Here is a 922746-nt window from a genome sequence, read left to right on the forward strand (position 1 = left end):
TAGCTGCAAACTATGTAGAGACGGAATGGGTGGTTATATTCGTTATGGCCCTAGCGTTTTTCGGTAAAGGATTTGGGGCACTCGGCTGGGCGGTAGTGGCCGATACCTCACCAAAGGAAATGTCCGGTGTCAGTGGCGGGCTTTTCAATACATTCGGTAACATTGCAGGCATTACAACACCGATCATCATCGGATACATCATTGCCACGACAGGATCATTTAATGGGGCGCTAGTCTTCGTATGTGCCAATGCTCTTGTCGCAATCTGCAGCTATTTATTCCTTGTTGGTGAAATTAAACGTGTAGAGTTAAAATCATAGTTAACTAAATATTCTGTCAGGGGGAAGAAATATGAACAATCAAATGCTTAAGGATCATGTAAAAATCGGCACACCGGTCATTTCAGAAATGAGCGTTATTCCAGTTGCAGGCCATGACGGCATGCTGCTGAACTTGAGCGGTGCCCATGCTCCTTATTTCACCCGGAACATTGTCATTCTGAAAGACAATGCGGGTAATACTGGTGTAGGTGAAGTTCCTGGAGGCGAAAAAATTCGCCAAACACTCGAAGATGCCAAACAAATGGTTGTCGGCCAGTCCATTGGGACATACAACAACATTCTGAATACCATCCGTAAGCAGTTCGCGGACCGGGATGCGGGAGGGCGCGGGCTTCAGACGTTCGATCTCCGTATAGCCATCCATGCCGTAACAGCATTGGAAGCGGCACTTCTAGATTTAGTCGGCCAATATTTAGGTGTGCCGGTTGCAGCCCTTCTCGGCGAAGGACAGCAGCGTGATAGGGTGGAAATGCTGGGCTACTTATTTTATGTAGGTGACCGCAATAAAACGGACCTTGGTTATTTAAGCGAGCCTGAAGCGGAAGATGACTGGATTCGCCTCCGTCATGAGGAAGCGCTCACACCTGAAGCGATTGTCCGCTTGGCAGAAGCCGCCCACTCTCGCTATGGATTCAATGATTTTAAACTGAAAGGCGGGGTTTTGCGCGGGGAAGAAGAAATCGAAGCGGTGACGGCACTTGCGGAGCGCTTCCCTGAAGCCAGGATCACCCTTGACCCAAATGGCGGCTGGCTGCTTAAGGATGCGATTGAACTTTGCCGGGATCAACATCATGTTTTAGCCTATGCGGAAGACCCATGCGGAGCGGAAAATGGTTTTTCCGCCCGGGAAATCATGACGGAATTCAGGCGCGCAACGGGCCTTCCTACCGCTACTAATATGATTGCAACGGACTGGAGGCAAATGGGGCACTCCATTCAGCTTCAATCCGTGGACATCCCTCTTGCCGATCCGCATTTTTGGACGATGCAAGGCTCCGTCCGTGTCGCTCAAATGTGCAATGACTGGGGATTGACATGGGGATCACACTCGAATAATCACTTTGACATTTCGCTTGCCATGTTTACACACGTTGCTGCAGCCGCACCAGGAAAAGTCACTGCAATCGATACCCACTGGATTTGGCAGGATGGGCAGCGTTTGACGAAAGAACCTTTTAAAATTGTCGGCGGAATGGTCGATGTACCTTCTAAGCCCGGACTTGGAATTGAAGTGGATATGGAACAAATCGAGAAGGCACATCAGCTTTATAAACAAAAAGGACTTGGTGCCCGTGATGATTCAATGGCGATGCAATACCTGATTTCAGGATGGGAGTTCAATCCAAAATCACCTTGCCTTGTCAGATGATTTTTTCCAACAATGCGTGCGTCTCTCTCTTTAGAGCGGCGCATTTTACTTTTTTTGGGGTATAGATCTTCTCTTCCTCACATGCAAATAAGTGTATTATATTATATAATTAGTCTTACAGTATAAATACATATAGGGTTTAACAGAAAAGGGGTTACACAATGGAAGAATCGTCAAAGAAATTAGGCGTACAATCGGTACATCGCAACACTCTTTCACAACAAGTCGTGGATCAAATCGTGCATCTGCTCGTCACCGGACAAATGAAAGCGGGCGACAAACTGCCTCCTGAAATGGAACTTATGAAAGAACTTGAAGTAAGCCGGCCTGTTTTACGGGAGGCACTCAGTGCACTTGATACACTAGGAGTCATTACACGGAAAACACGTGAAGGAACCTTTTTTAACGATAAAATCGGTACACATCCATTCTCTGTCATGCTGGCGCTGGCTACGAATAATTTACCAGCGATCATCGAAGCGCGAATGGCATTGGAGTTGGGACTGGTAACAATGGCTGCCGAGAAAATCACAGACGAACAGCTGGAGAAACTGCAAGTTACTATTGACACGATTGCCAATAGTGAAGACAACGATTATGGAGAGGCCGATAAAGAATTCCACAAGATCATTGCTTTAAGTGCAAACAATCCCATTATTGAAGGCATGATCGATTCCTTATTGATTACCCATAATAAAATAAATAGCCTGATACAATTCAGGGAACGGGAACTGACTGTAAAGTATCATAAAGCCATCTATGCGGCACTTGCAGCGCATGATCCACATGAAGCATTCAGTCAAATGTACAAGCACCTTGATTATGTCCGTCAGAAAGTCCTTCAATATTCTCACGCAAATTAATATATCGTTTGTGTGGAAGGTGGAAGTAATCGCAGCAAACTAATGGATCACTCAATGATCCAATTTCATAGGGAAAGTGGATTTTTCAGGGAACCTATTTTGCTTCCAAGATTTCAGAGTTCAACTTATCTTTTAAATCCAATTGATAGCATAATTTTTTTAAAAAAACTGGATAGTAGTTGAACTATCCAGCCCCCGCTTATCCACTTTCGATTGAAATGAAAATGTTCCCCGATGAAGTCGATACCTTCCTCTTGCAAATTGTTGGCTGACCACAATCCCCATCCAAAGCTCCACTCAAAAAAAAAAGTGCATCCCTGCTAGCAGGAATGCATGTATCAGTCCCAAGTTCTGACCATCCTCTTTTTAATTTACTGCTTAATATGCACTCCAACCAGCATCTGCGGTGATGACAGTACCATTTACAAAGCTTGAATCGTCAGAAGCAAGGAACAATGCCACTTTAGCAATTTCTTCAGGTTTGCCATTGCGTGGATTGATCGCCATCCCCAGTTGTTGGCGAGAGGCGCCAAACTTATTGATATTCGTCATGCTGGAACCAATATTGGTTTCAACTCCACCTGGTGCTATTGCATTACAGCGAATGCCTTTTTCTGCATACATGAAGCCCGTGTTTTTTGTGAATCCAACCACCGCATGTTTAGAGGCAGTGTATGCTGCGCCAGCTCGGGCACCATATAAACCGCCAGCAGAAGCAATATTGATGATCACTCCTTTTTGTTTTTCTAAAAAGATTGGTAAAACCTTTCTAGTCGAACGCATGACGCTTGTCGTGTTAATTGCAAAAATCCGATCCCATCCAGAATCCTCAATATCCCCGGCAGGTTCCATGCCATCCATGATACCCGCGTTATTCACCAAAATATCCACTGTACCATACTTACTAACCGTAGTATCGATCAAATGTTGAATATCACCCTCCACCGCTACGTTCGTTTTAATGGCAAAGGCCATTCCGCCATTCTCTTTTATTTCCTCTACCGTTGCGTTCGCACCATCAAGATTTAAATCCGATACGACGACTTTAGCCCCTTCTCTAGCATAATCTATAGCAATTTGTTTCCCCATACCTGATGCTGCGCCTGTCACTACTGCAACTTTGTCTTGTAATTTCATTTGAACTCCCCCATTCACTCTAGTGAAGTGATACTTATTGTACAGATGTTCATTAACTAACTTCCTTTATAGTATAATTAGTTTCAATAGGCTTATACAATCAGCAAATGATGACCTCGATGTTGAACAATGAACAGAAAGTGTTCATTATGTTCAATAAAAGTACAATAACGAACAAAGGGTGAAGAAAATGTCCAATAATAACACTGGGATTGATAGGAGGATCAGGAAATCCAAACTGGCTTTGAGAGATTCTCTCATATCATTAATGCAACACAAGGATTTCAGGGAAATATCGATTACTGACATTGTAGAACGCGCCGACCTTAATCGGGGTACATTTTACAAACACTATCAGTACAAAGAGGAACTGCTTGAAGAAGTCATGGAGGATGTCATAGCCGATTTGATCATATCTTACAGGGAACCTTATAAAAATGTCGATACGTTCACCATAAATGAACTAACGGCTTCAGTAATCAAAATATTTGAACATGTAGCTAACTATGCAAACATTTATACCCTTATCCTAAAGTCGAATGCATGGCCTAAATTACTGGAAAGGATTTGTAATGAATTGAAGAAACTTCCATTGGAGGACCTGGAAGATTACCGGCCGAACCCTAAGATCAATAAAGAACTTGCCTCCAGTTACCAAGCATATGCGATATTAGGCATGATCATCGAATGGGTCAACACTGGATTCAAGTATAGCGCTGACTATATGGCTGAACAATTGCTGGAAATCATCGGCAACAAACCAGTAAACGCCGTTTATAAAATAAACCATACATTTAAAGATGCCAGGCAGTAATAAGAGGGCTGCATCGGCAACCCTCCCTCAAATGCTATTTGGATGCACTTTAATCATTGACAGATTAAAGCTTCTATATTTAATAAGTATTTTGGAAGTTCATGAAATAAGAAAACTCTTCACGGCAGCTAAGAAGGCTGGTAAATTATCTTCATGCACAAAATGCCCGGCATCCTCTATCGTCACCAATTCGCAATTAGGAATAAGCTCGGAAACTTCCTGCAATTTGTTTTGGGGAATATGACTCGACCCACCGCCTACAACAAGAGTTGGCATGATAATGTCCGTAAGACGCGCCCACCATTCGGGATTGGGTTCATTCAGTTGCCTTAGAATCGAAGGCACAACCTGCCAATCAAACGGCAGAGGGCCAGAAGGTTTGGAAGGAACTTCGATTGGTCTATCCGAAAAAGGAGGAGGAGTGTCTTCGACAATCAACCTTTCAATCCTCGATGGAAATGCTTGTGAGAAAAGATAGGAAACTGTTCCCCCCATGGAATGCCCTATTAGCGAAAACCTTCCCAAATTCATAGCATTCGCAAAATGAAGCAAATCATTGCACATCAATTCAAAACTGTATGTATTAGTTCTCGCACTCCCACCGTGGCCTCGTTGATCTAATGCTAATACGCGATAATTTTCTCCTAATGCAGCAGCCACTTGATCCCATGACTCTGCACTTTTACCCAGTGCGTGAAGAACAACAAGCTGCGGTGCAGAAACATCCCCGCTCTCCCGGTATTGAAACGTGTGTCCATTCAATACAATTTGATTAACCCGTATTTCCATCTCCATTCATCTCCTAGGATCGGAATTGATCATTTTGAACCCGATCAATTTAAGAAAAACCTCCTAAAATACTATGTTCTCTATAATTAAATTATACTCTTTATGCCTTCACACCTTTTATTCCGGCCTACATCCGATTATTTAAACCTTCACCACTTTTATTCATCCTTTGGTCTGGCGGAGTTGGCGGCAGCGAAATAATCCATGACAAATAAACGAAATTGCTTGGCTACCGGGGTGAAGTAGCGTTTTTCTGACCAGCCAAGCCCTATGGTTCTTTGACAGGCAGGTTCGGTTATCCGGATTTTATGGGATAATGACCCGGTTTGATGGAGCCATGTCAATTCGGATACGAAGGCAATGCCCAACCCTTTCCTGACAAGGTCCGAGATGACAGCAGGTTCATCGCCTTCGAATGCGATGTGCTGGACAAATCCTGCTTCGAGGCAAAATTGGTCGGTTAGGCTGCGGAATCCGAAGCCTGTGTTCATACTGATGAATGGTTCATCTTTCACTTCATGAAGTTGGATGCTTTCCCTGCCAGCCAGCCGGTGATTGGGAGGCACGATCAGATATATTTCTTCGGTTATCAGCGGTTCCCACTTTAGGTCGGGGCCTTCTATCGGCACGGATGATATGCAATAATCGATTTCCCCTTCAATTAGAAGCTGTTTCATGGATGATATGGATTTTAGGAATTGTTGAAAACGTACATCCGGATATTTAGATAAAAATGTGCCCAATAAATCAGGCAGGACCCTAGGGATGGTAACGGCCAAGGTGATGTTCTTTTGGTCTTGATCTGTTAATTCCACAATTTCGCGCCTTCCCTCATTCAGTTCCGCAAAAGCCCGTTCGACCCTGTTCAAGAATATTCGTCCGGCTGCATTGAGCTTGATTTTCCGGTGTTCCCTATCGAATAGCGGGACTCCCAAATCCTCTTCAAGCCGGGATATGGTTTTACTGAGCGACGGCTGAGCAATCTGAAGTTGTTCCGCAGCCTTCGTCATATGTTCCAGTCGTGCTACTGTTTGAAAGTACTGCAGCTGTAATATTTCCATTTCTCCACTCTTTTCACATAGATTTAAATCTATTATTACATAATCATTTATGTATTATACAGTATCTAAAAAAGCCATTATGATGAAATAATCTCATTTTGTTAGAAAGGGCAGGATCAATCATGAAAGGTTTACAACTTGTACTTCAAGATATAAAAGCAATGTGGAAACATAAACACGGGAGAATCGCCTTGATTTTCCTTTTGATCGTTCCATTGATTTACTCTGGTTTCTTCTTGGCAGGATATTGGAACCCATATGGACAGATGGATCAGCTCCCTGTAGCAGTGGTCAATCTCGATAATGGTTCGGAAATGGACCATAAGCCAATCGAAGCTGGAAATGATTTCGTTAAACAATTGAAGAAGCAGAAAGAATTGGACTTTCACTTTGTATCAGCAAAGGAGGCTAATAAGGGTCTTAAAGAAGGGACCTATTATATGGTTGTCACGATTCCGGATGATTTTTCGGAAAATGTCACGACTTTAATGGATGAAAAACCGGAAACGGCTAAACTTTTGTATACTGTCAATCCAGGTAAAAACTTCGTTGCCTCACAGATCAGCACAACTGCTGTTGAAAAGATGACTACAAAGATCAACGCAAGCATTACGAAAGTATATTCTGAAGGCATCCTTTCAAAATTCCACGATATTTCTAAAGGCTTGAAGGATGCCGGGGATGGAGCGGAAGAGCTTCATCAAGGAACGGCGGATGCGAAAAGCGGCAGTGAGAACTTGTCCGATGGAATTCAGGACTTGAATACTGGCGCCCAGCAGCTGAAAACAGGGAGCACAAAGCTCTTGGCTGGACAAGAAACCTTAGCCGATGGTGCGGAAGGATTAACATCAGGTTCCCGGAACCTGTATTCCGGCATGAAGCAGCTATCTGAAGGACATCAATCATTGGAAAATGCTTTGAATGAAGTAAATCAGGGGGTTAAGAACTGGTCAGCCGGAAATGCAAAACTGATGCAAGGGCAAAAAGAGGCGGCTGATACAGCGAATACTCTTAAGAAACAATTGGATGCCTATATGAAAAGTCATCCTGATGCAATAAAGGATCAAGACTTCAAGCAAATCGTTGCCCTGTCAGTTGGTTTATCCAAATCAGCCACCGCTTTAAATGCCGGACAAAAACAACTTGGCGAAGGTGCTGCTAAAGTGGCGGATGGACAAGACACCATTCAAACCGGGATGAAAACCTTTGGTGATAAGATGGCACAAGCTACCTCTGGTGCTAAGCAATTAAACGAGGGATCTGAACAATTAGCGAATGGATTATTTAAATGGAAAAATGGTTTCTCCACTTTAAATAACGGAATCGATTCGTTAGCCGGCGGAAGCAGCCAGCTAGCCAGTGGATCTACGGAACTTCAAGACGGACTGGCTTCACTGGAAACGGGATCAAGCAAGTTATCCACCAAGCTTAATGAAGCAGCCGATAAAACGGCCAGTCTTCAGTACGGCGATTCGACCACTTCGATGTTCTCTGAACCCGTGCAATTGGTTCAATCCAATCTATCGGAAGTTCCTAACTATGGGACCGGGATTGCCCCTTATTTTCTGTCACTGGCCTTTTATGTAGGTGGTATCATGGCTTCCAATATTTTACCGCTTGGCCGCAGGCAGAATCTAAAGGTTACCGGAACCGTTCATTTCATGAATAAATTAGGGCTGGTATATGTAATCGGCATGATTCAGGCACTTCTAGTGGATGCGGTCGTCCTTTTTGGATTCCATTTACATGTGGCAAGTGTCCCAGTATTCATTCTGTCAAGCATCATCGTTTCATTCACCTTCATGACGTTCATCCTTATGTTGGTGACCGTATTCGGAGTGGTTGGCAAATTCGCAGCAGTGACCCTTCTCGTGTTCCAATTGGCTACTTGCGGCGGAACATTCCCTGGCGAACTCGGCATGCCATTATTAATGAAAATCGGTTCATTTCTACCTATGGCCCACTCACTAAAAGAGCTGCAAGAGGTCATCTCATTAGGAGGCTGGGAAAACTTGCGGACGCAGATATGGATCTTACTTGCCTATCTAATTACTGCAGCGATCATTGGCTGGATAGCCAGTCATATCCAGCATGCAAAGGTAACTTCAAAAGAAGTGACTTCTTGATTTAAAGCGCAGTCTCATTCTAATGGCGCTTTCCTTTTGTAAGTCCAGCTGAAGGATGAACAGCAATATGAAGTGAAATCACTGAATATGGGTAAAAACGCGAATAAAAAGGTTGATCGTTCCTCCAAATTAATCTGGTTTGAGTCGAATTACATTGGCTGTCGGTCGAATTATTCCGTTCCAGCCCGAAAAAGCTTAAGTGAGATAAAGTAAAAGCCCCTATGCGCCTGATTATTCAGGTGGCATAGGGGCTTTTTGGTTGTGTCCTTTAAGCGGTTTGATTCTTTTTCACGGCTGTTTTTTCTTCAGCCGGCCACGCACGCTTGATGAATAATGACAGAATCAGTGCCACAGCAACAATGAAGGTCGATACAAAGAAGGAGAAGTTAATTCCATCCAGCATCGCCTGCATTCCGACTTGGGCCTGCATTTTTTCCATCACCTCAGCAGTGGGCTGGCTTGTTAATTTGCTCATCGCTTTGGTCATTAAGCTCTCACCGGAAGAAGCTGCATGGTTAGACATGACCGTAACAAGCAATGCAGTACCGATAGCACCGGAGACTTGGTTAAGTGTGTTATTCATCGCTGTACCATGCGGGTTCATACGGGCTGGCAGCGAGTTCAATCCGTTTGTCATGATTGGCATCATTGCCATGGAAAGCCCGAATGCACGAATGGAAAACAGAATCACAATGTGTGTATAAGATGTATCCATTGTAAATTTACTGAAGAAATACGTTGTGACAACGGTGATAAATAAACCGGTTGAAGCAAGCACGCGAGCACCGAACTTATCGAAGAGCTTACCTGTGACCGGTGACATAAGGGCCATTAATAGTGCTCCAGGCAGCATCAGCAAGCCGGAATCAAATGGTGAAATGCCACGGACTGTTTGTGTATACAATGGCATTAGGATCATCCCCGAAAACAGAGCCATATTCAGCGAGATTGAAATCGTTGCAGATAAAGCGAACATTGGATGTTTGAAGATCCTGAATTCAAGCATCGGTGTTTCCATTTTAAGTTGGCGTGTAATGAAAAGGATCAGGGAAATGGCACCGACAATCAATGTTCCATAAACCCAAGGGCTATCCCAACCCTTGCTGCCTGCGGAACTGAATCCATAAAGCAGGCCGCCAAAGCCCAGGCTTGATAGGATGACCGATAATTTATCGATTTTAATATCGACTTTTTCCTTTTTGTCTTTAAGCTTGAAGAAGCCGAAAATTAGCACTAATAAAGCAAGCGGAGTAATGAAATGGAATAGCATTCTCCAATCATAATGTTCGATGATCCAGCCTGAAAGCGTCGGCCCGATTGCAGGGGCAAACATCATGACTAAACCGAATAATCCCATTGCCGAGCCCCGTTTTTCAACAGGGAAAGCAGTTAAAAGTACGTTCATTAATAACGGCATCATAATTGCAGAACCTGCAGCCTGAACCATACGTGCTCCCAATAATAGTGGGAATGCTTCCGCTACACCTGCAACGATCGTCCCGATTGAGAATAGGAGCATTGCTGTCAGGAAAAGATTACGCACTGAATATTTCCTTATTAAGAAGGCTGTTGCCGGAATCATGATTCCGTTCACGAGCATGTAGCCCGTTGTCAGCCATTGGACTGTGGAAGTTTCTATTCCCAGGTCTGTTTTAATTGATGGCAGTGCAATATTTAAAAGGGTTGAATTCAGTATCGCTATAAACGCACCGATCATCAGTATGGCTAAAATGCCATACGGCCCTTTTTTTTCAGTTGTTTGTGCAGTACTCACTTTTTATCTAATCCTCCATCCAAACTATTGGTTCATTTAATTGTACGACTAGTATATCTAAATCTCATAAAATCAATAATATACCCCCAGTTCATTTTTTGCAATAAAAATTTACTTGTTTAAATAAGGGTTTGTACTGTGTTGGAAAATAGAGTACGATTACATTTATACAAGCAGTATAATGAAAATTAGGTGATATGATGAATAATCGAAGGCAGAATGTCATCGATGCGGCTCATAAGCTGTTTATTGATAAGGGCTACCAAGCCACGTCCATTCAGGACATTTTAGACGGCAGCGGTATTTCAAAAGGTACTTTTTATAATTATTTCCCTTCGAAGGGTGAATTATTTATTGCCATTTTCCGTTCCGTCTATACAAGGATTCGCCACGACAGGGAAAAACTGTTGATTGGTCAAGATTCAGCTGATATTGAAATTTTCATCCAACAGCTCGAATTGCAGATGATGGTGAACAAACAAAGTAAATTGCTTATCCTGATCGAAGAAGTCCGTGTTTCCAACGACGAGGAATTAAAGCAATTCATCAATCAAACTCTATTGTTGAGCATACGATGGATGTATGACCGTTTTCTCGATATATTCGGGGAAAGCAAAAAACCCTATCTATTAGATAGCGTCATTATCTTTCATTCGATGATGACCCATATGAATCATTTTAGTTATCGTGCTAATGCGGTCGGTACACCGGACATACAAATTATCCGCTATTGCATGAACCGAATTGTCCATTTAGTCAATGAAGTGGCTGATAGCGGAGAACAGATCCTTGATCCCGAACAAATGGATACGTGGTTTCCCCACTTTAAAAACCATCTTGATCCTTGCCATAATGATTTGCTAAATTCCACCACGGATTTGAAAAAAGTAATAAACAATGCTTTTACTTGCGGTGAAGATCGATCAAGGGCAATTGAACTGGTCGATTTTATCCAAGATGAGCTGATGCAGTCCGACAAACCGCGAAAATTTTTGATTGAAAGTTTGCTGCTCACTTTAAAGACTCAATATGCAGCGCAGATACAAGGCTACATCGAGACTTTTGAAGAAAGCATCAACTCATGCATGAGCCAATGATGGAATGGTTTATAGAGGAAACACGCACCTACTAAAACGGTAGGTGTTTTTTTATGAGCATTTTTAATTGATAATGCTGTCCCTTTTATCTACGATCACTATATATTTGTGGTAAATATTGGATTTAATATTCATTTTTTCATTCGGGATTTTCATTTTTGCTACTTTCACCAGTTGTTTTTTTATATCACCCTGGAATTCGTTTCGCTTTTTGATAAGGGTCGGTTTGCTGCCAGTATTTTCGCATTTCTTTACGGTTTTCTTTTTTTCGTGAATGGTTTAATCCTTTTATGGTTATCCGCTTAAAAAGAATCTGCCAACTTGCAGTAGGTTATTTTTAAGATTGATTTTTGAATTGCAGGAAGAAGAAAGTCATTTTATAAAAAGAGTTGGTTTTATAAGAGAGGCCTAAGGAAAGACTATCCTTATTATACTAAAGGGAGGTCTAGTTATTTGAGTGTGAATGAAAATGCTTTGTCCATTCTGGCTCTAGGCGGAGTGAATGAAATCGGTAAAAACATGTATGTGGTTCAATATTCAAACGATATGGTCATTATCGACTGTGGTGCAAAGTTTCCTGATGAAAGTTTATTAGGAGTCGACTTGATCATTCCTGATATTTCCTTTCTACAAGAAAATAAGGAGAAGATCCGGGCTTTAATCGTGACTCATGGGCATGAAGATCATATAGGCGGCATCCCCTATTTCTTGAAAAAATTGAATGTACCCATTTATGCCACACGTTTAACACTTGGGTTGATTGAATTGAAATTAAAAGAACATAACCTTTTGGGTGATACTGAATTAATCCAGATCGACTCGGATTCAACGTTGGAATTTGGGGAGATGAGTCTGGATTTTTTCAAAACGAATCACAGTATTCCTGATTGTCTTGGAGTCACCATGCATACACCGGAGGGTACGGTCGTCCATACAGGGGACTTTAAATTTGACTTAACTCCCATGAATGACCAATATCCCGATATTCATAAAATGGCCGAAATCGGGAGTGCAGGTGTCTTGGCTTTATTATCTGAGAGCACTAACGCTGAACGTCCAGGCTCAAGTCCCTCGGAGCATCTGGTTGGAAGTCATATTGAAGAGGCGTTTATGCAGGCTAAACAGAAAGTCATTCTTTCAACTTTCGCTTCAAACGTCAATCGTGTTCAACAAGTGGTGAACGCTGCCCAGAAGACAAACCGAAAACTCGCCTTACTGGGACGAAGCATGGTGAATGTCGTATCCGTTGCCATCGAGCGCGGCTACCTTGAGGTTCCTGATGGGATGATAATTCAAGCACATGAAGTCGATAATTATGCTCCTGAAAGGGTCGCGGTTTTATGTACGGGAAGTCAAGGAGAGCCGTTTGCTGCCCTGTCCCGCCTTTCCAGTTCGAATTATCGCGATATGAGCATATTACCTGGTGATACAGTGATCCTTGCCTCCACTCCAATACCCGGAAATGAACGGGATGTTTCCCGTATCATCGACAACCTGTTCCAATTGGGGGCCAAAGTCATATACGGTTCTGGGACTGTAACAGGCATGCATGTTTCTGGACATGCCTATCAGGAAGAGTTAAAGCTCATGCTTACCCTGATGAAACCTAAGTATTTCATACCCATTCACGGTGAGTATAGGATGTTGCACCAACATCGGCTACTTGCTGAGGCTGTAGGGGTGGAAAAGGGCAATACTTTCATTATCAATAATGGCGATGTCGTGGATATTGAAAACTCGGTCGCCCGTCAAACGAGAAAGGTTGCTGCCGGCAATACCTTTGTTGACGGTATGGGCGTTGGTGATGTTGGAGAAGTCGTACTGCGCGACCGTAAGCAGCTTTCCGAAGATGGGATGCTCGTAATTGTCATAACACTAAGCAAGACGGAAAGAAAAATAGTATCAGGACCCGATACCATTTCCCGTGGATTTGTATATGTTCAAAATTCCGAAGAGCTCCTTCGGCATGTAAATCGTCTTGTCACGAAAACGGTCAACGACTTGCAAAGTGAAAAAATATACCGATGGAATATCATAAAACAAACCATCAAGAAGGAACTAGGGCAATATCTCTATAACCAAACCAAGAAAAAACCAATGATCCTTCCGTTAATCATTGAGATTTAGCCAGCACACAAAAAGGAACTCGACTTCATGTAGTCAAGTTCTTTTTTTTCAATCTAGTTCTGATTTACTCGCTCTTGCGGCCATCGCCTTGTTTTTATTCCAAACCTTGAACTTCATGAAAATGGCAGCAAGCCCGATGATCACGATGAATAAAAGGCTTATGAAAAACCCGGGACGGATCTCTTTTTCAAGCAGTGTGCCACTGACCGCAGCAAAAATTAGCAGAAGTCCAAAAACGGCGGTAATCTTACTCCAAATTTTATTTTCCAAGATTTTGAATGAAGAAAGAATGATGAATGCCCAGTTATATAAAAGCAATATCCCAGCTGAGGTTGTAATGTATTCATAAATCTTGCCTGGCAGGAGCAAGGCTGTGATGATTGACCCTAAAAGCCCTAAGGCTCCAAGACCCAATGAGGACAGTGGAAGATCCTTGAATTTTTTGATCTTTTGCATGAATAATGAGGGCGCATTCCCATCGTTGGAAAGCGTTACTAACAGATTGGTTACACCAAACAGTGAAGCGGTCATCGTCGAGAAACCGGCAATGATGATCGCACCATTAAATACATGAGGGAAAAATGTCAGGTGATAATTGTCCAATGCAGAAACAAATGGGCTTTCTTTTTCATTGAATGCTCCTAATGAAACCATGGTTACGGCTAATCCCAATGAAACCACATATATGATCGTAAGAACCATGAGCATGATCGTCCCTGCCTTTGGCGCATCCTCTTTCTTTTTCAGCTGCATCGCCATCAATCCAATGACTTCAATGCCGCCAAACGCATAAAAGGCATAGATAAGGGATGTCCAAAACCCTTTTAGCCCTTTTGGAAACAATTCATTGTACGTATTCGGAAATGACGGCGGTTTCCCCCCATCAAGACCAAACCAGCCGAAAACGGCACATATTGCTATAATGATAAACATTACGATTGCCGCTGTCTTAATTACCGCCAGGATGTTTTCAACTCTGTCGAACCCTTTTGTTCCAAGCAATACCACAAAAATTGAAATAATGGCAAATCCAGCCGCAAATAGCCACAGCGGGACTTTCGGAAACCAAAATTGAGATAACAGCGAAAGCGCAGTAAGCTGACTTCCCATGATCAATATATTGGAGGACCAATAATTCCAGCCACAGCTAAAGCCAGCCCATCGTCCAAATGCTTTATTGGCATAATAACAAAAAGAACCCTCTTGAGGATCGGCAGCCGTCATCTTAGCAAGCAGATTATAAACGATGTATGTACCTAGTGCAGCCAAAACAAATGAAAATACAATAGATGGCCCTGTCGTTTTAATCCCTATGGTGGATCCAAGAAAATATCCTGTCCCGATTGTACAGCCTACACCGACTAATGATAGCTGCCACCATTTCATATCGCCTTGTTGTTCACCTGATGATTTGGAATCTTGAACAGTCTTCCCTTTGGCTGAACTGCAATTGGCTTTTGTTGTCATAACATTACCCCCTTTCCATCATTCATAGTGTTGATAATGCCACAATGAATTATGCAAGGAAGAAGTTATCATATGGTTAAATAATTCCCCATTAACATTGAAGTGATATGTAATGCATCGAAGCATTATGATGCGATGGCACGAATGCCTTGATAGGCAAAATAAACCCCAAAACCAGTCAGTGATAATCCAGAGATGATCGAAATGGCCATTAAACTTTTTTCATTTAAGAACCTGCGTAATCGATTTGTTAATGCCGCTACAAAAAAATCCCAGCAAGTAAGACCGAGGAAGATCATCCCGCTATAGATGAAAAGTTGGGATGTCCCATAACTTGAAGCCGTTTTAGCTAAAACAGATCCATATATCCCTAACCAAAATAAAATGGATAATGGACTGGTCACTGACATGATGAACCCAGTTAAAAAGCAGGAAAATAAAGAATCTCTATTCCTGTATTGATTTAATGATATCGTATTTACCCGTAAAACACTTTCCATCCCAGAATAAATAAGCACGCACAAATCCGACAAAAAGCCATAGAAAGATTTGGACGATCGGGATTTCTAAAAACCGTACCATACCCACATACACTAAAATCATGAACAAGGCATCCGCGATCATCGCCCCTGTTCCAACAATCCAGGCATGCCAAAACCCGTTCTTGATTCCTTTATCGATACGAGCAGAATTCACCGGGCCGATCGGTGCTGCAAGGGTAAGTCCTAAGAAAAAGTAACTCAGCAGTAAATGTACATTCAAAAAGCATCACTCCTTCGAGCTTGTTCATGACTTGTACATTCTATGTGACAACCCCTACCTATATCATCATACTGATATAATATTGATGGCATTTCGCAAATTACGCAAAAAAATCCTTTTTCGGCTTTTAGCTAGCTGCTTCTTTCTTGTCTGTACTAATGAATTTCAAAACAATCAATACAATGCATATACCAATGATTCCTGAAATGATATAGCTCATATTGAGATGATTTTTCATGACAAGGGACATGACCGGCGGGCCTGCCGCAACTCCGATGAACCTTGATGACATGTAAAAGGAGGTTATCGTCCCCCGCTGTTCCTTTTTTATATTTTGGGTGATGATTGCGTCGAGTGTCGGCAATAACGCACCAATTGCTATCCCCACCAAGCTTGTCATTATCAATAGAAGGACGACCCTGTTTTTAGTAAAACCGACAAATACAAGGCTGATTGAAAGGACAGCTAAACTGATCATGATGATCTTTTTCATGATTGGTAATTCTCCCTTGATTTTTTTCCCTGCAATATAAGAAGATACACAAAGGAAAAACAGCGGGATCGCTATCACTAAACCTTTTTTGACTCCATGCAAATCATGGATTTTTTCAAGATTGTCTGACAAAAAGAAAAGAACACCGAACAAAACCAACATGACAAATACACCAATCAGGAAAATTGTATATAACCATTTTCCTTCCTGCTTGAATATTTTTTTCGTATCACGCCAGAATTCTTTTAATTTCTTCGGCTCTTCCTTCTCTTTTGGTACCTTTATAAAGAAAAAGACCAAGACAATAGATATTAAACTGAAGAATGAAATCGAGAAGAATGGTAAAAACCAGATAAATGCAGCAAAAAGGGAACCCAATATTGGACTCAGAACTTTCCCAAATGTGTTCGAGGTTTCGATGATACCCAAACAAGCACTTGTTTTTTCATCATCATCCTTGTAAAGGTCCCCCACTAAAGGCAAAATGATGGGCGAGGCTCCAGATGCCCCAATCCCTTGCAATACTCTCCCAATGATGATCCATGTATAAGGATTATCCATTTTCCATGATGCAAAACCTGCAACCAAGCCGCCAATAAGGGCAAGGACAAGACTTGGCATAATCACCATTTTCCGTCCGAAACGATCTGATAAATAACCAGCTATAGGAATTAAAAAAATGGATGCAACGGAATAGCTTGTTATCACCATGCTCGATTGAAAAGAAGATATTCCCACCTTTTCTTCAAAAATGGGCAAAACCGGGATAAGCATTGAATTTCCAAGGGTCATTACCAATGGAATCGATGCCATACTGATCAGACACCACACGCTTACATTATTATTTTGCTTCTCATGACCTTCCATACTTACACTCCTCATCCATTATAAAAGCAACTTATTGCATAAAAGGTATCTTTATTTTCTTCTTTAATTATTATGTTATTGGACAGGAAGATTTATTCATTAGCGTGCCACCCCAAATTATCCCTTGTGTTCCTCTAGCCTAATAGCAAATAGCCCATTCTTTTAAAGAATGGGCTATTTGCTATTAAAACAGCTTATCACTCGGCTATGCTCTTTTTAAGTTAGGGACACCGTTTTTTATAAAAGGATGATATTCCTCTCTTTGCACTCCTTTAATATTCGGTCATTCCAAACCGAAACCTGAACTTCGCCAATATGTGCTTTCTTTAACAAAAACATGCATAACCTGGATTGCCCTATTCCTCCACCTATTGAATGCGGAAGTTTCCCTTCCAATACGGATTTATGATATTCGAGCGTCATACGATCTTCGTTTTTGGATAACCTTAATTGTTTTAACAGCGAATCTTCATCTACTCGAATTCCCATTGAAGAAACTTCAAAAGCACATTCCAAAAGTGGATTCCACAAAACGATATCTCCATTTAGCTCCCTATCATCATAATCTGGTGAACGTCCATCATGTTTTTCTCCTGATTGCAACTTTTTTCCAATCTTCATAATAAAAACCGCACCATATTTCTTTGCTACCACATTTTCTCTTTCCGCGGGAGTCAGATTCGGGTATAAATCCTCCAATTCCTGTGTCGTAATAAAGTGAATTTCATTAGGCAACACAGGCCTTAGCATAGGATGGAATTTAAACATATGAAGTTCGGTCGCCTTAATAGCCTTATATATTTTTTTCACTTCGGATTTTAATGTATTTAAGTTACGCTGTTCTTTTGCTATGACTTTCTCCCAGTCCCATTGATCTACAAATAACGAGCGTAAATTATCTAATTTTTCATCACGTCTTATCGCATTCATATTTGTGTAAATTCCTTCATCAAAAGTAAGGCCATACCTAGATAGAGTAATTCTTTTCCACTTTGCCAAGGATTGGACCACTTCTATTTGTTTATTCTTAATATCCAAAGCATCAAACGTAAGGATCCGTTCCACACCATTTAAATTGTCATTTATCCCATTCGCCTCATTTAAAATGATCGGAGCTGATACTTTAATAAGGTTTAACGCATTTGAAAGTCCTTCTTCAAAATGACCCTTAATTTCATTTATCGCTATATCCGTATGCATGATATCAAGGATTGATTTGTATTTATTTGGCATCGATAATTTGGGCATAATTATCCTCCAATTTGTTTTTGATCCGGGGTTTACTAACGCATATATTGCAAATTGGCATCTTTCCATATGACTAAATATTATGAAGGAACTTTCTGGGTTGTTACAAAACACCACCAGCCTGATTGAATCATTTTCCATAATTAACTATATTCACTCAAAAAAGGACTGACTCAGATAAAAAGGTGGTACAAGTCCAATTGTTTGAATACATTCAAATAAGCAGGATGTATCAAACGATGAGGTGATGATTTGGGTGCTTTTTTCAGCTATGTATTATTAGGCTTATCACTGGCAGCTCCTATCGGTCCCATTAACGCTGCTCAGTTGGACAAGGGAATCAAGAAAGGTTTTTGGCATGCCTGGATTTTCGGCTGGGGTGCCATTTTAGCGGATGTTGTCTTCATAGCCCTCGTTTTTTTCGGTGTCGTCCACTTTTTAGATAACTCCTTCATGAAAACATTTTTGTGGCTTTTTGGCTTTTTCGTCCTGACCTATACCGGAATCGAAAGTCTGCTTAGTGCGGGTAAGATTGAAGTGAATGTACGGAAAGCGAAAGATTCCCTTTTTTCTTCATTCCTATCAGGATTCATCATGTCCCTTTCGAATCCTTTAACCATTTTGTTTTGGCTGGGGATTTATGGATCAATTCTCGCAAACTCCGCTTCAAAATATAATATGAATCATTTACTTTTATACAGTTCAGGGATTCTTATCGGCCTCTTAGCCTGGGATTTCACAATGGCTATAATCGCCAGCACCTTCAGACGTTTTTTATCCAAATCCATTCTAATGGGCATTTCGATCATATCAGGGATATCCCTGATAGGGATAGGCATTTACTTCGCCATACAAGCGGCAAAGGTTTTATTTACATAAGATCTAATTGTAATAGAAAAAAGGCCAAACAGAGGCCATGGCTATTCTTAATCCTGTATCGAAATTAGCATTTACTCGTGAGTTTTAGGGATTTACTCGTGAATTTGGTGCATTTACTCGTGAGTTTCAATGATTTACTCGTGAATTTGGTGCATTTACTCGTGATTTATAGGAGGTGGCATACTAGAAAAAAGGACAGCTAAATGCTGTCCTTTTTAACCAAACTCAACCTAATGGGCCTTTATTATTCGCGAATTCCGCATTAATTTACTCCTCTAAAATTTATTAGATGCTTCGTCCTTTTATTTGTTGGACCACTTTCTTGATGAACCCTTCTATTGCGACACTTTTAAATTCTTGTTCCCCGTATTTCCGGACATTCACTTCATTTTCTTTTTCCTCTTTATCTCCAAGGACAAGCATATATGGGATTTTCCCTATCTGTGCTTCCCTAACTTTATATCCCAACTTTTCATTCCGTTCATCGATTTTCACCCTTATGCCGTGACCCTTCAGTTCTTTTTGGACCTTTAAACAATAATTCAAATGAACATGAGAGACAGGGATGATCTGTACTTGCACCGGGGCAAGCCATACTGGAAAAGCACCAGCAAAATGTTCAATCAGGATTCCAAAAAAACGGTCGATCGATCCAAAGATCGCACGATGAATGACGACCGGACGGACCTTTTCATTATTTTCATCGATGTAAGTCAAATCAAATTTATCGGGCATTTGAAAATCAAGTTGAATCGTTGCACATTGATGGCTTCGTTTTAGTGCATCTTTAATATGAAAATCAATTTTCGGGCCATAAAATGCCCCGTCTCCCTCATTTAATTGATAATGTATCCCGATGTTTTCCAGAACTTTTTTCAAGGCTGATTCAGAATCCTCCCAAAGGGAATCATCGCCCAATGAATCCTCTGGACGAGTCGACAGTTCCACTGAATACTCGAATCCAAAAGTACGATACACCTCGTCAATAAGATGAAATACTTGTTTAATCTCACTTTCGATTTGATCCTGCCGAACAAAAATATGGGCATCATCCTGACAAAATGTCCGGACCCGGAGCATCCCGTTTAATGCACCGCTATACTCGTGCCGGTGGACTTGACCGAACTCGGCCATCCGAATGGGTAAATCCCTATAAGAATAAAGATTGTTTTTGAATATGAGCATATGACCCGGACAGTTCATTGGCTTCATCGCGAATTTTGTATGATCCACATCTGTGAAATACATATTTTCATGGTAATGATCCCAGTGACCCGATTGTTCCCATAACCGCTGGTTCATCATGAAGGGAGTCCGAACTTCGTCGTAATCAGCGTCAGTCTGAAGCTCCCGAGAGAACTTCTCCAATTCATTTCTAATAATTTGTCCCTTCGGTAAATAAAACGGCATTCCAGGGGCTTCCTCCGAAAACATGAATAACTCCAATTGCTTCCCTAATTTACGATGATCGCGTTTGGCTGCTTCTTCTATGAATTTCAAATGATCCTGTAAATCCTTTTTCTTTCTGAAAGCCACGCCATACACCCGTTGAAGAACTTCATTTTGACTGTCTCCCCGCCAATAGGCACCTGATACACGAGTTAATTTGAACGATTTTACATATGACGTGGATGGAAGATGCGGCCCTCTGCAAAGATCGATGAATTCCCCCTGTTGATAGAGCGCTAGTTTTTCACCCTTAGGAATGTTCTTTGCTATATCCAACTTGAATGACTCTCCTCTACCCTCAAATAACTTAACAGCTTCTTCATAAGACACTTCGATTCTTTTAATTTCCAGGTTTTCATTTATGATATGTTCCATCTCTTTTTCAATAGCTTGCAGATCTTCTGAGCTCAAAGGATGTTCTAACTTAAAATCATAGTAAAAACCATCTTCAACGACTGGCCCCATCCCTAATTCCACATTTTCGTATAATCTCTTGATGGCTTGTGCCAAAACATGCGCCGATGTATGACGTAAAACTTGTAATCCCTCATCCGAATCCAGAGTCAGGATCGACAATTCGGCATCTTTATCCAACTTGAAACTTAGATCAACCAGCTTTTCGTCCAGTTTTCCTACTACTGCCTTTTTCCTTAAACTTGAGCTGATGGACCCTGCCACACTTTCCACTGTCATGCCTTGCGGATATTCCTTTTGCTGCCCATCCGGGAATTGGACTTTAATCATTTTTTCACCCATCACATAAACACCCCTTTTTTGGTAATAAAAAAACGCACCCATCCCTATGCAAGGGACGAGCGCGTTTTACCCGTGGTTCCACCCAATTTCCCATAAGCAAGAAACACTCATGGCTCTGGAGCTTGTAACGCAGCTTAGACGATATCAGTTACTCTTGTTCACCGATATAGCTCAAAGGCGGTAAATCAGTTTCCTAAGCCAGGAAGTTCGCAGCTGCCCTTCCCTCTCTGTTGACCGTAAAAATGATTCATGTCCTTATCATGGCAATAATTATAAAAATAAAAAACGCACCCATCCCTAAGTAAGGGACGAGTGCGTTTACCCGTGGTTCCACCCAATTTCCCATAAGCAAAAAACGCTCATGGCTCTGGAGCTTGTAACGCAGCTTAGACGATATCAGTTACTCTTGTTCACCGATATGGCTCAAAGGCGGTAAATCAGTTTCCTAAGCCAGGAAGTTCGCAGCTGCCCTTCCCTCTCTGTAGACCGTAAAAATGATTCATGTCCTTATCATGGCAATAATTATAAAAATAAAAAACGCACCCATCCCTAAGTAAGGGACGAGTGCGTATACCCGTGATTCCACCCAATTTCCCATAAGCAAAAAACGCTCATGGCTCTGGAGCTTGTAACGCAGCTTAGACGATATCAGTTAATTTACGTTCACCGATATGGCTCAAAGGCGGTAAATCAGTTTCCTAAGCCAGGAAGTTTGCAGCTGCCCTTCCCTCTCTGTAGACCGTAAAAATGATTCATGTCCTTATCAATGCTTCTTAGCATGTTAATGGTTTTTATATTGTTATATATATTACAATAAATTTCCACAAGTGACAACATCGAATGATTTGATTTCAGAATTTTTTTCATGTTAATAAATAGGCAGAAGGTTAAATCAAATACTATCTCCAATAGACACTAAATTGGTATAATCAGTAAAAAAGGAGTCTCTATGAAAAGATTAAGCAATTGGTCCATCGTACTTGCAGTGATTGGTATCCTATCATTTTGCTGTTCTTTTGTTTTTTCTAAAGCCTTTGAGCCTCTTATGGCCATAGGATTCGGTGCTTTACTTATTGGTATGTTATTTAGTTTCGGGGCGATGCTTAAAAGTGAAAAAGGAAAGTCGAAATACTTGGCTGTGGCTGCATTCTTTCTTTTAAGTTTCATTCTCGTTTGGAATGAACCATTTCAAATCGTAAGGCTATTAACCTGGATGAAAAATTAAATGAAAAAACCCGTTCGCCATGACGGGTTCATTCTTCATCGGCTATCGTTCGACTTGAATTCTTTATTCCAAGCCATATCGTAAGTCCAGTGGTCCAGAGTATTAGCGCGCATCCAAAGCCGAGCAATGATAACGGCGCAAGGATTTGATGCTCCCCAACCATGACGGTGTCTGGCACAATCAGCCATGTGATAAGCGCCAATAAACAGAGAAGCACACCTGTTGCATAATAAACCTTGATTTGGAAAAGTGACGCCAATGGTAAAAAATGAATCGCTACAATAATGGCGATGACCCCCGGTATAAGATCGGTGTGATTGATCAAGTTACAGATGGTAATGGCAATCCCAATCAGCAAACCTTCGGCAATGAAGACCATATTAAACAAAAATCCGATACGCTTAAGACGTCTTGCCCCATCATCTGAAACTTGATTGGACATTTTTTGTGATGCATGTATTAATGAAATGCCAACGATAACCATGATGATTCCCACGAATATGGCTGCGAGTTCCACGTAGGGAAACCCCCACCCTTGCAATCCCATTACACCGGTACCCGCCCACAGTGTTCCGAAGACCGCCATGAAAATGACTCCAATTCCAGAACCGCGAAACGCCTCTTTCATCATCAGTTTCCTTTCATCCACAGTATAATCGTACATAGAATAATATTGCACCACTTCCCCAATTATTCAGCTATAAAAAAATCATTTGAGATGAGATAATTGCCGTTTCGGAGATATAATTCGATTTTCGCAGATATAATTGGATTTTCGCAGATATAATTGGATTTTCGCAGATATATTCCGTTTTTCGAAGATATAATTGGGTTTCGATACAAATCTTCATGAAAAAAACCTGAGTCCTCCAAGGGGTCTCAGGTTTTTTCATTCATATCAAGCCACATCTGATTTGTCAAATTGACAATCTTTCAATGAAATTAATTTGGTCTTATGATAAATCTTGTATCCTAGCCAAATCGCCAGGAATAGCGGCAGTCCGATATAGGAGACAGCGACGCCATACCAGTCGATGCTGCCGCTTAGGAATGCTTCATAGTTCTGCCCTGCAATGACACCCATGCAAAGGACCAATGAAAGAATCGGACCGAATGGAAACCATTTTGCTTTATATTTCAATTCGTTTATGTCACCGCCCTGTGCGACGTAGGCGCGTCTAAAGCGATAATGGCTTATGGCTATTCCAATCCAGGCGATAAAGCCGGTTAGCCCCGATGCGTTCAATAACCATGTAAATACGTGATCCCCAAAAATGGAGGTCAAGAAGGCTAGCCCGCCAATTAATGCCGTGAGAATCAAAGCATTCATCGGGATTCCCCTGCGGTTGACTTTAGCAAGGAATTTGGGAGCTTGGTTATCTTTCGCCATCGACCATAACATCCGCGTTGAAGCATAAAGCCCCGAGTTCCCTGCGGATAGTAAGGAAGTCAATACGACAGCATTCATGACGGATGCCGCGAATGCAAATCCTGCGCGTTCAAAAACAAGCGTGAAAGGGCTTACAGAAATATTTTCCACATCCCCGTTCAGCAAACTTGGACTTGTATAAGGAATTAACAGGCCTAGTATCAGGATGGCCCCGATGTAAAACAATAGGATGCGCCAAAATACTTGGCGGATCGCATTCGGGACATTTTTTTCGGGATTCTCACTTTCACCGGCAGCAATACCAACTAGTTCCGTGCCTTGAAAGGAAAAGCCGGCTATTAGAAAGATTGAGATGATCGATAAAAACCCTCCCTTGAATGGTGCCTCACCCATGGTGAAGTTTTCGAACCCTATCACCTTTCCGCCAAAAACCCCTAAGATGGTCAATAATCCAATAATGATAAAGAAAATGATCGCGACGACTTTTATTAAAGCAAACCAATATTCAGATTCACCATAGCTTTTAATGGATAGGGCGTTGAGGGTGAAGACGATTCCTAGAAATAATGCACTCCATAAGAGGCTGGGTACATCAGGGAGCCAGAATTTCATGATGATGGCTGCTGCGGCTATTTCCACGGCAAGGGTGACTGCCCAGTTAAACCAATAATTCCAGCCAAGTGCAAAGCCGAATGCGGGATCTACAAAGCGTGTGGCGTAGGTGGAAAATGATCCCGATACAGGCATATATGTCGCCATTTCCCCTAAGCTTGTCATAAGGAAATAAACCATGATCCCAATGCATGCATATGCAGCGAGGGCACCACCGGGCCCTGCGCTTTGGATGGTTGCCCCGCTTGCCAGGAATAATCCGGTTCCGATTGAACCGCCTATGGCAATCATGGTCATATGCCTTGCTTTCAGTTTCCTTTTAACTGTCGGTTCTTGATTTTCAATGAGATTCATGTCCATATGGTTCCTACCTCATTTTCTATTAAAGTTAAAAGATTTATATAGTCTCCAACAATCGCTTTTTTGGAAGTCTATATGCGAACTAAGGGATATCATGATATATCAGGCTTTACTGGGTAGGCTAGTATCCGGTTTAATTGCCATTGCCTGGTACCGTCAGCCTATTCTCAGCCGGAATAACCTCATCCTGCTCAATGTCCATTCCACACCATTGAATTAAGGTAAGGGCGATGATCTCCGCTGCCGAGAACACATTGTCGAGTAGGATGTATTCATTTGGATAGTGGGCAACCTCGGTTACTCCAGGCCCGAACACGATTGCAGGCGTTTCACCGACATGTGTCAGCAATCCCCCATCCGTTCCCCACGGAGAGGCCTCGATTACCGGGTCCTGTCCTGCAACCCGACGAAATTGATGGACAAGCGCATTCATCAGTTCATGTTCCACATCAATTGCCCCTGGAACCCAACGTGCCCCGAACCATTCCAATACGGGCGGATTTTCCTTGAACCATTTGTCCACTTCTTTCAGCTGCAATAACCAGTCGGCCATTTCTTCCTTCGCCTGCTCCATCGTTTCCTCCGGCGCAACGCCCATCCTCCCTTCGATTTTCACAAGGTCGGGAACGGATGACGGCCAATTACCCCCTTCAATGACACCTAGATTGATTGGAATCGGAATGGGCGTGTTTTGATAAAGCGGATCACTGATACGTGCATTTCGCTTTTCTTCCAAGGCACGAATATGATTGATGACGGTCATGCTTTTTTCAATGGCACTAACGCCTTCATACCTTGTTCCGCCATGGGCTGACCGCCCTTTTACATGGACCCGGAACCACATCGAACCCTGCTGTTTCGGAAAAATCCTCATATTCGTCGGTTCAGGAATAAGGGCAGCATCTGCTTTATATCCCCTCAGGACGGCCGCTAATGTTCCGGCCCCGCCGCTTTCTTCTTCAATCACACTTTGAAAAATGACATCTCCTTTTAATTGGATGCCATTTTCCTTCAATGCCTGCATCGCAAGGATCAGCGATACATTTCCACCTTTCATATCGGTTACACCGCGACCAAACATTCTTCCATTCTTAATGGCTCCACTATATGGGTCGTCGTCCCACTGCTCCCGGTCCCCATCCGGAACCACATCGATGTGTCCGTTCAAAATGATGGAACGGCCGCCTCCAGTCCCTTTCATGATACCTACCACATTGGGGCTGTTGGAAAAATCACTGCGTGGAGAATAGAAATAAGAATGCTTTTTCAGCTCGCCGCCGTCAGGTTCCCAACTATCGATCTGCAAACCCATTTCCTGAAGCTTCTGGGCGACAATGGCTTGTGCCCCTGCTTCATTTCCTTGCGTACTCGGGGCTTGTACCATTTTTTGCAATAGGTCTGTTCCTTCTTCCCGATGATCCTTGATCCATTGGTTTATCCGTTTTTTTATATCCGGCACTTTTATCCTCCTTATTTACACATATTCTGATAGATTACTGAAAGTCCCATTCCACCTGCCATACACAACGTTACCATTCCGTACTTAACTTGTGAACGCAACATTTCATGCATCAGTGTGACAGTTAATTTTGCACCTGTTGCTCCTACAGGGTGACCAAGTGCAATTGCCCCTCCATTGACATTGACGATATCCGGATTCAAATCTAACTCCTTGATCACTGCAAGTGCTTGGGCAGCAAAGGCTTCATTAAGTTCAATCAGTCCGATATCCTCTAACGATAGACCTGCTTTTTCCAATGCCTTTCGAGTCGCTGGTACAGGTCCAATCCCCATAACTCCAGGTTCAACACCTGCACTGGCGAAAGCCTTGATTTTCAAGAGTGGTTTTAATCCCTCTTTTTCTGCTTGCTGCTTGGACATTAATAGTACAGCTGCCGCTCCATCATTCATGGGACAGGCATTTCCTGCTGTAATGGTTCCTTCATTTTTGAATACTGCTGAAAGACTGGCTAGCTGACTCAGATGAATGTCCTCGCGTACCCCTTCGTCATGGTTAAAGATTTGAAGACCTTTTCGATCCTTGATTTTAAGCGGAATAATTTCTCGCTCAAAGCGACCCTCTTCCATAGCTTTCCAAGCCTTCTTGTGGCTTTGATAAGCAAATTGATCCTGTTCTTCACGACGGATGCCGTATATTTCAGCCAGGCGCTCGGCTGTTATTCCCATATGCTCATTTCCCAAGGAACATATTAATCCATCTGCCAGCAGAGCATCCTCCATCGTTACGTTTCCAAATTTACCGCCCCATCTATTTTTCACGATATAAGGCACATTGCTCATGCTCTCCACTCCGCCGGCAATGATCACGTCCTCTTGACCAGCAGCGATAGTTAAAGCAGCGTTGGTAATGGCCTTTAAACCTGATCCACATGCTTTGATTACAACGTGCCCTGGGACACTGTACGGGAAATTTGCCATCTGCGACGAAATTCGGGCCGAGTTAAGGCCGCCTCCATGGACATAGCCATGCCCGAAAATCACTTCATTGACCTTATCTTTACTTAACCCGGAATTCTCCATTAGACCTTCCAATACTTGACGGCCCAATTCGGTAGCATTAACATTCCGGAGTGATTTACCAAAGGATCCAACTGCAGTTCGCGCCCCAGCAACGATGACAACCTCATTCATGCTCTTTTCCTCCTCTTACCTATTCAATGCTGTTTACAGTAGCCTCGATTTTCAGCGTCGCCTCTGTATTCCTTATCACATCATCCACCGTATATGGCGCCATGACTTCCTTCAGTACCAAACCCTCTTCCGTAACTTCCATGACAGCCATATCCGTAATGATCAAATCCACACTCTGCCTTGCCGTCAATGGAAGCGTACATGTCTTCAATATCTTCGATTCACCCTGCTTGTTCACGTGATTCATCAAGACGATCACCTTTTTGGCCTTCTGGGCAAGCTCCATCGCCCCGCCCATCCCCGGTACTCGCTTACCTGGGACGATCCAATTAGCCAAGTCCCCCTTTTCACTGACTTCCAAGGCTCCAAGGATGGTGATGTCGATGTATCCTTTCCTGATCATTCCAAATGCTGTTGCACTGTCAAAATATGAAGCTCCCATTACAGTAGTGATCGGGAACCCTCCTGCGTTACAGAGAGCAGGATCTTCTTTCCCCTGATCCGGACTTGGACCTGTACCGAGAACCCCATTTTCCGCATGGAACAGCACATGGATATCTTGAGGTATATGGTCGGCCACCAAGGTAGGGATGCCGATGCCTAAATTGACGATCAAGCCGTCATGGATTTCCTTGGCGGCGCGTTTCGCGATGCGATTTCGTACATCTACTGCCATGCCCATTTCCAATTCACCCCTTTTGTCGGAATCACCATATCTACATAAATGCCTGGTGTGGCAATGCACTCAGGATCCAATTCACCTACAGGAACGATTTCTTCCACTTCCGCAATCGTGAAGGCACCTGCCATCGCTACCAGCGGATTGAAGTTACACGCAGTCTTGTCGTACACCAAATTCCCAAGCGAATCTGCCTTTTTAGCATGGACGATGCTGACTTCAGAGGTCAAAGCGGTTTCCACCAAAAATTCTTTTCCTTCTATAACAATCTTGTCCTTGCCTTCTTCGGCTATCGTGCCAATCCCGACATCGACAAAAATCCCGCCTAGGCCTACACCGCCAGCACGGATCCGTTCAGCTAATGTCCCTTGCGGTGAAAATTCCACTTGCAGCTTTCCTTCAGTCATGAGCCTGCCTGCATTAGGATTGGATCCGATATGTGAGGCGATGACTTTCTTTGCCCTTTCAGCAGTCACAAGCCGGCCAATGCCGATATCAGGGAATCCAGTATCATTGCCAATCAAAGTCAGTTCCTTGACTCCCTTGGCAAGGATACCCTGTACAAGCGTGGGGGGAGTCCCCACTCCGCCAAACCCACCATACATGAGTGTGCAGCCATCGGAAATATGCTCCAGTGCTTCTTCGATTGTCACTATTTTGTTATTCTTCGTAATGGCCTGCTTCATACCGTTCCTCCTAAATAGCCTGCATGTCCTCAATCAAACCCTCCGAGTGCAATTCATGCTGCAACTCTTCAAGGGAAGCTTCCAATATCTTGACGAGGCGATCGATTTCTTCATTCGTAATGACTAATGGCGGAGATAGGATAACCGCATCACCGGCAATTCCTTCAATCGCACCTGCAGCAGGATAGATCAACAACCCCTTCGCAAAAGCCTTATTGACAAGCCTTGTAGTAAGGCCGACTTGCATGTCGAATGGCGTTTTTGAAATCCGATTGGAGACAAACTCAAGTCCAAGGAGAAGCCCTTTCCCTCGTACATCCCCAATGATATCGAATTTCTTAGCCAGCCCTTGGAGCTTCTTAAACAGGTATTGACCTTTCTCCTCAGCCGCCTGAACCAGGTCATTTCCCTCAAGGTAGGTAAGCACTTCCAATGAAACGGCGGCAGATAAAGGGTTTGCACTATATGTATGGCCGGCCATGATTGAATTCGAGCCTTTTAAAATGGGCTCCATGACACGGTCGCTAATCATTGTGGCGGCCATTGGAGTATAGCCCGCGCTCATTCCTTTACCCAAGGCGATGATATCCGGGGTTACTCCCCAGTGTTCCATCGCGAACATTTTTCCTGTCCGGCCGATTCCCGTCATTACCTCATCGGCGATAAAGAGAATGTCATAGCTTTCGCAGATTTCCTTAATCCTTTGATAGTAGCCATCCGGCGGTGTTACAGCCCCGGCGGATGCCCCGATGATGGGTTCGGCGATGAAGGCTGCGATATTCTCGGAGCCGACCCTTTGGATGGCTGTCTCCAGTTCATCTGCACACTGAAGCTTGCAGCTGGAAGGTTCACTATTATACGGACAGCGATAACAGTAGGGAGCAGATATGCTAGGGAAATCCTCCAATAGCGGAACAAAACGTTTTCTCCTTGGTACATGACCTGACATCGATAAAGCGCCCATCGTAATCCCGTGATAACTCGTCCATCTGGAGACAATGCGATTTTTTCGCTCATATCCTTTTTCTTGCCAATGTTGAATCGCTATCTTCATCGCCGTTTCGGTCGCTTCCGATCCACTATTCACGAAAAATGACCAATTCAAATCCCCTGGAGCCAACTCACTTAGCTTCTTGGCTAATGCCTCAGCGGCTTCACTCGTAAAATGGGATCTATATGCAAAAGAAACTTTGCGGGCCTGCTCCTTCATTGCCTCGACAACCTCTAATACACCATGGCCGATACTCGCTGTAACCGCACCTGATGATCCGTCTATATACTGATTTCCATCTATATCATAAAGATAAATTCCATTCCCATGAGAGATAGTGGGATAGTCATGATCTAGAGTAGGCTTAATCAAATGATTGCGTGTCATGTCATCTCTCCTCTTTAACGTTGTACCCACTGTACATTTTTTCTATTAATCAATTAAGTTCCTAATTTGAAAAAATTATAAGAAACCAAGTTTACCAGCTAAAAGGTTCATCCTGAATCAGGATGGATTCTGTAGGGCAGCCTTCCATTGCATCCTGCATGTCATCATGCAGGATCTCCGGAACTTCGGCAATCCCCTGATTATCGTCCAAGATCACGAAAGCGATCCCTTGATCGTCATAGTCATAAATTTCAGGACCTGTTGAACCGCATGCCCCGCACGCAATGCAGGTTTCTTTATCAACCCATGTGTACTTAGCCATAGAAACAATCCTCCTATTTGACGGATAAATCTTTACCCCAAATATTCATGTCCTCATACTTATCCCAAATATTGCAATTCTTCGTTAATCTGCCGCCATATTCATATCCCAGCTGGTGAAAGACGGCATTCATGCCCATTGACAATGATCGCGCCAATGAATATGAACAATATATATTTTTCCTGATCAATTCTTGTTCCAATGCAGAGATGAGCACCTTCATGAAACCATGCTTTCGATGATGGGGGATTGTTGCACAGTCTGTTAATTCAGCATTATGATACATCTCATTCACTTCCGCGGATGCAGCGCTCACGATGATTCCTTCATATTCGATAACACTGAAGATCGTACCTTCCTCCATCACTTTCTTGATATATCGCTCATCATTCATCGGTGTAGGATAGGTTTCAAAGATGGCACCATATAAATTCGCCAGCTCTTGTGCATCTTCCTCCGTAGCAAACCGTAGGATGTAATTCTCAGGCATTTGCTGGGATTCAATCAGTCTAGGAATCTGACTGACATCTTGGATGACTTTATCTTCCTTGATCCAAAAATCGCTTGTTCGCCTTTCATCCGTTAAATAGAAGGCCATGCAATAGGCATCATTCCCTTTGAAATACCTGCTCAATACTCCTTCCAGCATGAATCCTTGACCCAATGCCACAGATAAATCTTCATTCCTGGCTTTAAGTATCACTTTAGTAAAGCCCTGCTCCTTTGCGATGACAAGCGCCCGAGCAATTGCTTTTTTGATATCTCCCCGATAATCATCCATGCGCAAGCGCTGATTGGAATGATCATGATAGAGCTCCATCGTATAACATTCCCCAGTCTCCACCTGGGTGAAAAAAGGCAGTTTTTGAACAGGCATTATGTATCCCCCTTATTTAAAGAATTCGGGAGAAGAGATGCATATCATCCGCTTCTCCCGGCATTCTATTTCCAATTGAATAATTTTTTGACGGGTGCCTGAAGAAGCTGATCATACGTAAACTCATCAGGGTATTCACTCACATCATATATGGATAAGGCTTCATCAACCTTTTGATTCATCGAATCAGACACATAGATTCCACATTCCGGACAGTTCAAGGCTGGAACTTGAAGGACCCTTATTGAGCGTTTCCCATCAGGCATGATCCAGTAACAATCCTTCTTTTCGCTTTCTTCTACGTTAGGGGCACTACACCAGAGGCAATCCATCTTTATTCCCCCTTGCCTTCAGAATTCACCGAGCCGCTTCCGACCAAGGCGTTCTTTTTTTCTTGGGCTTTCCTTAATTTTTCCTTCATTTCGTCCCGTTTATCACGGCGATCCTTCAATGATGCATGTTCACCAGTGCTTTCATACGCTTTTCTCTTATCAAGACGGCGAAGGCCCTCTGGCACCAAGTTGAATTTCTCGTCCGTCATGAGAGCGGAAATCCCGACAGCTTCTTTCCTGTCCTCAGTACCATACACTTCATCAAAGTAAGCATCCGCACTGCCGGCAACATAATTCTTCGGCTCCGGATAACTTGTGATCACTCCTTCAAAGTTCCGTAAAACGACTTTATCCGGACTTTGAGAAAGCAGGTAATTCGGAGTCAAGGCAATCTTTCCGCCTCCGCCAGGTGCATCCACCACAAAGGTTGGCACCGCATATCCTGATGTATGGCCGCGCAGCGCTTCAATGATTTCCAGTCCTTTTGAAACCGGCGCCCTGAAATGCCCGATCCCTTCAGATAGATCACATTGATAAATGTAATAAGGCCTTACCCTTGCTTTAACACAGTCATGCATAAGCTTTTTCATGATATGTACACTATCGTTGATACCAGCCAGGATAACAGCCTGATTACCAAGCGGCACCCCTGCCATCGACAGCATGTCACATGCTTTTTTCGCTTCATCCGTCAGTTCAAGTGAATGATTGAAATGTGTATTTAACCAAATCGGATGGTATTTCTTCAGAATATTGCATAAATTTTCTGTAATCCTCTGCGGGAAAACGACCGGTGCACGTGTGCCGATCCGAATGATTTCCACATGCGGGATGGCACGTAAGTTACTCAATACGTATTCAAGGATCTTATCATTGATCAACAGGCCGTCTCCTCCAGAGATCAACACGTCCCTTACTTCCGGGGTATTCCGGATATATTCAATCGCCCCATCCAGCTGCTTCTTGGGAACACCCATGCCTACCTGACCTGAAAAACGGCGTCGTGTACAATACCGGCAGTACATGGAGCATTGGTTCGTTACAAGGAATAGAACGCGATCCGGATAACGATGTGTCAATCCTGGAACAGGGGAATCCTCATCCTCATGCAGCGGATCCTCCAAATCATATCTAGTCTTGTTCATTTCTGCCGAAAGCGGTACCGACTGTAAACGAATCGGACAGCGAGGATCATCAGGATTCATCAAAGATGCATAATAAGGCGTAATGTTCAATGGAATCGTTTGAGTCGAAATCCGGACTCCTTCCTCTTCATCCGGTGTCAAATTGACGACCTTTTTCAAATCATCCAGTGTTTTAATCGTATTGGTCAATTGCCAGATCCAATCATTCCACTGCTCTTCCGTTACGTCCTTCCACAATTCGATATCATTATAATGCCTGCGTCCACCAAGGTATTCTTTATTTTTTACATCAATTCCCATCAAATTCATTTAAAATTACCTCCCCTTATTATAAGAACTTATAAATATATACTCGCAAGAATGATGCCAACATTCAAATCAAGGAAAACGTAAGCAAAAGGGGGTAAACCTACCTTAAAACCGCAAGATATTTTTCATTACGCATAATTTTTTGCAGCCAGATTATTTGCACTAAGCAGAAAATTCAAAAAAAGAGGGCCTCGACACACGAGAGCCCTCTTCAAGGTACATCATCATTAAGGAAGTGACAGCGTTTTCAAAAAACCTCAATTTATTTCGATTCCTTTGATCCTGCCGAATAAACTTTTTCAATGCCATACTTATTTAACTTATATTGCAGTCCCTGTCTTTTAATATTGAGGGCTTCAGCCGTTTTGCTGATATTCCCGTTATATTTCTCAAACATATTGATGATCATTTCCCTTTCCATTTCTTCAAGAACGACAGGTAAATCAATCTTATTTTTCAATGGGGAAGGATGGTTCTGCGCATTTGATGCAGCGTAATTTCCAGAAGGAAAAAGATAGGCAGGAAGATGATGTTCATCAATCATATCTTCCCCTGCGTCCATGACATTAAAGGTTAACTCTATGGCATGTCCCAGTTCACGAATGTTCCCGGGCCATGGATATTGAAGAAGCCGCTGCATCGCCTTATGACTGATCCCGCGCACTTCCGTAAAAAATGATTTGTTGAATTTTTGAATAAAGTGATTGACGATTTCCGGAATATCCGTTTTACGCTCCAGAAGTGAAGGCATTTGGATCGTCACAACATTCAGGCGAAAAAATAAATCCGAGCGAATGATTCCCCGCTCCAACGCCTCTTCTGGAGAAATGTTCATTGCAGCAATGATCTTCACATTAACCTTTTGCTCCTTCGAACCCCCAACACGGCGCACCTCGCCTTCCTGAAGCACCCGCAGCAATTTTGCCTGCAGACCGAGGTCGAGACTATTCAACTCATCAAGGAAAAGGGTACCGCCATTTGCCTGTTCAAAAATGCCCATGCGATCCATCGCTCCGGTGAAAGCCCCTTTCGTCGTGCCGAACAGAAGACCCTCCATCAATTCCTTTGGAACAGCCGCACAATTTTGCGCAATGAACGGTTGATTTCGCTGAGCACTTACATTATGTATACTTTGCGCGACCAGCTCCTTCCCTGTCCCTGTAGGTCCATAAATCATGACTGGGGAATGTGTACGGGCCGCTTTTTTCGCCAATGATATGGCTTGCTGAAAAGCAGGGCTAGTACCGATCAAATCACTAAAATGATAGGTCGCCGTCCCTTCAGAAAACTTATTTTTCTTATGGGTCTCTGCCAGCTGGGAACGTAAATCGACAATTTGGTCGTACATATTCATGACCTTCGTAATATCCTTTGCGATTTCCACTGCCCCAGTAATTTCACCATCCTCATATAAAGGATACGTACTATTGATGGACGTTATTTTTTTCTCTTTTAAATTGACATATGTCTGAATGGACTCATTCGTTTCCATGCCTTTTTCCAATGCTACATGCAGCGTACTGGATTCATCAGTCAATGATGGATAAAGCTGAAAAATATTCTCCCCCAGCACCTGTTCACGATCAAGCCCGTCAATATGTGCCATCATTTCATTATAGAATACCGTATCCCCATCCTTATTCACGATATGGACACCCACATTAATCACATTCAATATCCATTCAAATTGAGTGGAAAACTGATTTACTGAAGATTTCATTTCTTCATCTCCGTTCTCTGTCATTTGATAGAATCACCTGTAAATTATAGCATTTAATGGGAAGCATTCATCCCTTTATTCTTATAAGATTAAAACTTCAACATAAAGGCAATAGAATAATAAGGTCAAAAAAAGGAATCTCGCATTAAGCCAAGAAGGTTATATAAGAAAATATAAAATATAGGGGTGATTCGGATTTCAGAACGAAGCAAAGAAACGAAAATAGAAATTAAACCGTGGGAAGATAAAGACCTGGAATTACTTTTTCAACTAAATGCCCCAGAAATGATGGAATATCTTGGCGGACCTGAAGGTAATGAACAAATCCTGAAACGCCATCAACGGTATCTGCAGATTGGGGAGAAGGGATGCATGTTTAGCATCATCTCGTTTCCAGAGGCTGAAGCAGTCGGTTCCGTTGGCTACTGGCAAACAGTGCGGAACGATGAAAATGTGTACGAAATCGGTTGGAGTGTCCTCCCTTCATTTCAGGGAAAAGGGATTGCTTCCCATGCTGTGAAGGCACTGATAGAGAAAATAAAAGCCGAACGAAAATACAAATACATTCACGCATTCCCCTCAATCCATAATGATGCGTCAAATGCAATTTGCCGCAAGCTTGACTTCAAGCTTACCTCCGAATGTGAATTCGAATACCCTCCAGGGAGCTTTATGCGTTGCAATGACTGGTGCTTGGAACTTGAATGAATTTATCAGACAAAGAGCGGATTAATTCATGTGTAGGTCGAATTATTTTGTTGAAGGTCGAATTATCCCGTGTGCAGGTCGAATTATGCCGGGTTTAGGTGAATTATTTCCCGGGAAAGTCGATTTATTCCCGGGGTTGGTCGAATTAACTCGGGGGAGGACGGATTACATCCACTCCGCCAACGTAAATTCAACTGGAACCCTGAACTTTTCTTTAGTGCTTTTATCAGTCTTAAAGGATAAAGAACCTAAATATGAAGTTATATCTTAATGGTTAGGTTGATTCTCTAATTTTAAGTTTGGTAGGTAATTTAATAACGTCACGCTTTAATTCCAAATCATTATTTAAATACTTTATTAATTCTATTGCAGAGCGTTGTCCTAGTTCCATAATTGGTATATCGATTGTGGTTATGGTGGGGGTTGTGACTTGGCAAATTGATTGATTATCATAACCAACTATAGCTAGGTATTCTGGTATTTTATAATCCAACGCAGTTGCCCTTTTAATAATTCCTGCTGCAACCTGATCATTTCCAGTAAATAAGGCAGTGGGTTTTTCTTTTAATTTAAATATTTCATCACAAATACGGAATCCATCTTCGATATTAAACCCATGTCCAAATATCCAGTCTTCATTGTGTAGTAAATTATTATCTGCTAAAGCTTTTAAAAACCCTTCTTTTCTTTGACTCTGAGCCTGACTATAAGAAGTATCATAACAAAAACCTATCTTTTTATGGCCTTTTTTTATTAAATGATCAACAGCTTTGTATGTCGCTTCTAACTCATCATAACCAATAATGGGTATAGGGGCGGAATAATGGTATTCATTACACAATAAAATTGGGCCGTATGTCAAATAAGGCTTTATTAAATTCCATTCATTTTCTAACGCTCCTAAAATAACCCCATCTACTTCTCTATTCTTTAATCTTTCCATAATATCCAATTCATTTTTCGAATCATAAAAGGTTTGAAAAATAAGAACTTTATAATCATTTTCCAATGCTGCTAGAGATACTCCTTTAATCAATTGGGCAAAGAATGGATGATCGAATCTTGGGACTAATATTGCAATAGTTTTGGTTTTATTTGTCCTAAAATTTCGGGCAAGCGAACTTGGTACATAATCAAGCTCTTTAATGACCTTTAAGATTTGTTCCCTTTTTTCCTTTGATACGTATGGATGATTATTTAAGACTCTAGATACCGTTGTTTTAGAGACGTTACATAGCTTAGCTATCTCGCTTATTTTAGTCATTTAATCCCACCCTTGTAATAAGTTGTTGACATGTTATCGATTTCAGAAGTTATTATAATACCGTTCCTTATATATCACATATTAACAAAATTTCCGGAGGTGTACTTTTAAAAAAGCATTTATTAATGTATTGCTAGTAAAGCATTTAAAAGGTGAATTACAACTTAATTATAAGCCACAAGTAGTTAATGAACTGAGCGGATATTTTTAGCTAATGGAGGGATTGTTATGTTATTGAATAAAAAGGGCGGGTTTCAGTTATTGCCAAATGTTGAAGACCCCAAATACATTGTATTCTGTGATTTTGATGAAACCTATTATCCTCACTCCATGAGTCACGAGAGACAGAAAGATTTATATGAACTTGAAAATTACTTAGAAGCAAAAAGTTATGATGAAGAGCTTGTCTTTGGCTGGGTAACTGGGAGTAGTATCGAATCGATATTACATAAAATGGAACACGGTGGATTCAGGTTTTTCCCGCATTTTATAGCCAGTGACCTAGGTACCGAAATCACCTATTTTTCAGAAAAAAACTTTTTGGAAAAGGATCCAGATTGGAATTCACAGATTAATATCGAAAAATTTAATAAAAGGAAAGTTGAAGAAATTTATAATGTTCTACTTAACGGCAATATACCATTAACTCCTCAGACTCAAATGGGAAGTTCACGCTATAAAAGAAATTATTATTATCAAATACAACATGAATCCGTCGACAAGAAGAACCTATCCACCATCCAAAGGGTTGCCCAAGAGTACGGAATAGGGGTAAACATTAATCGTTGTAATCCCCTTGCCGGCGATCCTGAAGATAGTTATGATGTAGACTTTATTCCATTAGGTACTGGAAAAAATGAAATTGTACGTTTTATGCTAGACAAATTCGCGCTGAGTCGGGAGCATGCCTTTGCATTCGGGGATAGTGGAAATGATCTACTCATGTTAAAAAGTGTTAAACATGGTTATCTGGTAGGGAATGCAACTCAAGAAGCCAAGCAAGTTCATACTAAAATAACGACAGGTACGTACTCTAAAGGAATATTAAGAACTTTGCAATCAATAATTAATCATTGAGGGGAAGTATAAGCAATGGGAGGAATTGGGGTAGTTCTGCTAACGGGATGAATCCGCTATCTACCAAACAATCCATTCCATGTTTCTTTACCTGCTTGCTTATCTGCAGTCATATTTTTTGCCTTTTGGTATTTATATAATGCCATCTCGGTATTTTCCCCGAATATTGCATCAAGGGGACCGGGGTCAAACCCTTCCATATAAAGTGCTGCCTGCAGGATCCATGTGATATTGCAGCTAGCTCCTTTTTTTATAGTGACGACCGCAGTCTTGGTTTTAGGTCCCCATTTCCCATCGGCAACTAGCTTTTTATTGAATTGCTTATTCAGTTCCGCTTGTAAACCTTTTATAAGGGCCGAGCGGGTTTTGGGACCATAAACGCCATCTACGGCAATAGACGTTTTATATCTGCTATTTATCGTTTTTTGTATGGAAATTATATGGCCATCACCTTTGCTGGTCTTTGGAGAAGTAATATGAGGTTTTTTTCCTGCTTGTAACTGTTTATAGGATAACCCGCCCGTCATCTCCAAGTGGGGATAATCCTTGAATGAAGTCCAATCCCCGCCCCAGATAAATCCTAACTCTTTACCTATGGCAGCCACACGCTGCCATTTTGAGTTCACTGTCCATATCGCTTTCTTGCCATCATCACTCACAATGAAGAAATCAATAGCCAGTCCAAAATTATGATAGGATTGGCCTGGCTTAGCGTTCGTCACAATGGGCTTAGCTAGATTACTATAGTTTTTTCCTTTGTAGCTGTAAACTCGTCCTTGACCATAAAGGTTGGCTTGTTCTTCTAGAGAGCGATAACCTGCACTTATCTGGACAGTGATTCCTTCTTTATAAGCACGTTCCACCATTTCCAATGCTGATGCCTTCACAATAGGATTCATCCCTTTGCCCATCCTTTTCACTGATCGCTCCAATAATGTCCGTAATCCTACTTTCACTATAATCCCTCCTTTTAAATTCCCATCAGACTTTATATAAGCCTATTTAACGGAAAAGTAGCAGAGTTGGAAAATTTCGATCTCACTTATTAGAGAATAGAAGGAATATGTTATTTATCTGCTCCCTTTCCGCCGACTGACTGCCAAGCCTCCTCGACGCAAGCGTCTGTGGGGTCTCGGCTAGCCAGTTTTTCGGCAGGAGTGTCGCATATTTCTTCCATCCTTAAATGTTACAGTAAAAAACATGAAGAATAATCTAGTCTTCAACATGTTTCAAGATGAGCCGACTGCGGTTTTTTCTTAAGGCTATTTTCGTAATTGTTGTTTTGAATAACAAGAACATTCGTTCCATAATGGTATATAATAGAATTTAAGGAAGTGTTTTGTTTGAGACCTAATCTATCAAAAGATATTAGCATTGAAAGTTTCAAAGATTTCTTATTGGTTGAAAGAGGAATTGCAAACGTTTTGCGGGGGAAACGGGATCAGTTCTACTGGTTCAAAGATAGAAATTTCCTATAGGATTGAAACATTTCTTCGGTCAGGAGAGATAAAAAATCCTATTAGAAAAACAAAAATCAATAGGATGGTTGAGCCTCAAGTACATTTAAGCCTTGATACATTCAAGAAAAAGATTGCACCTCAATTTTAATACAATCAATTTACTAATGACTTCTTTGCTGATCCGAAAAATCAAGGTAAAAGTCGTGCAGAAGCAATTGAAGCCTGGAATAAGATCAAGAAACTTCCTGGAAGCAACAAATATTAACCTAATATTGAAATATAAGGACACCCTAACATTTATACTGTAAAGTGATTTGAATTTTGGTACGAGACTCCTGCGGGAAAAGCGTGGCCAAGGGAGACCCCACAGGCGCGAAGCGTCGAGGAGGCTCCCAGACCGCCCGCGGAAAGCGAGTGCCTGGAGTGGAAATCCATACACATCCCCTCCTTCAGAAATCCGCTCCCTCTCCGCCGACTGTCTGCAAAGTATTGATAACTGTGATGAAAAGGCCTTTCGTTCTTCATTATAGAAAGGGAATTCCCCCTAAAATACCACCAAAAAATAGACTGCTTCCGTTCGCCCGTTTGCGAATGAAAGCAGCCTAATAATGAATTATTTTATTAATCTCTTTAACTTATGCTTTAATTTCAATAGAGGGGCTTATTGTAAAGTCAGCCTCTGTTTTACTTTTCACTTCATCAAGTGTGATGCCATTTTGCAATTCAATCAATTCCATGCCAGCTTCTGTAAATTGAAAAACAGCCAGTTCGGTAATCAGGCAATGTACGACCTTTTCTCCTGTCAATGGCAATGTACAGTTCTTTTTCACTTTGGATTCCCCATGCTTGTTCACATGGTCCATAATGACAACAATTCGTTTTGCGCCTTGGACGAGGTCCATCGCTCCGCCCATTCCTTTTACCATCTTCCCTGGAATCATCCAGTTTGCCAAGTCCCCATTCTCGGAAACTTCCATCCCGCCTAAAATGGCTAGATCGATGTGGCCGCCGCGGATCATCGCGAACGATTCAGCGCTATCAAAAAATGATGCCCCTGATTTTGCCGTCACTGTTTCTTTTCCAGCATTAATCAAGTCCGGATCAACTTCATCCCTTTGCGGATAAGGCCCGATTCCCAGTAAGCCATTTTCCGATTGAAGCATGACATTAAAGTCATTTGGAATCATGTTGGCAATCAAGGTCGGCATTCCAATCCCTAAATTCACACACATACCATCTTGGATTTCTTTAACGGCCCGTTCTAAAATCAGTTGTCTAGTCATTCGAATACTCCTCCTTTTTATGCGTTAGCGGTTGTAAGTCTTTCAATTCGTTTTTCATAGTCATTTCCTACAAGCACTTTCTGTACATAAACCCCTGAAGTATGAATTTCATCCGGATCGAGCTCCCCAGTGCCCACGAGCTCCTCCACTTCGACAAGCGTGACTTTCCCTGCTGTGGCAACGACAGGGTTAAAATTCCTTGCCGTTTTCCGATATACAAGATTACCGAAATGATCTGCTTTCCAGGCTTTTACAAAGGCAAAATCTCCGACTATTCCTTTTTCCATAATGTATGTGCGGCCATCAAACTCTTTATGTTCTTTACCTTTTGCGACTTCCGTTCCTACTCCTGTAGCTGTATAAAAGGCAGGAATTCCCGCTCCGCCCGCTCTTAAGCGCTCGGCCAGCGTTCCTTGGGGAACTAGCTCGACCTCCAGTTCGCCACTTAAGAATTGCTGTTCAAATAACTTATTTTCCCCTACATAAGAAGCGATCATTTTTTTGATTTGTTTATTTTCAAGCAAAAGACCCAGACCCCAATCGTCGACTCCACAATTGTTGCTGACAATCGTCAAATCCTTTACACCTTTGTTACGCAAAGCAATGATTAGTTTTTCTGGTATTCCGCTTAATCCGAACCCGCCAACGATAATGGTTGCTCCATCCTCGATTTGTTGAATAGCGCTATCAAAAGATGTTAATAATTTACTCATTTTCCATCATCTCCATTCTTAATACTATTCTATTAAATAAACAGTGAAGTTGCAAAAGCTATGATGAACACGGTCACTGTTTTCAAAACCGTAATCGCAAAGATATCCTTGTAAGATTGACGATGTGTCAGTCCAGTAATGGCAAGCAAGGTAATGACGGCACCATTATGCGGCAGCGTATCCATCCCGCCAGATGCCATCGATGCAATTCGATGAAGCATTTCCGGGGTGATTCCGACACTTTGGGCCACCTGCAAATAGTGACTTCCCATTACTTCTAACGCAATCGAAAGTCCACCGGATGCAGATCCGGTAATCCCTGCCAGCACATTGACGGCGATTGCTTCGGATACGAGCGGATTACCGCTTGCATCGAACACCCAGTTTTGAATGACCGAGAATCCAGGAAGTGTTTTCACCACATTCCCAAAACCAACTTCAGATGCAGTATTGAATATGGCAAGCAATGATCCCATTGCCGCAGCTGTTAATCCACTTGCCAATTTGACCTTGATACGTCCAACATTCAGAAGCATCGCTGCAATAATACCGATTGTCAATGCAACAATCAAAGACCAGGATGAAGTGACTGTGCTTACATCGGCAATGTTGAAAGTTTCCTTCAGCATCGATGCATCATACCAGTGCTTAACCGAAATGGCACTGCGGCTGAAAGCAAAATTAAACGCGACGACAAGGATGAGCGGTACGATGGACAGCCAAAAGTTAGGCAGGTTTTGCTGTTCTGCACTTTCTGGTTCATTAATATGTCCTTCCCCGTAGCCTTCACCATTTGCCACCGCTTGCCTGCGGCGACGTTCTAACCAGAGCATTCCTCCAGTGAATACCATGATCGCGCCAATAATCCCCATTAATGGAGCTGCATAGGTATCTGTTCCGAAATAATTCGTTGGAATGATATTTTGAATCTGAGGTGTTCCAGGAAGAGCATCCATCGTATAAGTGAAAGCGCCTAATGCTATCGTTCCTGGCAATAACCTTTTTGGAATGTCTGCTTCTTTAAAAATTGCAGCTGCAAATGGATAAACGGCGAATGCCACTACAAACAGCGAAACCCCGCCATATGTAAGCGCCGAACAGGCCAGCACTACTGCAAGAATGGCCTGCTTTGAGCCTAGTGATTTTACGATGGTCTTGGCAATGGATGCTGCTGCACCGCTCATTTCCATGACTTTTCCAAATACCGCCCCTAGTAAAAATATCGGAAAAAACGCTTTTATATAGTTAGCAGCAAACGTCATATATGTCTCTGTATAACTCGGCAGCAAATGACCACCAGATAAAATGACCGCCAATAACGTAACAAGCGGCGCTATGATAATGACCGGATAGCCCCGGTAGGCTAAAAAGATTAAAAGTCCCAGCGCCACAACGATGGCTAAAATTTGAATCACCAATACTATTCCCCCTTTTCTTTTCTCCCCTTGCCCCAAAATTATTTCGGAAGCCTATTAGTAGAAACATTAATCTCCTAAATTCCACATTTTTAATTTTTCCGCTTTTACCATCCAAACCTGCCTTCCCCAAGTCAAGCTGAATGATCTTACTAATTGCTTCCCAATTATTGAGAACGCTTTCAACAATCTGTTGAATTACGAAATCCCTTTTCATTTTACGTGGTAACACCATATAAAATGACAGATAGGCCATTCACTAAAGTAATCAAGCAATTCTTGTGCCAACTTAAATTAAATGGAAAAACCTCAACTTTTAAAGCCTTTTCAAACATTTTATTTCCCTTTTAAAAGCTAAAATCCCTTAAAACTGTCAAGGTTTCAATACACATAAGTATAAACTTCAAAAAAGTGTAAGCCTTTTCTTACAACATTTAAATTTCCTCCCATTTTATGTACGGATTTCTTGACACACTCAAATATTGCTAGTGTAAAATAGTCACAAATGTGTGTCTATCTTAAGAGGTGGTTAAAAAGTATTAAAAAGTGCCCTTTGGCTAAAGGGCACTTCAGACTGTAGATAAACTCGATAATACTTGAGTTTGTCTAACGGTTATTTTAGGGTTTGTATAAATTGAACGTTACGTGGAACGTAAGGCACTCGCTTTCCCGCAGGAGCTCGCACACCCGTTCCAATCTACTTTATTAAAAATTTAGATAGTATCCTTTGGCAAAAGGATACTTTTCAACAGTCATAAACCATATTTATTCATTTTTTCATACAGTGTTGTTCGGCTCACACCGAGTCTCTTTGCCGTTTCTGATTTATTACCAGAAGTCATTTCCAAACATGAAACGATTGCAGCCCGTTCGGTTTCATCCATCACTTCAGCTAAAGTGCGGATTGAAACTGACTCTTTATGACCCGTTATTTCTTTAGGGAGTTGCTTGGAACGTATCATTTCCCCTTCTTCAACAATATTCATTGCACGTTCAATGATATTCTCCAGCTCACGAATATTACCCGGCCATTTATAAAGGCGAAGCAGCCGTAATGCTTGATCACTCAGCCCCGTTACGCGTTTTTTCATGAGGTTCTGGTACTTTTCAACAAAATGATTTACAAGTATTTCAATGTCCTCTGGTCGCTCCCTCAAGGAAGGAACCTGGATTTGCAAGACCTTCAGCCGGTAATACATATCAAGTCGGAATTCCCCTTTCGAGACCATTTCCTCCAGATTACGGTTTGTTGCAGCGATTACCCGTACATCAATCGGAATGCTTCCCGTCGAGCCGACCCTCTCAATCTCTTTTTCTTGTAAAACACGGAGCAGCTTCACCTGCATATGCAGTGGCAGCTCACCGATTTCATCGAGAAAAATCGTACCGCCTTCAGCCGCTTCGAACTTACCTGCTTTTCCGCCTTTTTTGGCACCAGTGAAAGAACCCTCTTCATAGCCAAAAAGCTCTGACTCCAGCAGCTCTGCCGGGATGGCGGCACAGTTCACTTTGACAAACACACCCATGGCCCGTCTGCTGTCATTATGGATGGAATGGGCAAACAGCTCCTTCCCTGTTCCGCTTTCGCCCAAAATCAACACATTTGAGTCGCTTTTAGCGGCAATTTTTGCTTGACCTTTTACTTCCATGAAAGCAGGACTACTTCCCATCAGATGATCAAATGTATATGAGGCCTTATTTCTCTCGCGAAAATCGCCTTTGTACTTTTTCAGCTCTACTTCAAGTGAATTTATCCGTTTGGAAAGAGCGGTAAATTGCCCGACATTCTTAAAAAGAATCTTACCGACCGCCCCTATCAATTTCCCTTGTTTCCTTATCGGGGAGCGGGTCGCAATTATATAATTATCTTTAATTTTCTGTAATTCAGCGACCTCTTGCTTACCGGTTTTGGCGACCACATGCATACGGGTGTTTTCAATGACCTCCGTTACATGTTTCCCTATTGAGCTTTCCTGTTCGACGCCAAGAAAATCCGCATAAGCGTGGCTCAGCATTTGGACATACCCTTCCGTATCGACCATCACCAAGCCGTCATAGGCAAATTCGATAATATCCTTAAACAGCAGTTCTTCATGATTATCGACATTAAGAAAATCACTTTTATTATTTGTAAACAATAGGAGATAAATCTGATATTCCTCATCACCCATTTGAACGATTGCTTTTCTGATAATCCCATTATTACCGTTCAAACGAATCGGAGTATTTACGGCTGGTACAAGGTTTTTTTCTAAAATCAAATGTATTTGCAGATCAAATTGATTCTCCGCAAAAGCCTCGGATAATACGCGATTGCAGAGAACGATTTCTGTTTCGTTTTTCATTACCAAAACACCAAAAGGCAATTCTTCCAATATCGCTTTCACTAATTCGAATTGAACAGTTTTATTATCGCTGACCATTCCTATTCTCCTTAACCCGTCTGAAGTTTCCTCCATTATATCATAGGAAAATGGGGCCAAGTCATTACCGTTCCACAATCAGCGCAGTTCCCTGTCCGCCACCGATACATAAGGTAGCAAGGCCTGTTTTTGCATCCCTAAGTTTCATTTCATACAATAAAGTCACTAAAATCCGGGCACCGGAAGCACCTACAGGATGACCCAGAGCAATCGCCCCGCCATTTACATTCACTTTCTCCGGCTTCAACTCAAGGTCCTTAAGCACAGCGAGTGACTGTGCCGCAAAGGCTTCGTTCACTTCCATCAAATCAATATCATCTATTGTCAATCCCGCTTTTGCCAAAGCTTTTCTTGTCGCAGGCACTGGACCGTAACCCATGATTTTCGGATCAAGCGCGGCGTTTGCATATGACTTAATTGTTGCTAACGTCTCCAGTCCCAGCTCGTCCGCTTTTTCTTTAGACATTAGGACTAACATCGCACCCCCATCATTGATTCCGGATGCATTTCCTGCCGTAACCGTTCCATTTTCCTTAAAAGCAGGACGCAGCTTCGTTAGCTGGTCTATCGTCAGCCCATGACGCGGGTGTTCATCTTGGTCCACCAAGATCGTCTTTCCTCTGCGTTTATATTCAACAGGCACGATTTCATCTGCAAATCGTCCTTCAAGCTGGGCCTTTTCAGCCTTTCTTTGGCTATCTAAAGCAAATTCGTCCTGCTTTTCACGGCTGATTTCCCACTGCTCGGCGATATTCTCCGCAGTCACGCCCATATGATATTGATTAAAAACATCCGTTAAGGCGTCATATGTCATGGAATCGACTGCTTCACCATTACCCATTTTCTGTCCAAAACGATAATTTGGAAGTAAATATGGAGCATTGCTCATGCTTTCAATACCCCCGGCGAGAATCACATCTGCATCACCAAGGGCAATGAATTGTGCCCCCATTATTACCGTACGGAGGCCAGATCCGCAAAGTTTATTAACGGCCATGGCCGGCGTTGTTTCCGGAATCCCTGCATGAATCGCAACCTGACGTGCCACATTTTGCCCTAAACCAGCAGATAGAATATTCCCAATCAATACCTCATCGATCATGTCAGCCGAGATATTTGCCCGCTTAATCGCTTCCCTAGCTGCCACAACTCCCAATTCAACCGCTGAAACATTGGCAAGACTGCCTCCAAACGCACCAACTGGTGTTCTTGCTGCCCCTACAATCACTACTTCTCTCATAATACTTCCTCCTTCTCCATTTTTAATTTTCCCAGTTTAATAAAATGACGGTCCCTCTCATTGATTTTCTGGGAAACGGTAGATTCTTCATACGTAAAAATCCCTTCTCCCGACTTCGTCCCAAGCTTTCCCTTAGCAACCAAATCACGAATCAAATCAGGCGCTCCCTTGCTCTGATCCAATACTGGTGAAACATTATCGAAAACGCGCTGCCATGTATCCAGTCCGCCAAAATCAGCAATCTCGATCGGCCCGGTAAATGCCCATCGAAAACCTGGTCCAGCCGTTATCGCTGTATCGATATCCTCAGCATCGGCAACGCCCTCTTTTAATAGATAAAAGGCTTCCCGCATCAAGGCAGTCTGGAGACGATTGGCAATGAACCCTGCTATTTCTTTTTTCAGGAGAATCGGAGACTTGCCGATTTTACGCATTAAATCCATTGTTGCCTTGACTATTTCCGGCTTTGTTTCGTCATGCTGAACAATTTCAACCAATGGAACCAAATGGCCAGGATTAAAGAAATGCGTGATGACCATTCTGTCCGCAAACGAGGCGTTCCCCATCAATTGAGAAATCGGAAAGGTCGATGTATTTGAAGCAACAATGGCATCCGGTTTGATCATTTCCTCCATTTGCTCATATAGATTTAACTTCAGCTCGATGACTTCCGGAATGGCCTCAATGATAAAATCAGCATCCCTTACCGCCCCTTTCAAATCTACACTGTATGTTATATTCGCTAAAGCGGCTTGCTTTTCCTCATCAGTCAAAACCCCTTCCTCAATGAGCAATGATAGATTCTCAGAAATTCGATTTTGGGCATGATATAGCAATTCTTCCTTTATATCGTTAATGGTCACGAAATACCCGCTTACTGCAAATGACTGTGCGATCCCGCTTCCCATTACACCTGAACCGATAATGGCAACTTTTTTAATCATCCAGCTTCCCCTTTCCGTTTCAATCACCTGTATTTACTCACCTTTTTATATATGCAATATTTATGCCAACGATAAGGGGAAATAAAAATCTTTTTTTATCCAGAAAATCATGATAGACTCTTACTCATTAACCTAAACCATATTTTTATAACCTTCCCTTTATATTTCCGATTGAGCTTACCTTGTGAATATTCCCTGCTTACTATATAAAATGACAGACCTGGACCATTACATTTTTTATTGGAGGAATGTAAAATGGTTAAAGATAAAGTGGCGATAATTACCGGATCTGCTAGAGGAATCGGCTTTGAGATTGGAAAGATATTTGCTGAAAATGGCGCAAAGGTCGTTTTGTCCGACCTTGATCAAAACACAGTTGAAAAAGCCGCTTTAGACCTAAGGAACAAAGGCTTGGAAGTTATCGGCTTAAAAGCAGACGTAACAAGTGAAGAGGATATTATCCAGCTAATCAAACAAGCTAAAGACAAATACGGACGAATAGACATTTTCATCAATAACGCCGGCCTTCAGCATGTTGCACCAATTGAAGAGTTTCCAACTGAAAAATTCGAACTGATGATCAAAATCATGCTGACCGCCCCATTCATTTCAATTAAGAACGTTTTGCCCATCATGAAAGAACAAGGCTTCGGCAGAATCATCAACATCTCTTCCATTAACGGTCTGATTGGATTTGCCAACAAGGCAGCATACAATAGTGCAAAACACGGTGTAATCGGATTAACGAAAGTCGCCGCCTTGGAAAGCGCCTCTTTTGGCATTACCGTCAATGCCCTTTGCCCGGGATACGTAGACACACCACTCGTCCGCGGTCAACTGGAGGATCTGGCGAAAACAAGACAAGTACCATTAGAAAGCGTTTTGGAAGAGGTCATCTATCCACTTGTCCCGCAAAACCGCTTACTTGATGTAAGTGAAATTGCCGACTACGCCATTTTCCTCGCAAGCGACAAAGCACGGGGCATCACAGGCCAGGCAGTCGTGTTAGATGGCGGATATACAGCACAATAAGTCGAAAATGCATCTGCAAACGAAATAAAGCCCGAATAAAACGACACCAAAAAGGTGCTCTTTATTCGGGCTTTTTTGTCTTCATGGAATTGTGGAAAAATTTGGTGGTGTAAAGAATTCGCTCATGTTACAGTAATATAGGGATATTTCCCATTTTACAAATACAAAAGGAGGCCTTGTCATGATTATTAAGTGGGTTAGACTGAATAATTAAGGGGCAGGCCAATCATATGCTCCGGGAAGCATTTATTGATCTTCGCCATGGTAACGGCTATTAGATAATATTTAATACGGAGGTAAAAAACATGAGTGAACAGATACTGAAAATAAATAACGTGGATATATGTACAGAAAGTTTTGGAAACCCAAAGAACCCTGCTGTGCTTTTGATCATGGGGGCAATGTCTTCATTAGACTGGTGGGATGAGGACTTCTGTCACCGCCTCGCTGATTCGGGGAGGTTTGTCATTCGGTACGATCATCGGGATCTGGGGCGATCGGTCATTTATGAACCGGGTACCTCCAACTATACAATAACGGACATGGCTGACGATGCCGCGGGTGTCCTGGATGCTTATTCCATAGAGCGGGCTTCTATCGTCGGAATGTCGCTAGGCGGTATGATCGGCCAGATTCTTGCCTTGAGATATCCGGAACGCGTAAACACGCTTACGTTAATTGCATCAAGTGTGTTCGGGACTGTAATGGAAAAACTGCCTCCAATGGACCAGAGCATATTGGATCACCATGCAAAGAGTGCTTTCATGGATTGGTCAAATCGGGAGGCGGCCATCGCTTTTCTTGCAGATGGATGGAAAACTTTAGCCGGTTCCAAACCTTATGAGCAGGAAAGAATGTATAAACTGGCAAAAAGAGAGGCGGAACGCGCCAAACAACTACCAAGCAGATTTAATCATGCCATGCTTGCTGGCGGAGACGAATATTTTGATAGAATGGGTGAGATATCCGTACCTGCCCTCATCATTCATGGCACAGAAGATCCAGCCTTGCCATACGAGCACGGGCTTGCTCTTGTAAAAGCCATACCTCATGCTGAATTAGTGACCCTTGATGGATCAGGACATGAGATTCATAGTGAAGATTGGGATGAAATTATCGATTCAGTTATAAAGCTTACTTCTCGATAAATTAGTAAGTTGCAAAATTAGCCATTATGTAAGGTGGCTGCCTTTTTATACTTACAAAATTGGAAAATGAATAATCCTAGTATGATTAAAGAAAAATGTAGGTTTACCACGTTATCGATATCCCTAATAAAAGCCCAGTTTCCAGAAATTGGGCTCCCTTTTATTAAGGCTGTTTTCACATACTTTGTTGCTATTTACCAGGTAGTGAGTTGTGATTGATTTCCCCTCCAGATGCTCGCTTTCCTTGGTGCGGGCGGTTTGCCTCCTCGGCGTAAACGCCTGTGGGGTCTCACCTGTCCCGCTGCTCCCGCAGGAGTCTCGCACTTCCGCTCCAATCAACCTTAAATAGTTTCGTTTTAAACGTATTGAACTAACCATTTTAAGTTAAGTAAACACAGCATAGAACAAAAACTTGATAGAGTAATTGAGCTACTTGAAAATGATTAAAGAGAATAATGTCTTTTATGATTTCCAATTCATTTGTTCCCACACTTTGTTTATGCGACACAAAAGACATGTTCCCCATAAAGACAGTTCCAATCTTAAGCTACCCCCGTTAGCTTAAGAAGAAAAAACACCTTAGTTGGCATTTTTCGGCACAGTAAATTTGCTGGTTTATGAACTTTCAATGGAGATTTTCTTCATTAATCGTTTTAATTTATCTTCTGTAGCTGTTCCATCTACTGGTGTATAGATACTGCACCTTAAGTCCATGTCCCCCTGGACTTTAAGAGAAGTTAAATTAAACAACATCTTTCCGGCTTTAGCATGTCTAAATTCAATCATCATTTCTGGAGCTTTACTCACTTGACTTTCTTGCCATAAAGACTGAAATTCCGGGTGAGAATTACTCATTTCCTTAATAAATAGGTTATACCATTCATCACCTAAGTAGTGACCATAATAGGCACGGAAAATGGAAAGAAACCCCTTAACAAAATGCTCCCAATTCACAGCTAATGCTTTTAATTCTTTTCTTGTAAATACTAGATGGATCAAATTTCGTTGATCATCCGGGAGTTGTTCAAAATCTAAAAAAACATGTGCAGCAGCATTGTTCCAGCCTACAATATGACAATGTCGATCTGTAATGATAGTAGGACAGTACATCAACTCAGCTAAAATTCTTTCCAAAGAAGGACTAAGTTTTGGCTGATCCTTCTTTCGATCAATAATGGGTGATTTCACTTCTAAAGCTAAATCATATAGATACTCTCGTTCATCATTATTTAATTGAAGAGCTGTAGATATGCAATCCAATACGCTTGTAGAGACCTTTATATCCCGACCTTGCTCCAGCCACGTATACCAAGTAGTACTAACTCCAGCCAAATGTGCAACTTCTTCTCTTCGTAAGCCAGGTGTTCTTCTCCGTGTACCAGCAGGTATACCGATAGATTCAGGCTTTATTTGGGATCGCTTCGTTTTTAAAAATGAAGACAAAGCTTCAAGTCTGTTTTTATCATCCATTTCTAAAACCTCCATCATAACATTTAACTTAGTAGTTATTATACCAGGATAAACACTCACTTGTAATAGGATAATCCCGAAGTATAATACAAATATACTATTCATTTGGAGTGATGAAAAATGGAAAGAGTCGTTATTACCGGAATGGGAGTAGTCTCTCCTATTGGAAACAACGTAGATAAATTTTGGAGAAATCTGACTGAGGGGAAATCGGGCATTTCCTCTATTGATACATTTGACGTAAGCAATCATAAAGCAAAAATTGCAGGAATTATTCGTGATTTTAATGCAGATGATATTTTAGGAAAAAATGAAGCCCGACGTCTAGATCGCTTTTCTCAATTTGCTTTGGCTGCTGCTGAACAAGCCTGGACTGATTCTAATTTAGATATTGATGATATCAATCTTGAAAGACTTGGCGTATATGTTGGTTCGGGGATAGGAGGAATTGAAACATTGATTGATAATGTGGATACTCTTCGAGAAAAAGGTCCAAGACGAGTTAGTCCAACCCTGGTACCTGCCATGATTTCAAATGCTGCCGCAGCCCAAATTAGTATTAAGTGGAACGCAATGGGACCTACTATGTCACCTGTTTCTGCTTGTGCGATCGGAAATACAGCTATTGGTGAGGCATTCAGACTTATTCGCTTTGGAGAAGCAGATGCCGTTTTTGCAGGAGGAGCAGAGGCAGCTATAACAGATTTATCTTTAGCTAGTTTTGGTAATGCTACAGCATTATCAACGAGAAACGATAATCCAACTAAAGCTAGCCGTCCTTTTGATGTAAATCGAGATGGGTTTGTCATGTCAGAAGGAGCAGGAATTTTAATCTTGGAATCTTTGTCTCACGCTTTACAAAGAGATGCAAAAATTTATGCAGAAGTCATTGGGTATGGTGCGAGTTCTGATGCCTATCATATGGTAGCTACACACCCAGAAGGTAAAGGAGCCTATCTTGCAATGAAAATGGCTTTGAAAAATGCAAAAGTTTCTCCTGAAGAGATTGATGTTATTAGCGCTCATGCAACAAGTACAGAAGTGGGAGATCGATCTGAAACACTGGCCATTAAAAAACTATTTGAATCAAAAGCTTATCAAATCCCAATAACAGCTAATAAATCTATGCTTGGTCACATGTTAGGAGCAGCAGGAGGCGTGGAAGCAATTGCCTTGGCAAAAAGTTTAAAGGAAGGAATTATTCCTCCAACCATCAACTTAGAAAAGCCTGATTCATTATGTGATTTAGATTATGTACCAGGTGTTGCTCGTAAAGTGGAAATAAGTATTGGTCTATCCAATTCATTCGGTTTTGGAGGTCATAATGCAGCTATCGTTTTAAAAAAATACGAGTGAATTAAATTTCGCTCGTATTTTTTTCATTAAAATTAAAGATCCTCAAGAGAACCTTTAGTTAGTAATGGGGCTTATAAACTTTGTGCCCCTATTCCTATTTTCTTTAATAAATAAATTAATTGCTCTTTCTCTTCGTTAGTAATGAATGAAACATTTTCTGAGATTGTTGCAACGTGTTTTGGGAAAATCTTGTCAAAAAGTGCTTTTCCTTCTTCCGTTATGACGACATTAGAAGCCCTTCTATCATTAGGGTTTGGTTGTCTTTCTACAAACCCTTTCTTTTCTAACTTATCTACGACATAGGTGATACTTCCACTTGGAATAGAGAACGTCTCACTGATCTTTTGGACAGGATGCGGACCTTTACTGTAAAGCAATTCAAGAATCATAAAATTTTCCCTACTAATATTATGACTTTCAATATCTTTCAGTACGTTTTCAGCAACAGCTTGGGAAGCTTTCAGCCAAACACGTAACAACCTCAAATCCAACTGACTTTGTTCATCTCCTTGATACATTCATCGAACCTCCTATTACAATAATTTTTAAAATTCAATTTAGGTTATCTTGGTTTTCTGTATAAAGGATAATCAACTTCAACTGGAATTTCTATTAGCAGCATCCGAAGTTCTTCACCTTTAGGCTGAATGGTAAAGCTTTCAACTTTCTCTGATTGAATAATGATGAAATCCTTATTATCAAATGAAACCTCCAATTCATCAATAACACCGCCATTACCTCTAATAGCTAAACCAGCTAGTGTCCGATTAGGTGAAAGAGCATAATTATAGATTGTACCATTTCCAAGTTCAACATCGTACATTTTGGCATCTGTCACGAGATTGATTGGTGAATGTTCACCTAATATCGTCTTAATCATTACACCGTTTTCCGAAGTGATTGGGAAATCTTCATGCACGTATTTTGAGTAAGCGGGTGTTCGCTTTATGGCTTTGCTTAAGTGCGGCTCGAACCAAATTTGAAACCCTTCTGACGGCTCAAGAAGAGATTCGGCATGTTGCACACCTGAGCCGGTTTGCATCACCTGAACACCACCAGCACCTACTTCGCTAATCGTACCAAGCGTATCCTGGTGACGACCTCTCCCCTTAATGTTGTAGCTTAATATCTCAAAACCTTGATGAGGATGAAAACCAATACCACCTTCGCCCTCAGATTTTGCCCATGCCCAGTAAAATAATGGTCCTAGCCTATTTATTAGTGATCCTTCTCCAGAAAAGCCAATGGGTTTTTGTTCTATTATTTTACCGCCATCAAACTGCCCAAACGCCTGATCCTGTGGTTTAATAATTTTAATATCCATTCTAATTCCTCCTTTATGTTAATAATTAAAGCAATGAGCCAAAATTTATAAGTAATACAATTAATCCAAGAATTAATAAAACAATCGGCATCATCATTTTGCTTACAGAATCTTTAATTTTGATGTGTGTGAAAATTGCCCCAAGCATTGTCCCAACAATAAATAAACCACCCCACGCAGCTAACTTATCATTCCAAATACCTGAGATAACTAGTACTGCTCCAATAACTTCAACAAGACCTGTAAATATCCTAAAACCTCCTGGATACCCATAACGCCCAAATTCATCCACCATTTGCTTTGAACCGAACTTCATAAATCCAAACATTAGGAATCCTAATCCTAAAATGCTTTGAAGAATAATTGATAAAACAGTCATTTATTTTCTCTCCCTTTAACCTAATATTATTTATCCTAAACTTAGTGCTTTTTTATCCTAACATTAGGATAAGTCTTGTGTCAACAAAAAAAAAACAACCCGATTTATGGTTATTGGGTTGTTTTTTATCTACTATTCAAATTGTTTCTTCTTCAACTATCCTGCCCCTTTAGCTCATAAGAAAAAGAGCTGCCAAAGCAACTCCTTTATTTAAGTGGGTTGATGTGGGATACACCAATCGAATCCTCGCTTGAATTAAAGTGTGACAATAATCGGACCATCTTTAGTAAGGATAATAGTATGTTCCAATTGAGCTACATAGCTTTTTTCTGTAGCATATGTCCAACCGTCTTCTTTTTGGAGCACTTCTTCTTCAAAGGTTGAGATAAATGGTTCGAATGCGATAACCATCCCTTCCTTTAATATTTCATTATCCCATGGATCATAATAATTGCAAATATGGTCAGGTGCTTCGTGTATTCTACGTCCAACACCATGTCCTGTAAGGTTTTTGATAACAGTGAATCCATGCTGTCTCGCTGTTTCGAATACTGCTTTTCCGATTCTGCTTTTTTTAGAACCGGGTTTTGCTTTCTTAAGACCTGCTTCAAATGCCTTTTTAGCAACATCGCATATTTTCGTTAATACTTCTTCTCCTTCTCCTACCACAAATGAGATTCCTGTATCTGCAAAATAACCGTTCTTTGAGGCAGATACATCTATATTTACTAGATCCCCTTCATGAATAACCCGATGACCCGGAATACCATGTGCCACTTCTTCATTAAGACTAATGCAGGTATAGCCAGGAAAATCATATACACCTTTTGGAGCTGACACTGCACCTGCTTTTTCTAAAAGTCCTCCGGCTATATCATCAAGTTCTTTGGTCGTTATGCCAGGAATTGTCCTTTGTACCAATTCATCTCTAATGGAGGCAATAATTTTGCCAATTTCCTTCAAACCATTAAAATCTTCTTCTGTTTTTGCAATCATTTTTATCCTACCTCATTATCTTTTATCATTAATAAGCTATATAAGTATTAATTGTACCTTTATTTTCTCGAAAAATAAAAGCAATGTAAAATATTTGGTACAATCCCCCTCGCCTGAATTATTCTTCGATCAAGGAATAGACTACAAAAGGATCTAGTACATATGACTATACATTAATTGGATTTACCTTCCACTTTTCTTATAGAACTAATCTGCCCCCGTTAGTGCCATAAGAAAAAGGCATAAATCCTTCCTGCTGAATCAATGCCTTCACTTTTTGAAATTAACTTTACTATTATTTTTTTTAGTTAACATATAGCTTTGTTTTATCATTTCGTAAATGGCTTCCTTTGGAACAGTACCGTCAAGTATTATCGAATTCCAATGGTCCTTATTAAGATGAAATGCCGGAACTACCGAATGGTAAATCTGACGCCAATAATCTAAAAAACCGGGATCACATTTCACATTAATCCAAATATGGCCATCTTTTTCAAATATCCACGCAAACACTTTCTTGTTATCTATATGTCGCATTAACGTCCAATTCTTATCACGAAATGGATAATCTTCATATGTATTACCCATTCCCAAACAGTAACCGATAGCTCCCTCTCTATTTTTCATTTTAACCTCTTCTCTAACATAATAACTTGCTAGTTTTTAATAAAGCTGCATCCTTAATTATAACCCCTGGACGCTTTATTGCACTAACTGCCCCGTTAGTTCCTTAAGGAAAAAGCGCCTTAAAGGCAGCTTCGATCTTAAGCTATCGCATCTGTCAGTTAATTAAGCGATAAATATTACTAATAGCCCATATTATAATTAAGACCCAAATCAATAATATTATTGAGCCGACTATCCAATTCTTCGGCTTACCGTTTTTCATCATTTCCTCTGCCTTAACTTCACAGTCGGTTAATACACTCTTTGGAATCATCTTTAATGCAATCATTATCCCTATTGGAACGAGAATTACATCGTCTAAGTAGCCAAGAATGGGTATAAAATCTGGGATTAGATCAATCGGACTGAATGCATAAGCAACAACACAAGCTGTAAATACCTTTGTATACCAAGGCATCCGTTCATCTTTACAAGCAAAGTAAAGGATAAAAATCTGTCGTTTTAAATTTCTCGCCCAAGTCTTTATTTTGTTAAACATTTTATCTCCTATAATAGTAATGATTTTATTTTCATTATAACAAAATGAAATTTACTAAAGATTGTTTTGTACTAATCTTCCCCGATATAGACAGCTCTGACCTTAGCTCTAGCACCCGCTGCTTAATAACGAGATGTTTTTTTAGCAGGGTTATACTATTCTTGGTTTATTTTCCCTGGTGTTTATCAAGCATTTGTTTTAAATATTCTTCCGATTTTCCTTTTTGAATACTGAGACTCTCCCATTTATTATCTTTTACTTGTTTACCAATAAAAACAATTTGCCCCACATGATAAGCATAATGTGCCATCTGCCTTTCAATAGCCTCTAAAACTAAATGCCTTTCTCCACGAATGTATATATTTTTTAATAAATCTTGTTCGCTTAAACCAGTTAATGTATCAATTAGGGTTTTCCAGCCTTTTTCCCAAACAATAGTTAGTTCGGATTTTGAAGATATATCATCTATAAATTCTTCATCACGATTTCTATATTCCTTTTCTCCGTCTGACGTTAAAAAATCAGTCCACCTTGAAACCATATTTCTACTCAAATGCTTTACTATTACTGCAACACTATTTGACTCGATATTATACGTCCAATGTATTTCCCCTTCGGATAATTGATTTATCGTTTTATCTCCTAGGCTTTTTACACTTTTAAACCTTTCGATTACAATCTTTAAATATTCGTTTCCAATATCCATAATCATTCCCTCCCTAAATACATAATTTAATTTTACTAAATTTTAAATGACGAAATATTCTCTCTACTTATTGTAAATGAAATTAAAGTGAAATATCGTAATCTCACCAAAAAAGGCATTTTACGTATCCCTAGTATAGTTTATTGGTTATATCTCCTAACCTATTATAAAAAATGAAGACTTCAAATTATTATTAATTAAAAAAATGTTATTGTTAATTTGTATATTTTCCGGAGATTATTATTAAGATATCAGGAGGTTTACAAACGGGAATGGTTAGTGGAGTAAATGAAAACAGAGAGTATTATGCAGACTAATAATGTATAAAATATAACAAAAGAAAAAACCAGTTTTTCAGACTGATTTTTTCATCTAAATATAACACTTTGTTACATTCAGTTTTTAACACTTACATGTTCAATTATACGCTTCATCGCCTGAATTTGCCCCATATGAGTCGCTTCATGCATTAATGTTAAACCTGCGAGTTCTCCAACAGTCTTACAACCTAGGAATGGTGTATCCAAATCTTGATCTAGCTGTTCAGAAGAAATTTGCTTTAAACGAGTTAATTGACCTTTCAACTGTACAATAAGTTGATCCATTGCAGGTATATTCCCTGTCCAATCAGCTGGTTTTGTACCATTCCCAAACAATTCTATATAATTCATGGGAAGGTGAGTTGTTACATGCGGGAAACCAAACATAGTTTGTTCAGTAATTGTCAAAACGTGACCTGTATGCCAATGAATTGTGTTATTAAAACCATCTGGCTGCACATCAGTTTGTTCCTTAGAAACGGACTCTACATTCTTGATGAAATATTCTCTTGTCATCTCAAATTGCTTAAATACAAGTTGATTCATCTTTTTCTCCCCTCTCATTAACAAAATCATCCATATTATACCAGTAAAAAACGAAAAAGAATATAGTTGAAACTTCCTAAAATTAGCTTTATGTCAACCGGTTTTTGTTCCACAGTAGGGCGATATCCTAAAAGGTTCATTTTTCCTAATGAACTCGGGATGATCGGAGCTGTCTTTATGACTATGGGGGAGGATAGTTGAAGAAGGATAAGCATTCAAGGTTGACAAATTATTAAAAAGTAATATAAATAAGGAGTAATTTTACTTTGAAAAATGAGGAAAAATCTTTGAGCTTATTACAAAAGATCAATGAATGATGAACATATTAAAAGCAGCAAAATCGTTAAATTCACCTAATTGGTGGATATGACATTACGATAATTTCAATGAAAGAACTCCAATCCTAGATAATGATTTAATTTATTTTGACCCTACAAATATTGATGAATTAATGGAGAAGTAAATTGAGGAAATGCTTAAAATCCTCATGCCGGTCTGTAAAGAATGAACCAAGAATTCACATTATAAGTAATATGCCTCCCTATTCTTCTGCCGTTGATGCTCTTTGCAAGTTCCCAGAAACAAGAACAGCTTTAGGAGTAAAATTAGATGAAAGGGATAATTTGAAATTAATAGCCCCTTGCGGCATTAGTGATGTTATTAATCTAGAAGTGAAGCCGACTCTTTTTTTAAGGAACTACAGAACGAGTAGAAATTTTACAGGTATAAAAATATAGGGGTCCCCCCTTAACATTGTTTATTTTGATATCCATTCATATTGAATATCAGGTAAATTCTCTTCATTTTCGTGTCCTCCACCAATGATTTTAAACCCATTCTTTTCATAAAATCGTTGTGCGTTTTCATTTACTTTAAATGTATATAATGTTAATCTCCCACTTGATTTTGCTTTCACTTTATCTAGTAATGCTTGACCTATACCAATTCCTTGATAATCTATATGAATATAAAGTTGGCTTATTTCCGTTTCATTTGAAACAATCATTCCAACTACTCTATCGTCAATTAATGCTAAATTTATTTGAAACTGTTCAGGTAATATATTATTTAAAAAATAAACGTGATTTTCAAAGCTATGAATTTCTTTCTTACCAATTGCCTGTTCCTTACTATCTCGCCACATTTTCACTGTTTGTTCAGCGTACTTGGGATTATACTGAGCAATTATGATTTGGTGTCGATTCAATACAATACCTCCTCAAAAAAACCACAATACTAATGACACCTATTAACACCTTTTTCAAAAAAACACTCCTTTACTAACCCACCCTTTTAATTCTATATTTTGCTATACATTAAAATAATAATTCCACAAATCGCAGCTACCCCAACAAAAGATAATACGTAAAAATAAGGTGGTATAACTTCACCGACAATCTCTGCTTCCTTTTGAAGGGTATCTACTTTATCCCATGCACTCACAATATCTGGTTTATAGTTCTTTGTTTTTATAATACTCACTAACATCAAACTGACTATATATAAAACATGAAGTGCAATTGAACCAATAGACGCTTGAAGAACCAACTTCATATTCTTACTCCTTTTTTCATCAAATATACCATAATAATCCATTTAAGTCTTTAAACCCAAACCCCCGTTATTAAGGGTATTGCACAGTTTGTGTCTAATGAGAAACAAAAGACGGCTTCGATCTCAAGCTAACGCACTCGTTTGTTACATAAATCGAGTAGGAGGAGGCGCCTAGCCTCCGACCTCTCACACCACCGTACGTACCGTTCGGTATACGGCGGTTCAGTTTAAGTCTGACGTAGTTTTGTATATCGTTCATATAGATTTACTAACCCATGATGGAGCCAATAAACATTATTAAGGGTTTTGTCTAGAATAGGACTATGCGCTATGCGCCAATAACCCTTTCTGCTATTTCCCCATTCATATGCTTTTCCAAATGGGACGCCTAATCCTTTGAGTTTCCTCACCCTCGTTCTTGGTAATTTCCATTGCTTCCATAGGCACATTCTGAGTCTTCTTCGAATCCATGAATCTAAATTCTTCAATACGTTCGGAGTATCAATGAGGGCGAAATACCCCATCCAACCTCTAAGGTATTGCTTTAACTTATTTATTCGGAGTTCCATGGGTATCGGTAATTTTCTCGAGGTCATTTCCCTGATTCGTTTCTTTACCCTCTTCACCGTTTGTTTAGCCAGTAGAACCTTCGGGTTCTTCTTTGACTTCGTGAAACTAAAACCGAGAAACGTTCTGTTCCAAGGGCGATCATACTTCGACTTCTCGTAGTTGACCTTTAGCTTCAGTTTATTTTCAATGAAGCTTGAGATATTTCCCATTGCACGTTTGGCGGCTTTTCGTGTCTTCACAAAGATAGTACTGTCATCCGCATACCTTACGAATCGAAGATTGCGTTTCTCTAGTTCTTTATCTAAATCGTCTAACATGATATTAGATAATAAAGGACTTAACGGACCTCCTTGCGGAGTTCCCTCCTCACTTTTATGAAAAAGTCCGCCTATCATAATGCCTGCTTGAAGGAATTTACGAATCAGTTTAAGAACTCGTTTATCTTCAATTTTCCGCTCTAACATTCCCATGAGCTTGTCATGATTCACTTTATCGAAGAACTTCTCCAAATCCATATCCACTACCCATGTATAACCTTCGGTTATATAGGACTTTGCCTTTCGAACCGCCTGGTGCCCTTGTTTGTTAGGGCGAAATCCATAGCTATTCTCCGAAAAGGTTGAGTCATATATCTTGGTCAATATTTGGGCAATGGCTTGTTGAATGAAACGGTCTAGAACGGTTGGAATACCCAAAAGCCGAACTCCGCCGTTTGGTTTCGGGATTTCGATACGACGGACGGGATTCGGTTGATAGGTACCCTGTAAAAGGGCAGTTTTCATGTTGTACCATTCGGTTACGAGGTGCGGTCTCAGGTTTTGGACCCGCATTCCATCTACACCATGGCTTCCCTTATTTCTTTCTACACGCTTCAATGCCTGTATTAAGTTTTCCCTCTCTAGTATCTGTTCCATTAACATCGTTGATATCCTTTCTACGTGGATAAATGGTCTATTTGTGCCTTTATCTGCTCCACCCTTTTGAAGTTCCCCGTGTATTCACCACTTCTTCCTTCAAATAAGTTCCGTTAGGAATTGTTTGCTTCTTCACAGATAACGAACGCCTAGTATTCATCCTCCTTAATCTGTTCGGTCCTTCCTTGTCTTCTCGAGTAGACAAGTACTATGACCTCTGCTGACTTCTGATGATTCAGCTGTCCATCACTGGAAAGGTTACCAAGTGTACTTGGCTGTCATCAGACCTCCCCGGGTAAGAGTGCAATCTTTCCCTCCATCTATCTGCTTCATTTACTCTGTACCACCTTCGGCAGTAAGGACTTTGTTTTGTTTCGCAAACTCATCCAATGATACCTAGCCTTATATGAAGTTCGTGTTCCTCAGACCGGAGGTTTGCCGCTTGCTTCCTTCAGATTCCACGTCACCGTGGACACCCTTGCATTAAGCTAACCACTACTACTGCCTTCATGATTCGGGACTTCCACCCTATAGATTGCACCCATGCCGGGCGCACGAAAAGGAGCTGCTGATCAGCTCCTGGTTTTGAAGTAAAGCACCTGATAGTTATTTATTCAAAATATCATTTCATAGTGAAGCAACTTTAGTTAAAGCTGTATCTATGTCAGCTTCATTCACTCCAAAGTGAGCAAGTGCATCGTTAAGATGTTTTACAATAGCATTAAAATGGGCTGGTTGTAGATTCATTCCCTGGTGAGCTTTTGCCATTGATTGTCCAGAATATTGTTTTGGACCACCTAATGCAAAACTAATAAATTTTGTCTGATGACTGCGTTGTTTTTCCATATCCGTTTTTTCAAAAAAATGATTAACTGTATCATCCTTAAGCACCAACTCGTTGTAAAAATAGTCCACAACTTTTGCTATCGCTTCTTCTCCACCAATTTTTTCATAAAGTGTTTGATCCATATATACACTTTGCTTTTGTGGGTCTGTCTTTGGTTTAAGAGTTATAGAATCTAATCCTTTGAAGGTTCACTTGCTTCTTCGCCATTAAGAAAAGCACATTATTTGTCTATTCCTTTTACATTATCATAGATCTAGGTAGTATACCTAAATATAAAAAGCCTCATCAAGTTTTTGAAGAGGCTATTCATTGCGTATAATTTATTAAAGTTTTTGCACTAGAACCTATATATCTTTAGGAGCATTTCTTTAGTTTTGAACGGCTCTAGTATAATAATATTCTTCAAGAGTAAGTCCTTGGCTCATAATAGTTTGAGCTATTGGTTTACCTACATATCGAAGATGCCATGGTTCATATTTATACCCAGTGACTGATTCTTTTCCTTTAGGGTAACGGATAATAAATCCATAATCATCTGCATGTGCCTGTAACCATTTTGCTTCTTTAGTACCTCCAAAGCAATCCTGTGCCGCGCATTTACCATTGCCGCCTGTCACGTCAATAGCAAGGCCTGTTTCATGCTCACTTGTTCCAGGTAATGCACTGTATGTGATTGCTTTGGCATAACCATCCCTTTTTACATAATAATCAAATAGAGCAACTTGTGTAGCATGTGATCTGTATGCAGATACACCGAGAAGACTTACTCCCTGCTTCTTGGATTCCGCAAATAATTTGCTAATGGCAGCTGCTGCTTCACTTCGCATTTTTCTCTTTTCCGTCTTTTCTTTAAAAGTAAACGGTATTGATGTATATACTAAGTCTTTTGGTACATAGTTTTCTGGTAGCTTATTTTTTTTATTGACTAGCACTGGAATACTTTCTGGCTTTGCAACAACCTGAATGTCGTCAGATGAAGGATTGGATACCTTTACATATTGGCCACTAACATAACCTGTTTGACCATTTAAGCTTACCTTTAGCCATCCATTCTCACTTTTTCCAGTAACCATTAACTTTGTGCCCTGTTTAACTGTTGCTATAATTTTATTAGCAGTAGAAGGACCTGTACGGACATTCAGGTTAGCCGTTGCTGTATAGGTTACAGTTGCTGTACTAGATGAAGGATTGGATACCTTTACATATTGGCCACTAACATAACCTGTTTGACCATTTAAGCTTACCTTTAGCCATCCATTCTCATTTTTTCCAGTAACCGTTAACTTTGTGCCCTGTTTAACTGTTGCTATAATTTTATTGGCAGTAGAAGGACCTGTACGGACATTCAGGTTAGCAGTTGCTGTATAGGTTACAGTTGCTGCATTGGCTACACTTGGTTTTGAAGGGCTAAAACCGATTAAACCTGCACATAAAATAATGAAAGCAAAACCGGTAGCTAGCAATCTTTTGTTTAACGTTACTTTATTTAGTTTTGTCATTTAGAACACCTCAGCTTTAACGAATGTAGTTTTCTATTCATGGAATTAATCTTAAAATACCAGATAAATATATTCTATTACGGTAATAAGATTGGTGGATATAAAATTATCGCAAAGATTATCAATACCCACTGTATAAACAGAATAGGTTTATTTCTGTCATCCCAAAATTCGTTTCCCAAAAAAGAACGCATTATTTTATCTCCTCAATCTAAATCAAAGTCTACTCGTATTATAAACTGTAATGAACTATCCTGCCCTTCTTATTATAAGGTCAGACAAAAAATATTTCTGGTTGACCATTTTTCATATCAATATATGATAACGGTAGCAGGGGTAGAACGTACCTGCCCGTGGGGCTTAAGATCCCGTCAACTAAACAGTTCGCCCCTACTTGCTTAAACATGATTTGGCTGGTTGGGACCAAGATCTCGTATAATTTCAAGCAGTTCTTGATCAGGTTTCCCCTGAGTATCATGGGGTTTTTGGGGACTTATATTCAGTTGTCTCTATACTAACCTTATTAGAATATCCTACATCTAAAGATGTTTTGATAGTCGATGAAGAAGCTTTAGGTAATAAAATCGATGAATTATGTACAATTCGTTCAAGAAAGTGGGCAAATACAAAGACAAAGAAACTTATAGCTGCAGCAGCTAAATCAGACAACACTGTATCAAAGTTGGATGAAGAGATAGGTGCGCAAAAGAAATTGAAGAATATAAGATAATCCGATCAATCCCTGGTATCGGTGAAAAAATGGCAGAAACGATAATTTCTGAAATTGGTGAGATTGATCGGTTTAATCAGCCTAAAAAACTCGTAGCATTTGCAGGAATTGATCCTAGTATCTTTGAATCTGGTAGATTCAAGGGATCCGTAAACAAAATAATCAAAATAGGTTCGAGTAGATTACGGCATGCCCTATATATGGCTGTTCGATGTGCCATTCGTGATTGTAGAAAACACTGATGAAGTCATCCCTCGTAATAAGAGATTACGTGAGTTCTATGATAAGAAGGGGAAAAAAGTAGCTGTTATAGCATGTGCTAATAAGCTTCTACATTGGCTTTATGCACCATTACAAAACAACTGAACTTTCCAAAATATGGCCTAGTTTGAAAGTGTAACCAAATATAATAAAACTCTCCAACCACTGTTCATAGGGAGGTTATTTGGTATCATATTTTAGTATAGCATGTAATATTTTTAGTTTTTATTAGCTAGTTTTGTTGCATAAGAAAAGGAGCTGCTGATCAGCTCCTGGTATTGAAGTAATGTACCTGATAGTTATTTATTCAAAATATCATTTCTTAGTGAAGCAACTTTAGTTAAAGCTGTATCTATGTCAGCTTCATTCACTCCAAAGTGAGCAAGTGCATCGTTAAGATGTTTTACAATAGCATTAAAATGGGCTGGTTGCAGATTCATTCCCTGGTGAGCTTTTGCCATTGATTGTCCAGAATATTGTTTTGGACCGCCTAATGCAAAACTAATAAATTTTGTCTGATGACTGCGTTGTTTTTCCATATCCGTTTTTTCAAAAAAATGATTAACTGTATCATCCTTAAGCACCAACTCGTTGTAAAAATAGTCCACAACTTTTGCTATCGCTTCTTCTCCACCAATTTTTTCATAAAGTGTTTGTTCCATATATACACTCCTACTTTGTAATTAATATAAGTATTTTCTGCAGAAAATTCATTTTTATTCCATATACTTTTGTAAGTAATATTAGGATGTCGATAAAAATCCAATTGCTAGTGAAAACAAACCGTTAAAACCCCAAACAATTCCTTGCGTTTTCGCCTTACCAAAATGGGTAGTGTATTATAGAAGCATGAGTATGATAAACGTCTCTCTGTAGGAGGAATGTTCATGAATCCGGTCATTTTATTTGATGGTGAATGCAACTTTTGTGATTCGAGTGTCCAGTTCATTATAAAGCGGGATCCGCAGGGGCTTTTTTATTACGCTTCGCTTCAAAGTGAGGCGGGTCAAGAGCTGCTGAAGAAATACGATGCTCCCGCAGATATAGATAGCATGGTTCTGATCGAAAAGGACAAGGCCTACTATAAATCGTCTGCAGCCTTGAGGATTTGCCGCCGCTTACAAGGGGCATGGAAATTGCTTTACGGTTTCATCATCGTTCCAAGCTTCATCCGGAACATCGTTTATGACTTCATTGCCAAGAACCGTTACAAATGGTTCGGAAAGAAAGAAGAGAGCTGCATGCTGCCATCGCCAAGTATTCGAAAGCGCTTTTTATAAAAGGTTCTTTTCGTAAAGATTGTTGTTTTTAAAACGAAACTTTTAAGGTTGAGTGGAGCGGAAGTGCGAGACTCCTGCGGGAGCAGCGGGACAGGTGAGACCCCACAGGCGTTTACGCCGAGGAGGCTCACCGCCCGCACCAAGGAAAGCGAGCATCTGGAGGGGAAATCAACCACAACTCACTACCTGGTAAATAGCAACAAAGTATGTGAAAACAGCCTTATAAAAAGAACCAAAGCATGTTGTTATTTCATTAATAAGCAAAAAGAACTTCACTATAATTGAGGTTGTAGCCTTGAAATAAAGTTTGATCAAATTAATACAAGAAACCTTGATCAATGAATAAAAAAAATAGAAAGGGCATGTTTTGATTGATCAAAACATGCCCTTATACTATTTAATTGGATTATTCTTTTATAAAAAGGATTGATCATTCTTGGTTATTAAGAATGCTGGCAAATCTTACTGAACACCATTAGTTAATCGACCAATGTTCTCGACTTCAACAACGACCTCATCCCCCGATTTAATCGGGCAGCTGCCAGATGGTGAACCCGTAGCCAAAATGTCACCTGGCTCCAGCGTCATCACCTGCGAAAGCCAGCTGATTAAAAACGGAATGCTTAGAGACATTTGATTGGTATTCCCGTCTTGGACAACGCGGCCGTTTAATGTGGTCACAATTCTCAAATTTGTAGGATCTACCCCGGTAACGATGCACGGCCCCAAAGGTCCGAATGTATCAAATCCTTTGCCCCGCGTAAACTGTGGATCTTTTTTTGTAAGATCTCTTGCTGTGACGTCATTAAATATCGTGCAACCGAACACATAATCAAGCGCATCTTCTTCTTTGATGTTTTTTCCGCGCTTTCCAATGATCAGGGCTACTTCCCCTTCAAGTTCCACTTGGTTGGATAGATCGTTTGGAGGAAGGATGATTTTCTCCTTGTCTGCAATAAGCGAAGATAATGGCTTTAGGAATAGAAATGGTTCTACAAGGTTTGCCTCTCCCCCTGTTTCCTTTGCATGACCTGCATATGTCCAGCCGAAATTAACCACTTTCGAAGGTTTTACAGGTTCCAGAATTTTTACGTCACTATATTTCAGCTCTACCCCGTCATACTTTATTTCCTTGTTGACAAGTTCAGCAAAACTGCTAGACAGTTGTAATATCATCTCATCCTCAACAATACCGTAGTGTATGTTTCCTTGTTGATTCTGATAGCGAACTATTTTTTGCGTTTTTTGTAGCACATGCATTATGAATAAACTCCTTTGATGTAAGGTATACTGACCTCAGATAATATAAAATTCGGGCCTCCATAATCGTAAATGAAGACTTCCAACTCCATTATAACCGAAAAGCACAATAAAACTGAAGTTTAGCGCCCAAATACAATTAAAGCCAAGGAAGAAATATGAAATAAAAAACAAGAACTGTATGGGTTAGACAGTCTTTTTTTATCTTTTCCCATTTATGTCGCAGTATGTGTCAGATGTGATATATAGCCCAGTTTTTCTTATTAAACCATCCTGCCCCGATCGTTGCATAAAGAAAAGGAGCTGCTGATCAGCTCCTGAATTAACGCGCCTGTTAGCTCATGAAGAGTATATATTTTTTATCGCGAGATTAGATATTTTTCTTTGAATATTGGACTTAATTCACTCCATACTGATATTTACGGTGAAGAACACTTTTCTATGACATTTGAAGTTAATGGGTTAAACGCTTTAAAAGCTGTTCATAAAGATTTTATCGAAAAAGAAATAAAAGTTGGAGGAATTGAAAACAGAGGTCACACGGGGAGAAACTTTGTTTTTTATGATTTAGATGGTAATAAATTTGATATAGAACTTGCTTCGGATTGGTATGTAGGTAAATGGGGTGCAGAGTTAAGTTATAAAGATGAAGACAAAGCAATTCTCAAAGCTCCAATTTTTAAGGACAGAGATCATAAGTATTAAGGGTAGGTACCACTTATATACCAGTTACTGATGTGCTGTGATGGGCATCTCCATGGGACAATGGTTGAATAACATAAAGAAACCGAGGGAATGATTCATTCCCTCGGTCATTTATGAGTTCTACTTGATTTTTCATTCTATATTAACGGCGGCTTTTTTCCCCGCCATTAAGTCCTGCTTCTTCCCGGCTCATTTTTCCATTACTGGAACCGTCAGAGCTGCCGTCGCCATCTCGTTGATTGGCACGTGCCTCCCCGCCTTTTTCACCGATTTCCTGATAGAACTCCTTGCCATGACTGTCGGATGTCGCTTCTCCGCCTTTTTGGCCAATCTCTTGATAGAATTCCTTATCATGATTTTCGGATGTCGCTACTCCGCCTTTTTGGCCAATCTCTTGATAAAATTCCTTATCATGATTTTCGGATGTTGCTTCTCCGCCTTTTTGGCCAATCTCTTGATAAAATTCCTTATCATGATTTTCGGATGTTGCTTCTCCGCCTTTTTGGCCAATCTCTTGATAGAATTCCTTATCATGATTTTTAGCTGTTGTTTCTCCGCCTTTACGTCCTGCTTCTTCACGATTCATTTTACCATTGTTGTTAGTCATTAAAAATTCCTCCTTATTATTTGGATTTTCCATGAACTAGCTACATGTGTCATATACCCGCTGGAACGGTTATAAAACTAGAATCTGCTAAATACTTCAGGTCGCTCCTTCTATTTAACGGCGACTCTTTTCCCCGCCATTAAGTCCTGCTTCTCCCAGCTCATTTTTCAATCATTGGACCCGTCAGATTTGCCGCCATCACGTTGATTGGCACGTGCCTCTCCGCCTTTTTGGCCAATTTCCTGATAGAATTCCTTATCATGATTTTCGGAAGTGGCCTCTCCACCTTTTTGGCCAATCTCCTGGAAAAATTCCTTATCATGATTTTTGGCTGTCGCTTCCCCACCTTTGCGGCCAGCTTCTTCCCTGCTCATTTTTTCATTGTTGTTAGTCATTAAAACTCCTCCTTATTATTTGGATTTTTCATGAACTAGCTACAGTTTTATGTATACCCGATAGTTTGGAAATAAAACTAGAATCTATTAAAACTTTTCCATTTCAATTAGGAAAAGCATCATGAATGTTATCACTCATGATGCTCCCCGCTTTTCCTTAACCAGACTTCGGAATCCCTTCTCGCAAGCGATCTGGCAGCTCTACAAGGGTTTCATTCAAAGTATCCAATTTTGTTTCAATCCTATGAAGCAAATAAAGGGTAACAATGATCGGGAACCCAATATCACTGACAAATGGCAGGATTTGATCCACTTGTAATTCACCTCTCTTCCGGGGTGTCCTAAAAAGATGCCCTTCCCGTTCGTTAGATCAGTTCCACTTCCTCGACATTCCGCTCGACAATTCGCGCTGCTTTCAAATCGACGAAATCTCCGGAAGATGCAACGAACACATTCCCCGCAATCAGTTGTTCCATTGCCAGTTTAATCGTATTAACATTGACCGGCTTCGGATTATCAACGGAAATCGTCGCTGTCTTCCCTTCCTCCGTAACGAAAATCATTTCCAGTACTTTAGCCATTTCAAATCACCTCCCCCCTCTTCCGACATCGTTCCAAAAGTCGATTAACCAATCAATGAACTTGTATCCACTCGAGTCACTTCCCCCATTGGATAATTCTGCACGCTTGCGATTGCAACAGCTGTCGAAAATAGCTGATCCGCCGTTGCCTCAACCTTGATGTTCGAAAATGACCTCCGCTTGAAAACAAGAGCCCCATTTTCATTTAACCCCGTCTCAAAATCAATCCGCAACGTACTTGATACTGGAATCTGGTTTGCCATGCCACTCACCCCCTTTCACACTCTATATAAACTTTTTCGGGATGAAAGTAGCATGGTCTTGAAATTTCTTCAGGAAAACGAATCAAAAGCCGCCCATCATTTGAGCAGCTTTTTATCGGTATATTAGTTTTGACTTTCAATGATAATTTGACTGTTACATCGCCAAAAATTAAAGCGGCATATTTACCTGGCCGTATGGTTCAAAGATTCATTTTGTTTTTTCCACGCCGTTAGATGTAACGCAAATCGTAACCTGCATTCAAAAAATATTCACCTCAGATCATTGGGGAACAAAAACACAATAAGGAAAGAACTTTACAATTTATACCGGATATTAAGTAAAGAACAAAGCCCTATCGTTAAAACACAAACTAGTGAGGTAAGTCCTACAATCGACACTGAAACTGGAGTTTATTAGCCTTCTAAATAAATCATAGCTTTTTCCATCCATAGTTTAAATACGGGGGACATTTAAGCCGTTTTTTATATTTGAAATTCATTTCATTTTATCTTCCCTTTAAATTACTTTTTTATAACTGACAAGTTTCATTATTTTTTTGGCGAAGTTAAATTGCATTTGGCTTTAAATGGCACGTCATGTTCTCCTTTTCCGGGAAATAATAATCACGAAAGGAAGTGGATGTTGGATGTCATTAGAATGGTTTGACAGAGTAAGCGGGGAATTGCAGGATCATCTTAAATCAATTTGTGAAAAATATGACCGCAATGGCAGCATGATCGTGGAACGCGGGTCTAAGCATCCACGCATCGAATTTTATACAGAGCTGGACGACAATGAGAGGGATTACTTTTCCACGCTGTTTTTTGATCCGCATAATGAGGAATTTTATATGGAATCCTTCGAGCCGGATTTAGGGCAGATTAGCAAGGTGATCCTTTCAGATATTGAAGATATCGTCGATGCTGTCCATGAAAGCTTCCATAATTACTTGGAAGAGGATGACACCGATTATGAGTATGAACTGGATGATGAATATGATGAATCGTATGATTCAGACGGCGGCGGAGATTCCGATATATACGAAATCGATGTAGATTGGGAAACTCCTGAAGTGACAGCCTATATCCAGGATAATGAAGTGGAGGTCACCTATCAATTCGGGATTGTGCAGGAAACGGGTGATGGAGTGCTGAAACGGATCAATCGGATTCGGACAGCGGATGATGACCTGATAAAGGATGAAACAAATTTCATTTTCAGCAAGGAAGAAGCTAGTACGATCATCGCCATGATAGCAAGCCATATGGATTCACTTAGCGAAATGGATTAAAAAAAACCAACAAAGCCTTGTCCATGGTCACCATGGACAAGGTTTCATTATATAATAATCAGTTCATATACTTCCGACAATTGAGAGACCCGTTCCGTATCACTGACTTCCTTTGCATGCTTAATTTCTTGAGGAAGAATATGGTTAAGGAGTCTGGCTTCTTTACCACTTAGCTTATTGACGAGCTCTTCTTCTGAATGAAAGTGTCCGCTTTTGATTTTATTATAAATTTCCTGCGCTTCAGGATATTGGTCTGTATAGTTAGACAATATCTCACGTAAGTAACCGATTGTACGATCCATCATACCATCCCTCTCGAATGTTAGATTTTTGCTTACAGCTCCACCTATACCTTCCCCCATTTTTTGTTGATACATTCCTAAAAAAAAGATATCCAAGTCAATGGATACCCCTAATCAGTCTTCCTCCCAAAACAAATCATCCAATGTACGCGATAATGCTTTACAAATACCGACGCACAAACTCAATGAGGGATTATACTTCCCGGATTCAATCAATCCTATCGTTTGCCTGGAAACGCCGACAATCCTGGCCAGTTCATCTTGTGACAAGTCCTTTTCTACTCTCGCCAGCTTCAGTTTTATATTTTTCAAAGGAAGGCACCTACAATTTCTTATTATCTTCACTATTTTTCATTCCGATTTTCTTCGCTAGCAAGTATATACCACCAAAAAACAGAAGTAAAATCGGCAAATAGATCATTACTGAAACAAACGATACCAATACAAAATACCATAGACCCTGGGAACTGCTATCCGCATAGGATACAGCACTATTCACCCCCAAAATTGTAGCGATGATGAGGGCTAAAGCAACTGTACCAAAAATTGTCTTCCTGCTCATCGGCGTTTTGCTAGTCCGGTCATGCATTTCCACTTCATCCCAGAGTACACCTAAGAAAATGGAACGAGCTAAGTAATACAGCCCTCCTGCAACGATGATCACGAATTCCAGATATAACTCCCCGCTGCTTGCACCATATTTATATAGTTTGAAAAGTGCACTCACCAGGCAAATGGCCAAGATGACGTGATACATTTCTTTATAAATTTTATTTCTTACATGCTCAACCCGCTCATCCTTGATCTTTTTCGTTCGTTTAAATAAATCCATCAACAATCGACCTCCATTTAATTCCATTACTTACTCTTATTATATGATTTATTTTACTTTTTGCAATATATATATTACATTTTATAATTTATAAATGGTAAAAGGTATAAAAAAAGGATCCACACGTCAAGTATGGATTCCTATTTATGGTTTTACTCGTAAGTTTTGGGGATTTACTCGTGAATTTTAAGCATTTACTCGTGAGTTTTGGGGTTTTACTCGTGAATTTTAAGCATTTACTCGTGAGTTTTGGAGTTTTACTCGTGAATTACTTCGGCAATTATTCTTCATTAAGATGATAGCAAAGTTGAATAACGCCAGAGGAAAATCTTTTTGTATCAACCAGTTTTAGATTCAATCTCTCCTTCATGTCAATAAACAAAGGTTTTCCTTCCCCTAAAACAACAGGGTGAACAGATAACCTAAATTCATCAACCAGCCCAAATCTTATAAAAGATGTAATAAGACTTGCCCCGCCATAAAGCCAGATGTCTTTACCAGGCTTTTTCTTTAATTTATTTACTTCTTCAACAATATTATCATTAATGATTGTTACTTTATTATCAGTGCTTTTTTTTGTTTTGGAAAACATGAATTTTTCTTTGCCATGTACTAATTTCCACATTTCTTTTTCAGTATCGGATACCTCATTTTCTGGAGTATATTGTCCCCATAAATCATAGCTCTTTCTCCCATAAAAAATTGTATCAATATCATTTAAGAAATCAATGAATCCCATTTCAGGGTCCATAATGCACCAGTCAACTTCTCCTTTCGGCCCTTCAATAAATCCATCTAAAGTAACGGCTAAATCTAAAACTATTCTTCTCGGTCTTTCGTTAATGGTCATACTTTTAGCTCCTTTGTCTTATGGAATGTCCCTTGTATTTCGACCGCTCAGCGATACACTTGCCCCTGACCGATGCCGGACAAATACCTAATGCTTTTAAGCATTCATTCAAAAGTTTCTTCCGTTTCGCTTACATAGTTTTATATTACAGCTTCCATCATAGTATTAAAAGATTGAATCAAAAAATTAAGGAGGCTCGCTATGAAAGCAATGGTATGCACAAAATACGGTTCACCCGATGTACTGGAACTCAAAGAGGTAGCAAAGCCTTCTCCCAAGGATAACGAAATACTGGTAAAGGTCCATGCGGCAACAGTGGCTTCAGGGGACATAAGAGTCCGGAGTTTCAAGAGCCCTTTCTTGTTATGGCTGCCGATGCGAATCTTCCTGGGTCTTAGAAAACCGCGAAAATCAATACTGGGAGTGGAGCTGGCCGGGGAGATAGAGGAAACGGGGATGAATGTAAAAAAATTCAAAAAAGGCGACCAGGTTTTTGCCATGACTGGAATGAATTTTGGTGCCCATGCCGAATACACATGCTTACCTGAAGACGGGGCAATGGCAATTAAGCCTGTCAATGTGACCTATGAGGAAGCCGCCGCCATTTCTTTTGGAGGAACGACAGCCCTGCATTTTTTCAGAAAAGGCAATATCCAGGAAGGACAAAAAGTCCTCATCTACGGTGCATCCGGTTCGGTAGGGACTTCGGCGGTACAGCTTGCCAAATACTTTGGGACAGAAGTTACCGGAGTATGCAGTGCCGCCAATTTTGAATTGGTGAAATCGTTGGGAGCCGATAAGGTAATTGATTATACGGAAGAGGATTTTTCGAAAAGGAATGAGCGATATGACATCATCTTTGATGCAGTCGGGAAAAGTTCGAAGGCCACTAGCAAGAAAGCTCTGACCCCGAACGGACGATACGTGTCTGTTGAAGGACAAGGGATAGCAAAGATACGTACGGAAGATTTATTACTCCTCAAGGAGCTTATCGAAACGGAAAAAATAAAATCGGTCATTGATAAACGATACCCGCTGGAGCAAATTCCCGAGGCTCATAGATATGTAGAAAAAGGACATAAAAAGGGAAATGTAGTCATAACCCTGGTCGATCATGATTAATCCTGACAAAGCCTTGCACACTGCCGCATTTCGCGAACTTCTTTAAGCCATTTCATCTTCAGAATTTTTTCTCCTTTTTGACATGATAATACCCCTTAAACAATTGGATCTATAGGGGTATAACGGCATAATTAGTCATTATAAGGAATGTCCTTCCAACCAGCTCCCAATCTATATGTTCGTATATGAATGGTAGCTTGTAATTTCTGGAGGATTTAATAGATGCAATCGCACGATTAGTTTTAATGTTAGGGATTCCGGCCTTTATGATGTGGCGGGAGTATAAAAAGATGTCAGAAGAAGAACGAAACGACGTGAAGACTGATTTTACGAGTAAGCGTTTTATCTCCACGATTGGTTTAGTGACACTCGGTTGGGTATTCTTTTTGCTTGGACCAATATTTGAAATGACATGGATGGAAACGATTGGCGTTGCACTTCTTTCTATCGGAATAATGGTAGGCATTGTTTTGACATGGTTAGATGCATCACCAAAGTGGAAAAAAACGATCACTTTATTAATCGCTATTTCTATCTTGTTATGGACGAATAAATAGGTGTAGCTCTCTGCACCTATTAGTCCTTGTATACTTTACGCTTCTTTTTTACGATGGAATTCAATTTCCGAAACCACCGCTTCGAAACAAAAACCCGATAATTTCAACGCCAATGTAATACGCAATGCTAACTAAAATAGTAAAACCAAAAGACAGACTCCTCCATTTACCTTTTTCACGCTAAAAGCAGTGCTGAAATTGTTCCAACTATCATAATCGATCGAAAAACAGCTGTATTATCAATTCCCAATCACCACTAAAGCAATTGATATTATAAAAGAATATAAAGGGAAATACGCCTTCATAAAAAACCTCCTCATCTGTAGTTATTTTATTAACTAAGGCTCTTTTCGTAAGGATTGTTGTTTTTAAAACGAAACTATTTAAGGTTGATTGGAACGGAAGTGCGAGACTCCTGCGGGAGCAGCGGGACAGGTGAGACCCCACAGGCGTTTACGCCGAGGAGGCTCACCGCCCGCACCAAGGAAAGCGAGCATCTGGAGGGGAAATCAACCACAACTCACTACCTGGTAAATAGCAACAAAGTATGTGAAAACAGCCTTAACTAAAAATCCCAAAATTCAGTATCTTTATTAATTCAACACAAAATCCCATTTTTTTAGTTAAATTCATCTGGGGATCACTATCGATTTGCAAAACTTTCAAACCGGATTTAAATGATTGTCTAAGAAATGATTTAAGACTTCACAATAAACCTTTAAATATGAAAAAAATCAACATTTACAAAGAGATCACTCCCCTAAATACGAACATTAAATTATATTTATATTTTAATGTTCACTTTTTCATTGATTATCTATTATTTATTTGTTATATTAGCAAAGTAATAATCATACATATCATTACTCGTATATGCTCGGAAATATGGTCTGAGCGTTTCTACCTGGTTCCCAGTGAAAGAACTAGACTACGAGTTAAAGTATTCGGCTGCCCGCTTGAGCAGCTAATGATTTAGCATTATAATCATTTTGCTTAATCATCTATACTTTGACTATCGTGGGTCTAGAAGGCAGTAATCATTCTGCCGTTCTGGACCTTTTTCTTTGACCGCAACTGCGAGTGTTTCAAACAATCGGATACTTTGTTTTTAAGGAGAGAAAAAACATGTTAAAAAAGTACACTCTATTAGGAATCATTACATTACTTTTCGTGTCGGTGATTGCAGCATGCAGTTCTGCTTCCAAAAATGAAACGGTCGAAAAAAAGACTCAAAGGCCTATCATAATTCAAGGTCCAATGCCGATCGAAGCTGAACATTTCGCGAAAAGGTTAAAAAATGTTAAAGAAGAAAAATCAGGGGATTTTGTATTTTACATTGGAACTTTAGACAATTATCCTGTAATCGTTGCAAAAACAGGTAAAGGGATGGAAAACACAGCAGCCGCTACAGCATTGGCCATTGAAAGATATAACCCTATTGCCATCATCAATCAAGGGACATCAGGCGGACATGATCCAAGCTTAAACGTTTTTGATATTGTTTTAGGAAAAAGAACGGTAAACCTAGGTTCATTAAAAACAGCAGATAAAACTGAAAACCAAGGAATTGATCCAACCATTTGGAAACCGATGGACCTAATGGCTTCTGAAGGAAGTGCAGGAGAAGATCCTAACGCTGAAAAACCACACTTCTACGAGGGAGATAAGGATTTACTCGCAGCTGCTCATGCAGTTAAAGATACCTACACAAAAGGTAAGGTTGTCGATGGTACGATCGGTTCTGCAGACGTTTGGAATAATGAAGTGGATCGGATTAAGTGGTTCCATACGAAATATGGTACATCTGTTGAAGAAATGGAAGGGGCTGCGGCTGCCCAAATCGCCAAAGCTTACGATGTTCCCTTCTTAGGTATACGAGTGTTATCCAATAATAAAGTGAATGGCGGTAAATATAACCCGAATACAGCAGCGGCCAATCAAGAATATGTTTATGAAGTAGTCAAAAAATATATCTCTACGAGCAAATAAGGCCGGGCTCGGAGCATATAAAAGAATGAGAATCTTTTGGTCAGCTATCCCTATAGTGAAATAAAAAAGAGCACATATTATATACGATAATATGTGCTCTTCTTTTATTCGCGGAAGACTGTGCCCGATTCTTCCTCCTTGCAAAATAATAAGCTGAGGCTATTCAATGTGTAAAGTCTGGCTGTGAAAATGAATAAATCATCGTAGTTATTTTCTACGTATTCCTCAATGATCCCCATCCCTTTCCTGAATCTATCAACTAATAAATGCGTGTAGTTTTCATCCCATGTAAACCGATTGATTCGTTTAAGTTCATCTGCCAATACTTGAAACTTAAACTCCTCAACAAGAAGTTTTAATTGATACAATTTATCTCTATTTAAACAAAGGCAATTGTTTTTATTTTCATGATTTTCACGGACGAATTCAATAAACCCCATTATATTTTTAGCTAACATATTCGCTATTTGCATCTCGAAGTTCATTTCTAACATCTCCTCAATATCTAAAATCTATATGAAGAGTGTATGATTTGAAATGGTATTTTAACACCAACAATTCTTCTTTAAAGCTAGATTTCCTTATTTTGCGGAATTCTTTCTATGCTAGATTTTTGAACTACCCCATAAAAAAATGCCCCCTTTCCTTCCAAGGGGACAATCTCAGCTTTTCGTCATTACATTGAATCCAGAACCAAAGAGATAAGCAGACCTGCCGCGGTGAATATGCCCGTGATCGGTCCTCCGTCTTCATATGCTTCAGGCATCATCGTTGACGCAATCATGGCGATGATTCCGCCGCCTGCAAAGGCTGCCATCGCTGCCAGGATATATTCCGGGGCATGATCGAGGAATAGATAGCCGGACATCGAGGATAGTGCCGAAATGAGCAGTACGGATAACCACAGCAGCATGATTTTCTTCTTGGAATAGTCACTTTTGAGCAGACCTGTTGTACTTGAGAGCCCCTCCGGAATATTACTGATGAAGATGGCAATGACCAATAGCCAGCTTACCGAGCCACCGCTTATTAAGCTTGCGCCGATCATGATCGACTCCGGTATGGCATCCATCACCGTCCCAATGAAAATGGCCAGGCCCGCTTCTTTCGAAGAGCTATTATTGGACCGTTTCCTTTTAACCGCACCTTTTTTGGAAACAAGGAAATCCAAGCCAGTAAACACGGCGGCCCCTGCTATGAATCCTATTGCCGTCGCCCGGATTCCTCCATCACGCACCGAATCTGCAAGCAGCTCATATGCTGCCGCACCAAGCAATACGCCCGTTCCGAATGCCATAATATAGCCAATGATGTTTTTCTTTATCGGAATGAAGATGGCTGCAAGTGCGCCAAGCAAGACAGCAGAACCCGAAACTCCTCCCCAAAAAAACGCATTCCACATCTTATCCCCCCATTTCCTTTTTATAGGTAAGTACCCGGGTTGAAGATAGGGTAAACGGGGTCAGGGTAAAGATACGGTTAGCGCGCTTTTTGCAAATGGCCTCAAAAAAAAAGCAGTTATATTCCCTGCCATAGTAAATGAGTATGAAAAGAATAGTAGAGCCTTTTCCGTTATCCTGCCTCCAATATTCATCAATAGAGGCTCTGCATCACTACCTCATATTACAGATATTTGAGGTTTTCCTTCTTCTTTATCACTAACCTTTTCAATTTTATCAACAAACATTTGGAAAACCTTTCTCTTTTCTTCCAGCTCTTTTATGGATTCTTTCAATTCGTTCAATTTTTGTTCAAAAGGTTTATGATACTGCTCACGGATGTTTCGAATAATTTCATCATTTATAGTGGATTGTACAACTTGTTTAGTAATATTGAATTTATAGGAATATACCTGAAGGTCACGCTTAACTTCTTCGTACTCTTTTTCTATCCCACTTAGCACACCACTGATTTCTTCATTCCATTCAACTAACGCTTTTTTCACATGATCCTCCAACTTTGCTCCCCCTCTTTAACTAACAAAAAATCCATCTCCAGAAAAACTTATTTTATCAAAAGTTCATTTCGGTTTCTTTTCGGCTTGGTTACTTAACAAATAAGTTTTATTAAAAACAGATAACAGCCTGCAGCGAGTGAGAAACACTTTTTAAAAATCACATAGAATATAGCCTGACATGTCACTTTAGTCGATAATTTGCGCTTATTTTAAGTGCTATTTTGCACATTCAACCCAGGCTACCTGTATTTTTTAATGACGATAAAGAGGTTTATGTTAACTAACTTGTTTTTTATTAAAATTGCATATCTATAGGCTAATACCTGACTATAAATTACAAATAATGAAGGTTTATATTACTGAAGCATCGTCACTTTTGTATTAGGGGTACAGACACATGCCCATCAAGCTAAGAAAACAGGTCACCCCCGAAACGATAAAGGTTACAATAAGTGCTCACCGAGAAAATGAGTGGAGCAAAAGATGATCGCCCAGAACTGGTATGCTAGCTGTTCTTGCAGAGTTTGAGCGTCATATTATTCGTGGAAACCCTCTTTGTAAAGATAATGCGTAAATACAAACAAAACCAGCAAAACACCTTTTCTGTGTCGTACTGGTTTTGTTGAAGTCCATCTTGAATTGTAGCTAGTTCAACGTGATTACAAATTCCGAGTTCGGCGCTCCAGCAAATACAACCGTTCCGTTCTTCGGCAGTTTTACTTTGTTATTGCCGCTCACAATGGTAAAATCGACGCATACTCCCTTCTCATCATACACCGCGAACGAACCCTTCGATGGCAACGTCACGGTCATCGTTTTCTCGGCTGCCGATTGCGGGATCGTAAACCATTTCGCATGCCCATTTGCTTGCAGCGTAACTTTAGATGATTGCCCTACATCAAGTGGTTTTACGTTAGTTCCACTTACGTATAACAACCCGGCCATCTCCATAAATTCATTGCCGCCTTCTGTATAGAAATGGGTTTCCGTCGTATCACGACCATTCATCACGGGGATCTGGAGCTGATGCGCCGCGGTGTCCGGACCTGTAATTTTTCTGCCATCCCAATAGCCTTCCAGGCCTTCCTTGCGAGTAATCTGTGTGGTAATAAGTTTCGGTTGTACGAGATATTCAACAGAACTAAATTTCTCGTTCACAAGATAGAACTTGACGCCTTCCCGCTTTGCCCATGCAGCAGCGGTTTTCTTTGATAGCACGTTTTTTTCTAGTTTCTCAGCTAAATAGTGAGTCATCACACTTTGCCCTAAGCTTGGCTGCGATTTATATGTGCTCTCCCTCAAATAAGTTCTTCCATTCTTTTCGGTCACGAAGTTGAGCTTGGAAGTACCCTTCTCATTAATAAAGCTTCCATCCGCAGTATATACATATTTTTCTTCTCGATTAGATGGTAAGAACAGTTCTCCATTCTTCGTAATTTCAATTTTGAAATGAGTTTCGCTATTGCCATAAAAGCCCGCTTTCTTTGTCACATCTTGAGGCATCTTGACCTTGACCGGCTTGCCAAAGGATTTGTTCGGCTTGATGTCCTTAATAGTACCGTTCTCTTTAAGCACAGCGAGCAGCAATTCAGTCGCCATCAGTTGATTTGTAGAACTCCGTCCACCGGATGACAACACAACTGCTGCCATTTTCTGTTCCGGAAGCACGACCAGTATAGCATGTTGCAGTGCCGTGTCGCCGCCCTTAGCCAAAGCTTTTATCCCATATTCACTGAATGGGTATAGTTTCACACTATCCCAGCCGAGACCATAGTTAAAAATATTATCTCCATCCCCCGGCCACATCCCTTTTTTATATTCCTCTTGCTCCATTGCCTTGACTACTTTATCAGAGAGGATCCCTTTTCCCTGTCCCATAAATAGTTGTGAGAATCTTACCATATCTTCTGCCGTGGAAGAGATCCCTCCCGTACCAATCACATTCACTGCTTCAATTGGAAGCTGCCCTTGGTACGCCGGAAAATAAAGTCCAGCCCGCTTCTCGTCTCTCCATTTGTCCTGCGGCGTTTTTGTATGATTCATCTTTAAAGGTTCTGTAAGCCGTTGATGTAGAAATTCTGTAAAGCTCATACCGCTGACTCTTTCCACTAAAATTTCGGCCAGTGTAAAGCCATCGTTGCAGTATACCGAGAACGAGCCTGGGTCCGCTTTCAGGCTCTGGTTCGACAATTGCTGCAACAAGGTATCATGGGCATAGGTATCATTATCGTTAAATAAAAATGCATTACTTAACGTGGAACCTTGCAAGCCAGAGGAGTGATTCAACAACATACGCGGTGTAATGCGTTTGTACCGCTCATCTTTCATCTTAAAATCAGGAACATAGTTGACGACAGGAGCATCCAAATCGACTTTTCCTTCGTCGACTAATTTCATTACGGCCGCTGTTGCATACATTTTACTGACTGAACCAATCCCGTATAGAGTATCTTTGGTTAACGGCTGTTCCCCTTCCATATCGTTCTTGCCAGCCTGCCCTGACAAAATAAGTTTGCCATTATCAATTAGCGCATACTGCACGCTAGTCGCCCCATGGGACTTCGTGAGTAGCGCAGCCTTCTCTGCTGCAATCTTCTTCAGTTCTTGGCTAGCTACTTCTTCAATAGTTACAACTGTAGTCTTACTGTCAGAAAATGCTTTCGCCCCTGTTGGTAGGATCATAGTTAGCGCTAATATAGCGGCTAACACACCAGTTAGCTTATTTTTCATGAGGAAATTGCCTCCTTTGATAAGTGATCGATTTCATCATTTATTTGTTTAGCTATTAGAATATGATAAAATTTATCCGTTCTTCCTTTTGACCTACTTGCTAAATTCAGCAAGTAAAATATTTTTAAAAGGATTAGGACTGTCAGCGCTACCCAAACTGTTCCAATTGACAGCCAACGTATGCTTGCCTCCAAGTGTACCCCCAACAAGAGTAGTAAACCCTAGAATGCCACCTGTGTGTCCCCATATCGAGACACCGTTCGGAAGCTTAGTTTCATAGATTCCAAGACCATATCCATCGATTCCTTCTTTTCCTGTAGGGACTGTAGTAAGCATTTGTTTTAGTTGTTGTTCTTTCAGTAATTTGCCACCGAGCAAGTAAGAGAAGAATTTGTTTAAGTCGTCAGCAGTAGAAATCATATCTCCAGCAGAGCTACCTGCACTTGGGTTATAATAAGTAACGTCTTTTAGCTCACTTGTTCCGTCTAGTTGGACATATCCACGGGCATGGTTGGTGCCTGGAATAACGCTTGAATTGCCAGGTAGGAATGTATTCGACAATTCAAGTGGTTCAATAATCCGATTTTCAATCTCTTCCGCATAGCTGTTTCTAGTTACTTTTTCAATAAGAATACCCAGTAATACGTATCCTGTGTTTGAATAAGACCACCCCTCTCCTGGGTCAAAGTCTGGAGGCAGAGAAACCCCCATCTTCACTAACTCTTCAGCCGTATACGATTTTTTTGTATCCGTAAAATCAGCGTCTTTTGACCTTGAGTATTCAGCGATACCACTTGTATGGTTCAATATCTGCCGGATGGTAATCTTGTTACCATCATATCCATTTCCTTGAATGGCACCAGGCAGCCATTTTTCGATGGAGTCGTCTAGATTCAGGCGGTTCTCTCCAGCTAATTGAAGTACAACTGTTGCGGTGAACGTCTTCGTCACACTGCCAATGCGAAAGCGAAAATCTGTTTTCATTGGTTTTTTGGTTCTCAGATCCGCAATCCCAGCGGCATAACCCCACGTTTTTCCACGCTCAGAAGTTTTAGCAAGTATCCCCGGGTATCCAAATTGCAATGTATCCCGCATTGCTTCCTTGACGGAACTACAATCTCGTTGGTTGCTTGTTTGTAATGAACTAGATACATTTTGAGTGGGCTCTGCTTTTACAATTGAGGTTGGCGTTGTATATAACAGGGAACTTCCAGCTATTAAAAGGGCCAGACTTGCAAATGTAATTTGCCTACGTATTTTCATAAGGCATTCCTCTCCTCTATTAATATTGTATAGGTGGTTGCTTACTGTTCCTTACCTCCTGACAAGGCTTAGGGAAAAGGCCCTCACTCATATAGATTAAAGCCCCAGTACAAAGGTATCTATCAATATCAACAATTTGAGCCATTTAAATCTACACCCCTTCTATAACAAAATTATTTAAAGGTATGAAAGCATATTATGTATCCTTAGTTATTGCTAGATTAACGCAACATGAGACATACCACCCAACCCATATTTTACCTTATTTATCCATAATATGCATTAAGAAAGAATGTAAATTCGAATCATTTCCGTACCCAAACTATTGATCGTCTTTTTCACCAATTATAATTAGATATTTAGAATTTCATTATAAAAAACTGTAAAAAAAATAACCAATCCCTTAACATATAGGAAGCGGTTGAAAAATGTGTCTAAACGTACAATTTTCTTTTTTTGATATGGTGACCCTATCGCCAGCAAGCTAAGGTTTTGAAGTACCCCCAGAACGAAATTTTGGACTTTCTTGTAACTTATAAGCTCAATTTATCGTTTTGGGAGTGACCTATTTTCTTGGCTTGATGGGCATGTGGGTGCACCCTGTATAGAAAAAGTTCACATTATATTTAAAAGAGGAATTAAAAAGTTTTATTCGTGTCTTAACGTTGTAAATCCACATTTTCCTGACAACACTACAAAAAATAAAAGAGCTATTCAAATTTAACTAGTTGAATAGATCCTTTATTTTTCATTCATTATCATCCTAAATACTGTCTAATCTAAAAATCCTTTTTAGAAAAACAAGAGTCCTAGTGAAATAACAATACCACTTACAAAAAGAGTCAATACACAGTAACCCATAATATCTTTTGCCTTTAGACCAGCAATAGCAAGAGCAGGGAGTGCCCAGAATGGTTGGATTAGATTAGTCCATGCATCTCCCCAGGCAACCGCCATAGCCGTTTTTGGAATGGATACATCAAGTGCTGTCGCTGCATCCAGCATGACAGGCGCTTGAACCGCCCATTGACCTCCACCAGAAGGTATGAAAATATTGACCAATCCTGCACTTAAAAACGCAAATAACGGGAATGTAAATTCATTAGATATTGAAACGAAACCATTAGATATAACAGTAGCTAAACCTGATGCTGTCATCATACCCATAATCCCCGCATAAAAAGGGAATTGGATGATGATCCCACTAGCTCCTTTTACTGCATTAACCACAGCCTCTAAAAAGTGTTTTGGAGTACCATGAAAGAGAATTCCTAAAAATAAGAATAAGAAATTAACAATATCAAGATTTAGTTTAAAACCGTTAAGTACAAAATAATAGAAAAGAAAAACAATCCCTAATATCCCAATTGATAGAGAGATAATCCGGCTATTCTCAAGCCTCTCAGCAGGAGTCAAATCCTCTTTTTCAATAGTAGCTGCCTGGACATCATCCTCTAGGAGAGCAAGATCTACAGTCACTGTTTGTTCCTTTGAAGGCATCATGAATCGATTAACTAATGGAACGATTATGATTAAAGCTATAACAATAAAAAGATTAAAACTAGAAAATATCGTTTCACTTGTTGGGATAATACCAATTAAATCTTCGGAAAAGTGGCCTGGAGTAGCAATAGTCAATGGAGTTGATCCAGATATTCCACCATGCCAGATGAGAAATCCAGAATAAGCACTCGCAATTAAAAGGCGATAATCAACATTTTCTACTTTTTTCGCTAATTCTTTAGCGAACAAAGCCCCAATAACAAGTCCGAATCCCCAGTTTATCCAGCTTGCTACGAGAGAAACGACACTTACAATAATAATTGCCTGACCTGGAGATTTAGCCATAGATGCAAGAGCACCTAATCCCCTTTTAAAAATTCTGCTACTAGCTAATACATGTCCAGTTACTAAAACAAGAACCATCTGCATAGCAAAAAGAAGCAATCCCCAAAATCCATTTCCCCAATGCTGAGCCATCTGATAAGGCCCGCTATCGGTGAAAATAAGTCCCAATCCAAACACAACAAAAGTTAAAATAATAACAAATATAAATGGATCGGGTAAATACCTCTGCATAACACGATTAAAAAAGGCTACCATTACTTTCAACTTTTTATCCTCCTTTTTAAAATCAGCCCCCTTTGTAATTTCTACAATTATTAACATATTCCTCTATCTATCCGTGAAGCTCGATTTGCTTCAGGTATAGGTTGTGTTCATTGTGGAAGTAAATCTGTTAAACAGTTGAGAAGTTAAGATGTTAACAGGGTTAGTCCATAGAAAGCAAAAACGCTCAGAGCCTTTTCACTCTAAGCGTCATAATTAAAAGGGACCTTTATTCCATTAAAGCTCCCGATTATTGAATAAAAAAATCAAATAAACAAGGATAAGATAATTAAAAGCTTTGAGTTCAATTTCCAGAAGTGCTAAGAGATAAATAGTCTGTCTGTGAAATAACATCTACTTCTTGTCCATCTTTTTCGTAAACGGTTAAACTACCTTCTCGCTCTTTTTTCTCCCAACCCCATAGTTTAATGATTGCTTGGTACCTTAAAGGCAGACCATTTTCTTCTGAAGCGGGGCCCCAGTTATAAGCTACCAGTTTACTCTTATTAGCTGTTATTTCAGCAGTTTTGGGTACTGGAAACCCCTCGAATTTTTCTGATTCCTCATAAGAAAAAAAAATTATTAAGGGAATGCAAATTAATAAAGCAGTTAATGCAATTAACCCACCTACTATTTTTTTATTAATCTTTGTTCATCCTTCCACGTTGTTTTTTATTGAATTCAAAATCACAACAAAATCTTCTAAATTTCTTTCACCGTTAAACTGCCCTTTTGTTGAATAAGCTTCTGTACATACAATACCATAAAAAGTAAATCCCCCCCTCCTCTTTTTATAAGCAACAATCCTTACGAAAAGAGCCAAAGGAAAAGAAAAGCCTTGCAGCTGGCGGATAACCACTCCAGAACTTCTGCAAGGCTTTTTTCTTTTAGGCAGTGCCGAAAATGGGCATGGCTTGCTACTTTGTTTTGAATCGGGTCCTGTTGACTCAAAAGCTTCCGACTAATTATTTTTTAAAACGTTGAAATATAATCTTATTCAAGGGAGTATATTTCTTAAAAGTCCTAATCATATAATGCTAAGGGGGAAACAAATGAATGACATCTACCCCAATCACAGGGAAGTTTATCTTGAAGCCATTGATAAAGCCTTAGAAAAAGGTCTAGCTGCTAAAGAAGTCGTCTGTTCTATTACGACAGGTTTTCGAGATATTCCATCCATCCGGACTGCACCGGGGCTTAATCCTTACCACGCTTCAGTAGCTGATATTGGCTACGGATTTGATTCAGTACGTGGAACAATCATGAGGATACAACAAGGAGAATCCATTTCTCTTGCAAAGGATATGCTTGTGTTTGAACTTGATACACTGCGTATTAGCGAAAAACAATTAAACCCTAATTTTGAACTAGCAATAACAGGTGCGAAGCCGGATACTTTTTATTTGATTGAACAAAGTAGATATTTAAACCGCCAAATCGCAGAATCAATCAAAGAAGCGATACGTCTCGGCAAAGCCTTTCTTGGACCTGAATGGAAGATCATTCGTACACGAATCCAGAATATTCAGGCAATCCCGCGTCTATAGGAAGGAGAGAAGAGCATATTGCCTACTTCACAACCCTTGGAAATAAGTATGGTAGATCACCAACATTTGATGGAATGGTGGAAAACAACGGAGTCAGCTAAAATAGTGGTTCAACATTTAATTTCGTTGATAAGTGAACTTCGGTTGCACCCGGAATCCAGTCACGCAGATGGAATGGTTCTTTTTTATCGGGCCGCTTCCGAAATTTCATACGGTTACGCCGGGACACGCGGATGCATCCGAAGGGCTTTTACAAGTGAATATTCTTATGCACTCAGGAAAAATATGGTGATGTGTCATAGCTTCGCACAAAAATACTCAGTTGATACGAAAGTTCTCCTTGAGCGTGTAGCAAAGCAAATCACAGGACCAAACGCCCTCCAATTGGTAGACCGCATGAGGGAAAAATTAATTGAGAATGACGTGATGTTAAGTGATATGGCTAAAAGAGCTCAAGCTTTCTTTGGAAAAGAACCCTTCCAGTCCATTCAAATGGAAGTGAAGCAATCCAATACATTGGCAAGAGAATAGTCTTAGGCTACCCAACCCTAACTAAAAAGAAAACGTCAAGTAGCCCTAAATTTACTACATGAGTGGTGTATTTTGGGCCTACTTTTTGTTTGTTTCATTTTTCACTCTGCATATAGAAGGTAAATCAGATGACCGCGGCAAAACTTTATCTATCTTTCCTTTATACATTAGATCTATGTTTGGTAGAGATTCAAACAAATAGTGGAAATAATGATAGGGACTTACAATGTAAATAGCATTAGACCTATAATAATTAAAAATGAAAAAGGAACCTTTTGAGACATTTATCTATCACCTTGGTATAAAGAATGAGGTGAGAAAGAATAGAACTATTATCAATACTATTAAAAAATCGATTGAACCATAATCATGTAGATAATCGTTCCACCCGCAATAGAGAGAAGCATCTGTTTCTTCCAAAAGTGAAGCAGAGCTACCGTAACTACTCCAATAAATTCAGGGATACCGTGACTACCGGATAATAGGCTTACATCTTTGAAGCAATATATTACTAACAGTCCTAATGTCGCCAAAGGTAACACTTTGCCAAGATACTGAACATATGCTGGTGTGGGTTTACCCGATGGGAAAATAGCGAATGGAAGAAACCTTGTTAGCATTGTCCCTAAGACCACCATAGCAATCGTGATGATCTGTTGCGTTAAACTCATCATCATATTGTGACCTCCCCCTTTTCTATCGGTTTTCTAAGAATGGTCAGCATCCCCAAAATAGCGGCCATAGCAGGGATGATGAAAGTGTTTCCCCCAAAAATAATAAGGCTTACTGTCGAAAGTCCAAGCCCCACGAGCGCAATTTGGTGTTTTTTCTCTTTCATCCATTGTTCAATGAAGATTACGACAAAGAGAGCAGTCATAACAAATTCAAGCCCTTCTGTGTTAAAATGCACAAGAGATCCAAAAACTCCGCCTATTGTTGCTCCTAAAACCCAATAGAAATGATTGAGAAGAGTTACAAAAGTCATAAACCAGACCTTGTCTACATCTTTTGGAACATTAACGGTACCATTAATGGAAAAAGATTCATCGCACATTCCATAAATCAGATAATATTTTCTCTTCCCTGTTCCCCTATACTTATCAAGCATGGAAATACCATAAAATAAATGGCGTGCATTCACCATTAAAGTTACAAAAAGGGCATTAATCGGATTGAACGCTATGAGCAATAAATTAGCTGCAACAAATTCCATGGATCCCGCAAATATTGTAAGACTCATTATAATTGGGTAAATTGCACTGAAACCCAAAGAATTCATATAAATTCCATAAGCAATTCCCAAAAAAACAAATCCTGCAAAAATCGGAATTGTAAAAGGAAAGGCCGAACGAAATGCCATCCATATTTGATTTTTTTTGTTCATATGATTCACATCCTAAGAAGTTAGTATTTTTTCAAATTTAACACATTAAATCCATACACTAAACAAGAACATTGTATGGAATACAATGTTCTTCACTGGTGGTTCTAATAGATTTTTTTACTTTCTTATGGCAATAGACTCTTTTTTAGAGACGTTCTTTCAAAATTCACAAAATCCATACAATAATGCTATTATTGTATGAAAATGTTGAGAGAGGTGACTTATGCCAGTAAATTCATTTGATAATTATCCAATGTCCTGGAAACCTGATAAGAAAGCATTGAAACGTCCTTTTTACTATTCAATTGCATCTTTACTTGAACAAGATATTATAGAAGGCTTTTTAGCACCTGGAACAAAGTTACCCCCACAACGAGAATTGGCAGACTTTCTTGACCTAAACTTTACAACTATTACGCGCGCCTACAAATTATGCGAGTTTAAGGGTTTGATTTATGCGGTTACTGGAAGGGGGACCTTCGTTGCTCCTAATGCAGCTCGTTCCATTACCATTTCTACAGATAAAAGCACAAACAATATTGATCTTGGTTTTGTAGCCTCTTTTGAGCAAACCAATAATATTGTTGCAGAGAATATAAAGACGGTTTCAGATAAAAGTTATTTGGACCAACTACTGAATTACAATGATCCGACAGGTATCCCTCATCAAAAAAAAGCAGGGCTAAATTGGATGGAATCATTCGGCATTAACGCAGACACAGAGCATGTAGCCATTGTTTCTGGAGCCCAAAACGCATTGGCTATTACATTGACTGCGTTGTTTAAGCCTGGTAATCGTATTGCAATCGATTTACATACATATTCAAATTTTATCGAGTTAGCAAAATTGCTTCACATACAATTAGTACCCATTCCCGGAGATCAATTTGGAATGCTGCCAGACGAACTTGAAAAGCAATGTTCTCAAACAAAGATTCACGGTATTTTTCTAATGCCTTCTTGCTGCAATCCTACCACTGTTATGATTTCAGATTTCAGAAAGCATGAATTGGCGGCAATCATACGTAAATACCGTTTAATTTTGATTGAGGATGATATTCATGCCTTCCTAACAGCAGGCATTATCTCTGATTATCATCAACCCATGTTTAATTTACTTCCAGATCAGACCGTTTATATTTCTGGAACCTCTAAATGCATTTGCTCAGGATTAAGAGTCGCCTTCATGGTCTATGGGGATGCTTTTCGCGAGAGTATTTTACAAGCTATTTTTAAGATCAATGTAAAGACGTCCTCTCTAGATGCAGAGATAATCACGGAGCTTATTTTATCAGGAAAGGCTCATGAAATTGTTTCCCAAAAGAAACAGCTTGCACAGGCTGCAAATGATATTTATTCGGAATATTTCCCTATCGGAAATCCTATGGGACATCCCTTTAGCTTTTATCGTTGGCTTTCTATCCAAGAACATATAGATCCGTTACAGTTGGAAACGGATTTAAGAAAAAAGGGCATTCGAATTTTTCATTCCGATCGTTTTCTTAGCGGATCGACAATACCCAATAAGTATTTGCGTGTTTCACTTTCGTCAACAAACTCATTAGATGAGTTGAAAATTGGATTAGAAACACTTAAAAATTATTTGGATAGTTTATAAAGGCTAAAAGCAACAAAAAAGAGCTCACCATATGAGGTGAACCCAAAAAGCTAGACACCTTATTTAATTAGGCAGCCTTGAGGGCATGAACCCGGTAAACTACCGGGCTCATGCCTCTTTATTTCACATTGATTCGTTAATGCTTGCAGTAATGGATATATTCTTCTTGTTTGAAATGCACCATGCTTTCACGTTACACTCCTTCCTCACTACGACATCGGGGCAATCAAAGAAGATCACGTCATCATCCGGAACCTATTCACCCAACAAAAACAAGAACTAACCAATTGGGACTCCATCGTCCTCTCCCTTGGCCGCGTACCCAACACAGAGCTATTCGAAGAAATGAAAGGCCATGCTCCCATCGTGAAGCAAATAGGGGATTGCCTTGGTCCGCGGACGATAGAGGAAGCTACTCATGAGGGGATGATGAGTGTTATTAGTTTATAGGGGAAAGAGACATTCCTTTGGGGATGTCTCTTTTTTTTGATTATATAGGTTAGGCACGACTGGATCATTGGTTTTAAAATGTATTCTTTTCAATCCATTTTGTATATAATACTATACATAAGAGGTGAAATATTTGAAAAGAGAAAAAGTAAAAAACAACGTGCGATATTTTCGAAGATTACATGATTTTACCCAAGAAGAACTTTCGGATCGAATAGGTGTACACAGACAAACCATCGTTGCTTTGGAAAAACAAAAATACGAACCCTCAATAGGAATTGTTTTAATGCTCTCTGCTGTATTAAATGAACCAATCGATAAATTATTCTTTTTAGAAGAAAAAAAAGATTAAATTCAGGAGGGATCTTTATGCGTTTAAAAAAGTGGATGATTTTAGTTGGTTATATGTGCTTATTCTTAGGCTTTGGATAATCATGTTATTCAATTTTTGTAGATGAAACAGGAAGTAATTTCTGGATTATGTGGGGGATAGCTTCTCTTGTTATGGGTTATCAAGTAATTAATTTCTTAGTCAAGAAAAAAAACGATAAGTGGAACGATAGTTACGTTGTTGCAGATCAACGTGTTTTTCGTAAAATTTTAGTTTCTCTCTCTATATCATATGTTTTTATTCTGATTTTTTTATTGATTGGAACAATTGGATTCTATAATGATTTCATTTCAGGCTATAATATTTTGGTCGGAGCTATTATTTCAAGTTTGTTGGTTTTTATGATTTCTCAAATTGTGCAACGCTTTGTACACTAATCCAAATAAAACTTCATATAGGTTGTAAAAAAGTTAGTGACAACGTATTGGCATTTGACTTTGGAGGTGACTGGCCCGGCATGGAAGCAGCCATTAATCTTGCCGAAAAATGCCATTAATAGCAATCCACCCTAGTTCAAAAACATAAAAAACCACCATACAAAGGTATAGTGGTTCAAAGCAAACTAAGAACTTCTTTAAATACTTTAGAAGGCTGATGTAATAGTAACTCAGTACCTATTACTCGTTCCTGACTATCATTCCTGATGAATAAGGTTTGTTTCTCTTTATCCAAATAGATTTCAATTCCTTTAAAAGAAAAAGTCACTACTCCTAAGGCTTCGTCCAAAACCTTGTTGTCCAGGTTAATCTCAATCTGACCTGAAATCCTTCTCAACATCCTCCAAAGAGTGGTTTCTTGCTTGTTTTTCATGTACAGCTCAGGCAGCTCTTTCGCATCGTTTAGTAAAGAAAGAGTTGTCATCATATACGTTGCTATGCCATATTTCACAGGACGGATAACCTGCTTTGTATTCTTCCAAACCTCCATAAAGAAACGGACAGAATCTTTTTCAGTAGCAATTCGCTTGATTTCTCCATACTCTCTAACACCGTTCTCCCCAAGTTCTGAAGTCGTATAAAGTGCGACATATTTTGCTTCTTGCCAGCCTTTTTTTAGGCTATTAACAGGGATCTGATAGTAGCCCTGCTGAATAAAGTCTCGATAAATTGCTTCGTTCGAAACCGTTCCGACAAGTACTTTTTCTTCTAATGTTGATTCCCATTCCTCTTTCGTTCCCCTAGGTAATATCCCTTCACGCTGTATTTCCTCAGGACTTTTTTCAATGAGGCACTCTAGGAATCGCTCGACCATATCGGTAGCGTTTGGCAAAAATGGCAAACCGCCAATATTGACTTTATCAATACTCTCATAAAAACGATGATCTTTATAACTTTGCTCATCTCCCCAAGGAAACAACACATACGCTCCAAATGCTGTCCGCTCATATGGACCATTACTCATCGAAACGAGTGAATCCCTATAGCGGTGCATCGTATTAATATCATCCTCCACCGGTCCCGGCGTTTTATAATGGGATTGATAATAGCTTTCAGGTTGTGCATAATCAATTCGGTATTTGGCATCAAATACATAATTATAGCGGTGATTCTTGCCTTTTTTCTCAATCGTCAACATTGAATCTGGCTTTTGAGGAATGGTCGGTAAATCTTTCTCATATTTTTGATAGATTAGTTCAATCTTTTCCTTAGTTACTGGGTGCTCAAAGACTCGTTTTGCTGTTTGGTTCGCCTCTAAATTCACGAACAGCCCATCTCGGTTCACGCTGACAATATCCTGACTCAACAAGGTATACTTACTGCTCAAAATTTGTCCTAGCTTTAAAAAAGTCCAGTATTCATATAAAGTAGCGACATCCTTAACAGACATTTGATATAGCTTTCCTTGCAGCATAAGGCCTTTTGAGACCGTTAAATAAATTTGAAAGGCATCTCGATAACCTGGTGCCATTTGCAGAACCAAGCTCATCACCGATCGATCAAGTCTGCCAATCGATCGCCAAAAGACATTGATCTTCCTTGACTCAAGCTGCTGTTTCATTTGATTCAGCCGTAACAGAAGTTCCGCATCAGGCTCTTCCTTCCAGCGCTTATTCTTATTCATTAAACGCCCAACAAATCATCAAACTTATGAATCAGCCTATCCATCATCCATTTCACATAACGATTTTCCATCGTATCGTAACGCAGCTCTTTTTTAGGCTTAACCCCTTCACGCGGCATCATTGTTTTCCCTTGAATTCTAATTCCATTCTCCACTTCCATAAAAGACTGACTCCGTTTTTGCAAATCCTTCCGTGTATAAGAATCAGTCTTGCTGAGCTGATCGCCGCGTGCTTTTACATATGTTTTTTCTAATACATGATGCGGCTGCCTCTCTATTCGGTTAACAGCCTGAATAAACTGTTTAAAATGCTTCGTCATCAAACGATAGAATTCAGCCCTGCTTGGCTTGCCTTCAAGTTTGATGTTTGCCCCTAAATACGTTTTCCGGATAAAGTGAAAAGCCAAGTTATAAATCTCATCATTCACTTCCTCAAGCAGCTGTCGATAATCTTTTTGATAATCCAATTTAACCGGAAAAATTTCAATCGTTACTTCCACTAACGTTTGTGCACCTGAACGAACTTCAAAAGTCGTATACCCTACCTCATTTTGAAATTGAAGATTCCCTGTTAAAAGTGACATTCCACTCAATTCCATACGAGATATTGCCTGGCGTAATATAGGATGTTCATGGTAAAAGTCCAGCTCTTGATTTTGTTTTGAAATGATAAGCACTTGATATGTCCCATTTTCAAAGAAAATTGGCCGCACCTGCTGGGATTCAGTTAACTTTCCTAATTCAATATCATAGACTTCAACACTTTGAACGTCTTCTCCTGAAACAGAAAATTCCATTAGATCATGATAATCCATCTTACGATATTGTTTTAACCCCTCGTACCGGTGATGATACGGCTTTCCATTAATCACTAATGAATATGCCGCTGCCTCTATTTTGACCAAGTCGACATCATCAGGAGATCCAGAAGGATGTGAAGCCATCATCTCGTAACCTCCTAAGCATCTCTACTACTTTACCGGCACTTATCGGATATCTCGCTGTACGTATACTGATTTCATTACTTTCCTCATCATCAATATATTCTTTTGTAGTAAACAAACGATATAAACCCTCTAATAACCTTTCTACCCGGGTATCACTGCCTGAAATACGCGGCAGGATCTTTTGTAAAATACAATGATCAAATGCATTCTCAAAATTCATCAATTCACTGTCTTCGTTATAAGCAAGATAGAAACATATCTCATCTCGAACCCGATAACCGATATGGGCATTGGTAAGCTGCAATGATTGATTGACATCTTCCAAGTCTGCGGTAACCTTTTCAACAAGCTCCTGATTCCCCAAATAAAGATCCTTTAAGTGCAAATATTTCGACCGGAACATATGATTCTGAACCAATTTTGCTTCCACTTCCACCTGCTCTTCCAGAAATGCAAGATTCGATAATTCCACCCGGTTGAACTCAATCGTATTTGCCCGGTCGAGCACCTTTTTACTAAAAGGATGTGTCGTTTCGTCCATATTGACAGTTCCAATAACATAAAGGTTCACAGGCAGCCTAATATCCCGCTTCGCCATTTCAGCAGAAAGAAGTGCAGAGGTAACCATCTTCCCATCCTCCCACTTACGGCTCTCCATCACGCTCAACACATCGCTAAAATAATGCTCCACCCGCGCTAGGTTCATCTCATCCAACAAGACAAAATAAGGATCATCCGGATTCTGTTCCGCTTTTTCAATCACAGTCGTAAACGGACCTGGCTTAAAGTCTCCCTTAATATCCACATACCCAAGCAAATCCGAACCATCATTCCAATCCGGACGAATCGGAATCAACGTAAATTGTCCATTCACCTCAGTAGCTCCCACACTCTCTGCAAACCACTGAACAATCTTCGTCTTCCCTGTACCAGAAATACCGGAAAGGATTACAAATGGCTTTGTTTTCAGGGATAAGAACAAATTGGTGACTTCTTCTTTAGTGTAGTAAAAACCTTTGGCTGTAATGTAAGAATGGATGTGGTTAATTAGGTCTTTGGAGGAGATATTCATATAAGCTCTATCCTCTTCTTTCGTTAATATGATGGGATCATTTAATGAATAGCTAATAAGTTTATTTCTAATCTCTTCAGGAAATTTCCCAGAAAACCGCTCAAATAACCTATTTAAAAGTTCTTCAGAAACTGAATAAAAATAGCCTTGCTTAAGATCTCCATTACGGTCGAAAGGTCCATTTTCTTCTTTTATACGCCATTCCAATGGAATATCTTCTTTAGTAAATGGCGATTCTAAATCAAAATACTTCATCTCTAAAATTATTCCGTCTCTCTTCCATCCATGGCTGACCATTTCAGAGGGCTGATCTCCTGCCTCTGCATTTTTTTGAACAATACCAATTGATCTTACTTCTTGGAGAGAGTAACAGAATACTAGGTCCCCTTCCTCCGCTTTCAATAAATCAGTATGATAGGATATTGCTCGATTTTGTTTTGACTTTTGCGGTGCCCATAAATACCCTCCCATTTTTTGCTCATTGTATGCTTTTCCTTGATTTACCCACCAAAATTTTGTTTCCTGTTTTTTATTTATTATTTTAACTTGATATACATATGGCCTATCAGTTTTATAAAAATCAATAAACTCAGCTGCTTCTGATGGTGTGATTACTGGCTTTTTGGACTTTTCTATTTTATGTTCAGAAATATATTTAAAGGAAGATTTAAATTGATGTTTCATCAGTTCCTTTAGTTCTTTATTTGAGTCATATCGGAGCTGTAGCGCATCCTTGGATTCATCCCGTTTATTATTCACAAGATTTGCTAGATATGATTTATCATCTATGATTAATTCAACATTTTTTTTATTCCCATTTTTTAAGTACTCACCATTTGCATCTGCAAAATCCTCATGAAATTCAGACGGAATATGGGAGCCATACTCAAAAATCGACCAATCTACTTGTTTTCTGCCAATTAAATTTTTAAGGTTATCAACCTTTTCCCAACTTCTTACATTTTTCACAAAAGATTCCACCTTGAATATTTTATTTTTAAAATTCGGGTTAAATAATTGATAAATTAATATATCTGCTTTCGGTCTTTTGACAAGTATCTTGATCTTAATACAGTACCCCTGGATACTATTCTATAATACAAGTCGTTTTGTATTTTAATTTTTGTTTGATTTTTTTTATAAATTGGGAACTATAAAATAAAAATTGAATTTGAAAGGGAGATTAGTTCATGACAGATAATCATACAGTTTCCCAAAGAAGAAAAAATATGCAGGCTATTAAGTCCATATCTAAATTAGAAGAGATCGTAGCTAAGGAACTTTGGAGAAATGGTATTAGGTATAGAAGAAATGTTAAAACATTATTTGGAAAACCAGATATAGCTATAAAAAAATATAAAATAGTGATTTTTATTGATTCTTGTTTCTGGCATTGTTGCCCCATTCATGGAAACATGCCTAAAAGCAACTTGGATTATTGGGAGAATAAATTATCTAGAAATAAAAAGAGAGATGAAGAAGTAACTTCCTATTATATGGAACAAGGCTGGCATATTCTAAGAATATGGGAGCATGAAGTTAAAAAAGAATTAGATTTAACCATCCAAAAAATAATTAGAGAAATATGTAATGCAAAAGAACAAAAAAATAAAAATTATCATCTTACCAAATAACAGGAAAAAAGTATGGACTCTAAATAATTCAAATAAATCCCATCCGCAAATCAGAGTTGTGGATGGGATTTAAGTATTTTGTTTATTGTACATATTACGATAAAACTTCCCATCCTTCTTTAACTGCCCGTTGATATAATGCATAGAGCACTTTTGACTGTTTTTCGGATGGTAAAGGAATTTTGCCATCTGTATATTTTTTTAGGATGTCCCTTTGTGTAATTGTAAGCGATCTAAAGTTATTATTGCTCATATAATACCCAAAAAGTTGGACCCAAGTTTCAAAATCAGTTTGAACAACAAACATTTGAATTTCAATACCGTTTTCTAATTCTTTTTGTTTCTTTCCTGATTTTTGTTCATATTTTGCTTCTTCAGTAGTGACAACCAATTTTTTCAACAGTATCAAATCGATTTCGATACCGCGGATATCATTCCAGCATTGCTCTTTTTTACACCATTGGGCGATATTAGCAGAACCGTGTGGAGGATTTGTAATCCTCTCGTAAATTTTCTTTGTTATAACCTTCATTATTTCTTTCAATTCAACTGGTAATCGTTGTTCATCCCATATTCTACCAAAATCTAAAAATAGATTCCTTTTTTTAATAGAATGAGAGAGCAATGCGATTGAATAAGCCACGGTTTGTGCTCTGAAAGCATTTTGATACCAAGATGCCTTGGAAACAATTTTTTCTGTGGCCCGGAATAGAATAACCCTTGCTACTGCATCCTTAAAATAATTCTCTGTGATCGCCAGCTCATTTTTCTCTAATGTATTTGTAACCGAATTAGCATATTCCTCAAAGCTGTATTGGGCACCCTTCGAAACAATATGCGGTTTCCGGTCCCAAGAATTTTCGCTTTTCGCCAGGAACGTCTTTTCGATCAGCTGTTCCTTTGGATTTTCAATTTGGAACTGTTTTTTCTTAGCAGGCGTTAAATAAGCCTGCTCATTTAAATATTCCCCGCGCACTCTTTCATAGAACCAGTGAGTGCGTTTCTGAGAACCTCCGTGAGCAGCCACCCAAATGCGCTTAGAGTAATCTTTCATTTCTTTGTGGAACGGACTATTAGAAAAGAAGTCAGATTTGTTCACTTTGTTTTGAGTATTAGCATACTGTGACACGCTCGATACAAACTCACCTTTTTTCTCAATATTATTAACAACTGATAATTTCATTTGGACAGATACATTTGAAATATCCAGTTTTGAGTTCTTTTTAGCAGCATAGATAGCAGAAGTTGTTTGACCGCCATTTACTATTTGAAAATCGGTTATTTTGGTGATATATCCATTTTTCGTTTCAACATGTGTTGCGGTTGCAGTAATTCCGTTATTATAGGCGAAAAACATATCAGGTTTAAACTCAATAGTATTTCTTATTCCTTTATTTACCCCGCCTCTAAATTGTAAAAAAGTACGAACATTTTGCTCAAGAAGTTTTTGTCCGTATTCATCGTATATATTAAATAATTGTTCGCCGTCCATAATCCCTAAATATGATTGATATTCATTCGATTGGTTATGGACTTCTAGATATGGTATATTCAAGTCAATTTCATAAGAACCAGAGGCATTTTCAGACATAAAGATACTATATAAATAGTTTATATCTATAATTTTATGTTCATAAACAATACCTTCAATCGACTCATTTGGTATACGTGAAATGGTACCTGTCAACTTACCATCAGTTAAAATAATCAAACGAAATTTATCAATTAACTTGTTATGCACATTCCTATGTACATTAAATGCCAAAGAATAAGCTTCAGACGTCTCCTCTAAGTCATTATGTAATCCTGCCATACTTAAGGAAGCAAATTTTTTCAATCGGTTAAACTTTGTAGTTACATGGTGTCTAGTTAATGTTTCAATTGTATCATCCTGAAAGAATTGAAAATTAATCAGTGTAAATATTTTTCGATCCTCATCATAATCATATCCATAAACTTCGCATCCCGTTTTAATAAATTCCGCCATTTCGTAATTATTTGTTAAGTCCCCCACTTGCATGAGATCTTCACATACTAATTCGAAAAATGATTGAGCTTTCATTAATCCGCGGCTTTCTGAATCAGAAAGGATAGATTGTAAGAAGTCTTGATGGAACTCTTGTAAAGTTATCATTAATTACACCCCCCTTCCTTTATAAAATCGAGTTAATACTCACCTTAAATTGTGAACAGCCTGATAAATCAATACTGTATTTCATGTTTGTAATCAATGGAGAAACGTGATGTAAAGCTATATTAGGAAATCCATCTCTTACTTCATAACCGTTAACCTTCTCCAATAGAAACTTTGATAAGGATTCCTGCGCTAACTCTGGAAAATAACCATATCGTTCAACCTTCTCAATAAACTCGGTTGAAATGCTTTCATTTTCAATTTGTCCCGTAATCGACTGGACTAAATCAGCAATACTCTCACCGCTGCCTGATTCATTTAAAGCACAGGCGAACAGATATAAAGGTTTTTTTTCTGAATTCAGTTGTTCCTTGGATGAAATCCAGACAGAATTACCTGATGTCATTCTAAAGGACTTCACTTCAATCGCTAAATTCTCAAATAGAAAGTCTTGTTTATCCCCAAGCGCACCAACCCAGCCATGGACCCCAGTAAAATATCCATAAACAGGAATAATGTAATCTCGTAAAACCTTTAATTCACTAAATAAACCCATCTGTTCTTCTTTTGACATTATTCTAAAAATCGATTTTCGTAATAAGTTCTGCCAGCGTTCTAGCCTTTTCATGACATTAATAATAATATCTTCATCATGTTCCTTAAATACATTTATTAAATCATTGCATAGGATAAAAAAAATCTCCCAATCTTTCTGTTCTTTTAATAGTAAAATAAGTTTATTTGGTGCGGAAGTATGATCAAGTTGAATTTGAATACCACTCAGTTTAATTTCTCGAATTGGCGCCATAAAGTCTTCATCACATTGGATCATTAATCCATATTGATTTAGGGCATCTACAATCCAAAAAGCATTGTATTTGATAGATTCTTTAACTCTAATCCTACTCAGCCGGTCTAAATTTAACCAGGGATTATTCTTCGTCGAGGACAATGTCTTCACCATATTCACCATTTTCATCTTTATATGCTTCTTCCAGCTGCTTTTTATATACACTATTAATTTTTACTTTTAACGATTTAGTAAATGTATCTTTTAAAATCGGGAAACTGATACTGAAGCCAACAGCATTGATTTTATCCTTATCATTCTCAACTTCTAAAGCGTGTAAAAATATTAATGGTTTAACCAATTTCTTACGCATTTTATGTGAATTTAATTTTTTAAATTTATCCTGCATAATAATTCTTTCTGGATTTGCCCTTGAAAGCTGTCTATTGGTTACTTCGTAATAACCTGCCTTATTTTTCACAGTACGGAATTGTCGCTTCACTTTTATTGAATCAGCCTGGAATGCCGCCTCACTTTTACCATTGAATAAGACCACATCCCAATCTAAATTACAATTTTCAATATATTCTTTAATAAATTCAATTGGCATTCTTGATTTTAAACCTAGAGGGTCATTTTTGTACAATTGAAAATTGCAAACGAATTTTTGAATAATACTCTTGTCAACATTTTTCCATACGTGACTACCAGTATCTAAGTGTTCATAACCGCCATTTTGTAAGGCTATTATGCTTTCTTTTAATAGAATTTCATTTGCATCGAGATCTTCTTTTATATTGCTAATCCATCTAGTTTCTTTAAACTGTCCATCTAGATTCATCTCTAAATACATATCTTCTGTATATTTTGATTTATTACGGGCGGTAACTTGGAGCAAACTATCTGGATGCAATTGGACGGCCAACCCGAAGTCTTTCGGTGTTAGATTTTCCTCACGCATATCATTTAATCGATTGACTAATTCATTCGTAGCATCAATGATAAAACCAAACTTCTTATTCATATCATCGGTTAAGTACACTCTGCAAATATCTTCATAGCCAATTCGATATCCAAACCAACGGCCCATTTGCATTAATGTATCATAGTAAATAGTTGTTCGTAAGAAGTAACTAACACTTAGCCCCTCTAATGTAAAACCACGGGAGAGGCTTAAACCGCCAACAACTATAACATTCGATTGAATATCTTTTCGATACGCTAAGGGTATTTTTGCTTTTTGATGCACGTCCACAATCTGTATTGAATCTACTATTAGGGACACTTCTTTTAATATTGTTTCGAAATCAAATTCGATATCTTTTAACCTTCCATTGAAGGTATCTTTCATTGCCTTTAAATCTTGAGAATACTTACAAGGATCAGCTAAGTTTCCAAACGCTTTTATCTTAGCTTTTAAATCCTCAAAGTAACTGGCTACAAGTTTCTTGACCCGAATATGGACGTTGGTGAATCTTGAAATATGAATTAACATACTATTATGTTTCTTTTGATTACGTAAATTGCGAATACCAATATTAATTACAAATAAACGAACGGCATCATATAAGCTCTCAGGTAGTCGTTTTAAATCACTGTCATAGTCGACTTTATGCTTTATGAAAAAAGGGATTTTATTTATCGGATATGAGACATTTTCATCAAACTCAAAATCCACTTCAGTATTAGGAATTTCTACTACATACTTTTCATTATCTTTATTAAAAATCTTTTCCGCACCAAAGTAATTAGATGGTGCATCTAAAGCATATATAAAATCACTCGGAAACAAATCTTTTCCTATGTAATCATTATTAGCATCATGATCAATGAAGATGTTAGCATATGGTGTAGCGGTATAGGCAATATAAGCACTTTTTTTAAATTTTTGTAATAATAATCGGATTTTCTCATTAATAACGGTTGGATTTTCTTCTTTTTTTGTATTAATAGACGCATAATCAGATTCATCATCAATAACCAGCATGGCTTTATCCACTTGATTTTTATAATGAATATCTAACCATTCCAAAAGATGGGATAAGGTTTGTGTATGTTTTTTGATAACGACTAAAATAGGCAGCTGCATATTCTCAAAGTTTGTTGTTCCTCTTGCTCTTGCGGTCTCAATTTTGAAGTCATTTTCCGCATTTGTAAGACTATCAGGCATTTTCTCTCTTTTAAAACCAGATAATTGTCCTACACCTTTGTAATTCGTTCCTACAAATACTTCGTCTAATCTCGTTTGTGTCTGGTTTCGTAAGTTATTTTGTCCGCCTGCGATGACGACAATAAAACGATATCCGGCATCCGCAGCCTTACAAATTAACGCAGCATAGTTGGAGGTCTTCCCTGATTGTACATGCCCTACAACCATCCCGTATCTTGAAAAATCATCTAAATCAGGGTCAGCTAGATTATTCATAATCGCATCTGTATCTTCATTAATGGTTTCAAGTACTTTCCCCGGTAAGTCACCTTTCATGTAATTCATATAATTGTTTAGATAATAGTTATCTGATAATAATTGTTTTTTACCCGTCCACCAAGTCAAGTCTCTCGTCTTTTGTTCTTCTCCTGTTACAAGAATCCCAGTAGTGATCCGGACGTTGAAAGATTGTTCTAACTCAATTCGGATATATTCCCATTCTTCTTCAGTTAACTTGCGTATATTATTTATATCTTTAATCCCTAAAATGATCTTTAGTACCTGAGGTGACGTATCAGTGATCACTGTTTTCCATTCCTCAATCTTGTCCTGGATGGTATCTTCTTGCAAACTACTTTGTTCTTCAAGTGTTCCTGCAATCTTTTCTTTTACATGCTTATACATAACATAATGATCATTCTCAGTGTTGGTTTGCATTTTCAAAAAAAACCTCCTTATTTTTATAAACTTCCGTCTTAAGTAATTCTTTAATGAAGGCTTCGCTAATACCCTTTGAACGCCAATTATCCACAAGAGTTTTAATCTCATTTTCATTAATTAGTGTTTCTTGGTTTACTTTTAGTGGATTCGAGTTCAACTGAGCTACAATCGCATCTAGAGGCAGATAGCTTTCTAAACCCATTAAAATAACATTTAATAAATGGTGTTGGTCTTCTCTTAGTGTATCTTCTAGATTTTTGATGATCGGGTGCTCTCGATTTATGGCAAAATGAATTTTATTATCTTCCGCAACCAGCTCCCAAAATCTAGTGGTTGTCTTGTCTTCAATCTTCTTGCCTCTGCCAGTAAAAGGTCTTGACCCCTTGACTGTTACTTGCTGAATGATACGCTTTAGGTCGTTCTTTATTTCACTTACCGGATTGGCCGATGATTTTTTTATATCAATGCCCCACGCTAAATCTTGATTATTAGGTATATCTATTTTAATACGTACAAGCTTATGTGCATCGTTTATTCTATGCATACCCCACCATGTACCATGTATCAGCAGACGATGGGCACGATATAAATAAAATCCCTGAGATTTAGTGTAACCATCTTTTGTAGCGTATTTGTCAAATTCTTCTTGAGATAATTTCGAATGGTGTGGTAATATATAGGGTTGCACGATTATTTCTGAATTTAAGTATTTAATTTTTTCTGCTACCATTTGCTGCGTTGCTATATGTCTCGGGTTAAATGGATTATATGGTTCTAATTTTTGACCATTAACATGAATTGTCAATGCCTTCTTACCTGGTACGACCCCTTCTAAAAAGCAATGAAATACTAAAGATAAATGACTTCTTAAAATTTCTAATTTATCAGGTATGTCTGAATCTGGAAATGAATCGATCCTGCGCCATACAACTAATGTCCCACTTTCTTGTTTCATAAACTCCTCAAATAAAGGAATATTTTCGTACTCATTTATGTCTGGAGTTATTAGTAACCACTCATTTTTTTTTGAAATGTAGTGCAAGTCCCATTGTTTTAGAGAAACTTCCCCTTTCTTTTTTGATAAAACCGTTAGGTCTGTACATTGTGAAAAAGATGCAGTTTTTAATCCCAATCCAAACTTACCTAAATCAGCTCCTTCTCTAGGAGAATCAGGATCATTTGCCGCTAAACGCATAGCTTCAATAAGTTCACCATTAGACATACCTTTACCATCATCCAATAATGTAAAAACTGTATTAGGATTTGGAATACAAGCAATTTGTATATTGTTTGCTTTTGCTGTTATGCTATTATCAAGCACATCTGCGACAGCCACTTCAAATGTATATCCAATATCCCTCAAAGACTTTATAAAATTTGTTACTATTGGTTGAACTACTTCCGTTTTCAATACCTCACCAACCTCTTATATTATCGATTACTAATTTAACAGCTCCATAGTTTTAAAATTTTTAATTTATAGTAAAATTTGTCCATATTATTAATCTAACATTGACTATAATTTACTGCTACTAAAACTCCAATAATTTTTATTAACACCATTTTTATAATTATAAATTTTCTAGAATGTTATCTTAGTTGCTTATATGAAAAGTGTACACAAAGAAGAAAGGGCTGTGACAGATAACCAAACTCACCTTATTAAATCCAAATCAAAATTATTAGAAATCGTTTCTTATGAACTTGGAAAAAGATATTGGATGTAAAATATAGTACTTTGGGTTTTTAATCAATTCATGTATCTAGCATTATTGCCCCATTCATGTCAATTATCCTAAAAATTACTTGGATTATTGGGAGAATAAATTATCTAGAAATAAAAAGAGAGATGAAGAAGTAACTTCCTATTATATAGAAAAGGGCTGGCATATTCTAAGAATATGGGAGCATGAAGTTAAAAAGGAATTAGATTTAACCATACAAAAGATAGTTAGAGAAATATGTAATGCAAAAGAACAAAATTAGAATTGATAAAAATAGTTAACTTATGTCTTATAAAACAAAACCCTCCTGCCATAGGCGGAGGGGGGTAACCTAAATTAATCCTTTTAATTCTTTAGCATCAGTTTCTTTATATTGGACCCAGCAGGCTTCTTGTTTTGCCCATTGCGTTACGTTTCTCTCTCCTGCAGATTCTCTCAAGAAGAAAAGAGTTTTTGAAGCAATAATACGTACTACTTCTTCCCATTTATCTGAAAGGGATTGCTCTTCCCAAACTTTGATTAAGTTTATTTCTTTCCCATATAAATGATGCAGCATGGCAACCGTGTAGTAAACTACATTTGCTTTATATCCTTTTAACTTCATTTCCTCAACTATTTCTTTCACTCTATTATTGATGATGGTACGTGCAATGATTTTTTGATATACAGGTAAAGAAAGATTTTCCGGAGTGCTTACGTCGGACTTCCAAAAGTTCTTATTGAATTCCATAAATTTTTTAAAGGCTTCCTCTCCCCCTTTACTGGACACATGGGGAAATCCTTCCCAAGACATAAAATACTTAGCAATTTCGACTTTTGTAATTACCTTATCTTTCGGATATAATTTCTTAAAATCGTTCTGTTCTTTTCCTCGTTTCCTTCTATTAATATCCACCATATATTGACCCCTAGCCCGTTCAAAATACCATTTACTTTCTGGTTTTCTTCCTTTTAAAGCAGGCATCCACGTGCTTCGGGAGAATTTTTCCAGATCGGACATAAAGCGGGTATTAGCCAGCAAATCAGATTTATTAATTTTATTTTGAGTATTGGCATATTCTGATATTCTAGACACCATCTCGTCTTCTAAAGAATGTTTGTCTTTAGTAATACCTTCGTCCACTTTCAAAATTGTTAATTTAGCCTGTACATAAACATCGCTTAAATCAACTTCTTCTTTATAAGCCTGATGTATAGAAGCGGTCGTTTGGCCGCCATTTACTATCTGCCATCCTGTCAAACCTTTAATCCTGTATAGATTAATCCCGTCTTTAATTCTTTCAATATCTCCAGAACGAGCTATTGTTGAAATACCATTATTATAAGCTACAAACATTTTTTTTTGAGAAGAATCTTTTAAAGTATTACGAATCCCTTTATTTGTTCCTCCTCTTACTTGGAGGAAAGACCTTACATTACGTTCAACGAGCTTCGGCCCCCATACATCATATGCTCTAGCCAGCAATTCCGCAGGGATATAGCCAATGTAACAATCAAAATTACTTGTTGCGTCATTATTCGGTTCAGGAACAAACATCATATCAAATGTATTATTAAAATCTTCCTCGAAATCAATATGATCATTCTGAATACCTTGCTCCGATGTAATGAGCTGATGGACACGATCAATATCCCAAACCTCTGTATTTACATTCTGAATACCAGGTATTGTAATATCTACTGGTTTATTAGCCAGGTAGTACCTATTAGTAATAATAAAGATATTGACCTCTTCCAAATCCTTATGGTTTTCTGCAACTATTTTCACAAGTTCATAATCTTGGAGAGAATGGTCTCTCGAAGATTGAATACTTTTTATATTTGTGATAAACCTCTTTGCCTTTGTTCCTATCTCTGTAATTTCTGCCTTATTAATGGTGAGGATCTCTTCAGCATTTTGATCAAAATCATAGTCAACAACATATAAATCAAGTGTAAGACTCTCTTTATCATACGAATAGGCATTAATGGCAATTTTTTTCGAAGAGTTAATATACGGCGGAATGAGCACTTCCGGCTCTTCTGGCCTCTCCATGAAATTAAGCATTTTCTCAAGAAATGTCCCTTGAATGCTAGCGGTCGCCTTATCTGGACTCTCTATATCTTCTAGAAAATCTTTAAAAAATTCAATTCTTTGTTTGTCCTCTTTCATATTACCCTTCCAATCTGAACTGCTGATATATTACTTCTTTCTCCCTCTCAAACTCCGTGCAATGAGTCAAATCTATACTATAACTCACATTAGATATACCCTTGGGCAAATCTTCTTTTAAAATCCGTGGAAAGTTTTGGCTTGCTTCATAAATTTCAATTTTTTCAACAAAATAATAAGTATCAGCATATTCTTCTTCCTTATACCCTATACTCAAAAGAAGGTCACAAAATTCTCGGGCAATCCGCTCTGATCTATAGGCAATTTTTCCCCTTACCTCTTTTGTAAGATCTTGCAGTGAAATTCCGTGCGTCTTACTTTTCTCTAAATAACAAACATATAAGTATATGGATGAAATGGCCGCACTTAATTTCAGCTGATTTTCATTTGAAATTTTTATAGTCTTCGAAAGCTTGTCTGTAACCGTTTTAATTTCCAGTCCATAAGAAGCCTTTCTAAAATCAATCCTTCCTTTTGTAGGACCATCCCATTGTTCAATTATCAATGGGGGTGAATGCGGGAATTCGTCCAGCCATTCATTAATAAACCATAGTTCCCCAAACAATCCTCTCTGTTCCTCATCTGATAAAAGACGATAGCCTCCTCTAAGAAAGAAATTCTTCCACTTATCCAATACTTGATACACGGAACTGTATATCGTTTGATCATGTTTAGAAGCTTTAACTGTCAAGGTTTCAATCATATCTTGCATCACATTAATAAATATATCAGATCCAGATTCATCCTCTTGTGAAAAAATTAAAAAATAATGATCCTTTAGCATAAAAAGTTTTGCATATTTTTGGATTCGAATAGTCATGCCTCTCCATCTGGGCAGACTATTAACAAGTTTTTCATCAATGGATTTGATACCCAAATCTAAAAATATTTGTCTAGTTAGTTTTCCGGAATCTATACCTGCAAATACTACAGGAGAATCAGTAGTTAAAACACGCAGTTTATAATATTCGGCCTCACTTTGATCAGTCAATTCTTGTATCATTTGATTAAACTCGTCGGATAGGTTAATCACTATATTCTCCTTTTATACGATAGTATTATTTATTTCGTAATTTCCTTTTATTTCTAAATCCGACCCCGGAAATGAAATTCCTATTCCTATAGGTACAAGTACTTCAGAAAAAGGTACATTAATGCTTCTAAAAACATCGACATTCGGATTTAGGGGATAAATCAGTAAGAGCCCTTTTTCTTTCCCTCTTTTTTCCCGCTTAAGCTGTCTGTCTTTAATTCCTTTTATTTCAGATGGCGGGATATCAAGATATTCCTGACTGGGAGTCACAATCGCTCTAATATCAAGAGTCTTTTCCGAAGAAGGCAATGCTTTAACCTTATTTCCGCGGACTACAGCCCTGTTGATAGTGTATCTTCCTATTTTCACAGGTAAATGCCCTTTTTCTGTCCGGTCAGCTACGTCTCCTTCTAAAATAACCACGCTCCATTCTAAAAGTTCTCTGTCTTTATTTACCCTATCAATATAATCAACAATTTTTTTCGAATCAACTTTGTCAGCTCTTGCACTTGTTTTATATGAAATCAAGTATTCTTTGATAATTTCGACATCAACAGCTTTCGAAATAAGATAACTGTTTTTCCTCTTAGTTTTATTGTTCCAGACAAAATCAACTTTTTCTGTCAGCTTTATGGTAGCATTCATATTATTTCTATAAAATTCTTCATCCCTGTCGAACAATCTGGTCTGTTGTAAGGTAGCGCTGTAATCTATATTGGTTAATTCAGCATTCCTCATTTTTAATGGATTTGTTAATGTCATGGTAGGATGGCTCAGCATTTTAACTGCATATTGAGCAGGGGTTTGCTTGAGTTCGGCCAGGCGGTCGAATTCCTGCCTCAGTTCAATCATGGCTATCGCAAGGTGCTCAAAATTGGATGATATTTCACCAGTCGTATAGATCCGGCATAAATCCATGTAGCCTTTACGGAATCCAAACCACCTGCCCATCTGCATTAAAGTATCGTACATCAAAGTGTTCCTGAAATAATAAGTAACCGTTAACCCTTCCAAAGTCAATCCCCGGGAAAGCTTGTCTCCTCCTACAGCTATAACATACAATCCTTTTTCTTTATATTGGTTGTAATCAAGCGCATCCTTGCTGTTTCCGTTAATTTCAAAAACCTGAACCTTTTTAGATACAAGCCTCAATTCTTCATAAATCACGTCCCAGCTGAACACTGGTGTTTCCTCTGGCCAAGCAATGCTGGTTGGGAGTATATCCTCTTCATACAGTGTACGAAATTCATCAATAATATTGCTCTTAGGATTATATTGAAGCTGTTTCGCTATAATGTTATAAGTACTGATAATTCCATCTTTCACACTTGTCTGTACGTCTTTAAACCTAGAAGTATGAATCAGCATGGAATTATGCTGCTCCCGCTGGCCTCTCAAATTTCGGATCGTAATCGAAAGCATGAATGACAAAATGGCTTCTCTCATCTGAGGTGGCACTTCTTCAAATTTATCTGCATCACTTTTCTTCTTAATAGGGGTGAAAACTTCAATATCTTCCTGTTCCAACGTCCGGATTAAACTTGGACGGGGATCTTCGGGATTTTCCTCTACATTAAAAAACTCCTCAGGGCCGCAATATCCCTTTGGCTTGGGAAGCCCGACTAAAAAATCTTTTGGATAAAGATCGTATCCTTCACTCTGCGTTTCCCCGTCCTTATTTATAAGGAGATTTGCAAATGGAGTAGCTGTATAGCCAGCATAAGCTTTTCTCTCAAATATCTCTAATATCTGTCTAATTAAACTGTTAATGGTTTTAGGGTCTTCACTTTTATCTGGATTAGAAGTATCAACAGAAGCTTGATCAGCCTCATCATCTACAATTAAAACTGGAATATCTAAGTTATATAGTTTTATATGATGTATTAATTGATCCCGTAAAGATTCCAGCACGGTTTTATTCTTTTTAACAGCCATAAGGGTTGGCGAATTTAAATTACTCATTCCGCTAAAATCTGTACTGATATCCTTTTCCACTGTTGTCCATGATGAAATGATGTGATTTTGATCATTTGGATATATTTGAGAAACCCCAATCGGATTGCCTTTACCATCAACCCTGCCAATTACTTCATGATTTAACCTCAATTGTGTTTGGGCTCTAAGGTCATTGTGTATGCCTGCTAGCACAATAATTAACTTGTAACCTACATCAAAGGCTTTATTTATCAGTCCTGTAAAATTAGCGGTTTTTCCGGATTGAACATACCCTAGGACCAGGCCTCTTTTATCAAACGGTGCAGAAGATGATGGGTCACCTATGGACTTTAAGACTTCATTCGTTGTATCATCAATTGCTTCGATTGATTCCGCAGGCCAATTCTTAATATCGCTCAAATAATTTCTATATCTCGTCCAGTAAAATGAACCGGCAACACACTGCGGGTTAAACCAGTTTTCATTTTTATCGGTCCTCATCACATAATTCTTTGAAACATTCATGCCGATTTTATATTCTTTATAAATTTCAAGAGACCATTTCTCAAAAGTCTCTTGATCAATAAAACCATATTTTCCTGCTACAGCCTGCTTTGCAATTTCAAGCGACTTTTCTGCAGCATCTTCCTGACTAGAGAATATATTTTTAAATATAAAATAATTTGCATTAAATGTTTGTGTAAATAGAGTCTTGCTATTAGTCTGATTCAATTATGCATGCCTCCATTAATATTTTTCTCATAGTAGTTCGGTTTACACCGTCAAAAGCGGGCTGGGTAAGAAGAGCATTTAATAAATCATCGGTATTGGATGCTGCTTTTATTTCTAATAATGTTTTTGCAAACTGAACAATCAGGGACTTATCTGCATCAGACACCTCTTGAACTGACTCTTCTTCCACTTTTGGAGAATCGATGATGTTGCTTGGAGACCCCAGTTGAACAAATTTTAGATATAAATTTAAAAGTTTTATATTTTTATCATCCAAGTTCTTCAGGAGTTCTGATAAGATAGGATGATTTCTGTTCAGTAAGAATTGAGGTCCTTTGTCCAGACCAGATTGTTCCCATGTATTTAAACTGCCTTTAAAAGCTTGTCTCTGCTGGCTGCCTTGATTTCTAAAGTAATATATATCCCTCGAAGTTTTTCTTGCAATACCTGAGATAGCTGTAAGTCTTTTCATGGCTTCATCAGGCAGATTAATGCCTGATTTCTTAATATCGACCTGCCAATCGGAATCTGCCTCATTCGGGAGATCAATACGAACTCTCGCAAGCTGTGATGCTGCATCTTTAGGAAACATCCCCATCCAGTCACCAAAATATAACAGCCTGTTTTCACGATAAATATACAAACCTTGATGATCACGCCAACCCCTATATCCTCCAGCCTCTTTATATTCTGGTTCGCTTAAATGAGAAGCATGCGGGAGAATAAAATATTGGACCTTAATCCGATGTTCATTTATTTTTAATAGCTGCATTTCTCCTTCTATGGTAAATGGGTTTGTAGTCAAAAAGGGATTCCAAGGGTAAATCTCCATATTATTGATGAACATCTGAACATGATTTTTTTCTAAGATTGAATGAAAAACAAATTCAAGATGTTTATTGATTTTTGATATTTTATTGTAATAACTGTTTTCCTGAATAATCTTGAATTTCCCATATCCCATAAACCGATCCAGTTTATCAATACAAACAATTGTGCCGCTCTCTCCTTCTATTTCACCTAGTTGTTCTTTTACCTCTTTTGGTATTTGTGTAAACAGCTGCCATTCATTACATCCAGAAACATGATCTAAATCCCAGCACCTTTCGTAATACTTCCCATCTTTTTTTGTATAAACACTTAAGCGCTTCCCTAGAGAGAAAGAAGCCGTTTTCAAACCCATTCCGAACCGGCCAAGCTCATTATTAGCTCTCTTCTTTCGAGGATCTTTTGAACCTATATTCATTGCTATCTGCAGCATTTCATCGTCCATTCCAGAACCGTTATCTTTAATTTTTATAATTCCAGTTTCGTATTCAAAATTCAGATGTATTTTTGTTGCACCTGCATCAAGGCTGTTATCTATCAAATCTGATATAGCCGTTCGGGCATTGTAACCGATAGACCTTAGAGCTTGGATAACCGGTGTTGCAGATGGCTGCGTAAGTATGACATTCATTTCTATAAAACTCCGCTTCTATTATATTCTTACAATAATTATACCAAAAATACTTTCCAAAAAATCAATATCCATATATTAAAAGACAGCTCCATATTTCAGGAGCTGCCTTACTTTACTTTATACTTAGAGATTCTAATAATTCTAGTTCTTCTTCAAGAGACACTACAGGTTTATCCCCTAAAACCTCCAGTATTTTCTCAGCTACTGCTCTGGCCATTAGGGGCGGAACGGCATTGCCAACTTGTTGGTATTGTTGATCTTTTGTACCTATAAATTCAAAATCATCCCGGAAGGACTGTAATCTAGCTGCCTCTCTTATACTGATAGCCACTGCATTTTTAGGATGATTCCACATGGATTTCCTTACATTTACTACCGTAGGAGAAGGTTCTTCATAATTTAATCTTAAATATACAGTATTTTGTGTTCTTGATGCATCTGCATAAGACTCTTTTAATTCATCGCTCAAGCTATGGAAGTTTTTCCCGTTTCCATCTTTGATTTTTTGAAATCTTTTCAAACTCAAATCTTTACTGCTTGTATTAATATGGTTCAATAAATTGTTGCCGGCATTTTTTCTGTAATATTTTTGAAGAAGTGTTTTCCCCAATGACACATCATAAACAATCGGCTGTGAAGACACCTCTTTAGCTGGCGGGATTGTTTCTAAATCCAAAATAGCATCTCTAGTGGAAAACTTTGTCCTATAGCCTTCTGGCAATTTAACTTCTTTAGTTTTCATACTAGAATTTTTCACTCCAAGTATCATAAACCTATTTCTTTTCTGAGGCACACCATAATTAGATGCGGTTAATACACCTGCATCTATTTGGTATCCTAATGATTTAAAAATATATTTTAAATAAACCACAATATTATAGGTTTTAACCAAAGCTTCTATTTTAAAGGCATCATCCTCTTTGCCCATATCTCCCGAATAACTAATGGTAAAATCTATTCTCTCATCATTAAGCTCTTTAAAAATTAACAGCCACTTATTGAGCAATAAAAAAGAGTCCAGGTTATTCATATCTTTTTCACTTAAGGGAATCCCATCTAGCAATTTGTGCAGTATATCTTCAACTCTGCTGAATAATCCCTCGGCCCCAATTAAAAGCATTCCCCTAAAGTGTTCTTCATTATTTTTATAGTTTTGTATATGAGTTTTTAAACTTGAAAATTCCTTTTTTTCTTTATCATTTTTAATTAATTCTGCATTTCCATTTTTATGAAAACTTCTGATAATCCCCTTCAGCCTTAACTGAAATCCCTGAGATAGGAAAGGCATGACCTTGATGTTTTCATTCTGCAAGAAATTATACAAGATTTTTTTCATCTCAGCATTATCAGTTTCAATTAAAGTAATGCTTTCTTCGGTCCAAAAAGGGGCAATATCATCCCCAGCTTTATCAAGCAGGTCTTTCATATGTTCTTCTGAACCTAAATAGTATTTAGATAAGTAAACACCGTCTGATTTGGTTATAAAAAACTTATGTTTTGCTGAATCCATGGTTTTTACATTTTCCATAAGAAAAGCCACAGGATTCACCTGCAATATTGCCCGGACATATTCTTTAACTAATTGATTATTACCTGATATCAAATAATTCTTTTGTCTGTTTGCATTTGAGAAACCTTGACATGGCGGACCGCCTATAACTATTATTTGATTCTCATCATGAATTCCTTTTTCTTCTTTAAAGTCTTCGAAATTTATATTAGTGATATCACTCTCGCCAGTATTCTTCGTCCTTATAATTATTTTTTCGTCATGACCATGATTCTTAATATAAGTTTTAACCGCTGCTGCATTTATTTCCACAGCTCCCAATATATCAAATTTCCCAGTCTGAAGAAATCCGTTACTTAGTCCTCCTGCACCAGCAAATAAATCAATAATCTTATATTTGACATCTGAATTGCTCATTAATTGTCCAACTCCTAATTTTAACCAATACACGAACAATAGTTCTCTAATTTTAATTATAACCTTTTTCTTTATATAAAAGCTAATGGTAAAATATAAGGTCGTTTTTATTAAAATAACTGTATATTATCATAATAACTTTTTCAAATGATTCGTAAAGGTTATGAAAAATCATTCCTAATAAGCAGAAAAAATTCAGGGTGAATCTCAACGATACATAGTATAAAACCCAATTTCTGATCCGTATAGTAATTTTTTAGTTTCAGAAGAGGCATCCTTTATAATATACGATGTGAAGTAGAAGAAAAAAACTTCTTATAAATGAAGACTTGAAAATTAATATAAAAGAGGCCTTTAAGCATGATTCCATTAAAATCATGCTCTTTATTTTTAGAGGATTAGGTAGATACAATATAATCCCGCCTGAAACGAGATTTTTTCCCAATGATAGCTTCTGCACCGTCTCTAGAATGGGTAAATGTTTGACTCATAGGGCCCTCGTCGTAAATTTAAAAATCTAATGAATACCCTATGATGAAATTATGTGATTAACCATATTTTTTAAATTATTATGTCTATTAAAGAATTATCTCGACTGCTAAAAAACAAATCCAAACAGTAAAAAATAGATATAAAACTATTAATTATATATTTCATTCTATTATTTTTAAAAGACGTAATAAAGTCTTAAGCTACGTTTCACTTTAAATAAATAATCCCTACAATAGACTATCTATTATCTGTTTTAATTCTTCATATGTACTTAGGTGAGCTATTTTTTTTAGTGAATTTAAAGATATTGTTTTTTGATTAGGAAAATATATATCTAAGTCTTTAGTTAATGTAACGTAAAAATCCCATTGTTTCATATTTAATGGTTCAATTATTTCATGATTTTTTTCTTTTAGTAAACAAAATACATATATATCAGCATTCCGTTTTACGGTCGGATTATATTTATTTGTTGTATAATCATATTCTTTTTTTGCCCCAATACTAAAACTAATGTTTGAATATTTTTCCTTATGCCATGCTTGGATATACGCAGAAGATTTGACCTCAATTTTCATGCCTTTATAAACTAAATCATATGCATCCCATTCAACTCGTAATTGATTTAAACAGCCAAGAGCAGTTCCGATTAAAAACTCGGCAAAAATTCCCCTTAGGTTGTTTGTTAAAATTTTTGAAAATCCCCATTGCCAGAAATCTAAAATAGTATGGTCTGTTCCTAATATTGGAGTTTCTGATTTAAGAGGTTTATCATTATTCATTTATAACCACATCCTTTTATGCACATTTCAGGCAAACTACCAACGTTCCCCAATACATTTTATCTTCCCAATTAAGTTTCATATAAAACTTATCCCATTGGATAACGAGATCCCTTTTATATTTTGCTTCTTGTTATCAATTTTAAAAATCTTCTTCCCATGCTTCTTTTGCATCCAATAACCTTTGTGATAAAAACTCATAAAAGTTATTTGCTGTATTGTAGTCATCAAGTCCCCCTTGTCTATTCCACGCTATTACTGGGCATTCATTATTCTCCATTTTGCTTGTATATAAACAATAAACATATTCTCCAGCATCTTCAATAACTACTAAATCCTTATCCAATCCTAACTCTCTATATCTCTTCGTGTTAACAATAATTGGAGCTCTATTTGACTTAGCCACTCCTAAAATATCAACACCAAATGACCCACCAGAACCATAGGTAGTTAGAAACCACTTATAACTTTCTGGTAATTCCACCCTTAACTCACTTTGGACAACACTGATTTGTCTTTCATCTACTCCACCTGTAAAGTCATCTGCTTCCTTATGTTCATTAATAAAATTTGTTAATTCCTCTTTATTCATTCAGTACTCCCCCTGCCAACATAGTTGGTTGTTAAGATTGTAAGGCAATAGATTAGGATTTGAGACTAATTCTTTTGCCTTCGTAGATTGTTGTGGCTACCAGAAGTTTGTAGCCCTAACGGTGTCTTTTCCATACGCCCTATACAAGTATTAAAACAAAATTCCATAATGTTACTAACGTAATGGGCTATGAATACAAATATAAACGTTTTTATAATATTTCATGCTAAAAAGAAGCAAAAAGCACCCGTTGCCTAAAAGGGAACCAAGTGCTTTCATCTTGTTTTTTAAAATATATCACAATAAATTTAAGTTAAACTTGTTCGTTAGTTTTTGGTTTATTCCCTCTAACTAACAACATTATATTCATCTAAAGTGCTTAAGCAGTAAACAAACTCATCAACATTCTCTATAACAATATATTTTTTTGGTAAACCTAACTTTCTATAACGCTTTGTACTTTCAACTACAGAGGCGTAGTCTGCTCCTTCAACACCAAGTACATCAACTCCACAAATCCCTCCGGAACCAAACTTTTTAACAAATTCTTTATATTCTGGTGGGAAATTTACTTCCAGTATTTTTTCTGTCCTCGCTATGTCATCATCAGAAACTTCTCCAATAAAGTCTCCTTTTTCCATATATTGATTTATCAATTCTAATAGTTCATTATTCATGATTAATCACCTCACTCTAGATTATTAGAACGCCATTTCCAGTACTTCTTTCTGAAGTTGTTGAATTGTTTATCTAGGACTTCATCATTTCTAAAGCTATCACCATTTTTTCAATTACCTACGGTGGGCGACCTTTTGCCGCAAGTTCTCTATTCGAAAGCCTCTTGGCTTTTGGATGGTTTGAAGTATAACGCCAATTGATATTATTTTTCTGATAAACACGTCTTAAAAACTCAATAAATCATAAAAATCCTTGAATGGCAGATATCCAATCAAGGATAAGTTTTTATTACTCCATCATATCAAAAAAGTATTCATTGTCTTCATCAATTTTTTTTATAAAATCATCTAATGAATCAGCAATATTAGTCTCAAAGAAGTGTACAGAGGTCCTTTGAGTATCATTTAAATCAAGTGTTAAATATACACCCTCGTTTACTTCATAAAAAACAAGTTTGTCTGCTTCTTCATATATCCCCTCTAAGTCAGGGTCATACTCAAAGATACCTTCCCTTAGAATAATATCTGCAATAGTATCAGGATCCATTAATCTATTTATTGAATTCTCATTATTGCCTTTTAAAAAACCATAACCAACTTCTAAGTAAAACCTCCTTAGTTCAGGGGGAAATTTAAATCCGAGTCTTTCCTCCGCTTTAATAAGGTCTTTTTCTTTTAATGGAAAAAACTTATGATTACTATTTTTAATATAATCAAATTTAGCCACCATCAATTACCTCCTTGGAAACAATTTTTATTGATGGAGATCCTTTACCATAATGCCTGCCTGATGTTCATCAGGAAATTTGGCAGGATGTATATTAATTGTTCCATTTGCGCTTTATGAATTTTCAATCCTGTTGTTGTCTCTACATTTAATATAATCTAAGTTTATCTGTTTTTTATAGTAGCAGTATGACACCCTTTATATATCATGACAATTAAATAATTAGTTTCTTTTCTATTCTTTTTCATCCATCTTCTGCTTTAAATATTCAGCAATTTCTGTTTGCCCAAATTCTCTAGCATATTCATATGCATCCATATTCTTAATACTCTCTCCCGTATATCTAATTGAAATATCTATTCCTTTTTCAACTAGAAACTCTACTACTTCTTTATGCCCACCATAAATCGCTCCAAATAATGGATTTCTTTTTGCTAAGGTCACATCTAATTCTGCGCCTCTCTCTATTAAATACTTAACTATCTCCAAATGCCCCGCTCCTGCTGCCACTCTTAAAGGAGAAGCATCAAATATATCACCTTTTGTATTGACATCAATTCCTTTATGAATCAGATATTTTACTATTTCAAAATATCCTTTCTTTGCTGCAACATGTAACCACGTACCAAATGGTGTCATTAAATGTAAAGATTCTGGATTATCGCCTATTAAACGCTTTACTTCATTAATATCACCAAGCTTAATAGCATTTCTTATAGTTTTATTTAGACTTTTTTCACCCATAACATTACCTCCTGTATTTCAACTATCTTGTACTAGCTATGTCTCCTAAATCGTCAAAAGCTTCAACAGACATTAATCAATTCACAACCTTCCCCAAAGCATCAATACTATGTTGGGTGCCCAAATAAATCTAAATAAACCAAAAATGGATAGTCCCTTTGATTTTCGAAAGGCTCTATCCACTTCTTCTTATATAAAAACATTTCTTACTTTATTACCAATCTTCTTTTGCCCATTCAAGGCGTTCAATGAAATAGTCTAAAAAATTATCGGCAAGCGTTCGACCATAGCCTTCATGATTATCCCACATTATTACTGGACATTCTCCATTTTTCATTTTATTAGTATCGAGGCAGTAGGCAAATTCATCAATATCCTCTATAACCACCAGTCCATCTATTAAATCATAATACTTTTGATGATCTTTGGTAGCATCTACTACTGCTGGACCCGTAAAACCATATCCAATAATCTCCACACCAAAAAGTCCACCATAACCATAATTTCTTAAAAACCACTTGTAACTTTCCGGTAATGAGACTTGTAATTTTTGTTCAGTTTCTTTTACTTTGTCTTCACTTACTCCACCTGTAAAATCATCACCTTCGCCATACTGCTTAATAAATTCCTTTAAAGCTGAATATATCACCAAAATCACCTACTAATCCTTAGTTTCGTATCGCACGGACAAGTATGAAAAAAACTCTAAGGGAACAATCAAATTAAAAGCATAAATTCAATTCTCATTTTTCTTGAATCTTTCTGGAATTTTATTTTTCCAAATTAGCATGAGTTCTTTAAATTGTTCTGTCTCCATTTCATTTTCATAAGGCTCTTCATATGTAAAAAGATGTTCAAGGACTGTCACATCTTTTTTTATCAGCACACTTGTTGCGTTGAGATGAATCTCAAAATCCTGATATAAACCATTTAAAACATTTTCAACCTTTGTAATATACTCATCTGCTTTTTGCTCAGTAGAAATGTCTTCAATAAAATCAGCGAATAATTTTATTTCATCCGATAATTTTATTCTCAATGTCCCAACATGGTCTCTAAAAAAATCGTATGAATATTTCATACTCAACCTCCATAAAAATCCCTTTGAATTTCAAAAGAGCTATCAGCCGTTCCAACAAAATCCTTATAGCATTATCAATTCATATAAATCCAGCTTTCACCAATCCTCTTCGTCTTCATCCCAATTTTCTTTCGCCTCTACAAGACTTTTGATCAAATAGTCTAGGAAATTATCAGCTGCGATAAAACCATATCCTTCTTGGTTATCCCAAAGAATCACTCGGCATTCTCCATTTTGCATTTTGTTAGTATCGAGACAGTAAGCAAATTCATCAACATTTTCTATAACCACTATCCCGTCAATTAATTTATAATGCTTTTGATAATTTTTAGTGGCATCTACTACTGATGCACCTACTAAGTCATAACCAATTATACCAATACCAAAACTTCCTCCTGAACCATAGTTTTTTTAAAACCACTTGTAACTTTCCAGTAATGAGACCTGTAATTTTTGTTCAGTTTCTTTTACTTTGTCTTCACTTACTCCACCTGTAAAATCATCATCTTCACCATACTGCTTAATAAATTCCTTTAAAGCTGAATATTTCACCAAAATCACCTACTAATCTTGATTTAAAAACTCCTTTTAATTAAGGGTAGCCCCACGAAAAAAGAAACCTTGAATGGTAAATAGCCATTCAAGGTTCTACTAATACGTGTTCTAAATACATTTATTATTCTTCCTTATATGCTAAGGAAATCTCTACTACTTCCTCTGATGATAAATCCTCATCATTCCAAAAAATTAAGTCACTAGGGGCAGGATGAGGAACATTGTCTTCTAAAATTTCTATGTATTCACTTACTTCTTCATCAGACAGGATAGGATTACATATTTTATTTACTAGTTCAACTAATTCCTCTTTAGATAACTTTTTACTCATTTTTTCTGCCTCCCCTTAATACTGCTCTTTCCAAAATTATAAGCAGGGTCTAAAGTATTTAGAATACCACATGCTCATGAGATAACCAGGTACATGGAGGATTCAAGGGTGATATATTCGGCTAGAAGAGAATTGAACTAGTCGGACAATTGCAATCTTAGCTTTATGTAATGTTTTTGAGCTTTTTCGTTTAGATATGGGATTACATAAAGGTATATTATTTTTCTTCCAAAACAAAAGTTAATAGAACCAACTTTTATTGATTGTATCAACTCTTCTTTAAATTTTGGTTACCCCAGTGCTTTATCTAGATCTATAAAACTTAATTCTCTGGTTCTTTGTATCTTTCTGGAATTTTGTTCCTCCATATTAGCATAAGTTCTTTAAATTGTTCAGTTTCCATTTCATTCTCATTTGGCTTATCGAAGATATAAAAGTGGTGAAGAACCGTTGTATCTTTTTTTATCAAGACACTGGTAGCATTCCCTTCTATTTCAAATTCTTCGTATTCACCTTCCATTACTTTGCGAACAATATCAATATACTCATCCACTTCTGTTTCAAATACAATATCTTCAATGAAGTCTGAGAAAAGGTTAATTTCTTGTGGTAGGATTATCCTTAGATATCCTAATGGGTTTCTTGTAAATTCATACGAATATTTCATTAGTTAATTATCTCCCGATATTTAATTTTTATATAAAGGAAATGCAGTAGCTATTGTCCCATCACGGTTTAAGTACATTCCAATATCAATTCCTGATGAAGTTCTGCCAACATATCTATTTCCATCTTTTATTTTGTTTTCAAAAGCCTCGTTAATAGCGTTATTCACCTTCACCCTGTCCCAATCTTTTGGAAAGAAAGTTGACTTTGCAATCTTCATCACTCCATTTATTTCCACCTTAGCTCTATATACTCCGTTGATATCTGGAGTTTCTTCAGTACCTGGAACTATCTTACCACCCATCATACTCTCGTGATGATAACCAACAGCCTTCCCACGTCGATTAATCTCTCCATGATAAACATGCCTCATAGTATCTATAGTAAATTTTTTCCCACCATCTCCACTAACTTCCGACTCCACTTTCGCCATAGAAATTAACTGTTCCTTCAACCCCACACCATTAACCACATTATAAGGTACGCCTCCTGCCAACGACAGTTGGTTTTTAGGATTGTATGGCAATAGGTTAGGGATAGAGATTAGTTCTTTTGCTTTCGTAACGCCTTTTACTGCAGCCGCTTTTGTAGTCGCTACCCCAGTCTTCGTTACGGCTCCTGCGCCTTTTGTTCCGACCACTGATGTGACGACTGTTCCAAGGGCATAGGATACCCAGTGAGCCCGCGAGTAGGCATCGCCATTTACCATGTCCCGTTCATATGAGTCGGAGATGGACTTGGATATATATTTATAGGTTTTTATCGGGTGCATGATTGAGTTTGCCACACCTTCAACCGTTTCCCCGGGATCTGTGACAAAGCCCCAAACTCCTGTCACGAAGTCTTTCCCTACATCATAAAGGCCTACGCCGATTCCTTTTGCGATGTCTGCGGTTTGCTTAGCCGCTTCTAGCTGCATGACATATTGCTGCTGGGTGGGCGCTAAGTTTTCGTACCCGATCTGCTTGGCGATTTTGAGGAACTCATCTGGATCTGTTACATGATCGAGTTGTGCCTTCAAGTCTTTGATCCGGCGATTCTCCGCTTCCTCTTTCTTAACCTTGAGATATTGCGCGGTTTCCTTTTTCCTTACTTCCAGGTTTTTATAGGCTTCACTACTTTTATAAGCTGCTGCATTAAAATAGAGCGGGGATACTACTCCTCCCCTTGTACTGGATACTTTCAATTGCTCCATGAGTGCCGTGACTGCTGCCTGGTCCTCTTCAGATTTAGCGTATTCAGTCGTCCACTTATGATCGATCTCGTTTACTTTGTCTATCGTTTCGGTCCGTTTTGTTTCAGCCTTCTCGATATTTTCAAAGAACGCATCATCGGAAAAGGGCTCTAACTGAATGATATCATCAATTCCAGCCAATATTTTTTTCAAATCATTTTTCTGGGCTGTGACCATTTCCTTGGAATTTCGAGTGGCATTTGTCAGCTCTTCCTCTAAAAAAGGGACGGTAACCACGGTTTCACTAAGGTTCGCTTCGATTGTATCTCCTTGAATTCCACTTAAAAAGGCTACATGCCGATTGATTAGAAGCAGCCAAGAATCCACGACATCGATCTGTGCTTTGTAAAACCCTTTAATGGCCTCTGCACCTTGCCCCTGCAGCTCATCATCCAAATGAACGATACTCTCAAATCCTTTTTTTAATTCCGTGAGCTGTTCTTTTAGGTCCTTATATTGTCCGACACGCGCTTGCATGGCGGAAACTAGTGTTTGAGATTCGTAAATCATCGACATAATGGAAAGTCCTTTCAACTACTTTTCTTATAAAAACTTAGAGATTACAAGATTTCTTATTTATGTAATATTTTTATTGACTGTAAAATTATGGACTAAATATATTTTAGAAGAGTTTCTATATTTATTCAAGAAATGAAGCGGATATCACTAAAAAATTAACCACAAATAACCAGGATTGACCGGCCTCTGGACTCTCTATTCGAAGCAACTCCCTTTTTTTACGACAAATAAAAAAGAATCCACCTTGAAAAAAGATGGATCATATTCTAGCTGTGTTACTGTGTCGATTGCGGAAGCTTAACTTAATAATCATTACCTACCTGTTTCTGCTTCGGCTACCTTTTTGTCACGTTCTAAAAATTCAACGACCACTTTGTCGGTGGCAAATACTAAAAGTAATTTCAAAAACCACCACTTTATCGGGCGACTGGTGACTGTATATGTAAAGGAAGTCTTATTATTATTGATTTTATTTAGTTCATAAAAAGCTGTAATTTCAAACATTTTAGCAAGTGTAAAGCCCACTTTTAGCTTTTTCTCAATAGCTTCATTCAAATATTCTACTGTTTCTATATCATACTCTTCTGTTCGTTTTCCTTCTCTATACTTTTGGCGATATACGCTTCCAACCACTTTTTCCGTTATTTTAACGCGCTTGTGTTCAACTACTTGAGGCATGATTTTTTGCATATTTTCTAAAGAACCATCAAGAAACTTCCAAACCTGTTCAATTGGAGCGTTAATTTCTGTGTCTCTTGTCCATTTTTTCAATGAAAATCACCTCTACCTATATTATGTAAAACAAAATTTACAATTGATAAATCGGTAAATGCCTAGAGGCGCTTTAAACAACTTTTTTTGAATTTAAATGTCTTTCTGTAAATAAATTACTTTATTAAAATGCTCCTTTTTAGTGTTATTCTTGTATAATAGACCAAACTGTTAATTTTCGGGAGAATCCAATGAATTTTATTAATCAAAACATATTAGATAATCTCTTTTATATTTTAGTAAGTATTTTGATTTATTATACTTTATTAGATCATGTCAAAAAGTTAAGTCAGTACCCCAAGACCCTTATCACTGCATGCATGAGCATTCCTATTATATTATGTATGAAGTTTCCTATTTATATAGATGAATACTGTGTCCATGATCTCCGGCAAATTCCTTTTATAATTGGGACACTTTATGGTGGTTGGCCTGTAGGGGCTGCCCTGTTAGTCATAATATTAACTCTTAGGTTTGCTTTTTATGGTTTCAATTCCCTTACGTTAATTGTTTATTTGGTTATATTTATAATAACGGCTCTATTTTCTTCAAAATTCAATACTTTTAATAGAAAAAATAAGCTAAATAGCTCCATTCTATTAATTTTGTTTCTAGGAATTCTAACCAGCCTTATTTCACTCGTTATGTCTGACTTTTTTCAAATAACGGAGGCGTATGTATTTTACTTTATTATCCTCCCTCCTTTCATTATCGGTTTGGCTGTGTATATCATGGAAGTTTTAAAAGATGCGATTTTAATCCGAACACAAATGATAAGGCTTGAAAAAATGGAGGTAGTCAGTCAGCTTGCTGCAAGCATTTCACATGAAGTTAGAAACCCTTTAACAGTTGTGAAAGGATTTGTTCAACTGCTAAAGGCTCCTGATCTAACTCAAGATGTAAAAGAAGAATATATACAGCATGTTGTTAGAGAGCTTAATAGTGCAGAATCCATTATTTGTGAATACTTAGCATTTGCAAAGCCTGCAATTGAAAAAGTGGATAATATTTCAATTAACCGTGAAATAGGATATGTAATTGAAATGATAAAACCATTGGCTAGCATGAATTTAATTACTATTTCTGAACAGTTGACTCCAGGCATTACGCGGGGGAATATTCAACATTTCAAGCAATGCTTCCTAAACCTAATTAAAAATGGTATAGAGGCAATGCCAAACGGCGGGGAACTTAGTGTTGTTTCCTTTGTAAATAATTTCGACATCATTATCGAAATAAGTGACAATGGAGTAGGAATGAACAAGGAACAAATAAGTCGTTTTGGCGAACCTTATTACAGTTCCAAAGAAAAAGGAACAGGGTTAGGATCAATGGTAGCTGTTAAGACCATCCAAACGATGAATGGAACACTTCATATAAATAGCCTTTTGAATAAGGGCACAACGATTTCAGTAACACTTCCCGTTTATCAAGAAGATTATTCTGGAAAATAATAAACAAAGTCCGCCGTAAATGGCGGACTTTTAGTTTGTAGACAAACTCGATAATATTATTGAACTTAATTACAGATATGGGTAAAGAGATAGTTGTTGCTGTAGCAACCAGTCTTATCCTGTCTGCGTTCGCCAAGAAACGGAAAAAGAACCACTCATCCCTCCAAGATGGCAATGGTTCTTCTTCTGATTAAGAGCTATTAGATGTGACAACAACTCTTGCAGTTGTCACCCTCATGTTAGCTTATTGGGGTGTTTTTAGTTAATGATAATATTCATTAAGCTAAATTTTGCTTACGGAATCCATATCTATATAAACCTAAAAGGAAAGGATACATTATGGCAAGTGTGAAAGCTGCAACAAAAATTATTCCTCCTACTCCAAGTTCTGGATCACTAAGTACATCCAACATTATATATACTGGCATTTCAATTACAGTAATTATAAATATGAATTTCCAGAATGACTTTGATAATAACTGCTTCTTATATACATAACCGTATAATCCAATTGTGGAGATAATGCTAATAACCGTATCCGTAGTTTCTAACACTGGACCATTAACCGTTTCTACAAACATTGAAGCTATTGATATAGCTATCACTGCCCAAAAATAAACTTTCCAGAACATTTTTGCACTTCCCTCTTCTTCCATCTTCTGTGGTAATTAAAATATTTTTTATTTAAATTTAACCGGTCATAATAGTCTTTCAAGAATTTCTCTGCATCCATATAGATTGTTCTCTTAGACTTCTCACCTTAAACTCAATTGGCCTTTGGCTAGTCCAAGCAACCCTAAAAGCGCTATTATCATTCCGAAATTATCCATTAATAGTATAACAAACCATTCTAGTAAAATGTTCTTATACCAAAAATATTTTTATGTAACTAATCTATGAATCTTCATTCAATTTTCCTACGTTAAAAAAACCTTGGCGTTTTTTCCCCTTCCAAAAACAAAGATAATATGACCTAATTGGCTACTGGAAGGCTAGAGGACTCGACCATTTCTAGGAGAACCCCTTTTGTATACAAACAGAAGTCCGCCATTTCGGCGGACTTTTTTTCAATTGAGTGCTGTCAAATTCACTTTTTCTGTTCAAGGCATTGATAAACCGCCATCATATCTCGTTTGTTCAATTCACGAATTCGGGCGAAAATGGGGATATCGGCAACGGCCTCGGTACGTTCACTTTCAGCCACGGCATCGCTTACTTTCCCTGTCAGCCATGTTTGCACGTCGATGCTATCTACGATTGCTTTACGCCCTTCATCATTGATGCCACTGGCATGACAGCTCACACAGGGTATCGTTAATTTATACACACCGTCATGGATGTTATCTTCTGTAATGACTTTCTTCCCATTACAGAATGGACATTTATGAATTGCTTTAATTTTATTGATTTGGGTAACGATTTTTTTGTAGCCAAATGCTTCATAGACATAGGTTAGTTTTTTGTATTTGCCATTGGTGAAGTATTTATCAATAATGGTTTCTCTTGTTTCGTTAATATTGGCAAAGTCACAGATGGTGATCTGGTTTTTGCTGCTGATTGCTTCAATATTGCCTTTAATGCTGTCCCAGAATGGTTGGGTATTTTGAAGTACCACTTCATAGCCGACAAAGCTTGCTAGTTCGAGCTCTAGCATTTTCAATGCCGCTTTTGTTTCACGTGGAAGGAATGAGACATCATCAGTGAGTGCGATATCGCCGCCCACAATTGCTTTTAGTTTTTCCAGTTCTGGCAGCTTCCCTGCAATTTTGATGACTTGATCAATTGGCTGTTGGATGATCTCGCGAATGTCCGTATCACCAAACATCAGCTTTTTATGATGTTTGAGAACCGTTCCTTGACAGACTGGACAGTCGATCATTTCTTTTGTTTCTTTCATCTGCTCTTTAATGATTGATTTCGATACGAAGATATAACGGCCAATGATGAAATTGAATCCTTCCCATGTTCTTGATGCCTTGCCTGCTTTATCATAAAAGGACTTTTCCCAATACCCATATAAGAAGGTATGCTTTTCGGCATCTGTCATCTCATTATAGCTTTTACTAATGTCGTGACCGAGTTCATTCTTGATCTCATCAAACAGGAATTGCAGTTTTGGATACTGATAATATTTTAATACTTCCATCACGTCCGGATGTAATAAGCCATCCCAGAATGGCACGTTTTTGTCTTGTATGACGACATCGAAATCGAATTTTTCAATGACCCGGCGTCCCGAACAGCTTGGACAATGATTTTCTGCATAATAGAAATCGAAGCTTCTTGTATCCTTATTGGTCGGATGTGCAGCCACTATATGATTAATCATTCCGCCCAATTCATAAAGAAACGTATATTGACTATACAAATGCCGTTCAAGATCGATGGCGATGACAGGTGCAATCGTGTCGGACTCGTACTCCCCATAAATCACGCGAGCGATTGGTGATAAGCTTTTTAAAATGCCGCCCTTATAGACGTTCTCTGCGTTTTTAAAATAGTCCAGATGATTTTCTTGTAAGTAATTGATGCCATTTTTTGACCGAAGTGTGGAAGTGATTTGCAATGGCTCCACTCGATTTCCACTGTCTTTGTGACGATAATGATCATCATGACTGACAACATCAAGATGTTGGACAGGTTCAAGCTGTCTTTTACCAAAATCCACGATATAATCCGAGCTATCCAGCATATAGCCATTATGTTCAATCATGATGATGGAGACCGATTCATCCTCCAGAATGACCCTGACACTATCGATGAATTGGTTTAAAATATTTTGCGATAACCCTTTTGAAGGCTCGTCAAAAATGAACAGCGTGTGCGGGTTTCTTGTCTTCGCAAAAAGCTCGGAAACTAAGTGGACACATTGAAATTCACCCGTCGATAGTGTTTGTGTTTTTCTTTCTAACGTCAAATAACCAAGCCCAAGTTTGATCAATAAACTCAAGCGTTTATGTGCGATGTCTTCAGATGGCAATTCCTCGATGATATCTTCGATTGAACGCTGAAAAATATCATCAATTTCATCACTGTATTTGGTGAGCTTCTTTTTAATATCAAGAAACGTCGCAACGGTTGACCGGCTGGTGATCGATTTGTTTCGGTCCTGCCCGACCATTACAAGCTTATCCTTTGGATATCGCTTCTGAAAATCCTTGGAGATACATTCATTGACAAGTGTAGATTTACCGCAGCCTGACTCACCCGTAAAGGTAACGAGCCTATTCTTGGGAATCCGGATTTCCTTCATTTGAATATTACGGCAGTAAAGATCCTGAAATTGATAGTATTCCGTTGGCGCTGCTTCATTTCGTTCCCAGTTGATTGGTTTAGGCCGCGGTGATTCCTCAACGATTTTCCCGCCATATTTCCCGCTGCCAGGTCCAAAGAACAATTGTTCATCTGTGCTATCTAACACCGTGTCTGAGTGATCAATGAGCCAAATTTGATTTTTATAACCTAATTGCTTAATCTGTTCCAAAATTTTCAAAAGGGTTTGATGATCAAGACCGACGGATATTTCATCGATGATGATCACGGTATTTTCACTTGTTGCCATGAATTCGGCCAAATAAAGCCGTGTTAATTCTCCCCCTGATACTGTCCCCATAATACGATTTAAGCCTAAATATCCAATATTCATATTGATTATATTTTGGAGAATATGCTGTTTAGCTTCACTAATATGTAATGTCTCTGCAAGTGAAAGGATCGTTTCGATGCTTAAGTTGTTTATATCGGAAATAGTATGCGGGCGATCTAATAAATCAATCGTATATTGCTCGACTTCTTGATTGTAGCGCTTCCCCTCACACTTTGGACATTCGACATTTTTCGTCGTACCGCGTCCTTTACAAGTGGGGCACCAGCCTAAGGCATTATTAAAGGAAAAAACTTCTGGAGAAAGATTGAATTTTTCAGCAAGACAAACACGAATCTCTTTAAACACACCAGTATGTGTGCCAATGGTTGAACGGGGATTGGCTGAAATGGATGATTTGCCGAGAAAAAGGACCAACGGCATTTCTTCCATCTTGATGGCGCTGAAGTTGGTTTCCATAATATTAGGAAATAAATACTGATATTCAGACTTGGGCAATAAGGAAACGAGACGCTTCTTGGATTCTTCCCCAATGGTTTGGCAAAAAGTCGTCTTCCCGGAACCGGATAATCCAGCAATTCCTAATGATTGATCGTCTAACAGTACTGCATCTAAATGGTTTATATTGTTCGCTATTAATTGATTTATTTTCATATGTAACTCCTCTCCATTTTATTAAGCTCAGTCTTTCATATTAGCATAGCGACAAATGTATTTGGTATTTTTTTAACGATAGCTCCATTCTGCTATTCTTTCACATTTCTCTGCTCCAAAAACGTATGATTCATCGACAAAAATCGTGGGCTTAGTTTTGGATATTTTTAAAATTCTCTGCAGATTGAGCCTTTTTATAGAATATAAAAGCCCCTCTCGATTAAAAGAAGGGCATTCATTACGAAGTATGACCATATTTTTGCCCAATGCACTTATTTTGTATTGGACTTTTTTGCCTTGTTTTCAAGCTCGCTTTTTGGCTCAGTGGAGAATTCCACATCTTTTCCATGTCCCTGCGGGTTAACACTTGGTGCGATTCGACCTCGTCCTGTCTTTTTGCTCATTTGCTTCACCTCCAAGTATATTATGTCCGAACTGCTCTAAATTAAAAACGAGTCCTTCTTTGTAATCCGTAATTCCACTGCTCCTTATCTGTTTATGCAATAAAAGATATAGAGTAAAATTGGTCCTTTATCATATGTTATAATATGGTAATTACATACTTATCTTAAATACTGCATAGATAAGTTCAATTTTATGGAGGTGCTTGTATGGTTTCGTATCTATTTACTATTATTGTAGTTGGCATTATCGGATTGATTGGCTACAGGATGATTTTCAAAAAGAAAACGCCTTCTAGCATGTATACACCTTACGATGACATGATTATGGGGAAAAAAGATGATGTTAAAAGAAACTACCATGAACAAGATACAAAACACTATATCGAATATGAAGAAAAAAGCGATAAAGACAAAACCATTTGAACGAATTTGTCTTTATCCAGCAATTAATTGTTTTGTAAATTTTCAATCTATTTAGCTTGTGTTTATGGGTTTCGGTCACGTTTTCGTTGTTTAATTTAGGGTTTATTATTTTACCATCTGCCTCGCTTCCATAAACAACACCTGGATAAACTTTTTCAGGTTATTACGGCTCTGGTTGCTTACTTTTTTGCTTTTGTCTTCTAGCTCCAGCATTTTCTTGCGGACTTCCGAGAAATCAAAAAATGTGGAGGAATAGGCTTCGAATTTTGGATTCAGATAATCCGTCAATCCTAATGATGCGATATGGATGAGCGCCTGGTGAAGAGCGCGGCGGACACGCTGCTCAGAGGCTTTCATTTCTTTCTGGATTTCGGCCTCTCCAGCTTGATCTCCCAGCTTTTCAACAGCGATTCCTGCAAAAATTTCCTTTAAATATGGGAACGTGTAGGCAGAACCGAGTCTTTGCTTTTCAGTTTGAAGGAATCGTAAAATGTTTAGTAAATCTTCGCTTCCCACTTCCCCAATCATACCTAAATCGGAAATTAAGGAACGTCCGGCTTCCATTATATTTTTTGTATGTGAGGGGGGCACGAACGTTGACTTCGGGGCTGTAAATAAGTTCAACGATTGTTGAATGCCCTGGATTGATTGATCCACCAGTACCCGCTTGTTTACTTTTTTTAATATACATGAAATTTCAACTTGGTTCAGCGGTTTTGTAATGTAGTATTCCGCCCCTAATTTATACGCCTCTCCAATCAGGTCCTTCGCCTCCACTTGCGAAATCATCACAAACTTTCCTTGAAATCCATCAGCAAGAGCCCTGATCGTTTCAATTCCGTCCCTGATTGGCATGAGCAAATCAATTAGGACAACGTCTGCTTTTTTTAAAAACAACAAGCCATTATTCACTAACGATCCGTCTTCTGCTTCACCCACCACTTTTCCTAAGTCTTCGTCTTCAATCATCTCTGTCAGCATTCCTCGAATGGCAGGATCATCATCTATAATGAAATAATTCATCTCGTTAACCCTTTCTCCATAATCGCATTAATCGGAAGTTCCACGCTGAATACGGTTTCTTTATAGTTATCCATAAGCCTGATATGTCCTCCAAATTTTTCAACAGTTTGTTTCACATATGATAAACCGATACCCGTCGAAGGGTTTCCCGCCGCATCAAACTTCTTTGTATATCCTGCCGTAAAAATGACTTCCTTCTGCCTCGGTGCAATGCCGGGTCCATTGTCACTGATGCAAAACTCCACGGATTGATCTTTCCTTTTCACATGCAGCGATACGTATCCCTCTTCTTTAATGGCTTCCACTGCATTGGCCAACAAATTATTTATTAATGATAATACCATAAATACATGGTAGGGAGGATGATCCCCATCTATATGCAAGGAAAATGAAATATCTTTGTGAAGGGACTCAGCATATCGTCTATTGGACACGACCATTATGTTACAAAGCTGTTCGATATTCATATATTCCTGCAGGTTTTCGGTAGACATGAGTTCGGATAACCCCGCATAAATCCGCTGGTTATCTTTTTTGATTTCATGTACAAGACCGGCAATCTGCAGCGCCGTTTGCGCATCCCGGCCGTTCGTCTCGTCTGATTTTAACCGACGATAAAAATCATAACATGTGCGGGTGATTTCTTCCGCAGCCTGCATCGTTTTCTTCAGTTGAACCGTTTCTTCATACAAACTTGAAATGAAAAGCAGCATTTGTTCCTTTTGCATGCGCTGCTCTTTTTCTGCGAATTTTGCTTCTCTCAGCTTTAATATATTAAAAAAACCGAGAACGAAAAAGCTTCGAATGAAGGCGATTAACACGAGTTGGTCAATATCTAGCGAGGGTGTGTCCTGATTGGCCAAGAAGGAACGGATTGCCAATTCCGATACACCTGCAGAAAGCTCGATCAATACCCCTAAAATCCCGATCACAAACGGCTGGTCGTGCCGGTCGTTCATTTTCGTCCTATGAAAGGCAAACGCGTAGATGAAGTAATAGAAAAAGGCGGGCAAATGAAGATACATCGCTTCCTCTACAGATATGTCCCGTATTCCAACTGCCAGTGAAAAACGAAAAACAAACACACTCATCCCCGTTAAAATGCCTGCAATATTCGGGTTGATTCCCCTCCCCCACAGCAAAAACAAGAAAAAAACGGGGGTTCCCAAACTGACTCTGAATGTATCGTCGAATGGATAAAACTTGAATTCACCCGCAAGAGGCACTGCAATCATAATCAATAGTAATATCCTTATTCTCTCTTTCAATATGGTCCCTCCCCAGTCACTTTATAAAAAGATAACACATGAACTGGTAAAAAAGAGAGATGGGTTTTGACTGAAATTTTTATTTTTTCCGGCACTTGTAAGTATCAGTAGGTTCCAGTAGTTTTCAGTAGGTTGATCATAAACTTAGAATAATCTAAATATTGAAAGCGTTAACAAACCATTAAATAGGGGGAATTTAAATGAAAAAGTTTGGCTTAGCTACACAAATTTTTGTTGCACTTGTACTGGGTATCGGTGTCGGTGCTTTATTCCATGGCAATGAAACAGCCATGGCCATCATGCAGCCGATTGGCGATATTTTTATTCATTTAATTAAAATGATTGTCATCCCGATCGTCATGGCTGCATTAGTAGTCTCAATAGCGGGAGTGGGCGATATTAAAAAACTAGGGAAATTAGGTGGGAAGACTCTTCTTTATTTTGAGATTGTCACTACAATTGCCATCGTTATTGGAATACTGGCGGCAAACTTGTTCCACCCGGGGTCTGGTTTAGATACAAGCAAGCTTGAAAAAAGTGATATTTCAAAATATGAAGAAACAACAAATACGGCTGGAAGCGGTGGCTTTGGGGAAACAATTTCTCATATTGTTCCTCAAAATGTATTTGAATCAATGGCTCAAGCGGATTTATTACCGATCATCTTCTTTTCTGTGTTATTCGGCTTAGGCGTGGCTGCGGTAGGAGAAAAAGGAAAGCCTATTCTTGGATTCTTTGAAGGTGTGTTGGAAGTCATGTTTTGGGTGACGAATCTAGTCATGAAATTTGCCCCCTTTGGTGTATTTGCGCTGATTGGTGTAACCGTTGCTAAATTTGGTATTGCAACATTGGTCCCTTTAGGGAACTTAGTAGTTGCTGTTTATGTGACGATGATATTCTTCGTGTTCGTCGTTCTTGGAATTATTGCGAAAATGTCCGGGACTAGCATTTTTGTTATCCTGAAAGTGTTAAAGGATGAACTGATATTGGCATTTACTACAGCAAGCTCAGAGTCGGTATTGCCAAGGCTTATGGACAAAATGGAGAGGTTTGGCTGCCCGAAATCCATTACATCATTTGTTATTCCAACAGGCTATACATTTAATTTGGACGGCTCATCGATTTATCAAGCACTTGCTTCGCTTTTCGTGGCACAAATGTATGGGATTGATCTATCCATTACACAACAGATTACGTTGTTACTAGTATTGATGTTAACGTCAAAAGGAATAGCTGGCGTTCCGGGTGCGTCATTTGTTGTTATTTTAACGACACTCGGTTCTATGGGACTGCCGGTGGAAGGTGTTGCGTTCATTGCCGGTATCGATCGAATTTTGGATATGGGAAGATCAGCGGTTAATGTCGTGGGGAACTCATTGGCGGCGATTGTCATATCGAAGGCGGAAGGTGAATTTGACCAGGAAAAAGCAAACCATTACGTTGATTCAATTAAACAATCAGACGTAGCATAAACTACATTTTAAAAGAAAAATCAGTACGTGAACTATGCCTGCAGTATGATGTGTTAGCAGAGGAAGAGCTTGATCTTATTTTAATTCCTTACTAGATGACAAACCCGGTATTTCTGGGGCTGAGCTGTTTGATAGATCGTAATTTCCGATTTTGATGGCAGATATGGTTGATCAATAACAGGAGTCTGGGAAATTGATATAAAAACCTCCTTTATATAGAGGGCTTCTAAATTTTAAACAATAGTGATTGGAACATAAGGTGCGAGACTCCGGGAAAAGCGCGTCCAAGGGAGACCCCACAGGCGCAAAAAGCGCCAAGAAGGCTCCCGGACCGCCCGCGGAAAGCGAGTGCCTGGTTTGGAAAGAACGTTCTAACTTTACAAACCCTCAAAAAAACTAAAATCAATTATCGAGTTTGTCTACAGCCTGAAGAGCCCGTCCTTTATACCAGGAACTTATCAAGATCACGAAAAAAACCTGCATAGAACCAAAGTCTACACAGGTTTCAAAAAAGCTGTTTTCCATATTGTATAACCATAAACCAATAATCCTATAATGTAATTACCTTAAACACCCTACTAAGTTGGAGAATCTACTTTAAAGCGCGAGTGTAATTAAATGTGTCTTTGTTTTGAGGAACATCAGGATCTTTTTTCCCGGCAGGCTGTACTGCTCTTCCTGTATTTCCGCTATAGCCTTCTTCCATGGGTCCTGGATAATGATAATGTCCATCATTAACTGTTTGAGTTGTTGATTCACCCGTCACCTGGTTTCCTCTCGTTTCCGCCTGTTCTTTCTCGTTATTCAATTCATCTCCTCCTTTTCTAAAGATTCTTTTATAGTATTTGATAAAAGAATAATAAAATTAAAGGAGAAAAAAGGAAGCACTATTAGTTATACGTCTAATCTAATTAATCAGGAAAGGACTGAGTAATTAGATTAGGGTTTTTATTTGCTGTTTCATACACCCTGAAAATCAGGCAGAAAGGAGTAAGTGTTATTCAGTTATTCAACCTGAAGTTTCTTTATTCCCTCCTCATCAGTATTACTCCACTCCCAAAAACCTGATAACTCCCCCTTTGTTAATCAAAGGCCAGAAAGTCCATTGCATCGTTTTGCAAGAAAGGACTGGGTTCGCCAACAGTATATATCTGTAAGTCATGCATAGCCCTGGTGCATGCGGTGTAGAATAATCTTCGTAAGCTCTCATCGCCATATGTTTGCACAGATGCATCATAAATGATGACAGCATCGAACTCGATGCCTTTGGCCAAATAAGCCGGAATGACAACAACACCCTGTTCATATTCATTTGTGCCTTTCTGTACGAGTTTAATTTCACCAATGATACTAAGGGCATCGTATGCAGCGGCACTTTCGGCAGCGGATTTACAGATTATTGCGATGGTATTATATTCACGGCTTTGTAAGTCTTTGACTTTAGACACGATATTGTGGTGCAATTCATCACGGTTTGACACTTGAGTCAGTACAGGCTTCTCGCCTTCACGGTCGAATGCCTTAATTCGATGGCCCTCAGGAACTAGTTCACGTGTAAATTCTATAATCTGCTTAGTGGATCTGTAGCTTTGATCCAACGTTATACTCTCGGTTTCACTTACTCCGTATAAACTGGTAAGAGTCTGGAAATCCACCCGTTCGCTGGCATGTGCGAATATCGCCTGGTTAAAGTCACCGAGCACGGTCATCCTGGCAGAAGGAAACAGCCGTTTCAAAAACTCGAATTGAAATGGAGAATAATCTTGTGCTTCGTCTACAAGCACGTATTTTATAGCGGTATTCGTCTGGAATCCTTGAATTAACTCCTTCAGCAGCAAAAATGGAGTCGCGTCTTCGTAATGCAGTTTACCTTCGTCCAGCATTTTTTGCGTTGATATACATATTTCCCTTTCGACAGGTGTTTCACCCTCATTCCACAATTCGATCCGTATTTGTTCGTCAAAAAGTTGCTTGTATATTCCCTTAATATTGATAAAATGAAGGGCTTCTACCCGTTTGCGTAACGTCTTCAATTTCTTGCGAACAATCATTCGCGTGAGCATTTTATGCTCTTTCTCATAATCGTCAAAGGAATCTTCATTGAGGCCGCGTTTTTTCTCTAGGTAGGTGTATACCTTTTGATAGTCTTCTTTGCTTAGGTACTCGATTTCCTCCTGGACCCAAGGTTTTTTCAACTCAGACTTTTCCGTTTCATCAAGTAACTCACATAACCAGTCTTTCAACTTTTCAACCCTATTGTGAAAACGCAGTGTGGTGTCTGTGTTATAAAATCTTTCTGAGATTTGTTTGGCGGAGACGAGCGTTTCCCCCCGAAACTTTAACCCTCTAAAGATCATTCCAGAAAGTTCTAGTGATTGTCTGTATGCTTTGATTATCTCAAAGAAGCGAATCGATGCCTTAAATTGGATACTCGCTGTCCGAGTGCTATAGGAAGGATCATCCGCTGCAGTCAACAAAAATTCTAATTGCTCATAAGGATCCTCAACTTGAAACGAGTCAGTCAGACGATGATCCAAGTATTCCTGGAATGTTACCTGCTGCATATTCTCTTCGCCAAGTTCGGGCAACACATTTGATACGTAGTTATTAAACATTGAGTTAGGGGAGAATAGAATGATTTGGTCGGCTTTTAGCCATTCCCGATTCTTGTAGAGTAAGTAAGCGATCCGTTGGAGGGCAGCTGATGTCTTGCCGCTGCCAGCGGCACCTTGAACAATGAGCAGACGTCCGCGATCGTTCCGGATGATCCTATTTTGCTCCCGTTGAATGGTGGAAACTATACTGTGCATATGCTTATCTGTTCCCTTGCCAAGCACCTGCTGCAGGATCTCATCTCCAATGGTGAGACTCGTATCGAACATTGATTCGATAACGCCTCCCTTGATGATATATTGCCACTTTTTCTCCAACATCCCAGAAATCACGCCTCCGGGAGTAGAGTATTGTACGGGGCCGGGAGGATAGTCATAATAAACACTCGAAATCGGAGCCCTCCAATCGTAGACAATGAAGTTTTCTCCTGTTGTATCAGTAAGAGTGGAGGTCCCGATATAAATATGTTCCGTAAGTTCGGACCCTTCTTCAGTGATATCGATCCGGCCGAAATAAGGTACTTCCTGCATGCGGCGCAGTGTAGACAGCCTCTTGTAGGAATATCTATGTGCACCTTCGCTTTGTGACAAGTCTTGAGCCTGCTGCCTTAAGCCAATGATGGTCTCGAGGTAATCATCGAAAGTATCGATATTAACCTTGAGGTCATCCCAAAAGTGTTTACGGATATGAACAACTTCTTTTCTGCGCCGGGAAGTTTCTCCTTCAATTTTGCTGATTTGTTTCGTAATTGTTTTTATCACCCCGTCCAAACGTTCTTGCTCCTGCCGAATTTCATCGTTCATATCAGACACTCCTTCAAAAAATAAAAATAGGGGTTGACTAGAGGTGAGCTTTACCTTATACTTATAGTAAGGGATAAACTGTTATATTATATTAATAAATGTGTTTCTATACTAATTTATCATAACTACTGAATTATATCAATGTATATTTCATAACAGTTTCCATAATGAATCGGCGTTTTAAAGTCATTAACCAGTTGAGCAAGTAGCTTGACTGGTTATTTTTTATGTCTATCTACATTTTAGTCATGTTTTTCATAATAGCTGCAACACTCATACCAACGGTTGATTCGTTGTAACGATGAATAATCTGGAACTAAAAAAATGGATAGCCCCATATAAGGCTATCCAGCTTAATTTATAAATGCTGTCTAAAAGGTCACTTTACCTTTACCCCAGATTTGATCAAGGTAGGCGGAGTTTCTCCCTGTAATCCTGCTACAAGGTTGGTTGCTGCCAGCATCGCCATTTTCAGGCGGGTTTCATATGTTGCGGAACCGATATGAGGCAAAGTGACGACATTCTTCATGGAAAGCAATGGATTGTCCTCCTTTACGGGCTCTTGTACAAAAACATCCAGTCCTGCCGCGTGAATTTCACCGGTTTTTAGCGCAGTGATCAAGGCTTCTTCATCAACGGTTTTCCCTCTTGAACAATTGATGAAGATGGCAGTCTCTTTCATGAGCTTGAATTCTTTTTCCCCCATCATCTTTTCAGTTTGGGGAGTCAGCGGTGTCATCAAGCAGACAAAATCAGATTGCTTTAACAGATCTTCCAGAGAACAGTATGTAGCTCCATACTTTTGTTCTGCTTCTTCGTTTCTAGATCTGTTGTGATAGAGGATGTTCATATCGAATCCAAAACGGGCCCTTTTTGAAACGGCAGAGCCTATTCCGCCCATCCCGATAATCCCTAATACTTTATGATGGACGTCCAACCCAAACGATTTTTCCCCGATGTTCGATGTCCATTGCCCTGACTTTACCATTTGATCCATCTCTGGCATTCTTCTCGCTGTGGACAGCATCAAGCCCATAATTGTATCTGCGACTGTTTCATTCAATACCTCGGGCGTGTTCGTAGCCATGATTCCGCGATTGGACAGCTCCGTTATATCCAAATTGTCATAACCAACTGACGAATTACAGACGATTTTTAATTGCGGTGCTTGATCCAGTAAAGTTTTATCCACTTTTAATCCTGAACCTAATATACCTTGTGCGTTCTTCAGCGCTTGAAGAAATTCAGGATATTTTTGTGAGTCAAGACCTTCAAAATAAACGGCATCACAAGTCTTTTGAATATAATCCAATACTTCTTGATCCACTTTCTTATAGATGATTACTTTCGGTTTCATCATTAGTACCCTCACTTCCAATAAAGTAGGACCCCATCGGGATCAAATGCAGACACATGTATTTTGAAATACCTCTACCTATAATCTACCATTATTTAAAAAAAGTTGTAGCTAATTGAATGGCGGACCAAACCGCTAAAATGGAAGCTAAAGATAGAATGATATTTTCGAACCAATTGTTTTTATATTTTCCCATCAAGCTTTTTTTATTTGATAGCACCAGCATCCCAATAGCGATAATAGGAAAACCGATGATGTTTATTGCATTTACGCCAATTGTCAATGCGATGAAACCAGGCATGCCGGGGATGGACCAAATGATTGGCGTAACCAATACAAAAATCATAACCCATTTATACATTGGATCTTTTTCATATTTACCATTGTACTTTTCGCGACGATCCTTATTTATTACGTAAAAGGCATCTACTATCAATCTAGGAAAACCAGTTGACTTGCCTACTACACTCGCGAACAATACGCCAAATACACCAAGATAGAAAATGTACCAGCCAAATTGTCCTAACGACATTTGTAATGCCATTGCCAAGTCATCAATCGTTTCCACATGAATTCCCTTCGGTTTTAAAATTTCTGCCCCAACCACCCAAATGGCCAAATTAATCACGATGCAAACTCCGATGGCAAACAGCAAATCATTTCTTTGAACCTTTACATGACTCGATTTCGTCCAGCCCTTTTCCTTCATGAAATATGGATGAACAAAGTTCGAAATCGATCCTGCCACTGCACCGATAATTGAAATCGCTACCAATAAAGCTCCATGAACGCCAGTATCACTTGGAATACTAAAACCAACAGTTCCCTTAATGATTTGCCCCACATCCGGTGTTGCTTGAATGGCTAGGAACAAGAAGGCAATGGTCAATAATGCCAAAAGCACTTTCATTACACTTTCAATTCTATTATAAACATTTCTGCCAATAAGCATAAAAACTAATCCTACAACTACCATTGAAGCTAAGAATGGCTGGTTAACATGGAATAGGGTCGATAAAACCTCTCCCGCTCCCTTAATCATATATGCATTAAAAAGATGACCCATTATTAATGCATAACCAAACATGAAGTAACCGAAGAATGGGTGAATACGTCCATATCCTTCAAGTATGGTTAACCCCTCTGTGTTACAGAGCTGGAATCTGGCGATAACATTAACGATAAGAAAACGAAGGATTAATGATAGAGCTAAAATCCACATTAAGCTATATCCATAATCTGCCCCGGCAACCGATGAAGTCACCAGATCTCCAGCTCCAAGCCACGTTAACACGGCAAGAATCCCCGGACCATAAGATGTTTTAAAATTCGTGATGAAGTTGGGTTTCTTACTTACGGCCTCCGGAACAATCACAGTAGATTCAGCAAGGTTTGATTGATTTTTCAAGTTATTCACTCCATTCCAACGAGTAATGTATTCGCTTTCATTTGTTTCTAAGCATTAATACTTTGATAACCCTAGACATACAGATAATGAAATTATGACAAGACTTATGTCATTTTCGAATTGACATAAAGTGTACACTGCAGTATGTTGTCATGCTTCATGTTGAAGTGAATCAGCTCGTTAAAAAAGCTCCCCTTCCATTTAATTGAATGTTTTGACTATTTACATTGAAATTGTAAGACAAATTAAAATGTAAGTCAATCATAATATTTACAAGTTTTTTTAACGCATTAAAAAACTTTAGACACTTCGTACCAGATGACAAATCAAGAGAATTGGCGTTGTTGCGGGTTAGAAAAAAACAGGATCATTACCATACGGATAAGGACGTGCGAATAGATTAAAGCCATAAGCGGATAATATAAGCGAAGGAGTGAAATATATGCCACAAGAAAATAACAATGATCCATTTAATAATGCCAGGAACCTTGATATAGACCCAACTAATAATCCCACTAATAGTAATGATGACAACGATACAATTGACAGACCTGTAATGATTGATGATGGTTTGAACCCAGGATTTCAAAGAGAAGAACGTCCTAGCCCTGATCGTGATATCCCAACAATAGAGGGAGCTGCAAACATTAGAGACCGTTTTCCTTCGGACCATGAGAGACTTATGAGCAGAATCAATCTTGGTGATGCACTTATAAAGCGAGAAAATACACATTTTGGACGGTTTGAAAGATAAAAAATAGGACAGCCAATTTTACTTGACTGCCTCTTATTTCTTTGAGCCTAAATGTTTTATCATTAAAGATGTAAAAATAAAACACGAGAAAAAAGCTAAAGACCTGTATAGGCTTTAGCTTCAAACTGTAGACAAACTCGATGAAAATCGAGTCTGTCTACAGTTTGGGAGACCTTTCTTTTAAAAGGATTCTTTGAATAAGCTTTATTTTTCACAAGCGATCAAGTCTTTGTCACGATCGCTTTTTTTATTGGCATCATATAGCGCCTTTGAAACGTAAGGTTTGTATTTCGTTTTGCCTCCTTTATTTTTAACGGAAGATGTACGAGCTACTCCTCCTTTGTAGTCTTTATTCAATTCCGTACAGTTTTTATACGTCTTCACCTTTGTTTTGGCACCGGCAACATCATTCGCGCCAAACGAGAGACCCAAAATTAGTCCAAAAGATAGTAAAATAGCAAATAATTTTTTCAAAATATATACACCCTTTCCTAAATATTAACTTTTCACTAATCATAAAGTATCATTCCACTTTTTACAATAACAATGTTTCCATATTTTTATATTTTTATGTATGTACTAGTTCACTTCAGATGCTATTCCTCAGCTTTAAAGTTCATTGCTATATCATCCGCCAGACCAAACGAAAAGGCCACCGGTTCCCCGGTGGCTTCTCCCTTAAGCTGGTTTCTTATAATGCCCTATATCTACTTCAAGCGGGATATTCGCTGCCCGTTGCTTCTTGGCTGCTACGAAGAAGGTGGCGACTAGTGCGGCGCTAATGATGGCTCCTATGATATAGGAGATGTCCATCGATAGTCTGAATCCGATTTGTGCGTTTAGGATGTAGACAAGTACTGTGTAAAGCATGAATATTCCTGGCAGTAAGGATACCCAGTAGTTTTTCTTGGCGATATATAGGTACATGGCTCCAACGAATAGGGCTATGACAGCTGTTGATTGGTTGGCCCATGAGAAGTAGCGCCATAGGATGTTGAAGTCGATTTGTGTTAGGGCAATTGAGATGATGAACAGCGGGACGGCGATGATTAGGCGGCTGCTCATTTTCAGTTGCGGGAATTTAACGTAATCGGCAATGATCATTCGCGCACTTCGGAAAGCGGTGTCTCCTGAAGTGATTGGCAGGACGATAACACCAAGTACTGCAATGGTTCCGACAATGGCTCCAAGTGTTACTGTTGCTGCTTCACTTACGATCAGTCCAGTTCCGCCTGTTGCAAGAAGTTCGTTCAGACCAACTGGTCCATCAAATAAGCTCATGGCAGCCGCGGCCCAGATCATGGCGATGATTCCTTCAGCAATCATCATTCCATAGAAAATTTTCCGGCCTTGTTGTTCATTTTGGGTCGTACGTGAGATGATTGGCGATTGCGTCGCATGGAAGCCCGATAGTGCTCCACATGAGATCGTTAGAAATAATAGTGGGAAGATGGGAATATTGTCAGGATGTAAGTTGGATAATGTTAGTTCTGGAATTGGTGCTTGTTGAAAAATTAAGGCTCCGCCCACTCCAACTGAACTTATTAAAAGTAAGGCACCGAAAATTGGATAAAATCTACCGATGATTTTATCGATCGGCAATAGTGTCGCTAAAATATAATATAGGAAAATCGCAACCGTGATCAGCGTTAAGCTGACCGTTCCGTTCATTAAGTTATGAAGCAATGCTGCTGGTGACGTGACGAACACTGTACCCACCAGAATCAATAATAGAATAGCGAATGCATTTACGACGTGCTTCATCACTTTTCCTAAGAACTTTCCTGCAAGTTCTGGTAAATGTGCTCCACGATTCCTGATGGAAATCATCCCTGTAAGATAATCGTGAACCGCTCCAGCAAAGATACAGCCAATTACGATCCAGATAAAGGCGACAGGACCGTATAAGGCACCCATGATTGGACCGAAGATTGGTCCAACGCCTGCGATGTTCAATAATTGAATCAATGAATTTTTACTTGTGCTCATTGGCAAGTAATCGACACCATCCTGATTCGCATAAGCCGGTGTTGGCCTTTCCGATTTGACTCCAAACATTTTTTCGATGAATTTACCATATGTGAAATATCCGAGTATTAATAGAATGACTCCGGCTATAAATGTATACATCTATATAACCTCCTTTGTAATCGCTTACAAGTAGTATAAAGGAGGAATAGACAGAAAAGAGCGAATTCTTTGTATCATGTCGATTTAGTAAGTTAAGATGTTCATTTTGCTAATTAAGATGTAAAAAGTTCGCAAATTAGTCACATTTACTTATAGTTCTAATGTAGCTCGGAAAGCTTTCGCATAGTTTCGGCTTACGGGAAGCATCTCATCGCGTCCATTCAGCTCCAGCTGATAAGCACCGTTAAACCATGGAGTAAGACGCTTTACATAGTCTAAATGCACCAAGTGGCTTTTATGAATCCGAAAAAATGGAAATTCTCTCAACCTTTCTTCAAGTTCTTTGACCGTCGTTTTCACTTCATATTCTTGTTCTGTCGTAACGATTTTCGAAACTTTATCTTCGCGTGAAATGTAAATGATGTCATTCGGATGGATGTATAGAATTTCTCCCTCCACCTCGACTGCCAGCCTCCCTGCAGATTTGACCGGCTTGCTATCCTCTGGCTTAAGACACAATTTCTCAAGACGCCTTATCGTTTCTGCTAGTTGATCTTCATCATAAGGCTTTAATAAATAGTCTACTGCATCCAACCGAAAAGCCTCTACTCCAAACTGAGGATATGCGGTTGCAAAGACTAGTTTTGGGACATTTTTCAATTCGCGTAAAGCCTTCGCTGCATCCATGCCATTCATGATCGGCATTTCAACATCGATGAAGATCGCGTCCGGCTGCATTTGCATCGTCTTTAGGATTGCTTGTTCTCCCGATTCCCCCTCACCAATTACGTCAATGGACGGATGTTGCTTCAATAGATGAATCAATTCCTCCCGGCTATAGCGTTCATCATCGATGACCAGTGTTCGAATGGCTGCATTCATATTCTCACCTGCTTTCTTCCATTATTCCCTTTGGAATCATAAAGGATATTTCCGTTCCCTTTTCATGCTCACTTTCTATATGTAAAGCGGAGTCCTGACCCAACATCATCGTAAGACGTTTATTAACATTATAAAGCGCAATGCCTGTACCGCTTTTCGATACAATCATTTCATGACCTAGCTTCGGTAATTGTTCAGGATCGATTCCGGTACCATTATCTTTGATGACAATCCGAACATGTGAAGCAGATTCATTTTTTGCTTTAACAGTAATCAAGCAATCTTCCGTTTTATTTTTAAATCCATGGTGTATGGCATTTTCGATTAATGGCTGCAGCGTAAGTGGGGGAATTTTGGCCGATAACACTTCTTCATCAACGCTATACGTAATCTGCAATTTATCGACGAACCGCATTTTTTCAATATTCGCATAAGACTGGACATGCTGAATCTCTTCTGATAATGTAGTCCATTCCCTCGTTGTTCCTGCAAGGTTCTGTCTGAAATACTGAGATAAACTCAGCAGCATTTTCCTGGCTTTGTTCTGATCAATTCTCGTTAATGATATGACAGTATTCAAGGCATTGAAAAGGAAATGCGGATTGATTTGAGCTTGAAGGGCCCTAATTTCGGCCTCCCGTGCCAGTTCATGTGCTACATCAAGCTGTGACACTTCCAATTGATAACTAAGCAGCATGCTAAGTCCTGACATTAGCTCTATATCTACATTATTAATTTCTTTTTCATTACGGAAATATAATTTTAATGTACCAACTGTCTTGTTCCCTTGTTTAAGTGGCCCTATAATTACAGCTTGAAGCGGACAATTCGATACTTGGCAATGAATATCCCGCTTGCCTACAACAATTAAGTCCCCACCTTCAATCACTTGGCGTGTAATCTCTGTCTGCAGCGGACGCCCCGGAGAGTGATGGTCGCCCCCTAACCCGATATGGGCGAGGATTTTCGTTTCATTGGTAATGGCAATCGCACTTGCCTTCACTTCTTCGAATAAAATCCTGCATACAGCTGTCGCAGACTGTTCATTCATTCCTTGGCGCATATAACCGAGTGTTTTCCTCGCAATTCTCAACGATTTCTGTGCCTGCAGGGCGGCTGCCTTTTCCTCTTCGTTTACGACACTTTTTATGATTAATAAAAATAAAGCACTGCCTAAGCCGTTTGCAATGATCATCGGAATGCCAATATGCTCTACAATGGAGAGTGCCTTATCGAATGGCTTGGACATTAAAACGATAATGATCATCTGAATCGTCTCTGCCGCTGCCCCAATCATGAAAGCAGTCAAAAGCTTGACATGCTTATTTATTTTGAAGAAAAGTCCAGCAAGCAGCCCCGCCACGATTGTTGCAAACCCGCATGCTAACGCCGTGAATCCACCTAACATAAATCGGTGGATACCCGCTACCAAACCGGCCCCCAATCCAATGGGCCAGCCGCCGAATAAACCGGCAAGAACGACACCGATGACACGAGAATTGGCAATGGCTTCATCTTCCCCGACCGTATTGACCCATCGACCCGTTTCAAGTGAATCAAAGTTTATTGTAAGACCTGTATAGGTGCCTATAATGCCAAATACACCAAAAAACAGGATTGCCTTAACACGCTGTTTTCTATTTAAATTATCTTCATTTAACATTTGCCGAAAAAACCGAAAACGTGTCACGATAAAAGCGATCGTCACGATAATACCGAGTCGCTCTGTCATGATGATCAATAATTCAAAGATGATGTCACCCCCAATAACTCTATATAACTCTATTGTCTGGTAGCTTGTACTCTGCGCAATGCACTTCTTTATTATACTCTGGATGGATTTGTTCTCCACATCTCTTTTCACATGTACCTTGGAATTCAGGGTGATTTTTATAACAATATATAAAAAGTTCAGGTTAGAATGAAGCTAAGATCGCCAAAAGGGTGATAACATGTTGATGCCCTTGAAGAATTACTTTAATCTACCAACTTAGAAGACATTGAAACCTTAAAGCATCCGTTTAAAACAAAAAGGAAATGATCCAATATTTGCATTATACAGACGGAATAATTCCTTCTGTTTGATCGTAGTAGACACATTTAAAAGCATGATTTCAGAAGAAACCATGCTCTTAAATCACAATTATTATCCCTTCCCTTTCACCCTGTAATGAACCTCCCCAGGTTCTTTGCAAAAGGTGATTCCGCTTCCCGGCTCGTAATAAAAGGTTTTTTTGCCCAAAGAGCGTCCATGGAAGGTCGTATGCAGATAGGATGCTTGGTCCCTTTTGAAGGCAAGCTGATTTTTGCTTAAGGATACAGGAAGGCAATGGCCATAGTCTGTGTGGACCAATGTTTCTTTTTCGTTCATTTCCTCGAGGTCACTAATGTGAATGTAGGAAAACCAGACCCCTCCTCTTTTCCGGAATGAGCGGGAGGAGAACCAGACCATTCCCAGCTGGGCATTTATGCAGACGGGCAGCCTGTATTTACCGCCAAGCACGGATTTGGCTGCTGCAAGACCGCCATCCAGATCCAAGCCAAAGTGGTTTAGCGTGTTATTCAGGATTTCCTGACGCGGTTGTGCAACATGGAAGGTGTTCTCTCCCTCCACTACCGTCGTCATCTCGACACCATTTGAATCGTAACGCTCCATCATTCCCACCGTTTCCATATTCAATAAATAGTTTTTTCGTATCATCATTCCATTCACTCCCCATTTCACTATTCATTTTTTAGGAGTATACTGGTTAAAGAGGCAGGCATACTCCTGCTCGCAAGCCCTTAGGTGATTGTCTGACCGGACGTACTCACCTAGGGGTTTTTTACTGTTTTCAAAATCACATTTCCCTCACCTCCTCAACAGCTATACAGCCAACGCACCAGCTCTTCGATATTGTTTTTATCTTTGCTTAGGTGAAATAATGGCGGCCGTCCTTTGTACGTTCCTTTAAACTCCTTCCAAATGGGATTGGCAGGGCTCCAGTCCACCTCTTTCAATTTTGACATTCTCGTGGAAATCAGCTGTTGTCTTTGTTCGATATGCTGGTTTTCCATATTGTCATTGGCATAAAGCGCAACGGCAACGAAAAGAGGGTAGCTGGCAAGCATGCATTTTGTGTAGTCTCCCATCTGTTCGGCCGGGTATATGTCGAATAGTTCATTAAGATATAAATGAATGAGTGTGATGTATTCACTGTTAGAAAGCGGACTTGATGAAACTTTCTCTTCGATGTTTACGTGTACCTTCCCAGTCATGAAGATGCCGATGACCTGCCTCAATTGCGATAGCGATAGCAGGTTTTTATTGCCTGGTCGATTGATGGAACGCTTTTCAAGTTCGACACCGGCTGTTTTTAACGATTTATGAGTTTGAAGCACCTGATTGGTAATGACGTTGAGGTTGTTTCGCGAGTCGAATGAAATCCGTTTGGAAAGGGCCACTTTCTTGCCTTTTAGATTGAGATCCAGATAGAGCTGGGATTCTTCCGCTTGTGTAAGCCCTTCAAATACTTGGATGGCAATCGAGCTTTCCTTCATGAGTGAATCCAGTTCGTAAGCTTGTTTCACTTTTTCTTCATCCTTCTTTAACGCTTTAAGGATACTGTCCTCCAATTGTGCGAAAGCCGCAATTCGTTGGGTTCCATCGATGATCGATAATTCGAACGCTTCTCCATTAAGGATGGTTCCTTCCCTGCTGTTAGCAACGAGTGGTGGCAGATAGATATTTTTCGTTAAAGCATTGTCCAACAGATAATTCTTGATCGACCGGACCCGCAGCTGGTTGATTTCCCTAGTGGCGATTTGTCCATTGCGATACATGTGGACCAGTTCCATGATTGAGTAGGAAACCATTTTCCTTCTTTTCCGGTCCAATTCACCTAGAATCATGCAGCCATCCTCCTTCCTGTTCTATTTTTCGTTTGAACACAAGAGCCGTTTTCTGGATGGCGTTTGTAGTCGAATGGTTTTTGACTCTTTTTTTTAAGGGATCGTAGATGTGTGAAAACAAGGGATCCTCATGCTTCCATGTGCAGGCTTCTTTCAATGGAAGCATGTGATCGATTGCTTCTTCATAGGGGATTTCATGATGTTTGTGAAGTTGGTGGATCGTTTGGGCAAGGGCTATTTGAATGCCGGAATAGCCGGATGTGAATGTTTTCCGGTCTGCCATCTTCTTCGGAAAGATTTCCAGCCATGATTCGAAAATTGCGGTTGCGATGCTGATGATTTCGTCTTTGGTTACATCACCATAATTGGCTTTGCCCGTTTTCACGGAGACGTTTCCTTCAAATAAAGCGATAAGGCAGCGCCTCATGATCGTCAGCGAAGTCAACGCCGTACAGTTCACGGTTATCCTCGAAAGGGTGGCTTCTATCTCCATCTCACTTTCTAATATCCTGGCAATGTCCCGTGTCAGTTCTGCATATTCATCCCGCTGATCGTACTTCATCACCAAGCCTATATGCGGCTCTTTTCGCTTCGTATTAATATCATTGAATAGCTGTCTTTCTTCATGCGTTTCCAGATTTAAATAGATTTGAATGGTGACGGGGTAGGTCTTTAACTTATCAATTTGACTTTGGAGCTTTTCAGCTTGCTTAAAGTTACCGATTTCTTCTTCCGCTTCCTTCCGCGCCCTTAAGTGACTGATGGCTGAAATTAGGGCGTAGGTCCTGTGCTGACCATCAAGTATGTATATTTTGCTTCCTGGTGGCAGTTCTCCGCCATCGGTCACTTCTTTGATCGCTCCCCTGCTCGAGAAGATGAACGGGGAAAAGTAAAAGTCCCCTTCCGATACAGAATCAATGATGAACTCCCTGATTTCAGTCCTTCTATTGAGATCAAGCTTTCTTTGAACCGCCTCATCGACCTCGAATATTGCCTCCAATGTGGAGAATTGGATTTGCGAGATCAATATGCTCTTCCCGAATTGGGTACAGCTGTTTCCGGGTATCGTCACTTTCATTTCTTGATATGTCATTCACTTCACCTCTCTGTGACCATTATCCTATTTTATGCATTTTTTGTAAAACCGCTCTGTTTGTACCTCTATCAAAATTCGTTCCCTATTGTGACTCAATTACCTGTTTGACTGGCTAACTCTTTACAAGCCCTCATTAAAGAGCTATACTTTCCAATTTCCTTTTCAAATCTGCTACTCTAGATTGATATTTCCTTGTTATTTTGTGTCCATTTAGAGAACAAACAGCCAAAATCCATGTAAAAAGTGAAATGAAATGACATTTTTGTGAAGTTTTAAGAACACGTAAAAAAAGTCTATCTGAATGATAGACTTTTCAGACTGTAGACAAACTCGAGGAAAACGAGTTTGTCTATTTTTTATGAGTTGTACAATTTGGCCGTTGATTTCCACTCCAGGCACTCGCTTTCCGCGGGCGGTCGGGGAGCCTCCTCGGCTTTCGCCTGCGGGGTCTCCCCTAGACGCGCTTTTCCCGCAGGAGTCTCGTACCTTCCGTTCCAATCAACTTTGTCTTATCTTTTAGATAAACACTTTTGCCCTGAGTCGCTTTTGTTTTAAAATAGAAGTATTAAAACTTGAGGTGATGAGGATGCTTTCGAAACATGACTCTATTCAGCGAGATCAACTTGAAATGATTACGTTAGATCAACTGGTGCCACCGAACCATTTGGTTCGTAAACTAGAGGCTGCCATTAACTTCACTTTCATTTATGACTTGGTGAAAGATATGTATTCAGAGGTAGGACGCCCAAGTATTGATCCAGTTATTTTAGTTAAACTGACATTCATTCAATATACCTTCGGTATTCGTTCCATGCGTAAAACGATTGAAGAAGTTGAAACTAATATGGCTTACCGTTGGTTCTTAGGCTATGGTTTCCATGATAAAGTACCTCATTTCTCTACGTTTGGGAAAAATTATGAGCGACGCTTTAAAGATACAGACCTGTTTGAACAGATTTTCTATCGCATTTTAATGACAGCTGCTAATAAAAAGTTAATAAGTGCTGAACACGTTTTCGTGGATTCCACACATGTGAAAGCCAGTGCGAATAAACGGAAATTTGAAAAGAAAATCGTTCGTAAAGAAACACGAGCGTATCAAGGGCGTCTTCAAGAAGAAATCAATCGAGATCGTGAAAACCATGGAAAGAAGCCTTTTCCATCAGATAAATTTGATAAAGAAGAGACCAAAGAGATTAAAGAAAGTACAACGGATTCTGAGAGTGGCTACTATGTGAAAGATGAACGAACAAAACAGTTTGCCTATTCATTCCACGCGGCCGCAGACCGCAACGGTTTTGTATTGGGAACGATTGTAACACCTGGAAATATACATGACAGTCAGATCTTAGAGCCACTAGTTGAACAAGTGATTGAGAAAATTGGAAAACCGGAAGCCGTTGCCGCAGATGCAGCTTATAAAACACCAGCGATTACAAGCTACCTATTTAACAAAGAAATCATACCGGCTTTACCTTATACACGTCCTCGCACCAAAGAAGGATTTTTCCGCAAACAGGACTATGTATACGATGAACATTTTGATTGTTACCTTTGTCCTTCGGGAGAGCTATTAAAGTACTCAACAACCAATAAAGAGGGCTATCGCGAGTATAAATCACCCAAACACACTTGTGCGACATGCTCATTTTTATCTCAGTGTACAGAAAGCAAAGACCATCAAAAAGTGGTGACACGGCATATTTGGCAAACACATGTGGAAGAAGCAGATCATCTGCGTCATCATCAAGATGTAAAAACTATATATGCGAAACGTAAAGAAACGATTGAGCGTGTATTCGCAGATGCAAAAGAAAAGCATGGTATGCGTTGGACAACTTTAAGGGGACTTAAAAAATTGTCGATGCAGGCGATGCTTACTTTCGCTGCCATTAATTTAAAGAAAATGGCCAATTGGACATGGGGAGGTCCAAAAATGGCCTAACATAGTGGGCTCGTAGAGCCCCAATCTCCTAACTTCAGGCAAAAATTCAAAGGGAATCTCAAAAAGGGGTTCGGAATTTTTTAATTCCGAACCCCTTTTGTCTACAAACTGAAAAGTCTATCTGAATGATAGACTTTTTTCTTTAAATTTAATTTAAGTTAATCTATTCTGCCATCTTTATTTCAATGGCTAAGTTACGTAAGTAATCCAATAAGGGCCGTATTTCCTCCGGGGCTGTTGTGTCAGTAAATGAGAAGGACTGTTTCTGCTTTTCATCGGCTATATCCAGCTTGTATGAAAACGAGTCCGCTCCTTGGGCTTTGGCTCCAGCCATTTTACTTAGGTGGGCATTAGGAAGGTCAGCTGTCTTCAGTAAATTCAGTAATTCCTCATTTTTTCCCTCTGGCAATTCATCTGTGTCTATCTTAAAGTTCAAGTCGAGGTTGGCAAATCCCCCTATGCAGCTAAATTGGATATGCATGTTAAATGAAGCCTCCTATTCATGGATTATGACTACTCAGGCAGTCCAACCGCTTTAAAAGCATTTTCAATTGTCCCTACAGCCGTTTTCGGAACTTCTCCACTATCAACAAGTTTTTGCGCTGACTTGATGACAATCTGTACGAATTGATTGAAATTTGCCGTTGCAAATAAATTCTGCATCGCATTGAACCAGATCAAAGCCGCTTTGTCCGTTCCGATCTCCATCGATACTAGATAAAAGGCCTTGTTTGGTATCCCGCTATTTATATGGACACCATGATTATCCCGATCTCCTTTATAGAAGTTCCTCATGTGATCAGGCTGCAAATCTTTCCCCATTAACTTATTGTCAAATGCAGTACCTGGTGCTTTCATCGAACGGAGCGCCTGTCCTTTCAGTGATGGTCCCATTATATCAGCACCGATTAGCCAATCTGCATCTCCCGCTGTTTGCTTTAAATGAAATTGTTTTATGGCAATTCCAAACGCATCCGAAAGATGTTCATTCAAGGCCCCAGACTGACCATCATACTCCAATCCACTTGTGAACTGCGTAACCCCATGTGTAAGTTCGTGTCCAATAACATCGAGTGAATTGGCAAAATTGCTAAAGATGACCCCATCGCCGTCACCAAATACCATTTCATCCCCGTCCCAATAGGCATTCGTGAATTTATTCCCATAATGAACGTTCAGAATGAGATCAAGGCCTTTGTTATCAATTGAATTACGATGCAAGACATCCTTGAAATAGTCACGCACAACTCCGCTATAATCATATGCAGCGTTAACTATTGGGTCTGCATTTGATCGATCCCCTTCTTTCCTGGCCTCATTCTCCCGGAGTTTCGTTCCTCCCTTGCAATCATAAACATGGCGGGCAGATTCTCCACGAGGGCCAGCTCCTGCATCAGTTAAAGCGACAACACCGTCAATATCATATTCCTTCAAGATTCTGCGCCTGCGCATATGACGGCTTTTCGCTAAACTGACCCGTGCTTCTTCCACATCATTTTGTGCCAAATTCTCAAGAATATAGTTAGGTACGATGAAACACTGACACTTTTTGGAACAATCTCTTTTGTGCATATTCAACACTCCTTCATGTTTTTTTTCGATCCATTACATTTTCGTTATACAATAATGCCAACGCGTCTGTCCTCAACATCCTTCATGGTACTTATCCGTTCAACAAGTGTTTGATGCTTTTCCTATATTCAACACATTTCTATAGATTACTTTCGCCGGACTACCCCCATTTTCCTCCATTCCTTCCCACTCTTCTATTTGCAAACTCTTTCTCAGCAGATTCACTCCTTAGTTACAGTTGTTCTTATTTTTCGGTTTGATAACTCATTTTCATTTTCTCTTAAAAAAAGGCTCTGCTATAGGAGGTTGTTGGATTTTCTTGTTGAATGAACAATGGAGTTTAGTAAAATGGGAAATATATCAAATAATGATAATTCGCGGTGAATAACTTATGCAAATCTAAATTTCCTTTTTTTACAAACTTCATATTTTACTCACAAATATTATTTATCATCAATATAGGTGAATTTAAAATACTATTCAAAAAAATAGGAGGTCCTGTATATGGAAGCGGGTATAACAAAAACTACTATACAAAATCAAACAAACACCTCTTTGTATAGAACAGTATGGAGATGGCATTTTTATGCTGGAATTATTTTCGCACCCTTACTTATTATTCTAGCAGCCACTGGCTCAATCTATTTATTTAAGCCACAAATTGAACAAGTACTTTATCAAGACTACAACGAGGTTACTCCGCAAGAAGATAAAATACCGGCATCCCGGCAGATTGAGCAAGTGAAGAAACTTTACCCTAATGCAGTGGTGACAAAATATCATCCAGGAGAAAATGCCTCTCGTTCAAGTGAAGTAAGCATTACTTCTAATAAGGAGTCCCTTACAATTTTTATAGACCCCTATACAGGTAAATCTATTGGAGAGTTGAATGATGAAGACAGAATTATGGATAAAATTGAAGAAATTCATGGTGAACTAATGGCTGGCACCTTAGGTGATAGAATTGTAGAGTTAGCTGCGTGCTGGGCAGTTGTGTTAATTGTCTCCGGTCTTTATTTATGGTATCCAAAAAAGAAGCAAGGTCTTTCTGGTGTACTTTTCCCAAGATCAAATAAAGGAAAAAATATTTTCAGAAGAGATTTACATGCAGTACCTGCCTTTTGGATAACTGCAGGTATGCTATTTTTAATTATGACAGGATTGCCTTGGTCAGGTTTTTGGGGAAGTAATTTTCAATCGTTAGCTACCAATTCTGGATCTGGGTATCCTCCATCTATATGGTCAGGAAGTGCTCCAACATCCTCAATTAAAACAAAAGATATTGCAGATGTTCCTTGGGCAGCAGAAAATTTAGATGTACCTATCTCAGGTATTCAAGGTTTTATCCCACTGTCCATTGATGATGTAGTTACAATTGCGAATCGTGAGGGTATGCATCCAAGTTATAGCATAAATATTCCAAATGAAACAGATGGCGTTTATACATTATCAGCTTTTCCACCGAAAGCACAAGATGAAGCAACTATGCATATCGACCAATATTCCGGTGCAGTTCTAGCTGATTATCGTTATGATCATTACGGCTTAATAGGAAAAATAGTTGCATGGGGAATTACATTGCACAAAGGGACCCAATTTGGTTTGATTAATCAAATAATCAGCCTTCTTATTTGTTTAGGAATAATTCTTGTTGCCGTTAGTGGTTTTTATTTATGGTGGAAGCGAAAGCCGAAAAAAGGATTAGGTGCACCAAAAGCTCCTCATATAAAGAACATGAAATCCTTTCTAATTCTGTTAATAGGTCTAGGAATTTTGTTTCCTTTGGTTGGTTTGTCGCTTATTGTTGTGTGGCTAATTGACTGGTTAATTATTAAAAGAAGATCTGTAGTTAAGAAGGTTATGAATGCATAATTCGAAATGTAAAGGGTGGCTTTTTCCGTGAAAAAAAATATATGTATTTTTTTAATCTTTATTTTCATCCTATTGCTAAGTGCATGTTCACTTGAAAAGGATGCCGCTAATCAATACAAAGAAGAGACGCCTCTTGAATCAGAAATAATCATACCAGAATCCTTTACTGCTAATAAACAGGAGACGATAAAGGTTGTTCTTACTCAAGGTGGTAAAAGGGTTAGAAGCGCAGATTTTGTTCACTTTGAGATATGGAAACAAGATGGATCTCTCAAATATAGTATGGAACAAGCTGAGGCAGAGGGAAACGGTACTTATAGTTTAAGTAAAAACTTTGATAGTGATGGTCTATACTATATAAAAGTACATGCTAGTAACGATGGTTCAATCATTATGCCTCAAAAACAGTTTATCGTAGGAAAACTTTCTAAAAGTGATTTAAAAATCATGCAAAAAGGTATGCATAAACAAGAGGAAAGTCATGAACACCATCATTAAATCTTTTCGAAAATCCGGTTTTCATTTGAAGACCGGATTTTCTATGGATATTTGCTACCCCGTTTTTGTTGGTAATGATAATAATAGTGTAAGAATTTTAGTTTTTATTTTTGTTATTTTAATAAATAACCAATATTTTATGGATTGGAGAGAATGGTATACCTATTGCGATTAATGGATTTTGGAATGAAGGCAATACCGAGCAATTGCTTCCTGTTGGAGTCTTTTTAACATCGAATATACTCCATCAAAAGCATCGTCAGAATTTTGGGGGATACTGCTTTTCTTGGTTATTACCTTTCGCTTTGTTTCAACCTGCCTGAGAAAAAGGAAAAAATTTCACTTCTCCCTAAACCTAGCTGGATTAGCAAGAAGTAAAATACACCTTTCCAAAGCCTATTTAAAAAATCAAGGGAACATACTGGTTCAACCAATATCCCCATTATAGAGTTACTTTTTATACACTCGTTAAATCCCCATTACTGGAGTTTGTTTTTTTCTTTTTACCTTTATTTCTCATTATAAATTTCCCCATATAATAAATGATAATTATAAATACAGACATTATGCCAAAATACGTTATGATAACGCCTAAAGCGTTCGAACTCTCGAATTGGCCTTTTTCCCCTTTTAGGCTGCCTTCTGACATTGGTTTTTCAAATTGGCCTTCTCCCGCTTCGAAGCCGCCTTCCGGAGGATTTGGTCTTTCTCCCCTTTTGAAGTCCCCTTGAAAGTTCGGTTTTTCTCCCCTTTCGAAGCCACCTTCTGGCATTTGTGAAGAAGAAAGATTAAACACATCCGCAACTCCTTGCAGCTGCATGATGAAATTTGTTGAGTACATTTGATAGCCCCCAAACACTAATAAAGCAATTGTTGCTGCTCTTGCTAAAATCCCTATGAATGGTTTGGGGGTTCTGAACTTCATCATATTTTTAAAAACATTTATTACCCATTTCCAATGTAATCCAATATGAGCTGCAACTAAAATAAGCACTAAAAACGAAATGGATATATGAGAAATTTTAAACCATTGTTCATTACCAACGTTGATATTTGGGAATACAACTCTTGAAATAAAAATACCACTGATCATAATAAAGGTCATTGTAATTAATAACATTACGTTTAAAAAATAACCAAATTTTGTTTTAAGAGGTAAATTAAGGTCAAACAATTTAACCGTGACTTTTTTTACCCATCGCCAATTGAGCATCACATGGATGAAAAATAATACGGCAATTACTAACCCGGCAATTTCATGAAACGTTAATCCTCCTAATACTTGTTTATTGAAAAATAATACGAACGTAACGGCCATTAAAATATCTAATCCAAGCTTCACGAACATCAGCTTTTTCATATCTTATCCTCCCTAAGTAGTTTGTCCTTGAATTTTTTTAACTAACTCCCTATTCATATTGGTGAAACTTATTATGAATAGTTTTTCTTAATTTTTTATTAAGGGAGTTTAAGGAGAATTAACTGGAGGAATTGCATCTTGAAGACACTGAACTTACCAACGATTCCTTTATAACGCTAAACCCATGCAAATTAAAAAGCCTCAACTCCTTAAAGGAATTGAGGCTTGCATTGCTATTTATCATTTGGGCAAGAAAGCATCAGGGCGTTCCTTCATGCTTTCTTCCTGTTCCAATTAAATAATACGGGTTGTAACGATGCCTTCGATTTGTTTGATTTTTTCTTCCAAGCTAGGAATGATATCGCCGTTTACTTCACCGTCAATGTCGATGATCGTATACGCATATCCCCCACGGCTTCTGTTAACCATATCAGCGATGTTCAAATTAAAGCCTGATACAGCCAGTGTGATTTGCCCAACCATGTTCGGAACGTTTTCATGGAATGTTGCCACACGACGATTTCCTGTAAAAGGAAGGGAAGTATTTGGGAAATTCACTGAGTTCTTGATGTTCCCTGTTTCTAAAAATCCTTTCACCTGACGTGCTGCCATGATGGCACAGTTTTCCTCTGATTCTTGCGTAGAGGCACCAAGATGTGGAATTGGAACGACATTTTTCATTTTCAGCACGTTTTCATTCGGGAAGTCTGTAATGAACTTGCCAACTTTCCCGCTTTCAAGTGCAGCTTCCATATCATTTTCATTCACTAGCTCACCGCGTGAGAAGTTCAAAATATGAACGCCTGGTTTCATGATGCCAAATGTTTCTTGGTTAAACATTCCTCTTGTGTCATCCGTTAATGGAACGTGTACAGTAATGTAATCAGATTCTGCAAACAATTCTTCAATCGTCATGGCGCGCTGTACATTGCGAGATAAATTCCAAGCTGTATCGACAGAGATGAACGGGTCAAATCCAATTACATCCATGTCTAAATCCAGGGCATCATTCGCCACAAGCGCACCGATCGCTCCTAAGCCTATTACACCAAGAGTTTTTCCCTTGATTTCTTTTCCAACGAATTGTTTCTTTCCTGCTTCTACAAGCTTCGGAATTTGTTCTCCTTCGCCTTCTAATGTCTTTGTCCATGCCACACCGGCAAAAAGGTTACGAGATGAAGCCATTAATGATGTCAGTACCATTTCTTTTACAGCGTTAGCGTTAGCACCAGGTGTATTAAAAACAACGATTCCTTGCTCGGTACATTTGTCGACCGGAATATTATTGACTCCCGCCCCTGCCCTTGCGATTGCTTTTAATTGATCTCCGAATTCCATTGTATGCATGTTAAAGCTGCGAACAACGATCGCATCAGGGTTTTCACTGTCGTTGTCGACCGTAAAATCGCCTTTATTGAATACATTTAGCCCGCTTTCAGCAATATTATTTAATGTTTTGATCGTTTTCACTTTTTCTAAAAGAATTGTGCTCATCTTGTTTGTCCCCTTTTGGTTATGATAGTTTTTTTTCAAATTTCGAAATATTGACAATATTTTTTGCCCATGAAAATCTGCATTCTTTAAAACTTCACTATCCTCTGTTAATAAACAGAAAGAGGCAAGGGATAAAATCCCTTACCTCTGCCCAGGCGAACGGCTACGACACTATGTGTTCCCTCACGGTTATCCGTGTTTCGCCAGTTGCACATAGTCTTTTGATTGATTTTATTCTATCAAATTATTCAGCAAATTTCAATATCAATTTAAAGGTTTTATTTGGAAGAAGTCAACACTCAGCATGACCGCTTGCGAATGGCCAACTTAAGCAGGTTTAATAGCCTTTGCCAAATCATGCTCACGCCAGTATTCCCTTTCATCTCAAACCATCCAATTGGAAAAGCAAGTTTTTTCATCATTTAGAATGGTTCATTCTTTTGACCAATAGTAAAATAACGAAAAATAGGGTGAAAATGATCATGATCGAGATGGATGTTGTAAAAAAATTGACCCATGCGCTTGTCTCTGTGTCTTGTGGCATGACCACAATTTTTTCTATATCATGTTCTTCTGCAGCGTCATTCATTCTATTCATCGAAATTTCACTATTTGGGACAGTGGCGATAAAATATTGATCCTTTTCATAACCTTTCAGCCGCCCGCTTATTTCAAAAACTCTTTTTTGGGGCGCCAACTCCAAATATGTTACTTTGCCATCCTCTAAAGTTGTGAAAAATTCATCTTCAGTTAATTCCTCAGTCGGTTCATTGTCATTATTAAAAATAAACACAATCCCCAAGGTAACCAAGAAGATTAGTAAATAAAATATTTTATTACGGAAAATCCGCTTCATCCTACACCTTCCCCCACGAAACAAACTAGGTCAATAGTATCATATAATAGTAATCATTAACAATTATTCCATGTTCATTTAAAAAGAAGGCCCTGTTGATTTCTTGGCAAAATGGATAATATTAGTAAAAAATAGGAGGTATAGCAAACTAGAAAATAAGGGGTGAAAATTTTGATTACTCATTTCGCAGATTTAGAATTACTGACAGTATCTATTGAAGGTGTAAAGCAATGCTACGCTAACCGCCTGCAGCTCCCCATTCTATCAGAATCTAAAGAGTTCATTCAGTTTCAGCTGACGCCTTTTACTACGTTGAGTTTTAAAGAAGCGTTTGAGCCCATTTCTCCAGCACACTTTGCATTTCAAGTCCCATATTCTCAATTTGATGAAGCGGCATCATTTATCCAACAATCCGGATTATTGGTCCTAAGACAAGAACAAGGTCAGTATATCGACGAAACGAACGGAAGAAAAAATCTATATTTTCGTGATGGAGATGGCCACCTTCTCGAAATCATTGCCCATGATTATGTAAATGAAGATGAACTGAAGGCATCCGGAATGTTAAGAACACTTTATTTAAGAGAGATTGGCTTCCCTGTGGATTCGGTACCAAGCTTACGCGATTGGCTGAAAAGTAACCTTGGTATGAAAACGGAACAAGATCAAGATATATTTAATTTCGTAATTAGCGGGACAGCACATGCAATAGTGGTTTCAAAACAAAGGCCTTGGATCCCTATTGCCATGAAGGCCTTACCGCCAAAAATGGCGGTGACGTTCGGTACACCCGATAAAAGGTTTATTGATGAACTGACAAAACAAATGGATCACACTTTTTTAGATGACTCTAAGAAACTATTTATACTTAGTGATAGTTATCCTTTTTATATGGAACATACTCCTGAATTCAGTGCGTCAATGGTGAAAGATTTGAATTTACCTATTTGAACCGCGTTTTTCATTTAACCTGTAAAGGGGGAAATCAATTTGTTAATAAGAAAGGCAAACGTTGCTGATGCTGAAGGTATAGCAATAGTCCATGTCGATTGCTGGCGTACCACATATAAAAATATAATGCCAAGTGATTTTTTAGATAAACTGTCTTATGGGAAAAGGAAAGACGTATGGATAGAGAATATATCTAAAGATGGAAACCATGTTTATGTAGCAGAAAATAACGAGGGAAAAATAGTCGGATTTATAAGCGGCGGAAAAAGGGAAACGAATAAAGTTGAAGATTCGGGTGATCTAACTGCGATATATATCCTCGAAGATTTTCAAAGAATGGGGATAGGAAAGAAACTCATCAAAGAATTATTTTTTATATTTAAAAAACTGGGCTTCCATACAATTTTTGTTGAGGTGCTTGAGGATAATAACTCTCGATTTTTCTATGAGGCTTTTGGTGCTGAATTGCTTAAAACCGAAAAAATCAAAATGGCTGGTGCTGAATTAAATCTATTGGTTTATGAGTGGAAAGATATTAGCCCTGTATTGTTATGATTAAACTTCATTTAAGATGAATGCTGCTGGATGCGAAGGGTCCTTTTATTTCTAGCAGTTTTCTATGACATCCTTCTCGAACTAAACCGATAGAATAATAGTGCAAAGTTTTGTGTCCATAAACTAGCAATCCCTTCCCACATATTATGTGGGAAGGGTTTTCATATTGTTCATCCTTCATATCAGTGCCGATTTTTGTTGGGAACTTCAGTTCTTCTCACCTTCCCCTGCTTTGTCTTACTTGTTAAATGTGATGTTATACACTCCAACTAACGGGTTCCTACTTCTAGCAGGCATTCATGTTGACTTCAAAAAAAGACACAGCCCTTAAGTGAGGAGTGTGCCTTGCGTTTGATTTAATTTTGATTAAATCCGCTTTCGTCCATGTAAAAAACTTCCCAAGAATGCCCATCGATATCCAGAAAACTCCAACCGTACATGAACCCATGATCGATGGCTTCATTAAAAGGCTTTCCGCCAGCATCGAGTGCCCTATTCACGACCTCATCCACATCTTCCTTACTTTTAACCGATAGGGCCACGATGGCTTCCGTACTTGCTGCTGGATTCGGGATTTCCTTCTTGGTAAACGTTTTAAAGTAATCTTCAACCAATAACATGACATATATAGACTCACTGATAACCATGCATGTTGCATTTTCATTGGTCATTTGCTCGTTAAACTTAAAGCCCACCTTTGTGAAAAATTCTATTGAGGCATCCAAATCTTTAACAGGCAAGTTTACAAAGATCTTCTCTGCTTGAACTCCCATCAAATTCACCCTCACTTGATTTATTTTATGTTCATTCACCTACTATTCGCTCCATTTTCCGATTATCCTGCCCGCAACAAAAAAAGAATGGATGTATGCATAACAAAACCAATTCAAGAACCATCGCCGCCCGTAACCCATGGGCTAATGACTCCGCCGGCTAAACTTGTAGAATCAATGAATGAACCGGGGTTTAATGCCTTATCATTCTCAAAAGAATCCGATTCTACATTAGGCACCTATTACCTTACTTCAAATGAACACTCATAATCGTTGTTTCGTTACTATTTGCTTGGCTGATATTTGTTTTTTCCAGTTTTTCAACTAGCTCGCCATTCATGATAATAATCGGAGTTATGATACTGGGAACTTTGGATTTTAGAAATTCGATATCAAATGTAACAAGCCTGTCTCCTGCTTTTACACTTTTCCCTTCTGCGACATGGACTTCAAATCCCTCACCTTTAAGGTTAACTGTATCTAAACCTATATGAATTAACAATTCTATGCCATGCTTTGTGCGGAGGCCTAAAGCATGTTTAGTAGGAAAAACCTGGATCACTTCTGCATCAATAGGAGATACAACCACCCCCTCCTCAGGAAGAATCGCTATTCCATCCCCCATTAACTTCCCGGAAAACACTGGATCGGGAACATTTTCAATATTTATAACTTGTCCATTTATAGGAGCAAGCAGATGTTCCACATGTTCTTTTTTACCGAATAATTTTTTGAACATACTATCCCTCACTTTCTCTTTCCAGTAATTTTATCTTTAATCCTTGTTACCACACTAAAAAGTTTCATTTACCTTCGACAAAAACGGTTAATATTCACTACTATACCCTAATAATTACCGAAATTATTTTTTCTTTTTCAATTCGCCTGCTGCTTTCTTCTTTTTATTCTCTTCCACTCTAAATGTAACGATTTCGGTTATTAATTCATAAGGAATTGGCTTGTTCAGTGGAAACTGAACGGCCCCTTTTGAACGTTTATAATCAGATAAAGCATATTCAAAAGCAGAGATTGCGCTTGAAGTTGGATAAAGTCCTATATGTTTTTTATAGGCAGCGAAATGTACCAGATTTCCGTATAAAGCAAAAGTAGGCATTTGATAGCTTATCTTTTCTTCTGCATCCGGTGCTGTATTCTTTATGACTGTTCTTATCGTTTTTAGTATCTCCTGAACTTCTTCGGGAAATTGTATAATGTACTCATCAATTGAATTAAATCTATTGGTTCCCTCCATGATTTCTCCTTTCATAAATCCATGATTAGTTATCATTATCCCCCTTCACTCTTTAAAAAAGAACTCCCTGCTAAAGGCCGGGCACCCGTGAGTTGATTGCAGGCTTAATGAATGATCAAAACCATGGATTCAGATTCAACATAACTGGCTATCCGCTCAAGTTCGTTAGTTCTATCCTATCTTTAAGAACTCTTCCATTCTTTTCATTACATCTTCCAGCATCGTAATCGACCTTGAAGCATGCAAAGGTTCAATATCCAAAGAATGATTAGCATTAGGGACTTGATCCATGCTTATATTCGTTTTATTTTCTATCATTTGAATTTTACCTGGAATATAATGATGATCTTTTTCTCCTATTACTATATGTGCTGAATGATTGCTGCTCAATAGCCCTTCAACAATAGAATCGAACTTCAATAGCGGCGTAAGCAAAATCATTTTGGAATTCATGAACCGCTCACTTTTCATAATTCCGTTGATGATCGGAATGGTGCCAAGTGATTTGCCCAGAAACACAGTTTCTTGATATTCATTATTTTGAAGTATTTCAGTAAGGACGGGATTCATATCATTAACGATCACTTTTGTGATATCCACCAAAGGATGCTTGAATATATCCTGGTCGTAAGAGTAATGAATATGCACGACATCAAACTGATTTTGAAGCATGAGCATTGTCGAATAATAAAATAATGGCTTCTCATACGTGTAACCCGCACCTGAAAACATAAAACAAACGGCCCGACTTCCATTTTCAATATGTGTGTATGAAACTTCTTTCTCATTATTATTTATTTTTCTTTGATTAACCTTCATGATAGACTCCCCCCATTGAATCGTTTGCTATATATATTCATTAGCTACCCGCTGCAATCCTCCTTGATTGATATTATCTAGTTTTGTACATTTACTGAATCCCCAAATAAGGTTTTGTTTCTAACCGGAAATATGTATACTTTAACTATCAACCTATTTTATGGAAATAATGAAGACCTTTATTTCATATGATCGATCAATCCATGCCTTAAAGGAGAGTGTGTAATGAAAATTAAAACGTTATGTTTCATTCTTGTCCTGCTAGTCACTGGTTCTATGAGCACGATTGATGCAAGTGCAAACGATCAAATGGTGAAAGAACTGCATATCGGGGAATCCTTCGCTGGTGTGGAAGGCACGACGGTCATCCAAAACTTAAAAAATGATAAAGTATATATCTATAACAAACAGAGAAGTAACATACGCTACACTCCAGAATCGACATTTAAAGTCGCGAATGCATTAATTGGCTTACAGACAAAAGCGGTGAGCGATGAATATGAGGTGAAGCGATGGGATGGTGTAATCAGGGAATTTGAAGATTGGAACAGGGATCATACTCTGGCTTCAGGCATGAGGCATTCAGTGATCTGGTATTATCAAGAAATGGCCCGCGACATAGGGGAAGAAAAAATGCAGCAATATATAAACCTGATCGACTACGGCAATCGCGATATATCCGGTGGAATCGATCATTTCTGGCTGGACAGCAGCATAAAAATATCTGCCCAGGAACAAGTACAATTCATCGAAAACCTTGTAGAGGAAACACTGCCTATCGATAAGCAGCATATGAGAACCGTAAAGAGAATCATGATTAACGAAGAAGCAGACTCATATGTCCTCCATGGAAAAACAGGTACACGCCTTTCCGATATGGGATTGGGCTGGTATGTGGGTTACATTGAAACGGACAAAGGGAAATGGGCGTTCGCAACGAACACGGACGGCAGCGGCAGCAAAGCCAAGACGATTACACTGGATGTCCTGAAAGACCTGGATATCATAAAAGAATAATAGTTCACGCATGCCTCAAACTTGGGCATGCGTTTTGCTTTGTCTTAAAGAGGATATCATCAGTTTTCACATATCTTTTAAAAAGGTAGTTCTCAACGTGCATTGAAAGATAGCTAGCCTGGGCAATTGTCTGTTCACCAAGACTCTGAAGCCTTTTTTTGGTTTGTCCAATCAAAAAAAAAGAAAATTCTCATCTAATATAGTATTGATAATTTGGAAAGGGGGATTAATATTGAAATTAAACGAAATCAAGAAAACTTATGATGTAATCATTCCTTGTGGCAGCGCGTGCTCTCCCACTTTGAACCTAAGAAGACTTGGTTTAAGAAGATTTTCTTTGCCTCTTGACTGGGTCTATACTGAGTCATTTGCAGAAATGGCTAATCTATATAGAAATCAGTTCAAAGAATATATGGAATTGAGGAATCTTACTTTAGTGGAAGGATCAGCTACTTATTTTGATGATGACATAGTTATAAATGCTGTAAATACCTATTTGATCAGAGATAACCATTATAAAGTTACTTCAGTTCACGATTTCCCCATCCTCCCTGATAAAAAGTGGTTTGAAACATATCCTGATTTCAAAGAAAATTTAAATAAAAAAATAGCAAGATTCAATGAAACAATTAACAATAGTGATTCAATCCTATTTGTTAGATGGTCAACAATTTATGACCATGCCTATTTGTTTCAACAAGCTATGCAAGACATGTTAAAAGAAAAAAATTTTAATGTATTATTATTAATCCCCGCGGATGATGCAACAAGTATTTCTGAATTGGAATGGAACCTAGAAAATGTTTGTGTTTTAAAAGTTCCTAACCAGATTGAAGATGAGGCCATTTGGAATCATGCTTATAGTGGCATACAATTAAATTAACTTCTGTCTTGATTAATCGCGTGCAAACCATGCTTATATGTTAATGATTTCAATTTTGACGATTTTAGTTATTGTTTTAGGTTTTTCATCAAGCCAAAAATAATCAACGCTTTTTCGCTTCTTTCTTTTTTTCGTTCAAGTAAGTTAACTTGTTTGACAGTCTTAAGACTAATTTAGGCTATCATATATCACATTCATTCCCCTTAAAGCAGTAATAATTATTTTTTGTTATATTCTTAGATATACTAACTGCTCGTGAAAATTCTTCAAAGGGGAATTGTTTATTAAAGGTTTAAGAGAAAGGCATCTGCCAAAAGCAGATGCCTCATCTTGTTGACAGGAGTCATGTTAATCCCATCTCTTGTTTTCTTTTCTGTTTTAATACAGCAGGCTTTGGAGCCTGCTGGGAGAGTGCCGTACATTCATCAAAAGAAAATTGTTTACACCCTTTACAACGGTTAACATCTAGTTTTGATAAAGCTTTATTAATGGCATCACCCGTACTGGAAAAGAACTGTTCCTCACCTACTAGTTTATTAAAACCTGTTTTTTCGAGCATTTCTTTAGGCTCCTGTTGAATCCCGGAAATCAACACTTGTAGTTGGTGAAACTTGAATTGCTTCACAATGTCGGTGAGAAGTGCTTCTCCCGATGTATCAATAAATGACACGTTGCTCATTCTTAATAGGAGGACTTTTGGTTTAGAACGCATTATTTGTTCGATTTCTTCTTGCAGCCTTTCGATTGAACCAAAGAATAAAGGTCCTTCTATTGTATAAATGTGAATCTGTGGACAATTTGAACCGTGTTGAACCATTTCCGGTTTAACTAGTTTATCAGTTGGATCTGGTAAAACCCTTGATAATTTCAATGTACCGCTCATTAGTTTAACAAAAGATAGAATAGCTAATAGTAAACCGATCCCAACACCTGTTGTCAGGTCAATCAAAACTGTTAACAAGAAGGTCACGATTAATACGACCGAGTCCATGGTTTTTGCTTTTAAGATATGCGAAAATTCTTTGCGTTCACTCATGTTCCATGCGACAAACATAAGAATGGGGGCCATACTGGCCAATGGAATGGCCGAAGCATAAGGAGCTAAACTAACTAGCACCAGTAATACCACCAGCCCATGTACCAAACCAGATATAGGGGAAACTGCACCGTTTTTAATATTCGTTGCGGTACGCGCGATGGCACCTGTAGCCGGAATGCCTCCAAATAAAGGCGTAATCATATTGGTCAATCCTTGCCCAATTAGCTCTTTATTACTGTTATGTTTACTGCCGGTCATGCCGTCAGCCACTACAGCAGATAATAGTGATTCAACTCCTCCAAGCATGGCAATGACTAAAGCAGCCGGCAGGAGTTCAATCACTAGGCTGCCGGTGATCTGGGGAAACTGAAAATGGGGCAATTCATTAGGAATGGCACCATAGGTCGATCCAATGGTCGCTACCTGATCAGGAAAGAAAAAGGCAGCGACTAGAGTTGATACCATCAATCCCAGCAATGCTCCAGGGATTTTTGGTATATACTTTGGAGTTAATATGACGAGTGCTAAACTAATGATAGCCACCAGTACACTGTAGATGTTCACTGTATTAAAATTCAATATGATTTCTTTCATATTTAAAAGAAATGATTCTTCCTTTTTTAAGTTACTGAGTCCAAAGAAATTGGCAATCTGGCCAGAGAAGATAATCACAGCAATTCCAGCAGTAAAGCCGATGGTAACTGGACGGGGAATAAACTTGATGAATCTGCCCAATTTGAACACACCTAAAAGAAAAATCATGATGCCTGCCAAGAAACCGGCGATTAACAGTTTTTCATATCCGTATTGCATGACCACTCCCAACAAGATCGGGACAAAGGCTCCAGTCGGTCCTGCAATTTGATATTTGGACCCTCCCAAAAGGGAGACCATAATTCCAGCAATAATTGATGTGTAAAGTCCGTATTCTGGTCTTACTCCTGAAGCAATGGCAAAAGCCATCGCTAAAGGAATTGCTACAATCCCAACTACCACCCCGGCAACCAGGTCTTTTTGAAAATGGCCTAGGTTGTATCCTTCAAGCCTGCTAGAACGAATCATTCTATCACTCCTTCTTTTATTAAATGTGTATTTAGTCGTTGCTTGCAACCTTGCTATATCCATCTATGATTCGCTCTAATTTACCCGTTTCGGGATGGATGACCATACCGTGAACGGCAATGGAATCTGGTAATAATGGGTGATTTTTGATCAAACGGACACTATTTGTTACACTCTCCTCAACACATTGAAATCCTGACAGCCATTTTGATAGATCAATACCAGAGTTTGTAAGGACATCAATTTGCTCCTGACTGACTTTCTTCTGCAATGCTGCATCAAGAAGTGAAGATGATTGAAGCCCCACCATACCGCATCCGTGATGTCCGATCACACACACTTCCTCCACTTTCAGCTCATAAATAGCGACAAGGATACTGCGCATAATGCTGCCAAAAGGGTGAGAAACAATAGCTCCAGCGTTTTTAATGATTTTCGCATCACCATTTTTTAAACCCATCGCTTTTGGAAGCAGCTCCAACAGACGGGTATCCATGCACGTAATGATGACGATCTTTTTATTTGGATACTTTGTGGTTTGAAACTCTTCATATTTGTTTTGATCGACAAACTTCTTGTTATAATCCAGAATTCTAGAAATGATAGACATTACTTATTCTCCCTTCTCGTGTTGAAATATGTTGGAAATGTTCTATGTACAATAATCCAGATGCCTTTCATCCAACTTATTTGCCTCCTTTTTATCATTTGGTGCCTTCACCAATGATTTAAGGCGAATCCATGGATAAAACCTTTTTTTAAGCTAATTCCATGTTAGAGTTATTAAATTAGAGTTAAATGATAGAAGGATTAGAAATCAGTGAGAATTATTACAATATCTTCTCTTTTATTTTGCATTTTCCTTACTCATTAAGATCAATAAACAAAAAAAGGGTGATGCATATTAGATATCTAATATGCATCACCCTTTTTTTGAGGAAAGAAAAATTATAATTTGATGGGAAACATCTCAGTTTTTCTCAGTTTTGAGGAAACTGTTTTATTCAGAGTCATCATCATCATTATCCTCATCATCTTCCCATGTGATTGTTTTTACTTCTTTTGTGTAGCCGTCCACTTGGACTACTGCGTCTCGATCGTCTTCTAATTCAACTTCGACCAAATAATAAGATGTCTGATCTGAAGGTTGATAAAATTCTGTATCGTCAGCAGTTCCTTTTACATGTTTTTCCGCAATCGCAATTGCTTCGTTTTCTGTAATGATACTATCTGCTACCATTGTCGAGTCAATAACAGCTCCTGTATGTGGGTCGAGTATTAATGTGATTTTTTCGTTATTCTTATTTACCACCGCTTTATAATAGGAGTTGTCTTCCTCCTGTACAAAATCAATTTGTTCCAGGTCACCTTGTGAGGAAATACGTGCCTTTATTTCATATTGGGTTAGTTGTTTTTGGGGTGTTTTTTCCGTCGTTTCTTCAGCTGTATGAACTATTGTTTCTTTTTTTATAGAACGAACTTCACCGCTTTTCGCATCCATCCTAATTAGATATACCCCTGTTTCAAGCTGCATTTCAATCTGATATTCTTCACCTTCACTTTTCGTTGTCTTTATAATGGTTCCAGGATATTTATCCTTTGCTGTCTGGTACACTTCTTCTTTCGTCAAGTTTTCCGCGGATAATGATGGAGCCCACCATTGAAATCCAACGAATACTAGCAGACCAAAAACGAGAGCTGATCCAGCTGTTATCAGCACTTTTCCATTCTTCATCGTGTCCCCCATCCAACGCATTCTGCTTTATTTAAATAAAAGAGTAACGTTCGTTCCCCTGCCTTCGAGACTATCCATTTCAATCCGTACATCAATTGCATCAGCAATTTCCCTTGCCATGGAAAGCCCCAATCCTGATCCGCCTTGCTTTCGGGTTCTAGCTTTATCTACACGATAAAAGCGATCGAACACTTTTGGCAATTCAGCCTTTGCAATTCCATCCCCTCTGTCTTCGATGCGGATATATGCTTCACTACTTGTTTGTCCTATGTAGACTGAGATATGCTCGTCACTATACTTTCTTGCATTGTCCAAAAAAATAAACAAAAGTTGTTTTAACTTTTGAATGTCCGTTAATGCTTCAATTTCATCACCACTATAAATCTCCACTGTTCGATTGTACGCATTTTTATATACTTTCGCTAACTCGGCAATGATATCGGTCAGATTGACGTATTCCTTCTCTATATTCCATTTTTCCTGATGCTTTGCAAGCAGGAGCATTTGCTCAGTCAGCTCTCTCATTCTAATCGCTTCCGAATGAATGGCCTCTATTGATTCATCGAACAATTCAGGCCGCTCCAACCCTTTTCTTTTCAAAAGGCTTGCATAGCTTTCGATGATAGTTAACGGTGTTTTTAATTCATGTGAAGCATTTGATACGAATTGCTCCTGTTTTTCGAAGTTAGTTTGCAGCAAATCGATCATGTGATTAAAGGTTTTTCCCATTTCCACAAGTTCATCTTTTGATTTTTCCTCTAGGCTAAGTCGCTTAAATTGGCCGCTTGTTTGAATCTCCTTCATCGTATCAATCATCGATCGAATCGGACGAGCGATGAAGTTACTAAGAATACTGCTTGATATCATAACAGGTATCATGGCAATGACAGTTACGGCAATTAATACAATGCGAAGAACAGAGAGCATTTCTTCTGTTGCTTGAATGCTTTTGGTGATTTGAAGATTAACTACACTTCCATCCCCCCAAACGATCGGGTTTGAAACGAACACATACTTTTTCTGATGATATGTGATGATCTCGCTCTTCTCACCTGGGTAAAAGCTGCTTTTTCGATTGCTTAACTGCTTTTCAGAATTGGATGTCACAGCTGTTCCTTTTCGTTGCCCTTCTTTTACAATTCCAACCATGCCATCTATAGGCAGATAAGCCCGAAGTAAATCATTTGGTGAAATATGATTAACATTTTTACTAACATCAAATGCAATTTTCTCTGTCTCCGCTTTCGCACGATTAAGTTCGTGCACCATCATCAGGTTACTGAAAACAAAATAAATGGAAACATTCATCAAAAGGAGCAGGAAAATGAATAGTACCGCTGTATATAAATTTATTTTCTTCCGCAGTCTCATTTTGCTTCCTTCATGACATAGCCAACGCCTCTTACGGTATGAATGAGCGGCGTATCAAAGCCATATTCGAGCTTTTTGCGAACATATCGGATATACACATCCACTACGTTTGTTTCTCCATAGAAATCATACCCCCAAACTGCTTCCAGAATTTGATCCCGGTTTAGCACTTGACGCTTATTCTTCAGTAAATATAAAAGTAAATCATACTCCTTTGGGGTTAGGTCAATTTCATTTTCTCCTCTAATGACTTCGCGCGTTTTGACATTTACCTTTAAATCAGCAGTATTTAGCCATTCACCATCTTCATTTTCCCTTGAAGGTGCGCCAGTTCGCATTCTTAAAACCGCACGAATTCGAGCAAGCAATTCTTCAATTTGGAAGGGTTTTGTGATGTAGTCATTCGCGCCGAGATCAAGACCGGAAACCTTATCTTCAACCGAGCCCTTTGCCGTTAACAGGATGACAGGAGTGACGGTGTTTTTCGTACGAATTTTACGAAGCAGCTCGATTCCGCTTATGCCTGGAAGCATGACATCCAATAAGATCAATTCCCACTTTTTTGATTGAAATGCTTCAAGGGCTTCATATCCGTCCATTGCCCTTCCGGTTTGATAGCCTTCGATTTCGAGCTCTAATTCAAGCAATCTCAAAATTTTCTCTTCGTCTTCTACAATTAATATTGATTCTTTATTCATTTGGAATGCCTCCTTTTGTGGGGATTTTTTTGTGGTATTCTGTCAGGAAAATTCATTCAAAACATTGTTTGTTTTCCTGATCACGAGATTGATAGGGAAGCGAAGTTCAAGAAGAAAAAGGCTGCCTCAGCAACCTTACTTGTTTAAGAAAGTAATGATACTGTTATCTGACCACCTTTAAAGTTTAAAATAAGGCTATCCAATGGTTCCTCTAATACTTCGCTTCGAATGAAATATGCAGTTCCCAAAGTCGAATTTCTAGCAAAAGGAACATCTTCATTAGGCGGAAAAATCCACATCAAAACAAGATAAAGGTAGTTTCGGAAAAATTAATTTCCTTGGCTATTTGTTGGATTTCATTATCTGAAATACTTCCAACTTTTTTAAAAACCGCGAGTTGATTTCCTGTATATTTTCCATTTGAAAACACATCAACAAAAGAATAATTAATCCTCTCCATAAGACTTCCCCTCGTTTACTTTTTAGTCATTTAATGAATGTACCAATTATTGCACTTAAATTTTTAAAAATAAAGACGCTATTTGCCCAGTTAGCCCCATAAAAAAAAAGAGCTGCCAGAGCAACTCTCATGTTGAAAGTCCTATTTACATTGGACCTTATTTCACTTATAAATCAACGTCCGTCTTTATAATTAGGTTCGATAAACTCACACCAACTAAAGTCACTACTACTCCTAATAAAGCTAGCATGGTTGGAATTTCCCCTAACAAAAGCCATGAAATAACAACTACAGCAGGTGTCAAATACAGCGAACTTGTTGCTTCTGATGCCCCAACTTTTGAAGTAATATAAGCAAGAGCAAAATACGGAATAACCCTTGGAAAAAGACCTAAATAAATCACAGCATATGTCGATGAAACCCCACCAAAGAACATCCTCTTCACAACCATTTTATATATATATTTCACCATAATATTTAAGCGCATAAGAAAAAGAGCTGCCAGAGCAACTCCCTTGTTAATTCTAAATCCCCAATGATGAACAAAGACCACATTAAAATCTTAAAAACCATAGAATTCTATATTAAGAAACCTTGGGTGGCGACATAGAAAACAAATAACGAGACAGCAAGACACATATACCCCCCAAATCCTTTTCGATCCTTTTGAAGTTCGATAAATCCTATCACCAGCATCATTAACCCCAGGAACAACATGGTATACGGTAATAACTCGGAATTCCCAGTAATTAACTGAGTTGCTGATAAAGCAATAACAATGATCCCTAAGATGATTCTAACTATTTTCAAGAAATATTCCCCCTTATCCTAATCCACTAATTATACCATTTTGTATAAACTGGGCTTTAGACTTTTTCGTTAGTTACATTTTATCTGTTCACCCAATTGATCTTAGGTGCAATTGCGGTCAATATTATTCCGTCAACCTATGTCATTACTTCATTTACATTTTCGATGTTCGCGTTCGAGTTTTAATTTTTCGATTCAATCAACATTCAATTGTCAGATCAAAAAGGGATACTAGTCATGAATTATACGTTTGCCCATTTTTGTAAGTGAATGTGTAGTTTCCTTCTTTTTCCAATAAAACCGGCAAGTACTGTGCAACCATTTCAGCAATTCCAAGGTTATGTGGATGGAGTATCCAATCAATCGATTTCCATTCCAGAATACCTTCCCGCGTTTTTTTCGGTGTTTCATATTTTAAATGTTCATCCGCTTCATACAAATATACATATATTCCATCCAGTTCACCTTCCGGGGTCTCCCATATTACCGTTCCTTTAGAAAAAAAGGCCTTTAACTCTATTCCAGTTTCCTCCAATACCTCACGCAGTGCACCTATATCAGGGGTTTCACCTTTCTCGATTTTGCCCCCCACTCCGTTCCAAACACCCATAATTGGAGCTTTCTCCCGATTAAGCATAAGTATTTCATTATTTTTCTTTACAAAACAAACTGTATACTTAAACATTTTATAAAGTGACCCCTTTACCATTAGTTTCATAAAACATTGGCTTGTCATCTGCCTCCAACACACTCTCAAATTTTAACAATGAATAAAGAATCCGTAAACGTCCTGCGTCGAAGAATGAATGAACTCCCCCATTAGATATAAGTTTCATAGCTTCTATTTTTGCGCAAAATAGTTATTTAACTCGTGTATTTTGCTATTTAATCCTATATTTCGCTGTTTACTGGTGAGGTTGCGCTATTTATTCATGAAATTTGCTGTTTACTCGTGAATTAATGCTCTTTACTACTGTATTTCGTTGTTTACTCGTGAATTTCCGCTCTTTACTCTTGAGTTTTGTTGTTTTACTCGTGAATTTCCGCTCTTTACTCGTGAGTTTTGTTGTTTTACTCGTGAGTTTCCGCTCTTTACTCGTAAGGTATGCTGTTTTACTCGTGAATTCGTACTTTACTCATGAAATTTGCTGTTTACTCGTGAATTTCCGCTCTTTACTCGTGAGTTTGGCTGTTTTTCTCGTGAGTTTTCGCTCTTTACTCTTGAGTTTTGTTGTTTTACTCGTGAGTTTCCGCTCTTTACTCGTGAGTTTTGCTGTTTTACTCGTGAATTCGTGCTTTACTCATGAAATTTGCTGTTTACTCGTGAATTCGTACTTTACTCATGAAATTTGCTGTTTACTCGTGAATTAATGCTGTTTACTCTTGAGTTTGGCTGTTTTACTCGTGAATTCGTGCTTTACTCATGAAATTTGCTGTTTACTCGTGAATTAATGCTCTTTACTCCTTTATTTCGTTGTTTACTCGTAAGTTTCCGCTCTTTACTCGTGAGTTTGGCTGTTTTACTCGTGAGTTTCTGCTCTTTACTCGTGAATTAATGCTCTTTACTCGTGAGTTTTGCTGTTATACTCGTGAATTCGTGCTTTACTCTTGAAATTTGCTGTTTACTCTTGAGTTTTGTTGTTTTACTCGTGAGTTTTGTTGTTTTACTCGTGAGTTTTCGCTCTTTACTCGTGAGTTTTGTTGTTTTACTCGTGAATTCGTGCTTTATTCATGAAATTTGCACTTTACTCGTGAATTCTTATTTTATATCATTACTTGTGCAAAAAAAGCAGCGATCCTCTTGGAATCGCTGCTCCCTGTTATTTATGCTCCTGCCCAAACATCCTTGGCATATCTGCCATTCTCCTCTAAGGATTGCAGCCATTCTGTGGCTTCTTCTTTAGTTGTTTGATAGAAATGCATATAGCTGTCGATTAATGTTCGTTCAACATCGGGTGCCATTTTGCTTCCGTCTCCGCAGATGTATAGGTGTCCTCCTTCTTTTAATAAAGGAAGAATGTCTTGAGCGTTTTCCGCTAACCGGTTTTGGACATATGTTTTTTCTTGACCGGGACATCTTGAGAATGCGGTGTGCAGTGTTACAAGTCCCTCATGTTCGGCTTGCACGAGTTCTTCTTGATAGAGGAAATCGTGTTCAGGATTACGGCATCCGAAGTAAAGGTGGGCCGACCCTAGGGTTTCACCTTTTTTCTTAAGAGCGCGACGAGCCTGAATGAATCCTCTGAATGGTGCAATTCCTGTTCCGGGGCCAATCATGATGATTGGTTTCTCCGTTTGCTCCGGAAGCTGGAAATTGGATTGCGGCGTATTGATAAAGCAGGCTACCTTGTCGCCCTCGGAGCGTTCTGCCAAATAATTCGATGCAATTCCTTTGTATTCCCCGTTGCCGCTTAAAGCCTTCCCACGGACGACGCTGACCGTGATGCTTGCTTCTCCTTCCTTGTGGAGTGGTGAGCTTGAAATAGAGTAGTATCTTGCTTTTAAAGGTGGCAGTAAAGCCAGGAAACGTTCAAATGGGATTTCACATGCAAGGTACGTTTCTGTCAGATCAAGCATGGTCATGCGCTTGTTCAGGATTTCTCGTTTATAGGTACTGTCCTCAAGAAGATTTTCAAGTTCTTTTACATGGGGAGGACATACCGTGTGAGTGGCAAGCGCCCGAATCTGAGACCGGGTGGCTGGTTCTTGGAACTCCACATGATTGGATAGTAACTCCTCGAGTTTTATAGGTTTTCCTGTAGGAAGATGGGCAGCTTTTCCCGAATCCCCAGTCAGATTGACATAATCCTGGCCATTCAGGCTGAATCGACTGAGCACTCGCTCGACAAGTTCAGATGGATTTTGAGGAAGAACCCCGAGATGGTCACCTTCCTTATAATAAATGCCCTCTGGCACAGTTAGCTCTATATGCCGTGTACTTCTTCCGCTTTCTACATGTTGTAATTCGAGATTTCTTTTTACAATCGATGTAAATGCATGATGGGTGCGGGCGAGTGGCGTGCCGCTCACATTACTTACGAAGTTCATCGTAATCGAGCTGACTAACCGTTCATTCATATTCACTTCGATGTTCAGGGTTTCGGCAAGATTTGGCCAAAGTGCTTCTGTCCATTTCTCGTAATCCCCTTCAAAATCATCGCTTGCATCTCCATAGCCTGTTTCTGATAGCCTCACTGCTCCTTTTTGTTCCAGCCGTTCATCAATGAAAATCGGAATGCGTTGGTACGTATTGGCCCAATTGCGGTCTCCGCAGCCAAAGACCGCATAGTGAACACCATCCAAAGTGGCATCATGACTTTCCTTCAGCCATGAAACAAAGTCATCCGCATTATCCGTGGGATTTCCATTATAAGATGCCGAAACTATGAGAACGGCCCCTTCTTGAGGAAGTCGATTGGTGTAATCATTCAAAGGGGCAACCCTGGCATTGAAGCCTTGTAGCTTCCCTGTTTCAGCAAGATCACGAGCAATCCCTTCAGCTGTTCCCATGTTTGATCCAAACAGGACGAGTAATGGTGTGCCATGCGCAGATTCGATGGAAGATGCCGTGGCTCCTTTGTCCGCAGACTTTGGTTCTGGAGAAGCAACGGTAAACGACATCGCCGGCTTTCTAGGTGAAACGCGCATGGTCAATCCGTCCGGTTTGAGAGTCAAGGTTTCTTTAACATCCAATTGATAATCTTCATGATCAATCAAGTCAAAGTGCTGTAAAACCATTCCGAGCACCAATGTCGCTTCATGAAGGGCAAACTGCTGTCCGATACAGGCTCGCTGCCCGTTTCCAAACGGTTTATAAGCATGATAAGGGATGGAATCCAAATTCTCGAACCGCTCAGGAATGAATGATTCAACGTCATCACCCCAAACGGATGGATCACGGTGAAGCTCAGGAATAAGCAGCGTGAACACATCCCCTTTCTTCACGGTGTATTTTTCGTCCAAAATGGTATCTTCTTTCGCATAAACGGAAAACGCCGGAGCTGTCGGCCACAGACGAAGCACTTCATTCAGCACCATACGGACATATTTTAGCTTTTTCACTTGTTTGTAATCAGGAACATCGTCACCCAGCACTTCATCTACTTCCTGCTGTGCTTTTTTTAACTTGTCTCTGTTATTCATGAGGAAATAGATGGCGAACGATAGGAGGCCGCTCGTCGTTTCATGTCCAGCTATTAAAAAGGTAATGATTTGAAAACGGATATTTTCATCATCCAGTGATACGCCCGTTTCAGGATCGACCCCTTTCAACATATGTGAAAGAAGGTCATCTTCTCCCTGATCACCATTTTGTTTTCGTTCAGCAATCATTTCATCCACTAGAGAGAACATATATTGAATGTCTTCCCTGAATTGTTTTTTAGACTTGACCATCAGTTTATCTTGAATGCCAAGTCGCTGCGTTTGGCTCATCGCTTCATCCAACGCACGCACCATACTGGTGACAAAAGGATGGGTGGTCTCCCGATAAAAACTGTTAAAGCGGTAATTGAACCCGCAGAGACCGATCGTATCCAAGGTCAAACGTGTCATATCTTCAGGAACATCAATCACATCAGCCGGATTCACGCGAGTCCATTTCTGAATGAGTTGGGTTGCAAGATCCACCATTTTAGCATGATACCCCTTCATTGCCTGCTGGCTAAAGCTGGGCAGCAGGATGTTATGGGCCTTTTTCCAATTCGGCTCGGCCGTTTCACTTGTGAAGAGACCATCGCCACCAAATGCTCGCACTTTTTGCAGTGAAGGACCGACTTTCTTATCAAACCTTGTTTCATCACAAATTTCTTTAGCGAGGGAAGCACTGGATACGAATGTAGAGATGCGACCAGGAAATTGGAATTGAAAAACCGGTCCAAGTTCTCGTGCCAGCTTCATATATGACTGAAGCGGTTTATCCTTATCTATTATAGGCAGGCTGCCTAGGGGGCCGTATGACTTTGGCTGTGGAAACTGAGTTGTATTTTCCATTTTATTAGCACCTCTTTTATTAGATTAAAATGCGAAATGAACGTTCATTCCGCTTAATTGTTGAAAATGTCTCAAACGTGCAACCGGACAGAATCCCAAAAACTTTCTTCCACATCTGCCAAAAGCTTTGATTCAGGTTCTAGCTCCCCAATGAGGACAAGCTGCGCAAGCTCAAGAAAATTCTCCGTAATTTCTTTTTTCTCTTTTCCTGAATCAAAGAAAGTTTTAAATATATTCAATAGCCCTTGAAAGCTAGCATTTAGGGCTCCACTATGAATCTTTATTAAATAAAGAGCTAGATCCTTCCCTGTCGTAAAATGAACCATTGATTTGAAAATATGGTGGACCTGGTTGGGAATCAAATCATCATGATTCACCCTTTTTTTATAAGATGCGGAATGAATGTTCATTTCTGTTAATGTAAGTGTATACTCATTAAAATTCCATCTCAATCGCGCATAGTACCCATATTTTGTGAATTCTTTATAAACGAATAGAGACAAAAGACCTATACACCTTATTTCAACGAGTTAAACCGTCACTAAACAACATCTTTTGACTCATGCAAAAAAGAGCTGATCGTCACAGCTCTTGTACTGGTTAGCTAAAGTAAGGCTCATGCCCTTTATTAAATTAAACTTCATGTTTACCCATTAAATGAAAAGAGCTTACGCCTGATAATAGCGTTCAGATAGTTTCTTTTTATGTGCATTAAACACTTCTTCCAATGGGATATCGTACTTATTCGCAATCACAATCAAGTTACCTAGTACATCTCCCAATTCTTCTGTTAACTCCTGTTTATTCTCATTAAACGTACCGCTTACTTCATCAGGTCTATCCCTGCCAATCTCAAGGGAGCGAATGGCGCGTGCAACCTCGCCAGTTTCTTCTGCCAAAAAGCCAATGCGAATGAAGATGTCCAATTCTGACCATCCTCGTGCTTCATAATAATCTTTTACCCATTGTTGAAATTCAGTGACGTTCATATTCATCCACCTTTCATTCAGATGATTCAAGTTTAACAAATCCCCCTGAATTTTGTATGATAAGAAAGGAAGATTACTAAATGGGAGATGTGATATTTTGAAAAGTCTAGCTGTATTTTGTGGATCAAGCATTGGTGCATCTGCTATCTATGTAGAAGAGGCTAAAAACCTGGGTGCGGAACTGGCAAAACGTAATATTACCCTTGTTTATGGGGGCTCAAGTGTAGGAATCATGGGTGCAGTTGCAGATTCCGTTTTGGAAGCAGGCGGAAATGTAATTGGAGTCATGCCAGATTTTCTAGAAAAAAAAGAAATAGCACATAAGAGCCTGACCGAACTGATTGTCGTGGAATCCATGCATGAAAGAAAAGCAAAAATGGCTGAGCTTGCAGATGGGTTTATGGCTTTGCCAGGCGGACCAGGAACATTAGAAGAATTCTTTGAGATCTTCACTTGGGCTCAGCTTGGACTTCATCAAAAACCTTGCGGGCTCTTAAATATTAATCATTATTATGATCCTTTGGTCGCTTTATTCAATCATATGTCCGACGAAAAGTTCCTTCATGAAAAATTCCGTTCCATGGCGCTGGTAGATGTTGAACCAAATGGACTCCTTGATCAATTCAATACATATGAACCGCCAACCGTAAAAACCTTCATTACTGAAAAACAGACCTGATCGTTCAAAAGCAACAGGCCAAGGTCAATAGTGACCTTGGCTTTTCTCCTATTGAGAGATCAATCGCCAAAAGCAAATATGAGCTCTGTCTCGCATACAGTTTCTCCATCAACAGTAGCCCTTCCTTTTCCTTTGCCGATAGGACCTTTTAAGCGAGTAATCTCCACTTCTAAACGTAATTGGTCCCCTGGTCTTACTTGCCTTTTAAAGCGACAATTATCGATCCCAGCCAATAGCCCCATACGCCCTTGATTTTCTTCTTTTGTAAGCATAATAACAGCACTTACTTGTGCTAAAGCCTCAACGATCAATACACCTGGCATCACTGGGTGATTTGGAAAATGCCCATTAAAAAACTCTTCATTTGCTGTTACATTTTTAATGGCCACCGCTCTCTTTCCTTCTTCCAATTCCAAAACCCTATCAACTAAAAGAAATGGATAGCGATGCATGATAATATCTTTGATTTTTTGTATATCAATCAATAGTAAGTCCCCCATTGCGATGAATTGTTTTCACTTTATTTTACCATCAGTATCATCATATGGATATTTTTGTATCTACAACACTGCACTTCGTTCAACAAAAAAAGGCTGCCTGAGCAACCCTGTTTGTTGATTTCTCTTACAAATCCTTTGATTTTTTTTCCTTCGATTTAGTTACCGGGGATAGAACCAATTGTTCATACCTCTCATAACCACCTAAAAGTTTATGAATCAAGCTTATTTTCGGAACAACAAGGTAAACCATCAAGCCTGAAATGGTACTTATAGTAGCTCCTGCCAGCACATCCGCCGGAAAGTGGACACCTACCCAAATACGGGAAATGCCAACAAGGAAAGCCAGCATGATCCATAACAACCACCATCCTCTTTTGAAAAGCCAAAAGGATACACAAAACGAGAAAAACAAAATGGTATGATCGCTTGGAAATGAATTATCCACTGCTTTTTCAATTAACTTATTAACATTTGCCAACTCAGCGAATGGTTGATTATTCGAATGTAATCCCCCTGCAATTTTCCCCATCACTTCAGCAATTACAAACGTAATCATCCCACAAACAACCATCATTCTACTCTGTTCATTTCGAGTGAACCAAATTACGATGACTCCTAAAGCCAAAAAAAATACCATGTACTCGGCAATGAAAATGGCAGAAGGATTTAAATAAGTGTAGTGTTTCCCTAAGTCATTTATCATTCTAAATACATGAATATTCAGTTCAAAAAAACTCATATCATACCCGCCTTTCCTCTTTTTCTTTCATATTAAAAGAGAAAGGGGGTAATTCTCCATCGATTTCCCTAACAGTTTAAGCTGTCATCTTACAATATTGTCACGTGGTCGTTGTGGAATGCTAAAAGCACGCTATCAGATTAAGAAAATCAAAAAATGTAAAAGTTATCCCATGAGACATATTAAGTCTGTATTAACCTCTCAAATCTAACTTCTTTTCTTCATTCAAAAAAGAGCTGCTGGCAAGCAGCCCTTTTATCAAAGATTTTTGGAGGTTTGGATTTTACTAATCCTTTGTACCAGGAAAAGGAGATTCCACCTCTTTTTTTACATAAAATCTATCTTTGGGGAATAATTACGTGTGTTAATATATGTTGTAGCGACAGCTTCTGATGGAGAAGATGGTTATCTTGCCTTGCGCGATAGGATTCCCAATGAGAGATGTGATATATTGAAAACTCTAGCACACTTGTATACGGGGGTAAAAAATGCTGCACATAGAGAACAATTCAGATACTGTAATCATGGTCATTCACGAAATTTATGGATTGAACGAACATATGCGGGGCTTTTGTGAGGCATTATCAAAACAGGACTTTGATGTCATCTGTCCGAATTTGTTAGGTCTCGAAACGCCTTTTGATTATTCCCAAGAGGAAGCTGCATATCGTCATTTTATGGAGAACGTAGGTTTTAAAGAAGCTTTACATAAAATAAGGGATATAATATCGGATGTTAAAGATGAATACAAAAAAATATTCATCATTGGATTTAGTGCAGGGGCAACTGTAGCTTGGCTGTGCAGTGAGGAAGAATGCGTCGATGGAATAGTTGGATACTACGGTTCCCGTATTAGGAATTATGTAGAATTAACGCCACAATGCCCTGCACTGCTATTCTTTCCGCAAGACGAGCCATCGTTTGATGTGGACGAGTTATTTTCAGCTTTAGAAATAAAGAGTATCGAAGTGCATAAATTCAACGGAAAACATGGATTCAGTGACCCTTACAGTTCAAAATATCATGTAGAATCAGCGCATAAAGCATTTAGCAAAATGATGAAATTTATTCTGGAACAGTAAATGAATGTACTGAACGTTCAACCTAACATCGTTTTGTATTGATCCAATGTATCGAACCAGCATCACTATGGGGATGACAGTCCATTTGAACCTTTTTGTACTCTATTTCCAATTCTTTTAAGGATAACTTCATAAGCTTTTCCACAGTCATATTTACATGATGGACCATAAGCTTATGGATTAATTCCTTCCGTCTTTCTTCCACACCTTTCCTCATTTCACCCTCTCCTTTTAATTATTTGATGGGATTAGAGGAATAACCGCCTCACCCGCATTTTCTGAAGTTAACTGAAATGATTTATATCTTCAGACAGGGGGAACTGTCATCGGAATAGGATTCCTTCTCTTCAATTTTACGTATTTTAATATATTCCTTCTCTAAATCGGTTAAGGTTAATTCAAATAGATGTATGTCATTCTTTTTATAGACACCCTCGTTAATCAACTTGTTGATTAGGAAGTCTCTTTTCTTCTCAATTGCATTACGTAATAATATCCCCATAATAAATCCTCCTTTATTATATGAACTACTACGGATTGGAACAGCCTTGGATTCGTTCAATCGGCATCATCCGGCTGGCTCATTCACAAAAAAACCGGTGACATCTCTTTACATTAAAGAAAAGTCTCCGGTTTTCCGGTCAATTAACCTATAATTCCTATTGAATTACTAAGTATTGTTGTTACCTATACTACAAACTCTGTGCTCCGTAGTCAACACAAAGTTTTGATTTTCTTGAATTTTATATTTTTTGATTCTGCTTTTGGGTAAGCACTTTTTTATTTTTCTGTTTGTTTCGCTTCATCAAAAGCAGTTTTCACCTTATCCAACAGATCTTTATCCGAAATCAATCGATAACCTGTAAGCGCAAGTGCTTTTGCACCAGTCAGGATGGCTTTGTCCCCAGCTTGAGACTTAGCACAGTCGCGGAATTCATTCGTATGGGCAATCAACTCATCCGGTCCAATTTTTATATAAGGATGGGCTGTCGGCACTACATGGCTTACATTACCCGCATCCGTCGAGCCAAAACCATTCTCTTTTCGTGGAGCCACCGTTTCCCCCAATTGAGCCAGTTCTTCTTTTAACAATTCATCCAGGACTGGATTAATGACAAAATCAAGTACTTCATTTTGGAAACGTTCGACTTTAACCGTGCTTCCTGTGGCAAGTGCTGCCCCTTCAGCAACAGTACGTATTTTACGGGATACCTCTTGGCATAGTTTCCAAGTTGTTGCTCTAATGTAAAATCTGGCAGATGCATATTCAGGAATGATGTTAGGCGCTTCCCCGCCATTGGTGATGATTCCGTGGATTTTGACCTCGGTTGGAAGCTGCTGACGCAAAGCATTAATGCCATTGAACAGCTGAATCACCCCGTCAAGCGCATTCACGCCTTGTTCAGGAGCAGCAGCTGCATGTGCTGATTTTCCGTAAAAATGAAAATCAAGGGGATCGACAGCCAAAAATGGACTGGTTATACCCGTTTTTCCTGCAGGATGGATGATGATGGCTGCATCCACACCATCAAATAGACCGTGCTTCACAAAGCTGCCTTTTGCGCTTCCATTCGGTCCTCCCTCTTCAGCCGGTGTACCGAAAACAATCACCTCTCCGCCTGTTTCCTCCAGCACTTGGGCAAGGGAAATGCCTGCTGCAACACTCGTTGTGCCGATGATATTATGGCCGCAAGCATGACCTAAACCCGGCAATGCATCATACTCGGCTAAAAAGGCAATTGTGGGTCCTTCCTTTGAAGAGGTTTTTTTGGCGATGAATCCTGTTTCATGTCCAGCTATATTGCGGGTCACTTCAAATCCTTCATGTTGGAGTATTCCGGTTAACATGTCGGAAGCGAAGAACTCTTGATTCCCAATTTCGGGTTTGGAATGAATGGCTTGACTCGTTCCGATATATAATTCGGAATGTAGGTCGATGTGATCTTCAATGATTTTCTGATGCTGCTTCCGTACTAATTCTCTCGCCATATTCTTATCTCCCTTTTCATTTATTGGTTTAAAGAGCCGGATAGGCATCCTTCAATCCATCCGGCATTCCTTCACTTTGTCCTCATCATCATTTTTCAATGGCTGGTTTTGTCCAAGCATCCTGGTAATTCAATAGTTCATCTACAGAAACATATGCAGGAATGGTGTTTCCTTTAAACGTTTTTTTAATGAATGCCTCCACTTCTTTCGAGTGATAAAGCTCCACTAATTTTTTCAGCTCAGGACGATCGGCATTTCCCTTTTTAACTGCAATGATATTAATATATGGTTTCGCCGTTTTACTTTCATGGAATAAAGAATCTTTTAATGTAAGTCCTGCTTCGACGGCAAAGTTATTATTAATGGCTGAAGCATCGGCATCATCCAAAAGACGCGGTGTATTGCCGGCAGCAACAGGTTGGATTTTCAATTTTTTCGGATTATCCTTAATGATTTCCAATGATCCCGATCCATTGAATTCCTCTTTCAATGTAATCAATCCAGCTTCTTGAAGAAGGAGTAGTGCACGGCCAAAGTTTGTTGCTTCATTCGGAACGGCTATAGTCGCGCCATCTGGAAGACTTTTAAGACTTTTATGTTTTTTCGAATAAAGGCCCATTGGTGCAATTACAGTCGACCCGATGGCCTCTAATTCCAAATTTTGGTCTTTGATGAATTCATCGAAGTAGGCAACCGTTTGGAATGAATTCGCATCAATTTCACCTTCACTTAACGCAAGGTTCGGTTGGATATAATCATTAAAAGTGACCAGTTCGATATTCAGCCCCTTCTTTTTCGCTAAGCCGACAATGTATTCCCACGTTCTCGTATCCCCGTTGCTGACACCCACTTTCACTGTTTTCACATCATCCGAACTGCCTGATGCACCCTCTTCGTTCCCACATGCTGCTGACACGATGGCCAATGCCAATACTATGATCGTTAATAAGATTTTCTTCATTTCCCCAACCTCCTGTTATTTTTATCTTCTTCTGATTTTTTTTGAAACGAAATTCCCGGTGGATTGCAATAATTGAACGATGATCACGAGCGCCGCCACTGTGACGACCATCGTCATCGTATCGAACCTTTGATAACCGTAAGCCAAGGCTAAATCTCCTACCCCGCCTGCACCGACGGCACCTGCCATGGCTGTAGAACCAACCAGCCCGATTGTCGCTGTTGTAAATGTAAGGATCAACGAACTAAGTCCCTCGGGAATCAAAAAGCGATAAATGATTTGCCATGTCGTCGCCCCCATTGCCTGAGCTGCCTCGATGATCCCTTTGTCCACTTCCAACAGGGAGTTCTCCACAAGCCGGGCAATATAAGGAGCCGCGTAAAAGATAAGCGGAACAATGGCTGCATTCGTTCCGATCGCACTGCCTACAATCATTCTAGTAAACGGAATCAGTGCTACAAGCAAGATGATGAAAGGAACCGACCGCAATATATTGATGATCGGATTCAATACATTAAAGATCCATTTATTCTCCAGGATATGACCCTTTCTAGTAATGACAAGCAGGATACCTAGCGGGAGCCCAATCAATCCGGAAAATACCAATGAGATGGCTACCATATAAAGTGTGTCACCGAAAGCGGTCGACAGCTGCTCTGCCGTTATTTCCATTCCCCAAAGCGTATTACCCATTTACCTGCACCTCCTGGACGAGAATCCCCTCATCTTTAATATATTGATAAGCCTTGCCCACCTCTTTTTTGTCACCTGTCACTTCGATGATCAAATTCCCAAAAGGCGTTTCTTGAATTTCAGAAATATTGGCTGATAATACACTTAAATGAACATCATATTTCTTCGAGATGGTTGAAAGTAAAGGAGTACCCGAAGTAGTCCCAATAAAATTAATTTTCCAAATAATCGGGATATGGGACCCTATACTTTTCAGGAAACTTTGTGGAATCTCGTCATGTATGACCGTTCTCACGAAGTTTTTTGCAATATCCGTTTGCGGCTTCGCAAAAACTTCGAATACTGAGCCTTGTTCAACGACGCATCCGCCCTCCATGACCGCTACCTTATTGCAAATTTCCCTGATGACAGACATTTCATGAGTGATTAGCAGAATGGTAATATTGTATTCTTTATTAATTTTCTTTAAGAGCTGCAGTACCGCACTCGTTGTTTGTGGATCCAATGCAGATGTAGCTTCATCACACAATAGGATCGATGGATTGGTAGCCAATGCCCTCGCAATTCCGATCCGCTGCTTTTGTCCGCCGGATAATTGTTCCGGATAACTCTTTGCCTTGCTTGATAAGCCAACGAACTCTAACAGTTCGCCTACCCGCTTTTTGATTTCTTTACCAGGAGTTCCGGACAAAACCAGCGGCATGGCGATATTATCAAAAACGGTCTTTGAGTTAAGCAAATTGAAATGCTGAAAGATCATCCCGATTTTTTTCTTTTCTGCCCGTAATTCCTTTGGGTTCAATTTGGTTAAATCCTTGCCGCCAACAATCACCTGACCATCTGAAGGGTGTTCCAGCAGATTGACCAGCCTGATCAACGTACTTTTCCCTGCTCCGCTATAACCGACTACACCGAATATATCACCCTTTTCCACTGTCAAATTAATGCCCTTCAAAGCCTCGACAGTCTGTTTCTTTGTTTGATAAACCTTTTTAACATTTTGAAACTCTATCATCCAATCTCCCCCCATGCTGTTTATTTGTACAAATTCATTATCAGAGAAGAGCTTTGCAAAGTTTCATAATGATCGGGTTAAATTTTCGAAACTCACGAGTAAATGCACGAAATTTACGAGTAAATGCGCGAAACTCACGAGTAAGTGTGCGAAATTCACGAGTAAATGCACGAAATTCACGAGTAAATGCGTGAACTCACGAGTAAGTGCGCGAAATTCACGAGTAAGTGTGCGAAATTCACGAGTAAGTGTGCGAAACTTACGAGTAAATGCACCAATTCTCCAAATAACCATATACATTCTGAATAAACAAAAGAGGCCTCCTCCGTCATCAGACAGAAGAGGCCTCTTTTAGACATAAAAAAGAGTAAACTCTTAAATTAATTATCTAAGAAAAGCTCCTTCTTATCTTTCAAACTTTCGTCCGTTGGAATTAGCACAGTATTTTTACAAAAGTAAAAACCCGCTGCCGAGGTATCATAGGGCCAAGTCCCTCCACATCTCTTGATAAGAATTAATGTTATATTTAATTATGTCCTTCACTATATATTCTAATTTCCCTAAAGTCAACCATATTTTCCATCACTCTAAACATTTTCACAATATAGTGAATTGACGTTTTTTTAATTATATTAATATAATTTCATTTCTACTTTATAATGATTTGCTCATTCTCCACAACATAGAAGTCGCTCAGTTATATCAGCTACAGATTATCTGTAGCCTTTTACACTGTCTACTTAGAGGGGATAATATCTCTGGAGGGCCTCAACTTTAATTATTAACTAATTATGAAAAAAAATGTTAATTAAATATTGATTATTCATATAATTTAAAATATTATTAACGATGAAGTAAAATACATAAAATGAGGTGGGATTCTTGGGATTTTCAAAAATATTATTATCAACAAGTCTATGCTTCACGTTATTTTCAGGTTTTTCATTATCAGAGGCAAAAGCAGAAACAAGTGAAGACCCTATTGCAATAGAACCATATGCTTGTACAGAAGTAGGAACTTACACAACATCTTATAAATCTAAAACAACTTCAACAAAAACTGAATTTACACATTATGCAACAAATAATAGTAGTGTTACTGATAGTGTTACTAGATCTGTTCAAATTTCTCATGCTGCTACAGTAAGTATAGGAGGAGAAGCATCATTTAAAGTACTACAAACAGGGGCAAAAATAACAGCTAATGTTGGGTATGGATATAATAGTACAAAAACTCTTTCTACAACTTGGTCTATTCCGAAGGGAAAATGGAAATTAACTGCAGGAAGTAAATGGGTAAAAGCCACTGGAACTCGTTATAAAGTTGTTGCACCTTGTAATTTAACAAACGGAACTACTACAACTGCTAATTATACTTATGCAACATGGAGCGATAAAGTTAAACAATAATGATATTTCGAGATTTGAAGATTTTTTTTACTAATAAACAGAGGTGTTAAAATATGCTTCTAAAATATATTTGTCCTTTTATCATTTGTATGTCCCTTCTAATGGGGTGTAATTCTTCAGAAAAGACAAGTGAAAGAAGTGCCAATAATCCAATTGAATCTGAACAGAATAATTCATCTATTCAGAAAAAAAAATCATTAGAAAACAAGTTGCGCCCCCCTAAATTTAGCATAACAAATTTCGAAATGAATTATATTCCTAAGAATAAGGAATTAACTTTTCTTATGAATTACGAAATCGATGTAGACATATACGAAATCTTACAAGAAAACACTCAAAAAATTTACTTTTCACTTGAGTACCCTGAAGCAGTGTACGATATTTTTCATAATAAAAATAGTGAATTATTGTTAGCAGAGCAACCTAAAGGCTATAAAACTAAATATCAAACTCAATTCAAAATAAGCATCGATTTAACAACAAAAGAATTAGAGAAAATAAAAAATAACTTATCTGGCTTTAACCTTATAATAGCTGACAAAGATAAGGATGCAATTGCTCATTTTATTGATTTAAATGGTTTTAATACCTTTGATCCTGATACTTCAAATTCTACTCATATAGATGATACAACTAAAAACTAATACTCTAACATAGACCCTAATGAATTACATAAGCTAATAATTTGAAGTATTACATGCAGAGATCACCAGAATTCAGTTGTTAATCCCCATCTGTTAATTACTACGTTGACATCCCCTTGCTCCAGTTATTCTGGAGCCTTTTTTTTACCTATTTATGATAAATAGGCTGTCATGGGTAGGCTTAAAGAGGCCCTTTCGTTTTCGTTCCTTGATGAAAAAACATTTGCCATCTGCCATTCGCATATTTCCAGATTGAACTTCTTAAGGTATGCTCCCCTCTACCTTCATCAAAAATCCGGTACGTCGTTAATACGGTATCTTCTGACAATTGGTGCATGTCAAAATTGCTTAAGATCATGGTCACCTCACCTATTCCTTCTTCTCCGATACAATCACTTTTAGACCATATTCGACCCGAACTGCCGAACTCAAAGAAATCATCTTTCAATAATGATGAAAGTTCCTCTGGCGATGTACGGATTTCAGATTTTAATAATTTCTCCTCCAGCTGCTGCACGTGCGCTTTTAACGAAGACCATTCGTTTTCCATTCATTCTATCCCCTTTTACACTTATATGTGCACGAACTATGAACTACTTCCCAAGCTAATTGTAAAATCATATATAATACATACTAACAATATATCCCAGATGGTGGTGAAATTAATGATCGATGCTATCAAAGATTTTTTATCCAGTTCATTGTTAATTATCAGCTGGCTTATATTTGCGGTCAGCAGTATTTTTTTCATTTTTTCTTTTTTAACCATCTTTGCCATACCTATATTTCTCCTGTTATTTTTAACAGGCTTAATTTGCTTCTCTATTTCCAAGAAACTTGACTCACCACGGATCTCTAAGTGTTAAGAACTATTTATTCCACAGAGTCTATAAAAAAGGAGCTGCACATGGCAGCTCCCAGAGTGTAGACAAACCCCTTTTCCCAAAGAATTGTTGGAGAAAAAGGAGTTTTTTTATCTTTATAAAAAACAGCTGTCGACTTTGTCGACAGCCTGGGAGCTGCAAATGGCGAGCTCCTTCTTTCGTGCATACGTTTGTTCATTCATCATGGTTATCGTGATAGTGTGCCCTGCAGACGATTCGTTTCGGCAATTACTTTTTCTTCATCGATCGTTAAGCATTCGCCATTTTTCACAATCATCTTGCCGTCAATGTATACATCAGATACATCATTTCCGCGGGCTGCATAAAGCAAATGCGAATACGCTTCACTCAGCGGCTGCAGATGCTCTTTGTTATAAGGGTAAATGGTGATGAAATCTGCTTTTTTACCTGCTTCAAGTGATCCCGTATGACCCATGCCGATTGCTTCGGCACCCATTCTCGTGGCCATGGCCAGTGCCGTTTGAGCAGGGAATTTAGTGGCATCCTTATAGATGCCTTTTTGCAATAATGCCGCCGTCCTCATTTCCTCGAACATATCGAAGTTGTTGTTGGAAGCAACACCATCTGTTGCAACCCCAACTTTAATGCCTGCATCAAGAAGGCTGACGATATCAGCAATTCCCGATCCCAGCTTCAAATTACTGATTGGATTATGAGCAACCCGAACATCATGCTGTTTTAGTATCGCCCGCTCTTCATCATTGAGTACGACACCATGGGCCATCACTGTAGGCTGATCAAAAAGACCTAAACGGCGAAGGTGCTCGACAGGACGGAATCCAAAACGCTTTTCGATGTCAAGGATTTCAAAGTCCGTTTCCGAAACGTGAATGTGCACCATCAAATCATTCTCTTTTGCAATCCGTGCACTTTCCATAATCGCTTCAGGTGTACAAGCATAAGGGCTGTGTGGCGCTACCATGGTAGTCAGGCGGCCATCGGCAAACGTCTTATAGTTTTTTGAAAACTGCTCAGCTCCCATGAGGTTCGCTTTTTGTTCTTTTTCCGTACCTAAGCTGAAAATCGTGTAGGAAAAGGCTCCGCGCATTCCTGTTTCGCCTATCGTTTCCATGACAGCACCTGCATCTATTCCATTAGGATTAAACATATCCGAAAATGTCGTTGTTCCTGATTTTAGCATTTCCATAATGCCAAGCTGAGAACTTATAGAGGCGATTTCCGTTGTAAACTGGCTTTCAATCGGCCATATTTTCGTTTCAAGCCATGGCTTCAGCAGCATATCGTCCCCGATTCCGCGTAAAAGGGTCATCACAATATGCGAATGGGCATTCACTAGACCTGGCATAATCCATTTCCCGCCAAGGTCGACCACTTGATCGGCATCTGCCAATTGTTCTTCAGAATGCTGGCCGATGTAGGATATGGTTTGATCTTGTACAATCATCATGCCCTTTTCAAAGATTTGATTTTCCTTGTCCATAGTAAAAAAGGTACCATTTATATATATCGTTTTCATGTAATTATTTCCTCCAAAGTCATTTCGTATCATTGAACAACATGTCATGTTACTATTCCGCATTCTAAACTAGCCTCTTACAGATAATCAAGTAATTCCATATTATCAGGGAGCATTTCCATTTACCTTAGGAACCTATTGGAAGAGTGAACGGAATAATCTTGTTTCATTTAATCAGCAAACCACATCGATGATGCCCATTGCAAATTTAACGGATTGATGAAGAACTCAAAATCAGTTGCTTAAAAAAATCTTCCCCCTATTGCTCATAGGAGTTTCCATGACACGAATGGCTTCTTGTACATCCCCAAGGCCGTAGTAAGAATCCGGCATCATGAAACTCAATCTTTTATCGTTAATGAATCCCATCAAAAGGTTAAACGTTTCTTGCCAAGTCTGAATGGACGCCTGTTGATTCCAATGCCGTAGATGAAACATTTTAACATTTACTTTTGTCCTTTGTGAAATTTCCGCCCAATTTACAGACTTTCCTGATAAAAGACCAATCGTTAATAAGATGCCATTAGGCCGAACACAAAAGGCTAACTCGGAACCATCTGTACCTCCCACCGAATCTATGGCCGCGTTCGCTCCGCGTCCATTCGTCCACTCCATCACGGTATCATGCAATGATGATTCAGATGTATCGATTACATATGCAGCACCAAGTTTAAGCAGCTCTTCCGTATAGGTATTGTTTCTGGTTACAGCAATCAGCTTAAATCCAAGAATCTTGGATAACTGGGTGAAGATGCGGCCAATGGAAGATCCGCAAGCATTCACGAGTAATATATCATCCGGTTTCAATGCCAATACTTCTGTGATTGTTAACCAAGCGGTTATCGGATTTATATATAATTGCGCTGCTATATGGTCCTCAATGGAATCAGGAATGACGATTGCCAAATCCGCAGATGTTTTAACATAATCCTGCCAGGTACCTTCACCGCGCAAAGGCAGAACACGCTTACCAATCAGCTCTTGCGAAACCGAAGGACCCACCGCTTCCACTATGCCGACGCCTTCATAACCAGGAATGGAAGGCAAGGGAATTCGGTGGGAATATGCGCCCCGAATGGGCAGCAAGTCAGATGGATTGATAGGACGTGCAGTCATCCGTACAAGGACTTCCCCGTCCACAGGCATTTGAATGAATTTATTTTCCACTTTTATAACTTTTTGTGGATGCCCAAACTCATAAAATTTAGCACATTTAGCTTCCAAAATAGTAAGTCTCCTTTAATATAGTTCTAACTATTTTATCATTTATACAGAACCAGCCTATCCTGTATTTTTCCAAGAGTTGTTACTCACCTTTTAAACAGCAAATCTTAAAAACGTAAAGAGCTTTTCACTTTTCTTCTGTTTTTTCATCTTCAATTGATCTGCCCCTTTCGTTCCATAAAAAAAAGGCTGCCGCAGCACCCCATGGTTTTAGTAAAATTTTAAAATAAGAATTTAATAAAACATACTTAAAACCTTTTTATAACCCCCTCAATTTAATCCAGTAGAATTTACCGCTAACGCCTTGTTTATACGAACAAATATCAATTTATCGAACTGGATAGCTGCTTAAAGTTGAAAAAGAATGCGCCAATTTTTTCGCGAAATTTAATGGGGGTTCGACTGATTGAATATGCATATACAAAATCGAAGGTTTCATATATAACCAATGATTATGCAAGGCACTTACAATAATCCCCTGTTGGACAACTGATTGCATAAATCCTGGAATTTCTTCTTGTAAAATTGCTATTTCACCCAAATTTAATGCAATACCGTTTTGATCCAATGATTCAAATAAAACCCCTACTGGTACAACTGAGTTACTCGGACGCCCTTGGACAAACACTTCAATATTACGATGCAAGGATACAGAACAAACACCTTTATTTATGTCGCTTTTCCCATTTAGAATTTTGGCAAATTGTTCACAAAGAGAGTTATAGTCATTCATAATTAAGCCTCCTTTTAATTGGGATATTATGATGTTTAATCCTAATTAATGATGAATCATAAAATAAAGGAAGGAAAAAATACCCTCCAGATCATTTAACTGGAGGGCATTCGCATTAATATAATCTTATCGGAATGAATTACTTGGAGCAGCAAATATTCATGTTGTGTTAGCTATTTGATTCTTTTTGTATTAGAAGCTTGTTCTCTACTGTTGTTGTCTCCAAAACATCATTATCTTTATGAGTATTAGTAATGTTAATGTTTTTTGTCATCACACTGACAACCATTAAAACTACGATATTAACAAATAGAGCGATAATTCCTACATTCAAGTCTTTAATTGCTTGAGGAAGATAAGGAAATAGATGACCAATTTTTATGTTCCCTAGTTCCATAATTGAGACTAGCACGCCTCCTGTTATAATCCCGGCAAATGCTCCATGTTTGGTTATAAAATTCTTTCTCATCAAGCTTGCGAAAAAGGCAGGAGCTAGTTGTGTGATAAAATTATAGGCGATTAAAGCAAGACTAAAGAGGGAATTTCCACCTTTAAAGGTCAAGTAAATCCCTACGAGAGAAATAAGGGGAACCAAGTATTTTACCAATTTTGCAATCTGATTTTCAGTTGCCGATGGAGTGAATACCTTATATACATTTTTTGCAAGCAATGTTGATATCGACATCAACAGCATGGAACTTGGTACTAAAGCGGCTAACACGCCAGTGCCACCTATTAAGCCCACAAACCATGGATCAAAATCCTGTTTAGAAAGCTGCAGCAAGATAAGATCGGCTTCGCTGCCTTTTAATCCAGGCGTCTGCAAGATAGCTGCAAATCCGACAAAAAAGGCAAACAACAAAATCAATTGGTACATTGGCATTAGGATTGCATTTTTTCGTAAAGCTTTTTCGCTAGAGGCAGCATAAATAGGAGAAAACCCGTGCGGCCACATATAAAATCCAATGGAGCTTAGTATAACGGTCGATATATACCACGAAACGCCCATTCCTTGATCCGGAAGTATGGTATAGTTCGGCTTTGCATTTTCAATGGCCTCAAACATGGGTTGAAGACCGTCATAATAATGAAGAGGGAAATAAACCCCTAAAAATACGACAATGCCAAGAATCAGAATATCCTTCAAAATAGCTGTCCTGGCAGAACCGTGAATACCGGAAACCATTACGAAAATGGTTACACCAATTGCTCCAACCCAAATGGCAGCTGTAGAAGAAATGGCCCCATAGGATGTTGCAGAAACGATATATCCTAACCCCTTCAATTGCAGAACTAAGTAGCAAGTACAAGCTATAACACCAATTACAGCAACAAGCACACCAAGATAAGGACTTTGATATTTTTTCACAAAAAAATCTGATTGGGAAACTAATTGGTGTTTCTTTGCATACCTCCAGATAGCAGGAAATGTCCAGTAGGAGATGACTGTTGCCAGACAGCCGTATGAAACGATACTAAAGATGGAACCTCCTTCCCCATAAGCCGATCCACTTGCACCTAAAAAGGTGAAGGTCGTATACATTTCACCTGCGGACAAGAGGAAAATCAAAAGGGCTCCCATTCCGCGTCCCCCGACTGACCATTGTTCTAAGTTCATTTCCTTCCCTTTTTTAGCCTGGATACCAATCAAAACGGAAATGATGAAAAAAAACATGATGAATAACACGGCAATATTCATCTTGAATCTCCCTTCTGATTAGCTGGATCCAGTAGATAGATAATCCCCATAATACATGTGGTTAGCACAGACCAGAGTACAATCCAAAAGTGAAAAAATGGCATTCCCAGAACATAGGGAGTCACTTTATTTGTAAACAAAGCACCTACAATAATGCCAAGAAACGGGATTATTCCGAGCCAATATATTTTTTTCATACTCTTAGCCCCCTAGTAAGTTAGATTTAACATTTTAAAAGTCGCGTGAACAAATAACTTCACCCCATTTTGTAAAGCCTGTTCATCGATCGTGAATTTCGGATGATGATGAGGATATATAATCCCTTTCTCTTCATTACGGGCCCCTATTACAATATAAGATCCCGGAACTACTTTTTGAAAAGCAGAGAAGTCCTCACTTCCCATAATTGGCTTTAAAATCTCTCGGCTTTCTTCACCAAATACTTCACAGACGGTTTCGTCCATCAATCGGGTAACTTCTTCATCATTAATGGTCGGAGCATAACCGAACTGATAATCGAATTCGTATGTAGCTCCATGCGCTTCAGTAATTCCTTTTATAATTCGTTCGATAAAATTCGGTATTTTTTCCCTTAACTCCGGATTAAAACTTCGAACGGAACCGCTAATGCTTACCTTACTTGGAATAACATTAATCGCACTTCCCGCATTGAACTGAGTCACTGAAATCACCAGAGCTTCCTGGGCATCTCGATATCTCGAAACAATGTGCTGGAGATTTGATACAACCTGAGTTCCAATTGCAATGGGATCGACGGTAAGTTCAGGCTGTGAGGCGTGCCCCCCTTTACCGACCACCGTAATGTTAAAAGTATCAGCTCCAGCCATCACCGGACCGTAACCCAAACCAATTTTTCCTAAAGGAAGAGTCGACAAGAGATGGGTGCCAATGATCATATCCACTCCATCAAGCACACCGGCTTTCACCATCTCTTGGGCTCCACCGGGCGGCAGTTCCTCGGCGTGTTGAAATAAAAAGCGCACCTCCCCTTTAATATGATCCTTTAACTGTGTAAGAATCTTCGCGGCACCAAGCAGCATCGCCGTATGCCCGTCATGTCCGCATGCATGCATCGCGCCTGAATTCTGTGACACAAATTCAAAATCATTCTCTTCTTCAATTGGAAGCGCATCCATATCTGCCCGCAGTGCAATAACCTTCCCAGGCTGCGGGCCAATCAAACGAGCCATTATACTCGTTTTTGTCGGACGTGAAATTTCCAGATCACCAAAAGTTTGTAGCGTTTCATAAACAAATTGTGCTGTTTTTACTTCTTCAAATGACAGCTCGGGATACATATGTAAATATCTTCGCCAACCAATCACTTCATCTTTTACAGCCTCGATTAAATCATGGATCATTATCGTTTGAGACACCCAATACATCCCCTTTTCCATTCAATTTACATGGTAATCTTTATTTTCGGTTAGTTTAAGGAATAATTTCCTTAAATAGAGTATAATATCCCGTGTTCTTTATTTCAATGTTTTTTGAAAATTCTAAACCATTTTATTTGATTACTAGATTTAATGGTGGAAGTTCTCCTTTTAGTGCTTTTACATCAAAATAAAAAAGCACCCAATTTTTGGGTGCTTCAGACTGTAGACAATTTGGGAACGTTGATTGGAACGTAGGGCACTCGCTTTCCGAGGGCGGTCCGGGAGCCTCCTCGGCTTGTGCCTGCGGGGTCTTCCCCTAGACGCGCTTTTCCCGCAGGAGTCTCGCACCTTCCGCTCCAATCAACTTGGTTATAAAATTTAGATAGAACCTCTTTTTTGCCTACAGTTTTTTACCAAAGCACATCTATGTGACATGTCCATTTTTATCAAAGTGTACCGAAAAATAAAGACCATCAAAAAGTAGCGACACGTCATATTTGGCAAGATTATATGGAAGAAGCAGATCATCTGCGTCATTATCAAGATGTAAAATCTATCTATGCTAAACGTAAAGAAACGATTGAGCGTGTTTTCGCAGATACAAAAGAAAAGCATGGCATGGTTGGATTACTTTAAGGGGAACTTAAAAAATTGTCGCTGCTCACTTTCGCTGCCATGAATGTAAAGAAGATGGCCAATTGGACATAGAAAGGTTAAAAAATGGCCTAACATAGTGGGCTCGTAGAGACCCAATCCTTAATATGGAGCAAAATTCAAAGGGAATTTCAAAAAGGGGTTCGAAATGTTTTAACTCCGAACCCCTTTTGTCTTCAAATTGAAGCACCCAATTTTGGGTGCTTATAATAATCGATAAATTTTACTCGGCCTTCCACGAGTGGCGTGAGCCTCTTCACCAACGCATTGTGCCAAATCAACTTCGCACATATCCGCAATAATACGCCGTACATTACGTTCTGTCATCTCCAGATGTTTCGCTAATTCCTTTGTTGTAAAATTACCCCAGCCCATTCTTTGTACAAGGGCTGATATCTTCTTATATGTTTTTACACTGATATTCCCCTTTTTTAACTTTTCGATAAGGAGTTCATTGTGGGACCGGGTAGCATATTGTAATTCTTTCTTTTTGCCTGGTGATTCAATAATCTTTCCATCATCTTGAATAATTACAATTTCACGCTTCTTCATCTCTTTTGAATGTTGAATAGCCCGAAAAGCATTGATTTCCGCCGAATAGGCAGTTTCGCCGAAGCCAATTCCAACGGCAACGGTTGTATCTGCTTCAAAAGCCAATTTTTGAATGGTATCTTCAAGCGTAATAATTTCCCGTTCAATTGCGCCGCGAGAACTAAAAATCATGTATCTTCCATTCCCTTTCTCTGAAAAGGAACCATTTATTTTTTCACCAAGTTGAATTAACATTTCTTTTAGCCGAAGCTCCAAGTACTGTAAATGATAAGGAGTTTTCATTTCCTCTGCCACTCTGTTAAAATATTCAACTTCAATGATTTCAACACCAATTTGTGTATCTTTAAAGTAGGAAGTCTTTACTTTTTCAGAAAGAATCCGAAGCGTTTGCCGGATTTCCATCTTACTCATCGACATCCGGTAAGCTGGAATTCCATACTCCCTTAAAGCTTCACACACGGACGGAAAACAAGATAAAGCGCCTTCTGTCCTTCCCTTATTCCATAAATCCAAGTGAAAATGAAACAATTCATTAGTATCGACATCTGACTGAAACACTTTCGTATAGATCTTTGGGGTTTTAATATTCAACTGTGACAAAGCTTCTTCACTAATATTGTTTGAAGACATAGTATCGATACTAAGCCTCTCAATAATTTTCCCTTGTTCGTAAATCAACTCTAAAAAAGATTTATAAAAACCTGATTCCGTAGCAGGAACATGGACCATTATTTTATCTGTGCCTAGTGTTTTTTTCGCAATTTCATAGGGAAGTGGACCGGAAAAAAGCCATGCATGTACGTGAGAATGATGTTCTTTTACAATATTCTCTACCTCTTCAGTCTTTACATAGGGCAAAGAGATGAATTCCAATTCATGTTTATATTCTTCTGCCAAGTCTAAAATCTGTTCTACAGAAGTTTTTAGTCCGACTAGTCCGATTTTATACATCCTGTATTCTACTTCCTTTATCATCAGTAATATAATCAATGTTCTTTGTAAATATCCTAGTTTAACGTAAGTCATGCTATCGTAAATTTAAATTTTCTGCTCAGTTCTTTTTACCTTTTGTCCTATTTTATCATGCGACATGAAGGAAAAATACGTTGTATACGTTATTCATATTAGGTTTTCATGTCAGCTTTGTTATACTTCTTAGATAATCATCCATTATCTTTGTGTTTTCCAAGAGTTCTTTTTGCTTTTTGACATGACATAACCAATTTTCCAGTTAAGCTAAAAAACCACCTCTTTAGGTGGTTTCAGACTGTAGACAAACTCGAGGAAAACGAGTTTGTCTATTTTTTATGAGTTGTACAATTTGGCCGTTGATTTCCACTCCAGGCACTCGCTTTCCGCGGGCGGTCGGGGAGCCTCCTCGGCTTTCGCCTGCGGGGTCTCCCCTAGACGCGCTTTTCCCGCAGGAGTCTCGTACCTTCCGTTCCAATCAACTTTGTCTTATCTTTTAGATAAACACTTTTGCCCTGAGTCGCTTTTGTTTTAAAATAGAAGTATTAAAACTTGAGGTGATGAGGATGCTTTCGAAACATGACTCTATTCAGCGAGATCAACTTGAAATGATTACGTTAGATCAACTGGTGCCACCGAACCATTTGGTTCGTAAACTAGAGGCTGCCATTAACTTCACTTTCATTTATGACTTGGTGAAAGATATGTATTCAGAGGTAGGACGCCCAAGTATTGATCCAGTTATTTTAGTTAAACTGACATTCATTCAATATACCTTCGGTATTCGTTCCATGCGTAAAACGATTGAAGAAGTTGAAACTAATATGGCTTACCGTTGGTTCTTAGGCTATGGTTTCCATGATAAAGTACCTCATTTCTCTACGTTTGGGAAAAATTATGAGCGACGCTTTAAAGATACAGACCTGTTTGAACAGATTTTCTATCGCATTTTAATGACAGCTGCTAATAAAAAGTTAATAAGTGCTGAACACGTTTTCGTGGATTCCACACATGTGAAAGCCAGTGCGAATAAACGGAAATTTGAAAAGAAAATCGTTCGTAAAGAAACACGAGCGTATCAAGGGCGTCTTCAAGAAGAAATCAATCGAGATCGTGAAAACCATGGAAAGAAGCCTTTTCCATCAGATAAATTTGATAAAGAAGAGACCAAAGAGATTAAAGAAAGTACAACGGATTCTGAGAGTGGCTACTATGTGAAAGATGAACGAACAAAACAGTTTGCCTATTCATTCCACGCGGCCGCAGACCGCAACGGTTTTGTATTGGGAACGATTGTAACACCTGGAAATATACATGACAGTCAGATCTTAGAGCCACTAGTTGAACAAGTGATTGAGAAAATTGGAAAACCGGAAGCCGTTGCCGCAGATGCAGCTTATAAAACACCAGCGATTACAAGCTACCTATTTAACAAAGAAATCATACCGGCTTTACCTTATACACGTCCTCGCACCAAAGAAGGATTTTTCCGCAAACAGGACTATGTATACGATGAACATTTTGATTGTTACCTTTGTCCTTCGGGAGAGCTATTAAAGTACTCAACAACCAATAAAGAGGGCTATCGCGAGTATAAATCACCCAAACACACTTGTGCGACATGCTCATTTTTATCTCAGTGTACAGAAAGCAAAGACCATCAAAAAGTGGTGACACGGCATATTTGGCAAACACATGTGGAAGAAGCAGATCATCTGCGTCATCATCAAGATGTAAAAACTATATATGCGAAACGTAAAGAAACGATTGAGCGTGTATTCGCAGATGCAAAAGAAAAGCATGGTATGCGTTGGACAACTTTAAGGGGACTTAAAAAATTGTCGATGCAGGCGATGCTTACTTTCGCTGCCATTAATTTAAAGAAAATGGCCAATTGGACATGGGGAGGTCCAAAAATGGCCTAACATAGTGGGCTCGTAGAGCCCCAATCTCCTAACTTCAGGCAAAAATTCAAAGGGAATCTCAAAAAGGGGTTCGGAATTTTTTAATTCCGAACCCCTTTTGTCTACAAACTGAAACCACCTCTTTAGGTGGTTTTTTCATATTTTCAATAGGTTCTTCTAAACTAGAATTAGCCTGAACTTGCACCTCTGATTTCTAAAGAAAGTTATAAATTTTCCTTTTTTTATTGGTCATTGAAACATACCCTTCAAAAAGCGATAAAGTCCATCTTCTCTATATGAATGCTCCGTCACTTCATCGGCTTGTTCTTTGACCAGGTCTGTGGCGTTTTTCATGGCAACGGAATGTCCAGCGAGTTTAAATAGCGGGAGGTCATTTTCGCCATCGCCCACTGCCAGGATATTTTCCGGTCCTAGCTGGAAATGCTTCAGTAATAGTTGAACGCCTGTTGCTTTTGAGACGCCTTCCACGGTCACTTCTACATTGTGATGAGTGGAGGAAGCTGTTGTGAAGGCATTGTACTGCTTGATTTCTCCCAAATCCGCTTTCCATTTTCGGATGGTATCCATTTCATTGCTGAAAAAGTAGATTTTGGCTACGCTGCTTATATCCAGCTGTTCTGACCATCTTATTTTGTCTTCCACTGCATCCTGCCTTGATAGCCATTCATTTTCATCGACTGTCTCAGGCTTTGGCACCAAACCTTGTTTAACCATATAGCCTTTATCTTTAAGTAATGCCATCCGTGTTCCTTCATTCGGATGTACTTCGTAAAAAATCTCGCCCACTCCTGCTTTGGCGACCAATTCTTCCACAAGTTCCGGCGGCAGGGCATTTTCGACGATCTGTTTCTTTCCGATGAAGACGGACATTCCATTGGCAGTCACCATTCCATCGACTTCCATGCCGGACGGCAATACGTCCCTCGCTTCTTCCAGCGTTCTTCCTGTTGCAATGAAAATCAGCTTTCCACTTTCCCTAAGTTCCCCTATGTACTGTTCCAGCGTTTCACTCACAGTATTTCTTTCGTTCAATGTCGTGCCATCCAAATCGAGCACAATTGCTTTATTGGTCATGCAAATCACCTCAAAAATCCGAATGATAATGTAAATGCCAACAGCCCATTATCTATAAAGATCTTAGGCTGTTGTTTTCATTCATTTATTTTTGTTACTTTACCTTATCAGTATAACAGTTTAGGATAATCCTAAAAGTTTCATGACGCTTAGAATTAGGAGACCTACCACACCGAAGTCAGAATCACCAAATGTGGTACCTTCAAACCCTACATCCCCCAAGAAAACAAGGAGTATCGCCGGCAGGAAACTAATGATGAGTCCGTTGGCAAAGGACCCGAGCATCGCTCCGCGTCTGCCGCCTGTGGCATTTCCAAATACACCTGCTGCAGCTCCGGTGAAGAAATGCGGTACAAGCCCCGGAACGATGACTTTCAATCCAAGTACCGGAAGGAGGAACATGGATAATAGTCCAGCCAAGAAACTGAATAGGAACCCGATGATCACTGCATTTGGAGCGAATGGAAAGATGGTCGGACAATCTAGCGCAGGCTTCGTGTCAGGAGCGACTTTATCGGCAATCCCTTTGAAGGCAGGGACGATTTCAGCAATTAACATCCGTACCCCTGCAAGGATGATGTAGACTCCTGCAGCGAATGTTATCGCCTGGATGAAAGAGAATACGATGAAGTTCGAACCGCCGGATAATTCCCTTTCAATATAGTTCTGTCCGGCAAACAATGCGACGATCACGAAGAACATCGTCATCGTAAGCGATACAGCGACTGATGTATCCCTCAGGAATCCTAAAGACTTGGGAACCTTGATTTGCTCTGTCGTTTTTTCCTTATTTCCAAACCATTTTCCAACAGTCGCGGATACAAAATATCCGATTGTCCCGAAATGGCCGATGGCAAAATCATCGCTTCCGGTAATCTTCCGTACATATGGCTGAAGGAGGGCAGGGAACATCACCATGCATACCCCTAATAGAATGGAACCGACCAAGATGAGCGGAAAACCGTCAAGTCCGCCGACCGATAGGGTGACTGCAAGTAAACAAGCCATGAATAAGGTATGGTGTCCCGTTAAGAATATATATTTAAATGGCGTGAAACGAGCCAGTAAAACATTGACAACCATACCAAAAACCATGATAAGTGCAGTCGAAGTCCCAAAATCACTTTGGGCAGCTGCGACAATGGCTTCGTTATTCGGTATGACCCCTTGTACATTGAATGCATGATCGAACATTTTACTGAATATATCAAGGGCGCCAATGAGCACTGCCGCTCCCGCTCCAATAATAATGAAGCCCATGACGGTTTTTAGCGTTCCAGATACAACATCCGCACTGGATTTCCGCTGTAACAGCAGTCCAATGAGGGCAAACAGCCCCACAAGTATGGAAGGTGTACCCAAGATGTCATTCATGATAAGTTCCAGCATTGCCTCTCTCCCCCTCTTCTATTTGTTTCTTGTTATAGATGTGAAGCTAATTTCGATGTGATTTCGGGAATGCTCATCATGTTTTCCAGCGTGACGATCGTCCGGGTTCCATCATCCAGCTGACCGACAATATCCGCCGCTCCCAGGAAAATATCCGCCTGAACCGTTTTTGCAGATGCAAGATCCGTATGATCCACCTCGGCCGTCTTACCCATTTCCGTCAACGCTTTCTTCACATTCATCTCCATGATGAAGCTGCTTCCCAATCCGTTTCCGCATACTACCATGATTTTCTTCATATCAATCTCTCCTTTTTTATCCTACATGCATTTCCAATTTAGATTTGATTTCAGGGATGCTCATCATGTTCTCCAGTGTGACGATCGTCCGGGTTCCATCATCCAGCTGACCGACAATATCCGCCGCTCCCAGGAAAATATCCGCCTGAACCGTTTTTGCAGATGCAAGATCCGTATGATCCACCTCGGCCGTCTTACCCATTTCCGTCAACGCTTTCTTCACATTCATCTCCATGATGAAGCTGCTTCCCAATCCGTTTCCGCATACTACCATGATTTTCATTCCGCTTCCTCCTTCGAATATTTATGAACATACTCCATAAGGACAGATTTATCTGAAGTGCGTAGGATTTCTTCTATATTGGACGGTTCATTCAATAATTGAGTGAGCTGGATCAATGCCCGCAGATGCGAATCGTTATCTACGGCCGCCAAAATGATAATCAGGCGAACTGGTTTATCTGGCGCAAAGTCCACGGCTTCATCCAATTTCAGCAAACTCATGGATAAAGACCTGACCCCCTGCTCTGGACGTGCATGGGGAATCGCGACTCCAGGCGTTATCACTACATATGGTCCATTCGTTTCTATCGCTTCGATCATGGCATCCACATATCGTTCTTCGACTGTTCCTAAGTCCACGAGAGGTTTGGCCGCGACTTGAATGCCTTCTTTCCAATCGGAAACATGCTGCTGTAATTGAATCGTTTGCAAATTGAGCAGTTCTTCTAACACAGGCTTCTCTGCCTCCTTTAAAGAAAATTGGGTTATTTTTTGATGGGTATATACATTCGACTTCAAAGCCTTTTCAAGCTGATCCTGTTCATGGATGGTTGCATACTTGGAAATGACTTTTACTAATGCTGAAACATCTACACTTTCCGTCGTATATCCATACAATTCCTGCATGACTTGCTGGCGCAATTTATGTTTGTCCTGCATTTCCAAAATGGGCGGTACAACGAATAATGCCGCTTTTGTTCTCATATGCACCGTTGAAAAAACTAGATCGTACGAAAGTGGGGATTCAGCCGCATTTCTAACGGAAAGAACATCCAGGAACAAAATATCCGGAAATAATTCCCTCAATGTATAAATGAGGATATTGCTGATGCCAATACCATTCGGGCATACTACAATCGCCCGTTTTCGATCATCCAATGTCGTCCCTTGCCTGCGCAGCCATCCGCCAAAATAGATCGTGAAGTATGCGACTTCCTCTTCGGATACCGGACAGCCAATCTCTTTCTCCAACACCCACAGAGATTTTTTTGTCAAATGATGCAATTCAGGATAGACCTTCTGCACCCGTCCCGTCATCGGGTTAAGTTGCGGGAGACCATACCGCAGGCGATGATATGCCGGTTTAAAATGAACGTATAATTGTTGGCATAGCTGTTCTTTGTCTTTCAGGTGAACAAATGCCAGCCTCTCGAACTCTTCCACGATTTCCTGCAAAAGATGTTGAATGACTTCATCATCCTTAAGCGGGGAAATATCCTTCGTCCGGTTCATGCTCAATAAATGTAAGGTTGCGTATAAGTTTTCCGTTTCGCTCCATACTGATTGAAAGGCATTCGATCTCGTCATTTCCTCAACCATTTTATATTCTTCTGTCGCAACAAACGGAGCCCAGCTCTGGTCGGCCTGTAACTCTTCCCCTTTTTCTATGAGCTGATCTGTACATAAAAATAAATAGCTCAGTTCATGAAGCCGTTCATCCGTAAAGGTGATGCCTAAATTACGTTCGATCCTTTCAAGCTGTAACCGGATCGAGCTGATTTGCTTTTCATGATTTCCCCATATGCACTCCATGATTAATTCACTATTGGGACTATTCAGTACACGATGCACGAGACGTTCAATGATATATCTCTTTACTCGGCTTTCCCCAATCACCACGTAGCCATCTTGTTTGGAATACTGGATTTTGAGCGATATGTCCTTGTTTTTCTCTTTAAGTCTTTTCAAATCCTTCAACACCGTATTTCTTGAAAGCCCGGTGACCGTCTGGAAAAGATAGACGGACAATTCTTCTTGGCTTAACAAGATCATGAGGTAAAAGACTTTTTCCCTATCTGTCTCTGAAAATATATAATTGCGTTTTGTCAGTTTTACATTCAATTCTTCATCCCTGATTGTTTCAGAAAAGGAGTAGCCCATTTCACGATTATATTGAATCGGTTGATATCCATGAAAATGGAGCCAGTCATTCGCTTTGCTCAGACCATATTGTATTTGTCTTCTCGTCAGACCTGTTTGGGCTTCAAGTTCTTTCATTTTTGAAATGGGCGAATGCTGTAATAGTTTTAGTAAATTGGCGCTTCTTTCATCTAAAAACATTCTCAATCCCTCTCCCTGCTTCTACGATATCTCACTTCTTATTAAAAATGTAGCGTTTCTAAGTCCGAATGTTGTCATAGGTACTGCACAATAATATACTCTTTAAACATTTGTGCACAATACTGCATCCTTGCTTAATGCAATATTCGTTCAGTAATCCATTTTCAATGCAGTCTATATGTAGAAAAAGATACTATGTAGGCTTTTTCATACATATTAGAATGCATGATAAAGAACTAATGTTTTTTAGTGTGGAGGCCAGTGAGGTCATGAGACCGAGCAATAAAAGGAGTTCGGGGTGAAGCTAGGGTGAAAACAATGCAGATGTTCATAAAAAATAAGAGGGGACAAATGTCCCCTCCCAGTGTTAAATCTGCTTGCTGATCGCGCTGTGCTCCCCTATAGCTTCCGATTATATTTTGATAACCAGGAATGCACCAAAACCTTCGACATCGTTGCGTCAATCACGCTGTAATTCACATGCTGCGCTAAACCAATTCATAAGCTGCACACCGCTATGGGCCATACGCGCTATAGCAGTATCAGCTACCTGTTTGCTGACTGTTCCAGAAGCATCAGTGACAGCGAATACTTCATAACCTGCGTTCAAAGCGGAAAGTGCTGGGAAAGCAACGCAGACATCAGTAACCACGCCCGCAATGATAAGTTATTTTTTTCCAGTTTCTTCGATTGCTTTAACAAAATCTTCATTATCCCATGCGTTAATTTGTCCTGGCCGAGCTATTTTTGGCGCGTTAGGAAAGAGTTCTTCCACTTCTTGCATGAACGAAGAAAGTTCGTATGTAGGGAAATTCCCCCAACCCCTTCGTTGGTTTTTAATCAGTTTATAGTTTGGTAAAAAGAACTTCCCATAATTGATCATGAATTCTAAATTCCACACTCCAAGATAATGTAAATGGTTTTGGTTATATTGAACCCCTTCCATTTTCTGAATGTTTACAACATACTATAACCTATAAGGGAATTGGGAGGAGTGCAGAAATGGATGAAAAGAAAGTTACATGGTTAGAGCTCTTTTATGATTTGTTATTTGTGGCGGCCGTTGCGGGCGCAACTCATGTTTTACTGCATGTTGAAGATGGATATATCCATCTAGAGTATTTATTAAAGTTCGTGTTGATTTTTATTCCTATCTGGTGGGCTTGGGTAGGGCAAACCATATTTATTAACAGGTTTGGAAAGGATTTATTTCATCAACGGCTATTTTTGATATTGCAAATGTTTTTTGTCCTAATTATGACCTCAAGCTTATCAGTTGATTTTGATCCTTATTATCTTTCTTTTTTAACTGGTTATATTGGCTTAAGAGCCGTGACGGCTATCCAATATCTTGTTGTACAGCGGATAGAAGAAGGATTTCGAAAAAAAGCAGCACTCTTTTTGGGAAGGTATTTTTGGATTGGAATCGTCATTTCATTATTTTCCGTCCTTTTTGATTCCTGGCTTCGATATGCTGTGCTATATTTGGGCATCCTGATCGATATCATTATCCCGATCCTTGGAAGGAAGTGTTTAGAAAAGGTTCCTACAAATACGGCCCACTTGTTAGAGCGATTCGGTCTATTTACCATCATTCTCTTTGGGGAAGCTCTTGTGAGCACTCTTGCGGTAATCCAACCTAAACAAGGAAATTGGGATTCGATAGCCTTTTCTATCATTTCATTTGTCCTGATAATATCTATGTGGTGGCAATATTTCGATAACATGGAGAAGAAAGTCGACAAGTCTGTACAATCTTCCGGCCAGCTCATCATTTACGGTCATCTGTTTATTTTAATGTCTATAAGCATGATTGCAGCGGCAATCAGATTATTGTTTTTACAGGAAGTCCATTATTCATTTATCCTATATTTTGTTTTTGGTTCCGTATTGCTCTATTTCATATCAACCACTTTTGTTTTCCACCAATATCGACATAAGCACCAGCGCTTGCAAATATATCATTTAGGGATATTTTTAGGGATTTTAGCAGTCTTTTTTATTTTTAATTTGATTGTCCCGGCACCAAATATTGTGATAATAGCCGAATTAACACTGTTTTTTATCATCTTTGCCAAACTAACGATTACATAAGGATGGAAGTTTTTGCATTTGACACCATATTGGTTTATTCATAAGCTGAATGTGACGAAGAAAGAATGAGGTGACATTCATGAAAGAAAACACAACGAATCCCTCCACATCTAACAATGAGGAACGACTGGGTTTAATGTTATGGTTCAGAATAACACGAATATATAACCAAAGTATTCGGGAGTCCAATCAACATTTAAAGAAATGGAATCTATCGGCAGCCCAATTCGATATCTTGGTTCAAGTGGGTTCCCATGAACGATTGTCTCAGCAAGAACTTGCAAACAAGCTTTTTGTGACGAAAGGCAATATCACTCAGCTATTAAGGAAAATGGAAGAATTGGGATTGATTAAACGGGAACAGGAATGGAAAACAAAATACCTTTCATTGACTGAGGAAGGAAAAGAGTTTTTTCATGAAGTTGTTCCAAAACAAGAGCATTTTCAGACATCACAGTTTGCCAACTTGAGTGAGACGGAAAAACAACAGCTTTTAGATCTACTTAGTAAAGTTCAAAAATAAAAACAGATCACCTGCAAGAATGGTGATCTGTTTTTTTCTTTGTTACTTCGGTTTTTTCATGAACAATGAAAGCACCACATTCACGCTCGCGAAAACCAAACCAACTTTAAATACAAGTGATGAACCTGAGGCAGCAGCTGCCGGTAAATCATTTGCCACATTAGTCAAGTAGCCATTTTGCTTCGCAGAGAATAGCGAAACCATGACCGCTATGCCAATCGCTCCTGATACTTGCTGTGATGTTTGCGTGATCGCAATGCCATCCGGATAGAATTGTTTTGGCAATGCATTCAATGTATTCGTTTGTACTGAAGCGAGCACCATGCCAATGCCAAGCATCATCACGATATGCGTAACAACCATGATCCATAGTGCTGTGTCTGTTCCATACATTGCATATAGCCCGTAGCCAATGACAACCAGAATCGTTCCTGGTGTAATTACGGCACGAGGTCCATATTTATCGAACACCCGACCGATGATCGGGGCAAATACGCAGTTTAATAGACTTCCTGGCAGCATGATCAGCCCAGTGGCGAACGCAGACACCAATAACGCCATTTGCATATACATTGGCAACACAACCAGCATCGATAACATGTTAAGAAATGTAATCACGTTCATCGCAAGACCCAGTACAAATAGTGGGTATTTGAAAGCTTTTAAATTCAACATCGGGTTTTCCATCTTCGTTTGACGGATTGCAAACAGGATTAGGGCGATCACTCCAACGATGATCGTTCCAATTACCGTCATACTCGTCCAACCATGATCCCCGCCTACACTTACACCGTATACAACTCCACCAAAGCCAATCGTCGATAACACAACTGACACGATATCGATTGATACTTGCCGAGTTTCATTGACATTCGGAATATAGATATAGCCGAAGATAAGGGAGAATAACAAGAACGGAATCGTAAACCAAAATATCCAAGGCCATGATAACGTATCTATAATCATTCCTGCCAATGTAGGACCGAATGCTGGACCCGCCAAGATGACTAAGCCCATCACACCCATTGCCCCGCCGCGTTTATTCGGTGGGAAAATCGTGAAAATGACATTTTGCGTCAATGGCAAAATGATCGCCAGTCCAGCTGCCTGAATGACACGGGCCGTCAATAACACGCTAAAAGCCGGTGCTGCTGCAGCGATGACCGTTCCGATGATTGAAAAAAATAAAGACGCCATGAACATTTGGCGTGTTGTGAATTTTTGCATTAAAATTCCTGTTACCGGCACTAAAATACCAAGCGTTAAAAAGTACCCAGTTGCAAGCCATTGTATTGTCGTCGCATCCACGCCAAAAATGTGGCTCAATTCACCTAAGGCGATGTTCAAGGCGGTTTCACTAAATAGCCCGACAAAGCCTGCTACCAAGAGAGCAGCCATTACCGGTCCTGTTTTAATATTTTTATTATCCACTTGTTAAAACTCCTTCAATATATTGGGTAACAATTGCGAAATTACTTTTAGCGGCTTTGCTGATGTTTCGGCCAAACAAAGCATCATTGCCCCTTCGATGGAGGCTGTCATCATCAATGCGATATTGGAAGCTAACTCTTTTGAATATCCATCTTCCAGTAGCTTTTTAAAATAAATCCCTTGAATTTTCGTATAAAGTTCGGCGCAAGCCTTTCGAACAGGCTCACTTAATGTGGCCATTTCACTTACCATGCTGCTAAATGTGTAACCCGTAATCGTCCCTTCTCTTTCTAAATTGACGATTAGCTTTTCAATCATTGAATTTGTCGCTTCTAATGTTGTCGGATATCGTTCAAAAATCTCCACGATATCCATTGTAATTACTTCATTCAAGGAATGAAGGCAAGCGATTAATAATTCCTCTTTTCCATTAGGAAAATGGTGATAAAGCGAACCTTTCGTAACATGACATACTTTTATGATTTCGCTCAGTCCAACACCTTTATATCCTTTTTGTTGGAAAAGAATCGTTGCATGGTCGATTATCAACGATTTAGTATCCATTTCCGTAGCACACCTCCACCATACCAACCGGTCTATTTGTTACTATAACAAAAAAAATTCTTTGGATGTAAGTACTTTTTTGCTCTCTAAATAACGAATTCACAATTTAGACAAACTTTTTGAAATTGCATTTTAATTAATTTATCGAAAAAAATTGGGGATTTTTTACAGTTGACAATTTGTATACAAAGGAGGGGTTTTCGAAATGAAAAATTCAGGGATTTTAAGAAAGATGGACATCACCATGGTGAGCATTACAGTGGAAATGGCCATGGCCCGAAAACCTTTCGCCGAGGGCGGCAATTGCTTTCTTTAGAAATGATGGATCTTTGACGTTCAACCATTAAGGAACAGTTAGATAACCAGAATTTCAATCCATTAATCAAATCTTAGTCGGTGAATTAAAAGCCATTGATGTGTTAATCAACGAATTCATTCAATTATTTGAAATACAAGAAAGTGAAGCAAAGGCAACCTTCAATACAGGGGATTCTGCAGGGAAGGAAAATTGACCTCCCTTGAATTAAAAACGCCGACAAAGGAATTTATGGAAATTACCTACTAAACTGGCGGGACGGGGGGTACTTTAGTCGTTATGGATAACGTACTTGCGGGAGGCAGTGTGGCAGACAAAGATGCTCAACCTAATCATTATCCTGCATTTATGAAGGCGTTCAATGGAAACGTGGCCAATCAACCTCAATTGGAATCCCTGCTTATTCCAATCGGTGATGGGCTAAAACAGCTAAATTCACGTGTATATCGCTCAAACTCTCGTGTAAAGCGCAAATTCACGAGTAAAACTGCTAAATTCACGAGTAAAACGGCAAAACTCACGAGTAAATTGCTAAAATTCACGAGTAAACTGCTCAAACTCACGAGTAAAGCGCAAATTCACGCATATATCGCTCAATCTCTCGAGTTTATCGCTCAATCTCTCGAGTTTATCGCCCAAACTCTCGTGTAAAGCGCTAATTCACGAGTAAAACTGCTAAATTCACGAGTAAAACGGCAAAACTCACGAGTAAACTGCGCAAACTCACGAGTAAATTGCTAAAATTCACGAGTAAATTGCAAATTCAAGCATATATCGCTCAATCTCTCGGGTATATCGCCCAAACTTTCGTGTAAAGCGCTAAATCACGAGTAAAGCGCTAATTCACGAGTAAATTGCGCAAACTCACGAGTAAAACAGCCAAACTCACGAGTATACTGCTCAAACTCACGAGTAAGCTGCTCAAACTCACGAGTAAGCTGCTCAAACTCTCGAGTAAATTGCTAAAATGTCCGAATTTATCGATAAAGCTCTCGATTATATCGATCAACCTCGAGTTTATAGCTCTAACTCTCGAGTAAAGTGCTCAAACCCTCAATTATATCGCTCAAACTTTCGATATCATCAATCAAACTCACGAGTTTATCGCCCAAATATCCTTTTCATGAAGAAAAAATAACGGAATTTCTATAATCTTGAATGAAAATGATTTTTATTATCAATAATAAAATGGAAGAGGGTAACCAAGTTTGATGGTTACCCCCGATGATTTAAATTTCTGGATCAAATGTTTTGCAATCCGTTTCTTTGCTATTTGATGCTTGATTCCCTTTATGGCTGACAACATAAATAGCATCTGCACTGCATTTGTTTCCAGAATCCCAGTATTTACAATTATTCACTTCACATAGAACATCCTTTGCCATCGTATCACACCTCCTCATTTGCTATCATTAACAAAGTTGGGGTTCTTGATACTTTCCTTTTTCAGGTTCGGGTGCCTTGTTTTTAATGAAAACGGAATCTAAGGACCGGCAGAAAAAGGACGCCAGTTTGTCAAAGCATGTTCGGGATAGGCACAAGTTTCAGCGTTCTTCTATGTAATGATTCATATTGGCTCAGGAATGGTTCGGGCTTGATATCGGATTGACCATACATTCATGATTGGCTTCGATTGTTTGTAAGAAGCTTTGCATGGAGTTTGTCATGTAAGCATCTTTACGGTGAATGAAGACAGTCGAAATATTGCCGTACTCTTCTGGTATTGCATGAACATGCACATTTTCATTGGCTGCAAGGTGATTTACCGCTGATTGTGGTACGAGGGTAATGCCAAGGCCGAGTGTTACGCTGGTTAAGATGGTTTCCAATACATTGAACTCCATAATCCTTTTAGGCATCACTTCTTCCTCTTTCAACCATTGCTCCAGTTTAGATCGATATCCACACCCCTGACTGAATACTAAAATTGGTTCTGTTAAAAATTCTTCAAGGTTTAATGTTTCATTCCTTGTAACTAAAACAAGTTTTTCTGTACACACATCGTATTGCTGAATGAGTGGATGTTTAATCGGTCCTGTAACAAAAGCGCCATCCAGCCTATGTTCAATAACATCTTTAATTAAATCCTCCGTTAACCCAGCCTTTATGGATAAATCGACATTTGGATACTGTTTATGATAAGAGGCGAGAATCTTAGGAAGGCCGCTGACCGTTTCAACAGTACCGATGTTCAATATCCCCGTAGGTGTTTCACTATCCAGGAATACTTGTTTGAGTTCTTCCATATCAAGCAAAATTTTGTTTACATACACCAGCATCTTTCGTGCCTCTGCAGTTAAAGACATACCACGTTTATGCCTATTGAATAAAGGCGTCCGTAACTCATGCTCCAAATGCTTAATCCTCGCCGTTACATTGGATTGGACATAATTCAACTCAACAGCAGCCTTACTTATGCTTCCATATTTAGCGACGCACTGGAATATTTGCAAATCCCGAATTTCCATAAAAGTGACCCCCTTTCCTAAATATCATTAATAATGATGGTTACATTCACTTTAAGTCATTTTACATGATAATGACTTTATCATAAGGTGTGTATAGGAATTTAATCAATCATTATTTTTTTTGAGGGGAAGCTTTAAATGAAAAAGAATCAAGTTTTAATCGGTGCACTTTTATGTTTGACAGCCAGCATTTCTTGGGGAGCCATGTTTCCGGTTGCAGAAAGGGCACTCATGTATATAGATCCTTTTTATTTCTCTTTTCTGCGATATTTAGCTGTTAGCATAATTTTAGGGATATTGCTTTTAATTAAAGAGGGAACGAAGTCTTTTCGCTTGGAAGGGAAAGGAAAGTACTTATTGTTTTTTGGAACGATGGCGTTTACAGTATACAACTTTCTCATTTTCGCAGGTCAAGACTTACTGGGCCATAACGGGGTAATCGTTGCTTCCATCATGGAATCATTAATGCCTATGATTTCAATTATGATAATGTGGGTTTTCAAAAATGCCAGACCTAGGAAATATACCATCGCAAGTATGTCCCTTGCCTTAATAGGGGCTATTCTTGTGATTACCAATGGCAATTTATCATTCCTATTTTTATTGAAGGATAGCATCATTCCTATACTTTTCATTCTTTTTGGGGTTATAGGATGGGTTATATATACGATGGGCGGCGACCAATTTAATGGGTGGTCAACACTCCGCTATTCGACTTTAACGTGTATTTTGGGAACAACAGTATCTGCAATCATAACATTCCTTGCAACTTTAATTGGCCTGCCTGTCCCCACAGCAGAGGTTATTGAATCCATTTATGGCGAGATGATTTTCATGATTATTTTCCCGGGTGCCATTGCACTTTTAAGCTGGAATTTAGGTATTAAACTTTTAACGCCCATTAATGGCATTCTATTTATCAATTTAGTTCCAATAACCACGTTAGCCATTGTTTTTATCCAAGGGGGATCACTTACATCATTCGAATTACTGGGAACTTTTTTAGTGATATATGCTTTAATTCAAAACAATTATTATCAAAGAAAAAACTTGCCTTCCCATGTTGAAGAATTGAATCCAATGAAAGAAAAAAGAGTCAGTTAATTTATGGTACAAAACATCAATGGGAGGACAATAATGGATTACTTAACAATTATAATAATTTTTGGATTGGCTATACTATGGGAATTGGCAACGATTAATAAGAATGTAAAAAAAATGAATGAGCAAAATGCAGAATTAATTAATCTATATAATGATAGAAGTAAAAGAAATCAGTAAAATGGACATTTGGCACAACAGTGCCTGTAAGCAAAACTATGTGCAAAAAAGCCTCTTTATTTGAGGCTTTTTTTGCACTTTGCTTCGATATTTTACTGCCACATGACCGTACTATTCACCAAGTTTCTTCCGGATATCCGCCGCTACATTCTTTAAAGCCTTTTTTGATCCCCTTTCAAGGTCCCTGTTCAATTTCCTTTCTTTATAACTGACAAATAAAGAACTCAGATCATAGCCTTCCGGATATAAATCGACGGCTTTTATTTCAAGCTCGAGCCTATTGGCATGAACCTCCATGAAGGTATCTTCGAAAAGTACGACGACATTATTATATGAGTCCTTTTTCTTATAAACGATCGCATAATCATCCAGTTCGCTTACCTTCACCTTGTCGCCGACTTCAAATTCATACAATGCTTCCTTTGGAACCGCCGATACCTTCGCTTTTTTAATTTTACCTTCCTGGACACGCTCCAAATCGTAGTCTTTATTTTCGATATAGTGCTTTGCCTTTTGAAGAACCTTTTCACGGACATTCATTTTTTTTGCAATCCAGAGGGCATTGCTTTCCCCGGATTGACCAATCAACAGCTTGTATTTTGGCTCAAGTGTTTCACTGTTGAATTGCATGGCCGCATTCATGAAATCACTGTGTATTTCCGAATAGCGCTTGATTTCACCATAATGGGTCGTCGCAACGGTTATGCAGCCCCTCTGATAAAATTCCTCAAGGATGGCAATCGCTAAAGCGGCGCCTTCATTCGGTTCCGTTCCGCTCCCGATTTCATCGAACAGCAGCAATGAGTTATTGGTTAATGCCCCCATGATTTCCGAGATGTTTTTCATATGCGATGAAAACGTGCTCAGTGCATTTTCAATGCTTTGGTTATCACCGATGTCGACAAATACTTGATCGAAGACGGCAAGTTCCGTCCCTTCTTTCCCGGCAACATGCAGTCCTGACATGACAGCCAACGTTAGGATGCCGATCGTTTTCAGGACGACAGTCTTTCCACCGGCATTAGGGCCTGTAATGATCAAGCTGCGATAATCATTACCGATTTCAAAATCCAAAGGTACACTGTTTTGTGGCAAAAGGGGATGTTTACAGCCTTCTAACTTAATATAACCATGATCATTGATTTTCGGTTCGATCGCATCCATGCTTTTACTGAACTTTGCTTTTGCGAAGATCATGTCATATTGACTGATTAACTCGATGTTTATCTTGATCGGTTTCAATTGCTCGAAAACCGTTCCGGATAATGTGGCCAAAAGTTGATACTCTTCCATCGACTCCTCCGCTTTTAAACTTGCCAATTCTACATTCAATTTCGTCACAGAGGCAGGTTCAATGAACACGGTAGCCCCTTTTGCAGATACTTCCACGATCGTTCCGTCCACCTGATTTTTATAGGAGGCTTTGATCGGGATGGTGTAGCGATCATCCTTTTTACTTATGAAGGATTCCTGAATGAACTCCTTATTGGCTCCGCTCTTCAAGAACTTATTCAGCCGTTCCTCTATTTTACTTTCTGTCTTGATGATTTGGTTCCTGATCCGTTTCAGATCCCTGCTTGCTTCGGAAACAACAGCATTTCCTTTGATGGTGAATTGGATTTCTTCTTCAATGCTCCTGAATTCAGTCATCGAGCGGGCGTAGGAATGAAGTGTTGGTGCAAAGAACTCTTTATCGGTCATGAATTTCTTGATATTCCTGCAGCCTCTTAAGAAGTCTGCTATCGCCACTAACTCTGATGGCTCCAATATCATTCCCTTTTCCAATTTGTCGATATGGTAACCAACATGTGAAATGCCTTTTAAGGGAATATGACTTTCCGCATTCAGTAAATTCCTTGCCTCAGTGGTCTCATTTAAACGATTTTTAACGACATTCAAATGCCTGCTCGGCTTAAGCTGATCCAATAACGCTTTTCCCAATCCGCTTACGCAATGGTTTTTCACCATTTCCTTGAGTTGGATATATTGTAATTTTTCATAAGTCATTTTATTCATCTAATGATCCCCCTTGAATGAGTGAGTGATTAAAATTCCCAGAATCCAAAAAATGCCCGCAAAAGTCCCCCTACCTTTACAAATGAACAAGCCATTTGAGTAGAAAGCTCCTGCGGGCATCGGCCTTATCTATAGATAAGGACCTACAATCGATAACAAATTGGGCAGCTCGAATAGAACCGCGTACACAAAAAAGCATGATAGGACAAATCCCACCATGCTTTTCGTCGTAACACCTACATGTTACACGATTTATGGAAAAGGAGGCAGTCTTAAGGTAGGTATCCAACAATGCAGAATTGCACTGTGGAAAAAGGCATACTTAATCCACTGACCAATCAGTGATTAAATACCTTATTCAACTAAATTAGTTGATACCTACTCCCGACATAAAACACCACACCTTTTCTTAGATTGGAATTAACATACCATATCAGTAAAAAATAGTCAATTATTTTTAACTTAATTAATCGTCAGAAGAAGAACCATTGCCATCTTGGGAGGATGAGTGGTTCTTTTTCCGTTTCTAGGAGAACACAGACAGGATCAGACTGGTTGCTATAGCAACAAATATCTCTTTACCCCTATCTGTAATTAAGTTCAATAAGAAATGTCTAAAATTAGATAGAAAAGCAAAACTGTGACCTGCCACTCTATCCTCAGTTGCCCCTCTATTCTATTATATATTTTCAATAATGGTAATTATATGCAAATAAAACACTAATAAAAAAAGGCCGTATTCTCCCCTTCTACCCTAGTTACAAGTGCAGCTGACATTTGACGAAAAGGCTTCCTGCAATAGACCATTTTAATTAGCTCAAATTTCTATTGAATAGCATTCGTAAGAATACGGGATTAGGCTTCATCACTCATTATGAGAGGGACCATTTTCCTTTCATTCACGTTGATCAGTCCATGACTGAAGAAGTGATCGAATACTTGAACATTCGCATCCCCCCCTCCTAAGCTAGTCAACAAGGACCATCTGGTTTCTTGGAATTTCTAGGATGATTTCCTGACCCGTCCGGTAGGATTCCGTCATTTCCTTGTTCACAGTGAAATCCCCTATCACGGTTTCAACGACATATTGATAGCTTTTTCCCAGATACGTACTCACCTTGACTCGGCCAGATAAACTATTTCCCTGAACAGCTCCAGCATTATCTTTTTCCCTGATCATCAGATCGTCCGGCCTGATAGCACCTATTTTTCCAGATGAATTGGTCATCTGTGCATCCTTGTGCAGCACAAATGAGTAGCCTTGCTTGTTCAGTTCGATTTTATCTATATGATCCGTACGCTTATCGAATTCAATGAAGTTCTTGAAGCCGATGAAGTCTGCTACAAATTTGGTTTCAGGATATTTGTAAATGGTCGCAGGATCACTAAGCTGCTCGATGATCCCTTTATTCATGATCGCTACCTGGTCGGATATCGAAAAGCATTCTTCCTGGTCATGGGAAACATATACCGTTGTAATCCCCAGCTCTTGTTGGATGCGGCGAATCTCGACTCTCATATTCACCCTTAAGTTCGCATCCAGATTACTCAATGGCTCGTCAAATAATAGGATGTCCGGTTCAATCACCAGTGCCCTGGCAATCGCAACCCGCTGCTTTTGCCCTCCTGAAAGCTCTTTGGGATATCTCTTTTCAAATCCTTTTAAATTGACGATTTCGAGCACATTCATTACTTTATTTTCAATTTCACTTTTGGAATTCTTTCTCAGACGGAGTCCGAATGCAATATTTTCGAATATCGACAAATGCGGAAATAATGCATAGTTTTGGAACACAAAGCCAAAATTCCGCTTGTTAACAGGCACTTTCGTATAGTCCTTTTCCTTAAATAAAAACTTCCCTTCGTTCGCTTTTAACAGCCCGGCAATTAAACGCAGGGTCGTCGTTTTCCCACAGCCGCTCGGGCCAAGAAGGGATACTAATTTCCCTTTTTCAATCTCAAGATTGAAATCCTTTAATATATTCTGTTTGTTATAAGCTACAGATATATCTTGTAAAGTGAACAAAGCCATCCATCATTACCTCCTTTATCGTTTTGTGAAATAAGACAAGCCCATGAGCCGTTCTGGTAGGATCAAAGTAGTTTTCTACATACATCAGCATCTGAATCAGAAACTCCCTTACCCCAGCCCCTGTCATATAAACGAAAATGCCAACATTATTGAAGGATTCTAAGAAGGCGGTCATTACTGCCCAGAATTCCTGATTTTATATTCGGTAAGACGACTTTAAAGAAAGTGCGCTCCAAAGCTCTCAGCTGCTTCTTCAATGAAAAAGTCAAAATTTGATCCGCTTGAATCACACGGATGATGAACGGCGGCATGATAATAGTATGTCCTACAAACAGAGCCCATAAATCGGAAGCTGATAAACCCCCACAATATAACGTAAAAACGCAAAGCCCAGCACAATTCCCGGTATTAATATGGGAGAAACGAAAAATGCTGAATCACGCTTTTTCCTTTGAAATCGAACCGGCTTAATGCATAGGCAGCCGGCACTCCCAGTAACAGTGCAACAGATTCCGAAGCGATTTCCTGTTTTGAAAACTTTTTCAGAGAAATAAGTGCAAGATTGAAAACAGTTGATATAACCTTACACCGCATTGAAAACGCTCTCATAGGGATTTAATATAGCTAGTATAGAGCGATTAAAAATAGAGAGTATCAATGGCTCGTTAAATGAGGGAGGAATTATTATGAAGAAAGCTTTTGAGAAAGCGCAGCAGTTCGGTAAATCTTTTATGCTCCCGATTGCCGTTTTGCCAGCGGCCGGTTTATTGCTGGGAATTGGCGGCGCTCTTTCTAATCCAAATACAGTTGAGGCCTATCCTTTTTTAGACTTTGCTTGGCTGCAGGCCATTTTCACAATCATGAGTTCTGCAGGCAGCATCGTATTCGGCAACTTGCCGGTCATTTTTGCCGTAGGTGTCGCAGTAGGATTGGCACGTTCGGATAAAGGGACCGCTGCACTGGCAGCCATGATCGGCTATTTCGTCATGAACAGTTCAATAAATGCACTTCTTCAAATAAATGGGGAACTTGCCAAAGACAATTTGGCAGGTTCCGGACAGGGAATGGCGGTCGGGATCCAAACACTGGAGACCGGTGTGTTTGGCGGTATCGTAGTAGGTATCGTTGCCGCACTTTTGCACAATAAATATAATAAAATTCAGCTTCCGCAAGTGTTAGGATTTTTCGGTGGTTCCCGTTTCATTCCCATCATCGTTTCCTTCGCGTCCATCTTGGTTGGAGCCGTGCTGTTTATCGTATGGCCTTATTTCCAACTTTTCATAAACCAATTAGGTGCGCTGGTAACGAGCACAGGTACGATCGGGACTTTCTTTTACGGATTCATATTACGGATGCTCGGGCCGTTAGGGCTGCACCATATTTTCTACCTTCCCTTCTGGCAAACAGCTTTAGGCGGAACGATGGAGATTAAAGGGCAGATTGTCAGCGGGACCCAGAATATCTTCTTTGCGCAATTGGCCGACCCAACTACCGTCAAGTACTATGAGGGTGTTTCCCGTTTCATGTCCGGACGGTTCATCACGATGATGTTTGGTCTGCCTGGCGCGGCATTGGCCATTTATCACTGCGCTAAACCTAAAAATAAGAAAGTCGTGGCCGGCTTGCTTCTTTCAGCTGCCTTAACATCTTTCTTAACAGGCATCACCGAACCGCTTGAATTCAGTTTCTTATTTGTCGCCCCGATCCTTTATGTTTTTCATGCCTTCTTTGACGGACTTGCCTTCATGATGGCAGATATATTCAATATAACGATCGGTCAAACCTTTTCTGGAGGATTTATTGATTTTACTTTATTCGGGATACTCCAGGGCATCAGTAAAACAAACTGGGTTTATGTACTTCTCGTCGGCATTCCGTGGTTTTTCCTATACTACTTCACTTTTAAATTATTGATCAAGAAGAAGAATTTAAAAGTGATTGGCCGTGAAGATGATGAACAGGCCGCTGTTACCCAAGTAACGGCATCAGAGAGAACCCAGACCATCGTTGATGGATTGGGCGGACAGGAAAATATCGATATAGTCGATTGCTGTGCGACTCGTCTCCGTGTCACGGTAAAGGATGAATCATTGGTGAAAGAAGACGTCATTAAACAGACCGGTTCAAAAGGCGTCGTAAAAAAAGGGAATGGCATTCAAATAGTTTACGGTCCCCAAGTAACGATAATCAAAAATGAAGTGGAAGAATACTTGGGTCATTGAGAACATAGATAACGATAAGGACGTGTTAAACATGCAACAGGTGCTGGATAAAATTCACAAAAGCTTAATTGTATCATGTCAAGCATTGGAGAATGAGCCGCTGCACAGCTCTTTTATTATGGGACGCATGGCCATTGCCGCCAAAGAAGGCGGTGCGACGTGCATTCGCGCAAACTCTGTAGCTGACATAATGGAAATCAAGAAAAATGTGGACCTTCCAGTCATAGGGATCATTAAACAGGTGTATGGACAAAACGATGTCTATATTACTCCTACCATGGCCGAAATTGATGCATTGATGGAAACTAAAGCGGAAATCATTGCGACGGATGCTACAGCCCGGGTAAGACCGGACGGTAAAACGTTAAAGCAGTTTTATGGTGAAATAAGAGGAAAATATCCGGATGTTTTACTAATGGCGGATGTATCCACCATTGAGGAAGCCATATTCGCTGACGATTTAGGATTTGATATTGTAGCGCCCACTTTATACGGCTATACGGACGAAACGATCGGCGAGAAAATATATCAGGATGACTATGCTCTGCTCAAAGAGATCGTAAAAGCAGTGAAAAAAGCAAAAGTGATTGCTGAAGGAAACGTCATAACACCAGAAATCGCCCGCTCTGTTTTGGATATGAATGTCCATGCAGTAGTAGTGGGCGGGGCCATTACCAGACCGCAGCAAATCACTAAAAGGTTCGTGGATGCTATCCAAAAATAGAACATTGCACATAGTAATGAAAAGACCCAGACTGGCAACGGTTTGGGTCTTTTTTTTTGATCATACTTCCTCAGGTTATTGACGTCCCCATTGGATACATTAAACTATGAATACATATAAGAAATTTGAAATGGGTGATCAAATGGAATATCTAGCAGAAAACCTCATATATGGCATTGAGTGCAGCATGGACAAATTCACCAAAACAGAAGAAGAATTGGCCAATTATATTCTGCAGCGCCCTGAAGAAGTAAGTCAGTTTACCATTAGTCAAATAGCTAAAAAGCTTCATATTTCACCTGCAACCATTACGCGTTTTTTCCAGAAATTAGCCTTTTCTGGGTTCAATGAGTTCAGGCATGAGTTAAAAAGGTTCGTGGATGCTATCCAAAAATAGAACATTGCACATAGTAATGAAAAGACCCAGACTGGCAACGGTTTGGGTCTTTTTTTTTGATCATACTTCCTCAGGTTATTGACGTCCCCATTGGATACATTAAACTATGAATACATATAAGAAATTTGAAATGGGTGATCAAATGGAATATCTAGCAGAAAACCTCATATATGGCATTGAGTGCAGCATGGACAAATTCACCAAAACAGAAGAAGAATTGGCCAATTATATTCTGCAGCGCCCTGAAGAAGTAAGTCAGTTTACCATTAGTCAAATAGCTAAAAAGCTTCATATTTCACCTGCAACCATTACGCGTTTTTGCCAGAAATTAGCCTTTTCTGGGTTCAATGAGTTCAGGCATGAGTTAAAAAGGTTCGTAGATCTCCGAAATGCACCGAAAAATATGAAGAACATCAAGCAGGTGGATTATTTCGCTAAACTGTATCGAGATCACTTAGGTATCATTGATAATACCTTTCACATAACCACATATGACAATATCCAAAAAGCCGTATCTTTCCTTACACAGGCAAATAGGATCCATGTATATGGAATAGGGAGTTCAGGTATAGCGGCCCAGGAGTTCAAGTCAAAGTTTTTCCGAATCGGCTTAACTGTTGAAGCTATTTCAGATCCCCATCAGTCAATGATGGATGCAGCTTTAAGTAACGAGAATAGTGTTGTCATCGGCATTTCCATTTCCGGAACAACGAAAGAAGTGATTTCTGCAGTTAAAATCGCAAAGAAGCAAGGTTCACGCATCTTGGTCTTTACTGGGGATAAGAATTCCGAGCTCTCACAGCTTGGCGATATATCGCTATTGGTCACAAGCAAGAACAGCATGCATATGGGACAAAACATCTCTCCATTGCTTCCGCTGCTATTACTTTTTGATTTAATATACACAGAGTTGGTTGCTAAAGATTATAAAAACAGGATAAGCATCAGGGAAAAGACTTTAAAGGTATTAACCAAGAAGGACTGACTGTTAAAAAAGTGCATTACTTACCAATGCACGAATCATATAAAAAACTGCATCGCCAATGCTTGGATATTACTAACAATTGGGATGCAGTCCACTTTATATATTCCTTTTAAACTAAATTCCTTATGACTGGCATGGAACGTTCTTGGAGCCTCTCGGAAAGAAGACTATACGCAACTACTTTATTCTTGTACTGTTTGACTACATCCACATGGTCGTTGTAAATGTACACAAATAATCGAACATCGTTTTTTCCTCTTTTAGTATCAATCGTTATTGGAATCCCACTGTTGTCTGGATGTAAAAACAATTGCTCGTTCCCTGGGAATATATGATTCTTTTTCAAAAACTTAGCTTCGTTAAAATAATTAATGACTTGAACTTTGTCTTCACCTTCCAAACGATTTCCATCATAGGTTACGATTGCATTCGCGCCACTAATTTCCGAATGTATTTTAAATTTACTCAGAATCCAATTCACTGCATCGGTTGGTAGGCAGGTAACTAATAATTTAAGCAAACCTAAGATAATAGTCAAAACCAATACAGGCACTGTCATATTTCATCATCTCCGCTACGTTATAATTTAAGGCTGTTTTCGCATACTTTGCTGCTATTTACCAAGTAATGTGGTGTGGTTGATTTCCCCTTCAGATGCTCGCTTTCCGCGGGGCGGGCGGTGAGCCTCCTCGGCGTAAACGCCTGTGGGGTCTCACCTGTCCCGCTGCTCCCGCAGGAGTCTCGCACTTCCACTCCAATCAACCTTAAATAGTCTCGGTTTAAAAACAACAATCTTAACGAAAAGAGCCTAATTTAAAGTTTAATTGAAAGAGGCGGTCAGTTTTTCTTTGAAGTGACCGTTCTATTACCGTGTTTCTTGTTCACCCAGCTTGCAAAGGTGATTTTTTCACGTATTAATCAGATTCTTTCGTTCACATTTCCGCCACATATGTGAACAAATTCACAATTCCCCACAAATGGAGTATGTCTTGTATATCATTCGTACAAAACATGATCTTTTTACAATTAAGCCTTTATTTCTATCCATTTTGATATGCTATCATAATAATCATTCACGTGGTATCTTAGGCTAATTTTATTACGAAGTAGATGATGCCTACAGTTAATACTAGGGCAAGACCAATATATATATAACTAAGGTTCAACAAATTCCCTCTCGTTGCTGCAGAATAATCACTATCACTCTTCCCCGTTAACGAAAGGGTACCAACCAGAGCAACTAAACTAATGGCTACTACTAATATTACACTTATCGTCATGATTCAACGCCTCCCAATATTATTATCTATTTCCTTGAACCATTTCAAATTATTCCGATTCTTATCGTATATCGTAGTGTAACTGCATAAAAAACCGTTCCTAATTTAAACATATCAAAAATAAATGGTCAGGTAGATCGCTCTTCTTGTTTACTGAGTAAATATATTAGAAAAAGCCTACTTCTCTATAATAAAAGAACAACCAATTTTAGGACCATCCAATCAAGGGAAATTTCCACCATCCACTTGCTGAATTCTTCCGTTCATATACATAGAAAGGTGCAAAGACTATTGTTTTAGAGATGAGGATGCTTTCTAAACATGATTCTATTCCAAGACTTTAGGCAAAAGGGTTCGATCTAAAAGGTAAAACAAAGTGGATTGGAACGAAAGGCGCGAGACTCCTGCGGGAAAGCGTGGCCAGGGGAGACCCCGCAGGCGCGAAGCGTCGAGGAGGCTCCCGGACCGCCCGCGGAAAGCGAGTGCCTGGAGCGGAAATCAACATCTAAGTTGTACAAGCCATAAAAAGACTGTAGACAAACTCATTGAAATCGAGTTTGTCTACAGTCCGAGAAGATCCTTATAAACTTTTTACAGCCTCTGCAAACCTTTTGATGCCTTCGTGAATGGACTCCTCATTTTCCCTTGCAAAAGTAAAGCGTACATATTCCTTATTAGTACCTAATGTTGAACCAGGAACGTATATGACTCCTCTTTTGATAGATTCCTCTAATAACTTTATTTCGTTCAATGGCACCTTCAGCTTACACCACAAATGAATACCACCATTTGGCGAATAATACTCAACTTTGTTATTCAGAAATTGTTGAAGACTTGATACAATTGCATCCCTTCTTTTTTCTAGCTCCCCTCTTAAGTAGGTAATATGGGTAGGGAAATGCTCTGATTCAAGAAAATCGTTTGCTATCCATTGAGTGAATGAGCCATGACCGAAGTCAACCTGTTGCTTAGCATCAGACAGTCGCTCTATAACTGGTTTCGGTCCTATTATCCAGCCAATTCTTAAGCCAGAAGCAACAATTTTTGACAAAGAGCTTATATATAACACATTTCCGTTGTTGTCCATCGATTTAAGAGTAGAGATTTTTTCCCCAGAAAAGGAAGTTAAACTATAAGGATCGTCTTCTACAATCGGTATTCCATATTCGGATGAAAGCTCTAGAATCCTTTTACGACGGTTGATATGAAGTACAGTTCCTGTTGGGTTTTGAAAAACAGGGTTCAAAAATATCATCCTGATTCGATGTTTTTTATGTAGTGCTAGTAACTCCTCTGGGTTGATGCCATCCTTATCGACCGGTAAAAGAAAAGTTCTTAGTCCTGCTGATTGAAAAATGGGAAGGTTGTAACTGTATGATGGATCTTCCAATACAACGGCATCGCCCGGCTTTAACAAGCATTGGACAACGAGATGTATGGCTTGTTGTGCACCAGAGGTAATTAGTATGGAAGATGGATGGGTATCAATTTTTCTATATTGTTTAACATGATTAGTAATTGTGCCCCTTAAAACTGCATTGCCCTGGGGGTGATCATAACCTAAACTACCAATAAAGGACCTATTCGAAGTGATTTCACGTAAGGATTGGACCGGAAATAAGTCTTCTGATAACTCCCCGCTAGCTAAGTTTATAAGTTTATTCCCTTCCGTTTCTTTACGTATTCTTTGGGTTACCGGCAAATTGGGTAAAAATGAACCAGCTTCGATATATCTATTCCAACTAGGCATACGTTTTCTGTTGATTCCCCATATATCCTTGCTGATCATCGTTCCGCTTCCTTTTTTTCGTTCAACTAACCCATTTGCTTCCAATTCATCATAAGCTGCTACAACTGTACTTCTGTTAACCCCCAGTTCATGTGCCAGGAAGCGCTCAGAAGGTAACGGCTTATCTAGTAAAAATGTTCCATCAGCAATACCACTCTCAATATAACCAGCTATTTGTTTATATAAAGGCTCCTTGGATTTTCTATCCGTTCTCCATTCCATAAGCTACATCCTTTAAATTGGTTTTGTTAAAAGCGTTCCAAATTATTAACTTTATTATCTATTTATTCATTCCCTTAAATGGTAAAACCTTTTATATCAGTATAATCCTCGGCCGGGATTATTGCACACTTAGGATGGAAGCTATAACGTTTTTAAAGTTCCAGTTTTTTGTTAATAATTAGTTTTTCCTCAATAAATAGAAACGGCCTCCATTCTTTAAAAGGAATGAAGGCTATCGTTACATTTTTAACTATGCAAACTTCCCTTCAGCCAGGGACGATTCCGATAATGGCCGATCGGGATTTGGATCAGGCTCGTTTTTCCTTGAGGACCACCACCGAAATTGTAAAGATCATCACACATTTTCACATCAAAGCCGAGCAGCGGGTGCCCGTTCATTCCGAGGGCTGACGAAGCTAGCAGTAATTTCTGAACGAGCATCCCCGCCTCCATTTGCTGGATGCGGTATCCTCTATATCCAAGTTGCGTTTTGGAATGGTCCCGCTCGCCAACTACATGTATGCAGATTGGCACTTGCTGAAAATTCATGATATCGAGGGACATTCCGTATTGCAATCGGAGCCGCTGATCTCCCGATTGTATCTGTTGCAATGTATGTGTCGTGCTGTCGTAATGGTATGCACCATCTTGTATGTCTTCCACATTATACAAACAAGCATATAATGAAACGCGATGTTCATCGTTCCCGTTTTTTCCATCCAAGTCATTTCGATAGGAGAACGAGGCGGTTGCCTCCTGCAGGAGAGAAGCCAGCTGCCATTGACTGACTTTCCCGAGTGCGAAGTCCATTTCAGGTGAAAACCGCTTCCGGCAAACTGATGCCAAGTCATAGGACAGCCGCTTCACGATAGGAAGGGCTACAATATGTCCTTCGGATTTAGTCCCATTCTTCGGACTGATCCGCCGGAATGATTGGGTGGATTCGATCAGGGATGCTGCATTCAGTTTAGTCAGCATCGGAAATTCCCTGATTCTTTGCGACCGAACATAGTGTTCAGGCTGAATGCCCGTCAATTCCGGCAATAATTCTGTCGAAGTGACAGGTCCGTTACCATTACTTTCATCAGCACACCAAAATTTGGTGTCTGCCGATAAGGGGATCACCGCATATGTGCTCTCTTCCTCATCCGAAAGCCCAAGAAGGTGATTGATAGCCCGATCAAGGAATTGGAAGCACACCCCAGCGGCGATTCCAAACCGTTTCGCCACTTCGAGCAACTGTCCAAGAAGCACGCCCGCATCCAGCCCTTGCAGACGGTATGAAAAATTATTATATTTGTAGAAGTTTTTCCAAAACATCGTCGATACAAAAACCGTTCCAAAACTTGCAGACATATCAAATTTTTCACCAAGAGCCTTTGTTAAATATGAATCAAAATCCCCTTCCCGCAACAATACCAACCGGTGGTGTGCCACATCATAATGGTATATGCCAGCAGGTAATCCCTCCATCTTCAAGTACACGTACAATTCGCTTGGATACAAAGCTCCCCCTGATGGCGGAAAACGCCGGAATGACTGCATGAGGTCCTCAGATTCCGAGGAGCTCGATACCTGACTAACTTGGGTCAGGCCATATGCATACCAGAGGAAATGACCGATTCCTTTAAGGTCCTGTTTTGAAGGCCCGCTGCAACCCTCCAGCGTCAGCGGCACCTCCAGTGATAGCGGAAAAACAGGCAAGTCACGGTAAAGCTTATACGTCAGCGGTGCATCATCCCAATCCACTTCCCAATCCGGCGGACTTGCCTTTTCGATATCAAAATGCAAATTGTGCAAAAATGCTTCTAGACTCATCCTCCAACCTCCTAAATCACCGCTTATGGAAAAGGATGCGGATGCGGATTGAGCTGTTCGAATTCAAGCCGCCGTTCAGCATATCCAAGTTCCATCGGAACCCTCAGTATTCTCTCAAGCCCCGTTATGCGGGTAAGATGATGGCCGAATGTCATCGGCAGCATCCCCGGTATCAGCACTTTCACGCAATGTAATCCATTTCGTGCAATTTCCGGTGTCGTCTGATCCACCACAATCACCTCGAGTTGCAATCGGCGAAACTCCTGAAGAATGTCCTGCAGATCATCGGTCAAGTCCGCATGCTTTGGCATTTGCTTGAATTCTTCATCAAACGTCCGCATTGGACGGTCATCATCCAGCAGAAACTGCAGTCGCTCTTCCGCTTCCGGCAAACCGTACAGCATGCCATGATCATCCATTTTCCGTACCAGTGAAGAATCATGCAGCATTTTCTCAACCTCATCCAGATTCTCTTCCAAATTAACGTCAAGTGTCAGCATCATGCCAGCCAACTCGAAGACCGCGCTTTTCACGGCCCGGATCGGGTCCAGATGGGCCCCTGCCGCACATATGATATTCAATCCTTTTTGTTTCCTGTTTTTAGCCAACGCCCATACGCTCGGGATACCATGTTCCATGGTCGAATTAAACAAATGGATATCATACCCTGCTGCCGCCCTCGCCCTGTCAATCATCAATTCCAGTTCTTTATCATTTGCAGAATAAGGGTCAAGACGTGTTAGAGGCAGCTGCGCATACCAGGTCAGAAGAAACGAATCACGTTCGACCACTTCCATGATGCCGTAGAAAATGGCCTCCTCCAAACTCCCCCCTAAAGCACAGCCATTGGAAGTTTCATAGACAAACCCATGACCGCAGCCCAAGCTGTAATAGGAAAGCAATTCCGGGACCAAGATCGGCCGCTCTTGCAAAAATGAGTGGCCCCATACCCAATCTATCGAGCGGTCAGGATTAAACGGTTGAAACGGGAAATCCCGCTGTGCATAATTTTCCTTAGAGTGTACCCCTATCCTGATCGGATCGAGCGCAAATTCCTTAAGGTTGTTGTAACTGTCATGTATGACTGTCCGTTTGCCGCGGGGCTCCATACCGCAATACCTTTCCAATCCCTCCAATATGGCCGTCATCTCACTGGCCGCATATGAGAGAGTACGGCCTGCCGCCCCCTCATCTCCTATGAATAAAGGCAAATTAACACTTACATCGGCAAATGGCGGCACAAGGTCGATCATTTTATTATTCAAGAAACCTGTGCGATGGTCCAAGTAATCCTTGGCCAGAACTTCATTCAGTTCTTCCATTGAACGGGTACGGTAACTGTCGGGACTGATTTTCGGGCTTGGCTGTAACGTAATCCTGGCACGCTCCTTCGAGTCATCAGGTAATGTTGAGCAAACCAGACACAATGGGTCTGGTAAAAATGAGTGCCACGAGCCATTCAGCGTTTTCAAGTTGATGATTGATACACGCCCTTCCGAACAGGCGCGTTCTCCTTTCATCGCCTTCCTTACCTCTGCCCCAATCAGGTGTGCCATCTGCAAAAGGCCTGTGCGTGATGCAGCCGCATCACGATCCATCCCCCCATTTTCCTCCAGCTGTTTGCGGATTTCCCACATTTCTTTTCGATCACGCCCAGCCATGAGATGCCTTTGGTCCGCACATTGTGAGCAGCCAGGAACATCCGGGTGCACCAACGGACCTATCACTCCCTCTCCAAATGAAATGAACCCCCGCAGCCATGGAATGCCCGCTTGCCTTATCACCTCTTCCGCCTTTAAATGGACAGCTGGATTCCAGGCATCTTGCAGCAGAAGGACCATAGCCGTCGTTTGCGGTATTCCTGCCTCGAAATCGGTTTGGCGATTCACCTGATATTGGCCGGACAGGTCCCCATGAACATGGTCGGCCAGCACTCCTTCCCCGACAACCAATACGTCAGTTTTCACCCTGATTCCTCCTCTCGCAAAAGCACCCCAAACACTCCTGCCATTTCTTCCTTCAAGAAAGTTTCCAGTTCTAATTCGAAAACGAAGATTCGCTTCTTATTCTTCTTCAAGACTTGAATGGCGGACTTTAATATCTCGGAATCCCCCGTCACCCCGCACGAAGGAATCACAAGATTCAAGGGCTTTTCTTCCTTAAGAACAGGCGATGCCACTAAATCTGGAGCTGTGAGGCAAATGGTCTGGTTTTGGACTTTCATGACGGCCTTTTGCAACGCGTTCCGTAATGCGATCGTTACATTCAAACCGACAGCTCCGGACCAGCCGTCGCTCGTTCCTGCCCAAACTACCGGGAAACCAGACACTTCCTCACCCAACGCGATGATCGGATCTCCTTGCAGCCGGGTCAACGCTTGTAAATAATACCGGCAGCGTTCATCATCCACCTCTGCCAACTGCACTGCCACAAGATTCTCCTGGTTGAGCTCCTTATTTCCAAACTCTGTATCCAAACTGCTTTGCAACCCACGGCAAGCACATTCAGCAAATGTTTCCCCTGCTCCGACACCGATGGATTCCTTTATTTCGCCTGCTCCTTTAAGCGGAGATAGAGTCGGTACGAGCTGGCTGAGTGTTCGGGATACATATGCTTCAACCCCCGCCAGGCCGGTTTCCCTCCTCGCTTCCTCATGCGTCAGATCTGAACGGATAATATCAGGCAGAAGTTCGGCCGGGCCGGACGACAACGGATCAACAACCTGAACGCGGCATTGAGCCAACGGCAGCTGTTTTAAATCTCCCTCCTCCCAACTATGAAAGATCCCGGATTCCGCCGATGTCAACCGGCTGAAATACATAAACACTTTCCCAGGCTCACCCCTGCCCGATTTCTGTTCGAGCATCTGATCAAAATCTTCAATCCATTTAGCGGCCCCTTTTCCCGTCACCTCCGGATGTGGAATGAATGGATGCCATTTTCCCTCCAATGTTTCCATATCCAACAGATAGAATTGATTGGCTTGTTCTGCTGTAGTAACACCTGTAGCCTCTTTAAACCACTCGAATACCATTATATTGGCTAACATCGCTCCGGCTGTGGAGGAAAAAGAAGCAGACGCCTGATTCTTTTCCAGCACAGTTTGATGTAAACGATGCCACGCTGACTCCCAACACCCCTTGGAATCAGGATGGACAAGCGGACCAGCCATGCCTACTTGATTGATGATCAATGCAGGAAACAGGATCTTTTTCTCTTGCCTGCAAACCGAATGAAGTCCTCTTAACTCCTCTATATCACCCTCTTGTGACACATATAAAATCGTGTCAAAAGGCTGCACGATTTCCTGCCATTCAATCTCTTCTCCCTTTTCAAGCACGACCTCCCCTATGGAAACCTCGTCGTCCGTCTTACGCGCATGCGCCACGATTTCATTCAATCTTTTTCTATTGGTCGGTACCGTGTCCGTAATGAAGATTTGGAATGCGGGCAATCCGGATTCCAACAGCGAGGACACCAATGAAAGGAACAATGGGCCAGAGCCTATGGCCAACGCCTTTTTCTTTCGATAAGTTTCAAAACGGTAAGCCCCGGAATCGCCGCAGCTTTCCAGGAACTCGATTTGTGAAGCATACCTTTCAAGTACTTGATTCCTCAATTGATGGGGACTGTCCTGACTTACATCCCGTACAAACCCATTGCCGTACAAAACCTCGGCAATTTCCATCACCCTGTTCCGGTATGGGCCAGGCAATCCATCCGTCAACTCGCTCAATGTATGGTTTCCGTTGAACATCGGTAATAGCTTTTCAATCCACTGGACGATCGAGCCGCCCTCCATACGGAACGAACTTATGTTATTCCTGAAATACACACCTCTATTCGGTTCCGGAAGAAAAAACGTATCTCTCTTCACTTTCAAACGCATAGAAGGGGTCAAATTCACCATTCCGCTCCTCCTAACCCGATGCATTTTAAGTACTGCTATTAGCACAGCACTTCACTTTAATCCTATGTACAACAATTTGTCCCTTATGTCTAATGCTATAAAGAAAAGTCCCTGCACATGCAGGGACTTCCTTTAGAAAACCTGGATACTTAACCGCCGCAACGTCCGCAACGACCGCCGCAACCGCCGCAGCGACCACAACCTCCGCAACGGAACCCACAACCTCCACAACCCCCGCAACGACCGAACCCACAGCCCCCAATAAAGCAACCAAGGCAACCAAAACAACCAAAACCGAAACCTAAACCAAACTGACGAGAATCTTCCATTGGTTGCTGATATTGATCCCAAAGAACTGGCTGGCTTACCTGAAAATCGTCTACATTCAACATTTGAAGTTGATTTTGAAACTCATACATTTATATAACCTCCATATATTCATTGAGTGAATACTTATTACAGAAAAGGAAATAGGCTCAAGATAATCTGGGAACCCACACCACATCAAGTACTCCCTTCAACAAAATATGTAAGGGGAGTGGGTATTGCTACTGAAGAAAAAGCCTATTTTCACCAAATACCCATTCACGACGAATGCCTGATTACCATTAAAATACAAATAAAAAAAACAGAAAACCAGAAGGTTACATCCTTCCGGCTTTCATGCACACCTCTTTAAATTAAGGTTCTTACAAGTCACTTGCCTTTTCCTCTTCCTTATTTCAATGGAGGATCATTTATGTATAGCCATATCGATCGGTCGTCAGGATATGCTTAAATGGAAAGTCACCTTAATTCTGCAGTTGTTCATAACGCTTCCAGTTTACTGATTTCTCCAGCACGATAGATATCAATACACCCATTATGAGCCCATTGGTCAAAAAGGGCTGTAAAAGCGTGGGAACGCCCGAAAATGCATTAGGCAAGATATTCATCAAACTCACTCCGACCAATACTGGTACGGCAAGCCTGAATATCGTGTCTGAAGTAAAATGCTGACCCTTGACGCTGTTGAAAGCCGTGCCAAACAGTTGAAGGTAAGCGACGAACAATACAGCATTCCCGACTGTTATGGGCATGGTGGCCAGGAAAGAGATAAAAGGAGGAATGAGTCCGATTATGGTCAACAGCATGCCTCCAAATAAGAACGGCCTCCGCTCATAGATTTGAGTACTTTGCAAAAATCCAATGGATGAAGTAAAAGGTGTATACGGAACAAGGCCAAGCACAGGAGCGAAAATGGTAAAACCGCCAGTCATTAATAAAGAATTTCGATACTGCTTGTGGTCAGCTTCATCCCCCATTAACTCGGATGCAGCTTGAATGGAAGCGAACGTATTACACAAATTCAGTAATCCTGCAAAAAAAGAAATCGCTATTATCCCGAATTCCAGGTTTGGAACACCTAATGGGAAAAATGAAAAAGAGGCACTCGCCGACCCCATTTCTCCCCCAGCCTCAGGAAATAGCAGCGAGTAAAAAATCCACCCCACTATTATCCCGATCAAAATGGAGAAATTGCTAATGGTCCTTGGTCCTTTTATCTTTAATATACTTACTAAAAAGACAATCCCCAATGACAGAATACTGACCGGGATGTTAATTTCCCCATCCTCCGTGATCCCGAGCATCCCCTTAAAAAAGACAAAAATGAGCTGGAACGTCAGAAGGAATAAGTAAACGGTCATGACCATGGGAGTGAAAATCTTCTGGACATAAGAAATCAGGTTGAAGGCAGAAATAATGATGGTCACTACACCAGCTGCAATGAGGCCAGTCGCTATTCCCCCTCCTATTTCAGCATAACCGAGCCCTATGGATGGTGCAGATAACCCTAAATTCAACATCACTCCCCACAGTAGTCCGGAGTGCCCTTCCATAATAGGATACTTATGTCCCTTCCACCCCTGAATCACGCAAGCGATCCCGGTGAAAATGAGCGAGCTTCTCATGGTCATTTCCGTAACATTTGGAGGAAGATCAAAAGCTGCGCCAATCGATATTGGCACTACTACCGTATTTGCAAAAATAAAAAACAACCATTGAAAAGAAGAAAATAGAGTCACAGAAGATCTCCAACTTTTCATAGATTCCATCTCCTTTGAACATGATACTTTTCAAACTCATGGTGAATTTCACTTGTCCTTCCCTTGAAAATGGCGAAAGGACAGCACCATGCTAATAGACGCGGTCCCGGATGGTCCGCTGCTGCATTGCTGGTCACATGATTTATGTCATATGACCTTTGCAGATGCATGAGAAATGATAACGTTCCCAATAATAGTAACAAAGACTGCGGCTCCCTGCTAATTTGTTTGCTTGGATAAAGGATGCAAGGCAGGCAAACAGAGCGTTTTAAAATATAATATTGATAAAGACTGGGAGGGCTAATTCATATAGCCAAAAAAAATCACGTCCACAGCATATAACATATGTAAATAAAAGTACACGGAAGCCGCCAAAAACGAAAAAGGAAATCCGGAAGTATCCAGAGATCCTTAGGTTAGCCTTACAACTCTATTGACTGCTTTTGTTTATACAGTGAACCGGAAACTAAATTCCCCTTGTAAATGACCGCTTTACGTTCAGAACGCCTCGCAACCGCTTCTGCAGAACAGCTCGCGTCAATCAATACTAAGCTTGCAGCATCCCCAGCTTTCGGCCATATTCGGTTACCATTTTCATCTAATGGAGTTTTTCCGCCCGTTATATACCCAAGTGTTCGAGATAGGGAGACTTCATCAATCCATTTGAAGCGTTCCGCCAGCCTGCCGGCTCTCTCTAAGATGTCGCCATTCCCTAGAGGTGACCATACATCAAAGATATTATCATTACCTACTGATACTTCAACCCCTCTTTCATGTAATAAATCGACAGGGGGCATCTGTCTGTTAATGGGGACGCTGGTGACGATGGAAATCCCCGCATCCCTAAGAATGTCAGCCAGCTCATAGGCTTCTTCCTTGGATACGTCCCCTATACCGAACGCATGGCTTAATGCTACCCTGCCTTCCCAGCCTGCTTGCTTGGTCAGAGCTGCCAAACGTTTCATGGTGAACGTGCCCAGGTGGCCGGGATCATGTAAATGCAAGTCCACATCAGCGTCCGCTTCCACTGCTAGATCCATCAATTGCACAAGCGAAGCTTCAATATTGTTATCGACTGATGCTGGATCGACTGCCCCGACGATTCCTGCCCCGTTTCGCAATGCCTCCCTGACAAGCTTGGCAGAACCCGACCGCAACAATCCGTGCTGGGCAAATGCGACGATTTCTGAACTGAGTCTACTAGAATAGCCGGCAAGCGCCTGTTGTACTTGCTCTAAGTTTTGCAATCTCACTTCCGGGTAGATATCAACATGAGTCCGTACATGTGTGGAGCCAGAAGCTAAAAGTATTTCCAGTAAAGACTCTGCACGTTTACATGTGCTAGTTGCAATGGAAGGCAAAACCTTTTTCTCATTTTCAAAGCGTTCAATGACACTCGAGGAAGGAGTGCATGCTCTCCAAGCATCCCCCATCAGTGTTTTATCAAGATGGACATGCTTTTCAATGAAGGAGGGTAATGCCAGCAATCCTTTTGCATCTTCCACTGGTGAATCATTAGGTATGGCTTCCCCATCATTGATAATCTTCGTGATTTTTCCATCCTTCACCAACAGATGAAATAGCCCAGTTATCGTTCCTGTAACTCTTTCATTCTCTTTCCGGTAACCACATTCCAAACGAACATTCTTTAACAAATAGATTGTATTCATGCCCTTCATCCCTTCTTGAAATAGACATTCAATTCGCCTTCAAGGCAGATTCGCAGTCGAGTCCACCGTAAACAAGATTTCCATTGATCATGACTGCAGCGCGCGTCGATCTCCTGGCAACTGCCTCGGCAGCACTTGATGCATCCACAAATACCATACTTGCGTCATTTCCCACATTCGGCCATAAACGATTTCCTTCAGGGTCCAGTGTCTTGACCCCGCCCGTAATGAATTGGAGCGATTGAGACAATCCATACTCGTCCTTCCAGTTGTACCTCTCAGCCAATCTTCCTGCCTTTTCCAGCATATCTCCTGTACCGAATGGAGACCAGGAGTCATAAAAACCATCACATCCGAGAGCAACATGGACACCCTTTTCATGAAGTAAATCAATGGGGGGAATTACCCGGTTTATCGGAACAGTAGACATGATGGCTATTCCTAGGTTTGATAAAATACTGGCCAGTTCATGTGATTCTTCAATAGGGACATCCCCAAGTGCAAAGGCATGACTGACAGCCGCTCTATTTTTCCATCCAGCTTCCTCGATTAAAGAAGCCAGTTTTTTGATCGTATAAAATCCAAGATGACCTGGATCATGTATATGGATATCAATATCCGCATCAAACTCAACGGCTAGATCCACCATTTCATATAGGGAAGCTTCAATATTATTATCCACTCCACCAGGATCCAAGCCTCCCACCAAAGCCGCCCCTTCTTTCATCGCTTGTCTCATTAACCCTTTTGAATTCGTCCTTAGCAGTCCATGCTGGGGGAAAGCCACGATCTCATATGTCATTTTTCCTTTGAAACTACTTAGCGCCTTTTGAATTTCTTCCAAGTTTTTCATACCGATGTATGGGTCAATGTTAACATGCGTCCTTATATGCGTCGCACCGCCTCTTAACAATAGTTCAAGCATCCGTTCAGCCCGGAGTCGCCCAGTTTCAGCAAGTTCAGCAAGCTCTTCCGCTTCTAGTTTTAAGCGTTCCATTAAATTCGGAACCGGAGTGCATGATTTCCAGGGCAGTCCTAAATAGGTCTTGTCCAGATGGTTATGCATCTCTTTAAAAGGAGGAAGTGCAAGCAGCTTTTTCGCGTCTTGAACGGGCATATCCGTTTTCAAAGGCATACTTGAGGCCAATTGCAATTCCTCTATGATCCCATCTTTTATATACATGTTGTATGGAGCTGTCTTTGTTCGAACAATTCTTTCATTCTCAAAAACAAATCCACTATCAAGTGTAACGTTTGTAAGCCAGTATGCTTTATTCATCAAATTTCACTCTCTTTAATAGAAGATTAAACACCTGTCGTCTCGAAAGATGAAATAGATCCGCTAACTACATTGCCCCTGAAGATGACAGCGGCACGCTTTGATCTTCGGGCCACCGCTTCCGCTGAACAGCTTGCTTCAAGCAAAACGATATTCGCCACATCCCCGACATTAGGCCATGCCTTGATCCCGTCTTGGTTTAATGGGGTAGTCCCTCCCGTTATGAATTGCAGGCTTTTAGCTAATGAGCGTTCGTCAATCATGCGAAACCTCTCTGCAAGGCGGCCGACCTTTTCCAGATTGTCCCCAATGCCAAAGGGTGTCCAATGGTCAGTGATGCTGTCATTACCCAGTTCGACTTTCACCCCTTTTTCATGGAGCAGGGGGATGGGGATCGTCCTGAAGATAGGCACTGTGGATGTAATGGATATTCCTGTTTCCGAAAACCTTTCGGCTATACTCGTTGCTTCTGGAACTGAAACATCTGCCAAACCGCTGGCGTGGCTAACCGTTACCCTTCCTTGCCAGCCTGCGTCTTCCGTCATGGAAGCGAGACGTTGCATCGTAAAGAGTCCAAGCTGATCCGGATCATGTAAATGGACATCGATATCGGAATTCGATTCAACCGCGATATCCATGATCGTTTCAAGGGACCGCTCTATATTTTCATCAATTGTGGCGGGATCCACGCCTCCTACAAGATTCGCCCCATACTTCATGGCCTCCCGTAGTAATCCTGCGGAATTTGAGCGTAATAGTCCATGCTGTGGGAATGCGACGATTTCATACGTCAATTTATCCTTATACCCTTCTAACGCTTGAATGGTGGCCTCTAAATTTTTCAGACCTATCACGGGGTCAATGTTACAATGGGTGCGTATATGGGTAGATCCGAAGTCCAATAATAAATCCAGCATTTTTTCTGCTCTTACTTTAGCGGTAGGCAATAACTCGGGAAGTAAGACCTGCTCTTCCTCTATCCGGGTTTTCACGCCATTAATGGCAGGCATGCAAGCCTTCCAAGGTCCGCCATAGTACGTTTTATCAATGTGAATATGCATTTCTTTAAATGAAGGGACCATCAGGAGACCGTGAACATCATGCTGTGGGTCCTGATCTGTTATCGATTCCTTCGCTAATAAAATGGATGATATTATTCCATTTTCAATCTTAATGTGGTAATTTCCCGTTTCAGTACCGGTAATCGTTTCATTTTCATCATAAGTAAAACCATTTTCCAAGCGTACATTCGTCAACCAATACGATTGTGACATTAAACTCACCCTTCCATTCCAGATTGAACATGCGTCCCTTTCATTATAATTCTTAAGATCATCTAATAATTTCAGAATTTTTACTCTTTTTTATGTTATTTTTACTTATTGTGCCAAAGAAAAAAGGCTCACCCTAATGGATGAACCCTTTCTTCTTATCTCCCCATCACTTTATCGTTACTTCATTTATTTCCAGATAGCCTGAAGGACTGATTGAAAACCCTTTTACACCTTTCGAGACTGCGGCAACATTTTCAATGACCCTTACAGGAATATATGGGGTATCACTCATCTCAATCTCTTGTGCTTCTGAGTATAGGTCTTTGCGTTTTTCTTCGTCTTTTTCTTTACGGGCAGCATCTATTAAATTATCAACCTTTGGATTGCTGTAAAAGAAGGTATTTCCAGCCGCTCCCTGTGATTCCGTATGAAATAGATTATATTGATTATAATCGGCATCCCCGGTCGCGTTTCTCCAACTGATGATGAACATTTCCGATTCCCCTTTATTTACTTGTTCAACGAACGAACCGTACTCCATGACCTGAACCTTCAAATGGATCCCGATACCTTTTAACTGTGATTGAAGTACTTCTGCCAAATTAACTCTTTCTTTACTATCCATTGTTAGAATAGTCGCATCAAGACCTTTAGAATAACCAGCTTCAGCCATCAATTTCTTTGCTTCTTTAAGATTGTAATCATAGGTTTTCAGATCAGCGTCGTACCCGAATACCTTAGATCCCATTAAGGAATTTGCCTTTACACCAACATTATTAAAGACACCCTTAATAATGGAATCCATTTCAATGGCATGGGCTATGGCTTTACGAACACGGACATCATTAAACGGTTCTTTATTTACATTAAATCCTATATATTCGGTACCATACCCTTCATTGCGGTAAACATCCATAGCCGCTGAGGATTCTACCTGGTCCATGACAGCTACAGGAAGAGGTTCTGCAATATGTGCTTCTCCCGTTTCTATCATCGATATCCTCGTGGAATCTTCAGGGACGACCTTGAAGATAACTTTGTCCACCTTTGGCTTGTCTCCCCAATAATTTTTGTTTTTCATCAATGTAATTTCTTGGCCTGGTGACCATGAATCAAAAACGAAAGGACCTGTTCCATTCGGCTCTTGGATAATTTTTTTTCCGTACTTTTCAATCGTTTTTGGACTGATGATTCCGCCTTCGTGATTCGCCAAGATGGAAAGCAGCGGGGAAAAAGGTTCCTTCAGAATGAATTGCACGGTATATTCATCAACCGGTTTCACTTCTTTTACCATATCGAATACTACCGCTCTAGGAGAAGCGACCAACGGATCCAATAGTCGATCAAACGTCTTTTTTACTGCAGCTGCATTAAATGGTGTGCCATCATGAAACGTTACATCATGCCTAAGCTTGAACTCCCAGGTCGTGTCATTTATTTGCTTCCATTTTTCGGCCAGCATAGGCTGTATCTCACTATTCTCATCACGCTGGACAAGACCTTCATAGATTTTATGGTGAGTGACGCTAGCGGCGTTAATCGTGGACATGAACTGCTGATCCAAATTCTCGGCGTCGGATAAGCGGGCAATGACCAGTGTACCCCCTTCGTTTGATGCTTTGTTCGGATCACTTGCTGTTGTGCTTACGTCATTGTTAGAAGAACAGCCAGTAATGATGATAACCATGAACATGATTAGGAAAAGCTTTCCTGCCCCACGCTTCAATCCCATGGACTTCGACCTCCAGATTTCATTTTTTGAACACTTATCTAATTATAGGAAATATTCTGACTATTTATTTTGAAAATCTTTACTATGTTTTTCATTTTCTTTACTTGTTTTCGTAAATTGTTTTCTCGCTTTTGCATCGCTTATCGATTCCACGATCTTAAATGATGGCTTAAACAATTCTTTCTCGGGAAGCTTCTGATAATCTCTTTCCAGATATCCTCTTCTCATCTTATCAAAATACTTTTGCCCCTTATATTTGATTTCTTTTAAATCAAGATTGGGGATTTTTTGATCCTTCATGACTACTTTTCCATTTATGATGGATAATTTAACGTCCCTCCCAGACCCACTTACGAACATGGTCCGAATGGGATCATCGATTACGCCCATATGATATCTGTCCAAATCAATCGCAATGATATCAGCTTTTGCCCCTGCTGCAATGCGGCCAAGATCGTTCCTGCCAAGAAAAGCAGCCGCATCAAGTGTGGCTGACCGAAAGAAATCGGCATAGACAGAGCCGTCCGTTTCTCCTTCCACCATCCGTGAGAGCATGCTCCCTATCCTTACGTTCTGGAACATATCCGGAGGGAAGGTGTCCGTTCCAAGGGCTATATTGATCCCAGCCCTTTTATATTTAGCGAATGATTCTAACGCTTCCCCATGCCTCCCGATAATCAGGGGGCAATGAATCACCGTTGTATTCGTTTCTCTTAGCAGCGCCAAGTCATCACCCTGTCCATATTTCGCTCCACTGTATCCTGAAACAAAGTGGGCATGCGGGATCCCTGTTCTTGGACCGAGAAAACCAAGGTCGTACAAATATCTGATTGGTGTAACATGATGGGCCTCCCAGATGGTGTTGAATTCAAAACTTCCTTGTGCGGCATGGAGCTTAATCGGGACATCCAATTTTTCGCTGTAATATTTGATCTGTTTTAATTGCTCTGCCGTTTGGGACTCTATACGTTCTGGAGCGAGCATCCCTCTGACCATGCCTCCATGGGCTCCATCGAATTTTTCTACAAACTCCACCGCTTTTTGCAATCCCGCTTCACCGGCTTTTTCATCCCAATGCAGTTTTATATTTCCGTTAGGCTGGACGACTCTCATTCCTGATTGGAAACTCGGGCCCAGGTAAATCCTTAACCCCAATTCAGCTGCATGTTTTGCCGCAGCTGCCAATTCTTCATAGGTTTCGGCCCAGCTTTTATAAAAAACGGAAGTGATAGGCATGGCCGTCGTCACACCATGAAGAATGAGTTGTGAATAAGCATATAAAGATTTAAAGGATTCTTCTTCCTCGGTCATTAATTCGGGATGTCCGCTTTGTATATGATTCTCTGACCAGAGAAGGTTTTTCTGTCTGTCCGCACCGGCTTCAAAATGTAAAATATCATGGTCAATGTCCCCTAATGCATTTAAATCTATGAACCCAGGACTGATAATGGCGTTACCGGCATCCATTACCTCGTCCACTTCTTCATTGTAATTTTTCCCTACATACAGTATCGTGTCTTTTTCATAAACGATCTCTGCGTTTTCCAAAATGACATGATCGCACCCATCATACCCAATTACATATCTTCCTTTAAGCTTGGTTTTCATCTTATTCCCCTTTCCGCATGGCCGGCAGCGTCTTCGCGTTCGTCATATCGCTTTTCATCTACATATGCCCTGGCGTGTCCCCAGAAATATTTCGTCGGCTGCATGTACTTTTCGAGCCCGGCACGCTTTATCGTTGAAAAGGCCTCCTCATTCGCTTCATCAAGCACTGTACTTTCATGAACGGTCCGTACAATCCTCCCCTCCATGATCAATTTCCCATCAACGATGACATGCTCCACATCATTCGCCACTGCTTGAAACACAAGCCGATGAACATGCATGAATTCAGGGGTCAGATGTGGCTGATGCAGATTGACCGTAATGACATCGGCTTTTTTCCCAATCTCCAGGGAGCCTATTTCATCATCCCAGCCAATGCATTTAGCAGCATCTATCGTGATCATTTCCAACAGCTTGCCTGGGGGTAAATAATAGTAATCCCTTAGGGCTGCCTGGTGAACAAACTGTGTTTTCCTCATTGCCTGGAACATATCGAAACTTGTGGAAGGGGAAGTCCCATCCGTGGAGATTGCCACAGTTGCCCCCATCTCCAATAATTCGGTTATGGGGGTACGTGCATGAACCTGGCCAAATCCAGGTGATGCACTGACGTTTGTACCTGTTTCCGCCAATATTCTTGCCTCATCAAAGGAAATGCCGCGACAGTGCTGTAAATGAACATCTGGACCCAACAAGGCATTTTCCTTATCCTGTATCGCTAAATGAATCATCCCGCCAAAGGCATCAGAGTGTATCCGTGTGTTATATTTCCTGGCAATCTCCCTTATTTTCTTCGCTTGATAAAGATCATGATCATTCAGCCCATAAAGCCTGTCAGGAGATGTGGGATTGGAAGGATCAACGGATGTAACGATGACAAATGGTGTAATGAAGGCTCTCGTGCGGTCTTCATTTGCATGGTTCAGTGCCTCGATTACAGCTTCTGCCCCCTTCAATACTCCTTCATAGGAAACTTCCTTTACCATTCTCTTTCCGTCAATCCACCTACTGAACGAATGTGGCCATGGAGGGTTACAGGGCCCGGTGCAAACCACTTCCCTGATTCCCACTTCGGCGTATGCTTTTGTGTGATTGATGGCGAAAATCGGTTCATCGGATCGTGGCATGGACCCTAAAACGCTCACACCTGTTGTTACACCCGCCTTTAATCTCTCAAGAGAGGAGAGCTTTCCTTCGTAGTACCAAAAGTCATCTGTTACAAAATGTTTATACGTATTTGTCATGATGGGCATCCAAAAATCAATATTCTCCATCGCTATCGTTTTGAACATGGAATGCCCCCCATGACCATGAACGTCTATTAATCCGGGCAATATACACTGATGGCTGCAATCAATGACCTTTACAGCCTCATACTTCAATTGCAGTTTCTCGGTTGCATCAACGGCTAAAATCCTTCCTTGATTTATGGCGATGGCGCCATCCGGCAGAATTCTCCTGTTTTGATCCATGGTTATCACGGTCCCATGGATTAGCAGTAAATCAATCATATTTCCCCTCCTAATTGAGAAGGCAGCATAACATCCTTATGCTGCCTTCCTTTTTTGCTGAATTCCCTACTTCACGGTTACATCATCAAGCATTAAATAATTTGCCGGATTCAGCCAAAGCCCTTTAACCGTCCCTCCATATACGGCCAAGTGCTCATAGTTGCGAATAGGAACATATGGTACTTCTTCCCTTTCAATTTCTTGTGCCTTCGAATATAGTTCCTTACGTTTATCGGCATCCGATTCTTGACGTGCATTTTCAATCAATTTATCCACTTCCTTGTTGCTATAGAATGAACTATTTCCCGCAGCACCTTGGGATTTGCTATCAAAAAGATTGAATTGATTATAATCTCCATCGCCGGTAGCATTGCCCCAGCCGCCTATCGATACTTGGTGCTCGCCCTTAGCGGTCGCGTCAATGTAGGCCCCATACTCAAGGACCTGAATCTTGACCTTAATTCCAATTCCTTTTAACTGGGATTGAATCACCTCCGCCATGTTGATCCTTTCCTTACGATCACTCGTTGTCAGTGTAAACTCCAAGCCATCCTTGACCCCTGCTTCAGTCAAGAGCTTCTTCGATTCATTAATATCATAGTCATAGCCTTTTATATCCGGATCATAGCCAAACACCTTTGGGCTCATTGTTGAATTTGCCCTCGTACCGACGTCGTTATAAACCCCTTTGATAATCGAATCGACCTCGATGGCATGTGCGACCGCTTTACGGACACGTACATCATCGAAAGGTTTTTTCTTAACATTGAAGCTTAGGTATTCAACTGCAAGTCCCTCCGTGCGATATAAATCCATCGTGTCCGATGCTTCGATCCTCTCAATCTCGGTCACTGGCACTTGATCGGTCACATGTGCTTCACCCGTTTCAATCATCGCAATCCTCGTAGCATCTTCAGGTACAACCTTGAATACTACCCCATCAATCTTAGGTTCATCCCCCCAGTAGTCCTCGTTTTTCGAAAGTACGATCTCTTCACCGGGCTTCCACGATTTAAAAATGAAGGGTCCTGTCCCAACGGGGTTTTGGCCTAGTTTATCACTATGCTCCTTAATGGCTTTAGGGCTGATGATGCTTCCTTCATTACTAACTAAAATAGATAACAGTGGAGCATAAGGATATTTCAGCTTGAATTGTACGGTAGTATCGTCAACCACTTTAATTTCTTTGATCATTTCCAATTTACCGGCCTGCGGAGAAGCTGTTGCCGGATCCAGTATCCTGTCGAAATTGGTTTTCACCGCTTCGGCATTGAATGGAGCTCCATCATGGAACTTGACTCCCTCTTGCAATTTAAATTCCCAAGTGACATCATCCAGTTGTTTCCACTCTTTTGCCAGCAGCGGCTTAGGATCCATGTTTTTATCAGGAACGACCAATGTTTGATAAACCTTTTCATAAACGACGTTTGCTGATGGAATGTCTGTTATGAAGTGAGGGTCCAGGCTGGTCGCGTCAGATAATCGGGCGACGATTAGTGTACCTCCTTCTTTCGCTTTTCCTTCCGATTCCTTGCTGCCGGTTTGATCTGTTGCACACCCAGATAAAATGGATGAGATGCCTAATAACGATGCGAATAGTACTCCAATCATACCTTTTCTCATTCTATTTCCTCCCTTTTCAACCTGCCTTTGTTTCTCCAAGTAACTTTCAGCTATGAGTACATCGGGCTTACTTCAAATTATAAGAAAAAAAAGAATTTTATATTTTCAGAATCTTTACTCATTTTTTAATTATCTTTACTGCTTTTCCGCATCATATTTACTTCAATACATATTTTGAATAAATTTAATGAAAGAAAAGGAGGAAATCCAATGAAGCCAGAGGTCGTCTTGAATAATACCGAATTGAAGGTAAACGAAAGAAAATCTCCAAAACTAAGAAACTGGAAAGCTTTTTATAAAAAATTCAAGAGAAATAAATTGGCATTGATAGGCGGGTACATCGTACTTTTTTATATTTTATTGGCCATGTTTGCACCTTTGATTTCACCACAGGATCCCTATGAAATTGATTTAGTCCACAAACTCCAGCCTCCGTCAGCCGAACATTGGATGGGTACGGATGATAAGGGAAGGGATATTTTAAGCAGATTATTATATGGAACAAGGCTTTCATTAACGGTTGGGTTTGTCTCTGTATTTTTCGGGGCGTTCATCGGCATACTGCTTGGGTTAACAGCAGGTTATTACGGAAAATGGATCGATACCATCATTATGAGGATTGTCGATGTTCTGCTGGCTTTCCCGGGAATATTGCTGGCTCTTGCCATCATTAGTGCCCTTGGCCCAAGTTTAATTAATGTAATGGTAGCGGTCGGTGTCTTTTCCATACCGATGTTTGCCCGGATTGTACGCGGTTCCACATTGTCAGTCAGGAAGCTGGAATATATCGATGCCATTCGTGCATTGGGAGCCACTGACTTCACGATCATACGCAAGCACATTTTTCCGAATATTCTATCACCCGTCATCGTTCAAGCTACATTACGTCTGGCAACGGCCATTCTGTCGGCAGCCGGATTATCATTCCTTGGATTGGGAGCCCAGCCTCCCTCACCGGAATGGGGAGCCATGCTGAGCAGCGGTCGGGATTATTTGTTCAGCGCCCCTCACATCGCCTTGTTTCCCGGAATAGCCATATCAACACTGGTGCTGGGTTTCAACGTCTTCGGGGATGGACTTAGAGATGCTCTGGATCCAAGAATGAAAAAATAAGGAGGAGAGAAAATGTTCGTTTTTATAATCCGACGGGTCTTTCAAACCATACCGGTTTTACTAGGAGTGAGTCTTGTTGTTTTCCTCATCATGCAAATGGTCCCTGGAGATCCGGCAACACTGCTTGCAGGTGAAGGGGCTACTAAAGAAACGATTGAATCGCTGCGACATGATCTTGGTCTTGATCGTCCAATCCTCTATCAGTATGCAGACTATATCATTCATGCTGTACAAGGTGACTTTGGAGAATCTCTCCGCAGCAGCCGCCCTGTTTTGGACGAAATCATGGTCCGCTTGCCAATCACCCTTGAACTGGCACTTGCAAGCATTTTCATAACCGTTGTCCTTGGAATGCTGGCAGGAATCATCTCGGCAACCAAACAATACTCGGTATCTGACATTTCCATCATGATCGTTGCTTTATTAGGAATCTCATTACCTAGTTTCTGGTTAGGTCTGATGCTTATCTACTTCTTTTCCGTAAACCTTCATTGGTTTCCGGTTTCAGGTTGGGGAACCATTAGGCACATGATTCTCCCAGCCATAACCCTTGGGGCCGGCGGAGCGGCCATTGTAGCAAGGATGACCAGGTCGAGCATGCTCGAAGTCGTTCGCCAGGACTACATCCGGACTGCAAGAGCAAAGGGATTAAAAGAATATGTCATCATTTATAAACATGGCCTGAAAAATGCGCTTATCCCCGTCATTACGGTCGTGGGCCTCCAGTTCGGTGCACTACTCGGCGGTACCGTATTGACAGAGTCCGTATTTGCCATCAATGGTCTTGGGAGATTGATAGTTGATGCAATCAGAACGAGGGATTTACCAATGGTTCAAGGCGGGGTCCTTATTGCTTCCGTTATCTTCGTATTCATGAATTTGGCAGTGGATGTCCTCTATCGATACTTTAACAAAAGAATAGACTTGAATTAAGGAGGCAGGATGATGAAACAGGTTGATGATAAAATACTTGAGGTAAAAAATCTGCAGACCCACTTTTTCACTGACGAAGGAACGAGTAAAGCAGTCAACGGAATCAGTTTCTCCCTCAATAAAGGGGAAACCCTCGGAATCGTCGGGGAGTCTGGAAGTGGTAAAAGTATAACATCCTTATCATTATTAAGGCTTATTCCATCGCCCCCTGGAAAGATTGCCGGGGGCAGCATCCTTTTTAAAGGGGAGGATCTGCTTACGAAGACTGAAAAACAGATGCGATCTATACGCGGTAATGAAATTTCGATGATATTCCAAGAGCCGATGACATCATTGAATCCCGTATATTCAGCGGGTGAGCAAATTGCAGAAGCCATCCGGCTCCATCAAAATCTGGGAAAAAAAGAAGCATGGAACAAAGCCGTCGAAATGCTTCGGCTCGTCGGGATCCCCTCACCTGAAAAAAGGGCAAAACAGGAGCCGCATGAGCTAAGCGGCGGAATGAGGCAAAGGGTCATGATTGCCATGGCACTTGCCTGCCATCCTGAGGTTTTAATAGCGGATGAACCTACAACGGCACTGGATGTGACGATCCAAGCCCAAATCCTCGAACTGATCAAGACGCTGCAAAAGGATTTCGGGACGGCTGTCATTTTGATTACTCATGATTTGGGGGTCGTATATGAAACCTGCGACCGGGTTGCCGTCATGTACGCAGGAAAAATAGTTGAATACACTTTGGCCAAGGAAATATTCACAAACCCAAAGCATCCATACACCATCGGTTTATTAAAATCCCTTCCACGATTGGATATGGACCAGGAAGAACTGACTACAATTCCCGGGACTGTTCCAAGTCCTTACAACATGCCCAAGGGCTGCAGCTTTGCTCCCCGCTGTGCAAATAAGAAGAGCATTTGTGAACAAGCCGTACCGGATCTCCAGGCAACCGGTCCAAGCACCCAGGTCAGCTGCTGGATGTTCACCCCCCAATGGGAGAAGGACTATAACACTCAAGAAGAGGTGGGGGTTTTATGATGGGGGTACCAGTTGCAGAGAAAAAGGTTTTGCTTAAAGTAGATCAATTGAAACAATATTTTCCGATCAAGGGTGGATTTTTCGGAAGAACCGTCAATCATGTAAAAGCCGTTGATGATATTAGCTTCCATATCTATCAGGGTGAAACCTTAAGCATAGTGGGCGAATCAGGCTGCGGAAAATCGACCACCGGAAGGGCCATCCTTCGATTGGATGAACCTACAAGCGGGAGCATTCACTTTCAGGACAAGGATTTACTCAGTTTAGGAAAAAAAGAAATGAGGAGCACCAGGAAGGACTTGCAAGTTATTTTTCAAGATCCATTTGCCTCTCTTAATCCTAGGCAGACTATAGGGCAAATCCTCGGAGAAGCTTTGGCCATCCAAAATGTAGTGCCTAAAGAAAAACGAAAGAGCAGGATTGAAGAATTATTGGGCCATGTGGGGCTGAGACCGGAGTCCATGGAAAGATACCCGCACGAATTCAGCGGCGGCCAGAGACAGCGGGTCGGCATTGCACGGGCTCTTGCAGTAGACCCAAAATTGATCATTTGTGACGAAGCTGTATCTGCACTTGATGTCTCCATTCAAGCACAAGTACTGAATCTATTAAAATCCTTACAGCGACAGTTCGACCTTACCTTTCTTTTCATCTCACATGATTTGGGAGTGGTCAGGCATATCTCGGATCGCGTAATGGTCATGTATCTCGGAAAGATAGTCGAAATAGCAGATAAAAAGTCCATTTTCGAACAGCCGCAGCATCCATATACGAGAGCATTGCTATCTGCCATCCCAGTACCGAATCCGGTGCATGAAAGAGAACGAATCCTATTAACGGGTGATGTCCCCTCACCCATCGATCCTCCTAGCGGCTGCCGCTTCCATACACGGTGCCCTTTTGCGATGGACATCTGTAAAACACAGTTACCCGAGCTAAAGCTCTCAGCACAAAATCATCAAGTGGCCTGTCACATTGTGTCATAAGTTGTAGATTTCCGGAGGGGTCTTTAGTATGATACTAATAAACAGAATAATTCAAGTAATTTAAAAATATAACCAGCAGAGGTTCTCCATGCTTAGTTACGAGGGATTCACGTTAATTATCATGCTCTTCATTTTAGCTCCCATCATGGGAGCTATCGCTCTTTTATTTTTATTCATATTCGAGAAAAGGATCGACCTTCTTGAAAATAGAAACAAAGAGATACGCCTGGAGCAAGCACTGCAAGAAGCACAATATAATAAATTGAACCAGCAAATCCAGCCCCACTTTTTATTTAATACACTAAATGTCATTTTGGGATTGGCCCGCCTGAACAGGACGGCTGAATTGATACGGGCCTTAGAGGCATTTTCGCAATTCTTGAAATTCAAATATAAAGCTTCAGAACCATTAATCCCCCTTTCCCAGGAAATTCAGTATACCCAGCATTATCTCGACATCCAGACCCTACGTTTTGGTGACCGCCTTAAGATTGATATGGAGTGCCCAAACCCATTATCAATCGCACTGGTACCCCCTTTCATTCTCCAGACCTTAGTGGAAAATTCGTTTAAACACGGATTGGAAAAAAAAGTGGGGGAAGCCCTTCTGCATATCCGGTTCTATCGGGATTCGCAGATGGTGTATCTGGAAGTGGCGGATAATGGTTTAATGGGAAATGCATCTTCCGTTACTGACGAAGGCGGCCATGGCCTGGATAATATCCAAAAACGTTTATATCTGTATTTCAGTGACCGTGCACAATTGAATATATCTTCTAATGAATCGGGAACAAAGGTAGAGGTATCATGGCCACTTGTTTATGATAAGAAAATGGAGGAGGCGGCCCCGGAATGAATGTATTATTAGTTGATGACGAACCATTGGTCCTTGAACAAATGGAATATATGATTCAGTCCATTTATCCTTTTTGGAAGTTTCATAAAGCTGCTGATGCCTGTCAGGCACTGACCTTCAACCAAAATTATAAAATTAATCTCGCTTTCCTGGATATTAATCTCCCCGGGCGATCGGGTCTTGAATTTGGTGAAGACCTAAGGGCACTGAACAAAGAAGTGGAAATCATAATGGTGACCGCGCATCAAAGTTTCGATTATGCCCAGCAATCCATAAGGATAGGCGTGGTTGATTATTTAACGAAGCCTGTAATAGAAAGCGATTTGCAGAAAGTGCTATCCAGATATGATAAAAGGGAGTCTTCCCATAACTATTCAACCCTGATTCACCATTCTCTTTCATTCATACATGAAAATTATGCTGAAAAACTCTCCCTTTCGGATATCGCTCGTGAAGTGCATACCAACCCGACTTATTTAAGCAGGAAATTCCATGAAGAAGTCGGTACTTCCTTTTCGGAATATATAATGCAATATAGAATAAAAGCTGCTAAAAGGGCCTTAACCAATAACACCAGCTGGAGCATATCAGATGTCGCTGAGAACTCAGGTTTCAATAGCCAGCATTATTTCAGCACTTTATTCCGGAAGATAGAGGGAATCACTCCTAAAGAGTTCCGCGAGAAAGGAAAATGAACTTTGCGACAACGTACATTTCAAGAATACGTACAAGGCCCCATTCAAATTGGGATGGGCTTAGGGATCATCTCCCTCCTGGCACGCTGGGTCACAGGAACCACGATATTATCCTCCCCTGAATCGATGGTGAAGTATGGAGTTTTCGGAGGGATCGGCTATGCTCTTATGGGAGCGATCGCCCTGTTCATGTTCAGCTTCATCGGTAAGAGGGTCCGGCAGGATTTTCCAGTGGGATTGACCATCGGGGACTATTTAAAAACCAGGCTTCATCCTTTGGGATATTGGATATTGATCGTGATCCTGGTCATGACCAGCTTATATACTTTATTCATCCAGGGAATGGCAGCGTCCACCCTATGCCAGTTTCTTTTCGATACGCCGCTATATGTCGGGTTGTTCTTTTTTTTCGGCTTTTGTGTTCTTTTTGCCGGCTTCGGCGGGTTAAAGCTCATTCATGGATTCGCAGCTTTTCAAGTCGTCTTCATGTTTGCCGCCGTTATCTTAATTCCTTTATACTTTTTCGTCAAAGAAGGGATTCAGCCTGTTTATGATGGGATTCGTTTATACCATCCATACATGCTCGTAATCAATAAGTATGATCTATGGAGTTTTCTTTTTGCAGGACTTCTTGTCGGGTTCGGCCAGTTTTTCTTTGACCTGACATCATGGCAGCGATTATTTATGATAGAGTTGAAAAAAGTCCCCTTAACATTCTCTTTATCTGGCCTTATATGGATTATATTCCCGCTCTCATTTTCATCCCTGTTCATCATGGTTATCTTTACGGGCGGTTTCACTGACATACACTCGATTTTGGCTGGATTGGCAAACAAGATAACAACACCATTCTTTTTCATCCTTTTTGTGCTCTGTGCCTTCAGTGCAATCACCTCAACATTCGGTGCCTGCCTGCATTCATTGATAAGCCTGATCGTAGCCAATATTCTTGTACCCTTTCAAACGAAAAAAAGCGACCAGCAAAAAATAAGGATGGCCTGCCTTCTTTCAACCTGTATTGGAGGATTGGTTTTCGTAGCTACGCTCTTCTATTCCCCAAACCTTTTAGAGCTTTTATTTTATTCAGGTAATGTATATTCAGCATTGCTGGCTCCAATCCTTGTTATCGTATTCAGCAAAGGGAAAGTCGCTGATTTCATACCGATAAGCGCGGTCCTGGCCATCGTTGCCTCATACATCATCAAGCCTTATGTAAGTGAATTCCAAAGCATATGGTTAAGTGGATTAGCTTCATTGTCGATCATAGTGATTTGTATGATCCTTACCTTCATCAAGAACAAATGGAGGTTAGTGAAAACAAAACGGGAATGATTACGAAGCTGCACAGCTAAGTGGTTACATAACAAACTATGTAATCTGTTACATGTAAAGCGATAAAAAAAGAAAAGTTGCCGACATATGTCGGCAACCCAAAGTTTAAAAAACAGATGAAGCATTTCGCATAGGAACTACCTTTTCGAGAAACTAACCTTATTCAAACCAGAAATTTCATCTATATTTCAAAGCAAAGTTAATTGAACGGAAGGTGCGAGACTTCTGGTTAGAAAAGCGCGTCAAAGGGAGACCCCGCAGGCACAAGAAGCGCCGAGGGCGGACCGCCCGCGGAAAGCGAGTGCCTGGAGTGGAAATCAAGAAAGCAAAATCAATTATCATCTAGTTTTTATGGAGTTTTAATCTTAATCAATCAAGACTCTTGCCCTTTAAATCAAGGTTCATCGCAAAATATCCAAATCAAGTGCCTCTATCAATCACGTAATAACTTAGCTTGCCACCTTTCTGAAATACCGATATACCTTTTCTAGCTTTTGGGTTTGTTTCCCCTTTGGGCTTTCCATATTACCGAATTCGAAAAACTTCACTTTTTTGATTCCGACAAAATTGAATAACGCTCTTTTCATCAATATTTTATGCGCATCATTCAACCAGAGAAGCGGATACTTTGCAGGTCCCTTCATCGTTGATACACATACGACCGACTTTCCTTTAAGAAGGCCTTCTGGGAACAATCCCTTTTTATCCCTGTAGGCGAAATTCGAAGAAAATAATTGATCAATGTATCCCATCAGCATTGCGGGAGGCCTCCCCCACCAGATTGGATAAACAAAGACAATCTTATCGGCCCAAGTAATTTGATTTCTATATTTTTCAAGCTGAGGATCACGATGCATATCACGCCTTCGTTTATGCTCATTGAACTCCAAGAGCGGATTAAAGCCCTCTTCATATAAATCCAAAACCTGCAGCCCCTTTATGTGGGTGTTCTCCTTACTTCCCTTGATGACTTTTTGTAAAAAGGCATAGCTTAAACTTTCATGATTTGGATATGTGTAAATGACTAGCATGTTCATGACGTCCCCCCTATTTACTTATCATTTGATAACAATAATACAACAACACCTTTTTTGTTGTCAAATGATAATTGTATTTTGACAACACTTTTGATATCTTCTCAGTAAGAGGTGAAAGTTATGGACAAAAAAGTTCTTTTTGAAAAAATGGTCACATTTACAACTTCCGTACATCAAGTGACACACGAATTGACCCAAAACGCCAAACCCGATTCCATCACGCCGGTACAATATCACATTCTTGAATATATAACAGTCAGTCAGCCTGTCACTCCAAGTGAAATCAGTGACTGTCAGCACATCTCCATGCCTAACACGAGCCGTGAACTGAAAAAATTAAGCGAAAAGAATTTAATTGAAAAAATAAGTGATCCGGAAGATAGACGGAAACAATACATCCGCCTCTCCAAAGAGGGGGAAACGATGATGAACGAGGCTTTTGCAATCGTGGAATCCCGTTTCCAAAGCCGGCTGCAACATGCTTCGAAGGAAGATTTAGCGGATATTGAGCGCGCAATGGATATTCTTCAAACTAAACTTTTTTACTAAATAAACAAAAAGGCTCCCGAGACTGAAGTTGATTCTTTGTCAACTTCAGTCTCGGGAGCTCCTTCATAATCTCCATTATAATCAGGTACCGCAAAAGGTTCGGTAAGGTGTTGTTGACGCAGGCAGTGTGGAGTATTCGGCTTGTTCATCAGAGTGTGCATAAGGGTTTGAGAGAACATCCAAAAGCCGTTCCATCACGCTGTAGTCCCCTTGTTCCACTGCCGCTTCCAATGCTTCTTCAACCCGGTGATTCCGTGGGATCACTGCAGGATTGCTTTTCTCCATCAACTGATTCGAAGATTCCTTCGATTCCTTCTGCCTGCCTAGTCTAGCCAACCAGAGCTCTTGCCACTGGGCGAATTCAGGTGTCCCGAAAAGGACCGTATCCGCCATCTTATCTAAGGTCAAAGCACGGAAGGTATTGGTATAGTCGGCACCATGCTTTTTCATCATACTGAGGATGCCATTAATAAGGGCTTCATCCTGTGTCTCTTCGTTGAATAACCCCAGTTTTGCTCTCATTCCCGCTAACCAATTAGTGTGATACAGATCATTAAAAACAGAAATCTTATCTTGGGCCAGTGTAACGGCCTGATCCTCGTCATCATGTAACAGCGGCAATAGGGATTCAGCGAATCGCGCAAGATTCCAACCCCCAATTATCGGCTGGTTACCATAGGCATAGCGGCCTTGAGTATCAATTGAACTGAATACTGTTGCAGGGTCATAGGCATCCATGAAGGCGCAAGGGCCATAATCGATGGTTTCTCCGCTAATCGTCATGTTGTCGGTGTTCATCACCCCATGAATGAAGCCAACCAGCTGCCATTGGGCAATGAGCTCAGCCTGACGCTTGACCACTTCCTGCAGCAGCGAGAGATAACGGCTTTCATCGGCTTCAATGTCTGGAAAATGACGCTTTATTGCATAGTCGGCAAGGGTCCGGAGTTCCTCGACCGTGCCCCATTTTGCAGCGAATTGAAAGGTTCCGACACGAAGATGGCTCGAAGCCACACGGGTCATGATGGCACCAGGCAGCCCGGTTTCACGGATTACCGTTTCACCGGTCGTCACCACTGCCAGACTTCGGGTGGTAGGAATGCCGAGCCCGTGCATCGCTTCGCTGATGATGTATTCGCGCAGCATCGGTCCAAGTGCAGCCCGGCCATCGCCCCCGCGGGAATATGGCGTTCTTCCCGGACCCTTCAGCTGGATATCGACCCTCTCGCCTTGAGGCAAGACCTGCTCGCCAAGCAATATCGCCCGGCCATCCCCTAACATATTAAAATGCCCGAATTGATGCCCCGCGTAAGCTTGGGCAAGAGGCGAAGCACCCTCTGGAAGCTCGTTTCCGGCAAACACCGCCACGCCATCATCACTTTGAAGCTTTTGAACGTCCAAACCAAGGAATTCAGCGACGCGTTCATTGAGAATGATCAACTCCGGTGAACGTACAGGAGTCGGGTTCGTGCTCGTGTGAAATTTTTCCGGAAGACGGGCATAACTATTGTCTAAATTCCATCCAGTTTCATTTGTCATGGTTTCTCCTTTTCTTGTTTTGACTTTATTGTATAAATGTTCTTTCTCTCGAGATTCAGTTAATCCACGCGATAAAACTCAGTGGCAGTCCATATTAATGTCTACTTCTGCCAATTTATTATACCGTTTCCAATTAAAAATGGCTCTTTTTAAGTATGGGTGAATGATAATGATCATTAAATCTTTGGATAGCGTACCTCTTGCTAGTAATTTAGAGCTTGAAAAAAGCCTGCCGTTGATCCGGCAGGCACTGAATTTTTATATTAACTTCACTGGAAGAGTCATGTATTCAGTCATGCCTCCTCCACCTTTTTCTGTCTTCTTCCTTCCCGTTTTGTCTCCCACATCCCTCCCCAATCCAGGATATGCTTAATTCAGTAAAGTCAGGCTAATAAAAGCAATGCCAAATATACAGTACAGACTGAGGGTAAAGGGCTGGGGAAAAATAATATATACTATCATACTAATGATCATTAGCAGGATGCTGAAGGCATTTATCCTATCTCTCCACATACTCACCTTTGGTCAACTCCTTTTCCACAAGCGTAAGGTACATTTTCATCGCATACTTCTTCCGGTGCTGCCTGGCCGGCTTTGAGGAAACGCCTTAAAAGCACCCCTCTGACAGTCAAGGCAAGCAAAAATAGAGTTACTTTCTTCATTCGTCATTACTTTAAGTTATAATGGCTGTGTGCCTAATTTGTATTTTTTTCATTTTTCGTTAGTAAGTAAGCGTATGATAATTTATAATTATAAAATTGAACCCACTAAACAGCCATGTAGCCAAAATGATAAATCTATAAAAATAATCTAAATATTCAGACTCTTAAGGGGATATGAAATGAATGATCTATAAAACTTTCAAGGTTGTATCGAGAACCTTGCACAAAGGCCAAACCGAGGATTTCGCCTATGTTTTTGAAGGGAAAAGCCTGCTGATTGGCCGTGCAAGCCAGCACTCCAAAGCTGATTTCATGCTTTACAATGACTTCGTTTCCAGGGAACATTGCCGGATTTATATGGAGGAAGGACAGCTTCTCATTGAGGATTTGGCAAGCAAACACGGTACCTCGGTGAACCAGATGCCGCTAGTTCCGGGCCATCCCTGCCTCATCGAACCGGGGGATTCCATTACTTTGATTAATGGATTGATTGAATTCATGATTTCCATCGACAACGATTTAACACGGGATTTCACTCCGGTGAACCCGGAGATACAGCAAATCGTGGCTATCAATAAGCACCTTCAGACCGTGATCATCAATGATGAAGCGCCCATTAAAATGCCTACTAAGGAATTCGATTGCTTTAAGTTGCTTTATGAGAATTTGGACAACCTAATCTCAAAAGAAGAGATTGTCCAGCATGTATGGCCCGAGAGAATCGGTGATCCCGAGCAAATTGTGACGGCAGAAGAAATCGCTTCACTGCTGTACCGGGTGCGGAAACGGATAAATGGGCACTTCGTAATAAAAGCCGTCATTCAAAAGGGATATTATATGAAATCCATCCTTTCATTCAAACTATCGGACCTGTAATGTTAATCAATCGAACTCTAAATGCAGGCATGAAAAAAAGCATTGCTGATACCCAATGCTTTTTTTCATGCTTTTATTTCTTAGGTAAGTCCAGATTAGTGAATTGATCGACTGGAACTACATCTTCTTCCATATCCATCACCTTCAGCACAACCCGGTCTCCTACATTCGTCAATACAACATCAGATAGTTCATTGACTCCAGGGTCTACTGAGAATCTCTTGGCATTGCCTTCTACGATTAAATAGAATACGTATCCATTGGAAAGATTGGCATCGTTGATCCTTGTAACTTTCCCCTTTATTTCTTTCATCTCAAATCCTTTTTGAGGCGTTACACCGCTGACTTTCCCTAAAGATGCAATCAGCTTTTTATAATTCCGGAAAGCTTCGTCTTTCGTTTTCCCAAAGACAACTTGGGGGTTATCGCTATTGGCATACACGATCGCCACACCTTGAAACTTGCTGCCCTTTGTAACCGGGATGACATAAGTGGGCGCACCGTATATCGTATAGAAAATTCCATTAGTGGCTTTCCAGCCTGGATATTTAGACAAAAACTCACTCGCATTGGCGTTGGATTTTGCTTCCTTTCCAGTTAGAACGGACGTGACGCCTTTGTAGTACGTCATTTCACCGGTTTTGGCGTTGAAAACACCGTAACCAACCAGGGTTTTTGAGTTTCCTTTTGATTTAGCCCTGGTAAAGTCCACTACATAAATCAATTCGCCTTTTTCGTTGAATGTAACTTGCATATTTTCCTCATTTGGAATCAAGACATCTTTCTTCGGCCCAAATAAGGACTGGTTTTTCCACCCGTGAACGTATTTCCCCCAGTAGGTCCAATATTCCAGGGCCGTTTCCAATGTGAATGTTCGATCTACCCATTCAGGTTCTTTTCCTAAAGGATAGTATTTCATGTCCCCCGTTTCAGGATTCACTACGACTACCCCGTCCACTGCGGGCCCGCTTCGGTATTTCAAATAATGTCCCACTGAAGCTACAAAGAAGGGCTTTCCGTCTTCGTTCGGTTCCAAATATGAATCATGGATGATTTTATTCGGGTATGCTTTGCGGATGGTCCTTTCCAAATCATGATCGAGGTACTGTGAGGGAGCATACAGCATCTTCCCTTTTACCGTACTTGCCCCTTTATCCGTCGATACGGCAGAAATCAAATTATAACCTGGCGTGTATCCCGCTTTCCCAGCTTTCAAAAATCCGTCCATTTCAATTGGTGAAGTATAAGTCAATTCATCATTAATATTGGTTAGGCGGTATTCGCCTTCAGTGAAATATGATGCATTTTCTATTTTATTAATCGCTGCATCACCTTTTGCATCTGCCATTTTCACTGTAACAAGCGGCATGGTTTTTATATCTTGAACTTCTTCCAGCTCATTTTTCTTATCGACCTTTGTCCAGCCATGCAGATCTGCGGCAAAAGTGATGGGGTAAAACAGCATGATGACCCATGCTAATATCAAAACGAATCCTATCAAACTGTTGAAATATACATTCCAAGGTGTTTTTGGTTGCTTCTCAGCTTCGTTTCCCCTCCGATTTCGTCGGTTTATTGAAGATTCCCTGGCACTGTACACATACATTCTGGAATCAATGATGAGAATGAGCCCAAGAATGATGGCAAAACTCGAAAAGAATGCAGTGGCAGTTAGATCCAATAGCATAATATCGATAACGAAAAACAATATGGCAGCAGAAACTAAAAGTCTCAGCACCTGTTCAATGAAAAAGGATATATCTTTTTTGGTGATTGCGTTTGTCCATCTCTGCGGAATCAAGGAAAGTCCCAATATGGCAAATGGTATTTTCATAAAAATCCCTTTTAAGATGAAAACGAGTAGTGAAAGTATCATGGTTTTAAATATCTCTCCTTGTCATGTATGTTCCCATTTAACCATTTTATCACTTTTGTGCAACTAATTTACTGTCTTCAAAATATATCGAAATAATATTTCATCCATATCATAAAACTTCCAAAACTATTTACTCCAACGATGCTACTTTTATCGATTCAATGTTTATATAGATTCTAGAAAAGGATGGATGCCTTATGATATATGAAGAAACTTACCAATACCTATTAAGAAATGTATCTTCCACTGAATTCGATACGTGTTTGTACGCCTTGCTCCACAGTGATTGGGACGGGGTCATCCAGAGCCCGCTTCATATGATGGCCCGAGGAGTCGGAACGACAGAAAAGTACTTAAGGCAGATCATCAATAAATTCACCGCACCACAAGGATCTCTAAAGAAAGTGTTTGTGCCTGTTCCTCAAGGTGAAGATATCTTTTATAAGTTTAACCTTGGTCCCGCAAGTAATCTTGGTTATAACAGGAAGACTGACCGTTATTGCAAGAAATACCGTTTCTTTTATAGCGATGCTTTCAAATCCTTAACGATTCATGGAAAACGGCTGCTGCTTATGGGTGCTTTCCGAATGTCTGTTTTGAAGTCTGAGTCAGTACTATTTGATTATAGTGAAATCGTCCCTGATTCCAGCTCGCTATTCACAAGGCAGCGCTTATTGGATGCAATCGATGCAATCCATGACGCTTTAGGCCATTTAGTGACGATTTCTTTTGCAAGCAGGGCTTTTTCAAAGAAAGAAGTTCTCGTGTTCACCTTTACCGAAGGTGTCTTGGAGCAGTATAAAGAAAATAGGGCGGAACGGACATTGTTGCGGAGAACGATTTTTAACTCTGGCTACCTTGGGCATATCAATGACTCTGTATGCAGGGAATTGGAAAGGGTCGGCAAATATATTTTCCGTTCATTTCTACAAGAAGCGACAAACATCTCCAATGATATCCAAAAGGAACTGCAGAAGTTAGCCCGTTTCGTCTATTCTCATTCTCTTAAGAAGTTTGGCCAGGCGCTTCCTGCCAATAAGCAGTTACTTCTTGCCCCAAAACAGGCCTCTGCTTATTTAAGCAAGATCATTTACAACGAAACATTGGAACAGATGGTCAAGTATGCCCACCAGGCAGAATCCATCAAAAGCCTGCTTGAACGCGCTCATTTTCATAGAAATATTTCCGAGAAGGCTCTCTGTCGGGAAGTGAATGATTTGGAAATGGCTGAACATATCGAGCCCATTCTCCAAAAGCACCATCAAGCAGAATTCATCCGCCATGTGCTGAACGACTGGTGCGAAACATGGCTCATTTCCCGTGTAAAGACTGTGACCGAAGAATTTCGGGCAGAAGGAAAAAAGAAAAGTACTGATGATGATAAGCAGGTCGCTGCCGAGTATATGGCGCGCATTAGAAACGATACATATGGCCAGTTGGACAGGCTGTTGACCTTGACCCTTAAATTCGGCAATCATGCAGTGGCCCCGGCTATCCGGAACTTTTCTCTTTCAAAGAAAAAGGAAACCCTCCAATCCTATTTCGCGATCCAAAAGAAGCGTCTGGATGTTCTCTCCATTTCCTCTTAAAATCACATATGTCATATGTTTTCCAAGAGAACGGATCCGTTCTCTTTTTTTTGCCTTCTTTGGGGACGAAGGCCGACTGTGAATTGCAGAATGACGATTGTGGTTTTGGGATGGCCCTCTGTGGATTTCTCCTCTGAATTCGTGTGTTGCATAATGGTCTTGTGGATAAGGGAACTTGGTCAGCAGATTGTTTTGACAACAGGCCTTAGCCCCTCTAATGGCATGGGCTTAAACATATAAGTTATCAAAGGGTCTAAGAATGGGCCTATATAAAGGAACTGAAAAAGTTTCTGATCATCAGTATGAATAAGGTGTTGAGTGCAGCAGGCTCTTTTAAAATAAGGCTCTTTTCGTAAAGATTGTTGTTTTTAAAACGAAACTTTTAAGGTTGATTGGAGCGGAAGTGCGAGACTCCCGCGGAAAGCGAGCATCTGGAGGGGAAATCAACCACAACTCACTACCTGGTAAATAGCAACATAGTATTTGAAAACAGCCTAAAATAAAAAGGCCCCACCATTTAGAATGGAAAGCCCTTATACCTTTTTATGGTATTAATAATATTTTCCCCGTACTTTTCCTGCTTTCAAGAAGTCTATGTGCATCAGCCCCATTTTCCAGCGAAAAAAGAGTCGGTTCTTCAACGAAGATTTTTCCTGCCATGATCCATTCAAACAACTCTGCTGTTCTTCTTTTCCTTTCTTCATGGGAAGTCAAGACATTCCAGAGGTCTCCACCTATTAATGCTTTGGATGTATCCATTAACATCCTTGGATCGATTTTCTCCGGATCGCCGCCTGCCATACCAAAGAAAACGACAGTCCCTCCAGTCCTTGTCGCCTCGAAACTATTCAGCAAGGTTTGGCCTACTGATTCATAAACGACATCAACGCCCTTACCTCCGGTTACTTCCTTAATGGAATTCATCCAGTCCGATCCGTAAAGGAAAACATGATCGGCACCCGTTTGTTTGGCAACAGCCGCTTTATCCTTTGTTGATGTCAAGCCAATGACCTGACTGCCCTTCATCCTGATCATCTGTGTCAGTAATTGGCCGACTCCGCCTGCAGCGGCGTGGACCAGAATGGTTTCTCCGTCTTTAACTGGATAGCTGTCATGAGTTAGATATTGGGCAGTCAATCCTTGTAGTAAAACGGAAGCGGCCGTTTCAAAGGAAATGCTCTCAGGCAACGGCAGCAGTTTATCTGCTGGAACTGAAACCAGCTCCGCATTGGCATGGGGAACATCAGCAAACCCAACACGATCACCTGCTTTCACATGATGAACATCTTCCCCGACATATTCGATGACCCCCGCCCCTTCATAACCCAAAATAAATGGGGGATCACCCACCAAATGATAATTCCCTTTCCTTCTATATACATCAGCAAAATTCAAGCCGATCGCTTTCATTCGAACGATCACGGCTGATCTTGAATGTTCAGGTTCTGCAATTTCTCTTACAGACAGAACTTCTGGCCCGCCGAAATCATCAAAGACAAGTGCTTTCATCATCCTAACTCCCTTCAATGGTTCTTCTTTCTTAAAGATATAGGATGAACCGTTTGATGGCAAGAAACACAAATGACCGCTCTCCCTTAAAGGCTAGAGCAGTCAATAAGTTTACTCAATCTGTATTGGAGCCAGGGCCGTTCTTTCGTTTATTCGCAGAATATTCCTTACCATGTGCTTCATGTTCTGCAATGATGTCTGCTTTCGGAATATGGTTATTCTTTTTCGGTGAAGCGATACGGTTGCGATGTTTTTTTCCCATGATCTATCTCCCCTTCATCCAATGCTATTTAACTTGAGCTGTTTAATACGTGCTAATGTTAGCTTGTCCGATTATTCCCGAAAATACCGGCAAAATAGGCACTTCATAATAAAGGAAAAACCATCAAAGAAACAGAATCATTAAAATGGATATATGGGGAGGGAATCATATGTTTCCTGTATTGTACACGAAAAGATTACGGGAAATTCGTGAAAGTGATGCGGAAACTATCTTCCAATGTTTATCAAAAGATGAAGTCACCCGCTTTTACGGTCAGGATTCATTGAAAAATATCGGACAGGCGAAGGATATTGTAGCTTCTTTTGCGAAAAACTATCTTGAAAAACGGGTGATTCGATAGTACATTCGGTTTTCATGCCCACGGTCCCTAATACAGACGGGCGGAAATAGGATATGAGGTCAGTCCAGCACATTGGCGCAAAGGATATGCGTAAGAGGCTGTTAAAGAAATAATCGCTTAGGTTTCAACGGCCTTGCATCGGCGCGGTTGTTTTTCTGGAAAACCTGTCATCAAGTGATCTTTTGGGTAAGCTTTGGCTTTATCCAGGACGGAATATTAAGAAGTTATATGTATCAAAAAGGCTCCCTCATGATACATATGTCCATTCCTTGCTGAAGTGAACCCCTAGGTAAAGAGAGAGTACCCCAGAAACGGATATACTTGGGTTCCTCACTATACCAACTGTTTCCTGCCGTTGGTGGTTAAAGCCAAATTGTTTTTTCTGCACTGAATCATTTAACAACGGCATTCATTTTTTCATATGGATAAACCAATCCCGGGTCCATATTGAATTGGTCAAAAAAATGATCTTCAAAAAATTGTTTAATTTGCATTAATTCCGATGGAGTTGGAAAAGAGGATACCATAATTACTGGAATTTTCTGAAATCCGATAATGTCTTCTTCCGTCGAAATGATTAAATCAATCTCTTCATACTTGTAAATCAATTCTTTGCTGGAGGGATCGAATGTTGAAATCCTCACCTGATTTCCGTAGTGATACTTTAACACTTCCCTTATATAATCTTTTTCGGTATATGTACGACAAACTAAAGCAACTATTATTGTGTGTTGATTCTTATTTCGCAGAATGGCTGCCTGAAGGAGTGAGAATATTTCCAAAACATCCAGTTTCTTAAATTTAAGCGGCACTGTCAAGAAAGATTTGGTAGCCAGCTTCTCTATGGTCTGAAAAATTGGATTATATTCATAATAGGGAAGATATTGTAACATGGAATTCCTTACAGTCTCCATTTCAAATTCTGTTTCAAGTGATATTCTCTTTAATGTTTGGTATAAATGGAACAAGAAGATATCATCTTGTGATAGATTAAAACAAACATATTCAGAAAGGGAATCCAAAAATTGAGTCAACGGAAAACCTTGTTTACTTTTCATTCTGTTTCGAAGGTATCGAAGATGTTGTGATCTATTAACTGGTTTTTCCTCACTCATGAGATAAATCGATAAGTAAAATATTTCCTGAAGTTGGATATCTCGTGAGGGGCATCTTTCCATATAATGTCCTAGTTCTTTAGAGAAATCAAAATACTTACTGCCTTCGTAATTCATTAAGACTGATTTTGGATAGGAAACGAAATACCCCATAGTAACACGAAGATTAGATATATATAAAATCATTGTAAGTCGGTGTAAAGCACCAGTCCGAAATGACATCGAATATTTCGAAAACAAATGAAGTAACGTTGTTTGAAATTCCTTTTCATCGAGAGAATCTTTATCTGTATAGGTTTCCAATGTCGCAAAATCCAAATTTTGCATGATAAAGCGCCGGATTTTCTTTTCTTCCCCTACTAATTTGAATGGGCTAGCAGTTAAGTTTACACCTGCTTCCCGTACTACCTCCTGTAATTTTTCAAGGTGACGATATGCGGTGGAACGACTAATATGCACCTCTTGAGAAATCTGTGAAATATCAACACCATCATTCAAAAGAATTAACTTTAATATGTGAAAATAGGAATTCTTTTCTCTTATTTGCACCAATAAATTTTCTAAAGTACCATTTTCAGGTTTAATAAGACATATTCCAAGACTTTCACTTTTCTCAAAACCCCAACCCTCGGGGATTAAAGTCTCCAGGAATTTTAAATCACGCCGGATTGTACTTTTTGAATACCCTGTTTTATCGGATAATTCAGCTAAGTTACTCCATTTATTATCCTTAAATAAATGAAAAATCACGTCTGAATAACGTTTATAAAATCGATTCATACTATCACCTCTTTACCTGTCCACTTAATAAGACATTAGCCCTAAATGCACTTACCCTTTACCCATTAAATACTTTAGTAAACTCCCTAAATGGTCCCATTTTCATCTAAACCTTTTCTTTTTTGGAACACTAGTTCAAATATGAATTGGTATATACCGATTTTGAACTCTCCCCGATAAGGTCATTATTATGATTTTCTGCTGTTAAATTTGTAGTGCAAAGAAAAAGAATCCTCTATTCCAAACCCGAATCTAAATAATTGGATTAAATGTTTAAAGATCATAATGAAAGAGACTTTTAAAACCTTTCTCCGGAACTAAGTGCTATGAACGTTTTAGAGAAGCGCCAGCAATGATATATATGTAAGAAAAAGGAAACCAATATTGACCTATTTTGAAGGGTCTACGGCTTCCACAACGATCATAAGGGCTATACAGTTTTCCTGTACTCACTTCGTTAGAAAAGGAATATACAAAAAAAGGCCTCATTCACGTTTACAGGAGGCCAGTATGCATCGAATGACTTACCAACTTGTTAAAACGAAAATGAGGTGTCTATTAAGAGCCAGTGTACAAGAAAAAGCGAAACCGAGCATTTTACATTTTTTGTTTTAAATAATTCAGGTACACTTGCCCGATTTTAACTAGACACCAATCATAAGCACGGATGGGTTAACGGATAGGCTGTGTTTTAGCTAGCTACGTATTGGACATCCCTTGAGCCTTGTAAAGTCGTCCATTCAAACGATAGCCAATGTTCTTTCAGCTTCGGCATGTTCAATTTAAATTGACTTATCGTCACTTTAAAAAAGGAGAAGAACATGTTTGATTGGGTTTTATTCGATCATCTAAAAAATGATTAACCATAGGCTTTTTTTCATGGCGCATCCACTAAATTCCATTTAATCCTGCCCTTATAATCACCTATATAGACAAAAGGTTCCATTTTTAATAATATCCCCTGATTTTCTCGCCAATGTATGGATATCTCATCCATACTTTTGGTTGTATGTTCAAAAACATTCATGGCAACTCCTAGTAACATTTTTTCTTCTTTTCCAAATTCATCAACAAAAGTTAAGGCATCTAATAAATAATGTCCGGCTCCATCAGAAAAATCTTCACTTAAAGTAGCCGTCAGCCGCCACGAACTGCCGGTACCACGAGTATCCTTCACGCGAATATCCCAATCGGCATTTCGTTTTGCAAATGTCGGTTGATTTGGAATTTCCATGTCTACAAAACTAACATCCGTAGCGACATTGGTGAAACTAACTTGTCCAATGACTTTCAAGGTGAGTTTTTCCACGTTTGATCGCCTGCCAGTATCATCCACACTGTAAACATATACAGTATGTGTCCCTACTGATAATTCATCTGCTGGAATGGTATGCTCGTAGCTGACTTCTTCCCCTTTATCAGCAACATTTGCTGCACCAGATGCAAATTTAATTGGCTCACCTTTATCCAGCACATAGTATAGGTCCACTTTGTCACTATCTGCATCACTCCATGTCCCTTTTATTGTGTAGCCACTTCCTAAATCAATAGGTAATTCCTTATCAGCATCAACAAGTGTAAGAGATGGCGGTTCTACAACAATGATTTGTAGAGTTGCTACATTGGACTTTGCTCCATTTTCATCCGTTACATACACTTCAAAAGTGTTTTCCCCCATATTTAATTGGTCTTTTGAAAGGAGAAAACTCCAGTCGGCACTAACGGAAGACACATCTTTCTCTTTTTCTTCAGATTGGATTTCCTCTGAATTCAATTCATAGTAAAAAGTGCCTTTAGAATTATCACTATCTTTCCAAGTTCCTGTCACTTCATAATCTTCACCTTCGGATACGTAAACAGGGCCAGCATCATTTATTGCTACTTCTGGTGCTTGATTAGGCTGGATGACATAATCAATTGAATTGGTATCAATCACCATGTTATCTCCATTAAACCTAGCTGTTTCAGTAACTGAGGCAGCCTCCGTTGTTGCATTGACTTTCACTTGAAAAGAGACCGTCGCTGCATTTTGAGTGGAATTCATATTTGGAATACTAAGTGCCAGCGATTGTCCTGACCACGAATTATCATCTAATGCTGCAGTCTCACCAGGGGTTGTCAATGTCATGGAGCCTGGGATAAACGTAACATGATCATTCAAGACCGTGTTCAAGATGATATTTTTCCAATTTTGTAAACCACCGTTATATTTCGCATAAAGCGTATAGGTTAATACATCACCTTTAAAAACTGAAGAGCCCTCCCCAACAACAGAATCATCCTGTCTCGTTATCGTTTGCTCAACTTCTGCATTTACTAAATCCGGTATTTCATCAAAAGCGACACGATTGGTTTGCTTGTAAGTAGGACCTGTTGAACCAGTGAATCCCCAATAAACTTTTGTAGAGCCAAAAACATCTTGTACATTTACAGCAACAGTAACTGGATTTACTCCTTCTAATTGATACGTGAGTGCTTGGCTTGCAGCATCCCATTTCACTTCGAATTTACGCCATGTACCATTTGATAACAGACCGGGATACTGAACGCCAGTATTACCATCTACGTTATTATGTTTCATGGTTCTCCTATTACTTTGTACCGGCCAAACACCAATGGAATAATCTATATAAGTATCGGCTTTCCCTGGATACCCCCATGCAACATGGTCATCGTTAACATTAGTATCAAAATAGCTAGTATCACCATCATTTTTATAGGTATCAAACTCAACAGCAAAACTTTTTTGAATGCCAGATGTTTTCGATCCATTATAGCCTTCGTCAGCCCAAACCCCCAAGCTTGCCCCAGATTTTGCAATAGCATTTACACCTCTTGAATCATTATGCATCACAAATGCCATACCATCTGCCGCATTATTCCCATTATTTCCAAAATACAAATACATTGTGGCTGTAAAATCTTTGGTTAAATCCATTTTAATATCGTCGATTGACCAAATTGCCCCCTTTTGATTTGCCGTTCCAGGGGTTACTGAAACCAGTTGATCGTTAATAATGGAGCTATTTGATCCTGTTGATGGAGTGGTAAACAGGCCATCCAATATAATACTGGATGGAGGATTATCTTCTACTGGACCGGCTGCCTCCACTTTAATGGATTCCACTGGCCCCAGCCATTGAAGACTTGAAAAAAACAAGCCCATAATAATGAGAAATGAGAAAGTGATTCTAGTGAATATTTTACTCTTCTTCATGCTTTTCCCCGCTTTTTTTCCTTCTTAGTAGAATAATGACCAGTATGATTAATACCGCAATTAGCACGCCGATTCCTGCAAAAATAAGTGTATAGTCTTTTTCCAATTCAACTGCTTCTTTATTTAATTTCTTTGAATCATCACCTTTAATCTCAAACATTTTGTCAAATTTCCAGGTTTGATCTCCGTCTTTTGCCGTTATATATATATGATATTTGCCAGGCTCTAACGCTTGATTATCCCAGCTAATAGGAAAATCGAAATTAGAATTCGGTGCCATGGATACGCCATTCTTCTCTGAAGAGTGAAGCATCTTCCTGTTTCCTTCTTTCGTGATTCGGGCATTCACTTCCAAGTTATTGACAATCATAGCTTCCGTGTTTTGCAGATTCGCAGTCACCACTGTGCGATAGTTCATCAATCCTGCTTGAACTTTATTTAACTTTAGATTGGGTTTTACCCTTTTATCCGTTTCGGTCAATTTGACGCCAATCACATACGAAAATTCATTGTTGATTTGAACATTATCATCTTCTTGTTTTTTGGCGCCTTGATTTATTTCGTACACATAGAATCCACCCAAAATCACTCCATCAAATGGTTCATCTGGCATTTGAATCGTAAAAGGCACTTTTTTCGTTTGATTTCCTTTTAACGTTACTTTTTGTTTTGGGGAAATGAGATCAGAAAATGCATACTTTAATGAACGATCTTTTTTTTGATTATTTTTACTGTAATCAATCACTCCATTTTGATTGGTTACGGCTGTATTCGGTTCAATCATTAAGTCGATTTTTTCACTCGAGTTATTCTTCACTGTTAAAGATATCGTTTGTTCGGCCCCCGGTTTCATATACAAGTCAAAGTAAGTCAACTTCTTATTGATTTGGTTTTTTGGAATATTGGCTTTGATTGAATATTCCATGGTCCCAGCAAAGGCTGTTTCATTCTGGGAAATGATTCCTAACCCAATCAATAAGGACACAATCAAAATAAATAGCCCTTTTTTCATCTATATCCCCCTCTAGTTTCAACATGATGTGATATATATTAATGGAACTTGGCTTACATAATTTCTTATAAAGCCAAGCCCTATTTGAGTATTTAGCTAGGTGCGTTGGTTAATTCCCATGTTACAGTACCACTGTAACTTTCGGCTTCAGCTGAGCCAGCCAAAACTTTTAGTTGCACATTACCATTATCGCCGTCAGAACCTGAAAATACGTCCAGCCATGTTCCGCGGCCAGTTTCTAAAGGTGCCTCCATGAATTTTTTTGAATCACTATTATCAAATGTAACGTCATAAGCCGTTGGCGGTTCAGAAACATTTGATGATTGTGATTTTACTTGTCCATTTTTGAATGTTAACTCAGCCCCCTGTAAAGACTCCCCAGTGCTATTTTTTAATTCAGAAGCCTTTGCTGTCAAAACCCATCCTTCGCCCGTTCCGCGTTTATCTGAAACTTGTACATATGGGTCTTTATTATTTGCGTTATATGTAGTGTTCCCACTCATAATTTTTTGGGTTCCAAATTGGATGTTGGAGACATAGTCCAAAGTTAAAGATCCACTATTTCCCGTTCCGCCATTGTCTGGATCTATAGGATCAATCGGACTCGGTGGATCCGGTTCATCTGGATTGACCGGATCTACCGGCTTGGTAATACCCTCATCCGGAATAAAATCAATATAATTTTGGGAAATAGCGCTATTCACGACAGCTGCTTCCGCTGAATTTGTCGAAAAGATCAATCCAGCCAGAATCATACTTCCTGCCACTGACAGGGTAATTACTTTCATCTTCCTCACCTCATGGTTTTTTATATTATTGTGGTGCATCCAATAGACTCCAAGTCAATGTTGAGACATACTCTCCAGCTAAGTTTCCTGCAGGAACATTTATTTTCAAGTTGCTAGGATCAAATTGATCTACCCACGTCCCCATTCCTTTTGAATCTTGAGCAGACATAAGGATTTGTGGTGCAGTTACTTCAGAATCAGTACCTAATTGTACTTCCCTTAATTCTGGTGCAGGTGAAACATTTCCTGGAGTTGTAACTGCAGTCCCGATTGGAAGTGTAACAGTGGCACCTTTTAGAATCATCGTTTCATCAGTTAGATCCTTGAATGGTGAAGTTGAGACCTGTAATGTCCAGCCAGCACCAGTACCACGAATATCCGTTATTTGAACGTTTGGTTTTTTTGTAGTTGTTGAATATTCCACAGCTCCACCGGATAATTGGTGGGTATTAAATTCTAAAGGCGAGACATTATCAATTGTTAGCGCCCCTGTATTTCCTGTTTCCCCATCCGGTTCACTAGGAACGATCGGGTCAGTTGGACCTGTTGTTTCATCTGCTGGCATTATTGTGATATGGCCATGTGAAGTGGCTCCTTTACCGTTTTCACTTCCTAATACTTCAGTTGGATCAACCGCGCTTGCAAATGCAGGCGTCACGAATACCAGCAAGGCTGTCGCTGCCAGTCCTTTAAATAGAACCTTTTTTACATTCATTTTTTCAATTCCTCCTTAATTTTTATGAAGATTTAAATGCCTACTAAATGAAGTTGCAACAATACCTTTCTTGAATCCCTCTAGAAACCCCTTAAAACGATGAACATACCTCTTATATTTTCACCATCCCCATTTCTCCTTTTGTAGGTTGATAGGCTGCAGCATCAATAGCTGGGACTACCAATACCTTTCATACATACAAAATGCCAATCACTAGAATATTTACGCCTTAATAAAAATGATTTTCCTAAGTTATCAAGTTATCGAGATAGGGTACGGAACAAGAACGGTTCTTGGCTCAACTTCATGAAAATCATTATATAAGTTAAAAATTAAAACATTGTTTCAATAATGAATTTTGCGTTTCCATTTAAGAAACTCCATTTAAGAAACTCATGATTTTGCTTTTCTTAGTGACTTACAAGTTGTTTTTTTATGCATCAAGTGTGAAAAAGGTCGCAAAAATTATATGCGGATAGGCGGCCGGAATAAGAAAAAAGGGTAACCTGCTTCAGGCTAACCTTCATTCGGAAACATAATGAATAAATGTATCGTTGTACGTCAATGCCTATCCACTTATCCGAGGCAAAAAAAGCAGTGAATGGATTTCCTTAACACCCCAAATTACCCACCAAAAAAAGCCGCCACAACATGGCGACTTCCATTTCACGATTTAGGTGACTACAAGATAGTCCATCAAGGCCTGCTGCAGTGTACCCTTTGTTTCTGCTTTACCATCTAACTGAACCCCTGAACGGATCATCTTGATAACAACTTCAGGGCGTAATCCAGTCACCACGGCTTTACAACCCATCATTGCCGTTCCATCGAGAATATTCATTAAATCATTAATCATTTCAACTTCCATCTCGATGATACCGGATAAATCCAAGATCAATGTCTGTATCCTTAGTTTACCAATCTCCATCAATACTTTTTCCTCGATTATCCGTATACGTGAATCATCGATTGTCCCAATTAACGGAAGGACGCAGGTAGTGGATGTTATTGGAATGATCGGGACGGATAGATTTTCAACCAAGTTTTGCTGGGCCAGAATCAATTTGTCTTTATAATCGGAGTAACTGACGAAAAAGGATTTAAGAAATACATCAACCTTTTCATTCACTTTTTTCTCTAAATCAAAAAAGATCTTGGAATCCTCACTGAACAAATCTTTTGCATCTTCGAACTTATAAAGAAAGATCCAAAGCGTCCTGCGGATGGCCTGAATCCATTCCAACTTGAATGAAAGCGTCAAAGAGTGGGTTGCCCACGTAACTCCCTCTTGTTCGGCAAATGTAATCATATCCGTTTCATTCTGCTCCACTATATAACGGATGAGCTTATGTGCATTATTCAAAAGGTCGACATTTCCAATCAGCAGAATTTCTTCAATTTTATCCCTGACATTGACCGCTTCTGATAAAAGATATTCTTCAAATTCACTTTTATTCTGCAAAAGGAAATCCATTATTTTTTCTTCCTCATAGACAAAACTCACTCTTCTCCACTCCCTTTTTTGTAACTTTCAACTGTGATTTTTGTTACTATTAGTTTCTATGTTGATGGAGTTTTTTCCTGCAAATTGCCTCATATATTAAAGAGTTGGCGGCATCATATAATTTAAATCCTGCTTACATCTCCTCGCCTGAAAAAACATTCTTCGATGCGGAGGAAAAAATCAGATGGGTGGACGATTTCCCGTATTTGATGGCCTCATCGACGAATTCTTCCAGTGTTTCCATGGAAAATGTACTTATTTTAATAAGATAACTGTATTGACCGGCTAACCGGTGGCATTCCAGAACTTCAGGATGACTCAAGCTAAAATGATAAAAGTCTTTACATCTATCCGTTTCGAATAAAATGAATGCTGTTATTCTCCTATCAAGTTTTTCTAGGGATATTTCCGTTTTATATCCTTTTATCACTCCGCTTTCCTCTAATTTAATAACACGTTCTTTAGTTGCTGGGGCTGTTAAGGAAACTTCATGTGCCAGTTCTTTCATGGACATGCGCCCATTATTCTCCAGCAAGGAAAGTATCTTTTTATCCGTTCGATCCAATTCAATCACCCTCACTTTTTATTATTAATAAAATTCACCTAAACACATTATAAAATAAATAGAAATGAAATGATTACATAATTTATCGTATGTATTAAGGAAATCTCTTTTTATATAATAAATACAAATATAAATAAGGGGGATGCACGATGAAAAAAGTATTGATGCTGCTATCCAATGGATTCGAAGCGGTTGAAGCAAGTGTGTTTACAGATGTATTGGGCTGGAATAAATTAGAGGGTGATGGTACGACTGACCTGGTTACGGTGGGGCTTCATGAACAATTGAAATGCACATGGAATTTCATGGTGCAGCCGGAATTGACCCTCGATCAAGTGAACCTTGATGACTTCGATGCTTTGGCCATTCCAGGAGGTTTTGAAGAAGCCGGTTTCTATGATGACGCATATGATCAGAGGTTTCTTGATGTGATCAAGTATTTTCATAATAAGAACAAAATCATAGCAACCATTTGTGTCGGTTCTCTCCCACTAGGAAAAAGCGGGATATTGAATGGAAAAAAAGCCACTACATACAATCATCCAACCAGTAAAAGACAGGGTCAGCTAAAAGAATTTGGTGCGATAGTCGTGAACGAACCGATTGTCACCACGGACAATATCATTACATCCTACAATCCATCCACAGCATTCGATGTTGCCTTCACGCTCTTGGAAATGCTCACTTCCAAAGAAAATTGTAAACATGTGAAGGAATTGATGGGTTTCCATTAAATATGCCTTCGAAACGACACCTACATGATTTGGATATTATTTGGATGTTGATTTCCGCTCAAGAAACTCGCTTTCCGCGGGCGGTCGGGGAGCCTCCTCGGCTTGCGCCTGCGGGGTCTCGTACCTTCCTCTCCAATCAACTTTGTTACAAAATACAGATGGAAATCATACTTGGAGTCGAAGGTGTTTCTTTAGGTCAGTTGGTTCAGGAACATTATTTAAATGCGTTTTCCGAACTCTTTCTCCTACAGTCTTTTTAAAATAGAAGGATGAAAACTTGAAACATGGAAGATATCAAAGCAATTATGAAGGACAACGGACCGTGAAAGTAGCGGCAAAAAGAGGTATGGAATGGTCTAATTCCAAACCATGATTTTAAAAGAAACCTTTGGTTATGTTTTTTACTATTTTATACGGATGAAACCCTTAAAAGATTGAAGAAATTTGCGACACTCCTGCCGAATAACTGGCTAGCCGAGACCCCGCAGCCGCTTGCGGTGAGGAGGCTTGGCAGACAGTCGGCGGAAAGGGAGCGGATTTCTGAAATCAACTGGATCTTTTTTTCAAAAAGAAAAAAACTGCAGGCAAACTCGTATTTTTCGAGTTCATCTACAGTCAGGGGTTCCGAATGGATTCGGAACCTTTTTCAGGTTACTTCCAATAAGCCAATGAACGGGTTTTCATGGATTCACGGAACTGTTTTGTTGATTCTGGCAAGACTTTATTCGTTGCATAATCGATGATGACACCATGCTGGCGTATGACATCCAAACTATCCAGCTCCCCATTGGCGAATTTATCTTCAACGATTTGAACGTTTTCCTCAAGCCATTGTTTACGGTTTTTTCTGATATAAGACCTTGCTTGTTCCGTTGCTTCATCATCTATCTCGAATAAATCGAGATCTTTATCGATTTCCTTGATAACCACGCCATAATCCTTTTTAGCTCTCTTAATTGAAACATACTCATCGATAACATCTTCCAAAACATCTTCGGGACTTCTTTCAAGCGGATCTCCCAGACCCCCGCCCCCAGCGGATGGCCGAACAAAGGAATCCCCTTGCTTCACTTTTACATTTGAGAAAATCGCACCTAAATATCGTTCGTCTTCCTTGCCTGGATTCAGCCATGCTCCATGCGGGGAAGAAGGCAGCCCTCCAAAAATCCCCCAGGTTATTGAACGGGAACGATCACAGCAATATGACATGACCGTGTTTTTGACGTTCGTGAGTGTACCACCCTTTTCTACACCGCACCCGCCGCGGTATTTACCCGGCCCGGCAGAGTCCATAATGATTTCATGCTTCATCGTCACGACAGGTGACAATCTTTCTTGTCCTTCACAAGGCTGTACGCTGAGTCCCAAACCGAATGTCGGAGAAGTGGCGTTCACACCATCCCGATCTGAGCGGCCTCCATGACCCCCGGCCATCCAGTCATACCACATGAAGTATTTATCTTGCTCCTGGCGTTGATCCCAACCGCCGATAAGTAAATATTCCAGGTTAAAAGAGCAAGCGATCGCCCTTTCCGGCATGATGTTGGACCAGAGTTCGAAACAAGCACTCATGATCTTTTCATAGGCACCTGAACAAAAACCCGTTACGGCTATCGGTGCTGGAGCATTGACGACGGAGTTTTCCGGCAGTTCAATCTTCACCACTCTGTAAAAACCTGAGTTCAGAGGAATTTCGGGGAAGAATGTCTTGGTTCCTGAGTATGCTGCTGATAAAGAAGCCCCAAAACCGGCATTCAAAAAGCAGCCGATATAAGAATGCGAACCAGAAAGATCATAAAGGATCTCGTCATCCGTGATGGTCATCTTAACCCGGATCGGGATTAGACCGTCTCCGACTTCCGGATCCATATCAATATAATCAACGGTCTCCCAGGTGCCATTCGGTAAAGCCGCAACCTTGGCTCTTGCCAAACGCTCCACATAATTCTGCACTTCCGCAAAGGCAGATAAAGTCGTATCGATTCCATACTTCCCGATAATGGCAAACAACTGACGCTCGCCTACCTTGGCCGCTTCCACTTGAGCACGTAGATCGCCTACGCGTTCTTCAGGCACGCGCATATTCGTAACGAGAACATTGACCACATCTTTTAAAAACGTTCCTTTACTATATATCCTAAGAGGAGGAATCCTTACCCCCTCGCCGAAATGTTCCTTGGCATTGATATCAAAGGATCCAGGTGTCGATCCCCCCATGTCGGCCCAATGACCATTCGTTTGCATGAACGCAATGAGCTTGTTTTCATGAAAGACAGGCAGCAGGACCCGTGTGTCATTGAAATGAGTACCGCCCCGATACGGGTCATTGACTAAGAATATGTCACCAGGATGGATGTCCCCTTCGAAGTCTTCCAGTACAGCCTTTGCCGTTAGATGCAGTGTACCTACATGGACGGAAATATCCTGTGTTCCTTGCATGACTGTATTTCCTTCTGCATCACATAGCGCACAGCTGAAATCCCGATTATAAATGACGAAGGAATAGCATGTCCGAAGGATTTGTTCAGCCATTTGATCTACAAGGTTAACGAAGCCATTTTTTATCACTTCAAATGTCACCGGATCTAAACCTGTTCCAACTCCAGATTGGTCAATTAACTGTTTATTAGACAATGGAATCCACCTCTTTTTATTTATTTTGGGAAAGAATCAAGTTCCTGTATTTATCAACTTTTGCCGTGAAATTGGGTGGAATGACAGTCGTTGTATCAAGCTGATCCACTATGGCAGGTCCCGTAATTTCAGAGAATGCCGGAATGAGTTCCCGGTTATACACGTTCGTATTCACATAACCTTCCTCTTCGAAATAAACATCACGCGTTTCCTTCAAGGCATCGGCCAGTGTGCCCCCAGGTTCATAGGTCGGAAATTCAGGTTTTGGCACAGTTCCGATAGCCGTAACGAGCAGCCCGTAAATTTCCACGGTCTGTTCTTTATCAGAGAAAGAAAACTCCCGTTCGTGCTCTTGATGGAAACGGTTAAGGGTCTCTTCCAATGAAGAAATTGGACAATCGACTTCTATCGCCAATGAACGCCACTGTCCCATATACCTCATGTCAATATATCGCATCAATGTGGAAGCTTCTTTAGCTACACCCTCTTCTTGCAATAATTCCTCGGCCTCTTTTTCCATCCCGATGAATTCTTTCTCTAAATCCCCTAACGAGACATCCTTGACATTCTTGACATAGGTTTTGGATATATCATGACGAACATCGACCAGCAGGCATCCCATTGCCGCGGCAACACCCGGATGCGGCGGGATGATGACAGTCGGGATTTCCATTTCCTTGGCCAAGTACGCGCCATGCAAAGGCCCAGCCCCTCCGAAAGCCACAAGGGCAAAGTCGCGGGGATCGTATCCCCGTCTAACTGAAATCAGCCTTAGCGAATCACACATGTTGGCATTGGCCACCCTTGTGATGGCATTCGCGGCTTCTTCAATCGTATATTTGAATTTCTTGGCGATCTTATCCACGACTTCAATCGCTTTTTGTTTATCCAGTTCCATCTGTCCATCCAATAGTTTTGTGCCAAGCCGTCCCAATACAATATTGGCATCGGAATTGGTCGGTTCCACTCCACCCCTGCTATAGCAGGCGGGTCCAGGAACCGCCCCTGCACTTTGAGGGCCATTGCGTAAAGAACCGCCTTCATCCACCCAAGCTAAGCTTCCGCCTCCTGCTCCTATCGTCAAAATTTCGATACTTGGGAACCCTATCGGATATCCATACTCAATATACCAATCTTTCGTAATCCGCAAATCACCTTCATGCATCAAGGAAATATCGGTGCTGGTCCCTCCCATATCCAGCCCAATAGCATTATTAAAACCGCAAAGCTGGGCGATATGTTTACTGGCAATCGCACCTGCAGCGATGCCTGAGCTTGCAAGCCTTGCCGCATAACGGGGAACGGTTTGGGATGTCATGACCCCTCCGCCGGAATGAAGCACTAATATGTCATCTTCATATCCCCGTTTATTCATTTCACCTTCAAGGGTTTTAATGTAGTTGCTGACAGTCGGTCCTAAAACCGCATTGACGATCGTCGTACTCATGCGCTCATGCTCAAAAATTTCAGGAAGGACCTCACTTGAAATGCATATATAGACATCCGGGAGTTCCTCCTGGATGATACGTTTCACTTTCGCCTCATTGCTTCCGTTAACATACGAGTTCATGAAGCAAACCGCGATGGATTCGGTACCGCGTCTTTTTAATTTCCTTGCCAGTGACCGTACTTCCTCTTCATTGATTTCCGTCAGGACATTCCCTGCAAAATCGATGCGTTCTTCCACTTCAAAACGGTCTCTTCTTTGAATATACGGTTTGGCTACATCATCATATGTATCCCATAACTCAAGCTTGGTTCCGCGGCGGATTTCCGATACATCCCGAAATCCAATGGATGTGATCAATGCTGTCTTTGGCAATTTCCTTTCAATCAAGGCATTGGTGCCTACCGTTGTACCATGGGAAAACACTTTAATATTTTCACAATCTATTTCCGCTTTAGCAATTCCATCCAAAATACCGATCTCTGGATTCAGAGGAGTCGACGACGTTTTCGTAATTGAAATTTCCTTCGTGCTTTCATCAAAAACGAAAACATCCGTAAATGTTCCGCCTACATCAATTGCGAGCCTAGTTTGCTTCGTACCTATCATATAATTCCCACCCCTGCTACAAGATTTAAACTGCTTATACCTTTGTGAACATTACTTTCCGTTAATCCTTGAAGGTCAGCCAGCCGTCGGAATTCTTAGCCAAAAACGAAATAAGATGAATGATGAAATAAAAAAAACCAGTCATATCAATAAAAAATAATTGATATAACTGGTTTTGATCTAGGTTTAGCTCCGCTGAATGGCGAAGTCTATTAGATTCGACAGTTATTTATAGATTCATCTTTCAAATCACGGAGTCATTCAAGGCGATGCCTGGCAGAGTAGGAAATTTTCTTCAACTACCCTTATACACTATGGCTATGTATTTTATCTTACGTGAATTCACAATAAAGTCAAGTGAATTTTTAGAATATTAAAATAACTATTTCCGAGGATCTATAGAGGATTTTTTACAAAAAGGAGGAAAATTAAGTAAGCATAACAATTTCGCTATGCTTACAGCATTGTTATTTATCAGGTGTTTCCAATGTGCCCTCCTCACTGTTTTTGAGGTAAACTTCAGAAATTCCATTCATGCCTTCCAATAGTTGTTCTTTAGTATAGTCCATACTGCCAACCAGTTTATTTTGCCTCTTATCATTATTCTCTTCTACAAATTTTGATTCTGAATCCGCCACATTTTTCACCTCATCATTTAGGATGGCGAATAAAGATTGAAATATGTATGATGATAATGATAGACACCTTGCTCTAGGATAAAATAACCGTTTTAGTAAAAGCTTTCAGATCAAACATAGACCATTCATTAAAATTGGTCTATCATATATGCAGGAAAAGCGCATTTTTTGAATATTTTTAAAAAATCAGCTGTTTTCATGAAGCTAAAGGGATATACTATAGGATAGCTTTCATTACATTTTTAAATGTATTTTTTGTGTCACACTTTGTGTAATTTTTTACAAGTTTTTCTATTTACATCAACAAAATGCTTATTGCAAAGGAGAATTGGATATGTCAGAAACGATTACCCAATCACAAACTGAACAAATTAATGCACGCCAAAAACAATTAGATTTACTGGACCAATTATTAAAGCCCGAGGTTCAGGAATCCTTGAACACTTTAGTTGAGCAGTTACCAAAACTGACTGAATTAGTGAATATTTTAACAAAGTCTTATGATTTCGCTCAATCGGTTGCGACTGATGATGTTTTGAAAAATGATACGGTCAGCGCCATTTCGGAGATCGCTACACCTGTAGTGGGCTCAGTGAAAGGTCTTGCAGCTAACGCCATCGAAGCCAAGGATCGTGCAGAAGCGAATAATGATGTGATCGGTCTTTTTGGACTGTTAAGAATGATGAAAGACCCGCAAGCACAAAAACTTTTCCGTTTTGCCCAAGCTTTTCTTGAAGTCTCTTCAGAACGCAAAAACCAAAAATAATTTGATAAACATTCAATCAGTAAGGACGGGGGATTAACTATGTCAAAACAAATCGTCATCTTAGGTGCGGGTTATGCGGGATTACTATCAGCCTTATCCGTACGTGAATATTACAATAAGGATGAAGTGCAGGTTACAGTGGTGAATCAATTTCCAACGCACCAAATCATCACCGAATTGCACCGTCTTGCAGGCGGATCCATTTCTGAACAAGCCGTTTCGATTCCTTTGGAAAAACTTTTCAAAGGAAAAGATATCGACCTTACCATTTCAAAAGTGGAGTCTTTCTCAGTCGATAAAAAAGAAGTGAAACTTGCGAATGGTTCCACTTTATCTTATGATGCCCTAGTTGTTGCTTTGGGAAGCCAAACAGGATTCTTCGGCATTCCGGGACTTGAGGAAAACAGCATGGTCTTGAAATCCGTAAATGATGCTAACAAAATTTACAAACATATCGAAGATCGCATCCGTGAATATGCACAAACGAATAACGAAGCGGACGCTACAATCGTAATCGGCGGCGGCGGATTGACTGGCGTCGAGTTAATCGGTGAAATCGTGGATCATTTCCCTAAAATCGCCAAAAAGTTCGGAGTGGACTTCAAGGACTTGAAAATCAAGCTTGTGGAAGCTGGTCCAAAAATCCTTCCTGTCCTGCCTGACCACTTAATTGAACGTGCCATGTCCAGCTTGGAAGCACGCGGCGTTGAATTCTTGACAGGTCTGCCTGTAACGGGTGTTAAAGGAAATCAAATCGAATTGAAAGATGGACAAACGATCGAAGCCAATACGCTTGTTTGGACAGGCGGAGTCGCAGCACTTCCTATCGTAGGCGAATCAGGCCTTGAAGTGGATCGCGGCAAAGCAACCGTTAATGAGTATTTGCAATCCAAATCCCATAATGACGTATTCGTTGTCGGAGACAGTGCCGTTGCTTTCCCTCCAGAAGGCGGCCGTCCATACGCTCCTACTGCACAAAATGCTTGGCAAATGGGTGAGCTTGTTGGATACAACCTATATGCAGCCTTTGAAGGCAAGAAACTTGAAGAATTTTCACCTGTCAACTCAGGTACACTTGCAAGCCTTGGCCGTAAAGATGCAGTGGCAACCGTTGGGGCCAATAACACTTCCCTTAAAGGTCTGCCGGCTACATTGATGAAAGAAGCAAGTAATATTCGCTATCTATCACACATCAAAGCCCTATTCAGCCTCGCTTATTAATTTATAATAGCCGTGACGTGACATCCAGTTCATTGTATGTCCGCGGTACATGCCCTTTCTTCCCGGTCATCGGGATTAAAGGGCATTTTTTTCATGAATTTATTATAATGCCTGATCATGATGCAATGATTGACGAAAGATGTTAACAATGGACAGTGCTCGATTTTGTTGCTTATCCATTCTATAATTCCCCTGGGATTAGGCAACTCTCCTAAATCCTCTCCGTTAATTTTTATTAGCCCGTTTGTCGTTAACTAACGCTCAAGTAGGTACCATTGCGCATATCATAAAATTAACCTTATTAAAGGAGGGGTCTGTATGAAAGGGAAAAAAGGAAAAGCAGCTTCATCTGGCAGTTCATCTACCGGTAGCACTTCTACTGGTGGCACTTCTACTGGCAACAAGTCCACTGGCCATAAATCTACTGGGAAATAATCTACTGGCAACACAGCTACTGGTATCATAACTACTGGTATCACATCTACAACAACAACAGCTACTTCATTAAGGTCAAGTTCAAGTTCAAGCTCGTCCACTGGACGTGGCAAAAAAAGAAGAAGATAGATAGTTAAATATAAAATGCTTCAGCTTGATTAATCCCTGATTGATCAAGTGGAAGTATTTTATGATATTACGGCTTCATTAAGGTCAAGACTGTCCATAAAACATCTTATACAAGGAAGGAAGGTGAGTGTATGTCTTATCATATTCCATCTTATTTCTTAATGATAGAAGAAAAAAATCTAGAAGATTTACGTGCGGATATTTGGAGCGATGACCCTATTCCCGCCAATTTGAAAGTAGAAAACGACAATTATGTTATCGATATTGCCTATCGGGGCTCTTATACCCGCAAATTCCGGAAAAGATCCTATTGGATTGATTTCATCGAGCCAGAACGATTCTTTGGCGCCCACAAAATCCATCTCAATGCCGAATACAGAGATCCTTCCCTCATTCGCAATAAACTCTCACTCGATTTCTTTCAAGACCTTGGTGTCCTTTCCCCTCATAGCCAACACATCAACCTATTCCGAAATGGCACGTTTAAAGGTGTGTATTTACAATTGGATTCCGTCGATGGGTTTTTTTTAGAAAAAAGAGGACTTCCTGCCGGCCCGATTTATTATGCTGTCAACAATAATGCCAACTTTTCATTGAAAAGGGATGGGAAAGCGAAAGACTCCCTTACGTCAGGCTATAAACAAGCGTTTGGCAAACCCGCTGATGATGAATATCTAATCGAATTCATCAAAAAAATCAACACCACCCCACTTGCAAAGTTTCCTGAAGTAGTCTCGCAGCATCTTGATATCCATAAATACTTACGCTGGCTGGTTGGAGCCGTTTGCACCATGAATAACGACGGTTTCACTCATAACTATGCACTATATCGCAATAGTAAAACGAAGTTATTTGAAATCATCCCTTGGGATTACGATGCCACTTGGGGACGCAAAGTCAGTGGAGGGATCATGGAGCACACATATGTCCCTATCGGAGGGAAAAAGGCAAACCACCTTATTCATCTGCTCTTGCAGGTTCCGGAATACAGTAAGTTCTACAAAGACCTCTTGGTTGAAACATTAGAAACCACATTTACTGTGAAGCATATGGAAAATAAAGTATTACCACTGCACCAGGGCATTCGCCCCCACATCCTTCTTGATCCATATAAAAAGAATAAGATTGATCTATTCGACAAGGAACCGGAATTCATCTTCGAATTCATTCGCAAACGCAGTGATTACTTAAATAAGCACCTTGGTAGCCTAGATGAAAAAAATGCCACGACACAACTGATAGCCAAACAGAACCGAAAAAGGGGAGTTGCTTCCGTGTCACCAATCTGCATTAAAAATACGGGGAAGTATGGCAGGGGAGTATATGCTACAAGGGATATTCAAAAAGATGAACTCATTGAGGTATCACCTGTCATTATTTCACCCAAACATGAATGGAAATATTTAAAGAAAACCGCACTCTTTCATCACTGTTTCTATTGGGGAGATGATGATGAAACTGTCATTGCCTTAGGAAATGGTTCACTATTCAATCATTCATACACTCCAAATGCGACATTCGATAATAATTTAGAAGATTTAACGATAGACTTTTATGCACATAAAGATATAAAGGCTGGCGAGGAAATCACGATCAATTACAATGGTGAACCTGATGATAAATCCCCGTTATGGTTTGATGTAATCGAGTAGGCGCTTTTTGCTACCATTTTATTTTGAAAGAATCCATTTTGAAGGAAAATTGATCAAAATGGATTCTTTTTTATTCAGTTTTCTTCGCTAATGCAAGAACGCTTTAACTTTACATTTTATTCGGCGCTGAAATTCCCAATAAACTTAGCGCATCCTTTAATACAATGGCTACGGAAAAAGCGAATGAGAGCTTCATTTGTTTCCATTCATCTTCAACTAAGATTTTCGAATGTGCATAATACTTATTGAATGCGCGTGATAACTGCAAGCTGAATTTCGCGACTTGTGATGGGTCTGCTTGTTCAAATGATTTTTGGACAATGACCGGGTACTGCTCAAGCAGTTGGATGACTGACCAAGCATATTCTCCTAAAGCGTCAAAAGTGATGGCCTGCTCTTTAAATTCACCTTTTTCCAGCAATGATGAAATACGCGCAAATGTGTACTGTACATATGGACCCGTTTCTCCCTCAAAGTTCATCATTTGCTCTAATGAAAAATCAATATCGTTCATGCGGTTATTTTTTAAATCATTAAAGATTACCGCTCCGACACCGACCTGTCTTGCAACCAGTTCTTTCTGTTCAAGCGCCTGATTTTTTTCTTCAATATTGCGCTTCGCCGTTTCGATTGCCTCTGCCAAAACATCCGCAAGTAGCACGACTTTCCCTTTACGTGTCGACATTTTCTTACCGTCTTTTAACATCATGCCAAATGCTACGTGCTGTAAGTCATTTGACCAATCGTACCCCATTTTTCCAATGACGTTAAAGAGTTGTTTAAAGTGCAGGGATTGTTCATTTCCTACAACATAAAATGTTTTCTTCGCCTCGTACTGTTGCTTACGATACATGGCCGCGGCTAAATCACGCGTGGCATAAAGTGTCGCACCATCCGTTTTCGTAATCAAACAAGGCGGCATATCTTCCAATTGCACGACATAGGCACCTTCGGATAGGGTAAGCAGGCCTTTTTCTTTTAGTTCCTCGACAACAACATCCATTTTGTCATTGTAAAACGCTTCACCAGCATAGGAATCAAAACGGATGCCCAATAAATCATAAATCGTATCGAATTCTTTTAGAGACGCATCCCTGAACCATTTCCATAGTGCCAGTGCCTCCTCGTCCCCATCTTCAAGCGACTTGAAGCTAGCGCGTGCTTGTTCATTCAACGATTCATCCGTTTCAGCCATTTCATGGAACTTCACATAGATTTTCAATAATTCCTGAATCGGGGAAGCTTCGATTGCCTCCTTGTCTCCCCACAGCTTATACGCGACAATCAACTTCCCGAATTGCGTGCCCCAATCCCCTAGATGATTAATACGCACGGCATTGTAGCCATTTTTTTCAGCAATGTTAGCCAATGCATTTCCTATGACTGTTGAGCGTAAGTGCCCCATGGAAAAAGGCTTGGCAATATTCGGGGATGAATAATCAATCACGACATTTCCCTGTACAGGCTGCTTACCGCCATACTTATCCTTTTCACTTAATATGGTTTGCAACACATTTTCCGTCACAATCTGTTGATTGACGAAGATGTTCAGATAACCACCCACTACGTTCACTTCTTGGATCAACTTACTGTTTAATTGTTCAGCTATTTCAGATGCAATCACTTGAGGTGACTTTTTTAACTTTTTTGCAAGAGTAAAGCATGGAAAGGCGGCATCACCTAACTCCATCAATTTAGGCTTTTCCATTAATTTTTCTATTTCACTTGCTGGCATTTCATTGTTCAAAGCAGTTGAAATTAAGGCTGCAATTGGTTTATTCATCGTCATTTTCCCCTCCTAAACAAAAAAGCCCCCGTCTCTAAATAAGAGACGAGAGCATAGTTTCCCGTGGTACCACTCTAGTTGCCACAAATTGTGACCACTTTCCATTGTTAACGAGGTGACTCCCCGATGTTCTCTACTGGACGTTTCAAGAAATTTCTCCAAAGTGCGCTTCATTCATCCGTCCTGCATTAGGCTCACACCATCCCTAACTCGCTTTCCATTTCAAAATGAACTACTCTCTTTATCACAGAATTTTCAATATTATGATTTAATCCATCGTACACAATTTTAAAAAACGTGTCAACACAGGATTTCTGATCTAACCCTGTCATAAAGTCTCTATCCCAAATCCATCTAGCCAGCCGGTAACTTCATTTTATCCTTGATAGTCGAAAAATATTTCCTTACGGTCCCAATTGTGTTGCTTTGCTGATTTGAGGGGTCAAGTGTGGTTTGACCATCGGCTAACAGGCCTAACACACCCATTTCCTGGTCATTATTGTTGGAAGACTCATCCATAAGTTCAGGGGAGTATATTCGCTTGCCATCCATTACGCTGCGAATCGAGCAGGCTAACTCTTCACTCGGGTTATCCTTCAATAAATAACCACTTACATTTGCTTTTAAAGCAAGTTGAAAATAACCAGTCCTTCGAAATGTCGTTAAAATAATCACTTTGCATTCAAATGACTTTAAAGCTTCAGCTGCCTCAAGCCCGCTCTTTACAGGCATCTCCATATCCATGATACAAACATCCGGCTTTAATTGGTGCACAAGAGTAATAGCTTCTTCTCCATTACTGGCTTGCCCGGCAATTTCTATATCTTCTTCAAGATTGAGTAGAGAACTAATTGCCTCTAACAGCATTTGCTGATTCTCTGCAATGACAATTCGGATCATTTTAAGTTCTCTCCTTTACTGAGTCGTTATATGAAGAAAAGACTCCCCAAAATCCAAGGATTATTAAGGGAGTCTGGAATGATTCATGAACGTTACAATTCAGATTTCACTTGAACGGAAACACTTTTTTTCGTTAAATGTTTTATGTCCTTAAAGCCAACAAAATTCTTGTTTTTCTCATCCCATAAACGGAAACAGAGCGACTGTAAGCTTGTAGCAAGAGTAATCGTTGGTACGTTCTTTAAAGGCTCTGTATTATTATGTGCATTTTCCAGTTTATAGTTAGGTACCCTAGGACTTAAATGGTGAACATGATGGTAACCGATATTACCAGTAAGGAACTGCATCAGTTTTGGTAGCTTATAAAAAGAACTTCCTTCCACTGCTGCCAATACATATTCCCACTCCTCATTTTCTTCAAAATAAGAGTCCTCAAATGTGTGCTGGACGTAAAACAGCCAAATGCCCACTGAACCTGATATTAAGAAAATGGAACCTTGTACTAAAAGAAATGACTGCCAGCCTACTGCAAGGCAAAGCAATGCCACTAAACCAACGATTAATACATTCGTCAAATAGGTGTTCATTTTTTCCTTCTTTCTAGCACCTTTTCGGTTAAATCTATTTTTAAGAAGGAAAACATAAATCGGACCTATCCCAAACATTACCAATGGATTGCGATAAAAACGATAGGCAAAACGAATTCTAAGCGGCGCAGCCAAATATTCATCCACCGTAAGGGTCCAAATATCCCCTGTACCCCGCTTATCTAAATTGCCACTTGTTGCGTGATGCACAGAATGCTCATGCCCCCATTGATCAAAAGGGAATACAGTCAAAACACCCATGACTGTCCCGACTATTCTATTCGCACGGCGGCTTTTAAAAAATGAATGATGCGTACAATCATGAAAAATTATGAAAATTCTTGTCAAGAAGCCAGCAGCCAACACAGCTGGAATTAAGGTTAACCAATAAGAAACCGAAAGACTTATATATGCTAGGTACCATAAAATAATGAATGGCCCTAACGTATTGATGATCTGCCATATACTTTCTTTTGTCGTTGATTGTTCAAAAGGAGCAATTTGTTTTCTCAAGTTTTTAGTATTTTGTATGGTCATTAATCAATTGCACTTCCCTTTATTTTTTCGTTATTTCTTATTATAAAGAAATCAGCCTGATTTTATTAGTACCAGGTGTCATGACTAGAAGATGACAAATGTCATGTACAAGATATTTTCATCGGAAAACCCTACCAAAAAAAATGGAAAATAGCCAAAACTGGCTAACCGAATAGGACGGTATAGTTCCAACAAATCAATCTCCATTTGGAAGAATTTTTTTCTTATCATAGAAAGCTTAAAAACGACAAACCTATAATAAACTGTCGTAAATCTCGAGGGATATTAGAGAGATGTTAATTATCAAACCTACTTATGATAGGCTTAGACTATGAGGATTTACCAGTTGAAAAACTGTAAAGGGGGATTAGTTTGGATAAGGAAATGGAGAAAATAATTGTAAAATCATTTTTCACCAAAAGGCTCTAAGATAGAATTCTGTTCGAATTGTCTTCAGCCAAGAAACGCAAGGATTTTGAAGCTGAACAAGAAGTCCTTCCATCTCCAAGATTTTTACTAAAAAGAAAACAATGAATAATTGCATACTCAAATAGGACTACCAATTTTATAGTCCTATTTCTAGATGAAATATCAACATTAAACTTAACCATTAGTCGTAGCAGATTGCGCAGTGGAGATTAATTCCAGTTACTCTCCCTTTAAAAATAAATAAAGATCATAATTTGTCGAAATGGAGGAATATTTCGTCCCACATGCAATTAATTCGACCTTCACGCAATTAATTCGTCCTACATGCAAATATTTCGACCTTCACGCAAATATTTCGTCCTACATGCAAATATTTCGTCCCACATGCAATTAATTCGACCTTCACGCAATTAATTCGTCCCACACGCAAATATTTCGACCTTCACGCAATTAATTCGTCCCACACGTAAATAATTCGTCCCACACGCAAATATTTCGACCTTCACGCAAATATTTCGTCCTACATGCAAATATTTCGACCCTACATCGAAATAATTCGCCACAACAGCAGAATCGTAATCCTGTTTAGATGATTCCCTATTTTCTTCTATAATAAGGCGTTTCCACAATGTACCTCTATTTTATAGCTATTCTCCATAGTAAACTAGTAAAGTTAAATTTTACAAAGGGGAATAAAATAATCGTGAAAAAATTCTTTGGATGTTTTATTATGTTAAGCCTTCTTTGTATGTGTCTCTTTCCAACCAGTGGTAGTTCATCAAGTAAAACCCAATACATAGGTTCTGTTAAAGTGGACAATACAAAAGTTTTTAGTTCTCCTAATTTAGGTACTACTCTATTAAAGACCTTAAAAAAGGGCGAGGAGCTTCCCGTCATTTCCTCTGCCGTTGGGGATTCCGCGGGCCCTATTATTCATAAAGTAAAGACTGGAAACACATTATGGAAAGTAGCAAATCAATATGGAGTTTCAGTAGGTGAGCTACAAAAAGAAAACAAATTAACTTCTTCCGAAATTACTGTTGGCCAAAACCTGAAGATTCCCCAGAAATATAAGATCCATAAGGTTGTATCAGGAGATACTTTGTGGAAGATTTCTTCTAAATATAAGGTAACCACCAGTGATTTGACGAAATTAAATAACTTACATGCGGTTACAATTAAAGTTGGCCAAAAATTGAAGATTCCGGATTATTACTACCAGGTTCAATTGCTTGATGGTAAAAAGGGATGGATAAAGAAATCCCAGCTTCAAAAAAAGGCGCAAAAACCTATCGTCATGGGCTGGATGCATAATGAATCGAAAGAAAACTACACCCAACAAATTAAACAACCTAATTTAAATGTAGTTTCTCCTCGTTCCTATACGCTGACGGATTCCGGTAATTTCGTTTCCGTTTCTGCGGATGCCAAATTCGTCCAAAACGCCCATAAACAAGGAAAACAAGTTTGGCAACTTATCGGTAATCAATTTGACCCTGTTTTAACCGGTTCTGTACTAGGCAATACAAAAAAACGCCAGAAATTGGTTTCAGCTTTACGTGATTCACTTGTTAAAACTAAAAGTGATGGAATAAATGTAGATTTTGAAAACATCGATCCAAAAAGCAAGAAGGACTTTGTACTTTTCATAGGCGAACTGAAAAAGGCACTAAAACCGCATGGAATTAAAGTATCTGTGGATGTCACCCGAGAAAATGAAGACCCTTTTTGGTCAAAAAGTCTGGATAGGAAAGCTCTTGGCAAAATAGCAGACTACATAATCATAATGGGTTATGACGAGCATTGGGGAGGGAGCCCAGTAGCCGGGTCCGTTTCCTCGTTACCTTGGATCAAAGAAGGAACGAAGCTTTTAATGAAAGAAGTACCTGCCCATAAGATCATATTGGCTGTACCATTTTATACGAGAGAATGGGTAACCGATTTATCAACCAAAAAAGTGAAAAGTTATGACCGTACGATGGCTGAGGTCAACAATATCATTTCATCTCATAAACTTAAAAAGGCATGGGATAAAAATACTCAACAAAATTACGTGGAGTATACTTCCAATGGGGAAAAGCATCAAATATGGATAGAGGATACAAAATCGATGAAGCTCCGTATTGACCTGGTAAAACAAAATCATCTAGGCGGTGTATCTGCTTGGTACATTGGATCAGAAACCCCTGACATTTGGGACGTATATCAAATTTAATCAATAGTTTAAAAGAAAACCCTAAAGGAAAAAGGCCTCACATTGTGTGTGGCCTTTTCAGCTTGACATCATTTTCAGGGGATTTAGAAGCCTTAAGTGAATAGATCACCCCAATAAATATTAATGATATACCCAAGATTTGAAATCCATCCGGTTGAAACCCTGAAAGCAGGATATCTAAAAGGATGGCAACTGCCGGATCTACAAAAATCATGAAAGATACTACATTTGTAGGCAAATGACGAATACTATTAAAAAACAGAAGATATACAACGCCTGTATGGATGATGCCAGTAAGTACCGTATAAAACCATTCGGAAGATTTTAGTGTTGTGTAAACTGAAAAATCGACAAAAGGAATCAGTAATATAAATCCAATGAACATTTGCAGAAAAGTGGTCGCATATACACTGGTCTTTGTAATGCTCTTTCCTAAAAGCATGGTAGCCGCATAGAAAAATGCAGCAATTATCCCATAAATGATGCCTTCCCATTCAGGAGATGATGATCGAAATCCATCTGTTCCCATAATGAATAATGTGCCAATGAAACATAGTGAAATTGCCAGGATAGAGAATATGGTCATTTTCTCCCTAAAGATGAAGCTCCCAATAATGAGTACAATGATTGGGGCTAAATGATAGAGCGAAATGGCAATTGTCACGGAAATCTGTTCAAATGATTTAAAGAGGAATATCCAGTTTAATAAGTTGGCCACTGCACAGAAGATGATTAGCATCACTTCTCTAAAATTCCATATTTCCTTCTTGAAATGCCCTGTAATCATCCAGACTGTACATAAGAATATGGCAGCACAAATGCAGCGAACAAATACCAATTCCAATGCTGGGAGTCCTGTTAGTTCTGAAAAGAAACCGACAGAACCAAAGATTGTCATCGCTAGTGAAAGTTGAAGAAGTGCTATTTTATTCATTTCATTTCTCCTTATGAAATCACACATTATTTTATATTCATATAGCTAATACTGAAAAGTAATCCAACCGGTAATGGGCTGAAAGAACTTCATGCATAAATGAAGAAAAATCAAGAATCCCCTTTGTAAAAGGGGATTCTTTTTGTGCAGCTTATCACCCCAGGAATAGATCCAGCAGATTACTGCCTGCAGATGATTGCTTATTATAAAACTCCGAATAACCGCAATTCTTGCAATACACAACCGTAAATTGATTATTCTGGACATCGAACATTTTTGACAATCCTGTTCCAGTCATTGCTACGTCCTTCTTGGCAGCATCATTGCTTCCGCATTTCATACATCCCTTTTCATTCATGATCCTTCATCTCCTAATTTATTAGATTCATTTTAAGTAACTAATTTATTAACAATTATTCCTAGTAAAATCAATATATCTTGTTCCTTGAAAGGTTAAAGTGCCGACATCCCCTTCTGCAAGAATACCAAACATCTTTCCTGAAATATGGAATTCCGATCGATCACCACTCTCAAATTCAAATGTAATATAATAAGTCGTAGAGGAGCTTTGCGAGTGGAGATTGTTATTGTGATTGTATGAATGACCATTCCTTATAGTATTTGTTCGTTTGACTTTCACCATTGCGGGAACAGATAAACGAGGAGATTTATCGTTCTTCTCCCATTGACTAAGACCCGAGAATAGGTTAACTATGATCATTATAAGAATGATAACAAAAATAATTCCTATAAATACCGGAGCACCTGTGAAAATCCAATCCCCGCTTCCACCAACATCATACATTTGATTTTTCCTCCTCGCCTCGATGACATAATATACGGATAAAATGGAAATAAGTTTCAGTTCACATTCAAAAAAATGGTGAATTAATTTGGATTTTCTTCCCCTTTACTCCCCACTTATCAATCTATATTTCCATAGAATGGGACCTTTTCATTTTATTTCCAGATTTTAAAGTAGAAAAAAAGTATTTGAAAATAATAGATTAGATAACGATAAGATTCTAATCATTCCTTCCCGGTAAAAAAAAGCATTAAATAACATCTGAATCATCTAATCGTATTTCTGCAACCCTTCCACCTTGAACACACCAAAATTCTAAAGTAATATTCCGTTTATGGTCAATGTAGCCGATAATATCCGCTCCCTGTTCATAACTTTTATAGTAATGATCCCCATACTTCGAAAGAACGTCCGCTTTCTTACTTCCTAATTTAATCCCTTTGCCTGTTTGAAGGGAACTTTCAAATAGATCGTCATCCGCACTTGAAATGATTAACCGCATAATTTTCCCTTTATCCTCGTCTGAATTGATAGTGGCCGTTTTTAACCCGCCTTTCCAATAATAATAATCATATGCATTGTTATTGTCTTGATCGATGGGTTCTCCATAATCTCTAATAAATTCTGGACTCGATATGTTATCCCAGACTTTATATCCCCCGATAGATTCATCAGACAAGTCCGTTGATTTTGTCAATTTCTCAGAGAATGCCGAGTACACATAGAAACCTAATGTTGTTCCAATAATAATAAGTACAATTACTAAATTACGTTTATACTGCATTTTTCCCATCTCTAAAATCTACTCCATCCATATCGGAAATGAAAATATTGGCTATACCGATTTCCTTATTAAACTTTAACCTGACCTGAATAGGACGATTTGTTCATTTTTAATGATCGTCCCTGCCGTAAAAATAAATGGAGCTACTAACTAGCAAACAGGAAGGACCTGATCCCCATTATGTATCCTCCGCCTATCCCGATCGCTACACCAAAAACTGTCCATTGTGATATGTAAATACCTATTAGAAATAAAATGAATCCTATAAGTCCAATTAACAGAACCTTTTTTTTATTCATTTTGCACCCCTTGGCCAATTAAAATATCCTTATACTATCTTATACGGATAAAATTGGATAAAAGTTTCATTCTATTACTAAATTGATGATTTGAAAGAAAGTCGAGTAAATAAAGCAGATTCGAATACCTGCGTTTTTTTGCCCATGATAAAAAGGCTGCCGCAGCAACCTTTATCTTGAAGGGAATTTTATCCCATTATTACAAATAGAAAAATTTAATTTATTGTATTTTTCTCTCGGCGGCTTCAATAAGAAAAACCGAAATCAGCCACTGATTTCGGTCGTTCCCTCTATTTAATTAGTGATATCTTTTTTCTGGAAGAAGAAGAAAGTTAGCGCTAAAAAGATAAGATAATAGATGCCAAGTACACTCATTGAAAATCCAAGTGTAGCTCCATCGAACATTTCCATGGTTCCGGAAATATAGCCCCTTAAATCAAGGTGGGGGAATAAGACGAATTTTAACCACTCGTATTTACCGATGAATGATTGAATGACCATATTTAATGTCGAAGAGGCAAATAGGATGAAAATGGATATACCTACTGCAAGTGCTTGGTTTTTAAATAATGTGCTTAACATGAAAGCGATGGTCGTGATGACCAAGAATCCTGGTATCCAGTAAACGATCATGTCTACGAAATATTCGCCGACTACCACCGGACTGAATTCACCGAAAGATGCAGGATCCATTATTTTGTCTGAATACGAACCATTGCCAAAGAATATGATTCCGATTAGATAACTGAATATAAGCAGGCTCGCAAGTAATAACGCTGCAAATAACAGGGAAGTAATATATTTGGAAAGTAGAATCTTCCAACGTTTATAAGGCCTGATCAACAGTTGTTTAATGGTACCATCCGAAAACTCCGAGGAAACTAGCGAGCTGCAAACGATAACGACGAATAAAGTGACAAACGATGTTAATGATGTAGTCCATTCCGCCATATATGTCCAATTCGTGTTTAAGTCAGGGTTTATATTATCAGCTAAAAGTTGCTTATTTAGATCAATGTCAGCCATGATAGCGTCTTTTTCATCGTCACTGATATCAGTAGCTTTCAATGACTTTTGCTGTTCTTGGATATCTGCCTTTAACTCTTGCTTCCAATCTTTACCCTGTTCGCCGGCACTTAATTTATAATCGATGACTGCCGCCCCTAATGCTGCCAATAAAAGAAAAGCGATGAATATATATGTTGATACTTTTGAAAAGATTTTCATCCATTCATTTTTTACTAAGGACATCATACAGACTCCCTCATTTCCTGCTCAGTGATTTCAAAGAATTTATCTTCCAGTGATTTTCTAGTAATGCCAATTTCATAGACATCCAGTTGATTTCCATTAAAACTCCTGTTTATATCAGCCGTTTGTTCACGAGTAGCCGATACGGAGATTGTCTTCGCATCATATTTTAGAATCGTAATATCCACAAACTGTTCTTGAAGGATTTTTTTAGCTAGCTCCCCATCACTGACAGTGAATGAAACTTCATTTACCGTTTCGGTTTTTTCATCTATAATATGTTCTTTCGTATGTATCAGCTTTCCTTTTTCGATAACGGCAAAACTATCACACATCAATTGCATTTCCGATAGTAAATGTGATGAAATCAATATCCCGACGCCTTCACTTGCCAGTACTTTCAAATAATCACGAAACTCACGAATCCCTTGTGGATCCAAGCCATTCGTCGGTTCATCAAAAATCAATAACGACGGTTTATGTAAAATGGCCTGTGCCACGCCAAGGCGCTGACGCATTCCTAATGAATAGGTTTTAACCTTCTTATCGATGGCATGATCCAGTTTGACAAGCTTTATGACCTCTTCTATTCGCTCATTGGATATGTCATTGGATGACATTCGGGCATAATGCAGGATATTCTTCCTGCCCGTCATGTACTTATAAAACTCCGGGTTTTCAACAATGGCCCCCAATTGATTCATCGCACCTTCGAAATCTTTATCGAGGTCACTGCCATTGATCATGACAGTACCGCCCGTACGGTTGATAAGACCAGTGATCATACGGATGATAGTGGTCTTACCAGCTCCATTCGGACCAAGCAAACCAAATATTTCATTACTTTTTATTTCAAAGCTCACATTGTCAACAATTGTCGCTTTTCCAATTTTTTTAGTTAAGGATTGAACCTTAAGAACCGTTTCAGACATATAATACCTTCCTTTTTTTATATTTTCCAAAATCACACAAATCCAATATTACCATATTATGCATATTGTTACTATACTGATATTCTTCCATTTGGATAAAAGCATCCCTTGAATCAGCTGCAATCAATAGATTTGAATTTCACCGTTCTTACCGATGGACTACAAGGTTATGGCAGCCTCTCCGACATACCCATTTTCAAAATACCCATTGTTGGTTTCCGTATGCCGCTTCCCTTCCCTATCCTTATTGCGCAATAACATCGAACTCACATTAAAGTCTTCAGCCGGCGTCAGCTGCCCGCCCCCATAATTCCCAATATCAATATCACTGCAATGACTTTTTTCATCGAAATAGCTATGTATCGTTTCTTTTTATTACGTTTCCGAATGAATAAAGTTACAGGTTTTTTTATATTAAAGGAAAATTCATGTTAATTATAAATAAAGCAACGTATAGGTAAAGCCGATGGAAATGGCCAGACCCAATGCAAAAAGAAAGATTCTTCTAATAAAAGAAGGGAAAAGTCTATAAACCATCATTAAAATAAAATCGATGAAATTCGTTGGTATTCCAGAGCCGAAATCTTTGACTACTTTCTTGTCACCAAAAACGGCGAACCACATTACAAAAAGACCACATAAAATGAAAATGAAGGAAAAAATCTTAAACCACATTCGATGTCACCCGTTCCTCATAACGATATTGTTTTAGTCTTATCTTAACTGGGCTTTAGGATTCAAGTTTTCAAAATGAATTCTTCAACCCATACCTCTTGCATGGGAATCCCCTTTGTCCTCACCGAATCTTTCAAATCCGCATTCTTCCGGCACCAGGATAGATCATAAATTATCCTTGACTGCCCGGCATAAAGAGGACGAACATTTACTTTCGTCAAAAAATTGAGCCCTGTAGCAATTCCTTTACCCCAATATTGCTTCCCAAACCAGTAACTCACTCCTCGTTTACCATTTTACAGAATATGGTCATTTTTTTGAATAACCCGATTTGATGTGATATCCTTCCATCGAGTCAAAAACCACTTTGTCTAAACTTTCTAACCCTTCTATTAACAAAAAACAGGCAGTTATTTTTCGTACTCATATATCTAGTAACCGCGGAAAGCTATCCATGAAAAACTCCATCATTGCTTTTCCTCTAAATTCCAACAACATTCTTCCAGGATACCTTACTAGTATCTGACTGCGCTCCCTCAAGATAACACTAATTGCCATAAAAGAAAGGACTAGCAACAAATTACATGAACAAAACTCCCAAATTAAACTTCACTTAGAATATAACGTTTTTTCATTAAAGCTGTCTTCATTTGGAAGCGGAAACCCTCAACTCCTCGTGATTTCTTGAGTACATATCGTTTTTATTGGAAGAAACCTTTAAAATTTTTCTTATAAAACAGAACGCCATATCTTTGCTTAAAGTCCGTGAATGAAAAGACCTGACTTGAAGGAGCGGATTATTGAAAAAATCTATCCCTGAACGATGTTGCCTGGATTTAGTACACTCAATTCTTTTCCTGATTCTTTTTAATAGAATCCAGAATCCGCTAATTACTAAGGATATGGTAACCCGTTCTCCGCCTCATTTCTTTTCTTTCTCTAACATGTTTTAACAATTCCTTAGTGCCTTCGCGGTGTTTTTCCTTATCTGCGCCTAAAAGAGCGATCGTTTAACGAATGGTTTAATTGCAGGAAACAACGAGGAGGATAAACATGAAGAAAATTATAATAACGATCCTAACGGCTTCTGTATTCATTCTAGGAGTTTGCATGCCAACTAAAGGCGAAGCCGCAGCTTTGGATCGCACACTCTCATCAGGAATGAGTAATGGTGATGTAAAGGAACTACAAGAATTATTACTGACAAAAGGGTTTTTTCCCTATTTTGAAGCAACAGGTTACTACGGACCGATTACAAAAGAATCCGTAAAGAAGTTTCAGGAAAAATCAGGGCTGAAAGCCGATGGAATAGCAGGAACAAAAACGAATCAGAAAATCCAGGTACTGAAAAGCGGGGATATCGGAAGACCTGTAGCTGAACTGCAGAGGCTATTGAAAGCCTCGGATGTTTACACATCAACGATCGATGGAATTTATGGTACAGGTACAAAACAAGCAGTCATGAACTTTCAAAAGCAAAAGGGATTATCCGCTGACGGTATAGCCGGTGCACGGACTTTCAGTAAATTAGAAGAAAGAGCCAGTTTAGCAAGCTCGGCCGTTAAAGAACTGACGGTAACAAGTACTGCATATACAGCGAGCTGCGAAGGATGTTCAGGCACCACAAGAATGGGCGTCGATTTACAAAAATATGATGATGCCAAACTGATAGCAGTCGATCCGAACGTGATTCCACTAGGCTCCATCGTTGAAGTCGAAGGCTATGGACAAGCAATCGCTGCAGACACGGGCGGCGCGATCAAAGGAAACAGAATCGATGTATTCATCTCAAAAGAATCGGATGCTTTAACGTGGGGAAGAAAGCAAGTGAAGGTTAAAATAATTAAATGATGCATGACGGAAACTTCGTTTTAATATAAAAATAGATACATAACAAAACCGAAAGAGCATGTATGGATCAATTCATGCTCTTTCAGTCTGTTCAAACCAACTTGTACATGATAATATCATCGACGTATTCACTTTCGTTCATCTTAAATTCCTTAATTTTACGGCCTTCTTCAACAAACCCCATACTTTTATAAAGTGATATTGCCCGATGATTTGTTGAAAAAACTCCTAAACTCACCTTTTCAATGAACGGATTGGCTTCTGCCCATTCCAATAATGCTTTAACTAGTTTTTTTCCAATACCCATCCCTCTGAATTTTTCTCTAATCATGATCCCAAATGAGCCCTTGTGAGACATTCTCCTCCTATTTTCCGATTGAAATCCTATCCATCCAATCACTTCACCATTTATTTCGGCCACGATGATGGTTTCTCGTTCATTTTCCAATAACCTTCGTATCCAATCCCTTTGTTGTTCTGGTGTTTTATTAAACTCGTCTGACAACGCAATAAAGTACTCACCTTCGGAAATAACGGAATACTGTACATCCAAAATTGCTTCAGCATCTTTTAATTCACCAGTCCGAATCATATATATAAGACTATTATTTTTCGTTTCTGACATGCCAATCCCCCTTATAAAGACTGCCCCCACTTGGATTCATTGACTGTGAAAACCTTAGTAAATAACCATCTGGATCTTGAACTAAAATCTCTTTTTTTACAAACACCTCATTATCGCTTTCATAATGGTTTTCCATCATTTCTCTAAATAATTTTATTCCATGCCTTTTTAAAGCAGCCGCCAATTTTTCAACATCTTCAATATCAATTTGAAAATTAATCCCTCTTCCCAATGGAAATTTTAATACTCCTGTATCCCAACTTCCATTTATTTCTTCCAGCATAATTTGCGATTCTCCCAAAGAAAGAAAGGCAAATTTATCATCAAAACGTTCATATTCTAAATGAAATCCCAAAATTTCAAGGTAAAATTTTTTCGATTCCCTTATATTCGATACTGATAGTTCAGGTACTAGTGCATTGAACTTCATATTCAGTTAAAGCCTCCTTGTCAGTGACCCGCTTAAATGTTCAGATACATCAATCTTTCAATAAATCAGGTTCGAATTGAAGTGAACAATAGGACGGCTTTCCATGATTCTTTGTTCGATTTTCTGAACGGTTTTATATAATTGATCATCCGCATTCTTCAAATCGTACTTTTTATGAAAAAAATTATATAACGTTAGATCCCTTAATTTTAAAAATAGCGGGATCGTATCGTAATCTACAAGTGCGAGTATATTTTCCGTCTCATAACCTTTTAGAAAATCCCCCATGAATTTGGCAGCATATCCATCGAGTTCTTTTACACCTTCACGTTCTAAACTCCACATAAGATAATACAGAGGTATGGCCAAGTCGCTCGCTAACCAGTGATAGGAACAGTCATCAAAGTCAAAAACATGAATCTTGCCTTCATGGAAATGGAAATTGCCGTTATGTATATCAGAATGAATCAATCCAAAATTATCTTGATGTATTGGAAGTGCATTTAATTTATTCATGATTAATTCTTGCTGGTGCATCACTTGCTCTGGAACATCAGATTGATAGTGCTCCGCATTCAATAATTCTTCTTCATGCCATTCGAGCCTTTTATATTCTGTTTCAGGCTTGTAACTTTTTGTTTTTTTATGCAGGTGGCCTATTGTTCTTCCCCATTCAAAAAATAAATGTCCGTCGAAATTTTTATCGGTGACTTTCACCCTTACGCCAGGGGCTTTTTCAAATAAACAACAATAAAAATCTGTGCCATCCAGACCCTTTACAATTTCAACTAAGTTATTTTCAGTCGAAGGGATAACTTTCGGTATTTCACTTCCATTATTCTGTAAGTACTCTATCCACTTTAACTCAGCAAGCACTTGGCCTTTTGAACGATGTGATTGGTGTGTCATTCTTAAGATGTATGGTGTTCCATCCCTGTGAACCTCAAATACGTAGTTCTCTGCATCGCCAAGTTTTACTGAACTCTCTGTACTCACTAGAAAAAAATGCCCGGCCAATTCCACCAATGCATTAGAAAAAATCCGCTCTACCGATGCTTCCATTATCTTCACTCCCATTAATGATGATTTTACTTAGTTAATAAAAAAAAGAATTATAATATGCTTTATACGATATCAATACGCCTTTTCCCTTTATTTGTATATCAGTTATATTCTAAATTCCTATGGCAACAAGGCGAAAGATATGTTTATAGTGTTGAAGCGATTACAGATTATCGGCTTTTATTACTCTATCTTCGTTATACAAATGGAACATGTCATGATCCCGTAAAAACCTCGCTTTTATTCATCATTGGAATTTCAGTTTTTTTTGCATCACGGTGCAATAATGTCCCATCCGTAAGGTCCAATAGTGATAAAATCAAACAAACAGAGCTATGAAACCTCATATATAAAATATGAAATTGGCTACTAACAGGCATTGTGAAAAAGTCATTAGAATAAAGGGGAAAGATATGAATGGCAGAATTAATCGATTGGAAAAATAGTGCTCGCGGGCATAAATTTATAGCTTCTTTTAGCGGTGGAAAGGATAGTGTCTTAGCCCTATATAAAGCAGTGAAGGTTGGAGAAGCTGTTGGGCTGATCGTCATGATGGAGGAAGAAGGGAAACGTTCCAGATCCCATGGAATGCCTCCGGAACTCATTCGTGCCCAAGCTAAATCAATAGGTTTGCCAGTTTATACTGCAGCTGCAAGTTGGACAGATTATGAAAAAGTATTTATGCGCCTTTTAGAAAAAGCTAAAAATCAAGGGGCAGAAGTGTTAGTAACTGGAGACTTGGATATGCCTGCTCATGGCTGTTGGCACGAAAAGGTTACGAAGAATGCTGGATTAAAGCTTGGGATGCCTTTATGGGAGATGAACCATCGTGAAGCTGTCGAAGAGTTCATAAATCTAGGATTTGTAACGAACATTGTAACTGTTAATTTATCACTTGGAATGCGAGAGGACGATTTAGGGCGAACGTTAACCCATGAATACGTGAAGGAGCTTGAAGCTCGTGGTATTGACCCTTGCGGAGAAGGCGGAGAGTTCCATACTACGGTAATAGACGGGCCCATTTTTAAACATCCTATTCCAGTTCGTAAATGTGAGATCATTAAGGACGGAGAATATGCTTTTTTACCTTTGGAGCTAGATCAGAAAATAACATAAAAAAGACAGTTTTCATCCAGGATTTCGTGGCCTCGCCTCTGAATTTTCAGATGTAAAACTACTGCGGTTGTGAGGATACCCCTCACAATCTTTTTCTGTTAATTTATTTAGCGGAAAGGCTAATATGAATTTTCTCCATATCGAGCTAGGATTCTTGGCATGACTTAAAAATTCTTTTCACTTCCTGCTTCAAAAAAAACGCCCTATGGGGCGTTAAAATCAAGATTCCTTTTCTTCTTCATTTGCTATTTTATTGAATTTCAAGATGGATTCTTGGATTACTGGATTATTGAATTCTTCTTGGATGGCTGATTGTACAAATGAATCTTCAACATTCGTTTCGTCCCAAGCATTAACCATGTAATCTGGATCATTGTTCGAATGCTCTCTGTTATATTCTGAACTTTGCCGACGATTTGATTTACCGTCTTGTTTCTCATTATTCGACAACTATTTTCACCTCTATTAGAGTTCAATAATATTTAAAAGCCCAAATCTGCTAAAAACCTTCCACCATTCTAAAGATCCTGGTCCTTCATTGAAATGGGTGATCCAGTAGAAGTATGTTGATTTACCCAGTCCAGCGACACTTTTGAAACGGCGGGCCACTCAGGTATTTGGGTTTTATGTTGTTCCACCCAGCTCATGCAATATTGCGGGTCTATATTGCTTTCTTCGGATTTTGCCAAGAATGACTGAATTGTAGTTTCCGTACAGTTTTCCCATGATCCACATGTATCCTGCCAAATATTTTCCATTTTATTTTGAATATTTTCGTTAGACATACGGGTTCCTCCTTTAGATAAATGGTTCTTTTATATATCTTAATTAAGTATGTCCAAGGCTAAATAAATCATTACAAAAATTTTTCCGGCATAGTGTTCAGTACGACTGCACTATGCTCCAAAAAGGCTTCAATGCCTTTTGATTTGAGACGTTTTTTTAACTTATACTTCGATTAGGGTCTCCTTATACGCTAACGTACCTGTTTGACTTATCTAATGAATGTATATGCTGCTTACATCTGCTGAGGGAGCATATATAACAGGGATGCCCTTCACATCAATGGCGGAATCACGATGTCTTCATGAACCCAAAACGACCGAAAAGCACCATCCTTTTCGGCCGATTTCATTCATTCGATAAAGAAGGGGGCTGGCTGCCTGTTAAGCAGTAAGATTGGGTCCCCACTTGTAGATTCTAAATAAATTCACTTTTATTATTTTAATTTCCTATTCCAGGGTATCGAATTACAGCGGAAACCCTTATTTGTTAATCGAATTTTCTTCTTTCAAGTTAATTTTACCAATATGCATGCCTATTCCTAATGCAATGGCAGCACCTAAACAACTGAAAAGACAGCCAGCAGCCAAGTAAAAGGATGGATCTGATTCACCAATCATCACTGAAGCCACACCTCCAATTGCTGGAAATAGGGCAACCATGTATCCACTTTTTGCCCCACCTATTTTCTCTACAAGCTTGAGGTAGAATAGCCAAGCTCCAAAGGAGGCGAATATAGTTAAATAGAACAAAGCAGACAAATATGAAATGGATGTCGGTATACTGACTGCTTGTCCTTTTATGAACACAATTGCCCCTAAAAGAATTCCTCCTGCTGCAAATCCAATTACATTAGCATAGATTGGGTTTACTTTCTTTTTAGCATTTCTAGCTGAGCATGCATCGCCCATTGCAGTAAGGATGGTACCAAGAACGGCTATCATGATTCCTTTTATATCATTAAATCCATGAATGTCATTCAAACTTGGGTAAATAACAATACACACAGCCAGTACACCAATTACCCCTCCAATTAAGATACGAGAATGTAATTGTTCTTTCAAAAAAAGACGAAGGGCTATAGGTGTTAAAATGACTTTCAATGAAAAGATCAATGTAACCATTGCCGCTGAACTTAAGATAGTCGCGTAATAAAGACATAAATAGCTTAAGGCAAAATTACATATTCCAAACACAATAATAAATGGAACATCCTTTTTCATGGGTTTTCCTTTAGGTCTGAGAATGCATAAAAGAATGAAAAATAGTATTGCCGTCATACTTAAACGATATGTTAAAGATAACTCTAAACTCACAGGTGTACCTTGAATCTTTACGGCAATAAAATTAAGCCCCCATACTAATAAACAAAATATGTACATAAAGTTAGTCATAATAAAATGACCAATTGGCGATATTGCCCACTTTCTTTTAGTATATTTAACTCGTCGTAAATGATTTTCCCATCCATAATTTAACCGCCTTATATTAAAAATCACATCCGGTTTTAATGTAATAATAAAGTAAATATTACCAATTCAAAAGGGATTGTCAATATATAAAAATACATTCCGAAAAAGCCCTCCAGTTCGGAGAGCTTTTCATTGGCTAACGAATATTAGCCTCTGACTGCAGACAAACTCGGTAATAATTGAGTTTGTCTGCAGTTGCTTTAAAAACATTTTGATAAAACTCAATGGATCTCTCTAAATTAGAAACTGAAAATAAAAAGTGATTCAAACCTTTTATAGACAAATTACCACCTCATATTAAGATTGCTTTTTTTTCGCCATTAGACGCTTATAAAGAGGATAGCCAAACATGTAATACCCTGAAAATGACAGCAATATTAAGGATAAACCTGTCATTGTGAGGATACTGTATCTATACCAATCGCCAAAGAATGATCCATCATGCAAAGTGATGAGGAAAGTCGAGTAATCCGGATTTGTGGATAACACTTTTCCCGTACTCACATCTAATTGAACACCTTGACCGTTATTAAAGCGAACCTGGTAAACATTTGCACTTGGTCTATATTCAATTCTAAATATATCTTCAACCGAGTCCGCACCCGGAAGATCCTGAGACGTAGCAATGGACACGACCTTCTCCATAGGTATCGCTTGATCTGGACCCGCCTCTTTCCCCATCCTTAACTCATCAGCCACTCCGAGTGGTAACATATAAACAAGCACGAGCCCTGTGACTGCGATGAACATAAAAAAAACGGATAAAACCAATCCAGTCCATTTATGTATTTTTCGGCTTAATTGATACAACTTTACAGCTTTCGACAATGTTGAATCACATCCCTTGACTATTTTTTCAAAACAGTAATACCATACAATTATAAATTTTTCTTCATAACCACCCGATCTTCATTTACAACATAATCATTTTTCAGATAAAATGCTTCTGCGAGCCCGTCATTATCAGTTAATAAATATAGACTTTTAATCTCTCTTTTCTGCAGTTCATCTTCTAAAGATTGAAGCATTTTTGAGCCATGCCCTTTACCTTGCATTTCATTATTCACACAAAGTTCTGCCAAATAAAAAGTTAAACCTTGATAAGAAACCTTACTATTTCCAACAACAAAACCAACAGCATTGTGATCAATCTGAAATAAAAATCCAAGAAATTTAGGCGTATGCAATAAGTCGGAAAGTCTCTCTTTAGCCGTTTCATATGTCCAACTTTCATTCCATGGTTCACGATTAAAAACGTTCATATAGAGTTCGATACATTGCTCCAAATTCTCCGATGTCAGTGGCAGCATTTCTGTCATATTCATGCTTCCTTTCTATTTTCATTAAAATTTTGTATATTAATCCAAATTATATCTTATGTTTGTAGAACTAACCTGTTTCTATAGAACCATAAAAGAAGAGCTGCCTTAAAGGCAGCTCCGATTTCTCAACTTTCACTAACGTTTTTTCCTGAACAATTTCTAAGCAATTGATTCTAAGAGTTATCCCACCTTCTTGCTTCTTTAGTTTCTACAACCACCCGACAGCAATACAATTCAAAAAAAGTCTTCAAGATTACTATTCAAACCCCATCATTAGTTTAAAACTCATGACTTTCAACAATGGGGCGAGAATATCAGGTTCTTGCTACTTGTATCATTGCTTTTCCCAATTCTTAAAGATGTAATGATGCTGCTTAACGGATCATCAAAATGTTGGTGGTACGTGCTGAATGCTTGACTGTTCGGTTTGAACTTTATTCCATCCCTCCTGACGGAACTCTTTTTCCCACTTCGAAACCACAATACAAGCGAGAACATGTCCAGGCGTATTACAAGCGGTACGTGCCATATCCAGCACACGGTCAATGCCTGCTATAATTGCGACGCCTTCTGCTGGAAGCCCTACCGCTGAGGCGGTGGCTAAAAGGACAACCAGCGAACCGGATGGAACAGCAGCAATTCCTTTTGAGGTTGCAACAAGAACCCCCATTACAATCAATTGTTGGCCAAAATCCATCGGGATGCCATATGCTTGTGCTAAGAAAATAGAGCAAACAGAAAGGTACAATGTCGAACCATCACAATTCAGTGATAGCCCAGAAGGAATAACGAACGAAACAACACGTTTCGAACAACCGTATGCTTCCATTCGATCCATTAACTGAGGCAGAATGGTTTCCGTACTTGTCGTGGAAAATGCGATGAGGAACAAATCCCATACCATTCGAAACACTTTAAAGTAAGAAATCTTCAAGAACCAAGCAATTATTGGAAACAGTCCGAAAATAACAATAGCAAGCCCTAGATACACAACCCCTATCAACTTTGCCATAGGGATTAAAAGAGCGATACCATACTGTCCAACAGAGGCTGCCATGAGCGAGAGTACACCAATCGGTGCTGTTACCATGACCATTTGTGTCAGTTTAAACATGATATTTGCAACTGATTCCATAAACTTCATTGCCGGCTCTGACTTTTTGCCAATTGCTCCAGCAGCTACACCAAATAGAATAGCGAAGAATATAACAGCTAATAAATCACTTTTTGCCATCGCATCAACAATGTTGCTTGGAATGATGTTAACAAGCATCGTTTTAAAATCGACAACTTTGGTAACGCTTTCATTTAATTGTGTGATATCTTTCTGGGCAAGATGGGACAAATTAAGCCCAGCACCAGGCTTTAAGATGTTAACAAGTAAAAGACCAATGCCTAGAATCAGGGTGGTAATAAATTCGAACCAAATAATTGTTTTAAGTCCTAATGAACCCATTTTTTTCATGTTTCCGTCGCCTGATGAACCAATGACAATAGTAGTGAAAACAATAGGCACAACAATCATTTTAATGAGATGAATAAAAGCGTCCCCAATCGGTCTTAAGGATTGGCCAAGTTCAGGAAAAAAATGTCCGATAAGTGCCCCAATAAACAATGCAATTAACACTTGAAAAGCAAAAAACTTTTTCATAGGTTGCCCTCCCTGAACGAAAGATTAATAGCAATCACACAATATTTCAATAAATAGAATAAACTTTCTCTTTTGACTATTGAATGAGAAAGAAGAAATAGCTTTTAATTGTTCCGGCTTATTCCATACAAAACCTCCCTTATAAAAATATTTGTAAATATAGAAAATACTGTATCATTTTTTCAAAAAATAGTAAATTATTGAATTACTATAAAGTTATAAGAATAAATTATTAATCCCGTTACGAATAAAAATTGCACTTCCAACATATGTGCAGCTTTGAAAAAAGATCAATCAAAACATGCCATTATACCAACACTTTATAGCGGTGTTACTGCTTTTTTATTTATATTGAAAATAGTATTCTTTAATAATTATAGTATGGTTAAACTACGTATTCCGTCGTTCGTAGAATATATTTACATGCTTCTGTAGCTTTAAAATAACGAACAAAAAGAAAGAGCATGTTTTGAAAAAAGATCAATCAAAACATGCTCTTATTTAATGTGATCGATTCACTTCTTTTATTGAACCTTATTCCACTAAAGCCCATGATAGTTTAAGTGATTTCATTCACAATATTTCAGTAAAAAATTGAAATTCCTTTAGTTCACAATAAATACTACAATCCCTATTATAATACACAGAATTCCACTCAAAAATTGTCCTAATCCTGAAGCTTCTCCCATTAACAGTAAATTGAATATGTTTTTGTTTTTTCGATTTTTTCCAAATAAGCCATCATCTGTTCTCATACGATAAATACCCCAAACTACTAAAACTATCCCAAAAATAAATAATATAAAAAGCATCTACATTCCTCCGTTGTTTGTTTAATATGTGCATCTTTGTGAAATGTACTATTTGTCATCCTCATCGAAAATAAAAGTTTCTTCGATTGATAAATCAAAAACTGAAGCTATTTTATACGCAAGTAGTACAGATGGATTATACTTTTGTTTTTCTAATGAGATGATCGTCCTAGAAGATACACTTACTTTATCAGCTAATTCTTGTTGCGTTATTCCATATTCTATTCGCAATTCTTTTACTCTATTTTTCATAAAGCCTCCTAATTAAAGGACAAGATTGTAATACTTTCTAGACCCAATTTCACTAATTATTAAAGATACTAAGAAAACAAATAATGCAGTATTTGTTGGGATTGCCACAAAATTAGTTAAAAACATAAGAATTAAAATTTCGCATATCACAATATGCAAAGAAAAGCGGGCAACTTTTCCATCAATTAAAGCATCTCTTTCGTCATATTCCTTTGATAATTCCTTTTCTAGTGATTTATTCTTTCGGGATGTAATGTAAGAAATTGTTGAGTACAACAAAAGTATTCCACCTAGGAATACAAAGATATAGCCAAAATTAAAGCTTACTGATGTATCGAGAATCATTCTAATGATTCCAAATATAATTATCAAGGTTGAAACTAAAAAACGCTGTATGAATAGATTTTTCAAACTACCTCTCCTAATCAACTTATTCTCCTCGGGTAAAGTTAACTTCATGTGAAGTTTATTTCACGTGAAGTTAACTTCATAATATACTTTTATAGAACAAACGTCAATCGATAAATAATGCAAAGTATCGCACCATTTTTTATAAACGCCGGCATAAAGAATAAACTTCCTTATAGGCAGCTCCGATCTTCAGCTAACGCATCTGTTTGTTTAAGTACATTTCTTCACCAATCTATTCAGTGACATTAACCTAAATATCCATAAAAAAATCACCTCACCTTTAAGGACTAGAAGTTAGGTGAGATGAATTCAATCAAACTTTACATAATCCCCTTCTTTGATTTGATTCTTTTCAAACCATCCAAGATTCACTTCAATTGCATAATGATAAGAAAGTCCCGGATCATAGGTAGGGCATTTATCCTCTTTACAAGGTTCCATATCAAGTATTTTCAATATTTCACCATCTGAATCAAGAAAAGCAATAGATAAAGGAATTAATGTGTTTTTCATCCAAAATCCACTATATATTTTTTCTGAAAACACAAATAACATCCCCTCATTTTCAGGTAATTTTCCAACAAACATTAAGCCCTTTTCTCTTTTTCTTTGAGTATCTGCAACTTGAACGATTAATCTAGTTTCCCTGTTTCCACTGAGTATTTTTAACATTTTTATTCTATTTTTCATGTTCACTCACCTTCGAGTATTATTATTAGCAGGAAAGAAACTTGATATCTTTTTAAAAGAAGTTCATGAGATTGATATTTCCTTTATTCGAAAAAACGTCTTTTTCCCCTAATAATAAAAAGGAAGAAAGTTGGAGATAAAACTAGAGCTAGAAGAAAAAATAACTAGGCAAGATTCTGGATCAAAAAATCCAGTTAAAGAGTGCGTAAACTCCGATTAATGCAAAAATAATTGTTAATATTATTATTGAGAAGCAACCAAAAATAACTACCTTATCTTTGAATGGATCTTCAGGTTCTTCCAGCAAATTTTCTTTAACTTTATTTTGTATAGGGGAAATTACCTGATCTAATTGCAATCTTTTTAAAATTTCACTATCACCTTTAAATTTTATAGCTCTTCCTATTCTGATAGGATCGTTCCCCATAGATTTTTCGAATTGAATACACGCTTTTACCATTTCTGGTGACTTATTCTTTTCTAAATACCAGTATCGACCAGCCATTGAAGGGTATTTTAATGCAAAATATATGTCCCCCAACTTTCTACGGAGGTCTAATTCATTAGGAAAGGTTGAAATTAACCCGTGTAGTCTATCCCGTGCTTTCCCTAAATCATTTTTTTCAATGTCCTCTTCTATCTTCTTTATAGTTTTAACAGGTATCTTATCTATTAAAAACACCTCATTCACCTTTGTACTTTACGGTCTTTATTTCTCGACAGTTCAAAATATTTCCTTTTTTCAACTAAACTGCCCATTTAGTTTCATAAGAAAACAACCTGGCTTATTGAAGTTAGCAACCTTTAGCACAACAAAAACTCCCCATTAAGTCCACTCTTTTCCATGTTCACAAATGAATTTAATATCGTTTTGGTAATGTTCAAGATGCCCTTCATCTATCATCTTTTGAAAAGCAATGTCACCTTCACTGGCTTTTCTTGTAATTGTTTTACATACCCCCTCTAATCGTAGCAATCCTATTTCCAAATACTCTTCTTCTATTCAATACGATCTAACTCTTTGTTTTATTCGGTACCCCTTTTTAATTAACCAATCGTCTTCAGAACATTTTTTAATTGTACGATATTGTTCTGTTCGCCGTCGTTCATCTTAAAAACGAAAACGGTATTAATGACATTGTTAAAGCTTAAATTGTAGTAGTGAATGTTTGTATAGTTATATAAGTCAATAAGCTTAGTATTCAATACTGCAATGGTATTGCTGATTTGCAAAAAATCTTGGATACTGCTGATTGATTTTATTTCCTTTAATTTATATGGTATTTGATTATTCATAAGCCATTCGGTCACAGCTCTTGTATACATACAACCTATACTCAATACGAGCAATGTAATAGGTGTTTTCCAATCAAAATTGATGATATGGTCCTTACTTGAAATGATCTCGAATGTTTCAGTTGCAACGATTTCATAAGTTAAGTCGGGATATTTCTTAATAGGTTCACTAATGAGTGCACAATCTAATTCGGAATTGTGCACTTTTTGGTTTATGGCATTACTGGAATCTACAGCGAAATCCACATCCATTTGAATGTCGTTCATATTCAAAGTGTTCGCGATGTGGGCACCATAGATTTTCAAGGTTGTATGTGATGCGCCAAAATCCACTTTAGCGTTAGTTTGAAAGGCACCGATGCTTTGTAAAAATTCTTCGTACTCTTTTGCAATAAGTTGAAGATAGTTTTTATACTGTAATCCTACACTAGTGATTTTCAATCCTTGGGGCGTGCGATTAAAAACAAGTTTGCCAATTTCCGACTCTATTTTTTTCACTTTAGCCGTAAGGGCGGATTGAGTATAGTTCGTGATTTCTGCAGACTTACTTAAATTTTGACGGTTTAATATTTCAATTTTCAATGCTATTTCTTTGATGTTCATATAGTTGGCACACCCTATAAAAAAATTTTATGAACCCTATCATTTCCCTCCATTTTACGCTTCTGGGCAGGCAGAGTAAACTCTAGTTAGCTTAATAAGTAAGGGAGACTAGATAATGTTAGAAGCTAATAATGAGAATATATCCCACCGAATTCTTATTGAACGATACATCAAACATAGGGGGAGCATTAATGCATACATATTATAAATGGTTAATCGTATTGGTGGCCACGTTATCCCAAACTGCAGCAACCTTTGTGACATATGGCATGGGACCCATCGCTGCATTTTATCAAATTGAATGGAATTTAACACCGCTTCAAACAGGCTTCATTGTTTCAGCGGTCAATATTGGGCCGATGTTTTCAATGCTGGCGTTCGGTTACTTGATGGATAAAAAAGGGGAAAAACACATTATCGGGTGGGGGACCATTTTATTGGGGCTCTCAGCTTTAACGCTGGTTTTTGTTAATGATTATATTGTATTGCTGCTTTTATTATTGTTGGTCGGTATATGGTACGGAAGTGCTCAAACCGGTGGAAGCACGGCCATCGTAAAATGGTTTCCAAACGAACATAGAGGGCTGGCTCTAGGGATAAGACAGACGGGAATACCGCTTGGAGGATCTTTAGCCTCTGCAGTTTTATCCTATACATATTATCATTTCAATTTGTCATCAGTTCATGTAGTACAAGGGATCGTAGCAATAATGGGAGGGCTGCTCTTCCTATTATTATATAACGAACCAGAAAGAACGAGTGAAACAGGATCAGCCTCGGTCGGGTTCAAGGAGAAAATGAGTGTCATCAAAAATAATAAAGAGTTATATCCGATGTATATAGTAGGTGTTGTGATGATGTCATTACAGATGATTATCATTGCGCATTTTATGAGTTATTTGCACAACGAAGGGGGCTATCCATTAACAGAGGCAGGAAAATATTTAAGCGTCGTTTTAATAGGTGGTATGGTTGGACGGGTAGTCATCGCCTGGGCCAGTGATCAATTCTTTGAAGGTCAAAGGGAAAGATTATTGCTTATTGTGATGGCTGTTACCGTAATTCTTACAGTGATCCTGCCGCTCATCATGACTGTTGAAATGGAAATCTTGATGCTATTATTTTGTTTTCTTTTGGGCTTTGTAGCCATTGGTTGGTATTCCATTTTTATTGCTTGTATCACAGAGCAATCGGATTCCCGTTTTATAGGTTTAACGGTGAGTTCAGCATTGACATTAAATCAATTATTCATTGTCATAGCACCCTCTTTATTCGGATTAGTCGTTAATCTATTGAACAGTTATCAACAAGCCCTATATTTGACCGGAATATCTGTAGCTTTGGGCGCGATTAATTTATATAGAGCAAAAATAAAAAAAAGAATGGATCATGGGATCACCACGAAGTTTGATCAAATTAATACAAATAACCTTGATAAATGAATTAATTGAAAGGGCATGTTTTGAAAAAAGATTAATCAACACATGCCCTTATTCTCTTTAATTGGATTATTCTTTTTAAAAAAATCGATCATTTTTTTTGTGTTCCTTAATCAGCTAACGCACTCGTTAGCTTAAGTACAATAATTCAAAATCTTACTTTTTTAGATAAAAACTATTACTAAAAGTTTTATATTGTATAAATATTTTAAATATGAAAAAAAGCTTACTCAAAGAGTAAGCTTCAGGCTGTCGACAAAGTCGACAGCTGTTTTTTATAAAAAGTTTAGCAACAATATATTGTGTCCTTCTTTCAAACTTACAACTAAATATGCTAATTAAAAGATAAAAAAACCCCTTTTTCTCCAACAATTCTTTTGGAAAAGGGGTTTGTCTACACTCTGAAGCTTACTCAAAGAGTAAGCTTAACCTCTATAAACACTATCACATGTTGCAGGTTTTGGTTCATAAAAACAATGTTCTTTAAATTGACCAGTTTGAGGTTGATCATACCATGTTGGAGGGCATGGAGCATGTGGATTAAAATACCAAAGAGCATATCTAGCCGGATGCTGTCTCCAGTACTTCAAATTCTGTTCTGCTAATCTTCTTTCAATACCTCTCGCTCTTTGATAAAATACATTCCCTTTTTGAACAGCTTCAAAAGAATAATTTCCTCCTTGTACATGATAAATGACTTGTGGAATTGTTCTTAAACCTTTAAAGTCTAAACAATTAGCTACAAGACGATTTACAATTACATTTCCAACATATAACATTCCTTGTTGTCCTTCTCCTTCGGCTTCTGCTCTCATCATCCTTGCCATTAAGTCAACGTCTGAACTTCGGTAGCTTGCTCTTGCCATTTTTTCCACCCCAAAAATATTATATGAAAAATAGCCTACAGCCATGTCTTTTATTTATGTAATATAAAGTGCTTAGTTATAATAACTTACAGCTTTTAAGTAAAATGAAAACTATTGCATTCTTTTTTCCCTTTATTCAACTAAACTGCCCCGTTAGTTGTATAAATCGAGTAGGAGGAGGCGCCTAGCCTCCGACCTCTCACACCACCGTACGTACCGTTCGGTATACGGCGGTTCAGTTTAAGTCTGACGTAGTTTTGTATATCGTTCATATAGATTTACTAACCCATGATGGAGCCAATAAACATTATTAAGGGTTTTGTCTAGAATAGGACTATGCGCTATGCGCCAATAACCCTTTCTGCTATTTCCCCATTCATATGCTTTTCCAAATGGGACGCCTAATCCTTTGAGTTTCCTCACCCTCGTTCTTGGTAATTTCCATTGCTTCCATAGGCACATTCTGAGTCTTCTTCGAATCCATGAATCTAAATTCTTCAATACGTTCGGAGTATCAATGAGGGCGAAATACCCCATCCAACCTCTAAGGTATTGCTTTAACTTATTTATTCGGAGTTCCATGGGTATCGGTAATTTTCTCGAGGTCATTTCCCTGATTCGTTTCTTTACCCTCTTCACCGTTTGTTTAGCCAGTAGAACCTTCGGGTTCTTCTTTGACTTCGTGAAACTAAAACCGAGAAACGTTCTGTTCCAAGGGCGATCATACTTCGACTTCTCGTAGTTGACCTTTAGCTTCAGTTTATTTTCAATGAAGCTTGAGATATTTCCCATTGCACGTTTGGCGGCTTTTCGTGTCTTCACAAAGATAGTACTGTCATCCGCATACCTTACGAATCGAAGATTGCGTTTCTCTAGTTCTTTATCTAAATCGTCTAACATGATATTAGATAATAAAGGACTTAACGGACCTCCTTGCGGAGTTCCCTCCTCACTTTTATGAAAAAGTCCGCCTATCATAATGCCTGCTTGAAGGAATTTACGAATCAGTTTAAGAACTCGTTTATCTTCAATTTTCCGCTCTAACATTCCCATGAGCTTGTCATGATTCACTTTATCGAAGAACTTCTCCAAATCCATATCCACTACCCATGTATAACCTTCGGTTATATAGGACTTTGCCTTTCGAACCGCCTGGTGCCCTTGTTTGTTAGGGCGAAATCCATAGCTATTCTCCGAAAAGGTCGAGTCATATATCTTGGTCAATATTTGGGCAATGGCTTGTTGAATGAAACGGTCTAGAACGGTTGGAATACCCAAAAGCCGAACTCCGCCGTTTGGTTTCGGGATTTCGATACGACGGACGGGCTTCGGTTGATAGGTACCCTGTAAAAGGGCAGTTTTCATGTTGTACCATTCGGTTACGAGGTGCGGTCTCAGGTTTTGAACGCGCATTCCATCTACACCATGGCTTCCCTTATTTCTTTCTACACGCTTCAATGCCTGTATTAAGTTTTCCCTCTCTAGTATCTGTTCCATTAACATCGTTGATATCCTTTCTACGTGGATAAATGGTCTATTTGTGCCTTTATCTGCTCCACCCTTTTGAAGTTCCCCGTGTATTCACCACTTCTTCCTTCAAATAAGTTCCGTTAGGAATTGTTTGCTTCTTCACAGATAACGAACGCCTAGTATTCATCCTTCTTAATCTGTTCGGTCCTTCCTTGTCTTCTCGAGTAGACAAGTACTATGACCTCTGCTGACTTCTGATGATTCAGCTGTCCATCACTGGAAAGGTTACCAAGTGTACTTGGCTGTCATCAGACCTCCCCGGGTAAGAGTGCAATCTTTCCCTCCATCTATCTGCTTCATTTACTCTGTACCACCTTCGGCAGTAAGGACTTTGTTTTGTTTCGCAAACTCATCCAATGATACCTAGCCTTATATGAAGTTCGTGTTCCTCAGACCGGAGGTTTGCCGCTTGCTTCCTTCAGATTCCACGTCACCGTGGACACCCTTGCATTAAGCTAACCACTACTACTGCCTTCATGATTCGGGACTTCCACCCTATAGATTGCACCCATGCCGGGCGCACGAAAAAGCTGCCTTAAAGACAGCTCTGATCTTCAGCTAGTCGAGTAGAAGGGAACCTCTCTACCTTACGGTAGATTGTGTTCCTGCCCCCCTCACAGAACCGTGCTTGCGCTATTCACGCACACGGCTCCTCCTAGTTACCATTCACAAAATGTAGCTAATCTCTCAGATTCAGATTTTGCTAATTCTGCTATCCTTAGTAGTTTTGTTTCCATTTATCCCTACCTCTGAGTGTAGTAAATGTTTCCCTAGTAAGGGTGATAACTGGTAGCTAGCCTTTCCTCCATCGGCATTACCCAACTTCATTGGTACTACGCTGCTATCCGACTCCCTACACAGCATTTGGTTTCCTTGCTTTTTATCGCTTGTACACCATACTCTTCTAATAAGAAAAGACCGATAGGGTCTCCCGAGTTGCCGTATCATATCGATGTGTAACGTGCCAAGGTCTCTGACTCCAGAGAGGTTTTATCCATCTTGCCCTTAACGAAGGATAAAATGTAGCTTTCTGCTGTGCGTAAAGCATCAGCCCTCTCGATTTACTAACTTTATGGAGCTCAATCCCTTCAACCATTTGGCTTTCGGCCCGCCACCTAACTGTCTACGCTTAAAGACTAAAGTTACCTTTAGCCCTCCAAGACTCGCTACGAGCGAATGGCTAGTTCTTACTCGACGGGAATCCCACCCGCTATATGATACGACCTAGGCTCGGCCGCACACGCACCCGTTAGTTTAAGTATATTTATTCACAAACTCCCCATATAACACTATTTATTAATAACAATCGATAATTTATAGTTTGCATGCTCGTTTAACCCTTCTAAAAGTTTATTCATTAGTTCATTCGATGGAAATTTACATTCAAGAAGATAACAGCCATCTCCACTGATTTTATAGTTACGTACAAGGTATTGTTCCTGAGTTTTGATGAATGATAAATATGGCTGATGGTTAGTGCTTTGTGTAATGATAGTTAGAAAAGCATGTATATAAAATCCCAATTTGACTTGATTAACTTTAATGCCATATCCCTCAATAACTCCACTATCCTCTAATTTCGCAACTCTGGCTGAAGTAGCTGGACCAGTCAAATGGACTTTCTCACCTAATTTTTTCATCGTGATACGACTGTTCTTGGATAGTTCATCAAGGATATCCATATCCGTCTTATCTAACATTTTAATAATCCTTTCATTTTTCACTATGTTGATAAATAATCAGTAAAAGCAACTTTCACAAAAATGGGAAGTTGCTTTTTTTTTTAGGGTATCTTGGTTATGATAATAGAATAATAACAGGAGGGCTGTGGACATGCTGAAAAAAAAGATGAAAATCGAGGTTATTCAAAAAGTATTAGACAATTGGAGGGGGTTCTTTTTACCTTACCAAATGGCCCTACATGAATTAGAAAGTGATTTCAAGGTTATTGACTTAGAATGGAAAACACAACATGGCTATTCTCCTATTGAACATATGAAAACACGTATGAAAAAATTAAGTTCTTTGGTGGAGAAAATACAAAAAAAAGAAATTCCTTTAACACAAGAAGCGGTGAGGAATGAAATAAGAGATATTTTGGGAGTTAGAATTGTCACAAGTTTTATTGATGACGTATATATGTTGAAGGAGCATATCGAGCAACGTGAAGACATTCGAATGATACGCGTAAAGGATTATATTCAGGACCCGAAAATGAGCGGATATAAAAGTTTGCACCTGATTGTAGAAACCCAAGTCATCTTATCCAACGAAATAATATGGGTTCCTGCAGAAATACAAATTCGTACTTCCGCTATGGATTTTTGGGCATCCACCGAGCATAAACTAAACTATAAATATCAAGGCGAGACTATACCAGAGGATGCTCAAAAGCAGCTAATTGAGCTTGCCAAAGCTTCTTCCTTAATGGATAAAGAAATGTCAAGATTAAGAACAAAATTACTGGCCAATTAAGCAAACAATCGTGACACCTTTCTCATTTCAACCTTAAGTCAATCTGACAAATAAAAACACTTAGTCTTAGAATCTAAGGGTTTCATCCTTGTTCCGTCCAAAACGATCCAGTGAATGAATGTAAAGAACATCCCCTTTCCGGATCATTCGTTTTAACAATTGATATTGTTCTCGTTCAAAATTTTTCCCACTTTGTTTATCCATACTTTAACGGACGTTAAAAGTAGTTGATTTTATAAAAAAATGCCCCGTTCGCAAAAATGTACTTTTACGAACGACAGGAACAACGCTATACCTCCCATTTCGGAAATTTTATACTCTAAGAGAATTCCAACCTAAAAAGTCGCTCTCCTCTACGTGAACTGACCCCATAAAGTTAGACAGGTTATTTCGTTAGGCAGCCCGTTGGGTATGAACTCGGTATTGTACCGGGCTCATACCTTTTAATTTACCTTTATCATATGTCACAGTTTTTGTTTAAAAAGAGGGAGCAAGACAAAAAATGTATGATTATATAAAGAATCATACTTTTAAAAGGCCACCAATTGGCGGCCTTCTTTGGCGCTAACACACCCGTTAGTTTAAGTGTTAGACATCACAAATTATTAAAAAATATTTAATTCTAGAAATTCATCAGTTTCCATAAAACCAAACTTCTTATACACTGGTCTACCCATTTTTGAAGCCCCAAGCCATATTTTTGAAATACCTGAAATCTTAACTTCATCAACTAATTTAGTTAACAGCTTTGTTGCGATTCCTTGCCCACGATAATTTTCATTAGTATACATATTTGTGATATAAGCCTTTTTTCCAGTCTTATTGGTGTAACAAGGTGGAAATTCATAAAAAATTACTGCACCACAAGCTATAATTTCTTCATTATCCTCCACTAGCCATTGAATTAAAGTACCATCACTTAGTTTATTTTTAAAGAAAACATATAGTTCTCTATCAATATCTATATTAGGTTCTATCCCCTCATCAACTAATTGCTTTTTTCTTAACTCGACCAATTTATCAATATCATCGATATTTGCTTTACGATATTTCAACTTCTCACAACTCCTTTATAAAATTACAACTGACCAGCCCCATAGCATAATTAATTCTCATCATTTTACCATTGATTCTTATTAAACTAAACAAAAAAAGGTAAAAGTTCCCTCACTTTATTTATTTTACCATAAAAGACCATTTCCCTTATGTTACTAACCTGCCCCGTTAGTGACATAAGGATTTTTAAACAACATTATTATTTTTTAATGACTTTATTATAAATTAAACAACTTTATTATCTCTGTACAGTAGCGTCAGGAAAATGCGGATTTACAACGTTAAGGAAGTTTCAATATTAAAAAACCTAATTTCTCAGCATTACAATGAGAAATTAGGTTTTTTCATTAATAGAAAAAGACTTATAAGTATTTATCACTAATCACTTTCATATGGTGTAACTCGTGCCCGACAATGCCATATGCAAAGGTACCTATCGAAACTGGGCTGTTCATTACAGTTCCATTACGATCCCACGCTGCATCATCAATGGTTGAAATAAGACTTAACGTGTTGGAGCGTACCGTGTCTAAACCAGCTAGTAGCTGCTCCCAGGATAATTTGTTGAAGTTTGCCGCAGAAACGTATTGATCCTGATCCATTGCTGGGAGTGGTGCACTTTCATTTCGAGCAATGGCAAGCATTCGATACGACATCACACGTTCCGCGTCGGCCATATGCCCAATCACTTCTTTTAAAGTCCATTTCCCTGGTGCGTACGCCTTCCTTGCTGTCTCCTCTGATATGCTGCTCAAGAGGGTAATGGTCTTAGTTCGTTGCTTACTAAGTATTTCTTCAATATCTCCATCTGGCACAAGACTAACATACCTATCATACTCTGGATTTTCAATAGATAATGGTCGTGGACGCACAAGAATCCTCCTCATCGGAATAGTTAATTATGGTTCTAGGCTAATATTCGACTGTCAAGAAGATATTTCCTTTATTTGATATTTAATTTCATTACCGCAAAATATTTGCAAATTAAACAACTTTATTATCTCTGTACAACTGATTTATGCAGTTAACATAATACAGATAATAATGGATTAGTTCACTTTTTATTCCACTAACCTGCCCCGATAGTTGCATAATCGAGTAGGGGGAAAATAAGTTAGATAATAGCAATTGCAGAAAATGACAGAGCTATAAAACATAACATAAAAGATTTTTTTCGCTTACTATTCAAACCAACGTTCCCTCTCAAATCCTTTCTTAATAACCAAAACTATAAAATAGCCAGAAATATAATTCTTCCATTAAACTCCCTAAAAAGGGCATTACCACCGTTCAGTAACGCATTTAGTTTAAGTACAATTCTTCACAAACTACCAGCTAGTTTAATTCAATAAGAAGATATAACGTACTGTTGACGAAATTGTTGTATGGTTATGTTTTTAATTATCGTGATTAGATAGGTATTCTGCTACATCTTTTGGAACTTTAAAATTTAAATTTAGTTTCTTGGTTCTAAGCTCAATATAAGGACTATCTTTATATGTAATAATTGTAGCGATTTGTTTAAGTTCCTTTTTAACTGTAATAGGCTCTCCAAGTTTGACTGTACCCTCTTGGTACATCTTATAAATATACCCTTTAGCTGAATTTGAAGGAATATCTACAATACTCCATTTATCAACTTCTAGTGCATTAACAAATTCACTTACATCTTCTTGATTGTCTATAACGTTTAAAACCGATTCTGGATTTTCTTCTGACGATATTTCTATCTTTTGGGCTCTATCAAGCCCAGGATCTTCTTTCAAATCTTCTTTTTCTATACTACATCCGAATAAAAATATAGATACGCTAAAAGCAAATATAAATTTCATACAAACTTTTTTAATAATTGTTGTCCCCCCTCCAAGAATCAGAACCATACTCATTTACCAGACCAAGAAAATTTTAACATTTATTGATTATTATTACTATACCTCTACAGTCTAATAAATAACTTCACTTAAGCTATCCTGCTCCTTTAGTTCCATAAAAAAAGAGCTGCCTTAAAGACAGCTCCGATCTTCAGCTAACGCATGCGTTAGTTGCATAAGTAAGAGGTTTGAAAAAATAGCCTGTGTATATCTGAACGATGAATAACTTACCTATTTTCTTGTGTTTGTTTGCACCATTACAAAAAATTCAGAAAAACGTAACTAAGTTTATATATTCATCAAAAAATACGTTAGAAACATTGATATATTAACAATTTTATAGATTGCAGTTTATTTAAACTATCGCAATTGACTAGAATCGATTTACAACCATTTAGAAACGTAACCAAACCGTAACCATTTTTATAAAGAACTCGTCCAACGTAAAATTGAAAGTATGAATTAAAGCAGCCGTTTCTATATTGGAATGCGTTGCTTTATTTTTTATTGGAGCATATCAGAAATGTTTTAGCTGTGGTAAGAAAACTACTAGCAATAAAAGTTATTAAGCTAAACGCTGGTAGCTTGCTACATACCAACTATGCTTATTAATCAGCTTTGTGTGTTCAGAAAACCATTCTAAGCGATTTTCAAACTTTCTAATGATGATTGATTAGCTAATTTCGTCTAAGGCTAACTCATCATCTATCTATTTTTTTATATAAAGAAATGGATTTGAGTCAATATTTTGGACACAAAAAAGTTAAATCTTAAGCTGCATTTCTAATTTGGTCTTCAATGGCTTGTGGAGTTTTATATCCTAAGCTGCTGTGAATTCTTTTTCGGTTATACCAACCTTCAATAAATTGGAATATCGCTAATTTAGCTGTTTGGTAATCTAGATACTGGACGTGGTTGACTTCTTCCTTTTTTAATATCGCATGAAAGGATTCAATACAGGCATTATCGTACGGGCAACCTTTCTGACTAAAGGATTGCTTAATATGATGATTCTGAGTATGTTGAGTGAACTCACTGCTTGTATATTGTGAGCCAAGATCCGTATGAAGAACTAAGCCCTCCGAGGGCTTTTGTGAAGAGTGAGCGTTATCGAAAGCTTTTATGACCAGTTCTGTCGTCATAGAACGTGAAAAGGAATACCCTACTATTTTCTTTGAATGAAGATCCAATACAGAAGCTAAATAACACCATCCGTCTTTTAACGTGTGGATATACGTAATATCAGCTACCCATTTCTCATTAATGGTCTGGGTGGTAAAGTCTCGTTTAAGCAAATTATCTAACTGAATAACTTTTTCTTTAGATGGATAAGGACGGTATTTTTTCTTCGTGATAGAACGAATACTCGCCTTGCTCATTAAGCGTTGAACACGCTTTAGACTGAGGGAAAATCCTTTGGTTAATAGGATTTGATGTATCTTAGGAGCACCATACCGTCCCTTGCTTTCTAGGTAAATGAGATTAATTTTATTCGTTAGTTCTTTGTTTTCCTGTTCGCGATTGGATACTACAAGTTGAAGAGACTGATAATGGCTGCTTCTTGGGATTTCTAATACTTCACACATTCTCTGTACAGGGTATAGATTCCTATTTTCCTCGATAAATTCGGTAAGATCTGTCTCGGTTATTTTTTCGCGAATATGGCCATAGCCTTTTTTAAGATTTCAACTTCCTGCTTTAACCGAAGGTTTTCCTTCTGTATGGCGGCTAATTCCTTTGGAGTCATAGACTCTTCCCCTAAACCGATAGGGGTAAATTCTTTAACCCATTTATAAATAGTTACGTCTGATACACCATATTCGCCACTTAATTCTCTTACTGAATTACCCGAGTGATAAAGATCTACAATAGTCTTCTTGAATTCATTATTATATTTTTTACCTGTATTCTTACGTTCCAAAACGGACACATCCTCTCAAAAATCATTGTAAGGACTTAACTAAAATGTGTCCATGAAACTATACTAACTCCAGAAATCCATAATTGCGTAAACCTCGTAAACCTTTTAACCTATAAACGTGATATAGTAGGTTTTTTTATAGGTTTACTCATTGGTTTCCCTTTAAGTTATTAGAAGTAAATTCAGCGCATTGGGATTCCCTGATTTCCTTGAGTGTGGGGTGTTGAGAAAGTATCTTGCTGAAAAGATCGAGACTTATCTTTTTATTCAGCTACCTAAGCCAAGTGAGTATCCAAATGTTTTAAAAATTTCTGCTGGAGATTACTGGTGTATCCAAAATAACGGCTGGTCTATTGATTCTGCTACTGAAATTTTTAGTGAGGAATGGATATCTGATGACGGGTTTTTTGTCATCGAATCTGAAATTTATGGGAATAATAAACTCTATCATCAATTGAAAAAAGAACTTCGAATAAGAAAAACATAGGGAGATTTTAGTCTTCCTATGTTTTCATTCATATTATTTATCTGTTTGTTTTTGCTTCTTTTTCAAATACTCCGCACGTATTTTTTCAAGGTGCTGCTTTTTATCAAATTTGGCAGGCGCCTGTTTTTCATGAAACTTTGTCACAGCTACCTTACCTTTGGTATCCAATTGATATTTTCCCACTTTGTTCACCTACTTTTCTTGTCTTTAAAGAGAATCTATTCATTAAATATAATATACCTTATTTTACTGAAGTAAACCTTATTACTTTATTAGTGTACTGCTACCTTTGCATATATCAGTAAAAACATTAAAAACTTAGTAAAATAATTCATCCAATTGTTCGGTAAATAAGGTTTAAAATATTAAAACAATCTAAGTCTACTCCAGCTTTTAAATGGTTCTTAATGCTAATAACCAATACGTTCTCGATGATTTCAAATTTAGGTTTCTGAGTGCAAATATTGTTTTTTTGCACAGTCTTTTTACTACTTGTTTAAAAAAATCTACATCCCCAATATTTTTCTCCAAAAAATCACCCTAACACACCCGTTAGTTTAAGTATATTTGTTCACAAACTCCCCATATTGCACTATTTATTAATAACAATTGATAATTTATAATTTGCATGCTCGTTTAAGTCTTCCAAAAATTGATTTAAAAGTTCATTTGATGGAAATTTGCATTCGAGTAGATAACAGCCATCTCCACTGATTTTATAGTTATTTATGATGTATTGTTCTCGTGTTTTTATGAACGACAGATAAGGTTGGTGATAAGTGCTTTGTGTAATGATAGTAATAAAAGCATGGATAAAACAACCTAATTTTAGTTGATTAATTTTAATGGCATATCCCTCAATCACTCCATTATCCTCCAATTTAGCAACTCTAGATGCAGCTGCTTGACCAGTCAAATGGACTTTCTCCCCCAATTCTTTCATCGTGATTCGACTGTTTTTGGATAGTTCATGTAAGATACCCATATCCGTATTATCTAACATTTATTCAAATCCTTTCAATTATCAAGTCAAAGGGCCAAAAGACTTGATTTTATCTATGTATTTGCTAATTGTCCATAGTATAAACTATACGTAGATTAAAGAATAGGAGCGATAAAAATGAAAATCAAACAAATTCGAAATGCCACACTTGTTGTCGAATATGCAGGCAAAAAGTTTTTAATAGATCCGATGTTAGCTGAGAAAGGTACGTACCCACCGTTCCCAAATTCATTAAGACAAGATCAATTTAATCCTTTATTTAGTTTACCAACATCGATTGAAAATATTATTCATGATATAGATGCTGTCATTGTCACTCACCTACATCTTGACCACTTTGATGATGTTGCCAAAGAGGTATTGCCAAAAGATATCAAAATGTTTGTTCAAAATGAGGAAGATGCTACAGAAGTTAGAAACGCCGGTTTCCAAAATGTAGAGGTTTTACAAGAAGATACAGTCTTTGAGGGTATCCAATTAATCAAAACAAAAGGCGAGCACGGAAGAGGAGAAATATTAAAACTTGCTGGTTTAGTATGTGGCGTTGTCTTCAAACACTCAAATGAAAAAACGTTATATGTAGCTGGAGATACAGTATGGTATGACGCAGTCCAAGAAGTGATTGATACAAATAAACCAGAAATCATTGCTGTAAATGGTGGAAATAATCAATTCTTTGAAGGCGGTTCTCTCATCATGGGGAAAGAGGATATCTATGAAGTGTACAAGTCTGCCCCTAACGCTCAGATTATTGTGAGCCACATGGAAGCCGTCAATCACTGGACACTATCAAAAAAAGAATTAAAAAGCTTTCTTGATGAAAAGGGAATCTCTTCTACTGTTTTAATCCCAGATGATGGCGAATCATACTCATTATCGGTTGAAAAATGAACAAAAATATCATGAAGGGAGGAGATGAAAATGCAAACAAAATCTAAAGTGTGGACGAAAGATTTTATCATTCTTTCTTTAGTTAATTTTTTCTTAACATTAATATTCTTTTTATTAAATGCAACAATCACCCTTTATGCTTTAAATGAATTCAATGCATCTACAAGCCAAGCTGGTCTTGTAGCCGGTATTTTCATTATCGGGGCATTAATCGGTCGTTTGTTTACCGGGCCGTTCATGAATACAATTGGGCTAAAACGAATATTAATGATCGGGTTAATCTTTTTTACATTAACTACATTGTTATACTTTATAGATTACGGGATTTCCTTTCTCATAATGAGCCGGTTCGTAAACGGTATTACAGTGGGTATAGCGACTACCGTAATTGGTACGATTGTCGCCCTCACAATACCGGAATCACGGAGAGGGGAAGGAATTGGCTACTTTGCTGTAAGTACAGCACTGGCTACTGGACTCGGTCCATTCATTGGCCTTTACATGAGTCAGCATAAAAGCTTCGACATGATTTTTAGTTTCAGCCTTGTTTTAGGGATTATTAGCTTAGTAACCGGATTCTTCGTTAATATCCCTTTATTGAAAACAACGAAAATGAAACACGAAAATGTAGGATTTAAGCTTTTCGGCTTCATTGAGCCAAAAGCACTTCCCATTGGTATCATTATCCTTACGATGGCCTTCTGTTTCTCCGGTGTTCTTTCTTATTTAAATTTATATGCTATCAAGTTAGATTTAGTGGATACGGCAAGCTTTTTCTTTATTGTATATACAGCCTCTGTCTTGGTATCGCGGCCATTCACCGGCCGGTTGATGGACAGAAAAGGAGCAAACTTTATTATGTATCCGGCCTTTATCCTTTTTGGAGTCGGAATGCTGCTCCTCAGTTCAGCAAGCAACAGTGTAACCTTCTTATTAGCAGGTGCATTGATTGGTTTTGGCTTTGGTAACATTTTGTCAGTGGGTCAGACAATAGCAATTTATTTGGCTGCACCTCACCGCATGGGCCTCGCCACAGCCACTTTCTTTATATCTTTTGACATAGGTAATGGATTTGGACCTTCTCTTCTTGGATTGGTCATTCCAACAACCGGTTATAATGCCCTGTATGCGATTTTGGGTATCGTCGTCTTTGCAACATCTACCCTCTACTACTTCCTATACGGCAAAAAAGAACGTGCATATCGGTTACGTATGGCTGAATCAAGTTGATAAATGTTTGGCAAAGGACATCCTACAGCAATCTGGATGTCCTTTTAACTTAACTTAACTTAACTTTATATTTTAAGGAGGATTATATGCTTTCAAATTATCGAAAAATATTTAATGAATTAAACGACGTTTTGAAATCGCACAGCAGTTTGCGATTTCAAAACGTGCTGTGAGCCAAGTATTATCAAAACTTGAAGTACAACATTTTATTAAACGAAAGAGCAATCCAAATAATCACCGTGAATTTTTCATCGTGTTAGCTGAAGAGGGATTGACAGCTTATCAAGCATTAATCGAGGAATCCGACGAGGAATTTGTCGAGAAACATTATACAGATATCGACCTAGAAAGTCTTCTATTTCAAAGTCCTTAAAATAGGATAGCGATCTGTATTGATGTCATTTAAGGAAATAATTCATCATGAATCGAAAAGAAAAAGTGTCTAATCGCCTTTATAATTTCAACAGCAAAACTAAAGAAACCTACTTTTAATTAATTCCCTTTGGAAGTCCACTACCTATTAAAAGATAATGGAAGAAAAGTGACTGCGTCATTCAGCCCTGCAGATGGTTCAGTTTCCCTTACTGTTGGTAGTTGTGTTTTTGCATTAAAAAATCTCTAAAAGTTTAGATTAGAGATTTTTTCGTTCTTTTAAAGAACTGACGTTTATATCAGTTGTCTTAGAAATAAGGTAAAAATCATGCTCCAAGCTCATGTTTTCCTCCTTAAAATAAGTTCCTCGTTAGATCTAATAGATTCTTATGGAACTAAACTGCCCTGATAGTTGCATAAAGAAAAAAAAAGAGCTGCCAAAGCAACTCTCTTATTGAAGTAAAGCACCCGTTAGGTCATTAAAGGCTGTCGAGGGTTTCTCAACTGCCTGAGCCAATCACTGAATTAATGATCGGCTTTTTTCTTACCAGAATCTCCAAATAACCAAAGTAAAAGTGAAAGAAATGCTACGAAATAGAATGCGTATGCTAAATTCCCTAACCAATTTATCGTTTGTCCCCTGAAGTATTGCAGACCAGAACTTGCAAGATACTTGAGTATGATACCCACTATACAAATAATGAAGAATCTTTTCTTTGTTATTGCCATAAATTCAAACCACTCCTATTCTTTGGCAGGCAATCCAACTAACCTGCCTCTTTAGTTCCATAAGAAAAAGAGCTGCTGATCAGCTCCTGTTATTGAAGTAAAAGTACCGGTTAGTTTTAAATCAAATTATTTTCACTGTTTATCTTCATTATTACTTCTCTCATTATTTTGAAGATAAATCTTTTTAAGAGTTGAATTTATATTATTCAAAGCAATTAGAATAACCCCCAACATAACAAAGGTTACTATTTCCCCAGTAAACCAAGATACTATTCCTAAAATTACAGCATAAAGAACGTATAACCAATTACTCATTTATTCAATATCCTCCCTAATCCACATAATTAACTAATTTTACCACATAATTTTCATTTTCATTATGGAGCTAACCTGCCCCTATAGTTCATTAAGCCAAAAAGGCCACCGAATTTTTGGTTTAAAATAGGAATAATGTAAGATAAATCTATTTTCCTTGTATGATAAAGTAGAATAGTAGGAAAATGAATCGAAGGATGTGTCATTATTTGATGTTAAATGCTAAAAAAATGTCGTTTGTTGTTTTTATTTGTTTCATGTTTTTTATACCAAATTCAATCTTTGCTCAAGAAATTTTACACAATGGAAGTCAAGGACAAGCAGTTTATGACTTACAAGAAAATTTAAAGAAAATGGGTTACTTTAATAGGCAACCAACAGGGTATTATGGTGCAATTACTGATCATGCAGTTAAACAACTTCAACTAGATTCTGGAATATTACCAGATGGGGTTTTTGGATTCCAAACACAACAAAAATTAAATAGTATTGAAATGATGGCCAGGGTTGTTTATGGAGAAGCTCGAGGAGAAACTTATGAAGGAAAAGTAGCAGTCGCTGCAGTAATTTTGAACCGAATGTCAACGCCAGGTTTTCCTAAAAATACTTACGATGTTATTTTCCAGACAAATGCTTTTACAGCTGTACATGATGGCCAATATTATTTGACCCCAACTAGCTATTCATATCGAGCTGTTATTGATGCATTACAAGGTTGGGATCCTACTCATGGTTCTGTTTATTATTATAATCCGTTCTCGGCAACAGATGAATGGATTTTCACAAGGGAAACAGTCATAAGAATAGGCAACCACTTATTTGCAAAGTAAAACTATACATATTGAGGAATGATATTTTTATAGTTTCGTATTATAAATATCCCATTAACTATATCGTGGGGTATAGTTGAAAGGTCGGGCAGTATTTGCCCGACCTTTTTGGCGGCACCCCCATAAGAAAAAACTGCCTTAATGACAGCTCCGATCTTCAGCTAACGCACCCTTTAGTTGAACAAGAAATTCAATCCTTTTTCTTTATGTAGAAGAAAAAAATCATAATTAATAACCAAAAACCCTATACCTCAAAAACACCCGATGAAGACCACAGTTCACTTACCCCGGAGTATTAAAAGTAATATACGTAAGAATAAATGAAACTACACCCAACAATATTTTTAATTTCACTTTTTACACCTACCCCAAAAGTCTGCTTCTGATATATTACATTTTATATCATCGATGCCTTTATTTACTAAAATAAATGAAATGATTTTATGGAACTATACTGCCCCGATAGTTCCATAAAAAAAGAGCTGCTGAAGCAACTCTGTTATTGAAGTAAAGCATTAGTTCATTAAGGATGGTCTTTATACCATTAGATTATCAAATAAAATTCCTGAACAAATTAACGTAATCCCAATAATAATATGGACTTTTTTTACATTTACTTTTGAATTCTCTAAAATAGTGAATATGATCCCAATTACGCCAATAAATACAACACTTCTTATAAAATAAGATGTATTTACAAGAAAAAGGTTAGGAAACTTCTGATAAAGACTAGATGTAACACCCATAACAAACAAAAAAAGAGGAATTCTTAATTTCCAATATATTTCTACACCTCATTTAATCAAGGAAATTATTACTTTATTTTATCATTGACCAATTCATAAATAAGTTATTGAAATCCATATCTCCAATAAGAACTTTTTACCTTCTAACGAATATCGAATATTCCATTGGATTTTCGAATCCTAATCTTTCAGCCAGCTTTATCGACGCAAAGTTGTTAACAACACAGTCCCAATTGGGTTTCAAATTTCTTTCAATACAATGTCCAATGAATATTTCTGCAACATTTTGAGCTAAGCCCATTCCTCTATACTTATTTTGAGTTGCAATATCAATTTCAGCAAATTGTGATGAACTGAATATAGATGTACACTCACTTACAACGGTATCATTATGTAACAAACAATAACCAAAACCATTCTCAAGAAAATTTGATACTGAACCCCAATATTCATTATAATAAGATTCATTAAATTCCAGACTTTCAGTAATTATTTTTTCATCTATTCTCTTTACTATAAAATCATTGGGTGATTTCCCCTTTTTTATTGTTGAATATGTATCCTTATTAAAATGAAAAGAATATCTCTGCATTTGTCTTAACTCATTTCCAAACAACTTATTTATAACTTGATCCCATTCTTTTGATGGAGAAAACAAAGTGAATCGCATTTTTTCTTTTTTTCTACTTCTAAAAATTTTTAAAAATATGCTGTCAAGGCCATTGTTCCTTTCGTCTCCACCAACAACAAAAATCCCTGAATCAGTTCCAACAATAACTGTTCTCTTTAATTCATCCATATATACCTGTCCAGGAATATAATTATTTAATACAGAGTAAGCAAATGTCGGATAAGTTTTATTATCCTTATTTTCCAGTAAATTCATGGCCTTTTCAAATTCATTATTCATACACTGTTCCCCTTTTGTTTTACTATTCCTCAAACTTTTTGTACTTTCCTTCTCACTAACTTGCCCCCGATAGTTCTTGATGAAGAATTCCGAGGCAACCTCCCTTTTTGAGGAAATCTTATTTTTCACAAGAAAAAATCAAGAATAGTGGAATTCTCATTCGACGTTTATATTCACTTTCACTGCTAAATTCCTCAACTCTTGGAGCGCCTTCTCTAATATCTTCAATCTTGAATCCAGCTAGCTTTAAAAGTTGATAATATTCTTCAAAAGTTCGATGATATTTAACAACCCTTTTATCAATCCACGGTTCTATTCGTTCGCCACTATTAAAATAATCATCCACGATCCAATCTGCTTTTAAAGAAGAAGCTACTGCACTTTTTATTGATGAAGTTAATACAGGATGCTGAACATCCCCTACTTTAAAGGAACTTCGCTCAAATCCTCAGGAATAACGAGTGTTTCTTTGTAAATAATAAGGTTGTTAAACAATAAATTAAGGAGGAGTTGTATGCAACAGGATCAACAACCTCAAGCCAAATTGGGTTCTATTATGAAACCACAATTTTCCGGAACAGATGCACGAAAAGTAAAACAAGAAATTCAAAAAGATGTAAGCGAAGGACAAGGTGCAATGACTTCCCGAGAGGCAGGAGCAATGCGTGATTAAAAAACCACTCTTAGTGGTTTTTTATTTTTCCGCTTCAATTAAACACTTTACATCTCTCATTTCAATTTGATGGAGTTGCTGCAAACTAAATGATTAAGGACGGTTGGTATGAAAGACCAACTCAAGCCATCGACCGTGAATATCTAGCTAAAGAAGTAAAAAAATAAATATAGCAGAAACATCTAGCTCAATACGTGTACATAATGTAAAAAGTTCAATATTAATCCTGTTAAAGCAAATAATAGTCCAATGTAAAACGTCCAAGGATTATCCTCTTTTTCAGAATCAAAGGTCCGGTAAGTAATAAAACCCAATAACAAAGATGCGATAGGAATAATTATATACTGTGGTCCAAAAATAAAGGATACTAGACCTAATAATAGAGTTAGCATCCCATAAGGATTTTGTCCTTTTATAGTATTTAAATGCTCAATTTCCTCCGGGGTCAGGCCTTCGTGTTCGTACTTAGTTATTATTCGTTTAAGCATCCCTTGCACCATCCCTTGAAAAATGATGTATATAACAAAATCAAGCTTACCATAATTGTGAATTATTGGTTATCCTGATTTGTAAAAAAATTGTAGTAACATCACCGTACCCTCTTACAACTTCCCTTATATGAAGGAGCTCTTTTTCAGACAATGTAATTCAACGAACGCACCCGTTACTTTAAGTGTATTAATCCCAAACTTAGCTGCTTTTGTTTAATAAGAGAGATTTGCTCAATACTAATTTTCATTTATTACAGGAATGCTGCCCCTTTAGTTCCATAAAGAAAACGCTGCCTTAAATACAGTTCTGATCTTTAGCTAACGCGTCTATAAGTTGAAGAAATAATAGTCAATAGCTATCCAATAAAAGAGTAATGCACCAATAAACCAAATTAAGTAGTCCTTACGCTTTTTGTCTCTAACTCGTTCATAACAACAGTTTAGAACCTCATTTTACCATAAAAATCCAACAATTGGGTTTAAATATCATTTTACTATTCTCATTGTTTAGTATTTATTTTACAGTTCGAATACAATATGCTTGTTGAACTATCCTGCCCCTAGTTCCATAAGAAAAGGAGCTGCTGGTTTTTTCGTTAAGCCTTTATCGCTTCCACTGTTGAAGACCGCTATAATGGCCATACGTTTCGCCGCCTTTTTTATCCATTTGCTTTATCATCTCTTTAGCAACAGCGCATTTGTTCAGTATCTGGGACCGTAATTTGTCCTTTTTCTTTGGTCAAATGGTCCATATAGGCATTGTTGTTAACGACACAATCGTAACGACTATCCATAAGACAAAGGAGAGGCTTCCCCAACTTTTTCATTTGATTTCACCTTTCTTTATAGAGGAATGAATATTCATTCCATTTATAGAGAAGCTACCCGAATCAAATGACTCTAATAGCATTCCATGCGCTTTCTTCAAGTTCTTTTAATAATTCCGGTGTCTCTGCTAGTTTCCCTGTCTCGATCATCTTAATTAACATTACAATTGGTCCATAAACCATCGCAATTAATGCAGATGACGGTAAGGAGCGAATATATCCTTTTTCCTTTCCATCCTCTATTACTCTTATAATGAAGTACAGAAAGTCATTAAACGTTTCTTTACTATTCTCATCCAGATAATAACCATCGTCATGAGAATTTATAAATATAAAAGCATTCACATTTTTTCTTGCAAAATCAAATATTCTAATTAAAATGTGGGTAAACTGCTCACGTATTGTTGAATTAGAAGGAAAGTCGGTTCTTATGGCTTCAGAAAACTGAAGAACACATTTGATAAATAAAGAATTAACAAGGGATTCTTTATTGGCAAAATAACGATAAATGGTCCCAGCGCCCACTTTTGCTTGGTCAGCTATCATTGGTACTGTGGTTCCATCATAACCACGTTCCGCAAAAAGTTTCATAGCTGCTTCAAAAATATCATCTTGTTTGTTTTTGGACATTTCTCTCACCTCATATTAGGAATGAACATTCATTCTGTTTTTAATTATAGTTTAAAGTTATTAAAAGTCAAGTAGTTTGAAGCTATGAACAGAGGTACTGTCAAAAAAATGCGGATTTACAACCAGTACTAAAAAAACAATCCCTCAGTGATATCAAAATAAGATTTTTTAACCGTACTGAGTGTCATACAAATAAAAAAATTCTATTTCATAGTAATCTCTTTTTGGTGCACGTACTCAATAAATCCATTAACAACTTCCTTATATTTTTGTTCGACTTTTTGTTGATCAATTGTTTGGATTTGGCGTTCTTTCATAATCCACTTACCATCAATCATTACATGTTTGATAGAATCTTCTTTCAAGTAAAGTAATAAATTATGCAGCAATGTAGAATAATGCTCTGTTTCGAGTAATGGTAAAAGAAAATCTTCTTTTTTAATAAATACGAGGTCTGCTTTATAACCTTCTTGAATTTGTCCAACTTCTCGTTCCAGCCCATAAGCCTTTGCACCGTGAGGAATCGCCATTTTAAAAATATTCTCTGCGCTAAACTCTTCTACCGATTGATTGACCTTTAATAAATAATAAGACATCCTCATCGTTTCCCACATATTTGTTTCCGCGTAATCCGTTCCTAAACAAACATTAATTCCTTTTTGTAACATAGATCCTATGTTTGCAATTCCTGCACCTGTAGCTAAATTGGAAACTGGGCAGTGAACAATTGAGCTTCCGTACTTAGCAATGATTTCAAAATCTGAATTAGATAAATATACGCCATGGAAAAGGACTGTTTTGTTATCTAACAAAGATTTTTGATCATAAAGTTCCACACTTGATTTATTAAATTGATTTTTCACTAAATCATTTCGCCACCTATTTTCCATACAATGTGTCATTTTTATATAATCATCATTTTTCTTTTGCATAAGGAATTGTAAAGAGTCCTCTGTAATATCTTCTTCCTCTAATAAATGTGTTCCGAATAGTACATGATGATCTGACTCCAAGTAATCATCAATGGCATCATAGACATCAATGATTCCTCTTATGCCGATATCATTCATAGCTTTACTTAATAATTTAGGGTAATCGCCTGGGTCGGAGTCACTGACAAACGTCACGCCACATCTAATCATATCTAGATAACTCTTCTTTGCGGCCCATACAAAATCTTCTTTTGAGACAATATTATCTATATAATCAAAAAATAATTGTTGGATTTTCCCTTGCTTAGAATCGTTACACCAATCTTGTATGCCCATATCTTTTACCAGACCTCTTGTAAGTGGCGAATAGCTATGAAAATGTGCATTTATTAATCCTGGTAAAATTAGATAGTTCGTACAATCAATTGTCTCCTCAGAATCTATTGTTGATTCGAAATGAATTGTTCCATCAGTAATATAAAGGTCGCCTTTTTCAAATTTCATTTCATTACTTAAAAAGGTTGCATTTTTTAATAACATTATAAAACCCCGTTCTATCTTTATGTATTTATTAAAATAAAGTTTGATCAAAAATCTCCTTAACCCTTAAAAAAACAGCAAATAAAAAATCGTTATTGAAAAAGAATTGATCATTTCTTTTTGAACTAAAGCACCCCTTAGTTCAACAACAAAATTTATTATTATCCTATTACTTCTCCCAAAGCTCAATACGTCTTCCCTCTGGATCTTCAATCCAAATAAACTTTCCAAATTCATTAATCGTCTTTTCCATAGCAAGGGGAACGCCCATTTTTTCTAGATGTTTGATACTGTCATCCAAATTTTCAACTTGAAAGTTTAACATCACTTGTTGTTCTGTTGGAAAATAGGGGTCATTTTCAGAAAAGAAGGAAAAGATAGTTTCACTGCCTGATTGTGGTGTAATAATGGTACCATTCCAATTTTCAATTTCAATTTTCAGGACTTTACTATACCATTTTTTTATATCCTCTAGATTTTTAGTCCTCCAAAAGATTCCCCCAAAACCTTTTATTATCATAAGAATCTCCTTCCTATCCCATTAGTTATTTATTTAAATTCTAGTTTTGAAAGCGAATTCCTTCTTTCACTAACCTTCCTCGTTAGCCATTCATGAAGCGCAAAAATCGGCGCTTCACCACAGAGAATGAAAATTGGTCCCTATATCGATACTGTTTTAATGGCTGGTGAAGAAGGTCGTTAATTATGGTGCCTTTGAGGCCATCCGTTAGTCACTCCACCGACTGTGACACTTCTTTGGAAATTAAAAATTCGGAGCTAAATCTTTTGCTTGTGCAATAGCATTTTCTTTAATTTCTTGTGCTTTATCAGGCATTGCCGCATGACCTTCAACGAATAAACCTTCAAAAGAAGGAACTCCGAAGAATTGCATAATGATATTTAGATATCGGTGACCCATTTCCATTTCAGCTAATGGCCCTTCGGAAAAAATACTTCCGCGAGCTTGAATATGTAGGGCCTTCTTATCAGTTAAAAGGCCAACTGGACCTTGTTCAGTGTATTTAAATGATTTACCAGCAACAGAAACGGAATCAATATATGCTTTCAATACTGGTGGGAATGAAAAATTCCATAAAGGTGTTACAAATATATATTTGTCGGCAGCTATAAATTGCTCACATAACTCTGAGAGTCGGCCAACTTTTGCTTTCTCTTCCGACGAAAGTTCTTCAAACCCCTTTCCTGATTGAAGTTTCCCCCAACCGCTGAAAATATCCACATCAATTTCAGGAATATTTTCTTTATAAAGGTCAATGTTTACAATTTCGTGGCTAGGATTTACTTCTTTATAAGTTTCAATAAATGCTTTTCCCACAGCCATACTGTAAGATTGAGTGTCATCATGAGGATGAGCTGTAATGTACAATACCTTAGTCATTTTGTATCTTCCTTCCCTTCTACATCTTTGAACATTCTAGTTTGTGGTAATAAATTAACATTTATACAATTACCTCGTGATTAATCTAAGGCTCAAAGTGTATAGAAAATAATAATCAATAAATGTTAAAAATTTTCCAGTCTGTTTAGTGAGTGTATAGATGGGAATCTTAGGGGGGCAACAATTATGAAAAAAGTTTGGATGACGGGAATCCCACCCGCTATATAATACGACCTATGCTCGGCCGCACACACACCTGTTAGCTTAAGTAAAAACCTTCACAATCTTGCTAACCTGCCACGTGAGATTAACAATGAAAACAAACTACAATCATAGAAGCTTAAATTAGCAATATTGCTACTCCTGTCTTCCAATTATTAATTCCTTCTTAGCCTTTTCCTTATTTTTAAGCGACCATATAATAATTCCGACCCAATAAAAATATATAACTTGAAGTATCCATAAAGTCACCTCTTATAACAATTTTCCGTAATCAATGTTTAACAATCATTCTTTCTCCATTCTGCCCCGTTAGTGGCATAAGAAAAAGGCTGCCTCAGCAACCTTTCTTATTGAAGTAAAGCATCCGTTAATTGATTAAAAATTAATTCCGACTCAATCAGTTAAAATAAACTCTTTACTAAACGAACTATCATTCTTGGGATAAGAGTTAAGATGTTAAAAATCAATTCAGATAAGATTGAATCACAGATTTCATTCATTAAGCCTTTGAAAAAACCTTTGCCTTTCTTTTTTTCTTTTATCATCATTTGTATCCCCTTTATCTTTCATAATTACTCCAATTATGTTCCAATTCCCTAAACCATTCCTTAATAATTCTGCGCCGTTTATTCAATAAGGAAAGCGATCCCTTATTAAAGAATTGCACCCTACAGATAATTAATGAAGAGGGCTATTGGTCTTTTTTAAAAATCCTTTAATTGTTGTATAAATCGAATATAACAATAACAAACCTCCAAATAGCCATATCCCATATTCTTCACTAGGAAGATATTTATCTAATAAATCATTTAAAAATAGATTTCCCATTATGATTAGGCCTAATGTGAAAAATGTTAAAGACGTTTTTAAAAAATAATTTGTATTAAATTTCTTGTCCTTAAAACAATTAATTAAGCCTATACCCACAGACAATATAATTAAATCAGTGACATTCATACGTCTTAACCTTCTTTTTTATTTTCAGCATAAGCGAAAAAAATTCTATTTCAGATATATAAATATTCCCACCTTGTTGAAATATCCTGTCCCTTTAGTGCATAAGAATAATAGCACGGATGCAGGAAGGGGAATTTGAGCAATAAATTTCAAAATATTCCCTTATTTAATTATAATAATTAATAAAGTTTTTTTGTAAATAAGGGGGAAAGATTTTTGGTTAATTATATTTGTGAAACATGTGGAATCCAATATGAATGTTCTAAAGAAGTACCCAATCAATGTTTGATTTGCAGGGAAGAAAGACAATATATTAGTCCCAAAGGGCAAACATGGACAACATTAGAACAGATGAAAAAAGATGGAATATTTAAAAATTCTATTAATCTTGACGAAGAGGGGTTATATAGCATAAATACTAGTCCGAGTTTTGGAATCGGACAAACTGCTTATTTAATACAAGATAAGAATTTTAATTTATTATGGGACTGTATTACATATATTGATCAAGATACGATTACCCAAATTGAAGATTTAGGTGGAATCGATGCAATAGCGTTATCTCACCCTCATTATTTCTCTAGTCAAGTGGAATGGGCCGAAGCTTTTGACACTCCGATTTATATTCATGAAGATGAAAGAGACTGGGTAACGAGGCCAAGCGAAAAAATCATTTTCTGGTCTGGAGAATCGATTGAATTACAGGAAGGTGTCATCCTTCAACGAATTGGCGGACATTTTAAAGGCGGCACCGTTTTAGAATGGAAAAATGGAAACAGCCAGAACGGAATATTACTGACTGGAGATATCATTCGGATCGTTGCTGATCGTCAATGGGTAAGTTTTATGTATAGTTATCCAAACTTCATCCCAATGCCAAGTGTAACAGTCGAAAGAATCGCAAATCGGGTTATTGATTTTAAATTTGGCCGTTTATATGACGCATTTCACCAAGTAATTAAAGAAGAAGCCCATAACCAAGTTCAAAAATCTGCAACTAGGTATGTTAAAGCACTAAATGGAACATTGTTTACAACATAAATACAAGTACGATAATTAATAATAAATCAAGGATAGTTTTCAATTTCGTCTACCGAAATGATTTAACTTTTTTACAACAGAAATGCTAATATCCGAAATCATAAAACGTTTTACTCAAACTTTATTCCAAACCAACAAAAGCCACCAAATTGGTGGCTTTCTTATGCTACTAACGCTCTGTTAGTTCATTAAGAAAAGCGATTCTGGAATATTGAAAAAAAGAGGCCATCCTTTTTGGACAGCCCCCTTTCCGCTAATTATAAAATTTCTAGTAGAGCTCGATATCATTATATTTGTCACTTCAGAATGTTACCACCTATACTTCAGAGAAGGTATCTCCAAAATGAATTGGTTTTCATTCTTTGAAAAAAACTATGAGAATACTGCAATTTTACGTGCGATAGATTCTGTTAAACGAGATGCTACTTTTGGAACAGCCCATTTAATAATTGGTGTTAACACCGCACCAGATAATCCGCCTGCATGGATTTCCACTGTACAGGTCATTATTGTTTTACCATTAACATCTTCTGCAGTAAAGTGACCGCTTCCTGTAAAATTATCTGATAAACCTTTTAGTTCAAACTTAATATTTGAAGGTTCATTCCATTCGGTAATATCTACCTGCGCTTGTATTGTTTTTTTAATACCTTTCACACTACCTTCAAATGTCCAAATAGATTGCTTGTCATTTATGATTTCATGTTCTTTATAGGCTGGTACTGTCGTTGCCCATTTTTCGAGATCACTGACATAATCCCAAACTGCTTGTACATCTACTGGAACTACTACAGTATGCGTTCCCGTTGCCATTATGATCCCCACCTTCACTATGTATGAATTGTAACTTTACATTTCTACAATATAATTATTACATAAAAAGCATAAACTTACATCACTAATTACATAGCTTTCCTTCTTCCAATCCTCCAATTATTTGTAGAATCAAGTTTTTCCGATCCTCCACAATCCGGCCCTTTAATGGAATAACAGGACTGACGTTTTTAAACGACTTTAATGTCACTTAACAGTATTCCTTATGGAACTATCCTACCACAAGAAAAAGGCTGCCTCAGTTGGGTTAAGTACCCATTATAAACATACATTAGATTTTTCCGTAAAAATTACCAGCTATTTATTAGAAGCTATAGAACATTATAAAAGGGTATGATTTATCTACTTTAAGGAGGTTTTCTAACATGACCAAGAACAATCAACAGCAAAAACAAATAGACACTCAAATACCTGGTGCAAACTTTACTGATACTGAATTAGGACAAGAACTAGCAAATATTCATCAAGAAGTTTCTCAATTAATTCAAACCGTGTCTCAATTTCGAGATTCTCCACAAGGTGCCCAAGCAAATCAAGCTTCAAACTCATCAAAAAAACAGATGGAATCATTTAGTTCTCAAGCTCAACAACAAATGCAGAAAACAGATCAACAAAGTCAACAAGAAGAAGCTCCAAAAGAAAAACACAATATAAGAGATTATGATAGAGCATGGGAAGATGACCGTCTTTAATAGAGGGCATCTTCCTTTAATTCATTGACTCAAGTCCTTCATTTCTTCTTTCACTAACTTATCCCGTTTTTGCTTAAGAAAAGGAGCTTCTGATCAGCTCTTTGTAATAAGTAGTCGAGTAGAAAGGAGCCTTCCTACCTTACGGTAAATTGTACTCCTCCCCCTCACAGAACCGTGCTTGCGCTATTAACGCACACGGCTCCTCCTAGTCATCGTTTACAGAAGGTAGCTAATCTCTTTTCTTAGTTCATAGATATTCACTTTGATTCTTGGTGAAGGCAGTGGATATTTACGGAGAAAGAGATTAAATTTATCCCATGTAAAGGACTTTCTTTGGCTTCTTCTGTTTAGCCATTTAAATAGTAAGTATTCGAGTCTCTCTTTGAAGTTGTTAACCATTTGTATGTTATCGGTCATACAATAATAGTTGTAATAACCTATGAGTGAGCGTTTAAATCTATCCATGATCGTATGAATATCTTTATTTCTATTAATCTTCAGCCATTCTTTAGATTCTTTTAGTTTACCTTGGACTTTCTTATTACTAGATTTCCGTTTCACTCGAAATTTCCCTTGTTTGCTTTTCCCGCAATAGTGAGTAAACCCTAGGAAATCAAAGGTATCCGGTTTATTACTCCCATCTCGCTTTGCATTATTTTCTGCAAACCTCCCAAAGGGTATAATTTTCGTTTTATCCTCGGCTATCTCTAAGTTAAACTTCTTCAATCTAAGCTTTAATGAATGGAAGAATTGCTGAGCTTCACTTTTATGTTGAAAACAACAAACAAAGTCATCTGCATATCTTACTATGTAGGCCTGCCCTTTACATTGTTTCCTAACCACTTTCTCAAACCATAAGTCGAGAACGTAATGGAGATATACATTCGCTAATATCGGAGATATTACTCCACCTTGCGGTGTACCGTTATCTGTTTTGTACTTCTTACCTTCCTCCATGTATCCACCTTTAAGAAACCTGCTGATTATTCTCTGTAGGTTAGGGTCGGTGACTCGGAGGTTCAAGAACTCCATCATCCACTTGTGGTCAACGTTGTCAAAGAAACCCTTGATATCTACATCCACTACATAACTTACTGATTTCTTTTCAATATAATGGTTCAGTATTTTCAGCGCATCATGGCAATTTCTATTAGGACGGAACCCAAATGAACAATCTAGGAAGTCATTTTCATAGATAGTATTTAGTATTTTTGTAATGCCTTTTTGTACAATTTTATCCTCATGTTCCGGTATCCCCAAAGGCCTTTTCTTGGTAGAATTGAGTTTTGGGATATACATCCTTCTTACTGGAACAGGGCGATAACTTTTGCTTTTAAGCCTACTTACTAAATCCTTTATATTTTCTTCCAAGTTTTCGCTGTATTGTTCTTTAGTCGTTCCGTTAACACCAGTCGCCTTTTTATTAGGTAGTTCATGATGACACTGTGTTAGCGATTGCTCATTTAATAAATGCGCAAGAGATGTAAATTTCATTTCAGGCTCGGATTTTGCTAATTCTGCTATCCTTAGTAGTTTTGTTTCCATTTATAATACCTACCTCTGTGTGTAGTAAATGTTTCCCTAGTAAGGGTGATAACTGGTAGCTAGCCTTCCCTCCATCGGCATTACCCAACTTCATTGGTACTACGCTGCTATCCGACTCCCTACACGGCATTTGGTTTCCTTACTTGTTATCGCTTGTACACCATACTCTTCAATAAAATAGAAAAGACCGGAAGGGTCTCCCGAGTTGCCGCATCATATCAATGTATAACGTGCCAAGGTCTCTGACTCCAGAGAGGCTTTATCCTTCTTGCCTTTAACGAAGAATAAAATGTAGCTTTCTGCTGCGCTTAAGGCATCAGCCCTCTCGATTTACTAACATTATGGAGCTCAATCCCTTCAACCATTTGGCTTTCGGCCCGTCACCTAACTGTCTACGCTTAAAGACTAACGTTACCATTAGCCCTCCAAGACTCGCTACGAGCGAATGGCTAATTCTTACTCGACGGGAATCCCACCCGCTATATGATACGACCTAGGCTCGGCCGCACAAGCACCCTTTAGTTGAACAAAGAACAATCACCTTATTCAGCCATAGGTCTCGTGCCATTCATTTTTAAAGTCTATTTATCAATAAAGTCTATGTTATTGTCTAGACACCATTTGATCGCAATTTGTTTATATCGTTCGTCACGATAAGAATACCATTGGTCCTCCATTTCAAAGTCAATGATTTTGTCCTTAAATCTTCTAAAAGCACCCTTCCCCTTAATTGAACTTAATAATTTATCTTGTTTTCTTTCATCACTAACAGTAAAACAAAAATCTTCTATGATCTCATATTCATTTACTTCATATTTTGTTGGGAGTTCCTTGTAATTCTCAAAGTTTTCAAATACATCATTAGCAACTTTTCTATCTTCTTGTTCCCACTCAGGTAAATGCCCGAATTCTTCTTCATCTTCATCTTCAGCTGCTCTCAAGTCATCCAAAGTTACTGAAATGATTTCACCAGTTTTTACATTTAAAAATGTCCGAGACTCATCAAACTGCATTTCCAATTCTTCAATAATGGCCTGAATCTTTACTGGATTTTTCAATTATTGATCACCCTTCAATTTTTTACTAATGCACCTGTTAGCATTCCTGTAGCTCGTTAAATATCAGGTTTTTAAAAAATAGAGCCCCTCAGTAAGATACGAGTATAGAGACCAATCTAACTCAAAGCCTTAAGGTGGAAGCCCTACTATGAATTTTAAAATGCAAAACAAACAAAATCAAATAATTGAGAGAATTACGGATCAACATCCAGTTGTTGGCGGACATACTAGAAAAACTACACGTTATTGTGAAGGAGGAATAGCTAAAATATGGCCCAATTGTTGAATAAAGATCAAACAGCACTCTTCAACTATCCTGCCCGATAGTTGCATAAGAAAATGGAGCTGTTTCCAGCCCCATATAGAAGTAAAGCACCCATTATTTCATTAAGGATCTATACTGTGAAATAATTGTTGTCTTGAACCACCTAATTCCTTCTAACTTTGACTTATTGTACAATAAAGCTAAAAAGGTTTGAGGTATCTAATGATAAAAGGAAATTCTTATATTCTTGTTTTCTCCGTGCTTGTCTTTTTAATAATACTACTTGTTTCAACTACACCCATAATAATTAAAACTTTACTTGTTATTATAACGATTGGGTTTCTATTTCCTATTACTAGAAAGATTCTGTTTAAAGATAAATTCAGAAAAATTAAAGTGGCTTTCTATTCATCATTGTCCTTTACCATTGGATTTTTTCTAATCTCTATGATTGAGGAACAATCATTTAATTTAAATGGAGAGTTATTTGGTTTTACTATTATTCTGCTTTTTTATAGTTTAATTGGAAATTTCGTTTATGGCTTACCTGTATCTCTAATTGCTGAATTTATCTCTATGAAGTTTTTCAATATTCGATTCTGGTTATCTGGATTAATTCATATTGGATTTGGGTTGGGTACATACTTTATTGAACCAGGTTTCTCTATACCTGCGATTATTTGCTCGATAATCTTTTTTGCTCTTGATGAAATCACTAAAAAAAATTCGCCTTCTTCTTCATCTAACCTGCCCCGATAGTTCATCAAGAAAATCAACAACATTATTTAACAGAGCTTTTAAAAAAAACACAAAAAGCCCCGTTTTTTGGGGGGCTTTTTGTGTTTGCTGATAGGACTCCAAAATGCTATAGAAGCACTCCTTTCTGTCATTCTCCCTTTAATTCAGCTAAATAGTGCCTTACGGCACTTTCAACTAGTTCATAAACCGTCCTATCGTGAATGATTGCTTGTATTTTTAGTTCCTTCATAAGTTCAACATCCATATCGAATGAAGAACGTTTTCTTATAACGTTGGTTCGCTCCATCGTTGGTGCTGATTGTTCGTTCGCTTGTTTAACCTGTTCTTTACCACGTTTTATGCCAACGTTAGAACGTTGGTTGGTATTGTTAATAGGTTCTTTATTTACATTAGTTGAAACGTTCGCCTTTGCTTTTCCTGCTGTTGCAAAGTCATAAATAAGCTGCTCTTGTACCGTTTCCTCGTCACCTTCACCAACGAAATACCAGCCTTTTTCGCCTGAATTTCTATACTCATAACCAGCTTTATTCAATGCTTTTCTTAGTAATTTTTCTGAAAGATGAACATCAGCCCTTTTGGCAATATTCGCTGGTTTATCAGTTTTAATTAACTCCAAGATTTCACCGATTTTCATTTAGTAAGCTCACGGGAAAACCAATACTTCGTTTTGATATTTCGATAAGTACCAATGTCTTTGATCAGCTCGGCAATAAGATCATAACCGCAATATGTGTGCCTCAGCGTGCTAAATTCATCCAATGTGACATAATCATCACTCTTTAATTCAACGTGACACTCTCCACAACAAATCCCCATATCCAACACCTCCACAAAGTATATTGATATATTCGTCGAAACTTGGTGACCATCCTTCTTTCGTACAAAAAACAGGTCTATTGACGGTCCTTTAATGTTTGTTAGTTTTTCAAAGTTATCTGGACCTAATTATAAAGAACCATAATAAATACAGGAGAGTACAGTTATTAACACAATGTTACAATAACACACATTCAAAATGTAAATTTTGAGTACACTCATAGTAGATTATTAAAAATGCTATTTTAAGTGAATTTTGTGTGTAAAATTTAAATTGTATAATAAATAAATTAGATAAGTAGATTGAAAGGATGTCACTTTAGGCGATAATTTGCACTTATTTTGCAACTTTAAAACCCAGCTACCTTCATAAGAGAAGATTAGCTGGGTTTCTTCATTATTCCTGCTTTTCTAAATACCGATAAATCGTTGTTCGAGAACACCCCATTTTTCTGCGACGTCTTTAATCGGTGTACCATTTTCAATAAGTGATTTCATCATTTCAATATCTTTCAGTCCAAATTTTTCAGGACGTCCTCCAAGTCGACCACGTGCTCTAGCTGCAGCTCGTCCGGCAGCCGAACGTTCCTCAATTAAATTACGTTCAAAAAAATAGTTAGGTTATTGAACGTAGAATAATGAACAGAGTTTTGTTACGATAAAGGCAATAAAACACGTACTTTTCAAATCGAACAGTGGTGTGTTCTGAAAAGGCGAGTTTTGGAACAAATAATAACTTATTTATAAAATCGTGCTTAATTGATAAAAATCAAATAAACGCCAATCCCTTATAGATATGGGATTGGCGTTTTAGCGTACTTCTTAAAGTTACAAATATGTTAAGTTCATTTTATAAACAACATTTTAAGAAATGTTTTTCAATTCCTCTGTTAATCGTAGGAATTCTTCTTTGTTTTTATCCTGTAATGACTGGTCAATCTCTTTTCTGATTTGCTCTTTTCGGAAATTAAGAAGGGCTTTGTTTATCACCATTTCAGCCAATTCAGAATCCTTGACGTTTATTTCAGGTTGTGGTGGTGTATTAGCCAAATTCTTTTCCATAGGAAACCAACTCCTTGACCTTTTTTCTATTATACCAAAGGTTTCCAGACTATTCAAATAATTAGCCAAGTAGTTCCAATGAAATAATCCGTTTGCTCAATGAAAATGAAAAAGTGAAAAACATAAGTGAAAAAACAGGTGTAACAAGAATGACTATCTATAATAGGGGTAGCGTCAGGGTAGCGTCAGGAAAATGCGGATTTACAACGCTAATGAAATGTCACCTATTAAAAAAGCCGATTTCCATCTCAAGGAATCGACTTTTTTAGTTATTCTTATTCAACTAAGCACCCGATAGTTCAACAACATACTCTTTCGTAAAAGAAAAATGAATCGGGCGGCTTTTTGGGGTTCGATTTCCCAAAAGGGTGCCCTAAAGCTTCTGTCCCACTAGCTTTATTCTGCCCTAACTACGCTTTCGAAATTACTTTTGTGGGATCCGTCACAAAAAGGTTTATTATCGGAAAGTCCACATCTGCATAGGGAAAAGGCTTCTTTTGTTTCAATTTTATTCCCTTCACCATCGACTAGCTCTACATTCCCTGATACACGTAATGAACCATTATCATTAACTTTAATAGTAGCTATAATAAATCACCTCTTTTTTAAAACATTTTTGCCATGGGGGAATAACTTTAAACGATAAATAAGTTTTACTTCCTCAATATTATTTGATTGACATCCTGAAATTGCCAAAAGAAGAAATGTTATACCAATAAAAACACACCACATTTTATCGCCCTCCCCCTTATTTTTAGAGGATATTACTTTAAAAAGTTCCAAAAACCTTATTCTACCTTTAGCTGCATTGGTTCATCAGCATCCGATGAGGAACAGAATGATGGTAAGATAAGTGTAGAGAATAGGGAAGAAAATTTAGTTAATTATTTAAAAGATATTCCTGAGAAAGCGGATATTAATAGTACTATAGATAATTATCTTGAAGAGCCCCCTGTTGAATTGAAAGCGACTAATACTGGAGAAGCTGATAATACTTCCTTAGATAATGTTGAAGATGTTCCAGAGTATATTGATGAACAAATTGATGAAGGGAATTTTAGAGCTTACGATGTTAACGATGATACTCAATTAATCTTCACAGATAGCGATACTTTCTTTGTTTCAGAAACTGATGAAGGTACTGAAGAGCCGGCTTGTGATTCAGAACTTACTTCTGCTAATACTTTAATGATGGCTGCAGCATCTACTTCTTCTTAGAAAAAGCATGTTTCTAATTCTTATACAGCTAAAAACTGGACAGGCTTAACTTTATGGAAAGCATATATTTCTGGGTGGTTTACTTACAACGGTACTAAAGTAACTGCTAAAGAAGATATTGGTTATTTTAAGAGAGGAAACGTAAGTGTTTGGAACATAGACAACCAAAAAAGTGGAGGAAAGAGTATATCAACAAAAACTGCAGAGCTTTATGTTCAAGGAAATGCATCATGGGGATACGGTATTGGTGGACAAGGTATTACAATGCAAGACAAATTTGTAAAAGTATATTTAAGAAGCGATAGCAAAGGGAAAGTATCTAAGCATAGAACTATAAAATAAATTGGAGGTGATTTAATTGAAAAAAACAATTCTATGGTTTTTAATACCAGTTGTTCTCGTTTTATTATTTTCATCCACTCAGTTTATGACACCAGTTACAATTAAGGAAATTAGTTTAATGATTATTGGATCAGTTGCTTTAGGAAGCTTCATAGGAGCAGTTTTTTATGGATTAAACAAATTTTTTCAAAAGTTAACAACAAACTAAATAAAAGCTCTTTGAAGTAATAGTAATAAGAAAACTTCAAAGGGCTTTTTTAGTTTATATAAAATAGAAACGCCATAATCTTCACCCCATTACATTACCCCTACTCAGGCCTACCGGCAGCTAAATAAAGCTGCAGAGTTCGCTGACGTGGAACATGTCGGCAACCATACCTTGCGAAAAACGTTTGGCTATTGGTTTTACATTTTCATAATCTTTCAATTTCCTAAAGATCTTTAACGTTTTTTGTTTTGTTATTTAGAATCACTATAATGTGAAAGCTGAAAACACTGAGACTGTCTTATTTTGGTTAGTACCAACTGGTACAGAAACCTGGAATCAAAGAAAACTTATTGGCCATGACATTAAAGGAGATGATAAGGATAATCAATTTACTTTAACTTGAAATATTGAACGTCCATCCCTTCTTGACCACTTACATATTCAAGCATTAGGTGAAGGAATAGCAAATGATACAATTAACTTAATAATGGAGTAGTTTAGTCTTTCCTTATTAAACTAAACTGCCCCGTTAGTGCCATAAGAAAAAGGATTGCCGCAGCAACCCCTTGTTAAACTCAAGCATCCCTTACTTGAAGCATAATTAGTTGTGATCAAGTATTTCGTCTATACCAATCCTCTACTGACATCTCTCCAAGGAAACGGATTCTACATTTTTAAAGAAAAAATTTCTAGCAACTTTAAATTGTTTAAATACCTTTAGGAGACACTTATGTGCTTACACAGATATTTGATATTTAGGAGAAAAAGAACGTAATTTTATCACTGATTGTTTTAGATTTCTAACTAATTCATCTATTTCTTCCTCAGTGGTTACTGTTCCTATACTTACACGAATTGAACTTCTAATCTCCTCATCTGTTTTTCCAATTGCTTTTAATACATGCGAAAGTTTAGACGATGTGGAACTACATGCAGAAGCAATAGACACACACACACCAAGTTCATTTAACATACTGGCTAATGATTCTCCGCGAATTCCAGAAAATTGAATATTAATTGTGGAAGGAACAGTATCATTTATTTCTCCGTTAATTGAACAATCGTCTATTTCTGAATAAAGTTTATTTAAAAATAAGTTACGTAATCTCACTATCTTTGTGTAATTATAGTGTAGATTCTCTTGGGCTAACTTTGCAGCAATACCGAAACCAACAATACCTGCTACATTTTCCGTTCCAGAACGCATGCCAAATTCTTGAGAACCTCCAAGAATAAGAGGGGGAATATTCACACTTTCTCGTAAATATAAACACCCTACTCCCTTAGGTCCATAAATTTTATGAGCTGATATAGATAAACTATCAATTGGAAGTTCATTTAAATTAAATGGTATTTTCCCAACTGCCTGTACAGCATCGCAATGAAAATGAATTTTATGCTTTTTGCACAGATTTCCTATTTCTTTTATAGGCTGTATAGACCCAATTTCATTATTTACCATCATTACTGTAACAAGAATTGTTTTGTCAGTTATAGTTCTTTCAATGTGATTAACATCCACAATACCAGCTGAATTCACAGGTATTGTGGTAATTTGAAATCCATGATGCTTTTTTAAATAATCACAAGTTTTTAAGATGGCTGGATGTTCAATTGAACTTGTAATAATATGCTTCTTATCTGAACTTTTAGTCGCTATGCCTTTTAATATAGTAGAATTTGCTTCAGATCCACCACTTGTAAAAAATATATTGCCGTTCTCAGCATGAATAAGATTAGCTATATCTTTTCGAGCTATTTCGATAGCTTGTTTAGCATGATAACCTAAAGAGTAAGTACTTGATGGATTACCAAAATTATCTTGAAGATAAGGTAACATGCTTTCTAGAACACTTGGGTCAAGTGGAGTGGTTGCATTATAGTCAAAATAAATATGCTGCTTATGCATCCTCAAAATGCAACTTCCCTTTCTACTAAAAACTCTTTATGTTCAAACCTTTTCTTTGTCGGGTTTGCACATTGAGTTAAAATATTTAAAGCAATATCAATGCAATGCAATTGCGAAGGTTCCAACTCACCTAGCCACTCAACAACATCATCTCGTGTAATCAACAAAATTTCAGCTTTGGACATATTGATTATTTTCTCTGAAACAATACTTGCTGTAGCAATAGACGTAGAGCAACCATAAGCTCTATAAGCCACATTGGTAATAACGTCTTGATTCAAATTTAAATACATGTGTACTGTATCACCACAAATAGGGTTACTGATTTCGATAACGTAATCGGCATCTGCAAGTTCACCAATGTTTCTAGGATTCATAAAATGATCACAGACAATATCATTGAACATTTTATACTCCTCCTTTGATAGGCATACCTTTTTCTTTTTCTTCAATAAATTTTTCAAGATTAATTGCACAACAACCTACCTCTACACCTGGCAGTCTTGATATATATACTAATGTCTGTCCATTACGACCACATTCGCATAATGTATTTTTTCTTAAATAGCCAACATCTTCTGTTAGAATGAATCCTGGATAAGAAATAGAGGTTGGATCATAAATAGCAATAACGCCTCTTTCTCCATATTTAACTTCTTCTAGGACATTGTGTGGATTACGCATAGAAACGTGTACCCATGGCGGAATATGTTTTTCTTGTTTATGACATTCTACTGCAAGCATATTAGCTTCAACTAATCCATACATATCTCTCACATTATATGATTGAACACCTAAGTATTCATGACAAAGCTCATTGAATTCTGCTCGTGGAATTTCTTCCCCGGTAAACCTTTTCCATCCCCCTAGCGTAATAATAAAGCTATTTTTCTCTAAATTAAGTTTAATATCATGATCAATACAATATTTGATTAATCTATAAATTAAGAATGGAGGCCCTACTATATGTCTAGTATGTTTTCCATCCCAACTTTGTAAGACTTCTACAGCTTTTTCAGGATTGAATGTTATTCTTTTCACTAAATTCACGCTACCATCTAATAAACCAGAAAAAACATTCAGGGCTTTTACCATTCCCATTTCAGGCATTTCTTCAGTAGGTGGAAAAAGAAATAATCCCATACCTCTAGAGAACTTAAAAAACTCTCTATATGTGGTTACAACGCTATCAAATGCACTATCCATCGTTAAACGATCACGACGGGATACACTAGGAATCCCACTTGTACCTGTACTTCTCATTTCAAACTCGACTTCGCTTAATTTAGACGTCATAAGAAGATGGGAATCACATTGTTTAAATGTTTGAACTGGAATTAAAGGGATTTTTGTTAGATCATTAAAACCCTTTACATCTTCAGGACTCACATCTTTCTTCTTACATAAATCACGATAAAACTCGTTATTTTCATAGTGATATTTAAAGTTATCTGCAATAATGCTGCCTTTATATTCATTTACTGTTTCAAAAGGCATTTTATAGAGGTTATGAGCACTTCCAACTAATGTATTTAATGGCGATAGTCCCAGTTCCTTTAATTGAGTAGCTAAGTTCATTTAATAGCCTCCTTAGTGTTCTGATCTTGTATTTGATTGATTAATAGCACAACATCCTCAACCGTTTTACACCAGCTATAGTCTTCAGTTGGAATACTAATATCTAATTTTTGTTCTAAATCTAAAACGAGTTCTAAACGATCAGGTGAATCCAGTGCTAAGTCTCCAGACAAATTACTATTTAAATTAATATCTGTTTCTTTTAAAGGAGAAAAAACTAAAATTGATTCTCTTATCATTATAAAAATCTTATCGTTTTCCATTGTTTGAACCTCCATTAAAACTGATTGCATCGATTAATTTATATGAGTTGATAAAAATTTAGCGTCTTCTCCAACTCCTAACAATAATGCAGAACCCCTTCGGTATTGCCACGACAAGCCTAGAAAATAAATCCCTTTTTCTCTTGTTATGCCTCGATCGTGAATCACGTTATTATTTTCATCAATTAAATTTGGGATTTTAATCCATTCGTAGTCATTGTAGTAACCAGTTGCCCAGATGATATTTTCTGGTTGAACCTTCTCACCGTTTTCACAAATCAAACTCTTACCATCTGCTTTTAAAACTTTGGAGACTCTTTTAATAGCTCCATTGTTTAGCAGTGGCTTTATTTCTTTTCCTATAATCGGATCATTTTTTTTCATAAATTGTCCTAATTTTGAATGGATAGTTGCCTTTGATATTCCAAGTACTTGAAACCACCAAAAAATACTCCTATTCAATAATGTATAAGGTAAGAATTTCATTCTCTTACCTACAGATAAATAAACATCTCTACTTTCAGCTACTTCCGTTGCAATCTGTACCCCTGAATTACCAGCACCCACTATCAAGGTCGTTCCTTCTTTTAATTGAGAAGGATTTTTATAATGAGCCGCATGAATCTGAAAAATATCTTTTGCTACTTCTTTTTCAATATCTGGTACAAAGGGTTTTTGAAATGGACCTGTAGCAATAACTATGTTTTCCGCTACATAATCTCCTTTAGTAGTAACGAGATGGAACAACTTATTCTCTTTAAATAGATTAATAACAGCCGTGTCTAGTTGAACTGGAAGGTTATAATGACTACTGTAACCTTCTAAATAGTCGGCTAACTCATCTTTGGTGGAATAACCATTTTGTGCTCCTTCTACGTTCATTCCCGGCAAGGCATTATGTGATCTAGGTGTAAACAAGGTTAAGGAATCATAACGCTGACGCCAAGAGTCTCCCACTCTACTTTTTGAATCTATTATTAGAAATGAAAGAGATTTTTGTTTTAAATAATAACCTATAGCTAATCCAGCCTGCCCAGCACCAATTACTATAGTGTTGTATTGATTTACCATTCAATATCCCTCCTTTAACAAAAGTAATTACATAATGCTCAGTAGGATGAATTTAATAAAATCAGAGGGAAAAAAATAAATTTAACTATGCCAAACATCTAAATCATTATTTAAATACCCGTTCTTACATGTACGCCTTTGGATTTTCCCACTAGATGTTTTCGGTATGCTGCCGGCCTTTAAAAGGTAAATAGCGTATGGTTGAACTTCATGTTCCTCCATAACTTGTTGACGAATGTTCCTTATAACATTGTCTAAATAACCAGTATAATCTTTTTCCATATGTGGTCTAGGTCTATATTTCCGTTCGATTTCAGTGACTATAATCAACTTTTCTTCACCATTTATATCAACAGAAAAAGCAGCACTAGACCCTGAAATAATAGCTTGATCTGCTTTCTCAACAGTTAATTCAATATCTTGAGGGTAATGATTTCTCCCTCTCATAACAATTACATCTTTCAGTCTACCTGTTACAAAAAGTTGGCCTTCATGAAAGAATCCTAAATCTCCAGTTCTTAAAAAACTATCTTCCTTTGTGCCTTTCAATATATTGTTAAAGGCATAATTGGTTTCTTGTTCCCGTCCAAAATATCCTTTTGCTATACTGTCTCCCTTAACCCAAATTTCACCTATTTCATTTGGTGCACATTTGATTAATGATTCAGCGTTAACAATCTCTACTTTTTGATAAAGCCAAGGCATGCCACAACCAACTAAATTAACTGAATCTTGGGAATTTAAAGGTTGCTCTAAAGCTTTATTTTCTAGAAGGCTTTCTTTGCAAAAACCTTTGAGTACAGGTTTTGTTAACTTTTCATTACCTGTTATAAATAAAGTGGCCTCAGCCATACCATAGCATGGATAAAATTGATTTAGTTTAAAACCACAATCTTTGAATGCATTGGCGAAATTTTGAATGGTTTCATAACGAACAGGTTCAGCACCATTAAAAGCAACTTCCCAGCTACTTAAATCAAGCTGTTTCTTTTGTTCCTCTGTAATCTTCCTTAAACATAAGTCATAAGCAAAATTGGGTCCGCCACTAATAGTTGCTTTATACTTTGAAATAGCACTTAGCCATCGAAAAGGTTTTTGTAAAAAATCCATTGGAGACATAAACACACATTTAGCTCCTAGAAATAGTGGTTGTAGAATGTTACCTATTAACCCCATATCATGATACATTGGTAGCCATCCAAGCATTACTGTATCCTCGTTATGCTGACAAGCTGCTTGAATCATTGCTTCATTATGCAAAATATTCCCGTGAGTGACCATTACTCCTTTAGGAGAAGATGTAGATCCTGAAGTATATTGTAAAAAAGCTAAAGATTCCTTATCTACCTTTGGTTGTGACCACTGGTACTGATGAAGATTTGGTATGGCGTCAATAGGAATCCACTTTAGGTTCATGTTTGAAAGTTCATCTGAGAAGTGAAAACTAATTTTCGAATGTAGTTGTGTCGTCGTCAAAATAATATTAGTATTTGCATCATCCATAATTGATTTTAAACGTAACATATTTCGACTCAATCCAGGAGGATACACAGGTACAGGTACTACATTAGCATATATACATCCTAGAAAAGCTTTAATATATTCTATTCCAGGTGGATACATCAAAAGAGCTCGTTGCCCTTCTAATCCTGATTTTTGTAAGTAAGCAGCGATTTGCTTAGCACAAGTGTGAAGTTCTTGATAAGTAATATTAATTTCATCTTGGTTGTCATTATATATGTATGTGTAGACTACTTTCTCTGGATGAATCATTGCTTTATGTGATAACAAATCAATCATTGAGGAATAATTTATTGCTAAATTAATAGGATTGTCTATCAACTTTTCCACGCCGCCTACACCTCTTTTTAATGTTCTAAAAAATTCTACTCTCTTTCGAATGCGTTGATGGCATTTACACTATGACTAATTGCCACCCCAGCTTTAAGTGCAGCAGCTACAGTCACTGCTTCTAAAACTTCATCCATAGTTCCACCTAATTTTTTATACTTTTCTACATGAGCTTCAATACAATATGGGCATCCTGTTGTATGAGCCACCGCAATAGCAATTAGTTCTTTTGTTTTAGTTGGAATCGTTCCTGTATTAAAAACCGCATGTTCAAATTGCATAAATTTTGCTGCAACCTTTGGTGATTTTTCTTTTAATTCATCTAATCTATTCAAATATGATTTTTTATATAAAGTATCGTCTGACATCTTTCTTTTCTCCTCTCTTTCTTTAAATATAAGTAATCATCTAAATGAGTAAAATAAACTATTTTTAAATAATAATTAATTATTCAAATATCAGGTGGCTTTTCCGCTCCTTTTTTAATAATAGTAATATTTAACCATCTTAAAACAGAAGAAAAATATACTATTATTACCTCTTTTTGTAAAAACCAATAGTACAAATGGAATTTTACAAACAATATTTCCGGTTGTCAATCCATTTATTTTAAATTTAAGAAAAATTTTACAATTTTATACAAGACTTTTTTGAGGAAGATAATACCTATTTCCCCACTAGAATAAGTGTAATATTATTCGTAAAATTATATTAATTAAATTAATGTAAAATGTAGTTTATTAATTATCTCTAGAGTTATTTATAAGAAAATAGAGACTTATAAGGCGGGAAATTTTTTTATTTTTTAAAAATAATTGAGTTAAGGGAAGAAAGAAAAGGATAGTTATTGAGTGGGGGGATTATATCTTCTTTTACAATTGTTGTTTAAGTTATTTTGGATATAATCCCATTTTTTATTTTTATAAAAATCTACTGTTATTTATCGAGAATGCTTGGTGAGGAAAACTTAAAACTCTTTTAAATAAAGTTTTATGTTAGTCTTCGATTTCAAAGCCTGAAGACTGTAATGGACCAATTGTTATTAAGTTAACTAATTGAGAGGCCATATGTTTAGGAGAGTAGAGTAATTCATTGTTAACCCACCATTCTACTGTACCGATGAATGCTGAAGAAATAAAATGAATTAATAGTTCTGGAGGCGTTGAAAATTCTTGTTCTTGTGAATTCATTGTTAAAAATTCTTTTCTAAAGTTCTGTTGTATAATTACTTGCATTTTTCGGTTGAATCCATGAACCCCTTTTTCACTCAACATAATCTGATAAAACTTAGCATGTTGAAAAATATTCGTAAATATAATTTCAATCATTGATTGAAATTGAGATATTTTCACCCTTTTCTTTTGAATATACATACAAGGTTTAATAATATTCGTTAGCTCCTCAAAAACTTCGTCAGTTAATTTATCCACTAAATCTTGCTTATCTTCATAGTGAAGGTAAAAAGTAGCTCTATTGATCAATGCATTATCTGCTATATCTCTAATGGTAATAGATTCATATCCTTTCTCTTGAATTAAGTCAATAAACGATTCTTTAATCATTTTTCGTGTTCGAATAACACGTAAATCTGTTTTTTTTAACATTTTCTCATCACCTGTCTATAATTTCGATTTTAATTAACACTTCTGGCTAATCCGTTGCATATGTAACAAATTACAAAGTATTGATTATTGAGTATGTGATAATAAGGAATATAATTACATTGTATATAACAATACGTTTCTTATGCAACGACCTGTTAATAAAACTACGATGTTCAGGAGGAAGTTTTGCATGTGTGTATTTAAAAGTTTTTTTTCACAAAAAAGATTTTGGGGGAGTTTACTAGGAATTATTATTGTGGTTATGATTTTTAGTATTGCTTTCATAGGATCGATTGTAAATCCCGCTCCAAAGGACTTGCCTGTTGCATTAGTAATAAATGATAAGGGTGCTGAACTTCCAAATAAGACAAAACTGAATGCTGGTGAACAATACAAACAAGGGTTACTAAATAACAAAGATATCCCAATTAAATGGTCGGTGATCGATAAAAGAGAAGAAGTCGTCAGTGAAATGAATGAAAAGAAATACTATGCAGCCATTGTGATTCCAGAAAATATGTCTCAGCAAATTATGTCACTTCAATCTCCTTCACCACATAAACCGGAAGTAGAGGTAATTATTAATCAAGGAATGAATTACACTGCTGCTAATACAACAAAACAAATTATTGATCAGTTGCTTTCTAAAATAAATGTTCAAATTCAGGATACTATTTTTACTCAACTAGAAGCCCAAAAAGCCACTCTTACACCTTCACAAGCGAAACTGTTGAGCAGTCCATTAGAAGTAAAAAGTGAAACAATTAACAAAGTTGGAGATCATACAGCCAATGGAAATGTGCCTGTATTATTCACACAGATAGTATGGATTGCAGTCATCATTAGCTCTGTTATCCATTTTGTTATTATGAAAAAGATTACAAATGGTCGTATAAGTATCCGTTCGGTCTTTGCTCAATTAGTTGCAGGACTTCTATTTGCAACCGCAATTGCTTCTACGGTCCTTTTATTTACCGATAATGTATTAAACGTTAAGATACCTGACTTGCAGAAAACGTTCCTTTTTTTACTGTTTACTGCATTTATGTTCTATTTACTTCAAAACGCTATCTTAAATTGGTTAGGATTAGTGGGGGTTCCGTTGTTTATTTTACTTTTTCTCTTTTCAATTCCTGTATTAAATTTACCTCCAGAGTTTTTGCCTACAGTAACCCAAAATTGGTTTTACTCTTGGGTTCCCTTTAAATATAGTGTAGAAGGTCTACGTAACACCTTTTTCTTTGGAGGAAATGACATTGGAAGCTATTTATCTATTTTAGGAATCATAGGTCTGGCTTCACTTATAATCATGTCACTTTCTATACTTAAAACAACAAATAAAGAAAGAACAAATGTAGCCGTAAAAAACTAATTTTTATTTATTGGTAAGAAAAGGTCTTGAGAGGACCATGAAATACAACTTGGTCTTCTTCTCAAGGTCCTTTTTTTAGTTATTATCTACTTTTAATTATAACAATCTCTTACTATCTTTAATTACCAGCCATAAGGCTATTATTTTTTTCATGTAAATTAAACAACTGTATTATGATGAAACATTTACATAAATCCTTATTAAGTGTTCTTCCACAAAATGGCCCAATTGTTGAATAAAGATCAAACAGCACTCTTCAACTATCCTGCCCCGATAGTTGCATAAAATCGAGTAGGAGGAGGCGCCTAGCCTCCGACCTCTCACACCACCGTACGTACCGTTCGGTATACGGCGGTTCAGTTTAAGTCTGACGTAGTTTTGTATATCGTTCATATAGATTTACTAACCCATGATGGAGCCAATAAACATTATTAAGGGTTTTGTCTAGAATAGGACTATGCGCTATGCGCCAATAACCCTTTCTGCTATTTCCCCATTCATATGCTTTTCCAAATGGGACGCCTAATCCTTTGAGTTTCCTCACCCTCGTTCTTGGTAATTTCCATTGCTTCCATAGGCACATTCTGAGTCTTCTTCGAATCCATGAATCTAAATTCTTCAATACGTTCGGAGTATCAATGAGGGCGAAATACCCCATCCAACCTCTAAGGTATTGCTTTAACTTATTTATTCGGAGTTCCATGGGTATCGGTAATTTTCTCGAGGTCATTTCCCTGATTCGTTTCTTTACCCTCTTCACCGTTTGTTTAGCCAGTAGAACCTTCGGGTTCTTCTTTGACTTCGTGAAACTAAAACCGAGAAACGTTCTGTTCCAAGGGCGATCATACTTCGACTTCTCGTAGTTGACCTTTAGCTTCAGTTTATTTTCAATGAAGCTTGAGATATTTCCCATTGCACGTTTGGCGGCTTTTCGTGTCTTCACAAAGATAGTACTGTCATCCGCATACCTTACGAATCGAAGATTGCGTTTCTCTAGTTCTTTATCTAAATCGTCTAACATGATATTAGATAATAAAGGACTTAACGGACCTCCTTGCGGAGTTCCCTCCTCACTTTTATGAAAAAGTCCGCCTATCATAATGCCTGCTTGAAGGAATTTACGAATCAGTTTAAGAACTCGTTTATCTTCAATTTTCCGCTCTAACATTCCCATGAGCTTGTCATGATTCACTTTATCGAAGAACTTCTCCAAATCCATATCCACTACCCATGTATAACCTTCGGTTATATAGGACTTTGCCTTTCGAACCGCCTGGTGCCCTTGTTTGTTAGGGCGAAATCCATAGCTATTCTCCGAAAAGGTTGAGTCATATATCTTGGTCAATATTTGGGCAATGGCTTGTTGAATGAAACGGTCTAGAACGGTTGGAATACCCAAAAGCCGAACTCCGCCGTTTGGTTTCGGGATTTCGATACGACGGACGGGCTTCGGTTGATAGGTACCCTGTAAAAGGGCAGTTTTCATGTTGTACCATTCGGTTACGAGGTGCGGTCTCAGGTTTTGGACCCGCATTCCATCTACACCATGGCTTCCCTTATTTCTTTCTACACGCTTCAATGCCTGTATTAAGTTTTCCCTCTCTAGTATCTGTTCCATTAACATCGTTGATATCCTTTCTACGTGGATAAATGGTCTATTTGTGCCTTTATCTGCTCCACCCTTTTGAAGTTCCCCGTGTATTCACCACTTCTTCCTTCAAATAAGTTCCGTTAGGAATTGTTTGCTTCTTCACAGATAACGAACGCCTAGTATTCATCCTCCTTAATCTGTTCGGTCCTTCCTTGTCTTCTCGAGTAGACAAGTACTATGACCTCTGCTGACTTCTGATGATTCAGCTGTCCATCACTGGAAAGGTTACCAAGTGTACTTGGCTGTCATCAGACCTCCCCGGGTAAGAGTGCAATCTTTCCCTCCATCTATCTGCTTCATTTACTCTGTACCACCTTCGGCAGTAAGGACTTTGTTTTGTTTCGCAAACTCATCCAATGATACCTAGCCTTATATGAAGTTCGTGTTCCTCAGACCGGAGGTTTGCCGCTTGCTTCCTTCAGATTCCACGTCACCGTGGACACCCTTGCATTAAGCTAACCACTACTACTGCCTTCATGATTCGGGACTTCCACCCTATAGATTGCACCCATGCCGGGCGCACGAAAGAGGTGCCTCCTTAAGGACAGCTCCGATCTTCAGCTATAGCACCCGTTAGCTAATTAAAATTTATGTCTTTATGAAGTAGCATCTTCCATCTACGAAGGGCTTCTGATTATAGGGGTTAGCATAAACCTTTAGTGGTAGAACCATCTTTCTCCGTTTCCTTCGGCTATAGGCTCTTTTGTCTCAGCATCTATAATTAAATATTTGTGAGACATTTTTTCTTTTGTCTTTTTAATAGAACAAAAAAGATATATTTGACGTTTAGGATCTATATTTGGGTGTTTGTTATTATAAATATTAACTAGTGAATATTTTCCCACATTTTTATTTACTGTGGATTTTAAGTCTTTATAAAGAAGTTTTTCTCTAATGTTTCGGGTTGCTGTTTTGTATTCACTATAGTCTCCTATTTTTCCACTTTTATAAAATTCATTTGCACTGATCAGATTTCTCTTGCTATTATCGATATACTTTTCGGAAGTTTGTGCATTTACATTAACAGTTATTAACATAAGCATAGTTAAGATTAAAATAGACAATTTAGTTTTCATTGGGCCTCTCTCCTTTTACAATATTAAAGGTATTATTCCCAATTTTTGATTTTCTTATAGAACTAAACAGCCATAGTCCATAAGAAAAAGGTTGCCGCAGTAACCCTTTGTTAAACTATCGACCTTTTAGTTGAAGAATGGTTAATTAAAACTTAATGTTCAATAATTCTTTCATTTCAAGAAGAACATCAGAATGTTTTTCTTTTGATAAATACATCATTTTCTGTCCTGCTCCATTTGCTTCTTGCTTCTTTCCGTTCGGTTCTTGAAACATAATCCTTCCATCACTAAAAAAATTTATAGTGTATACTTTGTTATCCATGGTTTCTTTATCGGATAATATAAAAAAGTAATTCCCTTTTTTATTTAATTCTTTACTCTTCTCCAATAACTCCTTATTAGGAGGTTGCACAAGTTCCATTTTGTTCACTTTTTCTATAAAAGCTTGTATTTCATTAATATCTGTAATGACCTTTGAAGTTGACTCGGAAGATACCCCTTCCTCATCAACACCTTGCACTAATAAAGTTGTATATTCAGCTTCATTAGGTATTTGTAAACTTTCACTTTTCGTTTTTGTTGTTTCTAAACTACAAGCATTTAAGAATATTATCATTAAAATGCAACTAGAAAACATCTTGAAAAATCTCAAATTTCATCCCTCCCTTTCTTCCTTCTACAGCATATGGAAATTGAAAAAATATCCATGCTTTTTTGTGAACAAACCTGCCTCGATAGTTCCATAAAAAAAGCTGCCTTAAGACAGCTCCGATCTTCAGCTATAGCACCCGTTAGTTTAAGTAGAAACCTTCACAATCTCTTCTATACTTCAACATAATCCAATCCCTAAAATGTGTTGTTCCAGAATCTGCTGCAATACAAAAAGACGCCTTCTTATTAAAGAAAAGCGCCCGATTGTTAAAGTTTAAAAGTCAGCTGATACACTTGAGAATATCGAACAAAATGAATTGGACGGTTTAACCTATATAAAAGATAAAGACGATACCTTTATTTCAATATCGTCCTACCTTTATCCAATTAATTTATTATCTTGTCGTCTTTATCAAATATTGTAATGTGGTAAGGATCGTTTTTAACTCTTGATTTCATCTGTTCGGATTGTAGAAAATCATCAATAATTTTTTCAAGTTGTTGGGCAAAAGCTTTCGCATTTTCGTCTGAACGGGATAAAGTGATAAACATTTGAATTTCTGGTTCTGGATGAACGGAATACCCAACCATTCTAACTTTGTAATCCTTTTTCCCTAATAAATCTTCACTCACAGTGTCAAGGATACCCGACCATCTTCCCTCTTGCTCTCTTTTCTTCATGTTTACTTTTTTTAATTTTACGGTGTATTGATCATTTGTTTTAAGCTGAATTATATTCTGAACATATTGTTCTATCTCATCTGTTCTTTTTTCGGTATCAGGTATTTCAACTTCTACTATTTTTTGAGCAATTATTCCTGTTCCTAACAACTTATATTTTTCACTGGCTTTGTCAAGTGAGAGTAGAATTTCCCTATTTATTTTGCTGCGTTTTTCTTGCTTCTTAAACTGTTTCTTTTCTTCCTCGCTATGAGGAACATCAACACGTTCCGTATATCTACTTACTTTAACTGTATAGGCATCATAACCCTTAGATTTTAGTATATCTTTTGTAATATCATCTACATCACTTTTAACATCATCAAAATACTTTTCTGAACCCTGAATTGCAATTTCGATTTCCTTTTTCGGAAATGAGACTCCTACTCCAGTCTTTTTGTAACCTTTTGCTCTTAGTTCCTCCGATATGAGTAGAACTATATTATTCTTATTTTCAAAAATTTGTCCTAAGTAAGGAATTTTGGATGCGACTTTTGCCATTGCTGGTGAAACAAATGCAGAACTTATAAATAAACCAAATAATATAATCAGCGCGATACTAGAATATGCTAACTTCCGAATCAGACTTACTTTTTTGATACGAGTTAATAGGATAGGGTGCTTATTTCTCTCTTGGGATTCCAAATTTTCAATATCAGTTAAGATTCGGTTTTTCAGTTCTTGTTTTTGTTTTGTTTTCCACATTAGATCGGAATTTAATTTCTTTAAGGAACTATCAAAATCAGTATCTTCATATTGCTTTTTCATCCAAATACCCCTCCTTTATTAATTGTTTTTTCAATGCAGGAATAGCTCTAAAAAGAGTCGATTTAACTTTACTCTCAGACCAGCTCAATATCTTTGCCGTATCCTCAATAGAAAAGCCTTTGATCTTTCTTAAAACGATCACCTTTCGATATGTATCTTTGATTTCCCCTAACGCTTTATATAGTTCAAATGATTCCTCTTTTATTTGAATCATTTCTTCAGGCAATGAGTTATTGTCCTTTTGCAAAAGAAATACTTCTTTAAAGAACCTGCTGGGTTTGCGTTTTCTTAAAAAATCAACCGTTAAATTGTGAGCGATACTGAATAGCCATGTTTTTTCACTGGAATGCTGATTAAATGAATTATGATATAAATACGCTTTTACAAAGGTATCATGGGTCAAATCCTCTGATTGTTGATAATCCTTAACCATCAATAAAATAAAACTTAAAATGGATTTACTATGTTGGTCATACCAATCTGCAATTTCTTCTTTTCTGTACTTCGACAAGTTACCAACCCTCCTTTTCTTGAATGTTCAATACTTAGACGTATTAACTAAATAAAAGTTGTGTTTTTACATAAAAAAACCTCTAAAAGTTTAGATTAGAGATTTTTTCGTTTTTGAATGTACGATAATTGAAAGACCCGTACATTCAAAAGGCTGCCTCAGCAACCTTCCATATTGAAGTAAAGCACCCGTTAGAATAATGTATATAATTAGATTTTTATTACTTTATCTTCATCCCATATACGTTCCAAGATCACTTCATTATTAATACAGATTATTTGAAAAACGTCAGGATTACTAAGGTTTTTCCAACACTCAAAATCAAAGTCACTATTATAATTCTTTAAAAGTAAGGATATTATATTTCCGTGACTGACGATTACTGTGTTTTCAGTCCCACTTTTAAAGACTTCTTCTACAACATTTACAATTCGATTCATTGCTTCTTGACTTGACTCTCCTCCTTCAAATTTTAATTCCATATCATTAAATGTTGCTTTTAGTTTTTCATACCAATCAAGTAAGTCCGTTGTGCTTAGTGTGCGTTCTGAGAGGCGTTCATCAATCTCTATTTTAATATTTGTTTTCTCACTTAATGCTTCTACTGATTGAATAGCACGCAAAAAAGGACTTGATATTAATCGGTCAATTTTTGCATTATTGAAGAAATCAACTAAATATTTCGCTTGTTTTAAACCTTTTTCTGTTAATGGTGATTCCGAAGGTTGCCCCTGTGCTTCGCAATGTCTGACAATGAAAATCTTCTTTAACATAAGCCCCTCCCACCTCTAGTCGCTTGGTTTACTTGCTTCTTCTGATATATAAACTTCCCAGGTAACTATGGTAGTGCTATCCCTAACATTGTTTTCTTGAATTTCTTGCAGCAATAATTTAATACCTTCGTCGTTTTGACAATTAGCAAACACCTTAAATATTTCACTTGGATTAATAAAAGGGGTATTTGAACATTCTATTAAACCATCAGTAGTCAAAAAAATATGATTTAACCCTTTTCTTAGCTCTCTTGTCCCACTGGTATAACAAGGCACTTTGTTATCAAATGTGTTGACCTGTCCTACCCATTCATAGAATTGTCTTTGATTGAGTTGATATTGTCCAAGTGCAACTAAATCTTGATGAAATAAATAAAGAATACAGTCTCCTACCGAAAACCACCAAAGATACTTATGTTTTCGTACTACGATTAAACAGGAGGCTTCACCTTTTACTTTACGACAAATTGAAAGAAATTTATCACTTTGAAAAAGGTTTAATACCTTCTCTTCAAGGTTTTTAAACATATAATGATTTGTAGTAGGAAAGGTTAATAGGTTTTCCATATCAGTTTTATTCTGTTTAAAAAGTTCGATCACTATCTCAGCACTCTCGGCAGTATAGTGTGCATCTAATATAATTACGAATTCCCAGTCCTCATTTTTATTTGACCAGACTAAGCAACCATCTTCGTTCTTATTTTGACCTGCTTTTGAGTTTCCTCCATATCGTCCAACTATAATTGGGTTAAGCTTTTGAATATCTGGATTATCAATAAAATCTTCCTGACTTCCAACCCAACTAAATTCTTCACCCTTATAAGTCCTTGAAGTTTGTGTATCCTTCAGTGTGTTATTACAAAAACACCCTTCCACAATTACTATCCCCTTTTCCGATATAGATAAAATTATAAAACAAACATAACCAAATTTGTTATTTATCTAACTATTGATAATAAATATTCCAAATGAAAGGCTGCCTCACCCAACCTTCCTTATTGAAGTAAAGCACCCTTTAGTAAAATAAGTTCAGCCAGATATTTCTGGTTGAACCCATTAATTCACCGTCGGTCCACCATTGGCGAATAATTCAGCTTATCTCCACCCGAAAACGGAACCGATTACAAATAAGCAGTTTAATCTATAATCCTTCTGAGTTAATAATTCCATAATATACTAGATCTTCAAATCGATTTTCTTTCCTCACATGGTCAATTAATATCCCTTCTTTTTTCAAGCCTAATTTTTGCATCACTCTTCCTGAAGCTGGATTTGAATGAAAGTAACGGGCAAATACTTTATGGTATTGCTTTTCTTCAAATGCAAAATGCAATATAGCTTGCGCTGCCTCTGTAGCATATCCATTTCCCCAAAATTTTTCACCAATCCAATAGGCTATTTCACCATTATTAAACTTTTGGTTGTTAGATAACGCTATAGCCCCATATAATTCTTCACTTTCCTTATCTGTTATAGCAAATTCATATGATTTATTAGTATTAAAATTATCAAGATGATGCTCAATCCATGATAAAGCATCCTCGATAGAGTATGGATAAGGTAGGTACAATGTATTTTTATAAATATTATAATTATTACAAAGTTTAGTAACAGCTACTGCATCAGATTTTTGAAACAGTCTTAGTACTAGCCTTTTAGAGGTAATTGTTTTATTTAGATTATCATATATCATAAGAAACCCTCCCTAATTTTGGATATTTATTCTTGTATATATTTACTATAATTATCCAAAAGTTCTTATTCAACTAAACTGCCCCGTTAGTGCCATAAGAAAAAGCGATCCTTCTTAATGAAGAATCGCTCCTGATAGTTCTATAAGTTTTTAATGATATTTTCAATTTGGGTATGAACCTTATTATTACATACTCCCCCGTGGTAGCAAATTACAGATTCAATATCGTACCTTAAAAATTTATCTAAAGAAGAAATCGCAGTGTCCATATCGAGTGTTGTTTGCTCAACGGGTCCTCTTAGATTCCCATCTATATAAATCATTGCATCAGCAGCAACAAGAACTCTACTTTTTTTCAAATACAGGCTTATATGTCCAGGGGTATGTCCAGGAGTAAATAGAACTTTTATCCCTCCGAAATAGGGTAGTTCTTGACCGTCCGATAAAGTAGTATCAATTTTAGCTTTAGGAGGATTTTTACAAAGCTCAAGCATTATTCTTGATTGGTCCTCTGGAAGAGAGTCTAAAATCTTAGCCATACTTTTAGGGTTCGTTTTAATAAGAGAAATTTCCCCTTCTATGTATGGCTTATCAAGTTCATGAGCGAATATTTCAATACTTCTTTTAGTTGCCTTTAAGATTTCTGGCACACTTCCAATATGGTCAATATCTTGATGTGTTAATATAACTGCTTTTAATTTATCTAATGATAAACCTATTCTATCCATTGCTGAGATTATTTGCTCATATTGTCCTGGCATTCCTGTATCTATCAAAATAGCTTCTTTATCATCCCAGAGAAGCGTCGGGTGTATGACTGCTTTCCCTCCAAACGCTTCAGCTTCTAACTCAAGCATTTCAACTCCATTAGCTATTCTCATTAAGTTCCCCTCCAAAATTATTGATTAATTGCATATTTAAATAACTGTTTAGTTTAATTTACCAATTAACCAAGGAGGTTTCAATAACAAATAATTAATCGTAACATATAAAATATTTTTTGTCAATGTTTTTTTTCTTACACTATGGAACTAACCTGCCCCGTTAGTTCCATAGTTCCATAAATTCAAAAATCCGTTACTGAAGTAGAACAGAATTAGTTGTGGGCAGCATTTCTTCTATACCAATCCTCTAATGACATCTCTCCAAAGGATTCTTCAAAGTCCAATCTTAAAGGAGCAATTAATTCAAGAGAATTTCCGTCTGGGTCATTAAAATAAATAGCTGCATGAGCTTGTGGATTGTTATCAAGAACTAAAGGTTGTTGTTCTTCAGTTAAGTCAAAAGCTGTACGAATTTCGATTCCTTTACTATTTAACCAATCTTTTGCTGATGTCATGTCCTCTATATCTATTTGTAAAGCTACATGTCGTATTGAAGGATGGTACGGAATTTCTACTTGGTTTGTTTCCCATAGACCAAGCCAACTTTTACCTTTCTCAATCCAGAAGAAAGCTACTTTATCATTTTGATATGCAATTTCTAAATCTAATTTTTTATAAAATTTTATTGATTTTTCAAGATTACTTACAGGTAAATGTGCCTCGTAAAGACCTTTTATCATTTCTCGTCCCACCTCGTTATAATATCAATAAATTCCTAATATTTACTTTATCATACTAAATTTGGATTCTGCAGAAACTAGCTCGAATCCATCTACATTTATAATCGTAGTTTTTGGGATTAAATCAAAATTGAACTAATCTGCCCCTTTAGTGCCATAAGAAAAAGCTGCCTTATAGAAAGCTCTGATCTTCAGCTAACGCACCTGTTAAGTTTAAAAATCCGTTTTATTTATCAATGTCTATGTCATCATCGAGAAAAGATTTTTTATCTTTAATTCCATACTTCTTTTCAAGTAATTCACCAATAATTGAGCTGTTAATACCTCTTCTGACTGCTGTTTCAATAACTATATAAAGAACAAATAACGAAACAATATAAAGAACAATAGATAAACCAATAGACTGCATTTAAAAAACCTCCCTAACTACCTGCCCCGTTCATAAAGAAAAAACTGCCTTAAAGACTGCTCTGATCTTCAGCTAACACACCTTTAGTTGAATAAAAACTATTTTGTTAAAAGCCAAATTACAAATAAAACAATAGTGATTATAGCCCAAAAAATAGCCTGTCTATTTTTCGAACCTCTTTTTTCTGTACTCAAATAACCATCTCCTTGATATATTTTACCATAAAAATCCAATGTCTTTATGCAACTATCCTGCCCCGTTAGTTTAAGTACATTCTTTCACAATCTCAATAGCGTAGAGCCTTTTTAGACACAATCCAATCACCTACAAAATAGAGTTCATAATGTCCATATGACTTGTACCAGAATGCTTATCGTTGTAAATACGCATTTTCCTGATGCTCCCCCTAGTGATTAACGGCCCTTAACGGAAACCGCGGGACCAATTTAAGATGATTTTCTGACGTAAAAATCCCCCCAGTTTAATATGGGGGGATTCAGGCTGTCGAGAAACCCTAACAGCCTGAGGACCTATTAGGTCCTTTTTTTATTTAACTTCCTCATAAACAGTTCCATCTGCATCCTTAACAACAACGTTTTTACCAAGTTTGTCTAAAAAGATAATAATAGTTGGATTCTTTTCTGTTGATTGATTTTCAAAGGTTTTTACATTAATCAATGTTCTATCACCTTGTTTTTCTACCCCTGCAACCTTTATATTATTGCCTTGCTTTTCTTTACCTAAAGAAAGAACTATCTATCCCCCTGTTATTGAAGTAAAGCACCCGTTAGTAAAATAAGTTCAGCCAAATATTTCTGGTTGAAACCATTAATTTACCGTCGGTCCACCATTTGGCGAATAATTTTGCATATCTCCCACCGCCATCATACTTCTTATTCCCTTTTTCTTTTATCTAAGCTATGAAGGTTAGAATTATTTGTCTGGATTTTGTAAAAAATCAATCATTTCTTCATAATCGTATGTTTTTAATACCAAACCATTTTCATCGAACACAATGAATGCAGGTTCTTTCTTTAATTCAAGTTTAGGATATTGCTCATTCAATGACTCATAAGATGATGTATTTGTAATAGGTCCCACATTGGTTATGTTGTTGTCCTCTAGTAAATCCACTGTAATTTCTTTTCCAACAGCTTGTAGCGAATACCTGTGACCTTCACTAGGTAAAAGATTTGGATGAATTCGAGCGAAATCATCTTTTTCATTCGTGCACGCTACTAGCATTGATAAGATTAGAAATATTAAACTTCCATATATAATCTTTTTCATATTCAACTCACTAATATTAATGTTTCATCAAAAATTTTGCCTCCTTACTGAAATAAACAAATATCGACCGTTGTTTCAGTTGAGAACAGGCAGTTATCAACAATCATTTTACTTACCATGGCATCATCATTTCTATGTCTGATGCGGTTGTTCAACTAAACTGCCCCGTTAGGCCATAAGAAAAGAGCTGCCTTAAAGACATCTCCGATCTTCAGCTAACGCACCCGTTAGTTCGATTCACTTATTTCTAGTATATTCTGGAGTATCACAGAGTGGACATTCCTCATATTGCTTTTCCTTTGCTAGAATAAAGTAAATCCGAAGAATAAAAGTAATTATTAAAATGACACAAATTACCCAAAACATCAAAGGATATTGATAATGTACTGTTACTGTTGTAACTCCTGAATTCATATCTGTTGTTGTTATTGTATTCTTAACAGGGTCATAAAGCATGTCTACAATTAAGTATGTTAGTAAAGATGAAAGAGTAAGAAAAATTCCTATCGCACGTTTCATCATTTTCACCTCCTAAAACCGTTAAACTGTATACAGTTTAACGTAAAAACAAAATCCTTCTTCAACTCCCTCAGTTTAATACGATTTTTCACCAATACTCGCTGAATCGCAGGATTTCATCACCCTTGAATTTAAGTTCACGGTAAAATCATATACATAATGAGCAGCTTCCGGAACATGTAAACGTGGGCTAATCGTTTCCAGACGGTGAATTGGGCGAATTAAAAAAATTATTAAAAATGGAAAAATGAAGTCTAACACCCAAGGACATCTTATAGTAAAATTAGCTATGAAATTAGGGTACTACAAAATATATTTAGTACTAGAAACAATGGGGGATAATATAATTGAATATGATAAGAGGCGAGTGGAAAAATATTTTCAGCCATCGCAAAACTGGGTTAACATTGATAGTCATTCTTTTTGTACCGTTGCTCTATAGCAGCATTTTTCTATCCGCTTTTAGAAATCCTTATTCTAAAACTGGAGATCTTCCAATTGCAGTAGTAAATGAAGATCTGGGATCAAAATTTTCTGGGCAGAATTTACAGTTAGGAAAAGATTTGGTTCATGATTTGAAACAGAATCACTCGTTTAAATGGAAATTTACCAATAGTAAAGAAGCGTTTAAAGGATTAAAAAATGAAGATTTTTACATGGTAGTCGAAATTCCAAATGATTTCTCTAAAAATGGAGCTACCTTGTTAGATAAACATCCTAGTAAAATGGGCCTGAGATATTACACAAATCCGGGGAAAAACTATACTGCATCAAAGATAGCAACCTCTGGAATTAGTAAAATCAATGAGAAAATATCAAATTCTATCACAAAACAATATGCAGTCACATTATTTAATAGTTTAAATGAAGTAGGCGAGAATTTACAAAAAGCAGCTGAAGGAGCGAATAAAATAGACCAGGCTGCCAACGAAATTACAAATTCCTCCAAAACACTACAAGACCATTTGCAGAGTTTAGCTGCTGGTACCGTCTTATTTAAAGATGGTACACAAAGTTTACGCAATGGAACTCAACAATTTCAAACGGAAATTGGTCAATTGTCTAACGGGGTTCAAACACTTAATAGTGGTATGGATAATTTAGAAAATGGCTTGGGTGTCCTTAACAAAACTGGTGAAAATCTCGCCAAAGGTTCTAAACAATTAGAACAAGGAGCTAATGATCTTAAAAGAAACCTACAGCAGGCACACCAAGGTACAATTGAAATTCAAGACAAAGTTGACCCACTATTAATCGCGTTGGGGGATATAAATGAAAGACAGCCTGAAATGATTAGTCAACTGAACTCCTTACAACAAATCCTTCAAGGGCAGAACCAACTAGTTAAAGAACAAAAAAGGATTATCCTTAAAAGCAAAAGTCTTTCTGAGGAAGAAAAACAACAGTTGCTTTTGAATTTGGATACTTTCATGTCTCTTTCCACTGCAGATGATTTAAAACAAGAAATTACGGAATTCGAGTCTACGATGTTAACCGTTTCACAAAATTCACAGCAAGTGCAGAGTCAACTTGATCTGTTTGCAAAAGGACAACTATCGATGTATGAAGGCGCTAATAAATTGGCTGAAGGGCAACATACCCTTAGTTCAAATCTAGGGACATTTAACAAAATGTTAGCCGAAGTACATAGTGGTGCTAACAAATTAACAGATGGAACTCGCGCTGTTTCCGACAGTATATTAAAAATGGACAATGCAAGCAATCAATTTACAAAAGGGATTGAAAAACTTAACTCTAGTGCCAATCAGTTTAGTGAAGACTCTCAAAAACTTGCAGATGGTTCCGCATCAATATATAAGGGATCTTCCCATCTATCTGACGGAACAGGTCAATTACATTCTTCGTTACAATCTGGTGCTACAAAAGCGAATGAATTGAAAATGAATGATAAAAATTACGACATGTTGTCTAATCCAATAAATTTGGAACCACACAAAATCAGTGAGGTAAATGAATATGGAGCTGGCTTAATTCCTTATATTTTGTCTATTGGTTTGATGGCTAGTGCATTAATTTTCTCTTCTAGTTATCAACTTAAAGAAACACCGTTAGAACCAACATCCGGGGCTTCTTGGTTCCTCAGTAAGCACAGTGTTGTTATTGTGGTTAGTTTGATTCAATCCATTCTAGCAGTTACTATACTTATCCAGGGGATGGGTCTAGAAGTTAAAAATGCATGGGGCTTATATCTATTTACAATTTTGACGAGTCTTACTTTCCTATCTTTGGCGCAAATGCTCTGCACCATTTTTGGAAAAATAGGACAGATTATTGGATTCATTCTACTCTTATTGCAAATTGGCGGTAGCTCAGGTACATTCCCTATAGCGTTAGCACCTCCATTTTATCAACACATACATGCATTCCTTCCAATGACGTATGCTATAAAAGGATTTCGGGATCTTATCTCGATTGGAAATGATCTACATGATGTATGGAGCTATGCGCTAATGTTAGCCGTGTTTGGATTTGTCTTGAATGCTGGTACTTACTTATTTTTTGTTCTTCAATTAAGACATAAAAAAAGCATCTCTGCCGCTTAAGCAAATCTTTGGTTCTGGTGCAAAAACTTCAAGACAATTGCAATTACTCTCTAAATCTTGGACATACTGATACTATTACTTTTTTCATATTTTACTAATGACTCAGTTGCTTTAGAATAATGTTTGATCAAATTGATACTAATAATCTTGATACACGAACAAAAAGAAAGAGCGTGTTTTGAAAAAAAAGAATGTTCAAAACACGCTCTTAATATATTCAATTGAATCGTTCTTTTATATAAAAGTTTGATTGATCATTTCTGTGACCCTTATTCAATTAAAGGGCCCTATTGTTGAACAAAGATCAAACAGCACTGTTGAACTAACCTGCCTTTAGCTAAATTAGAATATGGTGGACTTATTTTAGTATGGCCTTTCACGAATATGTTTTCATACAAAAAGGCCGCCGCAGCAACCGCCCTTATTGAAGTAGTCGAGTAGAAAGGAGCCTTCCTACCTTACGGTAAATTGTACTCCTCCCCCTCACAGAACCGTGCTTGCGCTATTAACGCACACGGCTCCTCCTAGTCATCGTTTACAGAAGGTAGCTAATCTCTTTTCTTAGTTCATAGATATTCACTTTGATTCTTGGTGAAGGCAGTGGATATTTACGGAGAAAGAGATTAAATTTATCCCATGTAAAGGACTTTCTTTGGCTTCTTCTGTTTAGCCATTTAAATAGTAAGTATTCGAGTCTCTCTTTGAAGCTGTTAACCATTTGTATGTTATCGGTCATACAATAATAGTTGTAATAACCTATGAGTGAGCGTTTAAATCTATCCATGATCGTATGAATATCTTTATTTCTATTAATCTTCAGCCATTCTTTAGATTCTTTTAGTTTACCTTGGACTTTCTTATTACTAGATTTCCGTTTCACTCGAAATTTCCCTTGTTTGCTTTTCCCGCAATAGTGAGTAAACCCTAGGAAATCAAAGGTATCCGGTTTATTACTCCCATCTCGCTTTGCATTATTTTCTGCAAACCTCCCAAAGGGTATAATTTTCGTTTTATCCTCGGCTATCTCTAAGTTAAACTTCTTCAATCTAAGCTTTAATGAATGGAAGAATTGCTGAGCTTCACTTTTATGTTGAAAACAACAAACAAAGTCATCTGCATATCTTACTATGTAGGCCTGCCCTTTACATTGTTTCCTAACCACTTTCTCAAACCATAAGTCGAGAACGTAATGGAGATATACATTCGCTAATATCGGAGATATTACTCCACCTTGCGGTGTACCGTTATCTGTTTTGTACTTCTTACCTTCCTCCATGTATCCACCTTTAAGAAACCTGCTGATTATTCTCTGTAGGTTAGGGTCGGTGACTCGGAGGTTCAAGAACTCCATCATCCACTTGTGGTCAACGTTGTCAAAGAAACCCTTGATATCTACATCCACTACATAACTTACTGATTTCTTTTCAATATAATGGTTTAGTATTTTCAGCGCATCATGGCAATTTCTATTAGGACGGAAACCAAATGAACAATCTAGGAAGTCATTTTCATAGATAGTATTTAGTATTTTTGTAATGCCTTTTTGTACAATTTTATCCTCATGTTCCGGTATCCCCAAAGGCCTTTTCTTGGTAGAATTGAGTTTTGGGATATACATCCTTCTTACTGGAACAGGGCGATAACTTTTTCTTTTAAGCTTACTTACTAAATCCTTTATATTTTCTTCCAAGTTTTCGCTGTATTGTTCTTTAGTCGTTCCGTTAACACCAGTCGCCTTTTTATTAGGTAGTTCATGATGACACTGTGTTAGCGATTGCTCATTTAATAAATGCGCAAGAGATGTAAATTTCATTTTAGGCTCGGATTTTGCTAATTCTGCTATCCTTAGTAGTTTTGTTTCCATTTATAATACCTACCTCTGTGTGTAGTAAATGTTTCCCTAGTAAGGGTGATAACTGGTAGCTAGCCTTCCCTCCATCGGCATTACCCAACTTCATTGGTACTACGCTGCTATCCGACTCCCTACACGGCATTTGGTTTCCTTACTTGTTATCGCTTGTACACCATACTCTTCAATGAAATAGAAAAGACCGGAAGGGTCTCCCGAGTTGCCGCATCATATCAATGTATAACGTGCCAAGGTCTCTGACTCCAGAGAGGCTTTATCCTTCTTGCCTTTAACGAAGAATAAAATGTAGCTTTCTGCTGCGCTTAAGGCATCAGCCCTTTCGATTTACTAACATTATGGAGCTCAATCCCTTCAACCATTTGGCTTTCGGCCCGTCACCTAACTGTCTACGCTTAAAGACTAACGTTACCATTAGCCCTCCAAGACTCGCTACGAGCGAATGGCTAATTCTTACTCGACGGGAATCCCACCCGCTATATGATACGACCTAGGCTCGGCCGCACAAGCACCTGTTAGTTTAACAAGCTTAAAATAATTCCTTTACTAATTGTTCTGTTGTAAGTATAGTAGCGAACTCGTCATATAGGGTAGCTAAAGAAATATTATGTATAGTCTCGGCATCATAATAGTTATCATTTTGGTCTTTTATGCCAAATGCTGCTGTCGCATCTGAAATAAGGTATGTATTAAAACCTAAATTCCCACTCATTCTTGTGGTCGTTGATACACAGTGGGGCGTAGTCAAACCTGTTATTACTACTGTTGTGATATCATTTCTTTTGATAAATACATCATTTTCTGTCCTGCTCCATTTGCTTCTTGCTTCTTTCCGTTCGGTTCTTGAAACTTAATCCTTCCATCAAAGTAAGGTACCAGTTAGTTTAAGTGAATTACTTCACAATAATGAGCTATTTACAAATGAAGAAATAGTTCATTTATTGCAGAAATGCTGCTTTCGTTGATACTTAAGAATAGACTGTCTAAACATCAGCCTGACTATTACACCCTAAGATAGTCTTCTTGTATCTATTTATGGTCCATAAAAAATCATAAAGAGCATTAGAAATATGTTTAATACTAACAATATCTTACCAAAGAGATTTTTTATGGCTAAAACAGAAAATACAATTGAAATTAAGAATGAAAAAATTGTGAATTTTGATGGGAAATACACAATGTCTAAAATGCCTATCATTGGAAAATACAAAAATAAAATGCTAACAAATATAAATATCATTGAAAAAAGTAATGCTATCGTGATGTAAATATAAGTTCTGACTTTTTTCAGTTGTTGTTTCTCATAACTATTATCAACCATTTTATTCTCCTAACATTAAATTAACCTTTACCTAATACTATTCTCTATTTGAACAATAAAGACCTTCTTCAACTATCCTCCCTCAATAAACTAAATAAAATCTCACGATTGCTCCAGCTGATATAGATCTTGATGGTTTCTCTCAAAAGAATGCAAGACTTCACTTCTCTTTCTTTCCTCAACCACCAACAAAGAATGATACGGAGTCTTACTCGGAATATTTGAATGCCCTTCATGAATTTGATCGTAGAAACAAGTATATCTAAGGACTTCATGTAACAATAATAATACAATAAGAAACAATACGGATTTATTGTAAAACGATAAATCTTGTGATAAAATCATGTTGTCATTAAATAAGTGAGGTATTTTAAATGAATGTTAAACGAGGTTCAACCACTTTCTTAAAGGTAATTATTTTCCTGGTTGGAATTGCAGTTCTTGCACTGTGCATATTTTTGGTGCCTAAGATCGGGAATTTTGCTGGGGAATTGTATCCAGATATTGCTTATATGAAATCTCTCGTTTTAATCGATATGTACGTGGCAGCGATCCCTTTTTATTTCGCTCTTTATCAAGCCTTTAAACTTTTAAGCTATATTGATAAGAACCAAGCGTTCTCGGAATTATCGGTAAAGGCTTTAAAGAATATAAAACACTGTGCCATCACGATCAGCACCTTGTACCTATTAGGTATGCCACTCTACTATCTCATGGCGAAAAGAGTTGACCCTCCAAGTTTCATACCAATCGGATTGGTCATTATTTTCGCCTCAATGGTGATCGCCGTTTTTGCTGCTGTTCTCCAAAGACTTTTACAAGAAGCTATTAATATAAAATCAGACAATGATTTAACGATCTGAGGTGAATATCATGGCGATTATCATCAATATTGATGTGATGTTGGCAAAAAGGAAAATGAGCGTAACAGTACTTTCGGAGAGGGTTGGAATTACTATGGCGAATCTTTCCATTCTGAAAAATGGAAAAGCAAAAGCGGTTCGTTTTTCAACATTAGAAGCGATATGTAAGACTTTGGATTGTCAGCCAGGTGATATTTTGGAGTACAAGGGCGACGAAGACACTCAATAAAAACAGACAACAACTTTCTTCAACCAACGGGATTAGATAGTGAAATTAAGATGAAGGGATAGCTATTAAGCTATCCCTTCTCTGCGTTTATTATTGATATTTAATTAGAGAATTCCATTGAGATTTGCATTGATATTAGTGACAAAAAATGTGATGTGATTTGCATTGTTTGCACCTCAAAAGGGAACCCCTTCGCCGGCTCTTTAACTCTTGCACCCTTTAATTGAAGTATATTATTTCACAAACTTTCTTGAAGTAAAAAACGTTCGTCACCCAAAGAGTCATACTCTTTCTCTACAATTTTAATCTATTTGTTGTTAGAGTAGGCCTGAGCAATCACTTTTGCAGCCTTTGCGATGAGTTTATCATTAAAGCTTGCATTTTCTTCATTGCGACTTGACATGATCGCTATAATAATCGGTTCTCGATTTGGCGGCCACACAATCGCTATATCATTTCGAGTCCCATAGCCACCGGCTCCGCTCTTATCTCCAACCTCCCAACTTTCTGGTACACCAGCTCGAATGAGGGAATCACCTGTAGTATTCCCTTTTAGCCAATTTGTGAAAATTTCTTGCTTATCGGCAGGAAGGTACTCACTGATTCCAAACACCTCAAGGGTAGTTGCAAGTGCTTTAGGGGTACTTGTATCCCGTGATTCCCCAGGAATAGCTTCGTTCAAATCTGGTTCAATACGGTCAGCCATTGTGATAGTATCGCCACTTTCCCGTAACGCCTTTTCAAATCCATCTGGTCCGCCTAATTCTTCGAACAGAAGATTTCCTGCTGTATTATCACTATACTGCATCGCTGCTTCAGCTATCTTTCCAAGACTCATTCCTTTGTTCACAAAGTCTTCTGTAATCGGAGAATAGGTAATAATATCTTCATTGGTGAATGTCCTTATTTCCTCAAGCACTGATATCGGATTTTGCTTTAACAATACAGCTGCGGCTAGGGCTTTGAATGTAGATGCATACGCAAATCGTTCGTTCTCACGAAATTCCACGGTTTCTTTCGTTCCTGTATCAATGGCATAGACCCCAAGCCTTGCATCATATTCCTTCTCAAGTTGTTTAAATTTCTCCATTACGGTTTCTTTTGCCGTAATATTTTCTGACGTTTGGTTAGTTCCCCCGGTATGTTCTGTTTCTGCTTGTTGTACAACCTGTTTTTTCTCATCTGAGCAGCCTGCAACCATAAGCACCAATCCTATTGGTGCCAGTATTTGATAAAACCATCTTTTGTTCATGATATAAACCTCCTAATTATTTGATTAGACTCTTATGTACGAATTGAAAAAACAACCTCAGGCAAGGAGTTTTAACGGATTACGTTTGTAGTCTGATTACATCTGTAGTATAGTATTACATACGTAATCAAGAAAAGTCAATTCTTAATTTTTTAACCATCAAGCTACTATAAATATGCTATGTACCTGTTTTTTAAAATTTAAAAATCAAGAGAGTAGGTATTGAAGGACATGTTTTTAACTCATTTTATATTAGGTTTATTGGTGTCTTCATTTTCCGTTACTGTTATCCTACTTATACGAAAATGGTTTGGAAGACAATTAACTGCAAAATGGCACTATCATTTGTGGATGTTTCTTTTTATGGCTTTAGCACTCCCATTCATACCTACTGATTTATATAATTTTAATTCTGTCTTTAGCAGTGCGGATATAAATCAGATTCATGCACCCAGCTCTAATATGAAAAAAAATGGAACTGATATGATGCAGGGCCTACACCTCATACAAGACTTTTCTGTATCGGTCAATCGGCCGAATCTGTCCTTACTTAATATGGGAGTGATGGGTTTATGGATATCAGGGATGCTTTTATTTACCTTTACTATGGTTCGTGGATGGCTCACAATTAGAAGGATAAAGAATTATTCTTCTCCGTTTTCCAATCAAGAAGTTCTCGTGCTTTTCGAAGAATGCAAGAAAAGACTACGGATAAAAAAATCAATGGAGATCGTTATTTCGAAAAGAGTCCAATCTCCAATGATATTCGGACTTTTTCAAACATATATCGTCATACCTGCTCAGCATGAAAACTGGCTTAGCTTGAAAAATTACGAGTATATCTTTCTTCATGAACTGAATCACTATAAAAACAAGGATTTGCTGACAAATTACTTGATATTGTTCTATCAAATCATTTATTGGTTTAATCCCCTTGTTTGGTTTGCTTTTAGAGAAATGAGATTGGATCGGGAAATCGCATGTGATACATCTGTTTTACAGTTACTGGATGATAACTCTTTTAGTGAATATGGAAATACTATCATTAATTTTTTGGATCTTTCAAAACGGTCAAGTAATCTACAGTTAGTGACACAACTAAACGGTTCGAAGCTTCAAATCAAAAAACGAATTGAACAAATTTCTGCCTATAAGCATTCCGCAAAAAAATCAATAAGGAAAAGCGTCTTTATTTATGTGTTGGCCACTATCATTTTGACAATCCAATTACCTATCGTTTTCGCATTTGCGACGGAAAACGACCGATACTATTTTAAAAATGACGGAGCAGTTTATGAGGATTTACATCAATTCTTTAAAGGGTATGAAGGAAGCTTTGTTTTATATGATCAAAACGCACAGCAATATCGCATTTATAATGAAGAAAAAAGCACTTTGCGGATATCACCTGATTCCACATACAAAATCTATAGTGCCTTATTTGCTCTAGAATCAAATGTGATATCACCCGAAGAATCCAAACTTTCATGGGATGGGACTGAGCAGCCCTATGAAGCTTGGAATATGGATCAGGATGTCTCATCTGCTTTACAAAAATCTGTAAACTGGTATTTCCAGGAATTAGATCGCAGGACAGGATTTGAAACAATTCAATCCAATCTGCAAGCGATAAACTATGGGAATTCCGATGTATCTGGGGAATTGGGTGAATTCTGGAACGAATCCTCATTAAAAATTTCTCCAGTCGAGCAAGTCCAGCTGCTGCAAGCCTTTTATAACAATCAATTTGGATATAAGGAAAGGCATATCCAAGCCGTTAAGGAAGCACTGCTCATAGAAAAGAATGAGGAAGCTCGCCTATCAGGAAAAACAGGTACAGGAACAGTGAATGGAAAAAACATCAATGGTTGGTTTATCGGTTACGTAGAGACGAAGAACAATACTTATTTCTTTGCTACCAATATACAAAATGAAGATGATTCATCTGGAAGCAAGGCGGGAGAAATTACTTTATCAATTTTAAAAGATTTAGGAATCTATAAAGAAAATGGAGGGGAGAAAAATGGAGAAAAACATTCCTAGCATATCAGAATCAGAATGGGAAATCATGAACGTGCTTTGGGATAAAGCCCCTCAAACAGCAAATGACATCATAGTTTCCTTACAGGAGAGTACCGATTGGAAGCCGAAAACCATACGTACCCTTCTCGATCGATTGGTTCAAAAAGATGTAGTAGGTGTCAATAAAGATCAAAGAGTTTACACCTTTTACCCGCTCTATACACAGGAAGAGTGCCAGCGTGCCGAGACCGAATCATTTATCAAACGTATCTATGGAGGGGCCATGAAATCCATGCTGGTCCAATTCATTCACGAAGATGCCCTATCTGATGATGATATCAATGAACTGCGCTTTATTTTAAATAAGAAACCTAAAAAGTAATAATATTTAAAAAAGCGATTTGGGATTTTTCCAAATCGCTTTTTTCGGTCGAAATCGAAATAACGGCGGACATATTTCCCATGTAATGATCTGTGTGGTTTGATACGAAAAAAATCAGAACTTTCGTCTTAATAATAGTTATGCATGAATTTAATTCAATAGATGTTTTTTATCACGCTTCTTGATAGTGAAGGCTTCTGCAGGGCCTGGAACAAGCAATCGCAAAGGCTACAGGAATAAAACATTTAACGCAATCATCCGCAAATTCAAATTAATTGAACAATTTTTTGATTGACACTACCATATGGTCATGATAAGATCACTCTCATACTATATTTACTGAATTTAAAAAATTTCGTTTAATTGAATAAATGTTTGACTCTTATCAAGAGAGGTGGAGGGACTGTGCCCTGTGAAGCCCGGCAACCGTCAGTTAATTAACTGATATGGTGCCAATTCCTGCAAAGCAATGTGCTTTGGAAGATGAGAGAAAGGATTGTTTAACCAACCTTTCTACTCATGTGTAGAAAGGTTTTTTTGAGGAGAAAAAGCTTCCTTTCCCCTGTATACTTCGGACAAACTAACATACTAAGAGCTGCTGCCAGCATTAGTTTCAGGTATTACAGTTACAGCAATCCTTCTAGTTGGTTGCTGGGGTAGGTGCAGATGGTTTAGGTAATTTGTTATATAGCTCAATAATAATGATGTAACATTGGTAACAACTGTTAATTTCAGGTATAGGTGATATATTTACAACAAAAATAGATAAACGATAAGGGAGAAATGAATTATGAAAAAGTGGATATCAACTTTAGCAGTTTCCTCAGCATTAGTATTAAGTTTAGCAGCTTGCGGTACGACTAACAGCGGATCAGATTCTTCAGAAAAAGAAAAGAAAATCCTTGTGGGTGCATCAAACATTCCACATGCTGAAATTTTAGAAGAGGCAAAGCCATTATTAAAGGAAAAGGGAATTGATTTAGAAATTAAAACATTCCAAGATTATATTATTCCGAACACAGCGTTAGCTGATAAAGAGATTGATGCAAATTATTTCCAACACGTTCCATATCTTAAATCAGTGTTAAAAGAGAATCCAGACTATGACTTTGTAAATGCGGGTGCTATTCATATTGAGCCAATCGGCATTTACTCTAAAAAGTATGATAGCTTAAAAGATCTTCCAAAAAACGGTACAGTCATTATGCGTAATGCTGTAGCTGAACAAGGACGTATCCTATCCATTTTTGAAAAAGAAGGCGTAATTAAGCTAAAAAAAGGCCTCAATAAAACAGAAGCTACGATTAATGATATTGTAGAAAATCCTAAAAACTTAACTTTTAATGCAGATATAGAAGGTGGCCTATTACCTCAAATTTATAATAACAACGAAGGTGATGCGGTTGTTATTAATGCGAACTATGCGTTAGATGCAGGGCTAGATCCGCTTAAAGACCCAATCGCTGTTGAATCGGGTGAAGATAATCCATATGCAAACATTATCACTGTACGTAAGGGCGATGAAAATAAAGAGACAGTAAAAGCGTTAGTAGAAGTACTTCGCTCTAAAGAAATACAAGACTTCATTACTAAAAAATATAAAGGTGCAGTCATACCTGTATCTAAATAACACACCCTTTCATGAACTATACCCCGAATAATGGACACTTCGAAAAAGGTCCATTACTCGGGGTTCTTCTATGTCTATATACTAGAAAAGCAAAAAAGCAGTTTACAAAAAGCAGCTTAATAGACGCTACAAAAAAACTTAAAGCGTAAATTTCTTAAACATAAATACTTAACTAAACTCAAAGTCTTAAGGTGGAAGCCCTACTATGAATTTTAAAATGCAAAACAAGCAAAATCAACTAATTGAGAGAATTACGGATCAACATCTAGTTATTCTGTGTGGATATTGCCGTTGTCACGGCCAATCCTCTCCATGTCAAAAGAAACTAAGAAAATCGTGATAATATGCAATCCAAAAATGATATAAAGATTACATAAAATATTGTATAAGATATACCAATCATTCAATATTTGTAAGTAGTCATATCCAGTCGACACCGACGTATGTAATCACCGAAAAGCCTTTCCCATGAAAGAAATTAAAAGAATCCTTTGATAAGAAAGATAATAGATGGGAAGAATAACATTAACTGTTGTTCCTTTATTCATTTCACTTTCAATAACTATCTTTCCTTGATGTGCTTTCACAATTTCATAGCAGATCATTAACCCTAAGCCAACCCCTTTTTCTTTGATACTATAAAAGGGTTCTCCAAGATATGGGATACGTTCTCTTGGAATCCCACATCCTTGATCGATAAAACAAATACTTACTTGATGACTATCAAGTGTATCGATTTGAACCAAAATTTCTCCTCCCGTTGACATCGCTTCAATTGCATTTTCTAAGATATTGATAAACACTTGTTTTATTTGGTTTCCTTCACAAGGTATGTAGGGAATTTCTGATTTAAGCTCTGTTCTGATCTGTATATTTTTCATCATTGCTTGAGGTTGCAGTAGCGTTATAACTTGTTCTGCTAACATGCTCAAATTATTGAGTTGAACCTTTACTGCTTGTGGTTTAGCTACTATCATAAGTCTATTTGTGATTACTTCTATTTGTTCAATTTCTGATGATATTACATCTATGTACCACTGATTTTCTTTATTTTTCATTGATTGTATTAGTTGTATAAATCCTTTAATAGTTGTTAGTGGATTTCGAATTTCATGAGCTATTGCTGTAGCTAATTTTCCTACCACATCAAGCTTCTCTGATTTTCGCAGTAATTCTTCAGTTTTTAAACGTTCAGTGATATCTCGAGAAATAACCATAGCAACCTCTTTTTCACCTAATCTAAAGATATCGATGATTAACTCAGTATCTATTTTCTCCTCAATTTTAAAAACATATTCATCTCGGAAAGTGAAGTTATGTTTTCCCTTTTCGGAATCTTTTATAATGTTTATAGTTTTAATTTTTTCAGGAAGAATATCCATAACAGACATTGAAAGAATTTTCTCCTTACTATAACCCAATCTTTTACATGCAACTGGATTTACGTCAAGAAATAGAATTGGCAATCGATCCTCATTCAATTCTAATAGGTAAACTGCATCAGTTGCATGTTCAAATAGAGCTCGGTATTTCATCTCACTTTCTCGTAATTGTAGAATAGACATATAACTTTCTTGTAATTGTTTTATAGATATATAATTTCACTCCTTCACTCCTAATTTTCTAAATATTCTAAATATTATATATTGGAAAGGGTCTTGATGCAAGAATCCTTATTTATATTTTATTCATATTTTCCATGAAGCATAAAAAGTGGTTCTATATAAATCCTGTTAACCATATGGACAGGTATGAGTTCCCATCTTTTTCCGTATAGACTCAACTATTTGGAATTGCTGCATAAGATCCGATCCTCTTAAAAAAAGTATATAAAAATACTTTTTTCGATATTTTTCAGAAAATTTCGACTTTTATATTTACAACATAAAATTTTTCTTGTATGCTAATCTTACTAAATTAAAAGAAGGTGATGCCAATGAAATAAAGAGACATATAATGCACATTGAGTATCAAGAAAGCTCTGTTTTTTCTAAAGAATTCTTAGCCTTTGTCCCTTTTTTAAAATACGGATCTTCTCTTAGAAAAATACTAAAACTGGTATTAAAAAATAAAAAAATGAAAGGATTAGATTACAAAGTAATGGTAAATCAAGAAGAAATAGTTTAAGCGACCTTGTGTATCCTAATAGGAATGACAAGGTCGCTTACATATTTTTATTTTACCTTATTATCAAAAATCAATGTATCTTAAAATCTATAAAAGCCCCCTTTAGCATTCTAATTTAGTGAAAACCGCTATGCATTTTCACTTATTGCATATCTCTTATTATTAAAAAAAAATCCTAAAACACACTTGAGTTTGCTTATGATTGGAGGGATTTTATGCTTAAGAAACGAGATCTTCATGAAAGCCACGTATTGTACGAACTAATGGCACACCCAGATGTCTTCCCATTTGTACGCCAAAAAGTTCGTTCATATGAGGAATTCTTATTTATGACAAAACAAACGATTGAGGCCGAAGAGCGTGGCGAATTAATTTCTCGAACTATTCTTGATGAGTGGGGAATTCCAATCGGTATGATTACTTTATTCGATATAGAAGATAATTGCGGATTCTTAGGTACTTGGATTGGAAAACCGTATCACGGAAAAGGATATAATAGACCTGCTAAAGATGCTTTTTTTAAAGAACTCTTTAATGAGCTAGGTATTGAGACGGTTTTTATGCGGATTCGAGAAGAAAATATCCGTTCCATAAAAGCTGCCGAAAAACTTCCTTATGTTATAAAAGCAAATGAAACAAGAAAATCGATGTATGCGCAATTAAACGAAAATGGTGCTGTATATGATTTATATGAAATCCCAAAAGACCAATACACTTTATTTCTCTTACAAAAGGATCTATCATATGCAGACTTTTTATATTTACTTGAAGCGTAGACGTTATCGGTTAACCTCTGAATACAATATTATTCAATTTGTGGACTAATGTACGAATCTGATGAATAAGGCTATACACATTTGAGCATTAATTCATAAATGTGTACTTTTGTTCTAGGAACATTAAGTTGTGCTATGTAGGCGGGGAATATTTGACGCTTATGCTTTAACAACCTCGTTGATTCTTCCTTTGATCTCATCTAAAATTCACTGGAATATATTATCACCCAGATTTTTCAAAGAAACACGTTTTACCCAGTTCCAATCCTCTAAAATCGTGCTCTAGCGACATGTTTGTGCTTGGCAATGTTCTACTCCGACAATTAAGGTTTCAGAAGTAATTTGAGAGATTTTATGATTTTGGTTATAATTCATTGTAAGGCCTCCAAATAGATGTTTTTATCCTTGCCAGCTTAGGACACATTCATCATATCAAGAGGTCTTTTTTCATTCAAACCTCATTTTCAGTTATTACAGGAATGCTGTCCCTTAAGAAAAGGAGTTGCTGATCAGCTCCTGGTAATGAAGTAGTCGAGTAGAAAGGAGCCTTCCTACCTTACGGTAAATTGTACTCCTCCCCCTCACAGAACCGTGCTTGCGCTATTAACGCACACGGCTCCTCCTAGTCATCGTTTACAGAAGGTAGCTAATCTCTTTTCTTAGTTCATAGATATTCACTTTGATTCTTGGTGAAGGCAGTGGATATTTACGGAGAAAGAGATTAAATTTATCCCATGTAAAGGACTTTCTTTGGCTTCTTCTGTTTAGCCATTTAAATAGTAAGTATTCGAGTCTCTCTTTGAAGTTGTTAACCATTTGTATGTTATCGGTCATACAATAATAGTTGTAATAACCTATGAGTGAGCGTTTAAATCTATCCATGATCGTATGAATATCTTTATTTCTATTAATCTTCAGCCATTCTTTAGATTCTTTTAGTTTACCTTGGACTTTCTTATTACTAGATTTCCGTTTCACTCGAAATTTCCCTTGTTTGCTTTTCCCGCAATAGTGAGTAAACCCTAGGAAATCAAAGGTATCCGGTTTATTACTCCCATCTCGCTTTGCATTATTTTCTGCAAACCTCCCAAAGGGTATAATTTTCGTTTTATCCTCGGCTATCTCTAAGTTAAACTTCTTCAATCTAAGCTTTAATGAATGGAAGAATTGCTGAGCTTCACTTTTATGTTGAAAACAACAAACAAAGTCATCTGCATATCTTACTATGTAGGCCTGCCCTTTACATTGTTTCCTAACCACTTTCTCAAACCATAAGTCGAGAACGTAATGGAGATATACATTCGCTAATATCGGAGATATTACTCCACCTTGCGGTGTACCGTTATCTGTTTTGTACTTCTTACCTTCCTCCATGTATCCACCTTTAAGAAACCTGCTGATTATTCTCTGTAGGTTAGGGTCGGTGACTCGGAGGTTCAAGAACTCCATCATCCACTTGTGGTCAACGTTGTCAAAGAAACCCTTGATATCTACATCCACTACATAACTTACTGATTTCTTTTCAATATAATGGTTCAGTATTTTCAGCGCATCATGGCAATTTCTATTAGGACGGAACCCAAATGAACAATCTAGGAAGTCATTTTCATAGATAGTATTTAGTATTTTTGTAATGCCTTTTTGTACAATTTTATCCTCATGTTCCGGTATCCCCAAAGGCCTTTTCTTGGTAGAATTGAGTTTTGGGATATACATCCTTCTTACTGGAACAGGGCGATAACTTTTGCTTTTAAGCCTACTTACTAAATCCTTTATATTTTCTTCCAAGTTTTCGCTGTATTGTTCTTTAGTCGTTCCGTTAACACCAGTCGCCTTTTTATTAGGTAGTTCATGATGACACTGTGTTAGCGATTGCTCATTTAATAAATGCGCAAGAGATGTAAATTTCATTTCAGGCTCGGATTTTGCTAATTCTGCTATCCTTAGTAGTTTTGTTTCCATTTATAATACCTACCTCTGTGTGTAGTAAATGTTTCCCTAGTAAGGGTGATAACTGGTAGCTAGCCTTCCCTCCATCGGCATTACCCAACTTCATTGGTACTACGCTGCTATCCGACTCCCTACACGGCATTTGGTTTCCTTACTTGTTATCGCTTGTACACCATACTCTTCAATAAAATAGAAAAGACCGGAAGGGTCTCCCGAGTTGCCGCATCATATCAATGTATAACGTGCCAAGGTCTCTGACTCCAGAGAGGCTTTATCCTTCTTGCCTTTAACGAAGAATAAAATGTAGCTTTCTGCTGCGCTTAAGGCATCAGCCCTCTCGATTTACTAACATTATGGAGCTCAATCCCTTCAACCATTTGGCTTTCGGCCCGTCACCTAACTGTCTACGCTTAAAGACTAACGTTACCATTAGCCCTCCAAGACTCGCTACGAGCGAATGGCTAATTCTTACTCGACGGGAATCCCACCCGCTATATGATACGACCTAGGCTCGGCCGCACAAGCACCCGTTACATGAATTAGAAATTTAATCAGCTTTTCTTGGTTTCTTAAAAAATAAATAACCTAAAGCACCTAAAATTAATGCTATACCTCCGAAAACAATAACTTGATATATAATATCCCCTAACATAACCTGTTCCTCCTATTCTAATAAAAATACAAGATTTTTTCTAAAAAGGTTTTTCAACTGATAGTTTGATTCTAAAAGTCTTATTAAACTAAACTGACCAGTTAGTTCCGTAAGAAAAAGGTTGCCGTAGCAGCCTTCATTATTGAAAAAGCACCAGGTAGTTATCCTTCCTTAGTTTCTCAAATATATGACACTGTCGCTTCTTTCTACTTGAAAATTTACATCATCTTTATTATTAAGCATATAACCAGCAGCTTTATAATTCTCAGATTCAAAAGATATACCATATCCATTATTCTCAGGATAACCATATAAATAGCAGACCACTTTTCCATCGTTCAAAAATACAACTTGATTCATTCCTTCATTTACAGTTTCACTAATAGCATCCCATTTATAACCTACCATTTCATATATATCATCTTTCGGGGTATATGGTCCAAAGGAATATACGACATCCCAGTCAAATGGTGTTACATCTAATAAATTTATTGTTTCAACGGAATGTTCAATTGATAACACTTCTTCTTTTAATAACTCTTCGTTTACATCCCATAAATCCTTCTTTAATAGATTTATGAAGATAGCTATACATATTATACCGAAAGCAATAATCACTACTGTCTTTTTAGATTTCATATCTATCCTCCACCTTGAACAGCAATCTTCCTACTGAAATCAGCCACTTCATTATAAAAATAACTACCAAAATAGGTGTGGATTCTTAATGAACTAACTGCCCCGTTAATTCCGTAAGAGAAAGTGCTCCCAAAGCACCCCCCTTATGGAAGTAAAGCACCCGTTGTAAGCACCTTCTATTATTGGACTTTCTTCGTACAGTGCATTATAAACCTACTTGTTCGTACTTTCTTTATATCTTTTGAATGCAAAAACTGTGGCCGAAAGCAAGAAAGTAAATCCTAGAAGCGACCCGTAAATTGTAGAGTATTCCCAAAGTAAATATAAAACGTTTCCTAAAGTAAAGCTGAATATTGAAAGCATTAAGAATACAAATGTCAAGTTATTCTTAAAAAACAAAGTTTCTCACCTCTTATCCATTTTTTATAACGAATTAAACGAGAGAAAGCCTAAATTTGCATAAAGAAAGAGCTACCTTAAAGACAGCTCTGATCTCAGCTAACGCACCCGTTAGAACGTTAAAGCATTATTTGTCATTTTTTAATATTCGAACCTCTTCTTCTAGTTTATCTATTTTTTGTTGAAGTTCTTTCTTCGGTTGCACTAGCTTTCTTAGTAAAAACAAAACTAATATGACTAAAAGAGAAGATAGAATTAATCCTGGAATGCCTATATTACTCAACAAATACACACCGCCCAATTATCATTAACCAAATTTTATCTTTTTTTATAAAAATAGTCAATAATCACAATTCTACTACGCTGCGCTTAATGATCGAACTGCACCTTTAGCTACAATAAGAAAAAGAGCTGCCAAAGCAACTCCTTATGGAAGTAATGTTCCTGTTAGTTTAGCAAGATATATAATCTGCAACTAACAATCTTTCATCCTACCTTGTCCTTGAAAAATTGGCCTTTCTATTAGTAATGATATGGGTTTTACCTTGAACAAAAGGTAATGTGTAAATAATGCTATTATCACTCCATTTAAAATTCCCGCAACTACATCTAAAGGATAGTGAACCCCTACCCATATTCTTGAGAAAGCTACTACTATCGCTAGAATAAACCATGTATATTTAAAATGATGGGATGATAGCCAAAGAGTAACAGCAATTGCTATTGCAGAAGTAGCATGGTCACTTGGAAAAGAGGAATTAGCAGAATGCTCAACGAGTTGAATAATTTCATGCGATATAAACGGTCGCTCTCTATAAATGAATAACTCAATAGTTCTGTTTATTGAATATGCCAAAGTAAATGAAAACATAGCCTGAAAAGCTATCACACGGAAATTACTTTTATTTAGTAGCCATAACATCAAAATTAATAAAACAAAAGCATATTGAACATATTCCGCAAAGAAAATCATTATGTTATCTAATAATGGATATTGTTGGACCTTACTATTGATGAATTTAAACCATTCATAATCTGCTTCCATAAAACTCATTTCATAATCTCCTTTAATGTACCTGCTTAGTTAGCTGTTCTCCTATTCTCTCTAATTTAATTTTAACAATTATTTCCTATTGTTTCAATTTCTTATAGAGCTAACCTGCCCCTTTGGTGCAATAAAAAAAAGGCTGCCGCAGCAACCTTTCTTAACGAAGTAAAGCATCCGTTAGTTGATTAAATTAACCAAAACAGCTACGAAAATCATTACTGTAATCAAAGTCGACCAGCCTACTTTTTTTGTTACCGATTTCTGGAGGAATTTGATTTTAGATAAAGTAAAATTAATGCACAAAACTACAACTATAATATACAAAAATTTAAGCCAATAGGAGATGCCCATTTTATCAAGATACGGCTCAAGAAAGAGTAATGCAATGAATATTGTAAAACCGTATGCAACATTTTCCCACTTCAATTTTTTTACCCACCTTATGATTTAAAACTTCATTTCCATCTCTATTAATTGGATCACTTAATCAGCTATATAGGATTTTTTTATCCTACTCTCTTCAAGTCATTGTTCAACTCCCCTTAAGCAACATAAGAGCTGCCAAAATGAACTGCCCCCAATTGTTAGACAACATCTAATAATTGGGGTGCAGTTCAAAGCAACTCCCTTATTTAAGTGGGTTGATGTGGGATACACCAATCGAATCCCTTGCTTGAATTAAAGTGTGACAATAATCGGACCATCTTTAGTAAGGATAATAGTATGTTCCAATTGAGCTACATAGCTTTTTTCTGTAGCATAGGTCCAACCGTCTTCTTTTTGGAGCACTTCTTCTTCAAAGGTTGAGATAAATGGTTCGAATGCGATAACCATCCCTTCCTTTAATATTTCATTGTCCCATGGATCATAATAATTGCAAATATGGTCAGGTGCTTCGTGTATTCTACGTCCAACACCATGTCCTGTAAGGTTTTTGATAACAGTGAATCCATGTTGTCTCGCTGTTTCGAATACTGCTTTTCCGATTCTGCTTTTTTTGGAACCGGGTTTTGCTTTCTTAAGACCTGCTTCAAATGCCTTTTTAGCAACATCGCATATTTTCGTTAATACTTCTTCTCCTTCTCCTACCACAAATGAGATTCCTGTATCTGCAAAATAACCGTTCTTTGAAGCAGATACATCTATATTTACTAGATCCCCTTCATGAATAACCCGATGACCCGGAATACCATGTGCCACTTCTTCATTAAGACTAATGCAGGTATAGCCAGGAAAATCATATACACCTTTTGGAGCTGATACTGCACCTGCTTTTTCTAAAAGTTCTCCGGCTATATCATCAAGTTCTTTGGTCGTTATGCCAGGAATTGTCCTTTGTACCAATTCATCTCTAATGGAGGCAATAATTTTGCCAATTTCCTTCAAACCATTAAAATCTTCTTCTGTTTTTGCAATCATTTTTATCCTACCTCGTTATCTTTTATCATTAATAAGCTATATAAGTATTAATTGTACCTTTATTTTCTCGAAAAATAAAAGCAATGTAAAATATTTGGTACAATCCCCCTCGCCTGAATTATTCTTCGATCAAGGAATAGACTACAAAAGGATCTAGTACATATGACTATACTATTAATTGGATTTACCTTCCACTTTTCTTATAGAACCGTTAGCCAGTATTGTGGAGGCAATTAACGTATTCTTGCTGGTAATGTTAAATATCGCAGAAGAGTGAGATTAATTTGGAGCAACAATTGTTTGATTAAAGTTATTCGTTAGCTCAAAGAAAGATCTGTGTAAACATCTCTCGATCCTCAACTAACGTCACCTTTTTGAAGAAAAAATGAATTACTCTTCTCTTGCCTATTTATAATGAATAATATTTCAAGAATACCAATAAAAAGCATAATCAGTCATAACTGAAGAATCACCCAACTGATGTAACATAGCTGAAATATTCCCTCTATGATAGGTTCCATGATTCACAACATGTAAGACCATTTCAGATATACTTGTTTCTCTTAATCCTGCCCATGGATTATCCAACATTATTCTCTGTTCCATATCTTCCTGTCTGTTCAAAAAGGATTTAAACCGAGATGTTAAAGTGTGAAATTCCGTTTCTAAGTCTTCAATTGGCAGTTTCTCAATCTTTTCTTGAATTTGAAATGAAGATTGCATTGCTTCATTCATACTCTGACCCTCGAGGGTATTAAGCCATCCATATTCCACCAAATAGAGATGAGATAAAACCTTTGAAATAGAAGAAAAGACACTTTTCATTTCCTTTTGATATTTCTCAGGAGAAAGTGTCTTAAGATGATCAATAATCCGTTGATTTGCCCATACATGATAGTTATATAGATTTTCTACATGATTTGCCATACAATCGCCTCCTTATCATCACGTTTTTTTATATTCTTTATCAGAATGAATTATTCCTTTAAATATTATTACTTGTTAAAACAAACTATGTATTAGTGATTGACTTTTTTTCTTATCAAAATCTCTAAATAACCAACTAAAAAGGGAATGAAATGCTACGAAACAGAATGCGTATGCTAAATTCCCTAACCAATTTATCGTTTGCCCCCTGAAGTATTGCAGACCAGAGCTTGCAATATACATGAGTATGAAACCCACTATATAACTAATGAAGAATCTTTTCTTTGTCATTGCCATAAATACAAACCGCTCCTATTCTTTGGCAGGCAAACCAACTTTCCTGCCCCGACAGTTGCATAAAGAAAAGGTTACCTTAAAGATCGCTCAATATTCAACGAATGCACCCGTTAGTTTATGAAGGAATATTTGTCTAAACCTGCCCTTAGTGAAAATCACTTTTATTCCTCCTATAAAAATAAACGAAGTGCCAATTTCTTTTTAATAGAAATCGGCACTTCGTTTATTCGCTATACGTTATCGTGTCGCTTTAGGCGGTTGGCACACGTCACATTTACGTTGTTTATTATTTTTAAATTTCGTAAATGTTTTTTCAAAGTTGCTACCACATGTACATTTAAATAGTAACTTTTGAGAAAAACCGTGATATTCCGTCGATAGCAACTTACTTTCCGAATTTTTCTCAACAAATTCTTTAATTTTACCAATCGTCCATTGTTTATTCATTCTCTTACACCTCCATATTTTATCGCTTTGCGGAGGCTTTTCTTGGCATCCGTTCAATTATAAGTAAAAGTAGTAATTATCCTAAGTTAACCATTATAACATGCAGGCACTCAATTAAACAGATGGAAGGTATCTTAATAAACTAAACTTCCCCTTTGGTTCCATAAAGTAAAAGCTGCCTTAAAGAGATCTTAAGCTAACATACCTTAGTTGTAGAAGGTTTTGATGGACTTTACATGCCCCTACATAGGGGCTTTTTCAGGAGTACAGGTCAGGTATTTTCGGGATACAGCATTAAAATATCCTACATCAATAATTGCTTTTTCTCCTTTATCAGGGCATTGAATATGCGTCAGCTGAAGTGATTCATTGATGATGACCAAGTCTATTGCGTCCAATTCTTTTTTGCAGCACGAACACCTTACAGGCAGTAAGTTTTCTTTCTCCATTAAAGAAGCCCCCTTTTGATAAATAGGTATTCTTTATTTCTAGTTGCTAATCCTACCTGTTCACATAACCGTCAAAAATTCCTTTTTCCATTACATGTTCAGTTGTTGTCTATATAGATTGTTCAACCAGCCTTCCCTGATAGCTCCTTAAAGTAAAAGCTGCCTTAAAGACAGCTCTGATCTTCAGTAAACGCACCTTGAATCAGAATATTACTTCTCGTTAGCAACCTCCATACAATTCGAGAAACTAATTTGAATTATCATTCCAATTTTCACCACAAATTCTTTTTAATTGTATATCAGCTGGGAATTTTCTGTACTTATTTCATTTTAACTTCCATACTTTATGTATGTAGTATATTCTTATCAATTACTTTAACATCAGAACTCTGCTAATGAATAAGCAAGTTAATAATTGTACTTGAAAATGGAGTGATACGATGAATAAGACGTATGATGTCATCATTACCGGTGCTAGATGTGCCGGCTCTGCCTTGGCAATTTACCTTGCTAAGGCAGGTTTCCATGTGTTGTTGGTGGACCGATCTACTTTTCCAAGGGACACATTATCAACCCATACATTTTTCAATAATACTGTCGCTCTTCTTCGAGAAATAGGGGCCCTGGACAAGTTATTGGAAACAAAAGCACCACCGGTACGGGATATTAAATTTCAATTTGAGGATACCGTGATAGAGGGTCTCATCCCTGAGGTTTCTGGAGAGGACAGTTGTTATTGCATTAGAAGAACTTATCTCGATCATATCCTACTGGAACAAGCCAAATCTCAAATGAATGTAACCGTTTTAGAAGGGTTCCGTGTGACGGATGTCATCCGTGATGACGAAACAGTAATAGGCGTGAAAGGTTTAGACGGCAACAACGAGAAACAAGAATTTTCAGCTCGCCTTGTAGTCGGGGCTGACGGCCGATCCTCTATTATTCGCAAGCTGGTAAACAGTGAACTCAAAATAAGCATTCCGGCAACAGTCGGCATTTATTTCGGGTATTTCTCTGGATTTCGCCACGATAATGTCCCTAAATTTGAAGTATACAAAAGAAAAGAAAACACAGCCATTCTCTTTCCGACGAATGATGACTTATATGTTATTACCGGCATTTTCCCATTAGAAAATAAGGAATTGATAGAACGGTTGAAATTAAATCCGGAAAGCTGTCTACGGAATCTCTTAACAGATAACTTTCCGAGTACAACAATTGGGGCGCGCTTGAAAAATGCCGAACTAGTAGAACCGGTCAAAGGCATCCTCGGATATGACAATTACTGGTATAAAGGAATGGGAAAAGGATGGGCGTTGGTTGGAGATGCAGTTTGTTTTAAAGATCCTGGCATGGCGCAGGGTATCCATGATGCTATATGTGGAGCACGTATATTATCCACTATTCTATCAAAATATAAGGGACAATCCGATCAATCAAATCAAATGTCTGAAGAATATCAAAAGGCAATAGAAGATGAGTTTATGGTTCGGTTTCACATGGGATGCCAAATTTCGAAGAATGAACAAATATCTGAACAACAGGATGCTGTCAACAAACTAATCAGTTCCCATCCAGAGGCAATAGAGAAGTTTTTAGGGATTTACAATTACGCAAACGAGCCCGCTGTTTTAGAAAAAGAACTCGCACGAATTATGCAGTCGATCCAGCAATGATTTTTAGAAATTACGGGATTCAAGAGGATCGTTTGATCAATCTTTACTTTAAAGCTACAGTTGATTCTTTTTTCAGCAGATGCTTTAGGACAATTAAAGAAATAAAAAAAGGGCATTTCCTAACGTCAGGAAATGCTTTTTTTTGCTGAGATTTTGCTTTGTTTACAAAATACCGAAGTTTTGGGCGGTACCCATCTATACGTCTTTTTCGAGGACAAAAAACGACAAAACAAATAAAAAGTAATAAAAATAATATACGTCTAAAAAAGCACTTAAATTAAGTGTAAATTATCAATAGGCAAATCCGCATGAGCAACGGTTTTTCCCAAATAACAGATGATAAGATGCGGGGAATTCCTGATTGACTCGTTGAACTTCATATGCAAACTCCTTATCATCCTTTGGTACGGGCGAAAGTGCATCCGCTTTTTCTTGAGAATCAATATTAGCACCAGGTGGTACGAACCTGCCAGGTGGAATTCGAACGCCATTTGTTACTACTGCATTATAAGCAATAAATGAGCCTCTCCCTACAATTGCGGTATAAACAATCGAATTAAAACCAACAAATACTTCGTCTGCTATATAACAAGGACCATGTATAAGGGCACCATGAGCAATGGTCACTTCATTTCCAATGAAGATAGAATACCTCTTTTTTCCAGATGTGATCCTTTTATTTAATAAACCATGTAAAATCACCCCGTCCTGGATATTTGTATTGGAACCTATATAAAAAGGGGTTCCTTCATCCGCACGTATGCTTACATTAGGAGCTACAAAAACATTGTTTCTAATTGTAACATCCCCTATGACACTGGAAAACTGACTTACAAAAGCTGTTTAATCAATTTCAGGAAAACGTTGAACAGGATTAAATGAAGTAACAGGGTTGGGGCTTATGAATGGTTCAAAACAGTGAGAATGGTTATTAGAGGCGTTTGATCCTTCTTTTTCTCCCAAGTTATCACCTCCTTCACAATTTAATGGCGTTTAATTAGTTTATGCAGGAAGATTGGGTGAGGAATGGGCTAATAATATCAGCTTACTATCCCTTTAATTGCATAAAGAAAAAGCTTCCTTAAAAACAGCTCTGATTTTCAGCTAACGCACACGTTTGTAAAAGACAAAAAGGCATTAGCCATTATTCAATAAAGAATTCTTTAGCAAAAACATCAATGCTTTAGTCTTTCTTTTTCCAAGACATTAAATCAAAAAAAGCCAATCCAAATGATACACCCAAAGGAATACCTAAATCCCAAACCTCCATTTCCGAACGTTTAAAAAAATAAGAAAGAAGGTAGTTCAAAGCACTTAAAGAAATAAACCAAGTAATAAACGTAAAAAGCCTTTTTCTTATTTGAATCCAATTTAACTTTCTTGTATTGGCAATAACTAAAAAGATGGAGAACACACCATATAGAAGAAGATAAATTAAATATCCTATGATAAATTTAAAAGAAAACGAAGTATCAATATCCTTATATAATATAAATATCGTAAGTATGGTTCCTGCCAAAAGTACAATAGACGAAATTATGTTTAATGAAATATATTTCTTCATCTTTTACCCCCTTACCTTCAAAGTCTTGATTTCTTTTGATTATCTCAAAATATCAGAACTTATGTATTGGTAACTCATTCCTTGTTGAACTATCCAGCCCCAATAGTTGCATAAAAAAAGCCTGCCTTAAAGACAGCTCCAGACTGTAGACAAATTCGATTTTCATCTAGTGGAACTGCCCCGATAATTCCATAACCAAAGAGCTACCTTAAAGACAGCTCTGCTCTCCAGCTAACGCACCTGTTAGTTCTATAAGCTCTTAAAGTCCACCATCTAAACCGTCAATTTTCACCCCTCTACTCCAATCACGATCGATTTTTAATTCATTATTTGAAGTGGATATGGTGAGTTCTCCTTCTTTCTCATAAATTTTAGATGAGTTCTCGTCATAAACTTTGAATGTCGTTGTATATAAGTAATCTATTGTGCCATCGTCATTTTTGCTTTGTTCTTCAAGTTTCACATCTTGTACTTCAATACTTTTATTAATTTGTTTAGATACCAATTCTGGTATTTGAAATTTACGGTTAGCGATTTCAGCATTATATTGATCTTCGGTTAAATATACTTTAATCTTTTCTGCGATTTCAGCATAATTTGGGGGATTGGATGGATCTTTAATCGTATATAGTTCTGTACTATAGCTATTAAATAATTTTTCTGCCTCTTCTACTTTGACCAAATTTTCCTCTTTAACGGGTTTTCCTTCTTTTTCTTCACTGTTTTCTTTGACCACATCTTTGTTACAAGCAACTACACCAATAAACAATACAGACAAAAACAATAAACTAAGAATTTTCTTTATGATAGCCACCTCATTCCCTTCAAATGAACCTACACTCTACATATTCTATACAAATTATGAATTACCCTTGTTGAACTAATCTGCCCCGTTAGTTCAATAAAGCTAGTTTATCATTTGTGATTTTTCAATATTTGAACCTCTTCTTCTAGTTTATCGATTTTTTGTTGAAGTTTTTTCATAGGTTCTAAAATCCTTCGACCTAATATAACGAAGAAGCCGGTAATAGCAATAACTACCCCAGCAGAAGCTATAAACAATATCAAGGCAATGTCAAACATAAAAACAACTCCTAATTTATTCTTAGTATTTTCATATACGAAAATTGAATAACAAAAGTTTTGTTTTTCTTCACTATAAGAAAAAGAGCTACTGATCGGCTCCTGATAATGAAGTAAAGCACTGTTTGTTGAATTAGACCTTTTGTAGAGTTAACACAAGCTGTGACATAAAAAACAGTTAAAAGGTTTTAAAAATTGTATTTAAAACAATGAATAGAAAAATGATAATAGCAACTACGATTGCTTCAAGTGTGAATTTTTTATTCTGTTTTTTTTGCTGTAATTTCTCCCTATACTCCATTTGAATCTTTTTCTTTTTATCATCTAATTTCATATAGCAGTTAGACTCCTTAATGAAAATATTTAGGTTAATTCTACCATGTAGCCATATTCGTTCTTCAACTAACCTGCCCCTTTAGTTCATTAAGGGGTTTTACACTTCATTTTCCGAATGTATGATAAACAACCTTTTGATGACGCTTACGCACCTCTATTTTATTATTAGAAGATTAGTGACAGAGCTTAAATCTCTCCAATTTACAACAACCAATCCAATTACAATAATATTTTTAACAATATTCACGAACAATCTGTTATGTCTAATATTTATATCTTTATCTTCATTTATAAAAATGGGTAAATTAATATTTTCATCAGACCTTTCGATGAATGTAAACGCCCCCCAAACTACAACTGCTATTAGAGGTAACGCTATAAAACTCTTTACATCACCATTTCCTGAAATACTCCATTTATAAAACACTTGTATGAAACCTAGAGTAAGACTTAATAGGGATAAAATATTCATAATAATTTCTAATGGCATTTTCTTAGAATGTGACATTTTTTCTTTACCTCCTCTTTTTTCTTTATCTATTTCTCTTTATTCATTTTTTCTAAATTATAACATTTTTTTCGTGTTTCACCCTAGGTGCTCAGTGATAATATACGACCACAGTTCGAGTGCTATACTAGTCATAATTGTACTAGATAGGTATTTTTTTACTTGAATTTGAATGTATGATAATTGTAAGAATCGCACATTTAAAAGGACACAGATTGACGACCTATTTTTATTATTTAATTCCATACTCATAGTCGGAATTAAATTCCTATGGGGCAATGACCAATTCTTTGTCCAATTTATGTGGGGGCTTTCTTTCAAATCCTTATTAAATAATGGTGAAGTTTACCATAGGAAGATGGGAGGTTTTATAATGCGCTTAAATCCCTATACGGTTATGTTTATCGTTTTAGCAGTTGGTTCAAATTTAATTTTAAATGGTTTGTTCAAGCAAGGGTTTTTAGGTATCATAATTGCCATTATATTATTGGTTTTTGCAGCACTTAGTACTGGGAAAAAGGAAAGTAAAGAACAAAGATAAGAAGTCCAAAATTTTTTTGGCTTTATTTATTTCATTTTAGTATTTTAAAAAGGGATTTTCATTTAATTTTCCGAATGTGCGATAATGGTAAAAATCGTATGTTCAAAAGGCCGACATTTGGCGGCCTTCTTAAGGCGCTAGTCGAGTAGAAGGGAACCTCTCTACCTTACGGTAGATTGTGTTCCTGCCCCCCTCACAGAACCGTGCTTGCGCTATTCACGCACACGGCTCCTCCTAGTTACCATTCACAAAATGTAGCTAATCTCTCAGATTCAGATTTTGCTAATTCTGCTATCCTTAGTAGTTTTGTTTCCATTTATCCCTACCTCTGAGTGTAGTAAATGTTTCCCTAGTAAGGGTGATAACTGGTAGCTAGCCTTTCCTCCATCGGCATTACCCAACTTCATTGGTACTACGCTGCTATCCGACTCCCTACACAGCATTTGGTTTCCTTGCTTTTTATCGCTTGTACACCATACTCTTCTAATAAGAAAAGACCGATAGGGTCTCCCGAGTTGCCGTATCATATCGATGTGTAACGTGCCAAGGTCTCTGACTCCAGAGAGGTTTTATCCATCTTGCCCTTAACGAAGGATAAAATGTAGCTTTCTGCTGTGCGTAAAGCATCAGCCCTCTCGATTTACTAACTTTATGGAGCTCAATCCCTTCAACCATTTGGCTTTCGGCCCGCCACCTAACTGTCTACGCTTAAAGACTAAAGTTACCTTTAGCCCTCCAAGACTCGCTACGAGCGAATGGCTAGTTCTTACTCGACGGGAATCCCACCCGCTATATGATACGACCTAGGCTCGGCCGCACACGCACCCGTCAGTTCATTAAAGAAATCAGGTAATTATTAGACAATAAATTTGGTAAACCACGCAATATATCCTGCCCCTGGAATAAAAAATACTTGAGCTAGTATCGTTCCTAATAAACGAGAAGTAACCATCATAAGAGATACACCTTTGAGATTAAGGTAACTTCCCTTCTGATTTATTACGTCATCCGCAAGAATAGATATTTTAGGGTCAATAAAAATTATAAGTAAAATTGTAGCTATTCCATTTATTAGACCCGATGCCATAATAGCTGTTGTTGCTCTTTCTGGAGCTATTAAAGCAGCATATAACGCAGATAACACCCCAATTGTATAGATTGCAGTTATTACCATATTAATTAAGAACAATCTTATAGGAATATCTTCCAATCTAATATCCTTTAAGTAAGAAAACTTTGGTAAATGAATGTGTTTTACCCCACGTTTAATGTATTCGAAAGTTAATCCCTTTTTTATTAAAGCTGGTATAGAACCTCTTTCTTCAGATAAATGAACAATAGCCCTTGAAAAAATTGCAATAAAAGTAGGAAGTAAAAGAATACCTATAATTGTTCCTAATGTTGATGAACCAATAATGATTCTATATTGGTTTTCAACAAACTCTAGGGTATTTACTTTTGGAGCATTATCAACCAGGCTCCCTGTAAATGGTTGCTGCATCATATTCGCTAATCGAGAAATCATAACCATCAAGTTAAATAAGGATAGAGCTGAAGCTAACAATCTTACCCTTGCACCAGATAATCTGACTGCATATGCAAGTGTTTCGATAGAATGGATAATAAATATAAATAGAGATATAAGAATTAATTTTTCTGTTAAGAGTTCCATAACAAATTACCTACTTTAATATTTTTCTTCCCATATTACCACATATATTTCCAATTCGTGTTATGGAACTATCCTGCCCCTATAGTTCCATAACAAAAAAGTTGCTTCAGCAACCTCCCTTATTGAAGTAGTCGAGTAGAAAGGAGCCTTCCTACCTTACGGTAAATTGTACTCCTCCCCCTCACAGAACCGTGCTTGCGCTATTAACGCACACGGCTCCTCCTAGTCATCGTTTACAGAAGGTAGCTAATCTCTTTTCTTAGTTCATAGATATTCACTTTGATTCTTGGTGAAGGCAGTGGATATTTACGGAGAAAGAGATTAAATTTATCCCATGTAAAGGACTTTCTTTGGCTTCTTCTGTTTAGCCATTTAAATAGTAAGTATTCGAGTCTCTCTTTGAAGTTGTTAACCATTTGTATGTTATCGGTCATACAATAATAGTTGTAATAACCTATGAGTGAGCGTTTAAATCTATCCATGATCGTATGAATATCTTTATTTCTATTAATCTTCAGCCATTCTTTAGATTCTTTTAGTTTACCTTGGACTTTCTTATTACTAGATTTCCGTTTCACTCGAAATTTCCCTTGTTTGCTTTTCCCGCAATAGTGAGTAAACCCTAGGAAATCAAAGGTATCCGGTTTATTACTCCCATCTCGCTTTGCATTATTTTCTGCAAACCTCCCAAAGGGTATAATTTTCGTTTTATCCTCGGCTATCTCTAAGTTAAACTTCTTCAATCTAAGCTTTAATGAATGGAAGAATTGCTGAGCTTCACTTTTATGTTGAAAACAACAAACAAAGTCATCTGCATATCTTACTATGTAGGCCTGCCCTTTACATTGTTTCCTAACCACTTTCTCAAACCATAAGTCGAGAACGTAATGGAGATATACATTCGCTAATATCGGAGATATTACTCCACCTTGCGGTGTACCGTTATCTGTTTTGTACTTCTTACCTTCCTCCATGTATCCACCTTTAAGAAACCTGCTGATTATTCTCTGTAGGTTAGGGTCGGTGACTCGGAGGTTCAAGAACTCCATCATCCACTTGTGGTCAACGTTGTCAAAGAAACCCTTGATATCTACATCCACTACATAACTTACTGATTTCTTTTCAATATAATGGTTCAGTATTTTCAGCGCATCATGGCAATTTCTATTAGGACGGAAACCAAATGAACAATCTAGGAAGTCATTTTCATAGATAGTATTTAGTATTTTTGTAATGCCTTTTTGTACAATTTTATCCTCATGTTCCGGTATCCCCAAAGGCCTTTTCTTGGTAGAATTGAGTTTTGGGATATACATCCTTCTTTCTGGAACAGGGCGATAACTTTTGCTTTTAAGCCTACTTACTAAATCCTTTATATTTTCTTCCAAGTTTTCGCTGTATTGTTCTTTAGTCGTTCCGTTAACACCAGTCGCCTTTTTATTAGGTAGTTCATGATGACACTGTGTTAGCGATTGCTCATTTAATAAATGCGCAAGAGATGTAAATTTCATTTCAGGCTCGGATTTTGCTAATTCTGCTATCCTTAGTAGTTTTGTTTCCATTTATAATACCTACCTCTGTGTGTAGTAAATGTTTCCCTAGTAAGGGTGATAACTGGTAGCTAGCCTTCCCTCCATCGGCATTACCCAACTTCATTGGTACTACGCTGCTATCCGACTCCCTACACGGCATTTGGTTTCCTTACTTGTTATCGCTTGTACACCATACTCTTCAATAAAATAGAAAAGACCGGAAGGGTCTCCCGAGTTGCCGCATCATATCAATGTATAACGTGCCAAGGTCTCTGACTCCAGAGAGGCTTTATCCTTCTTGCCTTTAACGAAGAATAAAATGTAGCTTTCTGCTGCGCTTAAGGCATCAGCCCTCTCGATTTACTAACATTATGGAGCTCAATCCCTTCAACCATTTGGCTTTCGGCCCGTCACCTAACTGTCTACGCTTAAAGACTAACGTTACCATTAGCCCTCCAAGACTCGCTACGAGCGAATGGCTAATTCTTACTCGACGGGAATCCCACCCGCTATATGATACGACCTAGGCTCGGCCGCACAAGCACCCGTTAGTTTAAGTAGAAACCTTCCCAATCTCATTAGTGGAAACCAAAAATCCCTTATCCAAAGAAAAATCCCCAGTTTCAGGAGAAAAATTAGGTTAAATAGCTTTTCTGATTAACCAGTTTTGATAAAGAAAATAAAAATAACTAATAAAATACAAACCAATTAAAAAGAAAAAAGACACCTTATTCATATAACCTAGCAATGCTAAAAATAATAAACCAATACCAAATAAAATGGACATAAAATCAAAGGCTTTAGACTTTGCAAATTGATTGATTTTTATATTACGCTCATCATTTTCTTCGATCTTTTGTGCTTTAGTTTTAAATCTTTCACTTGAAATAGATGTTACTCCAGAAAAGGTGAGAAAGACCCCAGTAAAAATAATAGCTATGGAAACTAGATCCGGACGGATAAATATGGAACGAATCTCATTTGCCACAGGAAAAGTTACGAATATTCCAAATGATATTAAGACAATTCCACTGAAGGTTAATATCCAAAGTGCCTTATTTTTCATTATTTATTTCCTCCTCGTAGATAAAAATTTCTTCAATGCTTAAATTAAAATAACGTGCAATCTTAAAAGCTAGAATTATTGAAGGGTTATATCGCCCATTTTCTAAAGACCCAATCGTTTGTCTAGATACCTCTAAGGCTGCGGCAAGTTCCTCCTGTTTAACTCCATGCTGTTTTCGGATTATTTCTAGCTTATTTTTCAACTACCCACCTCTAATACGGAAAGTAAACTTTCCATAAAATTAACATAAAAAGATAAATATGCAAAGTTCACTTTCCATAAAAAAACAAATTACATAATCACTCTTAAAGTAGCCCATCAAAAATGAAACCCCTTGGCGGCCAAGAGGTTTTCTCATCTTCGAAATTATCGTTTATACTGTAGCTTTGAATCAAATTTTGATCATTTAGGAATAGGCATTTTTTCAAGCAGGGATGACCTTCTAAATCAGATATCCTTCGATTCTATGTTTATTGTGATTTATTAATTGATTTCTTTTCGTATCGTTTTGAAAAGTATAGAGTAAGGGTAACACCTAATAAAACGATTCCTAAACAGATATAAAGTGGAAAATCCCAACGTATGTAAGCAGCTGTTGATGCTCCTAATACCGTGATCCATTCAAAAACTAAAAATGGTTTTATGTATTTATTCAATTAACTAACCTCCCCTTTATTTATCCATATATTGTTAATTCATTTTAACATACCTAGAGTTAATAAAATCTAACAAAAAATAGGCCATTATTCTTTTAAAGGGTCTGTTGTTTAAATATAAATGCCGTTTCCGAATTGTTAAGCTCTCTAGCAATCCTCTGCATCTCTCCCGAAGATAGCCCATCTGCATTGGTAATTACACCAGCAGGATTACCTGATAATTTTTCTTTCGTAAGAATCAATTTGATATAATCGGTACTTTCTTGCCATGTCATTTCCCACCTTTAATATAGTGAATTTCCGGTCCTTTATACTATCTATAATTCTTACTATATTAAAAATTACCCCGTTAGCTCCACAAGAAAAAGAGTGATCGTCACAGCTCTTTAAAGAACTATTGCACCCGTTAGTTTAAGTGTACTTATTCACAAACTTAGTTGGCTTTGCATAAATAAACCGATTCGTTCATTACAGGAATGCTGCCCCTTTAGTTGAAGAAGAAAAAAGGATTGCCGCAGCAATCCATTCTAGCGAAAAGTTCCAATTAGCAGCTAAGTCAACTTCTCATGCATTCGCCTTCCAACTGTTTTGCAGTTTCCTTATATAAATAATTTGACCGATATGATATGCATTATGGGTAGTTGCATTTCCAAGAATTTGCCACCACTTAACTTTTTCAGGAAAACCTATAACATCACTTTCTATTTTTTCATTAGTTAATAACCCTTCCCACTTTAAAAGGACTTCTAATAAGATTTTTTTCAAATCGTTAAAGCACATATATTCAGGACTTAAAAAGCTCCGATTATTATCTCCGATTGAAGATACAGCGTCTACGTTGGATTTTTCGTACCTGGTTTGCCAAGTTTGATTCCAATAAATCAGATGTTGTACAATTTCAGCTATACTGTTACTATCTTTGCTTGGCTTCCATAAAGCCTGTTCTTCCGTCAAATTTTCAACTGATTCTGAAAATGGTTTGTACCAACTAGGGTCATTAGCATTCGCTAAGAACTGGTCAGAAATAATATCTTTTACGTTGGTCATTCTATTCACTCCTCAATTCTAATTAGAATATGGATCCCTAAATTAAGTACAACAGCCATCCTCCCTGATGTTAAAATGATTTTCCTACTCATTTAGTTTCGAGATAACCACCACAAAAACCTTTTACTTGTTCAACTATCCTGCCCCGATAGTTCAATAAGACTTATTGTAGAGGTGACATATACTGTGACATAAAAAAAAGACGGTTTTACCGTCTAATAGATTGCACTAGTTTTCTTAGTAAAAATAAAACTAATATAGCGAAAAGAGAAGTTAGAATTAATCCTGGAATATTGGACGAATCTTTTTATGGATTCGTCAACAATTTTTCTTCATTTGATCCAAGCTTGATCGTGTATTCAGTCGGTATCCATAAGCCTGTATTCTCATTTCTTCCTTGGAGAACATATTTCGGGTTGTTTTTGCCCATCCGTTCTGCAGCTGTTTTCGCAAGCTTGCCGATATCACCTGTTTTGAGGCGGTTGATAATTAAACCGAGTTTCAAACTCTTTATTGTCAGCATTTCATAATCTGTGCTGCTGTCTCCCGCTACGAATATCGGACCGTATCCGCCCCGCGTTTTGGAGATGGCGTGTTCGATCACTTCCACCTTACCTTCTCGAGCAGTGATCGGCCAATTGTCTACATATTCTGCTTGAGTAATTCCTTCCTTCTTTTTTAATCTCATCCCAAAGACATTTTCCTTTGGAACGTTGTAGCCGTATTTTGGATTTGACGAAAATACCTCCACCACCTCTTCCATCGAAGCCGAAATAACAAAAACGTCAATCCCATTCTCCATAAAAGTATGCATTAAGTTTGCGATTTCCGAGGCCAGACGCAGTCCCGTTTTATAGGTAACTTGAACAGTACCGGCTTTTCCTAACATTGACCCAGGACTTATAAGCGTCACCGATGCCATTTCCGCCCCTAAATTATAATCATTTGAAGCCTCTGCAAGCTGCTGTACTTCTTCGGTCGACATGTTGGCAAATAAATAAAGCACCCATGGATATCCGATTTCAACACCGTATGTTTCCCCAATGGCCTCATACAGAAAGTACATTTTCGCTTTAAAATCTTTAAACTGATCAGTTGAATGAAGCGTTTCTAACCTCTCTTTTCCATTCATCCCATTATAGTTGGAATAAAGGAATTCGTAATCGCGCTTCAGATCCTCGGCGATTTCCTTCAGAGTTACCGCATTTCCTTGAAGGTTTTTAAACTCTTGTGAAAAGGGTCCATCCGGCACATTCTTTTTGATCACTTCATAAAACTCTTCCGGTTGCATGTTATATGCCAAGTGATCAATTTGATAAAGAAAGAGGGCCTCCTCCGTATCATTCATGATGCTCGTATGATCCCAATCAAAAACAACATAAGGTTTTCGATTTGGATCGTATCCTGTACTTCCAGCACAATGCTTATCAATTAGGTTTTGAACAGACTTATAGGTGTCAGGAGCCCATTTCCCTTTATCCAGCACTTGAATACAATGGCCCTCCCTATTTTGCGGAGTCGAAACTGCTTTTCCGCTTGCAGCCGTTCCTAAGGAAGCATACAAAAACAAGCAAATAACGATCATGCCAAATAAAGCTTTTAATTTGGTTCTCTTATTCATATTATCCCCCCTGAAAAATGCAAAAGACGCCTGCCCAATAGCTCGTTATTAGCTATTGAAACAGGCGCCATTGCCGATTGATTCTTTTATGTATAAATATTATCACGAATTTTCAAAATAATCAATTTTTATTCGTGGTTCTTTTCTTAACAATTGTAACTTTAAAAAAAGGATTTCTGTGATACTTATTCAATTAAGCGCCTGTTTTGCTCAAAAATCACAAAAGAGCTACATTAACACGGTACTAGAATTCAAAACATCAGACAAAAAAACAATCAACTTGTTTATTTTTCATTAGTTACCTCAAAAATGTTTTTTTAACCTATTATCAATTAAATGGTAATACAAAAAAAGAATTACAAAACAACTCTTATTCTAACCATATATTTTATTGGGTTCATTAATGAACTAACCTGCCCCGGTAGTGCCATAAGAAAAAGCTACCTTAAAGACAGCTCCGATCTTCAGCTAAGGCACCCGATAGTTGAATAAAAAAGATTTTATCAATGTATAAGTCTTATCTATCAGACCTCTTTTTAAGAATAAAATAATAGATACCAAATAATAAAATAATAACCCAGTATAATGGGTCAATTATATCACTTTGAATGTGAATGCCATTGGCACGTAGTATTGATTTAATAACAACAATGAAAATTCCAGCAATAATAAAAAAATTATGATATTTTTTTGGTCATAAACTTACTCCCAGATGTTTTATTTTTAATATTTTACTACATAGTTGTAAGGGTACTCAAATTCCTTACTGAATTAACCTGCCCCAATAGTTCCATAAGAAAAGGAGCTGCTGATCAGCTCCTGGTAGAACTTTTTCACGATAGTTGTTACATAATTGCTCAAGTACAGTATCTTTATAATCACCCATAGATTACCTTCAATTTTGTGGAGCTAAATTTAACATCTTACATGTTTGCGTTTAAAACCAAGCCTTCCTTTATCAACTGCTTTTTGAATACTTTCGTAAGCATTTAGAATACTGCTTTTTTTCTTGTCCCGTTTGACTTCTACTATTCCTATTGCCTTTGCGGTCTCGACTGCCTTTTCATGGAGTGGCACATATGAAATCGCCACGGTGTATAGAAAATTATTCATAGCGGATTTCGTTTGTTCTGGCGAATCGTGAATCGTATTTTTCACAATGTCAAGCATATTGGAAATCTTGCTTTCTGAAAATTCAACGTCTAGTCGATTCCCTAAAAGCCAGCAGTAGCAACTCCAGCCCGCTGACATTCTCAGCTCTTCACCGCTTGCGATCCATTTATCTGCAACTTCTTGTGCAATATCTGACTCTGATAAAGTTACAGCCACTACAAAATCGGACAGCATATAAAAATACGCAGCATCCATCCAACGATCATAATCCGACTCAGTCATGGCTTTTGGGTCTGCAATAATGCCTGCAAAGTACATTGCATCATAGTTCCCCGTGGAATAAAGCTCTTCAGCTAAGCTTTGACTTATTTTTATTTTCTTTGCAATTGGTTTCATAGCTCCTGTAGCCACGCCAAAAAGCGGCTCATGCGCACCATTGGATATGTATATTTTTTTAGTTCGTTCCTTGCCAAGGGCTTCAAGCTCCTGCATAACCATTTCTAAATTCATCGTTTAGCACTTCCTTCTTTTTGGAGTTTTTCACCTAATATTTTACCCATCAAATATATGACCATTATCCTATAACAAACTACCATTTGTCAGCAGAACTACCGTCTAAGCATATCAGTGTTACGCAGGAATCCACTAAATGCATGTTGGCACTTTGTTCTTGAACAGATGGTAAGAAACAACGCCTTCTGTTACAGCCAAAGCTCATCCTTTTTATAAAAAGCGTTTTACCAGGTCTATTGTTGTGGTTTTTTCTAGATTTTTTGTTTTTTAATTTTCATGGGAGTTCATTAAGAATAAGGCGATACTTCAATAAAGAAATAGGGTATATCCTGTTATGTATTACTATTAGTTCATTTATTTAATTTCATTTTAGACTTTAAATTTAAGATAAACTCGTACCCGAAAGCTACTAACAATCCAGTCCAAAAAATTACAACGGAAGTAAAAGGCTCAATTCCATATATTAGAAAGTAAATATAGTTTATAAATAATAGCAACATATAGGTGTAAAAACCAAGTATTGCCCCTTTTCTCCAATTAATTGACTCTTTTTTAGACATACTTCTGAAGAATTTCATTTTAACCCTCCACAATATAAATTTACCCTTGCAGTTCCATTAATGCTCTTTAGTCACCCTACTGCGAATCTTTTTGTCATTTTCGAGTATTTGAAGTAAAGTTTGTCCATTTGCAGGAAGAAAGGCACATAAATATACGTTCAATTGAATTGGCCGATATTTGGCTGTCTGTATTATGACAATTCCCCCATGCTCTGACCCACTAAAATAACCTGTTTAGATTCACAGCCAAAATGCTGCATAGACGGTCAGTAAAGTCTTCCAACGTAACTTTGGAAGATGCAGTTTTATCCTTTTCATGTCCGGGTAACTCCAAGGTTAATACCTGATGTCAAGCGCCACAAAGGGACAACCCTCTCCCAGCTACACTCTCCATGTCATGCTCAATGAACTAACAAATATGTACTCATATAGTCACTCCTTTTTATCTTACGCCTCATTAAAATTTCAATTAAAGTCCACCGTCTAAACCATCAATCTTTATCCCTCTACTCCAATCACGAGTGACTTTTAATTCATGATCTATGGTGGTTATCGTGACCTCTCCTTCTTTCTCATAAACTTTAGATGAATTCTCGTCATAAACTTTAAATTCCGTTGTGTATGTGTAATCTATTGTGCCGTCTTCATTTTTCCTTTGTTCTTCAAGCTTCACATCTTGCACTACAATGCTTTTATTAATTTCTTTGGCTACCAATGAAGGGATTGAATAATTACGGTTAAGAATTTGGGCATTATATTCATCTTCTGATAAATATTCTTTAACATTGTTGCAATTTTAGCAAAGGTTGGCGGATTGGCTGGATCTTTGATGGTATATCGTGCAGTATAATAGCCTTTAAATAACTTTTCAGCCTCTTCCACTTTGACCACATTTTCCTCTTTAACAGATTTCCGCTCTGATGCCTCACCGTTTTCTTTGACTACTTCCTTGTTACATGCACTTGCCCCTATAATCAGCACAAATAAAACAATGGCCAAGAAATTTTTTATATTAGCCACCCCATTTTTATACATTTCAACTATTACCAAAATGAATTTTATTAATGGTATGAGAAGCTTTTAGTTGTTCAAAATAAGATGAGGGCAGATTACTTATCATACAAAATCAACAAAAAACAAAAAATATATTGAAATATCAATTTTATTTAGTTATAATACGATACGTTCTTAAATATTAGTTTGTATATAATTTTTAGAAAATTTAATAATTTTCCAAAATAGTAAATTTTGGTTTTTTCGTGGAGGGTTTATTTTGTCTAATAAAGTACCATTTTCATTTATAGTAGTGATTGGGTTAATGTTATTTGCCCTATTCTTCGGGGCAGGAAATCTAATTTTCCCGCCAATGCTTGGTCAGTCAGCTGGAACGAATATCTGGTCAGCTAATGCAGGCTTTCTAGTAACCGGAGTAGGATTACCGTTACTTGGTGTAATGGCACTGGGTTTTTCGGGAAAAGATGATCTACAATCATTAGCAAGCCGCGTCCATCCCGTGTTTGGTATTGTATTCACAACCGTTCTTTATTTAGCCATTGGTCCATTATTTGCAATGCCAAGAACAGGAAACGTTTCTTTTGAGATCGGTGTCAAACCATTTTTGCCGGAAGGTTTCGGGCCGCTGCCTTTACTTATTTTCACCATCATCTTTTTTACGATTTCGTGCCTTCTTTCGCTCAATCCTGCGAAATTTGTCGAAATTGTGGGGAAAATTTTAACACCCATCAAGTTAACGTTCATTGGAATCCTGGTGGTAGTCGCTTTTGTTCATCCAATTGGTGATTTTCAAGCACCTGCCAAAAGCTATACGATTCAACCATTTTTCAACGGGTTCAAAGAAGGCTATTTAACAATGGACACTCTTGCATCTTTTGTTTTTGGAATCATCATCATTAATGCCATAAAAGAAAAAGGTGCTAAAACAAAAAAACAAATAATGATCGTTTGTGGAAAAGCGACCGCAATTGCTGCCGTTATCCTTGCTACCTTTTATTCAGCTCTCTCTTATATGGGTGCTTCAAGTGTCGAGAAATTTGGACACTTGGATAATGGAGGAAATGTCTTAGCAAAAGTCTCGGATTACTATTTTGGAGCATATGGTGGGCTATTATTGGGATTGATGATCACAGTAGCTTGTATAACGACGAGCGTTGGACTCATTACATCGTGCTCGACGTACTTCCATAAATTATTTCCAAAGCTGCCTTACAAAACAATTGCAATAAGCTTATCCATATTTAGTGCAATAATTGCCAATATTGGACTAACTGAGTTAATTGCAATTTCCGTACCTGTAATGACAGCCATTTATCCATTGGCCATTGTATTGATTTTCTTAACATTTTTCCATTCCATGTTTAAAGGAAGGCCTGAAGTTTATCAAGGCAGCTTATTTTTAACATTCATCATCAGTTTAATGGATGGATTAAATGGAGCAGGGATTCACATTTCATCCATCAATGATTTCTTCACTGAAATCCTTCCAATGTACGATACAGGGCTAGGGTGGGTCATCCCTGCAATAGTCGGAGGAATCATTGGGTATGCCTTCAGCATCTTACGTCCGGGTCATAATCATCAAATTGATTAATGATATAAAATCGGTCCAGGAATAATTCCTGGACTTTTTTTTCTGTAGGCCGAATTATTTTCTTGTAGTCGAATTGTCCTCTCGACATTAATTTGCATATTGATTGGAAAAAAAACTGCGATAAAGGCAGCTCCGGCTATAGCTGGATAGCAGGATTTAAAATCCCATTTCTTGTATCTTCTTATTCGTTCGTAATTTCCTCAGCAATTGAAAAATTTGCCCCCTATGATGTGATTCATGTTCAATCAAATGGTAAACGACCCACTCAGGCGTGACGTCATATTGGTCAAGCACCCTCGGTTTACGCCAATCCTTTAGATTCATTGAACGGAAGTTTGACAGAAAAACTTGACGTACTTTATTAAGGCGGTAGAAATGTTCTTCTAATGTTTGTCCTTCAATATGTGTTAGGGAGCCATCATCAGCACGGCATTCCAATGGAAGCAAAGCACGGATTTCCGAATCCCATTCCGTAACAAGTACCTCCTCGTATAACCAATCTGCCTCGACCAATGCTATGTGATATAACAGCGAGCCAATCGTTTGCCTTTCATCCATTTTCGAATCGAGTGAATTTTGACTGATTCCAGTTAATTCCGTTATAAGCGTACGGCGAACATCTTCTAAACACCATAGCCACCGCCCAATTTCTTCTTCATATTCCGGTAATGCAGATACAATTAACGCTCTTCTCTCCAACAGGATCATCCTCCTCTTCTAAAAATACATTCTATTTAAAATGTTTGCTTCCTTCTTTACATTGAAATTCCCTGTTAATAATGAAAAAAGAGCAACCTTCAGATTGCTCTTTCGTTTGTATCTGATTTTTTCGTTTTATGTTATCTGTGACAAGTAAATCGATATTAACTCCCCAAAAAAAGATTGGATCTCATCTCCTCTGATATACGCCTGCTTTGTAGATAATCCTGTTCCCGTTCTTGTTCAACCATTATGCGTTGCTCCAGTTTTTGAGCATATAGTGCATAGCCGATACCATGAGCCTGAAACATTGCTTTTTCCATTGCCGACGTGTACGTTAATTCGAGAAAATTAATGAAGAATCAATCCTTTCCAAAGTAAATTTCGTACTCATCTTATCATTGAAAATGATAACTTACAAAGTTACTACAGCTCCATATTCACTGATAGTTCAGATTTCCTGACAGCTGTTCTTATCACCGTGTACGTAAACGCCATATCCCTCCACCTTCCTTCATTTTCCTTTTTTAATTACAAAATTCTCCAATTTTTTTAAAAAAATTAAAAACCCCATTAACAAATTGGTTAATGGGGCTGAATGTTTATTTATATGAACCGAATATTTCCTTTGCCAATTTACGTCCAGTCGGAGTGGCAGCAAGGCCGCCTTCTGCCGTTTCACGTAGTGCAACTGGCATGGTCAATCCTATTTTATACATGGCATCGATAACCTCGTCACATGGAATGCGGCTCGTAATGCCTGCAAGTGCCATATCAGCTGCCGTTATCGCGTTGGATGCCCCCATTGCGTTGCGTTTCACACAAGGAACTTCAACCAAACCTGCCACTGGATCACAAACCAATCCAAGCATATTTTTCAGTGTGATTGCCATCGCTTCCGCGGCTTGACTTGGTGTACCGCCGGCCAGTTCTACAATCGCAGCTGCCGCCATTCCACTTGCCGAGCCCACTTCTGCTTGGCAGCCACCAGCTGCTCCAGAAATGGAAGCGTTGTTTGCTACCACGAATCCGAAGGCAGCGGAGGTGAAAAGAAATTCAATCATCTCTGCCCGGGTCGGGTTTAGTTTTTCTTTCACGGCAAACAACGTACCGGGAACCACGCCCGCAGAACCGGCAGTAGGAGTGGCACAAATCATCCCCATTGCTGCATTCACTTCGTTCGTCGCAACCGCTTTACTGACGGCATCCAATAATAAATTGCCTCCGAGTGCCTTGCCCGTCTTGATATAATTTTGCAAAAGAACGGCATCCCCGCCCGTTAGGCCTGTAACGGATTGCACCCCTTTCAGACCTCTTTCCACCGCTTGTTCCATCACCGTCAAATTCCTGTCCATCTTTTCAATGATCTGTTCTCTCGACAAGCCGGAGAATTCCATTTCTTGTAAAATCATGATTTCCGCGATTTTTACATTTTTACTTTCAGCAAGTTCAACCAACTCTGCTACATTTCGGAACATGTTTTTACCTCCTTATCTTTACCAACACTTTTAAAAATTCTCATTCAACCATCCTTATGACTTGCGAAACGTTTTCCAATCCCTCAATTTCTTTCATGATATCGCCCTTGATCTTCTGATCGACTTCAATCACCATAAGGGCCATTTGACCTTTTTCTTTTCGTGAAACTTCCATATGTCCAATGTTAATTTCATGATTCGCCAATACTGTCGAAACCGAAGATATAATTCCAAACACATCGTTGTGTACAACTAAAATGGCTGGGTTTTCACCTGACAATTTAAGCTTGAACGTATTCAACTCCGTTATTTCTATTGTTCCCCCGCCAATGGAGATCCCAACAAGCTCTATTTCTTTATCCTCGTCGAACAGTCTGATTTTGACTGTATTAGGATGATCCATCACCGTATCCTCAATTGTAAAGGTAACTTCCATACCCGCTTCTTCCGCTATCGTCAACGAAGTGGGAATTCGTTCATCATCCGTATCGAAATCCAAAATCCCGCCTACGACAGCTACATCCGTACCATGTCCCCGGTAGGTTTTTGCAAAAGAACCATACAAAGAAATGATGGCTTTCTTCGGTTGTTTTCCAAATAATGTCCGTGCTACTCTGCCGATTCTGGCAGCTCCTGCTGTATGTGAACTAGAAGGTCCAATCATGACGGGACCGATTATATCGAATGCAGATCTGTATTTCATTGTTCAATGCCCCTTTTCTGGCAATAGATTTTTTTAACGGCCATTCATTATGCCGCTTTTTGCTCTTCATTCACCCTTATTTGTGAAACGGTCCTGATCTTATAATTCTTGAACACGATCGAGCCAAGGAAACCAACCGCTGCTCCCACAACTGCACATATTCCAGCTGTGATCGTCACCTTTATAGGGTCATTGAAACCGTACATAACTGCCAACCCTGCAATTGGTGTTGCCGTCCCTGTCGCATTATTCACTAAGCCAAACATGGCCACGACCACACCTGCAGCCGCTCCGCCAATGAAATTGGTTGCATACACAGGAATCGGGTTTGCAGATATGACATCCGCTTGTGTCAAAGGTTCTATCGCAACCGCAATTGTAGTACTTCTATCTCCAAATTTCAAGCGATCGAACAAAACAAAGTTCATGAAAGATGATCCGAATACGGCAAGGGCCCCGATTGCCATAGGAAGTCCCGTCAATCCAAGCATTGCTGTCAAGGCCATCGAGCTTAATGGTGCAGTGGCGACGACGGTGATGACTCCCCCAAGAATGATCCCCATTAAGATTGGATTACTGTTTGCCGTTTCCGTAATGATTCCTCCGATATTCAAAAGCGTTGCATTGACCAAAGGCGTTAAATTCTCACCAATAAACCGAACGAGCGGTGCTGCAATGATGATTGTAACGATTAAATCCAATCCAGCAGGGACTTTTTTCTCGATCACTTTCACAAGGAAAGCAACGAGATATCCTGCGAAAAATCCAGGCAGCAAACCTAAACCAGCACATGAAACACCAAGTAATAGAGCATATACAGGGGAAACCCCTAGTGCTAATGCAACAAGTGAAGCCGCTGCAACGCCTCCCATGCTACCTGCCGCATCCCCTACTTCTCCAAGGAATTTGATATTAAATAAATCCCCTCCGACATACCGCTGAAATGCTTCCACGAGAAAAGCGGCAACCGCTGCATTGGCAAGAGCACCCATTGCTTTCATCCCTTTTGGGGCTTTAAAACTGAATAAAGAAAATAAACCAAGTACCAATAATAATAAGGCCGTTCCTTTTAAAATTTCCATTAACGTCTCTCCTCTTAGTGAATAGTTAGTATACTTTGACTTAATATTTATAGGCGAACTACTAATTCATTTGCGATTTTCCGATTAAAGGACAACATCATCGGTCCTTTGTTTTCGTTCCATAGTTGGCTGTGTCTCTACGAAAAAATAAGGAGTAGAATTAAATGAATTCTTACTATATTAAGATATCTTTATTCCACCCAGAATGTAAACCCTTTCATTTTATATCTCATATTAACATATATCGGTATGCATACCTATCAAAATTTTTAAAATTTTATAGCAGAAGTAATGTTTGATTTTTCAGTATTTTGAAATAATTAAATTACCTTTTAATAATGAGTTTAACTGCTTGACCCTTTATGAAGAATATTGAAATTGAAAACGTACTGATTCATTTGGTTTTTCTTCTCTCTGTTTTTCAATGTATTTGGGAAGCTCATCTTGATTTAATCCTAGCAATACATCAACTCCCAACTTTTTTCTAGTGAGATCACTCGCTGTTTCTGCAACATTTTGCGAGGAAAATCCTGCAAATAAGAAAAGGGATTTTCCCTTTCCTGCTTGTTCACTTAAAAATGCGCGTTTGATAAAATTCATTTTTATACCTCACTTGATATAAGGACCAATCCGGATCTATATGGAGATAAAGAGGAGTGCATTTGGAGAGTTGCGATGTTTTTACCGAACGTTATAAAAGTTTTATTAAAAAATAACTTCATTTGGAAATAAAAAAGACTATAGGCAAACACGACTTTCATCGAGGTTGTCTACAGTCTGTAGTATAGCTTGCATTCAATATAAGAACCGATCTAACTCGCTTTTTTCACATCCATGGATTCAGCGGCCCCCAAAATTTCGGACGCCCATTCAGGATGATCGATGAATGGATTGCGGTTATTCTGCCAGTCATAAATTACATCATTTCGGTGGCTCTCGAAATCGTCGACTGGATCGAGATCATTCCATTTCAATAGTGTCGATAGCTTTCCATGAAGCGGCTTTGGATACGTATTGACTGTATCGGACAATTCCAGATCCAACTCACCGTTTCCTTCATAACGGACGGCCATGTAAAATAGCATCCGGGCTATATCGCCTTTAACATGATCCGGCGGCTCCCATGAATCTGAATCAAACTTACATTCACAGCCACTATATGTTTGACCGCCCTCGTCAAAATCAAGGTGGCCCCGTTTACCATTCACTGTCACATCAGCTGGGCGGAGGTGATGAAGGTCGGTCCCAGGGCCTTTGCTTGTTCCAAAATTACCGTGGGACTTGGCCCAAACATGTTCACGGTTCCATTGTCCGGCATTGCCTCCATTGGCGTTCTTCGAAATGGACTTTCCAGAGTAAAGCAAGATGACATTCTGTTTGTTATCCGGATCTTCATCCGTTTCTTTAAGGGCATTCCACACTTGATCATAAGATAACATCGTATGACCCTTGATTATCGTGTGAAGAACCGATTTCAATTCCGTTCCGGTTTTTCCTGCCGCCGTTTCATAATAAGCTTCAAGCGGCTTATCATTCGATACGGTCAGCGTGAAACGGGCAACCACTTCCGATTGCTGGTCCTCGGCCTTGACTGCGACAAGGTATGTTCCAGCTTCATTTGCAGGAAGGGTTAATGTCGGGCCGGTGACTGTACCGATCGTGGATGAAAAGGTCAGTTTATCTTCATCCGGATCTGAGAAGTGCTCACTCAAATCGATAGTGACCTTGGAACCGGTTTTCACTTCAAGATTTTCCAGTTTTTTCGTTACGACGGGCGCATGATTTTCTTTAGGGTCGAAAGGAGAAGCAATTGCTTCCCCTTTTGAATCGAAAAACTTGATATTCTTAGTGTCGACACCTTCCGTTACAGACCATTTCTGAACATTTTCAGCGCCCCTGATTTCTTTTACATTGGCGTTATCAATGATGACTCCCTTCACCGCCATGCCTCCAAAATCAATGATTGCGCCTTCCTTATCCGGTTTGACAGCCACAGTTGCATTCTTCAGCCCAAGGCCTTTGAGTACAGCATAGGAACCTTTTAACCAGATACCTTCTTCGATGTTGGATGTTTCGTCAAGATCGATCAAAACACTAGGTGAAGCAATTGTAAGCCTTTTTGTTTTAACGTTTGTTAAATGATACGTTTTTTCCGGAGCAGCGGGTTCAACTCCCCCTGATTCAGTTAAAGCGGTTTGAATCAATACAGGGTCGTGATCGCTTGCCCTTCCATGCACTTCCATGAAGGATGAGTTAATATGGACAATATCGACTTTCGTGGCTGCCGCCATATTATTCGATACCAGGATATGGTCCAGTACTTGTGAATTGCCTTGATATGTGTATGAATAACGTTTTTCAAAAGGGACTTTCTCGATCATATTAGTTAAATCTTTACCCTTTAATGTTTTAAGCGGAGCTGAAAATTCATAATCATTAAAATCTCCAAGTAAGACGATATTCGCCTTGGCATCCTGTGACTTGATATCACTGACGAACCGATTGACGATGGAGGCAATTTGAAGCCTTTGCGTCTCACTTGAAAGGAAAGGAGGTTGGTTTCTCCCGAATAGTGGCTGATCGCCGCCCTTCGAATTAAAATGATTGGCCACCACCACTACATTTTCCCCTTTAAATTCGAATTGAGCGGCCAAAGGCTTCCGACTCGAAGTGAAGGCAGGATCTGCAGGCTCGATTCGTCCAGGATTCAATGTAAGTTTTCCATCTTTGAAGGCAACGGATTGAGTCGCCGTTCCTTTCGTTCCCTCCGTTAATTTGACACGGTCGACATTGTATAAAAAGCCTACACGGATATTCCCGCCAGGTGCCCCGCCATCACGTTTATCTTCTGGAGCGATATCGATGAATTGATATTGCGGGCCGCCCAACTCTTTTATTTTGTCGGTCAATTTCTTGGCACTTTGAGCAGAATCCGTTGTCCCGCTATCTGTTGCACCATCATTATCTTGCATTTCCGTTACGCCGATGATATCGGGTTGTTTAAGGTTAGTAATGATAGATGTTGCAATCGTCTCAACTTTCGAGTTAGCGGTTTGAGTGGAGAAATTCTCGATATTATAGGAAGCGATCGATAGTTTATCGAAATCCTTCTCAAGGGAAGTCACTTCCCGAACCGTTCCGCCATCCTTTAGCGCCGGCAGCTTATTTTTATCCGTCAATACCCTATAGTTGCTATATCCATAACTGATGACACCCGTAACCGAGCCTTCAAAAGAATCACCAGTTTTCGCCACAAATGATTCATCATCAATATCGAGGGTTATTCTTTCAGGATTGAAATCCGTTTCCGTTATTTTGACACCTCTAACTGCAGTGCTCGTTTCCATATTCCCTGGGATCACGACCAATTCACCATATTCTTGAGGAGCGACCACTTTCGGGTTATATACTTCTACGAGCATCCCTTCCAAACTCTCATAGAAATCAATGCCGTCTTCAGTCGGATTGAAGTCTGTCAATCTATCATCATCGATGTTCTCAGACGGCGGAATGACATCTTTTCCAATGACGATCGGTTCTGGTATCGCTGCAGTGCCAAGCTTTTCAATAGTCGTATTGGTCAATTCAGTTGTTGGCAGATCCGTCGTTTTCATTTCAGCGTATCCTTCGATATACCATTCGGCGACTTTACCTGCCACTTTGACATGATCGCCCGCTTTTAGGCCATGCGCTTTGTTGTACACAAGTATTCCCTCGGAAGTCGTTAAGTCCTTATCCGGGTTGGGATCTTGCATGTAAAAGTTATTCGCATCTTTTACATAAGTGACGACACCTTCCACACCTGAAACGAGTTGAGTTTCATAAGATGAAAAATGATTCATCCCCTGAATGTCACGAATCTTCACTTCAGTGGTTTTGTTAACGGTATAGGCAAATGTGAAAACTTCCGATGTCTTGTCGTTGATAGCGATTGCCTTGATGACCGTATCTTTCGTTAAAATGATAGGTTCTGTGTACACAGCACTTGAAGACGTCGGAGTGGATCCATCCAGCGTATAATGGATCTTCGCTTCTTCCCAACCCGAATCAAGTGATACTTTTGTATTTTCACTTACCGTACCAGGGAAAATATCCGTGTAAACTGCTGGCTTGTTCACCAGTTCATAATCTTCAAGACCACGTGGCTTCAGTTGATACGTGTCATTGAATTGCGATGATATTCCGGTTACGGAAATGACATCCCCTTCTTTAAAGCTCTTCAGGAAATCTTCATAATTCGACCCGTTCCGGTTATCATGGCGAACGATAACAGAGTTCCCTTTTGTATCTGCCGCCTTGAATTCGAATGTTCCATATGTTCCCGATGCGGCCAATTCTGTAATGGTCGCTTTTTCAATGGTGACCAGCTCACCTTGTGTTTCCCCATTGACGCCAGCCGCGTCAATTTTTTGGATTTCAGGAAGTTCATTCCCAGAAGAAACGACTTTAAGGGAAGTTGGTTGAATTTGTAATTCCTTATTATAAGCGGATACTTGTCCGATTAAACGAACCTTATCCCCTTGCTTTACATCCTCAGGCCATGAAGAACCATATACATATAGCCCAGCCGTTTCATCTTGAATATAAAAGCCTTTTCCTCCCCAATATCCAAGCCCTGTGGTGACCACCCCATCAACCTGCACAACATCTTCCGTATTCGTGCGGGCCTCGGCGATGGATTCCAGAACCTTCACATCAGGCTGTTCAGGAGGTGTTCCTCCATCAGTGATGATTGTGTAATCCGTTGCTGATTTCAGACCTGGTACTGAAAAATATTTTTCCAGCTTCCCCGTAATCGTCACCTGTGCTTTGAGTAAATCCGGATGTTCGACTAGATTCAAAGCCGTTCGGATATTTCCGGCTGGAAGCTGAACAGGCATGATTTTCTTTACATCCTTTTCATCCGGACTATCTTCAATACCTATATTCGTACCTTCAGTAAAAGGCGATGTATGTTGATAGCTTGTACCGCTTTTAGCAGTACCGACGATGTATCCCTTCACCGTTGCCGTTCCGCTGTTATTATTAATCGCTTCCGTTACCGTTATTGTCCCTTCCGCTTTTGCAGCGGCTGCATATGGCAAAACCGTTGATAGCACGATCAATATGGCAAAGAAAAGCTTGCATATCCCATTCTTCTTCAAGATCTCAACCCCTCCAACTTTTTACGTAGGTGCAGCAATCATTTGAACACCGCTTAAAAAATGGTTTCACCTTTCACCGTGACACCGTTCATGCTCACGGTTTTACCGTTAAGCCCCGATAAATCCAAAATGCCTTCGACTGTAACATTTGAAAAGGTAAAGCTATCTGATGGAGTTCCTGTTAATGTAAGATTCCCTTTAACCACTGCATTTTCCAATGAAGCGATATCCGTGATATCCACAACTACATTACCTTCATGATTTTTTGGCGCATCAGCCGTTCCGCCAAAGTCTTTAGCCAATACCAAAGTCGGGTCTGTAGAGTTTCCGGCCACATCTTTGATGCGTCCTTCAATGCTTGGATCGACAGTTTTCAGCCCGCTTACATAATCCCGTAGATTCTCCCAATCAGCGAGGCCGATATCCGTCACTCTTCCTTCTTCATAAGCCTTCTTGAAAACGGAGAATCCATCCCCGCCCTTAGCTGTAAATGCATTGGTCGCCACGACATATTCCTTCGTTGCATCCAATTCGGAATATGTTCCATCTTGTCCCAGGACTTCAACCTTTGTCACCCGATTGCCTGGTTCCTTCGAACTGTCGTAGCTGAATTTCATCCCTGATACATGCAGGAAGCCGCCATTTTCCTTAGGAGCGAGGCTTACACTATGCTCTAATGCTTCATTGATTTCTGCACCCGTAAGCTTCATCGTTGCCAGCGTATTCCCAAACGGTAAAACGGTCAGGATTTCCCCTAAAGTGATCTCACCTTGATCAATGCCAGCGCGGATGCCCCCGCCATTTTGGAAAGCAATGACCGCATCCTTATTAAATTCTTTTGCTTTTTTAAGCATTCCGTCCGTAATTAAATTTCCCAGTTCCGTTTCATTTTTACGAACACTCGGTTTCGTTGCATCTCCTGCATCACGCGGGGTTTCCAATGCCTTCACAGCTGATGCACCAGTCTTCGTTTCCTTCAGCTCCTTAATCTTCGAGGAGTATGTTTCAAGAACTTTTGCCGCTTCGGCATCATCCTGTTTTTCAGAAAGCTTAATCAGCTGTCCGGCTTGTCCGACAATCTTGCCTTCCTTATCGAAATTCACATCGATCGTTCCTAAATAGTCGCTATATTGATACCCCTGAACGATGACAGTCGGCTCTTTCGTTTTCCCTTTATCATCCTTGTCAATAACAACGGGAGCGTCTAACTGCGTATGGCTATGTCCGCCCACAATCACATCGATGCCCTTGACCTTGGCAGCTAATGTTAAATCATTGTCATAAGCTGGATTGTCATCGTAACCAATATGGGATACGGCAACTATCTTATTAACCCCCATGCCTTTGAACGCCTTGACCGCTTTTTCGGCTTCTTTAAGATAGTTTTCAAATTCTATACTTCCAGGGCTTGAGATATCTTTCGTTTCTTCAGTTGTAAGCCCGAAGAAACCTACCTTTTGACCATCCACTTGTTTTACGATTCCATTGTATATCTTCCCTTGCTCCGGCTTACTTGAAATCAAGTCCGAGAATAGTCCCTTAAATTTATCATCTTTGGAGAAGTCCACATTCGAACTGACAAATGGGAACTGTGCCCCTTTAATGAAGTCTGCCAAAGCTTGATGCCCCTCAGCGCTTGATCCCAAATCAAACTCATGATTCCCGAATGTCATGACGTCGTATTTCATTAAATTCATGAAGCGAAGATCCGCTTGCCCTTTGAATTCATTAAAATAGAGTGTTCCCGAGAATACGTCACCAGCATCAACCAAAATAGCTTGCGGCTTACTCTTACGCACTTCTTTAACAGCTGTCACCCTTTTGGCCACATTGTCCAAGTGGGCATGCGTGTCATTCGTATGCATCAAGGAAAGCGTGATTGCCTTCGCTGGATTTTTCAAAGCTTCTTCAGCAGCGGCAACTTTCTGATCCGCCAATGCTATTTTAGCTTGAAAATCCTTACGGTCAGACTCCTTGATTCCATTTAAATTGATGGCAGCTTTCGCTTTTTTAGCTGCGTTTATCTGTTCTTTCGTTTTAAGTTCCCCATTGGCAAGAGCTACATAGGCATTGACCCGTTTTGCCACTTCTTTTTTCTTTTCTGCATATACCGCATCATCATACTTGCCTTTCACTTCTTTCACATAAGCATGTATGGCTTTTCCGAGTTTGGATGTTTTGCTGACCTTTTTCAACTGCGAAGAAACGGTATTCATCCGCTTGTCTGCGGTTTTTAAATCACCTTTCGTCACCCAGTAAGCAACTTTTTCATAGTAGTACGGCACTTTCAGGTCACCGTTCAAAGCTGTTTTGGTCGATTTAGTGAATTTATCGTATAAAAGCTTTTCGATTTTCGCACCGTAAACCGTATCTTTAATGGCTTTGTCTGTCTTTTTCACAGCTTTATCCAATGCATTGTATTGATCCCTGATATCATTTGATTTCTTGGCAATGATTGAATTCGTAAGGGCGTTAATCGATTTATCATTGGCAGCCTTTGCTTTTTCTGCCGCTTTATACCCTTTTACATATCCCTCTGAACGAGTGATGTACTTATCATAAGCTTCGATTTCTTTGTATTTGGCATCTTTTTCTTTTTTGCTTAACATTGATTTTTTAATGGTAGAGTTGATGTCTTTTTTTGCTTGTTTTGCTGACTTGATTTGTCTCTCAACAGTGGACACGGAAGCGAGTTTAGAAGAGTAGAAATAGGTGTCGAATGGTTTTTTGATAGTGGCCTTTGCCGTTTTGATTTTACTATTCAGGCTAGTGGCAGCATCTGATGGTGCAGGTGCTACTGCTACGATCGTTGTCGCAGCCATTATGGTAGCTGTTGCAATTTTTACGATTTTCTTTTTCCCCATTATAGTTAATCCCCCCATATGTTCTATACTGATATAACATATTGCTAACATACCCATAGAGTTGACATACTTTTCAAAAAATTGAATCTAGATAAATTTAATTACTTATACACAAATCCCCCTACTTTTTTCCTCTAAAGATCCGTGTATATCCTATATTACAACAAAAAAATCCAATTTTAAAACAAATTTACAATCTAAAGTGGAATTTTAACAGAATATTATCATTATAATCGCCCCAAAATACCCATTACCTTAAAGATGATATACCAATAAAATTATTAAGTAGTAAAATAGTACCACTACTTATTAAAACCGACTTTGGTCTTTATACCTAAATTTGCAATTGACCAAAAAAGGAGAGTATCACTTTGTTAGCTCTGGTTATTTGCAGTAGTATTATTTGATCGTTAAACCGACTTTACTAAAGGAAAAGTAGATATCATAATCAAAACCAAAAGCTGACTTATATTATCCAAGCAGCTTTCAGTTTTTTTATGCCCTCTTGTATGTTGTCTACGGAAACACCTGCGAATCCAATTAAGACTGTGGTTGTCGGCGGTTGTCTTTTATAAAAAAGAGAGGCCGGATAAATTTTCACGCCATGCTCTTTTGCTTTCTCAATGAGCTCTTTTTCACTAAATGGTGAGTAAACGTCAAGCAAGATATGCAGCCCCGAGTTTCCTCCCCGAATCTTCACTTGTCCTCCTAATTCGCTTTGTAGGGTCTCTAATAAAATGGCTCTTTTTTTTTGGTACAGCTTTCTCATTCGGTTGATGTGTTTTTGCCATTCGCCCTTTTTTATAAATTCAGTAAGCGTCAGTTGATTGTGAGAGGACACCGTTTGCTTATATAAGGAAGTGATTTCACTGCCTTTTTCTAAAAGAGGTAACGGAAGAATCATATAGCTGATACGCATTGAAGGTAAAAGAGATTTAGAGAAAGTGCCCATATAAATGACACGGTCATGCTGGTCAAGACCTTGCAAGGAGGGGATCGGCTGTCCGCTGTATCTGAATTCGCCGTCATAATCGTCCTCGATGACAAATGATTGATTTTCTGCCGCCCATTTAAGCAGCTGCATTCTTCTGTTAATCGTCATAATTGTTCCGAGTGGAAATTGATGAGATGGCGTTACATACACAAGGCTCGGCTTCTCTTTTCGGATTTCCTGGATACAGATTCCTTCATCATCGACAGGTATGGGAAGAATCTTCATATGATTGACTTCAAAAATCTTTCTCGTTCTCGGAAAACCCGGATCTTCATACCCTATGGAAATATTCGGGCCGAAGACTTGGCACAAGATCTGCATCAGAACAGGGTTCCCAGCCCCTAAGATGACCTGTTCAGGTTGACAATTGACGCCGCGCGATTGATACAAGTATTCTGCAATGAGTGTTCTCAGCTCAAGTTCTCCTAAAACATTCCCTGGCCGATAAAGCTGTTGACCATATTGATCTAAACTACTGACCATGCTTTTTCGCCAAGCGGAAAAAGGGAAGTGGGCAGAATCCACATTGCCATAATGAAAATCAATCGATTGTTCATTCTCTTCTGTTTTTGGCTTAATGGATGAGGTGCCTGGCATTTTAACAAGGACAAAATCAGAATCATTATAATCAGCAAACCAGCCGCTTCTCGGCTTGCTCACAATATAGCCTTCAGCAGCAAGCTGTTCGTAAGCCCGTTCTACAGTCGTTTGGCTAATTGAAAGCTGAGTGGCTAGCAACCTTTTTGAAGGGAGTTTCCTTCCTTTTTGAATACGGCCCTCATGCATATTTTTTTTAAAGAGCTGATAGAGCTGTTGATAAAGGGGAATGTCTAGATTTCGATTTAAAAAAAACGTGATATCCATTTATAAGATTCCCCCTAACTGGCATGGTTTTATTTAAGGAAACTGGCTGTTTATTAAAGGTCAATGTAAGTTTATAGTCATTGTAATCCATTATAAAGGGTTAATAAGAGGATCTAGATAAAAAATTGATTTAGTCATTTAAAGTAGTTTAATCAAGAAGAAACATGATTTGGAGTGATTGTAATGAACAAAGCAGCAAATGGTTGGATGAATGGTTTTCTTGGCGTACTGATCTTTAGCGGCTCGCTACCTGCGACACGATTGGCTGTAGCGGATTTCGATCCGTTATTCCTCACCGTCTGCCGCGCTGCGATAGCTGGCGTATTGGCTGGCGCTCTCCTTTTCATCTTCCGGCAGCAACGTCCTGTCAGAAGCGATATCGTTCCTTTATTGGTGGTAGCATTTGGCGTGGTTGTTGGTTTCCCGCTGCTGACAGCCTTGGCCCTGCAATATGTCACGTCTGCGCATGCCATTATCTTCATTGGGCTTCTCCCGCTCTCGACGGCGATATTTGGGGTACTTCGGGGGGGTGAACGGCCTCGACCCTCCTTCTGGATCTTTTCAGCTGCAGGCAGCTTCCTGGTCGCAGGCTTTGCCCTAATCCAAAATGGGGAATCATCGCCGATTGGTGACGCATTCATGCTGGCTTCCATCATCGTATGTGGTCTCGGTTATGCAGAAGGAGCTCGGCTCTCACGCAAGCTTGGGAATTGGCAGGTGATCTCTTGGGCTCTCGTTCTATCGCTTCCCCTTATGCTGCCACTCTCGTTCTATTATACGCCGGACTCGTGGGCGGACATCGGTGATCCTGCTCTCTTCAGCCTTGCTTATGTGTCTTTATTCAGCATGCTCATCGGCTTCGTGTTCTGGTACCGCGGTCTCGCCCAGGGCGGTATTGCAGCGGTTGGACAGCTACAGCTTCTTCAACCTTTTTTTGGGCTGCTCCTTGCTGCTATGATTCTAAATGAGAAAGTCAGTCCGGCACTCGTAGCTGTGAATATTGCCGTTGTACTATGCGTGGCAGCCGCCCGGCGATTCGCAAGGTAACACATGGCCCATTTTAAAAACGAGCGGAACAGAATCCTGCTCCGGCTCGTTTATCATTTTGCAGTGTCCGTATTTTTCATAGACTCGAAGAATATTGACCCTCTGAGCTTGACCTCACGTTTAAAATGATTTTCATCCGTGACCAAGCGTTAAATAGTCAGGTTCCCTTCGAATATTTTCACAGCATGGCCAGAAAGTTTAACTGTGTCCTCCGCTACTTCAACCTTGACTAGCCCTCCTCTTTCCGATGCCTGATAGGCAATACAGATATTTTTATCCAGCTTGCTTTCCCAATATGGCCCCAGACAACAATGGGCAGAGCCCGTAACATAGTCTTCGTCAAGGCCTTGGGCAGGGGAAAAGAAACGAGAGACGAAATCATATTCATTGAGATTCGATCGACTCGTTACAATGACACCCCGAGTCGGTAATTGGGCAATCAAATCGATATCTGGTTTTAAGTTCCTTACGATTTCCTCTGATTGAACTTCGACTAGATAATCCCATTTGTTCTGACCAACATACGTAGGCACAACGCCCAAAGCCTTTATCAGTAAATCCGGGGCAGCGGTCTCCTGCTCCATTAATGACGGAAATTCCAATTGAACCATCCCATCCACGAATTTGGCAGTGAGAAGCCCGCTTTTTGTCTGATAGACAATTGCTTCATTCCTTGGTACGTATCCTTTCTCCCACAAAAAGAAAGAGCTTGCCAACGTCCCATGTCCACAAATCGGGATTTCAATCGAAGGTGTGAACCAACGCAGTTGCCATTCATCATTATGAAGGTGAATAAACGCCGTAACAGGTAAATTAACCTCTTTAGCTATTCGTTGCATCCACTCACTGTCCTTTACCCCGCTAAGAAGACAGACAGCAGCAGGGTTCCCTTTAAAAGGTTGATCTGTAAACGTATTAATAATCGTTAATTCCATGAAAAAATGCCTCCTTAAATAGCATTGCCCGTCATGATTTCCACAATAAGCAAACTGTTAGTTATAATTATATTAAATCACATTTGGAATAGTTTACCTATTGGAGTCAGCAACCTTAGCCGAAGTTACTCTATGTATTAACACTTTTCTCTCTTTTTTTGTTTGAAACCTTACAGTTATAGATTAAGATGAAATTATACAATTTTTTCAAGAAACGAAACATGCTATTACTTTAAGGCATTCATAATAATGGGATGTAAACTAAAAAAAGAAGTTATGATACATAAGAAATAGATAATAAGGAAAAGCTGCATATCGCTTTGTTAGATGAAAATGCAGAAACTGAAAAAATCTAGTTTTGTTAGTAAAGGGAGAAATTCAAAATGGAAATTTACGCAGTTAACATTGAGGGTATTAATGAATTTAATTTTGAATACACAACATACAATCACATTTTATCAAAACAAACCCTAAGGAAAGCAAAAAATTTTAAACACTATAAAGATAGTGTTAGAACTGTAGTCGGTGAATTATTAATTCACTATATCTATCTCCAAAACCAGAAAGAGTCTTCCATCCCCCTTGTGATAAGACGAAATGAATATGGCAAACCATATTGTAATGAAGCAGCTTTCCATTTTAACGTCTCACACTCTGGCAGTTGGGTTGTTTGCATTGTCGATACTAAACGAGTGGGTATAGATATTGAACTAATGACAGATATAGACTATGAAGCTTTAATTTCATTTTTTCACCCTTTTGAAAGCCGAGAAATGAAGGAAACAACTAGTAAAAAGGATTATTTTTACAAACTCTGGACGATAAAAGAAAGTGTCATAAAAAATATCGGAAAAGGCTTAAGTATTCCATTAAACAGCTTTTACGCCCGTCAAAACCAACAAGTAACGTCGATCCATTTCGAAGAAAGCACATTGAATGACACCAAATTTCATGTGAAAATGTTTGATTTTCAAGAAAATTATAAGCTAGCAGCTTGTGCCCTTCATGATAAATTTCCTGAATCTATTAGTTTCTTAGATGCATCTAAAATTTTTTCTTTTCTCATGCACGACAGTAGACCTCCAAAATAATTAAATATCTTACAATGTAAGCCGACTAAATAACGAGCCTGCATTGTTTGTTCATCCAACATTAACAATAAAAAAACACATGACTGTAGTATTTAAACTCCTCAGTCATGTGTTCATGCATAAAACCTTATTATGATGATTACGTGTCTTTCTTACATACATTATTTTTCAGGAAGAAAAGAGTAAACATTTGTATCATATACTTCACCATTTTGATACATATAGTTTTTTAGGATTCCTTCTTGTTGAAATCCCATTTTCTTAAGTAAATTGTTTGACGGTACATTTTCAATAAAAACTACAGCACCAATTCTCGTTAATCCTAGAGTTTCCGAGCCGTATAAAAGAATTTTCGAGACTGCTTCAGTCATATATCCCTTTTTCCAATGGTCAGGATGGATTTCGTAGCCTATTTCCGCCCGTTTATGTTTAGGAGACCAAGCATTAAATCCAATTGTTCCTATTAACCCTTTTTCTCCTTTTCTTTCGATCCCCCACCTAATTCCTCTTTTTTCCTTTAAACTTTCAGAAAAAAAATCTATAAATCCGCTAGCTTGTTCGACGCTCTCTAATTTATCTTGACCATAAAAACGTATGACGTTAGCGTTAGAAAAACAAGAAAAAATGGCATCTGCATCCTCATGAGTTATTTCTCTCAAAATGAGTCTGTCTGTTTCTAAATTAGGAAACATTTAATATTCCTCCTATGAATTCATATATCTGCGAAAAGTGTCACCGTTTTTTTATGTACAAAAATAGGGGGCTACCTTCATCATTCATTGCCCTCTTACCCTAGTTTTTTTACCAAAAAAATTAAATTAAAGACTGTTTAATTGGATATAAATGGCACTTCCACAATATCAAGTTTGCAGAACTTTTACAAGAATTCTTTGCGGATAAAAAAATTAAATGGCAGAGTGTCAGATAAGAATAGCAGTTTCTCTGATGATAAAAAGAGGAATACCGGAATTTTGTAAATATCACCAAGCTGAATGATACGCGCCACATCTTCCATGACCCTCTTAATGATTTTAAATGTCGCTTCCGCAACAGCGTTATCCATAAGGGCAACCTTTCATACTTAGTGACGACCAATCTTAAATATGGTTAACGTTTCGTCCGTAGTAATAGATGCGAATGACAGCGACCAATTAAAAATATTATCAAACGAAGGGTAAGTTTCGGATGTATCGTGTTCTTTCAACTCTCCAATTAATATGGCGGAGGCAGAAATCTTTGAAAATGAAAATAACATCAAACTCCCTGAAGATTACAAGGCGTTCTTAACACTCCATAATGGGGCAAAAATGTATGAATTACTCGATGACGACGGTGAAAAAAGGGGGGCGGTCTTCATGTTTTTAGTTTAGATGAAATAAAGAGGTTCAAGAAATTGACTACCTGAGTGAACATGGGATTCCGATTGCCCACCTATAGAATGATTGCTATCAAATAATAGATACAAAGAGAAACTTATGGAGTTTACAGATCTTTCGTCTCTAAACCTTAATTGTGTAATTTTCTTGGATCGCTACATTATTGCACACGGCGAGGTGTTTTGGAGTTGGCCCATTTATACTGCTGAATAAATAATAAGAGCGATTGCTAATTAAATGCAGTCGCTCTTTTTTCAAAGCATTTTAATTTGTCAACGTTAATAGTTTTGCGGAAGTATAATTATATTTCTCAATCGAAAAATCAAAAACGACTCCAGCTTTTAAAAACACCGTATTTTCTACAATTAAAGTCGGATCTCCTGGCTGCAAGTCCAAAAGCTTTGCATCATCATCATTTAGTTTCTCACACGAAATGATTTTATCTGCAAAACCAATATTCAGCTTCAAATCCTCGACTATATATTCATAAATGGAACCATTTGCGATTTCTTTATTTATGATGGGGATGATGTCTTTATTGAAAAAGGACTCTTCAATTACAATGGGTTCACCATTTAAGCATCTAACCCGTTTGAGGTTATAGATTTTGGTTTTCAGATTACATTTCATTTTTTCGGCCAATTTTTCATCAGCTTCTATTAAATCTAACTTCAACACTTCACTTGTCATTTCATCCTTTTCAAACTGTTTCGTTAAGCCATTCATATTCTTCATCGAAATACAGCCAGGTCTGGAAAATTCCCTTAGGAATATCCCGCTTCCTTGAACTTGATAAATATAACCCTGTTCAGCCAATATATTGATTGCTTTTCTTATGGTATTCCTGCTGACATCGAACTTCTTCATCAACTCTTCTTCAGTAGGTAACTTAGTATTTAATGTATATGTTCCTTCTAATATTTCTTTCTCCATTTGTTCTACGACCATTCTATACTTTACACCCATATTTCCCTATACCTTCCTCTATACATAATGATTTCGAACAATAATTTAGACTAAATGTTAGGTTTTCTTTACAATAGTTTATTTTATTACGATTGTAAAGAAACCTCAGTTTCTTTTGGAACAGGCATGTTCAATCCTTAAGCCGTTCCTAAATTTCAAACCAAAAAAAGAGACATCAAATCGTTTAACGATAGGATGTCTCCAAATCTATTGAGTATCATAGTTTAATCTTGGCGAGGAACCGCATTCCCTTTCAGGCCCCAAGTTAATTTGTTCAGCATTTTACCCTTGAAGTGAGATTTACTGCCTCTGCACCCTTTTACTTTTTCCAGAACGGAACACTACCACACTCGTGAACAAAGGATACAGTATGTACCCCAGATAAACACCCATCATATTCAGTATCAGGTCATCGATATCCAAACTTCCGCGCCGAAAAACGAGCTGACAGATTTCAATACCTGAGATCGTTATGAATGGATAAAGAAATTTCCTTAAAGCAGATGGCTCTTTCCCATCCCTGGACAACAAATACAGCCCGAATGGAATGAACAGACCCACATTGGCGCTAAGGTTATAAAATGACACAAGCCCGTTCATTTCGTTCGATAAATAAGAAAGTATCGTAGAAAAAGGAATCAAATTATACGAATATACCTGCCCTTCTGGTCGAAAGAACAGCAAAACCAGTAATGATAAACTGTAGCAAATCAAGGCTGCCTGCCACAAAAGGCGCGGAATCATCACCGTTTCACCTCGAAAATAAAGAACCGCAAACGAAACGATAAGAAGTATACAAAACCAAACAACCATGATCACCAAAGGATTCAAATATAATAGAAGCTGAAGGAAAAGAGGTAAACCGCACAAAAACAGGGCTTGCGACAGCAAAAGGGAAAGCATGGCGGATTTTCGAGACATGTAACTCCCCCTTCTATTTCTCTCCAAATCAATGCATATCATTATATCCTAGGACATCTTTAACAGGCCGTCAACAAACTACATACACCTGTCATTTTGAAAACTGCCGGTATGTTCGTCAAGGGGAAGTTCTTTCGAATAAATCAACCTAAACGAAGGATAATTCGTCCTTCATCGGGCAGAACAAAAAAAGCCGGTTCCTCACTTTCCAGGAATCAGGCTTTTTTGTTTATTGATGTTCATTTTATAGTGCACGGTATTTTTTTAAACTTATAATATTGATGGTTATAAAAACGACGGAAAATGCCAGGAGAATGAGTAAATCCAGTAAAACCTCATTGAAAGTGAAACCTTTGTACATAATCCCGTTCATGGCGTCCGATGCGTAATAGAGCGGCATGACCTTGCCGATTTTTTGCAGCCAGTCTGCCATGCCATCCAATGGGAAAATCCCTGTGAAGAAGACTTGCGGCACGATGACCAACGGAATGAATTGTACCATTTGGAATTCAGATGTTGCGAAACTCGATAGTAATGTACCAAGCGATAATGCAACAAGCGCGACAAGTATATTCGTTAATAAAACGAGCCAAATGGAGCCAACAAGGACGATATCCAACACATTTACGGCATATAGTACGACAATTAAGGTTTGAACGAGCGCAAATATGCCATATCCGATTACATACCCCGCTACGATTTCGTATCGTTTAATCGGTGTAGCAAGCAACCGTTCCAACGTACCACTTGTTCGCTCCTTCAAAAGTGCAATCCCTGCTATTAAAAATACAAAGAAGAACACGAAAAAGCTGACGAGCATCGGACTGAACGTATCAAAACCCTTTGTTTTGGCATCCCCGTATACATATTGCTTCTCAATTGAGGGTGTATTTTTTCCATCCCCTTGCAGTCCTTGCATCATTTGCATTTGAACGGCCTTTGCACGGCTCGGTTCGTCGTTCAATAGTGTCAGTTTTATCTTGCCATTTTCAACCTGCAGCCAGCCATCTGTATCATTTTCAATCATTTTCCCCTGTGAAAATTCCTCAGCAGCCGTTACTTGAAAATCCGCTTGTTTCAATGCTTTAACCATAGCTTCATTACTGCCTGTAACAACGATTTTCAAATCACTCGCTTCTGTATCGAAAATAAAATACATGAGCGTTAAAATGAGCAATGGAGCGAGGAAAAATAAAGCGAGCGTCCTTCGATCCCGGCGCATCTGCTGTGTAATCCGCGTAACAAGAGAGGCAATTCTCATTTTAGGCCACCTCCAATCCTTAAAAAAACATCATCAAGCGTTTCCGCTGCATATTGTGTTTTTAAAGCCGCCGGGGTTCCTGATGCGATGATTTCACCCTCACGCAGCATCGCCAGTTTATCGCATCGTTCCGCCTCATCCATCACATGCGTCGTGATGATGATCGTCTTATGATCTTCATTTCTTAAACGCTCAAGTTCCCGCCAAATGGATCGTTTCAGCAAAGGGTCCATTCCCACTGTCGGTTCATCCAAAATGAGAATCTCCGGATTTTGGATGAGTGCAACCGCCAGTGACAGACGGCGTTTCATCCCCCCGGAATAATACGCAGCCCGAACGTTCAAGTCACTCGTCAACTGTACGATTTCAGCTGCATATTGAATGCGTTCCCTTCGTTCCTTTTTCGAAAAACGGTATAGCTTCGCAAAAAACTCGAGGTTTTCAGCACCCGTCAGATCTGTATATAAAGCATCGGATTGTGCCATATAGCCGACATCCATTAACAGTGCTTCATTTGGCACTTCATGATCCAGAACCGTGACATTACCAGCATCGGGCTTAATCAATCCAACAATCATTTTAATCAAGGTCGTCTTTCCGCATCCGGATGGACCTAACAAGCCAAAAATTCCACTTTTTTCAATATTCAGGCTCAATGGCTGAATGACCTTCTTATGATGAAAACCCTTAGCAATTCCTTCAATGGAAATCGCATTTTTCATTGTACACACTTCCTCCCTCTTTAATTAACACGGTGTTGAGTGTATCATCATTCTAAGGTAGCTTTTAGTCTAATACAATCAACACATTTCGAAAAATGTTTAGTGAGGAGACATTCAATGGCGGAATTTCATGAGGATATGGTACAAAAGACGAAAAAGCAGATACAACATCATTTTATTGCACTCGTTGAAGCAGAGGGGTTCTCACATGTCTCAGTGAAGAAAATTGCAGAGCGCGCCAACATTAATCGGGGCACATTCTATTTGCATTACACAGATAAATATGAATTGATGGATCACTTACAGCAGGTATTGTTAAATGAACTTCAAACTCGAATTACTGCCATTTTGCCGAAAGAGGCTTTTTTGGCTCTCCATCAACAACAACTTTACCCGCCTTTCGTAGCAATTTTTCAATTCATCAGTGAACATGCGCACGCATTAAGGGCCATTCTTGGAGATAAGGGAGATCCTTCTTTTGCAAAAAAAATAAAGCTTGTGTTCGGTGAAGTACTACTGGAGCGTTTGATCAGCCAGCATCCAGCAGCTAAAGATGAAGCATTCCGCATGTATATGCACGCCTTCATGACATCTGCGATTTTAGGCGTTATACAGGAGTGGCTGGAGAATTGCAAAGAGCAAACGGCGGAAGAAATGGCGAAAATTCATTTTCAAATCCTGAACTTCATCAGCCAATTACGGACATTCATTCAATGAACTTTTATAAAGGCATGTTCCATTTACATGCCTTTAGGATAATAAAATGGGATAATCCCCCTTTAAACTTACATCTTTTCCTCCGCTTTGACCTCTGCCTTTCCAACCTGATAATACCTGCTCTTCGAGGCCTTCATACTAAGGATGGACAATAAAATGGATATAGCAAACATGATCATTGAACCTGAAATCACCACGAACCGAATCGAAATGAAATGAGCTGAAACACCGACAATTGCGGTAGTGATGATGATCAATAAAGCTTCTAACAAGCCAAAAACACTTCCGACCCTGCCCATGATTTCCACAGGAATATTATTTTGATAAAAGGTTTGAAAGCCTGTATTGGCAAACGCCAGAGAAAAGGCAATGATGAAGAAACCGATGGCGGCCAATGAAAAGGAATTCGAAAAGGCATAGACCATATAACCTATCGAGACAAATAAAGATCCAAGACCAATCATGTACGAGATTTGCACTTTACTGATGAATACGGCATTGACTATGGCACCCGCAATGATGCCTGCCCCGGCGATGCTTACAAGGAATCCGTAATCGCTGTCCGACAAAAGGAGTATGGCCTTGGCAAACGCTGCTTCTTGGGAATCGATGGCCGTTTCCATCACCACCATGCAGCTGAATAAGAAATAAATGAGCATGATATAGGAAGATTTCCGGCTGAAATCCAGGACGATGCCCCAATCCTTTTTCATGATGGTCCAAGACAGGTAATGACTGGATTTTCCAAGGGGATGATCCTTTTCAAGATTAGGCATGAATAGAGTGATGATACCGGATAATAATAAGGCAGCCGCGTTAATATAAATGGCTAAAACCGGTGTACCGATTAAGAAAAGGATACCCGCTATCGCTGGTCCAATCAAAAAAGCTCCAGAATCGATCAAGCTTCGTAACGAGTTAAATCGTTTCCGCTGTTCAATGGGGATTAATTTTGTTATATAAGTCCTTGATGTCGTTACAAACATGGCCTCTGCCATATTGATCACGAAGACAAGGGAATAAATGACCCAAATAGAAGAAGCCAATGGCAGCAAAGCCATGAATACCGCTCGAAATAGATCAAGTGCGATCATTAAATTCCGCTTATTGATCCGGTCGATCACGCTGCCGGCCCAAACATTCGTAAATATGGCAGCCATCGGTTTAACGATATACAGTCCAGCAACCGCCAAGGCTGATCCCGTCATATCCAGCACGATTAAATTAAGTGCAATAAAATAAACCCAGGCACCGAAGTTGGAAATCCCGATCCCGCACAATAGAATGGAAGGATATTTCCAAGATACTAATGGATTTCTCAATGTCAACGCTTCCCCTCCTTAGAAAGAAAATATAAAAACAATAAAAAAAACCGTCCACAAGAAATGCGTCTTGAGGACGGGATCAATAGAACGGTGCCAATTAATATGTCACCATTATTAATCTTATGCCGTATTGCATTAACAGCATGCAATAACTATGCACTATAATGGGAATTCCCTTTAAGCTTCAATACATCCTCGTTACTCCTTTCCAGTTTACCAAGGCACTGGAAAGTTGCGTTTCAATTACTTTTTCCTCATCGGAATCACATTTTACCTAAACTTTAACATTAATGGCCTAATTTTGTAAATCTTATGATTTTCAAAACAAAAAAACTCATTCAAAATTAAATGAGTTTGAAAGCAAAACAAGATAGGAATTTTTCGCTCAGCGTTCCCGAAAAAGACACAGGAAAGACATAATTGAATACCGTTAAATGAATGTTTGGATTCAGTTAATTTACTTTAGGGAAAACAATTTTAAAAACGGATTCTTTTTCTTATCCGTTATCCTTAACTCATTCATTATGATTTGGTCCTCATGATCGGCTATCCATTTCCTTAGTGCATCTTTATCCTGGCATTGTGTTAAATATGTCTGGCCACCCTTGCCTGTAGCGTTAATAACATATCTATTGAACGTCTTCTCCATAATTGCCCGCCTTTTTTATAAAATGTCTGAAACCTTTAAATACGAATGCAATGACTTTTTCTTTATGCTTTTCAAAAGAAAAATAATTTATATATATTAATAACATTGATTGGCAATGACCTGTTCAGCTAGAAAGTGTTGAATCAAGTACACCGAAACTGTTATCATAATCGGATTAATCGAACCTATCATAATGTGCTAACTAATATTTGTCAATACGTTTTATCAATGTAAATAAAACGTAAATTTTCAGTTTTATTAAAGAAATATTTTTTTACAATTTAGGGGTTTACAACTGCTAAATGTTGGGAGTAGAATACGTTTATCAATTTAATACATTTCGGCCAAAACTCAAAGGAATTGAGTACGGAGGACCCAATCATTTGGGGTTAATTCTGCCATGCAGAAGGGATGAGATCAGCTCTTTCGCCATCCTACCCGTCAGCTAACTTCGTCGGCTAAAGCGAAGGAGGTCATAAGACCGCCTATTTCGGGAGCTTTTTTTTGCACGCTTTTTGTGACAAAATAGCTGTTCGATGTTTACGCAGGTCTTTTTATTATGCTTAAAAAGGATTTGATAACAGGATTGATGGTTAAGATATTCATACAGTTTTACACATGTCATTTTTAGGTAGGGATGATCAATTGATAAAAGCAAAAAATTTATTCGATCCGCCAAAAATCCTTGTACTAGGCTTTGCCACCCTGATACTTATTGGGGCCTATTTGCTGACCCTGCCGATTTCTACTGAAAATGGGAATGGCCTTGCTTTTCTGGATGCTTTATTCACCTCAACCTCCGCTACATGTGTAACAGGACTTGTCGTAGTGGATACGGGAACGACCTTCACCACCTTTGGTGAATTGGTCATCTTAACACTGATTCAGATAGGCGGCTTAGGATTCATGTCATTTGCGACGTTTTTCTTTTTCCTTTTAGGCAAAAGGATTTCTTTAAAAGGGAGGTTACTCTTGCAGGAATCCTTAAATAATCTTTCCATGGCAGGTATAGTCAAGTTAGTAAAACGGCTTTTAATTTTCACGGCCATCATTGAAGGCATGGGTGCCCTTATCTTATCGATTCGCTTTTCTTTTGACATGCCAATCGGCAAAGCGATCTATTACGGGGTTTTTCATTCCATATCGAATTTCAATAATGCCGGTTTTGATTTAATGGGAGAATTCAAGAGTTTGACCCCTTATGTATCGGATCCATTCGTAACCCTTACGGTCGCCTTCCTGATCACGTTTGGCGGAATAGGTTTTATCGTGATGAATGAACTATACGAATATCGTGATACCCATCGTTTATCCGTACATACGAAGGTTGTTCTGATGACTAGCCTGACACTTACAATCGCCGGCGCAATTTTAATCTTTTTATTCGAGTTCGGTAATGCCAAGACATTGCAGCCTTTATCTTTCATGGGTAAAACGTTATCGTCTCTATTTCAATCGGTTTCACCAAGGACGGCCGGCTCCAATACGCTGAATATCCCTGATTTGACTCAACCCACATTACTGCTCATCATTTTCTTGATGTTCGTTGGGGCTTCACCCGGATCGACTGGCGGCGGGATTAAAACAACCACATTTGCGACGCTTATCGGAACGGTCTGGTCACAGATTAAAGGAAAGGGTGATGTGGTATTATTCCGTCATCGCATTATAAGTGAAACGATCTTTAAAGCATTATCCGTTACATTCATTGGCGTATTCATGGTTTCAATCATCTCCATTCTGCTGACCATCACTGAAAGCGGAAGTGACTTCTTGATGATTTTATTTGAAGCCACTTCAGCATTTGCCACCGTGGGACTTTCAATGGGTTTGACCCCCGAATTATCACCGGTTGGCCGGATGCTCATCATTTTCACAATGTTTGCAGGCCGTGTGGGTCCTTTGACTTTGGCCTTTGCTATCGCTATGAGGCGCAAACCAGATCCGTTCCGACGTCCAAAAGGGAAAATCATGATTGGTTAATCATAAATGAAGGAGTGTAAAAGATGGGAAAAAGACAATATGCCGTGATTGGTTTAGGCAGATTCGGAACCAGTGTGGCCCATAGATTATATTCGGCTGGCCAAGAGGTATTGGGTATTGATATCAGCGGGGAAAGAGTCGAGAATGCGGAACTGAGCGTTACCCATGCAGTCATTGCGGATACGACTGAAGAAGAGACATTGAAATCCATTGGAATCCGCAACTTCGATTGTGTCATCGTAGCCATCGGAATTGATATGCAATCAAGCATTTTAACTACCTTGCTTTTAAAAGAGCTTGGGGTCAAAAAGGTGATTGCCAAGGCCCTTAATAAAAATCATGGTCAGGTGCTCACTAAAGTTGGAGCCGATTGGGTCATCTATCCTGAGAGGGATATGGGGGAACGGGTCGCGAACCAGCTTCTGTCCCCTAACATGCTGAACTATATTGAACTCTCTAAAGAATACAATATCGAGGAAATCATAGTCCCCATGAGCATGAAGGGAAAAAGCCTCAGGGAGCTGGATTTACGCGCAAAATATAATATCAGCGTCATTGCCATCGTGAGTAATGGGGAAATTATCATAGCACCATCACCCGATCAGGATATCCATGAAAAAGATATGCTTTTAGTGGTTGGCAATAAAGAAGATCTTGCCGTCTTTGCAAATATTGAATAATGGTTCCCCTTCTCGTATCCGGTTCTGGCTGTATGAAGATGAACTAAAATCAGCCGATTAAGAAGGATTCATCATAGGACTTCGTGTCATATATATCGATTCCTATAAATTCCCTGCAGTCAGGATCTGAAAAGAGAAACACTATTTTCTTGGCATCAGGATGAGTAACTGACCGTTTTACAAGTACATCATTCAATCTTAAGGAATAATAGCTTTCACCATCAGCTGTAATTCCTATTGTGAATGCAGGCATTTCATCAGCCAGACCTTTAATTTTCAAGGCTGTTCCACCTTCCAATTCAATTCCTATGATTGGAATGCCTTTGCCGAAATCCAGAATGATATCCTCGTTAAGCGGGAGCTCGTCCGTTTTTGTAATGGTGTGCTTCAATGGTTCGGCTAAATAGATATAGCCCATACCCGCACCATCATCAAATGTCATATGCCTTTTCATAGTTCCACCTCCCTTTTCTGTAGCGGCTTCATTTTTATGTTTACCCATTCAAGAAGGCTGCTTTATGGCGGTCTTCTTGAATGGATTTTATACTTTTTTCACTAAAACGAACATTCCCCTGCCATGAATACGTATGTATTATTTAATGGTATTGATGGCTTGGGCAAGAGTGGATTTTATCATCACTTTATCAAAAGGCAGTTGAAGCTTAACAGCAGTCTTGGCTATTTCCGGCCGAAGTCCTGAAAGGGTTGTCCGGATTCCGATCAAAGTTAAGGATTCAATCAATTGTGACAGTTGGTGGGCGGATACACTATCTATTGCATGGACGCCCGATAGGTCAATGAAAAGCCTGGTGACATTTTTTTCAGCGCATTTTTGTAATGTGTTTTCAAGCAAGGACATGCCTCTCGCCGTGTCAATATCACCGATCAGGGGAAGCAACGCCGTGTTATCTTTAAGGGAAATGATGGGCGAGCTCAATTCATCGATCGTTGCCTGCTGGGCTTTCATAATTTTATTGGCATATCTATGATTCGCTTCCGTAAACCGCTCCATCACTTCACTGAGCACCTTGACCACTATCCGGTACCAGGAGTTTATTTCCTCCTGTGTATGTTGATCTCCATGCAATGCCACGAATTGATCAATATAATCCAAGTATTGCTCTTGCGTTCGAAAGAACTCCCTCAATATAAAATAGATGGGTGTGTTTAAATGCTGCTCATCCTGACCGATATCTTCAATCCACTCACCAAGATGCTCAAAGTATTCCCTTTCCTCTGTATCAAAGACCTGAAAGAAACGTAAATGGAATTCATTATTTTGTTGCTTAAGCTTTTTAATTACTTCGGGATCAGGTGAGCTATAAACCCCCGCCTTATCATTTTTATTCAATGTTGCGTACCAATCCTCAGTCAATTGTGCTGCAACACCTAATAAAAATGAATATAGTTCTTTATTTCTGTGCATAAATTCCCCACCTATTTATTTTTTTAACATCCCAATTGGTCCCAGCAATCGATAAATCATCGCTACTGGAAGACTGTAATCAGCATTGTAAGGGTATTGAAAGTTAACGATTCAATCAACAAAGTAAGCATCAAAGATCCCCCCAATGGTCCCCTCTTTCCATTTACCTTCCCAGCTATTTTTGAAACCATACAACTGCCGATTTTTTAAAAAAGGATTCTTAAAAACATTCATCTATTATTCTGGTCATTTTATTGTTATAGTTTACCATTTTTATTTTTTGTTAACAATTTCACCTTCATCCAAACCATTTTCTTTTCACGTGAAAAAAGGACCTGATCCCAGATCCTCCGTTTAGTGGCATTGAGCCGCACTATCCATAACCTTTAAACCATCCCATCACCGTTTCACCCATCTAATGACCATTACTTTTTCATAAATAAAGCCGTCCATAAACCTTGCACCCCAAAGGTTTCATCAGATTCTTCCTTTTTCCTCATTTTACGTATTTCCACCACTTCAAATTCCTTGAAAATCATTCTAAGTTTCTCTTCAGTAAAACCTAATCCGCCTTTAAGGCTTTTTTGCCTATATACCTCCCAATCCGAGATGTCGGCACCACCTAATATGCCGCCTTCTATAAAACAAGTAATCGAATACAATCCCTTAGGCCTTAACGCCTTTTTCACCATCTCCAAATAATTGATCCTTCGATGTGGTGCGATATGATGAAAACAGCCTGAATCATATACGAAGTCATATCGCCCTTCCTCAATTTCCAACTCAAATATATTCCTTTGAATGAAGTTCACTTGGACTTTCTTTTCTGCCGCTCGTTCTTTTCCCCATTCCAAGGCTTCCTTTGAAAGATCAACCGCATCAACAGAACAGCCCTTTTGAGCAAGGTAAATAGCATTTCTTCCAGGACCGCACCCAAGCTCAAGAACCTTTCCAGACCCAAGCAGCTCACTATCAAAGTATTGAACCAAATTCTCATCAGGGAGATTTCCGAAAAAGGGAACCCCCTTTTCCCGGTCTTCATAAAAACCATTCCAGAATGTAGTTGGCTCACGCAATAACGAATCAAGCATGTTCAATAGATCATCATAGGTTGTAATCGTCTCCGACAAAACCATCACCTCTTCCCATTATATCCCACAATATAATTATACCGATTTCACCCCGGCGGCCATGTACCAGCTGCATCGTTACATATGACGTATAGCTAGCAAAGTCGCACTCAAACTGCCTTCTGATTGATAATCCAACATTACTTAATAACCGTTGATCAGCTCAATATCCATTAGAAAGGCAAGAAATGATAGACAACGGTGCTCCCATACTTACGCTCCTTGATAGAAACAACCCATTATCAACATTACGGACAGGTTCCTATTTTTTAGCTACCAAACAATAAAACTCATCTCTATTATGTATCCTGATGTCCTTGAATCCGCATTGTACCAAGCTACTTTCTATCTCCTGGATTGAATACAGTTTAAAGTCCTTCGTTTGCTCCATCATTTCCATATTGGTTTTATCCATAATTGATAAAAATAACATTCCATGCGGTTTTAACACTCGGTATGCTTCACATATGCCTTGATCAATATCATCCCAAAAATAAATGGTATGGACGGTGAATACTTTATCAAAAAAGTCATTTCTAAAAGGTAGGCTTTCAATATTGGCTACCTGTATATCCACCACCCCATCGTGCAGATACTTCTTATTCCTCCTCATTGCTTCTTTGACCATCTTTTCGGAAATATCGACACCATAATTTCTGCCAAGAATATTCACTTGAGCTAATCTAGTTAATGTGGAGCCATTTCCCATTCCGACTTCCAGGATTTTTTCGTTTCCATTGCTATTCAATAAGCCAATTGTCCAATCATTTATAGTATGGTTCCCTCTCTCCATATACCTGCCCACCCATTTGGAGAGAGGTCCTTTCGGATTTTTCAATTGACTCCCAATCCACTTCTGAAACATGCCCCACCAGCTTCCTCAATATTATTGTTCTTTACCATCACTTTGGCAGTCATAACTATAACAATCAAAATGGCAAGACAAACAAATAAATCCCCCTTGGATGAAAAAAATATCCCAGCCGATTAAGAGAATCCACAACTACCTCTCTATCACCAGCAGTTCCCGATATCTCCAAGAAAATAATAATAGGGTTAAAATCATACTGATGGCAGTAAGCATTGAAAAGATATAATCATGGCCAATCATTTGCATACTGATAAAGGATGAAATAACGACGATTAGAAAAACCAAGGAAGACTTAATTGGGCTTTTCCGTTCTATACATCTATTTAAAATAATATAAGGTTATAAACCATGATGAAGAAAATAAACTTCGTTGAGCCCTTCCATTTTTCAGAATGATTTTCACACCTTTTGGGTCTTTACTCTTCCCTCCGTTTACTGATAATTATCTTTCTATACATTCCATTCAGCATGATCGATCGATTTTCTTCCATTTTCATATTTTTTTCATGTCTACTGAACAAGTCTTCAAACCTCAAGCCAATATCTGTACCTAAAAATCTAATAATGGGTCTCAGAAGCTTTTTGGGTAATGAAAGCCGTTCATCTTTAGAGATAAACTTATCGAATATGATTATTTTCCCCTCGCCTTTTAAAACCCTGATCATTTCCAGAAGACATTCATTTGCATCAGGTACGACGGAAAGGACCAAACTTCCAACTATATAGTCAAACGATTCATTATCGAATTCCATATGCTGTGCATCCATCTCCAGGAAAGTGATCGATCTATCCCCATATTTAACCATCGCCTTTTTTAGCATATCAGCCGAAAGGTCTATCGCCGTTATCTCAAGGTCAAGGTGCTTGATCAACTCTAAATCGGCACCCGTTCCTACGCCCACAAACAGAACCTTTGCATTGTCATGAAATGATATCTCTTCAAATATACTTTTCCTGGCTTTTAAAAAGAGGGCACTGAAGGTTTTGTCATATATTGGAGACCAAACCTTATAAATTACTTTATTCCACGAATTATTCAACATCCATACCTCCCCGGCCTCTTACATACTTCTTCTATAAAGCATACGAAATCCCTTCCAAGCGGATATGTAAAGTTCATTCAGAATGCGATGTTTCCTTCCACGATAACGGTCAGGTATGCCATATCTCTAAAAACTGTTCCCACTATTGGTTTTCTTCCTTAAATCATCATAAGATTGCTCCTGCCGTGTCCGACATTAGGTTTCCCTGTATTTCTTTCCATAAAGAACACCCCTCCAAATCTAAAGGCCATACCTTTTTAAACAAAGACCTTACACCTGCGCCCATTTTAACAATTACCTTGACTGTCATAGTAATACATTATAAGATATACCACAGGAGGTGAGGATTTGGTTCAACGACAGCTATCCTCTGACCTGCTTCGCGGACATGTAGATACGATGATTCTAAAACTCCTGCAAAGTGGCGATAAATACGGTTATGAAATCAGCAAACTGATATATATGAGTTCGAATGAGCAATATGAATTAAAGGAAGCGACCATGTATTCCAGTTTAAAACGTCTAGAAAAGGACGGATGCATCATCTCTTATTGGGGAGATGCTTCACAAGGCGGAAGAAGGAAATATTACAAAATCACCCCCATCGGGGAAGACACATATACGCAAAATAAAAATGATTGGGAACTTGCCAAGCGAATACTTGAACGCCTCTTGTAAGAAAGGAAGATGAAATGTGATTGAAAAACTGCAGGCACATGTTCATGGCATTTTTGCACCGTACAAAAATGCAAAAACAGCAAATGAATTGGAAGAAGAACTGCTGCAAAACTTACTGGAAAAATACAATGACCATAAAAAGAATGGCTCTAGTGAGCAGGAAGCGTATAAGCTGACTGTGGATTCAATAGGAGAAGTATCAGAGCTCATGGAATCACTTAATCTTCACTATAGTGAGCTTGAGCAGGCAATAAACATGGACTATTCCAGACATCGCTTATTGGATTCCGACTTTCGCTCGGTTTCCGTGCATGACGGGAAATTCAATTCCTGTGATTTAAGCCGCTCTGATTTCAGCCATTCCGACCTGACGAACAGCACCTTTAAAAGCAGTAACTTAAATAAATGCATCTTTGAAAACGTCAATTTAACAAGCACCTTATTTAAAAGCGCGAATTTAAAAGGCGTAACTTTCAAGAACAGCATTTATAATAAGACCCATTTTAAAGGCTGTAATTTATCTGGTCTTACATTTGATGGGGAAACATTTAACCAAACCATTTTCGAGGGTTCTTCATTGAAAAAGGCATCATTTCGTGATGCCACACTCATCAATGTTCAATTCCGGATGTCCGATTTAAAGAAAATCGACTTTACTGGAGCTTCGATGGATAAACTTACTTTCAACTTTTTAAATGGAGCGAAGGTAGATCTCAGCAGTGTGACCATCATCTAAGGAGGGATTTCCAATGACGTTACCGATTGCGATTGTCGTATCCACCTCAATCATTTGCGTGACCGTGTTTTTAACTGCGGTCGTTTTAAAAGGAATGAGCATGGGGGAATGATTGATTAAAGAACCCTGTGCTAAGACAATACACGTCTTAGCACAGGGTTTTTACGTTTTCAATTTAAATCCATGAATTTAAGTATAGAAGTAACAATTATCCTATATTAAGAGAAATGACCATTTTCCTTGCTGGTAAAAACCATTGATTTTATTTTCTGACTATTATACAATAACTCAAATTAACCTAATTTTATTTAACATTCCATGAAGAGAAAGAGTACGTTATAGTTTCTGTTCCAAAGAGAGCTGGTGCTTTGCTGAAAGCCAGTGTCCAGATAATAACCGAAGATCATCTCTGAGAAGTAAAGCCGAACCTTTAGTAAGCTTTACCGGTTTCCTCCGTTATAAGGGACAACATACAATTATGTTTGTAAAGGGCAGCAATGTGCTTTCTAAGCATTCCATTAAACAAGAGTGGTACCGCGAGTTCCGAATCTCGTCTCTTAATGAGACGGGATTTTTTGTTTTAATCCAGTTAAATCAATGAAAATAAAGGCAAAGCAGGTGAAGGTCTAATGCAGACACTATTATTCGTAACAGATTTATACTATGAAGCAAAAGGAAGAAATTATTATGAGGAGGATTTGTTCCTTACTTCGGAACTTAGGGAAGATTTTCAATTGGTCATTTGTCACCCTGAAGACACTGAAACATTTGAAAAGGACTTTGACCTAATTGTATTTCGAAATGCTGGTCCAGTAGCAAATTTTAAAGATAAGTATCAAGCATTCCGCAATAGAGCGGCTACTGGTTTGAAAACTTACAATTCATTTATTGGAAAGGCTGATATGAACGGGAAAGAATACTTAATTGAACTGACGAATGCCCAATTTCCTGTCATTCCAACTATCGATACCCTTGATTCTTTAAATAAACTTCCTAATGTAGCATTGTACATAGTGAAGCCGAAAGATGGTGCAGATTCCATCGGTTTGGAATTTGTCACGAAAGATGAATTGGGAGATAAAATCGATTCAGAATCAAAGAACCTATTGGTACAACCTTTTATCAACTTTGAGTATGAGGTTTCATTTTATTTTATCGATAAGGAATTTCAGTATGCTCTTTATGCACCAGACAAAGAGAAAAGATGGGAATTAAAGGAATACACACCTACAGAAAAAGATTTAGCCTTTGCTCAGCAATTTATTGAATGGAATAATCTTGATTGGGGGATTCAACGAGTTGATGCATGCCGGAATGAGCAAGGTGAACTTTTATTGGTTGAACTGGAAGATTTAAATCCCTATCTTTCCTTGCTGGAACTAACTGATGAAGCCCGTCAGAACTTTGTAAAAGCGATGAAAAAGTCAATACAGAAAGCTCTTCAAGCTTAGAATAACAAAGAAAGACTTTTAATTAAGTCGTTTCAGACTGTCGCAAAAATTCGTGAACGGACGAATAAAGTTTGAGTTAGGTCCAACTGGGTTGCACGGTCGAATAAAGTGCGGGGACGGACGAATAACTGGCTAGCCGAGATCCCACAGACGCGTGCTTTGATGAGGCTTGGCATACAGTCGGCGGCCGAAATCAAATGGAACGATTTTTAACTAAAAAAACTGTAGGCAAACCCGCTTTTCTTCGAGTTTGTCTACAGCCTGAAACGACTTTTAATTGTTAAACTATCTGAGATTTATGCCATTTCCATGCACTTTCAATAATCTCTTCCAAATCTATTGATGCTTTCCATCCAAGTTCTTCATATATCTTATTAGCTGAAGCAACCAGACGGGCTGGATCTCCAGGGCGACGGTCTGCATACTCTATGGTCGGCTTCACTCCTGTGACCTTTTCACAAGTGTCGATTACATCTTTAACCGAAAATCCTTTTCCATTCCCAAGATTGTAGATGGCCGTATCCTTCTTCCCGGACAATAGGGCTTGAAGCGCGATTATATGAGCTTTGGCTAAGTCCGTTACATGAATATAATCACGAATGCAAGTGCCATCTTTCGTGTCATAGTCTGTGCCAAATACGGAAATCTTCTCTCGTTGACCTAATAAATGCTGTAAAATAATAGGAATCAGATGTGTTTCAGGATCATGACTTTCACCGATTTCTGCCGACACATGTGCTCCAGCCGCATTAAAGTAACGTAAAACGACATAGTGGAGTCCATATGCATTTGCAAAGTCACTTAAGATTTGCTCCACCATCAATTTCGAGCGGCCATATGGATTAATCGGATTAGTTGGCTGATCTTCATCAATCATATCCACATTTGGTATACCGTAAGTAGCTGCCGTTGATGAAAAAATGAAATTCTTAACATCATGCTTGAGCATGGTATTCACTAATGTAAGAGTTGCACCAACATTATTATTATAGTATTTATAAGGGTCTTGGACAGACTCACCTACCAAGCTATTAGCAGCAAAGTGCATTACAGCTTTAATGGGATATTTAAGGAATATTTCATTCAAGACCGCTTCGTCTCCTAAATTCCCTTCTACCAAGATGGCCTTCGAATCGACCAGCGAAGGAAAACCGGTTGAGAGATTATCCAGAATGACAACCTCTTCTGTATTCACTAACTCTTTTACAAGATGACTTCCAATATAGCCTGCACCGCCAACGACCAAAATCATATAATATTTACCCTTTCTTTTTAAACTGACTTCTTTACGTTATAAGTTCTCCCAACAAACCTCACGCGTCTTAAGAATTGGGTGTCCCTGGATCGCACACTTTAGCCCTTTTAGCCATAATAATCCCCTCCAGGTAGTCGTGTACAATCCAAAATTGTTCGTGATCTTAGTACACTCTCTACCTAAAGGGGATAGTATCACATAGGAGTTTTCTCTATTTAAAATGGTCTATCTGATTCCTGCTTTATGCATCTTGAGGATATTTTCCATTTCTTTTATAATGTCGTCTCTTAAATCAGGACGTTGCAGGGCAAATTCAATTGTCGTTTTCACAAAGCCATCAACAACTCCTACATCATAACGTTTTCCTTCAAAATCGTAAGCGAAGACTTTTTGGATTTCATTCAGTTTTTGGATCGCATCCGTTAACTGGATTTCACCGCCAGCCCCTGTTTCCTGATTAGCTAAGAAATCAAATATTTCCGGTGTTAGTATGTATCTTCCCATGATGGCTAAATTGGATGGTGCCGTTCCTTGTTCTGGCTTTTCAACGAATCGGTTCACTTCGTATCTTCTGCCTTCTTGAGTAAGCGGGTCAATGATGCCGTATCTATGTGTTTCATTCTCATTTACTGGCTGCACTCCAATGATGGACGAACCTGTCGCATCATATTCGTTGATTAATTGACGTAGTGATGGCACATCGCTTTGAACGATGTCATCGCCTAAAAGGACTGCAAATGGCTCATCACCAATAAAGTTACGTGCACACCAAACAGCATGTCCAAGGCCTCTCGGTTCTTTTTGCCTAATGTAGTGGATATTAGCTAAATTCGATGGGTATTGTACCTTCTCCAATAAATCGAATTTCCCTTTTTCCCTCAAGTTATTTTCTAGTTCGTATGCATTATCAAAATGATCTTCTATCGCACGTTTATTCTTTCCCGTGACAATGATAATATCTTCGATTCCCGCTTTCACGGCTTCTTCTATAATATATTGAATAGTTGGTTTGTCCACTATTGGCAGCATTTCTTTTGGCATTGCCTTCGTAGCAGGCAAAAATCTAGTTCCCAATCCAGCTGCAGGAATTATAGCCTTTTTTACTTTTTTCATACTCTTGTTACTCCTCCATATCAACTTTAAAAATTAAATCCATATAATTACATTTTTTTCTTAATCACCATATTAATAGTAACATAGTCTGGTTTTTAGTTAAAATGTTTGTATATTCAATACTTTTTATATCCTATTTATTATATACCAATTTCTTCATATTTTAAAACTTATTGGGTAAATCTTTCATCTACAACTGTATAGACACTTAAATTGACACTATTCGCCGTCTCCAGCTTGGAACGGAACGTCTGATAAAGTAAATATGGCCCTTCCCCGAACGAATATCAGGAAAAGGCCTTATTTTCTTGATTATACGGCTGTCAGGTCCAAAGACTGACTTATTTAGTACTATTGATCATCCCATTAATTTTTTCCATGAAAGCATTCATGACTAGGTTCAACTTCAGCTCGGCTGCTTCCATCGTTTCACCTTGGATTCCGAAATAGAATTTGATTTTAGGTTCTGTCCCAGATGGCCGTAAGCATACCCATGTGCCATCCTCAAGGAAGTACTTAATTACATTTGATTTAGGTAAATCAATGACTTCTTCCTTATCGTTGCCCACCGTCAGCTTCATGCCGCTTTGATAATCCTCCTGCACAGTTACAGCTTTTCCGGCTATTTGCTTTGGAGGATCCTCACGGAATTGATTCAGTATCCCTTGAATCTGCCCAGCGCCTTCGATTCCCTTTAAGGTCAATGACTGGAGTCCCTCCAGGTAATACCCGTACTTTTCAAATATATTTAGCAAACCTTCATATAGGTCCATGCCCTGTTTTTTATAGTAGGCACACACTTCCACCGCAAGAACGGCAGCTTGGATCGCATCTTTATCACGGGCAAAATCCTTGATTAGATAGCCATAACTTTCTTCATACCCGAATAAGAATGTGTGCTTACCGCTTTTCTCATATTCGTTGATCTTTTCAGCGATGAATTTAAAACCCGTTAATACATCAACGGTCCCTAAGCCATATTCATTTGCGATTCTGCGGCCTATTTCAGAAGTCACTATCGTTTTTAAGACAACTCCATTGGGAGGTAAAGTGCGTTTCGATTTCTTTTCTTTTAAAAGATAATCCAATATTAGTGCACCAGTTTGATTACCTGTAAGCACCACATATTCGCCATTCTTATTTTTAACGGCGATACCGAGCCGATCTGCATCCGGATCTGTTGCGATCAACAGGTCCGCAGATACCTCATTTCCTAATTCAATGGCCATTTCAAATGCTGCATGTTCTTCAGGGTTCGGTGATTTGACTGTCGAAAAATTGGGATCAGGCAATTCCTGCTCTTTAACAACATGTACCTTATCGTATCCCAGATCTTTTAAAGCACGCCTAACCGACTTATTTGCTGTGCCATGAAGTGGTGTGAATACTACTGTCACATCAACTTCTTCGCTTAGATTTCTGTTTTCGGGCACAGTAAGCAACTTTTCATTATAAGCGGCATCGATTTCCTCTCCGACAACCTCAATGAGGCCCTGTGCTTTCAATGTCACTTCATCTTTTACCGAAATGGCAAGTTCATTTTCAATCGCATTCACGAATTCAATCACTTTATCAGCAGTAGCCGGAGGAAGCTGGGCACCATCTGGTCCGTACACTTTATAGCCATTATACTCAGGGGGATTATGACTTGCCGTGATAACGATCCCAGCATAGGCATTCAGTTCTCGAACGGCAAAGGATAACTCCGGCGTTGGCCTTAACTCATCGAATAGATAAGCCTTAATCCCTTCTGTAGCCAAGGTCTTGGCTGCTTCCAAGGCAAATTCAGGTGATTTAAAACGTGAATCGTAGGCAATCGCGACACCTCTGCGTTTTGCTTCATCACCCATCGATTGCAGATAATGGGCTAATCCTAATGTTGCTTTGCGGACTGTATAAAGATTCATTCGATTGGTACCTGCCCCAATTTCCCCGCGCATACCGCCTGTGCCAAATTCCAAGTTCTTATAAAACGCATCTTCAATATTTTTTTCATCATCTTGCATCTTGTTAAGTAATGACTTCATTTCCTCATCAAGGGCTTCGAAATTCACCCATGAGTGGTAAGAACATTTATAATCCATTTTCACATTGTCCTTCTTTCTTTCTGGTTCCCTGTTGGGAAATCTAGATGTTCTACTAAGACTAACAGTTATCACTGAAATAAAAAAAAGCCATTCATAGGACTTTCTTCGCTATATTATCAGCAATAAATGGATATCAGTCAATATTTTCAACATAAAAAGGTTTGTTATGGATGGATAATCAATTGAATTTGAATGGAGGCAATAATCAGGGGATGGCGATGGATTCGGTAATCTTGGACATCAGCCCCTGCCTAAAGACAGGGGCTGATGTCCACTATAATGGATTACCTTACAAACAAATTATTCAGCTTCGGCAACAACCGTAAAGCGTTGATTGTTGTGTTGCGGGTTTTCTATTTCATCAAGTACTGCAAGGGCAAAATCTGCATAGCTTACATAACTTTCACCTTTTGAGTTTACAAGAAGGTTGTCTTTACCCAGTTTATACTCACCTGTTCTATTTCCTTGAGGATCAAAGAAGGCAGAAGGACTGATGAATGTCCATTGGATGCCAGTGGCATTATTTAAATCCTCAAGGTTCTTGGATTGATTAGATGCTGTTGCAAAGTATTCTTTCGGGAATTCAGGTGTTTCCAATACACGTATCGTTTTCGCCTCGTCAACGTAAAGGCTTCCAGCTCCGCCAACAACAATCAATTTAGTTTGAGGAGCCCCTTTCATGGCATCAATTAAGATTTTTCCTGCATCGACATGCAGATGTTCTTTCCCTGGTGCAGCACCAAAGGCATTCACTACCACATCAAATGCTTTAATATCTTCAGCTTTCAGATTGAATAGGTCTTTTTCCTGTACGGATGCTCCTTGAATTTGGACTTTGGCTTGATCCCTGACAATAGCCGTAACTTCATGTCCCCTAGTCAATGCTTCTTTTAAAATCATACTTCCAGCTTTTCCGCTCGCACCAATAATACCTATTTTCATTTTCAAATTCCTCCTATATCGTTTTTGAACCCTTAATTGAATCCTTAATTGTAACCCAGTTGCTTACATGTAATAATATAGGTTACAAGCCACTGATTTGTCAAATATATTTTATCCTGCCTTTAGTCATATGAGACATTACGATTGGAAGTTTTGATTTCCGATGATATATTCCGGTTTCCGATGATATATTCCGGTTTCCGATGATATATTCCTATTTTCGTCGATAAAAAAAGCACCATTCCCTGTAGAGTTGACAAAGAATGGTGCTTTTTTCAAATATGGCGGTTCTTCCTCATTAGCAGTCCCATACAGATAGTAATGAGAGTAAAAGCAATAAAAGCCAAAAACGGAATCGTGATGAAGCCTAACCAATTAATATACTCACCGGAGCAAGGAACACCACTTTGGCACATTTCGAAATGCTGTAGTGCTGGAATTTTTTGCAGACTATAGTGATACCCTGAAACCAACATGCCCAAAATCGATAATGGGAGTATGTATCGATGGATTTTCAGGTCCTGCTCATAAAAGGCACGGCCCAATAAAATAACGAACGGGTACATCAAGATCCTTTGATACCAACAAAAGGTACAAGGTACATAATGGAGAACCTCACTAAAATAGAGACTTCCAGCAGTGGCAATGATTGATAGGATCCACGAAAATAATAATGGCTTGTTCATCAACTATTTCTCCTTCGCTGCATCATCAACCATTTTCACTAAATCATCGATTGTATTTCCTTCAAACTTCTTGCCATTAACAAATAAGGAAGGTGTTCCAGAAACGCCTAATTCGTCGGCAATCTTCATATCCTTGTTCCATTGGTCCTCAGAATTATCGGCTTTAAAAGAGGAAACGACCTTTTTGACATCTTTGTCATTTGCAATTTCTTTCAATGTATCTTCTAGGAATTTGTCCGTAAACACATCTTCCTTTTCATATTTCGGGTCATCTGGCTGCTTATCGTACAACAGCTCATGAAATTTCCAAAAGGTATCATTTCCTAATTCTTGATAAACACTTTCCGCAAATTTAGCGGATCTAATTGAATCGACGTTAATGAACGAATAATTCATGAAATAAAATTGTGCTTTTCCAGTATCAATCAATTCACTTTGTATAGAAGGAAAGAACTTCTCCTCGAATGTCTTACACACTGGACATTTATAATCACCAAATTCCACAATTTGAACAGGAGCCGATTTTTCTCCCAAATAGGGCTGTGATTTATAATCCATTTCATAAGCAGCGGTATCTGTATCTTTGTCTTTCCCATTCGCTAAAAATATAAAGCCAATAATGATTACAGCGATTAACCCTATGATCCAAAACATGAATGCAGAAGATTGTTTTGGATTACCCTTTTTTTTATTAGCCATCATATACCTCCATCTGTTGTAGTTGTTTAGAAATTCCTTATACAGCCATAATGGACCTATAAGCATCATTAAGGCCGATTTCAGTTCCCCCTTCCTATATGCCTCTCACCTGTAACTGATTCATTTACACGTAATAATATAAGTTTCACTATGATGTTTGTCAATTACACATACCTTTTATTTTTGCTTCTACTTAACGGCGTTACTTGACAGGTAAAGGTTAATGGATAAATATTATTCTTGCACCCTCAATTATAACTTGTAACTACTTGAATTACATGTTAAATAATTTATACTATATAAGAATAGAGATTTTAAAGGAGAGAAAAAAGAGATGTCCATCAGTACCCGCTTTTCCGTAGGAATCCATATATTATCTCTTTTAGAAATAAATAAAGAAGGCGTTAACACTTCTGATTTTATTGCAAAAAGTGTAAACACCAACCCAGCATTAATCAGAAAAATCACCGGCATGCTGAAGAGTGCAGGTTTAGTCAACGTTCGTCCAGGTATTGCCGGAGCGACATTGGCCAAGGAATTATCGGATATTACTTTACTTGATGTTTACCAGGCTGTTAACGTTGTATCCGATAAAGAGTTATTTGGAATCCATGAAAATCCTAATCCAGCATGCACCGTTGGAAGAAATATACAAAATACGATAGAACCCATCTTTTCAGTTGCTGAACTTGCCTTGGAAAAGGCATTGGGAGTGGTAACGATTGAGGATGTCGTTAAGGATATTTTAGAAAAGGATAAAATGAAATAATCAATGCTTCATTTCATTTTATCCTTTTCGTCGATATGAAGCTTTTTTCGAGCGGGAAGTTGGTTTTAAAAACAAAAAACACATGATTCGGTCTCTGTGTTTTTTGCTTCTTTCTTATTTGTACTTAGGAACTTCAATCGTCAATTTATAGGAATCTAATAGACTATACAAATTATAAATCTGTTTCACTTGTTTTGTTGCCCAGCCAATGTCAGTAGCATACTGGTGTGTAGCATATCCATATTTCTCTGCAGCTATAGGATTCCATCTCATTTTGTATAGCGTGTCCTGTCCAGCAGAGATATATCCTTTGGCGATAAATTCGGCTCCGCCTATGATGGCAGCTTCCGGAGTGAACCAGCCTGCATTATATGCGTATTGAGCGCCGCTGCTTAACGCTGTTCCGTCAAAAGCCCCCACTCCATACATATTATAGACCGTTTTCCCGTTCACCTTAACTCCAGTCGCCAACGGTGAAGTGCCATTCCCGGTTTCCAGCAAAGCATGTGAAATCAGGTAGATTTCATTCACCCCGTACTTTTCCCCTGCTGAAGTGAAGGTTGCAGCTTGGCCTTGTAAAATCCCTTTACCTGAAAGAATTCTATCATTCACTTCAGAAACGTTCATGTTGGTGACTTGGGAGAGCTTAACGAACTGGAACGATTTGATTGGATCATTCACAAAATTATCCGGATTGAGATTATATTCTATATCTTCCAGGCTGGCATTTACCCATGTCTTGTTATAATCCACCTCATACCAATAGTATCCGTCAGTGCCCATGACTTTTGATTTGATATTCAATGATTGATAATTGCTGACAGCACCGACTACCCAATAATTAGATCCAGCTCCGCCCCTGACACGCCATCCAGTTCCTTTTACCGTACCTTTTGTTGGATTGATTAACGTTAACCCATCCTCTCGTATGTAGGTTTTATACGTTTTATCCGTTTGACCATTCACGGCCATTTGGATTTCAACCATCTTGTCCATCGTAAGATTGTACTCCTTATCGATCCTGATTATCGATCCATTAGAACCCCCTGGAACTTCCGGCGCTTTGGCTGTTAAATATTGCGTACTTACATATCCCGTTTTTCCATTAGCTGTGACTCTTGACCAGCCATTAGACTCAGAATATACATTTACGGCCGTATTGTTTACAAGCTTGGCAATAATCGAAGCGGAAGCTGATGCAGAAGAGCGCATATTCAGACTGGAGCCATCATTCACATTTACATATTTAACTAACGTGGTTTCTTCTTCGTCTGGATTCGGATCCGGGCTTTCCGGTACAGAACCAGGCTTCGTTTCTGATAGATATTGCGTACTGACGTAACCTTCTCCGCCATACGCTATAATTTTTGACCAGCCATTTGATTCCGAGATGACTTCTACCTCTGCACCCTTGGCCAATTTCACAATGATGGAAGCACATTCTGACGGTTTATTCCGCATATTCAGAGAACCAGAGCTTACATTCACATATTTCGTCGTCGTTTTTTCAGGTATGGTTGGATTGGGAGCCGTTCCTGGCTTCGTTGTTGAAAGATAGTCAGTACTGACATACCCATCTATTCCATTGGCCTTGATTTTCGCCCATCCTTTGGATTCCGAATAAACCGTCACTTTCGTTCCTTTTGAAAGCTTCGCGACTATGCTGGCACTTTCCGTTCCGCTTTTTCGCATATTGAGGGAACCAGAGCTTACATTCACATATTTCGTCGTCGTTTTTTCAGGTATGATTGGATTGGGAGCCGTTCCTGGCTTCGTTGTTGAAAGATAGTCAGTACTGACATACCCATCTATTCCATTGGCCTTGATCTTCGCCCAGCCTTTGGATTCCGAGTACACCGTCACTTTCGTTCCTTTTGAAAGCTTCGCGACTATGCTGGCACTTTCCGTTCCGCTTTTTCGCATATTGAGGGAACCAGAGCTTACATTCACATATTTCGTCGTCGTTTTTTCAGGTATGATTGGATTGGGAGCCGTTCCTGGCTTCGTTGTTGAAAGATAGTCAGTACTGACATACCCATCTATTCCATTGGCCTTGATCTTCGCCCAGCCTTTGGATTCCGAATACACCGTCACTTTCGTTCCTTTTGAAAGCTTCGCGACTATGCTGGCACTTTCCGTTCCGCTTTTTCGCATATTAAGTGAACCTGTACTGACATTCACATATTTTGTTGTCGTTTTTTGAGGTGTGGCTATTGTGGATCCCGATCCTGGCTTTGCAGCAGACAGATACTTGGTACTGACATATCCGTCTTTTCCATTGGCTTTAATTTTCGCCCAGCCTTTGGATTCCGAATACACCGTTACCTGTGTCCCTTTTGCCAGCTTGGAGACTATGCTGGCACTTTCCGTTCCGCTTTTTCGCATATTAAGTGGACCTGTACTGACATTCACATATTTCGTTGTCGTTTTAACGGTTTCCGCAGCTTTGGTTACCGTTCCAGGTTTTGTCGTCGATAGATACTTGGTACTGACATATCCGTCTTTTCCATTGGCTTTAATTTTCGCCCAGCCTTTGGATTCCGAATACACCGTTACCTGTGTCCCTTTTGCCAGCTTGGCGACTACGCTTGCACTTTCAGTACCTGTTTTTCTCATATTGAGCGAGCCGGAATTTACATGGACGAACATGACACCTGTTTCAATATTGGCCTGTTCTGCATGTAGTGGAGCTGCAGATATTTTTTCTTCGAAAGCAACTGTAGACAACACTGCAAAACAGAAAGTTGGTAAAATTAATTTCTTCATCTCATTCTCCCTACTAAAGAATTATATTTTTAACATTTATTTAAATATCGGTTAAAATAAGTATTATGTTATAGGTATTTATCCTCATTCATTAAAAACATACCATATTCCTTTAAATCTATAGAGGGATCGATGAATTTGTAACAAAATAGTAAACTAATAGACTTTTAATTAATTTAATAGACATATTTGCAACGAAAATTCATTTCCTAAGTTTCTTGAAGCGGATGCACAAGTTTGTCGTCGAAATAAAGTATATTGAAATATTTATTCAGTTAATTAATTTATGGGGACGAACATCTTCCTGAATATACCGAATATACATAAGAGGTAAGCATACAATCCTAATATTTGACGGATTGAGGCAATAATCTATATACTCACTATATATACTTATATGAATCCTTCTGTTAAGGGGAGTAGCTATACAATAAAGTCGTCAATACAGGATTTTATCCTCGGCTTTATTGGCAACTGATCTTAGTTGTTTGCAAGACCTTGCCGATTATTTGGTGAGGTCTTTTAATTTTTAAAAGACGGTATAACCAACAATCGGTTATACCGTCTTTTTTTGATTCGAAAAAAATTCACAATAGAGGTGAAAAGTATGCAGAACTATTATGAATTAGCTCAAAGCGTTAAGATTTCCGATGATAAAAAGCATATATTGCTTGATGCCGACCAATCTTTATCACTTATCGGAAAAGGCCGAAGCGCTTATGTATTCCGAATCCATTCCACCAATAAAGCCCTAAAAGTGTTTTTCCCGGACCATACTCACACAGCAAAAGTTGAAGCTGAAATATACAAAACCGTTCAAGCCATCGATTACTATCCAACACTATATGATGCGGGGGTAAATTACCTGGTTATAGATCACATCGAAGGCAACACTCTTTTTGAATGTTTAACATTAGGAATCCCGATAACGGAAAAAAACATCGAGGAGATTGACCATGCCTTACAATTAGCAAGGAAAGAGGGATTGAATCCTTCGGATATCCATTTACGAAACATCTTCATCACTTCCGAAATGAAGGTGAAGATCATTGACGTTGCAAGGTTTAAACAAGTGAAATCATGTAATCAGTGGCATGACCTGAAAAGTGCTTTTCACCTTTTATATTCGAAGTCATTTTTTCCGAAGAAAATCCCTGGCTTCATACTTAATTCCATTGCAGCGATTTATAAAAAGAGATTCTTGCCCATCTGATCATCACCATAAAAACAAATGGAGGCATATATGAAAAAAAGAATGACCATTGTTTTTCTGTCCTTCCTTATATTAAGCGGCTGTTCACTTTTGGGAGAAGTCAATTCATCATTGGAGTATGCGGATAATGCGACGGGATATATTAATACCGTTAAGGATTTTGCCAATGAGGTGCCCGCATTGGCACAAGATGCCGTCACGAATGCCGAAGCAAGGAGAAATCTTGAAAAAGAATTGCAATTGATGAAAACGGAGATCGAAGACTTCAATGCAACTGAACCACCCCAAATCGCTGAAGGCATCCATGAGAAAATCGTCAGCTCAAATCAACAGCTTTCAGATGGAATTGAATTATACTTGAATAATATTGAAAGTGGCCAAATTGACCCTAAGGCATTGGAAGATTCAGAGGTAATGAAATCAATCGATAATTTAACAGAGCTGGCAAAACAAATTGAAGAATTGGTTAATTAAGCAGTCTGCTTCCTTAATCCTTATTCCTGATTTCAGGAATAAGGAGAATGGCTCGAAACAAATCATTGACATGCAACCAAAAGGTTTTATATAATCAATAAAGCGAAACCAATTGGTTTCATAATTTTCAATGACAAAGGAGAATCATATGGAAAATCAACATACACTACAGGATATCAAGAAGACAGTTATTCTTGAAGCACCTATCCAAAAAGTTTGGGATACAGTTTCGACTGCAGAGGGTATAGCTTCATGGTTCATGCCAAATGATTTTCAACCGAAAGTGGGACATGAGTTCCATGTGCAATCACCTTTTGGTCCATCTCCTTGTAAGGTAACGGAGTTAGATGCTCCTAATCGTCTTTCATTCAGTTGGGATACGGACGGTTGGTTCATTTCCTTCATTTTAAAAGAACTGGATGGCAAAACGGAGTTCACCCTTATTCATGGTGGTTGGAAAGAGCCTGAAACGATTCTTCCGAAACCGAATGAAAAGAGCTCAGTGATTCGCGATAGAATGGATCATGGCTGGGAACAGCTCGTTCATGCAAAACTTAAAAAGGTTGTTGAGGGCTAAGTGTCTGCAGCAGAAAAGCATGATGTATTTCAGGCTATCGCCGACCCAACCCGCCGTAAGGTCCTGCAATTGCTTGCTGAAGGGGATTTACCCATTTCAGAAATCACTTCTCACTTTTCCATGAGCCGGACAGCGATTGCCAAGCATCTTCATATCCTTTCTGAAGCTGAATTGGTCAGTGGCCGGAAGGTAGGCAGAGAGAAACGCTTTCGACTTCAGCCAGAACCTTTAGCGGAATTGAAACAGTGGCTTTCCTTTTACGATCAATTCTGGGATAACAAATTATCCATCCTTAAACATGTGATTGAAAATTCAGGGGAAAATGGATTGAAAGTCATCGATAAAGAAAAGGACACGGATGAACCCTCATAATGAAGAAAACCCCCGGCGCATTGCACCGGGGGTTTTTTCATTAGTTTATGCATCCATCTCCACATTGTGTTCTTTGCGCTTTCGGATGACCATCGTTAGCAATAGTAGTAGATTGAAGACAATGATGCATCCAGTAAGGAACACGATACTCGTTGTCAATGCATCCACTCCAAGGCTAGTACTCATCGCCTGACGGAAGCCCATGACAGAGTATGTCATTGGTATGAACGGGTGAACATGACTGAAGAAGTTATTGGTCAGTTCCACAGGGAACATTCCTCCGCTTGCACCTAGCTGTAGTACAAGGAATATCATCGCTATTAAACGACCTGGATTTCCAAATCCTACGGTCAGGAAGGTAACGATGAACATGAAGGTAAGTGAAGTCAAAATGGAAACCCCTATGAATTGCCCCATGTTCTCGACCTGTAAGTCCATTCCCCAAATCATGATCGCATCCAACACTAATGCTGAAAGCGTTGCTTGGATAAATAGGACCGTGAATTTACTGAACCACCAAGCCACTCCAGATGTAGGTCTTGTAGATGCCTTGCCTGTCGGGAATCCCATGTTGAAGGCAATAGCTCCTACAAATAACCCAAGAGACAATACATAAGGAGCCAGGGCATGACCATAATTAGGCACGTTACTGCTTTTTTGTTCTTTAACCTGTGCCGGTTCAGCAATCATGCTGTAATTATCATCTGTTGTTTCATTTTCATTTATTTCTTCTGCACCATCACTCAGTTTTTCCGAAAGTTCGCCTGTTCCATCTTTTAGAGAGGAGATTCCATCGCCCAATTTATTTGAACCTTCAGCAAGTGCTGATGAACCTTTATTGATTTTACCTGCTCCATCAGCAAGTTGGATGACTCCATTGCTTAAAGTTGGTAAATTGCTTGCCAATTGTTCAGTGCCTTTAACAAGTGCTGACGAACCATCTTTCAAGGAACCTGAGTTTGCATTCAGTTCATTCGCCCCATTAGCAAGTTTATTTGCCCCTTCGCCAACTTGGCTAACACCAAACGCATACTTCTCAAGACCATTGCCAAAGGAGGATGACCCTGCCTGAAGTTGTGAAACTCCATCAACCAGTTGACCAGATCCCTCAGTTAGTTTTGATAAACCATTATTTAACGAAGAACCGCCTTGTGCTAACTGATTGATCCCATTCACTAGTTCTGGTGTCCGTTCATTTAAACTATCGGTTGCCGCCGTTAATTGATTGCTGCCTTTAACGGCTTCATTCATGCCGGTATTTAATTGGGTTGCACCAGGAATCAATTGTTCTTCCAATGAGTTCCTTATTGCCGTATACCCATTTAAAGCTGAAATGGCGTTTGGATTAACTTTATTAACCGCATTATTTAAATTGGCCACCTGTTCTGGAAGTTGGCCTAATCCATTCAATACTGGCATTACTTTATTCGTTAATTGCGCTGATAAGTCGGATACACTTGCAGCAAGATTCGATGCAATTTGTTTTTGTGCTCCCGCTTGTATTTGAAGTTCATTTTGAATGGCTCCAATTAATTCGGATTGTTGTTCACTGGTCATACTTTTGTATGCTTCAGTGTTTTGAACGGTATTGATTGTGCTTTGTCCATTATTCGCAATCGTTGATTGAAGTTCCGTTAAAGCTTCTTGGCTTTTATTGAGATCTTCAGTAATGCCAGATACGGTACCGGACGTGCTGCTTCCTGCTGGGACCGCTTTTTGCAATTGATTCACACCGCTTTGAATGCTTGACAGTCCTTGCTTAAGCTGACTCAGCTGTTCTTCTGCGGGCAATTGGCCATCCATCTTTTTCAGGCCGGCATTTAACGCCCCGCTTCCTTCAGCCAGTTTAATGATTCCCTCATTTAAACTCTGCTGACCTGCTGCCATTTTTGGGATTCCTGTAGATTGGTCCGTCAGCTGCCTTGCATTTTGCGATAATTGATTCAACCCATCATTCAAATTCGCACTGCCTGTTTGCGCTTGTGCTAATCCAGTATTTAAAGTTTGGGCTCCTGGAACCACTTTGGCCAGCCCAGTGGAAAGTTGGGAAGAACCTTGTATAAGTGCTTTACTATTATTAGTTAATTCCCCTGTACCTGATGCGAGTTCGTTCGCACCCTTTTGCAACTGACCGACACCAGAAGTGTATTTTGATATTCCCTTATTTAATTCCGAAGCGCCACTTTCAAGTTTATTAGCTCCTTCCAAAAACTCGCCAACACCAATTTGAAGTTTATTCGCCCCCTCTTTAAAAGTTAATGTACTGGAAGCTAATTTATTCAGATTCTCTGTCACTTCTTTGTTTCCATCATGCAGTTTTTCAGCACCTTCATCCAGTTTTGATGCCCCATCTGCTGCATCACCGAATCCATCTCCGATTTCATCCAGCTGTGAGAAGATCGCTTCCGCATATTCTTTTGTGACACTTTCAGCAATTTCCGTTTTCAAGTTATTCGCTGCCTGTTTTCCGACCGTTTCCGAAACGAAACTGCGTCCAGGATTCACATCATATGTTAAATTCATTTTCTTAGGCTTATCATCCAGGACGGTTGAAGCGTTTTTTGAAAAGTCCTCTGGAATGGTAACAACCATATAATATGTACCATCTTCGAATCCTTTTTTCGCCGCTTTTTCCGTTACGAAATGCCATTCTAAATCATCATTGTCCTTTAATTGCTCGATTAGCTCATTACCGACAGTTAAGGTTTTACCCTCATACTCCGCCTTCACATCATTATTCACGACTGCAACAGGCAATTTACCCGTATTCCCGTATGGATTCCAAGCAGAACTAAGGAATAACCCCCCATAAATAATCGGAACGAACAGTAAAACGATTGCGACACCGATCAGTTTTGGATTTGTAAGTAAAAGCTTCCATTCTTGTTTAAGCATGTTCACTCTTTTTCACCCTTCTTTTCACGCATTAATTCACTCAATGACTCCGAACTCCAATTAAGAGTCGGTATGTCCGTGTTGCCAAAGCTTTCTTTAAGCAAATCTGCCACTGTTTGGCTGGAAAAGAACTCCATTAAAAGTTCATCCGCCTGAGAAAACATTCGCCGAAGAACGTCCATGCCCTTTTCTGCATACTCTCCATCTTTAAACGCTTTTTCTATAAGTCCTGTATCTGGAAACATCGAAATAGGGCCTTCCATCGCTTCAATAATTTCAAGGTTTTTAATCTTATCTGCACTTTTGGCAAGAGAAAGGCCGCCATTATTACCAGGAACGGAAGTGATTATCCCCTTACAGACCAATTTCCTTATGATTTTTTTCAAATAAGAAGGAGAAACCTCTAACCGCCTGCTGATCTCATTAGACGAAAGCGGTACATTTTTATCCTGGGTTGAGAGTATAACAATGATGCATATCGCTTGCTCGACCCCTTTAGTTAATTGCAATTCAGTTCACCTCTTCAAATATTTAAGTAGATGTTTCATATCCATAATGGATATTCGGTATCTATAATTAAACCCTGTTTCATCTAATAAATCAAGTTATTTTTAGAAAAAAATTCCTAAAAAAAAGGTGAACCCCTTATTACAGCATAATAAGGGGTTCACCTTTACAACAACTTTTATAGATCATTTAGAAATTCATTGACTGCCTCTGGGGTTTTAGCATTCGCACTGTGCAAATGTGCAATCTTTTCTCCATTTTTAAAAACCAATAAAGATGGAATTCCCATCACGGTCTGCTCTTCTGAAATCTCTGGATACTCGTCACGATCGATTGTAAACCACTGTTTGTCTTGATGTTCTTGGGTGATCTCATCAATGAACATGTCTAAACGTTTGCAGTCTGGACACCATGTAGTCGTAAAAATCCCGACTGTCAGTCCCTCTTGTTTAATTTGTTCACGGTATTCTTGTTCAGTATTTATATTTTTCATGATTGTCCCCTCCGAACTTTTCTTATCATCATCATACTTTCATCCATGAATAAATGTACTCAAGGATTAATATATAATTAATTCCTTCACAGTACAAACGGTTTATCCTCGATCTGGTTTGGGGTGAGACACATCCGAACCCCCTTTTGTAAACAAATTTTAAGAAAAGCCAGTTTGCCCATAGTTTTTTCTTTAGGCTCTTTTCGTAAAGATTGTTGTTTTTAAAACGAAACTATTTAAGGTTGATTGGAGCGGAAGTGCGAGACTCCTGCGGGAGCAGCGGGACAGGTGAGACCCCACAGGCGTTTACGCCGAGGAGGCTCACCGCCCGCACCAAGGAAAGCGAGCATCTGGAGGGGAAATCAACCACAACTCACTACCTGGTAAATAGCAACATAGTATGTGAAAACAGCCTTTCTTTAAATACGATCCAGTTGTTTAAGCCGGAGCACTTTTTTCGACCTTCACCGTACTTTTCCGAACCCCCTTTGGTCAACAAACTGAAAAAAGCCACTATCCAGCGGCCTTTTCACTTCATTCATATTGGGAGAGTAAGTTGCCAGGAAACACCGAACTTATCGGATACCCATCCGAACTTCTTACTGAAGGAATAATCGCCTAATGGCATCAGCACTTCTCCGCCATCAGTTAAACTCGCAAAAATCCTGTCAATTTCCTCTTCCGTATCACATGTAAGTAATATTGAAAACGAAGGTGTAAACGTAAATTGATGCTTAATATTGCTATCGATGCACATAAACTCCTGATCCTTCAAGGTAAAGGCAGCTTGCATGATACTTCCCTCTGCACCTGCTTCATTCGCTCCATACCGAATCATGCTGGTTATTTTCGATCCTTCAATTAAAGATGTGTAATAATTCATGGCTTCTTCTGCATTATTTCCTTGGAACATCAAGAAAGGTGTGACCTTTTTCATTCATCATCAAACTCCTTTTTCAACCTTAATTATTCTCGATATCGGGTTTATGGCGCCCACCAGTTACCTGAAACAACAATCATTGTTTGTAATTTTATCGTATTGGCAAAATAGTCATCATCTTCTTGTTCCTGTATCGTCCTTTTCCATAATCGGTTGATCCATTGCTGATTGGAGGAATCAACCATGGCACTGACCATGAATGGAGCAACAAAGGTTGTACTATTTCCTTCTTCTAAGACTTTTCCGTTTAGAGTATAGCCGGATTGGATATTTTCAGGGTTCCCATCCGTTTCCTCCTTAATCCAATTATTCATCTTCTTTAATTGCGGCAGCGCTCTTTCATCACCAGTAAGTAAGTAATCGAGCGTATAGCGCCAAGGGGTCCTGCTGCTGTTCCAGCTATAATTGCCGTCATTCTCCCCTTCTAAAAAGTCAGCTTGTGCCGGCTGGTATCCTCCCTTGGATTGTACAATGAAGTCCGGCATGAGGCCTGTATTGCCGCTTTTTTCTTTATAAATGGAATGAATGATCTCATAAGCCTTATCCGTTACACTTTTCCATTCATGATTCCCAGTTGCCGCCTCAAAGGACTTCAAATGATTGAGAAGAAAGTCCGATGAACGAGTCGATTGTCCGTATACATCATCTTCATCTTCCGCCCAGTCCCCTAGTTTAATCAGGGACTGCGACCGATTTATCTCATTCGACATGATTGCATCCATGATGTCCTTTGCTCTGGCAAGATAGTTGATTTCCCCTTCACTTCCCCATTGGCGATCGGCCAATAATAACGAATAAGCGATATCCATATCGCCATCTGTTGCTGAATCGGCATCACCTGGCGTATTTATGATTTTGCCCGATTTATCCTTTACTTGCTGCCACGCCATTAATGAAGAATCATTATCACTTTTATGCGCTTTATAAAAACGATAAAGCCCATCGAAGTACTGCCTGTCCTTGCTGCCTGCCATGATTGCCGTTATCATCATCCCATAACCGTGCGCTTCAGAAACGGTCACTGCGTTCTTTGGTTCTGCATATCCTTTATCATTGTAAAAAATATAATATTCATCCTTTTTATCAGCAGGCTGCCTAAGATATTCATCTTTCCAGACTTTGTAAAAATCCGCTACATCATCATCCAGCTCTTCTTGTGATAGATTGTCAGGTTTTATCGTTCCTGATTGATAGACTGTATGCTGTGGAAAGGGCCTTTTACTTTCCAGTTCTTTCTTTGTGGTTTGAGATTCTAATGCAATCCAGGCGATGATTCCAAAAACGATCACGCCCATAGCTATTAATAAACTTGCTCTTTTTTTCATGGTTGGCTCCTTGAATTATGATGATATGAATTTGAGCGTGAAACATTAACATTTTTATGTACTTCTTTTCCTGCTGCGACTGATTCAATAGCGAGGTTCCATTAAAAGATCCTGCCCACTTTTGCTTCCGTGCCCTTCCATATTCTCTTTATATTTTCCCTATGTAAAATGATGACGAATAAGCAAATGAATGAAGAGAGTGCAGTGATGAGCCTGCCTTCAAATAATAGGCTGTAAATCAATATGGAAATGCTCCCCAAAATCGAACTGAGAGATACATATTTTGAAGTCAGCAAACTAATGAAAAAAACGATGCAAGCACTGAATGTACCTAATGGAGCTAAAAATAAAAGCACTCCCGCTGATGTTGCCACGGCCTTGCCCCCTTTAAATCCCGCAAAAACAGGAAAGGCATGCCCAATTATGGCAAGTAAGCCGCATAGTATTGGGGAAACGTTTGAATGCAGCATCATAGGGAGAAAGCAGGCGATGGAACCTTTCATTAAATCAGCAATGGCTACTACCGTCCCCGCTCTTTTGCCCAATACCCTAAAACTATTGGTTGCGCCAAGATTCCCACTCCCATATCCACGAATATCGGTACTATAGAACAATTTGCCGATAACCAGAGCAAATGGGATGGAACCTATTAAGTAACTTGATAGGAGAATGATCATGTTCAGCATAAATTACCTTCTTCTTGGAATCATTGATTATATCTCAAGGATCCTACGATTCTTTTATAACGCCTTTTGAAGCTTCACTCTTTTACAATCCCGATAACAAAACCATCATATCCTTTCATACCAACAGTTTGCAAGACGGTCGAATCGATTCGCGGTTCTTCGGATAGCCTATCTATGAATGTCCGTACACCCATCACACTCGGGTCTTTGCTATCCTGATCGATCACTTTTCCATCGCGGATGACATTATCGACCACGATGACGGTCCCAGGCCGTGAAAGTTTCAATGCCCAGTTAAGATACTCGGGATTATTAGGTTTATCAGCATCAATAAAAATTAGGTCGAAGCCCGATAATCCTTTTTCTTGAAGGGTTGGCAAGGTTTTGAGCGCCGCCCCGACCATTATATGGATTTTATCGGCCAATCCCGCATTTTTGATATTGGCTTCAGCCACTTTTGCATGCTTAGCCTCGTATTCAAGCGTTATCAACCGCCCATCTTCCGGCAATGCACGCGCGAGCCAAACACTGCTATAACCCCCAAGCGTCCCTATTTCCAATATGTTTTTCGCTCCACTGATTTTTGCTAGTAAATGAAGGAATTTCCCTTGGTTTGGAGATACATCAATGGCAGGCAGCCCTGCTTCTGCATTCGCTTTCAATATCGAATTCATGATCGGATCTTCCGTATGAAGTTTATTACTAAAATATAAATCTACATCATTCCAAATTCCAGACATCTCAATCTTCCCCCTTGGTCAGTTTCATCTTTTTCAATTCCATCAATCCTTCGCCATCCAATGATATATCTATTTGCTGATCAATGACTAACGAAAGCGGAAAGATTTCCGACTCTCTATCCGAAAAGAACCAGCGCCGTTTCCTTGGACCTAAAAGTAAAAATGCTCCTGCTTCATGCTCCCCCATGAAATTCAATCCATCTTCTCTTATCGGTTCACCACTCCTTACAGGTATGCCGAAACTGATCAACTGATTCCCTAAAGCCCTGACTTCATTCGTCGTAATGTTCATTTCACTAATACACAGGACGTTTTGAGCTGAGAAAGACTCAGCCCCAGATTTGGGTGACACGGAATACCTGGATATGAACTCAACAATGTTGCCTGAAGGGTCTGAAAAATAAAAGGCATGTGCATCTGAATAGCTGAAATAAACTTCGTCCTCATCATCTTCGCTTGTCAATTCCACCTTTGAATTCGCCCATGCTTTTGCCAAAGTGAATAAATCGGTCGGTATGTTCATGGCAAAATGATAAAAAGGCTTTTTTTGGAGATGGTATTTTTTTATTTCAAGTACACTGTCCCCAGCCCTAATTTCAAAACCATCATCTGTATGCGATAGTAACTCGAATCCTAGCTCATTAACATAAAATTTCCGCATATCATTCAATGCATGACTGTACAAAGTGACCTTATTGATAATCAAAGTCTAATCCCCCTTAAAATCCCCAACCCACCTAACAAATATTGTAAACAAATACAGTATTTATGCAAATATTCTGTACTCTTCATTTACATGGCTATGTTACATAATATTGTTGATTTTTCAATTAAAAACAAAAGGACTCACACTATCAATAATAATAAATATCAACTGATCACTTTATATTCTTTTGGTAAATTCCCTTCATGTATCCATGTTTGATTAAAGACTTCAGGCATTGCCAAAGAAGCTCCATGCCTAATTTCAGGTTAATCACACCTATACTTTTTGAGTTGGTTTCGATAATATCTTTTGCAGATTTTTTCATAACAGCTTTTTCTCTTTCACCCACAGTAACCAATATCGTTCCATTTGCTTCTCTAAAATCTTTGGGTTTTTCAACCGACATGTTTTCTTCTAATACTCTAACAGGAATGTCAGGTTTCATTTGACAACTTTCTTCATAATATTTTCTAAAGCAGTCTTCACTTACATTTAATGTTTTTGCCTGCAGTTTGGAAAACCACCTATTTTTATTAATAGAAATGATAATCTAATAGAAGGTTCAATCCATTTTTTAGCGTATGAAATCGGTCTGACCAAAGCACTATTTACTATTGCAAAATCAATTAAATCTGGTTTCATACTTAACGGATTACTTTCTTTCCGCTTGCTTTTTCTTCGATTAATTTAATTCCTTCTTCTGCACTACCTTTTATAGAAAAATTCATTTCATAATTGCTTAGTCCATGTTCAGGTAAGTCTGGAACTATGCAATGATAATGAGTGAAGTATTCCCATATCCAACTACTCACTCCGCCACATGTAAAAATAGAACCCTTATCACCATATTCTTGATAATGTAAAGCCAAAGGTTTTACCTCTCTTTTTGTAAATGTTATTTTATTGGTAAGTGTTATCTTCATAAAACTTTCAAGGTTAGTACTGCTAAACTTGATACGTTCTTAATATGTAATAAGTTCCATTAATTGGACGTAAACAATTCCATTCAAAAAAGGCCACCAAATTGGTGGTCCCCCGCTTAGAGAGCAGTACATTTTCCTTACGCTCTTCCTGGCAATGCATGCTTTGTAGAATAATATGCGATAAGGCGATTACATTCCTTAAAATCATACTCACTTTTCATCTTAAAGAGTTTCACTCTTTAATTTTCAGTCCAAGCATGGCTGCAAAGCCTATTGCTTGGTCCGGGGAAACTTCGCATCCATTTAAATCCTCCAGGGATACGGTAAGCCTTTGAAATGTAGAACTGCTAATATCAATTCCTTTTAGCGGTGTCCGGGAAAAGTTCACTTCATTTAATTTACATGTATCGAACATCACTTTCTTGAATTTACAATCATAATAATCAGCACTTTCCAATGAGCAATGATCGAACTTCACTTGTTTTAATGCGGCATAACCAAAAGCACTTAAATTACAATTGCAATTCTCAAAGGAGACATTCCCTAAACTGGCATCAGAAAGATTAATGCCTAATAGTTTGGACTCTTTGAATTCCACCCGATGAATCGAGCCACCCATGAAATCGGCATTCGTCAAATCGCAATGGTCAAAAACGACATCCGTCAGCTCAATATTCCTGAATGATACATCGCTGAATATCACATGTTTAAAAACTACCTGTGATAATACGATTTGGTCCATCTTTTCTCTATCGATCGTACAATTGCTTATGATACAGGTATCCAGATATGGCTCATCTTTATAATATATTTCCTGAAAGTTCGCTTGAGTTAAGTCATGGGGGATCTTCGGCTGTTCAATTTTGATTTTGCCTGACATATTATCACCTTTTCACTTTATTCTTAAAATCATTAAAGACCATTGAGGGCATTGGCTAAAAGTAAAGCAGCATGTAAACAGGATCATTCAAGTAATCACGTTGCTTTGCTACAAACAGATTTGAATGAAGTTTGCCATGTTGCATTCCCTGTCCGAATTTCAAAAGCCTGTTTAAACAGCATAACAGCTTTTCTAAAATGTGAGGGCATTAATATTTTTTAGAAGAATGGCTATTAATTTTGGTCATTTTGTGTCTCCTTACCAGCTTTCCATATTGCCCAAATAAAAAAGCCGCCCCGTATGGCAGCTCCGCAAAAAAGCATGAAGTGAATTTAAAAATCGGTATTGATTTCTTTAGGCATCCGGAAATAATATAGCACGGCACCCATTATGGCCATCATACCGCTTATCAGAAAGAAAGCTTGAAAGATATTCCCTCCCACAGTTGGGGAATTGGATACAAAACCACTCGAAATCAGAAAAGGGACGCCAAATCCAGCCAAAAATAGTGCTATTTTTTTACTGCTTCTTTTGAATAGGGCATAACCCGTAATTATGATTAAGTACGAAGACGTTAGGACCATCAACACTGGAAATACCGGTTTGAATTTTGCTGCATACACGAAATAGTCCAAATTCGAAATATCTTGATCATTCAACATCTGTGAAAAGTGAGTTGAATATCTCCATTCCCAAGGGTTATCCAGAATTTCGCTGCCTTCATACCAGGTACAAAATGAAAAAAGTAAAAGGAAAAATGCAGCGATTATTATTTGGACAAAGTATTTCACTGACAATATCACCACCTATAGACAATAGACCTACATTATACCAATGACTTGGAAATTTATATACAACTAACCATCTTCCTATAATAATTAGACCCGGAAAAGCTAAAATTTAATCAGAAAAGGGAATAAGATATTAAGGGCTAGCAAAAGCTAAACATGGATGTCGTTAGCCTTTATTTATCAGATAGTGCGGTTACTTAGCCATTTCCCTTCATCTTACCAATTAACGAAAATACTTAAGGTGCCACCAATTCAACTTTCATCCTATCCGGGTCTTCGAAAAATACAGCATAATGTTCCTTCCCACCGGCGAAGGGGTGCTTGTCGGCATAGAGGATGGTAACTCCCCTGTCCCTTAATTTTCTGGTGATCTCATCAACCTGTTGACGGGAGGTGGCGTGAAAGGCTAAATGATTAAGGCCCACTCGTCCCCTATGATAGGGAATGTCAAGAAACCTAGTTTCCGCTTGTACAAAAACAATGTACATGCCATCCAATCTCCAACTCTTCCCGCTTTCCCACTCCTGGTATGGCTCATAATTGATTTCCTCCAAAAACCAGCCCCAAAAATCAACGGTCCTATGTAAATTTGAAACATTCAGCTCAATATGATGTAGAAATCCCTTTGACAACTTTCATCCCCCTTTAATTTGGGCCTTTACTCGTGAATTTCGTACTTTTACTCGTGAGTTTCGCGCTTTTACTCGTGAGTTTTGCGCTTTTACTCGTGAGTTTTGCGCTTTTACTCGTGAATTTTGCGCTTTTACTCGTGAATTGGGCTTAAATCGTACATGCTTCACATCTTCTCCTATATTCTCCCTCACCTTATCAAAAACCCCCAAAATTAACAATCTGAATCCAATTGGACATAATGAATGATTTCTGTTATTATAGTTACTCAGGGTAACAATTACTCAAGGTAACTATATATTATAAGGAGTGTTTCTGATAAAGACTTACCAAAAATTCTTTCAGCAATTATTGCTGATGTACCGGCCTTTTGAAAATAATCTAAATATACAGCTGAACAAGCATGATTTACACAGGGCGCAATGGTCCATTTTACATTACTTATCCAATTATGGTTCGGCAACGCTTGTAGAGCTTGCCAATTATCAAAGTGTGGAAAAGCCCACAATTACCAGGACCATTACCCGTTTGGAAGAGCTGGGATATGTCGAGCATGTGCCAAGTAAAGATAGACGGGAAAAAAGAATGCGGCTTACTGAGCTTGGCTCAAATCTCTACAGTGAAGTCCGCGTGACAATCGATCAATACGAACAGGACATCTTGAAGGGGATCACTGAAGAGGAACAACTCGCGGCCATACGCATTATGGGCGAAATAAGAAATAACATTATAAAGTAAGGAGATAATAAAATGGAACAATCCAGACCTAGACTGTGGACGAAGGACTTTGTCATCGTTTCTTCCATCAATTTTTTCATAACATTAATCTTTTATTTACTGATGGTGACACTTGCCATCTATGCCGTAAATGAATTGAATGCTTCTACAAGCCAAGCCGGACTCATATCGGGTATTTTCATAATCGGGACATTAATCGGACGTCTGTTCATCGGCCGTTTCATTGATTCAATCGGCCGCAAGAAAACATTATTCATCGGATTGATCTTTTTCACTTTGACAACACTTCTATATTTTGTGGATCTCGGAATTGGCTTCCTGCTCGTTAACCGCCTGATCCATGGTATGGCGATGGGTATGGCGAGTACTGCGACAGGAACGATCGTCGCCCAGATCATCCCGGCAACACGAAAAGGAGAAGGCATCGGCTACTACAGCATGAGCGCAACACTTGCGACGGCAATCGGCCCTTTCATCGGTCTGTATATGGCTCAACATACAAGCTTCCAAGTGATATTCAGTTTTTGCCTGGCTTTAGGGCTGATCAGCCTGATTACAGCATTCTTCCTTAATGTCCCGGCATTGAAAGTGACGGCAAAAGTGACTGAAAGTAAAGGATTCAAGCTTTCCAATTTCATTGAACCTAAGGCACTGCCCATCTCAATCATTACTCTGTTATTGGCATTCTGCTATTCCAGCGTCCTTTCTTTCATCAGTTTCTATGCCATCGAAATCAATCTGGTCAATACAGCAAGCTTCTTCTTTGTCGTTTACGCAGTCGCTGTATTATTATCACGCCCTTTCTCAGGACCGTTAATGGACCGGAAAGGATCGAACTTCATTATGTATCCAGCCTTTTTGATTTTCGGAGTCGGTTTGCTCCTTCTAAGCATAACAACCAATAGTTTCACTTTACTGGCAGCTGGTTTCCTCATCGGCCTTGGATTCGGTAATATGCAATCAAGCTCGCAGGCGATTGCCGTTAAACTGACACCGCCTCACCGAATGGGGATGGCAACGTCCACCTTCTTTATCATGCTTGACGCAGGACTTGGATTCGGCCCTTATATTCTCGGATTCATCATTCCAGTAACAGGTTACAGCACATTGTATGTCATCCTTGGCGGTGTGGTCATCGCAACTTCCATTCTTTACCACTTCCTGCACGGCAGGAAAGAACGTTCAGCCAGAGCGAACTTGGCTTCCGTTTAACGAAAAAGGGATATCCCATTGGAGGATATCCCTTTTTTCACGATTTTTGTGCCATTTAAAGAATCAAGCCGATTAGAATTCGTCCGTTGTTGGAGGTAATTCGTCCTTCACTAAAAAAAGAAGCTGTCTCAAAAGTTTTTGAGACAGCTTCTAGTGATAGTCATCCCTTATTTGACTTCCAAGCTTTCGATATTAAAACCATAATTTTTGCCGTTCTTTTTATTTGTGACTGTTTCACCTTTATATAAAGTCTTTCCAGTCTTATAATCGGTAATTAGAAGTTGGGCAGGCTTGGATGTTAAAACGCCCTCTTGATCCCTTCCGCTGCCTAACAGGAAGTATACACGCCCATTCTTAAAGGCAGCGAAGTCTTGTTCTTTTTTATTAACAGTTAGATCTAGCTCCATGTCATTCGTTATCTTTTGACTGCTTAGATCAAACGTCTTAATGTGATATTTATCGGACTTGGTATCAACTATGTAAAGTTTTTTCCCATCCGCATATCCACCTCTTGCCATGTCCGGGCTAAGCGATTCTTTTTTGGGCAATTTAACCGTTTCTAATTTTTCCGTATCATAATTATAAGATAAAAGCTTGCTTTCCTTTAGTTTTTCCTTAAAGCCATCCTCATGATTTACCCCTTTAATTAACGAAATTAATACCATGTTGTTTGGCTGGGAAGGTGCAATATCAGTTGGCATCTCAAGGTCAACTTGATTGGGATCAGTAAAAGTTTCAGATAAAAGGGTTTTATCGCTCAAAACTTTCTTATTAGCTAAATCGATCGTATACAGATGAACCTCTATTGTTTGCTTTTCATCGTTTGAATTAACATCATTCATCGTTAAAACCTGCAGTTTTGAATGGACCAACTGCACATCCCTGACAACAACATTCATGATTCTCTCTTGATCGGGAAGTTCAATTTTGAAAGAAGTTTCATCTTCGCCTTTCTTCTCCAGTAAACCGATATCAAACTCCGCTTCCATTTTTCCGTTCTTTGTAAAATCTTCATTCACCGAGGCGTAAGCCAGGAAATCATCGTCTTCATATAAAGAATTAATGGAATCCCTACCACGCATAAATGAACGATGTTCTTTTATCAATCTTTCAATTTGAAAATCTTGTATTCCAGATAAGTTTTCAAAGTAAGACCGTTCGCTGGCATATATGGATTGATTGGATACAATCGTTAATGGTTCATATATGGGATCAACTTCGAGTGAACCATGTATTATTACCGGATCAAGCTCTTTATCACTGCCTTCTAGCGTCTTGAAATTATACTTTGGAAGGCCGGAAGCGGAGGAAGCTACTTTGACATAATAGGTCCCGATGCTTAAGATGACAACCATTCCAATAATGATGCTGCATATATAACGTTTCACCTTGTCACTCTCCTTTAATAGTTGTTATACCGTAACGCGATTTTTCAATAACCAGGAACCAAGCCAAATCGAGAGTCCTGTCACAATGATTCCTAAGGCGAGCTGCAGACCAAGTATTTCATTAGGGTAAAAATAGAAATTACCACTCTCCATTACGAAAACAGGAGTTAAAAACACTGCAGCAGAGATCCCGACATACACCAAGCCCAAAATGATTCCTTTTATGCGGAAACTTCTTTCAAACATGATCGCCGTGAATAATATCGACATGATCATAAGACCTATGCCATAGGAAAGCAGGAATTGCGTGAAGTTGCCTGGAATAACCAAATTCAAGACACTATTCAATTTAGCGATGGCAAAAGTTGACATTTCCATTTTCAAAAGCGATTCAGGTGCGTATGAATTAAATAGGGCATTTTCCATGGGTAAAATGATAATCTGGAAAGCAATCAATCCTAACACCATCAAGAAGATGGCCGTGGCTTTGGAAAGGTAGATTGATAATCTGGATGTCGGTAACATCAATAGACGATAAATGAACGTATTCTTTCCAAACCAATCACGATACCAAATAAGAAAAATGTAAAAAATCAGGGCAACGGCACTCAGCGCGATCGGTCCTAGAAACCAGAGGGTATTGGCGATATGGGTAAAATCAATGCCTCCTCCATATTGGGTAATATAAGTGGCTTCCGATAGTTTTTCTCTTGAGATGATCTCCCTGGCATCATTAAGAAGACTTTTCGTTACGATGATCACGCCAGCAAATTGCGAAACCAAGGTTATCAACAATAAGGATATATATATTTTACTAAAACGATTGATTTCAAAATTCACTAGCTTTAAATATCGCATCATGCTTGATACACCTCTCTCATTACATCGACTACCGATTTCCCTTCATCCTCACGCATTTCTTCTGTATTGAACTCTTTGAGGACTTTACCGTTATCCAATAAAATGACCTTATCGATTAAATGTTCAATATCGCCGATTTCATGGGTCGTGATGATGACTCCTCTATCTTCAATAAGGTGGCTCGCAAAGACATCGGCAATTTGCTCGCGGCTAAACATATCAATTCCCGAAAATGGTTCGTCCATCAGTACATAATCCACGTCAAGGGACAGCCCCAGCATCAGGTTTAGCTTAGCTGTGTTCCCTTTAGACAACTCGGAAATGGGGGTCTCTTCTTTCAGTTTAAAAAATCCCAATAATTGATTAGCTCTTTCTGAGTTCCATGACGTATAGAAATCTTTCATGAAAACCATAGCCTGTTTAACGGTCATTTGCGGAAGCATGGTCGGTGCGTCCGGAATGAACGTGATTTTTTCATAACTGTTATGTGTCATTTTTTGATCATCGATCAGGATTTCACCTTTATATGGCGTCAATCCCATAATCGCTTTGAGTGTAGTCGTTTTACCGACACCATTTATCCCGATCAGACAAGTAACTTCGCCTTTATTGGCTGTAAATGAAACACCATCTAAGATTGTCTTCCGTCCATATTTCTTAGAGATTTGTTTTACTTCTATCATTTTTCATCCCCCTCCCTTATTTCTTCCGAATATTTTTCTTTAACCACTTGAAGCAGCTCATCAACCGGCACATTAATCGGACGAATAGCATCAACAAAAGAATCAACAGCTGCAAGAATTAGCTCCTGTCTAACAGCCTGTAAAATCGTTTCATTAGTCGTGATTTGACTTGGAAAATTTCTTTCTGTATGAATCAAGCCCTGTTCCTCCATTTCTTTATACGCTTTTTGTGCTGTATTAGGATTAATATTCAGTGAAGCCGCCAGTTCTCTTCGGGAAGGAATCTCCTGTCCGGCTACGAAATTGCCAATGGCTATTTGTTCTTTAAAATGTCTCACGACTTGCAGATATACCGGTTCCCGGGTATTAACGTTCATAAAACCACCCCCTATTATTTAGGAAAAAATCTAATTTACATGTAGTCACCTGTGTATGTACTAAGTGGTTCATACACCTTATAGATGTACTATACCTGTAATACACCTAAGCTGTCAACAACCAATTCCAAAAAAATGAAAACCCCGAATGCGCAGTGCAGCCGGAGCTTCTTTTATTGCTTTAAATTAAAGTTTTTATAATCCTTTTATGGCTCCCGAAAAGGAGTGGATAAAGCTCATTGAAATAGATGATGAAGCAGCCGATCTTTATCTTCAAAAAACTGTTTCATCAACAAATAGTGATTGGACTCCTCTAAAGTCACTTCATTCATACCCTCATCTGATATTTGAAGGATTTTAGCATCTGGATAGGCCATGATGATCGGGGAATGGGTGGAAATGATGAATTGGGAACCTTGTTTAACGAGCTCGTTTATCCTGGCTAACATCGATATTTGCCTTAATGGCGACAAAGCAGCTTCAGGCTCATCGAGGATATACAATCCATCCCCTTGAAATCGTTCTACAAAAGCAGAAAAAAACGATTCCCCATGAGATTGCTGGTGAAGTGATTTCCCACCAAAGGAATCGATGATCTTCCGTCCCGACGATGCCTCCCTGTCCAATTCCTCTATATTTGTCGCTACATTATAAAAGGTTTCCGCCCTAAAGAAAAAATGATCCTTCGGTTTGTACACGCCTTTTTTCAAACGGAGGTATTCGTCCAAATTGGAATGTGAATCATAATTGGAAAAATTGAAATTCAACGTTCCGCCTTCCGGATTGAAGCCATACGCAATCGCAATACCTTCAAGCAAGGTGGACTTCCCCATTCCATTTTCCCCGATAACATAGGTAACACTAGGATGAAAAGCCACTTCTTGAAGGTGCTTGATAACCGGCAGGTCAAGAGGGAAATGGTCATACGAAGATATTCGGTCCCTATTCAGGTAGATGCCCCTTATGTACTGTGAATCATAATCCAGTTTCATTAGTAATCACCTTCTGTAAAATAGATTTTTAGCATTGAAGTTAGCCACCATTTAAATGACCGCCCACTTTGGATGCAATTCAATTAAGCTTCCTGTAATACGTTGGGTTGAATCTTTCACTCCCGATTCCTTTATCAAGGCAGGCAATGCCTTATCCACGTACCGTTGATATGAATATTCATTGTCCCATAATGAGGCGACCAGATATCTCCCGTTTTGCTTTTTACCGAATGTACCTGACAAAATGCCCGGTGAGTACATCATCCCTTTGTTCCATACTTCTTTTTGCATCTGCTCAAAGTGGGCTTGTTTATTTTTTTCAACATAACAGTCAGTCACTCGAAGTAGTATCCCCTTGCCAAAAAAAGCGGTAATATCTGTAGTTCCTATATTGAATATTTTCTCGAATATATCGACAGAAATTTTTGTATAAGTACTTCTTTGGTCACTCTTCAAGAATAAATCATCATGTTGATGCCGCATGAAACGTTGATAGGAATGGAGGTCTTTCCATACGGAGAGAATCCCTGCTTCAAGTGGCTCATTTTTATTCCACCCTCCGATTTGACCCATGAAACCAGCACAATGGAGCAACTCTCCCCATCCCTCTTGTGCTGTAGAAAATGCATGCTTGTTTTCCACATTCACTTGGCATTTAATCCACTTCATCAACATGATGATCCCCACGCTTCGCCCATTGTTTCGCTCTTTCATCCACCTTTTTTATAAAATCATTTTTCCCGTTTACATACCCTTTGATATCATCTGGAAATTCCGCTGCCAAATGCTGTTTCAGCTGACTATACTTTTGTGCTTCATAAGGGTGTGCCAGCATATAATCCCGAAAAGCGAGGTGTCTGGAAATTTCCGCATGCCCTTTTTGAAACATGTGAATATGGTGCGTCCTCTCATCCCCGCCTTTAAGAAAAAACCTTCGTCCAGCGATGCCATTCTCACCCCTAGCATCATAACCTATCCGTTCCATCTCTTTATTAAAATCAGCGACACATTCCACATCTTTAACTGCTGCCAAAATATCTATTACTGGCTTGGCATGGATCACAGGTATGGCCGTGCTGCCAATATGGTATAAATTCATCATTTCATGCCCGAAAATATCCTGTAATCTTTTGCATTCATTTTGAAATAGCTTGGACCATACTTTCTTATGTGAAACGACTTCGACCTTCCTCATGAAAGCCTCCTTTTTTCATACACGTTCCCTTTAGTTAATATTTCTTCCATTTGATGCTGCTTGTAAATTAGGCTTTCATCTGTGAATGGAGCCTGTTCGAAGGCATATGCCAGTTTTATCAATAACCCTTCACTAAAAGCGGTGCTGGCGATTGTCACACGAAAAGGGCCGCCGCTTTTCATGAAACCAGCAGGTACCGCATTGGACGGATACCCCGCTTTGGCGCAAATGGTGGAACTTATGTAGGAAGGAAAAAGAATCGCATCAAGGTCATCCTTCTTCAAGGCAAAATCAATGCCCTGTTCCTGGAAAAATATAAATCTTCCAATTTAGCATTCAAGTATTCTGGGTTTCTTAACGTATTAGGGAGACCTTCTCTATTCTCCCATTTATTTTGCCCATATTTTAATGCTCGTTCCCTTATGCCTTACATTCGTAGCCGAGCATAGATTTCGTTGGTATTCTAGCTAATAGTGATTCCAATTTCCAATGCTTTCTGGACGGCTTCTTCTTTGTTACGGACTCCTAGCTTTAAATAGGCCGAGGAGGCGTAGTTTCTGACCGTGCCGTCCGACAAATACAGCTTGGAAGCTATCGTCTTGTATCGGAGCCCTTTGGCAACAAGCTGCAATATTTCTATTTCCCTGGTCGTCAGGTCATAGTCGTTTGCGGCATTCGGTTGTGGTGATTTGATGCCCTCATCGAATTTCTCGAATATTTTATGGGACATCCCCTGATCGATTAGGGTGCCTCCCCGGTGAATAAGCCGAATCGTATTGGCCAGCTCGAGCGTTTCGGTCGATTTCAGCAGGAAGCCGTCCGCACCGTTGCGCAGCAAGTCCAACGCTTGCCTCGAGTCCTGGAACGTCGTAAGAGCCAATACGCGGATATTCGGCCATTGCTGCTTGATCATTTTGGTTGCCTCGGCTCCGCCCATGCCTGGCATATCCAAATCCATAAGCACTACATGGGGCTGAAGGCGCCCGCACAGGTCGACGGCTTGTTCGCCATCTTCGGCCAAGCCGTCGACGTTCAAATCTTGGTACCTGTCGAGCAACGTCCGCAGACTTTCCCGAATAAACGGCTGGTCGTCGACGATCAACAGGCGAATAAGCCCGTCTGCCATTTCCGCATGTCGCGGCAAAGTACAGGCGACAAGCGTCCCGTCCCCGGAATTCGTATAGACGGACACTTGACCTTGCAAATTCATCGCCCGCTCCTTCATCGCGTTCATGCCGAAGCCCTCCTGCCACTCTTCCGTCCCTTTTCCGTTGTCGTGCACATCCAGCCTCGTATATTGCTGCTCGAATTGCAGAGAAACGGTGATTTCCGTCGCCTGCCCGTGACGAACAGCATTCGTAAGCGACTCCTGCAAGCAGCGAATGAACGCCATCTTCGCTTGCCGGGACAGTTGGTACTCCTCTCCGAACACCCGAAATCTTACAGCGACCTGGGCATGCTCCTGAAATTCATCTCCAAGCTTTTGCAGAGACCGGACCAAGGAAAGCGATTGCTGCGGAGACTCCATTTGATGCAAGTACCCCCTCACTTCCTCGATGCTTTTGCGGCCCATCTCAAGTAATGAATCAAGCCTCTGTATACCCGTTTCGTTAGCAAGCTCGGGGCGTAACGTTTCCATACCCATGATGATGGAAGTATAAGCATGGCCGACTGTATCGTGGAGTTCCCTCGATAACCTGCTTCGTTCTTCTGCCAGCGTAATGCGCTCGATTTGGGACATATATTGTTCAAGCACCGCATTTTGTTTACGGATCGTTTCATTTTGCCGATGATTGACGATCAATAAGTGAAAAGCAAATCCCAACACATAAGCAAATCCGTAGTAGGCGACCAAGCCCCAATAGCTGTTGCTAGGCGAAACTGCGTGGAAAATTCCGGGCATCACCAAGACCGTTGCCGGAGCCGTCCAATGATAGGAAAGATGATTGCTGTTTGCCGCGATAAGAAACGCCGATACAATAAATGTAGAATAAGCATCCGGAAACAATGATGTTAAATATATGCATAGTCCGCCATATAGCAGTATTTCCATGAACAAATAATATTTGTAGTTGAGCAGCAAGCAGACCCAAGGAATGGAAAAGGCGGCAACCTCCCAAAAAATAACGATCCAAAGCGGCAGCGTTAGACCTTCCTGAAAACTTATCGTCGTCAGGATGAATGAAACGATAGTAATAAGGCGGAGCCCCAACATAATCCAATCAAACCAAAACCACTGTTTAACCATATCCAACAAATCGTTCACCCCTAAGTAGCCTTCTGTTATGTATCCTATATTATAGACCTAGCCTGCGATCAATAACATATTTTTCTAGTCAACACTGGGGCCCTACACAAAGTCCGGAAACAAGACCATTATTGGTTTAGCTTCCGAATCATCATTCGTGTATAACCTCCCAATTTCTTCGCCAAAACATCTGCAAGCTTGAAGCTTATTGCAGTAAGCACCACTCCCACAGCCATTATAAGGAGTGATTTTGCAAAAGTATCTACCTCCATAAAAATGACATTCATATTGATGTATCGGTACAATAGTGGTGCAACCAGGAATGCAAGAGGTGCTAAATAGAGAACGGCTGCGCTGACGAGACTGAAAAGTCCGATCACGAACTTCTGCATTAACCAAAAGACGGCAGACCAGTTGCAGCGATCAGTAAGCTCCAATTTGGCTTGAGCCCAGACCGTTGCATCCGTTGTTACTATTCTGTCGTAAGGGGCCGTCGTAATATCGGTATAGATTTTCGTCTGAGTGCGCTCGAATTGGATGAACGTTGTAGTAGTTCGCAATACGCGTAAAACTAGTGGAATGCCGACTACCGTAAATGAAAGACTTAAACTGAACGACAGTGCTACCATGTAAAAACAAAAGTAAAACAAGCCTGTAACGAAAGTTAACAATAAAAAATAACCATTCTGGATGAAACCTGATTTCATAAGGTTCATCACTCCTCTCTGTGTAATATCCGCATCGTATAGCTTCTTCTGTCAACCGTACAAGTGTAAAAATGTCATATGACATATTCGAAGAGTTCCTATGCGGTTGACAGAAGTTTATTATGATGCCGATAATCGGAGTTGGAGCATTGGCTGTTCTCTGCTTATTGGCATGTATTTGGAGAAAAATATTTAGAGCCGCAAGCCCGCGAACGCCACAACGGCTCAATTGGTTTCAGGCGTCCAAGCTGTACTCCCAAACCGACAGCAGTCTAAAAACCTGACGATTGTTCCTGTTCCGAAAAACGAGATAAGCTTACGAAATAATCCAATATAGCTAACATTTTTTTAAAAATGACGTTAGCTTGCGATGCAGCATATTGGAATCACTCTGAGATTTGGAAAGGAGAATCCGGTTTGATTAGCGCTATTATTATCTTTATTGCTGACTAATTGTGTCCCGAACAACCAAGCTCGCAAAGCATGGAGTTGGCTTGAAACGACATACGGCTTTACTTTATGCGCTGTAACCAGTGTGCGCGGTCGTATTTCTCAATGAGGAGCGGTGAGTTAAGTGGAGTATCTTTCAGAAGGATTTTAAAGTTTGAAATAAAGTTAAATTAAACATTGATTCAATCATAAAAGAATCCCACGCATTCTGAAAAAAATGATTAATCAGAATGGGTGGGATTAATTATATTCGTATTTATTGGTCTCACATTAAACTCATGACATTCCAATGTTTTAGTGATCTTGGTTACCTTTGCGGGCAAATCCATAATTTTCATGAGACTTTACTTTTCTTTTTTTTCATGAATCCACGAATGATCATTCCGGCAATAATGAGAACCGCCACCACTGCGATTGGCTGGATATATGGCTTGGCCATCTCGTTAATCTGTCCCCAATTGCTTCCTAACTTCATCCCGAGGAATACAAAAAGTATAGACCACGGAAGTACAGCTAGTAGCGTATAATTCGTGAATTTCATTAAGGACATTTTAGAAATCCCTGCTGGAATCGAAATAGCATGTCTGACAACCGGAATGAACCTAGCCGTAAAAATGACGCTTGGCCCATATTTAGTAAACCAAGATTCCGCTAGTTCGATATGTTTTTTGTGAATGAATATATACTTTCCATATCGTTCTAAAAATGGTCTTCCACCATAATATCCGATTAAATAAACAAATATTTGGGCGATAGTTCCTCCAATCGTTCCAGCAATAACCGCCCCAACAAAACTGATGCTGCCTTGGGAAACTAAAAAGCCACCATAGGATAATACAATCTCACTTGGAATAATTTCAATCATAAGACCAAGGGTAATTCCTAGGTACCCATAATCCATGAGTGTAAGTAAAATAGTTTGGATAAAGTCGTTCATAATTCAACTTCTCACTTTCATTTTCGCTTTTCTCAAAACGGATCACAAATGATGTTATTACTTCCCTTGTTAATGGGCCACTGGCCATACGAATAATAGAATGACCCTTAGCTATAAATAACTTTTGACTGATTTGTGAGATAGGATGGCTTATTGGCTTGTTTAAGGTTAAGAATCGATTTCATAATGCCCACCATTTCCTCAGGGTTTTCCCATTCCATTTCCTTTTGATAGGTTTCGATGGAGTTATCCCATTGATCCATTTTTTTATGGTCCTTTAATATATTAAGCATTTGTTTTTCAAATGATAATTTGCGATTGATTTCAAATACAAGATTATTGTCTTTTAAATACTGTAGATTAATTTCCTCCTGTCCCGGAAGCATCGAATGGACAAAAATCGGAAGCCTTTTTCGAAGTGCTTCACTAATGGTGACACCACCTGGTTTCGAAACGATTACATCCACTTCTTCATAAAGTTCGTTCATTTCCGATCTTGATGAAATATACGGTAATGGTTTAATATGAGCTAAATCCCATGTTTTGATCTCATCAAATAGCTTTTTGTTGTTGCCACAAAGTACAAAATAATCAAAGTTGGTTGATTTCTTTAACTCACCAGCTAAATTCAATATCCCGCCCAGGCCACTATTTCCTCCCGAGATTAAAACTTTGGGCCGATTGGTGTTTTTTAAACCACTGGCATTCTTAGTGATTTCCTCATGAACAGGAATACCAGTCACCATTATACTATGTTTCGGTATTTGATTCTCGCTTATTAGCTTTTCTTTCAATTCTTGACTTGGAATAAAGTGAAAATCAATCCCCTTGCTTCCCCAGACATTATTAATAAAGAAATCCGTATACACGTTGATGATTGGGACACTGCATTTCCCTTTTAATTTTAACTGGCTTAAGAGTTGGGATGGAAATCCGTGTGTACACACAATTAAGTCTGGATTTTCCTCATCTATCAATTGTTCCATTTTCTTCAAGAATATATGTTGACACCATTTAAATGGACGTTCCTTTTTCGAGTTAGCGTAAAAAAGGTTTTTGTAGGCGAGATTATAGGTTTCAGGTGCATAACGAATCCATTTCAAATATCCCGTCGTTATCATTTTTTCTAAAGAATTATTCGTATAACTTAGCAGATCCACTTTTTTCAAAATGACTCCGTTTGTATGTTTTTTTAACAAATCCATTAAGGCCTCTGCAACTTGATGATGTCCCGACTGCATGCGGAAGAGAGGTAAAAACAAAACCTTCTTCATATATGTCATCCCCTATAGAAATCATTCTTTTAATCGATGGATACGTACTGAGAAAAAAGTATATTTGTATGTTCAAGATCTTTTTTCCCCTTACAATATATCACTGTTTTTGTTAAAACCTTTCTTTTTAATCAATTTTTAATGATATGTTCATGGTATCATAAGCCCTAGTCCCTAAACTTAATAGCCCGATTAGGAACCAATTATAGTACATTGGTTAATCCAATCGGGACGGTAATTTATTCTTTTTTTTCCTCTTCATATAATTGATAAAAGTATATATCAGTAAAAAGACTAAGAATACGACACCTAAAAGTGGAACATATTCCGGATTTATATGAAAGGCATTACCTATATAATACCCTGCGACTATAAGAGGGACAGTCCAGAGAAACGTGCCTAGCATGGAAAAGAGAATAAATTTGAACAGGGGAATGTTATTGATTCCTGCGAAATACGGACTGATTTGTCTTATTCCAGGTAAATAAAATCCAAACACAATCGTTTTTTTAGTATTATTCATATACTTTTTCTGTACTTTCTCCCAGCGATCATTGGTAATGCCCACGTATTTCCCATATTTTTTTATAAATGGATACCCCACATATTTCCCACATACATACGCGATAAGCATCCCTATAAAGGCTCCGAGAAATGAACTGAGCACGGCTAAACCAAATGAGAGCTTATTTTGCCCAATCAGGACTCCGATTAGAAATAGAAGAGATTCTTCTGGAGCGGGAATCCCCACAATGCCCATGAATAAAAAAAGAAATATGATAAGATATCCATATAGGTCAATAAAATGCAGGATACTATCTATGTTCATAAAGTCCCCTCGAATCAGTTATAAGTCTTTTAATGTAATAAATTGTGTTCCCTTTTTTATGGTTTCCTTTAGGTAAATTTCCAATACTTCAATCATATATCGTGGTGCTTCTTTATCCGCCCCTAAGGTTTCCCCACAGTCATGGAGCAGGAGAATCGAATTTTCTGTTGAGGTTGTCCGCAATTGATTAAGCAGGTCATTCCTGCATGTTTCCACTTTCCAATCTCCGAAAATGTCTGACCACATGATCACTTTATATTTCTTGCTGGCTATTTTCGTAAAAATATTAAAATGGCCCCATGGAGGCCTATAAAAAGTGACTTTTTCATGCGTACATTCCATTATCGCCTTTTCCGTCATCCTCAACTGTTTCGATAACTGAAAGGGCGAGAGGATCCAGCTTGAAATATGATCAAAATGATGGATTCCAATTGTATGTCCTTCTTCATGCATTCGTTTAATGATATCAGGGTTATTTTTCACTTTACTGCCCACAACAAAAAACGAACCCTTTATCTCGTACTTTTTTAAAAGATCAAGTAATTGTGTAGTATATTCAGGGTTAGGGCCATCATCAAAAGTAAGGGCTATCCCATTATTCCTCTTGTTTTTTTTGGTGATTCCCAGTCTGCATACACGAATAATTACAGTAGGGAAAATCGAATAAATTAGAAATAACAATACTATGATACTCAGACTAATTATCCCTATATGTGTCACTCACAGAACACCTCATTCTTGTATTTAGCAGCAAATTACCTTTTCGGTAAGGATAATACCACCTCTGTTCCTATTCCGTCGATACTGGCCACTTTAATTTCCCCATTATGTTGATTCATTATATTTTTGGCTATCGACAAACCTAGCCCTGTTCCGCCTGTCTCCCGGCTTCTAGCCTTATCCACCCGGTAAAATCGTTCGAAGATATTTTCCATTTCATGCTCAGGAATGCCAATCCCATAATCTTTTACCCGAATGACCGTAGAATATGACTGATCCTCTACATACACATCAATTTTGTCTGTACTATATTTGATTGCGTTATCTAAAAGGATAATAATCACCTGTTTTATCTTCAATTCATCTGCTGTAATCATAATGGTATCTTCTTGATAATGAAAATTTATTTCTCGCCCATAGACCTCTTTGAATTGTTTAAACACGTTCTCGCATAAAGTTATTATATTCACTGATTTAATATCTAAAGAATTTTCCATTTCCGTATCGGCTAATTCCAGCAGCCTTTCCGTCATTTTCTGAATTCGGGTTGCCTCTGAATGAATTACATTTATAACATCCAATGCCTTTTCTTCACTTTTTATCCGGCGGCGGCGCAAGAGATCGGCATAACTTTTTATTATCGTTAGCGGAGTTTTTATTTCATGTGAAGCATCTGAAATGAATTGCCTCTGTTTATCCAAATTCACATCCAACCTGTTCATCATCCGATTGAAAGTAACAGCCATTTTTTGCAGTTCATCTTTTGTATCCTGTTGGATGATGATTTTTTTCGGAATACCGCTTTGTTCAATATCCTCCATCGTATTAATCATATTGGAAATTGGTCTCATAATTACACTCGATAACCACCTGCCGCCTAGCAGCGATAGCCCCGCCCCTAATAGGGTACAAAATGTGAGTATGGAAAGTAATACATCCTTCCCTAATTCCAGACCTAGTAATCTATCTCCAATTTCTAAAGTTCCAACAACTATACCTTTGGATTGGATAGGAACCCTAACGATTAATATTTGTTCTTCTTTATGCTCTTGTTTAATTGTGCTTCTTTGCGCTTCTTGGTTAGTAGAAAATTCCCCTTTAAATTTCGTAAGCAAATAATGGTCGCTGGACACTTCGCCTCTGATTTTAGAATCAGGTTGAATGATCCTTATAAATGAATGATTCGTCAAATATGTGGTTAATTTTTTGTTTAATTCATGGGGCGTATCATCCATATGTATTTCAGCAATGACATTTTGCGCTTTATGAATTAATATATCCTCTTCCATATTTACAGTAATCTTCATAAACGAAAAAAATACAACAGCATTGACCGCAACCAACACACAGAGTATCCAAGCCGTAGTAATCAGGTTAATTTTTGTTGTAATTTTCATTACTTATTTCTCCCTTATAGTATAACCAATTCCTCTTACCGTCTGAATGATTGTCGGGTCAGAAAAACCTTCTTCCGTTTTCTTTCTTAAATGGCGGATATACACATCGATTACATTTGTCTCCCCTTCATACTCATAACCCCATACATTCATCAGGATATTTTCCCGCGTCACGATTTTGTTTTTATTGGATAGTAAATAAATGAGTAGATCAAATTCCTTTGGGGTTAACGCTATGGAAGAATCCCCCCTCTTAACCTCTCTAGTATCGAGATTAATGAATAAATCTTTTATTGATAAGATCGTTTCCTCTTCTCTCAAAGCATTTGCAGCTATTGAATTATGACGTATAGCTGAACGTATTCTTGCCAATAACTCATCGATTTCAAAGGGCTTCGTTATATAGTCATTTGCCCCTTGATCTAGTCCTGCTACCTTATCCATTGTAATATTGCGAGCTGTTAAGAGGATGATTGGCAGTAATGAGTTCTCATTTCGGATCCTTCTTAAAACTTCAATGCCATTCAGCTCAGGTAACATAACATCTAAAAGTACTAAATCTAAATTTTCTTGTAATGCAGCTTCCAACCCCGACTTGCCGGTATGGGCAAGAAGCACCTCATACCCCTCATATTCGAGTTCTATCTTTAATATCGTCGCTATCTGGATTTCATCTTCTACAACCAGAATACGCTGTTTCATTTAAAACCCTCCTACTTGAGCAGTATATGGCAAGGCGTTCACACCCACATGTATTGTTAATCGAATTTAGCCTGGAAAAATATTACTTGCATCTTAAACACGAAAAAATTGTCCTCCGCTAAATAATTCAATCCCCTTTATATTTGCTCCAAATTCCTGTATTTTAATCGTTTCCAATTATTCTTGAAACGCTCTTCCTTCAATTTAGCATTATTTTGCTTTTTATTTCGCTTTTTAATTAATTTTTAATTCTTTTTTCAAGTTGCGTTAAGATTGAATTGATATATAGTCTCCAGGGAACAGCAGAACTTGCCAATGAGGTTTAAACAAGAAAAGATCAGGAGGATTTATAATGAATGATGCAAATGGTCCATCCATCTGGTGTCAGATGTTGAACAAGGTTCCTGAAGTCATCGTTGGAGACGGCCGCAAACTTCCTGATCGAAAATCTGAACTTTGGCTTGACCAACACTACCTTAATAATGAGTGTCCTTTTGATCATAACTCTTTTCTTCCAATTCAAAGCGAGTAAGTATGTGCCAAGGGTTTACTTGATTAGCGTGCAGGCACGCTAATTACCGACAATCTGTGGACAATCTCGGGGTCAGTCTGGTGACGGCAACTATCATCTTCACAATCGCGATGCTTGCGACGTTTGCGGCTTGGTATGCGAGTGAGACGACGCTGTCCATTCACACTATCTACACATCTAAACGAGAAGCGTTCTACTGGCTGGCCATCTTGTTCACTTTGGCCTTGGGTACAGCAGCTGGTGACCTCATAGCAGAAGGTCTCGATATCGGCTAATCTGTGTTTTTCACCAAAGCACATTTGTGTGACATGTCCGTTTTTGTCAAAGTGTACCGAAAGTAAAGACCATCAAAAAGTAGTGACACGCCATATTTGGCAAGATTATATGGAAGAAGCGGACGTACCTCAACAAAACCAGGTTCAAGTGCTACACAACAGAACAAAGAGCCTTCTTTCAGCGCACCAAAGTATCATATGACGGGCGGTTGGACAAATGATGAATTTTAATAATGATCAATGGCAGCAGCGACATTAAAGGTGCTGACAAGTATATACTGCAAAAAATCCCGAAAAAGGGAAAAGAGAAAGTCATAAAGCATTTACAGTTAACCGAATCCACCGGAAATAAGGTAACTGCTATTATCTATAGTGAAGATTCGAATAAGACTTCATTTCTAACGTTAGAAATGAACAAAGAAAAAACTGAAATAACTATAACAATGCAGAATGAAAAACCCATAACTTACAAAAAAACAGATCTTATTCCAAGCGAATTTAATCCTGAATATGTATGGGGCACTCTTAAAACCAAGATAAATACACCCCCGAAAACATAGTGAGGATGTCAAAAAAAATATAATAAAAGTTAAACTCTAAGGCACCTATATTAGGGCTTTTTCTAACCTCTGAAATCAGTTAAAAATGGCTATTTCCACATACTATGTTGCTATTTACCAGGTAGTGAGTTGTGGTTGATTTCCCCTCCAGATGCTCGCTTTCCTTGGTGCGGGCGGTGAGCCTCCTCGGCGTAAACGCCTGTGGGGTCTCACCTGTCCCGCTGCTCCCGCAGGAGTCTCGCACTTCCGCTCCAATCAACCTTAAATAGTTTCGTTTTAAAAACAACAATCTTTACGAAAAGAGCCTAAAAAATAAACAAAGGGGATAGATCACCTATCACCCTATTACACCATTGTTGTATCATTATTTAAACGCTAATCGAATAACGAATCAGCGGCATTAGTCCAAATCTTCAAATCCATATTTTTCAAAAACCTTGTCAGAATCTACACTTTGAAGATAGTCGTAAAATAGCTGTGCTTCCTTTCGGTGTGAACTATTATTGATTATTCCTACCGGATAAATGATCGGATCGTGTAAATCTTCCTTAGCCGTTGCAACGATATCAACTTTTGATGAGTTCATGGCATCCGTTTTATAAACGAGTCCCGCGTCCACGTTTCCTGTTTCCACATATGTAAGCACTTGCCGGACATCCTTGGCATATATCAATCTATCTTCAACCTCTTTCCAGAGATTCATGTTTTCCAATGTTTGTTTAGCATACTGCCCTGCCGGTACAGACTCTGGCGTACCGATCGAAATTTTAGTAGCCTTTTTTAGGTCTTCCAAGGATTCCATTGCCTTATCGGAATCCTTTGGCACCACCAGCACCAGTTTATTGCCGACTAAATCGATCCCGTTTTTCTCTTCAATAAGATCTTCATCTACTAATTGATCAAATTTATCTTCAGCAGCTGAGAAAAACAGGTCCACAGGTGCGCCTTGGGAAATTTGCTGCTGAAGAGCTCCCGAGGCTCCAAAGTTATAATTAACTTTCACATTTACATTCTCTTTTTCAAATGAATCTTTTATATCATTTAAAGCATCTTGCAAACTTACAGCTGCGGAAACCGTCAATTCCACTTGCTCCGCCTTCATTTCTGTGTTTTCCGCTTCATCATTTGAACACCCTGTCCCCACTGTCACAAGCAGCATAATCGAAAAAATCATAAAGTATATTTTTTTCAAAATCGCTCTTCCTTTCTAACCAGTTATAACTAGTTATATCTAATTATAACTAGTTAATCTAATATTTCCTATTTATCTATGAATTTACTTTTCAAAGGGCACTAAGATACAATAAGGACGGAGGGATGCACATGTCGCAGGAGCTATCCTATACAATCGAAGAAGTGGCACAGCTTTTAAAAGTATCTAAATTGACGATATATGATCTTGTTAAAAAAGGGGAACTGCCTGTATTCCGAGTGGGCAGGCAAATGAGAATGGATGCAAAGGACTTAGAGAAATATATCACTGACAGTAAGTCCCTAACATCCCCGGTTCCTATCGCCGAGCCCCATCGGAACGAAGGGAAGGGCACACCAACCCTTGTCATCAGCGGCCAGGACATGGTTTTGGATATACTGGGGCAGTACATCGAGAAGGATTCCGGCCATAAAACATTACGATCGAACACAGGAAGTTTAAGCGGGCTTATATCCATGTACAATGGCGATTCCGACATCGTGAGTATGCACATGTTTGATGGAGATACGGGTGAGTATAATCTTCCATATATAAAAAAGATCTTGGTTGGCTATCCTTATATTTTATTTAATCTCGTTTCAAGGAATGCAGGTTTATATGTTAAAAAAGGGAATCCTTTCAATCTCACCACCTGGAATGATTTGAACAAGGATCACTTGACCATCATCAATAGGGAAAGAGGATCTGGTGCAAGAATCCTTCTTGATGAGCAGCTAAGGATCCATAAGATTCCGCCTAAAAGCCTTAAGGGGTATGAAAATGAGGAAACCAACCATTTAAGTGTCGCATCAGCTGTTTCATCAGGTATTGCGGATGTCGGCGTTGGAATTGAAAAAGCGGCAAAAATAGTCGGAGTCGACTTCATTCCATTGATAACGGAACGTTATGACCTTGTTCTATTAAAAACTCCGAAAAACGAGCAGATCATAAAAATGGTCAAAAGAATTTTATCCTCGAATCCATTTCAAGCGGAAATCGATGCTTTAGGTGATTATGATATTTCCAGGACAGGCTCGATCATTCACGAGACATTTTAAAAAGGAAGGCTACTGTAACAGCAGCCTTCCTTTTTACTTTTCTTTTTTTCATATTACCTAAAGAGCACATTCTTCGATTTCAAACCCCAGGTCTTCGATGATTCCCCAATCCGCCGTTGGTTCTTGACCAGCTGTCGTTAAATAATCTCCAACGAAGATGGAATTGGCTGCATAAAGTGCCATTGGCTGCATGGAACGGAGATTGACCTCACGACCTCCGGCCAGACGGATTTCTTTGCTCGGGTTGACGAATCTCATCATCGAAATCAGTTTCAGGCATTTAGTGGGGGTCAACTCGGAAGTTCCCTCAAGAGGCGTTCCGTCAATTGCATTGAGAAAATTACAAGGAATGGAATCCGCATCAAGGCTGCGTAAGGATAGAGCGATTTCCACTGCTTCCGCCTCAGATTCCCCCATACCGAAAATGGCACCTGAACATGGGGACATTCCAGCATCTTTCACAGTTTCGACTGTATCTACCCGGTCCTCATATGTATGTGTTGATGTAATATTGCTGTAGTTTTCCTGTGATGTATTCAAGTTGTGGTTGTAGCGATGAACGCCTGCTTCTGCTAGTTTGCCGGCATGTTCCTCATTAAGGAAACCTAAACAGCAGCAGATTTTAAGATCCGTCGTCTCACGGATTTCTTTTACCGCTTCAATGACATGATCAATTTCCCTGTTGGTCGGACGACGGCCAGAAGCAACGATGCAATATGTACCCGCTTTACGACGGATTGATTCTTGCGCTCCCTCGACAATCTTTTCTTTAGTCAGCCATGCATATTTATCAATCGGGGCTTCCGACACGATCGACTGCGAGCAATAGCCACAATCTTCGGGACATAATCCTGACTTCGTATTGATGATCATATTCAATTTGACCTTTTTTCCATAATGATGCTTGCGTATGAGATATGCTGCATTCAAAATTTCCAAAACTTCGCCATCTGGGGCTTGTACGATTGCTAATGCCTCTTCAGCCGTAACTTTATATCCTTTAATCACGCTCTCCGCTAACATCTTCCAATCCCTTACTAGTGTTTCCAAATCCAATCCCTCTTTTCTTTTAATGTTGTCTATTTCTTTCCATGAATCTGCCGCGATTAATTACAAAGAACTCGCGAAGTTCCAATCGATACGAATGCTGGTGCCTAGATCCCATGCTTATGTACTTCCTTGGAAAGGAGCTTGGCCCGGGCAAGAATCGATGCTTCCCTCCCGACACCTGCAGATAAAGTGAAAGCTAACGCTCCGACTTTAAAGAGATAGTCTACAAAGACCTGCTTCCTGCGATTTATCCTACCTTCTGCTGCTACCGCTTTTTTAGGGTATCCCCATTTCGATATCAATCTTTCCCTTCAAACCAAAATGTTCGGAAGTTCCCCACCAGTCACATTTGCATCACAGACCATAATGCTTTGCATTTGGAATGGCAGAAAAATGACTGGTAACAGAGCATTAAGTGAAATAAATGGGCATTAACCAACCTCCAGACCACTTAATATGTTAACTAAAATAGTTTATAGTTAACATATGGATGAATAATACCATACAAACAAAATATTATTCAATGGCTATTTTTCAATATTTTCCTAGTTTGTCCTTGAAAAACTGAGAAGGCATGCATTTTATATGTTAACCTAAATATTAATTAGTTGACATATAAAATAGAAATCAGGCAAACTAATAGTGGGCAATTTGCCTGCCATTTCTAAAAAAGGTGGTGAAAACCTTGAAAGCAAGAACGATTTCTTATGTGGCCCTTTTTACTGCGTTAACCGCAATTGGCGCCTTTATTAAAATACCTATCCCTTATATACCATTCACACTGCAAATTCTGGCAGTCTATTTGGCAGGCGCATTGCTGGGGCCCCAGCTTGGGATGCTCAGTCAGTTATGCTACGTCTTGATCGGACTTATCGGGTTGCCAGTGTTTGCTGAAGGCGGGGGAATCGGCTATATATTCAAACCCACTTTCGGCTATTTGCTCGGATATATTCTGGGAGCCTATGTAAACGGGTGGCTGATCAACCGGTTTTCCCTCTCCACGATTCGTTCCATATTCCTTGCTAACGCTGCCTCTTTGCTGACCGTTTACTTCTTCGGCTGCATATGGCTGTATGGTGCAATGAAGTGGATTGTGGAAACGCCGCTTTCAATCAACCAAACGATTCTTTACGGCTTCTTATTACCGGTACCCGGTGATTTACTGCTGTGCATTCTATGTGCTGTCATCATTCAACAAGTACGTCCGCGAATTGCAAGATACATAAACGTAAAGGAGCTGAATCATCCATGGGCCAAGCCTACTTCATAACCGGAACTGGCACGGATATTGGAAAGACCATCGTCACGAGTGCACTTTATCTTTCTCTTCAAACGTTTGGAAAAACCGTCACGATCTTCAAGCCATTTCAAACAGGAATCAATGAGGAAACGAATACATACCCGGATATTTCTTGGTTTGAGCAAGAACTAGGTGTAAAGGAATCAGGGTTTTACACACTGGAACCCGAAACCTCCCCACATTTGGCGATTAAATTAACCGGGAGTCAAATCGATGAGAAGAAAGTCGTGGAAAGGGTTCATGAACTTGAGGAAATGTATGACGTCGTATTAGTTGAAGGAGCAGGCGGATTGGCTGTGCCGCTCATTGAACGGGCGGAAGGTTTCTATATGACGACGGATTTCATAAGGGATTGCGGCATGCCTGTCGTATTCGTATCCACAAGCGGTTTAGGAGCGATTCATAATGTCGTGACGACCCATTCTTATGCCCAAATCCATGATATAAACGTGAAAACCATTTTGTATAATCATTACCGGCCAGAGGATCGGATTCATCAAGACAATATCGAAACCATTGAAAAGCTGACAGGGCTGAAGGGGCTCGCCTGCATTCCAACACTGGCCGATGTTAGAAAAGATTTGAGGATCTGCATCCTTGATTTACTTGGTGACCAAAATTATACCCAACAATTGAAAGAGGTGTTCAAAGCATGAACAGTCAGGATTTAGAACAATGGGATAAGGAATATGTATGGCACCCGTTCACGCAAATGAAAACGTATCGGGAAAGTAAACCGCTGATCATCGAGCGCGGCGAAGGCAGCTATCTGATTGATGTGGATGGCAAACGCTATTTGGACGGCTATGCTTCATTATGGGTGAATGTGCACGGACATAACGAGCCGGAATTAAACGGAGCCCTTATTGAACAAGTGAATAAAGTCGCGCACTCCACTCTGCTGGGATCTGCAAATGTACCATCGATCTTACTGGCAAAGAAACTGGCAGAGATCACTCCTGGTCATTTATCGAAAGTCTTCTACTCTGACACGGGATCTGCCGCTGTGGAAATCGCCCTTAAAGTCGCTTATCAATATTGGCAGAATATCGATCCCGTCAAGCATCAGAATAAAAACAAATTCATCTCCCTTGACGAAGCATACCATGGTGATACTGTCGGTGCCGTGAGTGTGGGCGGAATGGATCTATTCCATAGAATCTTTAAGCCCCTCTTATTTCAACGGATTTCCGCCCCTACACCATATGCCTATCACATGACTGAATATGGAGATCAAGAAGCAGTGAAAAACCATTGCTTGAAGGAACTGGAGAAGTTGCTGCAGGAACAATCAGAGGAAATTGCCGGATTGATCATCGAACCGCTTGTGCAGGGGGCGGCAGGTATCATAACCCATCCCCGGGGCTTTTTGAAAGAAGTTGAACAATTATGCAAGAAGTACGATATCCTCCTAATTTGTGACGAGGTGGCCGTAGGGTTCGGTCGCACCGGTACGATGTTTGCCTGCGAGCAGGAAGATGTCGTCCCTGATATCATGTGTATGGGCAAAGGGATCACTGGGGGATATATGCCACTCGCAGCCACCATCATGAACGAGCAGATCTTTCAATCCTTTTTGGGAGAACGGGAAGAACATAAAACCTTCTATCACGGCCACACCTATACAGGAAATCAGCTAGCCTGTGCACTGGCCCTGAAGAATATCGAGCTAATGGAAAGCCGGAATCTCATTAAAGACATCCAGAAAAAATCAAAATACCTATCCGAAAGACTGCAAGCGCTATACGAACTTCCGATCGTCGGCGATATTCGCCAGCGCGGCTTCATGATTGGAGTGGAAATCGTTAAAGACCGTGAAACAAAAGAAACGTTCACCCTCCAAGAGAACGTCGTTTCCGGGATCATCCATACAGCACGGGAAAATGGCCTGATCATCCGGGAACTTGGTCCAGTCATCACGATGATGCCGATCCTTTCCATGTCAGAAAAGGAACTCGATTTCATGGTCGAAACGGTCTACCGTGCCATCCAGGAAGTCTCCATTCATAAAGGATTGATTCCAGCAGCAAACTGATATAAAAAGATGGTGAATTAAAAAGGGCACCTAAATGGGATGCCCTTTTTTCGCTTGAATTTTGGATGAACTCACCTATTCAAACAAAGGGATTTCCGGCGGTATCCCGGCTTCAGGCAAGAAATAAATGAAAATGGTGAAACAAATGATAAGCACGGAAAAGATGATGGCAATAACCGAAATGCCCAAGAGAAATTTTTTACCTGCTAAATATAAGCTGATCATCAGACTTGCAAACCCAATGATCAAATAAATGCAGGCTCCAACATATGAATTCAACTTTGGGAGAATCCCCGTGATGAAAAGCAGAACGAAAGTCATTTGCAGGGATATGCATATTCCAAATAAACGTTTCATTCTTACCTCCTGTCTATTTGAAAAGTTGAGTGAGATATTTAAATATAAAACTCACCCCTATCAGCCTCTTCATGAACCATTGATAGCTAAGTGGTTCCTACATGGAAAATTTACATAGAATATAGTTCTAAAATTTTTTGTATGGGTAACTTATTCGCATGACTCAGATCAACAAAAAAAGGTAGTTGCCACTTTTGAGTCGTTATTGCCTGTTTACTAGTTGGATTATCCCAAATAGGATAAATCCTTATTGCCATTTTCCCTTTTACATTTTGCGTTTTAAGGACATTTTGTTTTGCGAGAATTTCTTTTGGAAAAATAAATTGCCCAAAATGGTCATTACTCATTGAGGTATTGATGACCAATAAATCAGGAGAATTTTCATATGCAAAGGGTTGATTTTTATCATTTTCGTCTTTTTCCCAAAACGCAACAAACTGTCCCACTTTATTGGGTGTTATTTTGGCGACTCTAAATCGAACCGATTTTGCATTTAAGTGAAATGTTCCAGCTCCATATTCTGAATTTTGAAATTCTTCTTGAATTGATTTTATAGACAGATGATTAGGTTCATAAACTATTTTGTTTACATGAGTTAAAGCTCTATAAAATTTATTCATTTCGCTACTCCTCTTTAATTTGGAATGAAGCTTCATTGGTTTTTTAAGCATAAACTATGAGGCTGCTAAAACATCATATCAATTTTTTGGTAAAAATGGTATGTAATCAATCTGGCACGGTCGATACTATTACAATGTGAAAAAGCAAGATGCACAAAATCATTGCAATAAAAAAGATGACCCCGTTTAATTCGAGGTCATCTTCATTATATAGTCCATTCCTTTTTTCCTTACTGCTGGCTAAGTGTTAGCGAATGCCTTTCATGTAACCTTGAATCTTTGGTGATAAGGCCATCAGGGCCAGTCCAAGGATTATTGAAGCAACTCCGATCACTCCAAAATAAGCCATTTCGGTTTGAGGAGTGTAGAATCTGACGATTTGTGCGTTTAATGCTTGTGCTGCTGCACTTGCCAGGAACCACAGGCTCATCGTTTGTGCCGAGAATGCAGCTGGAGCCAATTTTGTAGTCGCTGAAAGTCCAACAGGGGATAAACAAAGTTCTCCAAGCACTACAAGGAAATAGCTAAGTACAAGCCATAGCGGATTGACTAAAGAGTCTGATCCACCGAAATAAACAGGAAGCAGGATCACCAGGAATGATAAACCGGCGAACAGTAGACCTATTGAGAATTTTTGCGGTATGGTCGGCTGGCGCTTTCCTAGTTTGATCCATAACCATGCGAATACTGGTGCAAGGGTAATGATGAACAATGGGTTCAATGATTGGAACCATGCCGGGTTTATTTGCATTCCAGCAAAATCCAACTGTGTCCGTTTGTCTGCATAATTTGCTAATATAGTTGCACCTTGCTCTTGAATTGCCCAGAACATGACAGCTGCTATGAACAAAGGAATATAGGCTATCAATCGTGAACGTTCAACAGAAGTTGTTTTAGGGCTGCGATACATGAAAATGAAATAAAGGGTCGGAATAAGGATCCCTAGGATACCTACAAGATTAATAAAGGTTTTAATCGTTAAGATGCCTTTAGTGGCAGTGATGCCGATGATGGCAGCTAAAATCAATGCAGCTATTCCCAATTTAGTGAATACGGTTTTCTTTTCATTTTGTGATAATGGGTTAGCAGGAAGAGTTCCAGCTAGGCCCAGGTTCTTTTTCTTTGTTGCAACAAAGACGATGAGCCCAATTAACATACCAATTGCCGCCAGCCCAAAACCAAGGTGGAAGCTGTAGTTCATTCCGACTGTACCGACAAGGAACGGTGAAAGGAATGCACCCATGTTGATACCCATATAGAATATACTGAAACCGGAATCCCGGCGATCGTCATTTTCCGCGTATATTTCCCCTACAATGCTGGAAACATTCGGTTTTAATAGACCAGTACCCAGAACAATGAGTACCATGGAAACAAAGAACATGGAGAGACTGCCTGGTACAGCAAGGACAATATGCCCGAGCATGATCAAAATCCCACCGTAAAATACGGCTTTTGAAGTCCCGAAAATCCTATCGGCAAGCCATCCGCCAATTATACCGGACATATATACTAAAGATCCGTAGATGGATACTAGGGCAAGGGCTGTGTGTTCATCAAGGCCTAGTCCCCCTTTAGAAACTTCGTAATACATATAGTAAACAAGAATGGCCTTCATGCCATAATAGGAGAAACGCTCCCAGAACTCAGTAAAGAAAAGGGTGAATAGTCCTTTTGGGTTTCCAAAAAAACCTTTTTGGGGTACACTATCCACAATTTTCTGTTTATTTATCGTTGCCATACCTAGCCCTCCTTTTATTATTGTATAATAACTTTTATTTTCTCTGTTGTAAACAAATATTTAGTATATTTAAATAATTAATTTCGAAATAAATAATAATAGCTATTAAAGCAAAGCAAATCATACTAAAATCCTCCTAAAAAAAACGCCCAATCAATTTAGTCTAAAAGGAAGCTTCCATAAATGATATATTGCCCTAACTTTACCCATGTATTACGTTTGATAACAGTTTGGTTACGAGAGGGAAATTGCGAACCTTGAAAAAAACCAGCCAAAACCGTTATATACACCGTATAATAGAAATAACAAAAAAATGAGGAGGCACAAATATGATAGGGTTAGTAACCGTTGTAATGATATTTTCCATTCCCATTATTGGAATCCTGACAAGCCATTTCGAAAAACAGGCAAAAAACAAACACAAGATGCTACAAGTTGAACTGGAGCTTGAAAAACTTAAACATGAAAACTTCCTTATGGAGACGGAAAAAATGAGGCTGGAACTGGATCAGATGAAATTTGATGAAAAAAAAGACGAGCCAAGGTTACTGTAGTCAAGTAACATTGGTTCGTCTTTTTAATGGTTTTTGTGAGTTCCCGTTTTATAAGCCCCTCGCCCTTCATAAGTATAATTAACGGACATTACAAATAAGTTCATTTAATGGATATATTGATCACCCACAAGTAATTCTGAAATAACCTTTGTCGGGATGATGAACTCGACAGCCCCCATATACCCTGGGGCGGCCTCATAGCTGTTAAAGGCGATGACTAGCTTGCCATCTTTGTTTATATAAAAGTTGTGGTTTTCATCAATGCCTCTAAATGCAGTAAGATCATCATCTTCGACCCAATATATCTTTTCCGGATCTTCAGCCATCTGCCGCTTCATCTGTTCCTTGATGTTCTTACTGATCACCTGAAGATAACGATCATCTTTAAATAGGCTATTTAACGTTAAAAGCACTTCGTTTTTCTTGTCGACTGTATCGAATTGACTTTCTGTAGAACTGGAAGCAGAAATCGTGTCCGTATAGCGCTGTACGGATAATATCGTTTCATTATCTGTCAATATCTCATATCCGCTTTCCACCGAGATATTGCCCTTTTCCCCTTCCTTCAGTTTTGACATGGAGTCGGTGAATTCCTTGTAGAGCTGCTTGCTTTCCGATAAGTATTTATCATTCAGGCTATTTTCAAGCTGTTTATTCTCCAGTCCGGAAATTGCAGGTGTTTTGATCACGGCCGAGGAATTATTCACATCCTCTTTCCACTCGACGAAGGTAATCACTTTAATGACCTTATCGACTATCGGAATTTCACTCATGGCCTTTGCCACTGCCGGACTGATGTTTACGGAAGCTGTCACTATCAGAAGCGCTGCAGCCGCAGACACCAGGATATTCCTTCCAACCCTTGGCTTCTTCCTGGGCTTTTCATTCAAAGCTGCTTGAACGACATCTTTCAGTTCTTTAGGGATCGGTGTTTTAAGATACTCTTTCCGCAGATCTTTTAATTTTCTTTCCATCTTTTCGTTTCCTCCCGTTCAGTCATGTTAATCCGCAATAGTTGCAGCGCTTTATATAATCTCGTTTTAATCGTGCTTACATTCTCTTCCAGAACCTCCGCTATCTCTTCCAACTTCAGGTCCTCAAAGAAACGAAGAACGACTACTGTTTTATACTTGACCGAAAGTCCTTCCAGGGCCTTTTGTAAATCCAGGTCGGGGTAGTGATCTGCCTCTCCGCTGCGTAAGTATTCTATTGTTTCGTCATCGGCGACTGTCAGCTTCTTTTTCTTTCGCAAAACATCAAGTGACGTTCGGACTATGATCTTATATAACCAGCTATCTATAGAAGCAGCGTCTTTTATTTTGTTGCTGGAGGCAAGTGCTTTTCTAATCGATTCCTGCACGATATCAAGCGCATCCTCTTGATTTTTGACATAGTAAAAAGCAAGTCTGTACAAATTGTCTTGCCGTTCGGTTATCCGGGCCGTTATTAATTGATTCATATCTAGATTTTTCATTGCATGATAGAGCTCCTTACATTTAAATTACGTATCCTAGGTACAAAGGATAGACGTTCGTGCACCCATAAAAGTTTGAAAATGAACAAGAAAATATTTATAAATAAAAAAATGAAAATTTTTACAAACTTTTAAGGCTTTTGGCGCGTCTATATAGTAGAATGATTATCGAGGTGGAGTGCAACATGAGGAAACTAAATTATAAAAAAGTCTTTATTTTTCTATTTTGTCTAACAGCTGCAGTGGGAACGATAGGGTTAGCCATCAAAAGCCTTGCTTTTGATAAGAAGAGAACCGTTTCCGCCTATACAAACGATAAAAATTACCCGGAAGCTGATATTCAAACGTATTTGAAAGATAATACGAAAGGCGGTTATTCAGCCAGCAGACCCGTTTTGCATATAGAAAATATCGACAAGCAACTAGAAGCTTACATAAAAAAAGAAATTAAAGATTATGAAAAAAGATGGAAAGCATCCGACGGAAAAGCATCCGAGCTTAACCTCACATACACGATCCTTCATTTCAGCAAGCAGACCATTACCATTTCCTTCGATAAATATGAACAAGTGGAAGGAAAGAAGCAGTCCGAATCCCGGATCTTCACTTATGATATTCCATCTCAGCAAAAGCTCTCTATAGAAGACATCTTTGCCACGGATTCTGATTATTTATCCGTTTTATCCGATATTGTTTTTGAAGAGTTAACCGAGAAGGAAGAAGAAGGCATATCACAGAGTCTTATTAAAAAGGAAAACAAACTGAAGGCGGCCAACTTCGATTCTTTTTCAGTCTTGAAAAATACGCTTGTATTCTACGTTAAGACTGATGATTCAACTAAGACTCATACAATAGCCATCAAGAAGGAACTTTTTAACGATAGCTTGCTAGATTCATATAAAAGTAAAGAATTGAATGAGGATCGTGTAAAGGAATGGCAGCCGAAACATATCGTCGCTAAACTGCCCGTGCAAAATGAATGGATTGACCCATCAAAAAAGGTCATTGCCTTGACGTTCGATGACGGGCCACATCCAATTCATACCATGTCCATTCTTGAAGACCTAAACAAGTATGATGCACACGCGACCTTCTTTGTGCTTGGAAGCCGCGTACAGCACTATCCGGAAGTTCTGCAAAAAATGCTTGAACAAGGAAATGAGATCGGCAACCATTCATGGGATCATCCGCAGCTGACTCGCTTAAGCAAGAACAAAATCAAGAGTCAAATCGAACAGACCCAAGACGCTGTAGAAAAAGCTACAGGTTCTGAGCCAAGTCTCGTCCGTCCCCCATATGGAGCGATTAACGATAATGTGCGTGAATACATGGAGGATATGGAAGTCACACTCTGGGATGTCGATCCCGAAGATTGGAAAGACCGCAATGAAAAGAAAATCGTGAACAATGTGATGAGTAAAGCCAAAGACGGCGGAGTCATATTAATGCATGATATCTATCAAACTAGCGCCGAAGCTGCAGGAAAAATCATCAAGCAACTGCATGACAAAGGATATCAGCTGGTCACTATTTCGGAAATGGAAAGGGTAAAGAAAGACCGTGAACTTTCCGGAATCGTCATAGGTGAATAATCAAAAGGAAAGAGCCTGTTTCATCAAAACAGGCTCTTTTGCATCAGATAAAATAAGCAGGCCTTTGATCATATAGCAAAGGTCTGCCCGTTTTTTCATTCACCAAGATCTACATTATGATAAACTTGTTGCACATCTTCCAAATCTTCCAATGCATCAATCATCTTTTCGAATTGTACCTGTGCATCTTCTGGAAGGGTTAGGTCATTTTGTGCAAGCATCGTCAGCTCTGCCACTGTAAAATCGGTGATTCCCGCATCCTTGAATGCTTGTTGCACAGCATGGAATTGTTCAGGTTCAGCATAAACGATGACCGCTTCTTCTTCTTCAATGATGTCACGTACATCAACATCCGCTTCCATTAACAGTTCAAGCACATCCTCAGCCGTTTTACCTTCAATCCCGATGACAGCAGTTGCATCGAACATATAAGCAACAGAACCACTGACACCCATATTCCCGCCATTTTTCCCGAATGCGGCACGTACATCAGATGCCGTCCGGTTCACATTGTTTGTCAATGCATCCACGATGACCATTGATCCATTTGGACCGAATCCTTCATAACGAAGTTCGTCATAGCTTTCTTCCGAACCGCCTTTAGCCTTTTCAATCGCACGGTCAATGATCGCTCTGGGAACATTGTACGTTTTCGCACGCTCAAGTACGACCCTTAACGCCTGGTTGGATTCCGGATCTGGTTCACCTTGTTTCGCCACTACATATATTTCCCGTCCGAACTTAGCATAAATCCGACTTGTATTTGCATCTTTTGACGCTTTTTTTTCTTTAATGTTATTCCACTTACGACCCATTATATTCCACTCTCTTTCATCATTGAATATACCGATTAGATTATTAAGATACTGCCCTACGAGAAAACCCTTTACGGGAATTCCTTTGAAGAAAGGCTATACGTTTACTAGATTATATTATACATCAATTGTATAAGTTTGAAAAAGTCCTGTACATCCCTCACTCGCATTAACTCGGCGGGTTGGCGCTATATATTATAAAATGCTATGGTGAACATCAAGAGTGGTATAGTATGAATGGATCGGAAAGGAGAGATGATTCATGACGGAAAACCAAATCATCATCGGGATACCCGGAAAGTGGAAGGACCGGGCAGAATTGATTCAAACGGTCGCTTCCCAAAGCGAAGGGTACCTGTTAGCAGGGAATATTTTTCATAACAAGGATAAGAACATAACTTTTCAGGCAGAAATCCAGGATTATGAACCCACTTTAAAAGAGACCTTTTCTTACGCCAGTAAAGATGCCCTTTCAGAGAGATTATTAGCGGAAATCAGTGAACATACCTTTACCGTTTATATAATAGCCGATACCGGAAATGTTACGGACTTGATCGATGCTGGGGCAGCAATCCTTAGGGCAGGCGGAATGGCAGTGAAAATAGAAACAGCTGGCATTGCCCATTCAAAGGAAGATTGGCAAAAGCTTCATCAAAGCCCCGATATTCTCTCGGTATATGCCCATTTTGCCACGATCATCGGGGAGGAAGATTATTATTGTTCATTCGGAATGAAAGCCTTTGGGCTTCCAGATGCCGTGACACTTAACACAATGAGTCCGAAAGAGGCGGCTTCTTTACTTAACACATTTAATTTTTACCATCTAGGTGAACGGCCTCTCTTTACAACTGGCGAAACCTTTAGCATACAACAAGATGCCCCTGACTTTATATTGACGGGCCTTCAGGACTTTAGATATGAAGAAGACCATCCCTTCTACAACCCGTTTGGATTGTGGAATTTAGGGACAAGTAAATAGAGGAACGATTCGCTCCTCCCAGACTTTAGACAAATTCGAACTGCCCCGTAAATGTTAGACACCAAACTAACATTTACGGGGTGTTTTTTATTTTAAAAACGTTCCGATTGATTTCAGAAATCCGCTCCCTTTCCGCCGACTGTCTGCCAAGCCTACTCGGCGCAAGCGCCTGTGGGGTCTCAGCTAGCCAGTTATTCGGCAGGTGTGTCGCATATTTCTTCAATCCAATAACGGATTCATAAAACAATAAAAAAACATATAAAGCGAGTGCCTGGAGAGGAAATCAACGACCTAGTCTTAAATGACCGTCAGGAAAGAGGCCATCCGAACTTCCTTTTTTAGACACTAGGGGTTCAACCGAGTTTTTCACTCTTTTCTTCTTCATGTTCTTTCTTCACGAGTGACATGCCGCTCGCTTGGTATTTAAGGATCTTTTGAATGACCGTGCCAAGATGTGCACCCGCTTCAACTGGCGGGATCCCGCCTTTATGGATGTTGGAAATGACCATCCTCTCTGCTTCAATCATGCCCAAACAAGGTTTATAGCAAATATAAGCGCTTAATGATTCAGCACTGACAAGACCGGGCCGTTCGCCGATCAACAGGACAATGACCTCAGGCCTAAGGATTTCTCCAATATCATCCATCACGGCAACCCGGCCCTTTTCAATATAGAACGGTGTCCCTGCATCCAATTTTGCCGCTGCCAAAGATTGTCTGAAAGATAAATAGACGTCCTCCACATTCTCTTCGATCGCCTTGGCACTTAAGCCATCGGAAATGATGATTTGGACCGTTGGGCCCTTTATGCATTTGGCTTCGATCATTCGCTTTGCTTCGTCCGACAGCTTCCTGCCATAATCCGGACGCCGTAAATAGACTTCCTTATCATCGGCCTTCGTTCTCACCTTGAATAAATCCAAGCGTTTCAATAGAGTTTCACTGACTTCACCATATACAGCATCAACGGCCGCCGCATGGTCAAAACGGAATTTCAGCCAGGAATCCGTTTTAGGACGTGTCCCCGATCTGCCTATCCCTATCCGGGCAGGGGTTTTCGCTATCAAGGTGTCCAATTCTTCTTTATTATTCGGATCTTTCATTCCCATATCATCCACTCCTAATGGTTAAATATAGTTGGATCACCGGCACGCTTCGTTAACTTGCCGTTTTCCAGAATCCCCATCTTCTCCAGCCAAGCTTCATATAATGGGGCTGGCCGCTTATCCATCGTTTGTCTCAATGTCGCTATATCATGATAACTCAAAGACTGATAGTTTAACATGCAGTCATCCCCCATCGGAGTTGCGATGATGAAATTCACACCAGCCGCCGTTAAAAGTACACCCAGGTCCTCGATATCATTCTGATCCGCCTTCATATGATTCGTATAGCAAATATCCACTCCCATCGGCAGACCATGCATTTTTCCCATGAAATGATCTTCCAACCCGGCGCGGATGACCTGCTTGCTGTTATATAGATATTCAGGTCCGATGAATCCGACGACCGTATTGACAATGTACGGATCAAAATAGCGGGCAAATCCATAGTTTCTGGCTTCAAGCGTCACCTGATCGATTCCGAAATGCGCTTCCGCCGATAACTCCGAGCCTTGCCCCGTTTCAAAATAAAGATGCTGCGGACCTGTGCCGGTCCCATGAGCCTTTGCCACCTCGTTGGCTTCTTCGAGCAATTGAACGTCAATTCCAAAAGAACGATTGGCCGCTTCCGTTCCGGCTATGCTTTGAAAGATCATATCAGCAGGTGCACCCTGCTGTACTGCCTTCATTTGAGTGGTCACATGCGCAAGTACACAATTTTGGGTCGGGATATTCCACTTCTGGATTACGTCCTGTGTCGCATGAAGCAGCCGCTTTACGCTTTCGACTGAATCATCAACAGGGTTGATTCCAATGAGGGCATCCCCGATTCCATAGGAGAGACCTTCTTTCAAAGATGCGAGCATGCCATCCACATTGTCAGTCGGGTGGTTAGGCTGAAGGCGCGAGGCAAGCGTTCCCTTGTATCCAATCGTACTATTATTCTTTGTGAGCACTTCGATTTTACTGGCAGCATGGATAAGGTCAAGGTTCGACATGATCTTGGCTGCCGCAGCAATCATTTCACTATTCAACCCCCTGCTTATTCGCTTTAAATCGTCACCTGTCGTTTCGTCACTCAAAATATATTCACGAAGCTCGGCAACGCTCCAATTCTTCACAGATTGATAGATGGTTCCATTGATGAGACCATCTATGATCCGTGACACTTCATCCTCTTCCGGGGAGAGTAAGGGATAATTCCTAATGTCCGCCAAAGTCAATTCGCTAAGCACAGCTTTCGCTGCAATCCGTTCTTGGACAGAATCCGCCGCAATTCCCGCAAGCCTATCTCCTGATTTCTCTTCATTCGCTTTGGCCAAGACTTCTTTCAACGATTTGAATTGATGGATTTCCCCAAAGTATTGAGTAGATAATTTCATCGTATAATCCTCCGTTTCTTAGTTGTGGAAGGTCAGTGTTTTTACGACAACCGGAACGACCCCTGTCCGCAGCAGCCTTCCTATATCTAAATAATCCCCATGTTCCACTTGTGTCTGATCAATGCAGATGACCGGCAAATCTGGTCGGTTCGCTAGAAATGTTTGACCAAGCACCTTCCCATAATCACTGTCCATCACAATTATCAGAGGTTGCTGCTGATTCGGTTTTTGCATCAAAGCCTCGGTAAATTCGGCTGCGAGCTGCTGTATGTCCCGAAAAGATAGATAAGGTAAATTCGTTAAATAAAAGGCAAAATTCAGTCCTTCCTTTAGTGGATCGTATATCGTTATCGCATCCTGAACCGATTGTGCCATTGTCCCGGTTCCATCATCCAGCACGCCTTGAAAATCGATGCGGTAGACTGGGATATTACGGACTGGCAGATGAGAATCATTCACCTCGATGGTAGCACCGCTGATTTCAGTTGTATGCGTGCCTGCTCCTAGAACAGTCGCCCGAACCGTTTCAACGGGCTGTTCCCACTCCCATGCAGCCAATACTTCATTTTCCTTTATAGAGGTTGCAAGCATCATGCCGATATCCTGAAAGCTTTTGTCTGCCCGTTCTTCATGATAGATGCAATCACTGACACCTCCCGAGAACATCAACACATCTATTCGTCCTGTCCAAGATGGCTCCTTCCCCACTAATAGAAGTTCATCTTCTTTTGTGAATGACCCAGCCAAAAACCTCGAAAGCACCTTAGACATTTCATTTGCGATGATTACCCCATCAACATTCAAAGGTGAATGCCCTTTTGATTTCAGCCATTTTCCTATTGAAGGAGCAACCTTCACCTTCGCTCCCTCCCATTCCACCAAACGGCCTCCTATATGCAGTGTGCAAGTTCCGCAAAGGATACCAGAACGGTATACGGCAATATTCGCCGTTCCCCCGCCAATATCTATATTCGCTATAGTCTTTCCTGTCTCGATCGAATGTTGATAGGCACCAGATCCCTTTGCGGCAATGATTCCCTCCAAATCCGGACCGGCTGCCGCTACAAGGAATTCCCCTGCCGCTTTGGATAACCGGTATACCATTTCTTCTGCATTTTGTTTGGTTGCCGTTTCACCTGTGATGATGACGGCCCCTGTTTGTATGTTTTCAATCGTGATCCCGGCTTGATGGTATTCACTTTCCACCATACTTTGAACAGCAGGTATATCAATTACCGTATCGGATAAAAGCGGGGTCTTGAAAATGGGACTTCGATACAGAATTTTCTTATCGGTAATTTCTATTTTTGGCACCTGTCCGCCACCCGCCACATTCCTAAGCGAAAGCTCGCTGATAACAAGTTTCGTCGTACTAGTGCCAATATCGATTCCTGCACTGATGATTCGTTCCGCCTGTTCATTCATTAAATTCACACCTCAGTTTTACACCACTTGGATTTCATCGCTATCTTCTTCCTGGTTATTCGTTTTATATTCATTTATGCCGATGACTCCCGCTGCACGATCTTTTTCCTCCAATTCCAAAGCTTTCGGAACGGACAGCCAGTAAGCAAGACCGATTCCAATAGCGCCGGCAGATAGCTTGCCTACTATGACGGGTAAAATTAAGGATGGCTGAAAGTTGGCAGTGAAAGATAAATGATCGCCTAATAGGAAAGCCGCACACACAGCGAAGGAAATGTTTATGACCTTATCCTTCGGAGGCATATCTTTAACAAGTTTGAACATCGCCAATATATTGGCTACCGTGGCTAAAATCCCTGCACTCCCCGCTTTGCTCAATCCGATTTTCCCGCCCATCACTTCAAGCGGCCTGCCTGCATATTTTTGAATCAAGTAAATCATTGGAAAAGCACCTGCCAGCATAATCCCGATATACCCTGCCGTTTCCAGGGCACGGAACTGGTCCGCCTTATCGGCCATGATGGGATGGAACCCCCAAGCACCAAATACATTGGAAAACAGTCCGGTGAAAATCTCCACGATTGAAAATACGAGTACAAGTTTAATCGCGGCATCCAATATTTTCCCAAACCACATGAACCCTTTGATCATCAAATCCGGCAGGAAATAAAGACCTAACGCAAGCAGCACCACAAAAATAAGAAGTGGAGAAAGATTCAAGGCAATTTTCAAATAGCTCAACGCGAATTCGTGTGTAGAATTCGCATTCGTGGAAATCACTTCGCGAATTTTCGAATTCGTTGCCACCACTAGCACGCTTGAGATAAAGGCTCCAATGGGAATCGTCAGGATCCCTGACATGACACCAAGTGCCATGTATTTATGATCACGCTTCTCTAGCATGGCAAGCCCCATTGGAATCGAGAATACAATCGTTGCTCCAGACATGAATCCGACAATCATCGCCATGATCCAGCCTTCATATGATTCCTGCAGCTCGGCCGCCAATTGATAACCGCCCATATCCGTTGCCAAAATCGTTGTTGCAGCGAGTGCGGGATCTGCACCGATCGCTGCGAAGATCGGGCCGCATACTGTATCGATGAACCATGATAAATAAGGGATCGAGGCCATGATTCCAGCTGCCGGGATAAATATATGGCCAACCGTATGCAAACCTTCCATGAACTGTTTGCCCAAGCCTTGCTCACTGTCTTTAATCGATGCCAATGCACCGACAACGGCACACACCATAATGATATAAATAACGAATTTACCTACCATCTCCATACATATTCCCCCTGAATTACGATTTGATTTGGCCTATCGACTTTAAAAAAGGGTATAAAAAAAGACGCCTCTTATAGCCCAAACTTTGGTTATTTCAGCAGAATTGCCTACCTACAACCAATTTGGTCCATCAAAGCGCCATTGCTTCATCTATTTACTTGTTTTTGATCCTTTGTAACGATTAGTCGTGCCACTGTCTCCATGGAAAGCTGCTTATCCATGCTAAGCTTTCTCAATTTTTTGTAAGCGGTTTCTTCCGATACATTCTTCCTTTTCATGATAATTCCTTTTGCCTTTTCAATGACTTTACGATTTGCGAGCGTTTCATCCAATTGGGCATTTCGTTCCTGATACTTTTTTGCATTGGCTGCTTGCAGTAAAGCTATCTCCACTGCGGGAATCAAATCCGCCTCCGTTATTGGCTTTACAAGATATCCTACGATATTTGCCCGTTTCGCCTCGTCGATATATTCACGCTGGCTGAATGCAGTTAAAAGCAGGACCGGTATCTGAAAGGTATTGGAAATCACCTCGCTAGCCTTAAGCCCATTCATTTTAGGCATTTTTATGTCCATCAAAACGAGATCCGGCTGCAGGGAATGTGCCAATTCAATCGCCTTCTCGCCGTCACGTGCATGTCCAACCACATCGAAGCCTGCATCCTTGAGCATAATCGTTATATCAAGGAGAACGATCGATTCATCTTCCACGACCAAAATCCTCTTGACCACGTCTCCCACCTACCTCTTGTATGGAAATCTTACAGAAGCCAGGGTACCACCTTTAATCTGGCGAATAGAAAACTCCCCTTCCAAATCATTTTCCACTGTCATACGGATGATATCCAGTCCCAAAGAAGGTTTCACTGCCGGCGAATATCCGATGCCATCATCCTTAACTTGAATCTCCAATTCAGAACCATCCTTGTGAAAGCATACGGTAATCTTCCCATCCGTCCCTTCCATGAAAGCATGCTTCACACAATTATGAATGAGCTCATTCACCACCAGCGCGACGGAAATGCCGATGTCGGAATCAATGGAATGAAGCTCCCCCGAATATTCAATGCTTATGACATTACGGGCATGATCCTCCGTACAAACAATCATATCTCCTATTTTCTTAATGAGCTCCAATAAATCCACGTGGTCGACATGGCTGCTTGCCAAAATGATTTCATAAACCGACGATATGCTTAACACCCGGTTCAAACTGACCAATAAATGGGGCTTGCTTTCTTCAGGGGCCCCTATCCTCATTTGCAGCCGAAGTAAACTGGCAACAGTCTGCAAATTATTCTTCACCCTATGATGAATTTCACGAATGGCTACTGACTTGCTAATCAGCTCTCTCTCTTTATCCCGCAGTTCAGTCAGATCCCGGATGATGATGAACGTTTCATTGGCATTCTTGTTGCCTAAATGGAACTTCCTTATTTGGAAAATCTTTTTACCAATGTTCAGTTCCATCATTAAAATCTCTTCTTTTGAAGCAAGAACATCGGCAAAGCCTGGAAAATAATTTAAAATGGAGTCCCCTAACACACAGTCGGTCAAACATATTTCCGTTACTAAATTAATGGCGGCGGGATTCGTATAGACAAGTCGGTTCTGGCTATTAATCAGGAAAATGGACTCTTCGATAAATTCGGGAACTAAGGAATTTTGTTGATCTTGCCTTCCAAACTGATTAAACGTTTCAGGTTCTTCTTGAATCACCTTCTCCATGATCAAAACGGCTATGACCCGATTGCATTCCCCTTTGACCGGAACGACACTTTGCTCCACCATCGCTCCCTCTTGAGTCAATGCGCGATTCACGAACATGTCCTTTCCGGTCCGCAATACATAAAATACTGCCGGCTCAAAAGCCTCATAGGCAAATTTCCCGACAACCGGATGATCATAAACCGATTTTACGGAATGTGCGCTTGCCTCTGCCACGACTATGGCATGCTTCCCTTCAAGCACCGGACAATCAATAAAGACATTCGCTTTATTCAAATTGGCTATCAACGATAAATTCGCAGACAAGTTTTCAAGAGTTTGAATATCCTTGTCCAGTAAGTGAGTATGCATCTCACATAATTCTCGGACAGCAGTTGTCCGTTCCATAGGCAAAACCCCAATAAACGTTTATTCATGGATATTATTATTGATTATTATAGTTATCGCCCTTATTTTTGTCAATATTCGAAATATTCAAATGTTATGTATCCTAACATTAGATAACGATATTTAAATAGTATTCAATTTCATGGCCACCATTGCATTAGCAGGGGCGCCTGGCAAAAATGAATCCGCTTTTACCTGCCCTTGTTTTTTATCCGGTTCCTCTTATCTGGCGCTTTTTTATCATCGCTCAAACAATTCAATGGAATGGTCAAATTCAAATGAAAGAAATACTAGAGCAACTTTCATCATTACGTTGCTTTAATTGAATAAATTAAACGCCAGTTACCCTACTCGTCTGACCCGTAACCCATTGGGTTTGTTTACTCACTAAAAATGAAACCACATTGGCAATGTCATTCGTTTCACCTAAACGTCCGGAGGCATTCATTTTTTTCATCCCTTCAATTTACGGCCCTACATAAACAACTCTGTGTTAACCGGTCCTGGAGCAATTGCATTGATCGAAGCCTTGTTGATAAGCGAAGAATGTCCCCTTCCATACTCATGATTTTCAACTCTTTTGGTTATAGTAAAGAAGAAAATAACGGAGGAGGTCCATTCCATGAAAAGTTCAAAGGAATTTGTTGAGAGCATTCAAGAGCAGCAAAAAAAGGAAGAAGGCAATTTTCGCCGCCAAGGTAACGGCAACCCCGCGCAGAAATTACCGAATAAAAAACATTAATGAAGCCCATCACCAAAAAATCCCCGCCTTATATTAAGGCAGGGATTTTTTTCATTCCGGTGTACTTTTTTTCTTCTTCATCACTTCGATTTCTTTTGAAAATGTGTCTTCTATCTCCTTTTTATTTCCATATAAAAAGAGGTTATCCCCTAATTTAATTTTATACTCATATAACTCTTTCCTGATTTTCACTTCTCCGCTTTCAATAAATAAAATATTGATGTCCGCACCATGTGGTATGACATCAAACACTTTGACATCAATGAATTCGGAGTCCTCATAAATATCAATCTCCATGACCACGTCTTCATCTTCTAAAAATAGGACCTCTTCTATCGGATGTTCCCATAATTCATAATGATTGTACATCTCACTGCGCATCTTATTCGATATTCTATTATTCAGGAACGGAGTTTTCACAAAAATGGCTAAAACCACCAATATTCCAATAATGATGCTTAACTCCATCAAACGAAGGTCATCTGTAAGCAATGTACTAATCGATGAAATGATGACAGCAAGTGAGAAGGCACCAAATAAAATTAAAAACATGCTTATTTTCCTTCGAACGGGATGATCAATAATGGATTTTGACTCGTCAGTTGTAAAACCGGTACCTGTAAGCATGGAGATAACCTGAAATCTTGCTACAGTGCTTTTTAATCCAGTCAATTTCAGCAAGGTAACCGATATTTCAATAACAAGAACAATAATTATAAAATAAAGTAGCATAAACACTAAATTCATCAAAATGATCACTTCCTCATCTATGGTTTACCCCAATCCCGTCAAAGAAATCATTCACTTACTGCGAAGAACCGGCATGACAAACAAAAAAAACACAGTAAGATCCAAATCTGAATCCTACTGCGTTTATTAATTTATCAATCAGGAACTATCATAACTTCCAATTTCATTATTATTATGTTTCATATCAAATGGTCTTCAGCAGTAGTTTTTTTAACAGCGGTGTAAATTGTTCGGGTAATTCAGCTACACTCGGAATCATTAACCGTTCTTTGCCATAGATGTTTTTCATCGTCATTTCTTCACTTTCATCTACGCTGCCATCCGCTAAAAACAGGCCTATTACTTCTATTCCTTTTTTCCTTGCTTCTGATACGGCCAGATGTGTATCGACTATTCCATTTTGATCATAATCGGCAGCTGCCGGCTCACCATCGGAAAATACGAGCAAGAAACGGTTTTTTTCACGTCTCTTTTCCAATTCCATTGTGGCCACCCTTATACTGTATCCGTCCCGGTTGTCTTCCTCCGGTTCAAGCTGCATGATTTTCGCTCCTGAATTCAGATAAAAAGAATCGGAATGGGACTGGATTACATGGAAATAATTCGGCTGATATCCTTCTCTCACTTCATTTGCATCTTCCCAAAAACCTACGATTGAGTGGGGGATCCTTAATTTTTTCAGCACTTCATGAAACAGGACGACCCCCCGTTTCGTTTCATCCATCTTGTTATGCATTGAAGCCGAGCAATCGATAAGCAATGTGAATACGGCATCCATTTCATTTGAATCCTGGTTCTTTTTATAAAAGACCCTTGGATTTTCTTCAAGTACAAGCGGCAGTAATTTTTTCGATAAACGACCAAAAACCAAATCTTTTCTTGGTGCATTCTTTTTATTTTCCAATGTCTTTTCAATTGTACTGGAGAGTTTTCTCTTAAATGGTTCGATATCGGCAACAAACTCGCGATAGCGCTTCTCCTCAGTAAGTGTTGGTATTTTGGCTTCTTTGATTACCTGAACGACGTCTTTATTTTCTTCACCAAATGGATGTTCACCGCTTTTGCCCATATTGGTTTGTTTCTTCTCCAGCGTTTCTTGCTGATTGTATTCCTTTTGTTGACTTTCCCCTGATGAACCCTGGATCGAAGCCAGTGCTTGGTCGGCATCTTCCGCTTCACGCGCACCTCCGCCCATCAAACTTGTTTTCGTTCCTTGCTCCAATTCAAATTGAAGAAAGGTCGAATTATTCTCGCCGTTCTTATTCTCTCGATGCCAAGTCGAGAACTTTTCATCAATGAACTCACTTTTTTCTTCGTCTACATCTTCTGTATCATCGTTCAACAGATCATCATTTCTAGTCAGTTCATCAAATAAGGTATTTGCTGTATACTTCTCCACATTTGCAATTGGGAAGATGAAATATTCATTCATTGTATCCTTGTACTCATCGTTCACACGAAATACGATTTGCTCACAAATCCTCGTGATATCACTGGTGTTAGTGGCTTCAAAGACGGAATGGATGAACGGTTTGATTTTCTCCAGTTCTTCCAGCTGCCGTACATTGGCCCTGGGGAAAATCGGGTCCGGCCTGTCGGATTGAAGCAGTAAATATATGAGGCAGTATAATTCATCCAGTGCAAAACTTCTTGTGACATTCGTTGCTAATTGGCTTTCGAAATATTGTTTAAGGTAAGCCCTCCTTACCGAAAACCATTTTTTCGTGCCTGGCCTTTCTTTCTTCACCAATTCTTCCAACCGCAAGTCTTCCAATATAGCGAATAATTGGGCTGCAAACTTCGGAAGCGAACTTTCCCCGATGATGTCCTGGTACTCCTTCATGCTCCGGATTGTTGTATGATGCAGCGTGCCTATCGTTCTAAGAAGCACGTCCGTTTTCAGCCCTGCTTCCTTCACTTCCTTATTGCCATTTTCCCAAAAGTGGCTGGCAGTGACCTTATTCTCGATCAGATCAATGAAGGAGCCATAATTGTATTCGAATTCCAGCTCAGGAATGCCGGATAAAACAGTCGAGAGATCCTGAAGCTGTAAAAAAAGTGCCGTATCTATTATTGAATCATTGAACCGGATATACTTCATGAGGCATTCTCCTAGTTAGAATAATGTATCAGCCAAGTTCTTCACGAACTCACGCTCCCGTTCCTCGTCCAACTTATCCACAATGGAACGTAGGATCGCCCGTTTCGGCGGGATCAATACACTCAGATCGCAAGCATCGAGCAAAGCCCTGATCGACGCCGCATCTTCAGCCACCTTCCCTTGATTCACGGCATTTATCAAATCACTCGACAGTTTAACGAACAAATCAATACTTCTTGGGTCCTTCAGCTTTGTATTGGTTTCTATCAATTGCTTTAACTGCTCCCCTTCGATATAAGGAACTTCAATGATGACAAACCTATTTTTTAGCGCTTCGTTCAGCGGCACTGTCCCGACATACCCTTCGTTGATTGCAGCAATCACATTAAAGCCCTCTTTTGCCGTTATCACTTCATTCGTGAACGGATTCGTTATCGTCCTTCTGTAATCAAGCACACCATTGATAAGCGGCAGAGTCTCCGGTTTTGCCATGTTGATTTCATCTATATATAAGAAGTGACCGTGATTCATCGAATTGGTCACTGGTCCAGGTACGAATTCTATCACTTGTTTTTCCTCTTTGTAAGCCAGCGTCTTGAAGCCCAATAAGCTTTCTGCATCCAAGTCGACTGAGCAGTTGACACTGAACATTGGCTGGTTGAATAGATTCGATAATGTCTCGGCAAACTTTGTCTTTCCAGCCCCTGTCGGACCCTTCAAAAGGATATTCTTCCCCATGCTCAAGGCCGTAATGGCATCTATCATCAACTCCATCTCGGGAGGCAGATATCCGCCGCTCCTTATCAATTCCTCAAATTGAGCAGGATTCTTTTTGCTTGCTTGTAATATATTTGCGATTTCTATTGGTAATCGATTAATCATTTTGTTCCTACACCCCTTTCTGAACATTTTAAGGCTCTTTCCCATTAAAAACAAACACTAAGGAAAAGAGCTGTCATCAAGACAGCTCCAGTCTGTAGAAAAAACGTTCAGCTGAATGGAAAGGGTGTGCGCGACTTCTGCGGGAAAAGCGCGTCAAAGGGAGACCACAGGTGCAAAGGCACGGAGGGCGGACCTCCCGCGGAAAGCGAGTGCCCTACGTTCCAATCAACAGACCCTCAAAAAAACGGTAGGCAAACTCAATTATTATCGAGTTTGCCTACCGTCTGAATAGCTGTCATCAAGACAGCACCTTTCATGATTTCAAGTTCATTCTCATATAGTTAATGAAGACCTTAATAGGCTTCCTCAGGGTCCCTTTTCATCAGGCTTATCATATAGCCCAATAAACCGCCGATTATAGCAGGAATCACCCACCCTACCCCTACACTATATAGTGGAAGGTATTGTTTGAAAAGGTCCGAAACAGTTTCCATTTTAATCCCTGATGCCATTAATCCATCCATTATGCTGATGATGGCCGTTAATAACAAGCTTACTAAGTAAACCTCCGATTTCCCTTTGAAAAAGGAATGGAAGAACGTTAGCACAATCAAAACGATCGCCACGGGGTAAAGCACCGTTAACACAGGCACCGTAATGGAAATGAGCTTGGTCAAACCTACATTGGCAACAGCCGCACTAAAAACGGAGAAGATGACGACAAATGATTTATACGAAATAAAAGGCAGTATTTTATTGAAGTACGTAGAACAAGCCGTTATCAACCCAATGCTTGTAGTTAGGCATGCTGCGATAACAATCAATCCCAACAACACTGCACCGGCCGGTCCGAAAAAATGATGTGAGGCTTGAGCCAAAACGTCTCCGCCATTATCCAGGTGACCCAGTTTTTCCACACTTGTCGCCCCGACATAAGTCAAGGCCGTATAAACGATCACCAATAAGGAAGCGGCTATTAAGCCGGCTTTTATGCAGAAGCCTAGCACTTCTTTTCTTGAAGTGATTCCCTTTTCTTTGATTACATTAATGATAATGATTCCAAAAGCAAATCCAGCCAATGTATCCATTGTCAAATATCCTTCTTTAAATCCCTTAAAGAAAGAATTATCTGAATAATTTGCCAATGGTGACTGGATTTCACCCATTGGGTTAATAATTGCGACCACAATGAGGATCCCGATGAAAATCAATAATAACGGTGTTAATATTTTTCCGACAACATCCAGCATTTTTGATGGATTGATCGATAATAAACAGGCAATTCCAAAGTATATGATCGTGAATACCAGCAATGGTAAAAAACCGACGTCATTGGAAAGGAAAGGTTTAATCCCTATTTCGTAAGATACACTCCCCGTTCTCGGAAGAGCGAAAAGCGGTCCCAATGATAAATAAAGAACGACCGTGAAAATGATGCCGAACATCGGGTGTGCCCTGCTTGCAAGCGATTGGACATCATTTTTGCCTGAAAAACCAAATGCCAATATTGTAATGAATGGCAATCCAACCCCAGTAATGATGAATCCTAAACTAGCCGACCATAAATTGGTCCCAGCGGATTGACCGAGCATGGCAGGGAAAATTAAGTTTCCTGCACCAAAAAATAAAGCGAAAAGCATTAATCCTGTAACAATAACAAAAGAAAGTGGTGCTTTCTGTGACATAATGAGGCCTCCATTGTTTTAATTCTCTTAAACGAAGAAAAGAGTTGTCCATCAATTTCCGATAAAGGTTAAATGAACTTCTGTCTATTCTACTTATCTGTTAACATGTACTTACATGAAACTATGAATTATACATAACTCTCCTAACTATAAAATCCGATGGAACGTTTGTCAAAACTATTTCATTAATTATTCGGAAAAATCTTTCTTTTCTTACTTCTTTTTATGAAAATGAGTGAGGCAATTAGATTCAGCAGAAAATTTGAGTAAAAAGTACTGCAATTTATTTTGCGAATAAAATGTTTTAATATTCAGATATTTATTAATTCTATATAAATATCTATATAAATACAAGAAAAAAGGAGAAGGAAATATGATTACTGAAAAAGAAAAGATGGTGAACGGGGAACCTTATATGGCTGCTGATCCGGAATTAATAAGGGATAGGGAAAATGCGAGAAAGTTAACCCGGTTATACAATCAGACAACCGAAAACGAAGGGGATGAACGAACCTCACTGCTGAAACAGCTTTTCGGTTCCATTGGAACAAATATATATATTGAACCCACTTTTCGCTGTGACTATGGATATAACATTACTGTCGGTGAAAACTTTTATGCCAATTTCGATTGTGTCATTTTGGATGTTTGTGAGGTGAAATTTGGCAGGGACTGCATGTTGGCTCCCGGGGTGCATATCTATACTGCCACACATCCGCTGGATCCCTTCGAACGCTGTTCTGGAGTGGAATATGGAAAGCCGGTTACGATAGGGGATCATGTATGGATTGGCGGAAGGGCAATCATCAATCCTGGCGTTACAATTGGGGGTCATTCCGTCGTCGCTTCAGGGGCCGTCGTAACAAAAGATGTTCCTGGTGGCGTTGTTGTCGCTGGAAACCCAGCGAAGGTCATCAAGCAAATTGAAGGAATTGAATAGCAGAGCTCACTCGACCCTGAGTGGCCCTGCCTCCAATTGTCCATTAAATATTCCTCAATGCTTCCGCAATCACAGTATCCCCAGAGATTAAATCGAAAGAACGCTTGTAGGTATTTTCCTCGGTCAATGACGCAAAAATCGTTCGAGCCACATCTTCCCGTGAAATCGAACCCCTTTCCAATTCTTCAGCGGCAGTCACTTTGCCCGTTCCCGGTTCGTTCACCAGTCCGCCAGGCCGAATGATGGTAAATATTAAATCGCTATGTAACAATGCCCTATCCGAATAGTGCTTGGCCACATAATACGGTTTGATGGCTTCATTCCAGTTTTCGCGATTATTGGCCTGAAAAGCACTCACCATGATGAATCGGTCGATTCCCAAATTTTCTGCCGCTTCAATCGTTTTAACAGCACCATCCAGATCAATCAAAAGCGTTTGATCAGCTCCGGTGCTTCCTCCGGATCCCGCTGTAAATACGATGGCATCACAGCCTTTTGCCGCATTCGCAATCTCATCCACTGAGCCCGTTAAGCTGACGACTGCAGATTCGATTCCATTTTTCTCAAAATGTTGCCTTTGTTCTTCTTTACGAATCATTGCCCTTACACTATGATCCGGGCTATCTTTTAATAGATCTACCAGGTGTTTACCGATCTGCCCATTTGCCCCAACTACGAATACTTTCATAAAGTCAGCTCCCATAATGGTTAGTTTGGTTACAGTTCAAATTATTTCATGTACACAGCTCATTTTCAAACAATCAGCCCGTCATACATTGGAAAAAGTTTGGCAACCACCCATATATATTTTATAATAATGACAATACGTGTTCTTTAGGGACATAAAGGGGAGGTGTAATGATGGCAATAAGAATATTAATGCCACCTTCTGCAGCGTCTCATGCAAAGCCTAGTATTGGAGGCGATACTTTGCATGGGGTTAAATTAAGCTAAACTTAATCGCCCGACTTATCATTTCTAATATTTGGCTTTGCACCTTATTTCATTCTTAAAAAAGAATAAGGGGCTGGCAGAAATGAAATATGTAAAAGCGACGGCCGTTTTGCCTGAAAAGCTGATCGTTGAAATTCAAAAGTATGTGCAAGGTGAAACCATATATATCCCTAAACCTGAAAAGGCCCATCACAAATGGGGAACCCGTTCGGGATCAAGGGAACTGATCGATGACCGAAATGCCACTATAAAATATGCATTCAAAGACGGTCATAGCATCCATCAATTAGCCGAGGAATATTTTCTATCCGCGGAAACCATCAAGAAAATCGTTTATTCCAAATAGGATTGCATGTGAGCACTGATAATGATATCAGTGCTATTTGTATGCCGAGTATGTTTCTTAGTCGTTTTCCCCCTTTTAAAGCAGATATGTTTTCTGTAAAGTAAAGAGAAACGGTATCATGTGACAAGTATCGCGCAACAGAAACAGGAGTGAAGAAAATGGAACCTTTTATCAGAAGCGAGCAGTATAACTTCATTAAATCACAAACACAGATTCTCATAAATGGACACGCGACCGCCAACGATAAGGATGTGATCCACACCCTGAAAACAGTCGCAAAAGAACGAGTATTAAGCTTATTCAATGACTTGAGCGAAGAGCAAAAACAACTGCTGGATCCAGTGGATACCATTAAAGATCCCGCACAAGCCGAAGTCTTTCTCTTACAGGTAAAGCCATTTGTGATCCCATTTAAAGAAGTAACCGAAAAAACGATAAAAAAATTATTTCCTAAGGCAAAGAAATTAAAAGCGCCTTTGTTGGAAAACATGGATTTGAGAGAGATTTCATATTTGGGATGGGATGATGGCGGATCCGGAAAGAAATTCATCATTGCACACCATCATAATAAACTCACAGGATTGCACGGAACCATTAAACCAACCAACAAAAAAGGAATCTGTGCCATTTGCAGTCGCTTTGAAGAAATAGGGATGTTCATGTCCGAAACAAAAGGAACCGTCCAAGGGACATTCATAAAAAAAGGGAATTATATTTGCCTGGATAGTATGAAATGCAACCAGAACATAACCACTTTAGATAAAATGAATGATTTCATCGAGCGCTTGAAATAGTACGAAAAAGCAATCCTTTAATGGTGAAGGATTGCTTTTTCGAGTTTGGGCGTTTACTCGTGAGTTTCGGCGTTTTACTCGTGAATTTCGGCGTTTTACTCGTGAATTTCGGCGTTTTACTCGTGAGTTTCGGCCATTTACTCGTGAATTTCGGCGTTTTACTCGTGAGTTTCGGCCATTTACTCGTGAGTTTCGGCGTTTTACTCGTGAGTTTCGGCCATTTACTCGTGAGTTTCGGCCATTTACTCGTGAGTTTCGGCCATTTACTCGTGAGTTTCGGCCATTTACTCGTGAGTTTCGGCGTTTTACTCGTGAATTCCACTTTTCCCACAATAAAAAAAAGAAGCACCATATGGGAGGCTGCTGAAAAACTCACGTTTTTCTAACTAGTACGGTAAATCAAACTAAAAAAAAGACAATTCTCATTCGACACTTGAATGGAAATCGTCTTTTTTTGCTTCTGTGTGTCACTTTTTTAGGCCATTAATTTCAATATTCTTTTCAAGTTAACGGTGAAAATAGCCATTGCTCCTTGTAATTCCATGCCAAGTAGACCCGAGGATTTTGCAACATCATACCCGTGTCTGTGTTTCAATTCACTGTTTTTCGCTTCTATTTTATAACGTTCTTTTGATTTTTCTTTAAAATACTCACTTTCCTGGAATGTAGCCTGTTCTGTATGTTCATTGGATTTAATACTGACAGAATAGGTCTTGCTTTTCGCTCCTTCTTTATAACAGCCCTCTTTTAAGGGACAAATCTTACACTTTTCTATATCGAAGTAATAGGTATCTGTTTGATTCGTCGCTACATCTTTTTTGCCCTGGCGAGCTTTCCTGATAGCCAAATGCCCAGCCTTACAAACGTACATTCCTGCATCCTTATTAAATTGAAATTCCTCTTCCTTCTTCCGGAATCCCTGTGTAACAGAAGGATTCAATTTTGCGACTAGTTTAATGTTATTTTCTTCACTGTATTCAATATTTCCCTTCTCTGAGTAAGCTGTATCGCCAATCACGGTCTCAATCACCATACCGGCAGCCGTGCTCTTTTCAATTAATGCCTTTAATTCTTTACCGTCCGTTTTTTCACCTGTAGTGATAGTCGCAGCTGTAATGATTCGTTCCTCACTCATCGCAATATGTGTTTTGTATCCAAAGAAAGAAGAGTCAGCACTCTTGTGGCCAATCTTGGCATCTTGGTCTTTGGAGATCCTTAACTGTTCGATATCATCGGATACCGTTTCCTTTAATAGATTTAACTGCTCTTTTACCTTTGGATATTGGGTGATACGCTCTTCTGTTTCCACTACCTCGATGAGCTTCTGGCAATAAGTAATTTCATCCTGCAATACATCAGTAGTGGTTTTGGATGGGAATTTATTTTTCATCTCTTCATCTATCGAATAGATTACTTTTCTTAATCCTTTAGATTGGTCCATCAATATTTCTTTTGGAGTCTTATGATTGTATCTGGCTTTCGTGTGGGTGGCATCCACAATAATCGTTTTGTTTTTAATGATTTCCTTTTCAATCGCAATCTCAACGGTTTTATGAATGAGCATATCCAAAAGGTTTATGTCTTTTAAACGGAGCTTTCGAAATTTCGTTAAGGAGCTAGGGTCAATAACTGGATCTTCTGGAGCAATGCCGAGGAAATATTTAAAGGACATGTCATACCTGGAACGCTCAACTATATCCACATCTGATAGGTCATGAATGGTCTTGAGCAGCAAATATTTAAACATACGTATTGGATCGACAGCATTCCTACCGTTATGAAGACAGTAGTTGTCCCTCAATTCTTCCAACACAAAAGAAAAGTCAATAAGTTCATTGATCTTGCGTAACATGTTATCCTTTGGAACCACTACATCATAAATGGCCATATATGGACTAAAAACCATAGACGTTTGTTTTTGAATCATCGTAATCACCCACATAAATTTATTACCTTTGATTATAAAACAAAAAAAGGTAGATTTCCTCAGAATAAACTGAGAAAATCTACCTCTATTGGCCCGAAGGGACTTTTTCAGTGCCCTCCCATATGGCACTTCTTTTTTCTATTAAGGCAATACCGTTGCGCCCATCAGGTAGCGGTCCACTTCACGTGCTACTTCACGGCCTTCATTGATCGCCCAAACGATGAGGCTTTGCCCTCTTCTTGCATCTCCGGCGGCGAAAACGCCTTCGACATTCGTTCTGTATTCGCCATAGACGGCATCAATTTTTTGATTGACTGTTTCAACGCCAAATTGAGTTAAAAGCGGCTGTTCAGTCCCTTCAAATCCGATTGCAATGAAAACGAATTGTGCAGGCCATACTTTTTCAGTTCCCGGAACTTCCCTGAAAATGTATATTCCATTATCGCCTTTGATTTTTTCCATGGAGATTGTGTGCAGTTCTTTAACATTGCCATTTTCATCGGCTACGATTTTCTTTGTTTGGATTGAATATTGACGCGGATCTTCACCAAATTTCGCTTCCGCTTCTTCATATGCATATTCAAGGGAAAATACATTCGGGTAGGCAGGCCACATATTATCTGATGTACGGGCCGTCGGAAGGATTGGATGCTTCCCGAATTGTACGACGCTCTTACATTCCTGGCGAAGGGCCGTCGCGACACAGTCAGCTCCTGTATCCCCGCCGCCGATGACGATGACGTCCTTCCCCTTAGTGTCTAAAAACTTGCCGTCTTCAAAATTGGAGTCCAATAGGCTTTTAGTCGATGTAGTCAAGTAATCCATTGCAAGGTGAATGCCTGATGCCCCGCGACCTTCAATTTCCAGGTCACGCTGCTTTTGGGCACCTGTGCATAGGATGACTGCATCGTATTGATTTTGCAGTTCTTCGGCTGAAATATCTTTTCCCACTTCTGTATTGGTAATGAAATCGATGCCTTCCTGGGTCAATAATTTGATTCGGCGTGCAACGACATCCTTTTCAAGTTTCATGTTCGGGATGCCGTATGTCAACAGCCCTCCTGCACGGTCTGAGCGCTCATAAACCGTGACCGAATGACCTGCTTGATTCAACTGGTCGGCACTCGCCAATCCTGCCGGGCCTGAACCGATGATGGCAATTTTCTTGCCAGTCCTGCTTTCAGGGATGCGAGGTGTAATCCAGCCATTTTCAAATCCTTTGTCGATGATGGTCCGTTCAATGTTCTTGATGGTAACGGCAGGATCGCTTATCGCTACCGTACAAGACCCTTCACAAGGGGCAGGGCAGACGCGCCCGGTGAATTCAGGAAAATTATTCGTTTTCGATAAACGGTCCAATGCTTCTTTCCATCTGCCGCGGTACACCAAATCATTCCACTCCGGGATCAGATTATGAATCGGACAGCCTGTTGTGACCCGGTTCAATTCCATGCCCATATGGCAGAAAGGGGTGGCGCAGTCCATACACCGCGCTCCCTGTGTACTTAACTTTTCATCAGAGAAAGGAGCTGTATATTCTCTCCAGTCGCTTAAACGAGTGAGAGGATTCCGGTCTTTTGGTTTTTCTCGCGGGTAATCCATAAATCCTGTTGCTTTTCCCATCTTTCTCTCCCCTTCCTTACTGCATCACAGCTTGTTTAGTGGTTTTTTTATCTTGAACGGCATTTGCTTGAAATGCACTCATGATCGCTTCTTCATCAGTTAGCCCTGCACGCTTCTGCTCATTGATGCTTTTGATCATCCGTTTGTAATCTTTCGGAATGACTTTTACGAATTTCTTAGCGAAATCCGCCCAGTTCTCCAGTACATACGATGCTTTTGCACTTTCTGTATAATGAACGTGGCTGTAAAGCATTTCTTTTACCTCGTTTGCATCATCCATATCATCAAGCGTCTCGAATTCTATCATTTCACCATTGCATAATGCCTTGAATTCTTCTGCATCATCAGCAAGTACATAAGCGATGCCGCCTGACATGCCTGCCGCAAAGTTTTTGCCGACGTCGCCCAGAATGACCACGCGTCCGCCTGTCATATACTCACAGCCATGGTCCCCAATTCCTTCAACGACGACGTTGACTCCACTGTTCCGTACCGCAAATCGTTCTCCCGCACGGCCATTAATGTAGGCCTCGCCGCTTGTTCCGCCGTATAAGGCGATATTTCCGGCAATTACATTGTCCCCGGCCTCAATCTGATTGCCTGCAGGTGCCGTGACAATGATCTTTCCGCCAGATAAGCCTTTCCCAACGTAGTCATTGACATCACCTGTCAAATACATCGACATCCCTTTTGGAATGAACGCACCGAAGCTCTGGCCTGCCGATCCCGTAAAACGAAGTGTGATGGTATCTTCTGGCAAGCCGAATTCCCCATAACGTTTGGATACTTCACTGCCGACAATCGTTCCGACCACACGGTTCACGTTTGTAATCGGGAAGCTGACATCCACCTGGGTTTGATCTTTTAAAGCAGGCTGCACCACAGGTAAAATCTCACGGATATCCAAGGATTCTTCGATTTTATGGTTTTGAGGAAGTTGATACGTACGTATTCCCTCCGGTTGAAAAAGAAGTGTCGTCAAGTCCAGATGCTTCGCTTTCCAATGGTTTTGTGCCCGCTCGCTCACTTGTAAAACATCAGTGCGGCCGACCATTTCCTCTAGTGTTCTAAAACCAAGCTCAGCCATCGTTTCCCGGACTTCCTCAGCGATGAAGCGCATGAAATTCACGACATGCTCCGGATCTCCAGTGAATTTGCTGCGAAGCTCAGGGTTTTGAGTAGCTACCCCCACTGGACATGTATCCAAATGGCAAGCACGCATCATGACACAGCCAAGGACCACAAGCGGTGCCGTAGCAAAACCGAACTCCTCCGCACCAAGGATGGCTGCCATGACCACATCGCGCCCCGTCATTAACTTTCCGTCCGTTTCAAGGACGACACGGCTGCGCAGGCCATTCAGCATCAATGTTTGGTGTGCTTCGGCAAGGCCCAGCTCCCAAGGAAGACCGGTATGTTTGATACTTGTTTTTGGTGAAGCGCCAGTTCCGCCATCATACCCGCTGATAACGATAACATCCGCGGCTCCTTTGGCCACACCGGCTGCAATCGTGCCTACGCCTGCTTTTGATACAAGCTTGACGCTGATCCTGGCATCACGATTCGCATTTTTCAAATCATGGATCAGCTGTGCCAGATCTTCAATCGAATAGATATCATGATGCGGAGGCGGTGAAATCAGGCCGACACCTGGTGTGGAACCACGGACCTCTGCGACCCAAGGATATACTTTGTTACCCGGCAGCTGGCCGCCTTCACCTGGCTTTGCACCTTGCGCCATTTTAATTTGAAGTTCATCGGCATTTACAAGGTAATGGCTTTTCACTCCAAAACGACCGGACGCAATTTGTTTAATCCCGCTGCGGCGATTATCACCGTTTTCATCAACTTGGTAACGGCTAGGGTGTTCCCCGCCTTCACCGCTATTGCTTTTTCCGCCTAAACGGTTCATTGCAATCGCAAGTGTTTCATGTGCTTCCTGACTCAATGAACCGAATGACATAGCGCCCGTTTTGAATCGGCTGACGATGGATTCCACGGATTCCACTTCATCTATTGAAATGCTTTGGCGCTTTTGATCGAACGAAAATAAATTCCGTAAAAAACCAAGTCTCTCTTCATTCGCCAAGTTTGAATATTGCTTAAATAAATTATAATCGCCTTTCCGGCAGGCCCATTGCAGTGTATGGATCGTTTTAGGATTGAAAGCATGATGTTCCCCTGTTTTTCTCCATTGAAAATCACTGCCGCTTTCAAGAGTTTGATCATACGAATCAGCTGCAGCCTTCCTATGGCGAATCAACGCTTCTTCCGCTATCGTTTCCAAATCGATCCCACTAAGCTGCGATGCCGTACCGCTGAAATAACGTTCGATTACATCAGCACCGATTCCGACCGCTTCGAAAATTTGTGCGCCGCGATAACTTTGAATCGTGGAAATGCCCATTTTCGACATCACCTTTACGATGCCTTCTGTCAACGATCGTACATACTTCCTTACCGTTTCTTCGTAGCTGATGGCTAAACTGCCTTCCAATACAGCCTGCTTATATGTTTCATAAGCAAGGTACGGGTAAATCGCATCCACTCCATACCCGATCAGGGATGCGTAATGATGGACTTCCCTTACTTCCCCCGATTCAACGATAATGCTCACTTTCGTACGGTTCCCATGACGGATCAGCTCTTGATGAAGGGAGCTTGCAGCCAGCAGGGAAGGAATCGCAGCCTTTTCTTTGCCCATATCCTTGTCAGATAATATCAAGAGGCTGACACCATCAGCGATCGCTTGTTCCGCTTCACGGCAGATGCGATCGAGTCCATTCTCTAAATCTTCTGAAAATAAGGTGTGAATGACTTTGCTTCTGAATTCCGGAAAGGCATTTTCTTTCAACTGCTGCATTTGACCTGGCGTCAATACAGGTGAATCCAATTGAATGCGGCGGCTGTTCGTTTCATCCGGTTTCAGCAAATCTCCTTCCGCACCTAGAAATGTCATCGTTGACGTGACGATCTGTTCACGAAGCGAATCGATTGGCGGGTTGGTAACTTGGGCAAAGGATTGCTTGAAATAGTTGAAGAGCGATTGCGGGCGATCGGATAAGACCGCTAACGGAATGTCATTCCCCATGCTGCCCAGTGGATCTTTGCCTTCGTTAATGACCGGCAGTAGATATTTTTGGACATCTTCATACGTGTATCCAAACGCTTTTTGCCTGAATAACAAATCACTCAATGGCTCCCCTTCAAGCACAGGTTCTTCGTCACGTAATTGAACAAGCTGTTCGTCCAGCCATTGCTGGTATGGATTTTCCTGAGCCATTTCCGACTTGATCTCTTCATCGGAAACAATACGGCCTTCCTCTAAATCTATTAAAAGCATTCTGCCTGGGCTTAAACGATCTTTATATAATACATTCTCCGGCTCCACATCGATCACGCCGACTTCGGAGGAGAAAATGATGTAATCATCTTTTGTCACATAATACCTTGCCGGCCTTAAACCATTTCGATCAAGGATGGCCCCGATTTGCTTGCCATTCGTAAAGGATATGGCCGTCGGACCATCCCATGGCTCCATGAGCATGCTATGATATTCATAAAATGCCTTCTTTTCCTTCGTCATATGTGGGTTTTCGGTCCACGGTTCTGGAATGAGCATCATGGCCGCGTGTGCCGGCTTACGCCCTGCAAGCACGAAGAATTCAAGTGCATTATCAAGAATCGAGGAATCACTGCCGTCTATATCCAAAATAGGCAGGACCTTTTGCAGGTCATCCCCGAATGCTTCTGAAACAAACTGCTGCTCACGTGCTTTCATCCAATTCACATTACCTCTAAGCGTATTGATTTCGCCATTATGGATCAGGTAACGGTTTGGATGTGCCCGTTCCCAACTAGGAAAAGTATTCGTGCTGAAGCGTGAATGCACTAAAGCGAAAGCAGAAATGAAATCCTCCTGTTGAAGGTCAAGATAAAAAGCATCCACCTGCTCTGGTGTCAACAATCCTTTGTATACGATCGTAGCACTTGAAAGGCTGGCAAAATAAAAACGATTGCCGCGTTCACGAGCCCAGTTTTCAGCTTGTTTTCTGATAATGAACAATTTACGCTCAAAAGCTAAATCATCTGTCAGCCCAACGCTTGCCCCGATGAATACTTGGCGGATCGTCGGACATGTCTCCTTGCCGACCTCCCCGATTTTCGTTGCATCAACAGGAACCGTTCTCCAGCCTAATAGCGTTTGGCCCTCTTGTTCGATAAATGCATTCAAACGAGCTTCTATTTCATTCCGTTCATCATCGTTGTTAGAGAAAAAGAGCATGCCTACTCCATAGCGTCCTTTTGCCGGCAAGTTCATCTCTGGGCATGCCAGCCTGAAATATCTATCAGGAATCTGCACCATTAATCCTGCACCATCTCCTGTAAGGGGATCGCTGCCTTGTCCGCCGCGATGATCTAATTGGCACAGCATTTTCAGTCCTTGTTTGACGATGTCATGTGTAGCAAGCCCTTTTAAATGAGCATATAACCCGATCCCACATGCATCATGTTCAAATTCAGGATGGTAGAGCCCTTGTGCTTTTGGTATTTGATTGTATGTCATATTAATCGCCCCCATCGTATTCTTACACCGGTATGTCACTTACATTTTATTCTAGGTTTTCAAATCGATATAAACAATATATAATTCTAATAGAATCTATCTCAATTTGAGATGAATGATAGGAGGATGAATAAATGGAACTACGACAATTACGTTATTTCGTTGAAGTTGCCGAGAGAGAACACGTCTCTGAAGCCGCAGTGCACCTGCATATTGCACAATCAGCAGTCAGCCGGCAAATCTCCAAATTGGAAGATGAGCTTGGCGTTCTTTTATTTGAAAAAACCGGCCGAAATATTCAGTTAACTCCAATTGGTAAAATATTTCTATTTCATGCAAAAACAGCTATACAAGCGATAGAATATGCCAAATATCAAATTGAGGAATTTTTGGACCCTGAACACGGAACCATTAAAATCGGGTTCCCGACCAGCCTCTCCACCCATTTGCTGCCTACCGTCATTTCCGCTTTTAAAGATGAGCAGCCGAATATCGGGTTCCACTTAAGACAGGGATCTTATTCCTCTTTAAAGGAAGCCGTCAAAAATCGCGAAATCGGATTAGCCTTTCTTGGACCAATCCCGATAAACGATCCAGATATCGAAGGTCATATCCTGTTCACGGAAAACATTTCCGCTTTGCTGCCCATAACCCACCCATTGGCGGAAAGGAAGAGTCTGCGCCTAAGTGATTTACGAAATGATCCATTCGTTTTGTTTCCCAAAGGATACATCCTTCACAGTATCGCTATCGAAGCATGCAAAGCAGCCGGTTTCGCACCGAACATCACCTCGGAAGGTGAAGACATGGATTCCATAAAAGGGCTCGTATCAGCCGGAATTGGGGTCAGTCTGCTCCCTGACAGCACCTTTTATGAAGTCACTCCAAGACTGACTGTCAAAATCCCGATCGACACCCCTGAAGTCAAACGGACTGTTGGCATCATCACACCAAAAAACAGGGAATTGGCACCATCGGAAGAACTTTTCTACCAATTTGCCAAAAAGTTTTTCTCTGTTCTCGAGCAATACCAATAAATCATGGTTTTAGAATGTTCCATTCATCTTTCATGCATTCAGCCCCATCAGCATTAATACGGTAAAGCCGCCCCTCTTTCCGGAAAAAGCGTATGGAAGCCAGGGGCGCAATCCTTTTAAACTATGAATGTGAGCGAAGGGCCTTTTCCATAAATGATTTCATTAGACAACTTACCCATAGCCAACTGTTCGAATAACGTATCAAGATTATTTGTACAGGAGGAATTGATATGAAGCCCACCCATTCACATCTTGCTTGGCATGAAACACTGGAACTTCATGAATTGGTCGCAGCCCAGTCCATTACCCTTATTAAATTGAAAAAAGCCTATCCGACAATACAGGACCCCATTCTAAAAACGATTTACAGGCAAACCATTATGGAATTGCTGCAATTTTACCCATTGACACCTAAGACGGACCTGGATGGCGATGTATTAAGGGATGAAGCATCTGCCGCTACTGCCGGAGAATTGCTGGGGCTTGCCAAAACATCCATCAAAAATTATGCAGGTGCCATTTCTGAAACAGCCACCCCTTCCCTTCGAAAGGTATTTATTAAACATTTAAACGGAGCCATCGATATCCATTTCAAGATTTTCAACTACCTTTATGAAAGAAATCTCTATCCTGCTTACAACTTAAACCAATTGCTTCAAAATGACGTGGATGTTGCCAATAATGCTCTTTCACAGCCATTCTAAATGCAAAAGAGGTAAGCGCACCGATCGCTTGCCTTTTACCCCGTTCCGACTCTTAAATGTTATAATATTTAATAATTGGGTTTAATTGGATTAATTTTATCAAGGGGGTGAAATACATGAAAAAGATCATATTATCCATCATCATATTCCTGCTCTCATTTTCTTTAGCCGCCTGTAAGGCTGATGATCCAAAACCCGAGAATACCCTTTCAGTTCCTGAGTTATCAGCAAGGGAAAAAGCCATCCTTGAGAATACAAGTGAACATTTCTTTCTTGTCGATTTCAATGTTGATGATACATATAAGAAGATGGCCGTCTGGGTCGAAAAATATGAATTTGGTAAACTTGTCGCACCTGAAATGGGACGCATGACAACTGCCGTCAAAGATAATGGGACAATCATCTTTACGACTTCCAAAACGGTTGATGGCCAAAATCTATCGATGTTCAACATCAGCATTCAAAACGACGATGGTACGGATACAGCCACTTATCCTGAAACCATTGCTGAAAAGGGTTCCAGCGTTTGGGGCAGTCCTAGTAAATTCAATATAAACAACACAAAAAAGCTTGCGTTGGCGAGTATTTGTTATTCAAGCCGAGATGAAGGAATACATACACTTTCCAATGGTTTTTTCAATGACATGGATCGTCATATGGAAGAGTTAAAGGAATACGATGTCGTCTACCTTCTGAGAAGTGAATTTACTAAATGAGCTTACAAGTGCAGGAGACAAGTTGAATCGAACTTGCCCTGCACAGTTTGTTTTTCATTCAAATTAAACGCAAAACTAAATTAAACGAATTAAAGAGAACACGATGAAATTTCCAATTGAGTTCTATAATGATTACTGTTGACTATTACTCTAGGTATTACTTTTGGTTTTACACTTCAAATCAGTGGAAAGCTATTATTTTTTAAATATGAAATATGAAAAGGATTGATTAACAAAATGCATTTTTACTAATACATGATAAAAATAAAAATCTAAAGAGTGTAGAAGATAAGTTTATAGATGCTATCTTTTATCAAATTTCGAATTATCTGACTTATATCATCAAGACGTACTAAGCTACAGTGAAGATCTTTTAGGGATGAAACATCAGTGCTCTTATCATGTACATACTTTAAAAGTAGAAGAAGAGTTTGTTTTTGATTTTCCTTTTGACATATTGACTATTCGAAATTATGTACAAGAAATCTTAATAAAATTAAATATCAAAGAACAACTTCCTACCTTTCAAGAAGCTGACTTTGATTACTTATCTCAAGATTAAAAAACAAATGAACAAAAACTATGTAAAAATCATTTTATGTTTATCTCTCTATTAATCATAGCTATATTTTCTTCAATAGGACTGACGAACATCAAAAATGGACACTTTAAACCTGATGAAAGAAACAATCAAACAGAGTGGGGATCATCTATAGCTAATGAAACACATATATCAGGATATAAAGAATGGATTAAACAATGAAGATGGGTACAGTTATGAAGGGGAAATTGGGTTTATAGGTGAAATTAAATAACTCTAAGTGACAATCTATATTCACTTGTCCCTTTTCTTAATGAAAGGCTCGTTTCGTAAAGATTGTTGTTTTTAAAACGAAACTATTTAAGGTTGATTGGAGCGGAAGTGCGAGACTCCTGCGGGAGCAGCGGGACAGGTGAGACCCCACAGGCGTTTACGCCGAGGAGGCTCACCGCCCGCACCAAGGAAAGCGAGCTTCTGGAGGGGAAATCAACCACAACTCACTACCTGGTAAATAGCAACATAGTATGTGAAAACAGCCTAATGAAAAAATCAACATTAAGCTTTAAAGGGCCATATACAAAAAAGGCCGTTTAACATGTAAGTTAAACGGCCTTTACCTCTAATTATTATTTAGATTTTTTAACCGTTACTTTTGCTGCTTTTCCTGTATTGCCAGCTTTATCTTTTGCTGAGACGTATAATGCAGAACCTGCTTTTTTCTTGCTGATTTTAACAGAGAATTTTCCATTTTTATCGGCTTTTGCCGTTCCGATGTTTTTATCATTGTACTTCACGGTTACGGTTGAACCGATTTCCGCTTTACCTGTTACTTTTGTTGCTTTGTCGTTTACTTCATTCACTTTCGGTGCACCTGGAGCGGTTTTATCTTTAACCGTTACTTTTGCTGCTTTTCCTGTATTGCCCGCTTTGTCTTTTGCAGAGGCATATAATACGGACCCTGCTTTTTTCTTGCTGATTTTAATGGAGAAGTTCCCCTTTTTATCAGCTGTTGCCGTTCCGATGTTTTTATTGTTGTGCTTCACGGTTACGATTGAACCGATTTCCGCTTTACCTGTTACTGAGGTAGCTTTATCGCTTACTTCATTCACTTTTGGCGCACCTGGAGCTGTTTTATCGAGAACAGTCACGGTTGCCGCCTTGCTTTCACGTTTTGCTAAGTCTGTAGCTGTGACTGAAAGTTTAGTGCCAGCCTTTTGCTTGCTGATTTTCACTTTGAAATTCCCTTTGCTGTCCGTGTTACCTGAACCAATCACTTTTTTTGCGCTATTTTTAATCGTGATTTTCATGTCCGCTTGTGATTGACCCATTACATACGTATCTTTGTCACTTAGAGCTTTAACAGTTGGCTTGTTAGGGGTTGCACCCTTATTCACGAATACTTTGATTGAAGATACGGCTAGTTTGGAAGAATCAGAGATATTCACAGTAAGCTGCTGCTCAGCTTTTTGGACCGGAATAGTAACGGTGAACGCTCCGTTAGCTGCAGCCGTTGCTTTACCGAGCGTTTTCTTCCCGTTTTTCACTTCGATTACCGAACCTTTTTTAGCTGAACCAGTCAGTTTTGTTTGCGTATCCATTACAAGGTTGACTTTTGCTTGTAAATCCACTGCACTAAGTGCACTATATGCATTCAGTCTACCAAATCCTGATACTAAATCTTTTCCGACAGGCAGTTCTTCTTCTGGTATTATGATTTCTCCATCTTCTGGTTCATAGTCCTCATAAGGGTCTACATTATCTTCTTCTTCAAAAGCAACATATTCCGATGTCTCATGAAGGATTTCCCTTACCTCATTCACTTTCAACCCAGGGTTTCCGGATAATAACAAGGCTGTAGCTGCCGCAACATGGGGAGTTGCCATTGATGTACCGTCCATGTAGGTAACATTTCCATTAGGTACAAGGCTCGGGATGCCTGTCCCTGGAGCGACCATGTCCAATTTCGATCCATAATTGGAATAATCGGATACTAAATCAAGGGCATTGGTTGCACCGACGGATATGGCGTATTTAGATGATGCAGGATAAGATAGACCCTCCATCCCATCATTACCGCTTGCTACGACAACCATTACATTCTTGGCAGCGGCATGTTTCAAGGCATATTCAATCGTTCTGCTATATTCTCCGCCCAAGCTAAGGTTTATGACCTTTGCTCCATGATCCACGGCATATTTAATGCCTAATGCAACTTTCTCCATGTCTCCAGATCCTGAAGAATCCAAGACCTTTACAGGCATGATTTTAGCTACTGGATTGATTCCTTGCATCGAGTACCCATTATCCGCTTTGGCAGCGATAATTCCGGATACATGTGTACCATGACCATTGTCATCAACGGCATTTTCTTTCTTATCGATGAAATTCTTACCTAAGTCCATGCGAACCGTATCTTTCAAATCCGCCAGTGAATCATCGACACCCGTGTCGACAACCGCTACTAATGTATCCTTTAAATTACGTTTCTTAATAAGGTTCTGCAGTTTTTCGTTATCGATGTCCGCTCCCTTTATGCCATCTTCACCACCGGCGTTATTTAAAGACCATTGATACGGTGACTGAATATCGGCTGAAAGTGCTTTGTACGTTTTTACCGCTTCGATATATTCCACTTCTGGAAGTTTCTCGATATTCGATAGAGCTGCTGTGCTCATTTTAGCTTGATTGTTTAACTCTACAACGTACATATCATCATACAGTACCTCTTGTTGCTTAGGTGCCGCCGATAATGTTCCATATCCTTTTCCTTTTACCTTGGATTGGACTGAACTTAATGACTTCCCAGGTTTAAGTTTGACAATATATTTGTTCTTTATATTCTTCGAAGCTGGAAGTTCAATTCCTGCTTTGCTTGCGATATCGACGATTCTCTCACCTGCAAGCTTATCAAGGTTGATTTTCTTTGCTATGCTGTTCATTTCTTTTTTCAATCCAGCTGGAGCGACGTCTGCTGTCTTATTGAATAATGCTTTAATCGCTTCTTGCTGCTTGTTGCTAATGACTGCCGTACTGCTTGCTCCATTCTCATTAAGATCCTCAATAAGCGGCTTAATGACGACTAAGTGATTATAGACAGCTTCCCTGGCCGTTTTATTACCAGCCAGATGAATGGCCAGGAATGGGGAAGCCTTATAGTATAAAGAGGAAAGGGAGCGCCCCTCAGATGACTTCGTGAGAACTTCATCTCTAAACACGCGGAGTGTTTTCAACATGGATTCTCCCGTTTTCTTATCTTTTACACTTAGTTCAACTGAACACGATTCCATCTCTTCATCCCCAGAAGATGGCGGCAATGTCACTGAATGCGCATTGATGGAGTATTCAGCTTCATTTTTAGCATCCGGGATGGGATTTCCCTCATCATCCGTATCGCCGAAATATTCAACTTTAACGTAATATGTGCCTCCCCAAGCATATGGGAAATCGACTACAGCTTTTTCATCAGGATAAGAAGAGACAAGATAATTGCTCTCATCTTTTTCTGCTTTTTCTTTATCTTGATATACGGAAATATTCAAGACTTTGTCCGAATTGACTTCGAACTCAGCATGGGAGAATTTTTGTATATCTTCTTTTGTAGGGGTGATTTGATACCATTGAACATCCGGTTTTTCAAACTTCCCGTCCAAATTGTCTCCATTTTTAATCGTTTTAACATTTTCAATAGGTGTTGCAGTTGCAGCTTGAGAATTTAGTGGAACCATCAAGCTGATAATCAGTGCAAAAATAAGTACAAACGCCGTAAATCGACTCACATTCTTAAATTTCACAGTTTCCCCTCCAATAATTGGTTAAAAAATAACAGTACTATACCAAACTATCACACTGTAAAATTTTATCAACCAATTTTTTACCTTTTTTATGGCAAATACTTGATATATTGGGCCTTCAAGCCGAAAAATGATTCTCATGTACCAATTTAAGCAAGATATTTAAGTTCCAATGCATCTCCTTCCGCTTATTAATTCCAAATTTGATAGACTCATCGCAAATAGATTTATATCGGGGGAATTCCTAACCATGACCTAATTCCTATGTTCAGCCGATGCCCACGCAAAAAAAAAGCTGTCCCAGCATTAAAACATGCGGAACAGCCCTCAATCGATTTAGTTAGTTTGCGACGATATTGACTAATTTGCCTGGTACGGCAATAACTTTGCGGATGGTTTTCCCATCGATTTGTTCTTTGATGGAGTTATCCCCCATTGCAATTTCTTCCAGTTTTTCTTTTGTAGTGTCAGTCGGCACCATTAATTTCGCTTTGACTTTTCCATTGATTTGGATGACGATTTCGACTTCGTTATCCACTAACTTCGCTTCGTCGAACGCAGGCCATGTTCCGTATGTGATGCTCTCGGAGTGACCTAGTTTTGACCAAAGCTCCTCGGCGATATGCGGTGCAACTGGTGCAAGCAATTTGACGAAGCCTTCGATATATACCTTAGGAAGCGAATCCGCTTTATAGGCATCATTAATGAATACCATCAATTGTGAAATCGCCGTATTGAATTTCAATTCTTCATAGTTCTCGGTCACTTTTTTAACCGTTTGATGATAGACTTTTTCAAGCTTGCCCGTGTCATCCGTTTCGGTCACCTTATCTGTGATCGTATTGTCTTCGTTGACCAATAAACGCCAGATACGGTCAAGGAATCTGCGGGATCCGTCCAATCCGTTTGTAGACCAGGCAATCGAAGCATCCAATGGTCCCATGAACATTTCGTACATTCGAAGTGTATCGGCACCATGGCTTTCAACGATATCATCCGGGTTCACGACATTCCCTTTGGATTTACTCATTTTTTCATTATTCTCGCCAAGGATCATTCCTTGGTTAAATAGGTTTTGGAAAGGTTCCTTCGTTGGCACGACACCGATATCGTACAGGAATTTATGCCAGAAACGAGCGTAAAGCAAGTGAAGCACCGCATGCTCAGCGCCGCCAATATAAATGTCGACCGGCATCCATTCTTTTAATTTTTCAGGATCTGCAAGTGCCTCCTTGTTGTCCGGATCGATATAACGAAGGAAGTACCAGCTGCTGCCTGCCCATTGTGGCATGGTGTTTGTCTCACGGCGCCCTTTTCGTCCGTTTTCATCCGTTACGTTCACCCATTCCGTAATGTTTGCAAGAGGTGATTCGCCTGTACCTGAAGGCTTGATGTCTGTCGCTTTCGGTAAAATCAATGGAAGTTCTTCTTCCTTCACTGCAGACATCGTGCCGTCTTCCCAATGTATGATTGGAATCGGTTCACCCCAGTAACGCTGACGGCTGAATAACCAGTCGCGAAGACGGTATGTTATTTTCTTCGTACCGATTTCTTTTTCTTCCAGCCATTTGATCATGGTTGAAATGCCTTCTTCTTTATTCAAGCCATCAAGGAATTCCGAATTCACATGAAGTCCATCGCCTGTATACGCTGCACTTGTCACATCTCCGCCAGCTACGACTTCCTTGATCGGCAATTCGAACTTGACTGCAAATTCATAATCACGCTCATCATGTGCAGGAACGGCCATGATCGCACCTGTTCCGTAGCTGATCAACACGTAATCAGCAATCCAGATCGGCATTTTTTCGCCGTTTACCGGATTAATGGCATAAGCCCCCGTAAACACGCCTGACTTATCCTTTGCCAAGTCTGTTCTTTCCAGGTCGCTTTTATGTTTCACTTCATCTAAATATGCGTCAACTGCTTTCCTTTGATCAGCCGTCGTAATTTTATCGACAAATGGATGTTCAGGTGCCAATACGGCATATGTTGCACCGAATAACGTATCTGGACGAGTCGTGAACACCGTGAATGTATCATCAAAGCCATCGATATTGAATGTAACCTCCGCGCCCTCGGAACGGCCAATCCAGTTACGTTGCATATCCTTGATGTTTTCCGGCCAATCGACATCATTCAAATCGTCGATTAAGCGGTCCGCATAAGCCGTGATTCGAAGCATCCACTGTTTCATAGGGCGGCGCTCAACCGGATGGCCCCCACGCTCACTTTTTCCATCGATGACTTCTTCGTTCGCCAATACCGTGCCAAGGGCTGGACACCAGTTAACGGCCACTTCATCAATATATGCAAGGCCCTTTTCATATAATTTCAAGAAGATCCATTGCGTCCATTTGTAATAGTCAGGGTCTGTCGTGTTAATTTCACGATCCCAGTCATAAGAAAAACCAAGGGCTTTGATTTGGCGGCGGAACGTGTTGATGTTGTGCTCCGTGAATTCAGCTGGATCATTTCCCGTATCGATCGCATATTGCTCTGCCGGAAGTCCAAAAGCGTCCCAGCCGATCGGATGCAAAACATTATACCCCTGCGCCCGTTTCATCCGTGCCAGGATGTCGCTTGCCGTATAACCTTCCGGGTGACCCACATGAAGACCGGCCCCTGAAGGATATGGGAACATATCCAGCGCGTAGAATTTGCGTTTGCCGCTTTCTTCACCCGTTTTGAATGTCTTGTTGCCTTCCCAATACTGCTGCCATTTCGTTTCTATGCTTCTATGGTCAAAACTCATATTATTTCCTCCTAATTTCCGTATAAAAAAACAATAAAAAACCCCTCATCCCAAAATAGGGACGAGAGGATTATGTATATCTTCCCGCGGTACCACCCACATTGGCGATAGCTAAAATCCGCCCAGCTTAAAACATCATCCGTAACATGGATTAAAACGCCAGGCATTACTTTTTACCTTCACACCTGGAACTCCAAGGCGAGTTCACGACCATCCCAGGTTGACTTGCACCACCCGTCAACTCTCTTTACTGAAATAAAATCGCTACTGTTCCTCATCATAGTCTTTATGAGAATATTTGATTATATTACATTCTAGTCAATTTTACCGATAATTGCAATAGCCGTACATAAACATTATCGACAGGTTTTTCATTATATATGCGAATTCAAGGAAAAACGTGCAAAAAAAAGGGAGCTATGCATCCATAGCTCCCTTGCTCCTTTAATGTCGCAGTAATATCATTTCATTTTTCAATTCATTCAATTGCTGCCGCATCCGCGAAAGCATATCCCGTTGTTGGGCATTCGAACTGGCATACAATCGTTCCATATCAGTCAAAGCCTCTTCGATATACCTTTGCGAATTTTGAAATTGTTCATCATCATAATGCTCCTGCCGAGAGGCCTCGTTAAATTCAAACTCTGCAAAATGGAGAGCCCCTTCACATTGCTCTAAAAAATGATCGACGGATTGTCTGGTTGCCATTTCAAACCCTCTCCTTCGCGTCTCATTTGGATGACTCAGTATCATCTTGTTTAGTTTGAGCAAATAACGAGCGGATTATCATTTTTTTTGAGGAATCATCCTTTATCCCAAAACTTCTCCCCTTGATGGGAAATAAACCGCTCGATCCATTCGGCAAAGCCCATATGGAGTTTCTCGCCTTCTTCAAAATCATCGATATGGCCTTTTACCATTAAATAATCCTTATCACCTTTTGCGACGGCCTCCCCATCGATCACGATATTATCTTGATAAATGCAGGCCACTTTAAAGCATCCTTCGTAAGAACTTTCATATGTGTAATTAACAATATCATCCAGGCTATACAAATCATTTCCCTGACCAGATTCTACGCTATCGAACAGACGGCATCCATTCGTTATTTTCAAAAACTCTTTATAATCATCGGGCAGAAGCAATCCGGTTTTCTTTTCAAAGGAATGAATTTGTTCATCCGAAGCAGGTGAATTGAAGGTGCAAGTGGCTTTGTATATGAACCCATCCTCATTTACTTCAATGACCTGATTATTTTCGGCTAATTTCTTTTTCATTTGATTAATCGCTTCTTCAACTTGACCGGTCATGTCCATCAGCTCCCGATTGGATATAGTCATTCACTAGAGATACTAGAAAAAGCAGCTAATTGTTTAGCCTTCAAGTATACAGTATACGCTTATTTTTCAAAAAAAGACCTAGCTGCCCGAATGTTGTATAATATATGTTGCGCTTTATTTTTTACTTAGGAGGTTGCTGATTTGAATCAAGCAAACCCGTTTATATATGCAACGGATAACAAACGATATCATACATGGAATTACCACTTGAGAAATCATTTTGGACATAAGGTTTTTAAAGTTGCCCTTGATGGCGGTTTTGACTGTCCGAACCGTGATGGGACAGTCGCACATGGAGGCTGTACCTTCTGCAGTGCCTCAGGCTCGGGTGACTTTGCGGGCAGCAGGGTTGAACCGCTCGACGTCCAGTTCAAGCAAATCAGCGAACGTATGCATCATAAATGGAAAGACGGTAAGTATATGGCCTATTTCCAAGCGTTCACGAATACGCATGCACCTGTGGCAGAGCTTCGCGAGAAATATGAAAGTGTATTGACCCAGGAAGGTGTCGTCGGACTCTCCATTGCAACGCGTCCGGATTGCCTTCCGGATGATGTAGTCGAGTATTTAGCGGAATTGAACGAACGCACTTATCTATGGGTTGAACTTGGTCTTCAAACGGTTCATGAAAAGACCGCGACGATGATCAACCGTGCCCATGACTTCGATTGCTACAAAGAAGGGGTCGATAAACTGCGCAAACACGGCATCAGCGTATGCTCCCATATCATCAATGGCCTTCCTCAGGAAGATTACGACATGATGATGGAAACAGCCCGGGAAGTCGCCAAACTTGATGTGCAGGGCATAAAGATCCATTTACTTCATCTATTAAAAGGGACCCCTATGGTCAAACAATATGAAAAAGGCCTGCTTGAATTCCTTGACCGTGACGATTATGTCAGCCTGGTATGTGATCAACTGGAAATAATCCCTCCGGAAATGATCGTTCACCGCATAACGGGAGACGGCCCAATCGATTTGATGATCGGGCCAATGTGGAGCGTCAATAAATGGGATGTGTTGAATGCCATTGATGCCGAATTGCAACGCCGCAACAGCTGGCAGGGGAAAAATCATCATACGGAGGTACAATCAGATGAAGCTTGACCGAATTTTGCCATTCGCCAGGATCCTGCTTGAAAAAGCGGTCAAGCCCGGGGATATTACCATTGATGGCACGATGGGCAACGGTTTTGATACTGTCTTCCTGGCAGGACTAACCGGAGAAAACGGACATGTCTATAGTTTTGACATTCAGAAAGAAGCGCTCCAAATCACAGCGGCCAAACTGATGTCCGAGAATTTACAGGAACACTGCACCCTCATTCATGATGGGCATGAACAACTCAGCAAATACATCAGAAAAGAACATTCCGGAAAGATCACAGGTGCCATATTCAACCTAGGCTACCTTCCTGGCGGTGACAAATCAATCATCACCCAAGCAGATACGACGATATCAGCTATTGAACAGCTGTTCGAGATGCTTGCACCTGAAGGCATCATCATCCTCGTCATTTACCATGGACATCCAGGAGGATCGGCTGAACGGGATGCATTGATGGATTATGTACAGGACTTCCCTCAACAAAAAGCGCATATCCTGAAATACGGCTTCATCAACCAAGCCAACAATCCGCCATTCATTGTAGCGATTGAAAAGAGATGATCGCTCCTGACACCGTTCTTTCCCCGAACGGTGTTTTTTCATTTGAAGGAAATGGCTACTTCACAAATGATCGGCAGCAAATTCCAATCATAACTTTTTGAATTTTTCGTCTATAATAATTATAATTAAAGAAAATAGATAAGAGGGTGTAGAAAAAATGGAACAGTTGCCTATTTCATTACTGACCGATATATTGACAGAAAGAATCAAAAGGGATTCGAGTGAAGAGTACGGGAATTTTGTCAGATCGCTTAATTCATTGACAGAAAAACAAAAAAACATGGAAGACCTCAAACAATTTGAAAATCATTTTGATAAGTTCCTGCCACAGCTCGATTTAGTGATTTCCACACAAAACCATGAAGAAATCATGAATATGAAAGCGACGCTTTTAGATTTATTCGCTAATGACTTGAGTTTTAAATCCATCTATCTCCTATCCACCGCCTTATCCAATAAAAATGAACTAACACATTTGAGCCAATTTATGTATCCGGTTACTTTTTGGGCACCGGTCATCAAATCGTACGAATTGCTTACAAAAGCAGGTTGATCCATTTCAAATAAAAAAAGCTGCTGAATGTCTCACTTCAGCAGCTTTTTCAATTATTCCGCATGATTTACCGATCAAACGACATACCCTAATATCTTTAAACGATTTTCAACAAAACTCAGCGCATATTGGAATACATCATCACGCTCCGGTTCGTTGAAGATTTCATGATAAAGCTTCGGCCATTCTTTATATTGCTTTTCACTGGCCAGGTTATAATTAAACCACTCACGAACCGCCTTCTTATTCACGATTCGGTCATCTCCGCCCTGCATGACCAAAAGCGGCACATCCTGAAATTCGGGAATCTCTTCAAAAGCATCCTTCATCGCCTGTGCAAGCTCGCGATACCAGCGAATCGAAACCTTCGTGATATATAATGTATCGTTTCTATCGGATTCACGAATTTCCGCACTTCTCGTCGCCATTTCAGGTGTCAATCCGGAATCTACCCTTAACTGAGGCATCATGATGTTCAAACCATGCGAGATGGTTGTCAGGAACTTCCGCGGCTTCGTCACGAGGCCTAAACATGGAGAAGAAAGAATCACCCCTGCAATGTCCCATTCCTCTTCCTGAAGAAGGCGTATCGAAATCAAACCGCCCATGCTATGTCCAAGTAAAAAGACCGGCAACGAATATTCGTAAGCCTCTTCTATCCAGCTTTTCACTTCGTCTAAATATTCATCAAAGGAATCGATATGTCCCCGGTAGGCGCGAGTTGTCATACCCTGCCCAGGAAGGTCGCCCATGACGACATGGTATCCAGCTGAAAGCCACATTTGTGTTAGCCACTTATAACGGCCGTGATGTTCCATCGCCCCATGAATGATGACAATGACGCCTTTTGCGTCTCCTTCTGTCTCCCATTTCCACATTCGAAATCCCCCTTTCACTTTTCACTTGTTGTATACGATCCATGATAGTTAAAATAATATATATAAATTATAACCATATTCGTGATTTTCGCCAAAAAAGAAACCTAACAAGTTGTACATTTATATTATAAATAGCCAAGTGTATTTGCATACGGTATATTAAAATAATACATAAAAACATTCACTTCGGAAAGGAAATGATTGAAAATGATTATTTATCCGTTTAAAGGTAAAGAACCTGATATCGCTGAAAGCGCTTATATTGCTGAAAATGCTGTTGTGACAGGTGATGTGAAAATTGGTGAAGAATCGTCAATTTGGTTCAATTCCGTCATACGCGGCGATGTATCCCCAACCATCATTGGGAACAAAGTCAGTATACAGGATAACAGCGTTCTGCACCAAAGCCCAAATAATCCATTGATCATCGAGGATGAAGTAACCATTGGCCATCAGGTCATTTTACATAGCTGTAAAATCCGAAAAGGAGCTTTGATCGGCATGGGCTCGATTGTGCTTGATGCAGCGGAAATCGGCGAAGGGGCTTTTATAGGTGCAGGCAGTCTCGTTCCCCAAGGCAAAGTCATTCCACCGAACATGTTGGCATTCGGACGCCCAGCTAAGGTCATTCGTGAAATCAACGAAGAAGACCGTCAGGATATGGAACGTATCGTACGCGAATATGCTGAAAAAGGGCAATACTACAAAACGGCAGAACGTATAAAATAAACTGAATATAGCGGGAACTTATAGGTACGCACCAAACTTACGAACTCACGAGTAAATGAACCAATCTCACGAGTATTCGCACTAAACTCACGAGTAAATGAACCAAACTCACGAGTATTCGCACTAAACTCACGAGTAAACGAGCCAAACTCACGAGTATTCGCACTAAACTCACGAGTATTCGCCCAATCTCACGAGTAAACGAGCCAAATTCACGAGTATTCGCACTAATCTCACGAGTAAACGAGCCAACCTCACGAGTATTCGCACTAAACTCACGAGTAAACGAGCCAAATTCACGAGTATTCGCACTAATCTCACGGGTATATGAACGTGAGTGGATTTCTATGGGATTTCTTGAATTACTCCCTCTGACGGCAAAATATATCAATAAAAAAAGGTGTCCGCTATAAGCGGGACACCTTTTCATTTATTGATTATGCTTGTGCTTTTAATGTTTCTGCTTTATCTGTGCGTTCCCATGGAAGATCGACATCTGTACGGCCAAAGTGTCCGTATGCAGCTGTTTGTTTGTAAATAGGGCGACGAAGATCAAGCATTTTGATGATACCGGCTGGACGAAGGTCGAAGTTAGCGCGAACTAGGTCAACAAGGACTTCTTCGCTAACAGTACCAGTTCCGAACGTATCAATCGAGATCGATACAGGCTCTGCCACACCAATTGCGTATGCCAATTGAACTTCCGCTTTGTCAGCAAGGCCAGCTGCCACGATGTTTTTCGCAACGTAACGAGCAGCATATGCCGCAGAACGGTCAACTTTAGTAGCATCCTTACCAGAGAATGCACCGCCGCCGTGACGAGCGTATCCGCCATACGTATCAACGATGATTTTACGTCCAGTAAGACCAGCATCCCCTTGAGGTCCACCAATTACGAAACGGCCAGTCGGGTTGATGAAGTACTTAGTTTCAGCATCGATCAATTCAGCTGGAACAACTGCTTTGATCACATGTTCTTTTAAATCTGCTTGAATTTGTTCAAGCGTAATTTCTGCATCATGCTGTGTAGAGATAACGATCGTATCAACACGTACAGGACGGTTATTCTCATCATACTCCACAGTTACCTGTGTTTTACCATCAGGGCGTAAGTAAGCAAGCGTTTCATCTTTACGAACTTGAGCCAGGCGGAATGAAAGTTTATGTGCCAATGAGATCGGAAGCGGCATAAGCTCTTCAGTTTCATTACAGGCAAATCCGAACATAAGACCTTGGTCCCCTGCACCGATTGCATCGATTTCTTCCTCTGACATGTGTCCTTCACGAGCTTCCAATGCTTTATCGACACCAGCTGCGATATCTGCAGACTGCTCATCAATTGAACTCAATACAGCACAAGTTTCAGCATCGAAACCGTATTTCGCACGTGTGTAGCCAATTCCTGCAATCGTATCACGAACGATACGCGGAATATCCACGTAAGCGGATGTTGTAATTTCTCCAGCAACAAGTACAAGACCTGTTGTTACACTTGTTTCGCACGCAACACGTGCATTTGCATCCTTAGCAAGGATAGCATCTAAAATGGAATCTGAAATCTGATCACAAATCTTGTCCGGATGGCCCTCTGTAACAGATTCAGAAGTAAATAGACGTTTCTTTGACATCATATTTCCTCCTTGGAAGTTAGTATGTTGTAGGCATAAGCCTGATTTTTTACGGAACTCGTTTCCCTCATTAGTTTCAACTATAGACACAGAATTACTTATTAAAAACACAAAAACCTTCCCTGGCAAATGAGGAAAGGTTTAAAATTCTGTCTTCTATCCTTTCACTCTTATCGTTCAAGGGTTTTTTACCTTGCTCAGGTTAGCACCATCACCACTATTCCTTGAAGAACCATCGCTTTATTTTCGGCGATCGATCTTGGAGTCAAGTTCAATATGGCAGGTTGCTGGGTTTCAAAGGGCCTGTCCCTCCACCAACTCGGGATAAGAGAATCCGTACAATTTAAGATATTATCGTATCTGGTTGGAATTTGTCAATGCTTTTCTAAAAAAGAACACTTCCCCCAGAATGGCGTTCACGTGAAAATACGTGTTGGTTCAACGTCTTTAAAGGGTTTCCAAACCGGGGCGAATAGAAATAATGAAAATTGCCATTAATAATAGAACATTGAGAACAAGAATTGGAAAGGCATCATGATTTACCATTCTAAATTAAGATGCTTCCATGAAAGTATATGCGATCATCCTGACTCGGTTCCTTCCCATTTAAATTGATTAATGCGGCCAGTTGAAAATTATCACAAAAAAAAATAAATAGTATAGACTATTTAAATGAATGTGTTATACTAATTGTAATATAAAAACTTAAACAAAGGAAGGTACCTCATATATGAATTCTGTAGATGTTTCTAATGAGTTACACCAATTATTAACAGGAAACAATGTTCAAACTCAACTTTCAGTTCCTCAATTGGTTGAAAAGGTATTGAGCAGAAACGAAGGCGTTTTAACATCAACTGGCGCAGTAAAAGCTGAAACCGGCAAATATACTGGTCGTTCACCTAAAGATAAATATATCGTGGAAGAAGCATCTGTTAAAGATAAAGTCGATTGGGGTTCAGTGAACCGGCCAATTTCCGAAGATGTGTTCAATAAACTATATAATAAAGTAGTTGACTACCTAAAAGCAAAAGAAGAGATTTTTGTTTTCAAAGGTTTCGCTGGTGCAGACGAATCATCACGCCTTCCTATCCAAGTTGTTAATGAATATGCTTGGCATAATCTTTTCGCCCATACTTTGTTCATCCGTCCAAACGAAGAGGAACTAAGAGGTCACGAATCAGAATTCACAATACTTTCGGCACCTAATTTCAAAGCAGATCCAGAAGTGGACGGAACTTCTTCTGAAACTTTCATCATCGTTTCATTTGAACGCCGCACCATCCTTATCGGCGGAACGGAATATGCAGGTGAAATGAAAAAATCGATCTTCTCGATCATGAACTACTTACTTCCAGAGGCTGGAATCCTTCCAATGCATTGCTCTGCTAACGTAGGACGTGAAGGGGACGTCGCTTTATTCTTCGGACTGTCCGGTACAGGTAAAACAACGTTATCCGCAGACACTAATCGTAAACTGATTGGCGATGACGAGCACGGCTGGTCTTCTAACGGTGTTTTCAACATCGAAGGCGGCTGCTATGCGAAAACGATCAACCTTTCACGCGAAAAAGAACCACAAATTTTCGATGCGATCCGTTTCGGTGCCGTATTGGAAAACGTAGTTGTTGATCCTGAAACACGTGAAGCGAACTATGATGATAGTTCATTAACAGAAAACACTCGTGCTGCATACCAAATGCAAGCGATCGATAACATCGTGAGCCCAAGTATCGCAGGACACCCAAATACAATCATTTTCTTAACAGCTGATGCTTCAGGCGTACTGCCTCCAATCAGCAAGCTTTCCAAAGAACAGGCAATGTTCCATTTCCTAAGTGGGTACACAAGTAAATTGGCTGGTACTGAAAGAGGAGTAACTTCACCGGAAGCTACCTTTTCTACATGTTTCGGTTCACCATTCTTACCGCTTCCGGCTACACGCTATGCTGAAATGCTTGGAGATAAAATTGACGAGCACAACGCAAAGGTATACCTTGTCAACACTGGATGGACTGGCGGTGCATACGGAACTGGCAGCCGTATGAAACTTGCTTACACTCGTGCGATGGTACAAGCGGCACTTGAAGGCGAATTAGCAAATATCGAGACAACCAAAGACGATATCTTTGGTTTGGATATTCCACTTCATGTTCCTGGTGTTCCTGACGAAGTGCTTCAGCCAATCAAGACTTGGGAAGATCCTGCTGCATATACACAAGCAGCTACAGCTCTTGCTGCCCAGTTCCGTGCAAACTTTAAAAAATTCGGAAGCGTTCCAAGTGAAATCGAAGAACTTGGCGGCCCGACAGCATAATAAATTGTACCCAAAAGGACCAAGCCCTTGCTTGGTCCTTTCTTTATAAACTGACTAATCTGAGCAAAAAATCAACCATTACGATCTCACTGCTGTAAAAGCCACATTAGCCTGAAGCGCCAGGCAAACCAAATCTGCTCTTCACATGTCCGCATAGGAAGTCATATTTACAGAACATATAGTATTATCCAATCTATACTTTTGAATTAAAAACAGCCAAGAAACTGCCTCCTATGTTCCAGCTAGTGGCTATCATTCCATTTGTTCAGAAAGCCCGGGGAAAGGTCTCCTGAACCAATCCTATACATCCTGCTGGCCATATAATAAACGAGAAGTTCGTCATCCTTTTTCCATACTATAAAACCACTCCTCTTGCCCGCCCCACCTCCTCCTAACTAATATAGACTTCGCTGCAAATAAAAAATTACAGGTTCATCCTATTATTATTTCAAATGATTTTTTAATATGTTGCAAAACTTAAAGGGTGCTGACTGAGTCAACACCCTTTATTCTCTATCCTATCCATTTCCGGCCTTGCAGCAGAATCAGTTGTTTATTAGATAATCATTTTGTTCCTTACTTCTTTCAAATGTTCTGTTTTATATTCGAATACATTGCCTAAGTTGACAATTTGGGTGTTATGTTTATTTGCATCAATGCAATTTCGAGTATCCAAAATTATTTTATGAGCCATCTTATTCGAAACTTTGTCATAATCCATTTCTTTAAATTCATTATGATCGGTTAAGACAAGAATCAGGTCGGCATCCTTTACAGCGTCCTCGACAGAAACGACTGGCATTTTTCCAGATTGGACATGTGGGTCATGTAGGGATACTTCCACCTGATCCATGCTCATCAAGATATTTACAACATCAATGGCCGGGCTTTCACGGATATCATCTACATTTCCTTTGTAGGCAAGTCCAAAAACCGCTACCTTTGGTTTACGGATACCTTCAAGTAACATCCTGACACAATTGACGATATAATACGGCATAGAAACGTTCGTGTCACGGGCTAATTTGATGATTCTAGCTGTCTCAGGAGCTTTAGCGACAATGAAATAAGGATCGACCGCGAGACAATGTCCACCTACCCCTGGTCCTGGTTGATGAATATTTACACGTGGATGCTTATTTGCCATTGATATGACATCCAATACATTGATATCCAATTGGAAGCAAACTTTAGCCAACTCATTCGCAAGAGCAATATTCACATCACGGAAGGTATTTTCCATCAACTTGGACATTTCAGCCGTTTTCGCATCCGTACGAATGATTTCCCCTTTAACGAAAGTTTCATAGACAAGGCTTCCTTTGTAGGAGCAGGCTTCTGTAATGCCGCCGACGATTCGGTTATTATGCACCAATTCTTCTAGTATTCTCCCAGGCAAGACACGTTCCGGACAATGTACGAGAAAGATATCTTTCCCGATCGTTAGCCCTGACATCTCAATCAATGGCTTGATATGATCATCCATGCTCCTTGGTGCAATCGTCGATTCAATAATGATGACATTTCCCTTCTGAACAAAAGGAAGAATACTTGAAGTTGCTTGCATAACATAGGTAAGATCACACGATTGGTGTTGATCCTCATTGTTTGGAGTTGGGACCGCAATGATGAAAACATCCGCAGGCTCAGGGTTTAAGGCAGCACGAAATCTTTTGGCATCTAGCACTTCATTTAACACTTCTTCTAGTCCAGGTTCTTCAATATGGAGCTTTCCATTATTCAATTTATTAATAACATCAGGATGGATATCCACGCCAACAACATCTACTCCATGTTTTGCGAACATTAAAGATGTTGGAAGTCCTATATAACCTAGTCCCATTGTACATAATTTCATAATAACCACTCCTCATCATATTTTCTTCTAGTATTCTAGTTTTGTTAAGCTGATTGATAGATTTGGATGAAGATTTCTTTCTCTTGCTTCCAATTGTATTTTAGGCGGGCTTTCAGACAGTTGCTGCTCATTTCCGCTCTTTTTTCTGGATGCTTTAATAAATAATTGACTCCGTCTGCAATAGAACGGGGATCATGGGAGTCGACGCACATACCAACTTTCTCAGTGTCTACTACCTTTTGAATTTCTGGAAAGCTGCAGGCGATGACAGGAACTCCGCTCATCATATATTCAAACAACTTATTGGAAGAAGCAGAATAATGATTAAAGCAGACATTATTCAATACCTGAAAACCTAAATATGCGTTTTTCGTATAATGAAGCAAATCATCAACAGGTACCTTCGGGATAAATTTCACCCGATGTTCGAGGCCCATTGCCTCTACCTTTTTTATTAATTCAGGCTTGATCTTTCCATCTCCAATGAAAACAAGCGTTCCAGCTTCCATCATCGGCACTGCCTCAACCACTTTCTCTAACCCCCTGCCCGTTTGAATGCCGCCTTGATATAACAATATCCGCTCGTCCTCTGGCAGCTTGAGCAACTCGTGTAAATCCACGACTGTACTTTCCTCAGGCAATGTAGGGATTGGGTAGTTATGGACCACTTTCGGATACAGACCGTATAAGTCTTCATTATATTTAGCACGAGTATGATTTTCGGCAATCATTTCGTCGACAAATTTTAATAGAAACTTTTCCATTATCCCGTAAATCCGGCTATTATAACCGGTTCTGCTCGTTTGAACTTCATGAGAATCATATATGAGCTTTTTACGTCTTAGAAATTTACTGCTGATCGCTCCCTGCATTAACGTATTCAAATCATTCGAATGATAAAAGTCATATTTCTTTTTACGTCCGTAATGAACCATTTGAAAAAAAATATAGCTTCTTGTCAAAAGATTCGGTAGTTTTGTTTTCGTAACAATTGTGGCGATTATTGCAAGAAGCGCCATAACACTCACCAATACGACAGTACTGATCCAGCCCGTAATCAGGTTCATGTTCAACAAGGTATTCCAAACCAATAAAGTGAGAACGGTCAATTCAAACATCTTACTTTTCACTTTTTTCACGATTCTAAGTACTCTATTAAGTCTATCCCAGCGATTATTCACTCGAATGACATTAAATCCATTTTTATGTTTCTCTTTTTTTTGTAATTCTTCATTTTTCCAGTTATGAATGGCAATTAAGTCGACTTCATAACCTTCTTCAGTAAGGGCAGTGCACTCCCTTAGAACCCGTGCATCGTTGGTAAAATGATTCCACACAAACATACATACCTTCTTCGCCATTTTTACCTCCACTTTTCCAGATATGCCGTCAGCTAGATGCTTCCATCACGTTAATGAGCCCTTGAATATTTTTTGACCATAGAAAATTTTGTTTTGCATATCGATGGCCATTTTCACCCAGCTCTTCGCGAAGAGCCTTCTCAGAGGCCATTGTTAAAATATGTTGACTGATTTCATCAACCTTTCTACTATCTGCCACAATCCCGCATTGCGCCTCTGAAATCATTTGCCTGGCGCGCCCGCCGACATCACCGACAATCGGTTTCCCTACACACATATAGTCGATTATTTTCCCAGGCAGCACCTTGTTAAAGACATCCTTCTCAACTAAGCTTACATACGCAATATGGGATGAGGATACTTCATTAAGAGTCACCCTCCTGTTCATCGCTTTGATGACCCTTATATTGGTCAACCCTTTAGAGGATATCTCGTCTTGGACTTCGGACATTCGATAGCCATATCCAATAATCGTGAACTCAATTTGTTTATGTTCCTTCAGTGTTTCAGCAACTGCTATTAACTTTTTAATATCTTGGGCAAGTCCGATATTACCCGTATAAACGACCTTGATCCTATTTTCCGAAATTGGCGGAAGCCTTTTTTTCAAGTTCAGCTCGTCTGCAGTAAGCGAATTGGGAATGAATTGGATATCATCATCTTTGACTCCTTTTGAAAGGATATAATCCCTAAATCCAGGACTATTGATGATAATTTGGTTAGAGTGTCGATATATTTTTCTTTCAAGGAAAAAAGCCATTTTCAAGATCCACCTATTCGTGAATACGCCTACTCCCTGCAATGATTCGGGCCATAAGTCTCTTACATCGGTTATTAGCTTTGCCTTCATCTTTTTCTTGGCAATCAATGCCGCAAATATCGGGAAAATAGGTGGGGTCGTGACAAACACATAGTCATATTTTTTTTCCAATCGAATGATTGTGTAAATGAAGAGCCACATCGCTTCCAAATAATGAAGCAAGCGTCTCCACATATTGCTTGTATACCTCTTCACTTTATCTGGTTGAATCCTGATGATATCTTTTTCCTCAATATCGACTTCATCCCAAAAATGGGAATCTTGATATAAACTTTGATGAGGATAACTCGGCTTCAAAGTGATGACTGTAACCTCATAGCCGCTTCGCTTCAAATTGAGATATACATTCTTCATCCTGTTTCCTGCGCTCCCAATTTCAGGATAAAAGTTTTGCACAATCATCAGGACACTTTTCATATGAGCCTATCACCTCGATTCTTAATATCGTCCTGCTTTTTATTGTAAATGGACGATATTAAGCGGGAGTTAAAGAAATATAAAGTCCCTATTAAGTTTGTAAATATTCTGTTAATTGTTGCGTTAATAAAATTTTTCTTAAGAACAACTCGTTATAATAGGGAGGAAATAAAGAAAGCGAGGAAATCATAATGCCTAAAAATCGTTTAAAGGTCATGACTGTGTTTGGGACAAGACCGGAGGCCATTAAAATGGCACCTGTCGTATTGGAACTGAAAAAACACCAGGAAGAAATCGAAACCATCGTAGTGGTCACCGCCCAGCATCGAGATATGCTTGATCAAGTCCTGCAATGTTTCAAAATAAGACCAGACTACGATTTGAATATGATGAAAGAAAGACAAACATTAGAAGAGATCACAACTCGCGGTATTGGGGAACTGAGCGCTCTTATGAAAGAACTGCAACCAGATATCGTGCTCGTTCATGGAGATACAACGACGACTTTCATCGCCAGCTTAGCCGCTTTTTATAATAAAATTCAAATTGGCCATGTTGAGGCTGGTCTTCGGACGGGTAATAAGTATTCTCCATATCCTGAAGAAATGAATAGACAGCTGACAGGCGTCTTAGCTGACTTGCATTTTGCCCCAACAAATCAGGCAGCAGAGAATCTAATTTTGGAAAATAAAAAGAGTGATTCGATCCATATTACCGGCAATACGGCTATCGATGCTTTGAAAACCACAGTAAGGAAAGACTACGAACATCCAATTCTATCTGGCTTGAATGGAGATCGTATGTTATTGATGACAGCGCACAGACGAGAAAATATCGGTAAACCAATGGAAGAAATATTCCGTTCCGTCAAACGGCTGCTTGAAGATCACACGGATATCCAAGTTGTTTTCCCACTTCATAAAAACCCAGTCGTCCGTGAAATTGCTTACCGGATTTTTGGTAAAACGGAAAGACTTCACTTAATAGAGCCGCTTGAGGTGCTTGATTTTCATAATTTTGCGGCGCACGCCCATCTAATAATGACAGATTCCGGAGGGGTACAAGAAGAAGCTCCCTCACTTGGTGTTCCTGTCCTTGTATTACGCGATACGACAGAACGGCCAGAAGGGATTGAGGCTGGCACCCTTCTATTGGCAGGAATTGAGGAAGAACGAATTTATCAATTAGCCACAGACTTACTTACAAATGAAGAAACCTATAAAAAAATGGCGACAGCTTCCAACCCATATGGGGACGGGTTTGCTTCAAAGCGGATTGTTGAAATCCTATTAAAGCATTGTGAATTGCAATCGCCCCTTCCATTATGAAAATAGTTCATGAAAGTAAGATAACGGAAAACGCCTGCCACTTTAGCGGCAGGCGTTTTCTCATTGGTTTCGATTTTAAAACGGATCACTTCCACTTTCAGGTTCTAAAGCCAAGGTTACCGGTGCTTGTGCACCCTCCGAAATCTGTTCAGTCGCTGCATGTTGTTCTTCAGTAGCAGCACTCGTACCATTTGCCCGTTCTGCAGAGATAACCGCTATTACTTTTATTGAATGTGCTCCAGCAGTAACATCCTTAGAAAAGATGATTTACTTTCCTTGTACTTTTAAATATTTCATCTTATTTAGAAACATAAGCTACTTCTTTATATTTTCTAAAGCTCTATAAGCATTTGCTTCTCCTGAACCAAATAAAGCATCTTGTCCTTTCTTTCCATAGTCAAGAGTTGTTTGCTTAATACGTGCTGTTACTTGGGCAGGTTTATACTCCGGATGAGCTGCCTTAATAACTCCTGCAATTCCAGCTACTTGAGGAGTGGCCATAGAAGTACCAGCACCAAACTCATATGAAGTACCTAAATAGGTAGGCCAAGTACTTAGGATTAAGTTACTTGGATCAGCCGCCGCAGGATCATTGGTTTCTGCATATTTAGGCCCATAATCTCCTCCAGGAGCTGCCACGTCAATAGCACTGTTTCCATAATTAGAATAGAAAGCAAGCTGCTGAGTTGACCATTTTGTGGTGGCAGACACATTAATAACTCCTGGCATTTGTGCTGGTACTACAGTTGCAGGCCCTTTCACGCTTACTCCATATGGTTCATACATTTTATTTAAAAATTCGTTTACTTCCTTCTTGTCATCTAAATTTAAACTTTCATTACCACTACCGGCTACTACAGTTACTCCATTCTTTACTGCATATTGAATTGCTCTCTTCCAAAGTAACGTTTCAGCGACTGATTTATAACTTTCTCCCTCAATTGTCATTTTGGTATTATTATAGAAACGAAGAGACATATTAATAACATCTACCTTGTCGTTTGTTGCTGCAATAATTCCATCTATAATCCAAGCTGGTAATCCAAGGGCTTGCTCTGAGTAAAGTACGCGATAGGATCGTATTCCTAAATCTGGTCCTACACCTTTTACTTTACCATTTGCTCCAATGATTCCGGCAACGTGTGTACCGTGCCCATTGCGATCTTTTATATCAGTAGGATCACCTGTTTCAGATTCATCCATTCCAGCAGGAACAAGATTACGTCCACCTATTATATTACTCTTTAAGTCAGGATGAGACTCATCAATTCCAGTATCAATCACTCCCACCACTGCTTTATGAGTAATACTACCATCTTTATTTTTATATCCGCCTGTTTCTAAATCATATGATTTCCCATCGTTGGTCACCCTTTGAATATCCCATTGGGAGTCCCAATAACTCTCTGAATTTTGCTGGCTGTTGATACTAGACTCATAGTTATAAGGGCTGACTGCTTTTTTGTCTAAGGTTAGGGGAATTTCTCTGTTAGCAGCTTCAATTGAGGAATTACCTTTTAGGTTTTTAAGAAAAGAAGGCTCGTCAGATTGAGCTTCTATTCCTCCAACTTCGGGAAGAACTTTAATAACTTTACCACCAGCTTTCCGTATTACCTCTTGATAATTCTCTGGTAATCCACTTTTAAAAGCTATTGCGTATGTGTCTTTCATCTCCTGATTTTGACTCTTAGCTTGGGTAGGAACACCACCAACGGACAATACCCCTGCTCCTACTGCAATCGAAAGTACCGTATGTAGAATTTTCTTTTTCATATGTCTCCTCCTATATATGGAAAATATTCATCATTTACTATCTTAATATACAACAACTTAAATTCCAAGTTTCCCTAATAAATCTCATATTATTGAAATAAAGAATGAATATTTTTTAATAAATAAAAGAGCAGCGTCCCGTGATAAAGCTCGGAATACTCCTCTCATTATTATTTGTGATGAACCAATATGTATCGTCATTAGTCCCAACGTTAAAAACATAAATATATTAAATGGAATGACAAAAATAGCTACTGTACGCAACTCCCCAAAGTGAATAAGTCGATATTGAATTTGATTTACCCTATTCCATTTTGATAAAGGTTCATCACTTCTTAAGGTGTTGCAAATAATTGACTGCCTATTGGATTCTCCAGCACACTTAAGAAAACAATTAGAATAAAGAAGATCCTGGCCAAGATCGACTCAATCGTTTTGCCCGCTGATATTTTAATTCCAATCCAACACCAAACATGATAGCTAATAGTCCAAGCAAAAAAGACCACCAAATTGATGATCTTTTAGGAATTTCTAATTTTCAGCTTATCCTTTAATTAACCGGACATTTTTTCCGAATTTTGAACCTGCCCTTTTCAAATAAAGGAGTACGGTTAAGAAAATGACCACCTCTGATAAAGGAATGGCCAGCCATGCAGCATTCGTCCCGAATATAAGCGGCAATGTCATCAGGAATATAAGCATGAAAATGAATTCACGCCCAATCGTGATCCAGGCTGCCATCTTCACTTGCCCTATGGATTGGAAATAGGTCATCATGACAAAGTTGACTCCCATTAGGATATAGCCGCTAAAGAAGATCCTAATCCCACTTGTTGCAAGTTCTTTAACATCACTTGAAAAATCACCGAATAAATTCACGATGGGAGAGGCCGCAACCTGTCCCAGGAGGGTAATGGATATTCCCGCACCCATTGCCGTGAAAATGGCAATGCGGACCGTTTCCCGCTTCCTCTTTTCATCTTTTGCACCATGATAATAACTTACAAGCGGCTGGATTGCCGATCCTATGCCGAGAAACATCAACAGCATGACACTATGGGCATAATTCACAATCGAAAATGCAGCTAATCCATCGGTGCCTGCAAGGCGGGAGAACGCATTATTATGAGCGATGGTAAAGACGGATACACCTATTTCCGCTAAAAAACTAGGAAAACCGATCATCATCGTCATCATGAAAAGTGACCTTTCAAAACGGAACTTGACGAGACGAAGCGTATTCCTCTTTGTGAAGAAATGCAGGCTGAGAACCACTATCCCCAACGCGGCTGCAATGATTGTCCCATATGCTGTCTCACGCACCCCTAATTCAAGTACGTAAAGGATAATGAAATTCAACACGAAATTCGAAATGGCTGTAACGATAAGGGAGGCCATGGCCAAATTCGGATTGCCATTGTTCCTGACGAATATGCTTAAGGTGTTTTCCAACGTGAAAACAAAGCCCAGCATCAAGAATACATTCATGTAGTCCGTTGCAAAGGGAGCGGTTGCCTCATTGGCTCCTAGTGCATAAACAAGCTGATGGTGAAAAGCGTAGGCAATCAGACCAATGATTACGGTGAATATCGTAATCAGGATGATGGAATGGGTGAAAATAAAACGTGCACGACCATAATCCCTTGCACCCATGCTTTGTGAGTAAAGTGTCGCGCCGCCTACTCCGATCCAAATCGACATCGCTACGAAGATCGTATAGATGGGCCCTGCGATATTAACTCCTGCAAGGGCAACCGATCCAAGTTTATTGCCGACCATCACGCCATCGACAACAAAGTTCAATGCCATCAATACCATTCCGATCATAGAAGGAATCAGATAGCGAAGAAAGACCTTTCCCGTCGAATCCACCTCAAGTAGATTTAGTTGTTGTTTTTCTCTTAATGACATGTATACCATCCCCTGCTATTTTACCTTACCTTGAAATCCCTCTCCAAAAAATGGACCATGACGCCTCAAGTTTTTCTGCAACCCGCTCTGGATTATCGGCATAAACCAATTCGACCATGATGGCCACGATGATACCTGAATACGCCAATGTCAGGGTCCGCGCATCCCCTGTACTTAAAGCCCCCTCTGATGTCCATGTTTGGAATATCTCTTCCATTAAGGCTTCCTGTTGAACCAGGAGATCATCAGTCTCCTTCTGAATTTCATTGTATAGATGTGTTGGCGGAAAGAATCCCATGCGAAGCCAGAACTTTAAACTCTCCACCTCTTGGAACATCTTGATCATTTCTTCCAAGAATCCGTATAGCGTCTTTTCCGGATCGCTTTTGCGCATCATATTGAAATACTCTTTATAAAACGAAAGCTCCATTTCCTTGGCGTCCTTAAGGACAGATAAAAACAGGTCGTCCTTCCCTTTAAAGTGAGAATAAATGGATTGTTTCCTTATTCCGACATCTTCTGCAATTTGGGAAAGTGAAGTCCCCTCATAACCATGAATCGTAAAATATTTAAGTGCAGCCTTTTTTATTTCATCGCTTTTCATAATAACGTTCACCTTTCATTGCCAATTTTCTTTTTTGTATTTCTGATAAACCTATCATAACCTAACGAACGGTCGTCAGGAAAGTTTTTATAGAAATGCTCTGTTTAATTTTTACGCAATGTCGTTTTAAAACAGTTGCAGAATTTATCATATCCAAAATGGAAATAACTATCACTAACGCTTGAAACAGGCTAAACTAATGTGTTTAATTATTTAGCTACTCAAAACAAGAAGCGTATTCGATTTATATTTCTTCTTAATTTGATTGAGCCAATAAACACTCCAATCATATCCCCAGTGAAAAAAGGAGGATAAGATCCGCCTGTCGAAATGATAGTCATAATAAAAAGGAGGATTCATATGAAAAATCAGGTTACCCCCTATTTAATATTCGACAGAAAAGCAAAGGACGCATTAGCATTTTATGCAGAGGTATTCCAAGCAGAGATTACCGACCTGCAAACTTACGGGGAAGCTGATTTCCCAACACCAGAAGAAGCGAACGACCTTGTTTTGCATGCCAAAATCAAAAAAGGCGATATGTTGATCATGGTATCCGATACGTTTCCAGGCAATCCCCTTGAAGTTGGGAATAATGTATCGTTAGTCCTCGAATGTGAAAGCGACTCGGAAATCCAGCATTTATATGATGCCATGTGCGAAAAAGGATTATCCTTAATGGAACTGCAAGATACCTTCTGGGGGGCTAAGTATGGTAAGGTCAAGGATCAGTTTGGCGTTCAATGGGACTTGAATTTCACAAAATGAATGTAAAAATGGCCGAAAATACGACTTGTATCTCCGGCCATCTTTTATTTCAGCCAAACACATGAAAATAATTCAAGACATTTTTTCCAATCAGCAGAATTGTGACGCAAATGAATAATAAACGCACATATGAAGCACCTTTCTTAATAGCGAAATTCGTTCCAACCAAGGCTCCTGCAACCATTGCAAGCCCCATCGGAATTCCATAGGCAAAATTGACGGTCCCCATTGATAAGAAAATGATAAGTGCGGCTATATTGCTTCCAAAGTTCAATATTCTTGCATTCCCAGCTGCCTGGACAAAATCAAACCCGATGATCAAAAATGAAAATAACAAAAAGGAACCTGTGCCTGGTCCAAGAAAACCATCATAAAAGCCAATGGCAAATATAATGACAATCAAAAGAATCATTTTCTTCCGTTTCAGTCCTTTATACTTTGCATCTTTACCCCAATCCTTTTTTACCACCGTGTAAATCGCAACAATGACCAATAGGATCAAAATGAGGGGCTTTAAGATCTCTGCGGAAACGAAATGGACAACATATGCTCCTATTGCCGCTCCAGCCATAGTAATCGGAAACAGCTTGATGACGAATTTGAAATTGACTTTTCCAGCCCGAATGAATGAAATCGTACTCGTTAAAGAGCCCATTGTACCCGCCAGCTTATTGGTGGCAAGTGCCGCTGAAGGCGAAATCCCCGTGAACAATAAAGCCGGAATCGAAATTAACCCGCCTCCGCCAACAACGGAATCAATGAATGCGGCAATAAAACCTGCCAGTATTAAAAATAGCAAAGTATAGAGATTGATATCCTCCATATATTCCCCTTCTTTCGGCTAAAACGCCATTACTCATTTTTCAACCAGATGGTCGAATAACCTTTCCTCTGAAGTCACCGTAAACCCATGCCGTTTAAGCAAAGCCGCGGTCACTCCATTCCCTACCTTCTTGTTCCCCATGAAATCACCATTATAAATCGTCGCACTTCCACAGGATGGACTATTTTCTTTTAATACGACAAGCGTCGCTCCGACTTCCTTGGCTTTCAATAATGTCAGATTGGCTCCTTTTATGTACCATTCCGTTACATCCCGGCCAGACTTTTCGATTATCTTCGCTTTTCCATCAAGGACATCCTCACCTTCACCGCCAATTATCTCAGCAGGTTCCCTAGGCGTCGAAAAACCTCCAAGCAACTCAGGGCAAACCGATATAGCCTTTTTCTCCCTCATTAATTCCAGAATCCTATCATCCAGGCTGTGTGTACCGTTGTATCTCACCTCAAGACCTGCTAAACAAGAACTCACCAAAATCATCAAATCACCCCAGCTCATGCTTTTTACACCATTTTACCATTCTTTTAGCATCTTCATTTCGAATATTGACCATCAACCAGAACTTTGCGGTGACGGAAGATAAGTCGTTGGTCGATTTATTAACGCGTAGGTCATTAATGCTGAATTCCGCCAACCAAATCAACAAAAAAAGCGCTTGCAGCGAAGTGAATTCTCTGCAAGCACTTATCTATTAGTTAGTCGAGTTCAATGATAGTAGTTGGTACGTAATGATGGTTTCTCCACTGGTCCATTCAACTTTTTGGATAACAGCTGTTCCGCTTGAATCAGATTGAATCGTTTTGCGGACATCGATTGGGATATCGATCGGGTATAACCGGTAACCTTCTTTCGACAGCCGAAAAATATTTTCTTCTTCACGGGTTTCTTTCCCTTTTGTAACGATCATGGTATTGAGTTCCATAGGCATGCCCATGTGTATTTCCTCCTCTTGCAAATATACTTTGAATATACTTCATTCTATCATCATTCGGTTTTGTTTTTCATCCAAGATGTTAAATCTTCGACAACTTTTCTGTTAACGGCCGGCGGGAAGAAATGTGTGAATTGAGGGAAATACCAGCTTTCGACCTCTTTGTCGTGCATTTTCAACCTTTTCTCCAACCTGTACGCGTGTTCAATGGCGACATTGTCATCTTTTTCACCATGAATGATCAGAACGGGCACATTCAAATCTTCAATTGCAAACAATGGTGTACGGTATTCATATTGTTCTGGGCATTTTTTTGGTGTTCCGCCGATGACCCGCTTCATCATCCGACGCATATCGACACGCTCGACGTAGGTTAAAAACATATCCGATACACCACCCCATGTGACGATTGACGCTGCATTCCTGCAGTATATCCCCGTCCAAAGCGCCATGATGCCGCCACGGGAAAATCCGAGGATATGAATGTGATCCTTGTTCACTCGGGGGTGCTGTTCAAGAAGATTGAATCCTGATATCGCGTCGAACCTATCTTCGCCTCCAAAATCCTCATCTCCCTCTCCGCCTTGATTTCCACGGTAAAAAGGGGCAAAAACGATGAAACCTTCCACGGCATACTGCACAATCCTTGCTGGCCTCACCTTGCCGACATTTTTAATCCCCCCGCGTAAATATAAGAAGGCATCATGAATTTCGCCATCAACTGGTTCAGCTAGTAACCCCTTCACTTTCAGGCCTTGTGATATGTATGTAACTGAATAAAGATGGATTTGTGGATGCGGTGATGGAAACCGCCTTTTTGAAATAATCGTTCCGTTCTCCAATTTCCACTCTCCTTTCTCTTTAATCTTATTGTAAAACATCCGCTTGTTTTTATCCCCTGGGAGGCATTCACATTTTTTTCTTCCATTCATACGATAATGTAGGCAAAATACCTATTTATCAAGGAGGAAGGAATTTTGAAAAAATGGTGTAAAGCAGGTGTCGTATTTATACTTCTGTGCATGCTGGTGATCCCGCTCGGAGCATGTGGCAACAAGGACAAGGAAACAACGAAGGTGAGGGTGGCCGAAGTGACCCGCTCCCTTTTCTATACACCGCAATATGTAGCGATCGAAAAGGGATTTTTTAAAGATGAGGGCCTAAGCATTGATTTGAAAACGACGGCAGGCGGCGACAAGACGATGACCACATTACTGTCCGATGGAGCGGATATTGCTCTAGTTGGGTCTGAAACATCGATCTACGTTCAAGCCCAGGGTTCTAATGACCCCGTCATCAACTTCGCTCAATTAACACAGACGGATGGAACGTTTCTTGTTTCACGTGAAAAAATTGATAACTTCAGATGGGATATGCTGAAAAACTCTACATTCCTAGGCCAGCGAAAAGGCGGGATGCCGCAGATGGCCGGCGAGTTCGTATTGAAAAAACATAACATAGACCCGAAAAAAGATTTGAACCTCATCCAAAATATTGATTTTGCGAATGTCGCAACTGCCTTCGCTTCCGGAACCGGCGATTTTGTTCAACTGTTCGAACCAACTGCCAGTGTATTTGAAAAAGAAGGAAAAGGCTATATCGTCGCTTCTTTCGGCACCGAATCCGGGCATCTTCCCTATACGGTTTATATGGCTAAGGAAAGCTATTTGAAAGAAGACAAAGAGACTGTCGAAAAATTCACAAGGGCATTGAAGAAAGCACAGGATTGGGTTCAGGAAAATGATGCTTCGGAAGTCGCCAAAGTCATTCAGCCGTATTTTGAAGATACCAATATCGAGACCATGGAAACAGTTATCAACCGCTACAAAGAACAAGGTTCATTTGCCACCGACCCCATTCTTGATGAAGAAGAATGGAACAATCTGCAAAACATCATGGATGAAGCAGGCGAGCTGCCTTCACGTATAAGCCATGATGAGCTGGTCAATACCGATTTTGCTGAAGAGGTCATAAAATAGCATAACTAAAGGTAAGGAGGATGTCCGATGAGCTTTTTAAAAATCCAAGACATTCACCATACTTATTTTTCAAATCAGACGGCAGCGACCGCACTCGCGGACATTTCCCTCGACATTGAAAAAGGTGAATTCGTCTCTTTTCTAGGTCCGAGCGGCTGCGGAAAGACTACCCTGCTTTCCATCATCGCTGGACTATTTTCGCCCACCTCGGGAAAGATCCTGCTCGAAAACAAACCGCTGAAGGCCAACAGTGCCCTTTCAATTGGCTATATGCTGCAGCAGGATTATCTATTTCCATGGAAGACGATAGAAGAAAATGTTTTATTAGGATTGAAACTGATTAAAAAAGATGAAGGCCTTGAGAGAATAAAGACGCTGAAACTATTAAGTGACGTTGGATTGGGCGGCACCGGAAAATTATATCCGCGCGAACTCTCAGGCGGAATGAGGCAAAGGGCTGCACTGGCACGGACACTGGCGGTCGACCCAAAAATCCTTTTGCTTGATGAACCCTTCTCGGCCCTTGATTACCAAACGAAGTTGAAGCTGGAAGACCTTGTTTTTGAAACCCTGAAATCGTTCGGAAAGACAGCCGTGCTCGTCACCCATGATATCGGTGAAGCCATCGCAATGAGTGACCGCATCTATCTGTTTTCCGCGAACCCGGGAAGCGTGCACAAAACATTCGAGGTGCCCGATGAACTGCGTGAAATGACGCCTTTCCATGCCCGCAACCATCCACAGTATCCAATGCTATTCCAAACGATCTGGAAGGAGCTTGAGAGCCTTGAATATTGAACAGCTTCATAACCAATATAAAACCAAGTTAAAAAAGGAAAACAGGCTCATTCGCTTTTATCAGATCCTGATTTTCATCGTTTTTTTCAGCAGTTGGGAACTTTTTTCCCGGATGGAATGGATAGATCCGCTCATCTTCAGCTCCCCAACCAAAGTGTGGCATCTTTTCATACAAAAATTGGGTGATGGAACACTGCTTTCCCATTCCGGAGTGACGTTATTCGAGACGGTTCTCGGTTTTATCATAGGGACACTGCTTGGAACGATCCTGGCATCCCTGCTTTGGTGGTCGCCAAGATTATCAAAAACGCTTGACCCCTATCTCGTCATTTTAAATGCCATGCCGAAAGTGGCACTCGGCCCCATCATCATCGTAGCATTCGGCCCTGGCTTTCCATCCATCATCTCGATGGGAGCGATCATCTCCATCATCATCACCACCATCGTTGTCTACACCGCATTTCGCGAAGTGGACCCGAACTACCTAAAGGTACTCCAAACTTTTGGCGCCACAAGAACACAAGCCTTTCGGGAAGCCATATTACCCGCCTCCTTCCCAACGATCATCTCGACATTGAAAGTGAATGTCGGACTCTCCTGGGTCGGCGTCATCGTCGGGGAATTCCTTGTCTCTGCGAAAGGACTCGGTTACCTAATCATTTATGGCTTTCAAGTCTTCAACTTCACCCTCGTCATGCTCGCCTTGATGATCATCGCCGTCTTTGCCACCATCATGTATCAACTTGTCGAACTGCTTGAACGAAAATTAATCAAAGACTAACCTACTGCCGAAAACCCTCGGCAGTTTTTCATTTATGCTGGGATAACTCTGAGTTTGGGCAATTTATCGTGAGTTTAGGCAATTTACTCGTGAATTTGGGCGTTTTACTCGTGAGTTTGGGCACTTTACTCTTTTTTAGAGAGAATTACTGCTAACCAGCTTTGATATGCTCAACGGCACAATCTCATCTTTCATGATGAAACTAAACTCATCACCCAGTACAGCCGGCAATGCTTCCAAAAAGATCGGGCCGTCCGTTTCCAGGTAATCTTCTTTCTTTTTCACCTCACGCAAATTAGCATAGAATATCGATTTAACGATTGGCTTAACTGGATCATGTACTTTATATTGTCCCAGAAATTGAAGCTTCCCCACCAAGCCCCCTGTTTCTTCATACACTTCCCGTATGGCTGTTTCTTCGATCGACTCCCCTGCTTCCCGCTTACCTCCCGGGAACTCCAACCCCCGCTCTCTGTGTTTGGTCAATACCCACCTTCCCTTGTACCTGCTGAGTACAAAAACATGCCAAGACTCTCCAAAAACAGGATCCTCGGAGAATTCCACCTTGTATCCGTTCGTATCAAAAAAACGTTTCATTTTTCCCCTTCTCTCCATATAAGAAATAATGCTTTATTTCATTGGACTCGTCTTTCATTATATGGATAAAAAAAACCACAATCCAGCAAGAATCTCCATTACATCAAAAAAACGATGGCCCCCTCAATATTCAAGGCCATCGTCTGTTGGTTTTGCCTGTAAAATCCCCATACTTTCTATATGCCGTCTTCCTTCTTCTGTTCCTAGTGCATAAATCATCTCATAAATTTTTTGGAGAGTGATATCCTGTTTATCATTTTCCCGGTCAAAATGATATTGAAGGTATGGGACATGTGCCCTGTAAAAGTTTTCTTCCCCTATCGAATAATTATAATCAAATAACTCACGTAACTGGATGATTTCATTATCGGTCGCCTCGATCTCAAAATTCCATGGAGAACTTTCTCTATCCTGTGTTATCTGCCCGTTCGGAAGCCAAATGTAATACTTTTTCCTGTTTTCAGACACATTCATCCACCCTTTCCATAAATCCTACGCTTATTTTTTCACCTAATTCCCTACTTCATACAATGGAAAATTTTGTTTACAGAAGTACAAAGATGTTAAATAATAGATTAAAGTATCTTTCAAAGGGTAAAACATATAATAAGCCCAAGCATCCCTTCAGATTTTTATATGCACCCAGAGGTTTTTTTGATAACCTACATATAAAGAGATAACGATTTCTAATAAATGTGAGGTGAAAGTTTTGAAGTTAATTGAAGAATTATACAATATGTACCGTAATAAGATGACTGGTGATGAAGAAGATATTGATATGCTTACTTTTGCGGTTCTGGAGCAATTGGACCGTAAGGAGATTTTCGAATTGCTTCAAGAGATGGATGATCAAGAACTAACCAATCTAATGGGCCTTTACATTATTGAAACGTTAAAAGGGAAGTTCGCTCAAAATAGCATGAACGACACGAAACCTACACACTTTCCGCCACGGAATATTCATTAATACATACCTGTCTGGTGTCCCTCCTTTGATGGATGCCTTTTTTATTGTTTTAATTTTTCCTCCATTAAAAAAAGCCCTACCGAAGTAGAGCTTTCCCTAAACCTTAATGTCCTAAATATGCACGCAGCATCCAAGCATGTTTGTTTAAGCTTTTCTTCATGCCTGTCAGCATATCGGCCGTAACCGGATCTTCTTCTTCGGCCACTTCGATAATTTCTAAGAACTCTCCGGAAAGCTTCTCAAAATCACTGATGACGCTTTGAACCATGTCTTCAGTATTTTCGTTACCTGTCGCTTCTTCGATCGTAGTCAAATCCAAGTACTCTTTAAGGGTAGCGACCGGTTTTTCCCCAATGGCCAATAGTCTTTCAGCCAATTCATCATAATTGGCTGTCACTTCTATATATAGTTCTTCCAATTTTTGATGAAGTTCAAAGAAGTGCGGTCCATTCACGAACCAGTGGTAATTATGAATTTTCGTATAAAGAACACTGAAATTTGCAATTTCCTTATTCACTAATATTCCTAATTTTTTCTGAGCCATAAATATCTACCTCCGTAAGTTGGTTATACCTTTATAATTCCCTCTATTCTAAAATTGAAACATTATCCGCTCCGGTTCTTATGCTAAAATGAATCTAAATTGTGAACGTTAGGAGCTGTAAAGAATGATTACGGTTTTAGTTATCTCCATTATTGTGATTCTTATTGTTTTGGCATTATCCGTCCTGACAATCGGAAAAGGTTACAGCTATAAGCATACAGTGGATCCCATTGACCCTTTGCCAGAGGATGAGGGGAAAAAGGAAGAACCCGAAAAATGAAAAAAAGTTCCTGTCACAAACTGACAGGAACTTTTTTTATTAACCGAAAACTTTATGAAGGTCTTCTTTATCTTGAGCAAGCCAGAAATTCATTAATTTCTTTGCTCCTTCAAGATCATGTAATTTTGCTTGGCCGCATTGTTTTTCATTTGCAGCTGGAATTTCTGTAATTTGAACAGCATCCTTGAATGTATCTTCAAGTACATCGATTATTTCCGTTACTGACGGTTCGCCGCTGACCACAAGGTAATATCCTGTTTGACATCCCATTGGCGAAATATCGATAATATCAAAATGATCGTAGCGCTCAGAATGCTTACGGATATTGAAAGCAAGCAAATGTTCCAATGTATGGATCGTATCCGGCTTCATCGCTTGTTTATTAGGCTGGCAAAAACGGATATCAAATTTATTAACAACACCATCTGTTCCTACCTTATGGACACCGCAATGTCTAACATATGGGGCTTTAACAGCGTTATGATCTAATTCAAAGCTTTCAACTGAAGGCATTTAATTCACTCCTTAATTGTATGTATCTCTATTCTACCTTGAATAACAATAAATTTCATCCATTAAAAATAATTCTTATTAAATCCATCGGATTACCCATATACCCATTCCTTTTTTACCCTTATTGGAAATTCAGAAAATATGCTATAATTCAGGGTAGTGAATTTACTCGAAAAGAGATGAAAGCATCGTGTTTAAAAAAATATTAATGGGAATCATCCGTTTTTACCAAGTTGCCATTTCACCATTAAAACCGCCTACTTGCCGTTTTTACCCAACTTGTTCCCATTATGGTTTGGAAGCGATCAACCGTTTTGGCCCTATAAAAGGAAGCTGGTTAGCCATCGTCCGGATTCTTAAATGTCATCCGTTTCATCCAGGAGGCATTGACCTTGTTCCAGAAAAAAAGAAAAAAGGTGAAGACCATTAGAAAAAAACCTTGCTTTCTTTTATAATCTTTTGTATTATACAGAAGTCAAATCGTAATCATTTCGTTTTTATAGATGAAATTCAAATCGTAATCAATACGAAATATAAGGAGCATTTCCATATGAAAAATCGAGCATTGCTCTCACTTTTCCTTGTTACTGTGCTGTTTTTGTCAGCCTGCGGCAACTCAAAGGGAGATTCCACTAAGGAAGCCAAGGATACCTTAGATATATATACGACGGTGTACCCATTACAATACTTCACGGAAGCCATTGGCGGGGAGTATGTGAACGTCAAAACGGTTTATCCACCCGGAACGGATGAACACTCTTTTGAACCCTCTCAAAAGGATATTGTAAAAATGGCGGAGTCAGACCTGTTTTTCTATATTGGCTATAATCTTGAAGGCTTCGTGACGAAGGCTCAACCAATTTTAAGCAAAGAAGGCGTCAGAACAGTCGCAGTAGGCGAAACGGTTCATCTTGATGAAGGTGAGCATGCATACGAAGACGAAGACGAGCATGAACACGAAGACAGTCATGACCATGGGGGCGTTAATCCCCATTTGTGGTTAGATCCCATCTATTCAATTGACATGGCTAAAACCATCAAGGACGAATTAACGAAGAAAATGCCTGAACATGAAGACTATTTCAACAGCCACTTCAACGAGCTTTCCAAAAAACTGAAGGCACTTGATAAAAAACTCGCGACGACAATCGAGTCGGGCCGTACCAAAAAGATCATCGTTTCCCATTCCGCATATGGTTATTGGGAGGAACGCTACGGACTTGAACAGATTGGAGTTACAGGACTAACGTCTTCAAACGAACCCTCTCAAAAGGAACTTGCGAAAATCGTAACCATGGCCGATAAAGAAGACTTGAACTATGTCATCTTTGAGCAGAATATCAGTTCTAAACTAACAGAGATCATCCAAAAGGAAATGGGAGCGAAATCGCTTAAGCTCCATAACCTATCCGTGTTGACGGATAAAGATATCGAAGCGGGCGAAGATTACTTCAGTTTAATGGAAAATAATATAAAGACACTGCAAACTGCGTTGCAATAGTCAAAAAAGGCGGGTCCTGACGGGTCCGCCTTTTTTGTCCCCCAATAAAAAAATGGACTCAAAAGTCGAAGCTCTTGAGCCCATTTTCATTATTCATTTAAATGCTTCTCGCGGATTTTTTCCATTTTCGTCATCAATTCCGTGCCAATCGTGGATTCGAATTCCGGATAGATAACCGTCATTTCATCCATCCACTCTTTCTTTTCATCATCTGACAATGTATAGATGTCGATATTCGATTTTTGCTTGATTTCCAGAAGCTGTTTCTGATTCAATTCATTTGATTTGATCCATAACCATTTCGTCGTATCATCCATCGCACGTTTGATTTGCAGCTGAATATCCAACGGGAGATTGTCCCAAAACGGCTTGTTTATCATGACGACATACCCTAAATACCCGTGATCACTGATCGTTAAATATTTTTGCACCTCATATAATTTCTTGGAATAGATATTCGAGATCGTATTTTCCTGGCTGTCCGTTTTATTGATTTCAAGGCTTTTAAACGTTTCATTAAACTCCAGCTCCGATGTTGTCGCCCCAAAATGCTTAAATTGGCTTGCCAGGACTGCACTTGGCATGATTCTAAAACTCTTTCCCGCAAAATCGCTTGGATGCCGTATCGGTTTATTGCTTGTAATCTGTTTATAGTTATTCGACCAAAATGCGAGTCCCTCGATATCCATGGAATTCAGCTGCTTAAGCAGCTCTTCCCCCACTTCTCCATTCAAAGCTTCCTTTAGCGCAGTGTCCGTTGGAAAGACGTAGGGAAGGTCCAATAGCATCCATTTTTTTGATATATTCGTAATCTTAGATGTAGTTGGAGCAATCATCTGCACCTTGTTTTCTTGTAACGCATTAATTTCTTCATGATCACTATATAATGATTGATTAGGGTAAACTTCAATTTTGACACGATGATCTGTATATTCATCGACAAGTTTGGCAAATCGGTTCGCAGCTAGCCCCTTAGGCGTATTTTCGGCAACGACATGACTGAACTTAATCACGATTTGATCCTTCATCCCCACCTGCTCCTCATCCTTTGGCAAATTGAAACCGAAGCTTGTAAAGAACGATTGAAACGATATATAAACTGCTATCAACAGCCCCATGCCAATTAAAACGAAATACCCCCATAATGCCCGCATATCGACAACTCCCTACCGCTCACTTCACATTATCACTATTCTATCACAGCCTTTTTGCTGTCGTAATACAATGCGGGAAAAAGTAGCGAAAATAGATAGAACTTCTGTTACTATTAAGTATAGAAGTAATGGAGGAACAACAATGGATAAATCCTTTCATATGCCCATTCAATTTAAAATCACCCTGCTATCATTCGTAATCGTCGCTTTTTCGATACTTATAGGCGGGATTTTTATATTTGGAAATATCGTTTCAGTCAGGGAAGATGAAATCGGCAAACGTTCCATGATCACTGCACATACCATTGCCGAACTCCCTGAAGTACAAAGATTGGTCCGTGAGCCTGAAGGATGGACGCAACTCAATCCGATGATTGAAAATTTAAGGAAAATCCATCAAGCGGATTATATTGTTGTGCTCAACAATCAGCATATACGCTATTCCCATCCGGTGTTCAGACAATTGGGGACCCCATCTAGCAGCAATGACGAAAGCCCTGCGTTCGCTGAACATGAATACCTTTCAAAGGCGGCTGGCGAACTCGGCATTTCCGTTCGCGCCTTTGTCCCGATCCTTGATAAGGATAACGAGCAAATCGGCGTTGTACTGGTTGGGAACATCCTGCCGACGATACCTGAATTAATAAAGGATTTGAAAAGTGAAATCGCGATTATCCTTATCCTTACACTCCTATTCGGTGTATGCGGCTCATGGCTCTTGGCCAGACGGATAAAAAAAGAGACCTTCCAACTTGAACCGCATGAAATATCACGGATGTTGGTTGAAAGGACCGCTGCCTTCAATGCCATGCATGAAGGGGTCATCGCCATAGATAATAATCAAAAAATCACGATTTTCAATGAAAAGGCTAAGCAAATGCTCAATATCAACGGTCCAGTCATTGGCAAGAATATCAATGATATAATAAATGATACCCGGCTGCCAGAAGTGCTCGACCGGACATCCCCCATCTTCAATCAGGAAATATCCGTTCAAAACAGGAATATTGTAAGCAACCGGGTACCAATAAAGATTGCGGATAAAACGATAGGCGCCGTGGCCATTTTCCAGGATCGCACCGATGTGACGAAGCTAGCTGAAGAGTTGACCAGTGTCAAAGCATTCGTTGAAGCCCTGCGCGTTCAGAACCATGAACATATGAACAAACTCCATACGATAGCAGGATTGATCCAGCTAGGTAATCTGGACGAAGCACTGCATTATATTTTTCAAATCACGGAAGAGCAAGAGGAACTGACCAGGTTTTTAACGAAGCACATTCACGATGATAATTTAGTGGGGCTTATATTAAGTAAGATCTCCTTGGGAAGGGAACTCGGAATCGAACTCATCATGGACAAGCACACGAAATTGGACCAATTCCCAGCTGATATGGATCATCACGATTTTGTTTTGATAATCGGAAACCTGATCGAAAATTCGTTTGCTTCCCTAAAGCATTGTGCAGAAGAAACAAAACAGGTTTATCTATCCATTTACCAAGATGAACGGCATTGTCAAATCGTGCTTGAGGATAATGGACCTGGTATTCCCGAGGACATTCATAAAGATATATTCGAATATGGTTTTACAACAAAAGGTGCGGAAGGATCAGGAATTGGTCTTTATTTAATAGACCAAATTGTTAAAAAGGCGAACGGCGAAATGAAATTCACGACACGCCCTAACGAAGGGACAAGCTTTTTTATTTCTTTTCCCATGCACGATATAGAGGAGAACCAAAATGACTAAAGAATTTCGTGTACTTTTAATTGAGGACGACCCAATGGTCCAAGAGGTTAACAAACAGTTCATCGAGCGCCTGCCCGCCTTTAAAGTCGTTGATACAGCTTCAAATGGGCTTGAAGGTTTGGTGAAAATCAGGAAGATTAAACCCGATCTTGTCATTTTGGATATCTTCATGCCCTCTTTAAACGGGGTCGATACACTTTATCAAATCAGAAAAGAGCAAATTGATGTGGATGTCATCATCATTTCGGCGGCCAATGACCAGAAAACGATCCGAAAAATGATACAGAACGGGGCTTTTGACTATTTAATCAAACCATTTAAATTCGAAAGGCTAAAACATACACTTGAACAATATTTTGCTTTTCGGATGGAGGTTGAACCTGACCATCAAATCTCTCAAAATCAGCTCGACCGAATTCTCTTTCAAAATAAAACACCTTCTGAAACGAGTCCGAAATATGATGTTCCTAAAGGATTGAATGGAGCTACTCTTGAGCAAGTGACGAGATTCATAAAAACTCAGCCTGGATCTTTATCGGCAGAAGAAGTGGCTGATGGAATAGGAATCGCCAGAGTTACAGCAAGGCGCTATCTTGAATACTTGCACGGCGAAGAAGTCCTTCAGCTTGACGTCCAGTATGGCAGCATCGGCCGTCCAGTTAATAGGTACCGGCTTAGAAAAATTTAAATCGCATGGGGACCGGCCAGAACCGAAACGGTTCCCTGTTAACTTTCATTCATTACGCTCCCGTCTTTCGATCATATATGCCCCACTTTCTCTTCAAAAGAAACAGCTCACACTCCGCCAACGCCGTCACTTCTTTAATGACATAGTCCGGCATGCCTCTTCTTAATAGAATTTCCGCAATAAGGTACGGTCTTTTCATATACTCTCCCCTCCCTATCCCTTAGTTGCCATCCTTTTATTTCATTATACAAAATAATCCAATAAAGAAAAAATAGTCAAAGCCCCATTTTCAAAAAAAATATCTGACTGATCGGGCCATTTAAATGATTTCCCTTCACTAAAATCCCGTTTTATAAAAGGAATGCTGGAGATGCAAAATATTTGCAGAATGTAGGCAAATTAAAAAAGATCCAGTGATTTCAGAAACCCGCTCCCCTTCCATAGACTGTCTGCCATGCCTCATCAAAGCAAGCGCCTGCGGGGTCTCGTAGCCAGTTATTCGGCAGGAGTAACCGAGTTTTCTTAACACCATGATTCGGGGGGTGACCTATCAAACCTGCTTTTGTCTACAAACTGATATTTGTAAGTATTCTATTAAAATCATTTTCTAAAAGGGTGGGATTTCCGTCCAAAATGTATTAAACGGGCTTTTTAGAAGGCATGCAGCGAATAATATATTACTGCGAGCCAGGGGGATTATTATAAAACGGGGGTGAATCTGCAATATGGATTCAAAAGAGGCGGGCCATGCACCTCCTTTGATTTTTTTCACCTGTAAAGTTTACTATATGTAGTCAAATCCTTTAGCCGCTTTTCATTGATGGCAAAACCGATTCCCGCTTTATCAGGAACCTGGATCATACCATTTTTGACAATGACTTCCGGATCGATTATATCCCCTTCCCAATAGCGGGATGAGGATGATATATCCCCGGGAATCGTGAATCCTTTTAATGTGGCAAGAGCGATATTATGTGCACGCGATATGCCAAATTCAATCATCCCCCCGCACCAAACGGGCACATCATTTCCCAAGCATAGATCATGGATCTTGACAGCTTCTGTCCAGCCCCCGACTTTTGCCATCTTAATGTTGATCACCCCACAGCTCTCGAGTGACAGCGCACTTTTGGCATCATGAAATGAGTTTATGCTTTCATCAAGGCAAATGGGTGTCTGCAGCTGTTTCTGCAAAATGGAATGTTCAACAATATCGTCATGTCCCAGCGGCTGCTCAATCATCATCAGCTTAAATACATCAAGCTTCTGCAGATGTGGGATGTCATCGAGCGTGTACGCTGAATTGGCATCTGCCATTAGCGGGATATCTGGATAGGCCCGACGGATTTCCGATAAAAACTCCAGATCATTATGAGGATTGATTTTTATTTTGTATCGCTGATAACCAGATTTTGAAAAATCCTCAATCTGGTGCATCGCGTCTTCAATATCATTGGATGCAACGACAACACCAGCGGCCACTTCACTTCGTTCGCCGCCAAAAAGCCGTCCGAGATAGACGCCATTCTGCTTCGCATATAGATCAAGTATTGCCTGTTCCAAAGCTGACTTCGCCATCGCATTCCGTCTGATTCCGCTCCATAAATTAGGCAGCTCATCAGGATGCCTAATCCGACCTGCCAATGTCAACGGTATTAAGAAGTCATCCAACATATGAAAGCATGTTTTGATCGTTTCCTCGGTATACCAAGGACTTGCAAAAGGCACCGCTTCCCCGTATCCAATCAATCCATCTTCATCCATGGCTTCGACAATTATCACTTCCCGGTCGGATACCGTTTCGAGATGCGTCTTAAATGGCCGCTTCAAAGGGGCCTTAACGAGCTTTAATGAAATGGAGGATAACATCATTGCCATTCCCCCATTCTCTTCTTCAGTTCCCTTCTCAGTAGCTTACTCGCTCCATTACGGGGAAGCTCCTGACAAAAAATCACGTTCCGGGGAATTTTATAGGCCGCCAAATATTCTCTGCAATACTCCAGCAGTTCACTCTCATTAGCCTCAGCGCCTTGATGCAAGACGACAAAAGCGAGTGGAACCTGTCCCCATTTTTCATCGTCAATCCCCGTCACACCCGCTTCGAAAATATCAGGGTGCTTACAAAGGACATTTTCAACCTCAGCCGGATAGACATTCTCACCGCCGGATATGATTAAATCCGAGCGTCGGTCTAGCACATACAAAAAGCCTTCTTCATCCAGATAACCAAGGTCCCCTGTATATAGCCATCCATCGGTAATAGCCTGCAGTGTAGCGTCCATTCGATTAAAATAGCCTTTCGTCACATTGGGACCTGAAACCACGATTTCCCCCACTGCACCCGGTTCACAAATATTGCCGTCTTTCTCTATCCGTAACTGCGAAGGGAACAAAGGTTTTCCCGCTGATCCGATTTTTGCCATGCTATCCTCCGGTGCAAGTGTCACAATCTGTGAGGACGTTTCTGTCATCCCATACGTCTGATAGACTGGAATTCCTTTTTCCTTACATATTTCAAGTAAATGAACGGGTGCTGGGCCGCCGCCTAACAGCATACAGCGAAAAGCTTCCGGATAGCTTGTTCCCTTCAAATCCTGCAACATCCTATTCACCATCGCCGTCACGACCGAAATGATCGTCACGCCATTTTCCTGGATGCTCAGGTTTGCTTCCCGTTCGTCGAACCGTTCAGCCAAAACGACCTTCATGCCATAAATCACATTTTTCATCAGGATGGATAAGCCGCTAATATGAAAGATCGGAACTGCACAATACCAAGAATCCCCCTCATGCAATCCAAGGTTCAGCACCGACCCGACAGCACTCCACCAATGGTTGCCGAAGGTTTGGATCACACCTTTTGGATTTCCTGTCGTACCTGAGGTATACATGATCGTAGCCGTATCCTCAAGATAAAACTCTTGAAGAATCTCTGCCGCTCCTTCATCCGGCAATTCCTCCATTAAGTGAAGGTGTATATTCGGGAGAATACAACCAATTTCCGAGAGTTTTTCGGAAAAGGAACCTTCTGAAACAAGATAGGAAGTCTCACTATCCTCAATCTGCCAAGCCAACTCTTTTGCCGTTAACTTATTATTCAGCATCACAATCTTCACACCGAGATAAAATAGTGCGTGGATAACGACAACACCATCAATATGGTTACGGAGTAAAACCGCGCATGAATCGCCAGCCCTCAGACCAATGCTTGCCAGCTTGCCAGCCATCTTCTCCGATAATGTATGCAGTTCAAGAAAGCTATACGTATGGCCTTCAAATTCAATTGCCGGGCGATCTGGTGAAAGATGCGCCCGGTTTTTCAGCCAGTTCGGCAACTTTTCTTCTGCCATGATTGCTTATCCTCCTCCATTTGATATAGAAAACAGCCCGGCGATTATCCGCCAAGCTGTCAGTCTCATCATTTCACGCGTTTCATCAAGGGAAACGAGGGAATTGCCCAAAGTCCGGATTGCGTTTTTCTTTGAATGCATCGCGGCCTTCTTTTGCTTCTTCAGTTGTATAGTATAAAAGTGTAGCGTCACCAGCCAATTGTTGAAGACCTGCAAGGCCATCAGTATCAGCGTTCATTGCCGCCTTCAAGAAACGAAGTGCAGTTGGGCTCTTCTCAAGCATTTCTTCACACCATTTAACGGTTTCCGCTTCTAATTGGTCTAAAGGTACCACCGTGTTTACCAATCCCATATCCAATGCTTCCTGGGCATTGTATTGACGGCATAGGTACCAGATTTCACGTGCCTTTTTATGGCCTACGATACGTGCCAGGTAGCCAGAGCCATAACCGGCATCAAAGCTTCCCACATTAGGTCCAGTTTGTCCAAATACTGCATTGTCAGCAGCGATCGTCAAGTCACACACCACATTCAGAACATTACCGCCACCAATTGCATACCCTGCAACCATCGCTACGACCGGTTTTGGAATTACACGAATCAAACGCTGCAAATCAAGAACGTTTAGACGTGGAATGTTATCTTCACCTACATATCCGCCATTCCCGCGTACTTTCTGGTCTCCGCCTGAACAGAATGCTTTGCCGCCTACACCAGTTAAAATTATGACACCTATGCTGGAATCATCACGCGCCCTTGCGAATGCATCAATCATTTCAGCAGTCGTTTTTGGCGTGAATGCATTATGTACATGCGGTCGGTTGATGGACACTTTCGCAATCCCGTTATATTTTTCATATAAAATTTCGTCATACTCACGTATTGTTTCCCATTGTACCGTCATTTTAATTCCTCCTCCGATTTCGCTTCAAAAACTCACTTATTATTTTACCAAACTTTTCTCCATCTTCCACATGAATCGCATGTCCGGCATCATTTATTATTTTCCATTCAGCCTGCTTCAGCTTTTTTTTCATCGAGTCCGCAATTTCACAAAACTTAGGATCGAGTTCACCGGTTACAAGAAGCACAGGGAAATCAAGGTTTTTCAGGTCTTCCCAGTAAGAAGCCTGACTGCCGGTCCCCATACCAAGGAGGCTATTGTAAAGGCCGGCAGGGACATTTGCCATCCTCTGCTCCCGAATGGCTGACCTGGTTTTGGCCGACAACCGTTTTTGACTTTCAAACAGTGGGATGTTTTCCCATTGATCCACAAAAGCTTCCATGCCCTTTTCAAGAATCCTTTCAGCAAGCTTCCTATCATTTTGCCTTCGGGTTTCCCGCTCCTCTTCTGTTAAAAGGCCTGGTGAAGCGCTTTCCAATATCAATGTATCAACATACTCAGGATACAAACAGGCAAATCCCAATCCAAGCCTGCCGCCCATCGAGTATCCAAGGATATGGGCTTTCGGGAAATGTAACTCATCCAAAATGTACTTGATATCTTCAGACACCCGCTCCATCCCATACCTTCGATGATCGGCCGGTGACGCAGACATGCCATGACCGATGATATCGACCATGATCATTGTATACCTATCACGCAATAGCGGAATGAGGAAATTCCATGTATCCCGATTTCCCGTAAATCCATGCAAAAGTACAAGAGGTTCTCCATTTCCCGTTATTTCAACAGCATAAGTGACATCCTTGCTGACAATATTCATGATATTTCCCTGTCTAACACCATTTTTATTTCCTGGGAAACAAAACTCCACAAATTTCGATGCTTTTGTAAATTGGACTCCCTTTCGGTCGGCACCTCAATGATTTTCAGACCTTGAATTCCAAATGACTCTGTAAATACCTTCTTTAACTCATCCCAATTTTGCACCTTGTTGTATTTACCGCCATACAGCTTTGCAGTATGGGAAAAATCAAGCCCATGAGGGGTGCCGAATAGCATTTCGAAATGTTCTTTCTCATTCGCCTGTGGCAAGAAAGAGAAAATGCCGCCCCCATCATTATTAATCAGCAATATGGTGATATTTTGTTTTTGAAGTTTTGCTGCAAGCAAGCCATTCATATCATGGAAAAAGCTTAAATCCCCGATTGCCAGTACTGTATTTTTCGAAACCGTACTTACTCCAAGAGCAGTGGAAACGACCCCATCGATGCCATTCGCCCCACGGTTTGCAAAGGTTTTGATTCCTTTTCCATTATTCAAAAAGAATGTATCCAAATCTCGTATGGGCATACTATTCCCGACAAATAAGGTGGATTCCATTGGCAACATATCAGCAAGCAGGGAGAACAGCTTGCCTTCACTTAATTCCTCTTCATCCCTGATGGAAGCTAAGGCATTCTTCGTTGCTACGTTGACAGTTTGCCATAAGCCAAGCCATTTATCATCTGAGGCTTCAGTAACTTTTTCACAAACACGCTTGCAGAAATCTTTCTCTTCGCTGTAAATCATGTTCGTTGCCAATCCGGCTGGTTCGCGCCAACCCGCTCCGCCATCGACGACCAAAGTGATTGCTTGTTTTTGTTTTTTCATGAATAACAATAAGGGTTTAGAAACAGGCATTGTCCCAAAACGTAAAATCACGTCCGGCCTGAAAGCCGCTTTTGCCGCTTCATCGCGTAAAAACGTATCATACGCATCAATAATGATGGCTTTGTCGTGGCTCCCACTCCTTAACTGGGAAAGAGGGTCAGCCAATACCGGAAAAGCAAGTTTATCCGCTAATGCTTTGATTGCTTCCTTCATCCCTGGATGCGGTAATTCGCCACATACAATCATACCTTGCTTAGCTTGTGACAAAGTAGTTGCAACAGCATCTATTTGTGATGCGGACAGTGACCGTTCTCCACTATCAATCAACACTGCAGGCGTCATTTTATTTTGCCTATATCCCTTTGCTTGCTCCAGATCCGGAATCAATGGTTCTCGAAGCGGGAAATTCAAATGTACTGGCCCTGCAGGTTCAGTTGCCGCTGTAGCCACTGCCCTTGCACCGATCGTCCTTGCATACCGCATCATCTCATCAGTACTTTCAGGAAGTGCCATTTCGACAAACCATTTTACTTGTCTCCCGTACAGATGAATTTGATCGATTGCCTGTGGGGCACCGACATCACGCAATTCATGCGGACGATCAGCGGTCAGCACTATTAGCGGCACTCTTGAATAGTAAGCCTCGATGACGGCAGGGTAAAAGTTTGCAGCCGCTGTACCGGATGTACAAAGAAGTCCGACAGGTTCTTTTAAGGCCTTAGCCAAACCAAGGGCGAAAAAAGAAGCCGAACGCTCATCCACATTAATATGAATTTCGATATCAGGATGTTCCACTAACAACAAAGCTAGGGGAGTGGATCGCGAACCTGGGCTCACAACCACATGCTTCATCCCATTTTGTGCCAGCTCATCGACAAATGAAGCAGCATACGCTGTCAATGCATCTCGGTCATTCATTAAGATTTCCTCCTAAAGCACTTAGCATCGGATTGAATTTAATCCCCGTTTCCCGGAACTCACTTTCGGGAGCCGAATCTTCAACTACGCCGCACCCCGCAAAGAGCGATGCCTCATTGTTCTGTATTAGGGCAGAACGTATCCCTACGGCGAATTCCCCATTTCCATACGTATCCACCCAGCCTAATGGTCCCGCATAAAAGCCGCGCTCAAGACCTTCCATTTCCCGAATCCGGACAACGGCCTTTTCTTTTGGAAGTCCGCCCATGGCGGGTGTAGGATGGAGATTCTCGACGAATTCAAAAATCGTGACACCATCCTTGGATATACCGCGGACCGGTGTATACAAATGCTGGATATGACGGTTTTTCATAAGTTTCGGTTCGGCCGGGACCATTACCTTTTTACATACAGAATCAAAGGCATTTGATATCATCGACACGACATATTGGTGCTCTTGTAAATTCTTTTGGTCATGAAGCAATTCTTCACCAAGACAAACATCTTCTTGCTCATCTTTCCCTCGCCCCATCGATCCAGCAAGACAGGTAGAGAAAACTTCATTTCCCTGTTTCTTAATTAAACGTTCGGGAGTGGCACCGACAAAACAGTCACCACCAGCTTCCAAACTGAAAATATAGCTTAATGGCTGCTCAGCAATCAATTGCTCAAGCACTTTCCCTGAATCGATGGAACGCTCGAAAACAACTCGAAGCTCCCTTGCCAAAACAATCTTGTCGAGATCTGTCGTCTTGATTTCCTGAACAGCCTCTCCGACCGTCCGCTTCCATTCCTCAGGTTTGACTTCCTTCTGCAAAACCAAGGCATTAGGAACCAATCCAGTGCCGTCCAGGCTTTTGAAAAGGAAGGCTTCCCGTTCATTTATCATATCTATGAAGAGTTTTTCTGAATCATCAGGCGAACAAAGTAAGTTTGTCGTTAAGTAAGCTTGTTTCCCCACTTTTGATAGCATGAAGGCAGGTATATAAAACAGGTTGTCCCCGAATTGATTCCAAAGGAGCGTACTGTTAGTTTCATAATCAAAAGAAAAGCCCCCAAACAGTAAAGGACCGGTCGCTTCTACATCGGTCAATCCCGTTTTGACAGCAGTATTCTGCAGTTTGATCCAGCTCTTTTCGACTTCTCTATAACGTTCGGCATTCGATGCCGCTTTGAGTTTCTTAACAGTGCCTAAACCGGTGATGGTTATTTCCTTTGCAGGGTCCTCCCAGAAAAAGCGTTCACCCGCGTACCGTTCTCTTCCAGCTTGATAAAATGAAAGGGGGTTGTTGCAATTAACTTTCTTAATATGACTGAATAGAACTTGATCATTCAAGTCCTTCGCCTTTTGTATAGCTGAAGCCAGTCCCTGAAACTGTTCAGTTTCTTCTGAGATAGCCAAGAAAATCCCCCCAAATGTACATTTTAAAAGCTTTTTAACCTATTTAAAGATACACCTCCCTTCAACCTCATGTCAATAAAACGCCCCTTTACCGAACGATTCATGCCTGCTTTTTTCCTTATTATATGAATCTTAGCGAATGAAGAGAAATATCCTTGATTTTGGAAGAGAATCTTCATGAAATCCAATTGACACACTTCCCCAGTTTTCCTACACTTATTAAGATAACCTTTTGTGCAACATTTCAATATTTGTTATAATTTCGAAAGAACCAATAATGATTTTGAGGAGAGAAATAATGCAAACAGAATACGACGGACTTCCCCTTAAACGGACCTGGAAGATTTGGTGGGAGTTAATTCGTCCACATACACTAACCGCAGCTTTTGTCCCAGTCTTACTTGGAACTGTGATTGCACTCTTGGAAGATGGAGTGAATTGGTTACTATTCGCTGCCATGATGATTGCAAGTATCCTGATTCAAGCTGCAACTAATTTATTCAATGAATACTATGATTTCAAGAGAGGCTTGGATACGGAGGAATCCGTAGGCATCGGTGGCGGGATCGTGCGTCATGGGATGACCCCAAAACTCATCATGACCTTGGCACTTGGCATGTATGCCATCGCCCTGATACTTGGAATCTATATCTGTGCCGCATCATCTTGGTGGCTTGCAGCAGTAGGACTGGTTTGCATGCTTGTTGGCTACCTTTATACAGGCGGTCCACTACCCATTTCATATACACCATTCGGGGAACTATTTTCTGGTTTGTTCATGGGCTTTTTGATCATCCTGATTGCCTTTTTCATCCAAACCGGTTATGTATCTTCAACAGCCATCTTAATTGCCATCCCTAGTGGAATATTGGTCGGGTTAATCAACTTATCCAATAACCTCCGTGACCACGATGGAGATAAGGCACATGGCCGCAAAACGATGCCTGTAGTGATGGGCAGGAAAAACGCCCTGACATTCATGGCAATCATGTTTGCCTTCTCTTATTTATGGCTGGTTGGATTAGTCCTTACTGGAAATGTAACAGCGTGGATTCTTCTTGCCTTCCTTAGCATCCCGAAAGCCATGGCCGCAGTCAAAGGCTTCGTTGGTAAAACACAGCCGATCACGATGGTACCGGCAATGAAAGCAACGGCCCAAACGAACACCTTCTTTGGCTTACTTATGGCCATTGGTTTATTCATCAGCTATCTTATATAATTTTCAAGGACCGAGCTATCCGCTCAGTCCTTTTTTTATCTTCCGTTCCATTTTGTTTTCCTATACTCCGATTCGGGTAATAGATAATACAACCATCATAAAAATATAAAATGAGATATGGACTTTAGAAGGAGTGAATGGATATGGCAACGAAACAGCAAATGCATAAATTCAGAAAAGTACTGCTTCAAGAAAAAGCTGAACTTGGAAATAGGATTCAAAATGATGAACGATCCGTTCTTGATAAAAGCCAGACGGAATCTGTTGGGGAATTATCATCTTATGATAATCATCCTGCTGATCTTGGAACCGAATTATTCGAGATGGAACGGAACCAAGCACTTGATGAGCATGCACAATTTGAAATGGATAAAATAGAAGAAGCATTGAATGCCATAGAAGAGGGTTCGTATGGCCATTGTAAAACCTGCAATATAGAAATCCCTATCGATAGACTTGAAGCGATTCCAAGCACTCTCTACTGTGTCGAGCATGCCCCGGAACGACCAATTGCACAAGACAGACCGGTGGAAGAAGATATACTGATCCCATCCAAGGGTGATGATTTTGAAAATCGTCATGGAAATGAAATAGTTGATAAAGAAGATAGCTTTGGTGAAGTCGCCAAATTCGGTACATCCGAAACGCCATCTGATTACACAGGTGATCATGACAATTATAATGATCTTTATAAAACCGAAGGTGAAACGAATGGATTTCCTGAAGACTATGAAGGATTTGCCGCAAATGATATCGAAGGGGAAAATAGGGTGAATATGCCGAACAAAAAGCAAAAGCAATATGAAAATACACTAGATGAAGAGAATGATTCCAGTCTTGGAGACATTCCCTATAATCAAAAGGATAATTATATCAATGAAAAAAAATGAAAAAAAGAAGCATACATGTATGTATGCTTCCCTTTTTGTTATGACCCGTACGGGATTCGAACCCGTGTTACCGCCGTGAAAGGGCGGTGTCTTAACCGCTTGACCAACGGGCCAAATGGCGGAGAAGGAGGGATTTGAACCCTCGCGCCGCTCGCGCGACCTACACCCTTAGCAGGGGCGCCTCTTCAGCCTCTTGAGTACTTCCCCATGGCTCCGCAGGTAGGACTCGAACCTACGACCGTTCGGTTAACAGCCGAATGCTCTACCACTGAGCTACTGCGGAACAATATGAATATGGTGGGCCTAAATGGACTCGAACCATCGACCTCACGCTTATCAGGCGTGCGCTCTAACCAGCTGAGCTATAGGCCCATATTTGGAGCGGGTGAAGGGAATCGAACCCTCATCATCAGCTTGGAAGGCTGAGGTTTTACCACTAAACTACACCCGCGAAATGGGGCGACTGATGGGAATCGAACCCACGAATGCCTGAACCACAATCAGGTGCGTTAACCACTTCGCCACAACCGCCGTAATATTAAAATATGGTGGCTCAGGACGGAATCGAACCGCCGACACAAGGATTTTCAGTCCTTTGCTCTACCGACTGAGCTACTGAGCCACAAATGTACTAAATTTAAAAATGGCGGTCCCGACGGGAATCGAACCCGCGATCTCCTGCGTGACAGGCAGGCATGTTAACCGCTACACCACGGGACCTAATAATTGCGGGGACAGGATTTGAACCTGCGACCTTCGGGTTATGAGCCCGACGAGCTACCGGACTGCTCCACCCCGCGACGGTAATAATGAAACGATTTGCATCAAGTTTTCGTGTATATCGTTTCTTCGCTTCCTTATGTAAGGTTGTTTCAAAACAACTTGCTGCTTTAGAAAAAATGGAGGAGGTAGAGGGATTCGAACCCCCGCGGGATTTGACTCCCCTGTCGGTTTTCAAGACCGATCCCTTCAGCCGAACTTGGGTATACCTCCACGGCTTTTAAAAATGCATATGGTGGACCTTGTAGGACTCGAACCTACGACCGGACGGTTATGAGCCGTCTGCTCTAACCAGCTGAGCTAAAGGTCCTTATATTTATTGGTAGCGGCGGAGGGGATCGAACCCCCGACCTCACGGGTATGAACCGTACGCTCTAGCCAGCTGAGCTACACCGCCAATATAATATAAGTATCTGATTGAAAAATGGTGGAGCCTAGCGGGATCGAACCGCTGACCTCCTGCGTGCAAGGCAGGCGCTCTCCCAGCTGAGCTAAGGCCCCATTCATTAAAAATCACGTGGTCGGGAAGACAGGATTCGAACCTGCGACCCCTTGGTCCCAAACCAAGTGCTCTACCAAGCTGAGCTACTTCCCGCAAAAAACATGGTGCGCCCGGCGGGAGTCGAACCTACAACCTTCTGATTCGTAGTCAGATGCTCTATCCAATTGAGCTACGGGCGCATATTAAGATGGTGCCGAGGACCGGAATCGAACCGGTACGGTAGTCACCTACCGCAGGATTTTAAGTCCTGTGCGTCTGCCAGTTCCGCCACCCCGGCACATACGAAAAGTGGAGCGGAAGACGGGATTCGAACCCGCGACCCCAACCTTGGCAAGGTTGTATTCTACCACTGAACTACTTCCGCATGAAAGATGCGGGTGAAGGGACTTGAACCCCCACGCCTTGCGGCGCCAGATCCTAAGTCTGGTGCGTCTGCCAATTCCGCCACACCCGCATATGAAATGGTGAGCCATGAAGGATTCGAACCTTCGACCCTCTGATTAAAAGTCAGATGCTCTACCAACTGAGCTAATGGCTCGTGCTTGTACAATCAAAAAACATGGTGCCGGCAAGAGGACTTGAACCCCCAACCTACTGATTACAAGTCAGTTGCTCTACCAGTTGAGCTACACCGGCAGGTGTAAAATGGTGGAGGATGACGGGATCGAACCGCCGACCCTCTGCTTGTAAGGCAGATGCTCTCCCAGCTGAGCTAATCCTCCATATATAACCTGCTTGGCGACGTCCTACTCTCACAGGGGGAAACCCCCAACTACCATCGGCGCTGAAGAGCTTAACTGCCGTGTTCGGAATGGGAACGGGTGTGACCTCTTCGCTATCGTCACCAAACATTGTTAACATTTTTTCAAGACATATATTATTATAACGTCTTTTTGAGAAAATGCAAGAAGAAATTTTCATTCCTTCAAAACTAGATAATAAGAAGGTATTTCATTTTTTAAAAAGCGTTGGTTAAGTCCTCGATCTATTAGTATCAGTCAGCTCCACATGTCGCCACGCTTCCACCTCTGACCTATCAACCTGATCATCTTTCAGGGATCTTACTAGCTTGCGCCATGGGAAATCTCATCTTGAGGGGGGCTTCATGCTTAGATGCTTTCAGCACTTATCCCGTCCGCACGTAGCTACCCAGCTATGCCTTTGGCAAGACAACTGGTACACCAGCGGTGCGTCCATCCCGGTCCTCTCGTACTAAGGACAGCTCCTCTCAAATTTCCTGCGCCCGCGACGGATAGGGACCGAACTGTCTCACGACGTTCTGAACCCAGCTCGCGTACCGCTTTAATGGGCGAACAGCCCAACCCTTGGGACCGACTACAGCCCCAGGATGCGATGAGCCGACATCGAGGTGCCAAACCTCCCCGTCGATGTGGACTCTTGGGGGAGATAAGCCTGTTATCCCCGGGGTAGCTTTTATCCGTTGAGCGATGGCCCTTCCATGCGGAACCACCGGATCACTAAGCCCGACTTTCGTCCCTGCTCGACTTGTAGGTCTCGCAGTCAAGCTCCCTTGTGCCTTTACACTCTACGAATGATTTCCAACCATTCTGAGGGAACCTTTGGGCGCCTCCGTTACTCTTTAGGAGGCGACCGCCCCAGTCAAACTGCCCACCTGACACTGTCTCCCACCCCGATAAGGGGCGCGGGTTAGAATTTCAATACAGCCAGGGTAGTATCCCACCAACGCCTCCACCGAAGCTAGCGCTCCGGCTTCTCAGGCTCCTACCTATCCTGTACAAGCTGTACCAAAATTCAATATCAGGCTGCAGTAAAGCTCCACGGGGTCTTTCCGTCCTGTCGCGGGTAACCTGCATCTTCACAGGTACTATAATTTCACCGAGTCTCTCGTTGAGACAGTGCCCAGATCGTTACACCTTTCGTGCGGGTCGGAACTTACCCGACAAGGAATTTCGCTACCTTAGGACCGTTATAGTTACGGCCGCCGTTTACTGGGGCTTCGGTTCAAAGCTTCGCTTGCGCTAACCTCTCCCCTTAACCTTCCAGCACCGGGCAGGTGTCAGCCCCTATACTTCGCCTTGCGGCTTCGCAGAGACCTGTGTTTTTGCTAAACAGTCGCCTGGGCCTATTCACTGCGGCTTTTCCGGGCTATTCACCCTAAAAAGCACCCCTTCTCCCGAAGTTACGGGGTCATTTTGCCGAGTTCCTTAACGAGAGTTCTCTCGCACACCTTAGGATTCTCTCCTCGCCTACCTGTGTCGGTTTGCGGTACGGGCACCTTACATCTCACTAGAGGCTTTTCTTGGCAGCGTGGAATCAGGAACTTCGGTACTATATTTCCCTCGCCATCACAGCTCCGCCTTAATGGAAACGGGATTTGCCTCGTTTCCGGCCTAACTGCTTGGACGCGCATATCCAACAGCGCGCTTACCCTATCCTTCTGCGTCCCCCCATCGTTCAAACGATGTATAGGTGGTACAGGAATATCAACCTGTTGTCCATCGCCTACGCCTTTCGGCCTCGGCTTAGGTCCCGACTAACCCTGAGCGGACGAGCCTTCCTCAGGAAACCTTAGGCATTCGGTGGAAGGGATTCTCACCCTTCTTTCGCTACTCATACCGGCATTCTCACTTCTAAGCGCTCCACCAGTCCTTCCGGTCTGACTTCAACGCCCTTAGAACGCTCTCCTACCATCGACACCAAAATGGTGTCAATCCACAGCTTCGGTGATACGTTTAGCCCCGGTACATTTTCGGCGCGGAGTCACTCGACCAGTGAGCTATTACGCACTCTTTAAATGGTGGCTGCTTCTGAGCCAACATCCTGGTTGTCTAAGCAACTCCACATCCTTTTCCACTTAACGTATACTTTGGGACCTTAGCTGGTGGTCTGGGCTGTTTCCCTTTCGACTACGGATCTTATCACTCGCAGTCTGACTCCCAAGAATAAGTATTTGGCATTCGGAGTTTGACTGAATTCGGTAACCCGTTGGGGGCCCCTAGTCCAATCAGTGCTCTACCTCCAATACTCTCATCTTGAGGCTAGCCCTAAAGCTATTTCGGAGAGAACCAGCTATCTCCAGGTTCGATTGGAATTTCTCCGCTACCCACACCTCATCCCCGCACTTTTCAACGTGCGTGGGTTCGGGCCTCCATTCAGTGTTACCTGAACTTCACCCTGGACATGGGTAGATCACCTGGTTTCGGGTCTACGACCTCATACTCATTCGCCCTATTCAGACTCGCTTTCGCTGCGGCTCCGTCTTATCAACTTAACCTCGCATGAAATCGTAACTCGCCGGTTCATTCTACAAAAGGCACGCCATTACCCATTAACGGGCTTTGACTACTTGTAGGCACACGGTTTCAGGATCTATTTCACTCCCCTTCCGGGGTGCTTTTCACCTTTCCCTCACGGTACTGGTTCACTATCGGTCACTAGGGAGTATTTAGCCTTGGGAGATGGTCCTCCCTGCTTCCGACGGGATTTCTCGTGTCCCGCCGTACTCAGGATCCACTCAGGAGGGAACGAAGTTTCAACTACAGGGTTTTTACCTTCTTTGACGGACCTTTCCAGATCACTTCATTTACCCCGTTCCTTTGTAACTCCATGTTGAGTGTCCTACAACCCCAAGAGGCAAGCCTCTTGGTTTGGGCTAATTCCGTTTCGCTCGCCGCTACTCAGGAAATCGCATTTGCTTTCTCTTCCTCCGGGTACTTAGATGTTTCAGTTCCCCGGGTCTGCCTTCAGTACCCTATGTATTCAGGTAAAGATACTGTTCCATTACGAACAGTGGGTTTCCCCATTCGGAAATCTCCGGATCAAAGCTTACTTACAGCTCCCCGAAGCATATCGGTGTTAGTCCCGTCCTTCATCGGCTCCTAGTGCCAAGGCATCCACCGTGCGCCCTTTCTAACTTAACCGTTAAAAAAGATCTTACTGATGCTTTGAAAAAAATTAATTGCCTTCTATCTATTATCTAGTTTTCAAGGAACAAAGTAGAAAGAATCCATCACATCGTGATGTTTATCTTTCGTATCTGAATGAATTACTCATTCAAAACTGAACAAAACAAAAGCGCTCTCGTAATTATCCTTAGAAAGGAGGTGATCCAGCCGCACCTTCCGATACGGCTACCTTGTTACGACTTCACCCCAATCATCTGTCCCACCTTAGGCGGCTGGCTCCATAAAGGTTACCTCACCGACTTCGGGTGTTACAAACTCTCGTGGTGTGACGGGCGGTGTGTACAAGGCCCGGGAACGTATTCACCGCGGCATGCTGATCCGCGATTACTAGCGATTCCGGCTTCATGTAGGCGAGTTGCAGCCTACAATCCGAACTGAGAATGGCTTTATGGGATTCGCTTACCTTCGCAGGTTTGCAGCCCTTTGTACCATCCATTGTAGCACGTGTGTAGCCCAGGTCATAAGGGGCATGATGATTTGACGTCATCCCCACCTTCCTCCGGTTTGTCACCGGCAGTCACCTTAGAGTGCCCAACTGAATGCTGGCAACTAAGATCAAGGGTTGCGCTCGTTGCGGGACTTAACCCAACATCTCACGACACGAGCTGACGACAACCATGCACCACCTGTCACTCTGTCCCCCGAAGGGGAAAGCCCTATCTCTAGGGTTGTCAGAGGATGTCAAGACCTGGTAAGGTTCTTCGCGTTGCTTCGAATTAAACCACATGCTCCACCGCTTGTGCGGGCCCCCGTCAATTCCTTTGAGTTTCAGCCTTGCGGCCGTACTCCCCAGGCGGAGTGCTTAATGCGTTAGCTGCAGCACTAAAGGGCGGAAACCCTCTAACACTTAGCACTCATCGTTTACGGCGTGGACTACCAGGGTATCTAATCCTGTTTGCTCCCCACGCTTTCGCGCCTCAGTGTCAGTTACAGACCAGAAAGTCGCCTTCGCCACTGGTGTTCCTCCAAATCTCTACGCATTTCACCGCTACACTTGGAATTCCACTTTCCTCTTCTGCACTCAAGTTCCCCAGTTTCCAATGACCCTCCACGGTTGAGCCGTGGGCTTTCACATCAGACTTAAGGAACCACCTGCGCGCGCTTTACGCCCAATAATTCCGGACAACGCTTGCCACCTACGTATTACCGCGGCTGCTGGCACGTAGTTAGCCGTGGCTTTCTGGTTAGGTACCGTCAAGGTACCAGCAGTTACTCTGGTACTTGTTCTTCCCTAACAACAGAACTTTACGACCCGAAGGCCTTCTTCGTTCACGCGGCGTTGCTCCGTCAGACTTTCGTCCATTGCGGAAGATTCCCTACTGCTGCCTCCCGTAGGAGTCTGGGCCGTGTCTCAGTCCCAGTGTGGCCGATCACCCTCTCAGGTCGGCTACGCATCGTCGCCTTGGTGAGCCATTACCTCACCAACTAGCTAATGCGCCGCGGGCCCATCTATAAGTGACAGCGTAAACCGTCTTTCCATCTTCTCTCATGCGAGAAAAGAACGTATCCGGTATTAGCTCCGGTTTCCCGAAGTTATCCCAGTCTTATAGGCAGGTTGCCCACGTGTTACTCACCCGTCCGCCGCTAATCTCAGGGAGCAAGCTCCCATCGATTCGCTCGACTTGCATGTATTAGGCACGCCGCCAGCGTTCGTCCTGAGCCAGGATCAAACTCTCCGAAGAAATGTTTGACTTGCTCATTTTGCTTTTTTTAATAGTGTGTGCTCACTTAAAATTTAACGTTGGCGCTTTGTTTTGTTCAGTTTTCAAAGAGCAATTTGTTGTCGTTTCTCTTAGAAGCGACTCCTATAATGTAACACATTGTGTCACGTTTCGTCAACAACTTTTTTTGAATTTTTTTCATCAAGTTGTTGGCTGTTTGTGTTGCTGTCTTAGCGACAAGAAATAATATACCATGTACCAAAAATGTTTGCAATACGTTTTTTAAAACTTTTTCAAAAAAAACGTTTTTTTCTTTTTTCCTCTATATATCCTTTTCATCATCCCCACCACCCTGTCCCCTTCTTCCGGAACAAGCGCATGTTTCATGAATAAACGAAGCATATTTCCAAAGAAACACAAATAGACATATATAGATATCTTTTTCCCTTGAGGTGAAGCGATGAATCTATCATTAATCGGATTACTCATTTCTTACAGTATGGCCCTTTATTTATTCAGTTCTGCTTATTATGAAGCCATTAGGTTCAGCAAAGAAAAAGGCAAGGTGAATGGCACGACGTTTTTATTCAGCTTTACTTTCGCTTTGGTTTTCACACGGATCACCTATTTGTTTCACCCCTATTAAATAAAGCAGTAAGTCAGGAGACTTACTGCTTTATTACGGAGACCTTCGCTTCTTTATATACCTTACTTTTCTTTTCATCCTTTAGGAACATCATCAAACCACCCAATATGATTGTACCTCCAAGGACCTGCGTCCAGAGTATCGGTTCATCCAATATGAAGTAAGCCAGAATCGTTGCTCCAACCGGTTCAAGTAAGATTCCCATCGAAAGCGTCGAAGTGCTTAACCACTTTAAAGACCAATTGAATAAAGAGTGTCCTAATAAAGTCGGGAAAATGGCAAGCAAAACAAAATAGATCCAATCGGCAGCCGGATACGGGGCCAATCCCTCTTCCTTGAATATCACATAGAAAAACAAAGTAACAGCACTGATTGCATACACGACAAATGTATATGTTATAGAAGAGACGCGTTTTCGAACATTTTGGCCAAATAGTAAATAACCGGTTACCAACGCACATGCGATAAGCGAAAGAATATCTCCCCAAAGCGCCATACCGCTGATTCTCAAATCTCCCCAGCTAATGACAAGGCTGCCTGCTATCGCAATGATGCCGCTCAATATTGCCTTCATTGAAAATCTTTCTTTGAAAAACAAATAGGCTCCAGCAAAAGCGAATAATGGCTGAAGGGTGACAAGCACAGTTGAACTGGCGACAGACGTGTAATTAAGCGATTCAAACCATAAAATAAAATGAAAAGCCAAGAAAACTCCTGCCGCAATCGAATATAGCCAATCCTTTTTCCCAATAAATATAAGTTCATGGCGGTATTTCACCAAAAACACCGGCAGCATAAGAAGGACGGTAAATAATAAACGGTAAAAAGCTATAACACCCGACGGAGCAGTCGCCAATTTAACAAGGATGGCCGAAAATGAAACGGATGCAACACCGATCGCCAACGCAACATAGGGATTCACTTTTGGCATTTGCATTTAAATTCCTCCTTTCAATCGGAATGACGTTACGTATCATTGAACTCTATTCTACTATGTTAAAATTATAAGGGTAAGCTTTTTTGAAAAACGGGTATATGGCAACACACGATCTTATTCATCGATAATATTTGGAAGTGGTGAAACAAATGGAATGGACATTCGACCCGCAATCGGAACTGCAAATCCTTATAAAATTGGGCATTTCAGCTCTCCTCGGCCTAATCATCGGACTAGAGCGAGAAATGAAACGAAAACCCGTTGGATTAAAAACAAGCCTGGTCATTTCAATCGTCAGCTGCTTATTAACGATCGTTTCCATGGAATCCGCTTATAAGTTCCCAGGGAGTGAACACGTAAACATCACAATGGACCCCTTGCGTCTAGCCGCTCAGATTGTTTCTGGCGTCGGCTTTATCGGGGCTGGCGTCATTCTCCGGAGGGACAATAACAGCATATCCGGTTTAACGACAGCTGCCATCATCTGGGGAGCTGCCGGTATCGGGATTGCCGTTGGAGCAGGATTTTTTCTTGAGGCCATAGCCGGCGTCATACTATTGATTATAAGTGTCGAATTGGTGCCCTTAATCGTTACCTGGCTCGGACCGATGAAGTTGCGGCAAAAAGAAATCTTTCTGCAGCTGGTGGTGAAAAATAAAGATGACATTGCCGTCGTGCTGAAAAAAATCAAAGACGAAAAAATATTCATCAAAAACCTAAGAATCAAAGATGTGGAAGAAGACCACCACCTTTTGACGCTTAAAGTATTGGTCGATCATAAAGTTAGAACATCGGAAGTGTATTATACCGTTTCCAACCTTAAGGAAATTGCACGGGTAGAGATTGAAAATGCCTAATAAGAAAACCGTTTGACTTACCCGCAAACGGTTCACCAATAAAAGGGATTCGGAATTAAACATTCCGAACCCCTTTTGAAATTCCCTTTGAATTTCCCTCAATATTAAGAGATTGATTTTCTACGAGTCCACTACGTTTAGACCATTTTTGACCCCGGGCAAGTCCAATTGCCTGCATAAACTCAATCCTCAGGTTTTATCTTTAACACCAGAATCCAACACCTAATATGCATACATGGACATTTACTATCATCCATCGGTCAGTGAGAAAGTCTAGTGTTACGTGACTTCACTGGGGCCTATTCCTTTGTTTAAGGGTCCACTCTATACATTTATTTTAAATTTGCAAAATAATCAAACCGATATCGTTCTCCATACGTTTATATATGGTGAAAGGACGAACTCTGACTTGATTAAACATTTCAAAGAAAGGTGGTTAGGACAACCAGCAAGATATTGACAGGGATTTAAACAATGATCAAGAAAATAACTTCCCGAGGTGAGTAATGTTTAAAAAGATGAAGTTAAAGAGTATATGGATTATTCCCTTACTATTTGTGGTTTTTATACCAAATGTAATTAGTGCTTCTTCTACTAAAGGTAAAAGCCCAGTGTTAGGGACAGGCTTTGACACCCACATCACCAACAATTCCCTTGCTGTTAGTCCGGATGAGCGAATAGCGATTGTCTCAGATAGCCGAGAACAATCCATCCTGGTCTATGATCTCTCCAAAGGCAAGTTGCGCAAAAAGATTGACGGCTTCGGTTCACCGAGAAACATCGTGTTTATTGATGACGGTTCAGAGTTTGTCGTCTCAGACAGCACGCTCGGTACACTCCGGTTTTACAGTATTAAAAATTTCACCTTGAAAGATGAAGTTGTCATTGGTCCAGGTGCATTCGGGACTGCTGTCAGTCCGGATGGAAAGACATTGTATGTGAACAATCAAGCACACAATTCCGTCACGGTCGTCGATCTGGAAAAACGAAAACCGATTGACGTCATTACCGGTTTCGCCCAACCAAGGCAAGGCATTAAAGTCTCTTCAGACGGGAAATATATCTTTGTCACGAACTTTCAAGGAGATAAAGTGTCCATCGTTGATGCCACCACTAAAAAAATCATTCGTGAAATTTCAGGGTTCTCCAGTATTCGCGGAATCTCGATTACCGCTGATGGAGGAACATTATATGCCGCCAACAGCGGACGCAACAGCATTTCCGCAGTTGATACGCTAGACGGTAATATTAAGGGTGAAATCAAAGTGGGACGTGAGCCATATGGAGCGGCTCTATCGCCTGATGATAAACTCCTTTTTGCAAGCAACAAAGCTGATAATACGATTGACGTGATCAATGTCGTTGATCACCGTGTAGTTAAAACAATCGGGGGTTTCAATGAACCAAGGCAAGCAATTGTCTTTAGCCATGACGGGGATCAGGCTTATGTATTAAATCGGGATCTCTCTATTGCGCGTGTTGATGTTAAAACATACACCATCACGGATATAATTCAGGATAAGCCAAAAAAGTATAAGCTTAAAATACTAGAATCTGACGAAGTGGGGAAATATGCAGCAGATCAAGACGGAATGACACTTTATTATTTCACTAAAGATGATTCTAGTGTCAGTAATTGCAAAGGCCAATGTCTTGAAATTTGGCCGACATTCCATGCAGATAACATCAGCTCGAATAAAGGATTCGACAAAAAAGACTTTAAAACAATCATAAGAGATGACGGACAAAAACAAACAACATATAAAGGGCACCCACTTTATTACTATGCGAAAGATAAACATGCAGGTGATATTAATGGACAAGGCGTCAATAATGTCTGGTATGTAATCAAAAAAAAGGTTTTTGAGGAATAAGCGCAAGAACAAGGAATCAGGAACGCTGAAAATTGGCACAAAAAATTGTTTAAGTTAAAGACCGTAGTATTTTTGAACAGATGAAAAAAACAAACCGAGAGATGGATTAACATGATCAAATCAATTATTATTTAGTGGTAATGATTTTTTTCCTTTAATGACAGCTGGCTGCAGCTCTAATGTTGAAAAAGTGATTTCGTTGGTGTAATGGTTACATTATTATGCTTCAGGTCTTTTACCTCTAAATCGTATAAACAATAAAACTGTAGGTTAACTTGATTCATCGCTTCTATAGTCTGATCCGTTTGACTACCCTCAAACGGTTTTTTATCATTTTTGCAAAAATCTCATATTTAATATTGACTTTTCACCAAAATCCGATAAAATAATTATTGTACCTCAATTCGGGGCATTAGCTCAGCTGGGAGAGCGCTACGCTGGCAGCGTAGAGGTCAGCGGTTCGATCCCGCTATGCTCCATACTTAGAAACCCTTGTGTATCAAGGGTTTTTTTATTTGGCTTAAAAAAACAATAAGCGCGCGGATCATACTTTGGTCATAAAACGCTAATATGTATTAAGTGTAACTTTTAGTTGAATTAAAAACATTTACACTATCATAATCATTCTTGTTCTTTACCCAGATACTACTTCTTTACGTGCATATATCAGATTAGCTTAGGAAAAAAATGAAAAATTGGTCAGTTCCTTTCAAGAATTAACCTTCATTGTGATCATTTGAATCATCACAATCTACATATACACATTTTTTGTGTGCTTTAGTAGTGGGCCTTATCTACGGTGCTTATCACTTCCCAAAGTTTGAAAGAATTTGCGTTAAAATCAGCGCAAAGGAGTTAAAGATCCTTTTATTACAAAATACACCTACCTCCTTTTAGGAAGTAGGCGCATTCAATTTATTTCAAATTTATTATCAATAAAAGCTTCGAAATAGCTTAGTTAATAAACCATTGCAATGATTTACTAACTAACAATCCTTCAGGACAATCTATGAAAAAAAGATGCGATAAGCTTCCCTAGTCTTCGAATTCCCTCGATTATTTCTTTCTCATTGGCATAACTGAACGAGAGCCGGAGAAACTCGGTTCCATCGTTTTGATCTAAGAAAAAGTATTTCCCTGGAACATATGAAACACCCTCAGCTAGAGCCTGTGATAATAAATGCGACGTATCAACACCAGGAATTCTCACCCAAACAAAGTAACCACCATCTGGTACATACCAGGAAACGGATTCCGGAAGAAATTGTTCCATCGAACGGATTAACACAGTACATTTAGAGCGATACACATCTTTTAGAAGGTCTAGTCTTTGCTCAAAATCGGTGTTTTCTAAGTATGCAGCCATTGTGCTTTGAGCAAATGGATGGTCTAAATCTTTTTTAAACCACTCTAAAGCCTTAATGAATGCACTTTCTCCTGCTATCCATCCAATCCGCATTCCTGGCGCAACAACCTTGGATAATGACCCAACGTGGAGGACCCGCCCGCTTTCATCAATAGATTTTATTGGCAGCGGATTTTTGCCGAAGGATAATTCCCCGTATGCATCATCCTCTAGAATGAGGAAATCAAACTCGATGGAAAGCTCCAATAAATGCTTCCGCCGCTCAGTAGTCATAGTCGTCCCAGTTGGATTTTGAAAGGTTGGGATTGTATATAGAAAACGCGGAAGGGTTAGACCTGTACGTTTCCTTTCATCCAGAATTTCTTTTAATCGGTATGTTTGGAGTCCCTGTTCATCTATTGGTATACTAATAATTTGATTCGTATAGTTTTGAAAAATCTCTAAAGCCTCCATATATGTGGGAGATTCTACAGCTACGACAGCAGTATCATCAAGGAGAATGCGGGCAATAAGATCTATCCCCTGACAAGCACCTGATGTAACCAAAAGGTTTTCTTCCAAAACGGAAATTCCACGCTCTGCCAACCTTTTCTGAATTTGCTGCTTTAGTCTTGCAATTCGTGGACTTCCGATATAATGGAGCGGCAAATCCTGCTCCTCATCAAGAAGTCTGGTTACAGCTACCTTGAGCTCATCGGCAGGAACGAGAGCTGGATCCGGATAGCCTGAACTCAAGCGAATACAACCATCTGGCAGATCTGGCATCCATGCACCAGGCGGATCATTCTTAAGTGCCGCTTTAATGTTTTCAGAAAAAAAAGATTCTACATTCACTTCAACCATACACCTTTCCGTCAATCGAACCATGATTGATTTTCTCAATTTTTTTATAGATAGCTGCTTATGCAGATAATCATCAATCTTTTGCAGAAACACCCTTTCATGTACTTTAGACTTGCTTCTCTGACGGAGACAACCTATTAATGATGCAAATTCAGAAGTGCCTTTTGCACTGAACTCTCTTGGCCGCTCCAATACATTAGGAGCTTTTTTCTTTAAGCTATGTGTGTATAGATTAAGTCGTTATTTTTAGCTTTCAGTATCTGTAATACAGATAAAAGAAAGTAAAAAAGTGAAGAAGGCAGATCATCCGCCTTTCTTCACTTTTTATGAAACTCTTCGTATTTCTTAACCAAACGCTTCGGTGCCGCACGTAAATAGGCTTCTTGAATTAGAATGGTCAATTCACCCCAGCCTTCCCTATCCGGATTTTGACTGGAGACCCAGCCGTGCCGTCCTATATACGGTGTTTTGAAAAAATTCTTTTTCTGCAGCAAAAGTTCTTGGGTTTCCCGATCTGACTTGAACGACAATCTGAATCCATTCTCACTTTCGCCTGAAATCACGAAGGACTTTCCATTGATTTTAAAAGTATTGTGACCAAAACCATCAATATGTTCGACAGCTTCGGGCAGCGCAAGACAGATATTACGTACATTTTCAAGCATGCCTGCCGTGTCATGTAATTTCATGTTCCATTCACCTATTATAAAATCTATTTTGCATTCACATCGGGTTGATGAATTCCGAATATATTTCCTTCTGTATCAATATAGTATCCTTGCCACGCCATTCCAGGCAGGGCATATTTGGGCTTGGCGACCTTACCGCCAATCTCAATAATTTTAGCTTCCGTTACATCGTAATTTTCCACTCCCATTGTACAAGCAAATGCATTTAAAGCTTGGTTTGTTTCCGGCGGAGCACTTTGACGCTGCATCAAAGCTCCATTGACCCCAGGTTCATTCTCCTCGCCAGTTACTGCTCCAAAGTAAGGCATTCCTGCATAATCACTCCAATCTTGAAATGACCATCCGAATACCTCTCCATAAAACTTCTTTGCCCGTTCCATATCATCTACATGAATTTCGAAATGAACTAATCTTCCCATGAGATCCCCTCCTACTTTTGACAAGAATTAACCAATTCATTAAATTATCCAGTGTTTCCGCTTACAATATCCCACTTATTATTATAATAGATATGGAAATAAATACAATTATTCCAATTGAGATTAAATCAATTTTTAGAGCCTCATCATACCTGATATAAACTTTTTAGAAGATAACAAGAACCGTTCTTCAAAATATAGATAGTTCCGACCAACAGAATCGGCTTCATGCTCCTACTACATATCTTTATCTTTTCAATTATTTTTTTAATAATTAATTCTTTTAATTTCTTATTCTATGGTGAATAGTCACTGCGTTATCAGCAGAAACCTTCGACCCCACAATCATCCAATTGCTCACTTTGTCCGTGATACCAAATATTTGCGAAACTATGTGTATATTTTTGTGAAAGTTGGACGAGACTGCTAGTAAATTAAATCTAGGAGGTTATCAAAATGTTTAGATTCGGGAAAGGTAAGGCGCGAAGTAAGGTCGGTAAGTTCATCGATAAGCACGGATATTCACAAGAGGAGTTTGTAAGTGCGTCTGGAATCTCACGCAATACAATAAGCAGAGTTTGCAGCGATCCAAAGTATGTGCCATCAGCCGGAGTATTAAAGAAAATCATGAAGGCGGTTCGAAGTATAGATGCTGGAGCAAAGGCAGATGACTACTTTGATTTGTAAACAAAAAGGCCCTAGCGTAATGGCCGGGGCTAAATGTATTTGTTCAATTACTGTTCATACTCTCCTTATCCAGGCTCCCATGATCCATGCTTTCCTTTCACTGGAATAAAGTCATCCAGCAGCTGCATGTCCTTAACTTCCCAAGCGTACCCTTCCAGTTTATAGTCTCCTAAGAAATAATCATTGCCTGATAACGATTGTAGTATTGCCTGCATCTTCATGCTTACATACACCAATGATCATACCAGTTGGGAGGTTGCCCTTTGAGTATCCATGCTTACCAAGCAACAACTGGATTGGCTTCTCGCTTCAGAAAGCCTTATCCACTTTTTCACTAGTATGAATCACCAGCGGGCCACGAAATTCGTTCTCCACGTCCTTGTATATTTGACCTCTCCCAGGACAAATATACTCGCCCAAGGCTGGATAATTGAATACCTTCATTCCAACGGCCCCCAACTGAATTTAAAAATTAAAATCCCCCACTTCCTAAGAGCGGGGGATTTTCTTCATTTTCGGATGATATGCTAATATCTTGCAGTTCATTTGTCCTTTTTAGACAAACCCTGCAGGGATTTCTTTAAAAAAGGGCTTGTTATCGGTTAGGGACAAAGGGGATGTATGTATTCCGCTACATCTATTTTCGACTGACCAGTTTCTTAATGAAGCGAACAATAGGTGAAACAACGGCTTCACGGACATTCGTGAGGGCATAACCGATCAGCCCCATTATTACCAGAGCCAAAATTAAGCCTATTATCAATCCTGATGTTTCTTTAAATTCTTCAAATATAGCATCAAATATAGCACCCATTTCTTACCCTCCCCGGCTTGCCGATGCAACTTATTTTTACGGTTTTCACCCATTTAAATTCTGAACAGCTTCATCTAATCATGTTTCTTTGGATCCTTGTAACCATTCTGGTAAATAAGGTTCATTATAACGCATTGGATGATTATGGTCGAGTTAGCACCTTTAAACGTACTATCTAATTTCATTTCCGTTATCCCTTTCTACTTATTGTCTTACCTTCTAGCTTTTCTCTTTAAGTAAATATACCAACCTCCCCTTCTTCCCACTAAAAATGATGAAATGAAAACCTTTTCATTTGTCCATAACTGACAAAAGCGAGGCATTATTATTGTTTTTTTAGAACATTGTGAAGATTGTCGAAAAATCGTAAGCTTAATTTATTGAAATACATCTTCTTAGGGGGTGCGCTTATATGGAAGCCATTACAAGAGACTTTTTCTTATTTTTATCTAAAAATAATCTGCTTAATAATATTGCTAAGAAAAGCGGCGGAAGTTTTGCTGCTGGAAAGATCATTGGGGGAACTGATTTCCAAAGTTCCATTAAATTCATCAAACAACTTAATAATAGTGGCTTGTCGGTTACTGTCGACCATCTTGGGGAATTCGTTGATTCCAAGGAAGTGACTCAGGAACGGACGGCAGAATGCATCGAAACCATCGAAATGATCAGCAGGGAAAAACTTGATTCACAAGTTTCTCTAAAAATGACTTCATTGGGGCTAGATATCGATCATAATCTCGTCATTGAGAATATGACTAAAATCCTTGATACAGCAGAAAAACATAAAGTCATGGTCACAATCGATATGGAAGATGAAGTTCGCTGTCAGGCTACAATCGATATCTTTAGACATTTCAAAGAAAAATACAGCTGCATAAGTACTGTTCTACAAGCATATTTATTCCGCACAGAGAAAGATTTGGAGGACCTTGCCCAATATAAGCCATTCCTGCGTCTCGTAAAAGGTGCCTACAAGGAATCTCCTGAGGTGGCTTTTCCCGAAAAGGATGATGTAGATGAAAACTATAAAAAGTTGATTAAGCAAAGTCTTCTTAACGGTAATTATACGGCCATCGCCTCACATGATGACAAAATCATCGAATATACAAAAGAGCTTGCCAAGAAGTATGACATCCCGAATACACAATTCGAATTTCAAATGCTTTATGGGATGAGAAACAAAACCCAATACGAATTGGTCAAGCAAGGTTACAAAATGCGCGTCTATGTACCATATGGTCTGGATTGGTATGGATACTTCATGAGAAGGCTTGCGGAAAGGCCATCCAATATTGCTTTTGCCTTCAAAGGGATGGTCAGAAGCTAAATATATTCAATATTCAACATTCTTGATTGCTACAAAAAATCTATTAAAAGGTGTGATTATCAATGATTTCATATAAACATGAACCATTTGTCGATTTTACAAACGAGGAAAACAAGAAAGCTTATCAGGAGGCTCTTCAAACTGTTGAAGGCTACTTAGGGCAAGACTACCCTCTTTATATCGGGGCAGAAAAAGTGACGACTGATGAGAAAATCGTTTCATATAACCCTGCAGATAAGGAAGAGGTCATCGGCCGAGTATCGAAAGCGAACAGGGATCTTGCTGAAAAGGCCATGCAGGAAGCTTCTTCCGCTTTTGAAAGCTGGAAAAAAGTGAAGCCGGAAATCCGTGCTGACGTTTTATTCAAAGCTGCTGCCATCATTCGCAGACGCAAGCATGAGTTCTCTGCATTATTGACAAAAGAAGCAGGAAAACCTTGGAATGAGGCTGATGCCGATACAGCGGAAGCGATCGATTTCCTTGAATTCTATGCCCGTCAAATGTTGACGCTTAAAGATGGTGTGCCAGTTCAAAGCCGTCCAGGAGAATTTAACCGCTATGATTACATTCCATTAGGAGTCGGCATCATCATTTCTCCTTGGAACTTCCCATTTGCCATCATGGCAGGTACAGCTGTTGCGGCTATCGTAACTGGTAACACAATCCTATTAAAACCAGCTTCGACTACTCCTATTGTTGCTGCGAAATTCGTTGAAGTGATGCTTGAAGCCGGCCTTCCAGCAGGTGTCTTGAATTTCGTTCCAGGAAACGGAGCCGAAGTGGGCGACTACCTGGTTGATCATCCAAAAACACGTTTCATTTCCTTCACTGGTTCACGTGATGTAGGTCTGCGTATTTACAAACGGGCTTCAGAAGTGAACGAAGGCCAAGTTTGGCTGAAGCGTGTCATTGCTGAAATGGGCGGAAAAGATACGATCGTCGTCGACAAAGAGGCTGATTTGGAATTGGCTGCTCAATCGATCGTGAAATCTGCATTTGGCTTCTCGGGACAAAAATGTTCTGCTTGCTCCCGTGCTGTCATCGTTGAAGATGTATATGATCAAGTTTTAGCTCGCGCTGTTGAATTAACAAAACAGCTTACAGTTGGTAATCCTGTAGAAAATCATTTCATGGGACCGGTTATCGATCAAGCTGCTTTTGATAAAATCATGAGCTACGTTGAAATCGGAAACCAAGAAGGACGCATTCTGACTGGAGGAGAAGGAGATAGCTCTAAAGGCTACTTCGTTCAACCGACAATCGTCGCTGATGTCGATCCGCAAGCCCGTTTGATGCAAGAAGAAATCTTCGGACCAGTCGTTGCCTTTACAAAAGCGAAGGACTTTAACGAAGCTCTTGAAATTGCCAATAACACAGAATATGGTTTGACTGGGGCTGTCATTACGACAAACCGCCTTAATATGGAAAAGGCACGTGAAGAATTCCATGTGGGTAACTTGTATTTCAACCGCGGCTGTACTGGTGCAATCGTAGGTTATCAGCCATTCGGCGGGTTCAACATGTCAGGAACCGATTCCAAGGCAGGCGGACCGGACTACTTGCAGCTTCATATGCAAGCCAAAACAACTTCCGAAACGTTCTGATATTGTCCCATTATGCAATTTAAAGAAGATTTGAATTCCCTCGTTTTTTGTATCTTCCATTCTGCGATACGAAAAACGAGGGGAAATGGAGGAAGTGACAAATAAGTTGCTTCCTCTTTTAAAACAAAAAAATTCCTGAAAGGAGTCTTCATATGATTGATTACTCATTAATAATTTCCATCAGCATTTATATGACGGGCATGCTTTTCATTGGTTACTTCGCTTACAAAAGGACTTCCAATTTAAATGATTACATGCTGGGCGACCGGGGTCTTGGTCCGGCTGTCACTGCATTGAGCGCCGGTGCCGCAGATATGAGCGGTTGGCTTTTGATGGGGATGCCTGGTGCCATGTTCGCAACAGGACTAAGTTCCATCTGGATCGTAATCGGGCTGACATTAGGAGCCTACGCGAACTGGCTGTATGTTGCACCAAGATTGAGAACCTATACGGAAGTCGCCAATAACTCCATTACGATCCCCGCTTTCCTGGAAAATCGTTTTGGCGAGGGCTCACGGATCTTAAGACTCATTTCCGCTTTGGTTATCCTAATATTCTTTACCTTTTACGTTTCTTCCGGAATGGTATCAGGCGGAGTGTTATTCCAAAGTACATTTGGCCTTGATTACCATACAGGCCTTTGGATCTTGACAGGCGTTGTTGTCGCCTATACTTTATTCGGCGGATTCCTGGCAGTAAGCTGGACAGACTTTGTTCAAGGAATCATCATGTTCGTTGCCTTGATCCTTGTACCGATCGTTACCCTTATCCATGTGGGCGGTTTCGGTCCTTCGATTGACACGCCACGTTCCATTGATCCAGCTCTATTGAATATATTCACTGGGACGAGCTTTTTAGGAATCATCTCATTATTTGCTTGGGGACTGGGCTACTTCGGACAGCCTCATATCATTGTCCGCTTTATGGCGATCAGTTCTGTTAAGGAAATCAAAAAAGCCCGTAATATCGGTATGGGCTGGATGATTTTCTCCAGTATCGGTGCCATGCTGACTGGATTCATCGGAATCACTTATTTTTCTCAGAACAATCTCAAATTAGATGATCCTGAAACGATTTTCATAGAGTTAGGGGAAATACTATTCCACCCATTCATTACTGGTTTCTTGATTTCAGCAATACTGGCAGCCGTCATGAGCACGATTTCTTCGCAGCTTTTGGTTACAGCCAGCTCTTTAACCGAGGATATATACAAAACCTTCTTCCGTCGTTCCGCTTCAGATAAAGAGCTTGTCTTCTTGGGCAGACTTTCTGTACTGATCGTATCTATCATCGCTCTTTTCCTCTCTTGGGAAAAGAATGACACGATTCTTGGACTTGTCGGGTATGCTTGGGCTGGATTCGGTTCTTCATTCGGTCCATTGGTCTTACTAAGCCTCTGCTGGAAACGCATGACAAGATGGGGGGCATTAGCAGGGATGGTCGTTGGTGCCGCTACTGTCATTTTCTGGTCAATGGCAGGATTATCAGATACGCTTTATGAAATGATTCCTGGTTTTGGCGCAAGCTTGATTGCCATCATAGTGGTCAGTCTTCTTACAGCCAAGCCTTCTAGGGAAGTAGAAGAGAAGTTCGAAGAGTTTGAAAGAACATTAAAAGAAAAATAGATCCCCTAAAGGAACGGTATATGAAATTTTTTTCATATACCGTTCCTTCTTTGTTCTTGCCCCTATACACATCTTCCGTTTAAAAGTATTATTAAACTAAGTTATCTTCCAATTCAAAAAACAGGGGGCCATATATGTCATTAGAAAAAATCCTGACTCTCACAAACATCAACGATATAACGGATATGGTCAGCACTTATTTAAAAAAACCAGTCGTCATCGAAAATGACCAATTTTTATTGCTGGCATATAGTTCATATTATATCGAACACTTCGACCAAGCCAATCGGCAAACCATCTTCACAAAGCATTGGCCGATTCCAATTCTGGAGAAATTCATGGATGAGGGCATTGTCGAACAGCTTAAAACGGTGGAGCATCCATTTAGGGTGAAACAAATCGAGGAAATCGGCTTAAATCAAAGAGTCGTTGTAAGCGCTGTCCACAAAGGGCAGGTGTTCGGATTCATTTGGGTCCAAGAGACGGAAACGATGCCTGATTCCGATTTGGAATTTTTACATGAGGTTTCCCATCATATCGGCAAGCTCCTCCATCAGAAAAAACAGATAAACATGAAAAAAGATGAAGAGAAAAATGAGTTTTATCAAAAGGTCATTGACGAAGTCTATCAAACTGAAAACCAAATAAAATGGGAAGCGGCCAATATGAATCTTCTCATTCCGGAAACATTCCTTATTAATGTCTTTACCATCGCTCAATCCGATGCGGAACATTTCGATGAATTAGCGGATACAGTCAGTCTATTCGCCAATGCATTGAATCATTTTTCCCATGTATTCACAAACCAATTGAAAATCATCGTCTTAATTGGCAGCAATGGTAAAGGGAAAGACCTGCTTTCTGATAGCGCCAATGATTTAACGAACACGGTTCTTGCCCAATTCAATGATCAAAGGGTGTTCCCGGGAATCGGAAATGAGTATTCTTCGATTCTTCAATTAAGAAAATCCTATCTCGAAGCACTTGAAGTGATCAATGCAGCCAAGTTCATCGGTAAGCCTGAACAGTTTCCTTTCCAATATAGCAAGCTGGGGATTTTCCGTTACCTCGAAATGATCTCCAATCATCATACTAAAACGAATTATATCAATAACGATTTACAGATTCTTCAAAAAAAGGACCAGGAAAGCCAAACCAAACTCATTCAAACAATGGAAATATATCTGTTGAACAATTGCCGGATCAAACCGACAGCTGAACAGCTATACATTCATACCAACACATTGAAATATAGATTGAACCAAATAGCCGATCTCACTACAATCGATTTTGATGACTTTCATTCGAGAATACAACTATACATCGATTTACAGCTTATAAAGCAGAAATCTTAAGGCATTCCTATTTTGAGGCCGAGAGCTTCAACCATCTAAGGAGAGAGGAAAAGCAGCTATTCCGCCGTGTTCCTCTCTCCTTATACATTGTTTGTACGCTTTTATCATATCAAGTCCAATCGGCTGTTTTATTTACCTATACACTTGCACAGTCAGTGGGGTGCATATGATTTTGGCACCGATTAATTTTTATAAATATTACCTTCCAAAAGATCTTCCAAAGTTGTATGATCAAGCAATTCTGCCACTTGATCTCTAATCAGTGCCCAAAGGGGTTTTAATAAACAGTTATTATCTTCAAGGGGACAATATTCATATGCTGTAATACTTACACAGCTCATAGGGGCAAGCGGTCCTTCTAAGTCCCGAATTACGTTTCCAATGATAATCTGATTGGGCAATTCCTTTAAGCTATACCCTCCGTAGACCCCCCTTTTACTTTTAACATAACCGTGACTTTTTAAATGTAAGAGAATTTGCTCCAGATATTGAGGCGACACTAACGTCTCATTCGCAACATCTTTTATCTGCATGAGTCCTTTTTCGTTCTTTGCTAAAGCTATTAAAGCTCTTAATGCATATTCCCCCTTACTTGAAATCTTCATATGATCATCACTCCCAGCCAATACACTTTATATCATGCTATTTTATGAATGAAGATTATATACGTGGAATTTTGTGTCTATTTCATTCCTGGAAATGCACATCTATATACTTTATTCATACTATATTTCAGAAAGTTGACAAATTTAATCATGTTTCTATGGAACAATTTAATATAGAAAGAAAATATTAAAACCCTTTAATAACAGGACAAGTTCAACTTCCTCATTGTAAAAAATGAACACTATCTTATTTGTAAGGAGACGCGAAGAATGGATTTTTTAGAGTCTGTCAAATGCACTTTCGATAATTTACCCTCGTATGATGAAGGTAATTTAGTACAAGCCGTTCAATCTTTAAATCTAACTTTTCATGAGGTTTCTAAGTATGTTACTGAACCGATGGATTTAGAATACGGAAGGAATGTTATTTACAAATCCGAAAATGTCGAAGTAATTGTCATTCATTTACCTAGTATGGCCAGGACTCTTATCCATGATCATGGATTGTCTATTGGATGCATTTTTGTGGTAGCTGGTGATTTTTTAAACGTATTATATAAGTCGGAAGAGAAAGAATCTAATCCAATTTATGATCAAATAGAGGAGTTTTCCCAAAATGAAATCCTCCTTGTTAAAGAAGATACCATTCACATGATGTATAATCCCACCACTTCTCCTGTTATTACCTTTCATATTTACACTCCACCATTAAAAGGCGGAACAATCTATACTTCCCCATAAGATAATCACAAATAATCTAAAAGAGAAAGAGATGATATATTTCACAATCAAAAAAACCATGGTTCATTAGGAGGTTGTTATGAATTCGCAAGGCGATCAATTTATCCAAAGCCTACAAGACGGAAGAAGTGTTTGGTTAAACGGAACAAAAATTGATGTCACAACAGATGAGAACTTTAAAGGTACATTAACTACGATCTCTGAGTTATTTAATATGATGGATGATTCACAAAAGAGAAACTCGGTAGGCTACCTTAGTCCCAAAACGAGAGGGTTTGTCCATTCAGCCTTTTTAGTTCCACACTCTTATGATGATTTACTGAGGAGAAGGATAGCCTTTGAAACTTGGAGTCAAACAACAGATGGCGTGATGAGCCGTTTGTCAGACTATGCTAGATCAAGGTTAACAGGATGGTATGCATCGCGGGAGGACTATAAAAAGTTTGATGAACACTTTCCCCATAAAATTAAAGCTTATTATGAAGAAGCAAGAGATAAGAATCTTTTTTTTAGTGTAGTGCAACGAGATCCTCAGATTAACCGTGCCAATCAATCCTTCAAAGATATAAAGGATCTAGGATTATTAAGAATTACAAAAAAGACGAGTGATGGTGTTTTCTTAAGTGGAGCCAAAATGATTGGTACCGCAGCACCCTATTCGAATGATTTAATTGTATATCCCCTCGTAAATCTGAAAGAAGAACAGGAATCCATAGCTCATATGCTTATTGTTGCGGCCAACTCTCCTGGATTGCATATGGTTTGTCGGGAATCCTTTGCTGCAAATCAGACAAAAATAGTGGATTCTCCTCTAAGTTCAAGGTACGACGAGATGGATGCTTTATTAATTTTTGACAATGTATTCGTCCCCTGGGAACGTGTTTTACTTTACGACAACGCTGATGCTTTGCTGCAAATTAAATTGAATCCCGCATCAAATGGCTTAGCGTATCATCAGGCTATCGTTCGGCTATTAACTAAGCTGGAATTCGTTACAGCAATAGCTTGTGAGATTGCTGAAGCAATAGGGGCCGATGCCTATCTGCATGTTCAAGAAAAAATAGGGGAACTATTAATCCAGGTTGAAACGATTAGAGCATTATTGATAGCTTCGGAAAGGGAAGGAAAGCTAGATCAATATCAAACGTTCATCCCAAATTTCACGTACATTGAAACAGCCAGAAACCTCGGGACCAAATATTATCCCCGTGCCATAGAAATCTTACAGCTCATAGGGGCCGGAGGATTCATTCAATTACCCTCAAGTGTACAGGACTTCCAAAGTCCCTTATCGGATTTGCTGAAAAAATATTTTAAAGGAGCGAATCTGGAGGCAGAAAAGAGAACAAAACTATTTAAATTAGCCTGGGATCTTGTGGGGAGTCCTTTAGGATCTAGGCATGAATTATATGAACGTTTTTATGCAGGAGATCCAATACGCAATATAGCTAATCAGTATAATAATTATGATAAAAAAAGATTTAAACAAATGTTAGAAAAATATTTAGATCATTAATAGTTAGGGTCACAGCAAAATATTCCAAGCAGGAAGTCCATCAGCTTTGATTTAAGCGGAAGACCATGATGAAACAGGTACTGTAATTTGAAAACCTTCTTTACTTTGCACTATATTGTTCCAAGAGCCACATGAAAAATCTATTTAAAATCACGATAACTCCATAGATCCAAGCTAATTTAACGCTTTTAAGGGACAAAAGTAATCCTTCTGGAACCAAGAAAATAAATGCCTCCAGCACGAAATGAAGTTGCGCTGATAGTTGTATACTAGCCTAGGGGAACCAAATCCCCCCCAGAGGATCGCTATTCCAAGTGGGATGACAATGCCCTTTCATAATACCGGCGTTTCCCACTTTGAAACCCCGATGACCGTATACAGCAAGTGCAAAAATTTCTAATGAAAATCGAAGGGATAAGTTTACCATCTGCAAGACTGCCAGATAACCCATTTTAACCTTCCACCAGATCATATTTATCTTTATTCATTACAATTGAATGGATTCCCTCTATATATGTATTTAGCAGAATAGAAAAACTTTTATCGATATCAATTGGCATTCCAACCCCACCCATTTTTTCAATTGAAGTAAATCCATGTAAAATACTCCTTAATCCTCTCACCAAGTGAATCGCCATTTCTTCCTTTAAATCATAGGCTTGTAGTACTTGGACAACAAACTCCAAAACTGCTTGCTGTGCTTGCTGTAATTCCATGTCTTCAGAATTTGGAAAACGGGTGGTGGCATCATAAAGGCCTGGATGAACTCTAGTAAATTCAACATACGCCTCACTAAGTGCCCTGATTGCATCATCACCGGAACGTCCCACTGTTGCTTGAATCATGTATTCATAAAGTTTTTTAACTCCATTTACTGCTAGTTTCTGTTTTAATCCATTTAGGCCGTCTAAATGGTTATATAACGAGGGGGGCCGTATTTGTAATTCCTCAGCCAACTGCCCTAAAGTAAGATGATCAAGGCCGTTTTCATCAACTAGTTCAGTCGCTTTCTGTAAAATGATGGACAAATCCAACCTTATACGTTTAGACATCCATTTTAACCTCCTTTTTCATTGTTGAAGTTTTAATTCGGCTTCAACTATTGCTCTGTCCATAGAATTCCCAGGGTGTTCCAGCATCTTTCCATGACCTACAGCAAGTAAAGCTGGTTTATGACTTCTTAATTTCTTTGCACTTTCAAGTGCGATAAGTTTATCCCATGTGTAAAAGGATGGGAATGGAAATAAAGGCTTGATCATTCCAGAAACCGCAGTTCCACCTCTTGTTTGCAGGGCATCCCCGACAATTAAACTATGATTACGGGTATCAAGAAGCGATATCGAACCAGGGGTATGTCCAGGTGAATAAATAACTTCCAATGAACCGATACGGTCACCCTCTTTAAGCAGTAAGTCTGGCCGAGTTTGAATATTCTTAGGGACTCCGCCACGGATTGGATTTTCATTTTGCAGGAGCGTGACATCACCAGCAAGTAATGATGCTTCCCTAATAGAAATACTCACTTGTACATCAGGCATTGATGCTTTTAGCCCGTCAAGTGCACCAACATGATCATCATGAGCATGAGTAACTATTATTCTTGTTATCGGTTTTCCAATAATTTGCGCCGCTTTCATTATGTTTTTTCCGCTATAGGGTAATGCTGCATCTACTAGTGTAAGGCTATTCTCTTCCTCTACTAAATAACAGTTTACGGGAAATACACGTGGCATGAAAGATAGTTGAAATACTGTACCAACCTTTGTCATCTTCATCTTTAATCAAACTCCTCCCTCAAAACTAATGTAATTAATATTGTAACTAATATGATTAGTTTTACGATATTATTCCATACTTAACTAAAACATCACGGTCAGTCTCACAATGATGCTAACAAAATATCCCTAGTTATCGAAAAACCATAAAAAACCAGCTCTCAATTACCTTGAGCTGGTTTTTCATGTATTACATCATATTCATTTATTTTCAGGAAACATTTTCCTTGTCGCCGACATATTCATTCTCCCAAAAATCGGCGTTCTTAATGCCTAACGGTTTAGGGTCGAAAACGGGATCCAAACCTTTCTTCTTTTGCCTCTCATAATCCTTTAAGGTAATAAGTGCTGGTTTAGCGAGAATTAAAATGGCAATGACATTGAGCCATACCATAATCCCTAATCCAGCATCACCTAATGCCCAAGCCAGCTCTGCCGTACGAATGGTTCCATAGAAACTAGCCGCAAGAATGATGAGTTTCAATGCAAACATGGCCCACTTACTATTCCGCTTGCGCATTAAATAAGCAATATTCGTTTCTGCAATATAATAGTATGCCATGATCGTCGTAAAAGCGAAGAAGAAAAGCGCAACAGCAACAAACCCAGCACCAAATCCCGGTACTGCGCTATCGATGGCCGCTTGTGTATACCCTGGGCCCGGTGTTACATCTGCTAGATTATTGACAATGAATGATCCATTTTCCGCTTGAGTATTATACATACCTGTAAATAAGATCATGAAAGCCGTTGCTGAACAAACGAACAATGTATCGATATAGACAGAAAATGCTTGTACAAGACCTTGTTTGGCAGGATGCGAAACTTCTGCCGCAGCAGCCGGGTGAGGACCTGTGCCTTGCCCCGCCTCATTCGAATAAACTCCGCGTTTCACTCCCCATGCTATCGCCATTCCGATGAGCCCGCCAAATGCAGAATCCATCCCAAAGGCACTTCTGAATATTAATGAAATGACACCTGGTAATTCTGTAATATTCATTATGACGATGACAACAGAAAGTAATATATAGCCAAGGGCCATAAACGGTACGATTATTTGCGCAGCATTGGCTATCCGTTTTACACCACCGAATATAATGAAACCAAGTAAAAGGATGATAGCTATACCTGTGATTGCAGGTTTAATGCCAAATGCATTCTCCATTCCGGCAGCAATTGAATTGGACTGAACACCAGGCATCAGCACGGCCATGGCTACTAGTGCAGCGAGTGCAAAAAGAACAGCAAACCACTTCACGCCCATTCCTTTTTCAATATAATAGGCAGGGCCCCCTCGATATTGACCGTCTTGTTTGACTTTATATATTTGAGCTAAGGTCGATTCCACAAACGCACTTGATGCTCCTATGAAGGCTATGGCCCACATCCAAAAAACGGCACCAGGACCACCAAAAGCGATAGCCGTCGCCACACCAGCAATGTTACCTGTACCGACCCGACCCGAAAGAGCTATGGATAAAGCCTGGAAAGAGGAAACGCCCGCTTCAGAACTTTTCCCTTGGAACATCAAAACGACCATTTCCTTAATATGCCTTACTTGCAGAAAACGGGTCAAAATCGAGAATACTAAACCTACTCCCAATAAAATGTAAATGACAGGTGTGCTCCACAAAACTCCATTTAAAGCCGTAATAAAATCAGACAATCAAGCTCCCCCTTTGATTATATTTTGAAAATTCAAACTTATCTATTTTTGATTATATTTCATCTTAATGCATTAAACAATAGTTTTTGCGTCAAAAGACCTAACATGCCACTTTTTTATTTTTCCAACTGAGATATCCATACTTTCCTCCCGAATTGAAAAAAACGCCAGCAATTCCGCCGGCGTCATTTTTTTGCATATAGGTCAAGATACTCTAATCGCACCGAGTATTTCCTGTTCCAATTGATTGGTTCTCTCCATTTTTGTCGATTCTGACCATCCAAGATATCCAGCCATATAATCGATCACTGCATTTTTATGCGTTTGGACTAAATCAATATCGAATAACAAGGTCCCGGTCCTGCGGAAGAAAAAGTCCACTGGAGTTGCAGCCATTTCATGATCAAGTGCATATTTCAGCTGTACGAACAATTTCTGCGGAATGCCAGTGCTTATTCCTCCGTTTCGTTCGCTTTTGGCGATATTGAATAACACAGGTGCGTTAGACCCGTACATGGCCAATATATCCTCGGAGTCTTTAACAGCAATTCCTGAGTCTACCCCCATTTGAATATTTTGCTTGATATAATAGGAGAAGTTGCTTGATCCCCCGACATCCCCGCCCGAAATTGGCATTCCTTTAGTGCTGCTGGCTCGGTAAGTCTTATTGGACTGCTGGGAAAGCTTCCCTGCCACAAGGTCGACCGTCGTTTTTGCCATTTTGCGATAGCCGGTCAATTTTCCTCCAGCAATCGTGATAAGGCCCGAATCGGACTCCCAAATTTCATCTTTCCTTGATATTTCAGAAGGATCTTTTCCTTCTTCAAGAATCAACGGTCTCACTCCAGCCCAGCTTGATTCGATATCTTCATCCGAAATTTTCACTTCCGGAAACATATAATCTATCGCCTTTAATAAATAGGCACGGTCTTCGGATGTAACGGTTGGCACTGCAGGATCACCATCATAAAAAGTGTCCGTAGTCCCTACATAAGCCTTACCGGCTCTCGGGATGGCAAAAATCATCCGTCCATCTGGTGTATCAAAATAAAGCGCCTGCTTCAATGGGAATTTCGATTGGTCGATGACCACATGAACACCTTTTGATAACTTCAGCGTTTTCCCTTTTTTCGATTGGTCTTTTTCACGGATGGAATCAACCCATGGACCTGCTGCATTAATAACTTTGTCTGCGTATATTTCATAAACATCACCCGAAAGTAAATCAGCAACTTGGACGCCGTTCACCTTTCCATTTTCATATAACAATTTATCTACTTTTGTATAATTTATCGGTGTTGCACCTTTATCGACCGCTGCCTTCATGACTTCGATCGTTAGCCGTGCATCATCTGTTCGGTATTCAACATAATGGCCTCCGCCTTTAAGCCCTTCTTTCTTTACAAGGGGTTCCATTTTCAGTGTTTCACTAACCGATAGCATTTTCCTTCGTTCGCTTTTTTTAACGCCTGCCAGGAAATCATAGACTCGGAGTCCAATGGATGTACTGAATTTCCCAAAGGTGCCGCCTTTATGCATCGGGAGCAGCATTCTTTCTGGTGTAGTCACATGTGGCCCATTTTCATAAACAATCTCTCTCTCCTTTCCAACCTCAGCAACCATTTTTATTTCAAATTGCTTAAGATATCGCAAACCACCATGGACAAGCTTTGTTGAACGGCTTGATGTGCCTGCCGCAAAGTCCTGCATTTCAACCAATGCCACTTTCATTCCACGGGTCGTTGCATCCAGGGCAATCCCTGCACCGGTAATTCCCCCACCAATGACTACCACATCATATTGTTCTTTTTTCAGAAGTTCGATCGTTTCTTTCCGATATAAATTTGAAAACCTCATGCCTGAATCCTCCTTTAAGTAATGCCTTCCAATGTCAATTAGCCTGTATTACTCGTGAGTTCTGCACGTTTACTCGTGAATTCGCACTGCTTACTCGTGAGTTCGCGCTGTTTACTCGTGAGTTCTGCACGTTTACTCGTGAGTTCGCACTGTTTACTCGTGAATTCGCGCTGTTTACTCGTGAGTTCGCGCTGTTTACTCGTGAATTCGCGCTGTTTACTCGTGAGTTCTGCACGTTTACTCGTGAGTTCGCACTGTTTACTCGTGAGTTCGCACTGTTTACTCGTGAATTCGCGCTGTTTACTCGTGAATTCGCGCTGTTTACTCGTGAATTCCGCTGTTTACTCGTGAGTTCGCACTGTTTACTCGTGAATTCGCGCTGTTTACTCGTGAATTCGCGCTGTTTACCCTTATATTCAATTGGTTCATTTGTTCTCATAGTGTCCATATAGATATTAATATCCCTAATCTGCCTTTAAAAACAAAAAAGAGAGACCATAAATGCACATTATCGAATTCACGATAACGCATTCATGGTCTCTCCTGTTCTCCGGCCGAGTTATTAACTTGATTTTAGTATATCATACTCTAGCTTATATTAGAAAGACTTCGCTTTGTTTTTTATTTAAAAGCCATTGCTGCATGTACAGCTTTTTTCCAGCCTTCATATAATTTATCTCTATCTTGCACTTCCATGGATGGTTTAAAGGTTTTGTCCACCGCCCATTGCTGAGATATTTCTTCTTGGTCCTTCCAATACCCGACAGCAAGGCCCGCCAAATACGCCGCCCCGAGTGCCGTAGTTTCGTTTATTGTCGGCCTTTCGACTGGCACCTGTAATAAATCGCTTTGGAACTGCATTAAAAAGTCATTCTTGACTGCCCCGCCATCCACTCTCAATGTCTGCAGCTCGATTCCCGAATCCGCCTCCATTGCATCAAGGACATCCTTCGTTTGATACGCCAGTGATTCAAGTGTGGCACGAATGAAATGTTCTTTTGATGTCCCGCGCGTCAAACCAAAAATGGCTCCCCGTACTTCACTGTCCCAATATGGAGTCCCAAGCCCAACAAACGCCGGTACTACATATACTCCATCTGTACTTTCCACCCGCTTTGCGTAAGCTTCGCTGTCCTTGGCATCATTAAGCATCCGCAGACCATCACGCAGCCATTGGATTGCGGAGCCAGCTACGAATATACTGCCTTCCAATGCATATTCAACCTTCCCATTCAATCCCCAAGCAAGTGTCGTCAATAGTCCGTGTTCGGAACTGACAGCCTTGGCTCCCGTATTCATAAGCATGAAACAACCTGTTCCATACGTATTTTTTGCCATTCCTTCATTAAAACAAGCTTGGCCAAATAATGCCGCCTGTTGGTCACCGGCTGCTCCTGCGATTGGAATCGACTGGCCGAAGAAATGATATTCAATCGTATGGGCATACACTTCAGAAGAAGGTCTAACCTCTGGCAGCATCGACTTCGGCACAGTCAATATCTCCAGCAGTTCTTCATCCCATTTCAGTTCATGGATATTGTACATCAATGTCCGGGATGCATTGGAATAGTCCGTTACGTGAGCTTTGCCTCCTGAAAGCTTCCAGATCAGCCAAGAATCGATGGTACCGAATAACAGCTTGCCTTCCTCCGCCCTTTGTCGTGCCCCTTCCACATTATCGAGGATCCATTTCACTTTCGTTCCGGAAAAATAAGCATCTATCAACAATCCCGTTTTATCCCGGAATAGATCATTAAGTCCCTTCTCCTTCAAATCATCACAGATTTCACTTGTTTGCCTTGACTGCCATACAATCGCATTATAAACAGGGGTACCTGTTTCCTTATCCCAAACGACTGCCGTTTCACGCTGATTGGTGATCCCAATACCGGCAATTTGCTCTGGCTTTACACCTGATTCCGATAGTACACCGGCAATTACCGCTAAAATTGATCCCCAAATCTCATTGGCGTTATGCTCTACCCAGCCCGGCTTAGGGAAATGCTGCGTGAATTCCTTTTGGGACGAGTGGACGATCTCGCCTTTTTCGTTAAACAAAATCGCCCGTGAACTAGTTGTTCCTTGATCCAATGATAAGATATATTTTTCCATACTGTGTTTCCCCCCTTTTTTAATTTAACTAGCCATGTTGCTAATTTCTAACTCACTTGATTGCTTTTTTCCAAAAGTATATGCTAACACCAATATTATCAGACTTGCTCCTAAAACAGCCCAAAAGGCTGTCGTCAATTCACCTAAAAAGACCGCTTTATAGAAGACAGCTCCAAGTGCTCCACCGACAATCGGACCAACAACCGGAATCCAAGCATAGCCCCAATTTGATTTTCCCTTACCCGGTATTGGCAGCAGGAAGTGAGCAATACGAGGTCCAAGGTCACGGGCAGGGTTTATGGCATAGCCTGTCGTTCCTCCTAGCGACATCCCGATGACAACAATCAATAAACCGACAGCAAATGGGTTCAGACCTTCTGTAAACTCGCCGGCTCCAATAAACAATAAGCCAAGAACAAGGATGAACGTACCAATCATTTCACTTAATAGATTTGAAAAAGTATGTGGGATAGCCGGTGAGGTTGAAAACACACCAAGCTTTGTACCTGGATCCTCCGTAGCTTTCCAGTGAGGTAAATAATGCAGGAATACAAGAGTCGCACCTATAATTGCCCCTATCATTTGGGCCATGATGTACGCTGGCACATCAGTCCAAGGAAAATCTCCATTGATAGCTAATGCTACTGTAACAGCCGGGTTTAAATGTGCCCCGCTTATGGACCCCACTGCAAAAACACCCATGGTAACAGCCAATCCCCATGCAATCGTGATGACGATCCAGCCGGCATCTTTTGCATAAGAACCCTTTAAGGATGAACCAGCCCCAATACCTGCTCCGAATAAAACTAAAATCATCGTGCCTACCACTTCTCCCCAAAATGGAGTCATGAATAAAACCCCTCCCCTGATAAATTTTTAAACCATGCCAACAAATAAAAGGAGATCCACAGCAGAACTATCTTCATAAAATAAATTATGAATAGATCTGTTGTGAATCTCCTAGTCTCCGTCACATATATTAACTTATAATTTACAATATACTAGTTTGTGAAAACGCTGTCAATTATTTGGCGAGGAATTATTCTATTTTTCTGTAATTTTTTTCAACTTCCTCGTTCGACCCATTAAACGATATCCCATAATTCAGTTTTGGAAGTGGTGATTGACGACGCTCCAGCATCAAGGGCGTTCAGGACTTCATCCGAAGTACGTATGAGGCCGCCTGCAAAAATCGGTGTCTGCAATCGTTCCTTCACCTCTTTTATCATCCATGGCATAGCGCCTGGCAATACTTCGATATAGTCCGGCTTGGTTTTCTGCACCAGCTTATAACTTTTCTCCAGAGCATGTGAATCTATTAAAAAGATTCGCTGGATGGCAATGACCCCTTTTTGCTTCGCTTTCAAAATGACGTTTGATTTAGTCGATATCAACCCATATGGATTATATTCCTGGCAAATGAATTCTGTCGCATATTCATCACTTCTTATGCCATGGATCAAATCGACATGATAAATCATTTTTTTATTATGCTGCTTTGCCATCATACTTACATTTTTCAATTGTGATATATGCAAATCAAGAAACACACCAATTTCATAGGAACTTTCTAAAAATCTTTCGAAATCCTTCATGCTTGCCGAAGCAGGCAAAATCTTCTGGTCCATTATTTCCCCCCTTATCTCCTGGAAAACTATAAGTAATTTAGTATATTTTATAGAACTTGATTTATCAAACATATTTTGAGGTATGGCATTTCACCCTCCCCTTACACTAACATACCTGGCAACCCCTTTAAATATTGTGGCTAAAAACGATTCATCATATTGAAAGTTTCATTTTCAATGCACCTTCGACCAGCTCATACGATTTAATTGTGCCCACAGGGATTTTTCTCACGATGTTCCAAGCATTAACATTCATTTTGATCGTTCTATTTTCGAATTCAAAAAATGGCGGTTTGTTAAATATCCTTTGGTTAATGAAATTTCTGTCAATAGGCTCCATTTCCACTAATTCAAATGAAATCGTTCTTTTTTCCACGTGAACCGGTTTTAATGTAATCCGGAAAGCCACGTTTTTCTTAAACATCATTTTTTTCACTTCCGTCGTTCCGGAAAGCACTATATGCTTTGGTGTAATCTCGACTTTAATAACCTGATCATATGATTTCATCTTTATAATTCTCTCTATCATGGCTGCAGTTACCGTTATCGGTATGCCATTTTTGAATGGACTGAATGTACTCATCCTTGCATTCCCCTCCTGCCGCTCATATGAAACGTCGGTTATAGCATATGCCGGGTTCCCTGATGTAGTTAACCTTTCAGCCCATATTAATAATCGGTATATTCGAAATCTTCCATCTTCATTACTTGACCTTTATAAAAACTACCTGTATAGTCTTAATTAATTTAATAGACAACTCTTATCCAGAGAGGTGGAGGGACTGGCCCTTTGATGCCTCAGCAACAGACTGATCATGTACTGTGCTAATTCCAGAAGTGTAGAAACTTGAAGATAAGAAGAGTATATAGCTTTGCTGCCAACACCTCTTCTTATTTTTAAGAAGAGGTGTTTTATTTTTAGGCTCTTTTCGTAAAGATTGTTGTTTTTAAAACGAAACTATTTAAGGTTGATTGGAGCGGAAGTGCTAGACTCCTGCGGGAGCAGCGGGACAGGTGAGACCCCACAGGCGTTTACGCCGAGGAGGCTCACCGCCCGCCACGCGGAAAGCGAGCATCTGGAGGGGAAATCAACCACAACTCACTACCTGGTAAATAGCAACAAAGTATGTGAAAAGAGCCTATTTTTAAAAGGAAAGAAGGAATGCAACATGTCAATCACATTAACGAAGGCACCATTCAGGGCCGATCACGTCGGAAGTTTATTAAGACCAGAACGTTTACATATTGCCAGAAAGCAATTTAAGGAAGGTACCATTTCAGCAGAGCGGCTTCGTGAAGTTGAAACCGAAGAAATCAATCGGATTGTCGAAAAACAAATTGAAGTTGGATTGGAGGCCGTGACGGATGGTGAGTTCAGACGAACATGGTGGCACTTTGACTTCCTCGAACATTTAAATGGCATCGAGGGATATGTGACTGAAAAAGGTCTCACATTCGATGGTGTGGAAACAGAGAGATATAACGTTCGCAATACCGGGAAGGTTTCATTCAATCCTGAACATCCCTTCATTCGCGATTTCATTGAATTGAACAAAATCGTGAACGGACGCGCCGTTGCCAAGCAAACCATTCCCAGTCCGAATCAATTATTTGCTGTAGGCATTCATAATAAAGACATCTACCCTGATATTGAAGACTATGCTAATGATATCATCAAAGCGTATCAGCATGCTTTGAAGGCTTTTTATGAAGCAGGTGTACGTTATCTTCAATTGGATGATGTATATATTGCCAGACTTTCAGCTCCGGATTTCCAGTTCAAAGATGGAAAATATACGAGGGAACAGTTAATCGATCTTGCACTTCGCGTAATTAATGGCGCATTGGAAGGCAAACCAGAAGACCTTGTCGTCACTACACACCTATGTCGTGGGAACTATCAGTCGACTTGGGCGTTTGAAGGAAGCTATGCCCGTATCGCCCCAACTTTATTGGCAAAAGAAACAGTGGATGGATTTTTCTTGGAATATGATGATCAACGCTCAGGAGATTTCAAGCCATTGGAATACATTCCAAATGGCGGTGCACGGGTCGTACTGGGTGTCGTCACTTCAAAAAATGGAGAAATCGAAGACAAGGAAGCTGTTAAGGCACGCATTGAAGAAGCCTCGCACTTCGTTCCTCTCGAACAATTATGCTTAAGTCCGCAATGCGGCTTCGCCTCCACCCATCACGGCAACAAGCTGACCGAAGAACAGCAATGGGAAAAGCTGAAATTCGTCGTTGATGTAGCAAAAGAAGTATGGAAATGATTTTTTAGCGGAGACTTTAATTCTGATTTACAGGATTTGTACAACCTAATCGGCCCGCACTGATACGGGAGCCGATTAGGTTCTTGCAATAATACATTTCCATTCCTTTAATGACTCTTTAGATAACGGTATCAAGTTTTGCTATTTATAAAACTAACGATGAATGATAAAACCATTTGACATATCGATAATTCTCGATATAATGAAATGTATGAAAACAATCGAGATATTTAAAGCATTATCCAATGAATCCAGGTTGCAAATCTTACAATGGCTCAAGGCGCCTGAACTCCACTTCACCCCTCATGAGGGAATAGACATGAAGGAAACCGGCGTTTGCGTAAGTCAGATTACGGAAAAATTAAACATGACCCAGTCCACGGCCTCTCAATACCTCTCGATGCTTCTTAGAGCAGGATTGATTAAAACGGAGCGGATAGGAAAGTTTACGTATTACAAACGAGATGAAGAGGCGATCTCAAAAATTACTGATTTCTTGAAAGAAGAAGTATGAAAATGAGCCTGATCCGTACCTTAGAGGGTTGGGTTCATTTTTCTCTCTAACATTTCGATATTTCGCGATATGTTTATTTTTTTATTCATACATATTAACATATTGCGATATGTCTTTATATAAAATTAATAATCCTTAATGAGGAGTGAATTTATTTTGCTTAATACATGGAAAATTTACATGTTAGCGATTATCAGTTTTTTAGTAGGAACATCCGAATTCATCATATCCGGAATTTTGGATAAGATTGCGGATTCTCTTGGAGTGACCCTTGCTGCCGCAGGACAGCTCATTACAATTTTCTCCCTTGTCTACGCAATCGGTACACCCATTCTCATGGCTTTGACAGCAAGTTTAGACAGACGAAGATTAATGTTGTATTCCCTTGGACTATTCGTAGTGGCCAATCTGCTTGCCTTTCTATTACCAGGCTTTGGACCTTTTCTATTTGCACGCATAATCATGGCACTTGGTGCAGGATTGGTTGTAGTCACCGCACTGAATATTGCCGCTAAGCTTGCTCCGCCAGATAAACAAGCAAGTTCTATTGCGACAGTTGTCATGGGGTTTACAGCTTCCCTTATCATTGGCGTACCTCTTGGAAGAATCATGACAGATGCATTCGGGTGGAAATCCGTCTTTGGCGGAATCGCCCTATTCGGCCTGATTGCCATGATCGTTTTATTCTTTACCATTCCTCCTACCAAAGGGGATAAACCAGTACCACTTCTCCAGCAGCTGGCCCTTCTTAAAAAAAGGAAAGTTGCCCTTGGATTATCGATAACCTTCTTCTGGCTTGGCGGATACTCGATAGCTTATACCTATCTATCCCCTTACCTGCTATCCGTATCAGGGATAAGTGACTCTCTACTTAGCACGGCCTTGCTTATATTCGGTATCGCAAGCTTGATCGGATCAAAGTTTGGCGGTTATAGTACGGATCGATGGGGTGTATCATTTACACTAATTGGCGGTATGGCGCTGCATATTATGATGATCATCATGTTATCCATCGTTACGAATTCATTGATGGGCGTTTTGATAATCCTTACATTATGGTCGTTCGCAGCATGGTCATCAGGGCCGACACAGCAATATCATTTAGCGACCCTTGAACCTGAATCATCAGGAGTCATGCTCGGTCTGAATCAGTCGATGATGCAATTGGCCATGGCGGCAGGTGCTGGAATTGGCGGTGTTGCTGTAGAACAAGTATCCCTTGCTTCCATAACCTGGATCGATGCAACAGGGGTTGTCATTGCCATAGTCATAGTTCTGGTCCTTTCAAGTTCATCGTCAAGCAGTAAAATAGCACAATCCATAAAATCCTAGACCGTTATATAAACATTCATCATAAGGCTAGATTTTAGCCTTATGATAAATCCTAAAGCTGAAAGCAAACAAAAAAGGAACGGTCACTAGCACGTCCCCTTTTTACTTGCAGCTATCATCATCATCCATTTTCTTCACAAATATATCATCCGTCACCCTATCTTCCAGCTTGTTCCTCAAGGCCAATTCCGCAGCCTTCCCATCACTAGGCGACCCGTCCGCGAAATACATCGGAAACAAGGAGAAAAACATAATATAGAAAGAAAAATAGATGAATTGATACCAGATCACCGAGCTGTCCAGGATATTCTGATACACTAAGCTATATATGATCAGCATGCTGACTAAATTAAAGATAGCCCCCCCTAAATATATCAGCGTATTCGTCAATCGATTATCATGTTTTAATCCCTTGAACTCGCAAGTCCCATTCCAAAAATAATATTTCCTCACCTCTATGTTCCGAAAGGCGAAAAGTTTATTACCACAACCGATCAAGATCTTCTTTTCTGATCCCCCAAAGATCGTAACAAAGAAAATATGCCCGCTCAAATGTATCAGCGTAACGATTGGCATGATCAAAAAAAAGGAAAATAGAAATTTAATGATATCAGAGAGACCAAACATGTTTAAGCAACCCTCCTTACCAGGATGCTACTCTGATACCCTGCCCACATTAGTTATAACTAGTAAAATTTCACAGCAGGTATGTGTGGATTTCCATAATGATAAGAGAACAATTTCTTCATCCACCAACTTAAATTTGACTGTTTCCAATCCGATCGGACTCCTACTTAATTCGTCCTATCTCCGTTTAATTCGTTCTATCTCCTATTTTTCGGCCTTTAATATGAGCCTATTGATAAACAAATAAAAGCCGGACAATTAAATTGTCCGGCTGATTTTACTTTACGCTTGTTCATTCATATTTTTTGTCAAAGTCAAATTCTACTTCATCAAGTTTAACGAATTTAGTTTTTCTTACCAGTTTATAGCCAAGCCAAAGGCCAAGGAAAAGCGGGATTCCCAGGTATGCAGCTATAACACTGCCCCAATCAATCTGGTCTGAGAAAAATGCTTGGATATTTTGGGACAGGATGACGATCATGCCAATTAAAATGGCGAAGATTGGCCCTATCGGGAACCATAATGCCTTATATGGAAGCTTCTCCAAAGAATTGCCTTGAGCGATGAATGCTTTGCGGAAACGGTAATGGCTGATGGAAATGCCGAGCCAAAAGATAAATCCTGTTATTCCAATCGCATTCATTAACCAAATATACACTTTACCATCACCGAATACGGAAGCTAAAAAGGCTAGCATTCCGATTGAGCACGTCAAAATCATTCCTGCAACCGGTACGCCGCGTTTATTAAGTTTTGCAAAAATGCGCGGTGCTTGTCCATCTTTTGCCATTGAATATAACATACGCGTAGATGCATATAGACTAGAGTTACCTGCTGATAATACCGCTGTTAAAATGACGGCATTCATAAGCGAAGCTGCAAAGGCCACACCAGCCTTTTCAAATATGAGCGTGAACGGGCTTACCATGACGTTATCCCCTTGTAAACTTGAATTTGTATAAGGGATAAGCAGTCCTATCACAAAGATTGCCAATACGTAAAAGAGCAGGATTCTCCAGAAGACACTTTTAATGGCCTTTGGTATATTCCGTGCAGGATCTTCACTTTCACCGGCAGCCACGCCGACAATTTCGGTACCCTGAAAAGAAAAGCCAGCCGCTATGAATACGATGAAGACACCCATGAACCCACCCGGGAAAGGAGCGTCGTCGACTGTGAAGTTTTTAAAACCTACTGCTTCGCCACCCATGATGCCGACAATCATTAGTATTCCAACGATTATAAAAATAACGATGGCTGTTACTTTTATGAAGGAAAACCAGTATTCCCCTTCACCGTATCCTTTAACAGATAAGTAGTTTAATAGGAAAATGAGCACCAAGAATGATGAACTCCACAATAACGATGGACTATTCGGAAACCAAAATTTCATGATCATTGTTGAGGCTGACAATTCAGCCGCTATGGTCATCGACCAATTGAACCAGTACGTCCATCCCAAGGCAAACCCAAATGCCGGATCGACGAATTTCGTTCCATAGGTACTGAATGAACCGCTTGTCGGCATAAAGGCGGCCAGTTCCCCTAAGCTGGTCATCACGAAGTACACCATTGCCCCAACTAAGGCATAAGCAAGTAATGCGCCACCTGGTCCAGCTGTATGGATAGCTGCCCCGCTGCTAAGAAACAGTCCGGTGCCAATCGCCCCTCCAATGGAAATCATCGTTAAATGACGAGATTTTAAACCGCGCTTTAATCCCTGTTCTTCTTGCTTTGGAGGATGCTGCAAGATGTCGTTTTCTTGTTTTGGTATCATAAATTTTCATCCCTTTCTATATAAGCGCTTTCATTTATGGGGAAATCCATTTAATAAATTTTCCTATTTCATCGACCTTCAAATAGAGCTAATTTACAATCGAATATTCCTTTTCTGATATATATGCAAGTTCTATGCCAGAATTAAAAAACCGCAATATTCAACAAATTATCAAAAAAAACGACTTAAATAGACAAAATATTTTGCACTTTACGCCACGGTTTTTTGCACTTTATGCCACGGTTTTTTGCACTTATAAAAAAGCAGGATTTTTAACGGGGAAAATATTAAGATCCTTTTACATAATTGAAATATTACTGTAAGAATATTCAGAAATAATAAATCTACCAAAAACCATTTTTCTCCATTTTATAACTTTAAATGTCATATTTTTTGCGAGTTTTCTCCAATTGATAATAATATGAAAGGATGCAAAAATGAGGTATTCTCATGAGGGAGTTGAGTGTTTATGAAAGGTAAGGTATTTGTAGGAACTGCACTATCCATCGGTCTATTATTTTCTGCTATTCCCCATCAAGAAGCTTTAGCGGCAAAAAATGTGTTAAGTGTTGAAAAGTACAATAAGCATAGGGATTCGCTAGAATACAAGTCTGGGAAGCTTACGGAACCCTCAAAGCAAACGGCAGAAGATATCATTCTTACCTTTTTTGATGAGAACAAAAAGTCTTACAAGCTAGAAAAGCAAAAGGCGAAGGACTCCTTCACGATCGAGAAAGAAAGCAAGGATGAACTGGGCAATACTGTCCTTAAATTGCAACAAACCTATAAAGGCGTACCAGTATGGAATTCCACACAAGCCGTATTGATTGACGCTAAAGGTGTATTGACCGTCGTGTCCGGTACGGTTGAAGCCAATCTAAACACGAAATTAGGGAAAAAGGCTAAAAAAGGCATCAGTGAATCTGAAGCTATCAAAATAGCGGAAGCGGATCTGGGGTTCACACCTGCCTACGAGCAATCACCTGAATCTGAGCTATATGTATACGCAAATGAAGGCAAGGCCGATTATGTATATAAAGTCAATTTGAAATTCTTAAGTCCGGAACCTGGAAATCATAATTATTTCATTTCAGTCAAAACGGGTAAAATCCTGAATAAATACAATACACTAGATGAAGTGACGGGAACCAATTCCGTCGGAACGGGCACTGGCGTCTTAAACAACACCGTATCGTTGAACACTACCTTATCCAACGGTCAATACTATTTACAAGACAATACACGCGGCAAAGGCATTTTCACCTATAATGCCAATAACCGTTCAAAATTGCCTGGTACACTCTTTTCCAACACAACAAATGCTTTTACTACTTCTACCGATAAAGCTGCGGTGGATGCCCATTTTTATGCAGGTAACACCTATGATTATTACAAATCCACATTTGGACGGAATTCTTATGATGGAAATGGAACCATCCTGAAATCAACCGTTCATTATGGCTCGAGATACAATAATGCTTTCTGGGATGGCACCCAAATGGTTTACGGTGATGGAGATGGCACGACGTTCATCCCATTGTCCGGCGGGCTCGATGTCGTTGCGCATGAATTGACGCATGCCGTCACTTCCTCGGAATCGAACCTTACCTATCAATATGAATCCGGTGCTTTGAATGAAGCGATATCTGATATTTTTGGCACGGTCGTAGAATTTAAGAATCAAAGTGCCAAAGCGGATTATTTGATCGGAGAAGATATTTACACACCTAACATTTCCGGTGATGCACTCCGCTCGATGGCTAATCCAACATTGAATGGGGACCCTGACCATTATTCGAACCGTTATACAGGAACGGGTGATAATGGCGGAGTCCACACGAACAGCGGAATCATTAATAAGGCAGCTTATTTAATCTCTGCAGGCGGAACCCACCATGGCGTGAGTGTATCCGGAATCGGCATCGATAAACTGGGAACCATCTTTTATCGGGCAAACACAACATATTTAACTTCGTCGTCTACTTTTTCACAAGCCAGAGCGGCCGTCATACAAGCGGCCTCTGATTTATACGGTTCTAGCAGTGCAGAAGTCACAGCTGTCAAAAATGCCTTTACAGCTGTCGGTGTGATTTAAGGGATTTACCTATATGACCGACACCTCCCTAGCTTCACTTCTAGCGGAGGTGTTTTTTGTATGTATATATATTTTCCGGCCGAATGATCACTTTTTTCGGCCTTCATATGAATTATTCCGTCACTCGGAACCTATGATAAAAGGTAGGGCCTCAATAAATTCCCAAAATGAGTGTGAAAATGATTATTTCCGTAAAATAGTTGCTTTTCTCCTTATTAACTGTCAAGCTTAGATGATCTGGACTATATTGAATAGAACAAGTAGGTGACGAACATGATTGAAGTTAAAACTTCCACACTCAGTGATGGTGAGTTCAATAGAGGCGTATTCGCAACACAAGACATTAAAAAAGGTGAGCTTTTGCATGAAGCACCTGTCATTGCTTACCCAAACGAGGAGCATGTTTTCATAGAGAAAACATTGCTTGCTGATTATGCATTTGAATATGGAATTAACCATACTGCCATGCTTTTAGGCTATGGCATGCTGTTTAATCACTCTTATACACCAAATGCTACGTACGACATCAACTTTAAGAATCATACATTTGATTTCTTTGCTTACACTGACATAAAGGCAGGAGAAGAAATCCTGATTAATTATAATGGTGAAGTCGATAATGAGGATCCGCTTTGGTTCAATAAAGAAGATAATGGTGAAGATGAAGCTGAATGATCATTGATCATTCATGAAAGCACTTGTACTTTTGACAGGCCTGTCCAAGGTCTTCGGAAGAAACGAGTGCTTTTCATTTTCCTTTCACCGGGTTCTAATTAATGGAGGTCTTCTTTAAAGTCAGGTAACACGCCATTAAACCGTTATTTTTTTTAACCAGTCGGATCGGGGGAAGAATGGAAAAGTGAAGATATTTGGTCAAAAAGGGAGCAATGAAAAAAAGCCCCATCAAATTGCATGATTGAGCAACCTGATGGAGTTTTTCATCTTAATGAGCGGATGGGTCACTTGATTTTGATTTAGTAAATGATTGGAGTTGGCTCTTAACCTTATCAATGGTTTCTGGTGTGGCTAGCGATTTTATTTGACTCATGGTTTTTTCACGAGTTTTCTTATTGCGCATTAAAAATGCTGCAGCTCCTATCAGGACGGTTCCAATCATTTTGTTTGATGGCATGTGAATTTCCTCCTTCAAGTTAGTTATAGTTAGTATTCCCTCTATCAACTGATTTAAACTAAAGCATCCTGTTGTGTGCGGTTTCCCTTTTATTTATCCAAATTCAGACTTTCAATATACTTTATGCTTTCAGGGCTTTTCACCACTTTTTCAGCTTGATCCGGGTCTGCCTTCGTTTGCTTCATAGTGTAGAATTTATATGTCAACACTCTTTTCACTGACTCGTTAATTCTATCTATTGGAACTTCTCCTGCTTTTACAGCTTCGAGTAATCCGTTATATACCTCAATTTCATGGGAGTATTCATGACAGACAAGTAATAAATCAGCTCCTGCAAGGATTGCTTGCTTCCCCATCTCTTCATAAGAGAAATACTTGTTCACAGCTCCCATTTCCAAATCGTCCGTGACCACAAGCCCTTCATACTTAAGTTTCCCTCGAAGCAGGTCTTCTATGATGACTTTAGAAAGGCTTGCAGGCTTTTCTTTATCATAGGCTGGATATTTAATGTGGGTCACCATCACGAAAAACTTTTGGTTATCCATTTCACTTATGATTTGCTTGAAAGGATAAATATCCGAGTTTTCTAGATCAAGTTGGTTTGTTTCCACTGACGATGTTTCGACATGCGGATCAATTTCGCTGCGTCCGTTTCCTGGAAAGTGCTTCAATGCACCAGTTATGGATACATCATTCAAGCCTTGAATGGCTTTCTTTCCGTATTGATAGACCTTTTCCGGATCTTTTCCAAATGAACGCTCATCCGTTTTCGATAGATCAAGAACAGGGGCGAAATTTATGTTAATCCCCATTGAACCAAGTTCTTTCCCATTCAATTTTGCCACCTTGTACATGTCTTCGGCAGATGCATTTTTCCCAAGATCCTTTTGCGCCGGGAGTGGCGATACCCGTTCCCTCATCCGGATTGTGTCCCCGCCTTCCTGATCGACGGCCACCATGAGCGGAAGCGGATGTAAGCTTTGATCAGCTGTTTGCTGCAGCGAATTGGATAACTTAGCCACTTGTTCAGGCGATTTCATATTGCGGTCAAAATAAATGACGCCCCCTATATGTTTTTGTTCGATAAGCTCCGTAATTTCACTGTTTTTTTCAGTTCCGTTGAAACCGACGATCATAAGCTGTCCGATTTTCTCTTCAAGCGTCATTTTTTCGAGCATTTTTTCTATTTTCTCATGGTTATCCGTGTTGGCATCGAAGTCTTTCCCTTTACCCTCTTTAGAATTCGCATCCATATTCAACTGAATGAACAACACTGTAAAAAAAGAGAGGATTGCGATAAAGGCCAGACCCAAATATATATTTTTTTTCTTCATGCTTTGCCTTTCCTTTGGGGGCCTTGCATTTCAAAAGCGTTTCTTTTCTTCATTGATTCTTCCTCTTCAAATAGTACTTCATCATTCATACTGCCTGCCCGTCCTTCCTTAACTGCGTATTTATTTATCCCACACCTGACAACATGATTTCGTAGAACACTCTCTTAATCATGTTCATAAACGGACAATTCTATAGCATCATTGAGTATTTTTTGCATAAAGCATTTGCCACGTACCATACTACATACATACCCTATTTCAAAGGAGATGCCCCATGGATGGAATCTTGAAGAATCTTGCCGAAACCTTCAGTCATGCAGTCGATTATGCAAAAGAAAAAATAACAACAATTACAGGAACAACTTCTGTTACAATAGTGGAATTGAGTGAGCACATCATCAATCAGCCTGAAACAAAACTAATCAGGAAAGACCTTTTAGGTATACCCTTTTCTTTTTATCATTTACAAAAAGAAGGTGTTACGTACTATGTGGAAATGAAAAGCTCACAAATTCTCCAGTTGGATGTTCTAGCGCATGACCATACCATTGTGTCGTACAGGTCTTATCGAGATAAATCCAACTTACCGACGGCGATTAGATTTCCTAAAACCCTTTTATCCAGATGACTCTGATTTATACTGCGATAATAAATAATAAAAAAGCTGATATCCCCTTACATAAGGGGTTATCAGCTTTTTTATTATGGTTCCAACTGCTATAGCGAGAAAAAACGGTCCCTTTCCCTCGAAATCCATTTCTCAGCATCTTCTTCGTCCTTTTTAACTAAGCGGTTAACGAGGATATCATGCCAAATGTAATTTTCGAGAAAATTAATATGAATGGGATCATCTGTGTAAAACGCCGTTTCTCTCATTTCCGAAGAAGGGCCGTAAATCGTCTCCTTGCCATCAATGGATAGGATGAACCATTTGTTCTCTCCTATATTGTCCACATAGCTGGTTTTACGATGTATATCTAAACCTGATAATGGGTGTTCAACCTGAAATACAATCCCCTTGAGAGTGCAATGTGCAACTACCCCCTTAAGCTCTTGTTCAAGTTTCCCATACATCTTGTCCCATAAGGAAACTACCACCCTTCTCTCCGCTTTTTGAATCAAAGTACGGCAAAAGGATAGGATATGCGCTTCACCCTTAAGCGTCATTACACGATTATCGGTCATGGGCTCGATTTTCTCGAATTGCTTTAGTGTATGGCTGATGGATTGATAGGTATTGTTCCATTTCGATTGGACGGATTCCAAAAACACATCGACTGGTAATGGTGAATATTGTATCGATTCATTGATTTCCTCTTTTAATACGACTCCTTCTTCTTGAAGTCCATTTAATATTTCATAGATACGCGCCCTGGGAATTCCAGATTCCTTGCTTACTTGATAGGCACTGGTTGGACCTTGGCGAACTAAAGAAACATAAGCCTTTGCTTCATATTGACTAAACCCGAGAGACTGCAGTTTTTGAATGATATCTTGCATAGTACCTCCTAGTGCATTAAGTAAGTTATATGCCTATCATACCAAATCTCCTATCGAAATCTATTCGATTTCAAAAGGTATGGGAACATAACTCATCATATTCTTATTTACAGAAAGATTTTAATTAGTTACTATCTAAATAGTGACTAATTAAAATACTTTGGGTTATGGCTGCCGCAAAAGCAAGCATTTCGGCCATAATGCCCTTGATACGGAGGCTTCTTGGATGGAAGATATACAAATTTCAACACTCTTGCTGCTGATGTTTTTTGGCTTTTTGGCAGCATTCATTGATTCTGTGGTCGGCGGTGGTGGCCTGATTTCCATACCCGCTTTATTATTTTCTGGACTTTCACCAACAGCTGCGATTGCAACGAATAAGTTAGCAAGTTCCATGGGGGCTTTAACAAGTACAATTGCCTTCATTCGTTCAGGTAAGGTTGATTTTCGGTTCGTGGCCAAACTTTTCCCATTTATTTTTATAGGATCGTTACTGGGTGCCTGGGTCGTCAATTTCGTCTCACCCGAATTATTAAAACCACTGATCTTAGTTCTTTTACTAGTTATAGCCATTTATACCTTTTTAAAAAAGGACTGGGGACAAGAATCGACTTACAAGAGGCTCACATGGCAAAAGGCAGCACTATTTGCGTTCGCTATATTTGCCATTGGTTTTTATGATGGATTTTTAGGGGCTGGAACGGGATCTTTCATTTTGTTTGCCTTCTTAATGATTGGCTTTGATTTCTTGCATTCTGCAGGAAACGCAAAATTTCTAAACTTCGGAAGTAATCTGGCAGCACTGATCATGTTCATATTTCTTGATACCGTCAACTTTTCCTATGGAATACCGATGGGGATCTCCATGATAGCAGGAGCATTGGCAGGTTCTAAATTCGCCATTAAGAAGGGAGTGGCATATGTAAGAGTATTATTCATCATCGTTACCGTCATCCTGATCATGAAAAATATAATTGATTACTTAATGGGCGGCTAATTAAAAAATTCCGGCTACATCGAAAAATAGAATACAGCACCTTATTCCCTCCACAGAATGTGACATATAGGAATTATTTGGGTATATGATAGGTATAGAATGTGTGGAAAGGTGTGATTTGGATGATTGAAAAGTGGAATGGCGAAGATATGGCCGATGTATCAGGGCAAACCATTGTGATTACTGGTGCAAATAGTGGACTTGGCTTCGAAACGGCTTTTGCCCTGGCCGGTAAGGGGGCAGAGATCATTCTTGCCGTCCGGAATGCTTCTAAGGGTGAAAAGGCGGTCGATAGAATCCTCTCGGTGCATCCTAAAGCGAATGTACGCGTGATGCAGCTGGATTTAAGTGATTTAAGCAGCATTCGGCATTTTGCTGATTCCTTTAAGGAAAACTATGATTCACTCTCCGTCCTTATCAATAACGCAGGTGTGATGATTCCGCCATACAGCAAAACGAAGGATGGTTTCGAGCTGCAATTCGGCAGCAACCATCTCGGTCATTTTGCTTTGACAGGCCTCCTTCTTCCGCGTATCCTTTCTACACCAAAATCGCGGGTCGTCACATTGAGCAGCTTGGCCGCCATCAATGGATTCATAGACTTCGGAAATCTAAATGGTGAAAACGGTTATAAACCGATGAAATACTATGGGCAAAGCAAGCTGGCCAATCTTCTCTTTGCCCGCGAATTACAGAACAAATTCAACCAGCATGAAGCAAACCCGATTAGTGTTGCCTGTCATCCGGGCCTTTCCCATACTAATCTCATGTCACGCGGATCTGGCAAACCCATGAATAGGTTCGTCCACTTTCTTTCCAAAACCTTCACCCAGCCGGCAAATATGGGAGCGCTCCCCACTCTTTATGCCGCAACGGAACCAACCTTGACAGGCGGGGAGTATATCGGACCCGATGGAAAGAAAAGCAGAAAAGGCTTTCCTAGAAAAGATACTATCATCGATACCTTGTATAATGAAGAAACTTCGAAAAGATTATGGGATATTTCAGAAACCATGTCAGGGGTCAAATATTGTTTCAGTGAAAGCATTACGCCAAAATGACTCAATATTTTAAAGGGTCCCCTCTTTTCGTATATGTGTATCTCTCACAAAAATGCTCCTCCCCTAATTTACATTTGCAAAGGGTCAGGAATTAGGACAGACAAGAAACAGACGGTATGGGGAAATTATAAAGGTTCCACAGGTGGTTCTATTGTAAAGATGTAAAAAGGAGTGGGGAGCATGAACAAAAGTGGTTGCTGGGATCTTTGTGTTGGAACAATGGGTATGTGTCATTCTTCAACCATGCTCCTGCAAAAGAAGTAAAACCGACAATCAAAGCCGAGGTTCTAGACAGCGATAAAGGGCCCCTGAAAAGGGTACTTTCTATATTTGCTTTGCTCTAATGAAAAAATTTCTTCAAATAGGCTTACTTTCATTAGTTACTATACAAAATGGGCTTATAGTTTAAGTCTGCTGCCCTTTATATAATCGAGTAGGAGGAGGCGCCTAGCCTCCGACCTCTCACACCACCGTACGTACCGTTCGGTATACGGCGGTTCAGTTTAAGTCTGACGTAGTTTTGTATATCGTTCATATAGATTTACTAACCCATGATGGAGCCAATAAACATTATTAAGGGTTTTGTCTAGAATAGGACTATGCGCTATGCGCCAATAACCCTTTCTGCTATTTCCCCATTCATATGCTTTTCCAAATGGGACGCCTAATCCTTTGAGTTTCCTCACCCTCGTTCTTGGTAATTTCCATTGCTTCCATAGGCACATTCTGAGTCTTCTTCGAATCCATGAATCTAAATTCTTCAATACGTTCGGAGTATCAATGAGGGCGAAATACCCCATCCAACCTCTAAGGTATTGCTTTAACTTATTTATTCGGAGTTCCATGGGTATCGGTAATTTTCTCGAGGTCATTTCCCTGATTCGTTTCTTTACCCTCTTCACCGTTTGTTTAGCCAGTAGAACCTTCGGGTTCTTCTTTGACTTCGTGAAACTAAAACCGAGAAACGTTCTGTTCCAAGGGCGATCATACTTCGACTTCTCGTAGTTGACCTTTAGCTTCAGTTTATTTTCAATGAAGCTTGAGATATTTCCCATTGCACGTTTGGCGGCTTTTCGTGTCTTCACAAAGATAGTACTGTCATCCGCATACCTTACGAATCGAAGATTGCGTTTCTCTAGTTCTTTATCTAAATCGTCTAACATGATATTAGATAATAAAGGACTTAACGGACCTCCTTGCGGAGTTCCCTCCTCACTTTTATGAAAAAGTCCGCCTATCATAATGCCTGCTTGAAGGAATTTACGAATCAGTTTAAGAACTCGTTTATCTTCAATTTTCCGCTCTAACATTCCCATGAGCTTGTCATGATTCACTTTATCGAAGAACTTCTCCAAATCCATATCCACTACCCATGTATAACCTTCGGTTATATAGGACTTTGCCTTTCGAACCGCCTGGTGCCCTTGTTTGTTAGGGCGAAATCCATAGCTATTCTCCGAAAAGGTTGAGTCATATATCTTGGTCAATATTTGGGCAATGGCTTGTTGAATGAAACGGTCTAGAACGGTTGGAATACCCAAAAGCCGAACTCCGCCGTTTGGTTTCGGGATTTCGATACGACGGACGGGCTTCGGTTGATAGGTACCCTGTAAAAGGGCAGTTTTCATGTTGTACCATTCGGTTACGAGGTGCGGTCTCAGGTTTTGGACCCGCATTCCATCTACACCATGGCTTCCCTTATTTCTTTCTACACGCTTCAATGCCTGTATTAAGTTTTCCCTCTCTAGTATCTGTTCCATTAACATCGTTGATATCCTTTCTACGTGGATAAATGGTCTATTTGTGCCTTTATCTGCTCCACCCTTTTGAAGTTCCCCGTGTATTCACCACTTCTTCCTTCAAATAAGTTCCGTTAGGAATTGTTTGCTTCTTCACAGATAACGAACGCCTAGTATTCATCCTTCTTAATCTGTTCGGTCCTTCCTTGTCTTCTCGAGTAGACAAGTACTATGACCTCTGCTGACTTCTGATGATTCAGCTGTCCATCACTGGAAAGGTTACCAAGTGTACTTGGCTGTCATCAGACCTCCCCGGGTAAGAGTGCAATCTTTCCCTCCATCTATCTGCTTCATTTACTCTGTACCACCTTCGGCAGTAAGGACTTTGTTTTGTTTCGCAAACTCATCCAATGATACCTAGCCTTATATGAAGTTCGTGTTCCTCAGACCGGAGGTTTGCCGCTTGCTTCCTTCAGATTCCACGTCACCGTGGACACCCTTGCATTAAGCTAACCACTACTACTGCCTTCATGATTCGGGACTTCCACCCTATAGATTGCACCCATGCCGGGCGCACGAAAAAAGAAAGAGGGAGCATATGCCCCCTCTTACTTCCATTATTCAGCGTCAAAAACTTCGACTTTTTCCATTTTGTCGCCATTTTTCATAGCTTTGGCTGTTTCAAGTCCAGATGTCACTTTACCGAATACTGTGTGAACACCGTTAAGATGCGGTTGTGGCGCGTGCACGATAAAGAATTGGCTTGAGCCAGTATCTTTTCCAGCGTGTGCCATGGATAGGCTGCCTGCCTCATGTTTGTGAGGGTTTCCTACTGTTTCACATTTGATTTGCTTGCCGCTTCCGCCTGCACCTGTACCTGTAGGATCTCCGCCTTGGCTTACGAAACCAGGGATTACTCGGTGAAAGACTACACCATTATAAAATCCTGTGTTTGCTAAGTTTTCGAAGTTAGCCACTGTGTTCGGTGCTTCGTTCGGGAAAAGTTCGAATTCGATCTTTTCTCCATTTGTCATAAGTATGTATCCTTTTTTAGCCATGTAAAACATCTCCTTTAATATGAACTGAATCAAATCTAATAGTAACATTTTTAGAAGTAGAAAGAAAAGGAAGCGCTACTTATTTCGAATTGCATCATTATACTTTTTGACGTTTTTTCTTTTATAATGGGGTAGATTCAGTATAAAAGGGGGAACGAACCATGTTACAGCAATTTGATGCATTGGTTGTAAACAAGCAAGATGATCGATTTTCCGTTAACATTCAGCAACTATCACTTGATGATTTGCCGCAAGGGGAAGTGCTCATCCGTGTCCATTATTCCGGGGTGAACTATAAAGATAGCCTTGCCAGCATTCCGAATGGAAACATTGTCAGCAGCTATCCGATCGTTCCAGGAATTGATATGGCTGGTATAGTCGTTTCATCTGAGGATTCCCGGTTTCAGGAAGGCGACGAAGTCATTGCGACCTCCTACGGGATTGGCGTTTCACAATCCGGCGGCTATAGTCAATTGGCCCGTGTTCCTGCAGATTGGATCGTTCCACTTCCTGATGGCCTTACAATGAGAGAGGCGATGATCATCGGAACTGCCGGTTTCACTGCTGCCTTATCAGTTCTGCGCCTTGAAGAAAATAACCTCACTCCAGATCAAGGGAGCGTTCTCGTCACTGGTGCAACTGGCGGGGTCGGCAGTTTCGCTGTCTCGATCCTTGCCAAACTTGGCTATTCAGTGGAAGCAAGTACAGGAAAGGAATCGGAACATGGATACCTAAAGGAAATCGGAGCGACGACCATTGTATCCCGTGAAGATGTATATGATGGCAAGCTTCGGGCACTGGGCAAACAGAAGTGGAGCGGGGCGGTAGATCCCGTCGGCGGTGAACCGTTAGCCTCGGTCCTTAGCCAAATCAAGTATGGCGGATCTGTAGCGGTAAGCGGATTAACAGCTGGCACAAGCCTTCCTGCCACCGTCTTTCCATTCATCTTAAGAGGTATTAATTTACTTGGGGTCGATTCGGTCAATTGCCCGATGGATACAAGATTGAAAGTTTGGCATCGCCTTGCCACCGACTTTAAACTTGCACATTTAGAACAGCTTGTTCAACAGGAAATTACTATTAAAGAATTGCCTGACATCCTTCCTACCCTATTAAAAGGGGAAGCAAGAGGCAGAACGATCGTTAAGCTATAATCCAAAAAGTGACGAGAGCATGGCTTCTCGTCACTTTTCATTGTGAGCTCTCATTGAGGGGGAGAATGATTTCTACAATCGTCCCTTTTCCCACTTCGCTACTGAAATGAATTTCCCCATTATGCCCATGAATGATTTTAGTACTGACCATGAGCCCCAATCCTGTTCCTTTTTCCGTTGTGCTATAAAAAGGCTGCCCCAAATGCTTCATGCGCTCTTGTGAGATTCCACAGCCTTGATCAATGAATCGGATTATCGCGTAGACTCCCTCATAGTTTAACTGTATATGAAGTTTGCCGCCTTTCGGCATGGCTTCAATCGCATTATTGACGACATTCGTGAAAACCTGTTTTAACTGATTCGGTTCGCCAATGACCGATCCCAAACCCGTATGATATTCCTTGATGATTTCAACATCATACAATATCGCTTGAAACTCGGCTAATGTAATCACACTATCCAAAATATCGTTAAGCTGAATCGATTCACAAACCTTCGCTTCAGGCTCTGCTAAACTTAAAAATTCATTGGCCAGTATTTCAATTTTCTCAACTTCGCTGACCGTCATTTCAAGATAGTCCTTTTGCTCAGGGTGTTCCCTTAATAATTGTAAAAATCCTTTGACCGTAGTTAATGGATTTCTTATTTCATGTGCGATACCCGCAGCCATTTGTCCAACGGCCGATAACATATTGGATTTACAAAGCAGCTCTTCGGTCTTTTTACGCTCCGTAATATCCCTGCAGAATACCTGTATGGCTGGTTGACCTTTATAAATAATCGGAAGACCGAGTGTTTCTCCATAAAATACTTGTCCGTCAAGTCTAATGAACTTTTGTTCCAGTAAACCCACCGCCTGATAATCGTCCCTCATTATCCCGATTCTTTTTTGTACACTTTCCCGGGAATCCAGGTGAACGAACTGAAAGACCGACTTACCGATAATATCTTCCACACTATCCATCCCCAGCATTTTTGCCCCCATGGGATTCATATACTCTATTATCCCATCACGATGTACAAAAATCGCTTCAGGTGACACCTCCACTAAACTGCGATACCTTTGCTCACTTTCCTTCAAGGCAGCTTCAGCAAGCTTTTGGTTCGTGATATCCCGATAAACGAAGACCAGTGCGGACGGCTCATATTCATTATCCCGGATATTAAACAGGGAGATGCTCACATTGATTAACCGGCCATCCTTCCTTTGCCTGACCGTCTCAAAGCCTTTCTTTTTTACCCCTGCCCTAATCTGGTCATGCAATTCCTTGGCTGATTCCTTCAAGAATTCAGGAATAATTGGATATGGCATGCCAATGAGCTCATCATTCTTCCAACCGAAAAACTCTTCAAAAGCGGCATTTACTTGAAGGGTCTTTCCTTCCAGATCAACAATGGATATGGCGTCCGGGTTGTTCTCCATGAATGACCTAAGTTTCTCTGTATCATCCACCGACTGTTCTCCCATTCGCCCTTGTCCATAATTAATAAGCCTTTTACTCATCAAATTTTTTTATTCCTTTCTTATCCGGAAATTTACAGTCTCAATTTTACAGTATCAGTAAATCATTTGCCAGTTTTATCATATGATACTATCCTATTTAAAGATTGATGCACAAAGAGGCCAAACCTCCATAAGGTTCAGCCTCTTCCTTAAAATGTACTATAAATATTTTCACATTCTGCACCTGTTGGTTCATAAAAGCAATGAAGCTTGAAACGCCCAACGAGGGGCTGATTATACCAGGTTGCCGGACAATCTCCCTGTGGCCTGAAGTACCATAGGCTAAATTTCGAGGGCCATAGCCTTTCACCATTTATACTGCGACGCGCAAGCCTTATTTCTCTTTCCCTTGCTCGTTGATAAAAATACCCCTTCTGCACAGCTTCAAAGGCATGTTCCTGATAAATCATGTCTGGAATCGTCCTCAGCCCTTTGAAATCGGAACAATTAGACCTAATCCGATTGATCCCAACATTCCCGATCATCAACATGCCTTGATCACCTTCACCCTCGCCTTCAGCTCTAAGCAATCTTGCCAATAAGGCACGATCGGCAGCAGTGTTCTTTACAACAGCCATCCTATCACCTCCACTTTTTTTATCCTATGCCCCATATATGGAAAAATACTCCGGTTTTTCACAAAACCTTCATATAAAGTACACGTCCCATCAATATTAAAACATTATACTTAAGTAAGGCTGGGTAGCACGCGTGGCTATCATGGTATTTGGCGAAGGCGGGGCCAATACTTTCTTTCTACATATAAAAAGGCGACACATATTGTGCCGCCTTTTCCTCTTGTCCTATCATTCTTTCTCTTTAAATGCCGCTTCAAACGCCAATGATACCTTTTCGAACTCTTCATCCGATTCGATATCGAGCAGCTCACCTTCGCCTTCGACCCTGAAAAAGAAAATATCGATATCTTCCTCTGTATCTTCTTCAATATCTTCAAGCAAACCTACTGCTACATATTCCGTTCCTTCTACATCCAATGATCCTAAAACCTCAACTTCATGGCCTTCATTATTGTCATCAGTAAGGGTGAAAACCTCACCTTCACGAATATTACCCATATTACCTCTCCTCCCATATCCATTAAATAATGGAGTTGTTTCCATAGTATATCGACTATTCCATATAGAAACAAATTTTTGCCCTGAAAAAAATAAATTCTTTTCTTTTCAAGAAAAGAATCCATTAAAATGGGAAAATGACCCTAAAAAGCGAACGAAATATTAATACCTTACCAATATATAGTATAGACGGAAGGAGGTTATAGGATGAGTGACCAAAATGATTTAATTTCCAGCATCAAACTTTTCTTAAAGGGAGAGAAACAGGCATACGACGAGCTATATGAAAAAACTATTCAAAGTGTCTATAGAAACGTTCACTTTCTTATAGACGAAAAAGCGGATATTGACGATGTGATTCAGGATATCTACATAGAGGTCTATAAGTCTCTTCGTAAATATGATTGCGAAAGACCTTTCAAACCATGGTTAATGGGGATTGTCATACGGCAGCTTCAAACCTATCGACGGAAAAGGTGGATGCGCCTAAGGATTTCTAAAAAGGCAGAAGCAGAAGTAGCAGTACAAATCAATGTTCCAGATTTTTCTCATGACATTATTGATAAAATTTCTAATCAACAACTCGTAGATTTAGTAAACCAGTTACCTTACAAGCTAAAACAAGTCGTAATTCTTCGCTACTTAAATGATTATTCACAAGAAGAGGTAGCCAGAATTTTAGAAATCCCGATTGGAACCGTTAAATCCAGGATTCACGCTTCTTTAAGAAAGTTGAATGCGAAAGGAAAAGAAAGTCAATTATTTTTAGAGAAAGTGAGGAATGTATAATGAACAATCTTCATAATCAATTAAGGGAAGCATTATATGAAGAAAGTAAGAGCCTAAATCCTTCACCAGAACTAAAAGTAAAAGTAATGAGTACAATAACAACTAATCGAGGGAAAAGAAAAAAACATTTAATAACAAGCGTGCTAATTGCTTCACTGTTACTCCCAACCAGTGCTTTCGCCTATCAATCCTTCCTGGCTGATGATCTATACGGATCATTCGAGCAGGTAAAAAAGCATTTGGCTAATGCTACCATGGAGGGATACCTCCTTTTCGATGCAAAACTGTCCCAAGCTAAAGGTGAATTGGGAAAAGAAGAGTATGCTGATTTCAAAGAATTATTACATGTAGTAACTGAGTCTAAGCTAGACTATGGAGATGCAAACGGCAATATTGATTACGACCAACTTCCTTCAAGAAAAATCGCTGAATTAAAAACAGCTTTTATGGAAATACAGCCATATTTCGATAAATTAAACGGACTAGTATCCAGTGAAGAGTTGTTAACGGCTGAGGAATACGAAACGTATATTGAGGCTCTTATGACATATGAAAAAATTGCCGTGCAAAGTGGGAGTGAAAACGGCTCAGTTAATGTCGATGACTTACCTGCTAATCTTCAAGCTGAATTTCAAGATGCAAGGGATTTCATGGATTATGTAAATGAGATGCAAATTCAATGAAGTAGAAAGAGTTCTCCACTATACATGTATAGACAATACTTTTCTTCATTAAGTATTGTCTATTTCTTTATCAATCATTTTCCACGATTCACCAGCCAATTCTTCCTTCATCCATAATTTTTTAATAATCAGAAAAACACTACCCCGAAATTGTAATTTTATTACGAATAATGTTATATATACTAATACTTTCATATTGTACTAAACAAAATTAGGAGGAAGTTCCTTGGCTATAAAAAGAGTCGATCATATCGGAGTTGTTGTAAGAGATCTTGAAGAATCCATAACCTTTTATCAGGATGTATTAGATTTAAAAGTGAAATCGCGGGTGCTACATACTAATGGTGTAATCCAACTAGCATTCCTTGGATACAATGATTCAGACGAAACAGAAATTGAATTAATTCAAGGTTATAGCGACACACTGCCATCCGAAGCAACGATCCACCATTTTGCAATTACTGTGGATGATATCGAAGAGGAATATGACCGGATTAAAAGTTTAGATAACATCGAGCTGATTGATGAAGAAATCGTCACCCTTCCAAATGGTTATCGCTATTTCTATATATATGGACCAGAAAAAGAGTGGATTGAATTTTTCCAAAGGTAAAAGTTAATTAATAAAAAAGCAGAGTTGATAAAACTTCTGCTTTCTTTACGTTATCTTACCTTACCTAAACCGAACTGGTTCTCTCTCCCCCCCTTTTCGAACAAGCATTAAAGTTAATAAAATAAGATTACGTCATACACTTCCTTTAAGCTAGGTTAGACATGAAGAGGCCCTTGGTTTATTAAGGGCTCTTATTCTCATGAACGATTCCTCTTTGTAACTAACAAAAAATCATACATCCTGCTTCTCAAATTGTCTTATTAACCGATTTAATATAATATGCTCTGACTGCTTAAAGCTTTCCTTTTCAAAATAAAAAGTTGATTCAAGGAACCTTCCCCCTGAATCAACCTTGCTTTTCTCCCCGATTCACCAGCTTGCCTTTTTGACACCTGGCAGTTGCCCTTTATGAGCAAGTTCCCTAAAAACGATTCGTGACATGTTGAATTTGCGCATATATCCACGGGGCCTTCCTGTTACTCCGCAACGATTGTGAACCCTTGTCGGCGAAGAATCACGCGGGAGTTTGGCCAATGCAGCATGATCCCCCTTCTCCTTCAATTGCGTTCTAAGTTCTGCATACTTTTCGACCATTGCCAACTGTTTTTGTGCTTTTACCACCTTGGATTTTTTAGCCATTTTAATCTCTCCTTTTTAAACATAATGATTGTATAAATTCTATAAACTGTTCACAATTCGTTCCGCTGCCTGTCTTGCTCCAGATATATTCCTGGATATCGGTCCCATTTCAAGTTCAGCCAATGCACCCGTGACATATAAACCAGGTCCCCACTGCAACGACTGCGATACAATCGGATAACCACATTCAGCAAGGCGTAAATCATGCGACTGGATGACTGGCGTTAGCCAATCCTTCCCTGGCATTGAAGACTTAAAGCCGGTTGCTAAAAGGATCGTCCCTGTTTGTTGGATAACCTTTTCGTTTTTATCCCTGAGGCTAATATACCCGTCCCTCCACACAGCGCTTATCACTTCAACATCCATGACACGCAATAATACCTGTTTAACCTGATTCATCAGCACTTTATGTAAGTCAGGTGGAATGGATCCCTTATAACGGGCATGGATAATGGCTTCGCGTCTTTTCTGATAGCTTGTTATAGCACGGAAAGGACGCTGTCTTTTCGGCCCCAACCAACCAGGATCACTGTCGAAATTATGAATTCTAAACGGATGCCGCTTTAGTACCGTTACTTCATTGGGATAGATCTTACTCAGCTTTAAAGCCAGATGGACAGAAGATATGCCTCCCCCAATGATCGTGATGGGTCCATGTAATTGTGTCAGCTCCGGAATATTTCCATCGAATATGTGAAAAATGAAGCCCTCATGCTCTTGTTTTAATTGCAGTGCCCAATCCGGCCAATAATGCTGTTCACCAATACCAATTGAAATCACGATTTTTTTCCCTGCAAGTCGTCGCTTGTTTTGCAATTGTACTTCCCAGCCCTGTCCCGTTTTACAGACAGACGTGACTTTCCCTTGCACCCATGCCTGCTTAATAGATAAATCATCTGTAACTTGAGCACAGTGTTCATTGAAGGATTGTAGGGATGGCCGCTTATATTGGCCATAAAAATTATTGTTCCAGTCTGCTTTTTCCACATATTTCTGCAGGCTGAATGGATTCACATCCAGATGGTGTACGGATGGTGAACGTAAATATGGCATTGAAATCACTTCCGTACAATGCTTCCATCTCGCCAATGGTTCTCCATTTCTATCTACAATCGCCAGCTGGTCCACTGTCGTTTTTCCTGACTTTAGTAAAAATGTGGCCATCGTCGTACCTTGAATGCCTCCGCCAATAATGATCCATTCCAACATGAACTTCCCCCCTTTTACATCCATTCCCTTCAATAAAACATAATCATTACGATTTAAACGACGGAATTACTTCGTTTCTCGGTGAAGCGTGTGTTTCTTTAAACGCGGACAGTACTTTTTCAATTCGATTCGATCCGGGTTATTCCGCTTGTTTTTCGTTGAGATATAATTTCGGTCCCCTGATTCTGTGCATGCTAAAGTAATGTTTACTCTCATGTTTGTTCCTCCTAAGTTTATTAATGAACTATTTCCGTAAATGCAGGTAATGGATCTTCATACAGAGACCAATCATGCTGCAGCTCTATTTCCGTCAATAAGCATTGATCTAATTCATTTTCGATTTCCTGTTGATTCATTTGAATGCCAATCAGCACTAGTTCCGTCATCCGGTCTCCGTAAAGATCATCCCAGCGTTCCAATAATTCAGGTTCATCCTGCAGTATCTGCTGTTGTTCATCTTTAGGATAAGCAGCAATCCATTTACCTGCTCCCTCGATCATTAATGACGGTCCAGCCTGTGATAGCAGGCCCGCTGTATCATTTCTTGATGCCAACCAAAGGAAGCCTTTTGCCCGCACAACTTCCACCGGCCAACTTTCCAGCCACGTCATCAGCCGCGATGGATGAAATGGTTTTTTCCTTCTGTAAACGAAGGAGGCAATCCCATATTCTTCAGTTTCTGGAATATGCTCATCATTTAATTCCTTTATCCAACCCGCCCCTTGGCTTGCCTTTTCATAATCAAACAGATGGGTGTTCATGACTTCTTTTAACGGCACCTGGGAATGATCCGTTTCTATAATCCGCGCATCCGGGTTTATTTTTTGAAGGACCCCATTTAACTCCCCTATATCTTCTGGCTTCATTAAATCCATTTTATTTAGAAGTATTACATTGGCGAACTCAATTTGATCAATCAATAGATCAACCACTTCCCTCTGATCGGCCTCATCCTTTGCCTGCATTCGATCAATAAGAGTTTCCCCTGAAGCGTAATCCTGCCAAAAGTTCTTCGCATCAACAACAGTGACCATCGTATCGAGCCGACAAAATTGTGATAAATCAATTCCCACGTTTTCATCAACATACGTGAAGGTTTGGGCGACCGGAACGGGCTCACTGATACCGGTCGATTCAATCACGATATAGTCGATATTACCTTGTGTGGACAGCTTTTCCACTTCAATCATTAAATCCTCACGAAGCGTACAGCATATGCAACCGTTCTGCATTTCCACCAACTTTTCATCTGTCCGGGTAAACCCTCCCTGTTTGACAAGGGAAGCATCAATATTGACCTCACTCATATCATTGACGATGACGGCAACCTTCAGCTTCTCCCGATTTTCAAGGATATGATTCAGCAGTGTCGTTTTTCCCGCGCCAAGGTATCCACTCAAAACTGTAACAGGGATTTTCTTATTTCTCATTCACAAACACTCCTTAAACATTTCTGCTTTTTACCCACCTACAAATCAAAATCATTACGATTTATTCGATAGAATTATTTTTTCGTTTAGTACTACCCCTTTATAATAAAACGTAATCATTACTATTTGCAAGTTTTTTTCAAAATTACCTCTCGAATATTTCCTGAACGAGTTTATCGCCATTGCTCCAAATACAGCAGCATGGGCACTCACGTAAAAAATTCATCTGTGCAGAAATTCCAAAAATACGCTCCATCGTTTTCGCCGGCCTTGACTGTATAAGTTATTATTATTAACGAATTGAATTAAAGTAAGTTTATAAAAATAAATAGAAGCCCAATCACACCTAACAACATGTGTAATGAACCTCCAGTGCGGCTTTATAATTTATTGTACTTCCATATAACAGCTGATCATCAGCAACGTTTCATTATCCAATTCATTTTTCCTTTTTTAAGAAGAACCTTTAACGTATTACTTTGTTGCAAATCATATGCTTATTCCGCCATTTTCCACTCTGAAGATTTTACTGTCTCTTGTTCAAAAGTTTCAATCTCTCTCTGTTTAGCCAGTTTAGAAGCTTGTGACACGGACCATGTTAAATTCCCAAAGGCAATCACTGTCCCGATCGAGATAACTAACACCTTTTTACAAAGTATTTTCTTCAATAGCAACCTCCTGAAAATGTATTGGATTACTTTAAATATAAACCAACACTGTTAACCTAACATTAAGCGACTGTAAATGTACGGAACTTATATTTGTACATTAGTTGTAAACTTTGTTTGCCAACAAAAAAAAGCTGATTGCATCCGCAGCCAGCTTTTTTTCCTTATTTATAGAACACTTTGTCGACGTTGTATTTAGCATGAAGTTTATTGATCATGTACGTTTCATAGATATCACGTTCCATAGCGTCTTCGACTATAAGAATGTCAATTTTCTTGACTTCATTACGATGCTCTTTAATCGGAGAAACATTATCCTCGAAATGCTTCTTGACCCTTTGTCTTAATTTACGAGCTTTTCCGACAAAAATCAGCTCATCATTTTCATTGTAAAACAAGATGATGCCGCCTTTATCACGGGGAATCAAATGAAAATCGATAAACCCGTAAATTTCAGGAATGACAGCTTCGTCTCCTTCTATAACTTGTTTTCTTTGTTTGATGCTTATATCCGCTGCAGGGATTTCAATTTTTATCATTACAATTCACGTCCTCTATTTGTATAAGGTGAAACTTTCAATCGGAATCAAAACTCCGGTAATGGATAAATTTCACGCCAGGCACACTTAAAGGTAAATGGTATCATAATTATGAATGAAAAGCCATGTATCCCTTTAATGGTTTAGATTCGATGTCGATTCAGCATTAAATATAAAGAAGAAGACTCGCTGAGAGCCTCCTTCTTTGTCGGAAATATCCTTACCACCTGTGAGCCTTTGCATTGCTTCTTAGTATAATGTTTGTTTGCGATTCTTGCGTATGGCCATTAACTTGAGATTTTGAACGCTTAGGTCTTGTCCAATTATGGTGAAACTTTTGAGAATGTGGATCTAATTGATCTTTATAGCTCATTCTGTGTCACCTCATCATTAGGATTTGGATATTCCGTTCAGTGATAGTAATCGCCATCACTTGTTCTAGTATTTTATTTTTCCAAGGCATTTATACATATTCTTTAAAAAGTGAATTCAGCTGACTTGCCTTTTGCAAGGACTTCCCCTTCTTCATCTACCGCATCACTTGTCATGAAGGATATGCCTTCTATGTTTCCATCCCTTAGAATGAAACCAATGTTTCCATTTTTCGAACCATTTCCTTCTATTTCACCAGTAAGTTCTTCTAAGTAGATGTCATCTTCCCACGTCAGATGTTCCCCGCTGTCCGTTTCAAGAAATGCGACTGGGGAAAACTTGATTTTTTTATCCGAATGGTTTTTGATTTCCACGTTTACTTTTACGATATCGAAATCTTCATCATGAGTATAGCCATGAAAGAAATCAATCATGCTGTAATCCGGAGTGGCATGCATCACTTTCATGTCTTTGACTTCAACCTCAATCGGACCAACATTCAACGCTTCATTCACTTTTTTATAGGCTTTCAAAGTTAAGTCGCCCTTAGCATCGGAAACGTTTTGGCCGATTTGGTTCAATTTTAAATCATCAGGAAGCTGTGGATTCGGAACATAGACATCCTTTTTCACCAGTGGCCGTGCAACTTCCTCTGTTTTTTCTTTAGCTGTCGTTTCTTCTTTGTAAGCTGGTTGTGTATTAAGAGCACCAAATGTCGTTAATATCAGGGCACCAATCATCAGTCTGTTCATTGAATCCCTCCCTGAAGTATTTTTACTTCTTTAATAGATCAAAGATGATTTTGGCTTGATCCGTGTTATCGACCTGGCCTGCAAAACGTTCTTTATATGGTCCATATGCGTAGACCGGAACATCTTCACCTGTATGTCCCCCTGTAGTCCATGCAGTGTTGGTCCGATTGTCGAATATGGCTTCGATGGCATTATCGACGTTCGTCACATTTTTTGATTTGGCGGCTTCTGTTACCGTTTTGATTTCATCGTTAGTTAGTTTCAGTTCATTTTGATTAATATATTGCTTTAAAGTCTTTTCAACATCGGCCCCTTTGACGATGGCATCCGCCATGAAGTCAGGGGTGCGTTTGGCTGCCTTGATCGGTTCACCATACCAATTATATATTCCTTTAGCCCCGATCGAGAATCCTCCTGTAGAGTGATCGGCAGTGGCCACCACTAATGTATGTTTGTCTTTCTTCGCAAATTCGATGGCCGCTTTGTATGCTTTTTCAAAGTCTTCCATTTCACTCATTGCACCTACGATATCATTATCATGTCCCGCCCAATCGACCTGGCTTCCCTCGACCATAAGGAAGAATCCATCTTTGTCTTTATTCAAGCGCTGGATTGCCGAACTTGTCATGTCTGACAAAGAAGGCGTTTCACTTGGGCGGTCAATCATTTTCGGGAGTCCTTCAGAAGCGAATAAACCAAGGACCTGTTCATTTTTGTCCTTAAGCATTTGATTTTTATCAGTCACATAACTGTACCCGTCTTTTTCGAAGGCTTTCGCCAAATTGACATCAGGCCGGACAAAATTGGACTTCCCACCGCCCAATAGGACGTCAATTTTATGTTTGCCCTTGATTAAGTCATTATAATAATCGTCTGCGATTGAATTCATGTTTTTCCGATTTTCATCATGGGCTCCAAAAGATGCTGGTGTAGCATGAGTGATTTCAGAAGTGGCAACCAATCCCGTCGCTTTTCCTTTTTCCTTTGCTGCTTCCAATACGGTTTTGACTTCAGATTTATCATTATCCACTGCAATTGCTGCGTTATAGGTCTTCACTCCGGAAGACATTGCCGTTGCTGCTGAGGCTGAATCCGTTATATTTTGTGCAGCGTCTTCAGGGTAGGTCATCTGCTGGCCAACCAAGTATTTATCAAACTCTGTCTTTTCTGCCACCTTCGTACCAGGATTATCTTTTAAATACCGGTATGCGGAAGTATAGGAAACACCCATGCCGTCACCGATAAGGAAAATCACGTTCTTGATCTCCGGTTCTTTTTTTTGCTTATCCTTTGCCGAAACACGATCCGCTGCGGACCATGATAAACTTCCAAATGCTAATGCAGAAGCGAGTGTGATGGGCAAAACCTTTTTACTCCAATTATGAATCAAATGAATGACCTCCCTATAATTAATATCTAATTAAACTATAGGTGAAGAAGATGAATACAATGTCAAGGCTATGTAAAAATGCAGTAGGATTATTATTAAGACAAGGTAAAGGCAGACATGTCAGGGGATTGTATGCACTTTATGAGGTTGTTGGTTATTCAGGAAAATCGGGACCATTTTATATGGTTTTGAGGAGTGAAAAAAAATTGGTTAACACCAACGTGGTTAAGTGATCTTGAACAAAGTTCTTTTCATTCAACTTCTTCAATTCGGGGTGATTTGTTAGGGATTTGAAAGTGCTAAAAAAATTAATGGAGAAAAAAGAATCGAGTAGGAGGAGGCGCCTAGCCTCCGACCTCTCACACCACCGTACGTACCGTTCGGTATACGGCGGTTCAGTTTAAGTCTGACGTAGTTTTGTATATCGTTCATATAGATTTACTAACCCATGATGGAGCCAATAAACATTATTAAGGGTTTTGTCTAGAATAGGACTATGCGCTATGCGCCAATAACCCTTTCTGCTATTTCCCCATTCATATGCTTTTCCAAATGGGACGCCTAATCCTTTGAGTTTCCTCACCCTCGTTCTTGGTAATTTCCATTGCTTCCATAGGCACATTCTGAGTCTTCTTCGAATCCATGAATCTAAATTCTTCAATACGTTCGGAGTATCAATGAGGGCGAAATACCCCATCCAACCTCTAAGGTATTGCTTTAACTTATTTATTCGGAGTTCCATGGGTATCGGTAATTTTCTCGAGGTCATTTCCCTGATTCGTTTCTTTACCCTCTTCACCGTTTGTTTAGCCAGTAGAACCTTCGGGTTCTTCTTTGACTTCGTGAAACTAAAACCGAGAAACGTTCTGTTCCAAGGGCGATCATACTTCGACTTCTCGTAGTTGACCTTTAGCTTCAGTTTATTTTCAATGAAGCTTGAGATATTTCCCATTGCACGTTTGGCGGCTTTTCGTGTCTTCACAAAGATAGTACTGTCATCCGCATACCTTACGAATCGAAGATTGCGTTTCTCTAGTTCTTTATCTAAATCGTCTAACATGATATTAGATAATAAAGGACTTAACGGACCTCCTTGCGGAGTTCCCTCCTCACTTTTATGAAAAAGTCCGCCTATCATAATGCCTGCTTGAAGGAATTTACGAATCAGTTTAAGAACTCGTTTATCTTCAATTTTCCGCTCTAACATTCCCATGAGCTTGTCATGATTCACTTTATCGAAGAACTTCTCCAAATCCATATCCACTACCCATGTATAACCTTCGGTTATATAGGACTTTGCCTTTCGAACCGCCTGGTGCCCTTGTTTGTTAGGGCGAAATCCATAGCTATTCTCCGAAAAGGTTGAGTCATATATCTTGGTCAATATTTGGGCAATGGCTTGTTGAATGAAACGGTCTAGAACGGTTGGAATACCCAAAAGCCGAACTCCGCCGTTTGGTTTCGGGATTTCGATACGACGGACGGGCTTCGGTTGATAGGTACCCTGTAAAAGGGCAGTTTTCATGTTGTACCATTCGGTTACGAGGTGCGGTCTCAGGTTTTGGACCCGCATTCCATCTACACCATGGCTTCCCTTATTTCTTTCTACACGCTTCAATGCCTGTATTAAGTTTTCCCTCTCTAGTATCTGTTCCATTAACATCGTTGATATCCTTTCTACGTGGATAAATGGTCTATTTGTGCCTTTATCTGCTCCACCCTTTTGAAGTTCCCCGTGTATTCACCACTTCTTCCTTCAAATAAGTTCCGTTAGGAATTGTTTGCTTCTTCACAGATAACGAACGCCTAGTATTCATCCTTCTTAATCTGTTCGGTCCTTCCTTGTCTTCTCGAGTAGACAAGTACTATGACCTCTGCTGACTTCTGATGATTCAGCTGTCCATCACTGGAAAGGTTACCAAGTGTACTTGGCTGTCATCAGACCTCCCCGGGTAAGAGTGCAATCTTTCCCTCCATCTATCTGCTTCATTTACTCTGTACCACCTTCGGCAGTAAGGACTTTGTTTTGTTTCGCAAACTCATCCAATGATACCTAGCCTTATATGAAGTTCGTGTTCCTCAGACCGGAGGTTTGCCGCTTGCTTCCTTCAGATTCCACGTCACCGTGGACACCCTTGCATTAAGCTAACCACTACTACTGCCTTCATGATTCGGGACTTCCACCCTATAGATTGCACCCATGCCGGGCGCACAAATAAAGCATCCATTCAGGATGCTTCAGACTGTAGACAAACTCGCAGAAAGCGAGTTTGCCTTCAGTTTTTTTCTTTGAAATGTTCCAGTCATTTTCAGAAAACCGCTCCCTTACCGCCGACTGACTGAAGCGCTCCATTCAAAGAGCGCTTTTTTCACTATTATTTTTCTACAACTAAACATTCCAAAGCACGGGCCGCATTTACTCTCGCTACCTCGATTGAATCGGCAGATGACAGGGCTACAGCGACCCTTCTCCCGGCCTTTGTAACCGGTTTTCCGAAAAGACGGACTTGTGTATTTGGTATAGCCAAGGCTTGTTCAACACCGACTATAGAATATTCCGATAACTCATCTTGCGCTTTTAATGGGCGGCTGGCACCTGGGTTGACCAGCGTGATTTCCGGGATGGGAAATCCTAGGATCGCTCGAACATGCAGGGCAAACTCCGACAAATTCTGAGTCACTAGTGTCACTAGCCCCGTATCATGCGGACGTGGGGAAACTTCACTGAAATAGACTTTATCCCCAGAGAGGAAAAGCTCAACACCGAATAATCCGTACCCTCCAAGTTCATCTGTAATGGCATGGGCAATTCTTTTCGCTTCCACTATTTGCGCTTCTGTCATATTATGCGGCTGCCAGGATTCAATATAATCCCCGCCCTGCTGAATGTGGCCGATGGGAGCACAAAACATGGTACCGTTTACTGCCCGGACAGTAAGCAGCGTGATTTCCGAATCAAAACGGATAAATTCTTCAACGATCACCCGTCCATTTTGAACCCGGCCGCCTTCCATCGCGATTTTCCAGCACTCTTCCATGTCACCTTCCGTTCGGCACACGCTTTGACCTTTCCCTGAAGAACTCATCAGCGGTTTTACGACATTCGGAAATCCAACTTCTTTGGCAGCTTGGGCAAATTCTTCATAAGTATCAGCGAATTTGTAGGCTGCCGTCGGAATCTCCAGGGTTTCAGAAGCCAACCTCCTGATTCCTTCACGATCCATAGTCAATTTAGCTGCTCTTGCCGTCGGAATGACATGAAAGCCTTCCTCTTCCAATTTGACTAATTCAGATGTAGCAATGGCTTCGATTTCCGGTACAATCAAATCGGGTTGTTCTTTTTCTACAATTCCCCTTAGTTGTTCCGCGTCAAGCATATCGATCACATAACTGCGATGGGCGACTTGCATGGCAGGGGCTAGTTCATAGCGGTCTACAGCAACGGTCTCCACACCAAGGCGCTGTGCTTCAAGTATGACTTCTTTCCCCAATTCACCGGAGCCCAATAATAAAATCTTTTTGGATTTATACATTCAGTCTCTCCTCCTCAATACCTTAAAATTATTATATACGAACTATAAACGAATAAAAATAAATATTTATTCGTATTTTCATTAAAAATCACACAAAAAACATGAAATGACTACAGTTCATTTAAGTTTTTAAAAAATAACTTGAAAGCTAGGAATAATAAGTTTTATGTAGTTTTCCGGAAAGGTATATACGGAGTCTCCCTATTCAACATGAATAGATGGTCTTTTCATGTTTATCAATGAGGGAGGAAATACCCTATGCAAAAGGATTCGATAAGGCCCTTTCCCCTCTGTTGATTGGGGACACAGATGCACATGTCGAAATTTGCACTACGATTCATTTTGAAAATGTAAGCGCTTTCTATTATAATGGAATTAGGTTGGATGGCATGCGTGGCCGTCAAAGTATATGGCGTAGGTGGGGCCAATACTAGCGCTAAGGAAGTCAAACTTCTTTACCGTAAAACTATCAGGATTCTTTTTGGTAGGGCTGCAATATTACTCGGACGAGTACTGGAGAACGTCCGTTACTTTTTAGGCTAAAAAGCGAGTTAATCATGCAATCGATAAGTAAAGCATAACTTTACTTATTTTTTGCAGCAGCCCTCATCGTCTCAAGTCTAATAGTTTATAAGACTAAAAAGCTCTTCCCCATGGAAACGGAGTCGAGCTTTTTCAATTGGTCAAAATTCACATGTATAACCCTGCTAAGAAAATCCCTAGCGACTTCTGATAAATCTCATCGAACTGTGATATAGGAAGGGGATTGGTTCCTTTGCCAAGCTCCACGGTAAACCCTGGCCTTCGCCAATCCTGAATGTACCAATCCTTATACCCCGCGTAACTATTGGCGGATTTGACTGGTTCATATCCACTGACCCTCGCAAACTCATTGACTATAGTTTCGGACTCGGGCGGTTCCATATCTTCAAACCCCCAATAAATGACCTCTCCTTGGGTATGGAAAGCAAGAACTCTGTTAAAATCACGTTTTCTTGTCAACTCTGCCATTGCAATAGCTTCAGGCTGTGTAAGCGGCCCTTCCCCGGAATAATTTGCCGGACCTGGCTTTGTTACATTATTGCGAGCTTGTTCCAATTCCCATTTTGCAGGAAATTGATCATTCAGATCCACCCCATTAATATTGGCTTTCCAGCCAGAAAAGTCTTCGCTTCCATTATTCCATTCCACGAGCCGTCCTCTCAATGTCTCATCGGCAGGTGCGCCTTTTAAAACCAAATCCACTCCATCCGGATTCACCATTGGAACGATCGACAGCATCGTCTGTTGATAAAAAGGCAACAGGGACATACCGCGGATGTCAGTCTGATTCGTGACCGACAGTAAATAATCATTTAAAAAGGTCATGATCACAGGCGTCGTAATCCACTCATTCGCATGAAAGGAACCATTATAGTGAACTCGTTTGCCACCATTCCCAATCATTACTTCGGGAATATTCTTTCCAAGCACCGAGTCCCCAATGGGGGAGGTTTTAATAAATGGGTAGATACTTTTCAAACGTCTTACATCGGTCACCATCGTCCCATAATCATATTCCTGGTTTCCTTGAATTAGCCTCCACGTAATCCTTAATGGCACAGAAATCGTCTGACCGACATGCAGGGCATTAGGGTTGAGTTTAGGATTAACGAGAAAAATGGCATCCAGTGAAAGATTATGTGATTTGGCAATTGCCCATAATGAGTCCCCTCGCTTAATCCTATAGCCGGTCGTCGTAAAGCCAGGAACTTTGATTTGCTGTCCTATAATAAGCGCAAGCGGATCAATCCGACTATTGGAATCAATGATAAGTTGGTAATTCACCTTGAATAATTGGCTATAATACCACAAGGAATCATTCTGCCGAACAAAAACGTCCATACAGCACCTCCTCTTAACCAAATGTATGCTGATTCGGTTTAATTATTGCCAAAGCACCCGGACCTTTCTTCATTTATTATCGGGACTACAAGATTGTTGTAGATCACTCCTCAAAATGGCATCATCCAGAATTCGCTGATATATGAACTCCAACGATGCCTTTTGATTATTTACTTCAGGCATTCGCCAAGCTTTCAAAAAGCTTACTATTTAAAATGGGCCATAACATTCACCTTCTTGATAAACAGGACATCCCGGAATAAAACAAAACAGGCACCCATTCATGAATGGATGCCTGTTTGCATTTAATAGATTAGAATTTCCATATTTTACGCTTCTTGTGGTACGGCCAAACCTAAACCTTCAGCTACGCGCGTTCCGTATTCTGGATCGGCTTTGTAAAAATGGCCGATTTGGCGAAGTTTGATTTCTTCCAATTCCACTGGTTTCATTGCGCCCACAATCGTTTCAACAAGACGGGTTTTCTCTTCCGCACTCAATAGACGGTATAAGTCACCTGCTTGAGTGTAGTGATCATCACTATTATGACCTACTTGTGCAGCTTTCCCTGTCACCTCAAAAGGAGTGACTTTATTTTCCGTTGATTCTGCAGGGCCGCCAAAACTATTTGGCTCATAATAAACGGATCCCTTGCCATTGTCATCTGCACGCATGAAGCCATCACGTTGATAGTTGTTCGCTTCTACTTTCGGACGGTTAACCGGAAGCTGGTTGTGATTCGAGCCCACACGGTAACGGTGTGCATCTCCATATGCGAATAGACGTCCTTGAAGCATCTTGTCTGGGGAAGCTTCAATTCCCGGTACGAATGTTCCCGGTGAGAACGTCGCTTGCTCCACTTCAGCAAAGTAATTTTCAGGATTTCTGTTCAATTCCATACGCCCAAGCTCGATTAGCGGATAATCTTTTTGAGACCATACCTTCGTTACATCAAATGGATCGAAACGATAAGTATCTGCATCTTCCAAAGGCATGATCTGAACATATAACTTCCATGCAGGGAAGTCCCCTTTTTCAATGGCATTGAAAAGATCTTCCGTATGGTAATCAGGGTTTTCACCTGCTAGTTTTGCAGCTAGATTGACATCAAGATTTTTGATGCCCTGTTCTGTTTTGAAGTGGTATTTCACCCAAACGCCTTTCCCTTCATCATTCACCCATTTAAATGTGTGGCTTCCGAAACCATGTGTATGACGAAGTGTGGCAGGAATGCCTCGGTCGGACATCAGGATCGTTACTTGGTGTAAAGATTCTGGTGAATGTGACCAGAAGTCCCAAACTGCCGTCGGGTTTTTCAAATGTGTTCTAGGATCTCTTTTTTGTGTATGAATGAAGTCGGGGAATTTAATCGCATCCCGAATAAAGAATACAGGCGTATTATTACCGACGATATCGTAGTTTCCTTCTTCCGTGTAGAATTTAACAGCAAATCCACGTGGGTCACGGACTGTATCAGCAGAACCCAATTCACCGGCTACTGTAGAGAAACGGATAAAAAGATCTGTCTTCTTGCCAACACCATTGAAAAGTTTGGCTTTCGTATACTGAGAAAGGTCGTTCGTTACTTCAAAAGTACCGAATGCACCGGCACCTTTCGCGTGAACTACACGTTCAGGCACACGTTCACGATTAAAGTGGGCAAGTTTTTCCAACAAGTGTACATCTTGAATGAGTACAGGACCCCGTTCGCCGGCAGTGATTGAGTTTTGATTATCTCCAACTGGTGCTCCCCAGCTTGTAGTAAGGTTTTTCTTGTTTGTCATAATTGAACCACCTTTTCATTATTATTTATGTATATAATGATAAAGCTTCTCAGGAAAAAATCAATACTTATTTATAATAATTTTAATATAATAATCAATTCATTATTCTTTTCATTAATGTATAACTTTATGTATATCCAGCATATGGAAAGTGAACGAAGTATAAACACTGACGGTATAAAACATGTCCCCATAATCGAATTCCTAATAATGGTATACGACCTTCATACCCAATTTTCCTTCATGACAAGTGATTTTATCATTTCTCCCACTAATGGGATAGTAATCGAGAATCGGAACGGATATCCATTTATGCTTTCTTGAAATGATGTCACTGCACCTATTTCATTCTATTTATTTTATAACAAACCCGATGGTTCTCCCTGTGACTTTATTCACTTCATTAGCCTTTATTTACATAATGAAAAGAAGGATGCATGGAACTTAATTTTTCATCGCTTTTGTGGGTTGATTTAAACAGTCCTGATCCATTCCCAAGAGTCACTGAAACAAAGTGTCCATAAGAAGCCATCGCCCTTATTATGCTGGGGAAATTGTAAACATACTGGTTTGTGTTCGTATAGAAAATAAGATACTATTACGATAAAATGACCGTCCAATAAAAGTAAGGGTGATATAAATATATGAATGAGCGGAAACAGCACGTAGTAAAATATGCACACCAATTATTTATTGAAAAGGGTTATCAAGCAACATCCATTCAGGATATTTTAGATTATAGCGGCATTTCAAAAGGAACATTTTATAACTACTTTTCTTCTAAAAGCGAATTGCTTAAGGCAGTCTTCCTATCTACGCAAGAAAAATTCGAAAAAGAGCGGAATGAATTGCTAATTGGGCAAAACCTTTCAAATATTGAAATATTCATCAAACAATCTGAATTACAAATGCACTCCAATAAAAGTAATAAACTCTTTTCCTTATATGAAGAAGTAATGATTTCAAATGATACAGAACTTAAGAACTTCATTACACATGCTAAATTCCAGCATATACATTGGCTATCAAAACGGTTTCTGGATATTTTCGGTACTGAGAAAAAACCCTATATTTTGGACTGTGCCATTCTTTACTCGGGGATGATGCATCAAACGATTCATTTTAATGCCCTGGCTAAAGAGCCCGAATTCAACCCTACTGAAATTATCCGTTATTGTGTGGACAGGATTAAAACCATCTTCGAAGATGTTAGCAAGTCAAACGCACAGCTTTTAGAACCCGATCTTATCAAGCAATGGCTGCCGGAGTGCTTCCATACACAGCAGGATTTTCATACAGCACTGCTGCACTCTGCAAATGATCTAAAAAAGATGATTTTGAAACTATGTCAAGATGATGAAGCAGAACGGGTAAAAAACTTAAAATTAATTCACTTTATCCAAGAGGAATTTTTACAAAGCAGCGATCCGCGAATCTTTCTCATCGAAAGTGCCCTGCTTTCCTTAAACACCAATCCAAAGCTGAAAAACACATTGGAATTAAGTGAATTCGAAAAGATCATTGCCAACAACTAAATAGAAAAAACGGCCCCCAAAATGGGTCTTCCTCTTATGGGGAATACAAATCCGTATCCCTCTTTTTTTGTGACAATTCTGCAAACATTTAACTGAAATTCACGAAGTTTTAGTATAATGGACTTGTAGTATAGTGACTTCAGGAGGAGTTTTTCATGAACATAATAATGCGTTTTCTTATCAACGGGCTGGTATTGCTCGTTATTGACTGGCTTCTCGACTCCATCACGATTAAATCTTATGGCACAGCCCTGCTGGCGGTTTTTATATTATCAATCATGAACTTGCTGGTTAGACCCATTCTACAACTTATCACATTGCCGATCACCATCCTGACGTTCGGATTGTTTTCTTTCATTATCAATGCTTTCACATTCCAAATCACTTCCTATGTAGTCAGTGGCTTTGTCATACATTCTTTTTGGGGAGCTTTAATCGGATCATTGTTATTGAGTTTCATTCAGAGTCTTCTTATAAAAAAGAGTAAAAAAAACCGTCAGTGATGCTGACGGTTTTTAGTATCCATGCCACTTTCATAACAGCCTTCGATATTTCCCGGGCTATTTCCCCAAATTCCGCAAACCTTCACAGGCTGTATTCGTCCATCTTTGACAATTAACAAGGAATAACCGTACATACCGATTTATCTGGAAATGGAACGAATCGATTTATGGAGGAATGACCTGTTCACAAAGCTAAACCAAGTTTTATACTGTCCTTTATGCTCAGATTCCCCCTTGCACGAAATCATCGATGACCGTACAGGAATATCGAAAGGACTACTAAAGTCGCCCTTTGATAAGTGCTTATTCACTACATAGATTCACTTCTTTTCGTATTACTTTTTCCGCATCTTCAAATTCCGCATTAGTAAAACGGTAAATTTACATTTACAAATCTATAAAAATAGATATAATGATTTATATGGAACCTACATTAATCTATAAAGCTTTATCAAACGATACACGTCGTCAAATTTTGCTATGGCTAAAAAATCCAGAGAAGTTCTTTAATGAAAAGCCTTATTTTCAACAAGGTCTAAATTTTCAAGTTGGTGTATGTGTGGGAGATATTCAGGTTAAATCGGGGCTTGCCCAATCTGTCATCTCTAGTTATTTGTTAACCATGCAAAAGGCTGGTCTGTTGGAGTCTGAGCGAATCGGAAAGTGGACTTATTATCGTCGGAATGAAAAAACAATACATGAATTTTCCGAGTACATTCAAAAAGAACTATAAAATAAACGTAAAGGAGGTCATTCTTTTTTTGTTTTTACATATCTAGATATACAGATATTTAATTTTATAAATGATTTTAATCTGTATATAAATTAAGGAATATACAATAGGAATGGAGATTTTTATTAATGAAAACAGTTAACCCTTTGCTTATCATTATGTTGGCTCTAGGCGTATTCGGCATTATTACAACTGAAATGGGTATTGTGGGAGTCCTACCCCAGATCACTCAAAAATTTAATATAACAGCTTCACAAGCAGGTTTACTTGTAAGTATATTTGCTTTAATTGTTGCCATTTCAGGTCCATTCTTGACCTTACTCGCTTCTGGAATTAATCGTAAAGTAATTCTATTAACCTCAGTATTTATGTTCACGATTTCAAATATTATTTATGCATGTACAACGAAATTTGATATCATGCTAGCTTTCCGTATACTACCCGCCATTTTTCATCCTGTCTTTTTTTCGATAGCCCTTGTGACTGCAGCCAAAATTGTTCCTCCGGAAAAAAGTAACCAAGCAGTTACAAAGGTTTTTGCCGGAATTACTTTCGGATTTGCATTTGGTGTACCTTTAACTTCTTATTTCGCGGAAAAGTTTTCGTTAGAAACTGCTTTCCTATTTGGGGCTGTTGTAAATGCGATTGCTTTTGTAGGAATATTATTGTGGCTTCCTTCCATGCCTAATGAGGAAAAAATGTCTTATGGCAAGCAGCTTGGAATATTACGTAAACCGGGATTATGGTTAAACATCGCCGCCGTTATGTTTATCTTTGCAGCAATGTTCTCTGTATACAGCTACTTTGCCGAATATCTTGGACAATTAACACATATGAATGGTTCGTTGATTAGTGTAATGTTGATGGCGTTTGGTCTAATCATGATTTTTGGGAATTTTTTATTTGGTGGATTCTTGCGAAAAAGCATAACTAAGACCGTTATAATGTTTCCCCTTCTATACATAGTAATTTATTTATTCGCTTATTTTTTGGGCTCTTATTTAATTCCGATGATTCTAATGGTTTTCATTTGGGGAATAGTTCATTCTGGTGGTCTAATTGTCAGTCAAACATGGTTGACAACTGAAGCGAACGAAGCACCTGAATTCGGCAACAGCTTGTTTGTCTCATTTTCAAATCTTGGAATTACTATAGGCGTGTCTATTGGTGGTTGGTTTATTTCTCACTTAGGAATACATCAACTCATCTGGAGCGGAATTGTGTTTGCATTGCTAGCTTTCTTTTTGATCATGATAAAAATTAAAATTTTCAGCTCGAACGTAGAGGGAGTTAACGTAGCGTAGGTTCGTGAATTGAATGAACAGTGAAATTGCTCGAATGCTGTTTTAAATGGCCGTTCATTACGGTGAAAGTGGTGAAATTGATTTAGAACTAAATAATCAAGTGAGCAGCTGCACCAATCCCTATCATGGAAAGTTGGCGGTCCTGCTGGAATGGAACGAACATGACCCAGCAGATACTTTTGAACGAAAAGAAATCGAAATGAAAATCATTTATAATAAAAATTACTATAATCGATAATCGCAACCCTTTCATAGATCACCCGGAATTGGCCCTCAGCCACCTGTCATGATTAAACGAAAAAGCCGTTTCTTTTTATGGGACAGCTTTTTCTTATTTAAAAGTCTAAATTTTTAGAAAAATCACATAATTATATTTTATTTAAATAGCAATCTATTTTAATATTATAAAAATTCCAACTTTTTTTATATTGCTAACACCTTTTATAGTAAGCGTTTTCATTTTTTTACTTTACAAACTTTCTATTAAAATATATTATTTAGTTGTAATATTATGTGAAAAATCAATAAATAATATGTATTCAGCTCTACTAGTGATAAAATGCTAGATAGAGAAAATTAAACTCCAAAAGAAAAGGGGAAACTTATGCAAAACTCCAAAGAATCTCAACTGCATAGAGGTTTGGAAGAAAGACATATCGCATTAATGTCTCTTGGCGCAGCAATTGGAGTCGGTTTATTTCTCGGATCGGCATCTGCGATTAAATTAGCTGGCCCAGCCATTATTATTTCTTATGCTATCGGCGGGCTTATGATCTATCTTATCATGCGGGCACTAGGGGAAATGGCGATCAAAAATCCAGTCGCAGGCTCTTTCAGTCGCTATGCAAGTGAATTTGTCGGTCCTCTTGCCGGATATATAACCGGTTGGAATTACTGGTTCGTTTGGATTGCCACCTGTATGGCTGAAATTACGGCAGTCGGAATCTATATGCAATTTTGGTTCCCTGGGACTCCACAATGGGCTTGGGCGTTAGCCGCACTTGCCATCATGACAACGATTAACTTTCTTGCTGTAAAAGCTTACGGTGAATTGGAGTTTTGGTTCGCCTTAGTTAAAATAGTTACAATCATCCTTATGATCGTTCTTGGCTTCGGGATGATTATCTTTGGACTGGGGAACGGCGGAATCGCGGTTGGATTCGGTAACCTATTTGAACATGGTGGATTTTTCCCTAATGGAATATCCGGTGTCATCCTCTCTTTCCAAATGGTCATGTTCGCCTATTTGGGAATTGAAATGCTCGGTGTAACCGCAGGTGAAGTCAAAAATCCAGAAAAATCTTTAAAAAGAGCCATCGATACCGTCTTTTATCGAATTTTACTTTTTTACGTTTTAGCTCTTACTGTCATTCTATCGATTACTCCGTGGGATCAAATGAATGGAAAAGACAGCCCATTCGTTATGATGTTTGATAAAATCGGTATACCAGGCGCAGCAGGAATCATTCAGTTTGTCGTACTGACAGCGGCCCTTTCATCTTGTAACAGCGGGATCTTCAGTACAGGAAGAATGTTATTCAACCTAGCGCAGCAAGGTGAATCACCTAAAAGTTTCGAACGTACTACAAAGTCAGGCGTTCCTGGCGTTGCCATTATCGTTTCAGCTGTAGTTCTACTTTTCGGTGTTTACCTTAACTACATGGAAGCCGAGAAAGTTTTCAGTTACGTTACAAGTGTCGCCACATTTGGTGCACTCTGGACATGGGGAACCATACTTGTCACACAGATCATCTCTAGACGGAAAATGAGTCCGGGAGAAAAACAAGGCTTAGCTTACAAGATGCCACTTTTCCCATTCACTTCTTATTTCACTCTAGCCTTTTTAGTATTCGTAATGGTTATACTCGGCTTTTCTGCAGATACAAGAATTGCTCTTATCGTTGGTCCAATCTGGATCGTCCTGTTGGTAGTCCTGTATTATGTGACCGGATTGAATAAACGAAAAGGATAAATGCAAGAGGGTGCCCAAAACGAATTTGGGCACCCTCTTTTTTTCTGCCTTTTACCTTTTACCCCTTCTTTTCATCGCCCAATGTACCACCGCACCAGCTCCGCCTAAAACAATGAGGATCGGCAAGTTTCCTATTATAAAAACAATGATCCCTGAGCCCGCTTTAAGTAATAGATTCGCACTTGTTGCAAGTTGTTTCTTCGTTCTCTCCCATGTATCCAGTTTTGCATTATCAATACCCGGTACCACGATCCGTTCCTGTGATAACGTGATTGTAACCGTCGAATATGAGGTCTGGTTTTCAAGATACTTCATTTGGCCGGTCAGCTGCTCGATTTCTTCTTGAAACGCGGCAAGATCGGATGATATTTTCAGCAAATCTTCCGTCTTCTTAGCGTCCTGCATGAATGCAAGTAATCTCTCTTCCACAGCCCGCTTTGACTTCAGTCTTGCCTTTAAATCTACATATTGCTCCGTTACATCCTGGCCTGTCACGTTCCTTCCGACCACTTCTGAAGCCTGCCCCTCGGTAACGACAAGAAAGTCCTGAAAACGAGCTTCCGGAATCCTGACTGTGATCGTACCTTCTACCCTCTCTTCATCTTCCCTGTATACATTGGACTCTACAATATAGCCGCCGTATTCGTTCGCCTTTCTTTCAATCTTCATTTGTGTTTTTTCTAGATTTTTTACTTTCAACTGAAGCTGTGCTTGGTGGATGACCATCCTATCATTTGTTGCCGCCTCTTTTTCCGCCTTCTTATCAGAAGCCTGTTCCCCTGATAAAGAGGAGTCCATTTTACTTTCCGCTTTTTCTTCCTGTGACTTCGGTAAGGATTCTTCTTTATCATTACTACTACATGCCCCCAGGAAAAGAAACAAGCCGAAAATTAGTATCACTTTTTTTCGATTCATCGGTATTCCTCCTTGTCTTAACATTACCGACGAATAATTTGGAAGAAAGTTACACTTTCGGATAAAAGGTGGCATTACAAAACATCCAAATTATGTATAAAGATGGATGGTATATCGACTATAGAGAATTAGCTAAAAGTGGATTAGTTCCGGTTGTCTGAGGCTCAAATGAAGATGTATTGACCCACAAGAAATTCTAAAGAATTTTGAAAGCCTAGATGTATCAACACTTTCTAAAAGGCAAGAGTTTATTCTAACAATACAAAGGCAACAATAAGAATTATAATCAGCGATGGGAAGTCGGGATATAGTGGAAAATTTCAAAATTAGCACTCGACAATTTGCAATAATCGTTATTCTATTTTCTGTAGGTACGACCATCTTGGTGATTCCTGGAATCATGGCTCAAGAGGTAAAACAAGATGCTTGGATTGCAGCTGTATTCGGTATAGGCATAGGTTTATTGCTGGTGGCTTTATATATCGCCGTAGGCAGGATGTTCCCTACTATGACACTGGTAGAAATCAATGAAACAATTTTTGGCAAATGGTTAGGTAAGGCAGTCTCTCTTTCGTTTGTTTTATTTTCACTTTACTCAACGTCAGAACTATTGCTTTATGTTGGGAACTTCTTAACTACACAGATTATGCCTGATACACCAATTGAAGCGATCATTATTCTTTTCGCATGCATCTTAATAATGGGAATTCGACTTGGTCTTGAAACATTGGCTCGTTCTGCAGAATTGTTATTTCCTATCTTTGTTTTTTTATTCATAATTCTAGTGGTTTCAATATTATTACCTCCTGTTCAATATAAGTTTGAAAATATACAACCGGTATTTGAAGCAGGAATAAAACCGATGATTCATGCTGTTTTTCTTTTTACAGGTTTTTTTTCTTTGCCATTGATTGTTTTATTAATGATTTTTCCTGTTTCAGTGAATCAACAAAAAGCTGCAGAAAAAACCTTTTTTATCGGAGTACTAATCGCCGGAATCTGTTTACTCATCATAATCGCTTTAACTATTATAGTTTTAGGTGCAGATGCTAGTGCCAGAAACACGTATCCAAGTTATATTTTGGCCAGAAAAATAAACGTTGGCGATTTTTTCCAAAGGATTGAAGCAATAATGGCTATAATGTGGATTATCTCGATTTATTATAAAATGAGTTTTTACTTTTACGCTTCTGTTATAGGTCTTGCACATACATTTAATATGAAGAATTACCGGCCGCTTACGCTACCTTTAGGGATGGTCTTGGTTTCGCTTTCAGTACTTATACATCCCAATGTGGCCCATTCAATCAAATTTGATAAAGAAATTTGGCCCCTATATGTTTCAACGTACGGACTTGTTTTTCCTATTCTCTTATTAACAGTCAATGCATTCCGAAAAAAAATACATCAAAAGTAAAAAACGTTCCTTTACTTCAGATTTTTAGAGTATAGATATTCCACATAACTATATTCTTCTCGGCTGAACCCCTATAAATGAATAGAGCGAAAGGAGTCTCGTCTATGAAACGGAGCTATACCCTGTTTATCCTGCTAATCGTATTCCTGTTATTCACTACAGGTTGCTGGAACCGTCGTGAATTGAATGAACTAGCTATTGCGCTGGCCATAGGGATAGATAGTACAAAGGATGGTCAATTTCTCTTAACCGCCCAAGTGGTAAATCCAGGAGAATTAGCTACGGGAAATAGCGGTGGTGGTACCGGTACATCTCCGACAGTCATCTATCAGGCGAAAGGGAAAACTGTCTTTGAGGCTTTCCGCAAAATGACCAAGGAATCCCCAAGAAAAATATATCCCTCACATCTTCGAATCCTCGTGATTGGTGAGTCATTAGCGAAAAAAGGAATTGGTAAACCGTTAGATCTTCTCACAAGGGACTGGGAACTGCGATCCGATTTTTATATCGTCGTAGCTAAGGGAATGAGAGCAGAAGAGATCCTGAAGGTGCCCACTTCTTTAGAAAAAATACCTGCAAATCAAATATTTGATGCCCTGGAAGTCTCAGCAACTGCATGGTCAGCGACAAGTTTCGTTAAGTTAGACGATCTGATCGCCGATATTGTAAGTGATGGAAAACAACCGGTGTTAACAGGAATCCAAGCAGATATAAAAGGAGACAAAAAAACTTCTTTAAGCAAACAGAATATAGAAATGATTGATCCCCCCGCTCGTTTGCATTTTCAAAAATTAGCGGTATTTAAATATGATAAATTAGTTGGCTGGTTAAATGAGATGCAAAGCAAAACGTATAACGTCATTACAAACAAGGAGAAAAGTACTGTTGTGAATTTACCGTGTCCTAAAGGTGGAAAAGCTGTGTATGAAGTGAAAAGGTCAAACACGGAAATGAAAGGTAAGATAAAGAATGGAGAACCTGAGATTGATCTAAATATTCATGTGGAAGGCAATTTAGGTGAAGTCGAATGTCATATTGATTTGACAAAACCAGAAACGATTGAAAAATTGGAGGAAATTTATGAAAAAGGAGCGAAGGAAGCGTTCAAAAAGTCAATAATAGAGGTACAGAAAAATGAAAAAGTGGACATTTTTGGATTTGGTGAGGCGATTCATCGAGCTGATCCTAAAGCCTGGAAAAAACTAAAAAAAGATTGGGATAAAAGTTTTGAGAACTTGCCTGTAAATATAAATGTAGAAGGAGAAATACGAAACGTAGGTACGGTTGGTAATTCCTTTTTAGAAAAGATCAAGTAACTGGTTTGCTTTATCAAGAAATGGGGTTATGTTGTTTCATGAAAGCCTTTAGGAATCTATTTGCACATGGCCCCTAATTGGTATACCACACAAAGGAATAAACCAAGGATTTTCCCATCATTTAGCGGAAAAGAAAAGGAACTTTCTCAAGCTCCCGTTTTGAAGGCCTCATTACTCCGAATCACACTGATTCATTTCTTTTAGCCATTCGTTATTAAATTGACCAATCTTTTAATTCATGTCTACATTATGATCGACATGAGGATCATTTTCCGCCAATGAATGCGCTTCTTCAAGTGTATCTGTAAAGTAGCCTGAATCATCCATGAAAGGCCCGCTTTCAAAATCTTTCCCTTTCTGATCAGATTCGTCTAAATACTCGATATGAAGCGGACACACTTGCTTATCTTTCCATTCTAAACATCTTTTGTTCGTTTTTCACTTCAATACTTTCTCAATCATGTCAGAAAGCGGCTTATAAATAGCTGTAACCCAATCTAGTGGATTGGGAACCTTGATATTCAGTGCTTGGGCAACGCTTAACGCGGTTCCGAATAGTAGAATAATGGAAAAAATCCATAGTTCCTTTTTTAATTTTTTCCTCAAAAGATAAGGAACATCAATCGCGATAATCCCAGCGACGATGACAAGGATTCCTGCAACACCCACCACTATTGACTACTCCTTTCCCTAATTCGCTTTATAACAGAATGGGATACCGTACGGTCATATCTTTGTCTCTACCTTACATCAACATTGTTTATTTCCAATCCAACTTATACCACTTGGTAGCTTTTGACTTCATCCAATCTGAATAGAAGCATTTTGTGTATTTTGATGCCCATTACATAACTTTGGTTTCAATCTTATATGTTATTCCGGGGCGGTTTCGGTGCTGTCGAAACTTGTTCGCGTTTATTGTTTTTCTGGTTGATTAAACGGGGGCGAGAAAACATCCCCCCTCTAGGAACCCGAATAAACGTATCCTTAATGTCTTCACTGATAAAAGGAGCAAAAGGACTCATATAGGGAACCCCAAAGGAACGCAAGCTGCACATGTGAAGAACAATTGCGATGAACCCAACGATTAACCCGAATATGCCAAAAGAAGCGGCAAGCGCCATCATCGGGAAACGGAGCATTCGAATCGACATGGACATGGTAAAAGCAGGAAGTACAAAGCTTGAAATAGCTGTGATTGCAACAACAATTACCATGGCAGCCGATACGATTCCAGCATCTACTGCCGCTGTTCCAATCACCAGTGTCCCTACAATTGAAATAGCTTGTCCTATAGCTTTTGGCATTCGTAAACCAGCTTCCCGCAAGATTTCAAACGCCCCTTCCATCATGAGGGCTTCAATGAATGCAGGAAAGGGAACCCCTTCTCGTTGAGAGGCTAGACCGATCAGCAGTCGGGTTGGTAACATTTCCTGGTGGTACGTGGTGATAGCGATATATAGGGATGGTCCTAGTAGAGCAATAAAAATAGTAAAAAAACGAAGAAAACGAATCAGGGTGCTAATATCTGCACGCTGATAATAATCTTCCGCAGCTTGAATAAAGGAGATGAATAGTGCAGGAACGACTAGAACAATCGGCGTTCCGTCCACTAGTATGGCAACTTTCCCTTCCAAAAGCTCGGCGGCAATCACATCAGGGCGTTCCGAATAATATATAGTCGGGAAGGGACTGAACGTTTCATCTTGAATCAATTCCTCAATATACCCACTTTCCAGGATTCCATCGATATCGATTCGATTCAGACGCTTATGCACTTCTTCGACGACTTTGTCATTCACAATTCCATCGATATACATGATCGCTACTTCGGTTTTGGTCAATTCTCCAATTTTTTTCGATTCCAACCAAAGTCGGGGGGTTTTTATTTTTCTGCGGATTAACGCCGTATTGGTCCGCAAGTTCTCAGTAAAACCTTCCTTTGGCCCACGAACGACGCTTTCCGTGGTGGATTCCGTTACACCACGGTCTTTTCCACCACGCATACCGATTGTAAACCCTTGTGCATATCCATCCAATAAGAGAATAACATCCCCTGATAACAGGGAAGTAAATAAAGAATTGAATTCCGTAACATCCTGTATGTCTCCAACCGAAAGGATGCGATCTTTCAATACTTGTAAAACGTTCTGTTGAGACGATATCATTTGCTCCTGATCAGGATGGATATCTAACATGAGTGATTCCATGATAAAATTCTGAATGGCATTAGTGTCCACCAATCCATCCGTATAAAAAATACATGCTTTAACGATTCGCTCTTTGCCAATTTGTATTTCTCTAATCACGATATCGGCGCTATTTCCAAGCTGTTGCTTAACATGTTGAATGTTTCCTTGAAGGCTTGTTTTTAACAAGTCTTTATTTGTTTCCTTATTTTGATCGTCTTTGGATGGGGAGAGGTTAATGCTGTTTTTTCTTTTTTTCTTAAATAAACTCATACATTTTATCCCCCTCTCAGTTTTTTTCTTCTTTAGAAGGTAGAGTTATTAGATAAATTATTGAGAAAAGATTTGGTTCTTAAAAGCACTTGTAATTTTATATTTATTCTCTGCTATGTATTTGCTAATTCATGATGGTCATGTTTATGGAGGTTATATGTACAGTTTTTAATGTTGTTAAACTCATAAGTCGTTCTATATTAAAACTGCCAATGATGTCATTAGCTAACTAAATAATCTGGACTATCAGCCAAGATTCACGGACGAGCTAAGATTCTTTTTATTTTTATTATTTTCCACTAAATGTTCACTATTTGAAGTAAATTCTGTTTCCGAATACAGGGTTTGCTCTCTTTTTTCACTATCCGGCTGCATGCATTGTTCATTTTTTTAACAGTCCAAGTTTATCGTGTTAACGAATGAATTGTTCAATGTCTTCGCTTTTATCATGCCTATTTTCCAATTTTTAATACTTTTCTACAAAAAGGGTGTTTATATAGCTACGTCTATGTCATTAATAGAAAAAAGAGCGTCCCTTTGTATTATGGAACGCTCTCTTTTATAGTTTCACGAGTAAACTCTCTTAACTCACCGGTAAATCCTAATTAATTATTGATATTGGTAATCCTGCCTTCAATTTCTGCCGTGATTTTTCCGCCTTTGAAGGTTTCTTTCACGTAGTTAACGAAAGCTTCTAGATCAGCATGTCCAAACACACGCTCTTTTCCTTTCAGGACGGTATAGTTATCACCGCCGCTTGCCATGAAATCATTGACAGCCACTGTGTACGTTGCGGCATCCTTGATTGGTGTCCCATCCGCTTTCTTCAATAAAGTGACACGCTCAGTGACAGGTTTACTGAAATCGGCTGTATAGCTCAGTCCAGATATTTGCAAAGTCTTCGGAGCTCCTTCAACGATCCATTGCTGTTGAAGCAGCGTTTTCACTTCGGCTCCAGTCAGTTCCAGCTTAACCAATACGTTACCGAAAGGCTGGATTTTCGCTAAATCGGAAAAGGTGACTTCTCCCTTTGGAATATCAGCACGAATTCCACCTGGATTCATGAAAGCAAAATCGGAATTCAAATCTGCTTTCATCGAATCGGCGATTAAATTCCCAAGTCCAGTTTCCTGTGTATAGGCATTGGTTCTTAAAATTTTCTCATCCGTTGTCCCAAGCGGGGCCTTCAACTCGGGGAACATGTCTAAATAGTCGTTAATGAATTTCGTCGTCCCGGCATCCGGTGTGATGCCCTCTTGTGTAACCGTAACAATTTCAGCTGACTTTTTGACAATATCCTTAGTGTTTGGATCGATTTCCAAATCCACATCTTCAAAAGCCGTTCCATAAGAGTAAGCTTGTACAATCAATTTATCATCCACATAGTTGTTGACCTTTGCATGATTATCTCCGGCTAAGATCACATCTACTTCATCATCCACGGCATTAGCAAGATCAGCCACTTCGCCTGTGATGACCCCTTCCTTTTCCGTGCCTGGGTCATGTGAGATGACCACAATCGACTTGACGCCTTTATCTTTCAACTCTTTAACCGCCTTATTTACGGCAGGTGCCTGTTCAATGAATTCCACATTCTTAATGCCATCCGGACTTACTTTTTGAGGTGTGGCATTCGTGACTACACCTATGAACCCAATATCAACCCCGCCGACCTTTTTTATGACGTAAGGGTCCAAAATCGGTTTTTTTGTGTCTTTATATACGACATTGGCTACAACATATGGAAAGTTCAATTTATCGAATACCACATCGGATGTTGGCGACTTTCCGCCATTGATTTGAGCCATCAGGGTTTCTACCCCTTTGTCGAATTCATGGTTCCCGACAGTTCCGACATCGAACTTCATATTATTCAAAAACTGAAGCGTCGGTTTGTCCTGGATCAATGAAGAAACGGGAGCACTTGCCCCAACAGCATCCCCTGCCGAAAGTAAAAGTGTATTTTCAGGGTTTTCAGCTTTACGCTGATTCAAGTGCGCAGCTAAATAATCAGCACGTCCTTGTTTGATACCGCCAAAATCAGAAGTGGTATCCAGCTGGCCGTGAAGATCATTGATCCCGAGCAATTGCACTTTAACGTTCTCTTTCCCCAAATTAAATTTGTAAATGCCAAATCCTTTATCATCGGTTTTGCCTGTATAGGAAATCGGGCTTTCTTCATTTAAATATTCAGCACCCTTTGGTGATGAGGTGAAAGTCACGTTCACCTTGCCTGAAATCGGGGCAATCGACCAGTTATTATCAGCGGTTGGATTGATCTCACCCTCTTGTGTAATGTAATCCATCAAGATCTGGCGATTTTCATCCGCAGAGTCAACTACGTATTCGCTGCCCTTGATTCCCGGGAAGTTTCCTCCGCCCGAAGCACGGTAATTATTCGTCACGACGATGAAGTCTTGATTCGGGTCCACTGGCTTGCCATTATATTTCAAATCTGCAATCCTGCTTGAATCCGAAACTTTTATCCCTTTCTCATCATAGCGCGGAGCCTTAGTGACATCGATTTGATACGTAACGCCGTCAATCACATCAAAATTATAGACGGCAAACTTTCCATTAAGCAATTCCTGTTCCTCAGACTTGGCAGGATCAATTTTATTATATTTCCCGGCAGACATCTCAAGCCATTCTTTAACAACGGATCCTTTGATCTTGATTGCCTTCAAGGTATTATCGTATAAATATAAATCGCCGGCGCTGCGAATGGTCAGTCCGCCTTCTTTGATTTCGGTGAATTCTTCGACTCCATTGCGACCCGCTTTGAAAGGAGCTCCTACAGAGAGAATGGGCAGGTCTTTGTATTCTGGGCGGTTGCTTTGGATGTATTTTTCTACATACCATTTCTGTGCGCTTGTCACGACCTGTACGGAAGGATCATCTTGCACAAGGGCGAAATAACTATGAATTGGAGCTGTAGTCGTTCCTATCGGCGTGTTAACATACTTGATCGTTCCTTCATGATCCTTTTTAACAGCTTTGACGACAGATGCATCTTCAACTGCTTTTTTTCCTGTTTCTTTATCATTGATTGCCCGTGTTGACGAATCAGAATGAACGACTTTCCATTTTCCCTTGATATTCTGGATATCAAGATCAATGATCCCCAGATTACTGCCGCCATATCCTGCTTGAACGGCTGGTACACCATTAATGGTTCCCTTTTTATTATCCACGCCTTTAAGGATTTTTCCTTGGCTATCTTTAAATAGACTGTCTAAAGACGCCTCATCTTGTGCAGGAAAGACTTTATGCGTATGGGAGAACGTGATGGCATCTATGCCGGACACCTTGCTTAATGAATAGATGACATCCTCGGTATTCTTGGTGTCGCCATTAAACCCGGAATGTGTGAGCGCCACGATGACATCTGCACCCTTTTTCTTCATTTCAGGTACATATTTATTTGCAGTCGTGACGATTTCTTTTGCAATGACCTTACCATCAAGATTCGCTTTATCCCAATCCATGATTTGCGGAGGGGCGAATCCAATGTAGCCAATTTTCACTGATTTTTCATTTCCATTGATATCCATTACTTTCTTCGTGACGATTTTATATGGAGCATATTTGTTTTTATCATTCTTTGGATTATTGTCTTTATCCTTTTTATAAACATTGGCATTGACATAAGGGAAATTCGCATCGTTGATGGCCTCGTCCAAATAAGATAAACCATAATTGAATTCATGATTGCCGAATGTAGCCACATCATAGTCAAGCAAGTTCATCGCTTTATAGACGGGGTGGACTTCACCTTTTTTCAGTGGCGCTATATTCGCTTTGTACGTACCTAGGGGGGTCCCTTGAATAAGGTCGCCGTTATCCACTAAAACACTATTTTTCACTTCTTTTCGTGCCTGTTTGATTAAAGATGCCGTGCGAGAAAAGCCCACGGAGTCTGATACGGCATCCTTATAATAATCATAGCTTACTAGATTAGTGTGTATATCTGTCGTTTCCATGATCCTTAGTTCAAATGGCGCATCTGAAACGGAGGTTGCCAGGCTGTTGCCGAAGTTACTCGTATTACCGTTATACTTGGCGACAACCGATACTTTGACCCAGTAACCCGATTTGTACGAATTGAAGTAGGCAGAGAACTTTTGGGCCGATTTAATATCCGCCTCAACGGCTGACTGTGAAATGACCTTCGTCCCATTCATTAACTGGAAGACAACGGTTTCATTTCCTTTGTTCCCTTTTTTCGGCGTGACCTTCACAGTCGCTTTGGTGCCATTTGTGTAATGAACAGCAGGAGCTGAAATGATAAATGGTTTAGTAGCGACCGGTTTCTTATTTGCCTCTTTGGCAGATGTCCCGACTGGTACGGTAAATGGGGCAGTAATCAAACTTACAGCAAGTATCGGGGCGAGCATCCTTTTAACATGCATCTTGTACGACATACTTCACAACCCTTCTATTTTTGTAAAATGCTAGAATAATATAACATGATTTTGTCGGAAGCATGTTAAGTTTTACCTTAATATTAAGAATTTTTAATAATCGGTCCTATTTAACCATTTTCATTCACTGACATGAATCATTTTTCCTTTATATATATAAAATCATTACAGAATCCCATGGAATCCTTGGGAAGAAAGTTGCTTTTTGAGACTCGGCCATACATGAGCAAGCCTGCTTACATCGTATGGAATCTCAATGTTTCTCCCTCTTTCTCAGACGCTCTCTACTTCACCGTAATCCCCTTTTGGAAAACAAAAAAACTGGTAAAGCTCATTACCAGTTTTAAAAATATTGAAATCTATAAAGCCCTATCTATTAAACTGGCTGATACAGGTTTAATCCCCATTTCCCTCGACCAGATGGACAACTGGCCTATATGATGTATTTCGTGGGCTATCAGATGGTCCAATATCCTGCCCTTTTCGTAAGTCCCCTCCATCCAAGATGGCTGAATCAATTCACTTTCCCCATTAAACGAATCCGAGTTCAAATAGTCCATGACCTCAGAATGATAATGCTTCGATAAATCTTCTACTTTCTGGATTGTATTATAGGCGTCTAGATCAATCCCGACATCCGGCTTCCCCTGAATGGCCCGGATCCAGCTGCATTCAACATCGATAATATGAGCGAGTGTCCTCAAAATATTGCCCATCCCGCCCGTGCGCTGCCGTTTAAGTTCCTCACACGATACGGACCGGCACCATTTGAACCACTCATTTCTGACCTGCCAGTTATAAGTGAATAATGTCAGCATTCCTATCCCCCAAAAACTCTTTTTCGTTAATATCCCTTTTAGCGCTGCAGCCCTTTATATTGATAATAATCCTGTCTTTGAATCGTTTTGAATCCACAAGATTCATAGAGTCTTAAAGCATGCTCATTAGTCGCCTCGACTTCGAGAAAAATATCATATCCAAGCTGGCATTGTTCAGCTACCACCTTTTTCAATACCTTTCTGCCAAGTCCTTTTCCCTGGTATTCCGGTAAAATGGAAAATCCATAAATCCATGCTTCCCTACCTGACTGATCAACACGAATTTTACCGACAGGACAGCCATCCTTTTCAATCATCATGGTTTTCAGGGTATCCTCGTGCAGGATGCGCTGATAATAATCCCTCGCCTCTTTTTCCGTAAATTGGAAACACTGAATATCCAGCTGAATTTCCGTTTCCTCATCCTCTCTCCGTGATGGGCGAACGACTGCATCCTCATAATCATCAAGCTCCGTTCCAGACCATTTCATTTGAAACTCAGAAAAGGCGAACTCACATGGCAGCTGTTTCAAAAACCCTGTCCCTGAATGTGATTGAGCAGGCGAGTTCAAGATGATCGACTTATAGTTGCGCTCCATGGCACTCCTTATAGCGTCGTCCAACAGCTTTGTAAAAATTCCTTCCCTCCGAAATTCAGGATGTACCATCCCACACATCTCCACTTTACTTCCAAAATCATAAAGACCAAGAAAACCAACAAGTTTTAATCCATCATAGTGAAGAAAATCATTCTTATTCACACCATTTCGACTGCGAAGTGTCTCCCAGTTCAGCTTTAATGTAAAATCTTCCCGCTCACATTCCTGCTGTAGAATCCGAATATCTTCTAACTGTTTATCATTCAAAATCCCCACCCCTTTTCCATACTATCAGTTTATAACCAAAAAAAAATAAAAGCAGCATCCTTTTACATGGATGCCGCATACTTTCCATAAGTTTTCTACGAATGTTGTTTTTTTAAAAGTATTTTCACTTTAATCCATAAAACTAAGATCGTATGAGGGGAGGATTTCCTATCTAATTCCATTGACGGATGAATTATTGTAGTAAAATGATTCCAATTGACGATTATTTTTTACCCATTTTGTGCTATATTCCAAATAATGGTCTGCGATTTTTTTATTTGACTTTAAAGGAGGGATTCATTGGTGAAATAGTACCTATTTCTTTATACCCGAATTCCGGACCCTTTTTAGAATAGAATCCGAAATTCGGTTTTTACTACCTAGCACATTACGTCCTGAGGTTATCGTTTCGTTTTATGAGCGGACTTTTTTAAGTTCTCTACGTCCGTTGTCAGTTCTTTTAATTGTTTACCGAAGCGGAAGAGCAAAAACATAGAAACGACGAATGGATAGCCAAATTCGCTAACTAATGACACCCACACAGTAGCATCCTCAATCATCATCCTCTTCACCCCTTTTCATGTATCTGATATCTAAAGTGAAACTTGTTTAAAAAAATCAATCTAGCACTATTGGTTTATGGATAAAGGAACAAATGTTCCTATATAATTGATTTATTCCCCTTGTCTATCACTTTATTAAATAAAGGAGGGATAGCAATGAACCAGTTAACTTCTCATTTTTTTTCTCATTCATTGGAGTTTCTGCAACAACAGTACTCATCTTTCTTTGAACAACCGATCATTCAAGTATTTTTACAGAACCCAGAGCATTTAAAGATTTTTACCGAAACTCTTGATTCCCCTTCTTCACATAACATTTGTCATCTCAACGAGACCTTCAAAATTTTCTATTACCGGGCTAAAGTATACAAATACATGTGCTCCTTGATTTACTTTTTCTCCGTTGATTTTGATAAAAGGGCACGTAAGCAGCGGGAACGCTATCGAATGGTACTTGATGCGACACCAAAGGATACTTTCGGAATGATCGATCGAATCGGCACTTTGGACGTTCAACTTGAAAAGATGGGGGAAACGAATGAGCTCTCTTCACACATAAGTGATGAAGAGATGATAAAAGCCTTGAAGAAGTTAACAGCCAAACAAAGTCTAGTACTGACCATGATCTTTTCCTATGGCCTATCCAACAAGGAAATAGCTGCCTATTTTCATGAATCTCCCCAGAATATCTCAAGCATTCGTAAACAAGCTCTCAAAAAACTTCGAAAGCACTATATGGATGAGGTATATAATAGAAAGGAGAAAAGCCATTGTGGATAAAAAACTATCAAAAGAAGAATTGATGAATCTAATCGATTCTTTGAATCCTAAAATAAAAAAATCGTTAAAAAACACCAACTATCAAGACCGGAATGATCTGGAACAAGAGATTAAACTCAAGATCATTGAGTCATATGAAAAAATCGTTTCAATCGAGGCCCCTAATTTTGAGGAGTTCCTTGCAGAATTCCTGACTAAGCAAAAACAATGAAAAAGTACCAAGTCCAGCATGCATGCTGGACTTGGTATTTTTTTTCTGAATATCAGTATAATGGATTCAATGTCAGCTTATCACCTTTTGGATCATCCAATACCGTTTTGTGATAAGTACCTTCTGCCCAATCATCAAGCTGATCGTGGTACCACTCGCTTTTTACGTTACCTGATTGCCCAGGCCCAACGAGGTGATATCCCTTATTCATGTCGGATAGGTCAATGACAAATCTCCAGGAGCCGCCATGATTAACGGTTCCGTTATCTAAAAATGCCGCTGCCTGTACGGTTACACTGCTACCGCCGACCGGCAATCCGCCGCCGCTGTTAAATAAATAATTTAACGGGGCGACACTTCGTAACGGATGGTTGAACCTTACCTGATGATAGTCTCCCCATTCCCAATCAGCTATATCGTCACCTTGTGATTCTTCCAGTTCCATTAACGTCTCCTGTAACGACTTGGCGAGTACCTGCTCCAGTCCGCCTGCCTCTTCAATCCAAGGACCCGGCTTACCGCCCAATGCCCGCCTTAGTAGTTCATCAACGGCCGAACGCCTTCCATTAAAGAGGTTGAGCGTTTCTTCCGGTATTTCTTCTGTAAGCAAAACTTCCCCGATTTTTTTCATCCATACATTAAAAATCATCGGTGCTGCTTCATCAACGGAATCAATATGATTCCATTTCTCCAGAATCCTTAGTGCCTTGTCTTCCTGTATTCCCGATGGACCTTTCAGTACCTCTATAAATTGAGGGACAAACTCCTTAGCCTGCAGATTCATCTGATCCATTTGCAAGCTTTGCATATCTTCTGCAGTAAGCTTTTTATTCGCTTTTAAAAACTCCTGTATCCTCATCTGACGGTACGGCTGTGCCCAGTTATTGCTGATATGGTAAGGATAATCATCTGAGATGACTTTATTATTCGCTGTCGAAATGAATCCCTCTTCCGGATTGACCGTTTTTGGAAGTTCATCAAATGGAATGTAGCCTTTCCACTCATATTCATCCGTCCAGCCAGGTACAGGCAGCATACTATCGCCTTTTTTACGGATAGGGATTTTCCCATTCGCCTTAAAGGCAATGGTCCCATCAACTGAGGCAAAGACGAAATTCTGTGCCGGCGTTTCGAATTTCAAAAGGGCCTTTTCGAAGTCTTTCCAGTTTTCCGCTTTATTCATATTAAGTACCGCTTCAAGCTCTGCGGATGGATCAAGTGCCGTCCACCTTAATGCAAGGACTGTGTCTTTTCCGCTTTTCCCGGCAAAGTCGGAGACAACCGGTCCATGACGGGTAACCGTCACTTTATAGTCAAGTGTCTTACCATCCTTAACCTTGATCGGTTCGTTTAAGATATGAGCTTTGTCCCATTTATCTTTGAAGGCGAATTCTTTCTCGTTTTCCGGGTGTCTCTTCTCAATATACAGATCCTGGACATCCGGGCCTGTATTCGTCACACCCCAAGCGACCTTTTCGTTATGACCGAGAATGATACCCGGAATCCCGGCAAAAATAACACCGCTCACATTGACTGTCGGGGCCTCCAAATGCATTTGGTACCAAACGGACGGTGTAGTTAACCCCAGATGGGGATCATCCGCCAATAACGGCTTCCCGGAATCCGTTTTCTTGCCAGATACGACCCAGTTGTTGCTGCCGTTGAATTCATTAGGAACAATGGCCCCGGCGAAGCTTTTTTCAATATCCAGTTCTTCCTTGCTGATGATATATGGTGCGCCCTCTGGATAATCCGGGAATAGATCATACGCTTTTTCATTTGGGAAGGTTTGCAGCAAATACTGTCTAAACGCCTGATCTTCCCAGTTCCCGCCTAAATCAAAGGCCATATACTTACCGATGGTGAGCGAATCGACGGGTGTCCACGGTTCTGGTTCGTATCCAAGTAAAGTGAACTCGGTCGGCCATTTCCCATTCTCCTTCAATTCATCGATATATAAATTTACCCCTTTTGCAAACACATCCAAGGCTTCTTTACCGTCGCTTGTATATACTGCATAAGACGCTTCAGCTGCCCGCCTTAGCCCAAGTGTGCGGAAATATTTATCATTTTTGACGGTTTTCTCACCAATCACTTCACTCAATCTTCCTGACGCCTGACGCCTGCTTAAATCCATTTGAAATAAACGGTCCTGTGCTTGGATATACCCTTGGGCTAAATATAAATCATGTTCATTCGCTGCGTTGATATGCGGGACCCCGCTGGAATCCCTCACAACTGTTACTTGTTTCAAAAGGCCTGGAAGCGAAATTTCCCCCTTTGTTTCCGGCAAGGACCTTGAAAGCAATACATTTGCTGCAATCAAGACAGACAGCAAAAGTAAAATCAGGATTGCAAGACTCCATAGCACCCGCTTTTTCCACTTCCGTTTTGGTTTTTGCTGAGGTACGGCAACTTCCATCAATTCATCTCACTCCCCCCTTAAAACTCTCTTACTATCTACTTAAGATATTCCGCGTCCCCACCCACCTTTCCTACCAACTTCCTAACATTCCCTCTGTTTATTTCCGGAAGGGAGAAAGGTGCAAGGACGGTTGTTCCCGCTCAAGGTCGGATCTTTCTGCGCAAGGTCAAATTGTTTCCGTGAAATTCGATAAACATTGTCAAATACAAAAACACCGATACAATGTATCGATGTTCAGGGGATGTTAGCTATTAGCAATTATGTATTCAATCACCTTATCTGGATCATCCGTATAAAAAAGGGCCTTATCGAAGTCATGGGCTGCCTTCGCCTCAGCTTCCATGTATTCAACCGGGGATAGGAAACCAAAGAGCCTCTTCCATTTATGATTTTTCTCCAGAAGTTTTCTTTCCCTTTTTATATCCTCTGGAATGAATTTATTAATGATATAACATGGGTCAGAAAATGCATCAGCATTAAAACGCTCGTTCAAGGTTCGCAGTTTTTCCCGATCCCACTCCACCCTTATTAAGTCAGATATGACCGACACATTTTGGACTGATTCAAGGATGCGTTTCGACAAAACATCATATTCTTCATCCTCCAACCCATTATCCGTCATGATCCCCACACAATACCATTTTTCATTCGGATCAAGTTCTTCATTTTTTTTGAAAAACACTCTTCATCCACCTTCCTTTCGGGCTTTACATGTCCTATCTCTTTTTCTTGTATGCTTTTCCGTATTCACGTTTTTCCCATTCATTATCTAAATGAATAAAGCAACATGTCCGTATTCACGCCATTTCACTATATCATGGAGATATATCCATATGACGAAAAATGAAGAAAGCTGCTGGTATGGTTGCCACCATTCGCCAAACTTCTTGCATTTAGGAAACTTCATGACATACAAAAAAAGATACCCTGAAGAGGATACCTCCATCATATTGGCTGAAGGGCCAGCCCTCTTTGTTTAAGCAGATATTCCAGTGCCTGCCTGAACGATAGAAAAGGTTTTACCTGATTAGACAAATCAAGTTTGACAATCTCTTTCACCACATCAGGGGCAAAACCGACAAACATCGTTTCCGTTCCCATCAACGCCAGTGCCCCCACTAATTGATCCAGCAGTATGAGCATATTGCTTTCCTTCGTAAAGGTAATGCCGGAGAAATCCATAATCAATACTTCCGCATGCAGGTCTGCACATTTTTGCAGTACCGTCGATTGCATCGACTCCATTCTCCAATCATCAATGCGCCCGATCAATGGTAAGAGCAGCACATCCTTTAAAACGGTCTGAACAATCGGAGTGGCCAATTCTTCCATGACTTCCTGGTTTTCTTTTATTTTCTGCAAAGAATCGTTTGCCGCTTTTGCCATTTCTTTATAATGATTCACATAACTTATGCTCACACAGTGTATGAATTGATCCAGTATTGCATCAATTATCGAGCTTGCCTTTAGCAAAATTTCAATGGAGTAGTAGCGGTTGCTTACTTCTTCTTCAATGAAACTCCAGAAAAGGTTACGCACCAGCTGAGCTTCCTCAATATTTTTATTTAAAGGGATTCCCATGTCCACGACGCGCTTTCCTATTTCCATACCCGTTATTTTCATACTTTCCATCGCTTGTGCCTTACCGTGAATCAAGGCATCTGCATGAATTTGAATTAGTTGCGACCTTACCTCTTTACTGGTTTCAAAATCATAGAGTGGGCCCTCTTCTTCAAACAACTCGATATGCTCCACTAAGATATATTTGAATTTTTCGATTTTTTCACCGATCATTCTTAATTCTTCCATGTAGACCTCCCACACAGGGCTTTTATCACATTTTATCAAATAGTTAATGGTAAAGGATATAAAATCCTTCTATTACCAATATGATAATAGACGTTTACCCTTCTCTTAATAAGGGTATTATGATATATGACTTGGAGGGATTATCATAAAAAAGGATCAAAAAGACTTTGAATCTGAAAACATGAGCGATTTAGTCGAACTCATAAACAGTAAAAATAACAGCCGCAGAATCCTCGATGTACTACGGCGTAATAAAAAGGATAAAAATAAAAACAAAGATAAAAAGTGAAAAAGCCCATTCCAATATGGTCTGGGTTTTTAAATGGGATAAAATAAAAGAGCTGAGTTTGTTTTTTGAGCAAACTCAGCTCTTCCTGCCACTATCTTTTTCTTCGAATTTCCTTCACATGGTTTCCTTCCGTGGTAATATAAACTGTTTCATCGATTTTGTATGTTAAATAACGGTCACAATCGATTTCCAACGTTTTCCCATTGTTGAATTTCATTGCGCAATTGGATCCCTCTTCGGTTTCCGTCACATCAATGACTTCGTTCGTCTTAAAACCGACTGCCTTGCCATCGGAGAAATGTGGATAGTATTTTTCAACAATCTCCACCTTTTCCAATCTGCCCGGACTTGTTAAATATACAACGAATAATATAATTAAAACGGCTATTAACCCAATGAGAATTACTGCTTTTCGTTTCACTCTATCTATTACCCTCTTCTCTGATCAATCTTTTATTCAATATCATTTTTCACTAGATTATATTCAGGATTCCGGAAAATCATGATAGAAAAGAACATTTTATTTAACGATTTTCACTTTTTCAACCATCATGACACAAACGGCAGCAAGGATGATTAGGATGGATACAGCCGAGATGACCCCTCCCCAACCGAACTTCATCAGGAATAAACCTCCTGATGCTCCTACTACACTTGACCCCGCATAGTAAAACAGGAGATATAAAGCGGATGCTTGTGCCTTTTCACTTTTATCAGCTAACGATCCGACCCAGGTGCTCGCAATTGAATGAGCTCCAAAAAAGCCAAATGTAAACAGGGCAAGCCCGATTATCTTCAACAAAAGTGGATCCAATAAGGTTAAAAGGGCCCCCAGCAGCATGATTGCGATTCCGGTAAGAAGAACAAACCTCCGACTATATTGATCGGCAAGCTTCCCCATCCATGTAGAACTAAATGTCCCCACTAGATAAATAATGAAAATGAAGCCGATCAATGTCTGTGATAAATGATATGGCGGCCCCATTAATGGTATACCCACAAAGTTATAAACGGTAACGAACGAGCCCATTAATAGGAAGGCCATCCCGAATAAAAGTACTAGTCTGCTATTCCATAAGTTATTAATAAGGGAGGTTTTAATTCTCGACAATGATACTTTTTTACGGACAGCATGCTGCGAATGTGGAAGCATCAACCAAAAAGCCAGACTGATGATCAAACTTAAAGCCCCAAGGCTGCCAATCGCTATGTTCCATGAGAAATGGTCGGTCAGCACTCCGACAATCAGCCTGCCTGCCAATCCGCCGATACTCGAACCACTCACATAGATTCCCATCACATAGCCCAGGCTTTTCGGATCGAATTCTTCATTGATATAGGCCATCGCAATTGCCGGGAAACCTGCAAGCACCGCTCCTTGAATCGCCCGTATTGCAATAAGGATGTATAGGTCATCCTGGATGAAGCTGACGCATATGGATAACAACGCAGACAGAGTGAGCGCTGTCCCCATTATTTTTTTCCTATCGATATTTTCTGAGAAAAAGGAAACAAGCAATAAACAGATGGCAAGCGTTCCTGTTGCGAAAGATAATGTAAGACTTGCCATTGCAGGAGAGACCCCGAATTGCTTTGCGAAAACCGGAATGACCGGTTGAGTACTATACAGATCCGCAAACGTTACAAAGCTACCAAGAAATAAAGCCAAGATTGTTTTCCTGAATGATTTGCCAGCAGGCTCGATATAATTCACTTTTGTTCAGACCCTTCACTATTAAACTTCCCCCCTATGTTAATACGAACTTCCTGAGTTGTCTATTTCGCCACTTATGGCCAAACGGAAAAGTAAGTTCCAGCAATTCACAAAAAACCCTTCACTGTATGCAGTGAAGGGCTTTTCATTAATATGAACGTTTATCATCCCGCTCACTTTTTTTAAGCAGCCAGTACACAGGCATACCTATAAAGAGGATGATCACCGAGTACAGGGCATTTAAAGGTGTTTGGATTAATGTGCTTACAACAATATATATTGCACCAGCAATGGCTACAATGGGAATGAATGGGTAAAACGGTACTTTATATGTTTTTGCATCGGGATCTTTCTTGCGTAAGATGAAGACCGCGAAGAAGGCTAATCCATAAAAACAGAAGACAGAGAATACGGCCATATTGGTAAGTTTGTCAGGGTCTGCTACAACCATCATTATGATGGCAATGATCACTTGTAATATCGTAGCATTTATGGGCGTTTTAAACTTGGGCGATATTTTCCCGATTTGTTTATGGCCAGGCATCATTTTATCAGTCGCCATCGCCAAGGTTATGCGCGGAAAGGTCAGAAGCTTTCCGTTCAAACATCCGAAGATTGAAATCGCTATTCCGATTGATATCAATTTCCCGCCCAATTCACCAAATAGATGCGTTGCCGCAACATTCGCTGCATTCGTACCATGAGCGATGACTCCCTCTGCTCCCAAAACATGAAGCATGGCAAGGTTTACAGCCAAGTAAGCGACCATGACCACGACTAACCCCGTGATGATTGCCCGCGGCAGCGTTTTCTGTGGATTTTTCATTTCCCCTGCCATGAAGCCGACATTCATCCAGCCATCATACGCCCAGAGGGTAGCCAAAATCGCACCAGCCATACTGACTTTCATTGAACTTTCACTACTGATATTGAATACAGGCATATCACCATGTGCGATACCGAACACCGCTATGAAAATGATGGGGATCAATTTAGCAACGGTCGATAAGGTTTGGATGATACCGCCGTATTTTGTCCCCAGCAGATTCATGCCTGCTATAAATACGATCGTAAGAATGCCTATTGCCAAAGTATAATCTGAAGCGATATTGAATATTCCTGCGACTAATAACCCGAAGTATAAACTGAGTGCGCCCATGACTGCAGGTCCATATACCAATGTCTGAACCCAGCCGCATAGGAATCCCCATGCTTTTCCGTACACTTCTTCCATATAGACATATAAGCCCCCAGTTTTAGGAATCCGAGTACTCACTTCCGCAATCGTCAATCCGCTTGCAAGGGTAATCAGGCCACCTATCAGCCAAGCTAGTAAGGCCATGGTTGAATTACCACTTAACTCAAGCACGTCACCAGGTCTCATGAAAATACCAGAACCGATAACTGTACCAACTACAATAGATGTTCCAATCCAAAAGCCAATCGTTTTTTTCAATTGGTCATTCCCCATGATGTCCTCCCCAGGTGTACACATGTACTTGTTTTATACTAAAATTATATCATATAAATTATATGAAAATAACTTATTCAATAATTTGAATAGTCCAATAAGATTCCGGACACGTTGGTATTACTGTTCTTAGCTAGCTTTATTACAATAATATTTTTTTTACTAATTATGTCTGGAACTGCAACAAAAACCGAATATTTCTCTTCAGAAAAAACGTTTTATAGAAATTTAACTCAATAATAACGAACTAAATATCACAAAACGCAAATATCATTCGTTGCATATATTCTGAGATACCAGGGTTTTTCTCGGACACAAAAAAACCACTCCGAATCAACGGGGTGGTTCCACTCCTCTTTCAAGCTTCAATTCGTATTACCAAATAATGAATAAAAGCACAACCGCCAAGACAATCCGGTAGATGGCAAAAGGAGTCAATTTAACTTTATTGATTAAAATCAAGAAAAAGCGGATACAGAATAACGCAAAGATGAATGCGCTTATGAAACCTGCGATAATGAATGGCAGAACTTCAGGTGTGAAGTAATCCCAATACTTAACTATCTTTAAAAGACTGGCACCCGCCATGATCGGCACCGCCATGATGAACGTGAAATCGGAAGCAGCCCGATAGCTCATCCCTAATAGCACACCACCGGAAATCGTTGAACCTGAACGTGAGAATCCCGGCCACAGTGCCAAACATTGAATTAACCCTACACCCAAAGCTTGTTTATAAGTGATTTGGTCAACCGTTTCTGTAGTCAGCTTTGGACGGAATTTATCAGCCGCAATCATTAAAAATGCGCCCAAGATTAATCCAACGATAACCGTCTTCATGGTAAATAAATTTTCATCGATATAATCTTCGAACAATAGACCTAATACAGTAGCTGGTAACAATCCGACGATGATCTGCAAGAGGTTAAGCTTTTGGCCCTTCACAGCAGATGGGTCTTTCATTTTCCTTAAACCAAGCAAGTCCATGAATCGCCCCCAGAAGAGCACGACTACAGCGAGTATCGAACCAAGCTGGATAACCACCTTGAACACATTGGCTACTTCACTACCGAAAAGTTCATTCGATTTCAACCATAAATCATCAACGATAATCATGTGCCCTGTAGACGATACAGGAGCAAATTCAGTTAATCCTTCAACAAGACCAAGGACAACAGCAACAAAAATTTCCCACATATTCATTTTTTTCACCTCATAATTCGAACACCTGTTATGGAAATACCATATGTATTTTACTCGTTGTTTAAAATATTGTCTATTAAACATTGCTGAAACAATTTAGGGATACATGTATGATAGGGTTCAAGATAAAGTTTAAAGGGGAAGTGATGAATTTGCAAAACATATTGATTTTCGCCCATAGAGGGTCCAAAGGGACGCATCCTGAAAATACCATGGCTGCATTTCAAGAGGCGGCAGAAATCGGTGCCGAGGGGATCGAGTTCGATGTCCACCTCAGTTCTGATGGGGAATTGGTCATCATCCATGACGAAACACTTGATCGAACGACCAACCTTACTGGTTATGTAAAAGATCATTCGTCACAAGAGCTGAAGACGGCTGATGCCGGGGGCAAATTCTCCAAGGAATTCCTTGGGGAGCGGATTCCTTTTTTAATAGAAGTTTTCGACTGGGCCAGGGATAATGCCTTATTGATGAATATCGAAATCAAAACGGATAAACTCGCTTACGAAGGGATCGAACAGAAGATCATTGATTTAATTCATCAATACCGAATGGAAAATCGGGTGATCCTATCTTCCTTCAACCATCAATCAATTGAAAAAGTGAAGATGCTTGCCCCAGAACTTGAACGTGCATTATTGTTCGAAGGGCTTCCTGAAAACTTCGAAGAAATCTTACGCGATAAAAAAGAAGCCGGTTTTCATCCTGATAAAAATAGCCTGACTCAAGCAATGAGTGATAAAGCGAAAAAACTTGGATACAAAATCCGCCCTTGGGTCGCCAATGATGAAACGGACATCGTCAAGCTCGCAGAGATGGATGTCGACGTTATCATGACCGATTTCCCAGAAAAGGCAATCAAGATTTTAAAGGCTTGGCAGTCACATGGCTGAATAATGCGAAAGAGAAGGAGCGATGCCCCTTCTCTTTCAAATCCATATTTATTCAGTTATTAACGAGAAAAGTTTGATCCGCCTAATTGTTGTTCAGCCATTTGAACTAAACGTTTTGTGATTTCCCCACCAACAGATCCGTTAGCGCGAGAAGTAGTGTCTGCACCTAAGTTTACACCAAATTCACTAGCGATTTCATTCTTCATTTGTTCTAGGGCTTGCTCTGCACCAGCTACTACTAGTTGATTGCTGTTATTGTTGTTTGCCATGTGTTTTCACCTCCTACTAATATTAATTAGCATTTTTAGCTTAAATTATTATTGCCAATTTATTGAATTATTTTTCTTTACGATTCCTTCAATCTAAAGCTCTTTATCATTAATTTCTTTTTCTGTTCATAAACTGTTAGGAAACTTTCAGTAGGAGGGAAAAGATTTGCAAATACATGTGGTTAGGCCAGGCCAGACGTTATATGGCATCGCCCAGACGTACAGCGTAACTGTTGATAGGCTCGTGGAAGCAAATAAGATTCCTAACCCAACCAATCTTGTTACTGGGCAGGCCCTTGTCATTCCAATTGTCGGCAGCTATTATTTCGTTCAACCCGGTGATAGTCTTTATTCCATTTCCCAAAAGGTTGATGTCCCTTTTCAAGAATTGGCAAAAATAAATGGCATTTCCGAAAATCAAAACTTATCCGTTGGATACCGGCTCTATATTCCAGCACGTAAGAAAAGGACCGCCGAATTCAACGGGTATGTCGAGCCAAGGGGTACAACGGTTGCACCGGCCCTTGAAACGGCTGCAAGGGAAGCTGGGCCCTATTTAACCTATTTGGCCCCATTCAGCTTCCAGGCGCTTCGTGACGGCTCCTTAAAAGAGCCATTGCTCAATGAATTCCCTGCCATCGCCAGGGAAAATAAAAATGTCTTGATGATGGTGATCACGAATCAGGAAAAAGACCAATTCAGCGATGAGCTCGGGCAAATCATCTTGACGAACACTTCCGTTCAAAATAAGTTCCTGAACAATATCGTTTCAACTGCAAAGAAATATGGATTCCGGGATATCCACTTTGACTTTGAGTTTTTAAGGCCGTCTGATAGAGAAGCTTATAATCAATTTCTCCGAAAAGCCAAGGAACGTTTCAAGAAAGAAGGATGGTTCATTTCTACGGCACTTGCCCCCAAAACAAGTGCGGAACAAAAAGGCCGTTGGTATGAGGCTCATGACTATAAAGCACATGGCGAAATCGTCGACTTCGTTATCATCATGACTTATGAATGGGGGTATAGCGGGGGACCGGCAATGGCTGTATCGCCAATTGGATCTGTTCGGGATGTGCTCGAATATGCCGTCACTGAAATTCCTGCCAACAAAATCCTGATGGGGCAAAATCTATATGGCTATGATTGGACCCTGCCTTTTGTACAGGGATCCACTGCCAAGGCTGTAAGTCCGCAGCAGGCCATCCAGATTGCAGCTGCCAATAATGTTGCCATCGAGTATGATGAAACCGCACAGGCCCCGCATTTCAATTATACGGATATTGAGGATAGGCAGCATGAGGTGTGGTTTGAAGATGCCAGATCCATTCAGGCAAAATTCGATTTAATCAAGGAATTGAATCTAAGGGGGATGAGTTATTGGAAGCTCGGCCTAGCCTTCCCTCAAAACTGGCTGCTCATCAGTGATAACTTCAACGTACGCAGAAGGGTCTAAGAACAGATTGAGCCTATTTATCAAACTTTTGGAATACCGAAGCGCAAACGGACATATAATCCATCATCGAGCATGAAGTCCAGTTCAGGATACGTGACTCAGCCATAAAAGCCTTCCGACGTTCTGGAAGGCTTTTATCATTTCCCTGTTATCCGAGTTGCACTTTTTTAGATAATCTACGAAATTCATGATTCAAAGTTTGTTTGACTGCCTTATGAGCGAAGCCTTTTTTGACCATACTAAAAGGAACAGCTTAAGGGGTGTGAAAAACATGATTAGATTCGGTCCATACATTAGCACCGTTCCTAGAATTCCGCGTTTCATCAGATTGCTTTCTACCATCGCATTATTTTTACTCTCCTTCGGGGTATTGATCCACCTTGTGGAGCCGAAAAGATTCCCTACTTTACTCGATGGCATCTGGTGGGCAATCGTGACTATGTCAACGGTAGGTTACGGAGATTACACGCCTGTGACCAATCTTGGTAAAGTCATTGGGATCACCCTCATTTTGTCAGGCGCCGGCCTGATCACCTCTTATTTTGCATACATTGCTAAAATGTCCATTTCCAATGAACAGCAATTTCTAACAGGAAAGAAAGTATTCAGCGGCGGTGGCCATATTATCATTGTGGGCTGGAATGGCCGTTCCAGGAGAATCATCCAAAACATTCATAATAGAACTCATCATCAATCTATTGTCCTTATAGATGATACACTGCAAAAGCACCCGCTACCAAGAACGAATATCCACTTTATCCAAGGAAAAGCTACATTGGATTCCGTTTTGCAAAAAGCTAATATAAAACAGGCCATACGCGTCCTTATCACCGCTGACCTCAAGCAAGACGAGCTCCATACGGATATGTTCTCGATATTAACGTTACTGGCCGTCAAAGGCTTGAATCCGCATTTGTATTGTCTAGTGGAAATATTGACGCAAGAACAAAAGGAAAATGCTTTGCGGGCTGGGGCGGACGGTATAGTCGAAACGAATAAATTCGCGAGTGAATATATGCAGGATTGCTTATCGAAGGGGATCCTAACGGAAGCCAGAGAACAAAATGAGCTGGATGGATTGAGCCTCAAACAGCTGCCCATCCAGGATGACTGGGCGGAATTGACGTTCAAACAGCTGAACGTTAAGCTTTTCGATCAAAACATTTTATTGGTCGGCATCATTTCAGGAGGCAAGACCTTAATCAAGCCCCCCGGAGATGTAATCATCCATCGTGATGACACTCTAATCATCATTGAAGATTAATGTAATAAAAGCTTTTCCAAATCATGGACAAGCGATTTTCCATAAGAGATATAGTTTTCCGGAAATTCGGCATCCGGATTTTCCGGCTCAGCAAACTGATTGAAGGAAGCGGTGAGGTTTCCGATATTTCCTTCACCGTCAACACCGTCCTCGTATTTATGAGATAACAAAAACGGTTGTAAAAGTTCGACCATTACCCCATCCTGATCGAGTGAACCATCAACCGCCCTGAAAGGGACACGCAAAAACTGGTACCCATCACTGTCATCCATTTTATAATCAAACGACCCGTTGTCATAGTCCCAGCCTCCGCCTATCACATATCCTTCCGGCTTTAACTTCGTCTCCAGGTCGAACAAACTGAATGTTTTCCCTTCCAACTCAGAAGAAATTTTAATCATTGTAAAAAACCTCTTTCGCTATTTTTCTATTAGCTTAACCAAAAGGCCTTTAAAAAAACCCCTGGAATGACTCGATTGCACCCTCGGTTCAGGATGGCTTTCTCTCTGATTCCCAAGGTATCCTTACGCTCTTTTATAAAGTTTATTTCAGCTTCAGAGCTTCCTTAATCGCAATTGCTGGATCTGCACCTAGATTGCCGCACTTCCTGTTGCAGCTGCTGGATTTCCTCCCGCTTTGCTTAAAGCCTTTTCATCCATGAAGAACCGGAACTTGCGGAACCTGTGTAATTGGAATTCATCATTGATGAATTGTGCACACATGAACCCAAATTTTTCGGTTTTTCAATGCAAGCATTCGAATATGTTAATTTAACTTTAGAGTTCAATAAAAAAGCATGAAGCTGGATGTTATTCCTGCTTCATGCTTTTTTTATTATAAGCGCTGTTCTAGCTCCGCTTTTTTCTTTTCATAACCTGGCTTGCCTAAAAGCGCAAACATGTTCACCTTATATGCTTCCACTCCAGGCTGATCAAATGGATTGACACCTAGTAAGTAACCGCTCATTGCACAAGCTTTCTCGAAGAAATATACAAGGTAGCCAAATGTATAAGCATCAAGCTTAGGAACCGTTACGATCAGGTTGGGAACGCCACCGTCCGTATGTGCTAAAAGAGTGCCCTCAAATGCTTTATTATTTACGAATTGCACCGTTTCACCTGAAAGGTAATTCAGGCCATCCAAGTCATTGTCCGCTTCTTCAATTAAAATTTCATGACGGGCCTTTTCCACTTTGATGACTGTTTCAAAAAGATCACGCCGCCCTTCCTGAACATATTGCCCTAATGAATGCAGGTCAGTCGAAAAGTTAGCGGATGAAGGGAAAATCCCCTTTTGATCCTTTCCTTCACTCTCTCCAAATAATTGTTTCCACCACTCAGAGAAATATTGAAGTCCAGGCTCATAGTTTATCAGCATTTCAATGGTTTTCCCTTTATTGTAAAGGATATTTCGAACCGCTGCATATTGGTATGCCTCATTATCAGCTAGCTCGGAAGAACTGTAGTCCAACCTTGCACGCTCGGCTCCCTCCATGATTTGATCGATATCTGCCCCGCTGACCGCAATCGGAAGCAACCCAACTGCCGTTAAGACAGAGTAACGTCCGCCAACATCATCAGGAATGACGAAAGTTTGGAAACCTTCCTCCGTTGCTACCGTTTTTAATGCGCCCTTTTCTTTGTCAGTGGTCGCGTAAATTCGGCTTTTAGCTTCTTCAACACCATATTTTTGTTCCAGCAGTTTCCTGAATATCCTGAAGGCCAGTGCTGGTTCAGTCGTCGTACCGGATTTAGAGATAACATTGATCGAGAAATCCCTGTTTCCCAACAGGTCCATTACGTCTTGCATATATGTAGAGCTTATATTATTACCTACAAATAAAATTTGCGGTGTTTTCCTTTTGTCCGTCGGCAAAATGTTATAAAAACTATGTTGAAGCATTTCAACTGCCGCGCGCGCTCCCAGGTATGATCCACCGATTCCGATAACCAGTAACACATCTGAATCTTTTTTTATTTTTTCCGCTGCTTTTTTGATCCTCGAGAACTCTTCTTTATCATAATTGGCCGGTAAATCAAGCCAGCCAAGATATTCATTGCCTGCCCCTGTCTGTTCATGCAGAGAATGGTGGGCCACTTTTACAGCATCCTGTAAATAGGTAATTTCATGCTCCCCGAAAAACGGTAGGGCTTTTGAATAATCGAAACGAATATGGGCCATTCAAATTCCTCCTTGATTTTTAGTTTCCCTATCACTTTATCTGATGTAATTCTCATAATCAAGATATCGGTCAAGTAAATAACGAATTATACGTTCAAAGTAATCTCCCACCTGACAAGGCGGGGGAATGAACATTTCACTTGAATTATAATGAAGCCCGTAAAATGGCAAGGACATCTTCACGGTTCAGGATTTTGAATCGCCCAAATCCCCCTCTGCTCATCGCTTTATCAGCCATGACTTCCAATTGTGAGTCATCGATGCCATAATCCGAAAGATTGGTTGGCGCACCTAAGCTGCTCCAAAACGACCTTAGTCTTTCAATGCCCTCAAGGGCCGCTTCCTCATCCGTTTTACCTTCCGGATCAACATGGAACACACGGACTGCAACCTGTTTAAAGCGTGCAACATTTTCATGGAGCACATGTTTCATCCAATTTGGAAATAAGATGGCCAATCCGCCGGCATGCGGGATGTCATAAACAGCTGAAACGGCATGTTCAATGTTATGCGTTGCCCAATCCCCACTGTAGCCAACCCCAAGCGAACCATTCAAAGCAATATTTCCTGCATATAGGATAGTGGCCCGGTGCTCATAATCCTCCAGGTTTTCCAATAGTTTAGGCGCCATTTCAATCACTGTCAGTAACAGCGATTCACAAAAACGGTCTTGAAGAGGTGCATGCGTTTCCGGATGGAAGTACGTTTCGAACACATGTGACATCATATCGACCATTCCGTATACAGTCTGATCTTTCGGTACCGAAAAAGTATTTTCTGGATCCAAAATGGAGAATTGGGGAAATACCAATGGACTTCCCCATCCATATTTCTCTTTCGTTTCCCAGTTTGTAATGACTGAGCCGGAATTTGCCTCGGAGCCGGTTGCAGCTAAAGTCAGTATCGTTCCAAACGGAAGGGCCTCTTCTACTGATGCCTCCTTAATGACTAGATCCCATGGATCCCCCTCATATTTAGCACCGGCAGCAATGGCCTTTGTCGCGTCAATGACACTGCCGCCTCCAACCGCAAGGACAAAGTCGATCCCATGTTCTTTACAAAGGTCAACACCCTTCCGGACTGTTGAGATGCGCGGATTCGGTTCAACTCCGGAAAGTTCGTGCACCTCTGCATCGATCTCTTTCAAGGCATTGATCACTTTTTCATATAAGCCATTTTTCTTTATGCTTCCTCCACCGTATACAAGTAAAACCTTATCACCATATGCAGGAATTTCCGTTTTTAAACTTTCAAGCTGATCTTTCCCGAAAATTATTTTAGTAGGGTTTTTATAAGTGAAATTCTCCAAAAGATTTCTCTCCTTAATGCCACAACGGCCTCTAGAAAATTGCCCACTTGGCCACTGGCAGTTTTTTTCTTTTCTTCATTATGACCAATGTTCCATATAAATACAAAGCATCCGTCCGGAACTTCTGCAAGGATGTATATTTACATGATGAAAAAGCATGATAAGTAAAGAACTGATTTTTTCAAAAAAAGGAGGCTGTACAATGAGTGGAATACAAAGAATTGCACTTGTTCTTACAATAATCGGGGCAATCAACTGGGGATTAATAGGGTTTTTCCAATTTGACTTGGTCGCTTCGATTTTCGGAGGGCAAGATGCTGGAATGGCCCGTATCATTTATGGATTGGTTGGAATTGCCGGCCTAATTAACCTTGGTCTTCTTTTTAAACCAAGTCCTGAAACTGCCAGTGAACCAGAAACCAAACCGACTCGTTGAAAGGGATTTTGTTTAAATTCTATAAAAATAAAGCCGGACCATGGATAAAAAACATGGCCCGGCTTTATTTAATTCATTTTCATGAAATCATGAAAATGACAAAAAAAAACCGACTGATCGATTGATCTGTCGGTTCACAAAATTATTTTTTGATTAAGTCTTCGCGTTGAGATTGTTCAATCCACTCTTGAAGTTTGTCTTTCAATGTATTGAAACCTTCAGTAGATTCGATGTGAGATGTTGCTTTAACAGATGCTTGGCGTTTTTTTGGAGCTTTTTTCGGAGCTTCAGTACGCTCAGGAGCTTCTTCTGTTGCGCGGATCGATAAGCCGATTTTTCCAGCAGCTGAATCGATTGATAGCACTTTAACTTTTACTTCATCGTTCACTTTTAAATGTTCGTTGATATCTTTAACGAATCCGTGAGTAATTTCAGAAATATGAACTAAACCTTGAGTTGATTCATCTAAAGCAACAAAAGCACCGTATGGTTGAATACCAGTTACTTTACCAGTAACTACCGCACCAATTTCGAATTTTTCAGACATGGTAACACTCCTATTTTATATATATTTTTTCGTCTTTTCACGCAATAAAAAATTATATCACATAATTGGAAAATAATCAAAGTTAAGTATACCATACTTTTTTAAATTTTACTCATTAAAAATGTTTGTTTTTTGGAAATAATAAATATTATAAGCACGTTATTTATAATTTATCCTAAAAATTTGCAAATAACCTCCATTTCCTTAAGATATTTACTCATTTTTCTAAAGATTGTAATATTAAAACACTACCCATTTCCTCATAATCATAGTAAGATGAGAAAATGTTTTAAAGAAATTATTGTTTACAGCTAGATAATCTTTACATCTAAAGGAGTTTTTCCATCATGTCAAAACAAGAACAATGGACTTCAAAACTTGGGTTTATCCTGGCAGCCGCGGGATCCGCTATTGGATTAGGCGCCATCTGGAAGCTCCCATATATGACTGGTGAAAATGGTGGAGGGGTCTTTTTCCTGCTCTTCATTTTGTTCACACTGCTTATCGGTGCCCCCATATTAATAGCGGAATTCACAATTGGCCGCAATGCACAGAAAGATGCCATTAGCGCATATAAATATATCGCCCCAGGAAAACCTTGGGTTTTGATCGGATATGGCGGTGTCGTCGCTTCCATCATTCTGCTTTCCTTCTTCAGTGTCGTTGGCGGCTGGATCATCTCCTATTTAGCAAGAAGTTTAACCGGTTCCCTTTCAAACTTAACCCAGACTGAATATGGAAACTTCTTCAATACGATAATCAGCAATCCTTATGAAACGGTTATCGCTCAATTATTATTCATGGTTTTAACCATTTGGGTCGTGCAAGGTGGCGTATCCAAAGGAATTGAAAAAGCGAATAAATATATGATGCCTTCATTGTTCATTCTTTTCATTATTCTCCTCATCCGTTCCTTGACTCTGGACGGAGCAATGGAGGGTGTAAAATTCTTCTTGAAGCCGGACTTTTCCGCTTTAACAGGGGAAACGATCCTATTAGCTCTTGGCCAATCCTTCTTTGCACTTAGTGTTGGTGTTTCAGTGATGGTAACCTATGCATCCTATTTAAGTAAAAAAGAAGATATAACTAAATCGGCCTTCTCGGTGGTTGGACTGAATATCTTCATTTCCTTGTTAGCAGGTTTAGTCATTTTCCCAGCTGTTTTCGCACTGGGATTCAGCCCTTCTAGCGGTCCTGGACTAGTATTCGTCGTGTTGCCTGCCGTATTCAATGAAATGGCGCTCGGCGGGATCTTCATGGCTATTTTCTTCATATTATTATTATTCGCCACACTTACAACGGCCTTCTCCATTCTCGAAATCGTCGTTGCAGCCATGATCAAAGGTGATACCGCAAAGCGGAAGAAGGCTTCTTGGATAGCTGGTAGCGTCGTTTTCTTGATTGGAATTCCAAGCGCATTATCATTTGGGGTGCTTTCAGATGTGAAGATTTTCAATTTATCCATATTCGATTTGGCTGATTATCTGACAAGCAACATCGCACTGCCAGTCGGCGCCTTGTTCATATCCCTTTTCATCGGCTATCAAATGAAAAGGATAGAGGTCCAAAAAGAGTTCGAAACTGGCGCAGATTCCGGCCGGTCACTTTTTAAACTTTGGTACTTCCTGATTCGCTACATTGTGCCGATCATGATCATACTCGTATTTCTTAACTCAATTAATCTCATTTAGTAATCCAAAATGCCGTTTCGATATTTCTCGAGGCGGCATTTTTTTTCACAAAACCTACATATTCATTTGAAATCCTTTAGTTAGAATATGGTAAAATCATTACATAAAGAAAATATTTCCTGAAAAAGGAGTGCCTGACTATGTCAAATATCGCGAAGAATATCCGGCAATATCGAGAAGATCATAACCTCACTCAACAGGAACTGGCTTTGAAATTACGAATCGGCACCAAAAAGATTGAAAAGTATGAAACTGGTGAATCGATTCCTGATACTCAAACCATTTTACGGCTTTCGACCGTTCTTGACATTCCAGCTTCAGAGTTCTTGAAGGACGCCCAAACCGGGAACGCTTCTGGTGTTGACGAGGACATAAAAAAGCTGATTGAAGAAATCGGATCCAAAAAGGCTGAGCTCATCCTAAGAACAGCTAAAGACTTTAGCGAAGAACAAATTCTGAATGTTATGCATACTTTATATAATACACAAGCTAATTAAAAAAAATGGTCGTAGTATGTGTATTTTTTTTCAGAGTGCTGGATATACTATGATTAACACTTTCTATGTTAATCCATTAGATTAACTCTTTTTCTAATTCCCCCTATGGAAAGGGATCCGGCTGCTTATAACGGCCGGATCCCTATTTTTTTGCTTTTATTGGCTATGGTTCTTCATGAAACGTTCCATCCTTCTAAGCGCTTCTTGAAGTTGTTCCATGGAGGATGCATAGGAACAGCGGATATGACCTTCACCGCTTTCCCCGAACACATCTCCCGGTACAACGGCTACAAGTTCTTCCGTCAGAAGTTTTTCAGCAAATTCCAACGAAGTCATCCCTGTTTTCTCAATGGAAGGAAAAGCATAAAATGCCCCGCCAGGATTGTGACAATCAAGACCCATATCGTTAAATGAATTCACGATATAATTTCGTCTTCTCCGATAACTCCGACGCATTTCTTCTACATCCTGCATTCCGTGCCTTAAAGCTTCCAATGCAGCATGTTGAGCAACGGTCGGCGCACACATCATCGCATATTGATGAAGCTTAAGCATCGCTTCAGAAATTTCCTTAGGTGCACAAACGAACCCAAGACGCCATCCGGTCATTGCAAAGCCTTTCGAAAACCCATTGATGACAATTGTCCGCTCATGCATGCCGTCAATGGCAGCAAAAGAGGTGAATTTCTCATCATAAGCAAGTTCAGCATAGATTTCATCGGAAATGACAAGCAAGTCATGCTTTTTAATGATATCAGCAAGCATCACTAATTCTTCCTGTCCAAGCTGGGTGCCAGTTGGATTATTCGGTGAACAGATTAAAACCGCCTTCGTTTTAGGCGTGATTGCCGCTTCGAGTTGCCCGGGAGTCAACTTAAAGTCATCATCCTTTGAAGTTTGGACCGTGACCGGTATTCCCCCTGCCATGGTCACAAGCGGTGCATAGGCGACGAAACAAGGTTCCACTACAATGACTTCTTCCCCTGGATTCAAGATGGTCCTCAGGGCAATATCGAGAGCCTGGCTTGCTCCGACCGTGACAATGATTTGATCCTCTGGTCTATATGAAACATGGAACTGCTTCTCCATATACCAGCTGATTTCCGACCTTAATTCAAATAATCCGGCATTAGCCGTATAAGAGGTATACCCTTCCTCCAAGGAGTTGATCGCAGCTTCCCTCACTGCCCAAGATGTAACGAAATCCGGTTCACCCACACCAAGTGAGACGACCCCTTCCAAATTGGCTGCCAGGTCGAAAAAGCGGCGGATGCCTGATGGTTTAAGCTCTGCAATCGTTCTTGAAACATAACTCGTTTTAATCATGGTGACACCACTATCCGCTTATCTTCATCAGTTTGATCAAAAATTGTGCCATCGTGCTTGTATTTTTTCATAATGAAGTGAGTCGTCGTAGAAATGACCGAATCCAGTGTCGAAAGTTTTTCTGAAACAAAGTTTGCCACTTCGTTCATAGAACGCCCTTCGACAATGACTGATAAATCATAAGCCCCCGACATTAAATAAACGGACTCGACTTCTTTGAATTTGTAAATCCTTTTTGCCACCTCATCGAAACCGACACCGCGTTTCGGAGTGACTTTTACATCAATCATCGCTGTGACACCATGGTATTCATCCACTTTTGCCCAGTTAATGACTGTTAAATAACGGACAATAACCCGCATATCTTCTAATTTCTTCAATGTTATTTCAATGCCCGCTTCTGATAGATTGGTCATTTTAGCCAAATCCTTCAGATCAATCCGGCTGTTATTTTCAATGATTCTCAAGACTTCCAATTCCTCTTCATTCAAGTGCATTGGAAAACCCCCCTTTTGGAATTCACTAATTTAGATGTGATGGTTTGGCTGGCAGATAGTCTCACGAATTACCTTATTAGACTTTTTTAGAATCCTATATGACAATATAAATTAATAAGTCCTATTCTGTCAGGATAAACTTATACTATTATATCAAAATTGGTTGGCGACCTGTTATAGTAATTGTCTTTTTTCATCGTTATTATTACAATTACTGTTATGCAACAGTATTTAAGGACCTTTTTTGGGATATTCAGGTGAACACACACTTGTATCTATGACTAATACCAGAGGAGAAAGGGATTTATATGGAAATTCATACAATCAAAGGCATCGAACGGGTGGAAAATATAGAAATCTATTTTGAATATGACCATATGGATGATTCCTTCCCCACACTTGTACTGCTTCACGGATTTTTGTCATCCAGCTTCAGTTTCCGTAAATTAGTGCCCTATTTGATCAAGGAATTCAATGTGATCTCAATAGACCTTCCCCCATTTGGGCAAAGCGGTAAGGATTATCGATATACATATTCATTCCAGAACATTGCTAAATCCGTTGTTCTGTTCTTGGAGGGGAAAAACATCAGGAAATTCAGTATTATCGGCCATTCCATGGGCGGGCAGATTTCCCTTCAGCTCATAAAATCACATCCTGATCTTGTCGACCATGCTATCCTCCTTGCCGGATCAGGCTATCAGCCCGGCTATTCGGAAAAAATGAAGATGGTCAGTTACCTGCCTTTCTTTTCATTCGGGATAAAACGGTATTTACAAAAGTCCGGGATCGAAAAGAACTTAAAAAATGTCGTTCATGACCCGACCATGATTGACGATGAAATGCGACAGGGCTATCTAGGGCCATTCATAAAGAAGCATGATATTTTCCGTGCATTGGGGAGGATGCTCCGAGATAAGGAAATCGATTTGTTGAAGGAAGACCTTAGTGATATCCATACGCCTTGCCTGCTTATATGGGGAAGGCATGATAGAGTGGTACCGTTGGATATTGGCCAAAGGCTCCATGATGACCTGCCTAATTCCGAGCTTGTTGTCATTGAGGATACCGGGCACCTCCTTCCAGAGGAGAAACCGGAAGAGGTTTATCAATTAATTAAGGAATTTCTTGGTGTAGCCTCCCCAACTTAAAAACAAAACTTACGAGTAAACAGCTCAAACTTACGAGTAAACAGCTCAAACTCACGAGTAAACAGCTCAAACTTACGAGTAAACAGCTCAAACTCACGAGTAAACAGCTCAAACTCACGAGTAAACAGCTCAAACTCACGAGTAAACAGCGTAAACTTGCGAGTAAACAGCGCAAACTCACGAGTAAACAGCGTAAACTTACGAGTAAACAGCACAAATTCACGAGTAAACAGCGCAAACTCACGAGTAAACAGCGCAAACTCACGAGTAAACAGCTCAAGCTCACGAGTAAACAGCTCAAACTCACGAGTAAACAGCGCAAACTATGAGTAAAGAGCAAAAAAACAACGTAAAAAAGGTGACCCTTATTTCTGGGTACACCCTTTTTCACCTTTAGATCGAACAGCTGGCATCATTTTTTATGATGAGCAGTTTCTGTGCAACTTCCAGGCATTTTTCCATCTTAACGGTTTCATCGAATGCGAACTCGTAAATGGACTTTATTTTTTCCGCCAGTTCCTGCGGGCTATCTATATCCCGGAGTGCTACGACCGTATCCGCAATTTCCGGTTCATATAGATCCCATCCTATCTGGAAAGGGTCCCATTCTTGCAAAACGGCAACCAACGCTAAATTCATTTGCTGTGTATCCATAATTCATCACCTGCTCAATATTTTCAAAGAACATGTTATCATAGTATCATAACAACAGGCTTTTCACGAAGACGACAAATTTTTATTCGGCGGTGGACATTTTGAACAAGTCAATTTTTGAAGAACACATTAACAGAGAAAATTCAGGATCCGTAAAATGGGATAAAAACTCGCTCAAATCATTGTATGGGCGCGAAGATGTTCTGCCAATGTGGGTTGCCGATATGGACTTCCCATCTCCTGAGGGCATTCAAAAAGCGTTAATAGAACGCTTGAATCATCCAATTTTCGGTTATACCGTCCCTTCCGAAGCGGTTTTCACCGAAATTCAACGCTGGCTTAGAGACCGGCACTCCTGGCAAATCGATAAAGAGTGGATTTCATTTAGCTCTGGCGTCGTTTCTGCAATTGGTACAACAATCCAGGCTTTCACGGACCCGGGCGATAAAATATTATTACAATCACCCGTCTACACACCATTTTTTGATATGATCAAAAATAATGACCGGGAAGTGGTCAATAGTCCCCTTATCATAGAAGAAGATCGCTTTCAGATTGATTTCGCTGATTTTGAGGACAAGCTGAAAAACGGAGTGAAGCTTTTCCTTTTTTGCAGTCCACATAACCCTGGCGGACGCGTTTGGACAAAAGAAGAACTCCTCCGAATCGGGGAGCTCTGTGAAAAATATGATGTAGTCATCGTCAGTGATGAGATTCATGCTGATTTATTCCATACAACATCCAGACATTATCCGATAGGCTCGCTTTCAGAGAAGTTAGCCGACATAACCGTCACGTTAATGGCGCCAAGTAAAACATTCAATATTGCCGGCCTTCAGGCTTCATTCCTAATCACCAGTAATGAAAAATTGCAAAAGAAATTGCAAAAGGCACAAACGAAATTGGCATTCCATGGCCTTAACATCCTCGCTTTAACAGCGATGGAAGCTGCGTATCGAGAGGGCTTAAACTGGCTGGAAGACATGATTGGCTACATTGAGGAGAATATAAAAGTGGCTGAGGAATTCATCGCTGCTGAAATCCCTTCTTTGCATGTCATGCATCCGGATGCTTCTTACCTTCTATGGATTGACTGCCGTGATCTTGGATTGAATGACAAGGAAATTAAGGAACGGCTGATCCATCAAGGGAAGCTCGCATTGGAGCCTGGTTCAAAATATGGACCTGGCGGAGAAGGTTTCGTCCGAATGAATCTAGGTTGTTCACGCAGCATGATGATGGAAGGTCTGAACCGTTTAAAATTGGCTTTTTCATAAAAAAAAGAACCAGGTTTAAAAAATCCTGGTTCTTTTTTTCAATCTTTCTCTTCATCAACATAAGGATCATGCTCATATCGCGGCAAATCACCAAACGGGGTTTGAATATTTTCTTCAAAAAGTTCTTCCTTCAATTCTTGATATTGGGAGTTCGGGTAAACCGTTACCTCTTTACCGTATATATCCACACCAACAAAATTTTCATAATCTTCGACATATCCGATATTTTCTTCGGACTCGACATACATATCTTCGTAATCGCTTGGCGGATTTACAAAATCGGAAGGCGATTCAGATGTTCCATAACTGGCAACATCCTGCCACGAATCTTCCGCATCGTATGCAACCGATTCGTGCCGGGCATCATAATCAAACTTTCCAAACGGCGGTCCCAGCACTTCCTCTTCTATCGGCCGATTGTGCGAAGTTTCCTGTGACGGAGTATGCTCGACACAGTAAGTCGTTGTAGGCATGGCTTTCAAACGTTCAATTGGTATTTCCTTTGAACAAACCTCGCACTTTCCATACTCACCTGCCTCGATGGCAGAAAGGGCTCGATCAATATCCCTTATTTCATCCCGATCATGCTCGGAAAGGGCCAAATCCTTTTCCCGTTCATATAACTCGGTTCCTTCATCGCCGGGATGATTATCGTAACTCGATAGCTCACCTGTCGAATCCTCCAAGCTTCTTCTTAAATCGTAGTTGCCTGAATCATTTAATCGCTCTTTCAACTCTTGCTTCGTTTGCTGCAATTGCTGTTGAAATTCTTTTAGCTGCTGATTGGATAGCATGTGCAACATCCTTTCAAAATCGTTCTTCCCTCTAGTATTTCTCTCTTCCCTTCATTCCATAAAGGTACTTTTTACCTTAGGAATAATTTATTTGAGGTAACAGAAGCTAAATTAGAAATATTGATTCTAGGGGGCTTTCATTTGTATTTCTATAAAGAGGATTTAATCAATATGATCGTTCCAGATAAGCCTGATCCCAATGCAGCAAAGGTTCTTCAGGAAACGCTTGGAGGACAATTCGGTGAAATGCGGACGATGATGCAGTATTCTTTCCAAAGTGCCAACTTCCGCGGCAACGCTAAACAATATCGTGATTTAATCCGCGGGGTTTTCCTAGAGGAACTAAGCCACGTAGAACTTGTCCAATGAAATGAGCTCCAATAAAGCAATGCGTGAAACACTGGCATTTTTAATGGTCCGCGACAATGCCCATCAAAATGCATTTGCCAAGGCATTGGAAACTCTTGGGGTCAGCTGGGGGAAGATCTTCCCTATACCTAATTATGATTTGAACAAATATCCTGAATGCCGAAAATATGTGGATTTGGGCTATCATAATGCTCAATTCAATTTCAGGCTGGATCAAACTAAAATAGGCGAAATTTTCCAAGGGGAGACACCGAGCCGAAATGGCGGAAACCTTGCCGTTACCGATCCGCCAAAAGGATTCCCGGTCCCGGAAATGCTAGATATGCCAAATGAACACAGCCCTGGTTTGAGTGATTTGAACAATTAAAAAAGAAGGCGGACACATCATTCCGTGTTCGCCTCCTTGTTTTAATTATTTATATATTTCTCAAAAACATAGCCAAAATCTTTAACATGGTACTTTTTCCGACTGTCCATCAACCATTCGAAAGCTGCGGAATTAATTTCCTTGAAACTTGCAGCCATTTGGCTTCCCTCTGTCCGAACCTGGTTCAAAGTGGAAGAAGCAAGGTTTACGCTTTGCTGTGCAAATTGAAGGGCATATTCATTCTCATGGCAAATTTCCGATATTTTAACTAATGATTTGAACAAGTCCTTTAATTCTTCAATGAACTTCTTATGGACATCAATGGAGAACGTCTTTGCACCGATCGTAAATTTAATTTCCGCATCCAAATCCACGGTCCCTGCCGTTTCAAGTGTTACGCTGGAAATATTGTACTGGCTGTAGCTATATCTTGTAAGTGTACGTTTTTTGCTTATGGCACTTGTCCCGTCCAAATGTATGAACGCTTGATTCGTGAAACAGTACTCATCGGTTTTCGATTTTATCAGGAAATAAATTTTTTCCTCGTCTTCATGCATGATATAGTCATCTGCATCCACCTTGTCATAATTGGCAGGGCTAATCACACTTCCAATATCACTAAGTCCAAGGGCATCAGCCGCAATTTTCTTAAACATCCCTATTCCCCCTATCAAAATTCAGGCATTATAAGTATTTCTCAAGTATTATCTCATCTCGGATAGGAATTCCCTCAAAACTGTAAAATGGTATTTCAGGTTTGATTTTCCGTGATTCTTCAACCGCATTTTTAACGATTTCCGAAATGACATAACCACGCTTTTGAAAAAACTTCAATGCCTGTAAATTATCGTTCGTTGTAATCGCTTTAATAGTATGGCAATTTTTCTCCTTGGCGGTATTTTCCATTACATAAAGCAACGATGAGCCCACTCCTTGATTCTCATGCTCACTATTCAAAGAAATGATTTGGCATACATGGTCGGACAGCTTATACGTTCCCAAACCCATGATTTTTTCATTCTCGTCCATCACTCCAAAACCCTCAAGTTCCGCATAATGAAACAAACCTCTTGAAAAAACGACTTGAGTCGTCTCCCAGTGCTGAATGAAAAAACTCTTAACTGTATCCGTCGCAATCATTCTTTTAGCTACGATTTGCATAACTATTTACGCCCCCAAAGTTTCTATCTCTATGCTTATAGTATAAATTGCTTATGCTGATAAGGGAACAGTTTATTCTTCATTCAGGTCCTTTACGGCCTTCTAACAAAACATAATACCATTCATATTCTAATTAGCAAAAAAAAAGGCTGGAACTCTAGTGAATCCACTCGCATCTTCGGAATCAAGAAATAGTATCATCCTTTATATGCTGGTTCCTTTTAGTGACTTCATCTTCGAATTGCTTAGTTTTCAGTTCTTCTTTTTTTGAATATTTTATAATTGCCCTCATCGTAAAAACGGCTGCTACTAAAAAGATGAAGCATGTTATACCTGCAGAGATATATTCAGTCTTGTCTTCTGGAAAGTAAAGAAACAAACCTAGTAAAGTATGATTGAGAAAGTCCATTCGATACATCCTTCCTGATAGGAATTAAAATGCTTTATCCCATTATATCAATTGCCAGAACAATCCACTAGTGAAGCAAATTCGCTAAAACCTAAAAAAACGAGAGGCACTAAGCCCCCCGCTTCTCTTTTATTTATAAAATGGTGATTCCTTTAATGACTACATCCACTGCTGGCTTGTCTCCCGCAACTGTCTCTACATTAGCAATCGTATCAACAACGTCCAGGCCTTCGATCACCTGTCCAAAAACAGAGTGTTTATGGTCCAGCCATGGTGTGCCGCCTTGTTCCATATAAGCGTTGATGATTTCTTCCGGATAACCGGCTTCCTTCATCTGCTCACCCATCCTGCTGTCTACATGCTGGGCTTGTACGACGAAGAATTGGCTGCCATTTGTTCCCGGTCCTGCATTTGCCATGGAAAGGGCTCCACGCAAATTGAATAATTGCATGGAGAACTCGTCCTCAAATGTAGCTCCCCAAATACTTTCTCCCCCCATTCCAGTACCTGTCGGATCTCCGCCTTGAAGCATGAAATCCTTGATGACACGGTGGAAAATGATTCCTTCGTAGTAACCGTTTTCAGCATGAGTCAAGAAATTTTCCACTGTCTTTGGAGCCAGCTCAGGGAATAATTTAATTTTAATATCGCCCATCGTCGTTTGCATGATGACCGCTTTTTCATTTTCCAAAACTTCACTTGTTAATTGTGGAAAGTTTGTCATTGTATATACCCTCTTTCTTTTTTAAAATTAATGGCCTGTAACGCCATTTTCCATCTTCATTTGTACACTTTACACGATTTTCATAAAAAAAGCATCTTTGCGAAATTGAACGAATTCGCTGTGAAAAATCGTTGTTCTTATGTATCATGAAGGAAGTTAAAAGAAAGGTGGTAGGGAAATGTCAGAACAGGATTTTAAAATCGGCGATAAGGTCACCGCCATATATAAAACCGGAAAATACATCGGGGAAATCACCGATATCAGACCTGCTGCATATCTTGTTAAAGTGTTGGCTGTCATGAAGCATCCCATGCAGGGGGATCTTCATAACCCGAAGCAAACAGAAGTGTCCATGTTCCATCAGCGGCGTGCTCTTGCATTCCGGGAGCAAACCAATGTACCTAAGAATATGGTAAGGGGCTTTGAAGAGGAAATTCCTGAGTATAAGGAGTCCTTAAGAGAAGCTGTTGAGAAAATGAAACGTACCTTAAGCGAAGCAAACACAGAGTGGAATGATAAAAGCTTACAGCTGCTTGAAGATCTGGCGGCGGATTATTTCAAATAAAGCATAAAAGCCAAATCAGTAGTATATGATTTGGCTTTTATAACGCTAAATGATTCAATACCTTTGATAAATCAATGCGATCGCCAATTGTCGTCGGTTCATGATTTTGCATATAACTTTTATCTTTCTCTACTAACTTAAATATATTATATGTCGTAATTGCATCATCTAACGCCCTGTGATGCTTGCCTGTCCCTTCTTTGCCATAGGCCTGTACAGCCTTCCAAAGTCCGGTTTGATTTTGATCTCCGAAAAAGCGTTTATACTCCAGGCAAAGATCTATTTGTTTTCCTGAAAAAGGGAAATCCAATCCTGATTTCTGACAGTTCTGGCGAAGTACCTTCATGTCCATATTTCCCCAAGTCACAATCGTCGTCGGGTGCTGCTCATCTATTTTCTTCAATAAAGAAATCAACTCTTCAAATGAAATCCCCCGGTCCACCTGATCTTGGGTTATATTCAAGAACTTCTTGCATCTCCCCGTCAGGACTGGAAATTTCAATGGGTTAACAAAAGAAGAGAATTGTTCCTGAATTGTCTCATTAATGACGCTGACTAAACCGACCTCAATGATTTCTGGATAAAAACCTACTGGATTCGCTTTTCCTTCCGGCATCGTAAATTCAAAATCAATGAATACATATTGCTGTTGTTCCTCCATCTTAATGACCCCCTTCTTATTCTTGACGTCAACATATAAACAAAAATTGGTTTTATTTTCTCATGAGAATATTATAACAGAAGATTTAGAAAGTTTTTCATTGGTTCATAATACACCATTCAGATACGACTTCTGCCATCATTCTTGATTCATTCAAAACTATATATTATTTTCCTTAATTGGTTTTAGTGGTTGGACGAACCGAAGCACCATTCTTTAATCCCTGCACATCCCAAGAACATACTAAAATATATTAGTTAGGAAGTTGAACTATGCGCACGTATCTTGGTTATATCACGATTTTCTTCACAGTTCCTGTATTGTCCTTTTCATTTTCCTTTCCTATCACAAGTGATCCTTAGCCCAAACTCCCTATCATGTACTTCACGAGCGAATCCCATTGATTCGATAGAGCTGGCTCAGGACTAATTACATGACGGCCGCAAATGGAAAGTGATCAGTGAAATTTCCAATGGTGAAAAACGGACTTACCTTAAACTTGATGACATCCCCTTTTTCTGGAAAACCATTTCCCTTTCAGCATAACAGAGGATCACAAATTTTTATGATCATGCAGGTGTTGGCCTGTCCGGCATGGAAGGCGCATCTAATCAACCTTCACAAAATAAAACAATCGAACAAGGCGGCAGTTCCATTACCCAGTAATTCACCAGGAGTGTTTGCCCTTCCCATGAAAGGACGTATAACCGAAAACTTAATGAACTCTTTTACGCCTATCAGTTAGAGCGAAAAAATTCAAAACCGGAAATCATGGAGCTATATTTGAATACGATATATTTCCAGTAATGGATCATATGGAATCGAAGCTGCCTCCCAGTATTATTTCAGTAAACCGACTGGGAAGTTATCAAAGGCAGAACTCACTTACTGGCAGCAATCCTTAATAATCCTAAAAACTATAAACTCTTAATGTGTCGAAGATCGGAAGTACGATTAAATTAGACTTGTCCACCTCGGTCGACTTATTATCCCGATTACGTGACATATGCTCATCAGGAATGAAAAACCTAGTCGCATCCTTTGAAGGTCTCATAATCCCTGCAAGGTTCTGATGTGGCTATACGCCAGGTGAGGCAGAGCTGGATAAAAGGATTGAAAAGCTTTTGATTCCGGTGTAACCATCAATACCGCACTCGATACCCAGCTGTAAACTAAAGCCCAAGACTGCTGTACAATCAAAAATCGGTGCAATGATATCGAGGAAGCTTTAGTGGTTATACAGCATCATACGCACGAGCTTGTCTCTTTGATTGGGGAAAAGGATTATAAAAAAAATTCTTTCAATCGGGCATACCAAAACTATCGGCAGCCAGGGTGCCATTAACCCCACTCCTTGATTCTGCCCCCCTATATAGAAGAAACGGATGCTGACATCAATCAGGCAGTTAGTTGAGCAAGCTATTGAGCAAAAACTATTGTCCAAAGAATTATAGCGCTGACAGCTATGCGTTGGACACACTAAGTATTGCCTTTGCTCAGTCCTATATCACACCCGCCATAAGGATGTATTGAACAATGAATAAGCACCGCCAATTACATATATGACAGATTCCCTTCTTACACTGTTCAGGGCTTTACCTTCCGAAGCCTTGGTAAGGAATAATAAAGACTGCTCCATATAGTATCGGAGATCAACTTCAATCCGGCAAAAACCATAAAAAATAATAGGTAACATGAGCATTTGCATTTTCCATAAATGGGAGAGGCTGAATAGTAGGATTGAAATGATTGGAAAGTAGCTAAGTAAATAAGCGTTTTTCATGGATTCTCCATCCATGCATCATTTTCCCTACATTATGCAAACTATTCCACTTTTTAACAGTGAATTCTCTACTAATTCACCCTTTAAAACTTTTAAATTAAAATTTTTCGGGACGATTTCCCCTCCTTTTCTACCTATATATAAAACTCCATTTTAGTCGGCCTTCACTGTTCTTAAAGCCATGCAAACCCACATAAATTGCGTTATACTTTTAAGCGAGGCAAGTATCGAATCAAAAATACATATTCAACGAAAGTTTTCTAACGTCTAAGATTGCGTAAAAAAAGCATAATAAGACGAATGACTTCGTTATAAAAAGGGGGGAGTTTATGTCTTTACTGCATTGGGCGGTATTATCACCGTTTCTATTTGCACTTATTGTACCAATATTATACAAACTATTCCGACAAATACATACAGGATGGTTTGTATTGATTTTACCGATTCTCCTTTTCACCTATTTTTCAAGGTTCATTAACTTGACCAAACAAGGGGATATCATTACGGAAAGGGCTGCATGGATTCCTTCACTCGGAATTCATATTGATTTCTATGTAGATGGACTAGGACTTTTGTTCGCCTTGCTCATTACGGGGATAGGTTCACTTGTCGTTCTTTATTCGGTTTTCTATTTATCGAAAGAGAAAGAAAAGCTGAACCAATTTTACGTCTTCCTTTTGCTTTTCATGGGAGCGATGCTGGGCGTCGTCCTTTCCGATAACCTAATTGTCCTTTATTCATTTTGGGAATTCACGAGTTTATCATCTTTTCTATTGATAGGATATTGGAACGAAAGGGAGCGTTCACGTTATGGAGCGCAGAAATCCCTGCTGATCACCGTGCTTGGAGGCTTAAGCCTGCTTGGAGGAATCATTCTCCTTTCCATTATGGGAAACACATTCAGCATACGTGAATTGATAGCACAAACCGGGGAACTTATGGACCACTCGCTCTTCATTCCTGCACTTTTGCTTGTGCTGCTTGGCGCATTCACCAAATCCGCACAGTTCCCGTTCCATATCTGGCTTCCTGACGCGATGGAAGCTCCGACACCTGTCAGCGCTTACCTTCATTCCGCGACAATGGTCAAGGCCGGAATTTATCTGGTTGCTCGCTTAAGTCCTGTTTTTGCAGAATCCGGATTATGGTTCTGGCTCGTTTCGATTACCGGATTGATTACCTTGTTCTGGGGCTCATTCTCTGCAATCAAGCAGACTGATTTAAAGGGGATTCTTGCTTTTTCCACCATCAGTCAGCTCGGATTGATCATGTCGCTTTTGGGACTTGGTGCGGCGGCTCTCCACTATGATTCGTTAGGGGAAAATATATACTTGGCAGCCACGGTTGCAGCAGTATTCCACCTAATTAATCATGCGACCTTTAAAGGCAGCCTTTTCATGGTTGCAGGCATCATTGATCATGAAACCGGTACGCGTGATATCAGGAAGCTTGGCGGATTGATGCAGTTGATGCCGATTACTTTCACCGTCGCCGCCATAGGTGCTTTTTCAATGGCTGGACTTCCGCCCTTCAATGGTTTTTTAAGTAAGGAAATGTTCTTGGCCAGCATGGTGCATGTATTGGAATTGAATATCTTCAATATGGAGACATGGGGTATACTGTTCCCTGTTATAGCATGGGTTGCCAGTGTATTCACTTTTATTTACAGCATGATCGTCGTGCTCAAGCCCTTTACAGGCAAACTTCAGTTACAACTATTGGACAAGAAGCCCCACGAGGCACCGGTAGGGATGTTGATTTCCCCGGTCATCCTTGCTTCGTTGGTCATCATTTTCGGTATTTTTCCAAACTTGCTCTCTTCATCGATCATTGAACCTGCGGTAGCTAGCATACAGCCAAGCTTGGCGGGTCCGGATTTCCAAGTCCATATCGAATTCTGGCATGGATTTAAACCTGAATTTTGGATGACGGTCGGCATCATTGCATTTGGAATCATTTTATACAAAACGTTTCCGAGGTGGCAAAAGATCCACCAGTGGATGCCTGAACGTTTATCCCTGAATGCTTTTTATGACAACGGGATAAGGGGGCTGGAACGATCAGCATCCTCCGTCATGAAATTTTTAATGACAGGTTCGATTCGGATGTATTTGCTTTCCATATTCCTTTTCTTCATTCTTTCATTGGGCTTTACACTCTATTGGAAGGATGCCTTTAAATTGGATACAGGAAATTTTGCCCCGATCGGCTTATATGAATTGGTATTAGCGGCAATCATCGTGATTAGCTCGATCGCCATCTTGTTTGCAAGATCCCGTTTAACCTCCATTATTATTCTAGGAGCGGTCGGTTATACGATTTCCCTATTTTTCGTTTTGCTGCGGGCACCGGATTTAGCCTTGACTCAACTGGTCATCGAAACGATTTCGGTATCCCTGTTTTTGCTCTGTTTCTTCCACCTTCCGTTAATGGCAAGCAGAAAGGAAGAACGGATGACATTCAGGTTGAATAACGCCCTGATATCCATTGGTGTAGGAGTCATCGTGACACTGATTGCCTTATCGGCACATAGCAATAAACTATTTGATTCCATATCAAGTTACTATCTTGAAAATGCTTATAAGGAAGCAGGCGGGAAAAACGTCGTAAATGTCATTCTTGTTGACTTCCGCGGACTTGATACGATGTTTGAAATCAGTGTCCTTTCCATCGCTGCGCTCGGAATATTCGCGATGATCAAATTGCGTTTGACAGGGGGAAAAGATAAATCATGAAGCAAAATGACCTGATTCTTCAAACGGTTACGAAAGTCGCCGCCTTTGTTATCTTGCTTTTTGCGGTAGCCATCTTTTTAGGGGGGCATTATTCGCCAGGAGGCGGGTTTGTCGGCGGTTTAATGACTTCAGCTGCCATAGTCTTGCTGTTGCTCGCTTTCGACATTAAAACCGTCGCAGGCATCTTGCCGATTGACTATAAGCTAATGATTGGTTCAGGCTTGCTCATATCAAGCCTGACTGTTGCCGGCGGGTTATTTTTCGGGGTGCCGCTCATGACACATGTATATCAATATATCGATTTGCCTCTTCTTGGGCACATCTCGCTTCATACCGCGGTACTGTTTGATCTGGGTGTTTATCTTGTGGTTGTTGGTGTAACGATGACCATTATTCAAACGATAGGGGAGAGTGAATAATGGAACTTTTAATGGCCATTGTCATTGGAATACTATTTATGTGTGCGACCTATTTAATGCTTTCAAAAAGCATTTTAAGAATCATAATCGGTACTGGGCTGCTCAGTCACGGCGCCCACCTTTTGATTTTGACGATGGGCGGCCTGAAAGGCGATTCCGTTCCATTGCTAAGTGATAAAGTTGCATCCTATGTCGATCCGCTTCCGCAAGCGCTTATCTTGACTGCGATCGTCATTAGTTTCGGAGTCACATCATTTCTGCTGGTTCTAGCTTACCGGACCTACCAGGAACTCGGTACGGATGACATGGAAGAAATGAGAGGTACGGAAACGAATGAATAATCTTACTTTCATGCCTGTTTTATGGCCGCTTTTCACAGCCATCTTTCTTATTTTCTTTTCAAAAAAAATCAAGCTGCAAAGAGGGATATCCCTTTTTTCCTCTCTTATAGGAATTGCGATTTCCCTTTATCTAGTGTTCTCGGTTCATACTCATGGGATCTTGACTCTCGGTGTCGGCAGCTGGGATGCGCCTTTCGGGATCGTGATCGTCGCAGACATGCTTTCTTCGCTGCTGGCCCTGACCACGAATATCATTGGATTTGCCATACTGCTTTACTCGTTTTACTCCATAGGTGAAGAACGTGAAAGACACTATTATTATCCTGTATTTCAATTCTTGCTGATTGGTGTTAACGGTGCCTTCCTTACGGGGGATCTTTTCAATCTATTCGTCTTCTTCGAAGTCATGCTGATGGCTTCTTACGTACTGCTTGTACTGGGAGGGACGAAAATCCAACTGAGGGAATCATTGAAGTATATCATCGTCAATGTGCTTTCCTCTTCCTTTTTCGTCATCATGGTGGCGTACCTTTATTCAGTTCTAGGTACATTGAACATGGCGGATATCAGCCAAAGGATAGCGGAGGTAAACCAGCCTGGAATCATCTCGGTGATTGCAATTGGCTTCTTGATCGTTTTCGGTTTGAAGGGAGCTATTTTCCCGCTTTTCCAATGGCTCCCAGGATCCTATTATGCTCCACCAATTCCGGTGATGGCACTATTCGGGGCATTGCTGACAAAGGTCGGGATATATTCCATTTTCAGGACCTATACACTCATGTTTTACCATGACCAGGATTTCACCCATACTTTCCTTGCGATACTTGCGATCTTGACCATCATCATCGGTGTCATTGGTGCGATAGCCTATTGGGATGTTAAAAAAATCATCATTTACAATATCATCATCGCCGTCGGGGTTATCATTTTCGGCATCTCCATCATGAATGAACAGGCCTTATCGGGCTCCATCCTATATATCATTCATGACATGCTGATCAAGGCTGCGCTCTTCCTGCTGGTTGGCATCATGATCAAAATCAGCGGATCGGATGATTTACGGGATATGGGCGGCTTGATCAAGCGATACCCGGCCCTTGCATGGACTTTCTTCATAGCTGCCATATCATTGGCGGGAATACCACCGTTCAGCGGTTTTGCAGGTAAGCTTTTGATTCTTCAGGGAGCTGCAGAAAAAGGGGCCTACTTTGGAATGGCCGTTGTCTTACTTTCTAGCTTGATGGTTCTATATTCCGTTATGAAAATATTCATGAATGGCTTCTGGGGAACCCCAAAAGCTGATTATGCCTTAACTAATAATACGGTGAATAAAATGCTGGTTCCTGCCGTCCTCCTTGTTATCATTTCCGTTTTATTCGGAGTAGGAACAGAATCGATTTACCCATTCATTACACAAGCTGCAGAAACATTAATCAATCCCGATATTTATATTAAAGCGGTTTTAAAGGAGTAGTGCTTGATGTCATTCCAAATTTTACTGAATGTGTTCCTTGCGTTTATCTGGATGTTTTTGAAAAATGAGTTTAACGGGAGCACTTTTATCATCGGATATGTATTGGGGCTCGGCATCATGTTCGTCTTCCGTCATTTTTTCAATGACCGTTTTTACCTGAACAGGGTGAATGCCGTCGTTCAATTGCTGCTTATATTCGCAAGGGAACTCTTCCTTTCCAACGTTAGCGTCCTTAAGGTCGTGCTTAAACCGAACCTTGATATGAGACCTGGCATATTCGCATTCGAAACCGCGCTAACTAAGGATTGGGAAATTACGATACTATCGAATTTAATTACACTGACACCAGGAACACTTGTCGTTGAAGTATCGGAGGATAATCGGATTCTTTATATCCATGCGATGGATATTGCCGACAAAGAAGAAGCCGTGGACAGCATTAAAAATACATTTGAAAAGGCGATCATGGAGGTGAGCAAATAATGTTCGATCTTATACTTAAAATCGCGTTGCTCGGTGTTTCGCTTTCCATGATAGGATTCTTATACCGTTTAATCAAAGGGCCTTCTGTACCGGATCGGGTCGTCGCGCTCGATGCGATGGGAATAAATCTTATCGCAATCGTTGCACTTGTATCCATTGTCATGGATACAAGCGCTTATCTGGAAGCCATTCTTCTGCTCGGAATCCTATCTTTCATCGGAACGGTCGCTTTCGCCAAATTCCTTGAGAAAGGGGAGATTATCGAAAATGACCGCAATCGTTGAAATACTTTCAGCCTTATTCCTTTTAATGGGGGTCTTTCTCTTTTTAGTCTCGGCTTTCGGAGTCATCCGTCTGCCCGACGTCTATACAAGAAATCACGCTGCCTCAAAAAGCTCGACACTTGGAATCATGTTCATCCTGATTGGCACCTTGTTATATTTTTATTATAAACATAGCCTTTTCGATTTCCGGGTCGTGCTCGCGATCATCTTTATCTTCATGACCAGCCCTGTTGCCGGGCATTTAATCAATCGCTCGGCTTACCATTCAGGCGTCAAAATGTGGGATCGAAGTGTACAGGATGATTTAAGGAAAACCAGGTGATTCCTGCCATTGCAAAAGAGCTGCCCTGATTACAGGAGCAGCTCTTTTCATGTATCAATCCTTTAAAAATACTTGGTCCCCTAAACTGATTTCACCCGTTCGAATGACCGAGGCATATACGCCAAAATGATTGTTCCTTTCCTTGACGACAGTTTTCAAAAGTGATGGATCCCTTTGGGAATCGCTTGGATTGACTGTTATGATCATACAACGCTCACAATGCCTTTTTATCTCTAATTCTACATCATTTCCAATCAGAATCCTTTTTCCGAACCATCGCTCTTCTAAAAAGGGTGTTTTGTCCACTAAAGATAGCACCAAATTTTGCCTGAATCTCCTGCCATCCACTTCTTTTCCCCAAAGCTTTTTCAATTCGCCAATCGAGGCATCACTGACAAGCAGGATGTTTTCTTCCTCAATCGCACCGAACGGGATATGTGCAGGCGGATAAACAACGGATGTTGCCTCCTGTTTCAACAACCGTTCCATTTCCTCCTTAAAGGCCTCTTCACCCCAAGCCAGCACGTTTCCTGAAGGGGTCTTCACTTTTATTTCCGGATATTGTTCCAGGGTTTCCTCACCAGAAAAAACAGCTTGATAACGGACCATTTCAGGAACTTGGGTTATCGTTAGGAACTTCCCGTGCTTGTCTTTAAAGGCATGACTGCGATCTCCATATAGCCCATAGTCCATCACCTTCGTTTTCTGTACCTGCTCACCGGTGAATGATTTTACAGGATGGCGGGTGATTTCTTGTATATGACCAACCAGCATAAGAAAACTCCTTTCAAACAATAGTCTACTGCCATATTATACTTAAACCGGACATTGTAAAATCATTACGTTACATTTCAAAGCGATAGTTCCCTGATTCACTTTGGTAAGTCGATAACGGCCAATGTACAGCGTGAAATGCAGATAAGACGATCCTCTTCATCACGGATTTTCACGTCCCATACCATCGTCGTCTTCCCGCGATGGATTATGTTCCCTTCTGCAGTAACCAAACCAGAACGGACACTCCTTACATGATTGGCATTGATTTCAAGACCGACGACAGCTTGTTTTGTCCTATCTACAAGCTGGATTCCGCCAAAACTCGCAACGGATTCCGCAAGGGCAACGGACGCCCCCCCATGCAATAATCCATACGGCTGCCTAGTTCGTTCATCCACCGGCATCGTCGCAATGACTTTCCCATCACCGATTTCCTTCATTTCTATCCCAAGCGTGCCTATCAAAGAACTTTCAATATTTCTCTCCATCCCAATACCCCCAACTCATGTTTTTTTCTACAACGAAATGATTCATTTAATTCCGAAAAATGAATAACCATTCATTATAGTATACATAAAAAGGATGACTCAAGTCTATTCAAGTCATCCCTCATTATGAGAATTCGATTATTTGGAGAGTATTTCTTTTAATTCAAACCAGCTTGTCAGTCTTGGAATATCCAAATCCCTGTTATAGGAGTTATCCATTGCATACACTTTCGTTGGGATATCCAATAAAGTTTCCAGCACTGCCGGTTTATCATCAAAATAATAATCCAATTCCAATCTGCGAATCGTATCAATTTTTTCATGATCCTTCATGCCGCAGTAAAATTGGTCATCCTTAACGGGAAAGCCGTTTTCAATCAACCATTTTTTCGTCCGTTCACCATGCTCCGCTTTTCTGGCTGTGATGTAATAGACTTCATGGCCATCGCGTTCAAGCTCCTGCAGCGTTTCCACTGCTCCCTCGAAGGCTGGACAGGATGAATAATACACTTCCTCGGCAAGGCTGTTCCACATCTTGCCCCCAGCCTTTTTATCAAGCCCGAAAGCTTCATGGATCTCTAACGTCTTTAAAGCTCTGAATTTCGTTAACTCTATGTTCATATCAAGCTTTTTATTATAAAGATGGAAAGCGAACTCCCTCAAATTAATAAGGGTATCGTCAATATCAAAACCGAATTTCATATCCTTCACTCCTATTCAAACATTAGCGGCAAACTGTGCTGCGAAGGAAATTTCCTTGTCCACCTGCATGGCCTGTAATCTTTCAATTTCGGCTTTTCTTTCCGGTTCAGCGATTTTAAGTCCAAGGAAGCCAGTATCCTCCCACATGATGCATCCTTTAATAAGATCGGCTAATATATCGGCATCTTTCATGGCACAATTGAGTCCAAACGCACCCGTAGGCGTCATCGTATGGGCTGCATCACCCAATAAAGCAACGCCATCCTTTGTCCACGTTTCACAATAGCTGCTGTAAACATCCAATAAAATGAAGTCATTCCAAGAGCGGATATTTTCACACACAACCTTTTTTAGTTCAGGAAAGGCGATAAGCAAATCTTCAATGAATGGCTCAAAGGGCTGTTTTCGCAAATGGGGAAATGAACCATGTTCTATATTCCATCCAATTTGGATGAAACCTCCAGCCTGGGTGAAGAGGGCAACCTGGGAGTCATTGACCAATGCCATCTTGATCGAGGGCTTCCACCCCTCTGGAGCGGGAATTTTTGCCCACAGTAAATCATAGCCATGATTTTTAATAACTACTGGTATCCCCGCTTTTTTTCGAACCATGGAAAATCTGCCGTCCGCTCCGATTATCAATGAACTATGCACTTCCAGTTCATTTCCATCCTTTCGGGCCTTAACACCCGAAAACCGGCCCATTTCATTCTGAATCAAGTCCGTAACCCTCGTATTCATCATCAATTGAAAAGAGTCCAGCTTTTCAGCTTCATTCAATATAGCAGTAAGCAGATGATTCTGAGGGACATGAATCCCAACATGATCTACCGGCAATTCTGGGAAAATCCTTTTAAACATTTGGCCATCATGCCAATATTCGATTTGTTCCATCCTAAGCAAGCCAAGCCTTTCCAGACTCTCGAATAAACCGTGCTTTTTCAGAATGCCTTCTCCTTCTTCGTTCAGGAATTCGCCCCTGAACTCCCGTGCAACTTCAGAATGCCTCTCGAGCAGGACGACTGAAATGCCCTGTTTGGCCAATAGAAAGGCTAGCAGCGCTCCTCCAGGCCCCGATCCGACTATGCATACATCTGACTTAACCATCATGCCTATCACCTGTTGTCTATTTTAATTTAGGATAAGCCGTGATGCGTATGTCCTCTCCAAACGTGTCCACGCCAGAGAAGGAAACATCCATCGCTTCATCCATCGTATCTACATTCATTCCACTATACGGTGTTAGTGAGTTTCGTCCGCCCAATAGTTTAGGAGCTATATAAATCAAGTATTTATCGATGAGCCCTGCCCTTAGGAAAGAAGCATTCACTTCGCTTCCACCTTCCAGCAAGACATCCGTAATCCCCTTTTTATAAAGCTCTTCCATCAAGGTCCTTAAATTCAGGCCCGAATCGTTTTTGGGGACGAAAATGAATTCGATCCCTTTTTCACGTAGAGCTGCCATTTTATCGGCAGGTGCATGATCCTGCGTTACGATCATGGTCCTCGCATCTGATACCTGGACAACATTGGCTTCCATTGGAACACGTAATTCACTGTCTAAAATGATTCGGATCGGATTTTTCCCTCCGCCCTCCGGAAGTCTGGTCGTAAGTGATGGATCATCGGCCAAAACAGTCCCGATTCCAACGAGAATGGCATCGACCTCATCCCGGAGCAAATGAACGGAATGACGGGATTCTTCTCCTGTTATCCATTTTGAATGGCCTGTGTGTGTTGCAAGTTTTCCATCGAGTGTCATCGCATACTTTGAAATGACAAATGGACGGCTCGTCAGCATATTGTGAATAAAACGCTCGTTCAGTCTTTGAGCTTCCTTCTCCAGGACGCCAACTTCCACTTCAATGCCTGCATCCTTTATGATCGATATACCTCTGCCCGCAACTTCCGGATTCGGATCTTGCGTAGCCACTACAACCCGCCGTACACCTGAGTCTTTCACTAAATTTGCACAAGGAGGGGTTTTTCCATAATGAGAACACGGCTCAAGAGTCACGTATAGCGTTGCCCCTTCTGCATACTCACCCGCCATTTTGAAAGCATGTACCTCTGCATGCGGTTCACCCGCTTTACGGTGGATTCCTGTCCCGGCTATCACACCGTCTTTAACTATGACTGCACCGACAACTGGATTTGGATTCGTCTTTCCTTTAGCACTTGCCGCCAAATCCAGTGCAAGCTTCATGTAATATTGATCATCATTCATGCGTTTAGCTCTCCTTATACAATCAAAGTTGGCTTCTTGTGTGGTATGTGTCCAGACTTCTTAACCTTTGTATCCAGATAGAAACTATTATCTTCCGTCAAACCGCCCCAAAGCGGGATATGGTCCTTTGCCGCTAGTCCATGCTTCATAAGTGCGTCCAACTTTTTAGGGTTATTCGTAATTAAAGTGACCGGATCCTCACGCAGTTCCTTCAGCACTCGAATGGCTCCCTCGTAAGACCGCGTATCGTCTTCGAATCCTAAAGCCTGATTCGCCTCGACCGTGTCATAACCTTCCTGCTGAAGTAAATATGCAAGAGATTTGGAAAAAAGGCCGATCCCTCTTCCTTCATGGTCCGCAAGGTAAAAAATGGCCCCGCACCCATGCTCGGCTATCATCTTCATCGATTGGTGGAGCTGGTAGCCGCAATCACAGCGTTTACTGCCAAAGATATCACCTGTGTGACAGATGCTATGCATCCGGACCAGTGCATCCTCCGACTTTTTAAAATCCCCATACACCAACACGGAGGATTGCTGGCCAAAAGCAAGGTTGGCTTCCGAAAGTGAATCAAGCACCGCTTCCTTGTCATTATCCTCACCATCGAGCTGGAGCCATGTATACCATTGAAAAACCGTTGAGAATTCACCTTGTTCAATAGGCAGGTTCACAGGCCCCACTAGGCATATATCAGCCTTTCCCGGAGTTTTAAGAATATTCATTTTATCTATTAAAAGGTCTTTTGTTTGCTGGGTTATTTTCATGTTAACATCACCTATTTTATAATTTTATAGTGTGCCTTCTGCTTACTTTAGGTAAGTAAGTATATTACTATACACTATACCTGTCAATGAAGCAGTTTACAAATAATAGTGTGTCTTTCTTCATAAATTCAAGAAGATTTTTTTTCGAAAAGGGTTATCCATAATCCGTAATCATAACGGCTGGCCTTTATACATATTTTAACGTATAAAGAAAACGTGTCTATAGACTGACTTTAGGAAAGGAAGGAAACCTTTTGGAGGATTTCCCTTATTTTTTATATGACCCTGGCCTATTTCCGCTTCCCGTAGGGTCAGTGAACATGAATCGGGAACTGGAAGGAACATTGCGTCCATACTCGGCAACCAATCCAGATCTGTTAGTTAAATCGGCAAAGTCATCGCAAGCTTTATTGCTTGATGTAAAAAAAGTCATGGATACATTAGCCACATCCAAGCCTTTCTCAAACAGGTTGATGACTGCCGCCCAAGCATCGAATAAGAGTTTAGTGGTTGATATGATCCGAAAGATAGGGATTAAAAACGAACCTGATATCAAGTATAACCCTGATGGGATCCGTTTTGATTTCTATCCCAAAACAGGGGATGAAAATTGTCATATCATCATCAGCTTGAAATGGAGGGATATATAACGTCCAACACCTTTTTTGTAAAAAAAACGAAGCCTATTTTCGGCTTCGGATCCTTTTTGGTTCATTTTGTTTTCGATTCAAAGGTTTCAACAAATAGTGCAAGCGTTCGTGCCATCACACCTGTCGCCCCCGCCGTGCACAATTCGGAGCTGCTCGAGGTTGTGGATGTTCCAGCAATATCCAGATGGACCCACGGAGTGTCTTCGGCAAATTCGCCTATGAAGGCTCCACCCATGATGGCATGTCCTGCCCCGCCAGGTGAATTATTTAAATCCGCTATTTTACTATTGCGTACCCGCTCTTTGTCCTTTTCTGTAATAGGCAATCTCCACATAGGCTCCCCGGCCTCCTCTGAGGCTTTAACCACTTGTTCATAGAATTCTGCGTCATTGGTCATTGAACCCGTCATATCCATGCCCAAGGCCGTTATAACACCCCCCGTTAATGTAGCAACGTCAATAAGGTAGTCGGCACCATGATGTTTAGCGTAAGTTATGGCATCCGCCAAAACGAGCCGGCCTTCCGCATCCGTATTCAATATCTCTATCGTCTTGCCGCTCATGGCAGTGATCACATCATCCGGCTTGAGTGCTTCACCGCTGATCATGTTATCAGTGGATGGAATGACAGCCACGACATTTTGATCCGGCCCTAATTCGCCGATAATTTCCATTGCACCTAAAACAGCTGCGGCACCGCCCATATCCGTCTTCATTCCAACGATTCCGGCCTTCGTTTTCAATGAGTATCCACCGGTATCGAATGTGATGCCTTTACCAACCAACCCGATTACATCTTTCCATTCATCTTTACCTTGGTACTTCAGGACGATCATTTTCGGAGGTTCGACTGAACCTTGATTGACAGCAAGAAGGGCTCCCATTCCCAATTTGAGCATATCCTCCTTCTCCAGGATTTCCACTTCAAAGCCATAACGTTCGCCCAAAGTAGATGAATAATCCGCCATATCCGTGGAAGTCAACAAATTGCCTGGTGTGTTAACCAATGTTCTTGCAGAGTTCGTCGCCCTTCCGAAGACTTTCCCTACATGAAGTGCGGCCCCGACCTCTTCTTTATCCGATTCACTGTAAACCGTAATCGATTCAAGGCTTTTTTCGACCTGGTTCGATTTTTGCTTGTATCCGTCAAATTTATAGGAAGCAAGTTCAAAAGCCTCGGAACAAGCATGCGCTGCGTCCAATGCATCCAGGTTTTCGGTCGTGAATGTATCCAGAGCAATAGATAGCGTCGTTAGCCTGGATTCTTTGATCGTTTTACGCGCTTTTCCAAATGCTTCTCGCAGCGTTTCAAAGGATAGCTCCTTTTCCTTGCCCAATCCTACAAAAATCAATCTCTTTATGCCTAATTTACCTAATGTATGTATTTTAACTACTGATTTTTTCTTGGAAGGGATTTCTCCCGCTTTCACTAACTCGGTTAGCTGACCATCTAATCGTTCATCTGCCTCTTTCCCTATGCCTGTGAATTTTACGGGTCTGTCAAATACGCCTAGAATCAGGCATTCGTCAATCAAATCTATATTCAAGGAATCTTTTACTGTGAACATTCTGCTACCTCCTCCATTCGATTACCTTCATTATAACGAAATCTTTCGAAATTTTCGAATTAGGCCCATGAAAATAATATTAACAAGGGATATTGTTTAGAATGTGCCCCTTTAGAGTAATAGTATAAGGAAGATCATATTTAATACTAATAACCAGCAGGGAATCGACAGGACTGAATGGAACTAATAATAAGGGCCTTGTACCGAGCAGGATTTCTTATTTACCCATATATGGATTTCATCGTTACTTATAACTAGAAAGAAGGCTGATACTCTTGGAATTATTTCTCAACTTCCCTTTAATCGCAGCATTGATTGCCATTTTCTTTGCTCAATTCATTAAAGTGCCCATCCACTTCATAGCTTTTCGTAAAGTTAACTGGTCACTTCTTAACTCCACAGGCGGTATGCCAAGTTCCCACTCTGCGGCCGTGTCAGCTTTAACCGTAGCAGTAGGGATTGAAACCGGAATGGATTCTCCTGTATTTGCCGTTGCCGCGATCTTTGCCGTCATCACGATGTTCGATGCGACAGGAGTAAGACGGCAGGCAGGAGAACAGGCAGCCGTCTTGAACCAGCTCGTCACGGACTTCAATACATTAGTCGAGCAAGCAAAAAACTGGCAGAAAAAAGCGGATAAACAGAAACAGCAACAATTAAAGGAACTGTTGGGCCATAAGCCAATCGAGGTATTTTTCGGAGCCTTGACCGGAGTATTCATTGCACTGGCACTTCACTTTTTCATCTTTCAAGGGTAGGTGGTCAATTTGAAAATAATCTCTCTTTGCCCCAGCAATACGGAACTCTGCACATATCTAGGGATAGAAGATCAGCTGATCGCTATCGATGACTACTCTGACTGGCCTGAAACCATACAGCACCTTCCTAGAGTGGGGCCTGATTTATCGATTGATATCGATCATGTAGAATCACTGAAACCCGATTTGGTGCTGGCTTCCCTTAGTGTACCGGGTATGGAAAAAAATATTGAAGGATTAAAAGAACGGAACCTCCCTCACATCATCTTCAATCCGCAATCACTTGAAGATATCGCAAAGGATTTGCTGACCTTGGGCGGGGCCATGAATCTTAATGATAAAGCAGAGGAGCAGGCAGCAAAATTCCGGGATGCCATCCTTCAATATAAAAATGTCGCCGACAAAATCGAAACAAAGCCGTCCCTATATTGGGAATGGTGGCCAAATCCCTTATTCAGCCCTGGGGGAGTTAACTGGTTATCCGAGATCAGCCTTCTTGCGGGAGGATATAATCTTTTCGAAGATGTGGAAATGGCAAGCATTCAAGTCACGTCCGAGGAGGTTCAGAAAAAGGATCCCGACCATATTTGCTTAGCTTGGGTCGGTGTCCCATTACGAAAAGTCAACCCGGCGCTTGTCAAGAAACGGCAAGGTTGGGCCGATATGAAGGCAGTCCGAGCTAACAATATCCACATTATGGAAGAACCCTTATTTTGCCGGCCTTCCCCCCGTTTACTGGATGGGCTGTCAAAATTGGCAAAGACTCTGCATCCTGAGGAGTACAAAGGCATGGCTTAAGGGCGTTTCGAATGAACAAAAAAGCTGCCCCAATTGTGGCAGCTTTTTTAACTCCATCATTTCATTAAAAAGCAAAGGAAGATACATTCTCGTTCAATGTTTTTCCGGCGATTTTAGGCTTGAATACTTGCCTGATCTTGGTTTCATTCAACTTGTTTAGCTGTTCTTCAGATAACTCGCCGTTCCCTTTTTGCACAACATAAACTTCAAGGGTTTTCTTTCCCCACTTCTCGTACACATCTTGTACGGTGTCATAGTATAGATCCAGATGGTTTCCTTTGATCGCCCCGCCCTTGTCCGCTACAACCCCATATCCATAGCCCGGAATCCAAAGGATGGTTCCGAGGGGGAATACGGCAAGATCAGCGGCTATGGTTGAAAACAGATCCCGTTTCACCTTCACACCTGAATAAGTGATTCCATAAGATGGGCTCTCCGGGTACTTTCCCGTTGATTCATACCCTGCTGTATATCCTGTAGCCAAAACTTCATGCTTCGGATATTTCAAGAGCTCGATTGCCTCCAATATCGTCGTAGGACCACCATTGCCCGTGGATGCGGAAGACATTAGCGTTGCCACTTGACCTCCACTATGGATCGCTTTATATTCGAGACCAAGCATTCGATGTTGTCTCATTGCCCCTTCAAAAGGATGATCTTCAGGCATAGCCCCAAAAACATGATTTAAGGTTGAATCGATGGCCAAGATAAATAATATGATAATAGCAACCCTCAAAAATAATGCCTTTACAATCTTCATATGTATTCCACTCCTCTCACAAGGATATTTGTTCCCTTTCCAGAGAGAAAGTATTCATAAAGCATGAAAAGATCCAATTTTTCTTAATCGAGTAGGAGGAGGCACCTAGCCTCCGACCTCTCACACCACCGTACGTACCGTTCGGTATACGGCGGTTCAGTTTAAGTCTGACGTAGTTTTGTATATCGTTCATATAAACTTTCTAACCCTTGATTGTGCCAATAAGCATTGTTGAGGGTTTTCTGTAGAATGGGGCTATGAGCAATACGCCAATAGCCTTTTCTACTATTTCCCCATTCATGTGCTTTTCCGGAGGGTACACCTAGCCCTTTGAGTTTTCTTACTCTCGTTCTTGGTAGCTTCCACTGTTTCCATAGGCACATCCTGAGCCTTCTTCGAATCCATGAATCTAATCTCCTCAATATGTTCGGGGTATCAATGAGAGCGAAATATCCTACCCATCCTCTAAGGTATTGTTTTACCCTACCTATTCTGAATTCCATGGGTATTGGTGATTTCCTCGAGGTCATTTCCCTAATTCGTTTCTTTACTCTCTTCAGCGATTGTTGATCCAATCGAACCTTCGGGTTCTTCTTTGACCTTGTGAAACTAAAACCGAGAAATGTTCTGTTCCAAGGACGATCAACCTTTGTTTTCTCATAATTAACCTTTAATTTCAATTTACTCTCTATAAAGGATGTGAGATTACTCATGGCTCGATTGGCGGCTTTCCTTGTCCTCACGAAGATATTACAGTCATCTGCATACCTCACGAATCGAAGATTCCGCTTCTCCAGTTCTTTATCTAGTTCATCCAGAATGATATTAGATAGTAAAGGACTCAATGGACCTCCTTGCGGAGTTCCCTCCTCACTTTTATGAAAAAGTCCGCCTATCATAACGCCTGCTTGAAGGTATTTACGAATCAGTTTGAGAACTCGTTTATCTTCAATTTTTCGCTCTAACATTCCCATGAGCTTGTCATGATTCACTTTATCGAAGAACTTCTCCAAGTCCATATCCACTACCCATGTATAACCTTCGGCTATATAGGACTTTGCCTTTCGAACCGCCTGGTGACCTTGTTTGTTAGGACGAAATCCATAGCTATTCTCCGAAAAGGTTGAGTCATATATCTTGGTCAATATTTGGGCAATGGCTTGTTGAATGAAACGGTCTAGAACGGTTGGAATACCCAATAACCGAACTCCGCCGTTTGGTTTCGGGATTTCGATACGACGGACGGGCTGCGGTTGATAGGTACCCTGTAAAAGGGCAGTTTTCATGTTGTACCATTCGGTTGCGAGGTGCGGTCTCAGGTTTTGAACCGGCATTCCATCTACACCATGGCTTCCCTTATTTCTTTCTACACGCTTCAATGCCTGTATTAAGTTTTCCCTCTCTAGTATCTGTTCCATTAACATCGTTGATATCCTTTCTACGTGGATAAATGGTCTATTTGTGCCTTTATCTGCTCCACCCTTTTGAAGTTCCTCGTGTATTCACCACATCTTCCTTCAAATAAGTTCCGTTAGGAATTGTTTGCTTCTTTGCAGATAACGAACGCCTAGTATTCATCCTCCTTAATCTGTTCGGTCCTTCCTTATCTTCTCGAGTAGATAAGTACTATGACCTCTGCTGACTTCTGATGATTCAGCTGTCCATCACTGGACAGGTTACCAAGTGTACTTGGCTGTCATCAGACCTCCCCGGGTAAGAGTGCAATCTTTCCCTCCATCTATCTGCTTCATTTACTCTGTACCACCTTCGGCAGTAAGGACTTTGTTTTGTTTGGCAAACTCATCCAATGATACCTAGCCTTATATGAAGTTCGTGTTCCTCAGACCGGAGGTTTGCCGCTTGCTTCCTTCAGATTCCACGTCACCGTGGACACCCTTGCATTAAGCTAACCATTACTACTGCCTTCATGGTTCGGGACTTACACCCTATAGATTGCACCCATGCCGGGCGCACCAAAAAAAGGACCGTCCATAAATGACGGCCCTTCCCATTATCAAAACATTTGATATCCTTTATTCCTTAGAATCCTGATGACCACACCAGCTAAAACCGCGCCAAGCAGCCCGCTTGATAAAATAATGATGTCTGCCGTATGCAGGGCTGTAAGGTTCGTTCCAAGATTAGAAAAAGATATTCCCGGATTTCTAAAATATTCTATTAGCTTTGTTTCATTGACAATGATGATGAAGACGATTGGAAATAAGATGACCATAATCCAAGAAGAACGGAAGAGCATATTCAGCAAAAAGCCAATTCCGAAAAACAATATGAAAAATAAGAGTATTGAGATAATTAAAACAGGCAATGGCATGTTATTCTTGACCCTCCTTAAAAGCGACACCTTTAGTTTACTGAAAAAATAATTGCTACGTCAACGACTTAATGCCAAATAATGCCGAAGAAAAGATAATTACCCAAATCACATGAATAATTTATATGATGTATAGCCAAAATGATTTCCCGGATTCAACCCATCAAGCATCGTCTGCACTCTTTCCTTTTCAAAAGCTAAAAGCTGTTCCAATAATAACGATTGCTTCCCCTCTTGTATGAGTAAATCAGGGTCATAAAATTTAGCCTCATATAACTCATCCAATTGAGCAGTGACTTCAAAACTGACCGGTTTAAGTAAAAATACCAACATATTATCACTTATATCCCCTTTGATGACTCCGCTTCTAACGCCAACAATGCCTTCGATTTCTGTATGAATGCCCGTCTCCTCCAACACTTCCCTTACAACAGCTTCATCAACGGTTTCATCATTTTTGACAAAACCTGCCGGAAGCGACCACTGCCCTTTCAATCCACCATACCTTTTGTTCACGACCAGCCACTCGCCTTTAGCAGATATCACAAGGCCGGACACTGCCAGCCAAACATTTTTGCATCTTTCCACCAAAACCCACTTCCCCTGCATTCATTATAAGTAGTGTAAACTCCAAACCGCTAGAGTACATACGTAATGCCAAAGCGGTCAAAGGGGAGGATTATTAAATCTAGTGCTTCGTCATCCTTGCCCCCATTATATTCCACATATGATAGGTGCATACTCCCCGTCTCCGCTTCATGTCACGCTCATCGATAGATGCCATTGAAAAGGCCATTCAGGGAAAATCCCCAAATGGCCATCACTTATCTATCGAAAAAATCAAAGGACGTTGAATTTACCTTTCTTAGCAACCAAGGAAGCTCCGCCAATCATTAGCAATGCTCTGTTATCAACCATTTTCTTCATGAATGATGCAGTCTTGCCTGTAACTTTCTTGCCGAACACAACTCCAATCGCATTGTCATCACCAAGTGAACATACCGTTCCTTTGTTTTCGAAAGTGAATGTTTCAAGGTCACTTTCGTTACGAACCAATTTAGTCAGGTTCTTCGCAATGACTTCACCTTGTTGCATGGCGATTTGTGCAGTAGGCGGGTATGGGCGATTAATTTCTTCGTTGATGATCAACGCGCAATCCCCTACAATGAAAATATCGTCATGACCCGGTGCACGCATGTCAAGGTTCACTTTAATACGTCCGCGCATTGCTTCAAAACCTGATGCTTCAATCACTGAATTACCACGCACGCCAGCTGCCCATACAACGGTCCCCGCCTTGATTTCTTCCACTTCATCTTCGCCTCTTGCGACGATGATACCTTCAGGAGTTGCCCCCTTGATCGGTGTACCGATTTTGAATTCCACACCTTTTTTCTCAAGGTAGGAAACTGCATAATCCACTAATTCCGGATCGAAGCCAGGGAGGACGGCTGGTGCTGCCTCTACACAGTACATACGAACCTTTTGGAAATCGATATCGTATTCTTTACAAAGTTCAGGGACACGGTTAGCTAATTCGCCAAGGAATTCGATACCCGTAAATCCTGCTCCGCCAACAACGATCGTCAAGCGGTCTTCATTTTTCTCGACCTCAGAACTGTACGTAGCAAATTGCAATTGGATATGATCACGGATTTCACGTGCAGTGTTCACGTTAGAGATAGAGAAAGCATATTCTTTTAGCCCTTGGATTCCGAATGTTTCCGATTCCGGTCCAAGTCCAATCACTAGGTAATCATAAGAAATTTCGCTTTTTTCAAGGATGACTTTTTTGTCTTCTGTTTTCACTTCCAAAACAGAATCTTGGATGAATTTAACTTTGCTGCCGTTAATGACACTTTTGATTGGATAGCGCACACGATCATGATGAAGCGTACCAGCAGATGCTTCATGCAGCCATGTTGTTTCATAGTGGTAATCATTTTTGTTAACTAATACGATTTCAGCTTCATTTTGACCTAATGCCTTCTGTAAGCGAGTAACAGTCATCAGTCCACCATAACCTGCTCCTAAAACAACGATAGTTGGCTTTTTCAAAAGTATTCGTCCACCTTTACGATATTTTCTTGTGATGCTTTCCATAACTAAAATCTATTGTCTATCTTTTTAATTTCCATTATAAAAAGCACTCTTATACATTTGTGACGTATTTCACGTAATACTTCGAAATTGTCATAAAAAATTCACTAAATGATGTCTAAGTAAATTTTAGTCTTTTTCCATACCTTTTTCAAGTAACAAACCGAACTTTTTCGCGTGAAAATAAAGCTGAAAAACGATGCTATTCACCCCGTGAAGGACCATATTCATACTATATGTTCAACCTTGGTAAAGTGTATTTTTACCCACTTATGAAAGGGGGTGAACAGTATTCATAATGTAACCGTCCCGTTATAGTCGAAACTTTCTCACTTTTCTAATCTTTCTCCGTTTTTTAAAAGATTATCTATGTTAAAATAAGAGAATAAATTTCAGCAAACCTAGTATATCGGAGGGATAAAGTTGGAAGTTAACGAAAAAGTTTATGACATCACCATCATTGGCGGAGGCCCAGTCGGATTATTTACTGCATTTTATGGCGGCATGAGGCAGGCATCCGTAAAAATCATCGAGAGCCTACCGCAATTAGGCGGACAATTGTCGGCCCTTTATCCTGAGAAATACATCTATGATATCGCAGGTTTCCCCAAGGTACGTGCTCAGGAGCTAGTGAATAATTTGAAAGAACAAATGGCAAAGTTTGAACAGACTGTTGTCTTGGAGCAAGCCGTTCAAGAAGTGGAAAGGCAAGCAGATGGAGTTTTCAAGTTAACGACGGATAAAGAAATCCATTATTCCAAAACCATTATCATCACAGCTGGAAATGGGGCTTTCCAACCCCGCCGCATCGAAATTGATGATGCAAAAAAATATGAAAGCAGCAACCTTCACTATTTCATCGATGACCTCAATCATTTTGCTGGCAAAAAAGTGGTGATCTTCGGAGGTGGGGATTCAGCAGTCGACTGGGCACTTATGCTTGAGCCGATCGCCGAGAAAGTGAGCATCATTCACAGAAGAGATAAATTCCGTGCCCACGAACATAGTGTAGAAAACCTTAAAAATTCAAAAGTTGATATAAAGACTCCTTACATACCTTCAGAGTTGATTGGTACAGACGGCCGGATCCATACAGTTGTCATCAAGGATACAAATGGTGAAGATACAGAGACGATGGAGGTAGATGCAGTCATCGTCAACTACGGCTTCGTTTCTTCTCTTGGCCCCATTAAGGAATGGGGACTTGATATCCAGAAGAACAGTATTTTGGTGAATTCAAGAATGGAAACGAATATTCCAGGAATTTATGCAGCCGGAGATATCGCAACATATGATGGCAAAGTCAAATTAATCGCAAGTGGTTTTGGCGAGGCCCCCACTGCTGTCAATCACGCCAAGCAATATATTGACCCAAAAGCAAAAGTCCAGCCCATGCATAGTTCTTCCATGTTTTAACAATATTACACAAAAACCGGCTTTCTTTAAGCCGGTTTTTGTGTCCCTAATTCCAGGATTGTGGATAACTGTTTTCCATCGGAGCACTTTTTCGTCCTTCCCGCACTTCTTTCGACCGTTCACGATTTTATTCGTCCTTCATGGCCCTTCAACCCAAACAAACTGAAGGGGGGCACTTGTAAAAGTGCCCCCCTTTTCCAAATGAACAGAAATTGTTAGCAATTCTCCGGTGTACCGGCGTTTTTTGCCGTTTTGAAGGAAGACCCGCAACCGCATGAAGCGATAGCATTTGGGTTTTCGATCGTAAAGCCTCCACCCATCATCGTTTGTTTATAATCAATTACCGTTCCATTCAATATATCTGCATCCCCGTTATCAACAAGGATCTTAATTTCAAACTGTTCCAGCTGGCTATCTTTCTCTCCGGGCTCATTTTCAAAACCCATTCCATAGGATAATCCACTGCAACCCCCGCCTTTGACGGCCACTCTTAAAAAGGAACCCTCTTCACCATTTTGTTTCATCATTTCTTTTATCTGAAAAGCAGCAGCTTCCGTTATTTGAACAACTTCACTCACAATAAATCCCTCCTTCTTCTTATAAGTGAGATAGAACTATTTCTCTTTATAGTATATACCAAAGAATTTCCCACGCTCAATTTTCCGGCTTGAAAAAATTCATATTCCCGCACCTATTTTACCAACATTATTTAAAAAATGGTTTATAATAAGGTTTATGGGTATATAGGACTGGATGTTTTGACCCAATCAAAAAAATTTAAAGTAAGGGAGGTAATCTCCATCGAAGATATACAGCCTCTATATGACAAAAACATGGAATGCCTTCTATGCAAACAAAAATCAACCACAAAAAGGGTACGATCGCATTTTGTAAAAGTAGAAAAATATGACACGGACTTTTGCCCCATTTATGCTGATTCAGCCGTTAATGCCCTTTACTATAATATTTTTGTTTGCCCTCACTGTGGCTTTTCCTATTCCGATGATTTCTCCCGGTACTTCCCTCAAGCCACAAAGGAAATCATTATGGAAAAGGTAAGCTCCAAGTGGGTTCCCCATCATTTCAGCAATGAGAGATCCATTAAAGACGCTATCAATACTTACAAGCTGGCTAGTTATTGCGTAAGCAAGAACAGGGCAACTCCCCCCCGTTGCTTGAGCTATGAATGGATAAAGCAATGAAAAGGCTGTCCCAGGCAGGAACAGCCTTTTTACGTTGTTGATGATTAAAACATGTCAAATTCATCAATGAACTTATATATTTTATCTACCAATTCATCCGTTGTGTCACCGGAAACCACTTCACCGTTTACAAGCGCATATAAGTTACTGGAGCATTTGCCGCAATATCCCAAACAACCGTATTCTAAGATATCTAAATTCGGATCGCGCTCCAATCTTTCCAGGGCCTCTTGAGCACCGCTAGCCAGATTGCTTACACAAAATTCAATAATCGGGTACATTGTTTCACCTCACAGTTACTAACAAACCATCTTATTACTTTTCCCAATTACAGTCAATATTTACGCATATAAAATAAGCCGATTTTAAGATACAGGTTGTGATTTCCTTTTATATTCGTTATACTTTTGTCGGGGTACGTAAAAAAGAATATTAATTAATTTTTTATTCTTACTACTATTGGGGTATATATATTTAAATAAACTTAAAAAGTTCATTTGGGGAAATCCTATAATGGGATAGTTGTTTTCACAAGTGAAGCATTTATCAAATTTTTAAGAGATCAAATAAAGGGGAAAATAATATGAAGAATTTAGTCATACTTGGTGGTGGGTATGGTGGTATGCGCATGTTGCAAAGATTGCTGCCTAATCAGCTTCCTGAAAATGTGAGCATCACGCTTATCGACCGTAATCCTTATCACTGCTTAAAAACGGAATATTATGCTTTAGCAGCAGGTACCATTCCTGATCAGCACATCCGTGTTGCATTTCCTGAACATCCTCGCTTGAAGAACGTATACGGAGAAGTACTTTCCATCGATATGGAAAATAAACAAGTCATTATAGAAAATCAAGACCCTGTCGTTTATGATGATTTAGTCATCGGCCTTGGCTGCGAAGATAAATACCACAATATTCCTGGAGCAGACACACACACCTATAGTATCCAAACAATCGATAAATCACGAAGCACATATTCAGCTTTGAATAATTTAGGGGCTGGTGCAACCGTTTCTATCGTAGGTGGCGGACTTAGCGGTGTTGAGCTTGCAAGTGAATTGATTGAAAGCCGTTCAGATTTAAACGTTAAGCTATTTGATCGTGGACCGCATATTCTATCTGCTTTCCCAGAAAGATTAAGCACATTTGTCGAGTCTTGGTTCGATAAACATACAATCGATATCGTCCATCATTCAAATATAACCAAAGTTGAGCCAAACCTTCTTTATAATGGCGACGAAGCAGTTCAAAGTGACGTCATCGTTTGGACAGCTGGAATTCAGCCAAGCAAAATCATCCGTGATATGGATATTGAAAAAGACCGTCAAGGAAGAGCGGTTCTGACTCCTCAGCATTTCCTTCCTACTAATGACAGCATCTTTGTGGTCGGTGACTGTGCAAGCCTGCCTCATGCACCTAGTGCTCAATTAGCCGAGTCCCAAGCTGAGCAAATCGTCCAGGTCCTTGTGAAAAAATGGGCAAATGAACCACTTCCAGAAAGCTTCCCTACCATGAAATTAAAAGGGACATTAGGTTCTCTTGGGAAGAAACAAGGTTTTGGTCTTGTTGCAAACCGCCCTATTACGGGAAGAGTGGCACGATTAATGAAATCAGGCATTCTCTGGATGTATAAATACCATAACGGTTGATTCCAAACCTTCTTATGCGATTACATTTTATAAAATGACCCATAAATGAGCTGAGCGCAGCTCATTTTGGGTCATTTTCTTTTTTCTTCCATTATATATCACACCTGTATTATATATCCATGTTTTTCCATGGTTTCTACCACTTTTTTGAGCCGCACATTTCCTTCTTCAATAATTTCATCTTCAATGAGGACCAGTGGATAAAATAAATCTTCTTCGATCATCTTCATGGCAAAGCTCTTTTGCTTCACCTTTTCTGGAGGATTGTATATATCTATATAGGTTATTTTGAATTTCTGCTCAGGGAACTTTCTCGTTAATGCAGCCTCAAGCCACTCACAAGTATCTTTCGAAGAGGGAAGATTTACACAGCTCGCGCAAATTTGCTCCGCTCCATACACTTCTATCTCAATTTCTTTCATCACTATACTATACCTCCATCATTTTAATATTTTCACTTCATTTTGAATACTTTTAAGAAACATTCACCTGTTTCCATCTTACCAGAATAATATAGATTATATTTCCGCAAAGTTACAGTTGGATTTTTTACTACCTTCGCATTATAATATGATTAGGAAAGGAGTCGATTGCAATGTCTGAACAAACAATGGAAGTTCAAGTTCAAGAAGTCCTAGATAAACTTCGTCCGTTTCTTCTTCGTGATGGCGGTGACTGTGAACTAGTTGACGTAGAAGATGGAATTGTAAAATTACGATTACTAGGAGCCTGCGGGAGCTGTCCTAGTTCGACCATTACGCTAAAAGCTGGGATTGAGCGTGCCCTTCTTGAAGAAGTCCCTGGTGTAGTGGAAGTTGAACAAGTTTTCTAATAGCCCTTTAAATAACATGCAGCGTATGGATGAAGGATCACCTCATCTATAAACGTTCAACCTTTTTCGTGCAGACCGGAACCTTTTCTGGACTGTTATAAAATAAAGCTGACCCGGCTTTTGCCCTATCAAATGATTTGATACGGCTTTACGCGGGTCAGCTTTTTTATAATCTACTTAACTCAAGCATGGCTTACGATTTCAAAAATTTCAATTCCCTTTTTTCTTGTTCCGAAAGAATTGCCGTATGGCTGCCATCATTATCGATTTCCAGCTCTTTCACAAGAAATTCCGGAAATTTCTCCTTCAATCCCGTTAACACACTTTCACATTTTTCTGCGGATGCCAAGCATAAAACAGTAGGACCTGCTCCGCTTAAGGCTGTACCAAATCCGCCTTCTTTATGGACAACTTCTTCTATAAGTGCTAAATGAGGGACTAACTGCGCCCTATAGGGTTGATGGAAACGATCATTTTGCATCATTCTACCAACAATCTTCCAATCTTTGGATAAAATTCCCGCAAGCAAAACATTGGCGGCTGCACTTCCGTTTATCGCTTCTTTATAGGAAAGCGAATTAGGAAGGACTTCTCTTGAATCCTCAGTAAGCAATTCAAAATTGGGAATGACTGCAATCACCTTAACTCCTTCGATCGGAAACGAAACGACATCCGTTCTTTCCTCTGTATGCAGACCCACAACCATTCCACCATACACAGATGCCCCTGCATTATCCGGGTGCCCTTCAAAGAGGGAAGCATGCCTATTCTTTTCCTCATCGGATAAATGGAGTTCACCAACGATGTTCGCTAATTCAATACCAGCTACAATGGCAGAGGCACTGCTTCCAAGCCCCCGTGCCAGTGGAATTTCACTAGAGACGAAAAGCCGGCATGGGGATAGTTCCTTTCCATAAAAGGCAGCCGTTTTCTTGGCAATTTGGACGATATAATTACGGTCATCCCTTGGAAAAACAGACATCTCTTCTGAGAGGGGAACGACTTCCCAATGATCTGATGTAGATCCGTGTATTTCCAAGTAAAGTCCTAAGGCCAGGCCGATGGAATCGAATCCTGGTCCTAAGTTGGCCGTACTCGCTGGTACACGGATCAAGAACATCTCGGAATCTGCACTCATGCCTGGTTCACACCTTGCAGATGTTCTAAAATGACCTCTTCATCCATTGGCAACAATGTCGGTTGAATCGTACTTGTATCGACTGCCACATTCGGATCTTTCAATCCATTTCCTGTAAGTACAGCAACGATCTTGCTTCCTTTTTTGATTTCACCGCTTTTTAATTGTTTATAGATGCCTGCAATGGAAGCACATGATGCTGGCTCAGCAAATACTCCCTCTTTTTTAGCGAGGAAATGATAGGCTTCCAGAATTTCTTCGTCTGTCACCTCATCAATTTTACCTTTGGATTCATTTGCTGCTTCCACAGCGAAGTTCCAACTGGCTGGATTACCAATCCGGATGGCAGTTGCAATCGTTTCGGGGTTTTCGATAATGGTATCCCTGACAATTGCAGCCGCACCTTCCGCTTCGAACCCTCTCATTTCAGGAAGGCCCGTTTGTTTCGATTCATTATATTCTTTAAACCCTTTCCAGTAAGCCGTGATATTACCTGCATTGCCGACTGGGAGCGCCAATATATCCGGTGCAGAGCCGAGAGCGTCACAAATTTCGAAAGCCGCTGTCTTCTGCCCTTCAATCCGATATGGGTTGACTGAATTCACAAGAGTTATCGGTGAGCTCTCACTAAGTGAACGGACGATTTTTAAAGCCTGGTCGAAGTTCCCTTCGATCGAGATGATTTCCGCTCCGTACATAACGGCTTGAGCGAGCTTGCCCATTGCTATTTTGCCTTCTGGAATGACAACGATACAGCGCAGGTTGGCACGAGCGGCATAAGCTGCGGCAGCAGCCGATGTATTCCCAGTAGAAGCACAGATGATCGTGTCGCTACCCGCTTCGATCGCTTTGGCGACGGCCATGACCATTCCGCGGTCTTTAAAAGATCCAGTTGGATTCGCCCCTTCATATTTTACATGTAAGTCGATTCCCCACTCTTCAGATAATCGATTCAGTCTAATTAAAGGTGTATTACCCTCCAAAAGGGATAGTGCAGGTGTATTTTCATTGACAGGTAAAAAATCTTTATATGTGCTTATAAGTCCTTGCCAGCTCATTTGATGTCCTCTCCTTCAACTCTGTATGTGCTCTTCACTTCTTTTACCATATTGTAATCATGTAATTTCTGTATTATTTGCTCAAACGCAGCCAATGTGGCAGTATGCGTAACTAATACGATTTCGGAAGATTCCTTTTCATCCAGCGGCAATTGAAGGATTTTATCGAACCCTACCCCATGCTCGGCAAATAAATTCGTGATTCGGGCTAAAACGCCAACTTCATCCTGAACATGCAATCGAATGAAGAACTTAGCAAAGATCTCAGTTGCAGCTTTTAATTGTTTAGGGTATTGCGGTGAAACCGCACTACGGCCATTTACGCCCAGCCTCATATTCTTGATGACCGTCACCATATCCGAAACGACTGCAGTCGCGGTCGGTAAACTGCCCGCTCCTGGTCCATAAAACATCGTCTCCCCTACAGCTTCACCATAAACGTATACCGCATTATATTCATTATTTACCGATGCTAACGGATGTGACTCCGGAAGAAGTGCAGGCTGGACGCTTACTTCGACCCTATCCCCTGCCCTAGAAGCGACGCCAATCAACTTCATTGTATAGCCAAGCTTTTTACTATATCTCAAATCCTCTTCGGATATCTCGGTGATGCCCTGTACATCCACATCATTCAAGCCAATGTTCATTGAGAACCCGAGAGTGGATAGTATCGCCATTTTACGGGCAGCATCCAATCCTCCTACATCGGCTGTAGGATCGGCTTCAGCGAATCCCAGCTCCTGAGCTTCCTTCAATACGTCACCATAGGCTCTGCCTTCCTTGCTCATTTTCGTTAAAATGAAGTTTGTCGTTCCATTGACGATTCCCATCATTTTCGTGATGCGGTCAGAAGATAATCCATCGACAAGACCTCGTAAAATCGGAATTCCGCCTGCAACACTTGCTTCATAGAATAAATCACATTGATTCTCGGTGGCCAATTCCAGCAGTTCCGGTCCATATAAAGCCATTAGGTCTTTATTGGCCGTAACGATATGCTTTTTATTTTTTATTGCTTCAATCAGATAACCGCGTGTTTCTTCAATTCCACCCATAACTTCAATTACAACATCAATCTCGGGATTCGAAAGGATATCCTCAGGATTGTCAGTTAACATACCTTTTTCAATATCGACAAGCCGCTCCTTCGTCGTGTCTTTGACTAGAATTTTCTTAATGGATATGGAACAGCCCACTTGATGCGTGAGCTTGTCCTGATGACTTTCGATGATTTGTACGACTCCTGATCCGACTGTACCTAACCCCAATAAACCGATCGAGATGGCTTTCATATTTGGTTCCCCCTTAAGAACTGTTTACCTGAAGAAAACATTTGTATTTGTATAGTAGACATTATAAGATTAATTCTTATAATTATCAATAGTTAGAAAAGATGGATGTACGAACTTTTTTGTCCATCCCTAGAATGAGTAAGAACGGATAACACTAAATTTAACCATTTGAAGATTATTACTTAACGCTCTTTAATGAATCATTTGTACCCATTACTATATGTGGCTTTTGCAAGGGATCCATCCATTTCAGTAAACTGAGGACGTTCTTTTCGGCAGTGGCTATACATCCCGCCGTCGGCTTTGTTTCCTCTCTCCATATATGAAGAAAGATTGCACTGCCTTTTCCTTTTATGATGGGATTCGTATTATAATTGATGACCGCCCCATACTTATATAGTTCATGATTCATCCTTTCGAAAGACTTCCATTTATCTGCGGGATTCCCTTTATAGGTTTTCCAATTGTTATAATCCTTTGATGTTTGATCATCAATCCAGTAGTCATAATTGGTCGTTTTCCTATAGCTCATTTTCATACCAGCCGGCTTCGTTTCGCTTCCAAAAGCAGTACCAAATGAATAAATCCCAACCGGGGATTTTCCATCGCCCTCTTTTTTGCTCTTCGTGAAGCCGTTCTTCCCAATGACGCCTTCCATCCCCTTTAATGCCCGTCTCCATTCACCTTGTTTCTTTTCATACGTTTGGATCGTGACCTCCGTATCACTCATCGATTTCCCTTTTACCAATACAACTTGGTTAACACCCTTTCTCATATCGAATTTCTTCAGAAGGGTTTTTTCATCGGAACTGAAAACCTCTTTTGCATCTGCCATCTTGATATATGCAGTCTTTTTTGAGTGACAGACCTTATACCAGTTTCCAGTTCTCCCACTTGCCGATAATTCTTTATTTTTGTTATAACTCTTTAATGTTTTACTTGCAGCCGACGCCTTTTCTTTCATATCAGTAGTAGACTTCATGACAATCCTGAATTGAGTTGCTTCACAACTTATTTTCGTTTCAGCTTTCGCAAGATTTGTCGTCTGGATGACTAAAAGGAATAAAAGGGCCGCCATTATCAATCTTTTCATGGACTCACCTTTCCACATCTTTAAGTAATTCACTTTAAATATCTAACTATTCAAAAAAATCTTGTTATCATCATAACATAGTAATTAAGGATGGATCATATTTCTTTCCTAAATCCAGTCAATTTGAGGTAAATTATATTGCTTGGCCGGAACTTCCGCCAATTCATAAAAATGTTTGAGGAATGATTCATATTGTTGGGAGGATTTCGTGATCGACGATATTTTGTCCTCCAATTCATTTGACCTTGATTCCGTCGTTTTTGAAAAATATTCTTCTACTGTTTCAAAGTAATGAATGGGAAATAGCATTCTTGAATATAACAACCGGGCTGAAAAGCTGGAGAATTGTTCTATAGCCTGATATTCGTGAAAGAAATGGCCAATGCCTTTTTGATGGGTATGTACATTTTGAAAATAGTGTTCCCTCACCCATTCCGCCACATCCCTGGTGCCGTGGTCGAACACCCAATCAAACGGATTTTTCATCCATTTATTGCTTTTCCAGGTATCATGTAAAAAACGTTCATAACATACTGTTCCACTATCGACAATTTGCGGGGCATCATCGATTTCCGTGTCGACCAAATATTGAATCGCATTTTCACCAAGTACCATATAATAGGGAAAGGTTTCTATAAATAATTTTTCAAACTGGTTATCAGGATGGGCATTGAGCTTATCCCTCCAAATCATTTCTAACTGATCGATCCTTTGTTCCCATAACTCTTTCCATTTACCAATCCTTGAACATGTTCGAATCGTTTCAGTAATATTTCTCCCACGCTGGTGAAATCTTGCCAGCCGTCTTCCTGGGTTGAAATTTTTCGGGCCATCTAAAGCCTGATTGGCAAGAAGGATGAATAATTGTTCATCCGCTTCCGAAACAAAACTTCCATGATTGGCAAGGACAAAGGCCGATACGTAGCGATCTCCTTGTGAAATCAGGTGTTGAGACATTTTATGCCGTTCCACTAATTCCTCCTGCTCCATATTTCCAATGGGAACGATGCTGTAAACCATATTCCCTGAACGGAAGCTTGGAAACCTGCTATTGGTTTCTTCAAGCCCTACCTGTATACCATAATTATTAAAAATGATTTCTTCTATCATGGAATGGCCCCCCTCATTAAATGGATATAATAGAAATATTGGACATCATATACTTATATATATGTGGAATAATCCGTTTTCTGAATGATTATCGAAACCTTATTGGAAATTCGCATTAAAACATGGGTTTTCATTTTGATCAATAAAAACTGCCGGCATTAGAACTATCCCTTTAAAATATAGAGAAATGGGTGATTACATGGCTAATATTGAACAATCAATTTCTGAACAAACGGCTCGAAGATGGTTAATTGAAAGAGGAGTGAAATTGGAGGATATCGCTGAACTTGTCATGTATTTACAATCGGGTTACCATGAAAATCTCCAAATGGCCGATTGCCTTCACAATGTAGAACGGGTCCTTTCAAAACGCGAGGTCCAAAATGCCATACTGACCGGCATACAGTTGGATATTCTAGCCGAGAAAAAACTGCTCGAGGAACCCTTGCTAAGCATCATTGAAATAGATGAAGGCCTATATGGGGTGGATGAAATATTAGCTTTTTCTATTGTGAATGTTTACGGATCCATCGGCTTTACTAATTATGGTTTCATCGATAAGCAAAAGCCGGGTATCTTAAAATATTTGAACGATAAAAGCACAGGTAAGGTAAATACCTTTCTAGATGATATTGTTGGAGCAATTGCAGCTGCCGCTTCAAGCCGGCTTGCCCACAGAACCGAAAATGCAGAGTAGTAAGCCATAATTCATTTCATCGATTTTCACTGTTTTGCGACATAAAAAAACCAGGGCTGCTTTCGCAGGCCTGGTTTTTTCATTCGAAGCGCCATAGGTCGAGCGTGTCCACCACATGCGTCGGCTGCTCCTTATATTGCTTCAAGCGTTCTTTGGTCGTTACCCCAGTATGTACAAGCAATGTGTCGATCCCTGCATTAATGCCGGCGAGGATATCCGTATCATAGTTATCCCCAACCATGATTGTCTCTTCTTTAGGTACCCCTAATACTCTTAGAGCCTGTTCCACTATGACGGATTCAGGTTTTCCAATGAAAATCGGCTGTACCTGAGTCGAAACGGAAACAACGGATGTCAAAGCACCATTCCCCGGCAAAAGGCCTTGTTCAGTAGGAATGGCAATATCGCCATTTGTTGAAATGAAAACTGCGCCATTTCTAACTGCAAGGCAGGCTTTTGACAACTTTTCATAATTGATGCCGCGGTCGATGCCCATTACCAAAAAGTCTGGATGCTCATCCACAAGCTTCATTCCTTTTTCCTTGAGAGCCTCGATAATGCCTTCTTCACCCACTACATAGACCGATGCAGCTACCTTTTGTTCAGCTATGTAATTCGCTGTGGCCATGCTTGTCGTGAAAACCTGATCATCTTCCGTTGATATGCCGATGCTTCTCAATTTATCCGCTACCTGTGCCGGAGTCCGGGACGAGTTGTTGGTGACGAATAAATAAGGGATATCCCTTTTTTTTAGGTCATTTATAAAACCTGCAGCTTCCGCAATTTGTTCAGTCCCGCGATACATGGTGCCATCTAAGTCAATTAAATACCCTTTATACGACTTCATTTGAATTCGCCTTCCTAACAATACTAGTTTTTAAAAGCAGATACAGGTCCCAATTCGTTTGTTAAATAGTTCCTCACCAAATTCGGGAATTGCTTAAATGCCGCGATATTTTCCGAGAATACCTTATGCAGTTCGTTGTGATCAACTTCAATGAAGTCTTGAACCAGCATTTTCCTTAGCGGCAAAACCTTTTTAAATTGTATCGCTTTTTCTTCTGAAATGACTTTTTCATCATGAAGGATATCGATAATATCTTCGTAACTTCCCGGATCACGCATAATAAAACCATCAATTACTGCATTTCCTACATCCAACACGGAATCGATGGAAGTCTGTATGAGCCTTTCAGCGATAAGTTCCTCAATGTCTCCATCCCAATTATCATGCCCTTCAAAAAGTCCAAGCTGCTTTTCAAGAAAACCTAATATTTGTTCAATCTTTTGGCGGTCTACAAAGTACATTTTTTCCAGATCCTTTCTGATCTAAGATGATATAGGAAGCATTACTATGGTTGATTGGCCAGCCAAGTTATAACCCTGTACCAAAACAACCTTATTCCTTGATAATACCATAGCTTCTCCCCTACTCTCAATTCCTTCAGCCACAACCTTTGAACCGATCCCTCTACTAAACATTGCAGAAACGTACATTGACTTCTTTACAGGGGTCGCATTTCCCGTCATCCATTGAAATAAAAGTAACCAAAATTACGTCCCATTTGCATTCTTGACAATTTTCCTTTAATCGAGGAAAACTCTCTCGCGGCATGATTGCTGGACGATCCTTAATGCATCAAGACGCGTGACGAAGTTCCTCCACCTTTGGAAGCCCGAAAATGTCTGTTCCCCTATTGAAGTCACTTTGTTATGATGGAATTACAAATGTGAACATAAGAAGGGAATGATATTATGGAAGATCGTTTTTATTTATACAATGACGTCGTTGATTCAAAAACCCGGTTCATAAGTTTCATGGGCGAAGAATCAAGATTCGATTTGGCCATTACGACAACTGATCGTTTTTATGGGAAGAAACTTGTTTTAAATATGCAGAGTAACCGATTCGCGATCATTGGACCTGATGATTTAGAAGAGGAAGGCTATCTTGAGCATGCCTTTCAGTTGTCAGAAGCGGAAGCGGAAGAATTAAGTCACTTTTTAATGGAAATCGTCTGAAAGCTGAAGTTTTTTTCTTAATCGGGAAAACCTACTGAATGTACGATTACATGAGGGGGGATTACCTTGGGCAAAGAAGAGGAAATATACCACGATTTCTCCAATGTCGAAAAACAGCGGGATTATTTAATTCCTGAAGAATTTCCCGAAGGACCTTTTGGATCATCCAGAGCAAAGGATGAACCAGTTCAAAATAAAAACACGCCATGGCAGGAAGGGCAACGATATCAAAGTGCCTTTAATTTTGAAAATAAATCGTTGCACGAAGACTTACCTCGAAAATATCCTGGTGCTCATCCGACACATGATGATCCAGAAAACCATGAGCAGCCTCCTTATAAAGGATACGGAAGCTCTTAACATGGAAGGCCAGAGTAAATTCTGGCCTTTTTCATTTCTTTATTTTCTTCATGACGAAATATGGACAGCCAAAATTGCAGTATTCATATAAATATTCAGTAAGTGTGCTTATTTTTGTATCGAAGGTCGCTTTCTGATTAGAATCATCAAAAAATCCACGCAGCCTCAATTGGCCGTAACCCCAATCCCCTACAATATAATCATACTTCGTTAAAATCTCACTGTATCTGGCTTTAAACGCTTCTTCGTTATAGCCTTCCCTTTCATCCTCGATTATTTCATAGGTCATGTTATTGATGTTAATCATTGCTTTCACCTCTCAAAAATACATTCCTTCTTAAATTATAACTGATTCCCCATCAATTACTAAGCGAAAAATAGAGAAATATGTTCATCCTAAAGTTACGGGGGTGTTATTGATGAAAAAAACGATAATAACAATAGGTTTAAGTTCGATTATTGCACTGACCGGATGTTCTAATAAACATGATCAGGGGCTCGGTGCAAAAAATCATGCTGGTAACCCAACAAACGTAAATAATCCGACCCAATATTATGACGAGGATTATCGCAATCATGACAATAAAAGTGATGATTTCGGTTTTACCCGCACCAATAGTACAACCATTGACGGCCGTAACATTTCTAACAAGGCTGCTTCCATTGACCGTGAACAATTGTCTGATGTCATTTCTAAGCTCAGTGTACAGATTCCAAATGTCAATGATGCGGCTACCCTCGTAACGGATGAGGAAGTTCTTGTCGTATACGATACAAATACCAAGGATCGGACCGAAACCGCTGACCAAGTTAAACGAACAGCTATGTCCGTCGTTCCTCGCTACTATCACGTCTACGTCAGTGATGATTTTCAAAACCTTTCCCAAGATGTCGAGAATTTCGCTACATTGAAATCCGGCAGCAAAGGGATGGACTATACGATTGAACAAACCATCAAAAGAATGCTGAAATCGCCTCAAGGATACAAAATGAGTAACGCAGAAAATGAAAACGGAGAAATGGTTAACGATAAAAGGGATCATCACGATAACATCCATCAAAAAATGGATAACCGTTAATTAAAAATGAAAGGACCGAATTTTTCGGTCCTTTATTTCACTCTATTTCAATAATTCTTCACCTTTGGTTTGCTTATGTTTAGCTGCTGCATTAACCTGTTCGTCCGCATGGTAGGAAGAACGGACAAGCGGGCCGGATTCACAATGGCTGAATCCTTTTTCCAATGCACGTTCCTTCAATTCGGCAAACTCCTCAGGCGTGTAGTATTTCAGCACCTTCAAATGCTTTTTAGTCGGCTGCAAATACTGGCCGATCGTCATGATATCCACATTATTAGCCCTTAGGTCATCCATCGTTTCGAGGATTTCCTCCCGTGTTTCTCCAAGGCCGACCATTAAGCTGGACTTTGTCGGAATCTCCGGATACAGTTCCTTGGCTCTTCTTAAAAGCTCCAATGAACGTTCGTATTTAGCTTGAGCCCGTACACGGTCGGATAGACTTCTGACTGTCTCTATATTATGGTTCAGAATGTCTGGTTTAGCATCCATCAAAGTCTTAATATTTTCATGCACCCCGCCCATATCCGACGGTAATACTTCAATTGATGTAAATGGATTCTTGCGTCGGATGGCACGGACCGTTTCAGCGAAAACTTCAGCGCCTCCATCCTTTAAATCGTCACGGGCAACAGCTGTAATGACAACATGCTTTAAATTCATCAGAACAACGGAATCCGCAACACGCTCTGGTTCAGCCCAGTCCAATTCATTAGGACGTCCGGTTGTAACTGCACAAAAACGGCATGCCCTTGTACAGATTTCACCTAAGATCATGAATGTGGCCGTTCTTCTCACTGACCAGCATTCGTGAATATTCGGACATTTCGCCTCTTCACAGACTGTATGAAGATTTTTTTCCCGCATCATATTTTTTAAACCGAGGTAGTTTTCATTAGTATTAAGCTTTATTTTTAACCAATCTGGTTTACGAAGAATTTCTTTATTTGTAGAAGACATGAAAATGTCACTCCATTCTATAGAAATTAACACACCCTACTTTAACAATAAAAAAGCATTTATACAAGTTATAGTTGGTTTCCCATTATTTATTTTTCATGTTTAAAGCCAAATCAGCAAAACTATAAAAGATGGACTGATGTCTTTATAAATTGAAGATTCTCATGAAAGGAGTTGCCCCGTTGAAAAAATTATTTTTTCTTATCATAACTTGTTTGTTTATTTTGGATGCATCAAGCCAAATGGTTAATGCCGCTGATACCCCTGAAGCTTATGCAGGAAGAATGGCGCTTTATAGAAACATGGAAGCTACCCTGCAAATCCCATGGTATTACCTTGCTGGCGCTGATCAATATGAGCACAGCCTAAGGGCTGCCAGACGGGATTTAGAGCCGGCAAAGGGTTTAATTGGCATCAATATCGAGCCTTCAAAGTGGGGTGGGGCTCTCAATCCTCACTTAAACGACGTGAACCCGCTAACGATCACCTTTTTTGATGGGTTAGGCCAGGATGGGAATGGCGATGGCAAAGCTGATGTTACTAATGACACCGATCGATTATACGCTTTTTCGAAGCATCTCCATACTTATGGTTCAGATGAAGATAATATCCGGATCGGCTTGTGGGAATATTATAAACGAGATAAAGCCGTCAGCATCATTATCGGCAATGCGAAGATTTATAAGAAATATGGCCGGCTGGATTTACAGGAAAAAGCCTTTCCAGTTCCAGTACGGACCCATTATACGTATTTAAATACATGGGGAAGCGCTCGTGGATGGGGCGGAAGGAGAATCCATGAGGGTACAGATATATTTGCGGATTATAGCCTTCCTGTTCGGTCAACGAGCTATGGAATCATTGAAATGAAAGGCTGGAATAAATTCGGGGGTTGGCGGATTGGGATACGGGATTTAAATAATACGTATCATTACTTTGCCCATTTAAGCGGATTTGCCGAAGGATTGAAAGTCGGACAAATCGTCGAGCCCGGACAAATCATCGGAGGTGTAGGCAGTACAGGTTACGGCCCTCCTGGAACTGCGGGTAAGTTCCCTCCGCATCTTCATTATGGGATGTACAAAGACAACGGAATCACAGAATGGAGCTTTGACCCTTACCCCTATTTAAAAATGTGGGAAAGGAAGGATTTAGCTAAAAAACAAAAGTGAGCGGCGACGAATTTCTCGCTGCTTTTTTTTGATTCGAACATAAACCCCCGAACTTGATGCATAGGTATTAGTAAAGGGGGCTAAAGCGTGTTCCGAAAAAGATTTCGAACAAAGAAATTCCGAAAAAAGGGGCCTCTTCCCACCCGAAAAGTATTCCTTTACTCATTTATCCTTTTTATCATATCAAGCATCATGACTCTTTGGTATGTTGATAAATCAATTGAACCGGTGATCATGAGTGTAGCCGAATATGAAATCAAACGGATTGCAACGGAAACGATTCATGAATCTGTAGATGAGAATATATCCAAGATTGATATGAACAAAATCATCACCAACAACGAGGGTGGTAAGGACTCCAGTTCTTCCTATAGCTTCAATCCGGTCATATACAGTGAATTGCGCGCTAACATTACAAAGGATATTCAAAACAAGCTTGGCATCGAACAGGGAAATCCTTTTAAAAAGGGTTCCTCCAAAATAAATGATGAACAATATAAAAGTGTAGTCTATTATATACCATTGGGTGTCGTAACCGGGAATAATCTCCTTTCCAACTATGGACCTGAAATCCCAGTGAAAATGTCAGTCATCGGTAATGTTGAATCGGATTTGAAGACAAAATTGACAAACGCAGGCATCAATAATGTGTATTATGAATTGATTGTGGATTTTGATGTAAATATTCAAATCGTCATCCCCTCCTTCACTAAAGAGACCAAGGTCAGTCAGGAAGTGACAGTCGGCAGCTTGCTAATTGAGGGTGATGTACCAAGTTATTATAGTAACGGAAACGGTTCGGTGGCACCTGCCATCATGAAGGAAAACAAGGAATAGAAAAACCAGCTTATCCTTGAGTTTAGGCTGGTTCTTGTATATTGAGACATTTCATGATCAGCAACTGCAGGTTTTTATTCAAATCCACTTCATAGGACTCTTTTACCTGTTCCCCATTTTCTTCAAGTATCCTTATCATGGGTCGGTCCCCTATCCCCTCATTCTGAGCGGATACGACACCTTTTCTCCCATCATTCAATTCTACGGATAGACCATTTGGATAGATGGCAACTGCCCGGCGGAATGCCTCGATGATCGTATTGTCGAATTTTTTCCCGATTCCCGCATAAAGGATTTCCAACCCCTGATGAGGCAGCATGGCCTTACGGTAAACCCGGCTGGAAGTCACGGCATCAAACACATCGGCAACGGCAATAATCTTGCCGAAATAATGGATTTCATCCCCTTTTATTCCACGTGGATATCCAGATCCATCAAGCCTTTCATGATGCTGATAGGCACAATTTGCAACTAAATGTGAAACGGTATGAACATTTTTGATTAGATGAAATCCATAATCGGCATGTTTTTGGATTTGTTCAAATTCCTTTTCCGTTAACTTACCGGGTTTATGGAGGATTCCCAAAGGTATGAACATTTTGCCGACATCATGTAAAATCGCTCCCAGCCCAAGAATTTCGAGATTCTTATTATTAATATTCAACTCCATCCCGATTGCCAGGGTATATAGGGTCACATTGAAGGAATGAGTAAAGATATAGTCATCGTATGTATAAACATCCGCCAATATAGTCAATAACTCATTATTCCTATTGAGCTCGTCCATGATGTTTCGGACGATTTGAGTGAACTTGACGTTAGGTTGCTCCATCGTGAAAGATCCATCAAGGTTCATTTCGTTTTTCATGTCCAGGAAAGTGGTTTCAATCCTATTAATGGCTTCTCTCCTTAGGTTCCCGAATACTGGTGGCATTGGAATAATGTCATCCGTCCTAGAATCTTGAATGTAAACTAAAGGAATATTAAGGGATATCAGTCGAGCGATCATTTTCTGCGTTAATGTAAGACCCTCACACAAGAGGATATGGCCCTGCTCATTATAAATGTCTTTTCCGAGCCTGGCTCCAGGGCTCAGGGACTTTGTAATAGCTAGCCTCATACTTGTACTCCATTTCCCAATTCAATTTTTGTAAATCAAACCGTTCCTTTATAAGGGTTATCGGAAAATATCCTTATAAATGAATCCGTTTAAAAATATTTATTGAAAAATATTAACTATTTTCTTGGTGAATTAAAACAAGGCCCCCTTCTGGATAAAAGAAAGCCCACCACTTCAAATCATTTTGATTAATGCCTCTTTACCAATCATTCCTGGATAAATGCCTTTTTCCACAGCTTCCCAGGTAACTGATTCAAGCGGCGCTTCCAAAAGCTCATCAATCGATTTAACTCCTGTAGCCCTGCCTGCAAGGATTTTACGATCTCTCAATTTATCATTCAGCAGCGCTACATCCAACGCACCGCACATTATATATCCTTTATCGGAAGCGACGGCAAGTAAATTCGTTTTGGGAAGTCGGACAGAAATGGCTAGGAATGTATGATTATCAAGTATTATTGGTATCATGCTAATCATTGGGTTCGCCCCTTTCTTCCTCATACTTTATGAATGAAAAGGCGAAACCGTGATTTAGCGTTAGGCATCTGTATATATTTTTTTCAACTTCCATAAAAGGATATCCCGTAAGAATTCCGGTAATAGATATTTCTTGCGATTTGTGCGCTGAATACTTGGAAAAAAGTGCCCAAACGTGAACATATCAGGTATTGCCAGTTTATAGGACTTATCAGTCTCCAGTTTCTCCCCTTTTATCAATATCCCTTTTACGATTCCATTCTCCATTTCGTTAAATTCAATTTGATCATAATTCATGACGCCCATGATTTTTCCCCGGAAACCGAAACCTTTCACTTGAATGTGTGGCCACTCCTCATTTCTCGATTGCATTAAGATTTCTTTTAATTCATTCCCATTAACTTCAACGATGCAAGGATTGATGGGGTGTGGACAGATTCTGTGAATATCCCCTTTTGTGACAGGTCCCTTTGGCAATCCATCGAGCAGAAGACCCGCATTCAAAAAGGTGCAATCCGCCTGACTCCACTCCCTTAAGGCCTCACCAAGGATTTTCGTCAAAGCACTTACTTTGAACCAATCATTTTCCAGCGCTTCCGGTAAGTCCACTACGACCTGTTTTAGCGTTTCCCCACCGGCCTGATACATTGCTTCAATCCATGATCGTTCATTCTCTAATTCCGAAAAGTCATTCGTATCATAGAGAATGGCACTCTTCTTGCTAATTCTCTTTTCCTGATTGACGGTCATTTCCACCTGCCCAACAAAAAAACCATATTTCCCTGCACCGCATAGGAGTGTATCATTGATCAATTTCCCTTGGTGAAGGATGTGGTGGGTATGCGCGCCAAGTATGACGTCAATCTCCGGAAAGTCCGCTGCCATCCGCTCATCATCATGGATGCCCAGGTGAGAAAGGATGATGATTACATCTGCCTCTGTTCTAACCCTTTCTAGTTGTTCCTTTAACTCAACGAATGGTTCTGTTAATTCCCAGCCCATCGCAGAATAAAACTTTTGAAAAAAAGCTGTCAGACCTATCAAGGCAATTTTGGTGCCTTTTACCGTTGTATGTATCCAATATGGCAGCGCCCATTCCGGCCTTTCATTATCCCCATAATAAATATTGGCTGCCAAGACCTTGAACCTTGCATGATCATATAAGGAGTCTAACGCATCATGAGGTAAAGTGATCCCTTCATTATTGCCGATGGTTACATATTGGTAGCCCGCTTCATTCAGAAGCTCAATATTTCCTTTACCCAACGTACCTTCTGTATATGGATGCCAGCGATCCACATGGTCTCCTATATCAAGTATGATTGCCTCTTCTCCCGTTTCTTGATGAAGTTGTCTTCTTTCTTTAAGAAACTTATCAATACGAGGCCAATTTTCAAAATGACTATGGAGATCATTGGTGTGATATAAATGAATGATTTCTGACATCATTTTTCCTCCTCGTTTATCCTGTAATACTTTGGTATATAAGACGTAAACCAATGATTATCAGTACTATTTTCAACATATTTTCAAGTGCCCCGCTCTTTAGGCGCGTATTGATGTAAGCCCCTAATTTAGCACCGAACCATGCACCTGGGATCAGGGCAAAAGCATATGGCCAATTTACATTTCCAAGGGAAATATGTGTAATCGAATTTGTGACCGAAGATAGAAATACCATGAACATCGAAGTCGCTACAGCCATATGCGGAGGGAAGAAGAAAAGAAGCATCATTACAGGAACCATTAAGGCTCCACCTCCAATTCCAAATAACCCGGAGCTGAATCCCACGACAAATGTAATCGATACAGCTATTAGGGGATGGTAACCATAAGAAAATGAATGTCCATTTTCAGTTTTATACGTCTTAACTATTTTCGCTTTACCAGGCTTGAAAACCATTGGCTTCAAACGGTTTTTCACTAATAACACGATAGCCATGAAAATCATGAAAGCCCCAAAGTACAATGAAAAAGCTTGGACATTAAGGTTTTTATTCACATAGGCTCCTATTATTCCACCAGGTGCACTGCCTATAAAGAAGATTAAGCCTGCCTTATAATCCACCACTTTATGTTTTAAATAAGATAAAGTAGAAGATAAGCCGGTAAAAATCATGATCACCGTTGAAACACCGACGGCGATCTGAGGTGTCAGTTCTTCTATTATATTTGTAGATGCACCTAAATATAAAAGAGAAGGCACAATGATGATGCCGCCGCCCAGACCGACAAGAGAGCCAATTGAACCCGCTAATAATCCGATACCCACTAATACTAACCATACCATAAAGAAATCCGCCTTTACCTGTTTGTGAGGATATTACCTCTTACTTGCTTGTCATACCATCTCTTTATTAATTATATAATGCGTCTTAAAACAAACCAAGCTGCCGGGGAGCCAGTCCTTCATATTCTATACCAAGCAACTCAATCATTTGTTTGGCATTATCAGCGGCATCTCCGCCTGAGTTATTATTGAACAGGACATATATCTCCTTGGATTCCTTTTCCATTATCCTGATTTTCTCCACCCATTCATTCAATTCCTGATGATTATATCGGTATAAGTACCTGACCTCACGCCAATTATCACCCGAAGAAGGTCTCTGCCAACCATGCAGGTTACGGCCATGAAAGCGGATCAGCGTTTTATCTTCATGGGTGGAATGGAGGACGATAGGAATGGAACCCTCCCCAGCCTGAGGCTCATCGCATACAGTGTGGACCCAACCCTCCTTTTGGATAAAGTCCAGGGTTTGCTGGACCATGTTGGGTCTGTACCAGCTTTGATTCCGAAATTCTATGGCAGCTGGAATATCGCCCATTTCAGCTTTACACCATCTCAGGTAATTTACATTTTCACGGTTACAATCAAACCATGGCGGAAACTGAAATAGGATCATCGCGAGCTTGCCGGACTTCTGATAAGCTTCTAGAGAGTCCCGAAAGGCCTTGAACATTTCCTTTTTACTTTCAAATGGAATTTCCCCACGCTGATGTCCCGTCATCCCTTGATAGGCTTTAACGACAAACTGGAATGACGCTGGTGTCTCGGATATCCACTTTTCACTGTTCCTCTTTGGCTGGATTGCATAAAATGAGGCATCCACCTCCACAATGGGAAAATGAGCCCCATACTCTTTGAGTTTATCACGTTGCGACACTCCGCCATGATACAAACTATCATGATCCCCCCAACCGGTCACACCAACATATATCATCTGACCATCACTCCTTTCGGGACAGGCCCCATTTCCTGTCTACTATTTTTCACCCTTGTATAACCATATTCAATCTTTGATAAGGGTGTCGAATATCACTTTCCAAAACAAAAAGCCTGCCGAGTCTCCCTGGCAGGCTTTTTGTATGAATGGGTTATTCTAAATCGCCTTACAGGCATGACAGTCGGTTATTATCCGATGGAGCCTTCCATTTCGAACTTGATCAGACGGTTCATTTCAACCGCATATTCCATCGGAAGTTCTTTTGTAAATGGTTCGATGAAGCCCATTACGATCATTTCCGTTGCTTCTTGCTCAGAAATTCCGCGGCTCATCAAGTAGAACAATTGTTCTTCAGATACTTTGGAAACCTTCGCTTCGTGTTCAAGGGAAATGTTGTCATTCAAGATTTCATTATAAGGGATTGTATCAGATGTAGACTGATTATCCATGATTAATGTATCACATTCAATGTTCGAACGAGCTCCATCCGCTTTACGTCCGAAGTGAACGATACCGCGATATGTTACTTTACCGCCTTGTTTAGAAATTGATTTAGATACGATAGTTGAAGATGTATTTGGCGCCAGGTGAATCATTTTTGCCCCAGCATCTTGGTGCTGGCCTTTTCCGGCAATGGCAATGGATAATGTCATACCGCGGGCACCTTCACCTTTTAAGATGACAGCAGGATATTTCATTGTCAATTTAGAACCGATGTTACCATCAATCCATTCCATAGTTGCGTTAGCATCACATACCGCACGTTTCGTAACCAGGTTAAACACGTTGTTTGCCCAGTTTTGGATCGTCGTGTAACGGCAGTAAGCATCTTTTTTAATGACTATTTCAACAACCGCACTATGAAGGGAGTTAGTTGTATATACAGGTGCTGTGCAACCTTCTACATAGTGAACGGATGCGCCTTCATCAACAATGATTAGCGTACGTTCGAATTGACCCATGTTTTCAGAGTTGATTCGGAAATAAGCTTGAAGCGGAGTATCCACTTTAACGCCTTTTGGTACATAGATGAAAGATCCGCCTGACCAAACCGCCGAGTTCAATGCCGAGAATTTATTGTCAGTAGGCGGAATCGTTTTTCCAAAATGCTCACGGAAGATATCTTCATTTTCACGAAGTGCTGAGTCCGTATCTTTAAACACGATACCCAAATCTTCCAATTCAACTTTCATGCTATGGTAAACCACTTCAGATTCATATTGAGCGGATACGCCTGCAAGATATTTTTGTTCGGCCTCAGGAATTCCCAACTTATCAAAAGTCTGTTTGATTTCCTCAGGAACTTCATCCCAAGATTTTTCCGATTTCTCTGATGGTTTAACATAGTATGTGATTTCATCAAAGTTCAAGCTCTGCATGTCGCCGCCCCATTGAGGCATTGGCATGTTGTAAAAATGCTCCAATGATTTCAAACGGAAATCAAGCATCCATTGCGGTTCATCCTTCATTCGAGAAATCTCTTCCACGATTTCTTTTGTCAGACCGCGCTTTGAACGGAAGATGGAAACATCTTTATCCGCAAAGCCATATTTATAATCGCCGATTTCAGGCATTTTCTTTGCCATAGCTCGTATTCCTCCATTTCAAATGGCTGAATTACAACAGCTCATTTTAATTTAATTATTCCTTCAATCCCTTTTCCATGGCCTTCCAAGCTAACGTCGCACACTTGATTCGGGCAGGAAATTTAGAAACACCTTGAAGGGCTTCAATATCCCCAAGGTCCATCTCATCATCGTATTCTTTTCCCTGAATCATTAAGGAAAAAGTCTCGGACATGGCTAAAGCAGTTTCAACGTCTTTGCCCTTAATGGCTTGAGTCATCATGGAAGCTGAACTCATGGATATCGAACAACCGTCACCATCGAATTTAACATCGTTGACTTTTCCATCTTCAATCTTCATCGTTAATCGAATCCGATCACCGCAAGTTGGATTGTTCATGTCAATCGTCATGCTGCCATCCTCTAGCATGCCCTTATTACGTGGTTTCTTATAATGATCCATAATGACCTGACGGTAAAGTGTATCTAAGTTATCAAAAGACATTGCTGAAATACTCCTTCGTTTTAACAAGCCCGGACACAAGCTTATCAATATCTTCTTCCGTGTTATAGAGATAGAAACTTGCTCTTGCTGTCGAGGACACGTCAAGCCATTTCATTAATGGCTGTGCGCAGTGATGACCGGCACGGACAGCAATTCCATCTGCATCAAGTACGGTAGCGACATCATGTGGATGTACGTCATTAATATTAAAGGTTACTACACCCGCACGTTTTTCTGAATCTTTTGGACCGTATATCGTCAGTCCTTCAACTGCAGACATTTTCTCCATCGCATAAGCGGCGAGTTTATGTTCGTGCCGTTCAATATTATCCAAGCCGATTTCTTCCAAGAAATCAATCGCAGCCCCAAGACCGATGGCACCTGCAATGATAGGGGTTCCGCCTTCGAATTTCCACGGGAGTTCTTTCCATGTAGACTCATACAAACCTACAAAATCAATCATCTCACCGCCAAATTCAATCGGCTCCATTTTTTCCAGAAGTTCTTTTTTGCCATATAATGCGCCGATACCAGTTGGGCCGACCATTTTATGACCTGAGAAGGCAAAGAAATCACAATCCAGATCACGGACATCCACTTTTAGGTGCGGCGTGCTTTGCGCCCCGTCGACTACCATTATAGCACCGTGTTCATGGGCGATTTGCGCGATTTCCTTCACAGGATTGATAACACCAAGTACATTCGAAACCTGCATGATGGAAACGATTTTCGTTGCGTCCGTAATTGTTGCCCTAACATCATCAAGGGAAATCGTACAATCCTCCTGAAGCGGAATATACTTCAGTACAGCGCCTTTTTCTTTGGCAAGCTGCTGCCACGGAATGATATTACTATGATGCTCCATGTAGGAGATGACGATTTCGTCACCCGCTTTAATATTTGCACCACCGTAACTTCTTGCTACAGTATTTAAAGAAGTCGTTGTACCTCTAGTGAAGATGATTTCTTCTGTAGAAGAAGCATTAATGAACTTACGTACCTTTTCACGTGCACCTTCATACGCATCCGTAGCTTTTGTTCCTAGTGTATGCACCCCGCGGTGAACATTCGAGTTGTATCCGCGGTAATATTGCTCAATCGCTTCAATCACTGCAGCCGGTTTTTGAGAGGTTGCAGCACTATCTAAATAAACTAATGGCTGACCATTGACTTCTTGATCTAATATTGGAAAAAGCTTACGAATTTCGTATGGGTTCATTACTGTACTTTCCTTTCAATGACCGCTACTAATTGTTTTTTAACTCCCTCAATAGGAAGCTGGTTAACAACAGGGGCCAAGAATCCGTGAATGACAAGTCTTTCTGCTTCTTTCTTTGTAATACCACGGCTCATTAAATAATACAGTTGAAGCGGGTCAACACGACCGACGGAAGCAGCATGACCAGCCGTTACATCATCTTCATCAATCAAGAGGATTGGATTGGCGTCACCGCGTGCTTTTTCACTCAGCATCAGTACGCGTGATTCTTGTTCGGCATTAGCCTTTGTAGCACCAAACTCTATTTTCCCAATTCCATTAAAAATAGAGGATGCTGCGTCTTTCATGACACCGTGCTTAAGGATATAGCCCTCAGAGCGTTTGCCAAAATGAATAATGGCTGTCGTAAAGTTCTGTTTTTGTTCCCCGCGTCCGACAACAACTGATTTAGTATCACCGTGAGAGCCATCGCCCATTAGATATGTTGTATTATCTGAAATCGTATTTCCATCGTTCATCAGGCCAAGTGCCCACTCAATACGGGCGTCACGTCCTGCCACTCCACGACGGTTAACATATGTCGTAAAGCCTTTTGAAAGTGTATCGACCGCTCCGTATTCCACTTTTGCATTCGCATTCGCAAATACTTCAGTTACGATATTGGCGATGCCTTCGTTAGATTCAACATTTGAGAAATAGTTCTCCACATATGTTACCGAGCTGTTATCTTCCGCTACGATCAATACATGATTGAAAAGTGCAGTATCTGGATTATCCAACAAGAATACCGCTTGAATCGGCTCTTTGATTTCTACATTTTTCGGAACATAAAGGAATGCTCCCCCATTAACTAATGCAGCATGCAATGCTGTTAAACGATGCTCATCTATTTTAACGCCGTCTTTCATGAAATACTTTTGCACAAGCTCGGAATGGTCACGTGCTGCTGTGAAAATATCCGTAAAAATGACGCCTTGTTCTTTCACATTTGCTGACAGATTGATATGTGCCGGCGTATTGTTGCGTTGAATGTATAAGTTTCCGTTTTCTTCAATGATGGCTTTGATTTCTTCCGGAAGCTCCTCTTTAGAGGCAAAAGCTTCACTTTCAACCGCGTGGGTCTTGAAAGAAGTAAAATTCCATTTGTCGATTTTCGTTTTATCCGGCTTTGGCATCGGGAGCTTTTCAAATTCAGAAAACGCTTGAATCCGAAGCTCGGAAAGCCAAGCTGGCTCATTATTTTTAGTTGAATAAGAGCTTATATCCTCTTGTTCAAACGGTAATTTCGTTTCTGTAGTCATTGCAAATCCTCCTACTTACGCTTCTTCGCCAACAGTTTCGTCTTCAATGCCCAATTCTTGTTTGATCCAATCATAACCTTCCGCTTCCAAGCGGGCAGCAAGTTCAGGACCACCTGATTTTACGACACGTCCTTGCATCATTACGTGTACATAATCAGGAGTGATGTAATTTAATAGACGTTGGTAGTGAGTGATGATCAAGCATCCAAAGTCTTCTCCGCGCATTTCGTTGATTCCTTTTGAAACGACTTTAAGTGCATCGATGTCAAGCCCTGAATCAATCTCATCTAAAATTGCAATTTTAGGTTGAATCATCATTAATTGAAGAATCTCGTTACGTTTTTTCTCTCCGCCGGAGAAACCTTCATTTAAATAGCGTTGCGCCATATCTTCGTCCATTTCAAGGAATTCCATTTTTTGATCCATTTGACGGATGAATTTCATCAATGAAATTTCATCGCCTTCTTCACGGCGTGCGTTAATGGAAGAACGTAAGAAGTCAGCGTTTGTAACGCCACTGATTTCACTTGGATATTGCATAGCAAGGAATAGACCTACACGAGCGCGCTCGTCGACTTCCATTTCCAATACGTCTTCCCCATCGAATGTGATGCTTCCGCTTGTCACTTCATATTTTGGGTGACCCATGATTGCTGATGATAAAGTGGATTTACCAGTTCCATTTGGTCCCATGATCGCATGGATTTCTCCACCTTTAACTTCAAGGTTTACCCCTTTTAAAATCTCTTTACCTTCAATTGATACGTGAAGATCTTTAACCGTTAATGTAGAAGCTGACATAATAATACCTCCGTGAACTAATTCCTATTTTATTACCAGAAAGTAAAGATAACTTTCTTTACTATAATTTGCATAAAAGCATTCTCAATTTATTCTCATTCCAATTTTATAACAAATCCAATTTAGAATCAACTAATATAGATAGGGGTTTCCACTTATTACATAGTAAAAACCTGTCCTATTCTTAGGATACTAACAGATAGGGCATATTTACAGCATATTCAGCCGTATTTTAGCTTTTGTTAAAATTATCTTATTATTCGGCAAACCTTCGTTCTTATTAATATATGTTCGACAGATTCGATTGGAAGGTATGAACGTTCCGGTTTGGAAAGAAAAAAATCGGACTGTCAGGCATTATGTAAGTTTATCCAATAAGGAAACCCTTATTTTCCGGACCACTTTCCATTTTACCTCTACAGACCGATCTTTTAAAGAACTCTTTTATATGCTTAGACGTGAATTTTGCGTTGAAGATCCAGGACCATTCTGTTGCACTTTACATGTTCCCTATCTCGTTCTTTCTCAACCTCGATACGGAGGTCTAAGTTCCTACTGTACTCACTGTAGCCAATCCCATGTGAAGACTGCATCGCCTTTTCCATTTCGCTTGTTACATTTAAATCAAGAGTATTGATAGTGAACCATCCTTTCAAATTTGTGTATCATTTTATTTCCTTCAGTAATTATTTACCCTTCAGATTCGGGATTAAACATGAAAAACGACCTGAGTTTATCAGGCCGCCATTTCTTGAATCATTTATCAACCGGTACAACTGCACCATCATATTCTTTAAGGATGAAATCTTGAATCTCTTTAGAATGCAATACTTCTACTAGCGTTTTGATTTCTTCTTTATTTTCATCACCTTTGTTAACCGCAATCACGTTCACATATGGCGAGTCAGAACCTTCAATGGCAATCGAATCTTTCAATGGATTCAAGCCTGCGTCGATTGCATAGTTAGAGTTGATCAGAACTGCATCCCCTTCACCATTCTCATAAATCTTTGGAAGTAAAGCTGCTTCATAATTAGCATCAAATTTAAGGTTTTTCTTATTTTCAACGATGTCTTTTGTTGTTGCTGTCGTTTTATCGATGCCCTCTTTCAATTTGATCAGGCCATTCTTTTCCAAAAGAGATAACGCACGTCCGTGGTCAGCAACCGAGCTGCTCATAATGATTGTTGCCCCTTCCGGAAGTTTAGCGATGCTTTTATATTTTTTTGAATATAGACCGATAGGCTCGATGTGAATTCCGCCCGCATTGACTAAATTATATCCATTCTCTTTATTGGCCGCCTCAAGGAAAGGTAGGTGCTGAAAATAGTTAGCATCCAATTCCTTATCATTTAAAGCCTTATTCGGTAAAACATAATCCTGGAATTTTTCAATTTTCAAATCTATTCCTTTTTCTTTAAGAAGAGGTTTAGCTTTTTCAAGAATCTCGGCATGTGGAACATTGGATGCCCCTACAACTAATTTCTTCGCTTCCTTTTCTGTATCGCTGCCACTTTTGTCCTTATCGGCTCCACAAGCTGCCAGAGCAATCGATAAAACAAGGACTAATGCAAATCCTAAAAACTTTTTCATCCTATTCATCTCCCTTATCTTTTGTCTAATTTAGATGTGATCACATCTCCAATTATTTGAATAATGAAGACGATAATCAGAATAACGATAGTCGCTACTAACGTAACGTCATTGTGGCTTCTTTGATAGCCGTCTAGATAGGCTAGATTACCAAGCCCGCCTGCGCCGATGACCCCGGCCATTGCGGTATAGCCGACCAATGCAATCGACGTTACCGTAATCCCGGAAATAAGGGCCGGCATCGACTCTGGAAGAAGGACCTTCCAAATGATCGTACTCGTTTTTGCCCCCATGGATTTAGCCGCTTCAATTACACCTTTATCGATCTCACGGAGGCCAATTTCAACCATACGCGCATAAAATGGCGCCGCCCCGATAATAAGTGCTGGTAATGCTGCATTCTCACCAATCATAGAACCGACAAGCGCTTTAGTGAAAGGAATGAGCAGCACGATCAAAATAAGAAATGGAATGGAACGAAATATATTGACGAGAGCACCAATGACCGCGTTGACCGCCCGATTTTCCCATATATTCCCTTTACCTGTCAAGAACAGGATCAACCCTAATAGTATGCCTATAAAAAAGGTAGCTACTACAGAGATGCTTGTCATATAAAGCGTTTCTTTCGTTGCGTCTAAAATGGATTCCCAATCTACATTCGGCAATAATTCTTTAAGCATGAGTAATCACCTCCACGCCTACCTGCTGTGCTTTTATGAATTCTATTGCGCGGAGCATTTCTTCCTCATTGCCATCAAGGTGGATAAACAACGTTCCATATGAACCGCTTCTCGTTTGGGATATTTTACCTTGAACGATATTGACATCCAACTCGAAATTACGTACGAGCTTGGTAATCAACGGGCTTTCTGCACGATCACCTACAAAAGTCAATTGAATCACTTTACCTGCAGGAAAGCGTTCAAGCAAATGGTCCATCGTTTCTTTCGTTTCTTCTGGTTCCGTTACCTGTTGCACGAAACGCTTCGTCATTTGTTCTTTAGGATTCTTGAATACAGCCAGGACAGGTCCCTCTTCAACGACCTGCCCGTTTTCCATCACGGCCACGCGATGACAGATTTTACGTATTACATGCATTTCATGTGTTATCAGGACAATTGTCAACCCCAGGCGCTGATTGATGTCAACAAGCAATTCGAGTATGGAATCGGTAGTCTGTGGATCTAAGGCAGAAGTCGCTTCATCACAAAGAAGCACCTTAGGATCATTTGCTAGGGCCCTGGCTATTCCCACCCTTTGCTTTTGCCCTCCGCTTAATTGCGAAGGATATGCCTTTTCTCTGCCTTCCAATCCGACTAGCTTGATCAATTCGTTCACACGCTTGATGCGTTCAAATTTTGAAACTCCTGCAATTTCCAACGGGAAGGATATATTTTCCTGAACCGTCCTGGACCATAATAGATTGAAATGTTGGAAAATCATGCTGATTTCCTGACGTGCCTTACGGAGCTGAGCCCCTTTAATTTTTGAAACTTCCTTCCCAGCCACCACAACGGATCCCTCTGTAGGTGTTTCCAATCCATTGAGCATTCTGATCAAAGTACTTTTCCCCGCTCCGCTGTAACCAATAATACCGAAAATCTCGCCGTTATTTATTTCAACATTCACATTATTTACTGCCTTAATAGTCTCACCGTTTCCTTTTCCTGTTCGGAAAAGCTTACTTACTTTCGTCAATGTAATCATTAATGCTCACCTCTTTTATCCAATAAAACCTATGAACTTAGTTGATTTCTCTACATTATTAGTCAGTTTTTAATACCATTTTTTCCTTTCATGAAGGTTTTCCCAAATGAAATAGAAAAAACCTTTCTGCATGAGCAGAAAGGCAGGTGAAGAAGCTGGCCTTCCTCTCATCTTCCAAAGTAATTAAACTTTGTGTGAATTGGCACCTTTCCAAGGAATCTCCTTGTCGGTTGCCGGGTTTCATCGGGCACATCCCTCCACCTCTCTTGATAAGAGCTAATATATAGAATATTTGTACAACATTAAGTTCTTTAGTATGGGGAAATTTTATCATAGATAAAAAAGGAGTGCAATGTATATTATTTCTAGTAAATGAATGAACTGGACTTTTTGCTTAAACCGTTTTAGACGTCAGGGAGACGATATTCGTCGCTTTTTCAATTGCCTGCTCTAAATCTTCTATTAAATCCTCTGCATTTTCAATCCCGATGGATAAACGGACCTGATCAGCACTCACTCCCGCTTTCGCCAGACCTGCATCATTCAATTGTTGGTGGGTCGTACTGGCAGGGTGGATGATTAAACTCTTAGCATCCCCTACATTAGCTACATGGGACCATAATTCCACCGAATTGATAAGTTTTGCCCCGGCTTCGCGGTCACCCTGTATTCCAAAAGTCACAACAGATCCTGCTCCCTTAGGCAAGTATTTGTCCGCAAGGGCTTTATCGGGATGATCCTCTTTACCGGGATGTGAAACCCAAGTCACGGCAGGGTGATTTTCCAAATATTGAATAACAGACTTGGTGTTCGAAAGATGCTCTTTCATTCTTACATGCAGCGTTTCAAGTCCAAGCGTAAACTGGAATGCACTTTGGGCACTTAGCGCAGGACCTAAATCACGAAGCAACTGCACTCGGGCTTTCGTTATAAAAGCAGCAGGTCCAACTGCATCGGCGTATACAAGACCGTCGTAGCTTGGGTCAGGCTCCGTAAAGCCAGGGTAGTTTGGCGAGTTCCAGTCGAACTTCCCTCCATCCACTATGACACCGCCTAACGTCGTTCCATTTCCCAAAATCCATTTTGTAGCGGAATGGATGACAATATCCGCCCCAAAATCAATTGGTCTGCATAGATACGGTGTAGCGAAGGTATTATCGATAATTAAAGGTATCCCGGCTTCGTGGGCGATGTCTGCTACTGCTTCTATATCAAGGACCCTCAAACTTGGATTTCCGATCGTTTCAGCAAATATGGCTTTTGTTCTTGGCGTAATTGCCCTTTTGAAATTTTCTGGGTCATCAGGTGAAACGAACTTCACCTTAATCCCATATTTAGGAAGAGTATTTTCAAAAAGATTATACGTGCCGCCATATAATGTAGAGGCTGAAACAATTTCATCCCCTGCACCGGCAATATTCAGGATTGACAGTGAAATGGCTGCCATTCCGCTTGCAGTTGCCAATCCGCCGATACCGCCTTCCAATAAGGCCATTCTTTCCTCAAAAACACTGACCGTGGGATTATGGAGTCGTGTATATATATAACCATTCTCCTTTAAACCAAATAAATTCGCTGCATAGTCTGTGTCTTTGAACAAGTATGCATTGCTTTGGTAGATAGGGACTGCCCGGGCACCTGTTTCATCAGCTTGCAGACCGCCATGAACACTCAATGTTTCAAAACGCAACTTTTTCTCTGACATATGATTTCACCTTTTTCTATGGATTTAGTTGGAATTTCATGAAAACCTGGCCTTTCATAAACAAAAAAACCACTTCCACAAGAAGAGGTTTTAAAACACACCTCATCTTCCAGAGCCAACACTCTGCTGGAATTAGCACCGTATATAAATTTATACCGGTTGCCGGGCTTCGTCGGGCCAGTCCCTCCGCCACTCTTGATAAGAACTATTAAATTCAGCCGTTACTTTCTTAATTCAAAATATAGCATTTTAGAATTAATCAGTCAATGAATTGTTAGAATATTCTTTTTTTTGATTTCAATCTGGGAGCAAAATGTTTTCACAATAAAAAAACCAATCCGGTTCTGATTGGTTTCTTAGCTGATTTCCTTAAGCAATCCATACAAATAAGGAACGGATTGAAAGGCATATATTTTTTTGTGCAGCTGTCCTTTTTTGAAAAGCAATAAACAAGGGACACTTTCAATTTCATACGATTCGGCGATTGCTTGGACATAGTTCATATTCATTTTGCCTGCCTTCAATTCCGGGAAAAGTTCCATGGATATCGTCAGCATCTTGGAAGCCACCTGACAGGTACCGCATAAAGGCGTATATAAATATAAACAAAAGGTTTCCCCTTTTTCAACGGCAATCTTACACTCTTCTTCTTTCCATTCCTGCATCAATTAATCGTTCATCCTTTGACTTAAAAATTTCATTTTCACATTCATATTGGCAGATAAAAGCACAGTTGCGATATGATGTTCGGGTGAGCTTTCCACTTCTTTGTACATTTTATTAATATACAGGTGGTTCGCTTCCGGCATTTCCCTTCGGAATTGCTTCCGCAGCTTTTCTCCTGATTCATCTGCGTCAAACAGGAGATAAACATCACGTTCCATCAATTCATCCACTAATTCATCGAGCTTAGTTAATGATATGGTCCCATTCGTACATCTTATATCCACATCTTCATTTAAAACGGAGGCAACTTTTTTTCTATCGGAACTGCCTTCTACAATGATCACTTTATCGAACTCGCCCCATTCCATGTCATCACTCCATCTCACGAATTATGTGCGCAACTGCAATTGTACAAAATGAAAAAGAGAGCAGGCCTTTCCAGGCCCCCCTCTCCTTCATTTTAACCGTTAATCAAACTTTCATATTCTTCAGCACTCATCAGATCTTCAATATCACTGCTATTTGATGGTTCAAGCACGATCATCCATGCTTTTTCAAAAGGAGATTCATTTACATATTCAGGGTTGTCACTTAAATCTTCGTTTACTTCAACAACCTTGCCACTGATTGGAGCATAAAGCTCAGAAACCGTCTTAACGGATTCCACACTTCCAAATGGCTCGTTCGCTTTCAGTTCATCACCGATTTCCGGCAGCTCAACGAATACGATGTCCCCAAGCTCGGACTGGGCGAACGCAGTAATTCCAATGCGCACTGTTCCATCTTCCGTTTTGACCCATTCATGTTCTTTAGTGTAACGAAGTTCTTTTGGTGTTGTTGTCATTATTAACCCTCCATATGTACATCTTATTTTATCTATTCCATTATAAGGCAGATCTTATGTTTAAGTAAGGAATTAACCAAATATTTTGTTAAATTTCAGTTCCAAACCTGATTGAATTGCTCTTCTTTGAAACCTACCGTCACTTTGGTACCATCCGTAACAATCGGCCTTTTCAGAAGCATGCCATCTGTGGCCAATATATCAAGCATCTCTGCATCAGAAGCTTCTTTCAGCTTATCCTTTAAGCCCAGCTCCCGATATTTTTGACCGCTAGTATTGAAAAACTTCTTCAACTCTAAATTGCTGATTTTATATAGTTGTTCGATTTCAGTTCGCGAAGGCGGGTTTTCCGCTATATGGATTGCTTCATATTGCAGTTCATGATTATCCAGCCACTTTTTCGCATTACGGCATGTGCCGCATTTTGGGTACCAATATAATGTTAAGCCCATCGTTTCACCACCTATCAATAGAATACCCGTTTTCACCACGCAATACAATGAAATATCCTTTGAATTCCCAATGAGATTTCATCAAAGGAAATAAAGGGAATGCCTTTACGGGCATCCCCTTTACAGATTCTGATTTATTGCTTATAGCGCATATTTTTCCGTTTCGATTACCTTAACCGAAGCTTCACGTTTTTTCGCAATGACATTGATTGGAGTGTGTCTTGTCAGCTTGCGAAGGGAAGCAAGCATGATGCGAAGTGTGTCGCCTGTTTCTACCGCAATTAACGTTTCCTTTGCATGTTGTTCTATTTCATTGAAAGCTTCCTGAACGAAAATTTCCGTATAAAGCACTTTTTGTTTGTTCTTCTCCAGCCCCGTAGACGCAATTGCTTTTTCTGTACGTAACACAACGGACTCAGCTGCATAGGCAAGGGAAGCTATATCAGCAATGTTGGAGAGGATTTCTTGTTCTTGATCAAGGTTTTTCCCGTATTTCTGTGCAGCAAGGCCACTAGCCAAAATACCGATTTTCTTAGCGTTTCTAACAAGCATTTTTTCTTGTGCCAATGGCTCATCGCCAGGCTCTTCCGGCATCATCATCATTAATTCCTCTTGCAGGCTTTGTGCCTTTTGAAGAAGTGGCAATTCCCCTTTAAGTGCTTTTTTCAGGAAAGTTCCCGGAACAAGCAATCGATTGATTTCATTTGTACCTTCAAAGATCCGGTTAATACGGGAATCACGATATGCTTTTTCAATTTCATACTCCTGCATGAAACCATAACCACCATGAAGCTGTACACCTTCATCCGTAACGTAATCCAATACTTCGGAGGCGAAGAATTTATTCACTGAACACTCAATTGCATATTCAGCGATTGCAGCTGCCATTGATTTTCCATCTTTCACTTGCTCATCCGTCAACTTGCTCTGTCTTTGATCATAAAGTCCAACGGTACGGTAAACAGAGCTTTCAGCAGCATAAATTTTTGCCGCCATTGTTGCAAGTTTTTCTTTCGTCAAGTTAAAATCGGAAATTTTCGTTTTGAACTGTTGGCGTTGATTCGTATAAGCAGCTGTAATCTCAAGGGCACGTTTAGATCCGCCGACAGCACCCACGCCTAACTTATACCGGCCAATATTCAGGATATTGAATGCAATGACATGCCCTTTTCCTGCTACACCCAAAAGATTTTCGACTGGTACAAGAACGTCTTCAAGGATTAATGTACGTGTAGATGAGCTTTTGATTCCCATTTTCTTCTCTTCAGCACCAGTTGATACGCCTTTATAATCTCGCTCAACAATGAAAGCAGAGAATTGTTCGCCGTCGATTTTAGCGTAAACACAGAAGACATCTGCAAAACCTGCATTCGTAATCCATTGTTTTTCACCATTTAAAATATAGTGGGTTCCTTCTGCATTCAATTTCGCTGTCGTTTTTGCTCCTAAGGCATCTGAACCTGAGCTGGGCTCCGTCAATGCATACGCAGCAATTTTCTCTCCCGTTGCCAGTAAAGGGAGATATTTTTTCTTTTGTCCTTCATTCCCGAATAATACGATTGGCAAAGATCCGATACCTACGTGTGCACCATGCGTAATACCGAAGCCGCCTGCAAGTGCCATTTTTTCTGTAATTAATGCCGAACTGATTTTATCAAGACCCAATCCGCTGTATTCCTCAGGAACGTCAGCACCAAGTAAACCGATTTCACCTGCATGCTTCAGTAATTTAACAGAACGGTCAAATTCATGGTTCTCTAAATGTTCAACCTGCGGCAGAATTTCATTCACTACGAAATCCTCAGAAGTTTTGGCAATCATTTTATGCTCATCGGAATAATCTTCAGGTGTAAACACTTGATCATACGTAATATCCTCTACTAAAAAGGCTCCGCCTTTAATGAGGTTATCTTTAGTTTGATTCGACATGTTATTTCCTCCTAAATGTTAATGATAGTAAACCCGCCGGAAGCATGTTGACAGCTTCTGGAGAGGGTGGGTCACGCTAATAATTCAAATACTCCGGCAGCTCCCATTCCGCCGCCGATACACATTGTCACGACTCCGAATTGTTGGTTTCTGCGCTTCATTTCATGAAGCAGGCTTAATGTCAATTTTGCTCCTGAACATCCTAGGGGATGGCCCAAGGCAATGGCTCCACCATTCACATTGACAATCTCTTCATTCAATCCCAGCTCACGAATGATTTGAATGGATTGGGAAGCGAAGGCTTCATTCAATTCAAATAAACCAATATCGGATAACTCAAGGCCTGCAAGTTTTAAAGCTTTAGGAATGGCTGCAATTGGTCCGATGCCCATAATTTCAGGCGGTACCCCCGCTACAGCAAAGGAGCGGAACTTACCAATCGGTTTCATCCCTAATGAAGATGCCTTTTCCCCATCCATGACCATGACCGCGGCTGCTCCATCACTCGTTTGTGATGAATTCCCTGCTGTTACGGATCCTGTAACAGAGAATGCAGGTCTTAGTTTTTTCAGCACTTCAATAGTCGTTCCTGGACGAACGCCCTCATCCTGCGCAAATGTGAATGATTTTTCCTTTAATTTAAGATCAGGCCCCACTGAGCGGAGGGTTACGTCAACCGGCACGATTTCATCCGAAAACTTTCCTTCTGCAATGGCCTTAGCCGCCCTTTGATGACTTTGTACAGCAAATGCATCTTGATCGGCTCGGGAAATTTCGTACTTTTTTGCAACGGCTTCAGCAGTATGGCCCATACCCATATAATATTCCGGGGCTTTTTCCGCAAGTTGCGCGTTCGGGCGTGTTACATGGCCCATCATCGGCAGAAGGCTCATGGATTCCGCTCCGCCTGCAATGACTGTATCACTTTGGCCAAGCATGATTCTCTCCGCTCCATAAGCGATACTTTGTAATCCGCTTGAACAGTAACGGTTAATGGTTATGGCTGGCACTGTATAAGGCAATCCTGCCAATGCTCCAATGTTACGCGCCATGTTCAATCCTTGCTCAGCTTCAGGCATCGCACAACCGATAATCAGATCATCGATGGTGCCTTCATAATTCCCTGCACGCTTTAACGTTTCCTTTACAACAAGAGCCCCTAAATCATCCGGGCGTACATTAGCAAGAGAACCTTTTTTCGCTCTTCCTACCGGAGTCCTTGCTCCAGCTACTATTACCGCTTCTTTCATGAGGATCCCCCTTACTCATTTTTAAGCTATCAATCTATTAACCTTCGTTTGGCCATATCTTCATCTATTATCAGTTACGAAGTGGTTTCCCTTTAACAAGCATGTGCTGCATCCTTGCTTGTGATTTTGGAGTTGAAATCAGTTTTAGGAACGCTTGTTTTTCTAGGTTCAAGATATACTGTTCATCCACTTTCGTGCCAAATGGGAGCTTCCCCCCTGCCAAGACGTATGCAAGCTCTTTGGCTATGACAAGGTCATGATCGGATAAGAATCCTGAAAGGCGCATGGATTCCGCCCCCAATAGCAGTGTGGCATAACCCGTTTCACCTACTACAGGAATCTTTGTGCTGGTTGGAGCAGTATAACCTTGTTCATACATGGAGATGACTGCCTGCTTCGCATCATATAGTTGATGATCTGCATTCACGCTTATTCCATCAGTTGAATTAAGGAAATTATCCCCGCGTGCTTCCTCAGCAGAGGTTGAAACTTTTGCCATGGCGACCGTTTCAAATACTTTGTTTGCCACTTTCTGTAAATCAAAGTCGACACCCTTCGGCATATTCCTCAATGTCTTCACATAAAGTTCTTTAGTACCGCCGCCGCCTGGGATCAAACCTACACCAGCTTCCACTAGTCCCATATACGTTTCAGTCGTTGCCTGGATGCGCGCAGCCGGAAGGGATACTTCAGCACCACCGCCAAGTGTCATATTAAACGGGGCTACCACTACCGGGACCGCACTGTACTTAATTTTAAGCATCGCCTTTTGGAATTGGCTGATGACCATATCAAGTTCGAGGATATTGTCATCTTGCGCTTCCATCAACATCATTGCAATATTAGCGCCAACACAGAAATTCTTGCCTTGGTTACCGATGACCAGGCCTTTAAAATTCGCTTCCGCTTCGTCGACCGCCGCATTGATCATTTGCATGATATCCAGACCGATTGCATTATTCGGTGAAGTGAATTCAAGAAGAGCCACTCCATCACCGATATCTATCAAGCTTGCACCGCTGTTTTTCTTGATTACGCCTTTTTGCTTCTTGATTGCTTTAAGATTGATCACTTTAGGATTTTCGATAAGCTCTTTATATTCACCATTATCATAATAGTGGACAATGCCATTTTCTTCTTTATAGAAAGAAGTGATGCCCTTGGCGAGCATATCCTTCACCCATTGCGGAACTGTGTGGCCATCCGCTTCCATGCGGGCTACCGATTTCTCTACACCTATCGCATCCCAGGTTTCAAAAGGACCAGTGGACCATCCGAAGCCCCATTTCATCGCTTGGTCGATTGCCACTATGTCATCCGCGATGTCACCAAGCAGTTGGGCAGAATATACAATCACCGGATTCAGCACGTTCCAAAGCAATTGGCCAGCACGGTCTTCGCTATAAACAAGCGCTTTCAGTTTATTTTCCAAGCCCTTGGCCTGTTTAGCCATTTCGATGGAAGGCGTTTTTAATTTTTTTCGTTCAGCATATTCAAGGGTTTCGGGATTCAGTTCAAGGATTTCCTTGCCCCTTTTCAGGAAAAACCCTTGGCCTGACTTGCTTCCAAGCCACCCATTCTTAAGCATTTCATTCATGAAATCAGGTATTTTGAAAACTTCTTTTTCTTCCCCATCCACCTGGTCATATACGTTTTTGGCAACATGTGCAAAGGTATCCAATCCAACTACATCAAGTGTCCGGAAAGTCGCGCTAGTTGCCCTTCCGATCAACGGTCCTGTAACCGAGTCGACTTCTCCGACACTGTATCCGCCTTTTTGCATTTCCCGGAGAGTGACCAATAAACCATAAGTGCCAATGCGGTTTGCGATGAAATTTGGCGTATCCTTGGCTTCGACGACACCTTTTCCCAGTACATCTTCTCCGAATCGTTTCATGTATTCGAGCACTTCTGGTGAAGTAGCTTTAGTAGGGATGATTTCCAACAATTTAAGATAGCGCGGTGGATTGAAGAAGTGGGTTCCCAGGAAGTGCTTTTGAAAATCCTCCGAACGGCCTTCTGCCATCGCTTCGATTGAGATTCCGGATGTATTCGATGAAATGATGCTTCCTGGTTTACGATGCTGATCAACCTGGGCAAATACACTTTGCTTAACCTCAAGTTTTTCAACGACCACTTCAATGACCCAATCGACATCCTTTAAGCGACTTATATCATCTTCCAGGTTTCCTGCCTCGATCAATGCAATATTTCCCTTAGCAGAAAGCGGAGCTGGTTTCTGTTTTAAAAGTTTAGTAATCGCAGTTTGGCTGATGCGGTTACGCACTTGTTCATTATCTAATGTCAGACCCTTTTTCTTTTCATCCTCTGTGAGCTCACGAGGTACAATATCCAATAATAAAGTCGGAATGCCAATGTTAGCAAGGTGTGCAGCAATCCCTGATCCCATAACTCCTGACCCTAGAACAGCAGCCTTTCGTATTTGTCGAACCAAGTTTATATCCCCCTTACGCAATATATTGAATGAATACTCATTCATTTTTAATCCAAAAAATTTTGAATATTTTTTCTTATTATTAATATAGAATAAATTTGGAAATTCCGCAATGATTAAACAGGAAAAAAAATATTTTTTCCTCCAAATTACTTTGGTTATTTCTCCTCTGTTCAGTAAAAAATAACCGGGCAGGAGGTGAATTATAAAATGAAGAGTAAAAATAATCCTTCTAAAGCAGCTGTAAGTGCAGCAAGCGTAAAAGGCAATGCCGGACCTGGCGGTGAACGTCAACGAATCAATAAAGTGAACAGCCAGAACAATCAATTCAAAAAATAAAGCCTTCTATTAGAGCAGCCGTCCCTTATCCGGGGCGGCTCTCGCTTTCTATTTCTTGAAAAGGCCTTTTAAAACGAAAGCAATATTGGCCGGTCTCTCCGCAAGGCGGCGCATGAAATACCCATACCAATCCGTACCATAAGGAACATACACCCTAACCTTATATCCTTCTTTAGCAAGTTCAAGCTGCTTCTCATTACGTATGCCATACAACATTTGAAATTCAAATTGATCCTGGGGAATTCCCTCCCCTTTGACCAAGTCTCTCGTATAATCAATGATTTTATCATCATGTGTGGCAACAGCTGTATAATTGCCATTCAGCAAATGCTTCTTGATAATTTTCTTGAAATTTTCATCGACGTCTTTTTTCTCGGAAAAAGCCACTTCCCTTGATTCTTTATATGCACCTTTAACAAGTCTTAGATTCGGATGGTATTCATTCAGCTCCTCAATATCCTTTTCGGTCCGATACAGATATGCTTGGATGACAGTCCCCAATTCATTATATTCAGCCTTTAAGCTTTTGAATACATCCAAAGTTGGCTGACAGCGCGGAAAATCTTCCATGTCAAGCGTTACGAAAACCTTATGGGCTTTGGCTTCCGCTAAAATCCTCCGCATGTTGTTCATTGCGACTCGTTCGGATACATCCAAGCCCATCGAGGTTAGCTTCAGAGATAACTGTGAATCCAGTTCATTTCTGCCAATCATGCGAATCGCTTCTATACACTCATCTGCCATCTTCCTTGCTTCTTGTTCCTCTTCTATGAATTCGCCTAAATAATCAATGGTAACAGCAAGCCCTTTCCTATTTAGGTCTGCAATCACAACAGAGGCCAAATCCAATGTTTCTCCTGCCACGAAACGCGAGGCCCCAAACCGTAATCCGTATTTTTTCGCTGCCATTGTCATGCTTTTGTTCGTTGATAAAAAAAGAAATAGACTTCTCAATATTCTTTCCATCTGCATTCCCCTCCAAATCATTTTGGAAAATAGATGCACAAGATTATTTTACCATTTAATTCAATTTTCAGAAATTTAGAATCAAGAATAAAAAAATTTCTTGAAGGGGAAATTAAGTACGTTTAAAGAACACTGAAGGAGGTAGAATAATGGAACAGCAAAATTCGTTTAACAGCCAACAGCAGTCCACCGGCTATATGAAACAGCCACCGGAAATGGTTTCGGTAAAAGACAGCTTATACTTAACCGATATGCTTGCATGGAATCTGAATGCGATTAAAAAAGCACATTTTTTTGCCACTCAATGCAAGGACCCACAAATCATTGATGCGTTAAATCGGTGCGGACTCATGCATCAACGCCATTACGATACCATTTTGAAACATTTGAATCCGGATCAAAACCAGGTTCAACAACAATACCAGTAAAGGAGGGTTCTTGATGCCCAATGAAAACAAAGTCCAAAATCCAGAATCTCCTGTAGCAAAGACTCCTCAGATGAATGACAGGGATTTTATAAATGACATGCTCACAACTGAAAAGTACTTTTGTAACTCCTTTTCCGTTGCCTTGCATGAAATGAGTAACCAAGCATTATTCCAAGACATTTTCTCCGTTTCGAAAGAAAATCAGGAGATGCAGCGTGAGCTCTATAACCTTATGTTCGAAAAAGGCTGGTATAGTTTAGAAAAGGCGCAGGCTCCGGGCCTAAGCCAATCGTATCAACAATTTTCCGGATATAAAAATCAGTTCCCACCTGGATCGAACATTCAATAAGCAAACATTCAGGGGGAGATTCTGCTTCCCTTTGTTTTTTTTTGCACAAGTAAAGCCGGCCACGGGAGGCCGGCTTTATATTTAGATATCCGTAGAAAACATATACTTCTTATAGTGATACCGAATGCTGAATATTAAGCCCATGGCCATCATGTTCCCCATTAGCGAGCTTCCTCCATAACTGATAAATGGAAGTGGAATCCCCGTAATCGGTAAAAGGCCTACCGTCATGCCGATATTTTGAAAAACGTGAAACGTCAACATGCTTATAACGCCAACACAGATATATGTATAGAAGTTATTTTTCGTGTCCATTCCCGTTTTTGTTATGTGGTAAATCAATAGGAAAAACAAGGAAATCAAGATGCTTGATCCGATGAAACCGAATTCTTCACCGATGATGCTGAAAATGAAATCCGAATGACTCTCTGGGAGATACACTACCCTCTCACCTATCCCCTTACCTGTGGTCTGGCCGGAGCCGATGGCCAGTAAGGATCTGGTTAAGTGGTACCCCTCGGAGCTCGCATAATTATATGGATCAAGCCAAGAATAGATACGGCCGAATTGATAGGTTTTTACCCCTAAGTATTTTTCCAGGATCTCCGGCTTCCAAAGGACGAAGTATAGGACCGTGGAAGCGACGGCGATTCCTCCCGAAATGATAGGCAGCAGAATCTTCCATGATATACCTGATATGAAAACCATTCCGAGCATGATTGACAAGATGACAAGCCCGGTGCCTAAATCCGGCTGTTGCATGATTAACATTAGCGGGGCACCTGTAACGAGACCGATTTTAATAAGCAGCCAGATATCCGTTTGAATCGTTTTCAGCGTGTTTTTGAGATGATGGTTTGATATAAGATTTGCTAAAGCCAGGATCAGGAAAACCTTCATGAATTCCGATGGCTGAATCGAACCTACTCCTGGAATTTTGTACCAACTTCTTGCACCATTTATTTTAGGTACTACGCTTTCTGGCATTAGGATCAGCAATAAAAGCAAAAATAATCCGAATCCATAGGCATACCAGGAAATTTTTTTCAGTTGATCCGAATCAAGGGTGATAAACCCAAATACGATTCCAATCCCCACTATATACCAAAAGATTTGTTTGATTAAGAAGTTTTCCGCGTACTGTCCAGTCGTTTGGGCACTATAGATTGCTAAGCAACTTCCTACGCATAATAACAGCAATATTGTGACCAAAGAAAAATCTATTCGAGATGAAAATTTATTTTGTTCTTCCATACTTAACTCTCCCTTAAAAAGGCTCCTGCGATACAACTTTAAATACACTTATTCATTATACTTTAAACAAATAAAATCACAACTATATCGAAGAATAGTTTACAAGCTTCATGAAGTTATCTGCATGGAGCCTGCAGAAAGGGGGAATTTAAGCATGTGCCTCCTTTGATTTTCTCCAATTTCAGCACACTTCTGACCAATCCATGGCTTGGGGAAAAGAGAAAGGCCAACCAAACCATGCAACCGGATATCGAGGCATCCAAAATGGCAACTGAATAATAACCGATGACTTAATTTAACACCCCGACCATTATACTGACAATATCATTCTACTTAACCGATCTGTCATCAGATAAGCCGTTGCGGCAGGTATGATGAGCATTCAAACTACTAAAATGGAGAGTGCTTTTCCTTCGGTACATGAAACTTAATGATGAAGTTATATTTATATTGTGGAGTTTTTATGGTGAATATAAACTAGGGGAGCTTTTTCTAATATTTATGATGGGACGACGTGAAATTCACGAGTAAACGTGTTTACTTCAAGAGTAAACGCGGATTTCTCGACGGGCATCTGGCATTCCATGTGCATTGCCAATCATTTTTCCGGCTTTAAAGAAACTGCCAAGTACGCCAATCCCAATTCGATTCCGCAAAGTACAAACAGGCTGATTAAAGTTTGGAACATCTTGATCTCCTCCTCCGCTAAGACTTAAACCAATCTTAAAGGATGAAACCCATACCAGAACAAGACCTTATTTGAAGAAATCTTCAGCAGCCATGCTCTGTTCTCTTGCTCTGAAATGGGTTTCATACGGTACAATATAAAAAAAAGAAAAAATGGTGATCCCATGACAAACATTAAAGAAATTGCTCAATGTGCTGGTGTATCTGTCTCAACAGTATCTCGTGTATTGAATAATCATCCTTATGTAAGCCTTGATAAGAGAGAGAGCGTTTTACAAGCCATTGATCGCTTGAATTATTCGAGAAACATCAACGCCATTCATCTTTCAAAAGGCAAAACAAATCTTATCGGCATCATCATCCCCTTCACCAATCACCCATATTACGGGGCAATCGTTAACGGAATTACTAAACAGGCAAATGCAATTGGGTGTCATATAGTGATCTTTCAAACCCATTATGAAAGAGAGAAAGAAATCCAGGCTTTGAATATGCTGCAAATGAAGCAACTCGATGGCATTATCGTTTGTTCAAGAATTTCGGAAATGAAAATCCTCTTGGATTATCAAAAATACGGACCTATTATCTTATGTGAGGATACAGCCCAGGCTGAATTCTCATCCATCAGCATTGATCATTATGCAGCATTCTCCTGTGCCCTTGAATACGTGATTTCTAAAGGATATAAGAAAATTGGATACAGCCTCGGCCGTAAAAAGAGCAGGAACAGTTCTCTTCGAACAAAGGCCTTTAACGATATCATGAGTAAACATCAACTTATAAACAATAAAGAATGGTTGTTTGAAGGCAGTTATCACATCAAAGACGGTGTAAAGTTGTTTGAGGATTGGCATTCGATGATAAGCAAACCTGAAGCAATCATCATCACTAATGATGACACGGCTGCTGGATTCATACTCACCGCTAAGAAATCGGGTATGAGGGTACCTGAAGATGTGGCCATTCTGGGCTTCAATAATGATAGCCTGAGTGAGATGCTGGACATCACGACTATTTCCTTGCCTCTGGAATGGATTGGAAAAATGGCAGTGGATCTATTTGAGAATCCCGAATCGGTCCAACATGTAAAATTGGACTACGACCTTATAAAAAGAAGGACCGTTTAATAACGGTATTGTTATCAGAATGGCTTTACTTTTATATATCGTTTCCTCTTCCAATCTTTCGAGAACTAGGGAAAAATAACCACATAAAATAATCATTGCGATATCCCAGAAGTTATTTTATAATTTTGATATAGTAAAGTTTACTCAGTTACTAGCATTCTATTAGCGATTGCATAATTTTTCATGAGTACCATCGTACGGCCAATTACAAGCAGGCGTTACGATTTAAGAAAATTGAATACTTCCTCATTTACCGATGAGTTAGAGGCTGCAGCTTATAAAAGTAGAACGGACGAGATTCTGGAAAATTCAAGACTCCGTTTGAAAGGATAAGTTGCCGAAGTTAGGGTATATTCCATGTATATTCTCGCTGGCGGTGTCACCGAACAGGAACATCACTGTCACGTTTTTTCTAAAAGCGTGGGGAGCTATCTTCGGAAGGATAAACGGGTTTATTATAAACAGCCGTCGATCTTTTTCGACTGCTGTTTTTTTATATTTCGTTCCCTTCCAATAAAAAGGAGTGTAACATCAATTGCCAAATTCACCATCAACATCAAGCCCCACTGAATTAAAAAGGAGCCTGAAGGCGCGGCACTTAATGATGATTTCATTAGGTGGAACGATTGGAACAGGTTTATTTTTAGCAAGTGGCGGTGCCATCCATTCAGCCGGACCCGGCGGTGCCTTGGTGGCATACGCGGTCATCGGCATCATGGTTTATTACTTAATGACAAGTCTTGCAGAAATGGCAGCATTCATGCCAGTGGCCGGTTCGTTCCGTGTCTATGCATCCAAATTCGTCGATCCGTCTTTCGGTTTTGCAATTGGATGGAACTACTGGTATAACTGGGCAATCACCATTGCCGCTGAATTAGCAGCCGTTGTCTTAATTATGAAGTTCTGGTTTCCTGATACTCCCTCCTTCATCTGGAGTGCTATTGCGTTAATCACTATGTTTCTTATCAATTACATGTCCGTTAAAGGTTTTGGGGAAGCAGAATTCTGGTTTGCCATGATCAAAGTCGTGACAGTCGTCATTTTCTTGATCACTGGTGTTCTGATCATTCTCGGAATCATGGGTGGAAAAGACCCTATTGGTTTTTCCAATTTCACAATGGGCGAAGGTCCCTTTAATGGAGGGTTCTTCACGATTCTAGGTGTATTCATGGCTGCCGGCTTTTCATTCCAAGGAACAGAATTGCTTGGAGTGACGGCTGGTGAAAGTGAAGATCCAGAAAAGAATATCCCTAAGGCGATCAGATCCGTTTTCTGGCGCATCATCTTATTCTATATCCTTGCCATTTTTGTAATTGGAATGATCATTCCGTTTACGGATTCACGTTTATTGAGTGAAGATGTTGCCGTAAGTCCCTTCACGCTCGTATTTGAACGGGCTGGCCTTGCATTTGCTGCATCCATCATGAACGCGATCATTTTATCATCCGTACTTTCCGCCGGTAACTCAGGCATGTACGCTTCAACCCGTATGCTCTGGGACTTGGCACGTGATGGGAAAGCACCTAAATTCCTTGGCAAGTTAGATAAAAGAGGAGTACCCGTGAATGCACTTATCGTGACTTCTTTAGTAGGCTGCGTTGCATTCTTAGCATCATTTTTCGGAGATGGTGTCGTTTATATTTGGTTATTGAATGCTTCAGGCATGGCAGGATTCGTCACCTGGGTCGGGATTGCGATCGCCCATTATCGATTCCGCAAAGCCTACGCAGCTCAAGGCCTTGATATGAATGCTTTACCATACCGGGCCAAAGGCTTCCCATTCGGGCCAATATTCGCCCTTGTCCTATGTATTATCATTATCATCGGACAAGGCTATCAAGCATTCAGCAGTAATGGGATCGACTGGAATTCAATGTTCGTTTCCTACATTGGCTTAATTCTATTTTTCGTCCTATGGTTCGGCTATAAAATTAAACATAAAACGAAAGTCATTCCTCTTGAGGAATGTGACCTTAATTCAAAATAATACTAAAAAGGACCTGGTCTTCTCTAATGGAGAAAACCAGGTCCTTTTTCATTTCAAATGATACACACGACATTCATATGGACGCAGAGGCATTCTCGAGATTCCTTTTTCCCCCTGTTCATAATTACCGATCAGCCTTGTAGCAGAATATGAATTTAGCTCTTCAGGCAAAGAATATGTGGCATGCTCCTCCTTAAAGTTGCATAGCACTAACAGCTTTTCATCTTCAAACGTTCTCGTATAGGCAAATATTCGTTCATCATCTGGACAGAGCAGTTCAAAACGGCCATAAACGACAATTTCATGTTTTTTGCGTAATTGGATAAGCCTTTTATAAAAATGAAAAATGGAATTTGGATCATTGTAGGCTTTTTCTGCATTAATCTCGGGAAAATTGGGATTGACCTTAATCCAAGGAGTCCCTTTCGTGAATCCTGCGTTCCGGGAGTCATTCCACTGAACCGGTGTCCTCGCATTATCCCTGCTTCGGGCGTGAATGGCTGACATCATCCGCTCTTTTGACCAGCCATGCGAATTGACGAGTTCGTCATATGAATTCAACGTTTCAATATCCCGATATTCATCAATGCTTTCAAATGCAACATTGGTCATTCCCAGCTCTTCCCCTTGATATATATAAGGTGTACCTTGAAGCATATGAAGACAGGCGGCAAGCATCTTTGCGCTTTCAATACGATACTTTCCATCATTTCCAAACCTTGAGACAATCCGGGACTGATCATGATTGTTCCAATATAAACTGTTCCAGCCATCCTCCTCCAAACCAGTCTGCCACTTGGAAAGAATTCGTTTTAAATCGCTTAGGTTCCACTTTTCGTTACTCCATTTCCCTTCTGGTCCGCCCCCCAAATCCATATGTTCGAATTGAAAGACCATATGTAATTCACCACGATCTTTCCCTGTGAACAATTGCGCTTCCTCCGGTGTGACTCCTGGCATCTCCCCAACGGTAATCACGTCATATCCTGAAAGTGCCCGTTGATTGATTTCCTGTAAAAACTCATGTATCCGCGGGCCATTCAAGAAAAAGGGGCTTCCATCACCAAACTGCTTCCCATGCTGAATGGATCCATCTGAATAGCTCTGATCTTTTGATAGGAAGTTGATGACATCCATCCGAAAACCATCGACACCCTTATCCAGCCACCAAGTCATCATGCTGTAGATTTCTTCACGGAGCTTAGGGTTCTCCCAGTTTAAATCCGGTTGTTTCTTGCTGAATAAGTGTAAATAATATTCATCTGTTCCTGCATCATATTCCCATGCCGAACCTTTAAAAACGGACTCCCAATTATTTGGTTCTTTCCCATGCCTTCCAGGTTTCCAAATATAATAATCACGCTTTGGATTGTCTATAGAGGATCGGGATTCCTTGAACCACGAATGTTCATCTGAAGAATGGTTGACCACCAGGTCCATCATGATCTTCATTCCACGTTCATGCAATGCCTTCAGCAACCTGTCAAAATCAGCCATGGTCCCGAATTCAGTCATGATTGATTGATAATCACTGATATCGTACCCATTGTCATCATTGGGAGATTGATAAACAGGGGATAGCCATATCACGTTCACACCCAGCTCCTGTAAATAATCGAGTTTCATAAAGATCCCGTTTAAATCCCCTACCCCATCTCCATCACTATCCATGAAACTCCTTGGATACACTTGATATACAACTGCCTCTTTCCACCATGCTTTGTCCATGCCTTTCCCCCCTCTTTAGCCGCATTGATATAATTACACCAATACCCCTATTATAAAGGGCGAAACTTCAGAATATTCTTCTTTTATTCTACTATTCCCGTTTGAATCATTTCAATATCCAAATCCACCTCGATTGGAATATGAGGATAGGCCTCCTCCCAATGTTTTTGATTGAAATTTCTTGTTTTACTTTTAGCGATATCACCGAGTGCAATCGGATCTATGTTATTTTCCCGAAACATGGTTACCATTTCATGTAATTTTTCACCAATGACATGTTCTGCTTTGGCCTCTATTTTATTCAGGTCGACTGATTTACCCAAGTCATAACCTTGGACCTCAAGCAGACTCGCTTTTAATTTCACTTCAATCCTGACTTTGGGGTCTTGATTTGCATTCCTGATATCATAATGGACACGTGATTCCACGTTATTGATATCTGAAAAGTCATTTTCCTTCCATTTGATTTCATAACTCCCCAGCTTAAAATTTTCACTAAGGACTTTGAATAAAAATCCGTCCTGATAAGGGATATATTTACCGATATACTTGTCCCTTTTAAACAGGGCGATACCCTTTACCCGTATACGGTCTCCTGCAGTTTCCAATAGGGGCATGACCGGATCGATTCCTTTACCATGACACGCATATAAATACCTGTGCAAATCTACATCAGGCAAATTAGTCCTGATATTCTGTTCGATCAGCTCTTTCACTTGGACTCCTGGAGTTTTAATCAACTTCGGCTCCATTTTAACTACATCCTCCGCTTTGCCATGAACGATCGCTAAATATAAATCCCTTCCCACCATTGGGTCACGCCTATATGTATCAATATAATCATTCAAGCCCTTACCTGCCAATTCTTCACCATAGAGAATGACTGTCAGTCTCCCGCCGACAATCGGGAATGGTGTTTTTGCATTTTCTTGCTGGCGGCCAGTCTTTATATTATGGGAGGTCGCTTCATATACTTCTCTACTTAGTTTTGCTTCTTCCCCAGGCTGAGGAACGCTGACAACGACCGTTCCTTTCACTTTTTTATCTCCGGCATCATCATAACCTACGACTTCAGCAATTAAAATATCTTCTAATATTTGCTTCTCCACCCCGCATGCTGTCATCATGAAACAACATAATGTAATCAAGAGAAGTTTGATTTTCATGGATTAAGACTCCTAACTTTATAGACAATCGACTGCCATATGAATAAGAGAGGAAGGTACAAATAAATGATATAAAAACCTATTTCCGAACTGATTGTGTTAAACCTATCGATTCTATAGCGGTTATCCAAAAAACAGCAAGAAACTAAAATGATAAGCAGGATGTAAACTAACACCTTTTTCTGTCTAAATCCCAACACTCTTTTTACTGTTCTGCTCGCTGCCCAAACCCCTAGGCAAACATTCGGCAGCACCATGAACAGCCAAACGGAAATCCCTATATATTCAAACCTTTCAACGAATGGAAGGTCCACAATTTTCCATAAAGTCAATGTAGCCCAAATTACATCTTTCAGCTGATCTTGATGATAGTAGGCTAACGAGACAATAATGAAGACTAAATATATCGACATAGTAAACAACGCACCTAAGTGGGCCCACTTTTGAGAGTCTTCACGCTTTTTAATGAATGGGTACTAGATCAGGAGTAATTCAAAACCAAGGTAATTCAGGGTCATTCTCTTACAGGCCTTCATGATTTCCAAAAAGGAATGATCAAGTAAAGGACCCAAATTCTCAAAGTGGGCGTGCTTTAATGGGAAATAATTCAAAAGTAATAACGGCGATGCAATAATAAGTCCGATTATACAAAAACCAGTAACGGCCCTAAACCCTCCCACCACAAAACTATACACGAGAATTAGAATGATGGTTAATAGCATCAGGACATTAACACCAGGGAACATCCAAACCTGAATGACTTCCAAATAAGTCCTGATAAGAATGATGGAGATCATTATAAAGTAGAGGATGAAAAAAATGTTGAAAGCATTTCCTACCCATTTACCAAACAAATCTTTATGGATGGCAACCAAATCCAGTGTTTGGGGGCCCCTGCCTAAAAGCTTGAAACACATCCAAAGCAGAACATTTATGATTAACCCTGAAATGAGGACCGATATCCAAGCGTCTTGACCAGCCTCTTTCGCTATGATCCGTTCAAACCCCAATACCCCTACTCCGATCTGCATGCCTGGCAAGAGGAAAAAAACAAAAAATGGAGATATTAGTTTAGTTTCCTTTGGTTTGACTTCCATACATTTTCACCGCTTTCTTCGCCTTATTCATCAATATCACTTTGGGAGTTATTAGTTTCCTCCTTCCTCCTTATTCTTAGTGGCTTTTCCGTCTGCAGAAATTGTGGGCGTTTAATCTGCTTTGAAAAAGGGAGGCGAATTAGACTATCTTTAAAGTCATAAATCCTTAACGGGTAAAGAGGGTCTAAATATGGACTGCCAAGCGAAGTCAATTTCAATAAATGACTTAAAATGAATGCACTGCATAAAGCTAATCCGAACAGTCCGTATAACTGCGCTGCAATTAGAAAAGGGAAGCGGATAAGGCGAATCGTATTACTGATTTGGTAAATTGGCACTGTAAATGAAGCCAAGGCAGCCAAAGCGACAAGCATCAATAGCACATTACTGACAAATCCCGCTTCCACAGCGGCTGTACCGATGACTATACCGCCAACAATGCCGATGGTAGAGCCCACCTTGGCAGGCAGCCTAACCGCTGCTTCCCTCAGCAATTCGATCGTTCCTTCCAGCACGATCGCTTCCAAAATCGGCGGAAAAGGGATCACACCCCTTGATGAAATTAAGATTGGCAACAAATCAGTAGGGATCACCAGATAATGATAGGTTAAAACGGCAACATACAGAGGTGAAGATAAAACGGAAAACAGGACTGCGAAAAGACGAATCAAACGGAATGAAGTACCAAGATTCCAAATTTGAAAATAATCCTCAAATGAAGAAAAGAACGAAATGATGGTGTTGGGACCAACTAATGCATGAGGCGATCCATCCAGCATGATCCCTATTTTCCCCTCTGATAATACACTGGCCAGATGGTCAGGCCGCTCCGTATCAATCAGTTGGGGAAACATCGAATTCCGATTATCCGTGATCATCTGGTTTACAAACGAAATATCCACGATCGTATCATACTCTATATCATCTATTCTCTGCATGACTGTATTGATGATCTGTTGATTTACAATCCCATCTATGTAGAGCACCACTAACCTGGTTTGCGAGATGCTCCCAACCCGAAATTCCTTGGACTGCAATTCAGGAATTGGTAACCGATTGCGAATTAGATTCAAATTCGTATCAAGCGATTCAACAAAAGCCTCCTTAGGCCCAGCGACTGTATACTCCGACTCGGGTATGGAAGTTTGCCTTTTCACACTGTGAGCACAAGGAATCAGCAAACACATTTCATCATCTTTCTTGTATTGAATCAAGATCGATCCTTCCAAAACCAACCTTTGAATAACGTTAATATCAGTCGTCACTTTCATATCTTCCATCGGAATATCGCTTTTTAATTGCTTAAGATCCTTCTTTGTTTGATTAGAGATGACAGCCAGTACTTGTTCATGGAGCTGTTGTTCACTAATCAGTGAATTGAAATAGGAGATGGTATAGCCATCTTCATTCGGGAATTGGAAGGTAAGAAAATCATTAGATGCTTCAAATTTTTTAAGAAGTTCTTGAAAGTCCTTGGAAGTAACCTGAAAGGCTGCTGCATCCGTTTTCTTCCTTCCCTTAAAAAACCTCACTAATTCCGCCTCCCATTACCTGTCTTGAATTTTTTAGTTTACCCAATTATTGTAACCACCCTCTTTAAAGTTAGTCATGATTCACCGATATCCTAAAAACCAACTCGCTGCTGATTACCTTTAGTTTTTTCCCTGAAATAGGAAAAGGCCTATCCGGATCCCATGCCTAAAAAAGCATGATATCTAACGGATAAGCCTTTGCGCCTTAATTCATTTAACTCTTTGCCAATTACTTTTGGCTTGGAAAAACGCGTGTTACAAGTTTACGGAACTCATCAACGAATCCTGCAACGGGTTTTCCATTCTGAATGTCATTCGCATACTTATGCATGCTTTGAACAAAGTCAGGGTTTGTCGAAACATAAACGTTGTCTACCGATGGATCTGCTCCTCTTGCTGCATCTGCAATCCTGCCTTTAAGGTCATTCGAGATATCTTTATCCCCGCCGTCATTTAATACTGCCCCAACATATGCATTATTATCAGTCACGATGACCCTGGCGTCCTTTACTTCCTTCAAGGCTTCAACACGATTTGAGATATCATCGGAGACCCTCATACCGTTTGCATCATTATCATTATCATTATCATTATTTATATTTCGCTTTGTATCGCTTACATTCGTCGGATGTTTTACATTATCCTGATGCGTACGATTCAGGCCAAGATTTTCATTGGCACCTTGTTTATTATTAGTAGAACAACCTGTAATCACTAAAACCATCATCACACTTGATACTATCGCCTTATAATTCATATTCTCCACTCCTTTCAAACGTTTAATATTACTATTTACGAGGAGTGGATAGATTATTCATGAGAAGTGACTTTCAATCCGATAGTACCTTCACCCAAAAAACACCAAACGCACCTCGTACCGTACATGATGCCTACCAGAACTGATCCCTGGAGCCCCTATTCCAGTCCCAATAAGCATAATGGGTTCCCTAGGCAATGATTTTTATCGCCGATGATAAAAAAACTAATAACCATGCCAGCAATCATTATATTTTAAACTCATCGCCTATATTAAATAATCACGCAATCACAATTGAATCAAAGCCATCTCTTTTTCCTCTCCAATACAAAAAAAGCCCGATAGGTCATAATCATAACCTCTCGGGCTTTTTCCCCTCCGTGTAAGCAGATCCCTGCGCGTTTCTCCTGAACCATTCCGGTAAAATTTCAACAAATCTTTTATTACTTTACGATATCATGTGCATTTCCAAATTCGGGCAAACGCCTATGCATCACTTTTATTTCTAAGCTTCCATTTGTCGCCTTTTATGGTAAACCAAATATTTTTGAATGGTTCCGGTGTTTTTTTAGCGGCATCAACCGTATATTGTACAGCCTCTTTTTTATATTGAACATCTTCTGTGATTTCTTGCTGAGTCATGGCGAGTTGATCCGTCTCTGATTTAATCTGATCCGTTTTTGCCTGAATGCGTGAAACAGTTCCAGTCACACTTTCAATTGTCGGCTTGGAATCCTTAAATGTTTTGAAAGCAAAAAAAGCGAAATAGATGATCGATCCGATAAAGAGGGCAAGACTAATGTATACAATAATCACCTATGATTCCTCCTTTTATTTTACCTTTACTATACCCGTAATCCTTGAGCAGAAAACGAATCCCCATGTATTTTCTTTTATGCCTGGTCATATTATTGAAAGAAAAAGGAGGAATGAAAATGAATCATATGCCTCTACTTAAAGCCTGTTTTAAAGCCGGAATACACTTCATTAGACATATAACCATACAACAGGCTGCCGTTATAGCAGGAATCATTTTTTTGATCATTCATCCAGAAGTTTTTAGCCCGCTTTGGCTTACATTGGCAACCTCCGTCTTGGTTTTGCTCCTGCTTTGAAGATTGTTGAAAACTCTTTAGTGATCTCCCTCACACCGGTTCCACTTAAGGACCGCTTCACTGCGCCGTCGCTCGAGGCAGGATAACTGAGATATTTCCCTCTTGATGACATAGGCGAATGAAGTAAACAGGCTATATAGAAGTACATACAGAACAAGTAGGAAACGCGATGTGTAAAGTATACTCCATGAAAATGAAAATTTAATCAATCGATTGATTAAACCATTGACTTGCCTTGCCCCCTTATGACAGAAGAACTTCACCACATTTCCCATTTTACCGATAAGCAGAAACTAAATGGAAAATTACGAAATTTGTGTATAATTAGACTATATTCATAACCTTCAAGGAGGAATCATATTCATGGATGCTCTCATTCAACAGTTTAGGAATTTGCCCACCACGGCCATTTCAGATGCAATGGAAGGATTGAACAATCTGGAATCAGCGATTAAACCCTTAAAAGAAGAGTTTCATTTTGCCGGACGTGCTTTAACCGTACTGATGCCCGTCGGTGATAATTCAGCCGTCTTGAAAGCAATCGGCGAAGCAAGACCTGGAGATATAATAGTCGTTGACAGCAAAGGTGATACATACCGTGCAATAGCAGGTGACTTTGTTGTCGGCATGATGCAGACCATGGAAATTGGCGGTCTCGTAGTCGATGGAGTCATTCGTGATCTTGAAGCAATTAAAGAAATGAATTTCCCTGTTTTCAGTAAAGGGACAACGGTTGCCTCAAGTGGCAAAGCTGGTGTAGGGCAAACCAATATCCCCATTTCCTGTGGAGGTGTCACAGTGTTTCCAGGTGACATCATCATAGGGGACATAGATGGAGTCGTTGTCGTGCCACAACCCATGGGTGAAGAAATCCTGATCAAAGCAAAGGATAAAATCATGAAAGATAAACTGCGTGCAGAAAAATACGCGGGTAAGCCTGAAGAAATAAGAAAGTATATTGCCATGATGACCAATAAAGCATGATCTAACGCATATAAAAAAACAGGCAGGAAGCAATGGCTTCCTGCCTGTTTTTCAGCTTATTTATCGGAATCGGATTCCTTTGAACCTTCTTCATTATATGTGTAATCATAATCATCAGGGTTAATTGGCTTAAAACCCTTTGGAGTATAGAAACGGAGTAAGTCACCGTTCACCACTTGGTCGGATAAATTGAGCATCTTTTCAACTCTCTTTTTATAATTGAGGATGTCATCATTTTCCTTGACAATTTCTCCTGTTTTCGTATCGAAGTATTTTCCTTTAATGGAAGTAACATCTGGTGTTACAAAATCACCATTCCTGAAAGGTACAACTTCACTATGATCTTTAGACAATAAGTCAGAACCGAATTGTACATAATCTTTAGATTCAATTCCTAACAAATGCAATAAAGTCGGGAGAAGGTCAATCTGTCCTCCGTATTGGTGCATTTCTCCGCCTTTAACACCTGGAACATGAATCAATAATGGTACACGTTGCAATTGGGCGTTCTCAAATGTGCCAACATCCTTGCCAAGCACTTTTGACATAGCTTCCGTATGGTTTTCCGAAATACCATAGTGATCACCGTACATAACGATTACTGAGTTATCATACAGACCGGATTTCTTCAGATAAACGAAAAACTCCCTAAGCGCTTCGTCTGCGTAGCGTGCAGTTTGGAAGTAATTATCAACGGAAGCATCACCTGTCGTTTGCTTACCGATTGTTGCCTTGTCCTGGTCCATGGCATATGGGAAATGATTAGATACCGTTATGAATTTTGTATAGAAAGGCTGTTTAAGCGTTTCTAACATTGGAATCGATTCTTTAAAGAAAGGTTTATCCATTAAACCATAACTTAGCACTTCTTCTTTATTCTCCATATTATAATGGCTTGCATCGAAAAATTGATTGAACCCAAGAGCCTTATACATCTTGTCTCGGTTCCAGAAAGATTTGTAATTACCATGGAAAACAGCAGATGTGTATCCTTTTTCTCCTAAAATCGCTGGTGCCGCTTGATACGTATTTTGGGCTCGGTTTGTGAAAGCTGCCCCCTGTGGTAAACCGAACAGGGAATTTTCAAGCATGAATTCAGCATCTGCCGTTTTACCTTGGCCTACTTGATGGAAGAAGTTATCAAAGTACATGAAATCTGACTTCTCATGTGCAAGTGAGTTTAGAAATGGAGTTACTTCTTCCCCGTTCAACTTATAATCGATCATGAAATTCTGCATGGATTCCAAATGCAGGTATATGACATTTTTACCTTTTGCTGCACCAAAATACTTAGGGTTCGGTTCAGCGCTTGTTGCCTTCGTATAATTGACCACTTCCGCGATATCCGTGCTATTTGCAGTTGCACGCTGAGCGTACGTTTTAGTATTCTGAACGGCATCATATACCGTATAGTTGAACATACCCAAATATTTGACAATATAATTCCGGTCGAATGTTCTTGACAATAATTGCGGACGATCCTTTTCAGCAAGTCCTAAATTAATAGCGAAAATTGCAAGTCCTGCAAGGTAAACCATTCCAACCGTACGGCGTTTGACTTTGAAGTTTTCCACTTTAAAGTCTTTGAATCTATACAACACAATCAAAAGTACCGTATCAAGGAAATAAAATACATCATGGGATTTAAATAATTCTAAAATACTCGGTCCCAAATCCCCGGCATTATTTTGCACTTGTGTCAAGGTTGGTAATGTAATGAAATCGGTAAATGAACGGTAGTAAACAATATTGAAGAATAGCCATAAGGACATCAATAAGTTCAATCCGATGATCCATTTAAACGATTTTTTACCTTTCGCCAGTAATGCCAACCCAAAGAATAAAATAGCTGAACTAATCGGGTTTATGAATAGTAAAAACTGTTGCAGTCCATTCTCAATACCTAAGTTAAATTCAACTCGATACCCAATATAAGTTTTAATCGTAAACATAACTACCGCAATAAAGAAAAAGCCTAGTATGTTATCTGCAAATAAATGCCGGCTTTTTTTAAGAAAATTATTCATGCTTTCACCTCTATTAATCTAGTGGTTTATTTATATAAATTTTTACATACTTACAAAAGACGGAAAAACGGAAACCTTATGATAGCATTCTTTCAATCAGATAGTCAAGACTGTGCAAACCACCTTTTGTCACATCAATAACCCTTATGATCCAGAACACTTCTTTAGCTTATGAACAACTTTTGAAAAAGTAACAGAGTTTCGACCGTCTTGATTTTCTATAACAAATATATAGGAATTCCATGTCTTAATCCAATAAATATCACCGTAACTTTTTTGGGTTACTGTGGATCACCGTCACTATTTAGTTTAACTTCCTTCAGGCTTTTATCATTATAAACGACTCTTTATAAAAACACCAGCACATTACAAAATATGTAAAGATGTAAATCTTCAATCATTGAATGCTATTAGATATTTAGAGGATTTCTTTCCCGATAATTCGACATCTGAAATTTGATTGACGATTACATTGATGCATCGCTCCACCGCACTTTCTATTTATCTGTAAGAACCAAAAGCCAGCTTAAGTTCACCCGTTCATTTACTGTATCCCCTCAAGTTAAAATCCCATAAAATAATAAAAGGTTTTGAGGCCTGTTTCGTAAACTCATTTCGCGTTATATCGACATCATTCCCGTCTTGCCTTCAGTTGATCTACTTTTATCGAATTAATTTCTCCTGATAGTAAATGACACCAAATTTGCCTATATTACTTGAAGTAATTAGTAGATGAGGATTCAATTATTCTTAGTTTACATGAATGTTCATGTTTTAGTTTTTAAGATTATTCACCAATTTATTTACCAAATGTTCACTTAAATTACAATTTAAAACCAGACCGGAACCAAAAACTGCATCAAGCATCAATGCAGTTGACATTATAATAGGAAGAAACTATTTTTTTTACGTTGTTATTTGTTTGGCTGAAGAGTTATTTTCTTTCGGCAGCCGCCCATATAAGCCCTAGCAGCTACAACAGGGTCTAATATGAACCTTGTCCTATTTATTTTCCCTTTATTGGGTGAAGACCTTACCAGCTGTTGTAACCGGCATTATTGGTTTCCTTAAGTGATTTCTTTTCTTCCCTTTGTTATTATATATACTTTCATTCAGCTTTATTATAAAAAATAAAAAAAATCCTGTCCTAAATCGAGGGCAGGATTTGCTTTTAAACTATATTTAATTACTTAAGCCCTTTAGAAACTTCTTTAACCATTTCATCAACAGATTCTAAACCGCCGCCAGATAAGTACCAGTAGTTAGGATCAAGATAAATGATGTTTCCTTCTTTAAAAGCCTTTGTATTTTTTACAATGTCATTTTCAACAGTTTTTTTTGCTGCAGCTCCATCACCGGCAACCGCATCTCTATCTACAACGAATAGATAGTCTGGATTCTTTTCAGCAATGTATTCGAAAGAAATACTTTGACCATGTGTAGATACCTCCAATTTATCATCTACAGCAGGTACTCCGAATACATCATGGATAATTCCAAATCTTGAATCAGGTCCGTAAGCACTTACTTTTCCTCCGCTAGCAAGAACGATTAAACCAGTTTTATCCTTCGGAGCTTTTTCTTTCAAAGCATTAATGTTTTCATCAACACGTGCTAATTCTTTAACTGCTTCGTCTTTTTTATCGAAGATTTTACCCAAAAGTGTTACATTTTCTTTAAAGGATTCCATATAATTTGCAGTATCTACACCTACATAAACAGTAGGGGCAATTGCACTTAATTCTTTATATGCTTCAGTTTGACGGCCAGAAATCAGGATTAAGTCAGGAGCCATCTCGTTGATCTTTTCGAAGTCAGGTTCTTTTAAACCGCCGGCATTTTCAGTTGTACCTTTATATTTAGAAAGGTATTTTGGAAGGCCATCATGAGGAACAGCTGCTACTTTCACACCCAATTTATCAAGAGTATCAAGAGCACCCATGTCGAATACAACAACTTTTTTAGGGTTTGTTTTTACTTTCGTTTCGCCTAGTTGGTGCTTAACCGTAAATTCTTCGCTTTTAGCACTTTCTTTTTTCGTACCTGATTCTTCTTTTTCCTTAACTGATCCGCAAGCTACAGCCACTACAGCCAGCATTGCAACTAAAAGCAGTAAAGATAATTTCTTAATCATCATGGTCACCTCGAAAAGTATTTTTTTTATTTAAAATTACAGATTGAATCCTCACCTTCACAGAATTCACCTGCATCGCTTTCCCTGGATATAAACAGGAGGCGGCTAAAAACCTTGGGCGCCCGCCAACTTTTAACAGCCTAATCAGCGTATGAAGTGAATCTGAGACGGCTACGAATACTGAAGTAATTTAAAACCAAATGGCTTTTTCTTACGTGAAGTACACACAGATCTTATTGTCATTAATATTTTGGATTTCAATATCCATATCATAGATTTCCTTTAATACTTCGGAGTTGATCACTTGTTCGGTAGGTCCATTATGAACAACCTTGCCATCCTTCAATGCGACAATATAGTCGGAATAACAGGATGCAAAATTAATGTCATGAATGACGATTATGACCGTTTTCCCTAATTCATCGGCCAATCTCCTCAATACCTTCATGATTTGGACGGAATGCTTCATATCAAGATTGTTCAGAGGCTCATCAAGAAGTACATACTCCGTATTCTGAGCAATAACCATGGCAATGAATGCCCGCTGCTGTTGCCCGCCGCTAAGCTGGTCAAGAAACTTATCCTGCATTTCGCCAAGTTCCATATATTCAATCGCTTCATCGACATACTTCCAATCCTCTTTAGTCAGTTTACCTTGTGAATAAGGAAAACGGCCAAAGGCGACAAGTTCACGAATCGTTAAACGTATATTGATGTGGTTAGCCTGCTTTAAGATGGCAATCTTTTTAGCAAGTTCATTGCTATTGAATTTCCCCATATCCTTCCCCTCGATCAGGACTTCTCCTGAATCCCGGGTAATGAGCCGGCTGATCATTGAAAGGACTGTACTTTTCCCCGCTCCATTAGGACCGATGAAAGATGTGATTTTCCCTTTCGTTATTTCAATGGAAACATCCTCGACAACCGTTTTACTATTATATTTTTTGAATAAATTTTTCACTTCTACCATGATTTATTCTCCTTTAATAGAAGATAGATGAAATAGACACCGCCGACAAAGTTGATAATGACACTCAAGGTGGTAGAGAACGTAAAGATCCTCTCTACAATGAATTGACCGCCGACCAAGGCAATCACACTGATCAGCATTGCACCCGGGATGATATGTTTATGCTGATAGGACTTAATGAATTGATAAGCCACATTTGCAACAAGTAATCCGAGGAACGTGATTGGACCGATCAGGGCAGTTGAAATGGAAATTAAAATCGTGACGACGATTAAAACCCGTTTCGTTACAAAATCGTAATCCACACCCAAGTTTATGGCTTGGTCCCTCCCTAGTGACATGACATCTAAATACTTCAAAAATCTCATAAAATATATCATTGCCGCTATCATGAGGATAATCGCTAATGTTAACAGGTCAGTGTTGACATTATTGAAACTGGCAAACATTTTATTTTGTATCATTTGAAATTCATTCGGGTCAATCAAAACCTGCATAAATGAAGACATGCTGCCGAATAAGGTCCCGAATATGATACCGATCAACAATAGAAAGTAAATATTTCGGTTTTTCTTGAACATGATCTTGAACAGCAAGCTGGAAAAAATAAGCATTGCCGTAAGTGTAACCAGGAAATTGAGATTTTTATTCATGATCATGATATGCGTTGAACCGAAGAGGAAAATCACTCCAGTTTGGATCAGCATATACATAGAGTCCAGTCCCAAAATGCTTGGTGTCAGGATTTTATTATTCGTAACCGTTTGGAAAATCACTGTTGAAAAGGCTATCGCACAACCTACCACGATGATGGCAATGATTTTTATGATCCTCCTCGGCAGTGCATAATCCCAATTCGGGCCAAGGTCCCAAAATATGTAACCTGCCGTTAAAGCTGCTGCCAGAACAGCTAATATAATGATCTTACTTTTATTATTCATATGCCTTTCTCCTCATTATCAGATAGATAAATACGGCGCTTCCTATCACACCAACCACGAGTCCAATCGGAATTTCAAATGGATATATGATGATCCTGCCCAGAATATCGCAGATCAATAGGAATACTGCCCCTAGCAACGCTGTATGAGAAAGACTCTTTTTCAAATTATCACCAAGGTAAAGGGATACAATATTTGGTACGATCAATCCTATGAAAGGAATCGTTCCCACCGTTAACAGGACAACAGTGGAGGATAATGCCACGATGATCAGCCCAAAATTGACTATAAGTTTATAATTTAGCCCTAGATTAATAGCAAACTCCTCACCCATCCCTGCCACAGTGAATTTATTGGCAAAGAAGTATGCGAGAATGACTAAAGGGATACTTACATATATTAGTTCGTACCTTCCCGACATGATCATCGAGAAATCACCATTCATCCATGTGTTGAGGCTTTGAATCAAATCATACTTATAAGCAAAGAATGTCGAGATGGAACCGACGATATTACCAAACATCAAACCAACCAATGGAATGAAAATCGTATCCTTATATTTCACTTGATCAAGAATTTTCATGAACAAGAATGTACCTGCCAAAGCGAATATGAAAGCGAATGCCATTTTCTCAATAAGTGCTGCCGATGGAAAAATGATAATGGCAAGAAGAAGTCCAAGCCTTGCAGAATCCATGGTACCGGCAGTCGTAGGGGATACAAATTTATTGCGGCTCAATTGCTGCATGATCAGACCGCTTATACTCATCACCACGCCGGCAATGATTATGGTCATCATTCTGGGGAAACGGCTTTGCAGCATGATTTGCACTTTATCATCACTTAGATCCAATAAATCCAGGGGGGTAATATCTTTTACACCAATGAATAATGAGGTAAATGATAAAACGATTAACGACATGACTAAATATCTTATCTTCATCTACATTTCCTACTCTTCCTATCTCAGTAAATACAGCGATAATATTTTTAATTAAAAATATATGAATAAAGACTATTGTACAATCCCCTATTGAAATGGGGTTCATGAGACAATAGTTACAGGGTTCTCACATTCATGATAATGAGATTCATTATCATTATCATTCATTCTTATTCTACCATTTCTTTGACATGTGTCAACAAATACAAGGGAATTACTTTGATAAACTCCGGATAATGGAAGAACCACTCATGCATTTCGCTACAGGAAGTGATAAAATCATAATAACAAATATTTACTCTTCTAATGAAAGAAGCGATGTGATGAAAAACTTCCTATCTAAAGTGTTCACAAAAAAAGGGAAAATCCAGATTGAATTTTGCCAAAATAATCTTGACCGCTTCCTTGATGAACAAACGGTTGCTGATTATGGTAAATTCTTAGCGAATACAAGGATTCAATATAAGGAATATGAATGTTTAAGTGAGTGTAAACTTTGTAAGCAAACCCCCTATGCGAAAGTGAATGGCCAGATAATGAACGCCAAGGATTCACGGAATCTTTTAAATCAGTTATATGATGAATTGAAATGATACGGGCCAAGCAAAATTGCTTGAACCGTATTTTATTATGGAAATTTCTATCATCTACCTCTAAGTATACAGAATCCAGGGGATGAATAACTACGAAAAGTAATTACTAACTTTTTTTCTGCCACCATTCCCCTTAGAAATATAAGCCCTTGGGAAGGTTGTTATGCATCAGAGTCATTCCCTTATGTAATCGAAAAACATCCACACTCTTTTTTTGACAGAGAGAGTTTTACTGGGCTGCAAGCCATGGAATGCCTTTATTGATCTAGTAGATACTTCCTGTTTTTCTCTAGTTCCTACGGTTATACTGTATATATAGCTTAATATATGATAATTTATGGAAAAAGATATATAGGAGGACGTCCGTGAAAAAAATCATTCCTACAATCGTTTCATTCGTAACCCTAGGTCTTGTCACTGGATTGCCTAGCCAGAACCCCATCGCATTGGCAGAAGAATTCACCCCTTATTATGGAAATGGTCCAAGCTATATTCAACCTGATAACCTCTCCTACCTTTTCCCTGAACCTGATGTTTCTTTCAAGACCCCTGCCTTTATACAAGGCAAGATCGCTTTTACGAGCCAAGAAGAAATGATTGGTCATATCAAGTCCCTCTCCCATAAAAACAAGAACATCCAAGTCAAGACGATAGGTAAATCAATAGAAGGACGCGACATCCCAATGCTTCTTTTCAGCAAGGATTCAAAAAAACTCAATAAGGATTCCCGTAAACCATTGATTTGGATACAAGGTCAGATCCATGGCAATGAACCCGCTTCAGGTGAATCAACATTAGTCATTGCACAATGGCTTGCCGAAGGAAAACTTGGTGACGTCCTCGATAAAGTGAACATTGCCATCGTTCCACGCGTAAATCCAGATGGCTCCTATTACTTCAAACGATTTACCGCAAATGACATGGATGCGAATAGGGACTATTTAAAAGTGGAGTATCCTGAAGTACAGACTATTCATCAAACCATCAATGATTATGGGCCTGAAGTCATTCTTGATGTACATGAATATACAGTGAACCCCGCTCCCCTTAAAAAGGTAGGCGCAAATGGATCCATCGCTTCCTATGATCTGCTCATTTCATCAGCAAAGAATTTAAATATTCCGGAACAGCTTCGAAAAGCATCCGATGAACTGCTTTTACCTAATGTTTTCAAAGCATTGGAAAAAGAAAAGCTTTCCTATCATGATTACTATACACTCGATACTTCTGATACTGGAATTCTTACCGCTACTGAAGGAAGCACAGAAGCCCGCATCGGTCGCAACGCTCTCGGATTGAAAAATACAATGACCTATTTAATTGAAACAAGGGGTATCAATATCGGCCGTACTGACTTCAAACGTCGTGTTTATGCACAAGCTTCAGCTCAGGCTGCCTTCATTAAAACGACGGCTGATCAGGCCAATGAAGTAAAAAAGGTGGTCAAGCTGGCGGAAAATGAAGTGGTGAAAAAAGGGAGAAAAGCAAATGATAACGACAAAATTGTCATCACCAGCCAAAATAAATTAATGAAAAATCAAAGGTTAACGGTGGTCGATATAGCGAAAGCCAAAAAGGTCGATACCACCATCGATTGGCTGGATTCTACAGCTGCCTACCCTACGCTGGTTAGAGATCGTCCGACAGCCTATATCCTTCCATCCGAATATAAAGATATTGCCAAGAAACTTCAGCTATTGGGAGTAGAAGTCAAAAAATTAAAAAGACCCATGAAAGTAGCTGTTGAAAACTATAGGGTCAAGGATCTAAAAGTTTCCGCTGAACTGGAAAGCGGACATTCCACAAGGGAAGTCACGACCACCGTTACTTCAAAAACTCGGGTTTTCCCAAAAGGAAGCTATGTATTTAACATGGACCAGCCTGACGCTAACTTCATTTCCCTGGCCCTCGAACCAGAAGGCATAGACAGCTACGTGACATTCAATTTCATTCCCGCTGTTAAAGGCGGAGAATTACCTATTTACCGCTACATGAAACAATCAGCATTACCAGTTAAATAATGCATTTCGATTACTTTCTAAAACGCTTTAGCAGCTTTCGTTGCTGAAGCGTTTTATTTTTGAACTCCTATTTAATTCACTTTTAGACCTATTGGCGGACTTTATTTTTTGAATGTGTTGAGAGTTTTTGAATATATATATAAACGGATGATGTGTTTAAGAGGGGGAACGACTTTGAACCAGCATGTGCAATTGGAAATGAACCGCCTTATTCATCGCTTAAAACAAGACCAATCAGCAGATGGATCTTGGAATTATCCCTTTGACACTGGGATAACAGCTGATGCCTATATGATTATTTTACTTAAAGTTTTAGAAATAGAAGATGCCTCTTTAATAGAGGCATTAGTAAAAAGGATTGAAAGCAGACAAACGGAAAACGGCTCTTGGAGACTTTTCCATGATGAAAAAGACGGTAATCTTTCAGTCACTATTGAAGCTTATTATGGTCTCCTTTATAGCGGACTGCGAAAAAAACAAGATCCTCATATGAGGAAAGCCAAACAATTCATTCTTTCCAAGGGTGGAATTAAACAGGCCAAAATGTTAACTAAAATGATGCTCACCATCACTGGACAATATAAATGGCCACTCCTATTCCCGATCCCGCTCGAAGCTATATTACTGCCGCCAACCTTCTTCTTCAGCATTTATGACCTATCCGTATATGGCCGTGTCACCATGGTCCCTTTGCTTTTACTAGGACATAAAAGGTTCCAGATCATGTCCCCAAACACACCTAGTTTAAAAGATTTATATCAAACAAGGGAGGAACGGTCTGAAGAGCATGTGTGGAAGGAATATCGAACCGACGAATACCGCTCCTTCTTTTCCAAACTTCAAACAGGTGTCAAAACTTTAATTGGTTATCCAGATTATCTTCATTCCTTGGCCCTAGAAACCACAAAACGATTTATGCTCGACCGTCTAGAACCCGACGGAACGTTGTATAATTATTTTGGGCCTACCTTTTTCATGATTTTTGCCCTACTTTCAACCGGCTACTCGAAAAAAGATCCTGTAATCCTAAAAGCTGTTTCCGGTTTGAAGGAAATGTCCTGTTCCGTTGATGGTCACACACATATCCAACTTACAACAGCACATGTTTGGAATACATCCTTAATCAGTTATGCCCTGCAAGAAGCCGGACTGCCACCAAAAGATGAAACTGTAAAGTCCGCCAATCAGTATTTACTGTCACGCCAGCATTATATGTATGGAGATTGGTTAATTCATAATCCTGACGCTGTCCCAGGTGGCTGGGGTTTCTCTGATTTGAATACAATGAATCCAGATGTAGATGATACGACGGCATCATTACGGGCGCTTGCAGGTCAAATGCAAACAAGACCTGATAATCTGGACAGCTGGCAGCGTGGTGTCGCCTTTACAATTTCCATGCAAAATGACGATGGAGGATTTCCCGCATTTGAACGGGAAAGCGATCCTAAATGGGTACATCTCATTCCTTTCGAAGGATCAAATTACATCTTGACTGATCCGTCGACAGCTGATTTAACAGGCAGGACGCTTGAATTTCTAGGGAACTATACAAATTTGAAGAAACCTGGGAAAGTCAGCAAAAAGGCCGTAGATTGGCTCTTGAAAGATCAGGAGCAGGACGGCTCCTGGTACGGACGCTGGGGAATATGTTACCTATATGGCACATGGTCGGCACTGACTGGCATGAAGGCCGTAGGGCATTCCTCTGAACATCCTGCCATCAAAAAGGCCATCTCCTGGTTAAAGAAAATCCAAAATAAAGATGGCGGCTGGGGTGAATCTTGTTATAGTGACATCAAGCAGCATTATATGCCTCTCGGGACCAGTACCCTGACACATACGGCTTGGGCTGTGGATGCGTTGATTGCAACATCTGACAAACCCACACCTGAAATTGAAAAGGGCATCACCTATCTCACCCGCGGAGCTCAAAAAGAAGACTGGACCAATGACTATCCTGCAGGCCAGCTCATGGCAAGCGTTTTGTATACCCATTATCACAGCTATCGCTATATTTACCCGCTACTTGCCTTAAGCCACTACAGAAACAAATTCATGGATGCTTAATCGCTTTTTCAGTGATTTTTATCATATAAAGGTGAATATGTGGATTACCTGTGGAAAAGGGGTGAACAACAACGAAAAGTTATCCACAATCCGAGGTTATCCACATTATTTTGCCTGTAAAATGACTAAAAACAAGTCATCGATAAACATTTCCCTTCATTTTTGTTGAATTTTGTTGATTAATTCATTTCGAATATGTATTAATGTCTTGTTTATGCACGCTTTGTGGATAGTTTGGGGATGAATGATTACGATTCCAAGAAAACTTTATCCAGTTTATCACTATAGAATTCTATGGCCTTTGCATAAGATTGTATTTCTCGATCCTTAGAGGTTTCCGCAATTATTTTCAATAAGGATTCCATCGCTAGATCATGTCGGCCCAAATTATAAAATGACATGGCCCTGAATACCAATAAAGCCCTATCCTCAGGAAACTTTGCCAGCCCCGCTTCCAATGTCCGTTTTGATTTTTCATATTCCCCAATGGTGCGATATGTGCTCCCCAGCCCTAGGTAGGCTCCTTTTGCGTCCTCATCCGGCAAACCTAGTTTGAGGGCAGCTTCATAATGGGGCACCGCCTTTACCTCTAGTCCAAGAATATCCAAACTCCAGGCACACTGATACTGTATGACTGCATCCTCTGGATTTTGCTTTGCCAAATCCATCAATAATTGATTGGATTTTTTGAATTCTTTCCTGCCCCTTAATATTAGTGCCCTTTCTAAACTCTCCATCGCCATTCCTCCATTGGATAAAATTCCTTATTGCCCCTATTCGCGAGTCCCCCATTTAATACCTTCTTAGATCGGCTGAGAAAGAGTGATTCAGAATTTATATGTAGGAAAATGGGAGTCTGGATCGGCCTCGCTTTTCAATCGGATATGCCATTGTGAATAAAAAAGGATCTGCCACTTGGCAAATCCTTCACACATTTCAGTTCTAGATATGATTAATCATCCAACTGGTTTTTCAATACTTTCCCCGTAGTGGCATCTATCACTACATCATATTCCTTTTGTCCCTGGTTTATCTCCAACTCGTACACAAGTATGCCATTCTCTGAATCAAGCTCTGCATCCGTCACTTGACCCTCCACCTCTTTCAAGGCAATCTTTTCAGCTTGATCCATGCTGATTTTTGCAATTTCCACTGCTTGTTGTGTGCTCATATCCTCATCGTCTTCGTCTTCCATCTCCCGAGAAAGAATCTCTCCTTTTTCAGCATCGACCTCTACATCTTGATAGCCTTCATTCGTTTTAACGGTCATCTCATAGGTCATCGGCTGGTCCCAATCCTTTTCAAATTGGGTAACCTTACCGCCCAGTTTTTCTGAAATCATTTTGATAGCCTCATCCTCAGATAACGCACTCTTATTGACTGCATATACCGCAGTTCCAGCGGCACCGCCGAAAAGCAATACAGAAGCTATGGAAACCGACAAGATTACCTTTTTCTTTTGAATGATACCTTCTTTTATCGTAGCCCACTGCTTTTTCATGAATAATTCCTCCTTTGAGTTGTTACCTTAAGAATAAACATCATTCATGAAACGAACATGAGCGCTAGATTAGAATTTGATGAGAAAGAGTAATAGTCACCAACGTCCCCTCTCCTACTTCACTTTGAATTTCCAGTTTACCGCCGAATGACTCGACAAGTGTTCGAGCGATGGAAAGACCGAGTCCATTGCCTCCCGTTTTCCTTGCCCTTGATGAATCCACGCGATAAAAACGTTCAAATACATGCGGTAGATGTTCTGGTGATATCCCTGCCCCTTGATCTTTAACACCAATGAAAATTTCATTAGCCCTCCGTTTTATCAGGATTTGTATATCCGATTCACTATATTTCATGGCATTGTCCAATAGGATGACAAGCACCTGTTCAAGCTTGCTGGAAATGGCCATTGCATATATTTCCTTAAACTCGGATTGTATCTTTATTTCACGGTTTCCCGTCCTTCTAAATGTTTGGGCAATCTGTTCACAAAACGAAATAAGTTCGACTTTTCCTTCAATATCCTTTGAAGGGTCACTTTGGGAAGCGGACTGAAGTAGATGTTCCGTCAGCTGTTTCATCCGGATGGCTTCATGATGGATTGCCTCCACCGCCTCCTCCAGAATCGCCTCATCCTTCATTCCCCAGCGTTTCAATAGTGAAGAGTAGCTTTCTATGACCGTAATCGGTGTTTTCAATTCATGTGAAGCATCTGAAAGGAATTGCTGCTGTCGGTTATAATTCCGCTCAAGCCTTTCTATCATCCTGTTGAATGACACCCCCATAACCTGTAGCTCGTCCTTTGATTGATCCGAAAGCGGGATCCTTTTGAATTCTCCACTTTTCTCAATATCCATCATTGTCCCGCTCATGATCGATATGGGTTTGAGGATTAGATTGGCCAGCCATTTACCGGCAAAAATGGATAGAAGAATAACAAAAAGGGATGCACCACCTAATACGAGGGCAAGAGTCGATAAATTTTCAAGGAGGGTATCCTGCGGCTGTGTCACCTCGATCATTCCTAGCTTCTTCCCTTCTTCGGGATATGCGTAACGGTAGGTCAACACGTAATCCCCATCTGCTTTGCTAAAATCAAATCCTTTCTCATTAATGGATTTAACCTCTAGCCCTTCGAGGTCCTCTTCATCCGTAAACGATTTTACCAACCTTCCATCTGTGCCAAATATCCGCACCATTCCATCATCAGGGGTATACGGCTCCATTAAATCGGGATCACCGGAAATCAAATCTTTCGTCAGGATATTTTCTTCAATTAATGAAGCTTTATCTTCGAGCAGATCCCTTTCCCTCTCAACAGATATCCAAAGAAAGGCGATTAAAACGATGATACTCAACAATATAAGCATGACGCTTAAAAAAAGACTGGAGTACGATTGGATTTTCGTCCGAATCTTCATACCGGCTCCTTCAAGCTATACCCTACCCCGCGGTAAGTATGTATGAGCTGCAAATCAAAGGGGTAATCTATTTTTTTTCGTAAATAACGGATATACACATCAACCACATTCGTATCCCCTGCAAAATCATATCCCCATACATGTGTAAGTATTTGCTCCCTTGAGAGTACTTGATTTTTATTTTGCAATAGATATACCAGCAAATCGAACTCGCGGGAAGTCAGCTCGATCCTGTTGCCTTGCCTGAGAAGGTCCCTTGTACCAAGGCTCAATTGCAGATCATGGACCTTAAGTTCATCCGCTTTCCCTTCTGATTGGCTCTCACGTACATTTGTACGAAAACAAGCACGGATCCGGGCCAGCAGCTCTTCTATCTCAAACGGTTTCGTTACATAATCATTCGCACCATGGTCCAGGCCATTCACCTTGTCTGGTACAGCATCCCTTGCGGTTAGAAGAATGACTGGTGTAGATCCATTCTTTTTCCGGAAACGTCTAAGTACTTCTATGCCATTCAACTCGGGTAGCATCACATCCAATAAGATTAAATCCCACTCTTCGGATTCTGCCCTTTGCAGACCTGTCTTTCCGGTAAAAGCCGATTCAGTTAGATAACCCTCATGATTAAGTTCCAGCTGGAGGATCCTCGCGATTTTTTCTTCATCTTCTATTATTAAAATCCTTTTATTCATGATTACCACCACCCACCTCTTAGTGTACTGAATAAAAATGAAAATATCATGAGAAATTGAACACTCTGCATAAAAATCCCATGAAATAATTACTTTAAAATTTTTGTGCCTTTAAAAGGTCAAAAAAAAGAATCGGATGTGAAAAGTCCAAGTTGGTCTTTACAGACACCATACACAGATTCCTCACAATCATTAAAAATTTCTCCATAGCTAAATTATAAAAGCCTAAGTATCAATGGCTAACCATAATAAAAAGACTATGGAATATTTCCATAGTCACAGTTTGTCGACAAAATGGGGTTCGGAACGGCCTCATCCCGAATAACTGGCTTGCCGAGACCACACTGCCGCTTGCGGCGAGAAGCTTGGCAGACAGTCGGCGGAAAGAGAGCCGATACCTGTAATCAACTGGATCGTTTAATAATGATCCAGTTCATTCACCGTTCCAATGCTGGTCAATGAATTCATCGCGTCCTGATTTCGCACGGTCCGCTTTATAATCATCTTTGTTTTTTTTATGAAAGCCTTGATGGTATTCTTCGGCAGGATAAAAGGTTTGGGCAGGAAGGACTTCCGTTACGATGGGTTTCTGGAATTTCCCGCTGGCTGCAACCTTTTCTTTCGCTTCAATGGCCAATTTCTCTTGAGCTTCGTCATGATAAAAGATGGCCGTTCGATACTGGCTTCCCCTGTCATGGAATTGACCGCCATCGTCGGTTGGATCGATTTGCTGCCAATATAGTTCAAGCAGTCTTTCATAAGGAAATAACAGGGGATCGAAAGTGATCTCGACGACTTCATAATGTCCCGTAGTTCCCGTCTTCACTTCCTCGTAAGTAGGGTTTTCAACATGTCCCCCTGTATAACCGGATACGATTCCCCCAATCCCTGGTTGTTCTTCAAATGGTGTCACCATGCACCAAAAACAGCCTCCTGCAAATGTAGCTTTTTGCATAATGGTCAACACCTTCCTGTACATATGTAATAAAATCTAATATACCATATCCTAAATCTTAACACTGTGTCTTTTGATTTACGAAGCCTTCAAGCCAATCGCTCCAAAAGGGATGTACCCTTTGATCAATCTTTTGACCAGCCCTTTTCCTTGAATCTTACAATAGCTTCAACGCGATTGCTTACATCCAATTTATCAAGAATGACCGAAATATAATTACGGACCGTTCCATTGGTCAGATAAAGCTGGCTGGCAATTTCCTTTGTATTCTTACCATCTGCAATTAATTGGAGCACTTGACACTCTCTTTCAGTCAAAGGGTTTTCTTCTTCAAAAGCCATATCCACCAGCTCAGGAGCATATATGCGCCGACCGTCCATGATGACACGGATCGAGTTCGCCAGTTCCTCACTTGGACTATCCTTCAGCAGATATCCACCCACCTCGGCCTTTCTGGCTCTTTCAAAATAACCAGGGCGTGCAAACGTGGTTAAAATGATGACTTTGCATTGGTGGCCCTGATCCTTGATCTCTTCCGCTACATCAAGCCCGGTTTTAACTGGCATTTCAATATCCGTAATGCAGATATCTGGCTTTAAACGATTAACGAGATTCATTGCTTCTTCCCCATTGCTCGCTTTTCCGACAACTTCCATATCCTCTTCCAGATCAAGGATAGAACCTAGAGCGCCAAGCAGCATCCTTTGGTCTTCAGCAATTACGATTCTAATCAATGTTAATCCCACCTATCCATTATTTTTTATAGCATTCGGAACCCTTATATAAAGTGCAGTTCCATCTGTTGATTTAATATCCAGGCTGCCATTAACGAATTCAAGCCTTTCTTTCATTCCTTGAAGTCCATTGCCTTTAAAAAATTCTGATTTATGTGAAAGTCCCACTCCATTATCTTGGACTTTCATCGTCACTCCTGTCTGTAATTCTTCGATGACGATATTACATGAGTCGGCACAGCTATGTTTGACGATATTTGTCACAGCTTCTTTCAAGCACATGCTTAAAACCGTTTCAACAAGCAATGGAGTATCTTGCAATTCCGTTGTGCCTTCCAAATTGAAGTCTATCTCTGCCGCTTTCAATATTTGCTTGACCCGGGTGATTTCATCGCATAGCTTGGCCCCACGCATTTCCGACACCATTTCCCGTACTTCCTTGAGTGCCGTCCTTGCCGTTTGACGGATATCCTTGATTTCCTTCTTAGCCGACTCCGGATTTAAATCAATCAATTTCCCTGCAAGGTCACTTTTCAAGCCAATCAAAGAAAGTTTTTGTCCAAGTGTATCATGTAGATCACGGGCAATCCGCTGGCGTTCTTCCATTTTGCCAAGCTCGGAAATTCTTTTATGTGCATCTTCCAATTGTTCTTCCAGCCTATCACGTTTATTCCGATTATATGTGTTGAATGGGAGAAGGATCACGCCCACTACACAAATGAGCATAAAGGGAAATTGTGAAAAGAAGGTAGGGTCTTTCATGATGAATCCAATATTGACAGATACGATGGTGGCTAATAGCTGGATCGAATATAATACGAAAAAGCCAACCTTATTTTGAACATTCCCAATAAAGAATGCTAAAAAGAGTGAAAAGTAAATGTAGCTGAAAAATATGGTCATGGATATGGATATGACTATTTGTATAGCCGTCCATACGTATACGGGCCATCCCTTCGAAACGAATGAGAGACCATATGATATGAAAAACAAAATGATCATGACGATTCCAAAGACAGTCTCCAACATCGATGAAGATTTGAAAATGAAGTAAAAAGGAAGGATACAAAAAATGATCCAGACATAAGGGCTCAGCCCTGTGTTCTTAGGAAAGATATGATACCAACTTTGCATGTCGCCGCCTCTATTTCTTTTTCTCCTAGTATATACTAAGGTGTTTAATCAAAAAACCATCCAATGGAAATTGAATGGTTTTTTGATTAACTATTTATTTCCCTTGAAGACTTGGACGTTTATTATTAATTTCCAACTTTGATTTTTTCTCATTTAGACGTTCCTTTATCTCTTTAAAACTTACAAACGTCTTGTTTTCCCCATCATAAAGGCGGAATCGAAGTGATTTTAAACTTGAACTAAGGGTGATTGTCGTTGCCTGCTGCAAAGGCAGGGTGGAATCATGGACTTTCTCCAGATTATAGTTCGGCACTCTTGGACTAAGATGATGCACGTGGTGAAAACCGATATTACCAGTTACCCATTGTAAAACCTTCGGGAGTTTATAATAAGAACTTCCATCAATGGCAGCCTTCACATAATCCCATTCCGATTCCTCTTCGAAATAAGAATCTTCGAACTGATGCTGTACATAAAACAGCCAGATGCCCAGGGATCCAGTTACAAAAAGAAGCGGTACCTGAATCATCAGGAATGCCTGCCATCCGATAGCCAAGCATAACAAACCATAAATCACCACGATTGCGGCATTTGTCAAATACGTATTCATGCGTTCCTTCTTTTTTGCGCCTTTTTTATTCAGACGATTCGAAACAAGGAATAGATAGAATGGACCTAATCCAAACATGACGATCGGATTTCTATATAAACGGTAAGCCAGACGTCCCCAGAATGAAGCGGCTACATATTCATCAACGGTCATGATCCAGATATCTCCTGTACCGCGTTTGTTTAAATTACTGCTTGTTGCATGATGTATGGAATGACTATGCTTCCATTGCTCATACGGAAATAATGTGACGATTCCGCTGATTGTACCCAGGATGTTATTCGCTTTTCTGCTTTTGAAGAACGATTGATGACAGCAATCATGGAAAATGATGAAAATCCTGACTACGAATCCTGCAGCCAAAACGGCCAATGCAAGGGTCAGCCAATATGAGATGGTTAAGCTTTGATAAGCTAAAAACCATAACAGGAAAAATGGCGGAAATGTATTTATAAGCTGCTTCACACTTGATTTAGTATTGGATTTTTCAAAAGGGGCAACATCTTTTCTTAATTGTTTTTGATTACTCATGATTTCCTCCTCATAAATATTATATAGAAACATGGAGTGTTTAAATGGATTGGTTCAGCTTACATATTTCGAATACCATAATTATGCCTTGTTGGTGTTTAACACCTTACTCTCTATTTAAGTATAGGAATAATCATTGATCTTCTATAGTCATAAACGTCAATTGGCTGGCATTACAAATGTCATATACTTGTCTACCTCATCACTTTTCACACGTATTTTTTCCTAAATTATCATTTTCACCCTTAAAAAATGATAAATTCACTCAAAGTCCCATCAATCATTCCACACATAAATTCCTGATTCCAAATAAATAAGCAGTAAAATATTCGATCAAAAAAAAGATCCGCCATCTGGCGAATCCATTTATTACTTTATTGCATAAACCCGTTCAGGCCGGCCTACCGTGCCATATGTCAGATCGGCTTCGATTTTTTCCTCGGACATCAAGTGTTCAAGATAGCGTCTTGCCGTTGTCCTGCTCACCCCGATTTCCTTTGCCACTATTTCGGCAGTTAACCCCGGGGAGGCTTTCCCCAAAACAACCATCACCTTCTCCAAAGTCATCCTATCGATTCCTTTTGGCAGTGAAGTCTGGGTCCTGTCCTTGTCATTCATTTCCTTTCGCAATAGCTTATCCACCTGTTGCTGCGTCACGGGAAAATTGCCCTTTTCCAATTCAGACAATTTAATGTAATACTCTTTATATCTGCGTAAGGACTGCTTGAAACGCTCAAATGCGACAGGCTTGATAATATAATCAAATATGCCGATCTTGATGGCCTCCTGGACCTTTTCGATCTCTTTTGCCGCCGTTATCATAATGACATCCATTTGTTTGCTTTGCTGCTTAATATCTTTCAAGATATCGAGCCCATTCATATCCGGAAAATACATATCGAGCAATAATAAATCCGGCTGCATGATTTCAATGAAGCTTTTAGCCTCGACATAACTTGACGCGATCCCGATTGCTTTAAACCCCTCAATCTTTTCGATGAATAGCCTCTGTATCTCGGCAATCCGTAAGTCATCTTCTACGATTAAAACTTCTATATCGCGAATGGCCTTCATCTAATCACCCCTCTGTTTTTTGGTATGGCTATAGTAAAGATCGTATATTCCCCTTCTTTCGTCGAAAAAGTGATATATCCCCCTAATCCATCAATCGCTTCCTGGACAAGGCCCAAACCTATACCTGAATTGGTTTGATGGCTTTTCGTCGTAAAACCGTCCTGGAAAATACGTTCGGTAACCTCTGAATTCATTCCTTTCCCATTATCTTCAACTTCAATGATCAACTCTTTACCCAGATCCGTCACGAACAACGATACCCTTTTTTCCTCCCTTTGATTTTCGCGTACAGCTTCGAAGGCATTATTGATAAGGTTGCCGATGATCGTCACTAATAAATCCCGATCTATTTCGGGCGGAATATCTTTAAAACTGCTTTCTCTATCAATAGTAAAGTCAATTTTCAGCTCGCTGGCTAAACTTACTTTCCCTAAAATGAACCCGGCAATAATCGGATCATTCACTTCCTTCATCAGAAAGTGAATGAAGCCTTGAGTGACATCCACTTCCTTCGATATGAAATCAATCGCTTCTTTATAGGATCCCAGTTGGATCAGGCCTAATAGAGTATAGAGCCGATTGGAATATTCATGTGTCTGGGCCCTGAGCCCTTCTGCATACGCCTTTACATGTGATAGCTCTTGAAGGAGATTGGATAGTTCCGACTTATTCCGCAAACTTGCTACAGCACCGATGACTTCACCCTGTCCATTCAAAATGGGAATCCGGCTTGCCAAAAAAATTTCACCGTCAATCATGAATTCCCGGTCATACTCGGCCTGTGCCGTGCTGACCACATCCAGCAAATGTGTATGCCTGATGACTTCTTCAATTTTTTCCCCGCGAAGCATGACGTCTTTAGGGATATCCAGGATTTTATGTGCCGTTTCATTGACGACGGTGATTTTCCCATGAACATCAATGGCGATGATGCCTTCATGAATCGTTTCCAAAATGGCATGCTTTTCTTGAAACATCCAGGCAATCTCTTTCGGCTCAAGACCCAATATCGCCTTTTTTATATTTAATGAAATGAAAAAGGCTATTAATAAACCGCCGATTAAGATAAAAGAGATGGTCCATACTATCTTTCGTTGTATTCTGGACACTTCTTTTTCAATATCATCCTGAAGGTAGCCAACAGAGACTACACCAATGACTTTTCCATTTGCCATTATCGGGGATTTCCCCCTTATGGAAGGACCCAATGTCCCAGTCGACTCCGTGATGATGGATTTCCCATTCCAAACCTCGCCGTTATCCCCCCCTACCATTTTCTTCCCGATCAAGTTTGGATCCGGATGGGACAGCCGTGTTTCATTCTCATCTCCTATTACTATGAATTCCGCATCGATCTGCCTGCGAATCTTTTCCGCGATGGGCTGAATGATTACAGAAGGATTTTCCGTCCGAAAAGCTTGTTTAATCTCAGGCAGCAAAGAAATGGTCTGGGCAACTGACAATGCTTTTTCCCCTGTTTCCTGTTTCAGGTTATTTTCTAAGATATTTATAAAAATAACTTCAAAGATTCCCCCCATTAAGATGATTAACGTACAGATGCCCAGCATCAACTTGGTGTGTAAACGCATTCAATCACCTCTTCATACATCATATAAAAAAAAACCCCTTTAAAAAAGGGGTTTTCATAACATTCAGAAAATATCAGTTAACCTTCAATATTAATGACAACATCCTTCCCCCTCTTCTTAAGTAAAACCGGAATGAGCAGCCATAACGCCGTTACAATCAGGAAGGTTAGGGAAAGCGGCCGAGTGAAAAACAAACTGTAATCCCCATCGGATATCGTCAAGGCCCTGCGCATATTATTTTCTATCATCGGTCCTAAGACCAGCCCTAATACCAATGGGGCGATAGGATAATCATTTTTACTTAAGAAATATCCCAAGACCCCGCATCCTAATAATAGCAATAAATCATAAGTCGATACTTGTACCGCATAAACGCCAAAAATGGAAATTGCGATTATGATCGGAATCAAATATTTCTTTGGCGTTTCAATGATTTTCGCAAAAACCTTAACGAGCGGTAGATTAAGGATGAGGAGCATCAGATTCCCAATGAACATACTTGCGATAAGTCCCCAAGCCACCTGAGGATGATCTTCGAATAATAATGGACCAGGCTGGACATTGTACATCATGAGTGCCCCCATTAAAATGGCCGTTGTACCGGAACCTGGAATTCCCAGCGTCAATAATGGAATCATCGCTCCCCCAGACGCGGCGTTATTGGCCGTTTCAGGTCCAGCCACTCCAGCAATCGCTCCCGTGCCAAATTTCTCGGGTTTTTTTGAAATCCGTTTTTCCATAAGGTATGAGAAGAAAGAAGCAAGAGTGGCCCCTGCACCCGGCAGGATTCCTACAAAGAAACCCAAGAGCGATCCCCGGGCAATGGGACCCGCAGATTCCTTGAACTCTTCTCGGGAAGGAATCAAATTACTAATCTTCGCGATTTCCCCGTCATCCTCTTCTTTTTCTAAGATCGTCTTGAACACTTCTCCAAGGGCGAATAACCCTACTGCAATTGTCAGGAATTCAATCCCCTGATATAACCAGGGAACATCGAATGTAAAACGAGCTATTCCTGATACATTATCAATGCCTATCGTCCCAATCAGCAAGCCGCAAACAGTCATAATTAACGCCTTTGTTACGGATTTTCCCGCGAGACCACTGACAGCCGCCAGCCCTAGGATCATGAGCGAAAAATACTCAGCCGGACCGAATTTAATGGCAATCGTCGATAATGGTTGAGCTAAGGCAATCATGGCTATAAGTGTGACTATCCCTCCAACGAAGGAACCGATGGCCGAAATGGATAGCGCACTTCCTGCTCTGCCCTTCTTCGCCATTTGGTAGCCATCCAATGTCGTGACGACAGAAGAAGATTCGCCCGGTGTATTCAATAGGATGGAGGTCGTCGACCCTCCATACATCGCTCCATAATAAACACCTGCAAGTAAAATGATGGCACTTGTCGCCGCCTGCTCTGGTGGAAGTCCACCTGTAATCGAGGCGGTTACCGGAATTAAAAGAGCCACACCGCTCATCGGCCCGATCCCAGGCAAAACGCCGACAGCGGTTCCGATCAATACTCCGACAAATGCAAAAAGTATATTATACCAAATAAGTGCCGTTTCAAATCCCTGCAATAAATAAACAAAAGTGTCCACTTCCCATCCTCCTTTCTTTTATGAAAACCAGATTGGCCAACCCGGCAAGGTTCCCTTTAAAACGTTCACGAATAAAAAATAGACGATTCCGGAAAATCCTGCAGAAATGATGAGCGATGTCACCCACTTATTCCGTTCCATCGTTTGAAAGCAAACAAATAAAAAGAGAAAGGTCGTAATGACATATCCTATCGTTTCCAGTGTCAAAATATAAATCAAGGTTGAAATAAAAATAATGATAAAGGGCTTGTACTCCAGCTTTTCCTTACTCGACTCTTGTCTCCTGCTACGATACGCCTCATAGAACAGGCGAATGCTTAAAGCGGCAAGGACCAATCCCAATACAAAAGGGAAAATGTCCGGTCCTACCGAACTTCCATAAGAAGAACTGGATAGCTTCCTGCTACCTATCATAAACAGCACTCCGACAGCCAGAAAAGCTACGGATGCAAAACGATCGAATTTCACGTCCATCCTTATCCCTCCATTTCAGAAAATAAGAAGAAGGTGAAAGCACCTCCTTCTTCTCCATTATTTTTCCATGCCTAAAGCTTCTAATAATTTCTGCACCTGTTTCTCCTGCTCTTCTAAAAACTTACTGAATTCCTCACTATTTTTATATTCTTGTTCCCATCCTTGAACTTCCACTTCCTTTTTCCATTCAGAGGTTTTAACTAACTTTGCAATGGATCCGTCCCAAAAGGTTTTCGCTTCCTCAGACATATTCTGAGGTCCAAAAACGCCTCTCCAAATCGTGAATTCCGCATCGACACCCTGTTCCTTTGCCGTCGGTATGTCTTTAAGATCTCCACCCAAGCGTTCAGTCGAGGTTACGGCCAGCACTCTAATCTTTCCTGCTTTTAAAAATTCCCTGACACTGGATGCATCCGTTCCGATCACATCCGCATTTCCACCAAGCAACGCTGTAATCGCTTCCCCGCCACCGTCGTACGAGACGTATTTAAGTTCAGTTGGATTCAAGCCATATTCATAGGCTGGAAGAATGGAAATCAAATGATCCATGGATCCCGGAGCAGATCCTCCCGCAAAGGTTAACTTACGAGGATCTTTCTTCACCACTTCCAGCATTGATTTCAAATCCTTGAATTCAGAATCCGCCTTTACCACTATCGCTCCATAATCTTTTGTCAGCTGCGCCAATGGAGTCGTATTTTTATATCCATAAGGACTGTTTCCCTCTTTTTTAAGGTTATTGATGATGACAGGCGGTGAATTCACGAAAAGCATGTCATTATTATCTGCTTGCTGTGTCGCATAATCCGCCATGAAGACAGCACCCCCGCCACCGGGTTTGTTTTCGACGGTTAATGGCTGGTTCACCAGTTTTGTCTCCCCCAAGACCTTTGTAAATGAACGGGCCGTCAAATCCCATCCCCCACCTGCACCCGAAGGAGCAACGATCGTAATGGCCTTTTTCGGATAACCTGTACTTTCTTTCTTCTCTCCTGATGTATCCGAACTGCTGCATGCACCTAAACTTAAAGCTAGAGAACCTGCCAACATGACCGCATAAATCTTTTTACGAGAAAACATATGAATCCCCCTTTTGAAAGCGTTTTCTTAATTCTACAAAATTATCTTCCTTTTCTTTAATTATTCACCTAAAATACATAAATTTCATAATCTCCATATTGTTCATAAAGTTTTATGGGTGGACATGTGGAAAAAGACTGCCCATTGCGAGCAGCCCTGCTAGAATAGTATTTTTGATAGATATACGACAATTGTTACCGTTAGACTGCTGAATAAAGTCGACATCAAGACCGCCTGTGCCGCATACTCCGGATGGTTGTCATATTCCAAAGCGAATAATGCGCTGTTTCTAGATGTTGGAAATGAACTTGCGATAAATAACCCCTGAGCGACAGTCCCTTCCAAGCCCAGCATGAGAATGATTAGGAATGCGATGGATGGCGAGAGTATTAAACGTCCAATCAAGCTAAGGATAAGCGGAAGAGGGAAATGCGTCATTTTCAAGTAGGCACTCTGTGCACCCAATGTAATCAAGGCTATGGCTATGAAAGCACTCGCGATATTATTAATCGGGGTCCATAGGAACAGAGGAATTTCGAAAGAAGTGGCCTGCATTAGTAGACCGAGTAAAAGAGCATAAATGACGGGGTTCTTCAGGAACTCGCGAATGGCACCCTTGGCACTTTTTGTATGGACGGAAACGGAGTTCATCAATCCATAGGTATAGGTCAACAGGTTTTGAAAAATGATCACGATGACTTGGATCGACAGGCCAAGAGGATTGGCATGAAAAACCATCTGACTGACGGGTAACCCGAAATTGGCAGAGTTATTCAAGACCACACTATTTTTAAACGTGGCAGAGAGACTTTGATCGAACCTGGCAAGTTTAGCAATCACTGAGCTCACAATGATGAGGCTTACTGCTTGAAGAGCAAGGAAGCTGAATATCTGGACAATCATCCCCCCGCCCATATTGCTTTGATATATATTGACAAAGCTAATGGCCGGCATGAGCAGGAAGTTATTCAATTTAGACAGCGTATTCAGATCCAGCTTGAATTTACGATGCATAACGGCCCCCGCCCCTATAAGAAAAAAGACCGGCACAATGACATTCAATACGATTAGAAACAGGACACTCACTTGACTTCCTCTCCATTCCTTAGGCTAATTCCTGTTGATTTACATCTCCCATCTATCATAATGCCGTGAAAGCCATAATTAAAATACCAATAAATTATCGTTAACCATTAAAAAATGGAATGGCAAAAAAAGCACAGAAGTTTCTGCGCTTCTATTTAAATATCACTCATGAAATCGACATCTTTGACAAATTCGACAAACGCTTTGACCAGTTTTAATTCCAGCGACTTTTCATGATATAACATCCATGTATTCCTGATAAGTGGATTTCCTTGCTTATCCTTAAGGTCCATTTGATGGAGGCTTTGGTCTTTCTCCAATAAAACACTAGGAAGGATCCCATATCCCAGTCCATTCCTGACCATTTCTTTGCATGTATCGCCTTTATCCACTTCCATACCCACCAAAGGAGGTCCTGAAAAATTGTCCCTCCACCAATTTTCGATCATTGTTTTTAAAAGGGCATCGGTCCTATAATCGATCCTCGGCAATGAGGGCAGGTCCCGAACTTCGATTTTTTCCTTAGAAGCAATACAAATCGTTTCCTCAAAAAGGTGATGCCTTGATCCTGACCATTGATAGTCCCCCCGTACAATCCCGACATGCACTTCTTCCTTGTAAATGAGGTTCAGTACTTCTTTACTCCATCCAGTAGTCACATGGAAATCCACTTTAGGATATCGTTCACGAAATAATCTCAACAGGCCAGGCAATTTATGCAGCGTAATATAGTTGGAAACACCCAGCCGTAATGTTCCACTGATCTCCTGACCCATATTGAATGCTGTCTCTTTTATCTGCCGGAGCCTGATCAGCATCTCATCCGCACAGATGGCCAAATATTCCCCTTGTGGGGTGAACTGCACTCCTCTTGTTCCCCGCTCCACAATCTTTAGATTGAATTCCTTCTCTATTTGTTGAATCCGTTTCGTTAAAGAAGGTTGTGAAATATATAAACTTTGCGCCGTTTTAGTAATATTCTTATGTTCATGCAACACCTTTAAAATATGCCAATCCCTTTCGTTCATAACCCTTCCTCCGATACGCTTTTCCTTGAATGTTTTATTAAAAATGTACCATAAATGGACTTTTGGAGATATCATTTAACAAAGACAAAAAAAGCCCAAGCCATGCCGGCAAGGACTTTCCCGTAAGCATCTTTCAAGCAGAAGATGCTCAGTCATTCAATTGAATTCTTTCAGGGCATGTATAGATATTCAGTGAATCATTACGAATGAACCCGACCGTGGTGATTCCCAATCCTTCAGCAAGCTCCAAAGCCAATTCGGTTGGAGCGGATTTCGAGAGGATCAGTTCACAGCCGATTTTCGCCACTTTCAAGAGAATTTCCGATGAAATCCGGCCGCTGAACACGATGGCTTTCCCTTCTATCGAAATACCATTTTTCAAGCAATGGCCGTATATTTTGTCCAAGGCATTATGCCGTCCGATGTCCATCCTGCTTAATACGAGGCCATCGACATCGCATAAAGCCGCATTGTGGACTCCGCCTGTGTTCTGAAAGGTGACAGCGGAATTTTGTAAATCCTTCATCAAGCGGAAGCAGTCACCGGGAGTCAGTCTCACCGAAACATTATCCATTTTCTTGGCAGTCAATGCATCATTCACAAAGACGAACCCTTGTCTGCTCATTCCGCAGCATGATGTAATATACCGCTTATTTTGAAAGTCCTGGAAGTAGGGATTCACTTTATCTATCTTCACATGAACAAAGCCTTCTTTTTCCCGGACCCAAATTTCTTTTATCTCATCATATTTTTTGATGATGCCTTCCGAAGCCAAATAACCAATCACCATATCCTCGATGTATTCAGGAGTACAAACCATCGTGACGAATTCCTGGCCATTTATTTTGACAGTAACGGGATACTCCGTTACGATCGTATCTTCCGTCCGCTCGATGTTGCCTTTGGTTATCCGGATGATCTTCCTCTTCATTTCAATCGCCTTCATGTTCCCACTCCTTTTACTATCCAGGAGCCAATTGACCAATATGTAAGGAACATGGTCAATGCCCGTTGAGTTTGGCCGCTATATCCTTATCAAATACGAATACGGAAATCGCTATGTTCTCTTTAATTTTGATGTCTGAAAACAAATGGACCAGTTTAGCTCCAACCAGTTCTTCCATTCCATCTGGAGGACTCTCCGAATACACATCCTGAACCATTTTGGTTCGTGCTGAATGGACCATGTCCCTTCCTTCCTCTGATCTTGATATGAACATTTCCGTAGGAGTCAAATTCCCATATAACGTAGAAACGGCCATATTTTCCACGAAAACCGTGTGTATCCGTTCTGGTCCTTTACCGAATAGTTCCTTGCGCAGCTTACGAATCATATCATTGAATTCATGGATAACTTTTGACACCGTTACGTCACTCCAATTTAAGAAAATTAAGTTCTCAATTTTCTTATCATAAATCAACGCGAAGAAAAACGAAAGGAATTTGGGAATGATACCCTCTTTCCAGGATTGTTTCTTTTTATAATTAAAGGTATAATATCAATGATGAAAGTTGGGAGCATAATAGTGTACTGTTGTGTCCCTATCTTTTTTAAAATTATCCATTATGGTATGGATTGGTATATTGGCAAGCTTTGCTATTAAACTATTCCACCATGACCTACACCACCGTTTTAGAGCCGAAGGTGTAATCATGGTGGTTTTTTGCGTCTTTTTGGCTATAAAAGGGGGAAATATAATGAGCGATTCAAACATTTCCATCAAAATCAATGGGAAGGATTATACCGCTAATGAAGGAACGACAATACTGGAGGTCATCAATCAACATGAGATAGCTCATCCACAGATTTGTTATGTTCCCGAAGTGGATCCGATCCAAACATGCGACACATGCATCGTCGAGGTCAATGGGAAACTCGTCAGATCATGTTCGACAAAAGCAATGAGAGGCATGGATATAGCCTTGGACTCAAGCAAGGCAAAAGAAGCCCAAACCGAGGCCATGGACCGGATCCTGGAAAACCATTCTTTATACTGTACTGTATGTGATAATAATAACGGAAATTGCAAACTACATAACACAGCAGAATTAATGGAAATTGAACACCAAAAATATCCTTACACACCGAAAGTGGAATTGGGTGCCGTCGATATGTCCCATCCATTTTACCGTTATGATGCCAATCAATGCATCGCATGCGGGCAATGTGTCGAAGTTTGCCAAAACCTTCAGGTCAATGAGACGCTCTCCATCGACTGGGAAGCAGAACGCCCTCGAGTAATTTGGGATGAAGGAACGGAAATCAATAACTCATCTTGTGTAGGTTGCGGACAGTGTGTAACCATTTGTCCATGTAATGCATTAATGGAAAAATCGATGCTGGGTGAGGCGGGTTTCATGTCTGGTTTAAAAAACGATATGCTTGAACCAATGATTGACCTTGTCAAAGAAGTGGAACCTGGATACAGCGGGATTTTTGCCATTTCGGAGATTGAAGCGGCAATGCGTGATACACGGACGAAGAAGACAAAAACAGTCTGTACGTTCTGTGGGGTAGGATGCACTTTCGAAGTCTGGACAAAAGGCCGGAAAATCCTTAAAGTCCAACCTACTCATGAAGCACCCGTCAATGCGATATCCACATGTGTCAAAGGGAAATTCGGCTGGGACTTCGTAAACTCGGAAAAACGTTTGACAAAGCCCCTGATTCGGAAAAATGGAAGATTCGTTGAATCAAGCTGGGATGAAGCACTTGATTTGGTTGCATCCAGACTGGGTTCGATCAAACAGCAATACGGCGAAAATTCTGTAGGCTTCATTTCCTCATCCAAGATCACGAATGAAGAAAACTATGTGATTCAAAAACTGGCACGGCAAATGTTCGAAACGAACAATGTCGACAATTGCTCTCGTTACTGTCAATCCCCAGCAACTGACGGACTGTTCCGTACAGTCGGCATGGGCGGTGATGCTGGTACGATTAAAGATATCGCCGCAGCAGGTCTTGTCATCATCGTTGGGGCTAACCCGGCAGAAGGCCATCCCGTACTGGCGACACGCGTTAAACGGGCACACAAGCTTCACGGACAAAAACTGATCGTAGCTGACATCCGCAAAAATGAAATGGCCGAGCGTTCCGACATCCATATCAGTCCAAAACAAGGAACAGACCAGGTTTGGTTGATGGCGGTTACAAAATATATGATCGATCAAGGCTGGCATGATCAAGAATTCATCAATGAAAATGTTAACTTCTTCGACGATTATAAAGAAGTACTTGAAAAATATACCTTGGAATACGCAGAAACACACACAGGTATTTCAAAAGAAACATTGATCCAAATAGCCGAGACAATTCGCGATGCAGACGGAACATGCATTCTCTGGGGAATGGGCGTTACACAAAACACTGGTGCTTCCGACACTTCGGCTGCAATTTCCAACCTGCTATTAGCTACAGGCAACTACCGTCGCCCAGGAGCGGGAGCTTATCCGCTTCGCGGCCATAACAATGTACAGGGCGCTTGCGATATGGGCACTCTTCCAACATGGCTTCCAGGATATCAGCATGTTACCGATGACGTGGCACGTACTAAATTCGAAAAAGCTTATGGAGTGAAAATTGATGGCAAACCAGGCATGAACAATATTGAAATGCTTAAAGCGATAGAAAAAGGCGATATGAAGGCCATGTATCTTGTAGGTGAAGATATGGCACTTGTCGATGCGGATGCAAACCATGTTGATAAAGTGTTATCCGGGTTGGATTTCTTTGTTGTCCAGGATATTTTCCTTTCAAGGACAGCCCAATATGCTGACGTGGTATTACCCGGAGCTCCATCTCTAGAAAAAGACGGAACGTTCACCAATACAGAGCGCCGTGTACAGCGTTTATATAAAGCCCTTCCCACTATGGGAGATTCTAAAGCGGACTGGGAGATCACTCAAGAGATCGCCAACCGCTTAGGTGCGAATTGGAACTACACCCATCCTAGTGAAATCTATGATGAAATGGCCAGCCTGTCACCGATATTCAGCCAAGCGAATTACGATGTGCTGGAAGGCTGGAACAGCTTCCTATGGGGAAGCCATGATGGGTCAAACACGCCGCTTCTTTATTTGGATGGCTTCAACTTCCCTGATAAGAAAGCACGCTTTGCACTGGCTGACTGGGTAGAACCTCATAAATTCCCAGCAGAATATGACCTTCATATCAATAATGGACGCATCCTGGAGCATTTCCATGAAGGAAATATGACGAACAAATCCAATGGAATCCAATCAAAGGTTCCTGATATTTTCGTTGAGGTTTCACCAGAACTTGCAAAAGAACGTAAAGTCAGTGATGGCGGACTCGTTCGCTTAGTGTCACCATTCGGGGCCGTTAAATTAAAAGTCCTGATCACAGACCGAGTAAAAAATAATGAGCTATTTTTACCGATGAACTCAGTCGATAAAGATTCAGCCATTAACTTCCTGACTGGTCCTATCTATGATCAACGCACAAGCACACCCGCATACAAACAGACGATGGTCCGCATGGAAGTATTACATGCAAGCGGAGACATCCCATTACCGGGCACCAATCCGCGAAATAAAAAACGTCACCCTCAAAATGGTGTCGAGGTTGAACGTAAGTGGGCCCGTCCAGGCTATGTTCACTTAACGGATAAATAAACAAGGAGGGCGATGATCATGGCAGCTCCAATTACGGAAATCCATAATCCCATTACTGAGGAAGAAATAAAGCTACAAAAAATGGAAGAACTGAAAACGCTGATCACCGATAATGAAGATGCGTTAATCAATATGTTTAAAATTGTCAATGAACTGAATGACTCGGGCGTATTCGAAGCTGCGACTTCCATGCTTCAAGGAAAAGAACAAATTGCTAAAATCGCTCTTCAACAAGTCACAAGGCAACCTGTCACAAACCTGATCAATACCCTTATGGGGGCAACAGGAGCATTGATGAACGCCGATGCCGCACAATCCACGAAACTGCTGAACAGTGCACTTTCAGGAATTGATGAAGGAAACAAATTCCTTCAGACCGAAAAGAAGATCGGCGTGATGGATTTAATGAAAACGTTGAATGATCCAGACATAAACCGGGCGATCGGCTTTGGCGTCCACTTCCTAAAGGGAATGGGCAAGGAATTGAAGGAATAAGATTGGAACAAAGACTTAAGAGAAGTTCATGCTTCTTTTGAGTCTTTGTTCTATCATGAATAAAAAAGGATAAATGAAATGCTATCGGGATAATGTAATCAAATTGATAAATCTACACCTAGGCTAAATAATGTTATTATTCCCATAAATTTTGGATTCGGTGACAAAAAACTCGTCATCAGATATCCATTCCTCGCTAAAAATTTCAGTAGCAGAATCAATAGACCAGCCGTTATTTTGGATACACCAGTAATCTCCAGCAGAAATTTTTAAAACATTTGGATACTCACTTGGCTTAGGTAGTTGAGCAAAAAGATAAGTCTCGATCTTTTCAGCAAGATACTTTCTCAACACCCCACACTCAAAGAAAGTCAGGGAATACGTGCTTTAATCAATAAGGGAGGTTGTTGAAGCAACCTCTTCTTAATGAACGAACAGGTGCTTTACATCAATAAGAGAGTTGCTTTGGCAGCTCTTTTTCTTATGGCACTAAAGGGGCAGGTTAGTTTACTAAGGCATAACTATTGAGTTTAGCTAAAGAATAAGGAGTAACAGAAATATGAGGTGAACCTTGATGGCTAAGCGATATTTAATCTTATTAGGATTTTTTTTATTTGCCTTTACTCCTATGCAAGCAGTTAAAGCAGAATCGGTTTCAAAAGTGGAAGGATGGTATGGAACAACAGAGGATATTTTTGGAGATATTGTATTTCCAACTCTAGATAAGAAAATTGAAAAAGAGTATGGACTTAATTTGAGTTGGCAATGGAAAAGAATTGTTGGCATAAGTTACAATGAAAATCATTCTTACGATGTCGATATTAAAATTCAAGTCTCTTCCGAACGTAATGAACCATTGGATTATGTAGACGACCAAGTTAAATTAAGAATATCTCCATCCTGTAACAGTGAAAAGCTTAATCAACTGAAATGTAATCATGGTTTTAAGATAGAAATATTAGATTACAAACATTTGTCTCAATAAGAATTTAGAGCAGCTATTAAAGGCAGCTTTTTCTTTTGTTTCTCTCTTTAATCAGAGAAATCCACTAATAATATGCGTTGGGTTAATAAGGAGCATAAAAATACTTAAATTAGGAAATTTTATAATCTAATATCATTTTACATCCAAAGGAGATTTATTCCATGAACCTACGGAAATATAAGATAGTAACTGCTTTTTTCATTTGTAGTTTTAATTTCTAATCTTACATCCACCACCTTAATTCATGGGAAAAATTCGTCTTCTCCTAACCACTTGGATTTAACAAATCTTTTACCACAATGGAAACTTGTCTATCGGTCACTTAAGTAGTAGATGGGGTTTCTGTGACAATAACCAATTTAAGAACATAAAAGTTGTTTTTTAAATTTAAAAATGCAGAAATGTAGTGTATACACTAATCTTATTTATAGGAGGACAGATCAATGAATACACGGGAAACCAAGGTCCAAAAACAAGGGTGGGTTCCTAAAAAGGAACGTATATGGGTGATCGTGGCGATTATTATCGCTGCTTCGATAATGCTTTGGGAATTTAAGGGACTATTACAACTTTCACTGCACAGCAGGCAGTTCGAACATACATTTAAAGGTTTTGGCTCCAATGCAAGAATTGCCTTATTTTTTGTACTAGCTTATTATGTACTTCTTCGTGTTATTAGGCTTCGTATGCTGAAAGGTCAAGGCAAGGTAAAAAAATGGTTGTCCACTTTGCTGCGCTTTGCCCGAAGATGGCATACTCCAGCAGCGATTATCGCCATCGCTTTTATTATCTTGCATACGGTTGCTGTTTTTATGCACGGCTTCAAATTTGATTTCAATAATATAAGTGGATTGCTTTCCTTGCTAGTACTGCTTCCAGTTCCTATATCGGGAATATTTCGATATCAGAGGAGGGACCGGAAGTGGCATTTGCGATCTGGTGTTGCTTTTGCAATTCTATTTTTAATTCATTCTTTTTTATAACCAACATGTTATAAACCATATTAGAGTCAGAGAAATAGTCTATTTTCAGGTGTAATGACGTAAATGTAACAATGGGGGAAATAATAAAGTGACTCGTTCCGTGATTTTTTAAGCTTCTTGGATAACTCCTTTTTTGGAGAAGGAGATTGTGAAGAATTATATTTAAACAAACGGGTGCGTTAGTTCCATAGGACGCACTAAAGAAGACCACCTATATAGGTGGTCTTCTTTTATTTGTTCTAACATCAACATTAATCTTTAACAAAGCCTTTTTGTTAATAAAGCACCGAGCTACAATTATAAGGAATTCCTTCTGTTTTCATTAGGATTGGTCTAATCTTTAATATATTCAGAAGTAGTGACGTTTTACAATATTTCACATGTATTGAACAACAAATAAACTTAAACTTCAATTTAACCATAAATTGTCTTTACAAAAAATATAGCATAATCTATCCAATAGGACAATTTATGCTTAAACTTACAAAGACAAATAAAAAACCACCAATATATGTATTGGTGGAGACGGTGGGAGTCGAACCCACGTCCAGACATAACGGCACTTAAGCTTCTACGAGTGTAGTCGATATATTCGCATTTCGCGAACTCATTAGCCTATCGACAGGCGGCAGAGCAGCTAGTCTGATTGGTCTCTTCCTTCATCCTCAGACGGTGGATTCCGGCGTATCCCACTTAGAGTGAGTCCCTTACCCTACCACGTGGGCCATGGAGGGAGGAACAGCTATCGACTGTTATTAAGCAGCGAAAGCTAGGTTGTTGTTTTGTTTGCCAGTTATAGGCGTTGACGTTTTAACGAGGCCGATCCCCTCGACTCGCAACTTAAGCTCGAACTATCCCTGTCGAATCCGTAACGTCCCCATGATAGAAATGGAGCGTACGAGAGAAGAATAGTCAGCAAGTTGGCTGATATTCAATTGTCATCGGTACAGGTTTAATTATAACAGATTGGTTCAAAAAAGCAATTGTAAGGTCTTGGCAGTTCTACATCTTCTGCCGATCACGGAAAGCACGTTCAATATCGCGTTTCGCTTCCTTCTTCTTCAGGTCATCACGCTTGTCATATTGCTTCTTCCCTTTTCCAAGTCCGATTAAAACTTTGGCAAAGCCATTCTTTAAATACATTTTCAAAGGGACGATGGTGTAACCTGTTTCCTTTGTTTCACCGATCAGTTTACTGATTTCCTTCTTATGCAAAAGAAGCTTTCGTGTCCGCAACGGGTCATGGTTAAACTGGTTTCCCTGCTCATATGGACTGACATGCATATTATGAAGATAGATTTCACCATTTTCTATTTTAGCAAAGGCATCCTTCAAATTCACTCGGGCCGCACGGATTGCCTTGATTTCCGTCCCTTTCAAAACGATACCTGCTTCAAACGTTTGTTCAATAAAGAAATCATGATAAGCTTTTTTATTTTGTGCTAGTTGTTTACCTGAGCCTTTTGGCATCTAACTCTCCCCTTTTTTACATCCAATCGCGGCGAGAGGATGAAATGATCATCCCCCCGCCTCAATCTTTATCTCTTTTTTGGTTTTCTCTTGCGCTTGGCAGCTGGCGCATTTTCAAAGAATTTTTTCTTCTTTTTCGGTTTTCTCTCGGAGGAAGGCGAATCTCCATTACGGCTGCCTCCGCGGCCGCCGCCTTTACCTTCGTTACGTCCCCCATTGCCACCGCGGCCACGTTTGCGTTCACCTGAGTTGGCTTTGAATATTTTCTTCTCGCCAGATGGACGCGGGCGGCTTACCTTCATGCCGATAATTTCAAAATCGATGGCGCGTTCCTCTTTATTGACGTTGGAAACACGTACGTCGATCTCATCGCCAATCCGGAACACATTACCGGTACGTTCCCCGATCATTGCAAGCTGACGCTCATCGAAGCGGTAATAATCATCCGTCATAAAGCTGACATGGACAAGTCCTTCAATGGTGTTCGGCAACTCGACGAACATCCCGAAATTCGTAACAGAACCAATGATACCGGTATATTCTTCGCCGATTTTATCAAGCATATATTCTGCTTTCTTCAAATCATCCGTTTCCCGTTCAGCATCGACTGAGCGACGTTCACGTTTCGATGTATGATCGGCAATTTCAGGTAAAATGGCATTCCATTTCTCCTTCGTAGCTTCATCGAGTTTACCTTCCACCAAGTAGGTCCTGATCAACCTGTGCACGATCAAATCCGGGTAACGGCGAATCGGTGATGTGAAATGTGTATAAAACTCAGCTGATAAACCAAAGTGACCTAAGCTCTCCGGGTCATATTTGGCTTGTTGCATGGAACGAAGCATGACGGTGGATATGACCGTTTCTTCCGGTTTACCTGCAACCGCCTCAATGATTTCCTGTAACGCTTTAGGATGAACGTCATTGGCCGACCCCCGTACAATATATCCGAAGTTCGTAATGAATTCAAAGAAACGCTGCAGTTTTTCCGGCTTGGGATCTTCATGAATACGGTAAATGAACGGAACGTCAAGACGGTTGAAATGCTCAGCAACGGTTTCGTTGGCCGCAAGCATGAACTCTTCAATCAGCTTTTCCGCAACCGACCTTTCACGTAAAACCACATCAGTCGGATGTCCCTCTTCATCAACGATAACTCTCGCTTCATTGAAATCAAAGTCGATTGCACCGCGGTTCATCCGATTTTTACGAAGGATGGCCGCCAACTTCTCCATGTCCTGGAACATCGGAACCAAAGCCTCATAGCGTTCGAGTTGTTCTTCATCCTTATCCACAAGGATTTTGTTCACATTGCCATATGTCATACGTTCAGTCGTCTTAATGACACTTTCGAAAATCTCATGGTTGACAACTTCACCATTTGGCGTGATTTCCATTTCACAAGAAAGTGTAAAACGGTCGACTTGTGGGTTCAAGGAACAAATGCCATTCGATAAACGATGCGGGATCATCGGGATGACCCTGTCAACCAAATAAACGCTCGTCCCTCTTTCTAAGGCTTCCTTATCGATTGGCGAACCCTCCGTCACATAATGGCTGACATCAGCAATATGGACACCAAGCTTATAATTGCCATTTTCAAGTTTAGAAACAGTGACGGCATCATCCAGGTCCTTTGCATCCGCTCCATCAATCGTGACCAAAACATCATTCCGCAAATCCCTGCGACTGCCAATTTCACTTTCTTGAATGGTATCCGAAACGGCATTGGCTTGCTCCATGACGTCATCCGGGAACTCCATCGGCAAACCATATTTATGGATCACTGAAAGAATATCTACACCAGGGTCATTCTTATGCCCAAGAATCTCAATGACTTCGCCTTCTGCACTTACACGTCCTTCAGGATAAGAAGTCAGCTTGACGACAACTTTATGTCCCTCTACCGCTCCATGGGAAGCATGCTGTGGAATGAAGATATCGTTTGCAATCTTTTTATCATCAGGGATGACGAAACCAAAACTTTTACTTTCCGAGTATGTACCGACCACTTGTGTAATTCCGCGTTCAAGTATTCTGATCACCGTGCCTTCTTGTCTTGAGCCGGATGTTTCCGAAGATACTCGTACCATGACGACATCTCCATGCATCGCTGTACCCGTTTCATTTGGCGGAATGAAAATATCATCCATACCTGGGTTATCTTCAGGTGTAACAAAAGCGAATCCCTTTGCATGTCCCGTTAATTTACCGCGGAACAAATTCATTTTTTGCGGCAGGCCGTAACGATTGCTTCTCGTTCTGACCACCAATCCCTTTTCTTCCATCTTAACTAAAGCCTTAACGAAATTCTTGAAATCTGCCGAGTCTTCGATTTTCAAAGCCTCTTCCAGTTCTTGTACGGTTAACGGCTTATATGCTTCATCCGTCATGTACGTCAGCAGCTTATTAATATGTTCTTGAATGTTATCTTCCATGAAAACCCTCCTATTCAGGGTATGATAAATTTGTTATTCGGACCAATCCAGGCTTTCTAAAAATTCAAATACATCTTCATGCAATTGGTTTCGTTCTTTATCAAGAGTTATGACATGACCGGATTCTTCATACCACTTGATTTGTTTGACAGGTGATTCAATGGCATCAATAATAATATCGGCACTTTTGGGATTGATAACATCATCATGCCGGCCCTGCACGACAAATGTCGGCGCGTAAATAAGGTCGACGTGCTCTCGTACATCCGTTATCAATTCCTGAAGGGCTTTCAATGTATTCATGGGCTTATCGGCAAGAAGGTCCATTTCAAGCTCTATTTGCTCTTGAGTTTTCCCTTCGTACTTCTTAAATTCTCTAGCGTACTCCAATACTCCTTTATACATCATTTCTTCACTTTTGATATACATAGGCGCACACATTGTTACGATACCCTTTATAGGTACAGTGTAACCTAATTTCAGAGAAAATACGCCTCCTAATGAGAGTCCGGCAACAGCAATTTCTTCATGGCCTTCGCTTTTAAGAAAATCGTAGGCCATCATGACATCTTTCCACCAATCTGTTGGACCCGTTTTCACTAACTCCTCTGGCGGAACGCCATGTCCTTTATAATGCGGGGCATGGCAGGTGTATCCCTGTTTCTCCAAGTAACGGCCAAGCATCCGCACATCTGCGGAATTCCCCGTAAATCCATGTAAAAGTAAAACAGCTCTTTTTCCGCCTTTAAAAGTAAAGGGCTGCTGCAGCTTGATTTTCATGATTTTAAACTCCTTTATCGGTAAATAGAATTCCCTATCCTATAATTAAGTACTAAAATCACTATATCTATTCATGCGACTATTGTGCAAAGAAAAAAGCCTAGCTATTTAGCTAGACTCATTTTTGATCCATTACACATCAAAGAATGCAACAAGTAAAGTTAAAGCAAAGAATAAAATGGCCAATACTACCGTTGCCCGATGTAAAACTAGGTCCAAACCGCGTGCCTTTTGCTTTCCGAATAGCTGCTCGGCACCGCCGGCAATCGCACCTGATAAACCTGCACTTTTACCTGATTGAAGCAATACCGTCACAATGAGGGCGATACTGACAATCACTAAAAGCGTTATGAGAAATGCATGCATGCAATTACACCTCCTGAAGAACCAATAAACAATTACTTTAACTTTACCACACCCACTAAATATCCACAATCTTTGTTATACTATAATGGTAAGAATTCCTAAATCCATAGTCGTTTATTTTCTTTTTGAAACAAAGTTTGAGATAATTTGCATAAAGAGAAAGAGGTGTCACCATGTTTAAGTCCATACTTCGGATTCTTGATCTCCTGACCATCCTATTCTCGGCGTTTGCCGGTTATTCTTTATGGACAGGCGGAAGCAATCTTATAAGTGTCCTATTAATCATCCTATCACCGCTTCTATTGCTGCTGGCAAAGTATCACGGAAATCGATACTTATTATTTGCTGCATATATCACGACAACCGTTTATTTTACTGCTATTATTTATAATGGACTTTCCAATAGCGGTATCGACTTTTTCCAATCAAGCTTTCATGTCCTCCTGATCGGGGCAGCAGCCGTCTTGCTGAGCATCATAGCAGCGGTGATCGGGTTTGGGACCAATACCCTTACGATTCTTTGGTTATCGCTGCACACCCTTGTCACATTCGAGACAATCAGGATGTCATCTGGTTTCCTTTCGCACTTTTGGTCTGATCCTGTCATGGAAACCGCAATCCGTAATGATTATCCTTTTTTGTTGATGGTGGTCTGGATTGGCTTATTTCTTGATAAATATCAAAGTGAATTAACAAGGGATTACTTATCACGATAATCTTTCAAAACTATTTCTATTGGAAATCTTATATTAAAAGCAAGGGGCCTTTCGTATGTTAAAACCTATATTTGCAGCAACCGCTCTATCATCTTTCATTCTGATGGCTGGCTGTTCATTCGACCTGACCAGCGATGATAAAAAAGAGCCAAAAGAAGAACAACCGAGCTCCCAGGATAAGGAGACAGAAACTGATAAGAATAATGATTCAAATGAATCGGCCCAACGCCAGGTGGAAGTTGATGAAACGGTTAAACCCGCACAGGCTGGCCTTCAGACATTAGCCAACCCGGAAAGCATACCTGTACTTGTCAATAAACAATACAGCCTGCCGGAAGATTACAAGCCTGAGGACCTTATCTACCCAAAAGTAGATTTCATCTTTCAAGATAAAATTGAAAAAAGAATGATGCGCAAAGAAGCGGGAAAGGCTCTTGAAAAATTGTTCCAGGCTGCCGAAAAAGAAAACATGCACTTTGCCGGTGTTTCCGCATACCGTTCACATCAAACACAAATCGCGGTCTTTAATAACTATGTGGCTAAGGACGGGGAAGAAAAAGCGAGAACCTACAGTGCAATGCCTGGGACAAGCGAGCATGAAACAGGTCTCGCGATTGATGTTACGACCCACGACGGCGCATGTGCTGCCCAAGACTGCTTCGGTGACACGAATGAAGCGACCTGGCTTGCCGAGCATGCCCATGAATACGGATTTATCATCCGCTATCCAGAAGGCAAGGAAAACATCACAGGCTATAAATACGAACCATGGCACATCCGCTATGTTGGTGTCGAAGCCGCAACTGAAATTTCCGAAACGAAGAGTACATTGGAAGAATACTATAATGCCGTGCCAGTGAAAGCTGTATCGAATAAATAAGAAAAGGTGCCCATATGCGGCACCTTTTTTTGTCTTGGATTTTATTAATCAAACGTTTGATTAAATGGGCTTGAATCCAGCTGGAATCACGCCTAAGCTGTAACAAGCCCATCTTAATGAAGCAATGACTTTAAGGTTTGATAACCGTTCGAAATGAACCGGAAGCGCTGTACTTTCATAGTCACTTTCGCTGACTTCATAAGGTTTTGGTAACAAATAGGACTGTCCCATATTGAATGCACACTTCCCCCCTCATAAACATAAAAAACCTCCTATTCAAATGTGGATTGCCACATTGAATAGGAGGTTAAAAGAAATTATTACTATGAATCCATCCGCTTCTCGTCAGAAGCGGAATTCAAGATAATTACTTCTTCAAGTTATAGAAAGATTTCATGCCGCCATATACAGCCAAGTCACCAAGCTGGTCTTCGATGCGAAGAAGTTGGTTGTATTTAGCGATACGGTCTGTACGGGACATGGAACCCGTCTTGATTTGGCCTGCGTTTGTTGCAACGGCGATGTCAGCGATTGTTGCATCTTCCGTTTCACCTGAACGGTGGGAAACGACTGCAGTGTAGCCTGCGCGCTTCGCCATTTCGATTGCATCAAACGTTTCAGTAAGTGTACCAATTTGGTTCACTTTGATCAGGATCGAGTTGCCGATGCCTTTTTCGATGCCTTCAGCCAATTTTTTCGTGTTCGTTACGAATAAATCATCACCCACTAATTGAACTTTAGAACCAATGCGTTCAGTTAGAAGTTTGTGGCCATCCCAGTCATTTTCATCCAAGCCGTCTTCGATGGAAAGAATCGGGAACTCATTCACTAGCTCTTCATAGAAAGCGACCATTTCTTCGGATGTAACGCCATTGCGGCCTTCGCCTGCAAGATCATATTTGCCTGTTTCTTTGTTATAGAATTCAGATGAAGCTACGTCCATACCAAGGTAGATATCTTCGCCTGCTTTATAGCCTGCTTTTTCAATTGCCTCGATGATGACTTGTAGCGCTTCACGGTTTGATCCAAGGTTTGGAGCAAAGCCGCCTTCATCGCCAACAGCCGTATTCAAGCCTTTAGCTGAAAGGACTGATTTCAATGCATGGAATACTTCAGCACCCATACGAACGGCTTCTTTGAAGCTAGGGGCACCTACAGGAAGGATCATGAATTCCTGGAAGTCGACATTGTTATCGGCATGTGATCCGCCGTTAATGATGTTCATCATTGGAGTCGGAAGTTGTTTCGCATTGAATCCTCCAAGATAACGATACAATGGTAAACCTGAAAATTCAGCAGCGGCATGGGCAGCAGCCATTGATACACCAAGAATTGCATTAGCTCCCAAGTTTCCTTTGTTTTCAGTACCATCAAGTTCAATCATTGTAAGGTCAAGGCCTGCTTGGTTCGTTACATCCAAACCAATGACAGCGTCAGCAATGATTTCATTTACATTATCAACTGCTTTTTGTACCCCTTTACCCAGGTAACGAGATTTATCTCCGTCACGAAGCTCAACCGCTTCGTGTTCCCCTGTGGAAGCACCTGATGGTACGATTGCACGTCCGAAATATCCGGACTCTGTTTGGATTTCTACTTCTACTGTTGGATTACCACGGGAATCAAGCACTTCGCGTGCATATACATGTTCGATGTACGGCATTATAAATCTCTCCTTTTCCAATTCACAATTTTTATTTAGATAATAGGGATTTCCCTGTCATTTCAACAGGTTTTTCGACTCCAAGCAAATCAAGCATCGTTGGAGCTAAATCGCCTAGGATACCACCTGTTCTTAATGTTACCTGATTTTTAGTGATAATGACAGGCACGGGATTCGTTGTATGGGCTGTCATGGGGTCGCCTTCAAGCGTTACGACTTCATCAGCATTGCCATGATCAGCTGTAATGATTGCTGTACCGCCTTTTGAGACGATTAAATCGACGATCCTGCCTAGGCATTCATCCACGGTTTCAATCGCTTTAATGGTAGGCTCAAGCATCCCTGAATGACCAACCATGTCCGGGTTGGCGAAATTCAAAAGGATCGCATCGAAACGGTCAGCCTCAATTTGTTCCACTAATGCATCCGTCACTTCATAAGCACTCATTTCCGGTTGTAAATCATATGTAGCGACTTTCGGAGAATTAATTAAAATCCTCTCTTCACCAGGAAACTTCTCTTCACGTCCGCCGCTCATGAAAAACGTCACATGAGGGTATTTTTCAGTTTCAGCGATACGAAGCTGGGTAAGCTGGTTTTGGGAAAGTACTTCCCCTAATGTATTATCAAGATTTGTCGGCTTAAAAGCAACATATCCGTCAACTGTTTCTGAAAAATGTGTCAAGCATACAAAATGGAGGTGCAACGGATGTCCAGGACCGCGGTCAAATGAGCGAAAGTCCTCATTCGTGAACGTATTGGAAATCTGGATCGCCCGGTCTGGACGGAAGTTATAAAAGATAACGGCATCATCATCTTTAATCGTTGCCACCGGTTTACCGTCTTCCGCCGTTATGACTGAAGGTATCACGAACTCGTCAAAAATGCCATGTTCGTAGGAGTCCTCGACACATTCCATAGCTGAAGAGTAAGCAGGTCCATCACCATACACCATCGAACGGTAGGATTTCTCCACACGTTCCCACCGTTTATCACGGTCCATCGAATAATATCTTCCGGAAATGGTCGCAAACTGACCGACACCGATTTCCTTCATTTTCGCTTCCGCTTCCTTAATATAACCTTGCGCCGTTTTCGGTCCGACATCACGTCCATCTAAAAATGCATGTACATATACATTTTTAACTCCTTCTTTTGCGGCCAATTTCAGCAGGGCATACATATGTTCAATATGACTGTGTACGCCGCCATCTGAAAGAAGGCCAAAAAGGTGAAGGTCCGTGCCTTTTTTCTTGGTATGGCTCATGGCATCGACCAAAGTTGGATTTTCTGCAAACTCACCTTCACGGATTGCCAGGTTCACACGGGTAAGACTTTGATAAACGATCCGTCCTGCCCCAATATTCAAATGCCCCACTTCGGAGTTCCCCATTTGACCGGCAGGCAAGCCGACAGCTTCCCCGCTTGCAGTTAAATGGGAATGCGGATACTGTTCCCAATAACGGTCAAAGTTCGGTTTTTTCGCATGAAAAACAGCATTTCCTTTTTCTTCGCTACGGCAGCCAAAACCGTCTAAGATGATAAGTGCCACAGGCGACTTACTCATAGTGACCAGCCTCCAGCAATTGTAAAAAGGAATCGGTTTTCAAGCTTGCCCCGCCTACCAACGCACCGTCAATATCAGGCTGTGCCATGTACTCTTTAATATTCTCAGGTTTTACACTGCCACCGTACTGAATGCGGATGGCTGCAGCCGCTTCATTTGAAAACTTGTCAGCTACAACTGAGCGAATATGTGCACAAACTTCATTTGCATCTTGAGCAGAAGACGATTTCCCTGTTCCAATCGCCCAAATAGGCTCATAGGCAATGACGGTTTGTTTTAATTGATCTTCAGATAATCCCGCCAAGCCATTTTCAATCTGGCTTCCAACGAAATCATTCGTTTCGCCCGCTTCCCTTTGCTCAAGTGTTTCACCGCAACAAACGATAGGGGTTAACTGATGTGCAAAAGCGGCATGCGCTTTTTTATTAACGCCTTCATCCGTTTCGTTGAACATTTCCCGGCGTTCAGAATGGCCAAGAATTACATAGGATACACCCAGATCAGCTAAAGCGATTGGACTGATTTCTCCTGTGAAAGCACCACTTTCTTCAAAGTGCATGTTCTGCGCCCCGATTTTCACATCGGTTCCTTTTGCTGCTTTAACCAGTTGATCCAGAAACAAAGCTGGAGCACATACAACCGTATCGATTAAATCTTGCTTCGGAATCAGATTGCTCACTTCTTCTAAAAAGGCAGTCGCTTCAGATAGTGTTTTATTCATTTTCCAGTTTCCTGCAATAATCGGTTTACGCATTTGTTTCTCATCCCTTCTAAAGTTGAATTATGTAACGGTTAACGCTTATTTATCGTTCAAGGCCATAACGCCAGGCAATTCTTTGCCTTCCATGAACTCAAGAGATGCACCGCCGCCAGTTGAAATATGGGACATCTTTTCTGCTAAACCAAACTTTTCAGCAGCTGCGGCTGAATCGCCTCCGCCTACAATACTGTACGTACCTTTTGATTCCGCCAATGCTTCAGCAACCGTTCTCGTTCCATTCGCAAACTTATCGAACTCGAATACACCCATCGGTCCATTCCATATGACAAGCTTGGAACCTTTAATTACATCCGCAAATAATTCACTAGTTTTTGGACCGATATCCAAAGCCATTTTATCATTTGGAATAGCATCGATATCAACATTCTCTGATTCTGCATCAGGTGAGAATTCAGCTGCTACAACTGCATCAATAGGCAAATGCAATTTTACGCCTTTTTCCTTTGCACTTTCGATGAAAGATTTGGCCAATTCTATTTTGTCTTCTTCCAATAAAGAATTACCGATTTCATGACCTTGTGCTTTAATAAATGTATAACCCAGTCCACCACCAATAATCAAGTGATCGACATTTTCCAAAAGGTTTTCGATAACGCCTATCTTATCCTTTACTTTCGCTCCGCCAATTATAGCTGTGAAAGGGCGTTCTGGGTTGGATAGGGCTTTTCCCAGCACAGAAAGTTCCTTTTCCATCAGTAATCCGGCAACAGCTGGAAGATGGTGTGCTATCCCTTCAGTGGACGCATGTGCACGGTGTGCAGCTCCGAATGCATCATTTACATAAACATCCGCCAGTGCAGCAAATGACTTCGCCAATTCTTGATCGTTCTTCTCTTCCCCCGGGTAGAAACGAACGTTCTCCAACAACAAGATCTCACCATTTTCCATGTTATCAATGATTGATTGAACGGACTCACCATAAGCTTCTTGAGCATTTCGCACATCTTTGCCACTAAGTTCACTTAGTCTTTCCGCAACAGGAGCTAAACGTAATTCTTCAACGACTTGTCCTTTAGGACGGCCAAGGTGGCTGGCTAAAATGACTTTAGCGCCTTGTTCCGTCAGATAGGAAATCGTCGGCAGTGCAGCTTTGATTCTCGTATCATCCGAAATCTTTCCGTCCTGCATCGGCACGTTGAAATCAACACGGCAAAATACGCGTTTCCCCTTTAACTCAATATCTCTAATCGACTTTTTATTCATAATCCAAGAACCTCCTTAGATATTGTTATCATATTTTTGATTCTTTTAATCAAAAAGGGAGAGGGTAAATATCCCAACTCCCCTTTTCTCTTTTTCATTATAGTCGGTTTAAAGGAAATTATCCAAAAACAAGAAATGTAAACGCTTGACTGATTAATGACTAACTTATAATATCATCTTCTGCCAAGTTTTTTTAGAGGTGTGATAAAAAAAACCTCACTTTGGTGAGGTTTTTTTTATTATTCTAATTACAATCCTTTTTTAGCCAAATAGTTGATTAAATCAACAACACGGCTAGAATATCCTGTTTCATTATCATACCAAGATAATACTTTAACCATGTTTCCTTCCATTACCATTGTGGAAAGGGCATCAATTGTAGATGATGCTGGGTTACCGTTATAGTCACCTGATACTAGCGGAAGTTCGCTGTACTCAAGAATTCCTTTTAATTCGCCTTCTGAAGCCTTTTTAAATGCTGCATTCACTTCTTCAGCCGTTACGTCTTTTTCAAGCTCTGCAACAAGGTCGACAACAGATACGTTTGGAGTAGGTACACGCATTGCCATACCATTCAATTTCCCTTTAAGTTCAGGAAGGACAAGTGCAACAGCTTTTGCTGCCCCAGTAGTTGTAGGAATGATATTCTCAGCCGCTGCCCGAGCACGGCGATAATCTTTATGAGGCAAATCAAGGATTTGCTGATCATTTGTATATGAGTGAACAGTCGTCATCATACCGCGTTTAATTCCGAATTGTTCTTGAAGCACTTTAGCAAATGGTGCTAAGCAGTTCGTTGTACAAGAAGCATTAGAGATTACATGGTGGTTTGCTGCATCATATTTTTCTTCGTTTACACCCATGACGATTGTGATGTCTTCATCTGATGCAGGAGCCGAAATGATTACTTTTTTCGCGCCAGCTTCTAAATGTTTAGCAGCATCCGCACGTTTTGTGAAACGTCCTGTAGATTCAACTACTACTTCTACTCCCAGTTCACCCCATGCTAATTGTGCAGGATCACGTTCAGCCAATACTTTGACTTTATGACCATCAACAACAAGGTAATCCCCATCAACCGTTACTTTTTCATTAAGAGATCCATGAATTGAATCATATTGAAGAAGGTGTGCTAACATATTAGCATCCGTTAAGTCGTTAATAGCTACAATCTCTACCTCAGGATTACTCAATGCTGCACGAAATACATTACGTCCAATACGTCCAAAACCATTAATTCCAACTTTTACTGCCATGAAAAATTCCTCCTTTTAAGTTCGCAAATATATTAAGGGGTGTAATTCCCCTGAATTAACTCTTGGGCTGCCGCTTCATCCGTTATCAAAACGGTCGATGAAGGCGCGCCTTTCATGTAAGAACGGATAGCCTTAGCTTTAGTTTTTCCACCTGCCACAGTTATCACTCGCTTTTCAGGGCTAAGATCATCTAACTGGATTCCGACTGTCAAAACCTTGTGAACAACTTTTCCGTTTTCATCGTAGTAATAACCGAATGCTTCTCCTACAGCATTTCCATCTAACAGCTTCTTTAACATTTCTGGCGAAGAATTTCTTCTCTCTGCCATCGCCATGGCATCACCAATTCCATGAATGATCATATCGGCAGATTTGATTTGGGAAATCACTTCTTTAATTGCAGGTTCCTTCATGAAGGAAGCATAAACCTCACCGCTTAATTGATCGGGTACATATAACACTCTGTAAGAGGCATGCGCCTTCTGTGCCATTCTTTCGACAATCGTATTAGCCTGGTTCTGCACTGCTTCACCAATTCCCCCGCGGGCTGGGACAAATGTCAATTTCTTGGAAGCCTCATCAGGTGACAACGAATTAGCCACTTCGGCCATTGTCGATCCACCAGTAACCGCAATGATATTTTTTGAGTTCCATTCTCGTTTCATACGGTTTGCACAAGCTTTACCCAATTCTTTTTTCACCCATGGGGTTTCATCACAATTTCCTGAGACAATAATGACCTCATCCACTTGTAACAAATCCTGCAATTGCCGCTCCATTATGTCTATACCCATTACTTCACGCATTATCCCTTCTAACTTATCCAGGATTTCAATCCCTTCATCAGTCAGCGTCATACCAGAACTGAATATGTTAACCAGGTTCTGACTTTTCAGAAAATCAACCTCGCTTCTAAGCGTCCGCTCAGTCAAATTAAGGCTCACGGCCAGACTTCGCCTTCCAACTGGCTGCATCATTTTGATATAACGCAGGATATCATATCTTTTTTGCATAGCCATAAGGAAATCAGGTAATAATTTTCTTTGTACCTCGAGTAATGTACGCATATTTAAAACTCCTAAATAGTTAAGTTGGACACATAATGTCCCGTGTAGTCGTTTTCTGTCCCACTTACACCAAAAAAATATTCCTGCTACATATTTTATTCTAGCAGGAACGGAATGTTTCTTCAAATGATTTGAAAAATTATTTTTCGAAAAGCCTATTTAGAGCTAATTTATCAACATTTCCAAATTGAACAATATCATCTTTCCATTCTACAACAGGGATCATCAATCCGAATTTCTCAACCAAATCATCATCGGTATGGATATCGATTTCCTTATACCCTATGCCTGACTCGAATTTCACTTCTTCAAGTATCCGCTTGGCTTTATCACATAATGGACATTTTTCCCTACTATATAAAACAAACGCATTTGATTCCAAACCACTCATCCTTTTCAATCATATCTTTTTCGTTTAGATGAAGAAGGGATCCCTAATTGTTCCCGGTATTTGGCGACCGTTCGGCGCGCCAGTATAATTCCATGCTCCACTTTCAATCGTTCTGCCAAATCTTGATCCGAAAGCGGCTTTTGTTTATTTTCACCATTGATGGCTGCCTGCAGGCCCTTTTTTGCTTGCATGCCCGACATATCCTCATCAAGGCCGACTGACTGTAAAGAAGTAGTGAAAAATATCCGCATCTCTATTGTGCCAAATGGTGTCTGTACGTATTTTCCTTTAACGGCCCGGCTAACTGTGGATTCATGAATACCAATCTCGTCGGCGACTTCTTTCATCGTCATCGGCTTCAAATGGTTAAGGCCATGACGAAAGCACGCCGGCTGTTTTTCGACGATGCACTGAATAACCTTCAATATCGTTTCTTTTCTCTGTTGTATCCCTCTAGAGATCCATTGATATTCCTGCCACTTATCCTGGATGAACTTTTGCACTCCCTGGTCCTTATGGCTCTTCATTCGGTTCAAATACCCTTTATCCACATTAAGATTTGGTGAGTTGCCATCATAATTCCCCACAAGCAGTACCCCATCACGAACTTCCACGACCACATCCGGCACTATATAAGAAGGTTTTTCCTGAAAAAAGAGTGAAGCTGGACGCGGGTTCAACGTCTGGACATAATCAAAGACTTCTTGAATCTCCTTCATTGTAACACCGATTTTCTTACTTAAGTCCTTCCAACGCTTTTCAGCAAAATCGAGGAAATGATTTTCTATGATCGATTCTGCCAGCAAATTCACCCCTTCTGCTTTTACCTGAAGTAAAAGGCACTCTTGAAGATTCCTTGCTGCAATTCCATGCGGCTCAAGCTGCTGTAAAATCGAAAGGCTCTCTTCCAAAACGACTGAAGATATGCCTGGAACACATATATCCTCCAGCTGAGTCCTTAAGTAACCGTTTTCATCAAGATTATGAATTAATAGTAGCATCGCCTTCTGCTGCTCACCGGAAAGTTGCTGGTGATTCACCTGGGACATGACATGCTGTTCAAGCGATAGTGTATCTTCACTGATTTGTTCAATCCAATAGTTGGCATCATACGTATTTTTAAGAGTCCGTTTTCCCTTTTTTCGGTCAAAGGTTGGCTGAAATAAAGAAGATGTTGGCTGATCTAGGGACAGTAATGGATTTTCCACCATTTTATCTTCTAAGAATGCCGATAGCTCCTGTGAGGAGTATTGCAGCAATGTAATTGCTTGCATAAGCTCCTGGGTCATTGCCATCTTTAATGTTTGCTGTTGAAAAAGTCCTGCTTTCATATTCATACTCATCGATTCATCCCTCCCCCACTCCATTTTACATTATCAGGAGAAAATTCTACACAAAAACCCATGAAAACGCTTACGTTTTTTTTCTGAATAGTGTATTTGTTTTAAATACTATATGTTAGAAATGCGATTTTCACAACTACTTTTACTGAAAAATCACCATTTTTCAATGGTAGGGGCGAATATTCTGAGGCAAGGGAGTGAAATACCATGATTCGACGGAATTTTACGGAAATCGAGTAAATCCATCAAAAATCGCAAGGAACCATTTAATGCCTTCTAATTGAATTGACCAATAAAAAATCCCCCACTTTATTAAGCAGGAGATTGGTAATGCCCTCGGCAGGAATCGAACCTGCATTTCAAGCTTCGGAGGCTTGCGTTCTATCCGTTGCACTACGAGGGCGAAATAGAAAATCTTTTTTCGACAGACTTCATTATATGATAGAATCCCATCCTTTGCAAGGGTTATCAGGTTTAAAACTTCACCTTTTGGGTATTATGGGTAATGTGGAAATTCATCCCTGTGCGGCATAATTATAAATAAATCTATTCGGGAAGGGGACTTGCCAGAAAATTGTCGAACAAATTATCCATTATAGGGTTTGTTTTGTTTGACCTAAATTGACCAAAAAGTGTATCATACATACATAAAGAATTTAAATGATTCTCTTAATCGAAGGAGGAAATGAACATGAATTTAATTCCTACAGTTATCGAACAAACAAGTCGTGGGGAGCGTGCCTACGATATTTACTCCCGTTTATTAAAAGACCGGATCATTATGCTAGGAAGTGGAATTGACGATAATGTTTCCAACTCAATTGTTGCTCAATTACTATTTTTAGAAGCGGAAAATCCTGAAAAAGATATCACTTTATACATCAACAGCCCAGGTGGAAGCATCACTTCCGGTATGGCCATTTACGATACTATGCAGTATATCAAACCTGATGTATCCACTGTATGCATCGGTATGGCCGCTTCCATGGGTGCATTCCTATTGGCCGCTGGTGAAAAGGGCAAACGTTATGCGTTGCCAAACAGTGAAGTCATGATTCACCAACCACTTGGAGGAGCCCAAGGTCAAGCAACGGAAATTGAAATTGCTGCCCGCCGTATCCTTCACTTGAAAGATAAGCTGAACCAAATCTTGGCAGAACGTACTGGTCAACCTATTGAAGTCCTTCAAAGAGATACGGAACGTGATAACTTCATGACTTCCGAAAGAGCTCTTGAATATGGCTTGATTGACAAAGTCATCACGCGCAGCATTCTTGATGACAAAAAAGACTCTAAATAAAAAATGATAAAAAAGGCTCCGAAAGTCGTCTTAAGCGACTTTCGGAGCCTTTTTTCACATAATGTGAAAAATCATAAAAGAAAAGGATGCACTTTTGGCATCCTCTTATTTTACCCCTCTTGCTGAATGAACTCTTCCAATGCCTCTATTGCTTCCTTTTCATCGCGTCCTTCCACGATTAACTTAACGGACACGCCAGAACTGATGGCAAGGCTCATTAATCCCATGATACTTTTCGCATTCACTTTTTTTCCTTCTTTTTCAAGAAAAACATCCGAATGAAAGCGGTTAGCTTCTTGTACAAAAAGAGCGGCTGGCCGGGCTTGCAAACCTGTTTTCAGTTTTACTTCAACTTGTTTTTCCACCATCTTGATCTCCCCTGTTAGCTTTATTTTTTCGCAGCAATAGCCTCTCCCCCACGGAGCCTGTCAGCTATTTCATCAATCTTGCGTAATCGGTGATTAATCCCTGACTTACTGATGTTTCCTCCTGATACCATTTCTCCAAGTTCCTTTAAGGTTATATCCTGAAATGCTATCCTAAGCTCCGCAATTTCCCGAAGCTTATCCGGTAAAATGCTTAGTCCTACCGTATCCTCAATGTAATGGATATTTTCAACCTGGCGCAATGAGGCACCAATCGTTTTGTTCAAATTGGCTGTTTCACAATTCACAAGTCGATTTACTGAATTACGCATATCACGGACAATCCGTACATCCTCGAATCTTAATAAGGCTGAATGGGCACCGACTATGCTTAAAAACTCAGCTATCTTTTCGGCTTCTTTCAAATAAATGATGTACCCTTTTTTGCGTTCAAGCGTCTTGGCCTTCAAGCCAAACTTATTCATTAGCTCACAAAGGGCATCATTGTGCTCTTTATAAAGTGAGAAAATCTCAAGGTGATAGGAAGACGTTTCCGGATTATTCACCGATCCCCCCGCAAGGAATGCACCTCTTAGGTATGAACGCTTACAGCATTTCTTCCCAACAATAGTGTCGGATATAGCATGGAGAATTTCAAAGCCGTCGCCTAAAATTTCCAAATCGGTTAAAACCCGCTGCCCTCCAGATGACATCCTGACAATATAAACATTATTTTTTTTAAGCTTCATCTTTTTACGGACCAAAAGCTCGACCTGGACCTCATAACTTTTTTTCAGCAGCGTATAAATCCTTCTGGCAATCGCAGCATTCTCAGTTTGAATATCCACGACAAGCTTCCGATTAGAAAATGAAAGGGATCCGTTCATCCGGATAAGCGCACACAATTCCGCTTTTCCGCAGCAATCCTTTCCCTCTAATGTAGTAAGCTCTTTTTTCGTTTCTGAAGCAAAAGACATCCATTTCACCCCCAATCGAACGCAGGTAATCTATTTTATCAATCAAAAAAACGTCCCCGCTTATATCTACGGAACAATGTGGCTTTTTGTTTCATTTACAAGCATATTATAAAGCAAATCCGCCACTTTTTTCGTGTCATGGCGTATTACATTCCCTTCATAGCTGAAAATGCGTTCTTGTATGATTTCAAGACCCATCCGTTTTAAACTTTCTACATCATACATGACCGGTTTGGCATATTCAGCTTGATAACGTTGCTGAATCTCAGTCGGTATTTCCTCATTATTAACCAGTATCCTGTCAATATATGCATTTCCCATATGGTCATATATAGCTTTTATATGATCGCTCGCGCTATAATCCAACGTCTCGCCGGCTTGTGTCATTAAATTGCAAATGTACACCTTCTTAGCCTTGGAGCGGCCAACCTCTTCCCCTAGGCCCGGGACAAGTAAGTTAGGCAGAATGCTAGTATATAAGCTTCCTGGACCAATGACAATAAGATCTGCATGCTTAATTTCCTGAAGAGTTTCACTGAGCGGCCTTATATGCTGAGGAGACAGGAATACTTTTTTTATTTTCTTTCCTGAAAAGGGGATCTTGGATTCTCCTGTAACAATCGTTCCGTCATCCATCTCCGCATGGAGAACCACACTTTGGTTGGCAGCCGGAAGCACTTTACCACGGACATTAAGGAATTTACTCATTTCCTGGATAGCATGGACAAAATCTCCGGTCAACGAGGTCATTGCCGCCAGGATCAAATTCCCCAGCGAATGCCCGGATAGCTCATTTTTACTCTGAAAGCGATGTTGAAACATTTGTTCAACAAGAGGCTCTACATCCGATAACGCTGCTAGAACGTTACGAATATCACCTGGCGCGGGGATATCCATGTCCTCGCGAAGGCGACCCGAACTTCCGCCATCATCTGCTACAGTGACGATCGCCGTTATATCCACTGGATGCTTCTTTAAACCTCTTAACAAAACGGGAAGGCCGGTTCCCCCTCCGATGATCACAACCTTAGGTTGTTTCTTATTATCTAACATCTGCTTTCCCCTTACTTTTTTCGATATCACGATGAGATATTTGAACGCTGTAATCCTTTTTGAAGTGGTTTGAAATATACTCCGTCAATGCTACAGAACGATGCTGACCGCCTGTACACCCAATCGCAACTACAAGCTGTGCTTTCCCTTCACGTTTATAATGTGGAAGCATGAAGGCAAGCAGGTCGGTCACCTTTTCCAAGAACTTTTGAGTCTCACTCCATTTTAAAACGTAACTCGACACTTCCTGTTCCAAACCAGTCTTTGGCCTCATATGGTCAATATAATATGGATTTGGCAGGAAACGTACATCAAACACAAGGTCGGCATCTATTGGCAGACCATGCTTGAACCCGAAGGACATGACATTGACTGTGAAACCTACACATTTATCCGCAGAAAATTCCGAAGCGATTTTCTCCCTCAATTCGCGCGGTTTCAGTTGTGAAGTATTAAAGATCAGCTGAGCTCTTCCCTTTAGTTCGTCCAATAGTTCCCGTTCCATTTTAATGCCTTCCAATGGCCTGCCTAATGGAGCAAGGGGATGGGTCCTTCTCGTTTCCTTATACCTGCGTACCAAGGAATCATCATCAGCTTCAAGAAAAAGGATTCTTGGTGATACTGCCGCTGATTCCGTTAATTTATCCAGTGCAAGAAATAAGGAATCAAAAAACTCCCTCCCCCTCAAGTCCATGACAAGAGCCACTTTATTCATCTTATTCCCGGAGTCCTTCATTAACTCCAAAAACTTTGGCAATAGCGTGGGCGGCAAATTATCGACGCAAAAAAAGCCGAGGTCTTCAAAACTTTGAACCGCCACTGTCTTACCTGCTCCTGACATTCCGGTTATGATGACCAATTGCGTTTCATTAATCTCCCCTGTACTCATAGTTCTCCGCCCCCATATATAGCAATCTTTTTTATATTGAATATTGAATATTAACCTGGATCCAATCGATAAGAAAGTAACTTAAACTCAGGCGTATAGGTAAACGTTCCATAAATGATTCCACTTCCATGGACCATATAGTCCAGAATATGAAAATCACCCTCAGCCATTTTCAGCTTTTTAACATCATCAACCGGATGCCAGCTAAGTTCCCCTTCTTCACAAACATCCACATTGACACCATCTGAATCCGTCGCAAAGAAAGTGAACATCATCCACTCTGACAAAACTTTATCCCCGTCCTTCATAATGAAGGTGAAAATACCTTTTATGGAAGGGTTTTTCAAATAAACTCCTGTTTCTTCGCGATATTCTCTAATACAAGCATCACGTACAGATTCCCCAGGCTCCATCTTGCCGCCTGGAGCTACCCACCATCCGCGTCTAGGTTTTTTCAATAAGAGGATTTGATCATCCTTAATCAATACACAGTTTGTGACACGTTGCACGTTCTTCACCTCAATTGGCCTCTGCTCGACTATAGAAACCTTCCCTCTTCTTCTTGAAGAGATTCAGTTTATATCATTAAACCGCCGTTAGATATCCATTTGGCGATTCTCAAATGCTAATAGTTCAAACAAGTTGTATTTTACATCTTATTACCTTTTGACAGATATGTTTAGTATATCTTATCATTATACTATTTTTGAAATGAGCTAACAATAAAGGAAACTTCCTGCATTGGGGGAATATTCATTCGCAAGGAATCACTGAGTAAGTCTTTATCTCCTGCTTAACTCCTATTCTTCTCCACTTTCCCTGCCTAAATTCAAAGAGATGGCTAACTTCACATTCCAAGCAATGAAAATTTACCTAAAAATCGGCACTAAAGATATAGTCTTAAAGCAGGTAGTCATAAAGCAGGACACAAAAAAAAGGACACAGATACTTAATCTGTGTCCTCAAACGTTTATAATTAAAGGGGGTCAACTTTCTACCCATACTATACACAATCATTATTTCACACGTGTTACAACATCGTTAAAACCGAATTACGAAGTGTGAAACTTTTGTGCAATCAAGCCTTTGGTTGCAATTTCTCTTGAAGTTCCTCAACATAATGCTGAGCGGATTGAGCAGCAATGCTTCCATCACCTGTAGCTGTAACGATTTGGCGCAATGTTTTTTCACGAACGTCACCAGCTGCAAAAATACCCGGGACGTGTGTCTCCATCCGATCATTCGTTTCAACATAGCCTGCAGCATTTAAGATGCCCAAGTTCTCAAATGGTTTAGTTAGAGGAAGCATTCCGATATAAATGAATACACCGTCTGCATCCATCACTGTCTCTTCTCCGTTTACAGTGGAAACTAGAGTGACACCGCCGACTTTACCGCCTTTTTCATTGATTTCCTTCAAAGTATGATTCCAGATGAAATTAATTTTCTCATTGGCAAATGCACGATCTTGAAGAATCTTTTGAGCACGAAGTTCTTCACGTCTGTGGACGATCGTCACTTTTGAAGCAAAACGGGTCAAGTACACTCCCTCTTCAACAGCAGAGTCTCCGCCGCCGATAACGAACAGTTCCTTTTGCTTGAAAAATGCACCATCACAAACAGCACAATACGATACACCGCGGCCGCCCAATTCCTTTTCGCCAGGAACGCCGATTTTCTTGTATTCGGCACCCGATGAAATAATGATTGAACGTGCTTTAAATTCCTTGGAACCGGCTTTGATCGTTTTATACTCTTCACCGTCAATGATTTCCTTAACGTCCCCATAAGCATATTCCGCACCGAATTTCTTTGCATGGTCAAACATTTTCGTTGAAAGTTCAGGTCCGAGAATCGTGTCAAAACCAGGATAATTTTCAACTTCCTCTGTATTGGCCATTTGCCCGCCAGGTACTCCGCGTTCTAACATCAATGTTGAAAGGTTCGCACGTGATGTATAGACAGCCGCCGTCATCCCTGCAGGACCAGCACCAATAATAACAACGTCATAAATTTTTTCAGACATGTTCTCACTCCTCCATATTCCATTACAATGGAACCTTCACTACGGTTAGTGTTCCCTACCCATTATCCTATATAACAAATAATTTTTCGTCCAAATATATGCTCACCCCAGAAGGGTTTGAACCAATTTTACGTACTTCGATAAGGTGGACACAGATATGAAATGTTTGTCCGCGATTGCCTGTTTGCTTGCCTTCTCATTTTTAAGCTGATTCCACACGTACTCCACCGCAGATGCCCAGCCTGCTGGATTGTTTAGCTTCTGCTCGGATTTCACCGCCTCGATAAAGACGGAAAACCACATTAAATAGAGTCCGGCTTCATCTAATTGTATCGGTTGGAAATGCTGATATAATAACTCAGCTGTGCGATCGGCAAAATCAATCGGTGTTAATTGGCGATCTTTAGCAGGAGCTTGCACAAGATCTGCATAATCACGTTCCAAATCAGTGAAATTCTGATTTAGGTTTAGGACCTGGTTTTTCAGTAGCTTCTGTTTATGGACGGAATGCTTCAGAAGGAAAATGGCAAACAGCCTTTCCTCAATGAATTCGCTTTCCAGCCTTTTTAAAATAGAAGGAAAATGATGTTCAAAACCATCTGAAGTCGCATTCATATCTCCCCATGGCTCCATGCCTTCCTTTTCAGGGTTCATTTCCACGACCTTTTTCCATGCCTTTCTGGCAGCCTGTTCATGACCCAAGTGGAAAGCGGAAATAGTAAGCCAATAATAGAAGGTCCCATCTCCCTCGAATCCCTGCTTTTGCAATACTTTCAGCCATTTATATGCAGATGCGTAATTTCCGATCAATGCGAAGGTCGCTCCAAGCTTGAAACGATGTTCGGATAGCATCGGCCGAATTTTCTCCAGCATCTGTATGAGCTCTTCAACCTTCTCTTCATCCTGTTGATAATGATGAAAAACAACAAGATTACAAAGCGCATGCAGGTTTCCCGGACTTTTTTCCAGTACCCCATCCAGTGTTTCAAAGGCTTCATTCACTTGACCGAGATAGAAATAGGCAAGTGCCAGGTTATTATAAGCGGACCAGTAATCCTCGTATTCAGCAATCGTTTCTTTCAGTACTTCGATAGCCTTCGGGAAATTCCCTGACTCCAGATACTCGCGGGCTTTTTCCTGTTTGGTAATGAGCCCATCATGCTTAAAGGGATTTTCTTCTGACTCATCCGACTCAAATGTTATCAGTTCAAGCAGATCTTCTGCGTCATCGCTGAACTCCCCGTCTTCTTCTTTATCAAGATAAGCACTGGCGTGACGGTATGCCTCCTTGAACATGCCTAAGTGGGCATAATTATTTGCCAGGAAGTAATGACATTCCGACATATAGGGATCCATCACATCCAAGATGTTTTCCAAGAGGTTGTTTGAATAATTATATTCACCGATTTCCGAGCATGTAATTGCCAATTGACAGGCTATCATCGGTTCTGCAGGTTCAAGTTCCAGCGCACGTTCCAGGTATTTTTTTGATTTAGGTAGTTCACGTCTATGATAAGCTTTTAAACCCTTGGTGAAATAATACTCACCTGTTGGGTGAAAAGTTAGAATTTTTGCCTGTTGGCCAAATTTAGAGTCTTTACTCATGTAATCCTCCATCTACAAGTTGATTAACCATAGTATTATAACATATTGGACTAAATTTGCCGAACAATTCAAGAAAATGGAAAATGGAAATTCCCATGCTTTCTTTAAGAAAAATTGAAGTATCTTCCTAGTCAAATGAGAAGTCAAGATTAGTCGTTAATGCAAATAAAGCCCTCCTATTGACGGAGGGCACAGTTAGTAGACAAAAGGGGTTGGAAAATATCTCTTTGATCAATTATGTTCCCGAACAAAGCAACACCTTCAAATCTCAGATGTGGTTTCTACCAAAATTTTGTAGAAAAATTTAATTGGAGAGGAAGGTGCGAGACTCCTGCAGGAAAAGCACGTCTAGGTGAGAGCCCGCAGGCGCGATGGCGCCGAGGGCGGACCGCCCGCGGAAAGCGAGTTTCTTGAGCGGAAATCAACGTCCAAATAACAAGCCAAAAAAACTGAAGACAAAGTTGATTTTCATCGAGTTTGTCTTCAGTCTGAGCCCTCCTAATGACGGAGGGCTATCACCATTCATTAGGTTTCTTTTGGTTCGTCCTTATCGGAATGTCTAGCCTTTAATACATCAAGCACCGCTTGGAAAGGCAATTCTTGTTCCTGAAGAAGAACGAATAAGTGATAAAGGAGATCGGCACTTTCCATGGAAAGTTCCTCTGCATCGCGATTTTTGGCAGCAATGATGACTTCCGCGGCTTCTTCACCGACTTTTTTCAGGATTTTATCAACGCCTTTTTCGAATAAGTAAGTTGTATATGAACCTTCAGGCATTTCCGATTTTCTTTTTTTAATCAATGTTTCCAATTCCGTCAAGAAAGTCACATTCGCCTGCATGGCTTGTCCAGCTTCATTGTTTTGGTAAATCGATTCGCTAAAACAGCTTGTTGTCCCTGTATGGCACGCTGGACCTGCAGGAACGACTCGAACCACCAATGCATCCTGATCGCAATCATACTTCATTTCGATGATTTTCTGTTTATTACCGCTGGTTGCTCCTTTATGCCATAATTCATTGCGTGAACGGCTGAAGAAAATCGTTTCGCCTTTTTCGATGGACAATTTTAGAGATTCTTCATTCATGTAAGCAAGTGTCAGCACTTCACCGGTTCCGGCATCTTGAATGATTGCCGGTATTAGACCTTTATCGTCGTATTTAATAGTTTCAAGATTCATCGTACAACCACTCCTTGTTGTTTGAGAAACGCTTTGACTTCTTTGACGGATGTTTCTTTATAATGAAAAATCGATGCGGCTAATGCTGCATCCGCTTTACCTTCTTCAAAAGCTTCCTGGAAATGCCCCGCGTTACCTGCCCCACCCGAGGCGATGACCGGCACCGAAACAGCTTCAGATACCGCTTTTGTTAAAGCGATATTAAACCCTTGTTTCTCCCCATCACAATCCATGCTAGTCAATAAAATTTCACCTGCACCGCGGCTGACGGCTTCCTTCGCCCACGCGATCACTTCCCATTCAGTCGGTTTTCGACCACCGTGGGTGTATACGCGCCATGATCCAAGCTCTTCGTCATATCTGGCGTCTATAGCGACAACGATACATTGTGCCCCAAAATAATCAGAACCCTCATTAATTAAATCAGGCCGCAGAATGGCTGCTGTATTTAAGGATACCTTATCTGCGCCAGCGCGTAAGATTTTCTTCATATCCGCTAGAGAATTAATACCGCCTCCCACTGTAAACGGAATTGCCAAGCTGCCCGCTACCGCTTGAACGACGTCGACAATCGTTTCCCTGCCTTCATGTGAAGCGGAAATATCAAGGAAGACAAGCTCATCGGCACCTTCTTGGTCATAAAAGGCTGCAAGCTCGACCGGATCTCCAGCATCCCTAAGGGATACAAATTGTATGCCTTTAACTACGCGCCCATCTTTTACATCGAGACAAGGAATTATTCGTTTTGTGAGCATTTAACCACGCACCTTTTCTAGTGCTTCTTCTACAGTAAAGCGATTCGTATAAAGCGCCTTGCCAATGATTGCCCCTGTAATTCCTTGAGCTTCATATTCTTTGAGGGTGATAAGGTCTTCCAGGGAACTAATGCCCCCCGAAGCAATCACCTTTTTCCCAGTTGCCTCCGCCATCGCCAATATACCTTTCACATTCGGACCTGAAAGCATGCCATCTGTCGCGATATCAGTCACGATAAAGATCTCTGCACCAGCATCGGCCAGTAATTTGCCAAGATCTATTGCAAGGGTTCCAGACGTTTGAAGCCAACCATGAGTGGCAACCCTGCCATCCTTCGCATCGATCCCGATTGCGATATGGCTTCCATATTTCCTAATCATATCTTTAGTGAAATCAGGGTCTGAAACGGCCGTGCTGCCTAGAATGACACGTTCCACTCCATTATCCAGGTAATGGGCTATATCCCGTTCAGTACGGATGCCGCCGCCGATTTGAATGCGGGCCCCTAACTCACTTGCAGCTTTAATTACGTATGAATCATTGATGCGTACTCCCTCTTTAGCTCCGTCAAGGTCGACCATATGTATCCAATCGGCTCCTTGGTCCGCAAAGCTTTTAGCCATATCGAAGGGGGAATCGCCATAAACGGTTTCCTGATTGTAATCTCCCTGGATTAAGCGGACGCATTTGCCTCCGCGCATATCAATCGCCGGGTAAATAGTAAAGTTGCTCATGCTTCTTCCTTCCCTTCTACTAATGACAGATAATTTCTCAAGAGTGACATGCCCATCTTCCCGCTTTTTTCCGGATGAAACTGCATTCCGAATACATTCCCTTTACCGACGATCGCCGGCACTTCCACATCATACGTCGCCGAAGCGGTAACGAATGATTCATCCGTATCGGCGTAATAAGAATGGACGAAATAAACATGTTCCTCTTCCAGCCCCTCATTCACTGGTGATGCGTGTTTAAATTCAAGACGATTCCAGCCCATGTGCGGCACTTTATAAACCTGGTCATTCGCATCCACTCCCTTAAAACGAACCACTTTACCCGGGATGAGCGATAATCCTTTTGCCGGTCCATTTTCCTCACTTTCATCAAAGAGAAGCTGCATACCAAGGCAGATGCCTAATAGGTACCCTCCACCTGCTACATATTCCTTCAGGAATTCATCTAGCCTTTGTTTTTCCAAAAGACCCATGGCATCCCTGAAAGAGCCAACGCCGGGGAGAATGATCCCTTTCGACTTTGAAAGTTCTTCAGGGTCATCGGAAATGAATGAATCGGCACCAAGACGCTCCAGCCCTTTACTTACAGAAAATAAATTCCCCATGCCGTAATCGACGATCCCGATCATTTACAACATTCCTTTCGTTGAAGGGATGCCTTTGACCCGTGGATCGATGGTCGTAGCTTCATCCAATGCCCGTCCTAGCGCTTTGAATATTGCTTCGATCATATGATGTGTGTTGTGACCGTAATGAACGATTACATGCAGGTTCATCCTGGCTTCAAGAGCAAGTTTCCAAAGAAACTCGTGCACCAGTTCAGTATCGAAAGTACCAACCTTTTGTGTAGGAAACTCAGCCCGGAACTCTAGATGCGGACGATTACTTAAATCGATGACAACCTGAGCGAGTGCTTCATCCATAGGTACGAAAGCATTTCCGTAACGTTTTATCCCGCGCTTGTCTCCAAGGGCCTCCACTAACGTTTGACCCAAGCAAATGCCAATATCTTCAGTTGTATGGTGATCATCCACGTCTGTATCTCCGTTTGCATCTACAGTCAAATCAAACTTCCCATGTTTCGTGAACAAATCCAGCATATGCGTCATAAACGGAACGCCCGTCTTAATGGAGGAATTACCTTCACCATCCACACCAAACTTCAAACTGATTTCCGTTTCATTCGTCTTTCGCTCCACACTAGCAAAACGTTCCATTACAAGTCCTCCTATCGGGGTAAGACCCCTTTTCCCAAGATGTCAAAAGCAAATCGAAAGTCTTTATTTCAGTTTTTTTATTCATTTCGTAAGGATTCAGGCACTATTTCCCGGATTTTTTTACACCCCGTGATTCGATGGCACGGGCGTGAGCCTCAAGTCCTTCCATGCGGGCAAATGCAGCAATTTTTTCTGCATTTTTGCGGAAGGCCGTTTCACTATACATGATGATGCTCGATTTCTTTTGGAAATCATCCACATTCAGCGGGCTGGAAAAACGGGCGGTTCCATTAGTAGGCAACACATGATTGGGACCTGCAAAGTAATCACCTACAGGCTCCGAACTAAAGCGGCCAATGAAGATTGCCCCGGCATGCCGGATTTTAGCCATAACTTCAAGTGCATCATTGGTCACAATTTCCAAATGTTCCGGTGCAAGTTCATTGATGGCATCAATAGCTTCTGCCATATTCCCGCATACTACAATTCTGCCATATTCCCTTATGGCTGCTGCAGCAATATCATGGCGCGGCAGCAACGCCACCTGCTTGGTCACTTCTGCGGCCACTTCTTCTGCAAGTGACGTGGACGTCGTCACCAAAACACTGCAAGCACGGGTATCGTGCTCTGCCTGTGATAGCAAGTCAGCCGCAACTTCTGCGGCGATGGCGGATTCGTCCGCCAATACCGCTATTTCACTTGGTCCTGCAATCATATCAATGGCGACATCTCCGAATACTTCCCGCTTCGCTAGCGCCACATAAATATTTCCCGGACCCACTATTTTATCCACTTTTTTTATTGTTTCCGTTCCATAAGCGAGAGCAGCTATTGCCTGAGCCCCGCCAACTTTATAGATTTCCGTAACTCCGGCAATTTTGGCAGCTGCCAAAACCGACGGCGATAATTTCCCATCTTTCCCCGGAGGAGATACCATAACGATCCGTTCCACTCCCGCTGCCTTAGCTGGCATCGTATTCATCAGTACAGACGAAGGATACGCCGCTGTGCCTCCAGGTACATAAACACCCACAGCATCAAGAGGTGTTAATTTTTGTCCTAGCATCGTTCCCGTATCATCAGTCATAAACCATGAATTTCGAATTTGTTTCTCGTGAAACAATTGAATATTTTTTGCCGCTTCTTGAATAATATCTAGCTGCTCCGGAGTCATGGCCGCTGCCGCCTCTTCCATTTCCTGTTCCGATACAAGTAATTCCCCTAGACTGACACCATCGAAACGTTCGGTATAGCTATTTAAAGCGGCGTTTCCACTCTTCCTGACATGATAAATAATATCCTGAACCGCTTTTCTTTGATCGGCAGTACCTGCATCAACTGAACGTTTCAGTGAAATCCCTTCCGCAAACCGTTCTATTTTCATACGTTCACCTCATTTACTATTCAATAATTCCTGCTAGCCGATCCACAATTTCAGTAATCCTTGCTTCTTTAATTCGATAGCTGACAGGGTTTGCCACCAGCCTAGAAGTCACATCGGCAATTTTTGCATATTCTACGAGACCATTTTCCTTCAATGTCCGTCCCGTTGAAACGATATCCACGATTCGTTCAGCTAAACCAATTAACGGTGCTAACTCAATAGACCCATTCAACTTAATGATCTCAACTTGCTCTCCCTGCTCGCGAAAGTAGCTGGAGGCAACATTCGGATATTTACTGGCTATTTTGGGGGCGATGTCACTTATTTTCGTACCAGGCAGACCAGCCACGGCTAAGTAGCAGGCACTGATTTTCAAATCAAGTAACTCATATACATCACGTTCTTCCTCCAACATGACATCCTTCCCTGCAATTCCAATGTCAGCAACGCCGTGTTCCACATAGGTTACGACATCCATCGGTTTAGCTAAAATGAAACGCAGATTCTCCTCTTCCACTTCAAGGATCAATTTCCGGGAATCATCAAACTCAGGAGGGAGACGAAAACCGGCCCTTCTTAATAGCTCTGCCGCTTCTTCAAATATTCTCCCTTTTGGCATCGCAATCGTTAAAAAGCTACTTTTCATCTTTTCCATTCCCTCCATTCCCTACAAATAAATGCACTTCAGAAAATGTTCTTGTAAAAGCATCGACATTTTGAACCACTGTAATATCTTGAATTGTTACCAATTTTCCTTCGGATCGTTTTGTTTTGGCAAATTCAATTGCTTCCAATCTCCGTTCGGGACTGAATAAAATACATTCCGGTTCGACAGGCTGCATCGGCTCCCCAAGAGCTTCGGCAAGGCGATCCACCCGGATTGCAAAACCTGTGGCAGGAGCATTCCAGCCGAACTTTCCAAGCAGATTATCATACCGGCCGCCATTGCCGATAGGCGAACCCACATGTCCCGCATACACTTCAAATAAAGTTCCCGTGTAATAACTCATATGACTGACCAATGTTAAGTCGAAGCTAACATATTGATCGACGCCAAATTCTTTCAACTGCTCAGACAATTCCTTCAGTTCAGCCAAAGAATCTTGCCCTTTATTATTTTCAACCAACCCCAGCGCCATTTTAAGGGTGCCTTCACTGCCTCTTAAGGAGGTAAATTCGATAAGCCGCTGTTTATCAATGGATGAAAGCGGCAGCGATTTTACATGCTCCCGAAAACCAACATAATTCTTTTCATATAAAAACTTCCTTAATATAGAGGCTCTTTCCTCCGTACCTAGAATGCTTAAGAAAAATTCTTGTAAAAATCCGATATGTCCAATGGAAATCTTAAATTCCTGAAGACCGGCAGCCTTTAGAACATCCGCAAGCAGGGCAATCATTTCAGCATCTGCACTAATGGACTTATTTCCGATACACTCAATACCAATCTGTTCGAATTCTGCCGGCCGGCCTCCTTCACGCTGCTGTGCCCGATATACATTCGCAGAATAGGCCAAGCGAAGCGGAATTTGCTGTTTTAATAATTTGGATGCTGCGACTCGTGCAATGGGGGCTGTCATCTCGGGACGAAGTACGAGCGTATGTCCCTGAGAATCAAGAAGTTTAAACAATTGTTGATCTAAAATTGCCGAAGCCTCACCAATTGTTTCATAATATTCCAAAGCAGGCGTTTCAATAAATTGATAACCCCACTTCTTGATTTCATTACTCATTTTATTTCTGGCCGACACTTTCGTTTCATACAGCACCGGCAATGTATCTCTCATGCCTAATGGTTTCTCAAACATAAATGGCTTCGTCACGACTGCACTTCCTTATGAAATATTGATTGCTATATATATCCAATCAGTCCGCCTATAGGCAAAAACCAATGTCATTGCCATAATTCCTTTTTGTTTATCTTTCCAAGATTGCGGGCTTAAATCCAAATTTCAGATAACATATAAAAATATTATCAAATAAAATGACATAATCATATAAATACTCACAATAATCTATTAAATCACTTTAGTTCGCTAATATGGTAGCAGAGTGAAGCTACTAATAGTTTACCCCTGCCCCAACCTAACGTCAAGAAAAAGGTGAGTAATCCCATTACTCCAATCCCATGACGGTCTTTGATATTTTTTCATGACCGTTTTTAAGGTCAATTGGAAGGAGCCATACCCTTTTCCCCGGATAAATATTCCTATCTTTAGCCATTCATTGTTATAAATGTATACCTTTTGGTTTAGCTGTTTTATAATATTAGGAGTTTGGTATTATTATAAATTTTTAGGGGGAAATGGAATTGAAGAAATATTTTTCTTTTTTTGTGGCGCTTATCGTACTTTTTTCGCTGGGTTTTAGCGGAACAAAGAGTTTCGCCGCCACTAAGATCGACCAGGATGAGCTTAATGCATACCTTTCTGAAGTCAGAATGACTCAAGAAGAATTGGAAGAGTATTTAGCCTATTACGACTTATCATTGAATGAATTGGAATCTGTAGAAGAGTTGCGTGATACATTAGGACCGGCCGTCACTCCTAAGACTTTACAGGCTCTACTGAAAGAATATGAAATGACTGAAGCTGAACTTACGGAATTATTAATAGATTACGGTGAATTGGAAGAAGGAGATTCCATCATCGATACCTTCCACTTCATTTACGACATAGAAGATATCATCGATTTGGAAATGGGTTATGATGATGAAGAGATGGAATATGATGATGAAGAGATCCTCGATTTAATGGATGGGCTCTTTTCTGAAATCGATCTTACAGACGAAGAGCTGGATAGATTCATGAACCACCTTTTACCTATCGTCGAGGACCCTTCTTTTGAAGATCGTTTAATGGCAATTTCCGATAGGATGGACCAACTCGATTATTTTGAAACAATTGATGAATTGTCCGCAGAGCAAGTGGCGGAATTGCTTTCTATATATAATGATCTGCAAAACTTGCTGCAAATTCAATTCAAATTCGCCTTAATTCAGGATGGCGTCACTACAAACCTATCCCTTGAGGCTTTATTCCAGCTTAAGGAATTGACGAATGCTAGTTTACTAGTTTCCATTTATGATTTAAAAGGCAATCTATTGCTCGATTTTAAATTGACAGGTGAAATGATCGGTTCCGATTTAGTGAAAGAAACCGGTAATGACATCAAACAGTCCACTGAGGTCATTTCGAAAGTGGTTGAAGTAAAAAAAGAAAAGAAGAAACCCGAGAAACACGCAAAACCCGTACATAAAACGGAAAAAGGCGGAGTGCTTCCTAAAACGGCTGGTAATTACCTATTCGGTGCTTTAATCGGTTTAGTGATGATGGGCATTGCTTTCGGATTAATTAGAAAAGCGAGACTTGCAAATTAAGATGAGCAAAAATAGGCAATCCAGGCATAAGAGAAAATGGTTACTCATCACGGCTGTTTGCTTTTTAAGCCTAGGTTTTTATTTTACAACGACAAACGCCTATACACTATTAAAAGGCTATGCCATATATAAATGGAATAAATCTGAAACACCCGAGACGACGGAGCCGGTCGAGGCGACGGCTAAGCTCCCAGGACCTAAGACGAAAGCAAATATTCCCGATGGGCCTGAACTATATGATGAACGGCCGAAGACAGGTGATTTGATGGGTGAGCTTTATATTCCAAAAATCGAGGCAACACTCCCAATTTACCATGGAACGGATGAAGATGAACTCGAAAAGGGTGTCGGCCATTATGCAGGGTCTGTCCTCCCCGGTGAAAAGGATAATTCCGTTTTATCCGGGCATCGAGATACCATTTTTAGAGATCTGGGTGAAGTCGGTAAAGGTGACTTGCTGATAGCCAAGACAAAAGCTGGTACGTTTACATATAAAGTGAGGAAGGTTCGTATCGTCGATGCAGATGACCGTACCGTGATCGTTCCTAAGCCTAAAGCCACACTTACAGTAACAACCTGCTATCCTTTTTCATATATTGGTAGTGCACCGGAACGATACGTATTGGTTGCCGATTTATTGAAAACGGAAATAGGTAAATGAGATATGGGGGCTGAAGTTGTTCAGCCCTCTCTTCATAAATCTTAAAAAGATTGTAGGTGGACAATCTGAGTATGGATAAACAAGCGCAGGAAAAGTTTTTTCGAATTTTGAAAGACACTTATGAAACGACAGTGAACAAGGAAAATATATCGATTAACGAAGTCATAGATCATCTAAAGAATGAACTGACTCCGCTATACCCAAAATGCCATTAAAAAGACCTGCCGCATATTTGGGCAAGTCTTTTTTCATAAAGAAGTTTGCTGATCCCTCTCAAGCATTTCCTCTTTCGTATATATGATTTTCATTGGATTTCCCCCGACGAAAGCTCCCTCTGGAACATCCTTATGGACAAGCGTCCCTGCAGAAACAATCGCTCCATTACCAATTGAAAGCCCTGGAAGAATGGTCGAATTGGCTCCAATCAATACCTCATCCCCAATGACTACATCTCCTAAACGATATTCATGAATCAAATATTCATGAGCGAGAATGGTCGTATTATAGCCAATGACTGTATTAATTCCCACGGATATTTTTTCAGGAAACATCACATCCGGCATTACCATCAAAGCAAACGAAGTATGCTTTCCGACTTTCATATGTAAAAAAGTCCTGTATAGCCAATTCTTCATACCCAGAAAAGGCGTATAACGCGCTAGCTGTATCACCACAAAATTCTTTACGACTTTCCAGAATGGAACGGTCTTATACACATGCCATAGTGAATTTGCCCCTTCAACTGGATAGCGGAACGTGCGTCTCATTTTCTATCCTCCATGAGCTTTTCAACCTCAACGATATTCAATAAATCTGCCATCTGCTCAAGCATATAGTCAGGATGGTAACTTTCCAAAAATTCACGGCCTTTAATGGACCATGAGACCCCTGCCGTTTTTGTCCCTGTGTTTTTCCCGCCCAAAATATCATGATAACTGTCACCAATCATGATCGCTTCCTCAGGAACCGAACCGAGTTGACTTAAAGCTTTTTCCAAAGGCTCTGGGTCCGGCTTTGCTTTTTCAACCTCATCCAGCGTGACCACCACTTCAAAGAACTGATCCAGTTTGCTTAATCTCAGGCCCTTTTCGACGACATCACGCTTCTTTGTCGTAACGACCGCCAATTTATAGCCGCTCTGCTTCAATGTTTGAACCGTTTCGAATACCCCGTCAAATTGTGTGACAAGCAAATCATGGTTCTTCCAATTATGCTCCCGATAGAAAGCGATCATTTCATCCACTCGTTTTGGATCAATGGACGAAAAAGTATCAACCAAAGTCGGGCCGATGAATGTAATGATATCTTCCCGATTGAACTTTCCAGGACAAAAATGATTTAAAGTTTCTGTAAAAGAGGCGATGATCAATTCATTTGTATTGATCAACGTCCCATCAAGATCGAATAATAATGTAGTTATTTTACCGTTCATATACAGCTCCCTTTCTCTGTACTCTGTCAGTCTGATTCCAAATATACGCAACGGCCATCGTTAGAACAATAGCCGTGAGTAAGCGAATAAATAACAACGGCAAGACCGGAATCCCCAGTGGAATGAAAATCAGTGTGTCTTCTACAACTGCATGACAGGCAACTAAAAAGATGAATGCAATCGTCATATCCTTCTTCGAGACATTATCTTCTTTTGCTGCTTGAATCATTACGCCTGCCCCATATGCCAAACCAAGAGTCAAACCTGTCACGAAAGGCATCGAAGCATTCGGCTTCATCCCCAGGACCTTCATAAATGGAGCAAGGGCTTTTGAGAAGGCTTCCAGCCATTTCAAATCTTTCATGATTTGAACCACTACCATTAGCGGAATAACGATGACCGCCAGCTGGGCGATTCCGGAAAGGGCCTGGATGACCCCATGTAAAAGGATTGCACCCGCTCCGGTAATCTCAACAGTCTCCCCGATAGCCACTCCATGGGCCATTTCAGATCCGCCCTGCCAAACAAAATTGATGACGATTGCTGACAACAGCGCGAGCCCGATCCTTACTGTTAATATAATCCACAGCTTGACACCGGTTTTCATCGCCACACCTGACTCGATCAATAAATTATGTGAAAAAGATAGCATCATAGCGATAATGAAAACTTCTTTAACAGTCAAATCAAGCGTTAATATGCCCGCTATCGCTGCATACAAATTCAGGAAATTCCCTAACACAAGCGGAATGGCCGCTTCCCCTGGAAGACCGATGAGATTCATTAAAGGAGCTATCAAGTTGATGATAAATGGTAATACAGGCGTATATTGAAGCACAGTGACGATCAGAGTAACTGGAAATATGACTTTTCCTAAAGACCAAGTTGTATTCAAGCCAGATAGAAGTCCCTTTTTAACCGAATCCACTATCACTATGCCCTCTCCCTTTACACAATTTCCCTATTCATCTAAATATCTTTTGACTGCTTGCCCACTAACCCTTCTATAGACCACTAAAACAACGGCTACAACTATTAACACAATCGAGATCACTTGTGCGATCCGCAGTGATTCCGTCAGCATCAAACTATCCGTCCGCATACCTTCAATGTAAAAACGGCCGATGGAATACCATATCACATAGGTTAAAAATAGTTCACCCCTGCGCAAGTTCACTTTCCGTAAACTTAAGAGGATGATTACACCGACGATATTCCAAATCGATTCGTACAAAAAGGTTGGGTGATAATATGTACCGTTTATGTACATTTGATTAATGATGAAATCAGGCAAATGCATATTTTCCAGGAATGACCTTGATATTTCTCCCCCATGTGCTTCCTGATTCATGAAATTCCCCCAACGGCCAATTGCCTGCCCCAACAATAAGCTCGGTGCAGCAATATCCGCCAGCTTCCAAAATGAGACTTTCTTGACCTTGGCAAAAATTATGGCAGTTAACACCGCTCCAATCAATGCACCGTGTATGGCGATTCCGCCATTCCATATTTTTATGATATCCCCTGGGTTTTGTGAATAGTACTCCCATTGGAAGATGACATAATATATACGGGCACAAATGATCGCGATTGGGACGGCAAACAAAATCATATCAGTGAATATTTCCTTATCAAGACCTCTTCGCTCAGATTCCCTTAAAGCAATGATAAGACCCAGTAATACACCAAAACCGATGATTAGTCCATACCAATGTACCTGGATAGGGCCTAGATCAATTGCTATTGGATTCAGTGGCTGTATTCCTTGTTCCATTTTGTCCCCTCTTTTCCTATATACCTTTTAAAATTCATCATGTTCCGGATCTGCAATTGCATGATTCAAGCGATCTGAAAACTGTTCTGCAGCATTTACTCCCATTCGTTTCAGGCGGTAATTCATGGCTGCCACTTCAATGATAACAGATAAATTTCGGCCTGGACGTACAGGTACGGTTATTTTCGTCACTTCTGTATCGATGATTTTCATTTTTTCTTCATCTAGACCAACCCGGTCATACTGCTTGTTTTTTTCCCATAGTTCCAGATTGATGACGATTGAGATCTTTTTATTGCTTCGGACTGCACCAGCTCCAAAAAGTGTCATTACATTAATGATTCCCAACCCTCTTATTTCAAGAAGATGTTCGATTAAATCCGGCGCATTCCCGACTAGCGTATCCTGGTCTTCCTGTCGGATTTCGACACAATCATCCGCTACGAGACGATGACCCCGTTTCACTAATTCCAAGGCTGTCTCACTTTTACCGACGCCGCTTTTACCGGTGATCAGCACACCTAGCCCATAGATATCCACCAATACACCATGAACAGCAGTAGTTGGTGCCAATCTACTTTCAAGGAAATTGGTCAAACGGCTGTATAAACGTGTTGTCTTCATACTAGACCTCATCACAGGAACGGATTCCCGCTCAGAAGCTTCAATCAACTCTATCGGCACTTCCTGACCACGCGTAATGATGATGCCTGGAGTAAAGTCCCTGCATAACTCTTCCATCCTTTGTATTCGCTCCGGTTCATTCAACCGATTAAAAAAGGACATCTCCGTCATACCTAAAAGCTGTACTCTATCCGCGGGATAGTAATCAAAAAAACCGGCTATTTCAAGTCCTGGACGAGATAGATCACTCGTCACAATTGGTCGGTTAATTCCTTCTTCCCCACTGATAAGTTCTAGGCCAAACGCTTCAACTATATCCTTTGTACGGACTTTTGCCATATATCTTTCCTCCTTTTGGAGCGATGCTATTTCTAGAGATACTTTTACTATTTTAGCATTTTTCTGTTAATAACCAAACAAAGCATTATCGATTTATTGATTTTTTATTCACTTCCTTCGGCTGATGGCAGCAGGAAGGTCCCTGTGAATGGGAAAAAGATGAGCTGAACAATACATGAATCCTTACACTCGTTTCATGCCAATATAAGAAAGCCCGCCAGTTTATATCGGCGGGCTCACTTTGTAGACAAAAGTAGTCGGAAAACGTATCTTTCAACAAATGATGTTCCCGAACCAACTCCAAAGCCTTCAACTACTTAGGTATGGTTTCTATCTAAATTCAATAAAAAAGTTGATTGGAGAGGAGCGTGCGGGACTCCTGCAGGAAAAGTGCGTCTAGGGGAGAACCCCGCAGGCGCAAGCCAGGAAAGCGATTGTCTGGAGCGGAAATCAACATCCAAATTGTACAAGCCATAAAAAAAATGTAGGCAAACTCGATTTTCATCGGATTTGCCTACATTCTGAGCCCGCCAGTTATATCAGCGTGCTTTATTTTTCTTCAGGAAACCGTTATCGCAGCAGTCTTGGTTTCTGCAAAAACATGAAGAACAGGGACCTCTTCTTTAACCGTTTTAAACTTAAGGACCTTTTGAACGACATCACTTTTCTCTTCGATGATGGTCATTCCTTCCAAGCTTACATTAAAGCTTCCTAAGTTGGATTTTAACTCCCCTTCAATCGCCTTACCTTGTGGCAGGATCAGCTGGACTTTTCCTGTAACTGACTTAGCATGTATTGAATCGCAATCCATCCCTGAATTAGTACAGACGATTTCCCCATTGAAAGTTTGAACATCCACTTTCTTGAAGTACCCATCGGCATTAATCGCTCCATTCAGGGTCTCAGCTTCCAAGTAATTAAAGTTGGTATCTGAAATGGTGATCATTCCATTACCCGTTTCAAGCTCACACGAATCACCTGTACCCTGCATGATATGAATGGCACCATTCGCTGTTTTTGCTTTAAGGTTCTCTGATTTCAATGACTCTGTCGTGATTGCACCATTGAACATCCTTACATGAATGTCATCATATTCCTTCCTTGGAATGTACATGATCGTATCGACCTTTATGGATTTTTCACGAACCTTGAACTTCATCTTTCCATCCTCGATCGAAAAATCGACTTCCTCCAAAAAGTTTTCCCTAGCTTCTTCCATATCCTCCACCCGGTATACCTTAGCTTGGCATTCAACCCGGACATCATTCTGATTCCATGTAGCGATTCTTATTTTCCCATTTGCTATATCTACATCAACTTCATTTAGAAAATCATAATCATGCTGAAAAATATGATTGACCTCCACAGATTTCCCGAAATTGAAATCAAGGTCTGTTTCTTTGATTTTCTTAAAAGCAGTTTCAACGAAATCTATAATCTTTTCTTTCGATGACTGGATATTCTTCTTAAACGTATCCTGAGTGCTTCCTTCGCTTTGCTTATCCACGACAACCGTCGATAATTCATTTTGTAATTTCTGCTCTTTTGCTTCACTTTCCTGACTAGCTTTTTCTAACTCTTCTAAAAGGCCCATAGCTTCTTCCGCTGATAGCTTGCCATCTTGAATCATTTCTAAAATTTTCTTTCTTTCCTCCTGCATGAACATTCCTCGCTTTCTCCTATCATTTTATTTATACATACGCCCAGATATCTAAAAAGTTTCATAAATACCATTTTTCCCATCATTCGACAAAGGAAAATGACAATTTCCGAAAAGGGAATTGTACGATTTCCTAGGAAATATCATGTTTACCTATTGTTTAATCAAATGATTGATTAAATGCACACTGTCATTTTTCTACAAAAAAAACAAGCCGGCCGGCTTGTTCTTTTAAGCATGTTCATGCTCTTGTTCTTTTTCTTCAATCCAATTTTCCATGCGAATTTGATCACGAGTCAGTACTGGTTTTAAGTATTTCCCCGTATATGATTCGGACACTTCACATATTTTTTCAGGTGTACCATAAGTGACGATCGTTCCGCCCTTGTCTCCGCCTTCCGGACCTAGGTCAATAATATGGTCCGCTGTCTTGATGACATCCAGATTATGCTCAATCACCAAAACTGTATCCCCATTGTCAACCAGCCGCTGCAAGACCTCAAGCAACCTCGCTATATCGTGGACATGAAGTCCTGTAGTTGGTTCATCCAAGATATAAAAGGAGCGCCCAGTGGAACGGCGATGCAATTCAGAAGCAAGTTTCACCCTTTGCGCTTCCCCCCCTGATAAAGTGGTCGCAGGCTGTCCAAGCTTGATATAACCCAAGCCAACGTCAAAAATCGTTTGTAGCTTACGTTTGATTTTCGGGATATTTTCAAAGAAACTAACGCCTTCCTCAACTGTCATATCGAGAATGTCAGAGATGTTTTTCCCTTTATATTTCACTTCAAGCGTTTCCCTGTTATAACGTTTCCCATGACAGATTTCACATGGGACATAGACATCAGGGAGAAAATGCATTTCAATCTTGATAATGCCATCACCACGGCAAGCTTCACAGCGGCCGCCCTTCACATTGAAACTGAACCGTCCTTTTTTATAACCGCGGATCTTCGCTTCATTAGTCGAGGCAAAAACGTCACGAACATCATCAAATACACCTGTATAGGTAGCTGGATTTGATCTTGGCGTTCTACCGATCGGTGATTGGTCTATATCAATGACTTTGTCTAAATGCTCAATGCCCTTGATCTCACGGAAATCTCCTGGTCTAGCTTTGGCCCGATTCAGCTTTTGAGCCAAAGACTTATGGAGGATCTCATTCACCAATGTACTTTTCCCTGATCCCGAGACCCCTGTAACGGCTGTAAAGACTCCAAGAGGGAATTTTACATTAACGTTTTTCAAATTATTTTCCTTGGCACCCTTTATTTCAATGACACGACCATCATTCTTCCGGCGTTCCAATGGCAAAGGAATGAATTTCTTCCCTGCTAAATATTGGCCCGTTAACGATTTAGGATTATTCATGACCTCTTCCGGAGTCCCAGCGGCCACTATTTCTCCCCCATGGGCTCCTGCTCCAGGACCAACATCGATCAAATAATCCGCTGCAAGCATCGTATCTTCATCGTGCTCAACAACAATCAGGGTGTTCCCGATTTCGCGCATATTCTTTAACGTTTCAATTAATCGATCATTATCCCTCTGATGCAGCCCTATTGAAGGTTCATCTAAGATGTACAGGACTCCTGTCAATCGGGAACCGATCTGCGTCGCCAATCGTATACGTTGCGCCTCGCCGCCTGATAATGTTCCTGCTGCCCTGCTCAACGTCAGATATTCCAAACCTACATTGGCTAGAAAACCGAGCCGCTCATGAATTTCACGTAAAATCAATCTCGCAATTGCAGCTTCCTTTTCAGTCAGATCAAGCTTATCGAAAAATACTAACGCATCTTCCACTGATAAAGCTGTTGTTTCACTTATATGGGCCCCTTGTATGAGCACAGAAAGACTCTCTTTTTTCAATCGGTGACCCTTACAGGTTGGACAGTGGTGTTCTGACATATATTTCTGCATTTGCTCACGAATAAAGTCTGAACTCGTCTCCTTGAAGCGCCTTTCAATGTTTCTTAAAACTCCTTCAAAAGGAATATATCCTTCTTGCACTCTTCCAAAATCATTTTTATAACGGAAATAAATCTTATCTTTACCTGAACCAAGCAAGACCTTCTCCAATTTATCTTCCGGTAAATCTTTAACGGGCATATCCATATCTATCGCATAATGGTTGGCTACCGCTTCAAGAAGCTGGGGATAATATTGAGAACTCGTCGGCTCCCATGGCGCAATAGCATGCTGACGGAGGCTTAATTCCTTATTCGGGATGACCAGATCACGGTCCACCTCAAGCCTCGCCCCCAAACCATCACAATCCGGGCAGGCTCCAAAAGGGCTATTGAAGGAGAACATCCTCGGCTCTAACTCTTCAATCGAAAATCCGCAGTATGGACAAGCATGATGTTCACTGAACAGCAGCTCTTCTTCACCCATAACGTCAATGATGACCTTGCCTTCGCCAAGCTTCAAAGCACTTTCCAGTGAATCTGCCAGCCGCGCCATGACACCCTCTTTAATGACGATCCGGTCTATTATGACTTCAATCGAATGTTTTTTATTTTTTTCGAGAGTGATCTCATCACTAAGATCATGCATTTCCCCGTTCACACGAACTCGGACATATCCTTGTTTCTTAACTTCCTCCAAAACCTTTGCATGTGTCCCTTTTCTGCCTGAGACAAGCGGTGCCAATACCTGAAGCTTGGTTCGCTCAGGGTAATCAAGGATGCGGTCCACCATTTGCTCAATCGTTTGTGAGGTGATTTCAATATTATGGATCGGACAGGTCGGCCTGCCCACCCGTGCATATAACAGCCTTAAATAATCATAGATTTCCGTAACAGTCCCTACGGTTGAACGAGGATTTCGACTGGTCGTTTTCTGGTCTATGGAAATGGCTGGTGACAAACCTTCAATCGCATCGACATCCGGTTTATCCACTTGGCCCAAAAATTGACGCGCATAAGCGGACAGTGATTCCACATAACGTCTTTGCCCTTCTGCATAAATCGTGTCAAAGGCCAAGGAAGACTTTCCAGATCCGGATAATCCGGTTAGCACAACAAGTTTGTCTCTCGGTATCGTGATATCAATATTCTTTAAATTGTTGGCCCTGGCGCCTTTTATCACAATTTTATCCATTGCCATGTTTCGTCACCCTTCCGCTTTTAACTCTAGTAATAAATCACGTAGCTCGGCAGCTCGCTCGAAGTCCAGTGCCTTAGCAGCTTCCTTCATTTCTTTTTCCATGCTTGCCATCACTTTAACACGCTCTTTTTTAGGGAGCTTCGCGAGGCTTGGTGCAAGATCTTCTTTATACGCTTCTCCTTCTTCGGCTACATGTGTGGCCCTGATGGAGTCTCGGATATCCTTTTGAATGGTTTGAGGCATTATTCCATGCTCTTTATTATAATTTTCCTGTATTTCACGGCGCCGCCTCGTTTCATTGATGGCAAGTTCCATCGAATTCGTGATGCGGTCTGCATACATGATAACGTGACCGTTTGCATTACGGGCTGCACGGCCCATCGTTTGAATAAGCGAACGTTCCGAGCGAAGGAACCCTTCTTTATCGGCATCCAGAATGGTCACTAATGACACTTCCGGAATATCCAGGCCTTCCCTTAATAGATTGATTCCGACAAGTACATCATATTTGCCCATTCGCAGTTCCCGGATGATTTCTATCCTGTCTAAGGTCTTCACTTCCGAATGAAGGTATTGGACCTTGATGCCAATTTCCTTTAAATAATCAGTTAAATCTTCAGACATCTTTTTCGTTAAGGTCGTAATGAGGACACGTTCGTTCTTTTTGACCCGCTCCTGTATTTCACCGATCAAGTCATCTATCTGTCCTTCAATTGGCCGCACTTCAATCGTTGGATCCAGCAATCCGGTTGGACGGATGATCTGCTGAACCATTTCTGGCGTATGTTCGAGTTCATATGGTCCCGGAGTTGCCGAAACGAATATGGATTGATGGACCTTTTTTTCGAATTCTTCAAATCTTAGAGGGCGGTTATCTTTTGCAGACGGCAGACGGAAGCCATGATCGACAAGCACTTGCTTTCGTGCCTGATCTCCATTGAACATGCCCCGGATTTGCGAAAGGGTAACGTGTGATTCATCCACGACCAATAGGAAGTCCTCTGGAAAGTAATCCATTAAAGTGTAAGGTGTCGCACCTGATGGGCGAAGCGTTAGATGGCGGGAATAGTTCTCTATCCCTGAACAAAAGCCCATTTCCCGCATCATTTCCAAATCATAACGGGTCCGCTGCTCCAAGCGCTGTGCTTCAAGAAGTTTTTCATCTTCCCTTAATTCCTTTAATCTCTCTTCCAGTTCCATGTCGATATTCTGAATGGCTATCCTCATTTTCTCTTCTCGGGTTACGAAATGGGAAGCTGGGAAAATAGCGATATGTTCGCGTTCACCTGTGATTTCACCAGTCAGGGCATCGACTTCACGGATACGGTCTATCTCATCTCCGAAAAACTCGACCCGTACACAATGTTCATCGCGTGATGCCGGGAAAATTTCAACCACGTCACCGCGAACGCGGAAAGTTCCCCGTTGAAAAGCAATATCATTCCGCTCATATTGAATATCCACGAGCCTGTGGAGCAAGGCATTTCGGTCTATTTCCATGCCTGTACGGAGAGAAACAACCATCTCCCTGTACTCTTCCGGAGAACCCAGCCCATATATGCACGAAACACTGGCAATGATGATGACATCTTTCCTTTCGAACAATGACGAGGTTGCCGAGTGACGCAGTTTATCGATTTCATCATTGATGCTTGCATCTTTTTCGATGAATGTATCAGTGGAGGGAACATAAGCTTCTGGCTGGTAGTAATCATAATAGCTGACGAAGTATTCAACGGCATTATTAGGGAAAAACTCTTTGAACTCACTGTAAAGCTGCCCTGCCAACGTTTTATTGTGGGCAATGACAAGTGTCGGTTTATTGATTTGTTGAATAACATTCGAAACGGTAAACGTTTTCCCTGTCCCCGTTGCCCCCAATAATGTCTGCATTTCCTTTCCCTCTTTAATGCCTTCGACAAGCATTTCAATTGCTGCAGGTTGATCTCCTTGAGGAGAGTATTTTGAGACTAACTCAAACTTATCCTTCACCAAGCATAGCCTCCTATTGAAATATTTTTATATGAAAACGGGACATGAGCATATCCCTTCTATTTATTCCGGTTTAAGAAAGTATATATACTCATTCTACCACAATAGCCTCAAAACAAACCAGCAATAAGCGAACATCCATTCTACTTTTTAGTTTTATGGACTCATGGTTCGTTGAGGGAAATGGAAAGTTTTTAGAAAAAAAAAGCACCTTTGATGTCAGGCGCTCTTGGATGTTCGTTTCATCATTCTTTTTGATAACCAAAATCCCACTGTAAGGGATAAGGCATCAACGATGATCAATAAGTTTGTATGCGTATAACCTTTATATGCAGAAGCTGTAATCAAGGCAACAGTTAAAACAAGGCCCACGACATTGTTATAGGTGACTCTTGAAAATAGCATGACAAGTAGACAAGGAAAGAAAAGGGCAGAAAGAATTTTAATCATTTTTTCATCTCCTTTATAAGAGAAAAATAGAGTAGTTTCAGTTTAAATGATTATGAAGTTTTTTGCCAATTAATTTCCCACTAGTTTTTCAAAAGCATCCTTAGAAGATCGTTCCACCCACCCATCCATCAATTATGCCCATAAAAAAAAGAGGCAAACCCCTTTTAAAGGGATGTTTGCTTCTTTTCAGACCAATCAATATGGATCGGCTTCATGTCCTTTTCTAACTGCGGCCTCCGGGTTATCCGTTCCACCCAGAGGTTTTGAAGATTCCGTATGTTTAGAAGCCGAGGCTAATCCCTCTTTCAATCTGCGGCCATACTCTTCATCAGCCTCTTCAGCGAGGGCAATCATTTTTACCTGAATGCGCTTGTCGGCAGGAGCCAATGCCGACACTAAATTGGAGATTAAATCATCTTTTTCCCAATCTTCGAATTCACGGAATGTTTCACCGGCCTGCTTCGTATTGCTTTGGCGATCGATCGTCTCACGGACAAGTTTCCCTTCTACCATAGGTGTATACTCCTTGCCCGTCTGTTCAGCTTCTTTCAAACCGCCAACTGTTGATGGTTCGTAGTTGATGTGGGGGCTTTGGTTCCCCCTGCCAACTTCATATTGCATCTGTCCGCCAGTCTGATTCGTGGCTGTCCGTTTCTTTGGAGCATTAATCGGCAATTGCAGGTAATTCGCGCCAACACGGTGACGCTGTGTATCAGAATAAGAAAAAGTACGTCCCTGTAACATCTTGTCATCCGAGAAGTCCAATCCATCCACTAGGACACCCGTGCCGAATGCAGCCTGTTCCACTTCAGTGAAATAGTCTTCCGGATTCTTATCCAATACCATCGTACCGACATGCAGCCATGGGAATTCATCTTTCGGCCAGATCTTTGTATCGTCCAGCGGGTCAAAATCCAATTCAGGATGATCGTCATCACTCATGATCTGTACGTTTAGATCCCATTCCGGGTAGTCCCCACGTTCGATCGCTTCATATAAATCCTGTGTGGCATGATTGAAATTCGTAGCTTGTATTTCATTAGCCTCATTCTGTGTCAGGTTCTTGATCCCTTGTTTCGGTTCCCAGTGATACTTGACAAGTACGGCTTTGCCTTCCTCATTCACCCATTTATAAGTATTGACCCCTGACCCTTGCATCATGCGGTAATTGGCAGGAATGCCCCAAGGGGAAAAAACAAACGTAATCATATGAAATGTTTCTGGGGAGCTGGAGCAAAAATCGAAAATCCTTCTTCCGTCCTGGATATTCGTAACCGGATCCGGTTTGAATGCATGGATCAGATCAGGGAATTTCATGGCATCTCGGATAAAGAATATCTTCAGATTATTCCCTACAAGATCCCAGTTCCCATCCTCCGTATAAAATTTTACGGCAAACCCCCTGGGATCACGTAGCGTTTCCGGTGACGTCCCTCCATGAATAACAGATGAAAATCTCACGAATACCGGTGTTTTTTTACCTTTTTCCTGAAAAACCTTCGCTCTCGTATATTTTGAAATCGGCTCTTCCCCTGCTTTACCAGTCGGAACAAAATAACCATGTGCACCTGCACCACGGGCATGCACGACACGTTCAGGAATCCGCTCCCTATCGAAGTGGCTGATCTTTTCCAGGAAATCGTAGTTCTCAAGTGTACTTGGACCTCTGTTCCCTACAGTTCTAAGACTCTGGTTATTCGTTACGGGGTGCCCTTGCCTGTTCGTTAATGTTTCTTGCGCTTCATCATTGGTTTTTTTGGATTTATCAGACAAAAAATTCCCTCCTTTGTTAATAAAAGCCATAACACCACTATACTTTCCCCTATTCCCTTTATTTCACTCTTCAATCTTCAAATTTAATAGAAATCAGATAAATAATTGCTTTTCTCCTATATGTGAATAAGTATATTTTCACTCCATTAATAACGCCGCTTCATAAAATCGAAAAAAACATATAAGGAATCGAGGTACAAAAATGCGTAATGTTATTAGAGCTAATAAACAACCTGCCATTTTAGTTGGATCAGGATTCATTCCCAATCCTACGGAAGAAAAACTGTTAGCACCCAGTAACTATCAAGATATGCTGCAAACGGGATTCATGATGGATTGAAGGCTTTAGAAACATGAAGGGAGCATACCCATTTTTGTATAAGCTAGCAAAACTCAAATATAATGAAGTAAGGATAAAAAATTCAAAAAGCGGGGTGCCTTCATTGGACGAATCAATATTAGGAAGACTTGGCAGGATGATGACTGGAAAAACCAGTCGTTGGATTGTCATTGCTGTATGGATAATTACAGCAATTCTATTAACCTTCACATTGCCTGCAGTAAATGATCGAACAGCGAATAATGCCGCTGACTTGCCTGCAGACTCTGCTTCTGTCGTGGCTGATGAACTTATTAAAGAAGAGTTTCCGAATTCTTCAGGATTACCGGCCCTGCTGACATGGCATCGGGAAGGCGGTCTGACAGCAGCCGACTTGGCCGAAATCCAGTACATTTCCAAAGAACTTACAGATAACCCACTTACACAGCAATCTTTTTTACCACCGCTTCATGACATCCCATTGCCTGCTCTGCAAGAATCAGTTTCAGAGGATGGAACGACTTTCGTACAGCCGCTTTTCTTTAAGGAAAAGACCGGGACTGCCATTCTGGAAAAAAATCTTGGAACCATTAATGAAATAGTATCGGCACGCATTGGGTCGGACCCATTCAAGGTCTCGACGGATTCAGATGAATTATCCCTTCGAGTGACGGGCCCTGTAGGGATATCCGTCGATGCAACGGGATTATTTTCAGGTGCTGATTTCCAATTGCTTTTAGCGACTGTAATACTTGTACTTGTTGTCTTATTACTCATTTACCGTTCCCCGCTTTTAGCCATCATTCCGCTAATCGGAGTAGGCTTCGCCTATCTTGTCACAAGTCCGATCCTTGGATTCATGGCAGACCATGGTTGGATTACAGTCGATTCACAGGCCATTTCAATCATGACCGTATTATTATTCGGTGCCGGAACGGATTATTGTCTATTTTTAATCTCTCACTACAGAAGTGAATTAAGGACTCATGAAAGTAAACGGGATGCCATGATCGCGGCATTCAAAGATTCATCAGGCGCCATTGCGATGAGCGGCCTTACGATCGTCATTTCCCTACTAACATTGCTTGTAGCCAAATACGGAGCCTATCACCGTTTTGCTGTACCATTCAGCTTGTCCATTTTAATCATGATGGTAGCGGCTTTAACACTTGTACCGGCATTGCTTTCTGTATTCGGCAGGGCTTCCTTCTTCCCAATCGTTCCTCGCACACCAGAAATGGAAGAAGCACGTGCTAAGAAAAAGGGAAAATCCGTCAAAAAACTTAAAGGATCAGGCCGAATCGGTAATTGGATTGGTAATATCGTCACAACCAAACCATGGACCGTCATCCTTACATGCCTGATCATCTTCAGTGTTTTAGCTGGATATTCTTCGCAAATAAAATATTCATATGATATTCTCTCTTCTTTCCCTAAAGATATGAACTCCCGGGAAGGCTATACTGTCATATCCAACTCTTATTCACCAGGCGAACTGGCACCAGCCACAGTGGTTGTCGATACGGATGGTAAGGATATCGATTTGTCGGATGCATTAAAAGGGATGAGCATCGTTGACAGTGTTGCTGATCCAGTTACAAGTAAATCAAATAAAAGTCTGCAATCCTATGAAGTCACATTCAACATAAACCCATATGATATCGAGGCCATTGATTCAATTCCAGAAATCCGCAACATGGCGGAGAAAGAATTGAAGGCGGCCAATGTCTCTTCAGTTGATGAAAAGGTTTGGGTTGGCGGGCAAACTGCGACACAATTTGATAAAAGGGATACCGTAAAAGCCGATGAATTCATGATCATCCCGATTATCATCGTCCTGATTTCCTTGCTCCTTTTAGCCTACTTGCGATCTGTGACAGCCATGGTGTATTTAATGGGAACGGTCATACTCTCATTCTTTGCAGCTATGGGCTTAGGCTGGATAATCTTGCACTATTTCATGGGTGTGGATGCCATAGAGGGGACAATTCCACTTTATTCATTCGTATTCCTGGTCGCACTTGGAGAAGATTATAACATTTTCATGGTTTCAAGCATTTGGCGCAAGAAAAAGACGATGCCAATCAAGCAGTCCATAAGAGAAGGCGTTGCAGAAACTAGCGGTGTGATCACTTCCGCCGGAATAATCTTGGCAGCCACCTTTTCCGTTCTTGCCACACTTCCCATTCAAGTATTGGTTCAATTCGGGCTCATTACCGCCCTGGGTGTGTTAATGGACACATTCATCGTACGCCCTTTCCTGGTTCCTGCGATAACCGCCCTACTTGGCCGACGTGCCTTTTGGCCGAGTAAAGTGACTAATCAACAAGTGAAACAACATGACAATTTATAAAGAAAGGTAATCACACCTCTTCTTAAAAAGCCCTGTGCCCCTTAAATGCACAGGGTTTTTACACGTTTTCTAAATAAAGGAAAACTTTAAGTTGACACCATTACTTTCACCTCTTATAATTACATTAAGTTCAAGTATCTCAAATTAAAGATATATAAGTTCAAGATTAATATTCAGGAGGAATAACCATGACCAATACAAAATGGACAGTCGACCCGACTCACAGTTCTATTGAATTTTCTGTAAAACATATGATGATCGCTAAAGTAAAAGGAAGTTTTGGCAAATTCGAGGCAATCATTTCAGCAAATCCATCGGATCTAACAACTGCGGATATCGAGTTTACCGTTGATGTGGCCAGTATTGACACACGCAATGCAGATCGGGATAATCACTTGCGTTCTGCTGACTTTTTTGATGTAGAAAAAAATCCTACATTATCATTCAAATCAACAAAAATAGTAAACACGGATGATGATGAATACGATGTAACAGGTAATGTAACCCTTAACGGAATCACACAAGAAGAAACTTTCGCCATCACCTTCGAAGGCCAAGGAAAAGATCCATGGGGTAATGAAAAAGCAGGCTTTAGCGGAAAAGGGAAAATTAAACGCAGTGATTATGGTTTAACCTATAACGCAGCATTAGAAACAGGCGGCGTACTAATCGGGGATCAAATCACTCTAACCATCGAAATCGAAGCAGCTAAAGAAGCTTAATGAAATAAAGAAGCAGCCATCGCTAGGATGACTGCTTCTTTCTACATTTACCGGATTTACGAATTCCTCGTTTTATACAGTAAATAAATGAAGTATGGAGCCCCGATGCTCGCTGTAAAGACACCAGCCGGTATTTCCAAAGGTGAGAATAAGGTCCGTCCAACCAAATCCGCCACCATAACCAGGATGCCACCTAGCAAAGCTGAAGTCGGCAATAACACTCCAAAACTCGAACCAACCAGCCTTCTAGCCATGTGGGGTGCCATTAATCCCACAAAGCCTATTCCTCCAGCAAAAGCGGTAGAACCACCAATCAATGCTGTACTGATCATCAATAATGTAAAGCGCTGTTTTTGGACATGCCCCCCAAGCCCCGTTGCAAGGTCATCGCCTAGCTCCTGTAAATTAATATTTCTAGCATACAGAAAGGCAAGTAAAAGGAATAGAATCGTCCACGGAGCAAGCACAGCAATATTACTCCAGCTGGAGTTTGACACTGATCCCGTGATCCAAAGGTTTGCCTGGCTCGCTAGAAAGACTGGGCCAAGAATCATCATCAATGTTGTGAGTGCCTTCATTAAAGCCATCACCCCAATCCCGATCAACACAAGCCTTATCGGGGGAACTCCATTTTTCCAGGCTAAGGAATAAACAAGTAAAGCTACGACTGTCGCCCCAATGAATGCAGCTAACGGCAGCCAATTGATGCTCACCGTTAACGAATGATTCTTGTCGCTAAAAATGGCCATGAAGCCAACGACCGCTACAGTCGCTCCTCCTGTTATCCCCAAGATGTCAGGGGAGGCAAGTGGATTTCGAATCATCCCTTGCAGGATTCCTCCAGCTACAGCAAGACCCATCCCTACCAAGAGAGCAACGATTATTCTAGGCAGCCGGAAAGATTGGATGATAAGCCGATCGCCCTCAGTTCCCCCTCCGATAAAGACCTGGAGGACACTCAAAGGATGTATATTCATTTCACCCACTCCAGTACTGATCACAAGTACTAATGAAGTGACTAAAAATAATATAAAGATCACGATCATGGCTTTTTTATCCATTAAGAATGATATTTTTTCATTAAACAAACGAAAGCTCTTAAACGATTTCATCGACCGCTGAACCCCTTTCTAGCTATATAAATAAAGAATGGGGTTCCGATTATGGCTGTCATGACTCCAACCGGAACTTCTCGAGGCATCAGGATATACCTGGATATGATATCTGCTGTGATCAAAAGCACCGCTCCGAAAAGTCCAGAGAACGGAATCAACCAGCGATGATCAATGCCTACTATTGAACGGGTAAGATGCGGAACGACAATTCCTATAAAACCAATCGGGCCTGCAACCGCCACTGATCCTCCAGCGAGCAGAATGATTGCCAGTCCCAGAACAATTTTAAGGAAAACTATATTCAGTCCAAGACCTTTTGCAACATCTTCACCCATGGATAACACATTCATTTTACCGGAGACGACCAAGGCAATGCCCCAGCCAACAGTAAGATAAGGGAGGACGGCTATTAAATTGTCTAAACTTCTTCCGGAAACTGATCCAGCAAGCCAGAATAGGACTTGCTCTAAAAGGGCCTCGTTGGAAACGAGAAGACCTTGTGTCAGTGAAGATACCATGGCAGTCATGGCTGCACCGGCCAATGTCAGCTTCATCGGTGTCAAGCCGCCCCGTCCCATGCTTCCTATCATATATATGCTTATCGCGGCTATGGCTGCCCCTATAAAAGACAACCAAGTGAATACTTGAAGATTGCTTATCCCAAAAACGGTGACCCCAGTGACAACCGCCAATCCCGCGCCTGCGTTGACCCCGAATATATCTGGAGATGCGAGGGGATTTTTAGTCAGCGTTTGCATCAAAACCCCCGAGATGGCTAAACTTGCACCAATTGCCGATGCGATCAGGGCCCGTGGAAGTCTGACTGATTGAATGACAATGTGTTCATTCGTCCCATTGAAATGGGTAAAAGCATCAATGGCCATTTGCCATGTTGTATTTGTATATCCGTATACAATGCTTGAGCATAGTAAAAAAAGCAACAAAAGAATGGTAATGAATAGCCCCATCCATTTCTGCCATGAATTTTTTAATAACATAACCAGTTACCTTTCCAATCACGTTTGTAAATCCTTATTTTATTCAATTGTACTGGCGTTAACAGGATTATGTCAATGATTTTGAGAATCATTTTCAATTATATATTGACAGAAAAGTATATTCATTTTATGATGATGCTGGTAAGTGCGAATGATTATCATTTGCTTTAAAATTGGGAGGGATACATAGATGTTTAGATTAAAGTCACTTTTAACGATTTTTACAATATTTGCAGTCTTCCTTTTAGCAGCTTGCGGGAATTCGAAGGATCAAGCCGAAGGAAATAAAGCTGAAGACAAGAAAAAAGACACAAGCTACACAATAGAGCATGCCATGGGCACTACCGAATTGAAAAAAACGCCTAAAAGAGTGGTCGTTCTAACAAATGAAGGCACTGAAGCATTACTTGCTTTAGGAATCAAACCTGTTGGTGCCGTTAAATCATGGCTTGGTGACCCTTGGTACGACCATATTAAAGATGATATGGATGGGGTCGAAGTTGTTGGTGTTGAACATGAAGTTAACTTAGAGAAAATCGCATCACTGAAGCCTGATTTGATTATCGGAAGCAAGATACGCCAAGAAGCTGTTTATGATAAGTTAAATGCAATCGCCCCTACCGTTTTTTCTGAAACGCTAAGAGGAGATTGGAAAGAAAACTTTAAACTATATGCGAAAGCCTTGAACCTTGAAGAAAAAGGAAACGACGTAATTGCTAAATTCGATAAACGCACAGAAGATCTTAAAGCTAAATTGGGTGATAAGGTAAATCAAAAAGTTTCCATTGTTCGTTTCATGGCTGGAACAACTCGTATTTATTATACAGATTCATTCTCTGGAGTGATTTTCGATCAATTAGGATTTAAACGTCCAGAACAACAGAAGGAACTGTTCACTCCAAATAATAAATTAGGCAACCTTGCCATCGAGGTTGGGAAAGAAGCCATCCCTAAAATGGATGGAGATATTCTCTTTTACTTCACCTACGCTCCTGAAGGCGACAAACAAGCACTAAGCTCTGCAAAAGAGTGGACTAATGATCCACTTTGGAAAAACCTTGATGCAGTCAAAAAAGGAAATGCTTATGAGGTTAGTGACGCAACATGGAATACGGCCGGCGGAGTAATAGCAGCTAATAAAATGCTGGACGATATAGAAAAAATCATGCTTAAAAAGTAAAAATACGGATCGCGATCCTACTGAAAACGGCCTTTCTCGATATAAGATTCGAGAAAGGCCGTTTTACTTTACATTCATGCGCTTCGCTTAAATGACTTACCCCGCTTGTCCACTTTCCTTTAATTGATCGTCAACGAACAAGATGCCCAATTCGTAATGCTCCCCGTCAAATAGGGCTCTTTGCACAAAACGAATCTGTTCATTATTATCGATGACCTCAAGCTTGCAATGCGCCCGGTTTATTTGTAGCGCCCTGTATAACTCTTCTTCTTCCCTGACGACGACACCATTTATTTTCGAAATGACCTCCCCTTTAAGCAACCCCATCTTATCTGCCGGAGATTGAGGGATTATGCCTAAGATCTGGACACCAAGCTTACTTTTTGAAAAATAAAAAGGGAGCTTTCCATCCATTGCCTTTTGGGAATAATGCAGGAATTCTCGACCCAGGATTGCTAAAATGGCCGTAATGATTGCCAATGGCGGGTACCAGTAACCAACTGCCGCTAATAGCGTAATCACAAATCCCAATGCTCCTATCTTTTTGCCTTGCGCCCTAATGGCCTGTTCCGGGAGCGTCCCATGAACTTTTTGCTTGAAGCCGATTAAAATGGGAAGCACGATTGGCGACAGATTTATGTCCCCGATTGAAAAAACCGGATACCATTCGAAAGGCGCTGGAAGCTGTCCTCCTGGAATCATAACGAACATTGGAATTAGCCAGATTCGCTGTGAAACATACACACCTATCGGCTGCCCCCTCTTGGATACCTCCAACTGTGGGGATACCCTTTTACTTCCATTGCCTACAATCAAAAACCCTTCAGCAATCAGCAATAACCCTATCAAAATAACAAGTGTCGGATATACGGACTGATCCAGCTGATTAAATGCATCCTGAAATACCGTCAGCTTGATATCTCTATCATATAAAAAGAAAAGGATAAAGAAAGTGAGTCCCACTGTATAAACGGGGGAAACGAACCTCCTTTTCATGGATAACATAGACAAGATCGTAACCCCTGCCATGATGAACAGCGCCGCCAAGGGAATGGTGAGTCCCAAAGCCAACGTGAGGACAGAAAGGATTAATCCCCATATCAACCCTTGAGGTAACATGGAACGCAGCTCCATGGAAATACTGTAGATCTTCGTATTAAAATCATGGCGTTCCCGTTTAACGCGAAGATAGCCGATGAATAAACAATATGCAATCGAAACATAAAGCAAAGGATGAAGGAAGAGTTTTCCTAATCCCATTAAGCATGCTATCAGCCAATCCGTTGTCAATTTCTATCCACCATCCTCAAAAGTAATCAAAATTTTGTTGAATTTCGTTCTGGTCATATACCTCCTATTCTATCAAAAATGTAACCTCCCTGCCTATTAAGATGCAGAAAAAGTAGCTTTATCTTTTGTTTCCCCTACACTGCCTTCATGTTTCCAGACAGAAGCTTGATCAAGCGCAAAAAAAGCACCGCTTCTTAAGCTGCGGTGCCTTCGCATTATTTCACTAAATAATTCAAAGCCGTGCGTAATTGAATATCATTATCTTCATCCTGGATCTTTTCCAGTATGGCGGATTCAAGATGTGCCGCGGTTTTAGCGTCCAGCTTGCCAGTCACTTTCAGTCCAAACTGTTTTTGGAATGCTTTTACAGCGACTTCCGTACCCCAATCAAAATAACCATCCTCACGACCCGGTTCAAATCCAATTCCTTTCAGAATGCTTTGTGCATACTGGATTTGTTCATCGTTCATATCCCGCTGCAGGACCTTCTCAACGGCCAGCTGATGGGCATTAAAGTAATCTGGCTGTTTTACTTTGATTGTCGGTTTGATCCCCTTTTTATGGATCCAGTTGCCTGAAGGCGTCAGCCACTTATATAATGTAAGTTTAATCTTACTGCCATCACCCATCGGTACAGCTTGCTGTACTGTGCCTTTCCCGAAGGTCTTCTCGCCGACCAATGGATAGCCTCCCGCCTCCTGCATGGCGCCAGCCAGGATTTCCGAGGCTGATGCGCTGCCTTTATCCGTCAAAACGGCAATGGGATAATCTTTCGCTTTCTTAAGGCTTGTAAAAAACGATTGGGTTTCTCCCGTTCTTTCTGCAATTTGCAAATAGGGCTTTTCTTTTGTGATGAACTCGCCAAGAATCGTTTCCACACTAGAAAGAAGGCCACCTGGATTGCCTCGTACATCTATGACCAAGCCTTCGATTCCCTTCTTTTCCAGCTCCTTCATCTGTTTTTTGAAATCAGTGGCAGTATTCTCCGAAAATGTAGTCAACTCGATGTAACCTATTTGTTCTCCGGCGACTTCCTTAATTGATGAAAATACGGTATCCAATGGAATTTCAGCACGAACCATATTGAATTCAAGTGGATTGGCAACCCCTGCCCGCTTTATTTCCATTTTTACGGGTGACCCTTTTTCGCCACGGATTTTCAGGCGTGTTTCATATAGATCTAAACTTTCTACACTTACACCATTCACCTTAAGGATTTGATCTTTCGGCTTTAATCCAGCTTTTTCGGCAGGCGAGTCTTTGTAAGGAGATACAATTATGACCTTACCATCTTCCATGCCAATTTCAGTCCCTATCCCTTCAAAAGAGGAGTCCAAGGTTTCATTGAATTGCTTAGCGGTCTCCTTGTCCATATATACGGAATAAGGATCTTTCAACGCTGACAGCATCCCTTGGATGGCACCTTCCACCAGATTAGAACCGTCCACCTGTTCTACATACTGGCTTACGATCAAACCGTAAGCTTGTTCCACTTTTGCCCATTCCTTATCCTTCGGGATTGTTTGACTTTCTTCCTTTGCTTCATTCTTATCCGGGAAGCTTGTCCAATATATGCCCCCCACTGCTCCAATGGCTAGTGACATGATGATTGCTAGAGGAAGTACCCATTTTTTGACCATATTTATCCCCATTTCTGACCCTGATATGTATTTCACTATATGTGGGGATTGGAATGAATATGCTTGAAGAAAATGATACACCACAAAAAAAACAGATTAGGAATTTATCCTAATCTGTTTTTCCGATGATATATTGGGTATTAAATATTTATATAGTTTAATGGATTAACAGCATTTGACTTGCTATAATTCCATGGCCCTTTATGTAACTCAAAGTGTAAATGCTGACCGGTTGAATGTCCTGTACTACCCATGATTCCAATTTGTTCGCCTTTAGCAACAACAGAACCTTCGCTTACTTGTCTAGATCTTAAATGTGCATACACAGTAGTCCATTGCTGACCGCCGATTGAATGGGTAACAAAGATGACGTTACCGTATGTACTTGATAAGTAAGAACGGCTTACGACTCCGTCGGCTGCCGCTACAACTGGAACCGTTCCGCTAGCAGCAATATCAATGCCGGCATGCTGTTTATTCCAACGTTCACCCATTCTTGATGATACATATCCTGCACTTGGTCTAGTGAAAGTACCCGATGATACAGCTGGCACTTCACTTACATTAGACGAAGAGAGTGAAGGTGATGGTGATGAACTGTTGCTTTTTGCACTGGATTCTGAAGAAGTAGATTGTTTTTTAGATTCGGATGCTCGAGATGCTGCTTGTGCTGCCGCTTGAGCCGCTTCTTGCTCTGCACGTTTTTGCGCTTCGGCTGCCGCTTTTTTACGAGCTGCTTCCAATTCGGCAAGACGTTGATGCTCTAAGTTGATGGCTGACTTGATAGCCTTTTCTTGAGCAGCAAGATTCTCTTTTTCTTCCTCTAAGCCCATCTTCACATCTTCATGTTCTTTAGTTTGTTGTCTTAATTTCTTAACCAATGCATCCTTTTCTTGCTTCTGCTGCTTTTGTTGCATTTGAATTTCCAATAGTTCAGCTTTTGCCACTTGTAAACTGGCAAGCTTCGTTTCAACGGCATTTTGCTTTTCTTCCAGATCCTTTTTATCCAGCTCATGCTGTTTTAAAATATCCCTGTCGGCTTCAGCAATTGTCGCTACAGCCCCGACACGGTCAACTAAATCCCCAAAACTGGATGATCCGAATAATACTTCAAGATAGTTCACGTCCCCACCAGTCTCCTGGAAAGAAAGTGCCCTTTCCTTCAATACTTCATTACGTTTTGCGATCCGCTCTTTTAATACTTTAATCTCTTCTTTCAATGCCTCTATTTCTTTTTTCGTTTCTGTAATTTCAGCATTTTTAGCATCGATTTTTTTTGAGGACTCTGCAATTTTCGCTTCAATGGCCTCGATTTGTTCTTCTGCAGTCATTTGCTTATCCTGCAGGTTATCGATTTTCTTCTCCGTGTCGGAAATATTCGATTCAACGCCCGAACGTTTTTCCTGAATGGATTGTTTCTGTTTTTGCAGATCCGAAATCGACTCAGCATGAACCGAAGGTGCCGCTAAAATGCTTCCCAACCCAATCATGATGGAGGCATTCATGGCAATGATATTTTTTTTCACGTTTCATTTCCCCTTTCAATCCCGTTACATCCAGTGCCTTGTAACGTCTCTCTATCTGTATCTGGCTTCTTTTAATATTCGAGTGTAAAGATGCTTTTTTATACTTTCAAGAACTTCCTAACGGACATCAAGCTGCCCCATATCCCGATAACGGCGCCAATTACAATGAGGATGGCCGAAACTTGATAAATAAATGGGTTTGCAGGTAGAAAATCTATGAATTTGAACGTAATCTGCGGCGCAGCATATTTATAAATATTGTAGTAGAGTGCAGCAATCAGACCGATTGGAATGATGGAACCGAGGATTCCCAACCATAGTCCTTCCAAGAAGAATGGCCAACGGATGAATGTATTCGTTGCTCCCACTAATCTCATGATCTCAATTTCTTTTCTTCTAGCTACAATGGTAATTTTAATCGTATTCGAAATCAGGAACATTGCAGTAAATAGTAATCCTACAATAAGAACGATCCCTATGTTTCTCGCGATATTCACGAATTTGAATAGTTTCTCGACGTAGCCTTGTCCATATTTAACACTTTGGATATAATCAAGACCTTCGATTTCCTTTGCCACCTTGATGACATCTTGCGGAGATTTCGTCTTGATGATATAAACGTCCCTTAATGGGTTGTCCTGTTCAAATGGTTTAAATGCATCACCATTATCGCCTAAATCATCTATTAAATTCGTAAGCTCTTCATCTTTTGGAGAGAAGATGACTGATTCAATGCCCTTCATCTTCGTAATCTTCCTACCAATATCTTTTATATCGTCATCATTCGCCGCATTATCAATATGTGCACGAACTTCGACATCTTTCTCCACATTTCCCGCGATATGATTTAAATTCATCATGAGCACTAAAAAGACGCCAACCAATGTTAGTGTGACCGTTACTGCACTGACTGAAGCAAACGTCATCCATCCATTACGGCCAATATTTTTAAAACTTTCACGGAAGTGACGGAGCAATGTTCTAAATTTCATATCCGTAATCACCTCGATGTTCATCGCGAACTATTTTTCCACTTTCAATGGCAATGACACGTCGTTTGATATTGTTGACGATGTCCCTATTATGTGTGGCCATGACAAGTGTAGTCCCGCGTTTATTAATTTCTTCAAATATGTTCATGATTTCCCACGATGTTTCAGGATCAAGATTCCCTGTAGGCTCGTCGGCTATGACTACCTTAGGGTCATTGACGATCGAACGGGCTATCGCAACCCTTTGCTGTTCCCCACCAGATAACTCGGAAGGCAGCATCCTTGCTTTATGTTTAATGCCAACCAGATCAAGAACTTCCATGACTCTCTTTTTGATTTCTTCTGGTTCCTTTTCGATAACTTCCATGGCAAATGCTACATTTTCATATGCAGTGAATGTTTGAAGGAGTTTAAAATCTTGGAATACCATACCGATATTACGGCGGAATAGAGGAACTTTCGAATTGCGGATACTTGGCAGGCTTACGCCATTGACCAAGATATTACCGCTTGTCGGCTTTTCTTCCCTATACATCATTTTGATGAAGGTCGATTTTCCGGCACCACTCGGACCTACTACATAAACGAACTCGCCTGGCTTTATTTTCACATTGATACCATTAATGGCAATTACGCCATTTGGATATGTCTTTTTCACATCTATCATTTCTATCATTCTAAAACCACCTAATTTGCTTGTATTATCACTATGTATCTACAGCTTTTTCGACAATTTTCACTGAAATCTGACAGGAATCTCTCTTACTTGAGCACAGAAACATTATAACATCAAATTTTGTCAAATTAAGCATAAAAAATATTACAGTTTCATTTCAGTTAGACATATATCAACATCTATGTAATATTCCTAGGATTTGATTGCTTGATAAGGGATTAAATGTGGTTATTCAAGGATTTTAAAGGAGACTATACGAAATGAAACGTCCTGCTAAGCAGAACGTTTCATTGATCATTACTTATGGTCGGCAAGCCATTCCGCGACCATACTCGCTTCCTTGCCTTGGATTATAGCTTTTGGCATTGCACCTTGGCCATTCGCAATGACCTTTTCGATGTCCGCTTTTGATAGCCTCGAGCCGACCTTCGTTAAATTCGGTCCCACACCGCCTTCGAGATTCACTGCATGGCAGCTTGAACATTTGTTTTCGTAAATTTTCGCGGCATCACCAGCACCTGCCGTTGTCGTTTCGCTATTTTTAGCAGGCTCTTTATCTCCAGCATCATCATTTCCACCGCATGCTGCCAAGGCCAAAGAAGTACCCAGAACTAAGGCTAACCATTTCATTTTCATTGAATTTACCCCCTCTGATTTATACCAGTACAAGAACATTATACCAATTCCATTCCAGTTTAAAACCCTCCCCAAGTTCCTCCGATGCGTCGATTACAATTACAAACGCTTTAGGGTCAACTTGTTTCACCATTTGTTTCAATTTAGTGAATTCCGACTGGTCTATTACGCACATCAATATATAGGACGAGTATCATCCGTATAGCCGCCATATCCCGATATCCCTGTAACACCACCCCGGTCATGGCAATTATGGCCGAACCAACAATCACCCATCAATACTCCATTAACTTTTGCATTAAAGGATGCTTCGCCTCCCGGTTTCTTTTCCTCTATATATAGTATTGTCCGAACGAAGCAGAACATCCCTTTTCATATCCTGTTAATGTCAGCCAGAGGACGTGTTTAATAGGTCATTCAAGGATCTTTCATTCATAAGAAACCATAAAAAAGCCGGACCGCGAAACGGTCCGACTTAATATCTTATAATTTTGAACGTAAGTACGCATCAATGAACATATCAATGTCCCCATCCATGACAGCTCCCAAGTTTCCGGTCTCCGCACTAGTACGGTGATCTTTAACCATGGAATACGGGTGGAAAACATAAGAACGAATTTGGCTTCCCCAGCCAATTTCCTTTTGCTCACCGCGGATTTCATCCAAATCCGCTTGTTGCTGTTCGATTTCACGTTGATACAATTTGGCTTTCAGCATATTCATGGCTTGGGCCTTGTTTTTGATTTGCGATCTCTCGTTTTGGCACGTTACCACAGTATTTGTAGGTAAATGGGTGATCCGGACTGCCGAGTCAGTTGTATTGATATGCTGACCACCTGCACCACTTGCCCGGTACGTGTCGACTTTCAAATCTTCCGTGCGTATTTCTATATTGATCGTCTCATCGAATTCCGGCATAACTTCACACGAAACGAATGAAGTATGGCGCCGTCCCGATGAATCGAAAGGAGAAATACGGACTAGACGGTGCACGCCCTTTTCCGCTTTCAAATAGCCATAGGCGTTATGGCCTTTGAAAATTAAAGTGACACTCTTGATTCCAGCTTCATCACCTGGAAGGTAATCAAGGGTTTCCACTTTAAAGCCTCTTTTTTCACCCCATCTTGTATACATACGAAGTAGCATGGAACCCCAATCCTGGGATTCCGTTCCGCCTGCACCTGGATGAAGTTCAAGAATGGCATTTTTCGAATCATATTCTTCACTTAGTAAAAGTTGAAGTTCAAAGTCATTCATCTTTTGTGAAAGAATCGTGATTTCTTCTTCCAGCTCAGCCAAAAGTTCTTCATCATTCTCTTCTTTCACTAGTTCATATGTCAAATCCAGATTTTCATATGATTCATTAAGGTCGGACAATTGATTCACTTGTTCTTTCAAAGCATTCGTTTCATTGATGACAGTCTGTGCTTTTTGCTGATCATTCCAAAAATCAGGATGTGTCATCTCATTTTCAAGCTGTGCGATTCGTGCCTCTTTTTCATCTAAGTCAAAGAGACCCCCTAAAGTCCGTTAATCGTTGCGCTGTCCGTTCGAGTTCGTTTCTAATTTCTGCCAATTCCATTTCTCTTCACCTCATTAAGTATGTTAAAAAAATCCCTGTAGAGGGATTCGCTTCATTACAAATTAACCTCTTCAAACTATATGCAAATATATTGCTTTATGCAAACTAAACATGAAAAGAGGCGGCAAGCGTTAAACTTTACCGTCTCATAATCATTATACACCTAACTTTAGCCTAAATTACCATGGCAATTCTTATATTTTTTACCGCTGCCGCATGGACATAACGCATTCCGGCCAACGTCTTCCTTTTTACGGGCAGGGGCCTTTTTCACTTTTCCCCCGTCTTCTTCCTTCGGGTTGACCGCTTGTCCTTTTATGACTTCCTTCCGCTCTAAATTGTTGCGGATTTCAGCCTTCATGATATATTTAGCGACTTCATCTTCCATAGAAGCAATCATGGCTTCAAACATTGCGAAACCTTCAGATTGATATTCACGTAACGGATCGATCTGGCCATAAGCACGAAGGTGGATCCCTTGGCGCAATTGCTCCATTGCATCAATATGGTCCATCCACTTACTATCGACTGCACGAAGAACGATTACTTTTTCGAACTCACGCATTTGTTCTTCGGATAGCTCTTCTTCTTTTTCGTCATAGCCTTCTTTCACTTTTGCTAAAATGAATTCAACCAATTCCAATTCATCTTTTCCATCTAAATCATTTACAGTGATTGAGCCTTCATTGAATAGGTTACCATTCAGGTAATCGACTAGACCTTGTAAATTCCAGCCTTCCTCATCGCCCATTGGTGCAAATGCGGCAACATTGCGCTGGATGGATGCAGTAATCATCTTTTCGACGATTTCACGTAGGTTCTCACTTTCCATTACATCGAAACGCTGCTTATAAATAATTTCCCGTTGTTGACGGAGAACATCATCATATTGCAGTAACTGCTTACGTGAATCGAAGTTATTGCCTTCGACCCGTTTCTGTGCGGATTCAACGGCCCTGGTCACCATTTTACTTTGAATTGGCTGGGAATCATCCATACCAAGACGTGCCATCATGCTTTTCATGTTATCCGAACCGAAGCGGCGCATCAATTCATCTTCCATTGATAAATAGAATTGAGTGACCCCTGGGTCTCCTTGACGGCCGGAACGACCACGCAACTGGTTATCTATACGCCTGCTCTCATGGCGCTCCGTACCGATGACAGCAAGTCCACCAAGCTCCTTGACACCTTCACCAAGCTTGATATCCGTACCACGTCCTGCCATGTTGGTAGCGATCGTGACTGAGCCTTGATTACCTGCATTCGCAATGATTTCCGCTTCACGTTCATGGTTCTTTGCATTCAAAACATCGTGAGGGATCCCTTTTTTAGATAAATAGGCAGAAATGACTTCAGATGTTTCGATGGCAACCGTACCGACAAGCACAGGCTGACCCTTTGTATAACGTTCGGCGATGTCTTCCACGACAGCCTTGAATTTCCCATCAGTTGACGCGTATATAAGATCTGCCCGGTCATCCCTAACGATATTCCTGTTTGTCGGGATTGCGATGACATTCATATTATAGATATTGCGGAATTCCTCTTCTTCCGTTTTGGCTGTACCAGTCATACCGGAAAGTTTTTCGTACATCCTGAAATAGTTCTGGAACGTAATCGTCGCAAGAGTCATGCTTTCATTTTGAATCTCAAGGCCTTCTTTCGCTTCAATCGCCTGGTGGAGACCTTCACTGTAACGGCGGCCCTTCATCAAACGGCCAGTGAATTGGTCAACGATGACAATCTCACCTTCCTGGACCACATAATCCACATCCAAATGCATGGAAACATGCGCCTTCAACGCCTGATTAATATGATGATTCAAAGTAACGTGACTAATATCGAACAAATTATCGATGTTAAACGCTTTTTCAGCTCGGTTCATCCCATCTTCGGTCAGCTGAACACCTTTTGTCTTTTCATCATATGTGTAATCCGTATCTTTTTGTAACGTTCTCACAAACGCATTGGCTTGAATATAAAGCTGGGCCGATTTTTGTGCGGAACCGGAAATGATCAAAGGCGTTCTCGCCTCATCGATCAAAATCGAATCGACTTCATCAATGACAGCAAAGTGCAATGGGCGCTGTACCATTTGTTCTTTATATAACACCATATTGTCACGTAGGTAATCAAAACCTAACTCATTATTCGTGCTATACGTAATGTCAGCATTGTACGCCTCTTGTTTTTCTTCTTTAGAATGACTGTTCAAATTCAATCCGACGGTCAAGCCAAGGAAATCATACAATACACCCATCTCAGTAGCATCACGGTGTGCTAGATATTCGTTGACAGTAACGACATGTACACCTTTACCAGTAAGCGCGTTTAAATAAACCGGCATGGTGGAGGTTAATGTTTTACCTTCCCCCGTTTTCATCTCGGAGATATTTCCATCATGAAGCGATGCCCCACCCATGATTTGAACACGGTAAGGATATAAGCCCAGAGCACGCTTTGCCCCTTCACGCGCAACCGCAAAAGCCTCAACTAGCAGATCATCCACTGTTTCCCCGTTTTGATAACGCTCTTTAAACTCACCCGTTTTGGCACGCAGCTGTTCATCCGATAACGCAGCCGTCTTATCAGCCAGCGCTTCGACCTGATCAGCGATTTTTTCCAAACGCTTTATTTCCCGCTTATTTGGATCAAAAACTTTATTTAATATATTAAGCATTCAATAACGCTCCTCTATTATGGTAATGATCGTTCAATAACAAAATTCATATAAGTAAGAAGAAACACACCTTCTATTATTACAATCCACGCTTAATTTTACCACTTCTACCCTAGAGGTACAACTTCATGTCACTTACCTGGTATAGACCTGAATACAATTCTTGCGAAAAACAATGGATAAATGAAGAGTAAAACTGTTAAAATAAAAGGAAGTATAAAAAATATATTGCAAACTCCCCACTATTCCAAATGCAACTGAGAACTATCCATAACCTTCCATCACTAGATCTGTGTCCTTCTCTAGCGATAGCATGTCAAGGTAATCAAACCTTACAGGCTCCCATTCTTTGAATGATTTAATGTGGGCTACTCAAACTTATAAGCAGAAGATAAATAGAACATGTTTCGAGGTGGTATTGATGATTGGTAAACGTGTAAAAAAACTGCGAGAAGAAAAGAAAATGTCCATGACTGAACTCGCCGATAAAGCGGGGGTGGCAAAGTCTTACTTAAGTTCGCTCGAGCGAAACTTACAAACGAATCCTTCTATTCAATTTCTTGAAAAAATCTCCGCCGTGCTTAACATTCCTGTTGATGCCCTTCTTTACGATGCACCAAATAAGGAAAACTTGGACACTGACTGGATGAAAATCGTTGAGGAGGCTATGAATTCGGGTGTATCAAAACAACAATTCAGGGAATTCATCGAGTTTAATAAATGGAGGAAAGATAAAGAAGAATAGTAGTTTAATAATCTACCTACATACTCCGGAAGAATACAGCTTGAATGAACTAGACTTGCTAGAATCTCATGGAAGAACATCCCTATAAGCAGCTAATGAATTGAACCACTGTTTATAGGGATGTTCTCGCTCCTTTTCAGTACTCAACTTCCATCGTTCTCCTCTAATGTAACCTCAAGGCTTTCCCGTTCAAAAAAAGCACTAATTTCCTCTTTTTTGAAACCCAAGCTCCTTGCTTCTGAAATCAACTTTACCCATTCTTGATCTATTTCCACATTAGCCACCTCTTCTACCTCCTAAAATACTCTTTGTATTTCAGGCAGACCAGCCATCGTAGTCGCTAAACCTTAGACCTGTGCCTTTGCGCCCTAATCTTCCAATAAGTTTGCCTTTGTCGTGTTACTATTACCAAATACATTACTTTTAATCATATTATAACGGATACACACTCCATATATTGCTATTTTATGTCGGTAATCTATCTAAAAGCAAACCTTTTATCCGACAAAATATTACAATATTAGGAATATTTAATATTAATTCAATCATTATCAAAGTCCTATTCATATTCGCTTTTTTATAAAATGGGGGATACTGCCTTCATTAACCATTCGATGGGGCGTATTAATTCTCTCTTTAGGTGCAACCAATTTTCCGCACAGTTAAGTCCTCACCGCAGATCGGGCAAAGCCACTTTCCATATTCGGCACTGCTAAAGGAAGCCCTATGGTATTTATGGCAATTGTTTCGATATAAAAAAACGCCTCCTCTGCACCTTGATCAAATGTTTTTTTATAAGAAACCACTCGTTCTCTTTAAAGAATTAACAACTTGAGTATAGTACAAAAGTCGGTGGTGTTTGAATAGGTAAAAATAAACGTCTATCTCGTTAAAGAACAAGAATTGTTCGTTAATTACAGTCATTTTTTATACCTTTTGATTATATCCATCTAACTTTAGTAAAATAGTAATGAAATAATCAACAGCAAACATATCGGCTCATCGACTATTAATGTAATGGGAAACTGCCAAAATGTATAAAAAAAGCACAACCCAGAGGCTGGGTTGTGCTTTTGATCTAAGATTAATATATTTAACTAGGTTCAATTAATCCGTAGCGTCCATCTTTACGTCGGTACACCACGTTCGTTGTGTTAGTATCCGCATTCGTATATACGAAGAAACTGTGACCAAGCATATTCATTTGTAAAATGGCTTCTTCACTGTCCATCGGCTTCAAATCAAAGCGCTTATTGCGGACCACTTCAATATCAGTATCCTCTTCGAATTCATCCACCACTTCGTCAACTTCCGTATTGAAGGCGAATGCCTCAGGAGTCGTAGATAGGTTGTTCCGGAACTTACGATTGACCTTCGTTTTATGTTTACGAATTTGGCGTTCAAGCTTATCATTGATCAAGTCAATGGCAGCGTACATATCCGCATTTTCCTCTTCAGCGCGAAGAACCAAATTCTGCATAGGGATCGTCACTTCGACTTTGGATGTATTATTGTTCACTTTCAAATTCACTAACACATTTGCATCTGGTGTATTGTTAAAATATCGTTCTAACTTGCCAATTTTCTTTTCGACGTATTCTCGAATTGCTGGAGTTACCTCAATGTTTTCACCGCGTACGTTGTAATTCATAAAGTGAGTCCTCCTTAAATTAAGACTATACAGTTAGATTCTACAATACCCCTCCGGTTCCCTTTAGAAACACATCATGAAATATGTCGAAATTATGAAGCAATTGTCGGAAGGTTTTGGAAAGGGTTGATGTCTGCCCTAGCTTCATTATAACAAATGCCTAGCAATAAAGAAAAAATTAAGCCCGAATTATTTACAGAAAATTTAAAAATCTTTAACATAAAAACCGTTTGGAATCCAAACGGCTGGGTAATCAATTTCTTTTATCGTAGAACATGCCATCGATTGATAGACTTTCATAGGGGTTCGTGTATTTATTAGATGATTTTTTCTTCTTATTTATTTCCTGGATATCCCGCTTTATCTCCAGCTTTTGGAGATAAAGCATGCGATCGACCTGTTCGTTAAGTAACATTGTTGCACGGCCAAGCTGTTGCTCTTCACCAGTAAAAGGCGGTTTGATTTGAGAAAGAAGTTCATCCCGCTGGTCAATCAGCTGTGTGAACCTTTCTATTTTATCTTCACGTTCTGCAATCGTCCGATCTTCCAAAACGGCAAGTAATTCAACAGTCAAATCATGAAAGGTTTGAATGATCATTACACTTGACCGCTTTGTGTAAACTGTTTTTTCCGGTTCATCTGAATAACTTCCTTCCAAGTATCACGGAAGTCAGTAACGAGTCCCTCGACCTCTTCCAAGGCTGCAACATCATTTTCCATATTCGCCTCTATCAGACGTCGGTTCATGAAATCATACAGACTCATCATTTCCTTGGACACTTCGACATCCATATTCAGCGTCACCATCAATTCATGGACAATGTTTTGCGCCTTTATGATGTTGGTATTTTTCGCTTCGATATTTCCTTCTTCAATTGCTTTTTTCCCAAGCATGATGAACTTTATGCAGCCATTATAGAGCATTAATGTAAGCTCTCCCGGGGATGCTGTATTGACTGAACTTTGTTGATATGATTGATATGGATTATTTATCGCCATATTTATCTTCCTTTCCGACTTGCCTTAACTAAAATAAGAAGCTAACGATGAACTTTGGCTGTTTGCCTTTTGAATCGCTTTTTCCATGGCCGTGAACTGATTGTAGTAGCGCGATTCCAATTTCATTAACTTTGCTTCAAATGTTGATATCCTCTTATCCAACCCATCAACCAATTTTCCAATTGTAAAATTGTTATTAACATATCCGGCCTTTCCGGCCTTTTCAGTAATCACTTTCATGGATGATTCTATATCATCCCGTAACCGGCGCGCGAGGCCTTTATCGCTTTTCTCCGTTCCATTGGCCATGAACATATCATAAATCGCATTGGGATCTTCACTAATGGCTGCCCGGAGCTTGTCCTCATCAATCGTTAATTTACCGCCCTCCAAATAATTCTTGGTCGTAGTGATACCCAAACTGCTGAGATTGTTTTTTCCTGGAATTCCATCCACCGAGGTGTATAGGGACGTTCTCATCGTAGTTAGGAGACTTTTTAGTGTTGAGTCACTTTTTAACGTTCCGCTCTTCGCTTTCTCATCCCACATTTTCACTTCATCTTCTGTCATTGCCTTCTTTTGCTCAGTAGTAAGCGGGGTAAAGGAGCGATATTTCGCTTCACCTGTTTTATCCTGAACCTTTTTAATGATTTCATTGTATTTATTCACAAACTGAGTGATTGTATCCAAGATGGAATCCACATCAGCCGTTGATGAGAATGTGATGGTATCCGTCGTTTTTTGCTTAATCGTTATTTCCACTCCATTGATTTGAAACGTATTCGATGGCCGGGAAATGTCCAGTCCATTATAAGTAATCGATGCATTTTCCCCTTTTGCGCCGCCAGCCCCTTCATTATTACTGCTCATTTTTAACACAGCAAAAAAATCTCCGCTACCCCCTAATTCAATTTCAGGGCGATCATTTACATCACCGGTATTTTTAGCAGTGATGGAAAACTTCTGGGAGGTTTCATCAAAAAATAGAGTCACTCCCGAGTTAGCATTAATTTTATTAATAACACTCTCTAGCGTATCGTTTTCATCAAGAGTAAGCGTATACGGTTTGTCCATTGTTACTCCATCTTTTACTTCCGTATCAAAACCGCCATCTTTATTGATAGCCAGTATCGTAATATCTTGAGGAGTCGTGATACCCAATTCCGATAGTTTCTTTTTGGAATCAGTAACTGCTGATTTATCTGTACTGGTCATGGTTGCTGCTTTGGCAAGCCCATTCACCTTGATATTTCCAGTAAAATCACTGGTCGAGCCCACATTTCTCACCGATACTGCATCTGGATTCGATACCGATATTTTCTTTTTAATAAAGGAAGACTGCTTCCCACCCCCATCACGAATGAGTCTATCCAATTCTGATAAAGATGTATTTATCGAGCGGTAATCATCCCGCTGCCACTCGGAATACTGCTTTTTCTGTGTTAATTTATCCAAAGGCACCCGTTCCGCCTGCATCATACTCTTAACTAATTCATCAATGTCCATTCCACTCGCAAAACCACTGATTCTTACCACAATCAATCACCCGCCTATATTTTTTCATCCACCATAATCCCGACAAACTCTGTCATTGCCGCATAGAAATCCAGTAACTTCTTAGGAGGGATCTCCCTGATCGTCTCATCCGTAACGTCATCCACAACCTTGACATAATACTCATTCAGCTCCTCATGATACTCAAAATGGATGGCCGTTTGTGTTGGATCCAGGAAGGTGTTCAAACTTTCCACTACTTCATTCACCTTTTCTTTAGCAGGCTCATTAATAGATTCCACACTTTGTTCTGAATAGGCAAGCGTATTCATTTCACGTTGATAATATGAACTAATTCCATCTGAGATTGCTGTTCTAAGCTGTGAGGAAAGAATATTCGTGGACAAACTCTCCAGCATCTAAATAGCCCCCAATTTGATCTGTTTACTTTTTATATCGGTAATTAAGGTTTTATTTTTAGTCACTCATAGATTTTGGTTGCACCTGCAAATACTCATTAATGATCCTTTGAGAGATTCTACTAAAAAAACTCCAGAAAAATATTTGGGGTCTAGTTGATTTCCACTCCAGGCACTCGCTTTCCGCGGGCGGTCCGGGAGACTCCTGCGGGGTCTCCCTTGGACACGTATCCCCCTCAGGAGTCGTACCTTCCGTTCCAATCAACTTTGTTCTAATATTTAGATAGAAAGCCCTTTACCTACAATCTTGTTTAGAACTTCCCTTTTTATTCAAATAATCAGCGAACATACTAAAAATTGATATATCCCATCCAGCTTGCGATTGATAGCTGTGTTCACAGTCATTTCACCATACACATTACTGACATCTTCAGCTATGTATTTTGCAGTGCCATCATACTCTATTAGGATTATAGCCATAAGGTTCCTTGGTGACATGAACGAATGGTCCCTTCCTTTTTAAGGGGCAGTAATCTCTTTTTTCCTACATCACAGTGTTCCTTACACCCTTCAATCAGTACAAATAAAAGAGCCTGACACAAAGTGTCAGACCCTTTATTGTTAAGCTAACTATTCAATTAACGAAGTAACTGAAGAACGCCTTGCGGTTGCTGGTTAGCTTGAGCTAGCATTGCTTGAGATGCTTGCGCCAAGATAGAGTTTTTAGTTTGCTCCATCATTGTTTTTGCCATATCTGTATCACGTATACGTGATTCAGCAGCAGTCAGGTTTTCTGATGAAGTACCTAAATTGTTGATAGTGTGCTCTAAACGGTTTTGGTTTGCACCTAGTTTAGAACGCTCTGCTGATACTGTATTAATTGCTTCATTAATTTTTGTTATTGCTGCAGCAGCACTAGCATGGGTTCCTACATTTAATGCTTGTTCAGTTGTTTCGTTATTAGTTCCGTCTGTTACTGCTAATCCTGCATTATCTGCTCCTTTAGTAGATATACCTAAAGCTTCTGCACTCATATTTCCAATATCAAGAGTCAAACTTTGTTTTTCATTAGCCCCAATTTGGAATTTAAGGCTCTTATCCGGGTCAGCAGGAACTGCGTCGACCTTTTCTGCACCCTTAGTAACTTCTGTTACAGTTCCAACGCCGTTACCAGTCAAGGCAGCAGAAGATTCTTTGTCAGCTTTTTGAGTTAAAGTAATTTTTCCTGTTCCAGCATCAACAGCTACAGAATAGTTATCTTTAAGTGCGGCATTACCTTCGATGGCAGCTTTTAATGTATCAGCATTACTGAATTTACCTGTAGCTGGATCCTCATCCCCGGCAGCTACAACTGTGAATGTTTGACCACCAATTTCAATTGTATCGTCTACAGTGGTGGAAATTGATCCAAAATCAAATGAATATTCTCCTGCAACTGCTGGTTTCCCTGCCACTGCTGCTCCATCTTTGTCGCCGTTTAATAGTTTTTGATTATTGAACTCAGTTGTGTTAGCGATACGGTTAATTTCAGATGTTAGGGAATTGATTTCTTTTTGGATTTCATTACGGTCTGTACCAGTATTGGTGTCTGTTGCTGCTTGTGTAGCAAGCTCACGCATACGTTGCAGAATATCAGTCGTTTCGTTTAATGCACCTTCTGCAGTTTGAATCAAAGAGATGGCATCTTGTGAGTTACGGGAAGCTTGGTCCAAACCGCGGATTTGTCCACGCATTTTTTCAGAGATTGCAAGACCGGCAGCGTCATCGCCTGCACGGTTGATACGCATACCTGATGCAAGTTTCTCCATTGATTTAGATTGTGCATTCGTTGCACTTGATAATTGACGGTGCGTGTTTAAAGCTGAGATATTGTGATTGATAATCATTTTATGTTTCCTCCTTGAGTTTTAAGTTCCCACGTCCATGTGGTTGTTTACGAAAGCAATGAATAAGTCAATTTCACTGCTCATCGTTGTATATTTAATATCGGCCTGCTTGGAAACATATTTAGCGGGTTTTCAAGACTTTTTCTTGAAATACTCATTTATATTTTCCAGAAGATTGGTTTTTATTTCAGAAGCTTCGCTATTTTCCTGCTGGATGGACAGGTAGATTTCCTTCCTATGGATATCGACGCTTTTAGGAGCATTGATACCCAGTTTAATTTGTTCTCCCTCAACAGCCAAGATCGTAATTTCGATATCATCGCCAATCATGATCGCTTCGTTTAGCTTTCTGGTCAATACGAGCATCATTCCTCCCCCTGTTCTGCTGGAGGTTCAATCAATCTGTGCTTTGTACGGTATTCACTGCCGTTCATGATAAATTGCTTTCCCGTTTTTTTAGAGGCATTTATGATGATGGGAGCCTGAAGATTCGCCGTAGTTTCATTGAAAGGGTCTTGAATCGTTAATATGACTAAAGTAATGACTTCCAGTTCCGTTTCTATTAATAAAGAAGATAATACCTCATCCGGAAGCTCCACTTCGTAATCACGAAACACTTCAAAAGGATTTGTCACAATGAAGGCAACCTCTTTTGTTTTTACAGATTGCAGGACGAAAAAGGGCGTGTCATCCAGAGTTAGCAAACAAAACTGTTTTTCTTCTAGAAATCCTGGTATCCCGCTATCAAATCGATAAATCTCTTCTTCCACTAATTCGATTTCGCCATGAAATTTTGTTTGTAGAATCATCATTGTTTCACTCACCTATCTCATCCGGAAATAAATTGATGAAATCTATATCCAGCGCATTTTTTTGTAGAATTTCCACATCTGCACTCCCTGGTGTGTATGTATGGTTCGGTCTATTGATTCGAGCATCAATGATCGGTTTTTGAGCGGTTGCTTCAATCTCCACCTGGGCCGGCTGATAGTCAAGCTTCACGCTGAAATGAGAGGGAATCCACCCAAGATTGAATTGCTTCTCCGGCGCTTTGCTGTTTTGCCTGGCCTGTTCAGCGAGTGCATTACCGCCTTTTTCAATATGCCTTAGCTCCGTCCCCTGCTGAGCACGTCTTGCCATACCAGCCAGCCAATCTTGATATCCCTGCCGGGCAAATTCCTCCACTCGCTTGGAAAGGCTTTTTAAATCCATATCTTCCCTGGCTTGTGACTGGTCGATCGTCAGCTTGCCTGGGGCCGTTCGGATTTCCAGGATTGCCTGCGGCTGTTCGATAGATTGGTCCGCTTCCTTCTGTTCGATTTGCTGTACAGGCTGTTCTATATTCAATCCAATCTTCATTGAGGTGGATTGCAATCTAATTTGTGGAATCTGCATCATCAACACTCCTTAAGAGAAAAAAGCTATCCTTTTAAGAATAGCTTAGCGAAGAAAATCCAATAAACTCGGTTGCATGATTTTTGCACCGATACTTAATGCAGCACTATGGATACTTTCCTGGGTCGTCAAATCCATGATTGCTTTTTCGATATCGACATCCTCATTTTTCGAAAGGATTTCAGTAGCAAAGACCTCCTGCTGTTTGAGGCGGTCAGTCATCAGCTCAATCCGATTCTGCCTTGCGCCAACCTGTGCTTGCATGCCTAAGAAAGTATTTATGGTTGCGTCAAGTCCTGCCAGCGTGCCACTCACGTCACCACCGTTTTCAAGTGCGTCGATTGTTTGGTCAATGCTTCCCCCAGCGGCAAGCGCATCACCAAAAATCTTCGAACCGTCCGTATTGATTTTCAGGGAAATCCCGGAAAACACTTCAAGGTTTATGTCTCCTGTGCCATACACCGTATTCCCATTCCCATCTTTAACGGAAGACGGTCTCACATTTGTATCCTGGCCGTTGAAAATATATTTCCCGCCTATCTGTGTGTCGCCAAGAGTTATGAGATGTTCTTTTAATTGCTTTATTTCCTCAGCAACATTTTTCAGTTGTTCGCCTTCATATGTACCATTGCTGGCCTGAACCGTCAACTCACGTATCCGCTGCATGGCGGAAACAGCTTCAGAAATGGCATCATCCGTGCTGTCGATCCAATTTGTCGCCTCGGCAATGTTGCTCTGATACTGCCCTATTTGATTGAGGTTTGTCCGGTACCCCATTCCCATCATGGCAGCGACAGGGTTATCGGATGGTTTGGAGAATTTCTTTTGAGAGGAAACCTGCTCTTGCAGCTTGGCCATCTTCTCGTAACTGCTGCTTAAATTGCTTAACAAATTATTGGTTAGCATCGATTGCGTTACCCGCATGTTCGTTCACTCCCATTATCGGCCTACAGTGCCCATTCCGTTTATGATTTTATCGAGCATTTCGTCCATCATCGTCATCATTCTTGCAGAAGCATTGTATGCTTGCTGGAATCTGATCATATCGGTCATCTCTTCATCCAAGGATACAGAACTGACAGAGTCTCTATTTTGGTTAACGGATGTAGCAAGCACGACAGAATTGGAAAGGTTTTTTTGGGCGCTTTGAGAATCCACACCCAGTTTTCCGATGATTCCGGAATAATATGTGTCGAAACTTCCCGTCAATTCCTTTGAATTTTGGTCTTTAGTCGAGTACTCACTAAACGCTTTCTTCTTCAGGTCAGCCAGGAGTTTGGCATTTTCATTATCCCCGGATGCCCCTCCGCTTTTAGCGCCTGCGGCAATTTTCGAGGGATCCTTTACGATTTCACTATTCACCTTGATGCTTTGGGCAGCGCTCTTACCTGGTTCTATTTCAAAGAAGTCCAATGTTGAAGCATCGCTATCACCTAGTGCATATCCTTGTTTGTGGATGGCATTAAACTCGTTCACAAAAGCCGTCGTCATATTATCCAGCTTTTTTAGCATATCAGGATACGCTCCCCCGATCGTACCATCATCCTTTTTATAACCAAAATTGTTGATCAAACCGGATAGTTCCCCCGAGAATTTGTAATCCGTCATTGTTTTTGAACCGAACTTCACCCCGTCTACCATACCTGTCGTTTTATCATAGCTAACTTCAACTTTCGAAGTTCCCACCATCCCAGTTTGGTTAACACTTACTAGATTGATAGGCGGCACATAAGACGAACCTTCTTCTTGCATCAATTCGATGTTGTATAGCCCTGCAGCTACATCGCTGGATCTTCCGTAATCCGTCGGAATGACGTTATTCACTTTTATGCTGACAAGCTGCGAAAGTTGGTCTACAAGTACATCACGTTTATCATAAAGGTCATTTGGAATATATCCATGCGGCTCCACTTTACTGATTTGTTGATTGAGTTGATCAATGCTGCTAATGAGCGGATTGATTTCGTTCGCTTTGACGTTTATCTGATCACCGATATCCGTTTGAACGCTCGTTAGCGATTTGTAGTAATAGTTAAGGGTATCCGCGACCATGACGCCCGTTGAGGCAACGACTTCACGGGCCCCGGAGTTTTCCGTATTGGCCGTCAGCCCTTGCAGCGAATTCCAGAACTTCTCCATCGTGGCAGCTAATCCGCTGTCGGTTGGTTCATTCATGATCCCTTCCATTTTAGACAATGATTCGCTCATGGCCCCGCAAAAACCGATTTTATTACTTTGTGTCCTGAATTGTGCGTCCAGGAAACTATCCCGGATCCGCTGAACCGTTTCTGCCGCCACCCCTGTCCCGATTTGGCCAGCTACGCGCGGGCTGTTCAATCCGACAGTTGGAAAGCCAGACGTCTGTACCAGGTTGACCCGCTGCCTTGAATATCCTAATGTATTGGCATTGGCCACATTATTCCCTGTCGTGTACAAGGCTCCTTGAGAGGTGGATAATCCGCGCTTTGCCGTCTCAAGACCCATAAAGGTTGAAATCATTTGCTCAAACCTCCATCTTTTTTCTGTTTCTTAAGCTTTTGAATCAAACATTGCCATGACGCTTTTTACCGGCTTTTTAACCGAATCCCCATAATTCAAGTTCTGATTCTGCGGTCTCAGCATATCCAAAGAGACATTGATGAATTGAAGGGATTGATAGATTAATTGCTGATTTAAACCGTTCCGCTCTTTCAGCTTAGTCACTTCATCAATCAATTCCGCTTTTAGCCGTTCAATGATTTCCGTTTCAACTGGTCCTGTCAGTTCCGTTATGGCATGGATGGAGGCCTTCTTTCCCACGGTTCCATTTACTGCAAGAAATTCCTTGACTGCCCCGTCTCTCTCTCTATCGGTTTGACTGATTGCTTTAATATGCTTTTGTTCCTGAATCAGCAGGGCAGTAATTGCCTCGGTATCACTTGCTTTCAAAATGGCCGTTTTTCTTATCGCTAATTGATTGAAGCTTTTATGAAGCTTGATCAATTTTTCAAGCGATTCGATGATGTTCCGTGCAGACATTTTGCTGCCTCCTCCGCTCATAAATGAAGGACGGAAACTGGTCCCGTCCACTTCATTCAAACTTTAGTTCATTTCCGGTAAAAATCGATGAGGCCTTTAGCCGTTGCCTGGGCATTCAATTTATAATTTCCGTTTTCAACTTGGATTTTCAGTTCGTCCACCTTTGCTTGTCTAGCAGCAGGAATCGGAGATGATTGCTGCATTTCTTTTGCCGCTGAAGAAATTTCAACTTTATCCGAGGCATTGACCTTAGACTCTTTGATATTCCCCGTTTTATTGGCTTGAAGATTATACGGGTTAACACCTGTCATACCGATGTTATTGATTTTCATATTCCAGATCCTCTCCTTCGGTCGATTTTTTTAATCCCATAACAATATTATTCTTCAGCAGACCATGAGAATGCTCTGGACTGTGTTATTCACCCTATTGTTATTATCGACTAAGAATCGATTTCTTTTATTGTTTCCTGTAATCTTTCCTTCGACAACCATTGTCGAATATTGTTCTCAATATCGGATATTTTAACAAATCATGCATGCTTTCGCCATGATATCTACCCTTTTTGATCATCCTTCATGTAGTACGTATTTTTTTTATCATTTCCTTTAATTTCAGTTTGGCGCCTTTCCTCACTTTCAAATGCCTGCAAATCCGTAACGAGGGAATCGCTGCACTTGCCGCATAACCTTCCGATCTTGATGTGAGTGCCGCACTTTTCACAAGGAATTCCTAGATTGGGAAACTGGGAAATCCTTAGCTTTCCTGTTTTCACAAATTTAATGATTAAAGTTTCTTCAACGCCAGTTTCCTTAACCACTTGCCTCATGGACGCCGTTCTATTTATTTTCTTGCGGATATAGGCATACACTTTATCATATTGGGCTTCTTCTTCTTTATAACAGGCATCGCATAGATCACGGAATTTCGTCATAACGAATAACGAATTACAGTTTGGACAGTTGAATATTCCCATTGAGTTTCCCTCCCTCACCATCACAACGATTATTCTAATTACTGTTTATATCGAATAATACCAGCGATACTTTAGGACGTTTATTAAAATTAGCTGTTTCACCTAGCCAGGGTGATGGATGATACCTCTCTGGCCCCAGCCGTTTTTAATGCCTTGGCTGCATGCCTGAGCGTTGTGCCTGTAGTGTAAATGTCATCGATGATCAAAATTGATTTATGCTCCAGCAAATCCGTTTGTATGACCTGAAAAACCTGGGGTAATGACATTCTCTCTTGACGTGACTTTTTTGACTGTTTTTCCGTATGGATCCTTGTTAAGATCTCGGCAGTGTGAAGTCCAAGAAGTACTGCCAAAGCCTGCCCCTGGTTGAATCCCCGCTCCCTAAGCCGTTCATCACTAAGCGGGATGGCCGTTACCAGGTCAAACTCCATGTCCTTTAACCTGTCTTTCAAAAAAGGTACGAATACCTCAGCTAATGCATAGTCCCCTCGGTATTTATATTTAGCAATAATATCTTTTAAGTCTTCATTATAATGAAATAGCGATATGTTCTTCGACAAATAGCCGGACCATTCCCTATTCCTTTCCCACCTTGAACAATCCAGACAGATGTCACCAGTACTGTAATTCCTGCCCAGCTCCCTTGAGCATATTGTACATGTTTCCCCGGTTATCCTATTAAGTTTCCCCTCACACTCTTCGCAAATTACCTTTGACTCAGCCCTCACCAATAGGCTCCTCCATGTCAATGCTCCCTTCATTCCTTCATCACAAACTAGGCATCTCTTCATCCAGCAGCCCCCTTTTCATGGCATCTTTATTCATCATTTGTATATGGTGAACCGTCTCAACCATCGCTTTACTTTTACCGTAATGAAAAAAACTGATCGTCCCGGCAGGGTTAGCAACGCTTCTCCCTACCCGGCCGGCAATCTGGACGAGGGCACTATCTGAAAACACTTTATGTTCAGCACCAATCACGGCTACTTCCAGCCGTTCAATTGTCACGCCGCGTTCCAGGATGGTCGTGGTCAATAATCCAGGGACCATTCCATTCCTTAATGCCATTACTCTTTCTTTTCGGTCAGGGTGCCGTGAGTGGACAATCGATAATTTAGGGGACAGCATTTGAAACAGCGGAAGTGCCTGCTCCATCACTTGAATGCTTGGGAAAAACAATAGGAAGGGGATATTCTGCTCAAGTCGTTCACATACCCATCCTTTGATTACGGGAGGAATCTTTTTTTGATGAAATTGTTTTTGCCAGTTGCCGCTCCATTTCATTTCAGGGACAGGGATTGGCTGACGATGATAGCGGGCTGGGATTATAACGGCTTTCAATTTGCCGCTTCGATATAGTCGCTGCATTCGTTTCGAAGGTGTGGCGGTCAAGTAGATGGTTGCGGCAGAAAACTTTTTTGATTTATTAACTGCATAATGCAGCGAATCATCAATTGAGTAGGGAAACGCATCGACTTCATCAACAATGATGACATCGAAGGCTTCAATAAAACGGAATAGCTGATGGGTCGTAGAAACAGTTAGTGGCGCAAACGCATGTCGATCTGTACTGCCGGCGTAGAGCGCCGTGACTTCAATGGCAGGAAAGGCTTTTTTTAACCTTGGTGAGAGTTCGAGAACGACATCGGTCCGCGGTGTTGCCAAACAAATTCGCTTCCCAGCAAGCAAGGCTGCCTCAATCGCTGCAAATAGGACCTCCGTCTTACCGGCACCACATACAGCCCATACAAGGAATTCACCTTTTCCGTTTACCGCCTCGACGACACAGTCAGAGGCATATTGTTGACCTGCAGATAAAGTGCCTTCCCAACTCAGCACATTGTCAGGTATCTCAAACTGAAAACCCGGACCGGTCCACCTATATAACTTTGCACATTCACTGACTCTTCCCATCATGATGCATGAACGGCAGTAAGTACAATCCTGATTGCAAATCTTGCATGGGAACGTATAAAACAAAGCTTGATCTTTGTTACCGCAGCGCACACAGTTAAACAGGCCATTACTGGACTGCACTCCGTAAGTTTCCGAGACATACCCATTCTTGAGATGCCCTGCGATGAGTTCCTGGGAGAAGGGGATTTCGAAAGCCAAAAGGTGCCTTCCCGTGAGATGGTGCTGAAGTTCCGGAGAAAAAAAGGGAGGGATGACCATATTTTCCAAACTGTAACCTTCTTTCTTAATAAACTATACTCCCCCATATCATTCGCTTTTTACTCTCAGATCCCTTTTTGCTCATAAAAAAAACGCCTTCCTCTTTTTCGAAGGAAAGACGTCCCAGCTTATATTTTATACCAGCCCATCCCCATCGAGCCTTCGCCCAGATGCGTTCCGATTACTGGACCGAAGTAGCTGATATCGAACTCGACATTAGGGAATCGTGCTTCGAGTTCGGTTTTCCAGTCTTTAGCTTCACTTTCTCGCTTTGCATGAATAATGACAGCTTTATACTTCTCTCCACTTGCCGCGTCTTCTCCAAGTAAATCGGCAATTCGTTTCATCGCTTTTTTTCTAGTACGGATTTTTTCAAATGGGACGATGATTTTATCAACAAAATGGAGGACCGGCTTTACTTGAAGCAGACTGCCAATCAATGCTTTGGCACTGCTTAAGCGTCCACCGCGCTGTAGGTGGGATAGGTCATCTGCCATGAAGTATGCCCTGACCGATGGTTTCATTTCTTCGAGCCTGGCCATGATCTCTCCTGCAGCTTTACCATCAAGTGCCATCTTAGCCGCCTCGATCACGTAAAACCCCTGGACCATGCAGCTGACTTCCGAATCAAAGGCATGTACCCTAACCCCCTCGACCATTTCACCTGCCGATACCGCTCCTTGATACGTACCACTGATACCACTCGACAAATGTATCGAAATAACATCATCATATTCTCTTTGCAGCTCCTCGAACTTTTCGACAAACTGTCCGATTGGGGGCTGAGAAGTGGTCGGCAATTTCTCCTGCCTCTTTACTTCCTCATAAAATTCATCCGCAGCAATGTCCACTTCTTCCCGGTAAGCTTCATTGGAAAAAATGACATTAAGCGGCATCATATGTATATGTAAACGTTCACGAATTTCCTTAGGTATATATGCAGTGCTATCTGTTACGACTGCGGTTTTCATAAATAATACCATCCTTATAAAAATTTACTCTGTATCTTATTCACCATTCTATCTGAAATTGCCTTTATTTGCATTAACTAGCTTTCTTCATTACCGGAAATATGTAAAAATTAGTAAAATTGAGCCATCAAAAAAAGCCCGGACCTTCAGCACGCATTGCGGAAACTGAAGAGCCGGACTTATCGAATACTATAATTACTTCACTTCTACCCAGCCATTTTTAATGGCAAGGACAACCGCTTGTGTACGGTCATTCACATTCATCTTTTGAAGAATGTTACTCACATGGTTCTTGACTGTTTTTTCACTGATATATAGGGTTTCACCGATGGCACGGTTGCTTTTTCCGTCAGCAAGAAGTTGAAGTACTTCACATTCGCGTCGAGTCAATAGGTGCAGCGGCCTCCTGATTTCTATTGCATGTACGGAATCACGATCAGCACCCTCTTCGGCTGCCAAACGGCGATATTCTTTAACTAAATTATGGGTAACCTTCGGATGAAGGTATGAGCCGCCTTCAGCGACTACACGAACAGCATCAATCAACGCATCTGCGTCCATTTCCTTCAACAGGTAACCTTGTGCTCCCGTTTTCAATGCGTGCTGTACGTAGTTTTCATCATCATGAATGGAAAGGATGATTACTTTTGTTTCAGGGTAACGGTTCACGAGCATTTTTGTTGCTTCGACCCCATTCATATTCGGCATGTTGATATCCATGATAACAACATCCGGTTTATGTGTTTCAACGAGATCCATAGCTTCGCTTCCGTCATCGCCCTCGGCAACAACATCAAAGGATGATTCAAAATCTAATATACGCTTTACGCCTTCGCGGAAAAGCTGATGGTCATCGATAATGATGATACTAGTCTTCAACGGCTTCTTCCTCCTAGTTTCTATTCTAAAATTTATAAATGATAGGGAATCTGTATAAACACCAAAGTGCCCGCCCCTGGTTGTGAATCGATCGTCATTTCACCTTCTAGCAGCTCGACTCTTTCCCTCATGCCTACCAGGCCAAATGAACCTTCTTTTTGGATCGAAGAGTCAAACCCTTTTCCATCATCCTTGACGACGACGGTCACCATCTCTTTGGAAATGGACAGTTTAACTTGAACCTGTTTTGGCTCTGCATGCTTCAATGAATTTTGTACAGCCTCCTGAACCAGCCTGAATAAAGCGACCTCCATATCGGAAGGAAGCCTTTTGACCTGCCCAAGGTTGACGAAATTCAAATGCACGCCAGTATTATAGTCTTCGGTCGTTTGCAGGTACTTTCTGAGGGTAGGTACAAGGCCTAGATCATCAAGTGCCATAGGGCGAAGATCATAGATGATTCTGCGCACTTCATATAAAGCATTCCTTACCATGACCTTTAAACTGCGGATTTCAACCAGCGCTTCATCAGGACCTCTCTCGCGTTGCACTCGCTCTATCAGATCAGAACGCATCATGACGTTCGCCAGCATTTGAGCCGGACCATCATGAATTTCACGTGAGAGCTTTTTACGTTCCTGCTCCTGGGCTTCGATTATTTTCAAGCCGAAGTCCTGTTTGCGTTTCGCTTCTTGGAGGGCTTCCCCTACAAATTTAAGATCCTGCATCAAATAATTCTGTACAACCGATATTTGCGAGACGAGATGCACCGCTTTATCGATCGTCTGCTGTAAACCTCTTAACCTTAATTCAAGTTCATCCCGGCGATTACGGAGCTCTTTCTCCAATTGCCTGTTTATTTGTAAATCGACTTGCAGCTTATGTGCCCTTTCATAAGCATCGCGTACCTGTTCTTCAGAAAAATGGTTGAAGTGCATACTGACTTCGGAAAGCCTTTTTCGAGCAAACCTGGCCTTTGAGTCCAGTGCATCGCTGTCGGTTATCACAATGGCGACCCTAATTTTCACATCGTCGAGCTCTTTTGTTAATGATTCAAAGTCGTTTCGGCATTGTTCGCCGATATCAAAGACTTCATCCTTACTTTCACTAACAGTGCTCACCATTGTTTCTAAGATCTTGTCCAATGCTTTAGCATCAACCTTTTTTATGGACATTAAGATCCCCTCCACTTAAATCAAAAGACTTAAACAATTTCTTGTCTTAAAGACTATGTATATGGAAAAAAGTTCTTTTTCCTTTTTCATGAATGGCTAATTTTCAGGAAACTTTTGTATAAAGTAACCTTCATGAACATATTGTACCAAAAAAATAATAATAATACGTTATTTTCCTTATTTGATTTTCACAAAATGTGCAATAACTTTCCATCTCATATTATCGGCTATTAGGGATCATGTAATAGTCACCCATCAAAGGCAGAAAGCCATTTCTATTATCCCAATACAAATTATCCTTTTCTATCAAATGGGATATTCCGCTCCATTGATTATCATATGAAACAGATGCATTTAGTAAATGGCAAAATCCTTGAAATGAGAGGACACGTTAAGGACAAGGCAAGATAATGGCACAGAACTCATGTTTTTCCTACATTGTTATTCTTTTAAGCATATATGATCAGCTAATAATAATAGCAGGCAATAGAATTAATTATAACACGTACAGCTTTTTCTTATATTAAAGTTTCTTTACACATATGGCATGAAATAGAATCGTCATTGCCACTTTTTCCGCAAAGCCTTATAATGAATCAACTAATAGGAAGTACGAAGGTGGAATAGTATGCTCACTCAATATTTAACGGTGACAGGACGCGGCGAACATGAAATCGTCATTGAAAAATCCCGTTTTATTTCCCACATCGCCAGGGTCGAAACCGAAGAAGCCGCACAGGCCTTTATCCAGGAAATCAAGAAAAAGCATAAAGATGCAACACATAATTGTTCAGCCTATATGATAGGGGAACAAAATCAAATCCAAAAAGCCCTTGACGATGGAGAACCTAGCGGTACAGCAGGCGTCCCTATCCTTGAAGTTCTAAAGAAAAAAGAACTGAAAGACACCGCCGTTGTCGTCACACGGTATTTTGGTGGCATCAAACTTGGTGCAGGAGGTCTCATTCGCGCTTACAGTAAAGCGACTTCAGAAGGAATAAATGCCACTGGTGTAGTCATTAGAAACTTAATGCGGGTCATTTCGACAACCGTCGACTATACCTGGCTTGGAAAATTGGAAAATGAACTGCGATCTTCGATTTATCAAATAAAGGAAATCAAGTACCTTGAACAGGTCGATATCCAAGTATATGTTGAAGAAAAACAAAAAGAGGCATATACCGCCTGGATGACAGAGCTGACAAATGGTCAAGGCCAAATTACAGAAGGCGAAATGCTTTATTTGGAACAGGAATTCGCTTGATTTTCTCCTGCATATTTTTCCTTTTTTTTGCTGTAATATAATTGAAAAGAAATATATATTTTACGAAGTTATTAAATCATTGTAAAATTAAGATTAATATATGACGAAATATATTGTAGGATTCGAAAAATGGCGATTTATGTCTGATGTTCGCTATTTAAAAGGAGAAGAAAAAGATGTCTACTACTAGGCGTGTCTATAAAGTTAAAAAAACAAAGAAAAAAAGGCGGAAGAGGCTTTGGTTATTGCTTGTTCCCCTACTGGTACTTGGTCTAGGGGCCACTACGTATGCTGCAACTATATATTTGAAAGCCCAGGATGTTTTCAAGAATTCCTATGACCCGGTTGAAGCTTCAGCCAAGCGGAGTGAAGCGGTAGATCCCCTTAAAGATAATTTCTCGATTCTTTTCATAGGGATCGATGATAGTGATAAACGTGACTATAAAGGACACTCACGTTCGGATGCTTTAATCTTGGCCACATTCAATAAAGATCAGAAATCCATTAAACTTTTAAGCATCCCCCGTGATTCTTATGTGTACGTTCCAGCCAAAGGCGTAACCACGAAAATCAACGCAGCCCATGCTGCAGGTGGACCAAAAGCAACGATGGACACAGTTGAGGAGCTACTCGATATCCCTGTCGATTATTATGTCCGCATGAACTTCAATGCTTTCATCGATGTCGTGGATTCATTGGATGGAATCAAAGTCGACGTACCTTATGAAATAAATGAACTGGATTCACATGACAAGAAGAATGGCATCCATCTTGAAAAAGGATTACAGACCGTTGATGGTGAAGAAGCATTAGCCTTTGCAAGGACACGTAAAAAGGACAGTGATATCCAACGTGGTGAGCGTCAACAGGAAGTCCTTAAAGCCATCGTCGCCAAAGCAGCTTCTGCTGGGTCCATAACGAAATATACAGACGTAATGGAAGCTGTCGGTGACAATATGACGACGAACCTACAATTCTCACAAATTAAGGGTTTCATAAAATATGTGACTACCGATAAGGGACTTAATCTTGAAACCCTCAAACTTGAAGGTCGGGATTCTTACATTAACGGAACCTATTATTATCAACTTAACGATACATCAGTAGCGAACACTAAGCAGATACTTCGATCCCACTTGAACCTGGGACCAAAAGAAGGCAATCAAACAGAGGCTGTTCAATCACAAATACAAAAATAAAGTGAAACCCCCACTCTTCATGATAGTGGGGGTTTCCTTTTTCATGAATCATCCGGCTCACTTCTGAAATTCCTACTCCACTTCCCAAGTCAACAGGGTTAACTGATAGAAGAAAAAAGCCTCCAACCGTTTATAGTAACGTTTGGAGGCTTTTCACTTATTCAAATCTATTAATCTATTTGCAAAGCATCATGGCTTGTTTTTAAAGTTGAGCATCTTCAGCAATGGCTGATAGTTTGAATTGACCAAACCAATTTTCTCCACAAAAATCTCTATGATCAGCAGGAGTCCGGTAACAAGGATCAAAGCTCCCCACATCGTTGCAAATGAAAAGATTATCGCCGCTAAGCCGAAGCAAGCAGCTAAAGCGTAAATGAGCAAGACAGTCTGCTTATGAGTGAATCCCAAGTTTATCAAACAGTGATGCAAATGGGATTTATCAGCAGCCGAGATCGGCTGTTTATTGACGAGCCTGCGGATAATCGCGAAAAATGTATCCGAAATGGGAACACCCAAGATGATGATCGGTACGATCAAGGAAATCATCGTAACGTTTTTAAATCCTAGCAGGGACAGGACAGCAATGATGTAACCTAAGAATAAGGCACCTGTATCTCCCATGAAAATCTTTGCCGGATGAAAGTTATATTTCAAAAAGCCAAGAGTGCTTCCAATCACGATCAATGCAACCATGGCAACGAATAGATCCCCTTTAATAAGGGCCATTGTTGCAATTGTCACTAATGCGATTGTCGAGACACCGCCTGCAAGACCATCCAGTCCATCTATCAGGTTGATTGCATTAATGATGCTGACAATCCACAAAATGGTGATCGGAATACTTAAAACACCAAATTCAAGTGTATCGGTAAAGAACGGCAAATTGATGAATTCCACTTGAAGACCGCCCCATAATACGATAATGAGGGCAGCCAAAATCTGGCCCAGGAATTTGGGTGCAGCTCTTAATTCAAAAATATCATCAGCCATTCCAATTAATATGATGACAAGAGCACCTACTAGAAGAGGCAATTGCTCCCACAAGTCATTCGTAAAAATTAAGAATGTAATGGAAAAACTCAAAAATATAGCTAAACCGCCCATGCGCGGCATAATTTTACTATGCACTTTTCGCTCACTCGGTTTATCGGTAGCTCCTAATTTAAAGGCCAACTTTCCGACAAAAGGAGTCAAAAAAATGGATAATAAAAAGGCTACCAACAAGGCCCCTATTAACATCAAGAACCACCTCAATTCAACTAAAAATCTAATACCCGTAACGATCTATAAGAAAACCTATATATAAATGCTTATTTTAATTTTTCATCCTCAAATAAACATTATATACGTTTTTGGCTAAAATCTCTATAGAAAAGTTGTTTTTTGCAAATTTTTGTAAATCCGACCCTATCTTTGTCAGGTCCCCGGATTTTTTTAATTCTAAAGCATTGCAGATCGCCAAGTTCAGTTGATCGACATTTCCTATATCTGTAATCCAGCCCTTTCCCCCATCCGGAATCAATTCCTTTACACCGCCAACATCACTAGTGATAGCCGGAAGACCGGACCTTGCTCCTTCAAGTAAAACCAGTGGAAAGCTTTCGCTTAAGGAAGTCAATAACGTGACGTCCCCCATTGGGTAGATTCTTTCTAAATCTTCACGATACCCCAAAAAGAACACGTGATCGGATAATCCCTTTTCCGAGACAATCTCTTCCAGAGCAGTTCTCCTGCTCCCGTCCCCTAAAAGCAACAGTTTTACATGGGGGAATTTCGATACCACTTCACTTAATGCCGCTAAGGCAAATTCGTGACCTTTCACCGGTTCAAGCCTTGCAGGCATGATGATGATGAAATCATCTGCCCCAAACCCAAAATCATCTCTTTGAAAGGGGAAAGGCAATTCCTTTTCAAAGTCGATTCCATTTAGGATCTTTGTTATTTTGGACGAATCGATTCCTTGGTCAATCAAGCCTTGCTTAAAGCGATCGGAAACTGCCAGTATATGATCTGCATATTTAAATGACTTTAGATGAAGTCCCGTAAACAATTTTCCTTTTACCCCCTGACCCAAAAAGTCATGATGAGGTGAACTGTGAACAGTAAGGAGCCAAGGGCGTTTAATGAAGCGCTTTAAAAAGGCACCATATATATTCGCCCGCGGTCCATGGGTATGGATGATATCTATATTATTAAGACGGATAAAGTCCCGTAAAGGTTTCAAAATTGAAAGGTCAAATTTGGAATGTTGCTTGAAAAGTTCGGTCTGTATCCCGGAAGACAGGGCCCGCCGGTAAAGTTCACCATCTTCAAATACACCAAGCAAGCACTCCTCTTTATTCAATTGGTTCAGTAAGGACATAATATGAAACATACCGCCGCCAGTTTCATTGCCAGCGTTTAAGTGCAAGATTCTCATCCATTCCACTCCTTATGTTCAGGAACGCTGTACCGTTTTCCTTAACCGTCTAACCTTGAATACGAATCTTGGCAAAGCAAGCATCCGTTTCCACCGTGAAGGTTGCTGGATCAGTCGGTACAACCATTCAAGACGCATCTTCTGCCAGAAAACCGGGGCGCGGTTCACCTTTCCTGCAAGTACATCAAAGCTTCCCCCAACTCCCATGAAGATTCCTTTTTTAAATAGCGGATAATGCCTGGAAACCCACTTTTCCTGCCTAGGAAACCCTAATGCAGTCAAAATGATGTCAGGTTCAAGTTCCGCTATGGACTTGGCCAGGCTATCGTCCTTAATATCGATATAACCATGGTTATATCCCACCAACTCGAGGCCAGGGTATAGCTCTTTTACTTTAAGGGCCGCTGTTTCAATAATGTGTTCCTCCGCTCCAAGCAGATATACCTTCAGCGCTTTTTCATCAGCGACACGAAATAATTCATTCATCAAGTCGAATCCTGTAATCCGCTCTTGTAAAGGTTGATTTAGCCATTTAGAGGCCATAATAATACCAATGCCATCCGGAGTGATGTAATCAGCCGACATAATGATGTCCTTATAATCCTGATGTTCATTTGCATACTCAACTATTTCTGGATTTGCCGTAACGACAAACGTTTTTTCCTGATTCATTAATCTTGGATAGATCATTCCATTCATGAATTCATCCATATTGCTATCGATGAATGGTATGGATAGTATCTCAACAAACTTTTCTGTCATTTCACTTCAGCCTTTCATATGTACTATACATCTAAAGGGTGGGGTATTATTCAAGAAATTTTTTCATACACATCAAAGAACGTGATTTTCGATTCAAAGGTGGTTAATCAATTGAAATTTATAGAAAAACAATCGTTATTCATTCTAATCATGTGCCTGCTCGTCCCATTAGCAGTGCCTTACCCTATCACCGGTTACATAGCAACGGTGTTAATGCTCGTTTTTATCGGTATAAATAAAAAAAACCTGTTATTAATTCTATTCATTTACTTCCCTGCCCGTCCCTTATTGATGGAACTGAATAGCGGCTTAACCTATACAGGTGATCTGATCATCCTCACCTTATTCATTTCTTTGCTTATGGAAAATTTCAAAAAGTACGAATGGCAAATTTCTAAATATCATTTTACTGTGCCATTTTGGTTGTTTTGTTTAGTTGGTGCAGTAGCTGGACTCCTAAACGGAGTGGGTATCTTCCCCATCCTATTCGAACTCCGGGCATTGCTTGTTACATTCTTGCTTCTTTACATTATCGGTGAATTAAATCTAGAAAGAAAGGATATCTTTCGCTTTTTGAAGGTAATCCTAATATTTACAATCTTTCTTTGCCTGCATGGCATATTGGAGAAAATCTTTTCGCGTACGATCCTGCTGCCCCACGAATGGGAAATGTGGAATCTTTCTCCAACTAACCGGATGAGGATTTATGGAGCACCTGCCAACCCTAATGTATTTGCCTTATTCTTAAGCATTCAGTTATTCCTTAGTTTCTTTCTATTTCAGTCGCTGAAAAAATATAAACCCTTCGTCTTCCTAGCGTCCATCTTACTTTCTGGTACGTTACTGCTCACCTATTCACGGGGTACGATGATTGCATTCGGCTTCGCGGCGCTCGTGTTTATAATTTGGACTAGAAATATATCATTTCTCAAATATGCTGTAGGCGCATTCGGTCTCGGCCTGCTTCTGATTTATTACCCTGTTCTATTCGCTTCAAGTAAAGTGGAGGTATCCGCATCGGTTCCCATGGAAAATATGGAAATTGGCAGCACTCCCACTTCCGAACACGAACATGCCCTTTCCAATCGATTTTCTGAAATGTTCTCTAATACGACTCTTCATCAAAGTACAGAATGGGGCCGGTTATATGTCCTAATCAAGGGACTTGAAATTTTCAAAGATCATCCCATAACTGGCACAGGGCTAGCAACCTTCGGAGATTCTGCCACCCTTTCCTTTTCCTCACCAATCTATCAGGAATACAAAATTGGTGAAAGGATGTATACCGATAATCAATATATCCAAATTCTTGTTCAAACTGGGGTGCTTGGTTTTCTCGCGGTACTTGCATTCATTCTTTTTACCTACCGTAAAATCATTAAATCGAGAAATGGCACTTTAGCGGTATTTACTATCTGCCTGATGTTAGCAGCATTGCTAGCAGGACTTTTTTACAATATTCTAGAAGATAAAACGTTTACACTATTTTTTTATAGTTGTTTAGGTTTCTGTTTACAAAAGGACATCATTTTAAAGGATTGAAAATATGCCTACTATTTCACATGTAATTAAATCGGTCGGGCTAGTCACTATTATTGCAGCCATTGGAAAAGTCCTCGGATTCGGGCGGGAATCGATCATTGCCGCCTATTTCGGTGCATCGTCAATGGCAGATGTTTTTTTCGTGGCAAGCCTCATACCAACCATTTTATTTACGGCCCTCGGCAGCGGTCTTCAGGCAGGCGTCATTCCCATTTACTTGGAAAAGAAGGCGAATAACCCTTTGAAAGCTGATGAATTCATCAGTGTTTTAGGTTCCTTTTTTATGTTGGTAGCCGGATTCATGACCATTGCCTGCATGATTTTCACAAAGCCGCTCGTCATAATGGTAGCCCCCGGTTTCTCTGATTCGGAACTTGCTCTGACGGAGTCCCTGACCCGGATCATGCTGCCAAGTTTACTATTTTTCACACTTTCATACATGGCGACGGGAGTCCTGAATGCGAATAAGCGTTTTATTCTTCCAGCACTCACTTCGACTGCACAAAACACGGTCATTATAGCAGCCACCGTTTTGTTCGCTGCTCCCTTTGGGGTTGAAGGGCTGGCTTGGGGATTTGTGTTCGGTGCGGCCAGTCAGTTCCTTATTCAATACCCATCATTGAAGAGATTCGGAATCCGGCCCATCGTCTCTTTCCTGCCTCATAAAAGGCAGATCGTTCAAACACTGTACACCTTTTACCCGATTATCATCGCCGCTTTGGCGATCCAATTGAATAGTGTCGTCGATCGGATCATTGCCACCTCGCTCGAAACCGGAAGCGTATCAGCTCTGAACTATGCGAATCGGCTGTTGTGGCTGCCATTAAGCATTGTCCTCACGCCGTTGATTACCGTATTGTATCCTACAATCGTCGAGCGGGCACTTATAGGCTATCAATCTTTCCTTAATTTGACCTTAAAAGGGCTGAAGTCACTTTTATTTTTAGCCATTCCTTTCATGATCGTCATGTTAATCAGCGGCAACAGCTTAATCACTCTGGCTTTCCAACGCGGGGCTTTCGATGCTTCAGCCACCGAAACGACCTATAATGCATTTACCTTTTATTCAGCTTGCCTCCCATTCTTTGCATTAAGGGATTATTTGATGAACGCCTTCTATGCCTTAAAGAAAACAAAAGTGGCCATGTATTCCTGCCTGTTCGCCGTATTGCTTAATGTCCTGCTCAGCTGGGTCCTATCACGTTATCTTGGTGTCGGCGGAATTGCCTTAGCCACAGGGATATCCATGCTCCTGCAATCTCTCTACTTATTCGGCTTCCTATGGTTAAAGACAGAAAGAACGGACAAGGCCGCTTTCAGGGATGTTTTTCAGGAAAGCGGCAAGCTGATCATCATCGGAACCATCATATTCGGACTTGCGCTCTGGGTCCATCCGCTTACCGAAACGTTCCCCATCATTATGGAATTAGTGATCATATCGCTTTTGGTATTCGGATTATATTTCGCATTAGCCATGCTTTTTAAAGTAAGCAGCCTGCAAGCAATGAAAAGGATAAGATCAAAGTAATAAATTAGAAGAAGGAGTGCCATTATGAACATATTAATCACGACGATTTTCAACTACCCTCATGAAGGAGGGCTATCAAGTCATATCACTACGTTAAAAAAGGGGTTAATGTCACGGGGCCATAATGTGGACATATTATCTTTCTCTCAATTGCCCCCTTTCAAGAGGAAGATACTCGCCCAAGCTCCCGGTTTTTTATTGAATAAAGTAAAACAAGGGAGCGGTCAGCTTTTCAATGACAAACAGCGCCAAAAATTATTGGCTTCATCAATTAAAAGCTTGAAAAAGAACTATGATGTCATTAATGCCCAAGACATTTTCGCAACGCTTGCTTCCATTGAATCCGGGATTCCAACGGTACAAACTGTCCATGGGTATTATTCATTCGAAGCAGTCAGCAGGGGCGCCCTCCTTCCGGACAGTGAAGAAGATTTAATCATTCGGGAGCTTGAAAGAAAAGCCTATCAGTCTGCTGCAAAAGTTGTGACGGTCGATCAAAGGATCAAAGACTATATAAATCATTTGGCACATATAGAGGCGGAAACGATCAAGAACTTCATTGACGTGTCAGCTTTCAAACCGGAAACGGAAAAGCGGAAGCAAACCCGTCAGGATTTTCAAATCCCCCTACATAAAAAGATGCTTTTCGTCCCTAGAAGAATGACGGAAAAGAACGGTGTAATCTACCCGCTCCTTGCTCTGCCGGAGGTGCTGGAAAACCATCCTGAAACGGTATTGGTCTATGCGGGTACAGGAGAACAGCGAACCCGGCTTGAGGAAGCGGCAGAACGGCTCAAATTATCCGATTCCGTACTTTTCTTAGGTTCAGTGCCTTTCGAGAAAATGCATAGCCTCTATGAAGCATCGGATATCGTACTCATCCCAAGTGTTCATTCCCACGGGGTGGAAGAGGCCACCTCCATATCTGCATTAGAAGCGATGAGTTGCCGCTCACCCGTCATTGCAAGTGCAATCGGGGGTTTAAAGGAGATTCTCATTGATGGTGAAGATGGTCTGTTAGTTGAGGAAAAAAATATAGAAGCACTTGCACAAGCGATCTCTATTCTGCTTAATGACACTAAATATGCAACAATGTTAGCTACGAAAGCAAGATATAAAATGGAAAGCGAATACTCCCACCTTACAGCTGCCGAGCGGTTTGAGAAAACTTATGATGAAGTGCTTAACTAAAAAAAGCAGACCCGATGGCCGGGTCTGCTTTTCACTATCATACCAGTGTAGAACTACGTCTTTTCATTTGTTCTTCACGGTACTTTTTCTGTTCTTTTTTAGACATGGCGTTATATTCTTTTAAGAATGCTTCATATTGCGGCATTACTTCGTTCATGGCACCGTATGCTTTTAACTCTCCATACTCAAGCCATAAAGCCTTTTGGCAAAACTTCTTCATCTGACCGATTGAATGGCTGACAAAGAACATCGTTTTGCCTTTTTCCTTAAATTCGTTCATTTTCTCCAAACACTTTTCAGCAAAGTTTTTATCCCCGACCGATAAGGCTTCATCAATAATCAGGATATCTGGATCAATATGCACGGAAATGGAAAAACCAAGCCTGGACTTCATACCGCTTGAGTAGGATTTCACCGGTTGGTCAATGAACTTGCCAAGCTCTGAAAACTCAATGATCTCAGGCTCAAGTTCTTTGATTTTATTTTTATCGAATCCGAGCATAAGCATTTTCAGCTCAATGTTTTCTCTGCCCGTCAACTGATTATTCAGGCCCGATGAAACGGCAATCAAAGCCGTTTTCCCGTTAGTTTGGACATTTCCATCCGTAGGCGGGATAATACCTGCAATAATATTGGACAATGTGGATTTCCCGGATCCGTTGACCCCGACAAATCCTATTACATCGCCCTTTTCCGCTTCAAAACTTACATTTCTCAGAGCAAAGTACTCTTCCCCATAGCTTTTAGGTAAAAGGAGATCCAATAATTTTTCCGAGTTTTTATTATATAATTTATACTTTTTCGTTATATCTTTGACAATTACCGATTTTTCCAACTTTTCTCACTTCCAGTTTACTTAAAGTCAACAAAGCGATCTCTAAACCTAACATGCAGCGAGGAACCTATCAAAAAGAAGACGATTACGACTGCCCAGAAATATAGCGTATATTCCCAATTCACTATTAGGTACCATGATTCCCCCAATAACGAAGCTCGATACCCATCCACAATATAATATAGAGGATTCAGCTTCATGATATTAACGATTACTGGATGGTCTTTAGCATCTAATACCCAAAGGATTGGTGTTAAATAAAACAAGACTTTCATTAATGACACGATCATATTGTGAAAATCACGAATAATGGTTGATAAGGTTGACGAGATTAAGCCAAATGAAAATAACAGCGCAACCGTCGCGACAACATAATATGGCAGTTGTATGATGTAAACTGTAGGGAGGTATCCAGTAAAACCTAATAGTATGATAATGACCCCCAGCAGCACAAGATGCTGATACAACTTAGCAAAAATGACATACGAAGGAATGACACTCATCGGAAAGCTCATCTTGGATACCATATTCAGTCGGGAAAAGACGGATTTGGACGTTTGGGTTATTGAAGGATTCACAAAAAACCAGACAACGATCCCTGCCATCAGCCATGGAAGGAAATGTTCACCGCGATTTAAGATTATAAATCCGAATACAAACCAATAAATCGCAATCTGTATCATCGGATTGATGATTTCCCATAGGATTCCCAGATAGTTATTACTGTTGGCACTTTTCACCTCATAAACAGATAAACGCCTTACCAAATAAAAATTATTGATTTGTTCTTTTAAAACGGTCAAAGCTGAACTCATATATTACACAGACCTTCCTAAAAACACTTTTTCTACGACACGGCGTGAAGCCTGGCCATCCTCGAGGGCACAAAACCGTTCGTGAAAGTGATTGAACTCATTGTTATTTTCAAATTTGATCGCACTGATACTATCAATGACCGCATCAGATGTTTTTACTAACATACCTGGCGCATTCTTTTCAAAATCAAAGTAAAACCCGCGAAGCTTGTCCCTGTAATTTTCAATATCATATACATAGAAAAGCATCGGCCGCTTTAAATTTGCGTAATCAAAGAATACGGATGAATAGTCGGTTATTAATAAATCCGAAATAAGATACAAATGACCAATATCTTCGTAATTGGATAAATTGTAGGCGAATCCTTGATAAGCTGTTAAATCCAAGTTCTCAGAAACCAAATAATGAAGACGGAGCAAAATGACATACTCATCCCCCAGCTCCTGTTTCATTCGATTCAAATCCAGTTTTATTTCAAATTTATATTTTCCCTTGCTATAAAACTCATCATCCCTCCAAGTAGGGGCGTATAAAATGATCCTTTTCTCTAATGGTATACCCAACTTCTGTTTCAATGAGTCGATTGTATCACGATTATTCCCATTGTAAAGTATATCATTGCGCGGATAACCAGTTTCGAGAATTTTAGAAGTATCGACATTGAAGGCACGGGCAAAAATTTCACTTGAATAAGCATTCGGTGAAATTAAATAATCCCACTTACTTGATTCGGCATGGAAATTTTCTTTATATTTATCCGTCGTTGTTCCAGGCATGTGTACTTCATTCATATCTGCCGCAAGTTTCTTTAATGGCGTCCCATGCCACGTTTGCAAGTAGATTGTGTGCTTCGGCTTCGGAATCCAAAGCGGGAGCCTGCTGTTCGTTACCCAATAACGGGCCCTGGTCATTTTAAGCAGCCAATTGAATGAAAAACGATTGAGATACGGAATGCCTGCCTCTTTGAAATGAGCACTATATCTTTTATCTACGCTCCAATACATTTTATATTCAGGATGGTGACTCTGCAAGTATTCATAAATCGCTCGTGGATTACAGCTATACTGCTTTCCTAAAAAACTCTCAAATATTACAAGCTTATGATCCACTGGCAATACTTGCCCTACCATTGCAAAAGCCATTTTATATCCTCTTAAAATAATTGCTTTAGCCCCATTTTTAAATAGCGATAGAAAGGAAGGTCTCTTTGAGGTTTGTATTTTTTCATTTGACATATCTGATCTCCCTTTTTATTAATTAGTAATAATTGAATAATGATTATAATTAATCGTGGAGCACTGTCTTTCTTTGTATTATCAGCCTATTAACACAATCCCCATAACCTACTACATACAATCATCATCAAACTTCTTCTCAAATATATCAAATTAAAAATAAGCTCGCCCAATAAAAAGGGAGAGCTTATTTTTGGTGTACCTCTAACAGCTACTCCAAAGACTTTATGGCTAGTCCCAAATTATTTGCCACTGTTGTATAAAACTCCACATTTTTGTTATTATACGCCATCTTATTTTTCAGGATTCTTTTAATATTCACCAATTGATAATCATTGTATCGAATGAACACTGTAAATAATGACTTTTCCATTCGGTCAATTTCATCTAATGAAACAGTAAAATGACCTCTATTACCTTCTATTCGAACTTCACAGTTGATTTCATTGTCCATTCTTTTTCTATCACGTATTAATACAGACTCTATGTTGTTTATATCATCACCATAAATCTCAAAACTCTGGTGGTAGACATTATCGATAACATAAGAATCTATTGCACGAGCAAGCATCGGTATCCTTACGAAGCGATAATCACCTTCCAGAAATGGAAGTTCATAATACGGCAAACAATCTTTAATAAGATATTTTTTATTAGCATCTCGCTTTAACCATTCAAATAACCTTACGAAATCATCAATACGATCCGCCATGAATAATTCAATGGCAAATTTATAGATAGGGACTTTAAATTCATTCTTAAAGTCATATGACAGGTTTTTCGTTGTTTCGACAGCATCCCTTAATACTTCTATAAAATCTTCTTTTTTCTTGGATTTCACAAAAATTTGACTGTCGAACGTTTTTACAATATCGTACTCATAAATCCGGTTAAGGGCCACTCTTTTCAGTTCAATGGCTATATCCTTGGATTGAATATACCTTATTATTTCGACATCCGCTTTTCTTTTATCTAACACATTCGTAACACGTGTTAAAGAATTTGGATTTTCTGAAGTTCTGTTGACATAATAAATAGGTTTTTTAGTAGTTGAAACTGCTCTGACTTTAAAGAAAACATCAGTAAAAAACCATTTATCTTCACCGAATTTCATATTTGGAAAACCAATTTCATTTTCTTTAACCATAGACAAATTCATCATTCTGGCAGTTGGACCCATATGATAAAAAAAGTGCGGAACATCCAATGGGGTAATGCTTCTTCTTTCTTTAATAGAAGCAAACTCACCAATAACAGTCTCTGACTCAGATTCGACTTTTACCGTTTTGCCCACTACATAATCATCACCTGTTTCCTCCAGGATGTTATAGAGGCTTTCCAGTCCATCAGGAGCAAGCCAGTCATCTGCGTCTAAAAAAGTTATATATTTAGATGTTCCCAGTTCTATTCCAATGTTTCTGGGGGTCCCAGGTGACCCATTATTTTCCTGAAGGGAAACTAAACATATATTTTTATATCTAGCTGCATACTCCTGAATAATTTTAACGGTATCATCAGTCGAACAATCATCTATAATTATATATTCAATCTGATCTATACCTATGGATTGATTTATTACTGATTCAATCGTTTTTCTAATGAATTTTTCAGCATTAAAAGCAGCAGTAACTACAGTGACTTTTTTAACTTTTCCTAAAAATTTATTTCTTAAGCTTGAAGGATTATTTTTTATTTGAATATTGCTGCTCTTTAAAAGTTCCCTCGCCTTTTGACGCACCAAAAAATTCATACGATTCCTCTCCTTTATGTGTAGAGGCACATGTTTCGATTAGGCAGCCAGTTTACCAGTTACTTAAAAGCAAAAATACCCTTTAAGGAATCAATCACCAAAAAATTTATCCACGATTCTCTGTGTAGCTTTACCGTCTTCTATTCCACAATACTTCTCTCTAAATAAACTATATCTCTTTTTGTATTGCTTGTTTATTTCATCAATATCGCCAATAGTTTCGATAATCTCTTCAGTTGTTTTTAAAAAAGGACCTGGTGCTTCTTTTTCAAAGTCCATATAGAATCCACGGATGTTATCTCTGTAATCTTCCATATCATAAGTGTAGTACAAAATCGGACGAGCAGTATTAGCAAAATCGAACATTACTGAAGAATAATCAGTAATCAATATATCAGAAATCAGGTAAAGTTCCTGTATATCTGAATAATTGGATACATTTATAACGAAATCCTCAAATTCACTCGGGATGCTGAGATTATTACTTATAACAACATGCATCCTTAACAATAGGACATATTCATCTCCAAGTGCTTCTTTCATTCTTTCTAAATCAAATTTCAACTCAAAAATAAATTTATTATTTTTAGATGTTTGATTATCCCGAAATGTAGGAGCATATAAGATGACTTTTTTTCCTGTTGGTATCTTCAGTTTTTCAATCACGGACTTGGCGGTCATTGAAGCATCTTCCCTATAAAATAAATCATTTCTTGGATAGCCCGTTTCTAATATTTCTCCTTCATATTTGAAAGCACTTCTGAAGGCCTTGGACGCATATGGACTTGGTGATATTAAATAATCCCAAGTTCTCGTTGCACCATGAACCCGATTTAAGTACCCATCGTCTCTTCCTTGTATATTTTCTATATCAAATAGCATTTTTTTCAAAGGGGTACCATGCCAAGTCTGAATATAAGTCGTTTCCTTCCTTTTGCTTAGATAGGTAGGGAAGTTTTGATTATTTATCCAATAGCCGGCTTTAGCTAAATAATAATAGTATTCCGGGCTTAAACGTTTTACCAGCTTCGTATTCTTTCCTTTTATCGGTAAATTACCATTATACACCCAGACTTTTTTATAATTATTGTCCCTTTTCACTAGCTCTTCATATATATACTTGGGGCTATCTGCGAATTGTTTTCCTATTCCACTTTCAAAAAGAATAAGATTCCTGTCAACCGGGATAAGCCTAGACATAATTTTATAAACATTTTTCATAACAGGGAAATACTTTTTACTTTTCCTAAATCGATTAACAAAGAGTTTAACAACCGGATGGTTATATAATTTACTTAGTGAATTTGGATCTTTTTCAGCATGTTGAATCACTTCGAATATCCTTGAATTAGAATGAACATCGCGATATTTAATAAAACGGTCGGCCTTGTCCATATACTTTTTCTTCATGACAAAATCAGACTTGGCATACTCGGCTAAAACACCTAACAATTCATCCAATTCATCAACGATTTCACCCGGAAGATCGTTATCCAAATCCAAATGTGACGGTCTTTTCCCTATAAAACGGTTTCTATCAAATTGATAGTAAATCACCGGTTTATGCAGAAAACTGAAGTCAAAAGCTACACTTGAATAATCCGTAATCATAATCGCACTTTCCTTAATTAATCTTTGGACATCCACTTCACCCTGACTAATTACCCTAACTGGAGCATCTTTAAAATAAGACGTGAATTTCTGCATATTAGGGTGAAGGCAAAAAATGATTTCAAACCCATTATTTTTAGATAAATCATGTAAAACCGGGTGATTCACTAATTTCTGATACCTTTCAAAATACTCGCTTTCCAAAAATATTTCATCGGATGTAATCCAATCTCTCCATGTCGGAATGATCAATAATTGCCGCTTTATTAAAACATCATCCTTAAACAGCGAGTCGAACCTTGACAGTCCCGTTGTGAATACTTCTTTTTCGTTGTACCCAAAATCAGTTACGATCATATCCTTTTCGAAGTCTGAACTTACTAGAAAAACATCCGTACTAAAACCAGAGGTTGCCTTTTTCCCGTAGTTTGCCACCATATTCTTAGTACCCATAACACCATGCTGTAGAAACACCTTAACACCCTTAACACGATTTTTAAATTCAGATGTTCTTAAAGGATATAAATAATCTGGATGATGTGATGAAATAATACGTGTTGATTCCATTGTCTTTTTAATATGTTCCTTTGACTTGAAATAAAGTATATTTCCAAAGGGCTCGACGTTCTTAGCTTCCACAGAACTTTCTTCTATTACATAATACACTTCTTTTTCAGGGTGATTTTCTCTCATATATTTAAAAAAATGATATCCAGTATCCTGGGCTTTATAAGTTCTTTCTCCAATAATCCAGACATCCTTTTTCTTTTTAAATAAACCCAGAAACCGCCTCCACCCCATCATCCTTTTTAAGTATCGATATGTTTCCGTAGGGAAGGTAAACACTTCCAAAGATAAATTAGCTGCTTTAAAGGTATAGTATGGATTGACTATAGCAACTCCATTATCCGAGATAACATCAGTCTTTTTAGTGAATATTTTAGTTCTGGTGGTTGGTCTTCCGACGCGTATCATTTTCGGCTCTTCCTGATCATGCAAATATAATTTCATGTAAATATCATATACATCATCTTCCAAATCCACACTGACCAATTGTTCTAAATCCAAATTCATATCATATATATATCGATTCAGTCCATATTTCTTAATATTCATTTCCTCATTATGAATAAAAGATATATTTGCCTGATATTCTTTGTCACTTTGCCTGCCTTTTACTAGGCTCTCACCTTTTATTATCTTTGAATTCTTGGTGAAGATTTGACCACTAATGTGCATTGTCTTCGATTTGTTGGTGATTTTTTCGATTTGAGACTTAATCGAAATTTCAGGGGTCTTATTGATATAAAGAGATAAATTCCCTTTATTCGTTATAGAGAATATACTTTGTTTATCTTCATAGGTATAAAAACCTAAATTGTTCGTGTATGTTTCCTGAAAACGCCCTAGACGAATTGGATATTCAATATTAACCTGTTCGCATACTTCTACATATTCAGCTTTATGTTCAATATTAAGGATTGATTTTTTGCTTAGATTTTCAACTGGAACGGAAACTTTGATATAACAGTCATAAACAGAATGGGGTTCATCTTCTAATTTTCGGATTAAATCTATTAGATTTATTTCAAACTCAAATTTATGTGAAACCACCGATTCCGCTATTTTAAATTTTTGATCTTCATTTCCCCTAGAATATAGCCATAGTTCTTTCGCACAATAATGTTCTTTTGAAAATTGACCTTTTATAAAGAGCGTATTTTCCTCTTGCACAATGGACAGAACTTGTTTCAACTTAATTTTAGGGGTTTTTATTGCTTTCCTTTTTCTAAGAAGCTTTTTTATCATTTTAGACCACCTATAACAAATTATTTAAATAAATGAATCTTTCATTGCACTTTAAAATCATAAACTTTTTTCGGTTTTTCCTCAATATCAGGTGAAATGTTCATATATTACCCAAATCGCCTTGAATATACAAAATGGAACATTATTGGTTAGCTTATCCTAATAGAACCTTTAAATGTGAGTCCCTTGCAGCTTACATCGAATATTACATATCTTAATTTTTTGATATCGTTTGGGTTGAAAACAACACCTTTACTTCAATCGGCTAAAAGACCAAGTTCTACAAGCCAATGACTGTCCCCTTGAGCACAATGTGTTCGTTGCCAAGGAAGGACCAACGTAAAAATCATTTGCATGTCCTTCCGTTGCCAGCCAGAATAGAAAGGGTATAGCAAAATCAAGATGCTTAATAGCATAGGAGCATTCTTAACATCATAGTTAACGCTTTCAATACAGGAATAGGCTAAATGGGTCTATAAAATGTTCTCCGGTAGGTTTAGAGTCTATACATGACTCATTCATAGATCGAATTTAGTTTTTTAATGACACTTTCAACTTCTATATTATATAACATGGATTTTATGATGTTCTCACCTACAAATGGTAAAATGTGAATGGCTTATTCTAATTACAGCAAGAATAATATTTTTTTGTAATTTTGTTTAGCAATCACCTTTGACTCCAAGTAATAAGAATGGTGTGTGTTTGAAATTATATTAAATACTATTCAATATAAACCATACAATATCTATTTCAATATAAAATATTTTGTATGGACACATTAATATTCCCTCCAGAATAATACAACTTAGTCAACATTTAATTATAGCTTAAAAATTAATATCTACAATTATCATTAAATTAAATAAATGTGGTTTATTTGTAAAAAAATTGTGGTTTATTTGTAAAACTATTAAGTTATAATTAATAGGAGAAAGACTTACTTAAAAACGCATTTGTCTTGCCTTTAAGCAAAAAGCTGAATGCCCTGAAAAGCTGGTTACCTGTTTTATTGTTTCATTTAATATTCTAATAGTCCAAATATATATCCTAATTTGATTAAGGAAATAAAGAGTCTTACAGGAGGAATAAAAATGAAGAAAGTAATCACTTATGGAACCTTTGATTTACTTCATTGGGGTCATATCAATCTATTAAAACGTGCTAAAGATTTAGGGGATTATCTTATCGTTGCCATTTCCACGGATGAATTCAATGCTTTAAAAGATAAAAAGGCTTATCATAGCTTTGAAAACAGGAAGATGATCCTTGAATCAATCCGCTTTGTGGACGAGGTTATACCGGAAGACAATTGGGAACAAAAGAGAGAAGACATCCTTCGTGAAGGGGTAGATATCTTTGTAATGGGAGATGACTGGAAAGGCCAATTCGATGAATTATCTGAAGTTTGTGAAGTGGTCTACCTTCCAAGAACAATTGGCATTTCTACATCCCAAATTAAAGATGACCTTTTACAAGTTACTAATGGCTAAAGAATTCGCGATAGGAATTTACCTTTTTTGTTTTAAGGTTTTATTCTCTATCTTTAAACTTTTCCCTTTACGTGATAAAACGACCTTTGTCACATCATTCGGGGACAACTGCCAATATATAGCGGATGAAATGGACAAGCAGGACATTCCTATTCAAAAAGTATTTTTAATGAAGCCGAGCAGTCATATAGAAGTGAAGGACGATGGAAAAACCATCGTCCTTCCGTTTGAATCTAATAATATCATTGCCTTGATCCAATCGATTTATCACCTCGCTACTTCAAAATGGATCATCATTGATAATTATTTTGGCTTTCTTTCAGCTATTGCATTCAAAAAGCAAGTGAAATGTGTTCAAGTGTGGCATGCGGCCGGTGCCGTTAAGCAATTCGGGGCAAAAGACCCTTCCATTCAAAACCGCTCTGCCCGTGCAAGGACAAGATTTTTAGAGGTATATAAAAAATTTGATTATGTTACGTCAGGTTCAGAGAGAATGGCGGAAATTTATCAAGAAAGTTTTCAATTGCCGACATCCCATATTCTAAGAACCGGGATACCTCGGACTGATTTCTTTTTCAATGATGAATCAAAAAAAACTGCACGCAGTTCGTTGCTAGCCAAATATCCAGAACTTGAGCATAAGAAAATCATTTTATATGCCCCTACATTTCGTAATGACGGCCTGAACAGCGGAGAGATTGCACTCGATTTGGAAATGCTCTACAAGGAACTAAAGGACGAACAATATGCGTTATTACTTAAACTGCATCCAGCTGTAAAAACGGAGGATGATCTACAACATAAATTCCCAGGGTTCGTTTACCCTGTCAAAAGTGAATTTCACGTAAATCAACTGCTGATCAGTACGGATCTTTTAATAACCGATTACTCTTCGATTCCATTTGAATTCTCTTTTTTGGAAAGACCAATGATATTCTTTGCATATGACCTAGAAAAGTATGTAAAGGAACGGGGATTTTGGGAGGATTACGCCTCTTCCATGCCCGGACCGGTGGTATCTACCACTGAAGAGCTTTTAGGGAAAATACGGGTCGCAGATCAATCATTAATGAAGATTGCTCCCTTTAACCAAAAATGGAATCAATACTCCACAGGAAATTCAAGTAGGAATTTAGTTGATTTCCTTTTTAAATAAAGTCAACCCACTTTGTAAAATGAAGTGGGTTTTTAATGTTAAGTGGCAGAATATCAATAACCCCTCATAAAAAGAAGGAAATACCTTCTCAATGTGAAATTAAATGGGACAGGAAATGAATATTCTAAAAATAGCGCTATTTTTACAGGGATTGACAAACAGGAAAGCACGAAGCCACATTGTGAGAAAGGACTCATAATATAGAAAATATTGTAGATTACATCTCTCAAACCTAACCAATATAAACCAGTAAAATACTACTATTTTCCCCTTGTAACAAAAATGTAATATTTTTTAACCCTTTTCATTTGTTAGAATAGGGAAAAAGACATATTCGAGGTGGAAAACCGTGAAAAAAAGTGTAGTCGCATTTTCGACATTAGCCATTTTATCTTCGACTTTTGTTTCTCCTGCCCTTGCCAGTACATATACAGTCAAAAGCGGCGATAACCTAAGTAAAATTGCACAGAAGCATAATACGACAGTAAAAGACTTAAAACAGCTTAATAACTTAAAAACAGACTTTTTGAAAATTAATCAAAAATTAATTACATCCAACTCCAAAACAACATCAAATGCTTCTTCAGTTTCCGTGAAAAAAACTAAAAATACCACATATACCATTGTTTCAGGTGATACCTTAACAAGGATAGCAAACAAGCATAACCTTACACTTGCTGAATTGATGAAATTGAATAACTTGAAATCCGATAGAATTTATGCAGGTGCTAAACTTATCGTATCTAAATCAACCACTACCACTACCATTGATTTACCCAGCAGCTCCAAGCCGTCCAATGTTACACAGACCCCAGCGAATTCAGCTACATACATTGTGGTAAAAGGTGACACACTTTCCGGAATTTCCAGAAAAACCAATTTGACTGTAGCTCAGCTTAAATCTAACAACTCGTTAAAATCCGATTTAATCAGAGTTGGACAAAAACTAAAATTAGGTAAATCGTCAAGTACAGCCCCTGCAGATAAAAATGATGGAAAAGTGGAAGCCCCAAGTTCCGGGAACAAAGTAACCACACTCGTTTCCGAAGCAAAGAAATTAATTGGATCACCTTATTCGTGGGCGGGCGCCTCCCCATCAGGTTTCGATTGCAGCGGATTTATTTACTATACGTTCAAAAAGGCCGGGTATGAAGTTTCCAGGCTATCATCTTCCACATATTATGATATGGGTAAAAGGGTTACTTCACCGAAAAGTGGCGATCTTATCTTCTTTGCAACGGGTTCTAATAAATCAGTTGTAAGCCATATGGGAATCTACTTGGGCGGTGGGCAGTTCATTCATGCCTCAACAAGTAAGGGAGTAGAAATCACTTCTACTTCAAACTCCTATTTCAAGAGCAGAATCATCGGTTATAGAAGTTTATAGGATTTACTTGCAGACTTTCTCTTAAAGCCGAAGTTCATGTAAGAGAATCACATCTTCTTTTTATCTATGGGTATATAATTAACTAATATTCGAATGATTAGGAAGCGAAGGAATTCATTTTCTGTGAATCCTTCGTTTTTTTTGAATAAAAACAGGTAAATATGCACTCTAAGTACAAAAAGAAACTATTCTATTTTTGATTAAAAAAAGGTATAGTTAAAAACATACCGACTAGGTACTTTTTCACATCTTCCATTTAGTGGAATGGTTCAGGGAGGAATTAGATGAGATCCGAACATAAAAAAAAGAAAAAGAAACGCAAATCGTTTAAAATAATCGGCTTCACCCTTCTTATCCTTTTCATTGGCACAGTTGCTTATGGAGCTTCAGTTTATCAATCTTTGGCAGGTGCGATTCAAACTATGCAAGGTACTGCGCATAAAACGGATAAGCGTGTAGATGACATCAAGTTCAAAAGCAAAGATCCATTTTCAATACTAATTCTTGGCGTGGATGAAAGGAAAAATGACAAAGGTCGATCAGATACGATGATTGTCATGACTGTTAATCCTAAACAAGAATCCATTGAATTATTGAGTTTACCCAGAGATACGCGTACAGAAATCATCGGTAAAGGCACAAATGATAAAATGAATCATGCCTATGCCTATGGCGGAGTTTCCATGTCGATAAACACAGTGGAGGCCTATTTGGATATTCCGATTGATTATTACGTCAAAATGAATATGGAAGGCTTTCAGGATATAGTGAATGCCGTAGGCGGTGTCACTGTTGATAATGATATGGACCTTGCCTATAAAGGGTATAATTTTAAAAAGGGCACAATCGACTTAAATGGAAAAGAGGCATTGATTTATTCCCGAATCCGAAAGGAAGATCCCCGCGGGGATTATGGACGGCAAATGCGGCAACGCCAGGTTATCCAAGCCGTCATGAAAAAAGGGGCAAGTCTCTCAACACTTACCAATTATGACGATATTTTCGAGGCACTAGGTAAAAACGTGGAAACCAATTTAAGTTTCAATGAAATGTTGAGTATCCAAAATAACTATAAATCATCCCTTAAAAATATAAAACAATATACTCTTGAAGGTGACAATCAAAAGCTAGATGGCGTTTGGTACAACATTGTTCCAGAAGATATAAAACTTGAAGCCCAGAACCGTGTGAAGAAACATCTGGGATTATAATGGAGAAAGGATGGCTTTTATCAGTCATCCTCTTTTTTTCGGTCAATCCTTCGTTTGTTTAAAATAATCGGTACGTATCACTTGGTCACTCAGATCAACCTCCTTTTGGTCTTCTGGTGAAAATCCTTCGACCTTCCCTTTTCCATTTATTTTCATTTGAGAACCATAATCCCCTTTTAATATCAATGCGTCGCCATCTTCACCATTCAGCATGCTTTCCCCAAAGTATGATGAACTCTTAATATTTAATAAATCGTATAGAGTTGGTAAAATATCGACCTGGCCCCCTACCTTATTAATCGTTCTTCCTTCCATATCCTCCTGAAAGATGATCAACGGAATGGGCATATATTTTTCAATCCACTGCTCATCGCTAATTTTATTCTCGTAATACGCTTCAACTTCTTGTTTATCTTTTAAAAAAAGTCCATCATGATCTCCGTATATGACAATCACGCTGTCTTTCAATTTCCCGTCATCCTTCAGCTTCTTTACGTAATCCCCGATGGCTGAATCCGTATAATGAATTGCTTCGAAATATTTAGTAAGATAGCTGTCCTCTTTTCCAACTTTAGGTTTCAATGTTATCTGTTCCTTCGGTAGCGAAAAAGGTACATGGCTGGTCAGCGTAACGAAAAAAGCGTAATAGGGATTTTTTTTATCTTTTAAGAAATGATAGCTTTGATTGAAGAAACTGCGGTCTCCCAGGCCCATCGATATCATCTCATCCTTCTGCATATCCTCTATTGAAAGATAGTCATCAAACCCTAGCGAGGGATATGCATGCTGCCTATTCCAGAAGTCTTCTTCATCTCCGTGGAAAGCATAACTTTGATAATCCGACTTCTTTAATTCTTTAGCAAGACCCGGAAAATCATTATAAGGGAACCGAAAAAAGGTCGCGCCTTGCTTTAAAGGAAATAAACCGGTATTCACGATCAGCTCTCCGTCAGATGAATTTCCAAATACAGTCTGTGGATATACATGCGGGAAGTACAGACCCTCTTTCGCCAATTCATTCATGAATGGCGTGACCTCCTGTCCGGCACTCTTTTGAAATAGCGGAAACGCCTGTAAAGATTCCACCTGGATGATAATGAGATTCTTCCCTTCCAAAGAGCCTGAAAACGCATGATCCTGCCTGTTCTTTTCATCGAAGTAATCAGAAATGGCCTTCTTTTCTTTCGAAGACATACCATGCCTTCCCGAGTCAGTAAAATAGGCATACGTATCCAATACGTGATGACCGATCGGACCCCAGTTTCGCAAGAAGGTATTCGCCTCATAACGCCGGGTTATATCGACCTTATCGATAAATATATTCTTTACCGGCTTTAGCCCCGCTATCATGAGGAATATTACGGCCGGTACAAGTGCCATATGCTTGAGGGGGTATTTTTTCTTCATGAATGACTCCGCAATTGGAAAGCCTAACAGAAGAAAGATTGAATCCTTCATTTTCATCATACTGAATATACTTTCACCAAGCCCATTCAGATTGCTTTTTTGCATCCACATATAGGAAGTGATAGGTGTCGAGTAATAGCGATAAAACCAAATGTCCCCAAGGAAAAAGGCCATGATCGAAAGAAGGAAGACTGAAAAAATGATGCCCTTTAGGACTCCATTCGGTACGCATTCCTTCAGATAAACAATAAAACCGGCAACGCCGATGATTATCGTAAAAATTCCAATCGAAAGATCATTACCCATCCTATCATTCGTATAAATGAAAAGTATTGCCACGATTAAAATGGACATAATCTCAAATAACCGTTCCTTCAATCGCTGATTCAGATTGTTCTTCATGCTCCTGCCACTTTCCTCTTCATTATTTCCAGGACTTAATTAAGCCTGATTACGGAAGAATACTTATAAATATTACTTAGCGTTGCCATTTATGAGAAACTGCACACAGAAAACAGTATAAATATTTGGCAGTTATCCAACTAGTCTTTAATGTCTTCCTTTAAAAACAAAAAGCCTTCATCGGATGAAGGCCTCAGACTGTAGACAAACTCGATGAAAATCGAGTTTGTCTATTTTTTATGAGTTGTACAATTTGGCAGTTGATTTTCCACTCCAGGCACTCGCTTTCCGCGGGCGGTCGGGGAGCCTCCTCGGCTTTCGCCTGCGGGGTCTCCCCTAGACGCGCTTTTCCCGCAGGAGTCTCGTACCTTCCGTTCCAATCAACTTTGTCTTACCTTTTAGATTAAACACTTTTGCCTGGAGTCATTTTTGTTTTAAAATAGAAGTATTAAAACTTGAGGTGATGAGGATGCTTTCTAAACATGATTCTATTCAGCGAGATCAACTTGAAATGATTACGTTAGATCAAGTGGTTACACGGCATATTTGGCAAACACATGTGGAAGAAGCAGATCATCTGCGTCATCATCAAGATGTAAAAACTATATATGCGAAACGTAAAGAAACGATTGAGCGTGTATTCGCAGATGCAAAAGAAAAGCATGGTATGCGTTGGACAACTTTAAGGGGACTTAAAAAATTGTCGAAGCAGGCGATGCTTACTTTCTTTCGCTGCCATTAATTTAAAGAAGATGGCCAATTGGACATGGCGAGGTCCAAAAATGGCCTAACATAGTGGGCTCGTAGAGCCCCAATCTCCTAACTTCAGGGAAAAATTCAAAGGGAATCTCAAAAAGGGGTTCGGAATTTTTTAATTCCGAACCCCTTTTGTCTACAAACTGAAGCCTTCATCGGATGAAGGCCTTTCAACAGTCTTAATCATTTCTGCGTGTTTTGATTTGGCAGTCCGGCTGCCGCCAATCATAGTGTTTTTCCTACTATCTCTTCCATTCAAAAGCAATCTTCCAATCTTCATCAGGAATCGATTCTGCCAACATATCCCCTTCTTCGAATAAAAACCGCCATGGCATGCTTGAAAGTGCTGGTATCTCACCCAGCTTTGAAAGATCGAAAGCCTTTTTTGCCAATAATTTTCCATTTCCATCCACTAACAGTAAATCCACGATATCAAACAGGACAGCTTTCCCCAATGAATTTTGTAGAAAAGCCACTATGATTACATCATCCTCCACCCTAGTCAGCTTAACACCGGAAATTGAAATTTGATTCGGTTTTAATGCAGGCAGCCTTTGATGGTGGAATTTATATACATATTCCTCTTGCTTGGAAGTTTCCCAATCCTTGTGAAACATTAGGGAAGTATGAACAGTAACATCCGGATTGTGTACGTTATGCCCATCTGAAGCTAAAATATTTTCCCTTTCATTAACCCCTTTATCCCTTTTTCCAAAAAAACTCATCATTCATCACTCCCCAAAAGCAGCTTCGTCTTCCTGATTGCTTTTCATATATTCCATAAAGCCGATGCTAATCTCCGACTCGATTTTACTTAATAGAAGATTGAATTGACTAAGAGCTTCTTTTTCAAACAGCATATATGGGTCCTGTTGACCATAACCGATTAAACCCATTCCTTCCTTCACACTATTCATTTCGTCTAAATGGTTCATCCAATTTGTATCAATATGCTGCAGCATGAAAACACGTAACTGATTTTGCCATTCTGCATCGGCTTGAAAAATTTCAAGTATCGCTTCCAATTCACCTAAAGCATCCAGAGCTTTTCCCTCAACTATATGACCTTCTAAGTCCTGCAAATCACTTGTCTGCCAATCCAACGTCAGGAAAGCAAGGGAAAGCTCTTCAATAAAGGCCGAGTAATCAGGTTCCTCTATATGCTCATGGTAATATTTCACTATGAGCCGACGAATGTATTTTTCGATATATTCAAGTAAAATGGCCGACATCCGTCCAGATTCCAAATCTAGTATCCGGTCTCTCATCGCGTATATGATTTTACTCTGCTCATTTAATGCATGTTCTAACTTCAATAAATGGTAACGGCTTGATTGATGCATCTGCTCTATCGTTTCCTGCACCCTTTTCACGAATTTTTCGGGTGCAGGGCCCACCACCAATCCACTTTCATCCGTTTTGATTTTCTTTATATACCGTTCGAGTTCTTCTTCATCATAGTAATCAAACAAATCATCTTCAAATGAAATGATGAATTGTGTTGAACCTGGATCACCCTGCCTCCCGGAACGTCCCCTAAGCTGCATATCAATCCGATTGCTTTCATGTCGCTCAGTACCGATTATATGAAGGCCGCCCAATTCCTTGACAGCTTCATCCAATAATATATCGGTTCCTCTCCCAGCCATGTTCGTCGCCAGCATCACTTGATATTTTTGGCCGCTATTTGCGATGATTTCCGCTTCATCCGCTTCCGTCTTCGCATTAAGGATTTGATGCTTAATTTTCGCCTTCTCTAAATGAACCGAAATTTTTTCAGATTGCTCAATGGAGGTCGTCCCGATCAAAATAGGTCTACCTTCATTATGAATCCGTTTTACTTCTGTGACGATTTTGTTGATTTTGCTCATTTCATCCTTATAAATTAAATCAATCTCATCAACACGAATAATGGGCTTATTAGTTGGAATTTCAATGACGGGGAGCTGATATATCTCCTGGAATTCCGACTTTGATGGCATGGCACTGCCGGTCATCCCAGATATTGAATGATATAAACGAAAATAATTTTGGACGGTAATCGCTGCCTGTGTTTCATTCTCTTCGGTAATCTCCAAGCCCTCTTTTGCCTCAATTGCTTGATGAAGCCCATCACTGAAGCTTCTACCTTCCATCACCCTGCCTGTGAATTTATCGATTAACGCAATCCTTCCATCCATGACAATGTAGTCCACATCCAATTTCATAATCGCGTGGGCTTTAAGTGCCTGTGTTACATTATGTAATAACTCTTGATGATCCAGTCCATACAGATTGTCGATACCAAAGGCCTCTTCAATCTTCAATGCCCCTCGGTCCGTGAAAAAGGCAGCCTTTGACTCAATGAAAATCTCGTAATCATCATATTCTATAAATGACTTCATGATTTGTGCAGTGATCTGGTGAAGCCCGGTACCATCGCTTGACTTGCCCGCAATAATTAATGGTGTCCTCGCTTCATCAATCAAGATGCTGTCAATCTCATCAACAATGGCAAACCGGTGTCCTCTTTGAACCTTTTCTTCTCTTCGGAAAACCATATTATCACGCAAATAATCAAAACCGAACTCTGTTGCCGTTCCATACGTGATATCCGCCGCATACGCTTCACGTTTTGCAGAAGGCTCCAATTGGGAAATGTTCAAACCGACCGTCATTCCTAGAAATTCATGAATTTGTCCCATTAACTCTTTATCACGTCTTGCCAAATATTCATTGGCAGTAATAATATGGACACCATTCCCGTACAGTGCATGTAAATAGCTTGGTAAAGTAGACACAAGCGTCTTCCCCTCGCCCGTATTCATTTGTGCAATGCCCCCTTCATTCAGGACAAAACCGCCTGCAAGCTGAACATCATGGTGCCTAAGATTCAATACTCGTTTAGAAGCTTCCCTTACTACCGCAAAAGCTTCGATTTGTATATCCCATATATTTTTACCAGCATCCAATACGCTTTTAAATCTATCCTTCATTCCGCTTAATTCTTGATCTGAATAACTTTCATACTTACCCTCTAGTCGATTCACGGCATTAACCAACTTATACATTCTATTCAAGTCTTTAGAGCTTTCGTTGAAGAACTTTTTCATACTGGATAGCATAGGGTTCTCTCTCCTATTATTTCAAATGAACTCTAGTGAAATTATATCAGTTATATATTTACTGTTTATAAATTATTGCCTATATATTGTAATTTATAGAAAAGTTTTTTTCACTTTATTACAATGTCATTTTAAAACTGTATATTCTTTCATTATTCAATGAGTAAAAAAAGGTTCAGGTTACGGTTGGCGGATCATTCGTCAGCTAACATTCTTGGCGATTGCTTTTTCCTTGTTGCACAAACTGGCAATATAGGCAGGCTCTTTACTTTTGCATTCACATAGCGCAGAAATTAATGAATATCATGAAGGGGTTTTTTTATCGATTTTAACAAATAATATGGAGACTTTCACCCAATGGAGGATTACCGATGAATAAGACATCCAGAAGTCATAAACTTTTACAGTCTCATCACTTTGGATTACTCGTTCTTATCTGCTTTGTTTGCATGACCTCTCCTATTCAAGCAGAAACAAAGAACACCCCCAGGAATGTCATATTGCTGATTGGCGACGGTATGGGGTTAGGTGCAATAGAAATTGCCCGACAAATGGAATATGGAAAAACAGGTATTTTACATTTGGAAAAACTGGAGCACGTTGCCCTAATGCGCACCTATTCCGCCAATAATTACGTCACTGACTCAGCGGCAGGTGGGTCCGCGATTGCCACTGGAATAAAAACCAACAATGAATCGATCGGTGTCGATGCCAATGGTTCCGAGGTAGATAGTGTATTGGATGCATTTCAGGCTAAAGGAAAAAAGGTCGGGATCATCTCAACCAATATGGTAGTCGATGCCACTCCTGCAGCCTTTGGTGCAAGTGTATCTAACCGCTGGACAGGTGGCGCGAATATCGCGAGGCAGCTCTTTGATAACCGGATCGACGTCATTCTTGGCGGAGGTTCCAGTTATTTCGAGGCAAATAAGCAGAATGGCGAGGATTTAATCGCTAAATTTAAACAAGCTGGCTATGGGATTACAACGACGAAAGAAGAACTTAGTTCCATTAATAAACCGGAAAAACTTTTAGGGTTATTTCACCCTACCTACATGAATTTTAAGCTGGATAAAGAAGTATTACATTCACAAGAGCCATCTCTGCCCGAAATGACATCCAAAGCGATTGATATTTTATCCCAGAGTGATAAGGGATTCTTCTTGATGAGTGAAGGTGCACGTATTGATCATATGGAGCATGCAGCTGATATCACTGGAATATGGAAAGAAACGATCGAATTTGACCAGACCGTGAAAGAGGTTGTGAATTGGGCAAAAAATAGAAATGATACTTTGATTGTTGTGCTTGCAGACCACGAAACAATGGGGACCTCCGCTTCTGAAACGATGGATATCCCCGCATTGAAAAAAATCAGGGTTTCTTCTGAATATATGTCCAAACAACTTATATTCGATAAAAATCATGAAATCATTCCAGAAAGTGTCGTTTCCGCATTCAAGAAGTATGCACATATATCCCTTACGGATCAGGAAGTTCATCAATTCATCGATAACGTAAAAAAGAATAGAACGCTTGTCTATCCACAGCATCAAATTGATTGGGAAATCGGAAGCACCATCGCCAAGCATTATAAGGCAGGTGTAGCTGATAGAAGCATACGGGCCGCCAGTTCCACAGGAGGGCATACCGCCAATATGATTCCCATTTTTGCTTCTGGCCCGGGAAGCGAAGCCTTTGATGGGGTCATTGAAAATACAGATGTTTCGAAAATCATCACAAAAGCCGCCGGTGTTCCGTTCACACCTGGTCAGCATAAAACAAAAGAGGAATGAATTCATTCCTCTTTTAAGTTCATTCTCCTGTCTCTTCAACTGGGTTTTTTCGGGTATTCAGGTCCGTCAACTCAAGTTTTGTGGAATTACTCCGATGTTTTGGGCAATTACTAACGATATTGCGTGATATCCCTGAGTTTAGTGGATTTACTCGTGTGTTCCAAGCGTTTACTCGTGAATTTGGTGGGTTTACTCGTGAATTTGCGCCTTTTACTCGTGAGTTTAGTGCGTTTACTCGTGAATTCACGCCTTTTACTCGTGAATTTAGTGGGTTTACTCGTGAATTACACCTTTACTCGTGGAATCGTGATTTAGGGATCGGACCAGTTCATAAAAAGACACCATGAATGACGTCTTATTACTCATTTTTTAACATGTTTTATTAAAACATACCCAATTTGGCTTCCTTTTTTCACTTTATACCACTCACCTTGTTGAGATAGTATCGTAATGGTTTGATCCGTGTTCAGTTTCCCGACCGTTTTAGAAGATGTACTTCTTTTTTCTTTAATATGTAATACACTTGCTGTCACTATTCCCATCGTCTTCCTAATAGGGATTTTCGTTGAAACGGTATTCCGATTGTCGCTCTCATCCTTAGCGGAGATGGTCACGGTAAACGTCCCGGTGGACATATTTCTGAAATCCCAAGTTGCCGATTGCCTGCCTTTAGTGACCTGCCTAGAAGCAAGGGTTCCAACCACTATTCCTTTACTGTTCTTGATTTCCACTGTTACATTGGCATTTTCATTTATTATATACGTTATGTTCGCTTTCTCGGTACTGTAATTACCCGATGTATCGACATCGGTGATATCCGGAGCCGACGCATCCTTATTTATCTTAATCTTCATTGTTGTCGAACCTTCATTACCGCTTCGGTCCATTGCAGACATTTCTGCTGTATATGTACCGTTATTTACAGCTTTCGTTTTCCAGGTTGCTGAATGGCTTCCCCTTTTCAAGGTTTGGTCATGGACTGGGGTGGCTAAGACTTTCCCCTTACTATCTTTAATCGTGAGTGAAACTATAGCTTCTTCTTTAAGGGAGTATATGATTCCAACCTCATCATTTATATGATCCTGCTTCGCTTTTAGGTTTATTGGATTCGGTGCCGCCTTCGCAACAAGATCCCTTTTAGGTTCAGACACTGCATGTCCATATTCCTTTTCTATATTAGTGTTAGGATAATAAAACCCCAAAATCTCTTGATACGTTTGACCTGCTTCCGCTCTGTTTTTCGCTCCAACCTGACTTAGGCCGACGCCATGTCCGTATCCTGACCCTTCAATAGCAATTCTGGAAGGATTGGAAGATGAATGGTCAACCAGGTAGCTTTTCATCACATCCTGCCCCACCATACCCCTGATTTTGGAAGCCGCAACATTCGTAAGGCTAACCTTTTGCTCCAAAAGTTTCCCCCTTTCATCAACGAGATTCCTTACATAGAAATTGATTTGGATGGAGCCTTTCGTAACCCGGCCTCCCGTTTTTTTACCAGTTAAGGTTAAAGCGGGTATTTCAGCAATTTTAATATCCTGCTTGGCATATCCGTTATTTTTCAGCCAAACCTTCAGCTTAGGTACAACCGCTTTATCTTTTTCCTGTACACTTGTCCACCATTCATCCGGCTGTGATAAATCTTTCTTTGACAGGTCAATTTGCTGCTTGTCCAGCGTTATCGCCCAATTTGTTTTTGTATCATAGGAATCTTCTTTTATAGTTAAATATGCAAGAGGGTTCCCACTTGACCAAACATTCGAATTCGATTCGGTCATGCCTCCATTGCTTGAGGAAAAAAACGCTTCGATTATTTCACCATCATGTTTGATTACCATACCCGTTGTCTGCTCAATGGCTGAATTAGATTGGTAGTGACCGTCCGCCCCGCCATATACTTGGTAGGAAACCGTATCATCAATTAATGTGGATTGATGGCGAAGTGCATAAGTCCGGGCTGCAATTGCCTGTGCCTTTAAGGCTTCGGAATGCCATAGTGCGGGCATTTCCCGCGGGACAACGCCCTTTAGATAATCTTCAATGTAAACATGATTGATAGGACGAATGTAACCGCCCTCCACTGTAAATAAAAATGATCCTGTATACGGCCGGCCGTTTATGGACAATAAAGCATCTTGTTTAACAGGAATTATCTTTAAGGAGGCATCGGATCCCATTTTCTTGGAATCTTTGTAAACGCCAAGTTTTCCTGACTCCATTTTCAAAGTCAGTTCTTCCCCCTCCTTGATGAATGTCTCTCCCCCTGAAGTACGAAAGTCCCCGGTTGCCGTTAATTTGATACTGGTTTGATTCCCTAAGTAATTCTTCAGTTTCACTTCCATCGTTTTACTCTCTTCCGCTGCCGATGCTTCATGAGAAGGAAATGCAGAAAAAATGATAAAGAAAGCAATAAACAAATACTTTAGACTCCTCATTCCTCTTCATCCTCCCTAAACTATTTATCCTTCAAAGATTTCCAGATCCTTGTACGCTCAATTCATTGTCCATAACGGCCAGGATGATGTCACTGCTGCTGAATGATACCAGGACCAAGAATTCAGGTCCCGGGTTTCCTTTTCATTATTCGTAAAGGCTTCTATGATTATGGCAACCATATTCCGTTCACAGAACTCTCTTTTTACATTCTGGATGTACGGCTCATTATCCTTCAAATCCAACCTTTAATGTTGAGATAACGTGACTCATTCCATAACCGGTGAAAAAATAAAAAAGCTGGACACGGAAGAAACCATGTCCAACTTTTTTATGGTAAATGCTAGATGTATATAACCCATTACCGATGAATTATTTCTTTACTTCAAATACTTCTTCAAAACCGGTTTCATATGATCGATGACTAAATGGCTGCCGCCACGTCCTTTCACATCTTCAATCATCCAGGCCATGAGAAGTTTTGGATCTTCCGTGTCCATGGCAACAAACCAGCCATTTTCCGTTCCGTCAGAATTTTTGGATGCCTTGATTTCAGCAGTTCCCGTTTTGGCTGCCATTTTGATGCCAAGATCATTTATTCCATGTCCGCTTCCCTTAGGATGTTCCACCACTTGTGTCAGCATCTTGGTGATCTGATTTGCTTGGTCAGCTGATATGGCATTTTCTTTCCATATTTTCTTTTCTATTTTATCTCCAGCTATCAACGAAGGTGCCAGGATATTTCCTTCATTCAAGAAGGCTGAATAGGTCATAGCGAGATGAAGCGTGCTCATTTGGACTTGCGCTTGACCATATCCAGCGTCTGCCAAGCGTCCTTCACTGTCGATCTTACCAATGCTCGATGCCTTGATCGGATAATCGTAGTTCAAAGCTTCATCAAACCCGAATGCCTTGAGTCCATTTGTGAATTTTTCCTTTCCAAGCCCCAATGCTTTTTGGGCAAAGTAAATATTGTCTGAATAAATTAATGCCTTTTCCATATCGATTGGAACACCGGGGTCAGAAACCCTTGTAATGGAATGGTCTTTCCATGTCGATTTGGCCCACGTTCTTCCTTCGATATTGATCGCCTCATTCGGATCCACGCCATTTTTCAAAGCGATTGCCGCAGTTATGGCCTTAATGGTTGAACCAGGTGCAAACGTCGAACTGAAGCGATTTAGAAGCGGTTTTTTTGGATCTTCTTCAAGCGCTTTTTGTTCCGCTTTTGTTATCCCGAATATATATTTATTAGGATCAAATGACGGACTTGAAACAAGTGCAAGTGTTTCGCCGGTCTTCGGATCAAGTGCCGATGCTGATCCTGCTTCGTTCTTATATTGCTTAAAGATATCCTTTTGAAGCTCGGCGTCGATGGTCAATGTAATTGTTTCTCCCTCTTCAGCGGGCTTTTCAGCAATCACCTTTTCTTCGCCATCTGCTGTTTTAATAAAGATCTTACCGCCCGGTTTCCCTTTAAGGCGTTCTTCTAAAACTTCCTCAAGGCCGCGCTTGCCAATAACGTCATTTGAGGTGTAGCCCTTTCCTTTCAATTTCTCCAGGTCTTCGGCCGATGCCTCGCCGACATATCCGATTAGATGGGCAGTAGCCTCTTTATATGGATATATGCGTTCTTCCGTATTATTGACCGATACCCCAGCAATGCCCAATAGCTTTTCCAGGGTTGCAGCATTATCACTT

The 922746-nt window shown here is 40.0% G+C and carries 859 protein-coding genes, 23 tRNA genes, 3 rRNA genes, 1 other RNA gene, 36 pseudogenes, 11 riboswitches and 6 other annotated features (2 of these 939 cut by a window edge); of the genes and pseudogenes, 261 read left to right on the forward strand and 661 right to left on the reverse strand.

The window, feature by feature from the left end; genetic code table 11:
* The 3 genes from UP17_RS19530 to UP17_RS19540 form a co-directional block, all read left to right on the forward strand.
* On the forward strand, positions 1 to 320 hold the 3' end of the coding sequence (locus UP17_RS19530; protein ID WP_061464594.1) for an MFS transporter. Its footprint begins 1042 nt before the window's first position; the window shows 320 of its 1362 coding nt (coding positions 1043-1362); its start codon lies beyond the left edge, outside the window; the stop codon is at positions 318 to 320.
* A 31-nt stretch (positions 321 to 351) separates the two neighbouring features.
* A complete protein-coding gene (gudD, locus tag UP17_RS19535; RefSeq protein ID WP_061464595.1) occupies positions 352 to 1710 on the forward strand; it encodes a glucarate dehydratase in 1359 nt (452 codons plus the stop codon).
* A 161-nt stretch (positions 1711 to 1871) separates the two neighbouring features.
* Entirely contained in the window at positions 1872 to 2573 is a 702-nt protein-coding gene (locus UP17_RS19540) for a FadR/GntR family transcriptional regulator (protein ID WP_061464596.1), read from the forward strand.
* Positions 2574 to 2951: 378 nt separating this feature from the next.
* Here the strand turns inward: UP17_RS19540 and UP17_RS19545 are convergent, their stop codons facing one another.
* Positions 2952 to 3710, reverse strand: coding sequence for an SDR family oxidoreductase (locus tag UP17_RS19545; protein WP_061464597.1), 759 nt, complete (start codon positions 3708 to 3710; stop codon positions 2952 to 2954).
* 190 nt (positions 3711 to 3900) lie between these two features.
* On the opposite strand from UP17_RS19545, the gene UP17_RS19550 reads away from it, so the two are divergent.
* The gene (locus tag UP17_RS19550; protein WP_061464598.1) at positions 3901 to 4524 is read left to right on the forward strand and encodes a TetR/AcrR family transcriptional regulator; all 624 of its coding nucleotides are present in this window, start codon (positions 3901 to 3903) and stop codon (positions 4522 to 4524) included.
* A 99-nt stretch (positions 4525 to 4623) separates the two neighbouring features.
* Here the strand turns inward: UP17_RS19550 and UP17_RS19555 are convergent, their stop codons facing one another.
* The gene (locus UP17_RS19555; protein WP_061464599.1) at positions 4624 to 5313 is read right to left on the reverse strand and encodes an alpha/beta fold hydrolase; all 690 of its coding nucleotides are present in this window, start codon (positions 5311 to 5313) and stop codon (positions 4624 to 4626) included.
* Positions 5314 to 5471: 158 nt separating this feature from the next.
* Positions 5472 to 6374, reverse strand: a complete 903-nt coding sequence (locus tag UP17_RS19560) for a LysR family transcriptional regulator (protein ID WP_061464600.1) — start codon at positions 6372 to 6374, stop codon at positions 5472 to 5474.
* 122 nt (positions 6375 to 6496) lie between these two features.
* Between UP17_RS19560 and UP17_RS19565 the strand changes: the two genes are divergently transcribed.
* Positions 6497 to 8500: a YhgE/Pip domain-containing protein gene (locus tag UP17_RS19565; protein ID WP_061464601.1), complete on the forward strand. Its 2004-nt coding sequence runs from the start codon at positions 6497 to 6499 to the stop codon at positions 8498 to 8500.
* A gap of 268 nt (positions 8501 to 8768) precedes the next feature.
* Here UP17_RS19565 and UP17_RS19570 read toward each other — a convergent pair whose 3' ends face one another.
* Positions 8769 to 10274 (reverse strand): DHA2 family efflux MFS transporter permease subunit, encoded by a 1506-nt coding sequence (locus tag UP17_RS19570; RefSeq protein WP_434218674.1) that lies wholly within the window; start codon positions 10272 to 10274, stop codon positions 8769 to 8771.
* A 200-nt stretch (positions 10275 to 10474) separates the two neighbouring features.
* On the opposite strand from UP17_RS19570, the gene UP17_RS19575 reads away from it, so the two are divergent.
* Positions 10475 to 11371 (forward strand): TetR/AcrR family transcriptional regulator, encoded by an 897-nt coding sequence (locus UP17_RS19575; protein ID WP_208857030.1) that lies wholly within the window; start codon positions 10475 to 10477, stop codon positions 11369 to 11371.
* Between the two features lie 453 nt (positions 11372 to 11824).
* A complete protein-coding gene (locus tag UP17_RS19580; RefSeq protein ID WP_061464603.1) occupies positions 11825 to 13498 on the forward strand; it encodes a ribonuclease J in 1674 nt (557 codons plus the stop codon).
* A 48-nt stretch (positions 13499 to 13546) separates the two neighbouring features.
* On the opposite strand, the gene UP17_RS19585 is transcribed toward UP17_RS19580, so the two are convergent.
* The 4 genes and pseudogenes from UP17_RS19585 to asnA form a co-directional block, all read right to left on the reverse strand.
* Positions 13547 to 14965 (reverse strand): amino acid permease, encoded by a 1419-nt coding sequence (locus UP17_RS19585; protein ID WP_081108897.1) that lies wholly within the window; start codon positions 14963 to 14965, stop codon positions 13547 to 13549.
* Between the two features lie 125 nt (positions 14966 to 15090).
* A pseudogene (locus tag UP17_RS19590) lies at positions 15091 to 15661 on the reverse strand (LysE family transporter).
* A gap of 193 nt (positions 15662 to 15854) precedes the next feature.
* Positions 15855 to 17087, reverse strand: a complete 1233-nt coding sequence (locus tag UP17_RS19595; RefSeq protein ID WP_061464604.1) for an MFS transporter — start codon at positions 17085 to 17087, stop codon at positions 15855 to 15857.
* 237 nt (positions 17088 to 17324) lie between these two features.
* Positions 17325 to 18320, reverse strand: coding sequence for an aspartate--ammonia ligase (gene asnA, locus UP17_RS19600; RefSeq protein WP_250211855.1), 996 nt, complete (start codon positions 18318 to 18320; stop codon positions 17325 to 17327).
* A 267-nt stretch (positions 18321 to 18587) separates the two neighbouring features.
* On the opposite strand from asnA, the gene UP17_RS19605 reads away from it, so the two are divergent.
* The gene (locus UP17_RS19605) at positions 18588 to 19214 is read left to right on the forward strand and encodes a LysE family transporter (protein WP_061464606.1); all 627 of its coding nucleotides are present in this window, start codon (positions 18588 to 18590) and stop codon (positions 19212 to 19214) included.
* A 285-nt stretch (positions 19215 to 19499) separates the two neighbouring features.
* Here UP17_RS19605 and thrS read toward each other — a convergent pair whose 3' ends face one another.
* The gene (thrS, locus tag UP17_RS19610) at positions 19500 to 21407 is read right to left on the reverse strand and encodes a threonine--tRNA ligase (RefSeq protein WP_434218701.1); all 1908 of its coding nucleotides are present in this window, start codon (positions 21405 to 21407) and stop codon (positions 19500 to 19502) included.
* Positions 21408 to 21467: 60 nt separating this feature from the next.
* Positions 21468 to 21690: a binding site (T-box leader), on the reverse strand.
* Positions 21691 to 21720: 30 nt separating this feature from the next.
* Positions 21721 to 21942, reverse strand: a binding site (T-box leader).
* Between the two features lie 30 nt (positions 21943 to 21972).
* Positions 21973 to 22195 (reverse strand) — a binding site (T-box leader).
* Between the two features lie 173 nt (positions 22196 to 22368).
* On the opposite strand from thrS, the gene UP17_RS19615 reads away from it, so the two are divergent.
* A complete protein-coding gene (locus tag UP17_RS19615; protein ID WP_061464608.1) occupies positions 22369 to 22644 on the forward strand; it encodes a hypothetical protein in 276 nt (91 codons plus the stop codon).
* 28 nt (positions 22645 to 22672) lie between these two features.
* Here UP17_RS19615 and UP17_RS19620 read toward each other — a convergent pair whose 3' ends face one another.
* From UP17_RS19620 to UP17_RS19680, 12 genes are all read right to left on the reverse strand, one after another.
* Positions 22673 to 23308 (reverse strand): DUF7010 family protein, encoded by a 636-nt coding sequence (locus UP17_RS19620; protein WP_250211699.1) that lies wholly within the window; start codon positions 23306 to 23308, stop codon positions 22673 to 22675.
* Between the two features lie 234 nt (positions 23309 to 23542).
* Complete coding sequence (locus tag UP17_RS19630) at positions 23543 to 25006, reverse strand: amino acid permease (protein WP_061464610.1); 1464 nt, start codon at positions 25004 to 25006, stop codon at positions 23543 to 23545.
* Between the two features lie 133 nt (positions 25007 to 25139).
* The gene (locus UP17_RS19635) at positions 25140 to 26465 is read right to left on the reverse strand and encodes a peptidase (protein WP_061464611.1); all 1326 of its coding nucleotides are present in this window, start codon (positions 26463 to 26465) and stop codon (positions 25140 to 25142) included.
* Positions 26466 to 26476: 11 nt separating this feature from the next.
* Entirely contained in the window at positions 26477 to 27658 is a 1182-nt protein-coding gene (locus UP17_RS19640) for a thiolase family protein (protein WP_061464612.1), read from the reverse strand.
* Positions 27659 to 27677: 19 nt separating this feature from the next.
* Positions 27678 to 28340, reverse strand: coding sequence for a 3-oxoacid CoA-transferase subunit B (locus UP17_RS19645; protein ID WP_061464613.1), 663 nt, complete (start codon positions 28338 to 28340; stop codon positions 27678 to 27680).
* A complete protein-coding gene (locus UP17_RS19650) occupies positions 28325 to 29023 on the reverse strand; it encodes a CoA transferase subunit A (protein ID WP_061464614.1) in 699 nt (232 codons plus the stop codon). Before UP17_RS19650 ends, UP17_RS19645 begins: the two co-directional genes overlap by 16 nt.
* A 10-nt stretch (positions 29024 to 29033) precedes the next feature.
* Positions 29034 to 30401, reverse strand: a complete 1368-nt coding sequence (locus UP17_RS19655) for an aspartate aminotransferase family protein (protein WP_061464615.1) — start codon at positions 30399 to 30401, stop codon at positions 29034 to 29036.
* A gap of 91 nt (positions 30402 to 30492) precedes the next feature.
* Positions 30493 to 30723: a ferredoxin gene (locus UP17_RS19660; RefSeq protein WP_061464616.1), complete on the reverse strand. Its 231-nt coding sequence runs from the start codon at positions 30721 to 30723 to the stop codon at positions 30493 to 30495.
* A 13-nt stretch (positions 30724 to 30736) separates the two neighbouring features.
* Positions 30737 to 31600 (reverse strand): putative beta-lysine N-acetyltransferase, encoded by an 864-nt coding sequence (gene ablB, locus UP17_RS19665; protein WP_061464617.1) that lies wholly within the window; start codon positions 31598 to 31600, stop codon positions 30737 to 30739.
* A gap of 65 nt (positions 31601 to 31665) precedes the next feature.
* Complete coding sequence (locus UP17_RS19670; RefSeq protein WP_061464618.1) at positions 31666 to 31932, reverse strand: YokU family protein; 267 nt, start codon at positions 31930 to 31932, stop codon at positions 31666 to 31668.
* A gap of 2 nt (positions 31933 to 31934) precedes the next feature.
* Positions 31935 to 33377: a lysine 2,3-aminomutase gene (gene ablA / locus UP17_RS19675; RefSeq protein ID WP_061466183.1), complete on the reverse strand. Its 1443-nt coding sequence runs from the start codon at positions 33375 to 33377 to the stop codon at positions 31935 to 31937.
* Positions 33378 to 33648: 271 nt separating this feature from the next.
* Positions 33649 to 35130 (reverse strand): sigma-54 interaction domain-containing protein, encoded by a 1482-nt coding sequence (locus UP17_RS19680; protein ID WP_250211700.1) that lies wholly within the window; start codon positions 35128 to 35130, stop codon positions 33649 to 33651.
* 171 nt (positions 35131 to 35301) lie between these two features.
* On the opposite strand from UP17_RS19680, the gene UP17_RS19685 reads away from it, so the two are divergent.
* Positions 35302 to 35814, forward strand: coding sequence for a GNAT family N-acetyltransferase (locus UP17_RS19685; RefSeq protein ID WP_061466185.1), 513 nt, complete (start codon positions 35302 to 35304; stop codon positions 35812 to 35814).
* A 274-nt stretch (positions 35815 to 36088) separates the two neighbouring features.
* Here UP17_RS19685 and UP17_RS19695 read toward each other — a convergent pair whose 3' ends face one another.
* A complete protein-coding gene (locus UP17_RS19695; protein ID WP_061464620.1) occupies positions 36089 to 37078 on the reverse strand; it encodes a LacI family DNA-binding transcriptional regulator in 990 nt (329 codons plus the stop codon).
* Positions 37079 to 37306: 228 nt separating this feature from the next.
* On the opposite strand from UP17_RS19695, the gene UP17_RS19700 reads away from it, so the two are divergent.
* Positions 37307 to 38155 carry an HAD-IIB family hydrolase gene (locus tag UP17_RS19700; RefSeq protein WP_061464621.1) on the forward strand — a complete coding sequence of 283 codons (849 nt, stop codon included), beginning with the start codon at positions 37307 to 37309 and terminating at the stop codon, positions 38153 to 38155.
* 56 nt (positions 38156 to 38211) lie between these two features.
* On the opposite strand, the gene UP17_RS19705 is transcribed toward UP17_RS19700, so the two are convergent.
* Positions 38212 to 39111: a M15 family metallopeptidase gene (locus UP17_RS19705; protein WP_061464622.1), complete on the reverse strand. Its 900-nt coding sequence runs from the start codon at positions 39109 to 39111 to the stop codon at positions 38212 to 38214.
* A gap of 457 nt (positions 39112 to 39568) precedes the next feature.
* On the opposite strand from UP17_RS19705, the gene UP17_RS29775 reads away from it, so the two are divergent.
* Positions 39569 to 39763, forward strand: a complete 195-nt coding sequence (locus UP17_RS29775; protein WP_434218702.1) for an SAP domain-containing protein — start codon at positions 39569 to 39571, stop codon at positions 39761 to 39763.
* A 487-nt stretch (positions 39764 to 40250) separates the two neighbouring features.
* On the opposite strand, the gene UP17_RS19715 is transcribed toward UP17_RS29775, so the two are convergent.
* The 6 genes from UP17_RS19715 to UP17_RS19740 form a co-directional block, all read right to left on the reverse strand.
* Positions 40251 to 40898 carry a 3-oxoacid CoA-transferase subunit B gene (locus UP17_RS19715; RefSeq protein WP_061464623.1) on the reverse strand — a complete coding sequence of 216 codons (648 nt, stop codon included), beginning with the start codon at positions 40896 to 40898 and terminating at the stop codon, positions 40251 to 40253.
* A gap of 17 nt (positions 40899 to 40915) precedes the next feature.
* Positions 40916 to 41611 (reverse strand): CoA transferase subunit A, encoded by a 696-nt coding sequence (locus UP17_RS19720; RefSeq protein WP_034309718.1) that lies wholly within the window; start codon positions 41609 to 41611, stop codon positions 40916 to 40918.
* Positions 41612 to 41643: 32 nt separating this feature from the next.
* Positions 41644 to 43029, reverse strand: a complete 1386-nt coding sequence (locus UP17_RS19725; RefSeq protein ID WP_061464624.1) for a GntP family permease — start codon at positions 43027 to 43029, stop codon at positions 41644 to 41646.
* Positions 43030 to 43778: 749 nt separating this feature from the next.
* Positions 43779 to 45449 carry a sigma-54 interaction domain-containing protein gene (locus UP17_RS19730; protein WP_061464625.1) on the reverse strand — a complete coding sequence of 557 codons (1671 nt, stop codon included), beginning with the start codon at positions 45447 to 45449 and terminating at the stop codon, positions 43779 to 43781.
* Between the two features lie 64 nt (positions 45450 to 45513).
* Positions 45514 to 46689 (reverse strand): acetyl-CoA C-acetyltransferase, encoded by a 1176-nt coding sequence (locus UP17_RS19735; protein ID WP_061464626.1) that lies wholly within the window; start codon positions 46687 to 46689, stop codon positions 45514 to 45516.
* Complete coding sequence (locus UP17_RS19740; protein WP_061466186.1) at positions 46686 to 47633, reverse strand: 3-hydroxyacyl-CoA dehydrogenase family protein; 948 nt, start codon at positions 47631 to 47633, stop codon at positions 46686 to 46688. The genes UP17_RS19735 and UP17_RS19740 overlap by 4 nt, the downstream gene beginning before the upstream one ends.
* 255 nt (positions 47634 to 47888) lie before the next feature.
* On the opposite strand from UP17_RS19740, the gene UP17_RS19745 reads away from it, so the two are divergent.
* From UP17_RS19745 to UP17_RS29595, 3 genes and pseudogenes are all read left to right on the forward strand, one after another.
* A complete protein-coding gene (locus tag UP17_RS19745) occupies positions 47889 to 48665 on the forward strand; it encodes a 3-hydroxybutyrate dehydrogenase (protein WP_061464627.1) in 777 nt (258 codons plus the stop codon).
* 305 nt (positions 48666 to 48970) lie between these two features.
* Positions 48971 to 49813 (forward strand): CBF family alpha/beta fold macrolide esterase, encoded by an 843-nt coding sequence (locus UP17_RS19750; protein ID WP_061464628.1) that lies wholly within the window; start codon positions 48971 to 48973, stop codon positions 49811 to 49813.
* A gap of 387 nt (positions 49814 to 50200) precedes the next feature.
* A pseudogene (locus UP17_RS29595) lies at positions 50201 to 50260 on the forward strand (DUF4083 family protein); the annotation flags it as partial.
* Positions 50261 to 50428: 168 nt separating this feature from the next.
* Here the strand turns inward: UP17_RS29595 and UP17_RS19755 are convergent.
* Positions 50429 to 51283 (reverse strand): helix-turn-helix transcriptional regulator, encoded by an 855-nt coding sequence (locus UP17_RS19755; protein WP_061464629.1) that lies wholly within the window; start codon positions 51281 to 51283, stop codon positions 50429 to 50431.
* Between the two features lie 120 nt (positions 51284 to 51403).
* Here UP17_RS19755 and fabF point away from each other — a divergent pair, with 120 nt between their 5' ends.
* Entirely contained in the window at positions 51404 to 52639 is a 1236-nt protein-coding gene (gene fabF / locus UP17_RS19760; protein WP_061464630.1) for a beta-ketoacyl-ACP synthase II, read from the forward strand.
* Between the two features lie 71 nt (positions 52640 to 52710).
* Here fabF and UP17_RS19765 read toward each other — a convergent pair whose 3' ends face one another.
* The 8 genes from UP17_RS19765 to UP17_RS19800 form a co-directional block, all read right to left on the reverse strand.
* On the reverse strand, positions 52711 to 53157 hold the full coding sequence (locus UP17_RS19765; protein WP_061464631.1) for a MarR family winged helix-turn-helix transcriptional regulator: 447 nt from the start codon (positions 53155 to 53157) through the stop codon (positions 52711 to 52713).
* A gap of 44 nt (positions 53158 to 53201) precedes the next feature.
* Complete coding sequence (locus UP17_RS19770; protein WP_061464632.1) at positions 53202 to 53963, reverse strand: pirin family protein; 762 nt, start codon at positions 53961 to 53963, stop codon at positions 53202 to 53204.
* Between the two features lie 25 nt (positions 53964 to 53988).
* On the reverse strand, positions 53989 to 54342 hold the full coding sequence (locus UP17_RS19775) for a DoxX family protein (RefSeq protein WP_081108899.1): 354 nt from the start codon (positions 54340 to 54342) through the stop codon (positions 53989 to 53991).
* Between the two features lie 255 nt (positions 54343 to 54597).
* Positions 54598 to 55338: a type I methionyl aminopeptidase gene (gene map, locus UP17_RS19780; protein ID WP_061464633.1), complete on the reverse strand. Its 741-nt coding sequence runs from the start codon at positions 55336 to 55338 to the stop codon at positions 54598 to 54600.
* A gap of 270 nt (positions 55339 to 55608) precedes the next feature.
* Positions 55609 to 55965, reverse strand: a complete 357-nt coding sequence (locus UP17_RS19785; protein WP_061464634.1) for an MmcQ/YjbR family DNA-binding protein — start codon at positions 55963 to 55965, stop codon at positions 55609 to 55611.
* Between the two features lie 154 nt (positions 55966 to 56119).
* Positions 56120 to 56503: a YkvA family protein gene (locus UP17_RS19790; protein ID WP_061464635.1), complete on the reverse strand. Its 384-nt coding sequence runs from the start codon at positions 56501 to 56503 to the stop codon at positions 56120 to 56122.
* 166 nt (positions 56504 to 56669) lie between these two features.
* Positions 56670 to 57209, reverse strand: a complete 540-nt coding sequence (locus UP17_RS19795; protein ID WP_061464636.1) for a DUF1572 family protein — start codon at positions 57207 to 57209, stop codon at positions 56670 to 56672.
* Between the two features lie 395 nt (positions 57210 to 57604).
* Positions 57605 to 58075, reverse strand: coding sequence for a DinB family protein (locus UP17_RS19800; RefSeq protein WP_061464637.1), 471 nt, complete (start codon positions 58073 to 58075; stop codon positions 57605 to 57607).
* Positions 58076 to 58539: 464 nt separating this feature from the next.
* Between UP17_RS19800 and UP17_RS28970 the strand changes: the two genes are divergently transcribed.
* The gene (locus UP17_RS28970) at positions 58540 to 58812 is read left to right on the forward strand and encodes a nucleotidyltransferase family protein (protein ID WP_250211701.1); all 273 of its coding nucleotides are present in this window, start codon (positions 58540 to 58542) and stop codon (positions 58810 to 58812) included.
* Between the two features lie 20 nt (positions 58813 to 58832).
* Here UP17_RS28970 and UP17_RS19805 read toward each other — a convergent pair whose 3' ends face one another.
* From UP17_RS19805 to UP17_RS19825, 5 genes are all read right to left on the reverse strand, one after another.
* On the reverse strand, positions 58833 to 59282 hold the full coding sequence (locus UP17_RS19805) for a GNAT family N-acetyltransferase (RefSeq protein WP_061464638.1): 450 nt from the start codon (positions 59280 to 59282) through the stop codon (positions 58833 to 58835).
* 92 nt (positions 59283 to 59374) lie between these two features.
* Complete coding sequence (locus UP17_RS19810) at positions 59375 to 59629, reverse strand: hypothetical protein (protein WP_061464639.1); 255 nt, start codon at positions 59627 to 59629, stop codon at positions 59375 to 59377.
* A 227-nt stretch (positions 59630 to 59856) separates the two neighbouring features.
* On the reverse strand, positions 59857 to 61119 hold the full coding sequence (ltrA, locus tag UP17_RS19815) for a group II intron reverse transcriptase/maturase (RefSeq protein WP_061464640.1): 1263 nt from the start codon (positions 61117 to 61119) through the stop codon (positions 59857 to 59859).
* Positions 61120 to 61740: 621 nt separating this feature from the next.
* Positions 61741 to 62082, reverse strand: a complete 342-nt coding sequence (locus tag UP17_RS19820; RefSeq protein ID WP_061464641.1) for a group I truncated hemoglobin — start codon at positions 62080 to 62082, stop codon at positions 61741 to 61743.
* 246 nt (positions 62083 to 62328) lie between these two features.
* On the reverse strand, positions 62329 to 63459 hold the full coding sequence (locus UP17_RS19825; RefSeq protein ID WP_061464642.1) for a D-alanyl-D-alanine carboxypeptidase family protein: 1131 nt from the start codon (positions 63457 to 63459) through the stop codon (positions 62329 to 62331).
* 439 nt (positions 63460 to 63898) lie between these two features.
* On the opposite strand from UP17_RS19825, the pseudogene UP17_RS28975 reads away from it, so the two are divergent.
* Positions 63899 to 64555, forward strand: a pseudogene (locus UP17_RS28975) (transposase); the annotation flags it as partial.
* Positions 64556 to 64749: 194 nt separating this feature from the next.
* Here the strand turns inward: UP17_RS28975 and UP17_RS19840 are convergent.
* Positions 64750 to 65112: a group I truncated hemoglobin gene (locus UP17_RS19840; RefSeq protein ID WP_061464644.1), complete on the reverse strand. Its 363-nt coding sequence runs from the start codon at positions 65110 to 65112 to the stop codon at positions 64750 to 64752.
* A 225-nt stretch (positions 65113 to 65337) separates the two neighbouring features.
* On the opposite strand from UP17_RS19840, the gene UP17_RS19845 reads away from it, so the two are divergent.
* The gene (locus UP17_RS19845) at positions 65338 to 65730 is read left to right on the forward strand and encodes a thiol-disulfide oxidoreductase DCC family protein (RefSeq protein ID WP_061464645.1); all 393 of its coding nucleotides are present in this window, start codon (positions 65338 to 65340) and stop codon (positions 65728 to 65730) included.
* 462 nt (positions 65731 to 66192) lie between these two features.
* On the opposite strand, the gene UP17_RS19850 is transcribed toward UP17_RS19845, so the two are convergent.
* A complete protein-coding gene (locus tag UP17_RS19850; RefSeq protein ID WP_061464646.1) occupies positions 66193 to 66990 on the reverse strand; it encodes a fumarylacetoacetate hydrolase family protein in 798 nt (265 codons plus the stop codon).
* A gap of 414 nt (positions 66991 to 67404) precedes the next feature.
* On the opposite strand from UP17_RS19850, the pseudogene UP17_RS29780 reads away from it, so the two are divergent.
* Positions 67405 to 67581: pseudogene (locus tag UP17_RS29780) on the forward strand (VOC family protein); the annotation flags it as partial.
* 256 nt (positions 67582 to 67837) lie between these two features.
* On the opposite strand, the gene UP17_RS19860 reads toward UP17_RS29780, so the two are convergent.
* The 5 genes from UP17_RS19860 to UP17_RS19880 all read right to left on the reverse strand — a co-directional run bounded on the left by UP17_RS19860 (position 67838) and on the right by UP17_RS19880 (position 69541).
* Positions 67838 to 68302: a KGG domain-containing protein gene (locus tag UP17_RS19860; protein ID WP_061464647.1), complete on the reverse strand. Its 465-nt coding sequence runs from the start codon at positions 68300 to 68302 to the stop codon at positions 67838 to 67840.
* A 167-nt stretch (positions 68303 to 68469) separates the two neighbouring features.
* Positions 68470 to 68697 carry a KGG domain-containing protein gene (locus UP17_RS19865; RefSeq protein ID WP_061464648.1) on the reverse strand — a complete coding sequence of 76 codons (228 nt, stop codon included), beginning with the start codon at positions 68695 to 68697 and terminating at the stop codon, positions 68470 to 68472.
* Positions 68698 to 68854: 157 nt separating this feature from the next.
* Positions 68855 to 69010 carry a YvrJ family protein gene (locus tag UP17_RS19870; protein WP_057913045.1) on the reverse strand — a complete coding sequence of 52 codons (156 nt, stop codon included), beginning with the start codon at positions 69008 to 69010 and terminating at the stop codon, positions 68855 to 68857.
* Positions 69011 to 69062: 52 nt separating this feature from the next.
* On the reverse strand, positions 69063 to 69278 hold the full coding sequence (locus UP17_RS19875; RefSeq protein ID WP_061464649.1) for a DUF2922 domain-containing protein: 216 nt from the start codon (positions 69276 to 69278) through the stop codon (positions 69063 to 69065).
* A 44-nt stretch (positions 69279 to 69322) separates the two neighbouring features.
* Positions 69323 to 69541: a DUF1659 domain-containing protein gene (locus tag UP17_RS19880; protein ID WP_061464650.1), complete on the reverse strand. Its 219-nt coding sequence runs from the start codon at positions 69539 to 69541 to the stop codon at positions 69323 to 69325.
* Between the two features lie 647 nt (positions 69542 to 70188).
* Here UP17_RS19880 and UP17_RS19885 point away from each other — a divergent pair.
* Complete coding sequence (locus UP17_RS19885) at positions 70189 to 70833, forward strand: hypothetical protein (protein ID WP_061464651.1); 645 nt, start codon at positions 70189 to 70191, stop codon at positions 70831 to 70833.
* A 47-nt stretch (positions 70834 to 70880) separates the two neighbouring features.
* On the opposite strand, the gene UP17_RS19890 is transcribed toward UP17_RS19885, so the two are convergent.
* From UP17_RS19890 to UP17_RS19905, 4 genes are all read right to left on the reverse strand, one after another.
* Positions 70881 to 71231, reverse strand: a complete 351-nt coding sequence (locus UP17_RS19890; protein WP_250211702.1) for a sigma-G-dependent sporulation-specific acid-soluble spore protein CsgA — start codon at positions 71229 to 71231, stop codon at positions 70881 to 70883.
* A gap of 18 nt (positions 71232 to 71249) precedes the next feature.
* Positions 71250 to 71447, reverse strand: a complete 198-nt coding sequence (locus tag UP17_RS19895) for a helix-turn-helix transcriptional regulator (RefSeq protein ID WP_061464652.1) — start codon at positions 71445 to 71447, stop codon at positions 71250 to 71252.
* 10 nt (positions 71448 to 71457) lie between these two features.
* A complete protein-coding gene (locus UP17_RS19900; RefSeq protein WP_061464653.1) occupies positions 71458 to 71967 on the reverse strand; it encodes a DUF6773 family protein in 510 nt (169 codons plus the stop codon).
* A gap of 280 nt (positions 71968 to 72247) precedes the next feature.
* The gene (locus UP17_RS19905) at positions 72248 to 72817 is read right to left on the reverse strand and encodes a dihydrofolate reductase family protein (RefSeq protein ID WP_061464654.1); all 570 of its coding nucleotides are present in this window, start codon (positions 72815 to 72817) and stop codon (positions 72248 to 72250) included.
* 201 nt (positions 72818 to 73018) lie between these two features.
* Here UP17_RS19905 and UP17_RS19910 point away from each other — a divergent pair, with 201 nt between their 5' ends.
* The 3 genes from UP17_RS19910 to UP17_RS19920 all read left to right on the forward strand — a co-directional run bounded on the left by UP17_RS19910 (position 73019) and on the right by UP17_RS19920 (position 76485).
* Complete coding sequence (locus UP17_RS19910) at positions 73019 to 73939, forward strand: NAD(P)-dependent alcohol dehydrogenase (protein ID WP_061464655.1); 921 nt, start codon at positions 73019 to 73021, stop codon at positions 73937 to 73939.
* Between the two features lie 290 nt (positions 73940 to 74229).
* Positions 74230 to 74496 (forward strand): hypothetical protein, encoded by a 267-nt coding sequence (locus UP17_RS19915; RefSeq protein ID WP_155727398.1) that lies wholly within the window; start codon positions 74230 to 74232, stop codon positions 74494 to 74496.
* Positions 74497 to 75343: 847 nt separating this feature from the next.
* Positions 75344 to 75447: riboswitch (purine riboswitch) on the forward strand.
* 174 nt (positions 75448 to 75621) lie between these two features.
* Entirely contained in the window at positions 75622 to 76485 is an 864-nt protein-coding gene (locus tag UP17_RS19920; RefSeq protein WP_061464657.1) for a 5'-methylthioadenosine/S-adenosylhomocysteine nucleosidase, read from the forward strand.
* A 104-nt stretch (positions 76486 to 76589) separates the two neighbouring features.
* Here the strand turns inward: UP17_RS19920 and UP17_RS19925 are convergent, their stop codons facing one another.
* The 7 genes from UP17_RS19925 to UP17_RS19955 form a co-directional block, all read right to left on the reverse strand.
* Positions 76590 to 76970, reverse strand: a complete 381-nt coding sequence (locus UP17_RS19925; RefSeq protein WP_061464659.1) for a hypothetical protein — start codon at positions 76968 to 76970, stop codon at positions 76590 to 76592.
* A gap of 191 nt (positions 76971 to 77161) precedes the next feature.
* Complete coding sequence (locus tag UP17_RS19930) at positions 77162 to 77887, reverse strand: ZIP family metal transporter (RefSeq protein ID WP_061464661.1); 726 nt, start codon at positions 77885 to 77887, stop codon at positions 77162 to 77164.
* Between the two features lie 216 nt (positions 77888 to 78103).
* Positions 78104 to 78430: a hypothetical protein gene (locus tag UP17_RS19935; protein WP_434218675.1), complete on the reverse strand. Its 327-nt coding sequence runs from the start codon at positions 78428 to 78430 to the stop codon at positions 78104 to 78106.
* A gap of 657 nt (positions 78431 to 79087) precedes the next feature.
* Entirely contained in the window at positions 79088 to 81172 is a 2085-nt protein-coding gene (locus UP17_RS19940; RefSeq protein ID WP_061464665.1) for a serine hydrolase domain-containing protein, read from the reverse strand.
* 93 nt (positions 81173 to 81265) lie between these two features.
* Entirely contained in the window at positions 81266 to 82435 is a 1170-nt protein-coding gene (locus UP17_RS19945; protein ID WP_061464667.1) for a serine hydrolase domain-containing protein, read from the reverse strand.
* A 792-nt stretch (positions 82436 to 83227) separates the two neighbouring features.
* Positions 83228 to 84538 carry a short-chain fatty acid transporter gene (locus tag UP17_RS19950; RefSeq protein WP_434218703.1) on the reverse strand — a complete coding sequence of 437 codons (1311 nt, stop codon included), beginning with the start codon at positions 84536 to 84538 and terminating at the stop codon, positions 83228 to 83230.
* A 658-nt stretch (positions 84539 to 85196) separates the two neighbouring features.
* Entirely contained in the window at positions 85197 to 85403 is a 207-nt protein-coding gene (locus tag UP17_RS19955) for a hypothetical protein (protein WP_061464669.1), read from the reverse strand.
* Positions 85404 to 85596: 193 nt separating this feature from the next.
* On the opposite strand from UP17_RS19955, the gene UP17_RS19960 reads away from it, so the two are divergent.
* Complete coding sequence (locus UP17_RS19960) at positions 85597 to 86091, forward strand: hypothetical protein (RefSeq protein WP_061464671.1); 495 nt, start codon at positions 85597 to 85599, stop codon at positions 86089 to 86091.
* A gap of 18 nt (positions 86092 to 86109) precedes the next feature.
* Positions 86110 to 86622, forward strand: a complete 513-nt coding sequence (locus tag UP17_RS19965) for a hypothetical protein (protein WP_250211703.1) — start codon at positions 86110 to 86112, stop codon at positions 86620 to 86622.
* Between the two features lie 344 nt (positions 86623 to 86966).
* On the opposite strand, the gene UP17_RS19970 is transcribed toward UP17_RS19965, so the two are convergent.
* Complete coding sequence (locus tag UP17_RS19970; protein ID WP_061464673.1) at positions 86967 to 87299, reverse strand: branched-chain amino acid transporter permease; 333 nt, start codon at positions 87297 to 87299, stop codon at positions 86967 to 86969.
* Positions 87296 to 88006, reverse strand: a complete 711-nt coding sequence (gene azlC, locus UP17_RS19975; protein ID WP_061464676.1) for an azaleucine resistance protein AzlC — start codon at positions 88004 to 88006, stop codon at positions 87296 to 87298. Before azlC ends, UP17_RS19970 begins: the two co-directional genes overlap by 4 nt.
* Before the next feature lie 223 nt (positions 88007 to 88229).
* Between azlC and UP17_RS19980 the strand changes: the two genes are divergently transcribed.
* The 3 genes from UP17_RS19980 (at position 88230) to UP17_RS19990 (ending at position 90842) form a co-directional block, all read left to right on the forward strand.
* Entirely contained in the window at positions 88230 to 89624 is a 1395-nt protein-coding gene (locus UP17_RS19980) for an aminotransferase-like domain-containing protein (protein WP_061464678.1), read from the forward strand.
* A 583-nt stretch (positions 89625 to 90207) separates the two neighbouring features.
* Positions 90208 to 90426, forward strand: coding sequence for a helix-turn-helix transcriptional regulator (locus tag UP17_RS19985; protein WP_061464680.1), 219 nt, complete (start codon positions 90208 to 90210; stop codon positions 90424 to 90426).
* 128 nt (positions 90427 to 90554) lie between these two features.
* Complete coding sequence (locus UP17_RS19990; protein WP_061464682.1) at positions 90555 to 90842, forward strand: hypothetical protein; 288 nt, start codon at positions 90555 to 90557, stop codon at positions 90840 to 90842.
* 175 nt (positions 90843 to 91017) lie between these two features.
* Here UP17_RS19990 and UP17_RS19995 read toward each other — a convergent pair.
* A pseudogene (locus tag UP17_RS19995) lies at positions 91018 to 93470 on the reverse strand (DUF2357 domain-containing protein).
* Positions 93442 to 95514 (reverse strand): McrB family protein, encoded by a 2073-nt coding sequence (locus UP17_RS20000; protein WP_061464684.1) that lies wholly within the window; start codon positions 95512 to 95514, stop codon positions 93442 to 93444. The pseudogene UP17_RS19995 and the gene UP17_RS20000 overlap by 29 nt, the downstream one beginning before the upstream one ends.
* A 221-nt stretch (positions 95515 to 95735) precedes the next feature.
* Between UP17_RS20000 and UP17_RS20005 the strand changes: the two genes are divergently transcribed.
* Positions 95736 to 96179: a very short patch repair endonuclease gene (locus UP17_RS20005; protein WP_061464686.1), complete on the forward strand. Its 444-nt coding sequence runs from the start codon at positions 95736 to 95738 to the stop codon at positions 96177 to 96179.
* A gap of 94 nt (positions 96180 to 96273) precedes the next feature.
* Here the strand turns inward: UP17_RS20005 and UP17_RS20010 are convergent, their stop codons facing one another.
* Genes UP17_RS20010 through UP17_RS20025 form a run of 4 tightly spaced genes read right to left on the reverse strand, consistent with a single transcriptional unit; the run spans position 96274 to position 103383 of the window.
* Entirely contained in the window at positions 96274 to 98313 is a 2040-nt protein-coding gene (locus UP17_RS20010; RefSeq protein WP_061464688.1) for an AIPR family protein, read from the reverse strand.
* A 19-nt stretch (positions 98314 to 98332) separates the two neighbouring features.
* The gene (locus UP17_RS20015; RefSeq protein ID WP_250211705.1) at positions 98333 to 99292 is read right to left on the reverse strand and encodes a PD-(D/E)XK motif protein; all 960 of its coding nucleotides are present in this window, start codon (positions 99290 to 99292) and stop codon (positions 98333 to 98335) included.
* Complete coding sequence (locus UP17_RS20020; RefSeq protein ID WP_061466191.1) at positions 99246 to 101969, reverse strand: Z1 domain-containing protein; 2724 nt, start codon at positions 101967 to 101969, stop codon at positions 99246 to 99248. Before UP17_RS20020 ends, UP17_RS20015 begins: the two co-directional genes overlap by 47 nt.
* Positions 101953 to 103383 carry an ATP-binding protein gene (locus UP17_RS20025; RefSeq protein ID WP_061464690.1) on the reverse strand — a complete coding sequence of 477 codons (1431 nt, stop codon included), beginning with the start codon at positions 103381 to 103383 and terminating at the stop codon, positions 101953 to 101955. Before UP17_RS20025 ends, UP17_RS20020 begins: the two co-directional genes overlap by 17 nt.
* A 395-nt stretch (positions 103384 to 103778) precedes the next feature.
* Here UP17_RS20025 and UP17_RS28985 point away from each other — a divergent pair, with 395 nt between their 5' ends.
* The gene (locus UP17_RS28985; RefSeq protein ID WP_250211706.1) at positions 103779 to 103958 is read left to right on the forward strand and encodes a DUF559 domain-containing protein; all 180 of its coding nucleotides are present in this window, start codon (positions 103779 to 103781) and stop codon (positions 103956 to 103958) included.
* Between the two features lie 69 nt (positions 103959 to 104027).
* On the opposite strand, the gene UP17_RS20030 is transcribed toward UP17_RS28985, so the two are convergent.
* The 18 genes and pseudogenes from UP17_RS20030 to UP17_RS20110 form a co-directional block, all read right to left on the reverse strand.
* Complete coding sequence (locus UP17_RS20030) at positions 104028 to 105848, reverse strand: AIPR family protein (protein WP_061464692.1); 1821 nt, start codon at positions 105846 to 105848, stop codon at positions 104028 to 104030.
* 1 nt (position 105849) lies between these two features.
* The gene (locus UP17_RS20035; protein ID WP_061464695.1) at positions 105850 to 106881 is read right to left on the reverse strand and encodes a PD-(D/E)XK motif protein; all 1032 of its coding nucleotides are present in this window, start codon (positions 106879 to 106881) and stop codon (positions 105850 to 105852) included.
* A 12-nt stretch (positions 106882 to 106893) separates the two neighbouring features.
* Complete coding sequence (locus tag UP17_RS20040) at positions 106894 to 109548, reverse strand: Z1 domain-containing protein (RefSeq protein ID WP_061464697.1); 2655 nt, start codon at positions 109546 to 109548, stop codon at positions 106894 to 106896.
* On the reverse strand, positions 109535 to 111007 hold the full coding sequence (locus UP17_RS20045) for an ATP-binding protein (RefSeq protein ID WP_061464700.1): 1473 nt from the start codon (positions 111005 to 111007) through the stop codon (positions 109535 to 109537). Before UP17_RS20045 ends, UP17_RS20040 begins: the two co-directional genes overlap by 14 nt.
* A gap of 115 nt (positions 111008 to 111122) precedes the next feature.
* Positions 111123 to 112937 carry a DNA cytosine methyltransferase gene (locus UP17_RS20050; RefSeq protein WP_061464702.1) on the reverse strand — a complete coding sequence of 605 codons (1815 nt, stop codon included), beginning with the start codon at positions 112935 to 112937 and terminating at the stop codon, positions 111123 to 111125.
* A 719-nt stretch (positions 112938 to 113656) separates the two neighbouring features.
* Entirely contained in the window at positions 113657 to 114211 is a 555-nt protein-coding gene (locus UP17_RS20055) for a hypothetical protein (protein ID WP_061464704.1), read from the reverse strand.
* 142 nt (positions 114212 to 114353) lie between these two features.
* The gene (locus UP17_RS20060) at positions 114354 to 114803 is read right to left on the reverse strand and encodes an SMI1/KNR4 family protein (protein ID WP_061464706.1); all 450 of its coding nucleotides are present in this window, start codon (positions 114801 to 114803) and stop codon (positions 114354 to 114356) included.
* Between the two features lie 347 nt (positions 114804 to 115150).
* Entirely contained in the window at positions 115151 to 115480 is a 330-nt protein-coding gene (locus UP17_RS20065; protein WP_061464708.1) for an SMI1/KNR4 family protein, read from the reverse strand.
* A gap of 11 nt (positions 115481 to 115491) precedes the next feature.
* A pseudogene (locus UP17_RS29600) lies at positions 115492 to 115545 on the reverse strand (hypothetical protein); the annotation flags it as partial.
* A 224-nt stretch (positions 115546 to 115769) separates the two neighbouring features.
* On the reverse strand, positions 115770 to 116207 hold the full coding sequence (locus UP17_RS20070) for an SMI1/KNR4 family protein (protein ID WP_061466193.1): 438 nt from the start codon (positions 116205 to 116207) through the stop codon (positions 115770 to 115772).
* A gap of 234 nt (positions 116208 to 116441) precedes the next feature.
* Positions 116442 to 116951 (reverse strand): ankyrin repeat domain-containing protein, encoded by a 510-nt coding sequence (locus UP17_RS20075; protein ID WP_061464710.1) that lies wholly within the window; start codon positions 116949 to 116951, stop codon positions 116442 to 116444.
* A gap of 214 nt (positions 116952 to 117165) precedes the next feature.
* Positions 117166 to 117600: an SMI1/KNR4 family protein gene (locus tag UP17_RS20080; RefSeq protein ID WP_061464712.1), complete on the reverse strand. Its 435-nt coding sequence runs from the start codon at positions 117598 to 117600 to the stop codon at positions 117166 to 117168.
* A gap of 87 nt (positions 117601 to 117687) precedes the next feature.
* The gene (locus UP17_RS20085) at positions 117688 to 118032 is read right to left on the reverse strand and encodes a hypothetical protein (protein ID WP_061464713.1); all 345 of its coding nucleotides are present in this window, start codon (positions 118030 to 118032) and stop codon (positions 117688 to 117690) included.
* A 96-nt stretch (positions 118033 to 118128) separates the two neighbouring features.
* Positions 118129 to 118584 (reverse strand): annotated as a pseudogene (locus tag UP17_RS20090) (SMI1/KNR4 family protein).
* A 124-nt stretch (positions 118585 to 118708) separates the two neighbouring features.
* A complete protein-coding gene (locus tag UP17_RS20095) occupies positions 118709 to 118918 on the reverse strand; it encodes a bacteriocin immunity protein (RefSeq protein WP_061464715.1) in 210 nt (69 codons plus the stop codon).
* A gap of 322 nt (positions 118919 to 119240) precedes the next feature.
* On the reverse strand, positions 119241 to 119585 hold the full coding sequence (locus UP17_RS20100) for a hypothetical protein (RefSeq protein WP_061464718.1): 345 nt from the start codon (positions 119583 to 119585) through the stop codon (positions 119241 to 119243).
* Positions 119586 to 119606: 21 nt separating this feature from the next.
* A complete protein-coding gene (locus UP17_RS20105; protein ID WP_061464719.1) occupies positions 119607 to 121334 on the reverse strand; it encodes a T7SS effector LXG polymorphic toxin in 1728 nt (575 codons plus the stop codon).
* A 315-nt stretch (positions 121335 to 121649) separates the two neighbouring features.
* Complete coding sequence (locus UP17_RS20110) at positions 121650 to 122108, reverse strand: SRPBCC family protein (RefSeq protein WP_061464721.1); 459 nt, start codon at positions 122106 to 122108, stop codon at positions 121650 to 121652.
* Between the two features lie 191 nt (positions 122109 to 122299).
* Between UP17_RS20110 and UP17_RS20115 the strand changes: the two genes are divergently transcribed.
* On the forward strand, positions 122300 to 123562 hold the full coding sequence (locus UP17_RS20115; RefSeq protein WP_061464723.1) for an ATP-binding protein: 1263 nt from the start codon (positions 122300 to 122302) through the stop codon (positions 123560 to 123562).
* Positions 123563 to 123840: 278 nt separating this feature from the next.
* On the opposite strand, the gene UP17_RS20120 is transcribed toward UP17_RS20115, so the two are convergent.
* The 3 genes from UP17_RS20120 to sspL form a co-directional block, all read right to left on the reverse strand.
* On the reverse strand, positions 123841 to 124194 hold the full coding sequence (locus UP17_RS20120; protein ID WP_061464725.1) for a hypothetical protein: 354 nt from the start codon (positions 124192 to 124194) through the stop codon (positions 123841 to 123843).
* Between the two features lie 455 nt (positions 124195 to 124649).
* The gene (locus UP17_RS20125; RefSeq protein WP_061464727.1) at positions 124650 to 127820 is read right to left on the reverse strand and encodes an ATP-binding cassette domain-containing protein; all 3171 of its coding nucleotides are present in this window, start codon (positions 127818 to 127820) and stop codon (positions 124650 to 124652) included.
* A gap of 272 nt (positions 127821 to 128092) precedes the next feature.
* Positions 128093 to 128224, reverse strand: a complete 132-nt coding sequence (sspL, locus tag UP17_RS20130; RefSeq protein ID WP_061464729.1) for a small, acid-soluble spore protein L — start codon at positions 128222 to 128224, stop codon at positions 128093 to 128095.
* A gap of 207 nt (positions 128225 to 128431) precedes the next feature.
* Here sspL and UP17_RS20135 point away from each other — a divergent pair, with 207 nt between their 5' ends.
* Positions 128432 to 128647: a DUF3951 domain-containing protein gene (locus UP17_RS20135; protein WP_061464731.1), complete on the forward strand. Its 216-nt coding sequence runs from the start codon at positions 128432 to 128434 to the stop codon at positions 128645 to 128647.
* Between the two features lie 105 nt (positions 128648 to 128752).
* Here the strand turns inward: UP17_RS20135 and UP17_RS20140 are convergent, their stop codons facing one another.
* Both UP17_RS20140 and UP17_RS20145 read right to left on the reverse strand, forming a co-directional pair.
* Positions 128753 to 129670: a response regulator gene (locus tag UP17_RS20140; RefSeq protein ID WP_061464733.1), complete on the reverse strand. Its 918-nt coding sequence runs from the start codon at positions 129668 to 129670 to the stop codon at positions 128753 to 128755.
* Positions 129667 to 130938: a sensor histidine kinase gene (locus tag UP17_RS20145; RefSeq protein ID WP_061464735.1), complete on the reverse strand. Its 1272-nt coding sequence runs from the start codon at positions 130936 to 130938 to the stop codon at positions 129667 to 129669. The genes UP17_RS20140 and UP17_RS20145 overlap by 4 nt, the downstream gene beginning before the upstream one ends.
* 200 nt (positions 130939 to 131138) lie before the next feature.
* Between UP17_RS20145 and UP17_RS20150 the strand changes: the two genes are divergently transcribed.
* Complete coding sequence (locus UP17_RS20150; protein WP_061464737.1) at positions 131139 to 132410, forward strand: cation:dicarboxylate symporter family transporter; 1272 nt, start codon at positions 131139 to 131141, stop codon at positions 132408 to 132410.
* 592 nt (positions 132411 to 133002) lie between these two features.
* Here the strand turns inward: UP17_RS20150 and UP17_RS20155 are convergent.
* From UP17_RS20155 to UP17_RS20170, 4 genes are all read right to left on the reverse strand, one after another.
* Entirely contained in the window at positions 133003 to 133218 is a 216-nt protein-coding gene (locus UP17_RS20155; protein WP_061464739.1) for a hypothetical protein, read from the reverse strand.
* 274 nt (positions 133219 to 133492) lie between these two features.
* Positions 133493 to 135826, reverse strand: a complete 2334-nt coding sequence (gene helD / locus UP17_RS20160; protein WP_061464741.1) for an RNA polymerase recycling motor HelD — start codon at positions 135824 to 135826, stop codon at positions 133493 to 133495.
* Between the two features lie 379 nt (positions 135827 to 136205).
* Positions 136206 to 137183, reverse strand: coding sequence for a 2-hydroxyacid dehydrogenase (locus UP17_RS20165; RefSeq protein ID WP_061466194.1), 978 nt, complete (start codon positions 137181 to 137183; stop codon positions 136206 to 136208).
* Between the two features lie 91 nt (positions 137184 to 137274).
* Complete coding sequence (locus UP17_RS20170; RefSeq protein WP_061464743.1) at positions 137275 to 138591, reverse strand: Nramp family divalent metal transporter; 1317 nt, start codon at positions 138589 to 138591, stop codon at positions 137275 to 137277.
* Positions 138592 to 139033: 442 nt separating this feature from the next.
* Here UP17_RS20170 and UP17_RS20175 point away from each other — a divergent pair, with 442 nt between their 5' ends.
* The gene (locus tag UP17_RS20175) at positions 139034 to 139345 is read left to right on the forward strand and encodes a hypothetical protein (protein ID WP_061464745.1); all 312 of its coding nucleotides are present in this window, start codon (positions 139034 to 139036) and stop codon (positions 139343 to 139345) included.
* 204 nt (positions 139346 to 139549) lie between these two features.
* Here UP17_RS20175 and UP17_RS20180 read toward each other — a convergent pair whose 3' ends face one another.
* From UP17_RS20180 to UP17_RS20210, 7 genes are all read right to left on the reverse strand, one after another.
* A complete protein-coding gene (locus tag UP17_RS20180; protein ID WP_061464747.1) occupies positions 139550 to 139819 on the reverse strand; it encodes an excalibur calcium-binding domain-containing protein in 270 nt (89 codons plus the stop codon).
* A 204-nt stretch (positions 139820 to 140023) separates the two neighbouring features.
* Positions 140024 to 141475, reverse strand: a complete 1452-nt coding sequence (locus tag UP17_RS20185; RefSeq protein WP_061464749.1) for a carbon starvation CstA family protein — start codon at positions 141473 to 141475, stop codon at positions 140024 to 140026.
* Between the two features lie 150 nt (positions 141476 to 141625).
* Positions 141626 to 142357, reverse strand: coding sequence for a LytR/AlgR family response regulator transcription factor (locus UP17_RS20190; protein WP_061464750.1), 732 nt, complete (start codon positions 142355 to 142357; stop codon positions 141626 to 141628).
* Between the two features lie 4 nt (positions 142358 to 142361).
* Entirely contained in the window at positions 142362 to 144110 is a 1749-nt protein-coding gene (locus UP17_RS20195; protein WP_061466195.1) for a sensor histidine kinase, read from the reverse strand.
* 393 nt (positions 144111 to 144503) lie between these two features.
* Positions 144504 to 145061, reverse strand: a complete 558-nt coding sequence (locus UP17_RS20200) for a competence protein ComK (protein ID WP_061464751.1) — start codon at positions 145059 to 145061, stop codon at positions 144504 to 144506.
* Positions 145062 to 145216: 155 nt separating this feature from the next.
* Positions 145217 to 146248: a DNA sulfur modification protein DndB gene (locus UP17_RS20205; protein ID WP_061464753.1), complete on the reverse strand. Its 1032-nt coding sequence runs from the start codon at positions 146246 to 146248 to the stop codon at positions 145217 to 145219.
* A complete protein-coding gene (locus UP17_RS20210; protein WP_061464755.1) occupies positions 146235 to 147341 on the reverse strand; it encodes a DNA sulfur modification protein DndB in 1107 nt (368 codons plus the stop codon). Before UP17_RS20210 ends, UP17_RS20205 begins: the two co-directional genes overlap by 14 nt.
* A gap of 589 nt (positions 147342 to 147930) precedes the next feature.
* On the opposite strand from UP17_RS20210, the gene UP17_RS20215 reads away from it, so the two are divergent.
* Positions 147931 to 149289, forward strand: a complete 1359-nt coding sequence (locus UP17_RS20215; RefSeq protein ID WP_061464757.1) for an IS1182 family transposase — start codon at positions 147931 to 147933, stop codon at positions 149287 to 149289.
* Positions 149290 to 149452: 163 nt separating this feature from the next.
* Here the strand turns inward: UP17_RS20215 and UP17_RS20220 are convergent, their stop codons facing one another.
* Together UP17_RS20220 and UP17_RS20225 are read right to left on the reverse strand one after the other, a co-directional pair.
* A complete protein-coding gene (locus tag UP17_RS20220) occupies positions 149453 to 149770 on the reverse strand; it encodes a protealysin inhibitor emfourin (RefSeq protein WP_061464759.1) in 318 nt (105 codons plus the stop codon).
* A 32-nt stretch (positions 149771 to 149802) separates the two neighbouring features.
* Entirely contained in the window at positions 149803 to 150861 is a 1059-nt protein-coding gene (locus UP17_RS20225; protein WP_061464760.1) for a M4 family metallopeptidase, read from the reverse strand.
* Between the two features lie 504 nt (positions 150862 to 151365).
* Here UP17_RS20225 and UP17_RS20230 point away from each other — a divergent pair.
* Together UP17_RS20230 and UP17_RS20235 are read left to right on the forward strand one after the other, a co-directional pair.
* Positions 151366 to 152733, forward strand: coding sequence for a PepSY-associated TM helix domain-containing protein (locus UP17_RS20230; protein WP_061464762.1), 1368 nt, complete (start codon positions 151366 to 151368; stop codon positions 152731 to 152733).
* Positions 152734 to 152760: 27 nt separating this feature from the next.
* Positions 152761 to 153231: a FixH family protein gene (locus UP17_RS20235; protein WP_061464763.1), complete on the forward strand. Its 471-nt coding sequence runs from the start codon at positions 152761 to 152763 to the stop codon at positions 153229 to 153231.
* Between the two features lie 457 nt (positions 153232 to 153688).
* Here UP17_RS20235 and UP17_RS20245 read toward each other — a convergent pair whose 3' ends face one another.
* The 3 genes from UP17_RS20245 to UP17_RS20255 all read right to left on the reverse strand — a co-directional run bounded on the left by UP17_RS20245 (position 153689) and on the right by UP17_RS20255 (position 156941).
* Positions 153689 to 154591, reverse strand: a complete 903-nt coding sequence (locus tag UP17_RS20245; protein ID WP_061464767.1) for a DUF4405 domain-containing protein — start codon at positions 154589 to 154591, stop codon at positions 153689 to 153691.
* A gap of 294 nt (positions 154592 to 154885) precedes the next feature.
* Entirely contained in the window at positions 154886 to 156085 is a 1200-nt protein-coding gene (locus UP17_RS20250; RefSeq protein WP_061464770.1) for a phosphoglycerate dehydrogenase, read from the reverse strand.
* Between the two features lie 142 nt (positions 156086 to 156227).
* Positions 156228 to 156306: riboswitch (ZMP/ZTP riboswitch) on the reverse strand.
* A gap of 197 nt (positions 156307 to 156503) precedes the next feature.
* Positions 156504 to 156941 carry an ATP-dependent metallopeptidase FtsH/Yme1/Tma family protein gene (locus tag UP17_RS20255; protein WP_061464772.1) on the reverse strand — a complete coding sequence of 146 codons (438 nt, stop codon included), beginning with the start codon at positions 156939 to 156941 and terminating at the stop codon, positions 156504 to 156506.
* Between the two features lie 171 nt (positions 156942 to 157112).
* Here UP17_RS20255 and UP17_RS20260 point away from each other — a divergent pair, with 171 nt between their 5' ends.
* Both UP17_RS20260 and UP17_RS20265 read left to right on the forward strand, forming a co-directional pair.
* Complete coding sequence (locus UP17_RS20260) at positions 157113 to 157892, forward strand: VOC family protein (protein WP_061464774.1); 780 nt, start codon at positions 157113 to 157115, stop codon at positions 157890 to 157892.
* Between the two features lie 39 nt (positions 157893 to 157931).
* Positions 157932 to 158447, forward strand: coding sequence for a GNAT family N-acetyltransferase (locus UP17_RS20265; protein ID WP_061464775.1), 516 nt, complete (start codon positions 157932 to 157934; stop codon positions 158445 to 158447).
* A 356-nt stretch (positions 158448 to 158803) separates the two neighbouring features.
* Here the strand turns inward: UP17_RS20265 and UP17_RS20270 are convergent, their stop codons facing one another.
* From UP17_RS20270 to UP17_RS20285, 5 genes are all read right to left on the reverse strand, one after another.
* A complete protein-coding gene (locus tag UP17_RS20270) occupies positions 158804 to 159220 on the reverse strand; it encodes a VOC family protein (RefSeq protein ID WP_061464777.1) in 417 nt (138 codons plus the stop codon).
* Between the two features lie 113 nt (positions 159221 to 159333).
* Positions 159334 to 159459: a hypothetical protein gene (locus tag UP17_RS29370; protein ID WP_284149543.1), complete on the reverse strand. Its 126-nt coding sequence runs from the start codon at positions 159457 to 159459 to the stop codon at positions 159334 to 159336.
* Positions 159460 to 159467: 8 nt separating this feature from the next.
* On the reverse strand, positions 159468 to 159959 hold the full coding sequence (locus UP17_RS20275) for a PTS sugar transporter subunit IIA (protein ID WP_061464779.1): 492 nt from the start codon (positions 159957 to 159959) through the stop codon (positions 159468 to 159470).
* A gap of 123 nt (positions 159960 to 160082) precedes the next feature.
* On the reverse strand, positions 160083 to 160472 hold the full coding sequence (locus tag UP17_RS20280) for an iron chaperone (RefSeq protein ID WP_061466196.1): 390 nt from the start codon (positions 160470 to 160472) through the stop codon (positions 160083 to 160085).
* A gap of 171 nt (positions 160473 to 160643) precedes the next feature.
* Positions 160644 to 161291, reverse strand: a complete 648-nt coding sequence (locus UP17_RS20285; protein ID WP_061464781.1) for a hypothetical protein — start codon at positions 161289 to 161291, stop codon at positions 160644 to 160646.
* A gap of 225 nt (positions 161292 to 161516) precedes the next feature.
* On the opposite strand from UP17_RS20285, the gene blaOXA reads away from it, so the two are divergent.
* Together blaOXA and UP17_RS20295 are read left to right on the forward strand one after the other, a co-directional pair.
* Positions 161517 to 162308 carry a class D beta-lactamase gene (gene blaOXA / locus UP17_RS20290; RefSeq protein WP_061464783.1) on the forward strand — a complete coding sequence of 264 codons (792 nt, stop codon included), beginning with the start codon at positions 161517 to 161519 and terminating at the stop codon, positions 162306 to 162308.
* 232 nt (positions 162309 to 162540) lie between these two features.
* Positions 162541 to 163191: a DUF1796 family putative cysteine peptidase gene (locus tag UP17_RS20295; protein WP_061464785.1), complete on the forward strand. Its 651-nt coding sequence runs from the start codon at positions 162541 to 162543 to the stop codon at positions 163189 to 163191.
* A gap of 343 nt (positions 163192 to 163534) precedes the next feature.
* Here UP17_RS20295 and UP17_RS20300 read toward each other — a convergent pair whose 3' ends face one another.
* The 12 genes from UP17_RS20300 to UP17_RS20350 form a co-directional block, all read right to left on the reverse strand.
* On the reverse strand, positions 163535 to 165292 hold the full coding sequence (locus UP17_RS20300) for a SulP family inorganic anion transporter (RefSeq protein ID WP_061464786.1): 1758 nt from the start codon (positions 165290 to 165292) through the stop codon (positions 163535 to 163537).
* A 31-nt stretch (positions 165293 to 165323) separates the two neighbouring features.
* Positions 165324 to 165902 (reverse strand): beta-class carbonic anhydrase, encoded by a 579-nt coding sequence (locus UP17_RS20305; RefSeq protein ID WP_061464787.1) that lies wholly within the window; start codon positions 165900 to 165902, stop codon positions 165324 to 165326.
* A gap of 390 nt (positions 165903 to 166292) precedes the next feature.
* Positions 166293 to 167027, reverse strand: a complete 735-nt coding sequence (locus tag UP17_RS20310; RefSeq protein WP_061464788.1) for a PepSY domain-containing protein — start codon at positions 167025 to 167027, stop codon at positions 166293 to 166295.
* 27 nt (positions 167028 to 167054) lie between these two features.
* Positions 167055 to 168398: a sensor histidine kinase gene (locus UP17_RS20315; protein WP_061464790.1), complete on the reverse strand. Its 1344-nt coding sequence runs from the start codon at positions 168396 to 168398 to the stop codon at positions 167055 to 167057.
* Positions 168395 to 169096 carry a response regulator transcription factor gene (locus UP17_RS20320; protein ID WP_061464792.1) on the reverse strand — a complete coding sequence of 234 codons (702 nt, stop codon included), beginning with the start codon at positions 169094 to 169096 and terminating at the stop codon, positions 168395 to 168397. Before UP17_RS20320 ends, UP17_RS20315 begins: the two co-directional genes overlap by 4 nt.
* A 298-nt stretch (positions 169097 to 169394) precedes the next feature.
* A complete protein-coding gene (locus tag UP17_RS28990) occupies positions 169395 to 169556 on the reverse strand; it encodes a PhzF family phenazine biosynthesis protein (protein WP_250211708.1) in 162 nt (53 codons plus the stop codon).
* 166 nt (positions 169557 to 169722) lie between these two features.
* Positions 169723 to 170109 carry an EamA family transporter gene (locus UP17_RS20325; RefSeq protein ID WP_434218676.1) on the reverse strand — a complete coding sequence of 129 codons (387 nt, stop codon included), beginning with the start codon at positions 170107 to 170109 and terminating at the stop codon, positions 169723 to 169725.
* Between the two features lie 26 nt (positions 170110 to 170135).
* Positions 170136 to 170366: a DUF3953 domain-containing protein gene (locus UP17_RS20330; RefSeq protein ID WP_061464794.1), complete on the reverse strand. Its 231-nt coding sequence runs from the start codon at positions 170364 to 170366 to the stop codon at positions 170136 to 170138.
* 235 nt (positions 170367 to 170601) lie between these two features.
* A complete protein-coding gene (locus tag UP17_RS20335; protein WP_081108905.1) occupies positions 170602 to 171051 on the reverse strand; it encodes an NUDIX hydrolase in 450 nt (149 codons plus the stop codon).
* 1139 nt (positions 171052 to 172190) lie between these two features.
* Complete coding sequence (locus tag UP17_RS20340; RefSeq protein ID WP_061464796.1) at positions 172191 to 175358, reverse strand: bifunctional cytochrome P450/NADPH--P450 reductase; 3168 nt, start codon at positions 175356 to 175358, stop codon at positions 172191 to 172193.
* Positions 175359 to 175429: 71 nt separating this feature from the next.
* The gene (locus tag UP17_RS20345) at positions 175430 to 175861 is read right to left on the reverse strand and encodes a TetR family transcriptional regulator C-terminal domain-containing protein (protein WP_061464799.1); all 432 of its coding nucleotides are present in this window, start codon (positions 175859 to 175861) and stop codon (positions 175430 to 175432) included.
* A gap of 165 nt (positions 175862 to 176026) precedes the next feature.
* On the reverse strand, positions 176027 to 176347 hold the full coding sequence (locus UP17_RS20350) for a MazG nucleotide pyrophosphohydrolase domain-containing protein (protein WP_061466198.1): 321 nt from the start codon (positions 176345 to 176347) through the stop codon (positions 176027 to 176029).
* A 97-nt stretch (positions 176348 to 176444) separates the two neighbouring features.
* Between UP17_RS20350 and UP17_RS20355 the strand changes: the two genes are divergently transcribed.
* Entirely contained in the window at positions 176445 to 177026 is a 582-nt protein-coding gene (locus UP17_RS20355; RefSeq protein WP_061464801.1) for an LOG family protein, read from the forward strand.
* Between the two features lie 59 nt (positions 177027 to 177085).
* Here UP17_RS20355 and fabZ read toward each other — a convergent pair whose 3' ends face one another.
* Positions 177086 to 177511 (reverse strand): 3-hydroxyacyl-ACP dehydratase FabZ, encoded by a 426-nt coding sequence (gene fabZ, locus UP17_RS20360; RefSeq protein ID WP_061464803.1) that lies wholly within the window; start codon positions 177509 to 177511, stop codon positions 177086 to 177088.
* 139 nt (positions 177512 to 177650) lie between these two features.
* Complete coding sequence (locus tag UP17_RS20365) at positions 177651 to 178265, reverse strand: undecaprenyl-diphosphatase (RefSeq protein WP_061464805.1); 615 nt, start codon at positions 178263 to 178265, stop codon at positions 177651 to 177653.
* Positions 178266 to 178753: 488 nt separating this feature from the next.
* Here UP17_RS20365 and UP17_RS20370 point away from each other — a divergent pair, with 488 nt between their 5' ends.
* Positions 178754 to 179347, forward strand: a complete 594-nt coding sequence (locus tag UP17_RS20370) for a dienelactone hydrolase family protein (RefSeq protein WP_061464807.1) — start codon at positions 178754 to 178756, stop codon at positions 179345 to 179347.
* 22 nt (positions 179348 to 179369) lie between these two features.
* Here UP17_RS20370 and UP17_RS20375 read toward each other — a convergent pair whose 3' ends face one another.
* The 6 genes from UP17_RS20375 to UP17_RS20400 all read right to left on the reverse strand — a co-directional run bounded on the left by UP17_RS20375 (position 179370) and on the right by UP17_RS20400 (position 184005).
* Positions 179370 to 179564, reverse strand: coding sequence for a hypothetical protein (locus tag UP17_RS20375; protein WP_061464809.1), 195 nt, complete (start codon positions 179562 to 179564; stop codon positions 179370 to 179372).
* 81 nt (positions 179565 to 179645) lie between these two features.
* Complete coding sequence (locus UP17_RS20380; protein ID WP_061464811.1) at positions 179646 to 179849, reverse strand: Fur-regulated basic protein FbpA; 204 nt, start codon at positions 179847 to 179849, stop codon at positions 179646 to 179648.
* A gap of 278 nt (positions 179850 to 180127) precedes the next feature.
* A complete protein-coding gene (locus tag UP17_RS20385) occupies positions 180128 to 181336 on the reverse strand; it encodes a M20 family metallopeptidase (RefSeq protein ID WP_061464813.1) in 1209 nt (402 codons plus the stop codon).
* Positions 181337 to 181424: 88 nt separating this feature from the next.
* The gene (locus UP17_RS20390; RefSeq protein WP_061464815.1) at positions 181425 to 182297 is read right to left on the reverse strand and encodes a MetQ/NlpA family ABC transporter substrate-binding protein; all 873 of its coding nucleotides are present in this window, start codon (positions 182295 to 182297) and stop codon (positions 181425 to 181427) included.
* 21 nt (positions 182298 to 182318) lie between these two features.
* Entirely contained in the window at positions 182319 to 182969 is a 651-nt protein-coding gene (locus UP17_RS20395; protein ID WP_061466199.1) for a methionine ABC transporter permease, read from the reverse strand.
* A gap of 13 nt (positions 182970 to 182982) precedes the next feature.
* The gene (locus UP17_RS20400; protein WP_061464817.1) at positions 182983 to 184005 is read right to left on the reverse strand and encodes a methionine ABC transporter ATP-binding protein; all 1023 of its coding nucleotides are present in this window, start codon (positions 184003 to 184005) and stop codon (positions 182983 to 182985) included.
* Between the two features lie 402 nt (positions 184006 to 184407).
* A riboswitch (SAM riboswitch) is annotated at positions 184408 to 184519 on the reverse strand.
* A gap of 368 nt (positions 184520 to 184887) precedes the next feature.
* On the opposite strand from UP17_RS20400, the gene UP17_RS20405 reads away from it, so the two are divergent.
* Together UP17_RS20405 and UP17_RS20410 are read left to right on the forward strand one after the other, a co-directional pair.
* Complete coding sequence (locus UP17_RS20405; protein WP_061464819.1) at positions 184888 to 185415, forward strand: hypothetical protein; 528 nt, start codon at positions 184888 to 184890, stop codon at positions 185413 to 185415.
* Positions 185416 to 185468: 53 nt separating this feature from the next.
* Positions 185469 to 186059: a hypothetical protein gene (locus UP17_RS20410; protein ID WP_061464821.1), complete on the forward strand. Its 591-nt coding sequence runs from the start codon at positions 185469 to 185471 to the stop codon at positions 186057 to 186059.
* Between the two features lie 181 nt (positions 186060 to 186240).
* Here the strand turns inward: UP17_RS20410 and UP17_RS20415 are convergent, their stop codons facing one another.
* From UP17_RS20415 to UP17_RS20450, 8 genes are all read right to left on the reverse strand, one after another.
* Positions 186241 to 186609: a nuclear transport factor 2 family protein gene (locus tag UP17_RS20415; RefSeq protein WP_061464823.1), complete on the reverse strand. Its 369-nt coding sequence runs from the start codon at positions 186607 to 186609 to the stop codon at positions 186241 to 186243.
* Positions 186610 to 186645: 36 nt separating this feature from the next.
* Positions 186646 to 186837, reverse strand: a complete 192-nt coding sequence (locus tag UP17_RS27900; RefSeq protein ID WP_061464825.1) for a hypothetical protein — start codon at positions 186835 to 186837, stop codon at positions 186646 to 186648.
* A gap of 293 nt (positions 186838 to 187130) precedes the next feature.
* Entirely contained in the window at positions 187131 to 188441 is a 1311-nt protein-coding gene (locus UP17_RS20425) for an amidohydrolase family protein (protein ID WP_061464827.1), read from the reverse strand.
* Positions 188442 to 188675: 234 nt separating this feature from the next.
* Entirely contained in the window at positions 188676 to 189665 is a 990-nt protein-coding gene (locus tag UP17_RS20430; protein ID WP_061464829.1) for a zinc-dependent alcohol dehydrogenase family protein, read from the reverse strand.
* Between the two features lie 328 nt (positions 189666 to 189993).
* Positions 189994 to 190398 carry a DUF1259 domain-containing protein gene (locus UP17_RS20435; RefSeq protein ID WP_061464831.1) on the reverse strand — a complete coding sequence of 135 codons (405 nt, stop codon included), beginning with the start codon at positions 190396 to 190398 and terminating at the stop codon, positions 189994 to 189996.
* A 169-nt stretch (positions 190399 to 190567) separates the two neighbouring features.
* Complete coding sequence (locus UP17_RS20440; RefSeq protein ID WP_061464832.1) at positions 190568 to 192097, reverse strand: sodium:solute symporter family protein; 1530 nt, start codon at positions 192095 to 192097, stop codon at positions 190568 to 190570.
* Positions 192094 to 192294, reverse strand: a complete 201-nt coding sequence (locus tag UP17_RS20445) for a DUF3311 domain-containing protein (RefSeq protein ID WP_061464834.1) — start codon at positions 192292 to 192294, stop codon at positions 192094 to 192096. Before UP17_RS20445 ends, UP17_RS20440 begins: the two co-directional genes overlap by 4 nt.
* Positions 192295 to 192306: 12 nt before the next feature.
* Entirely contained in the window at positions 192307 to 193479 is a 1173-nt protein-coding gene (locus UP17_RS20450; RefSeq protein WP_061466200.1) for a M20 family metallopeptidase, read from the reverse strand.
* Between the two features lie 449 nt (positions 193480 to 193928).
* Between UP17_RS20450 and UP17_RS27905 the strand changes: the two are divergent.
* Positions 193929 to 194205: pseudogene (locus tag UP17_RS27905) on the forward strand (transposase); the annotation flags it as partial.
* Positions 194206 to 194355: 150 nt separating this feature from the next.
* Here UP17_RS27905 and UP17_RS20455 read toward each other — a convergent pair.
* Positions 194356 to 195654 (reverse strand): helix-turn-helix domain-containing protein, encoded by a 1299-nt coding sequence (locus tag UP17_RS20455; protein WP_061464836.1) that lies wholly within the window; start codon positions 195652 to 195654, stop codon positions 194356 to 194358.
* Between the two features lie 584 nt (positions 195655 to 196238).
* Here UP17_RS20455 and UP17_RS20460 point away from each other — a divergent pair.
* A complete protein-coding gene (locus tag UP17_RS20460; protein WP_061464757.1) occupies positions 196239 to 197597 on the forward strand; it encodes an IS1182 family transposase in 1359 nt (452 codons plus the stop codon).
* A gap of 228 nt (positions 197598 to 197825) precedes the next feature.
* Here the strand turns inward: UP17_RS20460 and UP17_RS20465 are convergent, their stop codons facing one another.
* The 6 genes and pseudogenes from UP17_RS20465 to UP17_RS26980 form a co-directional block, all read right to left on the reverse strand.
* On the reverse strand, positions 197826 to 198671 hold the full coding sequence (locus tag UP17_RS20465) for a Cof-type HAD-IIB family hydrolase (RefSeq protein WP_061464837.1): 846 nt from the start codon (positions 198669 to 198671) through the stop codon (positions 197826 to 197828).
* Between the two features lie 120 nt (positions 198672 to 198791).
* On the reverse strand, positions 198792 to 200060 hold the full coding sequence (locus UP17_RS20470) for a PTS ascorbate transporter subunit IIC (protein ID WP_061464839.1): 1269 nt from the start codon (positions 200058 to 200060) through the stop codon (positions 198792 to 198794).
* A gap of 32 nt (positions 200061 to 200092) precedes the next feature.
* A complete protein-coding gene (locus UP17_RS20475; protein WP_048883161.1) occupies positions 200093 to 200359 on the reverse strand; it encodes a PTS sugar transporter subunit IIB in 267 nt (88 codons plus the stop codon).
* Positions 200360 to 200375: 16 nt separating this feature from the next.
* The gene (locus UP17_RS20480; protein ID WP_048883162.1) at positions 200376 to 200642 is read right to left on the reverse strand and encodes a PTS sugar transporter subunit IIB; all 267 of its coding nucleotides are present in this window, start codon (positions 200640 to 200642) and stop codon (positions 200376 to 200378) included.
* Positions 200639 to 202702 (reverse strand): BglG family transcription antiterminator, encoded by a 2064-nt coding sequence (locus UP17_RS20485; RefSeq protein ID WP_061464841.1) that lies wholly within the window; start codon positions 202700 to 202702, stop codon positions 200639 to 200641. Before UP17_RS20485 ends, UP17_RS20480 begins: the two co-directional genes overlap by 4 nt.
* A gap of 383 nt (positions 202703 to 203085) precedes the next feature.
* Positions 203086 to 203486, reverse strand: a pseudogene (locus UP17_RS26980) (isochorismatase family protein); the annotation flags it as partial.
* A 218-nt stretch (positions 203487 to 203704) separates the two neighbouring features.
* On the opposite strand from UP17_RS26980, the gene UP17_RS20495 reads away from it, so the two are divergent.
* On the forward strand, positions 203705 to 204796 hold the full coding sequence (locus UP17_RS20495) for a low temperature requirement protein A (protein ID WP_061464845.1): 1092 nt from the start codon (positions 203705 to 203707) through the stop codon (positions 204794 to 204796).
* 79 nt (positions 204797 to 204875) lie between these two features.
* Positions 204876 to 205319, forward strand: a complete 444-nt coding sequence (locus UP17_RS20500) for a MarR family winged helix-turn-helix transcriptional regulator (protein WP_061464847.1) — start codon at positions 204876 to 204878, stop codon at positions 205317 to 205319.
* A 42-nt stretch (positions 205320 to 205361) separates the two neighbouring features.
* Here the strand turns inward: UP17_RS20500 and UP17_RS20505 are convergent, their stop codons facing one another.
* Together UP17_RS20505 and UP17_RS20510 are read right to left on the reverse strand one after the other, a co-directional pair.
* Positions 205362 to 206750: a DHA2 family efflux MFS transporter permease subunit gene (locus UP17_RS20505; RefSeq protein ID WP_250211709.1), complete on the reverse strand. Its 1389-nt coding sequence runs from the start codon at positions 206748 to 206750 to the stop codon at positions 205362 to 205364.
* 3 nt (positions 206751 to 206753) lie between these two features.
* Positions 206754 to 207314, reverse strand: a complete 561-nt coding sequence (locus UP17_RS20510) for a TetR/AcrR family transcriptional regulator (protein ID WP_061464849.1) — start codon at positions 207312 to 207314, stop codon at positions 206754 to 206756.
* Between the two features lie 183 nt (positions 207315 to 207497).
* On the opposite strand from UP17_RS20510, the pseudogene UP17_RS28995 reads away from it, so the two are divergent.
* Both UP17_RS28995 and UP17_RS29785 read left to right on the forward strand, forming a co-directional pair.
* Positions 207498 to 207826 (forward strand): annotated as a pseudogene (locus UP17_RS28995) (hypothetical protein).
* Positions 207827 to 207894: 68 nt separating this feature from the next.
* Positions 207895 to 208053: pseudogene (locus UP17_RS29785) on the forward strand (O-methyltransferase); the annotation flags it as partial.
* Positions 208054 to 208859: 806 nt separating this feature from the next.
* On the opposite strand, the gene UP17_RS26990 reads toward UP17_RS29785, so the two are convergent.
* Together UP17_RS26990 and UP17_RS20520 are read right to left on the reverse strand one after the other, a co-directional pair.
* The gene (locus tag UP17_RS26990) at positions 208860 to 209015 is read right to left on the reverse strand and encodes a DUF1540 domain-containing protein (RefSeq protein WP_065310844.1); all 156 of its coding nucleotides are present in this window, start codon (positions 209013 to 209015) and stop codon (positions 208860 to 208862) included.
* Between the two features lie 192 nt (positions 209016 to 209207).
* Positions 209208 to 210098: a LysR family transcriptional regulator gene (locus tag UP17_RS20520; protein WP_061464854.1), complete on the reverse strand. Its 891-nt coding sequence runs from the start codon at positions 210096 to 210098 to the stop codon at positions 209208 to 209210.
* A gap of 138 nt (positions 210099 to 210236) precedes the next feature.
* Here UP17_RS20520 and UP17_RS20525 point away from each other — a divergent pair, with 138 nt between their 5' ends.
* Complete coding sequence (locus UP17_RS20525; protein WP_061464856.1) at positions 210237 to 211202, forward strand: DMT family transporter; 966 nt, start codon at positions 210237 to 210239, stop codon at positions 211200 to 211202.
* A 33-nt stretch (positions 211203 to 211235) separates the two neighbouring features.
* Positions 211236 to 211379, forward strand: a complete 144-nt coding sequence (locus UP17_RS28385) for a hypothetical protein (RefSeq protein ID WP_167555999.1) — start codon at positions 211236 to 211238, stop codon at positions 211377 to 211379.
* Between the two features lie 111 nt (positions 211380 to 211490).
* Here UP17_RS28385 and UP17_RS20530 read toward each other — a convergent pair whose 3' ends face one another.
* From UP17_RS20530 to UP17_RS29000, 3 genes and pseudogenes are all read right to left on the reverse strand, one after another.
* Positions 211491 to 213395 (reverse strand): endonuclease MutS2, encoded by a 1905-nt coding sequence (locus UP17_RS20530; RefSeq protein ID WP_061464858.1) that lies wholly within the window; start codon positions 213393 to 213395, stop codon positions 211491 to 211493.
* Between the two features lie 967 nt (positions 213396 to 214362).
* Positions 214363 to 215427, reverse strand: a complete 1065-nt coding sequence (locus tag UP17_RS20535) for an ABC transporter ATP-binding protein (RefSeq protein WP_061464860.1) — start codon at positions 215425 to 215427, stop codon at positions 214363 to 214365.
* Positions 215428 to 215442: 15 nt separating this feature from the next.
* A pseudogene (locus UP17_RS29000) lies at positions 215443 to 216039 on the reverse strand (ABC transporter permease); the annotation flags it as partial.
* A gap of 74 nt (positions 216040 to 216113) precedes the next feature.
* Between UP17_RS29000 and UP17_RS20545 the strand changes: the two are divergent.
* The 4 genes from UP17_RS20545 (at position 216114) to UP17_RS20560 (ending at position 219755) form a co-directional block, all read left to right on the forward strand.
* Positions 216114 to 217649: a maltose/glucose-specific PTS transporter subunit IIC gene (locus UP17_RS20545; RefSeq protein WP_061464864.1), complete on the forward strand. Its 1536-nt coding sequence runs from the start codon at positions 216114 to 216116 to the stop codon at positions 217647 to 217649.
* A gap of 31 nt (positions 217650 to 217680) precedes the next feature.
* Positions 217681 to 218373, forward strand: a complete 693-nt coding sequence (locus UP17_RS20550) for an N-acetylmannosamine-6-phosphate 2-epimerase (RefSeq protein WP_061464866.1) — start codon at positions 217681 to 217683, stop codon at positions 218371 to 218373.
* A gap of 106 nt (positions 218374 to 218479) precedes the next feature.
* Positions 218480 to 218770: a MurR/RpiR family transcriptional regulator gene (locus tag UP17_RS20555; protein WP_061464868.1), complete on the forward strand. Its 291-nt coding sequence runs from the start codon at positions 218480 to 218482 to the stop codon at positions 218768 to 218770.
* Positions 218771 to 218876: 106 nt separating this feature from the next.
* The gene (locus UP17_RS20560) at positions 218877 to 219755 is read left to right on the forward strand and encodes a MurR/RpiR family transcriptional regulator (protein ID WP_250211710.1); all 879 of its coding nucleotides are present in this window, start codon (positions 218877 to 218879) and stop codon (positions 219753 to 219755) included.
* 109 nt (positions 219756 to 219864) lie between these two features.
* On the opposite strand, the gene UP17_RS20565 is transcribed toward UP17_RS20560, so the two are convergent.
* The 16 genes from UP17_RS20565 to UP17_RS20635 all read right to left on the reverse strand — a co-directional run bounded on the left by UP17_RS20565 (position 219865) and on the right by UP17_RS20635 (position 241558).
* On the reverse strand, positions 219865 to 220314 hold the full coding sequence (locus UP17_RS20565; RefSeq protein ID WP_061464870.1) for a YfmQ family protein: 450 nt from the start codon (positions 220312 to 220314) through the stop codon (positions 219865 to 219867).
* Between the two features lie 526 nt (positions 220315 to 220840).
* Complete coding sequence (locus tag UP17_RS20570; RefSeq protein WP_061464872.1) at positions 220841 to 221035, reverse strand: hypothetical protein; 195 nt, start codon at positions 221033 to 221035, stop codon at positions 220841 to 220843.
* A gap of 580 nt (positions 221036 to 221615) precedes the next feature.
* Entirely contained in the window at positions 221616 to 223046 is a 1431-nt protein-coding gene (locus UP17_RS20575) for a MocR-like pyridoxine biosynthesis transcription factor PdxR (RefSeq protein WP_061464874.1), read from the reverse strand.
* Positions 223047 to 223292: 246 nt separating this feature from the next.
* Positions 223293 to 224864, reverse strand: a complete 1572-nt coding sequence (locus tag UP17_RS20580) for a SagB family peptide dehydrogenase (protein ID WP_061464876.1) — start codon at positions 224862 to 224864, stop codon at positions 223293 to 223295.
* 23 nt (positions 224865 to 224887) lie between these two features.
* Positions 224888 to 226831 carry a TOMM precursor leader peptide-binding protein gene (locus tag UP17_RS20585; RefSeq protein WP_061464877.1) on the reverse strand — a complete coding sequence of 648 codons (1944 nt, stop codon included), beginning with the start codon at positions 226829 to 226831 and terminating at the stop codon, positions 224888 to 224890.
* Positions 226828 to 228774, reverse strand: coding sequence for a putative thiazole-containing bacteriocin maturation protein (locus UP17_RS20590; RefSeq protein WP_061464879.1), 1947 nt, complete (start codon positions 228772 to 228774; stop codon positions 226828 to 226830). The genes UP17_RS20585 and UP17_RS20590 overlap by 4 nt, the downstream gene beginning before the upstream one ends.
* A 25-nt stretch (positions 228775 to 228799) precedes the next feature.
* Positions 228800 to 228994: a hypothetical protein gene (locus tag UP17_RS27910; protein ID WP_155727402.1), complete on the reverse strand. Its 195-nt coding sequence runs from the start codon at positions 228992 to 228994 to the stop codon at positions 228800 to 228802.
* A 571-nt stretch (positions 228995 to 229565) separates the two neighbouring features.
* Positions 229566 to 230861, reverse strand: a complete 1296-nt coding sequence (locus UP17_RS20600; protein WP_061464883.1) for a uracil/xanthine transporter — start codon at positions 230859 to 230861, stop codon at positions 229566 to 229568.
* Positions 230858 to 231064: a hypothetical protein gene (locus UP17_RS27915; protein WP_155727404.1), complete on the reverse strand. Its 207-nt coding sequence runs from the start codon at positions 231062 to 231064 to the stop codon at positions 230858 to 230860. The genes UP17_RS20600 and UP17_RS27915 overlap by 4 nt, the downstream gene beginning before the upstream one ends.
* Before the next feature lie 219 nt (positions 231065 to 231283).
* Complete coding sequence (locus tag UP17_RS20605; protein WP_061464885.1) at positions 231284 to 232531, reverse strand: amidohydrolase; 1248 nt, start codon at positions 232529 to 232531, stop codon at positions 231284 to 231286.
* Between the two features lie 28 nt (positions 232532 to 232559).
* Entirely contained in the window at positions 232560 to 233810 is a 1251-nt protein-coding gene (locus UP17_RS20610; protein WP_061464887.1) for an amidohydrolase, read from the reverse strand.
* Between the two features lie 26 nt (positions 233811 to 233836).
* Positions 233837 to 235084 (reverse strand): amidohydrolase family protein, encoded by a 1248-nt coding sequence (locus UP17_RS20615; RefSeq protein ID WP_208857032.1) that lies wholly within the window; start codon positions 235082 to 235084, stop codon positions 233837 to 233839.
* Positions 235085 to 235250: 166 nt separating this feature from the next.
* Entirely contained in the window at positions 235251 to 236816 is a 1566-nt protein-coding gene (locus UP17_RS20620; protein WP_061464890.1) for a glutathione ABC transporter substrate-binding protein, read from the reverse strand.
* Positions 236817 to 236876: 60 nt separating this feature from the next.
* Positions 236877 to 238424 carry an amidohydrolase family protein gene (locus UP17_RS20625; protein ID WP_081108909.1) on the reverse strand — a complete coding sequence of 516 codons (1548 nt, stop codon included), beginning with the start codon at positions 238422 to 238424 and terminating at the stop codon, positions 236877 to 236879.
* Complete coding sequence (locus UP17_RS20630) at positions 238421 to 239935, reverse strand: amidohydrolase family protein (RefSeq protein ID WP_061464891.1); 1515 nt, start codon at positions 239933 to 239935, stop codon at positions 238421 to 238423. The genes UP17_RS20625 and UP17_RS20630 overlap by 4 nt, the downstream gene beginning before the upstream one ends.
* A gap of 66 nt (positions 239936 to 240001) precedes the next feature.
* On the reverse strand, positions 240002 to 241558 hold the full coding sequence (locus UP17_RS20635) for a glutathione ABC transporter substrate-binding protein (RefSeq protein WP_061464893.1): 1557 nt from the start codon (positions 241556 to 241558) through the stop codon (positions 240002 to 240004).
* Between the two features lie 210 nt (positions 241559 to 241768).
* Here UP17_RS20635 and nikC point away from each other — a divergent pair, with 210 nt between their 5' ends.
* The 7 genes from nikC (at position 241769) to UP17_RS20670 (ending at position 248511) form a co-directional block, all read left to right on the forward strand.
* Positions 241769 to 242671, forward strand: coding sequence for a nickel transporter permease (nikC, locus tag UP17_RS20640; RefSeq protein WP_061464895.1), 903 nt, complete (start codon positions 241769 to 241771; stop codon positions 242669 to 242671).
* 12 nt (positions 242672 to 242683) lie between these two features.
* Positions 242684 to 243604, forward strand: coding sequence for a nickel ABC transporter permease (gene nikB, locus UP17_RS20645; protein WP_061464897.1), 921 nt, complete (start codon positions 242684 to 242686; stop codon positions 243602 to 243604).
* A 12-nt stretch (positions 243605 to 243616) separates the two neighbouring features.
* Positions 243617 to 244642 (forward strand): ABC transporter ATP-binding protein, encoded by a 1026-nt coding sequence (locus UP17_RS20650; RefSeq protein ID WP_061464899.1) that lies wholly within the window; start codon positions 243617 to 243619, stop codon positions 244640 to 244642.
* A complete protein-coding gene (locus UP17_RS20655) occupies positions 244639 to 245628 on the forward strand; it encodes an ABC transporter ATP-binding protein (protein ID WP_284149545.1) in 990 nt (329 codons plus the stop codon). The genes UP17_RS20650 and UP17_RS20655 overlap by 4 nt, the downstream gene beginning before the upstream one ends.
* An 88-nt stretch (positions 245629 to 245716) precedes the next feature.
* Positions 245717 to 246484 carry a sensor histidine kinase gene (locus tag UP17_RS20660; RefSeq protein WP_061464901.1) on the forward strand — a complete coding sequence of 256 codons (768 nt, stop codon included), beginning with the start codon at positions 245717 to 245719 and terminating at the stop codon, positions 246482 to 246484.
* Positions 246481 to 247179 carry an AraC family transcriptional regulator gene (locus UP17_RS20665; protein WP_061464903.1) on the forward strand — a complete coding sequence of 233 codons (699 nt, stop codon included), beginning with the start codon at positions 246481 to 246483 and terminating at the stop codon, positions 247177 to 247179. The genes UP17_RS20660 and UP17_RS20665 overlap by 4 nt, the downstream gene beginning before the upstream one ends.
* Positions 247180 to 247182: 3 nt before the next feature.
* Positions 247183 to 248511 carry an SLC5/6 family protein gene (locus tag UP17_RS20670; protein WP_155727406.1) on the forward strand — a complete coding sequence of 443 codons (1329 nt, stop codon included), beginning with the start codon at positions 247183 to 247185 and terminating at the stop codon, positions 248509 to 248511.
* Positions 248512 to 248960: 449 nt separating this feature from the next.
* On the opposite strand, the gene UP17_RS20675 is transcribed toward UP17_RS20670, so the two are convergent.
* Entirely contained in the window at positions 248961 to 249548 is a 588-nt protein-coding gene (locus UP17_RS20675) for an NAD(P)H-dependent oxidoreductase (protein ID WP_061464905.1), read from the reverse strand.
* A gap of 120 nt (positions 249549 to 249668) precedes the next feature.
* Here UP17_RS20675 and UP17_RS20680 point away from each other — a divergent pair, with 120 nt between their 5' ends.
* A complete protein-coding gene (locus UP17_RS20680) occupies positions 249669 to 250097 on the forward strand; it encodes a MarR family winged helix-turn-helix transcriptional regulator (protein WP_061464906.1) in 429 nt (142 codons plus the stop codon).
* A gap of 81 nt (positions 250098 to 250178) precedes the next feature.
* Here UP17_RS20680 and UP17_RS20685 read toward each other — a convergent pair whose 3' ends face one another.
* Positions 250179 to 251636 carry a protein adenylyltransferase SelO gene (locus UP17_RS20685; RefSeq protein WP_061464909.1) on the reverse strand — a complete coding sequence of 486 codons (1458 nt, stop codon included), beginning with the start codon at positions 251634 to 251636 and terminating at the stop codon, positions 250179 to 250181.
* Between the two features lie 169 nt (positions 251637 to 251805).
* Between UP17_RS20685 and UP17_RS20690 the strand changes: the two genes are divergently transcribed.
* Complete coding sequence (locus tag UP17_RS20690; protein WP_061464911.1) at positions 251806 to 252009, forward strand: hypothetical protein; 204 nt, start codon at positions 251806 to 251808, stop codon at positions 252007 to 252009.
* A 472-nt stretch (positions 252010 to 252481) separates the two neighbouring features.
* Positions 252482 to 253174 (forward strand): FHA domain-containing protein, encoded by a 693-nt coding sequence (locus UP17_RS20695; protein ID WP_061464913.1) that lies wholly within the window; start codon positions 252482 to 252484, stop codon positions 253172 to 253174.
* Between the two features lie 73 nt (positions 253175 to 253247).
* Here UP17_RS20695 and UP17_RS20700 read toward each other — a convergent pair whose 3' ends face one another.
* Positions 253248 to 255008 (reverse strand): hypothetical protein, encoded by a 1761-nt coding sequence (locus tag UP17_RS20700; protein ID WP_155727408.1) that lies wholly within the window; start codon positions 255006 to 255008, stop codon positions 253248 to 253250.
* 239 nt (positions 255009 to 255247) lie between these two features.
* On the opposite strand from UP17_RS20700, the gene UP17_RS20705 reads away from it, so the two are divergent.
* Complete coding sequence (locus tag UP17_RS20705; RefSeq protein ID WP_061464916.1) at positions 255248 to 256639, forward strand: hypothetical protein; 1392 nt, start codon at positions 255248 to 255250, stop codon at positions 256637 to 256639.
* Positions 256640 to 257182: 543 nt separating this feature from the next.
* Here UP17_RS20705 and UP17_RS20710 read toward each other — a convergent pair.
* Together UP17_RS20710 and UP17_RS27920 are read right to left on the reverse strand one after the other, a co-directional pair.
* Positions 257183 to 258148, reverse strand: coding sequence for a quinone oxidoreductase family protein (locus UP17_RS20710; protein ID WP_061466207.1), 966 nt, complete (start codon positions 258146 to 258148; stop codon positions 257183 to 257185).
* 115 nt (positions 258149 to 258263) lie between these two features.
* On the reverse strand, positions 258264 to 258410 hold the full coding sequence (locus UP17_RS27920) for a hypothetical protein (RefSeq protein WP_100298038.1): 147 nt from the start codon (positions 258408 to 258410) through the stop codon (positions 258264 to 258266).
* A 169-nt stretch (positions 258411 to 258579) separates the two neighbouring features.
* Here UP17_RS27920 and UP17_RS29790 point away from each other — a divergent pair, with 169 nt between their 5' ends.
* Positions 258580 to 258771 (forward strand): GNAT family N-acetyltransferase, encoded by a 192-nt coding sequence (locus tag UP17_RS29790; protein ID WP_289319646.1) that lies wholly within the window; start codon positions 258580 to 258582, stop codon positions 258769 to 258771.
* 392 nt (positions 258772 to 259163) lie between these two features.
* Here the strand turns inward: UP17_RS29790 and UP17_RS20720 are convergent, their stop codons facing one another.
* From UP17_RS20720 to UP17_RS20750, 7 genes are all read right to left on the reverse strand, one after another.
* The gene (locus UP17_RS20720) at positions 259164 to 260666 is read right to left on the reverse strand and encodes a BglG family transcription antiterminator (protein ID WP_061464918.1); all 1503 of its coding nucleotides are present in this window, start codon (positions 260664 to 260666) and stop codon (positions 259164 to 259166) included.
* An 877-nt stretch (positions 260667 to 261543) separates the two neighbouring features.
* Entirely contained in the window at positions 261544 to 263883 is a 2340-nt protein-coding gene (locus UP17_RS20725; protein ID WP_061464920.1) for an L-type lectin-domain containing protein, read from the reverse strand.
* Positions 263870 to 264895, reverse strand: coding sequence for a WxLIP family cell surface protein (locus UP17_RS20730; protein ID WP_061464922.1), 1026 nt, complete (start codon positions 264893 to 264895; stop codon positions 263870 to 263872). Before UP17_RS20730 ends, UP17_RS20725 begins: the two co-directional genes overlap by 14 nt.
* Positions 264896 to 264987: 92 nt before the next feature.
* Entirely contained in the window at positions 264988 to 265683 is a 696-nt protein-coding gene (locus UP17_RS20735; protein WP_061466209.1) for a WxL domain-containing protein, read from the reverse strand.
* Positions 265684 to 265708: 25 nt separating this feature from the next.
* Positions 265709 to 266398 carry a WxL domain-containing protein gene (locus tag UP17_RS20740; protein WP_061464924.1) on the reverse strand — a complete coding sequence of 230 codons (690 nt, stop codon included), beginning with the start codon at positions 266396 to 266398 and terminating at the stop codon, positions 265709 to 265711.
* A 673-nt stretch (positions 266399 to 267071) separates the two neighbouring features.
* Positions 267072 to 267902 (reverse strand): STAS domain-containing protein, encoded by an 831-nt coding sequence (locus UP17_RS20745; RefSeq protein WP_155727410.1) that lies wholly within the window; start codon positions 267900 to 267902, stop codon positions 267072 to 267074.
* 133 nt (positions 267903 to 268035) lie between these two features.
* Positions 268036 to 268467, reverse strand: a complete 432-nt coding sequence (locus UP17_RS20750) for an Lrp/AsnC family transcriptional regulator (protein WP_061464925.1) — start codon at positions 268465 to 268467, stop codon at positions 268036 to 268038.
* Positions 268468 to 268616: 149 nt separating this feature from the next.
* Between UP17_RS20750 and UP17_RS20755 the strand changes: the two genes are divergently transcribed.
* Positions 268617 to 269201 carry a DJ-1/PfpI family protein gene (locus UP17_RS20755; RefSeq protein WP_061464927.1) on the forward strand — a complete coding sequence of 195 codons (585 nt, stop codon included), beginning with the start codon at positions 268617 to 268619 and terminating at the stop codon, positions 269199 to 269201.
* A 651-nt stretch (positions 269202 to 269852) separates the two neighbouring features.
* Here UP17_RS20755 and UP17_RS20765 read toward each other — a convergent pair.
* The 3 genes from UP17_RS20765 to UP17_RS27925 all read right to left on the reverse strand — a co-directional run bounded on the left by UP17_RS20765 (position 269853) and on the right by UP17_RS27925 (position 274529).
* Positions 269853 to 271835: a hydantoinase B/oxoprolinase family protein gene (locus UP17_RS20765; RefSeq protein WP_081108910.1), complete on the reverse strand. Its 1983-nt coding sequence runs from the start codon at positions 271833 to 271835 to the stop codon at positions 269853 to 269855.
* Positions 271836 to 271851: 16 nt separating this feature from the next.
* Positions 271852 to 273891: a hydantoinase/oxoprolinase family protein gene (locus UP17_RS20770; RefSeq protein ID WP_061464931.1), complete on the reverse strand. Its 2040-nt coding sequence runs from the start codon at positions 273889 to 273891 to the stop codon at positions 271852 to 271854.
* A gap of 467 nt (positions 273892 to 274358) precedes the next feature.
* A complete protein-coding gene (locus UP17_RS27925) occupies positions 274359 to 274529 on the reverse strand; it encodes a hypothetical protein (protein WP_155727412.1) in 171 nt (56 codons plus the stop codon).
* 334 nt (positions 274530 to 274863) lie between these two features.
* On the opposite strand from UP17_RS27925, the gene UP17_RS20775 reads away from it, so the two are divergent.
* The 4 genes and pseudogenes from UP17_RS20775 to UP17_RS29005 all read left to right on the forward strand — a co-directional run bounded on the left by UP17_RS20775 (position 274864) and on the right by UP17_RS29005 (position 278732).
* Complete coding sequence (locus tag UP17_RS20775) at positions 274864 to 275295, forward strand: helical membrane plugin domain-containing protein (protein WP_061464933.1); 432 nt, start codon at positions 274864 to 274866, stop codon at positions 275293 to 275295.
* Between the two features lie 39 nt (positions 275296 to 275334).
* Positions 275335 to 276516: an NAD(P)/FAD-dependent oxidoreductase gene (locus tag UP17_RS20780; protein ID WP_061462493.1), complete on the forward strand. Its 1182-nt coding sequence runs from the start codon at positions 275335 to 275337 to the stop codon at positions 276514 to 276516.
* Positions 276517 to 277211: 695 nt separating this feature from the next.
* Positions 277212 to 278291 (forward strand): annotated as a pseudogene (locus UP17_RS20785) (CotH kinase family protein); the annotation flags it as partial.
* Between the two features lie 63 nt (positions 278292 to 278354).
* A complete protein-coding gene (locus tag UP17_RS29005) occupies positions 278355 to 278732 on the forward strand; it encodes an SET domain-containing protein (protein WP_167556013.1) in 378 nt (125 codons plus the stop codon).
* 109 nt (positions 278733 to 278841) lie between these two features.
* Here UP17_RS29005 and argS read toward each other — a convergent pair whose 3' ends face one another.
* The 3 genes from argS to UP17_RS20800 form a co-directional block, all read right to left on the reverse strand.
* Complete coding sequence (argS, locus tag UP17_RS20790; protein ID WP_250211711.1) at positions 278842 to 280521, reverse strand: arginine--tRNA ligase; 1680 nt, start codon at positions 280519 to 280521, stop codon at positions 278842 to 278844.
* 35 nt (positions 280522 to 280556) lie between these two features.
* Positions 280557 to 280775: a binding site (T-box leader), on the reverse strand.
* 97 nt (positions 280776 to 280872) lie between these two features.
* Positions 280873 to 281418 (reverse strand): response regulator, encoded by a 546-nt coding sequence (locus UP17_RS20795; protein WP_061464935.1) that lies wholly within the window; start codon positions 281416 to 281418, stop codon positions 280873 to 280875.
* A 92-nt stretch (positions 281419 to 281510) separates the two neighbouring features.
* Positions 281511 to 282542 (reverse strand): Delta(5) desaturase DesA, encoded by a 1032-nt coding sequence (locus UP17_RS20800; protein WP_061464937.1) that lies wholly within the window; start codon positions 282540 to 282542, stop codon positions 281511 to 281513.
* A gap of 1240 nt (positions 282543 to 283782) precedes the next feature.
* On the opposite strand from UP17_RS20800, the gene UP17_RS20805 reads away from it, so the two are divergent.
* Positions 283783 to 285186, forward strand: a complete 1404-nt coding sequence (locus UP17_RS20805; RefSeq protein WP_250211712.1) for a LysM peptidoglycan-binding domain-containing protein — start codon at positions 283783 to 283785, stop codon at positions 285184 to 285186.
* Positions 285187 to 285223: 37 nt separating this feature from the next.
* Here UP17_RS20805 and UP17_RS20810 read toward each other — a convergent pair whose 3' ends face one another.
* The 8 genes from UP17_RS20810 to UP17_RS20840 form a co-directional block, all read right to left on the reverse strand.
* The gene (locus UP17_RS20810; RefSeq protein WP_061464939.1) at positions 285224 to 286120 is read right to left on the reverse strand and encodes a DMT family transporter; all 897 of its coding nucleotides are present in this window, start codon (positions 286118 to 286120) and stop codon (positions 285224 to 285226) included.
* Between the two features lie 154 nt (positions 286121 to 286274).
* A complete protein-coding gene (locus UP17_RS20815) occupies positions 286275 to 286478 on the reverse strand; it encodes a zinc ribbon domain-containing protein (protein WP_061464941.1) in 204 nt (67 codons plus the stop codon).
* A gap of 48 nt (positions 286479 to 286526) precedes the next feature.
* The gene (locus UP17_RS20820) at positions 286527 to 286925 is read right to left on the reverse strand and encodes a DUF2500 domain-containing protein (protein ID WP_061464943.1); all 399 of its coding nucleotides are present in this window, start codon (positions 286923 to 286925) and stop codon (positions 286527 to 286529) included.
* 250 nt (positions 286926 to 287175) lie between these two features.
* The gene (locus UP17_RS20825; RefSeq protein WP_061464945.1) at positions 287176 to 287718 is read right to left on the reverse strand and encodes a hypothetical protein; all 543 of its coding nucleotides are present in this window, start codon (positions 287716 to 287718) and stop codon (positions 287176 to 287178) included.
* A 137-nt stretch (positions 287719 to 287855) separates the two neighbouring features.
* On the reverse strand, positions 287856 to 288008 hold the full coding sequence (locus UP17_RS27930; RefSeq protein ID WP_155727414.1) for a hypothetical protein: 153 nt from the start codon (positions 288006 to 288008) through the stop codon (positions 287856 to 287858).
* A gap of 294 nt (positions 288009 to 288302) precedes the next feature.
* Positions 288303 to 289259: an ABC transporter permease gene (locus tag UP17_RS20830; protein WP_061464947.1), complete on the reverse strand. Its 957-nt coding sequence runs from the start codon at positions 289257 to 289259 to the stop codon at positions 288303 to 288305.
* A complete protein-coding gene (locus tag UP17_RS20835; protein ID WP_061464948.1) occupies positions 289259 to 290191 on the reverse strand; it encodes an ABC transporter ATP-binding protein in 933 nt (310 codons plus the stop codon). Before UP17_RS20835 ends, UP17_RS20830 begins: the two co-directional genes overlap by 1 nt.
* Positions 290192 to 290626: 435 nt before the next feature.
* On the reverse strand, positions 290627 to 290866 hold the full coding sequence (locus UP17_RS20840) for a hypothetical protein (protein ID WP_061464950.1): 240 nt from the start codon (positions 290864 to 290866) through the stop codon (positions 290627 to 290629).
* Positions 290867 to 291919: 1053 nt separating this feature from the next.
* On the opposite strand from UP17_RS20840, the gene UP17_RS29795 reads away from it, so the two are divergent.
* Positions 291920 to 292717 (forward strand): peptidoglycan-binding protein, encoded by a 798-nt coding sequence (locus tag UP17_RS29795; RefSeq protein WP_061464954.1) that lies wholly within the window; start codon positions 291920 to 291922, stop codon positions 292715 to 292717.
* A 91-nt stretch (positions 292718 to 292808) separates the two neighbouring features.
* On the opposite strand, the gene UP17_RS20855 is transcribed toward UP17_RS29795, so the two are convergent.
* From UP17_RS20855 to UP17_RS20865, 3 genes are read right to left on the reverse strand one after another with little or no spacing between them, the layout of a single operon-like run.
* Positions 292809 to 293342: a GNAT family N-acetyltransferase gene (locus UP17_RS20855; RefSeq protein ID WP_061464955.1), complete on the reverse strand. Its 534-nt coding sequence runs from the start codon at positions 293340 to 293342 to the stop codon at positions 292809 to 292811.
* Positions 293323 to 293772: a bleomycin resistance protein gene (locus UP17_RS20860; RefSeq protein WP_061464957.1), complete on the reverse strand. Its 450-nt coding sequence runs from the start codon at positions 293770 to 293772 to the stop codon at positions 293323 to 293325. The genes UP17_RS20855 and UP17_RS20860 overlap by 20 nt, the downstream gene beginning before the upstream one ends.
* Before the next feature lie 57 nt (positions 293773 to 293829).
* Entirely contained in the window at positions 293830 to 294834 is a 1005-nt protein-coding gene (locus tag UP17_RS20865) for a phosphotransferase enzyme family protein (protein ID WP_061464959.1), read from the reverse strand.
* Between the two features lie 417 nt (positions 294835 to 295251).
* Between UP17_RS20865 and UP17_RS20875 the strand changes: the two genes are divergently transcribed.
* Complete coding sequence (locus UP17_RS20875) at positions 295252 to 295950, forward strand: Dph6-related ATP pyrophosphatase (RefSeq protein WP_061464963.1); 699 nt, start codon at positions 295252 to 295254, stop codon at positions 295948 to 295950.
* 219 nt (positions 295951 to 296169) lie between these two features.
* Here UP17_RS20875 and UP17_RS20880 read toward each other — a convergent pair whose 3' ends face one another.
* The 14 genes and pseudogenes from UP17_RS20880 to UP17_RS20935 form a co-directional block, all read right to left on the reverse strand.
* Complete coding sequence (locus UP17_RS20880; protein WP_061464965.1) at positions 296170 to 296400, reverse strand: hypothetical protein; 231 nt, start codon at positions 296398 to 296400, stop codon at positions 296170 to 296172.
* Positions 296401 to 296468: 68 nt separating this feature from the next.
* Entirely contained in the window at positions 296469 to 296735 is a 267-nt protein-coding gene (locus tag UP17_RS20885) for a hypothetical protein (RefSeq protein WP_061464967.1), read from the reverse strand.
* A 480-nt stretch (positions 296736 to 297215) separates the two neighbouring features.
* A complete protein-coding gene (locus tag UP17_RS20890) occupies positions 297216 to 298127 on the reverse strand; it encodes a DMT family transporter (RefSeq protein ID WP_061464969.1) in 912 nt (303 codons plus the stop codon).
* 274 nt (positions 298128 to 298401) lie between these two features.
* Positions 298402 to 298488 (reverse strand): annotated as a pseudogene (locus UP17_RS29010) (VOC family protein); the annotation flags it as partial.
* A gap of 14 nt (positions 298489 to 298502) precedes the next feature.
* The gene (locus UP17_RS20895; protein WP_061464971.1) at positions 298503 to 299033 is read right to left on the reverse strand and encodes a PepSY-associated TM helix domain-containing protein; all 531 of its coding nucleotides are present in this window, start codon (positions 299031 to 299033) and stop codon (positions 298503 to 298505) included.
* Positions 299034 to 299083: 50 nt separating this feature from the next.
* Positions 299084 to 299524, reverse strand: coding sequence for a GNAT family N-acetyltransferase (locus UP17_RS20900; protein WP_061464973.1), 441 nt, complete (start codon positions 299522 to 299524; stop codon positions 299084 to 299086).
* A gap of 388 nt (positions 299525 to 299912) precedes the next feature.
* Complete coding sequence (locus UP17_RS20905; RefSeq protein WP_061464975.1) at positions 299913 to 301178, reverse strand: dicarboxylate/amino acid:cation symporter; 1266 nt, start codon at positions 301176 to 301178, stop codon at positions 299913 to 299915.
* 605 nt (positions 301179 to 301783) lie between these two features.
* The gene (locus UP17_RS20910) at positions 301784 to 301990 is read right to left on the reverse strand and encodes a hypothetical protein (protein WP_061464976.1); all 207 of its coding nucleotides are present in this window, start codon (positions 301988 to 301990) and stop codon (positions 301784 to 301786) included.
* Between the two features lie 48 nt (positions 301991 to 302038).
* Positions 302039 to 302242: a helix-turn-helix transcriptional regulator gene (locus UP17_RS20915; protein WP_061464978.1), complete on the reverse strand. Its 204-nt coding sequence runs from the start codon at positions 302240 to 302242 to the stop codon at positions 302039 to 302041.
* Between the two features lie 12 nt (positions 302243 to 302254).
* Positions 302255 to 302653, reverse strand: a complete 399-nt coding sequence (locus UP17_RS20920; protein ID WP_061464980.1) for a hypothetical protein — start codon at positions 302651 to 302653, stop codon at positions 302255 to 302257.
* Between the two features lie 309 nt (positions 302654 to 302962).
* Positions 302963 to 303343, reverse strand: coding sequence for a DUF192 domain-containing protein (locus UP17_RS20925; RefSeq protein WP_061464982.1), 381 nt, complete (start codon positions 303341 to 303343; stop codon positions 302963 to 302965).
* Between the two features lie 181 nt (positions 303344 to 303524).
* A complete protein-coding gene (locus UP17_RS20930; RefSeq protein ID WP_061464984.1) occupies positions 303525 to 304025 on the reverse strand; it encodes a DUF6584 family protein in 501 nt (166 codons plus the stop codon).
* Positions 304026 to 304169: 144 nt separating this feature from the next.
* Positions 304170 to 304346: pseudogene (locus tag UP17_RS27935) on the reverse strand (aminoglycoside phosphotransferase); the annotation flags it as partial.
* A 44-nt stretch (positions 304347 to 304390) separates the two neighbouring features.
* Positions 304391 to 305242, reverse strand: a complete 852-nt coding sequence (locus tag UP17_RS20935) for a LysR family transcriptional regulator (protein ID WP_061464986.1) — start codon at positions 305240 to 305242, stop codon at positions 304391 to 304393.
* 191 nt (positions 305243 to 305433) lie between these two features.
* Between UP17_RS20935 and UP17_RS20940 the strand changes: the two genes are divergently transcribed.
* Positions 305434 to 306684, forward strand: a complete 1251-nt coding sequence (locus tag UP17_RS20940; RefSeq protein WP_061464988.1) for an MFS transporter — start codon at positions 305434 to 305436, stop codon at positions 306682 to 306684.
* A gap of 422 nt (positions 306685 to 307106) precedes the next feature.
* Here the strand turns inward: UP17_RS20940 and UP17_RS20945 are convergent, their stop codons facing one another.
* The 3 genes from UP17_RS20945 to UP17_RS20955 form a co-directional block, all read right to left on the reverse strand.
* A complete protein-coding gene (locus tag UP17_RS20945; RefSeq protein WP_061464990.1) occupies positions 307107 to 307547 on the reverse strand; it encodes a cell wall hydrolase in 441 nt (146 codons plus the stop codon).
* Positions 307548 to 307787: 240 nt separating this feature from the next.
* On the reverse strand, positions 307788 to 309050 hold the full coding sequence (ltrA, locus tag UP17_RS20950) for a group II intron reverse transcriptase/maturase (protein ID WP_061461592.1): 1263 nt from the start codon (positions 309048 to 309050) through the stop codon (positions 307788 to 307790).
* 1316 nt (positions 309051 to 310366) lie between these two features.
* Positions 310367 to 310777, reverse strand: coding sequence for an Lrp/AsnC family transcriptional regulator (locus UP17_RS20955; RefSeq protein ID WP_061464993.1), 411 nt, complete (start codon positions 310775 to 310777; stop codon positions 310367 to 310369).
* Positions 310778 to 310910: 133 nt separating this feature from the next.
* Between UP17_RS20955 and UP17_RS20960 the strand changes: the two genes are divergently transcribed.
* Entirely contained in the window at positions 310911 to 311552 is a 642-nt protein-coding gene (locus UP17_RS20960) for a GTP pyrophosphokinase (protein WP_081108914.1), read from the forward strand.
* Between the two features lie 72 nt (positions 311553 to 311624).
* Here UP17_RS20960 and UP17_RS27020 read toward each other — a convergent pair.
* The 5 genes and pseudogenes from UP17_RS27020 to UP17_RS20980 all read right to left on the reverse strand — a co-directional run.
* Positions 311625 to 311756 (reverse strand): annotated as a pseudogene (locus UP17_RS27020) (recombinase family protein); the annotation flags it as partial.
* 401 nt (positions 311757 to 312157) lie between these two features.
* Positions 312158 to 312607, reverse strand: coding sequence for a GNAT family N-acetyltransferase (locus UP17_RS20965; protein ID WP_061464994.1), 450 nt, complete (start codon positions 312605 to 312607; stop codon positions 312158 to 312160).
* Between the two features lie 363 nt (positions 312608 to 312970).
* The gene (locus UP17_RS20970) at positions 312971 to 313480 is read right to left on the reverse strand and encodes a DinB family protein (RefSeq protein ID WP_061464996.1); all 510 of its coding nucleotides are present in this window, start codon (positions 313478 to 313480) and stop codon (positions 312971 to 312973) included.
* Positions 313481 to 314005: 525 nt separating this feature from the next.
* Entirely contained in the window at positions 314006 to 314488 is a 483-nt protein-coding gene (locus UP17_RS20975; RefSeq protein ID WP_155727416.1) for a hypothetical protein, read from the reverse strand.
* Between the two features lie 761 nt (positions 314489 to 315249).
* Positions 315250 to 316400 (reverse strand): IS3 family transposase gene (locus UP17_RS20980; protein ID WP_434218677.1). Its coding sequence is split into 2 segments (ribosomal slippage): positions 315250 to 316151 and positions 316151 to 316400, totalling 1152 coding nucleotides; the frame shifts between segments, so codons are not numbered across the junction.
* 223 nt (positions 316401 to 316623) lie between these two features.
* Between UP17_RS20980 and UP17_RS20990 the strand changes: the two genes are divergently transcribed.
* A complete protein-coding gene (locus UP17_RS20990; RefSeq protein ID WP_167556000.1) occupies positions 316624 to 316887 on the forward strand; it encodes a hypothetical protein in 264 nt (87 codons plus the stop codon).
* Positions 316888 to 316920: 33 nt separating this feature from the next.
* On the opposite strand, the gene UP17_RS28400 is transcribed toward UP17_RS20990, so the two are convergent.
* Together UP17_RS28400 and UP17_RS20995 are read right to left on the reverse strand one after the other, a co-directional pair.
* Entirely contained in the window at positions 316921 to 317070 is a 150-nt protein-coding gene (locus UP17_RS28400; RefSeq protein ID WP_089365001.1) for a hypothetical protein, read from the reverse strand.
* A gap of 409 nt (positions 317071 to 317479) precedes the next feature.
* Positions 317480 to 317890: an Lrp/AsnC family transcriptional regulator gene (locus tag UP17_RS20995; protein WP_061465002.1), complete on the reverse strand. Its 411-nt coding sequence runs from the start codon at positions 317888 to 317890 to the stop codon at positions 317480 to 317482.
* Between the two features lie 117 nt (positions 317891 to 318007).
* Between UP17_RS20995 and UP17_RS21000 the strand changes: the two genes are divergently transcribed.
* The 3 genes from UP17_RS21000 (at position 318008) to UP17_RS27940 (ending at position 320384) form a co-directional block, all read left to right on the forward strand.
* Positions 318008 to 318781, forward strand: a complete 774-nt coding sequence (locus tag UP17_RS21000) for an MBL fold metallo-hydrolase (RefSeq protein ID WP_061465004.1) — start codon at positions 318008 to 318010, stop codon at positions 318779 to 318781.
* A gap of 24 nt (positions 318782 to 318805) precedes the next feature.
* Complete coding sequence (locus UP17_RS21005; RefSeq protein WP_155727418.1) at positions 318806 to 320011, forward strand: MFS transporter; 1206 nt, start codon at positions 318806 to 318808, stop codon at positions 320009 to 320011.
* A 169-nt stretch (positions 320012 to 320180) separates the two neighbouring features.
* The gene (locus tag UP17_RS27940) at positions 320181 to 320384 is read left to right on the forward strand and encodes a helix-turn-helix domain-containing protein (protein ID WP_155727420.1); all 204 of its coding nucleotides are present in this window, start codon (positions 320181 to 320183) and stop codon (positions 320382 to 320384) included.
* A gap of 524 nt (positions 320385 to 320908) precedes the next feature.
* Here the strand turns inward: UP17_RS27940 and UP17_RS21010 are convergent.
* Both UP17_RS21010 and UP17_RS21015 read right to left on the reverse strand, forming a co-directional pair.
* The gene (locus tag UP17_RS21010; RefSeq protein ID WP_061465007.1) at positions 320909 to 321112 is read right to left on the reverse strand and encodes a hypothetical protein; all 204 of its coding nucleotides are present in this window, start codon (positions 321110 to 321112) and stop codon (positions 320909 to 320911) included.
* A gap of 132 nt (positions 321113 to 321244) precedes the next feature.
* Positions 321245 to 321427 carry a hypothetical protein gene (locus tag UP17_RS21015; protein WP_061465009.1) on the reverse strand — a complete coding sequence of 61 codons (183 nt, stop codon included), beginning with the start codon at positions 321425 to 321427 and terminating at the stop codon, positions 321245 to 321247.
* 212 nt (positions 321428 to 321639) lie between these two features.
* Between UP17_RS21015 and UP17_RS21020 the strand changes: the two genes are divergently transcribed.
* Entirely contained in the window at positions 321640 to 322257 is a 618-nt protein-coding gene (locus UP17_RS21020; protein ID WP_250211713.1) for a cell wall hydrolase, read from the forward strand.
* A gap of 882 nt (positions 322258 to 323139) precedes the next feature.
* On the opposite strand, the gene UP17_RS21025 is transcribed toward UP17_RS21020, so the two are convergent.
* The gene (locus UP17_RS21025; RefSeq protein ID WP_081108917.1) at positions 323140 to 323913 is read right to left on the reverse strand and encodes a GNAT family N-acetyltransferase; all 774 of its coding nucleotides are present in this window, start codon (positions 323911 to 323913) and stop codon (positions 323140 to 323142) included.
* Between the two features lie 118 nt (positions 323914 to 324031).
* The gene (locus UP17_RS21030; RefSeq protein ID WP_061465011.1) at positions 324032 to 324259 is read right to left on the reverse strand and encodes a hypothetical protein; all 228 of its coding nucleotides are present in this window, start codon (positions 324257 to 324259) and stop codon (positions 324032 to 324034) included.
* Between the two features lie 168 nt (positions 324260 to 324427).
* Between UP17_RS21030 and UP17_RS28405 the strand changes: the two genes are divergently transcribed.
* The gene (locus UP17_RS28405) at positions 324428 to 324586 is read left to right on the forward strand and encodes a hypothetical protein (protein WP_167556001.1); all 159 of its coding nucleotides are present in this window, start codon (positions 324428 to 324430) and stop codon (positions 324584 to 324586) included.
* A gap of 182 nt (positions 324587 to 324768) precedes the next feature.
* On the opposite strand, the gene UP17_RS21035 is transcribed toward UP17_RS28405, so the two are convergent.
* The 8 genes and pseudogenes from UP17_RS21035 to UP17_RS21060 all read right to left on the reverse strand — a co-directional run bounded on the left by UP17_RS21035 (position 324769) and on the right by UP17_RS21060 (position 330584).
* On the reverse strand, positions 324769 to 325074 hold the full coding sequence (locus UP17_RS21035; protein WP_061465013.1) for a hypothetical protein: 306 nt from the start codon (positions 325072 to 325074) through the stop codon (positions 324769 to 324771).
* Positions 325075 to 325665: 591 nt separating this feature from the next.
* Positions 325666 to 325867 (reverse strand): annotated as a pseudogene (locus tag UP17_RS29015) (MMPL family transporter); the annotation flags it as partial.
* A 100-nt stretch (positions 325868 to 325967) separates the two neighbouring features.
* Complete coding sequence (locus tag UP17_RS21040) at positions 325968 to 326534, reverse strand: TetR/AcrR family transcriptional regulator (RefSeq protein ID WP_061465015.1); 567 nt, start codon at positions 326532 to 326534, stop codon at positions 325968 to 325970.
* A gap of 203 nt (positions 326535 to 326737) precedes the next feature.
* Entirely contained in the window at positions 326738 to 328006 is a 1269-nt protein-coding gene (locus tag UP17_RS21045) for an amidohydrolase family protein (RefSeq protein ID WP_061465017.1), read from the reverse strand.
* 169 nt (positions 328007 to 328175) lie between these two features.
* Entirely contained in the window at positions 328176 to 328523 is a 348-nt protein-coding gene (locus tag UP17_RS21050) for a VOC family protein (RefSeq protein WP_061466228.1), read from the reverse strand.
* Positions 328524 to 328769: 246 nt separating this feature from the next.
* Positions 328770 to 329405: an FMN-dependent NADH-azoreductase gene (locus UP17_RS21055; protein ID WP_061465019.1), complete on the reverse strand. Its 636-nt coding sequence runs from the start codon at positions 329403 to 329405 to the stop codon at positions 328770 to 328772.
* A 623-nt stretch (positions 329406 to 330028) separates the two neighbouring features.
* On the reverse strand, positions 330029 to 330175 hold the full coding sequence (locus UP17_RS27950; protein WP_155727424.1) for a hypothetical protein: 147 nt from the start codon (positions 330173 to 330175) through the stop codon (positions 330029 to 330031).
* Between the two features lie 130 nt (positions 330176 to 330305).
* Complete coding sequence (locus UP17_RS21060) at positions 330306 to 330584, reverse strand: hypothetical protein (protein ID WP_061465021.1); 279 nt, start codon at positions 330582 to 330584, stop codon at positions 330306 to 330308.
* 216 nt (positions 330585 to 330800) lie between these two features.
* Here UP17_RS21060 and UP17_RS21065 point away from each other — a divergent pair, with 216 nt between their 5' ends.
* On the forward strand, positions 330801 to 331625 hold the full coding sequence (locus UP17_RS21065; RefSeq protein WP_061465023.1) for an MBL fold metallo-hydrolase: 825 nt from the start codon (positions 330801 to 330803) through the stop codon (positions 331623 to 331625).
* A 372-nt stretch (positions 331626 to 331997) separates the two neighbouring features.
* On the opposite strand, the gene UP17_RS21070 is transcribed toward UP17_RS21065, so the two are convergent.
* Positions 331998 to 332438 carry an SRPBCC family protein gene (locus UP17_RS21070; RefSeq protein ID WP_053347531.1) on the reverse strand — a complete coding sequence of 147 codons (441 nt, stop codon included), beginning with the start codon at positions 332436 to 332438 and terminating at the stop codon, positions 331998 to 332000.
* Between the two features lie 386 nt (positions 332439 to 332824).
* Between UP17_RS21070 and UP17_RS21075 the strand changes: the two genes are divergently transcribed.
* Positions 332825 to 333151 carry a hypothetical protein gene (locus tag UP17_RS21075; protein WP_061465024.1) on the forward strand — a complete coding sequence of 109 codons (327 nt, stop codon included), beginning with the start codon at positions 332825 to 332827 and terminating at the stop codon, positions 333149 to 333151.
* A gap of 216 nt (positions 333152 to 333367) precedes the next feature.
* On the opposite strand, the gene ltrA (UP17_RS21080) is transcribed toward UP17_RS21075, so the two are convergent.
* Positions 333368 to 334696 (reverse strand): group II intron reverse transcriptase/maturase, encoded by a 1329-nt coding sequence (gene ltrA, locus UP17_RS21080; protein ID WP_061461564.1) that lies wholly within the window; start codon positions 334694 to 334696, stop codon positions 333368 to 333370.
* 581 nt (positions 334697 to 335277) lie between these two features.
* Positions 335278 to 335754: a UPF0158 family protein gene (locus UP17_RS21085; RefSeq protein WP_155727426.1), complete on the reverse strand. Its 477-nt coding sequence runs from the start codon at positions 335752 to 335754 to the stop codon at positions 335278 to 335280.
* 148 nt (positions 335755 to 335902) lie between these two features.
* Here UP17_RS21085 and UP17_RS27955 point away from each other — a divergent pair, with 148 nt between their 5' ends.
* Complete coding sequence (locus UP17_RS27955; RefSeq protein WP_155727428.1) at positions 335903 to 336040, forward strand: hypothetical protein; 138 nt, start codon at positions 335903 to 335905, stop codon at positions 336038 to 336040.
* Positions 336041 to 336241: 201 nt separating this feature from the next.
* Positions 336242 to 336778 (forward strand): hypothetical protein, encoded by a 537-nt coding sequence (locus UP17_RS21090; RefSeq protein ID WP_061465026.1) that lies wholly within the window; start codon positions 336242 to 336244, stop codon positions 336776 to 336778.
* Between the two features lie 127 nt (positions 336779 to 336905).
* On the opposite strand, the gene UP17_RS21095 is transcribed toward UP17_RS21090, so the two are convergent.
* The 5 genes and pseudogenes from UP17_RS21095 to UP17_RS27035 form a co-directional block, all read right to left on the reverse strand.
* Entirely contained in the window at positions 336906 to 337412 is a 507-nt protein-coding gene (locus tag UP17_RS21095) for a hypothetical protein (RefSeq protein WP_061465029.1), read from the reverse strand.
* The gene (locus UP17_RS21100; RefSeq protein WP_061465031.1) at positions 337409 to 337594 is read right to left on the reverse strand and encodes a hypothetical protein; all 186 of its coding nucleotides are present in this window, start codon (positions 337592 to 337594) and stop codon (positions 337409 to 337411) included. The genes UP17_RS21095 and UP17_RS21100 overlap by 4 nt, the downstream gene beginning before the upstream one ends.
* A 397-nt stretch (positions 337595 to 337991) precedes the next feature.
* Positions 337992 to 338203, reverse strand: a pseudogene (locus tag UP17_RS27030) (helix-turn-helix domain-containing protein); the annotation flags it as partial.
* A 255-nt stretch (positions 338204 to 338458) separates the two neighbouring features.
* Complete coding sequence (locus UP17_RS21105; protein ID WP_061465033.1) at positions 338459 to 338656, reverse strand: IDEAL domain-containing protein; 198 nt, start codon at positions 338654 to 338656, stop codon at positions 338459 to 338461.
* A 396-nt stretch (positions 338657 to 339052) separates the two neighbouring features.
* The gene (locus UP17_RS27035) at positions 339053 to 339247 is read right to left on the reverse strand and encodes a CDGSH iron-sulfur domain-containing protein (RefSeq protein ID WP_081109037.1); all 195 of its coding nucleotides are present in this window, start codon (positions 339245 to 339247) and stop codon (positions 339053 to 339055) included.
* A gap of 369 nt (positions 339248 to 339616) precedes the next feature.
* Here UP17_RS27035 and UP17_RS21110 point away from each other — a divergent pair, with 369 nt between their 5' ends.
* From UP17_RS21110 to UP17_RS29020, 3 genes and pseudogenes are all read left to right on the forward strand, one after another.
* On the forward strand, positions 339617 to 339874 hold the full coding sequence (locus UP17_RS21110; protein ID WP_061465035.1) for a hypothetical protein: 258 nt from the start codon (positions 339617 to 339619) through the stop codon (positions 339872 to 339874).
* A gap of 358 nt (positions 339875 to 340232) precedes the next feature.
* Positions 340233 to 340424, forward strand: a complete 192-nt coding sequence (locus UP17_RS21115; protein ID WP_061465036.1) for a hypothetical protein — start codon at positions 340233 to 340235, stop codon at positions 340422 to 340424.
* 93 nt (positions 340425 to 340517) lie between these two features.
* Positions 340518 to 340625, forward strand: a pseudogene (locus UP17_RS29020) (site-specific integrase); the annotation flags it as partial.
* 535 nt (positions 340626 to 341160) lie between these two features.
* Here UP17_RS29020 and UP17_RS21120 read toward each other — a convergent pair.
* The 8 genes from UP17_RS21120 to UP17_RS21155 form a co-directional block, all read right to left on the reverse strand.
* Complete coding sequence (locus UP17_RS21120; protein WP_061466231.1) at positions 341161 to 342333, reverse strand: cysteine desulfurase family protein; 1173 nt, start codon at positions 342331 to 342333, stop codon at positions 341161 to 341163.
* Between the two features lie 2 nt (positions 342334 to 342335).
* Complete coding sequence (locus tag UP17_RS21125; protein WP_061465038.1) at positions 342336 to 342740, reverse strand: iron-sulfur cluster assembly scaffold protein; 405 nt, start codon at positions 342738 to 342740, stop codon at positions 342336 to 342338.
* A gap of 1 nt (position 342741) precedes the next feature.
* Positions 342742 to 343911, reverse strand: a complete 1170-nt coding sequence (locus tag UP17_RS21130; RefSeq protein WP_061465040.1) for a LuxE/PaaK family acyltransferase — start codon at positions 343909 to 343911, stop codon at positions 342742 to 342744.
* Positions 343908 to 344174, reverse strand: a complete 267-nt coding sequence (locus UP17_RS21135; protein ID WP_061465042.1) for a phosphopantetheine-binding protein — start codon at positions 344172 to 344174, stop codon at positions 343908 to 343910. Before UP17_RS21135 ends, UP17_RS21130 begins: the two co-directional genes overlap by 4 nt.
* A 33-nt stretch (positions 344175 to 344207) precedes the next feature.
* A complete protein-coding gene (locus UP17_RS21140) occupies positions 344208 to 345245 on the reverse strand; it encodes a flavin-containing monooxygenase (protein WP_061465043.1) in 1038 nt (345 codons plus the stop codon).
* A gap of 81 nt (positions 345246 to 345326) precedes the next feature.
* A complete protein-coding gene (locus UP17_RS21145; protein ID WP_081108919.1) occupies positions 345327 to 347096 on the reverse strand; it encodes a fatty acyl-AMP ligase in 1770 nt (589 codons plus the stop codon).
* A 35-nt stretch (positions 347097 to 347131) separates the two neighbouring features.
* Positions 347132 to 347464, reverse strand: coding sequence for a carboxymuconolactone decarboxylase family protein (locus tag UP17_RS21150; protein ID WP_061465045.1), 333 nt, complete (start codon positions 347462 to 347464; stop codon positions 347132 to 347134).
* 627 nt (positions 347465 to 348091) lie between these two features.
* The gene (locus tag UP17_RS21155; protein ID WP_061465047.1) at positions 348092 to 348700 is read right to left on the reverse strand and encodes a TetR/AcrR family transcriptional regulator; all 609 of its coding nucleotides are present in this window, start codon (positions 348698 to 348700) and stop codon (positions 348092 to 348094) included.
* 190 nt (positions 348701 to 348890) lie between these two features.
* Here UP17_RS21155 and UP17_RS21160 point away from each other — a divergent pair, with 190 nt between their 5' ends.
* Entirely contained in the window at positions 348891 to 350072 is a 1182-nt protein-coding gene (locus tag UP17_RS21160; protein ID WP_061465049.1) for a YhgE/Pip domain-containing protein, read from the forward strand.
* Between the two features lie 361 nt (positions 350073 to 350433).
* Here the strand turns inward: UP17_RS21160 and ltrA (UP17_RS21165) are convergent, their stop codons facing one another.
* The 14 genes from ltrA (UP17_RS21165) to UP17_RS21225 all read right to left on the reverse strand — a co-directional run bounded on the left by ltrA (UP17_RS21165) (position 350434) and on the right by UP17_RS21225 (position 361700).
* Positions 350434 to 351696: a group II intron reverse transcriptase/maturase gene (ltrA, locus tag UP17_RS21165; protein ID WP_061461592.1), complete on the reverse strand. Its 1263-nt coding sequence runs from the start codon at positions 351694 to 351696 to the stop codon at positions 350434 to 350436.
* Between the two features lie 683 nt (positions 351697 to 352379).
* The gene (locus UP17_RS21170; protein ID WP_061465051.1) at positions 352380 to 352799 is read right to left on the reverse strand and encodes a hypothetical protein; all 420 of its coding nucleotides are present in this window, start codon (positions 352797 to 352799) and stop codon (positions 352380 to 352382) included.
* A 145-nt stretch (positions 352800 to 352944) separates the two neighbouring features.
* The gene (locus UP17_RS21175; protein ID WP_061465053.1) at positions 352945 to 353451 is read right to left on the reverse strand and encodes a hypothetical protein; all 507 of its coding nucleotides are present in this window, start codon (positions 353449 to 353451) and stop codon (positions 352945 to 352947) included.
* A gap of 386 nt (positions 353452 to 353837) precedes the next feature.
* Positions 353838 to 354938 (reverse strand): DUF4179 domain-containing protein, encoded by a 1101-nt coding sequence (locus UP17_RS21180; protein WP_061465055.1) that lies wholly within the window; start codon positions 354936 to 354938, stop codon positions 353838 to 353840.
* Complete coding sequence (locus tag UP17_RS21185; protein WP_061465057.1) at positions 354922 to 355449, reverse strand: RNA polymerase sigma factor; 528 nt, start codon at positions 355447 to 355449, stop codon at positions 354922 to 354924. The genes UP17_RS21180 and UP17_RS21185 overlap by 17 nt, the downstream gene beginning before the upstream one ends.
* Before the next feature lie 209 nt (positions 355450 to 355658).
* Positions 355659 to 356222 (reverse strand): histidine phosphatase family protein, encoded by a 564-nt coding sequence (locus tag UP17_RS21190; protein ID WP_061465059.1) that lies wholly within the window; start codon positions 356220 to 356222, stop codon positions 355659 to 355661.
* A 15-nt stretch (positions 356223 to 356237) separates the two neighbouring features.
* Positions 356238 to 357071 carry a PP2C family serine/threonine-protein phosphatase gene (locus UP17_RS21195; RefSeq protein ID WP_061466235.1) on the reverse strand — a complete coding sequence of 278 codons (834 nt, stop codon included), beginning with the start codon at positions 357069 to 357071 and terminating at the stop codon, positions 356238 to 356240.
* Between the two features lie 292 nt (positions 357072 to 357363).
* Complete coding sequence (locus tag UP17_RS21200; protein WP_061465061.1) at positions 357364 to 357915, reverse strand: GNAT family N-acetyltransferase; 552 nt, start codon at positions 357913 to 357915, stop codon at positions 357364 to 357366.
* A gap of 140 nt (positions 357916 to 358055) precedes the next feature.
* A complete protein-coding gene (locus UP17_RS21205; RefSeq protein ID WP_061465063.1) occupies positions 358056 to 358796 on the reverse strand; it encodes an MBL fold metallo-hydrolase in 741 nt (246 codons plus the stop codon).
* 215 nt (positions 358797 to 359011) lie between these two features.
* Positions 359012 to 359479, reverse strand: coding sequence for a VOC family protein (locus tag UP17_RS21210; RefSeq protein ID WP_061465065.1), 468 nt, complete (start codon positions 359477 to 359479; stop codon positions 359012 to 359014).
* A 226-nt stretch (positions 359480 to 359705) separates the two neighbouring features.
* A complete protein-coding gene (locus UP17_RS21215; protein ID WP_061465067.1) occupies positions 359706 to 359888 on the reverse strand; it encodes a hypothetical protein in 183 nt (60 codons plus the stop codon).
* A gap of 546 nt (positions 359889 to 360434) precedes the next feature.
* Positions 360435 to 360566, reverse strand: a complete 132-nt coding sequence (locus tag UP17_RS29375) for a hypothetical protein (protein WP_284149546.1) — start codon at positions 360564 to 360566, stop codon at positions 360435 to 360437.
* Between the two features lie 255 nt (positions 360567 to 360821).
* The gene (locus UP17_RS21220) at positions 360822 to 361178 is read right to left on the reverse strand and encodes a hypothetical protein (protein WP_155727430.1); all 357 of its coding nucleotides are present in this window, start codon (positions 361176 to 361178) and stop codon (positions 360822 to 360824) included.
* Positions 361179 to 361415: 237 nt separating this feature from the next.
* Entirely contained in the window at positions 361416 to 361700 is a 285-nt protein-coding gene (locus UP17_RS21225) for a hypothetical protein (protein WP_155727432.1), read from the reverse strand.
* Between the two features lie 350 nt (positions 361701 to 362050).
* On the opposite strand from UP17_RS21225, the gene UP17_RS21235 reads away from it, so the two are divergent.
* The gene (locus UP17_RS21235; RefSeq protein ID WP_250211857.1) at positions 362051 to 364261 is read left to right on the forward strand and encodes a YhgE/Pip domain-containing protein; all 2211 of its coding nucleotides are present in this window, start codon (positions 362051 to 362053) and stop codon (positions 364259 to 364261) included.
* 535 nt (positions 364262 to 364796) lie between these two features.
* Here UP17_RS21235 and ltrA (UP17_RS21240) read toward each other — a convergent pair.
* Positions 364797 to 366125 (reverse strand): group II intron reverse transcriptase/maturase, encoded by a 1329-nt coding sequence (ltrA, locus tag UP17_RS21240; protein ID WP_061465077.1) that lies wholly within the window; start codon positions 366123 to 366125, stop codon positions 364797 to 364799.
* Between the two features lie 532 nt (positions 366126 to 366657).
* Positions 366658 to 366948 (reverse strand): annotated as a pseudogene (locus UP17_RS27045) (cysteine hydrolase family protein); the annotation flags it as partial.
* Positions 366949 to 367237: 289 nt separating this feature from the next.
* On the opposite strand from UP17_RS27045, the gene UP17_RS27965 reads away from it, so the two are divergent.
* The 3 genes from UP17_RS27965 to UP17_RS21250 all read left to right on the forward strand — a co-directional run bounded on the left by UP17_RS27965 (position 367238) and on the right by UP17_RS21250 (position 368541).
* A complete protein-coding gene (locus tag UP17_RS27965; protein ID WP_155727434.1) occupies positions 367238 to 367396 on the forward strand; it encodes a hypothetical protein in 159 nt (52 codons plus the stop codon).
* A 427-nt stretch (positions 367397 to 367823) separates the two neighbouring features.
* Positions 367824 to 368312: a DUF2975 domain-containing protein gene (locus tag UP17_RS21245; RefSeq protein ID WP_061465079.1), complete on the forward strand. Its 489-nt coding sequence runs from the start codon at positions 367824 to 367826 to the stop codon at positions 368310 to 368312.
* A 10-nt stretch (positions 368313 to 368322) separates the two neighbouring features.
* Complete coding sequence (locus UP17_RS21250; protein ID WP_061465081.1) at positions 368323 to 368541, forward strand: helix-turn-helix domain-containing protein; 219 nt, start codon at positions 368323 to 368325, stop codon at positions 368539 to 368541.
* 307 nt (positions 368542 to 368848) lie between these two features.
* Here UP17_RS21250 and bla read toward each other — a convergent pair whose 3' ends face one another.
* Positions 368849 to 369793 carry a class A beta-lactamase gene (bla, locus tag UP17_RS21255; RefSeq protein WP_061465083.1) on the reverse strand — a complete coding sequence of 315 codons (945 nt, stop codon included), beginning with the start codon at positions 369791 to 369793 and terminating at the stop codon, positions 368849 to 368851.
* A gap of 231 nt (positions 369794 to 370024) precedes the next feature.
* Here bla and UP17_RS21260 point away from each other — a divergent pair, with 231 nt between their 5' ends.
* The 3 genes from UP17_RS21260 to UP17_RS21270 all read left to right on the forward strand — a co-directional run bounded on the left by UP17_RS21260 (position 370025) and on the right by UP17_RS21270 (position 373827).
* Positions 370025 to 371836: a BlaR1 family beta-lactam sensor/signal transducer gene (locus UP17_RS21260; protein WP_061466237.1), complete on the forward strand. Its 1812-nt coding sequence runs from the start codon at positions 370025 to 370027 to the stop codon at positions 371834 to 371836.
* Complete coding sequence (gene blaI, locus UP17_RS21265) at positions 371817 to 372197, forward strand: penicillinase repressor BlaI (RefSeq protein WP_061465085.1); 381 nt, start codon at positions 371817 to 371819, stop codon at positions 372195 to 372197. The genes UP17_RS21260 and blaI overlap by 20 nt, the downstream gene beginning before the upstream one ends.
* A gap of 379 nt (positions 372198 to 372576) precedes the next feature.
* Positions 372577 to 372687, forward strand: a riboswitch (SAM riboswitch).
* A 300-nt stretch (positions 372688 to 372987) separates the two neighbouring features.
* Positions 372988 to 373827 (forward strand): MetQ/NlpA family ABC transporter substrate-binding protein, encoded by an 840-nt coding sequence (locus UP17_RS21270; RefSeq protein ID WP_061465087.1) that lies wholly within the window; start codon positions 372988 to 372990, stop codon positions 373825 to 373827.
* A gap of 449 nt (positions 373828 to 374276) precedes the next feature.
* On the opposite strand, the pseudogene UP17_RS21275 reads toward UP17_RS21270, so the two are convergent.
* Positions 374277 to 375380, reverse strand: a pseudogene (locus UP17_RS21275) (ATP-binding protein); the annotation flags it as partial.
* A 403-nt stretch (positions 375381 to 375783) separates the two neighbouring features.
* On the opposite strand from UP17_RS21275, the gene UP17_RS27970 reads away from it, so the two are divergent.
* Together UP17_RS27970 and UP17_RS21280 are read left to right on the forward strand one after the other, a co-directional pair.
* Positions 375784 to 375954, forward strand: a complete 171-nt coding sequence (locus UP17_RS27970) for a hypothetical protein (RefSeq protein WP_155727436.1) — start codon at positions 375784 to 375786, stop codon at positions 375952 to 375954.
* A gap of 215 nt (positions 375955 to 376169) precedes the next feature.
* Entirely contained in the window at positions 376170 to 376730 is a 561-nt protein-coding gene (locus UP17_RS21280; RefSeq protein WP_061465091.1) for a GNAT family N-acetyltransferase, read from the forward strand.
* A 235-nt stretch (positions 376731 to 376965) separates the two neighbouring features.
* Here the strand turns inward: UP17_RS21280 and UP17_RS29800 are convergent.
* The 10 genes and pseudogenes from UP17_RS29800 to UP17_RS21330 all read right to left on the reverse strand — a co-directional run.
* A pseudogene (locus tag UP17_RS29800) lies at positions 376966 to 377105 on the reverse strand (IS110 family transposase); the annotation flags it as partial.
* Between the two features lie 258 nt (positions 377106 to 377363).
* On the reverse strand, positions 377364 to 378692 hold the full coding sequence (gene ltrA / locus UP17_RS21285; RefSeq protein WP_061461564.1) for a group II intron reverse transcriptase/maturase: 1329 nt from the start codon (positions 378690 to 378692) through the stop codon (positions 377364 to 377366).
* A 535-nt stretch (positions 378693 to 379227) separates the two neighbouring features.
* Positions 379228 to 379332, reverse strand: coding sequence for an LPXTG cell wall anchor domain-containing protein (locus UP17_RS27975; protein WP_155727438.1), 105 nt, complete (start codon positions 379330 to 379332; stop codon positions 379228 to 379230).
* Positions 379333 to 379503: 171 nt separating this feature from the next.
* Positions 379504 to 379971, reverse strand: a complete 468-nt coding sequence (locus UP17_RS21290; RefSeq protein WP_061465093.1) for a hypothetical protein — start codon at positions 379969 to 379971, stop codon at positions 379504 to 379506.
* An 874-nt stretch (positions 379972 to 380845) separates the two neighbouring features.
* Positions 380846 to 381424 (reverse strand): phosphatase PAP2 family protein, encoded by a 579-nt coding sequence (locus UP17_RS21300; RefSeq protein WP_061465097.1) that lies wholly within the window; start codon positions 381422 to 381424, stop codon positions 380846 to 380848.
* A gap of 171 nt (positions 381425 to 381595) precedes the next feature.
* Entirely contained in the window at positions 381596 to 381844 is a 249-nt protein-coding gene (locus tag UP17_RS21305) for a hypothetical protein (RefSeq protein WP_061465098.1), read from the reverse strand.
* 252 nt (positions 381845 to 382096) lie between these two features.
* Positions 382097 to 382837 (reverse strand): type I methionyl aminopeptidase, encoded by a 741-nt coding sequence (gene map / locus UP17_RS21310; protein WP_061465100.1) that lies wholly within the window; start codon positions 382835 to 382837, stop codon positions 382097 to 382099.
* 426 nt (positions 382838 to 383263) lie between these two features.
* Positions 383264 to 383764: a DinB family protein gene (locus tag UP17_RS21315; protein ID WP_061465102.1), complete on the reverse strand. Its 501-nt coding sequence runs from the start codon at positions 383762 to 383764 to the stop codon at positions 383264 to 383266.
* Positions 383765 to 384298: 534 nt separating this feature from the next.
* Entirely contained in the window at positions 384299 to 384508 is a 210-nt protein-coding gene (locus tag UP17_RS21325; RefSeq protein WP_061465106.1) for a hypothetical protein, read from the reverse strand.
* Between the two features lie 242 nt (positions 384509 to 384750).
* On the reverse strand, positions 384751 to 384957 hold the full coding sequence (locus tag UP17_RS21330; RefSeq protein WP_061465108.1) for a hypothetical protein: 207 nt from the start codon (positions 384955 to 384957) through the stop codon (positions 384751 to 384753).
* A 440-nt stretch (positions 384958 to 385397) separates the two neighbouring features.
* On the opposite strand from UP17_RS21330, the gene UP17_RS21335 reads away from it, so the two are divergent.
* On the forward strand, positions 385398 to 386633 hold the full coding sequence (locus UP17_RS21335; RefSeq protein ID WP_061465110.1) for an NAD(P)/FAD-dependent oxidoreductase: 1236 nt from the start codon (positions 385398 to 385400) through the stop codon (positions 386631 to 386633).
* A gap of 291 nt (positions 386634 to 386924) precedes the next feature.
* Here UP17_RS21335 and UP17_RS21340 read toward each other — a convergent pair.
* The 6 genes and pseudogenes from UP17_RS21340 to UP17_RS21355 all read right to left on the reverse strand — a co-directional run bounded on the left by UP17_RS21340 (position 386925) and on the right by UP17_RS21355 (position 390124).
* Positions 386925 to 387596: pseudogene (locus UP17_RS21340) on the reverse strand (carbonate dehydratase).
* 220 nt (positions 387597 to 387816) lie between these two features.
* On the reverse strand, positions 387817 to 388197 hold the full coding sequence (locus UP17_RS21345; protein WP_061465112.1) for a hypothetical protein: 381 nt from the start codon (positions 388195 to 388197) through the stop codon (positions 387817 to 387819).
* A 259-nt stretch (positions 388198 to 388456) separates the two neighbouring features.
* Positions 388457 to 389011, reverse strand: coding sequence for a hypothetical protein (locus tag UP17_RS21350; RefSeq protein WP_061465114.1), 555 nt, complete (start codon positions 389009 to 389011; stop codon positions 388457 to 388459).
* Positions 389012 to 389112: 101 nt separating this feature from the next.
* A complete protein-coding gene (locus UP17_RS27980) occupies positions 389113 to 389280 on the reverse strand; it encodes a hypothetical protein (RefSeq protein ID WP_155727440.1) in 168 nt (55 codons plus the stop codon).
* A gap of 178 nt (positions 389281 to 389458) precedes the next feature.
* The gene (locus UP17_RS28410) at positions 389459 to 389614 is read right to left on the reverse strand and encodes a hypothetical protein (RefSeq protein ID WP_167556002.1); all 156 of its coding nucleotides are present in this window, start codon (positions 389612 to 389614) and stop codon (positions 389459 to 389461) included.
* A 156-nt stretch (positions 389615 to 389770) separates the two neighbouring features.
* Complete coding sequence (locus UP17_RS21355) at positions 389771 to 390124, reverse strand: hypothetical protein (RefSeq protein WP_061465116.1); 354 nt, start codon at positions 390122 to 390124, stop codon at positions 389771 to 389773.
* A 373-nt stretch (positions 390125 to 390497) separates the two neighbouring features.
* Here UP17_RS21355 and UP17_RS28415 point away from each other — a divergent pair, with 373 nt between their 5' ends.
* Entirely contained in the window at positions 390498 to 390665 is a 168-nt protein-coding gene (locus tag UP17_RS28415) for a hypothetical protein (RefSeq protein ID WP_167556003.1), read from the forward strand.
* An 856-nt stretch (positions 390666 to 391521) separates the two neighbouring features.
* On the opposite strand, the gene UP17_RS21360 is transcribed toward UP17_RS28415, so the two are convergent.
* The 11 genes and pseudogenes from UP17_RS21360 to UP17_RS21415 form a co-directional block, all read right to left on the reverse strand.
* Entirely contained in the window at positions 391522 to 392337 is an 816-nt protein-coding gene (locus UP17_RS21360) for a lipid II flippase Amj family protein (protein ID WP_061465118.1), read from the reverse strand.
* A gap of 233 nt (positions 392338 to 392570) precedes the next feature.
* Positions 392571 to 393899, reverse strand: a complete 1329-nt coding sequence (gene ltrA / locus UP17_RS21365) for a group II intron reverse transcriptase/maturase (protein WP_061465120.1) — start codon at positions 393897 to 393899, stop codon at positions 392571 to 392573.
* Positions 393900 to 394509: 610 nt separating this feature from the next.
* On the reverse strand, positions 394510 to 394935 hold the full coding sequence (locus UP17_RS21370; protein WP_061465122.1) for a hypothetical protein: 426 nt from the start codon (positions 394933 to 394935) through the stop codon (positions 394510 to 394512).
* A complete protein-coding gene (locus UP17_RS21375) occupies positions 394925 to 395137 on the reverse strand; it encodes a helix-turn-helix transcriptional regulator (RefSeq protein WP_061465124.1) in 213 nt (70 codons plus the stop codon). Before UP17_RS21375 ends, UP17_RS21370 begins: the two co-directional genes overlap by 11 nt.
* 268 nt (positions 395138 to 395405) lie before the next feature.
* Positions 395406 to 395591, reverse strand: coding sequence for a hypothetical protein (locus UP17_RS21380; RefSeq protein ID WP_061465126.1), 186 nt, complete (start codon positions 395589 to 395591; stop codon positions 395406 to 395408).
* A gap of 110 nt (positions 395592 to 395701) precedes the next feature.
* Positions 395702 to 395861, reverse strand: a pseudogene (locus tag UP17_RS21385) (PhzF family phenazine biosynthesis protein); the annotation flags it as partial.
* Between the two features lie 294 nt (positions 395862 to 396155).
* Positions 396156 to 396638 (reverse strand): DinB family protein, encoded by a 483-nt coding sequence (locus UP17_RS21390; RefSeq protein WP_034304508.1) that lies wholly within the window; start codon positions 396636 to 396638, stop codon positions 396156 to 396158.
* Between the two features lie 307 nt (positions 396639 to 396945).
* Positions 396946 to 398259: an HAD family hydrolase gene (locus UP17_RS21395; protein ID WP_061465130.1), complete on the reverse strand. Its 1314-nt coding sequence runs from the start codon at positions 398257 to 398259 to the stop codon at positions 396946 to 396948.
* A 915-nt stretch (positions 398260 to 399174) separates the two neighbouring features.
* On the reverse strand, positions 399175 to 399882 hold the full coding sequence (locus UP17_RS21400; RefSeq protein ID WP_061465132.1) for a DNA alkylation repair protein: 708 nt from the start codon (positions 399880 to 399882) through the stop codon (positions 399175 to 399177).
* 1032 nt (positions 399883 to 400914) lie between these two features.
* Positions 400915 to 401127, reverse strand: a complete 213-nt coding sequence (locus UP17_RS21410; RefSeq protein WP_061465136.1) for a hypothetical protein — start codon at positions 401125 to 401127, stop codon at positions 400915 to 400917.
* Positions 401128 to 401153: 26 nt separating this feature from the next.
* Positions 401154 to 401480 carry a hypothetical protein gene (locus UP17_RS21415; protein WP_061465138.1) on the reverse strand — a complete coding sequence of 109 codons (327 nt, stop codon included), beginning with the start codon at positions 401478 to 401480 and terminating at the stop codon, positions 401154 to 401156.
* 238 nt (positions 401481 to 401718) lie between these two features.
* On the opposite strand from UP17_RS21415, the gene brnQ (UP17_RS21420) reads away from it, so the two are divergent.
* Complete coding sequence (gene brnQ, locus UP17_RS21420; protein WP_061465140.1) at positions 401719 to 403053, forward strand: branched-chain amino acid transport system II carrier protein; 1335 nt, start codon at positions 401719 to 401721, stop codon at positions 403051 to 403053.
* A gap of 156 nt (positions 403054 to 403209) precedes the next feature.
* Here the strand turns inward: brnQ (UP17_RS21420) and UP17_RS21425 are convergent, their stop codons facing one another.
* From UP17_RS21425 to UP17_RS21460, 8 genes are all read right to left on the reverse strand, one after another.
* Positions 403210 to 403761 carry a DinB family protein gene (locus UP17_RS21425; RefSeq protein WP_434218678.1) on the reverse strand — a complete coding sequence of 184 codons (552 nt, stop codon included), beginning with the start codon at positions 403759 to 403761 and terminating at the stop codon, positions 403210 to 403212.
* 593 nt (positions 403762 to 404354) lie between these two features.
* Positions 404355 to 405230 (reverse strand): L-serine ammonia-lyase, iron-sulfur-dependent, subunit alpha, encoded by an 876-nt coding sequence (gene sdaAA, locus UP17_RS21430; protein WP_061465143.1) that lies wholly within the window; start codon positions 405228 to 405230, stop codon positions 404355 to 404357.
* Positions 405231 to 405270: 40 nt separating this feature from the next.
* On the reverse strand, positions 405271 to 405933 hold the full coding sequence (gene sdaAB, locus UP17_RS21435) for an L-serine ammonia-lyase, iron-sulfur-dependent subunit beta (protein WP_061465145.1): 663 nt from the start codon (positions 405931 to 405933) through the stop codon (positions 405271 to 405273).
* 47 nt (positions 405934 to 405980) lie between these two features.
* Positions 405981 to 407015, reverse strand: a complete 1035-nt coding sequence (locus UP17_RS21440; RefSeq protein WP_061465147.1) for a PTS sugar transporter subunit IIC — start codon at positions 407013 to 407015, stop codon at positions 405981 to 405983.
* A gap of 360 nt (positions 407016 to 407375) precedes the next feature.
* Positions 407376 to 407615 (reverse strand): hypothetical protein, encoded by a 240-nt coding sequence (locus UP17_RS21445; protein ID WP_061465149.1) that lies wholly within the window; start codon positions 407613 to 407615, stop codon positions 407376 to 407378.
* A gap of 212 nt (positions 407616 to 407827) precedes the next feature.
* A complete protein-coding gene (locus UP17_RS21450; RefSeq protein WP_081108921.1) occupies positions 407828 to 412159 on the reverse strand; it encodes an endonuclease in 4332 nt (1443 codons plus the stop codon).
* 53 nt (positions 412160 to 412212) lie between these two features.
* Positions 412213 to 415023, reverse strand: coding sequence for a bifunctional metallophosphatase/5'-nucleotidase (locus UP17_RS29025; protein WP_250211714.1), 2811 nt, complete (start codon positions 415021 to 415023; stop codon positions 412213 to 412215).
* A gap of 466 nt (positions 415024 to 415489) precedes the next feature.
* On the reverse strand, positions 415490 to 416881 hold the full coding sequence (locus UP17_RS21460; protein WP_061465151.1) for a MocR-like pyridoxine biosynthesis transcription factor PdxR: 1392 nt from the start codon (positions 416879 to 416881) through the stop codon (positions 415490 to 415492).
* Positions 416882 to 417064: 183 nt separating this feature from the next.
* Here UP17_RS21460 and UP17_RS21465 point away from each other — a divergent pair, with 183 nt between their 5' ends.
* Entirely contained in the window at positions 417065 to 417928 is an 864-nt protein-coding gene (locus tag UP17_RS21465; protein ID WP_061465153.1) for a DMT family transporter, read from the forward strand.
* 149 nt (positions 417929 to 418077) lie between these two features.
* Here UP17_RS21465 and UP17_RS21470 read toward each other — a convergent pair whose 3' ends face one another.
* A complete protein-coding gene (locus tag UP17_RS21470) occupies positions 418078 to 418863 on the reverse strand; it encodes a PhzF family phenazine biosynthesis protein (protein ID WP_061465155.1) in 786 nt (261 codons plus the stop codon).
* A gap of 383 nt (positions 418864 to 419246) precedes the next feature.
* Here UP17_RS21470 and UP17_RS21475 point away from each other — a divergent pair, with 383 nt between their 5' ends.
* Positions 419247 to 419954, forward strand: a complete 708-nt coding sequence (locus UP17_RS21475) for a 4'-phosphopantetheinyl transferase family protein (RefSeq protein WP_061465157.1) — start codon at positions 419247 to 419249, stop codon at positions 419952 to 419954.
* Between the two features lie 161 nt (positions 419955 to 420115).
* Here the strand turns inward: UP17_RS21475 and UP17_RS21480 are convergent, their stop codons facing one another.
* Entirely contained in the window at positions 420116 to 420646 is a 531-nt protein-coding gene (locus UP17_RS21480; RefSeq protein WP_061465159.1) for a GNAT family N-acetyltransferase, read from the reverse strand.
* Positions 420647 to 420831: 185 nt separating this feature from the next.
* Positions 420832 to 421017 (reverse strand): hypothetical protein, encoded by a 186-nt coding sequence (locus UP17_RS21485; protein ID WP_061465161.1) that lies wholly within the window; start codon positions 421015 to 421017, stop codon positions 420832 to 420834.
* 154 nt (positions 421018 to 421171) lie between these two features.
* Here UP17_RS21485 and UP17_RS29615 point away from each other — a divergent pair, with 154 nt between their 5' ends.
* A complete protein-coding gene (locus UP17_RS29615; protein WP_081108922.1) occupies positions 421172 to 421324 on the forward strand; it encodes an SMI1/KNR4 family protein in 153 nt (50 codons plus the stop codon).
* Between the two features lie 270 nt (positions 421325 to 421594).
* On the opposite strand, the gene UP17_RS21490 is transcribed toward UP17_RS29615, so the two are convergent.
* The 4 genes from UP17_RS21490 to UP17_RS21505 all read right to left on the reverse strand — a co-directional run bounded on the left by UP17_RS21490 (position 421595) and on the right by UP17_RS21505 (position 425200).
* The gene (locus tag UP17_RS21490) at positions 421595 to 422296 is read right to left on the reverse strand and encodes a GntR family transcriptional regulator (RefSeq protein ID WP_061465163.1); all 702 of its coding nucleotides are present in this window, start codon (positions 422294 to 422296) and stop codon (positions 421595 to 421597) included.
* Positions 422297 to 422596: 300 nt separating this feature from the next.
* A complete protein-coding gene (locus tag UP17_RS21495; RefSeq protein WP_061465165.1) occupies positions 422597 to 423217 on the reverse strand; it encodes a VanZ family protein in 621 nt (206 codons plus the stop codon).
* 244 nt (positions 423218 to 423461) lie between these two features.
* On the reverse strand, positions 423462 to 424478 hold the full coding sequence (locus UP17_RS21500; protein WP_061465167.1) for an ABC transporter permease: 1017 nt from the start codon (positions 424476 to 424478) through the stop codon (positions 423462 to 423464).
* Positions 424475 to 425200, reverse strand: a complete 726-nt coding sequence (locus UP17_RS21505; protein WP_061465168.1) for an ABC transporter ATP-binding protein — start codon at positions 425198 to 425200, stop codon at positions 424475 to 424477. The genes UP17_RS21500 and UP17_RS21505 overlap by 4 nt, the downstream gene beginning before the upstream one ends.
* Before the next feature lie 117 nt (positions 425201 to 425317).
* On the opposite strand from UP17_RS21505, the gene UP17_RS21510 reads away from it, so the two are divergent.
* The gene (locus tag UP17_RS21510) at positions 425318 to 425917 is read left to right on the forward strand and encodes a TetR/AcrR family transcriptional regulator (protein WP_061465170.1); all 600 of its coding nucleotides are present in this window, start codon (positions 425318 to 425320) and stop codon (positions 425915 to 425917) included.
* A 68-nt stretch (positions 425918 to 425985) separates the two neighbouring features.
* Here the strand turns inward: UP17_RS21510 and UP17_RS21515 are convergent, their stop codons facing one another.
* Both UP17_RS21515 and UP17_RS21520 read right to left on the reverse strand, forming a co-directional pair.
* Positions 425986 to 427239, reverse strand: coding sequence for an MFS transporter (locus UP17_RS21515; RefSeq protein WP_061466241.1), 1254 nt, complete (start codon positions 427237 to 427239; stop codon positions 425986 to 425988).
* Between the two features lie 460 nt (positions 427240 to 427699).
* Positions 427700 to 427891: a hypothetical protein gene (locus UP17_RS21520; RefSeq protein WP_061465172.1), complete on the reverse strand. Its 192-nt coding sequence runs from the start codon at positions 427889 to 427891 to the stop codon at positions 427700 to 427702.
* 332 nt (positions 427892 to 428223) lie between these two features.
* A riboswitch (cyclic di-AMP (ydaO/yuaA leader) is annotated at positions 428224 to 428366 on the forward strand.
* A 173-nt stretch (positions 428367 to 428539) separates the two neighbouring features.
* Here UP17_RS21520 and UP17_RS21525 point away from each other — a divergent pair.
* Positions 428540 to 429874 carry a TrkH family potassium uptake protein gene (locus UP17_RS21525; protein WP_411730449.1) on the forward strand — a complete coding sequence of 445 codons (1335 nt, stop codon included), beginning with the start codon at positions 428540 to 428542 and terminating at the stop codon, positions 429872 to 429874.
* Between the two features lie 23 nt (positions 429875 to 429897).
* A complete protein-coding gene (locus UP17_RS21530) occupies positions 429898 to 430554 on the forward strand; it encodes a potassium channel family protein (RefSeq protein ID WP_061465174.1) in 657 nt (218 codons plus the stop codon).
* Positions 430555 to 430603: 49 nt separating this feature from the next.
* On the opposite strand, the gene UP17_RS21535 is transcribed toward UP17_RS21530, so the two are convergent.
* The 5 genes from UP17_RS21535 to UP17_RS21555 form a co-directional block, all read right to left on the reverse strand.
* Positions 430604 to 431008 (reverse strand): hypothetical protein, encoded by a 405-nt coding sequence (locus tag UP17_RS21535; protein ID WP_061465176.1) that lies wholly within the window; start codon positions 431006 to 431008, stop codon positions 430604 to 430606.
* A 138-nt stretch (positions 431009 to 431146) separates the two neighbouring features.
* A complete protein-coding gene (locus UP17_RS21540; RefSeq protein ID WP_061465178.1) occupies positions 431147 to 431980 on the reverse strand; it encodes an STAS domain-containing protein in 834 nt (277 codons plus the stop codon).
* Positions 431981 to 432405: 425 nt separating this feature from the next.
* Positions 432406 to 433110 carry a class I SAM-dependent methyltransferase gene (locus UP17_RS21545; protein WP_061465180.1) on the reverse strand — a complete coding sequence of 235 codons (705 nt, stop codon included), beginning with the start codon at positions 433108 to 433110 and terminating at the stop codon, positions 432406 to 432408.
* Between the two features lie 262 nt (positions 433111 to 433372).
* On the reverse strand, positions 433373 to 433975 hold the full coding sequence (locus tag UP17_RS21550; RefSeq protein ID WP_061465182.1) for a class I SAM-dependent methyltransferase: 603 nt from the start codon (positions 433973 to 433975) through the stop codon (positions 433373 to 433375).
* 422 nt (positions 433976 to 434397) lie between these two features.
* Complete coding sequence (locus UP17_RS21555; protein WP_061466244.1) at positions 434398 to 435021, reverse strand: class I SAM-dependent methyltransferase; 624 nt, start codon at positions 435019 to 435021, stop codon at positions 434398 to 434400.
* A gap of 402 nt (positions 435022 to 435423) precedes the next feature.
* Here UP17_RS21555 and UP17_RS21560 point away from each other — a divergent pair, with 402 nt between their 5' ends.
* The 3 genes from UP17_RS21560 (at position 435424) to UP17_RS21570 (ending at position 437889) form a co-directional block, all read left to right on the forward strand.
* Complete coding sequence (locus UP17_RS21560) at positions 435424 to 435702, forward strand: PadR family transcriptional regulator (RefSeq protein WP_397260673.1); 279 nt, start codon at positions 435424 to 435426, stop codon at positions 435700 to 435702.
* 16 nt (positions 435703 to 435718) lie between these two features.
* A complete protein-coding gene (locus UP17_RS21565) occupies positions 435719 to 436438 on the forward strand; it encodes a pentapeptide repeat-containing protein (RefSeq protein ID WP_061465186.1) in 720 nt (239 codons plus the stop codon).
* A 309-nt stretch (positions 436439 to 436747) separates the two neighbouring features.
* Positions 436748 to 436999 (forward strand) — a binding site (T-box leader).
* A gap of 68 nt (positions 437000 to 437067) precedes the next feature.
* Positions 437068 to 437889: an ATP-grasp domain-containing protein gene (locus tag UP17_RS21570; protein ID WP_061465188.1), complete on the forward strand. Its 822-nt coding sequence runs from the start codon at positions 437068 to 437070 to the stop codon at positions 437887 to 437889.
* Positions 437890 to 438169: 280 nt separating this feature from the next.
* On the opposite strand, the gene galE is transcribed toward UP17_RS21570, so the two are convergent.
* The 6 genes from galE to UP17_RS21600 all read right to left on the reverse strand — a co-directional run bounded on the left by galE (position 438170) and on the right by UP17_RS21600 (position 444671).
* The gene (galE, locus tag UP17_RS21575; protein WP_061465190.1) at positions 438170 to 439141 is read right to left on the reverse strand and encodes a UDP-glucose 4-epimerase GalE; all 972 of its coding nucleotides are present in this window, start codon (positions 439139 to 439141) and stop codon (positions 438170 to 438172) included.
* A 228-nt stretch (positions 439142 to 439369) separates the two neighbouring features.
* The gene (gene galU / locus UP17_RS21580) at positions 439370 to 440257 is read right to left on the reverse strand and encodes a UTP--glucose-1-phosphate uridylyltransferase GalU (protein ID WP_061465192.1); all 888 of its coding nucleotides are present in this window, start codon (positions 440255 to 440257) and stop codon (positions 439370 to 439372) included.
* 341 nt (positions 440258 to 440598) lie between these two features.
* A complete protein-coding gene (locus tag UP17_RS21585) occupies positions 440599 to 442341 on the reverse strand; it encodes a phospho-sugar mutase (protein ID WP_061465194.1) in 1743 nt (580 codons plus the stop codon).
* Positions 442342 to 442644: 303 nt separating this feature from the next.
* Positions 442645 to 443286 carry an NAD(P)-dependent oxidoreductase gene (locus UP17_RS21590; protein WP_061465196.1) on the reverse strand — a complete coding sequence of 214 codons (642 nt, stop codon included), beginning with the start codon at positions 443284 to 443286 and terminating at the stop codon, positions 442645 to 442647.
* A gap of 275 nt (positions 443287 to 443561) precedes the next feature.
* Complete coding sequence (locus tag UP17_RS21595; RefSeq protein WP_061465197.1) at positions 443562 to 443972, reverse strand: disulfide oxidoreductase; 411 nt, start codon at positions 443970 to 443972, stop codon at positions 443562 to 443564.
* Positions 443973 to 443975: 3 nt separating this feature from the next.
* A complete protein-coding gene (locus UP17_RS21600; RefSeq protein ID WP_349817579.1) occupies positions 443976 to 444671 on the reverse strand; it encodes a DsbA family protein in 696 nt (231 codons plus the stop codon).
* A 334-nt stretch (positions 444672 to 445005) separates the two neighbouring features.
* On the opposite strand from UP17_RS21600, the gene UP17_RS21605 reads away from it, so the two are divergent.
* Positions 445006 to 445440, forward strand: a complete 435-nt coding sequence (locus UP17_RS21605) for an Rrf2 family transcriptional regulator (protein ID WP_061465201.1) — start codon at positions 445006 to 445008, stop codon at positions 445438 to 445440.
* 114 nt (positions 445441 to 445554) lie between these two features.
* Here UP17_RS21605 and UP17_RS27055 read toward each other — a convergent pair whose 3' ends face one another.
* Positions 445555 to 448206 carry an SH3 domain-containing protein gene (locus UP17_RS27055; protein ID WP_081108924.1) on the reverse strand — a complete coding sequence of 884 codons (2652 nt, stop codon included), beginning with the start codon at positions 448204 to 448206 and terminating at the stop codon, positions 445555 to 445557.
* Between the two features lie 607 nt (positions 448207 to 448813).
* Here UP17_RS27055 and UP17_RS21615 point away from each other — a divergent pair.
* The 4 genes from UP17_RS21615 (at position 448814) to UP17_RS21630 (ending at position 450842) form a co-directional block, all read left to right on the forward strand.
* Entirely contained in the window at positions 448814 to 449419 is a 606-nt protein-coding gene (locus UP17_RS21615; RefSeq protein WP_061465203.1) for a serine/threonine protein kinase, read from the forward strand.
* 30 nt (positions 449420 to 449449) lie between these two features.
* On the forward strand, positions 449450 to 449893 hold the full coding sequence (locus UP17_RS21620; RefSeq protein ID WP_061465205.1) for a DUF6376 family protein: 444 nt from the start codon (positions 449450 to 449452) through the stop codon (positions 449891 to 449893).
* A gap of 148 nt (positions 449894 to 450041) precedes the next feature.
* The gene (locus UP17_RS21625) at positions 450042 to 450470 is read left to right on the forward strand and encodes an SRPBCC family protein (RefSeq protein ID WP_061465207.1); all 429 of its coding nucleotides are present in this window, start codon (positions 450042 to 450044) and stop codon (positions 450468 to 450470) included.
* Positions 450471 to 450842: an ArsR/SmtB family transcription factor gene (locus UP17_RS21630; RefSeq protein ID WP_061465208.1), complete on the forward strand. Its 372-nt coding sequence runs from the start codon at positions 450471 to 450473 to the stop codon at positions 450840 to 450842.
* 45 nt (positions 450843 to 450887) lie between these two features.
* Here the strand turns inward: UP17_RS21630 and UP17_RS21635 are convergent, their stop codons facing one another.
* The 12 genes and pseudogenes from UP17_RS21635 to UP17_RS21695 form a co-directional block, all read right to left on the reverse strand.
* Positions 450888 to 453737 (reverse strand): YhgE/Pip domain-containing protein, encoded by a 2850-nt coding sequence (locus UP17_RS21635; RefSeq protein ID WP_250211858.1) that lies wholly within the window; start codon positions 453735 to 453737, stop codon positions 450888 to 450890.
* Between the two features lie 2 nt (positions 453738 to 453739).
* Positions 453740 to 454246, reverse strand: coding sequence for an RrF2 family transcriptional regulator (locus tag UP17_RS21640; RefSeq protein ID WP_061465212.1), 507 nt, complete (start codon positions 454244 to 454246; stop codon positions 453740 to 453742).
* Positions 454247 to 454422: 176 nt separating this feature from the next.
* Positions 454423 to 454749: pseudogene (locus tag UP17_RS21645) on the reverse strand (thioredoxin family protein); the annotation flags it as partial.
* A gap of 526 nt (positions 454750 to 455275) precedes the next feature.
* Positions 455276 to 455674 carry a VOC family protein gene (locus UP17_RS21650; RefSeq protein WP_061465215.1) on the reverse strand — a complete coding sequence of 133 codons (399 nt, stop codon included), beginning with the start codon at positions 455672 to 455674 and terminating at the stop codon, positions 455276 to 455278.
* A gap of 47 nt (positions 455675 to 455721) precedes the next feature.
* Positions 455722 to 457002, reverse strand: a complete 1281-nt coding sequence (locus UP17_RS21655) for a family 8 glycosyl hydrolase (RefSeq protein WP_061465217.1) — start codon at positions 457000 to 457002, stop codon at positions 455722 to 455724.
* A gap of 101 nt (positions 457003 to 457103) precedes the next feature.
* Positions 457104 to 457688 (reverse strand): glycerol-3-phosphate 1-O-acyltransferase PlsY, encoded by a 585-nt coding sequence (gene plsY, locus UP17_RS21660; protein WP_061465219.1) that lies wholly within the window; start codon positions 457686 to 457688, stop codon positions 457104 to 457106.
* Positions 457689 to 457762: 74 nt separating this feature from the next.
* On the reverse strand, positions 457763 to 458428 hold the full coding sequence (locus tag UP17_RS21665) for an O-methyltransferase (RefSeq protein WP_061465221.1): 666 nt from the start codon (positions 458426 to 458428) through the stop codon (positions 457763 to 457765).
* Between the two features lies 1 nt (position 458429).
* Positions 458430 to 459134, reverse strand: a complete 705-nt coding sequence (locus tag UP17_RS21670) for a glyoxalase/bleomycin resistance/dioxygenase family protein (protein WP_061465223.1) — start codon at positions 459132 to 459134, stop codon at positions 458430 to 458432.
* Between the two features lie 164 nt (positions 459135 to 459298).
* Positions 459299 to 460003, reverse strand: a pseudogene (locus UP17_RS29805) (alpha/beta fold hydrolase).
* Between the two features lie 286 nt (positions 460004 to 460289).
* Complete coding sequence (locus tag UP17_RS21685; RefSeq protein WP_061465229.1) at positions 460290 to 460937, reverse strand: pentapeptide repeat-containing protein; 648 nt, start codon at positions 460935 to 460937, stop codon at positions 460290 to 460292.
* Between the two features lie 332 nt (positions 460938 to 461269).
* Complete coding sequence (locus UP17_RS21690) at positions 461270 to 461728, reverse strand: DUF4306 domain-containing protein (RefSeq protein ID WP_250211859.1); 459 nt, start codon at positions 461726 to 461728, stop codon at positions 461270 to 461272.
* Between the two features lie 236 nt (positions 461729 to 461964).
* Complete coding sequence (locus tag UP17_RS21695) at positions 461965 to 462360, reverse strand: VOC family protein (protein WP_061465232.1); 396 nt, start codon at positions 462358 to 462360, stop codon at positions 461965 to 461967.
* Between the two features lie 355 nt (positions 462361 to 462715).
* Here UP17_RS21695 and UP17_RS21700 point away from each other — a divergent pair, with 355 nt between their 5' ends.
* The gene (locus UP17_RS21700; protein WP_061466248.1) at positions 462716 to 463096 is read left to right on the forward strand and encodes a MarR family winged helix-turn-helix transcriptional regulator; all 381 of its coding nucleotides are present in this window, start codon (positions 462716 to 462718) and stop codon (positions 463094 to 463096) included.
* A 12-nt stretch (positions 463097 to 463108) separates the two neighbouring features.
* Complete coding sequence (locus UP17_RS21705) at positions 463109 to 464308, forward strand: MFS transporter (RefSeq protein ID WP_061465234.1); 1200 nt, start codon at positions 463109 to 463111, stop codon at positions 464306 to 464308.
* A gap of 167 nt (positions 464309 to 464475) precedes the next feature.
* Here UP17_RS21705 and UP17_RS21710 read toward each other — a convergent pair whose 3' ends face one another.
* From UP17_RS21710 to UP17_RS21785, 16 genes and pseudogenes are all read right to left on the reverse strand, one after another.
* On the reverse strand, positions 464476 to 465696 hold the full coding sequence (locus UP17_RS21710) for a hypothetical protein (protein ID WP_061465236.1): 1221 nt from the start codon (positions 465694 to 465696) through the stop codon (positions 464476 to 464478).
* A gap of 24 nt (positions 465697 to 465720) precedes the next feature.
* Positions 465721 to 466557, reverse strand: coding sequence for a hypothetical protein (locus UP17_RS21715; protein ID WP_061465238.1), 837 nt, complete (start codon positions 466555 to 466557; stop codon positions 465721 to 465723).
* On the reverse strand, positions 466554 to 467240 hold the full coding sequence (locus UP17_RS21720; RefSeq protein WP_061465241.1) for an ABC transporter ATP-binding protein: 687 nt from the start codon (positions 467238 to 467240) through the stop codon (positions 466554 to 466556). Before UP17_RS21720 ends, UP17_RS21715 begins: the two co-directional genes overlap by 4 nt.
* Entirely contained in the window at positions 467237 to 467617 is a 381-nt protein-coding gene (locus UP17_RS21725) for a GntR family transcriptional regulator (RefSeq protein WP_061465243.1), read from the reverse strand. Before UP17_RS21725 ends, UP17_RS21720 begins: the two co-directional genes overlap by 4 nt.
* Before the next feature lie 236 nt (positions 467618 to 467853).
* A complete protein-coding gene (locus UP17_RS21730) occupies positions 467854 to 468609 on the reverse strand; it encodes an AAA family ATPase (protein WP_155727444.1) in 756 nt (251 codons plus the stop codon).
* A gap of 51 nt (positions 468610 to 468660) precedes the next feature.
* Complete coding sequence (locus UP17_RS21735) at positions 468661 to 469278, reverse strand: YdbC family protein (protein ID WP_167556004.1); 618 nt, start codon at positions 469276 to 469278, stop codon at positions 468661 to 468663.
* Entirely contained in the window at positions 469265 to 469804 is a 540-nt protein-coding gene (locus UP17_RS21740) for a GrpB family protein (RefSeq protein ID WP_061465246.1), read from the reverse strand. The genes UP17_RS21735 and UP17_RS21740 overlap by 14 nt, the downstream gene beginning before the upstream one ends.
* Positions 469801 to 470228 (reverse strand): annotated as a pseudogene (locus UP17_RS21745) (hypothetical protein); the annotation flags it as partial. The gene UP17_RS21740 and the pseudogene UP17_RS21745, both read right to left, overlap by 4 nt.
* Positions 470229 to 470267: 39 nt before the next feature.
* A complete protein-coding gene (locus UP17_RS21750; RefSeq protein WP_081108927.1) occupies positions 470268 to 472061 on the reverse strand; it encodes a hybrid sensor histidine kinase/response regulator transcription factor in 1794 nt (597 codons plus the stop codon).
* A gap of 119 nt (positions 472062 to 472180) precedes the next feature.
* Positions 472181 to 472759 (reverse strand): sensor domain-containing protein, encoded by a 579-nt coding sequence (locus tag UP17_RS21755; RefSeq protein WP_061465250.1) that lies wholly within the window; start codon positions 472757 to 472759, stop codon positions 472181 to 472183.
* Positions 472760 to 473543: 784 nt separating this feature from the next.
* Complete coding sequence (locus UP17_RS21760) at positions 473544 to 474146, reverse strand: undecaprenyl phosphate transporter UptA (RefSeq protein WP_061465252.1); 603 nt, start codon at positions 474144 to 474146, stop codon at positions 473544 to 473546.
* A 107-nt stretch (positions 474147 to 474253) separates the two neighbouring features.
* Complete coding sequence (locus tag UP17_RS21765; RefSeq protein ID WP_061465254.1) at positions 474254 to 475420, reverse strand: MGDG synthase family glycosyltransferase; 1167 nt, start codon at positions 475418 to 475420, stop codon at positions 474254 to 474256.
* 217 nt (positions 475421 to 475637) lie between these two features.
* Positions 475638 to 476249: a DedA family protein gene (locus tag UP17_RS21770; RefSeq protein WP_061465256.1), complete on the reverse strand. Its 612-nt coding sequence runs from the start codon at positions 476247 to 476249 to the stop codon at positions 475638 to 475640.
* Positions 476250 to 476267: 18 nt separating this feature from the next.
* Positions 476268 to 476969 (reverse strand): polysaccharide deacetylase family protein, encoded by a 702-nt coding sequence (locus UP17_RS21775; RefSeq protein ID WP_250211715.1) that lies wholly within the window; start codon positions 476967 to 476969, stop codon positions 476268 to 476270.
* 35 nt (positions 476970 to 477004) lie between these two features.
* Positions 477005 to 478366 carry a sensor histidine kinase gene (locus UP17_RS21780; protein ID WP_061465257.1) on the reverse strand — a complete coding sequence of 454 codons (1362 nt, stop codon included), beginning with the start codon at positions 478364 to 478366 and terminating at the stop codon, positions 477005 to 477007.
* Positions 478367 to 478369: 3 nt separating this feature from the next.
* Positions 478370 to 479068, reverse strand: a complete 699-nt coding sequence (locus UP17_RS21785) for a response regulator transcription factor (RefSeq protein WP_061465258.1) — start codon at positions 479066 to 479068, stop codon at positions 478370 to 478372.
* 352 nt (positions 479069 to 479420) lie between these two features.
* Between UP17_RS21785 and UP17_RS29810 the strand changes: the two genes are divergently transcribed.
* From UP17_RS29810 to UP17_RS21800, 3 genes are all read left to right on the forward strand, one after another.
* On the forward strand, positions 479421 to 479600 hold the full coding sequence (locus UP17_RS29810; RefSeq protein WP_061465259.1) for a hypothetical protein: 180 nt from the start codon (positions 479421 to 479423) through the stop codon (positions 479598 to 479600).
* Positions 479601 to 479680: 80 nt separating this feature from the next.
* Positions 479681 to 479875, forward strand: coding sequence for a COG4705 family protein (locus UP17_RS29815; protein WP_061465260.1), 195 nt, complete (start codon positions 479681 to 479683; stop codon positions 479873 to 479875).
* 233 nt (positions 479876 to 480108) lie between these two features.
* Positions 480109 to 480435 (forward strand): hypothetical protein, encoded by a 327-nt coding sequence (locus UP17_RS21800; protein ID WP_061465262.1) that lies wholly within the window; start codon positions 480109 to 480111, stop codon positions 480433 to 480435.
* 400 nt (positions 480436 to 480835) lie between these two features.
* Here UP17_RS21800 and modA read toward each other — a convergent pair whose 3' ends face one another.
* Positions 480836 to 481627 carry a molybdate ABC transporter substrate-binding protein gene (gene modA, locus UP17_RS21805; protein WP_061465263.1) on the reverse strand — a complete coding sequence of 264 codons (792 nt, stop codon included), beginning with the start codon at positions 481625 to 481627 and terminating at the stop codon, positions 480836 to 480838.
* Positions 481628 to 481758: 131 nt separating this feature from the next.
* Between modA and UP17_RS21810 the strand changes: the two genes are divergently transcribed.
* Positions 481759 to 482685 carry a helix-turn-helix transcriptional regulator gene (locus UP17_RS21810; protein WP_061465265.1) on the forward strand — a complete coding sequence of 309 codons (927 nt, stop codon included), beginning with the start codon at positions 481759 to 481761 and terminating at the stop codon, positions 482683 to 482685.
* A gap of 57 nt (positions 482686 to 482742) precedes the next feature.
* Here UP17_RS21810 and bioB read toward each other — a convergent pair whose 3' ends face one another.
* Both bioB and UP17_RS21820 read right to left on the reverse strand, forming a co-directional pair.
* The gene (gene bioB / locus UP17_RS21815) at positions 482743 to 483708 is read right to left on the reverse strand and encodes a biotin synthase BioB (protein WP_061466256.1); all 966 of its coding nucleotides are present in this window, start codon (positions 483706 to 483708) and stop codon (positions 482743 to 482745) included.
* 131 nt (positions 483709 to 483839) lie between these two features.
* Positions 483840 to 484037 (reverse strand): hypothetical protein, encoded by a 198-nt coding sequence (locus tag UP17_RS21820; RefSeq protein WP_061465267.1) that lies wholly within the window; start codon positions 484035 to 484037, stop codon positions 483840 to 483842.
* A 383-nt stretch (positions 484038 to 484420) separates the two neighbouring features.
* Between UP17_RS21820 and UP17_RS21825 the strand changes: the two genes are divergently transcribed.
* From UP17_RS21825 to bioA, 3 genes are read left to right on the forward strand one after another with little or no spacing between them, the layout of a single operon-like run.
* Positions 484421 to 485005 carry a biotin transporter BioY gene (locus tag UP17_RS21825; RefSeq protein ID WP_061465269.1) on the forward strand — a complete coding sequence of 195 codons (585 nt, stop codon included), beginning with the start codon at positions 484421 to 484423 and terminating at the stop codon, positions 485003 to 485005.
* Entirely contained in the window at positions 484984 to 485691 is a 708-nt protein-coding gene (gene bioD / locus UP17_RS21830) for a dethiobiotin synthase (RefSeq protein WP_061465271.1), read from the forward strand. Before UP17_RS21825 ends, bioD begins: the two co-directional genes overlap by 22 nt.
* Positions 485688 to 487070 (forward strand): adenosylmethionine--8-amino-7-oxononanoate transaminase, encoded by a 1383-nt coding sequence (gene bioA / locus UP17_RS21835; RefSeq protein WP_061465272.1) that lies wholly within the window; start codon positions 485688 to 485690, stop codon positions 487068 to 487070. The genes bioD and bioA overlap by 4 nt, the downstream gene beginning before the upstream one ends.
* 75 nt (positions 487071 to 487145) lie before the next feature.
* On the opposite strand, the gene UP17_RS21840 is transcribed toward bioA, so the two are convergent.
* The 3 genes from UP17_RS21840 to UP17_RS21850 form a co-directional block, all read right to left on the reverse strand.
* Entirely contained in the window at positions 487146 to 487427 is a 282-nt protein-coding gene (locus tag UP17_RS21840; protein WP_061465273.1) for a hypothetical protein, read from the reverse strand.
* A gap of 110 nt (positions 487428 to 487537) precedes the next feature.
* Positions 487538 to 488047: a MepB family protein gene (locus tag UP17_RS21845; protein WP_061465274.1), complete on the reverse strand. Its 510-nt coding sequence runs from the start codon at positions 488045 to 488047 to the stop codon at positions 487538 to 487540.
* 247 nt (positions 488048 to 488294) lie between these two features.
* Positions 488295 to 489788: a peptide MFS transporter gene (locus tag UP17_RS21850; protein ID WP_061465275.1), complete on the reverse strand. Its 1494-nt coding sequence runs from the start codon at positions 489786 to 489788 to the stop codon at positions 488295 to 488297.
* 329 nt (positions 489789 to 490117) lie between these two features.
* Between UP17_RS21850 and UP17_RS21855 the strand changes: the two genes are divergently transcribed.
* Positions 490118 to 490342: a hypothetical protein gene (locus UP17_RS21855; protein WP_061465276.1), complete on the forward strand. Its 225-nt coding sequence runs from the start codon at positions 490118 to 490120 to the stop codon at positions 490340 to 490342.
* A gap of 104 nt (positions 490343 to 490446) precedes the next feature.
* Here UP17_RS21855 and UP17_RS21860 read toward each other — a convergent pair whose 3' ends face one another.
* Entirely contained in the window at positions 490447 to 491316 is an 870-nt protein-coding gene (locus UP17_RS21860) for an anti-sigma-V factor RsiV (protein ID WP_061465277.1), read from the reverse strand.
* Positions 491301 to 491816, reverse strand: a complete 516-nt coding sequence (locus UP17_RS21865) for an RNA polymerase sigma factor SigV (protein ID WP_061465278.1) — start codon at positions 491814 to 491816, stop codon at positions 491301 to 491303. Before UP17_RS21865 ends, UP17_RS21860 begins: the two co-directional genes overlap by 16 nt.
* A gap of 185 nt (positions 491817 to 492001) precedes the next feature.
* Between UP17_RS21865 and UP17_RS21870 the strand changes: the two genes are divergently transcribed.
* Positions 492002 to 493408 carry a polysaccharide deacetylase family protein gene (locus tag UP17_RS21870; RefSeq protein WP_061465279.1) on the forward strand — a complete coding sequence of 469 codons (1407 nt, stop codon included), beginning with the start codon at positions 492002 to 492004 and terminating at the stop codon, positions 493406 to 493408.
* 95 nt (positions 493409 to 493503) lie between these two features.
* Here the strand turns inward: UP17_RS21870 and UP17_RS21875 are convergent, their stop codons facing one another.
* Positions 493504 to 494223 (reverse strand): YebC/PmpR family DNA-binding transcriptional regulator, encoded by a 720-nt coding sequence (locus UP17_RS21875; RefSeq protein ID WP_061465280.1) that lies wholly within the window; start codon positions 494221 to 494223, stop codon positions 493504 to 493506.
* Between the two features lie 262 nt (positions 494224 to 494485).
* Between UP17_RS21875 and UP17_RS21880 the strand changes: the two genes are divergently transcribed.
* Positions 494486 to 495202, forward strand: a complete 717-nt coding sequence (locus UP17_RS21880) for a DUF4261 domain-containing protein (RefSeq protein ID WP_061465281.1) — start codon at positions 494486 to 494488, stop codon at positions 495200 to 495202.
* 353 nt (positions 495203 to 495555) lie between these two features.
* On the opposite strand, the pseudogene eutC reads toward UP17_RS21880, so the two are convergent.
* From eutC to UP17_RS29040, 7 genes and pseudogenes are all read right to left on the reverse strand, one after another.
* Positions 495556 to 496308: pseudogene (eutC, locus tag UP17_RS21885) on the reverse strand (ethanolamine ammonia-lyase subunit EutC); the annotation flags it as partial.
* Positions 496309 to 496322: 14 nt separating this feature from the next.
* A complete protein-coding gene (locus UP17_RS21890) occupies positions 496323 to 497687 on the reverse strand; it encodes an ethanolamine ammonia-lyase subunit EutB (protein WP_061465282.1) in 1365 nt (454 codons plus the stop codon).
* 18 nt (positions 497688 to 497705) lie between these two features.
* A complete protein-coding gene (locus UP17_RS21895) occupies positions 497706 to 499112 on the reverse strand; it encodes an ethanolamine ammonia-lyase reactivating factor EutA (protein WP_061465283.1) in 1407 nt (468 codons plus the stop codon).
* 18 nt (positions 499113 to 499130) lie between these two features.
* A complete protein-coding gene (eutH, locus tag UP17_RS21900; RefSeq protein ID WP_061465284.1) occupies positions 499131 to 500402 on the reverse strand; it encodes an ethanolamine utilization protein EutH in 1272 nt (423 codons plus the stop codon).
* A gap of 146 nt (positions 500403 to 500548) precedes the next feature.
* Positions 500549 to 501133, reverse strand: a complete 585-nt coding sequence (locus UP17_RS21905) for an ANTAR domain-containing response regulator (protein WP_061465285.1) — start codon at positions 501131 to 501133, stop codon at positions 500549 to 500551.
* 9 nt (positions 501134 to 501142) lie between these two features.
* Positions 501143 to 502516: a sensor histidine kinase gene (locus tag UP17_RS21910; protein ID WP_061465286.1), complete on the reverse strand. Its 1374-nt coding sequence runs from the start codon at positions 502514 to 502516 to the stop codon at positions 501143 to 501145.
* 331 nt (positions 502517 to 502847) lie between these two features.
* A pseudogene (locus tag UP17_RS29040) lies at positions 502848 to 503041 on the reverse strand (SDR family oxidoreductase); the annotation flags it as partial.
* A gap of 97 nt (positions 503042 to 503138) precedes the next feature.
* Between UP17_RS29040 and UP17_RS21915 the strand changes: the two are divergent.
* Positions 503139 to 503258, forward strand: coding sequence for a DUF4023 family protein (locus tag UP17_RS21915; protein ID WP_061465287.1), 120 nt, complete (start codon positions 503139 to 503141; stop codon positions 503256 to 503258).
* A 51-nt stretch (positions 503259 to 503309) separates the two neighbouring features.
* Here UP17_RS21915 and UP17_RS21920 read toward each other — a convergent pair whose 3' ends face one another.
* From UP17_RS21920 to brnQ (UP17_RS21935), 4 genes are all read right to left on the reverse strand, one after another.
* Positions 503310 to 504005 (reverse strand): hypothetical protein, encoded by a 696-nt coding sequence (locus UP17_RS21920; protein ID WP_061466258.1) that lies wholly within the window; start codon positions 504003 to 504005, stop codon positions 503310 to 503312.
* A gap of 187 nt (positions 504006 to 504192) precedes the next feature.
* Entirely contained in the window at positions 504193 to 506109 is a 1917-nt protein-coding gene (locus UP17_RS21925; RefSeq protein ID WP_061465288.1) for a vWA domain-containing protein, read from the reverse strand.
* Between the two features lie 15 nt (positions 506110 to 506124).
* Positions 506125 to 506991: an ATP-binding protein gene (locus UP17_RS21930; protein WP_061465289.1), complete on the reverse strand. Its 867-nt coding sequence runs from the start codon at positions 506989 to 506991 to the stop codon at positions 506125 to 506127.
* A gap of 353 nt (positions 506992 to 507344) precedes the next feature.
* Entirely contained in the window at positions 507345 to 508676 is a 1332-nt protein-coding gene (gene brnQ, locus UP17_RS21935) for a branched-chain amino acid transport system II carrier protein (RefSeq protein WP_061465290.1), read from the reverse strand.
* Between the two features lie 373 nt (positions 508677 to 509049).
* Between brnQ (UP17_RS21935) and UP17_RS21940 the strand changes: the two genes are divergently transcribed.
* Positions 509050 to 509616 carry a sugar O-acetyltransferase gene (locus UP17_RS21940; protein ID WP_061465291.1) on the forward strand — a complete coding sequence of 189 codons (567 nt, stop codon included), beginning with the start codon at positions 509050 to 509052 and terminating at the stop codon, positions 509614 to 509616.
* Positions 509617 to 509659: 43 nt separating this feature from the next.
* On the opposite strand, the gene UP17_RS21945 is transcribed toward UP17_RS21940, so the two are convergent.
* The gene (locus UP17_RS21945) at positions 509660 to 510304 is read right to left on the reverse strand and encodes an SDR family oxidoreductase (RefSeq protein ID WP_061465292.1); all 645 of its coding nucleotides are present in this window, start codon (positions 510302 to 510304) and stop codon (positions 509660 to 509662) included.
* A gap of 348 nt (positions 510305 to 510652) precedes the next feature.
* On the opposite strand from UP17_RS21945, the gene UP17_RS21950 reads away from it, so the two are divergent.
* Both UP17_RS21950 and UP17_RS21955 read left to right on the forward strand, forming a co-directional pair.
* Positions 510653 to 510916, forward strand: a complete 264-nt coding sequence (locus tag UP17_RS21950; RefSeq protein ID WP_061465293.1) for a CD3324 family protein — start codon at positions 510653 to 510655, stop codon at positions 510914 to 510916.
* Between the two features lie 158 nt (positions 510917 to 511074).
* The gene (locus UP17_RS21955; RefSeq protein ID WP_061465294.1) at positions 511075 to 511710 is read left to right on the forward strand and encodes a FusB/FusC family EF-G-binding protein; all 636 of its coding nucleotides are present in this window, start codon (positions 511075 to 511077) and stop codon (positions 511708 to 511710) included.
* Here the strand turns inward: UP17_RS21955 and UP17_RS29620 are convergent.
* The 4 genes from UP17_RS29620 to gltB form a co-directional block, all read right to left on the reverse strand.
* On the reverse strand, positions 511691 to 512062 hold the full coding sequence (locus UP17_RS29620; protein WP_061465295.1) for a hypothetical protein: 372 nt from the start codon (positions 512060 to 512062) through the stop codon (positions 511691 to 511693). The two genes, UP17_RS21955 and UP17_RS29620, sit on opposite strands and share 20 nt — an antisense overlap.
* A 123-nt stretch (positions 512063 to 512185) precedes the next feature.
* Entirely contained in the window at positions 512186 to 513637 is a 1452-nt protein-coding gene (locus UP17_RS21965) for an IS1182 family transposase (RefSeq protein ID WP_061466006.1), read from the reverse strand.
* A gap of 141 nt (positions 513638 to 513778) precedes the next feature.
* Entirely contained in the window at positions 513779 to 515260 is a 1482-nt protein-coding gene (gltD, locus tag UP17_RS21970; protein WP_061465296.1) for a glutamate synthase small subunit, read from the reverse strand.
* 16 nt (positions 515261 to 515276) lie between these two features.
* Positions 515277 to 519827: a glutamate synthase large subunit gene (gene gltB, locus UP17_RS21975; RefSeq protein ID WP_061465297.1), complete on the reverse strand. Its 4551-nt coding sequence runs from the start codon at positions 519825 to 519827 to the stop codon at positions 515277 to 515279.
* Positions 519828 to 519961: 134 nt separating this feature from the next.
* Here gltB and UP17_RS21980 point away from each other — a divergent pair, with 134 nt between their 5' ends.
* From UP17_RS21980 to UP17_RS21990, 3 genes are all read left to right on the forward strand, one after another.
* Positions 519962 to 520864 carry a glutamate biosynthesis transcriptional regulator GltC gene (locus tag UP17_RS21980; RefSeq protein WP_061465298.1) on the forward strand — a complete coding sequence of 301 codons (903 nt, stop codon included), beginning with the start codon at positions 519962 to 519964 and terminating at the stop codon, positions 520862 to 520864.
* 230 nt (positions 520865 to 521094) lie between these two features.
* Positions 521095 to 521568 (forward strand): spore coat protein, encoded by a 474-nt coding sequence (locus UP17_RS21985; RefSeq protein ID WP_061465299.1) that lies wholly within the window; start codon positions 521095 to 521097, stop codon positions 521566 to 521568.
* A gap of 116 nt (positions 521569 to 521684) precedes the next feature.
* On the forward strand, positions 521685 to 522284 hold the full coding sequence (locus tag UP17_RS21990; protein WP_061465300.1) for a hypothetical protein: 600 nt from the start codon (positions 521685 to 521687) through the stop codon (positions 522282 to 522284).
* 1167 nt (positions 522285 to 523451) lie between these two features.
* Here the strand turns inward: UP17_RS21990 and UP17_RS22000 are convergent.
* The 4 genes from UP17_RS22000 to UP17_RS22015 form a co-directional block, all read right to left on the reverse strand.
* The gene (locus UP17_RS22000; protein WP_061465302.1) at positions 523452 to 526616 is read right to left on the reverse strand and encodes a S8 family peptidase; all 3165 of its coding nucleotides are present in this window, start codon (positions 526614 to 526616) and stop codon (positions 523452 to 523454) included.
* 340 nt (positions 526617 to 526956) lie between these two features.
* Complete coding sequence (gene leuS / locus UP17_RS22005) at positions 526957 to 529371, reverse strand: leucine--tRNA ligase (RefSeq protein ID WP_061465303.1); 2415 nt, start codon at positions 529369 to 529371, stop codon at positions 526957 to 526959.
* A gap of 54 nt (positions 529372 to 529425) precedes the next feature.
* Positions 529426 to 529661 (reverse strand) — a binding site (T-box leader).
* Between the two features lie 154 nt (positions 529662 to 529815).
* Positions 529816 to 530079, reverse strand: coding sequence for a DUF2524 family protein (locus tag UP17_RS22010; RefSeq protein WP_061465304.1), 264 nt, complete (start codon positions 530077 to 530079; stop codon positions 529816 to 529818).
* Positions 530080 to 530174: 95 nt separating this feature from the next.
* Positions 530175 to 530681, reverse strand: a complete 507-nt coding sequence (locus tag UP17_RS22015; protein WP_061465305.1) for an SMI1/KNR4 family protein — start codon at positions 530679 to 530681, stop codon at positions 530175 to 530177.
* Positions 530682 to 530852: 171 nt separating this feature from the next.
* Here UP17_RS22015 and UP17_RS22020 point away from each other — a divergent pair, with 171 nt between their 5' ends.
* From UP17_RS22020 to UP17_RS22030, 3 genes are all read left to right on the forward strand, one after another.
* On the forward strand, positions 530853 to 531821 hold the full coding sequence (locus UP17_RS22020; protein WP_061465306.1) for a tRNA modification radical SAM protein MnmL/YtqA: 969 nt from the start codon (positions 530853 to 530855) through the stop codon (positions 531819 to 531821).
* A complete protein-coding gene (locus tag UP17_RS22025) occupies positions 531811 to 532383 on the forward strand; it encodes a tRNA 5-(aminomethyl)-2-thiouridylate-methyltransferase MnmM (protein WP_061465307.1) in 573 nt (190 codons plus the stop codon). The genes UP17_RS22020 and UP17_RS22025 overlap by 11 nt, the downstream gene beginning before the upstream one ends.
* 157 nt (positions 532384 to 532540) lie before the next feature.
* On the forward strand, positions 532541 to 532936 hold the full coding sequence (locus UP17_RS22030; RefSeq protein WP_061465308.1) for a hypothetical protein: 396 nt from the start codon (positions 532541 to 532543) through the stop codon (positions 532934 to 532936).
* 74 nt (positions 532937 to 533010) lie between these two features.
* On the opposite strand, the gene UP17_RS22035 is transcribed toward UP17_RS22030, so the two are convergent.
* Positions 533011 to 533814: an alpha/beta hydrolase gene (locus UP17_RS22035; protein WP_061465309.1), complete on the reverse strand. Its 804-nt coding sequence runs from the start codon at positions 533812 to 533814 to the stop codon at positions 533011 to 533013.
* 210 nt (positions 533815 to 534024) lie between these two features.
* On the opposite strand from UP17_RS22035, the gene UP17_RS22040 reads away from it, so the two are divergent.
* Positions 534025 to 534543 carry a gamma carbonic anhydrase gene (locus UP17_RS22040; RefSeq protein WP_061466260.1) on the forward strand — a complete coding sequence of 173 codons (519 nt, stop codon included), beginning with the start codon at positions 534025 to 534027 and terminating at the stop codon, positions 534541 to 534543.
* Positions 534544 to 534580: 37 nt separating this feature from the next.
* On the opposite strand, the gene UP17_RS27995 is transcribed toward UP17_RS22040, so the two are convergent.
* A complete protein-coding gene (locus tag UP17_RS27995) occupies positions 534581 to 534934 on the reverse strand; it encodes a hypothetical protein (RefSeq protein WP_155727448.1) in 354 nt (117 codons plus the stop codon).
* 46 nt (positions 534935 to 534980) lie between these two features.
* Complete coding sequence (gene metK, locus UP17_RS22045) at positions 534981 to 536174, reverse strand: methionine adenosyltransferase (protein WP_061465310.1); 1194 nt, start codon at positions 536172 to 536174, stop codon at positions 534981 to 534983.
* A gap of 164 nt (positions 536175 to 536338) precedes the next feature.
* Positions 536339 to 536502: riboswitch (SAM riboswitch) on the reverse strand.
* A gap of 399 nt (positions 536503 to 536901) precedes the next feature.
* Between metK and pckA the strand changes: the two genes are divergently transcribed.
* Positions 536902 to 538488 (forward strand): phosphoenolpyruvate carboxykinase (ATP), encoded by a 1587-nt coding sequence (pckA, locus tag UP17_RS22050; RefSeq protein WP_061465311.1) that lies wholly within the window; start codon positions 536902 to 536904, stop codon positions 538486 to 538488.
* Between the two features lie 556 nt (positions 538489 to 539044).
* Here pckA and UP17_RS22055 read toward each other — a convergent pair.
* The 3 genes from UP17_RS22055 to UP17_RS22065 are packed head-to-tail and all read right to left on the reverse strand — an operon-like array spanning position 539045 to position 542881.
* On the reverse strand, positions 539045 to 540346 hold the full coding sequence (locus UP17_RS22055; RefSeq protein WP_061465312.1) for a nucleotide sugar dehydrogenase: 1302 nt from the start codon (positions 540344 to 540346) through the stop codon (positions 539045 to 539047).
* A gap of 44 nt (positions 540347 to 540390) precedes the next feature.
* Positions 540391 to 541707, reverse strand: coding sequence for a glycosyltransferase (locus UP17_RS22060; RefSeq protein WP_061465313.1), 1317 nt, complete (start codon positions 541705 to 541707; stop codon positions 540391 to 540393).
* Between the two features lie 28 nt (positions 541708 to 541735).
* On the reverse strand, positions 541736 to 542881 hold the full coding sequence (locus UP17_RS22065; protein ID WP_250211716.1) for a glycosyltransferase family 4 protein: 1146 nt from the start codon (positions 542879 to 542881) through the stop codon (positions 541736 to 541738).
* A 254-nt stretch (positions 542882 to 543135) separates the two neighbouring features.
* On the opposite strand from UP17_RS22065, the gene wecB reads away from it, so the two are divergent.
* The gene (wecB, locus tag UP17_RS22070) at positions 543136 to 544272 is read left to right on the forward strand and encodes a non-hydrolyzing UDP-N-acetylglucosamine 2-epimerase (protein WP_061465315.1); all 1137 of its coding nucleotides are present in this window, start codon (positions 543136 to 543138) and stop codon (positions 544270 to 544272) included.
* A gap of 315 nt (positions 544273 to 544587) precedes the next feature.
* Here the strand turns inward: wecB and UP17_RS22075 are convergent, their stop codons facing one another.
* From UP17_RS22075 to UP17_RS22085, 3 genes are all read right to left on the reverse strand, one after another.
* Positions 544588 to 546045 carry a S8 family serine peptidase gene (locus tag UP17_RS22075; protein WP_061465316.1) on the reverse strand — a complete coding sequence of 486 codons (1458 nt, stop codon included), beginning with the start codon at positions 546043 to 546045 and terminating at the stop codon, positions 544588 to 544590.
* Positions 546046 to 546588: 543 nt separating this feature from the next.
* Positions 546589 to 547956 carry an MATE family efflux transporter gene (locus UP17_RS22080; protein WP_061465317.1) on the reverse strand — a complete coding sequence of 456 codons (1368 nt, stop codon included), beginning with the start codon at positions 547954 to 547956 and terminating at the stop codon, positions 546589 to 546591.
* A gap of 25 nt (positions 547957 to 547981) precedes the next feature.
* The gene (locus tag UP17_RS22085; protein WP_061465318.1) at positions 547982 to 548560 is read right to left on the reverse strand and encodes a TetR/AcrR family transcriptional regulator; all 579 of its coding nucleotides are present in this window, start codon (positions 548558 to 548560) and stop codon (positions 547982 to 547984) included.
* A gap of 360 nt (positions 548561 to 548920) precedes the next feature.
* Here UP17_RS22085 and UP17_RS22090 point away from each other — a divergent pair, with 360 nt between their 5' ends.
* Entirely contained in the window at positions 548921 to 549328 is a 408-nt protein-coding gene (locus tag UP17_RS22090; protein WP_061465319.1) for a VOC family protein, read from the forward strand.
* Positions 549329 to 549377: 49 nt separating this feature from the next.
* On the opposite strand, the gene UP17_RS22095 is transcribed toward UP17_RS22090, so the two are convergent.
* The 4 genes from UP17_RS22095 to UP17_RS22110 all read right to left on the reverse strand — a co-directional run bounded on the left by UP17_RS22095 (position 549378) and on the right by UP17_RS22110 (position 551942).
* Positions 549378 to 550151 (reverse strand): sulfite exporter TauE/SafE family protein, encoded by a 774-nt coding sequence (locus tag UP17_RS22095; RefSeq protein ID WP_061465320.1) that lies wholly within the window; start codon positions 550149 to 550151, stop codon positions 549378 to 549380.
* Between the two features lie 33 nt (positions 550152 to 550184).
* The gene (locus UP17_RS22100; protein ID WP_061466262.1) at positions 550185 to 550649 is read right to left on the reverse strand and encodes a 2-thiouracil desulfurase family protein; all 465 of its coding nucleotides are present in this window, start codon (positions 550647 to 550649) and stop codon (positions 550185 to 550187) included.
* Between the two features lie 211 nt (positions 550650 to 550860).
* Entirely contained in the window at positions 550861 to 551103 is a 243-nt protein-coding gene (locus tag UP17_RS22105; protein ID WP_061465321.1) for a DUF2584 domain-containing protein, read from the reverse strand.
* A gap of 50 nt (positions 551104 to 551153) precedes the next feature.
* Positions 551154 to 551942 carry an alpha/beta hydrolase family protein gene (locus tag UP17_RS22110; protein WP_250211717.1) on the reverse strand — a complete coding sequence of 263 codons (789 nt, stop codon included), beginning with the start codon at positions 551940 to 551942 and terminating at the stop codon, positions 551154 to 551156.
* A 180-nt stretch (positions 551943 to 552122) separates the two neighbouring features.
* Between UP17_RS22110 and UP17_RS22115 the strand changes: the two genes are divergently transcribed.
* The 3 genes from UP17_RS22115 to UP17_RS22125 are packed head-to-tail and all read left to right on the forward strand — an operon-like array spanning position 552123 to position 554658.
* Positions 552123 to 553079, forward strand: coding sequence for an ABC transporter substrate-binding protein (locus tag UP17_RS22115; protein ID WP_155727545.1), 957 nt, complete (start codon positions 552123 to 552125; stop codon positions 553077 to 553079).
* Positions 553080 to 553106: 27 nt separating this feature from the next.
* Positions 553107 to 553877: an ABC transporter ATP-binding protein gene (locus tag UP17_RS22120; protein ID WP_061465324.1), complete on the forward strand. Its 771-nt coding sequence runs from the start codon at positions 553107 to 553109 to the stop codon at positions 553875 to 553877.
* Positions 553867 to 554658, forward strand: coding sequence for an ABC transporter permease (locus UP17_RS22125; protein ID WP_250211718.1), 792 nt, complete (start codon positions 553867 to 553869; stop codon positions 554656 to 554658). Before UP17_RS22120 ends, UP17_RS22125 begins: the two co-directional genes overlap by 11 nt.
* A gap of 135 nt (positions 554659 to 554793) precedes the next feature.
* Here UP17_RS22125 and ytkD read toward each other — a convergent pair whose 3' ends face one another.
* Both ytkD and UP17_RS22135 read right to left on the reverse strand, forming a co-directional pair.
* The gene (gene ytkD / locus UP17_RS22130) at positions 554794 to 555255 is read right to left on the reverse strand and encodes an RNA deprotection pyrophosphohydrolase (RefSeq protein WP_061465326.1); all 462 of its coding nucleotides are present in this window, start codon (positions 555253 to 555255) and stop codon (positions 554794 to 554796) included.
* A gap of 123 nt (positions 555256 to 555378) precedes the next feature.
* Positions 555379 to 555729 (reverse strand): hypothetical protein, encoded by a 351-nt coding sequence (locus UP17_RS22135; RefSeq protein ID WP_061465327.1) that lies wholly within the window; start codon positions 555727 to 555729, stop codon positions 555379 to 555381.
* A gap of 226 nt (positions 555730 to 555955) precedes the next feature.
* On the opposite strand from UP17_RS22135, the gene UP17_RS22140 reads away from it, so the two are divergent.
* Positions 555956 to 556222 (forward strand): DUF6154 family protein, encoded by a 267-nt coding sequence (locus UP17_RS22140; protein ID WP_397260664.1) that lies wholly within the window; start codon positions 555956 to 555958, stop codon positions 556220 to 556222.
* A gap of 103 nt (positions 556223 to 556325) precedes the next feature.
* On the opposite strand, the gene UP17_RS22145 is transcribed toward UP17_RS22140, so the two are convergent.
* The gene (locus UP17_RS22145) at positions 556326 to 556766 is read right to left on the reverse strand and encodes a Dps family protein (protein ID WP_061465329.1); all 441 of its coding nucleotides are present in this window, start codon (positions 556764 to 556766) and stop codon (positions 556326 to 556328) included.
* A 124-nt stretch (positions 556767 to 556890) separates the two neighbouring features.
* Here UP17_RS22145 and ytzI point away from each other — a divergent pair, with 124 nt between their 5' ends.
* Complete coding sequence (gene ytzI / locus UP17_RS27080; protein WP_081108936.1) at positions 556891 to 557046, forward strand: YtzI protein; 156 nt, start codon at positions 556891 to 556893, stop codon at positions 557044 to 557046.
* 39 nt (positions 557047 to 557085) lie between these two features.
* Here ytzI and UP17_RS22150 read toward each other — a convergent pair whose 3' ends face one another.
* Complete coding sequence (locus UP17_RS22150; protein ID WP_061465330.1) at positions 557086 to 557559, reverse strand: S-ribosylhomocysteine lyase; 474 nt, start codon at positions 557557 to 557559, stop codon at positions 557086 to 557088.
* 208 nt (positions 557560 to 557767) lie between these two features.
* Here UP17_RS22150 and yidD point away from each other — a divergent pair, with 208 nt between their 5' ends.
* Positions 557768 to 557989, forward strand: coding sequence for a membrane protein insertion efficiency factor YidD (gene yidD, locus UP17_RS22155; protein WP_375166273.1), 222 nt, complete (start codon positions 557768 to 557770; stop codon positions 557987 to 557989).
* Between the two features lie 120 nt (positions 557990 to 558109).
* Positions 558110 to 559060: a metal ABC transporter solute-binding protein, Zn/Mn family gene (locus tag UP17_RS22160; RefSeq protein WP_061465332.1), complete on the forward strand. Its 951-nt coding sequence runs from the start codon at positions 558110 to 558112 to the stop codon at positions 559058 to 559060.
* An 89-nt stretch (positions 559061 to 559149) separates the two neighbouring features.
* Here the strand turns inward: UP17_RS22160 and UP17_RS22165 are convergent, their stop codons facing one another.
* Positions 559150 to 560214, reverse strand: coding sequence for a DctP family TRAP transporter solute-binding subunit (locus tag UP17_RS22165; RefSeq protein WP_155727452.1), 1065 nt, complete (start codon positions 560212 to 560214; stop codon positions 559150 to 559152).
* A 142-nt stretch (positions 560215 to 560356) separates the two neighbouring features.
* Between UP17_RS22165 and UP17_RS22170 the strand changes: the two genes are divergently transcribed.
* Positions 560357 to 561967 carry an ATP-binding protein gene (locus UP17_RS22170; protein WP_061465333.1) on the forward strand — a complete coding sequence of 537 codons (1611 nt, stop codon included), beginning with the start codon at positions 560357 to 560359 and terminating at the stop codon, positions 561965 to 561967.
* Positions 561960 to 562655 carry a response regulator gene (locus tag UP17_RS22175; protein WP_061465334.1) on the forward strand — a complete coding sequence of 232 codons (696 nt, stop codon included), beginning with the start codon at positions 561960 to 561962 and terminating at the stop codon, positions 562653 to 562655. Before UP17_RS22170 ends, UP17_RS22175 begins: the two co-directional genes overlap by 8 nt.
* Before the next feature lie 52 nt (positions 562656 to 562707).
* Here UP17_RS22175 and UP17_RS28000 read toward each other — a convergent pair whose 3' ends face one another.
* The 7 genes from UP17_RS28000 to UP17_RS22205 all read right to left on the reverse strand — a co-directional run bounded on the left by UP17_RS28000 (position 562708) and on the right by UP17_RS22205 (position 570882).
* Positions 562708 to 562854 carry a hypothetical protein gene (locus tag UP17_RS28000; protein WP_155727454.1) on the reverse strand — a complete coding sequence of 49 codons (147 nt, stop codon included), beginning with the start codon at positions 562852 to 562854 and terminating at the stop codon, positions 562708 to 562710.
* Positions 562855 to 563423: 569 nt separating this feature from the next.
* Positions 563424 to 564527 (reverse strand): o-succinylbenzoate synthase, encoded by a 1104-nt coding sequence (gene menC / locus UP17_RS22180; protein WP_061465335.1) that lies wholly within the window; start codon positions 564525 to 564527, stop codon positions 563424 to 563426.
* The gene (locus UP17_RS22185) at positions 564524 to 566005 is read right to left on the reverse strand and encodes an o-succinylbenzoate--CoA ligase (protein ID WP_061465336.1); all 1482 of its coding nucleotides are present in this window, start codon (positions 566003 to 566005) and stop codon (positions 564524 to 564526) included. Before UP17_RS22185 ends, menC begins: the two co-directional genes overlap by 4 nt.
* Positions 566006 to 566090: 85 nt before the next feature.
* Positions 566091 to 566909, reverse strand: a complete 819-nt coding sequence (menB, locus tag UP17_RS22190) for a 1,4-dihydroxy-2-naphthoyl-CoA synthase (protein WP_061465337.1) — start codon at positions 566907 to 566909, stop codon at positions 566091 to 566093.
* A 1-nt stretch (position 566910) separates the two neighbouring features.
* A complete protein-coding gene (gene menH / locus UP17_RS22195; RefSeq protein ID WP_061465338.1) occupies positions 566911 to 567732 on the reverse strand; it encodes a 2-succinyl-6-hydroxy-2,4-cyclohexadiene-1-carboxylate synthase in 822 nt (273 codons plus the stop codon).
* Positions 567729 to 569480, reverse strand: a complete 1752-nt coding sequence (gene menD / locus UP17_RS22200) for a 2-succinyl-5-enolpyruvyl-6-hydroxy-3-cyclohexene-1-carboxylic-acid synthase (protein WP_061465339.1) — start codon at positions 569478 to 569480, stop codon at positions 567729 to 567731. Before menD ends, menH begins: the two co-directional genes overlap by 4 nt.
* Positions 569473 to 570882 (reverse strand): isochorismate synthase, encoded by a 1410-nt coding sequence (locus UP17_RS22205; RefSeq protein WP_061465340.1) that lies wholly within the window; start codon positions 570880 to 570882, stop codon positions 569473 to 569475. The genes menD and UP17_RS22205 overlap by 8 nt, the downstream gene beginning before the upstream one ends.
* Before the next feature lie 298 nt (positions 570883 to 571180).
* Here UP17_RS22205 and UP17_RS22210 point away from each other — a divergent pair, with 298 nt between their 5' ends.
* Positions 571181 to 572101 (forward strand): 1,4-dihydroxy-2-naphthoate polyprenyltransferase, encoded by a 921-nt coding sequence (locus UP17_RS22210; protein WP_061465341.1) that lies wholly within the window; start codon positions 571181 to 571183, stop codon positions 572099 to 572101.
* A gap of 143 nt (positions 572102 to 572244) precedes the next feature.
* A complete protein-coding gene (locus UP17_RS22215) occupies positions 572245 to 572991 on the forward strand; it encodes a TraR/DksA C4-type zinc finger protein (RefSeq protein ID WP_061465342.1) in 747 nt (248 codons plus the stop codon).
* A 41-nt stretch (positions 572992 to 573032) separates the two neighbouring features.
* Here the strand turns inward: UP17_RS22215 and UP17_RS22220 are convergent.
* The 24 genes from UP17_RS22220 to UP17_RS22335 form a co-directional block, all read right to left on the reverse strand.
* Positions 573033 to 573104: transfer RNA gene (locus UP17_RS22220), tRNA-Glu, on the reverse strand.
* A gap of 3 nt (positions 573105 to 573107) precedes the next feature.
* Positions 573108 to 573198, reverse strand: a tRNA-Ser gene (locus UP17_RS22225).
* A 1-nt stretch (position 573199) separates the two neighbouring features.
* Positions 573200 to 573274, reverse strand: a tRNA-Asn gene (locus tag UP17_RS22230).
* 12 nt (positions 573275 to 573286) lie between these two features.
* Positions 573287 to 573363, reverse strand: a tRNA-Ile gene (locus UP17_RS22235).
* A 5-nt stretch (positions 573364 to 573368) separates the two neighbouring features.
* Positions 573369 to 573442 (reverse strand) — tRNA-Gly (locus tag UP17_RS22240).
* 4 nt (positions 573443 to 573446) lie between these two features.
* A tRNA-His gene (locus tag UP17_RS22245) sits at positions 573447 to 573522 on the reverse strand.
* A gap of 15 nt (positions 573523 to 573537) precedes the next feature.
* Positions 573538 to 573613: transfer RNA gene (locus tag UP17_RS22250), tRNA-Phe, on the reverse strand.
* Positions 573614 to 573635: 22 nt separating this feature from the next.
* Positions 573636 to 573711 (reverse strand) — tRNA-Asp (locus UP17_RS22255).
* Positions 573712 to 573717: 6 nt separating this feature from the next.
* Positions 573718 to 573791: transfer RNA gene (locus UP17_RS22260), tRNA-Met, on the reverse strand.
* Positions 573792 to 573891: 100 nt separating this feature from the next.
* A tRNA-Ser gene (locus tag UP17_RS22265) sits at positions 573892 to 573984 on the reverse strand.
* A gap of 20 nt (positions 573985 to 574004) precedes the next feature.
* Positions 574005 to 574081 (reverse strand) — tRNA-Ile (locus UP17_RS22270).
* 10 nt (positions 574082 to 574091) lie between these two features.
* Positions 574092 to 574168, reverse strand: a tRNA-Met gene (locus UP17_RS22275).
* Between the two features lie 28 nt (positions 574169 to 574196).
* A tRNA-Ala gene (locus tag UP17_RS22280) sits at positions 574197 to 574272 on the reverse strand.
* Between the two features lie 17 nt (positions 574273 to 574289).
* Positions 574290 to 574366 (reverse strand) — tRNA-Pro (locus tag UP17_RS22285).
* 9 nt (positions 574367 to 574375) lie between these two features.
* Positions 574376 to 574452, reverse strand: a tRNA-Arg gene (locus UP17_RS22290).
* A 9-nt stretch (positions 574453 to 574461) separates the two neighbouring features.
* A tRNA-Leu gene (locus UP17_RS22295) sits at positions 574462 to 574550 on the reverse strand.
* 12 nt (positions 574551 to 574562) lie between these two features.
* Positions 574563 to 574637 (reverse strand) — tRNA-Gly (locus UP17_RS22300).
* A gap of 8 nt (positions 574638 to 574645) precedes the next feature.
* Positions 574646 to 574727: transfer RNA gene (locus UP17_RS22305), tRNA-Leu, on the reverse strand.
* Positions 574728 to 574735: 8 nt separating this feature from the next.
* Positions 574736 to 574811 (reverse strand) — tRNA-Lys (locus UP17_RS22310).
* A gap of 22 nt (positions 574812 to 574833) precedes the next feature.
* Positions 574834 to 574909 (reverse strand) — tRNA-Thr (locus UP17_RS22315).
* Between the two features lie 10 nt (positions 574910 to 574919).
* A tRNA-Val gene (locus UP17_RS22320) sits at positions 574920 to 574995 on the reverse strand.
* An 11-nt stretch (positions 574996 to 575006) separates the two neighbouring features.
* A 5S ribosomal RNA gene (rrf, locus tag UP17_RS22325) occupies positions 575007 to 575122 on the reverse strand.
* 119 nt (positions 575123 to 575241) lie between these two features.
* Positions 575242 to 578175: ribosomal RNA gene (locus UP17_RS22330) — 23S ribosomal RNA — on the reverse strand.
* Between the two features lie 176 nt (positions 578176 to 578351).
* A 16S ribosomal RNA gene (locus tag UP17_RS22335) occupies positions 578352 to 579902 on the reverse strand.
* Together the 16S, 23S and 5S rRNA genes with 21 tRNA genes alongside form the textbook arrangement of a ribosomal RNA operon.
* Positions 579903 to 580341: 439 nt before the next feature.
* Between UP17_RS22335 and UP17_RS28005 the strand changes: the two genes are divergently transcribed.
* Positions 580342 to 580527 carry a hypothetical protein gene (locus tag UP17_RS28005; RefSeq protein WP_155727456.1) on the forward strand — a complete coding sequence of 62 codons (186 nt, stop codon included), beginning with the start codon at positions 580342 to 580344 and terminating at the stop codon, positions 580525 to 580527.
* Between the two features lie 22 nt (positions 580528 to 580549).
* Here the strand turns inward: UP17_RS28005 and UP17_RS22345 are convergent, their stop codons facing one another.
* Complete coding sequence (locus UP17_RS22345; protein ID WP_061465344.1) at positions 580550 to 581464, reverse strand: DMT family transporter; 915 nt, start codon at positions 581462 to 581464, stop codon at positions 580550 to 580552.
* Between the two features lie 149 nt (positions 581465 to 581613).
* Here UP17_RS22345 and UP17_RS22350 point away from each other — a divergent pair, with 149 nt between their 5' ends.
* From UP17_RS22350 to UP17_RS22360, 3 genes are all read left to right on the forward strand, one after another.
* Positions 581614 to 582321: an MgtC/SapB family protein gene (locus tag UP17_RS22350; protein WP_061465345.1), complete on the forward strand. Its 708-nt coding sequence runs from the start codon at positions 581614 to 581616 to the stop codon at positions 582319 to 582321.
* A 506-nt stretch (positions 582322 to 582827) separates the two neighbouring features.
* Positions 582828 to 584195 (forward strand): beta-propeller fold lactonase family protein, encoded by a 1368-nt coding sequence (locus UP17_RS22355; RefSeq protein WP_081108937.1) that lies wholly within the window; start codon positions 582828 to 582830, stop codon positions 584193 to 584195.
* Between the two features lie 406 nt (positions 584196 to 584601).
* Positions 584602 to 584674: transfer RNA gene (locus tag UP17_RS22360), tRNA-Ala, on the forward strand.
* 518 nt (positions 584675 to 585192) lie between these two features.
* Here UP17_RS22360 and UP17_RS22365 read toward each other — a convergent pair.
* From UP17_RS22365 to UP17_RS22375, 3 genes are all read right to left on the reverse strand, one after another.
* Complete coding sequence (locus UP17_RS22365; protein WP_061466266.1) at positions 585193 to 586395, reverse strand: aminotransferase-like domain-containing protein; 1203 nt, start codon at positions 586393 to 586395, stop codon at positions 585193 to 585195.
* 326 nt (positions 586396 to 586721) lie between these two features.
* The gene (locus UP17_RS22370; protein WP_061465346.1) at positions 586722 to 587093 is read right to left on the reverse strand and encodes an MmcQ/YjbR family DNA-binding protein; all 372 of its coding nucleotides are present in this window, start codon (positions 587091 to 587093) and stop codon (positions 586722 to 586724) included.
* Positions 587094 to 587116: 23 nt separating this feature from the next.
* On the reverse strand, positions 587117 to 587512 hold the full coding sequence (locus tag UP17_RS22375; protein ID WP_061465347.1) for a VOC family protein: 396 nt from the start codon (positions 587510 to 587512) through the stop codon (positions 587117 to 587119).
* A gap of 456 nt (positions 587513 to 587968) precedes the next feature.
* On the opposite strand from UP17_RS22375, the gene UP17_RS22380 reads away from it, so the two are divergent.
* Positions 587969 to 588199 carry a helix-turn-helix domain-containing protein gene (locus UP17_RS22380; protein WP_061465348.1) on the forward strand — a complete coding sequence of 77 codons (231 nt, stop codon included), beginning with the start codon at positions 587969 to 587971 and terminating at the stop codon, positions 588197 to 588199.
* Between the two features lie 65 nt (positions 588200 to 588264).
* Here UP17_RS22380 and UP17_RS29045 read toward each other — a convergent pair whose 3' ends face one another.
* Positions 588265 to 588420 carry a hypothetical protein gene (locus UP17_RS29045; RefSeq protein WP_250211719.1) on the reverse strand — a complete coding sequence of 52 codons (156 nt, stop codon included), beginning with the start codon at positions 588418 to 588420 and terminating at the stop codon, positions 588265 to 588267.
* 416 nt (positions 588421 to 588836) lie between these two features.
* A complete protein-coding gene (locus tag UP17_RS28010) occupies positions 588837 to 589013 on the reverse strand; it encodes a hypothetical protein (RefSeq protein WP_155727458.1) in 177 nt (58 codons plus the stop codon).
* 412 nt (positions 589014 to 589425) lie between these two features.
* Here UP17_RS28010 and UP17_RS22390 point away from each other — a divergent pair, with 412 nt between their 5' ends.
* From UP17_RS22390 to UP17_RS22405, 4 genes are all read left to right on the forward strand, one after another.
* Positions 589426 to 590343, forward strand: coding sequence for a proline dehydrogenase family protein (locus tag UP17_RS22390; protein WP_061465349.1), 918 nt, complete (start codon positions 589426 to 589428; stop codon positions 590341 to 590343).
* A gap of 62 nt (positions 590344 to 590405) precedes the next feature.
* Positions 590406 to 591947 (forward strand): L-glutamate gamma-semialdehyde dehydrogenase, encoded by a 1542-nt coding sequence (gene pruA / locus UP17_RS22395; RefSeq protein WP_061465350.1) that lies wholly within the window; start codon positions 590406 to 590408, stop codon positions 591945 to 591947.
* Between the two features lie 152 nt (positions 591948 to 592099).
* Complete coding sequence (putP, locus tag UP17_RS22400; RefSeq protein WP_167556005.1) at positions 592100 to 593572, forward strand: sodium/proline symporter PutP; 1473 nt, start codon at positions 592100 to 592102, stop codon at positions 593570 to 593572.
* A 134-nt stretch (positions 593573 to 593706) separates the two neighbouring features.
* The gene (locus UP17_RS22405; RefSeq protein WP_061465351.1) at positions 593707 to 594927 is read left to right on the forward strand and encodes a PucR family transcriptional regulator; all 1221 of its coding nucleotides are present in this window, start codon (positions 593707 to 593709) and stop codon (positions 594925 to 594927) included.
* Positions 594928 to 595109: 182 nt separating this feature from the next.
* On the opposite strand, the gene UP17_RS22410 is transcribed toward UP17_RS22405, so the two are convergent.
* Positions 595110 to 595532, reverse strand: coding sequence for an RrF2 family transcriptional regulator (locus tag UP17_RS22410; RefSeq protein ID WP_061465352.1), 423 nt, complete (start codon positions 595530 to 595532; stop codon positions 595110 to 595112).
* A gap of 270 nt (positions 595533 to 595802) precedes the next feature.
* Between UP17_RS22410 and UP17_RS22415 the strand changes: the two genes are divergently transcribed.
* Both UP17_RS22415 and UP17_RS22420 read left to right on the forward strand, forming a co-directional pair.
* The gene (locus tag UP17_RS22415; RefSeq protein WP_061465353.1) at positions 595803 to 596273 is read left to right on the forward strand and encodes a cysteine dioxygenase; all 471 of its coding nucleotides are present in this window, start codon (positions 595803 to 595805) and stop codon (positions 596271 to 596273) included.
* Positions 596274 to 596352: 79 nt separating this feature from the next.
* Positions 596353 to 597789: a 4-hydroxyphenylacetate 3-hydroxylase family protein gene (locus UP17_RS22420; protein WP_061465354.1), complete on the forward strand. Its 1437-nt coding sequence runs from the start codon at positions 596353 to 596355 to the stop codon at positions 597787 to 597789.
* Positions 597790 to 598241: 452 nt separating this feature from the next.
* Here the strand turns inward: UP17_RS22420 and UP17_RS22425 are convergent, their stop codons facing one another.
* The 4 genes from UP17_RS22425 to UP17_RS22440 form a co-directional block, all read right to left on the reverse strand.
* Positions 598242 to 598841 (reverse strand): TetR/AcrR family transcriptional regulator, encoded by a 600-nt coding sequence (locus UP17_RS22425; protein WP_061465355.1) that lies wholly within the window; start codon positions 598839 to 598841, stop codon positions 598242 to 598244.
* 18 nt (positions 598842 to 598859) lie between these two features.
* Complete coding sequence (locus tag UP17_RS22430; protein WP_061465356.1) at positions 598860 to 599564, reverse strand: MBL fold metallo-hydrolase; 705 nt, start codon at positions 599562 to 599564, stop codon at positions 598860 to 598862.
* A 211-nt stretch (positions 599565 to 599775) separates the two neighbouring features.
* The gene (locus UP17_RS22435) at positions 599776 to 601230 is read right to left on the reverse strand and encodes an alanine/glycine:cation symporter family protein (protein ID WP_061465357.1); all 1455 of its coding nucleotides are present in this window, start codon (positions 601228 to 601230) and stop codon (positions 599776 to 599778) included.
* A gap of 204 nt (positions 601231 to 601434) precedes the next feature.
* Positions 601435 to 603087, reverse strand: coding sequence for a glycerol-3-phosphate dehydrogenase/oxidase (locus tag UP17_RS22440; RefSeq protein ID WP_061465358.1), 1653 nt, complete (start codon positions 603085 to 603087; stop codon positions 601435 to 601437).
* On the opposite strand from UP17_RS22440, the gene UP17_RS28015 reads away from it, so the two are divergent.
* The gene (locus UP17_RS28015) at positions 603075 to 603539 is read left to right on the forward strand and encodes a hypothetical protein (protein WP_155727460.1); all 465 of its coding nucleotides are present in this window, start codon (positions 603075 to 603077) and stop codon (positions 603537 to 603539) included. The two genes, UP17_RS22440 and UP17_RS28015, sit on opposite strands and share 13 nt — an antisense overlap.
* A 169-nt stretch (positions 603540 to 603708) precedes the next feature.
* Here UP17_RS28015 and glpK read toward each other — a convergent pair whose 3' ends face one another.
* From glpK to UP17_RS22460, 4 genes are all read right to left on the reverse strand, one after another.
* Positions 603709 to 605199 (reverse strand): glycerol kinase GlpK, encoded by a 1491-nt coding sequence (gene glpK / locus UP17_RS22445; protein ID WP_061465359.1) that lies wholly within the window; start codon positions 605197 to 605199, stop codon positions 603709 to 603711.
* 24 nt (positions 605200 to 605223) lie between these two features.
* Positions 605224 to 606048, reverse strand: coding sequence for an MIP/aquaporin family protein (locus UP17_RS22450; RefSeq protein WP_061465360.1), 825 nt, complete (start codon positions 606046 to 606048; stop codon positions 605224 to 605226).
* Between the two features lie 236 nt (positions 606049 to 606284).
* Positions 606285 to 606827 (reverse strand): glycerol-3-phosphate responsive antiterminator, encoded by a 543-nt coding sequence (locus UP17_RS22455; RefSeq protein WP_061465361.1) that lies wholly within the window; start codon positions 606825 to 606827, stop codon positions 606285 to 606287.
* A gap of 154 nt (positions 606828 to 606981) precedes the next feature.
* Entirely contained in the window at positions 606982 to 607410 is a 429-nt protein-coding gene (locus tag UP17_RS22460) for a hypothetical protein (protein WP_061465362.1), read from the reverse strand.
* A 175-nt stretch (positions 607411 to 607585) separates the two neighbouring features.
* A riboswitch (SAM riboswitch) is annotated at positions 607586 to 607687 on the forward strand.
* A 309-nt stretch (positions 607688 to 607996) separates the two neighbouring features.
* Between UP17_RS22460 and UP17_RS22465 the strand changes: the two genes are divergently transcribed.
* From UP17_RS22465 to UP17_RS22475, 3 genes are all read left to right on the forward strand, one after another.
* On the forward strand, positions 607997 to 609100 hold the full coding sequence (locus UP17_RS22465; protein WP_061465363.1) for a 5-methyltetrahydropteroyltriglutamate--homocysteine S-methyltransferase: 1104 nt from the start codon (positions 607997 to 607999) through the stop codon (positions 609098 to 609100).
* A gap of 211 nt (positions 609101 to 609311) precedes the next feature.
* A complete protein-coding gene (locus tag UP17_RS22470; RefSeq protein ID WP_061466270.1) occupies positions 609312 to 609614 on the forward strand; it encodes an ArsR/SmtB family transcription factor in 303 nt (100 codons plus the stop codon).
* A gap of 156 nt (positions 609615 to 609770) precedes the next feature.
* Positions 609771 to 610946 carry an MFS transporter gene (locus tag UP17_RS22475; RefSeq protein ID WP_061465364.1) on the forward strand — a complete coding sequence of 392 codons (1176 nt, stop codon included), beginning with the start codon at positions 609771 to 609773 and terminating at the stop codon, positions 610944 to 610946.
* Positions 610947 to 611048: 102 nt separating this feature from the next.
* Here the strand turns inward: UP17_RS22475 and UP17_RS22480 are convergent, their stop codons facing one another.
* Positions 611049 to 611573 (reverse strand): hypothetical protein, encoded by a 525-nt coding sequence (locus tag UP17_RS22480; RefSeq protein WP_061465365.1) that lies wholly within the window; start codon positions 611571 to 611573, stop codon positions 611049 to 611051.
* 292 nt (positions 611574 to 611865) lie between these two features.
* Positions 611866 to 613350, reverse strand: coding sequence for an amino acid permease (locus tag UP17_RS22485; protein WP_061465366.1), 1485 nt, complete (start codon positions 613348 to 613350; stop codon positions 611866 to 611868).
* Between the two features lie 469 nt (positions 613351 to 613819).
* Between UP17_RS22485 and UP17_RS22490 the strand changes: the two genes are divergently transcribed.
* Together UP17_RS22490 and UP17_RS22495 are read left to right on the forward strand one after the other, a co-directional pair.
* The gene (locus UP17_RS22490; RefSeq protein ID WP_061465367.1) at positions 613820 to 615445 is read left to right on the forward strand and encodes a M4 family metallopeptidase; all 1626 of its coding nucleotides are present in this window, start codon (positions 613820 to 613822) and stop codon (positions 615443 to 615445) included.
* A 273-nt stretch (positions 615446 to 615718) separates the two neighbouring features.
* Positions 615719 to 616120, forward strand: coding sequence for an SET domain-containing protein (locus UP17_RS22495; protein ID WP_056523115.1), 402 nt, complete (start codon positions 615719 to 615721; stop codon positions 616118 to 616120).
* A gap of 268 nt (positions 616121 to 616388) precedes the next feature.
* Here UP17_RS22495 and UP17_RS22500 read toward each other — a convergent pair whose 3' ends face one another.
* Both UP17_RS22500 and nagZ read right to left on the reverse strand, forming a co-directional pair.
* A complete protein-coding gene (locus UP17_RS22500; protein ID WP_061465368.1) occupies positions 616389 to 616577 on the reverse strand; it encodes a hypothetical protein in 189 nt (62 codons plus the stop codon).
* An 89-nt stretch (positions 616578 to 616666) separates the two neighbouring features.
* Positions 616667 to 617911, reverse strand: a complete 1245-nt coding sequence (gene nagZ, locus UP17_RS22505) for a beta-N-acetylhexosaminidase (protein WP_081108938.1) — start codon at positions 617909 to 617911, stop codon at positions 616667 to 616669.
* 274 nt (positions 617912 to 618185) lie between these two features.
* Between nagZ and UP17_RS22510 the strand changes: the two genes are divergently transcribed.
* Entirely contained in the window at positions 618186 to 618539 is a 354-nt protein-coding gene (locus UP17_RS22510; RefSeq protein WP_061465369.1) for a hypothetical protein, read from the forward strand.
* A gap of 89 nt (positions 618540 to 618628) precedes the next feature.
* On the opposite strand, the gene UP17_RS22515 is transcribed toward UP17_RS22510, so the two are convergent.
* Positions 618629 to 619411 carry a TrmB family transcriptional regulator gene (locus UP17_RS22515; RefSeq protein ID WP_061465370.1) on the reverse strand — a complete coding sequence of 261 codons (783 nt, stop codon included), beginning with the start codon at positions 619409 to 619411 and terminating at the stop codon, positions 618629 to 618631.
* 226 nt (positions 619412 to 619637) lie between these two features.
* Between UP17_RS22515 and UP17_RS22520 the strand changes: the two genes are divergently transcribed.
* Both UP17_RS22520 and UP17_RS22525 read left to right on the forward strand, forming a co-directional pair.
* Entirely contained in the window at positions 619638 to 620408 is a 771-nt protein-coding gene (locus UP17_RS22520) for a sulfite exporter TauE/SafE family protein (RefSeq protein WP_061465371.1), read from the forward strand.
* Positions 620409 to 620530: 122 nt separating this feature from the next.
* A complete protein-coding gene (locus UP17_RS22525; RefSeq protein WP_061465372.1) occupies positions 620531 to 621469 on the forward strand; it encodes an oxidoreductase in 939 nt (312 codons plus the stop codon).
* 503 nt (positions 621470 to 621972) lie between these two features.
* On the opposite strand, the gene ltrA (UP17_RS22530) is transcribed toward UP17_RS22525, so the two are convergent.
* Complete coding sequence (gene ltrA, locus UP17_RS22530) at positions 621973 to 623235, reverse strand: group II intron reverse transcriptase/maturase (RefSeq protein WP_061461592.1); 1263 nt, start codon at positions 623233 to 623235, stop codon at positions 621973 to 621975.
* A gap of 590 nt (positions 623236 to 623825) precedes the next feature.
* Positions 623826 to 624266, reverse strand: a complete 441-nt coding sequence (locus UP17_RS22535) for a peptidylprolyl isomerase (RefSeq protein ID WP_061465373.1) — start codon at positions 624264 to 624266, stop codon at positions 623826 to 623828.
* Positions 624267 to 624427: 161 nt separating this feature from the next.
* Here UP17_RS22535 and UP17_RS22540 point away from each other — a divergent pair, with 161 nt between their 5' ends.
* Positions 624428 to 625420, forward strand: a complete 993-nt coding sequence (locus UP17_RS22540) for an NADPH:quinone oxidoreductase family protein (RefSeq protein WP_061465374.1) — start codon at positions 624428 to 624430, stop codon at positions 625418 to 625420.
* 37 nt (positions 625421 to 625457) lie between these two features.
* Here UP17_RS22540 and UP17_RS22545 read toward each other — a convergent pair whose 3' ends face one another.
* From UP17_RS22545 to UP17_RS22555, 3 genes are all read right to left on the reverse strand, one after another.
* Complete coding sequence (locus tag UP17_RS22545; protein ID WP_061465375.1) at positions 625458 to 626924, reverse strand: PAS domain-containing sensor histidine kinase; 1467 nt, start codon at positions 626922 to 626924, stop codon at positions 625458 to 625460.
* A gap of 149 nt (positions 626925 to 627073) precedes the next feature.
* Positions 627074 to 627502, reverse strand: a complete 429-nt coding sequence (locus tag UP17_RS22550) for a cell wall hydrolase (RefSeq protein ID WP_061465376.1) — start codon at positions 627500 to 627502, stop codon at positions 627074 to 627076.
* A gap of 228 nt (positions 627503 to 627730) precedes the next feature.
* Positions 627731 to 628000 carry a DUF1292 domain-containing protein gene (locus UP17_RS22555; protein WP_061465377.1) on the reverse strand — a complete coding sequence of 90 codons (270 nt, stop codon included), beginning with the start codon at positions 627998 to 628000 and terminating at the stop codon, positions 627731 to 627733.
* A gap of 207 nt (positions 628001 to 628207) precedes the next feature.
* Here UP17_RS22555 and UP17_RS22560 point away from each other — a divergent pair, with 207 nt between their 5' ends.
* The 3 genes from UP17_RS22560 to UP17_RS22570 all read left to right on the forward strand — a co-directional run bounded on the left by UP17_RS22560 (position 628208) and on the right by UP17_RS22570 (position 630085).
* The gene (locus UP17_RS22560; RefSeq protein WP_061465378.1) at positions 628208 to 628789 is read left to right on the forward strand and encodes a sigma-70 family RNA polymerase sigma factor; all 582 of its coding nucleotides are present in this window, start codon (positions 628208 to 628210) and stop codon (positions 628787 to 628789) included.
* Positions 628789 to 629472, forward strand: a complete 684-nt coding sequence (locus tag UP17_RS22565; protein WP_061465379.1) for a DUF3600 domain-containing protein — start codon at positions 628789 to 628791, stop codon at positions 629470 to 629472. The genes UP17_RS22560 and UP17_RS22565 overlap by 1 nt, the downstream gene beginning before the upstream one ends.
* 226 nt (positions 629473 to 629698) lie before the next feature.
* Positions 629699 to 630085, forward strand: coding sequence for a VOC family protein (locus UP17_RS22570; protein WP_061465380.1), 387 nt, complete (start codon positions 629699 to 629701; stop codon positions 630083 to 630085).
* A gap of 369 nt (positions 630086 to 630454) precedes the next feature.
* On the opposite strand, the gene rpsN is transcribed toward UP17_RS22570, so the two are convergent.
* The 9 genes from rpsN to UP17_RS22605 all read right to left on the reverse strand — a co-directional run bounded on the left by rpsN (position 630455) and on the right by UP17_RS22605 (position 637081).
* Positions 630455 to 630724 (reverse strand): 30S ribosomal protein S14, encoded by a 270-nt coding sequence (rpsN, locus tag UP17_RS22575; RefSeq protein ID WP_061465381.1) that lies wholly within the window; start codon positions 630722 to 630724, stop codon positions 630455 to 630457.
* Positions 630725 to 630763: 39 nt separating this feature from the next.
* Positions 630764 to 631933 (reverse strand): NAD(P)-binding domain-containing protein, encoded by a 1170-nt coding sequence (locus UP17_RS22580; RefSeq protein ID WP_061465382.1) that lies wholly within the window; start codon positions 631931 to 631933, stop codon positions 630764 to 630766.
* 66 nt (positions 631934 to 631999) lie between these two features.
* Positions 632000 to 632149 (reverse strand): 50S ribosomal protein L33, encoded by a 150-nt coding sequence (rpmG, locus tag UP17_RS22585; RefSeq protein WP_061465383.1) that lies wholly within the window; start codon positions 632147 to 632149, stop codon positions 632000 to 632002.
* A gap of 20 nt (positions 632150 to 632169) precedes the next feature.
* Positions 632170 to 633363, reverse strand: a complete 1194-nt coding sequence (locus tag UP17_RS22590; RefSeq protein ID WP_061465384.1) for a GTP-binding protein — start codon at positions 633361 to 633363, stop codon at positions 632170 to 632172.
* Between the two features lie 497 nt (positions 633364 to 633860).
* A complete protein-coding gene (locus UP17_RS28020; RefSeq protein ID WP_155727462.1) occupies positions 633861 to 634031 on the reverse strand; it encodes a hypothetical protein in 171 nt (56 codons plus the stop codon).
* Between the two features lie 164 nt (positions 634032 to 634195).
* Positions 634196 to 634576, reverse strand: a complete 381-nt coding sequence (locus UP17_RS22595; RefSeq protein WP_176431821.1) for a nucleotide excision repair endonuclease — start codon at positions 634574 to 634576, stop codon at positions 634196 to 634198.
* Positions 634577 to 634790: 214 nt separating this feature from the next.
* The gene (locus UP17_RS27090) at positions 634791 to 634943 is read right to left on the reverse strand and encodes a YpzG family protein (protein ID WP_072272311.1); all 153 of its coding nucleotides are present in this window, start codon (positions 634941 to 634943) and stop codon (positions 634791 to 634793) included.
* A gap of 103 nt (positions 634944 to 635046) precedes the next feature.
* Positions 635047 to 635694, reverse strand: coding sequence for a DUF4352 domain-containing protein (locus UP17_RS22600; protein WP_061465386.1), 648 nt, complete (start codon positions 635692 to 635694; stop codon positions 635047 to 635049).
* Between the two features lie 22 nt (positions 635695 to 635716).
* On the reverse strand, positions 635717 to 637081 hold the full coding sequence (locus UP17_RS22605; protein WP_061466275.1) for an alkaline phosphatase: 1365 nt from the start codon (positions 637079 to 637081) through the stop codon (positions 635717 to 635719).
* Positions 637082 to 637134: 53 nt separating this feature from the next.
* On the opposite strand from UP17_RS22605, the gene UP17_RS22610 reads away from it, so the two are divergent.
* Entirely contained in the window at positions 637135 to 637317 is a 183-nt protein-coding gene (locus tag UP17_RS22610; RefSeq protein ID WP_061465387.1) for a hypothetical protein, read from the forward strand.
* A 167-nt stretch (positions 637318 to 637484) separates the two neighbouring features.
* Here UP17_RS22610 and ltrA (UP17_RS22615) read toward each other — a convergent pair whose 3' ends face one another.
* From ltrA (UP17_RS22615) to katA, 4 genes are all read right to left on the reverse strand, one after another.
* Positions 637485 to 638747 (reverse strand): group II intron reverse transcriptase/maturase, encoded by a 1263-nt coding sequence (gene ltrA, locus UP17_RS22615; protein ID WP_061461592.1) that lies wholly within the window; start codon positions 638745 to 638747, stop codon positions 637485 to 637487.
* 712 nt (positions 638748 to 639459) lie between these two features.
* On the reverse strand, positions 639460 to 640617 hold the full coding sequence (gene purT, locus UP17_RS22620) for a phosphoribosylglycinamide formyltransferase 2 (protein ID WP_061465388.1): 1158 nt from the start codon (positions 640615 to 640617) through the stop codon (positions 639460 to 639462).
* Positions 640618 to 641307: 690 nt separating this feature from the next.
* Positions 641308 to 642501, reverse strand: a complete 1194-nt coding sequence (locus tag UP17_RS22625; RefSeq protein ID WP_061465389.1) for a M14 family metallopeptidase — start codon at positions 642499 to 642501, stop codon at positions 641308 to 641310.
* A 329-nt stretch (positions 642502 to 642830) separates the two neighbouring features.
* Complete coding sequence (gene katA / locus UP17_RS22630; RefSeq protein ID WP_061465390.1) at positions 642831 to 644285, reverse strand: catalase KatA; 1455 nt, start codon at positions 644283 to 644285, stop codon at positions 642831 to 642833.
* Positions 644286 to 644929: 644 nt separating this feature from the next.
* Here katA and UP17_RS22635 point away from each other — a divergent pair.
* The 6 genes and pseudogenes from UP17_RS22635 to UP17_RS22660 all read left to right on the forward strand — a co-directional run bounded on the left by UP17_RS22635 (position 644930) and on the right by UP17_RS22660 (position 650332).
* Positions 644930 to 645820, forward strand: coding sequence for a TetR/AcrR family transcriptional regulator (locus UP17_RS22635; RefSeq protein ID WP_061465391.1), 891 nt, complete (start codon positions 644930 to 644932; stop codon positions 645818 to 645820).
* 155 nt (positions 645821 to 645975) lie between these two features.
* Entirely contained in the window at positions 645976 to 646323 is a 348-nt protein-coding gene (locus UP17_RS22640; protein WP_061465392.1) for a phage holin family protein, read from the forward strand.
* 421 nt (positions 646324 to 646744) lie between these two features.
* Positions 646745 to 647056 carry an ArsR/SmtB family transcription factor gene (locus tag UP17_RS22645; protein WP_061466277.1) on the forward strand — a complete coding sequence of 104 codons (312 nt, stop codon included), beginning with the start codon at positions 646745 to 646747 and terminating at the stop codon, positions 647054 to 647056.
* Positions 647057 to 647184: 128 nt separating this feature from the next.
* Positions 647185 to 648360 carry an MFS transporter gene (locus tag UP17_RS22650; protein ID WP_061465393.1) on the forward strand — a complete coding sequence of 392 codons (1176 nt, stop codon included), beginning with the start codon at positions 647185 to 647187 and terminating at the stop codon, positions 648358 to 648360.
* A gap of 13 nt (positions 648361 to 648373) precedes the next feature.
* Positions 648374 to 648650: pseudogene (locus UP17_RS22655) on the forward strand (endonuclease); the annotation flags it as partial.
* A gap of 314 nt (positions 648651 to 648964) precedes the next feature.
* Positions 648965 to 650332 (forward strand): amino acid permease, encoded by a 1368-nt coding sequence (locus tag UP17_RS22660; RefSeq protein WP_061465395.1) that lies wholly within the window; start codon positions 648965 to 648967, stop codon positions 650330 to 650332.
* Positions 650333 to 650383: 51 nt separating this feature from the next.
* Here the strand turns inward: UP17_RS22660 and UP17_RS22665 are convergent, their stop codons facing one another.
* Positions 650384 to 651247, reverse strand: a complete 864-nt coding sequence (locus tag UP17_RS22665; RefSeq protein WP_061465396.1) for a DUF4349 domain-containing protein — start codon at positions 651245 to 651247, stop codon at positions 650384 to 650386.
* A gap of 310 nt (positions 651248 to 651557) precedes the next feature.
* Here UP17_RS22665 and UP17_RS22670 point away from each other — a divergent pair, with 310 nt between their 5' ends.
* Together UP17_RS22670 and UP17_RS22675 are read left to right on the forward strand one after the other, a co-directional pair.
* Entirely contained in the window at positions 651558 to 652664 is a 1107-nt protein-coding gene (locus UP17_RS22670) for a GerAB/ArcD/ProY family transporter (protein WP_250211720.1), read from the forward strand.
* A 104-nt stretch (positions 652665 to 652768) separates the two neighbouring features.
* A complete protein-coding gene (locus tag UP17_RS22675; RefSeq protein WP_061465398.1) occupies positions 652769 to 653980 on the forward strand; it encodes a Ger(x)C family spore germination protein in 1212 nt (403 codons plus the stop codon).
* Between the two features lie 438 nt (positions 653981 to 654418).
* On the opposite strand, the gene UP17_RS22680 is transcribed toward UP17_RS22675, so the two are convergent.
* From UP17_RS22680 to UP17_RS27100, 6 genes are all read right to left on the reverse strand, one after another.
* Entirely contained in the window at positions 654419 to 654652 is a 234-nt protein-coding gene (locus UP17_RS22680) for a hypothetical protein (RefSeq protein WP_061465399.1), read from the reverse strand.
* A gap of 194 nt (positions 654653 to 654846) precedes the next feature.
* Complete coding sequence (locus UP17_RS22685; RefSeq protein ID WP_061465400.1) at positions 654847 to 656442, reverse strand: spore germination protein; 1596 nt, start codon at positions 656440 to 656442, stop codon at positions 654847 to 654849.
* Between the two features lie 605 nt (positions 656443 to 657047).
* Positions 657048 to 660866 carry a bifunctional 2',3'-cyclic-nucleotide 2'-phosphodiesterase/3'-nucleotidase gene (locus tag UP17_RS22690; protein WP_061465401.1) on the reverse strand — a complete coding sequence of 1273 codons (3819 nt, stop codon included), beginning with the start codon at positions 660864 to 660866 and terminating at the stop codon, positions 657048 to 657050.
* Positions 660867 to 661225: 359 nt separating this feature from the next.
* Complete coding sequence (locus UP17_RS22695) at positions 661226 to 661684, reverse strand: DinB family protein (protein WP_061465402.1); 459 nt, start codon at positions 661682 to 661684, stop codon at positions 661226 to 661228.
* 38 nt (positions 661685 to 661722) lie between these two features.
* On the reverse strand, positions 661723 to 662559 hold the full coding sequence (locus UP17_RS22700) for a GNAT family N-acetyltransferase (RefSeq protein WP_250211721.1): 837 nt from the start codon (positions 662557 to 662559) through the stop codon (positions 661723 to 661725).
* A gap of 392 nt (positions 662560 to 662951) precedes the next feature.
* Entirely contained in the window at positions 662952 to 663113 is a 162-nt protein-coding gene (locus tag UP17_RS27100; protein WP_081092540.1) for a YvrJ family protein, read from the reverse strand.
* A 156-nt stretch (positions 663114 to 663269) separates the two neighbouring features.
* Between UP17_RS27100 and UP17_RS22705 the strand changes: the two genes are divergently transcribed.
* Together UP17_RS22705 and UP17_RS22710 are read left to right on the forward strand one after the other, a co-directional pair.
* A complete protein-coding gene (locus UP17_RS22705; RefSeq protein WP_061465403.1) occupies positions 663270 to 663893 on the forward strand; it encodes a sigma-70 family RNA polymerase sigma factor in 624 nt (207 codons plus the stop codon).
* Complete coding sequence (locus UP17_RS22710; protein WP_089361833.1) at positions 663886 to 664104, forward strand: hypothetical protein; 219 nt, start codon at positions 663886 to 663888, stop codon at positions 664102 to 664104. Before UP17_RS22705 ends, UP17_RS22710 begins: the two co-directional genes overlap by 8 nt.
* Positions 664105 to 664156: 52 nt before the next feature.
* On the opposite strand, the gene UP17_RS22715 is transcribed toward UP17_RS22710, so the two are convergent.
* From UP17_RS22715 to UP17_RS22750, 7 genes are all read right to left on the reverse strand, one after another.
* A complete protein-coding gene (locus tag UP17_RS22715; protein ID WP_061465405.1) occupies positions 664157 to 666526 on the reverse strand; it encodes a penicillin acylase family protein in 2370 nt (789 codons plus the stop codon).
* 247 nt (positions 666527 to 666773) lie between these two features.
* Positions 666774 to 667211, reverse strand: coding sequence for a hypothetical protein (locus UP17_RS22720; protein ID WP_061465406.1), 438 nt, complete (start codon positions 667209 to 667211; stop codon positions 666774 to 666776).
* A gap of 263 nt (positions 667212 to 667474) precedes the next feature.
* The gene (locus UP17_RS22730) at positions 667475 to 668338 is read right to left on the reverse strand and encodes an STAS domain-containing protein (RefSeq protein ID WP_061465408.1); all 864 of its coding nucleotides are present in this window, start codon (positions 668336 to 668338) and stop codon (positions 667475 to 667477) included.
* 380 nt (positions 668339 to 668718) lie between these two features.
* The gene (locus UP17_RS22735) at positions 668719 to 669048 is read right to left on the reverse strand and encodes a hypothetical protein (RefSeq protein ID WP_061465409.1); all 330 of its coding nucleotides are present in this window, start codon (positions 669046 to 669048) and stop codon (positions 668719 to 668721) included.
* A 99-nt stretch (positions 669049 to 669147) separates the two neighbouring features.
* A complete protein-coding gene (locus tag UP17_RS22740) occupies positions 669148 to 670341 on the reverse strand; it encodes an MFS transporter (protein WP_061465410.1) in 1194 nt (397 codons plus the stop codon).
* A 148-nt stretch (positions 670342 to 670489) separates the two neighbouring features.
* Positions 670490 to 671812, reverse strand: a complete 1323-nt coding sequence (locus tag UP17_RS22745; protein WP_061465411.1) for an APC family permease — start codon at positions 671810 to 671812, stop codon at positions 670490 to 670492.
* Between the two features lie 375 nt (positions 671813 to 672187).
* Positions 672188 to 673015, reverse strand: coding sequence for an undecaprenyl-diphosphate phosphatase (locus UP17_RS22750; protein ID WP_061465412.1), 828 nt, complete (start codon positions 673013 to 673015; stop codon positions 672188 to 672190).
* A gap of 146 nt (positions 673016 to 673161) precedes the next feature.
* Between UP17_RS22750 and UP17_RS22755 the strand changes: the two genes are divergently transcribed.
* Positions 673162 to 673911, forward strand: a complete 750-nt coding sequence (locus UP17_RS22755; RefSeq protein WP_167556006.1) for a glycerophosphodiester phosphodiesterase — start codon at positions 673162 to 673164, stop codon at positions 673909 to 673911.
* Between the two features lie 59 nt (positions 673912 to 673970).
* Here the strand turns inward: UP17_RS22755 and UP17_RS22760 are convergent, their stop codons facing one another.
* Complete coding sequence (locus UP17_RS22760; RefSeq protein ID WP_061465414.1) at positions 673971 to 674180, reverse strand: alpha/beta-type small acid-soluble spore protein; 210 nt, start codon at positions 674178 to 674180, stop codon at positions 673971 to 673973.
* A 166-nt stretch (positions 674181 to 674346) separates the two neighbouring features.
* On the opposite strand from UP17_RS22760, the gene UP17_RS22765 reads away from it, so the two are divergent.
* On the forward strand, positions 674347 to 675633 hold the full coding sequence (locus UP17_RS22765) for a glycoside hydrolase family 18 protein (protein ID WP_061465415.1): 1287 nt from the start codon (positions 674347 to 674349) through the stop codon (positions 675631 to 675633).
* A 271-nt stretch (positions 675634 to 675904) separates the two neighbouring features.
* Positions 675905 to 676897, forward strand: a complete 993-nt coding sequence (locus UP17_RS22770; protein WP_061465416.1) for a potassium channel family protein — start codon at positions 675905 to 675907, stop codon at positions 676895 to 676897.
* Here the strand turns inward: UP17_RS22770 and UP17_RS22775 are convergent.
* The 3 genes from UP17_RS22775 to UP17_RS22785 all read right to left on the reverse strand — a co-directional run bounded on the left by UP17_RS22775 (position 676894) and on the right by UP17_RS22785 (position 680387).
* On the reverse strand, positions 676894 to 677298 hold the full coding sequence (locus UP17_RS22775; RefSeq protein ID WP_061465417.1) for a YugN-like family protein: 405 nt from the start codon (positions 677296 to 677298) through the stop codon (positions 676894 to 676896). The genes UP17_RS22770 and UP17_RS22775 overlap by 4 nt on opposite strands.
* Before the next feature lie 433 nt (positions 677299 to 677731).
* Positions 677732 to 679078: a glucose-6-phosphate isomerase gene (locus UP17_RS22780; protein ID WP_061465418.1), complete on the reverse strand. Its 1347-nt coding sequence runs from the start codon at positions 679076 to 679078 to the stop codon at positions 677732 to 677734.
* A gap of 145 nt (positions 679079 to 679223) precedes the next feature.
* Entirely contained in the window at positions 679224 to 680387 is a 1164-nt protein-coding gene (locus UP17_RS22785; protein WP_061465419.1) for an iron-containing alcohol dehydrogenase, read from the reverse strand.
* Between the two features lie 202 nt (positions 680388 to 680589).
* Here UP17_RS22785 and UP17_RS22790 point away from each other — a divergent pair, with 202 nt between their 5' ends.
* Positions 680590 to 680823 carry a DUF378 domain-containing protein gene (locus tag UP17_RS22790; protein ID WP_061465420.1) on the forward strand — a complete coding sequence of 78 codons (234 nt, stop codon included), beginning with the start codon at positions 680590 to 680592 and terminating at the stop codon, positions 680821 to 680823.
* 142 nt (positions 680824 to 680965) lie between these two features.
* On the opposite strand, the gene yugI is transcribed toward UP17_RS22790, so the two are convergent.
* Complete coding sequence (gene yugI / locus UP17_RS22795; protein ID WP_061465421.1) at positions 680966 to 681370, reverse strand: S1 domain-containing post-transcriptional regulator GSP13; 405 nt, start codon at positions 681368 to 681370, stop codon at positions 680966 to 680968.
* Between the two features lie 347 nt (positions 681371 to 681717).
* Between yugI and UP17_RS22800 the strand changes: the two genes are divergently transcribed.
* Both UP17_RS22800 and UP17_RS22805 read left to right on the forward strand, forming a co-directional pair.
* Positions 681718 to 683061: a sodium-dependent transporter gene (locus UP17_RS22800; RefSeq protein ID WP_061465422.1), complete on the forward strand. Its 1344-nt coding sequence runs from the start codon at positions 681718 to 681720 to the stop codon at positions 683059 to 683061.
* 140 nt (positions 683062 to 683201) lie between these two features.
* Entirely contained in the window at positions 683202 to 683558 is a 357-nt protein-coding gene (locus tag UP17_RS22805) for a helix-turn-helix domain-containing protein (RefSeq protein ID WP_061465423.1), read from the forward strand.
* Positions 683559 to 683714: 156 nt separating this feature from the next.
* On the opposite strand, the gene UP17_RS22810 is transcribed toward UP17_RS22805, so the two are convergent.
* Both UP17_RS22810 and UP17_RS22815 read right to left on the reverse strand, forming a co-directional pair.
* Positions 683715 to 684884: an aminotransferase gene (locus tag UP17_RS22810; RefSeq protein WP_061465424.1), complete on the reverse strand. Its 1170-nt coding sequence runs from the start codon at positions 684882 to 684884 to the stop codon at positions 683715 to 683717.
* A complete protein-coding gene (locus UP17_RS22815; protein WP_061465425.1) occupies positions 684881 to 685381 on the reverse strand; it encodes an Lrp/AsnC family transcriptional regulator in 501 nt (166 codons plus the stop codon). Before UP17_RS22815 ends, UP17_RS22810 begins: the two co-directional genes overlap by 4 nt.
* A gap of 308 nt (positions 685382 to 685689) precedes the next feature.
* Here UP17_RS22815 and UP17_RS22820 point away from each other — a divergent pair, with 308 nt between their 5' ends.
* Positions 685690 to 686532: an alpha/beta fold hydrolase gene (locus tag UP17_RS22820; RefSeq protein WP_061465426.1), complete on the forward strand. Its 843-nt coding sequence runs from the start codon at positions 685690 to 685692 to the stop codon at positions 686530 to 686532.
* Here UP17_RS22820 and UP17_RS28025 read toward each other — a convergent pair.
* Positions 686529 to 686747 carry a hypothetical protein gene (locus UP17_RS28025; RefSeq protein ID WP_155727464.1) on the reverse strand — a complete coding sequence of 73 codons (219 nt, stop codon included), beginning with the start codon at positions 686745 to 686747 and terminating at the stop codon, positions 686529 to 686531. The genes UP17_RS22820 and UP17_RS28025 overlap by 4 nt on opposite strands.
* Before the next feature lie 178 nt (positions 686748 to 686925).
* Positions 686926 to 687186 (reverse strand): DUF1871 family protein, encoded by a 261-nt coding sequence (locus UP17_RS22825; RefSeq protein WP_061465427.1) that lies wholly within the window; start codon positions 687184 to 687186, stop codon positions 686926 to 686928.
* Between the two features lie 92 nt (positions 687187 to 687278).
* On the opposite strand from UP17_RS22825, the gene UP17_RS22830 reads away from it, so the two are divergent.
* Positions 687279 to 688463 (forward strand): MalY/PatB family protein, encoded by a 1185-nt coding sequence (locus UP17_RS22830; protein ID WP_349817580.1) that lies wholly within the window; start codon positions 687279 to 687281, stop codon positions 688461 to 688463.
* A gap of 38 nt (positions 688464 to 688501) precedes the next feature.
* Here UP17_RS22830 and UP17_RS22835 read toward each other — a convergent pair whose 3' ends face one another.
* Positions 688502 to 689257, reverse strand: a complete 756-nt coding sequence (locus UP17_RS22835; protein WP_061465429.1) for a TraR/DksA C4-type zinc finger protein — start codon at positions 689255 to 689257, stop codon at positions 688502 to 688504.
* Between the two features lie 141 nt (positions 689258 to 689398).
* Between UP17_RS22835 and UP17_RS22840 the strand changes: the two are divergent.
* A pseudogene (locus UP17_RS22840) lies at positions 689399 to 689993 on the forward strand (manganese catalase family protein).
* Positions 689994 to 690034: 41 nt separating this feature from the next.
* Here the strand turns inward: UP17_RS22840 and UP17_RS22845 are convergent.
* From UP17_RS22845 to UP17_RS22860, 4 genes are all read right to left on the reverse strand, one after another.
* Positions 690035 to 690649, reverse strand: coding sequence for a PH domain-containing protein (locus UP17_RS22845; RefSeq protein ID WP_061465430.1), 615 nt, complete (start codon positions 690647 to 690649; stop codon positions 690035 to 690037).
* 28 nt (positions 690650 to 690677) lie between these two features.
* The gene (locus UP17_RS22850; RefSeq protein ID WP_061465431.1) at positions 690678 to 691154 is read right to left on the reverse strand and encodes a GNAT family N-acetyltransferase; all 477 of its coding nucleotides are present in this window, start codon (positions 691152 to 691154) and stop codon (positions 690678 to 690680) included.
* A gap of 184 nt (positions 691155 to 691338) precedes the next feature.
* Positions 691339 to 691563 (reverse strand): hypothetical protein, encoded by a 225-nt coding sequence (locus UP17_RS22855; RefSeq protein WP_061465432.1) that lies wholly within the window; start codon positions 691561 to 691563, stop codon positions 691339 to 691341.
* Between the two features lie 133 nt (positions 691564 to 691696).
* Complete coding sequence (locus tag UP17_RS22860) at positions 691697 to 692287, reverse strand: peptidylprolyl isomerase (protein ID WP_061465433.1); 591 nt, start codon at positions 692285 to 692287, stop codon at positions 691697 to 691699.
* A gap of 178 nt (positions 692288 to 692465) precedes the next feature.
* Here UP17_RS22860 and UP17_RS22865 point away from each other — a divergent pair, with 178 nt between their 5' ends.
* Positions 692466 to 692852: a kinase-associated lipoprotein KapB gene (locus tag UP17_RS22865; protein ID WP_061465434.1), complete on the forward strand. Its 387-nt coding sequence runs from the start codon at positions 692466 to 692468 to the stop codon at positions 692850 to 692852.
* A 37-nt stretch (positions 692853 to 692889) separates the two neighbouring features.
* Here UP17_RS22865 and kapD read toward each other — a convergent pair whose 3' ends face one another.
* On the reverse strand, positions 692890 to 693513 hold the full coding sequence (kapD, locus tag UP17_RS22870) for a 3'-5' exonuclease KapD (RefSeq protein WP_061465435.1): 624 nt from the start codon (positions 693511 to 693513) through the stop codon (positions 692890 to 692892).
* 687 nt (positions 693514 to 694200) lie between these two features.
* On the opposite strand from kapD, the pseudogene UP17_RS29625 reads away from it, so the two are divergent.
* Positions 694201 to 694320, forward strand: a pseudogene (locus tag UP17_RS29625) (transglycosylase domain-containing protein); the annotation flags it as partial.
* A gap of 700 nt (positions 694321 to 695020) precedes the next feature.
* Here the strand turns inward: UP17_RS29625 and UP17_RS22880 are convergent.
* Positions 695021 to 695296: a DUF5366 family protein gene (locus UP17_RS22880; protein WP_155727466.1), complete on the reverse strand. Its 276-nt coding sequence runs from the start codon at positions 695294 to 695296 to the stop codon at positions 695021 to 695023.
* Positions 695297 to 695625: 329 nt separating this feature from the next.
* On the opposite strand from UP17_RS22880, the gene UP17_RS22885 reads away from it, so the two are divergent.
* The 7 genes from UP17_RS22885 to mnhG are packed head-to-tail and all read left to right on the forward strand — an operon-like array spanning position 695626 to position 701354.
* Positions 695626 to 698031, forward strand: coding sequence for a Na+/H+ antiporter subunit A (locus UP17_RS22885; protein WP_061465438.1), 2406 nt, complete (start codon positions 695626 to 695628; stop codon positions 698029 to 698031).
* Positions 698028 to 698450 (forward strand): Na(+)/H(+) antiporter subunit B, encoded by a 423-nt coding sequence (locus UP17_RS22890; protein ID WP_061465439.1) that lies wholly within the window; start codon positions 698028 to 698030, stop codon positions 698448 to 698450. Before UP17_RS22885 ends, UP17_RS22890 begins: the two co-directional genes overlap by 4 nt.
* Entirely contained in the window at positions 698450 to 698791 is a 342-nt protein-coding gene (locus tag UP17_RS22895; RefSeq protein WP_061465440.1) for a Na(+)/H(+) antiporter subunit C, read from the forward strand. The genes UP17_RS22890 and UP17_RS22895 overlap by 1 nt, the downstream gene beginning before the upstream one ends.
* Positions 698784 to 700265, forward strand: coding sequence for a Na+/H+ antiporter subunit D (locus UP17_RS22900; protein ID WP_061465441.1), 1482 nt, complete (start codon positions 698784 to 698786; stop codon positions 700263 to 700265). Before UP17_RS22895 ends, UP17_RS22900 begins: the two co-directional genes overlap by 8 nt.
* Positions 700266 to 700271: 6 nt before the next feature.
* Positions 700272 to 700748: a Na+/H+ antiporter subunit E gene (locus UP17_RS22905; RefSeq protein ID WP_061465442.1), complete on the forward strand. Its 477-nt coding sequence runs from the start codon at positions 700272 to 700274 to the stop codon at positions 700746 to 700748.
* A complete protein-coding gene (locus UP17_RS22910) occupies positions 700748 to 701032 on the forward strand; it encodes a Na(+)/H(+) antiporter subunit F1 (protein ID WP_061465443.1) in 285 nt (94 codons plus the stop codon). The genes UP17_RS22905 and UP17_RS22910 overlap by 1 nt, the downstream gene beginning before the upstream one ends.
* On the forward strand, positions 701016 to 701354 hold the full coding sequence (mnhG, locus tag UP17_RS22915; RefSeq protein WP_061465444.1) for a monovalent cation/H(+) antiporter subunit G: 339 nt from the start codon (positions 701016 to 701018) through the stop codon (positions 701352 to 701354). The genes UP17_RS22910 and mnhG overlap by 17 nt, the downstream gene beginning before the upstream one ends.
* Positions 701355 to 701408: 54 nt before the next feature.
* On the opposite strand, the gene UP17_RS22920 is transcribed toward mnhG, so the two are convergent.
* From UP17_RS22920 to UP17_RS22945, 6 genes are all read right to left on the reverse strand, one after another.
* On the reverse strand, positions 701409 to 702128 hold the full coding sequence (locus UP17_RS22920; protein ID WP_061465445.1) for an MOSC domain-containing protein: 720 nt from the start codon (positions 702126 to 702128) through the stop codon (positions 701409 to 701411).
* Between the two features lie 98 nt (positions 702129 to 702226).
* A complete protein-coding gene (locus UP17_RS22925; RefSeq protein WP_061465446.1) occupies positions 702227 to 702619 on the reverse strand; it encodes a hotdog fold thioesterase in 393 nt (130 codons plus the stop codon).
* Positions 702620 to 702757: 138 nt separating this feature from the next.
* Positions 702758 to 703321 (reverse strand): 5' nucleotidase, NT5C type, encoded by a 564-nt coding sequence (locus tag UP17_RS22930; protein ID WP_061465447.1) that lies wholly within the window; start codon positions 703319 to 703321, stop codon positions 702758 to 702760.
* 15 nt (positions 703322 to 703336) lie between these two features.
* Positions 703337 to 704431, reverse strand: coding sequence for an FAD-dependent monooxygenase (locus UP17_RS22935; protein ID WP_061465448.1), 1095 nt, complete (start codon positions 704429 to 704431; stop codon positions 703337 to 703339).
* 16 nt (positions 704432 to 704447) lie between these two features.
* The gene (gene ribD, locus UP17_RS22940) at positions 704448 to 705548 is read right to left on the reverse strand and encodes a bifunctional diaminohydroxyphosphoribosylaminopyrimidine deaminase/5-amino-6-(5-phosphoribosylamino)uracil reductase RibD (RefSeq protein ID WP_061465449.1); all 1101 of its coding nucleotides are present in this window, start codon (positions 705546 to 705548) and stop codon (positions 704448 to 704450) included.
* A gap of 14 nt (positions 705549 to 705562) precedes the next feature.
* Positions 705563 to 706312 carry a GTP cyclohydrolase II gene (locus UP17_RS22945; RefSeq protein WP_061465450.1) on the reverse strand — a complete coding sequence of 250 codons (750 nt, stop codon included), beginning with the start codon at positions 706310 to 706312 and terminating at the stop codon, positions 705563 to 705565.
* Between the two features lie 320 nt (positions 706313 to 706632).
* Here UP17_RS22945 and UP17_RS22950 point away from each other — a divergent pair, with 320 nt between their 5' ends.
* On the forward strand, positions 706633 to 706962 hold the full coding sequence (locus UP17_RS22950; RefSeq protein WP_155727468.1) for a YuzC family spore coat inner layer protein: 330 nt from the start codon (positions 706633 to 706635) through the stop codon (positions 706960 to 706962).
* A gap of 61 nt (positions 706963 to 707023) precedes the next feature.
* On the opposite strand, the gene UP17_RS22955 is transcribed toward UP17_RS22950, so the two are convergent.
* On the reverse strand, positions 707024 to 708529 hold the full coding sequence (locus tag UP17_RS22955) for a leucyl aminopeptidase (RefSeq protein ID WP_061465452.1): 1506 nt from the start codon (positions 708527 to 708529) through the stop codon (positions 707024 to 707026).
* 275 nt (positions 708530 to 708804) lie between these two features.
* Here UP17_RS22955 and UP17_RS22960 point away from each other — a divergent pair, with 275 nt between their 5' ends.
* Together UP17_RS22960 and UP17_RS22965 are read left to right on the forward strand one after the other, a co-directional pair.
* Positions 708805 to 709287, forward strand: a complete 483-nt coding sequence (locus UP17_RS22960; protein ID WP_061465453.1) for a divergent PAP2 family protein — start codon at positions 708805 to 708807, stop codon at positions 709285 to 709287.
* A 9-nt stretch (positions 709288 to 709296) separates the two neighbouring features.
* Positions 709297 to 710085 carry a cobalamin-binding protein gene (locus tag UP17_RS22965; RefSeq protein WP_061465454.1) on the forward strand — a complete coding sequence of 263 codons (789 nt, stop codon included), beginning with the start codon at positions 709297 to 709299 and terminating at the stop codon, positions 710083 to 710085.
* 64 nt (positions 710086 to 710149) lie between these two features.
* Here UP17_RS22965 and UP17_RS22970 read toward each other — a convergent pair whose 3' ends face one another.
* The 5 genes from UP17_RS22970 to UP17_RS22990 all read right to left on the reverse strand — a co-directional run bounded on the left by UP17_RS22970 (position 710150) and on the right by UP17_RS22990 (position 715235).
* Positions 710150 to 710845 carry a 3D domain-containing protein gene (locus UP17_RS22970; protein WP_061465455.1) on the reverse strand — a complete coding sequence of 232 codons (696 nt, stop codon included), beginning with the start codon at positions 710843 to 710845 and terminating at the stop codon, positions 710150 to 710152.
* Between the two features lie 161 nt (positions 710846 to 711006).
* Entirely contained in the window at positions 711007 to 712269 is a 1263-nt protein-coding gene (gene ltrA, locus UP17_RS22975) for a group II intron reverse transcriptase/maturase (protein WP_061465456.1), read from the reverse strand.
* 590 nt (positions 712270 to 712859) lie between these two features.
* Entirely contained in the window at positions 712860 to 713177 is a 318-nt protein-coding gene (locus tag UP17_RS22980; protein WP_061465457.1) for a YuiB family protein, read from the reverse strand.
* Positions 713178 to 713285: 108 nt separating this feature from the next.
* Complete coding sequence (locus UP17_RS22985; RefSeq protein WP_061465458.1) at positions 713286 to 713786, reverse strand: NUDIX domain-containing protein; 501 nt, start codon at positions 713784 to 713786, stop codon at positions 713286 to 713288.
* A 231-nt stretch (positions 713787 to 714017) separates the two neighbouring features.
* Positions 714018 to 715235 (reverse strand): NAD(P)/FAD-dependent oxidoreductase, encoded by a 1218-nt coding sequence (locus UP17_RS22990; protein WP_061465459.1) that lies wholly within the window; start codon positions 715233 to 715235, stop codon positions 714018 to 714020.
* 465 nt (positions 715236 to 715700) lie between these two features.
* On the opposite strand from UP17_RS22990, the gene UP17_RS22995 reads away from it, so the two are divergent.
* Complete coding sequence (locus tag UP17_RS22995; protein WP_061465460.1) at positions 715701 to 716693, forward strand: NAD(P)/FAD-dependent oxidoreductase; 993 nt, start codon at positions 715701 to 715703, stop codon at positions 716691 to 716693.
* Between the two features lie 215 nt (positions 716694 to 716908).
* Here UP17_RS22995 and UP17_RS23000 read toward each other — a convergent pair whose 3' ends face one another.
* On the reverse strand, positions 716909 to 717271 hold the full coding sequence (locus tag UP17_RS23000; RefSeq protein ID WP_061465461.1) for a HesB/IscA family protein: 363 nt from the start codon (positions 717269 to 717271) through the stop codon (positions 716909 to 716911).
* A gap of 138 nt (positions 717272 to 717409) precedes the next feature.
* Here UP17_RS23000 and UP17_RS29630 point away from each other — a divergent pair, with 138 nt between their 5' ends.
* On the forward strand, positions 717410 to 717895 hold the full coding sequence (locus tag UP17_RS29630) for a DUF2225 domain-containing protein (protein ID WP_081108940.1): 486 nt from the start codon (positions 717410 to 717412) through the stop codon (positions 717893 to 717895).
* A 44-nt stretch (positions 717896 to 717939) separates the two neighbouring features.
* On the opposite strand, the gene UP17_RS23010 is transcribed toward UP17_RS29630, so the two are convergent.
* Entirely contained in the window at positions 717940 to 718176 is a 237-nt protein-coding gene (locus UP17_RS23010; RefSeq protein ID WP_061465463.1) for a YuzB family protein, read from the reverse strand.
* A 302-nt stretch (positions 718177 to 718478) separates the two neighbouring features.
* Between UP17_RS23010 and UP17_RS23015 the strand changes: the two genes are divergently transcribed.
* Positions 718479 to 719546, forward strand: coding sequence for an NAD(P)/FAD-dependent oxidoreductase (locus tag UP17_RS23015; protein ID WP_061465464.1), 1068 nt, complete (start codon positions 718479 to 718481; stop codon positions 719544 to 719546).
* A gap of 98 nt (positions 719547 to 719644) precedes the next feature.
* Here the strand turns inward: UP17_RS23015 and UP17_RS23020 are convergent, their stop codons facing one another.
* Entirely contained in the window at positions 719645 to 719968 is a 324-nt protein-coding gene (locus UP17_RS23020; RefSeq protein WP_208857078.1) for a YuzD family protein, read from the reverse strand.
* 173 nt (positions 719969 to 720141) lie between these two features.
* Here UP17_RS23020 and UP17_RS23025 point away from each other — a divergent pair, with 173 nt between their 5' ends.
* Positions 720142 to 720378: a NifU family protein gene (locus UP17_RS23025; RefSeq protein ID WP_034310199.1), complete on the forward strand. Its 237-nt coding sequence runs from the start codon at positions 720142 to 720144 to the stop codon at positions 720376 to 720378.
* 193 nt (positions 720379 to 720571) lie between these two features.
* Here the strand turns inward: UP17_RS23025 and thrB are convergent, their stop codons facing one another.
* From thrB to yutH, 5 genes are all read right to left on the reverse strand, one after another.
* Positions 720572 to 721516 carry a homoserine kinase gene (gene thrB, locus UP17_RS23030; protein ID WP_061465466.1) on the reverse strand — a complete coding sequence of 315 codons (945 nt, stop codon included), beginning with the start codon at positions 721514 to 721516 and terminating at the stop codon, positions 720572 to 720574.
* Positions 721513 to 722574, reverse strand: coding sequence for a threonine synthase (gene thrC / locus UP17_RS23035; RefSeq protein WP_061465467.1), 1062 nt, complete (start codon positions 722572 to 722574; stop codon positions 721513 to 721515). The genes thrB and thrC overlap by 4 nt, the downstream gene beginning before the upstream one ends.
* Entirely contained in the window at positions 722571 to 723869 is a 1299-nt protein-coding gene (locus UP17_RS23040; RefSeq protein WP_061465468.1) for a homoserine dehydrogenase, read from the reverse strand. Before UP17_RS23040 ends, thrC begins: the two co-directional genes overlap by 4 nt.
* A 178-nt stretch (positions 723870 to 724047) precedes the next feature.
* Positions 724048 to 724962: a L,D-transpeptidase family protein gene (locus tag UP17_RS23045; protein ID WP_250211723.1), complete on the reverse strand. Its 915-nt coding sequence runs from the start codon at positions 724960 to 724962 to the stop codon at positions 724048 to 724050.
* Positions 724963 to 725070: 108 nt separating this feature from the next.
* On the reverse strand, positions 725071 to 726072 hold the full coding sequence (gene yutH / locus UP17_RS23050; RefSeq protein WP_061465469.1) for a spore coat putative kinase YutH: 1002 nt from the start codon (positions 726070 to 726072) through the stop codon (positions 725071 to 725073).
* Between the two features lie 199 nt (positions 726073 to 726271).
* Between yutH and UP17_RS23055 the strand changes: the two genes are divergently transcribed.
* Positions 726272 to 726769, forward strand: coding sequence for a phosphatidylglycerophosphatase A family protein (locus UP17_RS23055; RefSeq protein ID WP_061465470.1), 498 nt, complete (start codon positions 726272 to 726274; stop codon positions 726767 to 726769).
* Between the two features lie 79 nt (positions 726770 to 726848).
* On the opposite strand, the gene UP17_RS23060 is transcribed toward UP17_RS23055, so the two are convergent.
* Positions 726849 to 727616: a TIGR01457 family HAD-type hydrolase gene (locus UP17_RS23060; RefSeq protein WP_061465471.1), complete on the reverse strand. Its 768-nt coding sequence runs from the start codon at positions 727614 to 727616 to the stop codon at positions 726849 to 726851.
* A gap of 23 nt (positions 727617 to 727639) precedes the next feature.
* Entirely contained in the window at positions 727640 to 728077 is a 438-nt protein-coding gene (locus UP17_RS23065) for a DUF86 domain-containing protein (RefSeq protein WP_061465472.1), read from the reverse strand.
* Positions 728078 to 728524: 447 nt separating this feature from the next.
* Here UP17_RS23065 and UP17_RS23070 point away from each other — a divergent pair, with 447 nt between their 5' ends.
* A complete protein-coding gene (locus tag UP17_RS23070; RefSeq protein ID WP_061465473.1) occupies positions 728525 to 728791 on the forward strand; it encodes a DUF3055 domain-containing protein in 267 nt (88 codons plus the stop codon).
* 66 nt (positions 728792 to 728857) lie between these two features.
* On the forward strand, positions 728858 to 729151 hold the full coding sequence (locus UP17_RS23075; protein ID WP_061465474.1) for a hypothetical protein: 294 nt from the start codon (positions 728858 to 728860) through the stop codon (positions 729149 to 729151).
* A 31-nt stretch (positions 729152 to 729182) separates the two neighbouring features.
* On the opposite strand, the gene UP17_RS23080 is transcribed toward UP17_RS23075, so the two are convergent.
* Positions 729183 to 729458, reverse strand: coding sequence for a YutD family protein (locus tag UP17_RS23080; RefSeq protein WP_061465475.1), 276 nt, complete (start codon positions 729456 to 729458; stop codon positions 729183 to 729185).
* 112 nt (positions 729459 to 729570) lie between these two features.
* Between UP17_RS23080 and UP17_RS23085 the strand changes: the two genes are divergently transcribed.
* On the forward strand, positions 729571 to 730230 hold the full coding sequence (locus tag UP17_RS23085; RefSeq protein ID WP_061465476.1) for a YhcN/YlaJ family sporulation lipoprotein: 660 nt from the start codon (positions 729571 to 729573) through the stop codon (positions 730228 to 730230).
* A 42-nt stretch (positions 730231 to 730272) separates the two neighbouring features.
* Here UP17_RS23085 and lipA read toward each other — a convergent pair whose 3' ends face one another.
* Positions 730273 to 731187 carry a lipoyl synthase gene (lipA, locus tag UP17_RS23090; RefSeq protein ID WP_061465477.1) on the reverse strand — a complete coding sequence of 305 codons (915 nt, stop codon included), beginning with the start codon at positions 731185 to 731187 and terminating at the stop codon, positions 730273 to 730275.
* 164 nt (positions 731188 to 731351) lie between these two features.
* On the opposite strand from lipA, the gene UP17_RS23095 reads away from it, so the two are divergent.
* Together UP17_RS23095 and yunB are read left to right on the forward strand one after the other, a co-directional pair.
* Entirely contained in the window at positions 731352 to 732359 is a 1008-nt protein-coding gene (locus tag UP17_RS23095) for a M23 family metallopeptidase (protein WP_061465478.1), read from the forward strand.
* 87 nt (positions 732360 to 732446) lie between these two features.
* A complete protein-coding gene (gene yunB, locus UP17_RS23100; protein WP_061465479.1) occupies positions 732447 to 733196 on the forward strand; it encodes a sporulation protein YunB in 750 nt (249 codons plus the stop codon).
* 22 nt (positions 733197 to 733218) lie between these two features.
* Here the strand turns inward: yunB and UP17_RS23105 are convergent, their stop codons facing one another.
* The 21 genes from UP17_RS23105 to UP17_RS23205 form a co-directional block, all read right to left on the reverse strand.
* Positions 733219 to 734316 carry an HD-GYP domain-containing protein gene (locus UP17_RS23105; protein ID WP_061465480.1) on the reverse strand — a complete coding sequence of 366 codons (1098 nt, stop codon included), beginning with the start codon at positions 734314 to 734316 and terminating at the stop codon, positions 733219 to 733221.
* A 174-nt stretch (positions 734317 to 734490) separates the two neighbouring features.
* Positions 734491 to 734793, reverse strand: coding sequence for a YunC family protein (locus tag UP17_RS23110; RefSeq protein WP_061465481.1), 303 nt, complete (start codon positions 734791 to 734793; stop codon positions 734491 to 734493).
* Positions 734794 to 734853: 60 nt separating this feature from the next.
* Positions 734854 to 736239 carry a bifunctional metallophosphatase/5'-nucleotidase gene (locus UP17_RS23115; RefSeq protein ID WP_061465482.1) on the reverse strand — a complete coding sequence of 462 codons (1386 nt, stop codon included), beginning with the start codon at positions 736237 to 736239 and terminating at the stop codon, positions 734854 to 734856.
* A gap of 16 nt (positions 736240 to 736255) precedes the next feature.
* Positions 736256 to 737083: a sulfite exporter TauE/SafE family protein gene (locus UP17_RS23120; RefSeq protein WP_061465483.1), complete on the reverse strand. Its 828-nt coding sequence runs from the start codon at positions 737081 to 737083 to the stop codon at positions 736256 to 736258.
* Positions 737084 to 737168: 85 nt separating this feature from the next.
* Complete coding sequence (locus tag UP17_RS23125) at positions 737169 to 738017, reverse strand: DUF72 domain-containing protein (RefSeq protein WP_061465484.1); 849 nt, start codon at positions 738015 to 738017, stop codon at positions 737169 to 737171.
* Positions 738018 to 738208: 191 nt separating this feature from the next.
* Positions 738209 to 739606 (reverse strand): Fe-S cluster assembly protein SufB, encoded by a 1398-nt coding sequence (gene sufB / locus UP17_RS23130; protein WP_061465485.1) that lies wholly within the window; start codon positions 739604 to 739606, stop codon positions 738209 to 738211.
* 55 nt (positions 739607 to 739661) lie between these two features.
* A complete protein-coding gene (gene sufU / locus UP17_RS23135) occupies positions 739662 to 740090 on the reverse strand; it encodes a Fe-S cluster assembly sulfur transfer protein SufU (RefSeq protein ID WP_061465486.1) in 429 nt (142 codons plus the stop codon).
* Complete coding sequence (locus UP17_RS23140; RefSeq protein WP_061465487.1) at positions 740080 to 741309, reverse strand: cysteine desulfurase; 1230 nt, start codon at positions 741307 to 741309, stop codon at positions 740080 to 740082. Before UP17_RS23140 ends, sufU begins: the two co-directional genes overlap by 11 nt.
* On the reverse strand, positions 741309 to 742610 hold the full coding sequence (sufD, locus tag UP17_RS23145; RefSeq protein ID WP_061465488.1) for a Fe-S cluster assembly protein SufD: 1302 nt from the start codon (positions 742608 to 742610) through the stop codon (positions 741309 to 741311). Before sufD ends, UP17_RS23140 begins: the two co-directional genes overlap by 1 nt.
* 15 nt (positions 742611 to 742625) lie before the next feature.
* Positions 742626 to 743411, reverse strand: coding sequence for a Fe-S cluster assembly ATPase SufC (gene sufC / locus UP17_RS23150; protein WP_061465489.1), 786 nt, complete (start codon positions 743409 to 743411; stop codon positions 742626 to 742628).
* Positions 743412 to 744167: 756 nt separating this feature from the next.
* On the reverse strand, positions 744168 to 745004 hold the full coding sequence (locus UP17_RS23155; RefSeq protein WP_061465490.1) for a MetQ/NlpA family ABC transporter substrate-binding protein: 837 nt from the start codon (positions 745002 to 745004) through the stop codon (positions 744168 to 744170).
* Positions 745005 to 745018: 14 nt separating this feature from the next.
* A complete protein-coding gene (locus tag UP17_RS23160) occupies positions 745019 to 745687 on the reverse strand; it encodes a methionine ABC transporter permease (RefSeq protein ID WP_061465491.1) in 669 nt (222 codons plus the stop codon).
* Positions 745680 to 746714 (reverse strand): methionine ABC transporter ATP-binding protein, encoded by a 1035-nt coding sequence (locus UP17_RS23165; RefSeq protein ID WP_061465492.1) that lies wholly within the window; start codon positions 746712 to 746714, stop codon positions 745680 to 745682. Before UP17_RS23165 ends, UP17_RS23160 begins: the two co-directional genes overlap by 8 nt.
* A gap of 164 nt (positions 746715 to 746878) precedes the next feature.
* A riboswitch (SAM riboswitch) is annotated at positions 746879 to 746990 on the reverse strand.
* A gap of 118 nt (positions 746991 to 747108) precedes the next feature.
* On the reverse strand, positions 747109 to 748419 hold the full coding sequence (locus UP17_RS23170; RefSeq protein ID WP_208857034.1) for an O-acetylhomoserine aminocarboxypropyltransferase/cysteine synthase family protein: 1311 nt from the start codon (positions 748417 to 748419) through the stop codon (positions 747109 to 747111).
* Positions 748420 to 748518: 99 nt separating this feature from the next.
* Positions 748519 to 748624, reverse strand: a riboswitch (SAM riboswitch).
* Between the two features lie 151 nt (positions 748625 to 748775).
* On the reverse strand, positions 748776 to 749084 hold the full coding sequence (locus UP17_RS23175) for a thioredoxin family protein (RefSeq protein WP_061466285.1): 309 nt from the start codon (positions 749082 to 749084) through the stop codon (positions 748776 to 748778).
* Positions 749085 to 749087: 3 nt separating this feature from the next.
* Entirely contained in the window at positions 749088 to 749453 is a 366-nt protein-coding gene (locus UP17_RS23180) for a toprim domain-containing protein (protein ID WP_061465493.1), read from the reverse strand.
* A 92-nt stretch (positions 749454 to 749545) separates the two neighbouring features.
* Positions 749546 to 749929, reverse strand: coding sequence for a glycine cleavage system protein GcvH (gcvH, locus tag UP17_RS23185; protein ID WP_061465494.1), 384 nt, complete (start codon positions 749927 to 749929; stop codon positions 749546 to 749548).
* Positions 749930 to 750024: 95 nt separating this feature from the next.
* A complete protein-coding gene (locus UP17_RS23190; RefSeq protein ID WP_061465495.1) occupies positions 750025 to 750381 on the reverse strand; it encodes an arsenate reductase family protein in 357 nt (118 codons plus the stop codon).
* Between the two features lie 141 nt (positions 750382 to 750522).
* Positions 750523 to 752310, reverse strand: a complete 1788-nt coding sequence (locus UP17_RS23195) for an acyl-CoA dehydrogenase family protein (RefSeq protein ID WP_061465496.1) — start codon at positions 752308 to 752310, stop codon at positions 750523 to 750525.
* Between the two features lie 71 nt (positions 752311 to 752381).
* The gene (locus tag UP17_RS23200) at positions 752382 to 753560 is read right to left on the reverse strand and encodes an acetyl-CoA C-acetyltransferase (protein ID WP_061465497.1); all 1179 of its coding nucleotides are present in this window, start codon (positions 753558 to 753560) and stop codon (positions 752382 to 752384) included.
* Positions 753561 to 753630: 70 nt separating this feature from the next.
* On the reverse strand, positions 753631 to 756015 hold the full coding sequence (locus UP17_RS23205; protein WP_061465498.1) for a 3-hydroxyacyl-CoA dehydrogenase/enoyl-CoA hydratase family protein: 2385 nt from the start codon (positions 756013 to 756015) through the stop codon (positions 753631 to 753633).
* A gap of 210 nt (positions 756016 to 756225) precedes the next feature.
* Here UP17_RS23205 and UP17_RS27125 point away from each other — a divergent pair, with 210 nt between their 5' ends.
* Positions 756226 to 756354 (forward strand): YuzL family protein, encoded by a 129-nt coding sequence (locus UP17_RS27125; protein ID WP_081108942.1) that lies wholly within the window; start codon positions 756226 to 756228, stop codon positions 756352 to 756354.
* A gap of 48 nt (positions 756355 to 756402) precedes the next feature.
* On the opposite strand, the gene UP17_RS23210 is transcribed toward UP17_RS27125, so the two are convergent.
* Positions 756403 to 757320: a proline dehydrogenase family protein gene (locus tag UP17_RS23210; RefSeq protein WP_061465499.1), complete on the reverse strand. Its 918-nt coding sequence runs from the start codon at positions 757318 to 757320 to the stop codon at positions 756403 to 756405.
* A 149-nt stretch (positions 757321 to 757469) separates the two neighbouring features.
* On the opposite strand from UP17_RS23210, the gene UP17_RS23215 reads away from it, so the two are divergent.
* Positions 757470 to 757748, forward strand: coding sequence for a hypothetical protein (locus UP17_RS23215; protein WP_061465500.1), 279 nt, complete (start codon positions 757470 to 757472; stop codon positions 757746 to 757748).
* Between the two features lie 13 nt (positions 757749 to 757761).
* Positions 757762 to 758097, forward strand: a complete 336-nt coding sequence (locus UP17_RS23220) for a spore coat protein (RefSeq protein ID WP_061465501.1) — start codon at positions 757762 to 757764, stop codon at positions 758095 to 758097.
* An 81-nt stretch (positions 758098 to 758178) separates the two neighbouring features.
* On the opposite strand, the gene rodA is transcribed toward UP17_RS23220, so the two are convergent.
* The gene (gene rodA / locus UP17_RS23225; protein WP_061465502.1) at positions 758179 to 759351 is read right to left on the reverse strand and encodes a rod shape-determining protein RodA; all 1173 of its coding nucleotides are present in this window, start codon (positions 759349 to 759351) and stop codon (positions 758179 to 758181) included.
* 156 nt (positions 759352 to 759507) lie between these two features.
* Between rodA and UP17_RS29635 the strand changes: the two genes are divergently transcribed.
* From UP17_RS29635 to UP17_RS23235, 3 genes are all read left to right on the forward strand, one after another.
* Positions 759508 to 759630, forward strand: coding sequence for a hypothetical protein (locus UP17_RS29635; protein WP_349817581.1), 123 nt, complete (start codon positions 759508 to 759510; stop codon positions 759628 to 759630).
* A gap of 572 nt (positions 759631 to 760202) precedes the next feature.
* Positions 760203 to 761165 carry a LacI family DNA-binding transcriptional regulator gene (locus UP17_RS23230; RefSeq protein ID WP_061465503.1) on the forward strand — a complete coding sequence of 321 codons (963 nt, stop codon included), beginning with the start codon at positions 760203 to 760205 and terminating at the stop codon, positions 761163 to 761165.
* A 254-nt stretch (positions 761166 to 761419) separates the two neighbouring features.
* Positions 761420 to 761604: riboswitch (Lysine riboswitch) on the forward strand.
* 96 nt (positions 761605 to 761700) lie between these two features.
* Positions 761701 to 763152 (forward strand): amino acid permease, encoded by a 1452-nt coding sequence (locus UP17_RS23235; RefSeq protein ID WP_061465504.1) that lies wholly within the window; start codon positions 761701 to 761703, stop codon positions 763150 to 763152.
* A 48-nt stretch (positions 763153 to 763200) separates the two neighbouring features.
* On the opposite strand, the gene UP17_RS23240 is transcribed toward UP17_RS23235, so the two are convergent.
* The 6 genes and pseudogenes from UP17_RS23240 to UP17_RS23270 all read right to left on the reverse strand — a co-directional run bounded on the left by UP17_RS23240 (position 763201) and on the right by UP17_RS23270 (position 770248).
* Complete coding sequence (locus UP17_RS23240) at positions 763201 to 764880, reverse strand: glycoside hydrolase family 13 protein (RefSeq protein ID WP_061465505.1); 1680 nt, start codon at positions 764878 to 764880, stop codon at positions 763201 to 763203.
* 83 nt (positions 764881 to 764963) lie between these two features.
* On the reverse strand, positions 764964 to 766046 hold the full coding sequence (locus tag UP17_RS23245) for a Ger(x)C family spore germination protein (protein ID WP_061465506.1): 1083 nt from the start codon (positions 766044 to 766046) through the stop codon (positions 764964 to 764966).
* A pseudogene (locus UP17_RS29055) lies at positions 766043 to 767143 on the reverse strand (GerAB/ArcD/ProY family transporter). The gene UP17_RS23245 and the pseudogene UP17_RS29055 overlap by 4 nt, the downstream one beginning before the upstream one ends.
* A gap of 23 nt (positions 767144 to 767166) precedes the next feature.
* Positions 767167 to 768675: a spore germination protein gene (locus UP17_RS23260; protein ID WP_061465509.1), complete on the reverse strand. Its 1509-nt coding sequence runs from the start codon at positions 768673 to 768675 to the stop codon at positions 767167 to 767169.
* A gap of 229 nt (positions 768676 to 768904) precedes the next feature.
* On the reverse strand, positions 768905 to 769432 hold the full coding sequence (locus UP17_RS23265) for a YhcN/YlaJ family sporulation lipoprotein (protein ID WP_061465510.1): 528 nt from the start codon (positions 769430 to 769432) through the stop codon (positions 768905 to 768907).
* A 486-nt stretch (positions 769433 to 769918) separates the two neighbouring features.
* A complete protein-coding gene (locus UP17_RS23270; protein ID WP_061465511.1) occupies positions 769919 to 770248 on the reverse strand; it encodes a DUF948 domain-containing protein in 330 nt (109 codons plus the stop codon).
* A 119-nt stretch (positions 770249 to 770367) separates the two neighbouring features.
* Here UP17_RS23270 and UP17_RS23275 point away from each other — a divergent pair, with 119 nt between their 5' ends.
* Both UP17_RS23275 and UP17_RS23280 read left to right on the forward strand, forming a co-directional pair.
* Positions 770368 to 770547, forward strand: a complete 180-nt coding sequence (locus tag UP17_RS23275) for a hypothetical protein (RefSeq protein WP_061465512.1) — start codon at positions 770368 to 770370, stop codon at positions 770545 to 770547.
* Positions 770548 to 770910: 363 nt separating this feature from the next.
* Positions 770911 to 771531, forward strand: coding sequence for an RraA family protein (locus UP17_RS23280; RefSeq protein ID WP_061465513.1), 621 nt, complete (start codon positions 770911 to 770913; stop codon positions 771529 to 771531).
* A gap of 56 nt (positions 771532 to 771587) precedes the next feature.
* On the opposite strand, the gene UP17_RS23285 is transcribed toward UP17_RS23280, so the two are convergent.
* The 5 genes from UP17_RS23285 to UP17_RS23305 all read right to left on the reverse strand — a co-directional run bounded on the left by UP17_RS23285 (position 771588) and on the right by UP17_RS23305 (position 778546).
* Complete coding sequence (locus tag UP17_RS23285; protein WP_061465514.1) at positions 771588 to 773558, reverse strand: lipoteichoic acid synthase; 1971 nt, start codon at positions 773556 to 773558, stop codon at positions 771588 to 771590.
* Positions 773559 to 774744: 1186 nt separating this feature from the next.
* Positions 774745 to 775689, reverse strand: coding sequence for a siderophore ABC transporter substrate-binding protein (locus UP17_RS23290; protein WP_208857080.1), 945 nt, complete (start codon positions 775687 to 775689; stop codon positions 774745 to 774747).
* Positions 775690 to 775903: 214 nt separating this feature from the next.
* The gene (locus UP17_RS23295) at positions 775904 to 776662 is read right to left on the reverse strand and encodes an iron ABC transporter ATP-binding protein (protein ID WP_061465516.1); all 759 of its coding nucleotides are present in this window, start codon (positions 776660 to 776662) and stop codon (positions 775904 to 775906) included.
* Positions 776656 to 777603 (reverse strand): iron chelate uptake ABC transporter family permease subunit, encoded by a 948-nt coding sequence (locus UP17_RS23300; protein WP_061465517.1) that lies wholly within the window; start codon positions 777601 to 777603, stop codon positions 776656 to 776658. The genes UP17_RS23295 and UP17_RS23300 overlap by 7 nt, the downstream gene beginning before the upstream one ends.
* Entirely contained in the window at positions 777596 to 778546 is a 951-nt protein-coding gene (locus UP17_RS23305; protein WP_061465518.1) for an ABC transporter permease, read from the reverse strand. Before UP17_RS23305 ends, UP17_RS23300 begins: the two co-directional genes overlap by 8 nt.
* 251 nt (positions 778547 to 778797) lie before the next feature.
* Here UP17_RS23305 and UP17_RS23310 point away from each other — a divergent pair, with 251 nt between their 5' ends.
* The 3 genes from UP17_RS23310 (at position 778798) to shc (ending at position 783230) form a co-directional block, all read left to right on the forward strand.
* Positions 778798 to 779139, forward strand: a complete 342-nt coding sequence (locus tag UP17_RS23310; protein ID WP_061465519.1) for a DUF1450 domain-containing protein — start codon at positions 778798 to 778800, stop codon at positions 779137 to 779139.
* A 365-nt stretch (positions 779140 to 779504) separates the two neighbouring features.
* Positions 779505 to 781160, forward strand: coding sequence for a M14 family metallopeptidase (locus UP17_RS23315; protein ID WP_061465520.1), 1656 nt, complete (start codon positions 779505 to 779507; stop codon positions 781158 to 781160).
* 174 nt (positions 781161 to 781334) lie between these two features.
* Positions 781335 to 783230 (forward strand): squalene--hopene cyclase, encoded by a 1896-nt coding sequence (gene shc / locus UP17_RS23320; protein WP_349817582.1) that lies wholly within the window; start codon positions 781335 to 781337, stop codon positions 783228 to 783230.
* A gap of 248 nt (positions 783231 to 783478) precedes the next feature.
* On the opposite strand, the gene UP17_RS23325 is transcribed toward shc, so the two are convergent.
* The 17 genes from UP17_RS23325 to UP17_RS23405 form a co-directional block, all read right to left on the reverse strand.
* The gene (locus UP17_RS23325; RefSeq protein WP_061465521.1) at positions 783479 to 783967 is read right to left on the reverse strand and encodes a tetratricopeptide repeat protein; all 489 of its coding nucleotides are present in this window, start codon (positions 783965 to 783967) and stop codon (positions 783479 to 783481) included.
* Between the two features lie 215 nt (positions 783968 to 784182).
* On the reverse strand, positions 784183 to 784731 hold the full coding sequence (locus UP17_RS23330) for a PepSY domain-containing protein (RefSeq protein ID WP_061465522.1): 549 nt from the start codon (positions 784729 to 784731) through the stop codon (positions 784183 to 784185).
* Positions 784732 to 784795: 64 nt separating this feature from the next.
* Positions 784796 to 786151, reverse strand: a complete 1356-nt coding sequence (locus UP17_RS23335) for a sensor histidine kinase (protein WP_061465523.1) — start codon at positions 786149 to 786151, stop codon at positions 784796 to 784798.
* Positions 786148 to 786843 carry a response regulator transcription factor gene (locus UP17_RS23340; protein WP_061465524.1) on the reverse strand — a complete coding sequence of 232 codons (696 nt, stop codon included), beginning with the start codon at positions 786841 to 786843 and terminating at the stop codon, positions 786148 to 786150. The genes UP17_RS23335 and UP17_RS23340 overlap by 4 nt, the downstream gene beginning before the upstream one ends.
* A 433-nt stretch (positions 786844 to 787276) precedes the next feature.
* On the reverse strand, positions 787277 to 787798 hold the full coding sequence (gene msrA, locus UP17_RS23345) for a peptide-methionine (S)-S-oxide reductase MsrA (RefSeq protein ID WP_061465525.1): 522 nt from the start codon (positions 787796 to 787798) through the stop codon (positions 787277 to 787279).
* 125 nt (positions 787799 to 787923) lie between these two features.
* The gene (locus tag UP17_RS23350) at positions 787924 to 788532 is read right to left on the reverse strand and encodes a response regulator transcription factor (protein WP_061465526.1); all 609 of its coding nucleotides are present in this window, start codon (positions 788530 to 788532) and stop codon (positions 787924 to 787926) included.
* Positions 788533 to 788544: 12 nt separating this feature from the next.
* Entirely contained in the window at positions 788545 to 789666 is a 1122-nt protein-coding gene (locus UP17_RS23355) for a sensor histidine kinase (RefSeq protein WP_061465527.1), read from the reverse strand.
* 94 nt (positions 789667 to 789760) lie between these two features.
* Positions 789761 to 790807: a Delta(5) desaturase DesA gene (locus UP17_RS23360; RefSeq protein ID WP_061465528.1), complete on the reverse strand. Its 1047-nt coding sequence runs from the start codon at positions 790805 to 790807 to the stop codon at positions 789761 to 789763.
* Positions 790808 to 791176: 369 nt separating this feature from the next.
* On the reverse strand, positions 791177 to 791881 hold the full coding sequence (locus UP17_RS23365) for a response regulator (protein ID WP_061465529.1): 705 nt from the start codon (positions 791879 to 791881) through the stop codon (positions 791177 to 791179).
* A complete protein-coding gene (locus UP17_RS23370; RefSeq protein WP_061465530.1) occupies positions 791878 to 793470 on the reverse strand; it encodes an ATP-binding protein in 1593 nt (530 codons plus the stop codon). The genes UP17_RS23365 and UP17_RS23370 overlap by 4 nt, the downstream gene beginning before the upstream one ends.
* A 77-nt stretch (positions 793471 to 793547) precedes the next feature.
* A complete protein-coding gene (locus UP17_RS23375) occupies positions 793548 to 795074 on the reverse strand; it encodes a tripartite tricarboxylate transporter permease (RefSeq protein WP_061465531.1) in 1527 nt (508 codons plus the stop codon).
* A gap of 18 nt (positions 795075 to 795092) precedes the next feature.
* The gene (locus UP17_RS23380; protein WP_061465532.1) at positions 795093 to 795548 is read right to left on the reverse strand and encodes a tripartite tricarboxylate transporter TctB family protein; all 456 of its coding nucleotides are present in this window, start codon (positions 795546 to 795548) and stop codon (positions 795093 to 795095) included.
* Between the two features lie 57 nt (positions 795549 to 795605).
* Positions 795606 to 796628 (reverse strand): tripartite tricarboxylate transporter substrate binding protein, encoded by a 1023-nt coding sequence (locus UP17_RS23385; protein WP_061465533.1) that lies wholly within the window; start codon positions 796626 to 796628, stop codon positions 795606 to 795608.
* A gap of 159 nt (positions 796629 to 796787) precedes the next feature.
* Entirely contained in the window at positions 796788 to 797714 is a 927-nt protein-coding gene (locus tag UP17_RS23390) for an AEC family transporter (protein ID WP_061465534.1), read from the reverse strand.
* 155 nt (positions 797715 to 797869) lie between these two features.
* Positions 797870 to 798742, reverse strand: coding sequence for a LysR family transcriptional regulator (locus UP17_RS23395; RefSeq protein ID WP_061465535.1), 873 nt, complete (start codon positions 798740 to 798742; stop codon positions 797870 to 797872).
* Between the two features lie 148 nt (positions 798743 to 798890).
* The gene (gene fdhD, locus UP17_RS23400; RefSeq protein ID WP_061465536.1) at positions 798891 to 799688 is read right to left on the reverse strand and encodes a formate dehydrogenase accessory sulfurtransferase FdhD; all 798 of its coding nucleotides are present in this window, start codon (positions 799686 to 799688) and stop codon (positions 798891 to 798893) included.
* A gap of 55 nt (positions 799689 to 799743) precedes the next feature.
* Positions 799744 to 800106, reverse strand: coding sequence for a Na-translocating system protein MpsC family protein (locus UP17_RS23405; protein WP_061465537.1), 363 nt, complete (start codon positions 800104 to 800106; stop codon positions 799744 to 799746).
* 334 nt (positions 800107 to 800440) lie between these two features.
* Here UP17_RS23405 and fdhF point away from each other — a divergent pair, with 334 nt between their 5' ends.
* Positions 800441 to 803380, forward strand: a complete 2940-nt coding sequence (gene fdhF / locus UP17_RS23410; protein WP_061465538.1) for a formate dehydrogenase subunit alpha — start codon at positions 800441 to 800443, stop codon at positions 803378 to 803380.
* 18 nt (positions 803381 to 803398) lie between these two features.
* Positions 803399 to 803875 carry a helical membrane plugin domain-containing protein gene (locus tag UP17_RS23415; RefSeq protein ID WP_061465539.1) on the forward strand — a complete coding sequence of 159 codons (477 nt, stop codon included), beginning with the start codon at positions 803399 to 803401 and terminating at the stop codon, positions 803873 to 803875.
* A 123-nt stretch (positions 803876 to 803998) separates the two neighbouring features.
* On the opposite strand, the gene UP17_RS23420 is transcribed toward UP17_RS23415, so the two are convergent.
* The gene (locus UP17_RS23420; RefSeq protein WP_061465540.1) at positions 803999 to 804226 is read right to left on the reverse strand and encodes a hypothetical protein; all 228 of its coding nucleotides are present in this window, start codon (positions 804224 to 804226) and stop codon (positions 803999 to 804001) included.
* 223 nt (positions 804227 to 804449) lie between these two features.
* Here UP17_RS23420 and UP17_RS23425 point away from each other — a divergent pair, with 223 nt between their 5' ends.
* Positions 804450 to 804860, forward strand: a complete 411-nt coding sequence (locus UP17_RS23425; protein ID WP_061465541.1) for a DUF3888 domain-containing protein — start codon at positions 804450 to 804452, stop codon at positions 804858 to 804860.
* 443 nt (positions 804861 to 805303) lie between these two features.
* Complete coding sequence (locus tag UP17_RS23430) at positions 805304 to 805843, forward strand: hypothetical protein (protein ID WP_061465542.1); 540 nt, start codon at positions 805304 to 805306, stop codon at positions 805841 to 805843.
* 517 nt (positions 805844 to 806360) lie between these two features.
* On the opposite strand, the gene ssrA is transcribed toward UP17_RS23430, so the two are convergent.
* The 5 genes from ssrA to secG all read right to left on the reverse strand — a co-directional run bounded on the left by ssrA (position 806361) and on the right by secG (position 810897).
* Positions 806361 to 806722, reverse strand: a transfer-messenger RNA (tmRNA) gene (gene ssrA / locus UP17_RS23435).
* 123 nt (positions 806723 to 806845) lie between these two features.
* Positions 806846 to 807313 (reverse strand): SsrA-binding protein SmpB, encoded by a 468-nt coding sequence (smpB, locus tag UP17_RS23440; protein ID WP_057912049.1) that lies wholly within the window; start codon positions 807311 to 807313, stop codon positions 806846 to 806848.
* A gap of 68 nt (positions 807314 to 807381) precedes the next feature.
* Positions 807382 to 809751 carry a ribonuclease R gene (gene rnr, locus UP17_RS23445; RefSeq protein WP_061465543.1) on the reverse strand — a complete coding sequence of 790 codons (2370 nt, stop codon included), beginning with the start codon at positions 809749 to 809751 and terminating at the stop codon, positions 807382 to 807384.
* 33 nt (positions 809752 to 809784) lie between these two features.
* On the reverse strand, positions 809785 to 810531 hold the full coding sequence (locus tag UP17_RS23450) for an alpha/beta hydrolase (RefSeq protein ID WP_061465544.1): 747 nt from the start codon (positions 810529 to 810531) through the stop codon (positions 809785 to 809787).
* Positions 810532 to 810663: 132 nt separating this feature from the next.
* Positions 810664 to 810897, reverse strand: coding sequence for a preprotein translocase subunit SecG (secG, locus tag UP17_RS23455; protein ID WP_061465545.1), 234 nt, complete (start codon positions 810895 to 810897; stop codon positions 810664 to 810666).
* 173 nt (positions 810898 to 811070) lie between these two features.
* On the opposite strand from secG, the gene UP17_RS23460 reads away from it, so the two are divergent.
* Together UP17_RS23460 and UP17_RS23465 are read left to right on the forward strand one after the other, a co-directional pair.
* Positions 811071 to 811613: a hypothetical protein gene (locus tag UP17_RS23460; protein ID WP_061465546.1), complete on the forward strand. Its 543-nt coding sequence runs from the start codon at positions 811071 to 811073 to the stop codon at positions 811611 to 811613.
* Between the two features lie 55 nt (positions 811614 to 811668).
* Complete coding sequence (locus UP17_RS23465; protein WP_061465547.1) at positions 811669 to 812493, forward strand: M15 family metallopeptidase; 825 nt, start codon at positions 811669 to 811671, stop codon at positions 812491 to 812493.
* A 60-nt stretch (positions 812494 to 812553) separates the two neighbouring features.
* Here the strand turns inward: UP17_RS23465 and UP17_RS28045 are convergent, their stop codons facing one another.
* From UP17_RS28045 to UP17_RS23510, 10 genes are all read right to left on the reverse strand, one after another.
* Positions 812554 to 812724 carry a hypothetical protein gene (locus UP17_RS28045; RefSeq protein ID WP_155727472.1) on the reverse strand — a complete coding sequence of 57 codons (171 nt, stop codon included), beginning with the start codon at positions 812722 to 812724 and terminating at the stop codon, positions 812554 to 812556.
* A gap of 136 nt (positions 812725 to 812860) precedes the next feature.
* On the reverse strand, positions 812861 to 814156 hold the full coding sequence (gene eno, locus UP17_RS23470) for a phosphopyruvate hydratase (RefSeq protein ID WP_061465548.1): 1296 nt from the start codon (positions 814154 to 814156) through the stop codon (positions 812861 to 812863).
* Between the two features lie 31 nt (positions 814157 to 814187).
* A complete protein-coding gene (gene gpmI, locus UP17_RS23475; protein ID WP_061465549.1) occupies positions 814188 to 815723 on the reverse strand; it encodes a 2,3-bisphosphoglycerate-independent phosphoglycerate mutase in 1536 nt (511 codons plus the stop codon).
* Positions 815716 to 816477, reverse strand: a complete 762-nt coding sequence (gene tpiA, locus UP17_RS23480; RefSeq protein ID WP_061465550.1) for a triose-phosphate isomerase — start codon at positions 816475 to 816477, stop codon at positions 815716 to 815718. The genes gpmI and tpiA overlap by 8 nt, the downstream gene beginning before the upstream one ends.
* Positions 816478 to 816522: 45 nt before the next feature.
* Positions 816523 to 817707 (reverse strand): phosphoglycerate kinase, encoded by a 1185-nt coding sequence (locus UP17_RS23485; RefSeq protein ID WP_061465551.1) that lies wholly within the window; start codon positions 817705 to 817707, stop codon positions 816523 to 816525.
* 248 nt (positions 817708 to 817955) lie between these two features.
* Positions 817956 to 818963 (reverse strand): type I glyceraldehyde-3-phosphate dehydrogenase, encoded by a 1008-nt coding sequence (gene gap, locus UP17_RS23490; protein ID WP_061465552.1) that lies wholly within the window; start codon positions 818961 to 818963, stop codon positions 817956 to 817958.
* Between the two features lie 32 nt (positions 818964 to 818995).
* Positions 818996 to 820030 carry a sugar-binding transcriptional regulator gene (locus tag UP17_RS23495; protein ID WP_061465553.1) on the reverse strand — a complete coding sequence of 345 codons (1035 nt, stop codon included), beginning with the start codon at positions 820028 to 820030 and terminating at the stop codon, positions 818996 to 818998.
* Positions 820031 to 820169: 139 nt separating this feature from the next.
* The gene (locus UP17_RS23500; RefSeq protein ID WP_061466287.1) at positions 820170 to 820421 is read right to left on the reverse strand and encodes a glutaredoxin family protein; all 252 of its coding nucleotides are present in this window, start codon (positions 820419 to 820421) and stop codon (positions 820170 to 820172) included.
* 5 nt (positions 820422 to 820426) lie between these two features.
* Positions 820427 to 821764 carry an RNA polymerase factor sigma-54 gene (gene rpoN, locus UP17_RS23505; RefSeq protein ID WP_250211725.1) on the reverse strand — a complete coding sequence of 446 codons (1338 nt, stop codon included), beginning with the start codon at positions 821762 to 821764 and terminating at the stop codon, positions 820427 to 820429.
* Between the two features lie 331 nt (positions 821765 to 822095).
* Positions 822096 to 822167: transfer RNA gene (locus UP17_RS23510), tRNA-Arg, on the reverse strand.
* Positions 822168 to 822455: 288 nt separating this feature from the next.
* On the opposite strand from UP17_RS23510, the gene clpP reads away from it, so the two are divergent.
* The gene (clpP, locus tag UP17_RS23515) at positions 822456 to 823064 is read left to right on the forward strand and encodes an ATP-dependent Clp endopeptidase proteolytic subunit ClpP (RefSeq protein ID WP_061465554.1); all 609 of its coding nucleotides are present in this window, start codon (positions 822456 to 822458) and stop codon (positions 823062 to 823064) included.
* 110 nt (positions 823065 to 823174) lie between these two features.
* Here clpP and UP17_RS23520 read toward each other — a convergent pair whose 3' ends face one another.
* The 15 genes from UP17_RS23520 to UP17_RS23590 form a co-directional block, all read right to left on the reverse strand.
* Positions 823175 to 823432 (reverse strand): HPr family phosphocarrier protein, encoded by a 258-nt coding sequence (locus UP17_RS23520; RefSeq protein WP_061465555.1) that lies wholly within the window; start codon positions 823430 to 823432, stop codon positions 823175 to 823177.
* Between the two features lie 20 nt (positions 823433 to 823452).
* On the reverse strand, positions 823453 to 824406 hold the full coding sequence (whiA, locus tag UP17_RS23525; protein ID WP_061465556.1) for a DNA-binding protein WhiA: 954 nt from the start codon (positions 824404 to 824406) through the stop codon (positions 823453 to 823455).
* Positions 824407 to 824472: 66 nt separating this feature from the next.
* Complete coding sequence (locus tag UP17_RS23530; protein ID WP_061465557.1) at positions 824473 to 825459, reverse strand: gluconeogenesis factor YvcK family protein; 987 nt, start codon at positions 825457 to 825459, stop codon at positions 824473 to 824475.
* Positions 825449 to 826348, reverse strand: a complete 900-nt coding sequence (rapZ, locus tag UP17_RS23535) for an RNase adapter RapZ (protein ID WP_061465558.1) — start codon at positions 826346 to 826348, stop codon at positions 825449 to 825451. Before rapZ ends, UP17_RS23530 begins: the two co-directional genes overlap by 11 nt.
* A gap of 50 nt (positions 826349 to 826398) precedes the next feature.
* On the reverse strand, positions 826399 to 826857 hold the full coding sequence (locus UP17_RS23540; RefSeq protein ID WP_061465559.1) for an NUDIX hydrolase: 459 nt from the start codon (positions 826855 to 826857) through the stop codon (positions 826399 to 826401).
* Between the two features lie 569 nt (positions 826858 to 827426).
* Positions 827427 to 828374 carry a thioredoxin-disulfide reductase gene (gene trxB, locus UP17_RS23545; protein ID WP_061465560.1) on the reverse strand — a complete coding sequence of 316 codons (948 nt, stop codon included), beginning with the start codon at positions 828372 to 828374 and terminating at the stop codon, positions 827427 to 827429.
* Positions 828375 to 828476: 102 nt separating this feature from the next.
* Positions 828477 to 829979 carry a tetratricopeptide repeat protein gene (locus tag UP17_RS23550; RefSeq protein WP_061465561.1) on the reverse strand — a complete coding sequence of 501 codons (1503 nt, stop codon included), beginning with the start codon at positions 829977 to 829979 and terminating at the stop codon, positions 828477 to 828479.
* Between the two features lie 525 nt (positions 829980 to 830504).
* Positions 830505 to 831158, reverse strand: a complete 654-nt coding sequence (hisIE, locus tag UP17_RS23555; RefSeq protein WP_061465562.1) for a bifunctional phosphoribosyl-AMP cyclohydrolase/phosphoribosyl-ATP diphosphatase HisIE — start codon at positions 831156 to 831158, stop codon at positions 830505 to 830507.
* On the reverse strand, positions 831155 to 831913 hold the full coding sequence (hisF, locus tag UP17_RS23560) for an imidazole glycerol phosphate synthase subunit HisF (protein WP_061465563.1): 759 nt from the start codon (positions 831911 to 831913) through the stop codon (positions 831155 to 831157). Before hisF ends, hisIE begins: the two co-directional genes overlap by 4 nt.
* On the reverse strand, positions 831914 to 832648 hold the full coding sequence (hisA, locus tag UP17_RS23565) for a 1-(5-phosphoribosyl)-5-[(5-phosphoribosylamino)methylideneamino]imidazole-4-carboxamide isomerase (RefSeq protein ID WP_061465564.1): 735 nt from the start codon (positions 832646 to 832648) through the stop codon (positions 831914 to 831916).
* The gene (gene hisH, locus UP17_RS23570; RefSeq protein ID WP_061465565.1) at positions 832645 to 833277 is read right to left on the reverse strand and encodes an imidazole glycerol phosphate synthase subunit HisH; all 633 of its coding nucleotides are present in this window, start codon (positions 833275 to 833277) and stop codon (positions 832645 to 832647) included. Before hisH ends, hisA begins: the two co-directional genes overlap by 4 nt.
* Positions 833278 to 833865 carry an imidazoleglycerol-phosphate dehydratase HisB gene (gene hisB / locus UP17_RS23575; protein WP_061465566.1) on the reverse strand — a complete coding sequence of 196 codons (588 nt, stop codon included), beginning with the start codon at positions 833863 to 833865 and terminating at the stop codon, positions 833278 to 833280. It lies immediately after the preceding gene.
* Between the two features lie 103 nt (positions 833866 to 833968).
* Complete coding sequence (hisD, locus tag UP17_RS23580) at positions 833969 to 835249, reverse strand: histidinol dehydrogenase (protein ID WP_061465567.1); 1281 nt, start codon at positions 835247 to 835249, stop codon at positions 833969 to 833971.
* A gap of 16 nt (positions 835250 to 835265) precedes the next feature.
* Positions 835266 to 835895: an ATP phosphoribosyltransferase gene (gene hisG / locus UP17_RS23585; RefSeq protein ID WP_061466290.1), complete on the reverse strand. Its 630-nt coding sequence runs from the start codon at positions 835893 to 835895 to the stop codon at positions 835266 to 835268.
* Complete coding sequence (locus UP17_RS23590; protein WP_061465568.1) at positions 835885 to 837072, reverse strand: ATP phosphoribosyltransferase regulatory subunit; 1188 nt, start codon at positions 837070 to 837072, stop codon at positions 835885 to 835887. Before UP17_RS23590 ends, hisG begins: the two co-directional genes overlap by 11 nt.
* A 488-nt stretch (positions 837073 to 837560) precedes the next feature.
* Here UP17_RS23590 and UP17_RS23595 point away from each other — a divergent pair, with 488 nt between their 5' ends.
* From UP17_RS23595 to UP17_RS28050, 3 genes are all read left to right on the forward strand, one after another.
* Positions 837561 to 838628 carry a processed acidic surface protein gene (locus UP17_RS23595; protein WP_061465569.1) on the forward strand — a complete coding sequence of 356 codons (1068 nt, stop codon included), beginning with the start codon at positions 837561 to 837563 and terminating at the stop codon, positions 838626 to 838628.
* A 1-nt stretch (position 838629) separates the two neighbouring features.
* Positions 838630 to 839289 (forward strand): class D sortase, encoded by a 660-nt coding sequence (locus tag UP17_RS23600; protein WP_208857082.1) that lies wholly within the window; start codon positions 838630 to 838632, stop codon positions 839287 to 839289.
* 71 nt (positions 839290 to 839360) lie between these two features.
* Complete coding sequence (locus UP17_RS28050; RefSeq protein WP_155727474.1) at positions 839361 to 839504, forward strand: YwzD family small protein; 144 nt, start codon at positions 839361 to 839363, stop codon at positions 839502 to 839504.
* A gap of 33 nt (positions 839505 to 839537) precedes the next feature.
* Here the strand turns inward: UP17_RS28050 and UP17_RS23605 are convergent, their stop codons facing one another.
* The 10 genes from UP17_RS23605 to UP17_RS23650 form a co-directional block, all read right to left on the reverse strand.
* Complete coding sequence (locus UP17_RS23605; RefSeq protein WP_061465570.1) at positions 839538 to 840056, reverse strand: acyltransferase; 519 nt, start codon at positions 840054 to 840056, stop codon at positions 839538 to 839540.
* Positions 840053 to 840721, reverse strand: coding sequence for a pyrophosphatase PpaX (ppaX, locus tag UP17_RS23610; protein WP_061465571.1), 669 nt, complete (start codon positions 840719 to 840721; stop codon positions 840053 to 840055). The genes UP17_RS23605 and ppaX overlap by 4 nt, the downstream gene beginning before the upstream one ends.
* A complete protein-coding gene (locus UP17_RS23615; RefSeq protein ID WP_061465572.1) occupies positions 840711 to 841655 on the reverse strand; it encodes a nucleoside recognition domain-containing protein in 945 nt (314 codons plus the stop codon). The genes ppaX and UP17_RS23615 overlap by 11 nt, the downstream gene beginning before the upstream one ends.
* A 27-nt stretch (positions 841656 to 841682) precedes the next feature.
* The gene (gene lgt, locus UP17_RS23620; protein WP_061465573.1) at positions 841683 to 842495 is read right to left on the reverse strand and encodes a prolipoprotein diacylglyceryl transferase; all 813 of its coding nucleotides are present in this window, start codon (positions 842493 to 842495) and stop codon (positions 841683 to 841685) included.
* Between the two features lie 27 nt (positions 842496 to 842522).
* Positions 842523 to 843458 carry an HPr(Ser) kinase/phosphatase gene (gene hprK, locus UP17_RS23625; protein WP_061465574.1) on the reverse strand — a complete coding sequence of 312 codons (936 nt, stop codon included), beginning with the start codon at positions 843456 to 843458 and terminating at the stop codon, positions 842523 to 842525.
* Between the two features lie 559 nt (positions 843459 to 844017).
* A complete protein-coding gene (locus UP17_RS23630; protein ID WP_250211726.1) occupies positions 844018 to 845124 on the reverse strand; it encodes a DUF4097 family beta strand repeat-containing protein in 1107 nt (368 codons plus the stop codon).
* 225 nt (positions 845125 to 845349) lie between these two features.
* Complete coding sequence (uvrA, locus tag UP17_RS23635) at positions 845350 to 848229, reverse strand: excinuclease ABC subunit UvrA (RefSeq protein WP_061465575.1); 2880 nt, start codon at positions 848227 to 848229, stop codon at positions 845350 to 845352.
* 6 nt (positions 848230 to 848235) lie between these two features.
* The gene (gene uvrB / locus UP17_RS23640; RefSeq protein WP_061466296.1) at positions 848236 to 850221 is read right to left on the reverse strand and encodes an excinuclease ABC subunit UvrB; all 1986 of its coding nucleotides are present in this window, start codon (positions 850219 to 850221) and stop codon (positions 848236 to 848238) included.
* A 219-nt stretch (positions 850222 to 850440) separates the two neighbouring features.
* Positions 850441 to 850671, reverse strand: a complete 231-nt coding sequence (locus UP17_RS23645; RefSeq protein WP_061465576.1) for a CsbA family protein — start codon at positions 850669 to 850671, stop codon at positions 850441 to 850443.
* Between the two features lie 195 nt (positions 850672 to 850866).
* On the reverse strand, positions 850867 to 852474 hold the full coding sequence (locus UP17_RS23650) for a catalase (protein WP_061465577.1): 1608 nt from the start codon (positions 852472 to 852474) through the stop codon (positions 850867 to 850869).
* Positions 852475 to 852625: 151 nt separating this feature from the next.
* On the opposite strand from UP17_RS23650, the gene UP17_RS27130 reads away from it, so the two are divergent.
* The 3 genes from UP17_RS27130 to UP17_RS23660 all read left to right on the forward strand — a co-directional run bounded on the left by UP17_RS27130 (position 852626) and on the right by UP17_RS23660 (position 855838).
* Complete coding sequence (locus tag UP17_RS27130; protein ID WP_284149591.1) at positions 852626 to 852784, forward strand: N-acetylmuramoyl-L-alanine amidase; 159 nt, start codon at positions 852626 to 852628, stop codon at positions 852782 to 852784.
* Between the two features lie 103 nt (positions 852785 to 852887).
* Entirely contained in the window at positions 852888 to 855116 is a 2229-nt protein-coding gene (locus UP17_RS23655) for an MMPL family transporter (RefSeq protein WP_081109042.1), read from the forward strand.
* A 188-nt stretch (positions 855117 to 855304) separates the two neighbouring features.
* Positions 855305 to 855838: a YceI family protein gene (locus UP17_RS23660; RefSeq protein ID WP_061465578.1), complete on the forward strand. Its 534-nt coding sequence runs from the start codon at positions 855305 to 855307 to the stop codon at positions 855836 to 855838.
* Between the two features lie 56 nt (positions 855839 to 855894).
* Here UP17_RS23660 and UP17_RS23665 read toward each other — a convergent pair whose 3' ends face one another.
* Both UP17_RS23665 and UP17_RS23670 read right to left on the reverse strand, forming a co-directional pair.
* Entirely contained in the window at positions 855895 to 856950 is a 1056-nt protein-coding gene (locus tag UP17_RS23665; RefSeq protein WP_061465579.1) for a FecCD family ABC transporter permease, read from the reverse strand.
* Positions 856947 to 857951, reverse strand: coding sequence for a FecCD family ABC transporter permease (locus tag UP17_RS23670; RefSeq protein ID WP_061465580.1), 1005 nt, complete (start codon positions 857949 to 857951; stop codon positions 856947 to 856949). The genes UP17_RS23665 and UP17_RS23670 overlap by 4 nt, the downstream gene beginning before the upstream one ends.
* Positions 857952 to 858141: 190 nt before the next feature.
* On the opposite strand from UP17_RS23670, the gene UP17_RS23675 reads away from it, so the two are divergent.
* Entirely contained in the window at positions 858142 to 859131 is a 990-nt protein-coding gene (locus tag UP17_RS23675) for an ABC transporter substrate-binding protein (RefSeq protein WP_061465581.1), read from the forward strand.
* Between the two features lie 96 nt (positions 859132 to 859227).
* Here UP17_RS23675 and UP17_RS23680 read toward each other — a convergent pair whose 3' ends face one another.
* From UP17_RS23680 to secA (UP17_RS23720), 9 genes and pseudogenes are all read right to left on the reverse strand, one after another.
* A complete protein-coding gene (locus tag UP17_RS23680; RefSeq protein ID WP_061465582.1) occupies positions 859228 to 860421 on the reverse strand; it encodes a PDZ domain-containing protein in 1194 nt (397 codons plus the stop codon).
* A gap of 215 nt (positions 860422 to 860636) precedes the next feature.
* Entirely contained in the window at positions 860637 to 862061 is a 1425-nt protein-coding gene (locus tag UP17_RS23685) for a S41 family peptidase (RefSeq protein ID WP_061465583.1), read from the reverse strand.
* 140 nt (positions 862062 to 862201) lie between these two features.
* On the reverse strand, positions 862202 to 863587 hold the full coding sequence (locus tag UP17_RS23690) for a murein hydrolase activator EnvC family protein (protein WP_061465584.1): 1386 nt from the start codon (positions 863585 to 863587) through the stop codon (positions 862202 to 862204).
* A gap of 98 nt (positions 863588 to 863685) precedes the next feature.
* On the reverse strand, positions 863686 to 864579 hold the full coding sequence (gene ftsX, locus UP17_RS23695) for a permease-like cell division protein FtsX (RefSeq protein ID WP_061465585.1): 894 nt from the start codon (positions 864577 to 864579) through the stop codon (positions 863686 to 863688).
* Positions 864569 to 865255, reverse strand: a complete 687-nt coding sequence (gene ftsE, locus UP17_RS23700; protein WP_034309898.1) for a cell division ATP-binding protein FtsE — start codon at positions 865253 to 865255, stop codon at positions 864569 to 864571. The genes ftsX and ftsE overlap by 11 nt, the downstream gene beginning before the upstream one ends.
* A 297-nt stretch (positions 865256 to 865552) precedes the next feature.
* Entirely contained in the window at positions 865553 to 865891 is a 339-nt protein-coding gene (gene cccB / locus UP17_RS23705) for a cytochrome c551 (RefSeq protein WP_061465586.1), read from the reverse strand.
* 19 nt (positions 865892 to 865910) lie between these two features.
* Positions 865911 to 866125 (reverse strand): annotated as a pseudogene (locus UP17_RS29060) (YitT family protein); the annotation flags it as partial.
* 249 nt (positions 866126 to 866374) lie between these two features.
* Positions 866375 to 867473 (reverse strand): peptide chain release factor 2 gene (prfB, locus tag UP17_RS23715; protein WP_250211727.1). Its coding sequence is split into 2 segments (ribosomal slippage): positions 866375 to 867409 and positions 867411 to 867473, totalling 1098 coding nucleotides; the frame shifts between segments, so codons are not numbered across the junction.
* A 169-nt stretch (positions 867474 to 867642) separates the two neighbouring features.
* Positions 867643 to 870156, reverse strand: a complete 2514-nt coding sequence (gene secA, locus UP17_RS23720) for a preprotein translocase subunit SecA (RefSeq protein WP_061465589.1) — start codon at positions 870154 to 870156, stop codon at positions 867643 to 867645.
* A 421-nt stretch (positions 870157 to 870577) separates the two neighbouring features.
* On the opposite strand from secA (UP17_RS23720), the gene UP17_RS23725 reads away from it, so the two are divergent.
* On the forward strand, positions 870578 to 870901 hold the full coding sequence (locus UP17_RS23725; RefSeq protein ID WP_061465590.1) for a helix-turn-helix domain-containing protein: 324 nt from the start codon (positions 870578 to 870580) through the stop codon (positions 870899 to 870901).
* Between the two features lie 143 nt (positions 870902 to 871044).
* Here the strand turns inward: UP17_RS23725 and UP17_RS27140 are convergent, their stop codons facing one another.
* The 21 genes from UP17_RS27140 to UP17_RS23820 all read right to left on the reverse strand — a co-directional run bounded on the left by UP17_RS27140 (position 871045) and on the right by UP17_RS23820 (position 887939).
* Entirely contained in the window at positions 871045 to 871185 is a 141-nt protein-coding gene (locus UP17_RS27140) for an anti-repressor SinI family protein (RefSeq protein WP_081108949.1), read from the reverse strand.
* Positions 871186 to 871216: 31 nt separating this feature from the next.
* Positions 871217 to 871301, reverse strand: a riboswitch (cyclic di-GMP riboswitch).
* Positions 871302 to 871994: 693 nt separating this feature from the next.
* Complete coding sequence (gene hpf / locus UP17_RS23730) at positions 871995 to 872552, reverse strand: ribosome hibernation-promoting factor, HPF/YfiA family (RefSeq protein WP_061465591.1); 558 nt, start codon at positions 872550 to 872552, stop codon at positions 871995 to 871997.
* A gap of 253 nt (positions 872553 to 872805) precedes the next feature.
* Positions 872806 to 873150 carry a flagellar protein FliT gene (locus UP17_RS23735; protein ID WP_061465592.1) on the reverse strand — a complete coding sequence of 115 codons (345 nt, stop codon included), beginning with the start codon at positions 873148 to 873150 and terminating at the stop codon, positions 872806 to 872808.
* Positions 873150 to 873551 (reverse strand): flagellar export chaperone FliS, encoded by a 402-nt coding sequence (fliS, locus tag UP17_RS23740; RefSeq protein ID WP_061465593.1) that lies wholly within the window; start codon positions 873549 to 873551, stop codon positions 873150 to 873152. The genes UP17_RS23735 and fliS overlap by 1 nt, the downstream gene beginning before the upstream one ends.
* Before the next feature lie 24 nt (positions 873552 to 873575).
* On the reverse strand, positions 873576 to 875087 hold the full coding sequence (locus UP17_RS23745) for a flagellar hook-associated protein 2 (protein ID WP_061465594.1): 1512 nt from the start codon (positions 875085 to 875087) through the stop codon (positions 873576 to 873578).
* A 14-nt stretch (positions 875088 to 875101) separates the two neighbouring features.
* Positions 875102 to 875464 carry a flagellar protein FlaG gene (flaG, locus tag UP17_RS23750; RefSeq protein ID WP_061465595.1) on the reverse strand — a complete coding sequence of 121 codons (363 nt, stop codon included), beginning with the start codon at positions 875462 to 875464 and terminating at the stop codon, positions 875102 to 875104.
* Positions 875465 to 875794: 330 nt separating this feature from the next.
* Entirely contained in the window at positions 875795 to 875962 is a 168-nt protein-coding gene (locus tag UP17_RS28055; RefSeq protein ID WP_155727478.1) for a hypothetical protein, read from the reverse strand.
* A gap of 140 nt (positions 875963 to 876102) precedes the next feature.
* Positions 876103 to 877350 carry a flagellin N-terminal helical domain-containing protein gene (locus UP17_RS23755; protein ID WP_061465596.1) on the reverse strand — a complete coding sequence of 416 codons (1248 nt, stop codon included), beginning with the start codon at positions 877348 to 877350 and terminating at the stop codon, positions 876103 to 876105.
* Between the two features lie 132 nt (positions 877351 to 877482).
* Entirely contained in the window at positions 877483 to 877716 is a 234-nt protein-coding gene (gene csrA / locus UP17_RS23760) for a carbon storage regulator CsrA (RefSeq protein ID WP_061465597.1), read from the reverse strand.
* Positions 877716 to 878159, reverse strand: a complete 444-nt coding sequence (gene fliW / locus UP17_RS23765; protein WP_061466300.1) for a flagellar assembly protein FliW — start codon at positions 878157 to 878159, stop codon at positions 877716 to 877718. The genes csrA and fliW overlap by 1 nt, the downstream gene beginning before the upstream one ends.
* Before the next feature lie 7 nt (positions 878160 to 878166).
* Positions 878167 to 878745, reverse strand: coding sequence for a DUF6470 family protein (locus tag UP17_RS23770; RefSeq protein WP_061465598.1), 579 nt, complete (start codon positions 878743 to 878745; stop codon positions 878167 to 878169).
* 45 nt (positions 878746 to 878790) lie between these two features.
* Positions 878791 to 879669: a flagellar hook-associated protein FlgL gene (gene flgL / locus UP17_RS23775; RefSeq protein WP_061465599.1), complete on the reverse strand. Its 879-nt coding sequence runs from the start codon at positions 879667 to 879669 to the stop codon at positions 878791 to 878793.
* Positions 879670 to 879684: 15 nt separating this feature from the next.
* Positions 879685 to 881244, reverse strand: coding sequence for a flagellar hook-associated protein FlgK (gene flgK / locus UP17_RS23780; RefSeq protein ID WP_061465600.1), 1560 nt, complete (start codon positions 881242 to 881244; stop codon positions 879685 to 879687).
* 30 nt (positions 881245 to 881274) lie between these two features.
* On the reverse strand, positions 881275 to 881763 hold the full coding sequence (locus tag UP17_RS23785) for a flagellar protein FlgN (RefSeq protein ID WP_061465601.1): 489 nt from the start codon (positions 881761 to 881763) through the stop codon (positions 881275 to 881277).
* Between the two features lie 68 nt (positions 881764 to 881831).
* Positions 881832 to 882095 (reverse strand): flagellar biosynthesis anti-sigma factor FlgM, encoded by a 264-nt coding sequence (gene flgM, locus UP17_RS23790; protein ID WP_061465602.1) that lies wholly within the window; start codon positions 882093 to 882095, stop codon positions 881832 to 881834.
* 224 nt (positions 882096 to 882319) lie between these two features.
* Positions 882320 to 882739 carry a TIGR03826 family flagellar region protein gene (locus tag UP17_RS23795; RefSeq protein WP_061465603.1) on the reverse strand — a complete coding sequence of 140 codons (420 nt, stop codon included), beginning with the start codon at positions 882737 to 882739 and terminating at the stop codon, positions 882320 to 882322.
* 98 nt (positions 882740 to 882837) lie between these two features.
* A complete protein-coding gene (locus UP17_RS23800; RefSeq protein ID WP_061465604.1) occupies positions 882838 to 883530 on the reverse strand; it encodes a ComFC family protein in 693 nt (230 codons plus the stop codon).
* On the reverse strand, positions 883508 to 884854 hold the full coding sequence (locus tag UP17_RS23805) for an ATP-dependent helicase ComFA (protein WP_250211728.1): 1347 nt from the start codon (positions 884852 to 884854) through the stop codon (positions 883508 to 883510). Before UP17_RS23805 ends, UP17_RS23800 begins: the two co-directional genes overlap by 23 nt.
* A 188-nt stretch (positions 884855 to 885042) precedes the next feature.
* Positions 885043 to 885885 (reverse strand): DegV family protein, encoded by an 843-nt coding sequence (locus UP17_RS23810; protein WP_061465605.1) that lies wholly within the window; start codon positions 885883 to 885885, stop codon positions 885043 to 885045.
* 195 nt (positions 885886 to 886080) lie between these two features.
* On the reverse strand, positions 886081 to 886764 hold the full coding sequence (locus UP17_RS23815; protein ID WP_061465606.1) for a response regulator: 684 nt from the start codon (positions 886762 to 886764) through the stop codon (positions 886081 to 886083).
* 32 nt (positions 886765 to 886796) lie between these two features.
* Positions 886797 to 887939, reverse strand: a complete 1143-nt coding sequence (locus UP17_RS23820) for a sensor histidine kinase (protein WP_061465607.1) — start codon at positions 887937 to 887939, stop codon at positions 886797 to 886799.
* A 628-nt stretch (positions 887940 to 888567) separates the two neighbouring features.
* Here UP17_RS23820 and UP17_RS23825 point away from each other — a divergent pair.
* Both UP17_RS23825 and UP17_RS23830 read left to right on the forward strand, forming a co-directional pair.
* The gene (locus UP17_RS23825) at positions 888568 to 889203 is read left to right on the forward strand and encodes a YigZ family protein (protein WP_061465608.1); all 636 of its coding nucleotides are present in this window, start codon (positions 888568 to 888570) and stop codon (positions 889201 to 889203) included.
* 176 nt (positions 889204 to 889379) lie between these two features.
* Positions 889380 to 890402 (forward strand): LCP family protein, encoded by a 1023-nt coding sequence (locus tag UP17_RS23830; RefSeq protein ID WP_061465609.1) that lies wholly within the window; start codon positions 889380 to 889382, stop codon positions 890400 to 890402.
* A 189-nt stretch (positions 890403 to 890591) separates the two neighbouring features.
* Here UP17_RS23830 and UP17_RS23835 read toward each other — a convergent pair whose 3' ends face one another.
* From UP17_RS23835 to UP17_RS23845, 3 genes are all read right to left on the reverse strand, one after another.
* Positions 890592 to 891641, reverse strand: coding sequence for a glycosyltransferase family 4 protein (locus tag UP17_RS23835; protein WP_061465610.1), 1050 nt, complete (start codon positions 891639 to 891641; stop codon positions 890592 to 890594).
* Positions 891642 to 891717: 76 nt separating this feature from the next.
* Positions 891718 to 892821, reverse strand: coding sequence for a glycosyltransferase family 4 protein (locus UP17_RS23840; protein ID WP_061465611.1), 1104 nt, complete (start codon positions 892819 to 892821; stop codon positions 891718 to 891720).
* An 18-nt stretch (positions 892822 to 892839) separates the two neighbouring features.
* Positions 892840 to 893583: a WecB/TagA/CpsF family glycosyltransferase gene (locus UP17_RS23845; RefSeq protein WP_061465612.1), complete on the reverse strand. Its 744-nt coding sequence runs from the start codon at positions 893581 to 893583 to the stop codon at positions 892840 to 892842.
* A gap of 111 nt (positions 893584 to 893694) precedes the next feature.
* On the opposite strand from UP17_RS23845, the gene UP17_RS23850 reads away from it, so the two are divergent.
* Genes UP17_RS23850 through UP17_RS23860 form a run of 3 tightly spaced genes read left to right on the forward strand, consistent with a single transcriptional unit; the run spans position 893695 to position 897844 of the window.
* Positions 893695 to 895125, forward strand: a complete 1431-nt coding sequence (locus tag UP17_RS23850; protein ID WP_061465613.1) for an O-antigen ligase family protein — start codon at positions 893695 to 893697, stop codon at positions 895123 to 895125.
* 4 nt (positions 895126 to 895129) lie between these two features.
* On the forward strand, positions 895130 to 896653 hold the full coding sequence (murJ, locus tag UP17_RS23855; RefSeq protein ID WP_061465614.1) for a murein biosynthesis integral membrane protein MurJ: 1524 nt from the start codon (positions 895130 to 895132) through the stop codon (positions 896651 to 896653).
* A gap of 24 nt (positions 896654 to 896677) precedes the next feature.
* Positions 896678 to 897844, forward strand: coding sequence for a glycosyltransferase family 4 protein (locus tag UP17_RS23860; protein ID WP_061465615.1), 1167 nt, complete (start codon positions 896678 to 896680; stop codon positions 897842 to 897844).
* A gap of 37 nt (positions 897845 to 897881) precedes the next feature.
* Here the strand turns inward: UP17_RS23860 and tagH are convergent, their stop codons facing one another.
* From tagH to UP17_RS23885, 5 genes and pseudogenes are all read right to left on the reverse strand, one after another.
* Positions 897882 to 898679: a teichoic acids export ABC transporter ATP-binding subunit TagH gene (tagH, locus tag UP17_RS23865; protein ID WP_061465616.1), complete on the reverse strand. Its 798-nt coding sequence runs from the start codon at positions 898677 to 898679 to the stop codon at positions 897882 to 897884.
* 17 nt (positions 898680 to 898696) lie between these two features.
* Positions 898697 to 899494, reverse strand: a complete 798-nt coding sequence (locus UP17_RS23870; protein WP_061465617.1) for an ABC transporter permease — start codon at positions 899492 to 899494, stop codon at positions 898697 to 898699.
* 3 nt (positions 899495 to 899497) lie between these two features.
* Positions 899498 to 900658, reverse strand: a pseudogene (locus UP17_RS23875) (CDP-glycerol glycerophosphotransferase family protein); the annotation flags it as partial.
* Between the two features lie 283 nt (positions 900659 to 900941).
* The gene (locus tag UP17_RS23880; RefSeq protein WP_061465618.1) at positions 900942 to 902480 is read right to left on the reverse strand and encodes a glycosyltransferase family 2 protein; all 1539 of its coding nucleotides are present in this window, start codon (positions 902478 to 902480) and stop codon (positions 900942 to 900944) included.
* A gap of 90 nt (positions 902481 to 902570) precedes the next feature.
* Positions 902571 to 905900 carry a CDP-glycerol glycerophosphotransferase family protein gene (locus tag UP17_RS23885; RefSeq protein ID WP_061465619.1) on the reverse strand — a complete coding sequence of 1110 codons (3330 nt, stop codon included), beginning with the start codon at positions 905898 to 905900 and terminating at the stop codon, positions 902571 to 902573.
* 1094 nt (positions 905901 to 906994) lie between these two features.
* On the opposite strand from UP17_RS23885, the gene tagD reads away from it, so the two are divergent.
* The 4 genes from tagD (at position 906995) to UP17_RS23905 (ending at position 911147) form a co-directional block, all read left to right on the forward strand.
* Positions 906995 to 907393, forward strand: coding sequence for a glycerol-3-phosphate cytidylyltransferase (gene tagD, locus UP17_RS23890; RefSeq protein ID WP_061465620.1), 399 nt, complete (start codon positions 906995 to 906997; stop codon positions 907391 to 907393).
* Positions 907386 to 908549 carry a CDP-glycerol glycerophosphotransferase family protein gene (locus UP17_RS23895; protein ID WP_061465621.1) on the forward strand — a complete coding sequence of 388 codons (1164 nt, stop codon included), beginning with the start codon at positions 907386 to 907388 and terminating at the stop codon, positions 908547 to 908549. The genes tagD and UP17_RS23895 overlap by 8 nt, the downstream gene beginning before the upstream one ends.
* Positions 908550 to 908898: 349 nt before the next feature.
* The gene (locus tag UP17_RS23900; RefSeq protein ID WP_061465622.1) at positions 908899 to 909936 is read left to right on the forward strand and encodes a C40 family peptidase; all 1038 of its coding nucleotides are present in this window, start codon (positions 908899 to 908901) and stop codon (positions 909934 to 909936) included.
* Between the two features lie 284 nt (positions 909937 to 910220).
* Positions 910221 to 911147 carry an LCP family glycopolymer transferase gene (locus UP17_RS23905; RefSeq protein ID WP_061465623.1) on the forward strand — a complete coding sequence of 309 codons (927 nt, stop codon included), beginning with the start codon at positions 910221 to 910223 and terminating at the stop codon, positions 911145 to 911147.
* 42 nt (positions 911148 to 911189) lie between these two features.
* Here UP17_RS23905 and UP17_RS23910 read toward each other — a convergent pair whose 3' ends face one another.
* Positions 911190 to 912956, reverse strand: coding sequence for an LTA synthase family protein (locus UP17_RS23910; RefSeq protein WP_061465624.1), 1767 nt, complete (start codon positions 912954 to 912956; stop codon positions 911190 to 911192).
* Between the two features lie 532 nt (positions 912957 to 913488).
* Between UP17_RS23910 and UP17_RS23915 the strand changes: the two are divergent.
* Positions 913489 to 913747 (forward strand): annotated as a pseudogene (locus UP17_RS23915) (transposase); the annotation flags it as partial.
* A gap of 207 nt (positions 913748 to 913954) precedes the next feature.
* Here UP17_RS23915 and UP17_RS23920 read toward each other — a convergent pair.
* Both UP17_RS23920 and secA (UP17_RS23925) read right to left on the reverse strand, forming a co-directional pair.
* Positions 913955 to 914437, reverse strand: coding sequence for an SLAP domain-containing protein (locus UP17_RS23920; RefSeq protein ID WP_208857035.1), 483 nt, complete (start codon positions 914435 to 914437; stop codon positions 913955 to 913957).
* Positions 914438 to 914443: 6 nt separating this feature from the next.
* Entirely contained in the window at positions 914444 to 916816 is a 2373-nt protein-coding gene (gene secA, locus UP17_RS23925) for a preprotein translocase subunit SecA (protein WP_061465628.1), read from the reverse strand.
* Between the two features lie 371 nt (positions 916817 to 917187).
* Between secA (UP17_RS23925) and UP17_RS23930 the strand changes: the two genes are divergently transcribed.
* Positions 917188 to 918612: an alkaline phosphatase gene (locus UP17_RS23930; RefSeq protein WP_081108954.1), complete on the forward strand. Its 1425-nt coding sequence runs from the start codon at positions 917188 to 917190 to the stop codon at positions 918610 to 918612.
* 155 nt (positions 918613 to 918767) lie between these two features.
* The gene (locus UP17_RS28060; protein WP_155727482.1) at positions 918768 to 918959 is read left to right on the forward strand and encodes a hypothetical protein; all 192 of its coding nucleotides are present in this window, start codon (positions 918768 to 918770) and stop codon (positions 918957 to 918959) included.
* A gap of 15 nt (positions 918960 to 918974) precedes the next feature.
* On the opposite strand, the gene UP17_RS23935 is transcribed toward UP17_RS28060, so the two are convergent.
* Together UP17_RS23935 and UP17_RS23945 are read right to left on the reverse strand one after the other, a co-directional pair.
* The gene (locus UP17_RS23935; RefSeq protein WP_081108955.1) at positions 918975 to 921047 is read right to left on the reverse strand and encodes a SpoIID/LytB domain-containing protein; all 2073 of its coding nucleotides are present in this window, start codon (positions 921045 to 921047) and stop codon (positions 918975 to 918977) included.
* 378 nt (positions 921048 to 921425) lie between these two features.
* On the reverse strand, positions 921426 to 922746 hold the 3' portion of the coding sequence (locus UP17_RS23945; protein WP_061465633.1) for a penicillin-binding transpeptidase domain-containing protein. It continues 686 nt past the right edge of the window; only the last 1321 of its 2007 coding nucleotides appear in the window; its start codon lies beyond the right edge, outside the window — the gene reads right to left on this strand; its stop codon occupies positions 921426 to 921428.

The sequence above is a fragment of the Peribacillus simplex genome, assembly GCF_001578185.1.
GTDB classification, from domain to species: Bacteria; Bacillota; Bacilli; order Bacillales; family DSM-1321; genus Peribacillus; species Peribacillus simplex_A.

Coding starts and splice junctions, on each gene's coding strand:
- gudD (WP_061464595.1), top strand. CDS start 352: ATGAACAATCAAATGCTTAAGGATCATGTAAAAATCGGCACACCGGTC.
- UP17_RS19540 (WP_061464596.1), top strand. CDS start 1,872: ATGGAAGAATCGTCAAAGAAATTAGGCGTACAATCGGTACATCGCAAC.
- UP17_RS19545 (WP_061464597.1), bottom strand. CDS start 3,710: ATGAAATTACAAGACAAAGTTGCAGTAGTGACAGGCGCAGCATCAGGT.
- UP17_RS19550 (WP_061464598.1), top strand. CDS start 3,901: ATGTCCAATAATAACACTGGGATTGATAGGAGGATCAGGAAATCCAAA.
- UP17_RS19555 (WP_061464599.1), bottom strand. CDS start 5,313: ATGGAAATACGGGTTAATCAAATTGTATTGAATGGACACACGTTTCAA.
- UP17_RS19560 (WP_061464600.1), bottom strand. CDS start 6,374: ATGGAAATATTACAGCTGCAGTACTTTCAAACAGTAGCACGACTGGAA.
- UP17_RS19565 (WP_061464601.1), top strand. CDS start 6,497: ATGAAAGGTTTACAACTTGTACTTCAAGATATAAAAGCAATGTGGAAA.
- UP17_RS19575 (WP_208857030.1), top strand. CDS start 10,475: ATGAATAATCGAAGGCAGAATGTCATCGATGCGGCTCATAAGCTGTTT.
- UP17_RS19585 (WP_081108897.1), bottom strand. CDS start 14,965: ATGACAACAAAAGCCAATTGCAGTTCAGCCAAAGGGAAGACTGTTCAA.
- UP17_RS19595 (WP_061464604.1), bottom strand. CDS start 17,087: ATGGAAGGTCATGAGAAGCAAAATAATAATGTAAGCGTGTGGTGTCTG.
- asnA (WP_250211855.1), bottom strand. CDS start 18,320: ATGCCAAATAAATACAAATCAATCCTTGATATCATGCATACGGATATA.
- thrS (WP_434218701.1), bottom strand. CDS start 21,407: ATGATTAAAGTCCAATTCCCGGATGGGCAGCAAAAGGAATATCCGCAA.
- UP17_RS19615 (WP_061464608.1), top strand. CDS start 22,369: ATGAAAAGATTAAGCAATTGGTCCATCGTACTTGCAGTGATTGGTATC.
- UP17_RS19620 (WP_250211699.1), bottom strand. CDS start 23,308: ATGTACGATTATACTGTGGATGAAAGGAAACTGATGATGAAAGAGGCG.
- UP17_RS19630 (WP_061464610.1), bottom strand. CDS start 25,006: ATGGACATGAATCTCATTGAAAATCAAGAACCGACAGTTAAAAGGAAA.
- UP17_RS19640 (WP_061464612.1), bottom strand. CDS start 27,658: ATGAATGAGGTTGTCATCGTTGCTGGGGCGCGAACTGCAGTTGGATCC.
- UP17_RS19645 (WP_061464613.1), bottom strand. CDS start 28,340: ATGGGCATGGCAGTAGATGTACGAAATCGCATCGCGAAACGCGCCGCC.
- UP17_RS19650 (WP_061464614.1), bottom strand. CDS start 29,023: ATGAAGCAGGCCATTACGAAGAATAACAAAATAGTGACAATCGAAGAA.
- UP17_RS19655 (WP_061464615.1), bottom strand. CDS start 30,401: ATGACACGCAATCATTTGATTAAGCCTACTCTAGATCATGACTATCCC.
- UP17_RS19660 (WP_061464616.1), bottom strand. CDS start 30,723: ATGGCTAAGTACACATGGGTTGATAAAGAAACCTGCATTGCGTGCGGG.
- ablB (WP_061464617.1), bottom strand. CDS start 31,600: ATGCCTGTTCAAAAACTGCCTTTTTTCACCCAGGTGGAGACTGGGGAA.
- UP17_RS19670 (WP_061464618.1), bottom strand. CDS start 31,932: ATGGATTGCCTCTGGTGTAGTGCCCCTAACGTAGAAGAAAGCGAAAAG.
- ablA (WP_061466183.1), bottom strand. CDS start 33,377: ATGGGAATTGATGTAAAAAATAAAGAATACCTTGGTGGACGCAGGCAT.
- UP17_RS19680 (WP_250211700.1), bottom strand. CDS start 35,130: ATGACAGAGAACGGAGATGAAGAAATGAAATCTTCAGTAAATCAGTTT.
- UP17_RS19695 (WP_061464620.1), bottom strand. CDS start 37,078: ATGACTAAAATAAGCGAGATAGCTAAGCTATGTAACGTCTCTAAAACA.
- UP17_RS19700 (WP_061464621.1), top strand. CDS start 37,307: ATGTTATTGAATAAAAAGGGCGGGTTTCAGTTATTGCCAAATGTTGAA.
- UP17_RS19715 (WP_061464623.1), bottom strand. CDS start 40,898: ATGACTAGACAACTGATTTTAGAACGGGCCGTTAAAGAAATCCAAGAT.
- UP17_RS19720 (WP_034309718.1), bottom strand. CDS start 41,611: ATGAGTAAATTATTAACATCTTTTGATAGCGCTATTCAACAAATCGAG.
- UP17_RS19730 (WP_061464625.1), bottom strand. CDS start 45,449: ATGGTCAGCGATAATAAAACTGTTCAATTCGAATTAGTGAAAGCGATA.
- UP17_RS19735 (WP_061464626.1), bottom strand. CDS start 46,689: ATGAGAGAAGTAGTGATTGTAGGGGCAGCAAGAACACCAGTTGGTGCG.
- UP17_RS19740 (WP_061466186.1), bottom strand. CDS start 47,633: ATGATTAAAAAAGTTGCCATTATCGGTTCAGGTGTAATGGGAAGCGGG.
- UP17_RS19745 (WP_061464627.1), top strand. CDS start 47,889: ATGGTTAAAGATAAAGTGGCGATAATTACCGGATCTGCTAGAGGAATC.
- UP17_RS19750 (WP_061464628.1), top strand. CDS start 48,971: ATGAGTGAACAGATACTGAAAATAAATAACGTGGATATATGTACAGAA.
- UP17_RS19755 (WP_061464629.1), bottom strand. CDS start 51,283: ATGGATGATAAAAACAGACTTGAAGCTTTGTCTTCATTTTTAAAAACG.
- fabF (WP_061464630.1), top strand. CDS start 51,404: ATGGAAAGAGTCGTTATTACCGGAATGGGAGTAGTCTCTCCTATTGGA.
- UP17_RS19765 (WP_061464631.1), bottom strand. CDS start 53,157: ATGTATCAAGGAGATGAACAAAGTCAGTTGGATTTGAGGTTGTTACGT.
- UP17_RS19770 (WP_061464632.1), bottom strand. CDS start 53,963: ATGGATATTAAAATTATTAAACCACAGGATCAGGCGTTTGGGCAGTTT.
- UP17_RS19775 (WP_081108899.1), bottom strand. CDS start 54,342: ATGACTGTTTTATCAATTATTCTTCAAAGCATTTTAGGATTAGGATTC.
- map (WP_061464633.1), bottom strand. CDS start 55,338: ATGATTGCAAAAACAGAAGAAGATTTTAATGGTTTGAAGGAAATTGGC.
- UP17_RS19785 (WP_061464634.1), bottom strand. CDS start 55,965: ATGAAAAATAGAGAGGGAGCTATCGGTTACTGTTTGGGAATGGGTAAT.
- UP17_RS19790 (WP_061464635.1), bottom strand. CDS start 56,503: ATGTTTAACAAAATAAAGACTTGGGCGAGAAATTTAAAACGACAGATT.
- UP17_RS19795 (WP_061464636.1), bottom strand. CDS start 57,209: ATGGATATTGGAAACGAATATTTAAAGATTGTAATCGAAAGGTTTAAA.
- UP17_RS19800 (WP_061464637.1), bottom strand. CDS start 58,075: ATGAATCAACTTGTATTTAAGCAATTTGAGATGACAAGAGAATATTTC.
- UP17_RS19810 (WP_061464639.1), bottom strand. CDS start 59,629: ATGAAGTTGGTTCTTCAAGCGTCTATTGGTTCAATTGCACTTCATGTT.
- ltrA (WP_061464640.1), bottom strand. CDS start 61,119: ATGTTAATGGAACAGATACTAGAGAGGGAAAACTTAATACAGGCATTG.
- UP17_RS19820 (WP_061464641.1), bottom strand. CDS start 62,082: ATGGATCAAACACTTTATGAAAAAATTGGTGGAGAAGAAGCGATAGCA.
- UP17_RS19825 (WP_061464642.1), bottom strand. CDS start 63,459: ATGACAAAACTAAATAAAGTAACGTTAAACAAAAGATTGCTAGCTACC.
- UP17_RS19840 (WP_061464644.1), bottom strand. CDS start 65,112: ATGGAACAAACACTTTATGAAAAAATTGGTGGAGAAGAAGCGATAGCA.
- UP17_RS19845 (WP_061464645.1), top strand. CDS start 65,338: ATGAATCCGGTCATTTTATTTGATGGTGAATGCAACTTTTGTGATTCG.
- UP17_RS19850 (WP_061464646.1), bottom strand. CDS start 66,990: ATGCATGTGCTACAAAAAACGCAAAAAATAGTTCGCTATCAGAATCAA.
- UP17_RS19860 (WP_061464647.1), bottom strand. CDS start 68,302: ATGACTAACAACAATGGTAAAATGAATCGTGAAGAAGCAGGACGTAAA.
- UP17_RS19865 (WP_061464648.1), bottom strand. CDS start 68,697: ATGACTAACAACAATGAAAAAATGAGCAGGGAAGAAGCTGGCCGCAAA.
- UP17_RS19875 (WP_061464649.1), bottom strand. CDS start 69,278: ATGGCTAAAGTACTGGAAATGATTTTCGTTACGGAGGAAGGGAAGACA.
- UP17_RS19880 (WP_061464650.1), bottom strand. CDS start 69,541: ATGGCAAACCAGATTCCAGTATCAAGTACGTTGCGGATTGATTTTGAG.
- UP17_RS19885 (WP_061464651.1), top strand. CDS start 70,189: ATGTCATTAGAATGGTTTGACAGAGTAAGCGGGGAATTGCAGGATCAT.
- UP17_RS19900 (WP_061464653.1), bottom strand. CDS start 71,967: ATGGATTTATTTAAACGAACGAAAAAGATCAAGGATGAGCGGGTTGAG.
- UP17_RS19905 (WP_061464654.1), bottom strand. CDS start 72,817: ATGACCATTAACGAAAGACCGAGAAGAATAGTTTTAGATTTAGCCGTT.
- UP17_RS19910 (WP_061464655.1), top strand. CDS start 73,019: ATGAAAGCAATGGTATGCACAAAATACGGTTCACCCGATGTACTGGAA.
- UP17_RS19915 (WP_155727398.1), top strand. CDS start 74,230: ATGTCAGAAGAAGAACGAAACGACGTGAAGACTGATTTTACGAGTAAG.
- UP17_RS19920 (WP_061464657.1), top strand. CDS start 75,622: ATGTTAAAAAAGTACACTCTATTAGGAATCATTACATTACTTTTCGTG.
- UP17_RS19925 (WP_061464659.1), bottom strand. CDS start 76,970: ATGAACTTCGAGATGCAAATAGCGAATATGTTAGCTAAAAATATAATG.
- UP17_RS19930 (WP_061464661.1), bottom strand. CDS start 77,887: ATGTGGAATGCGTTTTTTTGGGGAGGAGTTTCGGGTTCTGCTGTCTTG.
- UP17_RS19940 (WP_061464665.1), bottom strand. CDS start 81,172: ATGAAAAATAAGCTAACTGGTGTGTTAGCCGCTATATTAGCGCTAACT.
- UP17_RS19945 (WP_061464667.1), bottom strand. CDS start 82,435: ATGAAAATACGTAGGCAAATTACATTTGCAAGTCTGGCCCTTTTAATA.
- UP17_RS19950 (WP_434218703.1), bottom strand. CDS start 84,538: ATGGTAGCCTTTTTTAATCGTGTTATGCAGAGGTATTTACCCGATCCA.
- UP17_RS19960 (WP_061464671.1), top strand. CDS start 85,597: ATGAATGACATCTACCCCAATCACAGGGAAGTTTATCTTGAAGCCATT.
- UP17_RS19970 (WP_061464673.1), bottom strand. CDS start 87,299: ATGATGATGAGTTTAACGCAACAGATCATCACGATTGCTATGGTGGTC.
- azlC (WP_061464676.1), bottom strand. CDS start 88,006: ATGAACAAAAAAAATCAAATATGGATGGCATTTCGTTCGGCCTTTCCT.
- UP17_RS19980 (WP_061464678.1), top strand. CDS start 88,230: ATGCCAGTAAATTCATTTGATAATTATCCAATGTCCTGGAAACCTGAT.
- UP17_RS19990 (WP_061464682.1), top strand. CDS start 90,555: ATGTGGGGGATAGCTTCTCTTGTTATGGGTTATCAAGTAATTAATTTC.
- UP17_RS20005 (WP_061464686.1), top strand. CDS start 95,736: ATGACAGATAATCATACAGTTTCCCAAAGAAGAAAAAATATGCAGGCT.
- UP17_RS20010 (WP_061464688.1), bottom strand. CDS start 98,313: ATGATAACTTTACAAGAGTTCCATCAAGACTTCTTACAATCTATCCTT.
- UP17_RS20015 (WP_250211705.1), bottom strand. CDS start 99,292: ATGAAAATGGTGAATATGGTGAAGACATTGTCCTCGACGAAGAATAAT.
- UP17_RS20020 (WP_061466191.1), bottom strand. CDS start 101,969: ATGCAAACCAACACTGAGAATGATCATTATGTTATGTATAAGCATGTA.
- UP17_RS20030 (WP_061464692.1), bottom strand. CDS start 105,848: ATGAAAGAGGACAAACAAAGAATTGAATTTTTTAAAGATTTTCTAGAA.
- UP17_RS20045 (WP_061464700.1), bottom strand. CDS start 111,007: ATGAATGTCATACTTACGCAGCCATCTGCAACACCGGTTATCCAAGCT.
- UP17_RS20050 (WP_061464702.1), bottom strand. CDS start 112,937: ATGAGCAATTCAGATGTCAAATATAAGATTATTGATTTATTTGCTGGT.
- UP17_RS20055 (WP_061464704.1), bottom strand. CDS start 114,211: ATGAATAATGATAAACCTCTTAAATCAGAAACTCCAATATTAGGAACA.
- UP17_RS20060 (WP_061464706.1), bottom strand. CDS start 114,803: ATGAATAAAGAGGAATTAACAAATTTTATTAATGAACATAAGGAAGCA.
- UP17_RS20065 (WP_061464708.1), bottom strand. CDS start 115,480: ATGAATAATGAACTATTAGAATTGATAAATCAATATATGGAAAAAGGA.
- UP17_RS20075 (WP_061464710.1), bottom strand. CDS start 116,951: ATGGGTGAAAAAAGTCTAAATAAAACTATAAGAAATGCTATTAAGCTT.
- UP17_RS20085 (WP_061464713.1), bottom strand. CDS start 118,032: ATGAAATATTCATACGATTTTTTTAGAGACCATGTTGGGACATTGAGA.
- UP17_RS20095 (WP_061464715.1), bottom strand. CDS start 118,918: ATGAGTAAAAAGTTATCTAAAGAGGAATTAGTTGAACTAGTAAATAAA.
- UP17_RS20100 (WP_061464718.1), bottom strand. CDS start 119,585: ATGAAATATTCGTATGAATTTACAAGAAACCCATTAGGATATCTAAGG.
- UP17_RS20105 (WP_061464719.1), bottom strand. CDS start 121,334: ATGTCGATGATTTACGAATCTCAAACACTAGTTTCCGCCATGCAAGCG.
- UP17_RS20115 (WP_061464723.1), top strand. CDS start 122,300: ATGAATTTTATTAATCAAAACATATTAGATAATCTCTTTTATATTTTA.
- UP17_RS20120 (WP_061464725.1), bottom strand. CDS start 124,194: ATGTTCTGGAAAGTTTATTTTTGGGCAGTGATAGCTATATCAATAGCT.
- UP17_RS20125 (WP_061464727.1), bottom strand. CDS start 127,820: ATGAAAATAAATCAATTAATAGCGAACAATATAAACCATTTAGATGCA.
- sspL (WP_061464729.1), bottom strand. CDS start 128,224: ATGAGCAAAAAGACAGGACGAGGTCGAATCGCACCAAGTGTTAACCCG.
- UP17_RS20135 (WP_061464731.1), top strand. CDS start 128,432: ATGGTTTCGTATCTATTTACTATTATTGTAGTTGGCATTATCGGATTG.
- UP17_RS20140 (WP_061464733.1), bottom strand. CDS start 129,670: ATGAATTATTTCATTATAGATGATGATCCTGCCATTCGAGGAATGCTG.
- UP17_RS20150 (WP_061464737.1), top strand. CDS start 131,139: ATGAAAAAGTTTGGCTTAGCTACACAAATTTTTGTTGCACTTGTACTG.
- helD (WP_061464741.1), bottom strand. CDS start 135,826: ATGAACGATGAAATTCGGCAGGAGCAAGAACGTTTGGACGGGGTGATA.
- UP17_RS20165 (WP_061466194.1), bottom strand. CDS start 137,183: ATGAAACCGAAAGTAATCATCTATAAGAAAGTGGATCAAGAAGTATTG.
- UP17_RS20175 (WP_061464745.1), top strand. CDS start 139,034: ATGCCACAAGAAAATAACAATGATCCATTTAATAATGCCAGGAACCTT.
- UP17_RS20185 (WP_061464749.1), bottom strand. CDS start 141,475: ATGTATACATTTATAGCCGGAGTCATTCTATTAATACTCGGATATTTC.
- UP17_RS20190 (WP_061464750.1), bottom strand. CDS start 142,357: ATGAATGCAGCCATTCGAACACTGGTCATCGATGATGAACGCTATAGC.
- UP17_RS20200 (WP_061464751.1), bottom strand. CDS start 145,061: ATGATGATACGAAAAAACTATTTATTGAATATGGAAACGGTGGGAATG.
- UP17_RS20205 (WP_061464753.1), bottom strand. CDS start 146,248: ATGATTCTAGGTGAATTGGACCGGAAAAGAAGGAAAATGGTTTCCTAC.
- UP17_RS20210 (WP_061464755.1), bottom strand. CDS start 147,341: ATGACATATCAAGAAATGAAAGTGACGATACCCGGAAACAGCTGTACC.
- UP17_RS20215 (WP_061464757.1), top strand. CDS start 147,931: ATGCTTTCGAAACATGACTCTATTCAGCGAGATCAACTTGAAATGATT.
- UP17_RS20220 (WP_061464759.1), bottom strand. CDS start 149,770: ATGCATATCCAATTTAGCTGCATAGGGGGATTTGCCAACCTCGACTTG.
- UP17_RS20225 (WP_061464760.1), bottom strand. CDS start 150,861: ATGCACAAAAGAGATTGTTCCAAAAAGTGTCAGTGTTTCATCGTACCT.
- UP17_RS20230 (WP_061464762.1), top strand. CDS start 151,366: ATGGAAGCGGGTATAACAAAAACTACTATACAAAATCAAACAAACACC.
- UP17_RS20245 (WP_061464767.1), bottom strand. CDS start 154,591: ATGAAAAAGCTGATGTTCGTGAAGCTTGGATTAGATATTTTAATGGCC.
- UP17_RS20250 (WP_061464770.1), bottom strand. CDS start 156,085: ATGAGCACAATTCTTTTAGAAAAAGTGAAAACGATCAAAACATTAAAT.
- UP17_RS20255 (WP_061464772.1), bottom strand. CDS start 156,941: ATGAAGCGGATTTTCCGTAATAAAATATTTTATTTACTAATCTTCTTG.
- UP17_RS20270 (WP_061464777.1), bottom strand. CDS start 159,220: ATGGGAGTTCAAGCAGAGAAGATCTTTGTAAACTTGCCTGTTAAAGAT.
- UP17_RS20275 (WP_061464779.1), bottom strand. CDS start 159,959: ATGTTCAAAAAATTATTCGGTAAAAAAGAACATGTGGAACATCTGCTT.
- UP17_RS20280 (WP_061466196.1), bottom strand. CDS start 160,472: ATGGAGGGAACCAATAGATTTAATTCAATTGATGAGTACATTATACAA.
- UP17_RS20285 (WP_061464781.1), bottom strand. CDS start 161,291: ATGAAGGTTAATCAAAGAAAAATAAATAATAATGAGAAAGAAGTTTCA.
- blaOXA (WP_061464783.1), top strand. CDS start 161,517: ATGAAAATTAAAACGTTATGTTTCATTCTTGTCCTGCTAGTCACTGGT.
- UP17_RS20300 (WP_061464786.1), bottom strand. CDS start 165,292: ATGATTCGTTCTAGCAGGCTTGAAGGATACAACCTAGGCCATTTTCAA.
- UP17_RS20305 (WP_061464787.1), bottom strand. CDS start 165,902: ATGTCTATCATTTCTAGAATTCTGGATTATAACAAGAAGTTTGTCGAT.
- UP17_RS20310 (WP_061464788.1), bottom strand. CDS start 167,027: ATGAAGAATGGAAAAGTGCTGATAACAGCTGGATCAGCTCTCGTTTTT.
- UP17_RS20315 (WP_061464790.1), bottom strand. CDS start 168,398: ATGAGACTGCGGAAGAAAATAAATTTATATACAGCGGTACTATTCATT.
- UP17_RS20320 (WP_061464792.1), bottom strand. CDS start 169,096: ATGAATAAAGAATCAATATTAATTGTAGAAGACGAAGAGAAAATTTTG.
- UP17_RS28990 (WP_250211708.1), bottom strand. CDS start 169,556: ATGGAGAGGATTAATTATTCTTTTGTTGATGTGTTTTCAAATGGAAAA.
- UP17_RS20335 (WP_081108905.1), bottom strand. CDS start 171,051: ATGTTTAAGTATACAGTTTGTTTTGTAAAGAAAAATAATGAAATACTT.
- UP17_RS20340 (WP_061464796.1), bottom strand. CDS start 175,358: ATGGAAAATACAACTCAGTTTCCACAGCCAAAGTCATACGGCCCCCTA.
- UP17_RS20350 (WP_061466198.1), bottom strand. CDS start 176,347: ATGAACGTCACTGAATTTCAACAATGGGTAAAAGATTATTATGAAGCA.
- UP17_RS20365 (WP_061464805.1), bottom strand. CDS start 178,265: ATGAGTTTTTTTGAACTGAATATTCATGTATTTAGAATGATAAATGAC.
- UP17_RS20370 (WP_061464807.1), top strand. CDS start 178,754: ATGCTGCACATAGAGAACAATTCAGATACTGTAATCATGGTCATTCAC.
- UP17_RS20375 (WP_061464809.1), bottom strand. CDS start 179,564: ATGAGGAAAGGTGTGGAAGAAAGACGGAAGGAATTAATCCATAAGCTT.
- UP17_RS20380 (WP_061464811.1), bottom strand. CDS start 179,849: ATGGGGATATTATTACGTAATGCAATTGAGAAGAAAAGAGACTTCCTA.
- UP17_RS20385 (WP_061464813.1), bottom strand. CDS start 181,336: ATGGCGAGAGAATTAGTACGGAAGCAGCATCAGAAAATCATTGAAGAT.
- UP17_RS20390 (WP_061464815.1), bottom strand. CDS start 182,297: ATGAAGAAAATCTTATTAACGATCATAGTATTGGCATTGGCCATCGTG.
- UP17_RS20395 (WP_061466199.1), bottom strand. CDS start 182,969: ATGGAAATAACGGCAGAGCAGCTGTCGACCGCTTTCGGTGACACACTT.
- UP17_RS20400 (WP_061464817.1), bottom strand. CDS start 184,005: ATGATAGAGTTTCAAAATGTTAAAAAGGTTTATCAAACAAAGAAACAG.
- UP17_RS20410 (WP_061464821.1), top strand. CDS start 185,469: ATGCTTCTAAAATATATTTGTCCTTTTATCATTTGTATGTCCCTTCTA.
- UP17_RS20415 (WP_061464823.1), bottom strand. CDS start 186,609: ATGGAAAACGAATGGTCTTCGTTAAAAGCGCACGTGCAGCAGCTGGAG.
- UP17_RS27900 (WP_061464825.1), bottom strand. CDS start 186,837: ATGGCAAAGATGGTTAAAAAAGAAAAAATGAAAAAAATACTGCTGACC.
- UP17_RS20425 (WP_061464827.1), bottom strand. CDS start 188,441: ATGAAAACGATATATATAAATGGTACCTTTTTTACTATGGACAAGGAA.
- UP17_RS20435 (WP_061464831.1), bottom strand. CDS start 190,398: ATGAATGACTATAACTCTCTTTGTGAACAATTTGCCAAAATTCTAAAT.
- UP17_RS20440 (WP_061464832.1), bottom strand. CDS start 192,097: ATGAATATTGCCGTGTTATTCATCATGTTTTTTTTCATCATTTCCGTT.
- UP17_RS20445 (WP_061464834.1), bottom strand. CDS start 192,294: ATGAAAAAAATATATTGGCTCGGAATAATCCCGTTTCTTGGCATTATT.
- UP17_RS20450 (WP_061466200.1), bottom strand. CDS start 193,479: ATGATCCATGATTTAATCGAGGCTGTAAAAGATGAAGTGATTGGTTGG.
- UP17_RS20455 (WP_061464836.1), bottom strand. CDS start 195,654: ATGTATAAAATCGGACTAGTCGGACTAAAAACTTCTGTAGAACAGATT.
- UP17_RS20460 (WP_061464757.1), top strand. CDS start 196,239: ATGCTTTCGAAACATGACTCTATTCAGCGAGATCAACTTGAAATGATT.
- UP17_RS20465 (WP_061464837.1), bottom strand. CDS start 198,671: ATGACCAATAAAGCAATTGTGCTCGATTTGGATGGCACGACATTGAAC.
- UP17_RS20470 (WP_061464839.1), bottom strand. CDS start 200,060: ATGCTGGAACTTATCATGAATGACATCTTGGGTACACCTTCCATACTT.
- UP17_RS20475 (WP_048883161.1), bottom strand. CDS start 200,359: ATGAAGAAAATCATGGTAGTATGCGGAAACGGATTGGGAAGCAGCTTC.
- UP17_RS20480 (WP_048883162.1), bottom strand. CDS start 200,642: ATGAAAATCATGGTAGTATGCGGAAACGGATTGGGAAGCAGCTTCATC.
- UP17_RS20485 (WP_061464841.1), bottom strand. CDS start 202,702: ATGTTTTTAGATGAAAGAAGCGCCAATTTACTAAAACTATTACAGCAT.
- UP17_RS20495 (WP_061464845.1), top strand. CDS start 203,705: ATGGATGAAAAGAAAGTTACATGGTTAGAGCTCTTTTATGATTTGTTA.
- UP17_RS20500 (WP_061464847.1), top strand. CDS start 204,876: ATGAAAGAAAACACAACGAATCCCTCCACATCTAACAATGAGGAACGA.
- UP17_RS20510 (WP_061464849.1), bottom strand. CDS start 207,314: ATGGATACTAAATCGTTGATAATCGACCATGCAACGATTCTTTTCCAA.
- UP17_RS26990 (WP_065310844.1), bottom strand. CDS start 209,015: ATGGCAAAGGATGTTCTATGTGAAGTGAATAATTGTAAATACTGGGAT.
- UP17_RS20520 (WP_061464854.1), bottom strand. CDS start 210,098: ATGGAAATTCGGGATTTGCAAATATTCCAGTGCGTCGCTAAATATGGA.
- UP17_RS20525 (WP_061464856.1), top strand. CDS start 210,237: ATGAAAAAGAATCAAGTTTTAATCGGTGCACTTTTATGTTTGACAGCC.
- UP17_RS28385 (WP_167555999.1), top strand. CDS start 211,236: ATGGATTACTTAACAATTATAATAATTTTTGGATTGGCTATACTATGG.
- UP17_RS20530 (WP_061464858.1), bottom strand. CDS start 213,395: ATGAATAAAATGACTTATGAAAAATTACAATATATCCAACTCAAGGAA.
- UP17_RS20535 (WP_061464860.1), bottom strand. CDS start 215,427: ATGGCTTTGTTCACTTTACAAGATATATCTGTAGCTTATAACAAACAG.
- UP17_RS20545 (WP_061464864.1), top strand. CDS start 216,114: ATGAAGAAAGCTTTTGAGAAAGCGCAGCAGTTCGGTAAATCTTTTATG.
- UP17_RS20550 (WP_061464866.1), top strand. CDS start 217,681: ATGCAACAGGTGCTGGATAAAATTCACAAAAGCTTAATTGTATCATGT.
- UP17_RS20555 (WP_061464868.1), top strand. CDS start 218,480: ATGAATACATATAAGAAATTTGAAATGGGTGATCAAATGGAATATCTA.
- UP17_RS20560 (WP_250211710.1), top strand. CDS start 218,877: ATGAATACATATAAGAAATTTGAAATGGGTGATCAAATGGAATATCTA.
- UP17_RS20565 (WP_061464870.1), bottom strand. CDS start 220,314: ATGACAGTGCCTGTATTGGTTTTGACTATTATCTTAGGTTTGCTTAAA.
- UP17_RS20570 (WP_061464872.1), bottom strand. CDS start 221,035: ATGACGATAAGTGTAATATTAGTAGTAGCCATTAGTTTAGTTGCTCTG.
- UP17_RS20575 (WP_061464874.1), bottom strand. CDS start 223,046: ATGGAATGGAGAACGGATAGAAAATCCAAGGAGCCTTTATATAAACAA.
- UP17_RS20580 (WP_061464876.1), bottom strand. CDS start 224,864: ATGAGTCTAGAAGCATTTTTGCACAATTTGCATTTTGATATCGAAAAG.
- UP17_RS20590 (WP_061464879.1), bottom strand. CDS start 228,774: ATGGTGAATTTGACCCCTTCTATGCGTTTGAAAGTGAAGAGAGATACG.
- UP17_RS20600 (WP_061464883.1), bottom strand. CDS start 230,861: ATGAAAAGTTGGAGATCTTCTGTGACTCTATTTTCTTCTTTTCAATGG.
- UP17_RS20605 (WP_061464885.1), bottom strand. CDS start 232,531: ATGAATACAATCTATTTGTTAAAGAATGTTCGTTTGGAATGTGGTTAC.
- UP17_RS20610 (WP_061464887.1), bottom strand. CDS start 233,810: ATGAATAAAGCATACTGGCTTACAAACGTTACACTTGATAGTGGATTT.
- UP17_RS20615 (WP_208857032.1), bottom strand. CDS start 235,084: ATGTCACAATCGTATTGGTTGACGAATGTACGCTTGGAAAATGGTTTT.
- UP17_RS20620 (WP_061464890.1), bottom strand. CDS start 236,816: ATGGGATTGAAGCGTGGGGCAGGAAAGCTTTTCCTAATCATGTTCATG.
- UP17_RS20625 (WP_081108909.1), bottom strand. CDS start 238,424: ATGAAAACCAAGCTTAAAGGAAGATATGTAATTGGGTATGATGGGTGC.
- UP17_RS20630 (WP_061464891.1), bottom strand. CDS start 239,935: ATGATTGATTTACTGCTAATCCATGGGACCGTGATAACCATGGATCAA.
- UP17_RS20635 (WP_061464893.1), bottom strand. CDS start 241,558: ATGAGAAAAGGTATGATTGGAGTACTATTCGCATCGTTATTAGGCATC.
- nikC (WP_061464895.1), top strand. CDS start 241,769: ATGAAGCCAGAGGTCGTCTTGAATAATACCGAATTGAAGGTAAACGAA.
- nikB (WP_061464897.1), top strand. CDS start 242,684: ATGTTCGTTTTTATAATCCGACGGGTCTTTCAAACCATACCGGTTTTA.
- UP17_RS20650 (WP_061464899.1), top strand. CDS start 243,617: ATGAAACAGGTTGATGATAAAATACTTGAGGTAAAAAATCTGCAGACC.
- UP17_RS20655 (WP_284149545.1), top strand. CDS start 244,639: ATGATGGGGGTACCAGTTGCAGAGAAAAAGGTTTTGCTTAAAGTAGAT.
- UP17_RS20660 (WP_061464901.1), top strand. CDS start 245,717: ATGCTTAGTTACGAGGGATTCACGTTAATTATCATGCTCTTCATTTTA.
- UP17_RS20665 (WP_061464903.1), top strand. CDS start 246,481: ATGAATGTATTATTAGTTGATGACGAACCATTGGTCCTTGAACAAATG.
- UP17_RS20675 (WP_061464905.1), bottom strand. CDS start 249,548: ATGAACATGCTAGTCATTTACACATATCCAAATCATGAAAGTTTAAGC.
- UP17_RS20680 (WP_061464906.1), top strand. CDS start 249,669: ATGGACAAAAAAGTTCTTTTTGAAAAAATGGTCACATTTACAACTTCC.
- UP17_RS20685 (WP_061464909.1), bottom strand. CDS start 251,636: ATGACAAATGAAACTGGATGGAATTTAGACAATAGTTATGCCCGTCTT.
- UP17_RS20690 (WP_061464911.1), top strand. CDS start 251,806: ATGATCATTAAATCTTTGGATAGCGTACCTCTTGCTAGTAATTTAGAG.
- UP17_RS20695 (WP_061464913.1), top strand. CDS start 252,482: ATGATCTATAAAACTTTCAAGGTTGTATCGAGAACCTTGCACAAAGGC.
- UP17_RS20700 (WP_155727408.1), bottom strand. CDS start 255,008: ATGAAAATACCATTTGCCATATTGGGACTTTCCTTGATTCCGCAGAGA.
- UP17_RS20705 (WP_061464916.1), top strand. CDS start 255,248: ATGATATATGAAGAAACTTACCAATACCTATTAAGAAATGTATCTTCC.
- UP17_RS20710 (WP_061466207.1), bottom strand. CDS start 258,148: ATGAAAGCACTTGTCTTTGATGATTTCGGCGGGCCAGAAGTTCTGTCT.
- UP17_RS27920 (WP_100298038.1), bottom strand. CDS start 258,410: ATGGGAAAAAAACATCGCAACCGTATCGCTTCACCGAAAAAGAATAAC.
- UP17_RS29790 (WP_289319646.1), top strand. CDS start 258,580: ATGTTTCCTGTATTGTACACGAAAAGATTACGGGAAATTCGTGAAAGT.
- UP17_RS20720 (WP_061464918.1), bottom strand. CDS start 260,666: ATGAATCGATTTTATAAACGTTATTCAGACGTGATTTTTCATTTATTT.
- UP17_RS20725 (WP_061464920.1), bottom strand. CDS start 263,883: ATGAAGAAGAGTAAAATATTCACTAGAATCACTTTCTCATTTCTCATT.
- UP17_RS20730 (WP_061464922.1), bottom strand. CDS start 264,895: ATGAAAAAAGGGCTATTTATTTTGATTGTGTCCTTATTGATTGGGTTA.
- UP17_RS20735 (WP_061466209.1), bottom strand. CDS start 265,683: ATGAAAGTAATTACCCTGTCAGTGGCAGGAAGTATGATTCTGGCTGGA.
- UP17_RS20740 (WP_061464924.1), bottom strand. CDS start 266,398: ATGAATGTAAAAAAGGTTCTATTTAAAGGACTGGCAGCGACAGCCTTG.
- UP17_RS20755 (WP_061464927.1), top strand. CDS start 268,617: ATGAAAAAAGTATTGATGCTGCTATCCAATGGATTCGAAGCGGTTGAA.
- UP17_RS20770 (WP_061464931.1), bottom strand. CDS start 273,891: ATGATAGGTACGAAGCAAACTAGGCTCGCAATTGATGTAGGCGGAACA.
- UP17_RS20775 (WP_061464933.1), top strand. CDS start 274,864: ATGTCAGAAACGATTACCCAATCACAAACTGAACAAATTAATGCACGC.
- UP17_RS20780 (WP_061462493.1), top strand. CDS start 275,335: ATGTCAAAACAAATCGTCATCTTAGGTGCGGGTTATGCGGGATTACTA.
- argS (WP_250211711.1), bottom strand. CDS start 280,521: ATGACGATGAATAAACCAATTGCAGCCTTAATTTCAACTGCTTTGAAC.
- UP17_RS20795 (WP_061464935.1), bottom strand. CDS start 281,418: ATGATCCGAATTGTCATTGCAGAGAATCAGCAAATGCTGTTAGAGGCA.
- UP17_RS20800 (WP_061464937.1), bottom strand. CDS start 282,542: ATGACCATACAAAATACTAAAAACTTGAGAAAACAAATTGCTCCTTTT.
- UP17_RS20810 (WP_061464939.1), bottom strand. CDS start 286,120: ATGAATAAAATAGCACTTCTTCAACTTTCACTAGCGATGACAATCTTT.
- UP17_RS20815 (WP_061464941.1), bottom strand. CDS start 286,478: ATGAATGAAAAGGGATGTATGAAATGCGGAAGCAATGATGCTGCCAAG.
- UP17_RS20820 (WP_061464943.1), bottom strand. CDS start 286,925: ATGTATGATGTTGGTGGAAGCGGGGATTGGATTTTCACAGGTGCTCCG.
- UP17_RS20825 (WP_061464945.1), bottom strand. CDS start 287,718: ATGGGAAAAATGCAGTATAAACGTAATTTAGTAATTGTACTTATTATT.
- UP17_RS27930 (WP_155727414.1), bottom strand. CDS start 288,008: ATGAATAAAAAAAAGGTTCTGTTAATTGGACTTATAGGATTCATTTTA.
- UP17_RS20830 (WP_061464947.1), bottom strand. CDS start 289,259: ATGTCCTTAGTAAAAAATGAATGGATGAAAATCTTTTCAAAAGTATCA.
- UP17_RS20835 (WP_061464948.1), bottom strand. CDS start 290,191: ATGTCTGAAACGGTTCTTAAGGTTCAATCCTTAACTAAAAAAATTGGA.
- UP17_RS20840 (WP_061464950.1), bottom strand. CDS start 290,866: ATGTGGTTTAAGATTTTTTCCTTCATTTTCATTTTATGTGGTCTTTTT.
- UP17_RS29795 (WP_061464954.1), top strand. CDS start 291,920: ATGAAGAAAATTATAATAACGATCCTAACGGCTTCTGTATTCATTCTA.
- UP17_RS20855 (WP_061464955.1), bottom strand. CDS start 293,342: ATGTCAGAAACGAAAAATAATAGTCTTATATATATGATTCGGACTGGT.
- UP17_RS20860 (WP_061464957.1), bottom strand. CDS start 293,772: ATGAAGTTCAATGCACTAGTACCTGAACTATCAGTATCGAATATAAGG.
- UP17_RS20865 (WP_061464959.1), bottom strand. CDS start 294,834: ATGGAAGCATCGGTAGAGCGGATTTTTTCTAATGCATTGGTGGAATTG.
- UP17_RS20875 (WP_061464963.1), top strand. CDS start 295,252: ATGGCAGAATTAATCGATTGGAAAAATAGTGCTCGCGGGCATAAATTT.
- UP17_RS20885 (WP_061464967.1), bottom strand. CDS start 296,735: ATGTCTAACGAAAATATTCAAAATAAAATGGAAAATATTTGGCAGGAT.
- UP17_RS20890 (WP_061464969.1), bottom strand. CDS start 298,127: ATGACTAACTTTATGTACATATTTTGTTTATTAGTATGGGGGCTTAAT.
- UP17_RS20900 (WP_061464973.1), bottom strand. CDS start 299,524: ATGACAGAAATGCTGCCACTGACATCGGAGAATTTGGAGCAATGTATC.
- UP17_RS20905 (WP_061464975.1), bottom strand. CDS start 301,178: ATGAAAAAGTTTTTTGCTTTTCAAGTGTTAATTGCATTGTTTATTGGG.
- UP17_RS20910 (WP_061464976.1), bottom strand. CDS start 301,990: ATGCTTTTTATATTATTTATTTTTGGGATAGTTTTAGTAGTTTGGGGT.
- UP17_RS20915 (WP_061464978.1), bottom strand. CDS start 302,242: ATGAAAAATAGAGTAAAAGAATTGCGAATAGAATATGGAATAACGCAA.
- UP17_RS20925 (WP_061464982.1), bottom strand. CDS start 303,343: ATGAAAAATAGAATAAAAATGTTAAAAATACTCAGTGGAAACAGGGAA.
- UP17_RS20935 (WP_061464986.1), bottom strand. CDS start 305,242: ATGAACATCAAAGAAATAGCATTGAAAATTGAAATATTAAACCGTCAA.
- UP17_RS20940 (WP_061464988.1), top strand. CDS start 305,434: ATGCATACATATTATAAATGGTTAATCGTATTGGTGGCCACGTTATCC.
- UP17_RS20945 (WP_061464990.1), bottom strand. CDS start 307,547: ATGGCAAGAGCAAGCTACCGAAGTTCAGACGTTGACTTAATGGCAAGG.
- ltrA (WP_061461592.1), bottom strand. CDS start 309,050: ATGTTAATGGAACAGATACTAGAGAGGGAAAACTTAATACAGGCATTG.
- UP17_RS20955 (WP_061464993.1), bottom strand. CDS start 310,777: ATGTTAGATAAGACGGATATGGATATCCTTGATGAACTATCCAAGAAC.
- UP17_RS20960 (WP_081108914.1), top strand. CDS start 310,911: ATGCTGAAAAAAAAGATGAAAATCGAGGTTATTCAAAAAGTATTAGAC.
- UP17_RS20975 (WP_155727416.1), bottom strand. CDS start 314,488: ATGGTTCTGATTCTTGGAGGGGGGACAACAATTATTAAAAAAGTTTGT.
- UP17_RS20995 (WP_061465002.1), bottom strand. CDS start 317,890: ATGTTAGATAATACGGATATGGGTATCTTACATGAACTATCCAAAAAC.
- UP17_RS21000 (WP_061465004.1), top strand. CDS start 318,008: ATGAAAATCAAACAAATTCGAAATGCCACACTTGTTGTCGAATATGCA.
- UP17_RS21005 (WP_155727418.1), top strand. CDS start 318,806: ATGAAAATGCAAACAAAATCTAAAGTGTGGACGAAAGATTTTATCATT.
- UP17_RS21010 (WP_061465007.1), bottom strand. CDS start 321,112: ATGGCAATAACAAAGAAAAGATTCTTCATTATTTGTATAGTGGGTATC.
- UP17_RS21015 (WP_061465009.1), bottom strand. CDS start 321,427: ATGAGTAATTGGTTATACGTTCTTTATGCTGTAATTTTAGGAATAGTA.
- UP17_RS21020 (WP_250211713.1), top strand. CDS start 321,640: ATGTTAAATGCTAAAAAAATGTCGTTTGTTGTTTTTATTTGTTTCATG.
- UP17_RS21025 (WP_081108917.1), bottom strand. CDS start 323,913: ATGAATAATGAATTTGAAAAGGCCATGAATTTACTGGAAAATAAGGAT.
- UP17_RS28405 (WP_167556001.1), top strand. CDS start 324,428: ATGCAACAGGATCAACAACCTCAAGCCAAATTGGGTTCTATTATGAAA.
- UP17_RS21035 (WP_061465013.1), bottom strand. CDS start 325,074: ATGCTTAAACGAATAATAACTAAGTACGAACACGAAGGCCTGACCCCG.
- UP17_RS21040 (WP_061465015.1), bottom strand. CDS start 326,534: ATGTCCAAAAACAAACAAGATGATATTTTTGAAGCAGCTATGAAACTT.
- UP17_RS21045 (WP_061465017.1), bottom strand. CDS start 328,006: ATGTTATTAAAAAATGCAACCTTTTTAAGTAATGAAATGAAATTTGAA.
- UP17_RS21055 (WP_061465019.1), bottom strand. CDS start 329,405: ATGACTAAGGTATTGTACATTACAGCTCATCCTCATGATGACACTCAA.
- UP17_RS27950 (WP_155727424.1), bottom strand. CDS start 330,175: ATGATGATAAAAGAAAAAAAGAAAGGCAAAGGTTTTTTCAAAGGCTTA.
- UP17_RS21060 (WP_061465021.1), bottom strand. CDS start 330,584: ATGAATGTCACTGATTTAATTATATTGTCTGTGGGTATAGGCTTAATT.
- UP17_RS21070 (WP_053347531.1), bottom strand. CDS start 332,438: ATGGCAACGGGAACGCATACTGTAGTAGTTCCAGTAGATGTACAAGCA.
- UP17_RS21075 (WP_061465024.1), top strand. CDS start 332,825: ATGACCAAGAACAATCAACAGCAAAAACAAATAGACACTCAAATACCT.
- ltrA (WP_061461564.1), bottom strand. CDS start 334,696: ATGGAAACAAAACTACTAAGGATAGCAGAATTAGCAAAATCCGAGCCT.
- UP17_RS27955 (WP_155727428.1), top strand. CDS start 335,903: ATGAATTTTAAAATGCAAAACAAACAAAATCAAATAATTGAGAGAATT.
- UP17_RS21090 (WP_061465026.1), top strand. CDS start 336,242: ATGATAAAAGGAAATTCTTATATTCTTGTTTTCTCCGTGCTTGTCTTT.
- UP17_RS21095 (WP_061465029.1), bottom strand. CDS start 337,412: ATGAAAATCGGTGAAATCTTGGAGTTAATTAAAACTGATAAACCAGCG.
- UP17_RS21100 (WP_061465031.1), bottom strand. CDS start 337,594: ATGGGGATTTGTTGTGGAGAGTGTCACGTTGAATTAAAGAGTGATGAT.
- UP17_RS21105 (WP_061465033.1), bottom strand. CDS start 338,656: ATGGAAAAGAATTTGGCTAATACACCACCACAACCTGAAATAAACGTC.
- UP17_RS21120 (WP_061466231.1), bottom strand. CDS start 342,333: ATGCATAAGCAGCATATTTATTTTGACTATAATGCAACCACTCCACTT.
- UP17_RS21125 (WP_061465038.1), bottom strand. CDS start 342,740: ATGTTCAATGATATTGTCTGTGATCATTTTATGAATCCTAGAAACATT.
- UP17_RS21130 (WP_061465040.1), bottom strand. CDS start 343,911: ATGAACTTAGCTACTCAATTAAAGGAACTGGGACTATCGCCATTAAAT.
- UP17_RS21135 (WP_061465042.1), bottom strand. CDS start 344,174: ATGGAAAACGATAAGATTTTTATAATGATAAGAGAATCAATTTTAGTT.
- UP17_RS21140 (WP_061465043.1), bottom strand. CDS start 345,245: ATGGTAAATCAATACAACACTATAGTAATTGGTGCTGGGCAGGCTGGA.
- UP17_RS21150 (WP_061465045.1), bottom strand. CDS start 347,464: ATGTCAGACGATACTTTATATAAAAAATCATATTTGAATAGATTAGAT.
- UP17_RS21155 (WP_061465047.1), bottom strand. CDS start 348,700: ATGTTAAAAAAAACAGATTTACGTGTTATTCGAACACGAAAAATGATT.
- UP17_RS21160 (WP_061465049.1), top strand. CDS start 348,891: ATGTGTGTATTTAAAAGTTTTTTTTCACAAAAAAGATTTTGGGGGAGT.
- ltrA (WP_061461592.1), bottom strand. CDS start 351,696: ATGTTAATGGAACAGATACTAGAGAGGGAAAACTTAATACAGGCATTG.
- UP17_RS21170 (WP_061465051.1), bottom strand. CDS start 352,799: ATGAAAACTAAATTGTCTATTTTAATCTTAACTATGCTTATGTTAATA.
- UP17_RS21180 (WP_061465055.1), bottom strand. CDS start 354,938: ATGAAAAAGCAATATGAAGATACTGATTTTGATAGTTCCTTAAAGAAA.
- UP17_RS21190 (WP_061465059.1), bottom strand. CDS start 356,222: ATGTTAAAGAAGATTTTCATTGTCAGACATTGCGAAGCACAGGGGCAA.
- UP17_RS21200 (WP_061465061.1), bottom strand. CDS start 357,915: ATGATATATGATAATCTAAATAAAACAATTACCTCTAAAAGGCTAGTA.
- UP17_RS21205 (WP_061465063.1), bottom strand. CDS start 358,796: ATGAGAATAGCTAATGGAGTTGAAATGCTTGAGTTAGAAGCTGAAGCG.
- UP17_RS21210 (WP_061465065.1), bottom strand. CDS start 359,479: ATGATAAAAGGTCTTTACGAGGCACATTTACCTGTAAGTAATCTTGAA.
- UP17_RS21215 (WP_061465067.1), bottom strand. CDS start 359,888: ATGCAGTCTATTGGTTTATCTATTGTTCTTTATATTGTTTCGTTATTT.
- UP17_RS21220 (WP_155727430.1), bottom strand. CDS start 361,178: ATGAAAAAGATTATATATGGAAGTTTAATATTTCTAATCTTATCAATG.
- UP17_RS21225 (WP_155727432.1), bottom strand. CDS start 361,700: ATGATGAAACGTGCGATAGGAATTTTTCTTACTCTTTCATCTTTACTA.
- UP17_RS21235 (WP_250211857.1), top strand. CDS start 362,051: ATGATAAGAGGCGAGTGGAAAAATATTTTCAGCCATCGCAAAACTGGG.
- ltrA (WP_061465077.1), bottom strand. CDS start 366,125: ATGGAAACAAAACTACTAAGGATAGCAGAATTAGCAAAATCCGAGCCT.
- UP17_RS27965 (WP_155727434.1), top strand. CDS start 367,238: ATGGCTAAAACAGAAAATACAATTGAAATTAAGAATGAAAAAATTGTG.
- UP17_RS21245 (WP_061465079.1), top strand. CDS start 367,824: ATGAATGTTAAACGAGGTTCAACCACTTTCTTAAAGGTAATTATTTTC.
- UP17_RS21250 (WP_061465081.1), top strand. CDS start 368,323: ATGGCGATTATCATCAATATTGATGTGATGTTGGCAAAAAGGAAAATG.
- bla (WP_061465083.1), bottom strand. CDS start 369,793: ATGAACAAAAGATGGTTTTATCAAATACTGGCACCAATAGGATTGGTG.
- UP17_RS21260 (WP_061466237.1), top strand. CDS start 370,025: ATGTTTTTAACTCATTTTATATTAGGTTTATTGGTGTCTTCATTTTCC.
- blaI (WP_061465085.1), top strand. CDS start 371,817: ATGGAGAAAAACATTCCTAGCATATCAGAATCAGAATGGGAAATCATG.
- UP17_RS21270 (WP_061465087.1), top strand. CDS start 372,988: ATGAAAAAGTGGATATCAACTTTAGCAGTTTCCTCAGCATTAGTATTA.
- UP17_RS27970 (WP_155727436.1), top strand. CDS start 375,784: ATGCACATTGAGTATCAAGAAAGCTCTGTTTTTTCTAAAGAATTCTTA.
- UP17_RS21280 (WP_061465091.1), top strand. CDS start 376,170: ATGCTTAAGAAACGAGATCTTCATGAAAGCCACGTATTGTACGAACTA.
- ltrA (WP_061461564.1), bottom strand. CDS start 378,692: ATGGAAACAAAACTACTAAGGATAGCAGAATTAGCAAAATCCGAGCCT.
- UP17_RS27975 (WP_155727438.1), bottom strand. CDS start 379,332: ATGTTAGGGGATATTATATATCAAGTTATTGTTTTCGGAGGTATAGCA.
- UP17_RS21290 (WP_061465093.1), bottom strand. CDS start 379,971: ATGAAATCTAAAAAGACAGTAGTGATTATTGCTTTCGGTATAATATGT.
- UP17_RS21300 (WP_061465097.1), bottom strand. CDS start 381,424: ATGAGTTTTATGGAAGCAGATTATGAATGGTTTAAATTCATCAATAGT.
- map (WP_061465100.1), bottom strand. CDS start 382,837: ATGATTGCAAAAACAGAAGAAGATTTTAATGGTTTGAAGGAAATTGGC.
- UP17_RS21315 (WP_061465102.1), bottom strand. CDS start 383,764: ATGGCAAATCATGTAGAAAATCTATATAACTATCATGTATGGGCAAAT.
- UP17_RS21325 (WP_061465106.1), bottom strand. CDS start 384,508: ATGAATAAACAATGGACGATTGGTAAAATTAAAGAATTTGTTGAGAAA.
- UP17_RS21330 (WP_061465108.1), bottom strand. CDS start 384,957: ATGGAGAAAGAAAACTTACTGCCTGTAAGGTGTTCGTGCTGCAAAAAA.
- UP17_RS21335 (WP_061465110.1), top strand. CDS start 385,398: ATGAATAAGACGTATGATGTCATCATTACCGGTGCTAGATGTGCCGGC.
- UP17_RS21345 (WP_061465112.1), bottom strand. CDS start 388,197: ATGAAGAAATATATTTCATTAAACATAATTTCGTCTATTGTACTTTTG.
- UP17_RS27980 (WP_155727440.1), bottom strand. CDS start 389,280: ATGTTTGACATTGCCTTGATATTGTTTATAGCTTCTGCTGGGGTAGTT.
- UP17_RS28410 (WP_167556002.1), bottom strand. CDS start 389,614: ATGAAATTAGATGATAAAAAGAAAAAGATTCAAATGGAGTATAGGGAG.
- UP17_RS21355 (WP_061465116.1), bottom strand. CDS start 390,124: ATGTCACATTCTAAGAAAATGCCATTAGAAATTATTATGAATATTTTA.
- UP17_RS28415 (WP_167556003.1), top strand. CDS start 390,498: ATGCGCTTAAATCCCTATACGGTTATGTTTATCGTTTTAGCAGTTGGT.
- UP17_RS21360 (WP_061465118.1), bottom strand. CDS start 392,337: ATGGAACTCTTAACAGAAAAATTAATTCTTATATCTCTATTTATATTT.
- ltrA (WP_061465120.1), bottom strand. CDS start 393,899: ATGGAAACAAAACTACTAAGGATAGCAGAATTAGCAAAATCCGAGCCT.
- UP17_RS21370 (WP_061465122.1), bottom strand. CDS start 394,935: ATGAAAAATAAGGCACTTTGGATATTAACCTTCAGTGGAATTGTCTTA.
- UP17_RS21390 (WP_034304508.1), bottom strand. CDS start 396,638: ATGACCAACGTAAAAGATATTATTTCTGACCAGTTCTTAGCGAATGCT.
- UP17_RS21395 (WP_061465130.1), bottom strand. CDS start 398,259: ATGAATAAGAGAACCAAATTAAAAGCTTTATTTGGCATGATCGTTATT.
- UP17_RS21400 (WP_061465132.1), bottom strand. CDS start 399,882: ATGAATTTAGAAATGGTTATGCAGGAGCTTGAAGCCCTTGGCAAGGAA.
- UP17_RS21415 (WP_061465138.1), bottom strand. CDS start 401,480: ATGTATAAAAATGGGGTGGCTAATATAAAAAATTTCTTGGCCATTGTT.
- UP17_RS21425 (WP_434218678.1), bottom strand. CDS start 403,761: ATGATCCTGTTGGAGAGAAGAGCGTTAATTGTATCTGCATTACCGGAA.
- sdaAA (WP_061465143.1), bottom strand. CDS start 405,230: ATGTTCCGAAATGTAGCAGAGTTGGTTGAACTTGCTGAAAGTAAAAAT.
- sdaAB (WP_061465145.1), bottom strand. CDS start 405,933: ATGAAATACAGATCTGCATTCGATATAATCGGTCCCGTCATGATTGGA.
- UP17_RS21440 (WP_061465147.1), bottom strand. CDS start 407,015: ATGGAAATTTTAAAAGGAACGGCCTTATTATTATTGGTACTTGGTTTA.
- UP17_RS21445 (WP_061465149.1), bottom strand. CDS start 407,615: ATGAATTTTATCAAACGCGCATTTTTAAGTGAACAAGCAGGAAAGGGA.
- UP17_RS29025 (WP_250211714.1), bottom strand. CDS start 415,023: ATGGGGAAAAAGAAAATCGTAAAAATTGCAACAGCTACCATAATGGCT.
- UP17_RS21460 (WP_061465151.1), bottom strand. CDS start 416,881: ATGGATATCACGTTTTTTTTAAATCGAAATCTAGACATTCCCCTTTAT.
- UP17_RS21465 (WP_061465153.1), top strand. CDS start 417,065: ATGAACAAAGCAGCAAATGGTTGGATGAATGGTTTTCTTGGCGTACTG.
- UP17_RS21470 (WP_061465155.1), bottom strand. CDS start 418,863: ATGGAATTAACGATTATTAATACGTTTACAGATCAACCTTTTAAAGGG.
- UP17_RS21475 (WP_061465157.1), top strand. CDS start 419,247: ATGGAAATTTACGCAGTTAACATTGAGGGTATTAATGAATTTAATTTT.
- UP17_RS21480 (WP_061465159.1), bottom strand. CDS start 420,646: ATGTTTCCTAATTTAGAAACAGACAGACTCATTTTGAGAGAAATAACT.
- UP17_RS21485 (WP_061465161.1), bottom strand. CDS start 421,017: ATGGATAACGCTGTTGCGGAAGCGACATTTAAAATCATTAAGAGGGTC.
- UP17_RS29615 (WP_081108922.1), top strand. CDS start 421,172: ATGGCGGAGGCAGAAATCTTTGAAAATGAAAATAACATCAAACTCCCT.
- UP17_RS21490 (WP_061465163.1), bottom strand. CDS start 422,296: ATGGGTGTAAAGTATAGAATGGTCGTAGAACAAATGGAGAAAGAAATA.
- UP17_RS21495 (WP_061465165.1), bottom strand. CDS start 423,217: ATGTCTCGAAAATCCGCCATGCTTTCCCTTTTGCTGTCGCAAGCCCTG.
- UP17_RS21500 (WP_061465167.1), bottom strand. CDS start 424,478: ATGAGAATTGCCTCTCTTGTTACGCGGATTACACAGCAGATGCGCCGG.
- UP17_RS21505 (WP_061465168.1), bottom strand. CDS start 425,200: ATGAAAAATGCGATTTCCATTGAAGGAATTGCTAAGGGTTTTCATCAT.
- UP17_RS21510 (WP_061465170.1), top strand. CDS start 425,318: ATGGCGGAATTTCATGAGGATATGGTACAAAAGACGAAAAAGCAGATA.
- UP17_RS21520 (WP_061465172.1), bottom strand. CDS start 427,891: ATGGAGAAGACGTTCAATAGATATGTTATTAACGCTACAGGCAAGGGT.
- UP17_RS21530 (WP_061465174.1), top strand. CDS start 429,898: ATGGGAAAAAGACAATATGCCGTGATTGGTTTAGGCAGATTCGGAACC.
- UP17_RS21535 (WP_061465176.1), bottom strand. CDS start 431,008: ATGAAAAGGCATATGACATTTGATGATGGTGCGGGTATGGGCTATATC.
- UP17_RS21540 (WP_061465178.1), bottom strand. CDS start 431,980: ATGCACAGAAATAAAGAACTATATTCATTTTTATTAGGTGTTGCAGCA.
- UP17_RS21550 (WP_061465182.1), bottom strand. CDS start 433,975: ATGTTTCAGAAGTGGATTGGGAGTCAATTGAAAAATCCGAAAGGACCT.
- UP17_RS21560 (WP_397260673.1), top strand. CDS start 435,424: ATGATTCTAAAACTCCTGCAAAGTGGCGATAAATACGGTTATGAAATC.
- UP17_RS21570 (WP_061465188.1), top strand. CDS start 437,068: ATGCAGACACTATTATTCGTAACAGATTTATACTATGAAGCAAAAGGA.
- galE (WP_061465190.1), bottom strand. CDS start 439,141: ATGATTTTGGTCGTTGGCGGTGCAGGCTATATTGGAAGTCATCTTGTA.
- galU (WP_061465192.1), bottom strand. CDS start 440,257: ATGAAAAAAGTAAAAAAGGCTATAATTCCTGCAGCTGGATTGGGAACT.
- UP17_RS21585 (WP_061465194.1), bottom strand. CDS start 442,341: ATGGATTATAAATGTTCTTACCACTCATGGGTGAATTTCGAAGCCCTT.
- UP17_RS21590 (WP_061465196.1), bottom strand. CDS start 443,286: ATGAAAATAGGTATTATTGGTGCGAGCGGAAAAGCTGGAAGTATGATT.
- UP17_RS21595 (WP_061465197.1), bottom strand. CDS start 443,972: ATGAACAAGCCATTATTATTTTCGTGGATCCTATCAATCATTGCCACT.
- UP17_RS21600 (WP_349817579.1), bottom strand. CDS start 444,671: ATGGCTAATAAAAAAAAGGGTAATCCAAAACAATCTTCTGCATTCATG.
- UP17_RS21605 (WP_061465201.1), top strand. CDS start 445,006: ATGTCCATCAGTACCCGCTTTTCCGTAGGAATCCATATATTATCTCTT.
- UP17_RS27055 (WP_081108924.1), bottom strand. CDS start 448,206: ATGAAGAAATTAATTTTACCAACTTTCTGTTTTGCAGTGTTGTCTACA.
- UP17_RS21615 (WP_061465203.1), top strand. CDS start 448,814: ATGCAGAACTATTATGAATTAGCTCAAAGCGTTAAGATTTCCGATGAT.
- UP17_RS21620 (WP_061465205.1), top strand. CDS start 449,450: ATGAAAAAAAGAATGACCATTGTTTTTCTGTCCTTCCTTATATTAAGC.
- UP17_RS21625 (WP_061465207.1), top strand. CDS start 450,042: ATGGAAAATCAACATACACTACAGGATATCAAGAAGACAGTTATTCTT.
- UP17_RS21635 (WP_250211858.1), bottom strand. CDS start 453,737: ATGCTTAAACAAGAATGGAAGCTTTTACTTACAAATCCAAAACTGATC.
- UP17_RS21650 (WP_061465215.1), bottom strand. CDS start 455,674: ATGAAAAAGGTCACACCTTTCTTGATGTTCCAAGGAAATAATGCAGAA.
- UP17_RS21655 (WP_061465217.1), bottom strand. CDS start 457,002: ATGAAAAAAAGAGCAAGTTTATTAATAGCTATGGGCGTGATCGTTTTT.
- plsY (WP_061465219.1), bottom strand. CDS start 457,688: ATGCTGAACATGATCATTCTCCTATCAAGTTACTTAATAGGTTCCATC.
- UP17_RS21665 (WP_061465221.1), bottom strand. CDS start 458,428: ATGTCTGGAATTTGGAATGATGTAGATTTATATTTTAGTAATAAACTT.
- UP17_RS21685 (WP_061465229.1), bottom strand. CDS start 460,937: ATGTCAGGCAAAATCAAAATTGAACAGCCGAAGATCCCCCATGACTTA.
- UP17_RS21700 (WP_061466248.1), top strand. CDS start 462,716: ATGTACCGGCCTTTTGAAAATAATCTAAATATACAGCTGAACAAGCAT.
- UP17_RS21705 (WP_061465234.1), top strand. CDS start 463,109: ATGGAACAATCCAGACCTAGACTGTGGACGAAGGACTTTGTCATCGTT.
- UP17_RS21715 (WP_061465238.1), bottom strand. CDS start 466,557: ATGATGCGATATTTAAAGCTAGTGAATTTTGAAATCAATCGTTTTAGT.
- UP17_RS21720 (WP_061465241.1), bottom strand. CDS start 467,240: ATGATAGAAGTAAAACAAATCTCTAAGAAATATGGACGGAAGACAATC.
- UP17_RS21725 (WP_061465243.1), bottom strand. CDS start 467,617: ATGAACGTTAATACCCGGGAACCGGTATATCTGCAAGTCGTGAGACAT.
- UP17_RS21730 (WP_155727444.1), bottom strand. CDS start 468,609: ATGAAACTGGATTATGATTCACAGTACATAAGGGGCATCTACCTGAAT.
- UP17_RS21735 (WP_167556004.1), bottom strand. CDS start 469,278: ATGAAGTGGATTAAATGCCAAGTGAATGTGGAAAACAAGCATGCATTT.
- UP17_RS21740 (WP_061465246.1), bottom strand. CDS start 469,804: ATGAGGAAGGTCGAAGTCGTTTCACATAAGAAAGTATGGTCCAAGCTA.
- UP17_RS21755 (WP_061465250.1), bottom strand. CDS start 472,759: ATGAAATCAGGTTTCATCCAGAATGGTTATTTTTTATTGTTAACTTTC.
- UP17_RS21760 (WP_061465252.1), bottom strand. CDS start 474,146: ATGAACGACTTTATCCAAACTATTTTACTTACACTCATGGATTATGGG.
- UP17_RS21765 (WP_061465254.1), bottom strand. CDS start 475,420: ATGAAGAAGGTTTTGTTTTTACCTCTCTTCCGCATGCAGTCGGGACAT.
- UP17_RS21770 (WP_061465256.1), bottom strand. CDS start 476,249: ATGAACATAGATAGTATCCTGCATTTTATTGACCTATATGGATATCTT.
- UP17_RS21780 (WP_061465257.1), bottom strand. CDS start 478,366: ATGAAAATTACAACAAAAATTAACCTGATTACTACGGCTTGGATACTC.
- UP17_RS21785 (WP_061465258.1), bottom strand. CDS start 479,068: ATGAAACAGCGTATTCTGGTTGTAGAAGATGAAATCCAGATAGCGACG.
- UP17_RS29810 (WP_061465259.1), top strand. CDS start 479,421: ATGAATGATGCAAATGGTCCATCCATCTGGTGTCAGATGTTGAACAAG.
- UP17_RS21800 (WP_061465262.1), top strand. CDS start 480,109: ATGATCAATGGCAGCAGCGACATTAAAGGTGCTGACAAGTATATACTG.
- UP17_RS21810 (WP_061465265.1), top strand. CDS start 481,759: ATGTCGCAGGAGCTATCCTATACAATCGAAGAAGTGGCACAGCTTTTA.
- bioB (WP_061466256.1), bottom strand. CDS start 483,708: ATGTTAGCGGAGAGCGTGATTAAAGGATATAAAGTTACGGCTGAAGAG.
- bioD (WP_061465271.1), top strand. CDS start 484,984: ATGGGCCAAGCCTACTTCATAACCGGAACTGGCACGGATATTGGAAAG.
- bioA (WP_061465272.1), top strand. CDS start 485,688: ATGAACAGTCAGGATTTAGAACAATGGGATAAGGAATATGTATGGCAC.
- UP17_RS21840 (WP_061465273.1), bottom strand. CDS start 487,427: ATGAAACGTTTATTTGGAATATGCATATCCCTGCAAATGACTTTCGTT.
- UP17_RS21845 (WP_061465274.1), bottom strand. CDS start 488,047: ATGAATAAATTTTATAGAGCTTTAACTCATGTAAACAAAATAGTTTAT.
- UP17_RS21850 (WP_061465275.1), bottom strand. CDS start 489,788: ATGGCAACGATAAATAAACAGAAAATTGTGGATAGTGTACCCCAAAAA.
- UP17_RS21855 (WP_061465276.1), top strand. CDS start 490,118: ATGATAGGGTTAGTAACCGTTGTAATGATATTTTCCATTCCCATTATT.
- UP17_RS21860 (WP_061465277.1), bottom strand. CDS start 491,316: ATGGAAAGAAAATTAAAAGATCTGCGGAAAGAGTATCTTAAAACACCG.
- UP17_RS21865 (WP_061465278.1), bottom strand. CDS start 491,816: ATGAAAAATCTAGATATGAATCAATTAATAACGGCCCGGATAACCGAA.
- UP17_RS21870 (WP_061465279.1), top strand. CDS start 492,002: ATGAGGAAACTAAATTATAAAAAAGTCTTTATTTTTCTATTTTGTCTA.
- UP17_RS21875 (WP_061465280.1), bottom strand. CDS start 494,223: ATGGGTCGTAAGTGGAATAACATTAAAGAAAAAAAAGCGTCAAAAGAT.
- UP17_RS21880 (WP_061465281.1), top strand. CDS start 494,486: ATGACGGAAAACCAAATCATCATCGGGATACCCGGAAAGTGGAAGGAC.
- UP17_RS21890 (WP_061465282.1), bottom strand. CDS start 497,687: ATGAAATTATCTACTCAATACTTTGGGGAAATCCATCAATTCAAATCG.
- UP17_RS21895 (WP_061465283.1), bottom strand. CDS start 499,112: ATGAATGAACAGGCGGAACGAATCATCAGTGCAGGAATCGATATTGGC.
- eutH (WP_061465284.1), bottom strand. CDS start 500,402: ATGGAGATGGTAGGTAAATTCGTTATTTATATCATTATGGTGTGTGCC.
- UP17_RS21910 (WP_061465286.1), bottom strand. CDS start 502,516: ATGGAACGGACAACTGCTGTCCGAGAATTATGTGAGATGCATACTCAC.
- UP17_RS21915 (WP_061465287.1), top strand. CDS start 503,139: ATGAAAAGTTCAAAGGAATTTGTTGAGAGCATTCAAGAGCAGCAAAAA.
- UP17_RS21920 (WP_061466258.1), bottom strand. CDS start 504,005: ATGAATTTAGTGTTTATGCTACTTTATTTTATAATTATTGTTCTTGTT.
- UP17_RS21925 (WP_061465288.1), bottom strand. CDS start 506,109: ATGAAGTATATCCGGTTCAATGATTCAATAATAGATACGGCACTTTTT.
- UP17_RS21930 (WP_061465289.1), bottom strand. CDS start 506,991: ATGATTAATCGATTACCAATAGAAATCGCAAATATATTACAAGCAAGC.
- brnQ (WP_061465290.1), bottom strand. CDS start 508,676: ATGTCACAGAAAGCACCACTTTCTTTTGTTATTGTTACAGGATTAATG.
- UP17_RS21940 (WP_061465291.1), top strand. CDS start 509,050: ATGATTACTGAAAAAGAAAAGATGGTGAACGGGGAACCTTATATGGCT.
- UP17_RS21945 (WP_061465292.1), bottom strand. CDS start 510,304: ATGAAAGTATTCGTAGTTGGGGCAAATGGGCAGATCGGTAAACACCTG.
- UP17_RS21950 (WP_061465293.1), top strand. CDS start 510,653: ATGAAATATGTAAAAGCGACGGCCGTTTTGCCTGAAAAGCTGATCGTT.
- UP17_RS21955 (WP_061465294.1), top strand. CDS start 511,075: ATGGAACCTTTTATCAGAAGCGAGCAGTATAACTTCATTAAATCACAA.
- UP17_RS29620 (WP_061465295.1), bottom strand. CDS start 512,062: ATGGTGCTTCTTTTTTTTATTGTGGGAAAAGTGGAATTCACGAGTAAA.
- UP17_RS21965 (WP_061466006.1), bottom strand. CDS start 513,637: ATGATTCAAAAACAAACGTCTATGGTTTTTAGTCCATATATGGCCATT.
- gltD (WP_061465296.1), bottom strand. CDS start 515,260: ATGGGAAAAGCAACAGGATTTATGGATTACCCGCGAGAAAAACCAAAA.
- gltB (WP_061465297.1), bottom strand. CDS start 519,827: ATGACATACAATCAAATACCAAAAGCACAAGGGCTCTACCATCCTGAA.
- UP17_RS21980 (WP_061465298.1), top strand. CDS start 519,962: ATGGAACTACGACAATTACGTTATTTCGTTGAAGTTGCCGAGAGAGAA.
- UP17_RS21985 (WP_061465299.1), top strand. CDS start 521,095: ATGAAGCCCACCCATTCACATCTTGCTTGGCATGAAACACTGGAACTT.
- UP17_RS21990 (WP_061465300.1), top strand. CDS start 521,685: ATGAAAAAGATCATATTATCCATCATCATATTCCTGCTCTCATTTTCT.
- leuS (WP_061465303.1), bottom strand. CDS start 529,371: ATGAGTTTTGACCATAGAAGCATAGAAACGAAATGGCAGCAGTATTGG.
- UP17_RS22010 (WP_061465304.1), bottom strand. CDS start 530,079: ATGGCAACCAGACAATCCGTCGATCATTTTTTAGAGCAATGTGAAGGG.
- UP17_RS22015 (WP_061465305.1), bottom strand. CDS start 530,681: ATGACCGGTCAAGTTGAAGAAGCGATTAATCAAATGAAAAAGAAATTA.
- UP17_RS22025 (WP_061465307.1), top strand. CDS start 531,811: ATGAAGCTTGACCGAATTTTGCCATTCGCCAGGATCCTGCTTGAAAAA.
- UP17_RS22030 (WP_061465308.1), top strand. CDS start 532,541: ATGGAACAGTTGCCTATTTCATTACTGACCGATATATTGACAGAAAGA.
- UP17_RS22035 (WP_061465309.1), bottom strand. CDS start 533,814: ATGTGGAAATGGGAGACAGAAGGAGACGCAAAAGGCGTCATTGTCATC.
- metK (WP_061465310.1), bottom strand. CDS start 536,174: ATGATGTCAAAGAAACGTCTATTTACTTCTGAATCTGTTACAGAGGGC.
- pckA (WP_061465311.1), top strand. CDS start 536,902: ATGAATTCTGTAGATGTTTCTAATGAGTTACACCAATTATTAACAGGA.
- UP17_RS22055 (WP_061465312.1), bottom strand. CDS start 540,346: ATGAAATTATGTACAATGGGACTAGGTTATATAGGACTTCCAACATCT.
- UP17_RS22060 (WP_061465313.1), bottom strand. CDS start 541,707: ATGGCGAAGAAGGTATGTATGTTTGTGTGGAATCATTTTACCAACGAT.
- UP17_RS22065 (WP_250211716.1), bottom strand. CDS start 542,881: ATGAAGAATGTATATCTCAATTTGAAGCGAAGCGGCTATGAGGTTACA.
- wecB (WP_061465315.1), top strand. CDS start 543,136: ATGCCTAAAAATCGTTTAAAGGTCATGACTGTGTTTGGGACAAGACCG.
- UP17_RS22075 (WP_061465316.1), bottom strand. CDS start 546,045: ATGAAAAAGAAAATTCTACATACGGTACTTTCGATTGCAGTAGGAGCA.
- UP17_RS22080 (WP_061465317.1), bottom strand. CDS start 547,956: ATGTCATTAAGAGAAAAACAACAACTAAATCTACTTGAGGTGGATTCG.
- UP17_RS22085 (WP_061465318.1), bottom strand. CDS start 548,560: ATGAAAAGCGATGAAATAAAAAAGGCTGCACTTAAATATTTTACGATT.
- UP17_RS22090 (WP_061465319.1), top strand. CDS start 548,921: ATGAAAAATCAGGTTACCCCCTATTTAATATTCGACAGAAAAGCAAAG.
- UP17_RS22095 (WP_061465320.1), bottom strand. CDS start 550,151: ATGGAGGATATCAATCTCTATACTTTGCTATTTTTAATACTGGCAGGT.
- UP17_RS22100 (WP_061466262.1), bottom strand. CDS start 550,649: ATGATTTTGGTGAGTTCTTGTTTAGCAGGTCTTGAGGTGAGATACAAC.
- UP17_RS22105 (WP_061465321.1), bottom strand. CDS start 551,103: ATGGGCATGCCTATGGAACTCAATACCATGATCGTTACAAAAGGGAAA.
- UP17_RS22115 (WP_155727545.1), top strand. CDS start 552,123: ATGCTGGTGATCCCGCTCGGAGCATGTGGCAACAAGGACAAGGAAACA.
- UP17_RS22120 (WP_061465324.1), top strand. CDS start 553,107: ATGAGCTTTTTAAAAATCCAAGACATTCACCATACTTATTTTTCAAAT.
- ytkD (WP_061465326.1), bottom strand. CDS start 555,255: ATGAAACGTTTTTTTGATACGAACGGATACAAGGTGGAATTCTCCGAG.
- UP17_RS22135 (WP_061465327.1), bottom strand. CDS start 555,729: ATGAATGTGTCTGAAAACAGGAAAAAGTATTACATTTGGCTTCCGAAC.
- UP17_RS22145 (WP_061465329.1), bottom strand. CDS start 556,766: ATGGCTCAGAAAAAATTAGGAATATTAGTGAATAAGGAAATTGCAAAT.
- ytzI (WP_081108936.1), top strand. CDS start 556,891: ATGATTACGGTTTTAGTTATCTCCATTATTGTGATTCTTATTGTTTTG.
- UP17_RS22150 (WP_061465330.1), bottom strand. CDS start 557,559: ATGCCTTCAGTTGAAAGCTTTGAATTAGATCATAACGCTGTTAAAGCC.
- yidD (WP_375166273.1), top strand. CDS start 557,768: ATGGGAATCATCCGTTTTTACCAAGTTGCCATTTCACCATTAAAACCG.
- UP17_RS22160 (WP_061465332.1), top strand. CDS start 558,110: ATGAAAAATCGAGCATTGCTCTCACTTTTCCTTGTTACTGTGCTGTTT.
- UP17_RS22165 (WP_155727452.1), bottom strand. CDS start 560,214: ATGCGGGCATTATGGGGGTATTTCGTTTTAATTGGCATGGGGCTGTTG.
- UP17_RS22170 (WP_061465333.1), top strand. CDS start 560,357: ATGGATAAATCCTTTCATATGCCCATTCAATTTAAAATCACCCTGCTA.
- UP17_RS22175 (WP_061465334.1), top strand. CDS start 561,960: ATGACTAAAGAATTTCGTGTACTTTTAATTGAGGACGACCCAATGGTC.
- UP17_RS28000 (WP_155727454.1), bottom strand. CDS start 562,854: ATGAAAAGACCGTACCTTATTGCGGAAATTCTATTAAGAAGAGGCATG.
- menC (WP_061465335.1), bottom strand. CDS start 564,527: ATGATGTTATCCTCCATTTCATTAAAGCTCGTTAAGGCCCCTTTGAAG.
- UP17_RS22185 (WP_061465336.1), bottom strand. CDS start 566,005: ATGGCAGAAGAAAAGTTGCCGAACTGGCTGAAAAACCGGGCGCATCTT.
- menB (WP_061465337.1), bottom strand. CDS start 566,909: ATGACGGTACAATGGGAAACAATACGTGAGTATGACGAAATTTTATAT.
- menH (WP_061465338.1), bottom strand. CDS start 567,732: ATGAATATTGTCAGCAAGGATGTCACTTATGCTGTTGAAATAACGGGA.
- menD (WP_061465339.1), bottom strand. CDS start 569,480: ATGAATGACCGAGATGCATTGACAGCGTATGCTGCTTCATTTGTCGAT.
- UP17_RS22210 (WP_061465341.1), top strand. CDS start 571,181: ATGCAAACAGAATACGACGGACTTCCCCTTAAACGGACCTGGAAGATT.
- UP17_RS22215 (WP_061465342.1), top strand. CDS start 572,245: ATGGCAACGAAACAGCAAATGCATAAATTCAGAAAAGTACTGCTTCAA.
- UP17_RS28005 (WP_155727456.1), top strand. CDS start 580,342: ATGAATCTATCATTAATCGGATTACTCATTTCTTACAGTATGGCCCTT.
- UP17_RS22345 (WP_061465344.1), bottom strand. CDS start 581,464: ATGCAAATGCCAAAAGTGAATCCCTATGTTGCGTTGGCGATCGGTGTT.
- UP17_RS22350 (WP_061465345.1), top strand. CDS start 581,614: ATGGAATGGACATTCGACCCGCAATCGGAACTGCAAATCCTTATAAAA.
- UP17_RS22355 (WP_081108937.1), top strand. CDS start 582,828: ATGTTTAAAAAGATGAAGTTAAAGAGTATATGGATTATTCCCTTACTA.
- UP17_RS22370 (WP_061465346.1), bottom strand. CDS start 587,093: ATGAAATTACATGACACGGCAGGCATGCTTGAAAATGTACGTAATATC.
- UP17_RS22375 (WP_061465347.1), bottom strand. CDS start 587,512: ATGGGAAGATTAGTTCATTTCGAAATTCATGTAGATGATATGGAACGG.
- UP17_RS22380 (WP_061465348.1), top strand. CDS start 587,969: ATGTTTAGATTCGGGAAAGGTAAGGCGCGAAGTAAGGTCGGTAAGTTC.
- UP17_RS29045 (WP_250211719.1), bottom strand. CDS start 588,420: ATGAAGATGCAGGCAATACTACAATCGTTATCAGGCAATGATTATTTC.
- UP17_RS28010 (WP_155727458.1), bottom strand. CDS start 589,013: ATGGGTGCTATATTTGATGCTATATTTGAAGAATTTAAAGAAACATCA.
- UP17_RS22390 (WP_061465349.1), top strand. CDS start 589,426: ATGGAAGCCATTACAAGAGACTTTTTCTTATTTTTATCTAAAAATAAT.
- pruA (WP_061465350.1), top strand. CDS start 590,406: ATGATTTCATATAAACATGAACCATTTGTCGATTTTACAAACGAGGAA.
- putP (WP_167556005.1), top strand. CDS start 592,100: ATGATTGATTACTCATTAATAATTTCCATCAGCATTTATATGACGGGC.
- UP17_RS22405 (WP_061465351.1), top strand. CDS start 593,707: ATGTCATTAGAAAAAATCCTGACTCTCACAAACATCAACGATATAACG.
- UP17_RS22410 (WP_061465352.1), bottom strand. CDS start 595,532: ATGAAGATTTCAAGTAAGGGGGAATATGCATTAAGAGCTTTAATAGCT.
- UP17_RS22415 (WP_061465353.1), top strand. CDS start 595,803: ATGGATTTTTTAGAGTCTGTCAAATGCACTTTCGATAATTTACCCTCG.
- UP17_RS22420 (WP_061465354.1), top strand. CDS start 596,353: ATGAATTCGCAAGGCGATCAATTTATCCAAAGCCTACAAGACGGAAGA.
- UP17_RS22425 (WP_061465355.1), bottom strand. CDS start 598,841: ATGTCTAAACGTATAAGGTTGGATTTGTCCATCATTTTACAGAAAGCG.
- UP17_RS22430 (WP_061465356.1), bottom strand. CDS start 599,564: ATGAAGATGACAAAGGTTGGTACAGTATTTCAACTATCTTTCATGCCA.
- UP17_RS22440 (WP_061465358.1), bottom strand. CDS start 603,087: ATGAGGTTTTCAAATTTATATCGGAAAGAAACGATCGAACTTCTGAAA.
- glpK (WP_061465359.1), bottom strand. CDS start 605,199: ATGGAAAAATATATCTTATCATTGGATCAAGGAACAACTAGTTCACGG.
- UP17_RS22450 (WP_061465360.1), bottom strand. CDS start 606,048: ATGACTCCATTTTGGGGAGAAGTGGTAGGCACGATGATTTTAGTTTTA.
- UP17_RS22455 (WP_061465361.1), bottom strand. CDS start 606,827: ATGGACCAGAAGATTTTGCCTGCTTCGGCAAGCATGAAGGATTTCGAA.
- UP17_RS22460 (WP_061465362.1), bottom strand. CDS start 607,410: ATGAGTACATTCAGTCCATTCAAAAATGGCATACCGATAACGGTAACT.
- UP17_RS22465 (WP_061465363.1), top strand. CDS start 607,997: ATGTCAATCACATTAACGAAGGCACCATTCAGGGCCGATCACGTCGGA.
- UP17_RS22470 (WP_061466270.1), top strand. CDS start 609,312: ATGAAAACAATCGAGATATTTAAAGCATTATCCAATGAATCCAGGTTG.
- UP17_RS22480 (WP_061465365.1), bottom strand. CDS start 611,573: ATGTTTGGTCTCTCTGATATCATTAAATTTCTATTTTCCTTTTTTTTG.
- UP17_RS22485 (WP_061465366.1), bottom strand. CDS start 613,350: ATGATACCAAAACAAGAAAACGACATCTTGCAGCATCCTCCAAAGCAA.
- UP17_RS22490 (WP_061465367.1), top strand. CDS start 613,820: ATGAAAGGTAAGGTATTTGTAGGAACTGCACTATCCATCGGTCTATTA.
- UP17_RS22495 (WP_056523115.1), top strand. CDS start 615,719: ATGATTGAAGTTAAAACTTCCACACTCAGTGATGGTGAGTTCAATAGA.
- UP17_RS22500 (WP_061465368.1), bottom strand. CDS start 616,577: ATGCCATCAAACAAAATGATTGGAACCGTCCTGATAGGAGCTGCAGCA.
- nagZ (WP_081108938.1), bottom strand. CDS start 617,911: ATGAAGAAAAAAAATATATATTTGGGTCTGGCCTTTATCGCAATCCTC.
- UP17_RS22510 (WP_061465369.1), top strand. CDS start 618,186: ATGGATGGAATCTTGAAGAATCTTGCCGAAACCTTCAGTCATGCAGTC.
- UP17_RS22515 (WP_061465370.1), bottom strand. CDS start 619,411: ATGCAAGATATCATTCAAAAACTGCAGTCTCTCGGGTTTAGTCAATAT.
- UP17_RS22520 (WP_061465371.1), top strand. CDS start 619,638: ATGGAAGATATACAAATTTCAACACTCTTGCTGCTGATGTTTTTTGGC.
- UP17_RS22525 (WP_061465372.1), top strand. CDS start 620,531: ATGATTGAAAAGTGGAATGGCGAAGATATGGCCGATGTATCAGGGCAA.
- ltrA (WP_061461592.1), bottom strand. CDS start 623,235: ATGTTAATGGAACAGATACTAGAGAGGGAAAACTTAATACAGGCATTG.
- UP17_RS22535 (WP_061465373.1), bottom strand. CDS start 624,266: ATGGCTAAAAAAGGATACATACTTATGACAAATGGAGAAAAGATCGAA.
- UP17_RS22540 (WP_061465374.1), top strand. CDS start 624,428: ATGTTACAGCAATTTGATGCATTGGTTGTAAACAAGCAAGATGATCGA.
- UP17_RS22545 (WP_061465375.1), bottom strand. CDS start 626,924: ATGAGTAAAAGGCTTATTAATTATGGACAAGGGCGAATGGGAGAACAG.
- UP17_RS22550 (WP_061465376.1), bottom strand. CDS start 627,502: ATGGCTGTTGTAAAGAACACTGCTGCCGATCGTGCCTTATTGGCAAGA.
- UP17_RS22555 (WP_061465377.1), bottom strand. CDS start 628,000: ATGGGTAATATTCGTGAAGGTGAGGTTTTCACCCTTACTGATGACAAT.
- UP17_RS22560 (WP_061465378.1), top strand. CDS start 628,208: ATGAGTGACCAAAATGATTTAATTTCCAGCATCAAACTTTTCTTAAAG.
- UP17_RS22565 (WP_061465379.1), top strand. CDS start 628,789: ATGAACAATCTTCATAATCAATTAAGGGAAGCATTATATGAAGAAAGT.
- rpsN (WP_061465381.1), bottom strand. CDS start 630,724: ATGGCTAAAAAATCCAAGGTGGTAAAAGCACAAAAACAGTTGGCAATG.
- UP17_RS22580 (WP_061465382.1), bottom strand. CDS start 631,933: ATGTTGGAATGGATCATTATTGGCGGAGGCATTCAAGGTACGACGATG.
- rpmG (WP_061465383.1), bottom strand. CDS start 632,149: ATGAGAGTAAACATTACTTTAGCATGCACAGAATCAGGGGACCGAAAT.
- UP17_RS22590 (WP_061465384.1), bottom strand. CDS start 633,363: ATGAGAAATAAGAAAATCCCTGTTACAGTTTTGAGTGGATACCTTGGC.
- UP17_RS27090 (WP_072272311.1), bottom strand. CDS start 634,943: ATGAGCTATAAAGATCAATTAGATCCACATTCTCAAAAGTTTCACCAT.
- UP17_RS22600 (WP_061465386.1), bottom strand. CDS start 635,694: ATGAACAGACTGATGATTGGTGCCCTGATATTAACGACATTTGGTGCT.
- UP17_RS22610 (WP_061465387.1), top strand. CDS start 637,135: ATGAATACAATGTCAAGGCTATGTAAAAATGCAGTAGGATTATTATTA.
- ltrA (WP_061461592.1), bottom strand. CDS start 638,747: ATGTTAATGGAACAGATACTAGAGAGGGAAAACTTAATACAGGCATTG.
- purT (WP_061465388.1), bottom strand. CDS start 640,617: ATGTATAAATCCAAAAAGATTTTATTATTGGGCTCCGGTGAATTGGGG.
- UP17_RS22625 (WP_061465389.1), bottom strand. CDS start 642,501: ATGGACGTTTTTGTTCGGCAGAATGATTCCTTGTGGTATTATAGCCAA.
- katA (WP_061465390.1), bottom strand. CDS start 644,285: ATGACAAACAAGAAAAACCTTACTACAAGCTGGGGAGCACCAGTTGGA.
- UP17_RS22635 (WP_061465391.1), top strand. CDS start 644,930: ATGAATGAGCGGAAACAGCACGTAGTAAAATATGCACACCAATTATTT.
- UP17_RS22640 (WP_061465392.1), top strand. CDS start 645,976: ATGAACATAATAATGCGTTTTCTTATCAACGGGCTGGTATTGCTCGTT.
- UP17_RS22645 (WP_061466277.1), top strand. CDS start 646,745: ATGGAACCTACATTAATCTATAAAGCTTTATCAAACGATACACGTCGT.
- UP17_RS22650 (WP_061465393.1), top strand. CDS start 647,185: ATGAAAACAGTTAACCCTTTGCTTATCATTATGTTGGCTCTAGGCGTA.
- UP17_RS22660 (WP_061465395.1), top strand. CDS start 648,965: ATGCAAAACTCCAAAGAATCTCAACTGCATAGAGGTTTGGAAGAAAGA.
- UP17_RS22665 (WP_061465396.1), bottom strand. CDS start 651,247: ATGAATCGAAAAAAAGTGATACTAATTTTCGGCTTGTTTCTTTTCCTG.
- UP17_RS22675 (WP_061465398.1), top strand. CDS start 652,769: ATGAAACGGAGCTATACCCTGTTTATCCTGCTAATCGTATTCCTGTTA.
- UP17_RS22685 (WP_061465400.1), bottom strand. CDS start 656,442: ATGAGTTTATTTAAGAAAAAAAGAAAAAACAGCATTAACCTCTCCCCA.
- UP17_RS22690 (WP_061465401.1), bottom strand. CDS start 660,866: ATGTCGTACAAGATGCATGTTAAAAGGATGCTCGCCCCGATACTTGCT.
- UP17_RS22695 (WP_061465402.1), bottom strand. CDS start 661,684: ATGCTGACATTATTCACTTATAACTGGCAGGTCAGAAATGAGTGGTTC.
- UP17_RS27100 (WP_081092540.1), bottom strand. CDS start 663,113: ATGATGATTGAGGATGCTACTGTGTGGGTGTCATTAGTTAGCGAATTT.
- UP17_RS22705 (WP_061465403.1), top strand. CDS start 663,270: ATGAACCAGTTAACTTCTCATTTTTTTTCTCATTCATTGGAGTTTCTG.
- UP17_RS22715 (WP_061465405.1), bottom strand. CDS start 666,526: ATGGAAGTTGCCGTACCTCAGCAAAAACCAAAACGGAAGTGGAAAAAG.
- UP17_RS22730 (WP_061465408.1), bottom strand. CDS start 668,338: ATGGAAGAATTAAGAATGATCGGTGAAAAAATCGAAAAATTCAAATAT.
- UP17_RS22745 (WP_061465411.1), bottom strand. CDS start 671,812: ATGGGGAATGACCAATTGAAAAAAACGATTGGCTTTTGGATTGGAACA.
- UP17_RS22750 (WP_061465412.1), bottom strand. CDS start 673,015: ATGAATATGTGGGAAATTTTTGTTGCTGTTGTCCTTGGTCTTGTTGAA.
- UP17_RS22755 (WP_167556006.1), top strand. CDS start 673,162: ATGAATTTGCAAAACATATTGATTTTCGCCCATAGAGGGTCCAAAGGG.
- UP17_RS22760 (WP_061465414.1), bottom strand. CDS start 674,180: ATGGCAAACAACAATAACAGCAATCAACTAGTAGTAGCTGGTGCAGAG.
- UP17_RS22770 (WP_061465416.1), top strand. CDS start 675,905: ATGATTAGATTCGGTCCATACATTAGCACCGTTCCTAGAATTCCGCGT.
- UP17_RS22775 (WP_061465417.1), bottom strand. CDS start 677,298: ATGATTAAAATTTCTTCTGAGTTGGAAGGGAAAACATTCAGTTTGTTC.
- UP17_RS22780 (WP_061465418.1), bottom strand. CDS start 679,078: ATGGCCCATATTCGTTTCGATTATTCAAAAGCCCTACCGTTTTTCGGG.
- UP17_RS22790 (WP_061465420.1), top strand. CDS start 680,590: ATGAGTGGAATACAAAGAATTGCACTTGTTCTTACAATAATCGGGGCA.
- yugI (WP_061465421.1), bottom strand. CDS start 681,370: ATGTCTGAAAAATTCGAAATTGGTGCGGTAGTTACTGGTAAAGTAACT.
- UP17_RS22800 (WP_061465422.1), top strand. CDS start 681,718: ATGTCAAAACAAGAACAATGGACTTCAAAACTTGGGTTTATCCTGGCA.
- UP17_RS22805 (WP_061465423.1), top strand. CDS start 683,202: ATGTCAAATATCGCGAAGAATATCCGGCAATATCGAGAAGATCATAAC.
- UP17_RS22810 (WP_061465424.1), bottom strand. CDS start 684,884: ATGATTAAAACGAGTTATGTTTCAAGAACGATTGCAGAGCTTAAACCA.
- UP17_RS22815 (WP_061465425.1), bottom strand. CDS start 685,381: ATGCACTTGAATGAAGAGGAATTGGAAGTCTTGAGAATCATTGAAAAT.
- UP17_RS22820 (WP_061465426.1), top strand. CDS start 685,690: ATGGAAATTCATACAATCAAAGGCATCGAACGGGTGGAAAATATAGAA.
- UP17_RS22825 (WP_061465427.1), bottom strand. CDS start 687,186: ATGGATACACAGCAAATGAATTTAGCGTTGGTTGCCGTTTTGCAAGAA.
- UP17_RS22835 (WP_061465429.1), bottom strand. CDS start 689,257: ATGCTATCCAATCAGCAGCTAAAAGAATTTCAACAGCAATTGCAGCAA.
- UP17_RS22845 (WP_061465430.1), bottom strand. CDS start 690,649: ATGTTTAAGAAAATTGCGGCTGATGCCCTTGGACTTAGTGATATTGGA.
- UP17_RS22850 (WP_061465431.1), bottom strand. CDS start 691,154: ATGCAAATCGTAGCTAAAAGAATGATTGCGACGGATACAGTTAAGAGT.
- UP17_RS22855 (WP_061465432.1), bottom strand. CDS start 691,563: ATGGACTTTCTCAATCATACTTTACTAGGTTTGTTTCTTTACTTTCCA.
- UP17_RS22860 (WP_061465433.1), bottom strand. CDS start 692,287: ATGACAAACTTTCCACAATTAACAAGTGAAGTTTTGGAAAATGAAAAA.
- UP17_RS22865 (WP_061465434.1), top strand. CDS start 692,466: ATGTCAGAACAGGATTTTAAAATCGGCGATAAGGTCACCGCCATATAT.
- kapD (WP_061465435.1), bottom strand. CDS start 693,513: ATGGAGGAACAACAGCAATATGTATTCATTGATTTTGAATTTACGATG.
- UP17_RS22880 (WP_155727466.1), bottom strand. CDS start 695,296: ATGAAAAACGCTTATTTACTTAGCTACTTTCCAATCATTTCAATCCTA.
- UP17_RS22885 (WP_061465438.1), top strand. CDS start 695,626: ATGTCTTTACTGCATTGGGCGGTATTATCACCGTTTCTATTTGCACTT.
- UP17_RS22890 (WP_061465439.1), top strand. CDS start 698,028: ATGAAGCAAAATGACCTGATTCTTCAAACGGTTACGAAAGTCGCCGCC.
- UP17_RS22895 (WP_061465440.1), top strand. CDS start 698,450: ATGGAACTTTTAATGGCCATTGTCATTGGAATACTATTTATGTGTGCG.
- UP17_RS22900 (WP_061465441.1), top strand. CDS start 698,784: ATGAATAATCTTACTTTCATGCCTGTTTTATGGCCGCTTTTCACAGCC.
- UP17_RS22905 (WP_061465442.1), top strand. CDS start 700,272: ATGTCATTCCAAATTTTACTGAATGTGTTCCTTGCGTTTATCTGGATG.
- UP17_RS22910 (WP_061465443.1), top strand. CDS start 700,748: ATGTTCGATCTTATACTTAAAATCGCGTTGCTCGGTGTTTCGCTTTCC.
- mnhG (WP_061465444.1), top strand. CDS start 701,016: ATGACCGCAATCGTTGAAATACTTTCAGCCTTATTCCTTTTAATGGGG.
- UP17_RS22920 (WP_061465445.1), bottom strand. CDS start 702,128: ATGCTGGTTGGTCATATACAAGAAATCACCCGCCATCCTGTAAAATCA.
- UP17_RS22925 (WP_061465446.1), bottom strand. CDS start 702,619: ATGGAGAGAAATATTGAAAGTTCTTTGATAGGCACGCTTGGGATAGAA.
- UP17_RS22930 (WP_061465447.1), bottom strand. CDS start 703,321: ATGAAATTCGGTTTTGATATTGACGATACCCTTATTAATTTGAGGGAG.
- UP17_RS22935 (WP_061465448.1), bottom strand. CDS start 704,431: ATGATGGTTAAGTCAGATGTATGCATAGTCGGATCGGGGCCTGGAGGA.
- ribD (WP_061465449.1), bottom strand. CDS start 705,548: ATGAATGATGATCAATATTACATGAAGCTTGCACTGGATTTGGCGGCA.
- UP17_RS22945 (WP_061465450.1), bottom strand. CDS start 706,312: ATGAAAATAACCCAGCAAACAAAAGACCTTTTAATAGATAAAATGAAT.
- UP17_RS22950 (WP_155727468.1), top strand. CDS start 706,633: ATGAATCGGGAACTGGAAGGAACATTGCGTCCATACTCGGCAACCAAT.
- UP17_RS22955 (WP_061465452.1), bottom strand. CDS start 708,529: ATGTTCACAGTAAAAGATTCCTTGAATATAGATTTGATTGACGAATGC.
- UP17_RS22970 (WP_061465455.1), bottom strand. CDS start 710,845: ATGAAGATTGTAAAGGCATTATTTTTGAGGGTTGCTATTATCATATTA.
- ltrA (WP_061465456.1), bottom strand. CDS start 712,269: ATGTTAATGGAACAGATACTAGAGAGGGAAAACTTAATACAGGCATTG.
- UP17_RS22980 (WP_061465457.1), bottom strand. CDS start 713,177: ATGCCATTGCCTGTTTTAATTATCTCAATACTCTTATTTTTCATATTG.
- UP17_RS22985 (WP_061465458.1), bottom strand. CDS start 713,786: ATGCAGGGGAAGTGGGTTTTGGTGGAAAGATGCAAAAATGTTTGGCTG.
- UP17_RS29630 (WP_081108940.1), top strand. CDS start 717,410: ATGGTTTATAATAAGGTTTATGGGTATATAGGACTGGATGTTTTGACC.
- UP17_RS23010 (WP_061465463.1), bottom strand. CDS start 718,176: ATGTACCCGATTATTGAATTTTGTGTAAGCAATCTGGCTAGCGGTGCT.
- UP17_RS23015 (WP_061465464.1), top strand. CDS start 718,479: ATGAAGAATTTAGTCATACTTGGTGGTGGGTATGGTGGTATGCGCATG.
- UP17_RS23020 (WP_208857078.1), bottom strand. CDS start 719,968: ATGAAAGAAATTGAGATAGAAGTGTATGGAGCGGAGCAAATTTGCGCG.
- UP17_RS23025 (WP_034310199.1), top strand. CDS start 720,142: ATGTCTGAACAAACAATGGAAGTTCAAGTTCAAGAAGTCCTAGATAAA.
- thrB (WP_061465466.1), bottom strand. CDS start 721,516: ATGAGTGCAGATTCCGAGATGTTCTTGATCCGTGTACCAGCGAGTACG.
- thrC (WP_061465467.1), bottom strand. CDS start 722,574: ATGAGCTGGCAAGGACTTATAAGCACATATAAAGATTTTTTACCTGTC.
- UP17_RS23040 (WP_061465468.1), bottom strand. CDS start 723,869: ATGAAAGCCATCTCGATCGGTTTATTGGGGTTAGGTACAGTCGGATCA.
- UP17_RS23045 (WP_250211723.1), bottom strand. CDS start 724,962: ATGAAAAGATTGATAATGGCGGCCCTTTTATTCCTTTTAGTCATCCAG.
- yutH (WP_061465469.1), bottom strand. CDS start 726,072: ATGATAGAAGAAATCATTTTTAATAATTATGGTATACAGGTAGGGCTT.
- UP17_RS23055 (WP_061465470.1), top strand. CDS start 726,272: ATGGCTAATATTGAACAATCAATTTCTGAACAAACGGCTCGAAGATGG.
- UP17_RS23060 (WP_061465471.1), bottom strand. CDS start 727,616: ATGAAGTCGTATAAAGGGTATTTAATTGACTTAGATGGCACCATGTAT.
- UP17_RS23065 (WP_061465472.1), bottom strand. CDS start 728,077: ATGTACTTTGTAGACCGCCAAAAGATTGAACAAATATTAGGTTTTCTT.
- UP17_RS23070 (WP_061465473.1), top strand. CDS start 728,525: ATGGAAGATCGTTTTTATTTATACAATGACGTCGTTGATTCAAAAACC.
- UP17_RS23080 (WP_061465475.1), bottom strand. CDS start 729,458: ATGATTAACATCAATAACATGACCTATGAAATAATCGAGGATGAAAGG.
- UP17_RS23085 (WP_061465476.1), top strand. CDS start 729,571: ATGAAAAAAACGATAATAACAATAGGTTTAAGTTCGATTATTGCACTG.
- lipA (WP_061465477.1), bottom strand. CDS start 731,187: ATGTCTTCTACAAATAAAGAAATTCTTCGTAAACCAGATTGGTTAAAA.
- UP17_RS23095 (WP_061465478.1), top strand. CDS start 731,352: ATGAAAGGAGTTGCCCCGTTGAAAAAATTATTTTTTCTTATCATAACT.
- UP17_RS23105 (WP_061465480.1), bottom strand. CDS start 734,316: ATGAGGCTAGCTATTACAAAGTCCCTGAGCCCTGGAGCCAGGCTCGGA.
- UP17_RS23110 (WP_061465481.1), bottom strand. CDS start 734,793: ATGATTAGCATGATACCAATAATACTTGATAATCATACATTCCTAGCC.
- UP17_RS23115 (WP_061465482.1), bottom strand. CDS start 736,239: ATGTCAGAAATCATTCATTTATATCACACCAATGATCTCCATAGTCAT.
- UP17_RS23120 (WP_061465483.1), bottom strand. CDS start 737,083: ATGGTATGGTTAGTATTAGTGGGTATCGGATTATTAGCGGGTTCAATT.
- UP17_RS23125 (WP_061465484.1), bottom strand. CDS start 738,017: ATGATATATGTTGGTGTGACCGGTTGGGGGGATCATGATAGTTTGTAT.
- sufB (WP_061465485.1), bottom strand. CDS start 739,606: ATGGCAAAGAAAATGCCTGAAATCGGCGATTATAAATATGGCTTTGCG.
- sufU (WP_061465486.1), bottom strand. CDS start 740,090: ATGTCTTTTGATAACTTAGATACACTTTACCGTCAGGTCATTATGGAT.
- UP17_RS23140 (WP_061465487.1), bottom strand. CDS start 741,309: ATGAACCCATACGAAATTCGTAAGCTTTTTCCAATATTAGATCAAGAA.
- sufD (WP_061465488.1), bottom strand. CDS start 742,610: ATGACTACAGAAACGAAATTACCGTTTGAACAAGAGGATATAAGCTCT.
- sufC (WP_061465489.1), bottom strand. CDS start 743,411: ATGTCAGCTTCTACATTAACGGTTAAAGATCTTCACGTATCAATTGAA.
- UP17_RS23155 (WP_061465490.1), bottom strand. CDS start 745,004: ATGAAAAAGTTTTTAGGATTTGCATTAGTCCTTGTTTTATCGATTGCT.
- UP17_RS23160 (WP_061465491.1), bottom strand. CDS start 745,687: ATGCTTAAAGAATTATTGCCGAATGTAGATTGGGAATCCATTTTAGAC.
- UP17_RS23165 (WP_061465492.1), bottom strand. CDS start 746,714: ATGATTACATTGACGAAAGTAAGTAAGCTTTTCCGAACAGGAAAAGGA.
- UP17_RS23170 (WP_208857034.1), bottom strand. CDS start 748,419: ATGTCAGAGAAAAAGTTGCGTTTTGAAACATTGAGTGTTCATGGCGGT.
- UP17_RS23175 (WP_061466285.1), bottom strand. CDS start 749,084: ATGCAGGAATGGAAAGAAGAAGAGTGTAAGATTGCCGTTGAAAAAGGG.
- UP17_RS23180 (WP_061465493.1), bottom strand. CDS start 749,453: ATGGAATGGGGCGAGTTCGATAAAGTGATCATTGTAGAAGGCAGTTCC.
- gcvH (WP_061465494.1), bottom strand. CDS start 749,929: ATGACAACAACACCAAAAGAACTTCGTTACACTAAAGAACATGAATGG.
- UP17_RS23190 (WP_061465495.1), bottom strand. CDS start 750,381: ATGGGCTTAACATTATATTGGTACCCAAAATGCGGCACATGCCGTAAT.
- UP17_RS23195 (WP_061465496.1), bottom strand. CDS start 752,310: ATGTCGAATCAAACTAAAGATAACCTCATTAAAGGCGGAGCCTTTTTA.
- UP17_RS23200 (WP_061465497.1), bottom strand. CDS start 753,560: ATGAAAGAAGCGGTAATAGTAGCTGGAGCAAGGACTCCGGTAGGAAGA.
- UP17_RS27125 (WP_081108942.1), top strand. CDS start 756,226: ATGAAGAGTAAAAATAATCCTTCTAAAGCAGCTGTAAGTGCAGCAAGC.
- UP17_RS23210 (WP_061465499.1), bottom strand. CDS start 757,320: ATGGAAAGAATATTGAGAAGTCTATTTCTTTTTTTATCAACGAACAAA.
- UP17_RS23215 (WP_061465500.1), top strand. CDS start 757,470: ATGGAACAGCAAAATTCGTTTAACAGCCAACAGCAGTCCACCGGCTAT.
- UP17_RS23220 (WP_061465501.1), top strand. CDS start 757,762: ATGCCCAATGAAAACAAAGTCCAAAATCCAGAATCTCCTGTAGCAAAG.
- rodA (WP_061465502.1), bottom strand. CDS start 759,351: ATGGAAGAACAAAATAAATTTTCATCTCGAATAGATTTTTCTTTGGTC.
- UP17_RS23230 (WP_061465503.1), top strand. CDS start 760,203: ATGACAAACATTAAAGAAATTGCTCAATGTGCTGGTGTATCTGTCTCA.
- UP17_RS23240 (WP_061465505.1), bottom strand. CDS start 764,880: ATGGACAAAGCATGGTGGAAAGAGGCAGTTGTATATCAAGTGTATCCA.
- UP17_RS23245 (WP_061465506.1), bottom strand. CDS start 766,046: ATGAAAATCAAACTTCTCTTGATTACATTATGTTGTTTCATGATGACA.
- UP17_RS23265 (WP_061465510.1), bottom strand. CDS start 769,432: ATGAATTATAAGGCGATAGTATCAAGTGTGATGATGGTTTTAGTGATT.
- UP17_RS23275 (WP_061465512.1), top strand. CDS start 770,368: ATGAATCATATGCCTCTACTTAAAGCCTGTTTTAAAGCCGGAATACAC.
- UP17_RS23280 (WP_061465513.1), top strand. CDS start 770,911: ATGGATGCTCTCATTCAACAGTTTAGGAATTTGCCCACCACGGCCATT.
- UP17_RS23285 (WP_061465514.1), bottom strand. CDS start 773,558: ATGAATAATTTTCTTAAAAAAAGCCGGCATTTATTTGCAGATAACATA.
- UP17_RS23295 (WP_061465516.1), bottom strand. CDS start 776,662: ATGGTAGAAGTGAAAAATTTATTCAAAAAATATAATAGTAAAACGGTT.
- UP17_RS23300 (WP_061465517.1), bottom strand. CDS start 777,603: ATGAATAATAAAAGTAAGATCATTATATTAGCTGTTCTGGCAGCAGCT.
- UP17_RS23305 (WP_061465518.1), bottom strand. CDS start 778,546: ATGAAGATAAGATATTTAGTCATGTCGTTAATCGTTTTATCATTTACC.
- UP17_RS23310 (WP_061465519.1), top strand. CDS start 778,798: ATGCATTTCGCTACAGGAAGTGATAAAATCATAATAACAAATATTTAC.
- UP17_RS23325 (WP_061465521.1), bottom strand. CDS start 783,967: ATGGAGAGTTTAGAAAGGGCACTAATATTAAGGGGCAGGAAAGAATTC.
- UP17_RS23330 (WP_061465522.1), bottom strand. CDS start 784,731: ATGAAAAAGCAGTGGGCTACGATAAAAGAAGGTATCATTCAAAAGAAA.
- UP17_RS23335 (WP_061465523.1), bottom strand. CDS start 786,151: ATGAAGATTCGGACGAAAATCCAATCGTACTCCAGTCTTTTTTTAAGC.
- UP17_RS23340 (WP_061465524.1), bottom strand. CDS start 786,843: ATGAATAAAAGGATTTTAATAATAGAAGATGAAGAAAAAATCGCGAGG.
- msrA (WP_061465525.1), bottom strand. CDS start 787,798: ATGCAAAAAGCTACATTTGCAGGAGGCTGTTTTTGGTGCATGGTGACA.
- UP17_RS23355 (WP_061465527.1), bottom strand. CDS start 789,666: ATGCAAAGTTGGTATCATATCTTTCCTAAGAACACAGGGCTGAGCCCT.
- UP17_RS23360 (WP_061465528.1), bottom strand. CDS start 790,807: ATGAGTAATCAAAAACAATTAAGAAAAGATGTTGCCCCTTTTGAAAAA.
- UP17_RS23365 (WP_061465529.1), bottom strand. CDS start 791,881: ATGAAGGCCATTCGCGATATAGAAGTTTTAATCGTAGAAGATGACTTA.
- UP17_RS23370 (WP_061465530.1), bottom strand. CDS start 793,470: ATGCGTTTACACACCAAGTTGATGCTGGGCATCTGTACGTTAATCATC.
- UP17_RS23380 (WP_061465532.1), bottom strand. CDS start 795,548: ATGGACGTGAAATTCGATCGTTTTGCATCCGTAGCTTTTCTGGCTGTC.
- UP17_RS23385 (WP_061465533.1), bottom strand. CDS start 796,628: ATGTTTTCTCGTAAAAAGATTTATGCGGTCATGTTGGCAGGTTCTCTA.
- UP17_RS23395 (WP_061465535.1), bottom strand. CDS start 798,742: ATGAACGAAAGGGATTGGCATATTTTAAAGGTGTTGCATGAACATAAG.
- fdhD (WP_061465536.1), bottom strand. CDS start 799,688: ATGAAGGCGATTGAAATGAAGAGGAAGATCATCCGGATAACCAAAGGC.
- fdhF (WP_061465538.1), top strand. CDS start 800,441: ATGAGCGATTCAAACATTTCCATCAAAATCAATGGGAAGGATTATACC.
- UP17_RS23415 (WP_061465539.1), top strand. CDS start 803,399: ATGGCAGCTCCAATTACGGAAATCCATAATCCCATTACTGAGGAAGAA.
- UP17_RS23425 (WP_061465541.1), top strand. CDS start 804,450: ATGGCTAAGCGATATTTAATCTTATTAGGATTTTTTTTATTTGCCTTT.
- UP17_RS23430 (WP_061465542.1), top strand. CDS start 805,304: ATGAATACACGGGAAACCAAGGTCCAAAAACAAGGGTGGGTTCCTAAA.
- smpB (WP_057912049.1), bottom strand. CDS start 807,313: ATGCCAAAAGGCTCAGGTAAACAACTAGCACAAAATAAAAAAGCTTAT.
- rnr (WP_061465543.1), bottom strand. CDS start 809,751: ATGGAAGATAACATTCAAGAACATATTAATAAGCTGCTGACGTACATG.
- UP17_RS23450 (WP_061465544.1), bottom strand. CDS start 810,531: ATGAAAATCAAGCTGCAGCAGCCCTTTACTTTTAAAGGCGGAAAAAGA.
- secG (WP_061465545.1), bottom strand. CDS start 810,897: ATGCATGCATTTCTCATAACGCTTTTAGTGATTGTCAGTATCGCCCTC.
- UP17_RS23460 (WP_061465546.1), top strand. CDS start 811,071: ATGTTTAAGTCCATACTTCGGATTCTTGATCTCCTGACCATCCTATTC.
- UP17_RS23465 (WP_061465547.1), top strand. CDS start 811,669: ATGTTAAAACCTATATTTGCAGCAACCGCTCTATCATCTTTCATTCTG.
- UP17_RS28045 (WP_155727472.1), bottom strand. CDS start 812,724: ATGGGACAGTCCTATTTGTTACCAAAACCTTATGAAGTCAGCGAAAGT.
- eno (WP_061465548.1), bottom strand. CDS start 814,156: ATGCCGTACATCGAACATGTATATGCACGCGAAGTGCTTGATTCCCGT.
- gpmI (WP_061465549.1), bottom strand. CDS start 815,723: ATGAGTAAGTCGCCTGTGGCACTTATCATCTTAGACGGTTTTGGCTGC.
- tpiA (WP_061465550.1), bottom strand. CDS start 816,477: ATGCGTAAACCGATTATTGCAGGAAACTGGAAAATGAATAAAACACTA.
- UP17_RS23485 (WP_061465551.1), bottom strand. CDS start 817,707: ATGAATAAAAAGTCGATTAGAGATATTGAGTTAAAGGGGAAACGCGTA.
- gap (WP_061465552.1), bottom strand. CDS start 818,963: ATGGCAGTAAAAGTTGGAATTAATGGTTTTGGACGTATTGGACGTAAT.
- UP17_RS23495 (WP_061465553.1), bottom strand. CDS start 820,030: ATGCGTACATTACTCGAGGTACAAAGAAAATTATTACCTGATTTCCTT.
- UP17_RS23500 (WP_061466287.1), bottom strand. CDS start 820,421: ATGAGTGGTTTGGAATCAAATGCGTTTGTTTTATATAGTAGGGAAAAA.
- rpoN (WP_250211725.1), bottom strand. CDS start 821,764: ATGAGTATGAATATGAAAGCAGGACTTTTTCAACAGCAAACATTAAAG.
- clpP (WP_061465554.1), top strand. CDS start 822,456: ATGAATTTAATTCCTACAGTTATCGAACAAACAAGTCGTGGGGAGCGT.
- UP17_RS23520 (WP_061465555.1), bottom strand. CDS start 823,432: ATGGTGGAAAAACAAGTTGAAGTAAAACTGAAAACAGGTTTGCAAGCC.
- whiA (WP_061465556.1), bottom strand. CDS start 824,406: ATGTCTTTTGCTTCAGAAACGAAAAAAGAGCTTACTACATTAGAGGGA.
- UP17_RS23530 (WP_061465557.1), bottom strand. CDS start 825,459: ATGTTAGATAATAAGAAACAACCTAAGGTTGTGATCATCGGAGGGGGA.
- rapZ (WP_061465558.1), bottom strand. CDS start 826,348: ATGAGTACAGGGGAGATTAATGAAACGCAATTGGTCATCATAACCGGA.
- trxB (WP_061465560.1), bottom strand. CDS start 828,374: ATGTCTGAAAAAATTTATGACGTTGTTATTATTGGTGCTGGTCCTGCA.
- UP17_RS23550 (WP_061465561.1), bottom strand. CDS start 829,979: ATGAGTAAAGACTCTAAATTTGGCCAACAGGCAAAAATTCTAACTTTT.
- hisIE (WP_061465562.1), bottom strand. CDS start 831,158: ATGAATCTTGAAACTATTAAATACGACGATAAAGGTCTAATACCGGCA.
- hisF (WP_061465563.1), bottom strand. CDS start 831,913: ATGCTCACAAAACGAATAATTCCTTGTCTCGATGTAAAAGATGGGCGC.
- hisA (WP_061465564.1), bottom strand. CDS start 832,648: ATGAGCAACTTTACTATTTACCCGGCGATTGATATGCGCGGAGGCAAA.
- hisH (WP_061465565.1), bottom strand. CDS start 833,277: ATGATCGGGATCGTCGATTACGGCATGGGGAATTTATTTTCTGTAAGT.
- hisB (WP_061465566.1), bottom strand. CDS start 833,865: ATGGAACGTTTTGCTAGTGTGGAGCGAAAGACGAATGAAACGGAAATC.
- hisD (WP_061465567.1), bottom strand. CDS start 835,249: ATGAAAATAGAACGGTTTGCGGAAGGGATTTCACTGAAACGTTCAGTT.
- hisG (WP_061466290.1), bottom strand. CDS start 835,895: ATGAAAAGTAGCTTTTTAACGATTGCGATGCCAAAAGGGAGAATATTT.
- UP17_RS23600 (WP_208857082.1), top strand. CDS start 838,630: ATGAGCAAAAATAGGCAATCCAGGCATAAGAGAAAATGGTTACTCATC.
- UP17_RS28050 (WP_155727474.1), top strand. CDS start 839,361: ATGGATAAACAAGCGCAGGAAAAGTTTTTTCGAATTTTGAAAGACACT.
- UP17_RS23605 (WP_061465570.1), bottom strand. CDS start 840,056: ATGAGACGCACGTTCCGCTATCCAGTTGAAGGGGCAAATTCACTATGG.
- ppaX (WP_061465571.1), bottom strand. CDS start 840,721: ATGAACGGTAAAATAACTACATTATTATTCGATCTTGATGGGACGTTG.
- lgt (WP_061465573.1), bottom strand. CDS start 842,495: ATGGAACAAGGAATACAGCCACTGAATCCAATAGCAATTGATCTAGGC.
- hprK (WP_061465574.1), bottom strand. CDS start 843,458: ATGGCAAAAGTCCGTACAAAGGATATAGTTGAAGCGTTTGGCCTAGAA.
- UP17_RS23630 (WP_250211726.1), bottom strand. CDS start 845,124: ATGTTCATGCAGGAGGAAAGAAAGAAAATTTTAGAAATGATTCAAGAT.
- uvrA (WP_061465575.1), bottom strand. CDS start 848,229: ATGGCAATGGATAAAATTGTGATAAAAGGCGCCAGGGCCAACAATTTA.
- UP17_RS23645 (WP_061465576.1), bottom strand. CDS start 850,671: ATGATTAAAATTCTTTCTGCCCTTTTCTTTCCTTGTCTACTTGTCATG.
- UP17_RS23650 (WP_061465577.1), bottom strand. CDS start 852,474: ATGGCTTTTATTAACAAAGGAGGGAATTTTTTGTCTGATAAATCCAAA.
- UP17_RS23660 (WP_061465578.1), top strand. CDS start 855,305: ATGACCAATACAAAATGGACAGTCGACCCGACTCACAGTTCTATTGAA.
- UP17_RS23665 (WP_061465579.1), bottom strand. CDS start 856,950: ATGAAATCGTTTAAGAGCTTTCGTTTGTTTAATGAAAAAATATCATTC.
- UP17_RS23670 (WP_061465580.1), bottom strand. CDS start 857,951: ATGTTATTAAAAAATTCATGGCAGAAATGGATGGGGCTATTCATTACC.
- UP17_RS23675 (WP_061465581.1), top strand. CDS start 858,142: ATGTTTAGATTAAAGTCACTTTTAACGATTTTTACAATATTTGCAGTC.
- UP17_RS23685 (WP_061465583.1), bottom strand. CDS start 862,061: ATGGTCAAAAAATGGGTACTTCCTCTAGCAATCATCATGTCACTAGCC.
- ftsX (WP_061465585.1), bottom strand. CDS start 864,579: ATGAAATTTAGAACATTGCTCCGTCACTTCCGTGAAAGTTTTAAAAAT.
- ftsE (WP_034309898.1), bottom strand. CDS start 865,255: ATGATAGAAATGATAGATGTGAAAAAGACATATCCAAATGGCGTAATT.
- cccB (WP_061465586.1), bottom strand. CDS start 865,891: ATGAAAATGAAATGGTTAGCCTTAGTTCTGGGTACTTCTTTGGCCTTG.
- secA (WP_061465589.1), bottom strand. CDS start 870,156: ATGCTTAATATATTAAATAAAGTTTTTGATCCAAATAAGCGGGAAATA.
- UP17_RS23725 (WP_061465590.1), top strand. CDS start 870,578: ATGATTGGTAAACGTGTAAAAAAACTGCGAGAAGAAAAGAAAATGTCC.
- hpf (WP_061465591.1), bottom strand. CDS start 872,552: ATGAATTACAACGTACGCGGTGAAAACATTGAGGTAACTCCAGCAATT.
- UP17_RS23735 (WP_061465592.1), bottom strand. CDS start 873,150: ATGATCATTCAAACCTTTCATGATTTGACTGTTGAATTACTTGCCGTT.
- fliS (WP_061465593.1), bottom strand. CDS start 873,551: ATGGCGATAAATAATCCATATCAATCATATCAACAAAGTTCAGTCAAT.
- flaG (WP_061465595.1), bottom strand. CDS start 875,464: ATGCTGGAGAGTTTGTCCACGAATATTCTTTCCTCACAGCTTAGAACA.
- UP17_RS28055 (WP_155727478.1), bottom strand. CDS start 875,962: ATGTCACCAAGGAACCTTATGGCTATAATCCTAATAGAGTATGATGGC.
- UP17_RS23755 (WP_061465596.1), bottom strand. CDS start 877,350: ATGATTATCAATCACAATATCTCAGCTTTAAACACGCACCGTCAATTA.
- csrA (WP_061465597.1), bottom strand. CDS start 877,716: ATGCTCGTATTGACCAGAAAGCTAAACGAAGCGATCATGATTGGCGAT.
- fliW (WP_061466300.1), bottom strand. CDS start 878,159: ATGATTCTACAAACAAAATTTCATGGCGAAATCGAATTAGTGGAAGAA.
- UP17_RS23770 (WP_061465598.1), bottom strand. CDS start 878,745: ATGCAGATTCCACAAATTAGATTGCAATCCACCTCAATGAAGATTGGA.
- flgL (WP_061465599.1), bottom strand. CDS start 879,669: ATGCGGGTAACGCAATCGATGCTAACCAATAATTTGTTAAGCAATTTA.
- flgK (WP_061465600.1), bottom strand. CDS start 881,244: ATGATTTCAACCTTTATGGGTCTTGAGACGGCAAAGCGCGGATTATCC.
- UP17_RS23785 (WP_061465601.1), bottom strand. CDS start 881,763: ATGTCTGCACGGAACATCATCGAATCGCTTGAAAAATTGATCAAGCTT.
- flgM (WP_061465602.1), bottom strand. CDS start 882,095: ATGAAAATCAATAACATCGGTATGACAGGTGTTAACCCGTATAATCTT.
- UP17_RS23795 (WP_061465603.1), bottom strand. CDS start 882,739: ATGGGAATATTCAACTGTCCAAACTGTAATTCGTTATTCGTTATGACG.
- UP17_RS23800 (WP_061465604.1), bottom strand. CDS start 883,530: ATGAAGAGATGCCTAGTTTGTGATGAAGGAATGAAGGGAGCATTGACA.
- UP17_RS23810 (WP_061465605.1), bottom strand. CDS start 885,885: ATGAAAACCGCAGTCGTAACAGATAGCACTGCATATATACCTAAGGAA.
- UP17_RS23820 (WP_061465607.1), bottom strand. CDS start 887,939: ATGTCCATAAAAAAGGTTGATGCTAAAGCATTGGACAAGATCTTAGAA.
- UP17_RS23825 (WP_061465608.1), top strand. CDS start 888,568: ATGCTCACTCAATATTTAACGGTGACAGGACGCGGCGAACATGAAATC.
- UP17_RS23830 (WP_061465609.1), top strand. CDS start 889,380: ATGTCTACTACTAGGCGTGTCTATAAAGTTAAAAAAACAAAGAAAAAA.
- UP17_RS23835 (WP_061465610.1), bottom strand. CDS start 891,641: ATGTTAATAGGGGCCTTGTTGGTAGCCTTTTTATTATCCATTTTTTTG.
- UP17_RS23840 (WP_061465611.1), bottom strand. CDS start 892,821: ATGAGAATCTTGCACTTAAACGCTGGCAATGAAACTGGCGGCGGTATG.
- UP17_RS23845 (WP_061465612.1), bottom strand. CDS start 893,583: ATGACAGAAAAGTTTGTTGAGATACTATCCATACCATTCATCGATAGC.
- murJ (WP_061465614.1), top strand. CDS start 895,130: ATGCCTACTATTTCACATGTAATTAAATCGGTCGGGCTAGTCACTATT.
- UP17_RS23860 (WP_061465615.1), top strand. CDS start 896,678: ATGAACATATTAATCACGACGATTTTCAACTACCCTCATGAAGGAGGG.
- UP17_RS23870 (WP_061465617.1), bottom strand. CDS start 899,494: ATGAGTTCAGCTTTGACCGTTTTAAAAGAACAAATCAATAATTTTTAT.
- UP17_RS23880 (WP_061465618.1), bottom strand. CDS start 902,480: ATGAATTTTTTGGTGCGTCAAAAGGCGAGGGAACTTTTAAAGAGCAGC.
- UP17_RS23885 (WP_061465619.1), bottom strand. CDS start 905,900: ATGATAAAAAAGCTTCTTAGAAAAAGGAAAGCAATAAAAACCCCTAAA.
- tagD (WP_061465620.1), top strand. CDS start 906,995: ATGAAGAAAGTAATCACTTATGGAACCTTTGATTTACTTCATTGGGGT.
- UP17_RS23895 (WP_061465621.1), top strand. CDS start 907,386: ATGGCTAAAGAATTCGCGATAGGAATTTACCTTTTTTGTTTTAAGGTT.
- UP17_RS23905 (WP_061465623.1), top strand. CDS start 910,221: ATGAGATCCGAACATAAAAAAAAGAAAAAGAAACGCAAATCGTTTAAA.
- UP17_RS23910 (WP_061465624.1), bottom strand. CDS start 912,956: ATGAAGAACAATCTGAATCAGCGATTGAAGGAACGGTTATTTGAGATT.
- UP17_RS23920 (WP_208857035.1), bottom strand. CDS start 914,437: ATGAGTTTTTTTGGAAAAAGGGATAAAGGGGTTAATGAAAGGGAAAAT.
- secA (WP_061465628.1), bottom strand. CDS start 916,816: ATGCTATCCAGTATGAAAAAGTTCTTCAACGAAAGCTCTAAAGACTTG.
- UP17_RS23930 (WP_081108954.1), top strand. CDS start 917,188: ATGAATAAGACATCCAGAAGTCATAAACTTTTACAGTCTCATCACTTT.
- UP17_RS23935 (WP_081108955.1), bottom strand. CDS start 921,047: ATGAGGAGTCTAAAGTATTTGTTTATTGCTTTCTTTATCATTTTTTCT.